Here is a 910,354-nt window from a genome sequence, read left to right as displayed (position 1 = left end):
CATAATGCTCGGAAAAGGGTATGCGTCGATTGGCACCATATACGGAGCTCGACGAGGCATAAACGAGATGGCTGACGCCGGCGTGTCGGCAGCCCTCCAGAACGTTGAGAAACGCGACTATGTTTGACTCCACATAGGCATGCGGGTCCACGAGCGAATGACGTACCCCGGCCTGGGCGGCCAGATGCACGAAGTGCGATGGCTGGAATTCGCAGAACAGCGCTTTCACCAGCGACCGGTCCGCTAGGTCGAAGCGCATCGGCGTGAACCTCGGCTCGGCGCAGAGCCGTGTAAATCGCGCCTCCTTCAGCTTCAGGTCGTAGTAAGGCGTGAAGTTGTCGACGCCGATGACCTCAGCGCCGAGCCGCAAAAGGCGTGACGCAACATGAAATCCGATGAACCCAGCGGCGCCCGTGACGATGATCGGCCCCGTGTGCGTAAGCTTCGACGCAGCACCATCCTGCAGCCCGTGAACGATATCCGCCAGCTTGTTGACCTTCGAATCTGCTTCGGCCATGGCAAGTCACTCCCGTTTCCAGGTTCCGCGTTCCGCGCTATCTCGGCAGCGCTTGAACGATCGGAAATGGCGCCGCCGGCCTTGTGATCTACGCGACAGCGCGCTCAATGCGGGCCGCCGCTGTCCGAATCAAAGCGGATGCAGACAGCAGTCGATTTCTCATGGCAAAACCGAAATGCGCCCCAAAAGAGCCACTAGTTCCGCCTGACGCCTCGTGTCGGTCTTGGCGAACAGCGAGGCGAGCTGAGAGCGGATAGTCGTGCGACTGAGATGCCAGCTGCGGGCGATCTCCAGGGGCGCGTCGCCATGGGCCAGGCGTAGCGCCAACTGCGTTTCCGCGCTGGTCAAACCGAACATCCTTTGCAACGTGCGAGGGTTGGCCGCCGATTTGTTATCCCGGTCCAGCAATGCGACGACGGTTGTCCCGTCCGGTGTAACGACCCCCGTCTCGTTCATGGTCACCGGCCTATCGCCTCTGCTGTGGATCACTACCCATGAGAGTGAGCCCGGCTGGAGGTGGACCGGAACATTCGCGACCAGCCGCCTCAACCCGGCGGCAAGCTCGACGGCTGTATCAGTTGCTTCGCCCTGGCGTGCGAGGGTGTCCCGAGCGGCAGCGTTCCATTCTATTACTTTCTTGTCTCGGTCCAGGACGAGATAGCCGCAACCCATACGATCAAGCATGCCGGTGATGGATTCCAGGCTGCGTCGTCGAGATCCGCCGACCCTTGCGTCCGGTCGGTCCACAAGGCTTATCGGCCTTTCGTGGCGGGTATCGTTCAATACAATGTATTGCCTGCCTGCGAGCGCATCGTTTCGCGTTTCAATCAGTGTCATCGCTTCCACCCAACCCATTGCTACTGACGCAAATCAAATCTGATGAAGTTGCTGCTTCAACTTGAATTTCCACATACTGCGAGAAATCTGCGAATGGTTTTTCCGCAGCGTCTCTTGGATATACCTTTCTGAAGAGCGCTCCTGACACCATGATTTTATTCGCCGGCAAAGTCATGGCAATCGGGCATTGGGATTAGGTGCCACCCCTTCGGCCTAGTCTCGACGGACTAGACCGAAAGTTGTAGTCTTTGCGCATGGGTTCGGACCTGCGCTGGCTCAAATCGAATGTGTCGAGCACTACGTGGGCTCATCTAGCTTCGCTTTTGGTGTTTGCAGCATCGATAGCATTCGAGGCGATAACTACGGTATATGGCGGCCAGCCGTTGCCGCTTGTTGCGTTTATCCCCATAACCGTTGTCATCGTGTATCTTGAGGGCCGTTTTGTTGCCATCGCAGCAACGCTTCTGATGGCGGTCGCCGGCTTGTGGATGCGACACCTGTTGGACGGTCACCTCACTGGTGGAGACTGGACCGGGGCCGTCTTCCTTCTGGGTTCGGGTAGCCTGATCGCAGCTGTGTTCCACCGCCTGCGACAAGATCTGCATGGTGCGCTCAGGGTGGCAGAAGCGAGGCTCGGTGCCATCGACGCTGCCGCCTTGGGCTTTGCTAATACCAATCGCCATGGCGAACTGCTGCAGTCGAACAGACGGCTTTTGGAGATGACCGGCTACGCGCACAAGGAACTTGCCCAACTGGAGCTTGAGGAACTCATTTTCCCCGACGATCGAGGTACTGTGCGGAAACTTTTGCAAGATTTGGGCAATGGGACCGCGTCGGCGACGGATATCCGCGTTTTGCGCAAGGATGGCACGGCATTTTGGGCTCACCTGGCCCTGTCTTCGTCGCGGCCGGACGAGGCGGCAAATGAGAGCGTATTCGTGGTGGTTGACGATATTTCCGAGCGACAAGCGGCACGCGAGGCCCTTCGGGCTCAGAAGGAATGGCTCGATCTCGCCGTATCTGCCGGGCGCCTGGGCACATGGCAAATAGACATTGAGGATGGGACAGTCGCCGGCTCCGGCAAGTTCTGGGACATTCTTGGTCTGCCTCCGGCCCCAGTCCGCCGCTTGGAAGAACTCTCGGCGGTAATCCATCCCGTCGACTGGCCGAAGTTGTCCGCCTCGGCAAAGCCTTCATCGGCATTGAACTTTGACGTCGAGATTCGTGTCCGGCAAGTGGATGGTCACACACGCTGGATTGCATTGCGTGGACGGCAGGAAGAGCACGGCGACCGCAAAATGCGCATCGGAGTGGCGGCGGATCTGACCGAACGTCGACAAACAACTTTGCTTCGCGCCGCCGTAAAGAGACGCGAGCGCATAATGCGCGAAGAGCGCCATCGGTTCAGCAATGTGTTTCCAGTGATTAGAGCTCTGGTCAACATGATCGATATTCCCGACAATGATGTTGCCAAATACAAGGAGATGTTGATCGATTGGATTCGAACACTGGAGGCGACCCATCGCATCCTTTCTCGTCATGCCAACCTGTCAGGGATGCTCCATGAACTCGTGGACCGGGAATTGCAGCCCTTCAAGGAGACACGCGACATTACGATCAGTGGACCTTCCCTCACTGTGCCAAGCGGCGCCGCCGAGGGCTTGGCGATGATCCTTCACGAGTTGACGACAAACTCGGTGAAACATGGTGCGCTGGGTGACCCGAATGGCAAGGTCGAAGTTAAGTGGCGATTTGCATCCGAGGACGAAGGTGACGACCTCGTGTTCGATTGGGTGGAATCGGGCCGACGGAAGAGTTCAAAAGTCGTACGCCGCGGGTTCGGGTCACTGATAATCGGTGTGGACAGCACGCCGCTTGTCGGTCATTCCCCGAATATGGAAATAACCGAAGATGGCCTTCGATATTCGCTGCGTGTATCGCGCAAAGAAATTGAGGAATTTGGATTGCAATAGAGCCCCTCCAAGTCGAAGCCGAATTGGCCAATTAACCGATGGTGTGGGCCCTTTGCTGCGATTTCCTGCAAGCAAACTCGGGCCGGTTCGAGGGGCATGCGTCAACTCGCCTGTCTCGTCAGCCAGCTTTGGAGCAACACAGCTGCTTCGGTACGGTTTCTAACCCCAAGCTCACGCAGCACGGCTGCGGCATGGATTTTCGTTGTCGCCTCGGCAATGTCCAGATTGCGGGCAATCTCCTTATTCGAGTACCCCTCTGCCATCAGCTTGAGGACGTCCTTCTGTCTAGACGTCAGCCTAGCGACGTCGCCCGAGCCCTCGTGCCGGCGGCTGGCATTTTGAACCGGAGGTGGGGGGGCATGCGATCTCTGGTCGGCAGACGTTCGAGATAGGAGAGATGGCACATAGATCCGGCCAGCGAGGATTTCGTTTACAGCCAGCACGACTTCTTCGTCGCTCTGCGATTTGACGATATACCCGTGAAGTCCGATCGAAAGCGCGGTCAGTATCTCCGAGCGGGAATCATCCCCGGAAACGATCGCAAAGCGAGTGTCAGGATAGGCAGCCATAAAGTCGCTGAGCACTTCCTGATGGAACAGCCCAGGCATGTTCAGATCGAGGATCGCAAGATCGATGGACGCCTGCTCCTCTAAAAGATTGACCGCGGCATCGAAACACGAAGCTTCGAATATTTCGGCGCTTGGAATTCCAGCCATGAGTGCCAGCCGGAGACCACGCCGATATAAGCCGTGATCGTCGGCAATGACGATCCGAGCCATGCAACTACCCCAACGCGTTACTCGGTTCCCGACGAGAAAACCCGCTGGAACCTCCCATTCGCCTATGATCGACAATCCGTGGTGGTCCTAAAATGGCGGCCATCCACTGGTCAACGCATCACAGTGATGTCCGCAGCGTCCCATCCACGCACATCCAGAACGTCTAATATAATACTAAATTGCGAAGCTCATCCATAGATTTTTAACCCTGGCGTGCGGTGCCTGTCGGCAAAACGATGCCGGTTTCCCATCTCTGGGTCCAAAGCCAGCTGTTCAGGACCATCGTAATCATGTGACATCTGTTATGTCGCCACCCGCTGTCGCCGGACCTGTAGGCCGGTCCGGCCCTGGCGGATCGCAGCTTTCTTGAAAGCAACTGCTTTCGTTTTATCGGCGTCATGATCAGTGCCCAATCGCGCTTCTATCGGCTGTTGATCTCGTGGCCATCTAATACCTTGAACGTTTTGAATCCCTACCATTCGAATGCACGACGACAGCCGCCCCGGCTGTCACATACCTTTTCGCATATGATGTTCGGATTGCCGCCGAGGTTTGGCCGGATTTGAGGGTGTGCCCTGGCCGGACAATGGAACACCGATCCCGAACAAAGCCAACTGCAGATCAGGAGGATCGAATGAAAGCGGTGATTCAATGTGGTGGGATGGGTACGCGCCTTCGACCGTTTACATCGGTCCTGCCGAAACCATTAATGCCGATAGGGGCCAGGCCTGTTCTTGAGTTGCTTTTGAAGTGGCTGCGGCGCAACGGCATTGAAGAGGTATATATTACGACAGGGTATCTAGGACATTTGATCCGGAGCGTCTGCGGCGACGGATCGCAATGGAACTTGAAGATCAAATATACCCAGGAAATGGAGCCACTCGGCACCGTCGGACCTCTCTCTCTGATTAGGGATGAACTGAACGAAACATTTGTCGTTCTGAACGGCGATGTCCTCACAGATCTAAGCCTGAGCCGGTTTGTAGCCGCGCACCGCTTGCATAGGGATCCCGTTACGATCGCCACGGCATGCCGTCATATCAAGATGGACTTCGGCGTCATCGACGAGATCGACAATACCGTCCAGCTCTTCCGGGAAAAGCCGACGCTTTCCCATCTCGTCAGCATGGGGATTTACTGCATGAACCCAGATGTCCTGCGGTTCATTCCGTCCGGGATCCCATTTGGGTTCGATGACCTGATGCTGCAGATGATGCAGGGCGGCACGACCGTGCATGTTTACAAGCATGACGGTCTTTGGCTCGACATCGGTCGTGTCGATGACTTCCAGAATGCGCAGGCAATTGCCTGGGAAGATCAGTCGTCCTCAATCGAGGTCGCGGCTGCCGCCGCAGCCGCATGAAAGTCTGATGCAGAGGTCTAGCCACTAACAAGGCTTTCAGGAGGTCAAAATGCTCTTGGTGAGCGCCCCGATCCTAGGCGTGCCAGAGAAGGCAGCCCTGTCGCAGGTGATTGATAGCGGCTGGCTTACGATGGGGGACAGGGTACGAGAGTTCGAACAGGCCTTTGCCGGCATGCATGGCGCGCGAGATTGCGTTGCGGTTGGTTCCTGCACCGCAGCGCTCCATCTTCTCCTCCATGCTTTGGGCATCGGCCCTGGCGACGAAGTACTGGTTCCTTCGCTGACGTTCGTGGCGACGGCGAATGCGGTGCTGTATGTAGGGGCGACGCCGGTCTTCGTCGATATCGAGTCCGTCGACGTGCCGTTGATCTCGGTTGCGGAAGCCGAAGCGCGGTGCACGACGCGCACGAAAGCGGTCATTCTCGTTCACTTCGCCGGGTATCTCCCCGATCGGGAACAATGGCAGCGGTTCGCCCGGCTTCGCGGGCTGCATATCATCGAGGACGCTGCGCACGCGCCCGGGCTTAGGGAAGTCGGGACATTCGGCGCCGCGGCCGCGTTCAGCTTCTATGGCAACAAGAACATGACAACGGCCGAAGGGGGCGCCGTGATCGCACGTGACCCCGATCTGCTCGACAGGGTTCGCCTGGCCCGCGGGCACGGAATGACCACGGGGACGCATCAGCGGCTGAACAGTCGTACGCCGCAATATGATGTCACGATGCTCGGGTTCAACTACCGAATGGACGAGATGCGAGCGGCAATAGGGCTGGTTCAGTTGCAGAACCTGCAAGAGTGGAACGAAATCAGGCGTATCATAGCTGTCTTGTACCGACGCCTGATCGCGGACCGTTGCCCAGCCATTGTCATTCCATTTAGCGAACCCCGGACGTCGGCTTACCACATCATGCCGATCGTCCTGCCGCGCTACGCGAGCCGGCAGGATGTCATCGACGAGCTGCGGACACAGGGCATACAGACCACCATCCACTACCCGCCGGTGCACCAAATGACGTTCTACCGCGAGCGCTTTCCCGGCGTGAGTTTGCCCCGAACAGAGGATTTCGCTGAGCGAGAGCTCACAATTCCGCTGCACCCCCAGATCACTTCCGCCGCCGCCGAATCAGTCGTGGCTGCCCTGGCAGCCGCGCTCAAAACAGGCGCGCTCAAAGCAGGCGCCCAAAGAGGAACTGCTGCATGAATGCGTTAGACCCTGCCTTTCACCGGATGTTCGTTCCAAATCCTGATCACGGCTTTGCGAGACGCGCAATCGATCTTGCGGTGGCCGGCATCGCTACCGTCGCATTGGCGCCATTGATGCTGCTGATCGCCGGAGCGCTTCTGCTCGAGGGCGGTGGCTCGATCTTGTTCGCTCAGACCCGCATCGGGGCCGGCGGCCGAACCTTCCGCATGTACAAATTTCGCAAATTCGGTGTGAACTGCGGCTCTCAAGGCCTTGCGCTGACGGTCGTGGGCGATACACGCATGACCACCGTTGGCCGCTTTCTCGCAGCGACGAAGCTGGACGAACTACCGCAGCTGTGGAATGTCCTCAAAGGCGAAATGGCGATCGTCGGCCCACGGCCCGAGAGCCTGGCTTTCGCCGATTGTTTCCGGGGCGAGCTTAGGGCCGTGCTGCAATACAAGCCAGGCCTGCTGGGACCAGCCCAGGTCGTTTTTCGGCACGAAGCGCATTACTTCCCCCAATCCGTAGATCCGATCGTGTTCTACCGGGAAGTCATGTTCCCCGCCAAGGCAACACTGGACCTCTCATATTATCCGCGACGCACCATCGTCTCCGACCTCGCGTGGATGGTGCGGGGAGTGCTGGCAGTGGTCGGTTGGGTTCCGGTACCGCCGATCGACGTTTGAATATCCAAGGGAAGCGTTCCAAACAGCCAAGGGAATGCGCAGTGATGAGCTACAATGGAAAGAAAGTCCTGGTGACCGGCGCGGACGGATTCATCGGTTCGCATGTCACCGAGGCGCTTGTTCGCAACGGGGCAGATGTCACAGCCCTTGCCCTTTACAATTCCTTCGACAGCCATGGATGGCTAGACGATCTGCCGGACACCATCCGCAGCCAGTTGAGGCTCGTCCGTGGTGACGTCCGCGACAGTGCGTTCCTTAACCGGATCATGCGCGGCCAAGCCGCGGTTTTTCATCTGGCGGCGCTTATTGCGATTCCATATTCCTACGCCGCTGCCCAGTCCTATGTGGAAACCAACATCCTGGGCACGGTGAACGTCCTCGAAGCGGCGCGCCTATGGGAGACGGAGCGGGTGATCCATACCTCCACGAGCGAGGTCTATGGAACTGCCCAAACCATGCCGATCGGCGAAACACACCCCCTGCAGGGACAGTCACCATATTCGGCATCCAAAATCGGCGCTGACATGATGGCGGAGTCTTACGCCAGGTCGTTCGATGTCCCTGTGGTCATCATGCGACCCTTCAACACGTATGGCCCGCGCCAGAGTGAGCGCGCCATCGTGCCGACCATTATCCGGCAAGTCCTCGACCCGAAATGTCCTGCGATCATGGTCGGCGATACCAGCCCGATCCGCGACCTGACCTATGTCGAAGACACCGCGACAGCGTTCCTGACCGCAGGTCTCGCCCAGCTCGAGTTCGGCCACGCCTACAACGCTGGCAGCCAACGCGCTGCGACCGTCTCGGACGTATTGGCCATTGTTCTTGAGTTGACCGATTGCAAGAAGCCGGTCCGTCGTGATGAAAGGCGCCTGAGGCCGCAAAATTCCGAAGTTCGCGCCTTGCTCGCCGACTCCTCGCGCTTTGAACGCGAGACTGGATGGCGGACACAGACCAGCCTGCGCGATGGGCTGGAGCGAACAATCACGTGGTGGCGCGAGCGCCTTAGTGAAGGCCGGGTACGGCGCGAAGTGGGTTACATGACATGACCCTGGGCGGCCGTCATGCGTTGGCGCTGTTGCTGGCTGCCGGTGCCATATCTCCCAACATCTACGTTGCCGGTGGCCGTCAAAGCAAGGCAGCGGAGGCGGCGGCCACCGCGGTTGTGGACAACCTGCCGGGCCATGTGCCCGAAACAAGGGATCCTTGGTCTGGCATGGTTTTCGCACGGATCACCAGACCGGGCGTTCTCGGCGGGGCGGGTGTATGCGGGAAGAAGTACTGCACCCACCGTTACTCAAGCGCACAGGCTTGGAATGCCGACCAGAGCCTGCTCCTGATCGCCAATGGCTGCGGTGGCCTGTGCTTTCTCGACGGACAAACCTACTTGCCTTTGTTCCACCGCAACCGCGCGACCGAATGCGAATGGCATCCCACTGATCCCGAGTTGATGATCTGTGTCGGGGGCCGGCAGATTGCGACATGGGCCCCACGTACCGATCATGAGGACGTCGTGTTTGCCTCCGCAGCGTACTCCAACCTCAAATTTGGACCCAACAAAGGCAATCCGAGCCGCGACGGCAGCCGGATTGCGGTGCGTGCAACGAACAATGACGGCAGAGCGGTGGTCTTTGGCTACGATCTAAAGCTACGGCGGAAATTCCCCGATATCGATCTTGCCGAATTCCCGGGAACAACCGGCTCCTGCTCAATCTCACCACTCGGAATCAACATAGTGTGTTCCCAGCAATTACCGGACGGAATTGAAGCGAGTTTCGTCTTCTCCATAGACGGCATATTGCGCCAGAAGTGGATGGAGCACCATCGACCAGGCCATGGCGACATGACGGTCGATTCCGACGGAAGCGAAATCTATGTCGGGATCAGCAAATCGGATCCTGACAAATATCAGGTGATCAAGCGCCGCTTGGCTGATGGCAAGGCTACCTCGCTGATGAAATATGGCGAGGCCATGCATGCGTCACTCAGGTCGCTCGGCAGGCCCGGCTGGGTGTTTCTGAGTTATGGCGGCACGCCAGCCGAACTATCGCAGCACCCGGATTGGGCGCCTTACGCTCAGCAAGTCATTGCTCTGCGTCTAGACGGCAGTGGAGAGGTCCGCCGTGTCGCAGACACGCACAACGCGCCCTTCGACTACTGGAGCGAGACGCATGCCTCTCCCTCTCCGGACGGCTCCCAGGTGGTCTGGTCCAGCAACTGGGGCGTGCCCGGTGGCCCGGTATATGATTTCGTTAGTCGTGTTGAATGGCCTTTGAAGCCGGTGTTCGACCGGAAGGAGATTGTCGCAAATGACCTTCAGTAGACGATACGTTCTTGGCGCAGTCGTGATGATGTCGCTAACCTCGATGGCTTGCGCAGGCGAGGTCGAGCCCTATCAACTCTCACCTGGCGATACGGTCGAGATAGGAATAGCGCCGATCCCTGATCGGACGCAGCGCGCCGTAGTCCAGATGGATGGCAATATCGCCCTTCCGGAGGCTGGAATGATCATGGTCGCAGGCCTGACGGCGTCCCAACTGCAAAGGCGCATGCAAGAGGTCTTGCCAAGCAAGATTTTTCACGTGCGTCTGACTGATGGGCGGGAGCAGACAGTTACTGTCGAGCCCGACGATGTCACAGCGATCATAGCGGACTATCGCCCGATCTATGTAACGGGCGATGTGCTCACCCCGGGACAACAGGCCTACCGTCCGCTCATGACTGTACGGCAGGCGCTGGCCGTTTCCGGCGGCTTCAGTCTTTTGCGATCACGGGCAGGCCAGGCCGGGCCTGATCCGGTTGATCTCAAGCGCGATTACGAAATGCTCTGGGGAGATTACACGAAAGAATACCTTCACGCTGCCCGCATTCGCGCCGAGCTTCAGGGCCAGGCGGATTTCGACAAGAAGACACCACAGGGATCACCTCTTTCGCCGAGCGTTGTAGCCGCGATGGCACAGGCTGAAGCAGAGGCGCTGAAGGTTGCGCTGAGCGATTTCCGGCAGGAACAGGATTTTCTGGAGAAGGGCCGGACGGACGCTGCCGAGCAGATTGACGTTTTGCAGAAACGCGAACGAGTAGAGGGCGAGAGCGTGAAGGCGGATGAGCAAGATTTGGCGCGAGTGACGAAGGCATTCGATGCAGGCAATCTGACCAACACCCGGCTCGCGGATGTCAGGCGCGCGTTGCTTCTGTCTTCAAGCGGCGCGCTTCAAACCTCGGTCGAGCTGATGAGGGCGCGGCGCCAGCAGGAGGACTTTGTCAGACAGCACGAACGCAACGACAATCAAAGGAGGATTGGCTTGCTGACGGATCTGAAGGACACCAACGCCCGGCTGGCGGATGTCACCGCCAGGCTCCATGCCGCCAGCGAGAAGCTGCAGCCGACTGGAGCATCCACACAGCCATTGCCGATTGCCGGCGAAACGGTACGGGCCCAGGTGACCATCGTGCGCAAGATCGGCAATGAATGGCGCAAGCTGTTGGCTGACGAAGATGCCATTGTGCTGCCGGGGGATACTGTCGAAGCCAGATTCAGCAGTGAACTGCAAAGTGTGGCGGTCCAATAGGGCGTCAGCCGCAGTCCGTGCGGAGCTTACTGTTCTATCGGGGGGCGAACCCAACTGAACGGAGATCCAAGGTGAGGCGCATTTTCAACCAGGGAGCGACCCTGACACCCTCAACGAACGCGGATCAGATGACGCAGTCTGCAAGTTATGCTTCCCATATGCCGTCAGCGCGAATTGTGCGGTCCAGGTCGCGCGCCGGTGAGTCCGGAAATTGGCATGAATTTACGTCCAGCAAGGAGAGCAATGCGCAGGGCGGCTGGGTGTCGGACGGCTACAGGACCAGCCATTGCGCGCCCGGCTACGGCCTACATTACAACAAAACGCACAGTTCCGGCTATTATGGCGCGCTTTGGGGGAACATCGAAAAGCCCCTGATCCTCGACGTTCTTCGCCCCTTGAGCGGAGCGAGCCGAAACTGCCTCGATTTCGCATGCGGAACAGGTCGCATCGCCGAGGTAGCCGCCGGCCTCTTCAGCGAGGTGGTTGGCGCCGACGTTTCCAGAACTATGCTCGACAGCGCTCAAGTACCGCCCAATGTGAGTTTGCGTCACGTCGACGTTACAAGGGAGCAGTTGGGTATGACGTTCGATGTGGTAACCGCATTTCGTTTTTTCCTGAACGCAGAGGATGAACTGAAATGGCATGCACTGAAAGCGATCAATGAGCACCTGAAAGATGGCGGGCGGCTTGTGTGCAACGTTCACATGAATGCGACGTCGCCCGTCGGCCTGGCGTGCCGGCTGCTCAATCGAGTGTCTGGACGCACAATTCGCCACACGCTGAGCGCAGCGAGGTTCAAGGCCCTCCTGACTGCCTCGGGATTCACCGTCGAGCAGACGATACCGTACGGTTACCTGCCTCGGCCGGGAAACCTGTTGCCAGGGTTCTGTGAAATGATGATGCAGCCTGTCGAGAAGGCCTGCAGAAGGCTTTGCGTTCCTGGCCAGCTGGCGCAACACTTCCTGGTTGTTGCGAGGAAGCGCTAAATCCCGAGAAAGCCCCGAAAACGGCAGGCAGCGGTTTTCTTGGGGTGGCTCGCCCGGCATGAAACCCCGTCTAAATACGGTGGAACGGCAGTTTTCCCCCGATTTAATATGTGGGTTCCGGGTTTCTCGGGTCAGCGCCACGATTTTGCTACATTTTGACTAAAGTCCAATCATGTTAGTGGGGCGTAATATTAGAAGGCTAAGGGGATACGCTCCTGAACAGCAAGAGAATGTCCGTGCCCAGTGGGGCCAGTGAGCTTGCGCAACGATCTCTCACGGGAGGTCGAAACCCATGAACCCTGGTGGAAGGAGTTCGTCGGATCTGCGAGGCGCAATGCTTGGGACCGTGCCTGGCCTGGTAGGCGTCGGCGTCTTCTCGGCAGTCATAAACCTTCTCGCCCTGACCGGCTCGGTCTATATGCTGCAAATTTACGATCGCGTTTTACCTTCGCAGAGCGTTCCGACGCTTGTCGGGTTCACCATCGGAATGCTGGGTCTTTACGCTGTCTACGGGCTGCTGGATTTCGTGCGGCTGCGCCTGCTGGTTCGAGTGGGCAATCGTGTCCATAGGAATTTGAAGCAGAGGGTGTTCGGCCTCTCGCTGTCCTTGCCGCTCTTTGGCGGGCAGGATGCGAACCGGATACAGCCCCTCCGTGATCTCGATCAGCTACGCGGCTTCCTTTCCGGAATGGGGCCGACTGTCATCTTCGACGCGCCGTGGATTCCATTTTACCTGCTGATCATCTATTTCCTGCATCCCGCGCTCGGTGTGTTGTCCACAAGCGGTGCGATCATTGTCGTGCTGCTCACGGTCATGGCGGAAGTTCTTGGCCGCACATCGGTGACACGCGCGTCCGAGACGCTGGTGTCGCAGCGCAATCTCGCCGAATCCGGACGCCGCAACGCGGAGGTCGTACGCGCGATGGGCCTTTCCGCACGGCTTGCCCACCGCTGGGGCGAGATCAATAACGCATATCTGAGGCACCAAGAGAAGCTTTCCGACGTCGTCGGCGCCACCGGGGCACTCTCTAGGGCACTGCGTTTGGCCTTGCAGTCCTGCGTTCTCGGACTGGGTGCCTACCTGGTGATAGGAGGCGAAGCCTCGCCAGGCGTGATCATCGCATCCTCCATCTTGCTGGGCCGCTCATTGGCTCCTGTTGACGCCGCTATCGCGAACTGGCGAGGCTTCGCCGCGTTCCGGCAAAGCTATTCGCAACTGGCAACGGCCCTGGCCGCTTTTCCTGGCCGGGACGAACATATGGAACTTCCGCGCCCCCAAGCGGAGCTTGCGGTCGAGGACCTGACTATAGCGCCACCGGGCCAGCAAAAACCGACGGTAGCCAATGTCAGCTTCCGCCTGGCCGCAGGGACGGGAATGGCCGTTGTCGGCCCGAGCGGTTCTGGCAAAAGCACGCTTGTGCGCGCGCTGGTGGGCGTCTGGCAGCCACTTCGCGGCACGGTGAGGCTGGACGACGCCTCGCTTGACCAATGGGACCAAGAACGTCTTGGCGCACATATTGGCTACCTGCCCCAGGACGTCGAACTGTTTGATGGAACGGTTGCCGATAACATTTCGCGATTTGGCGGGAAGGGCGACGCCAAGGGCGTGCTTGCAGCTGCCAAGGCAGCGGGCGTCGACAAAATGATCCTGCGATTGCCGAACGGTTTTCAAACTCGCATGGGCGAGGGAGGAACAGCGTTGTCGGCTGGACAGCGGCAACTCGTAGGGCTTGCCAGGGCACTTTACGGCGATCCGTTTCTCGTCGTTCTGGACGAGCCGAATTCAAATCTGGACGTCGATGGCGATACCGCCTTGGCCGGCGCGATCCTGGCAGTGCGCAGACGTGGAGGCATCGTCATCGTAGTTGCGCACCGTCCTTCTGCCCTTACCAACATCGACAGGGTACTCGTAATGTCCAATGGGATGCTTCACGCCTTCGGCTCACGCGAGGAGGTCCTGGCCAACGTCATCCGCCCCTTTGCTGCGCCTGTTGAACGCCCGGCAGCGGCCGTCGCGATGCACAAAGGGGTGAGCGGTCATGCATGAGGGATATTTTTTTGTCTGAGGCGACGATGGCTCCATCGGCCCCGATCGGCAATGGGAGCCGGCGCAACGCGATGATTTCGGGCACGCGCGATGGAATCAGGGCCAACCTGATCCTGGGGGCGGCGGTCACGGTTACGTTGCTTGCCGGCGGCGGGCTCTGGCTCGGTCTGACCAAGATTGCTGGCGCGGTAATTGCGCCTGCGACCGTGGTGGTCGAGAGCAACATAAAGAAGGTGCAGCATCTGACGGGCGGCACGATAGGTGGCATCTTCGCGCAAGACGGGGATCATGTACGGGCCGGCGATGTGATGGCACGGTTGGACGACACACTGACACGGGCCAATCTGCAGATAATTAGCAAGGATCTTGATCGGGCAACGGTTCGGCTTGTGCGGCTGGAGGCAGAGCGGCAAGGCCTGTCGGAGATGCAGCTTCCGTTCAGCCTTCAAGCGCGAATGGGCGAGCCGGAACTGGCTGCCCTGGTGAACGGTGAGCGCACGCTGTTCGAAAGCCGCGCTACGGCCCTCAACGGGCAGAAGGCACAATTGCAAAGCCGCTCAAAGCAACTCGAACGCCAAGTTGAGGGCCTCAAGGCGCAACAGACCGCGGAAGAACAATCCGTGGTCCTGCTGGATGGCGATCTTGTCGATGTACAGGCGCTTTTTACAAAGAAACTGGTGTCCAAAGAGCGACTTAGCAACATCAGGCTGGATGCCACCCGGGCGCACGGAGAATCGGGGCGCCTCGCGGCGGCAGTTGCCGAGGCGCAGGCCCGGATCAGCGAGACCGAATTGCAAATTCTTCAGCTCGATGAACAAAGGCGTAGTGACGTGACGAGCGAACTTCGTGAAACGGAAGCCAAGCAAACCGAACTCAGCGAGCGCAAGGTTGTGGCACAGGACGAACTGGCCAAAACCACCATCCGCGCTCCGCAATCGGGAACGGTACAGGAATCTTCCATTCACACGATCGGCGGCGTGATTGCCGCGGGCGAGGTTCTCATGATGATCGTCCCTGACACCGGCAACCTTGTGGTCGACGCGCTGATTGCGCCGTCGCGCATAGATGACGTTCGTCCAGGTCAGCGGGTCTCGATCCGGTTTCCGGCTTTCGACGCCGGCACCACGCCTGCCTGCCAAGGGTCTGTCAAGCGCATCTCGGCGGACCTGATAAAAGATCAACAGCGCCAGCTTTCTTATTTCTCGGCGCGCATCAATGTCGAAGACAAGTCCACCTGTCTGACCGATGCCAAAGTGCTCAAACCCGGTATGCCAGCGGAGGTTCACATAAGTACGGACGAACACAGCGTCTGGTCTTATCTGCTGAAGCCGCTTACCGACCAGATGTCGAGGGCTTTCCGGCAATGACATGGCGGCTGTGAGCGGTCGACCGCGGGAACACGGCAGGCGTGCTTGCTGACATATTAGGGTAGGCGACGTGATGCCGACAGGGGTGACGCCTGCGGCCGACGCGCGAGGCTCGTCTGGGACATTGTCCCGGCTACAAGGATACCCCAACAGGATTTTCCTGGCCGCCTCACCAAGTCCTGCCCCGACAACAGCGTTAGTGTCCTGTCATCTTTTGCGCAACAAACAGCGCATACCGTTCCACGATCATCAACATGGGCAATTGCCTCACGAGGAGAGGTTCTTTGCTTCCTACGACGCGGCGAGGGCCCTGCGGCGGACACGGCGTGCGGCATGCACCGTTCGGTCTGCAGTCACCGCTACATTTGCCACGTCAGACGTATGCGGCAAGGCGTTCGCGCTTCCATGCGACCTCTTGTAGGGCAGCAATTCCCTGACCCGAGCATTGACCGAGGCAATTTCGACCCGCAAGTCCTCGCATTCCTGCCGTCTCACATCGAGTTCAATCTGATCGGACGCCTGCTGCATGGACAGCTGTGCAAAATCTGCGGCGATCTTGGAAAGGTTCACCTTGTTGGTTTCGGCCTCCTCGGTGAGTGCGGCCAACCTTTCGTCGGTCACCTGTTTTTCCGCCAGGGCGTCGCTCCATTGTAGCTGGAGCCTGGCGATCTCGGCCGCGGCCTCGTTGTTTGCGATTGAGGCGAGTTCGAAGCGCGATTGGAGACTTTGAATTTCTGAGCGCAATCCTCGGTTCTCAGCCTGGCAGCGTTTAAGCTCGCCATCCATGTCCGCCTGCATAATCCTGGCTGCTTCGGTCACCTCCCATAGCTTCGCCTGCGCAACCTCGAGTGAGGTGTGCAACTTGATTGCCTCTTTTTCGCTCTTGCCGAGCGCACTCAGCATTTCGGAATTTCGCGCAGCTTCGTTGGCATGGATCGTGGAGAAGGCATCCAGCCTATGCCGTGCCTCTTCCTCCCGCTTCATGGCCTTTTCCAGGTCAATAGACAGGCTCACATTCTTTTCACGCAGCTGTTTGTTCTCTCGGGAGCGCCTGTCGGCCTCGACATTTGCGGCGGCAAGCATGTTCGTGAGGTCGCCAAATTCCGCTTCGTTCTTTGTGGTGGTGTTCGCCGCTTCGACCAGCTCCAGCCTTGCCGCGGCCAATGCGCCACGGAGCACTTTGCACTCCTGAACAAGGCTTGCCTGGCGCTGCTGCAATGTCTCGACCGTGCCCTGACGCTCACAGTACCGTCTGTTCAGGTCATTGAGTGTTTCCGACAAGCTCCTTTGATCTGCGATCAGATTTTGATTCGCCAACTCCAGTTCGTTGGCACGGAGAATGTCCGCGTGAAGGATGTGAAAAAACTCGAACGTCAGTTGACATGTGCTTGTAATTTCGGAGATTTTTGCGTTGATCTCCTCGAAATGGAGCTTGGCATCGTGGAACAAGCCGTTAAACGAGCTCACGGCAGCAATTCGGCTCTGCGTGTGTGAGGTCAGCCGATGTGCTGGTATCGGCGAGCTATCATCGTCGTCGCCGGCACCGCCCTCACTCCATACGCTGTCATCCTGTTCGTTGTTGTCGCCTGCCATGTTTGGCACGTCGGCGACATCCTCCAAATCGAGGCACTGGTCGACAGCGTTAGCCAAGTCAGCTTCGAGATCGTCGAACGACCTCTCCACATTGTCCTCGGCGCGTCTGATCAAATCCCTGAACTTCATGACTTCATCCCCTGCAGCCGCATGCCCGGAACCATTGAGGCACGAGGACTGAGATGCTTTTGTATCGAGAGCTCAACTCAGCGTCTTCGTTCAATCAAACGATGCCAGGGCGCCGGCGCCGCGAGGAGCCGAGAGCTGCGATTGGAAGGCCCTACATCGGTCTAGGTGCCTGCTGACTTATTCTTGAGGACTGCGCGGCTCCCCTTCTTGCCATCGTCTTGGCGTCAATGGTGTGTTGCCTGGGCACATTAACGCTCAGGTGCAGAAGCCCCGACGAACGGCCCGGCACAGCCTCTTGTGGGGCGCATCAGGCGGCCGGGCCTAACCGGCGGTTGAGTGTTTTGGTTTGCCGGCTGACTCACCATGCGACATTGGCGAGGCAAGCGCATCATTCGAACGAATTGGGGACCGGCCGCCTGGCCGCTCAATCACACTAAGCTTCCGTTGCCGGAGCTGGCGACGAGGTGCTTTGCCTCGAGCATTGGTATCTACATACGAAGCGGCAATACGCGCCGATGGAGCAGTGGTCCGACCCGTCAAACTATCGCTGCAAAATGCGCGGCGGAAGGCATCCGAGGATATTCTCCGTTCAGCGGTAGGAGATCGAACGCGGGCGATCTTGCTGAATTCCCCAAACAATCCCGGCGGATATGTATTCGGCAAGGAGGATCATTGCCACATTTGCCGAGCGGCACAATCTATGGATCATCAGCGATGAGGTTTACCGCAGCACAATATTCAACGGCGAGTTCCTCTCAACAGCATCTGCAGGCTAGGATGGACGCTTGGGCCGGTCTTGGCATCAGTTTGGAAAATCTTGCGCAATGCATGTTTTTCGGATCGCCGACCTGTATTCAGGATGCCGCAGCGGTGGCTCTCGATGAGGCGGTGACGAAGAGATGCGGTTTTCTCAAGCGAACTGCAGCGCTGCATCGTTGATTACGCACGTGGCGCTCCCCTCAAGATAGGTGGTTACCATTCTCGCGCTGCCGGTGAGCATTGGAGTCCGCACTGTGTTGGACGTGCGCTCATGCGTCGGGAAATTTCTTATAGACAGGGGAGGGTCTGTCAGGCTGGAAAATCACAAGCTGCCCCGCGAATGAGGAAGCAAAAAAGGTGCAAGACCAGATCGATTCTTCCGGGCAACTCGGTCCTCGCATCATCGCCGATCAGCGGCCGTACCGTCGAGAACCAAAATGCGCACGATCTCAGCCGGTCGGCTTCGACCAAAACATGCGGACTACCGGACGGGGACAGTCGGTGCCGCGTCCCGTCCTGTGGCCGGCGCTATGCTGACGCTCCTACGGTATCCCGTTCACCGCGGCAGGAGGGCGAATTTCCTCCGTCCTGCGCGGGACAACCGTCCACTGTTGCGGCCGCACGCAGGACTGCGGCTTATACGCCGTTCTTCCTTTGAGCGGCGTCCAGTTCGCAGGGCTAAATCACCATTGGTATGCAGACGAGCCTCTCGGCTCTGGACAGAGATCAATTGCGCTTTGCACCAGGGTTCCTGGATCGTAAGCTCCAAACACGCTGCAGTCGCCTGATATGGTCCACTACGTTGGCCGGCTCATACGGCTTCGCAAGGTGCGGGCCTTCCTGACAAAGGTCGCCCGCCGCGATCGCAGTTCGTTCTACTGCGGCAGAAAGCACTATTTTGACCTCGGGCTTGTTCTCGCGAACCCACTTCGACAGTTGGAACCCGTTCATGTTGCCCGGCAGGTCAACGTCACACAAGACGGTGTCCACACCGAACTCCGCATAGTTCAACGCTTGTTGCGCCTCACGTGCGAAATGGGCCTCAATCACCCTGTAGCCACAGTGGCGGAGATAGTCCGCGATGACGCATCGGGCGATGACGTCGCCGTCAACCACGAGGATCGTTTGGCTCTGTTGGTTCGGGGCTTCCATTGACGGAGAACGGTCAGCAACCGGCAGGGTTCCACGCATCATGACCTGCGCGGGATGCCGACCGAAGATCGCGGCGAGATCCTGCACGAAATGATCCCTGCCGGCGGGCGCATTCAATTCAGCGGAGCGATGCCGCACTGGTGACGCCGTTTGCCACCTGGTCGACGAGACGGGCTAGAAGGCATGGTCTCGAAGCTCGAGGGCAGTCCATATCGCAGCGGCAAACGAGCGCTTGGCGCAAGATCAAGTGCTTTGAGGAAAAGGAAATGCAAATCATCGGTGCACAGCGCGAGCGCGGCAAAGCTACCCAGGTGATCATGGCTGAAAAGGCCTCTACAAAGGCGGCGCACTCGTCAACTTCAATGCCGATGAGCGGCAAGCGCTTTGGGATCGTGTCCAGGGCAAGGTTGGCGGCCCCGGTCCCGAAGGGACATAAAAAGGAAAAGGCCGAGTGGCTGAAGCCCGGACTGGTTGGCTGGGTCGAGACCCTCAAAGGCGAAGAGAAGCTGCGGCACGCAAGGCTGCTGGATTTCCGGGAGGATGATGCAAATGGCCATGCCTAAGAAAGATCAGGAACGCGCCACCTACGCCTGGATGTACGGCGCCCAAGCGCGCAAGGATGGCAAGGAGCGTGAGGTGCCAGCTTACTGGCAGGAACATGCCGACGCGTGGCTGCAGGGCTTTGACGGTGTGGCGATGGACGGTTTTGGCAAGACCAAAACCGTCAACAACGAGATGGAGGCCGAGGTCGACGAAGCTGCCGTCGAGCGCCCCGACGAATAGCCATTTTGCCGTATGCCGTATGGTTGTTTTTAATTGGAGAAGGGTTTCGTTGGGCCTATAAAGATTGCGTTTACCATTGCCTTTTTAGGGAGAATGCGATGGTTGCAACGCCCATAGAAATCGCTCAAGCCGCTACTGCGACTACGGCCACCTTGCTGAAGTGGCAGAAGTCCATGGAGGAACGCGCCACGTTTCGCCAGAACATGGATCAATCGCGCAGGGCGATTCAAGCCTCACGCGATCTGCTGAAGCGCCTTCGCCAACGTCATCGCGACGACATGGCGGAAAGTTCGGAAATGCCAACCCGTCTACTGTGCCGATATCGCAACGCGCCGGCAGCTAGCGGGAGGCGACCAGAGCCGATGTGAAGGAGAAAGTTTCAGTGGGCTGTTCCTGGGGTGGGCAGGCAAGTTAAACTTTGTCAACGAGCGGCCTTTTTCGCGCTCGCGGAAGTGCCACGTGGCTTTCGACCAGGCGCACGTGCTCGGCGTCGACAGTCACCAATGGCCGGAGGCTGACGGTTACCTTGTCCCCGTCGATGCGTGTGACAGGGCCGATCAATTCCATATGCTGGCCAATTACAGCCTTCGAAGTCGAATCGACAACAGAATGCGGGAAGTCGTAGGAGGGGATCGTCACGCTTATGCGATCGGGCGTCACCCGGCTGCGCACAATCGCCGTGACTGCGACCTCGTCGCCAACTTTGATACTTCCCCGAGCCATGCCCAACACTTTGGAGCAGCCGGCACCGGCGTCAAGATGAGGGGGAGCTAATAAAACCCCTCCGCGCCGCGATTGTGACGCGGGGCGATCCGATCGCCGCCAGCGACTTAGCAGACCAATTGATGACAGCGGCCGAGAAGCCTGGCATCCCTGCCGACCAAATCAACGGCGAAATCGAAAGCGTTCCAACTGCTCTTAGAGGTGATGCGGCGCGAGAGTTGCGCGAGGAGAACCAGCCCGGAGGCTTCTCCGGGGCTGTGCCGGTCCTGTCCCGTTCCAGCGGATGAACTGCGCCTTCTGGCCGGTGACCGTCTCAATCGACTTCAACAGGGGTCCATGGGCCTCAGGTAGAGCTTGGCAGTGCTCCCTGTGGTACGCCAGGAGCGGCCCGGCGATGCTCTTGTGCAGCGCTTCGGCTGCCGCCAGGAAGCGCTCGATTTCAGCCCGGGAAAGCTGTTCGGAAGGTTTGTTCTGGCCATTGGCGCTCTCCATTGAGGGCGTCGCCGCAACGAGGACCATAATCCTACATGCCAGGCCGTCTGACAAGCGCCTCGCCGGCCTTACCTGAAGGAAGACGCAGGGCCACGGCGCCAAGCGGAGCCATCAGGAGCAACCCGCAAAGATGAGCAACGGCAGGCCCGGCGACCTCCTTTGGCACATGGGACAAACAAGAAGGGCGCCGAGCCTTACCGGCGCTGCTTTGTGAGGGAGACGACGCTGGATGATGAGAGTATGCGATCATGCTAATGTCTGCGAACCATGCGAATGAAGGAAAGCCGCGTGGCAGTGCCAATCAACGACGTTGAGACCAAGGTCGGCGGGTGCGATCAGGTTCGGACCATGATGACGGGCTGGTTGGCCTGCACATGGTGGTGGCTACCGCGCTACCGCCTTGCTTTGCGCCAGCCGACGGCCCATGCCTCTGCCTCGCTGCACAGCCAGCGCTCGCTGTACTGAAACTGATCGTCGTCTTCCAGTAATGCTCCTGCCCTGGAACGTGATAAATCGCTCATCGGTACTGGTGGAAATGTTGCCCTTGATATCGCGGCTCCCCGCGCCGGCCGTGCGGGTGCCACTCAGCCAGCCAGCTGGGATGAGCCGGTCAGGGAACCATCACCAGCGCCGGCAGATATTGCCGTCGCCACATCCACCGCCCCTTTGCGTTCTTGCGCCAGCGGTCGGCCTGATCCGCACCTTGATGACGCTGGACTTTGCCCACGCCCTCTCCCCCGAGTGCAGAATGCTTCCAAAGCGGTAGCGAGTCCAGACCGGAACATTAGCGCCGTCTAACGGTCATTTCGGCAGTGTTCCGAACCGTGATTGGTAGAGCGTTGGTGGCGTTTCATCTTGTCTATTTTTCCGGCCTGACGGCAGACCAGCTGCTAGGCAGCGCCGTTTCTATGATAGTGTGTTTGCTGCTTTATCACGCTCTAGCTACGGACCCTTAACTGATGGTCCACTTCCCGGCTACCCGGCAATCGAAGGTCGCGCGACGTTCCCGACTTTTTCAGCATGATGAGAAGGGCCTCTAGGATTTGTTGTGCGCCCGTAGCCAGTGCCCATGCATTCGCGACGATCTCTCACGCTCTGTCATCCCGCCCTCCTAAAATATGTGGTCGGAGCGTGCTTTAGAAAGCTTCGCCCCAGCAGGGGCGTGCTTGACGATTTCGGCGAACAGAAAAAGTCGCCGGCTCCGCCCGACCAGGCCGGGATGGTCGTTGGGAAATTTGTTGACGGCGCTCGTGTTCACCTCACGTCCAACGCGGTTGAATTGCAGCTGACCGTCGAAGTCGTGGCTGAGAATGTCCTTGAGGCTGGTCCTTTGGTCCCCGGGTCCAGCCAGGCGTCATAGTATGCCTGGTAGAGAATGAGAGGCTGTTGATCATGTGATGCTGGTGCAGCTGGTTATGTCGAGATTGGAATTGTAAGCCCAAAGCCCGGCGAACGAGAAAGGCGCGTGGGCTGGCTGGGGCAAAGCGCGCAGCTGAATGACCGGAAGCTGCAGACGGACGATTGGTCACCCTTCTCTACGAGCAATCCGGCCTGCTCGGAGTGTCAGGGATATCCGGTGATATGCGGACGCTAATCGACTCCGATGATCCTCTTGCCGCCGAAACAGTCGATCTCTTCGTCTATCGTATCGCACGCGAGATCGGGTCGCTGGCCGCTGCGATAGGCGGACTGGACACGCTGGTGTTCAAGGCAGGCGTAGGCCAAAACGCCCAATGTATTCGAGAGAGGGCCGGGGCTGTGGCCGGCTGGCTTGCGGTTAATATCGACCACAAGCTGAATGGACGAGGCGACGAGGTCATCAGCCTTGCTGGTTCCGACGTCGACGTGCTTGTGATCCCCACGGATGAAGAGAGAGCCGTGGGGATCCAGCTGCTATCTGTGCGCCCTCAAGCTTTGTCGCTCGTGCCCTGAGCGCCGAACCTGATGCTACTGGCGCGGCGGGTGTCTCGACCTGTCAGGAGTTCGGCGGCAGCAGCATGGTCCGATAGCCGGCCATCAAGGCGATCAAGGTTGCTGCAACCAGCGGCAACCAGAACTTGGTCGGTCCGGCAAATACTGCCAGCGATGCGCGGCGATGCCGTCAGCACCGTCAGGAACCAGACCTCCCACGGGTTGAAACCGCCCATGGGTCAATCGTCCGGTTTGGCAACAAGGGCCAAGATGATCGCTGCCGCAGCCGTGCGGCAAGACATTTGCGGCGGTGTTCCTCCGGCAACGACTTGTTTCAGCTAGTTGTGGAGGTGCGACAATTGAAATCCGGGCTGGCGTTCGACGCCGGATAACAGCGATTCCGCCGATCGGAACATGTCCTCGAATTCCAACTCGTTTTCAAACACCACGCCGCCGACGCTGATGGTCAGCGTGTCCGCGGTTCCTTTTGGCGCGAAATAGGCTTGGGCCACGCGCGCCCGGATACGGTCGCCGATCTCCCTGGCGTCGTCTTCTGTCGCACCGGGCAGAAAGACCCCGAACATGGAGGTTCCGATCCGGCCCACCAGATCTTCCTTGCGTACCGATGACTGGATGGTCGAGGCTATGAGCCGCAAGGCTTCGTCACCCCAGCCAAGGCCGAAGCGCAGATTGATGGACCTGATGTGTTCGGGATGAATGACCAGGAAGGCGCCAGATCTTGGACCAGACGATTCCGGCCTGGTTGCTCTCCTTTCGACCATCGACGTGAAGACTGTCCGGTTGAGGCAGCCTGTCAGGCTGTCAAAGGTCGCCGACTTGTTGAGTTCTCTTCGATAACGGACGAGCTCGGTCCGCTGCAGTCCAATGAACAGGAAAAGTGGGCCACCGACGATGACCGGCAACAGGATCGCGGTGACCATGCTGCGGCCGAAGGGCGTCAAGGCTTCCGAGAACAGAAGCAGATAATTTAGGCCAACCGAGAGGAGCAGAATTCCCGCCGATCCCAGGGCAGTCAGCCATGCGATATCTTTCCATTGCCGGGGCGAGCTATTCGCCATTGGTGTCATCATTAGCCAATCTCCCGCCTGATCGGCTGTCATAAGGCCAAGGTGCTGCACTTTCAGTTTCGAGGAAACATACAATTTTAGTAATGGCGCAATCACCTACCATCGGCCCGAAATCAGCCCTTCAAAAGCAAGGCTACGGCGGCAAAAGCAACGACACCGAATTATCGGCTATTGCGGCGGGCCGAATATCCCCATCTGCGCGTCTCTGGCCACTGCCTCCGCCTTGCCATAGATTCCATTCGCCAAGGCCGTCGCCCAGCCATTGGAAACAAGCCACGCGCCGACATCCTGCTTGCCCAAGCTGCACGGTGCCGCAATGGCAAAACGATCGATTTCCGGCGGCACGACGCATTTCAGCGCCCGGCCGCGCAGCCAGGAATTGAACGTCGCGCGCGCACGCTGGCCGCAAGGCCAGGCGATGCCACGAAAGGAACAGGTCTCATCCAGGTCAATGCCTTGGATCCCGCTGATGGCTACCTTGCGCCCCATCGATTCGAAGGTTGCCGACGAGGTAGCAACCGGTTGGTACAGCAGGACCTCTTTCCAATCCTTTGGCATTCGCATCCCTGCAGGCGCGGCCAGACCAAGGTCGCTGAGCGGCGGGCGCGGCTCGACCCGTTCGATTTGCGCCGAATCAAGCTGTGGCGGCGCGATAAGGTCCTGAGCAATCTTGCGTGCCCGTCCTCGCCATGGCGTATTGGCGACGGTCGCAACTGGTCGCAGTGGCTGGCTATCGTCGATGGATTGACGCGGCGCTGGTATCGGCCGATCGATGGGAAGCAGATCGGCGGCCCGGATGATCAACAAGACCCCGGCCAGGAGGAGCAGGCTTCCGAGCGCTATCAAGCGATTGTGCCTCGGCCAGCCCATCAACTCAAGCAAGGTTCCTTGCCCCTCAATACCCCGATGTCGATTTGGCGACCAGCTTGAGTGCACCTTTTTGAACCTGATAGAAGGGCATGGATCGCTCACTGGAGCCATCCGCCCGAAACCGGAACAGGCCGGTCGATCCGCGAAATCCGCTCCGATTTTCGAGCACCTGCTTGCTGAAGCCGTCAGGCCCGGCCGAACTTGCAATTCCTGCTGTCAGGGCGACCATATCATAGGCGTAGGCGACATTGGCGTCGGCTGGATAATTGTAGGTCGTCTTGAAGCGGTCGGCGATTGGGCCGGTTTCGGTTGGGTCGAGCGTGGCGATATAGGAGCCTTCAAACAGCGGCTCCATCGGATGTTCCAGCCAGCGGTTGGTTCCAATGACGGCGACTGCTTTTCCGGGAATGCCTTTCGTTTTGAGCGCCGCAAGGATCTGCGCCGGATTGTCGTCGCCGCTGGCGATGATGATGGCATCGGGAGCCTCGACCAGCGAGCCCGCATCATTGACCACTTTGGTGCCGCCATCGCCGGCCGGATACGGAATGGTGACGGCGAGTGTCGCGCCATAGATGCTGAGGCTGTTGGCGACCCGCTTTTCAACCACGCCGGCATTCGCGCCCGCCGCAACGAGCAACACGAACTTCTTGCTGCCTTTGGCCGCCAGGCCGGCTGCGCCCGCGGCCGCGCTGTCGGCCTCGTTGAGGCGCACCGCATAGACGCCCGGGCCGCCGGCGAAATTGTCGGCCAGCGCCAGCACCGGCGGTCGCTTCGATCCCGAGAGCTTGGCTATGTGCTGCGCGGCCGCGAGTTCGACCGGGCCGATGACGATCTTGGTTCCAGTGGTGATCGCCTTCACAGCCAATTCGCTGGCGTGCGCGCTGTCGCCCTTGGTGTCCTCGACCGTGACCGTGAGCAGGACATTTCCAAGGTCGGCCATCGCGAGCTTGGTCGCATCGAGCATCTTCCTGCCGTTTTCGCCGGCGTTGCCCGGGGCCGACAAAGGCAGCAGCATCGTGACCTTCGTCGATCCCGTGCCGAGCGATTGCGTCGCCTGGGCGGGACCGGCAACGGCGCCGGTGACCGGCGCTCCAGGTGCGGCGATCGCCGCCGGGTCGAGCGCGTCCGAGACGCTGCCTTTCGACTGGCAGCCCGACACTATGCCAGCTAACGCAAAGACGATCGCCCACGTCCACGAACCGTGTCGCTGCCGGCCAGAATCCATGATGCCTCCCTCATATCCCGCCGGGTATTTGTCCCGGTCTCATCCGTTCATCTTACGGCAGACTTGCCTCGCCGTCTTTGCAATTGCTGGATTATGGCTCAGCCGTCGAAAAGTTTTGCCCGGAGCGCCTTGATCATTCTGGCTTGCCCGGCGCTTCGATAGTCCGCGCATTTCATGTATCGTGGGCCCGGCACGAACAGGCGGCGCACACAAATCCGCCTCGCCGGGGCAGGGGCACCATCGTCTCCTGCTGTCGGGAATGCGGAGAATCCGAACGTCGCCACCGGCAATGGCCCGGCCACCGCAAAACCTTCTCTCGCCAGGATTGCAAGCGCACGCCGGCAGTAGCGGACCGAAAGTTCGGAGAACCGGGTTTCACCGTGCCCGGCACGATACTTCATGACGGTGGTGCAGAGATCGCCTGCGGCAAGGCTGTTTGCCTGCGCCAGATATCTGACGCCGAGCGCGATGTTGGTCGCCGGCGCGCCAAGCTCGTCGAGCGAGCCACGAAAGCCCAGCATTCGGGCCGTCGCGGGCATTACCTGCATCAACCCGACCTCACCATCGGCGCCGTGCACATCGGGATCGAATCCGCTTTCGATCTCCATCACCGCGTGCGCCAGCACCGGCTCCAGGCCGTAGAGCGATGCCTGGCACGTCGCGAACGCCTTGAATGTCTCGCGCGTCCATTCCGGAGCGACATCGCAGCGAACCGGCCGCGTCAAGCCGGACGGAGCTTGCTGCTCGAGGGCAGGTCGTTCCAGCCAGTTGGCACGGGCTTCAGGGGCAAAAACGGCCAGTGCGATCGCTCCGGCAATCGCTCTCGACAATCTTCCACGGGCGATCATCGTCAGCCTGTCGGCGCGACTTGATCCCTTTCGGTCAGTTCATGTACTCGACCATGCGGTCGTGGAAGCACTCGCACTTGTTGAGCGTGTCCTCGTCCTTGTAGTTCGTCTTGAGGTAGCCATAGGCCATGCCGCAGGCGACCTTGGCTTCCGACGCCCAGACGAAGGCGGGGCGGGACGAATTGATCCATTCCGAGCTGTTGGCGACGGCCACCGACTCGTCCATCAGCTTGACCACCTGGACCTTGAGATCGACGATGTTGTCGTTCAACACCAGGTTCGATGTGCCGACGGTCCGGCAATAGTCGGCCACCGGCCCGTCGATGATGTCGGCGGCATAGCCCGTCGACCCGACTGCCAGCAACAGCGTCGCAGCGGAAACCAACAGTCTTACGGAACGTTTCATGATGAGATCCCCCTCTGTATTCCTAATCTCTAATACATAGCATAGTCGCGTGGCCCCGCACCATGCTCCTAGACCACGTTTGCCGTTGTCGTATGCTGCGTCACTCCGTCATCGTAGAGCAGGGTGATCGTGTTGGCGACGGGTGCATTCGTCAAGGTGGCCACGTCCACGAAATTGGCGCCGTTGGCCAAACCGTCGGCGTCGACGCTGACAGTGTTCGTTCCCGCATTGTAGTTCACGAAGTCGCCGACATTGGCCCCTCCGGCGGCTGTATCGAACAAGGAGGTAAGGTCGATGATGTCGCCATGGCCGCCGACACCGCTGTAGTCAGCGATAAGATCTTTGATGTCGAGGTGCTCGAGCTTGAACGTATCGACGCCTATACCACCGGTGAGCGTGTCCTGACCGGAACCGCCGATCAGCAGGTCGTTGCCGTCGCCGCCGAACAGTATGTCCGCTCCCGAGCCGCCGTAAAGCGTGTCGTTACCGGAGTTGCCCGACAAGGTATCATCGCCGCGTCCGCCGGAGAGGATATCAGCCTGGAGATTGAGTCCATTGAGGGTGTCGTTACCGTCCTCGCCGAGCAGCGTGGTTTCTGTCGCGGTCGTGGTGTGAGTGTCCACGCCCGAAGTTCCTTGCCAGGTGCTGAGATCGGGCGAAAGGTGTGCCGTCACTGACCCGGCAATTGGGTCGCCGTCACCGTCGGTTGCCGTGACCGGGATCGAGATGTCGAACGGTGTGACGGCGTTGGCGGTCGTGTAGGTGACCGGGCCTAGCTTGAAGTCATTCGAGCCAACATTGGCCGAAATTTCGATTGCGCTGAACGGGTCCGAATTTGCAACCACGGTAAAGGTGTCGCCTTGCGCGAGACCGGTGATCGTCCACGTTCCGTCCCCATTGTTCGTTGCGGTCGGAGTAGCTCCGCCGGAGCCGTTGACGACAGTGACCAAGGCGCCGAGGGCCGTGCTTTCGCCGGTAACATCACCTATGTAGGTGTTATCATAGTCGGCGTTGACCGGGCGGATCGTTATAGAAACCAGGCCAGGTCCCGAGACATTGCCAATCCCCTGTGTATAGCTAGCCACCTCGTAGTGATCCGTATAGTGGGTTCCCGCCCCGATGCCCGCGGGGGTTCCGGCGATGGTGCCGTCGGTGGTTGCATTGCTGACGAAATCGAAGCGGATCTTCTCACCAGGGCTGATGCTGTTTCCGCCATCGACGCCCCAACTGCCCGTGCTGGTGTTCACGGAATTGGGGCTGTTGGCGGTTGCGAGCAGGTCGCTGGTTGAGCCGATGGAGTCCAGGACAATCGCTTGGTTGTTGCCACCGCTTGGCGAGAAGTTCGCCGTATTGAACTGGTTGCCGGCAAACATCGTCGCGGCCTGGGTGTATGTCCAAGTATCTGTCGCCGGGTTCAGGGTCGCCGTGAAAGCGAGGTCGCTGCCGTTCGCGGCCGAGGTCCGTCCCTCCACAGTATGCGTATCGACGACGTGGAAGAAGACCTGCTCGCCATTCAGGAATATGTTTGTGCTGCCTGATGTGACGGCCGCGCCTTCGGTCACGTTGAACACGACATTGCCAACGCCGTCAGCACCGGCGCTCGCGGCAAAATTGATGCTCTCCGTCAGCACCGTATGCGTGGTGTTTTCCACGAAGATGCCATCCGGCTTGAATGGCAGCGGAACGTCGTCCAGGACCGTCAGATTGACCGATCCGGAAACATGATCACCGCTGGTGTCGGTTGCCACCACCTGAAGCCCGTTGATGGTGACGTTGCCCGAGCCGGCAAGATGCTGGAGCTGGTCGGTCAGTGTCGCGGTAACGACGGGTGTCAACGAACTGTTGGCGCCGGCGCTTGTGTTTGACAGCGCCAGATAGACGAATGCGCCGAGGTTCACGCTGCCGGCCGTTTGTATCAGACTGCCGACGAGTTGGTTGCCGACGAGCGCCCAGCTGATTGTGTATCCAGAGGCTAGGCCAGAAACAGTCGGCGCCACCCAGTTTGGATCGCCGGTCGGGTTGGCGAATGCAACATTAATGGCTTCGCCGGTCGTGGTGAAGGTGATGCCGCTGATTGCTTGCGCCGTCTCGCCGCGGCTGCCTGGGTTGGTGCCGGTCACGGCCCCGGCTTGGAGATCCGCAGGCGCCGAAGCATCGAGCGTGGTGTCGAGCGCGGCTTCGTTCAATGTCAACGATGCAGTCCCGCCACCCGATGGAACGGTGTTGGTCTGCACATTCAGGGTCACCGTGGCCGTCGAAGTGTCGCCGTCACCGTCCTTGATCGTGTAGGTGAAAAAGTCCGAGCCGACATAGATGCCCGTCGGCGTGTAGGTGAACGTTCCATCGTTGTTGTAGGTGACGGTGCCGTGAGCACCGTTGGTGGCGGTCACCTGGCCGCTGACCGGATTGTTGTCGGTGTCGACGCCGTCGGCTCCGAATTTGTCGTTGTCCAAGAGACCAGTGAGAACCGTTGCACCTGTGATGGTCGGAGCCCAGGTGTCGGCGGTGGCCGTCGGCACGTCGTCGACGATGGCGACGTTGATGGTGCCGGTGGTGGTGTTGCCGTTGGCGTCGGTGACCTTGTAGGTGAAGCTCTCGGCGGCGTTGACGGTGTCGGTACCGGCGGTCGCCGGTCCATGCACCGGTGAGGTCAGCGTGTAGACATAGGTGCCGTCGGTATTGACCTGGATGGTGCCGTAGGTGCCTGCGGTGGCGGCATTGCCGCCGCTCAGCAGCTGATAGGTCAGCGGTGCGAAGCCGCCAGTGGCGTTGAGCTGGTTGGAGGCATCGGTCTCGGTGGCCAGGGCCGGCAGCGAGCCGGTCACCGAGCCGTGCGCAAGGTCGGCGCCGCTCGTGGTGGTGTCGAGTGCGGCTTCGTTGACCGTCACGTCGTTGTCGGCCGGTGCAACAAGCCCGGCATCGGCCAGGTTGATGGTCAGCGTCGTCGTCGACAGGTCGCCGTCACCGTCCTTGAGCGTGTAGACGAACACGTCCGTGGTGTCGGCGGCGATGTTGTTGGCCGTCGACTGGTAGGTGTAGGAGCCGTCGGCGTTGAGATGCAAAGTGCCGTGCAGGCCGGCAATGTCGGTGCCGACACCGCCCGATACGGCCGTCGTGGTGTTGCCGCCGGCGGCGCGCACGCCATCGATGGTGGCGCCGTCGGCGCCGGCCACGTCGTTGCCCAGCACGCCGGTCGCGGCGACCGTCAGCAGGGCGCCTTCATTGACATTGCCGCTGTCGGCGGTGGCCGTCGGCACGTCGTCGACGATGGCGACGTTGATGGTGCCGGTGGTGGTGTTGCCGTTGGCGTCGGTGACCTTGTAGGTGAAGCTCTCGGCGGCGTTGACGGTGTCGGTACCGGCGGTCGCCGGTCCATGCACCGGTGAGGTCAGCGTGTAGACATAGGTGCCGTCGGTATTGACCTGGATGGTGCCGTAGGTGCCTGCGGTGGCGGCATTGCCGCCGCTCAGCAGCTGATAGGTCAGCGGTGCGAAGCCGCCAGTGGCGTTGAGCTGGTTGGAGGCATCGGTCTCGGTGGCCAGGGCCGGCAGCGAGCCGGTCACCGAGCCGTGCGCAAGGTCGGCGCCGCTCGTGGTGGTGTCGAGTGCGGCTTCGTTGACCGTCACGTCGTTGTCGGCCGGTGCAACAAGCCCGGCATCGGCCAGGTTGATGGTCAGCGTCGTCGTCGACAGGTCGCCGTCACCGTCCTTGAGCGTGTAGACGAACACGTCCGTGGTGTCGGCGGCGATGTTGTTGGCCGTCGACTGGTAGGTGTAGGAGCCGTCGGCGTTGAGATGCAAAGTGCCGTGCAGGCCGGCAATGTCGGTGCCGACACCGCCCGATACGGCCGTCGTGGTGTTGCCGCCGGCGGCGCGCACGCCATCGATGGTGGCGCCGTCGGCGCCGGCCACGTCGTTGCCCAGCACGCCGGTCGCGGCGACCGTCAGCAGGGCGCCTTCATTGACATTGCCGCTGTCGGCGGTGGCCGTCGGCACGTCGTCGACGATGGCGACGTTGATGGTGCCGGTGGTGGTGTTGCCGTTGGCGTCGGTGACCTTGTAGGTGAAGCTCTCGGCGGCGTTGACGGTGTCGGTACCGGCGGTCGCCGGTCCATGCACCGGTGAGGTCAGCGTGTAGACATAGGTGCCGTCGGTATTGACCTGGATGGTGCCGTAGGTGCCTGCGGTGGCGGCATTGCCGCCGCTCAGCAGCTGATAGGTCAGCGGTGCGAAGCCGCCAGTGGCGTTGAGCTGGTTGGAGGCATCGGTCTCGGTGGCCAGGGCCGGCAGCGAGCCGGTCACCGAGCCGTGCGCAAGGTCGGCGCCGCTCGTGGTGGTGTCGAGTGCGGCTTCGTTGACCGTCACGTCGTTGTCGGCCGGTGCAACAAGCCCGGCATCGGCCAGGTTGATGGTCAGCGTCGTCGTCGACAGGTCGCCGTCACCGTCCTTGAGCGTGTAGACGAACACGTCCGTGGTGTCGGCGGCGATGTTGTTGGCCGTCGACTGGTAGGTGTAGGAGCCGTCGGCGTTGAGATGCAAAGTGCCGTGCAGGCCGGCAATGTCGGTGCCGACACCGCCCGATACGGCCGTCGTGGTGTTGCCGCCGGCGGCGCGCACGCCATCGATGGTGGCGCCGTCGGCGCCGGCCACGTCGTTGCCCAGCACGCCGGTCGCGGCGACCGTCAGCAGGGCGCCTTCATTGACATTGCCGCCGTCGGCGGTGGCCGTCGGCACGTCGTCGACGATGGCGACGTTGATGGTGCCGGTGGTGGTGTTGCCGTTGGCGTCGGTGACCTTGTAGGTGAAGCTCTCGGCGGCGTTGACGGTGTCGGTACCGGCGGTCGCCGGTCCATGCACCGGTGAGGTCAGCGTGTAGACATAGGTGCCGTCGGTATTGACCTGGATGGTGCCGTAGGTGCCTGCGGTGGCGGCATTGCCGCCGCTCAGCAGCTGATAGGTCAGCGGTGCGAAGCCGCCAGTGGCGTTGAGCTGGTTGGAGGCATCGGTCTCGGTGGCCAGGGCCGGCAGCGAGCCGGTCACCGAGCCGTGCGCAAGGTCGGCGCCGCTCGTGGTGGTGTCGAGTGCGGCTTCGTTGACCGTCACGTCGTTGTCGGCCGGTGCAACAAGCCCGGCATCGGCCAGGTTGATGGTCAGCGTCGTCGTCGACAGGTCGCCGTCACCGTCCTTGAGCGTGTAGACGAACACGTCCGTGGTGTCGGCGGCGATGTTGTTGGCCGTCGACTGGTAGGTGTAGGAGCCGTCGGCGTTGAGATGCAAAGTGCCGTGCAGGCCGGCAATGTCGGTGCCGACACCGCCCGATACGGCCGTCGTGGTGTTGCCGCCGGCGGCGCGCACGCCATCGATGGTGGCGCCGTCGGCGCCGGCCACGTCGTTGCCCAGCACGCCGGTCGCGGCGACCGTCAGCAGGGCGCCTTCATTGACATTGCCGCTGTCGGCGGTGGCCGTCGGCACGTCGTCGACGATGGCGACGTTGATGGTGCCGGTGGTGGTGTTGCCGTTGGCGTCGGTGACCTTGTAGGTGAAGCTCTCGGCGGCGTTGACGGTGTCGGTACCGGCGGTCGCCGGTCCATGCACCGGTGAGGTCAGCGTGTAGACATAGGTGCCGTCGGTATTGACCTGGATGGTGCCGTAGGTGCCTGCGGTGGCGGCATTGCCGCCGCTCAGCAGCTGATAGGTCAGCGGTGCGAAGCCGCCAGTGGCGTTGAGCTGGTTGGAGGCATCGGTCTCGGTGGCCAGGGCCGGCAGCGAGCCGGTCACCGAGCCGTGCGCAAGGTCGGCGCCGCTCGTGGTGGTGTCGAGTGCGGCTTCGTTGACCGTCACGTCGTTGTCGGCCGGTGCAACAAGCCCGGCATCGGCCAGGTTGATGGTCAGCGTCGTCGTCGACAGGTCGCCGTCACCGTCCTTGAGCGTGTAGACGAACACGTCCGTGGTGTCGGCGGCGATGTTGTTGGCCGTCGACTGGTAGGTGTAGGAGCCGTCGGCGTTGAGATGCAAAGTGCCGTGCAGGCCGGCAATGTCGGTGCCGACACCGCCCGATACGGCCGTCGTGGTGTTGCCGCCGGCGGCGCGCACGCCATCGATGGTGGCGCCGTCGGCGCCGGCCACGTCGTTGCCCAGCACGCCGGTCGCGGCGACCGTCAGCAGGGCGCCTTCATTGACATTGCCGCTGTCGGCGGTGGCCGTCGGCACGTCGTCGACGATGGCGACGTTGATGGTGCCGGTGGTGGTGTTGCCGTTGGCGTCGGTGACCTTGTAGGTGAAGCTCTCGGCGGCGTTGACGGTGTCGGTACCGGCGGTCGCCGGTCCATGCACCGGTGAGGTCAGCGTGTAGACATAGGTGCCGTCGGTATTGACCTGGATGGTGCCGTAGGTGCCTGCGGTGGCGGCATTGCCGCCGCTCAGCAGCTGATAGGTCAGCGGTGCGAAGCCGCCAGTGGCGTTGAGCTGGTTGGAGGCATCGGTCTCGGTGGCCAGGGCCGGCAGCGAGCCGGTCACCGAGCCGTGCGCAAGGTCGGCGCCGCTCGTGGTGGTGTCGAGTGCGGCTTCGTTGACCGTCACGTCGTTGTCGGCCGGTGCAACAAGCCCGGCATCGGCCAGGTTGATGGTCAGCGTCGTCGTCGACAGGTCGCCGTCACCGTCCTTGAGCGTGTAGACGAACACGTCCGTGGTGTCGGCGGCGATGTTGTTGGCCGTCGACTGGTAGGTGTAGGAGCCGTCGGCGTTGAGATGCAAAGTGCCGTGCAGGCCGGCAATGTCGGTGCCGACACCGCCCGATACGGCCGTCGTGGTGTTGCCGCCGGCGGCGCGCACGCCATCGATGGTGGCGCCGTCGGCGCCGGCCACGTCGTTGCCCAGCACGCCGGTCGCGGCGACCGTCAGCAGGGCGCCTTCATTGACATTGCCGCTGTCGGCGGTGGCCGTCGGCACGTCGTCGACGATGGCGACGTTGATGGTGCCGGTGGTGGTGTTGCCGTTGGCGTCGGTGACCTTGTAGGTGAAGCTCTCGGCGGCGTTGACGGTGTCGGTACCGGCGGTCGCCGGTCCATGCACCGGTGAGGTCAGCGTGTAGACATAGGTGCCGTCGGTATTGACCTGGATGGTGCCGTAGGTGCCTGCGGTGGCGGCATTGCCGCCGCTCAGCAGCTGATAGGTCAGCGGTGCGAAGCCGCCAGTGGCGTTGAGCTGGTTGGAGGCATCGGTCTCGGTGGCCAGGGCCGGCAGCGAGCCGGTCACCGAGCCGTGCGCAAGGTCGGCGCCGCTCGTGGTGGTGTCGAGTGCGGCTTCGTTGACCGTCACGTCGTTGTCGGCCGGTGCAACAAGCCCGGCATCGGCCAGGTTGATGGTCAGCGTCGTCGTCGACAGGTCGCCGTCACCGTCCTTGAGCGTGTAGACGAACACGTCCGTGGTGTCGGCGGCGATGTTGTTGGCCGTCGACTGGTAGGTGTAGGAGCCGTCGGCGTTGAGATGCAAAGTGCCGTGCAGGCCGGCAATGTCGGTGCCGACACCGCCCGATACGGCCGTCGTGGTGTTGCCGCCGGCGGCGCGCACGCCATCGATGGTGGCGCCGTCGGCGCCGGCCACGTCGTTGCCCAGCACGCCGGTCGCGGCGACCGTCAGCAGGGCGCCTTCATTGACATTGCCGCTGTCGGCGGTGGCCGTCGGCACGTCGTCGACGATGGCGACGTTGATGGTGCCGGTGGTGGTGTTGCCGTTGGCGTCGGTGACCTTGTAGGTGAAGCTCTCGGCGGCGTTGACGGTGTCGGTACCGGCGGTCGCCGGTCCATGCACCGGTGAGGTCAGCGTGTAGACATAGGTGCCGTCGGTATTGACCTGGATGGTGCCGTAGGTGCCTGCGGTGGCGGCATTGCCGCCGCTCAGCAGCTGATAGGTCAGCGGTGCGAAGCCGCCAGTGGCGTTGAGCTGGTTGGAGGCATCGGTCTCGGTGGCCAGGGCCGGCAGCGAGCCGGTCACCGAGCCGTGCGCAAGGTCGGCGCCGCTCGTGGTGGTGTCGAGTGCGGCTTCGTTGACCGTCACGTCGTTGTCGGCCGGTGCAACAAGCCCGGCATCGGCCAGGTTGATGGTCAGCGTCGTCGTCGACAGGTCGCCGTCACCGTCCTTGAGCGTGTAGACGAACACGTCCGTGGTGTCGGCGGCGATGTTGTTGGCCGTCGACTGGTAGGTGTAGGAGCCGTCGGCGTTGAGATGCAAAGTGCCGTGCAGGCCGGCAATGTCGGTGCCGACACCGCCCGATACGGCCGTCGTGGTGTTGCCGCCGGCGGCGCGCACGCCATCGATGGTGGCGCCGTCGGCGCCGGCCACGTCGTTGCCCAGCACGCCGGTCGCGGCGACCGTCAGCAGGGCGCCTTCATTGACATTGCCGCTGTCGGCGGTGGCCGTCGGCACGTCGTCGACGATGGCGACGTTGATGGTGCCGGTGGTGGTGTTGCCGTTGGCGTCGGTGACCTTGTAGGTGAAGCTCTCGGCGGCGTTGACGGTGTCGGTACCGGCGGTCGCCGGTCCATGCACCGGTGAGGTCAGCGTGTAGACATAGGTGCCGTCGGTATTGACCTGGATGGTGCCGTAGGTGCCTGCGGTGGCGGCATTGCCGCCGCTCAGCAGCTGATAGGTCAGCGGTGCGAAGCCGCCAGTGGCGTTGAGCTGGTTGGAGGCATCGGTCTCGGTGGCCAGGGCCGGCAGCGAGCCGGTCACCGAGCCGTGCGCAAGGTCGGCGCCGCTCGTGGTGGTGTCGAGTGCGGCTTCGTTGACCGTCACGTCGTTGTCGGCCGGTGCAACAAGCCCGGCATCGGCCAGGTTGATGGTCAGCGTCGTCGTCGACAGGTCGCCGTCACCGTCCTTGAGCGTGTAGACGAACACGTCCGTGGTGTCGGCGGCGATGTTGTTGGCCGTCGACTGGTAGGTGTAGGAGCCGTCGGCGTTGAGATGCAAAGTGCCGTGCAGGCCGGCAATGTCGGTGCCGACACCGCCCGATACGGCCGTCGTGGTGTTGCCGCCGGCGGCGCGCACGCCATCGATGGTGGCGCCGTCGGCGCCGGCCACGTCGTTGCCCAGCACGCCGGTCGCGGCGACCGTCAGCAGGGCGCCTTCATTGACATTGCCGCCGTCGGCGGTGGCCGTCGGCACGTCGTCGACGATGGCGACGTTGATGGTGCCGGTGGTGGTGTTGCCGTTGGCGTCGGTGACCTTGTAGGTGAAGCTCTCGGCGGCGTTGACGGTGTCGGTACCGGCGGTCGCCGGTCCATGCACCGGTGAGGTCAGCGTGTAGACATAGGTGCCGTCGGTATTGACCTGGATGGTGCCGTAGGTGCCTGCGGTGGCGGCATTGCCGCCGCTCAGCAGCTGATAGGTCAGCGGTGCGAAGCCGCCAGTGGCGTTGAGCTGGTTGGAGGCATCGGTCTCGGTGGCCAGGGCCGGCAGCGAGCCGGTCACCGAGCCGTGCGCAAGGTCGGCGCCGCTCGTGGTGGTGTCGAGTGCGGCTTCGTTGACCGTCACGTCGTTGTCGGCCGGTGCAACAAGCCCGGCATCGGCCAGGTTGATGGTCAGCGTCGTCGTCGACAGGTCGCCGTCACCGTCCTTGAGCGTGTAGACGAACACGTCCGTGGTGTCGGCGGCGATGTTGTTGGCCGTCGACTGGTAGGTGTAGGAGCCGTCGGCGTTGAGATGCAAAGTGCCGTGCAGGCCGGCAATGTCGGTGCCGACACCGCCCGATACGGCCGTCGTGGTGTTGCCGCCGGCGGCGCGCACGCCATCGATGGTGGCGCCGTCGGCGCCGGCCACGTCGTTGCCCAGCACGCCGGTCGCGGCGACCGTCAGCAGGGCGCCTTCATTGACATTGCCGCCGTCGGCGGTGGCCGTCGGCACGTCGTCGACGATATCGATCACGATCGCCGCCGGGGCTGACGAGGAGGTGCCGTCCGAGACTGTGAGCGAGAAGGTCTCGGTCTCGGTGACGGCGGGAACGTCCGTGGTCGGGCTGGTCAGCGTGTACTGGTAGGTCGCTACGCCGGTTACCGCGTTGTAGCCGGTGATCAGCAGCGTGCCGTGATCGCCCGGGAAGGTCGAACCGTTGAGGCTGCCGATGGCAACCGTGGTGCCGCCGATGGTGACGCTCTGGACGTCGTCGAGCCCGTCGGGGTCCGACACTGTGAAGGTGCCTGTCGCCACCGTGCTGCCGTTGCCGGCCGCCGAGCCCGCCGGAAGGCCCGCTTCATAGACCAGGTCGTGGGCGCCGGCCGGGTTGCCCTGGTTGACGAAGATCTGCGGCACGTCGTTGGTGCCGTTGATGGTGATGGTCAGGGACGCCAGAGCGGTATCGCCGTCGCCATCCGCCACAGCATAGTCGAAGCTCTCGGCCACGGTCTGGCCGACATCCAGCGCCTGTACCGCGGCATACCCGGCCGGGTTCTGGGCTTGGGTGTAGAGCACATATGTGTAGCTGCCGTCGGCGCCTACCGTAAGCTGGCCGTAGGTTCCAGCAACGTGGCTGGCAACGGCGCCGTCCCAGGTGATCGAGCCCAAGCCGTCGGTGCCGAGGTGATCCGCGTGGCCGTCGGTTGCGTTTGCGTCGGCGCCGCCGACCCCCGTGATCACATTGCCGTCTGCCGTGAGCGGCCCATCTTCGGTGACCGAGTCCTGATCGTTGACCGCAACCGGGCCATCATCCTGGAATTCGATGCTCAACGCGACATGGGATACGGCGGTGCTCGTGTCGCCGTCGAAATCGGTGATGGTGGCCTTGACGTGCAGGTCGGCGGCGACGGTCGCTATGTCGTCAAAGGCTGCGGTGCTTGAACCGTCGACATTGTGAGCGATCGGCTGATATTGCCCGATCCAGACCGCTCCGGTCGGATCGACATAAACCTTGAAGACGTCGACGCCGTTGGCAGAACCAACGAGAACGCCGTCCGCATTTGTCGAGAGCATGATCGCCGAGCCGTCGAGTGTCTTCAGGCCGGAATCGACGTTTGACAGCGGATTGCCAATCGCGTCGGTGACGGCAAACGAGAATGTCGCGTCGTCATCGGCGCCGACCGAGGCGTTGAAAAGGCCGAGCGCGCTGGCTGACGATTTTGCGTAGCCCAACGCCCCCGGCTCGTCCACCAGAGCTGGCGGGGAGAGAGCGGTGTCATCCGCCGGATTGGGATCTGCGGCGTTGTTGACGCCGGCGGATTCGTCGTGGCTGACCCGGAAGACCTCGGTCTGCGTTGTGACTGTCGTGACCTTGGCTTCGATGCCGAAGATCTTGAACGGGTTGCCGCCAGTCAGGGTCGCATCGGTTCCGCCAGCGTTGGAATCGAAGGTAAAATCGTTGTAGTTGCCCACCTTGAGCTGGTCGAACGGGGTGCTGCCGATGACCTCGACAGTCGCACCATCGGGCACGCCGGCGAAGGCATAGCCCACCTGCACGCCGCCCTCGAACACAGCCGTGCCGGCCGTCAGCACACCATTGATGCTCACGGTGAACGGCTCGAATGTGCCACCGTCCTTGGCGCCGATGAACATCACGGCGGCTTCGACACCCTGGGCTTCCGCAACATCGATCGTGAACTTGACCGAGTCGACGTCGTATGAACCACCGTCGGTGATGCTGGGCGGATTCGGATTGTTGGGGGCGATGACAAGATTGTTGACGAAGTCCATCGTCACGATTTCGGGGCCGGTCAAATGCGGATGGGTTTCGTATCCGTCGATGATCTGGCCGTCGCCAACGCCGATCTTGGTGCCGGTGGTGTTGACGGAATTGTCGCCTTCGTTGATGTCGACGGCGCTGAGCTTGATGTCGTGGTTGCCTGCGCCATCCATGCCGCGAACATCGGTGTTGCCGGCCTGCAGCGTGTAGACGATCGTTTCGGTCGTGGTTGTGGTCGTCGTGCCGGCATCCCGCGCGACGATCTGCGGAACGTCGTCGAGCACCTGGACCTTGAATGTACCAGCCGCCAGTCCGATGGTATCGCCGTCACCGTCCATGGCAACGACAAAGGCCGAAAGATCGATACCGCCATTGGCAAGCGTATTTTCGGTGTTGTCGCCCGGGAGCGTATCCAGAGTCGGATGATCGATCTGATCGATCAGGGTGAAGACATAGGAGCCGTCCGCACCGACGGTCAGGGTGAAAACAGGACGATCCGTGCCCGCCTGATAGCCGGCGCCGGCGCCTACATCGACATAGCCGGTCAGGGTCGTGCCGTCGGAGACGATGAGGACGTTGCCGCCTTTCGAATCAAATCCCGAATCCGATGGGGTGGTTTGGGTGACAAGGCCGAAGGCCGAGGTCGCATTCGGGCCGTCAGAGCCGAAGTCGACGATTGCATTCAATGCGCCGGCAGCACCGATGGCAACCGCGGAGTTTGTTCCGGTCACTTCGCCAGGCTGAAGATTGTCGGCATTTCCGGTGGACTGGCTGTTGTGCAGGCCATCCTCGTCGACATTCGCGGTGATCTGGGCGGTGCCAATGGCCTTCGGCCCGTCATCGTCGAAGGAGAATGCCGAGCCCTTGCCGTCGATCAGGTCGACGGTCGCCTTCTCGGTGACGGTGTCGCCGTCGCCGTCCTGGCGCGTCACCTCATATTGCAGCTGAACCTGGCCGCCATTGGTCAGCGACAGATTGAGTTCGGAATCGAACTTGTTGCCGTCTGCGCCATGGTTGAGCGCTTCGTAGAGCGTGGTCTGCAGCTGCTCGGCGCCCGGCGCGCCAGTGATCGCGATGGTCAGAACCTGATTGAGCTGCGTGTCGCGGCCGACGATAACGCCGCCCTCGAGGAACAGTGTGATGGCGCCGCCATCGGTGGCAGTGAGATTCGTGGCAAGGCCACCGGCCGGAATGCCGGTGAAGCTCAAAGTTCCGGTGACGGTTCCAGGACCGTCCGAACCATAGCTGCCGCCGATCGTGAACAGATTGGTCAGTCCGCCCGATACTGCCGTGTTGACCTGTGCCAGGCCCGGACCGGCATCATCCGTGTTGGCGTTGCCGCCGGCGTCTTCGGTCTCGCCGATAGCGCCATTGTAGCGGTCCGCGCCAACCGTCTCGTCGAGCTCGACCGAAAGCAGGCCAGCGGCTCCATCGTGGGTGCCGACCGTAAGGCTTGGCCCGTCATCGTCGAAGGAGAATGCCGAGCCGTTGCCGTCGATCAGATCGACGGTAGCCTTCTCGATGACGGTGTCGCCGTCGCCGTCCTGGCGCGTCACCTCATATTGCAGCTGAACCTGGCCGCCATTGGTCAGCGACAGATTGAGTTCGGAATCGAACTTGTTGCCGTCGGCGCCATGGTTGAGCGCTTCGTAGAGCGTGGTCTGCAACTGCTCTGCGCCGGGCGCGCCGGTGATCGCAATGGTCAGGACCTGATCACCCTGCGTGTCGCGGCCGACAATCACTCCTCCTTCGAGGAAGAGCGTAATGGCCCCGCCGTCCGTGGCAATGAGATTCGTGGCAAGGCCACCGGCCGGAATGCCGGTGAATGCCAACTGCGCGGTCGTGCTGCCTGGCCCGTCGGCACCGTAGACGCCGCCAACGGCGAACAGCGAAGAAAGGCCACCCGCCAGGCCGGTCGTCACCTGGGCCAGGCCAACGCCGTCATCGGTGTTGGCGTTGCCGCCGGCATCTTCGGTCTCGCCGGCATTATAGCGGTCGCCGCCGACCGTCTCGTCGAGCTCGACCGAAAGCAACTGTGCCGCTTGCGCGGTTGCCTGGACCGAAAGCGTAGGGCCGTCGTCCAGCACACCAATATTGAGGGTCGCGGTGGCCGGATCATTGTCTGTGTCTGTAACCACGACGGCAAAGCTGTCGGAAACCCCCTCGGTCGTTCCGGTCGATGAGTTGTCGTGATGATCAAGAGTGTTGTCGGCAAGGGTATAAATCCAGCTATAGCCGTTCGTAGGATTGCCGGTGACCACGAGCGTGCCGTATTGCCCGGCAACGCTGCCGCCGTTGGTCACGTCCACACCGTCAATGACAAGCGTCCCGATGCCATCACCCGAGACGATGTTGAAGGTCCCTGAAACCTGCTCGGCGGTGCTGGCCGGGTCCGTCCCGTCGGAAAGCGCGGCCTCGTTGACGACAAATCCGGAGCCAATGTCGATTGTCGGCGTCGTATCTTCTTCCCTGACCCCGATCGTCAGCTCACGCGGCTCCAGCCGTCCAAATTGCAGGTCCGTCGGCGGCAACAATGCGGAAAGATCGAAGCCGTCGCCGATACCGCCTGGGGGAATGGTGAAGTCGCCGCCGGCACTGCCTGGGGCGCCGCCCGGGCCGGCCGAGATCGAACCATCGGCACCGAAGGCGACATCGACGTGGCTCGCTTCAAGAGCGGCCAGCAAGGCCACGCGCGGAACTTCGACATCACCGATGATGAAGGTCGGCACGTTGAGCGCGCCATCCTTGATGAGGATGACTGAACCGTCCGCCTGTTCCAGCAACAGATTGTGGCCGTCGACCTTGATGTTGTCGATGGAGACGTCCGCCGGAAGTTTCACGATGTTGCTGGCGTCGGCCACGTATTCATGCGGCGCGGCTGCCGCCGGCGCTTTCGCCTCCGCGGGTGCTGCCGGCTGAACGGGTGCGCCACTGCCGACATCGACCGGCACCGGCTCGGCAGGCGCCGCCTGAGCGGCCTGCGCTACCTGGATGCCTGCCTGCGATGGCGAGCCGCCATGTTCATGTGAAGAGTGCTCGTCCCAAGAATTCGAGACGGTATCCAAATCGTTACTCGTCGTCATCGCCAAACCCCTCCGGCATTTCCCGGATAGAGACAGTGACGACTTCTGCTTTGCAACTGTCCCGCAATCAATTTCATATATCCTGGTATGCAAGTCTCGGCATTTTTTACGCGTGGTAAACCCGGAAGATATAATCTGATATGCATTGGCCGCGCCGCGCCTCGTTTGATATCCGCCGGCTGAGCTGGATTGGTAAACAGAAGTATAAATTTGAATAAAATTTTACACAAAATAGGTATTCCCGATTGAAGGAAACTTATCCACCTTCCTTTCCAGTAATTTGAGACAAGATTGGTACCGTCCACAGTCAAGAGGTGGGCGTTATGAAAAAAGAAAAAACTGCCCTGGGAATAACCGGGCTCAGGCTCATCCTGCTGGCAATGGCGATCACAAGCCTGCCGCAGCCATCATCCGCGAAAGCAATTGCCGTGAATGCCGGCGCTGCCGCTGGAGTTCTGGCGGCGGTCGAAACCCCTTCCAGTCTCGGCGGCGTTTCGCTGGCTCGGCCGCAGCCATGGCAGCCGGTTCCAGCCTACCGGATCGGCATGATTTTCAGCAGCTATGGTCCTGTTGCCGTTGATGAAAAGCGTGGTTCTTCGATCGCGCCGCCCGCCGCCGGGATCGACCCGATCCAGACGGCGGCGATCATTCCCGGCGTGTTCGGTTCTGTTGCCCTGTCGATGCGCAATTTCCCGGTTTCGGCGCGCTGGGCGCCGGTCTACAAGGCAATTGTCGACTGTACCGCGAGCAGCGCGTGCGAACGCAAGAACAGCGCCTTTGCCGAGATCGTCAAGGCAGCCGGGAACAAGCGCTTCATCGACAAGTTGTCCTTCGTCAACTCAAGTATAAATCGCGCCATCGCCTACAAGAAGGACAGCGCGGTTTACGGCAGGCTCGACTACTGGGCCAAGCCCGCGGAAATCCTTGAGCGGCGGGCAGGGGACTGCGAGGATTTCGCCATCCTCAAGATGGCCGCGCTGCTGCATGCAGGCATCCCGGCGCAGAGCATGTCGCTGGTCGTCTTGCAGGATCGCAAGCGCGGTTTCTTTCATGCCGTGCTGTCGGTCAGCACCGGCAGCGGCGTCTTCATTCTCGACAGTTTGAGCAATGTAGTTTCCCGCGACACAGACCTGCCGACCTACGTGCCGCTGTATTCGTTCAGCACCGATCGCGCGTGGATCCATGGCGCGAAGACCGGTTCTGCTCAAACAGCCGATATCAAGGGCGGCCTTTCGACGGTCGCGCCTGGTGAAGGTGTGCAGCCGTAAGCTCCCATCAGAGAGTCTTGAGCGCTCTATCTCTTGTTTGACGCAATTTTCCACGGAAACCGCTCACACTTTTCCCGGAATTGCTCTAGCCGCCGAAGACGAACGCCATCAGCAGTTCCGGCTCGACCACCGGCGCCCGCACCGCGCTCAGTTGACCGCGGTAGCGGCGGTCGCCGGCGCCTATGACGAAACCGGTCGCGACCGGCGTCTCGCCATTGGCGTCGAGCCTGGCGAATATGTCGGCGACATTGAGGTCCAGCGCCAGCTTGAGATCCTGGCGCGCGTCCTCGTTCGGCGCCACCGGCAATTGCCGCCGCACCAGTTGCTGGAACGGCGCATTGAAGGTCAGGATCTTCTTCGACGATGCCAGGGCAAAGGCCGGCGAGGGACAGGCGACGAGAATGGCGCTGATGGTCTTGATCGACGCGAGCCTCTGCAAGGTGAGGTTTTGGTCGGCCAATCCACGCATGCAGGCTACGCGAATTGCCGATGTCAGGTTTCCGGCGTTGGCGTGGCTCTCTGCAATTTCCTCGATCAGTGTGCCGATCGTGCATTTGCGGCTTTCCGCCATCTGCTTCAGCGATGTCCAGAACGCCCGTTCCAGACGAATGCCGCGGCGCGTGCCGCCACGCGCCACAACCCGGAACTCGAGACCGAAATCCTCACTCGCCAGCGGTGGCAGCAGCCGGTCGCGATCGACCGGGCGGGAGATCGCACTATCGCTCACTCATTGCCTCCTCCCGCGCCTTGTTGATTGGTTTCAGAAGGTAGGTGAGAATCGTTTTGCGTCCGGTCTTGATGTCGACCGAACAGATCATGCCGGGGATGATGGAATAGGTCTTGCCGTCGCGTGTCAGGGTCGATTTGTCGGTGGCGACACGCACCTGATAGTACGGTTCGCCGGTCTTCTGGTCGACAAGGCTGTCGGCAGTGATGTTCGACACCTTGCCTTCGATGCCGCCGAAGATCGAGAAGTCATAGGCGGTCACCTTGATCAGGGCATCCTGGCCCGGCCGGATGAAGGCGACGTCCCGCGGTGAGACCCGGGCTTCGACCAGCAGGGTCTCGGACGTCGGCACGATACCCGCGACGACCGCGCCGGGCTGGACGAAGGCGCCGACCGTGTTGATGTCAAGCGTGTTGACGATACCATCGACAGGCGAACGGATATCGGTGCGCGCCACCTTGTCGGTGGCACCGCGTATCGTCTCGTCCACCACCGAGAGATCGGCCAGCGCCTGCGTCAGATCGCTGAGCGCTTCCTGTTGCAGCTGGAGGCCAAGTTCGTCGACCTGAAGCTTGGCTTCCGTGATGGCAGACCTGGCTTTCTTGATGGTCTCTCCGGCAAGCGTCAGCTGACCATTGAGCTCGGTCTGCTCGCGCTCGACGCGGAGCTGCTCGGTTCGCGCCATCAGGCCTTTCTTGACCATCGCTTCGACCAGCTTCGCCTCCTGGTCGCTGACGGCCAGGTTCTTGGTGAGGCGATCGGCATTGGCGTTGGCTTCGTCGAGTTCCTTCTCACGCTGATCGAGCCGCGACTTTAGAACCGACAGTTTGACTTCGAAGTTGTCGCGCCGCGCGATTAGCAGCTTCTGCTCGTTGTCGCAGATTTCCGGCGCCACCTTCTGGATCTCGGACGGACAGGGAAACGCGCCCTCGAGGCTGCCGGTCTGTTCGAATTGGAGCCGTGCAATGCGCGTCTGCAGCGCCCGCGCCTTGGCCTGCTGCTCGCCAAGGCTGGAAGTGTTGAAGGTGTTGTCGAGACGAATGATGAGGTCATTCTTCTTGACGACCTGACCGATCGTCACGGCGATTTCCTGAACCACGCCCGGCTCGCTGGCCTGGATGATCTGGGTCTTCGACGCCGGTATGATCTTGCCGTCGCCGCGTGCGATTTCATCGACCTCGGCGAAGGATGCCCAGGCTACCGAACTCGCAAAAAGCGCTCCGATAATGAATATCGAAGCCGACGCAAAAAGCGGCGGACGGTCTTCCCTGGCTAGCATTACCACGTCCCAACGTGCTGTGTTCACGCATAATTCTGTTCGTCAGGCGCTTGTTTTCTGCAGCGCCTGTATCACCTGGTCTTTCGGTCCATCGGCAACGATCTTGCCCTGCTCGATGACGATCAGGCGGTCGGCCAGCTCGAGCATGCTGAAGCGGTGCGTCGATACGATCAGGGTCGTGTTGCGATCGAAAGCCACTTTGAGCTGCTTGATCAGCTGGCGCTCGGAGGCCAGATCCATCGAGCCGGACGGCTCGTCCAGGAACACGATTTTCGGTTTGGTCAGCAACAGGCGGGCAATTGCCATTGTCTGCCTCTGACCGCCCGAGAGATTGGTGCCGCGCTCGCCGACATTCATGTCGTAACCTCGCGGATGGCGGGAGACGAAGTCGTCGACGCCGGCAGCCTTGGCCGCGTCGACGATCTGCTCATCGGTCGCCTCCGGGCACGCCATCAGGAGATTTTCCTTGATGGTGCCGGAAAACAGATCGTTGGCTTGCGCGACGATCCCGACCGCGGCGCGAACCTCCGACGGGTGGTATTGACGGATGTCGATCCCGTCCAGCAGCAACTCGCCGGAGGTCGGCAGGAAAAGCCTGCCGATCAGCCGCCCCATGGTCGTCTTTCCCGAGCCTATGCGGCCGATGATGCCGATCCGCTCACCGGGCTTCACCGAGAAATTCAGGCCGGTCAGCACTTCGTTTTCGGAACCCGGGTAGACAAAGCCGACATTCCTGAATGCCATTGCACCGTTGCGAATGGGGCGGTTGACGAAACCAACCGTGTCCGGCCGATCCTCAGGCTGCGCCATGATCGAATTCACCATTCGCAGGGACAGCATCGCTTGGCGAAGTCTGGACAAGGTGATCGCAATCTGCCCAAGCGGGGCCACCGCCCGGCCTGCCAGCATGACGGTGCCGATGATGGCGCCGGTCGAGACATGCCCTTCCGAAAAGGCATAGGCGCCGGCCACGATCAAAGCGACGGTGACCATCTGCTGGATGGCTTGGGTTATGTTGCCGGCGGCAGCCGAAAGCTGTTTGATCTTCTCGGACGTGTTGGATGCGTTCTTGGAATGCTCCGCCCATTTTCGCAGAAGGTACGCCTCTGCGCGTAGCGATTTGATCGTTTCCAGCGTGGAGATGGATTCCACCAGCAGGGCCTGGCGCTGCGAAGCCTCGTTCATGGAAGCGGCAACGCGTTTGCCGATGCGCCGTTGCGTGATCAGCCCGACGATCACCGAGGCGACAAAAGCAATGGCCGGTATGACGACCAGCCAACCGCCTATCGCATAGATGACAAGAAGAAAGACGAAGACGAATGCTGTGTCGATGAAGACGCTGATGGTGTTCGACGTGAAAAACTCGCGCACGAACTCGTACTGGGTCACCCGATTTGCATATTCGCCGGTTGAGCCGGGCCTTGCCGACAAGGACGAGTTCAGCACCTTCTCGAATAGCATATAGGAGATGCGAAGATCGGCCTTGCGCCCGGCATAGTCGATCAGTGACGCTCTGGCGGTCTTCAAGAGCAGGTCGAACAGAATGACCGCGCCGATCCCGATCGACAGCACCCAGAGCGTCGATATCGCCTTGTTCGGCAAGATCCTGTCGTAGACGTTCATGGTGAAGATCGGTGAGGCAAGAGCCAGCAGATTGATGAATACCGCCGACAGGATGACCTTCGAATAGGTGCGCCAGAACGGCCCCATCGTGCCGGTCAGCCAATGTCGCCGCTCGATCTTGGCCGCCGAACCGACGCTCATCGCCTCTACTGCGTTGGCATAGGTTATCGAGAAGGAAACGCCGCCACTTATATAACTTCCGGAAAACTCGGATTTGCTAATTGTGGTGCGCCCGTCTTCCTGGGGAGCGGTCGTAAATCCACCGTCCTCGGTCTGGGCAAGCAGCGCAACCGGCAACTGGCTGACGCGAAACAGAATGGCGGGAAGGTCGATGCGTCCGCGAAGAAAGTCGCGATGGCTGAATTCCGTGATTTCAAGACCGATGCGTTCGGCAAGATGCCGGATGGCGTCGATATCGATGCGGGTGTCTGACAGCGGCACGCCGGCAAACAGCACGGTCTCGGAACTCGGCCTGCCGAGGTACCCGGCAACAGCGGAGAAGCAGGCCTTGAACGCCTCTTTTGGGGAGAGGATTTTGGGTTGTGGGTTCACGATCAGCCCGCAGGACTATCGTTCGTCCTTGACCTTCCTACTTCTTTCTTACCGGTGCGAGGATGTCGAAAGGCAGATCGTTCGTCTGCTCCGACGGCGTGCGCGCATACGTTTCGGTGTCGGCCGTTTCAGGCGCATTGAACTCGGCCTTGGCATAGGCGGTGGCCTGTTTTGCCGGCTGAAGATTCATGGTCTTCAGCAACTGCCCGGTTGCCGCCAGCAGCCGGTACTGCGCGAAAAGCGACGCGTAGGATGCGGTGTCGGCAAGCGTAGCTGTGTTGAACCGCGTGTTCTGCGCGTCGAGCACGTCGAGCAGCGAGCGCTGTCCGACCTTGAACTGCTCGCGATAGGACGCCACCAGCCTTTCGTTGGCGGCAGCCTGAAGCTTCAATGTCTTTGCCAGATCGGCCTGCCGGAAGCGGCGATCCCATGACGTACGGACGGCTTCCTCGATCTCGCGCAGAACCTGGTGCAGCACAAGGCGCTGCTCGCTGGTGCGGCGGACCTGCTCTTGCTCGTTGGCTTTGTCGATGCCGCCGCGATAGAGGTTCCAGCGCAGCACCAGCCGCGCCTGCAGGTCGCTAGCGTCGCCATCGTCGCCGTCGATGTCATAGCCGCCGCGGGCGCGGCCTTCGGCGATGACGGAGGGCCCGAATTTCGCCCGCGCCGCATCCACCAGGGAGGCGGCGGCGTCGATATCGCTGTTGGCCATGTGGACGCGCGGATTGTTCTGTCGCGCCAGCCCTAGCGCGTCGTCGAGCGACCTTGGCAGCGCGCTCGAGACATCGCCTGGCCTTGACGCGTTGGTCAGCGGCTTACCGACCGTCTTGAAGAACCGTATCTTGGAAGCCTCCAGTTCTTCGGTCGCCTCCTGCATACGTGCCTTGGCAGCGAACAGCCGCTCCTCGGCCTGCTGGCGATCAGCCTCGTTCAACGCGCCGCCTGCAATACCTTGCCGGATGTCGCCGAGGATTGCCTGGTGAAAGCCCAGATTCTTCTTCGCTTCCGAAACGATCGAAGCCTGCAGCATGTATTCGAGATAGTCCTGGACGACAGACAGTCCAATGAATTCAGACCGTTCCAGCACCCGGAACGATGCGCCGTCGACCCGCGACGCCTGGCGGTTCAGTTCCGCCCGCCTTGCGCCGCTGTCATAAAGCGTCTGCGTGACAACGACGTCGGCTTCCGCCGGATAGAGCGCGTCATCCTCTATGGACAGCGAACGCCGGGAGGAATTGTCGAGACGACGAACCCCCGCCGACGCCTCGACATCGACGCTGGGAAGATAAAGTCCCTTCGCTTGGCGTAGCTCGAATTCGATTGCTTCGCGGTTTTCGATCGCCTGGCCAATTTCGGGGTTGGACTCCACCGCAACCGCCATCGCCTCCTGGAGAGTGAGCGCGTGAGCATCCCCACAACTCAATATGGCGACCGTCGTCAGCAGGCCGAGGCGCTTGCCTATCGCCGACATAGATGTCGTATTCATTTCACCCCACCCCAACGTTCCCCTGCGCCATTATTGCCAGGCGTTACAACTCAACCGTTATTGTTCACAAATTTGCAAAATATGGGAGCACTTATTGATTTAGTGACCGCTAAAACGCTAAATTCAAGCAAAATTCTATAGAATGTCGCAAAAATGGCACATAAAATACCCACTGCGGTTTTTGGGTAACAGCCTTCCGAGTTTGAACAGGCAAGCGAAACCGCTCCGGGAAGGAGGACCGCAAGGCCCCCTTATGACCTATTTTCTCCTGATGGCTTGACTATTTCTGGGTGTACTTTTTCAGCGAGGTGACCGACAACATCTTGGTTGGCGGCTACAATCGGCAGGATAATCTTAGCCCGTTTGCCAAGAGCCTGGAACGGACACCCCGGCCTTTCTTCGACCTGAAGCGTGGGCATAAATCCCGGAGCCGGCGAATAAAACATACTCGAGGCGCTAGACCGTCGGCTGGTCGCGCGCTGTTGCCGCAGCTGCCGATCTGCAACCGCCCCCATTTCCGCCGTTCTGGACCCTGTCTCCCAACGTTTGCAAAACGAGGTCAGCTATGGTCGGCAGTTTGGGGGTCGGGGGAGCATACGGGATGATACGGGACCTTTCAGATTTTGGCCCACCAAAAATTCAGCAAAATCAACAATTTCCGTTCGCCCTCCGGGTCCACCAATAACTCACGGCTTACGCCGAACTCTTTGTTTTGTGAATTGAGCGCTTTCCCGAAAGTATGTGCCTTTGGATCGACATAGTCGTCAGTCCGTTCGTCTATTCACCTTCTGGGATGCCACCTGTCACACGTAACCCAAGAATTTCAGCTTCGAAAGACTTCCAGCGATTCGTGCGGCAATCGGCGGCTACGACGTGCAACAGGATGGGTTCACACGACCGATGGCTCAAACCACGGGAAGGCGCTCGTTGACAGTCACTATGGTTGTCACGGCCTCACGCTTCAGCTGTCGCTGTCCGCCCCGCCGGCGCTGGGAGGGTCACCACCGAACTTTGGATGGTGTCTCTGGACCGGGGGATATCCAGGTTTCTATGAAATCCACGGATCTACGCTCCCCGTCATTTCCTTCGCGAGCGTCAGACGCTCCTCCAGGCGCTGCTCACGCTCCTCGTTCGTGCACTTGAGGCGCTCACGCGCATCCGCGAAAAAGCACTCTACCGTCAAAGCCTTTCCCCCACCTCTCGATAATTTCGCAAGCTGCTGCTGGCTATCGGCGGAACGTTGATGCGCAACTGTGACGGCGGTCGTTACCGTGGCTCGAGTGTCAGCAGATGTGGTAAGGCTGATTGTCGACGAGTAGCAGAGGGGTCCAGCAACAATGACTTTGAGACGAACCAGAGCTTACGGCGGATCCGGCTTGGTTCTGGCGGTTTGCACAGTATTGGCTTGGCAAAACGCCACCGCCGCTCAAGATTGCTACGCAGCCGCGACGCCTGGCGTCAATTGGCAGGAGTGTGACAAAAAGCTTCTCATCCTAGAAGGACAGGACCTGAGCGGGGCAAACCTGTTCGGTGTTGATTTCACTTCGACCGACCTCAGGAACAGCAATCTCCTTGCGGCAAATTTTGAGAAGGCAACGCTTGTGCGCGCTTCCCTGGCCGGCTCTACCGCCAAAGGCGCCCGGTTCGACAAAATCGAGGCGTACAGGACCGACTTCAGCCATATGGACGCGCAGGGCGCCGTGTTTACGGGCGCGGAAGTGCAGCGCTCGAATTTCCAGGACGCCAATCTGGTCAATGTTGATTTCACAAAGGCGGAATTGGGGCGTGCGCAGTTCCATGACGCCGATATCAGCGGCAGCCACTTTTCGTTTGCCAATCTCGCGCGGGCGGACTTCCGAGGAGCGAAGTTCACCGCACCGATAGACTTTGAGGGCGCTTTTTTCTTTCTGACCCGTATCGAGGGCCTCGATCTATCCAATTCGGCGGGTCTGTCCCAGTGGCAGCTCAACATGGCTTGCGGGGACGCCCGGACCGAGTTGCCTTCTGGCATGACGAGGCCAGAAAATTGGCCCTGTCAATTCCAGCAGGAATAGCCCGCCCGTCCGCTTCCCGCCCAAAGGCTGCCGGGCGGCAAAGCGCCTCAATTCAGTCCTCGGCCGCGGGTCAAAGCACGACACTGCGGGACATTTCCGGCAATCTCATTTACCGGCGAACGACAACGACTAAATGGAGGACGGATGCCCAAGGTCAAAGGTGATACCGCTCTGGACAAGGAGCGCGCCAAAACAGAGAAGCTCCTCAAAAAGGTTGGATACACCGCCTTGAAGGAGGCCGGTGTGGTATCCAAGCGACCCGACCTCCCAAATCTAAAGGTTGAAAAGCGAGGGAAATAGCGCGGACACTCGCATGCTGACCTGACGAGGGCACGCCCAAAATGTAGACGTCTGCTTTGCCTTCTCAAGCTAGGAGCGTGCAGGCGGCGCTTGCGAGAACCACAAGGCGGACTGCTGGGCCGGAAGAACTGTCGTATTTCCGCCCCGGTGCGATCCGATACTTCACAACTTTTTCACTTTCAATTGGGGGGCCATATCATATGAACGAAGAGACCGGCGTTCAGAAGTTGGTGCGCACGCTGCGTGCTCGAGCACCTGATGACGCAGCTGAATTGCTCGCTAGAGAGTCTCCCGAGTTCATCCGCGACACACTAAAGCTGTTGCCTGACGGGCACGCCCGTAAGGTGGCCGAGCATTTGCCACAGCATATGCGGCCCATCAGCTCTCATGATGGTGACATGGGTTTCGCGATCCCCGAGTCGCTCATCGAGGTGATGGACCCGATCCCCGCCAGCGTTCCTGTCGGGACGACGGTTGCTGCCGCGGTGGAAGCTGTCAGAGGCGCCCAGGTGCCGACCGAGCTCACTTATCTCTACGTCACGGACAAGGGCAATAAACTGGTTGGCCTGGCGGTCCTGCGCGATCTGATGCTGAGCGAACCCGACGCGATTGTCGATCACATCATGCTGCCCAGGCCGTTCGCTCTTGATGTCGGTCTCTCTTTGAGTAACGCATGCAAGGCGGCGGTACGGCGTCACTATCCTGTCTATCCGGTGGTGGATGCGGAGAACCGGCTGCTCGGGCAGGTTCGCGGCTGGCGATTGTTCGAGCAGCAAATCATCGAGATTTCCGCCCAGTCTGGCCAGATGGTAGGCCTCCAGAAGGAGGAGCGCTCTTTTACGCCGCTGTTTTCAGCCTTCCTGAAGCGTCATCCGTGGCTGCAGTTGAATCTCCTGACGGCCTTCATGGCCGCATTCGTGGTCAGTTCGTTCACAGGCACGATCGAGAAGATCGTCGCTCTGGCGGCGTTTCTCCCGGTCTTGGCCGGGCAGAGCGGAAACACCGGCTGCCAGGCACTGGCTATGACGCTGCGTGGCCTTGCCCTGGGGGATGTGGACAAACGACCGAAGCTGCACTTGGTGATGAGAGAGGGCGCGCTCGCGGCCGCCAACGGCGTGCTCGTCGGCGTTGTTGCGGCTGCGGCGATGTGGTTCTATGCCTCGAGGCAACCGGCGTCGGCGGCGCAGGCGCCGATGCTGGCACTTGTGATCCTGCTTGCCATGTCCGGAGCGTGCCTCATGTCCGGCATCTCCGGCGTGCTGATCCCGTTGGGCCTGCGCCGGGTAGGCGCCGATCCGGCGGTCGCCTCGGCGATCTTCCTCACCACCGTGACCGATATTGTAGGCATGGGCCTGATGCTGGGGCTGGCCACCATGCTCGTGCTGTAGCAAGCTGCGTGCGGTGACGCGTCCCTGGGCGTTGAGGCAATGAGCTGACCTCGCGTTCAAAGAAATTGCAAGACCCGGGCCGAATTGCACACGCCTCGTGAGAAGCACCTCCGGCAGCTCTCCGTCCCTTGCGAAACGCGACGGAAGGCCTTTGGAGAAGCCGTGGGTGACCTTGAAGCCTGGTGACCAGATACGCAGGATCGCCCACCCAATATTAATCTTGTCGGCTGTGCGATCCACTACTGATGAGATTTGATTTTGTTAAGCCTTGGGTCAAATACTTCAATCACGTGCAGCAATGTTGAGAAGAGTTTTTGACAATCAGCGCAGCCGAAATAGGAATAAACCCGATATCTTGTTGCGCAGCTGCAACAGCTGCTGAGGACTCGCATAAGTCCGGCGACCGTTCAGTCGCCTTTTTCTTGCAGTCGTGCTAAATCCCTCGCACTAGTCGGGTTTGGGGTGGGTTCTCGGCATGCAATCTTCGTTTCGAACGATCTTCGGCTTCGCCGCAGCGCTGCTTTGTGCCGGCGTGTTGCCGGCCGGCGCACAAGGTCTTTTTGGGGCCTATGACGATGCGTTTGCGGCCCGCATCGCCAGTCCGGCCGACAATGGAACGCTCGCCCAATTCGTCACGGTTGCGGTCAACGCTGGGCAATACGATCAGGCGATCTCCTCGATCGAGCAGTATCTGATCCAGTACCCCCGCGATGCGCGCGCCCGGCTTGCGGCCAGCCGGTTGTATTACCATGTCGGGTCCTATGAATTGGCCCGGCGGCAGGTGCAGTACGGCATCGAAGTCGGGGGTCTGACCGCAAGTGAGCAACAGGAAGCTGTTCGCCTGCTCGCCCGCATCGAGCGCGCGTTGCGTGGCGTCACCTGGGAACTCGCCCTGACCGGCGGCGTATTCAGCGCATTCACCGATTTTGAGCCAGGCGGGGCGCAGGACGACGACAGCTTCGTCTCGCCTTACGGGCAGGCGGAAGGTTTTGTGCGGTGGGACCTCGGCACGCCAAGTGCCGACGCGCTCGTTCTTTCGGGGTCGTTGACCGCGACTGAGCGTCTTTTCACGGAAGACCTGTCGGTTCCGGGTGGCGAGAAGACTTTTATCCACGGCAACGCAGCGATAACCTGGGACAAGGGACTGCCCAACAGCGGGATCGATTCGCTGCGCCTGCTGCTTTCCGCGTTCACCGTTACGGATCGTTTCGACAGCGACATTTACGAAACCGGTATCGGCCTCAGTGGACGTTTCGTCGTTCGCCCGACGGTCGAGACGACGCTCTTCGCCGGTGGCGGCTACATCGATCTAAGCGCCTCGCAAGGCATTTTCGCGGATAGCAGGGTCTTCTACGAGGCAGGCGGCAGCTACCGCTTCCGCAATGGCCAGGCGCTCGGCTTGCGCTTTGTCGGCTCGAATGACTTCGCTTCCGGATCGGGCGAAATCAGCCGCAGCTATACGGGCGAGGTCCGCTATGGCGGCCTGTTGATGAACGTACCGGATTTTTTCGCATGGTCGCACCAGATCGCCTTATCGGCCGGCCACAGCGACACTCCCGATCTGTCCGTCGGCATCGGCACAAATATCAAGAGCGACTTCTGGCGCATTGCCTCGGAAAGCGATTTTCAGCTGACGGAAGCGCAGAAGATCAGCGTCGATCTCGCCTACCGCAAAACCAACTTCGCCCTCGCCAACCGCGACCGAAAATCGTTCGAAATGCTCATGAGCTATACGTTGACGCTCAATTGAAAGAGGCCGCGATGAGGTATCATCAGATCGTCATTTTTATCGCCTGCCTCGCCTTCGCGGCACCATCCGCTGCTGAGACGGTCGGGTCGATGACGGCCTACCAGACCATCATCGTCCGCAATAACGGCGGGACGATGAACGTTGGCGCCGGCGTCGAACTCGGCGACCAGTTGCGCAGCAATCCCACCGGTCTCGGAATGCTGGTGTTCCGGGATGAATCGAGCGCCAAAATTGGTCCAAACACCAGCCTGACGATCGATGAGTTCGTCTACAATCCGGGCTCCGGGTCGGGAAAGATCGACATCGGGATGAACAGCGGCCTGGCACGTTTTTATGGCGGCCAGGTTTCGAAAGGGGGCGTCATGCAGGTTGCGACGCCGCACATGGTGCTCGGAGCGAGAGGCGGCATCATCGAAGTGCTGGTGGCAGCCGGCCAGACCGTCGGCATATTGCGCGCCGGCCGCATGACCTGCACGATCAATGGCAAACGGCTGGTCATCACGAACCCGGGCTATGCCTGCACGTCGGACGATGGCAAGCTTCTGGCCGGCTACGGCGGCATCGACGCCTTCCCGATCTTGGACAGTATCGACCGGATAGCGGGAACCGGCCTGCCGGGCGCACCGGGTCCTGGGTTGGACGTAAGCGCAATTTGTACGTCGGCTCTAGGCTCCTCGCTCAAAGTCTGCGGGTCCAGGGACGGCGCACTGCCAGGAGTGGTCATGGAATTCCCTGACAGCCCAACGCCACCTGCGGGCAGCGGGGGCCGGCGGGGCGAGTGTGAGGGTGAGGGTTGCTGCTACTACTACAACTGCGATTAGGCCTGGCTGCACGAGATGAGCCACTCGGTCGGTAGGCGCTGGGCTGATTGGCGGCAAGCCGGCAGGCGCAAAATATCCGGCCTTTTGGTCGTGCTCCTGCTGCTCGCTTGCCATTTGGCTTTTGACGGGCCGTTGTCGCGCCTGCGTGAGCGGACGTACGACTTTTATCAGTTTCTCGCCCCACGCCAGGCGACGAGCAATCCTGTCGTGATCGTCTCGATAGACGACGACAGCCTCAAGGCACATGGGCGATGGCCCTGGAACCGTGGCCTCTTGGCCGATCTGGTCGATGGCATCACGCAATCCGGCGCGGCGGTGGTCGGGCTTGCGCTGGTACTCCCCGAGGCTGACACCTCGCCTGAGGGCATGGCCGGAGACAAGCGCCTGGCAGCGGCGCTGTCCAAAAATCGAACGGCGCTTGCCGTCAGCCTGGGCAATGAAGCGACGGTTTCAGAAGCAGAACCCAAAGCCGGCTGGTCGATCGTCGGGCAAGTACCCGATACACTTCCCGGCTTCACCGGTCTTACCGGGTCGCTTGCCGAATTCTCGAACGCCGCCGCAGGCCTCGGCGTGATTCGCACCTTGCCCGATCCCGACGGCGTACTACGCCATGTGCCGCTGCTCTGGCTTCGCAATACCCCTCAACGCGCGCAGCTGTGGCCGTCTTTCGCACTCGAGCTCCTGCGCCTTTACGCTGGACAGGACGGTTACACAGCCCGGATGAATGCAGCCGGGTTCGACGCACTCAGGATGGCAGGCGCCATTGTGCCGCTCGAGCCGGAGGGGAGCATCCGCCTCTGGGAAACCGCCACGGACACGCCTCGCCTGTCTGCCAGCACTATCCTTTCGGGCCATGGCGATCCGCGGCTGCGGGACGCCATCGCCATTGTCGACCTGTCGGCTGTGGGCCTGACGCAGTACCTGCCCACGCCGACGAGTCCAGCGCGACCAGGAGCGGAGATCCACGCCGATGCGATCGGCCAGATGCTTGCCGGGCGCTTCCTGGCAGAGCCAGCGCACGCGCGTATGCTCGAGCGGCTCTGGTTTCTCCTCAGTGCCCTCGTTTTCATCGGGGTTTCCGGAGTGCTCGCCGGGCGTGTCGTGCTTGGCGCCATCTCCCTGGCGCTGCTGGCCCTCACGCCGTTCGTGTTCGGCGCTCTCGAGTACAGCCTGCAGGGTGCACTCTATGACCCGCTGCAGCCGGCGCTTGCAACCATCATGGTTGCGGGCTTCGAAGGCTATGTCCTCTACAGGCGCAGCGAGCAGCGCCGGTCCACCCTGACGCGACAGTTCTCCCAATATCTGTCGCCCTCCGTGGTGCAGCGCCTCGCAAGCTCGGACACCGAGGCAATCCTGTCCGGCGAGAAGCGCGAGATCACAATTTTGATCAGCGACATACGTGGCTTCACGACCATGAGCGAACAGCTCGACACCCAAGAGATCGCCAAGGTGGTCAACCATTTCCTCGGCATTGCGACCGATGAGATCCTCAAGCGCGACGGCACCATCGACAAGTTCATGGGCGATGCGGTGCTGGCCTTCTGGAACGCACCGCTAGATCAACCCGATCATCGTGAGCGTGCGCTCGACGCGGGCCTGTCCCTTATCGAGCGGGTGAGGCGCGAAGACGCCGCCTTCACCGCGGATGGCCATCGCTCCATCGAAATCGGCGTCGCCATCGAGACCGGCATCTGCTCGGTAGGCAATTTCGGCTCCGAACGGCGCTTCGATTACACCGCGATCGGCTCCCCCGTGAACCGCGCGGCACGGCTCGAATCGACGACCAAGAAGCTGGGCATCCCCCTGGTGCTTGGACCCGGCTTTGCGGCAGCAGCATCGATGCCGGTCGTCCAGGCGGGCGCCTTTGAGCTCCAGGGTTTCAAGGGCGAGGTGCCGGTTTTCACCGTTCCGGAGATGCAAGCTGCTCAACAAGGTATGAGCCGCGAAGTAGAGAGCCAACGTGGTGAGCAATCTGGCGCCCCCGCCATGGTGGTTGGTTCGCCGCCATCCGTGCAAATGGCGCCGCTTGACCTGACACCCCGAACCCGGAGCATCCGCTGATCGGATCCAGCGGATCGCAAGATGCAATTGTCACGGGCACAGACGGACATCTTGTTTCGGCGACCATCGAGGGATGCGACGGCTTGCGTCACTCGTCCTTGAAAGTCACCTTCATATGTTTGTGCACCATTGAGGCGAGGTCCTCGGCATCCCAGTTCGTTAGCCTGATGCAGCCGTGAGAGAAGGTCTTCCCGATCTTGCCGGGTTCGGGCGTGCCGTGAATGCCGTAGCTTTCGATGGAGAGGTCGATCCAGATTGATCCCACGGGATTGTTAGGGCCGGCAGCAATGGTGAAGGGCCGCTTGGTTTTGACTCCCTTGAATGCAAAATCGGGATCGTAGTGATAGGTCGGGTTGTGCACCACCCTTTGGATCTCTGCCTGCCCACTTGGTGCCGGCTTCTCGTCGCTCCCGATCGAGGCAGGGTAGACGGCAAACGCTTTATTGGAGGGGTCGAGCACGCGCACCTGATGAGCGCCTTTGTCGACTTCGACGCCGGCAATGGTGGCGGGAGGTTCACCCCGGCCAACATCTGGTACCAGCAGCGTGGTTCCAGCTTTCCTGAATCCGGTGCCTGGGTTTAGCCTCCTGAGCAATGGTTCGCTCACATGGAAGCGCTCCGCCAGCTTCTCGATCGAGTCGTGATAGCCAAGCCTTCTCAGGCGAGCCATCCTCTCCATGCGCCCCGGAATGCGTTTGGTGAAGGGGCCGCGTACATCTTTGCGGGTCAGTTCATAGGTGATCAGAGCTGGGCTGGTGGAGGTTGCCATCAGCTTGTCCCAAGTCGCCTGGGTGAGCTTGCCATCTGGGGCCAGTCCGTTCGACGCCTGGAAGGCCTTGACCGCCTTGGCGAAGTTCTCTCCAAGGCGGCCGTCGATGAGCCCCGGTGAGAAGCGCGCACGATCCAAAAAAATTTGCGCCTTCAGCACGGCAGGATCGAGCCCTTTCGGATCGCCGGCGGAGAATTGCGCCTGATTTACCGCGGCTAGGTCCAGCTTGGCCGCCTCCGTCCCGCCGCATGCGAAGGCGAGTGCAATGGCGAGGAGGAGAAGGAGCCTGATCATCGATGTCACTCCTTACGTTAAATCGCACCTGATCTGCTTCTATGACGCGCTGTGGCAGATCTGGTTCCATTCGCCGGTAGGAGGATCCTAGGCAACCTGCCTTACGCTGCCGACCGGTCCGAGACGTTCGATGCCCGTGACTTGCCCCTCACGAGAGGCGTTGCTGGCCGCGCAGATCGGCAGTGTAAAAATGGTCTGGCCATGTTGACGTGAGCTTCTACCTTCAAACTGCCCACTACCTGGACCGGCAGTCAAATGGTCTCAGGGCAGCAAGTGAGGAGATGCGCTGGGAACCGGCTTGTCGGGCGGGTATTCTATTGATCTTCGGTATCGATAGATCCATGTTCCGTCGTCACTGTGATCGCGTTGTCGCCCGCGATTGCTCTAGCGTATTCGAAGCGCTCCAACTTCTGTTCTGCCGATAGGCCTTTGAACATCGCGGTGGCCGAGTTCGTGATTTTGAAGTCGCCGCAACTCGGACAGCGAAACTCCCGGATGTCACCAACTGTCTCCGAATTAACGAGCGCCTGCTCATCTGTAATCGGGCAAATTGCGGCCATCCAAGCCATCGTGGTCCTCCGTCCTAAGGCCGTCCTCGATTACCCAAAAGGCATCGTCGAGTGCAAAATCCATTTCTGCCGACGCTCACCCCACCTGGAGTACTCCACCGAGTCGATTGCGCTCTCCACTCTCCAACCCGGAATGTGGATTAAAGCCAGTTCCTCGGCGAGCGATTTGCTGGTGGGCGGTAGGCGCTCTCGCTCTGGAGCCTCTCCCAAACGATCGGAGATGTTCATGTAGCGTCGGGCAGGACCGAAGGGCCGGAACGTGGCGTTTTCATCTCTTCGGCAATCACCAGTAGCGCCTCCAGAGCGACGGCGATCCCCGACATCACCGTACTTATGTCTGCGCTGCCGCCGAGCGTCGAAAGTTCGGCCGCTCGCGTTTGCATGCTTTGGCTCAGCTCTTGTAACTTCAGGCGCAGCTCGTCATCCATGTATGTTCTCCAAGCTTGACGCTGGAGGAACGCGCCTGCTTACAACCCGTTCCGCCGGTGGCCGCAGAGAACCAGAGACACCGCAGATGCTACAACTTGCGCTTTGGCGGCGCTTAGGATGGGCGGTGGATTGAGCCTCAGCGACTGACCGTCGGCAAATAGCGGATGCTTCAGTCTCGAAAAGGTGCTGGACGGCTCGATATGCACCGCCCCTTGGCCCTGGGTGCTGGTCCCATGCACAGTAAGGCCGTGCAAGTGCGCGCGGCCTCTGGGCTCAACATTCCAGTCGTCATGGTCCAAAGTTGTCCCAAGGTGGGTTCTCACCAAAGTGGGCGGCGAGAAGCGTTACGAAGCTTTGAACTTTGGCGGAAAGATGCCTGCTTGACGGGTACATCGCGTAGATCGACCGGCTTACCGGCTTGAACTGGGGCATCACTGTCTCCAGTTGGCCCGAACGAATGGCTTCTCCAACAAGGAAAGTGGGGCAAAGTACTATGCCTGCTCCACCCAGCGCCGCATCGCGCAGGAGCTGCCCGTTCGTTGCCGTCATCCGTGCAGTGATTTTTACCGCCACTTCCCCCTTTGGTCCGTCGAACCGCCATTTTCCGCGGCTGGCGCGCAACGCGTAGTCCAGACAATCATGGTCGTGGAGATCCGACGGCTTTGTGGGACGCCCGCGTCTGTCCAGATAATCGCGCGAAGCGCAGACCACCTCGCGTGAAGGCGCGATTCGGCGAGCAACCAGATTGGAAACCGTGAGTGGAGCGATGCGTACCGCGACATCCAGGCCCTCTTCCACGATGTCAACCACACGGTCGTCCAACACCAACTCAACCGACACCTCCGGGTAGACCGCGAGATATTCTGCAACGACTCTCCCAAGGTGCATCGCGCCGAAGGAGATCGGCGCGCTGACACGCAGTGAGCCGGTGGGACGTGTCTTGCTCTCGGCCGCGCTCGTACGAACTTCCTCGACATCCTCGATTATGCGCAGACTGCGCTCGTAGACGGAGGCGCCGAGCTCTGTCAGGCTTATGCGCCGGGTCGTCCGGTTGAGAAGGCGTGCGCCAAGCCACTCTTCCAGCATCTGGACATGTTTGCTCACGGCCGCTGGCGATAGTCGCATCCGCTTGGCCCCTCCAGCGAAGCTGCCTTCACTGACGACGTTGGCAAACACGGTCATGCTGGTCAGCCGGTCCAACTGCAATCACCTGTTTCATTCACGTTTCGTGAATTCACCATCCATATTTTCCCCGATTATCAATCCGCAGTGGACAGATTATCTGAAGCCAGGCGGGGATCAATTGCCCGATCCGTCTCTCTAACGTTTGCCCGAAACGTCGGCGTCGAGTGCCTTCTCGCGGGCTGGAGGTGATCATGTCTCTGACCAAAGCAGCCCTTCAGGAGAAACAGGGAGCCACTGTTCGCATGTGGCTCTCCGTGCTCACCGTATCGCTGGGTATTTTTTCGATGATCACTGCGGAGCAACTCCCTGTGGGGCTGATTCCGGCAATTTCTTCCGAGTTGAATGTCTCTATTGGGAGTGGCGGTCTCACGGTGACGATACCCGGCGTAATTGCGGCGTTCGCTTCTATCGGTTTGCCGTTGGCAGTGGGGAGGCTCGACCGGCGTATTCTGATGGCGGGCCTGCTCGCGGCAATGGCTGCGGCGAGCGTGATTTCAGCGCTCGCAACGAACTTTCCCGTTCTGCTCGCGTCCAGGCTGCTCGTCGGGATCACCATCGGTGGCTTTTGGGCGATAGCCGGGAGCATCGCAGTACGCCTTGTTCCTGGACCGTCCGTGCCGCGCGCCATGACTATTGTCTTCGGCGGTGTAAGTGCCGCTGCGGTGCTGGGCGTGCCGGCCGGCACGATCATCGGTGATCTAGTCGGCTGGCGCGGCGCGTTCTGGTCTCTCGCCGGCCTGAGCTTTGCCATATTGCTCGCCGCCCTGCTTGTGCTTCCGAAGCTGGAGGCGGCGGAGCCTGTGGAGGTGAAAGCGCTGCGTGCGCAATTGCGCAATCCCGCCCTTCTGGCGGGCGTGGTTGCGACGGCACTGCTGGTGGCTGCTCACTACGGTGCCTACACCTTCGTGAGCCCGGTGTTGCTGGAGGTCTCGGGCGTCACTGCAGGGAGCATAGGCTGGCTACTGTTGGGGTATGGCATTCTCGGAATGATTGGCAACGCCGTCGCAGGCGTCTGGGCCGCCAAATCCGTCGGTCGCACATTGGCCTGCGTCGTCATTGGGCTCGGCGCCACGCTGGCTCTCTTCCCGTTACTCGGGGTCACGCCGCTCACAGGAACCATCCTGCTGCTGGTGTGGGGCTTCGCGTATGGCGCGGCGCCCATCACGCTGCAGACGTGGGTGCTGAGTGCAGCACCAGAAAGCGCGGAGACCGCGACGGCCATCTACTGCTTCACTTTCAATTTTGCCATCTCCGTGGGTACCCTAGCGACCAGTCAGATCGTCGACACGATGGGCGTGAACAGGGTCCTCTGGGTCGACTCCGCCATCATCCTGCTGGTGCTGCTGCCGGTGTGCCGCGCACCCATGCTTAACCGGAACATCGGAAACTCGTAGACAGCAAGCCATCCTGTGCCGCCCATCTGATGTGATAGGTTGAAGTAGATCTTCGTTTCCTCTGTCTTGAAAGTCACGCGCGTCACATCAAACGCGGGTTCCGCCGCACCGTACGGGTGCCGATGCTTTGCGCCCCCGGAGGACAACTGGCTACTTGAAAAAGGACTTGATCCCCTCGTCGATATGTGTGCTGATATGAGATCGATCTCATGCCGCGCTCTGAATTGCTGTTCTCTACGGGAGCGCGCTCTGGGAAGCATATGTCTGAATGACGATGAAGAGGGAGGTTCAAGTGAGGAAATTGATCGCGTGGCTGGCCTTGGCCACTACCACGCTCGCGTTCGCGTCTGCGGCGTCGGCGGGTGAAACCATCGACCGGGTTACCTCGAAGAAGGCAATGGTGGTCGCCACAAACAGCGGTTGGCCGCCGCAGAGTTTCCTCGACGACAGCAATCAGTTGGTCGGCTTCGATATCGACGTCTCGAAGGAGATCGCACGGCGCCTCGGTGTGGAGGTCAGTTTCGACACGCCGGACTGGGCGACGATGACGGGCGGCCATTGGCAGGGACGCTACGATCTGGGTGTCGGCTCGGTGACGCCGACCAAAGCGCGGGCCAAGGTGATCGATTTCGAAGGCATCTATTATTATAGCCCCTACGTTTACGTGGTTCACAAGGACAGCCCGGCCAAATCGGTCGCCGACCTGAACGGTAAGATCATCGGCGTCGAGACCGCCACCACGTCGGAGGATTTCATCCGCAGACAACTCGAGATCGATGCTCCCGGCCTGCCGCCCATCGAATACAAGCTGGAGCCCGGTGAGATCAGGACTTTCGCCGACTCAATGCTGCCGTTCGACGATTTGAGGCTCGGCGACGGCGTGCGCCTCAACGCGGTCATCGCACCAGAACAGACGGCTCAGAACGCGATAAAGAACGGCTACCCGTTGCGTGTCCTGGAAGGCGGCTATGCCTTCCGTGAGCCGCTGGTGGTGATCGCGGAAAAAGGTGATGCCGAGTGGAATGCCAAGATCGGCGGCATTCTCGACGAGATGAAGAAGGACGGTACCCTCGCGAAACTGACCACCAAGTGGTACGGCAAGGATTACAGCGCCGACTGAGGAGCGTCGTGGATAAAGCTTGAGCGGGATGCATTCAATTGAACATCCCGCTCCGTCTGTTTTGTTTCAGCCGCATTTTCACGACACCGGGCGGCTCCGCCTGCCTGCAAAATGCTCTAGTGCCGCCACCTCATCGTATTGATCATGACATGTCCTGACACCTATTACCGACGCACGCTTGCCGACAACACCATCAGACCGCCGCTGAGCGGCGTTTCCGAGTGCGAGACAGTCGTTGTCGGCGGCGGACTGGCCGGCCTGACGACGGCGTTGCAGCTGGCTCGCGCCGGCCAGCAGGTCGTCGTGCTTGAGGCGCAGCGGATAGGCTTCGGCGCCTCCGGTCGCAATGGCGGCTTCGTCAATCCCGGTTTCGCCACCGGCACCGACAACATCGCCGCGATGGCCGGCGTCGACGCGGCACAAAAACTGCACCGCCTGTCCATCGAAGGCGTCGGCTTCGTGCGGCAGACGATCCGCGATCTCGACATCAAGGCGGCAGAGCCGCGCTCCGGTATATTGAGCGTGCTTCGCCACGATGGCGGCACCGCGCTCAAGGCATATGCCGAGCAACTGGCGCGGGATTTCGACTACCGGCTCGACTATCTCGATCGCGACCAGGTGCGAGCAGTGCTGCATTCCGATCGCTACCACCAAGGCCTGCGCGATCCCAGCGCCTTCCACATGCATCCGCTTAACTATCTGCGCGCCGTTGCGAGCGAGATCGAGCGGCTGGGCGGCAGGATATACGAGAGAACGGCTGCCGTTGAAGCCAACCTTGACGGCGCCGAAAAGGTCTTGCGCACCGACAGCGGCGAAGTGCGCGCCCGCCAGGCCGTAGTTGCCACCGGCGGATATACGGGCCCACTGGTCGGCCGGCTGCAGCGGGCATTCCTGCCTATCGCCACTTACGTTATGGTGAGCGAGGAGGCGCCTGACCTCATCGCCAAGGCGATTACGACGACCGACGCCGTCGGCGATAACCGTCGCGCAGGCGATTATTACCGTGTTGTCGAAGGCGGCAGGCGGCTGCTCTGGGGAGGGCGCATCACCACCCGGGCAGCCTCATCGGGCGTGTTGGCGAGGCAATTGCGCCGTGAGATGGTCACCACTTATCCGCAGCTCGAACACCTCAAGACCGAACTCGCCTGGTCCGGGCTCATGTCTTATGCCCGGCACATGATGCCCCAGATAGGCCCGTTGCAGCCGGGCGTCTGGTACCTCACGGCTTTTGGTGGCCATGGCATCAACACCACGGCGATCGCCGGCAAGTTGATCGCCGAAGCCATACTGGGACAATCGGACCGTTACCGGCTGTTTGCACCATTCGGCCTTGCCTGGGCGGGCGGCCCGGCTGGACTTGCGGTTGCGCAACTCACCTACTGGAAGCTGCAGGCGCAGGATTGGTGGCGCGAGCGGGCCCGCTGACCGCAGGGAGATCGAAGACGTGATCGGCCGACTATTGCTCAACCACCCGGACGCGGCGCGCCGCGTTGGCGTGTTCTTCGTGCTCGCCGCCATCGCCGCCGGCCTGTATGGGCTCGGCATCAAAGCCAGTTGGCTCGGCAAGCTCGTTCCGGGGTCGGTCGAGTGGCTCGCCGCCAACCCGGACGTCGGGCGGGCGGTCTCGGCGGTGCTGATCGCATTGATCTTGGTGGCGAACTGGAACGCGCTGCGGTATCTCAGCCGCAAACAGCAGATTGTGGCAGTTTGGATAGAGCTGTTCGTGTTGCTAATGTTGTTTTTCTATTCCTTCGACCTGTCCTTCGCGTTCATCGCCAAGAAGATCGGCTTCCTCGTCTCGAAGGGTGTGGTGACGACCCTCTACATTTCGGCCATTTCGATCGCCATCGCCACCCTCATCGCCTTCGTTGGCGCCATCGCCAAACTTTCCCGCAACGGCGTGGTCTATGGCTTGGCGACCTTCTATACCTCTCTGTTTCGTGGCTTGCCGTTGCTGATGCAGATCTACATCATCTATCTCGGCCTGCCGCAGATTGGCTACGTGATCGGCGCCGTGCCGGCTGGCATCATGGCGCTGTCGCTCTGCTACGGCGCGTACATGACCGAGATCTTCCGGGCCGGCATCGAAAGCATCTCGCGCGGCCAGACCGAGGGTGCTACGGCACTCGGCCTTAGCGCTAACCAGACGATGTTCCTGGTCATCCTGCCGCAGGCGATGCGCGTCATCGTGCCGCCGACCGGCAACCAGTTCATTGCGATGCTGAAGGATTCTTCGCTGGTCTCGGTGGTCGGGGTCTGGGAGATCATGTATCTCGCACGCACGCAGGGCCAGACCGAGTTCCGCCACATCGAGATGCTCATCACCGCCTCGATGATCTATTGGCTGCTCTCGATGGGGCTCGAGTTCCTTCAGTCGCGGATCGAGGACCGGTTCGGGCGCTCACTCAAGCGCTGATCGTCATCCGTGATCTTCGCCAAAGCGAGTTGCACAGCACCGCAACAGCCAGCTTCGGAGAGCAGCTGCAGATTGTACGCGACAGCATGCCGTTCGGCGACGTCGTGAGGGGTGAATCAACCCGGTATTTCATCGGCTTAGCCCGATCGGAGGGCAGAATAGAGCAAGTGCTGGACGAGCATGTTCGTTGGCCGACCGCCCGGCAACTACGACCGATTGCTGGATTTCACCCGCGCCAATAAGTTAACAAAATTAATGACTCTAACATGTCTCCGGCCAACCATTATCGCTATGTATCGATGGTAGCCGAGTTCGCCACGTGGTTCGCCAATAGGTTTGTCAGCAGTGGTTTGCGCGTTACCAGCCGCACGACTCGGTCCATGCCCTGCACAGCCAAACGCACCGGCGAGACTTCCCGGGAATGAAGCTCGGCATGGTGTTTCGTTCCTTTGAAGTGGGCGTGGTTGGGGGAAGACCGTAGTCGGCGTGTTCGCGCCCGGTGGAATTTTCGAAGAGTTGTTTCCAACGGCGGGAACGAACCAAACTTCCATGCATTTAGCTCTGGCTTCGTTCATTCACTCTTTCTTCTGGGAGCTGGACCATTGTCATCCGGAGGCTATCTCTTGGCCGACCAACAAACCAATGACGTTTCCATCGTTGATCTGATACCTGCCCTGCGGGCTTTCGCGCGCACCTTCTGCCGCGTTCCAGACGATGCCGACGATCTGGTGCAGGAAACGTTGACCAAAGGGCTCGCCAACATCGACAAGTTCGAACCTGGTACACGCATGAAGTCGTGGCTCTTCACCATCATGCGCAACACCTACTACACCCGGATCAAGATCGCTGCACGGGAAGCGCCAGGCCTTCTCGACTGCGCGTCTTCGAGACCGATTTCGGAAGCTACCCAGGAATGGACCGTTCAGAGCAAGGAAGTTCACGGCGCCATCCAAAAGCTGCCCGAACATCAGCGCGAGGTGCTGATGCTGATCGGCGTTTTAGGAGTGGGCTACGAGGAAACCGCCGAAATCTGCGGCTGCGCGGTAGGGACGGTCAAGAGCCGGCTGAACCGTGCCCGCGCCAACATCCTTGAGCTACTCGGGGAGAGCTCGTTGCAGACATTGATAGAAAGGCGAAATCAGCTGTCGGATGGTCAGCTCGATATAGAGGTCGACAGCCGCAGATAATCAGCTCTTCACGTCTCGCCGACGCTTCTCGACGAGAGCATTTTGCAATTGGATCGCCAGCTTGGATAGGCGGTCTGGTATCTTTTCCTGCTCTATGGCGGCCAGCAGGGAAGCAATCTCCTGATCCACTGCCATCTCGACAAGCAGATCCGTGGTATCGTCGCTCGAATGAGACATCACGTTCTCTTGATAGCATCCCTAGATCCAAGTCTGATGATGAGCGCTCGGCACTACAAGGCGTTGTCGACCGCCGAGAGGCTCACCGGCGGCCCTTGCACAGTTTTCCTCCGTGCCGCGGCAAGACGCGGCGCGGTGGCGTCAGTCCTTCAGCAACCGGTTTGCGGCGTGATCCTGAAATTGATCGGACTTGATTCGATTGCCGTCCAGCCCGCGCTCTCGGCTATGTTGCTTCCTGTCGCGGTTGGACAAAACCGCGTTTTCTTCGATCTTGTCCTTGTCCAAGGTGGTCATTGCGCCGGCGCCGGCACCTTTGCCTTGGCTGCCTTGGCCGAAATGCTTTTTGCCGCCGGATGCCATGATCTCCTCCTTCGAATCCAGGACACCGATCGGTGCCGACGCCCGAACCGGCATCGCGCTGTAATGTTCCGTCTCACCCAGCAAGCAGGAAGGCGTCGCCATCCCATGACCCAAACGGCTTCTCGCCGTCGATGACGACCCGCAATTGGTGAGCTTGCGCAAGACGGCCGATGTCGGCCCGGTCCAAAGAAAGCGATCCGCGATAAGAATAGTTGAGCAATGCGAGCCGGCCCGGCCGTTTGAGAACGCGCGCAATTTCATCGAAAAGCCGCTCAGCCATGCCGGCCAGGACCAGGTAGGGAAAGCTGTCGACCGCCAACACGCAATCGAAACTGTCGTCGTCGAAGTCGGCCAGATCGAGACCGGAGGTTTGGCGCAGTTCGACATTGCCGAGCGCTGCGCATTGCTCGGAGGCGATAGAGATCATCCGCGATGATATGTCGATGCCGACCATCCGCTTGAAGGAATTGGACAGCGCGCGCTCGAAACGTCCGATGCCGCAACCGATGTCGAGAATGTCTCGTTCAATTCCGGTGAATTCTCGCGCCTCGAGCCATTCAACGATTTCGTCGGTCATGGCTGTCAGCCGCTCGTCATCGCCAAGGGATCCTAACTGGACACTTGCGGCTGTCGAAATTGCTGCCGCGGCATCAAAACTCGAGGCCAGCCGCGTGACGACGGCAATATCCGTCTCGCCGTTACCGCGTTCATGCCGAACGGCGCCGCCTGTCGCTCGCAAAGTGGCAAGGACGCCCGGTCTGTGGCGCAGCAGTCCAGCGACCTTTCGCAGTCTTTCAGCATCGCCGGTATCCGCCGGACGGACTTTCAGCACGAACTCCGCCAATTCCGCCGCTTCAATTGTGGGCGGCAGGTGAAGCGCCAGCCTGACGAGAACAGCTTCGGCGCAGGCACCATCGGCCATGCAATCTTCGACCGCCCGTCTGACCGATGTCCGGCGCTGCGCGTGCACACTCATGACATCAACTCCGCGTCCAGATCCTCCGCATCGTCCACCTGTCAACGGCGCCCCAGCCGTATTTGTAGGCCTCCTGGCCGCGCAGGAAGTCGAACTCGCGCGCATCCTCGCGGATCGACTCCGCGATCGCGTGGCCGATCAGGATCGCCCCTGGGCTCTCCTCGGCATAAGCAGGATCGAGGCCGCCGAGATAGGCATAGGCGCGGCCGCGGTGGTGAAATCCGTAATAGGCGGCGACAGTCGTGCCATCGATCGCGAGCAACCAGCATCGGACCAGACCGTGAGCATCGAGCAAGGGAAGTGAAAGCCCATGGAAGTGCTGCACGGCGGGGTTGGCCAATACACCACCTCCATGTCCAACCCAGCGTGCATGGTGCAGGCGGATCAATTGGTTCAGGAAGTTCTGATCGCCCCGGGCTGACGCCAACGCGAGCCGGCCGCGTCTGGACGCCGCTTGGCGCGCCCGGCGCAACTGGCGCCTGCGCCGAGCGGGAACGCAGCCGGCCAACGTGTCGTCGCCGGCAACAGCAAGCACGGGGCAGGCTGCATGAATTACCGGCCTCTCGACCGTTAAACCGGGATGCGCGATCGTAAGACCGGCACTGTTTTGCGGCAGATCAGACAATATCCATTGTGACCACCCGACCGAGCAGATCGTTTCGGCAATTGTGGACACGACCGCCGCCTCGATATCCCGGACAGCCAGGATGTCCAGATAATCGCTGAGCGAAATACCGACCGGAAGCAGCTTCGAACCGGCCGTTCCATGCTCGAGATAGAGTGGCGCCAGCCCGACCAGATCGCCGCCACGCCAGACCGCGACTGTCGCCAGTTCACCGGGTGCGAATGCGCGCCACCATGGCACCAGCCAGGCGGGGGATTGGAACGGCGTCGCACAGGAACTCTGCTCCCACAGTTTCCACCAGTGCGGCGTCAAGGCATCGAATTTTACGGGGTCATCGATGATTTCACTGCGCAACACTGCTTTTCTCACGGTGCCGCAGCGAAGCGCCGGCAATCTGTGCCAAGTTGTGCCAGCGCCTGATAGGCAGCCATATACGACGAGATCATCCGTTCCAGCGAAAACCGCCGTCGCGCCTCCACCCGGCACGCCTCGGCGTCCAGGCTGGGCGCCGCAAGAATGGCTTGGGCCATCTCGTCGACTGTATTGACGAGAAAGCCCGTCCTGCCGTGCTCGATTACATCCGCAAGCGCACCATTCGGGAATGCGACCACCGGGGTACCGCAGGCGAGGGCCTCCATGGCGACAAGCGAGCTTGTCTCGGCGGCGAGGCTTGGAATGACCAGACAGCGGGCTGCGTTGAGAAAGCGCCTCTTGGCGTTAAAACCGAGCGGGCCCAAGAAGCTGCGGCGAGCATCAAGACGGGATTGGACCTCGTCGCGAAAGTAGCGCGTATGTGTTTCGTAGGGGTAGACCTTGCCGCCGATGACCAGGGGCACGCCCGCCTGTTTGGCCGCGTCCAGGGCCAGGTGAATGCCCTTTTCCGGGCAGACCCGGCTGAGAACCAGGGCAAAGTCTCGCTTCGGCTGCACCAGGCTCAGTGCTTCGATGTCAACGCCGTTGGGAATCGGCGCCACCAGTCTGGCCCCTGGTGGCGCCGTTTGCTGCTGGGTGGGCGAGACCGCATGGAGCCACAGGTCGTCGCGCGTCGGTCGCAGAGCCTCGGCCGGATACCAGTCCAAGGGCAGGTGGAGGCTCACCAGGGTCGGACCATCGTCGGGCAAATAGGCATGAAAATCGATACCGTGCAGATGAGCCACATCGATCGGCCATCGGGCGCGGGCAGCGGCGATCGCTTTGCGATGAGCCTGCTGCGCGCGGCTCTTCGCCGCCTCGTCGAGCACGCCGTTTTCAGCCGGTATTTCCACAAGGGTACCGCTCGCGCTGGAGCCGCGGCAGCCAATGACGATAGAGCGGTGGCCGGCGCGAACCAGCTCCCGATCGAGCATCGACAGAACCTGTTCGGCACCGCCGACAGCATCGGGTCCGACGGGTGCGAGAGGGTAGGCGACATTGAGGACAGTGAGCGCCGCGGCTGGTTGCGCCTCGGTCCCGTATGCCGCACCACCTGTCGATGATGCCGCTAATTCGTCCAATGTGTCAGGCGTCTGATGCATTGGCAGCATGACACTTTCACGCTGCCGAGGCCCGCCGCGTCGGGAGCGAAGCGGACGTCATGCCGGGCGCATAGCGGCGGATCATGGTTGCGCAGAATTCCGCGAACTCCTCCGGCACCAGAGGTGGGCTGGTGTGGTGGGGCATCATTCCGCGATGCTGCGGTGTAAAGCAAAAGGTGACCGTCACGTCGAAATCGGCGAGTGCCTCCATCTGCCGGTCAAACCAGTCCAGCGCGTTCGGCCGGAAGCTGTCTGCCCAGGAAAGCCCCGTGCGCATATTGGTGACGCCCAGCCGCTTCATCCAGGCGACGGCATCGTCCAGCCGGGCGTCCTCGAAATGAAACCACTGCACCAGCCCCATTGCGGGCGTGTAGCGCAGGAACTCCTCCAGCGCAGGTTTTGGCGTACCGTCCTGGCGTAGCAGCCCCATGTGGAAATGTCGATAGTAAGAAGAGCCCTCTGCCTCGCGATGCCGCGTCGTTGCTTCCCATTCGCGCGGAAGATCGTAGAGGCTGTACCACTGGATGCGTGGTGCGTTGCCGATCAGCAACTCGGCGGTGCGCTTGAGCCCCCAGACCTGGATTTCTTCCGCGCCGAAGGTCGATACGCCGACTTCGCTGACCCAGATGGGAAGGTTGGTGACGGTCGCGATCTCGCCGATCTTCTGTGGCCATTCGTGGATCTGCCACAGGTTCCAGTCGAGCGGAAAGCCGTGCACGGCGACGGCATCGACATGGTCCAGCACGCCGAATTCCTTCATGCGGGTGATAAAGCCCGGATCTATCGGCGAGATGCCACCGAGTACTTTCGTCAAAGACGGGTTCTCCGACGCGATTGCGTCAGCCGACAAGATCGCCATCCTGGCAAAGCGGCTCCAATCGGGATCGAGCTCTGGGTCCCAATGCGATTTGTTGTTGGGCTCGTTCCAGATCATGGCGGCTTCAATCATGGAGCTGTCCTTTCGAGGGGTAGATGGCGCCGCCGCCGGCCGGGTCCCCGGCTGCGCGGCAGAAATAGACCTCCTGCTCGGGGTGCAGAACGATCTCGAAACCGGCGCTGCGCAGCATCGCTTCGGTGCAGGCGCGGTTTGGAATCCACCAGTTGGTGGGATCGTCGGCATAGCGGTGCTCGATAAAATGCAGCTTGGGAAACTGCGGCTGGTCGAACAGGTCATGCGTCCAGAAATGATAGTTTTCTTCCAACTCGGGCAGATCCGCGCTGCCGCGCTGCATGGACTGGAAGATCATCAGGTCACGGGCGACATGTTCGCGGATCAGGTCGAGCGCGAGCAAGGGGTGGCGCAAATGGTAAAGCACCCCCATGAACAGCACGACATCGAACGTCTCGCGCAGCGAGCCGACGTCGTAGACCGAAAGCTTCTGGAATTCGATCTCGCAATCGGCAACCTCGGCGGCAAAGCGAGCCTGCGCCAGGTAGGCGTCATCGAAATCGATGCCGAGGACACGGTCAGCACCTCGCCGTTTCATCTCGATGGAGTAAAATCCTGCATTGCAGCCGATATCGAGTACGGCCTTGCCCCTCAGATCAGCGGGAATGGCATTGGCAAATTTGCGCCATTTGATCAGCGGGTAGTTGCCCAGAAAATGGTTGGGAGCGGTTTGGACGCCGGCAAGTTCCATGTTGTGGAACCATGGGCCGAGCGCATCGATGCGGCGGCGGATTTCGGCATGGGAATGCAGCATGGCTCAGGCTCCTTCGCCAGGAACGACGGGTACATGCGACTGCGCGCCGGGCATGATCATGGTGGGCCGGCGCTGCGCGGATGAGGCGTCGTTTTCAAGCAACCGCAGAGCTGTTCGATAGCCGTTGAAAGTGCCGACATCGACATAGTCCGACCCAGCCCTGACACCAAAAGCTGTACCGCCGGCCGCAATATAGGCGTTGACCAAAGTGCCGATATATTCGTCACTGCGCTCCCGCTCACGCCAGAGTCCCGCAAGCTGATGCAGGATATGGCCCGGCATCTTGAACGCACCCCAAACCCAGTTCGTGGCGGCATCCTGCCGCTTGACCTGGATTTCGATCACGCGCTCGTGGACGTCGATGACGACGGCGTCGAAGAATTCCGGCTGATCCACCGGGAAAAGCAGAAATGAGAGCTGATCGTCGGGCAAATGGCGGAAACCGTCCTCGGGAAACCAGATCGTATCGGGAAGGCCGACCAGGACGACCTCGTCGGGCGCGACGAGGGGCGCCGCCCGGAAGATCGCATCGCACAGACCGACGGGGTTCGGCTGCACCACGAAGAGAGCCGCCGCGTCACCGTAGCCGGCGGCGTAGTATTCAAGGATGTCGGATTTGCCCGATCCGATGATGAAGCAAATCTTGTCGACGCCGGCCTGCACCATGCGCCGTACCAGATACTCGCTCACGGCGCAGGGACGCTCGGTCTGTCCATCGATCCGGCTACCGACCGGCAGCAGCTCTTTCGAGAAGCCGAGCGGCTGAATGCGGCTGCCGCGCCCGGCAGCGGGTACGATGCCCAACATCAGACCGCTTCCCTCATCGGTTCGCCGGGAGATCTTTGAAAGGCATCGTTCAGGATGCGATCCAGTTCCGCCGCGCGCCGTGCGGAAGTGTGTTCGCCCAAGACCCGGTCGCGGGCACGCCTTCGAATGCCGTCGAGCTCGCACTCCGGCAATTGCAATGCGGCGACCACATCATCGGTGTCATGCGCCAACAATATTTCGCGGCCGGGTTCGAAAAATTCGGCTAGGCCCGGCCATGCATCGGTGACGATGGCAGCCCCACACGCGGCCGCTTCGAAGAGCCGTCCCGACGGGCACCAGCCCTTTTGCGCCATCGCCTCCCGGGTGACGTTCAGTGTCAGGCGAGATGATGAGAAGAAAGCCGGATGGTCGGCTGGCGGAAGATGCCTGACAAAGAAGATGTTGTCGCTCCATGGGAATTCCTGCGGATATTGCGCGCCGCCAATGATGAAGCGGTGGTCAGGCAGGCGCGCGGCCGGGCGGACCAGCAGCTTTTCGACGCCGGCCTGGCGATCCGCCGCGTAAGTTCCGAGATAGGACAGATCACCGGCGAATTCGGCCCGCTTCTCTGCCGGCCGGTGTTGGTCGGGATCGACATGCCCATAGAGAGGTACCACGTGACGCGCGCCTAAAACCGACTTAAGCGCCTCGATCGCCGAGCCGCCGGTGTAACTCAAAACGAGGTCGAAATCGGCAAGACCCTCAGGTCCGAAATAGGGCGGACGCTCGCCTTGCTCGATGCGGGCAAGCGTGACCGGAGTGTCGAGATCGTAGAAGACACGCAATCCGCGACCTGTCTGCTGCGCCAACCGCGAGGCCTCCACGGCGTCGGCACAGTAGGAAGTGACGACGACGACATCCGCTTGCTTCATTGCCCGCTCCGCAACGCGACGGATGTCTTCCCAGTCCGGATAAATGACGACGTTGCCGCCATCGAGCCGATCGAGATCACGCGTCCCGGCATAGTAGGGGGTATCGCGTTCGAAGAAGGTGATGGACCATCCCAGCCGACCCAGGGCGCGGATCAGTCCCCGCCAGAGCGTGGCATGGCCGTTGCCCCATGATGATGTAACGGTGAGACCGAAAATGACCATCTGCATCCGGAAAGTCCTCGTCAGGCAGCTTCGTTCATTCGCAGGAGCTTGGAGCCCCAGTCACCCGACACGATCGTCGTGATCGAGGCTGGATCGATGTCGAAGCGGAAGCAGTCGCCGACCGGCAAGCCAAGCACCTTGCAGACGGCGGCTTTGATCACGTCGGCGTGGCTGACCAGGGCGACACACTGATTCGGATGCCGCTCGCGCACTGCGTTCATCAGTGCGACGATCCGCTCCTGGACATCCAGCATGGTCTCGCCGCTCGGTGTCCTGGCCTCCTGCCGCTGGTCGTTCCACGCCCGCCAACCGGCATCGCCATTCAACTCGTCGAAGGTCTTTCCCGACCAATCGCCGAAATCGATCTCGTCGAGTTCGGCGCAGATCGCGATTTCACCGACGCCGCAGGCAAGCGCGATCGGCACGGCCGTCTCTTGCGTACGCTCACGCGGGCTGCACAAGATGGCTTCAATCGGCTCCCGGGCCATGCGGCCACCAAGATGCGCGGCCTGCGCCTTCCCAGCCTCGCCAAGGCAAACGCCATCCATCCGTCCTGCAAGATAGGAGCCGACATTGTCGTGCGCTGCATGACGGATCAAAAAGAACGTTGTCGTCATTCCGCGGCATCCAGCAAAGGCTCGTCCTTGCCGGCGATGAAGGCGAGCGTGCGCTGCCGCGCTTCGGCGTCGGTGAACTGTTCGGGAGGCGACTTCATGAAATAGCTGCAGGGACCGGTCAGTGCTCCCGCTATGCCGCGATCGAGCGCAAGCTTGGCGCAGCGTATCGCATCGATCACCACGCCGGCTGAATTTGGAGAATCCCAGACTTCCAGCTTGAGCTCGGCGTTGAGCGGCACGCCGCCGAAGGTCGTCCCTTCCACTCGGATATAGGCCCATTTGCGATCAGTCAGCCACGGTACGTGGTCGCTGGGTCCGACATGAATATTGCCCGGCTCCAGGGGAACATCGAACTGGCTGGCCACGGACTGGGTCTTGGAAATTTTCTTTGATTCCAGCCGCTCGCGTTCCAGCATGTTGAGGAAGTCGGTGTTGCCGCCGAAATTCAGCTGATAAGTGCGATCGATGCGCACGCCGCGCTCGCGGAAGAGATTGGCCAGCAGGCGGTGAACGATGGTCGCCCCGACCTGGCTCTTGATATCATCGCCGACCAGCGGCAGCCCTCGCTGCTCGAAGCGCCGGCGCCATTCCGGACGTGAGGCGATGAAAACGGGTATGCAGTTGACGAAGGCGCAGCCGGCCTCAAGCGCGCATTCGGCGTAGAAGCGCGTCGCCTCCTCGGAGCCCACCGGCAGGTAAGAGACCAGCACGTCGGCGCCGCTGTTGCGCAGGATTTCGCTGACGTCGGCAACCGGCTCCGGCGCCTCCTCGATTTCGTCGCGCAAGTATTTTCCGATGCCGTCAAGTGTCGGTCCGCGCTCGACGCGAACGCCGTTTGCCGCCGCATCGGCAAAGCGGAACGTGTTGTTCGGGGCGGCGTAGATTGCTTCAGCGACGTCGAGGCCAACCTTGCTCCTGGCGACGTCGAATGCGCAGACAATCTCGATGTCGTCGACATGGTAACCGCCGAGGTCGGCATGCATCAGCCCTGGGATTGGTTCGTTGCTTTTTGCGTGACGATAATAGGAGAGGCCCTGCACCAGGGAGGATGCGCAATTGCCGACCCCGACGATACCGACACGAACCTTTTTCGATCCCACGAAACTGCCGCCCTATGCTGTTCAAAGGTAAGTTCCTGCAGCCGAACCACCAGCGTGCCGGAATGTTCCTTGGCCTGCCGAAAAATTGCGCAAGACAGCATGGATCGAAGCAGCGCTCGCTGCGTTGCCGCAAGGCGAAGCATTGGAAAACCGATCGATGATTGTTTACGGCGACCAGAAGCGGAGGCAGAGCGCAGAACGGCTTCGCGATGCTGCGAGCGAAATTGCTCAAAGTCTGGACCGCATGGCTCATGGCGTCCGACGCCATGCCGCGTTGGTCGGCCTATTCATCAGCGTATCGGAACTGGTTCGCGCGCTTGCCGATGTCGATTTCGAGAACAGGGGCATCGACATCTTTTCGCCGCGGCAACAGCAAGGCGCCAGATTGCTGGTTGGTCTTGCGGCAGAGGTGGCGAAGTCGTGGCGAAGCGGTTTCGCCGTGGGCGGTGGCATCGAGCCGGGACTTCTCCAACTGCTGGACGGGTTGGATTGCGAGGCTGAGGTTCTGACCGGTTCTGCCGAGGGTTACGCGCATTACGCGCTTTATCCCGAAAGCTATTTGGGAGCGGCGCAGGAGTCAGGTCTCGATGCGAACACATGCGTGATCGGCATCCGCAGCATCGGCCTGGGGCTTGCCGCCATAGTGGCTGCCGCGATTGGCGCGCCGGCGCCGTTCAGCGTTCGTCCGGTCGGCCATCCTTTCCGCAGGCACATCAATGCCGATCCGCGCTCGATCGCTTCCTGGAAGAACAATCCATCGGCACGCTTCGCCGTTGTAGACGAAGGTCCCGGTCTGTCCGGCAGTTCGATGCACGCCGTCGTCGCGTGGCTGCGGGAACTGGGTATTGGTATGGACCGCATTCACCTGTTTCCCAGCCATCCTGGCGACCCGGGCATCGAAGCGTCACGGGAGGCCAGGGAGACATGGTCGCGCTGTCCGAAACATGTGGCGACGGCGCTCGAATGCACCTTCCCCGAAAGCTCGAACATTCCCACGCTTAGCGAATGGGTGGCCGAGGCGGTCGGCAGCCCCGAATTACGCCTGACCGAACTGTCTGGTGGCGAATGGAGGAGCGTCCACTACGTCGACGAAAAGCATTGGCCGCCGAGCCCGCGCGGCATCGAGCGGCGTAAATTCCTGGCGTCCGCGGGGTGTGGTCGCTGGCTCGTCAAATTCGCCGGCCTCGGCGAAACCGGACGGCGTAAGAGACGAGCCGCGGAAATGTTGGGGAAAGCCGGGTTCGGATCGCAAGTGGTCGGGCTTTGCCACGGCTTTCTGGTCGAACGGTGGATTGACGGCACCACGATGGACCAGGCGCCGCTGCCAAGAGGAAGGCTGGTCGCGGAGTTGGCGCGCTATCTAACCTGGCGGGCGCTCAATCTCCGAACCTGCGAACCGGGTGCATCATTGCTCGCACTCACGGAAATGGCTGTTTTCAATACATCTGAAGCTCTGGGCGAGAACCGAGCGGCGACGTTGCGCGGCTGGCTCTCGAAAAAAACCCCTGCGCATGTTCTGCAGCCGGTGGAAATCGACGGAAAGCTTCACGCGTGGGAGTTTCTCGTTTGTGCCGACGGCTCGGTGGTCAAGACAGATGCCGTCGACCATTGCCGGGCACACGATTTGATTGGCTGCCAGCCGATAGAGTGGGACATTGCCGGCGCCCGTGTCGAATATGGACTGTCCGACAGCGATGTGACGACATTGGTCGAGGGGATGGGGCTCGATATTGACAATGGCCACATCGATTTTTTCGAACCCTGCTATTTGGCGTTCCAAATCGGGCTCTGGAGCACGGCAGCGCAATCCGAAAATGGCCAGGAAAAAGCAAGGCTGGCCGCGACCGGAGACCGATACAGGGCGGGGCTGATACGATTCCTGGACGAATCTCAGGTGTAGCGTTTCGATCAATCCAGCCTTCGTAGCATGTCTGCTTCCTGCTCGAGAATAGCGGCCACTTCCTCGCGCTGCAGATGCGTCATCATCAGGCTGACGCAGCACTCGAGATAGGTGATCGAGGAGCGCCGCAGATAGGCAGCCGCCTCGCGTTCGGCAATCTTGTCGACATCCTTCGCGGGTCGCTTGGGTTGCATGAGGATGATCCTCCGTATCGGGTCCCTCCCGCCAAACTACAAGGTTGGATGGATGTTCCGAACGATCTCCGGGCAGGTCCGTCCGCGGCCCGCGTCATGCAGGAAGGTTCTGCAGCCCGCCTGCGGGTCTCCTTTTGGCAAGGCCTGTCATCTGATCGCCGATGCCGGTGCCTTCGAGCGCCGCGAAATAATCGATCGTCAGCTTGAGCCCTTCGTTGAGCGGCACTCTCGGCGACCAGCCGAGCAGCGTTTTCGCACGCGAAATATCAGGCTGCCTGCGCCGAGGATCGTCTTGCGGCAGGGGCAGAAATTTCAGATCCGACTTGGTGCCGGTCATCGCCTTCACCAATGCCGCCAGTCGCACGATGGTGAATTCTCCGGGATTGCCCAGATTGACCGGCTTGCCCGGATTGGGGTCGATGTTCATCAGGCGCATCAATCCATCAATCAAGTCGGAGACATAGCAGAAGGATCGCGTCTGCTGGCCGTCGCCGAATATCGTCAGCGGACGCTTCTCGAGCGCCTGCATGATCAAATTCGAGACGATGCGACCGTCGGCCGGATCCATTCTCGGACCGTAGGTGTTGAAGATGCGCGCGACGCGGACGTCGGCCTTGCCGGCCCTTAGATAGTCGAAGCAAAGCGTTTCGGCGGTGCGCTTGCCCTCGTCGTAGCAGGCGCGTGGGCCGGTGCAGTTCACATGGCCGACATAATCCTCCCTTTGCGGGTGTTGTTCCGGATCGCCATACACTTCGCTCGTCGAGGCCTGCAGCAGTCGCGCGTCATTGCGGACAGCGAGTTCGAGCAGGTTGAGGGTTCCGATCACGCAGGTACGCGTGGTGTGTATCGGGTCGGCCTGATAACGCGGCGGTGAGGCGGCGCAGGCCAGGTTGAAGATGTGATCCACGGGCTCGCCGAGATCCAATGGCCGGCAGATGTCCTGCTCGATCAACCGGAAACCCGGCCGGTCCATGATCGAGATGATGTTTTCCATGCGCCCGGTCAGAAAATTGTCGACGCAGATCACGCGCCAGCCGTTGCGGAGCAATACTTCGCAAAGATGCGAACCGAGGAAACCCGCGCCGCCGGCAACAAGCACCGTCTTTGCCCTGTGCGCCTTTCTTGTCTGTCGCATCGCTGTTTTCTCCTGTCTGCCGTTCATGCTGCACTTCCAATGTCGAGATCGAGGGCCGTCGCCGTTGGTTGGGTCAGCGCCGCCACGAATTCGCGAGCCCTGGCCCCACCGGTGTGGGAAGCGAGGACGAGTTTGCGAGCCCGGCCGGCCATGGCCAGGCGTGCGCGCTCGGACTCGCCAACGAGGATATCGATGACTTCGTCCGTCTCCGCGGCGGTGTGGATCGCCGATGCGGGAAAGAAGCTGTCGAGCCCTGGCCAGTGGTCGCTGACGATGGGCGTGCCGCAAGCCGCCGCTTCGAACAGGCGCACGCTGGGCGACCATCCTGCGGTGATCATGGAACTGCGTGTGACATTCAGCGTGTAGCGCTGACGGCTATAGAACGCGGCGTGATCGGCTGGCGGCAAATGTTCGATGCGTTCGACATTGTCCGGCCAGATGATGTCGGATGGATATTGGGAGCCGGCCACGACGAAACGGAGGTTCGGCATATGCCGTGCGGGCTCGAGCAGCAGAGCGTTCAGCGTTGTCTGCCGGTCCATGCTGTAGGTGCCGAGATAGCCGAGATCCCAGCGGATCGGATCTCCTGTCGGGTGATGCCGTTCTGGATCGACCGAACAATAGAGAGGTTCGGCATGACGCGCGCCGAAGTCTTGCGCCAGATGGTTGAGCGTTGGTCCGCCAGTGAAGGAGAAATAGACATCGAAATACGGAATTTGCCGCGAACTCAGATAATCGCAATCGTCGGCTGAAAGCTTGGCCAGGGTCACCGGGGTGTCGATGTCGTAAAAGCAGAGCTGCCCCTTGCAAAGCGAGGCGACGATGTCGATGACCTGGCGTCCTTCTGGAACAAAGGATCCGATGACGATGATGTCGGCCTGCTCCAGGCACTGTGCGTAGTCGCGTTGCAGCTCCGCAGTGGTTTCGTAGTAGCGCAAGGCGCAGAACTCCGGATCGCGCAGATCGCGGTGATTGGCGTACCAGGGCACGTTGCGCTCCAGAAAAGTCACCCGGTGACCGAGTCCGTGCAAGCCTTTCAAAAGACCCCGGAAAGTCGTGGCGTGGCCGTTTCCCCAGGATGAGGACAGCGACAGGCCGAGAAAGACGATGTCCAGTTTCTTGGTCATTCCGCTGCCTCCACGGCCCCGTGCTCGAAATGACGTTTGAAGACGGCATCCGCCACATCCGCCCGAAGCGCGTAGGTATGGTCCGCCAGCACGCGGTGAAGTGCGGCTTGGCCGATTGCCTTGGCCCGCCCGGGGGTCAGCGAGCGCATTATTTCGGCGACATCGCCGCCGTCACGCGCGACCAGGATCTCCTCGCCTGGTTTCAGGAACAGTTCCACGCCCAGCCATGCATCCGTGATGAGACAGGCGCCCGCGCCGGCCGCCTCGAACACTCGCGTGGCCGGTGAAAAACCGTTGGCGGCCATGCTGTCGCGGCTGATGTTCAACACGGCTTTTGGGGTGACATTGAAGGCGTTGTGATCGCGGGTGCCGACATGGCCGAGCCAGCCTACATTGGTGGGGAGCGGCTTGTCGCCCCAACCCGAGCCTCCGAGCAGGAAACGCTGTTTCGGCAGCTGGCTGGCGGGATCGAGGAAAAACGATTCGACACGCGCTTCACGGTCCGGCAGCCGGTTTCCGAGGAACGCCAGGTCGCAGGCAAAACGCGCTTTGCTGGCGACCGGATGGTGCGTTTCGGGATCGAGCGCATTGTAGATGGGCACGCACTCCTTGGCGCCCATGGCACGATAGGCCCAGACAACGGGATCGCCGCCACCATAGGTCAGCACGAGGTCGATCTCCTGCAGTGCACGATGGAGCGGGTGGTCCGGCTCGTCGCGCAACTGGGCAAGCGTGGCTGGCGCATCCACGTCCCAGAATACGACAAGCGCGTCGCTGCGGGCGTGGTCGAGAACGGCGCGAAGCAGCGCCTCGTCTTCGAAACCGACGCCACTCGCCTTGACGACGATGTCGGCGCCGGCGGCACGTGCCGCGACCTGCATCAGCGCATGCTGGGTCGCCTCATAAACGACGACAGTGCACCAGTCGGGAGCTTCGATGTCGCGGTTCTTCTGCCGGTCGTAGACATCGGGTTCGTAGAACGTGATCTCGTAACCCAATTGCGAAAGTGCCTTGAGCAAACCGCGATAGTACGTCGCGGCACCGTTCCAGTAGGACGACAAAAGGCTCGATCCATAGAATGCGATCTTCATGCGACGGCTTCCTTTGCGGCTGTCGGGACGGCGGTGTGTCGGTTCGCGCATTGCGTGAGCACGCCGAGCAACTCGTCGACGCGGTGGCGGCAGGTGTGCCGCGAGCGGATGGTCTCGAGACCCGAGGTCACCAGGGAGGCCGCAAAGTCCTCGTCGGACAACACCGTCCGAAGCTGTTGCCGCATTTGCGAGCCATTCTCGGCAAACAGGAAGTCGACACCGGGCCTGAAAAGCTGCTCGACATCGGACCATGGCGCTGAAATCAGCGGAATGCCGCAGGCGAGTGCCTCGAACATGCGGATCGTCGGGATTCCGGGCAACCTCTCGCGATAGGGGCGCCGTGGAACGTGAACGGTGACACGATGCGCGGCGAAGGCCTTCGGCACGTCGGCATTGGCGATCCACCCCTCATAGCGCAGTCCTGCGGTGGCCAGATCCGCAAGTGCGGTCTTGGGGTAGCGTACGCCGTGAACAGCGGCATCAAGGCCGAGATCGTGCACCGGCTCGATCAGAAACTCCTTGAGTTCGGCGGTCCGCTCATCATCGCCCCAGTTGCCGATCCAGACCAGATCGGAGGTGGGGTGGATCTCCGGGTGCGGCTTGAACAGGCGATCGTCCGCCGCTTCATGCCAAGTGAAGACGCGCTTGCCCCAGCCGGCGCGCAGATAGCTCTCGCGCAAGGTTTCGCCAAAGGCGAGAACGCCGTCATAGTGCTCCAGCCGGAGCGCCGAGAGTGCCTCGGTCGCAGACACGGCCCGGTGGTGGGTGTCGTGAAAAAGAAGGATGAAGTTGCCGCCGGCGGCCCGGGCACGGCCAATACGTGCGACAAGCTCCGGATCCGTCCACTCATGAACGATCACAACGTCGGCCTCGGCAATCCAGGCTTCGTGATCAAATCCGGCGTCGTAGGTCACCGGCATCAGTTCGGGAAAATCCTTGCGGAAGCGTTCGATGGCGAACGACCCCTTCTCAGCCAGCAGATTCGACCGGCTCCAGCCATTCGCCGGCTCCAGCGCAATAGTCTGATGCCGGCGCTGGACCAGCTCTCGCATGACGCCGCGCAGGAAATGGGCATTGCCATGGTTCCAGTCGGAAACGACCGAGTGGGTGTAAAACACAAAGCGCATGATCAGCGCTCCGCCATCGCTAAGGCCGCTTTGTCGTAGACGCCGCGCATAGCCGCTGTCTGCTTTGTCAGCCTAAACCTGCGGCTGCGTCGGATGGCTGCCTGGCCAAGCTCTCGCCGGAGCTCGGCATCGCTGGAGAGACGGTTGAGGCAGGCAGCGAGATCGTGCGGATCGCGCGCGTCAAAGAATATCGCGGCCCCGTCCCATAGTTCGCGATAGGTGGCGATATCGGAAAGCACCAGGGGCGTAGCCGACATGGCGGCTTCCAGCGCGGCCAGGCCGAATGGCTCGTAGAGCGATGGCGATACGAAAATACCCGCGCGAGCCATCAACGAACGCACCTCATCGGACGGCACTGCTCCCAGAGGAACAGCATGGCTGAAGCTGACATGCTCGCCGTTTGGGCCGTTCGTCGAACCGGCGGCAAACAGAGGCCATCGCGTCAGGGACGCCGCCTGATCGACCACCGCCGCATTTTTGCCCTCGTCCCACCAGCGGGCAGCGGCGAAGACGAGCGGTTGATGCTTTTCGGCCTTCGGCAGAGGACGGGCACCATTTGTGACCACACTCAAGCGCGCGATCGGGCCGTAGCAGGTCTCTAGCATGTCGGCATGGCTGCGGCTCGGCGCGATGACCGCGTCGGCCCGATCCATGCCGCGTCTGTTGCGCTCCTTCTGCCAGGCCCATGCCCCATCCGCCGCCTGTCCTCTGACCGCATGGAACCAGGTCGTCACGCAGGAATGGGAGACCACCACGACCGGGCATGGCGCGTCGAATCCCGCCGCCTGCGAAGGCGCGTTGAAATGGACAAGGTCGATGGCGTGGTCGCGCATGGGCGCATGCAACTCCCGCGGCAGCGCGTCGAGATCACCGCCGTTGCGGGTCATCCAATCCGGCGGCGTGTTCAGCCAGATCAGCTTCGCGAAAGCCTCCGCCTCGTCGGCCTGCTGCCTGGACGGTGGCGGACCGAGGCCGGCAAGCACCACGCTATCGCCGCCGTTGACAAGTTCCCTGGCCAGGTCGAGCGCATAGCGCCACACGCCGCCCACGGCGTCGACCGTCATCAGGATGCGCCGCGAGCGCGGCGTCAGTGTCCGCAACATGTCGCCTCCAGTTCCGCCAGCGGACGCGGGCGCCTTTCCTGGATGTCGCTGAACTTCTGGAATGATGCGAGATAGTGATCATGGGCGCGCTCCCAGGCGAGGTCGTCGGGTTCGCCCCAAAGCTCGCGATAGCTTGGCGAACTCGGATATGGATAAAGCGGTACGGGTTCATTGGCCCACACGCCGTTGTCGATCAGGTGCGTTCGCCAGTAGTCCACAAGGGCAGGGTCATCCTCGACGACGCCGATCAGATTGGCCTGTACGAACGGAACGTGACGCCTGGCATTGACGAGCAGCGCGGCAAGTTCCTCGGTACCCAGCCGGCAGCGTTTCGCCAGCATCGCACGACCTTCCACGGTCAGGCTTTCGAGGCCGGCCTCGATGGAGACACAGCCAGCCGCACCGAGCAGTTCCAGCAGCTCGGGCTTCCAAAGGTCGATGCGGGTCTGCACACCGAACTTCACGTCGCGATGGATCAACGCTTCCAGCAGCGCTTTTTGCGGCAGGAAGATTTCATCGATGAAATAAATGTAGCCGACCCCCTGGGCAATCAGCCCATCGATTTCCGCTATGACAGCCTCGTGGTTTCGGCGGCGATAGGCATCGCGGAAATCGATCTTGGCGCAGAAGCTGCAATTGTAGGGGCAGCCGCGCGATGCTTCGACCTCCGCGCCGAACCCAACCTGCTTGTCATCGAACCTGTGATGGTGATGCGAATGGGCTGCGATCCAGTCTGATGGCCATTGGAGTGGCGGATGATCGACAAACGAGCTGGCGTGGACGCCGCCGTTCAAAACCACCTTGGCGTCGCGCAGGTAAGCGGTCGAGGGGACCGCGCTCCAGTCGTCGCGCCGGGCAAGTTCCGCGACGATTTCCTCGCATTCGCCGCGCACAACAATGTCGACGCCAAGCTTGCGCAAGGTTGGCGCGGGCGTAGCCGAGCCATGCGGCCCGACCGCGACTGTGCGTCCACCGCGCCCGGCGAGACGGTTGAGGAAATCGGCCGGCACGCGCAACTCGGGTGGTGCGCAGCGCCAGAACAGATAAGTCGGGGCGGTACTGACGACCGTCATTGCAGGCGCGAAATCAGCCACACGCTCGGAGAGGTCCGAGTTGTCGAGCTTCTGCAATTGCCCATCCAGCATCAACACCTCATGGCCGGCTGTTTCGAGGAGGGATTTCGAATAGCCGAGTTCCAGCGGGAGATGTGGTTGGCGGCAGCCGAAATAGATGCTGTCGTCATAGGTCCAGAACGGGTTTACCAGGGCGATTTTCATGCGACGTACCTCACGACTTCGGGGCGAGGCTGGAGCCGGTGTTGTTGCAGCCAGTCTGCGAGATCGCGAATGCCTTCGCGCCATGAAACACGAGCTTTCCAGCCAAGCATCGCTTTGATCTTGCGGGTGTCGGCGACGAAGAAGGGCTGATCGCCGGTGCGTTCGTCATCATGGCGGATCGAAAGCTCATGGCCGGTCAAGCTACGGATCTCGCTCAACAGCATGCGCAGGCTGATCGCATTATCGGGGCCGCCGCCAAGATTGAATGCCTGGCCTTTGGTCGTCTCGATACGATCGAGCGTGGCCCTGTAGGCGGCGACCGCATCGGAGACATGCAGTATATCGCGCACTTGTCTGCCGTCGCCGTAAATGGTGATTGGACGTCCCGTCAGCGCACTCAGCAGGAAGTGCGCGACCCAGCCTTGATCCTCGGTTCCGAACTGGCGCGGCCCGTAGATGCAGCTCATCCGCAGCACCGCCGTGGGCATGCCGTAGGATTTGGCATAGTCGAGCACATATTGGTCCGCCGCGCCTTTGGAGCAGCCATAGGGCGTGCAGAAATCCAGGCCGTGGGTCTCGTCGATGCCATTCGCTTGGATGATGCCGTCGCAAGGCAGGTAACGATCGCCGTCCTCGCGCACCGCGACGTCGGGCAGGCTGCCATAGACCTTGTTGGTGCTGGCGAAGACCACCGGAACAAACTCACTGCTCAGCCGCGCCGCCTCGAGGACATTGAACGTTCCTCGAAGGTTGATGTCGAAATCCTCGTCCGGTTGGACCAGGCTCGTTGTGACGGCGGTTTGCGCGGCCAGGTGGAAGATCGCCTTGGAACTCTTCAGAACGGGCGCAAGCGCGTTGGCGTCGCGCACGTCAATCGTTTCGACCATGAGGCGGCTTCCGTGTTTCTGCGCCAGCCATTCAAGGTTCTGTTCGACGCCGGGGCGGCTGAGATTGTCGATCACCAGCACCGGCTCGCCATCCGACAACAGGCTGTCGGCCAGGTTCGATCCTATGAAGCCGCTGCCGCCGACAATGGCGACGGGCGCGTCGCGTCGATTGCGCGTATTCATGACACCAGCCCACGTTCTTCAAGCTCGCGTTTCATGTCGGCGCCGCGGTCGATGGCGGACGAGTTGCGCACCCAGGAAACGAAATCGGCGAGCGAATTCTCCAGTTGTTGCCTCGGCTCGAAACCGAGCAGCTCACGGGCCTTGGAAATATCGGCGAAGCAGTTGCGGATATCCCCGGAGCGCGCCTTGCCGAGCAACTCTGGCGAGCGGTCCGGCGTTCCCATGGCCTCGGCAAGTACCCGCGCGACGTCGCTGATAGCATAGGCTCGGCCGCTGCCGATGTTGATGACGTGACCCCTTGCCTGGCGTTGCTGCAGCGCAAGACGAAAGGCGCGGGCGACGTCATCCACATGGACGAAATCGCGTTTCTGTTCGCCATCCTCGAAGATCATTGGACGTTGGCCGTTGGCGAGACGCGAAGCAAAATTGGCCAACACGCCGGTATAGGGGTTCGATAACGCCTGGCCGGCGCCGAAGACGTTGAACAGGCGCAGCGCGACCGCATCGATGCCATAGGCTTCGCCGAAGATCAGCACGGCGCGTTCCTGGGCGTATTTCGTCAGTGCATAGATAGAGGCGAGATCGACCGGCTTTTCCTCGTCCGTCGGCAGGGGGGAGAGGGGTTCGCCTTCCGGCGACAGCGGATTCCACTGTCCGTTTTTGATGTCGCTCGCCTTGCGCCGGGCATTGTCGATGCGCCGGCCGTCCGATGTAGCATAGAGGCCCTCGCCATAGACACTCATCGATGAGGCGACGACAATGCGCTCGACCGGGTGTTTGATCAGCGCCTCAAGCAGCGTCGCGGTGCCGAGATCGTTGGTGCCGACATAGCGCGCGATCTCGTACATCGACTGTCCGACGCCGACTTCCGCGGCTAGATGAATGACCGCGTCAACGCCTTCCAGCGCCTTGGCGACCGCCTCCCGGTCCCGAATGTCGCCCTTGATCAGCTCGGCCCCGGCGGGAAGGGCGACTGTTTCGCCTGCGTGCACCTGCTCCAGCAGCACATCCAAAATGCGAACCGAATAATCCTGCTCGATGAGTTCCTGGGCGACATGCCGGCCGATGAAGCCGCAGCCCCCTGTAACCAATATCCGTTTCACGACCACTCCTCAGACAGGTAATCTTGGCGACCCGAACTTTTCGGCAAAAGGTTTGTTCCCTTGGCTTCAACAAAGTTCCTTTGGCCGGCTTCGTTCGGAAGCAGCCACATCGCGCTCGCCGCGCCGTGCCGGAACATTGCCGCCCTTGTGCTGTTAGGACGCCGGCAGCCCCGACGATGCCCGATGTTGGCAACGCCGATGATCAAAGGAGATTTCAATGTCCCAGTCGCAAACGACCACCAATCACGACGAAATCCGCAAATGGGCGGAGGAGCGGGATGGACGGCCGGCAGTGGTTCGCACCAAAGGCGCGGGCGGCATCCTGCGGATCGACTTCGGCAAACCCGAGGAAGCATTCGAGCCGGTCGAATGGGATGAGTTCTTCCGCATATTCGACGAGAACGATCTGGCCTTTCTTTACCAGTCCAAGACTGGTGACGGACAAACCAGCCGTTTCAACAAGTTCGTCGAGCGCAACCAGAAGGGCGAATGACGCACTTCGAGCCGGCCGATTTGCCTGACCTGGTTCTCGGGCAAATTTTTCTGGATGCGGTGGAACAATAGGGGCTCCGATCCTTCCGTCGCTGAACCACAGCCGCAGCAAGGATCGAAGGCCTTGGCCCTGAGCGCAGGAGGCGGCGGGGCTGGATAGGCGTCAAAAGCCGGAAACCCGCTACTCGTCCTGCCGTGAAACCAAAACGCCGCTCATCAGTCGTCCTGCTGCCTGCGGTGGCGGTGTTTTTCGATTTCCTCGGGCTCTTCATCGTCGATCCGCGTGATGTTCGAGGCATTGTGGTCTGATCGCAGGATCTCATCCAGTTTGGCGTGAATGGCCTGAGTGTCGCGGTGCTCGGCACGCTGGATGAACAGCGTCATGGCCCACGTAAACAAGGTAGCCGCTCCATGCCAGTCCAGGGTCTGTCGCTCGAAGATCATCCAAAGGATTGCGTAGACCAACAGGATCAGGAATGCCGCGGGGCGGGAGGTTAATGTGCCGATTGAGGTAAGCACGCCGGTGACGGGATGATTGGCCATGCGAAAGAACTCGCGGCAGTGACCGTGGTTCCCGACCGCAGTGCATCGCGCCGGCACGAGCCAGCTAGGCGCGACGGATGAATTCACGGCGCAGTGCTTGCCGATCGCAGCTACAACGATGACCACTCGATTGCCGGGCGCGCAATCATCAGCCAGAAAATGGCGAGCACGGCGCCGAAAGCTGGGAAGCCGAAGACAAACCAGCGTCTGAACAGCTGATGGTAGCGCTCGGGAGGAGGTTGGTTGGAGAGTGCGGCCTGTGTGGCTAGATTTCGCATCTCGATCTGCATCCACACGACAGGCAGCCAGAACAGGCCCGTTAAGATGTAGAGCAGGATCGAGAGAACGATCCATCCTTCGGACAGCGAATACCCCGCAACCCTAGCGAGGCCCAGTCCGGTCAGAGGTTGTGCGACAACGGCCGTAGCCGTGAACAGGAAATCAGCCAGCACGACAATTCGGGCGATGGCTGCGATCGTCGCGGCATTCCCGGTCCGGTGTGCCAAAAGCATGAAAAAAGCAATGCCGGCACCAGTTCCGAGCAGCACAGCAGCGCCGATCACGTGCAGGTATTTAAGCACGAAGTACATCATCAGCGTTCCTCCAGAATGGCCAGCGCTGCAAAATGCAGAACGAGGATCGGGAGGATTTTGATCAGCGGCCCGAGTGGCTCAAGCCAAAGATCCGGCCGCAGAATGCTCCCAGCGGTCGCATAGAAAAGCGATACCGCGATTGCGCCGAAAAGACCAAGCCGGCTGGTTGGGCGCCAGGCGACAAGCGCCCCGACGGCGATGTCAGCCAGCGCGCCGGCGACTACCGCCGGTTCGGCCAAGGGGCCGGCAGCAGTGCCAATCAGCAAGTCAACTCCGCTGCGCCAGCCGGCGGTGAGGGAAATCATGCCGGTCATGATCCAGAAGAGCGGCAAGACGACAAAGAGCGCCGGCTTGACGAAGTAAAGACCGGCGAACCATCGCTCCTGCACGGTCGCAGGATTTAGACGCAGTGCAGATGTAAGACCTGATGGTTGAATGCCGGTCGCCGTCATCCACGGCTGGGGATCGCCGACAGCGCCACGGGCAATCTCTTTTGCTGCATTGCTGCGCATGGGCGGGCGCCAGCCCAGCTGAGCCGCGGCATCCCCGAACCTGTACAAGATAGCTGCGGCCCAATTCGGCAAGATGAACTCCCGAGCACTGCTCCATCCGAACCAGCGGCGATAGCGACCCACGACCTCGCTCATCGAAAGTGCCTCGGGCCCAGCCAGGTCCAGCGTGAGGTGCGATGGGCTGCCGGGTTTGAGGAAGAACAGGACGGTGGAGATGACGTCATCGAGTTGGACGACTTGGAGATGGCCCGTGTCGGGCATCAACGGCAAGAGCGGCAACGCCGCGAGGCCGCGAAACAGTGCACTTGCGCCGAAGGCCGGCCTTCCCAGCACTACGGAGGGGCGCAGGATGACCCAGCTAAGGCTACGTGCCATCAGTGCTTCATCGCCGGCGAGCTTGCTGGCGGAAAAGGCGGACGGCTGCTGGCGATCGACCCCGATGGCAGAAAAGTGAATCACCTTGTTCACACCTGCTTGCTCACACGCGGTGAAGAGAGCCGAGGCGCCGGTAGAATGGACATGCCGGGTGTTTTCCCGGGCACTATCCTGGAGGACGCCGGCACAGTTTACGACGGCGTCCACACCGGCGAGATAGGGGATCCAATCCTGAGGTCGCAAGGCCCGCGCCATATCCCGGGAAACGGTTTGGATCTCCGGGTGGACGCCAGTGTCTGCGTGGTGAAGCACGCGGACCACTTCATGACTCTCGCCGGCCAGGCGCGCGCAAAGCGCGGCTCCAATCAGACCTGACGCGCCGGTGACGAGAATTTTCATTCCTTCCTCCAGCCGTTCGCCAGCGCGTGCCCGTCCATCAACCCAGCGGCTGCGCCTGGGAGAACTCTAGCAAAGCCGAAGCCGGTAGTCTCACGCCGGGTGGAACAGGTTCCGGGCATCAACGCAGCCAAAGGTGAGCCGGTACGGTGCGTTCGCATCTGCAGGTCAACTTCGCCGGAAGTTCGTCGCCGGCTCGGCGCAATCGCGGAGGTCGTTATGAATGTGAGTTGCAGCCTTGGCGGCGTCTCCGAACGCAACAGCAATTTGATTGAGCCCCTCGGCCACGTCGCCAATGGCATAGAGTCCTGGCGTTGAAGTCTCAAGGTGTCGGTTGACCAGGACATAGCCTTCTGCGTCACAGTTAGCCCCCAGAGCAACCGCGAGTTCGGAGCGTACGTCGCTGCCCATCGAAGGGTACACCACATCGATGTTGCGCATCGGGGCGCCCTCGGCCATGACGACATCGAACCCGGTTCGTCGAGGGATCAGGTCATCGACAGCGTCCCAGATTTCAACTCCGCCTGCCAAGGCGGCGCCGCGGGCAGCTTCGGAAACATCATCCTGGTTATTGGCGAGCAAGGCGACCTGACTGCCATATCCCTTCAGGAACAGAGCCTCCCTGACGGCGAGATGCTCCGGACCAACAACGCCGATGCGGCTACCCCGGGCCTCATATGCATCGCAAACCGGGCACAGTCTGACAATGCCGGTTGCGATCGCCTCCTCCAGTCTTTCAATGGGAGGTGCCTTGTCCACAATGCCCGTTGCCAGAATCACGCGCCTTGCTTGGACAATCCCGCAGGTGGTCGTCAGAACAAAAAACCCCTCGCGTTTTTCGGCGTGGCCTACGCAACCATGGACAAGGCTCGCGCCGTATAGCTGTGCCTGGGCTCGTAGGCGGCCGAGCAGTTCTTCCCCGCTGATGCCGTCGGGGAAGCCGGGACAGTTACGGGATTTTGGGATGAGCTTGGCACGCGCATGCCCCGCGTCGAGCGAGATCACCGAACGCAGAAACCTGGCTAAATACATGGCTGCAGCGAGCCCCGCGGGGCCGCCGCCGACGATGGCAACGTCAAAAACTTGTGCGCCCGAAAAGCTTGGTTCGCCCGAAAAGCTTGGCATCGGGCCTAACTTCAACTCAACGAGCTTGTTCCACAGGGTCGAAATGGACGCAATCAGGATGCACACTGCACAATAAGAGTGAACTCCAATCGAGTCGTGAAGAGAAAGGCCACTGCCTCATCAAGCCTGCAAAAACCTCGTGGCTCCCAACGCTGTGAGTACAGCACCACTGGGAAAGTGAACGCATCATGGAACTTCGGCTCACCGTCGCGCTTAGTTTGGCGAAAGGGTGGTCTGAGATGAGCGCGACCAGAGAGTTTTTTCAAAACTGGCTACAGGAGAATGTCGGCACACTTCCTGGTCGAGAGGAAGTCAGCGTCGCGGTGCTCGCTCAGCAATTCGAGCAGGATGCCGAGGTGGCTGGTTATGGGCGTGAAGTAAGGGAGGACGAACTCGGAAACATCGAAGATGCTATCGTGCAAGCGATCGAGAACGCCGGGTCCGGGGTGCAGAGCCCGAGCTCCGAAAAGAGCGATCCGGCACCTGTAATGGACGCGTTGGAGGTTGATGATGCCAAGAGCGGACCGTAGCCCCTGACACCTTCTTCTGTTCGCCTGAACAAGCCCCCCGGGCTGCTATACGAGCTGAAAAACGGACCTTAGGTGCTTTCCCGTTAGTTCCATGCACCATTGAGGAACATTCCTGCCGCCACGGCGTTAGGAAAGTTCCTTCACACCCGGTGCGCCCGTGCTGACTGCTACCCTTCCAGGCGAATGGCTGACCCGGCATCATCGGGGTCACATCTCGCGGCGGGCCGCTCTTGCGGGTATTTGTTGCTGGCTATTGGGTGCTTCCGCAGAAGCCGCGCCACAGCCATCGCCGCTCGTGCGATTTGGCGTGCTGGGATTTGGCACCGCCGCCTGGGAAGTTGACGTCATGCGGCGACATGCGTTGGACACTGTGCACGGCGTATCAATCGAGGCTCAGCGGCTTGCCGGTACCGAAGCCGGTAAGACCGCATTGCTGGCGGGCAGCGTCGACGTCATCGTTTCGGACTGGGTGTGGGTCATGCGCCAGCGCAGCGAAGGCGCTGATCTGGTCTTCTATCCGTATTCTCGTGCCGTCGGCGCGCTGGAACTGCCGCAAGGCTCGCCCATTCGAACTCTTGCGGACCTCAAGGGCAAAAGGCTGGGGATCGCAGGTGGTCCGCTGGACAAAAGCTGGATCCTGTTGCGCGCGCTCGGCCTCCGTCAGGTGAAGCGCGATCTTGCTGAAGAGGTGGATCCAGTGTTCGGCGCGCCGCCTTTGTTGGAGCAGGAATTTCTGGCGGGGCGACTGGATGCACTGCTGACGTTCTGGAATTTCGCCGCCCGTCTCGAGTCAGAGGGGGCAAGGCCTCTGCTCAGTGTCGCGCAAATCCTGCAGGGGCTTGGCGTATCCGTGGACTTGCCGATGCTCGGCTACGTCTTCCATGAAAGCTGGGCGCGGGCCAACCCGATAGCCCTCGCGCGATTCACGAGCGCGACCGCGGCAGCGAAGTCGCTGCTCGAGTCTTCGGACGACGAATGGCGGGTGCTCGCGCCCCAATTGGGCACGGACGATCCTCACCTGCAGGCGGCGTTACGCGCCGCCTATCGAGCCGGAATCCCTCGTCGGTTCGGCAAAGACGAACGTGATGGCGCGGCCCGGTTGTTTGCCATCCTGGCCGAATTGGGCGGCGAGGATCTGGTCGGCAAGGCGACGAGCCTCGATCCTGGTGTCTTCCGGGCCATACCGGCTTGAGCTCGCGCCAATGACCGATGTCCCAGCGTTCCCCATCACAATGCAGCGTTCGCAATCCACTGCGGCATTGCTGACCATGGTGCTCGTCTGGCAGATTGCATCATCGATCGCCGCCGATCGGCTGTTTCCTGGTCCGGTCCAGGTTGTTTCGGTTCTCCTGCACGAAGCGGTTCGGGGCGAGCTGCCATACCATTTGGGCATCTCGCTTGCGCGCGTCGTGGCAAGCCTCGGGTCGGCAATAGTCATCGGCGCGGCCCTTGGCTACGCGGCAGGCCGCTCGCACAGAGCCGACATATGGATGAGGCCTTGGATCGTGTTACTCCTCAACATGCCGGCGCTGATCACGGTCATTCTAATTTATATCTGGCTTGGTCTTGCCGAGACCGCGCTTGTCCTTGCGGTCGCGCTCAACAAGATCCCCAATGTCGTGGTGACTATTCGTGAAGGCGCCAGCCGGCTGGACAAGGACTTTGCCGAAATGGCTGAGCTCTATCGCTTCGGGCGTGCTGCAAAGCTGCAGCATGTCGTGCTGCCGCAATTGGCGCCGTTCTTTCTCGTCACCCTGCGCAGCGGGCTGGCACTAACGTGGAAGATCGTGTTGCTCGCCGAACTGCTCGGCCGCTCCAACGGCGTCGGGTTCCAGCTACAGGTCTATTTTCAGAACTTCGACGTCACCCACATCCTTGCCTATGCGATCAGCTTCGGCGTTGTGATGCTTGCCATAGAGTATGGACTGCTTGTGCCGTTGGAACGTCGTCTGTTCGCCTGGCGACGCTGATGCTGAGGATCAGGATCGAGGACAAGACTTTCCCCGGTGACGACGGACAGCGCCGGACGATCTTTCGCGCGCTGTCGCTTGATATAGCCGACGGACAGGTCTGCGTCCTGACCGGCCCTTCCGGTGTCGGCAAGTCGACGCTGCTGTCGATCGTTTCGGGCGTCGACCGCGAATTTCGCGGCAGCGTGAGCGGACGACCGCTTCCGATAGGCATGCTGTTCCAGACACCGAGGCTGCTGCCCTGGCTCACCGCCTTGCGCAATGTAGAGATGGCCATCCCGGATCGCGCGCCCGATGCGGCCCGGTGGCTTGCCGCTGTCGGCCTGAAAGGCAATGAGAAGAGCTATCCGCAGCGACTCTCGGGCGGCATGGCGCGGCGCGTAGCGCTTGCCCGGGCGCTCGCCGTGGAGCCTGCGCTCCTGCTCCTCGACGAGCCATCCGCTTCTCTCGACGAGGCGACGGCGCAAGCCATGCGCCACCTGCTGCAGGATTGTTTCGCCAGTCGGCGGACTACCACGCTGCTGGTTACGCACGATCTCGCATATGCCTCGTCTCTGGGTGATCGGGTCATTGTTCTGGAGGGATCGCCGGCGCGCATCGTGCGCGATGTCGCAATCTCACGTGGCGATGAAGCGGGATCGTCGCGCTTTGGGCTGGGGGCGACACAATGAGACTGATGCTGGGCCTTCTCTTTCTTTTGCTGATCACCGGCCCTGGCGCCACCGAGCAACAGACGATGGTGATCGGGTATATCGGCCAGGAGCGCAAACCGGCTCTGCCCCTTGGACCCCTTGATGAAACCGTCACCGACGACGGCCTGCAAGGCGCACGGCTCGGCATTGCCGACGACGAAAGCACCGGCCGGTTTCTTGGGCAGAAATTTCGGCTGGAGGAAAGAATATTGGAACCAACCGAAACGCCGGACGACGCGGTAAGACAATTCGCCGATGCCGGCATCGCCTTTGTCGTCGCCGATCTCGACGCCAGTCAGCTTCTACAGGCCAGTGCCGCGCCCGGTGCCGAGCAGATGACGTTGCTCAACAGCCGGGCGCCGGACGACGTGCTTCGCCAACAGGACTGCCGTCGGAACGTGCTGCACACGATCCCGAGCCGCGCCATGCTCGCCGACGGGCTGGCGCAGTATCTCGCCTGGAAGCGCTGGCAGCGTTGGTTCCTGCTTGTGGGGCCGCATTCGCAGGATCAGGCGATGGCGGCGGCCTTTCGACGGGCGGCGGCTCGCTTCGGAGCCGAGATCACGATCGACCAGCCGTGGACATTCAGGCCCGCCAACGGACGTGCCGATACAGGGCATGTCACGCTGCAGACCGAAATACCCGCGGTCACGCAGGTCAGCGACTATGATGTGCTCGTGGTCGCCGACGAGGCGGATGAATTCGGCGCCTATCTGGAGGGCCGCACTGCGCTGCCGAGAATCGTCGCCGGCACGCAAGGGCTGGTCACCACAGGCTGGAGCGCTGTCAGCGAGGAATGGGGCGCCACGCAACTGCAGGACCGTTTCCACAGGCAGGCAGGGCGCTGGATGTTGCCCAGCGACTACGCGGCCTGGCTCGCTGTGCGCAGTATCGGCGAAGCGGCGACGCGCCTGCACAGTCTCGATCCCGCGGCAATCGGCAGATATATACGCGGCGACGCGTTTCTTCTCGCTGGCTTCAAGGGGCAGGGGCTTAGTTTCCGTCCTTGGGACGGACAGATGCGCCAGCCCATTTTGATCGCCGGGCCTCGCCTCTTGATTTCCAGCTCACCGCAACCGGGCTTCCTGCATCAGCGCACGCCGCTCGACACGCTGGGCATCGACCTGGAGGAGAGCACATGCAAGTTCTGATGACGCTGTTGTTGGCGGCGTTCGCTCTTGCTGCTCCCGCCGCCGCCGAGACCATCTACGTTTCCAATGAGCAGGACAATACCGTCGCGGTCGTCGACGGCGTGACAATGACTTTGCTGGCGACGATCGATGTCGGCCGCCGTCCGCGCGGGCTGGCGCTGTCGATCGACAACAAGATGCTGTTCGTCGCGGAAGGCGACGACAACCGCATCGACGTGGTCGACGTCGCGAAGCGGCGGGTCGTCGGGGAATTGCCTTCGGGAGCCGATCCGGAATTCTTCGCAGTCCATCCCGATGGCAAGCGGCTGTTCGTCGCCAACGAGAATGACAATCTGGTGTCGGTGGTGGACATCGCCGCGGCCAAGGTCATCGGCACCGTGGATGTCGGCGTCGAACCGGAAGGAATGGCGGCCAGCGCCGACGGCCGCTATGTCGCCTGCACTTCGGAGACCACCAGCATGGTGCATCTGATCGACGCAGGCACGCTTGAACTCGTCGACAATCTGCTGGTCGATACCCGGCCGCGCGCGGCTTTATTCTCGCCGGACGGTAAGCAATTCTGGGTGTCCTCGGAGATCCGGGGCACCGTCACCGTCTTCGACACGGCAACGCGCGCGCAGACCGGCAAAGTCGAGTTCGAGGTGCCGGGTATACGACGCGAGGGTGTGCAAGCGGTCGGCATGGCGACGTCCCGCGATGGCACGACCGTCTATGTGGCGCTCGGCCCCGCCAACAGGATTGCGGAAGTCGATGTGAAAACGTTGACGGTCCGTCGGCTCTACCTTGTTGGTCAACGACCCTGGCACGTTGCGCTCTCCGGCGACGAGAAGCGCCTGGTCAGCGCAAACGGGAATTCCGGCGATATTTCGTTTATCGATCTGGAAAACCAGGAGGTGGTGAAATCGCTGCCGGTAGGGCGGGGGCCGTGGGGCGTCGTGATCGGGCCATGAACGCCTTGTCGGTCGAGAATCTGGGCCATAGCTTCGGAAACCGGCGGGTTCTCGACGGCGTCTCTTTCTCTGTGGCCCAAGGCAGGATGTGCATCTTGCTAGGCCGCAACGGCGCCGGCAAGACGACGCTGTTCTCGCTGATCACCGGTCTTTATCACGCCCGCTCCGGCTCGGTGCATGTCTTCGACCAGGCGATGGATGTCAACCCGTCCGCCGCGTTGGCGCAGATGGGCGTCGTCTTCCAGTTGCCGACCCTCGACCTCGATCTGACGGCCGGCGAGAACCTGCGTTACCACGCGGCCTTGCATGGGCTTAGCCAGGCCTTGAGCAAGGAGCGCTCCATCCACGAACTCGGCCGGCTGGACGTGCTGGACAGGATCGACGATCCTGCCCGAGCGCTTTCCGGGGGGCAGCGTCGCCGTGTCGAGATAGCACGCGCTCTGATGCATAGCCCACGCCTTTTGCTGCTGGATGAGCCGACCACCGGGCTCGACGTGCCGGGCCGCCGCGCGCTCGAGCGGCACGTGCGGGAGCTTTGCCGTGAGCGCGGCATTGCCGTCCTGTGGGCAACACATTTTCTGGAAGAACTAACGGCGGATGACGATGTGGTGGTGCTGCATCGAGGCACAATGCGGTGGGCCGGCCGCGCCGATCGCCTGGCTACCGATCTCGGTGTGGCGAGCACGGGCGAGGCCTTCGCGTCGCTGACGGAGTCCGAATGAAAACGTCTCACGCGGTGCGCGCGCTCAACGGCATCCTGCGCAGGGAGATGCTGCGCACGTTGCGGCAACGCGGCCGGCTGCTCTCGGCGATGGTACGGCCGCTGGTCTGGCTGGCAATCTTTGCCGCTGGCTTCCGCTCCGTTCTCGGTCTGTCGATCACGCCACCCTACCAGACCTATGTTCTCTATGACGTGTATGTGGTGCCCGGGCTAGCGGCCATGATGCTGCTCTTCCATGCCATGGCGAGTTCGCTGGCCATGGTCTACGATCGCGAGATGGGCAGCATGCGCTTGTTGCTGACCGCACCATTGCCGCGCTGGTACCTGCTTGCGGCGCGCCTGCTGGCCAGCGTGATCGTCGGCGTGCCGCTGGTCTATTTGTTTCTGTTGATCGCGCGTTTCTGGGATGTGCGGCCGCCCGTTCTCGGCTACGTCGCGGTATTTCCGGCGCTCGTGCTGGCGGGCCTGATGCTTGGCGCGTTCGGCCTGCTTGTCTCCTCGGTTTCGACACAGATGGAGAACTTTGCCGGTGTCATGAATTTCGTCATCTTTCCGGTGTTCTTTGCCTCGACGGCGCTCTATCCGCTGTGGCGGCTTGCCGAGGCGGGACCGGCGCTGGCAACAATCGCCGCCTGGAACCCGTTCAGCTCGGCGGTCGAGCTGATACGCTTCGCGCTCTATCTGCGGTTCGATCCTGTCGCGGCGATTGTGGTCCTTGGCTGCCTCATCGCCTTCTTCCTCGCGGCGGTCATCGGCTACGATCCCGGCCGCGGCTTGTGGTCCCGGCGCGGCGGCGAGGGCTGATTTACCTCAAAGCATAGAGATAAGCGGCGATGTCCCGCGCCTGTTGCTCGGTGATCCTCGTCGACGGCATGGCCGTGTGCGGATTGACTTCCCTCGCCGAGCGTATCCAGCGGATCATGTTCTCCGGATTGTTTGCCAGCAGGCCACCGATAAAGACCCTGTCGGCAAGGCCACCGTCCAGGCGGGGTCCGACCTGGCCTTGCGCACCCGGCACGCCGGGTATCGTATGGCAGCCGGAGCAGCCATTCGCCGTCATGATTGGAATGGCGCGGGCGCCTACGCCGCCGGTCGCCGCATCCGACTCGTGCCGGACGCGCTCGCGCCTGTCGGACCACAAAGTCGCCGCTGCGACAGCCGCAGCCAGCAGCAGGATTGCGGCAAGGGCGCCCCCGATCAGCCTACCCAGGTCGGAGCGCATGTGTTGCCTCCCTGGTTGCGCTGCTGCTTATCCAGAGGCCGGCGAGCAGCAGGGCGGCGCCGCCATAGATCAAGCCGGCCGGAACCCACATTACCAATCCGGCGAGCTGCTGGTCCTCGATCGCGGTCATTCCCCACAATGCCGCGCCGGCGCCATTCTCCGGATACCAGAGTTTGGGCGACATCAGCAGCAGGACACCGAGCAGGCCGGTATGAAGCGAGGTGAAGAAAAGATGCATGACGGAGTTGCCATAGGTTTGCTGTCGACCGGGGCGCGGTAGGAGCGCCCACCAGAACAGCAAGGCTGTGCCGAGGAAGCTCGCATGCTGGGCATAATGAAGAAAGCCCTGCTGGAGCGCTGCCTGGAACAACGCCGGAATGTGCCAGATCCAGATGGCGACGCCGTGAATGATAGTCGCGTTGAGGGGGCGGATCACCAGGGCCCAAACCGATTGCAGCGTCTTTGCGCGCGTGAGCTTGCCCGTTCCGCGGCGAAGTGAGGCCGGCAAGGACCAGAGCAGGACTGCGCCTGGGCACGCGGCGACAAGGAGAGGCGCCGCCACCGCCATCAGCAGTTCATGCTCGATCATATGGGCGGCAAACACCCGCTCGCCGAGCGCATGGATGGGGCTGACCAGTGCTGCCGTCAGCACGCCCCAACCGGCGGCGAACAACAACGCCTGCCGCATCCGCTCGGGACGGCCTCGGCTGCTGCGGCGCCACAACCGAGTCGCTCCGATGGCATAAAGGAAGGCAATCGCGGCCAGCGGAAACGTGATGGGAAATGCGAGCGTCCATCCGGCCTCGGGCGCGCCGGCGCCGTAGCAGATCGAGGTCGAGAAGAACGCGTCGAAGCTCATCGCAGGCACTCGTCGAGAATGAGAGCCGCGCTGCCTTGCATGATGATGACGAGGGCAAACAGCAATGCCGCAAGCATGCCGAGATCGGCGACGAACTGCTCGGTGCTGCGCGTGCGCTCAGGCTTGAAGGCGGCGCCGCCCTGCCGCTTCGCCCGCCATGACAAGGCACCGCCGAGCAGCGAAAGCACGGCGAGCACCAGTGCCACGGGAAGCACCACCGGCACCTGGCGGTTGCACTGCCATGGTACGAGTGCGTAGTTCAGCTGCGTCGAGATTGCCCAAGCCATCGGCCCCGACAGAAGACCACCCCAGGACGTTCCCATTTTCAACGCACGCATCAGCCTAGCCTCGGCATCCAGTAGATGAGCAGATAGATCGGGATCCAGGTCAGCACCACGAAATCCCAATAGAAGACATTGTCGCCGACATCGCCGAAGCGCCGGCCGCTATAGCCATGGCGTGTGAACATCAGCACCGTCAAAACGATGGTGTCGCCGACATCGGTGATCAGGTGTGTGGTGTGCAGCCCGAGCAGCACCCAGAGCATCGAGCCGTAGGCGTTCGTGTCCCAGTAGATGTTCAGCGCCGGGAATTCGAACCAGCGCACGACAAGCGGGGCCAGACCGAGCAGCGACATCACCACCAGCCCGATCCGCACCGGCACGATCGCGCGTTGCTTGGCATGGCCGTGGAGGATGTGATTCGGCACCACGCTGATGATAAACAGGATGGTGACGATCGTTCCGGGCCAATGGTTGGGGTGCGGGGCGCTTAGACGCCAGTTGGGCCACAAAGTGGCGAGATAGAGATAAGCGCCGGCGGCCAACGCAAAGCCCATGCCTTCCAGCGCCATGAAGCCGAGCGTTCCCCACCAAGTCGGGCTGCGCGGACCATGTCCAAAGGTTGGGAGGTCCGAAAGATCCAAGCTGGGACGCTCACTCATCCCTCATCCTCCGGGTCGTCCTTGGGCCAGAACCAGCCGATCAAGGTGATGGCGATCGGCGCGGCGCCCCAGACGATCGCCCAGGGCGTGAAGATCGAATAGACAAACGTACCGCCGACGGCGATTGCCGCCAGCAGCGGCCAGATCGACGGTGTCGCCGATTTCTCGCGAATGTCGGGGTGGGCTTCCGCCACGGTTGAGATCAATAGCTCACGGACATCGACGCGGAGTCCGGTCGCCACAGGCATCGCCTCCCGTTCGGCCCAGAGCGGCTCGACATGTGTGACAATCGGTATCCGCGCGAAATTATAGCTTGGCGGCGGCGAAGACGTCGCCCATTCGAGCGTACCGGCATCCCAGGGATTGTTTCCGGCCAGCGCGCCCTTCAACGCGCCGTGTACAAGATTGAAAGTGAACAGTACGAAGCTGAGGAAAAAGAGCACCGCGCCAGCGCTGATGAACAGGTTGATGTTGCCCCAGCCAAGCTCGGCCGGATAGGTGTAGACCCTTCGTGGCATGCCCCAGAGCCCGACGAGATGCATTGGAAAAAAAGCCGCGTTGAAGCCGATGAAAGCCAGCCAGAAATGCCAGCGCCCGAGACGCTCGCTCATCATGCGGCCGCTGATCTTGGGGAACCAGAAATAGGCCGCGCCCAGCAGCGGGAAGACCGAACCGCCGATCAGCACGTAATGGAAATGGGCGACGACGAAATAAGTGTCGTGCACCTGGAGGTCCAGCGGCACCGAAGCGAGCATGACGCCGGTGAGGCCGCCGATGACGAAGATGAAAAAGAAGCCGAACACGAACAGCAGCGGCGTGCGGATCACCGGCCTGCCGTCCCACAAGGTCGCCAGCCAGCAGAAGATCTGAACGCCATTGGGGATGGCGATCAGCATGCTCGACGCGGTGAAGAAGCTGGCGCCGAGCTTGGGTAGCCCCGTCGCGAACATGTGATGGACCCAGAGGCCGAACGAAAGGAAACCGACGGCGATCAGCGACAAGACCAGCCCGAGATGCCCGAACACGGGACGCCGGGCGAAGACCGGGATGATCGCGGAGACCATGCCCGTCGCCGGCAGGAAGATGATGTAGACCTCGGGATGGCCAAAGAACCAGAACAGATGCTGGAAGAGCAGTGCGTCGCCGCCCTCGGCGGGGTTGAAGATATGTGTGCCGACCAGCCGGTCGAGGATCAGGAAGGTCGAGGTGATCATCACCGCGGGCATGGCGAAGACGACGACGAAGGAGGTAACCAGCATTGCCCAGACGTAGAGCGGAATCCTGTCCAGCGACATGCCGGGGGCTCGCTGCTTGAACACGGTGACGATGGTTGCCACCGCGACCGCCAGCGAGGATACTTCTGTATAAGTGATCATCTGGGCCCAGACGTCGGCCCGCTTGCCCGGCGCGAATTCGGGGCCTGACAGCGGCACATAAGCAAACCAGCCGACGTCGGGCGCCATGTTGAGCGCGAAAGACACCCAGGCAAATATACCGCCCGAAACATAGATCCAGTAGCTGAACGCGTTCAGGCGGGGAAAGGCGATGTTGCGGCTGCCGACCATCAGCGGGACGAGATAGATGCCTGTCGCCTGCACGATGGGCACGGCGAACAGGAACATCATGGTCACACCATGCATCGTGAACAGCTGGTTGTAGAGGTCCGGGCCGATCAGACCGCGCTGCGGCCCTGAGAGCTGGATGCGCATGGCGACAGCGTTGAGCCCGCCCAGGCACAGAAACACGAAGGCGGTGATCAGATAGCGCCGTGCGACGACCTTGTGGTCGACGCTCGACAGCGCGCCGATGATGCCGGGGGGCGTGCGCCATGTCCGCGCCAGCCAGCGATCCAGGCTGGCATCGTCCATGCCGGTGTCGCGCGGTCCGTCATGCTCGGGTGCGACGTCGCCTGTGGCGGGCGTTTCGCGCGGCAGGTCGCGTTCGCTTGTGAGGTCCGCGCTGCTCATTTAAGCGCCTCGAGGTAGGCGACCATGGCGTTGAGTTCGTCGCCGCTGAGCTCCACCACCGGCATGTGGGATCCGGGCTTGATGCCCTGTGGGTCGGCTATCCAGGCGGCGAGATTGCCGCGGCTCATCGTCAATGTCCCGGCGGCAAGCGTCTGCCGGCTGGCTATATGGGTGAGGTCAGGGGCGACCGTTCCTCCGGCAGGCGTGCCGCCTATTCTGTGACACATCACGCAAGGGCGCTTCAGAAACAGATCCTGGCCGGCCTTGGCCTCGTCCCCCGTCGGAGTAGCTGCCGGCTGCAACTGGTCGTTCCACCAGGCGTCGAACTTCGCACGAGGCTCGGCGATGATGAAGGTGCCCATGTTTGCGTGCTGCGCCCCGCAGAACTCGGCGCATTGACCTCGGTAAACACCAGGCTTGTCTGCCTTGAGGTCGAGCACGTTCATGTGGCCGGGAATGAGGTCGAGCTTGCCCGAAAGGCTCGGAATCCAGAAGGAATGGATGACGTCGGTCGAGGTCAGAAGAAGCTTCACCGGCTCCCCGGCGGGGATATGGATCTCGTTCGCCGTGGTCAGGATCCGGCTTGGCGTGGCATCCTCATAGCGCACCTCCCACCACCATTGATGGCCGGTGACCCGAATGGTCAGTGCGGCATCCGAGCCGATCGCGGCGAGCGTCCTGTTGGCGAAGAAGCTCAGCAAGGTCAGTCCGATCAGGACAACGGCGGTCAACCCGACGGCGGTCATCACCGCGCGCAGCTTCCGGTCGTCGGCGCCGGCCTTGATCGCGAGCGGCTCCGCCTGCGCGCGCGACCGCATCATCAAGGGTACGACGAGGGCGATCATCACCAGCACCCACACCACGGCGCAGAGCGCGGTGAAGAACCAGATCAGCCATGCCAGTTCGCTCGCCGCGGGACCTTTCGGGTCGAGGGCGGATTGCCAGCCCGCGCATCCCTGGAGTAACAGAGCGCCGGTGGTGGCGAACGCCATCGAGACGAGACGTTTCACGGCGACTTCCCCAGCGTGGCCGCGTCGGGCATGCGGTTTTCCGACGGATGCGCCATCATGTCGTCATTGCGTTGCGGCGCGGCGGAAGACGGCGCGTTGCCGCTCAGCGAGCGCACGAAAGCCGCAAGCTCCCAGATCTGGTCGTCGGGAATCTTGTCGCGGAAGCTCGGCATGCCGTTTGGCCGACCGTCGCGGATCGTGGCATGGATGCTTTCGATCGAGCTGCCATAGAGCCACTTCTGGTCCATCAGGGCCGGCCCCATGCCGCCGCCGCCATTGGCGTGGCATCCCGAACAGTTGAACCAGCCGAAAAGCCGTTTCCCTTCGCTCATATGGAAGGCGTTGGCCTCGAAGCTCGCCGCCTTGTTATCGCTGGCGGGGGGGCGCTGTCCGCCGGGCTCCAGCGTGGTCACAGGCGTCGGCTGCTCGCCCGATCCGAGCGCCGATTGCGGGCGCGTGTCACGGTCCTCGCGCTGGCAGGCAGCGAGCGCCAGGACTGGAAACAGGAGCATGGCCACAACGGCTCTCATCGCACCGGGCTCCCCGAGGCATCGAGGCGCGGCACGCCGTACTGTGACAGCAAGGCATCTATCTCGACCTTGTGCCTGGAGAGGGCGCCATTGACATCGCCGCGCAGCGCATCGTCTTCGCGGCGGACGCCCATCGAGATGTCGTAGATCATCGGCAGTTGCGGTCCGTCGATGCGGGGCGCAACCGGCGTGATGCGGAGCGGCACCTTCTGCCTGGCGGCGAAGTAGCCGGCGAGGGGGCCCCAGACCACGGCAAGGTCGATCTCGCCACTCGCCACCGCTTCGACGATGCGCGCCGGCGGGTTGGGGGCGGAATAGTCGCCATAGACCGGATAGCCAACGAGGTGCCCGACGATACCGCGGCGGCCAAGCGCCTGGACCGGAGGCGAATTGGCGCCATCGTCGCCGATGAGCTGAACACCGATCCGCATGTCGCGCAGCCGCGGATCATTGAACGATGCTACGTCGGGGCCGTCCCTGCGGGTGACGAAGACATAGGACGATCGGTAGTAGGGCGTGGTGGTGCGCAGCATTTCGAGGTTGCTCGGCGTGCCCGGCACGAGATCGCACAGGCCCGCCTTCAGCGTATTGCGGATGAAGCCGCGACGCTGCGCCCACCAGGTATAGGTCAGCTTGGCGCCGAGATCGGACGCAACGATTTCTGCGATCCTGTTCTCGAAGCCCTGACCTGCCGCGTTGGAGAACGGCAGGTTGTTCGGATCGGCGCAGACCCTCAGCTCACGTGCGTCGGCTGTGGCCGTCAAGAACACGAAGGCAATCGCGGCCATGCCGATCGCCAGCCGTTGACACCCCTTTCGCGCCGGACCTACGGTCAAGTACAATCCATCAAGGCAGCCGGAACACATAAAGCGTGCCTCCCGAGGTTGTCGCGTTCTTCAGATCCTTCATGGCATTGACGAAACCGAGCGCGGCGGTGGCGTCACGCGGGTCAAGATCGCCCGATACAATGGCGCCGGCCCAGCCGCCGACGCCTGAGAGGATGGCGACATATTGGTGCCCGTCGGGACCGCGATAGGTGATGGGCTGGCCGATGATCCCGGACGAGGTCTTGAACTGCCAAAGCAGGTCTCCGGTCTTGGCGCTGACCGCCTTGAACCAGCCTTCCATCGTGCCATAGAAGACAACGTCGCCGGCGGTCACCACCGCGCCGCTCCACACCGGGAAATTCTCCTTGAGGCTCCAGGCGGGTTTCTCCGCGGCGATGTCCCAGGCGGTGAAGGCGCCGCGATTACCGCCGGGCCCTGGTATCATGCGGACGTTCATGCCCACATAGGGCGTGCCGGCAATGTAGTTCACCTCGACGCCTTCTTCATCCATGCACAGATTGTTGTGCGGGATGTAGAGCAGGCCGGTCTTCGGCGAGAACGCGGAAGGCTGCCAGTCCTTGAGGCCCGACGCCGTCGGACAGATATCGCGAACGACCTTGCCGGTGCCGGTCTTCTTGTCCGGGTTTACGATCAGCCGACCGGTTTTCAGATCCACACCTTTGCTGGAGTTGACCGGACCAAACGGTTTTGCCGACAGCACCTCGCCGGTTGTCCGGTCGAGGATGTAGAGATAGCCGTTGCGCTCCGGCCGGATCAGCACCTTGCGCGGCTTGCCCTGCCAGGACATGTCGAGCAGGATCTGCTCGTTGATGCCGTCATAATCGTGGAGGTCATGCGGGCTCCATTGATAAAACCATTTCGCCGCGCCGGTGTCGGGATCGCGCGCGAAAATGCCAGACGTCCACTTGTTGTCGCCCGGCCGCAAATCCGGATTCCATGGTCCGGGATTGCCGGTGCCGTGGAAGATCAGGTTCAGATCGGGATCATAGGAAATCCAGCCCCACATGTTGCCGCCGCCGATCTTCCAGGCTTCCGGCGGCCACGTCGTGACGCCAAGATCCTTGCCTTTGTCCATGTCGTAGTGCGGCTTGAAGTCCGATCCGATCAGCACGTCCTTGTCCGGCCCGGTGCTAAAGGCGATCCAGACGACATGACCGTCGCCGGCGTCGAGCGCCTTTACCCAGCCGCGAACGCCCATCTCGCCGCCGGAATTGCCGACCAGCACTTTGCCCTTCACCACAAGCGGCGCCATGGTGATGGTCTCGCCGATGTTGATGTTGCCGACATGAGTGTTCCAGATCGGCTTGCCCGTGTTCGCATCAAGGGCAATCGTGTGGCCGTCCAGCGTATTGAAAAAAATGCGCCCGTCGGCGAATGCCACCCCGCGGTTGACGACGTCGCAGCAGGCCACTCCCTGTGCCGCCGGCTCGGGATTGGGTTCGTACTTCCACTTCATCGGGGCGCCGGGCTTGGAGAGATCGAGCGCATAGACGAAGTTGGGAAAGGGCGTCACGATATACATGGTGTTGCCGACGACCAGCGGCGCTGCTTCCTGGCCCTTGTTCACGCCTGTCGAGAACGTGAACGCGACCTGCAGGTTCTTGACGTTGCCTTCATTGATCTCGGAGAGTTCGCTGAAGCGCGTCGACGCGTAGTTCTTGGCCGGCATCGTCCATTGGCCGTCATCGGGTGGCGAGGCTGCGGCTGGCGGTACGATCGCTGGTGTTTTAGGAGGCTCGGACGCAGCGCCCAGAAGCAGCACGCAGGCGAGCAGCGTCACCAGAAGGATAGCGCCAAAGGAATTCCCGGCTGCCAATTTGCGGGTACGTCGTTCTACGTCAACGCGCGTTAATGCCAACTGCGGCATAGCTTTCATTTATTGATCGAGCCTCCCACGCCGGCGCCGAGTTCGGCCGCGATGTCGGCCTCCGTTCCGGCACAAAGCGGATGGCCCCAGCCCGAAGCGCTTTTGCCGCCGGGGTCCAGATCGTAGACAATGGCATCCTTGCGATTTGGATTGACGCCTGCCGGGACCTTGTCGAAGCCGAGCGCCGCGCGGATACGCCAGGCGACATTGTGATCGGCGCATGAGGAGTCGCCTGAAACGCCGAGGCCGCCGACAATGCTCTTGCCGTCGTAGAGGGCAAGCCCGCCGCCAAACACCACGACGCCTCCGATCGGCTTGCCGACGAGCGGGTCGCCGGCGCTTCCGAACGTTTTGGGATCGCCCGTATAGGCCGCGGCCTGGTTGACGGGATTGGTCTCCTGCAGGCCAAATAGCGGTCCGCCGGGCTGCACCCCCGCATAGAGATTGGCCGTCGAGAGGGCCATCTGAGCCAGGCTGAGACCGTTGGCCGTGTTGGCTTTCTCCGCTGCTATGAGCCGACTTCCCGGCCATTGCGAGTCGGGGGTGGGGCCGCTGAACGCAATCGCGCAGACAGTGCCGTCACGGGCAACGATGGCTGCCCATTCGTTGGTTTCAAAGCCGCCATTGGCTGGTCCGCCGCTTGCCTTCACGTTGGCTTTGAGGGCTGCAAGCAGCTTATCGTGATCGGCCGGACAGGGTTCCTGCGCCATGGCCTCGTGCCCGTGGAACAGGCCACCCATCAGCAACAGCAGGCCAAAAAGAGGTACGAAAAGCTGCGAGCGATACATTGTCCTGGCATTCGTTTACAAAACAAGGACCACCCAGGCAGACCGCAGAATGCGAGGATACGTCCAATGGGTCAGTGCCTAACTCGCGTAATGCTTCTATGTTCCTGCTTTGCATAAAATTCGTGCAGTTGGATTTGGGTGCAGGTGTTCAATCAAAGCATGGGACCTGGATACCCGTGGCCACAGGCCAAGCGGTGAGGCAACGCGGCTGATCCAGGAAAATGCGATCGGGACAGCGCAGACGTACCCGCCCTGACAAACGCTGTTGCATGTCACGGCGTTCGACGATGGATGATCTCTTCAATAAGTTTAGCGTCGGCTTCGTATTCCGCGGCGCGCGCAGCCATTTGACTGGCCAGGCTGTGTCTTTCCCGCGCGGCTTCGCGTTTTGCCGTACGTTTCGCCAACTCAGCCCGCTGCTGGTGCGCTCTTAGAAGGCTCCAAAGAGCCTGTTCCGCATCGTCAGCCTGGGCCTGCATCAAAACGTCTGCCCCGAACGCATGTCCGGTGTGGCAGCGGTAACGGGTAATCGGCCCGTCTTCGATCTCCCATAGGGGGCCATGACATTCGGGGCAGACAAATGTCGAGGGGGCGCCAAGCTGGCCTTCGGTCAATTCCATTGTGCTGTGCTCCTGAGCTGCAATCGCTGCCTCAAGGCGGATGCCGGACGGGATTTCTGGTGTCGGTCCTGCGATTTCGGAAGCAAGCCTGTGCAACAGGCCAGCCATTTCGGACAGAGGGACGCAATGGTCGATTTCCACATTCTGCAAGGCGCTCAGCGGCATGTCGGGTACTGCAGCGTCGCCGGGGTCCTGGACTACGCTGACGCCTCCGCACATCTTGATTGCGTGCAGGCCGGCGGTGCCGTCGGAGAGGCTGCCTGTGAGCACGACGCCGATCACGCTGCCGCCAAAGCTGCAGGCCGCCGATCGAAACAGGGGGTCGATGGCGGGGCGCGCCAGGTTCTCGCGCGGCCCGCGCCGCAGCAGCATATGATCGTGGTGTAACAGAAGGTGAGCTCCCGGCGGTGCAACGAAGATGTGCCCGTTTTTAACCTTCATGCCGTTGGAGGCATTTGCAACGGGCATGTTGGCAGCGCGACCGAGAATGTCGCCGAGGTAACTCGTGGGACCAACGTGCTGTACGACGAGGAGAGCCGCCGGGATGTCCGGCGAAAGATCGCGGACAAGTCTCTTCAGCGCGTCGACGCCGCCGGCCGATGCTCCGATTGTCACGATGCACCGGTTCTCGCAACCGTCGGGACGGACCTTATCCGGCTGGTCCGCACGCTCCGAATCTGGTCGTGGTGCGGCGGTGGCCATGGTTGCTTCACCCACATTCAGCACAGATGTCGATGCGAGCGCTCCGGCCAGTCCGTTGCTGGTCGGATGCCCTGCCTTCGTCGGTGTTAGCTTCCGGCCGCATCGCGGAACATAGATGCCCGCGTCGGCTCTGTGCTAACGCCTACGTGCGCGTTTGACGGCAGCCTCTGCCACGGCCGGGGCCTCCTGAATGCTTGCCGCGCCGCCGAAATCGGCGTTCTTGGTACGGCCAGCTCCCGGGCCTGCTCCTAGATCAGCGCCTGTTGTCGGATCGGAAGCCGGATCGGAAAGCGTACGGTCGGCCATCCTGGCCACCACCTTCATGTCTTTGGCCCCCAGCTTGACAGTTGCCAGGCCGTCTCCGCCGTCGACGGGCATCACCTCTTCAAGGTCATCGATCCGATCCCACTCTTCGCCGGAATTCCATGGGCCAGCGACATCGCCGTCGCCTTGAGAGGTGTTGACATACATGCTGGCGTACTTCTCTACGCCTGGGAGCTTGCCGGAAGGGAAATTGTTTTCGATCGCGTAGAGTGCTTTCTCAAACGACTTCTGGTGCGCGATCTCGCGGGTCATCAGGAAGCCGAGCGCGTCCTTGATTCCCGGGTCGTCGGTGATGTTGATGAGGCGTTCGTAAACGATCTTGGCGCGGGCTTCGGCGGCGATATTCGACCGCAAATCCACCGTAGGTTCACCGCGCGAGTCGACATAGGCCGCGGTCCAGGGAACGCCGGCTGAGTCGCACAGCGCGGGAGCGCCGCCGAACAGAATTGATTCCTTGGCTGTTGTGCCGCTGGCGCCGATCATCAGGTAAAGGTCGGCTTCCTTCATTTGGCCCTCGGCCAGCTGTGCCTTGAGCCCCTTGTTGAGCATGGTGACGATTGATCCCACCACTTCGAGATGGCTGAGTTCTTCGGTCGCAATATCGAGCAACATGTCGCGACGGCCAAGATCGTCCTCGCCAAGCCCTTGCGTGAAATAGCGCATGGCCGCTGCAAGCTCGCCATCGGCGCCGCCGAACTGTTCCATGATCATGCAGGCCAGGCGAGGATTCGGCTCCGAGACGCGAACGGTGTATTGCAGGCGCTTGTTGTGCATGAACATGGACATCTCTCCGGTTAGATCATCCGAACATCCCGGCAAGTTGATTGTTCCATCCGGCCATCGGCCAGCGAGCATTTTTACGGCAGCTTCAGTGTTGAGCATCTCAGGGAGCCAGAGGCGGCATTTATTTCTCCGACCGGTGACCGGCGGCAACGAGATTTCGATCGTGCTGCGCCATCACGGCAATGAGCAAGGCCGCGGATGGGCAAGAGGTAGACAAAATCTGGAGGGATACTGGCTCGGAAAAGTGAAGCCGGGCCATATTAATACGATGTCGGTGTCGACACCTTCGGCCCGTTTCGCTGCACACCTAGCGGCAAACGCCGGGTTCGGTCACACGGCGAGCGTCGCGGGCTGTTGCCCGTTCACTTTCGATCCAGCACCTTCCGGACTTTCTCTGCCAATTCGTCGATCGTGTAGGGCTTGGTCAAAAGTTCGGTTCCGAAATCGAGCGTGCCGTTGTGGACAATCGCATTTCGTGTGTAGCCGGTGGTGTAGAGCACTTTTAACGACGGGTGCATTGTCTTGACCTGATCCACCAGCTCCCGGCCCGACATCTCCGGCATCACCACGTCGGTGAACAGAAGCGACGGCACTTGCCCGCTTTCGACGGCCACCAGCGCGTCGCGTGGGCCTTGCATTTCCAGCACGGAGTAGCCCAGTTCCCGCAGCGCTTCCGCGGCCATCAGCCGGACGCGATCTTCATCCTCGACAACCATGATGATCTCGTCTGCACAGCCGGGGTGCTCGCCTGCCACGACGTCGATTTGGCTGTCGAGCACGCCGTGGTGCGAGCGCGGCAGATATATTTTCAAGGTGGTTCCGATGCCTTGCTCGGAATAGATCTTCACACTGCCGCCGGACTGGCGAACAAACCCATAGACTTGGCTGAGTCCCAGCCCGGTGCCTTTGCCGACCCCCTTGGTGGTGAAGAACGGATCGAAGGCTCTTGCGACAACATCAGCAGTCATGCCCGTTCCTGTATCGGTGACCGCTATCATCACATACTGGCCGGAGGGGATCGCGTTCTCCCTGGCATAGCGCTCGTCGACGTGGGCGTTTGATGTCTCGATCGTCAGCTTGCCGCCAGCAGGCATGGCATCCCTTGCGTTGACGCAAAGGTTGAGCAGCGCGCTTTCCAATTGCCCTGCGTCGGCCTCGACATGCCATAGCCCCGCGGCGAGCACGGTCTCGATCTGGATGGTCTCGCCAAGCGTCCGGTTCAGCAATTCGCTCATACCGGAGACGAGGCGATTTGGATTCAGCCGCTTCGGCGCCAGTGGTTGCTGGCGGGAAAAGGCGAGCAGTCGCCTGGTAAGTTCTGCGGCACGTTGTGCTCCATCGATCGCGCCGGTTACGAATTGGTGGACGTTGGTATCGCCGTTTCTGAGCTTGCGCTGCACAAGGTTCAGGCCGCCGATGATGACGGCCAGCATATTGTTGAAGTCGTGCGCGATGCCACCGGTGAGCTGTCCGACAGCTTCCATCTTCTGGGCTTGGCGCAGGTGCTCTTCTGCTCTGGCGCGTTCCGCAACTTCATCTTTGACACGTTGTTCGAGCGTGCCGTTGAGTGCCTGCAGCGCCTTGAACAGCCGGGAGTTGTCGATGGCCGTCGCGGCATGGCCGGCAAGCCCCAGCAAGGCCGCTTCTTGCTGTTCGGCGAACACGCCGGTCTCTGAATGACCAAGGAAGAGGCCGCCCAGGACCTCGCCCGAACGCGAGACGACCGGCACGGCGAGATAGGAACGCACCGGCAGATGGCCCTCCGGCATTCCCTTGCGGGGCCAGTTCTTTCCGTAACGCGGATCGGTGAGGATATCGTCGGAACGCACCACGCTTGTGCCGCGGAAAGTGGGCTCGAACACCGCGGTGTTGCGCGGCATGGGAAAGTTTTCGAAAGCAGAACGAGGTGCCCCCGAAAGGGCGTAGAGCACATAGCTGTCGCCCTTGTCGTCGATCACATTGTAGAAGAAAGCTCCAAATTGTGCGCCCGACAGCACGACGCCGGCATCGGTTACCGTCTGGACAATTCGCTCCACGTCAAGCTCGGCCGCCACGGCTGCCGCAGTAGCGTTCATCAACTGAAGCTGATGCTCCACCCGCTTTCGCGCGGTGACATCAACCACGGTGCCGATGAAGCGGATCGCACGGCCGGACTGGAAAAGTGCTTCCCCGGTTGCGGCAATCCAGCGCTCCTTGCCATCCCGAAGGCCGATCGTCCGGTATTCGATGTCGTAGCGGGAGGGGGTGCCCGGCGCGAGCGACTGGCGTACGGCCTCGTCGGCCCGTGCGCGATCTTCCGGGTGGAGGCCCGCCAGGAAGGCGCTTTCATATGTCACCTCCGCGTCCGGCGGCAAACCAAAAAGGGCTTTGCACCGGTCGTCCCAACGCAGCACTCCGCTGATGGGATCGTAATCCCAGGTGCCAATAGCGGCCGCGTCGGTGGCAAGCCTCAGCCGCTCCTCGCTCGCCCGTGCCGCCTGTTCCGAGCGAACGCGCTCGATGTGAGCCCAGGACCGCTCCGTCACCTCGGTCAGCAAGGACAATTCGCGTTGCGACCAGACGCGGCGCTGCTTGTCGTGGATGGCCATCAGGGCAGTCAGTCGGCCTTGTTTGACCAAAGGCATACAGATGGTTGCCGTTATCCCGATATCCTGAAAGGTCTTCGCTTCCTCGGGAGCGATTTCCTCAAGGTTGTTGTTGATGATAAGCGGCTTGTTGGCGCTGAGGTTGGTGACAGCCAGGCGACCGAAATCGGCAAGACTGTAATATCCCCTGATGCTGGGCGAGCCAGGTGCGCTCCAATCGCCGCGGATGGTGAAATGGTCTTGGTCCTGCTCCATGTCGGCATAGGCGCAAATCGAGACGCCAAGATGTTCGCCGAGGAGCCGAGTGGTGATCTGCATGACAGCATCGGCGTCGGCCGCGAGGGCTATCTCCCTGCCGAGGCGGTCGAGAAAAGCAAGGCGTTCGGCGTTCTCACGCAGGGCCAGTTCGGCGCGAAGGCGTTCTATCGCCGTACGCGTCCGGTCCGCGACTGCCGAAATGAGGGCTACTTCCTCCGTCGCCCAGCGTCTGGGCGCGGAGTGGTTCAGGTATAACAGCGCCACCAGCCCGCCATGCTCGGTAACGGGCATGTTGATGACGGATTGGGCGCTGATGGCTTTGAGTGCCTCCGCATGGCTGCTGGTTCGCGGATCTGTCTCGGCGTTTTCAAAGACAACGGTTTCGCCTCGCTTCAAATCCTCGATATACGAGCCGTAGTTCCTGAAATTCAGCGTCCCAGCCAGGCTTTTGATGCCTGGCGCGTTCCAGTCCCTGTCAATGGTGATCGTTTCTTTCTCTAGATCGATCGTGCCGTATCCGGCTCGGCTGATGCCAAAATGGTTCCCCAGCAGTTCCGCGGCTGCGTAGGCCAGTTCTGCGGGATCCGTAATCTCGCGAATACGGTCGCCCAGCGCTGCCAAAAGCTCGAAGCGCTGCAGTTCAGATCGCGGATTGCTTGAAGTGGCCCCCATTTCGCCCCCGTTTTGCCCGGACTTAAATGCAGTCTGCGGCCAAGAGTTCCCCGCAGGACGGCAGTTTGTTTGGCGGGCCGGTCAGCCGAACACGCCGCACCGCGGTCATAGGTTAATGACAGCTTGGCGCGCTGTGGCGGATAAAGGGGAAACCAGCGGGCACTTGACGAGCTCCCGCTGGCTGGGTGCCCGAACCGCACTTCACTCGTTTGGAGACGTTTTGATGCTTGACCGACCCATTCTTACGAATACGGACGCTCTCTATCCAGACGACCTGAAAACGCTTCGGTCGGTTTTCGACGCGCTGTGTGAGGAATTTGAGATTTCGTCGGACACTACCGCGGCAGAATCCATCGCGAGAGAGCTGGTCAGACTTTTCCAGACCGGGATGACGGAAGCGGCCATGCTGATGATTGCCGTGCGCGCACGTTGGCAGGGTGATTGGAAACTGGGAGGCAGCAGCGCTGCCCAGGCTTAACGGTCCCAACTCCATGGGCCTACTTTCCAAGACGCTTGAGCCGGTTGTACAGCGTGTCTTGTCTGGCGGAACAAGCTTTCGCCCCGAGAGTTGGGTTCGGCAGATGGTTTCCAACAGGCACGGCATGGCGTTCGACAGAGATGGACCGAAACTCGCGACCGGGTTGCTCGCGGCCTCATTGGCGGCGCTGGCGGCATACAACGCCATCCGCGCCAAACGTGCGATTGCCGGCCGGGCATGCGGACGTGTGATGGAGATCGATGGTCTGCGCCTGCATTTTATCGAAGCCGGAACCGGCATGCCGCTGCTTCTCCTGCATGGCAATGGATCCATGGCGGAGGATTTCAAGTCGAGCGGCATCTTCGATGAGGCGGCAAAGACCTATCGGGTGCTTGCATTTGATCGTCCCGGTTTTGGGCGAAGCTCACGGCCGCGCGGCCGGCGTTGGTCCGCTCGCGACCAAGCCGACCTTATACATGCCGCCGCCTGCGGGCTGGGTATAGAGAAATACCTCGTGCTTGGACATTCCTGGGGAGCTTGGATCGCCCTCGAATTGGCGCGCAGGCATTCTCCATCGGTCGCCGGCATCGTGCTGGTCTCGGGTTACTACTATCCGCCACCGCGGCTGGATCTTGCACTGGCCGCACTCCCTGCACTGCCTGTGATCGGCACCGCGTTTCGTCACACCTTGCTGCCGCCGCTTGTAAGGCTTGCTTGGCATTGGGCAATGGAGAAGATCTTTAAACCCGCCGTCGTCGCCGGCGAGTTCGCCGCACTTGCCAAAGATGTCGCCAGCCGCCCTTCCCAACTGCGGGCGGTTTCTCTGGAGACAGCATCGATGCTGGCCGCGTCCCTGTTGGGAAAAGCCAACTATAGGGACATTGCCGTGCCCACCGGCATCATGGCGGGATCCGGGGATCGTTTGTTCGACGCGCAACGCGATGCACGACGCTTGCACGCGGAAGTCGGTGGGTCTCTCCTCGAGGTGGTTCCGGGCGCCGGCCATATGGTTCATCAGAGCGCCCCGCAAGCAGTGGTCGGCATGGTGCACACTATTGCAGGGCGGCACGCCTTGTTCCAAGCGGGCCGTCGGCAGCGACCCAAGTCGCGTGCCGACGAGTTCAAGGTAGATCCGGCCTCGCGGGAGCCACCGGCGATAAGCGACGCCGCTTGCACGGAATGATCTCCAACGGGGCTTTCAAATGAGCGACCAACGTCCAGCCGACATGCAGTCGGTGCTCCACCAGAACATACAGGCGCTGGTCGAGCACAGGCGGCAGCAAGAAGAGCACCAAGGCGTTCAAGCGTGGGTCGCCGGCGCTGTTTCGCGCTTCGCGGGAAGCATGACTTTCGTCTATCTGCACCTTGCAATTCTTGTCGTCTGGGTCCTCGCAAACCTTGGCGAGATACCAGCCGTCCCAGCCTGGGACCCGACTTTCGTGATCCTGGCCATGGTCGCCTCGGTTGAGGCAATCTTCCTGTCTACCTTTGTGCTGATCAATCAGAACAGAATGGCCGCCCACAGCGAGCGCCGAGCCGAACTGGATTTGCAGATCAGCCTTCTAAACGAACATGAAACCACGCGGCTGATCGAGATGGTGGCTGCCTTGACGGCGCGTCTGAATATCTCGACCCCGGCCGACAAAGAGCTGCCGGAACTCGCCGAGAATGTCGATCCCCAAAAGGTGATGACGCAGATCCAGCAAGCTTCTGGAGATCAGGAGAACGCTTGATCAAAGCGACCTCGTCGGCAACGGTTCAGCGTCGGCTACAGCCTGTAATCAGCCTCGTTGTCCAAGGCTGTGGACGCAGCTAAGCCGGCGTCGTCGTTCTCCACGGCGGCTTCCCGACGTCACAAGTCCGCCGCGCAACCGAGGCAGCGTAGAGCTTCGATAACCAACAGGCTGCTGCGCGTCAGATGGAACCAAGTTGACGCCGAAATCGTATTAGCGGGCGGCTTGGGGAGATTCCGGATGAGCGAAGGTGCTGTTCTGATCGTCGAAGATGAGACAATGATCCTGCTCGACCTCGAGTCAGCTTTGGAGGAGGCCGGCTTCCAGGTGGTCGGCACTCGGAGTGCCGCCGAGGCGCTGGCGGCTTTCGACCCCGATCCGACCAAGTTCAAGGCCGTGCTCACGGACATCCGTCTGGGAGCAGGACAGTCGGGGTGGGAGGTCGCTCGGCACTTGCGAAGGTCCAACTCGACCATCCCGGTTGTCTATATCAGTGGCGACAGCGCGGTACACTGGGGAGCGGAAGGCGTGCCCAACAGCATAATGATCACCAAGCCCTTTTTTCTGCCGCAGATCATAACTGCCGTTTCTCAACTTTTAAACGCGCAGCAAGGTGCAGAAACTCACCTTTAGGAATCGGACCGCGGCTCCGCGAACACCACCGAACATTCTTCTTCGGCCAATCGGCGCCGTCCGGCGTAAAGCGTTCGCGTCTGCTTGGGTCAAATGTCGGCGGCCTCAACCAGATGTCGACCTCAGCTCCTTTCCCCTCGCCACCGGCTCGCATCCACTCGGGAGCCCTCCCGAAAGCAGGGGCGCTCATTGGTTGAGCTTTCGGTCGAGTTCGTCAAGCAATGACCGATGCTCGCTGGGCATGTCCGCGTCTGTCGGCAGATCCAGCAACTGGCGAAGCTGGCGACGATTGGCGTCCGATGAAATCCACTCCCGTATGAGGCGGGCTATGACCTTTTGTTGTGCCTTGCCGATTTCTTCCATGTTAGATTCCGGGCTTGTCCGTTGGACGAACTCGGCGGCTCTTTGATGGTTCCCCGTCCTGTACACAAATCGAGGCGAATCGAGGCACAATCTATGGGTTAATGCATGTCGCTCAAAAGTGGCCCTGGTTTTGAGACACGACATGCCAGTGGATGTTTGCAGTCCCAGTCCGCTCGCCTAACGCTGCGCGTAGAGTGCAAATTTATACGTTCGATTTTACCCGAAGCGAGAGGCTCAGCCGCAAAATCTTGGCGCCATTTTCATCGCGCACTTCGATAAACAATTGCTGCCCGTCGACGCTCTTCAGTGACTCTCTCGTGAGGTCGACAAGGCCCTCGAATCCCGCGCGGCGGACCTCCTCGAGGCCAGCGCATTCGACACCTATTTCGTCCTCGAAGATGAGATCGCCATCGCCGCTGTCGAAGAAAAATCGTGCCATCGGAGAGCTTCCGTCACTGCTAATCTGCGGGGTTCCTTTGGTGCAGGTAGGTCGTGTCGAAATCTCCTGCGTGAGTGAGGCCAGCCCAGTCCAGTGCGTGAACTTTTGATCCCGAGGTGGCAATGAGGCCTCTGCGTCGTAGTTCCTGGAGCATCCGGTTGACGTGGACCGTGGACAAACCCAGTGCATCGCCAAGGGCCGCCTGTGTAATGGGGATATCCGCCACGTGATCCTCAATGCGCCCCATGGAGCGCAAGCGAAAAATCAGTTCGCACAGGATGTGAGCCATGCGGGTGTATGCCTCGCGTCTTCCCACATTGATGACCCACTCCCTGTAAATCGCGGCATCTATCAACGTCGACCGCCAAAAAGCGGTGGCGATGCGAGGGTGCTGGTCGCAAACGGCACGCAGGGTGTCATGCCGCATGAAACCTATTCGCGCCGGCGTAAGGGTCGAGAAGTTACAATCCATGACGGACAGATGCAGCCCATGCAGATCAGGAATGTCGCCGGCGACGAAGAATGATGTGATTTGTCGCTTTCCTTCGCCCGTATGTTTGGTGGAACCGACCAAGCCATCAAGAACGATAAACGAGTAAACAGGACGGTCGCCCTCACGCACCAGATCGTGGTTGGCCGAATATTCCTTCTCCTGGATCGGAATGCCTTTCAGAACGCCGATGTCGGCCTCTCGAAGATCCGAGATGGTCTGAAGCTTGCGAATGAGTACATCCGAGGATGAGGTGGGGAACAAATTGACTACCTGGCTGATGTTGGTGATCGAACTATTATCCGCGCCAAAAGTTCCGATTGGCATGGGGACATATGCGCGGCGGCAGAGGGCGCCGCCGTGCGGCATGGTCCCATGCCTGGAGCGTTCTGCCAGCGTCGAGGGTGGTTGAAGATCCCGGAATGATCGAAGCACAGTTTTTTAGGACAGCCATAGGTGAGGCAGGCAGCAATGCATTAACCTATGACATAGGCTCGGTTAGAAATTGTCCCGCTGGGCAGCCAGCCCCAGGAGTTCGCCGATCACGGCGCAGCTTTGACCCTTCGCTCCGCCCTTTCGAGGGCTGCACCCGCAGCCCGTCCTGGAACTCTTTGATGCGCCACCAGGAACGGGGTGGCTCCGCTGACGTTGTCTCAGTGGCAAGGTGAGATTTCAGTGAACAGGCATATTTCGCGGACGGATGTCGAACAAATCGATCACACGGATGACAGCGGGTCTGCGATAGGGCACGGCGGACCGCCATCCTCAGCAATCGCGGTAGCGCTGGCCCGTGGCCTGGAGACCAGTCGGGACAAGCACATCATCCATATAGCTCCCTCGGAACGCAGTGCCGAGGAGATCGCCGGCGCCTTGCGTCAGTTCCTGCCTGACGCGGATATCATCTTGCTGCCGTCCTGGGATTGCCTGCCCTACGACAGGGTGTGGCCCACACGCGCCAATATGGGGCGAAGGCTTCGTGCGTTGCGTGAGATCGCAACGAAGCCGGATCGCCCGCGCATCGCTGTGATGTCGCTCGAAGCCATTCTGCAGCGGGTGCCGCCTGCTCCGGTCATCGCTGGCGGTTTCACAATTCTGGAGGTGGGACAAAAGCTCGACCGTGACGATTTCAGAACCAGGTCCGAAGCCATTGGCTATGTCGTCGACGAGAGGGTCGACGAACCGGGTGAGATAGCCTTTCGGGGCGATCTCATCGATATTTTCCCTGCTGGCGCGGATGGCCCCGTTCGCGTCATCGTTGGTCCCGATGCCTGCATCCGCCAGCTCAAGACCTACGACCCGCTCAGTCAGCTCAGCGATCAGGTTCGAGACTCGGTTACGGTCGGACCGGCATCCGAGCTGATCTTTAAAGCTGGTGAGCATCCTGAGCTGACAGCGATGCGCGCGACGTCGATGGAAGAGCGCCTGGTCGCATCGTATGGCGCTATGCCGTCCGTCTTCGATGCGGCTTCCAGCGCCTCGATCTCCTTCCTTGAAGGGACCGACGGGCAGCCGCTCGGCAGAGTTCTGGATCTGGTCGAGGATGCACGTCGTGCCAGGCAGGAGGCAGCCGGAACGAAAAAACCTTTGCCGGGACGATTTTACCTATCCCGTGAAGAGTGGGACGCTGCTCTGCTTAACCGCTGCTGCGTGAGACTTGCCGTTTCTGCCGTGGGAGTTCCCAAATTCTTCCGCCAGGCCCGACCCGGGCATGATTTCGCGGAATTCGTCACATGGCAGACGAGCGCCGGAGTCAGAGTAGTGTGCACCGGCGATGCCTCTGAATTGCAGCGAGCAGATCGCCTGCTCGATAGGAGACTAGGCCGGCGGGCAGAGGAAGCGGCCGACTTGCCGCAAATCCTTTCGGCCGCAAGGGGCTCTCTTCTCAAGGCTGAATTCGTCCTCGACGAAGGGTTTGTCGACGCGCAATCCAATATCGCCGTGGTGGCCGCATCCGACCTGTTTGGTCCCGCGTTGAAGGCGAACGGGAGCGCGACCACGGGCATACTCGAACCCGAGTTGCGCATTGGCGATGTCGTCGTCCATGAAGACCATGGCCTGGGCGTGCTCGCCGCGGTCGAACAGGTCGAGTTGGCTGGCCAGCAACAGGATGTCGTCAGACTGGAATATCATGGCGGGGCTTCCTTGCTGGTTCCGGTCGACGACTTTGGACGAATATGGCGCTACGGCTCGGAACCGGAGGCAGTGTCCCTTGATCGCCTCAACGGCGAGGGCTGGCCGAAGCGACGCGAAGCTGCGTTGCGCGAGATCGACAGGCTGGCCAAACGCCTCTTGAGTCTTGCCAAAATCAGGTCCAGCCAGCCTGCCAAGATCATGAAGCCCTCCCGCACGGACTTGGCCCGTTTTGCGGCGAGATTTCCCTATACGGAGACGCCCGACCAAGCGGCCGCCATCCGCGCTGTGCTCGATGATCTTTCGTCGGGAAGAACAATGAACCGGCTCGTCTGCGGCGATGTCGGCTTCGGCAAGACAGAGGTCGCCCTGCGTGCTTGCGCCGCCGCCGCTCTCTGCGGGAAACAGGTTGCTATCATAGCACCGACAACAGTGTTGGCACGACAGCACTATGAGACGTTCAGCCGCCGCTTCGCAGGAACCGGCCTGCAGGTCGCCCACCTTTCTAGGATGGTCGGGGCTGCGGAGGCGAGAGCGGCAAAAGAGGGTCTGCGGAGCGGCCAGGTTACGGTCGTTGTGGGTACTCAGGCCCTGGCGTCCAGGAGCGTCACCTTCGCCAATCTTGGACTGCTGGTGATCGACGAGGAGCACCGGTTCGGGGTCAAGTTGAAGCGGGCCCTGCGGACCATGACGCCTCGCCTCCATACGCTGAGCATGAGCGCCACACCGATACCCCGGACGCTGCAATCGGCGTTGTCGGGAATCCAGGACGTCAGCGTTCTAAACTCTCCGCCCGCCAAAAGACGTCCCGTTCGCACGATCTTGGCAGCGTTCGATCCAGCATCGGTGCGCGCGGCCCTCCTGCGTGAATTTCACCGGGGTGGACAGAGCTTTTTCGTGGTCCCGCGGATCGAGGATATTGCCCAGGCCTGTGACCAGCTGAACAGACTGGTGCCGGAACTCGGGGTCAAGACGGCGCATGGTGAAATGAAGGGGAGACAGCTGGACGAAGTCATGGTCGGATTCGCCGACGGTGATGGCGACATTTTGTTGAGCACCGACATCATCGAGAGCGGCCTCGATGTGCCGCGGGCCAACACCATCATCGTTTGGCGCCCCGACCGGTTCGGTCTGGCGCAGTTGCACCAGCTGCGGGGCCGGGTCGGAAGGGGGGCGGTGCAGGCCGTTGCGTTTCTTCTGACCCAGCCTGGCGTTGAACTGGCCGACGGCACCAGGGCCCGGCTTTCGACGATGCTTGCGCTCGATCGGCTCGGCTCAGGCCTGGCAATCAGTCAAAGGGACCTCGACCTGCGTGGCGCCGGCGATCTTTTCGGAGAAGACCAGGCCGGGCATATGAAGCTGATCGGAGTGGGCTTGTACGAGCACTTGCTGGAGCGCGCGGTCTCGGCGGCTGGCGGAGGGGCCGACTTCGGCAAGCAACTTGCCGAGATCAATGGCTCGGGAAAGGGGGCTTTTCCCGAGAGCTATGTCGACGAGCCTACGGTGCGCGTTGGCCTCTATGCGCGGCTCTCCCGAATCCGTTCGGAGCCGGACCTCGATACATTCAGCGAAGAGCTCGAGGACCGCTTTGGAGACATGCCTGGCGAAGTAGCCCTTTTGCTGGAATTTACCAGGTTGCGAATAGCAGCGTCGGAATTGGGCGTCGGCAAAGTCGATGTGGGTCCCGAGGCCATCGCGATCACCCCTCGGAACAAGCCGTCGGCGTCCCGATGGCGGAACAGCAAGGCGTTGGGCCTGGACTACCGGAACGGCCGCCTGATTTTCAGGCCGACCCAGCCCAGCGTCTCAGGCATCGATGCGGTTCGCTTAGCGCTTGATGCCCTACGTGCAGCCCAGCCAAAGCACGAGATCTGACGAGCCTTTTGTCTCCTGGGGCCATCGGTGCGAATGGCGCTGCGGGCGGCCGTGCGTTCGCGGGGAGCGTTCAAGGCATGGTTCCGGCTTGATGGGGTGTCATGGCAGCCATGTTTTCATTCAGATGGGCCATGATCCAGATAGAGCCCAGAACCACCAGCGCGACGATCAGCACGCCGAAGGCCAGGGCCAGGATGTTGTTGGTGTTATCCGGCCCGGTGGTCAGGTGCAGAAAGAAGACAAGATGAACGCCCATCTGCGCAACAGCGAGCACCACCAGGGCCGAGATGACCGCGGGCTGGTAAATCAGATCGGTTCGCGCCGCCAGGAATGACGCGATCGTGAGCAGAATGGCCAGCCCGAAGCCGAGCACATAGCCCGAGAGGCCCCCAGCGGTTTCGTGCTCGCTTATGTGTTCCTCGCCCGGCGCTAAATCGCGGCGGTCCTGCAACTCGCCGGTCTTGCTCTCGATCTCGGTCATGACGATGCTCCCAGCAGATAGACCAGGGTGAAGATGGCAACCCAGATGATGTCGAGGGCGTGCCAGAAGAGCCCGAAGCAGTGGAGCCGCCGCAAAATGTCGGGCCGAAAGCCCTTGACCCACAGCTGCGCCATCATCGTTCCCAGCCAGAGCAGGCCGAGACCGACATGGGCACCGTGGCAGCCAACGAGCGCAAAGAAGGCAGAAAGAAATGCGCTGCGCGAGGGGCCTGCCTGCTCGCCGATCATTGCCGCGAACTCCTGTAGTTCCAGGAACAGGAACGCTGCCCCGAGCAACCCCGTGACGAGAAGCCAGAACTGCGTGGCAGCCATTGATCTGCGACGGGTGGCGAGTGTTGCCACGCCGCCGGTGAAGCTCGAAGTGAGCAGAAGGCCCGTCTGGACCGCAACCCGTGTCGGTTCGAACAGATCCTTGCCTGTCGGTCCGCCGGCGGTTGCCTTGGCCAGCACGGCGTAGGCGGCGAAAAATGCCGAGAACATGATGATGTCGGACAGGAGAAAGATCCAGAAGCCGTAGGTCACCGTGACGAACTTTGAGGCCGGGCCGCCTTCTCCGTGGCCCGTCGCAGAGCGCACCGCATGCCGACCGGTGTGATTAAGCCGATACGGGTCCCGTGCCTGGGTGCCGGCGCTGATGTCGCCGGAGAATGCGTGATCGCTCATGCCGGGCGCTCCCACCCGCGCAACCGGGCAAACTGGGCTGCCTTGTGGTCATGGTCGATGCGGGCGACCTCGTCGACAGGGATCTCGTAGTCTCCATGATCGCGCCAGGCGAATACGACGAAGGTTGCGTAGGCGCCGATGAAGCCGACGATCGCCAGCCACCATATATGCCAGATCAGCGCGAAGCCGATCAGTGTGCTGAAGAAGGCGGTGACGAAGCCAGTCGGGCTGTTGCGAGGCATCTCGATCGGCTCATATGCCTTTTCCTCGTCCGAGCTCTGTTCGATCCCTCGTTGCTTGATGCTCCAGTAGGGCTCTTCGTCTTCCACGTGAGGCAGCCGTGCATAATTGAAGACAGGAGGAGGGGAAGATGTCGACCACTCCAGCGAACGCCCGTCCCACGGGTCGCCGGTTTCGTCGCGAAACTTGTCGCGATGCCGGATCGAAACGAAAAGCTGTGTGATCTGCAGCGCCGCGCCGGCGATCATCACCACCACTCCGAAAGCGGCCACCACCAGCCACGGTGCCCAAAGGTCCATATCGATATGTTGCAGGCGCCGCGTCATGCCGAGCAGACCGACGATATAGAGCGGTACGAAGACCAGCATGTAGCCGGCCAAGGTGACCCAAAATGCCGCTTTTCCCCAGCCTTCGTGCAAACGGAAACCGAACGCCTTGGGGAACCAGTAGGTGAAGCCGGCGAATGCTCCAAACAACACGCCCGAGATGATGACGTTATGGAAATGCGCGACGAGGAAAAGGGAATTGTGTAGCACGAAGTCGGCCGGCGGGACGGCAAGCAGGACGCCAGTCATGCCGCCGACGGTGAAGGTGGTCACGAAAGCCAGTGCCCAAAGCATCGGCGTGTCGAAACGAACGCGCCCGCCATACATGGTGAAGAGCCAGTTGTAGATTTTCACACCGGTTCCCACGGCAATGACCGACGTGGCGATGCCGAAGGCGGCATTAACGTCCGCTCCGGCACCCATGGTGAAGAAGTGATGCAGCCAGACCATGAACGAGACGATGCAGATGAACATCGTAGCCGCGACCATCGAACGGTATCCGAACAGCGGCTTCGATGAAAAAGTCGAGAAAATCTCGGAAAAGATTCCGAAGGCGGGAAGCACCAGGATGTATACTTCGGGATGGCCCCACGCCCAGATCAGGTTGACGAACATCATCTGATTTCCACCAGCTTCGTTGGTGAAGAAGTGGAAGCCGAGATACCGGTCCAGCGTCAGCATTGCGAGCGTGGCGGTAAGGATCGGGAAGGCTGCGACAATGAGCAGGTTGGACGCGAGCGAGGTCCAGCAGAACATCGGCATTCGCAGATAGCCCATTCCCGGCGCTCGCATCTTGAGGATGGTCGTCACCAGGTTGACACCGGTGAGCAGCGTGCCGACGCCGGAGATCTGGATCGCCCACAGATAATAATCGACACCGACGCCCGGCGAGTAGGCGGTTTCCGACAAAGGGGCATAGGGCAGCCAGCCGGTGCGCGCGAACTCGCCGACCACAAGCGAGATGTTGACCAGCAGGGCTCCGGAAGCCGTCAGCCAGAAGCTGACGGAATTGAGCGTCGGAAAAGCGACATCGCGTACGCCAAGCTGCAGCGGCACGACGAAATTCATCAGGCCGATCATGAACGGCATCGCGGCGAAGAAGATCATGATCGTGCCGTGCGCGGAAAAGATCTGGTCGTAATGCTCCGGCGGGAGGTAGCCCGGCCCGTGAATCGCCAGCACCTGTTGTGTGCGCATCATGATAGCATCGATAAAACCACGAAGAAGCATGAGCATCGCCAGCACAATGTACATCACGCCGATGCGCTTGTGGTCGACCGAGCTTATCCACTCGCTCCACAGATATGGCCAGTAGCCCTTCACCGTTATCCAGCCAAGCACGGCGGCTGCTGCCAGAAAGACGCCAAGGGCTGCGCCGAGGGGGATGGGTTGATCGAAAGGAACGGCCGACCAGTCGAGCTTGCCCAGCATCGTCATTCTGCGCCTTGTGGATGATGGGTCATCGTTGCCGCCGCCGCGGGTAATGCCCTTGGGCTCACCTGTGGCTCGCCGCTGGCTGCGCTCTCAGCAGGCCCCGGACCCGGTGCGAGCGTCTGCTGAACGACCGCTTCGAACAGCCCAGGCTGGACATGACCGAAGGAAGCCGGCGCCACATTTGTGCTTTGCCGGGCGAGTTCGCGATAGGCGTTGGCATTCAGCACGCCGCCCCCGCCACGCAGCGATGACGCCCAGCGGGTGAAGGCATCGGCTGAAACCGCGCTCACACTGAAATTCATATCCGAGAAGCCGTCGCCGCTGAAGTGCGCCGACTGGCCGAAAAAGCTGCCCTCGCGGTCGGCCTGCAGATGCAATTCGGTCTGCATGCCGTTCATGACGTAGACCATGCTGCCAAGCTGGGGCACGAAGAACGTGTTCATCACGCTGGCCGAGGTCAACTTGAAACGCACTGGAACACCGGCGGGGATAACCAGTTGATTGACAGCGCCCACGCCCTGCTCGGGATAGAGGAACAGCCATTTCCAGTCGAGCGCCACCACCTGAATGTCGAGCGGCGGCTGGCTAGAAGGGATCGGTTTGCGTGGATCGAGCTGATACGATCCGTAGTAGATCAGCCCGCCAATGAACAGGATGGTGAGCGTCGGGATCGACCAGACGATCAACTCCACGCGTCCCGAATAGGTGAACTCCGGGTTATAGCGGGCGTTGCTGTTCGAGACGCGGAACTTCCAGGCGAATGCCAGAAGTGCAACAAGCGTGGGAACAACGATCACCAGCATCACCGCCAGCGAGTTCAAAAGGATCGTGCGATTGCCGACGCCAATTGGTCCTTGGGGATCGAGCACTCCCCCCGCGCAACCGGGCAAGAATGCGCCTCCGAGGATCCAGAGCAGTTGGCGTGTCAACTTAGGGCTGGATGGCAACAACACCGGTTCTGCAATCTCTCTTTGCGGGAACGCGCGTTAGAAGCATGCGTTCATCGGGTTTCCATCTGAGCCTCCCCATGGCGCGGAACCTCGCGGCACTTCGCAGGGTGTCGCCCCCTGAGCGAGTGCCCCAACTGTCGCCGGCCGGGTTTGTTCCGCTGGACCGAGTTACTCTGTCCGATGGTCCCGCGTTGGCCAATCCGACCATAATTTCAGAACGATGGCGGCTCGATTGGCCTAGCTATCGGCGACGCTGGCTCGCGCACGAATTTCAATTTCGGCGGGACGGCGAATACCCTGAACCGCTCAGCCAGGTTGTCGAGAGCCTGACGCATGCCCACTCCCGCAGCAGCCGCGCCGTGCCCACTGATGACCATCTGGGGGCCCAAGGCAGCCAGATGCTTCACGGACCTTTCCGCTGCATCCCAGTCTGGCGTGAAATAGCGCGGCGGACCGTGCATCTCGAGATCCTGAATGGCGACTTCATAGACCGACTCCTGACCGGTGGTGATGAAAGCGTCTCCTACGATGAGCGAGCGGTCTTGCTCGCGCCAGAGCGAGATATGCCCAGGGGCATGTCCGGGTGTGTGCAGCCATTGCCATCCGGGCATTCCGGGGATCGATCCATCGGCGGGCAAGGGTTGCAAACGGCTGCCAAGATCGATTGGCCCGCGTGGAAAAAGCGGTGAAAGCAGCGCCATCAGTCCACCCCCAACCCAGGGATCCGGTGGCGGATAGGATGTGGTGCCGTCCAAATAGGGGTGCTCGAGTGGATGGGCGAAGACAGGCACGTCCCAGCCATTTGCGAGTTCTAGAACCGTTCCCACATGGTCGAAATGGCCATGGGTCAGGATGATTGCAGCCGGCCGTGCGTTGACGCCGAACCGCTTTTCCGCGGCCGCTAGAATGCTGCTGCGAGACGTCGGCAACCCGGTATCGATCAGCACCCAGTTCCGATCTCCGCTGCCCGGTGCGCCGAAGAACACGACATTGACGATTGCTAGCCGCAAGTAACCCAGGTCCGGTGCGATGCTCCAAGCGCCGTCGCCACGATCCTCGCGCCTGGCGTGGTCGATCTCGGAAAGTCGAATCTGAACGGTCATGTGATCCCATGCCTCTGTTGTTGCCGAGCAGCCGCTCGAGTGGATGACGGCGGCTGTACATCGCCCCGAACTTGGGACGGGCCTCCTTGTTCCCCATTTGCACGCGGCGCCCGGACAGTTCACCACCGGAACAAAGGCTCTACCAATGGGTTCGGCACTACCCGGCCACGCAAGGACGAGCTGGACTGAGCAACGAACATGGGGCGCGCCCGACTGAATTCGGTATTTCGCCAACGCGGTTCCCGGTCCGGACAAGGCGGCCGAGTTCGAAGCCGATTGCCCAAAGGAGACTTCGAAAAATGAGCGAAGTGGGACGCCAGACGGAGGCCTCGGTTCCGGAAGCTTCGCGCTTCGCCAGTTTTTTCATGGCAGGCTTTGAATGCTCCTCGCACCGGCGCAAGGACGGCGTTCGCCTCGATCTTATTCGTGCGACCTCGCATAATTTGCATGCCCTGGGCGACTACCGCGGCTGCGCCGAACTCGGCCTTCGCACCATCCGCGACGGCCTGCGTTGGCATTTGATCGAAACCGCTCCCGGAGCCTATGACTGGTCAAGTTGGGCGCCAATGGTCGAGGCAGCCCGATCGGCAGGTGTTCAGGTAATCTGGGACATCTTTCACTACGGATCTCCGGACCATGTCGATCAGGGCTCGCTGCATTTCATCGACGCCTATGCCTCGTTCGCGGCAGAAGCCGTCAAGGTACACCGTTCGATCACCGGAACATCGCCTCTGTTGTGCCCCATCAACGAAATCTCGTTTTTCGCATGGGCTGTCGAGGTCGGCTATTTCCCGCGCGTGGGGCCGAACAAACGTGGATGGTTCAAGCGGCACCTCGTCAAGGCCGCCATCGCGGGTGTTCGTGCAATGCGGGAGATCGATCCCGCCTGCAGATTTGTCTGGGCCGAGCCGCTTATCCATATCGCCCCTCGTGACCGGACCCGCAGCGAACGGCGCCGGGCCGAAAACGCCCGACAGGGACAGTTCGAAGCTTACGACATGTTGCTGGGCCGCGTCGAACCTGAGTTGGGCGGGAGCGAAGATGTTGTCGATGTCGTGGGCTTGAATTTTTACCCGCACAATCAATGGTACGTAAACGGGCCGACGATTCCGATGGGACACCACGAGTACCGCGCCCTGTCGGAAATGTTGCTAGAAGTTGCTCATCGATACGGCAAGCCGATGTTCATTGCGGAGACCGGCTCCGAGGGATCCGGCGGGCCGGCTTGGCTCCATTATGTCTGCGACGAGGTGCGTTCCGCAATCAGTCTCGGAGCGCCGATCGAGGGTATTTGCCTGTACCCGATAACGGCCTACCCGGGCTGGGACAATTCGCGACATGCCGAGGTCGGTTTGTTTTCCGTCATCCAGGCTGACGGCAGGCGACACCTGCGCAAACCCACAGCAGATGAACTGGCCCGTCAGCAAGCTCTTCTCGTGGCGGACACGACGCCTTGAAGAGGCCTCAAACGAGGGAGGGGCGGGCGAGCGTCTGTTTCGAAACGCCGCCCGCGCCGGTGCGGTGCATCAGCTTTTTGCAGTCGCCCCGGCCTCGCGCAGCCTGGCATACCGCATGGTAACGTCGCTCAGATTTTCCTTGAGCCAGTTGGCCATGGCTTCCTCTTCGTTCAGGTTCTGCTTGAGGGCCCTTTCAGCATCCTGGAAGCCCCCAGCGTCGGCCAGTACCAGCAGCGAATTGTAGGCAGCAATCTCGTAGTTCTCGAATGCGAAATTCGCCAGGCTGTTCTTGATGATCTCGTCGCCGGCCATCGAATGTCCAATGGCGGCCACGCTGCCAACCATCGACAAGGCGGTGTCCTTGAGGGTGGAGTGCTCCTCGCCAAGGCCCTCCAGGACGGACTCGAGTCTCGTGATCTGGCCTTCGGTTTCCTGAATGTGCCGGCGCAAGCGATCGGCCACCTCCGGATAGTTCTCTATACGCTCGACCTGAGGCTTCATGATCGACAGCGCTTGATTTTCCATGGCGTGCGCGTTGCGCAAGCCGACGATAAATATCTCACGGCTTTCCGAGTTGAAGTTTGTATCCATCGAGTTTCTCCTTCTGATACCCGCCCGATCTTCCGTCTTGAAAGAAACTATCTTCTCGGCTCGGCCAACAACGGCTCGTCCGTGCGCGCCCAGGCCGGGAGGCTTTTTTGGATGCGCGAGAAGGTGGCCAGAGCCTGTCCGACTACCTGGTCCATGTTGTAATAGCGGTAAGTTGCAAGCCGACCGACAAACCAGACGTCTGGGCAGCTTGCCGCGAGCGCTTCATAGCGCTTGTAGAGCACTTCGTTTTCGGGCCGGGGCACGGGATAGTACGGGTCCCCGATGTCCGTGGGGTATTCGTAGGTCAGGCTGGTCCGCGAACTCTGCTGGCCGGTCAGATGTTTGTACTCGGTAATGCGCGTGTAATCTTCCGTCTGGGGATAATTGACCACGGCAACCGGCTGAAATTGCTCGCAATCCAGTGTAACGTGCTCGAAACGAAGCGAACGATACGGAAGGTGCCCGAGCTGCCAGCCGAAATATTCATCGATCGGGCCGGTATAAACCATGCGCCTGAACGGTATCTTCTCACGAATTTCACGGAAGTCGGTCTGCAGCATGATCTTGATGTTCGGATGATCGAGCATGCGTTCGAACATCCGCGTGTACCCGCCGGCCGGCATTTTCTGGAAGCTGTCGCTGAAATAGCGGTCGTCACGGTTGGTCCTGGTCGGCACTCGTGCCGTCACGGATTTGCTCAGCTGACTGGGATCGACGCCCCATTGCTTTCTTGTGTAGCCGCGGAAGAATTTTTCATAGAGCTCGCGCCCCACGGTGCTGACGACGACGTCCTCAGCCGTTCGGACATCCTCCACCGTTTCGCGTCGCGACGCGAAGAAATCCTCCAGCTGTGCCGAGGTCAGGTCTAGCCCGTAAAGCCGGTTGATGGTGTCGAGATTGATCGGGATGGGAACCAGTTGCCCGTCCACGGCCGCCAACACCCTGTGCTCGTACGGCCGCCATTGCGTGAACTGCGAAAGGTGGTCCACGATCGTTTGGCTGTTGGTGTGGAAGATGTGCGGGCCGTAGCGATGGATGAGGATGCCGGCTTCATTGTAGCAGTCATAGGCGTTGCCTCCCACATGGCTGCGGCGATCGATCAGCAAAACGCTTTCCTGACGCTGCGACGCTATCCGTTCGGCAAGCACACTGCCGGCGAAACCCGCGCCGACGATCAGCCAATCGAACATGGCTATGCACTCCTGCGAAGGGGCACGACCTTCTTGCGTTGGTAGGCGCGCTCAATGTGAGCTGCCATGGCATTCCATGTCCGTTCCCAGGACATGTCCGCAAGATAGGCATCGACTTGCTGCAGGAGCATCTGACGCGGTCGCGAAAGGACGGAGCGCAGCTTGATTTCCAGATCGTCACAGTCGGCGATTTCCACCAGCCCGGCAGCACCGTAACTGCGCACCACGTCGACGATTGCCGTCGAGATCACCGGCAGACCCGCCGCGAGAAATTCCGGCGTCTTGGTCGGGCTGATGAAACGCGTCGCCTCGTTGAGGGCAAACGGCATCCATCCGGCGTCCCAATGGCGCAGATAGTCGGGCAGATCGCAGTAGGCTTTCGGGCCAAGCCAATGAAGGTTTTCGGCTTGCGGCAGGCTTGCAGGGTCGATCTTGACAACCGGACCGAGCATGACGAAATGCACGTCCGGCATTGTCTTTGCCGCTAGCGCCACGAGATCGACGTCCAGCCGCTCGTCGATGACGCCGAAATATCCAACCCTCGGGGAAGGAATGCCCGCCTGGTCGGCTGGGTCCCTTCCTGGCCGTCTTGCGGTGTGAAAGTGCCTCACATCGATGCTGCTCGGAAATGGAAAGATGGCGGGATGGAGGTGACGCTTGGTCTCGAACAAGCTTAGACCACCGGTGAAAACCAGATCCGCGCGACGCAGAAGCTCCTTTTCCATCTGGCCCAGCTCGGGGGGCGCATTCCTGAACGCAGAGAGTTCGTCCATGCAGTCATAGACGCATATGTCTGGGTCGAGGAATTCCGTAAAGCGAAGAGCCATTGGGGTGTAGTACCAGGCGATCAGCCGGCTATGCGGCATAGAAGCGATGGTCTGCTGCACAAATCTCCGCTGGACGGCATCTGCTTTCGCGGCCGACGTGCCAAGCGGCAGCACTGGTGTGACAATCAGAATGTTTTCCGATCCCACGCTCGTCCGCATCAGCGGCTGCGGCAATTCTTCGAAAACGGGTTCTTCAAAGTAGACCACTCTCTGCTGAGCGGATGCGAGAGTGAGGAGATGCTGCGGACGCTGGTGAACAAAATTCCATCGTAAGTGGGAGAAGCAAACCAGTATATTTTCGCGACGAACATATTGACTGCCGGTTACCCCGCCAAAGGCCGCTTCCATTGACATACTCCCTCTGTGACACTATTTATGTTACGATTAACATTTGTTAATCGCGAATGGAGAGAACTACTTAGTTCCAGCTCCTAACTTTCGATCAGGTGAGTTGTTCCAACTGAAATGAAGAAGGCCCGGTCGCCCGCTTGGTCCACGCACGAAGCGGGATCTGGGTGCGGAGGCGAGGGCGGCTGTCGGAACCCGGCCGCCACTGAAAGCGTGGTTCAGCGAGGAATGCTGGTGGACAGCGGCATTGCCGTATTTGCGTTGAACTCGTTGGCTATAGAATGTGCCTAACATCAATGATTCGCCTGTATCTCTGCGCGTCTCCGACTGCCGAGGCGAATTCCGGGGCTGACATGAACATCAACTTTGAAACCAACGTTTTTCCACTGTTTCATCCGCAAAGCGTGGATGATCTCAAGGACCCGTGTCCTGTCTTCGATGGCCGTGTCTGGCACGTCTTCGGGTCAAGCGGCACGGTCACCACCGAGACGTGGAGAATCTTGCATGCCACGGCGCCCGATCTTTATGGGCCGTGGGCCGAGCATGAGCCGATCGAACTTCCAATCAACGGTACTGGTGTTGCGGCTCCCGGTGTGACCCACGAGTGCGGCGTCTTCCACATGTTCATCCAGACAGAATTCATGAAGTCGGGTGGCCGTTGCGAGCATGCGGTTTCCAACGACGGGTTCCATTGGGTAGTCCTCAGTCCGGCCATTCTGGCCATCCCGGACACGGAAGAGGACGGCATTTACGATCCGCATCCAGCAGTCATTGGCGGTGGGCGCTACCTGGTTTATTCGGCTATGCCAAAATTCACCAGGGTGCCTCAGCCCGACATCTATCTGGCACGTAGCCAGTCCGACTCGTGGTTCGGTCCGTGGAAGCGGATCGGCAAAATCCTCGACCACAACGATGTTCCCCACCATAACACCAGAGATGATCCCGACTACGAATGGGGCATTGAGGGCGCGCAACTGATCGAGCTGCCGGACGGCCGGGTGCTTCTCAACGCCACTTGCTTTCTTCCGAATGGCCTTCGGGGAAACCGGCAACGGGTGTTTTTTGCCATCGCCGACGAGGTCAGCGGCCCTTACGTTTCGATCGGCCCGGTGTTGGAGCCAGGTCAACCGGGCGAGAACGGCCACTCGACAGTGATGATCGATGGCAGTCAGCTTTCACTGTTCTACCAGAGCCGGGTTGCCACAACCGATCACCGATGGCGCTATGGTTTGGCCAGATGCGACGTCGCTCTCTTTTCAAAGGTCGCGTGATTCCAGGCTGCCATTAGCGCCTTGAGGCGGATGCGCGTCATGCGGCCATGGAACTCCGGAGGGTTGAAGGTGATCCGCGTCGGTGACGGTAGCAAAGTGTCATCGCGAAATGATGTCAGCCCGTTCGTCAATTGTCTCCGCGCATCGATGACACCGCCAGATGCCCGACTAATGGGCTCATAGCTATTTCTTCGGTCCCTTGACAGGGAATGTCGCGTCGCCGTCTTTTTTGCCGGAGATCACCCGCGGATCGGCGCTGGCGACGCCATCGTTTCCGCCGCCCTTGTGGTCCTTTTCCGACTGACCCTTAGCGTCCTGCTCGGGTGTCCGTCTTGATGTTCGAAGCGTCTTGTCCGCCATCATGGCCTCGCGTTTGCCATCCAAACTTCCGGCAATTTCGAAAGTTCCACCGCTTTAGCAAGCCGAAGGACCCAGTGAGTTGGAACGTCGTGGCGGGACGTGAGTTGTAAGCGAGGATATTCACCCGCAGGAGGACGCTTATGGCTAACCGCCGAGAGCAGCAGACGGACCTCACGCCCGCCGAGGCAACAGACCGCATCTGGGAACTCGCCGAGGACATCGACGTCTGCATGTTTGTGACCTGGGACGGCGAGTACAATCGAGCCCGTCCGCTATCTGCGCGTGTGGTCCGTGAAGAAAACGCCATATACTTCCTCGTCAATGACGACAGCGCCAAGAGCGAGCAACTGTCGACCTATCCAAAGGTCACATTGGCCTGGAGTGACAACAGCCACTACAAATACGTCACGATGTCAGGCCCGGCCACAGTGACAAATGATAGGGAAAAGATCACCGAACTCTGGGAGAAAACTGACGCAGCCTGGTGGGATAATGCCGATGATCCCGAGATTCGTCTGATAACGGTCAAACCCGACGAAGGCGAATTGTGGGACAGCCCGGGGCTAATCATGGCTACCGCAACGATGGTGTTTGCGGCCGTTACCGGCGCCAAGCCGAATGTGGGCGACAACGCAAAGGTCGAGCTCTGAGCGAGCGGCTAAACTAACCTCTGCTTTAGAGGCAGCGTCGATGAGCATTTTGGAAACCAGCAAGAAAGTGATCGAGAACGTCACCGGTTTCGCAAGACCGCGCAAGCAAGCTGTCGCCGGATTTGTGAGGCAGCGAAAGTCGAATGAGTTCTGGTTCAAGGATGATGGACTTGTACCCAATCATCCAGCATGGCCGCTCGTCGTTTATCGAGGCGCCGTCGAATTGCCCGAAGGACTTGATCCAGCAGCCGTCATGGAGGTGCTTTTCGAGGCAAACGGATGGGGCGATAGCTGGCGAAACGGCATCTATGATTATGTTCACTATCATTCGCAAATACACGAGGTTCTGGGCATTGCGCGCGGAAACGCTGAAGTCCGGTTTGGCGGCAAGAAAGGACGAACGCTGTCGCTGAAGGCCGGTGACGTCGCGGTCCTCCCGGCAGGCACCGGGCACCAATGCCTCTTGGCATCCGATGATTTTTTGGTTGTCGGCGCGTATCCTCCGTTTGGGACTTATGACGAATGTAGGAGCAAGGATCAGCATAGCGGTGCGCTCGCAACGATCCCCAGGGTGGGGCGTCCGCGCAAGGATCCTGCATATGGGAGCCAAGGTCCGCTGCTGAAAAGTTGGAAGCGCTAATCTAGTCGTCGGGGTCGAAAGCCTTGGCAACCGCATCTTTCTCAGCCTGCGGCAGGACTGTCATTGTGAGAATGAACGCTGACAGCAGGAGACAGACGCCATTCGTGATTATGATCGGCCACTCTGCCTTCATGATGCCGAAGGCCAGCCACAAGGCGAAGCCCAACACAGTGATGGCATACATCGGTGCGGAGATGCCGCTTGTCTCTCGTGTCCTGATGATTTTCCAGGCTTGCGGGGTGAAACTGCTCATCGAGCAGACGGTCGCGAGATAGCCGATGAGCGTGACTGTCTGCATGGAAGCGGCCCTGACCTACGTCGCAGATACGCGCTTGAGATCAGATACGCGGACCACGCCGTGCTGGCTGACAAAGGTCAGGGTGGAGTCCGTGCTCTGGCTCTGCGAAACACCGGATATGCGATGGTCGCCTGTGTCATAAATCTCCATCTTTCCATGATCGTCCATGACCAGGCGGCTTTGCTCAGGAAACGCTGCGTAGCGCATATTGTTTTGAGAACCAGCGGCAGACGGGCTCCCAAACTCCTCAGGCCACCATGAGCCGGCGTGGGCCATAGCTGCAGAACGATAGCTCGTGTCGTCGCGTTGTGGCTTGGCGGGATGATCGCGCAGGTAGGCCGAGAGCTCCGCCGCGATAGTGTTGAGCTTCGCCTTGAGGCTGTCATCGAACATGTCGCCGACCATCGTCATGCCGGAGGACCATTGTGACATTCCTCCGAAGTCGACGTGGCTGAACTGGGCCATGGTTCCACCACCACGCCGCAACGCCTCAAGGACAGCCATGACAGCGCCATCAGTGACGCCATGCTGGCGTGCAAGGCGCGCAATCAGTTCAGCTTCCTTTTGAGTGGTTGTCATCATTGCGTCCTTGATCGCTTGGCGCCGGCAGTCCTCATTGTTGACGATAGACATGCGCGGCCAAATGTAATCACGAAGGAGCGCCACCAGGTCTTCAGGCTCCTTGCCGAGGAAGCTCAATCAAGTTCTATCCAGGCTGGCGCATGATCGCTCGGCTTGTCCCATGCACGCGTTTCGGCATCTACTCCGGCATTCTTCAGGCGATCCAATAGGGATGAACTCAGCAAGAGATGGTCCATCCGGAGCCCGGAACTCCGATCGTACCCGCCGCGGTAGGAGAAGTTCCAATAGGTGTAAATTCCCTTTTCTGGATGAATGCGACGAACCGCATCGATCCAGCCCTGAGCAAGCATTTCGGCGTACGCGCTCCGGCTCTCGGGGAAGTAAACGGCATCGCCAACCCAGCGCCCCGGCACCGCCGCGTCGATCGGGCCTGGAACGACGTTATAGTCGCCGCACAGGATGGTCGGTGAGCTATCGCCGAGCAGCACCTGGCCATAGGTGATCAAACGTCGGAACCAGCGAAGTTTGTAGTCGAACTTCGGCCCCGGCGCTGGATTGCCATTGGGCAAATACAGGCAGCCGACAACAAGCCCATTCACATCTGCCTCGATGTAGCGGCTGTGCGAATCGTCGGGATCGCCCGGCAGACCTCGACGACGTTCCAGCGGCTCAATCCCGCGAGCGAGGATTGCCACGCCATTGTAGGACTTCTGTCCGTGCCAGATTGCGCCATAGCCGGCGTTTCTAATCGCATCGACGGGAAATTTTTCGTCAGAGGTCTTCAGTTCTTGAAGGCAGACGATGTCATAGCCGGTTTCGCCAAGCCACTTGAGAAGCACTGGCAGTCGGCCGTTGACGCCATTGACGTTGAAGGTTGCGATGCGGGTCATCTCGACGATTTAACGTCTTTGCGCCGCTTCGATGCGACCTAGAGTCGGTAGCCAAATCTTGCCTTTTGTCATCGTCCATCTGCATTTTTGCTCGAAGCATTGGTGCTTTGACCGGAAGCAGCGGATGTCTTTGCATCTTTGGAATGCGCGGCAATTGCCGGACCCGCGCCGGTAGCTTTCCGCATATCGCCGCTCCCCTTGCCGTCAGTCGATTTCTTGCTCAACAGTCCTGAGAAATATTTTCCAAAGAAGCCCATCCGACTCTCCATCTTGGCGCTCATTCGGCGGCTTTGCGGGCCCTGAACTCATCTCTGCGCTGTTCTCGCAGCTGCCGAGGACCGCTGCGCGAACCGCCAAGCGCGCGGCGCCTGACCAGCGCGGCCGAACACTCAAGCAGGAAACATTCCAGTCCTTTGTAGATATGCGTGATCATGTCCTTCATCTCCCGGGACCGCCTCGGCACATGGGTCGCCGAGGCGGTTGGGTAGGCGATCAATCAAGCCGCTTTCCGTTCTGCCGCTCGTTCGTTGACGCCGGCTTCACCGAGGGCAGTCAACGCCTCGTCGGTGGCCTTCTCCTCTTCAAGTGTCGCATTGAGGAGCGCAACCACGTCGTCCTTGCCGAGCGTCGTAGCCCAGGCGATCAGGGTTCCATACCTGGCGATCTCGTAGTGCTCCACGGCTTGCGCGGCACCGACGAGCCCTGCATCGAGCGAAGTCGAACCCTTGTACTCCTGAAGGATTTCAGATCCTTCCTCCAGGATGCCGTCGATCGCCGGGCAGGTTTTGCCGCGCGCGGCAGCGCCGAGAATCTCGAAGACCTCCTCCAGACGTTCGACCTGCCCCTCGGTTTCAGCGAGGTGCTTCTCGAATGCTGCCGAAACTTGCTCTTCGGATGCGCCTTTGGCCATCTTCGGCAAGGCTTTCAGAATTTTCTTCTCGGCATAGTAGATGTCTTTGAGGCCATCGAGGAAAAGGTCCTCCAGGTCCTTGTTGTTGCCATTGGCTTTCTTGGCAGTGGGCATTTTGCCGTCTCCTCTGTTGAAAATTGCCCGTCGCGAGCATTTTCTTAACTCGGAAACCCGAACCCGGTTCCGGCATAATGGAGATATCTAAATTTAAAGGGTCGTGCGCTTCAGTGAGAACAACGACCACGTCATTCTCGTCGAAGAGCCGCGGCGGGGCGCACGCCATCGGGCTCTCGCCAACAGTTCACGGTGTGAGGGGCTGGGACTACAGGAGAAGCAAGTTCCGCGGCGGCAGCAGAGCAGTCGGGGCAACGCCTCTCAAGCCTCCTGACCGCTCTGCAGCCGCTTGATTGCTGGGCCCCGCTTGCATCCAGGAATTGGGTGATTGGACGCTGCGTATGCAACCAGAATACCTCAGAATGGTTCTAGCTATGATTTGAGCGGGATGGCGCGAGCGCCGTCCAAAGGTGGCAATTTTCATGGACGTATCGGTTTCGCGAACCGCAGACCACAACATCAAGGCCGGCAAGAGCGGCTTGCTGCTTGTCTCGGACAATTATGACGCTTTCGCCGTGCGCGTGCTGGCGGCAAGGAGCGCTGAGCGCAGCCTCGACCTGATGTATTACCTTTGGCATGATGACCACACCGGCCGCTTGCTGCTTCGCGAGGTTTTTCGAGCTGCTGAGCGCGGTGTTCGGGTGCGCATGCTCCTTGACGACGTCAATCCGCGTAAAAATGATGCGGCATATCTGGCGCTGAACAACCATCCAAACATCGAATTGAAGTTGTTCAATCCGAGCGGTATCAGGCGCGGCCGGATCATGCGTGGTGTGGAAGTGCTGTTGCGGCTCTTTGCATTGACACGACGGATGCACAACAAGGCTTGGATCGTTGACGACAAATTTGCCATTGTCGGCGGTCGGAATGTTGGCGATGCCTATTTCGATGCGGCAGAAACCAATTTCCGGGACCTCGATCTGCTGCTCCTGGGGCCTGCGGTACGGCAAACCGCGGCGATATTCGATGCCTTCTGGGCTTGCAATGAAGCCAAGCCAATCAAAACCTTGGGATCAGTGGCTGAGCATGAGCATGCCAAATGGCTTGAAGGAAGCGATACCGGCCCCGATCCCAAATTCTTGAACGGCATCGGCAACCGGGGCTCGATCACGGAGTTTATTGCGGCCAGCAACGACGTTCATTGGGTGGATGGCGTGCGGGTCATTTCCGATCCGCCGGAGAAGGTTCGTGGTTGGAGACGTCGCAGCTGGCTTATGAAAGAGCTGCGTCCGATCATCCAATCCACGCGCGGGTGTCTGGAAATTGTGTCGCCCTATTTCATCCCCGGCAAAAGGGGCACAGCGATCTTGCTGGACCTTGTCGGCGCCGGTGTTGACGTTTCGGTTCTGACCAATTCCCTGGCCGCCACGGACGTCGCCGCAGTCCATGGCGCTTACGCAAATTATCGCAAGCGGCTGCTGAGGAATGGCGTCAATATTTTCGAGCTTCAGCCGTTCAACCGGCGCTCGGCAATCTCGGTGTTTGGCTCGAAGGGCGCCAGTCTGCATACGAAAGCTTTCACCGTCGACGACAATATCGGCTTCGTCGGTTCCTTCAATTTCGATCCACGGTCAGTGTCCTTGAACTCGGAAATGGGCGTGCTGTTTGAGGATCCGAAATTGGTCGCCGAGTTGCGGCATCGATTCCAATCGGAAATATCTCCGGAAACAAGCTATCGGCTCGAACTGAAACACAATGTCCTGCATTGGCATGGATGCGGCGAAGGCAAGATTCAGGACTATACGCATGAACCAGAAGCCGGATTTTTTCGCCGTATCCTGGCGGTCTTCGTCCGTCACCTCCCGATCGAATCTCAGCTCTAGCATCCGACGATGGCCGAGGACCTCGCGATCTCAGCAAATTGCCCTGCCGGGGATCGCGTGAGCGAAACGTGAAACCCTGATCTACCACGGGTCAGCCAGACCGCATCACACCCGGTTCTTCGACAACCGCGTCGCCAGTCCCATGCTGTCCGGCGTCCGGATCACTCGGCAACACGTCGGAAAAATTGACTGTGGCGACCAGATATCCGGCTTCATCGTAGACCTTGATAGTCGATCCCGATTGCTTGGTTCCTGACCCAGGTTCCGCCGCCACCGCTACGCGCGCCATCTCTATTGCTCTTGGACTGGCCATCTCCGCACTCGCTAGCTCTTCCTGGAAAGCAGTAGTCTGGCCGGATACTGTCGTCTCAAAGCGAAATTTTGGCATGGGCAACCTCCTGTTCCTATGCAATTCCGGTGTCCGGGTTGCGTTCCAAAGAAACAGAATTGGTGGGAAGCAGCTAAGATCGCCGCGATGGCCAGACCCGTGTCGCCACGAAGGTCAGCAAACCCGTGATCACAATCCAGGCTTGCACCTCGCGTTGGATAGTTGGCCCAGGGTTCGATGTCTGTCGCGACGGGCTCTCTGCCTCCACTATCGGTTGAAGGTCGGACCGACTGCCGAGACGGACGGAATAGGCCCGCGTGAACTCGGCGCCGAGCAGGAAGATCTCAGACGAATAGTAAACCCAAAGCAGCACGACCAGCAGTGCACCCGCCGCGCCATAGGAGGATGCGATCGCGCTGGTTCCGATATACCAGCCAATCAGCGACTTGCCGATGGTGAAGAGCAAAGCGGTCACTGCCGCGCCAATTGCGACATCGCGCCAAGCGAGCGACCGGTCCGGCAGGATCTTGAAGATCGCGGCAAACAGAGCGGAAATCAGCACGAAGGATACAATGCCGTTTATCGACGCGAGAATGATCGTGCCGAACGGCAGATGGGCGTTGATGACAGCGCCAAGCGCGGAAATGGCGGCACTCGCCGCCAACGACACAAGCAGTAGAAATCCCAACGCTGCAACCAGACCCAGGCTGGCCGCCCGCGCCCGCACCAATCGCGACACAGACATGGGTGGTGGGTCAATCTTCCAGATTGTGTTGAGCGAAAGCTGCATTTCGCCAAACACCCCGGAGGCTGTCACGAAGAGGGTGACGATGCCCACCAAGGTGGCAACAGTGCCGGCGGTTCTGTGAGAAGCGCTTTCGATGGTGCTGCGCAGAAGGTCGCCGGTTTGCGATCCCATCACGCCTGCGATTTCGGCCGACAGAGCGAGTTGAGCTGCTTCATGCCCAAAGACAAGTCCAGCAATCGCAACAACGATCAACAAGATCGGGGCCAGGGACGTAACGGCATAGAACGCCATCGCCGCACCGTGGCTGAGGGCATTGTCGTTGATGAATCCGAGGATGCTCTCCTTGCCAAGAACCCAGGCCTCGCGTGCCACCCGCATGGGGAATTCCTTTTGCCTCACGAGCAACCTAGTGCTGTCGGCAACGAAAGCGAGACCTGCCGCCAGTGCGCGAGGCGCGATTGCAGAGACACGCCCGCTTGTCTCTGCACGAACGGCCAGAAATGTTCCATGCGGCGCCGGAACTCGCCGGGCTCGTAATGGTTATCGGTCATCCGATTGGAGTGATCAAAAATGCCTGATAATGAAAACCGTCGCGAGACCGGCGCAACGAAGTACCCGGCTAGAACAGGTCCTGATCCTTCGGATGCGTTCTCTCAGGATGCGGCCGGCAACAAGAAACCCAAGAGTGGGGTCGGTCTGACGCGGCCAGTCAATGAGGTGGATGACAAGACGCACCAATCCGATGGCCAGAACGCCCCGGCGAGGCCGGGCAGCGGAAACACGGTTAAGCCATGAACGTTGCCAATCTTCAGCTTGAAGGGTTGATGATGGCGGTCGCGTCAATCAACAACCTGCTCGTTCACAAAGGTCTGCTGTCAATTGACGAGATCGATACCGCCCTGCGAAAGGCAGAGGCGTCCATGACAGGTGACGAGCGGACCTACGAAGACATGTCACCGGCCAACCGTGACGCGATCTGCTTCCCGATCAGGCTTCTGCAGATCGCAAACAACGCGCAAGGCGAACTGGACATCCCACCATTTTCAGAGCTTGCAAAAATGGTTGGGCAAACCAAGGAACCTTAACGTCAGCGGTGACGACATGACGTGTAATCTCCGTGAAGGCCTACATTTGACGGCGATGCCACTCTGAAGCGGAAAAGCAGCATCGGCGCCGTCTCGGCCATGAACCGAACCAAATCTCACCCACTGCGTTGAGTCCGGCGTTGCGTCATTAGTCGGGGCACTTCCATGAAAACGGGCGAGCTTTCAACCTACCGGGCCAAAAGGGACTTCGCGAAGACGAAAGAGCCCAGCGGCGAAAGCTCGATTGCGGGTTCGAATCGACTTCGGTTTGTCATCCAAAAACACGCGGCCACGCGGCTGCACTATGATCTTCGCCTCGAGCTTGGCGGGGTCTTCAAATCATGGGCTGTGACCAAAGGTCCATCACTGGATCCTCACGACAAACGACTTGCCGTGGAGGTTGAGGACCACCCGCTGGAGTACGGCGACTTCGAAGGCACAATTCCCAAAGGACAATATGGTGGCGGCACGGTGCAGTTGTGGGATCGCGGATATTGGGAACCGGAAGGCGCCATGTCTCCCGAAAAGGCGTTGGAAAAAGGCGACCTGAAATTCACGCTGCAGGGCAAGCGCCTGCATGGAAGCTTCGTCCTCGTGCGCATGAAGCATGACCGCAATGGCGGGAAGCGGACCAACTGGCTGCTGATCAAACACCGCGATAAATACGCGACAGAGGGCAATGGCGATGCGGTGCTGGCTCAGGATCGATCCGTCGCCTCGGGTCGGAGCATGGAGAGGATTGCAGCGGGGAAGGGGGCAGGTCCGAAGCCGTTCATGATGAAAGGTTCATCGTTGGCCGATGCGGATGCCGTTTGGGACAGCAAGCGCGGCCATGCCGACAAGCGCGCCGCCAGGTCGGCAAAGCCTGCTCCGCGGCCGAAGCGAGCCGCTGGTGCCTCAGCGGCGAAGATGCCCGACTTCATCCCACCACAGCTTTGCGCGACGCTCTCCCGGCCGCCGGCCGGGACGAACTGGGTTCACGAAATCAAGTTTGACGGTTATCGCGTCCAGTTGCGCGTGGAAGACAAGGACATCGCGCTTAGGACCCGCAAGGGTCTTGACTGGACGGAGAAATTTGGCGCCATCGCAAAGGAGGCCGCCAGTCTTCCCAACGTCATCATCGACGGCGAGATCGTAGCGCTTGGCGAGAACGGCGCGCCCGATTTTGCCGCACTGCAGGCAGCGCTGTCGGAGCGCCGGACGAAGGACCTGATCTACTTTGCCTTTGACCTGCTCTTCGCAAATGGCGTCGATCTGCGAAAGATGCCTCTCTCACAACGGAAGGAACGTCTGAGCGAGATGCTCGGCGAAGTCGATCGCGGCGAGCAAAATCTCATCCGCTATGTCGAGCACTTCAGCAATGGCGGCGACGCGGTGCTGCGTTCTGCCTGTCGCCTTTCGCTTGAGGGGATTGTCTCCAAGAGGGCCGATGCAACCTATGTTTCGGGGAGGACCGACACCTGGGCCAAATCGAAATGCCGCGCCGGGCATGAGGTGGTCATCGGCGGCTGGTCGACGACCAACGGCAAATTCCGGTCATTGCTCGTCGGCGTCAATCGCGGTGAACATTTCGCCTATATCGGCCGTGTGGGGACCGGATTCAGCGAGGCAAAGGTCAAGCAGCTGATGCCCAGGCTGCAGGAGATGAAAGCCGCGACGTCGCCGTTTACCGGCGATGGCGCACCGAAAAGGAATTCAACCGTCTTCTGGACGAAGCCGGAATTGGTCGCGGAAATCGAGTTCGCCGGCTGGACCGGGGGTGGCAATATCCGGCAGGCCGCCTTCAAAGGCCTGCGTGAAGACAAGCCCGCAAAAGACGTCGAGGCCGAGCGTCCAGCTGATCCTCAAGAGACGCCGATTGCCGACCCTGCCAAGGTGACTGGCAAGACAGGAAAAAGCCCGGTTGTCATGGGCGTCATCATTTCCAAGCCGGACAAGCCGCTTTGGCCGAATGCCGGCGACGGTCAGCCCGTCGACAAGCTCGATCTTGCAGAATATTTCGAGACCGTTGGCCCCTGGATGATCAGACATATCAAAGGTCGTCCCTGTTCACTCGTGCGCGCGCCGGATGGCTACGCCGGCGAGCAGTTTTTCCAGCGCCACGCAATGCCAGGCACATCCAATCTGCTGGAACTGGTAAAAGTCTTCGGCGATCACAAACCGTATCTGCAAATCGACCGCGTCGAGGGTCTGGCCGCGATCGCCCAGATAGGCGGCCTTGAGCTTCACCCCTGGAATTGCCAGCCGGGTCATCCCGAAATACCTGGCCGACTTGTCTTCGACCTTGACCCCGGTCCGGAAGTCCCTTTTGCGAAGGTGGTCGCGGCAGCCAAGGAAATGCGCGATCGTCTCGAAGATCTGGGCTTGGTGAGCTTCTGCAAAACCACGGGGGGCAAAGGCTTGCATGTCGTGACGCCATTGGCGGCCGAACGCAGCAAGACGACATGGGCCGAGGCCAAGGCCTTCGCAAAGGCCGTCTGCATCCAGATGGCGGCAGACAGCCCGGATCTCTACCTCGTCAACATGGCCAAGAAGCTGCGGACATCCCGGATTTTTCTCGACTATCTCAGGAATGATCGCATGGCGACAGCCGTCGCCCCTCTCTCCCCTCGCGCCAGGGAAGGCGCGACTGTATCCATGCCGCTGACCTGGAGTCAGGTGAAGGCGGATCTCGATCCGAAAAAATACACCGTTCGCACGGTTCCGGGCCACCTGAAAAAGACCGTCGCCTGGGCCGACTACGACGATGGCGAACGGTCGATCAGCATCGCCATCAAACGGATCGGTTCAGCAAAGCTCGCCGCCTGACGACGTCGGTTCGCGCAAGAACGCCATGACGGCTGCGGCTACCGCCTCGGCTGCTTCTTCGGCCATATGATGTCCGCTTTCGATCGGTTGGCCCTTCAGTTCGGTGGTCCAGGGTCGCCAAACATCGAGCACGTTGCCGTAGAGTGCCTCAAGGTCATCGCGGGCGGACCAGAGCGCCAAGGTCGGGCACGCGACCCGGCGACCAGCTTTCCTGTCGTCGGCATCGTGCAATTGGTCGATGGCCAGACCTGCCCGATAGTCTTCAAGCATGCCGTGAACAACATTCGGATCGTGGATTGCGTCCTTGTAGTCGACATAGGCCTCAGCCCCCATGGACTCGGCTGAGCCGCCATACCATGCGTCAGGATCGGCCATGATTGCGCGTTCGGGCTTGTCCGGCTGTGCGAAAAAGAACCAATGCCACCAGAGCTTCGCAAAGCGGGCGTCGCAGCGTTCGAGGGCTTCCAGGATAGGGACGCTGTCCATGACGATCAGATGGCTGATCGCCGGCGGGTGATCCATGGCTGTTCGGAACGCTGTGTAGCTGCCGCGGTCATGGCCTGCGATGGCAAACCGGCGAAAGCCGAGATGTCCCATGAGAGCAATGCAGTCCCTGGCCTTGGCACGCTTGGAGGATCCAGCATGGTCCACGGCGTCCGCCGGTACCGAGGACTGGCCAAAGCCCCTCAGATCGGGGCAGACAACTGTGTGGTCGGCGGCGAGAAGTGGGGCTACCCGGTGCCAGGTAACGTGCGTCCGAGGATGGCCATGCAGCAAAAGAAGCGGCGGGCCTGAACCTCCATACCTGACTCTTAGTGAGGACTCGGGCAGTTCCACGGTCTCTAGCTTGAATCCTTCAAACATCCGCTTCTTTGTCGTCAGACTGTGAAAACAAGTCCCGCATGTCCATCTTCAACCCACCCCGGTGAAATTGGTTTCGGGCATTTGTCCGTTTGGACATTTCTCTCATTCCAATGGTTCGGCCGCCGTTCAGGATCCGCCAGCCCTGGCGCTGACGCCCGGATCCAGCCTCCTGCCTCACCGGTCTCTGGGATTGCCCTGGGTGGGGTCGCGCGCCCGGGTGTAGCCCTCGACGCGAGGCAAACCGTCATCCATCCTGATAAACGGCAGCCGCATTTCCCAATAGGCTTGAGCTTGGGGATGGAACTTCTCGGGCGCGTCCATGAATCCGATCGAGATGTAGAACTCGTTTGGCAAGCCTTCATCGGTGTACCCAATCGAGGTGCCACATTCCGAACAGAAGGAGCGCACGACGCCCCTGGTTTTCGAGAATGTTTTTGGTTTTGGGCCGAGCCAATGGACCTGATCTGGACGATAGCCAATCCAGATCGTCAGTGGGCTGCCGATCGCTCGTCGGCAGTCATCGTCGTGGTCGAAACAAATCCAAAAGGGATCGCCACTGAATTCAGCTGTGATGGCTCCGCAAAAGCAATGCCCTCGATCAATCCGGGCCGGTTTTCTGATCGTCGTTCGCGGTTTGTCGTCCATGGTAATCTTCCGGCCAGCGTGGTGGCGTAACGCCGCAGACGGCAAGCAGTTCCTTTGGACGTCACAGGGCCGCAGATGCGCGCAACCGGCGGGCTGCTCGTCAATATCATTTGAGGCAGATCAGGCCTTAATTTGTTGGGAACATTTTTTCAGGTCCGCACTTTGTTCGCCGTCTGCCCAAAGGAGGCGACCTTGAAAACACGACGCATCGACAGGGAAAAGATCGAGAGGGCGGATCGAGAAGCCAAGTTGCTGTTGGAAGCGGAGCGGCATGCCAGGGAAGCCAAGACGGCGCGGCTTAGAGAACAGCGACAGTTGTTGGAGGCATCGATAGCGCAGACCCCGCCCGCGCCCGTAGCCGCAAAGCAGCCGCCCCGCCAACGAAAGCCGACGCGCAAGGTAATCGAGGTGGACTGACGGTTTGGTCAGTTGGGGCTTTTGCCAAGGTGGGGAGTTGATATGACAGGGCAGGGGATCCGGCAGCATGAATACCAAAGCGGTAAGTCCGGCCGTCGCCAAAGCGGCTGCTCGGCGTGCTGGATCGGGGTCTCATCACCGGTGCGTCCGACGACGATCCTGCGAGAGCCGCTGAAAAAGGCGCCGAGCGGGCCGAGAATGTGATCCAGCGAGTCCGGCTGGACACTTACGTCGGGAACAATCGCACGCGCGGACCGTTCCCCAAGCGATCTTCACGCTCAGGATTTGCTCTTGTTGCAGCGACCGGATGAAATTTTCAACGAGGCCTCGCAAACGGTTGGTGATCCCCTTGAGCGCGACGCTTTAGGTGGGGAGGCTAAGCTAACTGGCGATCGCGCCATCCCGCGTCGTCTGGTTGTCGTCTCGAACAGGCTGGGGAACATTCGCGATCTGTCGCAAGCCGGCGGACTTGCTGTAGGCATCGGGGATGCGTTGGCCGAGCGTGGAGGCCTGTGGCTAGGAGCAAGCGCCGAGTATCAGGACTACGCCGCGAGCGACGAACCGCTGATCCGCTTGGAACGGGTGGGAAAGATCGAGACGGCTGCGCTTACCCTGCCCTATGAGGAGTATTCGCTCTATTACAATGGCTATGCCAACAGCACGCTGTGGCCACTTTTTCATTACCGACTCGACCTGGTGAACCACCGGGCAGAGTTTCTACACGCCTACCGGCAGATCAATGCGCGGTTCGCGAAGGCGCTCGCAGGACTGCTGTCGGGCAACGACGACCTGGTGTGGGTTCACGACTACCACCTTATCCCCTTGGCCGCCCAGTTGCGGCGGCTGGGAGTCCGGAATCGGATCGGTTTCTTTCTTCACATACCGTTCCCGCCGCCTGACCTGTTTGTAGCCACGCCCGACCATGAAGAACTCATCGATGACCTGCTTCAATATGACGTCGTGGGGTTCCAGACCGAAACGGACGTGGGGAATTTCCGGCGCTCAGTGCAGGCGGCCAACTCCATTACTTTTGATATCAATGGTTCGGCTGAGATGAACGGCCGCACGGTGTTGTCGAGGTGTTTTCCGATAGGCATCGACGTCGATTCAATCGCACGCATGGCCAATGAGGCGGCGGAGGATGTGCAGATCGATTCCATGCGCCGCCAGATTCTGGGCCTCAAGCAAATCATCGGCGTCGATCGGCTGGACTACTCCAAGGGTCTCCCCGGCCGCATGCAGGCTTTCGCGCGTCTTTTGGAAAGGCATCCGGAACACGAGCGAGCGGCAACCTATTTGCAGATTGCGTCGCCGACGCGCGAGGAGGTCAGCGCCTATGCCGACATCCGGGCCCAGCTTGAGGCAACCGCCGGCGCGGTCAACGGAAGATACGCGGATTTGGCTTGGACCCCGATCCGCTACATCCACCGTGCCGTATCACGCTCTCGGCTTGCTGGCCTGTTGCGCGCTAGCCAGGTCGGATTGGTCACGCCCCTGCGTGACGGAATGAACCTCGTCGCCAAGGAATACATAGCCGCGCAGGACGAAGCCGATCCCGGAGTGCTGGTGTTGTCGCGCTTTGCAGGTGCGGCCGAAGAACTTGCCGAATCCTTGATCGTGAACCCGTATGCGGTCGACGAGGTTGCCGATGCGATCGCAAAAGCGCTCGCGATGCCGCTTGACGAAAGAATTGCAAGGCATAGTGCACTGCTCAAGCGCATCACGCGCAATGACGCAGCAGAATGGCGGCGGTCATTTCTCGCCACGCTCGCGGGCGAGAACTAGCGCCTGGCATCGATGCCTGAATCCGTCCGTGTGTCACCCGTTCCCACACGGTCATAGCCCGGCCATAACCCGGCTGGCCGGAGCAATTCGAAAGGCCTTGAAGCTGATCATGTACCTTGTCAGCCCGCATCAGAAACTTTTCGCTCATTGACGGAAGCGCGATAGCCCGCCTCAATCGGTGGACTATCGAAGGCTCCAGGGAACACACCGCCGGTCCGGTCGTTTGGGCTCTGATAGGAGATCTGCGATGACAAGGAACCCCACGCGAAAGGACAGTGATCTCTCTGAAAAAGAGGCAATCAAGTTGGCCGAAGCCACCGACGTGTCACCCGGGCAGGCCAAAGAGCTTGCAGCCGAGCACGGCAAAGACGGCGCCAAGAAGGAAGCAAGAAATTACAAGGCGGAGGGCTGACTATGGCGGCCAGTGGACGCACGAGCCACCCTCTACGCACAAGGAGTAATGGAAGCCGAGCGTAAAGCGCGGGAAGAGAAAACGGCGCGATTGCGCAAAGCCCGTTTGGCGCATGAGGCGGTCAATCCGCCTGCACCCGAGCAGAAACCGGCAGTGCCGGAAACGCCAAAGCGGGTCGCCAAACCAGGCAGCCGAAAAGCTGGAGAAGATTAGCTTCAGCTTTCTTCAGCTGTGCCGGTGGCCGGCGCCGGGGAAGAGCAGACCGTGCGGTCGATCTGCACGATAAATTTGTACTTCATCGAATGACACAAAGGAGTCCAGTGATGACGGAGCACGTGTCCCGGAAGGAAGAACAGCGTGGCACCCGAAATGTACTCGGGTGGGGCGTCGTCATTGCGGCTGTGATCTTCGTCGCACTGCTAGCCTTCTTTGTGTTCATACCCCTTTCAGACGGATCGTGGCAGACATCGCCAGTAAAGCGCACCCAGGAACAGAACCAAGGCGGCAATGCCCCCGCCGAGACATCACCCGCGCCCGGCGTTAAAAAGAACCCGCAAGAAAATACCGAGATGCCAGGGCAGCAGTGATCGACCTTGGGCTGCGACCCAAGTTGGCCCTGATCTTCCTGGTCGTCTCATCGGCGTCATGATGGGATCAGGGCCTTCTGGGCGCAGGAACCGCTGAGCTATTGAGACTGGGGTTTCGCCCACATCGAGCGCAGAAAGATTACCGCAGCAGCATCGGTCTGGCGAACGAGGCGATGACGCCATCGTGGAACTCGAGGCACATCAAGATGCCTAGCTGCAGGCCGTTCAGTTGGGATTTTTCAGCTGCTTTGACAACAGCAGTTGCTGCTGCAGCTCAAGGGCGAGCTTCAACAGCCGTTCAGGTGTTTCCTCTTCCGCGATTTCGTCGAGCAGCGCTGCGAGTGCGTCGCCCTCAACAGGATCGCGGAATGAGTCAGGTTTGGTTTGCGGAGGTTTGGCCACGAGGATTTCTAGCAGGAATGCGGCCGTATTTGCAAGACGAAGCGAAGCGCTCTTGGGGAGGGGTACCGTAGCGGGGGCGGTCGACAGGGCGGCCTGCGGCAAACTATCGGACAATCTCAATTCATGATGCCAGACCTGTCGTTGCGGAGCACCTCCTCCATGAGTGTATTGAGCCATTCGCTCAAGGGAAGGTCATGCCGCGTCGACAACCGCTCCTCCAGCGCCGCCTTCAATGTCCGTTCGACGAGGCGATCGGCCGCCTGTGGGTCGCCCAGCAGCAGCCGCGCGGACAGCCTCAGTTTTGGAAGAGCGCGGAAAACATTGTCTTCACCAAGCGCTGTTGATTGCGCGGCGAGGATCCCGGCAACCGTCCTGAAACCGGCCGGCTTGGAGAGGTTTTGGGTGTACCGGAACCGCTCCGGTAGGGTGATCTGATCGTTTCCGGAGAAGAATACGAACGGGATGCCTCTGTCCGTCAGCTCATCGGCGAGGGGAAAAACAGTCTCACCGTTAAGATCGATGTCCAGCACCGCCCCGTCCGCTGAATCGATATATCGTCGAGCCCGGCTGACTGACGACACCGGCCCCAAAACGGTCGCCCCACAATCGCTGAAATAAGAGGCAAGTTCGCTTGCCAGCAAGAATTCGTCCTCGACGAGCAGAATTCGCATGCCTAATAACATAGCAGCCCTCCGGGCTTTAAACGGCGGTCGCGTCCATCGGTTCCGTGGCTATCGGCGGTGCGGGATGGGAATTCGACCAGGAACGGTTTACACATTGGATCGAAATCAGCGCTGCCGCGTTGCATTTCACTGAAGCAGGACAATTGATGCAAAAGCTGCCGAGGTTCCCCATAGTCGGTATTGGCGCCTCTGCGGGCGGCATTGCCGCCATGGAGGGATTTTTTCGCGGGATGCCGTCTTCGAGCGGTATGGCGTTCGTGATCGTCACGCATCTCAGCCCGGAACGGGAAAGTCTGCTGCACGAAGTGATTGCGCTTTACACCGGAATTCCGGTTCGTGTCGCTGAAGATGCAATGGATATCCATCCTGACACCGTCTACGTGATGCCGCACAACGCGATCCTCACCATCGAAAATTCCAGCCTAAAGCTGCGCCAACCGAATTCCGTGTCCAGGGAGCGCAAGCCCATCGATATCTTTTTCAGCGCGCTGGCCGAGGATCAGGGCGAATACGCCGTCGGCGTTGTCCTGTCGGGCGGCGATTCCGACGGTACGTTGGGCATCAAGGCAATCAAGGAGCATGGCGGCCTGACGCTGGCGCAACTCTCCGACGAGTCGGGTCCGAGCAATCCCGACATGCCGCGCAGCGCGATCAGTTCCGGTCTGATCGATATCGCCATCCCGGCCGATGAGATGGGTGCGAAACTCATGGAATTTGCCCATAGCTTTGAACTGCTCGACGAGCTTGAAGCTGACGATGGCAAGGCCAGTGCTTTGAAACTCCGCAAGGGCCAGGAGGAAATCTACGCGATCCTGCGCAGCCATTCGGGACATGATTTCTCGGGCTACAAGGCCAAGACGTTCTTGCGTCGCGTCAGGCGACGCATGCAAATAACACAGAACACGGCGATCGATGCCTATATAGAGTTGCTTCGTTCAAATGCGGAGGAAGTGCGGTCGCTGTTTCGCGACCTGCTGATCAACGTCACAAATTTCTTCCGCGACACGGACGCTTTCAAGACCCTGGAAGAAACCGTCATCCCCAAACTTTTCGAAGGCAAGGACGCCAACGATACGATCCGCGTCTGGGTGCCCGGCTGCGCAACCGGCGAGGAAGTCTTCTCGATCGGAATGCTGATGCGCGAGCATATGGATACACTTTCGGCTGTGCCGCGCATCCAGATTTTCGCCACGGACATCGATGACGCGGCGCTGGGCATCGCACGTTCGGCGCGCTATCCGGAGTCATTGCTTGCGGGCGTTTCGCCTGGACGTCGCGAACGCTTCTTCAGCAATGACGGCACAAGTTTCATCTTGAGCAAGAGCGTACGTGATCTCTGCATCTTCTCGGCGCACAGCGTCATCCGCGATCCACCCTTCTCGCGCATGGACATGGTGTCGTGCCGGAACCTCCTGATCTATTTCGGCCCCGATGTGCAAAAGCAGGTTATTCCGACCTTCCACTATTCGCTGAAGCCCGGTGGCTATCTGTTCCTTGGCACCTCCGAAAGCATAAGCCAGCATGCCGACCTGTTCGCACCGGTCGACAAGAAACAACGGATCTTCAAGGCACGAGAACATTCGGCGCCGCCGCGGCTGCCGATCTTGTTGAATGCTGCGCCTGCAACCAACTTTTCCAGCGCCAATGACACACATGCCCGCCGCGGCTTGTCTTATTCCCTAAGGCAAACCGTTGAAGCGCAGGTTCTCGAACGCTTCGCTCCGGCTCACGTCGTCGTCAATGGTGATGGCGATGTCGTCTATTACTCGGTCCGAACCGGCAAATATCTCGAGCCGCCGCAAGGGGTGCCGAGCAGACAATTGCTCACAATGGCACGCAGCGGCCTGCGTCTGGAATTGCGCGGCGCTTTGCGGGAAGCCGCCGAGGGCCGGCGCACGGTTGTGCGCGAAGCGATAGCCATTGAAGAAGATGAAGATCGTGTCCAATTCGTCACATTGACGATCGAGCCCTTGACTGATCGCGGCAGCGGCGAGCCGCTGTTTCTCGTCCTGTTCGAGCCGGTGGGCCAGCCGCAGCCGCGGCTGGAGGCTCTAAAGGTTCGACAGCCGGTGGCATCTGGGATTGCTGATTTCGAACGCGAGCTCCGCGATACGCGCGAGCGCCTGCAATCGACGATCGAAGAATATGAGACCGCGTTGGAGGAGTTGAAATCTTCCAATGAGGAACTCGTCTCGGTCAACGAAGAAGCCCAGTCCTCCAATGAGGAGCTCGAGGCCTCCAAGGAAGAAATGCAGTCCCTCAATGAGGAATTGAACACCATCAATGCCGAACTGGTTTCCAAGATCGAGGATCTCGATCGTGCCAACAGCGATCTGAAGAACCTGTTCGAGAGCACACAGATCGCGACTGTTTTTCTCGATACCAAGCTGGTTATCCGCAGCTTCACGCCGGCGGCGTCTTCGTTCTTCAACCTGCTGCCGACCGACATCGGAAGACCGCTGACCGATCTTGCCAGCCGGCTCGATTATCCGCACCTGCGCGACCATATTGCCCAGGTTTTCAGGGCCGGCGAGATGATCGAGCACCAGCTGCCGCGCGATAGCAACGGCATCCACTATCTCGTGCGGCTGATCCCCTACCGCGACAGCGCGCGGAAAATCCAGGGCGTGGTGGTGACCTTTGTCGATGTGACGACCATGGCTGAAGCCGAAGCCCACCAGCGGGTATTGATCTCGGAACTCAACCATCGGGTCAAGAACATGCTGGCTGTTACGGTCAGCATTGCCAGTCAGACCCTGAAAAATGCTCCCTCTTCGGAGGCTTTCGCCGAAGCGCTCATCGGTCGCCTGCGCGCCATGGCCCGGGCCTACGGAGTGCTCTCGCGTGAAAGCTGGAAAGAGGTCTCGGTAGAGGAAATCGTGCGGCAGGAAGTCGAGCCGTTCGGGCTGGAACGCATCAACACCACAGGCGAGGACATTCGGCTCAAGCCTCAGCAGGGCCTGTCGCTTGGCATGGTGATCCATGAACTTGCCACGAATGCTGGAAAATATGGCGCCTTGTCCGTGCCAAACGGCGTGGTGTCCGTGACTTGGTCGGCGTCGGATCACGGTTTTCAGCTCGAATGGTTAGAAAGCGGCGGTCCCGCTGTCATTCCGCCTGAGAAGACGGGATTTGGTCTTTCGCTGGTGAAAGGCGAAATTGAGTATCGGCTTGGCGGAAATTTTGAAACATCTTTCGGTTCCGATGGTTTGAGCTTGCGGATTGAGTTTCCGTTTGATCATCGGGAGAGCGAAACGTGACTGCATCTCGTATCCTTATCGTCGAAGATGAATGGCTGGTCGCGGAGGAGCACCGCGCAATTCTGGAAGAGGCCGGCTTCGCCATCGCCGGGCCAGTGCCGTCCGTTGCTCGCGCGAAAAAGCTGATCGAGAGTGAAGTCATATCTGCCGCGGTCCTGGACATTGGTCTCGGCGGCGAGACCAGCGCTGCCCTTGTCCCTCTTCTAGCGCAACGCGGAATTCCGTTTGTTTTCGTCAGTGGGTACACAACATCCGACATTCCGCAGGATTTGCGTCATCACAAGATGCTGTCAAAACCCGTGTGGGCTGCCGCGCTGGTCGAGGCCGTGCGAAATATGCTCGGTGTTCAACCGACAGCTTTGGCAAGACACCAGGACAGCGGAACGGTGCCAACCCAACGAGAAGCCCGGTAACTGCACAAAGACACTGGTTTTTCATCAGATATGCGACGACATTCGGGTCCAGGCCCGAGACGGCGTCGCCGGCAAGTGCCTGCGATCCGGCCGGCACGATTGGCATGCTCCCGGTCTGGCGTACTCCAGCGCTGGGCGAAACTTCGCCACGGCGCGACGATTGGTCAGGCGATGAGCCTATCAAACGACGGGCAGTTCGCCCTCGGTTTGCCTCGCGTCGAATAGGACGCCAAGGCCGTAAGTGACGGCGCCAGCGGCTATCATCTCTGCCAACGCTGCGCTTGACACCGGGCAATGCGGCATGATTGCCTTGATCGCGAGTTCGGCATTCGCGATCGACACGAAATCGTGCCGTCGCTTACGGGTCTCCAGATATTGTTCGATCAACATCTGCAGTCGCCTTCTTTCTATTTCATCGCCAGCCATTGGTTCCTCCTGTAGACAGTCTGAAAGCCCACCACGCCTAAGGAGCGGTGGGCCTGGCGGCCCTTTTTGAGGACCGTTGACTCGAGTGAGGCGAGCAGCGTTGCTGACCAGGATGTCGAGACCGCCGAGGGGCGTTGCTGCTTCATCGACCAGCTTTCTGCAAAAGGCCTAATTGCGGATATCGCCGGCAAGCCTTTTGACCTGCCGCTTTTATTAGGTCCACCAGTTCGTCGGCGTCTTCCTGTTCTTCGGGGAGGTAGCCGAAAGCAACGTCCGCACCCTCGCGCGCGAATGCAATCGCCGCCGCACGACCGATTCCGGAATCGCCGCCGGTTATCAGCGCTTTGCGACCGGCAAGCCTGCCTGACCCCTTGTAGGTTGTCTCGCCGTGATCCGGGCGCGGCACCATCTTGTTGGTCAAACCCGGCCACTTCTGTTCCTGTGGCTTGAACGGCGGCTGGGGATATTGCGTCGCCGGATTCTGTTTGAGCATCGGGCTAGCAGGGCCCGCTTTAGCAGGCACTGTTCCCGTATCGGCTGACGCCGTGGAAGCATAAGCGGCGACAATTCTTCCCGCTATGCTTCCAACCACAAGTCTACGCGCTGCGTCTGGTACATCATCATGCTGATCGTGGTTCATCATGGGCTCGCTTTGACGGCAGGTGATCGTTACGGAAGTGCCACCTAACCGGCCGCCGACGCGAATGTTCCCTTATGATTGCAGTGAAGTGTCGGTCGCCTTGCCCGTCTCAGCCGTGAGGCCGCATCACCACTTTGACACAACCATCCTGCTTGTCGCGGAACGTCTTGTAGAGGCCCTGTTTCCAGATCGGCCCGGTGGGTAATCACAAGGGAGGGATCGATTTCGCCGTTCTGGACCATGGCCAAAAGAGGTTCGAGGAGCGTTGCGTGTGCGTCTGGCCCATCCGGAAAGTCGGCCCCTTATTCATCGCCGCGCCAAACGGGATATGATCGACCAGGCCAACATAGACGCCGGGCCCGAGATTGTGCCGCCCTTGCGGCAGCAATAGATTTGCCTCGCGCAGCACATGCCGTCTCTGCGAATGCCAGCCCGTTTGATGACGCGAAATATCAGCTCAGTCGCTGGACGCCGACCCCGGCTCGGCCATCCTACGGTGCTGTTCGGCCAAGGTGCCTGCCGGCGTGACATGCGCGGCGGCAACCTGCAGCTTGTTTTTCCAACCGCTGACGACCTGTTCATCACCGGCCATCATCGCCTCGTAACCCGTCTTGGCGACATCGGCCGGATTGTCCTTTTCATCGGTGCCGACCTTGGTATCCATCATTTCAGCGCGCTCGAAGAATCGCGTCTGCGTAGGGCCAGGCATCAGCACGGTGACCGTCACGCCGCTATCTTTCAGCTCATGGCGGAGCGCGATCGAGAAGGAATCGATGAACGCCTTCGTGCCGTTGTAGACGGCCTGGAATGTGCCGGGCATGAAGCCGGCGATCGATCCGGTGAACAGGATGCGCCCGCGGCCTCGCCGGGCCATCTTGGCGCCGAGCTCATGCGCCAGATAGACCGTTCCGGTGACATTGGTGTCGATGATCCGGCGGACTTTTCGCCAGTCCTGGTCGACGAAGCCGTTGCCGAGCCCGCGTCCCGCATTGAGAAACAACAGGTCGATATCGCGATCGCCGATCTGGGAGATCAACCGATCGGCGCCCTCGACGGTCGCCAGGTCGGCCTCAATGGCTTCGACCGTTACATTGTGGGTCTCAAGTGCCTCTGCCGCCTGCCGGATGGCCGGCTCGTCGGCGGCGATGATCAGGTCGTAACCGTCTTTAGCGCACAGCTTTGCGAGTTCCCTTCCGATGCCACTCGAGGCGCCGGTCACCACAGCGAGTTTGGCGTCCGTCATCATATCCTCCATCTTCGTGCCATCGGAACCACGAGCGGGCACAATTGTTCCGCGGCGTTTGGGCTGGATTGATCGTGCGCTGTCATGACGGTCAGGCGACGGTCGTCGTCGCGGTCCTTGCGCGCATTCATGGATGAGCGTTGGGGCAAAAGCCGTTCTTCGCCATGAGAACTCGCGATGGCCTACCTTCAAAAGGCCCCCAAACGCATGGATTGAGTACTCAGAACGGCAATGAGCCTAATCAGTTGAAGTTGGAACAAGTGGCTCGGTTGGAAGTTCGAACCGTGCAGCGTTGTTGCCCTCCCATGTTGATGCTGCGCGATCGGGTCATCCCCTCAGCCCGATCTCCCGCGCTTCTCCGCGCCAAAGAGAAGCGCGGGCCTCCCTCTTTCACGGCTGTCCGGGATGAGCGTTTTGTTACGTTGACTAGCCGACCTCACAGGCTCGTCGTCGGTTTCGTTGACGAGCTCTCCGAGGGCTCTAGATCATTGATGCCGGACGCAGTTGGTTCGGGCCGGGGAGGAAATCCGCGTGGTGCATACAACGCGCGCTGTACCCCATAACGACCGTCATTTTCCGGTTGGCTGCCTGTGCTTGCTGCTGATTCTAGCCGGGTTGGCCGGATGCTCGTCTTCCAATCAGGTGGCGCAGCAATCACGAAGCGCGGCCTCCGCGGCACAGACCGTATCGATGGTGCTGGATGCCTGGGGGGAGGGAGCGGCACCGTCCGCCTATGCCACGGCCGCACTGCACTCGGTCGGAAAAACGCTGGCCGATGTCGAGGCGGAAATTCGATCGGCCGAGACCGCTGAACCAGCCGGGCGAGCAGGACTGACGGCAGCAGTCAACAGTTTGTCGGTTGCGGTGGCGCATGCCGAGGCGGGATTGCGGGTGAACAATCGCACTGAGGTGAAAAGCGCACAACAGGATCTTCGGGCGGCCATGCGCTCGCTCGCCGCCGCTTACACCAGCGCTTTCGGACCAAAGCCGTGAAGAAGCTTCTGGAAATATCGCTTGGCGTCGTCACCAGTGTCGGAGGTTTCCTCGAAGTCGGGTCGATGGCTACGGCGGCGCAGGCGGGTGCCGCCTTCGGATTCCAGCTGATCTGGGCCATAGTTCTCGGCACCATATGCATCATCTTTTTGGTTGAAATGGCCGGTCGGTTCGCCGCGATGAGCCATCACACGATCTCAGAGGGCATTCGTGAAAGATTTGGGTTCAACGTCTTCCTATGGCCGTTGCTCGTCGTCCTTCTCGTCAATTTCATGGTGCTGTCCGCTGAGATCGGCGGTGTGGCCATCGCACTCGAACTTGCCACCGGCATAGGCTTCCAGTGGTGGGCACTGCCGGTGGCGTTGCTGGCATGGCTGCTGCTGTGGAAAGGCACGTTTGGCTTTATCGAGAAAGGCGTTTCGGTCCTCGGCCTCGTGACGCTGTGCTTCGTGGTTGGTGCGGTGATGTTAAAGCCCGACTGGACAGCGGTCGCTGGCAGCGCCGTGCCTTCGCTGCCGGCTCACGATGCCATCAATTACTGGTTCATGGCGGCCAGCATTCTCGGCGCGTCGATATCGCCTTATCTTTTCATGTTCTATTCCTCGGGAGCTATCGAGGACAAATGGGATGAAAGCCACCTTGGGGCCAATCGTGCCATCGCCGGGCTGGGCATGACCTTCGGTGGGACCATTTCGATCGGCGTGTTGATCGTCGCTGCTCTCGTTCTCGCGACGCGCGGCATCGACCAGGTGGACGACTATCACCAACTGCCGTTGATGCTGATCCCTATATTCGGCTTCTGGGGGTTCGTTCTATTCGTTGCCTCGCTCGCCATTGCCTGTTTCGGCGCCGCACTCGAAGTCGGGTTGCAACAGGCATATCTGGTGGCACAGGGCTTTGGCTGGACGTGGGGTGAGGATCGCAAGCCGCGCGATGATCCGGGCTTCAGTGCCGTCTATACGGCATCATTGTTTTTGGCCGCCATTCCGATCATGCTTGGCCTCGACCCACTGAGGCTGACCATCTTTTCCATGGCGGTAACGGCGGCGAGCCTTCCGCTGACGGTAGTTCCATTTCTCTTCCTGCTGAATGACGAACGCTATGTCGGCGAACATCGCAACGGCATCATTTTGAATGCCGCCGTTGTCTTCATTATCGCGCTTGCCTTCGTGCTCGCCGTGGTGACGATTCCGCTGCAGATATTCGGAGGCACATGATGGAATTGATGCGTGATCTCCTGGACAAGCAGGTGTTCGACCGCCGGCGGGTCAAGATCGGCAAGGTCGACGGAGTGGTGGCCGAGTTGCGGCGGGGCAAACCACCAAGGATTGTCGCGATAGAACTCGGCTCCATCACTTTGGCGCGCCGCCTTGGCGCGCGGCCCGGCGAATGGATGGCGCAACTGGCGACGAGGGTGGGTGGCAAACGCCACGCCGTGCCACACAGGATTGCGTGGAAAAAGGTGCAGGACAACGGGCTCGACATCGAATGTGACATCGAGGTGGGCGAGACGTCGATTTTCGCCTGGCAGGACTGGTTGCGCGATCATGTCATCGGGCGCATCCCAGGAGCGTGATGATGAGGACAGTCAACCTCGAACATCTTGCCGGGCGACGCGTGCTCTCGCAGCGCGGAAAGAGCATCGGTCACATCGAAGAGATTCTCGCCGAACAGCGTGGCGACGAGCTCGTCGTTACTGAATTCCACGTTGGCATCTACGCCGCGTTCGAGCGTCTGTCGGCCTCGACCATCGGCATCGCGATGCTCGACCTCTTTCGGCTGCGCCGCCGCGACGGCCTGTACCGCATTCCCTGGGATAAACTCGATATCTCCGATCCGGCGCGACCGCGGCTGCTATGCCCGATGACCGAGCTTCCTGGATGGAAAGGGCAAAAGGACCTTCGGGAGTAGATGGCTACGGCTCGGGAGGGCTAAGGCGCCGGCATTTTGCCGGCGAACAGCCGTTCGTGCAGATGGCGCCTCCGCAAAGATTACTGCAGGTTCTTGCGAAGGAAGATGTGGGCATGTCCTGGAATAACGAATTCGACTTTGCCGAATTCCTCAAACCCATGAAGCCGGTAGAATTGAGGCGCCTGGAAACTGCTCGTCTCGACGACGGCTCTCTTGCATCCGCGCCTAATGGCTTCCTCCTCAATCGCCATAAGAAGCTGTGATCCATAGGATCGGCCACGCAATTTTTCAGGCAAGAAGAACATGTCGAGAAACAGGAGCCCCAGTTCCGTTCTGCCCCAAATTCCACCCCAGATCTTTCCCGAGGGGTCGGTAAGCTCCGCGCCGATCACTGCCCGGTCATGGATTCCGGTTTGTTCGATGTTGTGTCGATAGAGCGCAGCGGCCGCCTGCGTTCGTGCATCCCCGTTGTGAGCCAGAGCGATTGTAAATCCTTCGGGTCGAGCCGGCATGCCTTCTGCTCCTGCGTCGAAATGTTCTTGAGATTCAACCGTCAGATTAACATCAAGGCGGCCGGTTCGGTCTCAGCTCTGATCGCCGCTTCTGTTGTAACCCGTCTTGCCCACATTCCGCATCGCGATCCGCGTCGGATGCATGCAGCCGCGCCCAACATATCGCTTTGGTGTTGAACAAAGCCCATCCTGCCTTGTCAGGTCTCATCACAATTCGTGCGCCGGCAAGAGTATCCACCTCGACGAAGGCTGCTGCGGATCACAATCCATTACGCCGGGAACAATGAGAAAAACCTGTCGTTGGGAAAGCGATCGCAATTCGGCGATTCAAACACGGAGACTCCAATGTTGAAGAAAATTCTAGCCGCGTCGGTGCTAACTATTGCCTTGGCCGGTTCCGCCTTGGCGCAGACAAATGGAACGGGTGCTGGCGGCACGGCTGGCATGGGTAATGGAACTGGTACTGGAACTGTTGGCAGCGGCGGCGCCGCTGGCAATGGCACTGGCAGCGGGAATGCGGCCGTGCCAACCGATCCGAATTCCACAAACTCGACTACAAAATCGAACGGCATGACCGACCGTTGCAAGGACGCCGCAGGCAATGACATCGATAACAACACTGCAAGTGGCGCAACGACCTCGACCGTGCAAAATTGCAACAAGTAGCCGATGGACCTAGCGGCTTCGGCCGCCCGAAGGCCCGCCATCAAGACAATGGCGGGCCTCCGAACACGTGCCTCGCATGGCTGGATACATAGGAGCACATGTGTCCAAAGAGACCCGGCGGGCCAAACTCGATCGCTTAGCAGCCTCGATTCCGAAGCACGAATTCGAATTCCTAATGAAGATTGCAAAGCTAAGCCGTCATGACCTACTTGGCCTGATCGCTAAACACGATGGCGGCAGGGACAAGGTCTATAGGGACCTTGCGGCCCACTTGGCAGCAACTGAGGCCGCCCTGGAGCCCGTACATGAGGCGGCAGCTGACGACGGCCAAACAGCTGGAGCATCTCCAGCCACGAACTCGCCCGCCGGCAAGTAGCGGCGAAGATCATTTCGGTGCCAGCCCTGACGCTCCACGGAAGTGACGACCGTGTCGTCCTTCCAAAGTCTTCGAATGGGTTGGACGAGCATTTCACCGCGCCTTACCAACGAGAACTGCTGGATACGGCAAGCGGTAGGCGCTTTAAGGCCGGCTGCCATTCAGCTTCATCGGACATGCCGGAACCTGAAGCGCCGCCGCGCATTTCGTCTCCAGGCATGACCGATCTTGCGGAAATCGCCAGGGAGAAATTCAGATGCAAACTTCAGGCGCAACTTCACAGCAAAACCTTGGCCGATTGGCCATAGAACCGTTTTCCGGCACGGTGACGGTGCGGTTTTCCGACGCCATCGTCGCAGCTACGGAGCGGGCGAAGGTCCTGCGTGAAGACGGGCACGAGCCCGTTTTCTATATCCCCTTCGAGGACATCTATTTCGATCTTTTCGAAAAGACCGACACCACCACCTGGTTCCCGCTTAAAGGCACCGCAACCTACTGGCGTGTCCACGCCGTCGGCAGTTCTTCCGACGATTTCATGTGGGCCTACGAAACGCCCGATGCGGCCGCTCTGGCTATTGCAGGTCACGCCGCTTTCGATCCGGAAAAGGCCCGTATCGATGTCGACCCTGCCGAGGACAAGCGACACACGCCACATATCGTCGAATAGGTTTCATCAGGCAGAGACAATCACGGTAACGACAGGCGCGATGAGCAGTTTCTACCAGGCGGCAAAGATTGCGGAGGAGGTTCACGCGTCGCAGCGCGATAAGACCGGGCGGCCCTACATCGAGCATTGCCGCCGTATCGTCGACGCCGTCGAGACAATCGATCAGAAGACTGTTGCCTACCTTCATGACGTTCTGGAGAAAGGCGAAGGCTGGACCCGCGCCAAGCTCGAAGAAGCAGGCTTCGGACCGACAATTGCCGCGGCGGTCGATGCCATGTCGCGCAGGCCGGATGAGGAGTATTTCGCCTTTGTCCGGCGGGCTGCGTCGAACCCAGTGGCGCTCCCCGTAAAACGCGCCGATCTGGAGGACAACATCTGGCAGTCGAGGCAGGTCGGAGCGTCGGCGGCCAAATATGAAGAGGGCCTTCGCATACTTGACCAAGAGTTCTCCCGACAATAGTGCGCGCCCGACGCTGGCATTGCATCTGCCGAGGCAGCCATCGCCTGCGAGAGCTTGCGGCGCACAGCACGTTTCGGCTCTCCTGGCCGTCAGTTTTTCCGCGCCGGCGTGCGCCTGAGGGTCCTCGCCTGGACCATGGAACGTGTGTTCGGGTCAAAGCTCCTCCGGAGATGGACCGCAGCGTCCCGAAAAGGAGTAACGGCCGGCTCGGAATCAGGAACTCCTCCGGCACCGGTGCGTTGACCAGCAAGCCGGGACGAGTTCCCGGCCTCCGCGGGTGGCGGGCGAGCCGCCGCCGGACCCGAACTTCTGCACAATGAAAGGTAAGGCCATGGGCTTCTTTTCGAAGGACATCAAGACACTCGACGATCTCTTCGTGCACACGCTGCGCGACATCTATTACGCCGAAAAGCAGATCGAGAAAGCGCTGCCGAAGATGATCGGCAAGGCAACCGATCCGCAATTGAAGGCCGGATTCGAAAAACACCTCGAGCAGACCAAAGGCCATATCGAGCGCGTCGAACAGGTGTTCGAATTGCATGGCGTCAAGGCCAAGGAGGTCAACTGCCCGGCGATAGACGGCATTCTGGAGGAAGCCGACGATGTGAGCGGCGACGTCGACGACAAGGAGGTTCTAGACGCGGCGCTGATAGCGTCGGCGCAGGCGGTCGAACACTATGAGATGACCAGATATGGCACGCTCATCGCCTGGGCCAAGCAGCTTGGCCGCAGTGACTGCGCCAACGTATTGGCCAAGAACCTGAAAGAAGAGCAGGCGACCGATCGCAAGCTCACCGAAATGGCGGAAAGCAAGATCAACATGCAGGCTGCCGAGTAGACCGTCCCAGGTCATGATGAGATTGGTTGAAATCTCATCATGACCTAACGCTGTTGGAGCATGATTTTTTCCAAAGCCGGCACCAATGCTGCGTTGAGTCGATCTCCATCGTTGTCCACGGAACTTTCATGACGGGCGAATCTGCCATCACTCGCGATCTGCCGACGAGTGTAAAATCGTCTTTCGGCGTTGCGTTGAGCACGGCGCCGATGGAAGCAAAGGCTGCCGACACGTTGCCGGCCGATGCTGGCCGGTGGCAATACGAACCCAAATGGGACGGGTTCCGCTGCCTGGCCTTTAAAGCCGGCGCGGCCGTGGAGTTGCGTGCAAAATCCGGCAAGCCGTTAGGGCGGTATTTCCCGGAAGTCGTCGCGATGTTGCATGAACTGAAAACAAAAGAGTTCGTGGTCGATGGTGAGATCGTCATCGAAATTGCAGGCTCTCTTTCTTTCGACGCCTTGCAGATGCGGCTGCATCCGGCGGAAAGCAGGATCCGGAAACTGTCGGTCGCGACGCCGGCAAAGCTGATCCTCTTTGACATGTTGGCGACCTCCGAGGGCGCCTTGATGCAACAGCCGCTCTCGGTTCGGCGCGCTGCACTCGAACTGTTCGTAAAGTCGGCCCGGCGAAAGGATCTCGAACTGTCTCGGGCAACGCTTGATTTGGCGGCGGCAGGCAGATGGCTTGGCCAATCCGGACAAGGTTCGACCGACGGGGTCGTTGCCAAGCTTCTCGATGACGAATATCGACCCGGCGAGCGCGCCATGGTCAAAGTCAAGCGCCTGCGCACGGCCGATTGTGTCGTCGGAGGGTTCCGCTACCTGGCGAATTCGCGTGAAGTCGGCTCCCTGTTGCTCGGTCTGTACAATGACCAGGGGCAACTCGACCATGTCGGGTTCACTTCGACGATCGCCCGGGAGGACAGGGCCAAGCTTACGCGACAGCTTGAAGCTTTGCGATCGGCTCCTGGCTTCACGGGAAAAGCGCCGGGCGGTCCCAGTCGGTGGAGCACGGAAAGAAGCGGACAATGGGAGCCATTGCGGCCCGAACTGGTGGCGGAGGTGCGGTTCGATCATGTCACCGGCGATCGTTTCCGTCATGGCACCAAATTTCTGCGATGGCGTCCTGACAAAAGCCCGAAGCAATGTACGTTCGAACAGATACTTGGAAAATGAGGCTTGGCGAGGCGTCGATAGGTCCACACCATCGAGACCAAATCCGTCAAGCATTCGGCGCAGCCAAATCCAGTCGCACTTCACTGGCGATCTTGAACCCGGCGGCGAGATAAACGCCTTTGCAGGAGGATGCCGGACCAAACTCGTTGTTCAGTCTGTCACCACGCCTCGCTTTGGCGGATCACGGTTCTCGTCCGGATTAGGAACTGGCACTTCGTCGGGAAGAAGATCCGGCTCAGGCTCGCGTATGTCCGGCGTCCACGTCGGCGCATCCACTGGCGGCTCTTCGGTTGGCTCTGGTTTGGGGGGCACATCTATTCTCCGGGTTTCGCTTGGGCGTGGGGTTCGGCCCGCCACCGGTCGCGCGTCGCCGCGTCTGGAGGCGAAAGGGTCTTTTCACACCCCATGTATTTTTACCGATGGCCAGCGGTCCTGGGGCTTGTCGGCGCCCGATCAGAGTCCTGCGTTCCGGCTCCTTTGAGCGCAATGTTGGCATCCGCTGCCTCTGGCTCTTTGAGGACTGCCCTGTCGACGTTCTTGATCTCGGCCAAGGCATCGTCCTTGGTGGCCAACGGGCAACCGCGAGAATTGTTCCGAGCGATTTAGGGCGGCTGGGGCTGCTGTGCGGACCTTCTGGCTGGGCAGTTATCAACTATGCTGTCTTGCGTTTCGGTGAGGCTCTCTTTGTGGATCTCGCCAGCCCTTCCTGTTTGAGGCTCTTCTTCAGCACCTCAGCGAGGTTGATGACATTCTCCTGTGGCCTTGGTGCGGGCTTCGGCAGCTTCTTGCCTTTGCGCTTTGCATCGATCATGGCGATCAGCGCGTCTTCATAGGTGTCTTCAAATTTCGAGGGATCGAAGGTCGTCACTTTTTTGTCAATAAGCATGCCGGCGATTTCGAGCAGATCGGGGTCGTATTTCTGCTTCGCCAATCCATCGAACACAGTGCTTTCCGAAACCATTTCATTGTGGTTGCGAAGCTCGGTCATCACCATCCCCTTGCCATAGGGCTGAATCAGCACTTCGCGGCCGCGCTGGTAGAGCACCACGCAGGATCGAGCGGCCACGCCCTTGTTCTTCATGGCATCGCGGATCACTCCGTATGCTTCGATTGCGGCGCCGTCGGCCGGGATCAGATAGTAGGGCTTCTCGAGATAGCGCGTATCGATATCGTCAATCGATACGAATTCGCCGACTTCGAGCGTGTGCTTCGACGTCAGCTTCAACGCCTTTATGTCGTCAGGTTCGATCTGGAGAAATTCGTCCTTTTCGATCTCGAAACCCTTCACCTGATCCGCTGCATCCACCAGCTTTCCGGTCTCCTCGTCGGCGTAGACGCTCCTGACCGGCAGACCGTCCTTGCGGTTCAAAATCTTGAAATGGATCTTGGATGCTTCGCTGGTTGCGCCGACAATCTTCACGCCGCAGGTAACCGAACCAACCTTCAAGAAGCCCTTCCAGGCAGCACGTGGCGCGGCCATTTTGCGCTTATCCCGTTTCCAGCTAGGGCAACGCGTTTCCGTTCGAATTGTTCCTGCGGCGGGGGCTCGGTGCACCGTGAATGTCCGGTGGGGGGAAATCCTGTCGGTCTCGACAGCGATTTTCATCGGCACGGTGCATCTTTTGGCAACCTGTCGGCGTTGGAAGTGAGCCCATTTGCCGAGGTGAGTTCCATGAAAGTGTCGACGAGGGACGATTTGAAAACCGAGGCGCAGCTCTCGGAAGACGCTGACCTCATCGTAAATCGTACAGTCCATTTCGTCGGAGTATGGATTGAGGAGCATGTGATCGAAAAGCCTGCTCTCATGCGGAAGGGCGTCGATGCCGCAGAGGAACTCGCAAGCCAATGCATCGCGGATGCAGACGAGGAAGGCATCGCCCCCGAGGACATTCAGGACGAAGTCGGGGACCTCAAGGAGTACATTGCCGAGATGATCGTGGAGCAAGGCGGTCGCGGCTCTGCAGTTAATTCTGAACCAGACATGAGCTACTTCTGCGCAACGGCCTCGGCGCCGCAGCTTCGCGTTGACCGGCTATATCGCCGCTCCAAGTCCAACAAGAGCATCATTGTTGAGAGGAACAAGTCATCGATCCCGCCCACTGGATAGCATTCGTGGGAACGGTCGTCCTGCTGCAGATACCGCCCGGGCCGGATAGCATGCTGGTGACGGCGCGCGGCATAGGGCAGGGACGCAGGGTTGCGCTGTTCACGGTATTGGGGATGACGGCCGGCGCCGGCATGGTTCAGCTTCCTCTCATAGCGTTCGGTGTTTCGTCTCTCGTGCGAACCTCCCCACTAGCTTTTGGAGCACTGCAATGGCTTGGGGCGGCGTATCTCGTATGGCTCGGGCTAGGGCTGGTCTTCACGAAGCCGGAAACACAGGCCCGGCCGGATACGGCCCCGATCAAGGCCGTCGCCGCGGCACGGGAAGGCATGATTGCCAATCTGTTCAATCCGTGGCCCATCACGTTTATGGTAGCGTTCCTGCCTCAGTTCGTTGATCCGCATGGGAGTTCCGTGACGCTTCAACTGTTGCTGCTGGGAGCAACTCAGAAAATGACGGGCGTGTTGGTGTTGGGGACCTATGCCGTGGCCTCCGGCAGCATAGGCGCCTGGATCCTGAAGCGCCCTCGTGTGCGGCTTTGGCAGCAGCGGATCGCCGGCCTCTTCATTGTTGGCCTTGGGTTCGGAATGGCCTTTGGCGGCGGCGCAAGCCGTTAAGTTGCCGGGCCGGCGCCTGCATCCGCAGGAACCGAAAGCGCACCATGAACATTGTCAGACAGGCAGGAGAGTGTCATGCAAGTCGTTCGGACCGAAGTGGTGAATGCCAGGGCGCCAGACGGGCAGTCGGTTCGCCGGGTGATATTTTGCGGCGAGGGCGGCGACTGCGTTACGGTGGACATGGCAAACGTCGGGATACAAGCTGAAGATGACGTGCTTGCCCGCGCAAAGGCAATCCTGGTCCAGACAGCGACCTTTGATCTCGCAGCCAATGAATATGACGCGAGCAGCAACGGCAATTTCGACCAGGTCGAGATAACCTCTGCAAGCGACGGCGCCGGCGACGTATATGTCTTTGAGTATCGCGATGGCGAAACCAGCCGACGCATACCGCCGTCGAGGATGGCGAGCCTTGAGGCGGCCCGGTCCGAAGCTATCCGCTGCGCAATCGATCTTCTCGCCGACCTGCAGCCTGGCACGGACGCTCTGTCCGGCTGGCTTGTGAGGGTATCCAACGAAAACGGTGAATTGCTTTATACTGTTGATGTGGCTGAGGCCGATGCAGCGCGGCAGGCAGGCCAGTAACCCAAACCCGACGGAATCCACCAGTGGCCGCCCAAGGATTGATTCACGGACCAATAGGCGACGATGGCCTGCATCTGTGCGTCGACATGCAGCGCCTGTTTGCGCCGGGTGGACCTTGGCCCGTGCGGTGGGCTGAAAAGGTGGTCCCGGCGATCGAAGAACTGGTCGCCAGACATGCCAGCCGTACCCTGTTCACGCGCTTCATTCCTGCCGCCCGCCCGGGCGAGGCGCCGGGAATGTGGGCAAACTACTATCGTCGGTGGGCGGAGGTAACCCTTTCCAACATCGATCCGCGCCTGATCGAGCTGATGCCTCAACTTGCACGATTTGTACCGCCGGCGACGGTGGTCGACAAACACGTCTATTCGCCCTGGACCGAGGGGCGGCTCGACGCGCTGCTGAGTGGCTCCGGCGTGCGTGCGCTCGTGATCACCGGTGGCGAAACCGACGTTTGCGTTCTCGCGACCGTGCTTGGCGCCATCGATCGTGGCTTCCGCGTCATTCTCGTCACCGATGCCATCTGCAGCTCTGCCGACCAGACCCATGACGCACTGATGGAAGTCTACCATTCCCGCTTCAGTGAGCAGATTGAGGCGGCCAGCATGGCGGAGGTGTTGGAGTGTTGGCCACAACTCACTCGCTGACCTGGGGGGCTTAAAGTGAATGGGCCGACAATCGTCATTCTGGTCGGGTGGACTGTTTCAGTTGGCGGACGGCACTACAGTGAACCGGAAAACGTATATGAACGGCACGATTGCCTGATCTGGTCGCTCGCGTGAATCAGTGTCTGGAAGCGTACAAAGCCTTGCAGAGCTATCGACAGCGCGGCCAACCGTCATAGAATGAACAGGATACAGCGCCGAAGACTCGATGCCGGCATCTAGCAATCTTTGCGAGACATCCGGCGCCTCTGCCGTCGGCCTTCCGCAGGGAGGATGATGTGCTGAAAACAGAAGTCATTGACCTTGAAACCTATAGCGCAGTCTACGCGGTGATCTCTGGCTATCGCGCTGATGACATTATCTCGACGGCGTTTGCGGTCGATGAAATCCGCGCAAGGTTTCCTGAGTGTCGCTGCGACGACGAGGAATTGGTCGGGCTTATGGTCCATGCCATGTCCGGCAAGAAAATTGCCGTGAGCTTCGACCACCGGGTGGCTGCCTCGCCTTCCGAGTTGCGCAACGCAATTCCGCCTCTCTGGCAATGGCAAACGGCTATGACGTGTCGTGGTCGGCTGAAGCACGATAAATCCACAACCGCATCATGAAAATCCGGCGTTCAAACCAAGGCGCAACCGTCGGCCTGGAATTCACGGCACGATGGAACAAAATTGAAGATGCCGCGTTTGGGGTCTTGCGGCGCGATCCACCATTGGCCGCGGGGGCAACTTTATCCGTATAAATCCATAGGGCTGGGAGTGGCGCTGTGACCGTGCAGGCATCCAAGAAGCAATTGGACCGTCGAAGCATCCTGAATTCTCTGAAAGCCTTCCGGCGCGGCGATTTCTCCGTCCGCATCGACAATGTTTATGAAGGCCTCGATTCCGAGATAGCTGAGACTTTCAATGAGATCGCTGACCTCAACGACCAAGTGACGCGCGAGTTCGAGCGCTTGAGCCGGGTCGTCGGCAAGGAAGGGCGGATAGGCGAGCGCGGCCGGGTTCGCAATGCCACCGGCAGTTGGGAATCCAGTGTCCGTTCAGTCAATGATCTCATCGAAGACATGGTTCAGCCAACGGCTGAGGTTGCGCGCGTTATCGGCGCCGTCGCCAAGGGTGACCTGTCGCAGACCATGATGGTCGAAATTGACGGCCGACCGCTGCGCGGCGAATTCCTGCGCATCGGCAAGATCGTCAACACCATGGTCGGCCAGTTGGCCTCTTTCGCCTCCGAGGTGACGCGCGTGGCGCGCGAGGTCGGTACGGAAGGCAAGCTCGGCGGCCAGGCCCGGGTCAAGGGCGTCGCCGGCACGTGGAAAGATCTGACCGACAACGTCAACGCGATGGCCACGAACCTGACCGGGCAAGTGCGCAACATCGCGGAGGTTACGACCGCAGTCGCGTCGGGCGACCTGTCGAAGAAGATCACAGTCGATGTCAAGGGCGAAATCCTAGAACTGAAGAACACCATCAACACGATGGTGGACCAGCTTAATTCCTTCGCTTCGGAAGTGACGCGCGTGGCGCGCGAGGTCGGCACTGAAGGCAAGCTTGGCGGCCAGGCGCGCGTTGAGGGTGTTGGTGGTACGTGGAAGGATCTGACCGACAATGTGAATTCCATGGCCGAGAACCTGACTGGCCAGGTGCGCAACATCGCCGAAGTGACGACCGCGGTGGCTTTGGGCGACCTGTCGAAGAAGATTACGGTGGACGTGAAGGGCGAGATTCTCGAGCTGAAATCCACGATAAACACGATGGTGGACCAGCTGAATTCATTCGCAGGCGAGGTCACGCGCGTGGCACGCGAGGTTGGCACCGAAGGCAAGCTTGGCGGCCAGGCGCAGGTGCGCGGCGTCGCCGGCACCTGGAAGGACCTCACCGACAACGTCAACTCGATGGCCGAGAACCTGACCGGTCAGGTGCGCAATATCGCCGAGGTGACCACGGCGGTCGCGTCGGGCGATCTGTCCAAGAAGATCACGGTCGCCGTGCAAGGCGAAATCCTGGAACTCAAGGACACCATCAACACGATGGTCGACCAACTGAACTCCTTTGCCTCGGAAGTGACGCGCGTGGCACGCGAGGTCGGCACCGAAGGCAAGCTGGGCGGCCAGGCAGAGGTGAGGGGCGTCGGCGGCACATGGAAGGATTTGACCGACAACGTCAATCTCATGGCCGCCAACCTGACTGGCCAGGTTCGAAACATCGCAGAAGTCACCACCGCCGTGGCGCGCGGCGACCTGTCGAAGAAGATCACCGTCGACGTCAAAGGCGAGATCCTGGAGCTCAAGGACACCGTCAACACGATGGTCGACCAACTGAACTCCTTCGCCTCTGAGGTCACGCGTGTGGCCCGCGAAGTGGGATCGGAAGGCAAGCTTGGTGGCCAGGCGCATGTCGAAGGCGTCGGTGGCACCTGGAAGGATCTGACCGACAACGTCAACGCCATGGCCGGCAATTTGACGGTGCAGTTGCGTGACGTGTCGAAGGTGGCAACGGCCATTGCGACCGGCGACTTGACCCAGAAGATCACCGTCGACGCGCTGGGCGAGATCTTGCAGATCAAGGACGTCATCAACACGATGGTCGACCAGCTCAATTCCTTCGCTTCGGAAGTGACACGTGTGGCGCGCGAGGTCGGCTCCGATGGCAAGCTCGGCGGCCAGGCCCAGGTGCGCGGCATCGGCGGCACGTGGAAGGATCTCACAGAAAACGTCAACGCCATGGCGGCCAACCTGACCGGCCAGGTGCGCAACATCGCCGAGGTAACCACCGCCGTGGCGCTCGGGGACCTTTCGAAGAAGATCACCGTCGATGTCCGCGGCGAGATCCTGGAGCTGAAGGACACCATCAACACAATGGTGGACCAGCTTAATTCCTTCGCTTCGGAAGTCACGCGCGTGGCACGCGAGGTCGGCACGGAAGGCAAGTTGGGAGGCCAGGCGCAGGTGCGCGGCGTTGCCGGCACGTGGAAGGATCTCACAGACAATGTGAACTCGATGGCCGAGAATCTGACCGGCCAGGTGCGCAACATCGCCGAAGTCACGACCGCCGTGGCGCGCGGCGACCTGTCGAAGAAGATCACCGTCGATGTGAAGGGCGAAATCCTGGAGCTCAAGTCGACCATCAACACCATGGTGGACCAGTTGAACTCCTTCGCCGGCGAGGTCACCCGAGTCGCGCGTGAGGTTGGCACCGAGGGCAAGCTTGGTGGCCAGGCGCGCGTCGAAGGTGTTGCCGGTACCTGGAAGGACCTGACCGACAACGTCAACCTGATGGCGACGAACTTGACCAATCAGGTGCGCGGCATCGCCGATGTCGTGACGGCGGTCGCGCAAGGCAATCTCAGGCGCAAACTGACGGTCGACGCGAAGGGAGAGATCGCCCTGCTGGCCGACACCATCAACGGCATGATCGAGACGCTTGCCACCTTTGCCGACCAGGTGACCAACGTCGCCCGTGAGGTGGGCATCGAGGGCAAGCTCGGTGGTCAGGCGCGTGTGCCAGGTGCCGCCGGCCTCTGGCGCGACCTGACCGACAATGTCAATCAACTCGCTGCCAATCTGACCACCCAGGTGCGTGCCATCGCCGAGGTTTCGACGGCGGTGACCAAGGGCGATCTTACCCGTTCGATCAGCGTCGAAGCCTCCGGCGAGGTCGCCGCGCTGAAAGACAACATCAACGAAATGATCCGCAATCTGAAGGATCAGACGCTGAAGAATGCCGAGCAGGACTGGTTGAAGACCAATCTCGCCCGGTTTTCGCGCATGCTGCAAGGCGAGCGCGACCTTGCCACCGTCTCGCGGCTCATCATGTCCGAACTCGCTCCTCTGGTGAACGCCCAGTATGGGGTGTTCTACGTCACCAATCGCGACGAGGAGGAATCCTATCTTGAGCTGGCGGCTTCCTATGGCGCCGAGAGCAAGGCTGCCATCAAGCAGCGGCTTGATCTGCGAGAGGGCCTGGTTGGGCAAAGTGCCGCCGACAAGCGCGCCATCATGCTGGACAATGTGCCGCCAGAATTCCTTCGGGTCACATCTGGTCTTGGCAGCGCCTCGCCAGCCAATGTCATCATCCTGCCTGCCCTGTTCGAGGATGAAGTCAAAGCCGTCATCGAGCTCGCCTCGTTCGGCGAGTTTCGTGACACACACCAGTCGTTCCTCAACCAGCTCATGGAATCCGTCGGCATCGTTCTCAACACCATCGCTGCGACGATGCGCACGGAGGGCCTGCTCAAGCAGTCGCAACTGCTGACGTCGGAATTGCAAGCGCGTCAAACCGAGCTGACAAAAAAGCAGGAAGAGCTGCATGCGACAAACGAGGAGCTGCAGGAAAAGGCGCAGCTGCTCGAGAACGAAAAGAAGCAGGTCGAAAACAAGAATCTCGAAATCGAGATGGCGCGACGCGCGCTGGAGGAAAAAGCCGAGCAACTGGCGCTCACGTCGAAATACAAATCCGAATTCCTGGCCAATATGAGCCACGAACTGCGCACGCCGCTCAATTCGCTGCTCATTTTGTCAAACCTGCTGGCGACCAACCAGCACGGCAACCTCAACGAAAAACAGGTAGAGTTCGCCCGCACCATCAATTCGGCAGGAACCGATCTTCTCAGCCTCATCAACGATATCCTCGATCTGTCGAAGATCGAGTCGGGCACTGTTTCCATCGACATCAACGATATGCCGGTGACGCATCTTCGCCAGCATATGGAACGAACTTTTCGTCAGCTGGCAGCCGACAAGGGACTTGGCTTCACCATCAAGGTCGATCCGGCGCTTCCCGACACGGTCCGCACAGATGAGAAACGCTTGCAGCAGATTGTCCTCAACCTGCTTTCCAACGCATTCAAATTCACCTCGGAAGGCGAGGTCAGCCTGAACTTCCGGGTTGAGAAGGCCGGCCGCCGCAATGGCGCGACGCAGCCGGTGAAGGCTCTCGCGATCGCCGTCACCGACACCGGCATTGGCATTCCAGAAGACAAACAGAAGCTGATTTTCGAGGCCTTCCAGCAGGCCGACGGCACCACCAGCCGCAAGTATGGCGGCACCGGCCTTGGGCTCTCGATCAGCCGCGAGATCGCTCGCTTGCTTGGCGGCGAATTGCGGGTCGAAAGCACGCCGGGCAAGGGGTCGACATTTACCCTCATCATCCCGTTCGACGGCCCCCGCGTGACGACAGTACAGTCGACCTTGGCTCCGGCGGCGGAGGCGGTTGCTGCGACAGCTCTGCTCAGCAGTCCGCCCTCGGCAGAGCTGATCGACGACCGCGATTCAATCCTACCCACCGATCGGATCGTGTTGATCGTCGAAGACGATCCGACCTTTGGCGGGTTGCTGCTTGGCCTCGCCCGGTCGGCCGGGCTGAAAGGCGTTCTGTCGACTGCAGGTTCCGGCACGCTGGCATTGGCCCGCAAGCTCGTTCCCGACGCAATCACACTTGATCTCGGACTTTCGGATATCGATGGCTGGGTGCTTTTCGATCTGCTGCGGCATGACCAGAAGACGAGGGGAATTCCTATCCATGTCATCTCGGGTGCCGAAGACATCGACAGTCTCGCACGCAAGGGGGCGTCCAGCATTTCCACCAAGCCCGTTTCCTCGGACGAGCTGATGAAGGTGTTTCAGGATATCCACTCGAAGAAGCTCCGCGTTCAGCGCCGCGTTCTGGTCGTGGACCCTGACCCGGAGCGGCGTCTGGCTCTGGTCGAGGCAATCCGCGACGGCGTAACGTCGGTCACCGCGATCGGTCGTGTTGCGGCAAATGCAGAAGACGTTGGCCTCGCCTTCTATGATGCCGTCGTGCTCGGCTTTGGACGCTCCGCCAAGGACAACGCAAAGGCGCTGGACGAGATCACCGGCCAATTCGGCGAAGCCTTGCCGCAGCTGCTGTTCTTTACACCTCACCCGGACGCGCTTGAACAGGTACTGGCATTGAACCCGGCCTTGGCAGAAGCACCGCGGGCGGAGAACTTCGCTCAATTGGCGCTGCATATTTCGGCAACGCTGCCGGGAGAAGGTCGCCAAGAGGCCTGGGCAGGAACTGAACACAACGGCAAGTCCGATCTCGCCGGGGCGAAAGTTCTCATCGTCGACGACGACATTCGTAACATCTATTCGCTCACGAGTGTTCTGGAGACCTATGACATACAGGTTCTGCATGCCGAGCGGGGCCGTGATGGCATCGCGCTTCTTGAACAGACGCCCGATGTCGACGTGGCATTGATCGATATCATGATGCCGGAGATGGACGGCTACGAGACGATGCGGCGGATTCGCGGCACACCGGCGATTGCTCATATCCCGCTGATTTCCGTCACCGCAAAGGCGATGAAGGGGGATCGGCAAAAATGTCTGGATGCCGGGGCTTCCGACTACATCGCCAAACCCGTCGACCTGGATCTCCTGCTGGCGCTGCTTCGTGTCTGGATCGGGCGTGCCCGATCCCGTGTCGAGAGCCCGGAAAAAATTCTCCTGGCAGCGAACTGACGGCCGTTCGATGCAAAAGCTGGCAAGAAACAGGGTAAGGAAACTTGAGGTGGCAGCTCTTGCCGAAGGGCCGGCAAGAGCCCGCATCCTGGCGGTGGACGACGATGAGCGCAATCTGCTGGCGATCAGCGAAGTGCTCGCGACTATCGGAGAGGTCATCTGCGCCCAATCGGGCGAAGAGGCTCTGCGCTTTCTGCTGAAAGAGGAGTTCGCCGTCATTCTCCTGGATGTCCTCATGCCAGGGTTGGACGGGTATGAAACGGCCGCACTTATCCGCCAGCGCGAGCAATCCAAGCGCACCCCAATCATCTTCTTGACCGCCATCAACAAGGAGGATGCGCATATGCTGCGCGGCTATGATGCCGGCGCGGTCGACTATGTGTTCAAGCCATTCGATCCGATCATGCTGCGTTCGAAAGTCGCGGTTTTCGTCGAACTCCACGAGAAGACGCTCGAGATCCAGCGCAAGGCGGAGGTCGAGCAGGGACTATTGGCGCAGGCGTTGCAGGCGCACAAGGACAAGCTTCAGGCCGAACGCGCGCTGCGCAGCGCCGAGCAACGGCAGGACGCCATCCTGAATTCGTTGCCGGTCTGCTTTCATGCTCGGGCAGCCGAGCCGCCCTTTGCGGCGCGCTTTGTTACGGAGGGCGTCGAGCGCTTGACCGGCTTTGCGCCTGAATACCTGACATCGGATCCAGAGTTCGGTCTCAGCCGCGTTCATCCGGACGACCTGCCGCGATTGAGGGAAGCGCTGCTGGCGGCAAAAACCACCGGCTCCTATACGTGCGAGTTCCGCTGGCAATGCGCCAATGGCGAGTATCGCATTTTTCTCGACCAGGGGGTGATGTCGGACGGCTCAGATGGCCGTGAACCGGAAATCATCGGCACATTGCTTGACATCACCGAGCGGCGCGGTCTTGAGGATCAGCTGCTTCAATCCCAGCGCATCGACGCTATCGGCAAGCTAACCGGCGGCCTGGCGCATGATTTCAACAACCTGCTCGCCGCAATTCTCAGTGGGTTAGGGCTGCTTGAACGCCGGGCCACGTTGGATGATCAGGCGCAACAGGTACTCGACCTGACGCGGCGTTCTGCAAAACAAGGCGCTGACCTTGTGGCGCGAATGCTGGCATTCTCGCGGCGCCAGACCCTGAAGCCGGAAGCGGTGCGCCTTGCTGCGCTGGGCGACACGATGAATGGATTGGTGGCGCCCGTACTGGGGGGGTTGATCCGTTTCGACTGGCAGATCGATGACACGATCTGGCCGGTGCATGTCGATGCAGGCCAACTTGAATTGGCCCTGATGAATCTGGTTTTCAACGCGCGTGACGCCATGCCCTCTGGCGGGACAATAACCGTGCATGCGCAGAATTGATCGATCGTGACGCAAACAGAGGATATTCCGCCGGGCGACTATGTCCTGATCGCCGTCAAGGACACCGGATCCGGCATACCACCCGATCTTGTCGCCAAGGTCGTCGAACCGTTCTTCACCACCAAGCCGGTCGGTAAGGGAACGGGCCTCGGTCTCAGCACGGTCTACGGCTTCATGAAGCAGTCAGGTGGGACACTTCGCATAGAAAGCGTCGTCAACCGCGGAACTACCATGCAACTCTGGCTGCCACGTTCGACCGAACAGCCGGTGGATCCTGCGGTGGAACCCGACATTGAACGAGCGTTCGCCGATGCCGGAATGGAGCACCCATCAATCCTCCTGATCGACGACAGCCATGTTTTGCGGCAATTGACCGCCGAGTCCCTTCGCCAGCGCGGTTTCGAGGTGACCTGCGCGGGAGGAGGGGCGGAGGCGCTGGCCATGATGGAGCGCACTCCCGACAAGTTCGACGTCATTATCACCGACTTCGCCATGCCACTCGTATCCGGCGTCGACGTAATCCGCTTCGCGCGCAATTTGCGCTCGGACTGGCCAGCGGTCATGATCACGGGCTATGCCGATGCCCGGGAGATTGCCGATCGGCCAGCCGACGTGCCCTTGCTCGGCAAGCCCTTCCGCGACGAGGATCTGTTCGAAGCGATTTTCTTCGCGATAGAGAATGCGGCCCCCCAAAGGATCAAAACCGGCTAGCGCTTAGGGATTGTCGACGGTCTGGCGACGTCGGCAGGCCGGGCAGATCGAGACCGCACTTTCGGGGCACGGCGACAAGGGCCGCATTCCTGATCGGCAATCTGGGTCGTTCGCGGCGCTACCAGCGCTCCTCGGTGTCGCGGTCCGGTAGGTCTATTCCGCAGCACACCCAACCAAGGCGCTGCGCTGAACCGTAGTTGTACCGAGGCTCCCGGTGAGCCGGATCATCGAAAGTACCGACGTGCAGCGCGATCTCGGTTGGCGATGCGTCGTAGCAAAGGCTGAGCGGCGACCCGCATTCTGGGCAGAAGCCTCTTTGCGCAATCGGCGAAGACCTTCGATATGTTGGCTTTCCGGAATTCCAGGTCAGGCTTTGGCAGGGCATCCAGGCAAGAACTGCAAACGCGCTGCCGGTCGCTCGTCTGCACATATCGCAGTGGCAGTAGTGAATCCTCGGTTCGATCCCGACGCTGAATCGGATCCTGCCACAGAGACATCCGCCATGGATGGCCAAGGAACCGGGCAGGCGCTTGCCAACCTCACGCATCAAGATCGATCAAGGCGGCGCCGAACGCTCCGATCGCAGTCAAAGAGGCACTGCCGAGGTTTTGGTCGGTTGCGAAGGCTGTCAGCGCGGCGAAGGCTTCTTCGCCGAGGTCGAGCACCACGACGAAAATTCTTTGCCCGCTGACCTGATTAGCGAGCTTGGGTTTCATGGCGTTCCGAATCTGTTGCGGAGCAGTTAATGGGCATGGTGCTCGGCATTCCGCTTGCGGGTTGCCGCTGCCTTCTTTGCCGATTCCGATCGGCTTGCGGCTGACCGTGAAGCCGATGCCTTGCCGCCGCTTTTCCCACCCTTGTGGGCCGCGGGGTGTCCGGTGTGTTTACCACGACCCGAGCCGCCTTCTTTCTTGCCGCCGCCATCGTCCTTGTTGACGGTCGCCCATGCCCGGCGCTCGGATTCCTTCTCGGAAACACCGCGCTTTTCATAGCCTTCGGCAATGTGGTCGGCTTTGCGTTCCTGTTTGTCGCTGTATTTCGATTTGTCGCCTCGTGGCATGGTCGTTCTCCCGGCTCAATGATGTTTGAACGGGATGCCGGCGGGAGAGTTCCAAGTGGAAATTCAGAAAACTGAAACGCGGGCGAGGATTTCGACCAACACGGGCCGTGGCGGGTGCCGTGAAGCGGCGGCGCACGGCACCGATCACGCTTTTCTTGAAGCGATCGAGCGCGGCAAGCGTCTCCCTGGAGACGACGTCGTCGCGTGCCAGCGCGCCGTCTACTCGGTAGCCAACGCAATGAAATACGTTCCGCGACCTCAGTAGCCACCGACCACCGGCAGGATCTCTCCCGTGATGTAACTCGAGCAATGCGACGAGGCGAGGAACACGTAAGCCGGGGCAAGTTCTTCCGGTTGCGCTGGCCGTTTCATCGGCGTATCCGCGCCGAATTTCGAGACGTCGTCGGCTTCCTTGTCCGAAGGGTTGAGCGGCGTCCACACCGGACCTGGCGCGACCGCGTTTACCCGGATGCCCTTGCCGACCAGATTGCCCGAAAGCGCTCGCGTGAAGGCATGAATGCCGCCCTTGGTCATCGAATAGTCAACCAGTTGCTTGGAACCGTCGATGCCGGTCACCGAACCGGTATTGATGATCGCGGAGCCCGGCTCCATGTGCGGCACGCTCTCCTGCGCCATATGAAAATAGCCGTAAAGATTGGTCTTCAGCGTCGTGTCGAAATGTTCCTCGGTCAGGTCGTTGAAGTCACTGGAATGGATTTGGAAAGCGGCGTTGTTGACCAGCACGTCGATCCTGCCGAATTTTTCGACCGTCAGCGCCACGGCGTTGCGGCAATGCTCGCGTTCACTGACATCGGCTTTTATCAGTATGCAACGCCGGCCTTCCTTTTCGACGGCGTTTTTGGTCGCTTCGGCGTCCCTGTCTTCACTCAAGTATACGATCGCAATGTCGGCGCCCTCGCGGGCGAACAAGACTGCCACCGAACGGCCGATGCCGGAATCACCACCCGTGATAAGCGCTACCTTGTCGTCGAGTTTTTTCGATCCGAGGTAGTAAGGCGCATCGTAGAGCGGAGCGGGCTCGATCGCCCATTCATGCCCCGGTTTGGGTTGATGCTGCTCGGGAAAAGGCGGCTCGGGATATTTGCGGGCGCCGGCTTGCATCGCTTGTTGCATTTTGCCATTGCTCTTCGTCTCGTCTTTGGCGTCGATACCACGCTGGATATGGCGTTGCTTGGCGGCTTCAGCTGAAGTCTGCGACTTAGTCTGCATGGCTTTCTCCTGTGCTCGGAGAACGAACAACGCATGCCGGGCAAAAAAGTTTGCGCAAATATCTCGATCCCGAAAGGGCTCGCCATTGCGAACAGCCTGCGAGGAGCGTGGAGCATTGGTCGTCAATGAGACCGGAATTGCCATGCCGGTGGCGTTCAGACAAACACCACATTCGTTACCCGCTCAAAGCACGCTCTTTTCAGAACCATAGGGTTTGGCAATGCGGACCATGCCTTTCGTCCGAAGGCGCTGGTATAAATAGAAAATCGTCATCAAGCCGATTGCTGTTCCGGCACCAAGACACAGCGCGAGCAATAGTTCTGCACCGACACGAAACGCAAGCAGAGTAACGCCGGCCGCAGCGACGATGGCATTTATGAATGCGATCATAGTCGCTGCAGTGGTCAGGTACGCCAGGAGAGGCCCAGTACGAAGAGAAGGTTCGGCGTCATTTTCGGGCCAGCGACCGAATTCCTTGGAAAACTGGAAGGCAGCCTCGTCGCCCAAAGTTCGATAGTAGGCTCTGATCCGGGCAATGCCGATATGGGCCTGCATGTTCTCAGCGGCGATGTCGACCAACCTCAAGACGGTAAAGGCACCCAGTAAAAAGACCGATGGCAGCACAACCGCGACAAACGGCAGGAAGAACTCGGAGGACTGCGTAACAAAGCCCGTTGCCACCAGAGCGCTCGACAGAGACATAATGTAGATGGTCGTTCGCGACGCCATTTCACTTATGGACGTGCTGATCGCTGTCTGCTGCACGAAATGCTCTGTCGTCAGGGCCGCGAGAAACGAAGCATCGGGTGTCGGCGTGTCAGCCATGGAGTATGCTCCTGTCGGGTCGACCTGAGTTTTTCCTTCGATATAGCGCTTGCGAGGCTGGCCGCCACTGGATGCTCCCGACGTCTGACCCATGCCGGTTTTATTGTGCCATATCCAGCGAGCCCGCATCACCGATCAGAAAGGGCCGATCATGTGGTCAGCAGACGCTGGCCATATCGCAGGCGAAATGTCTGCCGCGGTCAATCTGTATGGCCTCCTGTTGGGGATCCGGGTCGAAGCGCATTCGCAGCGCGGTTGCAGTTGGGAGCGGTTCCGCGGCGGCGCTGATGCGAGTGCGCGCATTCGTGGCAGCGGCCTCGAAACGAATTCGGTCCCTAGGCCGGCAACGCAAATTCACCGGCAAGTTCAATGGTGCGGGCTTGCGGGCCGACTTTTCGGTGGCGAAGCCCATGACCACGGTCCACCAGACTCATAAATCAGCAGCCCGGATCCTGCCTACTGCGGTATCTCCAGGCCCTGCCGCAATCCTGTCGCGACGACTGAGACCCTGAATTTTCCGGCGAGTGCCCGGTCGAATATGGCGCCGACGATGATGTCGGCGTCGGCGTCGACCTCCTCGCGGATGCGGGTGGCGGCCTCATCGACTTCGAACAGCGTCATGTCCATGCCGCCCGAGATCGAGACCAGGACGCCCTTGGCGCCGATCATCGAGGCTTCGTCGAGAAGCGGGTTTGCTATCGCCGCTTCGGCGGCCTTCCTGGCGCGGTCCTCGCCCGTGGCTTCCCCGGTACCCATCATTGCGCGGCCCATGTCGCGCATCACCGACTTCACGTCGGCGAAGTCGAGATTGATCAGCCCCTCCTTGACGATGAGATCGGTTATGCAGCCGACGCCGGAATAAAGGACGCGATCAGCCATGGCGAAGGCGTCCGCGAAAGTCGTCTTTGCGTCGGCGATCCTGAAGAGGTTCTGGTTCGGAATAACGATCACGGTATCGGCGCATTCGCGAAGCTGCTCGATGCCCTCTTCGGCGGCTTGCATGCGGCGCTTCCCTTCGAAGGTGAACGGCTTGGTGACGACCGCCACCGTCAGGATGCCGGCTGCCCGTGCAGCGTTCGCTATGACGGGCGCGGCACCGGTTCCAGTTCCGCCTCCCATGCCGGCGGTCACGAAGCACATATGGGTTCCCGCTAGGTGGTCCCTGATCTCGTCGATCGATTCCTCGGCTGCCGCGCGGCCGACCGCCGGCAGCGACCCGGCGCCCAGGCCTTCCGTGACATGGGCACCCAGCTGGATCAGCCGCGATGCTTTCGACATGGTCAGTGCCTGGGCATCGGTGTTGGCGACGATGAACTCCGCACCCTGCAGATTTTCGGCAATCATGTTGTTGACCGCGTTGCCGCCGCCACCGCCGACACCAATAACGGTTATCTTCGGCCGCATTTCCGAGATGACGGGCCTTGCCGCGGTGCTCATCGTCTTGTCTCCTTGGAATTGATCGACAAAAAAGTTCCCGGAACGCGCCGCTTGAACACGCCAGGTGCAAGAATCACGTTCTATCGCCTTGGCACAGGGAATCAGAGGGTGAACTTTGCGGCAAGACAAGATGTGGGACTTGTACCATATGCGCCTGAATGAGCCGACCTTTTGAACGGGTCTCCAGTTCAATCTTCCGGAATTGGCTCGGATTCTGGCCAGCGAAAATCCACAATCTCCGGGATCCAACCCCTCCAAGCTTCACGCGCCCGCCTCACGCGCGAGGACCTTGAGAATGTGGCGGCCGATCGACGCCTGAGGCTTAGCGGATCGGCATCTTGCCGCGAAACAACGGCTGATGGGCCCGCATCAGAGCGGCAATCCGGTCGGCAATCTTTCGTACCGGCGGGGAGTGGCGTTCCTCATGGTGGGTGACGATCCACTGGTCGGTTTCGAGTTCTGGGATAGGATGAGCGACGCGAACCAGCCGCGGATCGCTGTCACCGACGAAGCACGGAAAGATCGAAAGGCCGGCGCCTGCGGCCACCAATTCGCGCACTGAATGGTTGTTGTTGCCGCGCACGGCGATGCGATCGCCGTGATGGGCTTGCAGCCAGCGCGCCGAGGCAATGTTTGCTCCTTCGCCGGTGACGCCGACGAACAAGCCGGCGGCGATGCCGTTGATCAGGTGGCGTCCGGAATAGATGGCATACGCGACCTTGCCGCTCTGACGGCCGGCCAGCCACTGTTCGGTCGGGCGCTCGCTGCGGATGCCGATATCGGCTGCGCGGCGACCGATGTCGACCCGGTCGGTGGTGGTGACGAGTTCCACCCTGATGCCGTCATCGACCGTCCAGATTTCGCCGATATGGGCCGAAACGAAGGCGGAGGTCCATGGCCCGGCCGAGACGCGGACAATGCGGTCGGGCAGGTTTCCCTCGCGCCAGCGGGTCAGCGACTGCATTGCTGCTTCGACGTCTTCGGCGCGCCGCAGCAGTTCTTCACCGACCGGGGTTAGTCGGTAGCCGGTCTGCTGCCGTACGAACAGCGCTTCGCCGATCTGCTTTTCGAGCGCGGTGACGCGTCGTCCGAGTGTGGCTGCGCTGAGGCGCGTGGTTGCCGTCGCCGCGCTCAGGCCACCCAGCCGCGCAACGTCGAGAAACAACCTCAGATCGTCCCAGCCAATATCCATTTTGCAGAAATGAAAAACTCCTTGCGACCGTGGCTGTAGCGCGAAGCGGACATCACGCGCAAGTATGCAGCCGTTGGAGGTGCTGGAAATTCCTGCCCTGGTGGGACAATGACAGGCACCTCGGTTGGCCAGGAAGTCAGCGCAATCCGTTCGATCGTGCATACGCTTTGCGCGATTGCTTTGCGTTTTCGACCAATCCAAGAGCGTGGGTATCCCGCTCGCCAAGGAGACGATCATGTTGCATGAACTTCGACACCGTTTCGCCCGCTGGCTTGCCTATCGCCAGACGCTTGCGAGCTTGAGGCGGCTTCCAGACAGCATATTGGCGGATGCGGGCCTTTCTCGCGAAGAGCTCCGCGAGCGTGCCCGCGACGCCAGCCTGCGTCGCTGAGATTGGAGGCGGGCATGCAGAGAATGGAGCCGGCGGCGAGAAGCAATCAGGCGTCGTCTCCTCACTGCTGAGCTGCGGCTGAATGCGCCAATACGGTTGCCACGCTTGATGCCGCCGCAGTTTCGCTCCACATCGTGAGGGATGAAGACCGAGAAATCCGAGCGGCGTCGGACTTTGCTGTGGGCCTTGCCCGCATCGCTGGTCCTGCATGCGCTCATCACCGCGTTCCTGGTCTATGGCCTGCCCGTGCCTGCCCAGCAGCCGCAGGAGGAGCAAGCGGTGAACGTCGCGCTCGTGCCGCCGCCCGAACAGCCAAAACCGAAACCCGCTCCCGCGCCGCCGCCACCGCCACCCGGAAATCCTTCGGAGCAGAAGGTTGAAAAGCAGGCACCGGAAAAGCTGCCGCCAATCGAGGTCCTGAGGCCTGTTTTTCAGTTCGGCGACAAAGACACTGGCCCCAAAAAGTCCTTGGATGGAGGCAGCGCTCAAGACAATGCGCCATCGCCGCCCAAGGATAACGAGCCACAGTCGGCTGTCGCGCCAAAGAATGCGGAGAGTAAACCCGCCTCAGCGCCAGACGCCGGAGAGCCGGCAGAGTCAGCCAAGATTAATGAGAAGCCGGAAGCGGACAAACAGGAGGCTGCGACCCCACCCGCTGACAAAGAGGCATCCGCGGCCGCAATGCCTTTGGCTGCCCATGGGGACGACGGTGAGATCGAGCTTCCCGCGTCGGCTCAGGCGCCTCGGACCAGACCCGAAAACGTGCCGAAACGCCGCCCCGCAAAGGCTACGAAGTCAGGACGCGGAATCACCGAAGAGCCAAACTCCATCGACGTGGCCTCGGCTACACCGCGGCCATATTCGGGCCTTCCGGGCGTTCGCAAACTCTTTTCGCAAGGCGCTACCGGTGATGTGTTCGCAACGAACTCGATGGCCGACGTGCCTCGCGATCAACGGGCCGCCAGACTTTGCGCCAGCGTTCTTGAGCAAGAGTTGAACGACGCCTCTTATTCTCCCCAACTGATCCCAAGCATTCCGCTCAAGGCCGGCAATGTTCTTGACGCCCCAGACACCGCTTTCCGCACGGCAACGACATGGTACCATCTGAGCTTTCGGTGCGGTATCGACATCAATGCGACGCGGGTCACGTCGTTCGCCTTCCGTGTCGGAGCCGCCGCCTCGCCAGACGAAAGCGCCTTTCTTGATCGGGACGTTCGTCGGCGGCGCGGTCCCGGCTGAGACGGCTCCCCAGTAGTCTGCCGGGGGGCACATCGAATTTCACCGCACATATGGATCGTCTTGAATGCCTGCGTCAATCCGCCGGACGACTGGCTTTGCGCCACTCCTCATATTCGCCGCGGGCATCGTCATGCAGCGGATAGTAGCGCTGCAGCGGTGCGCCCTGCATCAGCTTCTCTCGCGAGAACTCTTCCCAATCGTGATGCTTCTGGGATTCCTCGATCACCTTTGCGGCCATTGCGACGGGAAGCACAACCGCCCCGTCGTCGTCCGCCACTATGATGTCGCCCGGGATCACCGTGACACCGCCGCAGGCGATCGGAACGTTGACGGCGTTCGGATAGATGCTGGTTTGCACATGGTAGTTGGGCGTCCAGCCGCGCAGCCATAGGGGCAGATCGAGCTTCTCGACATTGGGCCGGTCGCGCATGCAGCCGTCGATGACGATGCCCGCGCCGCCTCTGCCCTTGAAATAGGTCGACATCATATCGCCGAAGACGCCCGAGCTCATGTCACCGCGCGCGTCGACGACGACCACATCGCCTTCCTGCGCGTGATAGAGCACGTGCCGGTGCAGTTGCGTTTCCGGGTCGGCGTATTCTCCCTCGCTGAAGAGGTCCGGCCGCTGCGGCAGGAACTGCAGCGTCAGCGCCGGCCCGACGATCGACTTCCCATGGTTCTGCGCCACCGGACCGACCATGTGAGGATTGCGGAAACCCATATGGCCAAGCGTGCCGGCGACCGTCGCGGCGCCGATTTCCCTCAGGGCGTCAATGAGGTCTTTGGGCGGTCGCGTGATGTCAGGGATATGCGTCATCGTGGACTCCGGTTGAGATGGAACTACCAGTTCGTAACAGACCCGTCCCGGCGCCTGAGGTGAGGCGCTTCCCAGAAACGAAAAGCCTCCGCCTGGACCGCCGCTTCGTTGACCTCGACGCCGAGGCCCGGCAGGTCGCTGACCGGATAGTCGGGACCGTCGAGCCGTGGCTGCACGGGGAAGAAGTCGGAATTGTCGAAGCCCAGCTTCGTCTCGGGTTCCCTGGTCTCGAGCCACGCGAAGTTGGGTACCGCGGCGGCGAGATGTAGGGTCGCGGCCGTGCACACCGGACCAAGCGGATTGTGCGGCATCAGGTCGACATAGTGCGCCTCGCTCCAGCCGGCGACTTTCATCGCCTCGGTGAGCCCGCCGACATTGCAGACATCGAGACGGTTGAACTGATGGATGCCGCGCTCGATGTAGGGCAGGAACTGCCACTTGCTGGCAAATTCCTCGCCGATGGCAAAGGGAATGTCGGTCATCCTGCGCAGGGATTCGTAGGCTTCAGGTGTCTCGTCGCGGATCGGCTCCTCGAGAAAATCAAGCACGCCGCGGCCGAGCTTGTTGCAGAAGCTCGCCGCCTCTGCCACCGACAGCCGATGATGATAGTCGATGCCGAGAACGACGTCGTCGCCAAGCGCCTCGCGCGCCTTGTTCAGCATGCTCGCGGTAGCGCCGATCGACTCGCGGGGTTCGAAGATGTCCCTGCTGCTTTGCCCTGCGGGGAAGAAGCGGATCGCCTGCCACCCCCGTGCGCGCAGCTCCCGGGCTCGTTCGATGGCGAGGTCGCCCTCGGCCTCGTCTCCGGTCGAGGCGAAGGTGGGGATGCGGTCGCGCTGCTTGCCGCCCAGCAGTTCGTAGACCGGCACCCCCAGCGCCTTGCCCTTGATGTCGTGAAGGGCGATGTCGATGGCGGAGATAGCCGCCTGCAGAACGCGCCCGCCTTCGAAGTACTGGCTGCGATAGGCCTCCTGCCAGATTCGCCCGATCTGCATCGGGTCACGGCCGATGAGAAACTCGCGAAAATGCTCGACCGCGCCGGCAACGGCCTTTTCGCGCCCGCTCAAGCCGCTCTCGCCCCAGCCGAAGACGCCCTGGTCGGTCTCGATCTTGACGAGCATCTGATTACGCGTTCCAACCCATACAGGATAGGGTTTGATCGCGGTGATCTTAAGCTTTTCAGTCATCCCCAACGTTCCCAATGAACCCCCGTCTTGTCTCAGCCGGCCTTGAGGGCCAGTTCAGTTTCGCCATCGAACAGATGCAGCCGCTCCTGGTCGAACTCGAGCCAGATCTGCTCGTCAGGTGCGACGGCGATGTTGGGGGACACGCTGATGTTGACGATGGCGCCTGACAGCAACGCCTGCACGAAGGTGACGTCTCCGGTCGGCTCCACTGTATAGGCCCTGGCCGGGACGCTGCCTGGCACCGCGCTCTTGTGGAGCCTGATGGTCGAGTGACGTGCGCCGAGCACGACTTTCCTCGACGTTGCCCCCGCAACCTTCCGGGCGTTGAGCGGCGAGAGCTCAAGGCTCCAGCCCTCCGCGCCGGTCAACGCAGTGTTGCCGTTTGCTGTCGATGCCTCCAGTGGAACAAGGCTCATCGCCGGGCTGCCGATGAAGCTGGCGACGAACATGTTCACCGGATGGGCAAAGACCTGCGCCGGAGAATCGTATTGCAACAGGTAGCCGCCGTTCATCACCGCCATCTTGTCGGCCATGGTCACGGCTTCGAGCTGGTCGTGCGTGACATAGATGATGGTCGCCTTGAGATCCTGGTGGAAGCGCTTGATCTCCGAGCGCATCTGGACGCGCAGTTTGGCGTCGAGGTTGGAGAGCGGCTCGTCCATAAGGAAAACGGCAGGGTCGCGGACGAGGGCGCGCCCCAAGGCGACACGTTGCTGCTGCCCGCCTGAAAGTTCGCGCGGCTTGCGCTCGAGCAGGTGCGTCATGTCGAGCACGCGCGCCGCTTCCTTGACCTTCCTGTCGATCTCGTCCCTGGGCAGCTTGCGCATCTGCAGCGGGAACGCCAGGTTCTTGTAGACCGATTTCTGCGGGTAGAGCGCGTAGTTCTGGAACACCATCGCGATGTCCCGGTCCTTGGGGTCGAGGTCGTTGACCACGCGGTCGCCGATGACGATGTCGCCCGATGTGACCGGGATCAATCCCGCGACAAGATTGAGCGTGGTTGTCTTGCCGCAGCCCGAAGGGCCGACGAGCGCAACGAACTCGCCGTCATTGACCGTCAGCGAAACGTCGTTGACAGCTTTGAAGCCGCCATAGGTCTTGACGAGATCTCTCAGGTCCACGTGGGCCATCGGCAACTCCCTACGGCATGATGCCGAAAAGTGTGAAGCGGTTTTCGGACGACATCATGCTCTATCTCTTTGATTTAGAGGCGGATTCAGATTTGAGGTCGAACAGACCTGAAATCATCCGGCTCTAGTGTTTGACCGCGCCTTCTGTAAGGGCGCGTACGAAGTATCGTTGCAGGAGGAGGAACAGCACCACGACGGGCACGCTCATCATGAAGCTGGCCGCCATCAGGCCCGGAAAGTCCGTCGTATTCTCCGAGAAGAAACGCTGTATGCCGACCGGCAGGGTCAACTGCTCGTTCTTGGAAAGGAAGGTGTAGGCATAGATGTACTCGTTCCAGGCGCCAATGAAGGAATAGATAGCTGTGGCGATGATTCCGGGCGTCGAGAGAGGCATCACGATCAGGATGAAGGCCTGGAACCGGGTCGCCCCATCGATCCGCGCCGCCTGCTCGAGCTGCACCGGAATGTTGTCGTAAAAGCCCTTGAGCAGCCAGATCGCCAGCGGCAGGCCGAAGGTGAGATAGGTGAGAATGAGCGAGCCATGCGTGTTCACCAGCCCGATCGCGCGCATCAGGATGAAGAGCGGCACGAGAAAGATCACCGCCGGGAACATGTTGCGCAAAAGCACGGTGAAGAACAGGAAGTTTCGACCGGGGAAACGAAAGCGCGAAAAGGCGTAGGCCGCAGGAACGGCCACGATCACCGAAAGGATTGTGGTGACGGTCGACACGTAGAGGCTGTTCCAGAAAAAACGCAGGAAGTCCTGGCCGACGCTGTTTTGCGGATCGAGCAGCTTTTGGTAGCTGGCCAGGGTAGGCTCTTCCGGCCACCATTGCGGTGGGAACTGCATCGCCGCGAAGCCGGACTTGATCGAGGTGATCAGCATCCAGATCATCGGCAACGCGGTGTAAAGCAGCATGAACACGAGGAAGATGCGCCCGGCCCAACGCCATCCGTCGATGCGCATGCGGCGCCGGGCCGGACGTCGAGGGACTGTCTCGACGATCGTGCTCATGCGCTCCCCTCGTTGCGCTCGTTGCCGGCCAGCGCACGGACGTAGAAGTAGCCCAGCACCATCAGCATGAGGAACAGGAGTACCGAATAGGCCGATGCGACGCCCCATCGCTGCCGGCCGAAGGCGAGCTCATAAATGTGGGTGATCCAGATGTGCGAAGCGTTCGACGGCCCGCCACCGGTCATGATCCACGGGATGATGAAGGAATTGAAATTGGCCACTGCGAGCAGCAGGATCGTCACCGTCGAGACGTTGCGCAGATGCGGGAAGGTGACGTGCCAGAAACGCTGCCATGCATTGGCCCCGTCGACTTCCGCGGCGCGCAACAACTGGTCGGGGACCGTCTGCAAACCGGCCATCATCATGATCATGGCAAACGGAAACTCGCGCCAGATATTGACGACAATCAAGGAGGGCAGCACCGTGCTGACGTTGTCGATGAAGTTCGGCGGCCGGTCAGCCAATCCGAGGCCGACCAGCACCGCGCCGATGATGCCGAAGTCCGAATGGTAGATCCACTTCCAGATATAGGAGGCGGCAACCGCGCTGATGACCCAGGGAATGATCAGGATAGCGCGCAGGACACCCCGGCCGATAAACTCGCGGTGGAGGGCCAGCGCGGCGGCAAATCCCAAGGCAAAGGCAACGAAGGTAGATGCGATCGTCCAGATCAGGGTGTTCAAGGTGACTTTCCAGAACACCTGACTGGTGAGGATGGCCGTGTAGTTGTCCAATCCGATGAAGGTCTTGTCGCGGAGCTGCAGGCCAGGCGGCGTCTTAAAGAACGACAGCTCGACCGTGTAGTAGATCGGATAGGCGATGACGATGAGCATCACGGCGATCGCTGGAAGCACGTATGCGTAGTCGGCGCGATGCTCCCAGATATTCCGCAGCATGCCGGAGCTACCGGGTTGCAATCTTCGGCGAGCCTCGGCCTTGCCGGTCACGATCGTCACGATGGCGTGCCCTTGTTGTTAGGAGCAAACCGGCTGCACGCACTGTCGGCACAGCCGGTCGGATCGCAGGTCAGGCCCGGACTAGAGTCCGTCCATCAGGTTCTTCACCTTCTCGGCCGCGTCGTCCGCTGCCTGGTCGACGGTCATCGCTCCGGTCAGGGCGTTCTGCAGCATGTCCGGGACGATGATATTCATGATCTCGGGGGATTGCGGCAGCGCCGGGAACGGAATGCCGTATGGCAACATCGAGGTCGTGACATCGAGGAACTTGATGTTGTCCAGACGTTCCTTCATCCATTTGGTCTTGAAGCCGTTGAGGTTGCCCGGGTTCGAGCCGGCATACGCCATCTTCAACGACCATTCAGGGCTCGTCCACATACAGATGATGGCCTTTGCAGCCGGCTCGTCCACCTTGCCGCCCTCGACATATTCGGGCTTCAGGATGTGAATGTTCGAGCCGCCAAACACGACGGCACGCTTGCCGTCGGGGCCGGTCGGAATCAGGCCATAGCGCATGTTGTCGATGACGGTCTGCGCCTTGTCCTTGTCGGCGCCCGTTGCCTTCTTCTGCAGGTCGAGCATGACGTTATAGTCGGACGGGTGCGAGACCATCATGCCGAGTTGGCCGGCGACGAACAGGGGCTGGTTATCGGCCTGCTGGTTGGTGAGGGCCGAGACCGGAACCGACTTGTCGCGAACATACATGTCGTAGGAGGCTTGCAACGCCGCCTTGCTCTGCGGGCTATTGAGCTCGACCTCCTTATAGGTCGGGTTCGCGGAGGCTTCGTCGAAGACACCGCCGCCATAGGCCCATAGTTGCGGCATGAAGCGGTACGGCGTGTTGCCGGCGTTCTTGCGCGCCACGAGGCCGTAGCCGGCTATGCCGAGCTTGTCATGGATCTGCTTGGAATATTTGACGACGTCGTCCCAGGTCGCCGGAGCCTTGTCCGGATCGAGGCCCGCACGCTTGAAGATGTCGGCGTTCCAGATGAACGCCATCGTCTCATTGTTGGTGGGAATGCCGTAGGTCACGCCATCCCAGGTTACCGCCTTCATGGCGCCGGGCCAGAAATCCTCTGTGGGATAGCCCACATCTTCCGGCTTGAGCGGCTGCAGATAACCCTTCGAGGCGAACTCGGTTCCGCCCAGGATTTGCAGGCGGACCGCCATCGGCGCGGCATTGCCCAGCAGCGCCGTGCGGAACTTGTCGAGAAGGTCGTTGTAGGTGAGGGCCTGATCCTCGAGCTGGATGTTCGGATAGGTCTTGCGGAAGGTCTCGAAGAAATCCTTGTAGTACTGACGCAGCAGGTCGGGGTCGCCCTCGAACACGCCCTGATACCAGAACGTCAGTCGCCCTTTGTAGTCGAGCGGGGTGACCTTGCCGCAATCGGCGGCCGTGTCGAAATCCTGTGTGCCGGCGATGGAGCGCACATACTCCGGCGACCACTTGCTCAAATCGACCGGCGGCGCACCCAGCGCCGATCCCGACATGAGCGACGCCATCAAAGCAGTGGCGACAGTGCCGCGCAGGACGGCACCGCCGAGTGTAATCCTCGTCATAGTATCCTCCCAGATTCTCCCATGCCGCTGTGCGCCAAGGGGCTCGTCCGACCGTGCGGGATGCGTCCTTCTGCTCAATGTATCCCTTCGATCATCTGGTACGTTTTCAGATCGTGGATTGCCTGTCAACGCACCCGATCGTACATTGTTTGCAAAACGCGTGTATGATATCGAGCATGCGATGTACTAATCGGGGGAGCCGGCTTTGGCCGAAACAAGTGATTTCAAAGCAGAGCCACCCGTGGGGATTGATCCCATCGGGGCGTCCAGCGAGGGCGCCTCGCTTTATGAGCTGATCCGGGAAGACATCATCGAGGGACGGCTCGCCGCCAACGAACGGCTTGTGGTCACCGATCTCGCCCGGCGTCACGGCACCTCGACCAACCCCGTACGCGAGGCGCTGCAGCTGTTGCGAGGGGAGGGCTTCGTCACCTTTGTCGCCAACCGTGGCGCGCGCGTCCGGCCCATAGACCAGGATTTTGTCCGGGATATCTACGAGATCGGAGTCCTGATCGAGCCGGCCCTGACGCGATGGTTCGTGAACATGGCGACCGGCGAGGACATCGCCGAACTCGAACGCATCCAGGCTCTGATCGAAGAGAACAACTTCACCGACACATTGCGGCACAGTGAACTGGATACCGCCTTCCACACCGTAATGTACCAGCGCCACTACAACCGCCATGCCGCCGAGCTTTGGTGGAAGCATCGCGAAGTGCTGCGAGCCGTGAGCCGGCGTTTCAATTTCACGCTCGCGCGGCGGGCCGCCATCATGCGTGAACACCGCGAGCTCATCGCGCATATCAAAGCGGGAAATGCCGACGAGGCGGCCGAACTCATTGCCCGCCATGTCGAGGGTTCCGGCCGGCACGTTCTCGAACAGATGCGTGCGCGCAACGCCGCTCGGGCCGGATAGAACTTCCAGCCCAGAAAATCATTGGTCCGGCCATCAGACAGAGGTAGTTGAGAGATGAAAATCACGAGCGTTCGGCCGTGGCTGATCAAGTCCGATGCTTCCTATTGGGGAGAGTTCCTGTTCGTCGAGGTGACGACCGACGAAGGGGTCAGTGGCTGGGGGGAAATCACCACCACCACAAGGCTCGCCAACCGCGCGCTGTGCACGATCCTGCGGCAGATCGGTGTTGCCGTCACAGGTGAGGATCCGGCGCGCATCGAGCATCTCTGGCACAAGATTTTCCGCAGCTTCACCTATATGGGCAGCCGCGGCGCCGCAGTCGAATGCGTGAGCGCCATCGACATAGCGCTCTGGGACATTCGCGGCAAAGTTCTAGGCAAGCCGATCTACGAGCTGCTGGGCGGTCCGGTACGCGATGAAATCGCGCTCTATACCCACCCCAACCAGGCCAAGTTTACCAGCAAGGAGGCTGTGGTCCGCGAAATTCGAGACATCGTCGAATCCGGACACACCGGGCTGAAGTTCGATCCTTTCCCCCACCAGGGCCGCATCGCCGATGGCTTGGCGCGCGAACAGCGGGACGGCTACCTCGATGGCAGCATGACCCGCAAGGACGAGCGCGAGGCTGCCGAACTAACGGCTTTGATCCGTGAAACGGCGGGGCCCGATGTCGACATTCTCATCGACGCGCATGGCCGCTTCGACGTCCCCACCGCCATTCGCCTCTGCCGAAGCCTCGAGGAAGCCGGCCAGATCGACTGGTTCGAGGAGCCATGCCCGCCAGAAAGCCTCAATGCTCTCAAGCAAGTGCGTGAGAAGGTCAGTGCCGCCATCTCGTGGGGCGAGCGCGGCCACACCAAATGGGATTTCGTGCCGGTGCTCGAGAACAGGCTTGCGGACTACATCATGCCGGACGTTACCTGGACCGGAGGCATTACCGAACTGAAGAAGATTTCCGCCCTGTGCGAAGCCTACTACATCCCGGTCTCGCCCCATGACGCCGCGGGACCGATCAATGTGGTTGCGGGAGCGCAGGTGATGATGACGGTTCCCAACTTCTACAAGCTCGAAACGTCGGAGTGGAATCTCGATAAATACAACCACCTCATCGACGAGCCACTCGATGTTTCGAACGGCAGCCTCAAGCTGGCGTCGAAGCCGGGTCTGGGCGTCGAGATGAACCGAGACTACCTGCAGGCCCACGAGATAGAGCTTGGCTAGCAACGCTTATGCAGGCCGGGGGTGCGGGGCGCCACCATCAGAACGAGGATAAGCCATGGCAAAGACGGGTAGCGCCGGCGAGGCGCTCAATCGGGTAAATACGAACTCCAGGCCGAGCGACCTGCGCATCACCGACCTGCGCGTCGCCGAAATCGTCGGCGCACCGTTCACCTCGGCGCTGGTCAAGATCTACACCAACCAGGGCATTGTCGGCCTGGGCGAAGTGCGCGACGGCGCCAGCGCGACCTATGCGCTGATGCTCAAGAGCCGGTTGCTGGGCGAGAACCCTTGCGACGTCGACCGGCTGTTCCGCCGCATCAAGCAATTTGGCGGCCATGGACGGCAAGGTGGTGGTGTCTCGGCAGTCGAGATCGCGCTGTGGGATCTCGCTGGCAAGGCCTACGGCGTGCCGGTCTACCAGATGCTTGGCGGACGGTTCCGCGACAAGGTGCGGGTCTATTGCGACACCGACGCGGACAAGCCCAGCGGCACCGAGACCGGCAAGCGGCTCAAGGCGCGGATGGATCTTGGCTTCACCTTCCTCAAGATGGATCTCGGTCTGGCGCAGATCGCGCACATATCGGGCGCAGTGGTGGCGCCGGCCGGCGTGCTCGACGGTTTCCGCAGCCATGCCGCGCGCGGTCCGGCACGCACGCTGGACGAGCGCCGGGCGCGCAACGCCGCCTATGATGCGCAGAACGTGCCGCATCCCTTCACCAGCCTCCATTTCACCGAAAAGGGCCTCGACCTGCTCGATCAATATATTCACGAGGTCCGCGAGGTGATCGGCTACGAGGTCCCGCTCGCCATCGACCATGTCGGCCACATCTCGCTGCAGGACGGCATCCGTCTGGCCCGGCGGATCGAGAAGTATGCACCGGCCTGGCTCGAGGACGTGATCCCCTGGCAGTACACCGAGCAGTATCGGCAGTTGCAGCAGGCGACCTCGGTGCCGATCTGCACGGGTGAGGACATCTACCTCAAGGAAGGCTTCGAGCCGCTGCTCAACGCCGGCATCTCGGTCATCCATCCGGATCTGCTGACCACCGGCGGCATTCTCGAGACCAAGAAGATCGGCGACGCGGCGCAGGAGCATGGCGTCGCCATGGCCATTCACATGGCGGAAAGCCCGATCGCGGCAATGGCCGCCGCGCATGTCGCGGTGGCGACGGAAAACTTCATGGCGCTCGAATATCACAGCGTCGAAGTCGACTGGTGGGACGATATCGTCACCGGCCTGCCCAAGCCGCTGGTCAAGGACGGCTTCATCACCGTGCCCGACAAGCCTGGTCTGGGCATCGACGACATCGTCGACGAAGTGATCAGCCAGCACCTGCAGCCCGGCGTCACCGGCATCTGGCAACCGACCGATCACTGGGACGACGAATATTCCTGGGACCGCACCTGGAGCTGACTCTACACTTCTCTCCTCGGAGGGAGAGGTGAACAGAAGGATGGACCATGATCTACGAACTTCGCATTTACGACTGCGTGCCGGGCCAACTCCCGGCGCTGCTCAAGCGTTTCAACGACCATACCTTGGCGCTGTGGGACAAGCACGGCATCCGCCAGGCCGGGTTCTTCACCACGGTGGTCGGCGAAAGCAGCAATCGACTGACCTATTTCATCGCCTGGGAATCCCTTGCCGAGCGCGAAGTGAAATGGAAGGCCTTCACCACCGATCGGGCATGGCTCGAGGCCCGCGACGAGTCTGAGCGCGATGGCCCGATCCTGGCCAATATTTCCAGCCAGTTTCTCGCGCCAACCGCCTTCTCGTCGGTGAAATAGAGGACATCATGAAGATCACCGATCTCAGGTGCGCCGTCATCGGCAGGCACCCCATCGTGCGCATCGTCACCGACGAAGGCCTCCATGGCCTCGGGGAGGTCGAGTACACCAAGCCTTATCTGAAACCCTGGGTGCTGCATTTCCGCGACGCGCTGATCGGCGAGGATCCGACGGATGTGGAACGTTGCATGCTGAAGATCCGTCAGCGCGGTTCGTTCAAGCCCTATGGCGCCGCCGTCAGCGCCATCGAGCACGCTCTGTGGGACATCGCCGGCAAGGCCGCCGGCGTCCCGGTCTACAAGCTGCTTGGCGGCAAGGTGCGCGACAAGGTTCGGGTCTATAACGGTTCCATCCGCAAGAAGCGCACCGGCGACAGGCCGGAGGATTACGCGGCCGACGTCAAATGGATGATGGAGCGGCCGGAAGCTTTCTTCATGGTCAAGCAAGGCATCAGCTTTCATTCCAACATGAAGACCAGCGTCCCCGACTTCCACTACGGCGTGCGTCAGCCGCCGACCTATCACGGCGCGATGGACCAGGGGCAGATCAGCGAGCGCGGCATGGCGCATATGATCGACTGCGTCATCGCCATGAAGGAGGTGCTTGGCGACAAGGTCTCGCTGGCGCTGGATTGCGGCCCCGGCTGGTTCCTGCCCGACGCCATCCGCTTCGCGCGGGCCGTGGAAAAGTACAATCTGATGTGGCTGGAGGATATGCTGACCGGAGACTATGTGCCATGGGTCAATCCACAGGCCTACCGTGAACTCACGACATCGACGTCCACGCCCATCCACACCGGAGAGCAGATCTATCTGCGTCATAATTTCAAGGAACTGATCGAGACGCAGGCGGTTCGCGTCATCGGTCCGGATCCCGCCGACATCGGCGGCATCGCCGAGCTCAAATGGGTGGCCGAGCACGCCTACATGCACTCGATCATGATGGCGCCGCACGGCACGGCGAACGGTCTGCTGGGCCTCGGTGCGCTGATCAATGTCTGCGCCACGCTGCCGGCCAACTACATCGCCTTCGAATATCCCAGCGCCTCCGACCCCTGGTGGGAGGACATCGTCGTCGGCCTGCCCAAGGGGCAGATCGTGAAGGACTCCATGATCGACCTGCTCGAAGCGCCGGGACTGGGTGTCGACATCGATGCCGAAGCAGCGAAGAAGTACCTTGCGGAAGAGGACGCCGGTTTCTTCGACCAATAAAAGATCCGACGCGGCGACCTGTAGAGTTGCCGCGATGCGGTCTCCAGCGGTGCCCAAGGGCAGGGCGCCTGCCCAAAATGGGTGGCATAAAGCTTCAAACTAGCAAGCAAGCCGGTCTGCCTGCTGTCAGACGGGCGGCGACGTCGTTTTATCCTGGCGGCGCCGCTGCTGCCGGGCATCGACAGCCTTTACCTGGATGTCGGAAGGCTTCTGGTCGCTTTGCGCAGGCACACTTGCGACGAATGCGGGTGACCGCCCTGGCTCGGCAACGTCGAGACACTGAGGGGAGCGCCCTTGTGCGATCGCTCCGCTGGCAGGGGCGCCTGGCGCTCTATGCGGAACAACTCATGCGTGCAAAATAAAGCTGTGGATATCTGGGTTGTGACGGGTTGCCGTCGTATAAACCAAGTCAAGCCGGAGTAGCGTCAAGCAACTGACTCGGGGGATTCAATGAAGCGGTTGCTTTTGGGCGCGGCTGTGCTTGCCGCTGGCGTCTTCGGCGCGGATATATATTTCGTTTCTTATATTAGAGATGGCGCAGGGATCGGGGCGTTTGCGCAGAACGCACAAAGCGCCTCGCCCGAGGCGCCAGCCAGTGGCGGCCTTGGCAATGGCGGCGCCGCACTAGGCGGCGGCTCTTCGACGAAGCAACCGGCCGCAGGCGCGACGGGTGACGGGGCGACCGGCAGTCCCGATGCGGCGGCCAAGGTCGGCGCCGAGCCGGCGGACGCCAAGGCTGATGATGCGAGCGACGCCAAGGCTGCCGATGCCAAAACGACCGACGCGAAGGGCAAGGCCACAGAGAAGACGACCGATACGGAAGCAGCGCCGGAGGAACCTGCCGCGGCAGCGGCGGCAGTGGAAGCAGCCACGGCAACCGAGAGCGGCGATCCCGAAGCGGTCGGCACGCCGAAGGTGGATCTACCCAAGGCTGGGGGCAACGGCAATCTGGGTTACGCTGTAGGCATCGACGTCCCCGATTATCACGGCATCGAGCCGCAGATCGCGCTGAACTACAATTCCTCACGCAAGACCAAGACCGGTGGCCTCTACCAGGGCTGGCTCGGCTATGCCTGGGGCCTCGACGGCTTCGATGTCATCGAACGGGCCACGCCGGGCTATGGCATGCCGGCATACGACGCCAATGACATTTATCTGCTCGACGGCCAGGCGATGGTGGCCTGTGCGGCTGGCATGGTGTCGCCTTCCTGCGCGACCGGCGGTACGCATGCGACCGAGAATGAAAGCTATCGCCGCATTGCGCTGAACGGCACCACTAACGAATGGAGGGTTACCGACCGCGACGGCACGGTCTCGACTTTCCGCTCGGTGGCGGCGGTAGCCAATCTGACGCCGACCGCCGGTACGCCGGCCTATGACCTCGCGATGAGCTATCGCTGGCTGCTGACCTCGGTCGCTGACACCAACGGCAATAGCGTAACCTATACCTACACCTGTCCGGCGAGCCCGGTCTGTTATCCCGATGCTGTCAGCTACAATGGTACGGTGGTCAAGTTCTACTACGAGACACGGCCCGATATGATCCTGATGGGCAATGGCCGCGATATCTCCGAGACCAGCCAGCGCATCAAGACGATCGGCATTACGGTCTCAGGTGCGGTGCGCGGCGCCTACAAGCTGACCTATGACCAGGCGCCGTTCTCCAACGCCTCGCGGCTGACCGTCGTCACGCGCTATGGCACCGATGCGACTGGTACTGTCGACGGCGCCATCACCGGCGGCACGGCAAAGATCCTCGGCCAGATGACCTATCAGAACACCGATGGGGTCTACACGACATTCAATAGTGCGCCCTCCAAATTTCAAGGAGCTCCAAAGGAGACCGGTGATCTCAATTTTGACGGCCGCGACGAAATGTTTGGAGACCAAGCGGGGACAACAACAACGCACTCCGGAGGAAGTGGTGGCGACACAGTAACGAGCCATTTCAGAAAAAAACATATATACAAATTTAGTTCAAATGGAGAGTTTGTTGAAGAAATTGTAAAAGACGTCAACGCAGACGAAGATTATTTTTCACAATCCGGAAGATTTATTGCAGGAAAAAACACGGCTGATTTTGCAGATTCGGTGATCCATACTTTCACTGACGGCCACACCGGCCGCTCTACTTATACCCCTCAAAATTCACTTCTTAAGACGGACACTTCGCTTGGGTTGACAAAAGCGCCTTGTTCGCCAACGGCACCAGCCGGTTACCAAGCCATTTGTGACGGGCTGCCAACTGGTGGGGCTACAAAATCCTTGTGGCCCGTTGTTGCTGACGCTGATGGCGATGGCATCGACGCCGTCAACGCCGTCGGTGGCAGCGCGCCTAGAACCATAATAGGCGTCGGCGATTTTCTAGGCAACGGACGGCAGCAGCCGCTCTACTGGGGCGCTGGCGGAACGGCAAGGAAGGGAACGCTTTCGAGCGGCGTTTGGCAGAAGAGCGGAGCGTCCTTCAGCATCAGTTGCCCGGCGCAGGAATCGCAAACCTCCGGCACATGCGTATTTGCCGATATCAATGGCGATGGGGCAACGGATGTTTTCCGCTTCGGCGGCAACGGCGTCGCGGTTTGGCTATCGACGGGCCTCGGCTTCAAGAATTACTCTATTTCCTCGATGTCGGGAACATCTGCCATCCTGCGCGACTTCGACAATGACGGGCGCACGGATGTCATCACGACAAGCGGCAGGCAGCTATCGCCACCCCAGCCGTTTTGGACCGGCCCGATCAAGATTTACTCGTTGCGGCCCTCCTCGACGGCGATGACGCCGGTGGAGTTCACAATGCCCGCGACAGCGAATGTTGGAACCGTCATCGGCGACTTCAACGGCGATGGCCTGCCTGACTTCACCAACTACACCAGCATGTTCATCTCGAATGCCGGCACCGGCAACCCGAATCTGCTAAAGCAGATTACCACGGAACTCGGCGGCACGGTTGCGGTGGAGTATTCGCCGTCCTCGACCTGGGTGAACAACTACCTGCCGCAGGTCGTGCATGCGGTGACGAAGCTGTCGGTGAGCGACGGGCGTGGCCAGACGGCCGTGAGCGCTTACGCCTATGCCGGCGGCAAATACGATCCGGCTGCGCGCAAGTTTCTGGGCTTTGCCTCGATCGTCGAGACAAAGCCGCTCGCCAATGGCGAGACGGCGCCGTCGAAGATCGAGACCACTTACCGCCAGGATCTGGCAAGCTACGGCCTGCCGTCACTGACGGTGTGGCGGGATGGCGCGGGCACCGTGCACAAGCAGGTGGCCGAGACCTATGTCGTCAACACCGCGGCAAAACCCTACACCGTGCAGAACGCGGCGACCGATACGACGCTGACCGAAAACATCAGCCGCAGCTTGCGGGTCCAGCGCTGGTTCGATGCCTACAACAATGTCTTCTTGCAGGACGACTACGGCCGCACCGATGTCAGCGGCGACGAGACCCGGACGGCGCGCTGGTTTGCACCCAACACATCTGCCTACATTGTCTCGCTGCCCCGCATCCAGACGATACAAGCGGGTCTTGACGAGACATTCCCATTCATCAGCTACAAGGCGTTTTTCTATGACAATCAGCATGGCGACAACAGCGCGCCACCGACCAAGGGCAACCTGACCTGGTCGATCGATTATGCCGATGTCTACTCGACACCGCAGAAATATTCCTACCAGGTCTTTGTCTATGACACTTATGGCAACAAGATCTCTGCCACCAATGTGCTCGGCCACAAGACCGAGTGGGACTATGACGCGGTCTATCACCTCTATCCGGTAACAGAGCGGGCGCCGCGCTATTTTGCGACGGGTGGACAGACGGCGGACACGCGCTTTGTCTCGACGGCCACCTACAACCCCACCTGCGGATTGCTGGCAACTAAGACTGACCTCAACGGCCTGGTCAAAACCTTCACCTACGATCCGTTCTGCCGGCTCTACCAGGTCTCACAGAGCGTCACCGGCGCCTATGCCAAGACGCGCTTCGAGAATGAGGGCAATCCGGCAACCCAGGCGCTGGTGAAGTACACGCCGCTGCCCAACGGCGCGAGTGGGGGCGCCGGCGAGGATTTTACCCGCTCGTATTACGATGGGCTTGGCCGGGTCTATCGCGTCGAAACCCCGGGAGAAACGGCAGCCGGTGCCAGGCGCATTGCCGAGACCGATTACGATCTTCGTGGCAATGTGCTGCGCAACGCCTTCCCTAGGTTTGTCGGCGAGGCGGCGCAGTGGACCACCAATTCCTATGACTGGGCCGATCGGCCGGTGAAGACCGTCAATCCGGATGCCAGCCAGCGCACCTATCTCAACGAGTTGGCGACGGGTGCTGGCATCAACCCGCGGCTGAACGCGGTGGTAACGACCGACGAACTCGGTCATCAGACCAAAACCGGGTGGACGACGCATGGAGATATCGCGGCCGTCGTCCGCGATTTCACGGGCCTCATCCTGGTGGAAAGCCGCAGCTATGACGTGCTCGGCCGATTAATCGGCGTGACCGATCCCGGCGGTTCAAACTGGACCTACACCTCCGACATGGTCGGCAACCGGCTGTCGGCGTCCGATCCCGATCTCGGCACATGGTCCTACACCTACGATGCCTCCAACCGGCTGGTCAGCCAGACCGATACCAGGGGCACGGTCACCACGCTCAGCTATGACCAGATGGACCGGCTGACGCTGAAGACGGCAACGGCTCCCGGCGGCAGCGCGGTGACGCAGGCGCAGAACACCTATGATCAGGCAGCCGCTGGCTATTACAATATCGGCCAGCTGACAACCTCGACCAATCCGGCTGCCACGCAAGCCTACAAATATGACGGCTTCGGCAAGGTGGCGCGTCAGGATGCCATCATCGGCACGCTGACGCATACCACGACGAGTGTGCGTGATGCCTCCGGGCAAACGCTGGCGACGCAATATCTGCCGGTGCAGCTCGACTTCGGCACGGTGGCCGCACCGCTGCAATACAGCCCCGGCAACAGGCTCGTTTCCGCCCCCGGCTTCATCACCTCGACGCTCTACGAAGCCGATGGCCAGACGAGGGAGATCACCTACGCCAACGGCGTGAAGACGACCTTCATTTATTCGCCGACCCGGCGCTGGGTGACGCGTGTCACGACATCGAAGGGCGCCACCATCCTGCTCGACGATCAGTATGCGAGGGACAATCTCGGCCGCATCACCGGCACTACAGGGCAGACGGCTGCCGACAGCTGGACCTATGGCTATGACAATGCCGACCGATTGATCTCATCCGACAATCTCGGCGACAACACGCTGGACGAAACCTTCGTCTATGCCGCCAACGACAATATGGTCTCGCGAACCCGTGTCGCCGGCACGTACATCTATCCCGCGGCGAGCGCAGCGCGTCCGCATGCGCCGATATCCGTCGGCGCCAATGCCATGGCCTATGACGCCAATGGCAATCTGATCTCCGACGGCAGCCGCACACTCATCTGGGACGAGGCCAACCGGCTGAAGACCGTCACGCTTGCCGCCAACACCGTCAACCTGAGCTATGGCCCGGACGGCGCGCGGGTGAAGAAGGCTTCAGTCTTCGCCACGACACTCTATCCCGACGCTTCCGTCGAGATCAATCCGGCAACGCCGGGCGCGGAAATCTACACCAGATATCCGCATCCCGACATCAAGGTGACCGGCACGACAAAGGCCTTCCTGCACCGGGATCACCTGGCCTCGGTGCGCATGGTCACCGATGCCTCAGGCAATATCGCGGAAGCCACCAACTACGCCACCTATGGCGAGCGTCTCAACACCGGCTTCCAGACGCAGAAGAGCTACATCGGCGAACGCTTCGATCCCGAGACCGGTCTGGTCTATCTCAATGCTCGGTACATGGATCCGGTACTGGGACGGTTCATCTCGGCAGATGAATGGGATCCAACATTGTCGGGTGTCGGGACCAATCGGTATGCCTATGCGCACAACGATCCGGTCAACAGGAGCGATCAGAACGGACACCAGGACGCAGGCGAGACCAAGGTTGACTCAGGCACGGGCAAAACTCTGGGAATAAACGACAAAACGAGCGACAGGTCGAAAGAGCTGAGTAATGAACTTACATTGGGCGCCAAAGACAGGATGCAAATTGCTCAAGACCTTGGGCCTCAATTCAAAAAAGGCGAGAAGCTTAGCTTTTCAAGCTTCTACGGGAGCATGGCCGCTGGAGCATACGACGCGGTCTCTGGTTTGGTTTCATTTGCTACCGGTGGCAAAGTTGACATGGGCAGTTATGCACCACAAAACACCTCACAAGCCCTTGGCATGCAGCATGGTGCGGTTACCTTGGGGGCAGTCGGTTTTGGAGCGACAGGCTTAACGTCCGTTCCGGCGGTTGCCGCTCCGAGAGTTCCAACCATTGGCGGCATCTTGAAAGGCTACCATCCTGATACGATGATCCACCTAACGCCGGAAGCTCCGGTGGCCTTTGCTGCCGGAGTTGATCCGGGCACTTACTTTGCGCGACTTGGTGATGTCTCTGATATGACCCTCTCAACATACCAAGCAAATGTGGTGGGAACCCTTGCGCCTGCCAGCTTGGGTAACCCTGTTGCCGGGTTCGTTGCAGCCCGCCCAGGAGTTGGAACCTTTATATCGCGCGGAAGTTTTACGAACAATGCGGCGGTGACAGAATATACTAACACTACAAATTTTTCTCCTTCTTCCTATGTTCCGTTGAACTAGTTCGAAGTAGGTGATCGAGGAGAAACCAAAACTGGACCTTGGCAATGCCTTATCGAATCAAGAGAATTCTACTAAAAACCGGCGAGATACTAACTGAGCGCACTCTCCTTGGGGGCGGCATTTTGGTGGATGAGGAGGCTCCGGTGGTCGGCGATATAGTGGAAACCACGGTTCGTGGTCAGCCAATGAAAGTTGAAATAATCTGGGGCCATTGGGCCGATCGGCGCTCAAGTAACCCGGATATGATCGTTCCTTTGCGTGCGAAGGAAGTTTAAGGATTACGAATTACTACGAATGACGGTTCGGTTCGAATTACGGTGACGGTCTACTTTCGCCTTTTGCTGGCTTTCCCGAACCTGTGTTCTTATCAGCCACATGTCCGCCTTGCCCGCATAGTCGTGCCAAGCCTGCCGCGCCACGCCACGCAACTCGGAAACGGCCGCGCCAAGGTGTTTTTTGCCCCGAAAGACTATACGCTCTACAAGAACCTTCTGGTGGAGCACTGCCACGTCGCCGACGTCGGTATCTGGGCATGGTCCCTGATGCCTAACCATGTGCATCTGATCCTGACGCTGGCCGACCCTGATGGCCTGCGGCGTTCACACCAAGCCAACAAAAGCTGTGGCTAATCCGCCCTCCGCGGTCTCGCTGATATCCCCTTCACACCAGCCCCTGTAATCTCATGCTGAAAAACCTCGGCCGAGAATCAGCTGGGGCGGGGTGGGCCGTGGCTGGACTTGGCGCGCAATGTCTGGATTTCCGGGACTGGTGGCTCGAGGAGCTGCGAGGGGCCTGGGCGCGGCTTTCGCCGAAGCCGAAGCAGGTTTCCACCGGCGACTGGATCGTCAGCCTGGCCGATGACGGCATTCGCGTACGCGAGGCAGGCGCGCCGGAGTTTCAGTCGATCCCGTTGGCCCTCACTGCCTCTTCCGACGAGATCCTGGCGCTACTGCAGGGTGGGCGGCGCGTCAGGCGGCCGCGCTTCGATATTGTCGTCCAGCCCGGCCTGTACCTGACAAGGCAGCTGGCACCGCGGCTTCTGCCGGTTCGACAGGCGTGCGACATGGCGGAGCTCGACCTGCTGGCCGCGACACCGCTCGACCCGGCGCAGGTGCATGTCGTGTTTGCCAGGGATGCCGGGGCCAGGCCTGCCGGGCAGGACAGCACCTACCATGTCGTCAAGGGCAAGACTCTTGTCCCGGTGCTGGACGCGGTGCGCCGCGCCGGCGGTTCGGTGCGCGGCCTGTCGCTGGCGCAGCCCGAAGACACGTTGCGCGCCGATCCGCTCAGCCTGGCCGCCATCTGGCCGCCGACGGCGCGCGACCGGCGGAAGCGCAGCGCCTGGATCGCGGCGTGTTCGGCGCTGGCCGCAGCCCTGCTCATCACCTTCGTCCATGCGCACTGGCTGATATGGCAGGCCGATGGCGAACTCGACACGCAGATTGCCGATGCGCAGGTGCTGGCAAAAACGGCCCGCGCCTCGCTGCAGAAGCGCCAGGCCGGCATCGAGCGGGTCGAGAAAATCCGCCAGGAAAAGAAGACCACGGCGTCGCTGGTGCGGGTCTGGGCCGAACTCACGCATCTGCTTCCCGACACGGCCTGGCTCACCGATCTCTCGGCCAAAGGCGACGACCTTGTTATCACCGGCTTTTCCACTTCCGCCGCCGAACTGATCCAGCCGATCGATGCCTCGCCGCTGTTTTCGGCGCCTGAATTCGCTTCGCCCGTGGTCAAGGTGCCCGGACAGGACGGCGAACATTTCACCATTTCGGCCAAGATCGGAGCGCTCTGATGCTCTCCGCCATCCTCAACACCAGCCCGCCGCTCCGCCGCCTGATCGCGCTGGCGCTGGCAGTGGTGGCGGCGTGTCTCTGCGCCTGGCTGGTGTTCGCGGCGTTCGACAGCGTCGCTTCGGCGCGGGCCGGGATCGAGGAAAAGCGCGCGCTGCTCGGCCAGCTGCAAAATGTGGCAGCGCTGGCCAAGCGCCTCGACAGCGACGCCAGCCCGGAGGCTACGGCAAGTCCCGAATTCCTCACCGGCGAGAGCGAAGCGGTCATTCGCGGCGGCCTGCAGAAGCGGCTGAACGCGATCGCCGCCGCCAATGGGGTGAGCGTGCTGTCGGCCGGCAATGCCCCGGTGCTGAGCGAAGGCGGCGTCGATTTCATCGGGCTGCGGGTCAATCTGGCGGGGCCGTTGGAAGGCATCCACAACGCCGTGCTCGCCTTAGAGACCTCGCTGCCGGTGCTGTTCATCCGCGAGGCGACGTTGCGCACCACCGATGTCAGCCCTGCCGCGGGGCGGGCCGGCGACCCCGAGCTGTCTGCCGAGATCCTGTTTTACGGCCCGCTGCAGACGCAAAGTCCGCCAGGCGGGGTCAAGCCATGAAATTCGCGGGCCTGGCGGTTGCAGCTGGTATCGCGGTTCTCGTGCTGGTCAATGTCGCGCTCTACAACACGCCGGTCGACATCACGCCGATCGCCTCCGGCAAGGGGCATGATGGCGGCCCGGCTTCGGCGACGGGCGCGCTGCAGTTTCCCGAGGCCGGCGATTTCAGCGAGACGTTCCAGCGGCCGCTGTTCACGCCGATGCGGCGGAAAATCGTGCCGCCGCCGCCAGCACCGCTGCCGGTGGAGGTGGCAGTGGCGCCCGTCGAACAGGCGCCTCCGCCGGTGGACGTCGCGCCAGTGGCCGCGCCATCGCTGCTGGGCATCAGCATTCAGGGCGGGGCGGGAAAAGCCCTGCTGCGCGTCGCCGGCAAAGATGAAGCGCTCTGGTATGCCAGTGGCGAGACCGTCGATGGCTGGACGGTCTCAGTGATCGACAAGGACCAGGCCGTGCTGGAGCGGAACGGCAAGGTGGCGCGCATCCCGCTGCATCCGCCATGGCAGAACCCGCCGCCGGCGCCCCCGCCAGCGCCAGCCCTGCCACCGCCGCCACCTGAGCCGGAACTATGAGCGCGCGCATGTTTGCTGAGAGTAAAGGCAGGGCAATCGCATTTGGTGGTGCCAGTCCCCCACTCCGTCCGCTGCGCGGCCACCTTGCCGGGGCGAGCCACGGGTCTCGCCCGTCCTTCGGACCCCCCATGTCCATGGGGGAGAGGAAACCCAAGCGTTTCAAGGCCGCGACCTCGGCGATTGGCATTTCCTCTTCCCCCACGAATGTGGGGGAGAGGTGGCTCGGCGAAGCCGAGACGGAGTGGGGGAACGCCATATGCGATTGCCCTGCTTCCCCTTGCGGGAAGGGGCCAAGGGTAGGGGTATTCTTAAAACGCAAAGCTCTCCCAGCCATAGACGCAGATAGCACCAGCGCCGGCTTTTCGCTGGTCGCGGTGCTGGTGTTCATGCTGATCGTTTCGGCCATCGTCGTTCCCTTCGCGGTCACCGCCAGGACGCGGCTGATGATTGCCAACAACGAGCTGGAGCAGGAGCGCCTGTCGCTGCTTGCCGAGGGTCTCGGCAATGTGGTGGCGAGCGAATTGACCGGCGACCAGGTCACTGAAAAGCTGCCGCTGGATTCCACGCCAGCCGCGTGCCGGTCGGGAAAATACAGCTTTGGCCTGCGCGTCCAGGATCATGGCGGGCTGATCGATCTCAATGCCGCCGACGACCGCCTGCTCGGGCTGGGCTTCGCCGCGCTCGGCTTCGAGCAGCAGATGGCGGACGAACTGGCAAGGGCCGCGATCCGGTTTCGCGACAGCGCCAAATTGTTCGCCGGCCTGCCCCAGGCCAGAAGCCCGGTCGGGCCGCCCGAGGACAAGCAGGCGCCGTTCGAATCCGTATCCGAGCTGCAGGAATTTTCTGCACTTGCGCAAATCCCGCTGCGCAACCTGCAGGGGATTTTCACCGTCAACTCCAAGCGCGGCACGGTCAGCTCCGATCGGGCGCCGCGCCGGCTGCGCGCTGTTCTCGTCGGCGGCCCCGACGCATCGGTCGTTGCGGGCGCGAGCGATGTATCGGCCTACACGGTTGACATCGTTGTCAGGCAGGACGGCTCCGGCATCACAGGCGAGGCCGGCTTCATCATCGAGAAATCTCACAGCTCGTCGCCATTCTCACGCGTCTCGCGCAGCCCGGCCGGCTCCCCCGCCGCACTGCCACCGTCCACGGCCACTGCCGGCTGTGAGATGCTGTTCGGCCCTGAGGCCGCGCAATTGCTGGCGAGGTGGACCGCATGAACGCTTCCGTCCAGGCCAAGGGGATCGAGGCGTTCCTCACCTTTCTCGAAGGCGAGAAGGTACTGACCGCGCATGCCGCGCAGCGCGCATTGGGGGCGTCGCGAACATCCGGCCATCCGTTCGATACGGTGATGACTGAACTCGGACTGATCGGCGAGCAGGAGCTTGCCAACAGCCTCAGCAGTTACCTTGAAGCGCCGACGCCGGTGGATGTCCCCGAACAGATCAGCGCCGAAATGTTGGCCGGCGTGCCGCTCGCCTATCTCCGCGAGAACGCCATCCTGCCCTTGCAGATGGACGCCGAGCGGCTGGTTGTCGCCGTCGCCGATCCGTTCTCGTCGGCAACCATCGATGCGCTTGCCTTCCACTATGAGCGGACGCTGGCGCTGCGCATTCTGCCGAGGCGCGTGATCGCCGAATGCATCGACCGCATCGAGCAATCGGCGCTGGCGTCCGTCTCCAATGGCGGTGCTACCGGCGGGATCATGGATTTCGGTCCTGACGATCTCGAACGGCTGAAGGATTTCGCCCGCGAGGCGCCAATCGTGCGCTTCGTCGCCGAGACCATCCACAAGGCGGTCGATGCCAGGGCCACCGACATTCACATCGAGCCGCTCGAGGATCATGTCCGCATCCGCTTCCGCCATGACGGCATGCTGTCCACCGTCGACACCGCCCCGATTGCGATGCTGTCGGGCATCTCAACGCGGATCAAAGTCCTGTCGCGGCTCAACATTGCCGAGCGCCGCCTGCCGCAGGACGGGCGCATGCGCATTGCCGTGCGCGGCAGGGATATCGACCTGCGCGTCTCGATCATCCCGTCCATCCATGGCGAAGCCATCGTGCTGCGCATTCTCGACCGCGCCGGGGTCGAGCTGAAGCTGGAGAAGCTCGGCTTCGACAGCGCCGCGCAAGCCAAGATCCGCTCCATGTCGCAATCGGCCAACGGCATCGTGCTGGTCACCGGGCCGACCGGCAGCGGCAAGACGACGACGCTCTATTCGATCCTGGCCGAACGGTCGCGGCCCGACGTCAAGATCTTCACCGTCGAGGATCCGGTGGAATACCGCATGGCCGGGATCACCCAGCTGCAGGTCAATCCGGCGATCGACCTCGACTTTGCCGCGGCCCTGCGGTCGATCCTGCGCCAGGACCCCGACATCATCCTGCTCGGCGAAATCCGCGACCGCGAGACGGCGCAGGTCGCGGTGCAGGCAGCACTGACCGGGCATCTGGTGTTCTCGACGCTGCACACCAACAGCGCGGCGGGCGCGTTGACACGGCTGCGCGACATGGGCATCGATGGTTACCTGCTGGGCGCGACGATCCGCGGCGTCATCGCGCAGCGGCTGCTGCGCCATGTCTGTCCGGCCTGCCACGGCGTTGAGCCGCCCGGTTCGCCCTGCCGCACCTGCAATGGCTCGGGCTATAGCGGCCGCACGGTGACCTACGAAATGCTGCAGGTTTCGCCGCGCATTGCCGAACTGATCGACCAGGGCGCCGGCGAAATGGAGATCGGCCGCATAGCCGCGCAAGACGATCTGGTGCCGATGTCGATCCATGCCACAGCGCTTGCCCGCTCCGGGGTTACCACGATGGACGAGGTCCGCCGCGTCATCGATCTCGCGGGGGATGGCTGATGCCGGCCTTTGCCTATCGCGCCTATCTCGTCGACGGCAGCACGGAGAGCGGCGTCCTCGATGCCTCGACCAAGCAGGAGGCCGCCCGCAAGCTGGCGCAGCAAGGGCGCCGTTCCTATCACCTCGCCCCGGTAAGCAGCGACAGACCGCAGTTGCGCCTGCCGGGGCGAAGCGCGCTGACCTTTACCCGGAAGGTCGATCTCAGCCGGCTGTTTTCCGAGCTGTCGGTGCTGCTCAACGCCGGCTTCACCGTCGACCGCGCCCTCGGCGCGGTCATCGCCGGCGAGGCGAACCGCCAACGGCGCCAGCAGCTGCAATCGGTGCTCGATCTCACCACGGGCGGGCGGCCGATCGCCGAGGCCTTTGCCGCCCTGCCGGGCATCACCTCCGATGTCGCGGCACTTCTCGCCAGCGGTGAGCGCAGCGGCAAGATGGCCTATATCTGCCAGCGGCTGGCCGACACGTTCGAGGCCACCGCCAAGCGCCGCGCGGCAATCGGCGAGGCACTGGCCTATCCGGCCTTTCTGCTTTTGGTGATGAGCGGGGCGCTGGTCATTCTGGCGACCGTGCTGGTGCCGGCGCTGGAGCCGATCTTCGAGGGCTCATCCGCGCCCAAGCCGTTCACCATGAAGATGCTGTCGGTCTTCGGCACGGTGTTCCGCGACTACCCCTTCGTCTTCCCGCTGGCGGCAGTGCTCGGCCTTTTGTCCTATCTCGTGCTGTCTCGCTCTGCCGGCGCCAGAAAACAGTTCTCGCACGCGGTGTTGAAGATACCGCTGATCGGCGCGCTGGTCAGGGATGCCGTCATCGCGCGCTACCTTGAAACGCTGGCCTTGCTGCTCGGCAATGGCGTGGCGATGACCGAGGCGCTTGGGCTCGCCGCCAATGTGTCGAGGCAAAGCTCGCTCGCGGCAAGCTTTGCCTCGATCGAGGACAATGTCGCCAACGGCGCGCGCCTGCATGGCGCGGTCGTCAAGGCGGGGATTTTCGATCATGCGACGATGTCGCTGGTCTCGCTCGGCGAGGAGGCGAACGCGCTGCCGGTGGTGCTGGATCGCGCCGCGAAAATGCTGCAGCTGACGCTGACGCGGCGCATCGACACGGTGCTGAAGCTGCTGACGCCGGCGCTGACGATTTCGCTTGGCTTCCTCGTCGGCAGCCTGGTCATTTCGGTGATGACCACGATCCTCTCGATCAACGATCTGGCGCTGCAATGACCGCCGCCGCCGCGAAAGCCAGCCAGCAGGCGGAGGCCGGATTCACCCTGGTCGAAATGCTGGTGGTGCTGGCGATCATGGCGCTCATGGCGGCCATCGCCGCACCCGGGCTGGTCAGCCACTACCGCAGCAAGAGCCTGGAGACGCTGGCCGGCGAGATCACCATGCGGCTGCGCCTGTCGCGCACCTCGGCCATTGCCACCGCGCGGCCGAGAGAGGTCCTCGTCGATCTCGGCGCCCGCACCATTCGCTTTGGCGAGCGCGATGTTTTCGCATTGCCGGATGACGTCAAACTGACGGTCGTTACCGGCCAGGAGACCGTCGTCGCCGGACGGCAAACGGTGCTGACTTTCCTGCCCGACGGCAGCGCGTCGGGCATGGATATTTCGCTGCAGCAAAAGGCGCGGACCGCGCGCATTGCGGTCAACTGGCTGACCGGACTTCCGACATGGCGGGCATTGCCGTGACAGAGCCTTCGTCCGAAGACGGGTTTTCGATCCTGGAAATGATCGTCGCCATGACGATCCTGGCGCTGGTGCTCGGCATCGCCAGCCAGTCGATCGTGCTGGCCAGCCGCAGCATCGCCATCGCCAAGGCGCAGATCGAAGCGGCGAGGGCCGCGCGCATCATGCTGTCGGAGTACGAGGCCGGAACGGACAGCAGGCGATCCGGCTGGCAGTTGCAGACGCGCCCGATCGTGGTGTCGAAGACGAAGATGGTTGCCGTCGTCATTGGCAGGAGTAACGGCGCCGGCCAGCCGTTCCTGACCTTCGTGCCCGCGAAGGATCGGCAATGATCCGGCGGCTGGTCCAAGCCCATGCGCGTCGTGGGGGCCGGCCATCCGGGCAGCGTGTTCTCAAGCAAATATTCGGGACCGACCGGCGCCCCAAATCATCGGCATCGGTCGAAGGCTTCGCGCTGATCGACGTGCTGGTCGGACTGGCGATGATCGGCGTGATCTCCGCGCTGATGATCGTCTTTCTCGGACAGGCGCGGACCATGATGCGGATCCAGAAGACGACCGAGATGCAGATGGAGGTCGATGCCGCGGCGCGGTTTCTCGAAACGGCGATCGGCAGCGCCGAGCCGCTGCCGTTGTCGCAGTCGACGCCCGACATGGTGCTTTATCTCAGCGGCACCGGCGCGCGCATCGAGTTCAACGCCGTTCAGGCCATCGGCTTCAAATCCTCAGCCTTGCGCGAGGTCGCCGTTTCGCTTGGAAGTGACCTGTCCATCGTGCAGAAAATCCGACGCGGCAGCGATGCCGCCAAATCGACTGGAGGCCAACCGGTGCTGCTGATCGCCGGCGTCAGCGCGGTAAGGTTCGAATATCTCGACGCCTCGGCCAAAGTCCCGTCATGGTCGGCGAGCTGGTCCGCTCCACGGCGTCTGCCTGCTGCCGTGCGGTTCACCATCTCGGTGGCGAGGGACGGCGCGACCTACTCGTCGACGGGCTTTGCCCGCCTCGATCTGGCAACCGCCGTGCCGCCGCCGGTGAGCTGAAGAGCCTGACCCATAACGCGTCCCGTCTCGCTTCAGTTGGCGGGCATCAGTTGGTGATGTCCTGGTCCTCGCCGGTGCCGTCGGGCTTGCCGTCCTTGCCAAGCGTGCGGATGACGACGCCGCTCGCATCGGCCTTCACCTCGTAGGAATAGGGCTTGCCCCAGGGATCCTTCAGGCCGCCCTTGAGATAGGGGCCGTTCCAGCGCGCTTCGCTGGCCGGCTGTGTGACCAGGGCGGCGAGCCCTTCTTCGTCGGTCGGGTATTTCGCGTTGTCGACATAATAGAGTTCGAGCGCGCTTTCGATGTTGCGGATCTGCGCCTTGGCGGCGTTGGTCCGCGCCGAGCCGAGATAGCGCAACACCTGAGGCGCGGCGAGCGTCGCGATCAAGGCAATGATGGCGAGAACGACCAGAAGCTCGACCAGCGTGAACCCGCTTTCGCTGGTGTCGCGGCCGGATTTTTCGGAAGCTTGCTTAAAGCGCAGCATGATCATCAGAGCAGTCCCATGTTCAAACCGGCGAATTGTTCCAGCACCCAGCTGGCGCCGAGGCCGATGGTGATAAACGGGCCGAAGGCAATGCGGGCCCGCGCGGCTGCCGGACCGCTCGCTACCACCTGGCCACCAACGAACAGCAGCGCGGTGGCGCTGGCGATGAACAGCAACACCGGCAGAAGCAACGGGTCGATCCAGCATGCGGCGGCGGCCAGCATCTTGACGTCGCCGAGGCCAAGCCCGATCCGGCCGGTCATCAGGAAGTGCCCGCGCCGCAGCAGCCAGGCGGCGGCGAAGGTCGCTGCGGCAAACAGGAGATGCAACGGCAGGCCGTCCGCCCCGGCTGCCGCCACCTGATAGCCTAGGCCGACGGCGGCCAGCGCCAGGTTCAACCCGTCCGGGATGATCTGGCGGCGGAAATCGGCGATCGAAATGGCGGCGAGAATTGCCGCCAGGGCGAACGTGGCAGCCAGCAGGAGCGATGGGTGCGCAGCCGCGATCAATAGGCCAGCCTCTTCAAATCCTGCTGCAGCTTGGTGCCGCCGCGGCGTTTCTGGATCGGCGTCTGCAGGCTAATCTTGCCGCGGAATTCGTCGGTCACTTCGCGGGCCTCGTTGATGTCGCGCACGACATGCGGCCGGATGAAGATGATCAGTTCGGTACGCACAATCTTGTCGTTTTTCTGTTTGAACGCGTTGCCGATAATGGGGATGTCGCCGAGAATTGGCACCTGCGTGCGGCCGACACTGTTGTTCTGCTGGATGAGGCCGCCCAGCGCCAGGCTTTCGCCGTCATTGACCAGCACGCGGGTCTGGATCTTGCGCTGCTGTATGGTCGGTGAATCGATGCCGGAGCTCTTCGTCTCGGCAACGTTGCTGACCTCCTGCTGAATGTCGAGCATCACCCGGCCCGCATTGTTGATGCGCGGCGTCACCGTCAGGATGACGCCGGTGTCCTTCATCTGCACCGAGTTGATGATCGGCGCCGTGCCGCTGCCGGTATCCTGCGATTGCTGGGTCAGGATCGGCACCTGGTCGCCGACCTGCAAGATCGCCTTCTGGTTGTTCAGCGCCATGATGGTCGGCGCCGAAATGACGTTGACATCGGTGATCGAGGACAGCGCATTCAGCGTCACCTGTATGTTGTCGGTGGCATAACTCCAGTTGAAACCCGGCAAAGTGGCGGCGGCAGCCGCCTTGGCCACGTCGGTCACCGATACCTTCGTGCCGCCATTCTCGAAGAACCAGCGCAGGCCGTATTTCAGCTCGTCGTTGAGCGTGACTTCGGCAATGACCGCTTCCAGCATGACCTGCGTCGGCAAGATGTCGACCTTGGTCAGGATCTGCTCGATGCGCTCATAGTCGCGCGCCGTGGTCTGGATCAGCAGCGCGTTGTTTTCGATGTCGGCGACGACGGTGGCGTGGGCGGGCGGCTGTCCGTCCTGCTGCGGCATCGAAGGCGACGGCCCGGTCAACGGCACCGGGGTAATGCCGTCCGACTGCATGGCGATCGGCGTCTGGTCGGGCGACACGTTCGAGCCGTCCGCGCCGCCCTCGGTCTTGACCGAGGTGCCGAGAACCGAGCTCAGCACAGCGGCCAGTTCCTTGGCCGGGCGGTTCTGTATCTGGTAGACGAAGAGCTGGTCCTCGTTGGACTCCGCCAGCCTGTCGAGCTTGTTGATCCAGCTGGCGGCGCGCGCGAGATAGGCCGGGCGCGAGGTGATCACCAGCACCGAATTCAGCCGGTCGTTGGGGATGAACTGGATGAGCTTGGCGCCCGGCCCGTCCTTGGTGCCGAAGATGGAATCGAGTTCCGCGGCGACGGCTTCCGGCTTCGAGGTCTTCAGCGGATGCAGCGCCACCGACATGCCGCGCATCCAGTCGACATCGAACACCGACACCGCCTCGCGGATGGCATTGAGGTCGCTGTCATTGCCGGCGACGGTGATCAGGTTGCGGGTGGAATCGACCCGCAGCACCGAGCCCTGGCGGGTGATCGGCTCGAGAATGGTCTTCATCTCGTCGGCGGCGATATATTGCAGCTGCAGCACCTGCACCTTGACGCCGGGCCCCGAAGGCGACACCGAGGGCACGCTGACCGGCGGTGTGTTGGACATGATCTCGGACAGCGGCACGACCTGGTAGGTGCCGGCGCGCTTGGTGATGCCCGCGCCATTCACCGCAAGTGCTGATTCCAGTATGTCGACCAGTGCATCCTTCGACACCGGCTGCGAGGTCTGCAGCGTCACCGTGCCCTGCACGCGCGGGTCGACGATGTAGTTGAGGTGCAGCGCGTCACCCAGCACCGCCTTGGCCGCATCGGCGATCGGCGCACTGACCAGGTTGAGCTCGAACTGGCCCGAGCCGTCAGTCGTTACCTGGGTGACGGGGGCGCTGGACGAGACGAACTGGCCGGACCCCTGATACTGCGCGCCGTTGAAGCGCTGCCCGGCGCTCGCGGCCGAGGTGACGGTGGATGGTCCGGTGTATCCCGCCCGCAAGGGCGAGTTCTTGGCGTGCAGGCTGTCGATAGTCTCGGTGAAAAAGTCCTTGCCCGGCGTGGAATTGCAGCCGGCAAGTGCAAGCAACAGGCACAATACGACGCGATTGCTTGACCCGATTGACATACACCCGATTCCCCAAGGGCCTTAGTTTAGGACGTCCTGAGGTTGAGTGCTTGGATTGATGGGGGGATTTGGAGTCTATCCACAGGGTTGGTGGTGGGGGGTGGGTGCGACCGGGGGTTGGGTTTCTCCTGCAGAACCGAGAGCGCGTCGGTCAGCGCATTGAGCACCAGCGGGATCGAGTTAATGCTCCACCGCCTGAAAAGCGGTGGCTTCAAGTTACGGCTGAAAGCCAGATCGGTCTGCCTGCGGCGGACCGGGGTGCCTCGCCAGTTAAGGTTGAAGTCGTCATCCGGGCTCTCATCCTCATTGGAACAAAATCGGAAGATTCCGCTGCGTACTCAGTTGAGCCAAGCCAATTAGACGGTCCAAGAGAGGCTCGCCGTCTACATCAAAAAAACAGTCATAAAGGCTGTTCGGCCGAAGCCCAAACATCTGGGCTACTTCTGGTTTCCAACCATCCCCAAGAGGCTCAGGGGGCAGCTTCAAGAAGCTATCGGTGATCAACAATAGCTCCGCTTGCAATAGAGCTGCCTCTTCGGGCGACCATTGTCCGTCACTGTCAGAATGAACCATCAGTGTTGGACACCGCGATCCTGCGACGCCCTGTTCTACGTGCGTCGCAACCTTAGAGCGGAACGTTTCGAAGTCAGCATACGAGCCTACCTCAACCCCATCCAGCTCCTCATCGCCATCAAAGACAGCTAGATATAGTCCCATCAGGTCCTCGTGATTTCAAAATTACGGCGATGCTCTTTAGCCAAGGCCTTCAAATTGGCGCTCAACTTGCATTCTTTTGGAAGGTCTAAAACCAACCGCGTACCTTCCTGCACAGCTCGATAAAGGAGAAGTCTGACCTGATAAGTTGCCCTCATTTCAGAGACGTTTTTGATCAGAAAGATTTTATTATTTATTTCGGCATCGGCGCGCGCGCCCCTCGCAACATGCCACTTCGTCATCATAAATTCCACAGCCCATCCCTTCGCATGCCTATCACTTCTGTCTCGGAACCAAAACACCCCACCGGTTTAGCCAGTTCTGGAAGGTAGGGTTGATGGGCCGCGTCGTCTCGATCGTAAGAGGCATGTTCGTTTTCAGCGATCGATACGTTTGGAGCCTAAGTTGGTAGGTCGAATCCAGCATGCTAAGCCCTCCCTTGATCTCGAAATTTCCAACCTTCATGCCGTCAAAGATCGTTCCCTTTGGCAATCCGCCCCGGCTAAACTTTGCGTCTCCCACAATGACTTTGAACGCCGCGCTGTCGAAATCAGCTTGGTTTGGCCTCCAACCGGCATTGTTCTTGGTAAGACCTAACTGCGCTAGCCGTTCGGCTTCGTGAGTAACCCCCCCCTCGAAGCGAAGCAACACTTGTTGCAGCGGCTGTTGCTCCTACTCCAGCAACCGTGGCTGCTCCTGGTGCAAAAAGGCCTGTTTCAGCGGCAGCCAATTCGGAAAGCACGTGGCCACCTTGCCGCCGCTGACATTGTCAAAAATGGTGCTTTTGCCGCAAGTAGTGGTGTGGCAGCTCCCATTGCCATGTTTGCTATCAATTGGCCACCGCTGACACTTTTAGCCGTATCCGTTGGTGCAGGAGCATTTGCAGGCTCGACACTCATGAAATATGCACCGAGGATCGCAGCAGCCCAAATGAGGGGTGCTATGTGGCCATTATTGTCCCCCCTATTGATCGGATCATTGCATGCGTAAGCATATCTGTTGGTGCCAACGCCTTCCTTAGTCGGATCCCAGTCATCCGGCGAGATGAACCGTCCAAGCACCGGATCCATGTACCTGGCATTGAGATACAGCAGCCCGGTCTCGGCATCGAAGCGCTCGCCGATATAGCCCTTTTGGGTATGGAAGCCGGTGTTGAGGCTTTCGCCGTATGTGGCGTAGCTATTGCCTTCGACAGTGTTGCCCGAGATGTCGGTGACCATGCGCACCGAGGCCAGGTGTTCACGGTGGAGAGCCACAATCTGACGACGCTGGCGCTCGATCACACTGCCTTCATCGACAGCATCGTCGACCCGATTGCACGCGACCCCGCGGAACTGGTCGCGACGACCATCATCCACGGCTGCACGTCCGCTAAGGCTCTTCCCGTTAGCCGGACGGAATGCCTCCAGGCATGGCGTTTTCGCCTATTTGACACCTCTCGGCTGTGGGCACATAAATCGCGCCCCAAGCTACGGAGACACCGATGACTGTCGAGCAGACGCTGCCGGACGCGCGGCCCGTTGAGGCCCAAGTCAGGCCCGACCTTACGACCTTGATCGTCTATTTCGGCGCGCTGATCGCCATGTTCATGGCAACCATCGACATGCAGATCGTCGTCACCGCCTTGCCCACCATTGCCGGCGAACTCGGCAATCTGCATTTGTTCGGCTGGGTCGGTGCCGCCTACCTGCTCTCGACCGCCGCGGTCTCGCCATTCTACGGCAAGCTTGGCGACATGTATGGCCGCAAGAATGTCGTGCTGACGGCGATCGGCCTGTTCCTGCTGGGCTCGCTGGTCTGCGGCATGGCATGGTCGATGGAGAGCTTGATCGCCGCGCGCGTGCTGCAGGGTATCGGCGGGGGTGGGTTGATGGTTTCGGCCTTCGCCATGATCGGCGAACTGTTTTCACCGCGCGACCGCGCGAAATATCAGGGCTACAGTTCGGCGGTGTTCGCGCTGTCATCAGTGCTCGGCCCGTTGGCCGGCGGCTACATCACCAGCCTGTTCGGCTGGCGCTGGGTGTTCCTGGTCAATCTGCCGATAGGCATCATCGTGCTGGCGGTGCTGGCCTTCGCCATGCGCAGCCGGTTCAACGAAAAACGGCACCGCATCGACTATCTCGGCGGCGCGCTGCTCGCCATCGGCACAACGGCGGTCGTTTATTGGGGCTATCACGTGCTCGACCCCAGCGGGCCGGACCTGCTCACCTTCGTATTGCCACTCCTCGCGCTGGTCGCCATCACCTTGTTCATCATGGTGGAGCGCCGGGCCGAAGAGCCGATCGTGCCGTTGCGGCTGTTCGGCAATTCGACGGTCAGCATCGTCTCGGGCGTGTCGCTGGTCGCCGGAACGGTGACGCTGGGCATGTTCTTCTATTTCGCCCTCTACATGCAGACGCTGACGGGTCTCAGCCCGGCCGAAGTCGGCTTCCTGTTCCTGCCGGCGTCGCTGACATCGATGGTCATCTCGATCGTCGCCGGGCGGGTAATTGCCGCAACCGGACGCTACAAATGGATGCCGGTGGTCGCCATGGGTATTGGCGGGTTTCTGATGCTGGGCTTTGTCCTCACCAACCAGCACACGCCGATCTGGGTGCTGGCAACGATGATGGCTGTGTTCGGCATCAGCATGGGCCTGCAGTTCCAGGTGCTGATCGTGGCGATCCAGGCGGCGGCACCGCTGCAGGATATCGGCGCGGTGACGTCGCTGATCACCCAGGCGCGGACGCTCGGAGCATCGCTGGGTCTGGCGCTGAACGGCGCGGTGATGATCTGGGCGCTGAACCGGCAGACAGCCGAGCTTCCTGCAGACGCCGCCGCCCTGCTGCCGGGTGGCCTGAACGGGTTGACGCCGCACCTCGCATCGAGCCTGCCGGGCGCGATCCGCGAAGTGGTGCTCGACCATTACTCCAGTGGCTTCAACGTGATGTTCATCTGGGTGGCGGCGCTCTATTTCGTCGCCATGGGGCTGACGCTGCTGCTCGAGGACAAAGAGATCCCGAAGCGGGCCTGAGCCAAAGCTTGTGTCATGCGCTGGGTTTAGGCATTTGGCGATGATCTGAAATCACCGAGGAGGACAGCCATGATCATCGACACTCATCTGCACCTGATCGACCTGTCGGCGCTGCGCTATCCCTGGCTCAGCCGCGAGCCGGCGCTCAACCGCGATTTCCCGCACGCAGAATATGCGATCCAGGCCCGCCGCGCCGGTATCGAGGCCGCGCTGCATATGGAGGTCGACGTCGATGAAGCCGACATCCAGGCCGAGACCAGCCATGTGAAGGCGCAGTCGCTGGAGAAGGGCAGTCTGTTGCGCGGGGCGATCGCCTCCTGCCGCCCGGAGGAGGCCGGCTTCGCCGCCTATCTCGGGCGCCAGCAGGCCGATCCCTTCGTCAAGGGGTTCCGCCGCGTGCTGCATGTCATGCCGGACGAGCTTTCGGACAGCGCGCTGTTTCGCGAAAACATCAAGCGGCTTGCCGGCACCGGCCTGACCTTCGACCTCGTCGTCCTGCCGCATCAGATTCCAAGGGCGGTTGCGCTCGCCGATCTGGCGCCGGATGTGCAGTTCGTGCTCGACCATTGCGGCGTGCCCGACATCAAGGCCAGTGCGGAACATCCGTGGCGCGAGCATATGACCGAGATCGCGCGGCGTCCCAATGTCATCGGCAAGATCTCCGGTGTCGTCGCCTATGCCGATGCCGGCTCATGGACCGTCGAGACCTTGCGCCCCTATGTCGAGCACACGATCGGCTGCTTCGGCTGGGACCGCGTCGTGTGGGGCAGCGACTGGCCGGTGTGCACGCTTGGCGGTGGCCTTGCGACCTGGGTGACAGCGACGCATGCGCTGATCGCGGGAGCCAGTCCCGACGAACGGGCGAAGCTGCTTTCGGGCAATGCCAGGCGGACGTGGAAGCTATAGAGGCGGTACATAGCGCTCGAGATCGCCGGCAAGCGTGCAGAGCACGATCAGTGCTCTATCTGACGCCGATGCCGGCGGTCAGTCCGCCATCAATCCTGTAGTCCGCGCCGGTGCAGAAGCCGGCCTTCGACGAGCAAAGGAAGGCGATGAGTTCCGCCACTTCCTCCGGTTCGCCGATGCGGCCGAGCGGATGCGCCGCACCGAAGCGCTTGTAGGCCTCTTCGACATCGGCATCGCTGCCGCCGTCACCGCGCGCAGCCTTCTCCAGGATCGGCGTGCGGATCGAGCCCGGGCTGACCGAATTGACGCGGATGCCTGATGCCGCGTAGTCGAGCGCCAGCGAGCGCGTCAGCGTGTGGATGGCGCCCTTGGTCGTGGCATAGGCGGCGACGTTCTGCTGGCAGGCAAAGCCCTGCACCGAGGCGACGTTGACGATGGCGCCGCCTCCGCGCTTGATCATTTCCGGAATGCCGAAATGCGCGGTCAGGTAGATCGAGCCGACATTGACCGTCATCGTTCGGTTCCAGGTTTCCCAGTCGGTGGTCGTCGCCGTGCCATAGGGATGGACGGCGGCTGAATTGACGATGACATCCAGGCCGCCGAACTTCGCGACGCCAGCCGCGACCGCGTCGCGCACCTGATCGGAGACGGACACATCGGTGTCGATGACCAGCACCGCGGCACCAGCACTTTCTAGTTGCGCTTTCATCGCCGCGTTGGCGGCGCGGTCGATGCCGCAGGCGATGATTGCGGCGCCACCGGCCGCAAGGCGTGTGGCGGTTGCCAGGCCGATTCCGGTCGTCCCGGTCACCAGGGCGACCTTGCCGTCGAAATCCGTCATTTCTAAAAACTCCTCCATTTTCTATCGACTCCCATCGGGGTCCAACAATAAGTTGCCAACCTGTCGCAGAAGGAAAGCCGAAATGGAACAATGCTGGCGCTGGTATGGGCCCGATGATCCGGTGACGCTCGATCATGTCAAGCAGGCGGGCGCCACCGGCGTGGTCTCGGCGCTCCACCATATCTATGACGGCCGGGCGTGGCCTGAGGCCGAAGTGCTGGAGCGCAAGCGCATTATCCAGGAAGCAGGACTGACCTGGTCGGTCGTCGAGAGCATTCCGGTCCATAATTCCTTCAAGATCGGCGCGCAGGAACGCGAGCGCTATGCCGGCTATTACCGCGATTCGATCCGCGCGCTGGCCAGGGCCGGCATCGCCACGATCTGCTACAATTTCATGCCGGTGGTGGACTGGACCCGCACCGATCTAGCCTACCGTCTGCCGACGACAGGCTACGCCCTGCGTTTTGATGCCGTTGATTTCGCCGCCTACGATCTGTTCGTGCTGAAGCGCAAGAACGGTGCTGACAGCTATACGCCGGCGCGTATTGCGCAAGCGGAAGCGCGGCTGAAGGAATTGTCGCCAGAGAAGATGGACCAGATCGAGCGCAATCTGATCGCCGGCCTGCCGGCTACAGAGCGCAAGTATGACCGCGACAGTTTTCGCGAGGCGCTTGCGGACTATGACGGAATCGGGCCGAAGGAGTTGCGCGGCAACCTCGCGTGGTTCCTGCGCGAGATCATTCCGGTGGCGGAAGAGGAGGGGGTGCGCATGTGTATCCACCCCGACGATCCGCCGTTTTCGCTCTACGGCCTGCCGCGCGTCGTTTCGACCGCCGAGGATGCGCGTTTCATTCTCAATGCCGTCGACAGCCAGGCCAATGGGCTGACGTTCTGCACCGGGTCCTACGGCACGCGCGCCGACAACGACATCGTCGCCATGGTCAAGGAATTCGGCGACCGCATCCACTTCGCCCATCTGCGCAACATCACCATCGAGGATGACGGCTCGTTCTACGAGGCCGAGCATCTCGAAGGCGGCACCGACATGGCGCATGTCATCCTGGCGCTGATGAAGGAGGAGGCGCGCCGCCGCAAGGAAGGCCGCGCCGACTGGCAAATCCCGATGCGGCCGGACCATGGCCACCTGCTCGCCGACGATATCGGCAAGACAAGGATCAATCCCGGCTACTCGCTGATCGGCCGCCTGAAGGGTTTGGCCGAATTGCGCGGCATCATGCGGGCCGTGGAAACGTTTGGGCTGGCTTGAAGGGGCAACGAACTGCGTTCAATGCCGACGCCGGCTCAGCGTGCGTCGCTGTAGATAATGCGGCCGGCGCGGAATGTCGTCCGATGACAATCAGATACCACGCTCGATCACGATCGCCCGGTCGCGGTGAGGCTCGTGATACAGCCGGTTGCCCTCATGGATTTGCACGGCCCTTAGTACGGCGCGCGGCTCGCTGACGGACGAGGAACCTAGCCGTTCGCCCCACGACCTGGCGGCGTGCTATTGTGTAGTGAAGTTCCGTTGCCCCGAGGTGAGCTAGAGGGGTACTCGGAAATCAAGTATGAATCATGAATAATGCAGTATTGATTTACGTTCGTGCAAGCAAAGGAACTGTAGTGATGGATGGGAACGACGGTCGTCGGAATGCGTTAAAGAATCTATACGTTTTCTCGATGCTTTTCGTTTTATTCACTTCAACATTGGTTATTTACGGAATTGGCGGATGGGTGGTTGCGTTTGGCAGCAGTGACTTCCGAGAAAGCCATGGTAGGAGAGGTATTTTTTTGGTTTTGTTAGCATGCTGCATGTTTTATGGATATATAAAGTATGACGAACATGAAACAAAAATCAGAATAAAACGGGATGAGCGCAAAGCTCTTGTGGTGAGATTTAAGCAGATTGTTTTAATTATATTTGTGTCCTTGTTTGTCCTTTTAATTGCCTAGAGATAATCTCACTATCGGAATGCGAACAATCATGGCGAAAGCCATGCACTTGAACACGGGACCACACAAGACACCTCCGATTGCCAGGTTGACAGAAAGCTGACAATGTATCATATCCGAAAAGCTGAGTATGTATCATATTATTCAGCGCTAGGAGAAAGACCGGCAAAGCCGGCGTCCCAGGGAGGCAATTTTGGGAGAGGCTATCAGCCAGTGGAGCAATTGGTCGGGCTATGTCACGGCCACGCCGCAGGCTTTTGCCGAACCGCAGAGTCTCGATGAGCTGAGTGGTGCCATTCGCAACGCGCCGGGACCAGTTCGATTCGCTGGCACGGGCCATTCCTTCACGCCTCTGGTTAAGAATGACGGGACGATCCTGTCGCTTGATCGCTTCGAGGGCCTGACGTCGCACGATCCCGAAAGGCTGACAGCACGGGTCGGCGCCGGCACCAAGATCGGCGCGCTGGCAAAGCTGTTGCACGGCGTCGGCCAGGCGCTGCCGAACATGGGCGACATCGACAAGCAGGCGTTCGGCGGGGCGCTGGGCACCGCCACCCACGGCTCGGGCATCACGCTCGGCGCTTACCATACCCAGCTCGAGGCGATGCAGATCGTCGACGGGCGTGGCGCCGTGAAAGAGTTCGACCGTGCCAAGAGCCCCGACATGATCGAAGCCATGGGCGCTTCGCTCGGCGCTTTCGGCGCCGTCACCGAAGTGACGATCCGCAACGTGGCGAGTTACCGGATGCGGCACCGCCGCTGGACGGCGCCGATTGCCGATGTGCTTGCGCAATTCGAAAGCACCATGACGGCGCATCGTTCGGCCGAGTTCTACTATGTGCCGTTTTCCGGCCAGGCGCTGCTGATTGCCAGCGACATCACCGAGGCGCCGGCGACGGTGCGTCCGCCGACGGAAGACGACGATGCGGTGACGACGCTGAGAAAACTGCGCGACTATCTCAGCTGGCTCCCTTGGCTGCGCCGCCGTCTCATCGGCTCGGCCTTCGCCAAGGTGCCGGCCGAGGATTATGTCGAGGAGTGGCTGAAGGTCTTCACCTCCGAGCGCAACGTCAAGTTCAACGAGATGGAATACCACCTGCCGTTCGAGGAAGGGGCGCCCGCACTCAGCGAAATCATTGCGCTGCTCGAGACGCGGTTTCCAGAGGTCTATTTTCCGATGGAGGTGCGCGTCGTCGCGCCCGACAATGTCTGGCTCAGCCCCTTCTACAAGCGCCCAACCTGTTCCATCGCCATCCATCACGGCGTCGAGCGCGATCCGATGGCGTTCTTCAACGCCGCCGAGCCGATCTTCAGGAAGCGCGGCGGCCGCCCGCATTGGGGCAAGATGCACAGCCTGACATCAAGGGAATTGAGCGCGCTCTATCCGCGCTGGAACGATGCGATGGCGGTCCGCCGCGAGATGGACCCGGACAACCGCTTCGTGTCGCCCTATATTGCCAGGCTGCTCGGCGTCGCGGCATGAGCTTGACCGACACCTATTTCGCGGAAATGTCGGGCGCGCTCAGGGCAGCCGGGATCTTTCAGCCTTGCCTGGTGCTCGATCTCGACCGGCTCGATCACAACATCGCTGCGATCAAGGCGAAGTTCGCCACGGGCCTCGATCTGCGCCTCGTCGACAAGTCGCTGCCATGCCTGCCGCTGATCGACTATATCCGCGCGGCGTTTGCGACCGACAGGCTGATGACCTTTCATCTGCCGATCAGCGCCGAGATGCTGAAAGTGTTTCCCCAAGTCGATCTCCTGTTGGGCAAGCCGATGCCGGTTGCCGGCGCCAGGCACGCGCTGACGAAGGGCGTTCTCGCCGGGCTCGGCGAAGCTACGTCGCGCATCGTCTGGCTGATCGATACCGAGGAGCGGCTGGCCGCCTATGGCTCGCTTGCCGCCGAGCTCGACCGCGAGCTGCGCGTCTGCTTCGAGGTCGATGTCGGCCTTCATCGCGGCGGTATCAGCGATCCCGACTCACTGGCCCGGGCAGTTTCCGCGTTGGCGAATTACCCGCGGCTGAAATGCGAAGGCGTCATGGCCTACGAGGCGCATATCGGCCATATCCCAAAACTGCTGGGAGGACCGGCCAAGGCGCGCGTCAAGGCGATCAGCCTGTTTCGCCAGTATGTCGCTTGCCTTGCCGCCGACCAGCGCAAGATCCTCAATCTTGGCGGCAGCAGCACCGCATTGCTCTATGACAGCTGGGTCGGCGCCAATGAATTGTCCATCGGATCGGCTTTTATGCTGCCGACCGATTTCGATGTGCCGAGCCTCAGCCAATTGCGGTCTGCCGCATTCATCGCGACGCCGATCCTGAAAGTGGTCGATGTCCAGGCGCCGGGCCTCGACCAGCGCTCCTGGCTGCTGCAGAAGCTCGGGCTGTTGCCGCGGCGCGGCTGTTTTCTCTATGGCGGAAAATGGATGGCGAAGCCCGTCCATCCCGTGGGGATGAAGACCGACAAGACGTTCGGCTTTTCGACCAATCAGCAATTCATGGCGCTGCCCGACAACGTCAATGTCGGGCCTGACGACTACGCCTTCCTGCGTCCGACGCAGAGCGAATTCGTGCTACAGCAGTTCGGTTCGATCCAGGTCTATTCCGGCGGGAAATTCGTCGAGCAATGGGCCGCACTGCCGTTTTCGTAGAGCAATTCCAGGAAAAGTGTGAAGCGGTTTCCCACAGGAATTGCGTCAAACAAAGAGATCGAAGTGGAGGAGGATAGGATGGTTGCCAAGGCAGTCAAAACCCAGCCCGTGCAGCCTGAATGGGCAGCCGAACTCGACCTCGCGCTCACCGATCTCGACGCCAGGAAGGACGACTGGGCGCAGACCTCGAATGGCGAGCGGATCGCCTTGCTGCGGCAGGTCAAGGATCACATCCGCGAGGTCGCCGAGGCGTGGGTCAAAACCGCGACGCGCAAGAAGGGCATCCCGACCGGCTCGCCGCTGGAAGGTGAGGAATGGCTGGCTGGCCCGGCGGCGCTGATGGATGGCTGCAACCAGTTCATCCACACGCTGAGCCTGATGGAGGGCAAGAAGTTCCTTGACAGTCTGCCGGTTCGCACCTTGCCCAACGGACAGGTGGCTGTGACGGTGGTTCCGAATTCGCTCTGGGACAAGGTGCTGTTCACCGGGCTGAAGGCCGAGATCTGGATGCAGCCCGGCGTGACCAAGGCGAACCTCGCCGCAAACACCGCCTCGGCCTATGACGCGCCGCGCACCAGCCGCAAGGGCAAGATCGGCCTCGTGCTCGGCGCCGGCAACGTCGCCTCGATCGCGCCGCTCGACTGCCTGCACAAGCTTTTGGTCGAGCACCAGGTGGTTCTGCTCAAGATGAACCTAGTCAACGACTATCTGATCGATTTCCTGCGGCCGGCGCTGCGGCCGCTGATCGAATTCGGTGCGCTGCGCATCGTGCGCGGTGGCGCCGATGTCGGCGCGTATCTGTGCAACCACGATCTCGTCGACGACATCCACATCACCGGTGCCGCCGCCTCGCATGACGCGATCGTCTGGGGGCCTGGCGAGGAGGGCCGCAAGAACAAGGCGGCGGGCACGCCACGCAACAGCCGGCGTATCACCTCGGAGCTTGGCGGCGTGGCACCCACCATCGTGGTGCCCGGTGCGTGGTCGGATGCCGATATCGCCTACCACGCCGAACTGATCGCTACCCAAAAGCTCAACAATTCCGGTTTCAACTGCATCGCCTGCCAAATGCTCGTGTTGCCCGAAGGCTGGGGCAAATCCGATGCGCTTTTGGCAGCACTCGAAAAGGTGATGCAGAAAGCCCCGTCGCGCCCGGCCTATTATCCCGGCGCGACCGAGCGCCTCGCCGCCTTCGAGGCGCATGCCGACAGCGTACAGAAATTCGAGCGGCCCGGCGGGCCGGCCTGCGTGGTGGTGCCGTTCCGGCCGGGCACGGATACCTATCTCGAAAATGCCGAGGTGTTCGCGCCGGCGCTCAGCGTCATGCGGCTGCCGGCGGGCAATGCGGAATCCTATCTGCGCGCCGCTGTCGCCTACGCCAATGAAAAGCTGCACGGCACGCTTGCCGCCAACATCCTCATCCATCCCAGGACGATCGCCGAGATCGGCCGGCAGCGCTTCGAGGAAATCATTGCCGAACTGCGCTATGGCGGCATCGGCATCAATTCCTGGAGCGGCGTTCTGTTCGCGCTGCTGCGCCCGACCTGGGGTGCTTTCCCTGGCCACACGCTCGACGACGTGCAGAGCGGCATCGGCGTCGTCCACAACACCTATTTGTTCGACAGACCGGAACGCAGCGTGCTCGAAGCGCCGTTCCGCATCATGCCGAAGCCGGCCTGGTTCCTGACCCACAAAAGGGCACACATGGTCGGCCGCCTGATCACCGAGTTCAACTACCAGCCGAGCCTCCTGAAGCTGCCGCGCATTATCTGGAACGCGCTGCGCGGCTAGCAACGAGCATCCGATCTCGAAAACAAAAGCCGGCACAGGAGCTACGACAATGGCTGACGCGGACGCAATCATCGTTGGCGGCGGGCTGGCCGGCCTGGCCGCAGCCGCGGAACTCGGCGATGCCGGAAAGCGCGTGATCATCGTCGAGCAAGAGGGTGGCGGTTTTCTCGGCGGCCAGGCATTCTGGTCGCTCGGCGGCCTGTTTTTGGTCAACACGCCCGAGCAGCGCCGCCTGCGCATCAAGGACAGCCGCGACCTCGCCTGGCAGGATTGGCTGGGTTCTGCCCAGTTCGACCGGCCCGAGGACCATTGGCCAAGGAAAGTGGCGGAAGCCTATGTCGATTTCGCCGCCGGCGAGATGCGGCCGTGGCTCTACGCCATGGGCATGCGCTGGTGGCCGGTGGTCGGCTGGGCCGAGCGCGGCGGCGCGCTGGCCAATGGCCACGGCAATTCAGTGCCGCGCTTCCACCTGACATGGGGCACTGGGCCGGGCGTGGTCGCGCCGTTCGAAAGGCGCGTGCGCGAGCACGTCGCCAAAGGGCTGATCACTTTGAAATTCCGTCATCAGGTCAGCCGGCTGATCAAGACCAACGGCGCGGTCACCGGCGTCGCGGGCGAAATCCTGGAGGCATCCGATGTCGAGCGCGGCAAGCAGTCGAGCCGCACGGCCGTCGGCGATTTCGACCTTTCGGCCGGTGTCGTGATCGTCACCTCCGGCGGCATCGGCGGCAATCATGAGTTGGTTCGCAAGGTCTGGCCGGTCCGGCGGCTGGGGCCAGCGCCGAAGCGTATGGTTGCCGGCGTGCCGCACCATGTCGACGGCCGCATGGTGGCGATCACCCAGGACGCCGGCGGGGCCGTCATCAACGCCGACCGCATGTGGCACTATGTCGAGGGGATCAAGAACTGGAATCCGATCTGGCCGAACCACGGCATCCGCATCCTGTCGGCGCCGTCGCCGCTATGGTTCGATGCTCTGGGACAACGCATGGAGGCGCCGTTCTTCCCGAGCTTCGATTCGCTCGGCACCTTGAAGCGTATCCTGTCGACGGGACACGATTATTCCTGGTTCGTGCTGAGCAAGACGATCGCTTCGAAGGAGTTCGTGCTGTCGGGTTCGGAGCAAAACCTAGACTTTACGGCCAAGGATTGGCGGGCCGTGCTGAAGAACCGGCGCGGCGGCAAGGCGCCACCATCGGTGGCAGCGTTCCTGGAAAAGGGCGAGGACTTCGTCGTCCGCGACAACCTGGCCGACTTGGTCGCCGGCATGAACGCGCTGTCGGGCGACAATCTGCTCGACTACGACCGGCTCAAGGCGCAGATCGTGGCGCGCGATCGCGAGGTCGACCATGCCTATACCAAGGATGCGCAGGTCACAGCCGTCCGCGGCGCCCGCAACTACATTGGCGACAAGATCTTCCGGGTGACCAAGCCGCACAAGATACTCGATCCCAGGCACGGGCCGCTGATCGCGGTGCGCCTCAACATCCTGACGCGCAAAACGCTTGGCGGCCTGCACACCAATCTCAATTCGCAGGTTCTCGACGGCAATGGCGAACCCATTGCCGGGCTCTATGCGGCAGGCGAGGTGGCCGGCGGCGGTGGCGGCGGCTATCACGGCTACAATGCGCTGGAAGGGACATTTCTCGGCAGCTGCATCTTCTCCGGCAGGAACGCAGGCCGGCACGCCGCGGGCAGGTGACGCGGCTGGCGGGCCAAGAAAAGGTCGATGAGAACAGGACATCCGCCATGTTCCATGGATAGCGACTGCTTTCGATCGCTTGCGGCAACCCAGGCGGTCAGCGAGTTGCGGCTTGCCGGCGCCGACGGTTCCCATGCGCTGGTGCTCGGCGCTGCGGCCCATCAGAGGCCTGCGTTACGCTGGCGCCACCGCGAAATCGAACCCGAGGTCCTGAAGGCCTGGCCGCAAGGTCGGCCGAGCTACCACTCGGCGAAGGAGCCGTCCTTGTGACGCCAGACCGGGTTGCGCCAGCGGTGGCCTTCCTTGGCGCGTTCCTTGACGTAGTCCTCGTCGATTTCGACGCCGAGGCCGGGACCATCGGGGATTGCGACATAGCCATCCTCGTAGCGGAAGACGTCCTTGTTGGCGGCATAGTCGAGCAAATCGTTTGCGGCGTTGTAGTGGATGCCGAGGCTCTGTTCCTGGATGAAGCAGTTGTAGCTGACGGCATCGAGCTGCAGGCAGGCGGCAAGCGCGATCGGCCCGAGCGGGCAGTGTGGCGCCACCGCAATGTCATAGGCCTCGGCCATCGCCGCGATCTTGCGGCATTCGGTGATGCCGCCGGCATGCGACAGGTCCGGCTGGATGATATCGACGGCGCCTTGCTCGAACACCGACTTGAAATCCCAGCGGCTGTAAAGACGCTCGCCGAGCGCGATCGGCGTCGAGCCCAGCGCTGCGATCTCCTTCAGCGCCTCGCGGTTTTCGCTGAGCACCGGCTCCTCGATGAACATCAGCCGGTAGGGTTCGAGCTCCTTGACCAGCATGCGCGCCATCGGCCGATGCACGCGGCCGTGGAAATCGACGGCGATGCCAATGTTGGACCCAACGGCCTCGCGCACCATGGCGACTCGTTCGACAGCCGCATCTATTCTGTCATGGCTGTCGACGATCTGCAGTTCCTCGGTGCCATTCATCTTCAGCGCCTGAAAACCGCGCGAAACCACTTCCCTGGCGCCCGCAGCCACTTCCGCCGGCCGGTCGCCGCCGATCCAGGAATAGACCTTGATGCTGTCGCGCAGCTTGCCGCCGAGCAGTTCGTGCACAGGCACGCCGAGCGCCTTGCCCTTGATGTCCCACAGCGCCTGGTCGATGCCGGCAATGGCGCTCATCAGGATCGGCCCGCCGCGGTAGAAGCCGCCGCGATGCATCACCGTCCAATGGTCCTCGATCAGGCGCGGGTCCTTGCCGATCAGATAATCGCCAAGTTCCTTGACCGCTGCCTCGACCGTCAGCGCACGGCCTTCGACCACAGGCTCGCCCCAGCCGGTGACGCCGGCATCAGTCTCGATCTTCAGAAACAGCCAGCGCGGCGGGACGATGTAGGTGGTGAGCGAGATGATTTTCATGCTGGTCTCAGTTGTTCTTGAGTTTCTTGGCGCTGACCAGGTCGCGCGCCGCAAGGTCGAGGATCCGGCCTGCCGCCGCACGCGCCGCCGCGGCATCGCGCATGCGCAGCGCCTCGACCACCTCACGGTGCGCCGCCACCGCTTCCATGCGCCGGGCGAGCGAAATGGTCGCCGTTGCTTCGAGCGAGAATTTCAGCCCGGTGTCGATCAGATTGCCGATCTGGCGGAAGATCGGGTTGTGGCTCGCGGCATAGACGATCTGGTGGAAGGTGATGTCCGAGCGCGAGAAGGCGGCGAGATCCTCGCCGGCATTGGCCATGCCGCGCCATGCGGCTTCGAGATCGGCGATCTCCTGCAGCGTCGCACGAGTCGCCGCCAGTTCAGCTACCAGAGGTTCGATGGCGCGGCGCGTTTCGAGGATGGCGTCGAACAATTTGTCGTCCAGCGCATGCGGCGCGTGCCAGGCCAGCACCTGCGGGTCGATGATGTTCCAGTTGTCCTGTTCACATACAACCGTGCCGATGCGCGGTCGCGACAGCACCAGCCCCTTGGCGGCCAGCACCTTCAGCGCCTCGCGGATGACGGTGCGGCTGACGCCATATTCGACGCCGAGTTCGTTTTCGGTCGGCAGGGACGAGCCGGCGGGATAGCGTCCGGAAAAGATGTCTGAGGCAAGCGCCTTGGTCACATCGGGCATGACGCGCGGGCGGCGGGTGTCGCCTGATGCCTTCTTCGAAGTTTCGGTCACCTCAGCCCTCCTCCAAGGCGGCGAAACCACTGATCTCACGTCCCCGGCCTTACCGGATGCGGATGATTTGCGCCAACGATCCCTGGTCAGAGCATGTAGCTCAATTATCATACCAGATCAATTGACGAGTATGATAAAAAGAATTAGAGACTCTGCATCCGGGCTGAGCGCCCGGCCATCGCTGGGAGGTAATCATGCGACTTCTGAAGACCGCGCTCGTCGCGGGCGCCCTTGCCGTGCTGTCCGTCACGACCATCGCTGCATATGCTCAGGACACCAAGATAGGTTTTATCGTCAAACAGCCCGAGGAGCCGTGGTTCCAGGACGAATGGAAGTTCGCCGACCAGGCCGCCAAGGAGAAGGGTTTTACCCTGGTCAAGATCGGCGCCGAGGACGGTGAGAAGCTGATGTCGGCGATCGACAATCTCGGCGCGCAGGGCGCGCAAGGCTTCATCGTCTGCACGCCTGATGTGAAGCTCGGCCCCGGCATCGTCGCCAAGGCCGCCGCCAACAATCTCAAGCTGATGACGGTTGATGACCGTCTGGTCGGCGCAGACGGGAAGGCGCTGGAAGACGTGCCGCATATGGGCATTTCGGCGACCAAGATCGGCGAGGCCGTCGGCCAGGCGATCGTCGACGAAATGAAGGCGCGCGGCTGGAAGGCCGACGAGGTCGGCGCCATCCGCGTCTCCTATGATCAGTTGCCGACCGCCGTCGACCGGGTCGAAGGCGCCATTTCGGTGCTGAAGGCCAACGGCTTCAAGGCCGAAAACATCTTTGACGCGCCGCAGGCCAAGACCGATACCGAGGCTGCGCTCAATGCGGCGACGGTGGTACTCAACGCCCATGCCGACATCAAGAAGTGGGTCTCCTTCGGCCTCAACGACGAAGCCGTTCTCGGCGCCGTGCGCGCTTCCGAAAGCGTCGGCATCCCGGCCGAAAACGTGATCGGCGTCGGCATTGGCGGCGCGGATTCGGCGATCAACGAGTTCAAGAAGCCGACCGCCACCGGCTTCGTCGGCACGGTGATCATCTCGCCGAAGCGTCACGGCTACGAGACTGCGCTCAACATGTATGACTGGGTCGCCAACAACAAGGAACCCGAGAAGCTCATCCTGACCGCCGGTGCGCTGGCCAAGCGCGACGACTACCAGACGGTCCGCAAGGGTCTCGGCATCGAATAATCCTCCCTGTACAAACAGGCGGCGGCTCACAGTCGCCGCCTGTTTGGCATGGCAAAAGGATAGGCGCCCCATGTCCTTTCTCGACTTCTCGGAAATCACCAAGACCTATCCGGGCGTCAAGGCGCTGTCGGACGTCTCGTTCGGCGTCGACAAGGGCGCCGTGCACGGCCTGATGGGCGAGAACGGCGCCGGCAAATCCACGCTGATCAAGATCCTGTCCGGCGACCAGCATGCCGATGACGGCGAGATCCTCATCGACGGCAAGATGCAAGCCTATGCAACGACGCGAGATGCCTTCGACAATGGCGTCATCGTCATCCACCAGGAACTGCAGCTGGTTCCCGAGCTCACTGTTGCCGAAAACCTCAGCCTCGGCCGCTTCCCCGCCAACGCCGGCATCATCGCCCGTGCCAGGATGCTGGACGATGTTGGCGCCAAGCTGAAATCAGCCGGCATCGACATCGATATCAGCCGCAAGGTCAAGACGCTGTCGATCGGCGAGCGCCAGATGGTCGAGATCGCCAAGGCGATCATGCTCGACGCGCGCGTCATCGCTCTGGACGAGCCGACCTCGTCATTGTCGTCGCGCGAAAGCGAAATCCTGTTTGCCCTGATCGACCGCCTGCGCGGCGAGGGCAAGGTCATCATCTATGTCTCGCACCGGCTGGACGAAGTGTTCCGCCTCTGCGACAGCCTGACCGTGCTGCGCGACGGCAAGCTCGCGGCGCACCATGCGTCGCTGAAAAACGTCACACGCGACCAGGTCGTCGCCGAAATGGTCGGCCGCGAAATCTCCGATATCTGGGGGTTTCGCCCACGCCCGGCCGGCGATGTCCGGCTGAAGGTCGACGCTGTTTGCGGAGTAAAACTGACGACGCCCGCCAGCTTCGAGGCGAGGGCGGGCGAGATCGTCGGCTTCTTCGGCCTGATCGGCGCGGGGCGCTCGGAACTGATGCGGCTGGTGTTCGGCGCCGACCCGCGCTCAGGTGGCACCATTACCGTTGATGGCAAGGTCGTGCATGCCACCGATCCGCATGACGCGATCCGCGCCGGGATCGTTTTGTGCTCGGAAGACCGCAAGCATGACGGCATCATCCAGGGCCGCTCGATCGAGGAGAACATCAACATCTCGTCGCGGCGTCATCACACACGCTTCGGAATCTTGAACCGCGCTAGCGAGATCGCCACCGCCGAGACCTTCATCAAGAAGCTCAAGGTGCGCACGCCGTCGCGCAAGCAGGACATCATCAACCTCTCCGGTGGCAACCAGCAGAAGGTCATTCTCGGCCGCTGGCTGTCGGAGCAGGGCGTGCGCGTGCTTATCGTCGACGAGCCGACACGCGGTATCGATGTCGGCGCCAAAGCGGAAATCTACGAACTGCTCTACCAGCTTGCCGAAGACGGCATGGCGATCGTCGTCGTCTCGTCCGAACTGCCGGAAGTGATGGGCATTTGCGACCGCATCATGGTGATGTGCGGCGGGCGCATCAGCGCCGAACTCGCGCGCGACCAGTTCGCCGAAAAAGCGATCCTGGCCGCCGCTCTTCCCGATCAGAAAACCCCCGACGCGATCGCATCCTGAGGATCTTTGCCATGACCGATCAGTTGAAGAAGATCCTGCTCGGCGAACAGGGCCTCGTCGTGATCTTCATCGTCGCCTTCGCGCTAGTGTCGCTGCTGGTGCCAAATTTTCTGACCGACCGCAACATGCTCGGCCTGCTGCAATCGGTGGTCACCGTCGGCATCGTCGCTTGCACGATGATGTTCTGCCTCGCCGCGCGCGACTTCGACCTCTCGGTCGGTTCGATCGTTGCTTTCGCCGGCATGGTCGCGGTGATGGCGTCGAACTATACCGGATCGATCATCCTCGGGCTTCTTGCGGCAATCGCCTGCGGCGCCTTCGTCGGCTTCATCAACGGCGTCGTCATCGCCAAGTTCCGCATCAACGCGCTGATCACGACGCTTGCTACCATGCAGATCGTGCGCGGCCTTGCGCTGATCGCATCCGATGGCCGCGCCGTCGGCATCAACAGCCCGGATTTCTACCAACTGGCGCTGTCGAAGCTGTTCGGCATTCCGACGCCGGTCTGGGTCATGGCCGTGCTGTTCTGCATCTTCGGTTTTGTCCTCAATCGTACCGTCTTCGGCAAGAACACGCTGGCCATCGGCGGTAACCCGGAGGCTTCGCGCCTGGCCGGCGTCAATGTCGACTGGACGCGCATCTGGATCTTTGCGCTGCAAGGCGTGGTTTGCGGCATCGCCGGCATCCTTTTGGCCTCGCGCATCACGTCGGGCCAGCCCAATGCGGCGGTGGGGCTTGAACTCTCGGTCATCTCGGCCTGCGTGCTCGGCGGCGTCTCGCTTGCCGGCGGCCGCGCCACCATGTCGGGCGTCATCGTCGGGGTGCTGATCATGGGCATCGCCGAAAACGCCATGAACCTGCTCAACATCCCGGCGTTCTACCAATACATTGTGCGCGGCGTGATCCTGCTGCTTGCCGTTTTGCTCGACAATCTGCGTTCGTCGGCACTGGGCCGGCGCTGACCATCTTCCAGTGGAGTGACAGCCATGGGTGAGCGCCTGTCCGGCAAACGCATCTTCCTCACCGGCGCCGCGCAAGGCATTGGGCTTGCCATCGCTGAAGCTTGCCTCGCCGAAGGGGCAAGGCTGTTCCTGGTCGATCGCGACGGCGCGCTGCTGGACAAAGCGGTCGCCGGCCTAGCAGCGCCGCAGGGCCATGTCGGGCATGTCTCAGCCGACATCAGCGACGGTGCCGCGATTGCCGCAGCCGTCGGTCAAGCGACCGACGCGATCGGGCCGATCAACGCGCTGATCAACAATGCCGGCATGAATGTGTTCTCGACGCCGCTCGAGGCGACCGAGGAGGAGTGGAACCGCAATTTCGACGTCAACGTCAAGGGCGCCTGGAACTGCGCCAAGGCGGTGCTGCCGGCAATGATCGCAAATGGCGGTGGCGCCATCCTTAACATCGCCTCGACGCACAGCTTCACCATCATCCCTCATACCTTCCCCTATCCCGTGGCCAAGCACGCGCTGCTTGGGCTGACCAAATCGCTGGCGCTGGAATATGCCGGGCAGGGCGTGCGCGTGAACGCCCTGGCGCCCGGCTATGTCGAGACACAGAAGGCGACCGACTATTGGAACAGTTTTGCCGACCCGGCGGCCGCGCGCGCCAGGACGCTGGCGCTGCATCCAGGCGGCCGCATCGCCTCGGCGCGCGAGATCGCGCTGGCCGCTGTGTTCATGATTTCTGAGGAATGCCCGTTCATGAACGCCGCGACCCTCGTTGTCGATGGCGGGCTCAGCCAGCTACAGCATCCCGCCTGAATGCTAGAGAGGCTCTATTTCTACGGCATCGACCGCCGGCCTAATGGAGCAAGCAGTCGCGATCAGAAACGCTCGCGATAGGCGCGCGGATTGGTGCCCAGCACGCGCAGAAAGCCGCGCCGCATGGTTTCTTCCGAGCCGAAACCGCAGCGGCGGGCCGTCTGGTTGACGGGCTGGCCCCGCTCCAGCATCCGCCGCGCCGCCTCGATCCGGATCTCCTCGATCGCGCGGGCAGGTGTCCGGCCGGTGGCCTCGCGATAGCGCCGCGAGAAGCTGCGCGGGCTCATATTGGCGTGGTCGGCCAACTGCGTGAGCGACAGGTCACCGGCCAGATTTTCGAGGATCCAGCCATGCAGCCGGTCGAAGCGCCCGTCGCCTTGCTGCAGCTTGAGGGTCTGGCTGAATTGCGCCTGGCCACCGGGACGTTTCAGGAAGACCACCAATTCGCGCGCCACGCCGAGCGCCGTGTGCCGGCCAAGGTCGGCCTCGACGAGGGAGAGGGCGAGATCGATCCCCGCCGTTACGCCGGCGGATGTCCAGACATTGCCGTCGCGGATGAAGATCGGATCGGGTTCGAGCCGGACCGCGGGAAAGCGCCGGGCGAACTCCGCGCAGCGTCCCCAATGGGTCACCGCGCGGCGGCCGTCGAGCAGGCCAGCCGTCGCCAGCAGCATGGCGCCGCTGCAGACGGAAGCGGTTCGGGTGGCATCGCGCGAGCGACCGGCGATCCACTGGACCAGCACGGGATCGTCGCAGGCCGCGTTGACGCCCCATCCTCCGGGGACAAGCAGCGTGTCGATCTTACCTCCGTGGGTTGGCAGCACTGCTGCCTCCAGCACGAGACCGGCCGATGTCCGGATGCGCGGTGAGGCGGCGACGACCACGACCTCGTAAGGAGCCGGTTCGCCGGCCTGCCTTTTGAAATCATTGGCGCTGGCAAAGACCTGCAGCGGTCCGCTGACGTCGAGGAGCTGGATGTCGGGATAGGCAAGTACTTCGATACGGCGCATTGGTTTGGCCCGAAGCGAGGGATGAATGGCAATCGTGCCAAACCATGATGCCGTAGATTGCCGGAAGTCAACCCACGGAGATTTCCATGCCCCTTCGTTTCGGCATCCTCGTATTCCCCGACGTCCAACAACTCGACCTCACCGGCCCATACGAAGTCCTGGCATCGGCCAAGGATGCCGAGGTGGAACTGATCTGGAAGGATCGCAACCCGGTGACGTCATCGACGCGCCTCTCGCTGACGCCAACCGCGACCTTTGACGATTGCCGGCCCCTCGACGTGCTGTGCATTCCTGGCGGGGGCGGGGTCAACGCGCTGCTGGAGGACCAGACAGTCCTCGATTTCGTGTGGGAGCGCGCGGGGCAGGTGCGCTACATCACCTCCGTTTGCAGCGGTGCCCTGGTGCTTGGGGCGGCCGGACTGCTGAGGGGCAAGCGCGCGACCACGCACTGGTATGCGCATGATTTCCTTGAGGAGTTCGGAGCGATCCCGGTCGACGAGCGTATCGTCGAAGACGGCAAGCTCATCACCGCCGGCGGCGTCACTTCGGGGATCGACTTCGGCCTGGCGCTGGTTGCGAGGCTGCTTGGACAGGAGGAGGCCGAGATCGTGCAGCTCTCGCTCGAATACGCCCCGGCTCCTCCCTTTCGGTCCGGCACGCCCGCCGAGGCGTCGCCTGCGGTGCTGGCGCAGGCAAAAAAGCGCCTCTCTGGTTCGAGGCGGGTTCGCGAGGCAATCTTCGCTCGCTGGCGCGAGGCTCGCGCCGCCGCTGCGCCGGCGCGCATCCACGGCTGAAGCAGCAAGGCCGAAGGTGCATCCCCTGGCCCTTCGGCCTTGCTGCGTTTCCACTGTTGACAGGTCCCTTCGTCTGTGCAGAAATTGGTTGGACCATTGAACCACTTCGGTAATAGCCCCGGTGACCCAATTCAGCCTTCCGCCGATCCAGACGACGGCCCGCGACGACGCGGTGCTGAAGGCGTTGGCCGGCTTCGTCATGCGCGAGAAGCTGGAACCCGGTGAGAGGCTGCCGACCGAACGCATCCTCGCTGAGCGTCTGAAGGTCAGCCGCAATACGGTGCGCGAGGCGCTGACGCGCTGGGAAGGGCTTGGCCTGGTCGAGCGCCGGCAGGGCTCGGGCACCTATCTCAAGGCCGCCGTCTCGCTCGACATGCTGCACATGCCGCTGACGCTTGCCGGCGGCAATGATTTCACCGGCCTGATGCGCACGCTGGAAATCCGCCGCGCGCTGGAAGCGGAAGCCGCCGCCCTTTGCGCCATTCGTGCCGACAGGGACGACCTCGCCGAGATCGAGCGCAAGCTCGACATCATGGAGGAAGAGTTTCTCAGCCGCGCCGGCATGTCGTCGGAAGAGGACTGGGAATTCCATCAGGCGATCTACCGCGCCTGCGGCAATCCGCTGTTCGAGCAGATTATCGCCGCCATGCACGAACTGTTCCACCGCTTCTGGGAACATCCGCTCGGCGTGCGCGATTTCGGCCACGCAAGCTTTCCCTACCACCGCACCATGTTCGACTGCATCGCCGCGCACGATCCGGAAGGCGCCCGGGCCGAAGCGCTGAAGCTGATCGCCACGGTCGAGGACGATTTGAAGCGCGGCGCCGCCAACCTCAAACTTTCGGTCCGCACATGAACGAGCACAGCTTCGACCCAGGCATTTCCGGCAGCGACTATCTTGCCGAGGCGGCGACGCTTCTGGCGCATGACGACCCGTTCCCCGGCAATGCGGTGGTGCCGCCGATCTACCAGACCTCGCTGTTCACCTTCGCCAGCTATGCCGACATGGCCGACACCTTTGCCGGGCGCAGGAAACAGCCGATCTATTCGCGCGGCGACAATCCGACGGTGATGGAATTCGAGTCGCGCGTCGCAGCGCTTGAAGGTGCTGAAGCCGCACGTGGTTTTTCGAGCGGCATGGCTGCGATCAGCGCGACGTTGCTGGCTTTCGTCGGCGCAGGCGAACGCATCCTTGCGGTGCGCAATTGCTATGGCGACGCCTACCGACTGTTCGAGCGGCTGTTTCCGCGCCTGCATATCAAGGTCGACTATGTCGACGGCTCCGATCCGGATGCGGTGGCCGCGGCACTTCCCGGTGCGAAACTGCTCTACCTGGAAAGCCCGACCTCGATGATGTTCGAGCTGCAGGATCTCGAACATCTGACGCGGCTGGCGAAAGAGCAGGGCATCGTCACCACAATCGACAATTCCTGGGCGACGCCGGTGTTCCAGAAGCCGATCCTGCACGGCGTCGATCTGGTGCTGCACTCGGCCTCGAAATATCTCGGCGGCCACAGCGATACCGTCGCCGGTGTGGTGGCGGGCTCGGCCGCCCATATCAAGCACATCAACGACCAGACCTACTCGCAGCTTGGCGCAAAGCTGTCGCCCTTCGAGGGCTGGCTGCTGTTGCGCGGCCTGCGCACGCTGCCGCTGAGACTGCCGCATCACATGAAGAGCGGGCTCATCATCGCCGAGCGCTTGAAGGCGCATGACAAGGTCGAGCGGGTCAGTCATCCCGCCTATTCCAACCATCCCGGCAAGAAGACGCTTGCCGGCTATGCCGGGCTGTTCTCCTTCGAGGTGACGGAGGATGTCGACATTCCCGCTTTCGTCGATGCGCTGAAATTCTTCCGCATCGGCGTCAGCTGGGGCGGTCATGAAAGCCTCGTCGTGCCGGCAAAGGCCTCGCTCGAGCAGACACCGGGTCTCAATTCGATGGCGCGCTTCGGCGTCAGCCCCCGAACCATCCGCTTCAATGTCGGATTGGAAAGCGTCGAAGACCTCTGGGCCGACATCGGCCAGGCCTTCGACAAAGCAAAAAAATGACTGGGTTCAAAATGGGAGTTCTGAACATGAAACGACTGAGCATCATGCTTGCCACCGCTGCCGGCCTGGCGATGTCCGCCAGCGGCGCATTGGCCGACACCACCCTCAAGCTGGTCGAGGTCATCACCAGCCCGCAGCGCACCGAATTCCTGAAGAAGCAGATCGCCGAGTTCGAGGCCGCCAATGCCGGCGTCAAGGTCGAGGTGGTCTCGCTGCCCTGGGGGCAGGCCTTCGAGAAATTCCTCACCATGGTGCAGGCCGGCGATACGCCCGACATCGTCGAGATGCCGGAGCGCTGGATGGGCCTGTACGCCACCAACGGCCAGCTCGAGGATCTCGGCCCTTACATGGCCAAATGGGACGACGCCAAGACGCTGGGCGACCGCGCCAAGCAATTCGGCTCGACCGTCAACAACACCCAGTTCATGATCCCGTACGGCTACTATGTCAATGCGCTGTTCTGGAACAAGAAGCTGTTCAAGGAGGCCGGTCTCGACGGCCCGCCGGCGACGCTCGACGACTTCATCGCCGACTCCAAGAAGATCTCCGCCATTCCGGGCAAGTACGGCTACTGCCTGCGCGGTGGCCCGGGCGCCTTCAACGGCATGCACATGTTCATGAACATCGCCGCTGGCAAGGGCGGCTACTTCAACGAGGACGGCACCTCGACCATCAACGAGGAGGGCTCGGTCAAGGGCCTGCAGATGCTGGCCGACATGTACAAGGACGGGCTGGCGCCCAAGGATGCGGTGAGCTGGGGCTTCAACGAAACCGTCACCGGCTTCTATTCCGGCACCTGCGCGATGCTCAACCAGGATCCGGATGCGCTGATCGGCATTGCCGACAAAATGAGCGCCGACGATTTTGCCGTGGCGCCGCTGCCGGTCGGACCGAGCGGCAAATCCTACCCGACGCTGGGCTATGCCGGCTGGGCGATGTTTGCCAACTCGCAGCACAAGGACGATGCCTGGAAGCTGATGGCGACGCTGTTGTCCCCCAAGGACAATCTGGAATGGGCCAAGGAAGTCGGCGTCGTGCCGATCCACAATGGCGCCGACCAGGATGCCCACTTCAAGACCGAGCAGTTCAAGGGCTGGTTCACCGAACTCAGCGACACTTCCAAATATGAAATGGTGACGCCGCCGACACATCTGGAGAACCTCGGCAATTTCGTCGACCAGGTGGCGATCAAGAATTTCCAGGAAGTGCTGCTCGGCCAGAAGTCGGCCAAGGACGTCGCCGATCAATGGGCCGCGTTCCTGACCAAGGAGCAGCAGGACTGGCTGGCCAAGAACAAGAAGTAGTTCTTCTTCCTTCTCCCGTTTACGGGGAGAAGGTGGCCCGAATGCATGTCGCCCAAAAGTGCGTAGCGGTTTTGGGACAACGACATGCACAGACAGGCCCGGATGAGGGGCAGCGCGAGCACCCCAAGGCTGGCGCCGCCCCTCATCTGCCTGCCGGCATCTTCTCCCCGTGAACGGGGAGAAGGGTGCTGTTGCCGCTGTCGGCACCCACCCATGACTGTTGAGCGCTAATGACCTATGCCGTGTCCGAAATACGATCCGCAGGCCGGCCGCGAAAGAAGCGGCTGACGCATGCGGCCATCGAGCCCTGGCTTTATCTCAGCCCGGCGATCGTTCTGCTGGTCGTGGTGCTGCTGGTGCCGCTGATCATCGGCATCAGCTATTCGTTCCGGAAGTTCTCCGCCTTCAAATCCGAATATGTCGGTCTAGGCCAGTACCAGGCGATGCTGACCGACCAGGTGCTGGGGCAGGCGCTGGTCAACACGCTCTGGTGGACCGTCGCCAGCCTGTTCTTCCAGTTCTTCCTCGGCCTGGGTCTGGCGTTGCTGCTCGACAAACCGTTTGTCGGGCGCAAGTTCGTGCAGGCGGTGGTGTTCCTGCCCTGGGCGGTGCCATCTTTCCTGTCGGGCCTGACCTGGGCGTGGCTGTTCAATCCGATCATCGGACCACTGCCGCATTGGCTCTTCACGCTCGGGCTGAAGGCCGAGCCGACCAATGTGCTGTCCGATCCGGCGACCGCCATGTGGGGGCCGATCATCGCCAACATCTGGTTCGGCATTCCGTTCTTCGCCATCACGCTGCTGGCGGCGCTGAAGTCGATCCCGTCGGAACTGCATGAGGCGGCCGCAATCGACGGCGCTTCGCCTTGGCAGCGCTTCACCAAGGTGACGCTGCCGTTCCTGGCGCCGACCATCGTCATCACCGTCATGCTGCGTACGATCTGGATCGCGACCTTCGCCGATCTGATCTTCGTCATGACCGAGGGCGGGCCGGCCGGCTCGACCAGCACGGTGCCGGTCTACATCTATGTCAGCGCCTTCAAGTCGCTGGACAAGGGCTATGCCTCCGCGGTGGCGGTGCTGCTACTGGTACTGCTCATCGCCTATGCGATCGCGCTGATCGCCATCCGCCGGTTGCTGGTGAGGCACGTCTGATGATTGCCGGACGCTCTACCTCCTCGCGCATCTTCAGCGGCGTCGGCCTCTACGCGGCGATTGCCGCCTATATGATCTTCGCCCTGTTCCCGATCTTCTGGACGCTGAAGATTTCGGTGACGCCGGAGCGGCTGCTCTATTCCGAGGGCATCACGCTGTGGCCGTCGCAGACGACCTTCCGCAACTTCATCACTGTCCTGGAAGCCTCTGACTTCCCCCGCTATTTCCTCAACAGCGTTATCGTCTCGGTGTCGACGGCGGCCCTGGTGACAGTCATCGCCACGCTCGCCGGCTACGCCATGTCGCGCTTCACCTTTCGCGGCAAGGCGACACTGGCGATCATGCTTTTGCTCACGCAAACCTTTCCGCTGGTGATGGTCATTCCGCCGATCTACCGCGTCATGGGCGAGCTTGGCCTGACCAACAGCCTGGTCGGTCTGATCATCATCTACACGGCCTTCAACACCGCCTTCGCCACCTTCCTGATGCAGTCCTTCTTCGACGGCATTCCGAAGGATCTGGAGGAAGCGGCGATGATCGACGGCTGCACGCGGGCGCAGGCGATGCGCAAGGTGATCGTGCCGCTGACCTTGCCCGGCATGGGCGCCACGCTTGGCTTCGTCTTCACCGCCGCCTGGAGCGAATTGCTGTTCGCGCTGATGCTCATTTCCAGCGACGACCAGAAGACGTTTGCCGTCGGCCTGCTCACCTATATCGGCAAGTTCGCCGTCGACTGGGGGCAGATGATGGCGGCGTCGATCCTGGCGCTGATCCCGGTCTGCATCTTCTTCGCCTTCCTGCAACGCTATCTCGTCACCGGCCTCACCGCCGGCGCGGTCAAAGGATAATCGATGGCTTCCGTCACGCTGCAAAACGTCGAGAAGGACTACGGTTCGCTGCGCATCCTGCACGGCGTCGACCTCGAGATCGCCGATGGCGAGTTCGTCGTGCTGGTCGGCCCGTCCGGCTGTGGCAAGTCGACCCTTTTGCGCATGATTGCCGGGCTGGAGGAGGTGTCGGGCGGCGAGATCCACATCGGCGATCGGCTGGTCAACGATGTCGCGCCGAAGGACCGCGATATTGCCATGGTGTTCCAGTCCTACGCGCTCTATCCGCACATGGATGTGTCGTCGAATATGGGCTTCAGCCTGCTGTTGAAGAAGGCGGAGAAGACGAGGATCGACGGCAGGGTAGGGGCGGCAGCAAAGCGGCTCGGCCTCGACAGTTTCCTCGGACGTCTGCCCAGGCAACTGTCCGGCGGCCAACGCCAGCGCGTCGCCATGGGCCGGGCCATCGTGCGTGATCCCAAAGTGTTCCTGTTCGACGAACCGCTCAGCAATCTCGACGCCAAATTGCGCGTGCATATGCGCGCCGAGATCAAGGCGCTGCACCAGCAGCTCAAGACCACATCAGTCTATGTCACCCACGACCAGATCGAAGCCATGACTATGGCCGACCGCATCGTCGTCATGCATGACGGTTACGTCCAGCAGGTCGGCCATCCGCTCGAACTCTACGATCGGCCGATCAACACCTTCGTCGCCGGCTTCATCGGCTCGCCCGGCATGAACTTTTTTCCGGCGACAGTGGCCAAGGGCGGCAAGGTGGACGCGGTGCTGGCCGACGGCCAGAAGCTGAGATTGCCTGATGGCTTGCCATTGAAGGATGGCGATGTGCTCACCGTCGGGCTACGGCCGGAGCACATCCAGCTTGCCGACGATGGTCCGCTCAGGGCAGAGGTCGAGGTGGTCGAGCCGCTCGGCCTGTCGACGCAGTTCTATGTCCGGCTCGCCAACCAGCTGGTTTGTGTCTTCGTCATGGGACGCAGCACTATCCGGCCTGGCGATAAGGTGCGGCTGTCTGCCGATCCGGCGGCGCTGCATCTGTTCGATCCCGCAAGCGGCAACCGCATCGGGTAATCCTATCGAAGGCTGCCCAGGCTGGCATACATGCCGGTGGTGCGGAACTGCGTCGGGTTGATGCCGTAGAGCCGGCGGAAGACTTTCGAGAAATAGTTGGCGTCCTCGAAGCCGCACAGGATGGCGACCTCCTTGACCGGCAGGAAATCGGCTTTGGTTAGCAGCTTCGCCGCCCGCTGCAGCCGCTGCTGCAGCACGAACTCGGCCGGCGGAACGCCTTCGCTCTCGGCGAAGCAGCGCGAGAAATGGGCGCGGCTGAGGCCGCTGATCTGGACGAGCTCGGCCACGGGCAAGGGCTTGTCGAGATTGGCGTTGATATGATCGATGACCGGCTGCATGACGCTCTGTTTCTCAGTGAAGGCGTGCGAGCCGAAGACATCGTCGTAAAGCGCCATCGCCGCCTCATAGGCGATTGCCGAAGCAGCGCCAGGCGAAGCGCCGCCCTTGATCAGGCGCAGGCTGCAATCGGCGAGATGATCGATCGTCTCCGGCTGCAGCCGAAACACCGGGCCGGAGACGCTGAGTATGGATTTGTGGACGCGCAGCGCCTCCTCGCCATTCATCGAGATCCAGAAATATTCCCAGCGGTCGCCCTTCTCCAGCCAGTAGCGATGGTTGTGTGGCACCAGCACCAGCAGCGTGTCGTTGGCCTGCAGGCGGTAGTTGCGGTTCTCGTAGCGCAGCTGGCCGGTGCCGCTGATCGTGTGCTGCAGCACGGTGAACGGCGTCTGGCCGCGCTTGCGCCCATCCCAGTCGTAAGTCACGCCCTCGCGTACTTCATAGCCGGTGCTGGTCGGCATGGCATGCAGGCGCTGGCGGCCGCGCGGCAGCGAAATGGTGCGCATCAACTGTCCGTTGGCGATCAGATCATGCAGCACAAAATTACCCTCGAAAGCATAATCGTTCTCTGGCCGCGCCCTGGAATAACGGCATAATCCAAATCCTGAGAACGCGAAAGACCCGCGGTCGAGGAGCGGGCGGGGAGGAGAACGAGCCGGAATTCCGGCTCGAATGGCATGCGCGCCAAGGCGGGCCGCCATTCCCTTTCCTGTTGCTCCTTACCCGGCATTCGAATGGATCGAGGTGAAGGTGATGAGTTTCAAAATCGCTATTATCGGCGCGGGCAGCGTCGGCTTCACCAAGAAGCTGTTCACCGACATTTTGTGCGTCCCGGAATTCAGCGACATCGAATTCGCGCTGACCGATCTCAGCGAACACAATCTGCAAATGATCAAGGCGATCCTCGACCGCATCGTCGAGGCCAACAAGCTGCCGACCAGGGTGACGGCGACGACCGACCGCCGCAAGGCGCTCGAAGGCGCGCGCTACGTCATCAGCTGCGTGCGGGTGGGCGGGCTCGAAGCCTATGCCGACGATATCCGCATTCCCTTGAAATACGGCATCGACCAGTGCGTCGGTGACACGATTTGCGCCGGGGGCATCCTCTACGGCCAGCGCAACATCCCGGTCATCCTCGACTTCTGCAAGGACATATTGGAGGTCGCCGAGCCAGGCGCCAAATTCCTCAACTATGCCAACCCGATGGCGATGAACACCTGGGCGGCGATCGAATATGGCAAGGTCGATACGGTCGGCCTCTGCCACGGTGTCCAGCACGGCGCCGAACAGATCGCCGAAGTGCTCGGCGCCAAGTCGCACAGCGAACTCGATTATGTCTGCTCCGGTATCAACCACCAGACCTGGTTCATCGATTTGCGGCTCAACGGCCGCAAGATCGGCAAGGACGAACTGGTGGCTGCCTTCGAGGCGCATCCGGTCTATTCGCAGCAGGAAAAGCTGCGCATCGACGTGCTGAAGCGCTTCGGCGTCTACTCCACCGAAAGCAACGGTCATCTCTCCGAATATCTGCCCTGGTATCGCAAGCGGCCGGACGAAATCACCCGCTGGATCGACATGTCCGACTGGATCCATGGCGAGACCGGCGGCTATCTTCGCTACTCCACGGAAACCCGCAACTGGTTCGAGACGGAATATCCGCAATTCCTCGAAGCGGCGTCGAAGCCGCTCGACGTATCGAAGCGCTCGAACGAGCATGCCAGCCATATTCTCGAAGCGCTGGAGACGAACCGCGTCTATCGCGGCCACTTCAACGTCAAGAACACCGGCATCATCACCAATCTGCCGCAGGACGCGATCATCGAATCACCCGGTTTCGTCGATCGCTTCGGCATCAACATGGCGTCAGGCATCACGCTGCCGGAAGCCTGCGCGGCCACCTGCATGGCTTCGATCAACGTTCAGCGCATGTCGGTGCATGCGGCTGTTACGGGCGACATTGACCTGCTCAAGCTCGCGGTGCTGCACGATCCGCTGGTGGGTGCGGTGTCGACGCCGGAAGAGGTCTGGCAGATGGTCGACGAGATGGTCGTCGCCCAGGCGCGTTGGCTGCCGCAATACGCCGATGCCGTGCCGGCCGCCAAGGAGCGGCTTTCGAAATCGATGGTGAAAACCCGCGACTGGGCGGGTGCGGCGCGGCGCAAAGTGCGCTCGATCGAGGAACTGCGCGCCGAAAAAACGGCTCTGAAACAGGCCGGCTGAGAATGCTGGCAGGCGGACAGCGGGAGGCCGGTTCGCCAATCAGCCGTCATGAATAGATGCGAGCAGCAGCAGACGTCGAAACATCTGGGAGGAACACAATGAGGAACTTTCGTGGAATTGGCATTCTCGCCGGGCGAAGAATTGGCATTCTCGCCGGGCTGGCGCTGAGCGTCTCGGCATCGGCGCTTGGCAGTGCATACGCGTCCGAGCCGACCACGCCGCCGGCGCCGGCGGCGTTTCCCGCCGAGGGCAAGATCAAATACGTCGCCCGCGATTCCATCCTGGAGTTCAAGGCGCTGCCCGAATATCACGAGCCCGAGTGGGTCACCGAGAAATACGTCAAGACTGGCAAGCTGCCGCCGGTCAAGGATCGCCTGCCGAAGGAGCCGCTGGTGTTCAAGACCGGCAACATGCCGGACGGCATCGGCGTTTATGGCGACACCATGCGCCACGTCATTGGCGGCCGGCCGGAAGGCTGGAATTATGGCGCCGGCCAGACCCAAGGATGGGGCGGCATCGACATCGGCCTTTCGGAATGCCTGACGCGCACCGCGCCTTTGTTCCAGGTCGAGGCCAAGGACACCGAGCCGCTGCCCAACCTCGCCAGGAGCTGGGACTGGTCGAAGGATGGCCACACGCTGACCATGCACCTGGTCGAAGGCGCCAAATGGTCTGACGGCGTTGCCTTCAATGCCGACGATGTCATGTTCTACTGGGACGATGAGGTCGTCGACCCCAATGTCTCGCCGTTGAACGGCGCCACAGCGGAAACCTTCGGTGTCGGCACGACGCTGAAGAAGGTCGACGATTACACCGTCGAGTGGACCTTCAAGGACGCTTTCCCCAAACAGTATCTCTACGCCATGGCCTATGGCACCTTCTGCCCCGGCCCAGCGCATATCCTCAAGCCGCAGCATCCGAAGTACTCGAAGAATACCTACGAGCAGTTCAAGAACGCGTTCCCGCCGGAATATATGAACATTCCGGTGATGGGCGCCTGGGTGCCGGTGGAGTATAGGCCTGACGACATCATCGTCTTGCGCCGCAATCCCTACTACTGGAAGGTCGACGAGAAGGGCAACCAGCTGCCCTATCTCAACGAACTGCACTACAAGCTGTCGACCTGGGCCGACCGCGACGTGCAGGCGGTGGCAGGGGCCGCCGACTTCTCCAACCTCGAGCAGCCGGAGAATTTCGTCGCTTCGCTGAAGCGAGCGGCGGACAAGGACGCGCCGGCCCGGCTCGCCTTTGGCCCGCGCCTGATCGGCTACAATCTGCGCATGAATTTTTCCGCCAATGGCTGGGGCAATCCCGACGAACGCGGCCAGGCGATCCGCGAGCTCAACCGCAATGAGGACTTCCGCAAGGGCATCACCATGGCGCTCGACCGCAAGGCGCTCGGCGACTCGCTGGTCAAGGGGCCGTTCACCGCCATCTACCCCGGTGGCTTTTCCTCGGGCACCAGCTTCTATGACCGCAACTCGACCGTCTACTATCCCTTCGACATCGAGGGCGCCAAGGCGGAACTGGCCAAGGCTGGTCTCAAGGATACGGATGGCGACGGCTTCGTGAACTTCCCGGCCGGGACCGCCGGCGGCAAGAATGTCGAGATCGTGATGCTGGTCAACAATGACTACGGCACTGACAAGAGCCTCGCCGAAGGCGTCGTCGGCCAGATGGAAAAGCTTGGCATCAGGGTCGTGCTCAACGGCCTCAACGGCACCCAGCGTGATGCCTCGCAATATTCCGGCCGCTTCGACTGGCTGATCAGGCGCAACGAGCAGGAGCTGACTTCCGTCGTGCAGAATACCGTGCAACTCGCGCCCGTCGGACCCAAGACCAGCTGGGATCACCGCGCGCCCGAAAGCGGCGTGGTCGACCTGATGCCGTTCGAAAAGGAGCTTGTCGACATCGTCAACAAGTTCGTCTCCTCGTCAGACAATGACGAGCGCGCCAGCCTGATGAAGACGTTCCAGAAGATCTCGACGGAGCATGTCTACAATATTGGACTGACCGAATATCCCGGCGCCCTGATCATCAACAAGCGCTTCTCCAACATCCCGCAGGGAACGCCGATCTTCATGTTCAACTGGGCCGAGGATTCGATCGTGCGCGAACGCGTCTTCGTCGCCGCCGACAAGCAGCAGAAATACGAACTCTTTCCCGACCAGCTTCCCGGCAAGCCCGGCGACAAGGGTCCGACGAACTGAGTTTCCTCCCCTGGCTGACGCCCGGCCGCGCTGCGCGCGCGGCCGGGACGGAGTAAGGTCAGCGGCAACAGATTAGATCCAAGGAGGAGAAACGGTCCGATGCTGCGATTCCTGGCCATGCGCATAGCATCGGCGGTGCCGGTCATGGTCATCCTGAGCCTGGTCACCTTTGCCATCATCCAGGCGCCGCCGGGCGACTATGCCGACTATATCCGTTCGCAGCTCATCAACCAGGGCGGGGCGTCTTTTGCCGAAGCCGACGCGCAGGCGCAGGCCTATCGGGTCGAGCACGGCCTCGATAAACCGCTGCCCGTCCAGTACCTGAACTGGGTCGCCGGCATCATCACCCGCGGCGATTTCGGCTACAGCCTCTATTACAACAAGCCGGTCGCCGCAGTGGTCGGCGAGCGGCTGCCGCGCACGCTGCTGCTGGCATTGGTCTGCCATCTGCTGGCGTCGGTGCTCGGCATCACCTTCGGCATCTGGGCGGCGACCAGGCAATACACATGGATCGACTCGGTGCTGTCGGCCATCTCCTTCCTCGGCATGACGGTGCCGCGCTTCCTGATGGCGCTGATCATCGTCTATCTCCTGGTCTTCCAGTTCAACGTGTCGGAGATCGGCAGCTTCTTCTCGCCGCAATATGGCGGCGCGCCGTGGTCGTGGGCGAAATTCGCCGACCTCGTCAAGCATGTCTGGCCGGTGGTGGCGATCGCCACCTTCGGCGGGCTCGCCTACAATATGCGCGTCATGCGCGGCAATCTGCTCGATACGCTGAACGCGCAATATGTCGAGACGGCCAAGGCCAAGGGCCTGACCGGCAGCGCCGTCGTCATGCGCCATGCCGTGCCCAACGCACTGCACCCGCTCATCATGTATCAGGGCGTGGTGCTGCCCTACATGCTGACCGGCGAGATCGAGACGGCGATCATCTTTGCGCTGCCGACGGTCGGGCCCGCCATCGTCGGCTCGATGGCGGTCGGCGACGTTTATGTCACGGCGACCTTCATGATGGTGCTGTCGGCAACGCTGATCGTCGGCAACATCATCGCCGACATGCTGCTCGCGCTGCTCGATCCGCGCGTACGCCAGTTCAGGGAGAGCTAGATGCTGGCGCGTGACCCATCCCCGCCGCCGCCCCCGGCTGAAGCAACCGCGATTGCGACCCCACGCGGCAATGAGAGCTATATGGCGCTGGTCTGGCGCCGGCTGAGGCGCTCCTGGACCGGCATGGCCGGGCTGATCCTTGTCGTGCTTCTGGTGCTGATGGCGCTGTTCGCCGATTTCTTCGCGCCGATGGACCCCAAGGTGACCGATGTCGCTTTCGCCCCGCCGCAAGTGATGAGTTTTCACGACAGAGACGGGAATTTCGTGCTCCAGCCGCGGGTCTATGCGCTGGCGGATTCTGCAGACCTCGACCCGGTCACCTTCCAGCCGGTCGTCGGGCCGGATTACGAGCATCCGCGCCTGCTCGGCTTCTTCGTCAAGGGCGCCGACTACCGGCTGCTTGGCCTGATCCCCGCCAACCGGCATTTCTTCGCTTCGGCCGACGGCCAGCCGGTGCATTTTCTCGGCACCGACAAATTCGGCCGCGATGTGTTGTCGCGCGCCATCCAGGGCTCGCGCGTCTCGCTGATGATCGCGCTGACGGTGGTGTTCATCATCACCGTCATCGGCACCACAGTCGGCATGGTCTCGGGCTATTTCGGCGGCCGCTTCGACGTCTGGATGCAGCGCTTTGTCGAGCTGGTGCTCGCCTTCCCGCAATTGCCGCTCTATCTTGCGCTGACGACGCTGATCCCGGTGACCGCGCCGACCAACGTCTTCCTCGCCTTCGTCATCATCGTCATGTCGGCGCTGGGCTGGGCGCAGATGTCGCGCGAGGTGCGCGGCAAGACGCTGGCGCTGGCGCGGATCGACTATGTGCGCGCTGCCATGGCGGTTGGCGCCACCGACATGCGTATCATCATGCAGCACATTTTCCCCAATGTGATGAGCCACGTCATCGTCGCCGTGACGATCGCGATCCCGACGGTGGTACTGCTCGAAGCCTTTCTCGGCTTCCTCGGCTTCGCCGTGAAACCGCCGCTGATCTCATGGGGGCTGATGCTGCAGGACACGGCTACCTATTCGGTCATCGGCACCTATCCGTGGATCCTGTCGCCGGTCGGCTTCGTGCTGATCACCGTCTTTGCCTTCAACGCGCTGGGCGACGGCCTGCGCGATGCCGTCGATCCCTATTGAGGTGGCCGGGATGACCGTAGCGCTCGCAGCCACCTTCGCACCAGCCGTCCGGCTCGACCATGCCGGCCGCCACGACCAACCCATCATCGATGCCCGCAACATCGAGGTCGCCTTCAAGGTCGAGCACGGCGTCGTCGACGCGGTGAAGGATGTCTCGTTCCAGCTCTATCGCGGGGAGACGATCGCCATCGTCGGCGAGTCCGGTTCCGGCAAGTCGGTGACGGCGCGCGCCGTCATGGGGCTCTTGTCAAAGCGGGCCACCGTGTCGCCGAAATCCACCATCGACTATTGCGGGCAGGACATACTGAAATTCCCCGAGAGCGCCCGGCGCAAGTTGCGCGGCAATCGCATCTCGATGATCTTCCAGGAGCCGATGAGCTCGCTCAACCCGATCTATACGGTCGGCAGTCAGATCGTCGAGGCGATCAGAGTGCATCGAAAGGTCAGCCGCAAGCAAGCCTGGGCGCGGGCGCTCGAGCTTTTGCGGCATGTCCAGATCCCCGAGCCGGAAGCGCGCATCAAGCAGTATCCGCACCAGATGTCGGGCGGGCAGCGCCAGCGCGTGATGATCGCCATGGCGCTCGCCAACGACCCCGATGTGCTGATCGCCGACGAGCCAACGACAGCGCTCGACGTCACGGTGCAAGCACAGATCCTCAATTTGATCCGCAATCTGCAAAAAGAACTCAGGATGGCGGTCATCCTGATCACCCACGACCTCACCGTGGTGCGAAAATTCTCCGACTATGTCTATGTCATGCAGCATGGCGAGATGTGCGAGCACAACGTCACCGAGCGGCTGTTCGCCGACCCGCAGCATGCCTATACCAAGCGGCTGCTCGCTTCAGAGCCGCACGGCAAGCCGCAGCCGCTGCCGGAAAACAGCGGCACCATCCTCGAGGCCCGCGATATGCGCGTCTGCTTCATGCTACGCCATGGCAGCTTCCTGAAGCCGGACTGGCGCGAGCTGGTCGCCGTCGACGATCTCGGCCTGAAGCTTTGCCGCCACGAGACACTGGGGCTGGTCGGCGAATCCGGCTCCGGCAAGACCACCTTCGGTCTCGCCTTGCTCAGGCTCACCGAGGCCAAGCGCGGCGAGGTCAGCTTCGACGGCCAGCCGATCCACGGCCTGTCGCGCGCCGGGATGCGGCCGCTGCGCTCGCGCATGCAGGTCGTTTTTCAGGATCCGTTCTCGTCGCTCAACCCGCGTATGACGATCGGCCAGATCATCGAGGAAGGGCTGGTCGTCAACAGGATCGGCACGACACGGCGCGAGCGGGTCGGTCGGGTTCGCGACGCCCTGGTCAGCGCCGGCATGCCCGGCGATATCCTGTCGCGGTTCCCGCACGAATTTTCCGGCGGCCAGCGGCAGCGCATCGCCATTGCCCGAGCCATCGCGCTGGAGCCCGAATTCATTCTGCTCGATGAACCGACATCGGCGCTCGACCTTTCGGTGCAGGCGCAGATCATCGACTTGTTGCGCAAGCTGCAGGACGAACGCGGCCTTAGCTATCTCTTCATTTCGCACGACCTCAAGGTGGTGCGCGCGCTCTGCCATCGCGTCATCGTCATGCAGAACGGCAAGATCGTCGAACAGGGACCCGTCGACGAGGTCCTCACCCATCCCAAGACCGCCTACACCGAACGGCTCGTCAGGGCCGCCTTCGACGTGGCGTAGCAAAGTGCCGGAGGTTTAATAGTGGCAAGACATCCCAGGATCACCTTCATTGGCGCGGGTTCGACCGTCTTCATGAAGAACATTGTCGGCGACGTGCTGCAGCGGCCATCGCTGTCAGGCGCGACGATCGCGCTGATGGACATCAATCCGCAGCGGCTGGAAGAGAGCGCCATCGTCGTCAACAAGCTGATCGCGACGCTGGGCGTGAAGGCGAAGGCCGAGACCTATTCCGACCAACGCAAGGCGCTCGCCGGTGCCGACTTCGTCGTCGTCGCCTTCCAGATCGGCGGTTACGAGCCCTGCACCGTCACCGATTTCGAGGTGCCGAAGAAATACGGCCTGCGCCAGACCATTGCCGACACGCTCGGCGTCGGCGGCATCATGCGCGGCCTCCGGACCGTGCCGCATCTGTGGAAGATCTGCGAGGACATGCTGGCCGTCTGCCCAAACGCGATCATGCTGCAATACGTCAACCCGATGGCGATCAACACCTGGGCGATTTCAGAGAAATTTCCTGACATCAAACAGGTCGGCCTCTGCCATTCGGTGCAGGGCACGGCGATGGAACTGGCGCACGATCTCGACATTCCCTACGACGAGATACGCTACCGCTCGGCCGGCATCAACCACATGGCCTTCTACCTGAAGTTCGAGCACCGGCAGCCGGATGGCTCTTACCGCAATCTCTATCCGGACCTCGTCGGCGCCTATCGCGAGGGCAGGGCGCCGAAGCCGGGCTGGAACCCACGCTGCCCCAACAAGGTGCGCTACGAGATGCTGACGCGGCTCGGCTATTTCGTCACCGAAAGCTCCGAGCATTTCGCCGAATACACGCCCTATTTCATCAAGGAAGGCCGCCCCGACCTGATCGAGAAGTTCGGCATTCCGCTCGACGAATACCCCAAGCGCTGCATCGAACAGATCGAGCGCTGGAAGGGCCAGGCCGAGGCCTATCGCTCGGCCGACCGCATCGAGGTCGAGCAGTCGAAGGAATACGCGTCCTCGATCATGAATTCGGTGTGGACCGGCGAGCCTTCGGTGATCTACGGCAATGTCCGCAACAATGGCTGCATCACCTCGCTGCCGGACAATTGCGCCGCCGAGGTGCCGTGTCTGGTGGACGCCTCCGGCATCCAGCCGACCTATATTGGCGAGCTGCCGCCGCAACTCACCGCGTTGATACGCACCAACATCAATGTGCAGGAACTGACGGTGCAGGCGTTGATGACCGAAAACCGCGAGCACATCTACCACGCGGCGATGATGGACCCGCATACGGCGGCCGAACTCGATCTCGACCAGATCTGGGCGCTGGTCGATGAGTTGCTGGCGACACATGGCGACTGGCTGCCGACCTGGGCGCGTGGGAGCGCCAAGGTCCGGGCCGCCTGAGCGCTGCTGCGGCGGTATCTACTCCACCGTCAGGCCTCCGGTGGCGCCGGCAACCGGTGGCGCAGTTCCTCGACCAGCACGCGCTCGTTCTCCGAATAGTCGATCGGAACGACGACGAGATGGACGCCACCGCCGGCAAAAGCCTGTTCAAGCGTCGATTGTATTTCTGAGACGGCGCCGACCCTGGTTCCCTTGGCGCCATAGGCCTCGGCATATCTGACGAAATCGGGATTGCCGAAGGTCATGCCGAAATCGGGGAACTGGTCGACCGCCTGCTTCCAGCGGATCATGCCGAAAGCATTGTCCTCGATGATCAGCACGACGAGGTTAAGTTTCAGCCTGACGGCGGTTTCCAGCTCCTGGCTGTTCATCATGAAGCCGCCGTCGCCGCAGATCGCCATGACGCGGCGGCCGGGATAGAGCATCGCGGCCGTCATCGCCGAGGGCAGGCCGGCGCCCATCGTGGCCAGGGCGTTGTCGAGCAGCAAAGTGTTGGCGACGCGCGTGCGGTAATTGCGCGCAAACCAGATCTTGTACATGCCGTTGTCGAGCGCCAGGATGCCATCGGCCGGCATCACCGCGCGCACATCGTGCACCAAGCGCTGCGGCGTGAAACGGTCTTCGGTGGCGCGGGTGGCAATGCGGCTCAAAATCCCTTCGCGCAGCGGCAGTAGCGCCTGCGCGTTGGGGATCTTGCCCTCGATCCGGTCGGCAAGCAGCCTGAGCGAAGCGCCGATGTCGCCGATCACTTCGGTCTGCGGGAAATAGACCTGCTCGACATTGGCCGGCTGGTAGCCGACATGGATCACCTTCGGTCCCTTGTCGCCCATAATGAAGGGCGGCTTCTCGATCGTGTCGTGGCCGATGGTGATGATGAGGTCGGCCTGCTCTATCGCCTCATGGACATAGTCGCGCTCGGACAGCGCGGCGGTGCCCATATAGAGCTCGGTTCCGCCAGGCACCGTGCCCTTGCCCATCTGCGTGGTGAAATAGGGGATGCCGGTTCTGATAACGAACCGGGCGAGGTCGGAGGTTGAGCGCGGCCGCGACGCGGCGGCGCCCAGCATCGCCAGCGGACGCTGCGCCTTGATGATCATCTCAGCGGCACGGTCGAGCGCCAGCGGGCTGGCCAGCGGAAGCTCGACCGGATGCGGCGGGATCAGCGCGACATCGTCGCACTCCTCGGCCGCGATGTCTTCGGGCAGTTCCAGATGCACCGGTCCCGGACGCTCCTCTTCGGCAATCCGAAACGCTTCGCGCACCACGGCGGGAATGGTCTTCGCCGAGATGATCTGGCGTGACAGCTTGGTCAACGGCTTCATCGCGGCGACGATGTCGACGATCTGGAAGCGGGCCTGGCGCGACGAGCGGATGCCCTTCTGCCCGGTGATCATGATCATCGGCATGGCGCCGAGCAGCGCATAGGCGGCACCCGTCGTCAGGTTCAGGGCGCCGGGTCCCAGCGTGGTGATGCACACACCTGGCTTGCCGGTGAGCCTGCCATGGGTGGCGGCCATGAACGCCGCCGCCTGCTCATGACGGGTGAGGATGAGCTGGATCGAGGATTTGCGGATGGATTCGACGACGTCCAGGTTTTCTTCGCCGGGAATGCCGAAGATGCGATCGACGCCCTCATTCTCGAGGGCGGCAACAAGCAGGTCAGAACCTTTGGGCACGAAGCATCTCCTGGGCAAAGCGGCGGCGAACCGCGTCGGGATATGATCAGACATAGTGCTGGCAAAGTCCTACCGCGAGGCGCGGCCGCCGCCAATATCGCTCTGCCTTACAGATCCTTCCGTTTCCTGAATTGGCCGGGCGAGACGCCGGCGTGGCGCCTGAAGGCGGTGGAGAAGGCGGCTTCCGAGCTGTAGCCGACCGCCTCGGCGACTTGGCCCAGGCTCTTGCCCTCGTGCAGCAGCCGGCTGGCCTGCCGCATGCGGCAGCCGAAGAGATAGGCCATGGGCGCTTCGCCGACGAGATCGCGAAAGCGGGCGGCAAAGGTTGCCCTGGAGAGCCCGACCGCGCGTGCCAGGGTCTCGATCGTCCAGTCGTGGCCATAGGCTTCATGCAGGGTGGCGAGCGCTCTGGCGATCGCGGGGTCCTGCAATCCCCTCAGCCAACCTGGATTGTCCATGCTTTCCAGACCGGAGCGCAAGGCGCGCGTGACGATGGCCACAGACAGGCGAGCCATGACCACGTCGCTGCCGGGACCTTCGTCGGTCGCTTCCACCAGCAAGGCCTCGACATAGCCACGCAGCCATTTGGGCAGACGGCCATTCGATCCCCGGATGTGAACGATGCGCGGCAGGCCGGCAAGTGCCGGATGGTCGGCGTCGCGAAAGGCGAAGGCGCCGCACAGGATGACGGTCTTTTCGCCTTCGCCGCCGCTGCGAATACGCCCGGCTGCGGTTTGGGTCGCCAGTTCGGCGGCGGGGACGTTCGCGCTTTTGAGCGCGCCGGGCGACCGCAGCACATGCGGATCGGCGCGCGGTGCAATGATCAGGTCGCCGGCATCGAGAGGCTCGACATCTTCCTCACCGAACACCGCCTCGCATCGCCCCTTGATGACGACGTGAATGCCGCGAAGCCCAGCCTGGCTGAACGAGATCGCCCAGGGAGCGGCCAGTTCGAGGCGCCGGTACCCGGCGGCTGCGAAGTGCAATTCGCGCATGAGGGTAGCCAGGAGATCCACGCTTCGCTCCAGAAACAGACGATCGATAAATCAATCCAGACGCTGTCGAATAGCGCGCCGGCCTTACTGGACCTAGCTATGCCCGACAGGCCGCTTGTCGGCGATAACGAAACTCAGGAGTTATTCATGCCGCCAATCGAGCTTTTTGTCGCGCAGCTTTGTCCCTATGCGCACCGTGTCAGGCTCGCCCTTGCCGAGAAAGGCCTGCAGGCGACGGAAATCGAAATCGATCTGCGCAACAAGCCGGCGTGGTTCCTGAAACTCACGCCGACGGGAAAGGTGCCGCTGCTGCGCCATCAGGGGCAATATGTCAGGGAGTTGGCGATCATCTGCGAATATCTCGATGATGCATTCCCCGAACGGCCGATTTTCCCCAGGGATGCTCAGGCCCGCGCTGAGGCGCGCATCTGGATCAGCTTCGCCGACACGCAGCTTTACGCCAGGACGGCAACCATGATGCACAGTTCCGACGCTATGGTTCATGAGCGGATCAAGGCCCAGCTTGCCGACGCCCTGCGCTTTGTGGAACAGCATGCCTTTGCGAGGCGAGGGGCGGACGAACGGTTTTTGCTGGGCTCGGAATTCAGCGCCGCCGACATCGCCTTCTATCCCTGGTTCGAACAGCTGTGCGTGCTTGAGAAATATCTGGGCTTCGTCATGCCGACCGAATGCGAGCGCCTGCTGCGGTGGCAGGAAACGGTTGCCGCCAGGGAGGCGGTGCGGACCTGCGCAAGGTCGCCCGGCTTCTACCTGGAATCCTATGGCCCGCTTCTCGCGGCCTGAGACGAGCGGGCAACGGAAAAAAATTCCTCACTATGCTGCTGCAAGGTCAGTCATTTGCTTCTTGCGGCAGGCGCAAGCCTGTAAATATGCGGCATCAAGCAGGTCCGCGAGAGGTGAGAGAAACATGCCCAATCCAACCGTCGTCGGGTTTTCCGGCAATTTCACCCGGCCGTCCAAGACGCGCGGCTTCGTCGACCAGGTCGTCAGGGACATTGCGCGCCAGCATGGATTGTCGGCGAGTACCTACGACATCGAAGACCTCGGCCCCTCACTTGGCGCTGCCAAATGGGCGCGCGATCTCGACGGTCAGGCGCGGGCAATCTTCGACAGCGTCGTCAATGCCGATGTGCTGGTGGTGGGGTCGCCGACCTACAAGGGCAGCTACACCGGCCTGTTCAAGCACTTCTTCGATCTGTTCGATCCCGCTTCCTTGCGCGGCAAGCCGGTGGTGCTGCTTGCCACCGGCGGCAACGATCGCCACGCGTTGATCGTCGAGCACCAGTTGCGGCCGTTGTTCGGCTTCTTCGAGGCGCTGACGCTGCCGACAGGGGTCTATGCCACGGACAAGGACTTTTCCGACGGCGTGCTGCGGGCCGAACCCATCCTGAAGCGCGTCGATCAGGTTGTCGGCGAGGTCGGGCTGGTGCTGGCCAATCGCTCGGCAGCCGGCGTTGCTGCCGGATAGAGCGAGGCGGGCAGACCGCCTCCGGCTTTGCTCGGGAGTGAATAAAAAGGCCCGCCACCGACGCGAATCGTGACGAGCCTCCTTGGAGTAGGCCAGGCCTCCCACAGCCCGATTGCTTTCAAAATCAATACCCCGCCGGCTACGCCTGGCGGGGTATCGATAGTAGGATCTGGATCGAATGGGAGCGATCCGGCTGAAAAACGCCAATGCCGGAAGGTTCCCGGTCATCCTGAGCGGCGATGACAAAGGGGTTTTGGCCAACTGCGAAATCCATCTCAGGCGGATTTCTCGCGACAACTAGTTCCTGTCCGCCGGCTTCGAACGCATCCTTGACACCGTCTCGCGCTCGGCGCGCTTGGAGCGCAGAGGCGGCAGGCCGCGGTCGATCAGGTCCATGTCCTCCAGCACCATGTCGCCCATGCGCTTGAAGGCGATGTCAAGCGCACCGGCGCGGTGGGCGGAGCGCAGGAAGCCGGGGATCGTGCGGACCGGATGGTCCTGCGCCAGCGGTTCTTCAGGGAAGACATCGCTGGCGGCGACGATGTGGCCGCTTCCCACCGCCGCCATCAAGGCCGGAAAATCGACGACGCCGGCGCGGCTGAGCAGGATGAAGGCGGCGCCCTTGCGCATGCTGGCAAAAGCATCGGTGCCGAGAAAACCCTGGTTCTCCGAGGTCACCGAAGCGACGACGAAGACGAAGTCACTGGTCGACAGCACCTCGTCGAGCGAGGCCGGTTCGACGCCATTGTCGATCAGGATCGATGGCGGCAGCCAGGGATCGAAGACCTTGGTGCGGGTACGAAAGCCCGACAGCAGCCGGTTCAGCGCACGGCCCAGATCGCCGAAGCCGATGATGCCGACATCGGCGCCGGACAGAAGCCGCGCCGTCAAATTGCCATCGCCGCCCCACAGCTCCTCGCCTTTGCGGAAAGCGAGGTCGGCATCGACAATATTTCGGGCAAGGTTGAGCGCCATGGCGAGGCCAAGCTCGGCCACCGGCTCGGCGAAGACGAGGCCGGTGGTGACGACATGGATGCCGCGCGCAAACAGCGTCTCATAGGGCATGTTGTTGATGAGGTTGGTCTCGACATTGAAGACGCAACGCAGCGCCTGCATCTGGTCCAAGGTCTCGGGCGAGATCGGCGGCTGGCCGATAATATAGCGGGCTTCGGCAAGCACGTCGGCGGGCAAGTTCGCCACGCCCTCGGCCGTCGTCTCGACGACGCGGTAATGCGCCTTGAGGCGCGCCAGCTGCGGTGGGGTGAAGATCAGGTCGAGCGTGCGTGGTTCCGGCGCGCTGATGACCAGCGGCGAGGCCTTGTTTGGCATGACGATTCCTCCCCGGCGCGATCCGCATCGCGTATTTTGCTTTGCACTTGTGGTAGTCCCAAAACCGCTTGCCGCCGTCTGGCGGCATGTGCTTGAGGGGTAAAATACCCACGATTAAACGATTTACAACTCCGGGAGGGGCCGCCGATCGCGTGGCTCGAGCCTTGCCGGGTTTTGATGCGGGAATCCGTTGGCTCGCCAGGCAACGGGCCTGAGGGCTCCTTTCCTTCTCCCCCTGTGAGAGAAGGTGCAGTCAAAACGGATAGTGCTGCCCCGGATCCTCGATCGTCAGCCAGCGCAGGTCGGTGAATTCGGCGATCGAGGCCTTGCCGCCGAAGCGGCCGTAGCCTGAACCCTTGACGCCGCCGAACGGCATTTGCGCCTCGTCGCCGACGGTCGGGCCGTTGATGTGGCAGATACCGGCTTCGATGCGCGCGGCGACCGTCATGGCACGGCGGATGTCGCGGCTGAACACGGCTGAAGACAGGCCGTATTCGGTATCGTTGGCGACACATACCGCTTCGTCCTCGCCCTTGACGCGGATCACCGGCTTGACCGGGCCGAAGGATTCTTCCGAATAGACGCGCATCGCCGGCGTCACGTGGTCGAGCAATGTCGCCTCGACCACGGTTCCGGTGCGCTTGCCGCCGGCCACAAGCCTGGCGCCCTTGGCGACGGCGTCGGCAACCAGTTCTTCCATCTTGTCGGCGGCTTGGTCGCTGATCAGCGAACCGAGCACGACATGGCCGCGCGGGTCACCGGCAGGCAGCTGCGCCGCGCGGGCGGCGAGCTTGGCGACGAACTCGTCGGCGACCTTTTCATCGACGACCAGGCGCTCGGTCGACATGCAGATCTGGCCCTGATGCATGTAGGCGCCGAAGGTCGCCGCATTGACCGCGGCGTCAATGTCGGCATCGTCGAGCACGACCAGCGGCGCCTTGCCGCCGAGTTCGAGCAGCGCCGGCTTCAAGTGACGGCCCGCGAGTTCGGCAATGATCCTGCCGACCTTGGTCGAGCCGGTGAAGTTGACACGCCTTACGGCCGGGTGCGCGACCAGTGCCTCGACGATTGTCGCTGCGTCCTTGGGATCATTGGTGACGACATTGATGACCCCCTTGGGCAGGCCGGCCTCGACCAGCACCTGGCCGATCAGCCGGTGTGTGCCTGGGCACATTTCCGAAGCTTTCAGCACAACCGTGTTGCCGCAGGCGATCGGCATGGCGATGGCACGGGTTCCGAGGATGACCGGTGCATTCCACGGCGCGATGCCGAGGCAGACGCCGGCCGGCTGGCGGATCGCCATGGCCAGCGTGCCGGGCTTGTCGGAGGGAATGACCTCGCCCGAAATCTGCGTCGTCATGGCGGCTGCCTCGCGCAGCATTTTGGCGGCGAGCATGACGTTGAAGCCGGCCCAGGGGCCGGTCGCGCCGGTTTCTTCCATCATCAACTTGGTGAATTCGCCGACCTTGGAGTCCATGACATCGGCCGCCTTGGACAGCAAAGCGCGGCGCTCGCCCGGACCGGTCTTCGACCACGTCTTGAAAGCGGCAGCAGCGGCTTCGACCGCGGCATTGGCGTCGGCGATGCTGGCTGCGGCAGCGCGGGTCGCCAGCTTGCCGGTGAACGGGTCCATGCGCTCGTAAGAGGCTGAGCCGGAGGCATCCCTTTTGTCGCCGTCGATCAGAAGTCCGATGTCCATTGTTCTCTCCCTCGCTCGCCGTGGAGCGTCTTTTCTATCTATTATCGACCACGATCTGATCCGAACACCGGCTCCCACTTTTCGGGATCATGGTCTAGAAGCCGAGCACCTCGGCATTGATCGATGCTTCAAGCCCACCGTCAACCGGCACATTGACGCCGTTGACCCAGCGTGCGCCGTCCGAGCACAGGAACAGCACGACAGGCGCGATGTCGCCCGAGGTTCCGGCGCGCCCGACCCTGGCGATGTCGCTGTCCACGCGGGCGTCACCCAGCACATTGCGGAACTGTTTGAGGATCGGCGTCTCGACCGGGCCGGGGCTCACTGCATTGACGCGGATGCCGCGGCTCCTGAACAGGTCCTGATGTGCGGCGCGCTGCGTCCACAACAGCAGCAGCTCCTTGGAAACGGGATAGCCTTCCTCGTTCTTCACCTGATGGTCGGCGATCATCTTCGCCACATCGGGAAAGCCTTCGATGCCGACCATCGATGCCGCGCGGTTGAGATTGGCGCGCCAGCCATAGCCGGCGATCGAGGCGACGTTGACTACGGTGCCGCCTTCACGAAGTCTTGGTGCCAGGCCTTCCGAGAGCGCGCGCAGGCCGTAGAAGTTGACGGCCAGTGTCGACACCGCACCGGTGTTGCCGGGGAGGCCGGCGACATTGCAGAGCGCATCGATGCGCTGCGGCAGGCGCCCGAGGAGATCGTCGACGCCGGCCTTGGATGAGATGTCAGCCTTGACGAAACTGCCGGCCGATGCTGCCGGTTCACGCATATCGACGCCGATCACGTCAGCGCCCAGTTGGCCGGCAAGTTCGGCCGTGCGAGCGCCGATACCAGAGGCGACACCGGTGATGAGGATGGTCTTGCCGAACAGCATGGTCACGCCTTTTCACTATGCGTTGCGGCCTGTTGCGGCGAAGGCGTCGCGTCACTATCGCCGGCGTTTGCCGGCAGCCTGACCCGGTAGCCGACCGGTAGCAGGCGCAGGCCAAAGCGCTCCTCCAGCGTTCCCCACACGCCGCGCGGCAGGAACAGCGAGAACAGCACCGCCGTGGCGCCGAGGCCGATCAGATACCAGACGCCGGTGCCGCCGAACCAGGTCTCGATGAGGAAGAACAGCAGCGCACCCAGAATGGCGCCCTCGAAGGTGCCGATGCCGCCGACCAGCACCATGAAGATCATGTAGGCGGTCCACTGGACGTTGAAGTAGGTTTTCGGCTGGAAGGTGATCGACGTGGCCAACCACAGCGCGCCGGCCATGCCGATGCCGAAGGCGGCGAGCACGAAGAGCAGCCGCTTGGTTCCGGTGACGCGCACGCCGACCGATGCCGCGGCCTCCTCATTGTCCCTGATGGCGCGGATGGCCGCACCCGTGCTGCCACGCAGCAGGCTAAACAGGATGGCAAGGAGCGCCGTCATCGCGGCCAACGCCAGCCAGTAGATCGTCGCCCGCCTGGAACCGGCGTCATAGATGTTGAGCGAGATCAGCGACGTCCCGGTCTCGCCTTGCACCAGCCGGTCGAGATTGACCAGCAGATGGGTGAGCGCCGCGATCACCCACATGCCGATGGCGAACTCGCCGTTCTTCAGCTTCAGCATGAACAGCGACATTGGCCAGGAGATCGCGCCGACGATGATCGCGGAGACGAACAGCGAGGCGAACGGGTTGAGGCCGGCATCGGCCAGACGGATGGCGAAATAGGCGCCGAGGCCGAAGAACACTTGCTGTCCAACCGAAACCAGCCCGCCGAAGCCGGCCAGCGCGTTCCACATCGCTGCCAGGATCACATAGATGAACAAGGCGGTAAGGCGGTCGACGGCGCCGGCCGACAGGAAGTGCGGCGCGATGCCAAGCAGCGCGATGATGACGACGACCGCAATCGCCGAGATGCGCGAGGCGGAGGTGCCGCGCTCGATGACGGGGTCGTTTAAAACCGCGCTCATGATGCTTTCCTCGCGGGCAGGCGCAGCAGGCCGCGCAGGCCGAGGCCGGAGGTGGAGAGCCGGATGAACAGCACGATCAGGAAGGCGACATGGCCGCCGATCAGAAAACCTTGCGGATGGATCTGCGCGCCGAGCGTCTGGGCGAGCGCCAGAACGATGCCGCCGACCAGCGTGCCCCATAGCGAACCGGCGCCGCCGATCACCGCCGCCTCGAAAGCGAACAGCAATTGAGGTGCGCCGGTATAGGGATCGAAGGTGGCGCGCATGGCGAGGAAGGCGCCGGCCAGCCCAACGGTGACCATGGCGATGGCGGCGGCGAGGGCATTGGCGCGGCGCGCATCGACGCCGACGAGACCGGCCGTGTCGGGATCTTCCGACGTGGCGCGGATCGAGCGGCCAAGCCTGGTGCGGGTGAGGAACAGCTGCAGTCCGCCAAGCAATATGACGGCGGCGGCGAACATGATCACGGCAAGCTTGCCGACATAGATGCTGCCCGGCCATTCCCAGGAATCGTAGGAGAGGCTGCCGATATAGGGCGCCAGCGAACGTGTGTCGGCGCCGAACTGCTCGAACAGCGCATTGTCGATGACGATGGCGAGGCCGAACGTGGTCAGGATCGGCAGGAGCGCGCCGCCGCGGGCGCTGCGCTCGAGCAGGAAGCGCTGCAGCGCCCAGCCGATGGCCGCCATCAGCGGCAGCACGATGAGCAGGCCGACGAAGGGCGAGATATGGAATTGCGAGGCGAGCCGCCACAGCGCATAGGCGGAAAACACGGCCAGGCTTCCATGTGCGAGGTTGATGATGCGCATCACCGAAAACATGAAGGAGAGGCCGCAGGCGATCAGCGCGTAGTAGCCGCCGAGCAGGATGCCCTGGACGATCTGGTTGCTCATGCCGGCACACTCCCGGCGCTTTTTCTGTGCAGACCGAAATAGGCTTTCGTCACTTCATCGCGGGACATGCCCTTGCTCGGGCCTTCCAGCGCGACGCGTCCTTCGAGCATGCAGATGACCTTGTCCGAGACCGAGAGCGCGCGATTGAGGTCCTGTTCGACCAGGATGATCGTCGTGCCGGAGCTGATCAGGCCTTGCAGCGAAGCGTATACGCGATCGACCACCAGCGGCGACAGGCCGAGCGAGACCTCGTCGAGCAGCAGCAGTTCGGGATTGCTCATCAAAGCGCGGCCGATGGCGGTGGCCTGCTGCTCGCCACCGGAGAGATGCCCGGTCTTGGCATGGCGGCGCGGCTTCAGATTGGGGAACGTGTCGAGCACTCGTTCCACGCTCCAGTCGCCGGGACGGCCGGCGGTCTTGCCAAGCAGGAGGTTCTCCTCGACCGTCATCTGCACGAACAGTTTTCGCCCTTCCGGCACCAGCGCGACGCCCATGCCGACGCGCTTGTGCGAGGGAACGCCGGTGATATCGGCACGATTCAGCAGCACGCGGCCGGCCGTCGGCTGGTGCGCGCCGGCGATCGCCCGCAGCAGGGTCGTCTTGCCGGCGCCGTTGGCGCCGACCAGCGCCAGCGTTTCGCCGCGCTCGATCGTAAAGCTCACACCGCGCACCGCCTGCAACAGGCCATGGCGGACGACCAGATTCTCGATTGCGAGCAGGCTCATTTCGGGCCTCCGCCGAGATAGGCGCGCACGACTTCCGGGTCGGCCATCACCGCTTGCGGCTCGCCATCGGCGATGATCTTGCCGGCGTCCATACAGATCAGCCGCTCTGCCACCTGCAGCAGGATGTGGACGATGTGCTCGATCCAGACGATGCCGATCTTGCGGCGGCGCAATTCCTTGATGGTATCGACAAGTTCGCTCGCCTCGCCATCGGTCAGGCCGCCGCCGATCTCGTCGAGCAGAAGCAGCGTCGGCCTTGCCGCGAGCGCGCGGGCAAGTTCCAGCCGCTTGCGGTCGAGCAGGCCGAGCGTTTCGGCGCGCCGGTTGGCCACGCCCAGCATGCCGCACAGTTTCAGCGACGCCAACGCCTCTTCATAGGCCTCGTCGCGGGCGAGACCGGCGCCATGCGATGCCGCAACAAAAACGTTCTCGAACGTGGTCATGCCGCCGAACGGTTTCGGCACCTGGTGCGTGCGCACCAGGCCGAGCCGGCAGCGCTGCGTTGCCGGCAGCGCCGTCACATCGCCGCCCTTGAAGGCGACCGTGCCGGCGCTCGGCGGGAAGGCGCCTGACAAGATGCTGAGCAGCGTCGTCTTGCCGGCGCCGTTCGGGCCGACGATGCCGACGGCCTCAGCGGCATTCATGGCGAAGTCGACATCGTCGAGCACCACCAGCGCGCCGAAGCGTTTCTGGATGCCGGCAGCGCGGAGGATCGCGGCGTTTGCTGAACCGTTCACGATGCGATCCCCGTAGCCGTCCGTCAGCCGTTATACGGCTGGAGCTTGGCCTCGACCGGAACCTTCGGGTCGGTGGCGTTCTCGGTCACGACGTAGTCGAGCGGGAATTTGCCGCCTTCCTTGGCCGCCACCCATTGGGTGCCGATGATCGGGCCGGGAGAGACATTGGCGACCGGGCCGCTGGTGAAGTCGACCTTGCCGATCATGGTCTCGGTGTTGAGCGTGCTCAGCGCCTTGGCGACGGCCGCCTTGTCCTTGGCGTCGGTGCTTGCCTTCAGCGCCTCGAAGCCGGCGTCGAGCAGCGACATCGAGGCGCCGAGCTGCTGCGTCCACTGCTTGCCGCTGGCGGCCTCATAACCGTCGGCCAGTTCGATTCCCGAAACGCCGGTCAGCGGCGACTTGTAGGGGAAGGCCTTGTGCCAGTAAGCGGCGCTCGAAATCTTGTTGCCGAGATCGCCCAGCGCCTCGATGTCGGACGGGAACAGCCCGGTCTTGGCGACCTGGCAGATCTTGATCTGCTTGATCAGGCCTTGCTGCGCGGCCTGGCGCCAGAAGGCGGCGAAGTCCGGCGGGATCGGGAAGGAGTTGAAGATCTCGACGCCTTCCTGCTTGAACAGCGCGATCTGCGAGGAATAGTCGGTGGTGCCGGTCTCGTAGGCACCGGGATCGACGATGGTGAAACCCTGCTTTGCCAGCAACGGCGCCAGATGGGTGCGGATGGCATTGCCGTCGGCGTCGTTGGGATACATGACGCCGACCTTCTTGTTGGTCTCGATCAGGTTCCATTGCGAGATGTAGGTCCGGAAGAACTCGTCGACGCCGAAGCCGAAATGATAGGTCCATTTGAACGGCGAGGGTTCCCCGGGCTTGGCGCCGCGGCCGAAATACCAGGCCTCCCACGGCATGACGGTGGAGAGGCAAGGCACGCCGGCGGCTTCGCAGGCGTCGGCGACCGGGTTGATCACCTCCGGCGTCGACACCGCCAGCATCAGGTCGACGGCCTGGTTGTTGATGAGGTCCTTGGCGAGCTGGCCGGCGCGGGACGGGTCGGATTGCGTGTCCTGGTCGATGATCTCGACACTGTATTTCTTGCCGCCGATGTCGATGCCGTTGGCGAGCGCCTTGCGGGCGAGGTCGAGCACATAGCCGTCGGTCTGGCCGAAGCCGGCGAGCGGCCCGGTGCGCGGGCTGACAAAGCCGACCTTCAGCGTGTCGGCGGCCTGCGCGAAGGCCTGGCCGCGGCTGAGCGCAAGTGCCGCGCCGCCGGCGAGCGATGTGGCGATGAACTGGCGCCGCGAGACGCCGGATTTGCTTGAGGTCATGCTGGTATTCCTCCCTTTCCTGACGGCACCTGGAGGTCACCGCCGGCCTGCTCAAAATCGATGCCGCCCGTTCTTAAGATCGGAGATCGCCCCGGCAGGCCTTGAGGCGGCAGCGGAACGCCGCCAATGCCGATAAGGCACGATTTCGATCCTCCCATCGTCACAGTGCCCTAGGTGTTTGGTTTGGTAAAATGATATTTTGCGGTGTTTCGTTAACCAACAGGTTATGGAAATACGGCTGAAGGCCCGCTCTGCGCCAGATTGGCGAAAGGTGCTCAGGCGTTCTGGCTGGCCGCCTCGCGAATGGTCTGCAGCAGGATGGTGAAGGCCGGCGAAGGCGCAGTGTCGGTCCGCATCGTCAGGCCGACGGGCCCTTTGGTTTCCTCGGTGTTGACGGGCAAGGCGACGAAGGCGCCGCTGGAGAGTTCGTTGGCGACGACGCCTGTCGATATGATCCAGACCGCATTGCTTTGGCGCAGGAAGGCACGGCCGAAGGAATCCGAGACGGTCTCGATCTCGGTCGCAGGCGCCGTCATGCCGTTGGTGATGAACAGGCGGTCGACGAACGGGCGGATGACCGACTCCCGCGTCGGCATCAGCACCGGGAATTCATCGAGCCGGGCGAAGATGTCCTGGCCCGGCTGCAGCAGCGGATGGCCGGCCCTCACCACGAACAGCACCGGTTCGGAATAGAGATGCTCGAAGAAGAAGCCGGTCATGTTTTCCGGCGCCGCAAGCCGGCCGACGACGAGATCGAGCGCACCGACGCGCAACTGTTCCAGCAGGACCGCGTTCTCGCCGGTGACGATCTTGATCGCAGCACCGGTATTTTCACTCAGGAACAGGCTTATGGCGCGTGGCATCACCTTGGCCGACACTGTCGGGAGCGCGCCGATGCGGATCGGATGCCGGTTGATGGCGCCGTCCTGGCGGACGGAATCGACGCCGCGCTTCAGTGCCGTGATCGCCGTGCCGGCATGGCCGAGAAAGATTTCGCCAAGCCGCGTCACCCTGATGCCGCGGCCGTCGCGTTCGACGACAGCGATGCCAAGCGCCTCCTCCAATTCGCGCAACGTCTTGGTCACGGCCGGTGGGCTGACATGGAGAAAGTCGGCCGCCCTAGCCACGCTGCCTTGCCGCGCTACCTCAAGGAATGCCTGCAGGTGACGGAACCTTATGCGGCTTTCGGACATGTTCTCATAACCTAGCAGTTAATGAAACGGCGTAAAATATCATTTTACCAAACCAAATGCCTTGTGCAATGTGAACACGGAGGATCGAAATCGTGCCATTCGTCAACATTGGCGGCATCACGCTGCACCATCGCCATATCAAGGCGAAGGGAAATGCGCGGCCGATCGTGTTCATCAATTCGCTGGGCACCGACTTCCGCATCTGGGACGAGGTGTTGTCCGAACTGGGTGGCGAAATACCTGTGTTGGTCTACGACAAGCGCGGCCATGGCCTGTCCGACATTGGTGGCGTCAGCTCGATCGACGAGCATGTCGATGATCTGTCGGGCCTGATCGATCATTTCGAACTGAACAATGCGGTGCTGTGCGGCCTGTCGGTGGGCGGCCTGATTGCGCAAGGGTTTTATGCCCGGCGCCCCGAAATCGTCGACGGCCTCATCCTGTGCGACACCGCCCACAAGATCGGCACGGCCGACAGCTGGAACACCCGCATCGAAACGGTCGAAAGCAAAGGCATCCAGGCCATCGCCGATGCCGTGCTCAAAATGTGGTTTACGCCTGCCTTCCACGCGGACCGTGTCGCCGAGCTCGACGGCTACTGGAACATGATGACCCGGCAAGCCGTCGCCGGCTATGTCGGCACCTGCGCCGCGGTGCGCGATGCCGATTTTACCGAGGCTGCGCAGGCGATCGCGGTGCCCACGCTTTGCGTCGTTGGCGACCAGGACGGCTCGACGCCGCCGGATCTCGTCCGCTGGCTGGCCGATCTGATCCCAGGCGCACATTTCGAAATCATTCGTGACGCCGCGCACATCCCTTGCGTCGAACAGCCCGAGGCGCTGACCACCCTGATCCGCGATTTCGTCGCGGCGCTTCCCCTGAGAAAGCAGACCCATGGATGAACTGCCCAAAAACGAAACCAGATACCGAACCGGGCTGACCGTCAGGCGCTCGGTGCTCGGCGACCCTCATGTCGATCGCAGCGAGGATGCCGTCACCGATTTCGACCGGCCGTTCCAGGAGCTGATCACCGAGGCAGCATGGGGCACTGTGTGGGCGCGTCCGGGCTTCAGCAGGCGCGAACGCTCGATCGTGACGCTGGCACTGCTGGCCGCCCTTGGCCATGATGAAGAGGTCGCCATGCATGTGCGCGCCACCGCCAACACCGGTGCGTCGCGCGACGATATCTGCGAAGCGTTCCTGCATGTCGCGATCTATGCCGGCGTGCCGGCGGCCAACCGCGCCTTCAGGATCGCCAAGGAGGTGTTTTCGGAAATGGACGGAAGCAGGGCTGGCCATGCCAGCTGATGCCGGCTCGAACCGCAGGCCCGAGACCGGCGCCTTCTTCCAGCGCGACCGCGGCTGGCACCCGCCGGCGCTGACGCCCGACTACAAGACTTCGGTGCTGCGCTCGCCGCAGAAGGCGCTGCTGGCCTTCGACAACACGGCGTCGGAGATCACCGGTCCGGTGTTCGGCCACGCCGTGCTGGGCGAACTCGACAATGACCTGATCCACAATTTTGCAAAGTCCGGCGAGAGCGCCATCGGCGAGCGTATCATCGTCTATGGCCGCGTGCTCGACGAGCGCGGCCAGGGCGTCTCCGGCGCGCTGCTCGAATTCTGGCAGGCCAATGCGGGCGGCCGCTACCGCCACAAGAAGGACGGCTATCTGGCGCCGCTCGATCCGAATTTCGGCGGCTGCGGCCGCACCATCACCGATGCCGACGGCGGCTATGCCTTTCGCACGGTGAAGCCAGGTCCCTATCCCTGGCCGAACGGGCCCAATGACTGGCGGCCGTCGCACATCCATTTCTCGGTGTTCGGCCACGGCTTCGCACAGCGGCTGATCACCCAGATGTATTTCGAGGGCGACCCGCTGATCTGGCGGTGCCCGATCGTGCGCGGTATCCGCGACAGGGCGGCGATCGAGACGCTGGTAGCGGCGCTCGACATGCAGGCGACGATCCCGTTCGACGCGCGCGCCTACAAGTTCGACATCGTGTTGCGCGGACGCCGCGCCTCGCTGTTCGAAAACCGTCCGGAGGGCAATTGATGGCGCAATCGCTGACCCGGCTGAAGGAGAGCCCGTCGCAGACCGCCGGGCCCTACGTGCATATCGGGCTGACGCCGAATTTCGGCGGTATCGGCGGCGTCTACCCGACAGACCTGGGCGCCACGATGCTCAACGACAACGCCAAGGGCGACCGCATCGGTTTGCGCATTCGCGTGCTCGACGGCACCGGCACGCCGCTCAGGGATGCGTTGATCGAGATCTGGCAAGCGGATGCCAATGGCTTCTACAATTCGCCGGCCGAATTGCGCGGCGATGCCGATCCGGATTTTCAGGGCTGGGGCCGTCAGCCGACCGACATGGAAACCGGCCTGTGCAGTTTTCAGACGATCAAGCCGGGACGCGTGCCGTATGGCGACGGCCGGCTGATGGCGCCGCATATCAGCCTGTGGATCGTCGCCCGCGGCATCAATATCGGCCTCCACACGCGGCTCTATTTCTCCGACGAGGCCAAGGCCAATGCCGAGGATCCGATCCTGGCCCGCATCGAGCACAAGGTGCGCGTGCCGACGCTGATCGCCGAGCGGCAAGGCGACGACTATATTTTCGACGTCCATCTCCAAGGGGAGAAGGAAACGGTCTTCTTCGACAGCTGACGGTCAGGAAACCAATGACATGACCGTATCGCCCTTCGACCATCCGCTGCTTTCCGGCCTGCTCGGCGACGAGGAGGCGGCTCGGCATTTTTCGGTGGATGGGGAAATCGCCGCCATGCTCGATTTCGAGCGCGCGCTGGCGCAAGCGGAAGCCGAAAGCGGGATTATCGGCACGGATGCCGCCGCGGCGATTATACCTGTCCTGTTGTCATACAAGCCGGACACCGCGAGGCTGCGGGCCGGTGTGGCGAAGGATGGCGTGATCGTGCCCGAACTGGTGCGCCAGTTGAAGGCAGCGGTCGGCGCGCCGCACGACGCCGGCGTGCATTTCGGCGCAACCAGCCAGGACGTCATCGACACTGGCCTGGTTCTTCGGCTGCGCCGGCTCATTGAACATCTCGACCTGCTGCTGACTGAGAACATTTTGCGGCTGGTGGGGCTGGAAGAACGTTTTGGCAGCCGTGCATTGACAGCGATTACGCGCATGCAGCCGGCGATCCCAATTCAGGCGTCGGACCGCGTGGCGGTGTGGCGCACGCCGCTGCAACGGCATCAGCAGAGACTGTCGGAGCAATCCAAGCGTCTGATCGTGGTGCAGTTTGGCGGCGCCGCCGGCACGCTGGAGAAGCTGGGCGACAAAGGACCTGCCGTGCGCGCCGCCCTTGCCGCAAAGCTCGGCCTTGGCGACGCGCCGCAATGGCACAGCCAGCGGGATGCGCTGGCCGAATTCGCCGGGCTGCTATCGCTCATCACCGGCAGTCTCGGCAAGTTCGGCCAGGACGTTGCGCTGATGGCGCAAGGTGGAACCGACATCAAGCTGTCCGGCGGCGGCGGCTCGTCGGCCATGCCGCACAAGCAGAACCCGGTGAAGGCGGAAGTGCTGGTGACGCTGGCGCGCTTCAACGCCACCCAGCTTTCCGGCATGCACCAGGCGCTGGTGCATGAGCAGGAGCGCTCCGGTGCTGCCTGGACGCTGGAATGGCTGCTCTTGCCGCAAATGGCGATAGCGACCGCGGCTGCGCTACGGCTCGCCGCCGAACTCGCCGGACAGATCGAAAGCCTGGGACACTGATGCGCACAAAGATCGTCATTGTCGGCTCCGGACCGTCCGGGCTGCTGCTTGGCCAGCTTCTCGGCACCATTGGCGTCGAGACGGTGATCCTCGAACGTTCGAGCCGGCAGCATGTGCTTGGCCGGGTGCGGGCAGGGGTGCTCGAACAAGGCACCGTCGAGTTGCTCGAAGAGGCGGGCGCAGCTGTAAGGCTGCATGCCGAGGGCCTGCTGCATGCCGGCATCTCGCTTGCGTTCGGCGGCGGCCTGCACCGGCTCGACCTCACGGCACTGACCGGCGGCAAGCATGTCACCGTCTATGGTCAGACCGAAGTGACGCACGATCTGATGGACAAGCGCGAGGCGGCCGGGCTGACCACCGTCTATGAGGCGGCCAACGTCGCGCTGCATGGTTTCGATGGCGAAGCGCCCTACGTCACCTACGACAAGGACGGCGTCAGCCATTGCATCGACTGCGACTTCATCGCCGGCTGCGACGGCTATCACGGCGTTAGCCGCAAATCGGCGCCTGGGCGGGCGCTGAAAACCTTCGAGCGGACCTATCCCTTCGGCTGGCTCGGCGTGCTGGCCGAAGTGCCGCCGGCCGATCACGAACTGGTCTACGCCAACCATGAGCGGGGCTTTGCGCTGTGCTCGATGCGGTCGACGCATCGCAGCCGCTACTATGTGCAGGTCCCGGCTGACGAACAGGTCGACGCCTGGAGCGACGGTCGCTTCTGGGACGAATTGCGCAGTCGCCTGCCGGAACAGACCGCAGCCGCGGTCGTTACCGGCCCGTCCTTCGAAAAATCAATCGCGCCGCTGCGCTCCTTCGTCGCCGAGCCGATGCGCTTCGGCCGGCTGTTCCTGGTCGGCGACGCCGCCCATATCGTGCCGCCGACGGGCGCCAAGGGGCTCAACCTCGCCGCCAGCGATGTGCGCTATCTCTTTGCTGGGCTTCGCGAATTCTATCTGGACAAATCACCAAGCGGGCTCGACGCTTATTCAGCCAAGGCGCTGGCCAGAGTGTGGAAGGCGGTGCGCTTCTCCTGGTGGATGACGACGATGCTGCACCGCTTTCCCGATACGGGCGAGTTCGGCCAGCGCATCCAGGAAGCCGAGCTCGACTATCTCGTGCATTCGCAAGCGGCGTCGACCGCGCTGGCTGAAAACTATGTCGGTTTGCCCTATTAAGGGCGGTGCAAACTCAAACCCGTTCGAGCGCCACTGCGATGCCCTGGCCGACGCCGATGCACATGGTGGCGAGCGCATAGCGGGCGCCGCGCTCGCGAAGCTCCAGCGCAGCCGTGCCTGCAATGCGCGCGCCCGACATGCCCAAGGGATGACCAAGCGCGATGGCGCCGCCATTGGGGTTGACGTGCTCCGCATCCTCGGCGATGCCGAGTTGGCGGAGCACGGCGATGCCTTGGGAGGCGAAGGCTTCGTTGAGTTCGATGACATCGAATTGGTGCGGTGTCAGGCCGAGGCGAGCGCAGAGCTTTTGTGTCGCCGGAGCAGGGCCGATGCCCATGATGCGCGGCGCCACGCCGGCGGCAGCGCCGCCGAGGATGCGGGCGATCGGCGTCAGGCCGTGTTTTTTCACAGCCGCTTCGGAGGCGATGATCAGCGCCGCCGCGCCATCGTTGACGCCCGATGCGTTGCCGGCAGTGACCGTGCCGTCTTGCCGGAACGGCGTCGGCAATTTGGCCAGCGACTCGACCGTGGTGCCGGCGCGGGGATGCTCATCCTTCGATACGATAGTCGCATCGCCCTTTTTCTGCGGGACCGTCACCGGGGTAATCTCCTTCGCCAGCCGGCCATTGGCCTGTGCCGCGACGGCCTTGTCCTGGCTGCGCACGGCAAAGGCGTCCTGGTCGGCGCGCGACACTGAAAAATCCTCGGCGACGTTCTCGCCGGTCTCCGGCATGGAATCGACGCCATATTGTTTCTTCATCAGCGGGTTGATGAAACGCCAGCCGATGGTGGTGTCATGGATCTCGGCATGGCGTGAAAAGGCGGTCTCGGCCTTGGGCATGACGAAGGGCGCGCGGCTCATCGATTCGACGCCGCCGGCGATCATCAACTCGGCTTCGCCCGCCTTGATGGCGCGGGCGGCAATGGTGAGCGCGTCCATGCCGGACCCGCAGAGGCGATTGACGGTCGAGCCTGAAATTTCCTTCGGCAGTCCGGCCAGGAGCAGCGACATGCGGGCTACATTGCGGTTGTCCTCGCCGGCCTGATTGGCGCAGCCATAGACGACGTCGTCGACAGCCTGCCAGTCGATGCCGGCATTGCGCTCGACCAGCGCCTTCAGCGGGATGGCGCCAAGATCGTCGGCCCGCACCGACGACAGCGAGCCGCCGAAACGGCCGATCGGGGTGCGGATGTAATCGCAGATGAATGCCTCGGTCATGTCATGCGGCCTTTTCTTTTCCGCTTCCCTCATGCGCCGCCTTGGTGCGGGCCTGCAGGTCGCGCAATGTCGTCAGCTCGAGTTCCGTCGGCGCCGGCGTTTCGTCAAGCGCCTCGGCGAACTTTACGATCCAGCCACAGCTGTCCTGCACCTCAAGCCGCGTTGCGCCGGGATGCAACGACACCACGGTGAATTCCTTGCTCACCGGATCTGGCTTCCAGATGGCAAGGTCGGTGATCAGCAGCGTCGGCCCTGATGTCTCGATGCCGAGGCGCTGGCGATGGTCGCCGCCATCGCCATGGCCGAAGGAGGTGAAGAAGTCGATCTTCTCGACCATGCCGCGCTTGGACTGCGCCATGGTGATGTAGATCTCCTTCGACGAGGTGGCGATCTCCGGCGCGCCGCCGCCGCCGGGCAGGCGGGTCTTGGGATGCGCATAGTCGCCGATGATGGTGGTGTTGATGTTGCCGAACTTGTCGAGCTGGGCGGCACCGAGGAAACCGATCGAAATGCGGCCGCCCTGCAGCCAGTAACGAAACATCTCCGGCACCGAGACGGTCGTGACGGCGGTGTCGCAAAGTTCGCCGTCACCGATCGACAGCGGCAAAACATCGGGCGCGGTGCCGATGGTGCCGCTTTCATAGATCAGCGTGATGTCGGGCGCATGCGTCAGTCGCGCGACGTTGCAGGCGGCCGACGGCGCGCCAATGCCGACGAAGCAGACATCGTCGTTTTTCAGGGCTCGGCTGGCGGCAATCGTCATCATCTCATTGGGAGTAAAGCCGCTCATGCCGCGCTCCTCAGATGCTTTACGCGGCCGGCGAAATCGTCCGCCGTGCGCTCGAGGACATTCGCCTGCATCCAGGTCTGGAATTTTTCACGGTCGGCGGCGATGTCGTCCCATTCGAGATAGGCGGCATTGTCGCGCACATAATAGCCGTGCGTGTAGGAGGGATGCGAACCGCCTGATACCACCGAGATCGCAGCGATGGTCCAGCGCGGCAGCACGGTGAGGTTGGGATGCAGGTCGTCGAAATTGTCGACGACTTCCTCTACCGTCACCACGGCGCGCTTGGCCGCGAGCACCGCTTCCTTCTGGATGCCGATAATGCCTTCGACCAGCACATTGCCTTTTTTGTCGGCCTTCTGAGCGTGGATGAAGGTCACGTCCGGTCGGATGGAAGGAACGGCGGCAAGCACCTCGCCGGTGAACGGGCAGGTGACCGAGCGGATGTTGGGATTGACTGCCGCCAGCCCGGCGCCGCGATAGCCGCGGAACACCGCGCAAGGCAGGCCGGCAGCTCCCGCCTCGTAGGCGTTGGCCATGCCGGCATGGCTGTGCTCCTCGATCTCGATCGACCGGGGGAAGCCGTTCTCGATGGCGTCGCGGGCGCGGCGCAGCAGGCCGACGCCGGGATTGCCGACATAGGAGAAGATGATCTTCTTGGCCATGCCCATGCCGATCATCTGGTCGTAGATCAGGTCGGGGGTCATGCGGATGAGCGTCAGGTCGCGAAAGTCCTGGCGGATGGCCTCATGCGCCGCCGCCGTCGGGATCAGATGCGTGAAGCCTTCGAAGGCGACCGTATCGCCATCATGCAGGTTCTCAGCCACGGCCTGTTTGAGCGGCAGGAAATTGACCATCGCCAAGAACTCCGAAGTTCAAAAAGTTCGTATTGCGAACATTTGTTTTGTATGAGATATTTTTACATCGCGCCGCCGAGACGAGTCAAGGCGACGCATTGTCTTGCGGAGGCCGCATGGAGGACAAGGCAAAGACGCGCGACCATGTCGGCTCGCTGGAGCGCGGCCTTGCAGTCATGGAGATACTGGCCCGGCATCCGGCCGGGATGACGCTGACCGAAATGGCGGAGGAGGCGGGGCTGACCCGCGCCGGCGCGCGTCGCTTCCTGCTGACGCTGACCGCCACCGGCTATGCCACGCAATCCGGCCGGCAGTTTTCGCTGTCGCCGCGCCTGCTCGCCATCGTGCGCTCTTGGCTCGGCGGCGCCTCGCTATGGACATTCGCGGCATCCATCATGCGCGACGTCGCGGGCCAATTCGACGAGGCCTGTAACGCGGCGGTGCTGTCGGGCGAGGAAGTCGTCTATGTCGCGCGCATTCCTGGCCGCCGCATCCTCAGCGTTTCGCTCGATGTCGGCACCAGGCTGCCGGCGCATTGCACCTCGATGGGGCGCGTCCTGCTTGCGGGGCTGGGCGCGGATGAGCTGAAGGCCTTGCTTGCAGAGGCGAGGATCGAACGGCGCACGCCGAAGACGATCATCAGCCGCGCCGCGCTGGCCAAGGCCATCGACGCGGCGAGGGCGGATGGCTTTGCCGTCGTCGATGAAGAGCTGGAACTTGGCCTGCGCTCGATAGCGGTGCCGATCTATGACCGCGCCGGCAAGACCGTGGCGGCGATCAACGTCTCGACGCAGTCGGCGCGGTTCTCCGTCGAGGCGATGGAGCGGGATATCCTGCCAGCGCTGCGGACGGCCAAGCAACGGATTGAGGAATTTTTCTTCGTGTGAGCGCAAGGCTAATCGCCTGAGGGAAGCGCTGCCCCCGCTCTGTCTCGGAGACGGGACGCCCTGCGCGGTTAGCGTCGCCATGCGAACAAACGATGCCCGGGGCACCTGAGCACAACGCATATGCGTGAATCCAAATATATCGTTGACGTCGCCCTTCAACTCCAATATCGAACAGGACTATACAGGTTTACTGAACAGGTACCCATATGAAGCGGCGCGCGGTTCAACTTTCTCCCGGCACGGGCAAGCCCGAGCAGATCGCCACCGTTCTCGAACATGAGATCCGCTCCGGCGTGCTTGGCTTCGGCGACCGCCTGCAAAGCGAGAACGAACTCGTCCAGCGCTTTTCCGTCAGCCGCAACACGGTCCGCAAGGGCCTCGAGGAGTTGTCCAGCCGTGGGCTGATCACGACCAAGGTCGGCATCGGCTCCTTCGTCACTTTCGACGGCAAGCCGGTCGATGACAGCATTGGCTGGTCGCGGGCGCTGGCCAATGCCGGCGCCAATGCCGAGACGCGGACGCTGCGGCTTGAAGTGATCGAGGATGCCGATCTTGCCGCGCTGCTTGGCATCGAAAGCCCGTTCTTCATCGCCGTCGACCGGGTGCGCACCAATGCCAGCGACGGCCATGCGATCTCCATCGAACGCAGCCGCCTGCCGCTGTCGCCCGAACTGGAGGACGTGCCGCTGCGCGGTCTGCGCGAAGGCTCGCTGCACCAGACGCTGCGCGGCGCCGGCCTCATCCCAGACCATGGCGAGGAATGGGTCGGCATCGAGATGCTGAATGCCGAAGACGCCGCCATTCTCGGCTGCCCGCAAGGCACGCCGTTCCTGCGCGGACGCCGGCTGACGCGTGCGGCCGACGACCGGCCGATCGAATATGTAACCAGCCTGCTCAACCCGGCGCATTTCGCGCTGCATATGAGGTTTTGAGCGATGCCGGACAGAACCAACGACACGCTCGATCGCGCCATGGGCGCGCTTGTCGGTGGGGCGCTCGGTGATGCGCTGGGCATGCCGACGCAGCTTCTGTCGCCGGCGCGGATCGCCGAGCTATACGGCCATGTCGAGGATTTCGTGGCGCCGTTTGCCGATCATCCGGTGTCGAAGGGGCTCGTTGCCGGCACCATCACCGACGATACCGAACAGGCGCTGCTGCTTGGTCGCATTCTGGTCCAGTCCGGCGACCGCTTCGATCATGCGCGCTGGGTGAACGCACTGCTCGACTGGGAGCGCGAGGTCAAGGCGCGCGGCAGCTATGACCTGCTGGGACCATCGACCAAGCGCGCCATCGACGCCATCAATGACGGCGTGCCGGCGGAAGAGGCGGGAAGCCGGGGCGACACCAATGGCGCGGCCATGCGCATCGCGCCGGTCGGCATCATGATGCCGCTGGAACCGCTCGACGCTTTCGTCGCCAAGGTGGCCGAAACTTGCCGTGCCACGCACAACACCTCGATCGCCATCGCTTCGGCCGCAGCAGTTGCCGCCGCCGCCAGCCACGGCGTCGCCGGTGGCGACTGGCGTGCCGCTTCCGACAGCGCGGTAGCAGCCGCGCGGCGAGGCGCCCGGCTCGGACATTGGGTGACTGGAGGCGATATCGCCGCGCGTATCGCCTGGGCGCAGGAGCTCGTGCGCGGCAAGACCACGCGGGATGCGATCGGGCTCATCACCGATCTCGTCGGCACCGGTGTGGCCAGCCAGGAGTCCGTGCCGGCAGCTTTCGCCGTGCTTGAAGTCGCGCAGGGCGATCCCTGGCAAGCGGCAATCATCAGCGCCAATCTCGGCGGCGACACCGACACGATCGGCGCGATTGCCTCAGGCATGGCCGGCGCCTGCGTCGGCTTTTCGCAACTGCCGCAACAACACATTGCCGGGCTCGTCGGCATAGATATGGGGGAGGTGCGCTCGCTTGCCGAAGACCTCGTCGCGGCGCGCACGGCAAAGGCCAGCAAGGATGCCGCGGCATGAGTGGGCGTCTGGTCCATATCGGCAGCGCCGTCGTCGACTATGTCTACCGCATCGACGCCTTGCCGGCGCCGGGCTGCGAGAAGACCGCGTCGAGCTTTGCGCAGGTCGCCGGCGGCGGCTTCAACATGATGGTCGCGGCCAGCCGCACCGGCATGACGGTTGTGTTCGGCGGCCAGCTCGGCAGCGGACCGAATGGCGATTTCTTGCGCGCCGCGTTTGCGGCCGAAGGCATCATAACGCTGACGTCGCCATCGCCGGTCATGGACAGCGGCAATTGCGTCGCCATGATCTCCGGGGATGCCGAGCGCACCTTCGTGTCGTGGCCCGGTGCGGAGAGCTTTCTCAGCCTCGAGATGATGAGGCCCGTGGTGGTCGCGCCTGATGATTGGGTGTTCACGTCGGGCTATACGCTGAGCTATTCCGGCAGCCGCGACGCGCTGACCGACTGGATCGAGGCGCTGCCAGAAAACATTCCCTTCGTTTTCGATCCAACGCCGGTCATCGCGGATATCCCACGTCCCATCCTTTCGCGGGTGCTTGCCCGTACGACATGGCTGAGCTGCAACATGACGGAAGCGGTCGAGATCGCTGGGCAAGGCGATGTCGAGGCACTCGCCGCCCGGCTGCTCGCCGACCACTGCCCAAAGGCCGAAGGCGTCGTTATCCGCGCCGGCGCCAAGGGCTGTTTCGTGAGGTTGGTCAATGGCGAGACGCAGACCATTGCCGGCTTCAAGGTCGATGCCATCGACACCAATGGCGCCGGCGACACCCATATCGGCGGTTTCGTCAGTGCACTCTCGCGCGGCGTGCATCCCTTCGAGGCGGCGCGCTATGCCAATGCGGCGGCAGCACTTTCCGTCACCCGCCATGGCGGCTCATCGGCGCCGACCGACAGCGAGATCCAGACTTTCCTGAGCCAGGCCGCCACGGGCGAGCCGGGCCAGAACCAGAAGGCCCATCAGACAGCCTGACCCGCCAAGCGGGCAAACAAGAGAGGAACGAACATGCGCATGCCAAGACTGACTGCCCTGCTGACGGCGACCGCCGTCATCACCTCCGCGCTCACGCTGGCCGCCAGTGCCGCCGAAGTGCATGTGCTCAACTGGAAGGGCTACGGCGCCGACGAGCCGTGGGCGATCGAAGCCTTCGAAAAGGCGACCGGCAACAAGGTCGTCAACGACTTCTTCAATTCCGAACAGGAAATGCTGACCAAGATCCGCACCAATCCGGGCCTCTATGACGTGGTCATGATCAACGCCGCCTTCAACGATCAGGCGATGGCGGAAAAGCTGATCCAGCCGATCGATGTCTCGAAGCTGCCGAACTATGCCGACATCAGCAAGGACAAGGCGCAATCGCCGATGCTCGACCATGACGGCAAGGTCTATGGCGTGCCGTGGGTGTGGGGCCTGACGGCGCTGGCAATCAACGAAAAGTCCTTCGACAAGCCACCGACCTCGATCGCCGAAATGTGGGACCCAGCGCATAAGGGCCGGGTCGTCATTCGCGACGACGCTGTCGAAGCGGTGCAGTTCGGCGCCATCGCCACCGGTCAGAATATCAACGACATCAAGGATATGGAAGCGGTCAAGGCGAAGCTGACCTCGCTGATGCCGCAGATCAAGACGTTCTGGAGTTCGGAGAACGACTGGAACCAGATGGTCGCCTCCAACCAGATCGACATCGGCACCTATTGGAGCGGCTCGGCCGATCGCGCCAAGACCCACTTCAAGCTGCCGGTCTCGCTGGTCGTTCCGCAGGAAGGCGCCGTCGCCTGGCTCGACGCGTTCTCGATCCCGGTGGGCTCGAAGAATGTCGAAGGTGCGCAGGCCTTCATCAACTGGATGATCGATCCGAAATTCTATGTCGAATGGGTCACCAAGGTCGGCGCTCCGGTGTCGGCCAACACCAAGGCGGTGGAAGCGCTGCCTGAAGACTCCTTCAACCGCAAGGTGATGGGCGATCCCGAGGTGGCCAAGCGCATCCAGTTCCAGGCGCCGATCACCGACGCGCAGCGCGAGGCCTATCTGGCGCTGTGGCAGCAGCTCAAAGTCGACGTGAAGTAACGCTCACGTCCCGACCAGCCGGCGGTTGGCGCCGGCTGGCCCTTCAATCCTGGGGAGGAGGGTATCATGGCGGTACAGGGTGCGGTCGCGTCGCGCAGCGGGCTGAGATCGGCCCTGCCGCTGCTGGCGCCGGCCTATCTCTGGCTGACGGTGGCGATCTTCCTGCCGCTCTCGGCCATGGTGTTCTTCTCCTTCATGACCGACCTGCCGCTGTCGGGAAAGCCGTGGGCCTTGACCCTTGGCAATTACGCCGCCTTCTTCTCGCAGAGCCTGTACCTGACGCTGCTGCTCGCTTCGCTGCGGCTCGGCCTCGAAGTGACTTTGTGGTGCGTCGTCATCGGTTATCCCGCAGCCTATGTGTTGGCCAAGGTGCTGAAGGGGCGCAGCCGCGAGGCGATCTTCCTGCTGGTCATCCTGCCGTTCTGGTCGAACGGGCTGGTGCGCATCTTCTCCTGGGCGATGGTGCTGCGCGAGGGCGGCATCCTCGACACGGCGCTCAACGCCGTGCTGCCGTTCAATATCAACATCGACCTGATGTATTCCTACCCCGCAGTCATCATCGGCCTGGTGCACTCCTACGTGCCCTACATGGTGCTGACCTGTTACCTCACTTTGCAGGCCATCGACGACTCGCTGATCGAGGCCGGACGTTCGCTGGGCGCCTCGCGGCTGCAGGTGCTGAAGCGGGTGATCATCCCGCTGTCTATGCCCGGCCTGGTGGCAGGTGCGGCACTGATCTTCGTGCCGGTCGTCGGCTCGTTCATGGAGCCGCGCATTCTCGGCGGCCGCACCGGCACGTTCTATGGCACGGTGATCGAGGACCAGTTCGTCGCCGTCTTCAACTGGCCGCTGGGGGCGGCGCTTTCCTTCATCCTGCTGGCGGTGGTGCTGGTGATCCTGGCGGTTGCCTCGCCGGTGCTGCGGAGGGCTGCTTGATGATGACGACCCGCATAATCGAAGGACTAGGCCGCTTCTACATCGGACTGCTGCTCGTCTTCCTCTATCTGCCGATCATCATCATGGCGCTGATGTCGTTCAACGTCTCGCCCTTCTACCAATTGCCGTTCGAATGGACGACGGAATGGTATGCCTCGCTCTGGCAGAACGACCAGCTGATCGCGGCGACCTGGAACAGCCTCGAGATCGCGGTCATCACCACGCTCATCTCAGTGGTGCTTGGCTCGGCCGCTTCGCTGGCGCTCTTCCGCTACGACTTCCGCGGCAAGAAAGTGCTGCAGGCGCTGCTGTTTCCGCCGATCGCCATTCCGTGGCTGATCACCGGCACGGCGATGCTGATCTTCTTCTTCGGCGTCGGCATTGGCCGCGGCCTGTTAGCCATCCTGCTCGGCCATGTGGCGCTGGCGCTGCCCTATGTCATCGTCGTCGTCTCGGCCCGGCTGCAGGCTTTTGCACCGGAGCTGGAAGAGGCGGCGCGCTCGCTCGGCGCCAACCAGTGGCAGGTGACCGCGCGTGTGACGCTGCCGTGGATCATGCCCGGCGTCATTGCCGGCGGCTTGTTCGCATTTGCCGTGTCGTTCGACCAGTTTGTCGTCTCCTACTTCCTGGCGACGCCGGGGCAGACGACGCTGCCGGTCGAAATCTACGCCGCGATCCGCAAGGGGTTCACGCCCGAGATCAACGCGGTCTCGACCATCATCATTGTCGTGTCGATGGCGCTGATGCTGTTCACGGCGCGCTTCTTCAAATTCGGCGGAGAGAAATAATGGCCGGCGTGCAGGTATCGAACGTCTCCCGCAGTTTTGGCGCGCACAAGGCGCTGGACCACGTCTCCATCGATTTCGCCGATGGCGGTTTCTATGGGCTGCTTGGCCCCTCGGGCAGCGGCAAGACCACGCTGCTCAGGCAAATCGCCGGCTTCGACTTTCCCGACTCCGGCCGCATCGCCATTGGCGGCGAGAGTGTGGAACGGGTGCCGGTCGAAAAGCGGCGCATCGGCATGGTGTTCCAGAACTATGCGCTGTTTCCCAATATGAGCGTCGCCGATAATGTCGCCTTCGGCCTGTCGGTGCGCGGCGAAACGAAAGCGACGATCGCCACCGAAGTGCAGCGCGCGCTCGATCTGGTTCAGCTCGGCAAGCTCGGCGAGCGCCGGCCGCACCAGCTCTCCGGCGGCCAACGCCAGCGTGTGGCGCTGGCGCGCGCCATCGTCACCAAGCCGCGCGTGCTGTTGCTCGACGAGCCGCTCGGCGCGCTCGACAAGGCGCTGCGCGTCGACATGCAGATCGAGCTGAAGCGCATCCAGCGCGAGATCGGCATCACCACCATCTTCGTCACCCACGACCAGGAAGAGGCGCTGACGATGAGCGACCGCATCGGCATATTGCGGGACGGCAGGCTCGTGCAGGAAGGGCCGCCGGAGGAAATCTACGACCGGCCGAAGAGCGAATTCGCCGCCACCTTCCTTGGCGACGCAAACATTTTTCGCGGCGATGCGACCGGCAACGGCATCCGGCTGCCTGACGGCACGGCGATCGCCGCCGGGGTGGGTGATCGGCTTGCCGCCGGTACGAAGGCCAGCTGCGCCGTGCGTCCCGAACGCATTCGCATCGCGACCGATGCCGGGGTTGCGGATGCGGCCAATGCCAACGCTCTGAAGGGCCAGATCTCCAAGCGCATTTTCGCCGGCAACAACAGCACCTATTTCGTCGAGCGTGCCGGCCAGACGTTGAAAGTCATCGTCCAGAATACCGGCAGTGACCGGCTGGCCGAGGGCCAGAATGTAATGCTCAGCTGGTCGCCGGAAAGCACCGTGCTGATTGCCGCAAACTAGTTCGCACCGTCACCCCGGCATGGTTCTGATGGGAATTGATGGAGCGGACCTTGGCTGATGGGCCGGCCATGGCGTTATATCCTGTCGTCCAAGGGAGGAATGGATGGCAGGCCAGGGTTTCGAGCCGGATGTGAGGGTTCGCACCAGCGAATACCGGATCGGTTGCATCGGCGCCGGCATGATCATGGCCGAATGCCATCTTGCCGCCTATGCGCAGGCCGGTTTCCCAGTCGTCGCCATCGCCTCGCGCACCAAGGCCAGCGCCGAGAAGGTGGCGAAGCGCTGGAGCATTGCGACCGTCCACGACACACCGGAACAGCTGATCGAGGATTCTGAGGTCGAGATCGTCGACCTTGCCTTTCCGCCCGACCAGCAGCCGGCGCTGATCCGCCATGCGCTGAAGCAGCCTCACATCAAGGCGATCCTGGCGCAGAAGCCACTGGCGCTGTCGGTCGATGAAGCCGTGAAGCTGCGCGACGAGGCAGCCAAGTCAGGCAAGATCCTCTCGGTCAACCAGAACATGCGCTACGACCAGTCGATGCGCGTCCTGAAGCAGATCATCGACAGCGGCGCGCTGGGCGACATCGTCTTTGCGCAGATCGACATGCATGCGATCCCGCACTGGCAGACTTTCCTTCAGGACTACGACCGGCTGACGCTCGCCAATATGAGCGTGCATCATCTGGACGTGCTGCGCTTCCTGTTCGGCGATCCCTCGGAAATCACCACGCTGACGCGCAAGGATCCGCGCACGACATTCGACCATTCAGACGGCATCACCGTCTCGACGCTGCGCTTTCCCTGCGGCGTGCTCGCCGTGTCGCTGGAGGATGTCTGGTCCGGACCGCGCCAGGAAGGCTATGAGGACGACCAGCACATCAACTGGCGCGTCGACGGCACCAAGGGTGTCGCGAAGGGCACCATCGGCTGGCCGAAAGGCGCTGCCTCGACGCTGACCTATGCGTCGACCGAGACGACCGGCGGCAAATGGGTGAGCCCGAGCTGGGACACGATGTGGTTCCCGCACGCCTTCATCGGCGTCATGGAGCAATTGCAGCACGCGGTGAAGACCGGTGCGCCGCCGGCATTGTCGGTGGCCGACAACGTCAAGACAATGGCACTGGTCGAGGCCGGCTATCGCTCGATGGCGCAAGGCCGCACCGTCAAACTGTCCGAGATATCGATCGACTGAACATGCCCGCCGAATAGTGTGGCGGCTGAATCGCTTACCGGGAGGAGTTCACATCATGATGCAGGCAGGTATCTTCACCGGCTATTTCCCCTATGAGCTCGCCGAGGCCGCCCGCCGCATCCGTGCACTCGGCTTCAACACGGTGCAGCTCGACATGCATTTCAGGGATGTCGATCTCACGGCCGGGCAGATCACCGGGGACAAGGCGAGGACAGTGCGCGACACGTTTCGCGACCACAATCTGCCGGTCTGCTGCATCTCGGGCTACACCAACATCATTCATCCCGACAAATCCGAGCGCGACAAGCGCGTCGGTTATCTCAAGGAAATCATCCGCAATGCGCGCGCCTTCGGCTCGCCCTACGTGATCTCGGAGACCGGCACATACAACACCGAATCCGACTGGGTGCATCACCCCAGGAACAAGACCGAGGAAGGCTTCGAGGAATGCCGCAAGGTGATCTCGGACCTTGCCCAGACGGCTTACGACCACGGCGCGGTGTTCCTGCTCGAAACCTATGTCAACAATGTCGTCGGCTCGGTCGAGGAGACGGTCAAAATGTTCGCGCAGGTCGACCATCCAGGCCTCGGCCTGCTGATGGATCCGACCAATTATTTCGAGGCGCACAATATCGACCGCATGGACCAGGTGCTGAACCAGGTGTTCGACACGCTGGCCGACAAGATCCGGATCGCGCATGCCAAGGATGTGAAACGCTCCGGCAGCGACAAGACGGAAAAGCATGCCGATATCGGCGATGCGGATGCGCATGAGGGGCTGACCTTCCGCGGCGTCGGCGAGATCGAATTGCCGGCGCCCGGTCTCGGCTCGCTCAACTACGACCTCTATCTGAAGCGGCTCAGCGAAAAGCACCCGAACATCCCGGTCATTATCGAGCATCTGACCGAGGAGGACGTGCCGCGCGCAAAGACATTCCTCGACGGGAAATTCCGCGCCAACGGGCTTTGAGGTAGGCGAGACGGTGATGGCGACGGCGGCCAAGACAAAGCGCGATTACGGCCTGGTCGGCGAAAGCACCCGCCGGGCGATCGAGACCGGGCTGGCCTCGGCCGAGTGGTATCACACCGACGTGCCGCGCAAGGCAATGAAGGAACTGATGCAGCGCTCCGACGGGCCGGCGATCCGCGATACCATCATCTGGATCGCAGCCATCCTGGGCTCGGCCGCCGGCATCATCTGGTTCTGGGGCACGTGGTGGGTGGTGCCGTTCCTGCTCGTCTATGGCGTGCTGTATGGATCGTCGAGCGACTCGCGCTGGCACGAATGCGGCCATGGCACCGCTTTCCGCACACGCTGGATGAACGATGCGATCTACGAAATCGGCAGCTTCATGGTGGTGCGCAATCCGGTGCAATGGCGCTGGAGCCATGCGCGGCATCACACCGACACGATCATCGTCGGCCGTGACGCCGAGATCGCGGTAATGCGGCCGCCAAATCTGGTCAAGGCGGCGCTTGCCTTCACCGGCATTCTCGATTTCCGTTATTCGCTGCCGATCCTGGCGCGCCAAGCGTTGCGCAAGCTGTCGGACGACGAAAAGAGCTACATTCCTGAGACCGAACAGGGCAAGGCCATCACGGCGGCGCGCTGGCATGTCGCCGTGTACGTTGCGACGATCGCCCTCGCGATCGCGCTGGGTTCATGGCTGCCGCTGGTGCTGATCGGCCTGCCGCGTCTTTATGGCAGCTGGCACATGGTTCTGACCGGCCTGCTCCAGCATATCGGGTTGGCCGACAATGTCGTCGACCACCGGCTGAACACGCGCACCGTCTACATGAACCCGGTCAGCCGCTTCATCTACTGGAACATGAATTACCACGTCGAGCATCACATGTTTCCGATGGTGCCCTACCATGCGCTGCCGAGGCTGCACGAGCTGGTCAAGCACGACCTGCCGGCGGCGAACCCGTCCATGTGGCATGCCTATCGCGAGGTCTGGCCGGTGCTGCTGAAGCAGCTGCGGTACGAGGATTATTTCCTCAAGCGCGAATTGCCGCCGACGGCGCGGCCCTATCGCGGTGAATTTCACGAGCTCGATATGTCGGCGGCGGCCGAGTAGCGAATAAACCACCCGCCTTCTATCCGGCCTGTTACGGGGCCGGTAAGGTGACCGGGAAAAGCAACCAGCCAACAGGGACATCCCGATGAGCCGAAAGAGACCGACCGTCGCCGATCTGCGCGCCATGAAGGGCAAGCGCCAGCTGACCATGCTGCGCGTCCTGACCATGGACGAGGCCGAGGCTGCCGAGCGGGCAGGGGTCGATATCGTCTCGGTGCCGCCCGATCTGGTGCTCAACCCTGAGTATCGCGATGCGGCGCCCAGCCTGTTCACCATGCCGGGCGAGAATTTTTATGAGATCGGCACGGCGGACGATTTCCTGCGCTGGGCGTTCCGGCTCTACAAGGCCGGCGCCGACGCCGTTTATTGCAGCGCCGGTTTCGCCACCGTGAAGCGGCTCGCCGACGACGCGATCCCCGTCATCGGCCATGTCGGCCTCATTCCGTCCCGCGCCACCTGGACCGGCGGCTTCAAGGCCGTCGGCAAGACCGCCGACACCGCCATGCAGATTTTTGAGGCGGTCAAGCAGTATGAGGCCGTTGGAGCTCTCGGCGCCGAGATCGAAGTGGTGCCAATCGAGGTGGCGAAGGCGATCTCGGAACGGACCTCGCTGATCATGCTGTCGATGGGTGCGGGCACCGGCTGCGACGCGCAATATCTGTTTGCCGACGATATTCTTGGCCAGAACCGGGGCCACATGCCGCGCCATTCCAAGGTCTACCGCAACTTCGCCGCCGAGTACGATCGTCTGCAGGCGGAACGCGTCGCGGCGTTTTCCGAGTACGTTGCCGACGTCGATAGCGGCGCCTATCCGGAAGACAGGCATGTCGTGCGCATGGATCCGGCCGAGCTCAGCCTGTTCATGAAACGGGTGGACGCAAAGGGCTGACTACTCGGCCTCCTTGCCGATCATCGCTGCACCTTGCCATGTTCCGTCGGCGAGCATGGCATGGAGTACCTCGGCATCCGTTCCCAGCGGCCGGTCCTCCCTCAGCATCGCCACATGCGCGCGCACCGCAGCATGGATCGCTGCGGTGCCGGGCGCCAGCTTGAGGCTATCGCGCAGATCGACGGCTTGCGCGGCGGCCATCAGTTCGAAGGCGATCAGCCGGCGCCATAGCGCGATCATTTCGGCGCATTTCGACACCGCCAGAGGGGTCTGCGTCGCATGGTCCTCGACGCCTTCGGACACGGGAAGGAAATCCAGCATCACCGGATTGGCCTTGTGGCGGATGCCGGCCAGGATTGCCGTTGCCGTCTTTTGCAGCGGCACGAAACCGGCCGAGGCGCCGCCGACCGGCGACAAATATTTCGGCAGGCCGTTGCGGCCGGAGCCGGCGAGCTGGATCAAGCGGGCAACGCTTGCCGCGGCACATTGCGCGATCCCCAGGCCGAGCGTCTCGAAGGCAAGTGCCAGCGATGCGGTGTGGAAATTGCCGGTCGACAGAACCAGCCCGTCATCGCCCAGCACCAGCGGATTGTCGGCGGCGGCATTGAGTTCGATCTCCAGCGCCAGCCGCGCCTGGTCGATCGCCTGGATCAGCGCGCCATGGATCGACGGCATGCAGCGGATCGACAGCGGGTCCTGCAAGGTGGTCGGCGTCGGCTCCTCGTCGCGGGCAAGCAGGTCGCGCAGGCCCTTGGCCGCGAGTTGCTGGCAGGCTGCCGGCCGCGCCAGATGCAGGCGCGGATCGAGGATGGTGCGGTTGGCGCCAAACCCTTCCATGGTCAGCGCTCCCGCCTGCTGCTGTTGCGCAAAGGCCGACAGCGCGTCGGCCAGTACCAACGCGCCAGTGCCGGCTGATACCGCCGAGGCGTTGATCAGCGACAGGCCGTCTTTCGGCGCCAGGCTGATCGGAGCCAACCGCGCCATCATCAACGCCTTGGCCGCCGGCATGCGCCGACCCTGATAGTCAGCTTCGCCGTCGCCGGTCAGCAGACGGGCGAGCGCCGCCATCAGCACGAGATCGCCGGCGCCGATCGAGCCCAACTGCGGCATTACCGGATGCACGCCGGCATTGAGCGCATCGACAAGGGCGGTGAAAGCCACCGGCGAAATGCCGGAGCCGCCGACTGCCAGCATCGCTGCGCGCGCAAGCATGGTCGCCCGCACCGCCTCTTGGGGCAACGGTTCGCCGACAGCGCCGCTTCGCCCTTCCAGCAACTGGCGCTGGAAGGCGCTGGCATCGCCCTCGACCGACGTGCCGAGATTGGCGCCGAGCCCGGTGTTGAGGCCGTAAATCTGCTGGCCGGACGCGGCGACCTGGTCGAGCACTTTTCGCGCTTTGTCGAGCCTCTCGATGACAGTCGGTTCAACCTCGACCTTGCGGCCGCCGCGGGCGACCGCCGCGACATCCTCGACGCTGACGCCGGCGCCGGTGAGGACGAGCGCGCTCATGCGAAGCGCAGCCTCTGGCCGATGCCTTTATCAGCAGCCTTGGCCAGCATCGCCTTGCCCAGCGCAATGTCGGACAGCGACAGGCCGCGATGCCAGAACAGGATCGTCTCGTCGTCGCTTTGCCGGCCCGGCTTGAGGCCGGCGGCGATCTGGCCGAGCTCGGCGTGCAGCGTGGTCTCGCTCAGCCTTCCGGTTTCGACATGAGCGCGCAGCGAGCCGAACTTGCCGCCCTTGCACTGGCCCCAATCGTCGACGACCATTTTCTGCATGATGTCGGTCAGCGACAGCTCCACCGCGCTCATCGTGCCGTACGGCACGACCAGTGCACCAGGCTTGATCCATTCGGTCTTGAGCAGCGGCTGCGGCTCCGGCAGCCGTGAGGCTTCGACGACGATGTCGGCGCCCTTGATGCAGCTTTCCCAGTCGGCAACCGCGGTGACTTTCTTGCCGAGATCGGCCGAGAGTTTGGCGGCGAAGCCGTCGCGGCTTTCCGGGCGGCGCGAATGGACGCGGATCTCGTCGAAGTCGAAGAGATGGTCGAGCAGGCGCACATTCCAGTAGGCGGTGCCGCGCGCGCCGATATGGGCCAGCACCTTGGAGTTCTTGCGCGCCAGATGTTTGGCGCCGATGGCGGTGACAGCGCCGGTGCGCATGTCGGTGATGACGGTGGCGTCGAGAATGGCGCGCGGCGTGCCGGTGCGCGGATCGAACAGGTTTAGAATGCCAAATTCTGAAGGGAGCCCGTGCAGATAATTGTCGACATAGTCGCCGACGATTTTCACGCCCGCCGTGTCGAGCGGCGCAACGTAGCCGCGCAGAACGTTGAAATGGCCATGGAAGGAAGGGTCGGGTTCAAGATGGACGCGCGGCTCGATCACCGTCTGGCCATTGCCTTGCGCGATAAGCCCGGCTTCGACAGCGGCAATGATTTCGCCGTCGGTCATCTCCAGGGCTTCGATATCTAGGGCATTGAGGTAGTCGATATAGATAGGCTTCATGCAATGTCCTTGGCCGCCCGCCCATCCATAACAGGCTGCGAGCCGACACGGAAGTTTGTTGGATAAGCTCTGGACGGGGCCAGCCATATGCTGTTCAACGCGGTTCGCTATGACTGCCGTTCCCGACACCGAGGCCTCCGCCGCAACCGCCAGCAATGCGCGGCGCGTGGCGTTGATCGTTGCCATCGCGTTTTTCATGCAGCTGCTGGATTCGACGATCATCTCGACCTCGCTGCCGCAGATGGGACAATCCTTCGGCGTGACGGCGGTGGCGATGAGCATCGGCATCACCGCCTACATGCTGACCATGGCGGTGTTCGTGCCGCTGTCGGGCTGGCTTGCCGACCGCTTCGGCGCGCGCAACATCTTCCTGCTGGCGATTGTGCTGTTCACGCTGGCCTCGCTGGCCTGCGGCTTCTCGCAAAATCTGCCTCAGTTCGTTGCCGCCCGTGTCGTGCAAGGCCTGGGCAGCGCGCTGATGACGCCGGTCGGGCGCATTCTGGTGCTGCGCAATGCGTCGAAGTCGGAGCTGCTCAACGCCACGGCGCTGATCACCTGGCCGGCGTTGTTTGCGCCCGTGGTCGGGCCGGTGCTTGGCGGCTTCATCACAACCTATCTCTCCTGGCACTGGAATTTCTTCATCAACATCCCGCTTGGGCTGGTCGGGCTGGTCGCGCGCTTCATTCCGGGCGACCGCGCGGCCGATCCCAAGCCGCTGGATTGGCCGGGGTTTTTCCTCACGTCGCTGGGGCTCGCGCTGCTGCTCTACGGCCTTGAGCGCATCGCACATCCGGAAGACGGCGCTTTGCCCGCCGTGCTGCTGATTGCCGCCGGCATCGTCATCGGCTGGCTGGCGGTGCGGCATCTCCGGCGCGCGCCGCATCCGCTGCTCGATCTCAGCGCGTTCAGGGTGCAGACCTTCGCCATCTCGACGCTTGCCGCCGGCACCATTTTTCGCGTGGCGATCAACGCCACGCCGTTCCTTTTGCCGCTGCTGTTTCAGGTCGGCTTTGGCCTTTCGCCGGTCGATGCCGGCTTGATGATCCTGGCCTACTTCGTCGGCAATCTCGGCATGAAGACGGTGACGACGCCGACGCTGCGACGCTTTGGTTTTCGCACGGTCATGGTCGTCAACGGCCTGATCGCCTCGGCCTCGATCATGGCCTGCGCGGCGATCTCGCCCGAAACGCCGCAGGCGCTGGTAGTGATGCTGATGCTGATCGCCGGCCTGACGCGCTCGATGCAGTTCACGGCGCTGAATACTCTGGCCTTCGCCGACATCGATGCCGCGCAGCGCAACTCGGCGGCGACTTTGTCCTCCATGCTGCAGCAGATATCGATGCTGTTCGGCGTGGCGGTGGCGGCTGCCATCCTCAACCTGTCGCAGATCGTCAGGCACCGGCCGGCGCTCGACCTCGTCGATTTTCGCATCGCCTTCCTGGTCATCGGCGCCATCGGGCTGGTGGCGGCGTTGCGGTTCCTCGTGCTGCCGCCCGGTGCAGGCGCCGAAGTTTCAGGCCACATGACCAGGACCTGAATTCGCGATTTTCGCCGCTCAGGCGGCAATTAATTCCGCCTTGTGCTTTCGCCTCAGAACGGCACCTTCGCGCATACACGCAATGGTGCAACGGAATGCCAAAAGCGCAGCCTTTTCCTAGGATTGCGCCAGTTCTAGCAATCGGTGCGTCCACTGGAAGATTATCACTGCCAACGGGCGTTCCGAGCGCGGATTCATTTGACGAAGCGGCGCCGAGCCGATTAGCTTTCTTCGGAAGGGGTGGCAGAGCTGCCATCGGGGCGAATGCAGACATGAACACGATTGGCTGGCCAAATGTCAGGAGCCTGAATCAGGAAGGCATTGTCTTTGCCATCGCCGTGGTGCTGTTCGTCGCCGCTGCCATTGGGCTGCCTGGTTTCATCGCTGCCAACAATCTCGTTGCCATCGTCCGCTCGGTGTCGGTGCTGGGCATTTTGGCGCTCGGCATGGCGGTCGTCATAATCGGCAGGGGCATCGACCTGTCGGCGGTGGCGATCATGGCGATGTCGGTCGCCTGGTATCTGCAATTGCTCAACGCCGGAACGCCTGATGGGCTCGCCTTCGCCTATGTGCTGGCAGGCGTGCTCGCCATCGGCCTGCTCAATGGTTTTCTCGTCGCTTATGCCGACGTGCCGGCGATCTTCGTGACGCTGGCGACCGGCTCCTTCGTCTTCGGCTATGTCCGCTCGCAACTGATCACGCAGGATGCGGTGCCGGTGCCTCAGGGCCATTGGGTGGAGCTGCTCGGCGGCCTGCGTTTCCTCGACATTCCGATCGAAGTGTTCGTCTTCGCCGGGCTCGCCTTCCTGTTCTTCGTGTTCCTGCGCTACACCAAATGGGGCCGCTACATCTATTTCGCCGGCGACAATCCGGTCGCCGCGCGCAACATCGGCATTCCGGTGCGGCCAATGCTGGTGCTGCGTTATGTGGTTTCGGCCTTTGTCGCGCTGATCGCCGGCCTGCTTACGGCGGCAAGCCTGCATTCGATCAACACCCGCGTCGTCAACTCGACGCTGCTCTATGACATCGTGCTGGTGGCGGTGATCGGCGGCATCGGCCTTTCCGGCGGGCGGGGCGGGGTGCGCAACGTGCTGGTGGGCGCTGCACTGATCGGCATCCTGTCGAACGCGATGACCATCATCGACATTCCGCTGCTCTATCAAAACCTGATCAAGGCGGCGATCCTGCTGGGGGCCATCATCGTCGACGGCATCATCAATCCGCGCGACGAACAGACCGCGCAGCAGGGCGACATCTAAGGGGTACCCGACGGGTCATGCGGACCGGCCGGCAATAAGTGAAAAACAGAGGATGTGACATGAAACTGATCAGAACACTGATGGCGGCCGCCACGGCGCTGGCCGCTACCGCCTTCGTCGCGCCGACCTTCGCCGCCGACGATCCGGGCCCGGCCGCATACGCGCAGGCGCTCAAGGGCAAGCGCGTCATGCTGGTGCCGCTGGCGATGGGCTTCGACCTTGCGCAGGGCTGGTCGCACTATCTGAAGACGGAAGTCGAGGCCTGGGGCGGCACCTTCGAAACACGCGATCCGAACTGGGTCGTCGATGCCGGCGCACAGGCGATCACCGACGCGATCTCGTCCGACACAAGGCCGGACGTGCTGATCATCCATGCGCCGGATCTCAACTCCTATTCCAAGCTGATGAAGAAGGCGCAGGCTGCCGGAACCTACGTCATACTGGTCGACAATCCCGCCAACTTCCCGGCCGACGCCTTTGTCGGCAGTGACTGGGACCGGCTCGGCCAACTCGAGGCCGAAGCGGCGATCAAGGGCTGCGGCGAGAATTCGTCGAAGAAGATCGGCCTTGTGCAGGGTGATCAGGCCAACTCGTCCAGTCTCTACCAGTATGCCGGCATCATGAAGGTGCTGGAGAAGCACCCCGACTTCAAAGTCGTGGCCAAGCCCGACTCCAACTGGGATCCGACGACGTCGCGCAACGTGACGACGACAATGCTGCAGCAGAACCCCGACATCTGCTCGATCATCGACTTCTGGGATGGCGACGCCACCGGCGCATCCGCCGCCATCCGCGACGCCAAGCTCGACGGCAAGGTCTTTTTGGTCACCACCGGCGGCGGCGAGAAGGCGGCCGATTGCGACAAATTGCAGGACGGAACTTACGGCGCCGTGGTGATGACCGATCTGGCTCGCCAGTCCGGCGACATGAACGCTATCATCAAGTTCCTGCTGCAGAGCGGCCAGCCGGCCGGCACGTCGCACACCTACATCTACACACTGGAGAAGGCTACGACCAAGGCCGACCTCAAGCCCGACAGCTGCTGGGACCTGAAGGCGCTGCAGGCCGAAGCGGCGGCGAAGTAAGCCGCGCTTTTTCGACTGAAATAAACGAGGTGGCTGGACAATCCGGTCACCTCGTTCCCTCATGGAATAGCAGCCGCCGATGTCCTTTCGCGAACGCCTCCAGTCCTGGCGCTACAATCTCGTGCCCGACCATCTGGTCGGCGAAATCCTGACAAAACGCTGGACCGACAACGCCATTCCGTTCCTGGCGCTGGTGGCGACGCTCAGCGTGTTCGGCTCGATCATTCCCGGCTTCTTCAAGCTGACCTCGCTACAGGAATCGACCCGCCAGCTCGGCGAGTTCTCGATGGTGGTCACCGGCATGACGGTGGTGATGCTGGGCGGCGGCATCGATCTGTCCGTCGGTTCGATCTTCGCGCTGTCCTGCTTCTCCGCCGTCTATGTCTTCTTCATTCTCGAACAGTCTATCTGGCTGGCGGTGGCGGCATCGCTCGCCACCGGCCTCATCTTCGGCGCCGTCAACGGCTACCTCGTCGGCTATCTCAGGCTGCGCGCCTTTCTGACTACGCTGGTCACCTTCATTTTTGGCCGGGCGCTGTTCGATATTCTCGTCACCACCTATGCCGCAGACGTGCAGCTTTCCCAGGCGACATCCGATGTGCTCGACTTCATCGGCGACAGCACCTTCTGGGGGCTTTCGGTCTCGGTGTGGCTGGCGATCATTCTTGCCATCGTCACCCATATCGCGCTGACGCGCTCACGGCCGGGCTGGCATGTGCTGGCGGTCGGCGGATCCAGGCGCTCGGCGCACAATGCCGGCATTCGCGTGCGCCGCACCGTGTTCATGACCTATGTCTTTTCCGGCTTCTGCGCCTCGATCGGCGGCTTCCTGATCGCTTGCCGCCTGAGTGGGGCAGGGCCGGGCACCGGCCTCAACCTTGAGATCATGGCGCTGACGGCGGCGGTGGTCGGCGGCGTCAGCCTGGGTGGTGGCCGCGGCTCGGTCATCAAGGGGCTGATGGGCGCCATCATCGTGCTGACCATGACCAACGGGCTGATCCGGCTGGGCTATGGCACCGGCACCAACCAGATGGTGCTGGGCATCATGCTGGCGGTGGCGGTGACGATCGACATTCGCTGGCTGAAGAACCGCCATAAGGTGCTCAACGAAGTCTATGTCGCGCCGGTCTATCTCAAGATGGGCGAGACACAGTCTGCGGTGCCGGGCTCAGGCACGCCCTACGCGCTCGACAACCGGCTGTCGGCGGCCGACCATATCGGGCTCGGCGAGTTGGAAGGGCCGGAAGACGTCATCCTCGACCGCGACGATCACCTCTATTGCGGCACGCGCCATGGCGAGATCGTCCGCTTCTTCGCGCCGGACTATGTGAAATCGGAGGTGTTTGCCCACATCGGCGGCTTTCCGCTGGGCCTGGCCTTCGACAAATCGGGCAATCTGATCAGCTGCGTCGGCGCCATGGGGCTCTATTCCGTCTCGCCGGATCGGGAAGTGAAGCGCCTGTCGGCCGAGACGTCGCGCTCCTGGACCTCGATCGTCGACGATGCGCGGCTGCGCGACCCCAATGATTGCGACATCGCGCCGGACGGGCGCATCTATTTCACTGACTCCACCAAGCGCTATGACGCCCACGATTGGGCACTGGACTCGATCGAGAACCGCGCCACCGGCCGGCTGCTGGTCTATGACCCGAAGGACGGTTCGACGAAGACACTGCTCGACGGCTACCGCTACACCAACGGTGTGTGCATGGCGCATGACGGCAAGTCGCTGTTCTTCGCTGAGAGCTGGGCCTGCCGCGTGCATCGCTACTGGCTGGAAGGGCCGAAGGCGGGCGCCGCCGAATGCGTCATCCGCGACATGCCGGGCTATCCCGACAACATCAACCGCGCCTCCGACGGCAATTACTGGATGGCATGGCTCGGCATGCGCACGCCGAGCTTCGACCTGTCGCTGCGCCATCCTGATATGCGCAAGCGCATGACGCGCCGGCTGCCGCAGGACGAGTGGCTGTTCCCCAACATCAACACCGGCGGCGTGGTGAAATTCAACGACAAGGGCGGCATTATCGAGGCGATGGGCGACCTCACCGGCGGCGCGCATCCGATGGTCACCTCGATGCGCGAGCACAAGGGTTTCCTGTTCGTCGGCGGCATCCTTAACAACCGCATCGGCCGCTACAAGATTGCGGGCGCCGACCCGAACTGGACCAGTTCCGCTTCTTATTGGGGAGCGAAGCCATGATCCTCGATCCTGTGCTCGACCTGTTTCGTGGCAAGGCGGTGACCATCCCACCGCTCGACGGCGCCTTCCGGCCCAACACGCGGCTCGATGATGCGCCGGTTTTTGCCGGGCTGATCGAGCCCGACAATCTGCTGGTTGCCGATGGCCGGCTGCTCGCTTCCAGCGGCAACGCCATCTATTCGCTTGCCGCAGGAGTGGAGCCGAAGGTTGTCGAGACCTTTCCTTCCCACATCACTGCGCTGGCTCTATCACTGTCGGGAGAACTGACGGTCGGACTTGAGAGCGGCAAGCTGCTGGTTGCCGGCAAGGAGGTTTCGCTGCCGGCCGGCGTCAGCTGCATCACCGCGCTTGCCTATGCAGACGACGGCACGTTGTGGCTGGCCAATGGCTCGGCTGAGCACACGCCGTCGCAATGGGCCGCCGACCTGATGAAGAAGGGCGCGTCCGGTTCGCTTTGGAGGCGGGACGCGGCCGCCGCCGAGTTCCGCAAAGTGGCCGGCGATATCGCCTTTCCCTATGGGCTGCATCCCATTGGGCGGGATGTGCTGGTCAGCGAAAGCTGGCGCCATCAGCTCGTTCGCTTCGATGGTGCGACCGGTAGCCGCTCGACCATGCTGACGCATCTGCCCGGCTATCCCGCGCGCCTCGCGCCGGCCGGCGATGGCGGCGCGTGGCTGGCTCTGTTCGCGCCACGCAACCGGCTGATCGAATTCGTTCTCCAGGAAACCCACTATCGGCGCGACATGCTAGACCAGGTGGCGCCGGCCTACTGGATTGCGCCGGCTTTGGCCTCCAATCGCAGCTTCCTCGAACCGCTGCAATGCGGCGGCATCCGTACCATGGGCATCCACAAGCCCTGGTCGCCGAGCCGCTCCTATGGGCTGGTGGTGAAGCTCGACCGGACCATGCAGCCGCAATTCAGCCTGCACAGCCGCGCCGACGGCACGCGCCACGGCATCTGCAGCGTGGCGGAGAAGGACGGCCGCCTGTTCATCGCCTCCAGGGGCGGCGATTGCGTGCTGGCCATCGACGCAGGAGGTCTCTGATGGAACCGATCGTGCGCCTGGAAAACGTCACCAAAAACTATCGCGGCGTGCCCGCGGTCAGACAAGTCAGCTTCGAACTGCGCAAGGGCGAAATCCACGCGCTGCTCGGCGAGAATGGCGCCGGAAAATCGACACTGACCAAGATCATTGCCGGCGTCGTCGACGCCACTTCCGGCAAGATGTTCCACAAAGGCCGCGAGATCGCCTACGCCTCGCCGCATGCGGCGCTCGAGGCCGGCATCGCCATGGTGTTCCAGGAGACCAGCCTGGTGCCGTCGATGACAGTGGCGCAAAACCTCTATCTCGGCACCGAAAAGTTTCTCAACCGGCTGCGCGGCACCTACATTTCGGCGCAACAGTTTTTGCAATCGCTGAACTTTCCGGTCGACCCGAACGCCATGGTGGCGACGCTGGGCGCGGCCAAGCGTCAGATGGTCGAAATCGCGCGCGCCGTTCACCACAATGCCGAGATCATCATCTTCGACGAGCCGACGGCGACGCTGACGCCGGAGGAGAAGCGGCACTTTTTCGCGCTGATCCGGCGGCTGAAGGCGAACGGCGTCTCGATCGTCTTCATCAGCCATGCATTGGAAGAGGCGCTGATGATCGCCGACCGCATCACAATCCTGCGCGATGGCGAACTGGTGATCACCGACGACAATTCGGCCTTCGACCGCGATAAGATCGTCGCCGCCATGGTTGGGCGTACGCTGTCGGGACAGATCTATCGCCAGCGCGACGAGGCCAGGCTGCGCAAGGCGGGCAAGAAGGTGCTGTCGGTGCAGGACATTTCGATGAGCAATGTCGTGCGCAACACCTCCTTCTCGATCTTCGAGGGACAGATCACCGGCGTGTTCGGGCTGATCGGCTCCGGCCGTACCGAGACCTTCAAGATCGTCTCCGGCATCTACAAGCGCGATTTTTTGCGCGGTGGCGCGATTGAACTCGACGACAGGCCGGTGCGCTATATCGTGCCGAGCGAAGCGGTCGCCGACGGCATCGTCTATGTTACCGAGGACCGCAAAAGCGAGGGCATTTTCGAGACGATGGGCATTGCCGAGAATTTGTTCGGCGGGCTCCTGGCGGCGGGTCGCGAAAAGGCCTGGGTGATCAACCAGCAGGAGATGCGCACGCTTTCCGCTGAATGGACGAAGACGCTGAACATCAAGGCGATCAACGACAATGCCCGCGTGGTCGAACTTTCCGGCGGCAACCAGCAAAAGGTGGTGATCGGCAAGGGGCTGGTGCAGCAGCCGCGTATCGTGATCTTCGACGAGCCGACGCGCGGCGTCGATGTCGGCGCCATCGCCGAGATCCACCAGATCATCAACCGGCTGGCCGATGAGGGGCTGGCCGTGGTCGTGATCTCGTCCTACCTGCCGGAAATCATGAACCTGTCGGACCGGATTCTGGTGTGCCGGCAGGGCCGCATCGTGGAGGAGTTCTCGCCGGCGGAGGCGACGGAGGAGAAGATCATGTATGCCGCGGTTCATTAGGGTGTTGAAGCAGGAAGCGAAAGGGGTGTGCTGCTGGGTTGAACAATGTGGAGATTAGCCGAGCCGTCCATCCCTTCGTCATCCACGGGCGGAGCAAGGAGCGTAGCGACGCAGCGCAGACCGGAGGATCCATGCCGGGACTCCTGAGCGTTTCTTCGGTCCAGAATTTTGCGCCGCTGCATCCCTCCCGCGAGGTCGCAGAATGGATCCTCGGGTCTCCGCGACGGCGCTTCGCGCCTGCTTCGCCCGTGGATGACGACGCTGAGATGCTTCGGCCAATCGCCATGGTTCTGTGTCATTCCGTATGACTGAATTGGAATAGCCGGTTAGCCGCCTTTTCTCGACATCTGATTCAACGACCTGATCCATCGATTCAACGAAAGGAAACACCATGGCTGCCACCAGACTCCTGACCGACGCCGAGGTCGAAAAAATCCCGGCCGTGAACGCGGTCTTCGACGACATCCGCGCGACGCGCAAATCGGATTTCGTCAACAATTTCTGGCGTGGGCTCGCCAACGATCCGGCCTTGCTGAAACGGACATGGGAACAGGTGAAGGTGGTGATGGCCACGGAGAGCGCCATCGACCCGCTGACCAAGGAAATGATCTATATCGCGGTGTCGACCGCCAATGGCTGCTCCTACTGCGTCCACTCGCATACGGCAGCTGCCCGCGCCAAAGGCATGACCGATGCGCAGCATGGCGAGATGGTGTCGATCATCGGGCTGGCCGGGCAGACCAACCATCTGGTGACGGCGATGCAGATTCCGGTCGATCCCGAGTTCGAGGTGAAGTGAGGGGTGCTCTTCCGGATTAGGGTTTCATGGACAAGACGACAAGATTTCCAATTTCGCTCGCCGGCTACGAGATCGAAGGGCTAATTGGAAACGACGCGCCGCGGCTGGTGCGGTTATATCAGGCTTGCTCGGATTACGTCTTGCTTGAGCGAGGCGAGTTGCCCACAGCCGACAGCGCAAGGGAGGAGTTCGAAAGCTTTCCGCCCAACCGGACGGAGGCGGACAAATTCGTGTTCGGATTGAAAGCCGTCGATGGCGAGTTTGTCGGCTTGCTGTCTTGCGACCGCGACTATCCGCAAGCGGGGTGCTGGTGGATCGCCTTGCTGATGATCGACAAGGCCCTTCGCGGACAAGGCGTTGGGCGCACCCTTTGCACCGACTTTTTCAACCGGCTGAAATCGCAACAGATCAAGCGCGTGGAGCTCGGTGTGCTCACCGAAAACGAGCAGGGGCTTCGGTTCTGGCAGGCGCAGGGCTTCGGACCGGCGCGGATCGCAGGCCCGGTCAGCTTCGGCGCCAAACGGCACATGGTCCAGATTCTGGGGCGGGCATTGTGAAGGCACCACGCTTACACCGGCCGATAAACCTTCTCGGCCGTGTTCCAGAAGATATCCGCCTCGGCGGCCGCGCCATGCTTGCCTACCGCGGCACGATGCGCCTTGATCAGTTCGGCGTGGCTGGTCCAGAGTTTTTCGATCGGGAAGTTGGAGCCGAACATCAGGTGGTCAGCGCCCAGAATGTCGATGGCATTGTCGACGATGTAGGCAACCAACGCCGGATCGTTGCGGTGGGCGAAGGTGCCGAGGCCCGACAGCTTGGCGTAGAAGTTCGGCGCTGTTGATAGCGTACTCAGGCCGGCTTTCCAGGCCTCGGTGGTTTCCGGCTCCATGCCGGTCAGCATGCCGGCATGGGTGAGGATGAAGTTGATCTGCGGGTTCTCGCCGACCAGCGTCAGCCCGTCCTTCATCTGGGCAGGGAAAAGCTGCAGGTCGAAGGACAGGCCATAGTCTTTAAGCCGCGCGACATTGGCCCGCACCTTGGGGTCGATGACCTGATCGGCCGAGGCAGCGAAGCGGAAGGCCGGCGTCTCGTGCCAATGCAGCTGCATGCGCACGCCGCGCAGCAGCGGGTACTTTTTCAATCGATCGATCTGGGGCCGGACATCGTCGACAGTCATATCGGTATAGCCGACGATAGCGTGCGGCCAGCCGGTCTCGTCGGCAGTCTTCTGCAGGAAGGCGACTTCTTTTTCGAAATCCTCCTTGGCCCAGTTGGTCTGGACATAGACGGCCTTCTCGACACCTGCGCCTTGCTGATCGGCGAGAAATTCCTCGATCGGATAGTCGCGGCGGATCGGCTCGTAGGGGCCGAAAATGCGTGGCACCATCGGCCCGACCAGCCATGGCTGGTCCTGCTGGCGCCAGATGTGGAAATGCGCGTCGATGGCTTTCTGCATCACGATACCCTTTTCCAGATTGCCGACGCCGCCGGGGCCGGGCGGGCGAGCGACAGGATGAAATCGGTGAGGCTCCCGAGCGACGAGCCGTCGATGAGATCGTCGAGATCGGGCAAGATGGCGCGGAGTGCTGCCGTGGCGGGAAGGAAACGCGGGTCACCGGCCAGCGGTGTGGCCAGCGACAGGCGAAAGGCGCGGGCGCTCAGCCGGCGCATTGCGGTCTCGAGATCGGCATGGTCGCCGCGCTCCAGCGCGTCCGACAGGATGATCACAGCAGCGCCGCGGGCGAAGGCTGAGAAACGGGGCACCGAGAGGAAGGCGAGCAGGGTCGGTCCCATGCGCGTGCCGCCGTCCCAGTCGTCGACGAGTGCCGCCGCTCGGGCGAGAGCCTGGTCGCGATCGCGGATACGCAGTGCGGACGTGATGCGGGTGAGCCGCGTGCCGAAGGTGAAGATTTCGGCACGGTCAGCACCTTGTACGGCGGCGTGCGCCAGTTTGAGATAATCCGATGTATGCAGCTTCATCGAGCCGGAAACATCGATCAGGATCAGCAGCTTGCGCGAAACGGTTTGGCGGCGGCGGAGCTGCGGCGAGGGGATATCGCCATCGGCGCTGACGATTTCCCTGAGCGAGCGGCGCAGATCGAGCTTGCCGCGCGAATGGGTGCGCACGGTGCGGAATGAGCGGCGGGCGGGGAGGGCTGAAGCGAGCTTGCGGCGGAAGGGCCCAAGGCCATCGTTGTCGCGGAGGAAGTCGCGGCTGCTGAGCTGTTCGATTGCCGACGACAGCTCGCCGCCTTTCTCCTGGCGCGTGGTCTGTTTCTCCTCCTGGCGCGTGCCGTGATCGTCCTTGATGCGGGTTTCCTCGTCTTCCTCGCCTTCGATCGAGGGTTGGCCATCGCCATGGAAGTGATTGCGAAAATGCGCCTCGAATTCGCCGCGGCGATCGGGCGGGGGGGCAAGCGTTGCGAGCGCCGCCTCGCGGATGTCGGCCATGGAGCGCGGGCCGAGCAGGGTTATGGCCTGCATGAAGCTGCAGACCTGCTCGGGGGCGACGGCAAAGGCGTGGCGGCGCAGCAGCCGGGCGAAGTCGAGGAAGGGCGCGGAGGCGAGAGGAAGGGTTCCCTGACGCATCATTCCTTCGCGCCCCCCTCTGTCCTGCCGGACATCTCCCCCACAAGGGGGGAGATCAGCAGCTTTGGCGCTTCGGTTCTTTCTGCGCCGCTGGAGATTGGCGAAAGCCAGGATGACGGCTGATCTCCCCCCTTGTGGGGGAGATGTCCGGCAGGACAGAGGGGGGCGCTGTCCCGCCAGCGTTGCAGAGTGCCCAGGTGAGGCCACCTCGATATGAACGAGCTGTTGACCTCACACGTCACCCCAGCGCCTCCTCGACAATCTGGCCAAGCTCCGACGCGATCGCGGACAAATCCTCCTCGTCCTTGATAAGCACACCGATGGCTCGGCGGAAGGCTTGCGGCCATGGGCTGCCGCCTTTCTCCAGTATGGTGGCGGCGTTGGCCCATTCTACGGCCTCGGAGATGCCGGGCGGCTTGGCCAGCGGGCGGACGCGGATCTCCTGCACAGCGGCCGCCACGGCGCGGGCGGTGGTCTCGGCGACATCGCCGGCGCGCAGCATGATGATGGCGGCTTCGCGCTCGGCGTCGGGATAGCCGATCCAGTGATAGACGCAACGCCGACGCAGCGCCTCCGCCAGTTCGCGGGTTCGGTTCGAGGTCAAGATGACGATCGGCTGCGCCTCCGCGCGGATCGTGCCGCGCTCAGGGATGCTGATCTGGAAGTCGGAGAGGAATTCGAGAAGCAGCGCTTCGAATTCGTGGTCGGAGCGGTCGATCTCGTCGACCAGCAGCACGCGCTGCTCCGGCGCCCGCAGCACCTGCAGCAATGGCCGCGCGATCAGAAAGCGGTCGTCATAGATGTCGATCTCATGCTCGCCGGCATGGCGGATGGCGAGCAGCTGGCGCTGGTAGTTCCATTCGTAGAGCGCGTGTGCTGCGTCGATGCCTTCATAGCATTGCAGCCGCACCAGATCGCGGCCAAGCAGTTGCGCGATCGCCTTCGCAGCTTCGGTCTTGCCAACGCCGGGCGCGCCTTCCAGCAGCAGCGGCTTGCCGAGCCGTATGGCCAGGAAGATGGCGGTGGCCAGGCTGTCGTCGGCGAGGTAGCGCGATCCAGCGAGGTGGCGTGCCACCGCCTCCGGCGAGGTCGCGACAGTCTCGGCATTCGGCTCCTGCATGTCGTCCTCAGTTCGCCGCTTGCGCCTTCAGCGCGCGCAATATGCGCTCCGGTGTGATCGGCAGCGTGTCGATGCGCACGCCGACGGCGTCGAAGACGGCATTGGCAACCGCGGGGATCTGCGGGTTCGCGCACATTTCGCCTGGTCCTTTGGCACCGTAAGGACCATCCGCCGACGGCCGCTCCAGCACGATGATCTCGGTTTGGGCGAGATCGCCCGGTCCCGGCATCAGATACTGGTTGAAGTCGGTGCCGCCATGGTCGCGGTTGGGATAATAGGGCTCGGTCGTTTCGTAGAGCGCGTGGCTGATGCCCATCCAGGAACCGCCGACCAGTTGCTGCTCGACCATTTTCGGGTTCAGCGCGCGGCCGATCTCAAAGACGTTCTTCACGGTCAGCACCGTAACCTCGCCCGTCTCGTCATCGACCTCGACTTCGGCCACCGTGCAGGCATGGGCGTAGCAGGTCGACGGCTTCATCGCGCCGGTCTCTTTCTCCGGATAGGAGCGCGGGATCAGGAACATGCCGCGCCCGGATATCGAGCGCCCGCGCTTGAAATGCGCCGACAAGGCGACATCGAAGATCGAGATCGACTTTTGCGGCGCGCCCTTGACCAGAATATTGCCCTGGCCGTCAGTCTCAAGGTCGGAAGCGTTGACCTCCAGCTCTTCCGCCGCCACTTCCAACATCACCTGGCGCGCTTCCTTGGCCGCCTGGATGACGGCATTGCCGGCGCGGTGGGTGCCGCGCGAGGCGAAGGTACCCATGCAGTGCGGGCCGGTGTCGGTGTCGGCGGTGTCGATGGTGACCCGGTCGGTCGGCACGCCGATGGTCTCGGCGCAGATCTGCGCCATGATCTGCTTCAGGCCCTGGCCGAGATCGACCGACGAAAGTGTGACCATAAAATTGCCGGTCGGCGTCGAATGCACCAGCGCCTGCGTCGGGTCGCCGCCAAGGTTCATGCCCGTCGGGTAGTTGATCGCGGCGACGCCGCGTCCGCGCCTTATCGCCATCTCAAGCTCCCTTCGTGTAGGAGGACATCGCCATATACTTCTCCGCCACCGGCCAGTTGGCGGCGCGCGACGCCTCCTGCATGCACTCGATCAGCGCCGCCCCTTCGGTCGGCTGGCGATGCGCCTTCATGTCGCCATCGCGATAGGCGTTGATGAAGCGGAATTCGAGCGGGTCCATGCCGATCAGCCGCGCCAGCTTGTCCATCTGCACCTCAAGCGCGAAGTCGCCGATGGTGACGCCGAAGCCGCGCATGGCGGAGGAGGGGGTGCGGTTGGTGTAGACGCAATAAGTGTCGATCCAGACATTGGGAATGGTGTAGGGCCCGGGATAGTGCGCCGCTCCCTTCTGCGCGCCATAAGGCGAGTGGCGCGAATAGGCGCCGGCATCGGTATAGCCGGTCACCTTGCGCGCAACGATGCGGCCGTCGTTCATCACGCCGTCCTTGATGATTATCTTTTCGGCGGCGCGCGGCGAGGAGATCTGCATCTCCTCCTCGCGGCTATAGACGAAACAGACTGGGCGTCCGGTTTGTTTAGCGCCAAGAATGGCGATCGGCTCGACGATGACGTCGACCTTGCCCCCAAAGCCGCCGCCGACAGTGCCGCCGACGAAATGCAGTTTTGAGCCGGGCATCTGCAGGATGATCGAGGCGTTGTCGAGGGTGAAGAACATCGCCTGGGTGTTGGTGTAGCAGGTGAAGCGGTCATTGCCTTCGGGCACCACGACGCAACCGGTGGTCTCGGTCGGCGCATGCTCGATGGGCGAGGATTGATAACTCTGTTCGAGGATGTGGTCGGCGCCGGCGAAGCTCGCCTCGACATCGCCGAAGCGCACCTTGCGGCATTCGCCGCTGTCATAGAGATAATAGTTCTGGCCGTGATATTCGTTGACCAAAGGCGCGCCAGGCTTCAGCGCTTCTTCCATGTCGAAGACGGCCGGCAGCACCTCGTAGTCGACCTTGACCTTGGCTGCCGCTTCCTGAGCCGCGCGCTCGGTCTCGGCCAGCACCGCCACCACCGCCTCGCCCTTCCAGCGTACCTTGCCGTCGGCCAGCACCGTCTCGTCTTCCGGTCCGACCTGGATCAGGATCAGGATGGTGTAGACATTGTGCGGCACATCCTTGGCGGTGAGGATTTTCACCACGCCGGGATGCTTCTCCGCTTCGGAAGTGTCGATCGAACGGATGCGGGCATGGTGGTGCGGACTGCGCACCATTTTCAGGTGAAGCATATTCGGGAAGTTGCGGTCGGCGAAATAGGCGGTCTTGCCCGTCACATGTCCCGGCGAATCCAGCCGAGGCCGCCCATGGCCGATCTCGTGCAGGCCGTCCTTGCGCTGATCGGCGAAATAGTTTTTGCGCAGTTCCATTCTTTTGGTCCTTAGGCCGCGTTCTGCGAATTGGCTCGGGCCGCGGTCAGCACCGCCTGGATGATCGGCTCGTAGCCGGTGCAGCGGCAGATATTGCCGGACAGCGCCTCGATCACGTCCTCGCGGCTCGGATTGGGCGTGTGGTCGAGCAGCACCTTGGCGGCCATGATCATGCCCGGCGTGCAGAAGCCGCATTGCGTGGCGAAGGCGTCGAGGAAGGCACGCTGCAGCGGATGCAGGACGCCGGCCTCAGCGAGGCCCAAGGTGGTGCGGATGTCGGCGCCGCTGCAGGTCTCGGCCAGCGTCAGGCAAGAGAGCCGGAGTTCGCCGTCGATGATGACCGAACAGGCGCCGCAGGTGCCCTGGTGGCAGCCGCCCTTGGGCGAGGTGTCGCCGATCTTGTCGCGCAGCGCGTGCAGCAGCGTCGTGCCGCTGTCGACAAATTCGGCCTTCTCCGAGCCGTTGAGCGTGAACTGAACCGGAACCTTTGCCATGTTTTCCTCCCAGCGCGCCTGCCCGGTTGATCCGACAGACGCGCGCCCCCCAAGCGGTGGTTAAGTAAGCAGCAGCCGGCCGAGATGGACCGGCAGAACCTCGGCGCGATACCAGGCGCTGGCGATCGGGTCGGTGATTGGCGAAGTGCCTTCACCGGCTGCAGCCAGCGCCGCTGCGGCGCCGTCCTGGTCAAGCCTGCTGCCGATCAGTGCCTTTTCCGCAGCACGGGCGCGCATCGGCCGATCTGCCATGCAGCCGAGCGCGATCCGCGCCGAGGAGACAGTGCCGTCGCCGGCCTGTTCCAGAACGGCGGCGATGCTGAGCACCGAGACGCCCTTCGGCTTGACCCGCGACGCTTTCAGGAAGCGGAAATTCTCGGCCTTCGGCAACGCGAAGGCGACTGATGTGACAATGGCGCGGCCGCCGTCCCGCCTGGCCAGAAAATCCTCGATAGGCAATTCCCCATCATCGGTGCCGACCGTCGCATCCAACGCCAGCAGGGCGACAGCGAAATCACCGTAGGGCGCCGGTGCGAACAGATTGCCGCCGACAGTCGCCATATTGCGGATCGCCGGGCCGCCGACGGCGCGCGCAGCCCTGGACAGCGCCGCAAGCTCGGGATGGCGGGCGATGGCCGCCATTGTCACCGAAGCTCCGATGCGGACCTTGCCGCCGGCAACGGTGATCCCGGAGAGGGCCGGATCGGTCGAGCGGACGAGGCCGGTGACGGAGACATCGCCTTCATTGGCGGCGCGCACGACCAGCGTGCCGCCGCCGAGATAGCGGGTGCCGGGCGCCTTCAGCGCCGCGTTGGCATCCCTGACGGCCGAAAAGGTCTGGAGGGCAAGCGCCATGGCAGTCTCCCCTGACTCAGCTCTGGCCAGAAAAATGGCTCTTCAATGCATTGAAGCCACCCTGGAAGACATTGGCGGCCATGCCGGCGGCGATCTTGTCGGCCTCTTCGGGCGCCGCGTCGAAGCTCGCGGTCCATTCGGCATAGGTGCGGTCGCAGTCGGTCACGCGGCGCAATTGCAGCGTCGCTTTGTGATTGGTCAGCGGCTGCGGCGTTTCGAGGATAGAATAGCTGACGCGGAAATCCGCATCGGAGAAGTCGAGCAGTTTTTCGCGGATACGCGCGCCGCTGGCGAGCTCGAAATTACGCACGCAGCCGATGGTTTCGGCGCTCTTGCCGTCTTCGATATGGCTCTTGACCATGCGCGGATGCCAGCCCGGCAGGCCGTTGAAGTCGCGTATGCGCGCCCAGACCTTTTCGACCGGCGCGTCGATGACGCTGGAGACGGTGACTTCAGCCATATGATCATTCCCCTACGAATTCGATACGCTGCAGGGTAGGGCGGCGGCCGGCGCTGCGCTTATCAATGGGTCTTGCGGCCCTATCAAGGAGTCTGAAAAACGAGCGGCTTGGCTCAGGCCATGGCACGCGCCGCCTCGCGGTAAAGCGTCGGCGGCACGCCGACATGGTCGCGGAAGAAGCGCGAGAAATTGCCCTGGGTGGTGAAGCCGAGATTGCAGGCGACCGAGATCAGCGGTTCCTGCGACCACTGCAGCTGCCGCACGGCTTCCTCCATGCGCAGCGTGTTCCAGTAGACATTGGGCGTCAGATTGGTCTGTTCCTTGAATAAAGCAAAGAAGTGCGGCCGCGACAGGCCGACGCTGCGGGCGACGTCGTCGAACGAGATGCGTTCGCAGACATTGGCCTTCATCAGCTGGATTGCCTTGCGGACGCGGAAATCCTGCATTGTGTTGACCCGGATGCGCGCCTCCTGCGGCGCCGAGGCGTCGGCGGCGTCGAGCAGGCTATCGATGAAGCGCTCGATCTCGTAATTGGCGACGTCGTCGATGCTTTCATTATCGCTCAAATGGTCGAGCAGGTTGGCGGCGGCCTGGTGCAGCCAGGGTTCGAGCGTGATTGCGGCCTGTGCAAACAACGGCGCCGACGAAGGCAGGTCGCGGCGCCGGCGCGCCCAATCCGGATCGATGTAGAAGGCGAGGAACAGGCCGGGCCTGCCGTTCTGCGACAGAATGTGGCTGTGCGGCTGGTAGGAATTGATGCCGGCGGCGGTGCCGGGACCCAGCGGCACCGTCTCGCGGCCGACGGTCATCTCGCCGGCCGTGCCCTCCAGCCAGATGATGATGTGGGCCTCGACATGCGCATGGGTGACGAAGTCGCTGGCGACATTCAGGACAGAAACATGTCCGAACCGGCCCCAATAGAGCCTGATCGCGTCCGTCATGGGTATACCTCCCGCAGACGACTGGCCTCCCTTCGCCTGCAACGGGATTGTGCGGCTGAGTTCGGGCTCGCGTCAAGGCGCGGGGCGAAAGCCGCTGTGTGCTGCCGGCCGTAGTGGTGGATTTTCAGACTGAGCGATAGGGTTTCCCGTCAAACCGAAGCCGTCATGCCGCCGTCGACATAAAGCGTATGGCCGTTGACGAAGGATGAGGCGTCGGAGGCGAGGAACACGGCGGCGCCGATCAGTTCGTCGACATACCCCCAGCGGCCAGCCGGCGTGCGCTTTTCCAGCCAGGCGGAGAATTCCTGGTTGTCGACCAGCGCCTGGTTCATCTCGGTGCGGAAATAGCCGGGGGCGATGGCATTGACCTGCAAGCCGTATTTCGCCCAGTCGGTGCACATGCCACGTGTCAAATTGCGGATTGCGCCCTTGGTGGCCGTATAGGGCGCGATGTTGGGCCGGGCGAGTTCGCTCTGCACCGAGCCGATGTTGATGATCTTGCCCTTGCCGCGCGCGATCATATTGCGGGCGACCGCCTTGCCGGCATGGAAGGCGCCGGAGACATTGGTCTTGAACAGCCGCTCCCACTGCTCCTCGGGAAAGTCCTCGAGCGGAGCGCGAAACTGCACGCCGGCATTGTTGATCAGGATGTCGATGGCGCCGATCTCGGCCTCGATGCGGGCGACATCGGCATCGACCGCGCGAAAATCCGTCACGTCGAAGGTCGAGGGGTGCGCTTTGAAGCCAGCGTCGCGCAAGCCGGCGACAGCACCGGCAACCTTGCCGGCATCGCGGCCGTTGAGCACGACACTTGCGCCATGCTCGGCAAGGCCGCGCGCCAGCGCCAGGCCGATGCCCTGGCCGGAGCCGGTGATCAGCGCCAGCCGGCCGTTGAGCTCGAACAGGGATTTCGATGTCAAGGCAACGGTTTCCAGCCGAAAGGTTCAGTCCAAAAACATTCAGTCATTGCGCCTGAAGTTGCGGATCCGGTCGAACAGCACCGCGAGCAGGATGGCGCCGCCGATGAACACGCCTTGCCAGAAAGCATTGATGCCGAGCAGACCAAGGCTGTTGCGGATAACTTCGATGAGCGCGGCACCGACAATAGCGCCGAAGGCGGTGCCGACGCCGCCGGCGAGATTGGCGCCGCCAATGACCGTGGCGGCGATGACCTGCAGTTCCATGCCGGTTCCGAGATTGGTGGTGACGGCGCCCAGCCATCCGGTCTGGATGATGCCGGCAATGCCCGCCGCCAGCGCCGAGATCATATAGACGGCGACCTTGATCTGCTTGACGGGAACGCCGGTCAGCGTCGCCGCGTGCTCATTGCCGCCAATGGCGAAGATGTGGCGGCCAAACTTGGTCCAGCGCAGCGTGAAGCCGGTGATCAGCGCCAAAAGGATCATGTAGAGCACCGGATTGGCGATGCCGAACACCCAGGCACCGCCGCCCAGCGCCAGAAGCTTGTCGTGATCCGGGCCGAACTGGAAGACGACGGTGTTGTTGGAGGCGACCATGGCGAGGCTGCGGGCAATCGACAGCATACCGAGCGTCACCACGAAGGGTGGAAAGCCGAGATAGGCGATCATGATGCCGTTGAAGGCGCCTATGGCGAGCGCGGTGGCGATCGAGGCGAGGATGCCGACCTCGATGGAGTAGCCGGCATGCATGGTGACGGCCAGCACCATCGACGACAGGCAGAGCACCGAACCGACCGACAGGTCGATGCCACCTGTGATGATGACGAAGGTCATGCCGAGCGCGATGATGGCGACGAAGGTGATGTTGCGGGTGATGTTGTAAAGGTTCTTCGACGTGGCGAAGGCGTCGGTGGCAAAAGACAGGAACAGGCAGGCCAGGATGACCGCGATCACCACCCAGAAGGTCTGGCTGGCAAACAGTCTTGCCGGCAAGGATTGCTGCTTTTGTTCGATCGGCTGGTCAATTGTCAGTGCCATCGTCGACCTTCATGTGCTGTGCGTGGTGAAATTCGCTGAGATCAAACCTGTTCGATGGCGCCGGTGATCAGCCCGGTGACTTCCTCGGGCGAACTTGACGCAATCGTCTTGTCGGCGACCTTGCGGCCGCGCCGCATGACGATGACGCGGTCGGCGACGGTGAACACGTCAGGCATGCGGTGGCTGATCAGCACCACTGCGATGCCCTGGTCGCGCAAATGGCGGATCAGGTTCAGCACTTCGGCGACCTGGCGCACCGAGATCGCGGCCGTCGGTTCGTCCATCAACACGATCTTCGCCTGCGACAGCATGGTGCGCGCGATCGCTACTGCCTGGCGCTGGCCGCCCGACATCTGCTTGACGAGGTCGCGCGGACGGGTCTCGGACTTCAACTCGGCGAATAGCTGGCCGGCGCGCTTGTACATGGCGGCATAGTCGAGGATGCGTAAAGGGCCGAGGCCGCGGCGCAATTCACGGCCGAGATAGACATTGGCGGCAGCGGTCAGATTGTTGCACAGCGCCAGGTCCTGGTGGACGATCTCGATGCCGTGCTGGCGAGCTTCCGCCGGCTTGTGCAGGATCAACTCCTTGCCGTCCATCCGCATGACGCCATGGCTGGGGCGGAAATTGCCGGCGATCATCTTGACCAGCGTCGACTTGCCGGCGCCGTTGTCGCCCATCAGGCCGACCACCTGTCCGGGCTCGATCGACAGCGATACGTCGTTGACCGCCTGGATGGCGCCGAAATGCCTCGAGATATTGGTGAGTTCGAGAACCGCCACCAGTCTTTGCCTCCCCGTGTTTTGCGACCCGCTGCTGTTCCCGGCGTGAATGCCGGCGCTGCTTTGGCCCCGCTCTCCCCATCTCCTCCCGGAAACAGCGTCAGCGTTGTTTTACGCAAAAGCCGGCGCTCGTCAATCAATTGTCGGACGAATTGAAGCGTTGGTTATCCAAAAATCCGTTTTGTAGGACAAATAGCATTGACGTTGGCCGCAAGCCGATATTAGCTAAGCGTCGGAGGAGATTGTGCCGATGTCGCTGGCGGTTAGCCGGGCGGAATCGGCGGAGGTTTATCGGTCGAGGTTGCGGCGCCACCCATGTGTTGAGCCGGGCCAATGCCGCATCTGGAAATGCTTATCGATCTGTCTTGGCGACACGAGTGCTCGTGAAACGAACCTCGGTCATTAAGCATCCGGTCGATCTGTGTGGCGGGCACGCCGTGTCCGTCTGTTTCAAGGGAGGACTGACATGAGGAAAACACTTTTGCTCGCCGCCGTCGCCGCCATGGCGCTGGGCGCCGGGCCGGCTTTGGCCAAGAAACAGCTCGTAATCGTGGTGAAGGGTCTCGACAATCCATTCTTCGAAGCCATCCACCAGGGCTGCGAGAAATGGAACAAGGAAAATGCCAGCTCGGAATATGAATGCTTCTACACCGGCCCGGCATCGACTTCCGACGAGGCGGGCGAGGCGCAGATCGTTCAGGACATGCTGAGCAAGGCCGACACGGTGGCAATGGCGATCTCGCCATCCAACGCGCCGCTGATCGCGCAGACGATCAAGACCGCCAATCCGACGATCCCGATCATGACGCTCGACGCCGATCTCAGCAAGGAAGATGCCGCGCTGCGCAAGACCTATCTCGGCACCGACAACTATTTGATGGGTCACAAGATCGGCGAGTACATCAAGAAGGGCAAGCCGAACGGCGGCACGATCTGTACCATCGAAGGCAATCCCGCGGCCGACAACATCCTGCGCCGGGCGCAGGGCATGCGTGACGCGCTGTCGGGCAAGGAAGGCCTGGCGGCACTTGCCGGCGAAGGCGGCTGGACCGAAGTTGCCGGTTGCCCGGTGTTCACCAATGACGACGGCGCCAAGGGCGTGCAGGCGATGACCGACATCCTCGCCGCCAATCCCAAGCTCGACGCCTTCGGCATCATGGGCGGCTGGCCGCTGTTTGGCGCACCGCAGCCCTATCGCGACCTGTTCGGGCCGCTCAAGGACCGCATCGCCAGCAACGACTTCGTCATCGGTGCCGCCGATACGATCGGCGATGAAGTGGCGATCGCCCGTGACGGCCTTGTAACTGCTCTGGTTGGTCAGCGGCCGTTCGAAATGGGCTACAAGGCACCATCGGTGATGATCGATCTGGTCGAAGGCAAGGCCGTCGCCGATCCGGTGTTCACCGGCCTCGACGAATGCACCAAGGACACGGTCGACACCTGCATCCAGAAGTAGGTTCTCGATTTCGGGGCGCCCTTTGACGGGCGCCCCGTCTCTTCCCGGACGGACGCAACGGTTGGGGCAGCAGGCTCCGGCTTTGACGCGTCTGTAGTTTGGATTTTCGGCAACGAGATCGGCGCGCCGTGCAGGTTCGGACCAGTCCGGACGCAGACGGCCGACGCATTGGAACGTGAATGCCGGACGAGAAATCAAAGAAGCGAGCCGAGCGGGCCAAGGCACAAGCCAGCCGCGGTCCGGCTGTCATGCGCAGGGCCGGTGCCGCGCATTTTCCGGGAGCGAGCGTCCATGTCTCGCTGGCCGGCGAGATCGGCCTCAGAATCGTGCGAGGCGATTATCCGCCCGGCACGATTCTGCCCAACGAGGCCAAATGGGCCGAGACCTTCGATGTCAGTCGTTCGGCGGTGCGCGAAGCCATCAAGATGCTGATGGCCAAAAGCCTGCTGGCTTCACGGCCCAAGATCGGCAGCTGGGTCGAGCCCAGGGAACGCTGGAACCTGCTCGACCGCGATGTGCTGGCCTGGTACGCGACCGGGCCGGACCGGGAGGCCTTCCTGCGCACGGTGCAGGAGTTCCGTCACATCATCGAGCCGGAAGCGTCGGCCTTTGCCGCCACGCGGCGCAGCGACGAGCAGATGGACGAGATCAGCCAAGCCTGTCGTGAGATGGGCGAGGCTTTGAACCTGCAGGAGCGTATCCGCGCCGACACGCGTTTTCACCTCGCCATATTGCGCGCCTCGGGCAACGATCTGCTGGTGCCGCTTGGCGTTCTGATCGAGTCGGCGCTCGATCATCTCTTTGTCTTCGTCACACGCGAGACCAGCGATCAGCGGCGGGCGCAGGCGCTGCATGAGGCGATCGAGAAGAACATCCGCCTGCAGCGTCCTGCGGCCGCGCGCAATGCGGTGCACAAACTGCTCGCCAACACCGACGATGTTATCGGCCGGTCGAGGCGCTGACACAGGCTTTTCGCCACCTCAAATCGTCTGCTTCTTGCCATCCTTGCTGGGCATCAGGTCGACGCCGTTGACCTTGCCGATATATGTCGCCAGCATCGGCACGAATTGCTCGGCCGGGCCAGTGGCATGGGCACCGGCGAAGGAGTTCTTGGTGGCGTTGCCGAGCGGGTTGGCGATGCCGGCCGCACCCGCCATCGATTCCAGATAGGTCAGGTCCTTGAAGGCGTTGGCGATGGTGAATTTATGCGCGTCGCGGTCGCCCTCCAGCGTCCAGCGCATGAAGGTCTGGTAGAAGCCGCAATCCATGCGGCCGTTGCGGATGACGCTGTCGAAACGCGGTGGCGAGATGCCGACCTTCTCGGCCAGCGCCAGCGCCTCGGAATAGATCGCGGCATAGCCCAGCGAGATGAAGTTGTTGAGCAGCTTCATGCGGTGGCCGTCACCGGTATCGCCAATATGGACGATGCGGCCGGCCCAGGTTTCGATGACCGGCTTCACACGGGCAAACAGCGCGTCGGGCGCGCCGACCATGGCGTCGAGCGTGCCTTCCCAGGCTTCCTTCGGGGTGCGGCTGAGCGGTGCATCGACGAAGTCGACGCCGATCTCCTTCAGTTCCGCCGCCAGCGCTACCGTCGAGACCGGATCGGCGGTCGAGCAGTCGACGACAACCGAGCCTCTTTTCAGGCCCTCCTTGAGGCCGCCGGGGCCACGGATGATGGCTTCGACCTCGCGCGAGCCGGTGACGCAGATGAAGACGATATCGGATGCCGCTGCCACCTCACGCGAGGTGGCCACTTCCTTCGCACCGCGGCCAGCCAAGTCTTCCGCCGGCTTGCGGTTCTTGCGGCCGAGGAAGGTCAGGCCATAGCCCTTGTCCACGATGTTCTTGGCAATGCCGTGCCCCATCAGGCCAAGGCCGATAAAGCCGATCTTTTCGCTCGCGGCGGTCGTGGTCATGTCTTGAAGTCCTGTTGCGATGATTGATAGTGGGCGCCGCCGTCTGGCGGGCGAGGGTGGTTGCGGAATGCCATATTGTCTGACAATACACGGAAATCCTAGGCATTGGAGACGAAAATGACGAAGCGGATCATGTTCACCGGCGGCAGCGGCAAGGCCGGTCGCCATGTCGTGCAATATCTGGTCGAACAGGGCTGCCAGGTGCTCAACATCGACACCAGGCCGCTCGACAATCCCAAGGTACGCACGCTGATCACCGACATCACCGACAGCGGCCAGGTGTTCAACGCGCTGTCGAGCTATATGGGTCTGCACGAATTCGACCCGTCGCTGCGCCCGCAGCCGGTCGATGCCGTGGTGCACTTCGCCGCCATACCGCGCATCATGATCACGACCGACAATGAGGTGTTCCGCATCAATGCGATGGGCACCTACAACGTCATCGAGGCGGCGGTGAAGCTTGGCATCCCCAAGGTGGTGATCGCGTCCAGCGAGACCACCTACGGCGTGGTGTTCGCCAATGAACCGCGCGACCCCAAATATTTTCCCCTCGATGAAGAATACGACGTCGATCCGATGGACAGCTATGCTCTGTCCAAGGTCGTCAACGAGCACACGGCGCGCGCCTTTGCGCAGCGCAACGGCACCGATATCTATGCGTTGCGCATCGGCAACGTCATCGAGCCGCACGAATATTCGCTGTTTCCGAAGTGGTTTGCCGATCCGGGCTTTCGCAAGCGCATCGCCTGGAGCTATGTCGACGCGCGCGATCTCGGCCAGATCGCGCTGCGCGCCGTTGAAACGGACGGGCTCGGCTTCCAGGTGTTCAACGCCGCCAATGACGACACCTCGTCCGACCTGCCGACAGCGGAACTGTTGAAGCGGTTTTATCCCGACGTGCCGGTCAAGACGAAGCTCGGCGAATATGAAACGCTGCTTTCCAACCGCAAGGCCAGGGACATGCTCGGCTTCCGTCCCGAGCACAGCTGGCGCAAATACGTCAAATAGGACTGGCAAATTGGGCTTTGGGGCAAGGTTGTAACCTGATCTGTGCACAGGCGCAGGCTTTGCCGTCTGCGCCCGGCACTCTGCTTGACAGCTTTCGAAATCCGGACTTTGTGGACGCATGAGGGACGGAAAGCCGAATAAGGGAACGAAGCCTGAAAAGGGGGCATCCGCCGAGCGCCCGGCGGCCCTTCGCCGGGCTGACGCGACCCGGATGCCCGGCACCAGCGTGCATGCGTCACTGGCCAGCGAAATCGGGCTTCGGATCGTGCGCGGCGACTATCCGCCGGGCACCATCCTGCCCAATGAAGCCAAATGGTCCGAAACCTTCAACGTCAGCCGCTCGGCGGTGCGTGAGGCGATCAAGATGCTGATGGCCAAAAGCCTTCTGGCATCGCGCCCCAAGATCGGCAGCTGGGTGGAGCCCAGGGAGCGCTGGAACCTGCTCGATCGCGATGTGCTCGCCTGGTACGCGACCGCGCCCGACCGTGAGGTGTTCCTGAAGACGGTGCAGGAATTCCGCCATATCATCGAGCCGGAAGCGACTGCCTTCGCCGCCATGCGACGCACCGAAGAGCAGATGGCCGAGATCAGCCAGGCCTGCCGCGAGATGGGCGAGGCGCCGAGCCTGCAGGAGCGCACGCGCGCCGATACGCGTTTCCATCTGGCCATCCTGCGCGCCTCCGGCAACGATCTGCTGGTGCCGCTCGGCGTGCTGATCGAATCCGCCTTCGATCATCTGTTCACCTATACGACGCGCGAACTCGACGATCTGCAGCATGCACAGCAACTGCACGAGGCGATCGAGAAGGCCATCCGCCTGCAGCGGCCGGAGGCGGCCCGCAACGCGGTGCGCAAGCTGCTCGCCAATACCGACGGCGTCATCAACACCCGGTAGGATATGCTGATATTCAGGTGAGGCCGGCCTGCAAACGCCGGCTTTCTGCGCTTCCGGTGCTCACTTACTTAAGTACGCTCCGCTCCGGTTCTCGAAATCCAACGTTTTCGGCGCGGCCTGACCTGAATCTCAACACATCCTGCGAGCGCTCAGCCGGCCTGCGAAGTGGCCAGGTGCTGCCTGGTCAGCGCGACCAGCAGCGCCTGGTCGCGGGCGGCGTGCTCGGGGCGGTTGACCACCTCGTCGCCATTGACGATCGCACCCCAGAAGCCGCGCAGTTCCTCGACGAAGGCTTCGCCGTAGCCGGCACGCAGATCCCTTGTCGACAGTGTGTGGCCGTCCGAGGTCTTCACAGTCAGCCGGGTCGGATGATGGTTGAGCCAGGGCGAGGGGAATTCGAGCTCAAGGCTGGCATCGTCGAAGAAGAGCGTGATGCGTTCCTTGTAGTCGGCGAGCTTCGGCACGGTGAGATGCGTCATCGTCCACAGCGCCTGGCCGTCGAGCAGTTTTACCGCGCCCTGGCCGCCATCGCCATTGGCGAAGATCTGCGCGCCGACAACCTCGCCCTCCGGCACGCTGAGCGCGTCGAGCAGGCCGTGCACGGCATTCACATCGTGAATCAAGGCGGAGCTGTAAGCGCCGGTAAACCCACGGAAAGCCAGATCGGTCATGGGCTGGCCGATGGCGCGCTCGACCTGTTGTTTCTGCCTGGCTTGCGCGGCGGCAATCAGCTCCTCGGGAATGTCGTTGCCGCGCTTGTAGCGCTGGTGGGCGATGAACGGCCAGGCATCGGGATCGTTGACCTCGACCGAGACGGACCGCAACGTCTTTGCCGTGCCGGGCAGCGAGGCCAGCGCCAGCCGGTAGCTCGGATCGAAGCGCTTCATATAGCCGACCTGCATGACCTTGCCGGCCTTGTCGCGCGCGGCGATGATCTCGGCGATTTCCGCCGGGGAATAGCAGAGCGGCTTTTCGCAGAAGACATGCAGGCCGCGCCCGAGTGCGGCCAGTACCTGCTCGTGATGCAGCGGGTCGGGCGAGCCGATGACGACGGCGTCGAGCTTCTGGCCGAACAGTTGCTCCGGCGTTTCGAAATTGGCGATGCCGTGAATTTCGCTGACATATTCCCGCGAAATCCTTGACGGGTCGGCAACGCCGACCAGTTCGAACAGGTCGCCGAGCCGCAACAGGTTTGGAATATGCTCGACCTGCGAAATCATGCCGGCGCCGATGACGCCGACGCGTATCCTGCTCATGCTGTTAATACTCTCTGCAAAAGTGTTCCAGGCTCAGGGTGCGGCGGCCGGCCGGTTGCCGATCTGCGCCAACAGCCCGGCAATCTCAGCTTCCACCGCCTTCAAATCCTCGCCGCCCGACATGATGGAAATCACCTCGTCGCGCGAGATCTCGGACTTGGCGTATGTACCGCGATTGCGGCCGCGGTTGAGCAGCGTGAAAGTGTCACCGACAGGGTAGGCGTGGTGGATGTTGTGGCTGATGAAGATCACGGCCAGGCCGCGCATGCGCGCCTCGATGATGAATTTCAGCACCATCGCCGCCTGATGCACGCCGAGCGCCGAGGTCGGTTCGTCCAAAATCAGCACCTTGGCGCCGAAATGCACGGCGCGTGCGATCGCCACCGACTGGCGCTCGCCGCCCGACAGCGTGCCGACGGCCTGCGTCGGGTCGCGCACGTCGATGCCGATATCGGCCATCGCCTGGCGGGCAATTGTGTTGGCGCGCTCCTTGTCGAAGCGCGAGAAGGGCAGGCGGCTTCTGGTCGGCTCGCGGCCGAGGAAGAAGTTGCGCGTGATCGACATCAGCGAGATCATGCCGAGGTCCTGGAAGACCGTCGCGACGCCGAGGTCCTGCGCGTCGCGCGGGCTGCGGAACGTGACGGGCTTGCCGTCGACGAAAATCTCGCCCTTGGTCGGCCGGTGCACGCCCGACAGAACCTTGATCAGCGTCGACTTGCCGGCGCCGTTGTCGCCCAGCAAGCAGTGCACCTCGCCGGGATAGACCTTGATGTCGATATCCTGCAGCGCGCGCACCGAGCCGAAATTGACCGATACACCACGCAATTCCATGGCTGGCTGGATGGCCGGGGATGGGTTTGGATAGGTCATTTGCCACCTCCGCGTCCGAGCGCCTTGAGGCGGATGTAGTTGTTGACGAGCACGGCCATCAAGATGACGATGCCGAGGAAGACCTTGAACCAGTCGGTGTCGATGCCGGTGTAGAAGATGCCCATCTGCACCAGGCCGAAGATCAGCGCGCCGAACAGCACGCCATAGACGGTGCCGTAGCCGCCGGTGAGCAGCACGCCGCCGATGACCGCGGCGATGATCGCCTCGAATTCCTTGAGCAGGCCGCGCGTGGTGTCGGCGGAGCCGGCCTCCATCACCTGGATGGTGGCAAGCAAGGTCGCGGCACAGGCGGTGTAGATGAACAGCGCGATCTTAACCCGGTCGACCGGCACGCCGACATTGCGGGCGGCATTGAGGTCGCCGCCGGTGGCGAAGATCCAGTTGCCGTATTTGGTCTGGGTCAAGACATAGCCGGCAAGCGCTGTCAGTCCGAGCCACCAGACGATCGACATCGGAATGCCGACGACGAAGGGAATGCCGTCGGTGCGGGTGGCGATCCAACCTTGCGTGCCCATCCATTGGAAGAAGCCAGTCAGGAGATGGCCGTTGAACAGGCCCGCGGTTGCCGGGTCCGGCGCGCCGTCGAGGATGTAGGGGATCTGCGTGCGGCCGGTGACGGCGCGGGTGATGCCGATCGACAGGCCGCGCAGGATGTAGAGCGACGCCAGCGTCACGATGAAGGAGGGCAGGCGGGTCTTCACAACGATCAGGCCGTTGACGTAGCCGGTGAGGATGGCGACAGCGAAGGCGCAGGCGATGCCGCCCCACAGCGGCAAGCCCCAATATTTCACCGTCAGTCCGATGACGACGCCGGCGAAGCCGACCATCGAGCCGACGGAGAGATCGAACTCGCCGGCGATGATGAGAAGGGCTGCGGCCGTGGCGATGATGCCGAGTTCGGCTGCCAGCGTCAGGAAGGTCATCGACCCCTGTAGCGAATAGAGGTTCGACGCACCCGGCAGCAGGGCGAAGATGATGACGGTGGCGATGAGGCCGCCGGCGGCACCGGCTTCGGGCCGGCGCAGCCATTGCGTCAGCCGGCCGGTGCTGGCCAGCCGCTCGTCAGTGCCGGCAGCCCGTTTCGACGTCATGCCGAAACGGTCCTTGCCCAGTACCCCGGGGGCCGGCGCTTCTGGAGGTATCGCCTTGTCTTCCACAACAGCCATTAGGCTCCCCAATCGCTCACTTCGCAATCTCGACCAGAGACGGGGAGCGCATGGCGGCTCCCCGATCCGTTTTGGTCTTGCCTTAGCGGATGCCGTCCTTGGCGAGCGCCAGGATCGCCTTGGCCTTATCGGGCGAGTCGATGAACAGCGGACCGGTGTAGGCGTTGTTCTGCGGCCAGAAGCCATGTGTGGCATGCTCGACCAGATAGATCACCGGCAGGTATCCCATCAGATATTGCTGGGCGTCCATGCCGAAGCCCATTTCGCCGGCGACGACGGAATCCAGGACTTCGGGGCTGATGTCGAAGGTGTAGAGCTTGATCTTGCCGAACAATTCCTTCTGCCGGAAGAACGGGATCAGCGGATTGGCGGCAGTGGCGCCGAGCGCGAAGACGGCCTGGGTGTCGGGATGCGCCGACAGATAGGCCTCGGTGCGGCGCTGGATGTCGGCCGGATCGGGCGACACGGTAAGCACTTCGGTGCCGCCGCCTGACGGCTTCAGCCCATCATTCAACCCCTGGCAGCGCTGGTCGAGGCTGACATTGCCGACCTCGTGGTTGATGCAGACGACTTTGAGCGTGCCTTCCTTGGCCAGCCGCTCGCCGGCCTTCTTGCCGGAATCATATTCGGAGACTGTGCCGACGTAGAGAGAGGTGCCGAGTTCGGCGCCTTCCTTCTCGCCGGAATCCAGGACGACCATCGGAATATTGGCGGCAAGGCCGGCCTTGACCGATTTACCAAGCGCATTGGCGTCGGCAATGGAGACGGCGATGCCGTCTGGATTGGTGGCGATGGCCGCGTCGAGCAGGCGGGCCTGCTCGACCACGTCGAACACTTGCGGCGCATAATATTCGACCTTGGCGCCGGTCAGCGCCGCCGCATCGTCGACGCCGCGCTTGACCACCGACCAGTAGGGATCGGAGGCCGAGCCATGCACCACGAAGGTGATGCGGACATCCTTGGGATCCTTCAGGCCGGCCGCTTGCACGACGCCCGCCAGCATACTCATCGAGACAAGCGCGCCGAGCGCCAGTTTCAGAACAGTCTTCATGTCATTCTCCCATTGTCGTTGCAGTTCCAATTCCCTCTTTGCGCCTCGGCCGACGGATCGGCTTACGGCGCTGACCGGGTGGCCGCTTTGCGGGCCTTTGCCGGTGTCGATGCCCCGAGCCGTGCACGAAGCTCCTCGCGCAGCGGCTTCATGCCGATGATGTCGATGTCCTGCGCGCCGAGCCAGTCGCGGAAAGCCTGGTCGCGGAAGAGTTCGTATTCCTCGGTGCGGATATAGGCGGAGCGCGGCTCGATGAGTTCCAACTCGCCCGGCGCGTTGAAGTGCAGGCAAAAGAAGGTCAGGCCTTCGCGCACCCCTTCGACCAATGCCCTGTAGGCGGGCCCTATCGGCTTGGAGCGTGGACGGCCCCAGGTCGTCTGAATGGCGGCGTCGAAGATGACAAAGCCCTTGGCCCGGGCTTCAGTGACGCCGCGCTGGAACGCCGCTTCGGTGACGCCAACCAGATTGTCGTTGGGCGAATAGGCCGACAGCGTTTTGGTCAACAGCACCGGCAAGCGATATTCCAGGCCGAGCTTGATGTAGACGTCGCAAAACTCGGGCGACAGCGCTGCCCCCATATGGGCGTCAAGATGAGTGACGTCGATGCCGGCGCGGTAGGCGGTGTCGATCTGGGCGCGAAGCTCGGTTTCCACCGCTTGCGGTGCTGCCTTGCGGCGGGTGGTCGCGACATCGGGCCAGAAATAGCCGAACTCGTCCGTCAGGCCGGCCGCGCGCGACGGCGACGTCAGCGGCCGCCATTTGTAGTGCTGCTTTTCGCTGTTCAGCGTCAGGTGGACGCCGAGATCGAGCCGGGGATCGGCGGCTGCCGCTTCGGCCATCTCAGGGAACCATGGGCACGGCACCATCACGGCGCCGGAGCTGCAGGCGCCCAGTGCGGTCAGTTCGAGGAAGGCGCTGTTGGCGCCATGGCACATGCCGACATCGTCTTCATGCAGGACGAGCTGTCGCGTCATGGACGGCCACCGTCTTGCCGGCCACCATCTTGCCGGCCACCATCTTGCCGGCACCCCGGTTTCGAGGGTCTTCCAAAGTGTGTCCCGTGCTGCATGGAACCGACCGTTTGCCCAACTGGACGCGATGGAACGCCCAATGCGGGCTTTCCGACAGGGCCACTTCAGCGAATTCGGATGGGTACGATTTTTCCGCGGGCCTGCATTCTGGAATGTCGATTTCATTCGATATGCCCACAGTCGGCGCTAAACGCCGCTCCGACGTGAGCAGGATGGCTTGGTCCGATCGCAGCGGAGTGGTTCTTTCAAACAGCGGCCGCAGGCGTACTGCTTTCATACCATCAGCGATGTGGAGACTTGCCATGTACACTGCCGGCGAAGAAGAGATCGAAGCCATTGCCAGGGTGATCCGCTCGGGTGCGCTGTTTCGCTATGGCGAGAACAGCGAGTGCAACCGCTTCGAGGCCCGCTATGCCAGGCATCTCGGCGTCGAGCATTTTGCGCTGGCCGCCAGCGGCACCTATGGGCTCGCCGCCGGCCTGATCGGCCTCGGCATCGGCCCGGGCGATGAGGTGCTGGTGCCGGCGCACACCTATATGGCGACCGCCACAGCAGTGCTGTCGGTCGGCGCCATTCCGGTCATTGTCGATATCGACGAGAGCCTGACCATCGACCCGGCCGCTCTGCGCGACGCCGTCGGCCCGGGCACCAAGGCGGTCATCCCGGTACATATGTGGGGTGCGGCCTGCAACATGAACGCCATCATGGACATCGCTAAAAAACGCGGTCTGCTCGTGCTGGAAGATGTCTGCCAGGGCATTGGCGGCGGCTATGAGGGCAAGAAGCTCGGCTCCATCGGCCATGCCGGCGCCTACTCCTTCAACTACTTCAAGAACATCACGTCGGGCGAGGGCGGCGGCATCGCCACCAGCGATCCGAAAGTGGCCGAGCGCGCGCGCTGCGCCATCGACCCCTGCCACTTCTACTGGCAGGGCCGCAGCGACAGCATCAAGCCGTTCGCCGGCATCGGCGCGCGCGCCTCGGAATTGATGGGTGCAATGCTCAATGTCCAGCTCGACCGTCTCGACGGCATCATCGAGGCGATGCGGGCGGAGAAGAAGAAGGTGCTGGCCGGCACGCGCCATCTCGGCAATCTCGGTCTGACGCCGTCGCCGATGAACAGCCCCGACGACGATTGCGCGGCGCAGGTGATGTATCTGCTGCCCAGCGAACAGGCGGCGCAGACTTTTTCGAAGACCATTCCGAGCGTCATTGCCGGCAAGACCGGCCGCCACAATTTCACTCAGTGGGACCAGGTGCTGATGCATGAGGGCGCGCATCATCCGGCGCTCAATCCGTACACGCTGCCGGAAAACAAGGGCCTGCGGCTGACCTATGCCGACGATCTCGGCAAGGGTTCTCTCGACATCCTCAACCGCACGGTGATGATCGCGACGAATCCGGCGCATGGCGACGCCGACATCGACGACATGGTCCATAACATCGATGCGGCGGCCCGTGTGGCGCTGGAGAATGCCTCGCTGGACGATGTCGAGGTGCGCAAGGCAGCGCCCGTCGATCTGCAGAAATTCGATAGTGTGAATTGAAGCGCTCAGCGCTGGATCGGCCTATTGCCGGTCCAGCCGCATGAAGGCAGCGCGCAACGCCAGCACCGCGCGCAGGATCTGGCGTTCGTCCATCGCGGCATAGCCGAGCAGCAGGCCGTGTTCCGGCTCGCTCGAATGGTAGTTGATCGAGATGCCCTGCACGTCGAGGCCCTCCTTGACGGCGGCGGCGACGACGTCGCTGTCCTTGTAGGGTCGGATAAAACTGGCCAGCAGCTGCATGCCGGAATCGTTCTCGGTCACAGTCAGCCATTCGGCCAGATGCTCCTGGCACAGCTTGACGAAATTGGCTTGCCGGCGCGCATAAAGGCGGCGCATGCGTTTCAGATGCGTGGCGAAATAGCCTTGCGTGATGAAGTCGTTGACCGTCGCCTGCAGGATCAGCGGCGCGAACTGGCCGGTGATCGAGACGGCGCGGTCGAAGGGGACCGACAGTTCGCGCGGCACGATGAGATAGCCGATGCGGAGCGCCGGGATCAGCGTCTTGCCGAAGGAGCCGATATAGACGACCCGGTCGGCGTGATCGAGGCCGCGCAGCGCCGGTACCGGCCGGCCACGGTACCGGTACTCGCCGTCATAATCATCCTCGACGATCCAGGCGCCGTGGCGCTCGGCAATGTCGAGCAGTTGCAGCCGCTCCTCGATGCGCATGATGGTGCCGAACGGCCACTGGCAGGATGGCGTCACATAGATCAGCCGCGGCGGCGGCAGCTCTGGGTCTGCGAGATGCCAACCGTGGCGATCGACCTTCAAGGGCGCGAGCTGCGCGCCGCTGGCGAGAAAGGCGCTCTTGGCGCCGAGATAGCCGGGCTCCTCCATCCAGACATGGTCGCCTTCGTCCATCAGCACGCGCGAAGCGAGGTCGAGTGCTGCCTGCGCGCCGGTGACGATGATGACCTGGTCGGCGGTGCAGTTGATGCCGCGCGACAGGCTGATGGTCGACGCAATGGCCTGGCGCAGACCGGGATGGCCGGCAAAGGAGATATAGCCGAGCAAGTTCTCGTCGCGGCTGCGTGCGTTGCGCACCAGAAGGCTCGACCAGATGGTGAAGGGGAAGGACGCGGTTTCCGGCACGCCGGGATGGAAGTTGATGACACCGGCATTGCGCGGCGGCTGCGGGCCGTTGACGATGGTCTGACCGCGCCGCGAGAGCTTTTGCGGAGCGGCAAGCCCGGCGCGCAGCGCGGCCGGCGGGCGTTTCTGCTGGATCGGCGCCACCCAGGTGCCGGACCCGGCGCGCGCCTCTATAAACCCTTCGGCGAGCAGCTGGTCGTAGGCGGCGATCACCGTGTTTCGGCCGACCTTGAGATCCTCGGCCAGCGAGCGTGTCGATGGTAGCAGCGTGTTCTGCTGGATCTGGCCGTCGAGGATGAAGCGCCGCAGGGCGCCATAGATCTGTCGGTGCATCGGTTCGTCCGAGCCGCGGTCGACCGACATGATGTCGAGGGAAAGGCGCATGTGGTCGGCCAAGCTAGTCTCCGACGAGCCTGGCTGCGCGCGCGATCTTTTCTTCGTTAAGCAGGCAAACGGTCTCGAGCACCAGCCGTCTGGTTGCGGGACGGACCTCACGGCTGTTCTTCAGCGCGCGGTGAACGGTTGCCGCGCCGAGTTCCGCCTTCTCGGCGATCTCACGGATGGTGCAAAGCCGTTCCATGCCGAGTGCCGCCTCGAATGCCATGTCGCTCCTCCATCCGCATCAAGGCATGCCTCGTCGCCAGCCTCAAGCTTGAAACGCCGGGCCGGCAACTCGGGGGCAAAAATTTCGATGCCAAGAACTGTGCGATCCGCGCCGCCAAGGGAGGGCGGCGGCGCGGATCGCCGGGCGCTTTCGCGTCGCTACCCCTACCGAGGCGCGCGCCCAACCGGCCCAACCACCAGCCCCCCGGCGGTGGTTAGGCCAAGTCTCGTATCGCGACGTCGAACCCGGCCGCGCAGGCCGATTTGAGAAGCGAAGCGTAACCTTTCGTGGCATAGGTCAAGGGGTGTGCCTTGGCCGGATCCTGCTCGGCCTCGACGACGATCCAGCCTTCGAAGCCGCGCTTGGCCAGCGGCTTCAACAGCGACAGGAAATCGACGGAACCGTCGCCGGGCACAGTGAAGATTCCTTCCATCACTGCCGCCATGAAACTCATGTCCTCGCGCCGTGCCTTCTCCAGCACGGCCGCGCGGACGTCCTTGCAATGGAAATGCACGATGCGGTCGAGATGCCGGTTCAGGAGGGAGGCCGGGTCGCCGCCTGAGAACAGACAATGGCCGGTATCGAACAGCAGGCCGACGCTCTTGCCGGTTGCGGCTATCAGCCTGTCGACCTCGTCATCGCTCTCGACGATGGTGCCCATATGGTGATGGAAAGCCATGCCGACGCCGAAGGCAGCCATGCGGTCGGCGAGTTCGGTCAGCTTCTCGCCATAGGCGGTCCATTCGCCGTCAGCGAGGCGCGGACGCTGTGAGATCGGCGCGAAAATGCCGTCATGACGGCCGCGCGAGGTGTCGGCATAGACGACGACCTTGGCGCCGAGGTCGCGCAGCAGGGTCAGATGCGAGGTGAGGGCGGCGAATTCCTCGTCGACCGTGCGGTCCAGAATGCGGCCGTCATACCAGCCGGAGACGAGCTCCAGTCCGTAAGAAGACAGGATCGGTCCAAGCTCGTCGCTTCGCCTGGGGAATTTGCCGCCGAGTTCGGTGCCGCGATAGCCGGCCTGCCTGGTTTCCGACAGGCATGTCGCGAGCGGCGTATCGCCGCCGAGTGCGGGAACATCGTCATTGCTCCAGGTGATGGGATTGATGCCGATCTTGACCGTCATGCCGCTACTTCAAAGGGCTCGGGGAAACACAAAGCCGAGGCCGGCAAACTGAGGGGAAAGAGGACCTGTCACTAGGTCCAGTTGAGGTGAATTTGGCAGAGCCAATCGGGAGCGCTAAAGCGCGTCCCGTTTGAACGGACTAAGTCGACGCGCTTAGGTCTTTGCATGTCGTTGTCTCAAAACCGGCGCCACTTTTGAGCGACATGCATTAATCCTGCTGCGGCCTTCCGAAGGCCGCGCGCAGTTCGTCCTTGGCGTCCTCGAGCACTTTCCGGCGCGCCTGCGGCAGGTTCTTGCCGGCGCGGTTGATGTAGAAATTCAGCATCGACATGGCCGACTGAAACGGCTCGGCCTTGCGGCGGTCGCTGTGCTCGGCCGAGCGCTTGAGCGAGGCCGCGATCTTCCTGGCGTCGTCGGCTTCGAAGATGTGGTCCTCGAGGTCCATCGCATCGCTGTGCTCGGTCACCTCGGCCGACCATTTCTTTTTCGCGGTCATGACAAACTCCTTCCTGTCGCAAAAACTCGAGCAGGCCGCCGCCGGTTCCCGAGAAAGCCGCCGGGCCGCTGGAGCCACGGATCATGGCCCTGTGGCGCTGCCCGTCGCGGTGAATGCGCCGATAGTGGCGACACAACGGTCGACTTCCCAGGACCGTAGACAGGAAACGCCTTGACCCCGATCGTCGCCAATCAGGCGGATAGCCCCGGCATCGACAGCAGCTACGCCTGGATGCGGCTTGCCATCTCCATGCTGCTGGCGACGATCGGTGCGGTCGGCATGTGGGCCGTCGTCGTCGTGCTGCCGGCCGTGCAGGCCGAGTTCGGCGTTGACCGCGCCGCGGCATCGATGCCCTACACCGCAACCATGGTCGGCTTCGCCGCCGGCAATGTGCTGGTTGGCCGCGCGGTCGATCGCATGGGGTATTGGATCCCGGCACTGCTATCCTCGGTGGCTCTCGCCGCCGGCCTGCTGCTCGCCGCGTTGTCGACCTCTATCCTGCAATTCACCCTTGCCCAGGGCGTGCTGATTGGTGTCGGCACATCGGTGATCTTCGGGCCGCTGATCGCCGACATCTCGCACTGGTTCAACCATCGGCGCGGCGTCGCCGTCACGGCGGCGGCTGCTGGCAACTATCTCGCCGGAGCGCTCTGGCCAACCATCATGCCGACACTGATCAAGGCGGAAGGCTGGCGCTTCACCTATGCCGGCATCGGTGTCTTCTGCCTGGTCACCATGGTGCCACTGGTGCTGTTGTTGCGGCGCGCTGCTCCGACGGCGGCTGCCGCCGGTTCGCCCGGAAGCCGGCCAGTGCAGTCGATTTCGCTGTCGCCGGCGGCGTTACAGGTGCTGCTGATCGTTGCCGGTCTCGGCTGCTGCGTGGCGATGTCGATGCCGCAGGTGCACATCGTCGCCTATTGCATGGATCTTGGCTACGGCATTGCGCATGGCGCCGACATGCTGTCGATCATGATGGCGGCGGGCGTCGTCAGCCGGCTTGCCTCCGGCTTTGTCGCCGACCGCATCGGCGGCGTGAAAACCCTGCTTATCGGTTCCGTGCTGCAATGCCTGTCGCTTTTGTTTTACATCCCGTTCGACGGGCTTGCCTCGCTCTATGTGGTGTCGCTGGTGTTCGGCCTGTCGCAAGGCGGCATCGTGCCTTGCTATGCCATCATCGTGCGCGAATACCTGCCCGCCAAGGAGGCCGGCCAGCGTATCGGCATCGTCATGATGGCGACCATCTTCGGCATGGCGATCGGTGGCTGGATGTCGGGCTGGATCTACGACCTGACTGGCTCTTACGCCGCCGCGTTCCTCAACGGGATCGCGTGGAACTTGCTGAACATAGTGGCCATCGGGCTGCTGCTGTGGAAAGCAAAACGCAGTGCTGCCCTGATGGCTTAGGAAGGCAGGATTGCCCTGTTGCTTGACAAGGGCGATTGGCTGCGCGACGCCAGCAGGCGAGTGGGTGCGGCAGCAGCCGGTTGGCATGGTGGCAGTGGAAAAGCTGGACATGGTTTCGCAAGGGCGCAGCGGCCGGGGCCCGGCACGTGGAGGATGTCCATGACCAAGCCGCGCTCGCGTCGTGGGGGCGGCCGCCCGACCCTATCAGATGTGGCGCGCAAGGCCGGCGTCGGCGCCATCACCGTGTCGCGGGCGCTGCGCGAACCGGAACGCGTCAGCCAAGATCTGCGGCGCCAGATCCAGGCCGCCGTCGACGAACTCGGTTATGTCCCGGATCCCAATGCACGGGCGCTGGCCTCGGCGCGCGCCGATGTGTTCGGCGTGCTGGTGCCGTCGCTGACCAACAACGTCTTCGCAGAAGTGGTGCGCGGCATCTATGACAGCCTGTCGGACGGCCCGTTCCGCGTCCAGCTCGGCAACACCCATTATTCCGGCCTCGAGGAGGAGCGCCTGCTGCAGGTGTTCGCACCGCAGCGCCCGGCGGCGCTGATCGTGGCCGGCATCGACCAGACGCCGACCTCGCGAAAGCTGCTGGAGAGCGCGGGCTGCCCGGTGGTGCAGGTGATGGAGACCGGGCCCGATCCGGTCGACATGCTGGTCGGCTTCTCGCATTTCGACGGCGGCCGCACCGCGACCGAGCATCTGATCGAGGCGGGCTACCGGCGGATCGGCTTCATCGGCGCACGCATGGACCCGCGCTCGCAGCGGCGGCTTGCCGGCTATCGCGCGGCAATGGAGAAGGCCGGCCTGTTCGACCCGCGGCTGGTCACCACCACGCCGCTACTGTCCAGCGTGACGCTCGGCCGCGAGCTGCTTCGCGATGCGCTGGCCAAGATGCCGGCGCTCGACGGCGTCTTCTGCAACAATGACGACATCGCGCTCGGCGTTTTGTTCGAATGCCATAGCGCCGCGCTCAACGTGCCGAAAACAATCGGCATTGTCGGCTTCAACGACCTCGAAATGATGCAGGCGGCGTTCCCGCCGCTCACCAGTATCCGCACCCCTCGCTATGAAATCGGCCGTCGGTCTGTCGCCATGGCGCTGGCGGCGATCGCAGGACGAAGGCCTGAGCAGCGGGTCGTCGATCTTGGTTTCGAACTCAAGCCCCGCGAGAGCACCGCACGCTGAACACGCTTTGGCCGGCCTCAGCAAATGGTGCTTTACACAACGTCATGGTAGCGCTACCATTTTCGTCGGGCAGACGTTTTGATGAAAGGCCGCCCCTGTTTATTATACATAAGCAACAGCTCATGCTTGTTTATTATGTATAATATGCTAGTTTCGTTTCTCGCCTGTGAAGCGGCGAGGGGGAGGGGATCGGGCCGGCTTCGGCCCTTGAGACGTGGCGCCGGCCAGGCTGGAGGGCCTTCGGCAGGCGTGGAAACACACCACGACAAACAGCATCAAATAAACAAGCAGCAGCAAACAAAACTACAACTGGGAGGAATATCGATGATCAAGTCACTTGTTGGTGGCATCGTTGCCGCCACTGCATTCGTCATGCTGAGTTCGTCGGCCATGGCCGACCCGGAAGTTGTCAAGGGCCCGTCGGCTGAGCCGGATTGCTTTGCGCCCTGGGCGGCCGATACGCAGTTCTTCAAGTTCCCCAAGAAAGACGGCCCATACCGCATCGCGCTCGCCAATGGCTATATCGCCAACACCTGGCGCATCCAGATGGTGCAGACCGCCAAGGCCTATGCGGCCCAGCCGGAGGTCGCCGCTAAACTGAAGGAATTCAAGGTCGTCTCGACCGGCGAGGACGTGCCGGCTCAGATTTCGGCGATCAACAACTTCATCGATTCCGGCTATGACGCGATCGTCGTCAACGCCCAGAACCCGACCGCTTTCGGGCCGGTCATCAAGCGCGCCAAGGAAGCTGGCGTCATCCTCGTCGCCTTCGACAATATTCTCGATACCAAGGACGCCATCAACGTCAATGTCGACCAGAAGGGCCTTGGCGAATTGTGGGGCAAATGGCTGGTCGGCCATGTGCCGAATGGCGGCAAGGTGCTCGAAGTGCGCGGCGTTGCCGGAACTTCCGTGGACACCGACCGTCACAACGGCATCCATGAAGCGCTCGATGCCTCCGGCAAGAAATGGGACGTCACCGAGGTGGTCGGCAAATGGGACGACGGCGTGGCGCAGAAAGCCACGGCCGACGCCATTGCCACCAACGGCCCGTTCGACGGCATCACCGGGCAAGGCGGCGACACCGGCATCGTGCAGGCGATGATCGATGCCAAGCATGCTTTCGTGCCGTTCGGCGGCGAGACCGAGAACGGTTTCCGCAAGTTCTGCGCGGCACATGCCGGCGACGGGCTGAAATGCTCATCGGCCGGCACCGGTCCGGCGCAGGTCGCGGTCGCCATCAAGACGGCGATTGCCGCGCTCGAAGGCAACGTTGTGCCGCAAGCGGTGAAGCTGCCGCTGGCGATCGTCGAGGACCCGAACTTCAAGGCCGGTCAGGATTTCTTCCCCGACCAGTCCGACAATTTCTTCGTCGGCAATTCCTTCCCGACCTGCGGCATCAATTTCACCGCGCAGGAAATTATGGGCCAGACCAAAGCTGACCAATAGGGCTGACCAATAGGCGGCATATCCGGCGCCGCGGGATCTCCGCGGCGCCGGCCACTCGATATCCCTTGAAGTCAAACTGCCTCGGGAGGGCCGATGGACGGTGCGGTTCCGCTCTTCCGGATGGAAGGCATATCCAAGCGCTATGGTGGTGTGCGGGCGCTGGAAAAGGCCGAGCTTTCGGTCTCGTCCGGTAGCATCCACGCCATTCTCGGCGAAAACGGCGCCGGCAAATCGACGCTGATCAAGGTCATGGCGGGCGTCGTCGCGCCCGACGAAGGCCGCATGATGCTGAACGGCAGCGAGGTGACGTTCGCTTCGCCTGCTGCTGCAAACAAGTCCGGCATCGTCTGCATCTTCCAGGAGCTGTCGCTGGTTCCCGAACTCAGCGTTGCCGACAACATCGTCATCTCCGATCCGCCGAAGCGTTTCGGCATGATCGACCGCAAGGCGCAGCGCCGCATTGCCGAGGATGCGCTGGCACGCGCAGGTGCGGCCGACATCCATCCATTGGCGCTGGTCAAGGATCTTCCGCTTTCAAGAAGACAGATGGTCGAGATCGCCAAGGCATTGGCCAGGAAGCCGCGCATCCTGATCCTCGACGAGGCGACCTCGGCCCTGACCGCGACGGACGTCGCCAGGATATTCAGCGTGCTCAAGCGATTGCGCTCGGAAGGGCTGGCGCTGCTTTACATTTCGCACCGCATGAACGAGATCGCCGAGCTTGCCGACCACTGCACGGTGTTTCGCAACGGCCGCAATGTCGCCAGCTACAAGGCAGGCACAAAGAGCGACAACGAAGTCGTCGAACTGATGATCGGGCGCGAATACAGCCATATTTTCCCGCCGAAACCCGCGCGCGCTGCCGCCGCCGCCGTTCCTGTGCTGGAGGCGCGCAAGCTGTCCTGGACGGACCGGCTGGACAATGTCTCGCTGACCGTCGGGGCAGGCGAGGTCGTCGGCCTTGGCGGCCTGGACGGCCAGGGCCAGCGCGAATTGCTGCTTGCCTTTTTCGGTGTGCTGCGCGGCCTCGGCGGCCAGATCCTTATCGACGGCAAGCCTGTTTCGATCGCCAGCCCCCAAGCGGCGCGCGACGACCGCATCGGCATGGCGCTGATCCCGGAGGACCGCAAGACCGAAGGCCTGATGCTGCCGATGACGGTGCGCGAGAACCTCTCCTTTGCCGCCCTAGACCGGCTGTCCAAGGCCGGCATCATCGACCGCGCCGCCGAACAGCGGCTGATCGACGACATGGTCGGGCTGCTGGCGATCAAGACGGCCGGCCTCGACATTCCGGTCGGTGCGCTGTCGGGGGGCAACCAGCAGAAGGTGGTCATCGCCAAATGGCTGATGCGCCAGCCGCGGATCATCCTGCTCAACGATCCGACGCGCGGCATCGACGTCGGCACCAAGCAGGAACTCTATCAACTGATGCGCAAGCTGGCGGATGCGGGGGCGGCGATCCTGTTCTATTCGACCGACTATGACGAACTGATCGGCTGCTGCGACCGCGTGCTGGTGCTCTATGACGGCGCAGTCAAGCGCGAGCTGGTCGGGGCCGAGATCACCGAGCGGGCGCTCATTGCAAGCGCGCTCAACATCCACGGCGATGACGGCGGCGCGAGAGACGATGCCGGCGCAAGACAGGGAGCGGACGCGTGAAAGAGTGGCGCTACTGGCTGGCCGAGCAGCGCGGAACACTGATGGCACTCGGCATATTCATTGTCATGTTCGTCATCTACACCTCGAACCATCCGGCGGGCTTCACCGCCAATGTCGTGCAGACGGCGTCCAACAAGGGCGTGCTGCTCGCCTTCGTCGCCATGGCGCAGACACTGGTCGTGATCACCGCCGGCATCGACCTCTCCGTCGGCATGATCTTCACGCTGACCAATTGCCTCGCCTCCTGGCTGGTCATCGGCACCGGCCTCGAGACCGCTTTCGGCGTCATCGCCGTGCTCGGCACCGGGCTCCTTTGCGGGGCGATCAACGGCGCCATCGTCATCTACGGCCGCCTGCAGCCGATCGTCGCCACGATCGCCACGGGTGCGGTCTATTTCGGCATCGCGCTGCTGCTCAGGCCGTTTCCCGGCGGTTCGGTCAACGAAGGTCTCGCCGACGCGCTGACCGGACGCCTGTTCGGCGTGATGCCGGCGAGCCTGGTCGTGCTGCTCGCCGTCGTGCTCGTGGTCTGGGTACCGTTCAGCCGCTCGGTGCTCGGGCGGGCGGCCTATGCGGCCGGCTCGTCGGAGACGGCGGCCTACATGTCCGGTGTGCCGATAAGGCGCGGCAAGTTCGCTGCCTACGCGCTCGCAGGCCTGTTGGCCGCGATCGGCGGACTGTTCCTGACCTTCTTCACCTATACCGGCGATGCAGCCTATGCCAGCGGCAACGCCTATACGCTGTTTTCGATTGCCGCCGTGGTGCTGGGCGGCGTCTCGCTGTTTGGCGGCAAGGGCAGCGCCATCGGCGCCATCTTCGGCGCGCTGGCCTTCCGCACCATCGGCGACCTGTTGTTCGTTTTCGATTTCGATCCGCTATGGCAGCCGCTGTTCCAGGGCGTTATCCTGCTGGTCGCGGTCAGCCTTGGCGCCTTTGCGCTGTTTCGGGTCCGCAACCGGCTGGAGTGGTTCCTGTGAGCGAAACGACATTGGGCGGTATCGCCGGCCGCATGCCGAAATTCATCCGCCGCGCCGATCCGGCGGTGCTGACGGCCTTCGCCTGCATCGTGCTGTTGCTGTTCCTAGGCAGCCTCTATTCCAGGAGCTTTCTGTCGCCTGAATATCTCTTGCAGCAGCTCAAGGTGGCCTCGTTCCTCGGCGTCATCGCCACAGGCATGATGCTGGTCATCCTGCTAGGCCAAATCGACCTGTCGGTGCCGTGGGCGGTGGCGGCGGGCGCGATGATGGCGTGTGCGGCTGCGGCCTATGGCCCGATCGGTGTGGCGCTGGCCATCCCGTTCGGCATCTTTTGCGGGGTGCTGATCGGCATCGTCAACGGCTTTGGCGTCGCTTATCTGCGCATACCCTCGATGATCATCACGCTCGCCACCAACGCTGTCGCGCAAGGGCTCATGGTCGTTTATACCGGCGGCTACTCGCCACAGGATTCGGCCACCGGCGCCATGCGCTATCTTGCGACAGGTTTTACCATTCCTGGCGTGCCTAACGCCGTCATCATCTGGGCGCTGATTGGTGCCGCGATGGTGTTCGTGCTGTTCCGCACCAGCTTCGGCCGCACCGTCTACGGCATCGGCAACCGCGAGCGTGCCGCCTATCTCTCCGGCATCGATACAAGGCGCGTGGTGATGATCGCCTTCGCTATCTCAGGCGGGCTGTCCGCCTTTGGCGGGGTGCTTCTCGCCGGCTATGCCTCCAAGGCGGCGCAATCGATGGGCGATGCCTATCTCTTGCCGTCGATCGCCGCCGTGGTTCTGGGCGGCACCTCGATCCTGGGTGGCCGCGGCTCCTATCTCGGCACCGTCGCCGGTGTCATCCTGATCACGCTCCTGCAGTCCATCCTCTCGGTCATGCAGATGCCGGAGGCGGGGCGGCAGATCGTCTATGGCCTGGTCATCGTTGCCATGCTCCTGCTCTACGGCCGCGCGCCGGCAAGCCGCTGACCGTGGACGAAAAGACGGCACAGGCGCCAATGGGCGCTACCGGCTCAGTGCCTCGGGCCATTGTGGTGATGGGCGTCGCCGGCTGCGGAAAGTCGGCTGTCGGCAAAGCATTGGCAGCAGAGGAAGGGGCCGTCTTTGTCGAAGGCGACAGGCTGCACCCGCCCGAAAACGTCGCCCGCATGGCGAGCGGTGAGCCGCTCACAGATCAACTGCGTGAGGGCTGGCTCGATGCCATTGGCGAGCGGATCGCGGACCTGACCGGCAGCGGCCAAAGCGTGGTTGCCGCCTGCTCGGCGCTGAAGCGCAGCTACCGCGATCGTCTGCGCGGCTTCCGCCGGGACATCGTTTTCATCTATCTGAAGATCGATCCCGCTACCGCCAAGCAGCGTGTCGCCAGCCGCAAGGGGCATTTCATGCCGGCAAGCCTGGTCGAAAGCCAGTTCGCCATCCTTGAACCGCCTGGCGCCGACGAGCGGGCGCTGACGGCCGACGCCACACTTCCAGTGGCTGAAATCGTCACCGCCGTTGCCAGCCTGCTGGCCGGCGCAAAATCATGAACCACCCTCGTCGGGCAAGGCGGTTTCCGGCCGTTCGGTGAACCGGTCATGGCCTGACCAGACCATCATTTGCTCGGGATAGAGTTTCAGCGCCTCCAGCAAGCGGTCGCGCTTGAGCAATATGTACTCGGCCTGAAGCGCCATGTTCTTGGCGCCGCCGGCTCTGGTCGCGGGCTCGCCGGCCTCTGCCGGGGCCGGCACCAGTTCGGGACTTAGGACGGCGCGGTATTGGCGGAACGGATTGGTCTCGAAGGTCGACATGGAAAACAGCGCCGCCTTGCCTCTGGCAGCGAAATTCGTCGGCGCCGAAGCCAGGTGGGTCCAGCCGCTCTCGCCAAGGCCGACTTCGGTGAATGTCGAGCCGGCATGCACGGTGTTGGTCACCAATACGACGCCGTTGTTGCCAAGGATCTTCTGGATCCGGCCGGTGACCTGGTAGGCGTCGCTGCGGTCGAACACGATCCGGCTTTTCAGGAAACGGTTCTCGACCCGAACCATCGGCGGGTTCAGGAAGCGCAAGCCGAAGGTCGAATCGGATATGCCGTGAGCCCTGACGCTGAGCTGGTGTGTCTCGATACCGGCCTCATGGAGAGCGCGTTTGCCGATGATGGTCTGTGCCGTGAACTGATCGCACCAGATGATAGCGCCGTGGCCGCGCTTCAGCGCCGCTTGCAGGCCTTCCAGGCCCTCCAGCCGGATATCAGGTGACCAGCGGCGGCCGATGAGATTCGCGGCAAGCAGCAAACGCCGGCGGTGGTTGGCGCAGAGCAAGGCCCTGAACTGCCTTTGCGCATCGATGCCATTGCCGAGCACGGCGCGCGTCGCGGCGGCGTAGCGCACGAAATCCTTGCGGATATGGCGCTTGAGGCGCAGCCCCGATATGCGACTGCAGATCGCGGCCCACCAATTGACCGGCAGCAATGCCGCGACCCCGAGATAGAAGGCGGCCAGCAGCAGCTCGCGGAAATCCCTGTTGTTGAAGGTGCGCAACTTGCCGGCGCGGACCTGCTTGCGGCTGAAGAAGCGGACATGCTCGGCGCGTTCGGGCACCAGGATGTCGGCGATGATTTCCGTATGATAAATGACGGCGGAAGATGGTGTCCGGTCGGCTTTCCGGGATTTTCCCAACCACGGCAGCCTCATCCGATCGGTGTCCACCTGTTCTTGCGTGCGTCCGGAAATCGCTTTACTGCGTCTGCCACGGGCGCGCAATCGGCGCCGGCAAGGCCATGGTGAACGCCATTCAGGGTTCGAACTTGAAACAGGCCCTATCGGTAGCACTTCCCCAACTGGCGCCCTGGCGGCCGGCTGCGGTGGCGCTGATGGCGCCGGACCGGCCATCCCTGAGCTTTGCCGGCCTCGCCAATCTTGTCGACAAGCTCTGCGGCGATCTCGCCAGGCGTGGCGTTGCCCGCGGCACGGCCGTCGGCATCGTCTTGCCCAACGGCCCGGAAATGGCGGCCTGTTTCCTGGCGGTCTCGGCGTTGGCGACGGCGGCGCCGCTCAATCCGGCTTACGGCGAAGACGAATTCCGCTTCTATCTCGGCGATCTCGATGTGAAGCTGCTGCTGTGCGGACAAGGCATGGGCGATGCCGCGCGCAACGCCGCAAAGGGGCACGGCATTGCGGTGCTCGACGTCGTCGTGACTGACGGCGCCAAGGCCGGCGAGTTTCTGCTGGCGGGCGACGCCGAGGTGGAGGCTGCCAGTGAGGCTCGCCTCGACGATATGCAGCTCAACGGGCCGGACGATTTCGCGCTTGTCCTGCACACATCGGGAACCACGGCGCGGCCGAAGATCGTCGGCTTGCGGCAGCGCAATCTGCAGGCATCAATGGCCAACATCGCCCGCACCTTGGCGCTTTCGGCAGACGATATCTGTCTCAACGTGATGCCGCTGTTCCACATTCACGGGCTGATGGCGGCGCTCAGCGCACAGCTGGCAGTCGGCGGCGCTGTTGTCTGCACGCCGGGCTTCAACCCGCTCAAATTCTACGGCTGGCTGGGCGACTTCAGGCCGAGCTGGTACAGCGCGGTGCCGACCATGCATCAGGCGATCCTGGCGCGCGCCGCCCGCAATGGCGAAACCATCGCTGCTGCGCGGCTGCGCTTCATCCGCTCGTCTTCAGCAGCGCTTCCCGACACCGTGTTCCGCGACCTCGAGCGCGTCTTCGGCTGTCCGGTGGTCGAGGCCTATGGCATGACCGAGGCGGCGCACCAGATGACATCCAATGACCTGCCGCCTGCGCGCCGCAAGCCAGGCTCGGTCGGCCTGCCTGCGGGTCCGCAGGTGACGATCCTGGACGACAAGGGGACGATCCTTCCGGCGGGTGAAAAGGGCGAGATCGCGGTGCGCGGCGCCAACATCCATGATGGCTATCTCAACAATCCGGTGGCCAATGAAGCTGCCTTCAGCGATGGCTGGTTCCGCACCGGCGACCAGGGCCTGATCGACGAGGATGGCGATCTGAAGATCACCGGGCGGCTGAAGGAGATCATCAATCGCGGCGGCGAAAAGATCTCGCCGCTCGAAGTCGACAATGTCCTGCTCGATCATCCTCTGGTGGCGCAGGCGGTGACCTTTGCCGTGCCGCACGCCATGCTCGGCGAAGAGGTGGGTGCGGCCATCGTGCTGGCCGAGGGCGCCACCGCCGATGCCGAGCAGATACGCGATTTCGCGCGCAGCCGGATCGTCGAGTTCAAGGTGCCGCGCCACATCCTGTTTCTCCAGGAGATACCCAAGGGTCCCACCGGCAAAATCCAGCGCGTCGGCCTGGCCGGCAAGCTCGGCCTGGTCTGAGGACTCTCATTTGAGCATGATCTTGTCCGAACCGGTTCCCACTTTTTCGGGATCATGCTCGAATTTAGATCTGCGACGTCAGCTCGACCGGAAAATCATCATTGTCGGCGTCGCGCATGGCGGCGAGGCTGCGATTGTCCAGCACTTCGGCGATCGCCTGGCGCACTTCCAGCATCATGTGCCGGACCTGGCAGGTCGCCTCGTCGCAATCCTCGCAGCGCTGGTATTGCGTGCGGCTGGCGCAGGGTATGGGAGCGAGCGGGCCGTCCAGCACGCGCACGACGTGGCCGATCTTGATTTCGGAAGCCGGCCGGGCGAGGCGATAACCGCCTTCCTTGCCCTTGCGGCTGAGGACGAAGCCGGCATTGCGCAGCTCGCCCAGAATGGCATCCAGAAATTTCTTCGGGATGTTGTTGGCGATCGCGATGTCGTTGACGAATGCAAGCTGGCCGACCGGCAGGCCGGAAAGATGCACGAGGGCCTTGAGGCCGTATTTGCCTTTTTTGGTAAGCATGCCCGCTTCAGTTCATGAAAACCCCAACCACCCGCATCTGGCGGTTGTTTGTGTGCAAATCATGACGTTTCGCCTGAACAACCCGGTTTCGCGTAGAACAAGCCGCCCGGTTGAGATGTTAGGCACAAAGGCGTTGATTCTTTGTAACGTTTTCGCCGATCGCGACAGATTCCGCCTGAAAGCCGTTTGTCGGCGCGCGAAATCAAAAAAGCCGGCAAAGCGCCGGCTTTCTTGTGAGGTGAGGTCGAACGCTGCTGATATCAGCGGCTGCCATAGGTCTGGTCGAGCAGACCGCCGGCGGCGAAGTGCTCCTTCTGTACCTTGTCCCAGCCGCCAAAGACGTCTTCCACCGTCAGCAGGCGGACATCGGGGAAGTCGGCCTTGTATTTTGCCGCGACTTCAGCGTTGCGGGCGCGCAGGCCATTTTCAGCCGCGATGGTCTGGCCCTCGGGCGTGTAGAGGAAGTCGAGATAGGTCTTGGCGAGGTCACGGCTGCCGTGCTCGTCGGCGACCTTGTCGACGATCGCCACCGGGAATTCGGCGAGCAGGCTGACCGCTGGCGTGACCTGTTCGAACTTGTCGTTGCCATACTCCTTGCGGATGCCGCGCGTTTCCGACTCGAAGGTGATCAGCACGTCGCCGATCTCGCGTTGCACGAAGGTGGTGGTGGCGGCGCGCCCGCCGGTGTCGAAGATCGGCACCTTGTTGAACAGCTTGGTGACGAACTCCTTCACCTTGGCGTCGTCGCCCTTGAAGGCTTCCTTGGCGTAGGCGGTTGCGGCCAGATAGGTGTAGCGCGCATTGCCCGAGGTCTTGGGGTTGGGGAAGATCACCTGCACGTCGTCGCGCACGAGGTCGTTCCAGTCCTTGATGTGCTTGGGGTTGCCCGCGCGGACGAGAAAGGATGGGAGCGAATAGAAGGGCGAGGCGTTGTCGGGGAAATCCTTCTGCCAGTCGGCGGAGACGAGGCCTTTCTTGACCAGAAAGTCGATGTCGGTGACCTGGTTGAAGGTGACGACATCGGCGCCGAGGCCTTCGGCAATGGCGCGCGCCTGCGCCGAGGTGCCGGCGTGCGACTGGTCGACGGTGACGCCCGGATGGCCGGCGACGAAAGCCTTGTTCACCTGGGCGAACAATTCGCGGCCGACATCATAGGAAGCGTTGAGCAATTTGTCGGCCGACCAGGCCGGCGAAGAGGCGAGGATCAGGCCGACGGCGGCTACGCTGAGGAAAAATCGCTTCATGAAAAGGAGCTCCTTGAGAAGGCCGTTTGTCGATGCATCGATATAATGCGCCAACATAATAGGACCATGTCCAGCGCGGACAGACATGCGCGCCGGGTTCGCCATTCGACGATGAGAAAAAGCGTTGCCGAAACAGCCGATTGGTAGGATTTCCTTCCAACGCCATGCAAAATGATTGCATCTTGCCGTTGTGGCATATACATTTGGCATATACAAGGATGCATCGTGATGCCGCAACACCGCCATTCAACGCCGCCGAGAGAGGCGAAGCTCTTCCGCAACAACCGCAGCCAGGCGGTGCGCATTCCCGTCGAGTTCGAGCTTCCCGGCGAAAAAGTCCTCATCAGCCGCGACGGCGATCGCCTGGTTATCGAGCCAGTCCGTAAACCAGGCCTCACCGCCTTGCTCACCCAATGGGCGAAAGAGCCGCCGCTTGGTCCTGAAGACGACTTTCCCGAGATCCATGATGCGCCCGTGGGGCCTGAGGATATCTTTTGATGCGGTTCATGCTGGACACCAACATTCTCAGCGACATGATCCGAAACCCTGCCGGCAAGGCTGCCAGTACGGCGGTTCGCGCGGGAGACGGTGCCCTGTGCACCAGCATCGTTGTCGCCTCGGAGCTGCGTTATGGCTGCGCCCGCAAGGGATCGGCCAAGCTGCTCGCCAAGGTCGAGCAATTGCTCGCCGAGTTACCTGTGCTGCCGCTCGATGTGCCGATGGATAACGAATACGGAGCACTTCGTGCCGAGCTGGAGGCCAGAGGCCAGCCAATCGGCCACAATGATCTTTTCATTGCTGCCCATGCCTGTGTGTTGGGGACGACACTGGTGACGGCCAACACCGCTGAGTTCCGTCGGATCAAGGGCCTGACGGTCGAGAACTGGCTGGAGTAGCGCCGGATCGATGTCTATGCCGCCGGGAAAAGCTTCCAGCGCCTTGGCCTGAACGCCACCCGGCTCTTCTGCGCCGCAGGATGGTCCACAGGCAGTTCGATCTCGACGCGCTGGCGCTCGCCGCCGATTTCCAGTTCGACGCGTCTTGTGCCGGCGACGCGGCGGCTGGCGGCGACCGTGCCGGCGATGCAGCCGCTGCAGCCGTCGAGCAGTTCGATATCGTGCGGGCGGAAATACAGCGTCCCATCGCCCTCGGGTGCGTGCGGCGCCGACACGCCGATCGGACGGTCGGCGAGCCAGATCTCGCCATTCTCAACCTTGACCGGCAGCATGCTCGATTCGCCGATGAAGGAGTAGACGAAGGGCGAGTTCGGCGTGTCGTAGATCTCGTCGGCGGAGCCGACCTGCTCGATGCGGCCCTGGCTCATCACCACGACGCGGTCGGCAAGCTCGAGCGCCTCTTCCTGGTCGTGGGTGACGAAGACGGTGGTGTGGCCGGTACGGTCATGGATCTCGCGCAGCCAGCGGCGGAGTTCCCGGCGCACCTGCGCATCGAGCGCGCCGAACGGCTCGTCGAGCAACAGCACCTTGGGCTCGATGGCCATGGCGCGCGCCAGCGCCACGCGCTGGCGCTGGCCACCGGAAAGTTGCGCCGGATAGCGCTTTTCCAGGCCGGAAAGCTGAACGAGATCGAGCAGTTCGGAGGCGCGTCGGCGGATTTCGGCCGCCGGTGGTCGCGACGGTCCATGCCGGACCTTGAGGCCGAAGCCTATATTGTCGGCGACCGTCATGTGCCGGAAGAGCGCATAGTGCTGGAAGACGAAGCCGACATTGCGCTCCTGGATCGAGCGGTGCGAGGCGTCCTCGTCGCCGAAGAAGATCTTTCCGCGCGTCGGCCGCTCCAGGCCGGCGATAAGCCTCAGCAGCGTCGTCTTGCCGGAGCCGGATGGCCCAAGCAGCGCGATCAGCTCACCCGACTTGATGTCAAGCGATACGTCATGGAGGGCCGGAAACCGGTCAAACTCCTTGCGTACGTTGGCAACGCGAACTTCCATGTAGATCCCTCAGTAATTTGGCGCATGTCGTTGTCCCAAAACCGGTTCCCAGTCTTGGGCGACATGCATTTAGTCAGTGCCCGCGCGTCGCGGCGATCTCGGCGCCGTAGCGCATCTCGAGAAGTGTTTTCAAGACCAGCGTGACCAGCGCCAGGCCGGCAAGCAGCGAAGCGACGGCAAAAGCGCCGACGGCGTTGTACTCGTTGTAGAGGATTTCGACATGCAACGGCATGGTGTTGGTCAGCCCGCGTATGTGGCCCGACACGACCGAGACCGCGCCGAATTCGCCCATCGAGCGGGCGTTGCATAAAAGCACGCCGTAGAGCAATCCCCATTTGACGTTGGGCAGCGTCACGTACCAGAAGGTCTGCCAGCCATTGGCGCCCAGAGAGAGCGCGGCTTCCTCGTCGCCGTTGCCCTGTTCCTGCATCAGCGGGATCAGTTCGCGGGCAACGAAGGGGAAGGTGACGAAGATGGTCGCGAGCACGATGCCGGGCACGGCGAACAAGATCTGGATGCCGTGCGCCTTCAGCCATTCACCGAACAGTCCCTGAGCGCCAAACAAAAGCACATAGACCAGGCCGGAAATGACCGGCGAGACCGAGAAGGGCAGGTCGATCAGCGTGGTCAGAAAAGTCTTGCCCTTGAACTCGAACTTGGCGATCGCCCAGGCAGCCGAAATGCCGAAGACGACGTTAAGCGGCACGGCGATCACCGCCACCAGCAGCGTCAACCGGATCGCCGAGCGCGTATCGGGATTGGAGAGCGATTCCGTGTAGGCGCCAATGCCTTTCGCCAGCGCCTCGTGGAAGACGATGATCAGCGGCAGCAGCAGGAAGATGGCGAGGAAGGCGAAGGCCACCGCCATCAGCAGCAGCCGCACCGGCCGGCTTTCGGTCACCGCCGCCGACCGGCTCTCGTGATGCGGTTCGTAGGATTTGATCTCGGGGTCAGCCATAGCGCTTGCGACTCCATGACTGCGCCAGGTTGATGACCAGCAGCATCACGAACGACAGCAAAAGCATGATCGCCGCGATCGCGGTGGCCGCCGGATAATTGTACTCCTCGAGCCGGATGACGATCAGAAGCGGTGCGATCTCCGACTTGTAGGGAAGGTTGCCGGCGATGAAGATGACCGAGCCGTATTCGCCGACGCCGCGCGCGAAAGCGAGTGAGAAGCCGGTGATGATGGCCGGCGCCAGGCCGGGAAACAGGATGCGGGTGATGATCTGGAAGCGGTTGGCGCCGAGCGTCGCGGCGGCTTCCTCCACTTCCTTGTCGATCTCCTCCATGATCGGCTGCACCGTGCGCACGACAAACGGCAGGCCGATGAAGACAAGCGCCACGACGATGCCGAGCGGCGTGTAGGCGACCTTGATGCCGAGCGGCGCCAGGAGATGGCCGATCCAGCCATTGGGCGCATAAAGAGTGGTCAGCGCAATGCCCGCGACCGCGGTCGGCAGCGCGAAGGGCAGGTCGACCATGGCGTCGACGACGCGGCGGCCGGGGAAGCGGTAGCGCACCAGCACCCAGGCGACGAGCGTGCCGAAGACGACGTTGACGGCGGCTGCGATGAAGGCTGTGCCGAAGCTGATTTCGAGTGCGTTGATGGTCCGGCGGTCGGTGGCGATCGCCCAGAAATCGGTCCAGCCGAGGGCTGCCGAGCGCCAGATCAGGCCCGACAGGGGGATGAGGATGATGAGCGTGAGGTAGGCAAGCGAGAAGCCGAGCGTCAATCCGAAACCCGGAATGACACTCGGCTGTCTGAATCGCCACCCCGCCTTGGCGGGTGCTATGGTCATGTCGTCCTGATCTAAATCCTACTGGGCCGGCTTGTAGATCTGGTCGAATATACCACCATCGCCGAAATGATAAGGCTGTGCCTTCTTCCAGCCGCCAAAAAGCGGATCGTCGATGGAGATCAGCTTGATTTCGGGCGTCTTCGGAATGTCAGCCGCATCCACCAGCTCGGGCTTGGCCGGACGATAGTGGTTCTTGGCGATGATCGTCTGGGCTTCCTTGGAATAGAGCCAGCCGAGATAGGCTTCGGCGACCTTGCGGGTGCCCTTGGCATCGACATTGGCGTCGACGATCGCCACCGGCGGCTCGGCCAGGATCGAGGTCGGGGGATAGACGATCTCGAAATTGTCGGCTCCGAATTCATTGAGCGCCAGATAGGCGTCGTTTTCCCAGCCGATCAGCACGTCGCCGATGCCCTTTTGCGCGAAGGTGACCGTCGAGCCGCGCGCACCGGTGTCGAGCACCGGAGCATTGGCGTAGAGCTTGCCGACGAATTCCTTGTTCTTGGCTTCGTCGCCGCCATCATTGGCGTTGGCATAGGCCCAGGCGGCAAGGTAGTTCCAGCGGGCACCGCCGGAGGTCTTGGGGTTCGGCGTGATCACCTGGACGCCGTCCTTGACCAGATCGCTCCAGTCGTGGATGCCCTTCGGGTTGCCCTTGCGGACCAGGAAGATGATGGTCGAGGTGTACGGCGCCGAATTGTTCTCGAACTTCTTGCGCCAGTCCGGGTTGATCTTCTTCGACTTGGTGACGATGGCGTTGATGTCGCCTTCGAGCGCCAGCGTGACCACATCGGCATCGAGGCCGTCGATCACGGCGCGGGCCTGGGCGCCGGAGCCGCCATGCGATTGCTGGATGGTGACCGTCTCGCCGGTCTCGGCCTTCCAGTGTGCGACGAAGGCTTCGTCATAGGCCTTGTAGAGTTCGCGTGTCGGGTCGTAGGACACGTTCAGAATGGTCGTATCGGCAAACGCGAAACCGAGCGTGCCGAACTGGATCGATGTGGCGACCAGTGCGCCGAGCAGTTTCTTGAAATGAGGTTTGGTCATTCCCGCCTCCGTTGATGACGGCTGAACTCTATCGAATTGATAGAAATTAGATGCATTCAACGTTGCCTTTTTTGTCCACTCGAAGGAAATTTTCGCCGATATTGGGTTTCGAAAGGAAATATTTTCCTCATATTGGTCAACCCAAATCCGGCCGGTTTGACGCTATCTAGGAGCTGACACCGCAGAAGCAAGGCCGAGTGAGGGAAGGCTCGGTGTAGCACCGGGCGGTTCAGCCCGCAGTGATGGGAAAATCGAAGCGCAGCTTTGGAAACGGCTCATCCCGAAGCGTGTAGTGCCACCACTCTCGCGCATAATTCTTGAAGCCGCCGGCGCGCATGGCGTCGAGCAGCCTTTTGCGGTTTGCCGCCGCTTCTGCCGCCAATGGGCGATGTGCGGTTTCGCTTGCCGGGTCGAAACAGTCGAAGCTGGTGCCGAAATCGAGCGTGCCGGCGCCGGCCGTGCCGCAAGCGGCGCATGATTTGTTCTTGCCGTCGCTGCGGGCGATGGCGATATCGACGGTCGAGCCGCGCGAATGGGTGGACAATTCGCCGATATAGCCCGTGGCGATGAGGTCGCCGCGCTGCACCTGAGGGTACCATTGCGGATCGGGCGGGCCGCCCTCTCTGGTCCATTTGCCCATGTCGGCAACGGCGCGGGCCGGGCGGTAGCAGTCGAAGACGACCAGCGTCAGGCCATCGGCGGCGAGCGCTTTCTGCACACCGGACAGCGCTTGCGCAGCTTGCTTCGTGAGGATGCAGATGGGGGCGTCGTAGCCATCGGCCTTGCGATGCAGGAAATTTTCCAGGCCGGCATAGCGGATGTCCTGGCGGATCGAGGGATCGACATCGGCCAGGCGGACGAAGCCGGCGGGCAGGGGATCGGCGTCGGCGGGGGAGCAAGTCGAAACGAACATGGATAGGGCTAAGGCCAATCCTCGATGCAAGCGCTTCGGCACACCCCCCTCTGGCCTGCCGGCCATCTCCCCCGCAAGGGGGGAGATCAGATGTCGCTGCGGCTTTCGCCAATTTTCAACGTTGCTGAATGAGCGCGGCGCCGAAGCTGCCAATCTCCCTCCTTGCGGGGGAGATGGCCGGCAGGCCAGAGGGGGGTGCCTCGCGCCGGGCCTCGGGCGAAGAAGCCCAATCCCCTGAATCGCTTGGCGCCATCTATTCAACGAACACCTTCACGCTTGCCGCGCGTCCCACGGCGTCGATGACGGTGAGCGTCGAATAGCCGGCGCCGTCGGGCAGCCAGGTCGCGGTGCGGCGGCGGTCGATGCCGACGAGCGGCTTGCCATTGGCCAGCCAGCGGAACGGCGCGCGGCCGCCTTGCAGTTTCAGCACCAGCGGCGAGGCCTCGGCGGAATTGGTGGCGAGATCGACGCGGGCGCCGTTGGGCGGGAAAATGATCGTCGGCGCCGGTTCAGTCGGGCCTGCCTGCACCAGTCCGTCGGCGCCGGCCCCGAAGCGCGCCAGGGTCACCGGCAGGTCTTCGCGTCTGGCCTTGACGACGCCGGCCGGCTGGCTGGGCAACGGTGCCGCTGCAAGGCTGGAGCGGACGAAGCCCTCGAACAGGATGGGGGCGGCCGAGACATAGCCGGACAGGCCGGGCACGGCGCCGGCATCGGCGCGGCCGACCCAGACGCCCAGCACGTAGCGGCCGTCGAAGCCGACCGACCAGGCGTCGCGGTAGCCGTAGGACGTGCCGGTCTTGTAGGCGATGCCGCGCTGCAAGGCGCCCTCGGGCGGCTTCACGCCCGACAATATGTCGGTGATCTGCCAGTTCGCCTGGGCGTCGAGGATGGTGGCGGTGGTGCGCTCGGCATTGGCCGGCTCGGTGCCGTCATGGAGCGTGTTTGCCTTGCCGCCATTGGCGAGGCCGGTATAGAGCTGGACGAGATCGCGCAGCGTTACGCCGACGCCTCCGAGGCCGATGGCGAGGCCCGGCGCCTCGTTGACCGGTAGCACGGGGCTGACGCCGGCCTGGCGGAAGCGCGCCATCAGCCGTGCCGGGCCGACAGAGTCGAGCACGCGGATTGCCGGCACGTTGAGCGACAGCTGCAGCGCCTGGCGGATCGAGACATCCCCCTGATACCCCATGTCGAAATTCTTCGGCCGGTAGCCGCCGAAATCGACCGGGCTGTCCTCGATCAGCATTTCCTGGGCCACCAGCCCCTGCTCGAAGGCGAGGCCATAGATGAACGGCTTCAGCGTCGAACCGGGCGAACGCACGATCTTGGTCATGTCGATCCAGCCGGAGCGGCTGGCATCGAAGAAATCGGCCGAGCCGACTTCGCCAAGAATGTCGCCGGTGCGTGCGTCCGCCATCACCATGGCGACCGACAGGCGCGGGCCAAGCTTGATCGCGGCATCGCGCGCCACCTGTTCCAGCCCTTGCTGGACGCTTTTGCGGATCGTAAGCTGCAGTGGCTTGCCGGGCACGGCCTTGGGCAGCATGGCGTAGGCGGCGTGCGGCGCCAGCGCCGGCAATTTGCGGCGCAGGCCCGAGACATCGTCGAGGGCGGCGCGCGCGGCCTCGCGCTCGCCAAGCAGGTCAGCTGATACCATGCGGGTCAGCACGCGGTCGCGGGCTGCATGAGCGATGGTGAGATTGCGGTCGGGCCGGCGCTTTTCCGGCAATTGCGGCAGCGCCACCAAGAGGGCTGCTTCCGAGACCGTCAGCCGCTTCGGCTCCTTGCCGAAATAGGCGAGTGACGCGGCGCGCACGCCTTCGAGATTGCCGCCATAAGGCGCCAGCGTCAAATAGCGTTCGAGGATCTCCTGCTTAGACAGCCGCCGCTCGATCTGGATGGCACGCAGCATCTGCTTGATCTTCGAGCCGAGGCTGCGGTTTTCGCGTGGCTCGATCAGCCGGGCAAGCTGCATCGACAGGGTCGAGCCGCCGGAGACGATATGGCCGCTGGTGGCGAACTGGCCGGCGGCGCGCGCCAGCGCCAGCACATCGACGCCATCATGGTCCCAAAAGCGCTTGTCTTCATAGGTGACCAGCATGTTGACGAACTGCTTGTCGACCTGGTCGAGATGAGTGTCGAGCCGCCAGTAACCGTCCGGCGTGGCGAAGGCGCGCAACAGCTGGCCGTCGCGGTCCTGGACCTCGGTGGAGACGGTGAGCCTTCCGGGCAGCGGCGGCGGAAAAGCGCGGTCGAGTTCCCAGAGAGAAGCGGCAGCGATCGCCGCAAAGCCGACGAGGGAGGCGGCGGCGATGCCTGTTCGACGGAGAAATTTTCTGGAGAGCATGGTGGTGCCCTTCATCCGCCTGCCGGCTCCTTCTCTCCGCATAGCGGGGAGAAGGAGATGGTCGCGGACATCGGCGTGTTCATCTTCGTCTAGGCGCCTTACGGCGCCTTGATCTCCATCATGCCGGTGGCGGTGCGGGCCGAATATTGCGGCCGGTACATGTCCTCCACCGTGGCTGCCGGATGGGCATAGGTGCCCGGCGTTACCGCACGCACGACGTAGGCCAGCATGATGTTGCGGTCGCCATCGCCGTCATTGGGATTGAATGCCGCGACGAAACGGTCGTCGCGGAATTCGAGATGGGCTGCGTCCGTTTGCGCCAGCCAGGTGAAGTTCGACAGCTGGGCGCTGGAAACAAGGCCCGGATTGTCGATCTCGAAGCCGGCCGGCAACAGGTCGGTGATCAGCAGGCGCGAAGGCCAGCGGTTCTGCTCGTAAACCTTGAGCACGACCACGTAGCGTTCGTTCTGCGTCGCCTCGGTGACGTTGGCTTCGGTGCCATCGAGCTTGTAGTAGGTGCGGTCGATGGTGAAGCCGTCGCCGCCGGCCGGCAAGGGCTCTACCGGCGAGGCGACCGTGGTGACGACCGCCTGCAGCGGCGTGGCGCCGGTGTTGGCGATGGTCAGCGGGCTGTCGGCAATGTCGGTGCCGCTGAGGTGGTTGGAATATCCACCTGCATGCGGCGCGCCGTTGACCGACAGCGTGATAGAGTCGTTGCCCGACTTCAGCGCGCGGGCCGCCAGAAGCATCCAGGACTCGTCCTGCGTGCTGGTCCAGCGGGCATCGGCGCGTTCCCTTGCCACCAGCCGGATCAGCTCCGGCACGATGGTCGGCACCGGCTTCGATTCGGCGGCGAGCGCCAGGATCGCGGCGCCATCACGCAGCCGCGAGCCATAGTCGGACCGGTAGTAGTCGTATTCGGTGGTCGACTTGGCCAGCTGCAGCGCCGTCTGGAAGGTTGCTTCCGAACGCTGCGCGTCGCCGTAGAGCGCCAGGCTCGCCGCCAACTGGGCGACGGCCATCGGGCTCGAGAAGGCTTCGAGCTTGGTGTCGGCGTAGTAGCGCAGATCGCCGACCGAGGCCTTCTTGTTGCGGGCCAGAACATAGAGCGCGTAGGCGATTTCGCTGCCGCGATCCTGGACGTCCTGGTCGTAACCGACCGAGTTTTGCAGATTGCTCAGCGCCTGGCTCATCGCCAGGGCCGGCACGTCGTAGTTCTGCTCGCGCGCCCGGGTCAGGAAGTCGGTGACGTAAGAGTCGAGCCACAGATCGCCGGAGCCCGGACCCCACAGGCCGAAGCTGCCGGCCGAAGCCTGGTAGCTCAGCACCTTGTAGATGGCGGCCTGCACGCGGCCGTGCAGTTCGGGATCGCTTTGCATGCCAACGCCGGACGCCAGATCGTTGACGTAGAGAAGCGGCATGGCGCGGCTGGTGGTCTGCTCGGCGCAACCATAGGGGTAGCGGTCGAGCGTCATCAGCAGTGACGGCACGTCGAAGGCCGCAGCCTGCGAAACGCCGACGCTGATCGAGGCGCCGTCGAGCAGGCTTGCCGCGAGCAGCTCCTTGTCGACGCGCAGCGAGCCGCCATTGCCCTTGAGGTCGACGACCAGACGGGTGGTGACCGGCAATTGCGCCGGACGCACCGGAACATACAGCGTCTGCTCGACGGCGGTGCCGTCGCCATGGGCGAGCTTGATGGTGATCGAGGCATTGCCCGCCGTCTGTGCAATCAGCGGCACGGTCAGCGTCTGGCGCTTGCCCTTGGCCAGCGTCAGCTTTTCGGGCAAGGGCTTGTCGCCGGTCGAGAGGTCGCCGGTCGTGGCGATCGACAGGGCATAGTCGCCCTCCGGACCGTCGGTGTCGGCGACGTCGAGCCGCATGATAGCTGCATCTCCAGGCGCCAGGAAGCGGGGCAGGCCGGCAGTGATCACCACCGGATCGCGCACGATGACATCGGTCGTGGCATGGCCGACGGCCTCCTTGGTCCAGGCGACGGCCATGACGCGCACGGTGCCGTTGAACTGCGGGATGTCGAAGTCGATCCTCGCCTTGCCGTCGGCGTCGAGCTGGACCGGGCCGGAGAAGAAGGCGACCAGCTTTTCGGTCGGCGGACTGCCTTGCGGCTGCATTGAGGCGCCGTCGCCGCCGGTCCTGAGCTTGCCGGTGGTGCCGAGGGAGCCGTCGATGAGACGGCCATAGATGTCGCGGACTTCGAGCCCGAGCATGCGCTGGCCGAAATACCAGCCCTCCGGATCCGGCGCCTTGTAGTTGGTGAGGTTCAAAATGCCGACATCGACGGCAGCGACCGTGACATAGGCATTGCTGCCCGGCGCTACGCCGGCGACCGAAACCGGGATCGACAGCTGCTGGCGCGGCATCGTCTTGTCCGGCGGCGTCAGGGTGACGGCGAGCTTTTTCGAGCCTGGGTCGACCGTCAGCCATTTTACGCCGATGGCGCGCGCCGGCATGCGGGTTTCCTGCGCATCGCCGGGCCGGAACAGGGTTGCGGTGATGTAGGCGCCGGCGCCCCAGTCGTCACCGACCGGGATGTCGACCGTGCTGCCGCCGGCCGGCATGGTTGCCGTGACGGTCTTGAGCAGCTTGTCGGCGCCAATGGTGACCAGCAGTTCGCCGGCAAAATGCGGCGACACTTTCAGCTTGGCCACGTCGCCGACGGCATAGCTGTCCTTGTCGAGAGCGATCTCGAGCCCGTCAGGCGTTTCGGTGGAGGTCGAGGAGACATACCAGCCGGCGTCGAACTCATAGCTGGTCGCCGGGCCCTCGGGATCGGCAGTCTCGATCTCGAGCCGGTACTGGCCCCAGTCGACCGGCATCGTCACGGTCGCCTCGGCATCGGCACTGAGATCGACCTGGCCGTTGGCGATCGACTTGGTGAAGGTGACCGGTTCGTAGTTCCACGAGTTGTTGTTGCGGTACCACTGGTAATTGCGTTCGACCTTGACCAGCGACCACTGCGCGCCCTTCAGCGTCTCGCGCTTGCCGTCGGGGTCGACCGCGATGAGGCTGAACTTGGCGGTGCCGCCCTGCGGCACCTCATTGTCGGCGAAATCCGGACGAATGCCGATCATGTGGCCTTGCGGGCGGATGCCGATGTTGAGCGAGCGTTCGATGGCGCGGCCGCCGGTTTCACGCATGCGAACCGTGACCTTGGCGTCGACCAGCTTGGTGGTCGCGGGCAACTGGTCGACCGTGACCGGGAAGGTCGCCTTGCCGTCGTCGCCGACCACCGGCAGACCGGTGAACGGGGTGACCGAAGGCTCGGCCGACTGCTCGTCGGCAAGGCCGAACGAATAGCCGGCGAAACGGTCCCAGTCGCGCGCCGTCGACAGCGTCAGCTCGCCTTCGAGCGCGAGGCCGGCGGCCGGCGCGCCATAGAGGAAGCGGCCGTCAATGTCGATGTTGGCGGTTTCGCCCTGGGCGATCTCCTGCTTGTCGGACTTCATGTCGAACTCGATGCGATCCGGCACGAAGTCTTCGACCAGGAACATCTGGCTGGAAACGGCCGCCTGCTTGGGATCGGTATAGATCGACACCGTCCAGGTGCCGCGCATGGCGTTGGCTTCCAGCGGCAGGTCGACGGCATAGCCGCCGGCCGAGACGCCATCGGCAACGATGCGGCGGTTCTCGACGCCGTCGGGACGGGTGAAGATGAAGGTCAGCGGCAGGTTTTCCACCGCTTTGGAGGCGCCGTCGCGGGCAAGGGCTGCGACATGCACATCCTCGCCGGCGCGGTAGATGCCGCGTTCGGTCCAGGCATAGACATCGAGCGCGCCCGGTGCGGCGCGTCCGGCGACGCCGCGATCGGACAGATCGAAGCCGGCGCGGCCCATGTCGAGGAAGACGAAATCGTTGTCGCCCTGCTTGGCCATCAGAACGGCCGGCACCATGCCGCCGTCGCCGCGCGTCAGGCCGGGGTTGAAGACAGCATGGCCTTCGGCGTCCGACGTGGCTGTGCCGAGGATTTCATTGTTCCTGGCCAGCAGCGTCAGTTCGGCGTCGGCGATCGGCTTGGCGGTTCCGAGCGAGCGGGCAAAGACATTGAGGCCATCCTGGCCGGTATAGGTCGACAGGCCGATGTCCGAGACGACGAACCACTGCGTGGCAAGCGAATTGTAATTGTCCTCGTCATTTTCATTTACCGCTTGCGCGGTCAGCACGTAGACGCCGGGCTTGCGCTGCGGCAAGGCTTCGTCGACCGGGAACGAAGTCGTGACGTCCTTGTTGAGGTCGTTGGCGATATCGAGCTGCCCCTGCCAGACCGGCTCACCCATCTGGTCGGAAATGCTGGAGATATCATAGCCGTCGAGCTGCTTCAGGAACTGATAGCCGGACAGAAGCTGCGCGAGCGAACGATCGCCGATGCGGTAGAGCTTCATCTGCGCGGCGTTCATGTTGACGGTGACGACCGGGATGCCGCGGCGGGCGCCGGCGGGCAGCACGAAGCTGTCGCCGGTGAAACGGGCGGACGGCGCGCGGTCCTGCACATAGATCGACAGCACGACCGGAGCGGCGGTGACCTCGCCAATTGCGGCCGGCAGGCCGGCGCGGAAGGTCACTTCGTAATGCTGGCCGTGTTCCAGGCCTTCGACGCAGATCTGCTTGTCCTTGGCCTCGACGCCCTTGGGCGGCTGGTTGTCGACGGTGACGAACTGGGCGTAGTCGACGCCGGTCTTCACCAGCTCCTCGGAAAACTGCGCGCAAATGCGCGGCGCGCTGGTGTCGGCGTCGATCGAGTGATCGATGACGCGGAAGCCCTTGCGGGCCTTGAGATCCTCATATTCGGCCTTGACCGCCGGCGAACTGACCAGCGCGAGGCTGGCTTCATAAGCCTGCAGGGCTGGACGGTAGAGATCGCGGCGGTCGAGGCCGTTGCCGAGCAGCGCCAGCACTTCGGCGCGGGTCTTGGTGGTGCGCAGCAATTTGTAGGCGTTGATAGCGGCGGAGGTGCCTTTGACCGGCAGATTGTAGGATTCGGAGGTGCCGCTGGCCGGCTGTATGGCAAGCGTTTCACGCGCCAGACCGAGCCAAAGCTGGCCGTCGTCAGGCAGGACCGAGACCGCGGCCTCGTATTTGTTCATGGCATGGCCATGGTCGCCGGTCAGTGCAGCCTGTTCGGCGGCGGCGCGGAGTGATTCCAGCCCGTCGGTCGGCTTGTCATAGGCCGGATCGGTCAGCTTGTTGCGGTATTGCTGGGCCTGGTCGGCCATCCAGTTGGGGAAGAAGGCGAGTTCCGGCGGGGCGCCGATATCGGGGTCGCCATCGACATTGACGACCTTGCCCGCGACCGCGCCGCTGAAGGGTTTCAACTGGTTATAGTCGGACTTTAGGAAGCACCATTTGGCCTTGTTGTTGTAAGTAAAGGCGCGGCAGGCGGGGTCGCCGAGGCATGTCGTCTTGCACTGATCGAGGCTGACATTCTGGTCCGATCTGAGATCGAAGCCGAAATAGTCGGAATTATTTGAGGTCACCACCCGGCGGGCTTCGGCCGCTTGCGCTACAGACCCCCAGGCGAAAATGAGAAGAATCAAGATCGACAGACCACGAGCCGCCGCGCGCATCGCCATAACACCCTCCAGACACTGCTACGTCCGCGGCATGTTCAAGCTTCAGTCAAGCTTGTCAACACGAGGACGGGCAGGTTTCCGCCCGCCAACGGTTCCCAAACCGGCCAATGACCGGTATGCCGATAGTTCATCCACGGGAAAGGGATCACGCTTTCTTGCGAAAACGCAGAAGGTGTGAATTCCAAGCCCTGCCTATTTCAGACAATTGGATTGTGGCCCCTTTACGAGCGCTTCAAAACTTCATTCCAATTTTAGTTTTGTAACCTAGGTTGTCCTGATGCCGGCGTATGAAGCGCAGATGTCGAAGGTAAGTGCGCCACGGCGCACGCTTTCGCGTGCGCTGATTGTGGCGTTGGCGTGCTCGACCGTGCTCGTTGCCGAATCGGGGTCGGCGGCCGCCTTCGAGCTCTTCGGCATCAAATTGTGGGGCTCTTCGAATGACGAGGACGCCGATATCGTCGACCCGCTGCGCTATGCGGTGACCATCGAAGCGCCCGATGCCGACAAGGACCTGGTCAAGAAGCTCGAAAACGCCTCGTCGCTGAAATCCGACGAAGACCGCCCGGTTTCCGGCTCGCTCGGCCTTTTGGCGAAGGCGCGTAGCGACCGCGAACAGCTGGTCGCCGCGCTTTATGCCGACGCCCGTTATGAAGGCGTCGTCACTATCACCATCCAGGGCAAGGCGCTCGACGATTTGCCGCCCGATGCCGAATTTACGGGTCCGCAGCCGATCCCGGTGGTGATCAGCATCTCGAGCGGGCCCAAATTCACGCTCGGCAATATTCGGCTGGAGGGCGATGCCGCCGGGCTGGCGAGCGCCGATTTCGGCCTGATAGCCGGCGGCGATGCCGGCTCGGGCGCCGTGCTCAAGGCCGAGGCGCTGATCGTGCGGGCGCTGAAGCAGGAGGGCCGGCCGCTGGCCCGGATCACCGACAGGCAGGTCGTGGCCGAGCACACCACCTCGACGCTCGACGTGACGCTGACGGTGGCCGCCGGGCCGGTTGCCGGTTATGGCGACACCACCGTCGATGGCACCGAGAAGGTCAATCGCGAGTTCACCGAATATATGACCGGGCTGAAACGCGGCCGGCAATATTCGCCCGACGAGATCGACGATGCCCGCGACCGGCTGCTGAGGCTCGAAGTGTTCAACAGCGTGACGCTGAAGGAAGCCGACAGTCTCGACGCCGACGGCAACATTCCGATCGGCGTTCAGGTCAGCGAGCGCAAACCACGCTATTTCGGCGTTGGCGGCACTTTCTCCAACACCGAAGGGCTAGGCCTGGAAGGCTATTGGGGCCACCGAAATCTGTTCGGCCGGGCCGAAAAGCTGCGCATCGAGGGCAAGATCAGCGGCATCGGCAGCAACGATCTCAGCGAGCTCAACTACAATGCCGGCATCATGTTCGAGAAGCCGGGCGTGGTCGGGCCGGCCTCGAAATTCATCGCCAGCGTCAAGACCGTCCTCGAACATCCCGATGCCTACGACCATTTCTCGGTCAAGGGCAGCACCGGCCTGTCCTATGAGATCGACAAGAAGCAGACGGTTTCGGCTGAAATCGCGCTGGACTATTCCAGGATCACCGACGCCTTCGGCAAGCACAAATACCTGATCGCCAGCATTCCGCTGCAATATGTCTATGACAACAGGGACAACCGGCTCAATCCGACCAGCGGCTTCAGGGTTCTGGCCTATGCCGAACCGAGCTACGACATTCTGAGCGGCGCCGCCTTCCTCAAGCTCAGGGGCGAGGGGTCGGCCTATCAGTCGCTCGACACGGCCTCGAAATTCGTGCTTGCCGAACGCGTCGCGCTGGGTTCGATCGTCGGCACCGGCCTTCAGAACGTTCCAGCCGACAGGCGCTTCTATTCCGGCGGTGGCGGCTCGGTGCGGGGCTATGCCTATCAGGGCATCGGACCGAAGGACATCGACAATCAGCCGATCGGCGGGCTTTCCTTCTTCGAAACATCGGTCGAAATGCGCATTGCGCTGACCGACACGATCGGCATCGTGCCGTTCGTCGACGCCGGCACTGTCTCGACCACAGCGACGCCGGACTTTTCCGACGTGAAGGTCGGCGCGGGCGTTGGCCTGCGCTACATCACGCCGTTCGGGCCGCTGCGCATCGACGCCGCCGTGCCGCTCAACCGCGACCGTGGCGACCCGCGTTTCGGCATCTATGCCGGGATCGGACAGGCGTTCTGACGATGAAGATTTTGAAACGCATCCTTCGCCTGTTTTTCTACACGCTGCTGATCGTGGCGGCGGCGGGCATCGGCGCGCTGGTCGTGCTGACCAAGACCGAGCGCGGCCGCGAAAATCTCGCCGGCATCATCTCTGACATGGCCTCGTCAAGGGACAGCAAAGTCACGGTCAGCGGCATTAACGGTATCTGGTCCGGCGCGCTGACGGTCGACCATGTCGTGCTGGAAGACCGCGAGGGCGCCTGGCTGGTGGCCCGCAAGGTGGCCATCGACTGGTCGCCGCTGGCGCTGCTGTCGAAGAATTTCAGCGCCGACCGCATAGCGGCCGAACGGATAGAATTGGCACGGCTGCCTGTGGCGAGCACCGAGCCGAGCAAGAGCGGGTCGGGCGGCCTGCCGGTTTCGCTTGATATCAGAGCGATCGATTTGCCGGAGATCGCGCTCGGCCAGCAACTTGCCGGCAGCGGCATTGCCGAACTTGCGGCCAAGGGATCGGCCAAGGTCGATGCGTCGCCACTGGCGATCCAGACGGTGCTCAACGTTACCCGCCATGACGGCAAGCAAGGCAATGTCGACGCCAACATCCACTTCGCGCCGGATGAAAACAAGCTCGACCTCGATCTCAAGGCTTCCGAGCCGGCCGGCGGCATCATCGCCAACCTGCTCAAGCTACCCGGCGCGCCGCCGGTCAACATCGTCGTCTCGGGCACCGGGCCGCTGGCCAACTGGAGCGGCATCGGCACCTTCATGGTCGACGGTCAGATCGTTACCCAGCTCACCGGCCGGCACCAGCTCACCGACAAGGGCAACCGGATCGAGGCCAAGGGCGACGGTTCGTTCGAAGGCTTCCTGCCGGAACGGTTCAAGTCGCTGTTTGCCGGCAAGACCAGCTTCGACCTAGCCGGCACCGCGACCGCGGCCGGCGGCGTCGACATCGAGCGCGCTGCGATCGAGAGCGACGCAGTTCATGGTACCGCTGCCGGCATGGTCGACCCCAACGGCGCCAGCGACCTTTCGGTCGAACTCGTGGTCAAAGCCAAGCCGGTCACGGTCAATGCCGGTACCCAGGCGCAGCCGATCATGGTGGCCATCAACAATGTGACCGCGCGCGCCTTCGGTGACGGCAAGGCGCCGATGATTGACGCCAGCGCTTCGCTCGTCTCGGTGGTTGCGGGCGGTTCTCAGGTGAACAATCTCGATGCGCGGATCCATTCCGACGGTTTCGACATCGAGAACCGCAGCGGCCCGGTCAGCGTGTCGCTGGCGGCGGCCGGGCTGAAGACCGACGTCGCGACGCTGGCCCCGCTGGTCACCGGCAAGCTGACGGCCTCTCTTTCCGGCTCGATCAGCAAGGATGAGATCTCGCTCGATGAGGGTACGCTGCGCAGCGATGCGCTCAATGCCGGGCTGACGGCCAAGGTGGCGCTGGCCGACCTCGCCATGACGCTCAAGATGAATGCCGATGCGGTGTCGACGGCGCTGCCGCCGCAGATCAGTTCACTGCTTGGCGAACGGGTCAAATTCTCGGCGACCGCGACGCGCGATCCGCAGGGCTCTTTCGCCGCCAACTCGATCGAACTCACTTCCGGTTCGCTGAGCGCCAGCGGCACCGCCAGCGCGCAAGGCAGCGATATCCAGGCCGACATCAAGGGCAAGCTCGGCGACGTCTCGGTGCTGTCTTCGCTGGTCGGCGTGCCGATCGCCGGCGGGGTCGATTTCGCGCTGACGGCAAGCGGCGCGCGCAACGCACCGGATTTCTCGGTTTCGGCCGACAGTGCCAGCCTGACGGCCTCCGGCCGCACCGTCAAGGACATCAAGCTGACCGCATCGGGCAAGGCCGACATTGTGAGCCCGGCCGCAGATGTCTCGCTGACCGGCGCGGTCGACGAACAGCCGCTCGCCATCAAGGCGGCGCTGGTGACGAGCGATGGCAAGCGCTCCATCAAGGGGCTCAGCGTAGCGCTGGGCGACAACAAGGTGTCGGGCGACCTCACGCTCGATGAAAAATTCCTGCCGCTGGGGACGCTGACGATCTCCGCCCCCGATATCGCGCCGCTGGCGTCGCTGGCCGGGCAGACGGCGGCCGGCGATATCGGCGGCACCGTGGTGTTCGCCAAAGACGGCGAGGCTCCCACTGTCACCATCAATGCAGCCAGCGTGTCGATCGCGCGCGGTGATGTGGCAGCCAAGGCAGTCACCGTCAGCGCACTGATCGCCAACTATCTCAACAGCCCTGCGATCTCCGGCACGATCAAGGCCGAGAGCGTGACCTCGGGAACGACCGTCGTCAGTGGCATCGGCGTCGACCTCAAGCGTGACGGCGACTGGACGAATTTCACCGGCGGCGCAACCATATCAGGCATTCCGGCGACAGCTGCCGGGCGGGCGAAGATTGCCGGGGGCGCGACCAGCGTCGAGATCGCGTCCGGCGAGGCGACGGTGCGCGGCATCAAGGTGGCGATCGCCGAGCCGTCGAGCCTGACCATTGCCGATGGCATAACCAACATTCAAAGGCTGGTAGTCGATCTCGGCGGCGGCTCGGTGACGCTGTCGGGCACGGTGGGCCAGACGCTCGATCTGGCGGCGACCTTCTCGGCGCTGCCGGCTGCGCTTGCCAATGGCTTTTCGCCCGGCCTCGATGCCGCGGGCACGCTCGACGGCACGGCGCAAATCACCGGGCCGTCAGCAAATCCCGACATTCGCTTTAATGCAAAACTGGCCGGCGCCGAGACCAGCCAGACCCGTCAGGCCGGGCTCGGACCGCTCGATGTCGATGCGGCCGGCAGCTATTCGACGGCCGGCGGCGTCGTGCTGGATCAGGCGACGCTGTCGGGCCAAAAAATCTCCGGCAAGGCCGCCGGCACCGTCAACCCGAACGGCGCCAGCGATTTCGCGCTCGATCTGACATCGTCCGGTCCGAGCCTGCCGTTGACGCTGGGCAGCGCGGAAAGCCCGATCAAGCTCGAATTGCAGGCGCTGTCGGTGAAGGCGGCCGGGCAGGCTGCGCAAGCCAAGCTCGACATCTCGGCGGTACTGCCTTCGGTGGCGACGGATGACGCCAAGGTCGAGGGCATTGCGCTTGCGCTGCATTCCGATGCATTTGATCTGAGAAGCCGCACCGGTCCGATCTCGGGCACGGTGACGGCGGACAAGATCGGTCTGGACAATCCGACCATCGCACCGCTGATCGCCGGCAAAGTCACCGCCAAGGTCGCGGGCAGCCTGGCGGCCGATGCGATCACCATCGACAGCGGCTCGGTGCAGGGCGATGCGCTGGGCAGCGCCTTCAATGGCCGTGTCGGCTTTGCCGATGGAGCAATCGACCTCAACCTCAACGCCGACGTGCTGTCGGCGGCGTTGCCGGCGGCGGCGCGCAGCGTGCTGGCAGAGCGCACGCAGCTCAGCGCCACGCTGAAGCGGGATGCCAATGGCAATGTCAGCGCCAATCCGGTCACGCTGGCGTCGGGCGCACTGACCGCGGACGGTCAGGCCAGCCTCGCCGACAACAAGCTTAGCGCAAATATCAAGGGTGCACTGGCCGACATCTCGCTGTTGTCGAAAGATGCCAAAGGCGCGATCAGCTTTGCACTCAACGCGCAGGGGCCCAGCCTGGCCCCGGATCTGTCGCTGACGGTCAGCAGCGACCGGCTTCTCGTGGCGGAACGCGAAATCACCGGGTTGAAGCTGACCGCCACCGGCAAGGCCGATGCCGCCAATCCGGCGGCCAATGTGCAACTGACCGGCAATGTTGCTGGGCAGGCGCTGCAAGGCAGCGCGGTGCTGGCGACGGCGGACGGCAAGAGCGCCATCAACGGCCTGCTGCTGTCGCTCGGCAAGAACAAGATTTCCGGCGACCTTGCGCTCGACGAGGCTTTCGTGCCGGTCGGCACCATCGCGCTCGACCTGCCGGATATCGGGCCCCTGGCGGCGCTGGCGCTGGAAAAGGCCGAAGGCGACGTGCGCGGCACCATCGCCTTCTCAAAGACCGCGGATGGCCCGAACGTCGCCGTCAAGGCTGCGACCGCTTCGATTACGCGCGGCGACCTGCAGGCGAAGACGGTGTCGATCGATGCGCTGGTCGCCAACTATCTCGCCGCGCCGGTCATCTCGGGCAAAATTCGCGCCGACAGCGTCATTTCCGGCGGCACCGCCATCAGCGGCATCGATGTCGATTTGAAGCGCGACGGCGACTGGACCGGGTTTTCCGGCGGCGCCACCGTCAAGGGCATTCCGGCGAAGGCTGCGGGCAGGATAAAGGTGGCTGGCGGCACCACCACCATCGAACTCGCTTCCGGCCAGGCCACGGTGCAGGGCATCAAGGCGGCCATCGCCCAGGCCTCGACCGTCAGCATCGCCAACGGCACAACGACGCTGGACAAGCTGGTGCTCAATCTCGGTGGCGGCACGGCGACGGTGACCGGCAAGGTCGGGCAGGCACTCGACATCAGTGCCGCGCTGTCGAAGGTGCCGGCTTCGCTGGCCAACAGTTTTTCGCCGGGCCTCCAGGCCGCCGGTTCGATTTCAGGGACTGTGAAGGTGACGGGCGCGTTGGGCAATCCGGCTGTCGCCTTCGATATCGATGCCGGCGGGGTGCAGACCTCGCAGACGCGCAGCGCCGGTCTTGGCGGCATGAATATCTCTTCGTCGGGAACATTTGCCGGCAAGAAGCTCACCTTCAACGCCGACATCAGCGACGGCGCCGGGCTTGGCCTCAAGGGCGGCGGTACGGTGACGACGGCCGGCACACCAGCGCTGGTGCTCGACTTCAACGGCAAGGTGCCATTTTCCTTCCTGGCCGCCAAGCTTGCGGCGCAAGGCCTGTCGCTCAGCGGCACCGCCAACGTCAATATCCAGATGCGCGGCCCGGCGGCGTCGCCGGTGATCGGCGGCACGGTCAGCACGTCGGGCGCCCGCCTGGTCGACGCGCGCTCCGGCCTTGCCGTCAACGACATTGCCGCCGACATTTCGATCGGCAACGGCGTTGCCCGGATCAACCGGCTGACCGGCACGCTGTCGACACGCGGCAGCCTGTCGGCCTCCGGCACCCTCGGCATCAATCCGGCGCAAGGTTTCCCAGCCGATTTGTCTATCAAGCTGGTTGACGGCCGCTATACCGACGGCAGGGTGGTGACAGCCAATCTCGGCGGCGACCTGACCATCAAGGGGCCGCTCACCTCGGCGCCGGTGATTTCGGGCACCGTCAATCTGGCCAAGACCGTCATCACCGTTCCCGATAAGCTGCCGGGCTCGCTGGCAGCGCTCGGTGTCAAGCACAAGAACGCGCCCGCCTCCGTGCGGGCGCAGGACAAGGCCTTGCGACCGGCGGCGGCCAGCGGGGGTGGCGGCAGTGGGCTTGTCCTCGACGTCACGGTCAATGCGCCGAACCAGATCTTCATCCAGGGCAGGGGCGTCGATGCCGAGTTCGGCGGTTCGCTGAGGCTGACCGGCCCGGCGGCTTCGCCGCAGGCGGTCGGCACCTTCACCTTGCAGCGTGGGCGGCTGTCGATCCTCGGCAAGCGGCTGACCTTTACCGAAGGCACGGTCGGCTTTTCGGGCTCGCTGGTGCCCTACCTCAACTTGACCGCGACATCGACCACGACCAGCGCCACCGTCACCATCGTCGTCTCGGGCGAAGCGACCAATCCGAAATTCGACTTCTCATCGGTGCCGGCGCTGCCCGAGGACGAGGTGCTGGCGCAGCTGATTTTCGGCCGCTCTATGTCGAACCTGTCGCCGCTGCAGATCGCGCAGCTGGCCGAGGCCGCCGGCCAACTGGCCGGCGTCGGCGGCTCGACCTCGCTGCTCGAAAACCTGCGCAGTGCAATCGGCGTCGACGACCTGGATGTGACCACCGATGACCAGGGCGGCACCGCCGTGTCGGCGGGCAAGTACCTCAATGACCGCACCTATGTGACGATCCAGAAAGGCGACAGGCCAGGGTCGGGCAAGGCGACGATCGACCTCAATGTCGGACGCGGCGTCAAGCTGCGCGGCGAGGCCAATGATGGCGGCGAGGCCAAGGGCGGCATATTCTACGAAAAGGAATATTGAGTTCCTGGCCCTTACCGCCACCGGAACTGGCGCTGTCTCAACCCGCCCAAATGTATCAATTACTCGCCTAAGCAGATTCCGGCGGAATCTGGGCGCGCTAGCACTTTTGCGCCAAGTCTGTCGTTATCACGCGAACCGCTCCCTTTTCAAAGTTGCACATTCCCTAACAGGTTCCGTAGCCATGCCGTCTTTGACATCACGGCAGGGATGCGGAATGTTAAAAGGCGGAAAGCCAACAATGGGAGTTAAGGTATGACAAATTACAAGAGTAATGGCGATCGCGTTCCCGATCACATCCTGGCCATGGCCGAAGAAGCCAAGGCAGGCAAAGTCGATCGCCGCGAGTTCCTCGCCATGGCGAGCGTGTTCGGCGCGTCGACTGCGATGGCCTACGGCATGCTCGGCGTAGCCGTGCCGACCCAAGCCAGGGCCGAAGAGGTGCAGGGCAAGAAGGGCGGCATCCTTAAAGTCGCGCAATGGGTCAAGGATCCCAAGGATCCGCGCAAGGCCGACTGGTCGGAAATCGCCAATGCCGAGCGTCAGGCGCTTGAGCCGCTGGTCAAGTACACCAGCGAATACACGTTCCGCCCGTACCTTCTGGAGAGCTGGGAGGTCAACGACGACGCCACCGAGTACACGTTGCATGTGCGCAAGGGTGTGACCTGGTCGAATGGCGATGCCTTCACCGCCGATGACGTCATCTTCAATCTCAAGCGCTGGGCCGACAAGAAGGCCGAGGGCAATTCCATGCCTGGCCGTCTCGGCACGCTGGTCAAGGACGACAAGCTCGACGAAAGCGCCGTGACCAAGGTTGACGACCACACCGTCAAGCTGAAGCTCGGCAAGGCTGACATCGCGCTCATTCCGAACATGTGCGACTATCCCGGCCTCATCGTGCACAAGAGCTTCGACGAGAAGGGCGGCGACTTCAAAGCCTGCCCGATCGGTACCGGCCCGTTCGAGCTCGTCTCCTACGATGTCGGCCAGAAAGTGGTCTACAAGCGCCGCGAGGACAACAAGTGGTGGGACGGCGAGGTGTTCCTCGACGGCATCGAATTCGTCGACTACGGCACCGATCCGGCAGCCATGGTCAGTGCCTTCGAGGCCGGCGAAGTCCATACCAATTTCGAGACCTCGGCCGACTATGTGTCAATCCTCGACGGACTGGACCTGGTCAAGTCCGAAATCGTCACCGCGTCGACCATCGTGTGCCGCACCAACATCAACAACAAGCCTTACGGCGACCAGAAGGTACGCAACGCGCTGCAACTCGCGGTCGACAACAATGTCGTCCTGCAGCTTGGCTACGGAAATGCCGGCACGGTGGCTGAAAACCACCATGTCTGCCAAATCCACCCGGAATATTACGAGCTGCCCAAAGTCGCTCGCGATCCGGCCAAGGCCAAGGCGCTGATGGCGGAAGCCGGCCAGGCCGACTTCGAGCATGAGCTGATCACGGTCGACGAAGACTGGCACAAGAATACCGGCGACGCCATCGCCGCGCAGATGCGCGACGCCGGCCTCAAGGTAAAGCGCACGGTGCTGCCGGGCTCGACGTTCTGGAACGACTGGACCAAGTATCCGCTGTCGATGACCAACTGGAACATGCGCCCGCTCGGCGTTCAGGTTCTGGCGATCGGCTACCGCACCGGCGAGGCGTGGAACGAGTCGGCCTATTCCAACCCCGAATGGGATGCCAAGCTCAATGCAGCATTGGCCGTTGCCGATGCGGCCAAGCGCAAGGAGATGATGAAGGACATCGAGCAGATCCTGCAGGATTCCGGCATCATGATCCAGCCATACTGGCGCAAGCTCTACAGCCACTCGGTCAAGGCGGTGCAGAATTACAAGATGCATCCGACCTTCGAGCGCGACTACGGCAAGGTCTGGCTCGACCAGGCGTGATCGGAACGTCAGGGAAGGGGCGCTTCGCTCCTTCCCGTCACGCCTCGCTTGGTCCAGAACCGGAAGCCGCCGCAGCAAAAAGTTGCGGACTCTCCTGAAAGACCGTTCAATAAAACTGGGTTGATTGCATCCGAGTGCCGATTTGACGGCCAACTCTGCCGGCAACGGCAAAGCTGGTTTTTCGAACTGGCTCCAACCCCAACCAGACCGGCAGGGGACCGCCATGCTTTCTTTCGTAATCCGGCGTCTCGGCACCATGGCATTGACGATGCTGTGCCTGACGATGATCGTCTTCTTCCTGATCAACCTCGAGCCGAATTTGAAGAAGCTGGCGATCAGCCAGACCGAAATGCACACATCGGCCGAACAGCTCGAAAGCTGGCTGGTCAACCATGGCTACCGGCAGAACTTCTTCGTGCGCTACGGGCAATGGCTGGGCGTCGTCCCGAAGCAACCGGTGACCGATCCGGCGACCGGCAAGCCGACGCAGCGTTTCTCCTTCTGCAACGATCCGCTGGAGCCGAAATTCTCCGGCATCCTGGAAGGTGATTTCGGCTGCTCGACGAAGTTCAAAACCTCCGTTGCGTCAAAGCTCTTCCCCGCACTCGCCGCCACCGGCATTCTGATGCTCTGCGTGCTGTTGGTGATGGTACCGATTTCGCTGCTGATCGGCATCCTGGCCGGCATGCGCGAGGGCTCGCGAACGGACCGAACGCTGTCCGTCGCCTCGATCGCGTCGACGGCGACGCCCGAATATGTGTCCGGCGTCATCTTCACCGTCATCTTCGCCTCCTGGCTCGGCTGGCTGAACGGTTCGGCCGCCTCGGCAAGCCAGGGCATCACCTTCTACAATTTCACCCTGCCGGTGATGACGCTGGCGATCTACGGCATCGGCTACATCGCCCGCATGACGCGCGCCTCGATGGTCGAGGTGATGACGCAGCAATATATCCGCACCGCCCGGCTGAAGGGGCTTTCCTTCGGCAGCGTCGTCGTCAAGCACGCGCTGCGTAATGCGCTGATCGCGCCGTTCACCGTCATCATGCTGCAATTTCCCTGGCTGCTTACCGGCGTCGTCATCGTCGAGGTGATGTTCCGCTACCAGGGCTTTGGCTACACGCTGGTCGAAGCCGCCGGCAACAACGACATCGATCTGCTGCTTGGCTGTTCACTGGTCTCGGTGTTCATCGTGCTGATCACGCAGCTCATCTCGGATGTCGGCTACGCGTTCCTCAATCCGCGTATCAGAGTTCAATAGGGGGCTGGGGCAGATGCAGGTCGAATATATCGGTGCCTTCAATGTCGTGCTCGGCGTGATTGGGCGTTTCTGGCCGGTCTGGTTAGGGCTTGCCCTGGTGATGGGAGCGAGCTTCGCCTACAAGAAAAGGCTCGGCCTCTACGGCCAGCTGTTCGATAGCGGCGTCGGCATAGTGGGTGTCGGCATCTGCCTGTTCTGGCTGTTCACGGCAATCTTCGCGTCGACCGTCGCGCCCTTCGATCCGCTCGCCCAGGTGCCGATCATGAAGGATGCGCTGCCGGGCGCGCTCGAGCCGGTATCGAAACTCATCTACTATTTCGGCGGCGACAAGCTCGCCCGCGATGTCTTTTCGCGCATGGTCTATGGCAGCCAGATCGTGCTGATCATCGCACCGGCTGCGACCGGTTTCGCGCTGATGGTCGGCATTACGCTCGGTCTGCCCGCCGGCTACTATGGCGGCCGGATCGACACCGTGCTGTCCTTCCTGGCCAATCTGGTGCTGGCCTTCCCGGTGATCCTGCTGTTCTACCTGCTGGTGACGCCGGGCATCATGGATACGCCGATCCCATACGCCATGGCCGGGCTGTTCTTCCTGTTCCCGATCATCTTCTTTTCGGTGCTGTTCTGGACCCGCTACAAGAACCGGCCGGACCGCCTCTATATATTGCTCGGGCTGACGCTGATCATCGGCGGCTGGGTCTATGCCGGCCTGGTGTTCGACGCCGATCCGTTCAAGATCATCCACATCGATCCCAACCAGCTCAACATCTTCGTGGCGGTGGTGTTCGCCTCCAGCCCCGGCGTATTCCGCATCGTGCGCGGCCTGGTGATGGACATCAAGACGCGCGACTATGTGGCGGCGGCGCAGACGCGCGGTGAATCGCCCTGGTACATCATGCTGTGGGAGATCCTGCCCAATGCGCGCGGGCCGCTGATCGTCGATGCCTGCCTGCGCATCGGCTACACCACGATCCTGCTCGGCACGCTCGGCTATTTCGGGCTGGGCCTGGCGCCGGAGAGCCCGGACTGGGGCACCGCAATCAAGGACGCCAGCCGCCTGCTGCGCTCCTTCATCCACCCGGCGCTGCCGCCGACGATCGCGCTGATGTCGTTCGTGCTGGGCTTGAACCTGCTTGCCGACTCGCTGCGCGAACAATCGATGAAAGACTGATCTGCGGGTTTCGGCCCGCGAGCATGAAAATAGGATTGGAGCGACCCATGAATGAGGCAGTTCGAAATCCCGGCAACCCGACCCTTGGGCCAAGCGCTGCGCCGATCATCGAGATCGAGAACCTGTCGATCTCCTTCTTCACCCGCAAGGGCGAGATCCCCGCCGTCATGGACTTTTCCTGCACGGTGATGCCGGGCGAAGCCATGGGCATCGTCGGCGAGTCCGGCTGCGGCAAGTCGACCGTGTCGCTCGGCATCATGCGCGACCTCTCCAACATCGGAAAGATCGTCGGCGGCAAGATCAAGTTCCAGGGCAAGGACATGGGCGAGCTGTCCGACGAGGAGTTGCGCTCCATCCGCGGCAACAAGATCGCCATGATCTACCAGGAGCCGATGGCGAGCCTCAATCCGGCGATGAAGGTCGGCCAGCAATTGATGGAAGTGCCGCTGATCCACGACAAGGTGTCGAAGGAAGAGGCTTACAAAAGGGCGCTCGAAATGGTGCGCTCGGTGAGATTGCCCGATCCCGAACGCATGATGCGTTCCTATCCGCACCAGCTGTCCGGCGGCCAGCAGCAGCGCATCGTCATTGCCATGGCGCTGCTGTCGAAGCCGGCGCTGCTTCTGCTCGATGAACCGACGACGGCGCTCGACGTGACGGTGGAGGCCGGCATCGTCGAACTGGTCAAGGGGCTGGGCGAGAAGTTCGGCACGTCGATGATCTTCGTGTCGCACAATCTGGGCCTCATCCTCGAGACCTGCGACCGCATCACGGTGATGTATTCGGGCGAAGCGGTCGAGACCGGCAAGATCAAGGACGTGTTCGACCGGATGCGCCATCCCTATACGCAAGGGCTGTTCCGCTCGATTCCGCTGCCGGGCGCCGACAAGAATTCGCGGCCGCTGATCTCTATCCCCGGCCAGTTGCCGCTGCCGCATGAGCGGCCCAAGGGCTGCAATTTCGGCCCGCGCTGCCACCATTTCGTTGAGGGCGTCTGCAATGCCGCCGAAATCCCGATGATCGAGGTCGCCGGTCACGAAGGGCATTTCTCGCGCTGCGTGCGCTTCAACGAGATCGACTGGGAAGCGCTGCCTCCCGGCGCCAAGAAGGTCAATGAGAAGGTCGTGCCCGGCGCGCCGGTGCTCAAGATCGAGGATTTGAGAAAATACTACAAGGTCGGCGGCAGCGAAGTGTTCGGCTCCAGCGAAGGCCGCGTGGTCAAGGCCAATGAGACGATCTCGTTCATGGCGCGCGAATCCGAGACCGTCGCCATCGTCGGCGAGTCCGGCTGCGGAAAGTCGACACTGGCCAAGGTCCTGCTGGGGCTGGAGACGGCAAGTGCCGGCACAGTGACGCTGGGCAACAAGGAGATCCAGTCGACCGGCATCGAGAAGCGCAGCGTCGAAACGGTGTCGTCGATCCAGATGGTGTTCCAGAACCCGTTCGATACACTCAATCCCAGCCACTCCGTCGGTTCGCAGATCATCCGCACGCTGGAAAAATTCAAAGTCGGCAACAATGTCGCCGAGCGGCGCAAGCGCATGCTGGAGCTGCTCGACCTGGTGAAGCTGCCGCGGGCCTTCGAGACGCGCAAGCCGCGTCAGCTCTCAGGCGGCCAGAAGCAGCGCATCGGCGTGGCGCGTGCCTTTGCCGGCGATGCCAAGGTGGTGGTGGCCGACGAGCCGGTGTCGGCACTCGACGTCTCGGTGCAGGCGGCGGTGACCGAGCTGCTGATGGACATCCAGCGCAAGAACAAGACGACGATGCTGTTCATCAGCCACGATCTGTCCGTCGTGCGCTACATCGCCGACCGCGTCGTCGTCATGTATCTCGGCTACATCGTCGAGCAGGGCACGACCGACCAGATCTTCGCGCCACCCTATCACCCCTACACAGAGGCGCTGCTGTCGGCGATCCCGATCGCCGACACCAGCGTGGTCAAACGGCACATCGTGCTCGAAGGCGATATCCCGTCGGCGATGAACCCGCCGAGCGGCTGCCCGTTCCAGACGCGCTGCGGCTACAAGAGGCTGGTGCCGGACAATCTGTGCGAGACCAAGGTGCCGCCGGTGAAGCATCTCGGCGATGGCCATATGAGCCTGTGCTGGCTGTCGGACGATGTGCTGGCGACGATGGAGCCGGTGATCAAGTTCGACAGGGAACACGCAGCGCATGAGGGCGTGCCGGAAGACGCACCGGATGGGATCGGCCCCGGTTTCGCCGGCGAACCGCCGAAGCGCCCGCATGGCAAGAAGCCGAGCTGACCAGCCATAGAGGCAATGCCGCTCGTTGGCGCATTGCCGCAGCGTCGCCATAGCTCAAGGAACGACAGCTACGTTCGCTTGAATATTGCTGTCCATTGCTTTATGTGATGCGTGATGTTTGATGCGCCATAGGGAGCATATTGTGAGAACCACACTTGCAATCGATGACGATGTCCTACTTGCGGCCAAGGCCATGGCGCGACAGCAGGATCGCAGCGTTGGCGACGTCATTTCCGATCTGGCTCGCCGCTCACTGCGCAGGCCCCCGACCGGCGGTGAACGCAACGGCATCCCCTTGCTTGCATCGCGGCCCGACGGCCCGATGGTCGATCTCGAAATGGTCAATGCGCTTCGCGACGAATTGCCGTGACCTTCCTGCTCGACGTCAATGTGTTGATTGCGTTGATCGATCCGGCTCACGTCGCGCATGAAGATGCCCATCGGTGGTTCCAATCCTCCGGGCATTTATCATGGGCAACATGTCCCATTACCGAGAATGGCGTCATCAGGATTGTAAGCAACCCGAAATACCCCAATTCTCCGGGTTCGCCCGCCGTGGTGGCGCAGGTTGTCGGCAAGCTGCATGCCCTTTCAGGACATCAGTTCTGGCCTGACGAGATCAGCCTTGTCGGTTCCAACGACATCGATGCAGCCAGGATCCTCACCCCGGCACAGGTAACGGATAGCTATCTGTTGGGACTCGCCAAGGCGCGTGACGGCCAATTGGCGACGTTTGACCGAAAGCTGTCGACGGCAGCGGTAAAGGGAGGGAGGTCGATCCTCCACCTGATCCCAAGCGAATGAATTGCTGAGTTCCGCTTCGATCGCAAACTGCGTGGCTGCAAGACCGCTTGGCAACGTCAGCTGCCGCATTGCTGCAGCTGTTCGGCATAGTCGCGGGCCATCTTTTCGGTCGCCCTGGCATAGCCCTGCACGCCGGCATCGCCACGGTTGCCACGGCCGTAGGCGGTCCAGCCAAGATAGTAGGCGAGATAGAGATTGTAGGTGTCGTTGCGGGCGACGCCGAACGTGTCTGATGTCTTGGAATGATACCAGCCGACGAAATCGACGGCATCGGCAAACTTGGTCCGCCTCGCCGCCCAACTGCCGGTTTCGCTCTGATATTGCGACCATGTGCCGTCGAGCGCCTGCGAGAAACCGGTGGCTGACGAGACATGTTTCCACGGAATGAAGCCGAGCAGTTTGGTACGCGGCGGCTTGGCATTGCTCTTGAAACCGGATTCCTTGCGCACCGTCGCCATCAGCACAGGGACGGGGACGCCGTATTTCTGCGAGGCGCGCTCGGCGGCCGACTGCCAGTTGTCGAACCAGCCGTCGTTCTGGTCGAAGACGGCGCAGACATTGTTGATATGGTTGGGCGGCGTCGCGCAGGCCGGCAAAGCCAGCAGCACGCCAACCGCTACAATTTTACTCAAACTCGAACTACGCATTGGAAAACGAATAGGCCGAAATCATAAAAGGAATCTTGCGGCGTTTCTTAACGGCTTGCCGGCCTGGCTGCGCTCAGTGGGCCTGTATCATTATTCCGGCCTTTCGCGTCGCCTTTATCTCCGTCAGAATTCAAAAATGCCGCCTTGGCTAAAATCACGTCCGCGAAGGGCGGATTTCTGACAGCGATGTCCGGATGCCGGCGCTCTGATGCCAGGCATGAATGAACCAAGACGCAAGCGCGGCGCGGAGCGAACCAGCAACCGGGGGCCCGCCGCCATCCCGCAACTTCCACTGCGGCGGGTGACCAATCCCTATCCGCCGATGGCGATGCTCTCAGTCGACCAGGTCGAAACGATCCACCAGGCGTCGATGCATATTCTGGAAAATTTCGGCATCGAGGTGATGTCTCAGCGGGCGCTGGCGCTGTTCGAGAAGGCGGGCGCAAAGGTCGACCATGCAACGGCGAACGTCCGCATCGACCGGGGCCTTGTCGCCGAGGCGCTGAAGACCACGCAGTCCAGCTATCGGCTGACGCCGCGCAACCCCGCCAACACCATTCATCTCGGCGGCAACACGATCAATTTCACCCTCGTCGCTGGGCCGCCCAATGTGCACGACATGGAGCGCGGCCGGCGCGCCGGAAACTTGCACGACTATGCCGATCTGACCCGGCTGGCGCAGCATTTCAACTGCATCCACATGCTCGGCAACCAGGTCTGCGCGCCGGTGGAACTGCCGGCCAACACCAGGCACATGGATACCTATTTCACCAATCTGACGCTGACCGACAAATCGTTCCATGTCTCGGCGATCGGACGAGGCCGGGCGCTGGACGGCATCGAGATGATGGCAATCGCGCGCGGGCTGACGCTGGACGAGATGCGCGATGATCCCGGCATTGCCACCATCATCTCGGTCAACTCGCCGCGGCGTTTCGACGAGATGATGGCCGAAGGGCTGATGACCATGGCTGAGTTCGGCCAGTCGGTGGCGGTGACGCCGTTCACGCTGATGGGCGCGATGAGCCCGGTGACGCTCGCCGGCGCCCTGGCGCAGCAGAATGCCGAGGCGCTGTTCGGCGTGGTGCTGACGCAACTGGTGCGCCCCGGCGCGCCAGTGATGTACGGCGCCTTCACCTCCAACGTCGACATGAAGTCGGGCGCGCCGGCCTTCGGAACGCCGGAGAACACCAAGGCCAACATCGCCTCGGGGCAATTGGCGCGGCGCTACAATCTGCCCTACCGCACGACACCGGGGTCGGCATCAAATGCGGCGGACGCGCAAGGCGCCTACGAGACGCTGATGGCGCTGTGGGGCGCTGTGCTTGGCCACGGCAACCTCGTCTATCATGCCGCCGGCTGGCAGGAAGGCGGGCTGACGGCATCGTTCGAAAAGCTCATCATCGATGTCGAGATGATCCAGCACATGATGGAATTCCTGCGCCCGATCGTCGTCGACGAGGCGGAGCTTGCTGTCGAGGCGCTGGGCGCGGTGCCGACCGGCGGCCATTTCTTCGGCGAACCGCACACGCTGGAACGCTATGCCACCGCCTTCTACCAGCCGATACTGTCCAACTGGCAGAATTACGAGGCATGGCAGGAGGCCGGCGGCCTCGACACCACGGCGCGCGCGACGCGGCTGTGGAAGAAGGCGCTGGAAGACTATGTCGAGCCGGTGATGGACATCGCCGTGCGCGAGGCGCTGGAGGCATACATGGCCAGGCGCAAGGAAGCGATCGGGCAGGGCGAGCCATGACTTTTTCAACATCGGCGCGCGGCACCCCCTCTGTCCTGCCGGGCATCTCCCCCTCAAGGGGGGAGATTGGCTGTCACGTTCTCTTTCGCCAATCATCAACCTTGAAAAGTATGCGGCAGGTTCGATGCCGCTGATCTCCCCCCTTGAGGGAGAGATGGCCGGCAGGCCAGAGGGGGGTAGCTTGGCGCTTCCTTTTCCGATTCATCCTACGCTCCCAACTCATTGATAACAGAGCAAAACTCATGAAATCGCATGCAAAGGTCGTGGTCATTGGCGGTGGCGTCGTCGGGTGCTCCGTGCTGTTCCATCTGGCGCGTCATGGCTGGACCGATGTCGTGCTTTTGGAGCGCGACGAGCTGACCTCCGGCTCGACCTGGCATGCGGCCGGCGGCATGCACACGATCAATGGCGACCCCAACGTCGCCAAGCTGCAGAAATACACGATCTCGCTCTACAAGGAGATCGAGGAGCTGTCGGGACAGGCGACCGGCGTACATCTGACCGGCGGCGTGCTTCTGGCGGCAACCGAGGCGCGGCTCGACTGGCTGCGCGGCGTCGTCGCCAAGGGGCGTTACCTCGGCATCGACCTCGAGGAGATATCGGCCAATGAAGCGGCCGAGCTGATGCCGCTGCTCGACCCGAAACAATTCGTCGGCGCCGTCCGCAACAAGGAGGACGGCCATCTCGATCCCTCCGGCGTGACGCATGCCTATGCCAAGGCCGCGCGGAAACTGGGCGCCGAGGTCGAGCGCTTCACCAAGGTCGAGGACATTGTGCGCCGGCCCGACGGCATGTGGCGCGTCATCACCAACAAGGGCGAAGTGGTGGCCGAGCATGTCGTCAATGCCGGCGGGTTATGGGCGCGCGAGGTCGGCCGCATGGTCGGGCTGGAGCTGCCGGTGCTGGCAATGGAGCACATGTACCTGATCACCGAGGATATGCCCGAGGTGGCGGCGTGGAACGCCAAGACGGGGACCGAGATCATCCATGCCGTCGATTTCGATGGTGAGCTGTACCTGCGCCAGGAGCGCGGCGGCATGCTGATGGGCACGTACGAGAAGGCCAATAAGGTCTGGTCCGAATTCCAGACGCCGTGGAATTTCGGTCATGAATTGCTGGAGCCGGACATCGACCGCATCGCGCCGTCGCTCGAAGTCGGCTTCCGCCATTTCCCGGCCTTCGAGAGGACCGGCATCAAGCAGATCATCAACGGGCCCTTCACCTTCGCGCCGGACGGCAATCCGCTGGTTGGGCCGGTGCGTGGCCTTCCCGGCTTCTGGGTCGCCTGCGGCGTCATGGCGGGCTTTTCACAAGGCGGCGGCGTCGGCCTGGCGCTGTCCAACTGGATGATCGAGGGCGATCCCGGCGCCGACATCTGGGCGATGGATGTCGCGCGCTACGGCGACTGGGCGACGATGGCCTACACCAATGCCAAGGTGCGCGAGAACTATTCGCGCCGCTTCTCGATCCGTTTCCCCAATGAGGAGCTGCCCGCCGGGCGGCAGCTGAAGACGACGCCGATCTATGATCTGCTGTCGGCCAAGGGCGCGCAATGGGGCGTGTCCTATGGGCTGGAAGTGCCGCTCTGGTTTGCGCCCGAGGGTGTCAAGGACGAGTTCTCGTGGCGGCGGTCCAGCGATTTCACCCATGTCGCCAATGAGGTCGCGACTGTTCGTGAGAGCGTCGGCCTGGCGGAGATTTCGAACTTCGCCAAATACAAGGTGACGGGAGAAGGGGCGGCTGCTTGGCTCGACCGGATCTTTGCCTGCAAGTTGCCGAAGCCCGGCCGCATGACGCTGGCGCCGATGTTGAAGGACGACGGCAAGCTCATCGGCGATTTCACGCTGGCCAATATCGGTGCCCCCAATTCCAACGGGACCGAGTGGTTCATCGCCGGCTCCGGTATCGCCGAGCAGTATCATATGCGCTGGTTCGAGGCACATTTACCTGCGGATAGCTCAGTGCGCATAGAGGCGCTGGGGCAGAAACTGACCGGTCTGGCGATCGCCGGACCCAAGGCGAGGGAGGTGCTGGCGAAGGTCAGCCGCGCGGATGTCGCCAACACCGCATTCCCCTTCATGGCGGTCGCGAAATTGGACATCGGCACGGCGCCGTGCCTGGTCGGCCGCGTCAGCTACACCGGCGATCTCGGCTACGAGATCTGGGTGGCGCCGGAATATCAGCGCGCTGCCTTCCAGGCGTTGATGGCGGCAGGCGCGGAATTCGGCCTCGGCCTGTTCGGCTCGCGCGCGCTCAATGCGCTGCGGCTGGAGAAAAACTACGGCTCATGGGCGCGTGAATACCGGCCGATCTACGGGCCGCTGGAGGCCGGACTCGACCGTTTCGTCGCCTATGGCAAGGATGCCGATTTCATCGGCAAAACCGGCGCTCTTGCCGAGCGCAAGCAGGGCGGCAAGCTCAGGCTGCGCACATTTATCCTCGATGCCGACGATGCCGATGTCATCGGCGACGAGCCGATCTGGTACGATGGCGCAGTCCGCGGTTGGGTGACCTCAGGCGGCTATGCGCATCACTCGAAAAAATCCGTCGCCATCGGCTATGTGCCGAAGGAGATCGCCGATGAGAGCGACGGCTTCGAGATCGAACTTTTGGGCAAGCGCCACGCGGCGCGCGTTCAGGCAGCGCCGCTCTTTGACGCGAACTTCGAGCGAATGCGCGCCTGAAGCGCTTCGGCTTCGCCGAGGCGCTTCAGATTCCTTTGTGCATGTCGTTATCCCAAAACCGCTGCGCACCTTTGGGCGACATGCATCAGGCGCGTCAGGTGCTGCGGCGGTTGTCGAGCGCGAAGGCGCCGGCGCCGGCAAACACCAGATAGAGGAAGATGAAGCAGAAGGAGATCGCCGCGTCGCCGCTGTTGTTGACCGGGAAGAAGTCGCGCGGGTAGTGCGCCATGAAATACGCGATGGCCATCTCGCCGGCCAGCAGGAACGCGACCGGGCGGGTGAACAGACCGAGCGCCAGCAGGATGCCACCGGCGAATTCCAGGATGCCTGCCGTCGCCGTCAGGCCGCTAAGAGCGTGAGGCTCGGCGCTGACCGGAAAATTGAACAGTTTCTGCGAGCCATGCTCGAGGAACTGCAGGGCCGTCATGATGCGCAGGACGCCGAGTGCCTGCGGCTGAAATCTGGCGAGACCGTCAAAAAGCTTCATCTAAACTCCATTTTTCCAACCATGTGGCCCGGCCATAAATCATCACCCGGCGCTGGACCATTCACTTCCCATGGCCTGTCATCAACAATCGGTGATGCAATTATTTCCAGTCTGACTTCGAAATCTGCTCTCGTTATGGTTGCATACATCTCGTTAAAGTTGTATATCTGCGTGTAAGACACTCCAAACCAAACGGGTTCCTTCGCCATGAAAAAAGTCGCCGTCAGCCTGTTCGCAATTCTCGCAAGCACCAGTTTCGCCATGGCCGCTGATGCTGGCTGCGATGCCTTCAAATGGCCGGTGACACGCGAGCAGGAACTGTTTCCGGCAGCGCCCGCCGCGCAGTCCGGTGCCTCTCTTGCTTTCGGCGAAGCCGCGGATATGGCGCTGGAGCCGGTCGATGCGGTCAGCTTCACCGTCTCACCGCAACGCGCGCCGGCAGCCGGCACGTTCGGCGCGACGGCAAACGTGGCCGTGCCACCGGAAGGAGAGCTCCAGATCAGCCTGTCCGATGAGGCCTGGGTCGACGTCATTCAGGATGGCCAGGCCGTGAAATCAGCGGGTTTCAGCGGCGTGAAGACCTGCCCCGGCATCCGCAAGAGCGTGCGCTTCAAGCTGACGCCTGGCGCAGCCACGATCCAGCTCAGCGGCGCCAGGAAAGAGAACCTCAAGGTCGCGGTGCTGGCGCCGGAGTGACCGCGCCCGGAGGCGCGTCTCATCGCACCGGCGGCGCGATGAGAGCAGTTCCGTGCAGGCGAGTACCGGAGGGGATCAGCGGCCCGGCGCGATCAGCGCGAAATAAGCGCCTTGCGGATCGGTGAACTGGGCAATCCATTGGCCGGTCGGCACCGGCATCGGACCCATGACAATCTTGCCGCCATTGTCGGTGACGCGTTTGGCGGCTGCGTCGATGGCGTCGACATTGAAGTAGAACAGCCAGACCGGCACCGGCAGCTGTTGCGGCTTGTTCATGATGCCGCCGCCGGATTCAGGGCCGGCTGAGAAGGTCTGATAGATGCCCATCTCGCCGACGTCCATGCTGCCGGCATCAGTCCAGCCGAACTGGCTTGAGTAGAAATCGAAGGCCTTCTGGCGGTCGGACGCATAAAGCTCGTGCCAGCCGACATGGCCCGGCGTCGTTGCCGGAAGGACGGGCTGGTCGGGCCCATTGGGCTGCAGGAACATGAAGGCGGCGCCTTGCGGGTCGGCGACGACGGAGAAGCGGCCGACGCCGGGAATGTCGTCGGGTTCGCGGTGAACAGCCCCGCCGGCCGCTTTCAGTGCCTCGGTCGAGGCAACGGTATCGCTGGTGCGGATATAGCCGAACCAGGCCGGCTTCAGACCCGTCCTGGCTGCTTCCTCGGGCAGGGTCATCAGCCCGCCGACGCCACGCTCGGCGGAGTTCACCACGATATAGCGCGGCATGCCGGGCGCCTTGTCGAAGGGCTCGGCCCGCCAGCCGACCACGGTGGTGTAAAATGCTTGCGCCGCATCGAGGTCGCTGGTCATCAACTCGTACCAGAAGAAGGGCATTGGGGATTTCGGCATTTTCGGTCTCCTCACCTTCATGCATAGATCGTCGTCCGATCCATCAAAGGACGTTTTCAGCGACGCGAATCCGACAGCGAAGCGGAGAAAGTTCAACGGCTGCGTTGACACATCGTTCCGCACTTCGTCCCGCTCGACGCCTTGCACGTGCGGCGGTTTTCGACTTTCCTTGGGCAAACGAGGGGTAGTCGTTTCATGCGCCTTATGTCGCTCACGCCTGAGCTTGTGTCACTGTGTCATCGCGAAGAGGTCGATCCCGGGCCGGACGGCAGCTGGACGCAGCTGAACGACGAGGATTTTCGCACGCTTGCCTTACAGCTCTCCGACGAAGCCGATGCGGGGCCGTTATGGGTGTTCGCCTATGGCTCGTTGATCTGGAAGCCGGCTTTCGAGTCCGTCGAACGCCAGCGCGCCACTGCGTTTGGCTGGCATCGCTCCTTCTGCCTCGACATGGTGCGCTGGCGCGGCAGCGTCGCGCAGCCGGGGCTGATGATGGCGCTCGAACGCGGCGGCCGATGCGACGGCGTCATCTACCGCCTGCCCGACGGCGACAAGCCGCAGCAGATCGAAAGATTGTTGCGGCGCGAGATCGACGACCATGAGAGTGTCAGCTCGGTCCGGTGGGTTCCCGTGCGCACGGAGCAGGGCCGGATACGGGCGCTCGGCTTCTGGGTCGGGGTGACGGGCAGGGGAACCTCGCTCGGGCAGCCGCTGGATCGGGTGGCGAGGGTGCTTGCCAGAGCCTGCGGCCATGTCGGCTCAGGCGCGGAATATCTCTACAACACCGTCAGCCACCTTGAGGAATTCGGCATCCGCGACCGCAATCTGTGGCGGCTGCAGCAACTGGTTGCCAACGAGATCAGGTCGATCCATGGCGGCGCTACGAGCACTGGCTTTTCGCCCGTGACATAGGCCATAACATGAGTGGTCCGATCATATTATCAGCTAGGCTTTTCAGTGGCTTGCGGCGAAAATTGACCAATTGATAAAAAAATAAAACGTGCTAGCCTTCCCCAAAACGAAAACATGGGGAACTGACGATGCCAGAAGGCCAGTTCAAGGACGGCATTGCCGGCGGCCGGCTTGCCGCCGACCAGTACGCCGAGAATTTTTCCGACCTGCATCCGCCGCTCGATCACCACGAAGCGCTGGTCGAATCCGACCGCTGCTATTTCTGCTACGATGCGCCGTGCATGAACGCGTGCCCGACCTCGATCGACATTCCGCTGTTCATCCGCCAGATATCGACCGGCAACCCGATCGGTTCGGCCAAGACGATTTTCGACCAGAACATATTGGGTGGCATGTGCGCCCGCGTCTGCCCGACCGAGACGCTTTGCGAAGAGGTCTGCGTGCGCGAGGTGGCGGAAGGCAAGCCGGTGCAGATCGGCCGCCTGCAGCGCTACGCCACCGACGTCGCAATGGCCGAGCACAAGCAGTTTTATCCGCGCGCTGAATCGACCGGCAAGTCGGTCGCCGTCGTGGGTGCCGGACCGGCCGGTCTTGCCGCCGCCCACCGGCTCGCTCGCCACGGCCATGACGTCACCATTCTGGAAGCCCGCCCGAAGGCCGGCGGCCTCAATGAATATGGCATCGCCGCCTACAAGAGCATCGACAATTTCGCCCAGGCCGAGGTCGACTATGTCACTGGGATCGGCGGCATCGATATCCATAACGGCAAGGCGCTCGGTCGCGACTACCAGCTGTCGGACCTGATCCTCAATTATGATGCCGTCTTCCTCGGCATGGGGCTTGGCGGCGTGAATGCGTTGCGCACGGATGGCGAGGAGGCCGGTGGCGTCGTCAATGCAGTCGAATTCATCGCCGAACTGCGCCAGGCCAGCGATCTCTCGAGCCTGCCAATCGGCCGGCGCGTCGTCGTCATCGGCGGCGGCATGACGGCGATCGACGCCGCCGTGCAGTCGAAGCTGCTCGGCGCCGAGGAGGTGACGATCTGCTACCGGCGCGGCCAGGAACACATGAACGCTTCCGAGTTCGAGCAGGATCTGGCAGCCGCCAACGGCGTCACCATCCGCCACTGGCTGCAGCCGAAGCGGGTCATTGTCGAAGGTGGCAAAGTGTCGGGCATCGAGCTCGAATACACAGCGATGAACGGCGACACGCTTGTCGGCACCGGCGAGCGGCTGACGCTGGCCGCCGACCAGGTGTTCAAGGCGATCGGCCAGAGCTTTGTGCCGGCGGCACTTAACGGCAGCGGTGCTGCGATCGAACTCGAAGCCGGCCGCATCAAGGTCGACGCAGAAGGGCGCACCTCGCTCGCCAATGTCTGGGCCGGCGGCGACTGCATTTTTGGCGGCGACGATTTGACGGTATCGGCCGTCGCGCAAGGCCGCGATGCGGCGGAGAGCATCAACCGGAGTCTGGCACAGGGATAGAGATCATGGCCTCAGTGGAATCAGGCATCGCGCGTCACTACGACGTCTCGGATCTGGAGCAGCACATTCTTGCCGTGGTCGCCGATACCGGCGTGGAAATTGCCCATCTACGCGCTGGCGATCTCGAAGCGGTCGACGAGTTCCACATTGGCGGTATCGCCGCCACCAGGGAACTCATCGGCCAGATGGGTTTGAAGCCGGGGGCCAGGCTGCTCGACATTGGTTCCGGCGTGGGTGGTCCAGCCCGCTTCGCCGCCAACAATGCCGGCGCCGATGTCACCGGCATTGATCTGACGCAAAGCTATGTCGACATCGCGACCAGCCTGTCGAAGCGGGTGGGAATGGCCGACAAAGTCCGGTTCGTGCAGGGCAGCGCGCTGGACATGCCGTTCAGCAACAAAAGCTTTGATACGGCCATGATCCTGCATGTCGGCATGAATCTTCCCGACAAGAAAAAGCTGATGAGCGAGGCGGCGCGTGTGCTCAAGCCGGGCGGCGTCTTTGCCGTCTACGATGTGATGCGGCTCAAGGCAGGTGCGCTGACCTATCCGCTGCCATGGGCATCCGACGAGAGCATGTCCTTCGTTGCCACGCCCGACGACTATCGTTCGGCTGCCGCCGCCGCGGGGTTCTCTGTAACCGCCGAGCGCCCTCGTGGCGCCTTCGCCATCGAATTTTTCGACACGATACGGGCGCGCATGGCTGCGGCGCAGGCGGAAGGAAAAAAGCCGCCGCCTGGCGTTAATCTTATCATGGGCGAGAACGCCGGCACCAAGATCGCCAATCTCACCCCCGCGCTTAAAGGCGGCATTCTCGCACCCGTGGAAATGCTCCTTCGTCTCGGTTGAAAGGGACCTGTCATGGCAGACATCCGCAACAATTTCGTCGGCATCAAATCGCCCAATCCGTTCTGGCTGGCTTCGGCGCCGCCGACCGACAAGGCCTACAACGTCATCCGCGCCTTCAAGGCGGGCTGGGGTGGCGTGGTCTGGAAAACGCTGGGCGAGGAAGGCCCGCCGGTGGTCAATGTCAACGGCCCGCGTTATGGCGCGATCTGGGGCGCCGACCGCCGCCTGCTCGGCCTCAACAATATCGAGCTGATCACCGACCGCGATTTGCAGGTCAATCTGCGCGAGATCAAGCAGGTCAAGAAGGACTGGCCCGACCGCGCCATCGTCGTCTCGCTGATGGTGCCATGCGTCGAGGAAAGCTGGAAGGCGATCCTGCCGGTGGTCGAGGAGACCGAAGCCGACGGCATCGAGCTCAATTTCGGCTGCCCGCACGGCATGTCGGAACGTGGCATGGGCGCGGCTGTCGGCCAGGTGCCGGAGTATATCGAAATGGTGGTGCGCTGGTGCAAAGCCAACACCCGCATGCCTGTCATCACCAAGCTGACGCCCAACATCACCGATGTGCGCAAGCCGGCGCGCGCCGCCCACGCCGGCGGCACCGACGCGGTGTCGCTGATCAACACCATCAACTCGATCACCGGCGTCGATCTCGACAGTTTCGCGCCGCAGCCGACCATCGACGGCAAGGGCTCGCATGGCGGCTATTGTGGCCCGGCGGTGAAGCCGATCGCCATGAACATGGTGGCCGAGATCGCCCGCGATCCCGAAACGCACGGCCTGCCGATCTCCGGCATTGGCGGCATCACCACCTGGCGGGATGCTGCCGAGTTCATGGCGCTCGGCGCCGGCAATGTGCAGGTGTGCACGGCGGCGATGACCTACGGCTTCAAGATCGTGCAGGAGATGATCGCCGGTCTTGAAAACTGGATGGACGAGAAGGGCCATGCCTCGCTCGACGACATCGTCGGCCGCGCCACGCCCAACGTCACCGACTGGCAGTATCTCAACCTCAATTACATCGCCAAGGCGCATATCGACCAGGACGCCTGCATCAAATGCGGCCGCTGCCACATCGCCTGCGAGGACACCTCGCACCAGGCAATCACCAACATGGTCGACGGCGTCAGGCATTTCGAGGTGATCGAGGCCGAATGCGTCGGCTGCAATCTGTGCGTCAATGTCTGCCCGGTCGAGAACTGCATCACCATGGAGCCGCTGGCCGCCGGCGTGATGGACCAGCGCACCGGCAAGCCGGTGTCGCCGGTCTATGCCAACTGGACGACGCACCCGAACAACCCGATGGCCAAGGTGGCTGCGGAGTAGGGGACGGGTCGAAGAAAAAAGCGGCGCTTTCGAGCGCCGTTTTTCATTTTCCTATTGCAGATAAATTTTATCTAGGATAAAAGATATCCATGAATAGGAGCGCAACATCGTGAAGCTGGGCGAGGGTGTAGAAGCGGCCATCCATTGCGCGGCCACACTGGCCAGCGTGGAGGGCAACAGCACGATACCGGGTGCTGCTTTGGCAGAGTCCTTCGGCCTGTCGCCGAGCTATCTGCTGAAACATCTGAACCAGCTGACGGCTGCGCGCATCCTGGAATCGGTGCCGGGACCGGCGGGCGGCTACCGGCTGGCGCGTCCGGCCGAGCGCATCACGCTGCTCGATATCGTGCTTGCGGTCGAGGGTCGCGAGCCGGCCTTCCGCTGCGGCGAGATCCGCCAGCGCGGCCCGGTCAAGATCGATGCTTCGGCCTATGTGAAGCCGTGCGGCATCAATGCCGCGATGCTGAAAGCCGAGCGTGCCTATCGCGCGGCCCTCGCGGAAACCCGGTTGTCCGACATCGTGGCTGACTACAAGGCCGAAGGCGATCCGCGATCGTTTGCCGCCAGCTGTGCCTTTGTGGCGCGCCATCAGCGGCCGCAGAAACCCGCTTCGACCAAACAGATTTAATCCCCCGCCAAACAGATGTGAAAGGAAAGACGATGAAACAGAGACTGCAATTCTTCGCCAAGGCGCCTGAGATCATGAAAGCCGTGTCGGCGCTCAACAAGGCGGTCGACGAATGCGGGCTTGAAGTGAGCCTGCTGCATTTGATCAAGCTCCGCGCCTCGCAGATCAATGGCTGCTCCTACTGCGTCGAGATGCATAGCCGCGAGGCGAGGCGCGATGGCGAAACCGAGACACGGCTCTATCTGGTTTCGGCCTGGAAGGAATCGCCGCTGTTTTCCGAGCGCGAACGCGCGGCGCTTGCCTGGACCGAGGCAACGACCCTGATCGCCAACAATGGCGTTTCGGACGAACTCTATGCCCGCACGCTAGAGCACTTCTCGGAAGAGGAACTGGTCAAGCTGTCGGTCGCGATCGGCATGATCAACACCTGGAACCGGCTCTGCATCCCGTTCCACGCCATTCACCCGATGCCGGTTGCCAAAGCAGCCTGACCGTCCGGTTAGTCATGGAGCGCCGTGGAAAGGGCGGCGCTCCACCTGTTTCATGCTTAAGTACGGGGAAGATTTCATGCCTGTCGATTTGCCTTCGACCCTGTTGTTTCTCGGCCGCCTGTTGCTTGGCGGCGCCTTCGTTGTCGCGGGACTGCGCAATGTTCAAAACGAGGCGTTCCTGACCGGGCTGATGGCCGCGCGCGGCGTGCCGCAGGCGAGATTGGCGTTGTGGGCCGGCATCGTCCTGCAGACCATTGCCGGCGCGCTGGTGATGGCCGGCCTGTGGACCGCGATCGCCAGTGCTGTGCTGGTGCTGTTTCTCATTGTCGCGACGCCGATGTTCCACAATTTCTGGGACCATCAGGGCCCGGACCGGGCCTCGCGCATCAACGGCTTCGTCGGCAACGTCGCCCTGGCCGGAGGCTTTCTCACGCTGATCGCACAGTCGCTGTAAGGTCACGCCGCGAAGCGCAAACCGCCATCGCAAGTCAGCACCTGGCCGGTCATGAAGCCGTTGGAGACGAGAAAGGCGATTGCGCCGGCGACGTCTTCGGCGCGGCCGATCCTGCCCACCGGGGTTTTGCCGGCATATTCGCTGAACACCGCCTGCCGCTGGTCTTCGGCCAGAAAATCCCACCATGGCGTGTCGATGACGCCGGGCGCCACGACGTTGACGCGCAGAGGCTTCAGTTCGACCGCCAGGATCGGCACCACCGTCAGCAGCATGCCGTTGACGGCGGCAATGCCAGCCACGCCGGGCGCCGACAATTGTGCCGACACCGCCGAGATGAAAGTGACCGATCCCGATCTGTTGAGCGTCGGTAAGGCTGCCTGCAAACAGGACAGCTGCGGCCTGACTTTCTCGTCGACGCCGCCGGCGATGTCTGAGAGGTCGAGGGTTTCGAACCGCCCAAGTCCCTTGCCGCCGCTGGCAGCCAGCACGAGGTGATCGAACGGTCCGAGTTCCCCAAAGAACTGGCGGACTTCGTCCGGCTTCGAAGCATCGAAGGCAGCTTTTTCGGCGGCGCCGCCGAGGCTCTTCCAGGCGCTGGTGAGCTTGTCCTGGTTTCGTCCGGTGATGGTCACCTTCATGCCTGGGCCCAGCAGTTTTCGCGCCGTTGCCAGGCCGATGCCGGACGAGCCGCCGACGACGACCGTGTGTTCGATCTTGCCGGTCATGAATGCTGTTCCTTCGATTGTGGGGAAGCCTGGCCGACGAAGTCGAGGCTCAGGGTTCGCAATTGCTGTCTGGCCTTGGCGTCATAGGCTTGTGCTTCGGCGCGGGATTCCTTTTGGCCGTCGAAATAGAGGCCACTGCGGCCCTCCAGGGCGGGCGATGTCGCGAGGTTGAGAATGGCGTCGGCGCCGGTCTCGACCGAGCTCCATGGCGTCACGCGGGCTTGGCGGACCATGGTGGTGTTCATGTAGCTCGCTGGATGCAGAGCGTTGACGGTGACGCCGCTGCCTTTCAACTCTCCGGCCAGGTCGATGGTGAACAGGATCTGCGCCAGCTTGCTCTGGCAATAGGCGCGCACGCCGTCATAGGAACGTGTCAGCATGACATCGCCGAAATCGATCGCCTGCTGGCCGGCCGAAGCGACGTTGATGATGCGCGCCGGCGAACTCGCCTTGAGCAGCGGCAGCAGTTCCGAGGTCAGCAGGAAACCGGCGAGATAGTTGACCGCAAAGCGCAGTTCGAAGCCGTCGGCGCTGAGCTGTCGCTTGGCGCCGGCCGTGCCGATGCCGGCATTGTTGATGAGGATGTCGAGCCGGTCGGTTTTTGCGCGTACGGCCTCGGCAAGGCGGCGGACCTCGGCTAGCGAGGCGAGGTCGGCGGCGAGGAACTCGGCTTTGCCGCCGGCGGATTCGATTTCTGCGACGGTTGCCTTGCCGCGAGCCGCGTCACGGCCATGCACCAGCACGCGCGCGCCGCCGGCGCCCAGCCTTTGCGCGACGACACGGCCGACGCCGTCGGTCGAACCGGTGATGAGGATTGTCTTGTCTTTCAGATCCATATTCAGAGCCTCCATCTCTTCTGGATGGAAGATGGGGCGCCTGACCCAGCCCAAACAGTTCAAACTTTATCCTGGTATCAATACTGCTATAATAGCTCTCATGGATGCCCCCACGCACTCCGCTGAAGACAGCCGCCGGCGCGAGCTTGGCGCCTTCCTGCGCTCGCGCCGCGAAAGATTGACGCCGTCCGCCACCGGCATCGCGACCGGCCTGCGGAGACGCACGCCAGGCTTGCGTCGCGAGGAAGTGGCGATGATCGCCGGCGTCGGCACCACCTGGTACACATGGCTAGAGCAGGGGCGCGAGGTCAGACCCTCGGTGGAGGTGCTAGCTGCGCTCAGCGAAGCGCTGCGCCTCGACGCCGTTGAAAGGCGGCATCTGTTCATCCTGGCAGGCCGCCAGCAACCGGAGAACCGCGTGGCTGCGCCGGAAAAGGTCGATGGCCCGCTAATGCATATGCTGGAGAGCCTGGTGCTGCAGCCGGCCTATGTCGTCGGGCGGCGCTGGGATGTGCTGGCCTGGAATCCGGCGGCGGTAGCGGTGTTCGGTGATTATGGCCTGCTAGAGGGCGACGCCCGCAACATCGTCCACATGGTGTTCACCAATCCGCATCACCGGCGCCTGCTGGTTGACTGGGAGCAATTGGCGCGCACCGTGCTGGCCTCGTTCCGGGCGGAAAGCGCCCGCTATGTGGGCGATGCGGATTTCGAGCGGCTGATCGTGCTTATGACGCGCTCAAGTCCGGAGTTTCGCGACTGGTGGCCGCAACGCGACGTGGCACGCCGATTGTCGGGGGTGAAACATGTCCGACATCCGAGAGCCGGCGCCATGACGTTCGAGCATATGAGCCTGTCGATCGACGACGGCTCGGACATGAAGCTGATCGTCTACACGCCGCTGGCCGAACAGAATTCGATCGAGAAGCTGCAGAATTTGCTTGAGGCGATGCCGGCGGAGCGCCGCAGCGCCTGACGCCCAAGGTCAGCCCTTCGGCTTCAGCCCATCAATGAACAACTGCTCCAGAAACCGCGCCGCATCCTCGAAGCGCCCGTCGCCGCCGCGATCGGCGCCGAGCACGGCACGGACCTGGACATCGAAATCGGCATAGTGCTGCGTCGTCGCCCAGATCGAAAAGATCAGGTGCCAGGGATCGGTGCGGGCGATTTTTCCCGCGCGCATCCAGCCCTTGATGACGTTGGCCTTCTCGTCGACCAGCGTTTTCAGCTCACCCGCCAGCAGCGGCATGATGCGCGGCGCGCCTTGCAGGATCTCGTTGGCGAACAGCCGGCTTTCCCTGGGAAAATCACGCGCCATTTCGAGCTTGCGCCGGATGTAGCTCCTGAGCTCGGTCAGGGGGTCGCCGATGTCGTCGAGTTCACGTAGCGGCGCCAGCCACGTCGCCAGCAGCCGCTCCATCAGCGTTTCGTGGATGTCTTCCTTGCGGCGGAAATAGTAGAGCAGGTTCGGCTTCGACATCCCGGCGGCCTCGGCGATCTGGTCGATGGTCGAACCGCGAAAGCCGTTGGCGGAGAAGACTTCGAGGGCTGCCTCCAGGATCAGTTCGCGCTTTTCCTGCTGGATGCGGGTGCGGCGAGGGGCTGAGCCTTCCATGGCGCCGCTCACCCCTGCAAGCCTTGGCCGCAGGGTTCATCTGGACCAATTCTCTGGACCAGTTTTTCTCTTACCCGTGGAGCGCACTTCGCAGGCCGCATTTCCGCTAGTAATCCCTTGACCGCCGACAGGGCGGTGCTAACGTTTGTCCAATCGGTCAAAAATTTGCGTAGCATGAAAACGCAGCAAAGACCAAGCTTTGGAAAGACCAAGCGTTAGCCGCACAGAAACAGGTTACAAGGGGAAGTCTTGGTCATGTCCAACCGGCTGAAAGTCACGCCGAACGATCTCAGCGCATTCTGGATGCCGTTCACCGCGAACCGGCAGTTCAAACAGGCGCCACGCATGTTCGTGTCCGCCAAGGACATGCACTACACCACCAGCGACGGCCGCAAGGTGCTCGACGGCACCGCCGGCCTGTGGTGCGTCAATGCTGGCCATTGCCGTCCCAAGATCACGGAAGCGATCCAGCATCAGGCGGCCGAACTCGACTATGCGCCGGCCTTCCAGATGGGACACCCGATCGTGTTCGAACTGGCAAACCGCCTGGTCGATCTCGCGCCCAAGGGCATGGACCATGTCTTCTTCACCAATTCCGGTTCGGAATCGGTCGAAACGGCGCTGAAGATGGCGATCGCCTATCACCGTGTGAAGGGCGAGGGCGCGCGCACCCGCCTGATCGGCCGCGAACGCGGCTATCACGGCGTCAATTTCGGCGGCATCTCGGTCGGCGGCATCGTCACCAACCGCAAGATGTTCGGCACGCTGCTCGGCGGCGTCGACCACATGCCGCACACGCATCTGCCGGAAAAGAACGCCTTCTCCAAGGGCGTGCCGGAATATGGCGCGGAACTCGCCAACGAGCTGGAGCGCATCGTTGCCCTGCATGACGCCTCGACCATCGCCGCCGTCATCGTCGAACCGGTCGCCGGCTCCACCGGCGTCATCCTGCCGCCGAAGGGCTATCTGCAGAAACTGCGCGAGATCTGCACCAAGCACGGCATTTTGCTGATCTTCGACGAGGTCATCACCGGTTTCGGCCGTCTCGGCGCGCCGTTCGCAGCGGATTATTTCGGCGTCACGCCCGACATCATGACCACCGCCAAGGGCGTCTCCAACGGCGTCATCCCGATGGGCGCGGTGTTCGTGAAGAAGGAAATCCACGACGCCTTCATGACCGGCCCCGAGCACATGATCGAGTTCTTCCACGGCTACACCTATTCGGGCAATCCGATTGCGTGCGCCGCGGCACTCGGCACGCTCGACACCTACAAGGAAGAGGGCCTGCTGACCCGCGGCGAGGAACTGGCGCCCTACTGGGAAGATGCGCTGCATTCGCTGAAGGACGAGCCGCATGTCATCGACATCAGGAATATCGGCCTGATCGGCGCGATCGAACTGGCGCCGATCGCCGGCAGCCCGACCAAGCGGGCCTTCTCGGCCTTCGTCAAGGCGTTCGAGCGCGGCGCGCTGATCCGCACCACCGGCGACATCATCGCGCTGTCGCCGCCACTGATCATCACCAAGGGCCAGATCAACGAATTGATCGACCATGTCAGAGAAGTGCTGAGGGCGATCGATTGACAAACCGGGCGCGGATAGCCCTCCCCCTCGAGGGGAGGGTGGCCGCGAAGCGGTCGGGTGGGGTCGGTGCGACCGGACGCCGACCTGCTCTTTTGTTCCGAGGCCGCTCCTGATGCCCCGTACCCGCGTGAGCTTCGAAATGCGCCAAAAGGCGCGAGCGCTTCGAATTCACGCGACCAAGGGAGAATCGCTGCTGTGGTATGAACTGGGGGACCTGAAATCAGCCGGCATCAAGTTTCGCCGTCAGTGCCCGATTGGCCCGTACATCGTGGATTTTGCCTGCTTGGCGGTGAAGCTGATCGTTGAGGTCGATGGCGACATGCACGAACACGACAGGGGTAGTCGGCACGATGCCGTTCGCGATGCTTATCTGCGATCGCTCGGATTTGAAGTCTTCCGTGTTGACGAGCCCGATGTCATAAACAGCGCTTGGCACGTCGCGCAGGTGGTCAAAGAGAAGGTCGCGCGCGTCGCGGGCGACCCCACCCGACCGCTTCGCGGCCACCCTCCCCTCGAGGGGGAGGGGGACGCCGCCGCCCCGCAACCGATGAGGTTTTAGAGCATGGCCGCCCCAGGCGAGAATCTGCGAATCAATTCAGACCGTTTGTGGGATTCCATCATGCAGATGGCGAAGATCGGCCCCGGTATTGCCGGCGGCAACAATCGCCAGACCGTGACCGACGAGGACGGCGAGGGACGGCATCTGTTCAAGCGCTGGTGCGAGGCGGCCGGGCTCGAAATGGGGCTTGACGAAATGGGCACCATGTTTGCCCGCCGGGAAGGCGCTGATCCCAGCCTGCCGCCGGTTTATGTCGGCAGCCATCTCGACACGCAGCCGACCGGCGGCAAATATGACGGCGTGCTCGGCGTGCTCGGCGGGCTGGAGATTATTCGCTCGCTTAACGATCTCGGCATCCAGACCAGGCATCCGATCGTCGTTACCAACTGGACCAATGAGGAAGGCTCGCGCTTTGCCCCGGCTATGATGGCGTCCGGCGTGTTCGCCGGTGTGCTCGATCAGGCGGACGTGTATCAGCACACTGATAAACAGGGCAGGAAATTTGGCGAGGAGCTGGAGCGCATCGGCTGGAAAGGCACCGAGAAAGTCGGTGATCGCAAGATCCACGCCTTCTTCGAACTGCATATTGAGCAGGGGCCGATCCTCGAGGACGAAGGCATCGACATTGGCGTCGTCACCCACGGCCAGGGCCTGAAATGGCTGCAGGTAACGCTGACCGGCAAGGAGGCGCATACCGGCTCGACCCCGATGCCCAAGCGCCGTAATGCCGGGCTCGGCATGGCTCGGGTCATCGAACTGGTGCACGAGATCGCCATGGACTACCAGCCCGACGCCGTCGGCGCGGTCGGCCACATGGAGGTGTTTCCGAACTCGCGCAACATCATCGCCGGGCGCACCGTCTTCACCATCGACATCCGCTCGCCCGAGAAGGAAGTGCTGGACGCGATGGATGGGCGCATACGCGAAGGCATCGACACAATCTGTGAGGCGCTCGACATCCAGTACAAGGTCGAGCAGGTCGGCGCTTTCGATCCGGTCACCTTCGATGCCGGCTGCGTCAAGGCGATCCGCGACGCCGCCGATCGGCTCGGCTATTCCCACCGCAACATCGTCTCCGGCGCCGGCCACGACGCCTGCTGGATCAACCGCGTTGCGCCGACCGCCATGGTGATGTGCCCCTGCGTTGACGGGTTGTCACACAACGAGGCTGAGGAAATCACCAAGGAATGGGCCGGCGCCGGCGCCGACGTGCTGTTCCATGCGGTGGTAGAGACAGCGGGGATCGTGGCGTGAACTAAGATCTGTATTCAAAACGACGCTCACAAGAAGCGCGAAGAGAACAAGGGAACACGACAATGACCAAAGTCATCCGAAACGGCACCATCGTCACCGCCGACCGCACCTGGAAGGCCGATGTGCTGATGCAGCACGGCAAGATCGTCGCCATCGGCTCGAACCTGCATGGCGACCATGAGTTCGACGCCAGCGGCTGTTACGTCATGCCGGGCGGCATCGATCCGCACACCCATCTCGAAATGCCGTTCATGGGCACCTATTCGGCCGACGATTTCGAGTCCGGGACGCGTGCGGCCCTTTCCGGTGGCACCACGATGGTGGTCGATTTCTGCCTGCCGGCGCCGCAGCAGTCGCTGCTGGAAGCGTTGCAGATGTGGGACAACAAGACCTCGAAGGCTGCCTGCGACTACTCCTTCCACATGGCGATCACCTGGTGGGGCAAGCAGGTGTTCGACGAGATGGCCACCGTCGTCGACAGAGGCATTACCTCGTTCAAGCATTTCATGGCCTACAAGGGCGCGCTGATGGTGGACGACGACGAGATGTACGCGTCGTTCCAGCGCTGCGCCGATCTCGGCGCGCTGCCGCTTGTTCATGCCGAGAATGGCGACGTGGTTGCGGCGCTGTCGCAAAAGCTGCTCGCCGCCGGCAATAATGGCCCCGAGGGACACGCCTATTCGCGGCCGCCGGAAGTGGAGGGCGAGGCGACCAACCGCGCCATCATGATCGCCGACATGGCCGGCGTGCCGCTCTATGTCGTGCATGTGTCCTGCGAGCAGAGCCACGAAGCCATCCGCCGCGCCCGCCAGAAGGGCATTCGGGTTTTCGGCGAGCCGCTGATCCAGCATCTGACGCTGGATGAAAGCGAGTATTTCGACAAGGATTGGGACCATGCGGCGCGCCGCGTCATGAGTCCGCCCTTCCGCAACAAGCTGCACCAGGATTCGCTGTGGGCCGGCCTGCAGGCGGGATCGCTGCAGGTGGTGGCGACCGACCACTGCGCCTTCACCACCAAGCAGAAGCGCAACGGCGTCGGCGATTTCACCAAGATCCCGAACGGCACTGGCGGGCTTGAAGACCGCTTGCCCGTGCTGTGGACGACGGGCGTCAACACCGGGCGGCTGACGATGAACGAGTTCGTCGCGGTGACTTCGACCAACATCGCCAAGATCCTCAACATGTATCCTAGGAAGGGCGCCATCGTCGAAGGCGCGGACGCCGACATCGTGGTGTGGGACCCCAGCGCCAAGAAGACCATCACCTCGAAGAAGCAGCAATCGGTGATCGACTACAACGTCTTCGAAGGTTTTGAGGTGACCGGCCTGCCGCGCTTCGTCTTTTCGCGCGGCGAATTGTCGGTCGAGGAAGCGGAGGTCAAGGCCAAGCCCGGCCATGGCGAATTCGTCGCCCGCGAGCCGAACGCGGCGGTCAACCGGGCTCTATCGACCTGGAAGGACATCACCGCGCCGCGCAAGGTCGAACGCACCGGCATTCCGGCGACAGGCGTTTGACGTTGCGGAGCCCGGGGGCGCTCATTTCACTGGTCGTGGCGATGGTGGTCGCTGGTCCGGCAACAGGGGCCGAGAGGCTGGTGGGCTTCTGGGGCAACGATGCCGGTTGTGTCTTTGCAAAGGCCGGCTTTCAGGGCCGCGACGATTATATCGTGCTGACCGCCGAGGGCATCGAGACCTATGGCAGCGGCTGCCGGTTCGCGCAGCAATTGACGTGGGCGCCGGGCACGCAATCACTTGATGCGACCTGTTCCGCCGAAGGCGAGGCGGGGACGACGGCTGAAACCGTTGTGGTCACCAACAAGGGCGAGGGTGGGTTCTTCGTGACCATTCCCGGTCTTGAAGAAATGGGGCCGTTGCAACCGTGTTCGTGACGTTGGAGCTGGGGGAATGAGCGCGCGCGGTTTGGGGCCATCTGTTGCGATGGTAGTCGTTCTGGCTGCGGGTCAGGCCCTTGCGGCAGGCATCGACCTGACGAAACCCTATGGGGACAAATATGGCTGCATCAACCGCAACGGCCAGGAAGTCGCCGCCGATCGGATGCTGCTTTTGACCGACGAGGCATTGGTCACCGCCGCCAGCGCCTGCACCTTCACGGAGAAGCAAGCGCAGGCTGATGGTTCGCTGGTGGTGACGGCGACATGCGAGGCCGAAGGTGAAGACGGACAGGAGCCGACCAAATTCACCATCAAGCGCAGCGCCAAGAACGCCAAGAAGCTGACGGTCGCCGACGAGGACGGCAATGTCATGGGCGAAGTGGCGCGGTGCAAATGACGGCAGTCCCGTCAGCGTCAGGCCACCAGCGCATCCAGCTCCGGCAACAGGACGACGCTTTCCTGTTCATTGGGATCGGTGCGGGCGATGACGGCCGAGGACGGGGCGTTGCTCATATTGGCCGGCAGATGCGGTACGCCGGCCGGGATGTAGAAGAGGTCGCCGGCCTTGACGACGATGTGGTTCTCGAGCCTGTCGCCATACCATGTGTGGACCTCGCCCGAGAGCACATAGATCGCCGTCTCATGGCTTTCATGCAGATGCGCCTTGGCGCGGGCGCCGGGCGGCAGGGTGAGCAGATGCATGCAGATGCCGGACGAGCCGACCGTCTCGGCTGCAATGCCGGCAAAATAGGTCAATCCCTGCTTGCCTTCATAAGTGCTTTCAGGACGGATAAGGTGACAAGTGGGTTTGGGCGACATCGGCAAGGCTCCGGGCGTCGAGTGGGTGGGATTGGACGAGTGGAAAGCAACATCAACGCGAATGCAACGGCATTTCATCCTGGGCGGCTGCGAGAGGCAGGCAGCAAGCGATGACGGGACAATCGCCAGCCGTCGTCTCGGCAAGCAGACTTGGCCTTACCTTTCAGACCAATGACGGTCCGGTAGAGGCGCTCTCCAATGTCGACCTGACCATCGGCAAGGGCGAGTTCGTCTCCTTCATCGGCCCATCGGGCTGCGGCAAGACCACCTTGCTGCGCGTCATCGCCGATCTGGAAAAACCGACATCGGGCATGATCTCGGTCAACGGCATGACGCCGGAACAGGCGCGCGAGAAACGCGCTTATGGCTACGTCTTCCAGGCGGCAGCCCTTTTCCCGTGGCGCACGATCGAGCGTAACGTGGCGCTGCCGCTGGAGATCATCGGCCTTTCGAGAGCGGAGCAGGCCGAGCGCATCAAGCGCACGATGGAGCTCGTCAACCTCTCCGGCTTCGAGAAGAAATACCCTTGGCAGCTTTCCGGCGGCATGCAGCAGCGCGCTTCGATCGCCCGCGCGCTCGCCTTCGACGCCGACCTGTTGCTGATGGACGAGCCCTTCGGCGCGCTGGACGAGATCGTGCGCGACCATCTCAATGAACAGCTTCTGGAATTGTGGGCGCGCACCAACAAGACGATCTGCTTCGTCACCCATTCCATCCCCGAGGCGGTGTATCTGTCGACGCGCATCGTCGTCATGTCGCCGCGCCCAGGTCGGGTTACCGACATCATCGAATCGACGCTGCCAAAAGAGCGGCCACTGGATATCCGCGAGACGCCGGAATTTTTGGCGATCGCGGCCAGGGTACGCGATGGCTTGAGGGCAGGGCACAGCTATGATGATTGAGGGGGTAGCGAATGAGTGCGGACGTCGCCGCCACGCCTTCGTCATCCTAGGGCGAAGCAAGGAGCGAAGCGACGCGGGGCAGACCCTAGGATCCATACCGTTACCTATACGGTCCGCAACGGTGCAAAACGGTGCACACGCCGCTGCGCCCGCGAAGGCGAACATTCTCAACCGCTTATACCCCTCGGCCAACGTCACGGAATGGATCCTAGGGTCTGCACGACGCTTCGTGTCGCTCCGCCCTAGGATGACGAACGCGGAGGTGGTCGGCCTCCGCTTCGCTCCGGCCACCCTCTTCCCGGCGGGGAGAGGAGAAGGGGAGCGCGCCTGATGGACACCTTCCGCGAAAAATTCATCCCCGTGACCTCCATCCTCCTGGGCGTGGTGGTGCTCTGGTATGTCTTCGCCGTCATCCTAAACGCGCCCTTCCAGCGCGACCTCGACCGGCGCGCCGGGGAAACCCACGACACCGTCGAATTCATCGGCAAGACGCTGTCGCAGCCCAAGCCGACGCTGCCGGCGCCGCATCAGGTGGCGGTGAACTTCTTCGAGAACACCTTCCTGCGGCCCATCACATCGAGCCGAAGCCTCGTCTACAATGCCTGGGTGACCCTGTCGTCGACGTTGCTCGGCTTTGCCTTCGGCACGGCGCTCGGCATCGTCATCGCGGTTGGCATCGTGCATGTGGCGACGCTCGACCGCAGCCTGATGCCGTGGATCATCGCCTCCCAGACGATTCCCATTCTGGCGGTGGCGCCGATGATCATCGTCGTGCTGGGGGCGATCGGCATCAGCGGTCTGATGCCAAAGGCGATGATCTCGACCTACCTGTCGTTCTTCCCGGTGACGGTTGGCATGGTGAAGGGCCTGCGCTCGCCCGAACTCATGCATCTCGACCTGATGCACACCTACAATGCCAGTGTCTCGCAGACCTTCTGGAAGCTGCGGGTGCCGGCCTCGGTGCCGTTCCTGTTCACCTCGATGAAGGTGGCGGTGGCGGCGAGCCTGGTCGGCGCCATTGTCGGCGAACTGCCGACCGGTGCTGTCGCCGGCATCGGCGCCAAGCTTTTGGCAGGCGCCTATTACAGCCAGTCCATCGACATCTGGTCCGCCCTTGTGGCGGGCTCGGTGGTGGCGGCCCTTCTGGTCATGGTGGTCGGCATAGCCGGGCGCCTCGTTGACCGCGCGATGGGCGGGAGGCCGGCATGAACTGGCTGAAGCCCTCCTGGCAAGCCGTGCTGGCCATTGCGCTGTGCCTCGTCGCCGTCGCGCTCGGTGCGATGTCGAAGCCGGAAGCGGCCGCCCTTGCAGACCCGACAGCAAGCTTCGACTACCCCTATTTCGGGATAAAGACCCCGATGATCGGCCTGGCCGTGCTGGCAGGGCTGATCTCGATGATCAGAATTTCGCCGCTGGCCGAGGCTGCGGTGCTGTTCATCGGCGCTCATCTCGTCGCCTGGATGCTGATCTCGGGCATTACAGGTTTCGAAGGCACGGCATTGGCGCCTTATTTCCTGCTGCTCGCCGCTGCCTGGCTGCTGGCCTGGCGCTGTGTGGCGGTGCTGTCGGGGCTTCGCCCGATGGCAAAAGGGGCGCGGATGGCGCTGCGCCTCATCATCCCGGCGATCTTCGGCGCCTGGATCCTGATCATATGGGAAGCGGTGACGCGTGGCGCCGGCATTCCCTTCATCCTTTTGCCGCCGCCGAGCGCCATCGGTGTGCGCATCGCCAGTTCCCTGCCGGTGCTCGGCGCCGATATCAGGCAGACCATCTTCAAGGCGGTGATCTTCGGTTATGTCATCGGCAGCGGCGCCGGCTTCCTGGTGGCGATTGCGGCCGACCGCGTGCCGTTCCTGCGCCGCGGTCTGCTGCCGATCGGCAATATGGTCTCGGCGCTGCCGATCATCGGTGTGGCGCCGATCATGGTGATGTGGTTCGGCTTCGACTGGCCGTCCAAGGCCGCGGTCGTCATCATCATGACCTTCTTCCCGATGCTGGTGAACACGGTTGCCGGTCTTGCCGCCTCCGGCCATATGGAGCGCGATTTGATGCGCACCTATGCGTCGGGCTACTGGCCAACACTCTTGAAGCTCCGGCTGCCGGCGGCAGCGCCCTTCATCTTCAACGCGCTGAAGATCAACTCGACGCTGGCGCTGATCGGCGCCATCGTCGCCGAGTTCTTCGGCACGCCTGTGGTCGGCATGGGCTTTCGCATCTCGACCGAGGTCGGGCGGATGAACATCGATATGGTCTGGGCCGAAATCGCAGTTGCAGCACTGGCGGGTTCGGTCTTTTATGGCGTGGTCGCTCTCGTCGAGAGAGCCGTCACGTTTTGGCATCCCTCTGTCCGTGGTGGATAGGGCGGTGGGTTCGGGTGTTAACTTCAGAGGGTAAAAACATGAAAAGACTGATCATTCCGATGCTGGCCGGCGCGATGTCGCTGGGCGCGTTCCAGGCAATGGCCGCCGACAAGGTGACCTTGCAGCTGAAATGGGTCACGCAGGCGCAGTTTGCCGGCTACTATGTCGCCAAGGCCAAGGGTTTTTATGAAGCCGAAGGCCTCGACGTCGACATCAATCCGGGCGGTCCCGATATCGCACCCGAGCAGGTGATCGCCGGCGGTGGCGCCGACGTCATCGTCGACTGGATGGGCGGGGCGCTCGCCGCGCGCGAAAAGGGCGTGCCGCTGGTCAACATCGCCCAGCCGTTCAAGAAGGCCGGCATGGAGCTGGTCTGCCCGAAGGATGGCCCGATCAAGACCGAAGCCGATTTCAAGGGTCACACGCTCGGCGTCTGGTTCTTCGGCAACGAATATCCTTTCTACGCCTGGATGAACAAGCTCGGCCTGAAGACCGAAGGCGGCCCGGATGGCGTCACGGTTTTGAAGCAGAGCTTCGACGTGCAGCCGCTGATCCAGAAGCAGGCGGATTGCATTTCGGTCATGACCTACAACGAGTACTGGCAGCTGATCGATGCCGGCTACAAGCCGGACCAGCTCACCGTGTTCAACTACTCGGCGATGGGCAACGACCTGCTTGAGGACGGGCTCTATGCCTCGGAAGACAAGCTCAAGGATCCGGCTTTCGAAGACAAGATGGTGCGTTTCGTGCGCGCCTCGATGAAGGGCTGGAAATATGCCATCGACAACAATGACGAGGCCGCGGGCATTGTCATGGACGGCGGTGGCCAGGACGAAAACCACCAGAAGCGGATGATGAGCGAAGTCGCCAAGCTGATCGACAATGCCGACGGCAAGCTCGACCCGGCGACCTACGAGCGCACCGCCAAGGCGCTGCTCGACCAGAAGATCATCACCAAGGCGCCGACCGGCGCCTACACCACGGCCATCACCGACAAGGCGATCAAATAAGCCTGGCCAGGCAATTTCGACCTCGAGAGCGGCGCCTTTGACCAAATGTCAGAGGCGCCGTTCCTTTATGGTGTTCATGACGAAGCTGGTCTCGATCGAAGCGACGCATTTCAGCCGCGCGATCTTTTCCTTGATGAAGCGCTCGTACTGTTCGAGGCTGCCGGTCACCACCTTCAGCACATAGTCGCGCGCCCCGGTGACGAGGTGGCATTCCAGCACCTCTTCCCACCCGCGGATGGCGTCCTCGAACATGACGATCTCGTCCTCGTTCTGGCGGCTGAGCCGGACGGTGGCGATGGCGACCATGTTCCACCCGAAGGCGGCCGGGTCGACCAGCGTGGTATAGCCCCTGATGATGCCGGCCTCCTCCAGCCGGCGTACCCTCCTCAAACATGGCGACGGCGACAGGCCGATGCGCTCCGCCAGCTCATTGTTGGTGATGCGGGCGTCGGCCTGCAGCTCGCGCAGGATCTTGCGGTCGAAATCGTCGGCTATCTTCTGTTGCACTTTTGCTCTCGCTCGGCAATTTGTTGCCGGAATGCAGCCATGCGAGGCCGAAAATAGCAAGGACTGGTGGACCGGGATCGCATAAATTGCTGGACGAGACTCCTCCAGAACGCAGGAAAAGCCATGACCGCGCCGCGCCCGTCGAAAACCCACATCGGCAACCACAAGCTCCATCCGGAAACGTTGATGTTGAGCTATGGCTTCGATCCGCAACTGTCGGAAGGCGCCGTCAAGCCGCCGGTGTTCCTGACCTCGACCTTCGTGTTCAAATCGGCGGAGGAGGGACGCGACTTCTTCGACTACACATCCGGCCGCAAGGAGCCGCCGAGCGGCACGGCGTCCGGCCTGGTCTATTCGCGCTTCAATCATCCCAACTCGGAGATCGTCGAGGACCGGCTGGCGGTCTATGAGGGAACGGACGCCTGCATCCTGTTCTCGTCGGGCATGTCGGCGATCGCCACGACGCTGCTCGCCTATGCCCGGCCGGGCGATGTCATCCTGCATTCGCAGCCGCTTTACGGCGGCACCGAGACGCTTTTGACGCGCACGCTGTCCGGCTTCGGCATCGGCGCTGTCGGCTTCGCCGACGGCGTCGACGACAAGGCGGTGCGGGCCGCTGCTGATGCAGCGGTGGCGAAGGGGCGTGTCTCGGTCATTCTCATCGAAACGCCGTCGAATCCGACCAACAGCCTGGTCGACATCGCACTGATCCGGAAGTTTGCCGACGAGATCGGCGCAAGCCAAGGATCAACGCCGATCATCGTCTGCGACAACACGCTGCTCGGCCCGGTGTTCCAGCGACCGATCGAACATGGCGCGGATGTCTCCGTCTATTCGCTGACCAAATATGTCGGCGGCCATTCCGACCTGATCGCCGGTGCGGCGATGGGCAGCAAGGCGGTGACCAAGCCGATCAAGGCGCTGCGCGGCGCCATCGGCACGCAACTCGACCCGCATTCCTGCTGGATGCTCGGCCGCTCGCTGGAGACGCTGTCCATCCGCATGGAGCGCGCCAACGACAATGCGCGGCTCGTGGCCGAATTCCTGCGCGATCACGCCAAGGTCGAGAAGGTGCATTACCTGCCGTTCCTGGGCGAGGATACGGCAGCGGGACGGGCCTACAAGGCGCAATGCAGCGGCGCCGGGTCGACATTTTCTTTCGATATCAAAGGCGGAGAGAAGGCGGCCTTCGCATTTCTCAACGGGCTGCAAATATTCAAGCTGGCGGTGAGCCTCGGCGGCACGGAGTCACTCGCCAGCCACCCGGCGGCGATGACGCACTCCGGCATTCCCTTCGACGTGCGCCAGCGCATTGGCGTGCTGGAGACCACGGTCAGGCTGTCGATCGGCGTCGAGCATCCGGACGATCTTATCGCCGACCTGACGCAGGCGCTGGCAGCGGTCTGATAGCTCGCTTGTAGATATCAGGAAAGGGGCGATCGTCTTGGCAGCGTCGGCGGGACAGCACCCCCCTCTGTCCTGCCGGACATCTCCCCCTCAAGGGGGGAGATCAGCAGCTCTGACCATAGCGCCCTGTCTGCAACGCTGCAGATTGGCGAAGGGCGACATGACATCCAATCTCCCCCCTTGAGGGGGAGATGTCCGGCAGGACAGAGGGGGGTGTGACGGAACTCGGCTTTCGCTGCTAACTTCTCAGCTCTTGTCGCGGATCTGCGTCATCGTCCGCGTCGGCGTGATCGCCTCGGGGTCGAGCCTGATTTCGACGATCGCCGGCTTGCCGCTGGCGCGGGCACGCTCGAAGGCAGGGGCAAAATCTGCCGTGTTCTCGACCGTCTCGCCGTGGCCGCCATAGGCGCGGGCAAGAGCGGCAAAGTCAGGGTTCTTCAGATCGGTGGCGACGACACGGCCGGGATAGTCGCGCTCCTGGTGCATGCGGATGGTGCCGTAGATGCCGTTGTTCACGACGATAACGATGATCGGCAGGTCGTATTGCACGGCGGTAGCGAATTCCTGTCCGTTCATCAGGAAGCAGCCGTCGCCGGCAAAGGCGATCACGGTGCGGTCGGGATGGAGCGCCTTGGCGGCGACCGCAGCCGGGGTGCCGTAACCCATCGAACCGGAGGTCGGCGCGCCTTGGGTGGCGAAGCGGCGGAAGCGGTGGAAGCGGTGCACCCAGGTGGCGTAATTGCCGGCGCCGTTGGTGAAAATGGCGTCATCGGGCAAAATCTTTTCCAGATAGTTCATGATCGGCCCCATCTGGACCGGGCCGGGGCCGGTCTCAGGCGGCGTCGACCAGTCGAGGTAGGCAGCGTGTGCTTTCGCTGTCTCATCCGCCCAGGCTGGCGTGGAGGTTGGCTTGCGCTTGGCAAAAGCCTCGACGAAGGCCGAAGGCGAAGCGTTGATCGCCAGGGTCGGCCGGTAGACGCGGCCGAGTTCGCCGGCATCGGCATGGACATGGACCAGCGTCTGGTCGGGGTAAGGGCTCTTCAGCAACGTATAGTCGGAGGACGGCATCTCGCCCATGCGGCCGCCGATCAGCAGCACCAGGTCGGCCTGCTTGATGGCGGTGGCCAGCTTCGGGTTGATGCCGATGCCGACATCGCCGGCATAGTTCGGGTGCAGATGGTCGAACAGCATCTGGCGGCGGAAGGAGCAGCCGACCGGCAGCGACCAGGCCTCGGCAATGGTGCGCATACGTGCCACCGCTTCCTCGTCCCAGCGTGTGCCGCCGAGGATGACGAAGGGACGCTTGGCTTTGGCCAGAAGCTTTTCCAAAGCATCGAGTTCGGCTTCGCCGGGCCGGGTTTCGACCGGCGTGTGCGGCAAGGCCGCGGGCGCGTCGACAAGACTGGTCAGCATGTCCTCCGGCAGCGAGACGACGACGGGGCCGGGGCGGCCCGATGTCGCGACAGCAAAGGCGCGGGTGACGAGTTCGGGGATGCGCGCGGCATCGTCGATCTCCACCACCCATTTGGCGATGTCGCCGAAGAAGCGCTTGTAGTTGACCTCCTGGAAAGCCTCGCGCTCCTTGGCGTGGCTGGCGACCTGGCCGATGAACAGGATGACGGGTATCGAATCCTGCATGGCAATGTGAATGCCGGCCGACGCATTGGTGGCGCCGGGGCCGCGGGTGACGAAGCAGATGCCGGGCTGGCCGGTCAGCCGCCCCTGGCAGTCGGCCATCATGGCGGCGCCGCCTTCCTGTCGGCAGACAATGGTGCGGATGGGCGAGTCATGCAATGCGTCGAGCACCGCGAGATAGGATTCGCCGGGCACGCAGAAGATGCGGTCGGTGCCGTTCGCCTCGAGTGCGTCGACAATCAGTTGTCCACCGGTCTTCATCGTCCAGACTTCTCCAGTTCGGCAAGAATTTCTTCGGTATGTTCGCCAAGGCGTGGCGAAGGGCGTTCATAGACCAGCGGTGTGCCGGACATCACCATCGGCGCGCGCACCGAGGGCAGACGATTGCCATGGCCATCGTCGAGGTCGAGGCGCATGCCGCGTGCGATCGTCTGCGGGTCGGCAAACATCTGGCCGATATTGTTGATCGGGCTCGCCGGCACGCTTGCCGCTTCGAGCTTGGCCAGCAACGGGTCTCGGTCCCAGTTCTTCAGCGTCTCGATCATGTGCTCGCGCAATTTCACCCGGTTGGCGACGCGGGCCGGATTGGTGGCGAAATCGGGATTCGCTGAGAGATGGTCGAGTCCGACGGCGGCGCAGAATTTGGCGAACTGGCCGTCATTGCCGACCGCCAGGATGATATGGCCGTCCCTGACCGGGACAACCTCATAGGGCGCAATGTTCATATGCGCATTGCCCATCTGCACCGGCGCCTTGCCGGAGACGAGATAGTTGAGGTTCTGGTTGCCGAGTGCGGAAATCTGCGTGTCGAACAGCGCCATGTCGATATGCTGTCCCTGGCCGGTCTTTTCGGCATGGCGAAGCGCTGCCTGGATGGCGATCACCGAATAGAGGCCGGTGAAGATGTCCGATATGGCGACGCCGGCTTTTTGCGGCTCGCGCCCGACCTCGCCGGTGATCGACATCATGCCGGCCATGGCCTGGATGATGAAATCATAGCCGGCGCGGGGTGCGTAAGGCCCATCCTGGCCGAAGCCGGTGATCGAGCAGTAGACGAGCTTTGGATTGATCGCCTTCAGGCTCTCGTAATCGAGCCCGTATTTCTTGAGGCCGCCGAGCTTGAAGTTCTCGATCAGAATGTCGGCCGTGGCAACCAGCCGGCGCACCGTCTCGGCCCCTTCGGGCGTCGAGAAATCGACGGCGATGGAGCGCTTGCCGCGATTGCAGGAGTGGTAATAGGCGGCCGACAGGTTCTCGCCATCATGGCTCATGACGAAGGGAGGACCCCATTTGCGGGTATCGTCGCCGCCATCGGGGCTCTCGACCTTGATGACATCGGCGCCGAGATCGGCCAGCAATTGTCCTGCCCACGGGCCGGCCAGGATGCGGGCGAGTTCGACGACGCGGACGCCTTTCAGCGGAGGTTCAGCCATAAATCACCAAAAACGGGTCGGAACCGCAGCCTCTATCAACCCGGGATGCCGCTGTCACGGGCCTTGCGGTGGGCCAGCGATGTCAGCGTTTGAGCACGCTATCGGCCCAGGCAGCGAAATCGTCCATGACGACATCGCGGTTCACCTCGTTCAAGCTTTCGTGGCGGGTGTCGGCGTAAACCTTTGAAACCAGATTCGAAAAGCCCATCGCACGCATGCGCTTGGCGAGATGGTCGATGCCCTTGCCATAGTCGGAGGCCGGATCCTTCTCGCCGCCGACGATGCTGACGGGCAGGTCGCGCCTGATGCCGGCAAAGCCCGCATCCTTGCCGCCTTTCTGCGCCATCTCCACGACATCGCGCCACATCGAGATCGAGGCATCCCAGCCGCACAGCGGGTCGGCAATGTATTTCGCCACTTCTGCCTCGTCGCGCGACAGCCAGTCGAAGAGCGTCTTGTGGCTGGGCACCGCCTTGCCCCAGGCCTGGAAGGTCAGCCTGGGCAAGATGCGTGAGGGGACATCGGAGCCGAGCCTGAAGCGCTCATAAGCGAGGATGGCGAGCGCAAGCCGGCCGAGCAAGCCTTGTGAGAAATTGCCGTTCCAGATCGCCGCGGCGTGGACGCGCGGCGAGTGCGCCAGCAGGTAGTTGAGCGCCACCGACGCACCCATCGAATGGCCGAACAGGATGACCGGCAGGCCGGGCTGCTCCCTTGCGATCAAATCGTGGACGGCATCGACATCGGCGATCACCTTGGCCGGGCCGCCTGTGCCGGCGAACCTGCCGAGCGGGGCATCGGGCGCCTTGGTCGCGCCATGGCCGCGATGGTCGTGGACGTAGACATGAAAGCCGCGGGTGCTGAGGTAATCGGCGAAGCGGGCATAGCGCGCCGCATGTTCGGCCAGGCCGTGATTGACCTGGACTACCGCGCGTGGAGAGCCCCCCGCGTGCTTCACATAGAGGTTGAGCGTGGCCCCGGTCGGAGAGGCCAGCGTCGTCTGCTTGTCAAATGCCATGTCTCGCTCCTCGGCGACTGTTGGGCGACGGCGGGACCGACGTCAAGGGGAGGTCGAAATCAGCCGGGGTCACTATTGACAGCTTGCTGTCAATTTGGTTATATGACAGCATACTGTCAATTGGATCGGAGCATGACCATGAAAACCGTTTCGCGCCGCGCGTTTCTGCTGGCGAGCCTTTCATCCGCAATGCTCCTGCCCGGCATTGCTTCCAGCCAGACCAGGGAGATGACCATGAAGACCTCAACCATTGCCGGCCCGCAGGGCCAGCTTGCCGGCTACGACATCAAATCCGGCGACGGCCTGCCGATCCTGTTCGCGCATGGCGACTGCAGCCGCGCCACACAGTGGAACCGGGTGATGCAGCTCACCGCAGGTGGCCGTGAGGCGGTCGCCTTCGATTTTCGCGGCCATGGCGCATCGGCGCCTGCAGCTGATGCCGACTACGGCTATGACGGCCGTGCCGACGATATTGGTGCGGTGGCCGATGCGTTCGGCCTGAAGCGGTTTGTCCTCGTTGCACATAGCGGCGGCAGTGGGGCCGCGCTCGCCTATGCCGCCGGCCATGCCGACCGTGTTGCCGGCATCCTGCTGGTCGATCCGGCGACCGATCCGCGCGCCCTGCCCAAAGAGATTCGCGACGGGTTCGTGCGCGATCTGGCGGGGCCAAACGGCGGCGATGTCCTGAGCGCTTATTACACCTCGATCGCCGGCTCCAACCCAGATGTCCGCAAACAGGTCATCGCCGATGCGGCGGTGGTCGATCCGGCGGCTCGGGCAGGCGTCGGCAAGGCGCTGGCGGAATGGAATCCCGAACCGACGCTCGACGCCTATCACGGGCCGATCTTCGTGCTGGCCACGGAGGCCAATGACAATGCGGCGGCCCTGTTTCGGCTGCGCAGCGGAATTGGCCACAGAACCGTCGCCGGTTCCGGCCATTGGGTGATGCTTGACAAGCCGGAGGCGGTGGCTGAAGCCGTCAACACTTTCGTTTCCACCATCGAGGCCGGCCAGAAATGACAAGCAGGACCGAAGCCGGAGATGTGCTCACCGAACTGGTGCTTGCCGTGTTCCGGCTGAATGGCGGGTTTCTCGACGCGGCCGACCGGCTGGCGGAGCCTGCCGGGTTGACGGCGGCGCGCTGGCAGGTTCTGGGCGCGGTGCTGAAGGAGCCGAAATCGGTGGCCGACATTGCCCGCCACATGGGGCTTGCCCGCCAGAGCGTGCAGCGCCTTGCCGACATTCTGGCCGCCGAAGGGCTCGCCGCCTATGCGGACAACCCGGCGCACCGCCGCGCCAAGCTCCTGGCGATGACCGATGCGGGCCGGGCCGCGATCAGGGATATCGGCACGCGCCAGCATGTCTGGGCCAACCGCATCAGCGAGGGCATCGAGCCTCGCGTGCTTGAGACCGCGCTTGATCTGCTGCGTATGTTGACGAAGCGGGTCGAGGAGGGCGGGGTCTGATCGACCGAGCGATTGTTTTTTGCGGCGGACGAAAGAAATCGTAATTCTGACATGTCACACGTTTCTAGCTTGCGCTATGAAACGCTAGGAGTGCTGGAATGCGGATATCGGCGATATGGGGTGCGGTGTTGGTGGCGCTGGCCGGTGTCGGCCTAGCGCGCGCCGATGTGAAGATGAGCGGCTCCTTCGTGGCCGATGCTGCCTGTCCAGCAACGCAGGCAATCAAGAGCGGCAAGAACCCCGGCAATATCGCGACAACGGCTGGACAGAGCTACGACCTCCTGGCCGGCAACAAGGATGCGCCGACGCATTACCTCATCCGCGTGCCGGGCGCCGATCCTGAGCGTCGCTGGGTCAAGATCAGCTGCGGTCATGTCACCGGCGGCAGCGCAGCCGCCCAGCCGGCCGCGCCCGCCGATCAGGGCAAGCCTGCGGCGCCGGCTTCAGGAAAACCCGAATATGTTTTCGCGCTGAGCTGGCAGCCGGCCTTCTGCGAAACCAAGTCGAGCAAGCCCGAATGCCAGGCGCAGACGGCGGGCGGCTTCGACGCGTCGCATTTCACATTGCATGGGCTCTGGCCGCAGCCGAACGGCAATTTCTATTGCCAGGTGCCGGCGAGCGACAAGGCCAATGACAATCCGGCCCATTGGGCAGACCTGCCGCCGGTCGATCTCGATGCCGCTACGCGCGCCGAGCTCGACCAGGTTATGCCGGGCACCGCCTCCAAGCTCGAACGGCATGAATGGATCAAGCACGGCACCTGCTACGGCAAGAGCCAGCAGGAGTATTTTGCCGAGGCGCTGAACCTGATGCGGGCGGTGAATGCCTCGCCGGTGCGCGAGCTCTTCACCAGGAATGTCGGCAAGCAGCTGACTTCGGACCAGATCCGCAGCGCCTTCGACAGCGCCTTCGGCGCCGGGTCGGGCGCGCGGGTGCGTGTCTCCTGCCTGGTCGATCCGTCGAGCGGCAGGCGGCTGATCGGCGAGCTGACGCTCGGCCTGACCGGCCCGATCGGCCCCGACAGTTCGCTGAGCACTCTCATGCTCGCCTCGGCGCCGACGACCAAGGCGGGCTGTCCGAAGGGCTCGGTCGATGCGGCCGGGTTCCAGTAGGATATCCGTCTGTCGCTTGGCAGTGACGCGGTGATATGGTCTGGATGTGTTTCATTCGGCGGGGGTGGCGATGAGTGGCATGACATCAGGCGCGCTGGCGCGGCTGGCTTTCTGGGCCAGGGGGATGACCGCCATTAAAGACGGCCGCATGGAATGGCCGGGCTTTTCCTATACCGATGCCGAGTGGGCGCGCATGCGCGTGCTTGCCGCGCCGATCGGGGCAAGCCGCTACCAGCTGTTCACTTGGGTCAATGCCGCGATCTTCATCGCCATTGCCGCGCTCGGCATCGTCTGTGTCTTCCTGCCGCTGGCGACACTTTTGTTTCCGGTGCCGGCCGACACCAGCGCGCTCAAATTCTCGGCTCTGCTGGCGGCGTGTGCCTTCCTCATAATCGGGCTCGGCTTGCCGATCTCCATGCGCCTGTCGAGCGCGTTGGCCATCTCTCGGGAGATGCGCGCCGGTCTTGTCGGCGAAGCCGGTGACGAAGCGCTGGCAGCAAAAGTGTCTTGGCAGATCAACCGCATCATGCTGGTCATGTGCGGCCTGCTGGTGCCCGGCATTCTGTTGTTCATCGCTTATGACATCGATGCCAGTCCGATCATCACCGTGCTGAAATGGCTGGCCATCGCGCTGATAGCCGTTTCAGTTGCGGTCGGCGCGTTGCAGCAGCGCAAGCGGAGCTGACAGCCTTATCCGCTGACGCCACGCGTGGGCAATGTCCACGCAGTTAGGTCTTCGGCATCGTCATGCGCTTCGCCGACGACGCGGTCACGCCCGGTGGACTTGGCCCTGTAGAGACGCTCGTCGGCAAGGGCGAAGAGATCGGCAAGCGAGCCTACGGTCTCATCGACAGTGGCGATGCCGGCGCTGACGCTGATGTCGAACCGGTTTACGCACGCTTTGACGGCCTGGCGGAGGTTTTCTCCGAGCAACCTGGCGACCGCATGCGGCTGCGAGCAAAGGATGGCGAACTCCTCGCCGCCGATCCTGAAAACCTGATCGTGTGCGCCGGCCGCCTGGGTCAGCACCTGGGCGATCGATCTCAGCACCCTGTCGCCCTCGGCATGGCCGAAGCGATCGTTGATCGACTTGAAATGGTCGACGTCGACGATCAGCAGGCTGAGCGGTTGGGCCGTGCGCAGGCTGACGGCAACCAGACGTTCGCCGTCGCTGTCAAAGCGTCCCCTGTGCAACAGGCCGGTGAGGCCGTCGCGGCCGACATGTTCGACCAGGGCTTCGTAGCGCTCGCGATAGGTCAAGGTGTCGAAGACGTCGGACAGCCCGCGCGGTGCCACGACCTGACGCGTTTCGAACCATCTGAGGTAGGCGACAAGCATGGCGCTGTAGGCAAAAGCGGCACCCATCTTCGCGAACCAGCCGCCGAAGAAGACCGCGATCGGTGCGCCGGCGACGAAATGCAGGGCGGTGAAAAATCCGGCCTGGTCGAAGGTGAGCACGCAGGCGACGCAAATCAGGATGCGGGAGAACGGCGCCTTGCGCAGATAACGCCCGAGCTTTTCGTAAAGCAGGATGATCAGGATGGCGTCGATGAAGAGCAGCGTCGTGCCCCATACCATCAACCAGCCCATCTGGTCGATGAAGCCGATATCGGGAAGCTTGCCGTCGGAAAGAGCTGAAATATCGTGCAGGCGCAGGATCAGGACCAGCCCGATCATCAAGGCGTTGCCGAGCAGCAGGCCATAGATCGGCTGGCGCACCGTGGCCGCATCTTCCTTCATGTAGAGCAGAAGCAGCATCACCAGCTTGCCGGAGAACAGCACCGCCGAGCCTGGCGAGACCATGCCGAAGGGCAGGGCGACATAGAAGACGCTGGCGAGATAGGTTTCGAGGAAATGCATGGCGCCCAGCGCGCAGACGAAGACGCCGAGGCCGATGCGATCCCTGAAGCGGAACAGCGTGACCATGACGCTGAAGTAGACGACCGCTTCGGCAAGGAGCAGGAAACTGTTCAGCACTACCTTCGGTCCGATCTTTACTTTCGATCGCGACAGGCCAGCGATCAATCCTGTTTTGACGCTGAAGGGTTAACCGGGGATTTCAACGCTCCCTACAACCGGCGGAAAACTTAACGTGCGGTGTACACCCGGCTTGAAATGGCAAAAGCGATTGCCGTTCGGCCCGGCATCGCCTACATAGCGGCCAACCTCCATTCAATCCGACATTTCGGTCAATCATCAAGGAAAGCGCGCGTGGCACGCCAGTTCATCTATCACATGGCCGGCCTCAACAAGGCCTATGGCACCAAGAAGGTGCTTGAGAATGTCCATCTCTCCTTCTATCCCGACGCCAAGATCGGCATCCTCGGCCCCAACGGCTCGGGTAAGTCGACGATCCTCAAGATCATGGCCGGGCTCGACAAGGAGTGGAACGGCGAAGCCTGGCTCGCCGAAGGCGCCACCGTCGGCTATCTCGCGCAGGAGCCGGCGCTCGATGCCAACAAGACGGTGTTCGAGAACATCATGGAAGGTGTCGCCGCCAAGACCGCCATCATCGAGCGCTACAACGAATTGATGATGAACTACTCCGACGAGACGGCTGACGAGTCGGCCAAGCTCCAGGACGAGATGGACCGGCTCAATTTGTGGGATCTCGAACAGCAGGTCGAGATGGCGATGGAAGCGCTGGGCTGCCCGCCCAAGGATTCCGAGGTCACCAAGCTTTCGGGCGGTGAGCGCCGCCGCGTCGCGCTCTGCCAGCTGCTGCTGCGTCAGCCCGACCTCTTGCTGCTCGACGAACCGACCAACCATCTCGACGCCGAAACCACGGCGTGGCTCGAAAAGCATCTGCGCGCCTATCCGGGCGCCGTGATGATCATCACCCACGATCGCTACTTCCTCGACAATGTCACGGGATGGATCCTCGAGCTCGATCGCGGCCGCGGCATTCCCTATGAGGGCAACTACACCAAATACCTCGAAGCCAAGGCCAAGCGCCTCAAGCAGGAAGGTCGCGAGGACGACGCCCGCCAGCGCGCCATCGGCCGCGAGCGCGAGTGGATCCAGTCCAGCCCGAAAGCCCGCCAGACCAAGTCCAAGGCGCGTATCCAGGCGTTCCAGGAGCTGCTGGATGCAGCCGACAAGCGGCGTCCGAGCGATACGCAGATCGTCATTCCGCATGGCGAGCGGCTCGGCAATGTGGTGATCGAGGCGGAAGGCTTGTCGAAGGGCTTTGGCGACACGCTGTTGATCGAAGGCCTGGAATTCAAGCTGCCGCCAGGCGGCATCGTCGGCGTCATCGGCCCGAACGGCGCCGGCAAGACGACGCTGTTCCGCATGATCACCGGCCAGGAAACGCCGGATGCCGGCTCTGTCCGCATCGGCGAAACGGTGAAGCTCGGCTATGTCGATCAGAGCCGCGATGCGCTCGATCCGTCAAAGACCGTCTGGGAAGAAATCTCGGGCGGCGCCGAAGTGGTCAAGCTCGGCAAGTTCGAAGCCAACACCCGCGCCTATTGCGCATCGTTCAACTTCCGTGGCGGCGACCAGCAGCAGAAGGTCGGCAACCTCTCCGGCGGCCAGCGCAACCGCGTGCATCTGGCAAAAATGCTGAAGACCGGCGGCAATGTGCTGCTGCTCGACGAACCGACCAACGATCTCGACACCGAAACGCTGGCGGCGCTCGAAGACGCACTGGAAAATTTTGGTGGCTGCGCGGTCATCATCTCGCACGATCGTATGTTCCTCGACCGCCTGGCCACCCACATCCTCGCCTTCGAGGGCGACAGCCATGTCGAATGGTTCGAGGGCAATTTCGAGGACTACGAGCAGGACAAGATCCGTCGTCTCGGCCCCGAAGCCGTCAACCCGCACAGGATGACCTACAAGAGGCTGACGCGGTAAGGGAGCAACCGGGGCGGCGAATTTCTCAACTGATACGAGGAAAGCTTGAATGACCGACTGGTCCGCCGCCCAATATCTGAAATTCGAGGATGAGCGGACGCGGCCCGCGCGCGATCTTGTTGCGCAGGTGCCGGTGGATTTCCCGCGCCGGGTGGTCGACATCGGCTGCGGCCCGGGTAATTCGACCGAGCTGCTGGTCGAGCGCTGGCCGGGCGCTGAGGTGAGCGGCTTCGACACCTCTCCCGACATGATCGAGAAGGCGAAGGCGCGCCTGCCCAGCGTCAATTTCGACCTCGCCGATGCCTCGACATGGCGGCCGGCCGAGCCGGTCAACGTCATCTTCGCCAACGCGGTATTCCAGTGGCTGCCCACCCATCCCGCTGTGTTTCAGCGGCTGATGGGCTTTCTCGCCCCCGGTGGCGCGCTCGCCGTCCAGATGCCCGACAATCTGCTTGAGCCGTCGCATCAGGTGATGCGCGAGACGGCCGCCGAAATGCCGTTCGCCGCCAAGATGGCAGGTGCTGCGCGCGGACCGCTGCCGGCGGTGTCGTTCTATTATGATCTCTTGTCGCCGCTCTCCGACCGGGTGGATATCTGGCATACGGCCTACAATCATCCACTGACCGACGCCGAGGCGATCGTCGAATGGGTGAAGTCGACGGGGCTGAAGCCTTTCCTCGATCCGCTGGACGCCGGCGAGCGCAAGATCTTCCTCGACAGCTACACGGCCAAAATTGCCAAGGCCTATCCGAAGACCGCAAACGGCAAGGTGCTGCTGCGCTTCCCGCGCATTTTCATCGTCGCCAAGCGGGCCGGCTAGCACTCCCGATGACATCCGGCCACAGCCTATGGTTTAAGCCGGCGTAAACCGGTGGGGTGAGAAAAGTGTTGTGTCGCGCCCCTTCGTCGTTCACATGAGAACGACAACGCCTGCGCATGGACGGACTGGATATGCATCGCGTCATCATCAGCGGCATTGGCGTTGAAATCCCTGAAGCCAAGATCACCAATGAAGAACTGGTCGCCAGCTTCAATGCCTGGGTCGACACCGAGAATGCGCGCCGGCAAGGCACGGATGAGACGCTGCTGCAGAAATCCGACAGCGCCTTCATCGTCCATGCCTCGGGCGTCCAGACCCGCCATGTGATCGAGCGCGAAGGCATTCTCGATCCGACCCGCATGGCGCCGCGCATTCCGGCGCGGCCCGATGATGCGCTGTCGCTGCAGGCCGAGTTTGGAGTGGCCGCGGCCCGGAAGGCGCTCGACCATGCCGGCCTGAAGCCGTCCGACATCGACCTGGTGATCTGCTCGGCCTCGCACCAGCAACGGCCCTATCCGGCGATCGCTATCGAAATGCAGGAGGCGCTGGGCACCAAGGGCGCCGGCTTCGACATGGGGCTTGGTTGTTCATCGGCCGCGGCCGCCTTGCACATTGCGGCCAATCTCGTGCGGGCGGGTGCGCACAAGCGCGTGCTGGTGGTCACGCCGGAGATCATCACCGGCCATCTCAATTTCCGCGACCGGCAGACGCATTTCATCTTCGGCGATGCATCGGTGGCGATGGTGGTCGAGGGGCTGGGCGAGGGCGAGAGGCGGCCGGGGCGTTTCGAGGTGCTGGACACGCGCACCTGGACGCAGATGTCGAACAATATCCGCACCAATCTGGGCTATCACACCCGCACCGCCCAGGACGATCCTTACATGATCAACCTCGAAGGCAATCTGATCAAACAGGTCGGCAACAAGGTGTTCAAGGAAGTCACCGTCGCCGGCCACAAATTCATTGTCGAATTCCTCGCCGAGCACGGGCTGACGCCGCAAGCCATCAGGCGATTCTGGCTGCATCAGGCCAATGCGCGAATGAACGCCATGATCCTGAAACTGGCCTTCGGCCACGAGGTCGACCATGACCGCGCGCCGATGGTGCTGGAGCGGCTCGGCAACACCGCCGGCGCTGGCGCCATCATCGCGCTGTCGGAAAACCACGCCGACATGAAGCCCGGCGATTTCGGCGTGCTGTGCGCCTTCGGCGCCGGCTATTCGATCGGCGGCGCGCTTTTGCGGATGCTGTAATCAGGCCGGCATGAACGGCACCAGCATCGGTACGCTGCGGGCATAATCGTCATAGGCGTTGCCGAGTTCTCCGCGCAGAAAGCGTTCCTCCAGCCTTGCCTTCATGACGATGCCGATGGTGAGAAGAATCGCGCCGGCGATGCCCCAGACCGTGCCTTTGGCCGCCATTGTGGCAAGCATCGCCAGAAGCAGTCCGGTATAGATCGGGTGGCGGACCATTCTGTAGGGACCGGTGTCGACGACACGGTGCTCGGCCTTGGCCGTCACCGAAGCCGACCAGAGACGGCCGAGATGCAACCGCGCCCACCAGGCGAACAACAGGCCAACGGCAACAAGCCCTGCGCAGATCCACGCTTCGGCAAGGGTCGGAAACCAGAATCGCAGCCGGCCGGCATAGCCATGCGCGGGAATGAACAGCAGCACCGCGCCGAACAACCACAAAGCGCGATAGCGAAGCTCCTCCTGGATGCCGGCACGCTTTTTCGCCGGGTCGGCCCAGAAGGCGGCTAGAAACCAGGACACGACCCAGATCAGCCAAAGCAGCGCGATTGCAGTCCCGGGACGCATGGAAACCTCCGCAGACTTGTCTCACCATGAGGCCGGTGCAGCACGGCTGCAATGCGGCGCAGTACGATAGGATATGCGATCCGCGGTAAGAAGATCGTGATCGGCTGCCATCAGCCCGCTTGATCGGATCATCATTGCTTTGGACTGGACCGGGCTCATGGCTATCGCTAATGCGATCTTGCACAAGGAGTAAGCCATGCTGGATCTTTTCCCTGAGGCTCCGATCGAGATCATTTCAGCGCGAAAACTCGTAGCCAGGGTGACGGCGCTCTACGCCGCACCGTCGAATCACTTTCAGACGCGCCCAGTGGAAGCATTGCAGCTCGGTTTCGAAGGCATCGACGGCGACTTCCACGCCGGCGCCACCCGTCGTTCGGGCGGTCGCGAACCCTGGTATCCGCGCGGCACCGAAATCCGCAACGAGCGGCAGATATCAATCGTAGCAGCGGATGAACTCGCCGTCGTTGCCGAGCGGATGGGGCTGGCCGAGATCAAGCCGGAATGGATCGGCGCCAATCTGTTGATCGAAGGCGTGCCGCATCTCTCGATGCTGCCGTCAGGCACGCTGCTGTTCTTTAGAAGTGGCGTGACGATCAAGGTCGATGCGCAGAACGGGCCTTGCCGGCTTGCTGGACGTTCGATCGCCGAAAACGCCGAGATGGCCGATCGGGAGGCCGGCGCGCTGGCCTTCCCGAAGGCGGCGAAACGGCTGCGCGGCCTCGTTGCTTGGGTCGAGAAACCGGGTCGTATGACAACAGGGGAAGAGATCTCGGTGCGCGTGCCCGAGCAGTGGATTTATCGATCCTAGTACCGGGCTAGGGCACGGGCTGCACCGCCGGGGCGACGCAGCCGGATTTCAAGACGCGCTCAGGCCGCCTTGCGGTTCTTCTTGGCGCCCTGCGCCTCGACGGAAACGTGGTCCCACTTTTCCCACAGCGCGATGCGGTTGGCGTATTCCTGCTTGATCATCGGTAGGCCGCCATCGCCGAAGAAGACGCGCAGCGGCGGCTCGGCCGCGTCGACGTTTTCAAGCATCGCCGGTCCGGTGGCCTTGGGGTCGCCGGCGACCGAGTTGGCGCGGCGTTCCGCCATCTTGGCACGGGCCGGCGCGTAAGCCTCGATCGCTTTGGAGACCTTGGCCGAAGCGCCGGACCAATCGGTGGAGAAGCCGCCCGGCTCGACAAGCGTCACATGGATGCCGAATTCGGCGACCTCGATGCTGAGCGACTGGCTGAAGGCTTCGAGCGCCCATTTCGAGGCATGGTAAAGGCCGAGCGAGGCAAAGGCGTTGACGCCGCCGATCGACGAGATCTGGATGATATGGCCGGAGCCCTGCGCCCGCATGATCGGCAAAGCCGCCTGGGTGACCCAGAGCGCGCCGAACACATTGGTCTCGATCTGGTCGCGGGCTTCCTGTTCGCTGACTTCCTCGATGGCGCCGAAATGGCCATAGCCGGCATTGTTGATGACGACGTCGAGCCGGCCAAAGCGCTTGTGCGCCTCGGCGATGGCCGCATCGACAGCCTTCTTGTCGGTGACGTCGAGCTTGATCGCGGCGACATTATCGCCGTATTTCGCGACGAGATCGGCGAGCGTGCCGGCATCGCGCGCGGTTGCGGCGACACGGTCGCCGCGAGCGAGTGCGGCCTCGGCCCAGACTCGGCCAAAGCCTTTCGACGATCCGGTGATGAACCAAACCTTGCTTGTCATGACGTGGAATCCTTGCCCATGCGGGCCGTGAACTGGGAAGCGGAGGCTTCTCCGCTTCCGCGATATACGGTGCGTCGAGCGATTTTCCAGAGGCGAGGGGGAATCTTTTTGGTCACGTCATCGTGTGGAGCAGGACCTTCGCCGGTCAGGGATAGCGCACCGGGCTCGACCAGGCCGGGTCGTCATGCTTTTGCCAGTAGAGCGCCATCAAGCGCTTTGTGATCCCGCCTATCTTGCCGTCGGCGACAGCAGCGCCGTCGATCACTGTCACCGGCATGATGCCGCCGGCGGTGGAAGTGATGAAGACTTCGTCGGCAGCCTTCAGCGCGGCAACGCTGACGTCGACGGCCGTGGTGGGAAGCGCTGCCTCGGCGCAGAGGTCGAAGACGGTGCGCCTGGTGATGCCGGGCAGCACGCCGGCGGCTGGCGTCGACAGCCTGCCGTCCTTGACGCAGAACACGTTGAAGCCGGGGCCTTCGGCGACATTGCCGTTGAAGTCGAGAATCAATGCGGTTTCGGCCCCACGGTCATAAGCGTCGTAGAGGCCGCGCACGAGGTCGAGCCAGTGGTAGTTCTTGATCGCCGGATCGATCGAGACCGGCGGAATGCGCACCTTGTCGCTAATGGCGACATGCAGGCCGCGCCGCAACTGCTCGGCATTGGCGACCGAGCCGAAGGGAACTGCGAAGGCCATGAAGCGGTTGACCGCCTGGCGCGGATCGCGGCTGAAGGTCGGCGAGGCGCCGCGTGTGCACAGCATTTCGACATAGGCGGCGCGATGGCCCGACAGCGCCACGCAATTGTGCAGAATCTCGGCCACACCATCGCGGTCGGACGGGATCGTCATGCGCAGTTTTTGCAAGCCGGCGAAGAAGCGGTCGAGATGCAGGTCGAGTCGGAAGAAGCTCCCGTCCCAGACATGCACGGTGTCGTAGGTGGCGTCGGAATGCAGAAAGCCCCAATCCAGCACCGAGATCTTGGCTTGCGACATCGGCAGATACTGACCATCGAGAAAGGCGATGCCGTCGGGATAGGAATGCGGATCGATATGGCGATCCGACAAAGCCGGCAATGGCACAATGCTACCGGCTGCTGCGCTTCGGTTCATGGCGATTGGTCCCTTCGGCTTGATGCGGCAGATTCAAGCTAGTGGTCCCCTGCAGGCGGCATAGGGCCACCCAACCATCGCTGTTTGTCCTAGGTAGCACATTCGATATGCCCTATGGTCCGGCTTGAAAATATCCGGCCGGGAGGGGCAAAATGGGCAGATCTTTTCGGACCATCAGCTTTGCAATTTTCCTCGTCTTCGTCACTGGCCATGCCTTCGCGCAATGCGCTCGCGAGGGCGAGGCGCTGTGCCAGAACGGCCAGACCTATCGTTGCGAGAAGACGGGCAGCGAGCTGACGCCGATCTTTCAGAACGTGCCTTGCGTGGTCAACGCGGCGGGGCTCAACGGCGTCTGGACCGGCAGCGGTCATCAAAGTCCGGCCGGTGCTGCCGGCGCCGATTGGGCGATCGCAATGACAATCGGCGATGGCGCCGCGTCGATCGACTATCCGTCGCTCGGCTGCGGCGGATCGTTGACCCAGATTTCTCGCGACGACAGTTCGGCGGAATACCGGGAAAACATCAGCTACGGCCAGGACAAGTGCATCGACGGTGGCGGCATCACCGTCCGATTTTTCAAAGGGAACCTGTCCTGGACCTGGGTTGGCCAGGCCGACGGCCAGCCCTACAATGCGGTTGCCGTATTGAAGCGACGGTAGCTGAAGTTATTCCTCTTCGTCCTCTGCATCGAGCAGGCGCGTGGCGCGCCAACGGGTCAGCACCATGTTTGTTTGCTCGATGACGAAGAACCGCGCCGAGTCGCGGTCATAGCCCTCGGCCAGCAGCTTTTCATAGTCGGTATGGCCGTGCCTGATATGGGCGATCGTCGCCAGCCAGACCGCGATGCCCGGCGGCAGCGTCTTCATGTGCACGGCGCCGGCCTCGGTGCGGATTTTCTCCATATCGGCATAGGGCGCCAGGGGCAGCAGTGCGGTCAGCGCCTTGGCGATGGCGCGGCGGCGGCCGGTGGGCGCGCTCATTTTTCGTCACGCCCGGCAATGGTCGCCTCGGGAAAGGCGTCGGTCGAGGCGAAATAGGGCTTGATGTCGATCACCGGGGTGCCGTCGAGCACATCGATGGCGTCGATGGCGATGCGGCCGTGGTCGATGTCGACGGCGATCAGGCCGGCGATATGCAGCCCGACTGGGTTCGGCCGGGCAGGGGAGCGCAGCGAGAAAACGCCTTTCGGCTCAGCCGCATGGCGGGGTCTCTGGACAATCAGTGCCCGCGGCGCGTGATGCAGCCAGGACAGGATGACGATGTGGCTGGCCCGCTCCAGCGCAAGCAGGCCGTCGCGATAGGGTGGGTCGATGAGAACGGTGGCCGCCTGTCCTGTCTCGCGCGCCGCGCGCATGTTCTTCGGGCAGGTTTGCCTGGATGTCCACGGCGAGGCGATGCGGCCGATGAACACGATATGGCCATCCGCCGGCATGTCAGCCGGGTCGGTCTGCAGGAGCTTTTCGCCGTCGCGCGTCTCGAACATGGCTTTCGCCCTAGCACAAGTTTCCAGCCGATCGTCAGGGAAAAGCGGTTCTCTCAGGCGGGGACCATGTGTGCGGCATTTTCTTGTCAGGAAGCGACATAGGCCTTGCCATGTCGTCAAAGCTGACATAAACATATGTTTATATCTTTTTCAACGAGAACGCGCCGATGCATGTTTCGCTCGATACGATGGTGGATACGTTGAAGGCTGCGGCCGAATCGAGCCGGCTGCGCATCCTGGCGCTGCTGTCGCGCGGCGATCTCACCGTGTCCGACCTCACCGAGATCCTCAGCCAGTCGCAACCGCGGGTGTCGCGGCATTTGAAGCTGCTGCTGGAGGCCGGGTTGATCGGCCGCTACCAGGAGGGCTCCTGGGCCTTCTTCCGGCTGTCGGATACGGATTCCGCGCGCGACTTCGTCATGGGGCTGGTCTCTGGCATTCGCGGCGACGATCCACAGGTCGAGCGCGATCTCGAGCGGTTGGCATCGGTCAAGCGCAAGCGCCAGGACCGTGCCGCCGAGTATTTCTCCGAGAACGCCGCCAGCTGGGATCACATCCGCTCGCTGCATGTGCCGGACCGCGCGGTGGAAGCCGCACTCCTCAAGCTGGTCGGCAAGCGGCCATTCCAGTCGATGCTAGACCTCGGCACCGGTACCGGGCGGCTGCTGGAGATATTTTCGCCGCTCTACCGGCGCGGTGTCGGCATCGACATGTCGCGCGAAATGCTGACGGTGGCGCGGGCCAATCTCGACAAGGCAGGCATCGCCAATGCCCAGGTCCGCCAAGGCGACATTTTCGCGCCGCCGGTCGAGCGCGACGCCTTCGACCTCGTCACCATCCATCAGGTGCTGCACTATCTGGACGATCCCGCCCGCGCCATCCGCGAGGCGGCAAGGCTGCTGCGCCCGTCGGGCCGGCTGGTGATCGTCGATTTCGCGCCGCATGCACTGGAATTCCTGCGCGACCAGCATGCGCATGTCAGGCTGGGCTTTTCCGACCGCCAGATCTCCGAATGGTTTGCCGATGCCGGGCTCGATCTCGAGGATGCCCAGGAATTCGAGCCGCGCGGCGGCAACGAAGCCAGGCTCACCGTCAAGCTGTGGCTCGGCCGCGACCGCCGCATGCTGATCGCCGAGCCTTCAAATGACACCCAACCCACCAAAGCGTACCCTATGGGGGAAATCGCCTGATGAACCAGTTCCGCTTTTCCCGCCGTCCCGACATTGGCGACAAGGTCCGCGTCTCCTTCGAGTTCTTCCCGCCGAAGACCGACGAGATGGAAGCCAGGCTCTGGGACACCGTCACCAGGCTGGAGCCGCTGAAGCCGAGATTCGTCTCGGTGACCTATGGCGCCGGCGGTTCGACGCGTGAGCGCACGGCCCGCACGATCAAGCGCATCCTGAACGAGACGACGCTGACGCCGGCGGCGCACATGACCTGCGTCGACGCCGCCCGCCATGAGGTCGACGCCGTCGTCCGCGAATTCGCCGACATGGGCGTGAAGCGCTTCGTTGCGTTGCGCGGCGATCCGGCGGCGGGTGTCGGTACGGCCTACCGGCCGCATCCCGATGGCTATGCCAATGGCGCCGAACTTGTCGGAGCGCTGAAGGACGCCGGCGATTTCGACATCTCGGTCTCGGCCTATCCCGAAAAGCATCCGGAAAGCCCCGACTTCGCCACCGACTTCGACATGCTGAAGCGCAAGGCGGATAATGGCGCGACGCGGGCGATCACCCAGTTCTTCTTCGACAACGATCTCTACGAGCGTTATGTCGAGAAGGCGCGCCGTGCCGGCATCTACATCCCGATCGTGCCTGGCATCCTGCCGGTGCACAATTTCACCCAGGTCGCCAATTTCTCGGCGCGCTGCGGCGCGCTGGTGCCGGCATGGCTGGCCGAGCGTTTCGAAGGGCTGCACAACGATCCGCAGACGCATGCGCTCGTGGCGTCTGCCGTGGCGGCCGAGCAGGTGCTCGATCTCGTCGAGCGCGGCGTCAGCGACTTCCATTTCTACACCATGAACCGGGCCGACCTGGTGTTTGCCATCTGCCATATGATCGGCATCCGCTCCCATGAAACAGAGGCAGCTGGATCCGCCGCCGCCTGAGCTTCATCGTGGTATGAAATCTGAAATGCAAAAGGCCGGGCGAAACACCCGGCCTTTCGAATTTGTGGGCTATTGCTGCTGTTCTTCCGCTCCGGCGGTTACGGAAGAACACCTATGATAAGGGCGCCAATGAAGGCAAATGCAGCACAGATCATCAATGCGTTGATTGGCCTCGTAAGTCCCATGTCATAGTCTCCTCTTCAAGAGCTATGGGTGGAGTCTAGGGGCATTTGTGCCACAGGCAAGCGGAAAATATGCTGCAATGCGACGCGATTGTGGAATTTGCGACCTGCCACCTGTCGTTAAGCCTTGAAACTCTTCGGCAAAAGCCGCTGGCAGCCTGTGAATAAATTGTGACGCGGCCGTGGCGAAAGCGAGGCATGGCAGCGCTACCAGACCTAAAGCGCGTCGTTGTTCCAAAACCGCTGCGCACTTTTGGTCGACAGGCATTAGCGCCGACCAAACAACCGCCCGTCGATCGTCACCAGGCCAAGCGCGATCAGTGCCATACCGCAGAACTCGAACAGAGCGAGCCGCTCGCCGAGGAACAGGAGGCCGAGCAGGATGGCGCTGGCCGGGACGATGAGGGTGACCAGCGAGGCGTTGGTGGCGCCGGCCGAGGCGACGAGGTTGAAATAGAGGATGTAGGCGAAGGCGGTGGAGAGCAGCGCCAGCGCCAGCACCGCCGTCCAGACCGGCGGCGAGGCCGAGAACAGGCCGGCCGGGCCATAGGTGAGCAGCACCACCGGGATCATGATGATGGTCGACGCCGTCAATTGTCCGGTGGCGATGACCGGCGAGGGCACGCCCTTGAAGCGGCGGGCAATCATCAGCGCGACGGCGTATGACAGCGAGGCGCCGATCAGCGCGAATTTCGCCCAGACCGGGCCGCCGAGCCCGGCCAGCAGGCCGGGGCCGATCATGACAGCGGTGCCGGCGATGCCGAGCCCGATGCCGGCAAGCTTGTTCCAGGAGAGCTTTTCGTCCGCTGTCAGCGCGTTGGCGAGAATCAGCGTCCAGAACGGCGTCGTCGCATTGAGCACCGAGGCGACGCCGGCGCCAAGCGCGGTCTGGCCGGCAAAGATCAGTGAGAACGGGACGACATTGTTGGGCGAGCGCCAAAAGGAAAAACAGGCCGGCATGCGGGAAGGCGAGGCGGAAGGACGGACCGCGAATGCCGAGATAGAGCTGCAGTGCAATGGCCGCAATGGCAACGCGAAACAGAACCAGCACCAGCGGGTGCATTTCGGCAACGGCGATGCGCGCAAAGAAGAACGAGCCGCCCCAGATGGCGCCGAGCAGCAGAAGCTGTCCCCAGTCCCTCAGCGTCATCGGTCCGCGCTGCACGGCTGTCGTGGCTATTGCCATCGTGAACGTCCTTCCCCGCGGCATCAATGCCAGCCACTCAGGCAGAAGGCATATCGGGTCCGGCGACAAGAGCCACCCGAAACCTGATTGCTGGCAACAGTGCTGCCAGGAGGGTGCGCCGCTGGGTCAGTGCCCGCCAGACACAGAATTGTTTTCTTTGGCCGCTAGCTTGGATTAATTGTGCGCAGCCGAGAAGTCAGGGGATTCGTCCATGCAGCGATTCGAGAATGCCCGCGAGGCGGCGCTGGCGCTTCGGCCGGACGATCCGGTCTACTGCTTTCGCCCGCAGGTGCTGAAGGCGGATGCCAAACAGTTCATGGGCATGTTTCCCGGCAAGACCGCCTACGCAGTCAAGACCAATGGCGAGCAGATCGTGCTGAAGGCGCTGGTCGAAGCCGGCGTCACCGCCTTCGATGTGGCCTCGCCCGGCGAGTTCGCCGCCGTGCGCGCCGTCTCACCCGACGCCGAGATGCTCTACATGCATCCGGTCAAGGCGCAGTCGGACATCAAGCTTGCGCTGGAAAAATACGCCATCCGCGTCATTTCGCTCGACCATGAGGACGAGATCACCAAGCTGACGCGGGTGGTGCGGGCGCTTGACATCGATCCGGGCTCCATCAGCGTGTTCGTGCGCATCCAGACCAAGGGCTCGGCGGCCTATGAACTGTCAAAGAAATTCGGCGCCGGGCCGGCCTATGCTGTGGAACTCGCCGAGCGACTCAACCGCACCGGCTACAAGGTCGGCCTGTGCTTCCATGTCGGCAGCCAGATCGAGGATCCCGACACCTATGAGCGGGCGCTGGCCTCCGCCGATTGGGTGCGCAACCGGCTGACCTTCGACATTGCGGGGCTCGATGTCGGCGGCGGCTTTCCCGCCGAGTACGGCCATGACCCCAATCGCAAGCAGATCGAGATGCCGTCGCTCGGCCAGATCATGTCGCGGCTGTCGGGCGACCTGAGGGAATACCAGTTCGACCAGATCCCGTTGGTGGCCGAGCCCGGCCGGGTGATCGTGGCGCGCTGCCTGTCGCTGATCGTGCGGGTGCTGCTGCGCAAGGGCAAGCGGCTCTACATCAATGACGGCATCTGGGCGTCGCTGTCGGATTCTTGGACTGGCAAGATCACACTGCCGGCCCGCTTCATCCCCGATCCGGCGATCCGTTCGCGCAATGGCGAGGAGAAGAACATCGTGCCCTTCAAGGTCTGCGGCGCGACCTGCGATTCCGTCGACATCCTGTCGCGGCCGTTCTGGCTGCCGGAAACCGTCGACACCGGCGACTGGATCGAGATCGGCCATATCGGCGCCTATTCGCTGTCGCTGAGAACCCGCTTCAACGGTTTTTATCCCGACACATTTGTCGAGGTGACGACGCCGTTTGACGAAGGCGATGCGCCGCAGGGATTCGCCAGCCTGGAGACGATGGCGGACTAAGCGACCCCGCCACCGGCCTGGATATTCTCGCCGGTCAGCCAGCGGGCCTCGTCGCTGGCCAGGAAGACCGCGACATCGGCAACGTCGCGGGGCGCGCCGATCCTGCCAAATGGAGACATGCCGGCCGCCACGGCGCGATCGCGCTCGGGAAGCAGGTCCGTGTCGGTGAAGCCAGGCGACAGCGCATTCACCGTGATGCCGCGCGGTCCGAGTTCACGCGAGAGCACACGGACGAATTGTTCGACGGCGCCCTTGCTGCCGAGATACAGCGCCGTTTGCGTGAAGAACATCTTGGTGCCGCCGGTGGAGACCGCGATGATGCGGCCGCCGTTTCGCACACGGCGCGCTGCTTCCTGAAGCACGAAGAACGTGCCCTTGGCATTGGTGCCGAAGACATGGTCGAAATCGGCTTCGGTTGCCTCGGTCAGAGGCTTGATGACGGCGACGCCGACATTGGCAACCACGATGTCGACCGCGCCGAACTCACTCTCAGCCTCGTCAAACAGGCGATGAATATCCGAGACGCTTGATATGTCGGCCTGGACGGCGATCGCCTTTCCTCCCTTGCCGGCGATGGCGGCCACGACCTCGTCAGCGGCTTCGTGGTTGCCGACATAGTTGACGACGACGGCAGCGCCCTTGGAGGCGAGTCCTTCGGCGATGGCTCGCCCAATGCCGCGCGAACTGCCGGTGACGAGTGCGGTTTTGCCTTGCAAGGACTTGGGCATGATACGTTTCCTTCAATCATTCAGGCCCGTGCCGGTTTCATCTGACGGGTCCGCTAGTCGAGAAATAGGGCCCTGCAACTGATCAGATAATGGCCTATTATCTGACTAGCTTGTTAATCTAGGGATACACAATGCGCGGTTCTGAATTCACCGAGTTCAAGGCATTCGCCGCAATCGTGGAAGAGCGTAGTTTCGTCCGCGCCGCCGCCCGGCTGCGTGTTTCCCCGCCGGCGCTCAGCCAGTCGATCCGGCAACTGGAGGCTCGCATCGGCGTCAGGTTGCTGAATTGGACGACGCGTAGTGTTTCACCCACTGGTGCTGGCGAGACGCTGTTTGCGCGCCTTGCCGTTGCGTTCGAAGAGCTGGAGGGCGCCGTAGCGGACATTCATGCCGCGCGTGATCGGCCGGCGGGTTCGCTACGAATAAACGTGCCGCGTGTTGCCGCGGTGCGGTTCATCGGCCCGATCCTTGGCGACTTCCAACGCGCCTATCCTGATATCGCGCTGACCGTCATCGTCGACGATACCCTGACCGATATCGTCGAGGGCCGGTTCGACGCCGGGATCCGTCTCGGCGAGCGGCTGCAGAAGGACATGGTGGCGGTCAAGCTCAGCGACGATTTGCAGATGGCGGCGGTGGCCGCCCCGGCCTACCTTGAGGGCCGCGCAACTCCCCGTCATCCCCAGGATCTGCACCAGCACCAATGCATCAACTTCCAATGGCCGGGCGGCGGCAACCTCTACCGGTGGGAGTTTTCTCGCGGCAAGCGGGTTTTGGAAATTGCTGTTCAGGGCAGCCTGACTGTCAACGACACCGAGCTGATGCTGAAGGCGGCGCTGGGTGGAGCAGGCGTCGCCTACATGATCGACTATCAGGTCCAGTCGTGGATCGATGCGGGCAGGCTGATGAGATTTCTAGAGCCCTGGTCGCCCAGCTTTCCAGGCTTCTTCCTGTATCACCCGAGTTCGAGGCACGTCCCCCCGGCTTTGCGGGCATTTGTCGACTTCGTCCGGGCAAGGAGTAGGGAATAGGGAATTCGGCTTGGGGAGCTTCTACTCCCAACCCCAACGCCTACTCACTCTCTTCACAACTTCCCCAAAAGCTCCGGCGTTGGCCAGCCGTCGACCGGCATGCTGAGCCGCATCTGTTCCTTGCGGATGGCTTCGCGGGTGTTGGTGCCCAGAATGCCGTCGACGGTGCCGACGTCATAGCCCCTGGCTTCGAGCTTGGTCTGCAATTCCTTCATCTGGTCGCCATTGAGACCGGTTTCGGGATTGCGCGGGTCGAACTGCTTTGCCCCGGCCAGCCGGCTGGCGAAGTTGGCGGCGGTCAGCGCGTAGGTGAAGGACTGGTTCCATTCGAGATATACGTCGAAATTGTCATAGGCGAGGAAGGCCGGACCTTTGCGGCCCATCGGCAGTGCCAGGCCGGCCTTCAGGCCATTGTCGATCAGCGGCGTGCCATCGGGGTTGGTGACGCCCCAGGCGGCCCATTGCGACAGCGGCAGCTTGTTGGTGCGGCCGGTCTGCTCCCAAGGCATGTCCTCGGGCACGCGCACTTCCTCGATCCAGGGCTGGTCGCGTTTCCAGCCGCGCGACAGCACCTTGTTGGCCGTGGTCATGATTACGTCGGGTACGCTGCGCCTGAGGTCGACGATGCCGTCGCCGTCGCCGTCGACGCCGCGCGCCAGATAGTCGGAAGGCAGGATCTGCGTCTGGCCGATCTCGCCGGCCCAAGCGCCGGTGACGTCGGCCGGAACGACGCCGCGATCGATCAGCGTCAACAGCGGCAGCAGTTGCGGCCGAAACAGCTGCGGGCGGCGGCAGTCATGCGACAGCGTCACCAAGGCGCTCAGCGTGTGGAAATCGCCCTGTACGGCGCCGAAATCGGTCTCCAGCCCCCAGAAGGCGGTGATGATCGGCGCCTGGACACCGAACTGCTGGTCGGCGCCCGCAAAGATTTCGGCGTATTTCTTCAGATTGGCCGCGCCCTGCTTCAGCCGGTAGGCCGAGATCATGCGGTTGGAGAACTGAATGAAGGTCTGGGCGAAGACGCCCTGGGCGCGGTCACGCGCGAGCACCTTGTCGTCGATGGTGGCGGCCTCCAGCGCGTTAAGGCCGACAGCGCCGACACCGGCTGCCTTGGCTTCCGCCGCCACGCCTTGCTTCCAGGTTTCGAAGTCGCCGCCGCATTCCTGCGCCGCCGCCGGCATCGCCGTAGCGCCGAGCAGCAGGGCCGCGAGCAGCCCGGAGCGCAGGCGGCTCTTCGACTGTTTCCGGCGTAAATATCCCAGTGGCTGCAGGTAGGTGCGCATGGGACGTCGAAAAGCAGGCGGTAGAGCCGGTGTCAACGGGTGTTCTGCCGCAGCCACTTTTTCCAGGCTGCCTCAGTGCCGTTGAAGACGTTGATATCGGACTTGCCGTTCATGCCGGGCACGATACCGGTTCCGGTGTATTGCCAGAAGGTGAAAGGGTGGCTGCCGTACCTCTGGCGGGGGTGGCCGGCCACCGAGCGCAGCCAGTAGGGATAGCCGCGGAAGGTCGCAAGGTCGTTATCGTCGAAGAAGTCGACCGAGGTGTAGATGATCGGCTTCTTGCCATAGTGCCGCTCGATCATCTCGAGAAAGGTGGTCATTTCGGCCCGCACCGTCGCTGAATCCGGGCGCAGCCGGCAGGTCGGCGATTGCGGGTTCCACTCCATGTCGAGCACCGGCGGCATGGCCGAGCGGTCGACGGGCACGTTCTGGATGAACCAGCGCGCCTGGGTGGCGGCAGGCGTGCAGAAATAGAAGAAATGGTAGGCCGCGCGCGGAATGCCATTGGCCTTGGTGCGCGACCAATGCTCGTTGAAATACTCGTCGAAACGGTCGCCGCCCTCGGTCGCCTTGATGAAGGCGAAGGAGATGCCGCTGGCCTTGGCCGTCGGCCAGTCGACGGAGGTCTGGTATTTGGAGACGTCGGTGCCGTGAACGGCATAGTTCCAAGGCGCGCCGCTATCCCATTCATGCGGCTTGGAGTCTTCGAAACGCGGTGCGCGCACGGCAACCGTCGGGCTGCTGGATGGCGACATCGAGGGCACGAGATCGCCGGCGGTCGAGCAGGCGGCCAGCAGCGTCAACGTGATGAGGGCCGCGAAACGGCGCATCGCATTTCCCGAGCCGGAATCAGCCGGTCGCTGTTGGGTTGTCGTTGCAGGTGCCCCTCAGGCGATCGCCCCACAGCATCGCCTGATACGCTATTTTCGTGCATGTCGTTGTTCCAAAACCGCTGCGCACTTTTGGGCGACATGCACCAGTGATCGCCGATCATGGTTGATAACAGGTTGACGGCGCTCGACAAGAACACCGATTTTGCGGAAGCAATGGCGGCAAATCGATGACATAAATCGGGCCGCAAGCCACGGGCAGCGGAAAAGCAGGGACGGAAAGATGCGGATCGCCGTGAAGATCATCAAATGGCTGCTCGGCCTGGTCGTGTTGGCCATAGCCGCCCTGTTTACCTGGCTCTACGTCGCGCCGCCCGAACTGATCCGCGTCGGTTCCGGCTATTCCGCCAAGATTGTCTGCTCGAATGTTTTTATCGCCGGCCGTGATCCCAATGAGGTGCTTGCCATCGACGTGCAGGCGCCCGGCCATCCGCTTCTCAGGCTGATGAAGGTGTCGGTCGACAAGAACAGGGGGACCGTCTCGGCCGGGCTGCTTGGCTTCCTCGGCAAGAGCGTTGCTGTTGCGCGCGCCGGCCTGGGTTGCGCCTCGGTTCCTGATGGCGACGTCGGCAAGGCACGGCGCACGTCAATCCCTGCCGAGGCGTCGGCGGCCACCAAGGGCGATCTGTGGCCCGAGGGAGATCGAGTCGATGCCTCGCAAAATCCCGAAATCAACAAGATCCTCGACGGTGCGGCGATGACCGGCATCGGCATGCGCGCCGTGGTGGTGGTCAAAAATGGCCGCATTGTTGCGGAGCGTTATGGCGACGGCTTTTCGGCGAAAACGCCGCTGCTGGGCTGGTCGATGACCAAGACAGTCAACGCCGCGCTCGTCGGCACGCTGGTCAAGGACGGCAAGATGGCGGTGACCAATCAGGGCCTGTTCGGCTCATGGAAGGCGGACGGCCGCGCCGCCATCAGCCTTGCCGATATGATGGCGATGTCGAGCGGACTCGAGTTCAACGAGGATTATGGCGACGTTGCCGATGTGACGCGCATGCTCTACCTCGAACCGGATATGGCGGGCTTCGCCGAGGCCAAGCCGCTGACCGGCGACGTCGGCAAGGTCTTTTCCTATTCGAGCGGCACGGCGGTGATGCTGTCGCGGCTGTGGCAGGATGCTATCGGCGACAAGGACAAGGCGCTGATGTGGCCAAGGGCAGCGCTGTTCGGGCCGCTCGGCATGCAAAGCGCGGTGCTCGAAACCGACGAGGAGGGTACCTTTGTCGGCTCATCCTACCTCTATGCCACGGGGCATGACTGGGCGCGGTTCGGCCAATTCCTGCTGCAGGGCGGCGTCTGGAACGGCAACCAGATCCTGCCGGCCGGTTTCGTCGACTGGATGTGCGAACCGGCACCGGCCTCGAAAGTCTACGGCAAGGGGCAACTTTGGATCGAAGCCCCGGGGGACGAAGGAAATCCCGGCGCCGGCGTCGCCGCCGGCCTGCCCAACGATACCTACTGGATGGAGGGCCATGACGGCCAGACGGTCGCCATCATCCGGTCGGAGCGACTGGTGGTGGTGCGGCTGGGGTTGACGCCGGCCAAGCTCGGCTACCGGCCGCAGGTGATGGTCGGCGCGCTGATGAAGGCACTGCGCTAGCTCCCTTTACCCTCCCCTTGATGGGGAGGGTCGGCGCGTAGCGCCGGGGCAGGGTGCCTGGCACTTCACCCCCACCCGCGCCTTCGGCGCGACCTCCCCCATCGAGGGGAGGTAAGAGTGCGCGATCTTGACGACCGCCAGCCAGGCATAGCCGCGATAAAGCGTACGGAAACGGAAGCTTGCGCCGGTTCGCCGAGACTCCGATTCCAAGACTTCGCGCAATGATTCACGCGGCGTGACATGGAATTTCTTGAGCCAGCCGCGCAGCAATGTCCGGAACCAGTTGGGCAAGCCTTCCTGCTGGCCGAAATCGACGACATGCAGCGAGCCGCCGGGCGCGAGTGCCGCAAGGGCTGCCGAAACCGTCTTTTCCCAACCGGGGATCATCGACAGCGAATAGGACACGAAGATGCGGTCGAAGCGCTCGACGCCGAACAGCGTCTTGGCGTCGAAATCGGTGGCGTCGCCGCGCGCCAGCACGGCGCGGCCGGACAGGCCGTCGCGGCCGATCGCCTTGCTCGCCGTCTCCAGCATCTCGGCCGAGATGTCGAGGCCGTAGAGGCGGGCGTCGGGATAGCGGCGGGCTACAAGCGCGATGTTGCGGCCGGTGCCGCAGCCAAGTTCGAGCACTCTGCCATTCGCCGGCACATCCAGCCCGACTATCATCTGGTCGCGGCCAAGCAGATAGTATTTGCGGGTCAGGTCGTAGATGTGGCGCTGCCAGCGGTAGACGCCGTCCATCAGTTCGGCATGATCGGCCGGCAGCCCGCTCGCGCTCATGCCGCGCGCTTCACATAGAGGTGGAAGCCGCCATAAATCGCAGAGCGGTCGCGGGCCGAACAGTCGCGCGAGGCCTCGTCCTCGTAGGTCCACTGGTCGAGCAGCGAGATCGAGACGCGGCCCGGCAGCAGGCTGGGCTCGGCGGCGGTACGGAAGATGACTCGGGCGCCGACCGAGGCGGTGCGGGTGATCTCCGACCAAAGGGCATTGAGCTGGTCGTCCGTCATCCAGTCCTGCGCGTCGAGCAGGACGAAACGGTCGACGGTGCCTGCGTCCTTGCCGGCCAGAAATTCGATCAGATTGGCGTGGTGGATGCCGACGCGATCGACATTGTTGCGGATCGCCTTGTAGTTGGCCTCTTCTAGATAGGCGGGCAGGGCGGCCTCACCCGGATTGGGATAGCGACGGGCGAAGGCTTGCCAAGCGAAGTAGTTGTTCTTCAGCGGAAAATCGCAAGCGAGCTTTTCCAGCCGGGCCTTCAGCACGCTGGCCATCGAACCATCGCCCGAGGTGATCAGCGAATTGTACTGCGCCGGCGGAATGCCGAGGCCGAACAGCGAAGCCTTGCGCGAGGTAGCCCAGCGCAACAGCTTCTTGTCGAAGACCGGCGCCAGCTCTTCGTTGAAGAAGCGGCGCTGGTCGGCGAGGCTCTTCGACGCCATGATACCGGCGGGATCGACGCCGAAGAATTTGGCGATGCGGTGGCCCATGGCGATGAACAGGCCGAGCAGGCCGGTCTGGTAGAAATTGCGGTCGAAGACGGTGATGCGCCGGCGGCCGCGCCAGCTGCGACGCTCCCAATAGTGGCGGCTGACCGGGTCGAGATGCGGCGCGATGAAGCGGTCATAGGCTTGCGAATTGTGGTTGGTGTCGGCGGCGCCGAAGAAACGGAACAGATCGCCCTGCGAGGGCAGTTGCCGCACCGCCTCCAGCTTCATCCGGTTCAAGGCGATGTGGGCGGCGTTGAGGTCGACCGCATCGACGCGTTCAGGCGAGCGGGTGAGGTAGGCGAGGATGTTGCAGCCGCCCGACGCTATGGTGACGACGCGGTGGCCCTGGCCAAGCTGCATGGCCTCCATGTCGACTTCAGGGTCTTCCCAGATCTGCGGATAGACAAGGCCGGAAAACAGAAGCGCAAACAGCCGTTCGGAAAGGCCGGCCTGCGAAAGCGGGCGGTTCTGGTAGACGGCTTTTCCAACTTCCTTGCCGCGGCGAAAAACGAGATCCGAGGAGACGTCCGTCATGGCAAAGTGATTCCCCATTTGCTTTGCCGCAAGCGGGTAACTCAGGGGCATGACAGGCGGGTGACAGGCTGTTGACGCGAGTTCAGGCCTTGCCAAATCCCCCCGGTGTCGGCGTCGTCAGGATGACGGCGTCGCCGGCGTCGAGCACGGTCTGGTCGCAGGCCTTCAGCGTCTCGACGCTGCCGTCCTGGCGGCGGACCTTGGTCGAGCCGACCTCGCCGTCACTGCCGCCATCGAGGCCTTGCGGCGGGCGGTTGCGGTGCGAGGACAGGATGGCGCATTCCATCTTTTCGAGGAAGCGGATGGTGCGCCTGGTGCCGTCGCCGGCGCTCCATTTGCCCTTGCCGCCGGAACCTTCGCGGATGTGGAAATCCTCGAGCATGACGGGAAAGCGCAGTTCCAGCACCTCAGGGTCGGTGAGGCGCGAATTGGTCATGTGGGTGTGGACGCCGGATGTCCCGGCAAAGCCGCGGCCGGAGTTCATCCGGCCTGCCGGCGAACCGGAGCAGATGGTCTCGTAATACTGGTACTGCTTGTTGCCGAAGGTCAGGTTGTTCATCGTGCCTTGCGCGTTGGCCATGGCACCCATGGCGCCGAACAGGGTGTTTGTGACATGCTGCGAGGTCTCGACATTGCCGGCGACGACGGCGGCGGGGTAGGCGGGCTTCAGCATCGAGCCGTCGGGGATGATGATGTTGATCGGCCGCAGGCAGCCGGCATTCATCGGGATCATGTCCTCGACCATGACACGGAAGGCATAGAGCACGGCTGCGCGGGCGACGGGCTCGGGCGCATTGAAATTGTTCTTCTCGACCTTCGACGTTCCGGTGAAGTCCACGGTCGCCTCGCGCTTTTGCCGATCGATGGTAATCTTCACCTTGATCACCTGGCCGGTGTCGGTCGGGTATTCGTACTTGGAACTATCGGGCAGCCGCTCCAGCACGAGGCGCACGCTTTCGGCGGCGTTGTCCTGGACATGGCCCATATAGGCTTCGACGACATCGAGGCCGAAATGGCCGACCATCTTGCGTAATTCCGCCACGCCCTTTTCGTTCGCGGCGATCTGCGCCTTGAGATCGGCGATGTTCTGGTGCGGATTGCGGGCAGGGTAGGGGTGGTCGGTGAGCAGCGTTTGCAACTCCGTCTCGCGGAATTTTCCACGATCGACAACGCGGAAATTGTCGAACAGCACGCCTTCCTCGTCGACCGTGGTGGCAAGCGGCGTCATCGAGCCCGGTGCCGTGCCGCCAATATCGGCATGGTGGCCGCGCGAGGCTACGTAGAAGATTACTTCCTCCCCCTTTGAGGGGGAGGTGGCGGCGGAGCCGCCGGAGGGGGTCGTTGCGGCAGTGCTCGACGCTCTTGTGGTGCCTTCTGAGAGGACCCCACCCGGCCGCTGCGCGGCCACCCTCCCCTCAAGGGGGAGGGAAAACACCGGCGTCACCACGGTGATATCAGGCAAATGCGTGCCGCCATTGTAGGGGGCGTTCAGCGCAAAGACGTCGCCGGGATGGATGTCGCCGGAGTTCAGCCGGATGATGGTTTCGACCGAGCGGTCCATGGAGCCGAGATGCACCGGCATGTGCGGCGCGTTGGCGACCAGCGCTCCATGACGGTCGAAGACGGCGCAGGAAAAGTCCAGCCTTTCCTTGATGTTGACGGAATAGGCGGTGTTCTGCAGCGTGACGCCCATCTGCTCGGCGATCGACATGAAGAGGTTGTTGAAGACCTCCAGCATCACCGGATCGGCTTCGGTACCGAGGGCAGCCGTGCGAACTTTCCGTTCCGTGCGGCGAATGACGACGTGATTGAGGTTGGTGATTTCGGCCTGCCAGCCCGGCTCCACGACGATGGTCTGGTTCGGCTCGATGATCAAAGCGGGGCCTGGGACCAGATTGGATGGGCGCAGGTTTTCGCGGCGATGGATGCCGGCCTCATGCCAGCGGCCCTCGGTGTAGATGCGCCGCGTTCCGGACGCACCGGCTTCAACCATTGCCGGTCCGGCGGGCGCAACGGCTTCGGCCGTGGTCTCGACGATCTCGGCGCCTTCCACGCCAACGGTCTCGACGATCATCGGCTTGTCATCATAGACGAACCCGAACTGCGCCTTGTGGGCGATTTCGAAATCGCGCCTGGCCTGGAAGATCGAGTCGCCTTCGAAATTCACCGGCAGCGTGGTGTCGGTGCCGTCGTAGCGGATGTGCAGCACCGGCTTTGCCGCAATCTTGTCCTCGGCGATGCCTTGCGCTGCCAATTCGGCGATGACGGCTTTTTTCAACGTGCCGATGAGGCTGCCGATCTGGGTCCTGGATTCTTCGGCAAGCGGCTTCAGGAGCGCCTGCTGGCGCGACGCGAAAACCGACGACAGGCCGATACCATAGGCTGAGAGCAGACCGGAGAAGGGGTGGATCAGTACCGCCTCCATGCCGAGCGCGTCGGCAACCAGGCAGGCATGCTGGCCGCCGGCGCCGCCAAAACAGTTCAAGAGATATTCGGTGACATCGTAGCCGCGCTGCACGGAGATCTTCTTGATAGCATTGGCCATGTTTTCCACCGCGATGGTAACGAACCCTTCGGCGACGGCTTCCGGCGTGCGGCCATCGCCGATTTCGGCGGCGAGCGCAGCGAATTTTTTATGCACGGCGGCGACGTCCAGCGGCTGGTCCTGGTCTGGGCCGAAAATTGCTGGGAAGAAATCGGGCTGCAGCTTGCCCAGCATGACATTGGCGTCGGTGACGGCCAGCGGGCCGCCGCGCCGGTAGGCGGCGGGGCCGGGATTGGCGCCGGCGGAATCCGGGCCGGCGCGGAAACGGCCGGCTTCGTAGTGCAGGATCGAGCCGCCGCCGGCAGCGACGGTATGGATGCGCATCATCGGCGCACGGATGCGCACGCCGGCGACCTCGGTGTCGAAGGCGCGCTCATAATCGCCGTCATAATGGGCGACGTCGGTCGAGGTGCCGCCCATGTCGAAACCGATGACTTTCTCGAATCCGGCGAGTTTCGCCGTCTCGACCATGCCGACGACACCGCCGGCCGGGCCGGACAGCAGCGCGTCCTTGCCCTGAAACATGTCGGCGGCGGTAAGCCCGCCCGACGACATCATGAACATCAGGCGAGGGTTTTCCCTCCCCCTCGAGGGGAGGGTGGCGGCGGAGCCGCCGGGTGGGGTTGGATCGACCGGGCTCAGCGCATTGGCGGTGCCTTCCGAGAGGACCCCCTCTGGCCGCTTTGCGGACTGCCCTTCGCTATGGCTCCGGGCGTTCGTCGCTGAAAAAGCCAAATCGTTGGCTTTTTCTCGGCCTTTGGCCGACCGCTCCTCACCCTCCAGAAGTGGGGAGATTGGCGTCGCGCCCAGTTCTCCCGCTACTCTTTGCACATAGCGCGACAGGATCGGCGACAGATAGGCATCGACCACGGTGGTGTCGCCGCGGCCGACCAGTTTGATCAGTGGCGAGACTTCATGGCTGACCGAGACTTGGCTGAACCCGATCTTGCGGCAGACTTTCGCCACCGCCTTCTCGTGGTCGGGATATTTCCAGGCATGCATGAAGACGATGGCCACCGCATTGATGCCGTCGGCCTTCGCCTGTTCGATGGCGGGCCGGCAGGCGGCGATGTCGAGCAAGCGCTCGACCTCGCCATTGGCGCGCACACGCTCGTCGATCTCGATGACCCGCTCATAAAGCTGTTCGGGAAGAATGATCTCCTTGGCGAAGATGTCTGGCCGCGCTTGATAGGCGATCTTCAGCGCGTCGCGAAAGCCCTTGGTGATGAGCAAAAGCACACGGTCGCCCTTGCGCTCCAGCAGCGCATTGGTGGCGACGGTGGTACCCATCTTGACGTCACCGACCAGGCCCGGAGGAATAGCGGTGCCGGATTTCAGCCCCAAAAGCTCGCGGATGCCGGCTAGGGCCGGATCGGGATAGGCTTCGGGATTTTCCGACAGGAATTTCCTGGGATGCAAACCGCCTTGCGGATCACGTCCGATCACGTCGGTGAAGGTGCCGCCGCGGTCGATCCAAAAATCCCATTTCTTGTCCACGCAGAACTCCGGCATTGCATTTGGGTCCAGACTGTTAGTTCGGCATCGCCCGGCCCGCAATCGGTAGTGCGCGGATGTTACATCAGGAAACGCAACGTTACGAAACTCATGGCCGTTTGATGCATTTTGCCTTCGACCGTTCACCGCAACGTGAGCGTGTGTTGAAGGAGAGATGTCATGAAAAAGCTCATTCTTGCTTCCGTTTCCGCCCTGGCCCTGTTCGGCGTTGCCGCCTGCAGCGACAGCGGTACGGATAACACCACCACCCAGAGCACCAATCCGCCAGCCGCCGAGCCCATGAAGCCGGCGACGCCGGATGCACCGAAGCCTGCAGAACCGGCTCCGGCAACACCTGCTCCTGCCCCCGCGCAGTAGCAGCAGTCTCGGTCACTTTGACGTGACGAGAGAGGAGGCCGGCTTCGCGCCGGCCTTCCTGCGTTTAGGTCGATTCGGGGCTCAAGGGCCTTGAACCGGCTCTTTCCTACGGTTTGGGATCTGGCGCGTCGGTTGCTTGCGTAAATTCGATCCACTCTGCGGCGCTGTCTTGGCTTGATAGCAATGGCCGGCGGCCCTAATAAGCGCTCATGTCGATTTGGGATCGCCTCGGCGACTTCATCACCCGCGTTTCATCTTCAGCCACGTCCGGCGTCGCCGATGTGGTCGAGGCCGTGCGCACGGTTTTCTCCGGTGACGCCGATCTGCGCCGGCGCGTCGCCTTCTCTGTGGCGATGATTGCGCTGTCAGCCAAGATGGCCAAGGCCGATGGCATCGTCACCCAGGACGAGGTTCGCGCGTTCCAGGAAATATTCGAGGTGCCGCGAGAACAGACCCGCAATGTGGCGCGGCTTTACGATCTGGCCAAGCGCGACGTCGCCGGGTTCGAGACCTATGCCGAGAGTATGGCGCAGATGTGCGGCTCGGGCCATTCGAACTGCGTCATGCTGGAAGACATACTCGACGGTCTGTTCCATATCGCCAAGGCGGATGGGCTGGTGCATGAGCGCGAAGGGATTTTCCTGCACCGTATTGCCGAGATTTTCCGCATCGACGAGGTGCACTACGAAGCCATCATGGCCAGGCACGTCAATCTCGGCGCCGGCGATCCCTATATCGTGCTCGGCATTGAGCGCGGCAAACCGTTCGAGGAGGTCAGGAAACGATACCGCAAGCTGGTCTCCGACAATCATCCGGACCGGCTGATAGCGCGCGGCCTGCCGCAGGAATTCATCAAGATTGCAACGACCAGGGTCGCGGCGATCAACGCGGCCTATGAAATGATCGAGCGGGGCCTCAGGCACGCATGAGCGGCTTCCCGCCCGACGAGCCAAGCGCGGAGGTCAGGGTATCGCCGAATTTCGGCCCGCGACGCGAAACGCTCAGGCCCGACATGATCGTGCTGCACTATACCGGCATGGCGACGGGTGCTGCCGCGGAAGCCTGGTTGTGCGACCCCGCAAGCGAAGTCTCGTCGCACTACCTCGTCCATGAGGACGGTCGCATTATCCAGATGGTGCGCGAAAGCGACCGCGCCTGGCACGCCGGTGCAAGTTCCTGGTTCGGTCGTCGCGACATCAACTCCTGTTCGGTCGGCATCGAAATCGTCAATCCCGGCCATTCGCTCGGCTATTCGGCCTTTCCCAAGCGGCAGGTGGAAGCGGTGATCGGGCTTTGCCTTGGTATCATCGAACGCCATTCCATTACGGCGCAAAGGGTGCTTGCCCATTCCGACATCGCGCCGGGGCGCAAGATCGACCCGGGCGAGAAATTCCCCTGGAATGCGCTGTTTGCGGCCGGGGTCGGCCATCTCGTGCCTGCGGCGCCGGTCCGGCGCGGCGCGGTGCTGAAAGCCGGCGATACCGGCGCCGAGGTCGAGGCACTGCAGTCGATGCTGGCGCTCTATGGCTATGGCGTCGAGATATCAGGTGTCTTCGACCGCCAGACCGAAATCGTCGTCGAAGCTTTTCAGCGGCATTTCCGACCGCGCCGGGTGGATGGTGTCGCCGACGGCTCTACGTCTAGCACGCTGCAAAGCCTGCTGACTTCCCTTAGGTCAGTTGCCTCTAAATAATCTTTTTCTGATATTCAAGTTACAGCCTGTCACTGAAAGTGAATTGCCTCGCCTTGTTCGACACAAATTCCGCCCTCAAAGGCGGTTCGTGCAAGTTATCGGACCTCCAGCCCCCCGGATGCTCCGATATTGATTAGGCGTTGCTGCGTGAAGATCTTCGCGCGGCCAAACAGAACAGGACCACATGCAGAAATTGACCGTTGTAACGGCAGCCATTGCTGTCGGCGTAATGACTTTTGCCTTCAGCACGGCCGATGCCGCACCACTGAGCCAGAGGGCAGACCAGGGCTTCATCGCCGCACCCGCCAAAGCCACCATGACGAAGGCAAACCCGAAAGCAAAAAGAGCAATCACCGCGAAAGTGCGCAAAGCAGCCGTGGTGAAGGCCAGAAAAGCCACGGCCAAGAGGCATTTTAAGCGCAACAGGAAGAGCGTCGACCTGACGACGACCGCATCGATCCGCCCAAGCACCGCTGCGGAGTCGACTGCGGCAGCCGCGCTTGGCGGCCAGTATTCGGCAATCATTGCCCGCTATGCTGCGGCCGAAGGCGTGCCGGTGTCGCTGGCCCAGGCGGTCATCAAGATCGAGAGCAACTACCGGCCGAACATCGTCGGCAGCGCGGGTGAAATCGGCCTGATGCAGATCAAGCCGGCAACGGCGCGGATGATGGGGTATAGCGGCTCGGCCAAGGGTCTGTTCGATCCCGACACCAACATCAAATACGGCATGAAGTACCTTGCCATGGCGCGCAATCTCGGCGGCGGCACCACCTGCGGCACGATCCTGAAATACAATGCCGGCCATGCCGCGACGCGGATGAACCCGGTGTCGGCGGCGTATTGCGGCAAGGTCAAGGTGCAGTTGGCGGCATTGGGATCGCCGGCATAAAGTCTGCTTTTTCATTTGCGTTTTGGAACGTGAACCCCTTTATACGCTCTGCCAGCTGGCCGGGCGGCCGCACCCGCAAAGCCGAAAGGCTGCGGGTGAGGAAAGTCCGGGCTCCATGGAGACACGGTGCCGGTTAATGGCCGGCGGGGGCGACCCCAGGGAAAGTGCCACAGAAAGCAAACCGCCACGATTTATCGGGGCAAGGGTGAAAGGGTGGGGTAAGAGCCCACCGCGCGACTGGCAACAGGAGCGGCACGGTAAACCCCACCGGGAGCAAGACCGAATAGGGACGGTGCGAGGGGAAACCTTCGAGGGCTGTTTCCGGCTCACCGTCCGGGTAGGTTGCGTGAGGCGCATGGCAACATGCGCCCAAGATGAATGGCCGCCACGTTCTCGCCCCGAAAGGGGCGAGGGCCATACAAAACCCGGCTTACAGGCCAGCTGGCAATTTCTCCCTCATATCGCGATTAATCCTTTGGATCAGCAGTCTGCGCCTTCGGGCGCAGCTGGCGATTCAGGTGCTTGAGCGATTGAATCAAGTACGCATGCTGGGGTCGAGACAAACGCATCCTTGAAGCTGGTACGATTTAATCGTACCATGATTGTCATGGTTTGATCAGGAGCGCATCATGGGTCACGTCGACAAACGCAGCATCACGCTTTCGCCGGAACTGGCGGCGGCGGTCGACGATGTCGTGGCCGCCGGCGAATATGCCTCGGCCAGCGAAGTCATCCGTGATGCGCTGCGGCAATGGAAAGACCGCCGCGATCTTCTCGGCTACACGGTCGAGGAATTGCGCAGGCTGGTTCAGGAGGGGATCGACAGCGGACCGGCGGTGGACGGCCAGCCCTTCATGGACCGGCTGCGAGCCAAATATCACAGGATGTCGGTAGCTGCAGGCTCGGAAGAGTGAAACGGCTGCTTCCTCAGGCGATATCAGATGTCGAAGGCGTCGGTGACTACATTGCGGAACATAGCCCAAAGGGAGCCATGCGCCTTGTGGACGCTTTGGAGAGGCGCTGGACACTGCTCACCTTGCACCCGTTCTCAGGTGCGCCGCGCGATGATATCGCGCCCGGCATTCGTCATCTGATCGTCGGCGAATATGTCACTCTGTATCGCATGGGCGAAGACGCGATCGAGATCGTCCGCGTTTTGCACGGCAGGCGCGATATTGGCGCCGACGACTTGGTGACCTAACCGCCAGCTCAGATGCCGATCTTGTCCAGCGATGCCTCGATCGCCTGCCAGAGTTCTTCCACCGGCTCGCAGCCCACCGACAGGCGCACGAAGCCGGGCGGAACCGAATCTCCTCGCTTGGCCCGCCGCTCGGCGGAGGTGTGGACACCCCCGAACGACGTTGCCGCCTGCATCAGCGTGCAGTTGTTGATGAAATCCTCGGCCTTTTCCTGGGAGAGGAGTTCGAAGGACATGAGGAAGCCGAAGCGCTCCATCTGCGCCCGGGCGAGGTTGTGCGACGGGTCGCCCTCCAGCCCGGGGTAGCGCAAGCCGCTAACGGCGCGATGGTTTTTCAGGCGCTTCGCGATCACCTCGGCAGAAGAACACATGCGGTCGAAGCGTACCTCCAGCGTCTCCAGGCCGCGATGCACCAGCCAAGCCTCGAACGGGCCGGGAATGCCGCCCGCGGTCTCGCGCCAGCCGGTGACGTCCGCGATGATGTCTGGATTGCGGCTGGCGACATGGCCGAACAGCACGTCGGAATGCCCGTTGGCCGCCTTGGTGTCGGCAGCAACGACGATGTCGGCGCCGATATCGAGCGGGCGCTGGCCGAACGGCGTCATCGTGGTGTTGTCGACGACGACGATCGCGCCCGCTTGGTGCGCGGCCTCGGCGACCGCTGTGATGTCGCAAATGTCCAATCGCGGATTTGACGGGGTTTCAACGTAGACAAGGCGGTAGCCGTCGAAGCCGCCGTCGAGGAATGTAGCTGTCGGCCGCAGATCATAGGCGACGCCGAAGGGCTTGAGGAAACGTTCGGCCAGCGCGCGTGTGGCATGGTAGCCGTCCGAAGGCAAAAGCACGCGGTCGCCGGATTTCAACAGGCCGAAAAACACCGCCGAGATTGCCGCCATTCCTGAGGGGAAGCCGACGCATGGCGCGTCTTCGAGATGCGCCAGCATGTGCTCGACTGCATCCCAGGTGGCGTTGCTGTAACGGCCGTACTGACTGTAGCCGGCGCCGTCGCCCGGGTTGTGGAAAATAGCGGCCATGGTCAGCGGCAATGGGATGGGGTCGCCTTTGGCAAGTCCGTCGCGACGCAGATGGGCAAGGGAGGCCGCGCGGGACCTGGCTGTTTCAGACATGGATTTCTGACCTTGTTGCTCAGCGAAAAGACTGACGACGCTATTCGCGGCAGTGATGCGCGGCAAGCCGCTTCCGCTTGGGCCAGCCCGCTCTAAACGGTTCGTTAGGCTTAATGGGAGATAAAGACGGGAGTGTTGTCAGAGCTGCTCTCACCGGTTGTGGCGCGCGCGTTTGTGAAGCCTGTTCCCGTTGACGCCCATAGTACCCCATGATATCCCATTTCGAAACCAAAGCCTTCGTTCCGCGTCAGGGTAAAGCGTACGCCAATCGGGCAGCCGCGGCGGCTGTGCGTTTGCGGGGTTTTGCCGCTGGGATCGAAGCGGATTTTCGGCAGGGGACGCGCTTCGGCGCGGACGAAAACATGGAGAGGGGTGCGGCGGCGGAAGCGGCTGCAGCGTGTCATGGACCGGTTTCTGTCAAGCGCGGTGAACAGGATCGATGCGAAGGGGCGGGTCTCCGTTCCGGCGCATTTCCGCGCTGTCGTGCAGAAACGCGGCTATTCGGAGCTCTACGCGCTGCGCGGCCTGGACGTGCCTGCGATGGATGTCGGCGGGCTCGATCTGCTCGACCGCTACGAGCAGCGCATCGCGCTGGAAGACCCTTTTTTGCAGACGGCGGACGACATGTCGTTCTTCTGCCATGGCGACGGGACGTTCCTGAAGCTCGATCAGGATGGCCGCATCACGATGAGCGATTTCATCCGCGAGCATACGGGCATCACGAGCGAAGTGGCCTTTGTCGGCCGTGGCAATTTCTTTCAAGTTTGGGAGCCTGGACGGCTGGCCGCCTATGGGGCGCAGGCGCGCGCTCGGCTTTTGCAGCTTCGGCAGGGGACGAAGGCTCACGAGGCCAAGGCTGGGGAGCGGCCGGAATGATGGCGGATCACGGCGATGATCTCAGCGCCGTTGGCGGACCGGTCCGCCACATTCCGGTCCTCCTCGCCGAAGTGCTGGAGGCGCTCTCACCCAAAGCCGGCGATGTGATCGTCGACGGCACGTTTGGCGCCGGCGGCTACACCAAGGCGATCCTGGCGAGCGGCGCCTCGGTGGTGGCGATCGATCGCGATCCCGATGCGATTGCCGCCGGGCGCGGCCTGGAACAGCAATCCGGCGGCAGGCTAAGGCTGGTGCAGGCGCCATTTTCGACGCTGGACGAGCAGGTCGAAAGCGCCGACGGCGTTGTCCTCGACATCGGCATTTCCTCCATGCAGGTCGACCAGCCCGAGCGCGGCTTTTCGTTCCGCACCGACGGGCCGCTCGACATGCGCATGGCGCAGGCGGGCTTGAGTGCTGCCGACGTCGTCAATTCGTTCAAGATAGGCGACCTTGCCCGCATCTTCGGCTTCCTCGGCGAAGAGCGGAATGCCGGCCGCATTGCCCGCATGATCGAGTCACGCCGCGAAAAACGTCCGTTCGAGCGCACGCTCGATCTCGCCGACGCCATCGAAACGCATATCGGCCGCGCGCCGAAGGACAAGATTCATCCGGCCACCCGCGTCTTCCAGGCGCTGCGCATTTTCGTCAATGACGAGTTGAGCGAATTGGCCAAGGCTCTGGTGGCGTCGGAGCGGATATTGAAGCCCGGCGGGCGGCTTGCCGTGGTGACGTTCCATTCGCTGGAAGACCGCATCGTCAAGCGGTTCATCGCCGACCGCGCCGACGTCGCCACCGGCTCACGTCATTTGCCCGAGGCGCATGCGCGCACCGCGACCTTCCGCAAGGCCGGTGGCGGCGTGCCGGCAGGCGATGCGGAGGTCGCTGCCAATCCGCGGGCGCGCTCGGCCAGGCTGCGCGCCGCCATCCGCACCGAGGCGCCGGCGCGCGCCGGGGATCTCACCATTTTCGGCCTTCCAAAACTTCCCGGCATCCAGGCGCCGCGAGAGAGGTGAATACGTGTTTCGAACCAGCGACATAGTCCTGATCGCCGTCATGGTCTCGGCCGCGGCTCTGACCTACAAGGCCAAGCGCGAGGCCGAGGAACAGCTGGCTTCGGTGCAGAAGATCGAGGCGCAGATCCGCTATGAGGAGGACACGATCGACCTGCTCAAGGCCGACTGGAGCCTGCTGACCCAGCCGTCGCGCCTGCAGAAGCTGGCTGAAATCTACAAATCGCAGCTCGCACTCGAGCCGGTCAATGCGCGGCAGATCGTCGGGCTCGACGACCTGCCGGCAAAACCGCTCAACATCGAGGACCTGTCGTCGCAGCGGCTTGGCGGCATGGCAGACAATTCCGGCAAAGGACCAGCCGACAAGGATCCCGTGGTCACCGGAGCCATCGTCCAATGATCGCTGGATTTCCAATGCGCCCCAAACTTCCGTCGATCGGCAAATTGCTGAAGCGCCGCGCACGGACCGGCGAGGACGGCTCCATCGTCGTCGAGGGCGCGCGCAAGGCGACCGGCGGCAAGGCCAAGACCCGCATCGTGATGACTATGGCGGTGTTCTTCGGCATCTATTCGACCATCGCCGGGCGGCTGGTCTATCTCGGTTTTCAGTCCCCCGACATGTCGAATGGGCCGCAAAGCCGGGTGACGGCGTCGCGTCCCGACATCGTCGACCGCAACGGCGAGGTGCTGGCGACCGACATCAAGACGGCATCGCTGTTTGCCGAGCCGCGCCGCATCGTCGATGCCGACGAGGCGATCGAAAAGCTGTCGACCATTCTGCCAGATATCGACCCCGAGCAGACCTATCACAAGCTGAAGAGCGGCGCCGGCTTCGTCTGGCTGCAGCGGCAGCTGACGCCCAAGCAGCAGGCCGACATCATGCAGCTCGGCATTCCCGGAATCGGCTTTCGCACCGAAAAGCGCCGCTTCTATCCGGCCGGCGTGACCTCGTCCTACATTGTCGGCCTCACCAACATCGACAATCAGGGCATCTCCGGCATGGAGAAATACATTGACGAGCAGGGCCTGAGCGACCTGCAGGCCTCAGGCCTTGCGATCGCCAAGGATCTGAAGCCGGTTCAGCTGTCGATCGACCTGCGCGTCCAGCATGTGGTGCGCGACGAGATTGCCGCCGGCCTCGAGCGCTATCGCGCCATGGGCGCCGGCGCCGTCGTGCTCAACATCAAGACCGGCGAAGTGGTGGCGATGGCCTCGGTGCCGGATTTCGATCCGAACAATCCCTTCAATGCGCAGGACAAGGATCGGCTGAACCGCATGTCGGCCGGCCTCTACGAGATGGGCTCGACCTTCAAGAGCTTTACCTCGGCCATGGCGCTCGATTCCGGCAAGGCGAATATGAACAGCCGTTTCGACGCCTCGCATCCGATCCGGGTCGGCCATCAGGCCATCCACGATTTCCATGGCAAGAACCGCGTGCTGTCATTGCCGGAGGTGTTCCTTTACTCCTCCAATATCGGATCGGCCCGTGAGGCCGAAATGGTCGGCATCGAGGGGCACCGCGAATTCCTGCATCGCCTTGGCCTTCTGGACAGGATGCAGACCGAACTGCCTGAGGTCGCGCGCCCGACCGAACCGAAGGTCTGGAAACAGGTCAACTCCTTCACCATCGCCTTCGGCCATGGTGTGTCGACGACGCCGCTGCAGGCCGCCGTCGGCTGCGCGGCGCTGATGCAGGGCTATTTGATCCCGCCGACTTTCCTGGTCCGCAGCGAGCAGGATGCCATGGCGGTGGCCAAGAGAGTGGTCAGCGAAAAGACTGTGGAGGGCATGCGCTACCTCTACACGCTCAATGCCGAGAAAGGCTCGGCCAGAAACGCCAGGGCCCCCGGCTACCGCGTTGGCGGCAAGACCGGAACCGCCGAGAAGGTGATCAATGGCCGCTACTCGAAGGAACTGAATTTCAACACCTTCGTCGCCGCCTTCCCGATGGACGATCCGCAGTATCTGGTGTTTACGATCGCTGACGCTCCGCACCCGGAAAAGCCCGGAATGACCGACGTCGCCGCCAACAATGCGGGTGTCATGGCCGGAAACATCATCAGGCGGGCAGCCGCCATGCTTGGCGTGAAGCCAGATTTCAGCCATGAAAATGGCGCAACGCTGGTTTCCTATCAGTGATTCTTAGGGCGCGCCGGCAACTGCGCGCCATTTTGTTGAGATAAACGGGGTTCGATGCACCTGAGAGATTTAGCCGGTATCCTGCCTGTCGAGGGAACATCTTCCCGCGATGTGGAGGTAACCGGGATTTCGTCGGATTCCCGCACGGTCAAGACCGGCGTGGTCTTTTTCGCGCTCGCCGGCAGCAAGGCGGATGGTTCGGCCTATGCCGCCGATGCGGCAAAGCGCGGCGCAGCGGCGGTTGTCGTTGGCAACGCCAGCGCCGTTTCCGGCCTGTCCGTCCCCGTGCTCAGCGTCGACGACCCACGCCTGGCGCTGGCGCTGAGCGCAGCACGTTTCTTCGGCAGCCAGCCGGAGACCATGGTTGCGGTTACCGGCACCGCAGGCAAGACCTCGGTCGCCGCCTTCACCAGGCAGATCTGGGAGCAGGCCGGCTTTGCCGCCGCGTCCATTGGCACCACCGGCGTGGTGGCGCCGGGCCGCAACGACTACGGTTCGTTGACCACACCCGATCCAGTGGCTTTGCACCAGTTGCTCAAGGAATTGGCGGAGGCCGGCGTCACCCACGCCTCGATGGAGGCTTCCAGCCATGGTCTCGACCAGCGCCGCCTTGATGGCGTCAAGCTCGCCGCAGGCGGTTTCACCAATCTCGGCCGCGACCATATGGACTATCATCCGACGGTCGAGGACTACCATCGCGCCAAATTGCGCCTGTTCGACACGCTGCTGCCGAAAGGCGCGCCAGCGGTCATCTTTGCCGACGATCCGTGGTCGGCGCCGACCATCCAGGCTGCGCAGGCCGCCGGGCTCAAGGTGCTGACGGTCGGCCGCCATGGCGATTTCCTGCGCCTGAAGCGGGTCGAGCACGAGCGCCACCGCCAGCGCGCCGAGGTCGAAGCCGACGGCGTGCTCTACGAGATCGACCTGCCGCTCGCAGGTGACTTCCAGATCGCCAATGCCCTGGTTTCGGCCGGGCTGGCCATTTCCACTGGAACGCCGGTCGCCAAAGCTTTGATGGCATTAGAGAAACTTCAGGGGGCGCCGGGACGGCTCGACCTTGTCGGCGCCACCGCCAATGGCGCGCCCGTCTATGTCGACTATGCCCACAAGCCGGATGCGCTGGAAAATGTACTGGCCGCCGTGCGCCCATTCACCACCGGCCGCGTCATCGTCGTGTTCGGCTGCGGCGGCGACCGCGACCGGGGCAAGCGGCCGATCATGGGCGGAATCGCCACGCGGCTCGCCGATGTCGTCATCGTCACCGACGACAATCCGCGCTCGGAAGTGCCGGAAACGATCCGTGCCGCGATCCTGGCAGCCGCACCCGGCGCCATTGAAATCGGCGACCGCCGCAAGGCGATCCACGAAGCGGTCGCCATGCTGAAAGCGGGCGATACGCTGATCGTTGCAGGCAAGGGCCATGAAGAGGGCCAGACCATCGGCGCCGAGACTTTTCCGTTCTCCGACCACGAAGAAGTCCGGTCGGCGCTGCGGGAGCGGGCCGCATGAGCGTGCTCTGGACTTCCGAGGCGCTGGTCGACGCCATGGGCGGTCGGCCGCTCGGGCCGATGCCGGAGGGAATTTCGGGGATCTCGATCGACAGCCGCAGCCTGCAGCCGGGCGACGCCTTCTTCGCCATCAAGGGCGAGGCGATGGACGGCCATGACTTCGCGACCGCGGCGATCAAGGCCGGCGCCGGCGTTCTGGTCGTCGCCGAGGGCAAATTGCCGTCGCTTGGGCGGCTGACGGCGCCGATGATCGTCGTGCAGGATGTGCTGGCAGCACTGGAGAAACTCGGTGTTGCCGCCCGCGCCCGTTCCAGCGCAAAAATCATCGCGGTGACCGGATCGGCCGGCAAGACCACCACCAAGGAGGCGCTGCGTCATGTGCTGTCGGCCGTCGGCACGGTGCATGCTTCGGCGCAGTCCTTCAACAATCATTGGGGCGTGCCGCTGACGCTGGCGCGCATGCCCGGCGATTGCGACTATGCGGTGTTCGAGATCGGCATGAACCATCCCGGCGAGATCCGGCCGTTGGTCAAGATGGTCCGGCCACATGTGGCCATCGTCACGATGATCGCCGCCGCGCATCTCGGCTTCTTTAGAAATCTCGACGAGATCGCCAAGGCCAAGGCCGAGATTTTTGAAGGCATCGAGCCCGGCGGTGCGGCCTTGCTCAACCGCGACGATGCGCGCTGGAAGCTGCTCGACAAGATGGCGCGGGCCGCCGGCGTCGAACATGTCTTTGGCTTCGGCGAGAATGCACGGTCGACTTACAAGCTGACCAAATGCGAGCTGCATGCCGGTCATTCCGATATCACCGCCAGGATCGGCGGTCAGGATGTCGTTGCCCGGATCGGCGCGCCTGGCCGCCACATGGTGCAGAATGTGCTCGCCGTTCTTGGCGCGGCGCATCTCGTTGAAGCTGACATCACAAAGGTGGCGGAAGCGCTGGCCGATCTCTCTGCGGAGCGTGGCCGTGGCAAGCGCCATGTCCTGCGCCATCCTAAGGGACCGATCACACTGATCGACGAGAGCTACAACGCCAATCCGGCCTCGATGGCTGCTGCCATGGCGCTGCTCAACGCGACGCCTGTCACGGGCGAGGGCCGGCGCATCGCCGTGCTCGGCGACATGCTCGAGCTCGGCGACCATTCGGCCAAGCTGCATGCAGCCCTGGCCGAATTGATCGTCGGGACCGGCACGCACACGGTCTTTCTCGGCGGCCCGGAAATGCGGGCGCTGGCAGACATCCTGCCCGACGAGATCAAAACGGAATACCGCGCCGGCGCCGAGGAATTGAAGCCGCTGTTGTTGTCGACGCTGAAGGCCGGCGACGTTGTGATGATCAAATCGTCGAAAGGCATCGGCTTTTCAAAGCTGGTCGAGGCCTTGCTCGGCAAATATCCGGCGGAAGCCGCAGGCACGAAACAGAACTAGTCCGGGGGACGGAATCGCATGTTTACATTGCTCGTCGATTTTGCGGACAAGGTCTCGGTCTTCAATGTCTTCCGCTACATAACTTTCCGCACCGGCGGTGCGCTGATCACCTCGGCGCTGATCGTCTTCATCTTCGGGCCGACCATCATCAATTCGCTTAGGCTGCGGCAAGGCAAGGGCCAGCCGATCCGCGCCGATGGCCCGCAGACGCATTTCAAGAAGGCCGGCACGCCGACCATGGGCGGGCTGATGATCCTGTGCGGCATCGTCGGCTCGTCGCTTCTATGGGCGAACCTCTCCTCGATCTATGTCTGGGTGGTGCTCTTGGTGACGCTGGGCTTCGGTTCGATCGGCTTTTACGACGACTATCTCAAGGTAACCAAGCAGTCGCATCTCGGCTTTTCCGGCAAGGCGCGGCTGGCGTTGGAATTCGTCATCGCCGGCATCGCCGCCTGGGCGATCATGCATAATGGCCAGGCGCCGTTCTCATCGTCGCTGACTTTCCCCTTCGCCAAGGAATTCATCATCAATCTCGGCTGGTTCTTCGTGCCGTTCTCCTGCTTCGTCATTGTCGGCGCCGGCAATGCGGTGAATTTGACCGATGGCCTCGACGGGCTGGCGATCGTGCCGATCATGATCGCGGCGGCATCCTTCGGCGTTATTGCCTACCTCTCCGGCAATGCGGTGTTCGCCGAATATCTGCAGATTCATTTCGTGCCCGGCACCGGCGAGCTGGCTGTCGTGCTTGGCGCCGTCATCGGCGCCGGCCTCGGCTTCCTCTGGTTCAACGCGCCACCGGCAGCGATCTTCATGGGCGACACCGGTTCGCTGGCCATGGGTGGCCTGATCGGTACGGTCGCGGTCGCCACCAAGCACGAAATCGTGCTGGTCATCGTCGGCGGATTGTTCGTCGTGGAAATCCTGTCGGTCATCATCCAGGTCGGCTACTTCAAGATGACCGGCAAGCGCGTCTTCCTGATGGCGCCTATCCATCATCATTTCGAAAAGCTCGGCTGGACCGAAAGCCAGGTGGTGATCCGCTTCTGGATCATCGCCGTCATCCTGGCGCTGGTGGGCCTGTCGACCCTCAAGCTGAGATAGGAACCCGCTTGATCCCCGCCGCATCCTTTTCGGGCAAACGCGTTTCGCTCTTCGGGCTCGGTGGCTCGGGGATCGCCACGGCGCGCGCGCTGATCGAGGGCGGCGCCGACGTGCTCGCCTGGGACGACAATCCCGATAGCGTCGCCAAGGCTGCTGACCAAGGCATTGCGACCGCCGATCTGCGCGGCGCCGACTGGTCGAAATTCTCGGCCTTCGTGCTCTCACCCGGCGTGCCGCTGACGCATCCCAAGCCGCACTGGACGGTGGAGTTGGCGCGTGGCTCCGGCGTCGAGGTGATCGGCGATATCGAATTGTTCTGCCGCGAGCGGATTGCGCGCGCGCCTGATGCGCCGTTCATCGCTATCACCGGCACCAACGGCAAGTCGACGACCACGGCGCTGACCGCGCATATCCTCAAATCGGCAGGGCGCGACACGCAGATGGGCGGCAATATCGGCCGGGCCATCATGACGCTCGATCCACCGCAGGCTGACCGGGACTATGTCGTCGAGTGTTCGTCCTACCAGATCGATCTCGCGCCCTCGATCAACCCGACGGCCGGCATCCTGCTCAACCTGACGCCCGACCATCTCGACCGCCACGGCACCATGCAGCATTACGCTTCGATCAAGGAGCGGCTGGTTGCCGGCAGCGAGACGGCGATCGTCGGCGTTGACGATTCCTGGTGCGCGCAGATCGCTGACCGGCTGGAGAGGGCGGGCCGGGAGGTGATCCGCATCTCCAAGCGGCTGCCGCTGACCGACGGCTATTTCGCCGACGGCTCTGATCTGATGGAAGCCGTGCATGGCCGCTACAGCCGCGTCGCCTTCCTCGAAGGCATCGGTTCGTTGCGCGGCCAGCACAATGCGCAGAACGCGCTTGCCGCTGTTGCCGCCTGCCTCAGGGTCGGCTTGAGCCTGGGCGAGATCCAGGCGGGACTGGAGAGCTTTCCAGGCCTCGCGCATCGCATGGAGCAGGTCGGACGCAAGGACCACGTGCTGTTTGTCAACGATTCCAAGGCGACCAATGCCGATGCGGCGGCACCCGCGCTGTCGAGTTTTTCGCGCATTTACTGGATCGCCGGCGGACTGCCCAAGGAAGGCGGCATCGAGCCGCTGCGCGGTTTTTTCCCACGCATCGCCAAGGCCTATCTGATCGGCGAGGCGGCGCCCGCGTTCTCGGCGACGCTCGGCGAAGCCGTGCCCTATGAAATCTCGGGCACCCTGGCCGCCGCGGTCGACCATGCCGCGAAAGACGCGGCCAAGGATGACAGCGGCGGGGCGGTGGTGCTGCTGTCGCCGGCCTGCGCCAGTTTCGACCAGTTCAAGAATTTCGAAGTTCGCGGCGAAGCCTTCAGGCAAGCTGCGAATGCTATCGAGGGTGTCAAACCCATCGGAGGGGCACGATAATGCAAAGCCGTCTCGACAAAAGCCCGGTTGCAACCTGGTGGTGGACGATCGATCGCTGGTTCCTGGCGGCGTTCCTGTCGCTGATGGGGCTTGGCATTGTCTTGTCCTTTGCGGCAAGCCCGGCGGTGGCCGAACGCATCGGCCTCGACAGTTTCCACTTTGCCACCAGGCAGATCATCTTCACCGTGCCGGCGCTCGGCGTAATGCTGGCGGTCTCCTTCCTGGAATCGCGGCAGATCCGGCGCATGGCGCTGATCATCCTGGGCATCATGCTGGTGCTGATGGTGGCCGTGCTCTATATCGGCGTCGAAGTGAAAGGCGCACGGCGCTGGGTGTCGTTTGTCGGCATGTCGATCCAGCCGTCGGAATTCCTGAAACCTGCTTTCGTCATCGTCTGCGCCTGGCTGTTCGCAGAACACAAGCGCCAGCCCGACATTCCGGGCAATTTGTTTGCCATGCTGCTGCTAATCCTGGTCATCTCGCTTCTGGTGGCGCAGCCCGATCTCGGCCAAACCATGCTGGTGACCGGCACCTGGGGCGTCATGTTCTTCATGGCCGGCCTGCCCTGGCTATGGATCATCGCGCTTGGCGCCACCGGCGCCGGCGGCCTGTTTGCCGCCTACACGGTGTTCCCGCACGTCGCCGCCCGCATCGACAAATTCCTGACCGGCGAAGGCGACACATTCCAGGTCGACATGGGCCGCGAGGCGCTGATCAACGGCCACTGGTTCGGCGTCGGCCCGGGCGAGGGCACGGTCAAGCGCGTCATCCCCGACGCGCATGCCGATTTCGTGTTTTCGGTCGCCGGCGAAGAGTTCGGGCTGATCATGTGCTTCTTCATCATGTCGATCTTCGCCTTCATCGTGCTGCGCGGCTTGAGCACGGCATTGAAGGAACATGATGATTTCACCCGCTACGCCGTTGGCGGTCTCGTCACCGTGTTCGGCCTGCAGTCGGTCATCAACATGTGCGTCAACCTGCAACTGATGCCGGCCAAGGGCATGACGCTGCCTTTCATCTCCTATGGCGGCTCCTCGCAGATCGCCATTGCCATCTCGATGGGCATGGTGCTGGCGCTGACGCGCAAGCGACCGGAAAAGCGCAAGCAGATGGGCTTTGCCCTGTCGCAGCGCGCCCTGCCGGCGGAGTGATATGGCGCGGGGTGTCATCCTTCTCGCGGCTGGCGGAACCGGCGGACATCTGTTTCCGGCCGAGGCGCTGGCGCATGAGCTGATCGAGCGCGGCTGGGGCGTGCATCTGGCGACGGACGACCGCGCCGAGCGCTTTGCCGGCCATTTCCCGGCCGCCGCCATCCATCCGATCCAGTCGGCGACGATGGGCTCGAAAAACCCCGCCGCTCTGCTCGGAGCGTTCTGGAAGATCTGGCGCGGCGTGCGCCAGGCTTCCGCCGTCATCGCCAGGATCAAGCCTGATGCGGTCGTCGGCTTTGGCGGTTATCCGACCTTGCCACCGCTCTATGCCGCGACGCGGCGCAAGCTGCCGACGCTGATCCATGAGCAGAACGCGGTCATGGGCCGCGCCAACCGGGCGCTGTCCGGGCGTGTCGATGCGATTGCCGGCGGCTTCCTGCCGCAAGATGAAAGTGCCACAGGCGCCAAGACTGTGACGACCGGCAATCCGGTCAGGCCGCCAATCCTGGAGGCGGCAAAGACGCCCTATAAGGCATCCCAAGGGGCGGATCCGTTCAGGCTCCTGGTGTTCGGCGGCAGCCAGGGCGCGCAGTTCTTTTCCGATGCCATGCCGGCGGCGATCGCACTTCTGCCGGAGGCGCAGCGCAAGCGGCTGGTGATCACCCAGCAGGCCCGCGCCGACGACGTGGCGCGGGTGAAGGCTGGCTATGCGGCACTCGGCGTCCATGTCGAGGTCTCGCCCTTCTTCACCGACATGGCACAGCGCATGGGCGCGGCGCATCTGGTGATCTCGCGCTCCGGCGCCTCGACGGTTTCGGAGATCGCCGTCATCGGCCGGCCGGCGCTGCTGGTGCCTTATCCCTATGCGCTGGATCACGATCAGGCGGCGAACGCAGCCGCCCTTGCCGCGGCGGGCGGCGGCGAGGTGCATCCGCAATCGTCACTGTCGCCGGAGCGCATCGCGGCTCTCATTGGCGGGCTGATGGACGATCCCGAGCGGCTGACGGCCATGGCTGCCGGAGCGAAGTCGGCTGGCCGGCCGAACGCGGCACGGTTGCTCGCTGATCTCACAGAGGCTATTGCGTCCAGAAAAACCGTTTCGGATTTCAGGAAAGGGACGCATTGATGAAGATGCCGCAGACCATCGGCCTTGTGCATTTCATCGGCATTGGCGGCATCGGCATGAGCGGCATCGCCGAGGTTCTGCACAATCTCGGCTACAAGGTGCAGGGTTCGGACCAGGCCGACAGCGCCAATGTCCAGCGGCTGCGCGACAAGGGCATCGAATGCTTTGTCGGCCACAAGGCCGAGAATATCGGCGCGGCCGAAGTGGTGGTCGTCTCCACCGCGATCAAGAAATCCAATTCCGAGCTGAAGGCCGCGCGCGAAAAACTGCTGCCGATCGTGCGCCGGGCCGAGATGCTGGCCGAACTGATGCGCTTCCGCCAGGCGGTCGCGATCGGTGGCACGCATGGCAAGACCACAACCACGTCGATGGTGGCGACGCTGCTCGATGCCGGCGGGCTCGACCCGACGGTGATCAATGGCGGCATCATCAATGCCTATGGCACCAATGCCCGTATGGGCGATGGCGAGTGGATGGTGGTCGAAGCCGACGAAAGCGACGGCACCTTCCTCAAGCTGCCGGCCGAGATCGCCGTCGTCACAAACATCGATCCCGAGCATCTGGACCATTATGGCAGTTTCGACAAGGTGCGCGAGGCGTTCCGGCAATTCGTCGAGAACGTGCCGTTCTACGGTTTTGGCGTGATGTGCACCGACCATCCGGAAGTACAGGCGCTGGTCAGCCGCATCGAGGACCGCCGCGTCATCACCTATGGCGAGAACGCGCAGGCCGATGTGCGTTTCACCAACCACCGGATGGCCGGTGCCGTCTCGGCATTCGACGTGGTGATCCGCGACCGCAAGACCGGCGGCCAGACGACGATATCGGATCTGCGGCTGCCGATGCCCGGCCGCCACAACGTCTCCAACGCCACCGCCGCAATTGCGGTCGCGCATGAACTCGGCCTATCGGCCGAAGCGATCAAGAAAGGGCTGTCGTCCTTTGCCGGCGTCAAGCGGCGCTTCACCCACACCGGCTCGTGGAACGGCGTCGACATCTTCGACGATTACGGCCACCACCCGGTCGAGATCACGGCGGTGTTGAAAGCGGCGCGCAGCGCCACCAAGGGCCGCGTCATCGCCATTGCGCAGCCGCACCGCTTCACCCGGCTGCACGATCTGTTCGACGAGTTTTCGGTCTGTTTCAACGATGCCGACACGGTGATGGTGGCGCCGGTCTATGCGGCGGGCGAGGAGCCGATCGACGGCGTGACCTCGGAGGCGCTGGTGTCGCGCATCCGCTCCGGGGGCCATCGCGATGCGCGCTACGTCGAAACCCCTGCCGCGATTTCGCCCGTCATCCGCGCGTTGGCGAAACCGGGCGACTTCGTCATCTTCCTGGGCGCCGGCAACATCACCCAATGGGCCTATGCGCTGCCTGGGGAACTCGGCGGTACCGTCTCATGATGCGCGGCCAGGACCTGCTCGACAAACTTGGCGACCGGCTTGCCGGCCTGCGCGGCCGCATCACGCCCAATGCCGAGATGGACAAGATCACCTGGTTCCGCGCCGGCGGTCTGGCGGACGCCCTGTTCCAGCCGGCCGACGAGGAGGATCTGGCTGCCTTCCTGCGCGCCGTGCCGGAGGACATCCCGCTCACCATCGTCGGTGTCGGCTCCAACCTCCTGGTGCGCGACGGCGGCATTCCGGGTTTCGTCATCCGGCTTTCGGCCAAGGGCTTTGGCGAAGCCGAGGTGGTTTCGCCGACCGTCATCAAGGCCGGTGCTGCGACGCCCGACAAGCGCGTCGCGGCCGTCGCTTATGAGGCCGGTATTGGCGGCTTTCATTTCTATCACGGCATTCCCGGCGCCATCGGCGGGGCGCTGAGGATGAATGCCGGCGCCAATGGCGTCGAGACGCGGGAACGTGTCGTCGAGGTTCGGGCGCTCGACCGCAAGGGCAATCTCCACACCCTCAGCAATGAAGACATGGGCTATGCCTATCGTCACTCGGCCGCACCTGCCGGGCTGATCTTCACCTCCGCCGTTTTCGAAGGTGTTCTGGAAGACCAGGAGGCGATCAAGGCGGCCATGGACGCCGTCCAGACGCATCGCGAGACGGTGCAGCCGATCCGCGAGAAGACCGGCGGCTCGACCTTCAAGAATCCGGAAGGCACCTCGGCCTGGAAGGAAATCGACAAGGCCGGCTGCCGCGGGCTGATGATCGGCGGCGCGCAGATGTCGCCGATGCACTGCAACTTCATGATCAACACCGGAACAGCGACCGGATACGACCTCGAATATCTCGGCGAGACGGTGCGCGCCCGCGTGCTTGAAAATTCAGGCATCCGCCTGCAGTGGGAAATCAAGCGGCTCGGCAATTTCCGCCCCGGCCATGCCGTGCAGGAATTCCTCGGACAGCTTCTTTAGCGCAAGCTGAAGTTCATGTGATGCTTGAACTTCAAACGGTCTGAAACAACAGCGCCACCGTTGCTCCAAAAACTCACAACACGCTTTTTCCGGCCGTTTTCGCGGAAAGTGAATCTGTCGGAATCATAAGCACTTGCCAGCGAATCAACTCTCTGATTCTCTGCCTTAAAGCGTTTCCTGATTTGAGTCGTTCGACGCGTCGACCGCGTTTTCCGTCTGGGGGGCAACCTGCCGGGAGACTCGGACTCAATCTGGTCGCTGAATGCGTGGTTGCGGGCCCGCCGTGAGAGGGATGACGGGATATGAAGAACAAGCATGTGGCTGTCCTCCTGGGCGGATTCTCGTCCGAGCGGCCCGTGTCTCTGTCTTCGGGAAAGGCGTGTGCGGATGCGCTTGAGAATGAAGGCTACCAGGTTACCCGCGTCGATGTTGCGCGCGATGTCGGCGCCGTGCTCACCGAACTCAAGCCCGATGTCGTCTTCAACGCACTGCACGGCCCGTTCGGTGAAGACGGCACCATCCAGGGCATCCTCGAATATCTGGCCATTCCCTACACCCATTCGGGCGTGCTCGCCTCGGCGCTCGCCATGAACAAGGAGCAAGCCAAGAAGGTCGCCAAGGCTGCCGGCATCGCGGTGGCGGAATCGAAGGTTGCCAGCCGCTTTGCCATCCAGAACAAGCATCCGATGAAGCCGCCCTACGTGGTCAAGCCGGTCAATGAAGGCTCAAGCTTCGGCGTCGTCATCGTGCATGAAGGGCAGTCGCATCCGCCGCAGGTCATCGGCTCGTCCGAATGGAAATATGGCGAGACCGTCATGGTCGAGCGCTACATCCATGGGCGCGAGCTGACCTGCGCCGTCATGGGCGACGTGGCGCTCGGCGTCTGCGAGATCATTCCGACCGGCCATTCCTTCTACGACTATGATTCAAAATACGTCGCCGGCGGATCAAAACACGAAATCCCTGCTAAAATTTCATCAAATATTTACCAAAAAATACAGACACTGGCGCTCAAGGCACATCTGGCTATCGGCTGCCGGGGCGTTTCCCGATCGGACTTCCGCTATGACGACCGTCACTCCGAAAACGGCGAGATTGTCTGGCTCGAGATCAACACTCAGCCGGGCATGACGCCGACGTCTTTGGTGCCTGAAATCGCCGCCCAGGCCGGGCACTCGTTTGGCAAATTGTTGAGTTGGATGGTGGAGGACGCTTCGTGTCTGCGTTGAAATGGGGACAGGACAAGGGCAGGGGCGGCGCCGGGCCGGCGCTGTTCGGCATGCCGTTGTCGTTCGACCATTTCGTGCTGCCGCGCGTGCTGCGCCGGCCGGTGCGCGTGCTGGCGCGCCTGGGCGGCGGCGACTTCGTCGCGCCGCGCTTTTCCGCGGCCATCCTGTCGGCTTCGCTCATTGCATCAAGCAGCCTCTATGGCGCCATTCTCGGCGGTCATGCCGACGACATCGTCCAGAGCATCACCGCCCGGACCGGCTTTGCCGTCGACCAGATCAAGGTGGTCGGCAACCGCCAGACTTCGGAGATCGACATATTGGACCGGCTCGAGCTCGACGGCTGGACGTCACTGATCGGCTTCGATGCCGAGGCCGCGCGTGAACGTATTGATACCTTGCCCTGGGTCGAAGTGGCGGCGGTGCGCAAGGTCTATCCACATACGCTGGAAGTGCGTGTCGAGGAGCGCGAGCCCTTCGCGCTCTGGCAGCAGGGCGCGGAGCTTTCGGTCATCGAACGCTCCGGCGCGGTGATCGCGCCGTTCTCCGGCGGCAAGCAGGCGCTGCTGCCGCTGATCATCGGCACCGGCGCGCCGGCCAAGGCCCCCGACTTCGTGGCCAAGATCAACAAATTTCCCGAGCTCGCGGCTCGGGTCAAAGGCTATATCCGCATCGGCGAACGGCGCTGGGACCTTAAGCTGGAAAACGGCATCACGATCAAGCTGCCCGAGGATGGCGAGGATCAGGCGATCGCCGATCTGGTTCGGATGGACCACGACAACGGGCTTCTGACGCGGGACATCGCCGCCGTCGACATGCGCATCTCCGATCGCCTGGTGGTGCAGCTGACGCCGGAAGCGGCGACGCAGCGCCAGGCCGCGCTCAATGAAAAGCCGCAAAATCTGAAGCGCAAGTCGGGGACGAAGATATGAGCTGGCTTGGCGGCAACAGCGATGCCTCTTCGCGGCGTTCCGGCACGCTCACCGTGCTGGATGTCGGCTCGAGCAAGGTTTGCTGCGTGGTGGCGAAACTGAAGCCGCGCGAGGACGGCAAGCTGTTGCGCGGCCGCTCGCACCGCATCCAGGTGATCGGCATCGGCCACCAGAAATCGCAAGGCGTGAAGTCGGGCGTGGTCGTCGATCTCGACCGCGCGGAGCACGCCATTCGCCTGTCCGTCGACGCAGCCGAACGCATGGCGGGACTGACCGTGGATTCGCTGATCGTCAACATGACGGCGGGCCGGCTGAAGAGCGAAACCTATTCGGCCACCATCAATCTTGGTGGCCATCAGGCCGACGAAGCCGACATCAAGCGCGTGCTTGCCGCCGGCGCCAAGCAGGCGCTCAAGGCCGAACGCGACGTGATCCATTCGCTGCCCGTCGGCTTTTCGCTGGACGCCGAGCGCGGCGTGCGCGATCCGCGCGGCATGGTCGGCGACCAGCTCGGCGTCGATATGCATGTGCTGACGGGCGATGCCGCGCCGCTGCGCAATCTGGAGCTCTGCATCAACCGCTCGCATCTTTCGGTCGAGCGCATGGTGGCGACGCCCTATGCCAGCGGGCTTGCGGCCCTGGTCGACGACGAACTGGAAATGGGTGCGGCCTGCATCGACATGGGCGGCGGCACGACGACCATCTCGGTGTTTTCGGAAGGCAAATTCGTCCACGCCGATGCCATTGCCATCGGCGGCAATCATGTGACGCTCGATATGGCCAAGGGCCTGTCGACCTCGCTCGACGCCGCGGAGCGGCTGAAGGTGATGCATGGTTCGGCGCTGCCTGGCAGTGCCGACGATCGCGACCTGGTCTCGATCCAGCCGATCGGCGAAGACGGCGAGATGCCGCTGCAGATCCCGCGCTCGGTGATGACGCGCGTCATCCGCGCCCGCATCGACGAGACGCTGGAACTGTTGCGCGACCGGCTGAACAAGTCGGGCTACGGCAATGCCGTGGGAAAACGCGTCGTGCTGACCGGCGGCGCCAGCCAGCTTGCGGGTCTCCCCGAGGCGGCGCGCCGCATTCTGGGACGCAATGTGCGCATCGGACGCCCGCTCGGCGTGGCGGGCCTGCCGGAAGCTGCCAAGGGGCCGGCTTTCTCGACGGCGGTCGGGCTGCTGATCTATCCGCAGATGGCGAGCTTCGAGAGCCATCCGGCGAAAGGAATTTCCGGTCTCAGGATGACCGGGACGGGCGGAAAACTGCATCGCATGAGTCAGTGGTTGAGAGACAGTTTCTAATTGACGGGGACAGCCCCATAGGCGGCCGCGGCGGCGAAGCGGCGGGAAAGGCAAAGGACGGAGACAATGACGATCAATCTGCAAAAGCCGGACATCACCGAGCTCAAGCCGCGGATCACCGTATTCGGTGTCGGCGGCGGCGGCGGCAATGCCGTCAACAACATGATCACCGCGGGCTTGCGCGGTGTCGAGTTCGTCGTGGCCAACACCGATGCACAGGCGCTGACCATGTCGAAGGCCGAGCGGCTGATCCAGCTCGGCGCGCATGTCACCGAGGGGCTCGGCGCCGGCTCGCAGCCTGAAGTGGGCCGTGCGGCGGCGGAAGAGTGCATCGATGAGATCATCGATCATCTCTCCAACACCCATATGTGCTTCGTCACCGCCGGTATGGGTGGCGGCACCGGAACCGGTGCGGCTCCCGTGGTTGCCCGCGCGGCGCGCGAACGGGGTATCCTCACCGTCGGCGTCGTCACCAAGCCGTTCCATTTCGAAGGCCAGCGCCGCATGAAGACGGCGGATCTCGGCATCGAGGAGCTGCAGAAATGTGTCGATACCCTGATCGTCATCCCCAACCAGAACCTGTTCCGGCTGGCCAATGACAAGACCACCTTTGCCGACGCCTTCGCCATGGCCGACCAGGTGCTCTACTCCGGTGTTGCCTGCATCACCGACCTGATGGTCAAGGAAGGTCTGATCAATCTCGACTTCGCCGACGTGCGTTCGGTGATGCGCGAAATGGGCAAGGCGATGATGGGCACCGGCGAAGCTTCGGGCGAGGGCCGCGCGATGGCCGCCGCCGAGGCGGCGATCGCCAATCCGTTGCTCGACGAGACCTCGATGAGGGGCGCCAAGGGCCTGCTGATCTCGATCACCGGCGGCCGCGACCTGACCCTGTTCGAAGTCGACGAGGCCGCGACCCGCATCCGCGAGGAAGTCGATCAGGACGCCAACATCATCCTCGGCGCCACCTTCGACGAGGAACTCGAAGGCGTCATCCGCGTCTCGGTGGTCGCCACCGGCATCGACAAATCGGCAGCTGAAATTGCCGCGGCGCCGATCTCGATCCGGGCCGTGCCGCCGCAGCAGAAGCCGGTCAGCCGCCCAGCGGCTCCGGGGGCGGAAGGCCGTCCGGCACCGGTCCAGCAGCAGACCTATGAGCAGCGCGCGGCCGATCCGGTGGCCGAGGCGATCCAGCTTGCCGAGGCCAATGCGGCGGCAATGGCTCGTCCGGCGCCGATGGCCCAGGCGGAAGATTTCCGCCCGCAGAGCAAGATCTTCCAGGCCCCGCCTGCCCAGCCGCAGCCTGTCGTGCAGCAGGTGATGCAACCGGCGCCGATGCGGGAAATGCCGCAGCCGGTGGCTGCCGCACCGCAGCGCATGCCGCGGGTGGAGGATTTTCCGCCTGTGGTGCGGGCCGAGGTGGAAGCCAAGGGCCGTCCGGCCGACCATGAAAACAGCGGGCCGATGGGGCTGCTCAAGCGGCTGACCAACGGGCTGACGCGCCGCGAAGAAGAGCCGGCCCGGTTGCAGCCGGCACAGCCGCGCGAACCGAAACTGCGCCAGGCGGCGCCGGAAATGCGCCGCCTTGCCAGCCAGGATCCGCAGCTTTACGCGCCGCGCCGCGGCCAGCTCGACGATCAGGGCCGGTTGACGCCGCAGACCAGGTCGACCCAGGAAGACGACCAGCTGGAGATACCGGCTTTCCTGCGCCGCCAGGCCAACTGAGCCGTTAACGGTATGTAACACTTGTTAACAGGCAGACGAGAGATTGTCTGCCTGTTAACGTTTAAAGTGGTTTAATAACAAGGCGTTACGATGTGACGCTCAAGGTCTGTCGCGGTTACACAGAGTAAGAAACCGTGATTTGGAGTCTCCCTGACAGACCATTATCTTTGCCGCAGCACTTTCGGTGTGCTGGGATTCGGGGAAGTGGCCCTGCCTGCCGATAAAAAAGAGCCGCGCCTTTTGGGTTAAAGCGGACTTAGGCGTTTGGGCTATGGGGTTTGTCTTGCAAGACTATCAGACGACACTGAAATCGCGTGCAACGCTGACCGGTACCGGCGTTCACAGCGGCAAACCGGTCACCGTCAATTTCCTCCCTGCGGACGCCGACACCGGCGTGCTCTTCCACCTTTCGAACGGAAGCGAGAGCCGCGAGTTCCGCGCGCTGGTTGCTGAAGTCGGCGCGACCGATCTCTGCACCATGCTCGGCGATCCGGCAGGCGAGCATATCGCCACCGTCGAACATCTGATGGCGACGCTTTTCGGGCTCGGCATCGACAACATCGTCATCGAGATCGACGGTCATGAGGTTCCGATCCTCGATGGCAGTGCGGTGGCGTTCGTGGAAGCCATCGACCAAGCCGGCATCGAGACGCTGGCGGTCAAGCGCCGCTACATCAGGGTGGTCAAGCCCGTCCGCATCGAGAATGGCGCGTCCTGGGCCGAGTTCAGGCCCTATAGCGGCACGCGCTTCGAGGTCGAGATCGATTTCGAAAGCCCGGCGATCGGCCGCCAGCTATTCGCCTCCGACATCAACCCCGACATCTTTCGCCAGGATATCGCGCGCGCCCGCACCTTCGGCTTCATGAAGGATGTCGAGCGGCTGTGGGCGGCCGGCTATGCGCTGGGCTCCTCGCTGGAGAACTCGCTGGTGATCGGCGACGACAACCGGGTGATCAACATGGGCGGCCTGCGCTACCCCAATGAGTTCGCTCGCCACAAGACGATGGACGCGATGGGCGATCTGGCGCTGGCCGGCGCCCGTTTCATCGGTTGCTTCCGCTCCTATCGCGGCGGTCACCGGATGAATGCGGCTGCTTTGCGGCGGCTTCTGTCCGACCGTTCGGCCTTCGAGGTCGTCGAGACCACGCGCCGCGAGCGCGGCCGCACCGCCGAGATGAGCGCCGTCACCGGCCCTGTCTTTGCGCCCTGGGTGATCTGATTCTTAACGATTTTCTGGCTTTCTGAACGCTGGCCGGTGTTGCACGAAAGCATCACCGGCCAGTGAAAGTGCGTAGCATTCGGGGCAACACCAAGCCGCCACAAAAATGTGCGATTGGCTAGACATAGCGTTGCTGGGCAAGGCAGTTATGGTTTATGGCTGCTGCCGTCTGTTAGGCGCATGTCGCTCAAAAGTGGGGATCAGTTTTGAGGGAACGCCATGCGAAAGGCATTGAACTAACGCCGAAAGGGCGCAATCCGATCATGTTCTTCAAGCGAGTTGGTCAATCGAAAGCGCCGTATCGGGCTGTTTTCCTGGCGCTTTCGGTGGTTGTGCCATCGCTGTTCCTCTCAGCCTGCATGTCGTCCGAGAAAGACGTCGACCTGTCGACCTATGTCGACCAGACCGAACCGGCCGACGTCCTTTACAATCAAGGCCTTGCCAATCTCAATGCCGGCCGCCTGGATGAGGCGAGCAAGAAGTTCGACGCCGTCGACCGCCAGCACCCGTATTCGGAATTCGCCCGCAAGTCGATGGTGATGGGCGCCTTCGCCGACTATCGCGCCGGCCGTTATGACGAAGCAATCGGCTCGGCCAAGCGCTATCTGACGCTTTATCCGTCGACCGACGACGCGGCTTACGCCCAGTATATTATCGGGCTGAGCTACTACAAGCAGATCAAGGACGTCACCCAGGATCAGAAGGAAGCACGCCAGACCGTGCAGACGATGCAGGATTTGGTGACGCGCTGGCCGACGTCGGAATATGTCGACGACGCCAAGGAAAAGATCCGTTTCGCCAACGACCAGCTGGCCGGCAAAGAGATGCAGATCGGCCGCTATTATCTCGAGCGGCGCGAATACATTGCTGCCGTCAAGCGCTTCCGCAACGTGGTCGAGAACTATTCCAACACCCGCCATGTCGAAGAGGCGCTGGCGCGTCTGGCCGAAAGCTACTACGCGATGGGCTTGACCTCGGAAGCGCAAACCGCCGCTGCGGTGCTCGGCACCAATTATCCCGACAGCCAATGGTACAAGGATACCTACAAGCTGTTGCAGAGCAACGGGCTTGAGCCGCGCGAGAATGCCGGATCGTGGATATCCAAGGCCGGCAAGCTGATCACCGGCGCCTGACGCCCGAGCATCGACTGAGGCGGAACGCGCTTTTCGGATTGATCCGACGCTCAAACAAAAAGATAGTGCGGCGCTGCGACTCCATCGGTCGCATGCCGCTTCACAGCGGTTCAGTGGTTTGATTGAGGCGCTGAACCGTCCTAACTTTTTGTTCTACGCAATTCCGGACGGAAAACCGCTACGCACTTTTCCTGGAATTGCTTGAGGTCCGGGTTCTGATGCTTTCCAGACTGTCGATCCGCGATATCGTCCTGATCGAGAAGCTGGATATCGACTTCCAGCCCGGCCTTTCCGTGCTGACCGGTGAAACCGGCGCCGGCAAATCCATCCTTCTCGACGCGCTGTCGCTGGCGCTTGGCGCGCGCGGCGACGCCTCGCTGGTGCGGCACGGTGCTGCCCAGGGCCAGGTCATTGCCGTCTTCGATGTGCCGCGCAACCACCCGGTGCGCGCGCTGCTGGCCGAAAACGCCATCGAGGATGACGGCGACATCATCCTGCGCCGGCTGCAGACCGCGGATGGCCGTACCCGTGTCTTCGTCAACGACCAGCCGTCCAGCGTCACGCTGATGCGCGACATAGGCCACGCGCTGGTCGAGATCCACGGCCAGCATGACGAGCGCGCCCTGGTCGATCCAGGCGCGCATCGCGAATTGCTGGACAGTTTTGGCGGCCATCTCGGCGCCGCCCGCGCGACCGGCGAGGCGTGGCGCTACTGGCGCGGCGCCGAGCAGGAGTTTGCCAGGCACCGCGCCAAGGTCGAGGCAGCGGCGCGCGAGGCCGATTATCTCAGGGCCTCGGTGGCGGAACTGGCAAAGCTCGATCCGCAGCCCGGCGAAGAGACACAGCTGGCGGAATTGCGTGCAACGATGATGCGGGCCGAAAAGATCGCCTCGGAAATACACGATGCGCAGGATGTGCTGTCAGGCCCGTCCTCGCCACTGCCGCAACTGGCCAGTTTGCTCCGGCGCCTGCAGCGCAAGGCCAGCGAAGCGCCGGGCCTGCTCGAGGATGTGGTGAAGTCGCTGGATGAGGCGATGCTGTCGCTGGATGCAGCGCAATCGGGCGTCGAGGCGGCACTGCGCGCTACCGAATACGACCCGCAGCGGCTGGAGAAGGCGGAGGAGCGGCTGTTTTCGCTGCGTGCGGCCTCACGTAAGCACAGTGTGGCCGTCGACGATCTGGCGCAACTGCGCGACACCATGTCCGCCGATCTCGCCGATCTTGATGCCGGCGAGGGGCGCCTGCATCTCTTGGAAAAGCAGGCCTCAGCGGCGCGCGAAGCCTACGATATTTCCGCAGCCCAGCTGTCCTCGCTTCGCCATGCGGCCGCGGTCGGCCTGACCAAGGCTGTGATGGCCGAATTGCCGGCGCTGAAACTGGAACGGGCTGAGTTCATCGTCGAACTGGCCAGCGATGGCGAGAACCGCATGGAAGAAGGCATCGACCAGGTCGAGTTCTGGGTGCGCACCAATCCCGGCACCAGGCCTGGGCCGATGATGAAGGTCGCTTCCGGCGGCGAGCTGTCGCGCTTCCTGCTGGCGCTCAAGGTGGCGCTGGCCGACCGTGGCTCGGCGCCGACATTGGTCTTCGACGAGATCGACACCGGCGTCGGCGGCGCCGTGGCCGATGCGATCGGCCAAAGGCTGGCCAGGCTGTCGAAGCGCGTGCAGGTGCTGTCGGTCACGCATGCTCCGCAAGTGGCGGCACGCGCGGCAACGCATTTCCTGATCTCCAAATCCGGCGGCTCGGACAAGGTCGCCACCGGCATTGCCGAGATGGACCGGGCGGCGCGCCAGGAAGAGATCGCGCGCATGCTGGCCGGCGCCACCATCACCGAAGAGGCGCGCGCAGCCGCCGAACGGCTGCTACGCGAGAATATTGCTGCAGCGTAGTCGTCGCAAGGCTTTCGGACTGAGTCAGGATATGGCTCCATCCCGCTGTTCAGGAATGCTTTTTCCGAAATCCTGATTTATGGTGCCTCGCCACTGTCCAGGGACCGCTGCATGTCTGAAAAACCAGTCGAATCGTTGAGCGAAAGCGAAGCCGCGGATGAGCTCCAGCGGCTGGCCGAGGAGATCGCCGGTCATGACCGGCGCTATCATGCCGAGGACGCGCCGACGATTACGGACGCAGAATATGACGCGCTGCGGCGGCGCAATCTTGCCATCGAGGAGCGCTTTCCCGGTCTGGTGCGCGAGGATTCGCCCTCGCTGCGGGTCGGCGCCGCGCCGGCGGAAGGCTTTGCCAAGGTGCGCCATGCGGTGCCGATGCTCAGCCTCGCCAAGGCCTACACAGACGAGGACGTCACCGATTTCATCGAGCGTGGCCGGCGCTTCTTCGACCGCGACAAGGACCTCGACATCGCGTTTACGGCCGAGCCGAAGATCGACGGCCTGTCGGCGTCGCTGCGCTATGAACGCGGTGTGTTCGTGCAGGGTGCTACGCGCGGCGACGGCGCTGTCGGCGAAGACATCACCGCCAATCTCAGGACCATCGCCGACATCCCAGCCAAGCTCAAAGGATCGGGCTGGCCCGAGACCATCGAGATCCGCGGCGAAGTCTACATGACCTATGCGGAATTCGAGGCACTGAAGGCCCGCTCGGCGGCGGTGGGCGGCCAGGACTATGTCAATCCGCGCAATACGGCAGCGGGCTCCTTGCGACAGAAGGATGCGTCCGTCACCGCCAGCCGCAATCTTAAATTTTTTGCTTATGCCTGGGGCTACACGACAGCGGATCCTGCACCGACCCAATATGATTCGGTGCAGAAATTCGCCGAATGGGGGTTCAAGGTCAGCCCGCTGATGGTGCGGGCGAAGTCGGTCGAGGAGCTGATCGCGCACTACCACAAGATCGAGGAGCTGCGTTCGTCGCTCGGCTACGACATCGACGGTGTCGTCTACAAGGTCGACCAGCTGGAATTGCAGCGTCGCTGGGGCTTTGTCACCGGCGAGCCGCGCTGGGCGGTTGCGCATAAATTCCCGGCCGAACAGGCGATGACGACGGTGCAGAAGATCGACATCCAGGTCGGCCGTACCGGCACGCTGGCGCCGGTGGCGCGGCTGGCGCCGGTCACGGTTGGCGGCGTGGTGGTCGAAAACGTCACGCTGCACAATGAGGACTACATCAAGGGCTTCGACAGCAACGGCCTGCCGATTCGCGACGGCATCGATGTCCGCATCGGTGACACGGTTGTCATACAACGGGCGGGCGATGTCATTCCGCAGATCGTCAGCGTCGTCGTCGACAAGCGGCCGGCTGATGCGGTGCCTTACGAATTCCCGCACATTTGTCCGGTCTGCGGCTCGCCGGCGACGCGCGAAATCAACGAGAAGACCGGCAAGGAGGATTCGCGCCGGCGCTGCACCGGCGAGCTGATCTGCGCCGCCCAGGCTGTGGAGCGGCTGCGTCATTTCGTGTCGCGCGGCGCGCTCGACATCGAGGGGCTGGGCGCCGAGAATATCGACCTGTTCTTCAATTCGGGACTGGTCAAGACCGCCGCTGATATCTTCACCCTCAGGGATCGCCGCCCGGCCGTCACCAGGGCGCTGGCCGAGCGGCGCGAGGAGCAGGCCAGGCTGCGCGAGGCGGCATCGGGCAAGGCGCGCAAGAATGTGCGCGGTGTCGAGGACCGCAATTATGAAGGCCTCGACAAGCTGTTCGCGGCCATCGATTCGCGCCGCGAGCCGGAGCTCGACCGCTTCATCTTCGCACTCGGCATCCGCCATATCGGCGAAACGACGGCGGCCGTGCTTGCCCGGACGTTTTCGACCATCGAGGAGCTGATCCGCGTCGGCAAGGAAACGGCGGCGGCTGAGGATCCGCACAGCGTCTTCCCCTCCATCAACGGCATTGGCGATACAGTGATCGATGCGTTGCGCGATTTCTTCGGCAATGAACGCAATGACGACGTGCTCGACAGACTGCTCGAACAGGTCAAGCCGAAGCCGTATGTCGTCACCGTGTCGACCGACAGCGAGGTTGCCGGCAAGACCATCGTCTTCACCGGCACGCTGGAAAAGATGACACGCTCCGAAGCCAAGGCGATGGCCGAACGGCTCGGCGCCAAGGTGGCGGGTTCGGTGTCGGCGAAGACCGATCTGCTGGTGGCCGGGCCGGGTGCCGGCTCCAAACTGAAGCAGGCCAGTGAACTCGGCGTCGAAGTCATCGACGAGGACACCTGGCTGCAACGGGTCGGCAAGGCGTGATGGCCGGTTCGTTCAAAGGGTTCGGGCAAAAAGCCATCCCGTTCCTCAAGGCGCTCGACTTCCACCAGAGCCGCGAATGGTTCCAGGAAAACCGCGCGCTTTACGACAGCGAGTTGCATGAGCCGTTCTGCGATCTGGTCGAGACGCTGACGGAGCGCTTCGCGGCGGCGGGTCTGGGCTTGCGCGGAGACCGCAAGAAGTCACTGTTTCGCATCAACCGCGACGTGCGCTTCGCCAAGGACAAGCGGCCCTACAACCAGCATTTGTCGGCCATGCTGTCGCCGGATGGCACCAAGATGGAGCAGGGCGTGTTCTTCGTCTATGTCGGGATCGACCGCTGCTTTGCCGACGTTGCCTGGTGGAACCCGGAGCCGCCCCTGCTGCTGGCGATGCGCAAGGCGATTATCGCCCGGCCAGCCGAGTTCCGAAAACTGCTTTCAACGCTGAAGAAAAACGGCTTCGAACTCGAAACCGAGGGTCGGTTGAAGCGCACGCCGCGCGGATTCGAGCAGGTCAACGAACCCGATCTTGTCGACGCCATCCGCAACCGGCACTTCTATGTCCAGCACATGATCGATCCGGCCGGCATCCACGCGCCAGCGCTGGTCGACGAGCTTGTCGATTTCACATTGCGCGCTAAGCCGTTGCTCGACTGGGGCAGGGCGATCCAGGGCACGGCACCGCGGAGCTAAATCAGCCCGGCGCACTGCACGGCTACATCCGCATCAAAAGACCGCCGTCGACTGCCAGTTCGATGCCGGTGATGTAGCTTGCCGCATCGGAAAGCAGGAATAGCGCGGCATTGGCCATGTCCTGCGGCGTGCCGATGCGGCCGAGCGGCGCATAATTGGCAACGGCCGCGCGTTTCTCTTCGGTGTCCCAGCGCGCCTGCAGCGGCGTCAACGCCATTCCCGGGCAGATCGAATTGGAGCGGATGCCATCGCCCGCCAACTGCATGGCGAGCGACTTCGACAGCGCACAGACGCCGGCCTTCGACGCCTGGTAGGCATCCTGCGGGGTCGGATCGCCGCGATACCACTGGATGGTGGAGAAGTGCACCATGGCGCCGCCGCGTCCGCCGGCCCGCATATGCGGAACCACCGCCCGCGCGGTGTGGACGAAGGATTTCAGATTGATGTTGAAGACCTGATCCCAGACATCGAGGTCCATCTCGAGGGCCGATTTGTCGCGACCGAACCAGAGCACGCCTGCGACATTGGCGAGATAATCGATGCCGCCGCGCTCGCGGCCCGCGGCATTGATGGTCTGCTCGACGAAGGCGGCGTCGGTGAGGTCGCCCTGGGCAAAGGTGAGCCGGTCGTCATAGGCGGCAAGCGACGCCGGACGCGGCTTGACGTCGATGGCGGTGACCGAGGCGCCGGCATCGAGCAGCGCCAGCGAGATCGCCTCGCCCATACCGCCACCGGCGCCGGTGACGACCGCGTGCCTGCCGGTGAAGTCATAAGCGATCATCCGAACCCCCTCATTTGTTTTTACAACATCAGTTTCGCTGATTTGTTGGCTCAAGCGAATTCGTCTGACTTTTCAAACGCCGGCTCCTACATAGCAGCGCGAGATGGGAATGTGACATGTCGGCAGAGACCTTAAGCGAAAATTCCGTGGCCAGCGACTTCTGGGACGGCGTGCGGCTGTCGATGCCGGTGGTTGTCGCCGCGGCGCCATTTGGGCTGCTGTTCGGCGCCATCGCCTTCGACAACGGCTTTTCCGTTCTCGAAGCTTTCTTGATGAGCGCGCTGATCTTCGGCGGCGCCAGCCAGATGGTCGGCATCGAATTGTTCGGCCAGCATGTCGCGCCATGGCTGATCGTGCTGTCGATCTTCGCCGTAAACTTCCGTCACGTGCTTTACTCCGCCAGCATCGGCCGGCGAATCGCGCACTGGCCGGTTATCAGCCAAGCGCTGGGCTATTTCGTGCTCACCGATCCGCAATTCGCGGTGGCCGAGCGTAAGGCCGAAGCCGGCGAGACCGTTGGCTTTGCCTGGTACATGGGGCTTGGCCTGCCGGTCTATGTGTTCTGGGGGATCGAGAGCGCGCTGGGCGCGGTGTTCGGCAAGCTGATCCCGGACACGCATGCGCTCGGCATCGACTTCCTGCTGCCGATCTATTTCCTCGGGCTGGTCATGGGCTTTCGCAACCGGCCACTGTGGCTGCCGGTGGTGATCGCCAGCGCCGCGGCGTCGATCATTGCCTACAAAACTGTGGGATCGCCATGGCACGTCTCCATCGGCGCCATTGCAGGCGTGCTTCTGGCCGTCATCCTGCCGCCGCACCATAGCGGTGTGGAGGCAAAACGATGAGCGCGACCTTGTGGATCATCATTGCCGGCGCGATCGCCACCTATTTCACCCGCGTCGGCGGCCATCTGGTGATCTCGCGCTTCGACCACATCCATCCACGCGTCGAGGCGGGTTTGAATGCCGTGCCGGCCGCAGTGTTGACGACGCTGGTGGCGCCCGCCGCACTTAGCGCCGGACCGGCGGAATGGGCGGCGCTGGTCGTCGCCGCTGTGGTCTCGCTGCGCGGCGGCCTGATGGCGATGTTTCTGGCCGGGGCGGTGGTGCTGGTCCTCGCGCGGCAGTTTGTGGCATAGGGCGCCTGCGCGCGGAACAGTTTCGAACTGTCGGCGCCGCCGCTCATTGCCCTGGCGGGCGTTCGTCACTCGAAAAGCCAAGCAATTGGCTTTTCGTCCGCTTCGCGGACCGCTCCTCACCTCCCCGTATAGTGACGGGGAGAAAGAAGCTCATTTCAGATCTTGGCGTCGTGCGGCAGCGGCGCTGTCGCTTTCTCCAGCCAAGCCAGCGTCTCGCCGTCGAGCATCGGGCCGATCTCGGCCAGCACCCAGGCATGGTAAGTATCCAGCCAGTGCAACTCCTCGCGCGTCAACAGGTCGGTGCGGATCAGCCTGATATCGATCGGCGCCAGCGTCAGCGTCTCGAAACCGTGCATGGCGATGTCGCCGCCCTCCACCTGTTCAGCCGGTGTCACCAGGATCAGGTTCTCGATGCGGATGCCGTAGGAGCCTTCCTTGTAATAGCCGGGCTCGTTGGACAGCATCATGCCGGCCAGCAGCTTTTCGGTGCCGGTGCGGGCGATGCGCTGCGGCCCTTCGTGCACCGCCAGATAGGAGCCGACGCCATGGCCGGTGCCGTGGGCAAAGTCGCAGCCATGCTTCCACAGCGCCATGCGCGCCACCGCGTCGATTTCCGAGCCGCGCGTGCCGGCGGGAAAGCGCAGCGTGGAAATGCCGATCATACCTTTCAGCACCAGTGTGAAGCGCTCGCGCATCTCCTCGGTCGGCTGGCCGATCGGCACCGTGCGGGTGATATCGGTGGTGCCGTCCTGATACTGGGCGCCGGAATCGAGCAGGAACAGCTCGCCCTTTGCCAGCTCGCGGTTGGTGGCGCGCGACACGCGGTAGTGCATGATGGCGCCGTTCGGACCGCTGCCTGAAATGGTGTCGAAGGAGACGTCGCGCAGCGGCATCTGCGTTTCCTCGCCGGTCTGCCGGCGCACCTCCTCCAACTTGGTGACAACGGTTATTTCGTCGAGCGTGCCCGGCTTTTGCCGTTCCAGCCAGCACAGCAGTTTCGCCACGGCCGCCCCGTCTCGGCGGTGCGCGGCGCGGCTGCCGGCGATTTCCGCCTGGTTCTTGGTGGCGCGCGGAATGCGGGCGGGATCGGCCGCTGAAACAAATGCGCCGCCATTGTCCTCGACCAGCATTCTCAGCTTCTCCGCCGCCAGCACCGGGTCGAGCGCGATCTTGGCGCCGCCCTTGGCAAGGGTAACGACCGCCGCCTCGAATTCGCCGGGCTCGTGCAGATCGGCGAGTTGGGTGAGATAGGCGGCGACCGTGCGCGAAAACTTGCGCTGGTCCATGAACAGCTGGTGCTTGCCGTCGGCGGCAGGGATCGCGAAGCCGAGCGCCAGCGGCGTGTGCGGCACGTCACCGCCACGGATGTTGAAGGCCCAGGCGATCGAGGAGGGGTCGGTGAGCACGGCGTGCGTCGCGCCCTCCTTGCCGATTGCCGCCACCAGCCGCGCCAGCTTGTCCTTGGCGAGTTCCCCGGCAAAGCCGATCGGGTGGATTTCGACCGGCGCCACGGGCGGCGCCGGCTGATCCTTCCAGATGATGTCGATCGGGTTCCTGTCGAGCGGCACCAGCGTCGCGCCGGATTGCTCGGCCGAGGTTTTCAGCGCCTTGACCTCAGCGATCGTGTGCAGCCACGGGTCGAAGCCAAGCCTGGCGCCCTTGCCGAGATTGTCCTTGATCCAGGAGGCCGGCGGGTTGTCGACGAGACTCTCGATCGCAAAAATGTCGAGATCGACCTCGTGGCGCACTTGCAAGGTATAGCGGCCATCGACGAACATGAAGGCGCGGTCACGCTGCACAAGTGCTACGCCCGCCGAGCCGCTGAAGCCGGTCAACCATTTCAGCCGCGCCGAGCGATCGGCGACATACTCGCCCTGGTGCTCGTCGGCGCGCGGCACCAGGAAACCGTCGAGGCCATTATCCGCCAGCCATCGCCGCAGCAACGTCACGCGCGGCTTGCCGACGCTGGGGTCGCCTGCGGAATCGAAGGTCTGGAACATGGTATGCCTCCTGTATCGGGCGCGACCGTAGCGCATGACCCGGAAAACCGGAATCGATTTTCGCCAATCGCAACAGGCTCGGATTGGTCCAAAGCGCGTTGCGTCTCAGTGCTTCAGGTGGATCGTCACCCAGCCTTCGCGATGCAAGGTCCTGACATGCCGGAAATTCTGGCCGACATAGGCCGAGATCACCGCATTGCATTGGCGCTCGAGGATGCCGGACAACACGATCGAGCCGCCGAGGCTGATGTGCCTGGCCATCTCAGGCGCCAGCCGCATCAGCGGCCGCGCCAATATGTTGGCGACGATGAGGTCGAAAGGCGCGCGCTTGCCGAAGATCGGGTGGTGGAAGCCGGGCGCCGTCACCGTTTCAACCAGCGCCTTGACGTGGTTGAGGCGGGCATTGGCGGCGGCGACCCTGACGGCGATCGGATCGATGTCGGTCGCCAGCACCGGAATATGCGCCAGTTTGGCGACGGCGATTGCCAGCACCGCGCTGCCGGTGCCGAGGTCGAGGGCATTCCTGGGACGTTCGCGGCGCACGACCCGTTCCAGCATTTCGAGGCAGCCGGCCGTGGTGCCGTGATGGCCGGTGCCGAAGGCAAGGCCGGCCTCGATCTCGATGGCGAGTTCGCCGCTGTGGCGCTTCCGGCGGTCATGCGCGCCATGGACGAAGAAACGTCCGGCGCGCACCGGCTTCAGTCCCTCCAGCGAGCGCGCCACCCAGTCGATGTCGGGCAAAACCTCGCGCTCGATCGGCTTCGACAGGGACAGTCCCACAAGGCTGTCTTTTAGCCGCGCCTCAACCGCGTCGACATTGCCGTCGGTGTAGAGCGAAACCTCATAGATGTCGCGGTCTTCATCGACTTCGAGCACGGCGATCGGCAGGCCTTCATCCTCGAAAGCCGGCTCGAGCGCGGCAAAGATGCGGTCGGCCTCGATCTTCCCAGCGATGAAGTGGAGCCTGGTCTGACCCATCAGTTGGTCTCTTGCTTGAGCATGATCTCTGGACAACACTTTTCTGTCCGAGAAAACCGGATTCCACATTTAGGGATCATGCCTAGCCTGCTGCCAGCCGCTTCAGCTTGGCAATCGCGGTATCGGCGCTTTCGCCATAGGCGATGGTGCCCGAAAACTCGCCCTTGGCATTGAGCAGCAGCGCCGAGGCGGTGTGATCCATCGTATAATCGCCGTCGCCGGTGTCGACCTTCTTCCAGTAGATGTTGAAGGACTTCGCCATGGCGTGCACCTTGTCGGGATCGCCCGATATGCCGACGATGCGGTCGGAGAAATTGCTGACGTAAGTGTTCATCACAGGCGGCGTGTCGCGCTCTGGATCGACGGTAACGAAGTAGGCGTTGAGGTTCTTGCCGTCGTCGCCCAGCGTCTTCAGCCAGCCGGCCATTTCGAACAAAGTGGTCGGGCAGACTTCCGGGCAATGGGTGAAGCCGAAGAAAACGATGCTGGGTTTTCCCCGGAAGGCGGCTTCGGTGATTGGCGCGCCTTTCTGGTCGACCAGCGTGAATGGCGCGCCATACGGTTCGCCACCATAGTGGCCGCGATAGAAGTCAAAGGTGAGCCAGCCGATGCCCGCCGCCATCAGAACGAGAATGCCGACCAGAATTGAACGCATCATCAGGAATTGTCCGTAGCAGAAATCATCGAGCGCCGGATCGGCGCCTCTCTGCCGGCAGTCTTAGCCGGTCGCAGGGGGCAAGGCAAAGATGCCGCGTTGCCGCAACCGGGCTGGGCGCTACCTTGCAAACAGCTGGCCCTTATCCCACCTGAGACCGGCAAACTGAACCTGAGGAGGCTCCCTTGCAAAGACGGACTGGGCAGAGACGGATTGGGCAGAAACTGATCGGCGGCGCGCTGGCCGCATGCATTGCCCTTGGCGCCGGTGCCGCAGCGGCAGAGGAAGTCGGCAAGGTCGGCGTCGATTGGGTCGGCAACGACATCATCGTCGAGGCGATCAAGGATCCCAAGATCGACGGCGTGACCTGCCATGTCTCCTATTTCGACCGCAGCGTCATCGACCGGCTGCACAAGGGCAACTGGTTCGAGGATCCGTCTGATTCCTCGATCTCCTGCCGCCAGACCGGGCCGATCACCATCGGCGACATCGACATGAGCGAGGGCGGCGAAGAGGTGTTCAAGCAAGGCATCAGCCTGATCTGGAAGAAGCAGGTGGTGAACCGCATCTACGACAAGAAGAACGAGACGCTGATCTATCTCTCGCATTCGCGCCAAGTGCAGGACGGCTCGGCGAAAATGTCGGTGACGACCGTGCCGCTGTTCGGCCAGAACGTGGTGTGGACCGGCGGCAAGCCGAAATAACGATCCTCCGGGCGCAACGCGACAATTGCTTCCGCAATTGCGCGGGGGTAAATCCGCCAGATGGACCGTACCGAAAACCTCGTCCTGAAAGATCCCGAGCCGCGCATCCATTCGACCGCGGAGCTGAAAGCGTGCAAGCTTGGCCGCTATGCCTCGATCGGCGAACGGGTGGTGCTGCGCGAGGTCAATGTCGGCGATTTCTCCTATTTCGAGCGCCACGCCGAGGCGATCTACACGACGATCGGAAAATTCTGCTCGATCGCCGCCAACAGCCGCATCAATGCCTTGGAGCATCCGATCGAGCGGATCACGCAGCACAAGCTCAGCTACCGGCCGAACGAGTATTTCCGCTGGCTGGGCGTCGACGCGGCGTTCCGCGCGCGGCGGCAGGCCAAGGCGGTCGGCATCGGCAATGATGTCTGGATCGGCCATGGCGCCGTCATCATGCCCGAGATCAGCATCGGCAATGGCGCCATCATCGGCGCCAATTCGGTGGTGACGCGGGATGTGCCGGCCTACACAATCGTCGCCGGCGTACCGGCGAAGCCGTTGCGCATGCGCTTTCCCTCCGAGATCGCGGCGCGGATCGAAAGCCTTGCCTGGTGGGACTGGCCGCCGGAGAAACTCGCCAAAGCGGTTCCCGACATGCAGGCCTTGCCGATTGAGGATTTCCTCGATCGTTGGGAGCAAGAGCATTCCTGAGAGCTCGCCGCGCGTGCGCGGTTTCATCGACTGGCTGGCCGAAATCCTGGCGCCGACATTCTGAACGGCACGTGTCGGGAAGAGTTCCGCCGGTCTGCGGCAACGCAACGGACCCCTTCCGCCATGCGGGGGTGGCGCAGCGGAAGGGGCTTGGAGACAAATCCGCCGTGAAGCGGAACGAACAGGTTTTGGCCTGCATGGTGACTAATGGCAACAAACCGATAAGGCGGCTTTTCACGGCGCTGCGCCTTTGGCGTGCATACAATTGCACCAGCGATGCCCTCTGCGACAGGGAACCGGAAGCGGCTGCCGGTTGTTTATTGTTGGAGCGATGAATGCGGCCTTGGTCAGCTCGTCGCGCTTTGAACGGTTGAGGATGTGAATGATCGAAAAGCTGTTTACCAGAATCGCCAACACCGTTTCGCACTTGGCGGGCCTGCCGCCGACTTTCATCGCCTGTTGCGCCATCGTTATCGTCTGGGCGGTAAGCGGGCCATTCTTCGGCTTCTCCGATACGTGGCAGCTCGTCATCAACACGGGAACGACGATCATCACCTTTTTGATGGTGTTCCTGATTCAGAACACCCAGAACCGCGACGGCGCCGCGGTTCAGGCCAAGCTCGACGAACTGATCCGCGTCAGCGAGGGCCACAATCATTTCATCGGCATCGAGCACCTGACCGAATCCGAGGTCGAGGAGATCAGAGACAAATGCGAGCGGGCGGCAAAACGCCATGACCACGAGCTCGCCGAACTGGCGGGCAAGAAGGCCGTCGCGCAAAAGCGCACCGCGAAAAAACGCGCGCCCGCCTGAGTCTCGGCTTTGGCTGAGTTCGACGATCAGTTTCCCATAAAGGCCGCGAAAGCGTCCTTATGGTCGGGGTGCCAGCGCGAGAGAGCAGGCCGGTTCTCGATGATGTCGCCGATCGCCCAGGCCATGCGCTTTTCATCGGTCGGCCGCATCACCTCATTGTCGGGGCAGAGGATGTAGAAGTCCCCACGCGCCAGCGAAGCCAGCATGAAGTCGACCACCTGCTCGCCGGTCCAGGCGCCAGCGGGTTTTTCGACCGCTCCTTCGGTGAGGCCGGTGAAGGTGAAGCCGGGAATGAGAAGATGCGCCGCGACCTTCGCGCCCGGCTCGTTGCGCAATGCGTGCGCCAGCCCTTCGGTGAACGTCTTCAATGCCGATTTGGAGACGTTGTAGGCGAGATTGCCGGGTGGCGTGGTGATGCCTTGCTTGGAGCCGGTGTTGATGATCAGGCCAGGCTCTCCGGAGGCCAGCATGGCCGGAGCGAAGGCCTCGACGCCATGTACGACACCCCAGAAATTGATGTCGATCATCCGCTTCCAGGCGTCGCCGTTCTCCCACGGTTTTCCCGGATTGTTGCCGACGCCGGCATTGTTCATCAGCAGCGATACGGCGCCGAAAGCGGCATGCGTCTTTTCCGCCAGCCGGCCGAGTTCGTCGGCCTTCGACACGTCGGTGGCGACGGCAAGCACGGCATTCTCGCCGGCGATCGCGGCGACTGCCTGGCGGGCCGCATCGAGGCGCGCGCCGCCAATGTCGGCCAGCACCAGTCTCATGCCCATAGCCGCCAGCCTTTTGGCAGCGGCAAGCCCGATGCCGCTGGCGCCCCCGGTGATGACGGCGACGTTGCCTCGGCTGAGGGCGGGCAAAGCGGATTGGATTTCGGCGTCGGAGGTCATGATCTTTTTCCTAGGGTTCGGGTGGCGCCGAACTTAGCGCGGGACGCGCATCGTGCAAGGCCGTCCCGCGTGTTCGGGTTGACCGCATCAACGGCGGCTGTGCATGCTGCGGCCGAACAGGGAGACTGCCGATTGACCGACTGGGTTGCGATCCTGAAGGAGCAGACCGCCACCGGCGACCAGATGGGCCGCGAGGTGCCGCAGATGCTTGCCAATCCGGACATAAGCGAAGCGCAGGTGAAGACCTTGTTTTCGGCACTCGAAAAACAGGCCGAGTTCGTCGAGAAATTGCGCATGGCGCTGGAAAAATTCGGCCATGATTTTTCGATCATCAAGGCGGCCGAGCGGCTGGAGGAGCGCTATGCCGACCTTGCGGCGTCGGTTGCCGAAAAGCTGAAGGCGATGCGCAAGTAGAGACGTCCTACGCTACTTTTCCAGCACCCGCGAAAAACGCGTGTCCGGCACGAACCAGACGGCGGCCACCAGCACAAAGATCGCAACGCCGATCCATTGGTTGACGAAGGCAAGCGGGACGGCTGCGGCGTAGAGGGCCACCGAGATCTTGCCCTTGCGGTCATTGCCCAGCGCCTTGGCGAAGGCGGTGTCGTTGCCGTGCAAATGGTGCAGCTTGGTGGCGAGAAAGGTGTAGGCGACCGCGCACAGCACCAGGTCGATGCCATAGACGGCGACGGGGACCGGCGCGAAATGGTTCTCGCCCATGAAGGCCGTCGTTGCCGGCATCAGCGACAACCAGAACAGAAGGTTGAGGTTGGCCCACAGCACGCGGCCGTCGACCCTTTGGACGGTGTGGAACATGTTGTGCAGATTGTTCCAGTAGATGCCGACATTGATGAACGACAAGACATAGCTGAAAAAGATCGGCCACAGCGGCAGAAGCGCTGAAAAATCCTCGCCATGCGGCACTTTCAGCTCCAGCACCATGATGGTGATGATGATGGCGACGACGCCATCGGTGAATGCCTCGACTCTGCCTTTTCCCATGGATTCTCCCTCTCGATGGAAGACGTTAAGCGAGGATTTCGGGCAAGACCATCCTGACAAGGTTGTCAGGATGAAGTTCGGCACGTGGAACGGCCGCCATTACATCGACGTTGGGGCGCAATTGGGCGTTGGGCGATTGGCCGGAGGTTGCCATGACCAGCTATGCCGAGACCATAACGCGCGAAAATGGACTCGATGGCCGGCCCGCGATGGCCGCGGTTGCCGCCATGATCGCCGCTCTGTTCGCCGGCAGCACGGTGCTGACGCCGCTTTACGTCATCTACAAGCAGGCCTTCGGTTTCTCGCAGATCACGCTGACGCTGGTCTACGCTGTCTATGTCGTCGGCAATCTCGGCGCATTGCTGATGTTCGGGCGCTTGTCCGACGGCATTGGCCGCCGTCCTGCGGCGCTGGCGTCGATGGCCATAGCGGTGGTCAGCGCGCTGGTGTTCCTGCTGGCCGAGAATGTCGCCTGGCTCGATGTCGCCCGCATATTGAGCGGCCTTGGCATCGGCATCGGTGCGGGAACCGGCACGGCCTGGCTTGCCGAGTTGATCGAGGGTAAGGACAAATCGCGCGCGGCAATCATCGCCACCAGCACCAACTTCGTTGGCCTTGGCCTGGGCGCGCTGGCATCGGGCCTGCTCGCCGAATATGCGCCCTGGCCGTTGAGACTAACGTTTGCGGTCTATCTTGCCTTGCTCGTGGTGGTGACGCTGTTGATCTGGCGTACCCGCGAAACCGTGTCCCGGCCGGGCAGGCTGACCGATGTTTCGCTGCGGCCGCGGCTGTCGGTGCCCGCTAATATCCGCGCCGCTTTCGTGGCGCCGGCCGTCACCGGCTTCGGCGCCATGGCGCTGGTCGGCTTCTATGCAGCCCTGGCGCCGAGCATCCTGGCGCAGCAGCTGCATGTGGCCAACCATGCCGAGGCTGGCGGGCTGTTCTTTGAACTGTCGATCGTTGCGGCCGCGACCATTCTGGCCACGACCCGACTGTCCAGTCGCGCCGGCATGCTGGCCGCGCTGGCGCTGATGATCCCGGCCGTAGGGCTGATGGTTGCTGCTCAGTTTTTCGCGTCGATGTCGCTGATGATTGCCGCCACCGCTGTGTGCGGCGTGGCGGCGGCGCTCGGCTATCGCGGCGGCCTGCAGGTGGTGAACCAGATCGCACCTGCCGAGCGTCGCGCCGAATTGGTGTCGGCGTTCTTCATCTGCTGCTTCTGCGGCAATGCGCTGCCGGTGATCGGCATTGGGCTGCTGTCGAGTTGGGCCACTCCGACGACGGCAAGCCTGGCCTTCGCCGGCATGATCACGCTGTTCTCTGTCGTAGCGCTGGGGTTCGGCGTCAAATACGCGCGCTGAGCCTCACCCGTTTGGCGTCCCGGGCGCCATGTTTGCCCGTCCGCGCGGGATGCCGAGGCCGGTGTCGGGCGGCTCGCCGGCGGCCGGCCGGTCCTCGATCATGTGCATGGTGCGCCAGCGGCCGAAGCGATAATAGGCGGCGGCCAGCACCAGCGAGGTGATCGATCCCGCCGGAAAACTCCACCACAGCGCTTCCTCGCCGATGTAGCTCCTGAAGAAGTAGGCAAAGCCGGTACGCACGACCATCACGGAAATCACCAGAATGATCAGCGGCGGCATCACGGCACCGGTGGCGCGCACGGTCGCGAACAGCACGATGGTGACGCCGAACAGGATGAACGACCAGGACGCCACCTTGTTGATGTGGGCTGCAATGTCGATTGCGGTGCTGTCCCCGCTAAGGAACAGGCCGAGTACCGGCCTGTCGAAGAAGAACAGCAGCGCCACCAGGGCGCCGGTGAGCACCAGGTTGAAGCCGACGCCGGACGCCGCGATGCGACCGATGCGGTCCCACCGCCCTGCGCCGACATTCTGGGCCGCCATCGACGAGACTGCGGCGCCGATCGCCAGTGCAGGCATCTGGATATAGGTCCACAGCTGCGCCGCGATGCCGTAGGCGGCGGCGACCTGCGAGCCGTAGGAGTTGACGATGCCCATCACGGTCAGCGCCGCCGCCGAAATGACGATCATCTGCAGGCCCATCGGCACGCCCTTGAAGACGACGATCCTGAGCAGCGCCGGATCCGGCCGCAGCAGAGCGAGGTTCGCGCCGGCGAGCCGCAACGGATGCTTTCTGGCATAAAGCACGACGAGGATGGCGATCACGCTCACCGTCTGGCCGATCAGCGTCGAGGTGGCGGAGCCGGCGATGCCGAGCTCGGGGAAGGGGCCGATGCCGCGAATGAGCAGCGGATTGAGGATGATGTCGAGCACGACGGCGAGCGCCATGAAGAAGAATGGCGTGCGCGAATCACCCGCACCGCGCAGCACCGTCATGACGAAGGACAGAAGATTCATCATCGGCACGGCGACGAAGATGATGCGCAGATAGGAGCGCGCCAGCGGCAGCGCATCGGGCGGGGTGCCCAGTGTGTTGAGGATGGCGTCGACCCAGATCCAGCCGCAGACGGCGAAGATAGCCGAGACGAGGAAGAAGAAGCTGGCGCTGGTGCCGACGATGCGCCGCGCCTCGGGCAGGTCGCGGGCGCCGACCGATTGCGCCACCAGGATGGTCGCGGCCATGCCGATGCCGAACACGGTGCCGAGAATCAGGAACAGCACCAGATTGGCGTTGGAGGTGGCGGTCAGCGCCGATTCACCGAGGAAGCGGCCGACCCAGACGGCGTTGATCGAACCGTTGAGCGATTGCAGCACGTTGGAGCCGAGCACCGGCAGAGCGAACAAAAGCAGCGTGCGCGGAATCGGGCCGCTGGTCAGGTCGCCGGTGCGCCGGCGCGGTGGTATTTTTTCGTCCATGGGCTGTTCGGCGAAGGTTCATCTCAAAGTCCGCCCGGCAATGATCGCCGATTTAACGGACAAGGTCGATGCGGCATTGGAACATGCCACCTGGCGGCTTCAAGCTAATCAGTTCTCAAAACATTCGGAATGGGATATGGGTCGTCGCCGCGTGGGGTCGCATATCCTGTTGGATATGATGAATAGGCTGGGGGGATCATGTCCGACAATCCGCTTTTTTCCGAGCGCCTGAACCGGCGCGCGTTTCTTGGAATATCCGCTTTGGGTGCCGCTTCCATGGCGCTTTCAGCCTGCACCACGACCGACGTCGTGGTGCCGCCAACGCCCGCTCCGGCGCCCGAACCGGCTCTGGGCGATGCCGCCACCATGTATTCGGCGCGCGTCGATGAGGGCTTTTCATTGCCGGCAATCCCCGTGGCCAAGCTCGATCCGAAGTTCGTGCGCCAGATCGTGGACGATCCGACCGGCGAAAAACCCGGCACGATCGTCGTCGATACATCCGAGCATTTTCTCTATCTGGTGCGCGACGGCGGCAAGGCAATGCGCTATGGCGTCAGCCTCGGCAAGGCCGGGTTTGGCTGGACCGGCAGCGCCGTGATCCAGGCGCGCAAGAAATGGCCGGTGTGGACGCCGCCGCCCGAAATGATCCAGCGCCGGCCGGAACTGGCGAAATATAAGGACGGCATGCCGCCGGGACCGCAGAGCCCGCTCGGCGCGCGTGCGCTCTATCTGTTCCGCGACGGCAAGGACACGATGTACCGGCTGCACGGCACGCCGGAATGGGATTCCATCGGCAAGAACGCGTCGTCGGGCTGCGTGCGCTTCATGAACCAGGACATTATCGACCTCTACAGCCGGGTCAACGGCGTAGCCCAGGTCTATGTGCGCCCGAACCTGTCGGCCGCAGGCAAGATCATGGCCGTGTCGAGCCGGACCGCCGAGCCGATCGATGCCGGCGTGCCAAGGGATGCGGAGATTTTGAAATAGGTGCCTTCACGGCATCGCTGATCGCCGACAAACGTTTAGAGGCGGACGCGCCGGGCGCGTCCGCCTTTCCGTATACGGCTACTTGTTGGCGAGGCCCGGAAGCGTGACCTGATAGACCAGGAACATGGTGTCGACATCGGCGCCGTCGTCGGCCTTGTAGGGCGCGCCGACCTGAAAACCGTCTTGGGTGAGAAAGTCGTTATCGTTGCCGACGAACAGGAAATAGTCGTCGGGCAGCGCCGGATCGAGCAGGCTGACCACAGACATTGCTTCCCACTTCTCCGAGAGATTGTTCTTGTCGTTCGGCTTGCCGTCATGCAGGCCGAAACGGCCGAGTTCCTTGTTGTCGTTGATGTCAATGAACGGCGTCAGCTTGGCCGGGGTCACCGAGGGGTCGAGCACGCCCTTGGGCGCCAGCGGCTTGTCGGCGGCATCGAAGGCGCCGCCGGCAATGTCGGTGGCGCCAGAGACGTCGACGACGAAAATCTGGCGCAGCAGCGAAGTATCGCCCTTCACCCCCTGGCCGTTGCCGCTGTCGCGCGCCAGCATCAGGAAGGTCTTGTCGGACAGCGCCACGATTTCGCTCTGCGCGGCGACCTTGGTCTTGTCCTTGGCGTCCTTGAACACCGGCAGCGGCACGGCATATTCATGCACCAGCTTGAGATGGGCCGGGTCGGAGGCGTCGTAGACCAGGGCCCGGGTGTTCTGGCGCGTCGCGGGCGAATCGCCGCCATCCTGGCGGGGCGCCGACTGCAGCACAGCGATCAGCGACTTGCCGTCCGGCGTCAGCGCCATGCCTTCGAGGCCTTGATTGTTCTGGCGGCCGGTTTCGGGATCCTTCGGATCGGGTTCGGCTGCACCGGGGCCCGGATTGTCGGAGGCGAAGTTCGGCGCGCCCTTGCGCATCGGCACCAAAGCGGCGGGCGGCTGCGTTGCCGACAACAGATGGCCGTCGGCCGAGAAGCGGTAGATGTTGGGGCCGTATTCGTCAGAGATGAACATGGTGCCGTCGGGCAGCCGCGCGATCGCCTCATTGTCGAGCGCCAGCTTGCCATTGGCCTCGGGCAGGATCGGCAGGTCGCCATTGGCCGCGCGCACGCCGTTGAGCGGATCGAGGCCGGTGGCGTCAGCGCCCTTGTCGTCGGTGAGGAGCAGGGAATCGGCAAGCGTCGCCTTGACGCCTGTCTGTTCCTGGCCGGAGGTGGGCGTGGCGCCTAGTGCTACCGGCGTGAACTCGATGCGAATAGTGTTGAGGCGCGGCCGGTAATCGGTGGTGCCGACGACATTGTAGCCACGGTCCGGCAGCAACCAGAGCGAGCCCTTGTAGCCGTCCGCGCCACGGGTCCAGCTTGCGGCGTCGATGGACATGCCGGAGCCGGAGCCGAAGGTCTCGCCGAACTTGTCCTTCTGATCGGCCGGAATGCGGCCGACGCCGACCAGGCCCTTGTTGACGAAGCCACCAACGGTGGCGGTGCTGTCGGCAAGGGCAGGGGTCAGGGCGGTAAACAGCGCCAGCGCGGCGCCGAGCGACACGGTTCGGTGCAGATTTTTCATGGGATAACCTCTTTGTGACGGAACGGGCCGGAACGGCCGGATGACGAAGCCGCCGCAATCGACGATGCCGCGCCCACCGATGAGCGGTCTAGGACGCGAAGATGATAGTTGCGTGACAGACCGTGTCGCACGCGCTCCGGAACCATTTTCCAGCCTGATCCGTTGCACGCGAGCCCAAGCGTCGCCTGCGATGGCCGGTCGAGCCCCGGGCCCAGGAGGGATAAATGGGTTTCGATCAGTATCACGAGCCACCGGAAGAACTGACGCAGGAGGTGCGGACCTTTGCCCGCATGATCACCTCGTTGATCGAAGAGGCCGAGGCGATCAGCTGGTACGAACAGCGCATGTCGGTCGAGAAAGACCCTCAGGCCAAGGCGATCATGAAGAACGCGCAAGGCGAGGAGTTCAAGCATTTCGGCATGGATCTGGAATTCCTGCTGCGCCAGAAGAAAGACTGGCGCACGGAACTGAAGGAAATCCTGTTCACCACCGGCGACATCGTTAAGGCCGGCGAGCGGGGCGAGAAGAAGGTGGATTGAGGCCCGCCGGCCTTCCGCGGCGGATCAATCGCTGTCGCGGGCGATCAGCTCCAGCGGCCAGACTTCGCGGATGATGCGCGGACCTTCCGGGCCGGCAAAGGCGGGAAGCGAGGCCAGCAACATTTCGGCCAGCCGCCGGCCCATCGGCTCCAGCGACGGACGGAAGGCGGTCAGCGCCGGCGAGAAATAACGGCAGAGCGGCGTGTCGACGATGACGATCACCGCGATGTCGTGGCCGGGCCTGATGCCCATTTCGGCCAGTGCCTTGCAGCCGCCGAGCGCCATTGCGTCATTGTTGAAGATGATGGCTGTGGGCCGGTCCTTGGAGAGCATCACGCGCGGCGTCACCTGGTAGCCTCCGGCCTCGTTGATGAAGCCGTCAGCGATCAGGCCGGGGTCGACTTCGATGCCATGCCGCTCCAGCGCCTTGCGGTAGCCGTCGAGGAACAGGTAGCCGAAGTTGAGATCAAGCGAAGGGCGGATGGCGGCAATGCGGCGGTGGCCGCGCGCGACCAGCCGGTCGACGGCTTCATCACCCGCCCTCTCGAAATCTATATCGAGCGAAGGATAGGTGTCGTCGCCGGATTGACTTCGGCCAAGCGTGGCGAAGGGAAAGCCGGCCTTGCTGAGATAGTCGATCCGATCGTCTTCCCGCCGTGTATTGGCCAACACGACCGCGTCGGCCCGGCGCGTCTCAACAACGCGGCGCAGCCTCTCCTGCTGATATTGACCGGGCTCACCCATGACGACCATCAAATCCAGGCCATACTCGGCAAGCCGGCCTTGCAGACCGATCAGGAACGGGATGAAGAACGGTTCGCCATATTGCTGGTCGCCCGGATGCGGCTGCAGCATGAAGGCGATCGAATGGGTGGTGCCTTGCCGCAGGCTGCGGCCGGACTGGTTGGGCGAATAGTTCAATTGCTTGGCGGCGGCGAGCACGCGCTGGCGGGTGTCGGCATTGACGTCGGCGCGGCCGTTCAACGCCCGCGACACGGTGCCGATCGAAATGTTCAGGTGACGCGCGAGGTCATGGATGCTGGACGCCAAGGACAGTTCTCCCCCTGTCTTGGCTAGCACCGGCTGCCGCCCAGGCCAAGGCTTCGGGATGGTTTTCGCTGGCAGCCGATTGACATTCTACGCCATCGGGTGTGTTCTCGTAAACGTTTACGGAAAAGCGTTTACGGTGATGCCGGAAATGCCGTGACATTCGGTCTGGAGGGACCGGACGGGAGGAATGCCGGATGATGAATGCCGTCCTCGTTGGCTGTGGTGCGATGAGCAAGGCCTGGCTCGATGCCGCGAGGCAGATCGGCGGGTTGGCCATTGTCGGACTTGTCGATCTCGACGCCGAACGGGCGCGGGCGAGGGCACGCGAATACGGGCTCGATCGCGCCGTCATCGGCACCAGCCTCGATCAGGTTCTCGACCAGACCAGGCCCGACGCGGTGTTCGATGTCGTGGTTCCAGCCGCCCGGCGTGATGTCGCCTTTGCCGCCTTTGCCCATAATTGCCATCTGCTGACGGAAAAGCCGCTGGCCGATACTCCAGAAAATGCGCGCGCCATCGTCGATGCGGCACGTAACGCGGGGCGTATCCATGCGGTCGTGCAGAACCGCCGCTACGTCGCCAATGTCCGGCGCATCAGGCGCTTTCTCGACTCCGGCGCCATCGGCAAGCCAACCAGCATCCATGCCGATTTCTTCGTCGCGCCGCATTTCGGCGGCTTCCGCGAGGAGATGGCGCATGTGCTTTTGCTCGACATGGCGATCCATACTTTCGACGCCGCCCGCTACATGGTCGGCGGCGATCCCGCCGGCGTCTTTTGCCAGGAATGGGAGCCGGCGAATTCCTGGTACCGGCAGGGATCGTCGGCCAGCGCTATCTTCGATCTCGGCGGCGGCAAGCGCTTCACCTACGCAGGCTCTTGGTGCGCGGCGGGCTTCCGCACCAGCTGGGAGAGCACGTGGCGCATCGTCGCCGAGCACGGCAGCCTGGTCTGGGACGGCGAGGACGGACTGAAGGCCGAGGTTGTGTTGTCGGTCCGCGACGGCCTGTTCGACCTGACCCAGCCCATCACAGTACCGCCGCTCGATTCCGCCGACCGCGTCGGCGGTCATCTCGGCATCATCAAGGATTTCATCCACGCCATCGAGACCGGCAGCGAGCCGGAAACCCGTGGCAGCGACAACATCAAAAGCCTGGCCATGGTTTTTGGCGCCATCGAAAGCGCCGAGACCGGACGGCGCGTCGCAATCACACAGGAAGCATCATGATGCCAAACCCGCTTCTCGACATCCGCATCGGCACCATGGTGCGGGCCAATCTCGAAGACCCGGCCGCCTACATCAAAGAGATTCTGCCGCTCGGCTTCGAGAGCATCCAGCCCTTCTTCTGGCAGACGCTGGGCGGCAAGGATTTGGCGCGGCTCGCCGGTGAGATTGGCGAGGCGATCGGCGATGCCGATGTCGCCGTGTCGTCGATCGGCGTGTTCGGCAATCCGCTGGAGGATGGCGAGGTCGATCGCGGCGTGCTCGCGGCCTGGGAAACCGTCATCGACAACGCGCATCTGTTCGGCGCCTCGACGGTCAGCGGCTTCACCGGCCGCCTTCGCGGCAAGAAGCTGACCGACAGCCTGCCGCGCTTCCGTGAGGTCTGGGGACCACTGGCCAAGCGCGCCGCCGACAAGGGCGTGCGCATTGCCTTCGAAAATTGCGCCATGGATGGCAACTGGGCGGCCGGCGACTGGAACATCGCCCACAATCCCGATGCCTGGGAGTTGATGTTCAACGAATTGCCCGACGACAATCTCGGCCTCGAATGGGAGCCCTGCCACCAGCTTGTCTACCTCATCGACCCGATGCCGCAGATCCGCAAATGGGCGCCGCGCATTTTCCATGTCCACGGCAAGGACGCGACGGTGCGCTGGGATGTGATCCGCGAGCACGGCGTGTTCGGCAAGCTGCCCTTCGTGCAGATGCGCACGCCCGGGTTTGGCGACAGCGACTGGACGCGGGTGATCAGCGAATTGCGGCTGGCCGGTTACAAGGGCGCCATCGACATCGAGGGCTGGCACGACCCGGTCTATCGCGGCGACCTCGAAATCACAGGCCAGGTGCGCGGGCTGGAATACCTCAAGCAATGCCGGGGAGGAGCGACCTACCTGCCGAACCCGGCGTGACCGAGGGCCGGTGGGAGGAGCCGGCCTGACAGATTGCCAAGCACTGCCGACAAGCACTGCCGAAAAGCGAACGACGAACCCCTCGGCTCACCGAGGACAAAAGGGAGGAACGTGCATGAGCATCGCAATGAGAACGACACTTCTGCGCTCGACCGTCGTGGCCGCCGCCACGGCGCTGTGCGCTGCCATCTCCACTCTGCCGGCGCAGGCGCTCGACGCCCAGTGGTGCAAGGATGTCCACATCCGCTTTTTCGTCGGCGGCGCCGAGGGCGACGCTTTCGGCACCATCGTCTACAATGGCGCCAAGCAGGCGGCGTCCGATCTCGGGCCGAAGGTCGACTACATCTTCTCGCAGTGGGACGTCGAGAAGATGGTGCAGCAATTGCGCGAGGCCGTCGCCGTGAAGCCAAACGGCATTGCCATGATGGGCCATCCGGGCGACGCCGCGATCATGCCGCTGGCCGAACAGGCGCACAAGGACGGCATCAAGATGATGTACCAGAACGTGCCGGTGCCGAAGGTGGTGGACGCGTTCGGCGGCGGCTATGTCGGCGCCCAGCAGGAGCAGCAGGGCCGCGCGCTCGGCACTGAGGCGTTCAAGCTCGGGAAGCTCAAGTCCGGCGACAAGGCAATCATGATCGGTCCGTTCGAGAACGAGGCCCGCGGCGCGCGCGAGCGCGGCACGGTGGCAGCACTCAAGGAAGCCGGCGTCGAGGTCATCCAGCTGTCGTCGCCGCCGAGCGGCGAATGGGCGTCCGACCCCAATCTGGCGATACCGGTGATCACCGCGGCCCTGCTCAACAATCCCGACGTCAAGGCGGTCGGCTATCCCGGCGGCCAGATGCTGGGCAACGTCGCCACCTACATGCAGGCGGCAGGACGCAAGCCCGGCGACATCTTCAACTTCGGCTTCGATACCAGCCCGCAGATCGTCGAGGCGTTCAAGGGCGGCTGGGTGCAGCTGACGGCTGATCAGCAGCCGTTTCTGCAAGGCTATCTGCCGATCCTCAGCCTTTGCCAGCAGGTGGTGCTGGGCCTGGCGCCGATGAATGTCGACACCGGGGCGGGCTTCGTCACGCCGCAGAATTACGAGATCGTCGCCGAGCTCGCCAAGCAGGCGCTGCGCTGACCTCCCAAACTGCCGGCTGGGCGCAAGCCCGGCCGGCAGGACCGCCGGCACCAGGCCGGATGATACCACAGGAGCGAGGATCACCATGGCCGAACGCATCATCGAACTGCGCGACATCAGCAAATCCTATGGCCAGGTCTATGCGCTGGGCGGGGTCAATCTCTCGGTCGACCGCGGCGAGGTGGTTGGCCTGATCGGCGACAATGGCGCCGGCAAATCGACGCTGATCAAGATCCTGTCCGGCGTCGTCAAGCCGACCAGCGGCGAGATCCTGGTGCGCGGCAAGCCGGTGACCGGCTGGAGTGCGGCACGCTCGCGCGACGCCGGCATCGAGACGGTTTTCCAGGACCGGGCGCTGGCCGTGCAGCAGACCATCGTGCGCAACATCTTCATGGGCCGCGAACTCACCGGCTTCATGGGCTTTCTGAAGGTCAATAAAGAGATAGAGGAGGCGAGCCGGCTGATGCGCGAGATCGGCTTTACCTCGAAGGTGTTCACGCCGCATTCGATCGTCGGCCAGCTCTCCGGCGGCGAACGCCAGGGCGTGGCGATCGCGCGGGCCATCTACAAGCAGGCGGAGCTGATCATCCTCGACGAGCCGACGACGGCGCTGTCGCTGACCGAGACCGCCAAGGTCTTCCATTTCGTGCGCCAGGTGCGGGCGAGCGGGCGCTCGATCCTGTTCATCGGCCACAACATCCATCACGTCTTCGACATCGCCGACCGCTTCGTTGTGATTGACCGCGGCAAGGTGGCGCTGACCGCCGATCGCACCGAGGTCAAGTCGGCCGAAGAGCTGATCAACTTCATGGAAGACGTTGCGCATCCCGGCGGATTGCCGGGGCTGCACGAGGCCGGCGACGCGGAGAGGGCAGCACGATGAGCAAGACCATGGAACCCGATCTGCAGAGCCCGCTCGGCGGCAAGGCAGCCCGGCCTGAGTGGAAGCACCCGTCCGACCATTGGCTGCGCGGTTTCGTCATCGACAACCGCGCAGCGCTCGGCACGCTCGCCGTGTTCATCATCATGATGGCGGCGTTCCTGATCGCCAACCCGACCGTGTTCACCACCTGGTATCTCTACAGATCCGTGCTGACCACGCTGCCGGTTGCCCTGTTCGTGGTGGTGCCGCTGGTCTTCGTCGTCACCTGCGGCGAGATCGACCTGTCGTTTCCCGCAACCATGGGCTTTGCCTCCTGGGTGTTCGCGCTGGTGGTGCAGGCCGGCTACGATCCGTTTCTCGGCATCGCAGCGGCGATTCTCACCGGCACGCTGCTCGGCTTTCTCGTCGGATCCCTGGTCGTTTATGGCGGGCTGTCGTCGCTGATCGCCACGCTCGGCATGAATTTCCTGCTGCGGGGACTGATCCAGATCATCAACGAGGGCAGATCGACCGCATTGACCGGTCTCAGCGACAGCTGGGCGTACACCATCTTCTCCGGTCAGGTGTGGGGTTTTCCGGTACAGGTCTTATGGGCACTCGCCTTCGTCATTTTTTCGGCAATGCTCTACAACCGGCACCGCTTCGGCGCGCAGGTGAGGGTCGTCGGCGACAACCCCGACAGCGCCCAGCAAATGGGCATCGACGTCAAGCGTGTGCGGGTGAAAGTGTTCATCTTCACCGGCATCGGGGCCGCGATCGCCGGCACGTTTTCGGTGATGATCAACTTCACCTGGTGGCCGACCGCGGGCGACGGCTATCTCTTGCCGGTGCTGGCTTCGGTGTTCGTCGGCGGCACGCCGACCTGGGGCGGCATCGGTACGGTTGCCGGTGGAGCGATCGGCGCGGTCACCGTGTCGTTCATCCAGACCGGCGTCGTGGCGGCGGGCCTGAGCGGCTTCTACGTCCAGTTCTTCAACGGGCTGATCATCATCCTGTCGCTGCTGGGGCACAAGTGGAACCAGGCGCGGTACAGGTGAGGGGCGGGCTAAATTGACGGGGACGCTCATGTTGCGGACCGCATGCCCCGACGACTGGGCAGACGCCCGTCGCTTCGTCATTCTAAGGCGGAGCAGGAGCGAAGCTCCGTCGCGTAGACCCTGGAATCCATTCCGCGACCTTGGCGTGCAGCTGCGCAGGATTCCGCACCGTGGCAACGCGTTGAAGACGCGGGATGGATCCTCGGGTCTACGCTGCGTCGCTACGCTCCTTGCTCCGCCCGTGGATGACGAGGCGGGGAGGGCTCCGCCAGACTACAACAATGTGGTCGCTTGTAGGACAACAGGACAAGCGGGCGCTCACACCGCCGCCACAAACCCGTCCAGCACGCGTTTCTGGCCGGCCTTGTCGAAGTCGATGGTCAGCTTGTTGCCTTCGATGTTGGAGATGTTGCCGTTGCCGAATTTCTGGTGGAAGACGCGGTCGCCGACGCTGAAGGGCGACGGCGTGTCGGCGACGGATTTGGCGACCAGTTCGCCGTCAATGGTGCGGCCTTTGACGCTGGTTCGGCCGGCGCCGTAGCCGGAGTCGGTCTCGCCATAGCCGATGCGCTCGACCTGGTGGCCGGAGCGCGAGCCCCAGTTGCGGTCGGTCGCCTCGGTGCGGTTGGCCTGCGCGCGCTGCCAGCCGGGCGTCGCATAGGTGTTGGAGAAGGCGCCGGATTTTTCCGCGCCGACATTGTCGAAGCGCGAGGCGCCGTAGGGGTTCTGCCGCCCTGCGCCCTGGCCGCCACGGCCCGACGCGAACGAACCGCCGCCATAGGAATTGCCGTAGCCGCCATAGGAGTTGCCGCTTTCGGCGACCTCGACATGGGCTTCCGGCAGTTCGTCCAGAAAGCGCGACGGGATGGTCGACTGCCACAGGCCGTGGATGCGGCGGTTGGAGACGAACCACAGATGCAGGTTCTTCTTGGCCCGGGTCAGGCCGACATAGGCGAGACGGCGCTCTTCCTCCAGGCCGGAGCGGCCGCCTTCGTCCAGCGCGCGTTGGTGCGGGAACAGGCCTTCCTCCCAGCCGGGGAGGAACACGGTCTCGAATTCGAGGCCCTTGGCCGAATGCAGCGTCATGATGTTGACGGCGTCAAGCTCGGCGTTCTGCTCGGCGTCCATGACCAGGGCGACATGTTCGAGGAAGGAGCGCAGCGATTTATACTCCTCCATGGAGCGGATAAGCTCTTTCAGGTTTTCCAGCCGGCCCGGCGCCTCGACCGAGCGGTCGTTCTTCCACATGTCGGTGTAGCCGCTCTCCTCCAGAATGGTCTCGGCGAGTTCGGTGTGCGGCGTGGTTTCCAGCGCCTTCTGCCAGCGCTCGAAATTGGCCGCCACTTCGCGCAAGGCCGCGCGGGGCTTGGGCTTCAGCTCGTCGCTTTCTGCGAGCTTGGCGGCTGCCTCCAGCATCGGGATGCGCAAGCTCCGCGCCGTGTCGTGGATCTGGCGGATGGTGGCTTCACCCAGGCCGCGCTTGGGGACATTGACGATGCGCTCGAAGGCGAGGTCGTCGGCGCCCTGCGCGACGACGCGGAAGAAGGCCAGTGCATCGCGGATTTCCATGCGCTCATAGAAGCGCGGGCCGCCGATGACGCGGTAGTTGAGGCCGAGCGTGACGAAGCGATCCTCGAATTCGCGCATCTGGAAGGAGGCGCGGACCAGGATGGCCATATCATTGAGCTTGTGCTTGGCACGCTGGTAGGTCTCGATGGTCTCGCCGACGGCGCGCGCCTCCTCCTCGGAATCCCAGGCGGCGTGGACATGCACCTTCTCGTCGTCCTCGGCGACCTTCTCGGTGAACAGCGTCTTGCCGAAGCGGCCCTCATTGTGGGCGATGAGGTGCGAGGCAGTGCCGAGGATGTGCGCGGTCGAGCGATAATTGCGCTCCAGACGGATGATGGTGGCGCCGGGAAAATCCTTGTCGAAGCGCAGGATGTTGTCGACCTCGGCGCCACGCCAGCCATAGATCGATTGGTCGTCGTCGCCGACGCAGCAAATATTCACGCTCACGGGCTGTTCCGCGCCTGCCGGCGCGGGCCCTCCGCGGGGGCCTCGCAACGGCTCGGACGCCCGGTCGGGCTTGCGGCCTTCGGCCGGAACATTCCAGCGGTAGGAGGTGTTTGGTCTAACGTAGTTACCTTCTTCCGAAGGATCGTCTTTTGACGCCGCAGGTTTGTAGTTGCCCGCCTCAGTTCGATCAGGAGTCCTGGACGGGCTAGGACTTGGAACGCGGCCACCTGGAACGCCACTTCTTGGCGGTTGTGGCTCACTTGGCGGTTGTGGCGCACTTGGCCTTTGCGCCAGCAGCCGCAGCCACATGTATTGCGCGGTGTTGGTGTCCTGGTACTCGTCGACGAGGATGTATTTGAAGCGCTTGTGGTAGTCCTTCAGCACGTCCGGATTGGCGCGGAAGATGCGGATCGGGTGGCAGAGCAGATCGCCGAAGTCGCAGGCGTTCAGCGTCTTCAGCCGCTCCTGATAGGCCTTGTATAGTTCCCGGCCCTTGCCGTTGGCGAAGCTGCGGGCATCGCCCTCGGCAATGTCGGCCGGGCCTTGGCCCTTGTTCTTCCAGCCGTCGATCATCTGCGCGAACTGCTTGGCCGGCCAGCGCTTGTCGTCGAGGCCTTCGGCCTGGATCAGCTGCTTGATCAGCCGTACGACGTCGTCGGTGTCGAGGATGGTGAAATCGGATTTGAGCCCGGCCAGCTCGGCGTGGCGGCGCAAGAGCTTGACGCCGATGGAGTGGAAGGTGCCGAGCCACGGCATGCCCTCGACGGCTTCGCCGACGAGATGGCCGATGCGCTGCTTCATCTCGCGCGCGGCCTTGTTGGTGAAGGTCACCGCCAGGATCTGCGAGGGGAAAGCCCTGCCGGTGGCCAGGATATGGGCGATGCGGGTGGTCAGCACGCGGGTCTTGCCGGTGCCGGCGCCGGCCAGCACCAGGACCGGGCCTTCGGTGGTTTCCACCGCCAGCCGCTGCTCGGGGTTGAGGCCGTTGAGATAATCGGGTGCGCTGTTGGGTCCGCTGCGGGCCGCCATGGCGCGCGCGGCTATGCCCGACGGGGCCGCGGGCCGCGCATTGGGTTCGTCGAAAAAGGGCATTTCTTCCGCAAAGCCGGACATCTCCCCCGAATGTAGTGATTCGGGAGCGAAAGACCAGAAGTGTCTACGTTTTGTTCTGCTAAAGTGCCCGATACTGCGGCTCAGGCCTTTCGGTAACCGAGCGCGACGAACAATCGATGTCCGAACGAGCGCGCTTCCTCTGTCATCACCATGCCAAAGGCCGTCAGCATCTGGTCGTAATAGCGGCTGCCCGCGGGTGACGCCAGGAATGTCGAGTACAGTCTGAGATCGCCGAGCGGGAGATCCCGGTACGTATAAGCGCTACCCTGCATGGCATTCTGTTCGATGTTCTGGCGAATTTTCACGGATTGCTGACGCACCAGCGCCATGATCTGTTCGTCCGACAGAGGCTTTCCGGCTGCGCCCAGCATCCCCGTAACCATCGCGTAGCTCATGTTCAGCGCTATCGCCTCGCCGGTGTCGACAGCGCTGATATCGTCGATGATCTTGCGGTACAATTCGAGCCGGGCTGGATCCTTGGTCGGAAGCTCGGCGAGGATTTGCTTGCCCTCTGTCTTCTTGCTTTGCCTGCCTTCCGGGCCAGACGACTGAATTTCCAAAGCGGTGACGTGCTTGCCCAACGGGGAAGCGTAAAACGCTGCGAGGTCGGACAGATCGGTGGCCGACAGCCTGTCCGCCATCCGCGATTCGATGGCAGTCTCCATTTTGACTGCGTCGAAGGCGCCTTCCAGCGCGACCGACAAGGCGTCCTGGAAATTTGCCGGTAACGGTTCGGGTATGGATTTCGTGGCTGCGGCGATGCCGGGACCGATGCCCATCAGCATCTCGTGAAAGCCGTTTGCCTTGTTGATCTCGCTCAGCGTCTGTGCCGGCGCGGCCACTGTGCCGGCCGTGAGCGCGACGAAGCTACAGAGGACAAGGACTACTCGCGTCAGAGGCGAGGCGAATGACATCACTCTGGTTGCTCCTGATGGTTGGTCGAAAGCAGACTGCTGGAAAACCCGGATGCCGGCAAGGCGGGATTGCCACCTGGGCGTGTGGCCTCGAAAAAAACGCCCTGTGCGCGGAGCCTGCGGCATGGCCGTTTGGTTTCGCCATGGATCGCTCCCCGGCGGCTTGACAGGCACGGCGGGCGGGAGAAGGTTGTACCGCCGGGGGCAGGATTGGCATACCTTTGCCCATGGCCGCGCCGCGGAATGCGCATCAGTCGAAGGAGTATCGTCTTGGCTGTCGTCATCACCTCCCTCATCCTGTTCCTCATCGGCCTCGCACTTGGCGGCGGCGGCGTCTGGCTCGCGATGCTGGGCGGCAGCTGGTACTATGTCGTCACCGGTCTCGCCTTCCTCATCGCCGCATGGCTGCTCTTCCGGCGCAAATCGACGGCGCTCTGGCTCTACGCGGCGATCGTGCTCGGCACGCTGGCCTGGGCGGTGTGGGAAATCGGCTTCGACTGGTGGGAACTCGCACCGCGCGGCGGCATCATCGTGCTTCTGGCGCTGTGGCTGCTGACGCCTTGGGCAAGGCGGGGCCTGACCGGCCCCGACGCGCGCGCGCCGCTCATTCTGGCCGTGCTCGCATCGCTCGCCGTCGCCGGTTATTCGATGACGGCCGATCCCAAGGACATCGCCGGCGACCTCAGCGCCGACAAGGTGACGCCGACTGCCGATCTCGGCGGCAATGTGCCTCCCGGTGAATGGCACTTCTACGGCCGCACGCAATTTGGCCAGCGCTATTCGCCGCTCGACCAGATCACGCCCGACAATGTCGCCAAATTGCAGCCGGCCTGGACCTACCAGACCGGCGACGTGAAAGGGCCGGACGATGTCGGCGAAACCACCTACCAGGTGACGCCGCTGAAGGTGGGCGATGCGCTCTATATCTGCACGCCGCACAATTTCGCCATCGCCATCGATGCCGCCACCGGCAAGGAGAAATGGCGTTTCGATCCCAAGATCAAGCTCGACAAGGACCGCCAGCACCAGACCTGCCGCGGCGTGTCCTACTATGCCGATGCCAAGATCGCCGCCGGCCAGCCTTGCGCGACTCGCGTCTACCTGCCGACATCGGATGCGCGGCTGATCGCGCTCGACGCCGCCAACGGCCAGGTCTGCCCGTCCTTCGCCGAAGCCGGCACGCTCAATCTGTTGACCAACATGCCGTATCCGAAGTCGGGCTATTATTACTCGACCTCGGCGCCGCTGATTGCGGGCGGCAAGATCATCATCGGCGGCGCGGTCAACGACAATTATTCGACGCAAGAGCCGTCCGGCGTCATCCGGGCCTTCGACGTCGACACCGGCGCCCTGGTGTGGAACTGGGATTCCGGCAATCCGGACCAGACAACGCCGCTGGCGGCAGGCCAGACCTACACCCACAACTCGCCCAACATGTGGTCGACGGCAAGCGCCGACGAGAAGCTCGGCCTGCTCTATGTGCCGCTCGGCAACCAGACGCCGGACCAGCTCGGGATGGGCCGCAGCGCCAATGTCGAGAAGTTTTCCTCCTCGATCACCGCGCTCGATCTGGCCACCGGACAAGTGCGCTGGGTGCGGCAGACCGTGCATCACGACCTCTGGGACATGGATGTGCCGGCACAGCCGACCCTGGTCGACATCACCACCGCTGCCGGCGTCGTTCCGGGCCTGGTTGGACCGACCAAGCAGGGCGACCTCTACGTGCTCGACCGGCGCAGCGGCGAGCCGATCATCCCGATCAAGGAAGTGCCGGCGCCGGGCGGCGCTGTCGAGGGCGATCACACGTCGCCGACGCAGCCGGTCTCGGATCTCTCCTTCAATCCGAGGCCGCTGACCGGCGCCGACATGTGGGGCATCACCATGTTCGACCAGCTGGCCTGCCGGATCGAATTCCAGGGCCTGCGCTACGAGGGCCGCTATACCCCGCCATCGGTGCAGGGGTCGCTGGTCTATCCCGGTAATTTCGGCACATTCAACTGGGGCGGCGTCGCCGTCGATCCGGTGCGGCAGGTGATGTTCGGCATGCCGACCTATCTGGCGTTCAAATCGCAGCTCATTCCGCGCGACCAGGTGCCGCCGCCGGATGAGGGGCGCGGCAGCGAGCAGGGGCTGAACCGCAATGAGAGCGCACCCTATGCGGTGGTGATGGGGCCGTTCCTGTCGCCGCTCGGCGTGCCCTGCCAGGCGCCGCCATGGGGCTATGTGGCGGGAGCGGACCTCAGAACCGGCAAGATCGCCTACAAGCACCGCAACGGCACCGTCTATGACATGACGCCGTTGCCCTTGCCGCTGAAGGTCGGTGTTCCCGGCATTGGCGGGCCGATGATCACCGCCGGCGGCGTCGTCTTCCTGGGCGCGGCGGTCGACGACTATCTGCGCGCCTATGACCTGACATCGGGCAAGCAGCTCTGGCAGGCCAGGCTGCCGGCCGGTGGGCAGTCGACGCCGATGACCTACACCGTCGCCGACGGCCGCCAGTTCTTGGTCATCGTCGCCGGCGGCCACGGCTCGGTCGGCACCAAGCCGGGCGACTATGTGATGGCCTATACGCTGCCGAAGTAGCAGCGATGCGACTTAGGTAGGTGATCGGCCCGGCAGATATTCTGGCAATTTCGCGCCGCCCCTCATCTGCCTGCCGGCATCTATACGGGGAGAAGTGCCCGGCAGGGCGATGAGGGCAGCAGCAGCCTTGGTCAGCTTGCGTAAGAGATGGCCTTTGAGGCTGGGCACGGAGCCCAGTACTTCATTGGTTAGCTGCGGCCCTGTTTCGGCCTGCTGGATCAGCGTGGTGCCGGCCGACGCCGGTCGACGCGGACCTTCACCATCCGAGCGGCGGCTGCGGCAGCAGCGGAGCGCATTGCCAGCAAGGCAGCAACAGCAAGCACGAGCGCGCTTGCAAGGATCGGAGTAGACAAGGTCATGGCGTTGTTCCTTCTCGTCGGGCTCGCCGCTACGAGCGAGACCATCATCAGCTTCCTTCCATATTGTGGCGGCACCATCGACATTCTCTGAAATGACCAAAATGTGATGGGCGCGTTCGGCGGGGCGGCCGCATCGTTCGATGGCGCAAGCGTCACCCATCCGAGACTGGACCGTGCGAGCTTGCACCCTATCTTGATCCGCGAGTCATCCCGGAGTGACCGCGAGGTCATCCCGGAGTGACCATGAGGTCATCCCGGAGTGACCGTGAGATCATCTCCTAACGAGGAGCACGCCATGACGAAACCCACCGCCGAAGCCGTCAAACCTGCCAAACCTGCCATCACCCAGGCGATGATCGATGCCTATGACGAATACACGCATCTGACGCTCGACCGCCGCCGCTTCATGGAACAGCTGACCAGGCTTGCCGGATCGGGCGCGGCGGCGGCCGCGATCGCGCCGCTGCTTGCGGCGAATTCGGCGCAGGCGGCAATCGTCGCCGACAACGATCCGCGCGTGAAGGCTGAAGATATCACCTATTCCGGCAGCAGCGGTGAGATGAAGGGCTATCTGGTCAGGCCGGCGGACCAGTCCGGCAAGCTCGGCACCGTCATCGTGGTGCATGAGAACAGGGGGCTCAACCCGCATATCAAGGATGTTGCGCGGCGCGTTGCGCTGGAAGGGTTCGTGGCGCTGGCGCCGGATTTCCTGTCGCCGCTCGGCGGCACGCCCGCTGACGAAGACAAGGCGCGCGACATGTTCACCAAGCTCGACGCCAGCCAGGTCACCGCCGATGGCCTGGCGACCATCGCCTATCTCAAGGGCGAGAAGGACGGCAACGGCAAGGTCGGTGCTGTCGGCTTCTGCTGGGGCGGCGGCACGGTCAACAATCTGGCGGTCAACGCGCCCGATCTCGCCGTCGGCGTCGCCTATTACGGCATGCAGCCGAAGGCCGAGGATGTGGCGAAGATCAAGGCGGCGCTGTTGCTGCACTATGCCGGGCTCGACGAGCGCATCGACGCCGGCATCGATGCCTACAAGAAAGCGCTCGACGCCGCCCATGTCGAATACACGCTCTATGTCTATGACGGCGTCAACCATGCCTTCAACAACGACACCTCGGCCGCGCGCTACGACAAGAAGGCAGCCGATCTCGCCTGGGGACGGACGATCGCTTTCCTCAAGGAGAAGCTGGCGTAGGCTTCAGGCCGCCGACGACGCCCATACGCTTTCATAGGCCGGCGACAGCGTAAAACCGGCCGGCAGCACCGAGACCGGGGGCGGGCGCCGCACGCCCTCCTGCAGATAGCGCAACGCCGACACCAGTCCGTTCATCGTGTAGGGCTTGGCGATGACGCCGATCGCGCCGGCGAAATGGTCGGGGATGCGTTTTGGATTGGCGGTCATGAACACCACCATGGAACGGTTACCCTCGCGGATATGCTCGGCAACCTCGACCCCGGTTGGTCCGTCGGCGAGGTGGATATCGACAAAGGCAATATCGGCATCGGCGGTATCAATCATACCTCTTGCTTCGGCCAAGGATGTCGCCCAACCCACAACGCTGTGGCCGGCTTCCTCGACGAGGCTTTCCAGTTCCATCGCCAGCAACGCCTCGTCCTCGACGATCAGGACCTTGAGCGGTTCGTTCATGACAGCTTCCCTTTCTGCTGCGGTTCGTTCGGCATCGAGATGACGACCTTTGTGCCCGGGCCGGCGTCGCGCCATTCGATGTCGGCATGCAACTGCCGGGCAAGCGACTTGATCAGCCGCATGCCGAAGGAAGCATCGCCACTGGCCTCGGCCATGCCGACGCCGTCATCGGAAACCTCGATGTTGAAGTGGCCGTCGGGCTGGCTCATCTTGATGCCGATGCGCCCCGCGGTGGTGCCGTCCGGCTTTGCCTTGAAGGCGTGCTTCAGCGCGTTGGTGACAAGCTCATTGACCATCAAGGCAACAGGCGTGGCTTTTTCGGCCGGAATGACGATGGGTTCGAGGTCCAGCGTCGGCTTGATCTCGGCGCGTCCGGATGCGGTCAGCAGGTCGGTGACCAGATCCCTGGCGAAATCCGAGACATCGAAGCGGCTGACATCCTTTGACTGGTAGAGACGGCGATGCACCGTGCTCAGCGCCTCGATGCGCTCCAGCATGGTGGCCAGCGATCGCTTTGTCGCTTCATCCTTGATTGCCCGGCTTTGCATGATGATCAGCGAGGAGATCATCTGCAGGTTGTTTTTCACCCGATGGTCGACCTCGTGCAGCAGCGTGGTCTGCGCCTCAAGGGCGGCCTCAAGCTCGCGCGTGCGTTCCTTGACAGCCTTTTCAAAGCGGTTCTTGTCGGCGGTGATGCGATCCTCCGAGCGCTTGCGATCGGAGACATCGAGCTGTGAGGCAAAGAAGAACAGGAGTTCGCCTTTGTCGTTGGAAACCGGGCTGATGTAGAGCGCATTCCAGAATGTCGAGCCGTCCTTGCGGTAGTTCAACAGATCGATGGCGATATCGGTTCCCGCTGCTATCGCGTCGCGCACGCTAGCCACAGCTGCCTTGTCTGTCTCTGGCCCCTGCAGGAAGCGGCAGTTCTTGCCCATGACCTCGTCGCGCTCGTAGCCGGTCAGGCGCAGGAACGCGTCATTGGCAAAGACGATCGGATTGTCCGCCTGACGGGGATCGGTGATGACCATCGACATGCGGGTGGCGCGGATGGCGGCCGCGAACGGATCGCCCTTGCCGTGCTCGGCATGCAGATTGTCCGTCATGTGCCATGCGTCGGCCGGTTCCCTGGTCCTTTTCCAGTCCATGCTTTCACTCCAAGCCGTTTTTCAGGGGTCACAACGGCTTAGACGTGGAATTGGTTCAATCTTGATCTTCTTGTCGCAGGCAGCCGTTTGCGAAACCGAATCGCCGGTTGCGCAAACTGTCGAAATGAACGGTTTTTGAAGGTTGTCGGATGCAGCCGATTCGCTGAAAGCGGGGCTGGCGCAGACCTTTGGAAATGATCAGGTCGCAATGGTCCGTGGCGGCGCTCGCCGGTGGCGGCTTTCTCAGAACAGCGGAAACATCAGGCGTGGCCACGCTTCATGCGCGCCTGCTTCAGGATGGCGCGCCAGCGGATCATGTCGAAGGGGATAGGCTCGTTGTTGTTGGCGATGTGGAAGATCTCGTTGTTGACGTTCTTCAACGAGCGCCAGAAATCATAGTCGGTGATGCGCGGATCGGCAGCCAGCCTGTCCACCTCGACCTTGATGTCGGTTTTCATGCACGTTCCTCGAACCGCCTGTTGCCCGCCGCCCGCGTCACAACTCGCATGGCACCGTTCTCAAACGGTCAGCTGAGTCGTTCAATGGCCCAAATGGCTTGTTCACGTTAAAACCTTGGTAAGGTTAACGCGGGCGCGGCAGCGCTTCAAGCGGTCCTGCGGCGAATACCGATCGAACGGCCGGCGCGCTCGGGCATCGGCAGTGCAGAATGGGCGGCGCGCATGGCTTCCACCTTGGCCTGCACATCGGCGGGGAAGGGCGCGACTTTCGGCCCGGACATGTCGACATGCAGCGACAGGGTTTCGGAGGTGGCGGCAAGCCAGCCATCGACATGGCGGATTTCCTGGTAGGCCCTCAGCCGCTTGTCGTCGTGATCGATCAGCTGGAAGGATACGACGACCTTGTGTTCGAGGTGCAGTTCCTGGACATAGCAAACATGGACTTCGGCCGTGTAGATGGTCAGGCGCCGCTCTTCGACATAGTCCAGCCCCATGCCCATCGCCTCGAACGCCTCATCCGAGCAGCGGTCGAACAACACGTTGTAATAGGCCATGTTGAGATGGCCGTTGTAGTCGATCCAGTCCTTCTCGATGTCCATCGGTTTGGAAACTAAGGGGGCGGGAACAGGCATGGAAAGTTCCTTGTTCTGGTGCTGGACAGAGCGCGGCAGTCGAGACTACGCATCCATAATCGCATAACAAGCGTGGACGCTGGTCCATTCGCGGAGGAATTCATGGCTCTGAGCGACCTCAATCCGGTCGAACGCAACGAGGAAGGCATCGCCGCCGTGCTCGGCATTCTCAAGCAGCAGCTCGGCGAACGCTTCCAGACAGGCGCGGCGATCCGCTCGCAGCATGCGCATACCACCACCTATATTCCGACGCAGGCGCCTGACGGTGTCGCGTTCTCGGAGACGACAGAAGAGGTGCAGGAGATCGTACGTGCCTGCGCCGCGCACCGCGTGCCGGTCATCGCCTTCGGCGTCGGTTCCTCGCTGGAGGGCCACACCAACGCGCCGGGTGGCGGCATCTCGGTCGACACCTCGCGCATGAACCGCATCCTGTCGGTCAACCCCGAGGATCTCGACTGCACGGTCGAGCCTGGCGTAACGCGCGAGGATTTGAATCGGCACCTGCGCGATACCGGCCTGTTCTTCCCCATCGATCCCGGCGCCAATGCTTCGCTCGGCGGCATGGCGGCAACGCGGGCCTCCGGCACCAATGCGGTGCGCTACGGCACGATGCGTGAAAACGTGCTGTCGCTGACGGCCGTCATGGCCGATGGCGAGACGGTGACGACCGGCAAGCGGGCGAAAAAGAGTTCGGCCGGCTACGATCTGACGCGGCTTCTGGTCGGCTCGGAAGGCACGCTCGGCATCATCACCTCGCTGACCTTGAAGCTGCAAGGCATTCCGCAGGCGATCTCCGGCGGCGTCTGCCCGTTTCCAAACCTCGAGGCGGCCTGCAACGCGGTCATCGCGACCATCCAGATGGGCATTCCGGTGGCGCGGATCGAACTGGTCAATGGACTGCAGATGCGGGCGATGAAGAATTACTCGAAGCTCGATTATCCCGAGAGCCCGTGCCTGTTCGTCGAGTTCCACGGCAGCGATGCCGGCGTCGCCGAACAGGCCGAGACCTTCGGTGCCATTGCTGAAGACAATGGCGGCGGGCCATTCCTTTGGACCAGCGTCGCCGAGGAGCGCACGAAACTCTGGAAAGCCAGGCACGATGCTTATTGGGCGTCGCTGACGCTACGGCCGGGCGCCAAGGGCCTTTCGACCGATGTCTGCGTGCCGATCTCGCGGCTGGCCGAATGCGTTGCCGAAACCGAGGCCGACATTGCCGAGATGGGCCTGGTTGCGCCGATCGTCGGCCATGCCGGCGACGGCAATTTCCATGTGCTGGTGCTGATGGACGTCAACGACCCCAAAGAGATCGCGCTGGCGGAGAAATTCGTCTCGCGGCTGAACATGCGGGCGATCGCCATGGACGGCACCTGCACCGGCGAACACGGCATCGGCCAGGGCAAGATCGGCTTCCTGCGCCATGAGCTCGGCCATGGTGTCGACATCATGCGCTCCATAAAAAAAGCGCTCGACCCGCAAGACATCATGAACCCGGGCAAGATATTACCTGCATAGCCGAAATGTGAGGAGCGGCAATGGATACCCTGATTATAAGGGCATCGCTTGGCAAGACACTGTTACTGCTGTCGGCCAGCCTCTTCTTTGTCCTGGCCTGCGCTTTCCTGATTTATGTCTCCGAGGACGGCGACACCGCCGGCCTTTGGTGGTGCGTGGCCTTTTTCGGGCTGGTCGCGTTGGTGTTTGCCTGGCAGCTTGTGCGGCCGCAGATTCTGGTGCTGAACGGACAAGGTTTCAGTCTCGGCGGAGGCCTTGTTCGATCGCCCAACCTGGTCCCCTGGAAGAATATCGAAAGCTTCTTCGTCGTCCATCGCCGGCGCAGGATAGGCGATATGATCGGGTACAATTTCGCACCGGGGGTCAAGAAAAGCTCCGTCATGGGCAGCGTGACCAAAAGCCTCGGCGCCGAAGCCGCATTGCCGCAGGGCTGGACATTGTCGCCCGAGGAGATGGTGGTGCTGCTGAACGAATATCGCCGACGGGCCATGGCAGGATAGTCTCTTGCGCACAGGCCGGACCGCGGTCAAAGGCGTCCAAAAATCTCTGCTCTTCCAGATACATCAGAGATCAAGCAACTCTGGATGAATTGCCTCTTTATCGACACGCTGATGCGGGTAGAGTGCGGCTGACTTTCAATCAACCCGTTCGGAGCTGATGCTCGCACGCCTGTTCGTGATCTTCGGTGGCTTGTTTGTGCTGGTGCTGGTTGCGGCGCTGGTGGTGCCGTATTTTGTCGACTGGACCGGGTACCGCGCCCAATTCGAGCGCGAGGCGAGCGCCATTCTCGGCCGCAAGGTGACGGTGCAAGGCGACGCCACGGCGCGCCTGTTGCCGTTCCCCTCGGTGACCTTCTCAAACGTCACGGTCGCCGGCGGTCCCGGCGGCCAGCCGGCAATGACCGTCGAGACCTTTTCGATGGACGCGGAACTGGCGCCGTTCCTGCGCGGCGAAGTGCTGATTTTCGACATGCGGCTGGTGCATCCGAAGGCGACGATCGACATCGCCGATAACGGCACGGTCGACTGGGCGATACGGCCGTCCTCGCCCTTCGATCTCAACCAGATCTCGATCGAGAAGCTCACGGTGACGGAGGGAGAAATTGCGCTCCGCCATGCCGCAGGCGGGCGCAGCCATCTGATTTCCGAGATCAATTCGACCATCTCTGCCAAGTCGCTGGCCGGGCCGTGGCGCATGGACGGAACGTTGCTGCTCGACGGACTGCGTTCGACGGTTGCGGCTTCGACCGGCAAGGCCGAAGGCAGCGGCCAGATGCGGCTGAGGCTCAAGGTCGATCCCGATGCCTATCCACTGGTCATCGAAACCGACGGCAATGCCGGCATCGTCAATGGGGCTGCCGTCTATTCCGGCCAGTTCAAGATTTCCGGCAACGACAAAAACAGCGCCGAACTGCGCGGCGGCGATGGCGAGAGCGTCAAAATCAGAGCCGGCAAACCCGATCCGGGGTTCAGGCTGAACGGCAAGTTCTCGCTCGACCACCAGAAGCTTGGCGTCGACGAATTCCGCTTCGAGACCGGGCCGCTCGACAATCCCTACACAGCCGACGGCAAGGCTTCGGTCGATCTCGGCCTTAGGCCGAACTTCGCCATCGAGGCCAATGGCGCGCAGGTGCAACTGGACGAGGCGGTGGGCGCTGAGAAGGGCGCCGGCCTGACGCTGGACCAGCGCATTGCCGGAATCGAGCAGGCGCTGCTCGTCCTGCCGAAGCCGAGCATCCCCGGCACTGTCGAGGTCAAGCTGCCGGCGGTGGTGGCTGGCGACACCACGGTGCGCGACGTGCATCTCTCGGCCGAGCCGGTCGAGGGCGGCTGGTCGGTGAAATCGCTGGCCGCGACCTTGCCCGGGCGCACGACGCTGGAAGCCAGCGGCATGCTCAGCGTCGAAGATCATTTCCGTTTCAGCGGCTCCATGCTGCTGGCGGTGGCGCAGCCTTCCGGCTTTGCTGCCTGGTTGTCGAAAGATGTCGACGAGGCGATCCGCCGGCTGCCGGCCGCCGGCTTCAAGGCCAAGGTGGACCTGTCGGAGAAGCGCCAGGCGTTCAGCGATCTCGAACTGATCCTCGGCAAGTCGAAGTTCACCGGCCGCATCGATTCCAACCAGCCCGACGACGCCAAGTCCTCGGTGCTGATGCGGCTCGAGGGCGGCGAACTCGATGTCGACGGGCTGACGGCCTTCGCCTCGATCTTCGTCAGCGACAAGGGCGCCAACCGCTTTTCCGACCGTGACCTCGATTTTCAGATCAAGGCAGGGCCGGTCAATGCCGGCGGGCTCACCGCCGACACGGTCGATACCGCGCTCCGGCTCCGCGACGGGCTGCTCGAAATCGACCGGCTGTCGATTGGCGGCCTTGCCGGCGCCTCGATCAGCGCCACCGGCCGGATCAAGGATTTTCCGGCAAGCCCGACCGGCAAGCTCGATGCCTCGGTGGTCGCCGTCGATCTGAAGCCGCTGATCGACATTGCCGCGCAACACTATCCCGACAATCTGATGCTGAAGGGACTGGCTGGCCGCACGGCCGCCTATCCTGAACTGTTCCAGGACGCGCGCGTCGATCTGGTGGCGAGCGCCGCCGACAATGGCGACGGCACGACCGGGCTGGCGGTGAGCGGACAAGGCAAGGCCGGCGGTTCGGCCTTTTCGGCGTCGCTGTCGGGCAAGGGTGCCGTCGGCCAGTTGCTCGACGCGCCGGTGACGCTGACCTTCAACGCCAAAAATCCCGACGCCACCGTGCTGCTGGCGCTCTACGGCCTGCCGGCGCTGCCGCTCGGCATGCTCGGCCAGGCAAGCACCGATATTTCGGCCAAAGGCACGCTCGGCGGCGGCCTGGCGACGAGCTTCAATTTCGCCGCCGATGACTTCAAGGCGACGTTCGACGGCACCGTCGCTCAGACGCCGCAAGGCGCCACCGCCAAGGGCAAGATCGGCCTCGACGCTTCCGACATCGAGCCCTGGCTGATGACGACCGGCGCCGGCCTGCCGGGTATGGGAACGGGCACCTCGACCTCGCTCAGCGCGGATGCCGATTTCGGCAACGGCCTGCTGGTGTTGAGCGGCCTCAGCGGATCCATCAACGAGTCGGAGATTTCGGGCGACGTCAACATCGATGCGAAGCAGGGGCTGCCGCATTTTGCCGGTGCGCTGGCGCTCGACGAACTGGACCTCGACCCGATTGCGGTTGCGCTGTTCGGTGACCAGTCGTTCCTCAGCAGCAACGCGAACTGGCCGACGGCGCCATTCAGCCAGAAATCCAGCCTGCCGTTCAGCGCCGATCTCGACCTGGCGACGGCGACGCTTGCCGCCGGACCGCTGGCGACAGCCTATGACGCGTCGCTGTCGTTGAAACTGGACCAGGAAGGCATCCGCGTTTCGGACCTGAAGGCAAAACTGCTCGGCGGCGCGCTCACCGGATTGTTCGAGTTGAAGAACACGGACGGCACGGGGCTGTTCTCCGGCCAGATGAGGCTTGCCGGCGCCGACCTGGCGACTGTGCTGCCGGCTGCCGGCTTGAGTGGCAGCGGCGACTTCTCGACAGGGCTGTCGACCAGCGGCAAATCGGTCGACGCGATGATTGCCGCACTCTCCGGCTCGGGCACGGCGGCGCTGAAAGGCCTCACCATTGCCGGCGTCAATCCCGATGCCTTCGGCGCGTTGATTGCCAAGGCCGATGCGATCGGGCGCGACATCGACGTGGCCAAGACTGCGGGCTTTGCACCTGAGATCGCTGGCGACGGCAGCTTTGCTGCCGGCGATGCCGACATCGCCTTCACGGTCGCCGGCGGCACGTTGCGGGCACCACCGATCAAATTCGAAAACCAGGCGGCGACGCTGTCTGCCGACATCACGGCCGACCTCAACACCGGCACCGTCGCCACCAAGGGCGCGGTCACCTACAAGCCTGGCGACGAGGCGCTGGTCGGCTCCGATCCGACGGTCAATTTCAGCGTCGATGGGCCGTTCGGGGCGCTGAAAAAGCAGTTCGACAGCGAGCCGCTGGCGCAATTTTTGACCCAGCGCGCGCTGGAAAAGGAGCAGCAGCGGGTCGAGGCGATGCAGGCCGCACTGCTCGAGAAGCAGCGGCTGCGGCGCGAGGTGCGCTATTACGCCGCCTTGCAGACCGAGCGCGACAACGCCGCCGAGGAATTGCGCAAGCAGGAGGAAGCGGCACGGCTCAAAGCCGAGGCCGACGCCAAGGCGAAAGTGCAGGCAGATGCGAAGGCACAGGCCGAAGCGGATGCCAAGGCCAAGGCGGATGCCAAAGCAAAGGCCGATGCCGATGCGAAAGCGCAGGCAGAGGCTGACGCCAAGGCCAAGGCGGATGCGGACGCGAAAGCGCAGGCCGAAGAGCAGGCTGCCGAAGACGCCGCCAAGGCCGAGGACGAACGGAAGAAGGCCGAACAGGCTCGGATCGCTTCGCAGGAAAAAGCCAGGCTGGAGGCCGAGCGCAAGGCTCAGGAGCAGGCGCCGAAGGTCGACCGCTCACTTCCCGGCGTCAGTGACGGTTCGGCCCCGGCGCCGCCGAAGCCCAGGACAAATCCGTTCTCGGTCGACAATTTGCTGAAGTCGCTGGGCAATTAAGAACCATTCAGACGGCGTCGCGCTTGGCCCAGTCCAGCACGTGGAGCCTGAGCGCCGAGGACAGATTGGCATCGCGCGGTCTTGTCTCGTCGATCTCCGCGACCAGGGCAGCAAGGGTCAGCTTGCGCGCGGCGGCGATGGCGACGAGATCGTCATAAAAGGGTTTTTCGAGGGAATAGCTGGTGCGATGGCCGCGGATGGTCACGGAGCGTTTTTCGACCGGGCTCACCGCAGGCGGTCCATCAATCGCCCTGGTCTTCCGGGCGTTCGCGGCGGTGGCCGGCGACGAATTTTTCGGCCTTGTCCGATGTCAGACGGTCACGAGTTCTTTCGGCTTTGCAACGGCCGTGCAGAGCGCGGTTCTCGCCGGCGAGCTTTTCCTTTTCGGTGCGCGCCTTCTGCTTGCGGACCTGGCGAAGGTTGACGATTTCGCCCATGTCGCGCCGACCGTCCCGCTACTTCTTGCGGAAGGCGTCGAGCGACACGACGTCGGCGCCCTTGCCGGCGGCGGCATCGGCCACGGCGGGCTTTTTCTCCGCCTCAGTGGCAGCTGCCTTCTTCTCGGCCTTCGGCTTTTTCTCGGAGACGATAGCCAAAGGCTCGGCAGCCGGCTGGGCGGCTGCATCGTCTTCCGCCGGGACGTCGGTCTTGACGTCGAATTCGAGTTCGAAATTGACCGATGGGTCGTAGAAGCCGCGTACGGCCGAGAACGGGATTTCCAGCTTCTCCGGCACGTCGGAGAAGGACAGCCCGACCTCGAAGCCGGTATCGGTCACCTTGAGGTCCCAATACTGGAACTGGATGACGATGGTCATCTGTTCGGGATAGCGCTCGCGCAGCCTGGAGGACACCCGCACGCCCGGCGCGCCGGTCAGGAATGTGATGAAGAAATGATGATTGCCGGGAAGGCCGGTGCGCGCGACTTCGGCCAGGACCTTGCGCATGACGCCGCGCAATGCCTCCTGGGCCAGGATGTCGTAGCGGATGTGGTCGTCGGCCATGTGCTGGTCGGGTTCCGTTGAATCGTCCGCATAGCTGTAATCAAGCTTGAGCGCGGCGTAAACCGGATATAGATCGCTGATGCGCCGAAGCGAAGCCCGTAACGGACGATTTGATCGCCTGCTTTGGCGTTCAGGCGCTGGCCAGCTGTTTTTCCACCGCTGCCGCTGATCTGCGCTTGCCGAAGGCGCGCAGGAATGTGCGCACGCCGTGGGTCGCGGATTGCAGCACTTCATCTTCCGACGGCATGCCGCCGAGCATGAAGGTGGTCTGCAGTTCGGCGTTGGCTAGCGCCAGGAACTGGCGTGCGGCGACATCGGGATCGTCGACCGCGAGATGGCCGGCATGGGCGAGGCGGGCAAAACGGGCGGCAAGTGCCGGCCAGGTCCGGCCCGGCCCCTGGTCGCGCCATTCGGCGAAGAGCTCGGGATAGCGCTCGCCTTCGGTCTGGATCAGCTTGCGCAGGAAGCGTCCGTCGCGGTTGCAGATGCAGTTCTGATTCATGCGCACGGCAAAGCCGATCAGGTCGGCTTCCAGATCCTTCGGCTGGTCTGGGAAAGAGGCGAAGGTGGCGAAGATGCCGGCATTGCAGCGCTCCGTCAGATCGCGCACCACAGCCATGAAGAGCTTTTCCTTGTCGCGGTGGTGATTATAGATGGTCTGGCGCGACACGCCGGCCTCCACCGCGATCAGGTCGATATTGGCGCCGGCAAAGCCTTCCCGGCAAAAGACCGAAGCCGCCGCATCGATAATCGACATACGCTTGGCCTCGTGGCCGCGTGGCGGGAAAATGTCAGGAGAAACGGCAAGCTTCATAGAAATCTATATAGAGGTGATTGACGAATTAGACAAGGCTGTCTAAATTTGTGGACACAAAAAATGGTGAATTCGCTCCGTAGAGACGAATAATCTCGCTCTGAGCCGTCGGATTTCAACGGGATGGAACGTCCTAGGGTTAGTCGTCGCGTTGGCGGCGCCAACCAGACTTGAAAGAAGCCTTTATCATGAGTCCCAAATTCCTCCGCATCGCGGTCGTGCTCGGCCTGTTGTCCGCTATCGGCCCCTTCGCCATCGACATGTATCTGCCGGCGTTGCCTTCGATCGGCGAGGATCTGCATGCCGGCACCGCCGCCGTTCAGATGAGCCTTTTGATCTTCTTCCTGTCGATGGGCTTCGGCCAGATCGTCGTCGGACCGATCTCCGACATGGTCGGCCGCAAGCTGCCGCTTTACGGCGGCCTTGCGCTGTTCATGGTCGGCGGTATCGGTTCGGCCATGAGCCCGACCATCGAATGGCTGATCGCCTTCCGCTTCCTGCAGGGGCTGGGCGCCAGCGCCGGCATGGCGGTGCCGCGCGCCATCGTGCGCGACCTGCACACCGGCACCGAAGCCGCCAAGCTGATGTCGCTGCTGATGCTGGTGTTTTCGGTGTCGCCGATCCTGGCGCCGCTGACCGGCAGCCAGATCATCGAGAATTTTGGCTGGCGCGCCGTGTTCTGGACGGTGACGGGCGCGGCCCTTCTGGCCACCATTCTGCTGGCGACCTCGCTGAAGGAGACGCGGCCGGCGGAAGAACGCGTCGGTTCGTCCTTCGGAACCGCACTCGCCGGCTATCGCTTCCTCATGGGTGACCGCAATTTCCTCGGCCTGGTGGCGATCGCCGGCTTCGGCATCGCCAGCTTCTTCGTATACCTCTCGAGTTCGTCCTTCATCCTGATCGACCATTACGGGCTGTCGCCTTCCGTCTACAGCGTGTTCTTCTCGATCAATGCGGTGGCCTTCATCGGCATGTCGCAACTGACGGGGATGCTGTCGGAGCGCTTCGGGCTGAAGCGCGTCGTCTGGGTGGCGGTAACCGGCTATGCCACGACGATGGTTGTGCTGTTCGCAGTCATGGCGACCGGCGTCGACCGGCTCGATGTTATGGCGGCACTGCTGTTCGTCGGCTACGGCTTCCTCGGCCTGGTCATCCCGACGACGTCGGTGCTGGCCATGGAAGAGCATGGCGAGATCGCCGGCACGGCCTCGGCGCTGATGGGCACCCTGCACTTCGCCATCGGTGCGCTGGCGATGGGCGTCGCCGGCATCTTCTTCGACGGCACCCCGCTGCCCATGGTGGCCGGCATCACGCTCTGCGCGGTGATCTCGTTCACGCTGGCCAAACTGACGCTTGGCCGCTCGCGCGAAGCCGTTGAAGCGCCGGCCGAGTAAGCTGACCGCAATCGACCGGAAAGGCCGGGTCATCCCGGCCTTTTTCACGTCTGGGGTAATCCGGCCCCGGCCAGAACCACGGCCTTCGACCGACGCCAGCGGCAAATTGCACCAGCTCATGGCTCAATTTGGTGTAGGCTTCGCGGCCCATCGTCATGCGAAATCCGGCCAGCGGCAGCCGGCATTGAGCCTACGATATCGAGGAGGGGAGAAGTGGAGGTTTCTGTTGCCAGGTACCTCCGAACCCCGCCTAGAAGTGCGAACCTCTAGGGCTTGATTTGAAGCTATCGCACCGCTTACGCGGCGAGACGTGCTTCCGCATAGTTGTCATTTGCAACTACAGGTTTAGCCCGATGACGGTGGTACCATGCCGGGCAAAAGTACGATCTTTACACCTTCGTCGATCCTATTTCGCCCCCAGCAACAGCCGCTCTGATCACAGAACGGTTCTTGGTGGAGGCGCCGGGTACCGCCCCCGGGTCCGAACGGCTTATTACATCGCCCATTTATCGCCATAGTCGGTCAAGCCGACAAAACGAATATAGGGGGCGGGCGCACAAAATGAAAGGCCGCAATGACACTTCTTGGCCGCACCAAACTGCGGCGCCGAGGGTTGACTCGCGGGCGGTCTCAACCGAAGCTTTGCGATGGTGAGGAGTATCGACCGAGCGCACAAGTTGCGGCAGCGCGCCACAGCCCTCATCGATCGGATCCCGTGGCGCCGACATGGGGAAATTTGATGGCCGATTATCTCGCAGACGTGAAGAAATACGACGCCGCCGCAAATGCCGATGTGGTTGCCAAGATTGTGAAACATCTGGGCATCGCGCTGCGCAACCGCGATTCCTCGCTGGTATCCTGCACCGACCCCAAGGAATTGGAGCGCGTCAAGACCAACTGGGTTGCCAAGAAACTTGGCGTGACCGACGGGGCGAAAGCCGACTCAGCGATCGAGAAGACCTGCAAGGCGTTGGCCGCCGACAGCTCCAAGAGCCGCGTGACTTTCTACTATCTGGTCGCCAAGGATCTGGGCAAGCTCGGCTCTTTGTAGAGATTATTGCCGATAGGCAGAGCGCGCGTTTGATTTTGCTCCTCACCGGAGGTCAGCACCGCCCCTCATTGCCCTGCCGGGCATTTCTCCCCGTATAGTGACGGGGAGAAAGGGCTGACCGCAGCCTTGGCTCTCTCTCTCGAACGCTTGTGATTGGCGAAACCGCTGATCACAGCGCCCCTCTCCCCGTCCCTATACGGGGAGAGGATGCCGGCAGGCAGGTGAGGGGCAGCGCTAACCCTTGAAGAGTGATGGGGCAAGCCGCGTTCTGGTCCTTTTGCTGTGTTCGGCCGGCGGCCAGTCGGTTATGATGGCGGTAACCCCGAATCGAGGCGAAGCCGATGCGCCAGTATCTCGACCTTTTGCAGCATGTGCTGGACAATGGCGCCGACCGTGGCGACCGCACGGGCACCGGCACGCGTGGGGTGTTCGGGTACCAGATGCGCTTCGACCTGTCGCGCGGCTTTCCCGTCACCACCACCAAGAAGCTGCATCTGAAGTCGATCATCCATGAACTCCTGTGGTTCCTGGCCGGCGACACCAACATCAAATACCTTAGAGATCATGGCGTTTCGATCTGGGACGAATGGGCCGACGAGAATGGCGATCTCGGCCCGGTCTATGGCAAGCAGTGGCGCTCCTGGCCGGATGGCCATGGCGGGTCGATCGACCAGATTGCCAATGTTCTGAAGGAGATACGCAGGAATCCGAATTCACGCCGGCTGATCGTTTCGGCGTGGAACCCGGCCGAAGTGGAGGCGATGGCGCTGCCGCCCTGCCACTGCCTGTTCCAGTTCTACGTCTCGGACGGCAAGCTGTCCTGCCAGCTCTACCAGCGCTCGGCCGACATTTTTCTCGGCGTACCCTTCAACATCGCTTCCTACGCGCTGCTGACCCTGATGGTGGCGCAGGTGACCGGGCTGAAGCCCGGCGAGTTCGTCCATACGCTGGGCGATGCGCATCTCTATTCCAACCATTTCGAGCAGGCGCGCGAGCAATTGCGGCGCACACCCAAGGCGCTGCCGACGCTGTGGATCAATCCGGAGGTGAAGGACCTGTTCGCCTTCCGCTTCGAGGATTTCCGGCTGGAAAACTATTTTGCCGACGCTTCGATCAAGGCGCCGATCGCGGTCTGATCCGTCCACCGTCAATCAATTCCGACCCTCAATCGATGTCGACCATGACGTCGGTTGCCTTGATCATGGCATAGGCTGCTTGCCTTTTTCGAGCTTGAGATCGGCAACGGCCTCGTTGGTGATCGAAGCGTGACGACGGAGCCGGCGACATCACCGCGGACAGGCGAGGTGCTTTGACGATCTCGACGATCGTTCCCTTGAGGATGTTGCGGGCGCTGATCTTCATCGGAGTTCCTTTCCGGGTTTCGGTGCACGTCCAAACCAGAACAATCGATGCCGAACATACGCTTTCGCAGGAGGCGGCCTTCCCTTGTTATATTCATCCAGATATATCGGTCGGCAGGAGTCGAGCCAGCAGATTTCAAGCCCAGGGAGAGTTTTCATGTTGGGGCACAAAGGTTTTGGTATGAGGGCAATCGCGATTGGCGGCTTTGCCGCAGCTCTGATGGCCGCGATGCCGGCGGCTCACGCGGGAGACAAGGTGATCGTGTTTGCCGCAGCCAGCCTCAAGGACGGGCTCGACGCCGTCACCAAGGCCTGCGAAGCCGATGTCGGTGAAGCGGCGACCGTCTCCTACGCCGCGAGCTCGGCCCTGGCCAAGCAGATCGAACTCGGGGCGCCCGCCGATGTGTTCATCTCGGCCGACCTCGACTGGATGAAATATCTCTCCGACAAGAAACTGACCAAGCCGGACACCGAGGTGAAACTGCTCGGCAACCAGATCGTGCTGGTGGCGCCGAAGGATTCCAAGGTCGAAACCAGGATCGAGAAAGGCTTCGACCTCGCCAAGCTGATCAGCGACGGCAAGCTCGCCATGGGCGACGTCAAGGCGGTGCCGGCCGGCAAGTATGGCAAGGCGGCACTTGAATCGCTCGGCGTCTGGTCGTCGGTCGAAGGCAAGGTGGCGCAGGCCGAGAATGTGCGCGCCGCGCTGAAGCTGGTTTCAACGGGCGAGGCCGCGCTCGGCATCGTCTATGCCACCGACGCGCATGCCGACAAGGGAGTCAAGGTGGTCGGCACCTTCCCGGAGGATTCGCACCCGCCGATCATCTATCCGGTTGCCCAGACCACCGATTCGAAGGACAAGGATACCCCGGCTTTCCTGAAGTGCCTGCAGTCCGCCAAGGCGGTGGAGCTGTTTAGGGATCAGGGTTTCACCGTGCTCACGCCGAGCAATTAAGGTAGCGGCTGACGCATGAACTGGCTGCTGGACCTCACTCCCGACGAATGGAATGCGGTCCGGCTGTCGATCAAGGTGGCGACGGTGGCGATGCTGTTCAGCCTGCCGCCGGGCATCTTGATGGCGCTTTTGCTGGCCCGTGGAAAATTCTGGGGCAAGACGCTGCTCAACGGTGTGGTTCACCTGCCGTTGATCCTGCCGCCGGTGGTGACAGGTTATCTCTTGCTGCTTACCTTCGGCCGGCGCGGGCCGGCGGGAGCGTTCCTGGCCGAGCATTTCGGCATCGTCTTCTCGTTTCGCTGGACCGGCGCCGCACTGGCCTGCGGTATCATGGGCTTTCCCCTGATGGTGCGGGCGATCCGGCTGTCGATCGAGGCGGTCGACCGCAAAATGGAGGCAGCGGCGGGAACGCTCGGCGCCAACCCGCTCTGGGTCTTCGCCACCATCACGCTGCCGCTGATCCTGCCCGGGCTGATCGCCGGCTCGATCCTGTCCTTCGCCAAGGCGATGGGCGAGTTCGGCGCCACCATCACCTTCGTCTCCAACATTCCCAACGAGACGCAGACGCTGCCTTCGGCGATCTACACCTTCACGCAGGTGCCTGGCGGCGATGACGGGGCGCTCAGGCTGACGCTGATCTCCATCGTCATCTCGATGGCCGCATTGGTCGCCTCGGAAGTGCTGGCGCGGCGCGTCGGCCGGCGGATGGACATCGAATGAGCGTGCTGGTGGACATCAGCCATCGGCTCGGCGGTTTCGCCGTCGACGCGCGTTTCGAAAGCGCCGGGCGGCTGACGGCGCTGTTCGGGCCATCGGGCTCCGGCAAGACGACGCTGATCAACGTGATCGCCGGCCTGATCCGGCCGACCAAGGGCCGTATCGCGGTCGACGGCTGTGTGCTGGTCGACACCGATGCCGGCATTTTCGTGCCGAAGCACAAGCGCCGGATCGGCATGGTGTTCCAGGACGCGCGGCTGTTTCCGCATATGAGCGTGGCCGGCAATCTGCGCTATGGCCGCTGGTTCACGCCACCGGCGGAGCGCTATGCGGATATCGACGCGGTCGTCGAACTGCTCGGCATCGGTCCTCTGCTCGACCGGCGACCGGCAAAGCTCTCGGGCGGCGAGAAGCAGCGCGTGGCGATCGGCCGGGCGCTGCTTGCCAGCCCGAAACTGCTGTTGATGGACGAGCCGCTGGCCTCGCTCGACGATGCGCGCAAAGCCGAGATCCTGCCCTATATCGAGCGGCTGCGCGACGAGACCAAGCTGCCCATCGTATATGTCAGCCACTCCGTCGCCGAGGTGGCGCGGCTGGCCAGCGACGTGGTGGTGATGGCGCAAGGCAAGGTCGCTGCCTCAGGCCCGACCGGCGCGATCATGCAACGGCTCGAATTGCTGACGGCGGAGGAACGCGGCGAGGGCGGCGCGGTGCTCGACACCAAGGTGCTGCGCCATGATGAGATCTTCGGGATGACCGTGCTCGGCTCGGCGGCGGGCGAAATCCGGGTGCCGCTTCTGGCGGTCTCGGTCGGCGCGCCTGTGCGCATCCGCATCCGCGCCCGCGACGTGATGATCGCCACCGAACTGCCGAAAGGTCTCAGTGCGCTCAACATCCTGCCGGGCACCATCGTCGCAATCGGTCCGGGCGAGGGTCCGACGGTCGAAATCGGCATCGACTGCAATGGCGCAACCGTGCTTGCCCGCATTACCGAACAATCCAGGCAGGTGCTGAAACTTCATCTCGGCGGCAAGGTGTTCGCGGTGATCAAGACGGTCAGTTTCGACCGTGCCAACACCGGCGCCGGGCTGCCGGCCGAAGCGGATGGCTGATAGCCGCTATATCGTTTTGGAATAGCGCTATGGGTCGAGAGGGGCTAGTGTGACTGTGGAGGACAAGAGATGCCGTCGCTGAGCCTGCGGATAAATCTCGATCCGGACGGGCGCATAGGTCCGGGCAAGATCGAATTGCTGGAGCAGATCGCCACTTTCGGCTCGATCTCGGCTGCGGCACGCGGCATGGAGATGTCCTACAAGCACGCCTGGGATCTGGTGGAAGATATGAACCGTGTGTTCGGCAAGCCACTGGTCGCGGCGCAGACCGGCGGCAAAAAGGGCGGCGGCGCACAGCTGACCTCAGTTGGCCTTGCAGTTGTCAGCCGTTTTCGCGCTATCGAGCGCGCTGCGGCGGCAGCGGCGGCCACGCATATGGACGCCTTGCAGGCGGAGATTGATGCTGGGTGAGGGTTGAAGCTTGCGATCCGTCACACCCCCCTCTGTCCCTGCCGGACATCTCCCCCGCAGGGGGAGATCAGCTAGCCCGTAGACGGGCGCTAATCTGTTAGGCGATTGGCGAAATCCTCCGTGACGGCCAATCTCCCCACTAGAGGGGGAGATGTCCGGCAGGACAGAGGGGGGCGCGAAGGAACTCGACCTTTGAGCGCGCTATTCCTCGGGCTCTCCTGCTTTACGCAGCAGATAGGTGTCCATGATCCAGCCCTTTCTTTTCCGGGCTTCTTCTCTCGTCCTCTCAATCTCCTCGCCGACATCACCCAGGCGACCGGAAACGATGATCTCGTCCGGTGTGCCGAGATAGGCGCCCCAATGGATGATCAGATCCTTGTCTGCCAGCGTGTTGAAGGCGCATTTGCCGTCGAGCATGACCACGGCGCTGCCGGCATTGTGCGGCATGCCTTGTTCGGCGAGGCGGCGGCCGGTGGTGATCAGCACGGGGTCGCCGATGCGGTTCAGCGCCATCTTGTGGCCGGCGGCTAGCGCCTGGACGGCGGTGATGCCGGGAATGACCTCCAGTTCGAATGCGACATTGCCCCTCAGTCGTACGCGCGCGAGGATGCGCAGCGCGCTGTCATAGAGCGAGGGGTCGCCCCAGATCAGGAAGGCGCCGCAGCCGTCCTCGGCAAGGTCGTCGCGGACCAGGCTCTCATAAATCTGGGCGATGGCCTCGTGCCAGTCATCGACGGTCGAGCGATAGGAAGGCGCCGGCTCGGCGCGCACCGGCACGTCGAACTCGACGCGGCGCGATTTCGGATTGCTGACGAAACGGTCGCAGATATGGCGGCGCAATTCGGCAAGGTCGTTCTTCTTCGCCCCCTTGTCGGGGATAAACAGGACGTCCGCCCGGTTTAGGCCTGATATGGCCTGCACGGTCATATGGTCGGGATTGCCGGCGCCGATGCCGATGACGAGAAGCTTGCGCATGACGCGAACTCCTGCCCGATCGAAACCTGTTAGTCCAGACCGCCGATTGGCGTGTCCAGACACTGTGGCGTCCTGCTGGGAGACGGAAGGCTTTGAAACGCCACATTGAAACGGCTAGGGTCGCGGCATTCTTGGCGAGGGGCTTCGATGTTGCAATATGTTCTGTCCGTAGCGCTGGCGCTTTTAGCCGGGCCCGCGCTGGCCAATGATACGACCGCCGAACTCGGCACAGGTGGCCTGATCCTGTCGCGTAGCGACGCGGTGTCGATGCAAAGCGAGGACCTCTATATCTCGCCGGAAAAGATCACGGTCGACTACGTCTTCCACAACAACACCGACAAGGATGTAAATGCCATCGTCGCTTTTCCGCTGCCGGACATCGAAGGCAATCCGGAGGAAATGCCGGCCATCCCGGAAAACCAGAGCGACAATTTCCTTGGCTTCGAGGTGACGATCGACGGAGCGCCGGCAAAGCCGCAGCTCGAGCAGAAAGTGTTCGCTGTCGGCATCGATATCGGCGCCGATCTGAAGGCGCAGAACGTGCCGTTCAATCCGTTCGGCGATGCGGCCAAGGCGGCCCTGGCGAAGCTGCCGAAAACGGTCGCCGAGGATTGGGAAAACCGCGGCATCATCATCGAGGATACGGGCAGCGACGGTACCGAGGCGAACAAGGTCTATACGCCGTGGTGGCAGTTGCGCTCAACCTATTGGTGGCGCGCGATATTTCCGGCCAACAAGGATGTCCACGTCTCGCACCGCTACAAACCGAGCGTCGGCGGCACGTCATCGGTGAGTTTCTTCTATGACGGCAAGTTCACCGAGGGCAGCCAGTACACGACCTACAAGACCCGCTACTGCATGGACGACAGCTTCGAGAATGCGGTGCGGCAGGCCGCCAAGGCCGACGGTTATCCGCATTTTTACGAGAACCGCATAGCCTATATCCTGACCACCGGCGGCAACTGGGCCAATGGCAGCATCGGCAAGTTCAAGCTGACCGTCGACAAGGGCAATCCGAAAGCGCTGATCTCGTTTTGCGGCGACAATGTCAAGAAGGTCGGGCCGACGACCTTCGAGACGGCGGCGCAGGATCTCTATCCCGAGCACAACATCGACATATTGCTTTTGGAGCCGTCGGATGACGGCGCCGGGGGAGCCAACTGATGGACGTCGCGATCTATGTCGCCATTGCGCAGAACGGCGTCATCGGGCGCGACGGCGGCTTGCCGTGGCGGCTGTCCACCGATCTCAAGCGCTTCAAGGCCGATACGATGGGCAAGCCCGTCATCATGGGCCGCAAGACTTATGAAGGCATCGGCCGGCCGCTGCCGGGCCGATTGAACATCGTGGTGACCCGCGACAAGGCCTGGCGCGCCGAGGGCATAGAGGTAGCGCACTCCCTGGAGGCCGCGATCCAGCTGGCCACGGTGCGCGGGCGTTGCATGAACGGCGTCGACGAAATCTGCGTCATCGGTGGCGGCGAGATCTATGCGCAGGCGCTGCCGCTGGCAGACCGGCTGCACGTCACCCATGTGCTGGCGACGGTCGATGGCGACGCGCATTTTCCCGACATCGATCCGGATTTGTGGCGCCTTGTCAGCGCTCAGGACGTTCCGGCCGGTGAAAAGGACAGCCATGCGACGCGCTATTCGGTTTACGAGCGACGCCGCGGCGTGCATTGAGACGATAAAAGGGTCGCGAACGTCCAAAACGGACATGCTCGGCAGCGGATCGCGTTGAAAGCGCATCGCTGCGTCCCTATAGAAGAACAACTGGATTTTGCGCCGCAACGTCGGCGCTGAGGGAATCCCAAGCGAAAGGACATTCATGCCCTGGAACGACAAGAGCGGCGGCGGCGGCCCATGGGGCGGCGGCGGCAACAATCAGGGACCCTGGGGGCAGGGACCGAAGGGGCCTAGCGGCCCGCCGGGGTCACCTCCCGATCTCGAAGACATCATCCGCCGCGGCCAGGACCGGCTGCGGCGCGCGCTGCCCGGCGGCGGCGGCGCCAGCCCGGCCGTCTTTGCGCTGATCGCAGCGGCTCTGATCGTGCTGTGGGCGTTCAAGGCGGTCTACACCGTGCAGCCGGACGAGGTTGCGGTCGAGCTGCGCTTCGGCAAGCCGAAGGCGGAGCTGTCGCAGCCGGGTCTGCATTTCCATTGGTGGCCGGTCGAAACCGTCGAGACGGCCAACATCGCCGAACAACTCGTCGATATCGGTGGTGGCGGCGCGACGAGCGGCAACTCGTCGGGGCTGATGCTTACCGGCGACCAGAACATCGTCAACGTCCAGTTTTCGGTGGCCTATCAGGTCTCCGATCCCCGGGCCTATCTGTTCGACGTCTCCGATCCCGAAGGCATGCTGCAGCAGGTCGCAGAGAGCGCCATGCGCGAAGCGGTTGGCCGGCGACCGGCGCAGGACATCTTCCGCGACGACCGTCAGGGCATCGCCGCCTCGGTGCGTGAAATCATCCAGACGACGCTGGACGGCTACAAGGCCGGCCTGAATGTCAACGCGGTTTCGATCGAGGACGCGGCGCCGCCGCGTGAAGTGGCCGACGCGTTCGACGAAGTGCAGCGCGCCGAGCAGGACGAAGACAAGTTCGTCGAGCAGGCCAACCAGTATTCCAACCAGAAGCTTGGCCAGGCGCGTGGCGCCGCGGCGCAGATCCGCGAGGACGCGGCAGCCTACAAGAACCGTGTCGTACAGGAAGCCGAAGGTGAGGCGCAGCGCTTCATCTCGGTCTATGACGAATACGCCAAGGCGCCCGACGTGACGCGCCGGCGGCTTTATCTGGAAACGATGGAGAAGGTGCTGAAGGATTCCAACAAGGTCATCGTCGAACAGGGCAATGGGCAAGGGGTCGTTCCCTATCTGCCGCTGCCGGCACTGCAGCCGAAGGCGCCGCCGCCTGCGACCACGGGAGGAGCCCAGTGATGGCCAATCGTCTTCCCATCATCGCGGTCATCGCGGCCGTGCTTCTGTTCCTGCTCTACTCCTCGGTCTTCGTGGTCAACGCGCGCCAGCAGGCGCTCGTGCTGCGGTTCGGCGAGATCGTCGACGTCAAGAATGAACCCGGCATCTATTTCAAGGCGCCTTTCGCCTTCTTCGACGCCGACAGCGTGCAATTGATCGAAAACAGGGTGCTGCGCTTCGATCTCGACAACATCCGCGTCCAGGTTTCGGGCGGCAAGTTCTACGAGGTCGACGCTTTCATCGCGTACCGCATCTCGGATCCGCGGGTGTTCCGCTCAGCCGTGTCCGGTCAGATCACACTGGCCGAAGCACGACTGAGGACGCGTCTCGATGCGGCGCTGCGCCGTGTCTACGGTCTGCGCGACTTCGAGGCGGCGCTTTCGGAAGAGCGGGCCGTGATGATGCGCGAAGTGCGCGATCAGCTTCGGCCCGACGCCACTTCGCTCGGCCTGCAGATCGAGGATGTGCGCATCCGCCGAACCGATCTGACGGCCGAGGTTTCGCAGCAGACCTTCGACCGCATGAAGGCCGAACGTTTAGCCGAGGCCGAACGGCTGAGGGCACGCGGCAAAGAGGCCGCGCAGCGCATCACCGCCCGCGCCGACCGCGAAGTGGTGGAAATCGTCGCCGAGGCGCGCAAGGAATCGGAAATCCTGCGTGGTGAAGGTGAAGCCCAGCGCAGTGCGACCTTTGCCGACGCCTACAAACGCGATCCGGCGTTCTTCGACTTCTACCGGTCGATGAATGCCTATGGCACGGCGCTGGACAACTCCGGGACGACGATGGTGCTGTCGCCGAACTCGGAGTTCTTCCGCTTCTTCCGCAATCCGGACGGGACGGACGCGAAGCCGGCGGCGCCTGCGGCTCCGGCGACGGCGCCTGCGGCTCCGGCGACGGCACCTGCCGCGCCGGCTGCACAACCTGCACCCGCCCAGTAGGGCGGTGCAGGATTTCCTTGCGGCCATAGGCCTGGTCCTCGTTGTCGAGGGTCTGGTCTATGGCGGCTTTCCCGGCCTTGCCAGACGTCTTGCCGGCGAAGTGCTGTCGACGCCGGAAATTGCGCTGCGCATCGTCGGGCTGGTGGCGATCGCCATCGGCGTCGGCATCGTCTGGTTGGTGCGTGGCTGAGGACCGCTGATCTGCAATTCCAGGAAAGTGTGAGCGGTTTTCCGTCCGGAATTGCGTAAAAGCAAAGGGATTGAACGGTTCGCCGTTTCCGCGAAACGGCGAACCGCTCTAAGGTGTAACGGAGGATTTATCCTCCTGATGTGGCCATAGCCGCAAACGTGCCGTATTTCTTGCCAACATGACGCGACGCGGCGTTTTGCCGAAGCGCTTTTTCTTTTCAGATTCCGGGAGGCTTTCGATGACATCCAACACCCTTCTGCGCGCGGCGCGGCGGACGTTCATCGCAGGTGCTGCGGCACTTATGGTCGGCGCGCTTGCCGTTCCGGCTTTCGTGACGCCGACGGTGGCCGCGGACGGACCGGCTTCGGTTGCCGACCTCGCCGAAGGCCTGCTCGGTGCGGTGGTCAACATCTCGACCTCGCAGACCGTGAAGGGCACGGAAGGTCCGGGCGCGGTGCCGATGCCGCAGCTGCCGGAGGGTTCGCCGTTCCAGGATTTCTTCGACGACTTCTTCAAGAACCGTGGCGGCGACAAGGATGGCGGCGCGCAAAAGGTGCAGTCGCTGGGCTCCGGCTTCGTGGTCGACGCCGAGCAAGGCATTGTCGTCACCAACAACCACGTCATCGCCGATGCAGACGACATCGAGGTGAATTTCTCCGACGGCGTGACGCTGAAGGCGACGCTGGTCGGCACCGACACCAAGACCGACGTGGCGGTGCTCAAGGTCGACCCGAAGGGCCACAAGCTGACGGCGGTGAAATTCGGCGATTCCAACAAGATGCGCGTCGGCGACTGGGTGATGGCGATCGGCAATCCGTTCGGCCTTGGCGGCACGGTGACGGTCGGCATCGTCTCGGCCCGCAACCGCGACATCAATTCCGGCCCCTATGACGACTTCATCCAGACCGACGCCGCCATCAACCGCGGCAATTCCGGCGGGCCGCTGTTCAACAGCCTGGGCGAGGTCATCGGTATCAACACGGCGATCATCTCGCCGTCGGGCGGCTCGATCGGCATCGGTTTCTCAATCCCCTCGCAGCTTGCCTCGGGCGTCGTCGACCAGCTGCGCCAGTTCGGCGAGACCCGTCGCGGCTGGCTCGGCGTGCGCATCCAGCCGGTGACCGACGACATCGCCGAGAGCCTCGGCATGGCGACCGCCAAGGGCGCGCTGGTGGCCGGCGTCATCAAGGGCGGACCGGTCGACAACGGCACAATTCTCGCCGGCGACGTCATCATCAAGTTCGATGGCAAGGACATCCATGAAATGCGCGACCTGCCGCGCGTCGTGGCGGAAAGCCCGGTCGGCAAGGCGGTCGACGTGATCATCGTGCGCAAGGGCGTCGAGCAGACGGTGAAGGTGACGCTCGGCCGGCTTGAGGACGGCGAGAAGGTCGCTGCCGGTGAGGACGGCACTACCGATGAGGACAAGGGCGGCGACAAGGCGCCCGCGGTCTCCACGGCCTCGGTGCTCGGCATGACCGTCGGCGAGCTCAATGACGACACACGGAAAAAATTCGGCATCGCGGCCGACGTCTCCGGCGTCGTCATCACCGACGTCACCAAGGATTCGGCCGCCGCCGAGCGCGGCATCCAGGCCGGCGAGGTGATCACCGAAATCGCCCAGGAATTGGTCGCGACCCCGAAGGACGTGATGGACCGGATCGGCGCGCTGAAGGAGCAGGGCCGCAAGAATGCGCTCTTGATGCTGGCGTCCAAGACCGGCGAGTTGCGCTTCGTGACGATCCGGATGGATTGAGTCCGGAAAGCCCCATAACCGATTGTCTTCAGGGAAAGGGCGGCCAGCGAGCCGCCCTTTTTCGTGCCTGCCAGTCCGTGCGCGACAGTTTGTAGAGGACATGCCGCTTGAGGTGCGGGTGGCTGTCAGGGATGGATGGGTGGTCGAAATCGCGAGCCGGGTCAGGGGTCATGCCAAGACGCTCCATGACGGCCGTCGAGCGGCGGTTGGCCGCGACGGCGAAGGAGACGATCTCGTCGCGGTCAAGCGTTTCGAAGCCAAAGGCGAGCCAGGCTTCGGAGGCCTCCGTGACATAGCCCTTGCGCCAGAATTCCGGCGCCAACCGCCAGCCGATCTCGATCGTATCGGAAGGCAGGGACGGCACGTGATCGGTCTTTAAGAGACCGACGAAGCCGATGCATTCCCCAGTCGCGGCGATCTCGGCGGCGGCAAAACCAAAGCCGTCCTCGGCGATCCAGCCCCGAAACTCGTCCATCTTGGCATCCGTCTCGGCGCGGTCGCGGCGGAACGGAAAGAATTCCATCACCCGCTCGTCCGAATTGATGCGGTGGAAGAGTTCGCGATCGCGGTCTTCCCAGTTGCGCAGGATGAGGCGCTCGGTGCGCATCGGTTTCATTGGGCGAACTCTTCCTGGCGGTAGCCCTGGAGATAAAGCAGCGCGGTGAGATCGCCATGGTCGATGCGGACCTTGGCTTCGGCAGCAACGGCCGGCTTGGCGTGGAGCGCGACACCGGTGCCGGCCAGGCGGATCATGTCGAGGTCGTTGGCGCCGTCGCCGACCGCAATCGCATCGAATGGCGTCAGGCCGAGGCGGGCCGAGATATCGTTCAGCGCATCGGCCTTGGCGGCGCGGCCGAGGATCGGCTCGGCGACCAGGCCGGCAAAGCGCCCGTTCTCCTCGATCAGGCGGTTGGCACGGTTTTCCTCGAAGCCGAGCATGGCGGCGACACGGCTGGTGAAGACGTCGAAGCCGCCGGAGACAAGCGCCGTCCAGGCGCCATTGGCGCGCATCGTCTGCACCAGAGCGCGGCCGCCCGACGCCAGCGTCAGGCGGTTCGCGATGATGCGGTCGACGACGGCGGCATCGAGGCCTTTCAGCAGCGCCACGCGTTCACGCAGCGCCGGCTCGAAAGCGATCTCGCCGTTCATCGAGCGTGCCGTGATGGCGGCAACGCGGTCCTTGACGCCGATCTCGTCGGCGAGTTCGTCGATGCATTCCTGGTCGATCATGGTTGAATCCATATCGGCAAGCAGGATTGTCTTGCGGCGGCTTTCGGCCTGCTGAACGATCACGTCGACCGGCTCGGAGCCAAGTGCCAAGCGCAAGGCGGCACTTGCCTCAGCGGCTTCCGCACCCTCGGGCAGCACCAGGTCGCAGGCGACGCCTTCGCCCAGCCAGCGAACAGCGCTTGCGCCGACCGACCGTGAGGCCATATTCGCAAGCGAGGCCGACATCGCGCGGCGGACGGGGTGGGACACAAGCGTGGCAATGAGCGGCATCGAGGCTTCCAAGCAGCTAGGCGAGGGCGGGCAGGCGGGCGAGGGCCGCGTGAAGGACGCGATCCTGATAGCCGGGCCGACCGCCAGCGGCAAGTCGGCGCTGGCGCTCGATCTCGCCGAGCGCAAGGGCGGCGTCATCGTCAACACCGATTCCATGCAGGGCTATTCGGTGCTCGACGTGCTGACGGCGCGGCCGAGCGCTGCCGACCTCGCCCGCGCGCCGCACTATCTCTATGGCCACGTGCATCCCTCCACCGCCTATTCCACCGGCGCCTGGCTGCGCGACGTGATGAAGCTGATCGATGACGGCACGCTCGCCCGACAGCCCGATGACGCCGGCTTTGAACGTCCGGTGATTTTCGTCGGCGGCACCGGGCTCTATTTTCGCGCACTTGCCGAGGGCATTTCGGAAATGCCCGACATTCCGCAGCAGGTACGCGACCGCTGGCGCTACGAGTTAAAGGAGCAAGGCGCAGCCAAGCTGCACCGCATCCTGATGCATGAGGATTCGGCGGTCGCCATGCAGCTGAAGCCGACCGATGGCCAGCGCATCGTGCGGGCGCTGGAGGTGCTCGACGCATCCGGCCGCTCCATCCTCGAATGGCAGGCAGCGCGCGGCCGGCCGCTGATCGACCGCGACAGCGCTCAGTTCTTCGTTATCGAGCCGGACCGCGCCGCCCTTGTCGAGCGGATCGAAACAAGGTTCGACCGCATGCTCGATCTCGGCGCGCTCGATGAGGTCAAACGGCTTGCGGCGCTTGGCCTCGATCCCGACCTGCCGGCGATGAAGGCGATCGGCGTTCGCGAACTTTCGGCTGCCATGGCGGGTGACATCAGCTTTCCTCAGGCCATCGAGCGCTGCAAGGCAGCGACGCGGCAATATGCCAAACGGCAAACGACGTGGTTTCGCCATCAGCTGGGACCGGAATGGCTGAGATTGCAGCCCGGCGGCCGCCTGCAAACCACGATTTGATTTTCGTGCTGCCAATACAATTAAAGAAACAGAAGTAGGAATGAACATTCCCGCTCCGGTTGTCTGGATTAACCGTCCGTAAGGCGCCGGCATGCCATAGATCCGGGGGGTACTTTTCCAACGGGGAGCAGATGCGTTTCCACAAGGCGGAATCCGCATTTTTCGTCTTTATTTTCGTGATCCTGGCCGCAGGCCTGGTGACGCTTTATGCCTATGGTCAATTGCAGTCCATCGCGGTCGGTCACGATACGACTTCCCGGGTCGAGAGGATCGCTTATCTCAACACGCTGCTGTTTGTCACCGGGGTGCTGCTGGCGACAGCGCTGTTCTTCGGCGTGTTCTTCATCTACCCGTTGATCCGTAGGCAGGCGACGGAAGAGGGCAAGCTGCGCGCCATGACGGTTTCGCTCAGCGCCCGCTCGGAAACGCTGCAGCATGCGGCATTGACCGACGGCCTTACCGGCATGCAGAACCGGCGCTATTTCGATGATGCGCTGAAGGAATATCTCGAGGAATTCCGCCGCATCGAAAAGCCCGTCGGGCTCATGATCCTCGACCTCGATCATTTCAAGCAGGTCAACGACACGCATGGCCACGATGTCGGCGACGAGGTGCTTAGGGCAGTCGCCAATTGCCTCAAAGGCATGACGCGCTACCACGATGTGGTGGCGCGGCTTGGGGGCGAGGAGTTCGCCGTCGTCACGCCCAACATGGATGCGGAGTTGTTGGGGAAGTTCGCCGAACGCATCCGCAAAGCGATTGCCAACATGTCGGTGCTGTCGGGCAATGTCCGCCTCAAGATCACCACCAGCGTCGGACTAGCCGTCTGGGATCGGAAGGAAACCGCCGAGGAATTCTACCGCCGCGCCGACCGCCAGCTCTACGAGGCGAAGAGGCAAGGCCGCAACCGCGTCTGCGCCTAAAATCCCGAAGAAGAATTCATGCGGCCGGTTGCCTGACGTGGCTTTCTCGACTTCCGGTGCTCACGGACTAAATGTCCGCTCCGCTCCGGCTTCTCGAAAGCCACGCCATTCAATCCGGCCTGATGAATTCCCTTTCGGGATTTTACCCAAGCGGCCAACGAAGCCGAGCCCTGGCGCTCCGGCGGCTTCTCAATTGGCCGGCAAGTCGCTACGCTGAAGGTCAATCGTTCTGCGGGCGCATGCCGAAGGTTGTGGGCTTGAGGCCGTAGCGCAGGTCGAAATCGTCGTCGGGCTGGACGCGCTGGGCGGTGGCCGGCTTGCGGTAATCGGGATCGCCGGCCTGGCGGCCGGAGTCCACGACCTCGGCGAAGGCCATCTGCTGCTGCGGTTTCGGGACGTTGCGCAGCCGCTCGACGATGGCGGCGAGATCGACGTCGTTGCCGTCCTGCGAGAACTCGTCCTGCTCTCGCTTGGCGGTGCCGGGGATCAGGTTCTCCGCCAGTTTTTCGAACTTCAGCCGCATGGTCGTCGCCACGCCTTCACCGAAGGCGATGGCTTCGCGCTGGCCCATGGAGGACAGAAAGGCCAGCGTCGAGGCGGAGGAATCGGCGATCGCCGAGCGGATGATCGCCTGGTCCTGCTCATTGGCCAGCCGCATGGCGAAGAAGGTCGAGCATTGCGACAGGATGGTCGGATCGAGTTCACCCGGGCGCTGGGTGACGACGCCGAGATAGCAGCCATATTTGCGGCCTTCCTTGGCGATGCGCGACAGTGCATGCCTTGTCGGGGCGAAGCCTAGGCGCGGATCGGCCGGCATATAGCGGTGCGCTTCCTCGCACAGCAACAGCAGCTTCAGCCGGCCCTCGCTCCACAGCGCAAGGTCGAAGGCCAGGCGCGCCAGCACCGAACAGACGGAGTTGACCACTTCGGACGGCATGCCGGCCATCTCGAAACAGGTCACCGGGCGGCCATGATGCGGCACACGGAAAATATTGCCGATCGTCTCGTGGATCGTGTCCTCGATCAGCCGCGAATTGAACATGAAGCGATAGCGCGGGTCGGACGCGGCGGACTCGATGCGCGTCTTCAGCGATTTCAGCGTCGGGCGGTCGTTCTTGCTTTCCAAGAGGCCCATGCGCTCGTCGATCTGCTTGATGAGATCGACCATGCGGTAGGGCACCGGCGTGTCGGCGGTCAGCGCATCGCTGCCGCGGCGCACGTAAGAGCCTGAATTGGGATTGCGATAGAGGTTCTTGGCGGCGGGGATCAGGTCGCGCAGGACATCGACTTCTTCCGGCACGACCTCTCGGCCGCGAAACAGCACTTCGGCGAATTCTTCGAGCCTGAACATCCAGAACGGCAGATCAAGCGTCTTGGAATCGACCCGGACGCAGAACTCAGGCAGGGATGCCGCGAATTCATTGTGCGGATCGAGAATGAGGATTCGCAGATCGGGCCGGGCGGCGATCGATTTGCGCAGCAGCAGCGAGATGGCGGTGGATTTGCCGACGCCGGTTGTGCCGACAACGGCAAAATGGCGCGCCAGCGTGTCGTCGATGGCGATGTTGGCGTCGATCGACTCATCCTGCGACAGCGTACCGATGGTGATCGAATGACGCCCGGCGAGATCGTAGACCGCCTGCAGATCACGGGTACGGATGCGGTGCGCTATGGCGCCGATATGAGGATAGGTGGTGATGCCGCGGTCGAACACCGGTTTGGCCCCCGGTTCGGCGCCGTCGCGCACTTCGCCGATCAGCTCGACGCTGACCTCGATGGGATTTTGTCCCTCATTGCTCCAGGCGCGATCCGACTTGCCGATTTCGTAGACCAGACCAACGGTGCGCGATGTCCCGAGATTGATGGAGATCATCTTGCCGACGGTCCACAGGCCGGTGACCGCGCCTTCGATGTCGTCGGCATAGGCGCTGATGGTGGCGCGCGCACCGTCGCACTGCACGACGTTGCCGAGAATGCGCTTGTCGCTCTGCTCTGCGCGGCGGCGCTCCTGCGAGGTCGGTTCGCCGACGGAGGCTTCGCGCTCGACAAACATACGATCCGATCCCCATTCTCGTGGAGCGTCGATCCTACACAGACGGGGTTAAGGTGGCGTGATGCGGGATGGTGTAGCAGGGGTTAACCCGTCAGCGAAAATTCAACCGGCCGGCCTCTTTTCCGAATCCAAATATTCGATATATTGGACGAATGACTGATATAGCGAATGACATGTCGGCTACGATCGGCAGACGAATCCACGCCGAAAGAGCCTTGCGGGACTGGTCGTTGGCCGACCTGGCGAACCGCTCCGGCGTCTCCAAAGCCATGCTCAGCACTATCGAGCGCGGCATGACCAGCCCGACGGCCGCGCTGCTGGTGCGCATCGCCGCTGCTTTCGGCATGACGCTGTCGACGCTGATAGCACGCGCCGAGCAGCAAGGTGGCGGCCTGCTGCGCGAGAGTGAGCAGCCGGTTTGGCGCGACCCCGGTACGGGCTATGTCCGTCGGCATCTGTCGCCGGTTTCCGACACGCCGCTCGAATTGATCCGGGTGCAACTGCCGGCTGGCGCCAGTGTGAGTTTCCCGGCGGCGTCCTATGCCTTCATCAAGCAGCAGATGTGGCTGATCTCCGGGCGACTTGAGTTCACCGAGGGTGATATGGTGCATAGTCTCGAGCCCGGCGACTGCCTGGCGCTCGGCGCGCCGTCGGACTGCACGTTCCATGCCGTCGGACCGCAGCCGGCCGACTATCTGGTTGCGCTGGTCAGGGGCTGAAATCGTGGCAAGACGTCCCAAGCGCTCCGACAATGGCGGACCGCCGCTCGATGATTACAAGGGCCCGCCATGGGGCAAGGGCGATCCCTACATCTTCCTGGCCTGGCAGGCAGCGCATGCCAAGGCGTGGAAGGCGCCAAGCCGTGACGTGATGCTGATGCGCATGGAAAAGGCCGAGCGGCTTGGCCTGACGTATGAGGAATACACGCTCGAAATCCTCGAACGCGGGCTGCATCTGCAGCCGAAAGACACCGATCGCATCGCCGCGATCAAGGCGAGACGAAAGCGGCGCCGCGTCGCGCGTCTGGATTAGCAAGGGAAAGTGCAGGTGAGTCCCATCGAAATCAGGTCGCTGACTGCGGGAACACGCGACATGCTGGCCGACCTCCTGATCGAGACGGTCGCGGCCGGCGGCTCCGTCAGCTTCATGCATCCCTTATCCAGGCAAGCGGCGGAAACTTTCTGGAGCAACTCGTTGATGACAGCAGAGAGAGGCGAAAGAGCGGTGCTGGGCGCTTGGTATGGCGACGCGTTGGTCGGCACCGTCACCTTGCTGCTCGACTTTCCTGATAATCAGCCGCACCGGGCCGAGATCGCCAAGCTCATGACCCGCGTCGAACACCGCGGCAAGGGCATAGCGAGCCGGCTGATGCGGGCGGCCGAAACGCTCGCCGTCGAGAAAGGCCGCACGCTTCTGGTGCTGGACACCGCAACCGAGGAGGGCGCTTCCGGCCTTTACGAAAAACTCGGCTTCACGCTCACTGGCGAAATACCGGACTTTGCCCTGAAACCGCATGGCGGGCTGACCGGCACGCTCATCTACTGGAAGCGCATCGGCGGCGCTGCCTAACCCTTGTGGTGAACCTCTTGCAGCGCGTAGACCGGCGTGGCGATGCCTTCCATGCGCGCCTTCAGCTGCAGCGCCAGGAACTGGGAGTAATGGCGCGACTGGTGCAAATTGCCGCCATGGAACCACAGCGCCTCCTGCTGCGTCGGCTTCCACATGTTGCGCAGCTCGCCTTCCCAGGGGCCTGGGTCCTTGGTGGTGTTGGAGCCGAGGCCCCAGCATTTGCCGACCTTGTCCGCGACCTCCCGTGAGATCAAATCGGCCGCCCAGCCATTCATCGAACCGTAGCCGGTGGCGTAGACGATGAGATCGGCCGGCAGTTCCGATCCGTCGGAGAGCAGAACGGAGTGCTCCTTGATCTCCTTCACGTCGACACCGCTTTTCAGCTTGATCGACCCGTCGATGATCAGGTCGGATGCGCCGACATCGATGTAATAGCCCGAGCCGCGCCGCAGATATTTCATGAACAGGCCGGAGCCGTCATCGCCCCAGTCAAGCATGAAGCCGGCCTTCTCCAGGCCCTTGTAGAATTTGTCGTCGCGCTTCTTCATCTCGGCATAGGCCGGGATCTGGAATTCGTGCAGGATCTTGTAGGGCAGGGAGGCAAAGACGAGGTCGGCCTTGGCTGTGGTCATACCGCTCGCGACCGCCTTTTCCGAATAGAGCGAGCCCAGGCCGATCTCCATCAGCGTGTCCGACTTGACGATGTGCGTGGTCGAGCGCTGCACCATGGTGACGTCGGCGCCGGCCTCCCAAAGGGCTGCTGCAATGTCGTGGGCGGAGTTGTTCGAGCCGATGACGACAGCTTGTCTGCCGACATAGGCATCGGGTCCCGGATGCTTCGAGGAGTGATGCTGGTCGCCCTTGAATGTGTCCATGCCCTTGAAGTTCGGCATGTTGGCCTTGCCGGATTGCCCCGTGGCCAGCACCAATTGTTTCGGCTTCAGCGTGATGTCCTTGCCGTCGCGGCGCACGACAACGGTCCATTCCTTTTTCTTGTCGTCATAAACGGCGCTCTTGGCCTCGGTCGATGACCAGTAATTCAGCTCCATCACCTTGGCGTACATTTCCAGCCAGTCGCCGATCTTGTCCTTGGGCGCGAAGACCGGCCAGTTCTTGGGGAAGTCGATATAGGGCAGATGGTCGTACCAGACCGGGTCGTGCAGGCAGAGCGATTTGTAGCGCTTGCGCCAGCTGTCGCCGGCACGCTCGTTCTTCTCGACGATGATGGTGGGCACGCCGAGTTGCCGCAGCCGGGCGCCGAGCGCGATGCCGCCCTGGCCGCCGCCAATGATGAGCGTATAGGGCTGCGTCTTGAAGCCGAGTTCGGCGGCTTCCTTCTCGCGCTCCTCCTTCCAGGTCGGGCGGTTCTTGCCATGGCCGTGCTTGGCGCCGAGCGGGCGGTCGAAACCGGCCGGCTCCTCATGGCCCTTGAGCTCGACCATAGTGGTGAGCAGCGTCCAGATCTTGCCGTCCTTCAGCCGGATGTGGCCGAAGCCGCGCGCGACAGACGTTTCGAAACTGATCCAGCCGTCGAGCACGCCGTCGCTTTCCGTGGCATCCTCGCCCTTGGCGATCGCCCAGTTCGACGGTTTGGTCCTGGCCAACTGGCTGACCAGCATGTCGCGCACCTGATCGCGGCCTTCCATCGTCTTGATGTTCCAGGTGAAGGTGACGAGATCGCGCCAGTAACAATCCTCCTGGAAGCAGGCGACCGCCTTGTCGATGTCGCCGGCGGTGAGTGCCGCGCCGAAGCGATCGAGCAGGTCGGAAAGCTTCTTGTTGGGGGCCTTGTCGAGCATTGAATTTCCTCCGCGATTTTTCCTGGCCGCCTGTAGCGAGCGGAACCCTGCCGAAGCTTGACGTCCGGCCTGGCGCAGTATCGCGACAAATTATGCGCCGCGTCACGTCGTCCAATAGTTTGCCGCGTATTCAGGGGCTTATCGGGAAATCGGGACGCCGAAGACCGTCACGAACCAGCGGCGGACCGCTTCTTCGGCAGGGCTCAGATGCGCGCCCGAGGGTGCGGTTAGATAGTGGCCGGCACCGCTCGACAGAGCGAAGCCGGAAAGGGTGACAAGCGATCCGTCGCGCAGTGCCGCGTCGGCCAACGGTCGCGATCCCAGCACCATGCCGGCGCCGTGCTTCGCCGCCTCCAACGCGGTAACGAAACTGTCGAATTTGTGCGTCGGCCCCAGCGCCGGCTTCATCCGGGCGACGGCGAACCACTCGCCCCACATTTCCCGCGCGCCGACCACTGTAAGTCTCGGCAATCCTGTCCAATCCTTGGCCTTGGCGAGATGCGGCGACGCCATCGGCGTCAAGGTTTCGCGGGTCAGGCGGTCGGCCTGCCGTCCGGCAAAAGAGCCGGGGCCAATGCCGAATCGGATGTCGAGACCCACAAAGCGCTCGCCATAATCGGCCGGTGTGTGGATGGTCTCGATCTGCAGCTGGACGAAGGGCAGGTCCTTGGCTATTTGCGGCAGCTTCGGCGCGATCATCAGCACGGCAAACGAGATCGGCGAGCGTATCGTCACGCTCTGGACGGTCTTGGGTTCAAACAGCTCGCGCGTGCTGTTGGCGATCACGGCGAAGGCCGATTGCAGATGCGGCAGGTAGGCGGCACCCTCCGGCGTCAATTCGACGCCGCGCGCCAGGCGGATGAACAGCGGCTGCTTCAACCGCTCTTCGAGAGAACGGATGTGCTGGCTGACCGCAGCCTGGGTCAGGCCAAGCTCGGCCGCGGCGGCGGTAAAATTCGACAGCCGCGCGGCGGCCTCGAAACTCCGCAGCCAGTCAAGCGGGGGCAAGGGCAGGGTTGTTTCAGTCATAAACCGTTTAGGGCCTTTGGCTGCAAAATGATAATTTGAGTTATGCCTTCGACATCATCACGATGCAACCGGAAACCCTGCGGAGTTGGCTGCGGGGCGCAGCGGACAGGAACGGATCTCCATGCTTACCCAGGCGCTGATCGGCGACGAAGGAAGAACGATCGACCTCGGTTGGAAGGACGGCGCGCGCACTCGCTTTCACGCCGTGTGGTTGCGCGACAATGCGCTCGACGACAAGACGCGCAGCGCCGGCAACGGCCAGCGGCTGATCACCATTCTCGACATTCCCGTGCAGACATGGATCGGCGCAGCCGCGATCAAGGGCGATGCGCTTGAAGTCAGTTTCGAACCGGAGGGAAAGACGGTGCGCTTTCCTGCGGCATGGCTGAGCGCCAATGCCTATGACCGCGATGCCGCCCGACAGCCCGGCTGGACAGGCGAGGGCACCGTGCGATGGACCAGGGCCTCTATGCAGAATTCGGTGCCGCGCGCCGGCTATCTCGCTGCCAGCCGCGACCGCGCCGTCTTGCGGCAATGGCTGTCGGCGGTGAAGACCTACGGCTTCGCGGTGATGGACGATTTGCCGCCCGAATCCGGGGCGCTGTGCAAAGTGTCCGATCTGTTCGGCTATATCAGGGAGACCAATTACGGCCGCTGGTTCGAGGTGCGCGCCGAGGTCAATCCAACCAATCTGGCCTACACCAATCTTGGCCTGCAGGCGCATACCGACAATCCCTATCGCGATCCGGTGCCGACCTTGCAGATCCTGTCCTGCATCGAAAACACCGTGGAGGGCGGCGAATCCAGCGTCGTCGATGGTTTTGCCGTGGCGGCCGCGCTGCAGGCAGAAAACCCCGAAGGCTTCCGGCTGTTGAGTTCATACCCGGCGCGTTTCGAATATGCGGGGTCGTCGGGCGTGCGATTGCAGGCCAAACGGCCGATGATCGAGCTCGGGCCGGATGGCGAACTCATCGCCATCCGCTTCAACAACCGCTCGCTGGCGCCGACCGTCGATGTGCCGTTCGCGGAGATGGAGGCCTACTACGCCGCCTATCGCCGGTTTGCCGAACTGATCGAGGATCCTTCCTTCGAAGTCACCTTCAGGCTCGAGGCGGGCGAGGCCTTCATCGTCGACAACACCCGCGTCATGCATGCCCGCAAGGCGTTCTCCGGCACCGGCAAGCGCTGGCTGCAGGGCTGCTACGCCGACAAGGATGGCCTTTTGTCGACGCTGTCGGCGATCGAACACAGCTTCAAGGAGGCTGCGGAATGAGCGGCCAGGATTTGAACGCGGGCAACATCGTCGAATTCATCGCCGATATTTTCGAACGCCGAGGGGCGGAATCCTATCTCGGCGAACCCGTCACCATGTCGGAGCACATGTTGCAGGGCGCCTGGTTCGCCGAAAAGGACGGCGCGCCCGATGTGCTGGTGGCGGCAGCACTGCTGCACGATATCGGCCACTACACCAGCGAGTTCGGCACCTATTCGCCCGACGATGTCGAGGACAAGCATCATGACGAAGCCGGCGGCGAGGTGCTGGCGCCGTTCTTTCCACCGGTGATCGTCGAATGCGTCAGGCTGCATGTCGCGGCCAAGCGCTACCTTTGCGCCACCGACCCGAGCTATTTCGGCAGGCTGTCGCAGGCCTCGGTCCACACGCTGTCGCTGCAAGGCGGGCCGATGAATGCCGAAGAGGTGGCAGAGTTCCGCAAGAACCCGTTCCACGAGGAAGCGGTGCGGGTTCGCGTCTGGGACGAGGCCGGCAAGATCGCCAACATGAAGACCCGGGCATTTCGCGACTACATGCCGCTGCTGCAACGGGTTGTCCGCGAATTCGCCAATCGCGCCTGATCATAATCCGGGGAAGGAACGGCATGTGCTACCGCTTCGACGGCGAGCATGCGCTAACCGTATGCCGGAGACCTGCCGCAAGCGTCTGCGTGCCGCAGGCGCTCGCGCCTCGCTGCCGATCCCTACCGGTGACGAGCCTTGTCACCGCGGATTTTATTGCGACATCCGTCGGCGCGGCCAAGATCAGTAGGTCAGACTTCGGTGTATATTTGACTCAGACGAAGGTCTGAGAATTGAGCTGAAAGCACGAAAGGAGAGTTTCCTCAGCGTTTGTAAGCCGCAATTTTGGGCTGTTCATTCTTGAATACCGTGACACATCATGATGTGATGGTGGCATGAATGGAGAAAGGCAGCCCCTGTTTTCATCCGTGCGTCGCTGGGCGTACTTTAGCTTGCGCGTATTCGCGGCGGTTGCGGTGGCGATGCCGGTGCTTGGTCTGCGGTTGAGCCATGTCGACGGCTACAAGATCGAATTCGCCGCTGCCAGCGCCAAGAGCGGAAACAATGGCAATGGTAACGGTGGTGGCAACGGTAGTGGTAACGGTAATGGCTCAGGCGGCAACGCCGGGAATGGCAACGCCAACGGAAAGGGAAAAAATGGTGCCGGCGACAACGCCCCCGGTAGCCAAGCTCCCAGTAGCCAAGTCAATGCCGCTGGCGACACGGTGACGGTACAGGGCGCCAAAATCCAGGTCGTGCATCGCGATGGATTCAGCGAAAGCATCGAGGCCGGCCGCTTCACTATGAAGGATCCGCTTGGAAGGACAATTGTCGAACGCGCCGTAAGGGCCTCCGACATTGCTCGTCTGAAAGGGCTGTAACTGTTGGTTCGCCAACCAGCATCCGACCTTCAGACAAGCCCCGATCTCCCTATACAAGACCCGTTTTGGGCGCGTGCATAAGAATGGCTGCTTCGGTGCGGTTTCGCACCTTTAGCTTTTGAAATATCCGAGTCATGTGGTGTTTTACCGTTTTCTCCTGCAGGTTGAGACGTTTGGCGACTTCTTTATTGCTCAGTCCTTCGCCTACCAAGGAGATTATCCCAAGCTCGCGTCCCGAGAGATTGGCAACGAGATCGGTTGTGCGCTTTTCCGGCCGGATCAGTTCATTCAAAAGCTGCGCTGACAGGGTCGGCGAAACATATTTTTTTCCTGCGGCTATATAAGTCAGCACCTCGGCCAGCGATGCCGCCCCAATCCCTTTCAGCACATATCCGCGTACGCCCAGCCTGAGCGCCGTTGCCAAATCGGCGTTCGCCTCCGAGACGGTGAGCATGACGATCTTGCAGTCAGGCTGAGTTGCAAGAATATTTTCCGCTGCCGCCAGACCCCCTCCCGGCAAACTGATGTCTAGCAGCAATATGTCGGGATTTGCCAAGGCCGCAAGCTGTTCGGCATCCGTCGCGGTTTCGCCCGCACCAACGACTTCGAAGCCGCCGATTTCGGCGAGGCTGCGAGCCACACCCTCACGAAACAGCGGATGATCATCAACAATGGCAATCCTTATGGGAGCGGTCATTTCTGGTCCTCGATGTTGAGCGTTATGGTCAGCCGGGTCCCCCTGGGGCTCGAAAAGGTCTCGAAGTGACCTCCGATACTTTCGATACGTTCCCTCATACCGGCGAGTCCAAGTCCTTCACACGATCCCGACTGGAATCCAGGGCCGTGATCAAGCACTTGAATGAGGAGCTTGCCCTGCGTCACTCTCGCCTTGACAGCCTGCCCCTTGCCCAGACCGTGTCGCCAGGCATTGTTCAGCCCCTCCTGCGCGAAGCGAAAGATGCTTATTTTCTCGGACGTCCCCAGGTCGGGCAGGCGAGATGGCAGTGAAAGCGATACGGAGGAGGCCGTCCGGCGTTCATGTTCGGCAACTGCAAGCCGCAATATCTCCGCGACTGTCGAAGCTTCGATCTGTGGCAGCACGAGGCCGGTGCAGATGGCGCGGATCTCCCGCATCGCCTCGTCCAACGTATGATGGATATCGGCGATCTCGGTCTTCCGGTGGCTTGGGGATGCGGCGGGATCGAGCAGCAGAGGGCTGTCCATGCGCAGCGCAGCCAGTGCGACCAGCTGAGCTGGACCGTCATGCAAATCAGACCCGATGCGACGCAAGTAACGCTCGTTGATTGCCGTTGCGCGGCGCGACGCCTGCTGGACGCGCTCCCGCAAAGCGGAATTCTGCTCCAAAAGCAACTGAAGTTCGGCCACTTGTGTCTCAAGCGCTGAACGCTGCGTTTCGATAGTGCTGCTGCCGCGAAGCACGATTCCCGAGAGCATCGCCAAGGCGACCGCGGTCGCGCCAGCCACGAGCAGCCAGCTCGACCATAGTGCCGAGTTTAAAGTGCCCTGAAGATCGTCGGCTATCTCGTAGAACTCGGAAACGGCCACAACATCGCCCGACCACGGCTCTCGAACCGGATTGTAGATCTCGAGCAGCGAGGCGGTGGGGCTCTTGCGTTCCTTCCTTTCATTTTCGTCCAGATCATTGAATTGCGCCACCACGTTTCCACCGAACGCATGCAGCAAGTTCGCATTTGGCTCGAAGGTCTGGCCGATAAGAGCCGCGTCTTTGGCGTACAGCACCTTGCCATCACGCCGCCAAAGCACGAACGACGCCAGTTTTTTGCCGAGAGCACCCTGGTCCAGGGTTTCATCGAGCGCCCGTTTAACGGTGTCGCTGAGCTGCTGGCTTTTGCGCATATCCGGCAGGATTGGCGCGATGACACTGTCGACGTAAAGCGCGGTCGTGCTTGCAGAGTTGCGGATCACTCCATCTCGTATTTGCGAGGTGACCCATAGGCCGACGACCAGCATCAGCGACAGCAGCCCAATGCTTCCGACTATGATGAACTGCCAAGCCAACGATAGCCTGTTCCAGTTTTGATAGAGACTATCAATGTAGCGCACGTCTCAACCGACCCCGCGACTTTGGCCGCGCCAAAATGCCTAAGCCATCCTACATCTAGAACGGTCGATGGTGCGAGCAAGCGCCAGGTTGAATTGCTGGGGAAACCGCCAATTCAGGGCATGATCCCACCGCCACCCGCGGGGAACGGCGGTGGGATCAGCGTTACTGTATGATCTTGACGATCTTCCGCGTGCCGGGGTCGACCAGCACGGTTCGCCCGTCGACCACAACGTAGCGATACTTGACGCTCGGCACTTCATGCAGTTCCACCGTGTCGGGAATGGCGGTCCCCACGTTCAATTCGACACCTGGAATCTTCACCGACGCAAGGGGCTGCTTTTTCACGTATTCGCGCACAACCGTTTCCTGCTCCGGCGCGATGATGACGTCTTGAGCAGCAACTACGCCGGCGCTCGCGAGCAGCAAGAATCCGGCAATTGCGGTCGACTGGTACATGGTCGTCATGATTTTCTCCTTCATGCGAGCAACGCTCATGCATCTTGCGCGAGCTCGATTCCGATACGGGTGGTGTTGATGAGGTTGATGCACACACCGGGAGCCGAACGGGCTTTTCGCGGCTGCGTTCCCGTGTGGGGCTTCGGTCCGGGCGTCATCGGGCCAATGGACGATAGGGGGAGGGACCAAAGTCTGGTGCCAGGCTGTAGAGGTCCTAGAGCCTCCTCAGGGCGGAACACAGGGTTCTCGGCATCGTTGAGATCAGCACTTGTGGGAGGCGTTAATGGACAACAGCGTCCATCAGGCACGATGGTTGCTCTTGCCTGTTTTCGGGGTAGCCATCCTGGTCATGACGACGGGAGTACTTCTAAGCTTGTGAGGCTGGTGTCATCGCTATGGGATCACAAGCTCAGGAAAAAACAAAATGTTGCGTTGCATTAATTGTTTGATGCAATTTGTAGGTGATTGTTGCAAAATTACTGCCACCATTCATTGGTCTTCTTAGAAGCCCGATTTTATTCACAAAATGTGGAACAAAGTATTTTTGGCAGAGTTGGCTAGGCTGAGGGACCGACTCTTTAAGGAGAAAGCAGATGAAACATGTGTTGATCACGAGCATGATTGCGCTTGGCGTCGGGTGCGGCGCCGCGATCGCCCAGACCCAGGCCGTGCAGCCGAGCGGTGGCGACAACTGCGCCGCCGGCGCGGCCGATTGCCAGAAGGGCGGCAAGGCCGGCGAACAGGCGCAAGGCAAGATGAAGTCACAGACCGATCAGAATGCACAGGGCCAGGCTGGCGCCACGACCGATCAGCAGGCTCAGGGCAAAGCCAAGCTCAAGACGGATGAACAGGCACAGGGCAAGGCCGGGACCAGTACCGAGCAGAATGCTCAGGGTCAGGCCGGCGCCACGACCGATCAGCAGGCTCAGGGCAAGGCCAAGCTCAAGACCGATGAACAGGCCCAGGGCAAGGCCGGGACCAGCACCGAGCAGAATGCTCAGGGCCAGACCGGCACCAGCACCGAGAAGCAGGCTCAGGGCAAGGCCAAGCTCAAGACGGATGAACAGGCCCAAGGCAAGGCCGGGACCAGCACCGAGCAGAACGCTCAGGGCCAGACCGGCACCAGCACCGAGAAGCAGGCTCAGGGCAAAGCCGGGACCAGCACCGAGCAGAACGCTCAGGGCCAGACCGGCACCAGCACGGACCAGCAGGCCCAGGGCAAGGCCGGGACCACCACCGAGCAGAACGCTCAGGGCAACACAAACGTTCAGACCGACCAGGGCAATACGGCCTCGATCAACAACGTGACCGTCGAGCAGAAGACGCAGGTCACGCAGATCATCCACGAGACCAGGGTTGAGCCGGTGAAGAACGTCGACTTCGACATTTCGGTCGGCATCGAGGTGCCGCGGCACAAAGTGCGCCTGCACCGTCTGCCGGCGCGCATTGTCAAGATCGTCCCGGCCTACGAATCCTATGAGTACTTCGTGCTGGCCGACGGGCGCATCGTCATCGTCGACCCGGATACGTACAAGATCGTGCTGATCCTGACGTGACACGGCAGTGACTCTTGTTCCCGGCGCGGTGCGATTAGGGGTATCGTATGCGCCGCGGTGGCCCGCCGACCAGAGGCGGCGGGCCACTTGCTTTGTCTTTCGCATCGCGCGTTTTTCCCGTTGACACCTTGCCTTTCACCCTCGTAGTGTCCGCCACGATGAAAAAGGCACTCATTCTCGTAGGAAAGCGCGTGGGCAAGGCGGTGTAACCGCCGGGCGAAAACCTCCCATGCGCAACACACAGGCTCCCATCGGGGGCCTTTTTTATTGCCCGAAACACGACTAAACGACCAGCAATCGCCTCATGGCTAGAAGTACGGGACCAGACCGATGAGCAACGGACAGAACGAACGGCGCGAAATACCAAACAGGGAAATGACTGGCGCCGAAATGGTGGTGCAGGCGCTGAAGGACAATGGCGTCAAGCATGTCTTCGGTTATCCCGGCGGCGCGGTGCTTCCGATCTATGACGAAATCTTCCAGCAGGACGAGGTCGAGCACATCCTCGTCCGCCACGAGCAAGGCGCAGGGCATGCGGCCGAAGGCTATGCCCGCTCGACCGGCAAGGCCGGCGTCATGCTGGTGACCTCCGGCCCGGGCGCCACCAATGCGGTGACGCCGCTGCAGGATGCGCTGATGGATTCGATCCCGCTGGTCTGCCTGACCGGGCAGGTGCCGACTTCGCTGATCGGCTCCGACGCGTTCCAGGAGTGCGACACGGTCGGCATCACGCGCCCCTGCACCAAGCACAACTGGCTGGTGAAGGACGTCAACGAATTGGCCGCCACCATCCATGAGGCCTTCCATGTCGCGACGACCGGCCGCCCCGGCCCGGTGGTGGTCGACATTCCGAAGGATGTGCAGTTCGCCAAAGGCATCTATGTGCCGCCGCAGGCGGCGCCGCGCACCAGCTACCAGCCGAAGGTCCAGGGCGACCTGGAAAAGATCAAGGCCGCCGTCGAACTGATGGCCGGCGCCAAGAAGCCGATCATCTATTCGGGCGGCGGCGTCATCAACTCCGGTCCGGAGGCCAGCCATCTGCTGCGCGAACTGGTCGACCTCACCGGCTTCCCGATCACCTCGACGCTGATGGGCCTCGGCGCGTATCCGGCATCGGGCAAGAACTGGATGGGCATGCTGGGCATGCACGGCACTTATGAAGCCAATATGGCGATGCATGATTGCGACGTGATGATCTGCATCGGCGCGCGCTTCGACGACCGCATCACCGGACGGCTGACCGCCTTCTCGCCCAACTCGAAGAAGATCCACATCGACATCGATCCATCGTCGATCAACAAGAACGTGCACACGGAAGTGCCCATCATCGGCGATGTCGGCCGGGTGCTGGAGGACATGGTGCGGCTGTGGCGGGCGAGCGCCAAGGCCGACAAGAAGGCGCTCCATCCCTGGTGGGAGCAGATCGCCAAATGGCGCGCGCGTGACTCGCTCGCGTTCAAGATGAACCACGATGTGATCATGCCGCAATATGCCATCCAGCGGCTCTACGAGCTGACCAAGGACATGGACACCTACATCACCACCGAGGTCGGCCAGCACCAGATGTGGGCGGCGCAGCACTATCATTTCGAGAAGCCGAACCGCTGGATGACGTCGGGCGGGTTGGGCACGATGGGCTACGGTCTGCCGGCTGCGCTCGGCGTGCAGATCGCGCACCCGGACGCGCTGGTCATCGACATCGCAGGCGACGCCTCGGTGCAGATGACGATGCAGGAGATGAGCGCGGCGGTGCAGCACAATGCGCCGATCAAGATCTTCATCCTCAACAACCAGTATATGGGCATGGTGCGTCAGTGGCAGCAGCTGCTGCACGGCAACCGCCTGTCACATTCCTATACCGAAGCGATGCCCGACTTCGTCAAGCTGGCTGACGCCTATGGCGGCCACGGCATTCGTTGCGAGAAGCCGGACGAGTTGGACGATGCGATCAAGGAGATGATCGCGGTGAAGAAGCCGGTGCTGTTCGATTGCCGGGTGGCGACGCTCGCCAACTGCTTCCCGATGATCCCGTCGGGCAAGGCGCATAATGAAATGCTCCTGCCCGACGAGGCGACCGACGAAGCCGTGGCCAACGCCATCGACGCCAAGGGCAGGGAACTGGTCTAGGTCCAAGCCGGGGCAGGGCTGTCGAGAGAAGCCGTGCGCAAACAGAGAATTAGCTCAAAGTCTGAAATCGAGATTCATGTCATGAACGCACAGCTTCAACCGACCGGCTCCGCCTATTTCATCGCCAAGGAAACGGAAAAGCCGGAGAACCACACGCTCTCCGTTCTGGTCGACAATGAGCCCGGCGTGCTTGCCCGGGTCATCGGCCTGTTTTCCGGCCGCGGTTATAACATCGAGAGCCTCACCGTCTCCGAGACCGAACACGAGAAGCACCTGTCACGCATCACCATCGTGACGCGCGGCACGCCGCATGTGCTGGAGCAGATCAAGCACCAGCTCGAACGCATCGTGCCGGTGCATCGCGTCGTCGATCTCACCGTGCGCTCGCACGAGTTCGGCCAGGAGCGGCCGCTGGAACGCGAGTTGGCGCTGGTCAAGGTCGCCGGCACCGGCGAAGCCCGCGTCGAGGCGCTGCGTCTGGCGGACGCTTTTCGCGCTTCGGTCATCGACGCCAACACCGAGCACTTCATCTTCGAGATTACCGGCAAGGGTTCGAAGCTCGACCAGTTCATCGCCATCATGAAGCCGCTCGGCCTGATCGAGATCTGCCGCACCGGCGTGGCGGCGATGAACCGGGGCCCGCAGGGGATGTAGGCCTTCATGCGCGCGGCGGGGCGCTTTGGACCAATGGAATGAGGTTGCGTCCAGCGCCCTGTCGATTTAAGTCAGTATTGCTGACCTTTGTGAGCCGTCATGACCCTCGACGCTTTCCTTGCCCTTTTGGTCTACGCCTTCGTGACCTCGATCACGCCGGGGCCGAACAACCTCATGCTCTTGGCGTCGGGCGTGAATTTCGGCCTCGTCAGAACCATTCCGCATATGCTGGGCATCAGCATGGGTTTCCTGGTGCTGTTGCTTGCCGTCGGCTTTGGCCTGGGCGCGGTGCTGACGGCGTTTCCGGCCCTGCACACCGGATTGAAGATCGCCGGCGCTGCCTATCTGCTCTATCTCGCCTGGAAGATCGCCATGTCGCGCTCGCTGTCCAGCAAGGGTGAGACGGAGGCACGGCCGATGCGCTTCATCGAGGCAGCCGCATTCCAGTGGGTCAATGCGAAAGCCTGGGTGATGGCGATCACCGCCATGGCCGTCTACTCCAATCCGGACCACCCGTTCCTGTCGGTGGCGCTGATCGCGATCGCCTTCACCGTCGTCAACCTGCCGAGCGTCTCGGTGTGGGCCGGCTTCGGCACGGCGCTGCGCGGATTCCTGTCGGATCCGGTGCGGCTGAAATGGTTCAACATCGCCATGGGCGTGCTCTTGGCGGCGACGCTCTGGCCGATGCTGAAATAGACGCATCCGGCCTGAAATCTCAACCGCATCCTGGCTGGTTTTCCGACTGCTGAGCCGGCTGCATAGTCATTGTGCAGTGCACATTAAATCTTCGTAATGCCGTGTTTTGGCCCTTTTCCGACAAATGTGCGTCCTATCTACTTCGGCGAGATCGCGGCAAGGCGCCGTGATTGGGTAGAATGAGACCACCGGGTTCGGCGTGTCGGATCATAGGGCTTTTAGTCGATGCGCGGAAAAGTCGTTCTGGCGGTGGTGGTGGCAGCGGCCTGTGTCGCCGCGGCATGGGTCTATTTTTCGCCGGCGGCGACGAGCAGTCTGCAGCAGATGCTGCCGGGCGCCAGGCAGACGGCAGCAGCGGACAAGCCGGTTGGATCGGACAAGGCTTCGGCCGACAATGCTGGCGGCAAATCCGGTGCAGGCGGCAATGGCGCTCGTTCGGCCTCGATCGTTTCCGCCACCGCGACGACAGCCGATTTCCCGATCCGCCGCTATGCCATCGGCTTCGTGTCGTCGCCGGCCGTGGTCAACATCAACGCCCGCGTGTCCAGCCAGATCGTATCGATCGACGTCAAGGACGGCCAGATGGTGAAGGCCGGCGACCTGCTGTTCTCGCTCGACGACCGGGCGCTCAAGGCGCAGCTTGCCAAGGATCAGGCGACGCTCGCCAAGGACCAGGCCCTGCTGACCAGTTCGGGCTCCGACCTCCAGCGCGCCAAGGATCTCGTCGCCAAGCAGGCCGGCACGCAGCAGACCTACGATCAGGCGGTGGCGGCGCAAAAGGCTGCCGCGGCGACCGTGGACGCCGACAAGGCGACGATCGACGCCGACAATGTCCAGCTCGGCTTCGCCAGCATCAAGGCGCCGATTGCCGGCCGGCTGGGCGCCGTCAACGTTTCGGTCGGTGACCTGGTCACCTTGAGCAACGGCAACTCGAGCACGGCCACGCCGCTGGTGACGATCACCGAGATGGATCCGCTGCAAGTCAACTTCAACCTGCCGGAGAGTAACCTGGCGCTGCTGCACAAGGCGCTGGCCAACCCGCAGCAAGGCGCGGTGACGCTGACCAAGGATGGCGATCCGACGCCGATCGGCAAGGGCACGCTCGACTTCGTCGATTCCAGCGTCGACACCGCATCCGGCACCATCGCGACCCGGGCGAGCATTCCCAATGCCGATCTTTCACTGTGGCCCGGCCAATATGTGAATGTCGTGCTCGACGCCGGCATCATGCCGCAGATGCCATCCATCCCGACGGTCGCGATCCAGCCCAGCCAGAAGGGGCCGTTCGTCTATGTCGTCAAGCCGGACAACACGGTCGAGATGCGGCCTGTGCAGGTGGCGCTGACCGAAGGCGAAAACAGCGCCATCAGCGAGGGCGTCAAGTCAGGCGAGAAGGTTGTCGTCGAGGGCCAAACCAGGCTGAAGGACGGCGCCAGCGTGCATGAAGGCAAGGCAACTGCCGGCGGTCAGGCAGCGCCCAAGTTGGCGGAAGCCGACAAAGCCGGCGGAGCTGCCCAATGATCTCAGAATTCTGCATAAGAAGGCCTGTCGCGACGCTGCTGATGTCGTTCGCCCTCGTGCTGGGCGGGCTGTTTGCCTACAAGTTCCTGCCGGTGGCGGCGCTGCCGAGCGCCGAATTCCCGGTCGTCAATGTCTCGGCCAACCTGGCCGGCGCGTCACCCGAAACCATGGCCACTTCGGTGGCGACGCCGCTGATCAAGCAGTTCGCCACCATTGCCGGCATCGATTCCATCTCGACCAGCAATTCGCTGGGACGCACGTCCATTGCCATCCAGTTCGTGCTCAACCGGGATATCGACGCGGCGGCCGCCGACGTGCAGGCGGCGATCGCACGCACGCAGCGGCAACTGCCGCCCGAGATGACAGCGCCGCCGAGCTATCGCAAGGTCAATCCGGCCGACGCGCCGATCCTTCTGATGTCGCTGGTCAGCGACACGGTTCCGCTCACCGACCTCGACGCCTTCGCCGAAAACGTCATCTCGCCCTCGCTGTCGACCATCGACGGCGTTGCGCAGGTGTCGATCTTCGGCCAGCAGAAATATGCGGTGCGCGTGCAGATCGACCCGACGGCGCTGGCGGCGCGCGGCATTTCGATCGACCAGCTGCAGACGGCAATCGCGTCGGCCAACTCCAACACGCCGCTCGGCGTCTTGCAGAACGACAAGCAGCAGCTGACCATCACGGCCAATACGCAGCTCACCGATGCCGCCGGGTTCTCCAACCTCATCATCGCCACCAAGAACGGCCATCCGGTGCGGCTGGGCGAGGTGACGCGCGTCATCGACTCGGTCGAGACCACGACGACTGCAAGCTGGTATGACGGCACGCGCGCCATCATCCTGGCGGTGCAGCGCCAGCCCGACGCCAACACGGTCGACGTCGTCGACAAGGTCAAGGCGATGCTGCCGTCGTTCAAGGACCAAATGCCGGCCGCCGCCGACATCAAGCTGCTCAACGACCGTTCGACCTCGATCCGCCAGGCCGTCGACGACGTCCAGTTCACGCTGCTTCTGACCATCGCTTTGGTGGTGATGGTGATCTTCGTCTTCCTGCGCCGGGTGACTGCAACCATCATTCCGGCCGTGGCGGTGCCGATCTCGTTGATCGCGACGCTCGGCGCCATGTTCCTGTTCGGCTTCTCCATCGACAACATCTCGCTGATGGGACTGACGCTCGCAGTCGGCCTCGTCGTCGACGACGCCATCGTCATGCTGGAAAACATCTTTCGCCACATGGAGGAGGACGGTCTCTCGGCCTTCGATGCCTCGCTGAAGGGCGCGCGCGAAATCGGCTTCACCATCATCTCGATCTCGATCTCGCTGGTGGCGGTGTTCATCCCCGTGCTTCTAATGGGCGGCGTCATCGGCCGCATCTTCAACGAATTCGCCGTCGTGGTGACGGTCGCGATCCTTGCCTCGATGTTCGTCTCGCTGACGCTGACGCCGATGCTGTGCTCAAGGCTGCTGTCGGTGACCAAGGCCGATCGCGACAAGCACGCCCCCGGCCACAAGCAGGACTTCGTCACCCGCGGCTATGATCGGCTTCTGACATTCTGCCTGCGCCACACTTTCCTGGTGTTCCTCGTTTTTGTCGGCACGGCGGCAGGGTCGGTGTGGCTGATCGAAGTCTCGCCGAAAGGCTTTTTCCCGCAAGAGGATATCGGCCAGATCTCGGTGACGACGATCGCCAGGCAGGACATCTCCTACGACGCCATGGTCAAGCTGCAGAACCAGGCGGCAAGTGTCTTCTCGCGTTCGCCCTATGTCTCGCATGTGGCCTGGTCAGCCGGCGGCGGCAACAATGCGCTGAACCAGGGCCAGCTCTATGTGCAGCTGAAGGACAAGAGCCAGCGCCCCGACATCGATAAGGTACTGTCGGATCTGCGGCGGCAGCTGGCCGTCGTGCCGGGGATCGATGCCTATATGCAGCCGGTGCAGAACCTGCGACTTGGCGCGCGTTCTTCCGCCAGCGCCTACCAGCTCGTCGTTCAGGGCCTCGATACCGGCCTGACCGACACATGGGCGCAAAAGCTCGACGATGCGATGGCGGCCGATCATGCGAATTTCACCGACGTCACCAGCGATTTGCAGAACAATTCATTGCAGGCGACGCTGGTGGTCGATCGCGACAAGGCGGCCTCGCTCGGCATCGACACCGACACGCTGCGCTCCAGTCTCTATGGCGGCTTCGGCACGGAGCAGGTCTCGACGATCTTCGGCTCGGCCGACAGCTACGAAGTCATCATGGAGCTCGATCCCAACATCGAATGGTCGCCCGAGCGCATGCTGGCCATCCAGGTCAGGACGGCAAGCGGCAGCCTGGTGCCGCTCGGCGCCTTTGCCCGCGTCGACCGCACCGCCGGCGCGCTGACGGTCAACCAGCTCGGCCAGCTGCCCGCGGTGACCATCTCCTACAACCTGCCGCAAGGCGTGGCGCTGGGCGACAGCACGGCCCGCATCGCCGCGCTGAAGGAGCAGATCGGCATGCCGCCGGCGATTTCGACCAGCTTTGCCGGCACCGCCAAGACCTTCCAGGATTCGCTGGCCAATCAGGGCCTGCTGATCGGCGGCGCCGTTCTGACCATCTATATCGTACTCGGCATCCTCTATGAGAGCTTTATCCATCCGCTGACCATTCTGACCGGCCTGCCTTCGGCGGTGCTGGGCGCGGTGGTCGCGCTGCGCTTTGCCGGCATGGACCTGTCGGTGATCGCGGTGATCGGCATCCTGATGCTGATCGGCATCGTCAAGAAGAACGGCATCATGATGGTCGACGTCGCGCTGGAGCTGCGACGAGAAGGCATGTCGGCCAAGGAATCCATACACAAGGCGTGCCTGATGCGTTTCAGGCCGATCATGATGACGACGTTGGCGGCGCTGATGGGCACGTTCCCGATCGCGCTCGGCACCGGCGCCAGTGCTGAGCTGCGCCAGCCGCTCGGTGTCGCGGTGGTTGGCGGTCTCATGGCGTCGCAGGCGCTGACGCTGTTCGTCACCCCTGTCATCTATGTCTATTTCGAGAATTTCTCCGGCTGGCTGGTGAGCTTCTTCTCTTGGAAAAAGAACAGGCCGGAGCTGCATGCGGTCGAGAGCGGCGAGCAGGCCTCGCTGTTCGCTCCCGAGGATCGGCTCGAGCCGCAAAGGGCCGCCGCCGAATAGGCGATAGCCCGTGGCCCAAGCTGTCATGCTTGCGGCCGCGTGCCGCCGATCCTAATCTGAGGGTCATGTCCCATGATCATGACCACGACAATGAGCTCGACCCATTTGCGGCGCGCGTGCGCGCGCTGGAGACCATCCTCACCGAAAAAGGCCTGATCGATCCGGCGGCGATCGACGTCATCGTCGACACCTACGAGACCAAGATCGGGCCGCGCAACGGCGCCAGGGCGGTGGCGAAAGCCTGGAGCGATCCGGCCTTTGCCGAGTGGCTGAAGCGCGACGCGACTGCGGCGATCACCTCGCTGGGCTACACCGGCCGCCAGGGCGAGCACATGCAGGCGGTGTTCAACACGGACGAGACGCACAACCTCGTCGTCTGCACGCTGTGCTCCTGCTATCCGTGGTCGGTGCTCGGCCTGCCGCCGGTCTGGTACAAGGCGCCGCCCTATCGCTCGCGCGCCGTGATCGATCCGCGCGGCGTGCTGGAGGAGTTCGGGCTGACCTTGCCGGCGGAGAAAAACATCCGCGTCTGGGATTCGACTGCCGAACTGCGCTATCTCGTGGTGCCGATGCGGCCTGACGGTACCGAAGGCTGGAGTGAGGACCAACTCGCCGAACTGGTCAGCCGCGATGCGATGATCGGCACGGCGGTGGCCAAAGAACCCGGGACAAAGAAGGTACCGGCATGAACGGGCCGCAGGATCTCGGTGGGCAGATGGGTTTCGGGCCGGTCGCGCCCGAAAAGGACGAACCGTATTTTCATGCGGATTGGGAGAGGCGGGCGCTCGGCGTGACGCTGACTGCCGGCGCCATGGGCGCGTGGAACATCGACGAGAGCCGGCACGCCAGGGAATCGCTGCATCCGGCCGTCTATTATTCCTCAAGCTACTACCAGATATGGATCAAAGCGCTCGAGGTGCTGCTGAAGCGCCATGGCTTCGTCAGCGAGCGCGATCTGACGGAAGGTCGGGCGGTCGATCCGGCGGCGACGCCCAAAAGGGTGTTGAAGGCCGAAAACGTTCCGGCGGTGCTGGCCAAGGGCAGTCCCTGCGACCGGCCGGTCGAGACGGCGCCGCGCTTCAAGGCCGGCGACCCGGTGCGGACAAGGAATTTCAATCCCACCGCCCACACGAGGCTGCCGCGTTATGCGCGCGGCAAGCACGGAGTTGTCGAGGCCGTGCGTGACGGTTTTGTGTTCCCCGACAGCAACGCGCATGGCAACGGTGAAAACCCGCAATGGGTCTATACCGTGGTCTTCGATGGCTCGGAAATCTGGGGCGAGGGCGCCGACCCGACTCTGACCGTCTCGATCGATGCCTGGGAGAGCTATCTTGAGCCGGCCTGAAGGTGCACTGCCGGCGGGTCTGGACGAACCGGTATTCGCCGAACCCTGGCAGGCCGAAGCCTTCGCCATGACGGTGGCGCTGCACGACAAGGGCCTGTTTTCCTGGGCCGAATGGGCCGATGCGCTGTCGGCGCAAGTGAACAAGCCGGGCGCCGCAAGCGATGGCCACGATTATTACGAGCATTGGCTGGCTGCGCTGGAGACGCTGCTGGCGGCCAAGGGCGTCGCGGGAAAAAGTGACGTCGACACGCTCGCCGCCGCCTGGGAACGCGCCGCGCATGCAACCCCGCACGGCAAGCCGATTTTGTTGGAGAACGATCCCGGGCCGACCAGAGGTAGCGGCGGCGGCGCGAACATATAGTCCGCCTGTGGTTGGTGTTTGAAATCTGGCGGCCGATGCAACTAATTTTCGACGACCATGCGTTCGTCGTCCCCATAGACAAACGCCTCAACGACGGCGAAGCGGCCACGGTTTTTGGAAATGGCGACGAAGTCGTTGTCACCCAAGTGGAGGATCACTTGCTCGTCGCTGATGGTAACACGTCTATGGTTCTGGCATTTTCGTCACTCAGACAGGCCGTGACCTCGGTATATATCGCGAACCCTGCGTCATCCGACAAGGAGACAACGATGCCATAACCAGGTTCGCCGATTTCGATCTTCTTTATCGACTTTCCGATCAGCCTGTCTGCGAACGACCTCATCAATATCCTCGCTTATAGGTGTCTGCGCCGATCTGCATCTCGATCATGTCCGTGATAGTGGCATTGCCCGATCTAGGTTCAAATGCCTGAATTCAAATCGTTCGTTATCCGCTTGCATGTTCACTTTACGTTCGCATTTGCGCCTGCTAGTTTGTCCCGTTGAAGGTGAGGCAATCCCATCGTTTTAAGCGGTGTTAGCACCAAGCTTGTCTTTCTCTCGCGAATCCGGTCTGTCGAACCGATGGAATTCTCCCCCCAACAGGACGAGGCTCTGAAAGCGGTGGCGCGCTGGCTGAAAGAGGGCCGGCCGCAGGTCTTCCGGCTGTTCGGCTATGCCGGCACCGGCAAGACCACGCTGGCGCGCTATTTTGCCGAGCATGTCGACGGGCAGGTGCAGTTCGCCGCCTTCACCGGCAAGGCGGCGCAGGTGCTGCGTTCCAAGGGCGCGGTCAATGCTCGCACCATCCATTCGTTGATCTACCGGCCGAAGGGCGAGGAATCGGTGTCGGACGAGGTGACGGGCAAGACCTCGATGTCGCCGACCTTCTCGCTCAACCGGCAAAGCCCTATTTCACGGGCGAAGCTGGTGGTCATCGACGAATGCTCGATGGTCGACGAGCAGCTTGGCCGCGACCTTCTGAGTTTTGGCACGCCGATCCTGGTGCTTGGCGATCCGGCGCAGCTGCCGCCGATCTCGGGCGGCGGCTTTTTCACCGAGCATGAGCCGGATGTGCTCTTGACCGAAATCCACCGCCAGGCGCGCGACAATCCGATTATCCAGCTGGCGCTCGACGTGCGCGAGGGCCGCGAGTTCATGCGCGGCGACTACGGCACCGCGCAGGTCATCGGCAAGGAGGACGTCACCCAGGAGCTGGTGCTGAAGGCGGACCAGGTGTTGGTCGGCACCAACCGCACACGCCGCCGCTACAATCAGCGCCTGCGCGAGCTGAAGGGTTTCAATGCCGATTATCCGCAGGCCGGCGACAAGCTGGTCTGCCTGCGCAACGACCCCGCCAAGGGCCTGCTCAACGGTTCGCTGTGGAAGGTGATGACCTCGTCGCGCGAGACGGTGAAGCCGGGCATCAACCTTCTGGTCTCGCCCGAGGAGGACGATCCCGACCGCGGCGTCGCCAAGATCAAGCTGCTCAAGTCGGCTTTCGAGGATCCGGACGCCGATATCCCCTGGCAGCAGAAGAAGCGCTTTGACGATTTCGACTATGGCTACGCGCTGACCGTGCACAAGGCGCAGGGTTCGCAGTGGAACGACGTCGTGCTGTTCGACGAGAGCTGGGCGTTCAAGGAAACCCGCCAGCGCTGGCTTTATACCGCCATCACGCGGGCGGCAGAGCGGCTGACGATTGTTAGATAACTGGCGTTGGATAGCTGGCGTTAGATAGCCGGCGTCAGGTAGCAGCCGGCGCAGCAGGGCTGAGTGGCGTCGCACCCAGCCATTGCCAGGCATCCGCTTCGTCCTCGGCCGCGAAGTGCCTGAACTCGATGGGTGGCGAAGCCGGAAGGAAGTTCCGCGCATCCGCTATCCAGTCCGGCTCACCGATCGTCGCGCACCGGGCGATATGCTCTAGCGCATGAACCGTACCTTGTTTCAGCGTCTCGTCGTCCATATCGATCCAGTCGACGCCCTCATGGTCGACCAGCCGCACCAAGACGTCGATCCTCGGGTGCAGCGCGTAGGCAGCCTCCAGCAATCCGAACAGATTTTCGCCGTCGGCGGCCGATACATGGCCGACGACGTCGATGGCGAAAAGGTCCTCACGGTTGGTTTCGAGGCGGCGGATCGCGGGCACGGATTGGAGAAAATTCATTGGCTGGGTTCCCCCTTGCGAGCAGATGTCATCACTGGAACACCCGAAAGCCCCTGTCTGTTCCCATCAAAGGCAGTATAGATGCGCTGCACAAACAGCCGGACCTCACGCCATGCCCGCGAAACTCTCGGTCAATCTCAACGCCATCGCCATGCTGCGCAACCGCCGCGACCTGCCGTGGCCGAGCGTCACCGGGCTCGGCCGCCTGGCGCTGGCGGCCGGCGCGCACGGGCTGACGGTTCATCCGCGGCCCGACGAGCGCCACACCAGGCATTCCGACCTGCCGGAGATCCGGGCGCTGATCGACGACGAGTTTCCCAAGGCGGAATTCAACATCGAGGGCTACCCGACCGAGGATTTTCTGGCGCTTGTGGAAAGGCACCAGCCGGAGCAGGTGACGCTGGTGCCCGACGATCCGGCGCAGGCGACATCGGACCATGGCTGGAACTTTGCCGCCGAGGCGGCGTTCCTTATCCCGATCGTCAAGCGTCTGAAAAAAGGGGGCTTCCGCGTGTCGCTGTTTTCCGATCCGGATCCCACCGGCGTCAATGCCGCGCGCGACACCGGCGCCGACCGCATCGAGCTCTATACCGGGCCCTACGGCAGCTACCATTCCGATTCCGCCAAGGCGCGGAAGGAGCTGGAAAGATTGGGAAAAACCGCGGATGCCGCACTCGCCGCCGGGCTCCAGGTCAATGCCGGGCACGATCTGGTGGTGAACAACCTTCCGGCATTGGCAAAGCGCATTCCGGCATTGGCCGAAGTGTCTATCGGACACGGGTTGACAGCCGATGCGTTGGAGTATGGCATGGCCGGCACGGTGGGGCGGTTTCTGAAGGCTTGCGGTTGGTAGCGGTGGAAGGCTCGTGTCGAAGGTGATATCGCATGACAGCAAGCAAGGCGCACCGCGCGGTGATCGGGGAGTAGTCGATGGCTCTTTCCAGCATCGGTAGCGAGGCTGAACCCGTCGAACAACCGAACCACTCCCACACTGAACAGCACAGCACCAAAGTTCTGATGCTGGGCGCGCTTGGCGTCGTCTATGGCGATATCGGCACCAGCCCGATCTATGCCTTCCGCGAGGCGCTTCACGCTTCGCCTGGTACCGACACGCGTATAGATGTCCTGGGCGTGCTGTCGCTGATCGTCTGGGCGCTGACGATTATCGTCACCATAAAATACGTCGCTTTCGTGCTTCGCGCCGACAACAAGGGCGAGGGCGGCACGCTGTCCCTGATGGCGCTGGCGCGCAGCGCCTATCCAAAAGGCGCCAAGCTTATCCTCGGCATCGGACTTTGCGGGGCGTCGCTTTTTTTCGGAGACGCTATCATAACTCCGGCCATTTCCGTGCTGTCGGCAGTTGAGGGCCTGGAAGTGGTGACACCGACGCTGGAGGCCTATGTCGTTCCGATCACCTTGGTCATCCTGGCATTTCTGTTCTCCGTGCAGCGCTTCGGCACGGGGAAGGTGGCGGCAGTATTCGGGCCGGTGACGGCGCTATGGTTCCTGGCCATCGGCGTTTCCGGGCTCTACCACCTGATGGACGATCCTTCGGTGCTGTTGGCGATCAACCCGTATTATGCGATCGCCTACTTAGCCGGCACGCCGACCGCCGCTTTCGTGACCGTTGGTGCAGTGTTCCTGGCGGTAACGGGGGCCGAGGCGCTTTATGTCGACCTTGGACATTTCGGGCGCAAGCCGATCGTGCTCGCGTGGTTTTCCGTGGTGTTTCCTTGCCTGCTGCTCAACTACTTCGGCCAGGGCGCCTTTGTATTGGCGAATGGCGGCAGGCCGACCAATCCATTCTTCGAGATGTTGCCGGATTGGGCGCTGATGCCAATGGTCGGCTTGGCAACGGCCGCCACCGTGATCGCCAGTCAGGCGGTGATCTCGGGTGCTTTTTCGCTGGCACGCCAGGCAGTGCAACTCAACCTGCTGCCCCGCATCGAGGTGCAGCACACGTCCGAAATGCAGAGCGGCCAGATTTATATGCCGCGCGTCAACCTGCTCATCGCCCTGGGAGTGATGCTGCTGGTTGTCGGCTTCGGCAGCTCGAGTTCGCTGGCTTCCGCTTACGGAATTTCGGTGACCGGCGAGATGCTGATGACAACCATTCTGCTGTTCGTTGTCATGCGCAATTTGTGGAAATGGCAGCTTGGGCTCGCCCTGGCATTGGCGCTGCTGTTCGGCACCATCGACATGGGTTTCTTCCTGGCGAATGTCGTCAAGATCGTGGAAGGCGGATGGGTGTCAATATCCGTTGCCTGCCTCATGGGGCTGATCATGACCACCTGGATACGCGGCAGCCGCTATCTCTTCGACAAGACCCGGCGCAACGAAATCCCGCTCGATTTCCTCGCCGGCAATCTGTTGAAGAAGAAGCCGCAGCTGGTGTCCGGCACCGCCGTGTTCCTGACCAGCGATCCGCAAAGCGCGCCGACAGCGCTGATGCACAGCCTGAAGCACTACAAGGTGCTGCACGAGCAGAACGTCATTCTGTCGGTGGTCACCGCACCGCAGCCGCTGGTGCCCGACAGCGAACGGGTCAAGATGGAGACAGTCAACGAGTTGTTCATGCGGGTGACGCTGACCTTCGGCTATATGGAGCAGCCCAACATTCCGCGCGCGCTGGCGATCTGCCGCAAGCAGGGCTGGAAGTTCGACATCATGACGACTTCGTTCTTCCTGTCGCGGCGCTCGCTCAAGGCATCGCCCAATTCCGGCATGCCGGTGTGGCAGGACAAGCTGTTCATCGGGCTCGCCCGCTCGGCGGCCGATGCGACGGAGTATTTCCAGATCCCGACCGGACGTGTGGTCGAGATCGGCACGCAGGTGGCGATCTGAGGTTTCCGGCAGCCTTTGACGCCACGCACCGGTCATTGCGGGGCAAGCCCTGCGCTGGGAACATGGTAGCCCTACCGTCACGGCACTTGATATTGCATCGCAGCAAGCGTAGAGCACCGCGCGCTTATCGGAGTGTCGTCCATGGCCCTTACCAATGCTGGTATTGAGGCAGAACCCGTCGAACAATCGAGCCATCCCGAAATCGAACAGCACAGCACCAAAGTTCTGATGCTGGGCGCGCTCGGTGTGGTCTATGGCGACATCGGCACCAGCCCGATCTACGCCTTCCGGGAAGCGCTTGTTGCGTCCTCCGGCGGCGAAATCGCCGAGCGCGGCGATATTCTGGGCGTGCTGTCGCTGATCATCTGGTCGTTGACGATTATCGTCACCATCAAATACATCATGTTTGTGCTCAGAGCCGACAACCGAGGCGAGGGCGGCGTGCTGTCGCTGATGGCACTGGCGCGCGGCAGTTTCCCGACCCGCTCGGCGATCATCCTGGCCATCGGTATTGTCGGCGCGTCATTGTTCTTCGGTGACGCCGTCATCACGCCGGCAATCTCGGTGCTTTCGGCGGTTGAAGGCATGAATGTCGTTACCCCGACCTTCCAGCCCTACGTCGTGCCGCTGACGCTGGTCATCCTTGCGATCCTGTTTTCGGTGCAGCGCTTCGGGACCGGCGGTGTGGCGCTGATCTTCGGGCCGATCACGGCGGTCTGGTTCCTGGCTATCGGTCTTTCGGGCTTGAACCACATCATCGCCGATCCCGAAATCCTGTGGGCGGTCAGCCCGCACTACATCGTCGCCTTCCTGATCAATTCGCCCGATGTCGCCTTCGTGACCATCGGCGCCATCTTCCTCGCCGTCACCGGTGCCGAAGCGCTTTATGCCGATCTGGGCCATTTCGGCCGCAAGCCCATCGTGCTCGCCTGGCTGGCCATCGTGTTTCCCTGCCTGCTGCTAAACTATGCCGGGCAGGGCGCTTTCGTGCTGGCGAAGAACGGTCACGTCGGCCACCCATTCTTCGAGATGAACGAAGGCTGGACGCTGATCCCGATGGTGGTGCTGGCCACTGCCGCGACGGTTATCGCCAGCCAGGCGGTGATCTCCGGCGCCTTCTCGCTGACCCGGCAGGCGGTGCAGCTCAATATGCTGCCGCGCCTCGAAATCCTGCACACGTCGGAACGGCAGTCGGGCCAGATCTACATGCCGCGCGTCAATGTTTTGCTGGCGTTGGCGGTGATGTTGCTGGTCGTCGGTTTCGGCGAGTCGAGCAAGCTCGCCTCCGCCTATGGCATCTCGGTGACCGGCAACATGTTGGTGACGACGGTGCTGCTGTTCGTCGTCATGACCCGCATCTGGAAATGGCGGCTGTGGGTGGCGGTCGCCATGACGGCGCTGTTCGGCTTCATCGACATCGGCTTCTTCGCCTCCAACATCGTGAAGGTGTTCGAGGGCGGCTGGGCGTCGCTTGCGGTGGCCTTCACCATCGTTCTGGCGATGTGGACCTGGGTGCGCGGCAGCCGCTATCTGTTCGACAAGACCCGGCGCAACGAAATCCCGCTCGATTTCCTCGCCGGCAATCTGCTGAAGAAGAAGCCGCAGCTGGTGTCCGGCACCGCCGTGTTCCTGACCAGCGATCCGCAAAGCGCGCCGACAGCGCTGATGCACAGCCTGAAGCACTACAAGGTGCTGCACGAGCAGAACGTCATTCTGTCGGTGGTCACCGCCCCGCAGCCGCTGGTGCCCGACAGCGAGCGGGTCAAGATGGAGACAGTCAACGAGTTGTTCATGCGGGTGACGCTGACCTTCGGCTATATGGAGCAGCCCAACATTCCGCGCGCGCTGGCGATCTGCCGCAAGCAGGGCTGGAAGTTCGACATCATGACGACGTCGTTCTTCCTGTCGCGGCGCTCGCTCAAGGCATCGCCCAATTCCGGCATGCCGGTGTGGCAGGACAAGCTGTTCATCGGGCTCGCCCGCTCGGCGGCCGATGCGACGGAGTATTTCCAGATCCCGACCGGACGTGTGGTCGAGATCGGCACGCAGGTGGCGATCTGAGGGGTCTCGAAGGGATAAATCGTCGAGGAGGCTAATATGAGCGGCGAATTGGTGCTGGTCACCGGCGGGTCCGGCTTCCTCGGCGCTCACTGCATCCTCGAACTGTTGAAGGCCGGCTACCGCGTCCGCACCTCCGTGCGATCGGCCAGGCGCGAAGCCGATGTGCTCGCCATGCTCAAGGCAGGTAGCACGGAGCCCGGTGACGCCCTTTCATTCGCCCATGCCGATCTGATGGCCGACGCAGGCTGGCCGGCGGCGGTGGCCGGCTGCGATTACGTGCTGCATGTCGCATCGCCTTTTCCGCCCGGCGTGCCCACGCATGAGGATGACCTGATCCTTCCGGCGCGCGAGGGCGCGTTGCGCGTGCTGCGGGCGGCGCGGGATGCCGGGGTCAGGCGCGTCGTGCTCACCTCATCCTTCGCGGCCGTCGGCTATGGCAAGATGCGCGCGGATGGGCAGCCTTTCAACGAGGAAAACTGGACCGATCCGGCAGGCAAGGTCAGCGCCTATGTGAAGTCCAAGACGCTCGCCGAGCGCGCGGCCTGGGATTTCATCGCCGAGCAGGGCGGCGCGCTGGAGCTTGCGGTCGTCAATCCCGTTGGCATCTTTGGACCGGTGCTCGGCGCGGACCATTCGACCTCGACCGAATTTGTCCAGCGCATGCTGAACGGCGCCGTGCCTGGGCTGCCGCGCCTGTCCTTCGGCGTCGTCGACGCGCGCGACGTGGCGGATCTGCATGTTCGCGCCATGACCCACCCCGCCGCCAAGGGCGAACGGTTCCTGGCTGTCGCCGGCGATTTCATGACGGTGCGCGAGATCGCGCAGACCCTGAATACGCGGCTCGGGCCGGCGGCGTCGCGCGTCTCGACGCGGGAGTTTCCCGATTGGCTGGTGCGCATCATCGGGCTGTTCAATCCGGAAGCGGCACAACTCGCAACGGAACTGGGCAAGATCAAGAACGCCACCAACGCCAAGGCGGTGCGCGTGCTCGGCTGGGCGCCACGCTCGCGCGAAGATGCTTTGATTGCCACGGGCGAAAGCCTGATCCGGCTGGGACTGGTCAAGCGACGTAAGTAATTGTGCGGGAGGCCGAACCTTAAGGGCTCGGCGTCCCGCAATGGCAGCTTTCAGCCGGCCAGTGCAGCCTTGTTCGTCTCCAGAAACTGCTTCAGCGGCACCGACTTTCGGCCGGAGAGTTTTTCGACCGCGTCGGTCACCATGCCGAGGTCACCGGCGCGGGCGGCGGCGTCGAATGAAACCAGCACCTTGGCGAAGGGTTCAGGCAGGCCGGCCGACTTCATTCCCTCGGTCAGGGCTTCGTCGGAAAGCTGGATGACCTTGATCGGCTTGCTGGTGACCTCGGTGACCAACGCCGCCACTTCGGCAGCCGTATACGCACTGGGGCCGGTGAGCGTGTAAGTCGCGCTTTCGCTGCTGTCCGAGGCGAGCCCCGCTGCGATCGCCGCCGCGAAATCGTCACGCGTGCCGTAGGAAATGGCGCCGTCGCCGGCAGAGGTGTACCACTGACCCGACGCCAGAACCTGCGGCAACGCCATGAACAGGTTCTCGTTATACCAGCCATTGCGGAATATCGTGTAGGGGATCCCGCTCGCCTTGACCGCCTGTTCGGTGTCGTAGTGGTCGGGCGCGAAAACAACCGGCGAACCAGGCTCGGGGTTGGGCATCGAGGTGTACAGCAGGTGGCCGACGCCAGCCTGTTTGGCCGCCGTCACCGCCGCAAGCTGCTGCTCGCGCCGCTTCCCCTGTACCTCAAGTTCGTTGGTCGAGATGACGAGTGCCCGGTCGGCTCCCGCGAAGGCCTCGGCAAGCGATTGCGGGTCGTTGAAGTCAGCGGCTCTGACGACGACGCCGCGCGCCGCCAGATCGGCAAGGTTGGCGGGTGTACGGGTGGTGGCGATGATGCGGTTTGCGGGGATCTTTAATGTGTCCAGCAGGTGGTTGATGACGCCGCGGCCAAGCTGGCCGGAAGCGCCGGTGACGAGAAGGGTTGCGGTCATGGGGGATCCTGAAATTGCGCCGGGTGGCGGGTGCTTCTGACAGTCTCAAAAAGAGACCAGCACTAAAATAAGAATTGACCGGCCACCGTAAAGAAGGCAGTTTTTAGGGAGGTAGGCACCGCCAGGGAACCAGCAGCCATGGACGGCAAGGTCGTCAATCTGAGAACCAAGCTCAATATATTCAAAGCCACCAGCGATGGCGCAAACATTGCCGATTGCCCGGTTCGCGACGTGATGCAGGGCGTGAACGGCAAATGGAGTTCGCTGCTGATGGCGGCGCTCGCAGAGCAACCCTATCGTTTCGGCGAGTTGCGGCGCCTGGTGCCCGACATCTCGCAGCGCATGCTCACCCAGACGCTCCACGATCTGCAGCGCGACGGCTTTGTTCATCGCGAAGTGTTCCCGACCAAGCCGCCAAGCGTCGAATACAGCCTGACCGATCTCGGCCGTTCGATGTTCGGCGCCTTGCATCAATTGATCCTGTGGGCCGAACTCAACCATGGTGCGGTGCGCAAGGCGCGCGCTGCCTTCGACGCCGGTGGCTGATATTTTGGTCCATGCAGCAAAGGCTTGATTTGACAATGGCGCTGAAGGATTGTCCGGCCAGTAGTTGGGCGGGCAATGGAAAAATCTCTCGACATCGCGATTGCGGGCGCCGGCCCGGCGGGGCTCGCCACCGCGCTCTATCTCAAGCGCGCGGGCCACAACGTCACCATCTTCGAACGTTTCGAGGAACCCAAGCCCGTCGGTTCCGGACTGATCCTGCAGCCGACCGGGCTGAGCGTGCTCGCCGATCTCGGCCTGCTCGACGACATTCTGGCGCTGGGGAGCCGCATCGAGCGTCTGCATGGCGCCGATGCCTCGAGCGGCCGCACCGTGCTCGCCGTGCGCTACGATGCGCAGCCTGGCGGCCGTTTCGGGCTGGCGGTGCACCGGGCGGCGTTGTTCAACATGTTGTTTCGCGCCGCGCAGCGCCAAGGCATCGCCATCGAAACCGGTGTTGAGATCGAGACGCTGGACGTCGGTGAGCGGGCGATCCTGATCTTCGACAAGAGCCGAACGGTGGGGGGCCGCAGGGCAGGGCCGTTCGACCTCGTGGTCGACGCCAGCGGCTCGCGTTCGAAGCTGCGCCGGTGCCTCAACGATCCGGCCCAGCCGCGGCAGCTCACTTACGGCGCGTTCTGGGCCTCGCTCGGCTGGCGCCAAGGCTTCGACGAAAATGCGCTGCTGCAGCGCTACGACAAGGCCAGCGTGATGATCGGCGTCCTGCCGATCGGCCGACCGGAACCGGGCGGGGAAAAGATGGCGGCGTTCTTCTGGAGCCTGAAGCCGGCGGATGCCGAAAACGTGCGCGCGGCAGGGCTCGACGCATGGAAGGCGAGACTGGTCTCGCTGTGGCCGCAGTGCGAGGCGTTCACCAGCCAGATCGACAGCTTCGACCAGCTGTCGCTGGCGCGCTACGGCCACCACACGATGAAGCTGCCGGCTGGCCGCAGGCTGGCCGTGATCGGCGATGCCGCGCATTCGACCAGCCCGCAGCTCGGGCAAGGCGCCAACATGGCGCTGCTCGACGCGGCAGCACTCAGCCATGCCTTGGCACAAACGGGCAACGTCGAGGCAGCGCTGGAAAGCTACGCCCGGGCGCGGCGATGGCATGTTTGGATCTTCCAGCTGCTGTCGCTGGCGCTGACGCCGTTCTACCAGTCGGACGGCACGATGCTGCCCTTCTTCCGCGACAGGCTGGTGGCAACCATCGCCAAAATCCCGCCAGTGCCAAGCGTGCTTGCCTCGATGGTGGCCGGCACGCTGATCGATCCGTTCAGGCGGATCGGGCTAGAGGAGGTGCACTGGCCAGATCATCGGGCGGGATCAGGGTCGAGAGAAACGAATTTCTCGCACGCAGGAATAGACGCAGCCGCTGCGGATAGTCCGGCGCCACGGCACCCTTGATCGAGGCGCGTTCGCTCAACGCCTTGCGCCAGGCCTGGACCAATGGCTTGCCGTCCAGAATGCCGAAATTGCCGATCCGGTCGAAGGCGTCGAGATAGCGGAAGACCGGGCCGTAGACGGCGTCGACGAGGCAAAAGCGCTGGCCGCTGAACCACGGTCCGGCCTGGTCGGCCAATTCGTTCTCGACACGATCGAACATGGCTGACAGCGCTGCGGATTCCGCCAGGAAGGCGGCCTCCGTCGATGCCGAGTAGAACCGGCCGATGGCGTTCAATGTCGCTGAGCCGAACTCGATCCAGGCGCGATGCCGGGCACGGGCGTAGGCGTCGGCCGGATGCAGAGGATTGGCTTGCGTCTCCTCGAGGAATTCGAGAATAACGGCAGATTCGAAGATCACCGTCTCCTCGCCATTTGCGTGGACGATCAGCAGCGGCACCTTGCCCAGCGGCGAAATCGCCTTGAACCAGTCCGGCCTGTTGGCGAGGTCGATGGTGACACGCTCGAACGGTACGCCCTTCTCGGCCAGCGAGATCGCCGCGCGCTGCACATAGGGGCATAGATGATGGCTGACGAGAATGAGCTTGCCAGTCATTTCATTCTTCTCAGTCATTTCATTCTTCTCAGGCATGTCACTCTCCCCAGACATAGTTCAACGCGCCGTCCTCGACGCGCGTCGACAGGAACATCAGTCGCGACGCTTTTGGCGCCGGACCTTCGATCCGGTCGCCTGATGTCATGTCGAAGGCGGCGCCGTGCCATTGGCAGACCAGCTTGCCGTCCTTGCAGTCGAGCGGCCCGCCGAAATGCAGGCAGACATTGGCGGCGGCGCGGATGCGCTCACCGCTGCGCCAAATATGGACCTCGCGGCCGAAGAATGGCGCGATCAGGCTGCCCGTCTGTGGGACGTCGGCGACTTTGCAAATTTCGTGTTTCATGGATCTTTCCCGGATCGATGCAGTTGCATGCATATAGATGCAAGTGCATTGACCGTCAAGCTTGATGCAACTGCATCTATCGCCTAGAATGGGTCATGGCCAAAACAACCACGCCTTCGCCCGAAGCCGTCAAGGCCTGGGCCCGCCTGATGCGGGTTTCGCGCCAGCTCATCGAAAAGGCGGAAGAGGCTTTGAAGACTAGCGGCTTGCCGCCGCTCGACTGGTATGACGTGCTGCATGAACTCGCCGAGGCGGGTGAGGGCGGGCTGCGGCCATTTCAGCTGACCGAGCGCACTCTGTTTGCGCAGTATAATATCTCGCGGCTTCTGGCGCGGCTCGAGGCCGAAGGACTGGTCGAGAAACTCAGGGTTGCCGACGACGGCCGCGGCCAAACCATCCGCATCTCGGCCAAGGGCCGTGAGACCAGGCGACGGATGTGGGCTGTCTATGGACGGTCGATTGCGGAATTGGTCGGCGCAAAACTCTCCGCGGAGGAGCTGAAGATACTGGCGAGCCTGCTTGGAGAGCTGCGCCATCCGCCCGCCGATGATTGATCCGTCAGAATCTCGTGGTTTGCTCGGCGGCTCTCACGTCGACGATTTTTCTACCTGACCCCTTGCGTCGAGCATAGGATTGCGCAATATGCCGAACCGTAACGTACGGTACGCCGTTTGAGGCGACCCGGCGACCTCATCGAATGGGCGGAAATTGTTGCAGGCAAGCGCCGACATCGATACCAGCGAAGTGCTGACAGAGCGGCAAAAGGCCGTCCTGGACGCGGCTTTGCGGCTGCTGGTCGAGGAGGGCGACAATCTGACCATGACGGCGGTGGCGCGCCGCGCCAGCTGCTCGAAGGAAACGCTCTACAAATGGTTCGGCGACCGCGACGGACTGCTGACGGCGACCGTGCAGTGGCAGGCATCGAAAGTGCGCGTGGTGCCGGTCGACGGTGAGCGGCTGGATCTTGCCTCGCTGACGGCAAGCCTGGAAGGCTTCGCCTCGGACTGGCTGAAGGTGATTTCGAGCGATACCTCGATCGCGCTGAACCGCGTCGCGGTCGGCCATGCCGGATCCGGAAAGGACGATCTCGGCGCCATCGTGCTGGAGAATGGCCGTTTCGCGCTGGCCAGACGGCTGAAGCCGGTGCTGCTTGCCGGCAAGCAGGCCGGGCTGCTCGACTTTACGGACGCCGAAATGGCGTTCCGGACCTTTTTCGGGCTGGTCGCCCGCGACGTGCAGATCCGTCTCCTGCTCGGCGACAGGCTGGAATTGACTGAAGCGGCGATCGGCGGCGATGCCGCCCGGGCGACGCAGCAGTTTCTCGCTCTTTATGGAGCAAAAACCGGGCCGCAAGGCCTCTAATCTCTACGGGAAGGAAGCAAAAGATGCGTGTCTATTACGATCGCGACGCCGATCTCAATCTGATCAAGGGCAAGAAGGTCGCCATTATCGGCTATGGCAGCCAGGGCCGGGCGCACGCGCTCAACCTCAAGGATTCCGGCGCCAAGGAAATCGCCATCGGCCTCAAGGCGGGATCGGCGACCGCCAAGAAGGTCGAGGCTGACGGGCTCAAGGTGATGAGCGTGGCGGACGCTGCCAAATGGGCCGATTTGATGATGATGGCGACGCCTGACGAATTGCAGGCCGACATCTACAAAAACGAAATCGCGCCAAACATTCGTGACGGCGCCGCGATTGCCTTCGCGCACGGCCTCAACGTGCATTTCGGCCTCATCGAGCCGAAGTCGACCGTCGATGTCGTCATGATCGCGCCGAAAGGCCCCGGCCACACGGTGCGCGGCGAATACCAGAAGGGCGGCGGCGTGCCGTGCCTGGTCGCCGTCAACCAGGATGCTTCCGGCAACGCGCTCGATCTCGCTCTGTCCTACGCCTGCGGCGTCGGCGGCGGCCGTTCGGGCATCATCGAGACCAATTTCCGCGAGGAATGCGAGACCGATCTGTTTGGCGAGCAGGTCGTGCTCTGCGGCGGCCTGGTCGAACTGATCCGCGCCGGTTTTGAGACGCTGGTGGAAGCCGGCTATGCGCCCGAAATGGCCTATTTCGAGTGCCTGCACGAGGTCAAGCTGATCGTCGACCTGATTTATGAAGGCGGCATCGCCAACATGAACTACTCGATCTCGAACACCGCCGAATGGGGCGAATATGTCTCGGGCCCGCGCATCATCACCGCCGAGACCAAGGCCGAGATGAAGCGCGTGCTGAAGGACATCCAGACCGGTAAGTTCACCTCGGAATGGATGCAGGAATACCGCGCCGGCATGTCGCGCTTCAAAGGCATCCGCCGCAACAATGACAGCCACCAGATCGAGGAAGTCGGCGCCAAGCTGCGCGCCATGATGCCCTGGATTTCCAAGAACAAGCTGGTCGACAAGGCCAAGAACTAACCCGCAGTCGTCGGGATTGGGAGCAAAGAGCCGGCGGAGCGATCCGCCGGCTCTTTCATGCCGGTTTATCGATCAGGATACTCAGCCATAGTGCCAATGGGGCTTCGGCTCGGTGCCGGTGAACTCGACGCCGATGCGGTCGTCGCGGCGCCAGCGCACGATGGCCTTGTAGCCGATGCCGTCGACCGGCACATAGAGCAGGAACTCGTCCGGGACGCGCGCGTCTATAGACACTTTCAGCTCGGCGCCGCCGGCATGCATGTTGCGCACCGTGCACTTGACCTCGGAATTGGTGAGGCCGGTCAGAATCGTCGCGCCTTTCAGCACGCGCTGCCGGTGTTTGTTTCGCAATTCGTTGTCGGCCATGACGGCACGTCCTTCGCGACCGGATCGGCGCGATCGTCAGATGGGGCACGATATCACGGATAGGCTGAGCCGATAAACATATGGTTAGCGGTGACCGAGACCAGCCGTCTTTCCCAAATGAAAACGGCGCCGCGATGGGGCGGCGCCGTCGTGTATTGTCGTTTATAGTTCAGCTGTAGGGCGACCAGCATTGCTGGCGCGGGCCACCATAGGGCTGGAACGTGTTGTCCCAGGCCCGGTAGGACCGATAGCGGTCGTAGCACCACTGGACATGGGCGCTGGACAGACGCTGCGTGCGGTAATAGCGGCGGGGCGCCGGCTGCACGTAATAGCCGTCATTGTAATAGCCGTTATTGTAGTAGCCGTTGTTGTAGATGCTGCCGAGGCCGAGACCCAGGCCGAGGCCGAGAACTGCTGCGGCGCCGCTGTCAAAATCACGGCCGCGATGGTGACGGTGATGGCGCCAGCGCCAGTTGTCGCCGCCGTTCCAGTTGCCGCCATTCCAGTTGCCGTTGTTCCAGTTGCCTGACCGGGCAAAGTGACGGCCGTCGTGGCGGCGCCACTGCCAATCGTTGAAGGAGCGGCGGTCATTGCCGCCCGCCCAGCTGTCGCGAACCGGTGTGATGTCAGACAATGCGGTGCTTGTCGGCACCGCCAGGTTTGGCTGCAGGATCGGGCCGGCGGCGGATGGCGCCGTGAGACCCGAGAAAAGACCGAGCGCTAACAGCCCGGATTTGACTGTGGACGAAAAGAGCGAGCTCATTGCACTCTCCAAGTGATACAGGCCCCACGCCCGGATACCCCAGGGAAGTGGCCTATTGATGGACCTTGGCGTCTGAACGGAGGATGAACAGAAAGGTTCCATCAGCCATGACAAGCAGCCCTTGTTTTCATGGGCGCTTGCAGGCAAAGGTCAGTCCATGTCGCTGCGCCTCGCCACTTTCAATGTCGAAAACCTGATGAACAGGTTCGATTTCTCGGGCTTCCGCAACCAGCTCAACGAAGACCGCACGCTGGCGCTTTTCGACATCCAGAGCGAAGCCGAATACCGGATGCTGGAGCAGGCGCGCGCCATCGCGCAATCCGACGATACGCGCCAGTTGACCGCGCTCGCCATTGCCGCCACCCGTGCGGACATCATCTGCATGCAGGAGGTCGACAACATCGAGGCGCTGAAGGCCTTCGAGTACGGCTATCTCTTCAAGATGGTGGGCGAGGGTTACCGGCAGAAATACACCACCGCCGGCAATGATTCGCGCGGCATCGACGTTGCCGTGATGATGCGCAACGAGACCGCGCAAGGTCAGCCGATCGAGTTCGTGCGCATGACCAGCCATGCCTATGTCACGTTCGAGCAGTTCGGATTGCACACGCCTGAACTCGAGGCGCTCGGCAACCTGGCCAATGAACGCATCTTCCGGCGCGACTGCCTGGAGGTCGACATCAAGGTCGGCGGCGTGCCGCTGACGCTTTACCTCGTCCATTTCAAATCGATGGGCTCGCCGCGCAATGGGCTCGACGGCCGCGAGGCGACGATGCCGGTGCGCATCGCCGAGGCGCAAGCGGTGCGCCGCATTATCGACGAGCGCTTCGGCAAAGAGCACGCAGCCGACAAAAACTGGGCGATCTGCGGCGACATGAACGACTACCGGCAGCGGGTGAAGATCGAGGGCGACGCTATCGACGGCTACCGCTTCCAGGTGATCGACGAGAGCCAGTCCTGTATCGATGTGCTCACCGCCGGCGGCTTTTGCGAGAATGTCGTCGAACGCCGGCCGGAGATGGACCGCTGGAGTTTCTACCACACGCGCGGGCCGAAGGAGCGGCATCTGTGCCAGCTCGACTACATCCTGCTGTCGAAAGGGCTGGCGGCGAAGAATGCGACGGCGGTTCCCGACATCATCCGCAACGGCCAGCCCTGGCGCACCATCTTTCCGGCCGGACAGGCGGTGGAGCGCTTTCCGCGCGCCGGCTGGGACCGGCCGAAGGCGTCGGACCATTGTCCCGTCGCAATTACCCTGGACATGGCTTGAGCACGGTGAGCTTCGACCTGCCGCGCAACGTCATCCTGCCCGTCGACGAAATCGACGTCCGGCTCGACCCCGGCCCGCATCCGTTCGAGCGCGACAACGCGCAGGCGATCACTGACAACTGGCGGCGCGAGGTCACGGCCAATCCGGCGTTGTTCGACGGCACGGTGGTGCTGCTCTCGGCGCTCGCCTGGCGCGACAACCGGATCGTCGGGCGTTGTCACGCGGTGAAGTACTCGACCTTCCTGCTGTGGCGAAAGAACCGGCAGGGGACGGGCGCCGAGCATGCCTATGGCCACGCCATGCTGGTCGCCGGCGACAACGCCCTGGTGGCGATCCGCATGGGCGCGCACACGGTCCCGGCCGGCAGTGTCTACTTCGCTGCCGGCTCGTTCGAGCCGATCGATTTTCGCGATGGCCGCGTCGATGTCGATTTCAACATGATCCGTGAAGTGCGCGAGGAGACCGGGCTTGACCTGACAGGCGCTGCGCGCGGCAAGCGCTACCATGCGCTGTCGACTTCGACCGGCACGGTCCTCTTCCGCCGCTACCACGTCGATGCGCCGGCCGACGAGATTGCGCGGCGCATCGGCGCCTTCGTCGCGACCGAGACCGAGCCGGAGATCGAGGGGCCGGTGATCATCCGCCACGCCGCCGACCTGCCGGAAGGGCTGGCACCGCATATGAAGCCGCTGGTCGAGTGGCATTTTGGCGGTGGCGGGGGCTAACGGCGCGGATTGTTCTGCGCCGCCTTGCGGTCGTTGCGGGCGGCGACGAGGAACAGGATGACGCCGATGCCCAGCAATCCACCCATGACCATGCCCATCGTCTGGCCGACGACTGCCTGAAAATCGGCGGTGACACGATCGGGATTGGCCATGCCGTAGCGGGCGAGATACCACCAAAGTCCCGCAAGGGCGCCTTCGATGATCACCATCGTCAGAATCAGCCGCGCCTTCTTGCTCATTGCCGCTCCTTGACCAGATGCTTTGCTCTAAAATTAGCATCGCAGACCGGACGACAACAAGTATTGCCGATGTCGACAAGCACCCATCCTTGTGGATAGCGATTGGTTGCGGTGGAGCTGATCTGGCGCTTATTCGTGGCGCAGCGCGTCGATCGGGTCGAGCCTGGCGCCGCGCAGCGCCGGGAAGAAGCCGAACACCATGCCGATCAGCGCCGAAAAACCGACGGCGAGCAGGATGACCGCCGGGCTCGGCGCAAACGGTATGGCCAGCGTTGCCGAGGCGAGGCCGGCCAGCGCCAGGCCGATCAGGATGCCGATAATGCCGCCGAGCAGCGACAGCACCGTCGCCTCGACCAGGAACTGGATGAGGATGTGCTTTTCATGCGCGCCGATGGCGAGCCTGATGCCGATCTCGCGGGTGCGCTCAGTGACCGAGACCAGCATGATGTTCATGATCCCGATGCCGCCGACCAGCAGGCTGACGCCCGCGACGGCGCCCAGCATGCCGGTCATGGTGGTGGTGGCGCTGGCCATGGCGTCGGCGATCTGGGTCATGTCGCGGATCGAGAAATCGTCTTCGCGGTCCGGCGTGATGCGGCGGGTGTCGCGCAAAATGTCCTCGACTCGCGGCTGCAATTCGGTGGTCGGGGTGCGGTCGTCGGCGGCGACGTAGATGTTGTCGATGTCGCGGTTGCCGGCGATGCGGCGCTGATAGGCGGCAAGCGGCATCAAGACGACATTGTCCTGGTCCTGGCCGAAGCCGGTATAGCCCTTGGGTTCGAGCAGGCCGATGATCTTGCACGAGGTGCGGTTGACGCGGATGATCTCGCCCTCGGGTTCGCCGGCGCCGAAGAATTGCTGGCGCACCGTTTCGCCGATCAGGCACACGCCGGTGCCGGAGCGTGTTTCCGAATCCGAGAACGGGCGGCCCGACACCAGCTTCCAGTCGCGGGCGTCGAGATAGGCGCTGTCGGTGCCGGTGACCCCCGAGGTCAGGCTCTCGGTGCCGAAGATGACGCGGACTTGTTTCTGCGACGCCGGCGCAATGGCGCGCGCTCCGGTCAGGTGGGCTACGAGGGCGGCTACATCCTTGTCGGCCAGAGGCCGTACCGCCTGGTCGAGCCCGCCTGGTCCGCCGGTGCCTGCCGGGCGGCCGGAACGGACGACGAGCAGGTTCGAGCCGAGCTTGGCGATGTCCGACTTGACCTTGGCCGTGGTGCCCGAACCGATGGTCAGCATGGCGATGACGGCGGCGACACCGATGACGATGCCGAGCAGCGTCAGGAACGAGCGCAGCACATTGCGGCGGATGGAGCGCAGAGAGAGGCGGACGGTTTCCCAGATCATGACGCCAACTCCGACTTGGCCGTGTCGGACGCGACGTGGCCGTCGAGGAAGCGGATGGTGCGCTCGGCATAATCGGCGACATCGGCCTCGTGGGTGACCATGGCGATGGTCAAGCCGAGCTCCCGGTTCAGCCGCGTCAACAAATCCATGATCTCATGCGTGCGGGCGGTGTCGAGATTGCCGGTCGGCTCGTCGGCGACGAGCAGCGTCGGCCTGGTGACGATGGCGCGCGCGATCGCCACGCGCTGTTGCTGACCACCGGAGAGTTCGGCCGGCGTGTGATGTTCGCGCCCGACCAGGCCGACCTCCGCCAGCGCCTGCATGGCAAGATCGCGGCGCTCGCGGGCCGGCGCGCCGCGATAGATCAGCGGCAGCTCGACATTTTCCGCCGCCGTGGTGCGCGGCAACAGATTGTAACCCTGGAAGACGAAGCCGATATAGAGATTGCGCAGAAGCGCCCGGCGGTTGCGGTCGAGCCGCCCGGCGTCGATGCCCATGAAGGAGTAGGTTCCGGCCGTCGGCGTGTCGAGGCAACCGATGATGTTCATCGCGGTCGATTTGCCCGAACCGGACGGGCCCATGATGGCGACGAATTCGCTACGCTGGATGGCGAGGTCGACGCCGGCCAGCGCATGGACCTTGGCTTCGCCCTGGCCATAGCTCTTCCAGACCGTGTCGAAACCGATGAGGCCCGCGGCCATGGCGTCAGCTCCGCAGCTGCGAGGTCGTGATAACCTCTGCACCTTCATCCAGCCCGGAGGTGATCTCGGTCAGTTCGCCGTCGGTGGAGCCGATCTTGACGTTGACCGGGTGCGGCCGGCCGTTCTCCAGCACATAGAGCGTGCGTGAGCCGTCGGTGGGCGCCTTCACCGGCTGGCGGCGGTTGCCGCCACGGCCCATGCGGCCGGTGAACAGATCGCTGAGGCTCCACGCGCGCGCGGCCTGCTGCGCCGGGCGGTAGCGGAAAGCGGTGGACGGCACGGTGAGCACGCTCTTGGCCTGCCTGGTGACGACCGAAACCGTGGCGGTCATGCCGGGCCGCAGCAAAAGCTCGTTATTGTCGACTTCCAACCGTGCATTGTAGGTGACGACGCCGTCGGTGGTGACCGAGGCGTAGGAGATGTCGCGGATCTCGGCGTCGAACGGCCGCTCCGGAAAGGCATCGACGGTGAAGCGTGCATGCTGGCCTGGTTTGACCGCGCCGACATCGGCCTCGTCGACCGCCGCCACCAATTCCATGTTCCTCAAATCGGCGGCGATGATGAACAGAACCGGCGCCTGCAGCGAGGAGGCGACCGTCTGGCCGGGGTCGACGGAACGCGTCAAGACGATGCCGTCAATCGGCGCATAGATGGTGCTCTTGGCAAGGTCGGTCTGCTGCGCCTTGAGATCGGCCTGGGCGATGGCGAGATTGGCCTGCGCACTATCGAGCGCCGCCTTGGAGCGGTCGCGCGTGGCAGTCGCCGCCTCGAGCGACTGATCGGTCGCCATGCCACGCCTGGTCAGTTCGGCCGCGCGGGTGAGGGCGCTTTCGTTCTCCTTCAGGGTTACCGTGGCGTCCTCGACATTGGCGGCAGCGGCCTTGGCCGAGGCTTCGGCGCGTTCGATCTGGACCTCGAGTTTCACCGTGTCGAGCGTCGCCAGCACGTCGCCCTTCTTGACCTGCTGGTTCTCTTCGGCCGAGACCGAGCGGATGATACCGGACAGCTCGCTTGAAATGTCGACCTGGGTGAGGGGCTGCAGCGTGCCGGTCGCCGAAACCGCGACGGTGAGGTCGGCAATGGTAGCCGGCGTGGTGGTGTAGTCGATCTTGGCCGGGGAGCCGGCAAACCACTGGTAGCCAGCCAACCCGGCGGCAAGTGCGATCAGCGCCAGCAGCGCGTAAAGCCAGCCCCGGCGGCGCGTCTTGCGCACGCCGCTCTGATCAAGCCCGAGCGCCGCCTCGATGGCGGAATCCGATTCCGTCTTTGGCAGATTGACAAGCTGGTCCACGCCGGACCCCTATGAAAGCGTAATGTCCCTATAGGTGGACAGATCAGGCTTGGTGGTTCGAATATCAAATTAAATTTCGGCCATGTTCGGATTGAGGCGGAAGGTTTCCAAGATGCAGATGCGCAATTACTTGCTTTACGATGTGTTTACGACGGAACGGCTGGCCGGCAATCCGCTGGCCGTCGTGCTCGACAGCCAAGGGCTGGATACAGCCGCCATGCAGGCCATTGCGCGCGAGTTCAACCTGTCCGAATCGGTCTTCGTACTGCCGCCGGACAATCCAAAACATCGCAACCGCATCCGCATTTTCACGCCCGACTATGAGATGCCGTTCGCCGGACATCCGACAGTTGGCGCCGCGATCGCGCTGGCCGAACTGACAGGCGAGGGCGAAGCCGGCATCTTCGTGCTGGAGGAGAATATCGGCCCGGTGCGCTGCGCCGTCAGCCGGCACGATGGCGCCACCTTTGCCGAGTTCGACCTGGCGAAGCTGCCGGAGCCGCTGAAGCTCGATGCCGACCCGGAGGCGATCGGCGCCGCCCTCGGGCTGGCGCCGCACGAGATCGGCTTGGAGAATCACCTGGTGTCGTTCTGGTCGGCAGGCGTGCCTTACGTCACCATTCCGGTTGCCAATCTGGAGGCTGCCGGCCGGATCAAGCTCGACAACCAGGCCTGGTCGGAACTGGCGCCGCGCAAGAGCGAATGGGCCTTCGCCAGCCCGTATGTCTATTGCCGCCAGACGGTGAACCATGACAGCGCCTTCCATGTCCGCATGATCGTGCCGGGCACGCCGTCCTATGAAGACCCGGCGACCGGGTCGGCGGCGGCGGCCTTTGCCGGCGCCATCATGCATTTCGATGCGCCCACCGACGGCATTTCGCAGCTGTGGATCGAGCAGGGGCTGGAGATGGGCCGCCCGTCACGTATCCGCTTGGAACTCACTGTCGAAGGCGGAAAACTGGCCTCCGCGCGCATCGGCGGCCATGCCATCAAGGTGGCGGAAGGCAGGCTGTTCGTGTGACCGCCTGCGGCAGTTCAGCGATTTGTCGGGAAATGATTCCGGCAGGGCTGGACAGGACCGGTATCGGCGGCTATATGCCCGCCAACGCCGGTTTTACCGGTCGAGTGGGTGCGTAGCTCAGTTGGTAGAGCAGCTGACTCTTAATCAGCGGGTCCACAGTTCAATCCTGTGCGCACCCACCAAATTTCTAGAAGAGTTGGTGGAAGACCTTGGAATGCCGGACGCGTTGACGCGCCTCGACATGCCTCAATCATGCGGCAGGTTTGCCTTAAACTCGGCGGCCGGTAAGCCGGTGCGCTATTTGGCGAAGGAGTAAAGGCCGCGCTGGATTAAGAAAAGCCCGGAAGCCGAAGCCGCCATCAATTAAAGCCAGTTTGAAACCACGGACTGGTGTCATACCCTAAGCGCGGATTATAATGATCCAGGAAGTTTTCGGCCCTATTTGACGGTCGCGCAACCACGGTGCCTGTCGATTTGCAATCCGGTTTCGCGGTCGGCTTGCTGCCAGCCTTCTTATGAGCTGTAGAACACGAGGTTGTAGCCTGAGCGGTGGCCACCTTTTTCTTCTCTTTCGCAACAGCTGCTCCGGTAGCGGCCAATACTATTGCTACGCCAAAGACAACGAGTTTCATTGAAAACGCCCTCACCCTGCACAATCCGTAATGATTGCGCCTGGTCACCGTTACGTCAATCACATTTTGTCGGCAACGGCGGCGAATAGTGCCAGTAAAAAGAGCCCACCACAGAAGCAGCGGGCCAACCCCCAGGTGGGGAATCTTTCAGCGGCCGTGCTGTTCGAGCCACCAGCCCGGAATGCCAGTGATCGGCCCGACGATGGTCAGTGAAGGTTCGGGCCGGCGCCCTCCCGTCAAATCGCTCTAGCTACTTCTCCGAAACACCAGCCTCGGCAAAGCTCGCCATGCCCGTGTGGCACTCCAGCGCCGAGCGGACGATGTTGACGGCTAGGCAGGCGCCGGAGCCTTCGCCGAGCCGCATGCCGAGGTCGAGCAGCGGCGGCAGGCCGAGCGCTTCGAGCAGGCGGCGGTGGCCGGATTCGGCCGAGACATGGGCGGCGATGGTGTGGGCGAGGCCAGACGGGTGCAGCCGCGCCAAGGGCGCTGCCGCGGCCGTGCAGACGAAGCCGTCGAGCAGCACCGGGACGTTCTTGCGGCGGGCGGCGAGCGTGGCGCCGAAGATGGCGGCGAGTTCGCGGCCGCCAAGGGCGGCGGCGATCTTCAGCGGGTCGGACAGCGCGTCGGCATGGCGCTTAAGGCCGGATTCAATGGCGGTGACCTTGCGCTTCAGCCCGGCATCGTCGACGCCGGTGCCGCGCCCGGTCCATTTTTCAGCGCCGCCGCCGAACAGGGCGGTCGAGATGGCGGCCGCCGGCGTGGTGTTGCCGATGCCCATCTCGCCGAAACAGACGAGGTCGAGGTCGTTCGTCACCGCGTCATAGCCAGCCGAGACGGCGGCGAGGAAGTTTTTTTCGTCCATTGCCGGCACGTCAGTGAAGTCGCCTGTCGGATGATCGAGATCGAGCGGGATGACGTCGAGTTCCGCGCCGGCGATGCGGGCAAGCTGGTTGATGGCGGCGCCGCCGCCGGCAAAATTCGCCAACATCTGCACGGTCACTTCCGACGGGAAGGCCGACACGCCCTGCGCGGTGACGCCGTGATTGCCGGCGAACACGAAGACTTTGACGCGATCGAGTTTCGGCATGTCGCGGCCCTGCCAGCGTGCCAGCCAGGCGGCGAGGGTTTCCAGCCGGCCCAGGCTGCCTTGCGGCTTCGTCAGCGTGTCCTGGCGGCGGGCGACTGCATTGGCGGCGGTATCGCTGCCGGCAGGCAGATCGAAACAGGCGGCGCGCAGTTCATCGAATGATTTGAAGGGCATGGGGAAGGAATCTCCGGGGAAGAATCAGGACAGGGAAATGGAAGCGACGAGCAGGACAGTGATCTCGCCCAACTGCTGCAGGGCGCCGATAGTGTCACCGGTGTGGCCGCCAATCTGGTTGAGGCAGAGCGCGCGCAAGGCGCTGAACACGAGAGCGAGCAGGATCAGTGCGGCAAAGGCGCCGCCGAGCCCCAGAGTCAGAAGCGGGATGGCCCCGAGCACGGCGCCGAGAACAGTTGTCTGGGTCGAGACGGTCCCGGCGCCGGCAGACAGGCCGTCACTGCGCGCCGCCGGCGCTAGATGCATGAACGCGCCGAGCAGGCCTCGCGAGGCGGCATGGGCGGCGATCAGCGCGAAGAGAACGCTTGTCGGATCGGCCAGTTGCGACAGCGCGCTCCAGCGAATGAGCATCGACAGGCCAAGCGCCGAAGCGCCATAGGCGCCGATACGGCTGTCGCGCATGATCTCGAGTTTTTTATCGCGCGTCTTGCCGCCGCCAAAGCCATCTGCGACATCCGACAGCCCATCCTCATGCAGGCAGCCGGTGGCGAGCAGGGTTGCTGCAAGCGCAAGTGCGGCCGCCGGCCCAGCGGCGAGACCGAGCTTTACCCCGATGGCGTAGACGACGGCGCCGACCAAAGCGACCGCGAGGCCGGCGGCAGGCGCCGCCCAGATCGCATCGGCCAGGCTGCGGCCACGAAAGTCGAAGACCGGCAGCGGCAGCCGGGTGAAGAAGACGAGGCAAAGCGCGACGTCGTCGAACGCTTGCCGGGGCGAGGGCACGGAGGTCATGCACCCCTCGCAATGGCGTGGAAGAAGGTGCCGCTGACATGGCCGCGGCGATAGCCGGAGGCGCCGAGCGGATTGCCCTGACCGTCGGCGAGATCGGCCAATGGCTCGTCATTGCCGGTCGCAATCATCTGCGCATAGTGGAATTCATGGCCACGGATCAGCGCGCCTTGCGGCCCCAGCGGACAGGCGACGCGCAGGCGTGCCTCGCGGTAGCCGAGGTTCATCTTGCGCTTGGCAAAGCTGGTGGAATGGCCGAGCAGGCCAAGCATGGCGTGCGTCTCGCCGGCCGCGTCCTCCAGCGCTTCGCCCAGCACCATGAAGCCGCCGCACTCGCCATGGATCGGCTTGGTCTCGGCAAACCTGGCCATGCCAGCTCGGAAATTGGTCGCCGCCGCGAGGCTGCCGGAGTGGAGCTCGGGATAGCCGCCGGGCAGCCAGCAGACATCGCAATTCTGCACCGGTGCTTCGTCGGCTAGCGGCGAGAACGGCACGATCTCGGCGCCGGCCTGACGCCAGTGGGCGGCGACGTGCGGATAGAGGAAGGTGAAGGCGGCGTCTTCGGCGAGCGCGATTCGTTGGCCGGGCGGCTGCAAGGCATGTTCGAAACTGCCTGATGCCGGCGAAAACGGCGCGGCCAGCGCCATGATGGCGTCAAGGTCGAGGGATTTCTCGACCATGTCGGCGAGGCGGTCGAGATGCGTCATCAGGTCGGCATATTCGCCGGCCTGGACGAGGCCGAGATGGCGCTCCGGCAAATTGAGCGTGGGATCGCGCAGGATGGCGCCGACGACCGGCAGGCCGAGCGTTTCGATCGCCTCGCTGCACAGCTTGCGGTGGCGCTCGCTGCCGAGACGGTTGAGCACGATTCCGGCCATGCGCACATCCGGGTCGTAGGTGGCAAAACCCTTGGCGACGGCGGCCGCCGTCGTCGACTGTCCCGAGACGTCGAGCACCAAAAGCACCGGCAGGTGGTAGAGCCGCGCCAGATCGGCGGCCGAGCCGGTGCGGCCTTGTCCGGCCGGGATGCCGTCGAACAGGCCCATCGCGCTTTCGAGGAAGATAAAATCGGCATCCTCGGTGGCATTGCCGGCCAACGCGTTGAGCAGGTCAGGCGACATCGCCCAGCTGTCCAGGTTGACGCCGGACAGACCGGTTGCGGCGGTATGAAAACCCGGATCGATATAGTCGGGGCCGGACTTGGCGCCGCGCACCTTGATGCCGCGCCGGGCGAGCGCGCGCAAAATGCCGATGGTGACGCTGGTCTTGCCGGAGCCGGAACGCGGCGCGCCGATGATGATGGCGCGGGTCATGCGTTACCCGCCAGTGCTGCGCGCATGGCGACGATGCCGCCGACGACAATGAGGGCCGGCGAGGCCAATTCCGCCGCGGCGGCCGCTTCGGAAATGGTGGCGAGTGTCGCGACGACGGTCCGCTCCTGCGGTGTCGTCGCCGAAACGATGACAGCCGCCGGCGTCGACGGCGCCAGCCCGCCTTCGAGCAGCGACGCGGCGATAACAGGCAGATTGGCCATGCCCATATAGATGACCACCGGCTGGCCGGTGCGGGCGATCGCGCCCCAGTCGAGATCGTCATCTGTGCCGGCGGCATGACCTGTCGCCAGGATGATCGCCTTGTTGATGCCGCGCATGGTTGCGGGAATGCCGGTGGCGGCCAGCGCGCTCAGCCCCGATGTCAGGCCGGGCAGGACGCGGAACGGGATTTTTTCTCGCGCCAGCGCCAGCGCCTCTTCGCCGCCACGGCCGAAAATATAGGGATCGCCGCCCTTCAGCCGGACGACGCGGCGGCCCTCGCGTGCCAGCCGCACCAGCAAAGCGGTGATATCGTCCTGCCTCATGGACGGTTTGCCGCCGCGTTTTCCTGCAAAGAACAGCTGGGCATTGTCCGCAACGGCGACAACGTCAGAGGAGACCAGCGCGTCATAGACCACGGCGTCGGCCTCGGCCAATGCCGCCAGCACTTCCAGCGTCAGGCAGCCGGGATCGCCCGGGCCGGCGCCGGCCAGCCAGACATGGCCCGGCTCAAGCCGGCGCGGCTTGAAGTTCAGCCGGGCAAGGGCCTGTTCGAGCGTGGTGTTTTCGCTTTTACCGCTCACAATCCGTCCCGTCCGCGAAAACGCCGCTGATAGTGGGCGTCGTACAATGAACTCTCGCCAAAACCTTCCGCTGCCAGCGAGCGGCCGACGAAGATGATCGCCGTGCGCTCCATCGGGTCGGCGGCGAGCAGTGCCTCGATCGTGGCGAGCGTGCCGGTCAGCACGCGCTCGTCCGGCCATGAAGCGCGAAAGACGATCGCCACCGGGCAATCGCCGCCATAATGCGGCGACAATTCGGCGACGACTCGGTCGATGGCGTGGATGGCGAGATGAATGGCCAGCGTCGCGCCGGTGCGGCCGAAGCCGGCCAGCGTTTCGCCCGGCGGCATTTTCGAGGCGCGGCCCGAGACGCGGGTCAGCACCAGAACTCTGCGCCACCTCGGGAATGGTCAGTTCGCGGCGGAGGGCTGCGGCTGCGGCGGCGAAAGAGGGAACGCCCGGCGTCAGCGTGTAAGGAATGCCGTGTTTTTCCAGCCGGCGGATCTGCTCGGCCACGGCGCTCCACACCGAGAGGTCGCCGGAATGCAGGCGGGCGACATCGTGGCCGGCCTGGTGGGCTGTCACATATTCGACCTCGATTTCGTCGAGTGACATCGGCGCCGTATCGATCAGTTTGGTCCCCGGTGCGCAGTGTTGCAGCAATTCCGGCGCGACGATCGAGCCGGCATGCAGACAGACCGGGCAGCTTGCCAGCAGCTTGGCGCCGCGCAGTGTGATGAGGTCGGCGGCGCCGGGACCGGCGCCGATGAAATGCACCGTCATGGCGCGTCTCCGCTGATGGCGATGGCGCAGGTGACCGGGCCGAGCACGGTGCGTGGACCAAGCAGCTTTGCACCGGGGCCGGCAACGGCAAGGGCGGAGGCTTCTGAGACGGAGGGTGTGCCGGCGAGATCCTGCGAGAGATCGGATTTGCTGAGTGCCTCCGACGAGACGGCCTGAAGTGCTGCGTCATCAACGATGATGACGGGAAGGTTGAGCGTGCGGCCAGCGGCAGAGATCGCTTCTTCGTCTTTCTTGAGCGCGGCGGTCGCCAAGGCCGACAGCGCCGTTATCGCCAGCCCGTGCGCTTCGAGGGCGGTTTCGATCGCCGCGAGCACGTCTTCGACGCTCACGCCCTTCCGGCTGCCGATGCCCGCCACCATCATGGCTTCACCCAGCTCCACTGGGTGACCGGCATGGCCGGGCGCCAGGCCTGCATCGAACCGACAGGAGAAGCGCGGGAAATGGTGATGCGGGTAAGGTCGCCGCCGCGCTTGATGTGCTCCGCGAGAAGCAGCGCCTCCATCTCCAGCGTCACCGCATTGGCAACGAGACGGCCACGGGATGGCAGCGCCTTGATGGCGGCGTTCAGTACGCCGGCGTCGCTGCCACCTCCGCCGATGAAGATCGCATCCGGCGTGTCCAGCCCGGCCAGTGCCTTGGGCGCCGACCCTTCCACCACGACAAGACCGGGCACGCCGCAATGCGCGGCGTTGCGGACGATGCGGGCGGCGCGGTCGCTGTTGGCCTCGATGGCGATGGCGCGCGTCGAGGGGTGAGCGAGCATCCATTCGATGCCGATGGAGCCGGAACCGGCGCCGATGTCCCACAGCAATTCGCCACGCCTCGGCGCCAGCGCCGCAAGCGTGATGGCGCGGATGTCGTGCTTGGTGATCTGGCCGTCGTGCTCGAACAGATGGTCGGCGCGGCCAACGGTCAGCGGCAGGATGCGGGCCTCTTGTGTCGATTCAAGCTCAAGCGCCAGCACGTTGAGCGGATTGATGTCTCTGAGATCGAAAGCGTCGGCACGTGCCGAGCGAAGCTTCTCGTTCGGTCCGCCCAGCGCTTCCAGAACGGTCAGCCGCGAACCGCCGAAGTCGAGCTCTGCGAGCAGGCGCGCTATTGTCGCTGGTGCGTCGCCGTCCGACGTCAGCGCCAGGATGCGCGCCCTGGGATGCAGCAGCGGCCGGATCAGATCGAGTGGGCGGCCATGCAGCGAGATCACTTCGATGTCCTGCAACGCCCAGCCGAGCCGTGCGGCGGCCAGCGAAGTCGCTGACGGCGCGGGGATAACATGCATTTGCCCAGGCTTCACCTTGCGGGCAAGCGTAGCGCCGACACCATGGAAGAACGGATCGCCGGAGGCGAGCACGCAGACCTGCCGGCCGGCCAGCGCCAGCACGTCTGCCATGCCGGCATCGAAAGGAACCGGCCATGGGCGCTGCTCACCCTTGATGAGCGAAGCCACCAGCGCCAGATGCCGCTTGCCGCCGAAGACGAATTCGGCCTCGGCGATCTGCCGCTTGGCCTCGTCGCCGAGACCCGCTAAACCGTCCTCGCCGATGCCGATGATTGTAAGCCATTTTGGCGTGGGCTGTTTTTTTGACATGTCGCGCCGCCCCTCATCCGCCTGAGGCGTTCGTCGTTCGAAAAGTCAAGCAATTGACTTTTCGTCTGCCAGCCAGACCACTCCTCACCTCCCCGTGTAGTGACGGGGAGAAGGGAGACGCTCCGGCGCTGACGCCTCCCTCTCCCCGTTCTTCACGGGGAGAGGGTAGGGGTGAGGGGCAGCGCCGACGCTGTTCAACATGGTGCTCATGAAGAAGATTCTGATCCTTGGCGGCACGACAGAAGCGCGCCAATTGGCCGAAAAACTGGTGGAAGATTTCCGTGTCACCTTGTCGCTGGCCGGCCGCACCGAAAGCCCGGTCGCGCAAGGCGTGCCGGTGCGCAGCGGCGGATTTGGCGGCGCCGACGGGCTGGCCGCCTATCTCAGGGAGGCGGGCATCGACCTGCTGATCGACGCCACGCATCCCTATGCGGCGCAGATATCCGCCAATGCGGCGCAAGCCTCGCGCCTGACCGGTGTGCCGATCCTGGCGCTGCGCCGTCCCGGCTGGAAGCCTGTCGACGGCGACCGCTGGACGCAGGTCGATACGACAGGCGATGCGGTGCACGCGCTTGGATCGACGCCGCGCCGCGCCTTCCTGGCGCTCGGCCGGCAAGAGGTCGCGGCTTTCGAGGCGGCGCCGCAGCATCACTACCTCATCCGCAGCGTCGATCCGGTCGAGCCGAAACTGGCGGTGCCGGATGCGACCTACCTTCTGGCGCGCGGGCCGTTTCGCGAGGCGGATGAACGCGCACTGCTCGAGGAGCACCGCATCGATGGTGTCGTGTCCAAGAACAGCGGCGGTGAGGCGACCTACGGCAAGATCGCGGCGGCGCGGGCGCTCGGTATCGAGGTGGTGATGGTGCGCAGGCCCATCCTGCCGGAGGTGCCGTCGGCCGAAACTGTCGAAGCATTGGCCGCGATGATCGATCATGGTCTCGACCCCGTCGCGGAGCGCGGCGTGTAGACCAGCGCCGGTTTGTCGCCGCGCTTGATGATCCGTGTTTCCGGCGAACCGATGATGATGCAGGTCGCCATGTCGGCTTTTTGCGCGTCGACATCGGCCAGCAAAAAGACCTCGATGCGCTCGTCCGGGCGGCCGGCGGCGCGGCCGAAGATGACCGGCGTGGTGCCGGGCAGGATGGCGGCCAGGCATTCGAAGGCACGGCCGAGCTGCCAAGGGCGCGCCTTGCTGATCGGGTTATAGAGCGCGATGACGAAGCCGGCGCCGGCCGCCGCCAGGAGGCGCAGTTCGATCAAGTCCCACGGCTTCAGATTGTCGGACAGCGAGATGGCGCAGAAATCATGGCCGAGCGGCGCGCCGATGCGGGCGGCAACCGCCAGCATGGCGGTGACGCCGGGCACGACAGTGACATCGACGGTGCGCCATTCGGCCGGACCGGCCTCGATCGCCTCGCAGACGGCGGCCGCCATGGCGAACACGCCGGGATCGCCGCCGGAGACGACGGCGACGTCATGGCCGTCCGCCGCCTTTACCAGCGCGTCCTTGGAGCGGGCGAGTTCCTCGCGATTATCCGAGGCGACGCGGGTTTGATCCGGGCGAAGATCAAGCCGGTCGAGATACGGCTTGTAGCCATAGAAGAACTTTGCCTCGGCGACGGCGCGGCTGGCTTGCGGCGTCACCTGGTCGGCATTGCCGGGCCCAAGGCCGATGACGGTGAGCCGGCCGCTCACGGCGTGCCTCCCATAACGCCAGGCCGGCCGGACCAGCCGGCGACCAGCACGATGGCGAAATAGGGGGCCTTGTCGTCCGGCTTGTCGGCGAGCTTCAACGAAACGCTGCCGGCCATGGTGCCGCGCTCGACATAGACGGCGCGGGTCAGTTTGCCGGTGGCTTCCAGCGCCCGCCTGATCTTGGGCAGGTTGCGGCCGACCTTCATGATGACGGCGGCATCCGTGTCGGCGAGACGGCGTGTCAGCTCGAACTCGCTCATCGTGCCGGGCAAAACCGTCAGGACATCGTCGCCCTGGACGATCGGCACGCCGGTCTGCGACCAGCAGCCCGACATGGCGGTGACGCCGGGGATGACTTCGGTCGGGAAGCGATGGGCGAGGCGGACATGCAGGTGCATGTAGGAGCCGTAGAACAGCGGGTCGCCTTCGGAGAGCACGGCGACCATGCGGCCGGCTTCGAGGTGTTCGGCGACCTTCTCGGCCGACTCCTCGTAGAAATCGGTGATCTGCGAACGGTAGTCGTCGTGATCCTTGTCGATCTCGGTGGTGACGGGATAGAGAAGCGGCAGTTCCAGCATATCCGGCCGGAAACGCGCCTCGACGATGGCGCGCGCGTTGCTATTGTTGCCGCGCTTGGCGAAATAGGCAACGACATCGGCCTCGGCCAGGACGCGCGCGGCTTTCAGCGTCAAGAGTTCGGGATCGCCGGGACCGGTGCCGACGCCGACGAGGCGGCCTTTTGCCAGATCTTCTTTGACAGCTGCGTTCACAGGCCGGGCCTCGCCAGCGAATTGAGCGCGGCTGCAGTCATGGCGCTGCCGCCAAGCCTGCCGCGCACGATGGCGTAGGGCACGCCATAGGAATTCTGCACCAGCGCATCCTTGGATTCGGCGGCCCCGACGAAGCCGACCGGCATGCCGATGATCGCCGCCGGCTTCGGCGCGCCGTCGCGCAATTTTTCCAGGAGATAGAACAGTGCCGTCGGCGCATTGCCTATGGCGACCACCGAACCGGCCATACGCTCGCCCCACAGATCGATTGCCGCGGCCGAGCGGGTGTTGCCGATCTGCTTGGCGATGTCGTGCGTGCGCGGGTCGCGCAAGGTGCAGATCACCTCGTTGCCGGCCGGCAACCGGGCGCGGGTGACGCCATGCGAGACCATTTCGGCGTCGCAGAAGATCGGTGCGCCGGCCGTCAAGGCGCTGCGGGCGGCGGCAACGAAATCGCTGGAGAAAACAAAATGACTTGATGCTTCGACCTGGCCGCAGGCATGGATCATGCGGATGGCAATGTCGGCCTCGGCCTCGGAAAAGCGGGACAAATCGGCCTCGGCGCGGATGATGGCAAAAGAGCGCTCATAGATGGCGTTGCCGTCATGGATGTAATCGTAGGCGGCCATGCTTATTCCTGTCGGTAGCTTTCGGCGATTGCCGCCGGTCCGAGCCTTGTCAGGCAGGCGGCGGCGGTTTCACCTGGATATTGAGCGCTGCGGACCATCGCTGCGACGCGACCGATGCCGCGCGCGGCGTCATAGCCCGGCCTGTAGCCCGCAGGAAGGGCCTTTGCCGTCGCGTTCACGACAAGTCCGGCTCCGTTTTCGCCGCCGACGATTGTTAGCGCGGCAGAGCCGGGGTGAGCGCAGCCCTTGGCGCAGCCGGAAATGTGCAGTGTGAAGTCGAGGATATCAGCGTTTTCGGCGGCGATTTTCTCGGCGATGTCGCGCGTGGCGATGCGGCCGGAGGCACACGCAGGGGTGCCGGGGCAGGCGGCGATGCGGGTGCGCGGGTCGGCGGCGGTGGTGACGAAGCCGAGCGCGGTGGCGGTGGCCTGCAGGAGGTGGTTTGCGGACGATGGTTGGCCGAGGAAAAGCAAGGCGCGGCCGGGGGCGAGGCGGATTTCGGCGACGCCGAGGGACAGGGCGCTTTGGGCGAGGGCGATGAGTTTTTCGGCCGGCATGCTGCCATAGGGGAGGGCTATGCCGAGAGCGGTGGTGTCGTTGGATAAGGGGAAAAGACCGATAGGCCGGCGATCCTGCACACCCCCCTCCGTCCTGCCGGACATCTCCCCCTCAAGGGGGGAGATTGCGTCTTCGTGGGCGATTTCGCCAATTTTCAGCGTCGAAAGTGGAGAGCCGCCGGCGACCCTGCTGATCTCCCCCCTTGTGGGGGAGATGTCCGGCAGGACAGAGGGGGGCGCGAGGGAATGCCAGCTTGCGAGAGAGGCCAATTGCCTCTCCGACAAATCCCGAGAATGTGCGTCACGCCCCTTCTCGGCAACCATCCTCAGCGCAGCAACCGCAATATCGCGCGCTGCATCCTCATCGGCCGTCGCAAGCGGCCTCGCGCTTTGACCGTCAACAGCGACAGATACAGTCCACAGAACGCTAGCGCCGTCCCGCACCGCCTTCAGCCTGACATCGGCCGTCACCCCATCCATCGTCAACTGCCCGTCGCCATCGACAACCACCGAAACCTTCGGCCCGAGCCTTGGCGTCAGCCCAGCTTCCTCGACCGCAGCCCTGACCCGCTCAGCCAAAGATCGCGGATCGGCAATCTCCCGCGGATCGATGCCGGCCAGCGGCCCGGTCTCGACCGGCACGCCGGTACGCACTGCAATCCCCAGTGCATCGACCTCCGCCGCCAACAGCACCGCACTTTCCGCCGTCAGGCCGCGTATCTGCAGGCTGCCTCGTGCGGTCACTTCCATGATGCCGTTGCCGCGCTTCAAGGCGGATTCGCAGAGTCCGATCAGCGACTTGGGGGAAAGCCCTCCAGCAACCGGGTTGAGCCGCACCAGCAGGCCATCGCCGGTCTGCATCGGCGCCGAGAGAGCCGGACAGGCGCCGCGGCGCGAGAAGGCGTTCATGCCGCGACCCCGAGCGCCTCGGCCTCGGCGATCAACGCCGCGAGATCGTCGTCGATCGCGTTGCGCAAGGGATGCCAGAGACCACGCCGGCGCGCCGACAGGAAGCGTTCGGCGATGACTTTGGCTGCGGCCGGGTTTTCGCGCAGGATGAAGGCGCGGACATCGGGATCACCGACATAGGCATCATGCACGGCCTCGATCAGCGCGCCTGAAATGGCGTGCGTGGTTTCAGCGAAGCCGATGAGGCGGTCGACCGTTTCGGCGAATTCGGAGGCGCCGCGCGGGCCGTGCCGCATCTGGCCGGCGATGAAACGCGCATTGACGGCTCGCGCCCGCACAACCCGCGACACAGCCTCGCCGACCGAGCGCGGCTTCGGCTTGTGCGGGTCGGTGGTGTCGAGCACGATGACGTCGGCATTTCGGCCGAGCGTCGCAAGTGCAGCCGAAAAGCCGCCGATGAAGGCGACGTCGGCGGAGCCCTCGAGAATGTCGCGGCCGGGATCGTCGCCGGTGTGGACGAGCAGATCGGCCTCGGCGATGCGGGTCTCGAAAGCGCCGGGGGAGGCAATGCCTTCGCCCTCGGCGCCGCCATAGGCATGCGATGTCGCATCGAGATAGGCGCGGCCGATTTCTTCGCGCCCGACCCAGTCGCCGCTGGACAGCAGGTCCTCGACGCCGGCGCCGTAGGTGCCGGGCGAGGTGCCGAAGATGCGCGGGCCGATCTTGCCATCGGCGCGGGTTCTGGCGGCGAGCGGGTTTTCCGAATCGTCCTCGTCGCGCGCGGCTACGGCGTTGGCGGCGGCGTCGATCAGCGCGATCTGGGTCGGGAACATGTCGCGGAACAGACCCGAAATCCGCCAGGTGACATCGACGCGCGGGCGACCGAGCGTGGCCGGCGGCAGCACTTCGATGCCGGTGATGCGGCCGGTGGCACTGTCCCATTGCGGCCGGCAGCCCATCAGCGCCAGGCCTTGCGCGATCTCCTCGCCGCCAGTGCGCAGCGAGGCCGAGCCCCAGAGGTCGATGACCAGCGAGCGCGGCCAGTCGCCATGCGACTGCATATAGCCGCGCACGACTTCTTCTGCCGCCGCCTTTCCCAGATCGTAGGCGGTCGGCGTCGGCATGGTGCGCGGGTCGGAGGTGAACAGGTTGCGGCCGGTGGGCAGCACGTCGGAGCGGCCACGCGCCGGTGCGCCCGCCGGACCCGCCTTGATGTGACGGCCGTCGAGCGCGGCAAGAAGTGCTGCTTTCTCGGCCTCCGCGCTTTGCACGCGCATGGCGTCGGGCTCGTCGTCGGGAGCGCGGCCATAGATGTGCAGGCCGTCCTTGATGGCGAAATCCTTGAGGTCGCAGAGCCAGGCGTCGATGCGGCGCAGCGCCTCGTCGGGCGCATCGGTTCCGGCGACGCCGGCTTCGGAGGCGAAGCCGGTCTTTTGCGCCGTGTCGACGATCAGCTTGGCCAGACGATCGCGGCGGCGGCGGTCGAGGCCGTCGGCCTGGGCGTATTCGTCGACGAGGCGTTCGAGCTTGTGCTGCCCTTCGTCGAGGCCGGCACCGGTCAACGGCGGCGGCAGATGGCCAAGCGTGACGGCGGCGATACGCCGCTTCGCCTGCGCCGCTTCGCCGGGATTGGAGACGATGAAGGGGTAAATGACGGGCAACGAGCCGGTGACGATCTCGGGGAAGCAGTTTTGTGAGAGCGCTACCGTCTTGCCGGGCAGCCATTCCAGCGTGCCATGAGCGCCGACATGGATGAGAGCATGGATGCGGAGCGATTTGCGCAGCCACAGGCCGAAGGCGATGAGGTTGTGGCGGGGAGGGAGCGTCGGGTCGTGGTAATCGGCGCGGCGGTCGGCCGAGCGGCCACGGTCGGGGGCGAGAGCGACAGTGATGTTGCCGAAGGTGGCGGCGCGGAAGGGGAAGCCGCTCTTACCCTCCCCCTTGTGGGGAGGGTGGCCCGCAGCGCCGGGTGGGGGTGGTGCACCGCTACCCCCACCCCGTTTCGCGCTATCCGCTTCGCGAATGTCGCGAACCGACCCTCCCCACAAGGGGGAGGGTGAAGGAGCGCCCCATGCCGCCTCGACTGCAGCCAGTGCCTCAGCCGGCAAATCCTTTGAGAAGTCCAGATACTCATCCAGCCCCAGCCCACCATCGCTCCGCCCCAACGCATCCAGCAGCGCACGCGGCGTTTCTGGAATCCCGTCTACGCGATAGCCCTGCTCCTTCAGGTCATGCAGCATGGCCAGCACGCTGGACGGCACATCCAGGCCCACTGCATAGCCAGTGCGGCCGGGCGCGCTCGGATAGTCCGGAATGAGGATCGCCAACTTACGCGTCGCGCGGGGCGTCTGCTGCAACCGTGTGAACGCCGCTAGCCTGTCCGCCACTTGCGCCACGCGATCCGGTTCCGGGCGGTTGGCGAAAGCGCGGTGGCCGAGCGCCGGGTCGGTCTCGCTCTCGCCCTTGAAGGAAATCGCGCCGGCAAGGATACGGCCGTCGAGTTCGGGCAGCACGACATGCATGGCGAGGTCGGCGGGCGCCAGGCCGCGCTGGTTGTTGTCCCAGACGTCGCGGCGGGTGGTGGCGACGATGACCTGGAAGACCGGCACGCCGGCGCGGTCGAACAGGGTTTGGACGCCGGGTTCGGCGCCGGAGGCGAAGGCGGTTGCGGTGATGATGGCGGCGGGGTTGAGCGAGGCCAGTGCGGTTTCGACGAAGGCCAGGGAGGTCGGGTCTTTGAGGCTGGAGACGAAGATCGGGACCGGTCTCATGCCGCGCTGGCGGAGTGCATCAAAGAGGGCATCGATTGGCGCGACATCGGCGGCCAGCAGCATCGAGCGGTAGAAGAGGATGGGGATGATGGGAGAGTTGATGTTGTCTGCGCCGAGTTCCCGCCCACCCCCCTCTGTCCTGCCGGACATCTCCCCCGCAAGGGGGGAGATTGTGCTCTCATCGACGCTTTCGCCAATCGGGGATGTTGCAGAGGAATCTATTATCGGCTGGGCAGAAAAAGTGCCGAGGTCCGCGCCGGCTGATCTCCCCCCTTGCGGGGGAGATGTCCGGCAGGACAGAGGGGGGTGTGAAGGAACGCCGACATCGGCAAAATCCAACTTGCCTACGACGCCGCGGCCAGGCTCGTAGTAACCAGCTTTCGGCACGCTGACCGGCTCAGCCGCCGCCGCATCCTGCCCAGCCAACCCCGCCAGCCGCTGCATCAGTGCTGCCATATTCTCCGGTCCGCCCTCGCGGAAATAACCAAGCAGGACGTCCAGATCCTCGCGCGGCAGCGTCGAGGCTTCGATCAGCCTGAGATCCTCGTCGTGGCTCTCGCCCGGCAGCAGCGCCAGCTTGATGCCGTTCGCACGGGCAGTCGCGGCAAGCTGGTCGCAGCCATAGCGCCACCAGTCGTAGCCGCCGAGGATGCGCACCAAAATCACCTTGGCGTGGCGGGCGACGCTGTCGATCCAGAGGTCCACGGACATGGGATGGCGCAGGTCGCGCAGCGCCGCCAGCCGCATCGACGGCAGGCGGGCGGCATCGGCCTTCCACGCCGCCGCGAGGCCGGCGAGGTCGCTGTCGGTGAAGGACAGCGCCACGATATCCGCCGGCGTCTGCCCGAGATCGACGGGCTCGGCGAGATCGTCGAGCGAGGCGGATGTGGTGGTGAGTATATGCATTTCGGCTCGTGGTTTGGATCAGCCGGCGAGTATACGCTCGATCGCCGGGCGGTTCAGTCCTTTCAGGCCAATGACGACAAGACGCGAGCGGCGGTCGTCCTCAGCCGCCCAGGCGCGGTCATAGTAATGATTGACGCGCGGGCCGACGGCCTGCAGCAAAAGCCGCATCGGCTTGCCGCCGACATCGACGAAGCCTTTTACACGCAACACGTTTTCCTGTTCGGCGGCGGTGGCGACGCGCTTGGCCAGGTCGTCGGGATTGGCGATCGAGGGGATGTCGACGATGAAGGTGTCGAAATCGTCATGCTCATGATCGAAAGCGCCGTCGTGATGCGACTTGCGGTTCTCGATGTCGTCTTCGACGGCGAGACCGAGGCCAAGCAGCACCGACGGGTCGACCTTGCCATGCGCAGTCGGCACGATTTTTACCGCGCGGGCGGAATGTTCATTGATGATGGCGTTGGCGCGGGCCGAACCGGGGGCGTCCATCAGATCGCTCTTCGACAGGATGATCAAATCGGCGCAGGCGATCTGGTCCTCGAACACTTCTTCGACAGGATCGTCATGGTCGAGCGTCTCGTCCTGAGCGCGCTGTGCCTGCAAAGCGTCCATGTCGTTGGCGACGCGGCCTTCGGCCAGCGCCGGGCCGTCTACCACGGCGATGACACCGTCGACGGTTACCCGGCTCTTCACGCTCGGCCACTGGAACGCCTGGACCAGCGGCTTGGGCAGAGCCAGGCCCGAGGTCTCGATCAGGATGTGGTCAACCTTCGGTGTCAGCGCGAGGATCTTGTCGAGGGCGGGCACGAAATCGTCGGCGACTGTACAGCAGATGCAGCCATTGGCCAGTTCGACGATGTTTTCCTCGGGGCAGGTGTCGATGCCGCAGCCTTTCAGGATTTCCCCGTCGATGCCGATGTCGCCGAACTCGTTGACGATGATGGCGATGCGCTTGCCGCCGGCATTTTCCAGGAGATGGCGGACCAGCGTCGTCTTGCCGGCGCCGAGGAAGCCTGTAACGACAGTGCAGGGAACACGGGAGAGGTTGGCGGCCGGGTTTGAAGCGTTCATCGTCAGTCCTTCAGCATGTCGAGGGGTGGGATGCGGGCAACGAGGCCGCGCTTGAGGCTATCGGGCCGGCCGCGCCACGGGATGAGGCCGTCGGCCGAAGTCGCGAAGAGCTTTGCGCCGGTAACGAGGTCGGCGCCGCTGGTTGCGGTCAGATCGCCGAAGACATAGCTCCAGCAGCCATCGCGCAGGATCGCGGCGCTGAGGCGGCGCTTGCAATTGCCGAGACATTCGGCGGTGCGGACCCGGATATCGCCGGCAGCGGCGCGGCCTGTGTCCTCAGCCAGCAATTCGCCGGCGCGCGGATGGGCGTCGGAACCGGTCTCATCGCGGCAGGAGGCGCAGACGATGACGGTCACGCCGGTCAGGGCGTCGTTGTCGCCGGACGCAATGTCCGTTGTGCCAGCCGAAAAACTGCTGTTCTGGTCCAAAAACCGTGCTCCTTGCCCGGAAACCCGCCAGGCGATCGGATACTTTGTCTCAGACGGCAGGTCTCCTGGCTCGCGAGTCATTGCCTTGGTTAGCCGCCTTCCCGGTGTTACCCAGTGGCTTTCGGCCTTGGCTCTTCGCTTACAGTTGCGGGGACAGCCGCGGATTTGGGATTTTTTCGTCCCGCACCGCATTCCCTCTTGGCCCTTGCCGTTGCGGGCAGGGGACCGTCTGGAGCGGATTTAGGCTTTTGCAGGCAGCGGTGTCAACGCACGGCTACGACATGGCGATGTCGGCAGGGGCTGTCATGTCCCGGCTTCCGGCAGTGCCAGGATGACCTGTCGGATAGCTTGATAGCCATCGCTATAGTCCCAGTCATGACCGACAGCCAGATTCTGTCCCTCATGCCAAACCGCGTTGTCCAGAAGGACTTCGGCACTAATCAGCGTGCCCTTCAAGCCTGCCAGAAAGGTCCGGACAAAATGGCTTCCGGGGGGTACCGAAGCTGTGAACAGCTTTTCCAGCTTGGCATAGAATGCTGGATAGCCTGGTGTCAGCGAGCATAGCTCGGTTGTGGCCTGGGAAATGACCGGGCCGCTATAGATTTTCCAGCGGGCATCTTTTCGCCAGATCTTCCAACTGGCGCTGCTTCGCTGCCAAAGCTCTATTTCGGCCTGCATGTTCTCGCAGACGTGATCGGCCAGTCCCTCAATGGCCACATGGAAAACACCACGGAGAAACTTTTCAAACGCCTGGTTCAGTTCCTGTTCGCGCGTGTCGCCGAAGCCAGCAAAGGATTCAATGACCGGCTGAACATCAAGCAGCGGAGAAAAAATGTAGATTTCCAGGACCAGCCGGTCAGAACTCGTCTCGAACACCTCAGCCTCAAACCGAAGCTGCTTCGATTGGAGCATGACGTCCCTATCTCTGCGGACTGCATCTATTCCATGCGCAATGAGGGCGCCATGGATCATGTCGAGCACTTTGTCCGATGCCATTGCACAACCTACGAGGCTTATTGAGGCGTCTATGACAGACGCTGCAAGGGTTGGCCATCTCTCTCGCTAGCCAATGCCGGCCCCAGATTGCCGGCCGGCGTCACTTCGATGCGCTCAAGGCCAAGCCAGCCCTGCATCTCCTTTAGTTCCTCGAAAAGCTGTGCGGTGGTCTCAGGCGGTGCGCCTGCTTCGGCATAGGCGGCGTGGACGCGTAAGACACTCGCAGGCCGGTCGGCCTTGAGGTCGACGCGGGCGACGATCTTGTCGCCGAGCAAGAAAGGCAGCACGTAATAGCCATATTGCCGCTTGTCGGCCGGGGTGTAGATCTCGATGCGGTAGCGGAAATCGAAGAGACGCTCGGTGCGCGCGCGCTCGAAGACCACCGGATCGAAGGGGGCCAGCAAGGCGCGGGCCTCGATCTTTCGCGGCAGGCGGGCGTCCCTATAGAGGTAAGCCGGCTTGTCCCAACCTTCGACGTTTACCGGCAGCAACTCGCCCATCTCGACCAGTTCCTCCAACCGGCCCTTCATGTCGGCCGGCGACAAGCGGAAATAATCGCGCAGGTCACCCGACGTCGCGATGCCGTGGGCGCGGGCAGAAATGCGCAGCAATTCGCGGTGCGCGTCCTCGGCGGCCGGCACCGGCAGATCGAGGATCGCCTGCGGCAGCACGCGCTCGGGCAGGTCATAGAAGCGTTCGAAGCCACGGCGGTGCGCCGTGGTGATGCGTCCGGCCCAGAAGAGCCATTCGAAGGCGTGCTTGGCGTGGCTCCAGCCCCACCAGCCGCCCGAACCTTTCTGGCCTTCCAGTGCCGAAGCGGCAATCGGGCCGCGCTCGGCGACCGCGCGGTAGATCTCTTCGATATAGGCGGCGTGCTCGCGGCCCCATTTGGCGAGGCCGAGATACATTTCGTCGCCTTGCTCGGCCCGCTGCATGCGCCAGCGCATCAGCGGGTAGGTCTCGACCGGCAGGAACGAGGCCTCATGCGCCCAGTATTCGAACACCGTGCGTTTGCGGGTGATGGCCGCATTGTCGAGCAAAGCCAGCGGGTAGGGGCCAAGCCGCGAATAGAGCGGCATATAGTGGGCGCGCACCACCGCGCTGACGGAATCGATCTGCAGCAAGCCGGTGCGCGACAGCACGCGGGCGAGGTGGCGGCGATCGGGCGTGCCGACCGGGCGGGGATCGAGAAATCCTTGCGCGGCGAGCGCGATGCGCCTGGCCGCGGGGAGTGAGATTTTGTCCTTCGTCAAAGTGTCTTGCCTCGAACCATTTTCCCGACTTTAGCCGGCGATTCCGGTCATGCTAGCAGGCAAATGGCGGGAGATGTGTCAGGAGACAAAAGTGGAGTGAAAGATGAAGGAAATCAAACAGGAGGAGATCGGACCAGTTTTTCCCGGCCTGCCGTCCAGCACTGTCTTTTGAACAAGGTTTGACTTGCTTCGCTGAAAGCCGTGCGCTAACCCTCGCCGCGTTGCAGCAAAGGCACCTAAAACGGTTCAGCGGTTAAACTGTCGCGCTTCCGCATTAGGGTTGGTTGCTGTAATCAAAGTGGATTGGCCGCCAACGGAAAGCCGAGCATGAACGTACTCCTCAGTTCATACCTGCCCATCGTCCTCTTCATCGCCGTGGCCGCAGTTGTAGGCCTGGCGCTTATCATCGCGCCGTTCCTGGTGGCTTATCGCAATCCCGATCCGGAGAAGCTTTCCGCCTACGAGTGCGGGTTCAACTCGTTCGACGATGCCCGGATGAAATTCGACATCCGCTTCTACCTGGTGTCGATCCTGTTCATCATCTTCGATCTGGAAGTGGCCTTCCTGTTTCCGTGGGCGGTGTCGTTCTCGAAGATCGGCATGCTCGGTTTCTGGTCGATGATGGTGTTTTTGGCGGTGCTGACCATCGGCTTTGCCTATGAGTGGAAAAAAGGAGCGCTGGAATGGGATTGAACGACAGTTCCGAAACGCTCGTCGCGCCGAAGCCCAAAGGCCTGATCGACCCCAATACCGGACGTCCGGTCGGTTCCGACGATCCGTTCTTCCTCGAGATCAACAATGAACTGGCCGACAAGGGTTTTCTGGTCACCTCGACCGAGGCGCTGATCACCTGGGCACGCAGCGGCTCGCTGATGTTCATGACCTTCGGTCTCGCCTGCTGTGCCGTCGAGATGATCCACACCTCGATGCCGCGCTATGATTTGGAGCGGTTTGGCGTGGCTCCTCGCGCGTCGCCGCGCCAGTCGGACATAATGATCGTGGCGGGAACGCTGACCAACAAGATGGCCCCCGCTTTGCGCAAGGTCTACGACCAGATGCCGGAGCCGCGCTACGTCATCTCGATGGGCTCCTGCGCCAATGGCGGCGGCTATTATCACTATTCCTATTCGGTGGTGCGCGGCTGCGACCGCATCGTGCCGGTCGACATCTATGTGCCCGGCTGCCCGCCGAGCGCCGAAGCGCTGCTCTACGGCATTCTTCTCCTGCAGAAGAAGATCCGCCGCACCGGCACGATCGAACGGTAGACCCATGGCCGCATCCCTGAGCGAACTGTCGACCTATCTCGGCGAAAAGCTGCCGGGCCGCGTCACCGATGCGGTGCTTGCCTATGGCGAACTGACGATCTCGGTTGCTACAGACAATCTGATCGAGGTGACAAGCTTCCTGCGTGACAATTCGGGCTGCCAGTTCATTTCGATCATCGATATCTGCGGCGCCGACTACCCGTCGCGCGTCAAGCGTTTCGATGTCGTCTATCATTTGCTTTCGCCGAAGCAGAATTTGCGCATCCGCATCAAGGTGCAGGCCGACGAAGAGACGCTGGTGCCGTCGCTCACCGCTGTCTATCCCGGCGCCGACTGGTATGAGCGCGAGGCCTACGATCTCTATGGCGTGCTGTTCTCCGGCCATCCGGACCTGCGCCGCATCCTCACGGACTACGGTTTCGAGGGCCATCCCCTGCGCAAGGACTTCCCGCTGACCGGTTTCGTCGAGGTGCGCTACGACGACGAAGCCAAGCGCGTGATCTACGAGCCGGTGGAATTGAAGCAGGAATTCAGGAACTTCGATTTTCTCTCGCCATGGGAAGGGACGGACTACGTCCTGCCGGGCGATGAGAAGGCGAAACAGTGAGTAGGAAGTAGTGAGTAGTCAGTAGCAAAAGATTTGGAGCAACGGATCGAATCTTATCGCGACTTGAAGGTGTGGCAATCGGCGATGACGCTTGCTGAGGATTGCTACCGTTTCACCAAAGAGTTTCCGAGGGATGAGATTTACGGCATGACCTCTCAGATGCGCCGATCGGCGGTTTCGGTCGCAGCGAACGTCGCGGAGGGATACGGTCGGGAGAACAGAGGGTCGTTCGTTCAATTTTTGCGCATGGCGCAAGGCTCGTTGAAGGAACTGGAGACACACATACTGCTGGCATGTCGGGTTGGCCTGCTGCGAAAAGACAATGAGATTGAGCTGCTGCTGCGATGCGAAGAGATTGGAAAAATGATGAGATCTCTTATCCGAACGGTGCAGGCCAAGCAGGCGGAATGAAGCAGGCATTGAGATTGATGATCACTACTCACTACTCACTACTGACTCTTCGCCAGAGGCGCCAGAATGGCTGAAACCTCCGTCCGCAACTTTAACATCAACTTCGGACCGCAGCACCCTGCGGCGCACGGTGTTTTGCGTCTTGTGCTGGAGCTTGACGGCGAGGTGGTCGACCGCGTCGATCCGCATATCGGCTTGCTGCATCGCGGCACCGAAAAGCTGATCGAGCACAAAACCTATCTGCAGGCAGTGCCCTATCTCGACCGGCTCGACTATTGCGCACCGATGAACCAGGAGCATGCCTTCGCGCTCGCCACCGAGCGGTTGCTCGGCATCGAAGTGCCGAAGCGCGGCCAGTTGATCCGCGTGCTCTATTCCGAGCTCAGCCGCATCATGTCGCACATCCTCAATGTGACGACGCAGGCGCTGGATATCGGCGCGCTGACGCCGCCGCTGTGGGGTTTCGTCGAACGCGAAAAGCTGATGGTGTTTTATGAGCGCGCTTCCGGTTCGCGCATGCATGCGGCCTATTTCCGTCCCGGCGGCGTGCACCAGGATCTGCCGGCGAAGCTGGTCGAGGACATCGGCAAGTGGATCGACCCGTTCCTGAAGTCGCTTGACGACCTCGACAGGCTGCTTACCGGCAACCGCATCTTCAAGCAACGCAATGTCGATATCGGTATCGTGTCGCTTGCCGACGCCTGGGCCTGGGGCTTTTCCGGCGTCATGGTGCGCGGCTCGGGTGCGGCCTGGGATTTGCGCAAGTCGCAGCCTTATGAATGCTATTCCGAGATGGATTTCGACATCCCGATCGGCAAGAACGGCGACTGCTACGACCGTTATCTCGTGCGCATGGAAGAGATGCGCCAGTCGGCGAAAATCATGCGCCAGTGCGTCGACCTTCTGCTCGGCAAGGAGAGCACCGGGCCGGTGTCGAACCTCGACGGCAAGGTGGTGCCGCCGAAGCGCCAGGCGATGAAGCGCTCGATGGAAGCGCTGATCCATCATTTCAAGCTCTACACCGAGGGCTATCGCGTGCCGGCCGGCGAGGTCTATGCTGCCGTCGAGGCGCCGAAGGGCGAGTTCGGTGTCTATCTCGTCTCCGACGGCACCAACAAGCCCTATCGCTGCAAGCTGCGCGCGCCCGGCTTCGCGCATCTGCAAGCCATGGATTTCCTCTGCCGCGGCCACATGCTGGCCGACGTCACTGCCGTCCTGGGTTCCCTCGATATCGTCTTCGGGGAGGTTGATCGGTGATGGCGGCAGCCAATCCTACAGTGCGCTCTCAGGTCGGTGTTCGAGGGAATGCCGACGCTGCCCTACCGCGGTGGCGCGAATTGGCAAAAGCCATGCTGCCGGTCGAGTTCGCAGAGGCTTCTTACAACTCGACTCAGCACTGTTCGATCTATGACTTCTTTTTTACCCTGCTACCCAAGACGCGCCTTGCCCACCGCGACAATGACGTCGACAAGCTGGGTAGAATGCACGGGTTCGCCCAATGGGCTGCCGTTCACCCGAACAAACAGATTTGGAATGCGGCTGGTGTCGCTTTTTACGAGCACTTGTTCGACGATGACATCGACGCTGATGCGGTCATGCCATGGATCTCGCCTCAAGTAAGGCAAACTGTTCTGGGGCTGTGGCAATACATGTTGCCCGCAGAGCGATTTGCGAGTGTTGCTCGATCTGCCGAACGCATTCCGTTTTCTCATCAGAAAGAATGTGAAACCGCAATAGCTCTCGTAGCAGAGCAGGGGCCCGATCGCTAAATGTCAGTCCGCCGTCTCGCAGAAGCAAGCGTCCAGCCAGCCTCCTTCGCCTTCAACCGGGCGAATGCGGCGGTTGCGAAGCAATGGATCAAGAAATATCCGAAGGGCCGCGAGCAGTCGGCGATCATTCCCTTGCTGATGATTGCGCAGGAGCAGGAAGGCTGGGTCACCAAGGCGGCGATCGAGACGATTTCGGACATGCTCGGCATGCCGCGCATTCGCGGCCTCGAAGTCGCGACCTTCTACACGCAGTACCAGCTCAATCCGGTCGGCACGCGCGCACATATCCAGGTCTGCGGCACCACGCCCTGCATGCTGCGCGGCTCGGAAGCGCTGATGGATGTGTGCCGCTCGAAAATCCATCACGACCAATTCCACACCAACGACAAGGGCACACTGTCGTGGGAGGAAGTCGAATGCCTCGGCGCCTGCGTCAACGCGCCGATGGTGATGGTCTTCAAGGATACGTTCGAGGATCTCACCCCCGAGCGGCTGGCCGAAATCATCGATCTTTACGATGCGGGCAAGGGCGCCTCGGTTCCCACGGGACCGCAAAACGGCAGAACCGGCTCGGAGCCGGCGCCTGGCCTGACGACGCTGAAGAGCGAAAAGGCGATCCTCAAAGCAACGCGGGACAAGGAAGCCAGGGCGGCGAGCAAGGCTGCCCACGCGGCGCCCGACGCAATCATTGCGGCGCCTGTTCCGGCTCCTGCCGCTCCTGCAGCGGCCGCCCCGGTCGCGCCATCCAACGCCGGCAAACCGAAAACCGATGCGCCGGAAACCAGCTCGGCGTTGAAGTCGCCCTCCAGGGCCAAGGTTGCACCGGCGGCGGAAAAAGCGGCGAGCGTCCCGGCGCCCCTGCATTCGGCCGCCAACGCCAACACCGCGGCGCCTGAAGTCGAGAAGGTCGCCAAGCAGCGTAATGGCCCGAAGACCACCTCCACGCCGGCAGCTGCCTTCATCGCTCCGGAATTCAAGGCGCCAGCGGCCAACGCCCCGGTGGCCCCGACCGTCAAGGCGCCGACAGCCAGACCCGCAAAGCCGTCGCTCGAGGACAAGAACCGTCCGGCCGGAATCGACAGGCCGGCTGCGGTCGACGATCTCAAGCTGATCTCGGGCATTGGCCCGAAGATCGAGGGCATCCTTCATTCGCTTGGCATCTTCACCTTCACACAGGTCGCATCCTGGAATAAGGCCGAGCGCGACTGGGTGGATGGATATCTCGCTTTCCAGGGCCGCATCGAGCGCGACGACTGGGGCAAGCAGGCCAAGGCGCTCGCCAAGGGCGGCGTCGCCGAATACATCCGCGTCTTCGGCAAGGAGCCACGTTGATGGCTGAAGCGCAAAAGCACCGGATCTTTGCTGTCGCTGCGCAGCATTGTCATCGGCGTTGTCTGCATCGCTGCTGCCAACATCCTTCTGGAGGGGCTTCGGCGCCTCGTCGAATTGCCGTTTTCGGATACCCTGGAATCGATGGCCGCGACCGGCATAGGCGTGCTGGTGTGGGTCTCGATCGTCTTGCGGGGAAAGAGGTAAGTCATGCTGGCTGACAAAGACCGCATCTTCAACAACATCTACGGGCTCTTCGACAAGTCACTGGCCGGCGCGATGGCGCGCGGCGCCTGGGACAACACGCCCGGCATCATCGCCAAGGGGCGAGAGTGGATCGTCAATGAGATGAAGGCGTCCGGCCTGCGCGGCCGTGGCGGCGCCGGCTTCCCGACCGGGCTGAAATGGTCGTTCATGCCCAAGCAGAGCGATGGAAGGCCGAGTTATCTCGTTGTCAACGCCGACGAGTCCGAGCCCGGCACGTGCAAGGACCGCGATATCCTGCGCAACGATCCGCACACCCTGGTCGAGGGCTCGTTCATCGCCGGCTTCGCCATGGGCGCGGTCGCCGCCTACATCTATGTGCGCGGCGAGTTCATCCGTGAGCGCGAGGCGCTGCAGCGCGCCATCGACGAGGCCTACGAGGCCAGGCTGATCGGCAAGAACAACACGTCCGGATACGATTTCGACATCTACATGCATCACGGCGCCGGCGCCTATATATGTGGCGAGGAAACAGCACTTCTCGAAAGCCTCGAAGGCAAGAAGGGCCAGCCCCGGCTGAAGCCGCCATTCCCAGCCAATGTCGGCTTGTACGGTTGTCCGACTACCGTGAACAATGTCGAGTCAATCGCGGTCGCGCCGACCATTTTGCGCCGTGGCGCCGCCTGGTTCTCGTCCTTTGGCCGGCCCAACAATGTCGGCACCAAGCTGTTTTGCATCTCGGGTCACGTCAACAATCCGTGCACCGTCGAAGAGGCGATGTCGATCCCGTTCCGCGAGCTGATCGAAACCCATTGCGGCGGCATTCGCGGCGGCTGGGACAATCTCCTGGCGGTCATTCCGGGCGGCGCTTCGGTGCCGCTGGTGCCGGCCGAGCAGATCATCGATGCGCCGATGGATTTCGATGCTTTGCGCGACCTGAAATCCGGCCTTGGCACGGCGGCTGTCATCGTCATGGACAAATCGACCGATATCGTGAAGGCGATCGCCAGGCTTTCCTATTTCTACAAGCATGAGAGCTGCGGCCAGTGCACGCCATGCCGCGAAGGCACCGGCTGGATGTGGCGGGTGATGGAGCGGCTGGTGCGCGGCGAGGCGCAGAAGCGCGAGATCGACATGCTGCTCGACGTCACCAAACAGGTGGAGGGTCATACGATCTGCGCGCTGGGCGATGCCGCGGCATGGCCGATCCAGGGCCTGATGCGGCATTTCCGCGGCGAGGTGGAGCGGCGCATCGACGAGTTTTCGCGCAACGCGCACCGGGCCGAACCGGTGATGGTGGCTGCTGAGTAGATTGAAATCGGGCGCAAGCCCCGGACGGAAATATAGGGGCGGGGCTGACGAAGAAACGACCAGGAGATGTCTATGGCGCCCTATTCGAACCCTTTGATGCCCAATTTGGACCAGCTTGAGAAGATGAACCAGGATTTGACAAGGATGATGCCGAAGGAGATGGCCAGCGCCGTCAACCTTCTCGCGCATCCTGTCGCGGGTGCCGCCGCCATGTCGGCGCTGGGCTTCGGCCTTGCCAACCATGCCTTTGGCGTGTGGCTAGGCGCCTTGTCGGGTGCTGCCGAGGCATCGCAGCGGATTTTCCAGCCGATCATCGACGATTTCGAGCAGCGCACCCAAGAGTTCTCCGAGACCGCGCCGGCCACCAAGGCGCGCGCGGCGACCAGAACCCTGATCGCCGAGGCGCAGAGTTTTGCCCAGGATGTGACCGATATTGCCGCTCGCACCGTCGATGCCGAGCCGGAGAAGACCGATGCCGTCGCCGAAGGCGCGACGATCGGATTGATGCCGGAGGATTTCAGACAGCCCAAGGCCGTGGCTCGTCCGGCCAAGCCGTCGGATCTCAAGGCGATCACCGGCGTTGGACCGAAGCTGGAAAAAGTGCTGAACGGCCTCGGCATCTGGACCTTTGCCCAGATCGCGGCGTGGACGCCGGAAGAGATCGCCTGGGTCGAGGACTACCTGTCGCTCACCGGCCGAATCGGCCGCGACGAGTGGACCCGCCAGGCCGCGGCGCTGACGCTGGCCGCCAAGGCGAAGAAGTAGGGGTGGCAGGCATGGAGATCCACGACAGGAGCGATGTTCTCGATGTGCGCAATGCCATCGTCAGCAACTCCAGATTTGACGATGTGAACTTGTCGAACACGCAGTTTCACAACGTCGACCTGTCGGCGGCCGTTGTGGACGACGCGAACCTCTCGGACGCGTTTTTCAGCAATGTGAATATGAGCAATTTGAAGATAGAAAACGCTGAAGTCGCCGGCATGATGATCAATGGCATCAGGCTGAGCGATCTGTTTCAGGCATATGAGACGGCGCAGACCGCCGGGGGCAATTGATGGCAAAGCTCAAGGTCGACGGGAAAGAGATCACTGTACCCGACCACTACACGCTGCTGCAGGCGGCCGAGGACGCCGGCGCGGAAGTGCCGCGCTTCTGCTTCCATGAGCGGCTGTCGATCGCCGGCAATTGCCGCATGTGCCTGATCGAGGTGAAGGGCGGGCCGCCGAAGCCGCAGGCCTCCTGCGCCATGAATGTGCGCGACCTGCGTCCGGGTCCGAATGGCGAGGCGCCTGAAATCTTCACCAACACGCCGATGGTCAAGAAGGCCCGCGAAGGCGTGATGGAATTCCTTTTGATCAACCATCCGCTGGATTGCCCGATCTGCGACCAGGGCGGCGAATGCGACCTGCAGGACCAGGCGATGGCCTTCGGCGTCGATTCCTCGCGCTATCACGAGAACAAGCGCGCGGTCGAAGACAAGTATATCGGCCCACTGGTCAAGACGGTTATGAACCGCTGCATCCACTGCACGCGCTGCGTTCGCTTCACCACGGAAGTTGCGGGCATTTCCGAGCTTGGCCTGATCGGCCGCGGCGAGGATGCCGAGATCACCACCTATCTCGAAAGCGCCATGACCTCGGAGCTGCAGGGCAATGTCATCGACCTCTGCCCGGTCGGCGCGCTGACGTCGAAGCCGTTCGCCTTCCAGGCGCGGCCGTGGGAGCTGACCAAGACAGAATCCATCGACGTCATGGACGCCGTCGGCTCGGCAATCCGCGTCGACAGCCGTGGCCGCGAGGTGATGCGCATCCTGCCGCGCGTCAATGAAGCGGTGAACGAGGAGTGGATTTCCGACAAGACCCGCTTCATCTGGGACGGATTGCGCACGCAGCGCCTCGACCGCCCCTATGTCCGCAAGGACGGAAAGCTGGCGCCGGCCAGCTGGGCCGAAGCGTTCGTTGCGATCAGGGATGCGGTGTCGAATGCGGCGCCCGAGAAAATCGGCGCGATTGCGGGCGATCTTGCCGCCGTCGAGGAAATCTACGCGCTTAAGCAGCTTATGGCTGCGTTGGGCTCGAAGAACACCGATTGCCGCCAGGACGGCGCCGCACTCGATCCCGCGCTCGGCCGCGCCAGCTACATCTTCAACCCCACCATCGAGGGCATCGAGCAGGCCGACGCGGTGCTGATCATCGGCGGCAATCCGCGCTTCGAGGCCTCGGTGCTCAATGCCCGCATCCGCAAGCGCTGGCGGATCGGCAATCTGCCGGTCGGCGTCATCGGCGAGGTCGGCGACACGCGTTACGACTATGAACAGCTCGGCGCCGGTCCGGAGTCGCTGAAAGACTTGGCCGATGGCAACGGCAAGTTCTTCCAGGTGCTGAAGAAGGCGACGCATCCGCTGATCATCGTCGGCCAGGGCGCACTATCGCGTGCCGACGGCGCGGCGGTGCTCGGCCAAGCGGCGAAACTCGCCACGGCCGTGAACGCTGCCCGCGCCGACTGGAACGGCTTTGCCGTGCTGCACACTGCGGCCGCGCGCGTCGGCGGTCTCGATGTCGGCTTCGTGCCTGGCAAGGGCGGCAAGAACGTTGCCGGCATGCTGGGGGAGAGCGAGGTTCTGTTCCTGCTCGGCGCCGACGAGATCGACATGTCCAAGACCGGCGGCGCCTTCGTTGTCTATGTCGGAACGCATGGCGACGCCGGTGCGCACCGCGCCAATGTCATCCTGCCGGGAGCCGCCTACACCGAAAAGTCCGGCACCTATGTCAACACCGAGGGACGCGTGCAGCAGACCAACCGCGCCGGCTTCGCGCCGGGCGATGCGCGCGAGGACTGGGCGATCCTGAGGGCATTGTCCGATGTGCTGGGCAAGAAACTACCCTTCGATTCGCTGCAGCAGTTGCGCGCCAAACTCTATGGCGAATACCCGCATCTCGCCCGCATCGATCATGTTGTCTCAGGCAACCCCGACGACATCGCCAGGGTGGCGAAGCTCGGCGGGCGGCTGAACAAGGGCACTTTCACCTCGCCGGTCACGGATTTCTATCTGACGAACCCGATCGCGCGGGCCTCCGCCGTCATGGCGGAATGCTCGGCGCTGGCGAAAAACGGCTTCAGGCAGGCGGCAGAGTAGACATGGACACTTTCTTCTCCTTCTATGTGGTGCCGACGCTGATCATCCTTTTAAAGTCGGTCGTGCTGATCGTCGTTTTGCTGATCGGGGTTGCCTACCTGCTTTACGCCGACCGCAAGATCTGGGCGGCGGTGCAATTGCGCCGCGGCCCGAACGTCGTCGGCCCGTGGGGCACGCTGCAGGCTTTCGCCGATCTGCTGAAATTCGTCTTCAAGGAACCGGTCATTCCGTCCGGCGCCAACAAGGGCGTGTTCCTGCTGGCGCCGCTGGTGTCGGCCGTGCTGGCAATCTCGGCCTGGGCGGTCATTCCCGTCAATGCGGGCTGGGGGATCGCCAACGTCAATGTCGGCATCCTCTACGTCTTCGCCATCTCCTCGCTCGAGGTCTACGGCGTGATCATGGGCGGCTGGGCGTCCAACTCGAAATACCCGTTCCTCGGCGCGCTGCGCTCGGCGGCGCAGATGGTGTCCTACGAAGTCTCGATCGGCTTCGTCATCGTCACCGTGCTGCTCTGCGTCGGCTCGCTCAACCTGTCGGACATCGTGCTGTCGCAGCAGGATGGGCTGGGCACCAAGCTTGGCCTGCCCAACAGCTTCCTCGACTGGCACTGGCTGGCGCTGTTCCCGATGTTCGTCATTTTCTTCATCTCGGCGCTGGCCGAGACCAACCGCCCGCCCTTCGACCTGGTGGAAGCCGAGTCGGAACTCGTCGCCGGCCATATGGTCGAATACTCCTCGACGCCGTTCCTGTTGTTCTTCCTCGGCGAATATGTCGCCGTGGTGATGATGTGCGCGCTGGCCACCATCCTGTTCCTCGGCGGCTGGCTGCCGCCCTTCGACTTCGCCCCCTTCACCTGGGTGCCCGGCGTGATCTGGTTCGTGCTCAAGATCTGCCTGATGTTCTTCATGTTCTCCATGGTGAAGGCCTTCGTGCCGCGCTACCGATACGACCAGCTGATGCGGCTGGGCTGGAAAGTGTTCCTGCCGATCTCCCTGTTCATGGTCGTTGCCACCGCGGCCTTCCTCAAAATCACGGGGTTTGCGTGATGTCCGCTTTTGGCCAGGCCGCAAAATCGCTGCTGCTGCAGGATTTCGTCAGCGCCTTCTTCCTGTCGATGCGCCAGTTCTTCGCGCCGAAGGAAACGATCAACTATCCGCACGAGAAAGGGCCGACCAGCCCGCGCTTCCGTGGCGAGCATGCGCTGCGCCGCTATCCCAATGGCGAGGAACGCTGCATCGCCTGCAAATTGTGCGAAGCGATCTGTCCGGCGCAGGCGATCACCATCGAGGCCGGCCCGCGCCGCAATGACGGCACTCGCCGCACCGTGCGCTACGACATCGACATGGTGAAGTGCATCTATTGCGGCTTCTGCCAGGAAGCCTGCCCGGTCGACGCCATCGTCGAGGGGCCGAATTTCGAGTTCGCGACGGAGACGCGCGAAGAGCTTTACTACGACAAGGACAGGCTGCTGGCGAATGGCGACCGCTGGGAGCGCGAACTGGCGCGCAACATCTCGCTGGACTCGCCCTACCGCTGACATTTGACGCATGGACGGGGCGAGGGGCCTCGTCTAAGGACAACGCAACTTGCCGGCCGGAGGCGGTCGCAGAAATCAAACAGGACGGATGTCCTGTTTGGACAGGAACCCGGGGGATCCCCAATGCTGAGTGGACTAGAGGCGGCCTTTTTCTACCTCTTCGCCTTTGTCGCGGTGGCGTCGGCCTTCATGGTCATTTCGTCGCGCAACCCCGTGCATTCCGTGCTGTTCCTGATCCTGACCTTCTTCAACGCCGCCGGCCTGTTCATGCTGACCGGCGCCGAGTTCCTGGCGATGATCCTGCTTGTCGTCTATGTCGGCGCGGTCATGGTGCTGTTCCTGTTCGTCGTCATGATGCTCGATGTCGACTTCGCCGAGATGAAGGAAGGCGCCCTGCAATATGCGCCGATCGGCGCGCTGGTCGGGCTGATCCTGGCGGCCGAGCTGATCGTGGTGCTCGGCGGCTACACCTTCGCGCCGCAACTGGCCTCGACGGTCTCCAAACCCATCCCGGATCTTGCCGCGCGCACAAACACCGCAGCACTCGGCGACATCCTCTATACCGACTACCTCTACTACTTCCAGATTTCGGGCCTCATCCTGCTGGTCGCCATGATCGGCGCCATCGTCCTGACGCTGCGCCACAAGGAAGGGATCAAGCGGCAGTCGATCGCAGCCCAGGTCGGCCGCACGCCGGCGACAGGCATGGAAATCCGCAAGGTCAAGTCGGGCGAGGGGCTCTGAGATGGTCGTCGGCATCGCACATTACCTGACCGTATCGGCGATCCTGTTCACGCTGGGCGTGTTCGGCATCTTCCTGAACCGCAGGAACATCATCGTCATCCTGATGTCGATCGAGCTGATCCTTTTGGCGGTCAACATCAATTTCGTTGCCTTCTCGGCGGCATTGGGCGATCTCGTCGGCCAGGTGTTTGCCCTGTTCGTGCTGACGGTCGCCGCCGCCGAAGCGGCCATCGGTCTTGCCATTCTCGTCGTCTTCTTCCGCAACCGCGGCTCGATCGCGGTCGAAGACGTGAACCAGATGAAGGGTTGACGGGGCTAACATGTATCAAGCGATCGTCTTCCTTCCGCTGCTCGGCTTCCTGATCGTCGGTCTGTTCGGCAATTCGCTGGGCGCCAAGGCATCGGAATACATCACCTCGGGCTTCCTGGTGATCTCGGCCGTGCTGTCCTGGGTCGCCTTCTTCTCCGTCGGCTTCGGCGAGGGCGAGGTGTTCACCGTGCCGGTGCTGCGCTGGATCCAGTCGGGCGGGCTCGACGCGTCCTGGGCGCTCAGGATCGACACGCTGACGGTGGTCATGCTGGTGGTGGTCAACACGGTGTCGGCGCTGGTCCACATCTATTCGATCGGCTACATGCACCACGATCCGAACCGACCGCGCTTCTTCGCCTATCTGTCGCTGTTCACCTTCGCCATGCTGATGCTGGTGACGGCCGACAATCTGGTGCAGATGTTCTTCGGCTGGGAAGGCGTGGGTCTCGCCTCTTATTTGCTGATCGGCTTCTGGTACAAGAAGCCGTCGGCCAATGCCGCGGCCATCAAGGCCTTCGTCGTCAACCGCGTCGGCGATTTCGGTTTTGCGCTCGGCATTTTCGGCGTCTTCGTTTTGTTCGGCTCGGTCAATCTCGGCACCATCTTCGCCAATGCCGCGACGTTCATTCCGGCTGAAGGCGCCCCACAAGGCGCGGCCGTGCTGACCTTCCTCGGCTACGCGCTGGACAAGCAGGCAGCCATGACCATCGTCTGCCTGCTGCTGTTTATGGGCGCTATGGGCAAGTCGGCGCAGGTGCCGCTGCACACCTGGCTGCCGGACGCGATGGAGGGCCCGACCCCGGTCTCGGCACTGATCCATGCCGCCACCATGGTGACGGCCGGCGTGTTCATGCTGGCGCGGCTGTCGCCGCTGTTCGAACTGTCGCATTCGGCGCTGACCGTGGTGACCTTCATCGGCGCCTTCACCGCCTTCTTCGCGGCGACCGTCGGCCTGGTCCAGAACGACATCAAGCGCGTCATCGCCTATTCGACCTGCTCGCAACTCGGCTACATGTTCGTGGCGCTCGGCGTCGGCGCCTATGGCGCGGCGATTTTCCATCTGTTCACGCACGCCTTCTTCAAGGCGCTGCTGTTCCTGGGCTCGGGCTCGGTCATCCATGCCGTCTCCGACGAGCAGGACATGCGCAAGATGGGCGGCCTGCGGAAGCTCATTCCGAAGACCTACTGGATGATGGTGATCGGCACGCTGGCGCTGACCGGCGTCGGCATTCCGGTGACCGTCATCGGCACCGCCGGCTTCTTCTCCAAGGATGCCATCATCGAGGCTGCCTTTGCCGGCCACAATTCGGTCGCCGGCCTCGCTTTTGTCCTGCTGGTCATCGCCGCCTGCTTCACCTCCTTCTACTCCTGGCGGCTGATCTTCATGACCTTCCACGGCGAGCCGCGGGCGAGCCACGACGTCATGCACCATGTCCATGAATTGCCGCCGGTGATGCTGGTGCCGCTGTTCATCCTGGCCGCGGGCGCGCTGTTTGCCGGCGTTATCTTTCATGGCGCCTTCATCGGCGAAGGATATGCCGAATTCTGGAAGGCGTCGCTGTTCACGCTGCCGGACAACCACATCCTGCACGAGATCCACGAATTGCCGCTGTGGGTCGAGCTGGCACCGTTCGTCGCCATGGTCATCGGCTTTGCCGTCGCCTGGAAGTTCTACATCCGCTCGCCGGAACTGCCCCGGAGCGTCGCCGCCAACCATCGGCTGCTCTATGCCTTCCTGCTCAACAAATGGTACTTCGACGAGCTCTACGACGTCCTGTTCGTGCGGCCGGCAAAGGCGCTGGGCAGGTTCTTGTGGAAGACCGGCGACGGCACCATCATCGACGGGCTCGGCCCTGACGGCATTTCGGCGCGCGTCGTCGATGTCACCGACCGCGTCGTCAAGCTGCAGACCGGCTACCTCTATCACTATGCCTTCGCCATGCTGATCGGCGTGGCCGCACTCGTCACCTGGATGATGCTCTGATGACCGCCTGGCCAATCCTCTCGCTGGTCACCTTCCTGCCGCTGGTCGGTGTGCTGCTGATCCTGTTCATCAGAGATGACAGCCCGAATGCGCGTCGCAACATCCGCGCCATCGCGTTCACGACGACGGCGGCCACCTTCATCATCTCGCTGTTCATCTGGACCGGCTTCGACAATTCGCAGGCCGGCTTCCAGTTCGTCGAGAAGTTTGCCTGGCTGGATTCCGGCATCTCCTACCATATGGGCGTCGACGGCATTTCGATGCTGTTTGTCATCCTGACGACGTTCCTGATGCCGCTCTGCATCCTGGCGTCGTGGGAAGCGATCGACAAGCGGGTCAAGGCCTACATGATCGCCTTCCTGCTCCTGGAAACGCTGATGATCGGCGTGTTCTGCGCGCTCGACATCGTGCTGTTCTACGTCTTCTTCGAGGCCGGCCTGATCCCGATGTTCATCATCATCGGCGTCTGGGGCGGCAAGCGCCGCGTCTATGCCTCGTTCAAGTTCTTCCTCTACACGCTGGCCGGCTCGGTGCTGATGCTGCTCGCCATCATGGCGATGTTCTTCCAGGCGGGCACCACCGACATCCCGACGCTGCTGACCCACAACTTCCCGGCCCACATGCAGACATGGCTATTTCTGGCCTTCTTCGCCTCCTTCGCGGTGAAGATGCCGATGTGGCCGGTGCACACCTGGCTGCCCGACGCCCACGTCGAAGCGCCGACGGCGGGCTCGGTGATCCTGGCCGGCATCCTGCTGAAAATGGGCGGGTACGGCTTCCTGCGCTTTTCCCTGCCGATGTTCCCGCTGGCCTCGGAAATGTTCGCGCCGCTGGTGTTTACGCTGTCGGTCGTCGCCATCATCTACACCTCGCTGGTGGCGCTGATGCAGGAGGACATGAAGAAGCTGATCGCCTATTCCTCCGTCGCCCATATGGGCTTCGTCACCATGGGCATCTTCGCCATGAACCAGGAAGGCGTGCAGGGCGCGATCTTCCAGATGCTGAGCCACGGCCTCGTCTCGGGCGCGCTGTTCCTGTGCGTCGGCGTCATTTACGACCGCATGCACACGCGCGAGATCGACGCCTATGGCGGCTTGGTCAACAACATGCCGAAATACGCCACGGTGTTCCTGATCTTCACCATGGCCAATGTCGGCTTGCCGGGCACGTCAGGTTTCGTTGGCGAGTTCCTGACCATGCTCGGCGTGTTCCGGGTCAACACCTGGGTGGCGTTCTTCGCCGCCACCGGCGTCATCCTGTCGGCCGCCTACGCACTCTGGCTCTACCGCCGGGTGATCTTCGGCGCGCTGACCAAGGAAAGCCTGAAGGGCCTGCTCGATCTGTCGACGCGCGAGAAGGCGATCATCTACCCGCTGGTCGTGCTGGTCATCTTCTTCGGCGTTTATCCCGCTCCCGTCTTCGATGCCACGGCCCAATCGGTCAAGGCGCTCGTCACCAATGTCACCGCATCCATCGGCGCCGCGCAAACCGCGGCGGCGAACTGACCAGAGGTTTTGCGAACCATGACGCCGGACCTTTACTCCAGCCTTTCGCTCTCGACGCCGGAGCTGATCCTCGCCATCGGCGCGCTGGCGCTGTTGATGGTCGGCGCCTATTCGCGCGCCAACACTGCCATTCTGGTGACCGGCCTTGCCGTCGCCGTGCTGGTGATCGCAGGCCTATGGCTGATCTTTCCCACGGGGCAGGGCGCAGCCTATGGCAACGCCTTCATCCAGGATCCGTTCTCCCGCTTCATGAAGGTGCTGTCGCTGATCGGTTCGGCGGTGACGCTGGTGATGTCGATGCGCTTCGCCAGGCAGGAGCATTTCGACAAGTTCGAATACCCGGTGCTGATCCTGTTGTGCACGCTCGGCATGATGCTGATGATCTCGGCCAACGGCATGATCGGGCTCTATCTCGGCCTCGAACTGCAGTCGCTGGCGATTTACGTGCTGGCGGCGATCAATCGCGACAATCTGCGTTCGACCGAGGCCGGTTTGAAGTATTTTGTGCTCGGCGCGCTGTCGTCGGGCATGCTGCTTTACGGAATCAGCCTCATTTACGGCTACACCGGCAATGTCGGCTTCCAGGAAATCGCCTCGGCGCTTGGCAGCGGTGAGCGCCAGCTCGGCCTCGTCGTCGGCCTGGTTTTCGTTTTGGCCGGTCTTGCCTTCAAGATTTCCGCGGTGCCGTTCCACATGTGGACGCCCGATGTCTACGAGGGCGCGCCGACGCCGGTCACCGCCTTCCTGGCGGCTGCCCCCAAAATGGCGGCAATGGCGCTGATCGTGCGCGTCACCATGGGCGCCTTCAAGCCGATCGATTCCGACTGGCAGCAGATCATCGTCTTCATCTCGATCGCCTCGATGGCGCTCGGCTCCTTCGCCGCGATCGGCCAAACCAACATCAAGCGGCTGATGGCGTACTCCTCGATCGGCCATATGGGCTACGCGCTGGTCGGCCTAGCCGCCAACAGCCAGGCCGGCGTGCGCGGCGTCGCCATCTACATGCTGATCTATCTCGTCATGACGCTCGGCACCTTCGCCTTCATCCTCGCCATGCGGCGCAAGGAAGGCAATGTCGAGCAGATCAGCGATCTCGCCGGTCTGTCGTCGACCAACCCGATCATGGCGACGATCCTGACCATCCTGATGTTCTCGCTGGCCGGCATCCCGCCGCTCGCCGGGTTCTGGGGGAAATGGTACGTGTTCCTCGCCGCCATCAACGCCAACCTCTATGCGCTGGCGATCATCGGCGTGCTGGCCTCCGTCGTGGGCGCTTTCTACTATCTGCGTATCATCAAGATCATGTGGTTCGACGAACCGGCCGGTGGCTTCGTGCCGATGGCGGTTGAGCTGCGCCTCGTGCTTGGTGTCTCCGGCGCTTTCGTGCTGTTCTATGTGTTGATCGGCGGTCCGATCGCGACCTACGCCGAAGCCGCCGCCAAGACATTTTTCTGACCGGATGGCATTTCGGCTGGCTCCGACCTCTGAGACGGAAGGGTTCCGGCTCGAGGCCCATGACAGCGTGGGTTCCACCAACACGCTTGCGCTGGACCATGCAAGGGCAGGCGATCCCGGCAAATTGTGGGTCGTTTCCAAGAAGCAGGAAAGCGGCCGTGGCCGCCGCGGCAGGGCCTGGGTATCGCCCGAGGGCAATCTGGCGGCGACATTGCTGGTCATCACCGGCGGTGAGTTGCGTCTGGCGGCGACGCTGGGCTTCGTCGCCGGCCTGTCGCTGGCCGATGCGCTTGACGCCGTGGTGCCGAAGGGCAGGATCGCCATCGGCCTCGACGGCGCCAGCCAGGGGCAGAACCGCTTCGAGCTGAAATGGCCGAACGATGTGCTGGCCTCCGGCGCCAAGCTGGCCGGCATCCTGCTGGAATCGGCCATTCTCGATGGCGGCCGTTTCGCGGTGGCGGTGGGCATCGGCGTCAATGTGGTGGCGCATCCGCCGGATTTGCCGTATCCGGCGACATCGCTTCAGGCGCTGGGCGCGACATGCGACGCCGAAACGCTGTTCTTGGCGCTGTCCGATGCCTGGACCGACAATGCCCGGCTGTGGGATGACGGACGCGGGCTCGACGCCATCCGGCGTCGCTGGCTGGCGCGCGCGGCGGGGCTTGGCGGCGAGGTTGCTGTCAGGATTGACGGGAATGTGGTGCGCGGTACCTTCGAGACCATTGACGCGGACTGCCGTTTCGTGATCCGCGATGATGAGGGGTCGGTCGTGACGGTAGCCGCCGGCGACGTGCATTTCGGCGCCGTCGCGTCGGCAAAGATTTAGAGCTGGTCGCAAGGGCCGGGAAGGGAAAATTGATGGCGAAAGCGCAAAACGCCGAACTCGTCTTCGTGCCGCTCGGCGGCGTCGGCGAGATCGGCATGAACTTCGCCCTTTACGGCTATGGGCCGCCTAGCGCGCGCGAGTGGATCGTCGTCGATGTCGGCGTGACCTTTCCCGACGCGGCGCATCCGGGCGTCGACCTGATCCTGCCCGATACGCGCTTCATCGAGGAGAACCTCGCCGGCCTGCGCGGCATCATCATCACCCACGCGCATGAAGACCATTACGGGGCGCTGCTCGACATCTGGCCAAAGCTGAAGGCGCCGGTGTGGATGACACCGTTCAGCGCCGGCTTGCTGGACGCCAAGCGCCAGGGCGAGCAGGGCGCGCCGAAGAAAATTCCGGTGACGATCTACCGGGCAGGCGAGACATTCACCGTCGGCCCGTTCTCGATCGAGGCCATTCCGGTGGCGCACTCCATCCCCGAGCCGATGTCGCTGGCGATCACCTCGCCGGCCGGCACCGTCATCCATACCGGCGACTGGAAGATCGATCCGGAACCGACGATCGGCCCCAAGACCGACGAGGCGCGGTTTCGCGCCTATGGCGACAAGGGCGTTCTGGCGCTGGTCTGCGATTCCACCAATGCGCTGCGCGAAGGCGAATCGCCGTCGGAAGTGGCGGTGGGCGAAGGCCTCAGGGGCGTCATCCAGAGCGCTGTCGGCCGTGTCGCCGTCACCACCTTCTCCTCCAATGTCGGACGCATCGTCTCCATCGCCAAGGCGGCGCGCGATGCCGGCCGCCAGTGCCTGGTGCTCGGCCGCTCGCTGAAGCGGGTCATCGATGTCGCCGGCGAACTCGGCTACATGGACGGGCTGCCGGAGTTCATCGCCGAAGAGGATTTCGGCTTCATCCCGCGCGAGAACCTGGTCATCATCTGCACCGGCAGCCAGGGCGAGGCGCTGGCAGCGCTGGCAAAACTGTCGCGCGACGAGATGAAATCGGTGTCGCTGACGGCCGGCGACACGGTGGTGTTTTCCTCACGCACCATTCCCGGCAACGAGAAGGCGATCCTCGAGATCAAGAACCGCCTCATCGACCTCGGCATCAAGATCATCGAGGATGGCGACGCGCTGGTGCATGTCTCCGGCCATCCCCGCCGCAGCGAATTGCGCAGGATGTATGAATGGGTGCGGCCGCAGATCGGCGTTCCCGTGCACGGCGAAGCCGCGCATCTGGTGGCGCAGGGGTCGCTGATGTCGACGTCGGGCATCGGCCAGGTGGCGCAAGTGCGCGACGGCGACATGCTGCGGCTGGCGCCGGGTCCGGCCACGATCATCGACCAGGTGCCGTTCGGCCGCATCTACAAGGACGGCAGGCTGATCGGCACCGACCAGGCGATGGGCATACGCGACCGGCGCAAGCTATCCTTTGCCGGCCATGTCGCGGTCAATGTCGTGCTCGACGACAAATATGAGCTCGCCGGCGATCCCGACCTGGTCGCCATCGGCGTCGCCGAGGCCGATGCCCGTGGCGAAAACATGGAAGATCTGATGCTCGACGCGGCCGTCGGCGCGGTCGACTCGATCCCTCGCCAGCGCCGCAAGGACCTCGACCTGGTGCAGGAAGCGGTGCGCCGCGCCGTGCGCGGCGCCGCCAACGAAGCCTGGGGCAAGAAGCCGCTGGTGACGGTGTTTGTGACGAGGTGAGGGAATAGGCAGTAGGCAGTAGGCAGTGGAGAAAAATGCAGATGTATCACTACTGCCTGCTGCCTATTCCCTACTCCCTTAACTTGTGGAGCACTTCATGCTGGGACGCCTGAACCATGTAGCACTTGCCGTACCGGACCTGGCCGCGGCGATTGCGGCCTATCGCGATACGCTTGGCGCGAAGGTCACCGCGCCGCAAGCGCTGCCCGAGCATGGCGTTACCGTGGTGTTCGTCGATGTCGGCAACACCAAGATCGAACTCCTGGAGCCGCTGGGCGAACGGTCGCCGATCGCGGCCTTTCTGGCGAAGAACCCCTCGGGTGGCATGCATCATGTCTGCTACGAGGTCGACGACATCCTTGTCGCGCGCGATCACCTCAAAGCGAGCGGCGCCCGCGTGCTGGGCGACGGCAATCCCAAAACCGGCGCCCACGGCAAGCTGGTGCTGTTCCTGCATCCCAAGGATTTCTTCGGCACGCTGGTCGAACTGGAGCAGGCATGAGCTGGATTTCGTTTGCCGCCCTGTTCTTCATCACCTGGTGGCTGATGCTGTTCATCGTGCTGCCGTTCAGCGTCAAGACGCAGGATGACGACCAGGACGTGACGCTGGGCACGGTTGCGAGCGCGCCGCGCGGACCGCATATGCTGCGCGCCGTGATCCGCACCACCATCGTCACGGCTGTCGTCATGGGGGTTTTCTACAGCCTGACGCACGGGCTGGGCTACAGCCTCGACGAAGTCCCGCACATCATCCCCGAAGCCAGCCGGGCACCGGCTAACTAACCACTTTCCCGCCGACAGATCGGGTGGGGTGTTCGTGCCTGTTTTCGAAGCGCCAAACTCAGGTTTTGTCTCACCAGCCTGCGATGCGCAATAGGCGGCCAGGCATGGCCCACCCGTATTAGAATCACGACTGGGCATCAGGCTGACGCAAGCTCACGTGATTTGGGAACAGGTTGATTTAACCAGATGATCGGGCAAAAAAAATGCAAGGCACAAGGCCTTGCAATTTAAACGCGTTCCGATCTGTTTTCCGGTTTCCGGCGGCAGCGGGTAACCGCGCCTAGATCGCATCCTCCCAAGACTTTGACCGCGTAGGAGAGCAGATTTTTCTCCACCCTCTCGGTTATCGGCGCACACTAGCCTAACCCTGATGAAATTGTCACGCAGAATTTTGCCCGCAATCGGGCAATCTGTGCTGCAGTGCACAATAGTGCGGCAGGCTTTGCTTGCGAAACGAACAACGCCGGGGCTGCCGCATTAATGGGGCCAGGTGTGCCGCGTAGCCCGGACGCGCAAAGCGTGTGTGAGGACTTTGCAGTCAGGCGATCACTTTGCGTCAGAAGCATTATCGTTTTCGGTGCGAAGGTCTTTGGAAGAAGAATCGATTTTTGCGATTTCGGACCGATGCGACCGGTCGGGTTTCCATTCCGTCACGAAATAGCTATGAAGCCGGGGCAAGCAAGCCAGCCGCGCCGATTCCGGCGCAGCCTCCTCTCTCACGGACCTGTCCATGCGTTTGTCGCAGTTTTTCCTGCCCATCCTGAAAGAAAATCCGCGCGAGGCCGAGATCGTCTCGCACCGGCTGATGCTGCGTGCCGGCATGATCCGCCAGCAGGGGCAGGGCAGCTTTTCCTGGCTGCCGCTGGGCAAGCTGGTGCTCGACAAGGTCTGCCGCATCATCCGCGAGGAGCAGAACCGCGCCGGCGCGCTGGAAATCCTGATGCCGACCATCCAGTCGGCCGATCTGTGGCGCGAAAGCGGCCGCTATGACGATTACGGCAAGGAGATGCTGCGCATCAAGGACCGGCAGGACCGCGACATGCTTTACGGTCCGACCAATGAGGAAGTGGTCACCGAGATCGTGCGCGCCTACGTCAAGTCCTACAAGGACTTGCCGCTAAACCTCTACCACATCCAGTGGAAGTTCCGCGACGAGGTGCGGCCGCGCTTCGGCGTTATGCGCTCGCGCGAATTCCTGATGAAGGATGCCTATTCCTTCGACCTCGATTTCGAGGGCGCGAAGGCCGCCTATAACCGCATGTTCGTATCCTATCTCAGGACGTTCACGCGCATGGGGCTGCAGGCCATTCCGATGCGGGCCGACACCGGGCCGATCGGCGGCGATCTCAGCCATGAATTCATCATCCTGGCCGACACCGGCGAGAGCCAGGTCTATTGCGACCGCGAATATCTGTCGCTGCAGGTGCCCGGCGAGAAAACCGACTTCGGCAATGACGGCGAGATCGCCGACATCGTCAAGACGTGGACGACGCCTTACGCCGCCACCGACGAGATGCATGACGAGGCGGCCTGGGACAAGCTTGGCGAAGCCGACCGGGTCTCGGCACGCGGCATCGAGGTCGGCCACATCTTCCATTTCGGCGACAAATATTCCAAGCCCATGGGCGCCAAGGTGACCGGGCCCGACGGCAAGGATCATTTCGTTTCCGGCGGCTCCTACGGTATCGGTCCGTCGCGGCTGGTGGCGGCGATCATCGAGGCCAGCCATGACGATAACGGCATCATCTGGCCGGAAGCGGTGACGCCGTTCGACATCGGCCTGATCAACATGAAGGCCGGCGACGCCGAGTGCGACCGCGTCTGCGGCGAGCTCTACGCCGCCTTCACCGGCGCCGGCAAGGATGTGCTTTACGACGACACCGACCAGCGGCCGGGCGGCAAGTTCGCCACCGCCGACCTGATCGGCCTGCCCTGGCAGGTGATCGTCGGGCCGCGCGGCGTGGCCGCCGGCGAGATCGAGATCAAGAACCGCCGGACCGGCGAGCGCGAGACGCTGCCGGTCGCGGAGGCCAGGAAACGCTTCGGTGCAACCGCATGAGCGAAGCCGCGGCAGCGAAGTCTTCGGTAGCCCAGTCTCCGGTTGGCAAGTCTCCGGTCGCCAAATCTCCGGTCGCCAAGTCTCCGGTCGCCGGCCCGTTCTCCATGTTCGAACGCATGGTCGCCTGGCGTTATTTGCGGTCGCGCCGCAAGGAGACGGTGATCTCGGTCATCGCCTCGATCTCCTTCCTTGGCATAATGCTGGGCGTCGCCACGCTGATCGTCGTCATGGCTGTCATGAACGGGTTTCGAGCCGAACTTCTGACCCGCATCCTCGGCGTCAACGGCCATCTGATCGTGCAGCCGCTGGATTCGCCGCTTGAGGATTATGCGCAGGTCGCAGCCCGCATCAACGGCGTGGCCGGCGTCAAATACGCGATCCCGCTGATCGACGGCCAGGTGCTGGCGCAGGGCAATGTCGGCGGCGGCATGGGCGCGCTGGTGCGCGGTATCAGGGCCGAAGACCTCGGCAAGATCGCAATCGTCGCCCAAAACGTCAAGCAAGGCACGCTTGAGGGCTTCGACTCCGGCGAGGGCGTCGCCATCGGCAAGCGCATGGCGGAGAATCTCGGCCTTGTGCTCGGCGACACCATTACGCTGATCTCGCCGGATGGCGATGTGACGCCGATGGGCACGACGCCGCGACTGAAGGGCTACAAGGTGGCGGCGATCTTCGAGGTCGGCATGTCGGAGTATGACAGCTCCATCGTCTACATGCCGTTTTCCGAAGCGCAGCTCTATTTCAACATGGACGGCAGGGCGCAGACGATCGAGATCTATGTCGACAATCCCGATAATGTCGACGCGCTGAAACCGCTGGTCGATGCGGCGGCGCAACGGCCGATCGACATGGTCGACTGGCGCCAGCGCAACGAGACGTTCTTTTCAGCACTGCAGGTCGAGCGCAACGTCATGTTCATGATCCTGACGCTGATCGTGCTGGTGGCGGCGCTCAACATCATCTCCGGCCTGATCATGCTGGTGAAGGACAAGGGCCACGATATCGCCATCCTGCGCACGATGGGCGCCTCGCGCGGCGCCATCCTGCGCATCTTCCTGATGACGGGCGCTGCGATCGGCGTAACCGGCACGCTCGCCGGCGTGCTGCTCGGGGTGCTCATCTGCACCAACATCGAATCGATCCGCCAGTTCTTCTCCTGGATGACCGGCAAGGTGCTGTTCAATCCGGAACTCTATTTCCTCAGCCAGCTGCCGGCAAAGATGGACCCGCGCGAGACCACCTATGTCATCCTGATGGCGCTCGGCCTGTCCTTCCTGGCAACAGTGTTTCCGGCATGGCGCGCCGCACGGCTCGATCCGGTCGAGGCCTTGAGATACGAATGAAGTCCGAGATCATTATCGAGCTGAAGAGCGTCGAGCGGCACTATGTCCAGGGGCCGCGCAAGCTCACCATTTTGAACGGCGCCGACTTTTCGCTGAAGCGCGGCGAGATGGTGGCGCTGGTGGCGCCGTCGGGCACCGGCAAGTCGACGCTGCTCCATACGGCGGGCCTGCTCGAGCGCCCCGACGCCGGTGACGTCATTCTGGCCGGCCGCGCCTGCGGACGGCTCTCCGACGACGAACGCACGGCAATCCGCCGCAACGATGTCGGCTTCGTCTATCAGTTCCATCATCTGCTGCCGGAGTTTTCGGCACTGGAAAACATCATGATGCCGCAGCTGATCAAAGGGCTTTCGCGCAAGGAGGCGTCGGAGCGCGCAGCACAGCTGCTCGACTATATGCAGATCGGCAAGCGCGCGTCGCACCGTCCGTCGGAGCTGTCCGGCGGCGAGCAGCAGCGCGTCGCCATTGCCCGCGCGGTCGCCAATGCGCCCTTGCTGCTGCTCGCCGACGAGCCGACCGGCAATCTCGACCCGGTCACCGCCTCCTATGTCTTCGAGGCGCTTGGCGCGCTGGTCAAGCAGTCCGGCCTTGCCGCGCTGATCGCGACCCACAATCACGAACTCGCCTCGCGCATGGACCGCCGGGTGACGTTGGCGGATGGCAAGGTCGTTCCGTTGTAGGCCCCAACTTCCTCATCCTAGGGTCTGCGCCGCGTCGCTGCGCTCCTTGCTCCGCCCTAGGATCACGAAGTGATTGGTGCGTGTCCCGATCGCAAAGGCATGCGATGCGCCCTGCGTCAGCACTGCCGTCACCCCGTCAACCTTTCCTTAACCCTGCCCAAACCGGCTGTCAGGATTCGTCGGCCTGCCGCTTTCCGCTCATTGACTTTCGAACAAAGTTAGAACAAAATACGAACATATCAACAACAGGAGAGAGTTATGAGCGATCTTGTTCAGGACGTCGTTTCGTTGGTGTGCATGAGTGCGTTTCTGGTTTCCATGGCTGTCTGGATCGGCGCCATGTGATGCAACTGCGGTTCGCCGCACTGTTTTAGGCGGGCAGGAAGGCGCTGTGCCGTTAAGCCTTTCTTGCCGCCATGACGCTAGGCTGCCCCGCCAAGACAGGGAGCAAAAACCTCAGGTGTCGCCGATCGTGACGGCCCTTCTGGTGGCCGGTAATCTCGGACTGATTTTCCTTCTGATGACTGCGCCGCTCGGTTTGCGCACGGTGAGGCTCAGCCGCGTGGTCGCAATGGACCGGCAGCGCCTCTGGCAGGCGCTGTGGCCGCTCGGCAGCGATGCCGGCTGGTCCGGCGAGATACTCTCGGCCCAGCCGCTGGACGGGCAGGGCACGGCCCGCATCCTGCTGTCCTGGGAGGGCCGGGACGGCCAGCCGATCGAGCGAAGGTCGCGCTTCGAGGACGTCGTCGAAGGCAGTCGTTTTTCGATGCGGGTCATCGAGGATACCGCGCTCGACGCGTCGTTCTGGAAGGATTTTTATGAGACCACTGAACTCACCTCGGAAGGTGCCGGCACGCGGGTGACGCTCAGCCAGACCGATCGCTATCGCGGCGTCGCCTTCTTGGTGTTCCGCTACTTCGCCATGCGCCGCGAGCTCGGCAAGCTGGAGGTCTGGGCGAGGACCGGACAATATCGCAAGGGCGGTTGGTTCGAGCATCCGCTGAGCCAGGTCGGTTTCGCCGTTCTTTCGGCTTTCATCCTGTGGCCGTTCTTCGGGCTCAATCTCGGCGGCCTGGCGCTGGCCGCGATCCTGACCTCGGTGGTCGCCCTGCATGAGCTCGGCCACATGGCGGCCTTTCGGCTGACCGGTCATCGCAAGGCGCGGATGATCTTTATCCCGCTGCTCGGCGGCCTCGCCATTGGTGGCCGGCCTTATGACAGCCGCTTCGAGGTCGCCTTCGTGGCGCTGATGGGCGCCGGCTTTTCCGCGTTCCTGGTTCCGCTGCTGATCGTCGCCAGCGGGCTCGCATCCGGCGAGGGACATCGGCTTGCCGCGGCCCTTCTGGCGACGCTTGCCGGCTTTGCCGCATTGTTCAACATCGCCAATCTGGTGCCGGTTTGGAAATTCGACGGCGGTCAGGTGCTGCGCCAGATCTGCCCGGGGCCGGCCGCCCTGGCGCTCGCCTCGTTTTCCCTGCTCTCGGCCTTGCTGTGGCTTGGCTGGCTGGCCGGCTTTTCCCAAAGCTTTCTGCTGGTGGCGGGCGCCGTCTTTGCCATCCTCAGCCTGATGACAGTGGGTAGCGGGGTAAAACCGCGCCACGAATTGAAGCCGATCCGCATCTTCGATCGTTTCGCCATGGCCGGCGCGCTGCTGGCCGTCTTCGCCATTCACGGTTTCGGGCTGTTGTGGGCCTCGGCGCGGTTGCTTTGAGCGTTGGTCGAGGCGAGACTCAGCCGGCCTTGCGAGCCGGTTCTGTAGAAGTTGACTTCGCTGCCCCGAAAACATCCTCGAAGGCGGATTTCAGCGCCAGGTCGAAATCGGCCATGGTTACGGGCAGGCCGAGGTCGACGAGGCTGGTGACGCCGTGATCCGGCACGCCGCATGGCACGATGCCGCTGAAATGGCTGAGATCCGGCTCGACATTGACGGCAATGCCATGAAAGCTCACCCAGCGCCGCAGCCGGATGCCGATGGCCGCGATCTTGTCTTCAGCCGGCGAGCCGTCGGGCAGGGACGGGCGCTCGGGCCGCACCACCCAGACGCCGACGCGGTCCTCGCGGCGTTCGCCGCGTACATTGAAGGCGGCAAGCGTGCCGATGATCCACTGCTCGAGCGCGGCGACGAAGGCGCGCACATCCTCACGCCGGCGCTTCAGGTCAAGCATGACATAGGCAACCCGCTGCCCCGGCCCGTGATAGGTGTATTCGCCGCCGCGCCCGGCGGCAAAGACCGGGAAACGGTCGGGGTCGATCAGGTCCTCGATGCGGGCGCTGGTCCCGGCGGTGTAAAGCGGCGGATGCTCGACCAGCCAGACCATCTCGGCGGCTGCACCCGCGCGGATCGCCTCGGCGCGCGCTTCCATCAGGGCCAGCGCATCGGTGTAGCCGGTCAGGCCGGGCTCGATGCGCCATTCGACCGGCGCCGAACCCGGCAAGGGCAGGAACGACGTGGCGATCTGGCTGCGTTCGGTCATGGCTTTTTCGTTTTTCGCGTGATGCACGCCGGCTTGGCGAAACCGCCTTGCGCTCTGGGGCCAAATGCATTTGCCCTTCATATGGCGGTATCCGGCTGAAACGTCCAGTTCGCCACGCATTTCGGCCTTCGCGCACGACCCCGAAGATAGGAACGATCTTCGGAAAGGATCATGCGCCAAATCAAAGTGCTGCAGCGTCCTTTGCGCGTCCCACAGGACGCGCGGCGCTGTAGAGGCCGATATGCCAATTCGCGGCGATTATTGCGCGCCGCGCCCTTGTTTCGCAGGAAACGATTTGCTACACGCCGCGAGCCGGTTCGTTCCGGCTCCTACCACGGGCGGTCGTGGCGGAATTGGTAGACGCGCAGCGTTGAGGTCGCTGTGGGGCAACCCGTGGAAGTTCGAGTCTTCTCGACCGCACCATAATTTTTCGGCCATTGAAATCATTGCGGCTTCTCAGGCCGTCGACGCCAAATCATCGCCTTTGGCGCTTGAACCGGCCGCAGCAGAGTTGCAACAAGAGGTCGCAGAGCCGCACGCGAACGCCGCTTGGCTCGCACCGGCCAGCCTCCTGCACCTGAGTCCCCGGCTTTGCCGGTGGCGGGGCAGGGGATGTGGTTGACCTAAGCGGCGCGTCGTTGCGGGAAATGGAGACCCGGACGGGCTCGACGAGGGTCAACGGCCGTCACGACGGTGTGGTGGTGATCGCAGTAGACGCGATCCGGCGACGTCGGCCCGGCACAAAACCGGTAACCACCGGGTACCGACCGGTCTTCGCTCACCGGGAAGCGGCACTGGTGCAGGCCTAGCTGAATGAGGGGGACGTCTCTCGACGCTGGTCTGATATTTTCACGCATGATGGTTTTCAGTTTCCTGGTTCATAGCCATTGCCGGCTGACGGCCGCGATGCGACCGGTCGGAGCGAGCTTCTCTCGTTTTGGAGGGCTGTGGACCACATATGGTGCTGATAGCACCGTCAAAGAAGCCCGGCGCCCCGCTTCTGCAGCCAAATCGTTTGCGACTTAAGGCCACACCCGCGAGCGCCCGAAGCACCTGTCCGGCCGGGATTTGCCGGCGCGCCGTTGCATAGCCTCAGTCCGTCGCCGCCGATCGCTTGAAGACGATGGTGACCCTGGTTCCCTCGCCGGCACTCGACTTGACGTCGAATTGCGCCTTGGCATTTTCGGTCAGCGACCGCGCGATCAAGGAGCCGAGCTTGCCGGGCCTGGGCCAGGTCTCACCCGTCGGCAGACCGATCCCATCATCGGCGACAGTCACCCGGCAACCATCGCCGCTGACGACGCTGTGCAGCGTGATCGTGCCGCCATCGCGCCCGACGAATGCATGTTTGAGAGCGTTGGTCAGCAACTCATTGACGACCAGGCCTGTCGGCATGGCAACGTTGATGGATACCGGATAGGTATCCACCTTAAGGTCGAGGCGGATACCTTCGACTGCGTGCGACGCCATGACGGCGGACGCGATCTGGCTAAGGTACACGCCAAGATCCACCTCATCCTTCTGCTGGTCAGCCGACAATGTCTGGTAGAGGATTGCCAATGCGTCTACCCGGCCGGCAAGCCTTTCGAAACGCTTCTGGTCCGGTTCGGTGGCGTTGCGGGTTTCCATCCGGATCAAAGCGGTGATCATCTGCAGATTGTTTTTCACCCGATGCTGCAGTTCGCGCAACAGGGTGTCCTTCTCCCGGATGAGCTCCTCCGCGGGTCGCGCGTCCTCGGTCTCACCGTGTGCCGTGACGTCGACAAGCGCCACCAGCCGGAAGCAGAGCTTGCCGTTGTCGTCCTCGATAACGTTGGAATAAACGTCGACGATTGCCGGCTTGTCCTCGCCGCGCTCGAGGCGAAACGTGCCGACGAAATCGGTGTCTTCAACGACAGCCTCGGCGAGCGGCCTGTCCTTCTGCCGATGAAGCCCCCTGCCGGAAAGGGCCGCCCAGTTTTCCCGCGCAAGCTTCGGCGCCTTGAGGTCCGAGAGCTTCTCGAATTCGGGATTGGCGTAGACGACACGTTCCTTCGCGATCAATTCCGAGACGGCGATCGCGATCGGCATCTGGTCGAGAAATTTCTTGAACTGGTCGCTTTCCAGCGCGGTGGCGAGGTCAGGCGTATCGAGCAATTGCTCGACAGCGTCAGCCTTATCGGAGTCTGTCATCTCGGCGCCTGCGTGATGCGTGGAAGCCATCAATATCAGGCATGCAATTCACCCGCCATCTCCAATATCGAAGGGGATACGACAGCGTCACTACTGGTGCGGGCCGCGTCGCGCAGCGCTCCACCGCCTGCCGCTCACGAACGAATTGGACAGAAGGCATTTTTCTCAGGGCCGCCGAACTTTGAAAAGAAATGTCTATGGAATTTGTAGAATTACGCTTTGAATGGGATCTCGGTACTGCTCGCAAGCCTTGGCGGCCTTCGCCTCCTGAGTTGAGATCAGTGCTCTCGTTGCCAAGCAAGTCGGCTCCCGATGAGGGAGTTGCTCCGCCGATCGCTATGCGGCCGGCAGACGGCGGAGCATTGCCACCAGCCCGCGGCTTTAGAGGAAGAGGTTCCCATGACCAGACTTACCCCCGTAGAGCAGATCATCCCGGATGCCGATATTGTCCCGCTTACCGGACGCGTCGGCGCAGAGATCAGGAACATTCGGCTCTCCGGCGACCTGCCGCAGCAGACGGTCGCGGCGATCAACCAGATCCTGTTGCGGCACAAGGTGGTGTTCTTCCGCGACCAGGCGCATCTCGACGATGCCGAGCAGGAGCGCTTTGCCCAGCGTCTCGGCGACCTCGTCCCGCATCCGACCCAAGGTCCCGTCAAGGGAACGGCGTCCATTCTCGAACTCGATTCCAGCCGTGGCGGCGGTCGCGCCGACCAATGGCATACCGATGTCACCTTCGTCGACGCCTATCCGAAATTCTCCGTTCTTCGCGGCGTCGTCATACCGCCGGCCGGCGGCGACACCATCTGGTCGAACACCGCGGCCGCCTATCAGGACCTGCCCGAGCCGTTGAAGCTGCTGGCCGACAATCTCTGGGCGGTGCACAGCAACGCCTACGATTACGCCGCGGTGCGGCCGCGTGCGAGCGCCGCGGAAAAGAAGCACTTCGAGGAAATCTTCACCTCGACGATCTACGAGACCGAGCATCCCGTTGTCCGCGTCCATCCCGAAACAGGCGAGCGCTCGCTGCTGCTCGGCAATTTCGTGCAACGGCTGATCGGTCTTTCCAAAAGCGATTCGGCGAAGCTCTACGAGGTGTTCCAGTCCTATGTCACGGCGCCGGAGAACACCGTGCGCTGGCGCTGGAAGGCCGGCGATGTGGCGATCTGGGATAACCGCGCGACGCAGCACTACGCCGTCAACGATTACGGCGACCAGCACCGGGTGGTGCGTCGCGCCACGGTCGACGGCGACATTCCGGTCAGCGTCGACGGCCGCCGCAGCGCCACCCGCACCAAGGTCGCGAAGCCGGCAGCCGACAAGGCGGCATGAGGCGCGGTCGAACGCGAAGGCCGCTGTTCAGGCGGCCTTCTTCATCCCCGCCAGCGTCTCTGCAACCACCTCACCAAACGACGACGGCGTCGGCACGATGATCACCCCGGCGTCCTTGAGGATCTCCACCTTTTCCTGCGCCGACTCGCCGAAGGCCGAGATGATGGCGCCGGCGTGGCCCATGCGGCGGCCTTTGGGGGCGGAGAGGCCGGCGATGTAGGCGATCAGGGGCTTGCGCATATTATCGCGCGCCCAGATCGCGGCTTCGGCTTCCTGCGGTCCGCCGATCTCGCCGATCATCACCACCGCGTCGGTGTCGTCATCCTGTTCGAACAGTTTCAGCATGTCCTTGAAGGACGAGCCGTTGATCGGGTCGCCGCCAATGCCGACGCTGGTCGAGACGCCGATGCCGAGCGACTTCATCTGCGACGCCGCCTCGTAGCCCAGGGTTCCGGAGCGGCCGACAATGCCGACGCGGCCAGGCAGATAGATGCTGCCGCGCATGATGCCCATCAGCGCCTGTCCGGGCGTGATGACGCCGGCGCAGTTCGGGCCGATCAGCCGCATGCGGTCCTCGTAGCGGTAGCGCAGCATGTAGCGCTTGACCTGCATCATGTCCTGCGACGGGATGCCGTCGGTGATGCAGACGCAGAGTTTTATGCCGGCGTCGGCCGCTTCCATGATGGAATCGGCGGCAAAGGGCGGCGGCACGAAGACGATGCTGGCCTCGGCGCGGGTCTCGCGCACCGCGCCCTTGACCGTGTTGAAGACAGGCAGGCCGAGATGCTTCTGGCCGCCTTTGCCGGGGGTGACGCCGCCGACCAGCTTGGTGCCATAGCGTTTCATGTCGTCGGCATGGAAGCTGCCGATCTTGCCGGTGAACCCCTGGACGATGACGCGGGTGCTGCGGTTGAGCAGGATTGCCATTTTCTCGACCTCCCTCAGGCTGCTTTTTTCTTGGTGGCCGCGCGCCAGGCAGCGACGGCTTTTTCGGCGGCTTCGGCCAGCGTGTCGGCAACGATTACCGCCTCGCCGGAATCGGCCAGGATGCGGCGGCCTTCCTCGGCCTTGGTGCCGGAGAGACGGACCACCAGCGGCACGTTGACGCCGACCTCGCGTATCGCCTTGATGATGCCTTCGGCGACCCAGTCGCAGCGGTTGATGCCGGCGAAGATGTTGACCAGGATGGTCTCGACATTCTTGTCGCCGAGCACGGCGCGGAAGGATTTCGCCACCCGCTCCGGCGAGGCGCCGCCACCGATGTCGAGGAAGTTGGCCGGTTCGCCGCCGGCGATCTTGATCATGTCCATGGTCGCCATGGCGAGCCCTGCGCCATTGATGATGCAGCCGATGTTGCCGTCGAGGCCGACATAGGAGAGGCCACGGTCGCTGGCAAAAGTTTCGCGCGGATCTTCCTGGCTTTTGTCGCGCAGCTCGGAGATTTCCGGCCGGCGGAACAACGCGTTCTCGTCGAACGACATTTTGGCGTCGAGCGCGATCAGATTGCCGTCGCGGGTCACCACCAGCGGATTGATCTCCAGCATCGAGGCGTCGTAGTCGCGGAACACCTGATAGCAGGCGAAGATGGTTTCGGTCGCCTTGCCGATCAGATTGTGGTCGAGGCCGAGCCCGAAGGCGATCTCGCGCGCCTGGAAACGCTGCATGCCGACGCCGGGATCGACCGATGTGCGCAGGATGGAGTTCGGTGCCTTCTCGACGATGTCCTCGATCTCCATGCCGCCGGCAGCGGACGCCACGATCATGACGCGCTCTTCCTTGCGGTCGAGCACGAAGCCGACATAGAGCTCCTGCGCGATATCGACGGCTTCCTCGAGATACAGGCGCGAAATCAGCTTGCCGCGCGGGTCGGTCTGCTGTGTCACCAGCTTGCGGCCGAGCATGCCCTCGGCCGCGCTGGAAATCTCCTCGTCATTGGCGCACAGCTTGATGCCGCCGGCCTTGCCGCGGGCGCCGGAATGCACCTGCGCCTTCAAGACCCATTTGGAGCCGCCGATCTCGCGGGCCCTGTAGGTCGCCTGCTCGGGGCTGTAGGCCAGCCCGCCGCGCGGCACATGCACGCCGTGGCGTGCCAGCAGTTCCTTGGCCTGATATTCGTGGATGTCCATTTTGTCCTCCCTGAACGGTCAATGCGTGGCGACGCGCGGCTCGCTAGAGAATTGGCTGGCCCGTTCGATTGCCTCGTTGACCACCAGAACATTGCGCGCCATGCGTTCCGACGCTGCGTCGATCATCTTGCCGTCGAGTGCGGCCGCTCCCTTGCCCTGCGCCTCCGCCTCCTTCAGCACTTCGAGGATTCGCCTGGCACGGGTCACCTCTTTTTCCGGTGGAGAGAATACGCCGTTGGCGAGCGCGATCTGCGAGGGATGGATTGCCCATTTGCCTTCGATACCGAGGGCCGCCGCGCGCCTGGCCCCGGCGACGTAGCCCTCCGGATCGGAGAAGTCGCCGAACGGTCCGTCAATGGCGCGCAAGCCATAGGCGCGGCAGGCGACGGTCATGCGCGACAGAGCGAAATGCCACTGATCGCCGGGATAGTCGGGGTTGAGGCCGCCGATGTTGACCGTGCGCGCCTTGCAGCTTGCCGCATAGTCGGCGACGCCGAAATGCATGGCTTCCAGCCGGCCGGGTGTCGCGGCAATCGCCTCGACATTGGCCATGCCGAGCGCGGTCTCGATCAGCGCTTCGAGGCCGACGCGGGTCCTGAAACCCTTTGCCATCTCGATCTGGTTGACCATGGCCTCGACCATGTAGAGGTCAGCCGGCACGCCGACCTTCGGCACCAAAATGGTGTCCAGCCGGTCACCGGCCTGTTCCATGACGTCGACCACGTCGCGATACATGTAATGGGTGTCGAGGCCGTTGATGCGCACCGAGACGGTCTTGCCCTTGGCGCGCCAGTCGATGTCGTTGAGCGCCTGGATGATGTTCTTGCGGGCGCGCTCCTTGTCGGGTGGGGCAACGGCGTCCTCGATGTCGAGGAAGATGAAGTCGGCGGCGCTGTTCGCCGCCTTGTCGATCATTTCCGGGCTGGAGCCTGGAACCGCCAGCTCGCTGCGCTGCAGCCGTAATTTCTTGAGGTGGTTGATGGTGTGGCTCATTGTCGGCTCCTCAGGCGGCTTCGGCGACCGGCACGGCGGCCGAGGCGCGGAAGTGCTGGATGGCGGCGCCGACGCCGGAGCCGGGCGCCAGCCGTACGCCGCAGTCGAGCAGCGCCATTTCGGCGGCCGAGAGCGAGGCCAGCACCATCACCTCGTTCAGCCAGCCGAGATGGCCGATGCGGAAGACCTTGCCGATCACCTTGTTGAGGCCGCCGCCGAGCGCGGTCTGGTATTTCTGGTAGGCGCGCTTGACCACATCGCCGCTGTCGACGCCGTCCGGCACCAGGATGGCGCTGACGGTGTCGGAGTGCCATTTAGGCGTCTTGGCGCAGAGCTTCAGGCCCCAGGCGTCGACCGCCTTGCGCACGCCTTCGGCGAGGCGATGGTGACGGGCGAAGATGTTTTCCAGCCCTTCCTCGGCGATCAGGTCGAGCGAGGCGCGCAGGCCGCGCAGCAGCTGAGTAGCCGGCGTATAAGGGAAATAGCCGGCGTCGTTGGCGCGGATCATATCTTCGAAGGAGAAGAAACAGCGGCGGTGGGTGGCGCTCCGCGAGGCCACCAGCGCCTTCTTGCTGACGGAGAGGAAACCGAGGCCGGCGGGCAGCATGAAACCCTTCTGCGAGCCGCTGACCGCGCAATCGACGCCCCATTCCTCCTGGCGAAAGTCGATCGAGCCGATCGACGAGACGCCGTCGACGAAGAGCAAAGCAGGGTGGTTGGCGTCATCGAGCGCGGCGCGGCAGCCGGCGACGTCGCTGGTCACGCCGGTCGCGGTCTCGTTTTGGGTGCAGAAGACTGCCTTGATGCGGTGCGCCTTGTCGGCCCTGAGCCGCTCGGCATAGAGCTCGAGCGGCACGCCGGTTCCCCATTCGCAGTCGATGACATCGACCTCGAAGCCGAGCCGTTCGGCCATGTCGACCCACAGATGCGAGAACTGGCCGAAGCGCGACATCAGCACGCGGTCACCGGGGCTGAGCACATTGGTCATCGCCGCTTCCCAGGCGCCGGTGCCGGAGGAGGGATAGATGAAGACGCGGCCGGTCTCGTTCTTGAATACCGTCTTGATGTCTTCGAACAGCGGTAGCGTGAGATCGGGGAAGGATGCTGCACGCATGTCCTCCGTCGGCAGGTTCATCGCCTGGCGGACCTGTTCGGGAATGTTGGTCGGTCCGGGAATGAAAAGATGGGTGAAACCGGCCATGTCGCGAACTCCTCCTGATCCAGCAAAGCGGTGATGGGGAGTTTCGTTTCGACGGCTAATGGGAACAACACCTCAAGAGGTAACATCTTGCCGCGCGCGGGTGGGGGTTGCCTACCCGGGTGACCTACCCGCGGCTCATCGCTTTCCTACCCGAACGGCTGCTTCTGGGTACGCCGCTCGCGCGCATAGAGCGCGACGGCCATCGCCCGGTTGCGGACGTCGAGCTTGTCGTAGAGATTCTTGAGGTGATACTTCACCGTGTTCTCGGAAATCCCCGTACGCGTCGCGATCTGCAAATTGGTCCAGCCGTCGGACAGCACGGCCAGCAGTTCGCGCTCGCGCACGGTGAGCAGCGACAAGGGCGTGTCGTTGACCTTATTGATGTCGATGTAGGGGATGCAGATGCGTCCATGCGCGACGGCCAGGATGGTCTCGAAGATGATCGCTGGATCGTCGAACTGGAAGCAGTAGCCCTGGGCGCCGAGGCGCACGCACTGCTTCAGGATGCCGATGTCGTGGTCGTTGGAAAACACCGCGATGCGCACGCCGAGCTTGCGGCTGTGAACCTCGGCCAGCACATCGGCGCCGTCCATGTCGGCAAGCTTCCACCCGATGATTGCGACGTCGAATTCGCCTTCCGCTGCCAACTCAAGAAAATGCCTGCCGCTTTGCACGCAGGCCAGGAGCTCGAAGCGCCCGTCGCAGTCCAGCATGTCGCGCAGCGCCGATATCACGAGCGGATTGCGTTCGGCCACGACCACGCGCACGCGCCGTTCCTCGATTGCTTTCTGCGTCTGCGACCTGATCTTCAAGGGCTTCCGGCTGTTCTGGTTGTCGCCTGGGCGGGTCCGGCCTTTGCCTGAACCTGCATCATGACAATTCTGCCCCAACCGTGCTGGGGTGCTCTTTCCCCAGCGACATGCGCTGTCGCGCCGCCTGAATCCTGGGCGGCGTCATATCCTGATGAAATCGCTCTCGCCCATATGCAGGGCGGGGCGCATTTCGTTTGATATTACCGTGCGTTGCGCGCTAGACCTGACAGGCACCTTTTCCGAAATTCCCATGGCGGGAGCCGCTGGTGGAACGCCAGGACGACCACACGACCGGCGCCAAAGCCGCTGACGATGCCCACGCCGACATCTATGGCGAGGACGGCGCCGTTCTGTCATCATTCCTCGCCCAGATCGGGGCGGCGATCGCCGATCGCGATACGCTGACGCTGAAGCGCGAAGTCGACGACCTGCACCAGTCGGAACTTGGCGATCTGCTCGAGGCCCTGCACCCCGAACAGCGTCGCGCCCTTGTCGAACTGCTCGGCGCCGACTTCGACTTCTCGTCGCTGACCGAGGTCGACGAGGCGATCCGCCGCGATATCGTCGACAATATGCCCAATGAGCAAATTGCCCAGGGCATGCAGGACCTCGATTCCGACGACGCGGTCTACATTCTCGAAGATCTTGAAAAGGAAGACCAGGACGAGATCCTGTCGCAGCTGCCGTTCACCGAGCGGATCAGGCTGCGCCGCTCGCTCGACTACCCGGAAGAGACCGCCGGCCGCCGCATGCAGACCGAGTTCGTCGCCGTGCCGCCGTTCTGGACCATAGGCCAGACCATCGACTACATGCGCGAAGACAAGAACCTGCCCGAGCGGTTCAGCCAGATCTTCGTCATCGATCCAAGCTTCAAGTTGCTCGGCGCCATCGACCTCGACCAGATCCTGCGCACCAAGCGCACGACCAAGGTCGGAGACGTGATGCACGAGACGAGGCACGCCATTCCGGCCACCATGGACCAGGAAGAGGCGGCGCGGGACTTCGAGCAATACGATCTTCTGTCCGCCGCCGTCGTCGACGAGAACGAGCGGCTGGTCGGCGTGCTGACCATCGACGACGTCGTCGACGTCATCCAGCAGGAGGCCGAGGAAGATCTGCTGCGCATGGGCGGCGTCGGCGACGAAGAGTTGTCCGACAGCATTCTTTCGACCTCGCGCTCGCGCGTTCCCTGGCTGCTGGTCAACCTGTTGACGGCGTTCCTGGCGGCGTCGGTGATCGGCCTGTTCGACCGCACCATCGAGCACATCGTGGCACTGGCCGTGCTGATGCCGATCGTGGCCGGCATGGGCGGCAATGCCGGTTCGCAGACCATGACCGTCACGGTACGCGCGCTGGCGACCAGGGATCTCGACATCTACAATGCCGGCCGCATCATCCGCCGCGAAATGGGCGTGGGTTCCATCAACGGCATCATCTTCGCCGTGCTGATCGGCATCGTCGCGGCCGTCTGGTTCCGCGATGCCAATCTGGGCGGCATCATAGCGGCGGCGATGATCATCAACATGTTCGTGGCAGCCCTTGCCGGTATCCTGATCCCGCTATTGCTCGACCGGTTCAAGATCGATCCGGCGGTGGCGTCGGCGGTTTTCGTCACCACCGTCACCGACGTCGTTGGCTTCTTTGCCTTCCTTGGGCTGGCCACCTGGTGGTTCGCTATCCCTTGAGAAAGAGGCGTTGCGGGCTCAATTGACTTTTACGTAAATGTGGTGCGAGGCTTGCGCGGGGTTTCATGCCGAGTCCGGCTTGGAACGGGGTTGATCGGAATGCGTTGGAAATCCCGGGCGACCGGGCGTTTTCCGATGTTCCGACATTTGGAGCAAAGATGCGGGAATATTATTCGATCACCGAACTGACCCGCGAATTCGACGTGTCGACGCGGACGCTGCGCTTCTACGAGGATGAGGGGCTGGTGCAACCCGTGCGGCGGGGCCGCACAAGGCTGTTTCGTCCGTCGGACCGGCATCTGATCCGTCAGATCATGCGCGGGAAACGGCTCGGCTTCTCGATCAACGAGATCCGCGAAATCATCCAGATGTACAAGGAACCGCCCGGCGAGGTCGGTCAACTCAAGCTGATGATCAAGCGCATCGAGGAAAAGCGCGAGGATCTCAGGCAGAAGCGCCGCGATCTCGAGGAGACGCTGGCGGAGCTCGACCAGGCTGAGGAGTCTTGCGTCGAGCGGCTGGTGGAGCTGGGGGTTAATACCTGAGCGGACCGTCGAGCGTTTGCGCGCCCGTCGCAAACGTTCGCGATTAGCGGAGGCCTTCCACACTTCGTCATTCTAGGGCGAAGCAGGAGCGAAGCTCCGTCGCGGAGACCCTAGAATCCATTCCGTGACATTGGCCGTGGAGTGCAGCGCTGCAGAATTCTGGACCGTGGCGCCGCTTGGAAGTCGCGGCATGGATCCTCGGGTCTGCGTTGCGTCGCTACGCTCCTTGCTTCGCCCGTGGATGACGAAGAGATGGGCGTTTCGGCTAGTCGCCAAGGCATGCGAACCCTGCCAGCGATCACACTCGCCTCAAATCCACCGGCGCACCCGCTTCGCATAGTCGCGGTACTTCTTGCCGAATTTGGCGAACAGCACCTTCTCCTCGCTCTCGATGGCGACCTTCTGCGTTGCAAAAGCCGCGATCAGGGCCAGCGGCAGGAACCATACGATCCCCGAGACGAAGGCGACGCCGATCAAAAGCAGCGTGTTGGCCAGATACATCGGGTTGCGCGTGACGCCGAACGGGCCAGACGTCACCAGATGCTCCGGCACGCCATTGGGGTTCATCGTCGTTTTGGCCCGGATCATGGCGCGGATAGCGGTGAACCAGAGGGCTGCGACGGCAAACAGCACCACAAAGCCGGCGGCAAACAAAAGGTCGCCCAAGAGGTCGCCGATCCAGGGCAGGGGATAGAACAGGCCGAGCACGATGCTGATGGCGATGGCGGCGATGTAGATCAGCGGCGGCCACGGGATCAGCCGTGGTCTCGATAGATCGGGTTTTGCCAGCCCGGGTCTTGTGAGCTTGTCGGTCATTGTTGCCCTCCCTGCGTCATCGGACTCTCCTCCGTCCTGGCGGTGCAGATGCCGGCGAGTTCACCGAGGTGCGCTTTGAACTCCGGGGTCTGGTCACCATTGTAGAGCCGGTCGAATGCCGCTTCGCTTTGCAGCGTGTCCAGCATGCACACACAATAGCTGGTGCAGAACTCCGTGTCGCGCTGCTGTTCGCAAGATACCTGGCATTCCTTGAGGAAGATCACTTCCCTTGTTTCGACGGGCGCCGGCGCGATCTGCGAGAACAGCCAGACGCAGCCGAACAGCAGCGGCTGGTGGATCAGGTAGAAAGCCAGGCTGTGGCGGCCGATGAAGGTGAGCGGCCTGGTCCAGCTTCCCGATGCCAGCGTGGCCAGCCGCGCCAGCAGGCCGGTGGTGGACGCAAACTTTGCCGCGGCGATGCCGAGAAGCAGGGCGCCGAACCAGGGAAACAGCGGCACGTAATCGTTGGAGCGCGGGTTGATCGCCGACAGGCCGACCCACCACAGCGCCGGATGATCGAAGGCTTCGGATCGGAGATAGAGGGGGACTGCGATCACCACCGCCGCCACGACCAGCGTCAGCCAGGAAGGCAGCCGCAGAAACAAAAGGCCGAGCAGGCTGGCCAGCGCGATCTGATGCAGGATGCCGAAGAAGATGAAGCTGTCCGGCGTGATGAAGTACGTGACCGCCGATATAGCGGCGGCCGCGACGGCGACCATGGCAAAACGTTTCCAGAAGCCGGTCCAGCGGATCTGCCTGCCATGAGCGAGAAACAGGCTGACGCCGACCAGGAACAGGAAGGTCGAGGCGATGCAGCGCGCATAGATCTTCCACCAGCCGACGGCGGTGAGGCCGGGATCGGTGTAGTGGAAATTTTCGAGATCCCAGGTGAAGTGGTAGCTCGCCATGGCGATCAGCGCGATGCCGCGTACGACATCGATGGCGACGATGCGCTTCGGTTGATCTCGCTTCAGTTGATCTCCAGGGGGTGCGGTATGGATGCTCATGGTCTCGCGATCTGATTCAGCCCCAAAGACGACTATCACGGTTGCACCGGACAAAAGAAGGCCGCCCTCTACGCTCCGGGTCGCGCCGTGCGGCTGCATCGGGCGGCGCTTTAGGCCAGAGCCGGAAAGCCTTTGGCCGAATTCGCTTTTTGCCGGGAAGGGGTCGGTTTCCTGTTACGGGCGGAGGAAGCGCCAGCGCAGATTTGACGCCGCGAGTCTGATTTGGGGATCAAATGTCCACCCATGTGCGCCATCCGATCTGGCTTCCGGCCCTGCGTCCGGCTGATGCGCGCACCTTTGCCTCGCTCTATGCGGTCGAATCCTTCGCCCGTGCCACGGTGTCGAGCGTCATCCCGATCCAGGCCTATGAGATTCTGCACAACGAGCAGATCGTCTCGATCCTCTACACCATCGTGGCGCTGCTCGGCCTGTCGGTGACCTTGTTCATGCCGATCTTGATCCGCAGGTTTGCCCGGCGCTGGGTCTATACCGCCGGCGCCTGCCTGCTGGCGATAGGCTCGCTGTTCTTCGTCACCCACACGCTTGCCGGGCAACTGGCAGGCATGCTGTGCCGCGTCATGGGGGCGAGCGCCCTGTCGATCACGCTCAACCTCTACATCATGGACCACATCCGCAAGACCGATTTCATGCAGGCCGAATCGCTGCGCATGGCGTGGTCGATGCTGGCCTGGACCGGCGGGCCGACACTCGGCATCTTCCTCTACACACGCTACGGCATCTATGCCGCGCATGGCGCGGTCGCGGTGTTTGCGTTGGCGTTGCTGGCGCTGTTCTGGGCCTACAGGCTGGGCGACAACCGGTCGATCCGGCCGGGCAAGACACGGCCGGCCAATCCGCTGGCCAATATCGGCCGCTTCGTAGCACAACCCAGGCTCAGGCTGGCCTGGCTGATCGCCTTCGGCCGCTCCTGCTTCTGGACGACGTTCTTCGTCTACGGGCCGCTGTTCATAGTTTAGACCATTCCTGAAAGATGAATCCTTGTTTGGTTTCATCGGCTCACTACATGGGCGAAGGAAAGGCCAAAGCCATGAATTCAATGATGAAAATTTCCAATCAGCCAACGGTTCATTTGTATGTTCGGTGGTCTACCGACATTCAAAAGGATGGCGACTCCAATCGCCGGCAATTGGAACTTGGAACAAACTGGTGCGCTTCCCGAAACATCGTGTTGCCACCAGAAAACATCATGAAGGATGAAGGCGTTTCGGCTTTCCGGGGCAAGAACATTCAGGATGGAAAGTTGGGTGAATATCTTGCATCCGTGAAGGCTGGCAAAATCGTGTTCGGTTCATCGCTTCTTGTCGAAAACCTTGATCGGCTATCCAGACAGGATGCCTTCAAAACCATGGCAACCATCATCTATGAGCTTCTACAGGCCGGTATCATCCTTGTGACACTGGACACCGGCAAGGAATACAAATGGCCATTGGACTTTGCCGACATGGTGACGCTTTCCGCTATGGCTGGACGTGGCAACGGTGAGTCCGAACGTAAGAAAATGATGCTAACCAAGGCATGGAAGAACAAGCGGGATGAAGCCCGTAATGGTGGCAAAAAACTTTCATCGATTTGCCCGGCTTGGTTGAAGCTTTCCGATGATCGCATGAGCTTCGATCTAATCCCGTCACGTGTTGCCATAGTGCAGCGAATCTTTCGTATGTCGATGGACGGGCTAGGCATCCATAAAATTACCCAAACCCTGAACAGAGAAAAAATTGAACCATTCAATGGTGGTGGCAGGGCTGGTAAAAATCCAAGAGGCACATGGGCTAACAGTTCGGTGAATTCCATCCTGTCCAACCGGGCAGTGTTCGGTGAATTCCAAATGAAGATTAGAACCCATGAACCCAATAAGCGGGGCAAGGCCAACGATGGTGAGCCTGTGCAGGGATATTATCCAACCATCATCAGCGAAGCCGATTTCAACGCCTCCACAGCCGTTAGAACGGGCAGGATGAACCATTCCAGTGGCAGGAAGGGTAAGACCCTATCAAACCTGTTTACGGGGATTGCAGCGTGTTCAGAGTGTGGCGGCAAGATGCACCAGCGCCTGCTTGGAACCTATAAGAGCAAGAACCCGGAAGTGACCAAGCGATATAAGGAAACCAAAATCCTTTATTGCTCTGAAACCGTGAATGGAAACTGTGCGTCCAAGTCATGGGATTACCGGGAATTTGAAGATTCATTTCTGACCTTCATGCGTACCGAAGTGGATGTTGACACCATCATCAAAGGTGGAACGGGGACTCGTATCGATATCATCAATGGCGAGTTGCAACAGTTGGATGGTGAACGGCAAGCCATCCAGTCCAAGGTGAACAGGCTGTTGGATTTGGATGACGATGATGATGAACAAGCTCCAATGGGTAATGGAAAGGCTTCGCCTGTTTCCATATCCATCAAGGCCAAGCTGGCAACCCATGACGCACGATTGGAACAAATTATTTCCCGTGTCTCTGATTTGAACCAAGAGCGGGTAACGATCATTGAAAGCCGTGCCAGTGCCAATGAAATCGTAAAATTTACTGGCTTCCCGGTGAACCTGTCAGAGTCAGAACTGTATGACGTAAGGGCTAAGACAGCCCAACAAATCCGTTCAGTGGTGGAGTCCATCCATCTGTATCGGCCTAACCTCGCCAAGCGGGCTAGGATTGAAGGATTGGTGTTGTATCCGCCGCAACCTAAGAATGATCCTGATGCACGTTTTGATAGACGGTATGTGGTCAGGTTCCATGGCGGTGCCACCAGAACCATATTCCCAGATGGAAATAATTCCGAACATGCATTTATTGTGCTGAACTTTGGCTTCGATCCATCACGGGCTGATACGCTTCCCACCGCCACTAGGACGGCGGAAGAATTCGCTATGGCAAGGGCAGAATGATAAATCCCATCAAGAAATGATTTTAATTGATTGAGCCGGTGGTTTGGCCACGAACACGTTTTGCCATTGCCCCTGTGTCTTGGTGAAGATGGCTATGGTTGTGCTTCCGCTCCAACACTCCACCATTTCCACATCGGCATCGATCCCAGTGAACATCTGGATTACCGAGTCCATGTCGGGCAGATAGCCATGGGCAACACCAAGTGTGCCTTCTTTCGTGTGAACATCGGTGATGTTCCTGCTGAAATTGTATCCAGCCGTGACAGCTTTGGCTTGCAATTCGCTTCGTTTCGTCATGGTGGATAGATAGGGCTACTAAGTGGAGCCGATAAGGGCAAATAAACGAGGTTTGGAAGTGCCTCAAAACACCACCAAAACACCACCAGAATGCAGGCGACACTGCCCACTTGGCACTGTCTAAATCCTATTATCACCCCACATCCTGACAATGCCCAATGAAATCAACGTGTTAGCAATAATGGCCGCTTGAATACAGGCTGTTAGCACCATGTTCACACCACATCACAGTGTAATTTCGATGCCTTCAAGATAGTACATAATGTACTGTAAAGCAGATTTCCTAAATAGTTTTGTTACACTTGAATGACGAATGTTATAAGAAGCCACAAGCGTAATGGTTGCTTTCCTATGGGCAATCTAACTTAGTGATGGCTGGCTTTTTCCTTTGTTTCGCCAGCCATCACGCTTCCAATCCCCTTGACTCCCGTGTCACATTGGCCGATAGCGTCACCGTGCACCTGCAACGTGACACACCGGGAGTAATACCACTTTGAAAATCTTTGCATACGTTCGTGTCTCGACCGATCACCAAGCCAACAATGGCGAGTCACTGGAAACCCAGACACGCCAGCTTGAAGGCTATGCCATGATGAAGGGCTGGACCATCACAGACACGTTCATTGAAGCTGGCGTGTCCGGTTCGGTTCCATTGGCCGAACGTCCAGAAGGTGCCCGTATGGTCGCCGCAGTGGCCAAAGGCGATGTGATCCTAGTCACCAAGCTAGATCGTATGTTTCGTGATGCCCGTGATGGTCTGAACACGTTGGCTGACTTGAAGGAAATGGGTGTTGGCCTTCACATGCTCGATATGAACGGGGATGTGACCGGCAATGGTATATCCAAGATGCTGTTCACCATCCTGTCAGCCGTGGCAGAGCAAGAGCGGGACAGGACACGGGAGCGCATCAGGGATGTGAAGCAGCGGTTGGCCAAGGATGGCGTGTACGGTGGCGGTGTGAAGCCATATGGCTACGATGTGGTTGATGGCAAGCTGGTGCCTAACCCGGCTGAACAAGCGATGCTTGCCACGATGAAGGCGATGAAGGCTGATGGTGCCAGCTTGAACCACATCGGCAAGGCGGTAGGTCTGCACCGGTTCACAGTCAGCCGGATACTGGCACGGAATGCCTGATGGTGGTGGCAGATTAGAAGGAATGCTTTCGAATCGGAACTTTTGGAAACAGCCCGTTCCAATGCGCAGTTAAATGCGATGAATCAGAACTTCGGACCATTCGGAAGTTCGTCATATGACTATGATCCAACTGACCCTAGAAACGTTGGCCATAAAGCTGGTGACTATGTTCCTACCGGGCAAAGTCTCAATTTCTCACCGGAAGTTCTAAGTTTCGTTCAGAAGCAGTTGGGTCTGTCCAACACGATGGCGGATAAAACCACCGCACAGTTGAACAGACTTCCAACTGATGCGTTTGATCCGTCTTCAATCGGTGACACATCATCGATTGCGAAAACTGCCTATGCTCGACAGCTAGGGCTTATGCAGCCGCTATTTAGGTGGTCCGCTTGGTATTGCCGGAACCGTTGTCACGGCAGGAGCCAAAGTTGGGCAAGCGCTTGCCAGACATGGAGCGGAAACAAGTCAGAAAAGAACGTTGAACAGTCTCTTGGATACCGTGCTGAATGATGGCAAGGCGCTACCGAAAAAGGTTGCACCATATTCCCCACCGTTCAAAAAGAGGTTGTTGGACGCCATCACGTTCGGAAGCACGGATAGCCGAACCGGCAACTAACGGTTCGGCATGAACGGATAGATCAGTATCCCGATCCCGACAAAGATCAAGAAAGTTGTGGGAGCGATCATCAGCCAGCAAACCATGACGCCAATCAATAGGACTGTGCAACTTAAGATGAACAGCCCTAGTGCCGGGCTTCCTTTTAACGCTTCCCAGAATGTCATTTGCTTGATTCTCCAAAAATTTATTTATTCTGTTTCGGTTTTCAGTGACGCCTTGGCCGTACAGGCTTGTGGTGACTGCTTCTCGGCTTTGATAGAATTATACTGAAAAGTTCGCCAACGTCCATCAGCCCAAATTTCTCTGTCAATTCGGATGGTGAAAAGACGGAAAGAGACAGTTCCCGCATTTCCTCTATGTCTCTTTCCGCTCCCATGATTGATTGAACAAACAGTTTCTGGATTGTCTGTTGGTTCGTCATTGTCGTTCGCTCCCATTCGCTGATTTGCAGATATTACGTTGTTGGTTCCTTATCTGCGATTCCAAACTGTCGTTTGGTCCATCCGTATATTTCTATCAGCGAAAAATCATGACCCATGACATAGGCTTCTATGTCTTCCAAATCGTCACAATGATTTTCGATTTGGGTGTGCAGATGATCGCTTTCAGCCTGTACCACGCTAAGGAGTGTGCGCTTGAAGTCTTCAAAATTTACGGTTTCGGTGGCCATTTAGAAATTCCTTTCTGTTCAATATGACCGGCATCTAGGAACACGAAACCAAACAGTCAAATCACTTTTTTGGGGCATCTCTGTAATACTCTACATATTCAAAATGTAAGATAATTCAGCACTGTCAGAAGCCACTTCGTGCGAACTGTGAAACCCTAAATAGGTAGAGAAATCTACACTTTTAGGAGTAATTGCCTTTGCCACTGCAAGGAACAAGCCCAAACAAAAATTTTATCCGAACTGATGGCGTAAGAACTGGAACAACTGTCTGGCAGCAAGCGAAAGCGGCCTCAATCGGTAACACCGCAGCCGCAGCGGATACGCATGATCAAGACATAGCAAACGTTCTTTCAACAGCTTGGCAAACCGATGGTTCAAATCAGCCATCAGCCGATTTGCCAATGAACAGCAAAAAGTTCACTGGCCATGCGGCGGCAACCGCAAGAACACATTTGCCGCTGGCATCACAGGTTCAGGATTCAGCATTCAATTTCGGTGGCTTGGCCACGGGAACAGCCAATTCAATCATCACTTCCCTTACACCGGCAATCACCGCTTACGCTGATGGTATGGTTGTGGGCTTCCGTGCATCGGCCAACACAACTGGTGTTGGTGCTACGGTTCTGAACGTGAACAGCATAGGTGCCAAACCCATTTTAAGAGTGGACGGGCAGAAGATGGCGGCATCTGATATGGCCGCTGGCCGTGTCTATTACGTCACCTACAATTCCACTTCGAACGTTTGGAATTCAACGGTTGTTCCGAATGCGCTTAATTCATACGTCTTCACCGGGAAGACAATCACAGGCGGCACATTTTCCGGACCAACAATCAACAATGCAACAATCGCCAACGCAACAATTTCATCGTTGGCTGCACCATTGGGTGTTGCATACGGTGGCCTTGGGCTAAGTTCATACACCGCTGGTGATATCGTCTATGCATCCGGTGCAACCACTCTTGCAAAGCTGGCAAAGGGAACGGCTGCACAGGCATTGCTGATGAACGCCGGGGCAACGGCTCCATCATGGGCAACGGTGCCTTTCACGAAATCATTTGAAAGCGCACAACAGACTTATACGCTATCTGGTGCGCTGACTTTGGCACATGGACTTGGTGTGCAGCCGAAGTTGTACATGGTCGTTTTGGTCTGCACAACTGCGCAATCTGGCTATTCGATCAATGATGAAGTTCTGATCAATCCCGGTACTAACCAATCTGGTTCCGGTGATCACGGTCTATCTGTTTTTCCAGATGCCACGAACATTAATATCCGTTTTGGCCAAGAAACTATCTGTATCTTCCACAAGACTACCGGGGCAATTCAAACTGCCATTACACCAGCTAGCTGGAAACTCGTCGCAAGGGCGTGGGCGTAATTGTTAGCTCTTATCGATACTGAAACAGAAGCTCTTATCAAAACGATCATTGAATATGATGGCATGTCAACGGAAGACATGCTTTCCAGCTATGGCGATGATTGGCAGGGTTCGGATTGCGTTTTGGTGGCGGTTGAACCCTTGGCTGATGACAGCATTCCAGACGGCAAGGTTTTTGTAAGCCAGTCAGTGGAAATCGAAAAAATCGAGTCCGTGTGGACGGCCAAGATTGTTCGGGTTCTTGCCGATACGCCACGGCCATCAACGTCCGATGTGAATGCCGAGCGTGACAGACGCATTGCCGCTGGTTTCACTTTCAATGGCAAAGCCTACGCCATGGATGACCAATCGAAAGCTCGCATCAGTGGAGCGGCAACGCTAGCTGGCTTTGCGGCTATCACCGGGGCAGGGGCAGGCAATTACCGTTGGGCAGATGCGAACGTTGATTTCGTCTGGATTGCCAATGACAACACGCTGACCCTGATGGATGCACCAACCTGTTTTGCCTTCGGTAAGGCAGCGGCTGCATGGGAATCCCAAAATATTTTTGCAGCCCGTGCGATCAAGGAATCTGACCCAGTTCCATACGGTTTTACAAACAATGCATATTGGCCGAACTCATAATTTCTAAGGATCACTTGCGGACTTAATGGCACAAAAAATCTTTACGCCGGTTGGTGCATCCAACACGGTAAACCTTACTACATCAGTTCAGCGTTTTCAGCTTCCGCCGCTTCCAAGTCAGAATCCGGCTATTCGAATTGTATCGACCGAAGCCACGCAAATTTATTACAATTTCGTTCTTGGAACCACAGCGGTAACAGCCAATTCTACCAACTCCATGCTGGCAAGGGCAGGCCGGGTTGATGAACCTTTGGTTATTGGTGTGGACCGAAGCGCTTCGCACATTTCCATTTTTGCTACCGGTTCATCAGGCAGCATGATCATCACGGCTGGTCAGGTCATTGATGGTGACATTTTGACCGGTGGAAACGTGGTCAATTTCAACTGGAAAGGCGCTTGGTCATCCCTAACGGCTTACAAAAATTTGCCAACACAGGATTTTGTGAGCATCAACGGTGCCACATACATTTGCGTTGCCAACAACACGAACAGTTCACCGCCTTCGGCCAACTGGAATTTGGTGGCATCGAAAGGTGACACGGGTTCAACCGGTGCCACAGGCTCTACCGGTTCAACGGGTGCCACAGGCGCTACAGGTGCCACTGGTGCAGCCGGTGCAGCAGCAACCATCGTTGTGGCCAACACCATCACCAGTGCGGCTGGTGGAGTGGCGAACGTTGTCAACATCGGAACTTCATCGGCGGCTAATTTCCGTTTCACAATTCCAAGAGGCTCTACAGGTCCAACCGGTTCAACTGGACCGTCAATCACGCTTACCGTGGCCAATACGATCACGGGAACAGCCGGAACGCTTGCGAACGTCACGAACATTGGCACGTCAACAGCGCCAAACCTTCGCTTCACCATTCCAAGAGGCAACACAGGCGCTACCGGTTCCACTGGTCCTACAGGTTCAACGGGACCAACGGGACCATCAATCACGCTCACTGTAGCCAATACCGTTACCGGTGCGGCGGGTTCCGTTGCGAACGTTGTCAACATCGGCACAGGTACAGCGCCAAACCTTCGTTTCACAATTCCAAGAGGTAATACAGGCGCTACAGGTAACACCGGTCCTACAGGTCCAACCGGTCCCGCTGGTGGCGTTACCGTGTTCACCGGCCTTACCGACACACCGGGCAATTACACGTCTGCCAACAACAAGATTGTCAAAGTCAACTCGGCTGGTACAGCGCTCGTTTACGGCATCGTTCTTGGTGCGTTGGCATCACGCAACACGCTTGGAAATGCGCAGTGGGCTGGTGGAAATCTTTCCATCCTGAACGGTGGTACAGGTGCCAATACCGCATCGGGTGCCAGAACCACGCTTGGCTTGGCAATCGGAACCGATGTGCAAGCGGCTGATGCCACGCTAACGGCTCTTGCCGGGCTAAACGCTACTGCCGGTCTGGTGGTCGAAACAGCCGCAGATACCTTCACCAAGAGAACGCTAACAGGCACTGCCAACGAAATTACCGTGACCAACGGCGATGGCGTATCTGGTGCGCCAACATTCAGTTTGCCAACGGCCATGACAATGACCGGCAAGACAATGACCGGTGGTACTTACACAGGGGTTGTTGCCTTTGACATGTCGGCTGCATCCGGAACCGCCAGATATACACAGTTCAAAACGGGTTCTTCCACTCGTTGGGACACAGGTAAAGATGGTACGGCTGAATCTGGCTCCAATGCCGGTTCGGATTACTATATCAGACGCTATGACGACTCCGGAGTGTTCATCGATTGGGCTTTGAAGATCAGCAGAAGCACTGGTCTGCTTTCACTCGATAGAACAGAGGTTTACAGCAACCTATATGTTTACGACAGTTCAGGCAGTGCAACATCTGTCAGATTCCAAAAGGCTTCGGGAACCAACCGTTGGATAATCGGCAAGAATGCAACTGCCGAATCCGGTTCCAACGTTGGTTCTGATTTTGAAATCTACCGGTACAACGATGCAGGAACTTACATTGACTCACCCGTCACCATCAATCGTGCCACAGGGGCAACCACGTTTAACGGTGCGGTAGGTTTCGGGTCTCGATCTGTAACCGGATCAAACATCGCTTTCACTGGTGGAACAATGTCCGGTGTCACTCTGTCTGGTGGCAATGCCGACATTCAGGGAAAGGTGCATCAATGGATTGCGGCAACGGATTTCGTTCCTCAAATCACCAACGGTGCGCAATTGAGCGTGACCGAACTGGCGACCAATAAACAGCCGCTAACAACGCTCGATTTTGACACGACCACACAGGAATTGGCCGTGGTCTATTGGTCACCCCCAAAGCGCTGGAATCTGGGAACCATCACGTTCCAACCAATCTGGACCGCTGCATCTGGTACGGCAACCAACACGGTTGTTTACCAGCTTGAAGCCGTGGCGCAATCGGACGGTGACACATTGGATGTTGCCTATGGAACGGCTCAATCATCATCAGATGCCTATGTGGCCGCTAACCAGAACCATACAGGTCCGGAAAGCTCTGCAATCACCATTGCGGGAACGCCAGCGGCTGGTGACGGTGTGTGGCTTCGTATCAAGCGTGATGTGGCAACCGACACATTGGCCGCAGATGCCAAGTTGATTGGTATCCGTCTGTTCTACACGACCAATGCGGGCAATGACGCCTAATGGGAATTCATCAGCCAAGAACCGACTTTTTCGACACGGTTAAAAAGCTTGGTCTAACGACCAATCTGAAATTGTGTCTCGATGCCGGGCATGAAGCGTCTTTGCCAGCCGCATCAACGAAATGGTTGGATTTGTCTGGTGGAGGATATGATTTTTTCCGTGGTGCCACGGCAAGTTCATCAACCGATGATCCGACGATTAACGGCACGGCTGGCGCTCGTTCCCAAGCAGAATACCTTTCATTCGATGGTGGTGATTATTGCAAGTATGACACTACCAATGAAACGTGGATGTTGAACTGCCATAAGGTGGGTGCAAAATTCACGTTTTTGGGCTGGTTCTTGTTTAGTGGATTTTCTGCAACGCAACGTATGTGTGGGGATAGCATTTCGTCGAATGGCGTAAACACCGGAACCCGCTGGAATATGACGACCACGGCCCAACAATTATTTATTTCCAGCGGTGGCGGGCAAGTCCTATCGTTTAACGCTAATCATGGTTCGCCCACCGGATGGCAATGCTTGGCCGTGTCCATAGATGCAGCGGGCAATGCCGGGATTATGATGCAGAATGGCGTATTCACAACGGGTGCTGCTACTTACGTATCCCCATCTGCTGGCGCTGCAACCGAAACTTTTTGCGTGGGTTCTGCCGGAAATGGCGATGGTCCGCTACTAGCTGGTGGTCGTTGTGCAGGATTTCTTGCTTGGGAAGGTGTGGCACTCACACAGGGCCAACTGACAGCCATCTTCGATGCCACACGTGGAAAGTTCGGAGTCTGATCAAACTCCTATTCCCTTGTTCAATGAATCGATCTATTGAATTCCATCGGCTCACAAACAGGGAGACACAAACCGATGGCAATTGCATTCGCAGACCAAGCCGCAAAGATTGACGAACAGATTAGGAAGCTTGAAGCCGAAAAGCAGAAAATTCAGGCACAGGCACATGACGAACTGAAGCAGACTGCACAGGAAGCTATCGAAAAGCTGAACGGTCTTGGCTACAACTATCGGATCGTTGAAAACACGGGCAGGGTTAAGTTGGTCACGCCAAAGGGTAAGGGTCTTGGTGAAAAGGGAACCCGGACTCCATCGTCTGGACCATGCCCAATCTGTCAGTTCGAAACCACACCACACCATGACGCACGGAAACATCGTAGCCAGCCGGAAGGCCAGAAGAAGCCATTCACGGCTTCCGAGTTGTCGGCAATGGGTTTGACCAAGGTCTGACCACGTGAAGGCCAAGCGGGAGACTCTAGAAATGGTGGATGGAAGAAAATATTTCTCCACCGACAATTGGCAGACCATATGGCAGGAAATGCCGAACGGGAGTCCCCGCAAGATAACCGACAAACAGGAAGCTGACACCATTCGCTTCCTTGTCGTCTATCAGGGATAACCATCCACATCACAAAGTGCAGAGAAGCCCGGTTTTCCGGGCTTTTTTGTTGCCCATCTTGTTCCACCAATCTTTCTGGAATTGACCAAACCATGTTCATGGTGATTACCGGCGAGGGCAAGCTTGCCGGCGGCCTGCTGGTTTCGGCCGGCAATGCGCTGTTGTTCATGGCGATCTTCTGGGGCAAAGCGGGAAAACGCTTCGGCGGCCGGCGCACCATGACCTTCGCCTATTTCGCGATGTCGGCGACGCTGCTTGCGGCGGGCGCGGTCGGCACTACCGCGCCGCTGCTTACGGGCTTTTTCCTGCTCTGCGGCGCCTTCTTCACCATCGCGCTCGATGCACTGGGCTCGACCGCCTTCATGCGCTCGGTGCGGTCCTATGAGCGGGCGCAGATGGCCGCGGTCTACCGCACCTATCTCGACTTTTCCGAGCTGACGCCGCCGCTGGTTTATTCGGTGGTGCTGGCGTTTTTCGGCCTCGGCTCGGTGTTCGTGACGCTGGGCATTCTGGCCGCGGTTTGCGGCTTTATCACCTGGCGCTATCTGCCGAAGTCGCTTTAGTCGCCGATCAGGCGGTTGCCTCAAGTGCAGCATGCCGCTCGCGCACCCAGTTGTGGAAGCGGTGCAGATCATACTCCTCCGGCATCAGCACGCCGGCCCGGTGCCGCATCGAGCGCAGGCCTTTCTGGTTGATCTCGCAGATCGCGGCATCCTCCTCCAGCACCTGGGTGCCGAAGGCGACGACATTGTCGACGTCGGTCTCAGCGAGCGCCTCGGGCGCGAACAGCCACTCGGCGGTGAGTTCGGCCTGTTCGGGACCGAGCGGCATCAGTCGCACCGTCCTGACATAATCGACATGGCCGACGATGAACATCGAGGGCAGGTTGGTGGCATAGGTCTGTCCGGCCGCGCGCTCGGCCGCCGTCAGACCCGGGAAGACCGGGCCATGGGCATGTCCGTCGCGCGACCAGGTCTCGGCGCCGGCGCGCAGGCCACCCGAAAACTCCGGCGCGTCATTGTCGGCATGGCGGACCCAGTCGGGGTCGTCGTGCCGGCTCATCAGGCCGCGGCCGTATATCGGCACCAGCCGAGACAGGTCCTTGTGGACGCCCGGGCAATGCAGGCACTCGTTGAAGTTCTCCCAGAAGATCTTCCAGTTGCAGTTCATCACCTTGCGCAGGACATGGCCTGATACCAGCGTTTCCAGCGGCCAGTTGGCGAGGTCGCCGGATGCGGGATCGAAGGAGGTCCCGGCGGAGCCGGCCGCAGCCTGCTGAAGGTTCACAAAGACAAAGCCGCGCCACACCGACAGCGCCACCCGGTAGAGCGGATGATCGGCCTTGTCGAAACCATCTGGCAGCGATTTCGAGGGAACGCGCACGAGATCGCCGCGCAGCGAGTAGGACCAGGCGTGGTAGGGGCACGTGATGAGCCGCGCTTTCAGCCGGCCCTCGCTTTTCTGGCAAAGCTGCGAGCCGCGATGCCGGCAAGTGTTGTGGAAGGCGCGCAGTTCGCCGGTCTCGTCCCGCAGAATGACGATTTCCTGCGTGCCGACGCGGAATGTCCTGAACGCCAGCGGCTGGGCGAGGTCGGCCTCGCGGCAGACGAGCAGCCAGCTTTTGTGCCAGATGGCGTCGAGATCGCGCTGGTAAGCCTCGCTATCCCAATAGGCCGACGACGGTAGCGTCGGTTCGGCCCGGCTCAGGCCGTTATAGGGGTCGCGCTCGCTCGGGCTGGGATGCATGGCTGGCTTCCTATGAAGCGTCAGCCGACACCCCGGCAAATCGTTTGTCAATCAGAGTGCCGCATTGCCGGTTGCAGGCGCGGCGCATAATCATGTCGTGGACATGGGACATTCGGAAATTGGGGGGATTCGGAAATTGGCCGCACGACAGATGTCGCTTACGCCGGAGCTGGTCGCGCGCTGCTGGCGCGAGATCAGGGACCCCGGGCCGGATCCGGACGCGATGCATCTCGATGACGCCGACTATGACGCGCTGCTGGATGAATTCCAGGTCGAACTCCCGGATAGCGAACCGCTATGGCTGTTCGGCTATGGATCGCTGATCTGGAAACCGGAAATAGATTATGTCGAGGACCGCGTTGCGCTGGCGCGCGGCTGGCATCGGTCCTTTTGCATGAACATGACGCGCTGGCGCGGCACCAAGGACAGCCCCGGCCTGATGATGGCGCTGGACCGTGGCGGACAATGCAAGGGCGTCGCCTTTCGGCTGACCGGCAATAACCGGCGCGAGCAGTTGGGCCGGCTTTTCCGGCGCGAAGTCACGCTGAAGCCGACAAGCTACCGGCCGCGCATGCTCAAGCTTGCAAGCGAGGCCGGACCGCTCAGGGCATTGGCCTTCGTCATCAACCGCAACGGCCTGACCTATTCCGGACCGCTCGACGAGGGCAAGGTCGTCGAAAGGCTGGCAACGTCCTGCGGGCACTGGGGGTCGGGCGCCGACTATCTCTACAACACGGTGAAAAACCTTGAAGAGCGCGGCATTCACGATCGCCATCTGTGGCGGCTGCAGCGGCTGGTTGCCGAGCGGATCACCGCGTTGAACCCGTAACGCCGCATGGCGCATTCGCGCTGTTGGCCGGCGGAATTTGGTTTGCCGGATGCGACCGTTTCAGCCTATAGTCATGCATGTCGTCGGTTCCGTTAGGGACCAAGAGGGAATGCGGTGAGGGCTGACTTGTTGCCCAATGCCGTGGCTGCCCCCGCAACTGTGTGCGGTAGTCCTCTCCAAGCCACTGGGGATTTTTTCTTCGGGAAGGTGGGGAAGGGCGCTGATCCGCGAGCCAGGAGACCTGCCGGCGACAGGGAACTGACTTCGATGCCCTCGGGTGGAGGGCGAAAGGACAAGATATGAATACCGCTTCCGTCTCCCTCGGCGCTTCCGTCTCCTCGCAGTCGCGCTTCATGCAGCTCGTGCTTAGCGCGTTTCTGGGCATTTTCGTCGTCGGCGTTGTCGGTTTCTCGCACATCGATGCGGTCCACAATGCGGCGCACGACTATCGCCATTCGATGGCGTTTCCCTGCCACTGACCAGGATCTGACATCATGAACCTGTTTCGCAACGTCGTGTTCATCGCGGCGATCGCAGGGCTCGTGGCCGGTGTCGCTCTCGCCTGCATGCAGGCCTACGCCACCGTGCCGCTGATCCTCAAGGCGGAGGTCTACGAAAAGGCTGGTGGCGGCCATGAGCATGAGCATGCCGCGGCGCCCGCCGCCAACGCTGCGGACACCAATGCCATGAGCACCGCCGCGCCGGCGGAAAATGCCGTGAGCAGCGCAGCCCCGGCTGAAGCAGCCGCGCCGGCGGGGGACGAAGGCTGGGCGCCGGCCGACGGCTTCGAGCGCTTCGCCTTCAGTGTCGTCGCCAACATTGTCACCGGCATCGGGTTCGCGCTGGTCCTGGTGGCGGTTTCCGAGTTCGCCGGCGGCATCGGCAGCTGGCGCCAGGGCGTGTTCTGGGGTCTGGCCGGCTTTGCCGTGTTCACGCTGGCGCCGGGCCTCGGCCTGCCGCCGGAACTGCCGGCAATGCCGGCGGCCGATCTCATGCAGCGCCAGATCTGGTGGTGGGCAACGGTGATGGCAACCGCGATCGGTCTTGCCCTTATCACCTTCCGCACGTCGGCGCCCCTGACCGTGCTCGCCGTCGTCCTGATCGTCGCCCCGCATATTGTCGGCGCGCCGCAGCCTGACAGTTTCGTAACGCCGATCCCGGAGGGCCTGCATCATCAGTTCGTGGTGGCGGTGACGCTGACCAATCTGGTGTTCTGGCTGGTGCTCGGCGCAGTTGTCGGCATAGTGCGCGCGCGCTTCACCGGCACCGCAACCATCCTGCGCGACAGCTTTGCCTGATCGCAGTTTGACCTTCATCATCGGCGGTGCGCGCTCCGGCAAGAGCGCGCATGCCGAAACTTTGGCGACGGCGTTGCCGCCGCCATGGGCCTATATCGCCACCGCGCAAGCCTATGACGGCGAAATGCGCGAGCGCATCGCGCAGCACCGCTCGCGCCGCGGCGAGGGATGGGCGACCATCGATGCCCCGCTTGATCTTGCAGGCGCGCTCGAAGCTTTGCCGGACAACCAGCCGGTGCTTGTCGACTGCCTGACGCTGTGGCTGACCAATCATATGCTGGCCGATCATGATCTGGAGGGGGAGTGCCGGCGGCTGGCCGATGTGCTTTCGCGGCCGCGCGGACCGTGGTTCGTGGTCTCCAACGAAGTCGGACAAGGCATTGTGCCAGACAATGCGCTGGCACGCCGGTTCCGCGATGCCGCCGGCCGTCTCAACCAGCAGGTCGCGGCGGTTGCCGATACGGTGCTACTGATGGTGGCGGGGCTGCCGCTCAAGGTGAAATGAGATGACCGATATCGACGCAAAAGACGAAGAACGCCACCGCGCCAAGATGGCCAAACGCAAGGCGGTGCAGGACGCCGAGGTCGCGGAAAAGACGGTCGAGAAGGGGCTGCTGATCGTCAACACCGGACCCGGCAAGGGCAAGACCACGGCCGCCTTCGGGCTGGCGCTGCGCATGCTCGGCTATGGCAAGCGCGTCGGAATCGTCCAGTTCATCAAGGGCAAATGGCACACCGGCGAAAAGGACGCCTTCGCGGCGTTCGGCGACCGTGTCGTCTGGCACACGATGGGCGAGGGTTTCACCTGGGAGACGCAGGATCTGAAGCGCGACATTGCGGCGGCCGAAGCCGCCTGGGCCAAGGCGCTGGAGCTGATCGCCGACCCCTCTGTCAGCCTTGTCGTCCTCGATGAGCTCAACATTGCGCTGCGCTACGACTATCTCGATCTCGACAAGGTGGTCGCGGCGCTGAAGGCGCGGCGCGAAGGCCTGCATGTCGTCGTCACCGGCCGCAATGCCAAGCCGGCGCTGGTCGAGGCGGCCGACCTCGTCACCGAGATGGGCGTGACCAAACACCATTTTTCCGCAGGCGTTAAGGCGCAGCAGGGAATCGAGTTTTGAGGGTCTAACTTCGGGAGATGACCGTTGGAACAAGCGGTAATTGTCTATCTTCTTCTGAGCGGCGGTCAGTTCGGGGCGCCGGAAGAGCGGCAATCGGTCCAAGTTCTGGAGGATCGGTTGGAACAAGCTGTTTCGAATGCGCATGTCGGCGAATTTGATGGCGACGAGTTTGGCGAGGGCAAATGCACCCTCTATCTGTACAGGCCAGACGCCGAGAAGCTTTTCCTTGTGATTGAGCCTGTGCTGAAATCCTCGGCAGTGGCCGCCGGCGGTTACGCGATCAAAAGATTTGGCGCGGCGGTGGATTCAAACGCCAAGGAAGTCCGTGTCTCTTGGTGAGTCAGGCGGCGCATCTACTGCGAGATCAAAACATCCAGGTAGATGACGACCGCGGAGAGCAATCCAAACAGCGCGATCAGCAGATAGTCTGCTATCTGGTAAAGTTTCAGCGCCCGCCGGATGTCGGTGCTGTCGGCCTCGCGGCGGCCGCCTTCGCCCATATAGGCGTCCTCGACGATGACGCCGCCATAGCTGCGCGGGCCGGCGAGCGCCAAGCCGAGCGCGCCAGCCATCGCCGCCTCCGGCCAGCCGGCATTGGGTGAACGGTGCTTTCTGGCGTCGCGACGCATGGCCTGCCACGCATTGCGGGGGTCGGCATCCTTGACGACGAAGGCCGCCAGCACGATCAGCAGGCCGGTCAGCCGCGAGGCCGGCAGGTTGATCCAGTCGTCGAAAAGTGCGGCTGCCCGGCCGAAGGCTTCATGACGCGGGGTGCGGTGACCGATCATCGAATCGGCGGTGTTGGCGGCCTTGTAGGCGACGCCGCCGGCCAGCCCGCAAACGCCGGTCCAGAAGGCGGGCGCGACGATACCGTCGGAAAAATTCTCGGCCAGGCTTTCGATCGCGGCGCGGCTGACGCCGGCGTGGTCGAGCTTTTCGGGATCGCGGCCGACAATACGGGCGACCGTAATGCGGCCGAGCGCCAGCCCGCCGGTGTCCAGCGCGTCGGCCACCGCTTCGACATGTTCGGTGAGGCTCTTTTGCGACAGTAGCGACGAGGCCAGAATTGCCGTGATGATCATCCCGGCAGGAAAGAGCTGCCAGAGCACGATTTGCACGGCGAAGGCGATCAGCGCAGGCACCAGCACGATCACCAGCAGCGCCTGCATGCCGCGGCGACGACGCTGCGCGTCGGAATCAGTGTCGCGGTTGAGCCGGAGGTCGAGAAAGGCTATCAGCCTGCCGAACCAGGTGACGGGATGGCCAACGGCACGGAACAGCCAGTCCGGGTAGCCCAGGATGCGTTCGATGGCCAGTGACAGGAAAGCGATCAGGACCGACATGAAGCTTTCTGATGGAGCGATTGCTGCGGCGGATCACGGTGGATCCCTTGGCCGGGCGAGCGCGCTCTTCCCCCACGCGCCACAGCCTTTCGTCGATCTCTCGACAGGTATCAATCCGCACTCCTACCCGCTTTTCGATCTGCCCGCCACCGCTCTGTCGCGATTGCCGGAAGCGGCGCGTCTGCGTGAGCTGGCCAGGGTCGCGGCCGGCGCCTATGGCGCGCCTTCGGACGAGAATGTGGCGGTCGCCCCGGGCACGCAGATCCTGCTGCCGCGCGTCGCCTCGCTGGTCAGCCCCGGCAAGGCGCTGGTGCTCGGGCCGACCTATGCCGAGCATGCCAGGGCCGCCGCGATTGCCGGCCATGCGGTGGCGGAGGTCGACGATTTCGAGGCGCTTGCCGGAGCCGAAATTGCCATCGTCGTCAATCCCAACAATCCCGACGGGCGAGTCGTGTCGCGGGAAAGGCTGCTTCGGCTTGCCGAGACATTGCGCGCCATAGGCGGTCTGCTGGTCGTCGACGAAGCCTTCATGGATGTCGGCCCGCACGCGGAAAGCCTGGCCGGCGATGTCGGGCGGGGCGGCATCGTCGTGCTGCGCTCGTTTGGCAAGTTCTTCGGTCTCGCCGGCCTGCGGCTCGGCTTCGCACTTTCCGATGCAGCGACGGTCGAAAGGCTTGAAACGCAATTCGGCCCTTGGGCGGTCGCCGGCCCAGCGCTCGAATACGGCATCCGCGCGCTTGCCGACAGCGGCTGGCAGGCCGACATGCGGCGGCGGCTGGCGCAGGATGCGGCGCGGCTCGATGCGCTGCTTTCGCGCTTTGGCGTTGCTGTCGCCGGCGGCACGACGCTGTTTCGCTATCTCCGGCTTGCCGATGCACCGGGGCTGTTTTCGACGCTCGGTGAGCGCGGCATATTGCTCAGGCATTTTTCCGAGCGTCCCCAGGTGCTCCGCGCGGGGCTGCCTGGAAGTCAGGAGGAATGGCAGCGGCTTGAATCGGCGCTTGCCGACTGGGGCGCACGGCGCGACGATGGGTCGAAGGAGATCGCGCCATGATCCATATCTGTTCGCTGGCAAAGCTTGAGGAGACGGTGGCCAAAAGCGGCGCCGAGCGCGTGCTGTCGCTGCTCGCTGCCGGCACCGAGGTGACGCGGCCGGCCTCAATCGCGAGGGAAAACCACCTGCATCTGGTCATGCACGACATCGCGGTGGCGCAGGACGGCATGACCATGCCAGGCGAAGACCATGTGCGCAATCTGCTCGATTTCGCCCGGAAATGGGACCGCGTCAAACCCATGGTCGTCCATTGCTATGCCGGCATCAGCCGCTCGACCGCCTCGGCCTATATCATTGCGGCGGCGCTCGCCCCGAAGCGCGACGAAGTCGAACTTGCGCAGACATTGCGGAAGCTTTCGCCCTCCGCGACACCCAATCCACGGTTGATCGCCGTCGCGGATGCTCTGCTCTCACGACAAGGCCGCATGATCGAAGCGATCGAGGCGATCGGACGCGGCGCCGATGCTTTTGAGGGTACGCCTTTCGTGTTGAAGATCGGCGGCTAAGGCGGCCCGCTATGCCAGCCAGTCGGCAAGCTTCGCCTTGCGCACATCCTTCAACAGGGTGATGAAGCCGTCGGCCTGATGCTCCGCCGTCAGTCGGCCTTTCTCGGCCGTGGCAATGCTGGCATCGCCGACCACGCCGTTGGGGTTGAGATCCCCAGCGATCCAGGCGAAAGCGTGCGTTCCGGTGTGGCGCAGCAGCGCAAATTCGGTTTCGGCGCGGGCGACCTTGGAGGCGAAATTGTCGGCCTTGGCCATGTCGACTAACTCCGGGCGAAAATGCAGCATCAACGAGGTCTCGACGTCGCCGCCATGGATGCCATGGCGGTCTTCCAGCTCGGTGTACATGCCGGCGGGGCGGCCGAAGCGCTGCCAGCTGGTCTTCACCGCCAGCATCCTCTCACGCACGCGCAGCTCGCGCGTGACGATGCCCATGATCTCTTCATTGCCGCCATGCGAGTTGACGACGATCAGTTTCCTTACGCCTGCGCGGGCAACGGACAGGCCAAGCTCGGTCCAGGCATCGACCAGGGTGGCCGCCGGCAGGGTGAGCGTGCCCGGCGCCTGCAGATGCTCGTTCGACTTGCCGACCGTTTGGACCGGCAGGATGCGGATGTCGAGATCGCCGGGCAGGCGGGCGATGACCGTCTCCAGCATGCCGTTCATGATCGAGGTATCGGTTGATACAGGCAGATGCGGGCCGTGCTGCTCGATCGCCGCCACCGGCAGCACGGCAACCGTCGCCTCCGGATCGATCGCGGCGTATTCGGTGGTCCGGTAGTCGCCCCACCAAACGCGTCTGTTTGCAACGGTCATGTCATGCCTCTTGACTGTGAGGGAGACCTAGCGCGCCAAACGTCGCCTGTCGATCACCCAGCCGCAATCGCCTCGACCTCGACCTTGAACTCCGGCCGCGCAAAGCCTGACACGATCATCAGCGTCGAGGCGGGCGCGGGGCTGGCAAACAAGCGGTCGCGGACGTCCATATAGGGCCGCAGAAAGGCGCGGTCGGTGACGTAGGCGTTTATGCGCACGATGTCGCCTAGCCCCAGCCCGGCTTCAGCCAGAATCGCCGCTATGTTTTGAAAGCAGAGCTCGGCCTGCGCGCCGGCATCCTCGGGGATCTGGTCGTCCGCCGTGATGGCGACCTGACCGGAGCACAGCACCAGCCGCTTGCCGGGAGGTACTTCGACGCCGTGGCTATAGCGGGCGAAAGGCGGCTTGATCGACTTCGGCGCGAGGTATCTGAACATGGCAATCTCCTGTCTGCGAGACCAGCCTAAGACGTGACCGATAGTACGTTCAAGATGTGGTGCATGGCACAAGGGCGATTGTGGACAGGCGTCCAAAAAATAGGCACGATGCCTCCCGCACAGCATGACCCGTCCGGTGTTGGCAGTGACTGCCGCGCAAGCAGGCGGCCCGGGCGGTGGCATGTGTCTTGCTTCTTGGATCAATGGTGTCGAGCCCGGCGCGTGACGCTCCGGAGCCAACAAAGGGTGGTGTCGATGTACGGAAAACAGAAGATTTCAGCGCTTGCGGTCGCGCTGCTTGGAGCCGGCACGTTCGGCGCGGCAGCAAACGAGAAGGTCACCTTCGGCACCAACTGGCTGGCCGAGCCCGAGCATGGCGGCTACTACCAGGCCGTCGCCGACGGCACCTACGCTGCATGTGGCCTCGACGTGACGATTTCGCAGGGAGGTCCGCAGGTCAGCGGGCGGCCGCTGCTGCTGGCCGGCAAGCTCGATTTCTACATGGGCGGCAATCTGCTGTCGGCCTTCGACGCCGTCCAGCAGGGCATCCCGATGCGCGTCGTCGCCGCCGATTTCCAGAAGGACCCTCAAGTCATCATGTCCCACCCGGGGCAGGGGCTGGACAAGTGGGAGGATTTGAAGAACGCCGACCAGTACATTCTCGGCGACGAGGGCGTCCAGACCTTCTTCCAGTGGATGGTCATCGAACTCGGTTTCGATGCCGCCAAGCGCGTGCCCTACACCTACAACACCGCTCCATTCCTGGCCAACAAGAAGTCGATCCAGCAGGGTTACGTCACCTCGGAGCCTTTTGCGGTCAAGAAGGAAGGCGGCTTCGTGCCCAACCAGTTCCTGCTCGCCGACTATGGCTGGGACACCTATTCGACGACGATCGAGGTGATGCAGGACACGATCGACAAGCGGCCGGAGGTGGTCCAGTGCTTCGTCGATGGCTCGGCCAAGGGCTGGTACAACTACCTCTACGGCGACAACAAGGCCGCCAACGAGATGATCAAGAAAGACAATCCCGACATGAGCGACGAGCAGATTGCCTTCTCGATCGAGCAGATGAAGAAGTTCGGCCTGGCCGATTCCGGCGACACCGAAAAGCTCGGCATCGGCGCCATGAACGAAGACCGGATCAAGAGCTTTTATGACAAGATGGTCAAGGCCAAGGTCACGCCCGAGGGCATCGATATCAAGAAGGCCTATACGCTGGCCTTCATCAACAAAGGTGTCGGAATCGAGCTGAAGAAGTAATCGTGAAGCTGGAAAAGATGGCGCAGGCGCCCATGACGGCATCGGGTGAAGGCCCGATGCTGCTGACGCTGCGCCATGTCGGCAAGGTGTTTTCCAATGGCGTGACTGCATTGAGCGACGTCGATCTCGCCATCCGCGAGGGCGATTTTGTCAGCCTGCTCGGGCCGTCCGGCTGCGGCAAGTCGACGGCGTTGAGGCTGATCGCGGGCCTGTCGACGCCGACATCCGGTCAACTCGACTGGGGCGGTTCGATCGACCGCGCCAATATCGGCTTCGTCTTCCAGGAACCGACGCTGCTGCCCTGGGCCAATGTCTTCGACAATGTCTGGCTGCCGCTCAGGCTGAAAGGCGCGTCGCGCGCCAAGGCGGCGCCGGCGGTGACGGAGATGCTGGAGCGGGTGCACCTGACCGGTTTCGAAAACGCCGTGCCGCGCGAGCTTTCCGGCGGGATGAAGATGCGCGTCTCGATCGCACGCGCCATGGTGACGAAGCCGCGCATTCTGTTGATGGACGAGCCGTTCGCCGCACTCGACGAGATCACCCGCTTCAAGCTCAACAACGATCTTCTGGAGCTGTGGCAGGACGAGCGCTTCACCGTCGTCTTCGTCACCCACAGCGTCTTCGAAAGCGTGTTCCTGTCCAACCGCGTCGTCGTCATGGCGGCGCGGCCGGGCCGCGTCCATGCCGAGTTGGCAATCGATGCCGCCTATCCACGCGACGAGGTGTTTCGCACCTCGCCCGACTATGCCGCGCTCTGCCGCCAGGCCTCGGACATCCTGGTCAACGCCATCAACACATCAGCCGGACCGCACCATGACGGCCATTGATCAGAATGCCGCAACGCTCGACGCGGAAGAGGCCGGCCGCGTACGCCAGGAGCGGCTGGAGCGGATCGGCCGGTGGGTCTTGCCTTTGGCGATCATGATCCTGGCGATCTGGCTGTGGGACCGCATTTGCGTGTGGAACGCGATCCCGCAATATATTCTGCCGCGCCCCGGCGTGGTGCTGTGGACGCTCTATAGCGATGCCGGGCTCCTGTTCTCCGCGCTGCTGGTCACGTTGCGCATAACCTTTCTCAGCCTGCTGCTCGCGGTCGTCGGCGGCGTCGGACTGGCGGTGCTGTTTGCGCAATCGAAATGGGTGGAGATGTCGTTCTTTCCCTTCGCCATCGTGCTGCAGGTAACGCCGATCGTGGCGGTCTTCCCGCTCATCAACATCTATGTGGACAACCAGACGGTGAAGCTTTTGCTTTGCGCCTGGATCGTTGCGTTCTTCCCGATCCTGTCCAACACCACGCTCGGCCTCAATTCGGTCGACCGCAATCTGCGCGACATGTTCAAGCTCAACGGCGCGACGCGCTGGCAGCAATTGCGCTATCTCAGACTGCCGGCGGCCATGCCGTATTTTCTAGGAGGCTTGAAGATAGCCGGCGGCCTGTCGCTGATCGGCGCCGTGGTGGCCGAGTTCGTCGCCGGCGCGCAGGGGCAGTCGTCGGGGCTGGCGTCGCGCATCATCGAGGCCGGCTACCGCCTCAACGCGCCAAGGCTGTTCGCGGCGCTGATCCTGATCTCGCTCACCGGCATATTGATCTTCCTGGTGCTGTCGCTGGTGTCGCATCTCATCCTGCGCCGCTGGCACGAGAGCGCGCTGAAGCAGGAGCGGTAGGGGGTTGGGTGACGTGATTGAGATGCTGGCGCGAAACACCCCCCTCTGGCCTGCCGGCCATCTCCCCCTCAAGGGGGGAGATTGGACGTCATCCGGGATTTCGCCAATTATCGACGTTGGAAGACGGGTGCTGTCGGAAAAGCTGCCAATCTCCCCCCTTGAGGGGGAGATGCCCGGCAGGGCAGAGGGGGGCGGTCCTTGATACCGACCTCTGGCTCGTACCATCTCACCAACGTCCGCCTTCACCGGTCGCTGACATCAGGTCTTGCCACCACTTACGATACTGACGGCTTCGCGCTGGCCGACATCGCCGTCGCCGACGGTAAGCTCTCCAGCATCGCCGCGCACAAGAAATCAAAAGCGCCAGCCACCGCCATCGACCTTGCCGGCCGCATCATCCTGCCGTGCTTCGTCGATTGCCACACCCACATTGACAAGGGCCATATCTGGCCGCGCAAACCCAATCCCGACGGCAGTTTCATGGGCGCGCTCAATGCCACCGGCGCCGACCGTGCAGCGCGCTGGAGCGCCGAGGACGTGGCGCGGCGCATGGATTTCTCTTTGCGCTCGGCCTACGCGCACGGCACCAAGGCCTTGCGCACTCATCTCGACAGCGTGCCGCCACAGGAGGAAATCTCCTGGCCGGTGTTCGAGGCGATGCGGGAGAAATGGCGCGGCCGCATCGAATTGCAGGCAGCCTGCCTGCTCGGCATCGAAGGCGTGCGCGACAGAAAGTCGTTCGAGAGGCTGGCCAAGCGTGTGGCTGCGGCCAAGGGCGTGCTCGGCGTCGTCACCTATATGGTGCCGGATCTCGAAGAGCTTCTCGACAAGGTGTTCGCCGAGGCGAACAAGCACGGGCTCGATCTCGATTTCCACGCCGACGAGACCGACGATATCGCGGCGATCTCGCTGAAGAAGATTGCCGAGGCCGCACTCTGGAACGGTTTTGAGGGCAACATCCTGGTGGGACATTGCTGCTCGCTGGCGCGCCAGCCGGACCTCGACGTGCTCGATACACTCGACAAGGTGGCCAAGGCGCGGCTGGCGGTGGTGTCGCTGCCGATGTGCAATCTCTATCTGCAGGACCGGCGCGCCGACCAGACCACGCCACGCTGGCGCGGCGTGACCTTGCTGCACGAGATGAAGGCGAGGGGCATTGCGGTCGCGGTCGCCTCCGACAACACCCGCGATCCTTTCTATGCCTATGGCGATCTCGACATGCTGGAGGTCTACCGCATGGCGACGCGCATCCTGCATTTCGACCATCCGGTCGGCGACTGGCCGCAGACGGTGGCGGCGACGCCGGCCAAGGTGATGCGGCTCGACGGTGTCGGGACACTGGCAGCCGGTGGCAGCGCCGATTTCATCGTCTTCAAAGGGCGGAGCTGGACGGAATTGCTCTCGCGGCCCGAATCGGATCGCATCGTCGTGCGCGCGGGACGAGCGATCGACAGACAATCGCCCGATTACGCCGAGCTCGACGGACTGATGGTGGAATGATGGATGTTTCGGCGCTCAAACGCGATCTCGACGGGATAAAGCTCGACGACAATCCGGCCATCATCCAGCAGAAGAGCCGCGACTTCTACTGGTACAGCCCGGTGCTGAAGCAGCAGCTCGACCACGTCACCGGCGACCTGATCGTGACGCCCAGGAACGAGGCCGAACTGATCCGCGTGCTTGCCGCTTGCCACCGTCATGGCGTTCCGGTGACGCCGCGCGGCAGCGGCACCGGTAATTACGGCCAGGCGATGCCGCTGTCGGGCGGCGTGGTTTTGAACCTTGCCGAGATGAACGAGATCAAGGCCATAGCGCCGGGCCGCGTCGTCACCGGGCCGGGCGCGATCCTCGCCGACATCGACAGAGCGACGCGCGCGCATTCCGGGCAGGAACTGCGGCTGTCGCCGTCGACCTACAACACCGCCTCGATCGGCGGTTTCATCGCCGGCGGCTCGGGCGGCGTTGGCTCGATCAATTTCGGCGGTCTGCGTGATTTCGGCAATGTGCTGCGCCTGCGCGTCGTCACTATGGAGGCGGAGCCGAAGGCGCTCGAACTCACCGGCGAGGACCTGCACAAGGTCACCCACGCCTATGGCACCAACGGCATCATCACCGAGGTCGAGATGCCGCTGACTGCAGCCTATGAATGGATCGACGTGATCGTCGGCTTCGACGCTTTCATGCCGGCAGCCCGCTACGGCAACGCGCTGGCACGCCAGGACGGCATCCTGACCAAGCTGATCACGCCGATCGCCGCGCCCGTGCCGCAGCTCTATTTCAAGCGCCACCAGAAGTTCTTCCGGGACGGGCAAAGCATCTGCGTCGTCATGGTTGCCCGGCATGGGCTAGACGCGTTCCTCGCCTTCACCCGCCGCGCCGGCGGCGAAGTCATCTTCAATGCGGCGACGGCAACGGACGAAGAGAAAAAGGGCCTGCCGCCGGGCTTCGAACTGGCGTGGAACCACACCACGCTCAGGGCACTGCGGGTCGATCCCGCGATCACCTATCTGCAATCGCTCTATCCGTTTCCCAACCAGCTGGCGCTGGTGGAGAAGATGGACGCGATGTTTCCGAACGAGGTCTTTTCGCATCTCGAATTCGTGCGCCTCGACGGCAACATCACCTGCTTCGGCCTGCCGCTGGTGAAATTCACCACCGAGGCGCGGCTCAACGAAATCATCCGGCTGCATGAGGAGAATGGCTGCCCGATCTTCAACCCGCACCGCTACACGCTGGAAGAGGGCGGCATGAAGCAGACGGATGAAATCCAGCTCGCCTTCAAGCGCGAGACCGATCCGCAAGGCCTGCTCAATCCCGGCAAGATGATCGCCTGGGAAAATCCGGATTACGACTATCGCTCGGGCCGGACTTTTTTGTTCAAGGGTTTGCAGAAAGCAGAATGAGCAGAGGTTTGAGCTTGAGCACCCCCCTCTGTCCTGCCGGCACAGGCCCTACGCTGCCGCTTCGGGCGTTCGTCGTTTGGAAAGCCAAGCAATTGGCTTCCCATCGGCTTCGCCGACCACTTCTCACCCCCCGCAAGGGGGGAGATTGGCAGCCTGAACGCCGCAGCCAATCTGACACGCTGACAATTAGTGAAAGCGATGCGGCAGTCCGATCTCCCCCCTTGAGGGGGAGATGCCCGGCAGGGCAGAGGGGGGTGCCTCGCGCCGACCCCGGCAATGCCTTCCCATGAAAGTCCTCGTCCTTTACGCACACCCGGTGGAGATCAGCTTCAATGCAGGCCTGCACCGCACGATCGTCGAGCGGCTGACGACCGCCGGCCATGAGGTCGACGATTGCGATCTCTATGCCGAGGATTTCGACCCCAGGCTGACGCGCGGGGAGAGGCTGGATTATCATAACCAACGCAGCCCTGCGGACCCGGCCGCGCCCCATGTCGAGCGTTTGCTGCGGGCTGAGGCGCTGGTGCTGTCATATCCCGTCTGGAACTACGGTTTTCCGGCCATCCTGAAGGGTTATTTCGATCGCGTGTTTCTGCCCGGCGTGTCGTTCAAATTGGCCGACGGCAAGGCGCAGCCGTCGCTCCACAACATCCGCAAGCTGACCGCCGTCACCACCTATGGCGGCAGCCGCTTCCGCGCCATGCTGATGGGCGATCCGCCACGCAGATTGGTCAAGCGGATGCTGCGCGCGACGATCAGGCCCGGCGCCTCGGTGTCCTACCTCGCTCATTATTCGATGAACCTGTCGACCGACGAGACGCGGGCAGCCTTCATGGCCAAGGTCGCGGCCGGGATGGATGAATTCTGATGCGCGTGCTGGTGGTCTATTGCCATCCGGTGCCCGAAAGCTTTTGCGCCGCCATCAGAGATGCCGCCGTCGATGTGCTGAAGGCACGCGGCTGGGAGGTGCGGCTGCTCGACCTCTATGCGGAGGAATTCGATCCGGTGATGGGCTGTGAAGAGCGACGCGCCTACAATGAGCGGGCGCCGGAGGATCCGGCCCTAAAACCGCATTTCGAGCATCTCGCCTGGGCTGAGGCGATCCTGTTCATCTATCCGACCTGGTGGTACGGGCTGCCGGCCATGCTGAAGGGCTGGCTCGACCGGGTCTGGGCGACCGATGTCGCCTTCAAGCTGGGTGCAAGGGGCGCATCACGTCGCTGATGACACATGTCACCAGGGTCGGCGTCATCACCACCTGCGGCGCGCCGACCTGGTGGAGCGTCGTCGTCGGCCAGCCCGGCCGCAAGACCTTGCTGCGCGGTATGCGCGCGCTGTGCGCCCGCCGCTGCCGGACGTTTTTCCTGGCGCACTACCTGATGGACGCCTCGACGCCAAGGACGAGGGCGGCGTTTCTGGTGAAGGTGCGGGCGAAGCTGGAGCGGTTTTGAGCTTCTTCACCCTCCCCCTTGTGGGGAGGGTCGCGCAGCAAAAGCCGCAAGGCGGCTTTTGCGAAGCGGGGTGGGGGGTCTCGTAGGGCGCACCCCCACCCCGTCTCGCAATCGCCGCTTCGCTCCGACTGCGAGCCGACCCTCCCCACAAGGGGGAGGGTAAAAAGGTGCTACATCCTCGTCCGTTCCGCCTTGGGATCGTACATCGGCTTCAGCGATGCTTCCGCCGCAAAACGCTCGCCGGCGATCTCTATCTCGTAGGACGAGGCCAGCACATCCGCCTCGCTCTCGCCCTGGCAGGGCACATAGCCCAGTCCGATCGCGCCGCCGAGATGGTGGCCGTAATTCCCCGATGTGATCGGGCCGACGATCTTGCCGTCGCGCAGGATCGCCTCGTTGTGGAAGAGCAGAGGCTGCGGGTCCTTCAGCCGGAACTGCACCAGCCGGCGCGACAGGCCGGCTTCTTTTTTCTTCAGCACCGCATCGCGGCCGATGAACTCGCCCTTGGCGGTTTTGACCGCAAAGCCGAGGCCGGCCTCCAGCACATTGTCCTCGTCGGTGATGTCGTGGCCGAAATGCCGAAACGCCTTTTCGATGCGACAGGAATCGAGCGTATGCAGGCCGCAAAGTTTCAGGCCGACATCCGCCCCCGCCTCATCGATCGCCTCGAAAACATGGGCAGCCTGGTCGGTAGAGACATAAAGCTCCCAGCCGAGTTCGCCGACATAGGTGACGCGGTGGGCGCGGGCGAGGCCCATGCCGATCTCGATCTCCTGGAAGGTGCCGAATGGATTGTTGTCGTTGGAGAAATCGTTGGGGCTGACTTTCTGGATCAGCTTTCGCGCATCCGGACCCATCAGGCAGAGCACGCTTTCTGCCGCCGTCACATCGGTGATGACAACGAATTCCTCGCCGACATGCCGCCGCAGCCAGGCGAGATCGCGTTGCAACGTCGCGCCCGGTACGACGAGGAAATAGGCCGTGTCCGACAGCCGCGACACGGTAAGATCGCTCTCGATGCCGCCGCGCTGGTTGAGCATCTGAGTGTAGACGATCTTGCCCGGCGCCACGTCCATGTCGTTGGCGCAGAGCCTTTGCAGGAACGCGCAGGCATCGCGGCCCTCGACACGGATCTTGCCGAACGAGGTCATGTCGAATAGGCCGACCTTGTTGCGGACCGCCAGGTGTTCCTCGCGCTGGTTGTCGAACCAGTTCTGCCGCTTCCAGGAATAGCGGTATTCGCGCTCTTGCCCTTCGCGGGCGAACCAGTTGGCGCGCTCCCAGCCGGCGACTTCGCCGAAGACCGCGCCGCGCGCCCTCAGGTGTTCATGCAGGGGCGATCGCCTGACATTCCTGGACGTTGCCATCTGCCGGTAGGGGAAATGGTCGGCATAGAGCAGGCCGAGCGTCTCGGAGACCCGCTCCTTGAGAAACCTACGGTTCTTCTGGAATGGCTGGGCGCGGCGGATGTCGACTTCCCAGAGGTCGAAGGGCGCTTCGCCGTCATTGATCCACTGCGCCAGCGCCATGCCGGCGCCGCCGGACGAGACGATGCCGATGGAATTGTAGCCGGTCGCCATCCAGTAGCCCGACAGCTCCGGCGCTTCGCCGAGATAGTAGCGGTCGTCGGGGGTAAAGCTTTCGGGGCCGTTGAAGAAGGTGTGAATGCCGGCGGTTGCCAGCATCGGCATGCGATTGACGCCCATTTCGAGGATCGGCTCGAAATGCTCCATGTCCTCCGGCAACTGGTCGAAGCAGAAATCCTCGCTTATGCCGTCCATGCCCCAGGGCTTGGCCACCGGCTCGAAGGCGCCGAGCATCATCTTGCCGGCGTCTTCCTTGTAGTAGGCGCATTCATCGGGAACGCGCAGCACCGGTAGACGACCGAGCCCGGGGATCGGCTCGGTGACGAGATAAAAATGTTCGCAGGCATGCAGCGGGATGGTGACGCCGTTCTGGGCGCCGAGCTCGCGCGCCCACATGCCGGCGCAGTTGACGACGATGTCGGCCTCGATCGTGCCCTGGTCGTCGCCTTGCGCCCACGACACACCGGTGACGCGACCGGCCTTGGTATGGACCTTGGTGACCTTCACATTCTCGACGATGGCGGCGCCACGCTGGCGGGCGCCCTTGGCCAGCGCCATGGCGATGTTGGCCGGATCGCACTGGCCGTCGAGCGGCAGATGCACGGCGCCGACCACATCGGACACGTTGAGATGCGGGTACATCTCCTTGACTTCACCAGGCGAAATCTCGCGCACATCGACATCGAAGGCGCGGGCGAGCGAGGCCTGCCGATAAATCTCGTGCTTGCGCTCCTCAGTCAGCGCCACGGTGATCGAGCCGACCTGGCGCATGCCGGTGCCGACTTCCGTTTCGGCTTCCAGCTTGACGTAGAGGTCGGCCGAATATTTGGCCAGCCGCGTCATGTTCTGCGAGCCGCGCAGCTGGCCGATCAGGCCGGCGGCGTGCCAGGTCGTACCCGAGGTCAGCTGCTTGCGTTCGAGCAGCACGATGTCGGTCCAGCCGAGCTTGGCCAGGTGGTAGGCGACCGAACAGCCGGAGACACCGCCGCCGATAATAACCGCGCGGGCCTTGGTGGGAATGCTTCTGGTCATGCGGCCTCGCGGCGATAGCCGGATGCGAAGCGGCGCAGGCGTTTTGCGGCTTCCTGAAGCACCGGCTCCGGTTGGCAGAGGCTGATGCGGATGTGGCCGGCAGCGGCCTTGCCGAAGCTGGAACCCGGCATGACGCCGACACTCTCCTGGTCGAGAAAGGCCCAGGCGAATTTCTCGTCGTCGGGCTCGACTGCGGAGATGTCGAGCATGACATACATGCCGCCCTCGGAGCCGTGCACGCTGATATTGTTCATGCCGCGCACGGCGTCGAGCAGGACGGTGCGGCGCGCCGCATAGCGTTCGGCGATCTCCCTGACGCCAAAGCGGTTCTCCAGCGCCTCGGCGCAGGCGATCGAGATGAAGGCCGGCAGGCCGTAGGTCGTCACCAGATTGAGATTGGTCAACAGCGTGATCATCTGCGCTGGGCCGGTCAGCCAGCCCATGCGCCAGCCGGTCATGCCATGGCTCTTGGACATCGAATTGATGACCAGCGTGCGCTCCGCCATGCCGGGCAGGCCGCGCGGCGAGATGTGCTCGCCGCCGCCGAGCGTCCAGTAGACCTCGTCCGACAGCAGCCAGAGATCGTGCTCGCGGCAGATCTCGGCCAGCTCTTCCAGACGCTCACGCGAATAGACGGCGCCGGTCGGGTTGTTCGGCGTGTTGATCAAAATGGCGCGCGTGTTGGGCTTGAGCGCCGCGCGGATCATCTCGGCGTGCGGCTGGAAACCGTCTCCGGCCGGCGTCTCGACGACGGTGAAGCTGGCGCCGGCGGCGCTGAAGGTGTTGGGATAAGTCGCGTAGTAGGGCGCCACCACGATAGCGTGGTCGCCCTGGTCGAGAACGGCCTGCACCGCCGCGTAAAGGGCGGCCTGACCGCCCGGCGTGGCGATCACCTGGTCGGGGCTCGTCTCGACCCCGGTGCAGGCGGTCGAGGCCGCCGCCATCGCCCTGCGCAGGCGCGGAACGCCGGGAAGCGGGGTGTAGTGGTGGTTGCTGCCGCGAACCGCCGTCACGCAGGCTTCGATGGTCTGGCTCGGCGTATCGAAATCATGGTCGCCGACCGACAGCATGATGATGTCCTGGCCCGCCTCCTTGCGGGCCCATGCCTCGGTGTGGACCTCCCAGCCATCCTTGCCCGAAGGCACGATGCCGGAAATGCGCGATGACGGTCTGGGCATCAGGATACTCCCGAGATTTCGTGGCCGGCCTGTTCGAGCCAGTCGCGCAAGGCGGCGATGTGGGCAGGGCCGACTTCGCAGCAGCCGCCGACGATGGTGGCGCCAGCGGCGACCCAGCCGAGCGCCTGGTCGGCATAGGCATCCGGATCAAGGTCGTGGCGTGCGTGCAGCACTTCGACCGTTCCGCCATGCTTGAGCGCTTCGACAGAGGTGAAGCCATTGGCATAGGCGCCGACCGGGCCGCCGAGAGCAATCAATTCGGGCAGTGCCGCGGCGATAGCTTCTGGCCGGCAGCAATTCACCAGGCGCGCTGCAACCGTCAGGCCGTCGAGGGCGTCCGCCGCTGCCGCTATTGTTTCGCCGCTGCGCAGCCGCGGCGCGCCGTGATCGGCGAGAGTCCAAGACACCCAGACAGGTTTGCCGCTTTCCGACGCAGCGGTAACGGCCGCACGGCCTTCCTCGGCTGAGGCCATGGTCTCGCACAGGAACAGGTCGACGCCATCGGCCTGCTCGGCGACGATGCGGCGATAGATGTCCAGCGTCTCCTGGAACGATATGGCCAGCGCCGGCGCATAGCTGCCGAACAGCGGTGACAGGCAGCCGGCGATCGCTGCATCGCCTGCCTCGTCGCGTGCCTGTCTTGCCACTTCGATGCCGCGCTTCTGCAAGGGCTTGAAGAGATCTTCTGCTCCTTCCCGCGCGAGCCGCTCCGGCGTTGCCGAATAGGTGTTGATGGTGATGACGCGAGCGCCGGCCCGGATGAATTCGGCATGCAGGCCACGCACCAGATCCGGCTCGTCGATCAGCACCCTGGCCGACCAGAGCGGCGTCGGCTCGGAGCTGCTGCGGCGGACCAGTTCCTGGCCCATGCCGCCATCGGTGAGAATGACTTTCTTCATGCTCTCAGTCTTTCGTTTTTCGGATCCCACAGCGGCTCGTCTTTCTGCACGACCGCCCTGAAACGATCGCCAAAAATTTCAATCTCGATCGCGGTATCGGGTTCAGCCAGGTCGGCGCGCAGCATGCCGAGCGCGATCGATTTGTCGATGCGATGCCCCCATCCGCCGGACGTCGTCTCGCCGACGATCTTGCCGTCATGCCAGAGCGTCGACACGGACGGCGCGTCGCAATCGCCTGGGTTTTCGACCACCAGCGTGACGAAGCGCTTCTTCACGCCTTGCTGCTTTTCGTTCTGCAGGGCTGCCTTGCCGCGGAAGTCGGGCTTGTCCCATTTGACGAAGCGCTCGAGCCCGCCCTGCAGGACCGTATAGTCGGTCGACAGGTCGCCCTTCCAGGTCCGGTAGCCCTTTTCGAGGCGCAGCGAATCCAGCGCGTACATGCCGAACGGTTTCAGACCGTGTTTTTGTCCCGCCGTCCAGACGTCGTCGAAGATGGCGGCGGTGTCTCCCACCTTGGTGTGGATTTCCCAGCCGAGTTCGCCGGCGAAGGATACCCGCACCAGCTTCGCCCAGCGGCCGGCGATGGTGGTTTCCTGATGCGTCAGCCAGGGCAGCGAGAGATCCGCGCCACAGACCTCGGCCAGGATCTTGCGCGAACTGGGGCCGGCGAGGATTTGCGTCGAATAGTCTTCGGTTCTGTCAGTGAGGGTGAAAGCCGCGTCCTTCGGCAGGCGCGACTTCAGCCATTCGAAATCGTGCCACTGCGCTACCGCCGCGGTGATCAGCGTCATCTGCTCTTCGCCATGGCGCACCACCGACATCTCGGTGACGATGCGGCCCTTGTCGTCGGCGAAATAGGCGAGGCCGATGCGGCCGGGCTTGGGCACCAGGCCGGTGACCTGCAGCGCCAGCCATTCGGCTGCGCCAGGACCTTCGAGGTTGAAGCGCGAGAAGCCGGGCAGGTCCAGAATGCCGGCGGCGTCGCGCACCGCCAGGCATTCTTCGCGCACGCGGTGCTGCCACGGCCCGTCGCGGCGGAAGGTGAGTGTTGCTTCTTCCGACGTGTCGTCACCGGGTTGCGCATACCAGGTGGCACGCTCCCAGCCATTATAGGCGTCGAACTGGGCGCCGAGCGCCTTGATGCGATCGTGAATCGGCGACAGCTTGCGGTCGCGCCCGGCCGGCCAGGCATGGCGCGGGAACTGGATGGCGTATTCGTTGCCGTAGATCTCCATGCCCTTGGCGACGCTATAGTCGGGGGCGGCCGCAAAGCTGGTGAAACGGCGCGGATCGCAAGACCACATGTCCCATTCGGTCTGGCCCTGCGTAACCCATTCGGCCAGCACCTTGCCGGCGCCGCCGCCCTGGGCGATGCCGAAGGTGAAGACACAGGCCTCGAACGCGTTGGGAACGCCGGGCATCGGACCGATCAGCGGATTGCCGTCCGGCGCGTAAGGGATCGGCCCGTTGATCACCTTGGACAGGCCGGCAGTGCCCAGGATCGGCACGCGGGCGACGGCATCGGCAAGGTAGTGCTCGAGACGGTCGAGATCGTCGGGGAATAGCTGGAAGGAAAAATCCTCCGGCATCGGGTCGTTGTGGGTCGCCCAATGCGCGCGGCAATTGCGCTCATAGGGGCCGAGATTCATGCCGTTCTTTTCCTGGCGCAGATAGTAGGAGGTGTCGACGTCGCGCAGCAGCGGCAGTTTCTTGCCCTGCTCCTTCGACCAGGCCACCAGTTCGGGGATTTCCTCGAACAAGATGTACTGATGGCTCATCACCATCATCGGGACGTCGCGGCCGAACATTTTGCCGACTTCCGCGGCTCGGTAGCCGGCGGCGTTGACGACGATCTCGCAACGGATCTCGCCTTGCGGCGTCTCGACAACCCATTCGTCGTTCTCGCGGCGCACGCCCGTGGTTGGGCAGAAGCGGATGATCTTTGCCCCCATGTCGCGCGCACCCTTGGCAAGTGCCTGCGTCAGCTGCGCGGGGTCGATGTCGCCGTCGTTCGGATCGTAGAGCGCACCTTTGAGGTCATGCGTCTCGATGAAGGGATAGCGGCGCTTGATCTCATCAGGGCCGACAATGTCGATGTCCATGCCCTGGTAGCGGCCCATGCCCTTGGCGCGCTGGAACTCCTGCATGCGCTCCTTGGTGTGGGCGAGCCGCAGCGAGCCGGTAATGTGGTAGTTCATGGGATAGTCGACGGCATCAGCCAAGCCGCGATAGAGCTCGGTCGAATAGCGCTGCATGTTCATCAGCGACCAGGACGACGAGAAGGTCGGCACATTGCCGGCGGCATGCCAGGTCGAGCCCGATGTCAGCTCGTTCTTTTCGAGCAGCACGCAATCGGTCCAGCCCGCCTTGCAAAGGTGGTAGAGCGAGGAGGTGCCGACGACACCGCCTCCGATGATCACCACGCGTGCCGTCGTCGGCAAACCGGCCATATTCTTCTCCCAAACCTGAAGCGCGCTGCGCTTCTATTTTTTGCTTGATGCATGTCGTTGTCCCAAAACCGCTGCACACTTTGGGCGAGATGCATTCAATAAACAGGCGGCGAAACCACCCAGATGACCACGGCCGGCTCGCTGCCGGGATTGCGCCAGCGGTATGGCTTGCGCTCGAAGCGGAAGGAATCGCCTTCGACAAGACGGTGCCAGACGCCGGCGATCTCGATCTCGAAAATGCCAGAGGCGATGTAGCCGGCTTCCTCGGTCGGCCGCAGCTGCTCGCTCTTCATCTCGGCGCCCGGCGCGAAGATCGAACGCACCATCTCGAAACTACCGCCGAGATCGGGCGACAGAAGCTCCTCCACCAGGCCAGATTCGCTTGTGCCAAGCGTGCGCCGGCTGCCGGCGCGCACGACAAAGCCGCGCTCCTTTTCGATCGGCACGTCGTGGCTGAAGAACAGGCTGAGCGGCACGCCGAACAGGTCTGCGAAAGCCCTGAGGTCGCCAAGTGAAGGGATAGACAGGCCGCGCTCGACCTGGCTGACCCAGCCGACAGAGCGGCCAAGCTTCAGCGCGATCTCAGCCAGCGTCAGCCCGCGCGCCTTGCGCAGCGCACGGATGTCGCTCGCCAGCAGGCGCTCGTCAGGTCCCTGCAATGTTTTGGGAATAGCTGGGGCCAAAACGCTCACTTGATGAAAATCTGGAAATGAATTTCATGAGAGCTCATGTCCGTGAAAAAATCAAGAGGATTTTCATGGGCACACAAGATTTGCTTGCGCCATTTTGGCGGTTCATGCAAAGGCTCTGGCACGAGCGGCGGGTGTGGGAATGCGGGTCGGCGACCAAGGATTGAAATCTGGCAAGGTCTTCTCCGATAGCCGGTTCGGCTTTCGAAGTGTGCGCAAAGGGACGGCCCATGCTGGAAAAAAACGGCCTGGCAGCGCATAACGCGGCTGTTGTCGACGAGGCGATCATCTCGCGCCGTTCAGTGCGCGCCTTCCTGCCCGACATGGTCGATGACGAGACGATCCGAGCCATTCTTGGCGTCGCCGCGCGCGCGCCTTCGGGCACCAATATGCAGCCCTGGCGGGTCTATGTCGTCAAGGGCGAGGTCAAGCAGCAGATCACCGATGCCATCCTGAATTCCGGTATCCGCGCCGAAAAGGCCGATTGGGACGAGTATCGCTATTACCCCACCCAGTTCTTCGAGCCGTATCTCACCCGCCGCCGCGCCAACGGTTTCGGGCTCTACGGGGCACTCGGCATCGGTCGCCGCGAGGTCGACAAGATGCGCGCCCAGCACGACCGCAACTTCGTCTTCTTCGACGCGCCGGTCGGCATGATCTTCACCATAGACCGGCGGCTGAACCAAGGCTCGTGGATCGACTACGGAATGTTCCTGCAGAACATCATGGTGGCGGCGCGAGGCAGGGGCCTGCACACCTGCCCGCAGGCCGCCTTCGCGCCCTATCACCGGCAGATCCGGCCGGTGCTCAACATTCCCGACGAGGAGATCGTCGTCTGCGGCATGGCGCTAGGCCTCGAGGACACCTCCAAGCCCGAAAACGACTTCCGCACCGACCGCGTGCCGCTGGAAGAGTGGGTGACGTTCAGCGAATAGGGCTCGGCTAACGGCGCCTTATTCCACGTTCATCTGCGCGCCATGGCCGCTGACATGGGCGCCGTCCTGCGGTGTCAGTCTGAGATAGGCGATCAGCGCGCAGAGCGTGATGACGCCCTCGACCACGAACAGGATGCGGAAATCGTTGGTCACCGCCGGCCCGCCGCCGGCCAGGAACGACAGCAGCGCCGCCGCCAGGCCGACGCTGATCGCCACCCCTAGCTGCCACAGTATGTAGTAGAGCGCGCTGAAGCGGGCGAGCTGGTCGGGCGCGATGTCGGAATAGGCGAGATTGCCGGTCGACGCCCACTGCGCCGAGCGCAGGACACCGAAGGCAAAGATATAGGCAAGCACGATCCAGACCGGCGTGGTTGCCTCTATCAAGGCGAAGCCCGCTACCATGGCAGCAACGATCGGCGTGTTGACGACCAGCACGCGGCGAAAGCCGAAGCGGTTGAGCAGGCGCGGCATGAAGACACGCATGATCAGCGAGCCGATTGCGGCAACGAAAGTCAGCGATCCCGCCTGCACCGCGCTCATGCCGAAGCCGAGCTGGAACATCAGCGGCAAAAGAAAAACGACCGAGCTCAGGCCGATCGTGTCCAGCCCACCACCGGTGAGGAAGGAGATGCGAAAGGTGCGGATGCGCAGGAGTTTCAGGTCCAGCAAGGGGTTGCGGGCGCGCAGGCAGTAGAAGGAAGCAAGCGTCAGGATGACGATCGCCAGCGCCAGCTCGGCCGCGATCATGCTGCCGGCGGCGTCTTTCGCCGCAAGCGAATCCATGCCGAAGACCAGCAGGACCATGCCGCCGCCGACCAGCAGGAAGCCCGGGAAATCGAACGGCGTGCGCACCGGTTTGGTAACAGTCGGAAACAGCGAGGCGGCAAGAACGGCCGCCGCCAGCGCGAACGGCACGTTGATGAAGAAGATCCAGCGCCAGGAGATATAAGTCGTCAGCGCGCCGCCGACCAGCGGGCCGACCAGCGGTCCGGACTGGCCGGCCAGCGAAATATACATGTTGATCTTCAGCGTGCGGCTGCGCGGGAAGGTCGACAGGATGACGACCTGGCCGAGCGTCCCCATCAAGGCGCCGCCGAAGCCTTGCAGCGCGCGGGCGCCGACCAGCGTCCAGATGTCGTTGGACAATCCGCACAGCGCCGATGACGCGGCGAACACCAGCAAGGCGAAGCAGTAAACGTTGCGCAGGCCGAAGCGGTCGGCGGCCCAGCCGCCGAGCGGCATCGAGATGATCAGGCTGGCGACATAGACGGTGATCAACAGGCCGAGCTGGCTCGGCGGCCGGCCGAGGCTGTCGCTGATGCCGGGCAGGGCGGTGACCACGACATTCTGGTCGAGGCTGGTCATGAACACGCCGCAGGCGACCGTGAGCGGCAGCAGGAGCAAGGCTCTGGCCGACACATCGGCGCAATCCGTGGCGCCGGCGGATAGTTCTGCGGTCATGGGGATGTTCGAACCAAACGACGATGCCGACTCTGAGACGGGATCTTTTTAATCCCCTGGGCCGGTTGGGCCACGTTCCCCACCATGGGCTTCCATTGGAGCATTCTCTAGCGGCAGAACCGGCTGGCCTTGAGGCCAGAACGGCTTTTGGCCCTACTGAACCTCGTAGCCGACCTCCTCGCTGGCATGGCAGAGCGCCTTCCAGAACGATCGGGCGAAGGAGCGGAAGACATAGATGTCGAACTGGTCGGCGCCGGTGCGCTGGATCTGCGCAAAGACGTCGTGATGGGTGGTCGAACGGCCGGAGCCTGTGGGGAAGGCGGGCAGGGCGAAGTCGATGGCGAAGAATTTCGCCAGCACCCATTCGGCCTTAGGGCCGGCGATGCGGATAGCGGTGCGGCCATGCGACAGGTCGGTGATCGTGCCGATTGCCGGGGTTACGTCCCCAGCAAAACTCGCCGCCAGGCCCTCGGCCTCGTCGACGACTGTGAATTTTCCAGGCGCGAAACCGAACACGGCCTTGCCGTCCTTGGCGAGACCGCCGCCGGCGCCATCGGGCAAATCGAGGCCGGTGACCTTGCCGATCACGTCGATCAGTTGCTTTTCCGCGCCCGGCCACGCGGCCAGCTGCAGGATCGAGCCCGGCCGGGTCTCGGTCAGGATGACATCGACGCCATGCTCGAAATTGCCGTGCGAACCCGGATGGGACACCGGCTCGAGCGGCGAGAGGCGCTCGGGTGATTGGCGTTCGGGTGATTGGCGCTCAGCCATGCATGCGGCTCCCGTCCGGGTCGTAGAAATGGTTGGAGACGATCTCGACCGGCCCGAACCGCTTGCGCAGCGGATCGGAGACGAATGCCCGGGTGCCATGGCGCGCCTTGCCGCCCTCGACCAAAGCCAGCGCGATGTGCTTGCCCAGCGCCGGCGAGTAGCAGCAGGCGGTGATATGGCCGATGGAGTCGTGCGGATTGGCTTCGTCCAGTTCCTCGACGAGGTGGGCTCCGCCATTGAACGGCCGATTGTCGAGCGAGACTAGGCCGACCAGCTGCAGCCGCTCGGGCGCGATCAGGCCTTCGCGGTCCATCATCGCCGAGCCGATGAACGGCTTCTTCTTCGACAGCATCCAGTCGAGATGCAGGTCGCGCGCCGTAGTGCGCCCGTCGATCTCCGCGCCGGTGACATGGCCCTTTTCGATGCGCATCGTGCCCAACGCCTCCAGCCCGTAGGTGACCAGGCCGAACGGCTTGCCGGCTTCGACAAGCGTTTCCCAGACATGGGTGCCGTAGCCGGCGCCGCAATAGACCTCGAAGGCCATTTCTCCGGAGAAGGACAGCCGGCAAATCATCACCGGCACGCCTGATATCTCGCCGCGCACGATGCCCATGAAGGGCAGGGCTGTGTTGTCGACGGCGGTGCCGGTGACGCAGGCGGCGAGGATGGCCCGCGCCTTCGGCCCGCCGATGGCCGCGCCCGCCCATTCGTCGGTTACCGAGGTGACATGCACTTTGAGTTCCGGCCAGATGACGTCGAGGAAATATTCCAGATGCTGCATCACCTTGCTGGCGTTGGCCGTGGTGGTCGTCATCAGGAAATCCTGTTCGCCAAGCCGCCAGGTGGTGCCGTCGTCGAAGGCCAGCCCGTCCTCACGCAGCATCAGGCCGTAGCGGGCCTTGCCGACGGGGAGGGTGGAAAACATGTTGGTGTAGACGCGGTCGAGGAATTCGCCCGCATCCGGCCCCTGAACGGCGATCTTGCCCAGCGTCGAGACGTCGACGATGCCGGCGCTTTCGCGCGTCGCCCTGGCTTCACGGACATAAGCCTGCTCGACCGTCTCCCCGGCAAGGCCGTAGATCATTGGTCGATACCAGAGGCCAGCGGAATACATCGTCGCGCCATTGGCGAGGTGCCAGTCATGCATCGGCGTCAGCCGCTCCGGCTTCAGATCGCCGAAACGCTCGGCAGCGAGCGAGCCAATCGACACCGCGGAGTAGGGCGGGCGGAAGCGGGTCGTGCCGACTTCGGGGATCGGCTTGCCCAACGCCTCGGCCATGATGGCGAGACCCGGAACGTTGGAGTTCTTGCCCTGGTCGGTCGCCATGCCGAGCGTGGTGTAGCGCTTCAGGTGCTCGACCGAGACGAAGCCTTCGCGATGCGCCAGCCGCACGTCTTCGGCGGTGACATCATGCTGGAAGTCGACGAAGCTTTTGCCTTTCACCTTGATCTCGAACACCGGAGCCGGATCTGGGTTTCCCGGGGCTGCTTCGACATCCGGCAAGGCTGCCGGCGCAGCCGCTCCGCCCGCTGCGGACAAGCCGGCTGCGCGGCCCTCAGTGATTGCTTCGATGGTCGAGAAGCTTCCGTTGAAAGCACCCGCACCAATCCATTGCTGATTTGGCCAGCGCTGTTGCGTTTGCTTTGGCGGCAGGAAGGCCTGGCGCGCAGGATTCCACTCGGCTCTCGCGCCAGCCTGGCTGGCGAGGTGGATGGTCGGCGACCAGCCGCCCGACATCAGCAGGCTATCGGCGTGGATGCTGCGGGCGTCACCGCTGAGCGCGCCCGAATTCATGTCGAAGCGCTGCACCTTGAGGCCGGAGAGCGCCTTGCCGCCTTCGGTGGCGACCACGGCATGGCCGGAGAGGATTTCGGCTTCGGCCTCGGTGGCGAGGCTGCGCATTTCGGCCGAAAGCTCGGGGCGCACATCGACGATGGCGACAATAGCCGCCCCGGCCTTCCTCAGCGCCAGCGCCGAGCGATAGGCGCTGTCATTGTTGGTGAACAGCGCGATCCTGTCGCCGGGCAGCACGCCATAATCGTTAGCATAGCGCTCGGCGGCATGCGCCAGCATGACGCCCGGCCGGTCATTGCCGGGGAACACAAGCGGCCGCTCGAAAGAGCCGGTGGCCAGCACCACCGTCTTGGCGCGGATCGCCCAGTAGCGATGGCGCGGCTCGCCCTTGCCGGGCGTTTCCTTGTGGTCGGTGACGCGCTCGAGCGCGGCTAGCGTGTTGCCGTCGTAATAGCCCCACACCGTGGTGCGCGGCAGCAGGCGGACCGTGTCATGTCCTTCGAGCTGGCTGACGGCGCGCGCCGCCCAGTCGGCGGCCGGCGCGCCGTCGATGGCCTCGCCGGACCAGTTGGCCGAGCCGCCGAAACGCGGCTCGAGTTCGGCCAGGATGACGCGCGCGCCCTGGTCGGCAGCGGCCTTGGCGGCTGACAGGCCGGCCGGGCCGGAGCCGACCACCAGCACGTCGCAAAACGCGTTCATGCGCTCGTAGCGCGAGGTGTCGGCGGCAATACCGGCGCGGCCCAGGCCGGCGGCGCGGCGGATGAAATGCTCGCAGAACATCCAGAATCTGGTGCCCTTCAGCGGGCCGAAGACCGGACCCATGAAGGTCTTGTAGTAGAAGCCGGCGGCCAGGAGCTTGCCGCCGAGCTGGTTGATGGCGTTGACGTCCCAGGCGAGCGAGGGAAAGCGGTTCTGGCTGACGGCCACCAGCCCGTCATAGATCTCGACCATGGTTGCGGCGATGTTGGGCTCGCGCACTTCGCCGCGCAGCACCGTCACCAGCGCGTTCGGTTCCTCGACGCCGGCCGAGAGCAGGCCGCGCGGGCGGTGGTATTTGAATGAGCGGCCGAAAAGCGTGACGCCGTTAGCAAGCAGCGCCGAGGCCAGCGTGTCGCCGGCATGGCCGGTGTAGGGCGTGCCGTCGAAGGTGAAGCGGATGGTGCGCAGCCGGTCGACGCGGCCGCCAGTCTCGGTGCGGCGCGGGCTCACGACTTGCCTCCGGCTTTGTGCCGGGCGGCGGCATTGTGGTCGCCGCGGGCGAAACCGGTGCTGGAAATCTCATGCGTGACCGTGTTGCGCACCATCCTCAGATGGGTGCGGCAGCCGCCCGAATGCTGCCAGATCTCATTGTGGTCGCCGGCCGGGTTCAGCCGATCGTAGACATAGGCGTTCCAGGCGTCGAGGTCCTGCGAGTTGGGCTGCGGGCGCTCGCGGTTGCCGTCGCCCTGATAGGTGAACTCGATGACGTCGCGCGGGCCGCAATAGGGACAAGTGATAAGCATTTGTTTGAACCCTAATGCAGCCGGGGCGTTGCGCCCTGGCCCTTGTCGTCAATCACTAGGCCGCGATAAAAACGGTCGAGCGTGAACGGCGCGTTGAACGCGTGCGGTTCGTCCTTGGCGATGGTGTATGCGAAGCACCAGCCCGAGGCCGGCGTCGCCTTGAAGCCGCCATAGCACCAGCCGCAATTGAGATACATGCCCGGCAGCGGGCCGGTGGTGATGATCGGCGAACCGTCCATTGACATGTCGCAGACGCCGCCCCAGGAGCGCAGCATGCGTACACGCGCAAGGCCGGGAAACAGCGCCAGCATCTCGCTCATCACCTCATCGACGATGGGCAGGTTGCCGCGCTGAGCGTAGCTGTTGTAGCCGTCGATGTCACCGCCGTAGACGAGGCCGCCCTTGTCGGACTGCGACATGTAGAAATGACCCATGCCGAAGGTCAGCACCGTGTCGACGAAAGGTTTCAGCGATTCGGTGACGAAGGCCTGCAGCACATGGCTCTCGATCGGCATCCTGTCGATGCCGGCAAGCTGCATCACCCGTCCGGTGCTGCCGGCAACGGCCACGGCGACTTTCTTGCCGCGGATCTCTCCGCGCGTCGTCTGCACGCCGGTGATGCGGTCGCCGTCGCGCAGGAAGCCGGTGACCTCGCAATTCTCGACGATGTCGACGCCGCGTCGGTCGGCGCCGCGGGCATAGCCCCAGGCAACCGCATCGTGACGGGCGGTGCCGGCGCGCGGCTGCATCAGGCCGCCGACGATGGGAAAGCGCGCGGAGGCCGACATGTCCAGCGCCGGGACCAGGCGCGCGATCTCGGCGGTGCTCATCAGCTCGGCATCGACGCCGAGATGGCGCATGGCGTTGCCGCGCCTTGCCAGGTCGTCGAACTGGCCCGGCGTGTGAGCCAGATTCAGGCAGCCGCGCTGCGAGAACATGACGTTGTAGTTGAGGTCGTGCGAAAGGTTCTCCCACATCTTCATCGAATGTTCGTAGAAGCGGGTGTTGGACGGCAAAAGGTAGTTGGAGCGCACCGCCGTGGTGTTACGGCCGACATTGCCGGAACCCAGCCAGCCCTTTTCCAGCACCGCGACATTGGTGATGCCGTGCTCCTTGGCCAGATAGTAGGCCGTCGACAGGCCGTGGCCGCCGCCACCGATGATGATGACGTCATAGGAAGCCTTGGGGTCGGGCTTGCGCCAGGCCGGCTTCCAGTCCTTGTTTCCCTTGAGCGCGTTCGTGAGAAGCGAAAGGGCTGAATATTCCGCCATTCTTCATGTCATCCCTAGAGCATGATGCCGAAAAGTGTGAAGCGGTTTTCGGACGACATCATGCTCTATATCTTTGATTTCTAGAGCCGGATGATTTCAGGTCCAACAGACCTGAAGCCATCCGGCTCGGGTGCGATGCGGCAGACTATAGAGCAGGCGGCGTGCGCAAAGCCAAGATTGCGCCATGGCTTTTCGACTGGCCGACTCCCGCAAGGCGCCCAACTGTCATGACTTCGCCACGACTTGCCCCACGGGATGAGCGTCTCTATCAAGGACCGCTTTAGAGGCGGCCTTTGCCGCCCTTTAAGTCGCCACCATTATGTTTTTTCGCTTCTTTCGCCTGATCCTGGTCCTCGCGCTCGTTGCCTTGGCGCCGCATTCGTTCGGCGCGATGGCGCAGGGGCTGGGCCAGGCGCCTGCCGGGCTGGTCGCCGACCAGCAGAAAATCCTGCAGGGTTTGACGACGAAAACCGACGCTCTGGAGAAGAAAGTCCAGGAGGACGGCGTCGACGACACCACCCTCGTCGAGATCCGCCTGCAGCTGGAAGAGCTGTCGCGCGCTGCGCTGAACAGCGCGCTGGCGTTTCGTTCGCGGCTGGGAGAGATCAATTCGAGGCTCGAGCAGCTTGGCGCACCGCCGGCTGCCGGACAGCCCCCTGAACCGGACATCGTGACCGGCGAGCGCCAGGCGCTGGCGTCGGAAAAGGCGGAGATCAACGCCGTCATCGCCGGCGCGCAGAACCTGTCGATCCGCATCAATGCGCTGATCGAGAAGATCGGCAATATGCGCAGCGAGCTGTTTCGCAGCGGGCTGACCAAGCGCTATGTGCTGTCCGATGCACTGAGCCCGCAAGTGTTTTCCGACGCCAGGGACGAATACGCCAATTTTTACAGGGCGGTGTCGTCCTGGCTGAGCTTTGCCTTCAAGTTCAAGTTCCAGGCGATGCTCGCGGCGACCCTCATGGCGCTCGCGTTGGCCGTGGTGCTTCTGGTCGGTGGGCGCCGCCTGTTTGGGCGCATCTTCGAGGCCGACGCGTCGGTTGAAGATCCGACGTATCTCAGTCGCCTGTCGGTGGCGTTCTGGTCGACCTTGCTGCCGACGCTGGCGGTCAGCGCCTTCCTCGCCTCGACGGTGTTCCTGTACAATTATTACAATGTGCTGCGCGGCGACATAGGCGTGTTCCTCAACGCGCTGGCAGCCGTCATCGCCATAGTGTTCTGTGTCAACCGCCTGACCAATGCGGCGCTGTCGCCTAGCATGCCGAACTGGCGCCTGATCCAGGTCGAGACCGGCCCGGCGCGTTGGCTGGTGCGACTGACGACGGCCATGGCAGTCGTCATCGGCATCAACAATTTCCTGTCGATCGTCAACGACAAGATGGGCTCGCCTCTGTCGCTGACGGTGGCCAGGAGTTTTGTCGCCACCGTGATCGTCGGGGTCATCCTGATCCTGATGGCGCTGCTGAAGCCTTACAAGGACGTCGCTGGGCGCTGGCGCCGCTGGCCGGCCTGGCTGCGCTACACCTGTGTCGCGCTCGGCCTGTTCACGATTGCGGCGGCGCTGTTCGGCTATATCGGTCTTGCCATCTTCGTCTCGTTGCAGGTCGTGGTCACCGGCACCATCCTGCTTACCGCCTATATCGGCTTCCTGTCGGCGCGCGAGATCGGCGAGGAGGGTGGTTTCGCCGGCACCTCGATTGGGCGCTGGCTGAAGACCAACTCCAGCTATGAGGACACCGCGCTCGACCAGCTCGGCCTCGTCGTCAGCGTCGCCATCAACCTGATGATCGTGCTGGTGTTCCTGCCGCTGATCCTGTTGATGTGGGGCTTCCAGCCCGGCGATATCCAGGCCTGGGGCTATAAATTGGCGACAGGCGTCACCGTCGGTTCGGTGACGATTTCGGTCACCGGCATCCTCACCGGCATCGTCGTCTTCATCATCGGCTATTTCCTGACCCGCTGGTTCCAGGGCTGGCTCGACGGCTCGGTTATGGCGCGCGGCAAGGTCGATACCGGCGTGCGCAACTCGATCCGGCTGGCGGTCGGCTATGCCGGCGTCGCGCTCGCCGGCCTCGTCGGCATCTCGGCGGCGGGCATCGATCTTTCCAATTTGGCGCTCGTTGCCGGCGCACTCTCGCTGGGTATCGGCTTTGGCCTGCAGAATGTCGTGTCCAACTTCGTGTCCGGCCTGATCCTTCTCGCCGAGCGGCCGTTCAAGGTCGGCGACTGGATCGTCGCCGGCGACACATCAGGCACGGTCAAGAAGATCAGCGTGCGCGCCACCGAAATCGAGACCTTCCAGCGGCAGTCGGTGATCCTGCCCAATTCGAACCTCATCAACAACGCCGTCGGCAACTGGACGCACCGCAACAAGCTCGGACGCGTGGAGATCAAGGTCGGGGTCGCCTATGGCAGCGACGTCAAGCGGGTACACGCGGTCCTGCTTGAGATTGCGCGCGGCCATGCGCTGGTGCTGAAGAACCCGGAACCCTTCGTGCTGTTCACCAATTTCGGGCCGGCAGCACTCGAGTTCGAGATCCGCGTGTTCCTGGCCGATGTGCTGAACGGCGCCATCGTTCAGAACGATATCCGCTTTGCCGTGCTCGATGCTTTTGACGCCGAGCACATAGAAATCCCCTCGACGCCGCGCGCCGAGGTCAAGGTCAAGCAGACCGACGCATGGCCGATCGACGACGACAAGATCGAAGTCGAGTTCGCCGAGAAGGAGCAGGCGGAGGCCAGAGCCGCCGCCGAGGCGAAGCGGCTGGCCAAGACTGGTCGCAAGGCCCGCAAACCCGATCCCAGCTAGGGCCCCAAGCTCCTCCCAACCGATTGCGGCATGAATGCGGCATTCAGTTGCGGTTCAGCTTGCATCTCATATAAGCTCACATGCAAAGGCGAGAATGCCTTGCGAAATGCAACAGAGGCGGTGTGGAAACACCGATTGCAAAATGTGGAAGTCGCTCGTCGTCGCCATCGCTCTTACCGCAGCGAGTGGCTCGGCCTTTGCCGCCAGCGCGGTCAACAAGGATGCTGAGACCCGTACGCTGATCGTGACGGAAGGCGGCGGCAAGACGGAGCTGGCGCTGGCGGCCGGCGAAACCGTGGAATTCTGCCCGAACGGCTGTTTCGTCACCTTGCCCAATGGTGACCTCGAGGCCCTGACCGGCTCGGAAACGGTCGAAATCTCGGGTGGCGTTGCCCGCATCAAGTAAAGTCGGCAGGCAGCTCTTGCAGAGGCCGGGCAATGCCCGGCCTTTTCTCGTCTACGGCAACGGTTGCTTAACGATGACGAGGGAAATACCCCGGCGCATATCCGTTGCAACCAGACGTTTTAACGTTCGTTGCGCCGTTGCTCGCTATGCCGGATACCAAGCCGCCGAAACGTGGCGCGACGGGTTTTTGAGCTGAGCAGGAAAGATATGGATGCGCGGTCGGACAAGAACGCAATCCCGCTTGCGGTCGACCTCGACGGCACGCTGATTGCGACCGATCTTCTTTGGGAAGGCCTGTTCATCCTGCTCAAGAAGAATCCGCTCTATGTTTTCCTGGTTCCGTTCTGGCTGGCCGCCGGCCCGGCGCGGCTGAAACAAGCCATCGCCGACCGCATCGACATCGATCCGGCCTCGCTGCCCTATCGCGAAGCGCTGCTGCAGCGGCTGCTCGCCGACCATAGCGACGGACGCAAGATCGTGCTGGCGACCGGTACGCCACGCAAGTTCGCCGAGACGATCGCCGCGCATCTGGGCGTCTTCGACTATGTGCTGGCGACCGACGGTCCCCACAACATGACCTCGGGCCGCAAGCGCGACGCGCTCATCGCCGCCTATGGCGACGGCGGTTTCGACTATGCCGGCAACAGCCGGCACGACCTCAAGGTTTTCGGAGCCGCACGCAACGCCATCGTCGTGGCGCCCGACCGCCATGCGAAGCGCTGGCAGGCCGCGCATAGCGCCGAAAGGATGCCGGCGCCGAAAAGGACATTGAAGACATACGTCAAGATGCTGCGGGTGCATCAGTGGCTGAAGAATTCGCTGATCGCGGTGCCGATGGTGCTGTCGCATGAATACTTCAACATCAACATGATCTGGCAATGCCTGCTGGCGTTCGTCTCCTTCAGCGCCGTGGCTTCCGCCATCTACATTCTCAACGATTTCTTCGACCTTGCGCTCGACCGCAAGCATCCGACCAAACGCAACCGGCCTTTCGCCAGCGGCGCTTTGTCGATCCCGTTCGGTCTCGGCGCGATGGCGGTGCTGCTGGCGATCGGCATTGCCGCCGGGCTTCTGTTGCCGATCGAGTTCCTGGGCGTGCTCGCCGGCTATCTGGTGGTGACCACAGCCTATTCGCTGTCGTTCAAGCGCATGCTCCTGGCCGACGTACTGACGCTGGCCGGGCTCTACACGGTGCGTGTGCTGGCAGGTGCTGCGGCGACCGGGGTCGAAGTCTCGTTCTGGCTGCTCGCCTTCTCGATTTTCTTCTTCCTGTCGCTGGCGCTGGTGAAGCGCTATGTCGAACTGCGCACCACAGCCATTCCGGTGGGCGAGCGCATTGCCGGTCGCGGCTACCGCATCGAAGATCAGGAGATCGTCGCCCAGGCAGGAATGGCGTCGGCCTTCTCCTCGGCGCTGGTGCTGGCGCTCTACATGGACAGCGTCGCGGTACGCGAACTCTATCCGCATCCCTGGCTGGTCTGGCCGCTGGCGCCGATCGTGCTGTATTTGACCATGCGGGTCTGGATCCTGGCGCGCCGCAACGAGATGAATGACGATCCGGTCATCTTCATCATTCGCGACTGGCGAAGCCAGATCGTCGTGGTGATCGGCGCCGCCCTTCTGGTCGCGGGAGGCTGGTAGGGCATGGCCGGCGAACGGTACCGGAGTTTTGGCCTCGCCACGCCGGCCGCAAAGCGAGCCATCGCGGCCGACGATGCCATCGCGCTGATGCGAAGCGGCAAGGCGACAAAGAACGCTCTGCTCGCCTATGGCAATGGCCGCTCCTACGGTGATTCCTGCCAGAACGAGCCAGGTGCGGTCGTGGACATGCGGCCGCTGAACCGCATCGGCGCCTTCAATGCCGAGACCGGCCTGCTCGAGGCGGAGGCCGGCGTGTTCCTCTCCGATATCATTGCGCACACTGCACCTTACGGTTTCTTTCCCACGGTGGTCCCAGGCACCCAGTTCGTCACCCTTGGCGGCGCGATCGCCAATGACGTCCATGGCAAGAACCATCACCGGCGCGGCACTTTCGGCTGCCATGTCGAGTCTCTCACCCTGCTGCGCTCGGACGGGCGGACCTACACCTGCTCGGCAACCGACAATGCAAGGCTGTTTGCGGCGACGATCGGCGGCATGGGGCTGACCGGCCTGATCCTGTCGGCCTCGATCCGGCTGATGCGGGTGCATTCGCTCGATATCGCCGAGAAGGTAACGCGGTTTGCCGATCTCGGCGAATTCTTCGAACTGGCCGAGGCCGCCGACCAGGCCAATGAATATGCCGTCGCCTGGATCGACCAGCTTGCCGGCGGCCATGGCCGCGGGCGCGGCCTGTTGTTGACAGGCAATCATGCCGAGTATGGCTCGCATGCGGCGTCTCGCGCCGGCTCCCGTTTTTCAGTGCCGTTCCAGCCGCCGTTCAATGTGCTCAACCGGCCGTTCCTCACCGCCTTCAACGCCGCCTATCGGTGGAAGAAGGGGCGCTCGCCGGGGCCGAGCCAAACCGGCTACCAGGGCTTTTTCTTTCCGCTTGATGGTGTCGGCGACTGGAATCGGCTGTATGGCCCGAAAGGTCTCTACCAGCACCAGAGCGTGGTGCCGGAAAATGTCGCGCGTCAGACCATGCCGGCGCTGCTCGAGGCGGCGCGACGGGCCGGGCAGGGCTCTTTCCTCACCGTGTTGAAGCGCTTCGGCTCGATCCGCTCGCCGGGGCTGCTGTCCTTTCCGCGGCCAGGCTTCACGTTGACGCTGGATTTCCCCAATCGCGGCGACCGGACGCTGGCCCTGCTCAGCGAACTCGACCGCATCACGGTCGCGGCCGGCGGCGCGGTCAACCCGTACAAGGATGCGCGCATGGGCGCTGATACTTTCGCGGCCTCCTTCCCGAATTGGCAGCGGCTTGAAGCGCTGCGCGACCCGGCGTTCGTGTCCAGTTTCTGGCTGCGGACGGCGAAAAAGCTCAACGTCCGGCCAGGGCGTGTCGAGGCAGCTGAATAGGTACAATCCGAATAAGTCATGGTGAATAGATCGTAAGTTCCGTGGTTTACTCAAAGCATTGTCGTGACTTCATGAAATGTTTGCAGGTTCGTAATAGGACCGTTGCGAGTGGCGGGTGCAAAATATGAAATACATCGTCTTCATTCTGTTCACGGTCATGACCAATGCCGCCGCGCAGCTGATGCTGAAGCAAGGCATGATGTCGCTCGGTCCCATTTCGTTCGAGGGCACCAATCCGCTGTTGAAGCTGTTGCAGGTCGTTTTCAGCCCATGGGTGTTTCTCGGCCTGTGCACCTTCGTCATCTCGATGGCTTCGCATCTCTATGTGCTGTCCAAGGTCGAGCTCAGCTTTGCGTATCCGTTCCTCAGCCTTGCCTATGTCGCGGTTGCGATCTTCGCCTATTTCATCTTCCGCGAGGACCTCAATGCCTGGCGCATTGCCGGCATCGCCTTCATCTGCGTCGGCACCGTGCTGATCGCGCAAAGCGGTCGAGACTTGGGCGGGCGCGGGCATGACGACCAAACCGCTTCCATCATCCCCGACAAGACCAGCGAGATCGTTCGATGAGACATGTTATTTTCGGCGGCGACGGCTTCGTCGGCCGTCATCTTGCCCCGAAGCTTGTGGCCGATGGCGAAGAGGTTGTCGTTGCCGACATCGTCAAGAGCGACCTGACGCACTATCGCAACGTTCGCTTCGTCACCTGCGATGTCACGGATACGGCCTCGGTGGCCAACATCGGATTGAAGGCCGACGACATGGTCTACAACCTGTCGGCCAAAATGCTGTCGCCGATCCAGGTGCGGGCCAAGCGTCACGACTTCTTCTTTCCGGTGAATTTCCACGGCACCGAACACATCATGCAGGCGATGGACAAGGCCGGCGCGTCCAAGCTCGTCCACTACACCACCGACATGATCTACGGCCACACGGTCACCCAGCCGATGACTGAGGAGCACCCGGTCGCGCCGCTCGGCGAATATGGCTGGTCGAAGCAGAAGACCGAGGAGCTCGCCGCTCAATGGCGCAAGCGCGGCATGTCGATCTCGCTGTTTCGCCCGCGTCTGATCATCGGTCCCGGCCGGCTCGGGATCCTGGAAAAGCTGTTCAAACTGATCGACTGGAATTTTCCTGTGCCGATGATCGGCTCGGGCAAGAACCCCTATCAGTTCATCTCGGTGTTCGATTGCGCGGAAGCTGCCCGCGCGGCCTGGAAGGCAGGCGTGCCCAACCAGGCCTATAATCTGGGCTCCCTCAATCCGCCGCCGGTGAAGAAATTGCTGGGCGACCTGATCAAGCATGCCGGCTCGAAGTCGCAGCTGATCCCGACGCCGGGCTGGGCGGTCAAGCGCACCCTCGACCTGCTCGATCTCATGAACATGCCGATCATGGATCCCGAACAATATCTGATCGCCGATGAGGAGTGCGTGCTCGACGTATCCAAGGCCGAGCGCCAGCTCGGCTGGGTGCCGCAATATCGCGACGAGGACATGCTGATCGCCGCCTACAGCGAATACCGCGCCAAGAAAGACGGGCTTGCCGTCACCGCCAATCATGTCCCCGCCGAATAAGTGGGACGACCAGGAGAACTCCGAAATGACCGTCATGGCCAAGCCTGAGCAGACGAACGCGCGCACCATGGTCGGCGCGCCGGCGTTGTCGCCTACCGCCATCGCCAAGCCCGACCTGATCAGCGTCGAGCAGGCGAAGGCGATGGATGTCGCGCGCATGACCGACCTGTTCAAGGCGCATCTCAATCCGGGCCAGCTGCATTTCATGAAGTTGCTCGGCTTCCACAAGATCAAGATCGAGCGTGCCGAAGGCATGTTCTACATCGACCAGAACGGCCGCAAGATTCTCGACTTCTTCGGCGGCTTCGGTTCGCTGGCCTTCGGCCACAACCATCCGCGCATCCTGGAGGCCAGGCGCAAATTCCAGGAGGAGAAGCGCCAGGAAATCGCCATCGCCTTCATGTCGCAATATGCATCGGCGCTGGCGCACAACATCGCCAAATGCTCGCCCGGCGATCTCGACATGGTGTTTCTGGGCTCGTCGGGTTCGGAAGCGATGGAAGCGGCGGTGAAGCTCGCCGAGCGCGCCGCCGGGCCGAAGAGGCCAAAAATCGTCTACGCCGAGAATTCCTTCCACGGCAAGACCAAGGGCGTGCTCGGCATTACCGATGGCCAGCTCTACCGCGCGGACTTCAAGATGGCTGAGAACACCGTTCGCATTCCGTTCGCCGATATCGAAGCGGTCGAGCGGCTGTTCCGCTCCGACCCGGAGGTCGGCGTCATAGTGCTTGAGACAATCCAGGGCGGCGGCGGCATCATCCAGGCAGAGGCGCAATACTGGCAGAAATTGCGCGCGCTCTGCGACCAGTATGGCGTGCTGTGGGTGGCGGACGAAGTGCAGTGCGGCTATGGCCGTTCGGGACGCTTCTATGCCTTCGAGCATTATGGCGTCGTGCCCGATGTGACGGCGCTGGCGAAATCGCTCGGCGCCGGCAAGGCGGCGGTCGGCGCGATGGTCGCCCGGCGCGAGGTCTATATGAAGGCCTATGGCACGCCGAAGACGGCGATGATCCATGCCATGGCCACCTTTGGCGGCATGGGCGAGGCCTGCGTCACCGCGATCGAGGGCATCAACGTGCTCTATGATGAGGGGCTGATCGACAACGCCGCCACTACCGGCGACTATCTGCTGCAGCGCCTGCAGGCGCTGAAGGAGAAGTACCCGAAGATCATCAAGGATGTGCGCGGCAAAGGCTTTATGGTCGGGCTCGAGTTCCACGACTTCTCGCAGACCTTGCCGATGGTGCTACGTCCGATCGTCAGCGTCCTCGACGACAAGCTGAAGGGCTCGCTGTCGGGCTTCGTCGGCGCGCTGTTGCTGCGCGACTATGACGTGCTCGTCGCCTTCACCGAATACAATCGCAACGTTATCCGTCTCGAGCCGCCGCTGATCTGCCAGCGCGAGCATGTCGACCGTTTCGTCGATGCCTTCGACAGCCTGCTGTCGCGCGGCATCGTGGGAATCGTCAAGGATTTCGTCAAAAGCCAAGTCCGTTAAAAGAAGTCCGTTGAGCGAAGTCCTGAGTCCGACAATGCTGAGCAAGTCTCCCCGCAAGATGCCGCCGACTTTCACTCGCTGCTTGGCATGTACCGGATCAAGTTTCTCTATGCCGAGATGCTGTCGACGATGAGTTCGGTGATGTCGCCGGTCGAGGCGATGCGGGTGCTGCAGGTGGTCTCGGTGCTGCTGTTCGGGATGATCACGCTGCTTTGGCTGCGAACCGAAGGCGCGCTTGCGCTGGCGCCTGTGGTCGGCGCGGTGCTGATCATGGCCGATTTCGGCGATGCCGCACGCGCCTCGACCCCGGATCTGTTGTGCTCGGCGCTGTTCCTCGGCGGGCTGCTTGCCTATGTGCGCGGCCGCGAGGCAGCGACCGCTGTCCTGCTTTTCCTGGCCTTCATGGCGCGGCCGGACAACATCGTGTTCCTGGCCATTTTCGCCGTGCTGCTGCTGGTCTTCCGGCAGCGGGCGTGGGGCGCGCTGGCCGGCTTTGCCGCGTCCTTCGTCGCCTATTTCGCGATTTCGCACTGGGCCCAGCATCCCGGCTGGTGGCCGCATCTGTGGTTCTCCAGCATCGAGCAGCACTACAATATGGATGGCTTCGAGCCGCCGTTCTCGGTTGGCGCCTATCTCAAGGCGTTTGCCGCATCCTTCATTCGCGCTATCAGCATCAACAGCTGGGTCGGGGTCTCGGTTCTGGCGCTGGCCGCGTGGTTTGCGCTCGGCCGCGCCGGCTTCCGGCTCGATCGTCGCGCCGGCATCCTGCTTGCAGCACTGGTGCTTGGCGTGCTGGCGAAATTCACCGTCTTTCCGATCCACGACACCCGCATCTACTTCCCGAACCTTCTGCCGCCCTACCTTTTGCTTGTCGGCCCGATCATGGCGCTGTGGGCGTCGGCAAGCCTGAATGGAAGGCGGCCCATCGCCTTGCAGGCCATACCTGGAGATAAGCCATGAGTTCCATTTCCGGGCTGGCGCGCATCGCCCTTTCGCTCGGCCTGCCCGCCGGCCTGCTCGATCGCGGGCCGGCGTTGCGTGGCACGAAATTCCTGGCCAAGGCGGCGCTGAAGGCGCGGTTTGGCGGTGGGCAAGCCTTCCAGATGGTCAATGTCGGCGCTTGCGACGGCGCGCTGTTCGACGACGTCACGCCGTGGCTGCACCGCATTCCGCGGGCGCGGGCCGTGCTGGTCGAGCCGATCCCGTACAATCAGAAGCGGTTGCGCGCCAACTATCCCGACACGGAACGCTTCGTCATCGAACCGGTCGCGGTGACGAAGACCAAGGGCACGATCACCGTCCACACTTTCGATGCCGCGGCACTCGAGGCCGGCACGCTGCCGATCGAGTTCATCGGCTGCTCGTCGGTCACCGACACCAATCTGATGTCGGGCAAGAATGCCTGGGGCGAGGACGACGCCAATTTCAACAAGTTCGCGCCGCACGTGAGGGATATCGAGGTGACGTCGGAAACGCTGCAGACGCTGCTCGATCGCAACGGCATCACGCATATCGACGCCTTCCTGGTCGATTGCGAGGGCGCCGACTGGATCGTCTTCGAACAGCTCGATCTCAAGCGCTATCGTCCGGGCATGATCAAGGTCGAGGTCGGCGCGCTGCCGGCCGCCGAAATCGGCCAGGTCGTGGTCAAGCTGAAGACATCAGGCTATCAGGTCGGCTTCCAGGCCGAGGACATCTGGGCCTTCGCCTGAGATAGATCGCCACTGGCGGCACGCCGGCGCGCCGGGTCGCGTCGCATCTGCGACGTGTCGCAAACAGGCGGTAGCTCCATCCACGTCCTCTGCATATTGTGCGCCATTCGAACGGGCGCGGACGCGCCCGCTTTATCCCCTTGGAGTCGCGGGCAATGGCAGAGTTTCCGAAACAGGCGAAGGTCGTCATCGTCGGCCTGGGTGGCATTGTCGGCGCGTCGATCGCGCATCATCTGATCGAGCGCGGCTGGACCGACATTGTCGGCATCGACAAGTCGGGCATCCCGACCGATATCGGCTCGACCGCGCATGCCTCGGACTTCTGCTACACCACGAGCCATGATTTCCTGTCGTGCTGGACGACGCTCTACTCCATCGATTTCTACGAGAAGATGGGCCACTACGCCCGCATTGGCGGCCTCGAAGTGGCGCGCGTCGGCGACGACAGCCGCATGGACGAGATCAAGCGCAAGATCGCCTCGGCCAAATCCTTCGGCACCCGCGCCCGGCTGATCGAACCGGCCGAGATCAAGGAAAAATTCCCGCTGATCGAAGAGTCTATGGTGCAGGGCGGCCTGTGGGATCCGGACGCCGGCCTGGTCATCCCGCGCTCGCAGACCGTCGCCGGCAAGCTGGTCGACAAGGCGGAAGCGTCGGGCAAGTTGAAGTCGTTCGCCAACACGCCGGCCAAATCCCTCATTGTCGAGGAAGGCCGCATCAAGGGCGTGGTCACCGACCGCGGCACGATCATGGCCGACTATGTCATCGTCTGCGCCGGCATCTGGGGCCGGCTGATCGCCGAAATGGTCGGCGAAGACCTGCCGGTGATGCCGATCGACCATCCGCTGACCTTCTTCGGGCCTTACAATGAGTTTGCCGGTACCGGCAAGGAGATCGGCTGGCCGCTGCTGCGCGACCAAGGCAATTCGGCCTATATGCGCGACACCGGCGATCCCAAGACCGCCGAAGGCGGCCAGATCGAATGGGGTTACTACGAAGAGACCAATCCGCGTCTTTGCCATCCGCGCGATTTGCTGGAAAAGGATCAGGCGCGGCTGTCACCGTCGCAGCGCGATCTCGACATGGAGCAGATCCTGGCGCCGCTTGAGCGCGCCATGGAGCTGACGCCGATCCTGGGCGAACTCGGCTACAATGAAAGCCATTCCTTCAACGGCCTGTTGCAGGTGACCGCCGATGGCGGCCCGTCCATGGGCGAGAGCCAGAAGGTGAGGGGCCTCTGGTACGCCGTCGCCATCTGGGTCAAGGACGGCCCCGGCATGGGCAAGCTGATCGCCGACTGGATGACGGACGGCCGCACGGAAATCGACCATCACGCCATCGACTATGCGCGCTTCTATCCGCACCAGACGAAAGAGCAGTTCATCTGGGATCGCTGCACCGAGACGGCGATGAAGGTCTACAATCCGGCGGTGCATCCGCGCGAGCCGTTCTCCAAAGGCCGCAACATCCGCCGCTCGCCATTCTGGGAGCGCGAGAAGGAGCTTGGCGGTTACTTCATGGAGCTGGGCGGTTGGGAGCGCGCGCATGGCTATGCCGCCAACGAGCATCTGCTGGAGAAGTATGGCAACCGGGTTCCCATACGTGAGAACGAGTGGGACAATCGCCATTTCTGGCGGGTGTCCAATGCCGAGCACCTGGCGATGAGCGAGGATTGCGGCATCGTCAACCTCTCGCATTTCTCGATGTACGACATCGAAGGGCCGGACCATGTCGCGCTGCTGGAGTGGCTGTGCGCGGCCAAGATTGGTGGCGACAACAATATCGGCAAGGGTATCTACACCCACTTCCTCGACGAGGAAGGCATGGTGCGCGCCGACTTCACCGTCATCCGCATGGCCGACCGCTGCCGTCTGATCGACGGCGCCGACGCCGGTCCGCGCGACTTCCGCTACATGCAGCGCACCGCGCAGGACAAAGGCTTTGACGTCACCATCACCGACGTGACGGAAAAATACGTCACCATCGGCATCTGGGGACCGAACGCGCGGGCGACGCTGCAGAAAGTGGTCGAAAATCCGGATGGTCTCTCGCTCGAGAACTTCCCGTTCGCGGCGATCAAGCCGGTCAGGATCGGCGGCAAGGACGTCACCGCCTTCCGCATCTCTTATGTCGGCGAGCAGGGCTGGGAACTGCACATGCGCTACGAGGACGGCCTGGCCGTTTGGGACGCGCTGCGCTCGACCGGCGTCATGCCGTTCGGCGTCGAGACCTATGCCAACACGCGGCGCATGGAAAAGAGCCTGCGCCTGCAGAACGCCGACCTTCTGACCGAGTACAATCTGCTTGAGGCCGACCTTGCCCGACCGAAGGTCAAGGAGAACGATTTCTGCGGCAAGGCCAAACATGTCGAATACCGCGCCCGCGAGCACCAGCCGGCGATCCTGTGCACGCTGGTGATGACCGAGAACGTCGATGCGAAAGGCGTTGCCCGCTATCCCGTCGGCACCATGCCGGTGATGGATCCGAAGACCGGCGAGACGCTGGTCGACGAACTCGGCCGCCGGTCTTTCACCACGTCGATGGCCTATGGCCCGACCATCGGCAAGAACATCGGCCTCGCCTATCTGCCCTGGGCCCATGCCCAGGAAGGCCGCAAGTTCGCCATCGAATATTTCGGCGAGACCTACCCGGTCGAGGTGGCTGCCGTCGGCTACAAGCCGCTCTACGATCCAGAGAATCTGAAGCCGAGGAGTTGAGCTTCATCGGTTCCAACCAACATATCGAAAAGCCGGCACCTCGCCGGGCTTTTTGCTTTGTCAGCAGCCGGTTTTCGCTTACCTTCGGGTATGTCTGCTTTTTCTTGCGCACGACATTTCCTTTCAGGCAGCGCCGCGCTGGCGCTGGGGCTCTGGCTGGTGCCGCCGGTTCAAGCCGCCGAGCCGGTCGACGTCGAGCTGGTGCTGGCCGTCGACGTGTCGCTGTCGATGTCGCCGGGCGAACTTGAAATCCAGCGTCACGGCTATGCTGCTGCGCTGACGCACGACAATGTTCTGCAGGCCATCGCCGATGGCGCCTACGGCAAGGTCGCCGTCACCTATGTCGAATGGGCGGGAGCGACCACGCAGCAGGTCGTCGTGCCGTGGACGGTGATCGCCAGCCGGGCCGATGCCGAGCGGGTGGCCGCGCAGCTTTCCGCCCATCCGCCGGCCAGCGCCCGGCGCACCTCGATTTCCGGCGCGCTGGAATTCGGCAGCGATCTGTTCGCCGAAAGCGGTTTTCAGGGGACAAAGCGCGTCATCGATATTTCCGGCGACGGGCCCAACAACCAGGGCGCGCCCGTCGACATCACCCGCGACGCGGTGGTCAAGCAAGGCATCATCATCAACGGCCTGCCGCTGATGACGCGCGGCGGGTTCGGCGGCGCCTATGACGTCAACAATCTCGACCGCTACTACAGCGACTGCGTCATCGGCGGTCCCGGATCCTTCATGATCCCGGTCAATGACTGGACGCAGTTTCCCGAAGCCATCCGCCGCAAGCTGGTGCTGGAGCTGGCCGGCGCCGCTTCGCCGCAACGGGCGCGCGAGGAGGCCGGGCATCCGCCGGTGGTGCTGGCGCAGGACCGGCCGACCGACTGCCAGGTCGGCGAAAAGATGTGGCGCGACCGCAGCTGGATGTTCGATGCGCGTTAGCGTTCGCATCATCACGCTGCCGTGAAGGGCCGGTTTCATTGACAAGCCCATGGGCGTCTGTGACACAATTCGGCATCCGAAAAAACAAGGGGAACCGACATGAACAAGACCATCGTCGCTGCCGCGGTATTGGCGCTTGCGGCTGCAATATCCGTGCCGGCCGAGGCTGCCACATCGGTCACCATCGGCATCAGCGGATGGACCGGCTTTGCGCCGCTGACGCTCGCCAAGCAGGCCGGCATCTTCGAGAAGCATGGCCTCGACGTGACCCTGAAGAAGGTGCCGCAGGCCAGCCGGCCGCTCGCCATCGCCAGCGGCGATCTGCAATGCGCCGCCACCACGGTCGAGACCTGGCTGGTGTGGAACGCCTCAGGGGTGACCACCAAGCAGATCTTCCAGCTCGACAAATCCTATGGCGCCGACGGCATTGTCGTGCGCAACGACATCAAGACCGTCGCCGACCTCAAGGGCAAGAATGTCGCGTCCTCGGCGCCGGGCACGTCGCCCTATTTCATGCTGGCCTGGGTGCTGAACAAGAACGGCCTGTCGACCAAGGATGTGACCGTCGTCAACCTGGAACCGGATGCGGCGGCGCAAGCCTTCCTCGCCGGCCAGAACGATGCGGCGGTCACCTATGAGCCGTTCATCTCGGCGGTGCGCGACAAGTCCGATCAGGGCCACATATTGGCGACCACGCTCGACTACCCGATGGTGCTCGACACGGTCGGCTGCACGCCTGAATTCCTCACCGCCAATCCCGACGCCGCCAAGGCGCTGGCCGACAGCTATTTCGAAGCGCTCGACCTGATCAAGAGCGATCCGCAGAGATCCTACGAGATCATGGGCGCCGACGTGAAGCAGTCTGCGAAAGAATTCGAGGATTCGGCGAAATACCTGAAATGGGCCGACAAGGCGGAGAACAAGCAGTTCTTCACCAAGGAATTCCAGGACTTTTCCAAGACCGCCGGCGAGCTTCTGCTGCAGATGGGGTTGATCAAGGAAGCGCCAGACGTTGCCACGCTGGCCGACACCAGCGCGGTGGCGAACTGACAGGCCTCGCCTTTGACCATTGTGCGGCGGCGCCTAGGGCCGCCGCTCTCTCCTGGACAAGTGATGATTTGACGATGCGGACGATCTGAAGATGCGCCCCTTGCATCCGGTGTCGCCGGGCATTCGAACCGTGCTTGGCATTTCCTTCTTCGTGCTGTTCGTCGCCTTCTGGGCGTGGATCACGCTTGGCGGCCACGTCAACCGCATCTTCCTCGCCGACCCGCTGTCGATGCTGCGGGATGGTTGGCGGCTGCTGGTCGAGGACCGCTTCTGGCTCGACATATTGATCACCATCTGGCGGGTCTTCGGCGGGTTCCTGCTGGCGTCGATCGTCGCCGTGCCGATCGGCATCGCCATGGGCGCCTGGAAACCAATAGAGGCGTTTCTGGAGCCGTTCGTCTCCTTCGCCCGCTACCTCCCGGCTTCGGCCTTCATTCCGCTGCTCATCCTGTGGGCCGGCATTGGCGAGCTGGAAAAGCTGCTGGTCATCTTCGTCGGCTCGGTGTTCCAGATCATCCTGATCGTCGCGGTCAAGGTGGGCTCGACGCGGCGCGACCTGGTCGAGGCGGCCTATACGCTGGGCTCGACCAACAACGGTATCGTCAAACGGGTCATCATGCCGGCCAATGCGCCCGAGATTGCCGAAACGCTGCGGCTGGTGCTCGGCTGGGCCTGGACCTATGTCATCGTCGCCGAGCTGATCGGTTCGTCCTCAGGCATCGGCTACATGATCATCAACAGCCAGTCGCGGCTGGCGACAGGGCAGATCATCTTCGGCATCATCGTCATCGGGCTGATCGGACTGTTGTCCGACTTCGCCTTCAAGGCGTTCAATCGCTGGCTCTTTCCCTGGAGCCTGGCATGAGCAAGTTGCTTATCGAAGGCGTCTCGCGAACCTTCGCCGGCGTGCGCGGCGGGCAGCCGGTCAAGGCGCTGATGCCGGTCGACCTTGCGGTCGCGGCCAACGACTTCATCACCATTCTGGGGCCGTCCGGCTGCGGGAAGTCGACGCTGCTCAGGATCGTTGCCGGCCTGGAAGCGCCGAGCGAAGGCCGTGTGCTGCTCGACGGCAAGGCGGTGACGCGGCCGGGACCGGATCGCGGCATGGTGTTCCAGTCCTACACGCTGTTTCCGTGGCTAACGGTGGCGCAGAATATCGCCTTCGGCCTGCGCGAACGTGGCATGGCCGAAAAGGAGCGAGACGGGATCGTCGCTTCCTATGTCGACCTCGTCGGGCTCAAGGGCTTCGAGAACCATTGGCCAAAGCAGCTGTCCGGCGGCATGCAGCAGCGCACGGCGATCGCCCGGGCGCTGGCCAACGACCCCGAAATCCTGTTGCTGGACGAGCCGTTCGGTGCGCTCGACAACCAGACGCGCGGACTGATGCAGGAACTGCTGCTCGGCATCTGGGAGCGGCGCAAGAAGACAGTGCTGTTCGTCACCCACGACATCGAGGAGGCGATCTTCATGGCTTCGCGGGTGATCGTGATGAGCGCGCGGCCAGGCCGCATCAAGTCGGATGTCGCCATCGACCTGCCGCATCCGCGTCACTATACGCTGAAGACCAGCCGGGAGTTCTCGGCGCTCAAGGCGCGGCTGACCGAGGATATCCGCGTCGAGGCGATGCGCACAGTACAGGCGCAGCCCGCCGAAGCCTGAGTGCGTTTTCGGATCAGGCCGCCAGCAATTGCTTGCGGTCGACGCGCTCCTGCTGCGGCGAGCGGGCATAGAGTTCGCGGTAGCATTTGGAGAAATGCGACGCCGAGACGAAGCCGCAGGCGACCGCTACCTCGACCACCGGCATCGATGACTGGATCAGCAGATGCCGGGCACGGTCGAGGCGAATCTCGAGATAGTAGCGGGCAGGGGAGCGGCCCATCTCGGTGCGGAACAGGCGCTCGATCTGGCGGCGCGACAGGTCGACATGGTCGGCGATCTCGATCAGCGACAGCGGTTCGGAGAGGTTGCCTTCCATCAGTTCGATGATGGTCAGCACCTTGGAATTCTGCACGCCGAGGCGGGCGCGCAGCGGCAGGCGCTGGCGGTCGGTGGGGCTGCGCACGCGGTCGGTCAGCACCTGCTCGCACACGCGGTTGACCAGATTGTCGTCGAAATCGTCGCCGATCAGCTTGAGCATCATGTCGAGGGCGGCGGTGCCGCCGGCGCAGGTGTAGATGTTCTGGTCGATCTCGAAGAGGTCGGCAAAGACGTTGGCCTTGGGAAAGGCCTCGGAAAAGCCCGGCAGGTTTTCCCAATGGATGGCGCAGCGCTTGTTGGAGAGCAGGCCGGCGGCGGCAAGGATATGCGCGCCGGTGCACAGGCCGCCGACGGCGACGCCTCTGTTGTATTCCTCGCGCAGCCAGGCGAAGGCCGACCTATTCTGGTAGCGCTCGACATTCATGCCGCTGCAGACGATGGCCATGTTCGGCCGATCCGGCCCGGCCATTTTCTTGCGCTCTTCCTCGAGCGAGGTGTTGACGGCGCATTCGACGCCGTTGGAGGCGCGCACCGGCTTGCCGTCGATGCTGGCGAGGCGCCAGCGATAGGCCTCATAGCCGAGCATGCGGTTGGCCGAGCGCAGCGGGTCGAGCGCCGTCGCAAAGGCGATCATGGTGAAGTCCGGGACAAGGAAGAATACAAACGATCGCTTGATCGGATGCTTTACGGCGTTCAAGGGAACCTCACGCGGCCATGGCGCGAACAGGATGTCGCGAACAGCACAGCGACATCAGGAAAAACCATTCCTGTCAATCGGCTAGGGGGCTAAGCGGAAACTATATTTGCGACATGGGTCGCAAATGAGCAATCGTCCGGGATGACAGGCACGGGCTGCCGACGGATTGGGCATGGTGGCGGCGGCATAGGTGCCAAAAATGAGAAACGCCGCTTCGGTCAAGCCGAAGCGGCGCTGTTATCGACTATCGGCAGCGGCAGGGAAGCGCTGAGCGCTAGCCGTTATCTCAGGCAACGAAACCGAGGCGCACCGCATTCATGGCACCGGTCTGGCCGGGCATGGTATTGGCAAGGCGCTGGCGCTCGAGAGCGGTCGTCAGGTTCATTTCGCGGCGGGCAAAGAGGCGGGCAAAAAGCTTCATCATCATCTCCTATCGGTTGCTCAGACGGGTCGCCTTCGCTTGATGGAGTGGGGCAGCTCGTTTGCTGACGGTGATATAGGCCTGCGTGAGCAGAAACTAAATCGCAAATGCGAAGCGCTTGAATGGAAATGCGACATCGTTTGCGACATTATTGGGCATGGTGCCCAAAATTTACGATTACTTACAGTGCGTTACCGGCGACATTGAGGCGCCATGCAAGTGACGCATATGCGCCATGCAGCGGCGACACGGCTCTGAAAATCATTTGAGTGCAAATAAGTTGGAGAAAGCCTGCAGGGCCAATAGAGAAGGCCTGCCGGGCTGGTCTGCGCGGCAGGCCTTCAGCACAAGGTACACAATGGTTTACTTTGCTCCAGCCCAGGATCCGACGCCGTGGCGTGCACCGGTCTTGGTGTCGGCAGCTTCAGGCCAGCCGATATCCTTCTGCAGTTCGATCGGCAGCGAGCGGATCGCACGTTCGGTCTGGAAGCGGGCGCGGGCCGCGCTCAATTCGGTCGCAAGCCGACCGATGGATGACAGGATAGACATTTCATTCTCCTTTGGTTGTGGCACGTCCCGCATGAACGCGTTCCGTCGCCTGGATATTCCGCATCGAGTGCAATTCCGTGTCAGGAGCGTTGGAGCCATGGCACGTCCTGCCTTCGATGGAGTTGACTATCCTCCCAATCTGATGTTCAATCAAACGAAATGGAATGATGCTTCACATCAGAAAAATTGAAGGTCGATCCCGATGAACGCCCCACTCAATCATCCGCTGCCGCTGCTCGATCTCGACGTTTTGCGCACCTTCGTGGCCATTGCAGAGACCGGCAGTTTCACCACGGCGGCCAATGCGGTGTTCCGCACGCCGTCGGCGGTCTCCATGCAGATCAAGAAGCTCGAGGACATTCTCGGGCGCTCTGTTTTCGCGCGGGATGCGCGCTCGGTGACGCTGACCACGGATGGCGAGATGCTGCTCGGTTATGCCCGCCGGCTGTTGTCGATCAACCGCGAGGTGGTGTCGAAGTTCATCATCCCCGAGATCGTCGGCGTGGTGCGGCTCGGCTCGCCGGACGACTATGGCGAGCGCGTGTTGCCGCATGTGCTGAAGCGTTTCGCGCAGTCGCATCCGTCGATTGCCGTCGACGTCACCATCGACCAGAGCAGCAATCTGCGCCGCCGCATGGACGACCGGGCGCTCGACATCACGCTGCTGACCAATTCCTACAAGACCAGCGCACTCGGCGCCGAGGTGCTGCTCACCGAGCCGATCGTCTGGGCCGGCGCCAAGGGCGGCAGCGCGCATCTGCGCGAGCCTTTGCCGGTGTCGCTGTGGGAAGAGGGCTGCGCCTGGCGGGCCGGCGCGCTCGATGCGCTGAGCCGTGAAGGCCGCAATTACCGCATCGCCTATATGAGCGCCCACACGGCCGGCCAGCGCGCCGCCATCATGTCGGATCTCGCGGTTGCACCGTTGCCGAAGTCGTTCCTGGGCAACGACATGGTCGAGCTTTGCCCGAAGGACGGCATGCCAGATATCGGCACCTACAATCTGGCGATGGTGGTGTCGCCGGACGCCAGCGCGCCGGTCAAGGCCGTCGCCGACCATATCCGTGCGACGTTCGAGCTTTTCCGCGAAACCGGCAAGTTCTAGAGCGGTTCACCGTTTCACGGAAACGGCGAGCCGCTCTAACTCCTTGTTTTGACTCAATTCCCAAGGGAAAGCGCTACACGCTTTCCCGGGAAAACCGTTTTACACTTTTCCTGGAATTGCTCTGCTATTCCGCTGCTTGGGCGGGGCGCGCCGCGAGAGCGGGTCGCGCCGTGCGCCGCGCAGTTGCGCGCCGCTTGGTGGGCTCACCTTCAAGGAAGGCGACGATGCTGTCCCTGGCGCGACGCGCCTCCGGCATCTCGATCAGCGGCCAGACGTGGAACATGCCTTCCTCATAGACGACGTCGATATCGACGCCGGCAGCGCGTGCCTTTTTGGCGAAGATCAGATTGTCGGGGCTGAGCAGGTCGTGCGAGCCGGTCAGAAGCAGGGTCTGCGGCAGCACCGAGAGGTCGCCATAGAGCGGACTGATATGCCAGTCCCTGCGATCGATGCCGGCACTGTACATGCGGATCGCTTCCAGCCCGCCGGAAATGCCGAGCCACGGATCGTTGCGTTCCGCCTCGAACACTTCGGGGTTGGACAGCGACATGTCGAGGCCGGGTGAAATCAGCACGTGGCGCGACGGCAAGGGCAGGCCTTCCTCAGCCGCCATCATGGTCAGCACGACGGCCATGTTGCCGCCCGCGGAATCGCCCATGAAGACGATGTCTTCAGCGTCGGTCTCATCCAGCATCTGCCGGTAGACGTCGCCGACCATGCCGAACATGGCGTGGAAATCATGCTCCGGCGCGATGGGATAGATCGGCACGGTGATGCCGAAACCCAAGCGCTCGGCCACCTCGGCGATCAACCCCCAATGATAGGATGTGATCTGGAAGACATAGGCGCCGCCATGCATGTAGAGGATGCGCCTGCGTTCGCCGGCCTTCGGCGCGATTTCATAGACAGGGAAGCCATCGACGCTGCGCTCGGTGATATCGAGCTGCTCCCGCAGCAATGCCGGGGGATGATGATCCTCGGTCTTGCGGGCATAGGCGATCCAGCGCTGCAGGTTTTCCGGGCTGGCAAATGCCTTCTTGCGGCTGTGCCGGAGGATGAAGGAAACGAGGTGGCTTTTGAAACTGGGCATTCGCGTACACAAGCTCGGCCGCAGCCGACTAAGAGAATTCCCCCACTGTCTCGAAGATCGTACCTCCAGCCGAAATGTCAAGATTCTGGCCCAAGCCAACACGGTTGTTTGATCAGCCAGGTCCGCTGTTTTGCGCAGCGCGGCTCAGCGCCGGGGCAGCAGCGCGGCGCGCAGCTTGACGTCGGTCGCAGCCGGGACCATGCGGCGGCCCCGGCGCTTGGTCAGCAATTTGCACTTGTCGGCGAAGGTCATCAGCGGCCCGAGCCCAGGATCAGACGCGACAGGTTGGTCTGGGCGTCGATGCGCGGCGACACGGGCCAGCCGATGTCCTTCTGGATTTCGGGTGGCAGGTTGTTCATGGCGCGCACGGCCTGTGCATTCTTCATGGCCGCACGAAAACGGCCCAGGGTCTCGAACATCTCTATTCTCCTTTGGAGCGTTGTGGCGGCGGAATAGTCCGGTCCGCCATTCGATGTCCGTTAAATGCTTCACGTCTGTATCGGACGGATTGCGCCAAAACAGCGTTTCGGTTTCCAGATCGGTGCGATCTGGAAACATTTGCATACAAATGAAATTGGGCGAATTGGCGGCCTTCGTAAGGCGGCTTATTCCCGGCTGCGCCTGGCGGCATGGCCTTCGCGCGAACGCCGGCGCGGGGCGGCGTCGCCGGCGACGCCATCCTCGCTGACGGTCTTGCGTGGCGGCAATTTCACCGCCGCCGACAGTTTCGGAAACGGATCGACCTTGTTGGGAAGCGCCATGGCGTAGACGAAATGCTCCTGGAATTTCGGCTCCAGTGCGGTCTCGATCTTCTCGATGTGGCTGACCGTGTCCTCGATCTCGCGGCGATAGCCGCGGTTGAGCAGCGCCATCCGCGCACCGGCGCCGGCGGCGTTGCCGACGGCCGAGACCTTGTCGAGGTCGCAGTCCGGGATCAGGCCGAGCACCATGGCGTATTTCGGATCGATGAACGAGCCGAAGGCGCCGGCGAAATGGATGCGGTCGACGTGTTCGGTGTTCTGCTTTTCCATCAGAAGCTTGGTGCCGGCATAGAGCGCCGCCTTGGCAAGCTGGATGGCGCGCACGTCGGTCTGCGTGATGGTGATCTTGGGTTCGCCTTCCTTCAAGACATAAGAGAAGGTGCGGCCGTTGACCGTGACGCGCGGCGACCGCTCGGCCAGCGACCCGTCGATGACGCCATCCTCGGAGATGATGCCGGCGAGGTACATTTCGGCCACGATCTCGATGATGCCGGAGCCGCAAATGCCGGTGACGCCGGTCGCCTGCACGCTATCCAGGAAGCCGGGGTCGTCGGACCAGAGTTCAGAGCCGATGACGCGGTATTTCGGCTCCAGCGTATCGGGGTCGATGCGCACGCGCTCGATTGCGCCGGGGGCGGCGCGTTGGCCGCCGGAGATTTCCGCGCCCTCGAAGGCGGGACCGGTGGGCGAGGAGGCTGCGACCACCCGCTTGCGGTTGCCAAGCACGATCTCGGCATTGGTGCCGACGTCGACGATCAGCATCATCTCGTCCTGGCGATGCGGGCCTTCCGACAGCGTCACGGCTGCGGCGTCGGCGCCGACATGGCCGGCAATGCAAGGCAGCATATAGAGGCGGGCGCCCTGGTTGAGCTTCAGGCCGATATCGGAGGCCTTGATGCGCACCGCGCCCGAGACGGCGAGTGCGAAGGGCGCGCCGCCGAGTTCGGTCGGATCGATGCCGAGGAACAGATGGTGCATGATCGGATTGCCGACAAAGACGGAATCCAGGATGTCGTTGCGCTGGACATTGCCTTCCGCGCAGACCTTGTCGACCAGGCCCGAGATCGCCTCGCGTACGGCGACCGTCATGCCTTCGCGGCCGTCCGGGTTCATCATCACATAGGAGACGCGGCTCATCAGATCCTCGCCGAAGCGGATCTGCGGGTTGGAGGTGCCCGACGAAGCGGCGACGCGGCCCGACAGCAACGACACCAGATGCATGGCGATGGTGGTCGAGCCGATGTCGCAGGCCAGTCCATAGGCCTCGTTCTTGAGGCCGGGCCAGAGTGCTATGACGCGGGCGATGTCGCTTTCGGCATCCTTGTGGATGGCCGCGGTCGCGGTCCAGTTACCCTTGCGCAGTATGCCTTGCACCTGCGGCATCAGGTAGAAGTCGAATTCGAGGTTTTTAAAGCCCCAATCCTTCATCAAGGCGATCTTGAGGCGGTCGAGATCGCCCAGCGGCTTGTGCATGTCGGGCTCTTCGATCTCGACATAGCACATGCGGATTGCCGCATCGCGGGCGATGACGCGCGTGTCGGCATCCTTGCGGATGGTCTGGGCGTTGATGACCGTGTCCTGCGGCACGTCGATGACGAGGTCGCCGAGGATCTGCGCCGAGCAGGACAGGCGCCGCCGCTCGGGCAGGCCGCGGACGCGCTCATATCGCTCTTCCTTGGCGCCCTTGGGCGAGATGTGGTCGTTGGACGAGACGATCTTGTGCTTGGCGAAATTGCCTTCCTGCACTTCGATCTGGCAGCGACCGCAGGTGGCGCGGCCACCGCAGACGCTCTCGACATAGACGCCGAGCTGACGCGCGGCATCGAGCACCGGTGTGCCGACGGGAAAGCGCCCGCGCTTGCCTGACGGCATGAACAGCACGAGCGGATCAGTAATGTTTGCAGGCGAGTTCACGATTGCGCGCTTATCCCCTGGCCATGCGGGCTTCACGGCCGCCGCGACGGCGCCCGCCATTGCCGCCGCCTTCGCCCGGAGCGTTAACGGCGGTGGGCGCTGCGACCGCCTGGCCGCCTTCGGCCGGTTTGTAATCCTTGTAGGTGCGGATCCAGTTGGTGCAGTTCTCGTCGGTGCCGTTGAGCACGTTGGCGCCGCGCACGGCTTCCATTTCCTGCGGGCGCACCGGGTTCATGATAGCGCTCGTCATACCGGCGCCGATCACCATCGGGATGAAGGCGGCGTTGATGCCGTGGCGGTGCGGCAGGCCGAACGAAATGTTGGACAGGCCGCAAGTGGTGTTGACCTTGAGCTCTTCGCGCAGACGGCGCAGCAACGCGAAGACCTGGCGGCCGGCATCGCCGAGCGCGCCGATCGGCATCACCAGCGGGTCAACGACGACGTCATGCGCCGGAATGCCGAAATCGGCGCAGCGCTGCACGATCTTCTTGGCGACGGCGAAGCGCACATCCGGATCCATCGAAATGCCGGTCTCGTCGTTGGAGATCGCGACGACTGGAACGTTGTACTTCTTGACCAGCGGCAGGATGGCTTCGAGCTTTTCCTCTTCGCCGGTCACGGAGTTGACCAGCGGGCGGCCCTTGGCGACCTTGAGCGCTGCCTCGATGGCGGCGGTGACCGACGAGTCGATCGACAGCGGCAGGTCGACCAGGCCCTGGACGATCTCCAGCGTCTGCACCAGCAGGCCGGGTTCGGTTTCGTTCGGATTAACGGAGGTGACGCCGGCATTGACGTCGAGCATGGTGGCGCCGCAGGCGGCCTGTTCCAGCGCATCCTTGATGACGGTCTCGAAATTGCCGGCGATCATCTCGGCGGCCAGCTTCTTGCGGCCGGTCGGGTTGATGCGCTCGCCGATGACGCAGAAAGGCTGGTCGAAGCCGATGATGATCTCTCGTGTCGCCGAGGCGACGATGGTCCGGGTCATGAAGTCTCTCCGCCTGATATAAAGATTTCTTTATATCGTTGTCTGGTTTCATTCAAGCAAATGGCTGGCCGTCCGCGCTGTCAGTGCGCGGTCTTCACCATATCCACCTGCGTTTCGGTAATGTCGTCGTGCAGTATGCTCTCGAGCCGGTCGGCGACCATCTGATCGTCGTGGCGGATCTCACGTTTCCATGGCTGGCGGCCTTTCAGCACACCCGATTCATCGACGATCTCGGCGACATATTCCTCCTGGCGGTAGGCCATCACATGGATGCCGGAGACACCAGGAATTTCCTTCACCTCGTTGATGATGTCGGTGCAGAGCTGCTTGCCTTCCTTCTTCTGGTCCTGCGCGCCTTCCAGCCGCTTGATGATGGTATCGGGAATATGAATGCCCGGCACGTTGGAGCGGATCCATTTGGCCGTCTTGGCCGAAGCCAGCGGGCCGACGCCGCACAGGATGAAAACTTTTTCCGTATGCCCCAAGTCCCGCGCCCTCTGCATGAAGGTTCTGAACATCGGCACGTCGAAGCAATACTGCGTCTGCACGAACTGCGCGCCGGCGGCGATCTTCTTGCCGAGATGGATCGGGCGGAAATCGAAGGGTGGCGCGAAGGGGTTGACGGCGGCGCCGAGGAAAATTTGCGGCGGCGTCGTCAACTTGCGGCCGGACAGGAACTTGCCGTTGTCGCGCATGATGCGGCAGGTTTCCAGCAACGACATGGAATCGAGGTCGAAGACAGGCTTGGCGCCGGGCTGGTCGCCGGCCTGGACGCCGTCGCCGGTGAGGCACAGCATGTTGGCGACGCCCATCGCCGCACCGCCCAGCACGTCGCCCTGGATGGCGATCCGGTTCCTGTCACGGCAGGCAATCTGCATGATCGGGGCATAGCCCATGCGGGTCAAAAGCGCGCAGATGCCGACCGAGGACATGTGGCAGTTGGCGCCGGAGGCATCGACGGCATTGATGGCGTCGACCCAGCCGTCGAAGATTTTCGCGCGGTTATAGACGTCTTCGGGATCGGCGCTGTCGGGCGGGTTGAGCTCGGTGGTAACCGCGAATTCGCCGCGCCGCAGCACACGCTCCAGTCGGCCACGTGAGGAGTGGCCGGGCAGGGGATCGAGCGGCAGATGGATGCCGGCCGGGTTTTCATCGCGCTGGCGGCCGATCACGCGGCCGCTCCAGTGTTGGCTTTGGCCGCTGCTTCACGGGCCGCTGCCGACTGCGCCGTCACCCGCAGCCAGGCCGAGGTTTCGCGCAGCGACTGGTCGACCGGCTTCTGCACGGTCAGGATCCTGTCGCCATGCTCCATGTTCCGCGAGCCTTCCCAGGCCTTAACCCAGACGCAAGGCATATCGGGCTCGACCTCGCAATTGCCGTTGGCGCGCACACCGCCGCAAGGGCCGTTGCGCAGCTGCTTGGGGCAGTTCATCGGGCACGACATGCCGGTCGAGGACAGGACGCACTGGCCGCACATGCGGCAGTCGAACATGAAGCCCTTGACGCGCCTTTCGACAAACTTGATCGGCGCCTCGACGCGCCCATAGCCGAGGCCTTTCCAAAGCGGATGAAGAAGCAGGAACATGTCGGCGAACCTGGAGTAGAACCATTCGAGCAATCGCGAGTGCCGAATGGACCACAGCCTGATGGCAAACGACCGCTGCACGCGCCGCTGCGGCGACACGTCGGCCGGCTTGTAGTCGGATTTCGGCGCTGCTTTCTTGACCTGAGTGGCCTGGGTAACCGGCTGGGTAACCCTTGGCCCCTCTTTGGCAGGAGTGGTTTCAGACATTTTCTTTCCCGCCCGCCTTGACCAGAGCGACCAGCCGCTCGCGGTCGTATTTCGCGTCGATGTCGCTGAATGCCTTCTCGACCTCGACTTCGAGGTCGTCGCCGACCGGGATCGGATCGGCCTTGCGCCATTCGGCGAGGTAATCGTCGGTGCCGCCGGCGCCGGTGCGCATGGCGCACATATCGATCGCCTCGGTGAAGCGCAGCGGCAGTTCGCGCTTGGCGTTCTGCCGGCCCTTCTTGACGATGACCTGGGCGGGGATGTCGCGCCAATAGACGACGATCAGATCGGCCATGAATTCTCTCACTCCCTGTAGAGCGCCGTGCGTCCATGAGGGAAACGACGCTCCACCACTTTGTCCAGCAGGTGCGAGCATTGCCGGATGCGCAGTGGGGCTGCTTGTTATGGGACGACGCGCGCGCATTCAAAAGCGACGCTATTGAGAGTCGCAAAAAGAAAGGCGAGATTCCGAGGGAAGGCTGGCTACCAAACCCGCTTGGTCAGGCCGGTCCAGAGATAGAACCAGATCGTCGGGTGGTACCATTGTTTCGAGGGCAGGTCCGGCTTGATCGTGGCCAACTTTCCGTCCAAGGCGTCGCGGACCGCCTCGACGCAGATGTCGCGCGAGAACGCCGCCTGGCGCAACGCATAGCTCGAATGATGTCGCCGGGCTCCGGCTTGCCGCGCGCCTGTTTCAACACGCCGCCGGTGTCGACGCCGGCGTCGACCAGATGCACGGTGGTGCCGAAATTCTGGAGATCGCCGGAGGCCAGCGCCCAGTAGCCGCCATTCATGCCGCGGTATTTGGGCGCGATGCCGGCGTGGTAGTTGAGCACCGGGCAGGGCATTTGCGCCAGCGTCTGCCGGGACAAAATCCGGCAGCCGGCGAGCAGCACCACGCCCGGGCGGATGTCGGCGACCGCCTGCAGGCAATCGGGCCCGTCGGCGGAGGAGACGTGGATGATCTTTTGTCCCGGCCTCGGCTCTGTCTGCAGTTTTTGCGCTGCGATCAGCCGCTCCGCGTGCCCGGCGAAGAAGCGTTTGCCGAGCCTGGTCAGCACCATCGTGCCAAGCTGGCCGATGGCCGAAAACAAGCCCTGGCGGCGCGCCCGGCCGAGCAGCAATTGTTTTTTGGATTCAGGGCTTTCGAGGATGACGCTGACAGGACCGAACTGGTCGGCGATGGCGTTGACGATGGCCCAGATGTGCGGCCCGCCTTCGGTGACGATGACGATCGCAGCACTTTTTTCAACCGCTGATGCCATGGCGCGCTTTCTTGCCGGCGCGCAACCATTTGCCGTGCGCCGCCCGGCTCAATTCTGTGCCGGGCGAGGTTAAATCTTGATGACCGCCGGGCCAACGAGAGACCAACGGATCAGCGCTTGAACTCGATGATGTCAAGTTTCGATTCGTAGTAGGGCGCCGGGAATTCGATGCGCCATTCATTGGCGCTGGTGCGGAAGGCATAGCCGACCTGGTCGCTTTCCGGGCCGCTGCCATAGGGTTTTGGCTTGTTGTCATTGACATAGCCGGAGCCGAGATAGATCGCGCGTTTTTCGCTATCGTCGAAGAAACGGCCCTTGGTGCGTTGCGAGCCGCTGACCTTTTCCAGCTGCCAGCCGGAGCCATCGTCCGTGACCTTGCACTTGAACCAGCCATAGATGACCAGCGGGCCGGTCAGGCCCACCTTGATGGTTCGGCATTGCCAGTTGCCGCTCAGGTCCTTGTCGGAAAAGGCCACTATCGGCTTTGCCAGCAGCGCGTCGAGTTGGCTGACCTCAGCCGGGTCTCCCGCTTTTGCCTCGGCCAGCGCCGCCTTGCGGGTCTCGCCATATTTGTCGAGGCGAACCTTGTCGGCAGGCGTGATGATCTTCTGCACCTCGCCGTCGGCGCGAGCGGGCAAGACGAGGCAGAGGAGGCCAAGGGCGGCGAGCAGGACGCGAGGGGTCATCGGTGGTATCCATGTTGGCGCGGCTGGAGCAGCCAATTCTATCTTCCAGTGCACACTTACCCATTCGCGGCGGCCTGTCATCCGTGCTTAAACAGCGGTATGTTCCGCGGGAGGTGCGCGTGGGGGTTACAATCCATTTTGAGGGACAACTGCGCGGAGAGGAACAATATGTTGCGCTGTTGCAGGAAGTTGAAGCGCTTGCCATCGCTCGAGAAAGGCGATTTCGGCCGATAGACGAGGCCGAAATGGTTCTCAACCGGGTCATCGACGAACGCAGCGTTGACTATATCGGCCCGGTCTTGGGGATAGAATGCCAGCCGCATCCCAAGTCGGATCGCCTAAGGTTCGAGTTCGACAGGGACCTCTTCATGCAGCAATATTGCAAGACCCAGTTTGCGGGGTCGGAGGCGCATATCGAGATCATCGAGTTGCTTCGCAAAGTTGCTCCTTTTTTCGACAAGTTCGACGTCTTCGATGAAGGCAAGTACTGGGAACTGGGCGACCGCACAATTCTGCAGGTCAATCTCGACACAGTCGACGCTCTGCTTGCAGAGGCTTTGCGCAAGGATCCAACTGCAAGAGGGCCGATCCGGTTAGACAACGGCCGCGTTGTCGATTTCGTGTCGGATCCGCAACCGGAGAGCAAATAATCCGAAGTCGGGCGCCTAACGCAATTCTTCTGGATGTGCCGCCACCCGCGCCAATTCAGCCGTCAGGTCGCCATAGCCGGTCGAGCGGCGCTCATAGGCGAGGCCAAGCATCTTCGCGGCCTTCTCGGCGACCTTGTCGAGTTCCGGATCGTCGGTCTGGGCGATGTAGATCAGCTTCTGGTAGTTGCCGAAATAGTCCTTGATCAGCTCCGGGTGCTTGTCGAGGCCGAGCGGCTTCATGAAGAAGGCGTCGAACTGGCGGCACAGGAAATCGGTCATGTAGAACGACATCATGTCGTCGTCGGCGACCTTCGCATAGGCGTCCATGCCCTGGTAGAAGGCAAAGCAGTGCGGCCCGGCCATGCGCTCGACGCCGTGCTTCTCCAGGACCCGGTCGAGCATGCCGCCGGTACCGCAATCGGCATAGCCAACGAAGATGTTGCTATAGCCTTCCGCCTTGGCCTTTTCGATCGCCTTGTCCATCGCCGGTGCGATGCGGTCGGGGTAGAAATGGAACTCCGCCGGCAGGCAGGTCAGGTCGAGATGGTCGAGCTTGAGCTGCTCCTTGACGGCCAAAACTTCGCGCGCAATCATTCCGCAGGCGATGACTAGCAGCCTGTCGTCCTGATTCGGTTTCGTTTTTTGCATTCTGGCCATGGAACCCGGTCGAAGCGGCCTTCGTTGCTGTGGGGCGAATCTATCGAGAGAGGGATAAACCGTCCATGAAACTGTTACGCGTTGCGCCGATTGCAATCCTTGCCTGCATCCTGGCGCTTACGGCCTGTGCCAACACCGTCCGTGGTGTCGGCCGGGATATCAAATCGACTGCGAAAGCCGTCGACGACACCGTCACCAAACCCTGACGCAGCCATCCGTTCCAATAGCTGGAACAAAAAAGCCGCGCTGCAAGGCGCGGCTTTCGATTGTGGCCCAGACGCCTTGCGTAACAGATCAGGCTGAAGCGCGCACGTTATGCTTGCGCTTCATGAAGTCCTTGGCGGTCTCGACCGCCACAGCCGCGTCGCGGCAATAGGCATCGGCGCCGACGGCCTTGCCGAATTCCTCGTTTAGCGGCGCGCCGCCGACCAGGACGACATAGTCGTCGCGGATGCCCTTTTCCTTCATCGTGTCGATGACGACCTTCATGTAAGGCATGGTCGTGGTCAAAAGCGCCGACATGCCGATAATGTCGGGCTGGTGCTGCTCGATGGCGTCGAGGTATTTTTCCACCGCATTGTTGATGCCGAGATCGATGACGTCGAAGCCGGCACCTTCCATCATCATGCCGACGAGGTTCTTGCCGATGTCGTGGATGTCGCCCTTGACGGTGCCGATCACCATCTTGCCCTGCTTCGGCGCGCCGGTGGCGGCCAGCAGCGGGCGCAGGATGAACATGCCGGCTTTCATCGCGTTGGCCGACAGCAGCACCTCGGGAACGAACAGGATGCCGTCGCGAAAGTCCTCGCCGACGATGCGCATGCCTTCGACCAGAGCTTCGGTCAGCACCTTGTAGGGCACCCAGCCGCGCTCGAGCAGGATGTTGGTGCCTTCCTCGATCTCTTCCTTCAGTCCGTCATAGAGATCGTCGTGCATCTGCTGCACCAACTCGTCGTCGGAAAGCTCGGAGAGGATGATCTCGTCGTCGGCCATTTTTCTCGGGCTCCTTGCCGCGCGGATGCGATCACGGCGGCTTAAAATAATCGCGTCAATACCTAACCCGGCGGGGGCAGGTATCCATAGCTGATTTGCGACTTCCCGCAAAAGGAAAGCGACCGCAAATCTATTGGAATTCTTGTCGATTTTGCGACAGGCGTTGGCGCTGGCGGGCCGTTTCGAATAGGGTGCATGACTACGATCCGGGCGAGAAGCCGCCTACGCGGCCGCAAACGGTTTTTAGGGAAAAACGATCATGAGTGAAAACGCGTCAGTCGACCAGGAAGCGTCCAATGCGCGACGTGGACGTGCTGCCAGCGGCGGCGCGGCTGCAAGGCGGGCGGCGCGCTCGGGCGGCGGACCGGGCACCCAGCTCACCTATATCAAGCGCAAGATCAACATCTATGAGGTCCTCAACGAGGAAGGCCTGGCGATTATCGAAAACAACACCGATACGGTGCTGGAAGAGATCGGCATCATCTTTCGCGACGACGCCGAGGCGCTGCAGCTTTGGAAAGAGGCGGGCGCCGACGTCAAGGGCGAGCGCGTGCATTTTCCCAAGGGCCTCTGCCGCTCGCTGCTGAAGACCGCGCCGCCCATCTACACCCAGCATGCGCGCAACGCCGAACGTTCGGTGCAGATCGGCGGCAACGCCACGGTCTTCGCGCCGGTCTATGGTCCGCCCTTCGTGCGCGATCTCGACGGTGTCAGGCGCTACGCGACGATCGAGGATTTCCGGAATTTCGTGAAGCTCGCCTATATGGCGCCGTCGATTCACCATTCGGGCGGCACGGTTTGCGAGCCGGTCGACGTGCCGGTCAACAAACGCCATCTCGACATGATCTACAGCCACATCAAATATTCGGACAAACCGTTCATGGGTTCGGTGACGGCGCCAGAGCGGGCCGAAGACACCGTCGCCATGGCCAAGATCGTGTTCGGCGACGATTTCGTCGAAAACAACACCGTGCTGACCAGCCTTATCAACGCCAATTCGCCGATGGTGTTCGACGAAACCATGCTGGGCGCGCTGAAGGTTTATTCGCGTCACAACCAGGCTTGCATCGTCACGCCGTTCATCCTTGCCGGCGCGATGAGCCCGGTCACGGTGGCCGGCACGCTGACGCAGGTTCTGGCAGAGGTGCTGGCCGGCGCCTCTTTCACGCAGTTGATCCGTCCCGGCGCGCCGGTGCTGTTCGGCACCTTCGCCTCGTCGATCTCCATGCAGTCTGGTGCGCCGACCTTCGGCACGCCGGAGCCGTCGCTGGTTTCCTACGGCGCCGCACAGCTTGCCCGCCGGCTCGGTCTGCCGTTCCGCACCGGCGGCTCGCTCTGCGCCTCCAAGGTTCCGGACGCGCAGGCCGCCTATGAGAGCGCCAACACGCTCAACTCGACCATTCTTGCCGGCACCAATTTCGTCCTGCATTCGGCCGGCTGGCTCGAGGGCGGACTGGCCTCCTGCTACGAAAAATTCATGATGGACATCGACCAGCTCGGCATGACGCAAAAGTTTTCCGAAGGCGTCGACCTCTCGGAAAACGGCCAGGCGATGGACGCCATTCGCCAGGTCGGCCCGGGCAGCCACTATCTCGGCTGCGACCACACCCAAGCCAATTTCCAGACCGCCTTCTACCGCTCCAGCATCGCCGACAACAATTCCTACGAGCAGTGGCTGGCCGAGGGCGAGAAGACAGCGCCGCAGCGCGCCAACGAACTCGCCCGCCGCTGGCTGGAGACCTACGAGGCGCCTTATCTCGATCCGGGCATCGACGACGGCCTGAAGGACTACATTGCGACGAAGAAGGCGTCGATGGCTGACGCCTTCACCTGAAAGGAGCCCGAGTCAGGCGGGGCTAAAGTCGCCAACATCATCCACAAGGAAGTCTGGCGGAGCGCTTTCTCCGACCCGGACAAGAAGGGATGATTGCGTGGCGCCGGGCTGACGAGATAGCGGCCGCGCTTTCCGCCGACGGCCTCATCCTGCGCGGTGGCTTCAATTTCGCAACAAGCGAAACGCCGCCGCATGGCCCTTCAGTTGCCCCCGCCAAATCCGTGCTGTTGGTGGGGCAGGCGGGAGCGGCACCCTGGCCGCATTTCCTGCGCTGGCGCGACCGGCAACCGCAAACCATTGCTAATCCGCTCGACACATGGTCGCGCGCAGTGATCGGTGCGGTGGCGGAGAAATTCGGCGCGCGCGCCGTTTCGCCTTCGGACAGACCTTATCTGCCGTTCCAGCAATGGGCGATGCGAGCGGAGGGGCTGAGACCGTCGCCGCTGGGCATCCTGATGCATCCGCAGTACGGGCTCTGGCATGCCTATCGCGGCGCGTTGCTGTTCGAGGATGAGATCGCGCTTCCTGAACGTCGCGAAGCGATTCACCTTTGCGACGCCTGTGTCGCAAAACCTTGCCTGAAATCCTGTCCGGTCGATGCCTATTCCGCGGATGGTTTCGCTCATCAGGCTTGCCTGGCGCATGTGCGGGGATCGAAGGGCGAACCATGCCGCGGCGGCGGCTGCCTCGACCGCAACGCCTGTCCGTATGGCACGGCCCATCGCTATCCGCCTGAGGTTCAGGCCTTTCACATGACGGCGTTTGCCGGCCTGTAGCCGGGTCGAAGCCCGCACAAAGTGTTGAACGGGATTGTCAGGGAACGGCTTGCCCTGACAATGCCTGCTTATATGTACACACGACAATCAACGGGGCGCGCCATGGCGAAGCAGGACATTGAGATAGAGACCGGAGACGGCGTGGCGAAGGCGGGATTGTTCCGTTCGGCGACTGTTTCCCCGGTCAAGGCCGGTATCATTCTCTACATGGACGCCTTCGGTCCGCGACCGGCGCTCGACGCAATGGCGGAGCGGCTGGCGGGTGAGGGCTATGCGGTGCTGGTGCCGGATCTTTTCTATCGCAAAGCACCCTACGGGCCGTTCGAGCCCAAGACCGCTTTCGTCGTCGAGGAGACCAAGGTCGCGCTGACGGCGTTGGTCCACGGCACGACACAGCACATGACCATCCGCGACAGCAGGGCGTTCCTCGACACGCTTACCGCTGAAGGTGTCACCGGACCGGTCGGTGTCGTCGGATACTGCATGGGCGGGGCGCGGGCCTTGAATGCGGCTGCAACCTATCCCGATCGCATCGTGGCGGCGGCAAGCTTCCATGGCGGCAATCTGGCCAGCGATGCCGCCGACAGTCCGCACCGCAAGGCTGCAATGATCAAGGCGCGGGTCTATGTCGGAACGTCTGGGGTGGACCGCAGCTTTCCGCCGGAGCAGTCGGCTCGACTGGCCGAGGCGCTGCGCGTGGCGGAAGTCGACCACGTCATCGAAAACTATGCCGGCATGGCGCATGGCTGGTGCGTGTCGGATCACAGCGTCTTCAACGCGGCCGGCGCCGAGCGCCACTGGAAGCGACTGACGACGCTGTTCGCCGAGACGCTGATCTAACGAGGCGTTGCCTGAAGTCGCAACGAACGGGTAGAGACTGCACGATTGGCGCGGCCTGTTAAAACAGCGCCAGTCGAGCGGGAACGAACAGCCTGATGCAGTCCTATGATGTCGTGGTGATCGGCGCCGGTGCGGCCGGAATGATGTGCGCCATCGAGGCGGGCAAGCGCGGCCGCTCGGTCCTGGTGCTCGATCACGCGACAAAGCCCGGCGAGAAGATCCGCATCTCCGGCGGCGGCCGCTGCAACTTCACCAACATCCATGCGAGCCCGAAGAATTTCATCTCGGGCAATCCGCATTTCTGCATTTCGGCGCTCAGCCGCTACACGCAGCGCGATTTCATCGGGCTCGTCGAACGCCACGGCGTCGCCTATCACGAGAAGACGCTGGGACAGCTGTTTTGCGATGGCTCGGCGCGGCTGATCATCGACATGCTGGTCTCCGAAATGCAGGATGGGGGCGTGGAACTTGCGCTGTCGACCGAGGTGAGGAACGTCAGCAAGGCCGCGGACGGTTTTGTGCTGACGCTCTCCACTGGCAGCGTCGCCTGCAATTCTCTGGTCGTGGCTTGCGGGGGCAAGTCGATCCCCAAAATGGGCGCGTCCGGTTTCGGCTACGAGCTTGCTGCGCAATTCGGCCTTGCGGTGGTGGAAACACGGCCGGCGCTGGTGCCGCTTACCTTCGACGCAAGAACGCTGGAGCGGCTGGCGCCTTTGGCCGGCAATGCCGTCGATGCCGAAGTCGCCTGCGGCAAGACGCGGTTTTCAGAAGCGATGCTGTTTACGCATCGCGGCTTGAGCGGGCCTTCCATCCTGCAAATATCGTCCTATTGGCGCGAGGGCGACGAGATCCGCATCGCCATGCTGCCGGGGAGGGATGTGGCGGAACTGCTTCGCGCCGCCCGGCGCGTCAACGGCAGGCAAGCGGTGCAGACGGTGCTTGCAAACCATTTGCCGAAGCGCCTTGCGCAAGCAGTCGCCGAGCGCAGTGGGATCGATGGCAATCTCGCTGATTTGACAGACCTGCAAATGAAAACCGTCGAAGCCGCCGTCAACGACTGGCGCATCAAGCCGGCCGGCTCCGAGGGTTACCGCACGGCGGAAGTGACGCTTGGCGGTGTCGATACCAACGGGCTCGATCAGAAGACGATGCAGGCGAAATCCGTGCCGGGGCTGTTTTTCATCGGCGAAGTCGTCGATGTCACGGGCTGGCTGGGCGGCTATAATTTTCAGTGGGCTTGGTCGTCCGGCTGGGCCTCGGGCCAGGTGTGCTGATATTCAGGTGAGGCCGGCCTGCAAACGACGGCTTTCTGTGCTTCCGGTGCTCGCGTACCAAAAGTACGCTCCGCTCCGGTTCTCGAAATCCATCGTTTTCGGCTCGGCCTGACCTGAATCTCAGCGCACCTGTTGCGCGTGTATCCGTCGCCTGGGAAAAAAATCTTTCCATAACCCCAAGGATTGGCCATTAGCCTTCGTCCAACAGGCAAATGATGGCGATGATGCTGGATGAAAGCGAAGCCTCCGACGCCGAATTGATCGGGCGGGCGAAGGGCGGAGACAGGGGTGCCTTCGGCAAATTGCTGGAGCGGCACTACGACTTCGTCTATCGCGCCGCCTATCGCTGGTGCGGAAAGAAGGCCGATGCCGAAGACATCGCCCAGGAGGTCTGTGTCCGTCTCGGCAAGGCGATCCGCGACTACCGCGGCGGCGGCGCGTTCACGACATGGCTCTATTCCGTGACGCTGAACGCGGCGCGCGACATGATGCGCAAGACGACGCGCGAAAACGTCAAGGCCGAGGCTTTCGGCGCCTACAGCATGATTTCGGGAGAGGCCTCGGCCGAGCCCGAAGATCCCTCTGAGGCGCTCTGGGTAGCGGTGCGGCAATTGCCGGACAAGCAGCGCGACGCAGTACTTCTGGTCTATGGCGAAGGGTTGAGCCATGCGGCCGCCGCCGAGGCGATGGCAATCTCGGAGACGACGGTTTCCTGGCACATCCATGAAGCGAAGAAACGGCTGAAGACGTTGATGCGTTCAGCCGGGGAAGTGTGACCATGGTCGACGACAACGAACTCAACAGGCTGCGCGACGCAGCAGTACCGGCGCCAGGCGAAAGCGCGAAGGCACGCGCCTTCGAAGCCGCCATGCGCGCCTATGATCAGGAAAATATTTCTGCCGTCACCCAAGGATCGGTCGGCGGGCTTCGTCTCACAGAGCGAGCACAAAAGCTCTGGAGCGAGATCATGCAAAAGAAACTCATCGCCACGCCAGCCATTGCCGGGCTCGTCGCCCTGCCGATCGCCGGATACGCCACCTTCCACATGCTGAGGGAACAGCCGTTGCAGTTCGGTAGCGACGAGAAGATCACTGAGACGCTGGCCGACAAGCCGGCAACCAATGGGCCGGCGATCAACGCGCCGGTAAAAGACAAGCAGGCGCCTGAAGGCGACAAGAAGGCCGACGCCGATGTGCGAAGCCGCGACACCACCACGCCACCCGCGCCGCCGAAGCCCGAATCGACCGTTGCTGTCGCCCCGGCGCAGCAGGATGCGCTGGGACGCGGCGTGTTGGCCGAGCCTGCGCCAGTTGAGAGCCGCGAGTTTTCGCTTGACGGCACCGCTGCTCCGGCCGGCGGCGCGCGGGTCAACCGCATGGCCGGCGCGACCGAATCCAAGTACCTGGCACAGCCTTCGACGATGCCGGCCGACCAGATTGCGCCGCAGGAGCCAAACCGCGACCGCGTCGAGGATTTCAAGACCAATCCGGTGCATGCAGCCCTTCAGGATCCGGTCTCGACCTTCTCGATCGACGTCGACACGGCTTCCTATTCCTTCGTCCGCGGCTCGCTGAAGCAGGGCTACCTGCCGCAGGCCGATACGGTCCGCGTCGAGGAGATGGTCAATTACTTCCCCTATGACTGGAAGGGTCCGGACTCGGCTTCGACGCCGTTCAACTCGACCGTCAGCGTCATGCCGACGCCGTGGAACGGGCACACCAAGCTGATGCACGTCGCCATCAAGGGCTTCGACATCAAGCCGGTCGAGCAGCCCAAGGCCAATCTGGTGTTCCTGATCGACGTCTCGGGTTCGATGGATGAGCCGGACAAGCTGCCGCTGCTCAAGTCGGCTTTCCGGCTGCTGGTCAGCAAGCTCAAGGCGGACGACACCATCTCGATCGTCACCTATGCCGGTGACGCCGGCACCGTGCTGATGCCGACCAAGGTCACCGAGAAGGACAAGATCCTCAACGCCATCGACAATCTGCAGCCGGGCGGCTCGACGGCCGGCGAGGCGGGTATCAAGGAAGCCTACAAGCTTGCCCAGCAGTCCTTCGTCAAGGACGGCATCAACCGTGTGATGCTGGCCACGGACGGCGACTTCAATGTCGGCCAGACCGATGACGACGATCTGAAGCGACTGATCGAGCAGGAGCGCAAGACCGGCGTCTTCCTGTCGGTGTTCGGCTTTGGACGCGGCAATCTGAACGACCAGATGATGCAGACCATCGCCCAGAACGGCAACGGCACCGCCGCCTATATCGACACGCTGGCCGAGGCTGAGAAGGTTCTGGTCGAGGATGCCTCCTCGACGCTGTTCACCATCGCCAAGGACGTCAAGATCCAGGTCGAGTTCAATCCGGACAAGGTCTCGGAGTACCGGCTGATCGGCTATGAAACCCGCGCCTTGAACCGCGAGGACTTCAACAATGACCGCGTCGATGCCGGCGATATCGGCTCCGGTCATTCGGTGACCGCCATCTACGAGATCACGCCGAAGGGCAGTGGCGGCGAGCAGATGGATCCGCTGCGCTACGGCCAGGCCGCGGTCGACAATGGCGGCGTCGCCAACGCCGACGAATATGCCTTCGTGAAAATCCGCTACAAGCTGCCGAACGAAGACGTCTCGAAGCTGATCACCACGCCGGTGACGTCGGCCAACGAGGTCGCGTCCTTCGACCAGGCCAGCACCGACCAGCGTTTCTCCGTCGCTGTCGCCGCCTTCGGCCAGAAGCTGCGCGACGAGGATGCGACCGCGAAGTTCGGCTACGACAAGATCATGGAGATTGCCACCGCCGCCCGAGGAGCCGACCCGTTTGGGTACAGGTCCGAGTTCCTTTCGCTTGTGCGCCTTGCCTCGGCGCTCGGCGGTAACCGGTAGTGGCAATACAGCCGGTTCCTTTCAGACGGGGGTCGTTCTGATACGGGGAACCGGCTACGGGCGGGTGAGGCAGGCCGGCGGGGGAAACCCTGCCGGCCTTTTTTTCGGATCGATTGATCCGAAGCGCACAGATGATCCGCCTGATCGTTAAATTGCGCAGCTTTTCCGGAACGTCATCGCAATGCCCTGCTATTATTGCATGGGGTCGGGACTGGGCTTGGGGAGCCGGGAATTGCAGATCATGAACATTGGAAACACGACGCCGGCGGTGAGACACACGCAGGCGTCGGGAACGCTGTCGCCAGAATCCAGGCGCATCATGGATGACGTCGACGCAGCCCGGAATACCGCAAAGTCGGCGCTGACCAATGACCGCTTTCGCGTCATGCTGGAGCAGATCGGCAATCCGCAGTCGTCGGGTGACCTGGTGACGATGAATGAAAGCGCCGACAGCACCGCCCTGGATTTCAAGACGGCGCTATCGCGTTACGCTGAAAACAGCGAATAAGTTCGATATCAGGCCCGGGTGCGGCGGCGTTCGCGGCGGGCTTCGCTGGTCTCGGCGGTGTTTTCCGTCGCCACCTTGTTGCGCATCGGACCGATGCGCTCGAGGATCGCCGCGACGGTCGGGCGTTCGGATTTGGTGTGCGCGTCGAGCGCCTTGCGCATGGCGGCAAGGTGCTGGAACGAGGTGCCGCAGCAGCCGCCGATGATCTTCGCGCCGCCATCCACCGCCAGCCGGACATAGTCGGCCATCAGCTCCGGCGTGCCGGAATAATGGATCTCGGTGCCACGAAATTCGGGAATGCCGCAATTGCCCTTGACGATCACCGTCGCTTCCGGCTTCGCCTCGGTCATGTCGAGCAGCGAGGCCAGGATGTCGGAGGCGCCGACACCGCAATTGGCGCCGACACCGAGCGGCGTCTCTGAAAGTCCGTCGGCGACGCCGTGGATATCCCTGGGCAGCAGGCCCATCATGGTGCGGCCGGCAGTGTCGAAGGAGCCGGTATAGGTGTAGGGCAGGCCGACGCGGATGGCGGCTTGCGCCGCGGCGCGGATCTCGTCCGGCGCCGACATGGTCTCGATCCAGGCGACTTCGGCGCCGCCTTCCTTCAAGCCTTCGATCTGTTCGGCGAAGGCCTCGACCGCCTCGTCATAGGTCATGGCGCCGAGCGGCACCAGCAACTCGCCGGTCGGCCCGACCGAGCCGGCGACGATGACTTTCCTGCCGGCCTTGTCGGCGACCGCCCGGGCAATCTCTGCGGCGCGCTTGTTCAGCGCATGCACGCGGTCCTGCGCATGGTGCAGCTTCAGCCGGTGGCGCGTGCCGCCGAACGAGTTGGTGAGAATGATATCGGCGCCGGCGTCGACGAAATTCTGGTGCAGGCTGGTGATGGTGTCGGGCGCCGTCTCGTTCAGCAACTCCGGCGCTTCGCCGGCCTCCAGACCCATGGCGAACAGATTGGTGCCGGTGGCGCCATCGGCGAGCAGCACGCCCTTTTCGGCCACCAGAGCATCGATGGGATTGTTCGCGGTCATCGGATCGGCTTTCAGGTTTTTTGAATGGAATAAGGATATAAAGAAGTCTTTATGTCCAGTCAATGTGTTTGCAACCGGCAATGCCGCGCGGCGCACCTTTCCGGGGCGTTGGCGATCAGGCAGAACCCGATGGAAATGACGCGCCGGCCAGATTGCGCGCGTAGGCGGCGGCCTCATGCGGGTTGATGTCGGCGGCCCGGATCAGATTGTCGAAATGCTGGGTCAGCGCCTGGACCGGCTGGGTGGCATTCAGCACCACATACATGTCGCCGACATAGATGGCGGCGCGATAGGGACCGAAGATTGTCAGCGGGATCGAATAGCGCATGCGGCCGTCATAGAGGAACAGCCGGAAGGTGGGGTAGAGATCGTCAAGCAGCGTCGCCATATGGGCAAGCTGCTGCCGGCGGTCGGCCTCGGGAAAGCGGTCCCAGACGCCCAGGCCGCGGGCGAAAATCTCCAGCGTGTGGCGCGGCATGCAGACCTCCATGTCGGTCTCAGGGCGCCGGTTGTACTCGATGCGGTACTGCGTCTCGCTCGCCTGAGCGAGGCGGCTGCGGTTGGTGATGTTGGCTTCGTAGTCAACCAGCTGGCGTGTGCGCAGGAGATCGGGAATGCCGGCCGGCACATAGCGGATCTTGGTGCCTGCGGCCTCGGCGAACCATTTGGCGAGCAGCGTGCGGTCGAAGCCGTCGGGCGCCTCTTCGATCTCCAGGCTTTCGCGGATTTCGCCGGTGACGCCTTCATCCTGGGAGAGGCCGAGCAGCCAGTCCAGCGAGATCTTGAATTCGGCGGCGATGTTGAGCAGCGTTTCGGCGCGTGGCAGGCGCGTCGAGGCGCCGGACATCAGTTGCGACAGCGCCGACCGGTCGATGCCGACTGCTGACGCGAAGGCCGACTGGTTGAGATCGGACCGTGTCAGGAGCAGCTTCAGGCGCTCCCGGAAGATTGCCGAAAGGTCCCGTTTGTCCACTGTTCGTTCTCCGCGCTCTCTTAGGAAAAATTTGCGCCCGAGCCGTCGAATCAGCACTTCCAGCGTAAATGAATCCGTAGGGTTGTTTACAATGTATAACATCTGCGGTCAAAAATGCGCAATCGCAACATTTTGTACACTTTGTCTCGTTGAGCGGAATCGCTTCTCCTGACACTATGCTGTCAGGAACCAATTCCGGCGACTGAGGGGCAGTGGTCGATAGCATGACAGGCAAGCGCATCAAGCGACGCGACGCAGCGGCCATCGAGTGGCCGACCGTGGTCCTCGCTTTCTTCTGTTACGGAATGTGGCTCGCTGCCGGGCTCCTGCTCTGGCCCTCTTATCCGATCCCGGCACTTCTTCTCCTCGGCTTCGTCCTGGCCTTGCAGTCGTCGATCATGCACGAAGTGCTGCATGGCCATCCGACGCGCAGCGCGCTCATCAACGAAGCCTTCGTCTTCCTGCCGATCGGCCTGGTCTGGCCGTTCCGTCGCTTCAAGACGCTTCATTTGCGCCACCACGCCGACGAGCGCCTGACCGATCCGCTCGACGATCCCGAGAGCTATTACCAGGCGCTGTGGATGCATGATGATCTGCCGCCGACGATGAAATTCCTGCTCAAGATAAACAACACCATGGCCGGCCGTTTCTTTCTCGGCCCTTGGCTGTCCTGCATCGGTTTCTTCGTCGACGACGCCAGGCATGTGATTGCCGGCGACAAGGCGATCGGCAAGGCATGGCTGCTGCATGCGATCGGCCTCGCCATCGTAGTGCCGATCGTGCAGTTCGGCTTCGGCATTCCCGTATGGCTCTACATTCTGGTGCCGGTCTGGCTCGGCCAGTCGCTGATCGCGGTCCGGACTTTCGCCGAACATCAGTGGTCCGAGCACCCTGAAGGACGCACGGTGATCATCGAGCGCTCGCCGCTGTCGTTCCTGTTCCTCAACAACAATCTGCACTTCGTTCACCACAAGACCCCGACCGTTGCCTGGTACAGGCTGCCAAAACTGTTTGCCGACCGCCGCGACGAGTGGCTGCGGATGAACAATGGCTACGCCTATCCGAACTATTTCGCACTGATCAAAGCCTACGCCTTCAAGGCCAAGGAGCCGATCGTGCACCCGGTGCTGCGCCGCCGGCCCGAGCCGGGCAGGGCGTTCAAGCCGCGCATCAGGGCGCGCAGCATCAGCGGGCTTGGCAGCGCGCCGGTTCCGGCCGAGCCGCCGAAGGAATAATCCTCGGACTTCCCGAACCCGTGTCGGCCAATTCTGATTGGACGCCGCGTTTTTGCGATCCTTTCCCGAGCCATGATGATTGAGTGTCGGCATGAGTGATTTGGTTGCGGCATTGCCGATGTATGACTGGCCCGAAGTGCGCGGCGAGGTCGACGCGCAATGGGCAGCGTTGCGCGATGCTTTTCGGCACAAGGGCGTCGATGGGCCGCAGACAATCGTGCGCCGCAATGGCGACCTGCCGCCGGTGCCGGGCGGTATCCGGGACGCCGAGGGCAGACTGATCGCGCCCGATCCGGCGATACTGCCGCCGGACGAACTCGACCATCACCAGCTTTGGCTGCATCCGGCGCTGCTGTTCGCGCAGACCTGCTGGGGGCCGATGGAACTCGGACTGAACAAGCATGTGCAGGTGGTCGGCCAGCCGAGCTACGACGCTTACGAAGGCGGCCAGGGCGAACTCTATTCCAGCGCGCTGGTGATGCGGACGGGCGAGGGATCGGAAGTTCGCTCGCCCGCGGATGGCAAAGCCTTGCTGCCGCTCGATCTGATGCGTGGCAAGCGTTTTACCTACAACAGCCTCGATTCGATGTCGGGCATCATCGCGCTGACGCGCGACCTGCAGGCCGCCGGCGAGAGCCTGGATATCTTTTCCTCGCGCAGCGAGAGCGGTGGCCATCGCGGCTCGATCGTCGCGGTCGCCGAGGGCAAGGCGGATATAGCTGCCATCGACTGCGAAAGCTGGGCGCTGGCGCAGCGTTTCGAACCTGCGGCAAACGCCGTGAAGGTCGTCGGCTGGACGGCAAGGCGCAAAGGCCTGCCCTACATCACCGCCAGGACGACGCCGGAAAAGACGCTCAAGGCTCTGCGCGAGGCGCTTGCCGGATCAGCCGAGCAGCCTCGTATCCAACGGGTAGGTTGAAAGCTGCTCGTTACCGGTCGCGGTGATCAGGATCTGTTCCTCGATCTTGACGCCCTCATGGCCGCCGAGACGGCCGATATAGCTTTCCACGCACAGGACCATTCCCGGCTCCAGCACGCCGTCGGGCGTGTCCGGCGTCCAGTCCCTTGCATGCGGCAGGGTCGGGTACTCGTCGGCCAGGCCGACGCCGTGATAGAGCACGCCGTAGCGCGCCGGGAAGCAATCTCCCGGCGGCACCACCGAGCGTTCGACCAGGTCGCGGAAGGATATGCCGGGCTGCATCAATTGCGTGTTGTGGGCGATCTGGTCGGCGGCGATGTGGAAGAGGTCCCGTTGCTCGTTCGATGGTCTCGCATCGCCGCAAAGCCAGGTGCGCGAGAGATCGGCGCAGAAGCCGTAGGGGCCGATCAGGTCGGTGTCGAAGGCGACGAGGTCGCCTGCTTCGATCACGCGCGATGAGCATTCCTGGAACCACGGATTGGTGCGCGGCCCCGAGGCCAGCAGCCGGGTCTCGATCCATTCGCCGCCGCGCGCAATGTTGCCGCGGTGCAGTTCCGCCCATAATTCGTTTTCGGAAATGCCCGGCTTCAACGCCGCTTCCATCTCGCCCATCGCCGCCTCGCAGGCGACGATGGCGCGGCGCATGGCGAGGATCTCGTCCGGCGATTTGATCAGCCGCGCATTTTCCATCACCGCTTCGCCATTGCCGATCGAAATGCCGAGCCGGGCGAGTTCCTCGACGCCTTCCGGGTTGATGTGGTCGACCGCAATGCGGCTGTTGCCGCCGCCATGCTCCTTGACCAGATCGGCGATGCCGGCCGCCCAGCGGCGGACTTTGTGCTCGGTCAGCTCACCGCCATAGAGGTACATCCACGACACTGCCGGCCGCACCTCGTCAACGACGCCGGAATGGTCGGACAGATGCTCGCAGGAGAAATAGTCGAACAGCACCACGGGTCCCTCAGTGGCGATGAAGCAGTGGCGGGTCGGATTGTGCGCGACCCACAGCTGCATGTTGGTCGAATCGGTGGCGTAGCGGATGTTGACGGGGTCGTAGAGCAGCGCGCCGGCGTAGTTTCGGCGCTTCAGTTCGGCTCGGATGCGCTCGAGCCGGTATTGGCGCATAGCGGCAAAATCGGGCGCGGCGATGCCTGCCGCTTGCCATTCGGTTTCAGCCAGCGCGCCATAGCCCAGCACATGCTGGTTCAGCGACGCCGCTTTCTGGCGCGAGGCGTCGCGCAAGGCTTCGACGGAGCCCGGCTCGAACGGCATGATCTTGCGGTGACGGCCGAACCCTTGTTTCTCCACCCGACGCCTCCCTGCCGACTTACTGTGGCGCTGCGCCCGCGGCCGCTTTCTTCAGCCGCGTGACCGTCAGCGTGCGGGTGGGCGGCTCGCTGTCGAACAGCATCGGAACGACCAGCTGCTGCGGCGAGCCGTCAGCGACATAGCCGGCCTCGCTCAAGGCCCGCAGGATGCCCTCGGGAGGTTCCTTGTCATTGGCCATCACGAGCACCGCCGGCTCGATCAGCAAATGGCCTAAGTCCGGCATCTCGTCGTCGAGCACGACCAGATCGGGATCGACAAGACGCAGATTTCCCACCCAGTGCCAGCTCGATATCGCCGTGCGAACCGGACCGTTTGCCGTCAGCTGGCCATAGAGCGACTGGTAGTCGACACGCACAATGCTGCCACGGCTGTCGCCGCCATTGAGGTGCGTGTACCAGGTCACCGGCAGCACGAGGATGGCAAGCGTTGCGCCTACAAAGACGACGACGTCCTGCACCTTCCTTCCCTTGTCGCCTCTGGCATCCATCCGCAAGGCCAGCGCGACCGGCAGCAACACAAGGATGGGAAGCATCCAGCGATCGCGAAATTGCGTCGTCCCGCTCGCCAGGACGAGCACGATGGTCATCGCCAGGGCAAAAGCGATGGTGCGCCACACCAGTTTCTCGGTCCATGGCGCCGGTTGCAGCGCGGGCGCCGGCTTTTTCCATGCGATGAGCAAAGCCGCGACGAATATGCCGGCCGGCAACACGGCGAAATACAGGATAGCCTTGCCCAGTCCGCGCATTCCGTAGAATGCGGTTTGTATGGCGCTTTCTCCTCTGCCCATGCCGAAGCCGCCGCTGTGCGACAGCAACTGGTCGGTGTAGGTCAGGTTCCAGTAGAGCGTCGGCAGGCAAAGCAGCACCGCCACGACAAGGCTGATCGAAAACCGGCGGTTGAGGATGACGCCGCGCGTTTCGCGCAGCGACAGGGTGGACAGCATCAGCGCGCCGAGAAAGATCGCGTTGTTGTATTTCGACAGGATGGCGGCGGCCATCGCCACGCCAAACAGCACATAGGTGGCCAGCGAACGCCGCTGCACCAGTTCGACGAGCGCAAGAAACAGCACCACTGAAAAACAGAAAGCGGCGATCGAGTGGGTGAGGGCGTGCTGCATCTCCCACACCATCTGCGGAAACAACAGCAGGCCGAACAATGCGGCGGCGCCAGCGCGGCTGGAATAGCCCAGGCGGCGGACAGCGATGAAAACCGACGCCAGCGCCGCTCCGATCAGCAGGTACTTCACGATCTTGAGCGCCAGGATGTTCGTTCCGACCACGACGGCGACGAGGCGGGCAAGCCAGGTGTAGAGCGGCGGCTGCGAGCCGCCATAGCCAGCCCAGAGGTAGTGCATGTACATCAGCTGTTCGGAATCGTCTACGCCGACACCGGTTCCTACGACATGGGACAGCAGCGCCATCACCACGATCTGGACGACGCAATAGACCGCGACGCAGACCAGTGCGGCGTTGAAGGGACCGACCTTGCCTTCGCCGAGCCAGTCCGTCCATTTCTCTAGATACTGCAAGGGGATCGTCTTCTCATCGAGGGAAAATGCCTGCGGCCAACTGCCGAAGGCCCCTTACACGATCTCACGCTCCCTGTCGCCTTTTCAGGTCCGCATCTTCTCGCCGCTGGGGTCGAAGGGCGCCTCGACATTGATGCGCGCCGGACGCCGGTGGCCGAGGATCTCGATCTCGAACAGTCCGGCACTTTCGTCCTCGGCGAGTGCCGCCGGCACATAGCCCTGCGCCATCGACTTCTGCACATAGTGCGCATAACCGCCCGAGGTGACCCAGCCGACCACGCGCCAGTCGCCGTCGACGATGCCGCGCACGGCGGAAGCGCCTTCGGCAGCCTTCGAGCCACGCACGTCCTTGCCTGCCGTATCGAAGCGTGGCGCGCCATAGCCATGCGGCTTTTCCACCGTGCCATAGTCCTTGCCGACCTTGGCCCAGATCGGCTCGTCGCCCATGACATCGGCGTCGGCCGCATCGACGATGAAGGAGACACGGCGCAGTTTCGGCCCTTCCGCCTGTTCCTTGGCGGCGGCTTCGCGGCCGATGAAGTCGTTCTTCTCCAGCTTGATGAAACGGTCCATCGCGCCTTCGAACGGGCCGTAGATCGGGCGCAACTCGCGGTACCAGGTCGGGAAGTTCTTCTCCAGGCGCATGGAGAGCAAAGCGCGCATGCCGAAATCGACGAGACCGAACTCCTCGCCGGCGTCCTTGATCGCCTTGTAGACCAGACGCTCATAGGCCGGCGCCATCCAGATTTCATAGCCGAGATCGCCGGTATAGGTGATGCGGTTGACCATGCAGGGCGCGCCGCCGACCGCCATTTCGCGGAAATCCATGAAGCGAAACGCCTTGGTCGAGATGTCGACATCGACCAGCTTCTGCAAGAGGTCGCGCGATTTCGGACCGGCGATCGACAGGCCGACGAGCGTCTGATCGAAGCGGTGGATGCGCACCGAACCATCCTTCGGCAGATGCTTCTCGAACCAGCGCATGTGGTACTTCTGCGCGGCGGACGAACCCCAGATCATAAATCTGTCTTCGCCTGCCTTGGCGATGGTGAAGTCGCCGATCAGCTTGCCGAATTCGTTGATCATCGGCGTCAGCACGATGCGGCCGATCTTCGGCATGCGGTTGGTCATCAGCCGGTTGAGGAAATCCTCAGCCGCAGGTCCCGACACTTCGTATTTGGCGAAGTTGGCGATTTCGGTGACGCCGACGCGTTCGCGCGTGGCGCGCACTTCCTCGCCGATAGGACCGAAATCGTTTGAGCGGTGGAAGGAGACGACGTCCTTCGGCTCCTTGCCCTTCGGCGCGAACCACAGCGGGGTCTCCAGGCCCCAGCTATCGCCCATGACGGCGTTGTTGGCGAGCATCGTGTCATAGAGCGGGGTGGTTTGTGCAGGGCGCGCAGCCGGCAGCTCTTCATTGGGGAAGCGGATGGAGAAGCGGCGCGAATAGTTTTCGCGCACCTTTGCGTTGGTGTAGCGCAGGCCGGCCCACTCGCCGAAGCGGGCGACATCCATGCCCCAGACGTCGAAGCCGGGATCGCCATGCACCATCCAGTTGGACAGCGCGAGGCCGACGCCGCCGCCCTGGCTGAAGCCGGCCATGACGGCGCAGGCGCACCAGAAATTGGTCAGGCCCTGCACCGGCCCGACCAGCGGATTTCCGTCGAGCGCGAAGGTGAAGGGGCCGTTGATGATCTGCTTGATGCCGGCTTTCTCGATGCCGGGGAAATGCTTGAAGCCGATCTCCAGCGACGGCGCGATGCGGTCGAGGTCGGGCGGCAGCAGTTCATGGCCGAAATCCCACGGCGTGTTGACCGGCGACCATGGCTTGCAGGCCTTTTCATAGGTGCCGAGCAGGATGCCGTTGCGCTCTTGTCGGGTGTAGATCTCGCCCTTGAAGTCAAGCACGCCGATCATCTCGCGGCCGGTCGATTTGTTGAACTCTTCGACCTCGGGCATCGGCTCGGTGAGCAGGTACATGTGCTCCATGGCCAGCACCGGCAGTTCGACGCCGACCATGCGGCCGATCTCGCGCGCCCACAGGCCGCCGCAGTTGACGACATGCTCGGCGTGGACGGTGCCCTGTTCGGTGACGACGTTCCAGGTGCCGTCAACTTCCTGCGTCAAGTCGACGACGCGGTTGCGCAGCACGATCTCGGCGCCCAGCTTCTTGGCCGCCTTGGAGTAGGCGATCGTCGTGCCGGAGGGATCGAGATGGCCTTCGACCGGATCCCACATGGCGCCGACGAAATTGGTCTCGTCCATCAGCGGGAACATCGCCTTGGCTTCGGAGGGCGTGATCAGCTCGGTGTCCATGCCGAGATAGCGGCCCTTGGCGTGGGCCAGGCGCAGAAAATCCATGCGCTCGGGCGTATCGGCCATCATCACGCCGCCGGTCAGATGCAGCGAGCAGGACTGGCCGGAGATTTCCTCGATCTCCTTGTAGAGCTGCACCGTATAGGCCTGCAGCTTGGCGACGTTGGGATCGCCGTTCAGCGTGTGGAAGCCGCCGGCTGCGTGCCAGGACGAGCCGGAGGTGAGCTCGGAACGCTCGATCAGCATGATGTCGGTCCAGCCGGCCTTGGCCAGGTGGTAGAGCACCGAGCAGCCAACGACGCCGCCGCCAATGACAACCGCTTTAACGTGAGATTTCATGAGAGATAGGTCCGTTTTTGCGTAAATTGAATCAGGTGTGTCGGTTGGCAGGATGCCGCCAGTTGCTTGCCGATCAAAAATCGGTCGGCGCGCCGCCTTCGGCCGTGCGCTTTTCGACGAAGTCGTTGAGCTCTTCGCGGATCGCCGGGTCCATATAGGGTTCCTCGTAGGATGCCAGCCGCTCCTTCCAGACCTTGTTGGCCTTTTCCAGCGCGGTCGGCGATCCGGCTTCGGCCCAGGTCTCGAAATTGCGCCAGTCGGAGAGGATGGGCGAGTAGAAGGCTGTCTTGTAGCGGTCCTGCGTGTGCTGGGTGCCGAAGAAATGGCCGCCGGGGCCGACCGACTGGATGGCGTCGAAGCCGAGCGCTTCGTCGGACAGGTCGAGCGGGGTGAGGAACTCGGCCACCATCTGCAACAGGTCGATGTCCAGCATGGTCTTCTCGTAGGAACAGCGCAGGCCGCCTTCGAGCCAGCCGGCGCCGTGCATCATCAGATTGCCGCCGCCCTGGATGGCGCCCCACAGCGAGAACACGCTTTCATAGGCTGCCTGCGCGTCGACGGTGTTGGCGGCGCAGGTATTGGAGGTGCGGTAGGGGATCTTGTAACGGCGGGCAAGCTGGCCGCCGACAAGCTGCGCCTTCATATATTCAGGCGTGCCGAAGGCCGGCGAGCCTGACTTCATGTCGACATTCGAGGTGAAGCCGCCATAGCCAACCGGCGCGCCCTTTCTCACCATCTGGGCAAAGGCGATGCCGGACAGCGCCTCGGCATTTTGCTGCACCAGCGCACCGGCGATGGTCACCGGCGCCATCGCGCCGGACAGGGTGAAGGGCGTGATGACGACGACCTGACCCTTGCTCGACATCTGGATGATGCCTTCCATCATCGGCACATCCAGTTTCAGCGGCGAATTGGTGTTGATGATGGTGAAGACGGACGGCTCTTCGAGCATCTGCTCATGGCTGATGCCGCGGGCGATCCTGGCGATCTCGATGCCGTCGACATTGCGCTCCTTGCCGAGCGAATAGATGTGGAACACCTTGTCGGTCAGCGTGGCGAGGTCGCGGATGCATTCGAGGTGGCGCACGGAAGGATGGATGTCGGTCGGCTCGACCGGATAACCGCCGGTGCAGTTCAGGATGTTGTGCATCTGTGCCAGGCGCAGGAAGTTGCGGTAGTCCTGCTGGTTGCCCGGACGGCGGCCGCGATCGAGGTCGGAGCAGTTCGGTGCCGACGCCATCATCGACAGGATCACATTGTTGCCGCCGAAGCGCACATTGTGCGCCGGGTTGCGGGCATGGAGCGTGAATTCCGACGGGCAGTTGGAGATGAGATCGAGGATCATGTCGCTGTCGAAGCGCACGCGCTCGCTGCCCTCGCGGACATCGGCGCCGTTTTCCTTCATCATGCGGCGCGCTTCGTCATGCAGCACGTCGACGCCTATTTCCCTCAAGACGCGCAGCGAGGCGAGGTGGATCGATTCCAGCTCGTCGTCAGAGACCAGCTTGGTCGGCGTTAGCGGATTTCTCAGTTGCCGAAAAGCCGGCTGTTCGAAGGCGGCCGAGCCGCCGGCGCGCTTGCCCGCACGGCCACCGCGACGGGCCCGGTCAGTTGCCAAAGGCGGTTCGGCTGGATGCAGGGCGGCGGTCATGATGGTCCTCGTACGATGCTGGTAGCGGGCGGCATAATGGACCGGCGGCTGTCCGGCCATTGCGGAGGCGGCGACCACTAGGACGAGGGAAGCGACATGCCCGAACGGCAGTCCGATAGTTGACAACCTTGCCGGGGATTAGCGGACAGGACGCGCCCACTGCGGCTCTTGGCGCAAGGGGATTTCAGGCGCGGCCCTTCCTTTCCTAAATCGAACCGCTAGCTCAGTGGTTTGCCGCTGGATGGGCCGGCAATTCATGTGGAAGGCATCATGGCTGCGACCGGTTCGAGCGATGGCGAAGCGGGGACGCAATGGGCGGCGCTTGCCGGCGTAACTGCCGCCCTCGCGATGTTCGGTGCGGCGCAAGGGCTGAGCTCGCCGCTGTTTACGCTGCTGATGCAGAAGCAAGGCATGTCGCCGGCGCTGATCGGCTTGTCGGCAGCGATGATGCCGCTTGGCCTGATCCTTTCGGCCTCGTTCGTGCCCGCAGCCATTCGGCTGGTCGGCGCGCGCAACCTGGCTGTGGGTTGCTCATTGATTGGGGCGCTGTGCTTCCTCGGCATCGGCTACCTGCAGGACTGGGTGGGCTGGTTCGTCATCCGCTTCATCATCGGTATCGTCATCAACCCGCTCTATATACTGGGCGAAGTATGGGCGCTGTCGCTGGCGCCGCCGTCGCGCCGCGGCAGGGTGATGGGGGCATTCAACACCGTGCTGGGCGCTGGCTATGCTGCGGGGCCTTTGGTCCTGACCGCGGTAGGGATATCGGGCTGGGTTCCTTTCCTGGTCGGCATGGCCGGCTTCATCCTGTGCGCCGCGATCCTTCGTGCTGTTTCCTCAAGCCTCGCCGGCTTCGAGGATGACGGCCAATTGCCCGGCGGCTTTTTCGGTTTCGCCAGGCTGGCGCCGGCGCTGTTGTTTGCCGTGCTGGTTTCGGCGGCGGTCCAGCAGGGCACCTACGCATTGATGCCGGTCTTCGGTGCTGCCTATGGCCTGCCCGAAAGGACGCTGGCGGCCCTGGTGATGGCACTGTCGCTGGGAAACATCTTCCTGCAAATCCCGCTCGGCCTGCTGGCCGAGCGTTTCGGCGGGCGGGCGATGATCATCTTCTGTGCGTTGGCGACAACGACCTGCGCGGTTTTGCTGCCGTTGCTGATCACGACGCCGGCGATCTGGCTCGTCCTTCTCGTCATGGGAGCGGTCGGCTATGGCGTCTACACCATGGCGCTGGTGGAGCTCGGCAGCCGCTTCAAGGGAACCGTGCTGGTCGCCGGTAACGCCGCCTTTGCCTTGATGTGGGGCGCCGGCGGCATTGTCGGCCCGCCCGGCGCCGGTGCGCTGATGCAGGTCATCGGTCCGCTCGGCCTGCCGGTGGTGATCGCCGGACTCGACGCGCTGCTGGTGAGCTTCGCGCTTTACCGATCGTTCAAGCGCCAAACTCCTGACAGGCCCAAAAACTCCTGACAGGCCCAAACTCATGACAGGCCTTGTCTGGAGCAAACGGTTTTTACCGGGGCGGGGCTTACCCGCGTCGGACAGAAAAGCTAGTCCTGAGCCTGGTTTAGGTGCCAATGATGAACCTGGCGGAAGCTGACAACGAGAAGATGCAGTGGGCGGCGATCAGCGGCGTGATCGCGACCGTCTCGGTGTTCGCCATCGCGCAAGGCCTGTCCTATCCGCTGCTGAGCTTCATTCTGCAACGCCAAGGCGTTTCGCCGGCCATCATCGGGCTCTCGGCGGCAATGACGCCGATCGGCTTCATTGTCTCGTCGCCGCTGATCCCGGCACTGGCGCGCCGGTTCGGGGCAGGGCGCACCGCGCTTACCTGCGCGGCGCTTTCGGCTATTGTGCTTGCGCTGATCGGCTGGACCCAGAATGTCTATCTGTGGTTTCCGCTGCGCTTCTTGATCGGGGTGGTGACCAACCCGCTCTATGTCTTGAGCGAAATCTGGGTCATTGCACTGGCGCCGCCATCGCGCCGCGGTCGCGTCATGGGTGTCTATTCAACCATCATCTCGGCCGGCTTCGCTGCCGGGCCGCTCTGCCTGCTCGTTGTCGGCACCGTGGGATGGCCGCCATTCCTGGTGGGGATCGCCGCCTTCATCTTCTGCGGCGCCTGCCTGGCGCTGGTGCTGCCGCAACTGCCGAAGGTCGACGAAGCCGGGCGCAGGGTTTCGGTCATGGGCTTCATGCCACTGGCATGGCTATTGCTGTCGGCGGTGGTCGTTGCCGCCGGTTTCGAACAGGGCGTGCTGGCGCTGCTGCCGGTCTACGGCACGCACTATGGCATCGCGGAAGCGCGCATGTCGGCGCTGCTGTCGGTGATGATCGCAGGCAACATCGCCATGCAGGTGCCGCTCGGCTTGCTGGCGGAACGGCTGACGGCGCGTCTGGTGCGATTCATCTGCGTCGTGGTGACGGTGCTGGGCTGCGCCCTGTTGCCGCTGCTCATCGAGACGCCGCTGATCTGGCCTTGCGTCTTTATCTGGGGCGCGGTCTCCTATGGCATCTACACCATGTCGATCATCGAGCTCGGCGAGCGCTTTACCGGCTCGGCGCTGGTCGCCGGCAATGCCGCCTTCTCCCTGATGTGGGGCATCGGCGGCATCGTGGTGCCGCCGCTGGCGGGTGGCGTCATGGATGTGATCGGCGCCTCCGGTCTGCCGATCACGCTGGGCGCGATTTGTCTGGCACTGGCTGTGGCCACGGTCCTGCGCCGGCGGATGGTTTGACGCATTCCCCCGATGACCTGACGTACCATCTTGAATAAAACCGCTTGCAACGCGATGTAGGCAGGGCTGCCCGCCACTAGCCTGGAGACCATGCGTGACCCAATCGACGACAAAACGCCAGACGGATGCCACCGCGGAGGACAAGTTCCTCTGGCTGGAGGACCGGACCAGCAAGGAATCGCTCGACTGGGTGCATCGCCAGAACCAGATCACCGTGGCCGAACTACAGGGCGATCCGTCCTACCAGGCGGCCTTCGAGACGGCGCTCGACCTGATGACGGCCGAGGACAACATTGCGGTCGGTGCCGCGCTCAACGGCCAAGTCTATAATTTCTGGCAGGACAAGACCAATGTGCTCGGCCTCTGGCGCCGCACGACGGTTGCTTCCTACAAGACCGAGAAGCCTGTGTGGGAGACGATCATCGACTTCGACGTGCTGTCGGCCAAGGAGGGGGTGAAGTGGGTGTTCAGCGGCGCCAGCCGCCTTTACCCCGATTTCAACCTTTGCCTGGTGGCGATGTCGCCGGATGGCGGCGATGCGAGCGAGATGCGCGAATTCGACATCGAGACCAAATCATTCATCGAGGGCGGCTTCCGCGCTCCCGCCTCGAAATCCGGCTTTTCCTGGCTGGACAGGGACACGGTCATTGTCTCGGCTGCCTTCGATGAAGACGACAAGACCCAGTCCGGTTATCCGCGCGTCGTCAAGCTGTGGAAGCGCGGCACCCGGTTGGAGGAGGCGACGCCGATCTTCGAGGCCGAGAAGCAGGATCTCGCGGCCGGCGCGGGGGTCGAGCATGATGGCGACAGGCAGTATTTGTTTCTGGCCCGCACGATCGCCTTCTTCTCCTCGCACAGTTTTCTGCGCCTGCCGTCGGGCGAAAACCGGCGCATCCCGCTGCCGGACGATGTCACCGACACCGCGCTGTTCAAGGGCCGGTTCGTGTTCGGGGTGCGCAGCCCATGGACGGCGCCGGGCGGCACTGAGTGCTTGCCGGACGGCCTCTATTCCTTCGATTTCGAACACTGGATGGACACCGGCGACCTGGGCCCTGTTGAAACCATGCTCGCGCCAGCGCACCGTGTTTCGGTCGCCGGCATTGCCCGCACTCAGGACCGGCTGTTCATCAATCTGATGGACAATGTGCGCGGCAAGGTCGTTGTCGCCGAGCGCAGCGGCGACCGCTGGTCGCTGAAGCCGGTGGCGCTGCCCGAGAACGGCAATGTCGGCATCGCGCATGCCGAGCATTTCGGTTCCAGCGTCTCCTTCTCCTTCACCGATTTCCTGACGCCGAGTTCGATCATCTGGTCGGACGATGACGGGGTGACGCTGGCCACCGTGAAATCGCAGCCGGCGCGGTTCGACGCCGCGCCGCTGGTCTCGGAACAGTTCGAGGCGCGCTCGAAGGACGGCACCATGATCCCGTATTTCGTCGTCAGGCGGCGCGACCAGAAGGGTCCGGTACCGACGCTTCTCTATGGTTATGGCGGCTTCGAAATACCGCTGCTGCCCGGCTATGCCGGCGTGCGCGGCAGGCTGTGGCTGGAGAAGGGCAATGCCTATGTGCAGGCCTGCATTCGCGGCGGCGGCGAGTTTGGGCCGGCCTGGCATCAGGCGGCGCTGAAGGGCAATCGCCAGACTGCCTTCGACGATTTCGCCGCGGTGGCGCAGGACGTCGTCAGGCGCGGCATAGCCACGGCTGCTTCCCTCGGCATCCAGGGCGGCTCGAATGGCGGCCTGCTTACCGGCGTTTCCCTGACGCAGCATCCCGAACTGTTCGGCGCCGTCATCATCGAGGTGCCGCTGCTCGACATGCTGCGCTACACCGAACTGCCGCCAGGCGCCTCGTGGATCGGCGAATATGGCGATCCGGCAAAACCGGAAGAAGCCAAGTGGCTCGCCGCCTATTCGCCGTACCATCATGTCTCGGCCGATGCCGTCTATCCCCCGGTGCTGCTCACGACATCGACCGCCGACGACCGCGTCCATCCCGGCCACGCCCGCAAGATGGCGGCGAAGCTGCAGGAAGCAGGTCACGGCAAGACGTTGTTCTTCGAGGAGACGGAAGGCGGCCATGGCGGTCGCGGCGACCGCCGGCCGCAAGCGGCGCAAACCGCCATGAAATACGTGTTCCTGCAAAGGGTATTGAGCGGCACCGCTTGAATTCCGGGCCTCGGGCGGCATAGACTGCCGCCATGGTCTACATGAGCACATCCGGCGCCTTCGGGGTCGCGGTGACACCGTCGCCGCGCACGCTGCGCGCCGAACTGCTCAGGCTGTGCGCCCGCATCGGCTATTCGCCGCCCGCCGTCCTCTGACGAAGTCGCCCCGGCAGCTTGCCGGTTTGATTCCAGAGGAAAGAGCAAACCCATGACTTACCAGAATTATTCGCTGAAGCAGCTTCAGCAGATTGACGCCGCGCATCATCTGCATCCCTTCACCGACCACAAGGAATTGCGCGAGACCGGCTCGCGCATCATCACCCACGCCAACGGCCCGTTCATCTACGATGCCGACGGCACCGAAATACTCGACGGCATGGCCGGGCTGTGGTGCGTCAATGTCGGCTATGGCCGCGACGAGCTGGCCGACGCCGCTTACGCGCAGATGAAGGAATTGCCCTACTATAATTCCTTCTTCAAATGCTCGACGCCGACGCCCGTGCTGCTGTCGAAGAAGCTGGCCGAGCTGGCGCCCAAGGGCATCGCCCAGGTGTTTTACGGCTCCTCCGGCTCGGAGGCCAACGACACGGCGCTGCGGCTCGTGCGCCACTATTGGGTGCTGGAAGGCAAACCGGAGAAGAACCGCATCATCTCGCGCAAGTCGGCCTATCACGGCTCGACCGTCGCCGGCACGTCGCTCGGCGGCATGGATTTGATGCACAAGCAGCTCGGCGGGGCGGTTCCCAACATCGTCCATGTGATGATGCCCTATGCCTATGAGTTGGCGCTGCCTGGCGAAAGCGACCATGATTTCGGCCTGCGCGCGGCCAAGGCGGTCGAGGATGCCATTCTGGAGGCCGGCGCCGACAAGGTGGCTGCCTTCATCGGCGAGCCGGTGATGGGAGCGGGCGGGGTGAAAATACCGCCGATGAGCTATTGGCCGGAAGTGCAGCGCATCTGCCGCAAATACGATGTGCTTTTGATGCTGGACGAGGTCATCACCGGCTATGGCCGCACCGGCGAATGGTTTGCGGCGCAGACCTTCGGCATCGAGCCCGACACCATCACCACGGCCAAGGCACTGACCTCGGGCTATCAGCCGCTGTCGGCGCTGCTGGTCGGCGACCGTATCGCGGCGACGCTGGTCGAAAAGGGCGGCGAATTCTACCACGGCTATACCTATTCGGGTCACCCGGTGGCCTGCGCGGTGGCGCTGAAGAATCTCGAGATCATGGAGCGAGAAGGCCTGGTCGACAGGGTCAGGAACGACACTGGACCTTACTTCGCCCAGGCGCTGCAGGAGCGCATTGCCGGCCACGAACTGGTCGGCGAGGTGCGATCGATCGGGCTGATGGGCGCGGTCGAGATCGTCAAGGACAAGGCGACCAAGGAGCGCTTCCTGCCGGCGGGCAGTGCCGCCGTCACCGTCCGCGACCACGCCATCGCGCAAGGCCTGATGCTGCGCGCCACCGGCGACACGATGATCCTGTCGCCGCCGCTGATCTGGACCCGCGCGACGATCGACATGGCTTGCGATCGCATCGCCAAAGCGCTGGATCTGGCGCAAGCGGATTTGCGCAAGAAGTAGATGGAACGACAGCCGGACGCCTTGCAATCAGGGCGCCCGGACTGTGCGCCTGCTTATCGTCAGGGTCGAAGGGGTCAGCGCACCGATCGTGCTGGTCAATGAAGACCATCAGGCAATTCCGAACGCTGCAATCGGAATATAATTCAGATCGAACAGTATAGGACTGCAAAACGCAAAAACCGCGCTCCATCGGAACGCGGCTTTGCCAGATACGCATGGCATTTCGCCAACAATACACTTGCGAAACTTACGGGCTCCGGTACGCGAGACCTGATCCGGAGCGCCGGGCGGATGCGATATGTCCGCCTCGCTATCCGTTATATAGGCACATCGTTACCGCCGGGTTATCGAGAGCTTAAGCAAATCTAAATTTGCAATTTTTCCGCGCAATAAAAATCGAGAAAAGCGCTGCCAAATTCGAAACTTATAGAGAACTGCCGCGAAGGAAATTTATGATGCCGGAAAAATCCGATCCGCCATTTCCCTGGGCGTTGAACAGCGCATAAAGCTGGGCCGCTTCGGCCCCCATTGGCGTCACCGCGCCGGCGCTTTGGGCCGCCTCCTGCGCCAGTTTCAGGTCCTTCAGCATGAGTGCCGCGGCAAAGCCCGGTTTGTAGTCGCGGTTGGCGGGTGAGGCCGGCACGGGACCCGGCACCGGGCAATAGGTGGTCAGCGACCAGCACTGGCCCGACGAAGTCGAGGCAACGTCGAACAGGGCCTGATGCGAGAGGCCGAGCTTTTCGGCCAGCACGAAGGCCTCTGCGACGCCGATCATCGAAATGCCGAGCATCATGTTGTTGCAGATTTTGGCTGCCTGACCGGCGCCGTCGTCACCGCAATGGACGATGCGGCCTGCCATCGGCTTCAGGACCGGTTCGGCCTTGGCGAAGGCATCCTTGGCGCCGCCGGCCATGAAGGTCAGCGTTCCCGCAGCAGCACCGCCGGTGCCGCCGGAGACGGGGGCGTCGATCGAATGCAGCCCGTGCTTCCTTGCTACGGCATGCGCCTTGCGGGCCGACTCGACATCGATGGTCGAGGAATCAATGAACAGGGCGCCTGGTTTGGCCTTGGGTGCGATGTCCTCGTAGACCGAGAGCACGTGCTTGCCGGCGGGAAGCATGGTGATCACGACATCGACGTCCTTCACCGCGGCAACAGCATTAGCCATGACGGTGACACCATGCTCGCGCGCGACGGTCAGGTTCTCCGGCATCAGGTCGAAGCCATGTACCGTATGACCCGCCTTGACCAGATTGGCGGCCATAGGATTGCCCATATTACCCAAGCCGATGAAGGCGACAGTGGTCATAGTGGTGCTCCATGATGAGTAGGCAGTAGGCAGTAGGCAGTAGGCAGTAGGCAGTAGGCAGTAGGCAGTAGGCAGTAGGCAGTAGGCAGTAGGCAGTAGGCAGTAGGCAGTAGGGCGACCTATTCGGGTGCGAGTTTGAGAATAAGTTGGCGAAGCATTTTTCCGATGGCCTCGGCCGCCAGAAGCAGGTGCTCAGCTTGCCCATGCGTGGCAACGCCAATGCGTTGAGCGATTTGGAGGTGTGTCTCGAACTCCTTAAGCGAGCCTTGGGCTATCCTGAGAAATTGCTGATAGGAGCCTCGGTTGTCTCGGCCATAGCCTTCCGCGATGTTTGCAGGGATAGAGGTTGCTGAACGGCGGATTTGGCTGGTCAGCCCATATAATTCCTCTTTGGGCCATGTCTTGGTCAATGAGTAGGTGCTGATAGCCAGATCCATCGCCTGCTGCCATACGATAAGATCCTTGTACGAGTTGACCTTGCCGGTCATCTTTGCCTACTGCCTACTGCCTACTGCCTACTGCCTACTGCCGTCCGATCAACGCCCGCGCGATGATGACGCGCATGATCTCGTTGGTGCCTTCGAGGATCTGGTGGACGCGCAGGTCGCGCACCAGTTTTTCGATACCGTAATCATGAAGATAGCCATAACCGCCATGCAGCTGCAGCGCCTCGTTGGCGACGTTGAAGCCGATGTCGGTGACGAAGCGCTTGGCCATGGCCGACCATTTGCCGGCATCCGACGCCTTGCGGTCGAGTTTCGAGGCGGCGGCGTAGAGAAAGATCCGCGCTGCCTGCAATTCGGTCTCCATGTCGGCCAACCTGAACTGCAGCGCCTGGAACTGGTTGATCTTCGAGCCGAAAGCCTTGCGCTCGGCGGTATAGGACAGCGCCTTGTCGAGCGCAGATTGCGCGCCGCCGAGCGAACAGGCAGCGATATTGAGGCGGCCGCCGTCAAGGCCGGCCATGGCGATGCCGAAACCTGCGCCTTCCCCCGACAGCAGGTTTGCAGCCGGCACCTTGCAGTCCTCGAAGATCACCTGGCGGGTCGACTGCATGTGCCAGCCCATCTTGTGCTCGTTGGCGCCGAAGGACAGGCCGGGCGCATCCTTCGGCACGACGAAGGTGGAAATGCCCTTCGGCCCGTCGGCGCCGGTGCGCGCCATGACGACATAGAGGTCGCTGTCGCCGGCCCCGGAGATGAACTGCTTGGCGCCGTTAAGCACATAGTCGTCGCCGCTCTTCACCGCGCGCGTCTTCAGCGCCGCGGCATCCGAGCCTGAGCCCGGCTCGGTCAGGCAGTAGCTCGCCAGCCATTCCATCGAGGTCAGCTTCGGCAGGAAGCGTTGGCGCTGCTCGTCGTCGCCGAAGCGGTCGATCATCGACGCCGCCATATTGTGGATCGAGATGAAGGAGGAAAACGCCGGATCGGCGTGCGACAGTGCCTCGAAGATCAGCACGGCGTCGAGCCGGCCGAGCGCCGAGCCGCCGACATCGTCCCTGACATAGATGCCGCCGAGGCCGAGCGGGCCGGTCTCGCGGATTACATCGGCGGGAAAGTGTCTTGCCCGGTCCCATTCGAGCGCATTGGGCGCAACGCGATCGGCGGCGAAGGCCTGTGCCATCTCCTGGATGGCGCGCTGCTCCTCATTGAGTTCGAACTGACTGGTGCTCGCATCGACCGCGGCGTCCATGGCGTGCTCCCTGTGTTTCCCCAGCTGGGGTTGGCTTGCTGGCCTGTTGTTTTTGGCTTTGCGCGCCGCTCAATCTAGACCAATGATGCCGCCGCGCAACCCGGCTCGCCGCGCAGCCGCTGTGCATGAATGGATCAACGGAGCATTGCGTGCCGACATATTTCGACGAATTGCTCGACCGCTTCCATGCCTATCTCCGGGGCGTGGACAACGCGCTGGTGCGGGACGCCGTGACCCGGATCGGCTGGAATATGACGGCGCGCGTGCTCGAAGCGCATCCGCTGCCTTGCCTTGGTCTGCTCGACCGCATTGTCAAACTGGCGCCGCCGGCCCCGCAGCCTCTGGTGCAACTGCTGGCGGAGCGTCGTGACGATCTGTGCTGGGGGCAGACCTACAACGCGAGCGATTTTGGTGAAGCGTTCTTGCAGAACTACGGCTGGCTGGAGGTGTTTGGCACGCGCGGCCATTTCGCCAATGAAGAGGTCGCGGCCGGATTGCTGATCCTGGGGCCCGGCATCACCTATCCCGACCATCATCACATTGCCGAGGAGATCTACATTCCGCTGACCGGCGGCACCGAGTGGCGCATGGGCGAAGGCGGCTTTCACACCCGCCAGGCGGGCGAAATTATCCATCACGCCTCCAATGTCAGCCATGCCATGCGCACCGGCAGCGAAGCGTTGCTGGCGCTCTACATCTGGCGCGGCGGGCCGCTGGCGCAGAAATCGACCGTTTCCGGCGCGCAGGGCAGGGGCTGAGCATGGCCAAGGCGATCATGCTGCAAGGCACGGGTTCGGATGTCGGCAAGACGGTGCTGGTGGCGGGGCTCTGCCGCGCGGCCAGGAATCGCGGGCTGAAAGTCAGGCCGTTCAAGCCGCAGAACATGTCGAACAATGCCGCCGTCGCCGACATTCCGGGCGACAACCGCCCCGGCGGCGGCGAGATTGGCCGTGGGCAATGGCTGCAAGCGCTGGCGTGTGGTGTTCGGCCGACCGTGCATATGAATCCGGTGCTGCTCAAACCCCAGAGCGACATCGGTTCGCAGGTGATCGTGCAAGGCAAGGTGTTCGGCGAGGCGCGAGCGCGCGACTACCAGACAATGAAAGCGGGGCTGATGGACGCCGTGCTGGAGTCCTGGACGAAGGTCGGTGAGGGCGCCGATCTGGTCGTCGTCGAGGGCGCCGGATCGCCGGCCGAAATCAACCTGCGCAGCCGCGACATCGCCAATATGGGCTTTGCCACACGCGCCGACGTGCCGGTGATTCTGGTCGGCGACATCGACCGCGGTGGCGTCATCGCTTCGGTCGCCGGCACGCATCTGATCCTGCCGGAGGAAGACAGGCGCATGATCGTCGGCTACCTCATCAATAAGTTCCGCGGCGATGTCTCGCTGTTCGACGACGGCATCCGGTCGATCGAAAGCTTCACCGGCTGGCGCTGCTTTGGCGTCGTGCCGTGGCTGAAGGCGGCGGCGCGATTGCCGTCCGAGGATTCGGTCGTGCTCGAACGCCTGACGTCGGGCGAGAAGCGGGCGTTGAAGGTCGCCGTGCCGATGCTGTCGCGCATCGCCAATTTCGACGATCTCGATCCGCTCAAGGCCGAACCGCAGGTCGAAGTGGTGTTCGTGCCGCCGGGGCAGCGCTTGCCGGAGAATGCCGGCCTGGTGGTCATTCCCGGTTCCAAATCGACGATCGGCGATCTCATGAAGTTCCGCGAGAATGGCTGGGATCGCGATCTCCTCGCGCACCGCAAACGCGGCGGCCATGTCGTCGGTATCTGCGGCGGTTTCCAGATGCTCGGCCGCCTGGTGCGCGATCCCGATGGCATCGAGGGCAGTGTCACCGAGGCCGAGGGACTCGGCCTGCTCGACATCGAGACGGTAATGGAACCGGAAAAGACGGTGCGCAATGTCAGCGCCCGCTCAGTGCCGTTCGGCCTGGCGCTCGAGGGCTACGAAATTCATCTCGGCCGCACCACCGGGCCGGACATGGCGCGGCCGTCGGCTGTGATCAACGGCATCGACGACGGTGCGATTTCCGCCGACGGCAAGGTTTTTGGCACCTATCTGCACGGCCTGTTTTCCGCCGACGCTTTCCGGGCGAGATTCCTGGAAAGCCTCGGCGTGAAAGGCGGCGGCATCGACTATCGCGCGGACGTGGAAAAAGCGCTGGACGAGATCGCCACCGAGCTGGAGCGCCATCTCGATTGCGATGCGATTTTTGGGTTAGCAAGGTAGGACCGTCCACCGTTTCGCCATCCTCGGGTCTGCGCGTCCGCTTCGTTTCCACTCCGTGGATGTCGAAGTTCGGGCGCTTTCGCCGACCTTCGACGCGGCGCTGAAGGACCAAGGCCGATGGCGAAGGATTCTGCGAAACTGATCACCAGCGGGACGGTGAGCGAGGCGTATTCGACATTGCGAAAATGGCCGGGCGCCGTTTCGCGATAGCCACAAATGTCGGTGACCGCGTTCTGCAGCCGCAGGCCCGGCGCGCGCCGCACCATCTCGAACCGGTCGGCTACCGGGCGGTGCTGTTGATCGTGGCGCTCCGTCTCGCCGGACATGGTCATCCTCCGCGCGGAAGAGCCTAACGGACCATGCATCCAAAGCAAAAGCGCCCGGCTTTTGACCGGGCGCTTCGAATTGCAGAAGTCGCGGGCGCCTAGGCGCCGCGCATCAGGCAGGCGGCGGCAAGCACGATGTATGCGATGAGGACAATCCACACCGCAGCCAGAGGAATGAACGCAAGAACGCCAAGCGCGGCGAGCACGCCGATGATGGCGATGACAAGGGATATGATGAAAACAAGCTGAGTGGGTGCACTAAGATTCATGTGTGGTCCCTCCAACATGATTCGTACAACGGCACTCTATCAGGCGTGAGGCTTATACACCAATCAGCTGGCGCAATGGGTTCGCCGGGTCGGCCAGCAGCTTCACCGCCAGAGCCAGGCAGATGATCACCAGCAGCGGCTTGATCAGCCGGGCGCCGATGCGGATGGCAAGGCTGGCGCCGAGCCGGGCGCCGAGGAACTGGGCGACGCCCATCATCAGCCCGATCTTCCAGCAGACGACGCCGGCGACGGCAAAGACGATGAAGCCGCCGATGTTGGAGGCGAAATTGAGCAGCTTGGTGTGTGCCGTGGCCTTGAGCACGCCGAAGCCGGCGAGGCTGACGAAGGCCAGCATGTAGAAGGAGCCGGCTCCCGGCCCGAACAGCCCGTCATAGAAGCCGACCAAAGGGGCGATGACCAGCCCGAACAGGAAGGGCGACAGGCGCTCGGCGCGGTCGACATCGTTCATGTTGGGTTTCACGGCGAAGTAGATCGCGATGGCGATTAAAAGCAGCGGCAGCAGCGCTCGCAGGAGATCACCCGGCACGAATGCCGCCAGCAAGGCGCCGACGGCACTGCCGGCAAGGGCCAGAAGCGCCGATGGCAGCTGTCGGCGCAGATCGACATGGCCATTCATGGCGTAGTGGATGGTCGCCGAAGCGGTGCCGAAAATGCCCTGCAGCTTGTTGGTTCCAAGTGCTGCGACGGGCGGGAAGCCGGCAAGCAGCAGGGCCGGGATGGTGATCAGCCCGCCGCCGCCGGCTATCGAATCGACAAAGCCGGCTGCAAAGGCGGCGAAGGCAAGCATGATGACGGTCTGGGTAGCGAGGTCGAGCATCGGGATTTTCTGAACATTCCGGCGGGAAAGGTGGTGCCGCGCCTTCTCATGGCCATCCGGTTTGCGCAAGGCCGATTCCGCGCTACGTCCATCCAAGCGCGTTGCGCTTGGATTTCCTGTGGTGCATGTCATTATCTCAGTACCGCTGCGCAGTTTTGGGTCATGTGCGCTGGGCGGGCTCGGGAAAGGGACACTGTTGGCGATGGCATTGCTCGACCAGATACGCTCGATCTTCGATGGTGACCCCGGCGTGCGCAAGGTTGCCGACGACCCCGTGCTGTCGGCGGAACTCTTGATGCTGTTTCGCATGATCCTGGCCGACGGCTCGGTTTCGGAGAGCGAAATGGTCGCCTTCCGGCGCATCTGCAAGGACGCCTTCGGCATCCCGGAAACCAGCATCGACGCGGTCATCGAATATCTCAATGATTTCGGCTACGAGACCAACGGTTCGCAAGCCATGGCGCTGTTCCGCGATCTCGATGTCGAACGGCGCAAGTTGCTGGCGCTCCACATGGCGGAGATCGCCAAAGCCGATTCCAAACTGGCAGAGAGCGAAGTGCGGCTGTTGCGCCGCACGCTCGATTTGCTCGACATCAGCCCGGTCGATGTGGTGAAGCCGGAGGAGTGAGGCAGACCAGGGGCAACGGCCGCCCGGCCGGGTCCCCGCTGCTTCGCAGCGTCCCAGCGTTCGTGACCTTTCATCGTGCCACTGGCACGATGAATTCGCTGCGCGAACCGGTCACTCACCCCTGTTCCTGCATACGGTGAGCGATCGCCCGATGCAGATCGGGCGCAGCCGCGACCAGCGCCCTGGCCGCCTCCGACTGCGGATGATCGAGCACGTCGCCGGTCTTGCCGCGCTCGACGATCCTGCCGTCATGCATGACCAGCACCTCATCGGTGATGGCGCGGGCGACGGTCAAATCGTGAGTGATGAAGAGATAGGCGATGCCGAGCTTCTGGTTGAGCTCTGCGAACAGATCGAGGATCTGGGCGCGGATCGAGACGTCGAGCGCCGAGACCGGCTCGTCGGCGACGACCAGCTTCGGCCTGGTGATAATGGCGCGGGCGATCGACAGGCGCTGGCGCTGGCCGCCGGAAAACTCATGCGGATTTTTGTCCATGTCGCTGACGCCGAGGCCGACCTCGTGCAGCGCATGCGCCACCATCTCGCGCCGCTCGGCCGGTGTCGGCTTCTTTTCCAGTACATGCAGCGGCTCGGCGACCAGTTTCTCGACCTTCTTGCGCGGGTCGAAAGAGCCGTAGGGATCCTGGAACACCACCTGCATGTCGCGCCGCGCGGCTTTGAGCTCCGCCTCGCTTTTGCCGGTGATGGTCTCGCCGCGAAAGCGGATCGTTCCCGATGTCGATTTGTCGAGCGCCAGGATCATGCGGGCAAGCGTTGACTTGCCGCAGCCGGAGCGGCCGACCAGCGCCACCGATTGGCCCGGCGCCAGCGACAAGGACACGTCGTCGACGGCGCGGATTGGAGCCGCTGACTTGAACAGGGAGGTGCGCCGGCCCGGATAGTCCCGTGTCACGCCTTCGACCTCAAGCAGCGGTTTGCCCTGGCCGGTGGCGTGAACCTTGGCGCGCGCGGGCACGTGCATGGAGGCCAGCGCCAGCTGGCGCGTGTAGGGATGCAGCTGTTCCGATAGCGTGCGTGCGGTGTCGCCGGCTTCCATCACCTCGCCATGACGCAGGATGGTGATGCGGTCGGCCATTTCGGTGACGACGGCGAGATCGTGCGAGATCAGAAGCAGGCCCATGCGGTTTTCGCTGACAAGGCCGCGCAAGAGGTCGAGGATCTGCGCCTGCAGCACCACGTCGAGCGCCGTGGTCGGCTCGTCGGCGATGAGCAGCTTGGGTTTCAATGCGCAGGCAATGGCGATGACGACGCGCTGGCGCTGGCCGCCCGACAATTCGTGCGGATAGCGCGACAGCGGGAATTTGGCCTCGGGCAGGCCGACGCGGTCGAGCATTTTGCGCGCGCGGTCTTCGGCGTCGGCACGGCTTGCCCTAGTGTGCCAGCGTATGCCTTCGGCGACCTGCTCGCCGATGGTCTTGACGGGGTTGAGCGCCGTCATCGGCTCCTGGAACACCATGCCGATGTCGTCGCCGCGCAGCGCGCACATCTGGTCCTCGGTTGCGGCCAGAATATCGATGCCGTCGAAGGTCACGCGGCCGGTGGCGCGCGCAGCATGCGGCAGAAGCTGCATGATGGTCAGCGCCGTCATCGATTTGCCCGAGCCGGATTCGCCGACCAGCCCCATCACCTCGCCGGGCGCGACGGAGAGGTCGACCCCTTTCAGGATCGGCGTGTCGCCGATGGCCAGCGACAGGTTCTCCATCTGCAGCAGGCTCATCGCTGCCGCCGCGATTTCGGGTCGAGTATGTCGGCGATGCCGTCGCCGAGCAGATTGAGCCCAAGCACCGTGACGACGATGGCCATGCCGGGGAAGATGGCCATCCAAGGCGCCACCACCATGCGCGTCTGAGCGTCGAACAGCATGCGGCCCCAGCTCGGCATTGGCGGCTGGGCGCCGAGGCCGACATAGGAGAGGCCGGCTTCGGCCAAAATGCCAAGCGCGAACTGGATGGTGCCTTGCACCAGAAGCAGCGTGGCGATGTTGGGCAGCACGTGCTCGGTTGTAATCTGCGCTTTGCTCTTGCCGGCGGCGCGGGCGGCGAGGATGAATTCGCGCGGCCAGATCGCCAGCGCGCCGGCGCGGGCGACGCGCGCAAACACCGGGATGTTGAAGATGCCGATGGCGATGATGGCGTTGATTGCGCCCGGTCCGAAGATGGCGGTGATCATGATCGCCGACAGCAGCGCCGGGAAGGCGAAGACGAGGTCGGTCAGCCGCATCAGCGCCTCGTCGACCAACCCGCCGCGCGCCGCGGCGAAGGCGCCGAGCGGCACGCCGACGCCCATGCCGATGCCGACCGCGACCAGCGCCACGGCAATCGAGTTGCGGGCGCCGACCATGATCATCGACAGGATGTCGCGGCCGAAATGATCGGTGCCGAACCAGTGCGCCGCAGAGGGCGCCAGCGTCTTGTCCGAGATCACCAGTTTGGCCACGTCGTAGGGCGTCCAGACGTAGGAGATGACCGCTATTGCAGCCACCAGCACCGTGATGGCGAAGCCGATGAGGAAGGAGCGGTTGCGGAAGGCCTTGGCCAGAATGCTGCCCAACGTCTCCTGCGGGATGTCGATGTGCAGCGTCATTGCCGGCCTCGAAGGCGCGGATCGACGATGGCGTAGGAGACGTCGACGACGAGGTTGACCGCAATGACGGCGACGACCAGCAGCATGACGATGCTTTCCACCACGATCAGGTCGCGCTGAGTGATCGCCTGGAACACCAGCCGTCCGAGGCCGGGGAGATAAAAGACGTTCTCGATGATGATGGTGCCGGCGAGCAGGAAGGCGAATTGCAGGCCCAGAATGGTCAGAACCGGGATCATCGCGTTGCGCAGCGCGTGCCGCCATAGCACGGCGCGGTAAGGCAGGCCCTTGGCGCGGGCGGTGCGGATATAGTCCTCGTTCAGCACCTCGATCAGCGCCGAGCGGGCAACGCGCGCCAGGATCGCCGCCTGCGGCAGAGCGAGGGCGATGGCCGGCAGCAGCAGCGATTTCAGCGCCGGCCAGGCGCCGGCGCTCCAGCCGGGAAAGCCGCCGGCCGGCACCAGCCGCAGCCAGACGGCAAAGAGGTAGATCAGCATCAGCGCGAACCAGAAGTTCGGGATGGCAACGCCGAGCTGGGCGGCGCCCATGGCGATCGTATCGCCGGCCCGCCCGCGCCGGCTGGCGGAATAGAGCCCGACCGGGATGGCAATGATGGTGGACAGCGCCAGCGCGATCAGCGCCAGCGGCAGGGAAACCGCCATGCGCTCGCGGACAAGGTCGATGACCGGCACTGAATAAGTGTAGGAGCGGCCGAAATCGAGGCTGAGCAGACCGCCGACCCAGTGGAGGTAGCGCAGGAGAAGCGGCGCGTTGAGGCCCATCTGGTTGCGCAGGAGTTCGACCTGCTCGGCGCTGGCGTTGAGGCCAAGCATCAGCCGCGCCGGATCGCCGGGCAGGATTTCTAGCACGGCGAAGACGACCATCGAGGCCAGGATCAAGGTTGCGATGGCGATGGCGAGGCGTTTGAGGAGGTAGGCGGTCATGGTGGAGGGGCGCCCGGTGCGGCTGCGCCTTGAAAGTCGAGTTCCCCCCCACCCCCCTCTGTCCTGCCGGACCCGGCCCTTCGCTGTCGCTTCGGGCGTTCGTTGTTCGGAAAGCCAAGCAGTTGGCTTTCCGTCCGCTGCGCGGACCACTCCTCACCCCCCGCAAGGGGGGAGATCAGCAGGTTCTGTGTCGTCGACCAGCGTTCAACGTTCGCGATAGGCGAAAGCGGAGATGAGAGCCCGATCTCCCCCCTTGCGGGGGAGATGCCCGGCAGGGCAGAGGGGGGTGTGACGGAGCGCAAACGCCGCCCTTTGGCCCGCCGCCTCAATCCGTCCACTTCACCTTGGTCAGATCATTCGCCTGGATCGGCGCATTCTCCCACAGGCCCTGCAGCTTGGCGTCCCAGACGCCGACCTTCGGCAGTTCATAGAGGAAGCCGACCACGGCGTCGTCGGCCAGGATCTTCTGTGCTTCGCCGAGCAGCGTGTTGCGCTTGGCGTCGTCGGAGGTGAGGTTCAGCTCGGCGATGATCTTGTCGAAGGCGGGGTTGTCGTAGTTGAAGTAGTAGTCCTTGCGCGAGTAGATATCGATGTCGTTGGGCTCGGTGTGGGAGACGATGGTCAGGTCGTAATCCTTCTTGGTGAACACCTGGTCCAGCCACTGCGCCCATTCGACCGGAATGATTTCCAGGTCGATGCCGACATCGCGCAGCTGCGAAGCGATGATCTCGCCGCCAAGCCGCGCATAGGAAGGCGGCGGCAGTTTCAGCATCGCCTTGAAGCCGTTCTCCAGGCCGGCCTGCTTCAGCAGTTCCTTGGCCTTGTCGACATTGTGCGGATAGAGGCCGGTGAGGTCGACATAGGCCTTGCTGGCCGGCGACATGTGCGAGCCGATCGGCACGCCGAGGCCGGCCGAGGCGCCGTCGATGATCGCCTTGCGGTCGAGCGCGAAGGCAATTGCCTGCCGCACCTCGAGCTTGTCGAAAGGCGGCTTCTTGTTGTTGATCGCCAGAATGGTCTCGCCCTCAGTCGAGCCGATCACCACCTTGAAGCGCGGATCGTCCTTGACCTGCGCGACGCTGTCGGGATCGAAGAAAGGGAAAGCCTGGATGTCGCCGGAGAGCAGCGCCGGCACGGCGGCGGCGGCGTCGGGAACGATGCGGAATTCGGCCTTGTCGAGGGATACCGGAGCGCCCCAGTAGTTGTCGGATTTGACCAGCGTGATCGACGAGCCCTTGGCCCAGCTCTGGAATTTGAACGGGCCGGTGCCGATGGGCTTTTCCTTGTTGGTGTCGGCGCTCTCCGGCGCCACGATCACCGCGTCGCCCCAGCCCAGATTGTAGAGGAACGACCCCTGCGGGTTCTTCAGCGTCACCTTGACCGTTGTCGGATCGACGACTTCGACCGTATCGATGGCGGCGAACAGGGCCTTTTGCGCGTTTACGGAATTGTCGGCACGGGCGCGGTCGAGCGAGAACTTCACGTCGCCGGCGTCGAAATCGCTGCCGTCATGGAATTTGACGCCGGTGTGCAGCTTGAAGGTGTAGACCTTGCCATCGTCGGAAATGGCCCAGCTCTCGGCAAGGTCGGGCAGCACTTCGCCATTCGGGCCGATGCGGGTCAGGCCCTCGAAGACGTTGGCGTAGAGCACTTCGTCGATCGCCGCGGCAGCACCGGCGGTCGGATCGAGATGCGGCGGCTCGAGCGGAATGCCGATCACCAGGTCGGTGCGTGCGGCAAATGCCTGACTGCCGGCCAGTGCCAGCACCGTGGCGGCAAGAATGGTTTTCCACAATTTCATCGTGCAACTCCCAAATGCTCGAACCCTGATGCGATAGAAGCGTGATTTCGAGGTGGAGTAAATTGCGTTTCGTGCTCCGCAGCGGCGCGGGGAGGAATGTTTTTTCAGCGAAGCCGATGGTTCAGTCCGCGGCCGTGCCCCTGAGCAGCACATTCAGCCCGATCGCCATCACCTTGGCCGACTCCACCATATCAGAGATACCGACCCATTCGTCGGGCCGGTGGGCGAGGTCCAAAATGCCCGGGCCATAGGCGATGCAATCATAGATGTGGCCGATGCGGGCGATGTGCTTCTGGTCGTAAGTGCCTGGTGAAATGACATAATCCGGCTCACGGTCGAAGATCGCCATGATGCCTTGCGCCACCGCCTTGACCACCGGCGCGTCGCGCTCGGTCATCAGCGGCAGCACCTCCATCAGGTCGCGAATCTCGTAGTCGAACTTTTTGCGCTCGCGCTTCAGCCGGTCGAGGATATCGGTCACCTCGCTCTTGACCGTGGCAAGGTCTTCCTCGAGCAGGAAGCGGCGATCGATGGTAAGCCGGCAGGCGTCGGGCACGTTGGGTGAGGGCAGGCCGGGGCGGAAATCCTCGGTCTGGCCGCCATGGATCGAGTTGATGTTCATGGTCGAGCGCTTTGCGCCTTCGGGCACGACAGGCATGCGCGTCACCTTGCGATCGAGCGCCGGAAACAGTTCATCCTCGAAGGCCTGCAGCACGGCGCCCATATGGCGCACCGCATTGTCGCCGAGGAACGGCATCGAGCCATGCGCGATCTCGCCCTTGGTCTCGATCTCCGCCCACCAGACGCCGCGATGGCCAAGACAGATGCGGTCCTTGTTCAGCGGCTCGGGGATGATGACGTGGTCGACCTTGGGTTTCGAGAAATAGCCAAGCTTCGCCAGATGGGCGACGCCGCCGAAGCCGCCGGACTCTTCATCGACGGTGCCGGAGATTTCGATGGCGCCAGGAAAGTCGGGGAATACCTCCATGAAGGCTTCCGCCGCGATGATCGAGGCGGCCATGCCCCCTTTCATGTCGCAGGCGCCGCGGCCGTAGACCTTGCCGTCCTTCACCACCCCGGCAAAGGGATCGACGCTCCAGCCTTCGCCGGCTTCGACCACATCGATGTGCGAGTTGAAATGGACGCAGGCCCCAGGCGAGCGGCCGTCGAAGCGGGCGACGACATTGACGCGGGGATAGCGGTCGGTGTCGCCGGGCGTGCCTTCGGCGCGGATGAATTCGGTTTCGAAGCCAAGCCTGCCTAGGCGCGCACCGATATATTCGGCGCAGGGGCGATAGGCTTCGCCGGGCGGGTTGATGGTCGGGAAGCGGATCAGGTCGGCGGTCAGTGCGACCAGGTCATCAACACGGGCGTCTATCGCTTTGAAGAGTCGTTCGCTCATTCCCGGATTTGAGCAGGCAAGGGGGTGGTTTTGCAAGCATCGCGCCACTGGCGCCGAAACTTCGTGTCGCAGCGGCAACTATGGCGGGAAAATCGTTCAAATTCGCTGCTTTAGATTGGCGAATTTATCAAGGAGTGTGTGTTAGATCACTCACCTGTCGTTAAAAAGATGAAAAACCGCGTGATGACAGGGCAGGCAAGGGGCATCAAAGGGGTTTGATCTCATGACTAAAATCGTTCTCATGGCAGCTGCTTTTGCTGCGATGCTGTTCGGCACGTCCATCGAAAGCAGGGCTGCCTCGCTGGTGGCCAGCATCGACGTCTCGTCGCAGACCATGACCGTCAGCCAATACGGCCATGTGCTTTATCGCTGGAGCGTGTCGACCGCGCGCAGCGGCTATTTCACGCCGCGCGGCACCTATCGGCCGCAACGCACGGCGCGGATGTGGTATTCGAAAAAATACCACATGTCGCCAATGCCTTACTCGGTGTTCTTCCATGGCGGCTACGCCATCCACGGCACCGGCGCGGTCAGGCAGCTAGGGCGTCCGGCATCGCATGGCTGCGTGCGGCTGCACACCGCCAATGCCGCGATGTTCTATGCGATGGTGCGCGAAGTCGGCTTCGGCAATACGCGGATCGTTGTGACGAACTGAGGCTTTCGACGACTTAAGATTGACGCTGCCCCTGGCCGGTGGCGTTGGCCTGTCCGCGCCGGCGGCGACGCCGGCCTGAGATTTCCCACCTTTTGTGGAACCACATCCACTGTCCCGGATCCTCGCGCACCCAGCGCTCGACCACGTCGGCGAGCAGTTGGGTGGTGGCCGCGACATCGACGCTGCCGCTTTCATTGCGCGGCAAGGTCAGCTTGTCCTCGATCTCGAGGCGGAAGCGGTTGCCAGGCAGCCGCACACATCGCGCCGGATAGACGTCGCAATCATAGTGACGGGCGAGCATGCCCAGAACCGGATTGCTCTGGCATGGGCGGTTAAAGAAGATTGTCTCCAGTCCGCTGGAGAATTTCTGGTCGACCAGCACGCCGATATTGCCGCCTTTCTCCAGAATCGACGCCAGCGCGAAGGAGGCGCCGGTCGAAGACGGCAGCAAGGCGCCCATGCTCGAACGCCGCGTCGAATGGATATAATCGGCGAGGTAAGGATTGTTCGGCGGACGAAACAGCGCCGTGATCTTCATGCCGAACGTCGCGGCAGCCACCGGCAGCAGTTCGAAATTGCCGAGATGGCCGGTGAACAGGATATGCGGCTTGTCCTCGCCAGCTATCTGATGGAAATGATCGGCGCCGCCAACTTCGACGCGGCCGGGCGTCGCTGCGTTCGGATCATAGTCGAAGAGCGCATCGAGAAAGATGTATTCGGCGGCGAGCCGGGCCATGTTGCCCCACATGTCGGAGGCGATGGCCTCGATCTCGGCATCGCTCTTTTCGGGATAGGCAAGGCGCAGATTGTTGACGGCGACGCGGTGGCGCCCGACACGGGGGCCGATGCGGCGGGCCGCGCGGTCGGCGAAATTGAGCGCCTTGTCGGCGGGCAAGAGGCGCAGCAGCGAGATGATCGTCATCGCCGCGCGCGCCACCAGCCAGTGCTCCATCTGGCGCAGTCTTCGGCCATAGCGGAACATGAAGTCCCGGCGGGCTTTCTTGAACACCTTGCCGGCCATTGTCCTAGGAAACGCGCAGGATGATCTTGCCGAACACGTCGCGGCCTTCCATGCGCTTCAACGCGGCGTCGATGCCGTCGAAGCCGACCTCGGTGTCGATGACAGGTGCTACCTGTCCCGCCGCCATCTTCTGCATGGCGTTGGCCATGTTCTCCATGCGGCAGCCGAAGGACCCGAGCAGCTTCAGCTGCTGCTGGAACAGCTGCATCAGATTGATCTGCGTCGACACGCCGGAGGTCGAGCCGCAGGTGACCAGGCGGCCGCCGCGCTTGAGGCACAGCATCGAGGCGGCAAAGGTGTCGGCGCCGACATGCTCGAAGACGACGTCGACGCCCTTCTTCCTGGTGAGCTTGCGCACGACGCCTTCGAAACGGTCGTCGCGGTAGTTGATGACATGGTCGGCGCCGAGCGCCTTGGCCTTGTCGATCTTGTCGTTGGAGCCGACCGTGGTGATGATGGTGCAACCCATGCGCCTGGCCAGCTGGATCGCCGCCGAGCCGATGCCGGAGCCGCCGGCATGGATGAGGATGGTTTCGCCGGGCTGCAGCTTGGCATTGTCGAACAGCATGTGCTCGACGGTGCCGAAGGTGACGGGGGCGACAGCCGCGCCGACATCGGTCACGCCGGGAGGAGCAGGGACCAGCAGGCGCGCCGGCAGGTTGATCTTCTCCTGGGCAAAGCCATCGAGATGGAAGCCGTGGACGCCCGAGACATGTTCGCAGAGATTGTCGCGGCCTTCGCGGCAGGCGCGGCAAAGGCCGCAGGTGCGCGCGCCATAGATCGATACCAATTGTCCGGGCAGCAGGCTGGAGACGCCGGGGCCGACAGCTTCGACCTCGCCGGAGGCTTCGGCGCCGACGACCAGCGGCAGCTTACGCTTGGCGAAGGCCATGCCACGCCAGCCCCAGACGTCGATATGGTTCAGCGCCACCGCCTTGATGCGCAGCGTGACTTCGCCCAATGCGGGGGGCGGCGGGGGCGGCAGGTCCACCGTTTCAAGACGGCGGTCCTCGATAAGTTGCAGTGCGCGCATGGGGCCTGTCAGTTCAGTCTGGCTGAAAAAGGTCGCTTAGACCGGTTCCCGCGCCATGACAAGGCAAGTGTTCTGGCCGCCGAAGCCGAACGAGTTCGAGAGCACGGTGCCGACTTCGGCATTGCGCTTCTTGTTGGGCACCACGTCGAGCACGATTGCCGGGTCGGGATTGTCGTAGTTGATGGTCGGCGGAATCACGCTTTCGCGCATGGTCATCAGCGAAAACGCCGCTTCGACAGCACCCGCCGCCGACAGCGTGTGGCCGATCATCGACTTGTTCGACGAGACCGGCATCGAGCCGATGCGATCGCCGAACACGGTCGACAGCGACAGATGCTCCATCTTGTCGTTTTCCGGTGTCGAGGTGCCGTGAGCGTTGACGTAGTCGATCTCGTCCTTGCTCAAGCCGGCATCGGCAAGGGCGGCGCGGACTGCTGCGATCGCCGGCGAACCGTCGGGCTTGGAACGGGTGCGATGGAAATCGTCGGCCTTTTCACCGCAGCCGCGCAGGATGCCGAGAACGCTGGCGCCCCGAGCAAGGGCTGCCTCAAGCGATTCCAGCACCAGAGCGCCGGAGCCTTCGGCCAGCACAAAGCCGTCGCGGTCCTTGGAGAAGGGTTTTGACGCCTTTTCAGGGATGTCATTGTGGGTCGACAGCGCCGAGAGCAACGAAAAGCGGATCAGCGCCTCGGCGGTTGCCGAACCGTCGGCGCCGATGGACAGCGCCCGGTCGCATTCGCCGCGGCGGATCGCTTCGACGCCGAGCTGGATGGCGGTGGCGCCCGAAGCGCAGGCCGTCGACAGCGTGATCGGCAGGCCGCGCGTGCCAAAGCGGTCGGCCAGCCGGTCGGCGATCGCGCCGAACTGCGTGCTTGCGAACGTATCCGTTTCCTTCAGCCCGCGCGCCACCCTGAGCAGCCTTTCGGCGCCGGCGCCTTTGGCGTCGGAATTGTAGAGCGCGAAGCGATCCTGCCAGTCGAGTTCGACCGGCGGCGAGGCGAGGAACAGAGGCCCGCCAAAATCAGAGGAATCGAGGCCGGATTCGGCCGCCGCCTCATTCGCGGCGGTTTCGGCCAGCTCGTAGGTCAGCAGGCTGGCGCCTTTCGAGCTTGAGTCGAGGAAATCGACCATACCGGAGATGCGGGTGTTGAGGTGGTCGACGGGAAAGCGGGTGATCGGGTGGATGCCCGATTTGCCGGAGGTCAGTGCCGCCCAATTGTCTGCCTTGCCGACGCCGAGCGAGGTTACCACGCCGATGCCGGTGACGGCGACGATCGGCCTGCCCATGTGATCTCTGAGATTGGCCATCCGGAACCTCTTAACTTTGCAGCATGATCGCGCAGCGCTGCTTCAAGCAGCGTTGACCAGCGCCATGCCCTCGAATTGGTGATAGCCGATCGCCGTTGCGAGCACGGTTTCGGGAATGCCTTCGAACGGCTTCTCGGCCGCGGCGTCGAATACGGGGTAGGCGGCCTTGCGGTCGACGGCCAGGGCGGCGAGGGCGACCGCGAATGGAAACTGCGCTTCCTTCATATGCCCGGTCAGCGTGGCGAAGCCGCGCGCCGATATCGCCGGATTGGCATCCAGCGCTGACTTTTCGGCTGACGTCGCGGTATGCGCCCCGGAGGCGCCCGACAGGGCCAGCAACTTGCCGTTCGGGAGAGCCGCCTGTTTGAGCAATGCCGCGATCTCGGCGTCAAGCTCGCCGCGCGAGCGCCGGGCGCGGCCTGAGACGACCGGTCCGAGCTCGGCATAGATTTTCCGCCCACGGCTTTGCGCGTGTTCGCGCTGCTCCAGCACCAGGAAGGCGCCACCGGAGCCGGAGACCAGGCCGCCGCCCTCGGCGCCCTGTCTCTGCCAGACCGGCTTCCATGGGCCGCGATGCAGATAACCGGCCAATTCATAGCCGAGCAGCATGTCGGAATGTTCGGTCTGGAAGGCGCCGCCGACCAGTATGTGCGTCGACTGTCCGGAGCGGATGCGCGCGGCGGCGGTCTCGACGGCCGCGACGCCGGCACCTTCCTCGCCCATGAAGGTCCTCGACGACCCCGTCACCTTGTGGACGATGGAGATGTTGCCGGCGAGCAAATTGGAGAGCTGGGCCAGGAAAAGGGTCGGCCGCAATTCGGTGGTCAGTTTCTCGTTGAGCAGCACGTCGCGGTCGTTGCGGCTCTCGGACGCTGCGAGGATGGCGGCATCGACCGCCTCGTCCCGCTCGCCGCCGCCGGCGGCCACCACCATGTCCATCGTCGTGCAGAGATCGTCATTGCCCTTGATGCCGGCGTCATCCAGCGCCATGCCGGCGGCATAGGTGCCCAGCCTCTGCCAGGTTTCCATCTGCCGCTGGTCGCCGCGCTTGGCGATCTGCAGGTTCCAGTCGATCTCCGGCAGGGGATGCACGGTGTAGGGCGCAAAGCGTGCGGATTCGAGCACCGGCTGCAGGCCCGGCTGCGCCAGCTTCTGCCAGTGGGTATCCGGACCCTCTCCCAGCGAGGAGACAAGGCCGATACCGGTGATGACGACGTCGCGAGGGCTGCTCATGAGCGGCTTTGTGGGTCAGGCGGCGCAGCCCGTCAAGGCCGCGCGCCAGCCGATATCAGGCGGTCTTGGCGGCGACCAGCGCGTCGATCTTGGCGCACAGGTTCTTCATGACGAAGTAATCGTCGGTCGAAGCCTTGCCGTCATTGACTTCCTGGGTCCACTTTTCCAGCGGCACCTTGATGCCGAATTCCTTGTCGATGGCAAAGACGATATCGAGGAAATCGAGACTGTCGATTCCGAGATCGTCGATCGTGTGGCTCTCGGGAGTGATGGTGTCGATATCGATCTCGCTGGTGTCGGCAATGATCTTGGCGACTTTGTCGAACGTGGTGGACAAGGGCTCTTCCTTCGGTTGCGGGCGGAATCTGTCCGCATCTGGTTTGGGCGCTGTCTAATCGGTTTTTTCCGGCAGGAAAAGGCCTGATACGCCGGGCGCAGATGGGATGGCCCTCCCGTGAAGACAAGAAGGGCCGCCCGACAAGCCGGCGGCCCTCCCAGTTGACGTTACGTCAGCTTAGTTTTCACGGAGCTTGACCACTGGCTTTCTCAGAACGTGACGCGGCCGAGCACGCGCAAGCCATCGCCCTGCGGCTCGACCACCACCGCTTCGCCCTCGCGCGGCGAGACGCCGGTCAGCGCGACGATGTTTTCGAGATGCGTGACCATGACCAGATTGTCGGAACCGGTGTAGGCGCGGATTTCCTTCATCACCGCGTCGAGCTGCGCGGCCTTCTCGGTCGGATCGCTCCTCAGGAGGTCTAGCGGCGCAAAGAGCTCCGGCTCCGCTTCGAAGGCGATGCGGGCAGTGTCGAGGCAGCGGCAATAGCGGCTGGACAGCACCCGCTCGATGGGGGCGGCGCGGGCGCCGAACAAGGCGCCGATCTTGCTCGCCTGCTGCTTGCCGCGCGCCGATAGGTTGACCTGGGTGGCGCAGTTGTCGATGACGAAATTGGCGGGGTCGGTGGTGCCGGTGACCAGTGCATGGCGAAGCAGCACGACATGGCCGCCGTCACGCAGCAGCGCCCAGCCGGCGTCGGTCGCGTGGGCGACGGCGGGAACAGCAAGCAGGAACAGCGACAGCACAAACCGAATCATCGAAACCTTTCCGGGAGCCGGATGCCGCTCCGGTCATTCTGATATAGGGATCGGAAAGCCGGCACAAAGACAAGCGAAAGGCGAACCCTCGGTTCGCTTCACATTTTCGCCATTTGCTTCTTCGCCAGCTCGATCTTCTGATCGGTGAGCGGGATAGGGATCGTGTAGCCGGCTTCGGTGAAGCCCTGCTTGGCGTTCTCGAAGAATTCGATCGCCTTGAGATATTCCGGCTTGCCCGCGCCATAGCTGGCGCGGTTCCAGTGGACGTCGCCGATATTGTTCTGCTCGAAGGCCCACTGCAGCGGCTGACTTTCGCGCGTAAACACCTTCAGCGCCGCCGTGAACGCCGCTTCGGCGTCGTTGAGATATTTGTCGGTCCGCTGGAGATTGCCGAGATTGAGCAGGCTCATACCGATGCCATTTTGAGCGTTGGCCCAGTCGACCGGCGCGGCCTCGATGGTGAGTATTTCGAGCGCTGCCCGCCGCGCCGCAATCGAATCCTGCAGCGTCTTGGCATCGCCATTGCTCATGCTCAACCAGTGCAGCGTCGAGCCCAGGCCGGCCTGGGCCATTGCCCATTGCCGCGGGTTGGTCTCGCGCTTGTACTCGCGCAACGCATTGCCGTAGGCGTCGACCGCCTCGCTGTAATGCTCGGGCTTGTCGGTGACGCCGCCGAGAAGCTGCAGCGTGTTGCCGAGATTGTAGTAGCTCATCGCCCAGTCCTGCGGGAACTTCCGCCTGACATAGACCTGCCGTGCCGCCTGGAAGGCTGCCGCCGACTGTTCCAGCTTGGCCGCATCACGCGTGCGCTGGCCCAGCGTCTGATAGATCGAGCCGAGATTGTTCTGGGCTGACGCCCAGTCCATCGGGAAGCGCTTGCGGGTAAACACCGTCAGAGCGTCGTCATAGGCAGCAGCAGCTTCTTCGAGCGTAGCCGTGCCCATATCGAAGCGGGCGATACCGCTCAGCGCATTGCCCAGGTTGAGGCGGCTGGTCGCCCAGGACACCGGGAAAGTTTCGCGGGTTCGCACTTCCAGCGCGGCGCGAAACGCGTCGGCCGCCTCGTTGATCTTCGCCTTGTCGTTGAGCTGGATGCCAAGCGTTACAAGCGTGTTGCCGAGATTGTTCTCGACCATCGCCCATTCCACGGGTGCTTTCTCGCGTGTGTATTCCTCAAGCGCCAGCCGGTAGGCTGCTTCGGCCTGGGTGAGATGCTCGCCGGCAGGCTCACGCTCGGAGAGTGCATAGAGCGCGAGGCCTAGATTGTTCTGCGAACCGGCCCAGTCCAACGGCAGCTTGTCGCGCGGACGCTTCTCAAGGGTGGCGCGCGTCGCCGCCACCGCTTCATTGAGACGCTTCGGGTCGCTCTCGCGTTCGCCGATCTTCAGAAGCACGTTGGCCAGGTTGTTCTGCGCCGCGGCCCAGTTGCGGTCGTCCTTCTCGCGCTCGAACACCACCAGCGAATCGCGGAAAATCACCGCTGCTTCTTCGAGATGCGCAGTCTCGGTTTCGCGCTCTCCAATGGTCTGCAGCACCACCGCCATGTTGTTGCGGGTGATTGCCCAGTCGCGATTCTGTTCGCCGTTGGGGATGAAGTTCAAGATGGTGCGATAGGCCTCGATGGAGTGCTGCAGCGCATCGAGGTCGCCGGTGGCGTAGCCATGAGCGTTCAACGCCTCGGCCTCCTGGTTCTTGTAGTTCCAGCGCAGCTTTTCGTCCCACTTCTCGACCAACGAATACGCCTTGGCATAGTCGTTGGCGGCGGATTTGTAGTCGAAGACCAGCGCGGCGGCGTCGGCGCGTTTGGCATAGATGGCGGCGTCGGCGATGCGCTTTTGCCGGAGCAGGTCCTCGGCCTCGTCGACCGCACCGCTGTTTTCCTCGATCCGGCCGACCGCGTCGTCGAGGAATTTGCGCGCCGTCACCATGGCGCCCTGGCCTATGGCCTTGTCGGCGGATGCGACCAGGCGACTGATCTCGGGATCGTCGGTGCGCAGCGCGGCGCGCTCGGCCATCATCTTCTTCAGACGCTCGGCCTGGCTGTCCAGCACCTTCTGCAGGTCGTTGGGATCCTCAGGGATCTTTTCCGTGCCGAGCGCCTTGAGCACGCCGTAGAGCGCGTCAAGGGGCACGCCGTCCTGCAGAGAAGCCAACTCCACCTGAGCCCGTTTGGGATCGGGCAGGTCGGAAATGGTCAGCAGCAATTGCCGCCGCTCACCGGTGATCAGCCCGTCGTCGCCGGTCGGTTCCGGCGGCGCGACGCCGAAATAGAGCAGGCGACGCAGACTCTCGCTGACCCAGGGGCGCTGCTTTGCCTTGGTGTCGAGATAGACCTCCTCGGTGACCATGCGCATGACCGAGCCGAATTCCGTGCCTTTCATCGCGGTGAGGTGGCGCAGCAGGGCGGCGGCGTAGGGGCTGTTTTCGCCGGCGGCGCCATCAAGTGCGGGTCGGCCCGGCTCAGCGGCGAAGCCGACCACGGTTCCCAGGCTGGCATTATCCAATGAGGCATCGGCGAGGGCTTTTGCGCCGCGCACCGGTTCCAGCCCGCCGGCGCCGACAGGCTCGGCGGAAGCCGTCGGCCCGCGTCGCACGACCGCGCCCGGCGGAAACGGGTTGGTGCGGCAGGCGTCAAGCAGCACGATCGTCACCGGCACGGTCTTTTTCAGCTCGTCCATGACGGCTGAAATCGCCACCAGCGCCTCACCGGCATTTTTCAACGAGGAGACGTCGGCATCGACCGGCACCAGATAATTCTCGCCGCCCGCCTCGATGCCGTGGCCGGAATAATAGATGAAGGCGACGTCGGCGCCTTCGGCGTCCTCGACAAACCGATCGAGATCGCGCTTCAGCTTGGCGGCATCGCGATCGGTGACGTTGCGGGCGTCGAAGCCGAGGTCGGTCAGCATCTTGGCCATGTCGCGGGCGTCGTTGGCCGGGTTGGCAAGGGCTGCGATGTGTTCGTATTTCGACTGGCCGATGATCAGCGCCACGCCCCTGAGACTTTTGGTCTCGGCGGCCTGGGCCTCAGATACGCCAAGGCAAAGCAGTATAGCGACGAAACCCGCCAGCCACCCCTGTCTGACCAGCCACACTTGTCTGACCAGCCACCCCTGTCTGAAATGACGCTGTTTCGGCGTCGCAACCATTCGCTGTGTGTCCGCCCTGATGATCCCAAGCCTGTATAGCGCTGCCACCCGACCATGATCAAATTCAGGCGCCGGGCGGATCGAGGATCAGTTTCTGAAGATCATGGCGATTGCACTGGAATCCGGGCTCGCCTATCCCTGAAAAATGTCTCCGCTCACCGAAACCGTTCTTTTCGTCTTCAGCCTCGTCGCGCTCGGCTATGTCACCGGGCTCACCGGCTATCTGAAACCGGCCAGCGGGGACGGCATCTCCGAATTCGCCATCAACGTCGCGATGCCGCTGCTGCTGTTTCGGACGATGGTGAATTCGGATTTCCACGGCGTGGCGCCCTGGTCGCTGTGGGGCGCTTACTTCACGGCGGTTGCAATGACATGGGCCGCCGGCCATCTGGTGACGACACGGATCTTTGGGCGGGACGCGCGCACCGGCATCGTCGGTGGAGTGTCGTCGTCCTTCTCGAATGTGGTGTTGCTGGGCATTCCCTTCGTTCTCGGCGTATTCGGGTCCAGCGGATTCGAAGTGCTGTCGCTGCTCGTTTCCGTGCATCTGCCGACCATGATGATGGCTTCGATCATCATGTTCGAGATATTTGGCCGCGGCGGCAGCGAGCCCGTACACCCGCTGCACATCATCCAGAGCTTTCTGAGAAGACTGTTCACCAATCCGTTGATCATCGGCATCCTGGCCGGGCTGGCATGGCGCCTCACCGGCGCGCCGCTGCCGAACCTTGCCATGCGACTGGCCGATGCGCTGGCTAACACCGCCGGGCCGGTGGCGCTGTTCGCCATGGGGCTCAGCCTGCGCCGTTTCGGCATTTCCGGTAACATCCGACCGGCGCTGGCGCTGTCGACGCTGAAACTGTTCCTGATGCCGGCGCTGGTGCTCGGCCTGGTCTGGCTGTTTGGCCTGCCGCCCTTGACGGCCAAAGTGGCGGTCGTGGTGGCGGCGCTGCCGTCCGGCATCAATTCCTATCTCATCGCCGTGCAGTTCAACACCGGCCAGGCGCTGGCGTCGAACCAGATGACCATCGCCACGGCAAGCGCGGTTGTTACAACCGCCTTTTGGCTGACGGTGGTGGTGCATGTCTTTGGGTAGGCTTGGTCTTCTGTAAGGCTGGTCTTTGGCAAGGCTGGTCTTTGGCAAGGCTGCGGCCCAAACTAATTTACATGTGAATTTTCTCTGGCGTTGGGCTGGCCCAAAGCCTATATGCCATCTTGCAATTGCTTGCCGGGCTTGCCCTAGGTAAAGAGCAGTGGCTTCAGCGTGTCGGCTCCGCCGCCATTGTGCACGCTCGTTCAAGAGATCCAGGAAACCGGCCCGTAAGTGCGCCGAACGGAGGCTAGACCATGCTGCAGAAAACCAGCCATTTCATGCGCCAGTCCAATCTCATCAATGGCGAATGGGTGCAGGCCGACAGCGGCCAAACGGTCGACGTCAACAACCCGGCCACCGGTCTCAAGATCGGCACCGTGCCGAAGTCGGGCAAGGCGGAAACCCGCCGCGCCATCGAAGCCGCAAGCGAAGCCTTCAAGACCTGGCGCAAGACGACCGCGCTGGAGCGCTCGAAGCTGTTGCGCAAGCTGCATGACGCGATGATGGATAATCAGGATGTGCTGGCCGAACTGCTCACCATCGAGCAGGGCAAGTCGCTCGCCGAATCCAAGGGCGAGATCGGTTCGGCTGCCGCCTACATCATGTGGTTTGCCGAGGAAGGCCGCCGCACCTATGGCGATGTCGTGCCATCGCCATGGGGCGATCGCCGCATCCTGGTGACCAAGGAGCCGGTCGGCGTCATTGCCGCCATCACGCCGTGGAATTTCCCCTCCTCGATGCTTGCCCGCAAGCTTGGCCCCGCGCTTGCCGCCGGCTGCACCGCCGTGGTCAAGCCGGCCTCGCAGACGCCGTATTCCGGCCTTGCATGGGGCGCGCTCGCCGAGGAAGTCGGCTTCCCAAAGGGCGTCATCAACATCCTGACGGGTGCTGCCGGCGAAATCGGCGACGAGATCTGCGCCAATCCGCTGGTGTCGAAGATCACCTTCACCGGCTCGACCGAGATCGGCAAGCTGCTGATCCAGAAGTCGTCCGTCACCGTCAAGAAGGTCTCGATGGAACTCGGCGGCAATGCGCCGTTCCTGGTCTTCGACGATGCCGACCTCGATCGCGCCGTCGCCGGCGCCATCACCGCCAAATACCGCAATTCAGGCCAGACCTGCGTGTGCACCAACCGCTTCCTGGTGCAGGCCGGCATCTACGACAAGTTTGTCGAGAGGCTGGCCGCTGCCAGCAATGCGCTGAAAGTTGGCTCGGGCCTGGAAGAGGGCGTGCAGCAGGGGCCGCTGATCGACGTGAAGGCGGTCGAGAAGGTCGAGGAATTCATCGCCGACGCCACGTCGAAGGGCGGCAAGGTCGTTGCCGGCGGCAAGCGCCACGCGCTTGGCGGCTCATTCTTCCAGCCGACCGTCATCGCCGATGCGAAGCCCGACATGCGCTTCATGAAGGAAGAGATTTTTGGCCCGATCGCCCCGGTGTTCAAGTTCGAGACCGAGGAGGAAGCCATTGCGCTCGCCAACGACACCGAGTTCGGCCTGGCCGCCTATTTCTACACCGGCGACCTCGGCCGCGCCTTCCGGGTCATGGAAGGCCTGAAATACGGCATGGTCGGCGTCAATGAAGGCCTGATCACCACGCCGGAAGCGCCGTTCGGCGGCGTCAAGGAATCGGGCCTCGGCAAGGAAGGCGGACATCAGGGCATCGAGGATTATCTCGACACCAAATATGTCTGCATCGGGGGTCTCGGCCTCTAAATCATTCACGGGCAGGGCAGGCCGCGCGCCTGCCCTTGCCAGACGACATTCAGCCGGACTGGAGCGGTTCAGCGTTTCACGGAAACGCCGAACCGCTCCAGTTCTTTGTTTTTTGCAATTCCGGACGGAAAACCGTTTCACACTTTTCCTGGAATTGCTCTAAGTCGACAGATCGATGAATTAGCATTTGGACATAGCGATGAAGGACGGCGAAGTCTTCGGCACGACGCAGGCAGGCGAACCCGTTCGCCGTTTCACCATCCGGGGCGGCGGCGTCAGCGCCAACATCATCGGGCTCGGCGCAATCATCCAGGATCTGCGGCTCGCCGGCCACGACGCGCCGCTGGTGCTGGGCTACGATCGCTTCGAGCCTTACGAGACCGACCGGGCCTTCTTCGGCGCGGTCGTCGGCCGCTATGCCAACCGCATCCGCGACGGCCGCTTCACCATTGCCGGCCAGCGCTACCAGACCGAGCGCAATTTCCTCGGCAAGCACACGCTGCATGGCGGCTCGGAGGGCTTCTTCCATCGGCCGTGGACGGTTTCGCTGCACGGCCGGGATTTTGTCACCCTGACCCTGCACGATCCCGAGGGCACGATGGGCTTTCCCGGCGCGCTCGACGTCACCTGCACCTACCGGCTGAAGATTCCCGGCACGCTCTCGATGGAACTGACCGCCACTTGCGAGGAGCCGACGCTGTGCAATCTGGCGCAGCATTCCTATTTCAATCTCGACGATGGCGGCGCCGGTGACATTCTCGACCACCGGCTGATGCTGAATGCCGGCGCCTATACGCCGGTCGATGGCGAGATGATCCCGACCGGCGTGGTCAAACCGGTCGACGGCACGCCCTTCGACTTCCGCCAGGCGCGGCCGCTGCGCATGGAAACGGAAGGCGAGCAGCTTCCTTACGACGTCAATTTCTGCCTGGCGTCAGCCCGGGGCCCGCTTCACCAGGTGGCGTGGGCGCAAGGCGCCAATTCCGGCGTCGAGATGGAGGTCTGGACCACAGAGCCTGGCCTGCAGCTCTACACCGGCCAGTATGTCGCGCCAACCTCAGGCGGCCTGGACGGACGGCGCTACAAGGCGTTTTCCGGCTTTTGCCTGGAAGCGCAGACATGGCCCGACGCGCCGAACCGGCCCTATTTCCCACAGGCCACGCTGTGGCCGGGCCAGATCTATCATCAGGTGACGGAATATCGTTTCAGGCTTCCCTAAGGTCTTAGCCCTCGAAAGCGGTTCTTAGAACCTCGAACGGCGCCAGCGCGCCTCGCACCTGCACGACAGCGGCGGCGACGCGATGCGCGCGCTGCACGGCATCCGCCGGGGCATGGCCGGCAAGCCGGGCGGCGAGATAGCCGCCATTGAAGGAATCGCCGGCGCCGGTGGTGTCGACCGGGGTGGCGACATGCTGGGCCGGAACCGGCTGCAGGGCTCCGCCAGTGGCGATCAGCGCGGGTTCCTCGCCATTCTTGACGACGACTTCGCCGACCAGTTTTCCGAACCGCTCGGCGGTCGCTTGCGGTGCCGAATCGCCAAACAGCATCTGCTCGTCGGGAAAGGTCGGCAGCGCGATGTCGGCGACGGCAAGCGCGTCGAGGATCGCGGCTTGCGCCTCCTCGCGGCTCTGCCACAGGCGCGGCCGGTAGTTGGGGTCGAAGGCGACGAGCGAACCGGCAGCCCGCGCCTTGGCCACTTCTGCCAGCAACGTCTTGCGCGCGGCGGCATCCAGAATTGCCAAGGTGATTCCGGAAAAATACACAAGAGCCTGGTTTTCAAGGCTTTTTGCCAAGGCGGCCGGGTCCGAGGCAAGCCGCCTGGCCGCCGCGTCGCTGCGCCAATAGGTGAAGGCGCGTTCGGCGCCGGTCAAGGTGATGGCGTAGAGGCCGGGCCGCGCGCCTGGGATGACCGGGCTGGCGCCGATGTCGATGCCGTTTTCGGCGAAGAACGAAATCTGGCCCTGCGAGAAGGGATCGTCGCCGAAGGCCGAGACATAGGTCGCCGGCCGCTCGCCGCTCAGCGCATGCAGCGCCCACAACGTGTTGAACGTGTCGCCGGCAAAGCCCATGCGCCAGTTCGGCCCGGCCTGGCCGGACAGCTCGAGCATGCATTCACCGATCGAAGCGACGCCGTCTGCTGCCATGTATCTGTCTCCGGACCAGTTCGCTGCTGTAGCTTTTTGCGGCCGGCAGCGCCATGCTTGGCGGCGGCGGTTTTTTGCGCCAGAAGCGTTTTCCCACAGAAGCGGCGGGACGCGAATTGCTTCCCGAGACGTTATGTCCAGAAGAGGAACCGGTTTGGCATCGATATGGCGTTATCTTCTTGCGGGCGTTGGTCTGGCCGCCTTGCTGGCTGGCATATTGGCGATCGTCTATCTGACCGCGCCGCAGTCGGCGCCGAGCCCCGATGTTTCGCGCTCGAAGAAGACGGCGAACGGCTTGTTTGTCGCCAGCATTCAGCCGGAACGCGGCGTTATCCGGCAAGGCGAACTGCAATCCTGGTTGCTGACCCTGAAGACGGTCAAGGGCGATTCCGTGGAAGGTGCGGCGATCTCGGTGTCCGGCGGCATGCCGCAGCACAATCACGGCTTGCCGACCAGTCCGCAGGCGACCGATTATCTTGGCGAGGGGCGTTACCGCATCGAGGGGCTGAAATTCACCATGAGCGGCGTGTGGCAGTTGCGCTTCGCCATTTCGGCGGCGGCCGGTTCCGACACGGTCGTCTTCAACGTGGTGCTGTGAGCGGATGAACGGCCTGTTGCGCCTTCTGGCATTGGCGGCGGTCGTGCTCGTTGCCGGCTGCGGCAAACCGGATTTTTCCGATGCCGAGAAGAAGACCATCGCTTCGCTGGCGCTGAACACCTTGCCGGCGCTCAAACCCGACACCACCAACCGCTTCGCCGACGTGCCAGCCGCCGCCGCCCTGGGCTCCACTCTGTTCTTCGACCAGGGCATGAGCCGTGACGGTAACGTATCCTGCTCGACCTGCCACAAGATCGACCGGCAGTTCCAGGATGACCTGCCGCAATCCGTCGGTGTCGGCCGCACCAACAGGCGCTCGATGCCGCTGGCCGGCATCGCCCGCAATCCGTGGTTCTTCTGGGATGGGCGGCGCGACAGCCTGTGGGCGCAGGCGCTGACGCCGCTGGAAAATCCGCTCGAGCAGGCGGGAAACCGCGCCGCCTTCGCCCATTACATCCAGAAGCGCTTTGGTGCGCGCTACGAGCGCATCTTCGGGCCACTGCCGGATCTTTCCGCCGTGCCGGCCAACGCCAGCCCGCTTGGCAACGAGGCCGAGCAGGCGGCCTGGAAGGCGATGACCCCAACTCAGGCTGAGGGCGTCAACCGCGTCTTTTCCAATATCGGCAAGGCGATCGCTGCCTTCGAACGGTCGATCGAACCGGCACAGACACGCTTTGACCGCTTTGCCATCGATCTTGTGTCAGGCGCCAAGCCGAAAGCCGACGATGCCTTTTCGCCGGAGGAGATGCTCGGACTGAAACTGTTCATCGGCAAGGCCAATTGCGTCACCTGCCATAACGGCCCGCGCTTCACCGACAACGCTTTCCACAACACCGGCGTGCCGCCGGTCAGGGATTTGCCATTGGATCGCGGCCGTTTCGATGCGGTGGCCCAGGTTCAGGCCGACCCATTCAACTGCTTCGGCGCCTTCCGCGATGGCGACGCCGGCGCCTGCGGCGAGCTGCGCTTCATCGTCAAGGCAGCACCCGAACTGATGCGTGCCTACAAGACGCCGTCGCTCAGGGGCGCGGCGACACGGCCGCCCTATATGCATGCCGGACAGTTCTCCACGCTGGAGGAGGTGGTGGCGCACTATGCGAAGGCGGAGGCGAGCGTCGAGGGCACCTCCGAGGTCCACCCGCTGCAGCTGTCGGACCGCGAACGCGCGGCGCTGGTGGCGTTTTTGAAGACGCTGTCGGAGTGAGCTAGCGATCCTTCACCGTCTCCATCGCCACGAAGGTCGAGGTCTGGGCGACGTGGGGGAGCGCCGAGATGCGCTCACCGAGAACACGGCGATAGGCGGCGATGTCGGTGGTACGGACTTTCAGGAGATAATCGAAGCTCGACGCCATCATGTGGCACTGCTCGATCTCCGGCACGGCCTGCACCGCGCGATTGAAAGCATCGAGCGCGGCCGAGCGTGTGTCCGACAGTTTGACCTGGACGAAGGCGACATGGCCTTCGCCCATGCGCTCGCGATCGATGATCGCCTGATAGCCCCTGATATAGCCGTCCTTCTCCAGGCGCTTCACCCGCGCCTGCACCGGCGTCTTCGACAGGCCGACCTTGCCGGCCAGTTCCGACATGGACAGCCGCCCGTCGCGCGCCAGCGCCGACAGGATGTTTCTGTCGATGCGGTCCAATCGGTCTTCTGTCACGGATATCACAGCCCATCTGATAACAATTGAGCCGCAATGATAGATCATTCGGCCTGCCATGTCGATTTCTTTGGACCGGCCGAAAATGCGGCTCTGTGCTAGCTTGCGCCATTCGGTCCGGCGACCGCCGGCCCGCTCCCAGATGCTTGCTCAGCAGGGACCGCCATGCCGCTCGACACCATTCGCCAGCAGATCCGCGCCAACTACCTGCCCGACGAAGACGCGGCTGTGAAGCGCCTGGCTGCGGCGACAGAACTTTCGGCCGATGACCGCAAAGCCGTCTCGGCCCGTGCCGCGGATCTGGTGCGCGCGGTGCGCGGCTCGTCCGACCCGCGGCTGATGGAGGTTTTTCTCTCGGCCTACGGCCTCTCCACCAAGGAAGGCGTGGCGCTGATGTGCCTGGCCGAGGCACTGCTGCGCGTGCCTGACACCGAGACCATGGACGACCTGATCGCCGACAAGATCGCACCGCATGACTGGTCGGCGCATTCGGGCGGTTCGAGCTCGATCTTCGTCAATGCCTCGACCTGGGCGCTGATGCTGACCGGCCGTGTGCTCGATGAGGGCGAGGGCGGCATTGAAGGCACGCTGCGCTCGATGGTTCGCCGGCTGGGCGAACCGGTGATCCGCAAGGCGGTCGCCGCCGCCATGCGCGAAATGGGCGAGCAGTTCGTGCTTGGCCGCAATATTGCGGAAGCCGTCAAGCGCGGCAAGTCGATGATCCAGAAAGGTTATCTCTATTCCTTCGACATGCTGGGCGAGGCGGCCCGCACCGAGGCCGATGCGCTGCGCTACCATAAGGCCTATGCCGATGCGATCTCCTCGCTCGATTCAGGCTCCAACGGTCCCGATATCCGCCAGAACCACGGCATCTCGGTCAAACTGTCGGCGCTGCATCCGCGCTACGAAGAGGCACAGAAGGAAAAGATGCTGCCGGTGATGGCCGAGCGGCTGCTGTCGCTGGCGCTGGCCGCACGCCATTCGCGCATGGGCCTCAACATCGACGCCGAGGAGGCCGACCGGCTCGACCTGTCGCTCGATGTCATCGAGCGCGTGCTGGCTGAGCCGGAGCTTGCCGGCTGGAACGGCTTTGGCGTCGTCGTCCAGGCCTACGGCCCGCGCGCGGCCTTCACAATCGACTGGCTCTATGCGCTGGCGAAAAAGTACGACCGCAACATCATGGTGCGGCTGGTCAAGGGCGCCTATTGGGACACCGAGATCAAGCGGGCGCAGACGCTGGGGCTTTCCGGCTACCCCGTCTTCACCCGCAAGGCCAACACCGATGTTTCCTATATGGCCTGCGCTAGGAAGCTGCTTGGCATGACCGACCGTATCTATCCGCAATTCGCCACGCACAATGCCCATACCGTCGCCGCCATCCTGTCGATGGCTGACAACCGTGACGCTTTCGAATTCCAGCGCCTGCACGGCATGGGCGAAGCGCTGCATGAGACGGTGCGCCGGGCCGAAGGCACGCGCTGCCGCATCTATGCGCCGGTCGGCGCGCACTCCGACCTCTTGGCCTATCTGGTTCGCCGCCTGCTGGAGAATGGCGCCAACTCCTCCTTCGTCCATCAGCTCACCGACGAGGACGTCGAGCCGGAGGATATTGCGCGCGATCCGCTCGAGACGGTCGAGAGCCAGGGCCCCGCCGCCAATCCGGCAATCGCTCGTCCTGCGACGATCTTCGGCGCTGGTCGGCGCAACTCGAAGGGGTTCGACATCACCGATCCGGTGACGCTGGCGGCGATCGACAAGGCCAAGGCGGCCTTTGCCGGGCCCGAGCGCTGGCATGCCAAGCCGATGACGCGCGCCGCCGGCTACGGCAAGCAGCGCCCGGTGGTCAATCCGGCAAAGCCTGCCGAGATCGTCGGCACGGTCGCCGAAGCCGCTGCCAAGCAGGTCGCGACCGCGGTGCGCTTTGCTGTGGAAGCGCAGCCGGCCTGGGCGAAGCGTCCCGTCGCCGAGCGCGCCGCCATCCTCAACCGCGCCGCCGACCTCTATGAGGCCAATGCGGTCGAGTTTTTCGCGCTGGCTACAAGGGAAGCCGGCAAGTCGCTGGCCGACGGCGTGGCTGAAGTGCGCGAAGCCGTCGACTTCCTGCGTTACTACGCTGCCGAAGCGGCCAACAACGAAGCGGGCACCGAGGCGCGCGGCGCGATCGTGTGCATTTCGCCGTGGAATTTCCCGCTCGCCATCTTCACCGGCCAGATCGCGGCAGCGCTCGTCACCGGCAATTCGGTCATCGCCAAGCCAGCCGAACAGACGCCGCTGATCGCCTTCCGCGCCGTCGAGCTGCTGCGCGAGGCCGGCGTGCCGGAAGATGTGATCCAGCTTCTGCCGGGCGACGGCCCGTCGGTCGGCGGACCGCTGACCGCGGATCCGCGCATTGCCGGCGTCTGCTTCACCGGCTCGACCGAGGTTGCAAAGCTGATCGAGAAGCAACTGGCCGAGACAGCTGCGCCCGACGCCATGCTGATCGCCGAGACCGGCGGTCTCAATGCCATGATTGTCGATTCCACAGCACTGCCCGAACAGGCGGTGCGCGACATCCTGGCGTCCGCCTTCCAGAGTGCGGGCCAGCGCTGCTCGGCGCTGCGCGTGCTTTACGTGCAGAAGGATGTCGAGAAGAAGATGCTGGAGATGCTGAAGGGCGCCATGGAAGCGCTCACCATCGGCGATCCCTGGCAGATTTCGACCGATGTTGGGCCGGTCATCGATGACGAGGCGCAGAACTCGATCCGCGAGTATTGCACCAAAATGGGGCTGCAGGGCCGGCTGATCGCCAAGCTCGAAGCACCCAAAGATGGCCGCTTCGTTGCGCCGCATGTGTTCCGGGTCAAAGGCATCGAGGAGATGGAGCGCGAAGTGTTCGGTCCGGTGCTGCATGTCGCCAGCTTCGACGCCGACGGGATCGACGCCGTCATCGCCGCCATCAACCGCAAAGGCTATGGCCTGACCTTCGGCCTGCACACCCGCATCGAAGGCCGCGTCCAGCATTTCGTCGACGGCATCCATGCCGGCAACATCTATGTCAACCGCAACCAGATCGGCGCCGTCGTCGGCTCGCAGCCCTTTGGCGGCGAGGGGCTTTCGGGCACCGGGCCGAAGGCCGGCGGGCCGCATTATCTCCGGCGGTTCCGCAAGGGGCCGGAGGCGGGCACGGAGATTGCCGAGGGCCACAAGGTGACGGCGACCGAACTGGCCGACAATCTGCCCGATCCGACGCTTGGCGGCTGGTCGACGCGGCCGGACCGCATCGCCATCTTGAGAAAGCATCTGCGCGGCAAGGGCGCTGCAGCGATCGGCGCTGCAGCCGCCATCGATTTCGGCCAGGTCGACCTGCCCGGACCGACCGGCGAGGCCAACACGCTGTCGCTGTCGCCGCGTGGCCGGGTGCTGTGCCTCGGTCCGGACGCCGACACGCTGCTTGCCCAGACGATCCAGGCGCTGGCCGCCGGCAATGCGGTGCTGGCCGTGGCGCCGAGCGCGCCGGCGGCACTGTCCGCGCTGACCGGCAAGGGGTTGCCGCTGGCGGCCATAGACGGTCGGCCAGACCCAGTCGAAGCGCGTTCGCTGCGCGTCCATGTCGTCGCCTTCTCGGGCAGGCCCGAGGCGGCGCGGATCGTGCGCAAGGTCATTGCCGACCGCAGCGGGCCGATCGTGCCGCTGGTCAGCGAGGTGCTCAACCCGGCGGCCTATGCGCATGAACGCGCTGTCTGCGTCGACACCACGGCCGCCGGCGGCAATGCCAGCCTGCTCGCGGCGGCCTAGGGGGCTTTTCGCGGCTCGCTTGCCTGCGTCGGGTTGCAAGGGTATGCGCAAGGGATAGAGAGCAACTCGAGCGGGGCAGCCGAACAGATGGAAGACACGTCCCGACCGTTTGAGCTGCCGCGCGTGGCGGTGGTCATCACCTGCTTCAATTATCGGCCGTACGTCGAACAGGCGATCCGCTCGGTGCTTGCGCAGACCTACCGGAATTGGGAATGCGTCATCGTCGACGATGCCTCGACGGACGGCTCGGCCGACCATGTCCGACAGCTTCTAAGGGATATAGACGACCCGCGCCTGCGCCTGTTGGCGCGCACGGAGAATGGCGGCCAGACCGCGGGATTCCGCGACGGCTTTGCCGCAACCGACGCGCCCTTCGTCGCGTTTCTCGACGCCGATGACGTGTGGCTGCCGGATTTTCTCCTCGCGCATCTGTCCGCCCACCTCAACACGACGCATTCGGCCGCACTGTCGAGTTCCGATGTGTTCCTTGTCGATGGCGACGGCACCTTGCTGGGCGGTACCTTCCTTGCCTTGCGCAAACCGCGGTCCGGAGCGGATCGCAGTGGCGTCGCCATCGCGCCCGGTGGCCGGCTTGCCGGCATGGCGCCCGGGATCGCCTACGCATCGGAGCATCCGGTAACCTATTTCGCACCTGCGGTGACGGGCTGGCTATGGTCGCAATGCTCGGCGATCATGTACCGGCGTGGCGCGCTGGAACCGGTATTGTCCTTCCCGTTCAAGGCCAAGGTCGGGACGGATTATCTGACGGCGACACTCGCGCACCAGGCCGGCGGCAGCCTCATCCTGTCAGAAGGTCTCGGGCTCTATCGCCTGCATGGCTCCAACCTGTCCACCGGAACTGCCTTTGCCGGCGGCAATGTGCGGCAAACGCCTGCATACAGGAGCTACAGGAGCGTGTTGGCGGCGGATGCCGCAGACTATTTGCTGGCGAATTCTGCCTGGCTCAGCGATCTCAACGGGCGCAATTTCATAGCTGCATTCCTGACGCAGCATGTGCGCCAATTCCCGGAGCTGGCCGGTGATCCGCGGTTGGCGCGCTACCTGACACGCGGACAGCCCTGGCGGCGGCTGCGCCTGCACATTGCCCAGTGGCTTCAGCGACTGGGCGGCCGGAATTCAACCGGAACATGACGGCATCTGCCCGTCGTCAGATCTCGTCGACGGGTGAAATCTCAATCAGGCGCCTTCGATGACCGAAAAGCCTTCGAACTGCGGATGGCCGAGATAGTGCACCTTCGACGTGCCGGTGTTGCGGTGGGCGGCGCGAAAATTCTCGGATTTGGTCCAGGCGACGAAATCCTCATGGCTTGCCCACACCGTGTGCGAGGCAAATAGCGTGTAACCCTCGGGCTCGTTGACCGGGCCGCGCAGCAAGTGGAATTCCCTGAAGCCTTTCATCTCCGAGAGGCTCGAATCGCGGTTCTTCCAGACATCCTCGAAAGCGGTCTCCGAGCCGTTCTGGACCTTGAAGCGGTTCATGGCGATGTACATTGGGCTTCCTCTTGAATTGATGGACGATTTGGCGAAGGTCTGCGAGCTGGTTAAAACGGACCGATCCGCGCCCTGAACACCCAACTTGATAATCCGGTCTCGGGTGGAATGGGCGGGAACGGGGCTTGCTGGCGCACCAGTTTCAAAGCGAATTGGTCTAGTTCGGCAGACCCTGAACTTTCGACAAGCTGCAAGTCGCTGACGCTGCCGTCAGCCATGACGACGAAATAGACCCTGGCATTGTTGCGAGCCTTGGCTTGAATTTCCTTCGAAACGCGCCGGTTAGCGCGGGCAAGCTTCTTTTGAATTTCACCGCCGTAACGAGATTCCATCGCATTGCCAGCCGCGTCCTGGTTTTTACCCTTGCTGGCAACCGCCGGTGCGTCGCGTTCTTCGCCATCTGCCGCACCGCGGGTATCTCCAGATCCGGCTGGAGGGGTCGGCCGCGGGCTCGGGACTGGTGGTTTGGCAGCAGGCAAATCAACGGCGGGCTCGTCGGCGGGCGGTGCCTCTGAACTTTGCGTTTGAACCCCTGGTGGAGTCGACGTCTCAGCGCTTGGGGCGACAGTTTGATCATTCGGGATGGCGGCCGTCAGTGTATCTGGCGCGGCGGTCGCCTGTTCGGCGGCTTCCGGCGCAGGCTTGGGCGCCGCCGGCTCCTTTACCGGTTGAGGCGCCTCGGTCGGCGGCACGGGTCGAACGGCCTCGGGCTTGGCCGGCTGCGGATCGGTTACCAGGGTAACATCGACCGCGTCGGGAGCCTGGCTGTCCAAGGCGCTGCCGACCACCTCGGCACCCGATTGGTCGGTGCCTTCGGATTGTATCGCGTTACTGGAATCGAATGTCCCTGCGGGTCCGATGAAGAACGCCGCTGCGGCAGCGGCATGGAGCAGGCAGGACGCGACGATCGCCACAGTCCATTTGCGGTCCGCGGCTGCCGGCTGTGCGAGCTCGTCCATCGTAATCGCCGGTTCGTTGCCGGCGTCGGGGAGGGGGGTGATGTCCTGCATGGTTCGCGGCGAGACCTGCCGCGAGCGGGGTGGGATTGTCAAATCAAGATCGGTTGCCGGCCATGACGGCGGAGCTGCGACGGGTCGTGTCGCATTGTCGTGCAGGAAGGCGGGATGCAGGCCCACCTCAGACGCCGAATGCGATACCGGTCTTGGTCTGCGTCTTCAGGCCGCGCATGCAGGCGCCCGGTTCGACGCCGGCGCATTCGGTGGCGCTGTTGATCAGCACGCGGCTGAGTTTGGTGCAGTCGGTGCCGGCGAGGTCGAAGCGGGTCACCTTGGTCTTGCCGGCCGGCAGGTCCTTGAAGTCGAGCACGCTCAGGCGGTCGACAATGCCGGCCTCGTTGAACAGCGCGATTTCGAATGCCGCCTTGGAAAGATCGGCGCCGAGCGCATTGTTGACGACGAAGGTCAGCCGGCAACCCTTTTCGGAGGGCTGCGCGGCATTGAGCTCGAGGCTGAGTTGCGGAGCCGACGCGGACTGAGCCCACGCCGGCATCAAGCCAAGCGACATCGCCAGCGTCGAGGTCAGGAGGCGAAGCGATGCCGTCAAACTTGTCATGGGTGTCAGCCTCCAAAGCGCATGGTTGCGGCCAGCTTCAGCGTGATGCCGGGTTCATAGATGACGGCGGTGGTACCGCCGTTCAGCGGGTTGGTGTATTTGACGTCGAACAAATTGTCGGCGCGGAAGTCCACCTTCAGATTGTCGGTGGCCTGGTAACTGGCGAAGGCGTTGACCAGAGTATAATCCTTGGCCACGGGGTTGCCCTTCGGCTTGCCGTTGTACTGCACCTCGCCGCCGACGGTCAGCTTGTCCTGAAGGAAGCGGAAGCCGAGCTGCCCGGTGACCTGCGAGGACGGGATGGTGGCAAGGTCGGCCCGCTCGCCTTCATCGGAGATGGTGTGGCCGTTGATGATCGAGGCTGAGAGGCCAGCATAGCCCCAGCCGGCATCGTAGACGCTTTCCAGTTCGAAGCCGTTGATCTTGGCCTGGGCGACATTCTGGTACTGGAAGCAGATCGGGATGCCGGGGCCGAACGGGCAACCGCTGGTCGGGTCGAATGCCGACAACGTGACGCCTTCGATGTAGTCGTCGACATCGTTGTGGAAGTAGCCGGCCTTGAGCCGGAACGCGTCGCCGGCCTCGATAAGGTCGTTCAGCTTGTAGTTGACGCCGAATTCAGTGGTCTTGCCGGTTTCTGGCCGCAGGTTCGGATTGGGCAGGAACGGGAAGGTGACGCCCGCCGGATGGTTGCCGCTGATCAGCGTTTCGGTCAGCGACGGCGAGCGGTAGCCTTCCGCGTAGGTGCCATAGAACTGCAGGCCCGCCAGGCTGGCGCTTTCGAAGGGCGTGACACCAACGGTGATGCGCGGCGACAGACGATCACCTGACGTTTCGTGGGTGCTGTCTTCGAGGCTGTAATTGTCGTAACGCAGCCCGGCAATGACCTCGAGCCAGTCCCAGGTGAGCTTGTCCTGGATGTAGGCGCCCGAAACACTACGCTTGCCCGATGGGGTGTAGAAGCTGTCGCCGCCGGCGGTGCCGCCGGTCTCGACATCGTCACCCACCCAGTCGCCGCCATAGGTCAATTCGTGCGCAACACCGGCTGTTTCGAAGCGCGACGTGTTCCAGATGTCGACGCCGGCCGTGCCAACGTCGAAGGTCGAGGTCGAACCGACGGGCAGCAGCACGGGAAGGCCGGTCGACGGATCGAAGCGGTTCTGCGGGACCAGCGTGGTGAGGTCGAGATTGGTCTTGTTGTAGGAGGCGTTGATGTGGAGGTCGAGCCAGCTCTTGGCGTCGTCAGTGATGTTGTAGCGGGCGGTGAAGGTGTTCGACTTCAGGTCGACGTCGTTGGCCGGCACGCCGCCGCTGGTTTCCGTCCAGCCGTCGCTCGAGCCGACCCAGCCGAGCTTCAATTCGCTGTTCTCGCTCGGGCGGATTGTGGTCTTGAGCAGGCCGCTCAGCACGTCGAAACCGGTACCGGCGACGGTGTCGCCGCTGCCATTCTTGTAGTCGCCGTAGTCGCGGTAGACGATGTTGCCCAGCACATCCAAATCGTCGTTGAATTTGTAGGCGCCGCTGGCGCTGGCGGTCCAGCCCTTGCCGTTGCTTTCATAGCGCCCGGTGACGGAGCCGGCCCAGGTTTCGCCCGATCTGAGGAAATCCACCGCATCCTTGGTGTCGAAGAAGACGACGCCGCCAATGGCGCCGGAGCCGTAGGTGTTGGCGGTCGGTCCGCGAATGACGTCAACGGATTTGATGAGCTCGGGATCGACATAGAAGGTCGACTGCGTGCCGTGGTCTGAGCGCTGGAAATTCTGCCTGGCGCCGTCGACGATGACGGCGACGCGACCGAAATCCTGCAGGCCGCGGATGTTGATGCTGGAGCTGACGCGTCGCGCATCGGCCTGCACGGCGACACCAGGCACACCGAGCAGCATTTCGTTCGGCGTCGTCGCCATGCGGCGGTCGAGCTGTTCCTGGTCGACATGGCTGGCTGAGGCCAGCGATTCGATTGCCGTGTCGCCGGTGCGGCTGATGACGAGGATCTTGTCCAGCAGGGTCGCGCCGGCGGGCGCCGGCTTGGTGTCTTCGGTTTTCCTGGTCTGGTCGGCCTGGTCAGCGGCCGGCTGAGCAGCCTGCTGAGCGCTGGCCGGCGATGTCAGCAGCGCGATCGTCGCTGCCCCCGCAAGCAAGGCTGCCATTGCCTTTGCCATAGGCCGATGCACCGGATCGGCGTTCGCCAGACCCAGTCGTCCACAATTTCCCAAGCCCATGCCCCAACTCCAAAATTCCAGGTTCGATGCTGGCTGGCTTGGTGCTCGCTGGCATTTTTCATTCTGTCCGGCGTCTTAAATGTTGACTCATTTGTCCGGTATTGCACTGCTAATAAACATGATTATTCGAGTCAAGAAATGAATCGGCATTTTTACAACGCTAGCCAGTTGCCCGGCACAGGAAAGGGATCGAAAGAGATGAACACCCACAATCCCAACGACTTCCGTTACCGCGTCCGCCGTTCCGAGGAGACGCCGACCCGCTTCGACCGGGTGCCGCTGGCGGTGCGGACGCTGTCCTCCAACACGCTGTTCCAGGGCGAGCACGAGATCGGCATCGAGCACCATGGGGCGCTCTATCGGCTGAAGATCACCCGCCAGGGCAAGCTCATCCTCAACAAGTGACGAAACAGCCAGGCAGGCCAAAACCCCAGGCAGGACAGGTAAGCAGGACATGGACCAGCGCGTAAAACCCGCACCGCATGAAATCCGGCGAGCGCGGGCAGACAATCCGAAAGCGCGCGAGCGCGATCTTGCCGCCGAGCTCGGTATTTCCGAAGCCGAGCTGGTGGCCGCGCATTGCGGCGACGGTGTCGTGCGCGTCGAGCCCAGGGTCAACGATCTTCTGACCGGCCTCGACGCCGTCGGCGAAGTGATGGCGCTGACCCGCAACGAAAGCGCGGTGCACGAGAAGATCGGCGTCTACGACAAGGTTGTCACAGGCGCGCACAATGCCATGGTGCTGGGCGAAAACATCGACCTGCGTATCTTTCCAAAGGTCTGGGCGCATGGCTTTGCCGTGGAAAAGCGCGACGGTGGCGACATCCGCCGCAGCCTGCAATTCTTCGACGCGGCCGGCGATGCGGTGCACAAGGTGCATCTGCGGCCGGCGTCCAATCTCTATGCCTACCAGAAGCTCGTGGCCGCACTCGAATCGCCGAACCAGGAGGCGACCGTGTCTATCGCAGGCCTGGCCGACGACGACGCGGAGACGTCGGGCATTGCCGCAGACATCGATGATCTGCGCGACCGCTGGAGCCGGCTGACCGACGTCCACCAGTTCTTTGGCATGTTGAAAGCGCTGAAGCTCAGCCGCCGCCAGGCCGTGCGCATGGTCGGCCAGGACTATGCCTGGCTGCTCGACAATGACGCCATCGGCGCCATGTTCCACCATGCCGCCGCCGACGGCATGCCGATCATGTGTTTTGTCGGAAACCGAGGCTGCATCCAGATCCATTCCGGCCCGGTCAAGTCGATCAAGCCGATGGGGCCGTGGATCAACGTCATGGACGAGACCTTCCATTTGCATCTGCGCACCGACCACATCCAGGAGGTGTGGGCGGTGCGCAAACCGACCAAGGACGGTCATGTCACCTCGCTCGAAGCCTATGGCGCCGACGGCAAGATGATCATCCAGTTCTTCGGCAAGCGCCGTGAAGGCGAGGGCGAGCGCGACGACTGGCGGTTCCTTGCCGAGAACCTGCCGCGCATTCCAAGCCCGACCGCAGCCTGAGGAAACGACGATGATTTCACTGTTCAGGACGCTTGCCGCGGCCATGGGCCTGTCGCTGTTTATTGCCGCCCCAGTGCCGGCCAGCGAGAACGTGGCCGTGTTGGCCGACACGTCGCGGATCGTGGCGATCGGCGGTTCGATCACCGAGATCGTCTACGCGCTTGGCGAGGAAGGTCATCTCGTCGCCCGCGATTCGACCAGCCGCTACCCCGCCGCCGCGGTCGCGCTGCCCGACGTCGGCTATATGCGCCAGCTGTCGCCGGAAGGCGTGTTGTCGGTCAATCCTTCGGGCATTCTGGCGCTGTATGGCAGTGGGCCGAAGGAAGCGGTCGATGTGCTGAAAAAGTCGAGCGTTCCGTTCATCGACGTGCCCGAGCATTACAGCCATGACGGCATCCTGGAAAAGATCCGCATCGTCGGCAAGGCGCTTGGCGTCGACGCCAAGGCCGAGACGCTGGTGGCTGAGACCGACGCCAAGCTGAAGGCGGCCGAGAAGCAGACGGCGTCGATCAAGCAGCGCAAGCGCATCCTGTTCGTGCTGTCGATCCAGGGCGGCAAGATCCTGGCCGCCGGCACCGACACCGCCGGTGACGGCATCATCAAGCTCGCCGGTGCCGTCAATGCGGTCGAAGGTTTTTCCGGCTACAAGCAGATGTCCGACGAGGCGATCGTCACTGCCAGGCCGGACGTGATCCTGGCCATGAAGAATGCCGGCCCGCCGATTGCGGAGGCCGAGCTGTTCGCCATCCCGTCGATCACCTCGACGCCGGCGGGCGAAGGCCGCAAGCTGACCCTGATGGATGGCAGCTATCTCCTCGGCTTCGGGCCGCGCACGGCCGATGCCATCCACGATCTGGCCGCCTCGCTCTATGGCAGCCAGGTCACGGACTGAGCCGATGGTGGATCAGTCGATCGCCGGCGCGGCGGGCAAGGTGGCCGAGGGCGATCGTTCCGGGCGCGCTCGCCTGGTTATTGTGCTCCTGTGTGTGGCGCTTGCCCTTTCGATGTTCCTGTCGCTGAGGTCGGGCGCTTCCGATGCATCGGCCGTTGGTGTCATTCGTGACTGGCTGACCGGCGCCACGCCGGACGACGCCGCGCTTGGTGCCCGCGACCGGTTGATCGTCTACGATATCCGCATGCCGCGCGTACTGCTCGGTGTGCTCATCGGGGCGGCACTGGCCGTATCGGGTGCGGTCATGCAAGGCCTGTTTCGCAACCCGCTCGCCGATCCCGGCCTGATCGGCGTTTCCGCCGGGTCGAGCCTCGGCGCGGTCGCCGTCATCGTGCTCGGCACGACGTGGCTGGCGCCGCTCACTCTGGCGCTCGGCGGGCTGGCCTTGCCGCTCGCCGCTTTCTGCGGCGGCCTTGCGGTCACGCTGGTGCTCTACCGCGTCGCCACGCGGCAGGGGCGCACATCGGTCGCTACCATGCTGCTTGCCGGCATTGCGCTCGCAGCCCTTGCCATGGCGCTGACCGGTATCCTGATTTTCATGGCCGACGACCGGCAGTTGCGCGACCTGACCTTCTGGCAACTGGGCTCGCTGGGCGGCGCGACCTGGCCGAAGATCGCTTCCGTCGGTCCGATCATCATCCTGGCGCTTGCGGCAATGCCGTTCCTGGCCAAAGGCCTCAACGCCCTGGCGCTCGGCGAGGCGACGGCCGGACATCTCGGCATCCCGGTACAGCGGCTGAAATACACCGCGATCGTCGGCGTCTCGGCAGCGGTCGGCGCCTCTGTCGCAGTCAGCGGAGGCATCGGTTTTGTCGGCATCGTCGTGCCGCATCTGCTGCGGCTGCTGATCGGTCCGGACAATCGCTATCTTTTGCTCGCATCGGCGCTGCTCGGCGCCTCGATGCTGCTTCTTGCCGACGCAGTTGCCCGCGTCATCGTGGCGCCGGCCGAATTGCCAATCGGCATCGTCACGGCGATCGCCGGCGCGCCGTTCTTCCTCTGGATCCTGCTGCGCAAGCGCGGCGTAATCGACTTGTGAGGCGGCATGATCGAAGCACGCGATGTCTCGGTGGCGATCGGCGGCAAGCGCATTGTTGCCAATGTCGATTTCGTCGCGCGGCCGGGCGAAATTGCGGCAATCGTCGGACCCAACGGCTCGGGCAAGACGACGTTTTTGAAGGCGTTGTCGGGCGATCTGGCGTTTGCGGGGACAGTGGCCGTCAACGGGCGCGACCTCTCCGCGATGAAGCCGGTGGAGGCCGCGACTGTGCGTGCCGTGCTGCCGCAGGCCGCGACGCTGTCCTTTCCCTTCACCGTGCACGAAGTGGTCAGGCTCGGCCTTATCGGCGGCCGTTCCGGCGTTCTGCCGGGCGAAGATGATCGTCTGCCCGAGCGGGCGCTGGTGCGGGTCGACCTCGACGGCTTTGCCGGCCGCTTCTTTCAGGAGCTTTCGGGCGGCGAACAACAGCGTGTGCAACTGGCGCGCGTGCTGTGCCAGGTCTGGGCGCCGGTGCTCGACGGCAAGCCGCGCTATCTCTATCTCGACGAGCCGGTCTCCAGCCTCGATATCAAGCACCAGCTGATCATCATGAACATCGCCCGCGATTTCGCCCGGCGCGGCGGCGGTGTGATCGCCATCCTGCACGACCTCAATCTGACGGCCATGTATGCCGACCGGATTTTCGTGATGCATCGCGGCCGGCTCGCCGCCGACGGTTCACCGCAGGAGGTGCTGAGCGACGATCTGATCGAAAAGGTGTTCGATTGTCGGCTAAGGGTCGGTGTGTTGCCGGCGGCGAGCATGCCGTTCGTCTTGCCGCAGTCAGCCGCCTAAAAGCGCGTCGCGTTTGAACGGACTCAGGCGACGCGCTTTAGGTCTTTGTTTTTATGCATGTCGTTGTCTCGAAACCGGGGCCACTTTTGAGCGACATGCACTAGAAAACTCAGGCGGCCGGAGCTCGCTGGACCAGCATGTCGATGCCGAGCAAATGACGCACATTCGGGCGCGCCGCCACCATATCGGCGATGGTGTAGCGGGAGAGTACGGCAAAGAAGGCGTTGAGCGCCTCGCGCAGCGCCGAATTCAGCTGGCAGCTGTCGACCAGCGGGCATTCGGCGGCGTCGTTTTCGAAGCACTCGGCCATGGCGAAGCTCTCTTCGGTCACCCGTACGACGTCGAACAGGCTGATCTGCTCGGCGGGGCGGCCGATCCTCACGCCGCCATTCCTGCCGCGCACCGTCTCGACCAGGCCATGCTCGACCAGCGGCTGCAGGATCTTGAACAGGAAAAGCTCCGACACCGAATAGGCGGCCGCAATCTCGGGGATGCGGCTCAGGCGATCGTTGTTGGCGGCGCAATACATCAGGATGCGCATGGCGTAGTTGGTCTGGCGCGTCAGCCGCATTTAATTCCTCACCCGAGTGCTGGCGCGCTGGAACTGCACCAGATTTTAGATTGTGCTGGTGCGGCTTTCTCACCCGGAGTTTCGGATTCGCCCACACTGGCCCGATCGGAATATGGCCTATACCTTGGAACAATTCCAGACTGGGATTTCATGATAGATGAACATTCTCGTCAACTTTGCGTGCGAAACCGGCAATTCCCGGACGAAATCGGCCCATCCGATCATGCTACGGGCCCAAACACCCCCTAAATAGCCCATGCCAGATAGCCAAGAGATCGATGAGGAGCGGCGTATCATGTCCCAATCGGCTTCGTCCCTGGCGCCTGGCGGTTTTGATGCCGAGACGGGCGCCAAGCTTTTCGCGTTGCGGCGGACAAAGTTCCTCGCCACGGCTGCGCTGGTGCTTTGCGTCGTGGTTTTTGCCGTGGCCAAATCGTTCGAGGCCAAGTATCCGTGGCTGGGCTTCGTGGCGGCCTTCGCCGAGGCGGCGACCATTGGCGGCCTGGCCGACTGGTACGCGGTGGTGGCGCTGTTCAAGCGGCCGCTGGGCCTGCCGATCCCGCACACCGCCATCATCCCAGCGAACCAGAACCGCATCGCCGATAATCTGGGCCGCTTCATCGAGGTCAATTTTCTGGCGCCGGAGCCGGTGCGGGAAAAGCTGGCCGAGGTCGATTTTGCAGCACTCGTCGCCGACTGGCTGACTGACGCCGAACGCTCTGCCGGCCTGTCACGCTTCGTCGTACGGCTGGTCCCGCAGACGCTTGCGGCGATCGAGCAATCCGGCCTGCGCGGCTTCGTCACCAGCCGCATGCTGGAGCAGATCGACAAGGTGCCGCTGGCGCCGCTCGCGGCCGAATTGCTGTCGGCACTGACCGACGACCGCCGCCACCAGAAACTCTTCGACGAATTCACCAGGGTGATCGGCCGGTTCCTGAACGATGAAGAGGCGCTGGCGACCATGCGCGAGAAAATCCGCGAGGAATTGCCGTCGCTGTTCAACCTGTTCAGAGCCGACGCCTATCTGCTGAAAAAGATCGTCGCTTCCGCCGGTTCGCTGCTTGACGAGGTGCGGGCCGACCCCGACCATCCGATGCGCGCCGAATTCGACCGTTTCGCGCACAGCTTCATCGAGCGGCTCAGAACCTCGAAGCAATACGCCAAACGGGCCGAGAAGCTGAAGCGCGATTTCCTGGCGCGGCCGGAAGTGAAGTCGCTCGCCGGCGACATGTGGCAGAGCCTCAGCGTGTTCATCGAACAGGACGCCAAGGCGGAGAATTCGATTGTTCGCGCGCATCTCGCCAACATGTTCGTCGAGGTCGGCCGCCATCTCTCAGGCGATCCGCAGATCAGGGCCGACATGAACCGGGGCTTTGTCGTGGCGCTGTCGTCGTTCGTGGAGAGCCAGAAGAGCGGTGTGTCGACATTCATCGCCGACCAGGTCAAGCGCTGGGACCTCGCCCAGCTGACGAGGCTGATCGAGATGAACATCGGCAAGGACCTGCAATATATCCGCTTCAACGGCATGATTATCGGCGGATTGGCGGGTATCGTGCTCTACACGGCGGAGAGGCTGTTTCTCGCTGGCTGATGCTGCATTTGCCGCTGAATTGCTTGGGCGTGCGAATGGACACACGGCGCGCGAGTGCTATTGTCCAGAACAGGGTTCAGCATTTGCGACAACTGGGGAGCACGAGCAATGGCCAAACAACCCGACTCCGATTCGTTCCTGGACATGTTCAGCCGGTTCGGCCGTGACCTGAAGGTGCCGAATGTCGAGGCGATCCTCGCGCATCACCGCAAGAACCTCGAGGCGCTGGAAAGATCCGCGCGGGCGGGAGCTGCCGGCGCGACCTCATTGTTGTCCAGACAGCGCGAGATGCTGCAGGACACGCTGCGTGAAGTCAGCGACATGGCGCAGAGCTACAAGGCGCCGGGCAATCCCCAGGAACTGATGACAAAACAGGCGGAGTTCGCCAGGAAATCCTTCGAAGCCGCCCTGAAAAATGCCGGCGAAGTGGCCGAGCTGGTCAAGAAATCCGGCACCGAATCGATCGAAATCCTGCGCAGCCGCATCAAGGAAGCGATGGAGGAAATCCGCTCGGGCTATGACAAGAAGTGACTCTCAACGCAACCATGAGAGGAGTGGCCGGTTGCGGCGCATGAGCATGGACGAGGGACGCTGTTTGGCGGAAAATGGCGGAACGGAATCGCAACGGGCGAATTGACAGGAGCCGTCCGTTCGTGGTCCGAGGCACTGGGAGCCACCGGGAAAGCAGGAATGACGGAACTACGGCCGAAAACGCCGCCGACCTTCGAGCAGTTAAGGGCGATGGCCGGGCAGGAGCTCGGCGTGTCGGAATGGACGACCGTCGACCAGAACCGCATCAACCAGTTTGCCGAATGCACAGGCGACCATCAGTGGATCCACGTCGATCCGGAGCGGGCGAAGCGGCAGAGCCCATTTCGCACCACGATCGCGCATGGCTATCTGACGCTGTCGATCATCGGCGCGCTGGCGCTGGGCATGGGCATCGTCCCCGAAAACACGCAAGCCGCCTTCAATTACGGCTTCGACAAGGTGCGGTTCCTGGCGCCCGTCAGGGTCGGCGCACGCATCCGGCTGCGCACGACGCTGTTGTCGGTGGAGGACAAGGGGCCGGGCCAGTATCTGATGAAGGCCGCCAATACGGTCGAGATCGAGGGCGAACAGAGGCCGGCGCTGACCGCCGAAACGCTGGTCATGCTTTATGAGCGGCGCAAGCGGGCGGGAGCGTAAGCTCCCTATCTTCGGTCATGATGGCTGTTGCCGCACCGACAGCCTGCCGCCGGCGCGGGTCGAGAGCAGTGCCAGCAACAGCGCAGCCATCGCCAGGACCGTTGCCGTCTGAAAGGTAACCTGCATGCCGTGGGCGGCTGCCGCTGAGGTCAGCATGTCCTGGCTTTGCCGTTCTCCCGTCGAGGCAGCCGCAAAAATGGCGCCCATAAGCGATGCGCCGGTGATCAGGCCGAGATTGCGCAACAGATTGAGCAGGCCGGACACCACGCCGCGCTCGCCGGCAGCGACACCGCTCATGACGGCGGCATTGTTGGATGTCTGGAACAGGGCGTACCCGAAGCAGGTGACGGCGATCGGCACGGTATAGCTGGCAATGCCGAGTTTTGTTGCGGCGAGCGACAACAATGAGGTTCCGACGGCAAGACTGAACAGTCCGACGACCATCATCCTGTGCGCGCCGAAGCGATCGGTGAGGCGGCCGGCGACGAGCGCCGAGAGCGCGGAGACCAGCGGACCTGTCGACAGGACCACGCCGACCATCGCAGCATTGAGCCCCAGCGCTCGCGACAGATAGAATGGAGCGACCACCAGGGTCGCCATCATCACTGTGGCGACAACGAGGTTCGTGGCGAGGCTGGCGCTGAGCCGGATGTCGTACAACCGGGCAAGCCGGATCAAGGGACTTTTCGCCTTCGTCTGCGCAACGCCGAACAGAACGACGCCGATGCCGGCGGCCACCAGCAGGCCGATGTTGAGGGCGCCGAAATGGCCGCGGCCGAGCGTCATGGCCAATGCATAGGCGGCCAGCGTCAGGGCCAGCAAGACCGTCCCGATCGCATCGAAGCTGTTTTGAGCTGCTTCCGCAGTCTTGTCGCGGGCAGGCAGGGCCAGCGAGGCGAGGGCAAAGGTCAGGAGGCCGAGCGGCACATTGACGAGGAAGATCGCCCGCCAGCCGAAGCCGGCGATCAGCAAGCCGCCAAGCGAGGGGCCGAGCGTCGTGCCGATTGCCGACATGGCGCCGAGCAGGCCCATGGCGCTGCCGGTTCTCTCCCTGGTCACGGTCTCCGCGACAAAGGCCAGCGTCAACGCCATCATCAGCGCGGCACCCAGTCCTTGTACGGCGCGCGCCGCAATCAGCAGCCAGAGCGTCGGCGCCAGGCCGCAGAGCACCGAGGCCAGTGTGAACAGCGCGATGCCGCCGAGCAGCAACGGCCGGCGGCCGACCATGTCAGCCAGGCGCCCGGCGCTGACGATCAGGGCGGTGATGGCGAGCAGATAGGCGAGAACCACCCATTGCACGGACTGGAAGGACGCACCGAACGCCTGCATGAGGGAAGGCAGTCCAACGCTGGCAATGCTGGTTCCAAGCGAGGACAGCAGCGTGGCGAGCGACAGGCTGGCCAATGCCAAGACAGGAGAGTGGGCCAGGCCTGCGGACCGGGTTTTCTGCGGCGCCGATGCGCACTCGTTCTGCTCGGCAGTTGCCATGGCGATTTCCTCCTTGTCAGTCCCGCAACCGGACCTGTCGGAGATCTAGTCGTCAGGGTGGAATGGCGGAAGGCGCAGCATTTGCATCTTAATCGTGCACCAAACGCCATGGCATGTGCTACAATCCGCCAATGACATCGCCCGACCTCAATCTGCTGTTCGCTCTCGACGTCCTGCTGACCGAAGGTAGCGTGGCTCGCGCGGCAACCCGGCTGCGGCTCAGCCCTTCGGCGATGAGTCGCACCCTGGCGCGACTGCGCGAAGCGACCGGCGACCCGCTGCTGGTTCGGGCCGGTCGAGGCCTTGTGCCGACGCCGCGCGCGGAGGCATTGCGGCAGCAGACCGGCCGTGTCGTCCAGGAAGCAGAAACGTTGCTGCGCCCTGCCAGGCCTCTCGATCTCGCGAAGCTGAACCAGATCTTCACGCTGCGCACCAATGAAGGGTTCGTCGAGGAGTTCGGGCCGCGTCTTGTCGCTCGCATCCAGGCCGAGGCGCCGGGCGTGCGGCTGCGATTTGCGCCGAAAGCCGACAAGGATGTCGCCTCGTTGCGCGACGCAGCGATCGATCTGGAAATCGGCGTTGCCGGCGAGACCGGACCTGAAGTGCTGATACAGGCGCTGTTCCGTGACCGGTTCGTCGGCGCCGTAGGAGCCGGCCATCCCTTGAGCGAAGGCGCGGTGACGCCTGAACGCTACGCGGCCGGCCGCCACATCAGCGTTTCACGGCGGGGTCGGGAAAGAGGGCCGATCGATCAGACTTTGGCGCTGCTCGGCCTGCAGCGAACCGTGGCGTGCATGGTCTCCGGCTTTTCGGCTGCACTCGCCATGGCGCGCGCTTCGGACCTTATTGCCAGCGTGCCCGAACGGCACACGCAAGGCGCACGCGCCGGCATGGTCAGCTTTCCGCTGCCGGTCGCCACGGTGGAGGTCACCATCTCGATGCTCTGGCATCCACGGCTCGATGCCGATCCGGCGCAACGCTGGCTGCGAGATTGCGTTCGGAAGGTCTGCGCGGCCTCCCGCTGAGCGCTCAGCGCGCCATTGCCGCCTTGAGCACCCTGAAAATCCGCTCGTCCTGGCACTGGGCAACGTTGAAGCGCAGGAACCGGCTGGCGGTTCCCGACAGGCTGAATGCATTGCCGGGCGCCAGCACGATGTTGTCGGCCAATGCACGGCGAGCAATTTCAGCCGCATCCACGCCATCCGGCAGGCTGCACCACAGGAACAAGCCGGCCGGTTGGTCGATCCAGGGCGTGATGCCGATCGCCTTCAGGCGCGCGCCCGTCTCACCCATGGCGCGGGAAAGCCGCGCGCGCAGCAATTCCATGTGCTTGCGGTAGCTGCCGTCCCTAAGCAGCGTCAGCACCAGTTCGGCCGCCAGCCGGCCGCCGCCGAAGGTGGTGGCAATCTTGAGGTCGGTGAGTTGCTCGATCCAGTCGCGCGGTGCCGCGATGAAGCCGCAGCGAACCGACGCCGATAGCGTCTTGGAGAAGCTGCCGATATGGACGACGCGGTTGAGGCCGTCGAACGCCGCCAGCCGAGGCGCTGGGCTGTGCTCGAAATCGGCGAAGATGTCGTCCTCGACGATGGTCAGGTCCGACTGGTCGGCGAGCTTCAGCAGCCGGTGCGCGGTGACCGGCGACAGGATCGCGCCGGTCGGGTTGTGGATGGCGGAATTGGTGATGTAGAGGCGCGGCCTGTGCTCGGCGAGCGCCTGCGCGAACAGCTCGATATCAGGCCCCGATGGCGTGTAGGGCACGCTGACGACCTTGGCGCGGTGGGCGCGCAGCAGCGCGTGAAAATTGAAATAGCAGGGGTCGTCGACTAGCACGGTATCGCCCGGTTCGATCAGGAAGCGGCACAGAAGATCGATGGCCTGCGTGCCCGATTCGGTCAGCATGATCTGTTCGGGCGAGACCTCGATGCCATGGCCAGCCATGCGCCGCGCGAGCAATTGCCTGAGCGGCGGCAGGCCGAGCGGCGTGCCGTAATCGGCTAGGTCGACATCGTCGGCGCGCGCCACGGTGCGCAGCGCCCGGCGCAAGGCCCCCTGCGGCATCCATGAGGCCGGCATCCAGCCGCAGCCGGGTTTCAGCATCTCGTCGCCGGCTTCCAGCGACTGGCGCGAGACCCACAGCGGATCGACAGCGCGGTCGAGCCGCGGGCCTATCTCGGCCAGCGACAGTGGCGCCAGCGATCCGGCGGCATAGAAACCCGAGCCCGGCCGTGAGCGTATCGCGCCTTCGGCAGCGAGCCGCTCATAGGCTTCGACCACGGTCGACTTGGACACCTGCATGGCCTTGGCAAAGGCGCGGATCGAAGGTAGCCGCGCGCCTGGCGTCAGGCTGCGCGCCGATATCCGCTGGCGGATGGTCGCCATGACAGTTTCCACAAGCGTGGTCGCGACAGGAGGGTGCGCATTGCCGGTTTCCAAAATGAGTTCGGTCATCTGTATTGCTCTGATAGCCATTACAGTTTTGCGGAATTGTACTGCATTGTCTCTGGCTGCACCATAGGCACTTGCCCGATAGAGGGCGAAAGCAATGGAGCCTGGAATGGACAAAACCGCGAGCGGCTGGATGAACGGATTCATCGGCGTGCTGATCTTCTCAGGCTCGCTGCCGGCAACGCGCGTGGCCGTGGCCGATTTCGATCCGATATTCCTGACTTCGGCCCGCGCCGCGATTGCCGGACTTCTCGGTCTCGCCATGCTGATGCTGTTTCGGCAGAAACGCCCGGAGCGCGGCGATTTTCTGTCGCTGGTGATCGTCGCCCTTGGCGTGGTTGTCGGCTTTCCCTTGCTCACCGCGCTGGCGCTGAAGCACGTCACCTCCGCCCATTCCATCATCTTCGTCGGCCTGCTGCCGCTGGCCACCGCGATCTTCGGCGTGCTGCGCGGTGGCGAGCGTCCGCGCCCGGCCTTCTGGCTGTTTTCCTGCATCGGCAGCGCGCTGGTCGCCGGTTTTGCCCTGATGCAAGGCGTAACGGCCTCACCTGTCGGCGACGGCCTGATGCTGGTCGCCATCATCGTCTGCGGCCTGGGCTATGCCGAGGGGGCGGCATTGTCGCGCAGGCTGGGCGGCTGGCAGGTGATCTGCTGGGCGCTGGCGATCTCGCTGCCGATCATGCTGGTTCTGACCTTTGCGACGCTGCCGTCGTCCTTCGCCGGCGTCGGCTCCGGCGCCTGGGCGGGTCTCGCCTACGTCTCGCTGTTCAGCATGCTGATCGGCTTCGTGTTCTGGTACCGCGGCCTCGCCCAAGGCGGCATCGCTGCCGTCGGGCAGTTGCAGTTGCTGCAGCCCTTTTTCGGCCTGGCGCTGGCAGCGTCGCTGCTGCACGAGCAGGTCAGCCCGCTGATGGTGGTCGTCACGCTCGGCGTGGTGGCCTGCGTGTTCGGGGCGAAGAAATTTGCACGCTAGGAGTTTGGTGGTGGAGGGCGACTCCGCCCTAGAACTTCGTCACCACCCCAATGCCAATCCCCTCGAAACCGCCCATCGCCATCAGCGCCGCCGGCGCCTCGTCAAGGCTGATCTTGTTGCCGACCAGCAGTTCGGGCTTGAGCTTGCCGGTGCGGATCATCTCCATCATGGCGGGGTAGCGGTAGGCCTGCATGCCGTGGCTGCCGAGGATTTCCAGCTCGAAGGCGATCACCTTGTCCATCGGCACTTGCGGGCGGGCATGTTCGCCCAGCATCAGGCCGACCTGCACGTGGCGGCCGCGCCGGCGCAGATTGGCAATCGAGTTGAAGGATGTCGTGGGGTGGCCGAGCGCGTCCATAGACATATGCGCCCCGCCATTGGTGATCTGCTTGACCGCCTTGACCACGTTCGGCGTGGTCGAGGCGTTGATGGTCGCCACGGCGCCGATCTTTTTGGCGAAGTCCAGTTTCTCGTCGGTGAGGTCGATGGCGATGACATTGGCGCCCATGGAACTGGCGATCATGATCGCCGACAGGCCGACGCCGCCGCAGCCATGCACCGCCACCCATTCCCCCGGCGTCACCCGGCCCTGGTCGACAATGGCGCGAAACGAGGTGACGAAGCGGCAGCCGAGGCTGGCGGCGGTGGCGAACTCCATCTCCTCGGGCAGGCGCACGAGATTGGTGTCGGCATGCTCGATGGCGACATATTCGGCAAACGATCCCCAGGCGGTGAATCCCGGCTGCGTTTGTTGTTCGCAGACCTGATGATTGCCCGAATTGCATTCGAAGCAGCGGCCGCAGCCGACGCAGAACGGCACGGTGACGCGTTCGCCGGCCTTCCAGCGGGTCACCTGCTTGCCGACGGCGACGACGATGCCGGCCAGTTCATGGCCCGGCACATGCGGCAGCGTGATGCCGTCATCATGACCCATCCAGCCATGCCAGTCGCTACGGCAGAGCCCGGTCGCCTCGACCTTGATGACGACGCCGTCGGCAGCCGGTTTCGGATCCGGCACGGTCAGGATTCTCGGCGTCTCACCGAATTTTTCGAAGACGACGGCTTTCATCGGCAACTCCCCGTGCTCTGCTCCGGCATTGTGAGCCTATTCGGCATCTATCTGATTCTCCGGCGCCGCCTTCTGAAAGGCCGGCAGCGCCATGCAGGCGGCGTGGATGCGCGAGATCTCGGGGTAGGGTGTCAGGTCGACGCCGAAGCGGGCGTTGCTGGCGATCTGGGCGACCAGGCAGATGTCGGCGAGGCCCGGTGCGTCGCCATGGCAAAATGTGCCGGTCTCATCCGATGAAGCCAGAATCTTTTCAAGCGGCTGGAACCCTTCGTTCACCCAGTGGCGAAACCAGTGGATGACATCCTGGTCGCCGGCGCCGAACAAAGTGCGCAGCGAGGTCAGCACGCGCAGATTGTTCACCGGGTGGATGTCGCAGGCGATCATCTGCGCCAGCATTCGCACGCGCGCCCGGCCGAGCGCGTCCTTCGGCAGCAGCGACGGTTCGGGGTGGGTCTCGTCGAGATATTCGATGATTGCCAGCGACTGCGTCAAAAGCGTGCCGTCGCCCAGGATCAGCGCCGGCACCAGCCCCTGCGGATTGACCGCGCGATAGGCCGGCTCCAGATGGTCGCCATGCCGCAGATGATGCGGCACGTAGTCGTAGCCCAGCCCCTTCATCTCGAGCGCGATGCGCACGCGGTAGGAGGTGGAGGAGCGGTAGTAGTTGTGGAGGACGAGGTCGCTCATTGGATCACGGTTTGTCGGTGGAATTTTGGCCGATCGAATCTTGGCCGACAGTGATCTCGATGGTGCCGATGCCGTCGACACCGCCGGTCATCGTCTGACCCGGCGCCACCGCGCCGACGCCGGCCGGCGTGCCGGTGAAGATCAGGTCGCCCGGTTGTAGTACAACCGCACCGCTGCAGATCGAAACGATATCGGCGATCGGCCAGATCAGTTCGGCGAGGTCGCCCTCCTGTTTCACCGTGCCGTCGACGGCGAGCCAGATGCGGCCCTTTTGCGGGTGGCCGGATTTGGCGGCTGATACCAACGGGCCGCAGGGCGCCGATCGGTCGAAGGCCTTCGACCAGTCCCAGGGCCGCGCCGCTTTCTTGGCCTCGTCCTGCAGGTCGCGGCGGGTGAGGTCGATGCCGACGCCGTAGCCCCAGACATGCTCGAGGGCTTCAGCGCGGGGGATGCGGAAGCCGGCCTTGCCGATCGCCGCCACCAGCTCGATCTCATGGTGCAGGTTTTGGGTCAAAGGCGGGTAGGGGACCGTGGTGCCGCTATCGACCACCGCATCGGCCGGCTTGGTGAAGAAGAAGGGCGGGTCGCGTTCGTCATTGCCGAGTTCGCGGGCGTGCGCGGCGTAGTTGCGGCCGACGCAGAAGATGCGGCGCACCGCAAAGCGCTCGGCAGCGCCTTCTATGGCGACCGATGGTATTGCGGGCAAGGGAAGGACGAAGTCTGTCATGCGGGGTCTCTGCCTGGGTTGTTGCCGGCACATTCGACCGATTTGGACGGCCGGGCAAGGCGTCAGCGCCAGCAAAAGCATCGGCTGCGCCTTGATTGTCGGATAAAGTCGGCTTCGCCTCCGGGGGTTAAGATGGCGATAGACTATTTGCCAATAAGCTGGCCATACCAGCGGGAGTATCGTGCCCACGGAGAACTGAAACGAACACCATGACCGCAATCAACGATCGCGCCCGGTTTCTGATCATCGACGACCATCCGCTGTTTCGCGAGGCGCTGCACAGCGCCGTGCAGATGGCCTATCCGGAAGTCGACACCGTGGAGGCGCGCTCGATCGCCGAGGCGCTCGATCTCCTGGGTGGGATAAAACCGTTCGATCTGGCGCTGCTCGATCTCAACATGCCTGATGTCCATGGCTTCGATGGACTGCTGCAACTCAGGACCCGCCATCCGCGGCTGCCGGTGGTCGTCGTCTCGGGCTATGAGGAGCCGAAGATCATCTCCGAGGCGTTGTCCTATGGCGCTGCCGGCTTCATCCCGAAATCGGCGCGCAAGAGCGATCTTGCGGCCGCAATCCGCTCGGTGATGGAGGGCGCGATCTATGTGCCGGAGACATATGAGGGACAGCCGCCCGACGCCGACAGCGCCGACCGCGCCGATATGGTGCAGCGGCTGGCCAAACTGACGCCGCAGCAGCTGCGCGTGCTGCAGATGCTGCGCCAGGGCCTGCTGAACAAGCAGATCGCCTACGAGCTGCAGGTCGGCGAGACCACGGTCAAGGCGCATGTCTCGGAGATCCTGCGCAAGCTCAACGTCTACAGCCGCACGCAAGCGGTGATTGAGGTGTCGAAGCTGGACAATGCGGAGCTGTTTCGCGATCAGGCCGGGTTTTGATCTTTACCCTCCCCCTTGTGGGGAGGGTCGATCCGCGAAGCGGAGCGGGGTGGGGGAGCTTGGCGCTGCACCCCGCCCCGGCGTTGCGCGCCGACCCTCCCCATCGAGGGGAGGGTATGGGGCTCAAGCCAACAAATGCGCCAGCAGTGCTCGCAATTGCGCTGGTTTCAGCGGCTTGCGCATCAGTTCGATGCCGGCGGCGCGGGCGGCTTTGACGACGGCCTCCGATCCGTCGGCGGTGACGATCAGCGCCGGCACGGCGCGGCCGAGATAATCGCGGACTTCGGCGATGGTGGCGGTGCCGAGGTCGCCGTCGTCGAGATGCTGGTCGGCAATGACGATGTCGGGCACCCAGTCGGTGTCGCCAAGCAGGCTGACCGCAGCCTCGGTCGAGGTCGCGGCGCGCACCAGGCACTGCCAGCGCTCGAGCAGGAAAGTCATCGCCTGCAGCACGTCGGCGTCGTTTTCGACCAGCAGCACCTTGGTGCCGAACAGGCCGTAGCCGCGCGGCCGCTCCATTTCGGCAAGGCTGGCGATGGCGTCGGCGCTGGCGCCGATGCCGACCGGCACGTCGATGTGGAAGATGGTGCCGCGCCCAACCCTCGAGGAGAACGTCACGGGATGACCGAGCGCGGCAGCCATGCGCCGCACGATGGCAAGGCCCAGGCCCAGCCCGCCGCCGGAGATCCCGGTGTCGGCTGGAATGGCGGAGCCGCGATGGAACTCCTCGAACACCGCCTCGCGCTGGTCGTCGGGAATGCCGCAGCCGGTGTCGGCGACATCGATGCGGATGGTATCGCCGCGATGCCTTGTGCCGACAAGCACGCCGCCCGAAGGGGTATAGCGCAGCGCATTGGACAGGATGTTTTGCAGGATGCGGCGCAAGAGCGTGCGGTCCGAACGCACCACGGCGCTGACCGGGCGGAACTTCAGCGCCAGCCCCTTCATCTCGGCCACGGGCAGGAAATCCGACCGCAGCGAGGAAAACAGCGTCTCCAGATTGACATCGCCGATGTCGGGCTGCACCACACCGGCATCGAGCTTGGAAATGTCGAGCAGCGTGCGCAACAGGTCTTCCATGGTCTCCAGCGAGCGCTCGACCTGACGGACAAGTTTCTTGCCCTCGTCGCTGGTCTGCACTTCGGCCAGCGCCGAGACGGAGAGGTGGGCGGCGTTCAGCGGCTGCAGCACGTCATGGCTGGCGGCGGCCAGGAACCTGGTCTTGGACAGGTTTGCCAGCTCGGCGTTTTCCTTGGCGGCGCTGAGGTCGATGTTCGACTGTTCCAGCCGGCGCAAGGTCGAGTGCAGTTCCTCGGTGCGCATGCGCACGCGGTTTTCCAGTGAAATTGCGGTCTGGAACAGCGAGAAGGCGTTGCCCTGCTGGTCCATCGAGCGCTCGACGCGGCTGACCAGAGCGGCGTTGATCTTCTTCAGCCTGTCGACGTCGTCGATATCCCTGAGCGGCATGGGCTATTCCGCCGCCTGGCGTTCGCCGAAGGCGATGCCGGTGAAGGTTTGGTTCAGATGCATCGAACGGTACTGTTCGCCATAGGTGCCGAAGCCGATGACATTGTTGACCCGGTAGAGCTCCGAAATGTCGCGGAAGACCTGGCGGTTGCGCGCGTCGAGCCGGCGCAGCACGCAATCGAAGCCGAGGATCATGTCGATGCCGCCGAGCCGCTCCTCGACGTCGCGCAGTGCGGCGCGCGTCGATTCCACCATGTCATTGGGCTGGGCGATGGAGAGCACGACGCCGTCGTCTATGGCGCAGAAGAAAGACAGTGAGCCGTCGGCATGCATCTTCTGGATCGAGCGGCAGTAATATTCGCCGCCCACTTTCACCACCACCGGGTGCGAGGCGAAGCTCATCGGCGTCAGGTTCTGCGCAACGATGCCGACCGAGGCTGCATATTCCTCAGCCGCGTTGGTGGCGTTGAATTCGCGCACGGTGCGGTGGTCCGGATCGGATGCCGTCACCACCAGCTTCTCGTCGGTTGGGATGAAATTGTCGGTCTTGAAGACATGGAACGGGATCTCGGTGGCGATCAGCACAATGATGGCGCTGTCGGACGCAACCTTGCCGTTCGAAATCAGCCTGGTGGTTTCGAATTTCAAATCGTCGCCCGCCGAACCGCCGATCAGCGGGATGTCGTCCAGCCCCCAATGGATGGCCGAGGTTACAGCTTCCTCGGCAAAGGACAGGCCGTCGATGAAGCAGAGCGCGAAGGTGCTTTTGGCATGGCAACTGCCGGTGCGTCCGCGCAGCAACCGCCGCAAGCCCTCGACTTCATCAGTGATCCTGTCCATTCCCGACGAGGAGAGATTGTCGACCATGGTGCTGACCGCCGAAAACGACGCTGAGGGAAAGAGCAGCGCCAGCACATGGCCTTCCTCCAGGCCCTGGGGGGTGATCTCGCCGGCGGTCGAGCAGGCGGCGTAGGCCAGCGTCGGTGCGTGGGTCTTCAGCCCTTGCGAAAGGACGCTCGCGTCAAACAAGCTCTGGGAGAAGAACAGCAGGGCAAAGCCGGCATCGATGGCTGCGGCCTCGACAGCGACCGCCAGGGCGAATGCATCGGCGTCGGGCTCGTCGGTGGTGAGCGCCGACAGACCGGATGCATAGCTCGTCCGTGAACTGGCCAGAGGCTTCCTCCCGATATCCTCCGACGCTTCCTGCGCGCGCCCGTTTTATGTCTCTCGGCGAGCTGGCGTCGAGGGCATTGTTGCCCCCTATTCGCTCTTTGGCAATGGGGCGGACAGGCCCATGATTTTCGTTTTCTCCATGACCGAAAGTACAATGAGCGCCGTGTGTTTTTTGCGCTTTGTGCAGTGTACCAATAGCGCATGGCCGAGCGCCAAAGCCGCATCGGCAGCATGACTACCAAGGTCATACCCAGGGAGGATGCATGTCGGACGTTTCGTTTGTCGTGAACGGAAAACGGATCAGCGGCGCTGCCGAGGACCGAACGCTTCTGGTTCATTTCCTGCGCGAAAATCTTGGTCTCACCGGAACGCATGTCGGTTGTGACACCTCTCAATGCGGCGCCTGCGTCGTGCATGTCGACGGCAAGGCGGTGAAGTCCTGTTCGATGCTGGCCGTGCAGGCCTCCGGGTCGACCGTGGTGACGATCGAAGGGCTTGCCAATGGCGGCGACCTGCATCCGATGCAGGCCGCGTTCAAGGAACATCATGGGCTGCAATGTGGCTTCTGCACGCCGGGCATGATCATGACCGCGACCGACATGATCGCGCGCCATCCCGAAGGCCTTGACGAGGCGACGGTGCGCGCCGAGCTCGAAGGCAACATCTGCCGCTGCACCGGCTACCACAACATCGTCAAGGCGATCCTCGCCGCATCGCAGACTATGGCGAAGGTGCCGAAGGGCAGGGCGAAACAGGCAGCGTAAGAAAGAAGCGAGTAGCGAATAGGGAGTAGCGAGTAGTCGGTTTAGCCGAACCGCTCCGAGCACAATTCCCTACTCACTAATCACTATTCGCCACTCACTATTCGCTATTCCGGAGGAATTCCTATGGGCATTGAAGGTATCGGCGCTCGGGTCGTGCGCAAGGAAGACAAACGCTTCATCACCGGCGCCGGCCGCTATGTCGACGACATGGTGGTTCCCGGCATGAAGCATGCCGCTTTCGTGCGCAGCCCGCACGCGCATGCTCAGATCAAGAAGATCGACGTCAGACGAGCGCAGGCGATGCCCGGCGTCATCGGCGTCTTGACCGGCAAGGAGCTCAAGGCCGACGGCATCGGCAACCTGATCTGCGGCTGGATGATCCATTCCAAGGACGGCTCGCCGATGAAGATGGGCGCGTGGTCGCCGCTGGCCGTCGACAAGGTGCGCTATGTCGGCGACGCGGTCGTCATCGTGGTGGCGGAAACCAAGGGCCAGGCCCGCGACGCGGCCGAAGCGGTCGAGATCACCTACAAGGAATTGAAGGCGGTGGTCGATGCCACCAAGGCGCTGCAAAAAGGTGCGCCGCAGGTCCATGCCGAAGCCGAGGACAATCTTATCTTCGACTGGGAGATCGGCGATGCCAAGGCGACCGACGCGGCGATCCAGGCGGCGGCCCATGTCACCCGCATGAAGATCGTCAACAACCGGCTGGTTCCCAACGCCATGGAGCCGCGCGCGGCCCTTGGCCATTACGACAAGGCCGAGGACCATTTTACCTGCTGGACGACGTCGCAGAACCCGCATGTCGCGCGGCTAGTGATGAGCGCCTTCTACAATGTCGCGCCGGAAAACAAGCTGCGCGTCATTGCGCCCGATGTCGGCGGCGGCTTCGGCTCGAAGATCTACATCTATCCCGAAGAGATCGTCTGCCTGTGGGCGTCCAAGAAAACCGGCGTCCCGGTCAAATGGGTCGCCGACCGCACCGAAAGCTTCCTCACCGACGCACATGGCCGCGACCATGTCTCGACGGTCGAAATGGCGTTCGACAAGAACAACAAGATCACCGGCTTCAAAGTCGACACCATCGCCAATCTCGGCGCCTACATGTCGCTGTTCTCGTCTTGCGTGCCGACCTATCTCTACGCGACGCTGCTGTCGGGCCAGTACAACATCCCGACGATCCACGCCAATGTGCGCACCGTCTACACCAACACGGCACCCGTCGACGCCTATCGCGGGGCAGGGCGGCCGGAAGCCACGTATCTGCTCGAACGGACAATGGAGACGGCCGCACGTGAACTTGGGGTCTCGCCGGCGGAGTTGCGGCGCATCAATTTCATCACCGAGTTTCCGCACCAGACGCCGGTCATCATGAATTATGACGCCGGCGATTACGGCGCTTCGCTCGATGCGGCGACACAGGCGTCCGACTATGCCGGCTTTGCCAAGCGCAAAGCGGCGGCCGCCAGCCAGGGCAGACTGCGCGGCATCGGCATGAGCTGTTACATCGAGGCCTGCGGCATCGCGCCGTCGGCGGCGGTCGGCTCGCTCGGCGCCGGCGTCGGCCTGTGGGAATCGGCCGAAGTGCGGGTCAATGCCGTCGGCACGATCGAGGTGCTGACCGGCTCGCACAGTCATGGCCAGGGCCATGAGACGACCTTCGCGCAACTCGTCAACCAGCGTTTTGGCGTGCCACTGGACTCGGTCTCGATCGTCCATGGCGACACCGACAAGGTGCAGATGGGTATGGGGACCTACGGTTCGCGCTCGGGCGCGGTCGGCATGTCGGCAATCGCCAAGGCGCTCGACAAGGTCGAGGCCAAGGCCAAGAAAATCGCCGCCCATCTGCTCGAAGCCGACGAGGGCGACATCGTCATCGAGAATGGCGAGGTCAAGGTCGCCGGCACCGACAAGAGCCTGCCCTGGTTCCAAGTGGCTCTTGCCGCCTACACCGCTCACAATCTGCCGGCAGGCATGGAGCCGGGACTGAAGGAAACCGCCTTCTACGATCCGGCGAACTTCACTTTCCCGGCCGGCTGCTACATCTGCGAGGTCGAGATCGATCCGGAAACCGGCACGACCGAGATCGTCCAGTTCGTCGCCGCGGACGATTTCGGCAACATCATCAACCCGATGATCGTCGAGGGCCAGGTGCATGGCGGCATCGCCCAGGGCATCGGCCAGGCGCTGCTGGAAGGCGCTCACTATGACGATAGCGGGCAGCTTTTGACGGCGAGCTATATGGACTACACCATGCCCCGCGCGGACGACCTGCCGTCATTCAAGGTGTCGACCTCGAACACGCCGTGTCCGAGCAATCCGCTCGGCATCAAGGGCTGTGGCGAGGCCGGCGCCATCGGCTCGCCGCCGGCGGTCATCAACGCCATCACCGACGCTTTGGGGATTGTGGACATCGCCATGCCGGCCTCGCCGTCGACGGTGTGGGCGGCGATTAGGGCGAAGAAATGAGTGAGTAGGGAGTAGTGAGTAGGGAATGGGCATTACCGGAGATGACAGCGTCCCTATTCCCTACTCCATACTCACTACTGCCTAACCACTTCAGGGGAGGATCCCATGTACGCAGTCAACTACCACCGCGCCGCCTCGGTCGCCGACGCCGCCAAGCTGGTGAAGAGCGGCGACGCCAGGCTTTTGTCAGGCGGCATGACGCTGATCCCGGCGATGAAGACGCGGCTCGCCGCACCCTCCGACCTGATCGACCTGTCGCGGATCAAGGAACTGCAAGGCGTCAAGGTGTCGGGCAAGACCGTCACCATCGGCGCCGCCACAACCCATTACGACGTCGCCAATGACGAGAAGCTGCGGAAGGCCTGTCCGGCGCTTGCGCACCTTGCGTCGCTGATTGGCGATCCGGCGGTGCGCCACAAGGGCACGATCGGCGGCTCGGTCGCCAACAACGACCCAGCCGCCGATTATCCGGCGGCGCTCTTGGCGCTGGGCGCCACCATCGTCACCAACAAGCGCGAGATTTCAGCCGCGAAATTCTTCACCGGCCTGTTCGAAACGGCGCTGAAAGAAGGCGAGATCATCACCGCGGTGAGTTTTACCGCGCCGGCCAAGGCTGCTTACGAAAAATTCCGCAACCCGGCCTCGCGCTATGCGATTGTCGGCGTGTTCGTGGCCAAGGGCAAGGACGGGGTCAGCGTTGCCGTTACCGGTGCCGGCGATGACGGCGTGTTCCGCTCGAAGGAGATCGAAGCCGCACTGGCGAAGAATTTTGCCGCATCGGCGCTCGACGGCGTGAAAGTGCCGGCGAAGAATTTGATGACCGACCTCCACGCTTCGGCCGAATACCGTGCCAATTTGATCGCCGTGATGGCCAAGCGCGCGGTGGCGGCAGCCAACGCCTGACATCATAAAGCTACTGACAAGGAAAGGGGCCATCGCGGCCCCTTTGTTCGTCTGCGGCGGGCTGTAACTGCCCAGTCCTTGCGGGTTCGCTGCCACGCGCAAATCCGTTGTTTCAGGTAATTCCCGTGCAAGAACAGGCGCATACTTCCCAAGGGACTGCCTAGCCCCATTCTCGCACTTGCACAATCTGATATTGCACTGCAATATGTATAGCTTGGCGGAACACGGGGTGGATTCTGCGCGCGGCGGTGTGAGCTGCGCCAAGATCTTGCGTCGTAGAGGATCGGCATGGCCGACATCTCCGCAGCGTCTGTTGCCCTGCCGCGGGCCACAGCCGACAAAGCAGCCAGAGCAAGACTGGCCTATCTCGATGGCTGGCGCGGGCTTTCGATCGCACTGGTGCTGATCGGCCATTTCTTCCCCGTTCCCGGGATCAATCTCGGCGTGCTCGGCGTCGAGTTCTTCTTCGTGCTCTCAGGCCGGCTGATGGGCGAGATACTGTTCATCGAACGCTTTCCGCTGAAAAAATTCTTCAAGCGTCGCTTTTCGCGCATCTATCCCGCGCTGCTGGTGTTCGTGACATCAGCCATGATCGGGCTCTCCGGCACCTTTATCGGCTTCAAATGGAAGGCGGCGCTGACGGCGCTGACATTCACCTACAACTATGCCGGAATTCTCATCACCCGCGCCGGCGCGCTCGACCACATCTGGTCGCTATGCGTGGAAGAGCACGCCTACATCATCCTGGCGCTGATCAGCGTGGCGGTGACCGGGCGGGGCAATGTCGTGCGGCTGCTGGTGACGCTGTCGCTGCTGGCGATGGCCAATGGCGCCATTTCGTACTGGGTGCTCGGCATGGATTACGAGCACAGCTATTGGCGCACCGACGTGCATATCGCCTCGATCCTGCTGTCGGCATCGATCTGCCTGCTCAGGCACGATGACCGGCTGCCGGCATTCCTGAAGGGTCCCTATGTCAGTCTGGTGTCGGCGGCCGCCGCCATTCTGCTGTTCCTCGATCCGGTGCCGACGCCGGTCCACTATCTCCTGGCGGTGCCCTTGCTGGCGCTTGCCGTCAATACGCTGGACACCAGCAGCTGGCATCTGACCGGCCTGCTTTCATCCAGGCCGATGGTGATGATCGGGCTGTGGTCGTACTCGCTCTATCTCTGGCAACAGCCCTTCTACAAATTCGTCGCCGAGCAGGGCAGTGCGCCGATCCCGATGCTGGCGGCTGTCTTCGCCTGTGCATTATGCAGCTACTATCTGGTCGAGAAGCCCGCGCGGGCCTGGCTGAACCGGAATTGGTGAGGGCTACGGACTCCTAATCTTATGCTGCCGTGGCGATCTGCTTGCCGATCATCAGCCAGCGATGCGTCAGCCCGCAATCTGCCTGAGGTAGTAGCGCACGGTCTTCTGGCCGCCATGGATCGCCGCTTCGCCGACTTGCGCAAAGCCAAGCGCGGCATGGAAGGCGTCCGAAGCCGGATTGGGCGGTTCGGCATTCACCTCGCAGGTGACGATGCTGTGGCCCGCGCGTGCGACTTCCCCGAACAGATCCTCGTAGAGCCGGCGGGCATGGCCGCGGCCGCGCGCTTGCGCCGCGACGACGACGCGGTCGACATAGACGAAGCGTGGATAGCGCTCGCGGAACCAGAGGAAATTCGGGCTGTCGTAGGCCGCATTCTGGTCGAAGGTCATGATGAAGGCTTCGAGCGTGCCGATGCGCCTGACGTAAAACGCTTCGCCAAGCAGGAAGGACAGCCGTTCGGGCTCGAGCCATGACAGTTCGGCGGCGTGCTCATTGTTGAGTGCGAGGATGGCCGCTTCGTCCTGAGGCGAGACACGGCTGATCGGCGACGGCCCAGTCACGGCTTCGCTCATCATGCTCTGGCCGCCGCAATCGTCGCGGCAACCAGCGCCCCATCGGTGACTGTGGTGCGGTATTCGCGGTCGAGATCGCCGCCGCCCATGCCGACTTGCGGGTTGCGGTAGGCCATGGCGCTCGGTACATCCTTGAGCGCGGCGAAGTGCATTTCCGTCAGCCCGGTTGATGCCAGCACCCCGGCGATGTTTTCGGGGTCCAGCGCGCCGCAGCCGAGGATGATGATGCGGCCGTCGGCCTGGCGGACGAGATCCGCCAACAGGCCGGCGCCTTCCACCGCGGTGTCCCTCTGGCCGCTGGTCAGCACGCGGCCGACCTTGCAGCGGATCAGCGCTTCCAGCGCCTCGGCCGGGTCGCGGGTCATGTCGAAGGCGCGGTGGCAGGTGACGGCGAGCGGACCGGCGGCATGGACCAGCGCGCCCATGCGGGTTTCATCGATGGTGCCGTCGGCATCGAGGCAACCGACAACGACGCCGGCGACGCCGAGGTCACGAAGCGCTGCGACATCGGCGAGCATCGAGCTGTATTCGGCCTCGCTGTAGAGGAAATCGCCGCCGCGCGGCCGCACGATGACATGGAAGGGAATTGTCGCGCTCTCGAGTGCGGCGCGCACCGTGCCGAGGCTGGGCGTGATGCCGCCTTCGACCAGGCTGGCGCAGAGCTCGACCCGGTCGGCGCCGGCGGCCTGCGCAGCCAGCAGTCCATCGATGCCTTCGACGCAGATTTCGATCAGGGGGCGAGCATTTCCGACCAAGGGGCGATCCTTTATGATTGCATGACGGCCAGCCCTAGCATCGGCTCGGTTGGTGGGGAAGCCGGAACAGCCAGTCGCTGCTTGGGCCAGCCCGGCAACCCGGCCGATCCGCAATTACTGGCGCAGCACCGTGTTCTTGGCGCCTTGTTCGACCTGGTCGATGACCAGCAGCTTGACCGGGCCGTCGCCGATGTTGGTGGCCTGGTGCCACTGGCCGATCATCTCGATGATGAAATCGCCCGTCTTGTAGGTGTTGCTGTTGCCGGTCTCGACATTCGTCACTTTGAGTGTCCCGGCCTCGACATAGGCGTAGCGGGCAAACGGGTGCTTGTGCACCGGCAGAGTGGCACCGACCGCAATGTCATAGGTTGAAACCAGGACCTGGACATTTTTCTGCGGCAGCACGATCGGCTGGCCGGACGCCGTCTGGCTGCGATCGGCAAGCGGTGTGACGACAACCGGCGGGATGGTACTGTCCAGCGCCCGAGCGGGGTTTGCAGATAGCGCTGCCGCGAACAGCAGCATCGATGCCAGGATCTTTCGCATGGTTCCTCCAGGTTTTACCGCCACCGCGCGGCGCGACGCCAAAGTTCTAACTCTCGTCAGTTACTGGAGACACAACGTCATCCGCCGGTGCCGTCGTCCATCATCGTATTCGTGAGCGCTTCATAGATGTTGCTGCATACCTGAGACCGCGGACAGTGTTTTACGATGAATGCCGGCACGACAGTCAGTGCGGCGGCGATCAGGATTTGCAGGAAGAGAGGAGCAGGCTCGAAGCGTTTGCCAAACAAGGCTCGGCAAGCGAAGTAGAGACTTTGAGCCAGGCACGCCCAGACAAGGACATGCAACAGCGTGCTCGTTGCTCTTGCATAGGGCGTTATGTATCCGTCGGGAAAGCCGACCATGCCAAGGTCGACGAGCCACTGCAGAGCCAGCAGGCAGGACAGGCATGCCCACAGAAAGGGCGCTACGCGGGTAACTAAAATTCTGCTGCGGTCAACGCTCATGTGCAATCGAAGCACAACAGCGCTCGGCCTTCCAGAGCGGCTGCTGCGTGGCTTGGAGTATCGCCTATTTAAGAGTGCGCAGCGTGATGGAGTAGCGGTGACCGGCGACCGGCGGAATGCTGTGCTCCCACTCGTGGCGCGCCGGACCGTCCATGAGATAGAGGGACCTCGGTTCGACCTCGATCGTCTCGCGATCCCATTTGGAGCCGTTTTTGCGGCGCAGCCGAAAGCTGCAGGGCGCCAGCAGCGAGACGCCGGCGACGAGATCGAAATGCGGCTTGTCGCGATGCCAACCTATGCCCGCGCCCGGCGGATACTCGTTGATGAGCACTTGGGCGAATTCCGTGGCCTGCCTGCCGGCAAAATCCGCGACCTTGTCGCGAAGCGGCAGCAGGAATTTCGGGATGGGCGGCGCTTCGACGACCTGGCGCCGGTCGTAGTCATAGCGCCAGCCGAAGCCGGCGACCTGCCGGTTGGCAATATGGCCATGGAAATCGAACGGCTTGAAGGACAGTTCATTGAGGTGACGGACCAGTTCCGCCTCTTCGTCCGTTGTGATCAGGCCCGGCCGGTAGGAAAATCCTTCCGGCAGCGTGTCGGCCGCGCCGAAGAGATCGCCCTGGCTGGCATACGCTGTTGTGCTGGATTTCGTCTGTGCCATCTGACGGAGAGATAGGAAGCCTCGCCGCCTGGGCAAGATTTTCGGCGTTGTGATGCGCCTCCCTGACGGAACCTCCGCATCGTTGCGGCATTACGCATTTTCGAAGCAGGATCTGGGGCGAAGCAAGATTTTGGGACGAAGCAGGATTTTCGACATGCCGTCCACTGCCATCCGCAACACCCATTACGACCCGTCGACGAAAATCCTCTCGGTCTGGTTCGTTCCAAGCGGAGCCCGCTACGACTATGAAGAGGTCGAGCCTGAGACCTATGCGGCGTTCCGGGCCGCCTTCTCGAAAGGGCAATTTTTCAACGAGTTCGTGCGCGACCGCTACCGGTTTCACTTGGTTGAAGAAGGGCGTCCGCGAGCAACCGGGTTCTGAAGGTGCGGTGATCCGTATAAGGTCGCGAACCCCAATTGCTTTTCAAATTGACTTGTTTCAACCTGCTTTGTGGGGACGGACAATGCCGTGGTCGAGATGGCCGTAACATTGGGGGAGGCAGCTTTTGAAATGCATATTGATTATACTCGGCGTGGTAGGTGTCCTGTCTTCCGCTGCGTCTGCAAAAGATAATCGACAACACATCGACCCTGCCTATCAAAAAAACATCAACTATCTGGCCGGGCTGTCCGACGCCCAGTTGAAATTGGTCGTAACATGGTCAGCTAACGTCATCGCCGTTACGACGCGATGCCCGGCGCTGCAGCTGACTCCAGACGGAAAATCCAAAATAACGGCGATATACATCTTGTACGATGTGCAAGATAAACACCTGATACCCAATCCCCCCGAATTCAAGAGAGCCATCAGGTTTTATGAAGGCGCTTACCGCACGGCGGCGCAACGCACGGACAGCTGTCGGGCGGAGAAAGCCAAGGACCCGGGAAGCTACCGGTAAATAGTTGTCGGCATGATCGACTAGAAGTGATTTGGCTCGCCGGAACCCCGGCGAAGCGCGAATTCTCTATAGCCCCTTCGCCAAATCGCCGTGAGAACTCACGGCCCGAAAACGCGACCGGACCGCGCGGACGCGCTTCGCCTTGCTGGTGACGCCCCCACCGTCACTTCGCAACCGAGCCCCCGAGAAAATGGACCTGGAGGCTTCTAGCGCGGGCATCGATTGTCTGGAAAGGCAACGGCGCTCTGGCTTGGTTGAATTATCGGCCGCCACCGCGGAAATCGTGCGGACGGAAGCCAAACGGCGACTGCATAGCCGCTCATCAAAGCCCTGTTCAACTCCTCAATTCGTGGTAAGGTGATTATACCAGTTAATAACATGACGATCGGCGCGGCCGTCGTTCAAAGCGGGAGTAGGGATAGATGACGACGATTGCGCTGTTCGGTGCCGGCGGCAAAATGGGTTACCGCCTGTCGACCAATTTTCGCGGATCGCCCTACACGGTACGCCATGTCGAGGTCAGCGAGGCCGGCCGCGATCGGCTGAAGACCGGACTGGGCTTCGACGCGGTCAGTGCCGATGCGGCGCTGGACGGGGCGGATATCGTCATCCTGGCCGTCCCCGACACGCATATCGGCAAGGTGGCGGCTGATATCGAGAGCAAACTGGCGCCTGGCACGATGGTGATAGTGCTCGACGCGGCTGCACCCTTCGCCGGCCATCTGCCCAACCGGCCGGACCTGACCTATTTCGTCACTCATCCCTGTCATCCGCCGATCTTCAACGACGAGACCGACATGGCGGCCAAGAAGGACTATTTTGGCGGCGTCAAGGCCAAGCAGCATATGGTCAGCGCGCTGATGCAGGGACCGGAAGCGGATTACGCCAAGGGCGAGGCGGTCGCGAAAGTCATCTGGGCGCCGGTCATGCGCTCGCACCGTGTCACTGTCGAACAGATGGCGCTGCTGGAGCCCGGTCTATCGGAGACGGTGTGCGCGTCACTGCTTGTCGTCATGAAGGAAGCCGTCGACGAGGTCGTCGCGCGTGGCGTCGACCAACAGGCCGCACTCGACTTCCTGCTCGGCCATATGAACGTGCTCGGCGCCGTGATTTTCGGCGAGACCAAGGGCGTATTCTCGGATGCCTGCAACAAGGCGATCGAATTCGGCAAGCCGGTGCTGATGCGCGACGACTGGAAGCGGGTGTTCGAGCCGGAAGAGATCGCCGCGAGCATTCGGCGCATTACCTGAGACAGGCCGAGTCGGGCGCTTGCCGGAGCGCCTCGATGGCTCGACACACCCGCCATGACGAACAGATGTTTTGCTCAGTGGGAACATGTCACCTCAATTAGTGATTGACTCATCATACCAGTTGGCTTAGCTGTTGATGGCTTGGGCAAGGGTTCGCGGGAAGTACGAAGCCTGGGCGAGTGGAGGGACGGCGGGGGAGCAGCGATCGTTTGGGAAGCCGGCACCGGCATTCAGCCTGAACCGATCGGCGGCCCGCGTTGCGCGATGAATTCGAATGCAGAGGCCTTGATTTATCAAGGCAATTTTTCAAACGGGAGGACATCATGAAACTCACACGCAGAATGACACTTGCGGCGTTCGCCGGCATGCTGGCGCTTGGCACGGCGGTACCCGCCTATGCGGCCGACCTCATTGCCATCATCACGCCCTCGCACGACAATCCGTTCTTCAAGGCGGAAGCCGTCGGCGCCGAAGCCAAGGCCAAGGAACTCGGCTACGAAGCGCTTGTGCTCGTCCATGATGACGACGCCAACAAGCAATCCGAATTGATCGATACGGCGATCGGTCGCGGCGCCAAGGCGATCATCCTGGACAATGCCGGCGCCGACGCCACTGTCGCTACCGTGCAGAAGGCCAAGGACGCGGGCGTGCCGTCGTTCCTGATCGATCGCGAGATCAACGCCACCGGCGTCGCCGTGGCTCAGATCGTCTCCAACAACTACCAGGGCGCCCAGCTCGGCGCGCAGGAGTTCGTCAAGCTGATGGGCGAGAAGGGCAATTTCGTCGAGCTGGTCGGCAAGGAATCCGACACCAATGCCGGCATTCGCTCGAAGGGCTATCATGACGTCATCGACGATTATCCGGATCTGAAGATGGTCGCCCAGCAATCGGCCAACTGGAGCCAGACGGAAGCCTATTCCAAGATGGAATCGATCCTGCAGGCCAACCCGGATATCAAGGGCGTCATCTCCGGCAACGACACCATGGCGATGGGCGCGTATGCGGCGCTGGTTGCGGCGAACCGCAAGGACGTCATCGTCGTTGGCTTCGACGGATCCAACGACGTGCGCGACTCCATCACCGCGGGCGGCATCAAGGCAACCGTCCTGCAGCCGGCCTATGCGCAGGCGCAGATGGCGGTCGAGCAGGCCAACGACTTCATCAAGAACAAGAAGTCGCCGGCCAAGGAAAAGCAGCTGATGGACTGCGTCTTGGTCAATGGTGACAATGCTGCCAAGCTGGAAACGTTTGCGCTGACCAACTGAGCCGGCGTGACATGAATAGCGAGGGGCGACCCAAGGGTCGTCCCTCGTCGCCATTTTCCGTGGGTGCCGACCACCATGCTGAACAACAAACCATCATGCTGAACAACAAGCCGATCTGGCCGATGCTTGTCGTTGCAGTCGGCATCAGCCTGACCGCCTGCAAGATCTTGCCGACTCCCTCGGGGGATAGCGGCAGCGCTGCCGCCTTCAATCCGGACAAGATGGTCGAGGAGATCTGGGCCGCGAAGGTCGTGCCTTACCTCCAGCAGAAGGCCGGGCCTTTTGCCGAGGTCCGCGCTCTGGCAAAAACCGATCCTGCTTCCGCCGGCACCAAATATGGCAATCCGAACAAGCAGGCGAATTCGCCCTGGACCTTCGCGGTTCGCGTCGAGGGCAAGATCATCGCAGCCAACACGCAGTCGCGGGCCGCGACCATGGATATCGATGTCGACGGCGACGGCAAGGCCGATGCGCGGGTGCAGATCGGACCGGCGATGCGCGGAACCGCGCTGCGCGACAGCCTCGATTTCATCCAGTTCAACGATTTTACCAACCAGATCGACTTCGCCCAGTTCGGCAAGGCGTTCAATGCCTATGCCGTCAAGGCCGTGCTTGCCAAACTGCCGCGTGACGCCTTGGAGGGCCGGACCGCCAAGGTCCTCGGCGCCTATACGCTCGAAAACGGCCAGGACCTGCCGCTGGTGACGCCGGCGGAGGCAGAAATCGGGCCGAAGCCATGAGCGCTGCGGTTGCTCACGATGTCATCCTGAAACTGGAGGACGTCTCCAAGGTCTATTCCGGCACCGTCGCGGTCAAGCGCGCGAATTTCGAGGTGCGCAAGGGCGCCGTCAATGTGCTGGTCGGCGAAAACGGCGCCGGCAAATCGACGCTGATGAAGATTATCGCCGGCGTCGAACAGCCGACGCTCGGCCGGATCCTCCTGGAAGGGGAGGAGGTCTCCTTCTCGTCATCGGGCGACGCGGTGAACCGCGGCATCGGCATGGTGTTCCAGGAGCTGAACCTGTTTGGCAATATGACCGTCGCCGAGAACATCTTCGCCACGCGCGAGATCACCAACCGGTTCCGCAAGATCGACCGCAAGGAGCAGGAGCGTCGCGCGGCGCAATTTCTCGAACGCCTGCAGGCCGGGATAAGGCCCGACATGCTGGTCGAGGATCTGCGCATCGGCCAGCAGCAGCTGGTCGAGATCGCCAAGGCGGTTTCGCTCGATGCGCGCATCCTGATCATGGACGAGCCGACCTCGGCGCTCAGTGCGGCGGAAGTCGAGATCCTGTTCAAGGTGATCGCCGACCTCAAGGCGCGCGGCGTGGCGATCGTCTACATCTCGCACCGGCTGGAAGAGCTGATCCGCATCGGCGACTACATCACGGTGCTGCGCGATGGGCACATCACCGGCCAGGAGGAGATGAAAAACGTCGACACCCGGTGGATCGTGCGGCAGATGATCGGCTCCGACGCCAAGGATTTCGCCAAGGCCGACGGCCATGTTCCCGGCGAAGAGATATTCCGCGCCGAGGACATCTGCCTGCCGCGCGCGACCGGCGGACTGGCGGTCGATCACGTTTCGCTGTCGCTGCGCGCCGGCGAGATCCTCGGCATATACGGCCTGATGGGCGCTGGGCGCAGCGAGCTGTTCGACTGCATCATGGGCCGCCATGGCCAGGCTACCGGCGCGATCTTCATCGCCGGCAAAAAGGTCAAGGAGCGCGACACGACGCGGCGCATCCGGCGCGGCCTGGCGCTGATCCCCGAAGACCGCCAACGCGAAGGGCTGGTGTCGATCCTGTCCGTCGCCAGCAATCTGACACTGGCCAGCCTGTCGCGGTTTGTCCGCCTGTTCCACATTCGCGGCGGCCAGGAGAAGCAGGCGGTGACGCAGATGGTGCGGGAACTGGCGATCAAGGTCGCCGACCCGGCGCAGGAGGTCTCGTCGCTGTCGGGCGGCAACCAGCAAAAGGTGGTGATCGGCAAGGCGCTGCTCACCGGGCCGAAGGTGCTGCTGATGGACGAGCCGAGCCGCGGCATCGATGTCGGCGCCAAGGCCGACGTCTTCCGCACCATGCGCAAACTGTCGCGAGACGGGCTCGGCATTCTGTTCGCCACCTCGGATCTCGATGAGGTGATGGCGCTGTCCGATCGCATCGCGGTGATGAGCAATGGAAAACTGACGGGCATGTTCGATCGCGCCGAGGCGACGGAGGCAGCCCTTGTCGCCGCCTCGGCACTTGGCCACGGACCGGCCCCGCACACGGAGAACCCATGACTGACATCCCAGCCAAGGCGGCTGTCTCCTCCGTTTCGAGCGGCTCGCTGCTGCTGACGCTGATGAAGGCGAGGACCTTCATCGCGCTGATCGCCGTCTTGATCTTCTTTTCGATCGCGGCGCCGAATTTCCTGTCGACCGCCAACCTGATCCTGATGTCGAAACATGTGGCGCTGAACGCCTTCCTCGCTATGGGCATGACCTTCGTCATCATCACCGGCGGCATCGACCTGTCGGTCGGCTCGATCGTCGGCCTGTGCGGCATGGTCGCCGGCTACCTCGTGCTGAACGGAATCGACCTGCAATTCGGCTACACAATCTATTTCAATGTCCTCGAGATCGCGCTGATCACGCTGGCGGTCGGCATATTGATCGGCGCTGTCAACGGACTGCTGATCACCAGGCTGAACGTCGCGCCGTTCATCGCCACGCTCGGCGTGCTCTATGTCGCGCGCGGCCTGGCGTTGCTGTCGTCGGACGGCCGCACCTTCCCCAACCTGGTCGGCAAGCCGGAGCTCGGCACCACCGGGTTTGGTTTCCTCGGCGCCGGGCGGCTGCTTGGCCTGCCTGTGGCGATCTGGATCCTGATCGTCGTCGCGCTGGCTGCGGCCTATCTCGCCAAATACACGCCGCTCGGCCGCCACATCTTCGCCGTCGGCGGCAATGAGCGGGCGTCGCGAATTTCGGGCGTTCGTGTCAACATGGTGAAAATGTTCGTCTACATGTTCTCCGGCTTCTGCGCGGCGATCGTCGGCCTGATCATCTCGTCGGAACTGATGGCCTCGCACCCGGCAACGGGCGAAAGTTTCGAGCTCAACGCCATCGCGGCGGCAGTGCTCGGCGGCACCTCGATGTCGGGTGGGCGCGGCACGATCGGCGGCACCATTGTCGGCGCCTTCGTCATCGGCATTCTTTCGGACGGGTTGGTGATGATGGGCGTGAGTTCCTTCTGGCAGATGGTGATCAAGGGCCTTGTCATCATCGTCGCCGTCGTCGTCGACCAAGCGCAGCGCCGGCTGCAGAGCCGGGTGACGCTGATGCAGATGGCAAAGGCAGGCTGAGCATGGCGGAGTTGCGGGGAGGGCTCATCGGCTGCGGCTTCTTTGCCATCAACCAGATGCATGCCTGGCGCGACATTGAAGGCGCCGCGATGGTCGCCATTTGCGACCGCGACCCGGAGCGGCTGCGCATCATCGGCGACCAGTTCGGCATTGCGAAGCGCTACACCGACGCGGCAGAGATGTTTGCAAGCGAAAGCCTCGACTTCGTCGATATCGCCACCACCGTTCCCAGCCATCGTCCGCTGGTCGAGATGGCGGCGCTGCACCGTGTGCCGGTGATTTGCCAAAAGCCGTTCGCGCCGACGCTTGCCGACGCCAAGGCGATGGTGAGGGCCTGCGTGGAAGCCGGCGTACCGCTGATGGTGCATGAGAATTTTCGCTGGCAGTCGGCGATCCAGGCGGTGCGTGCCGTGCTCGACAGCGGCGAGATCGGCACGCCGTTCTTCGGGCGCATCTCCTTCCGCTCTGCCTATGACGTGTTTTCCGGCCAGCCCTATCTCGCCAAGGGAAAGCGCTTCATCATCGAGGATCTCGGTATCCACAGTCTCGACATCGCCCGTTTTCTACTGGGCGACGTGTCGACGATCACGACGCGAACCGCGCGCATCAACCCCGGCATCGCGGGCGAAGATGTCGCGACGATGCTGATGGACCACAAGAGCGGGGCGACGTCAGTGGTCGACTGTAGCTACGCGACGAAGCTCGCCACCGAACCGTTTCCCGAAACGCTGATCGAGATCGACGGCAGCGACGGCACGATCCGCTTGGCGCAGGGATATCGGCTCACCGTCACCGGCAGGAGCGGCACGAAGATTACCGACGTTTCGCCGCCCGTACTCGCCTGGGCATCGCGCCCATGGCACAACATCCAGGAGAGCGTCGTCGCCATCCAGCAGCACTGGGTCGACTGCCTGGCAAAGGGAACCGAGCCGGCGACCTCGGGCGCCGACAATCTCAAGACATTCGCGCTGGTCGAGGCGGCCTATCTGGGCGCCGCGAGCCACGAACCTGTCCACCTGGATGGCTTGCTGACATGACAGCCGACGCCTTCCTCCTATACGGCACACGCGTGGTCGAGGCCGAGCCGGTTAGGCTGAGTGCGGGCTTGCTCAGCGCCGACTTTGTCAACGGCAGCCTGCGCACCATCCGTTACGGCGGCATCGAAGTGCTGCGCGCCATCGCCTACATCGTGCGCGACCGCGACTGGGGCACCTATGAACCGGCGCTGACGGACCTTGCCGTCGATCAGGACGCCGACAGCTGCTCCGTCAGCTACTCCGCAACTTGCTTAGCACCGGGCGGAAGCCGGCTCGACTTTCGCGCTACGATCAAGGGCTCCGCCAACGGTCACCTAGTGTTCGACGTCAGCGCGGTCCCTGAAAGCGATTTCGAGACCAATCGCTGCGGTTTTTGCGTCCTGCATCCGATCGCCGGCCTCGCCGGCAGCCCGGTCACGGTCGAGCATACCGACGGCAGCGTGGTGGCGACGAAACTGCCACTGCTGATCGATCCCTGGCAGCCTTTCAAGGATTTGCGCGCGATCACCCATGAGGTCCGGCCGGGCATCACTGCCGAATGCCGGATGGAGGGCGACACTTTCGAGATGGAGGACCAGCGTAACTGGTCGGACGCGTCCTACAAGACCTATGTGCGGCCACTGGCGTTGCCTTGGCCCTATGTGCTGCCGGCCGGCCAAACTGTAAGCCAGACGGTCAGCCTGCGCATCACCGGCGAGGGGGGAATGCCGGCCGCAGCATCTGCCGCCGAACCGGTCAGCGTCGAACTCGGCGAGACCGGGCAGAGGCTGCCGGATCTCGGCGTGATCATCTACCCGGATGAGGTCGAAGCAGCGCTCGCAAATCTTTCGACATTGACCGAGTTCGGCCCGCAGCAACTTGTCTTCCACTACGATCCGACGCGCGGTCACGGCGTCGAAGCATTGCAGTCTTATGCAAGGCTCACCGCCGCCTATCCGGTGCAGACGACGCTGGAATGCGTCGTTGCCTGCGCGGGCGACCTCGATGCCGAGCTGTCAGGCGTTGCCGACATGGTGCGTCAAGCCGGGTTGAAGCTTTCGGCCATTGCCGTCTCGCCTTCGGTTGACCGGCAGTCGACACCGCCGGGCAGCGCGTGGCCGGACTGTCCGCCGCTCGAAGACGTCTATGCCGCGGCCCGTCGCGCCTTTCCCGATATCCGGCTCGGCGGCGGCATGTTCAGCTATTTCACCGAGCTCAACCGCAAGCGCGTGCCGGCGGGCCAACTCGATTTCGTCACCCACTGCACGTGCCCGATCGTGCACGCCGCCGACGATCTCAGCGTCATGCAGTCGCTGGAGGCGCTGCCCTTCATCACCGCGTCGGCGCGGGCGATCTTCGGGGAAAAGCCTTACCGCATCGGTCCATCGACGATCGCCATGCGCCAGAACCCCTATGGCGGCGCGACCAAGGGCAATCCCGGGGGCCAGCGCATCGCCATGGCCGATCGCGACCCTCGCCATGCCGGCCTGTTCGCAGCCGCATGGGCGATCGGCTATGCCGCGCGTGTCGCGCCGGCCGGGCTGGAACTGCTCACGCTGTCCGGCTTCGCCGGGCCTTTCGGCGTGCTCGCAGCATCCGGCGAACCCGTCGCCGAAGGATCGCCTCGGCCGATCTTCGATGCCATCAAGGGGCTTTGCGAACTGGCCGGCCTTACGTATGTGGCGACGAAAACGAGCGACGAGACCAAGGTGCTGGCGCTGGCCGGCCGCTCCGCTTCGGGCAAGACCGTGGCGTGGCTGGCGAACCTGACGGCGGACGACGTGACGGTCGACATCTCAGCGTTTGGCCGAGGCCAACTGGTGATGACCCCTTACGCGATCACGCGGATCGGCTGAAATCAGTTGCCGGAGTTCATCACATAAAGCGCGCGCGAGCGCTCGAGGTGCTTGATCATCGCCTTCTCGGCGCCGTCGGCATCCTTCTTCTCGATGCGGCCGATGATCTCTTCATGCTCGGTCAGCGTGAACTGTTCCTTGCCGGTCCAGATCAGCATTTCGGTGTGATATTCCTTCAGCCAACCGAGCATCGCCTCGCTGACGGCGATATAGATCGGGTTGCCTGAAATGGCCGCGATCTGGGTGTGAAACTTCATGTCGGCTGAAATGAAAGCCTCGGAATCGCCGCGAAAGCCACGCTGTTCGGCAATTGTGGCCCGCAGCTGCTCAACGTCCTCGGCAGTGGCGTTTTCGGCGGCTTCCCTGACCATGCCGCGCTCGAAGAAGATGCGCGCCGTTTTCAGGTGTTCCAACGTGTCCTTCGACGACGACAGGATGATCTTGGCTGCGCCATCGACCTGCTTGATGATCGACTTGGCGGTCAGCTGCAGCACCTTGGCGCGTTCCCCATGCGAGATCGCGACGAGGCCCATATTGCTCAGCGCCTGCATCGCCTCGCGGATCGCGGGACGGCCGACCTCGAAGCGCTCCATCAACTCGCGCTCCGACGGCATGTCGTCGCCCGGCGTCAATTCTCCGCTGGTGATCAGGCGCTTCAGCCGCAAAAACACTTCGTCGGAAAGTTTGCGCCGGACGATCGGCTCCGAACGGTTCATCGTCGCGAATCACTCCCTTGACCTGTGTCTATCTAGCACTGCCGCAGCTGTTCCCGGAATGGCTGTCGCCCCGATCGCCCATAGCCGCTAGACAGGATATCGCTTGCAAAGCTCATGTACTCATTATACCAGATTCCGACGATCAAGGAACTCTTTTCGAACCCCCTGCGGCCTCAGACAACGAACCATGATCACGCTCACCTACCGCATCGAGACATCAGGCAGCATCGAGACGCTGGCAGCCAAGATCGCCAGCGACCAGTCGACTGGAACCTTCGTCGCGCTGCCCGGCGAGACCGAGGAACTGAAAGCCCGGGTGGCCGCGCGTGTCCTGGCCATTCGGCACCTGCCGGACGCACTTCGCCCCTCCATTCCCGAGGCCGGTAACGGGCCGTTCAAGCGCGCGGATGTCGACATCGCCTTTCCATTCGATGCCATCGGCCACGACCTGTCGGCTCTGATGACCATTGCCATCGGCGGCGCCTATTCGATCAAGGGCCTGTCCGGCATTCGCGTTGTCGACATGAAGCTGCCGGAGCAATTCCGCGGCGCGCATCCAGGTCCGCAATTCGGCGTCGCCGGCAGCCGCAGGCTGACAGGTGTCACGGATCGGCCGATCATCGGCACCATCGTCAAGCCGGCGCTGGGGCTGCGGCCCCCCGAGACCGCCGCGATGGTGGGCGAGCTGATCGCCGCCGGTGTCGATTTCATCAAGGACGATGAGAAGCTGATGAGCCCAGCCTATTCGCCGCTGGCGGAGCGGGTAAAGGCAATCATGCCGCTGATCCTCGACCACGAGCAGAGGACCGGCAAGAAGGTGATGTATGCCTTCGGCATCTCGCATGCCGACCCGGACGAGATGATGCGCAAACACGATCTGGTGGCCAAGGCCGGCGGCAATTGCGCGGTGGTCAACATCAACTCCGTCGGTTTCGGTGGCCTGGCCTTCTTGAGAAAACGCTCCAGCCTGGTGCTTCACGCTCATCGCAACGGCTGGGACATCCTCACCCGCCATCCCGGCCTCGGTATGAACTTCAAGGTCTGGCAACAGTTCTGGCGGCTGCTCGGCGTCGACCAGTTCCAGATCAACGGCATCCAATCGAAATACTGGGAGCCGGACGCGTCTTTCGTCGAGTCCTTCAAGGCGGTGACGACGCCGATTTTTGCGCCTGAGGATTGCGCCTTGCCTGTGGCGGGCTCCGGCCAATGGGGCGGGCAAGCACCCGAGACCTATGAACGGACCGGCCGGACGGTCGATCTGCTCTATCTGTGCGGCGGCGGCATCGTCAGCCATCCGGATGGACCGGGCGCCGGGGTGCGTGCCGTGCAGCAAGCCTGGCAGGCGGCGGTCGACGGCATTCCGCTGGCGGATTTCGCCTTGAGCCATCCGGAGCTGGCGCGGTCGATCGAAAAATTCGGCGACGGCAAAGCGGCCTGAAGCAATGCAAGACCTGCTTCTCAGCTATTATGGCGACGACCTCACCGGCTCGACCGACGCCATGGAAGCGCTCGAACTCGGCGGCGTGCCGACCGTGCTGTTCATGCGCCAGCCGGACGCGGCCATGCTTGCGCAGTTCAGCCACTGCCGCGCCATTGGATTGGCCGGCACCAGCCGCAGCGAGACGCCACAATGGATGGACACGCATCTGAGCGATGCCTTCGCTTGGCTGAAGACGCTGAATGCCGCGATCTGTCACTACAAGGTCTGCTCGACCTTCGATTCCAGTCCGACGATCGGCAGCATCGGTCGCGCCATCGAGATCGGCCGCTCGGTTTTCGCTCAGGACAGCGTGCCGCTGCTGGTTGGGGCGCCGCAGCTCAAGCGTTACACCGCCTTCGGTCATTTGTTCGCGGCCTATCGTGAAAAGTATTTCCGCATCGACCGCCATCCGGTGATGAGCCGCCACCCGACGACGCCGATGGATGAATCCGACCTGCTGATCCATCTGTCGCGGCAGACGGAGCTCACATCGGGGCTGGTCGATCTCGCGACGTTGCAGTCGGTGTCGCGCTCGGAAGCCTTCGACCGCTTGCTCGCTGAGGGCACCGACATCGTACTTGTCGATGTCGACAGCCTCGAGACGCAGGCGCTTGCCGGCAAGGGGATATGGCGCGCCCGCAAGCCGGGCGGTTCGTTCGTCGTCGGCTCGTCCGGGATCGAATATGCGCTGCTGGCCGAATGGGTGTCGAGTGGGACAGTCAGAGCTGAGCCAGGATTTTCGCCGCCAGGTGCCGCCGACCGGATCGCGGTCGTCTCGGGCAGTTGTTCGCCGACGACCGAACGACAGATCCGGCACGCTTTGACCGACGGCTTCGATGGCATCGAGGTCGATCCCGTCGAACTGATCTCCGATGCTTCCGGAGATGCGATCGCACGCGCGACGGCAGCCGGTCGCGCCAGTCTGGAAGCCGGGCGCAGCGTCGTTCTCTACACGGCCCTTGGACCCGCGGCCGATAGGGGGGGCGAAATCGACCGCCAGGAAGGCGCCCGCCACAAGCTCGGGCGGGGCCTCGGCGAACTGCTTCGCGCGCTGACCATCGAGCAGAAGTTGCAGCGCGTGGTCGTTGCCGGCGGCGATACGTCGAGCCACGCGCTCGGCCAGATGGGTGTCGATGCGCTGACCGTGCGGATGCCGTTGCCGGCGTCGCCGGGCTCGCCGCTTTGCGTCGCTCACTCGCGCGTCAAGGCGATCGATGGGCTGGAGGTGGCACTCAAGGGCGGGCAGGTTGGAACCGACCGCTATTTCAGCGCCATCCGTGACGGCCTTAGCAGCTGATTACGCGTCGCCTGGCAACGGCGAGATCCATTCATGCCCTCTAACGGCGCCGTAGCGGTTTTTGTCGCGCATGTTGACGTTAAATTCACATAAAGATATGGGTGTTTTGTCCGGGCAAGGTACTTTTGCCATTTATCCGCCTTGCTCTATCGGGGTTGTCGCCATGTGTTTCGCCCTTGCATCAGACTGCAGGATCGCCCTGTAGCAATCGCCAATGCTGAAAGAGGCGGTGATCATGCCCAGCCTGCTCGGAATCGATAACGGCCTCACGGTCACCAAGGCGGTCATCTTCGATGCCGACGGCACGCAATTGTCCGTGGCGCGTCGCCGGGTGCCGCAATCGATGCCCCACGCGCGCTGGGTGGAGCGCGACATGTCAGGCCTGTGGCAAGCAACAGCCGACGCCATCAAGGAGGCGATCGCGCTCTCCGGCAGGCCGGCGGAAGACATCAAGGCGGTGGCGGCGACCGCGCATGGCGATGGTCTCTATCTGCTCGATCATGATCGTCAGCCTTTGGGACCAGGCATCCTGTCGCTCGACAGCCGCGCCGGCGACATTGTCGACAGGTGGTCCGCCGGTACCGTTTTCACCGATGCGCTGGCGACGACGGGCCAGACGCCGCATGTTTCGGCGCCGTCGGCGCTGCTGGCGTGGCTCAAGCAGAACGATCCTGATCGCTATGGCCGCATCGGCCATGTGCTGGCCTGCAAGGAATGGCTGCGCTTTTGCCTGACCGGCACGATCGGGACCGACCGCACGGAGGCCAGCACTTCATTCACGGATTTTCGCACGCAAGCCTATGCGCCTGAAGCGCTGCGCATCTTCGGGTTGGAGGATCTGTTCAACGCGCTGCCGCCGGTGGCGCATTCCGCTGACATCGCCGGTCAAGTCACAGCCGATGCCGCCGAAAGGACCGGCCTTCGCAAGGGAACACCGGTCGCCTGCGGCCTGCACGACGTGGCCGCATCGGCGCTTGGCATGGGCGGCCATGAAGACGGCGTGCTCGCCATCGTCGCCGGCACCTATTCCATCAATGAAGTCGTCTCTTCGCAACCGCGCGTCGACCGGCGTTGGTTCTGCCGCAACGCCATCGACGCGGGCCGTTGGAACAACATGTCGATCTCGCCGGCCTCGACCGCGAACTACGACTGGTTTCTCGACACGTTTTGCCGCGCGGAGCAGGACAGGACGGATGGCGGCTCCCTCCACGAATTGCTGGCGGGAGAGATCGACGCGGCGTTGAAGAAGCCTTCGACCATCCTGTTTCATCCCTATCTGTTCGGCTCTCCCTATGGCGATTTGGCCAGCGGCAGCTTTGTCGGCCTGCATGGCTGGCACAATCGCGGCGACATGCTGAAGGCGGTTCTGGAAGGCATCGCCTTCAATCACCGCACCCATGTCGAGGCTTTGCGCGAAGGCTTTGCTATCAGCGAGATCCGCCTGACCGGCGGCGGCTCGCGTAATCCTGCCTTCGTGCAGATGTTTGCCGACGTGCTGAACGCCCCGGTCACCGTCACCTCGACGGATGAGACCGCGGCCCTCGGTGCCGCGCTTTGCGCAGGTGCCGCGGTCGGGATCTTCGCGACGCCGCAACAGGGCGCCAGGCAGGTCGGGATGACGGAGCGGACGTATCAACCCGTGCCCGCCTCCAGTGCTGTGTTCAATGAGCGGTTTTCGCTCTACTGCCGCATAGCCGAGCAGCTGAAGTCGCATTGGCCTGATATCGAAAGGCTGGCGGGGGTAAACGCATGATCAAGGCCGACGAACGACGCGAAGAGATCGCCGATTATGTGATCAAGCTCGGCCAGGTGCGCATCGATGATCTGGTCGAGCATTTCGGCGTGTCGCGCATGACCATCCACCGGCATATCGACCGGCTGGCGCAGCAGGGCGTGCTGCGCAAGCTGCACGGTGCGGTGACGGTCCAGCCTTCCGGCCTCTACGAGAGCGCTTTCCGCTACCGGGTGACCGTCAATCGAGCCGAGAAGGATGCACTGGCGCGGGCGGCACTGGATTATATCGAGGCCGGCCAGGTGGTGATGCTGGACGATTTATCGACGGCAAACGCGGTCGCGACGCTGCTGCTCGACGTCAAGCCGCTGACCGTCATTTCCAACAGCGTTTCGACGGCGGGCCAATTGATCAATGTGGACGATATCGATTTCATCTGCCTCGGCGGCCAGTATCATCCCACTTACAATGCCTATATCGGCATTGTCTGCGAGAACGCCGTGGCGCAGTTGCGCGCCAATGTGCTGATCTGTTCGGCTTCGGCCGTCACCGGAACCACTGCTTTCATCCAGGATCCGAATGTCGTGCGGGTCAAGCAGGCGATGATGACCGCCTCCGTGAAGCGCATCCTTTTGGTCGACCACGCAAAATTCGACCGGATCGCGCTGCATGTCTTCGACGATCTGACCAGTTTCGACGCCGTGCTGGTGACCGAGGGCCTGGGCGATGCGCAGGCGCAGAGCCTCGAACGGGCGGGGGTGAAGTTGCGCATCGTCAAGACGAAGGCGCCATGAACCCAGCAGATGGAGCCGGGGCGGACAATCCCGCAGGGCGTCTCGCCGCGATGGCCGGGACCGGCGAAGTCGACGTCGTCATTCTTGGCGCCGGCATCAACGGGGCTGGGCTGTTTCGCGATCTGTGCGCGCAAGGTGTCAGCTGCCTGATCGTCGAAAAGGCGGATTTCGGCTCGGGCACCAGTGCCGCGCCGTCGAGGCTCATCCACGGCGGCTTGAAATATCTCGAGACCGGCGAGTTCGGGCTGGTGGCGCAGTCGACGCTCGAACGCAATCTGCTTCTTCAAAACGCGCCGCACTATGTCAGCCCGCTGCCGACCGTCATCCCGATCTTCTCGTGGAGCAAGGGCATGCTCGCGGCGTTGCGAACGCTGTTCGGCTCGACCAGCGCGCCGCGCAGCCGCGGCGCCATACTGATCAAGATCGGCTTGATGATCTACGATTTCTACGGTTCACGAAACCAGGTCATGCCGCGCCACCGCATGGTCGGGCGGCGGCAGGCGCTTGTTGAGATGCCGGCGCTCAATCCGGCGATCGTCGCCACCGGCACCTACTACGACGCCAAGATAAGTCACCCGGAAAGGCTGGTGCTGGAACTGATCCTCGACGGCTTGCAGGCTCACGCGGCGTCTGCCGGTGCCAACTACACGACACTGGCGGCTTCAGCCAATGGCGTGCTCACCTTCCAGCCGGAAAACGGCGCGGCCTTTTCGGTGCGGCCGAAGCTGGTGGTGAACGCCGCCGGTCCGTGGATCGACGACGTCAACGCGCTGCTTGGTGCTCCATCGAAGATGATCGGCGGCACCAAGGGCTCGCATATCCTTTTAAGGCATGACGAACTGGTCAAAAGCCTCGCCGGGCGCATGCTCTATTTCGAGGCCGATGACGGCCGCATCTGCCTGGTCTACGGCTATCTCGGCCTGGCGCTGGTCGGCTCGACCGACATCAAGGCCGACAATCCGGACGCGGTCCGCTGCGAACCCGAAGAAGTCGACTATCTGCTCGACAGCGTGCGAACGCTGCTGCCGGGCATGGCGTTCGAGCGCGACCAGATCGTCTACGCCTATAGCGGCATCCGGCCGCTGCCGACGTCTGAAGCAGCGACGCCCGGACTGATCAGCCGCGATCATTCGGCGCCCGTTGCCGAGCCGGACGGCAACAGGCCCTTTGCAGTCATTTCGCTGGTCGGCGGCAAATGGACGACGTTCCGCGGCTTTGCCGAGGAAGTCACTGATACCGTACTCAAGCGCTTGCAGCGCAGCCGCAAGATGTCGACTCAGTCGATGCCGATCGGCGGTGGGCGGGATTTTCCGGCCAATGCCGCCGCGCGCGCGGACTGGCTGGCTGAGGCACAGCAGGCAACGGGCGCCGGGGAAGGGCGCCTTGATCAATTGCTGTCGCGCTACGGGACCAGAGCCGTTGAGATCGCCAGGCACGGGTCGGATGATGAGGGTTGCCTGCCGGACTCCGGCGGCTACGGCAAGGCGGAAATCGACTACATCGCGCGCAACGAGTTCGTCGAACATCTGGCCGATGTCGTTATGCGCCGCAGCACGTTGGCGATAGGCGGCTCGCTGACGAGCCGCGACCTGCAGGAGATTGCCGCGATCGCGGGGCGGGCGTTGGGGTGGAGCACCGAGCGCCTCACGCGGGAGGTCGAAGCCGCTGTTGTCGAGCTCGAAGGCAGGAACCTGATGCGGCTGGACTGATCGCTTGATCGCCGACGCCTAGCTTTTCCTGAGGCAATCCGATCGATTTGCCCTTGTTGCGCCCTGTGCATCAACCTTCCCATTTTGCACCCGGATTGGGATTTGCCGGCGCCTACGGGCTCATGCCGTCACTGGATACGGTAACACAAATTGACGTTAAATTAACACTACCGTATGGTCATATTGTATGCTTACCTTCTAATAGGCTCGCGTTGGCTGCCGAACGTCGGCTGAGGCAACCATCTGCGGAGGGATTGACAGCGGTGCAAAGGTATGAAAATTTTTGCACACAAAGATAATATTATCACCCTGGGGAGGGGATGGCTTGAATTCCGGCGGAAGCGCAAACCGCGACCATGAATCCAGCCTCGCCACGCGCGCGGCCTGGCTGCACTATGCCGGTGGTCTGACCCAGGCCCAGGTGGCCAAGCGGCTTGGCCTGACCAGCCTCAAGGCGCATAGGCTGATCACCAAGGCCAACCAGGAAGGTCTGGTCAGGGTCTTCATCGACGGCGACGTCGCCGAATGCGTCGACCTGGAACAGCGCCTGATCGCCGCCTATGGGCTCCACTATTGCGAGGTGGTTCCCGATCTCGATCAGGACGAACTGCCGCTCAAGGGGCTGGGCATTGCCGGCGCCCAGTTCCTGAAGCGCGAAATCGATCGCGGCGAAGACATGCTGATCGGCGTCGGCCATGGCCGCACGCTTGCCGCCAGCGTCGAATATCTGACGCGCGCAACTGCTGCTCACATCCGTTTCGTCTCGCTGCTTGGCGGCGTGACGCGCAAATTCGCCGCCAACCCGCACGACGTCATGCATCGCCTGGCAGAGCGGACCGGCGCGCAGGCTTTCGTCATGCCGGTGCCTTTTGTCGCCAATACCGCCGAGGACCGCGAAGTGCTGCTTGGCCAGCGCGGCATCAGCGATGTGTTCGCTCTCGCCAGCCGGTCCGACCTGATGTTCGTCGGAATAGGCACGGCCGAGCGGGAGGCGTCGCTGGTCGCCACCGGCATGATCGAGCCTTCCGAAATCGACGAGGTCAAGCGTGACGGCGGCGTTGGTGAATTGCTGGCGCATTTCTTCGACGACAAGGGGCGTCCGGTCGAAACGGCGCTGTCGGAAAGAATACTGGCGCTTCCGCGCGATCAGTTGAAGGGCCGCAGGATCGTTGCCGTCGCCGGCGGCAAGGTGAAGGTGCGCGCCATCAAGGCAGTACTCGAAAGCCGTTATCTCAGCGGCCTGATCACCGACGAATGCACGGCCCGCGCGCTGGTCGAGCTCGACGATGCAGCCGGGACCGCGAAGCGCTGCGTGAACGGAGGAACTTCGAATGCGTGACAACGGACAATCCGCACCGCTGGTGGTTGCATCATGAGCGCGAAGGCCACCGCCCGGCAAGCTTCGCCCGGCCTGCGCCGGGTGCTTGCCGGCGCTGCGGTTGTGGTTCTGCTCGGCGCCATGGCGCTCGATACCAAGGTGATCAAGATCGGCTCTGCCGGCGATGTTCGCAACGCGGTGTTTTCGGCCGCCGACTACGGCAAGTCTGAATTTCCCAAGGTGCAGGCCGATGTCGAAGCGCGTGCCGCCGACGCCGCAACGGTGGCGACGGCGATCGCCAAGGACAGGGCGACGGCCGAAAAGGAATATGGCGTGCCGGCGGGAGTCGGACCGGTCATCTCGGTCAAGTTCACCGGCGTCGTCGGCGAGGGAAAATCGGGCATCTACAAGGTCGCGGTCGACGGTTTGCCGGACACGTTGACCGTCCGCGTACAGACTGGGCCGGCGATCAACGGCACCGAGCTTCGCGACGCCACCGGCAAGATCACCTTTGGTCAGTTCACCAACCAGATCGAGTATCAGGACGCCGGCTCGGCGCTGAACAACGAGATGAAGAAGGAGGTGCTGGCGAAAGTCGATACCAGTGACTTGACCGGCAAGACAATAGCGGTGGTCGGCGTCTTCAAGCTGGTCAATCCGAAGAGCTGGCTGGTCACGCCGGTGAGGCTGGACGTCAAATGACAATGGCTGCCGGCACAGAACCCGCGACTGGCGATGCCGTGCTTTCGGCGCGCAATGTCGTCATGTCGTATGGCGGCGTCCACGCGCTCAAGGGCGTCAACTTCGACATCCATCGCGGCAAGGTCACCACCCTGTTCGGAGAGAATGGCGCCGGCAAGTCGACGCTGATGAAGATCCTGTCCGGCGTGGTCACGCCGACATCCGGCGACATCGTGCTCGACGGCAATCTCGTCAGCTTTTCCTCGTCTTCGGACGCGCGCGACCGCGGCATTTCGATCATCCACCAGGAGCTCAGCCTGGCGCCGAATCTGAGCGTTCGCGACAACATCTTCATGGGCCGCGAACTGCGCACCAGAACCGGCCTCGACTTCGCCGAGGAGTCGCGCCAAGCGCGGGCGCTGATGGCCGACCTCGAAGAAGACATCGATCCGATGACCTTGGTGGAGGACCTGCGCCTGGGGCAGCAGCAGATCGTCGAGATCGCACGCGCGCTATCGGTCGACAGCCGCATCCTGATCATGGACGAGCCGACCTCCGCGCTGAGCGCCACGGAGGTCGAAGTGCTGTTCAAGGTGATCCGCGATCTGACCAGCCGCGGTGTCTCCATCGTCTACATCTCGCATCACCTCGAAGAGGCGCTGCAGATCACCGACTACGCCGTCGTGCTGCGTGACGGGGCGATCACGGCGACGGCCGAAGCCAAGGACATCGACCTCGAATGGATCGTCCGCAACATGGTGGGTGAGAATTTCGACCTCGGCTCGCCGCCGACCGGCCATGCGTTTGGTGAGGTCGCGCTGTCGATCGAGGATGTCAGCGTCACCGACGCTTCGGGTTCAGGCTACGTCGTCGATCATCTGTCGCTGGATGTCAAAGCGGGCGAGATCGTCTGCATCTATGGGCTGATGGGCGCGGGCCGCACGGAATTGCTGGAGGCCGTCGCCGGCCGTGTGCCCATGGCGGGCGGGCGGGCGCTGCTGGAGGGTGAGGACGTTTCGGGGCTGACCATTGCCCAGCGCATCGCCCGAGGTCTGGTTCTGGTCCCCGAGGATCGCCAGCGCGACGGCCTGGTTCAGACCATGACCGTCGGCCGCAATCTGTCGCTTGCCAGCATCGAGGCGTTCGCGAAAGGCCTGTTCCTCTCCCGGCCGAGGGAACGCGCACTGATCGACGATTCGATCCGCAAGGTGACCATCAAGACCGCGGGCGGCAACGCCATGATCGGATCGCTGTCGGGCGGCAACCAGCAGAAGGTCGTCATCGGCAAGATGCTGACGACAGATCCCAAGGTCATCCTTCTCGACGAGCCGAGCCGCGGCATCGATGTCGGCGCCAAGGCCGAAGTCTTTCGCTTGCTCAGCGAGCGTGCCGCGCAAGGCCTGGCGGTCGTCTTCTCGACCTCGGAGGTCAATGAGTGCCTCAGCATCGCCCATCGCATCGTCGTGATGCGGCGCGGCAAGATTTCAGCCGAATTCGGCGCCAACGCCACCAAAGAGCAGATCATGGCCGCCTCCGGCGAAGCCGTGGTCGCCTGACCATAGAATTTCGGAGCCCCGACCCATGAGCGATGTCAGCCAGGCCAGCAAACAGTCCAGCCCCAATGCGGGCGGCGAGGGCTTCGACGTGGCCAAGCTGCTGCTCGAAGGCCGGGCCTTCTTTGCCCTGATCGTCATCATTGTCGTCTTCTCGATCCTGTCGCCCTATTACCTCTCGGTGGCGAATTTCCTGACCATGGCCTCGCATGTCGCCATCTTCGGGATTCTCGCCGTCGGCATGCTGCTGGTCATCCTCAATGGCGGCATCGACCTGTCGGTGGGGTCGACGCTCGGGCTTGCCGGCGTCGTCGCTGGGTTTCTGATGCAGGGCGTGACGCTGACCTGGCTGGGCGTCGTTCTCTACCCGCCGGTCTGGATGGTCGCGGTGCTGGCCTGCATGCTGGGTGCGGCCGTCGGGCTTATCAACGGCGTGCTGATCGCGCGGTTCAAGGTTCCGGCCTTCGTCGCCACGCTCGGCGTCATGTACATGGCGCGCGGCCTGGCACTGCTGATGACCAGCGGCCTGACCTACAACAATCTCGGCGGCAAGCCGGAGTTGGGCAACACCGGTTTCGATGCTCTCGGCTTCAACCGCCTGTTCGGCGTGCCGACCGGCGTGGTGGTGCTGGCGGTTATCGCGCTGATCGGCAGCATCGTCCTGAACCGCACCGCCTTTGGACGCTGGCTCTACGCCTCGGGCGGCAATGAGCGCGCCGCCGAACTCTCCGGCGTTCCGGTCAAGACCGTGCAGATTTCGGTCTATGTGCTGTCGGGCATCTGCGCCGCCATTGCCGGCCTGATCCTGTCCTCGCAGCTGACCTCGGCCGGGCCGACCGCCGGCACCACCTACGAACTGACGGCCATCGCCGCCGTGGTCATCGGCGGCGCCGCACTCACCGGCGGGCGCGGCAACATTCGCGGCACCTTGCTCGGAGCCTTCGTCATCGGCTTCCTATCCGATGGTCTGGTGATCATCGGCATCTCATCCTACTGGCAGACAGTGTTCACCGGCGCCGTCATCGTGCTCGCCGTGCTCCTCAATGCCGTTCAGTATCGCCGCCGTAGCAAGCTTCCAGCTTCGACGGGCGGCCAACCGACTTCTCAGAAACGGGGGAAGGCCGAACCGGCCAATCCTGCCCAAGGGAAGACTGCCAGCTGACTGGCAGCAAGACCGCGTAAAATCATTGGAGGAATGTACATGAAAATCGTGCTTAGAAGTTTGCTTGCCGCCGCGATGGTGGTCGGGTTTAGCGCAGCCGCATCGGCCGCGGGCCTGATCTCGATCATCGTCAACGATCCGGCCAACCCCTACTGGCTGACCGAAGGCAACGTCGCCAAGGCCGAAGCCGAAAAGCTTGGCTATACAGCCAACGTCGCCGCCCACAAGGGCGACACCAATACCGAAAGCAATCTGATCGACACCGCCATCACCAACAAGTCGGTGGCGATCATCCTCGACCCGGCCAATGCCGATGGTTCGGTCGGCGCGGTGAAGAAGGCGATTGCCGCCAACATCCCGGTTTTCCTCGTCAATGCCGAGATCAACCAGGAAGGTCTTGCCAAGGGACAGCTCGTCTCCAACAACGCCCAGGGTGCGGCTCTCGGCGCCCAGCAGTGGGTGCAGGCGGTCGGTGAAAAGGGCAAGTATGTCGAACTGCTCGGCGCCCCCTCGGACAACAACGCCGCCACGCGCTCGAACGGCTACGCGACTGTGCTGAGCCAGTATCCGGATCTCGAAAAGGCCGCTTCGCAGGTCGCCAACTGGGATCGTACCCAGGGACACGACAAGATGCAGAGCATGCTGCAGGCCAATCCCGACATCATCGCGGTGATCAGCGGCAACGACGAAATGGCGCTTGGCGCGGTTGCGGCGCTGAAGGAAGCCGGCAAGCTCGCCGGCATCAAGGTCGGCGGCTTTGACGGCTCCCCGGATGCGGTTGCGGCCATCAAGTCCGGCGAACTGCAGTACACCGTGCTTCAGCCGGTGGCCATCTTCTCGGCCAAGGCCGTGCAGCAGGCCGACTCGTTCATCAAGACGGGCGCTACCGGCGCCACCAGCGAGAAGCAACTGTTCGATTGCCTGCTCATCACCAAGGACAATGTGGACAAGTACACCGCACCCTTCGTGCTGTCGGAATAAAAACCTGCTCAGGGGGTGTCCTTCGCGGACACTCCCTGGCTCTTCCATGGCTTCGAGACAACAAAGACTGCTCCTTGTGACTTGCCTTCATAACCATCCGGAACTTGCGGCATGAAAGACCTGCTGATCGGGATCGACGCGGGAACGTCCGTGATCAAATCGGTCGCTTTCGATCTATCGGGGCGGCAGCTCGCCATGGCATCGGTGACCAACAGCTTCGTCACGCTGGAAGGCGGCGGCGCCGAACAGGACCTTAATCAGACCTGGCGCGACATGGTGCTGACCGTTCTCGATCTGGCGACGAAAATTCCAGACCTCGCGCGGCGAACCGCGGCCGTCGCGGTCACCGGGCAGGGCGACGGCACCTGGCTGATCGATGGCGACGGCATGCCGGTCGGGCGCGCGTGGCTCTGGCTCGATGCGCGCGCCGGACATCTGGTGGACGAGATGCGCGGCGATTCCCGGGATCGCACGCGGTTCGAGATCACCGGCACCGGGCTCAACGCCTGCCAGCAGGGCGCTCAGCTCAGCTGGCTGAAGAAAAACAGCCCGGAAATCCTGGAGCGCGCCGCCACTGCCTTTCACTGCAAGGACTGGCTCTATTTCAAGATGACCGGCGAGCGCGCCACCGATCCTTCGGAGGGAACATTCACCTTCGGCGATTTCCGCGCGCGCAGCTATTCCGACGAGGTGCTCGACATTCTGGATCTGACGTCGCACCGCCGCCTGCTGCCCCCCATGCTCGAAGGCACGACCGACCATCATCCGCTTTCTGCGTCGGCAGCAGGCGAGACCGGCCTGCTTGCGGGCACGCCGGTGGTGCTGGGCTACGTCGACATGGTCAGCACCGCGCTCGGCGCCGGCCTCTATGATCCAAGCGGCAATGTCGGCTGCACGGTCATCGGCTCGACCGGCATCCACACACGCCTAGCGCGCACTCCTGATGATGTCGTCCTCAACGACAATGCCTCCGGCTACACGATCGCCATGCCGGTTCCGGGCGCCTATGCGCAGCTGCAATCCAATATGGCGGCGACGCTCAACATCGACTGGCTGCTTGGCCTGGCGCGCGACGTGCTGACCGCCAGCGGCGCAAAACCTTCGCGCGACGAGCTGCTGAAAGCGCTCGATGTCTGGGTCGAAGGATCGGAGCCGGGATCGCTGGTCTATCAGCCCTATATCTCGCTCGCCGGCGAACGCGGACCGTTCGTTGACCCCGACGCACGCGCGGGCTTCATCGGCCTCTCGGTCAAGCACGGTTTTGGCGATCTGGCGCGCGCCGTTCTCGAGGGATTGGCCTTCGCGGCCCGCGATTGCTACCAGGCCATGGGCAGCATGCCCAGCGAGATCCGCCTGTCTGGCGGCGCGGCGCGCAGTCCGTCGCTGCGCCGTATTATCGCCGCGGCAACCCGCGCGCAGGTCAGAACCAGCAGCCGCCAAGAAGCAGGTGCCGCGGGTGCGGCGATGATGGCCGCGGTCGGGCTCGGCTTTTATCGCTCGATGGATGATTGCTGCGCCGAATGGGTGACGCCGCTTCTGGGCGAATGCGACGCCTATGACGAGGCGCTTTCGCAAACCTACGATGCGCTGTTTCCGTCTTTTGTCGCGGCGCGTCAGGCGCTGCATCCGGTGTGGAAATCGATGGCGCACCGCACAGGAGCTAAGTCTTGAGCGATACAACGGATATTGTCGATCTCTTCGTGATCGGCGGTGGCGTCAACGGCGCCGGCATAGCGCGCGATGCCGCGGGTCGCGGGCTGTCGGTCATCCTGTGCGAGAAGGACGATCTGGCGCAAGGCACCAGCTCGCGTTCCGGCAAGCTGGTGCATGGCGGCCTGCGCTATCTCGAATATTACGAGTTCCGGCTGGTGCGCGAAGCGCTGATCGAGCGCGAGGTGCTGCTTGAGGCGGCGCCGCACATCATCTGGCCAATGCGTTTCGTGCTGCCGCACAGCCCCGAGGACCGGCCGGCATGGCTGGTGCGGCTCGGGCTGTTTCTCTACGACCATCTTGGCGGCCGCAAGCGGCTGCCGGGAACGAGGACACTGAACCTGAGAACGGCGCCGGAAGGGGCGCCGATCAGGGACGAATTCAAGCGTGGCTTCGAATATTCCGACTGCTGGGTCGATGACGCCAGGCTGGTGCTGCTCAATGCGCTCGATGCCAGTCAGCGCGGCGCAAAAGTCTTCACTCGCACTGCCTGTATTGCTGCCTGGCGCGAAGACGGCCTGTGGTCGATCGACATGCAGGACGGCCGCACGGGCGCTGTGACGAGGGTCCGCGCACGCGGGTTGGTCAACGCGGCCGGGCCATGGGTGAATGACATCGTCAGCCGCGTCGCCGGACAGAATTCCACCCGCAACGTTCGCCTGGTAAAAGGAAGCCATATCGTCGTGCCAAAATTCTGGGAGGGACGGCAGGCCTATCTGATCCAGAACAACGACAAGCGGGTGATTTTCGTCAATCCGTATGAGAACGATCTGGCGCTGATCGGCACCACCGACATACCCTATGAAGGCAGGCCTGAGCTAGTGGCGGCCGAAGCCAGCGAAATCGATTATCTGATCAAGGTGGTCAACCGCTACTTCAAGCGCCAACTCACCGCGCAGGACGTGGTCTACAGTTTCTCGGGCGTGCGGCCGCTCTATGACGACAATGCCGACAACCCGAGCGCGGTGACGCGCGACTACATCTTCGAACTCGACGCCCCGAACGGTGGCGCGCCGCTGCTTTCTGTGTTCGGCGGCAAGATCACCACCTTCCGCAAACTGTCCGAACATGCGCTGGAAAAGATCCAGCCCTTCTTTCCGACCATGAAGAAGGCCTGGACAGCCAAAATTCCCCTGCCGGGAGGCGACCTGCCCAACGCGGATTTCGAGCAGTTCCTGGGCGATCTGCACGCCGAGTTTTCGTGGCTTAGCCCGTCGCTGGTGAAGCACTATGCCCGCAGCTACGGCACGCGCACGCGCGCCTTGCTGAAAGGCGTAAAAGGCGAAGCCGATCTCGGCCGTCGTTTCGGCCCGGATTTCTATGAGCTCGAAGCTGTCTTCCTGTTCGAGACCGAATGGGCGATGACCGCCGCCGACGTTCTCGAACGCCGGACCAAACACGGGCTGCATATCAATGCGGCCGAGCGGAAAACATTCGAAGACTGGTGCACAAAGACAATGGCGGCGGTGAACTGATGGCCTTCACGCTTTCGCTGAACACCAACCCGCTGGTCAATCGCTTCGCCGATCCCGACGATCTGATCGACGCCATTGCCTATGGCATCGGCATCCGCGACGTGCAACTGACGCATGAATTCGTCAATCCGGGCTGGCCGGCGGCAACGATCGCCAAGTTCGTTCGCCTGTTCAACAGCGCCCTGGCGCGGACCGGCGTGCGGATCACTTCGGGTATGACCGGTCCCTATGGCCGGCTCAATCATTTCGGCCATCCGGACGCGGATGTGCGCCGCTATTATGTCGATTGGTTCAAGACCTTCGCCGACATCTCCGCCGAACTCGGCGCGTCGGGCATGGGCACGCAGTTCGCCATATTCACCTACAAGGATTTTGACGATCCGCAGCGGCGCGCGGCGCTTCTCGACATCGCGCTCGAATGCTGGCGCGAAGTGGCCGAGCACGCCAAGGCGGCGGGCCTGACCTACCTTTTCTGGGAACCGATGTCGGTCGGCCGCGAGTTTGGCCACACGATCGAAAGCTGCGTCGAATTGCAGGGCGCCATCGATGCGGCCAAGCTGCCGATCCCGATGCAGATGATGGTCGACATCGACCATGGCGACGTGACCTCGCCCAATCCTGACGACACTGATCCCTATGCCTGGGCGAAAGCGTTCCCGTTGCAATCGCCGATCATCCACATCAAGCAATCGTCGATGAACAAGGGCGGGCACTGGCCGTTCACCGCCGCCTACAACAAGGATGGCCGCATCATCCCGCAGAAGCTGCTCGACGCCGTGCGGGCGGGTGGCGGAACCGACAATGAAATCTGCCTTGAACTTTCCTTCCGGGAGAGGGAACCGGTCGATCATCAGGTTATTGCAATGATCCGTGAGTCGGTGGATTTCTGGGCGCCTTACATCGACAGCGGCCGCGAAAGTCTCAAGCCTCGCGCTTGAGGCAAACCGCCGGCCCGAAGGCCGGCGCAGACCCGGAAACACGCATCATTCGAATTTCGGATCGAAGGAGAGAAGAATGGCCCCATATTGGGTCGGCACGAGCTGGAAGATGAACAAGACGCTGGCGGAGGCGCTGCAGTTCGCCGAGGCATTGGCTGCCTTCGTGCCCGGCTTCGATCCGGCGATACAGCCTTTCGTCATTCCGCCCTTCACCGCGGTGCGGCAGGTCAAGGCGGCGCTCGCCAACACCCGCGTCAAGGTTGGCGCCCAGAACATGCATTGGGCCGATGCCGGTGCCTGGACGGGCGAGATTTCGCCGGTGATGCTGAGGGATTGCGGGCTCGACCTGATCGAACTAGGCCATAGCGAACGCCGCGAGCATTTTGGTGAGACGGACAGGACCGTAGGACTGAAAACGGCGGCGGCGGTCAGGCACGGCTTTGTGCCGCTGATCTGTGTCGGCGAGACGCTGGCCGAGCGCGAGGGCGGCCGCGCCGACGAAATTCTGACCGCGCAGGTCTTGGGCGCGCTGCAGGGTCTCGCAAACAATGAGTTGTCGGCAGAGATACTCTTTGCCTATGAACCGGTGTGGGCGATCGGCGAGAAAGGCATTCCGGCCAGCGCCGACTATGCCGACAAGCAGCAGGCGCTGATCAAGCAGGTCGCAGCAACCCGGTTGCCGACCGCCCCGCTTGTGCTCTACGGCGGCAGCGTCAATCCCGGCAACGCGGCTGAACTGATTGGCCAGCCGCGTATCGATGGGCTGTTCATCGGCCGCTCGGCATGGCAAGCGGAAGGCTATATCGACATTCTCAAAAAGGCGTCGGCCGCCATCGCGCGCTGACCACGAAAACGAAGGAGTTCATTGCCATGAAGATCGCACTCGGAGCCGACAGCGCCGGCAAGCCGCTGCTCGATGTCATCGCCAAGCATCTCGCCACCAAGCCAGAACTGCAGGTCGTCGATCTCAGCCAGGCCGGATTCTACGCCGATATTGCCGCTGCGGTCGGCCACGAAATTGTCGACGGCAATTACGACCGCGCCATCCTGTTTTGCGGCACCGGCATCGGCGTCAGCATCTCGGCCAACAAGGTGCCCGGAATCCGTGCCGCGCTAACCCACGACACCTATTCGGCGGAACGCGCTGCGAAATCCAACAATGCCCAGATCATCACCATGGGTGCGCGCGTCATCGGCCCCGAACTGGCCAAATCGATCGCCGACGCCTGGCTGGCCTCGGAGTTCGATCCGAACGGTCCCTCTGCCGCCAACGTGCAGGCTGTCGACAAGCTCGACGCGAAGCGCTGAGGATCCGCTCCCGACCTAGCCGGTCAAGGCGATCCGCATCGCCTCGATGACGGTTACGGCGGACGCCGCGCCTGGATCCATATGGCCAAGCGAGCGTTCGCCGAGGCGGGAGGCCCGGCCCTTGGTGGCGATCATCGCCTTGGTCGCCTCCGCGCCGGCCTTTGCCGCCTCGGCTGCAGCCGCGAGGCTGCCGGCCAGCCCCTTGCCGGCGGCCAGTGCCTCGCCCGCAGCCGTCGCGGCCGGCGCCCACGCATCGATCATCGTCTTTTCCCCAGGCTCGGCCTTGCCGCGATCCTGAATGCCTCTGGCCATCGCTTGGAACATAGCGACCGCGTCGGCGTCGTCGAGCGTCGCCTTGCCCTTGACGGCGGCCGCGCCGCGCATGAATGCCGTGGCATAGAGCGGGCCCGAGGAGGCGCCGACGGCGTTGAGGAACGACTTCGCCGCCGTGTTCAGCAAGATGGTCGGATCGGTGGTCCCGTCGTCCAATGCGGCCACCGCGTCGCGTGCCGCGGCAAATCCCAACTCCATGGCAATGCCGTGGTCGGCATCGCCGATCACCCCGTCAAGCGCGCACAACCGGTCCCGGTCGGCTGACATGGCGTCGGCGATGGCAACGAACATCGCGGCAAGGCGGGTGGTGTCGATTGTTGTCATCTGTTGTTCCTTGCCGTCCCCAGTTTACCCGGCGCGAAACATGGCGCAGTCGCAAGGGTGGTCGAGCATCGTTTGCAACTCGTCGTCGAGGTGGTGCAGCGTGATCGAAGCGCCGGCCATTTCGAGCGAGGTGCAGTAATTGCCGACCCAGCTTGCGTGAATGGATACACCGATATCGTCAAGCCGCTGCTTCACGCGCCGGTTCATGATGTAGAGTTCCATCAGCGGTGTCGAACCCAGCGAATTGACCAGCACGGCGACCTTCTCGCCGCGTGCCGGCGCCATCTCGGCGAGAATCCTGTCCAACATTTCGTCGGTGATCTCGTCGGCCGTTTTGAGTTTTCCGCGTGCGATGCCGGGTTCGCCATGGATGCCCATGCCGATCTCCATCTCGTCGGGTCCGATTTCGAAATTCGGCCGGCGGGTTTGCGGCAACGAACAGGGCGCCAATGCGACGCCCATGGTAAAGGTGTGGTCGTTGGCTTTCCCGGCAATGCGTTCGCATTCATCGAAAGACAACATGCGGTCGCAGGCGGCGCCTGCCGCCTTGAAGATGAAGAAGTTCCCTGCGACACCGCGCCGCTTGTGCCTGTCACCAACGGGCGCGGAAGCGACGTCGTCGGTGCTCAGCACCGTGCGCACCTCGATGTCGTCCATCGCGGCCATCTCGGCCGCCATGTCGAAATTCATGACGTCGCCGGCATAGTTGCCGTACATGAACAGCACACCGGCGCCGCCGCTCGCCGCCTTGGCGCATTCGAGGATCGGGTCGGGCGGCGGAGAGGCGAAGACATTGCCGATCGCCGCCGCGTCGGCCAGCCCCTTGCCGACGAAGCCGAGAAAACTCGGCTCGTGGCCCGAGCCGCCACCAATGACGAGGCCTACCTTGCCTTGGCGCGGTCCATCGCGGGCGATGATCGAGCGCGGGCTTCCGTCAACGGCTTTGAGATGGCGGGGATGCGCAGCCAGGATGCCTTCCAGCATCTCGTCGACGGCCCGATTGCCGTCATTGATGATCTTCTTGGTTTGCACCAACGTCCTCCCGATTTGGTATTTTCATAGGTGATACCGGGCGTTATCAGGCTGCCTTCGGGCGAGGGCAGGGGCGCGATGCCCACCAAACTGCCTCGATCGGCTTCGTAGCTGTTACCAGCCGTTCTGGCAGAAGCTAAGCGGACCGAAGTGCGCGGACAATGGCGCTGTAGTGTACAAGATCGCACCACGGCTTAGAAAAGGCGGTGGCTCCCCGGGCCGGATTCGAACCAGCGACCAACCGGTTAACAGCCGGTTGCTCTACCACTGAGCTACCGGGGAATAGAGGCTCTCATGTGAGTGGCGCAGCCTATAGCAAACCCTTTTCGGCTTTGCAAAGAAGCATTTCGCATTTTTTAGCGCATTTTCACCCAATGGTTTCTGGCAATCGCCGGATGACACCACATATGAGCCGTCTTGGGCGCCGTCGGACCTTGGTCGGCGGAACCTGAAAGGCGATTGCAGCCTTTAGCGCATATGGCTTTATCGAAGGCAACCGGATCGACTTTCGACATGACTGCAGCAGACGAAAACCAGGCACCGGCGCGGAAAATCTCGGTGTTCGGGCGCGAGTTCACCATGCCGCGCTCGCGCGGGCTGAGGATCGCCATCGGTATCATGCTGGTGTTTTTCGGCCTTCTCGGTTTCCTGCCGATTCTCGGCTTCTGGATGATTCCGCTCGGCCTTTTGGTGCTTTCCTACGAATTTGCCGCGGTGCGCCGCCTGCGGCGCCGGTTCGTCGTCTGGTGGGAACGGCGTCGCCGGCCAAATTGAAAGCGATGGCGCGCGGTCCCGGTTCAGTGGACGCTTCGCTTCCAGCCCCCCGCAGACCTTCCCCTCGAATATCTCCTTGAGAACGGCAGCCCCTGGTGTCAGCCGCGCGTTTACGGTGAAAACCAGTTTGCACCCGCTGCGTAAAGCTGCGGGTTCGAGTTTCGCCGGTCGCGCAGCCATGCTTGAGGAGCGGCCAATATGCCGGTGCGCCAAGCGCTGAAATCGCTCGGGAACCACGTTGCGGCGGCTGATGAGGAAAGCGCGCCGGAATGCCGCGCGGACGCTTGACGACCTTTCGCTGCCACCATATTGAGTTCGCTCGCCGGGAGCGATGAGGCCTCGTGGCGGAGTGGTTACGCAGAGGACTGCAAATCCTTGCACCCCGGTTCGATTCCGGGCGAGGCCTCCAATCGCTTCAACTCCCGCATGCCGGGGGCTTGAGTTCGAATGCGCCGCAGTGTCGGCGCGACAAGCGCATTCAGCGCATTGGCTTTTGACGGATTGGTTGGGACATGAGCGCTGATTTCTCCGAACTTCGCGTCAAGATGGTCGACGGCCAGGTCCGCACCACCGATGTGACCGACGCAGCATTGCTCGATGCCATGCTTGCCGTGCCGCGCGAGGCCTTTGTCGGGGCCGGCCAACAGGCTCTCGCCTATATCGACGAGGATATCCGCATCTCCGACGGCGCCGATGGCAGCGGTGCGCGCTACCTCATGGAGCCGTCGCCACTGGCCAAGCTTTTGCAGTTGGCCGAGATCGACGCCGGCGATTCGGTGCTCGATGTCGGCTGCGGCACCGGTTATTCCGCGGCGCTGCTGTCCAGGCTGGCCAAATCCGTCGTGGCGCTGGAAAGCGATACCACACTGGCGGAAGCAGCCAAAGCGGCGCTTTCGGCGCAGGGCTGCGATAACGTCACCGTGGTCACCGGCCCACTGCCGCAAGGTCATGCCGCCAAGGCGCCCTACAATGTGATTCTCATCGGCGGCAGCGTCGAGAAAGTGCCTGCGGCGCTGCTTGACCAGCTTGCCGAAGGCGGCCGGCTGGTGGCTGTGGAAGGGCAGGGCAATGCGGGCGTAGCCCGGCTCTTTTTCAATGCAGGGGGGGTTGTAACCGGAAGACGGGCATTTAATGCGGCAATTAAGCCACTACCCGGATTTGAACGCATTCATGCCTTCGAGTTCTAAGTGATTTTGCCTTGCAGCAAAGACTCTGTCATGTTGGCTTGCGATTGAACAATCGTTGCTGATTGGTTAACCGGGGTTTCGGGAGGCTGTCAGCGGGGGAACGATACATCGACGCGGCGCTGGCCGATCCCTAGGGATGGGCTGGCGTGGCGTGGTTCCCGTGCAAAACGAATGAGGGATATAAAGTGCCGTCCTTAGCCAAGAGTTTGTTTGTTACTGTCCTCATTTCCGCGACAGCGCTTTCGCCGATAGCCGCCTCGGCGGAAACCATTCTCGGCGCGCTTTCCAAGGCCTACCAAAACAATTCCTCGCTGAATTCGGCCCGTGCCGGCGTGCGCGTCACCGATGAGGGCGTGGCGATCGCCAAGTCGGGCTATCGCCCGGTGATCACTGGTTCGGCTGATATCGATTACACCTCCAGGCACCTGAACGGCAGGAACGCGAGCCTGGCATTGACCACCGGCAGCTTCGGCGTTCGGATTGATCAGACGCTGTTCGACGGCTTCCAGACCAAGAACAGGGTCGCGTCGGCCGCTGCACAGGTGAGGGCCTCGGTCGAGGGCCTGCGCAACACCGAAGAGAACACGCTGTTCAACGCGGCGAGCGCCTATATGGACGTGATTCGCGACCGCCAGGTGGCGGTGCTGACCGAACAGAATCTGCAGTTCCTGACCGAGCAGGCGCGCGCGGCACGCTCGCGCTTCGAGGTTGGCGAGGGCACGCGCACCGATGTGGCGCAGGCCGACGCGTCGCGTTCAGCCGCGGTGGCGCAATTGAGTGCTGCCCGTGCGCAGGCTCTGGCCAGTGCGGCAACCTATCATCAGATCGTCGGTGACGAGCCGGGCAAGCTCAAGGCCGCGTCGCCGTTGGCGAAGCTGTTGCCGAGGAGTCTCGAGGCGGCGATCGGCATTGCATCGAACGAGCATCCGGCCATCCTGGCCGCCCTACATTCCGTCGATGCAGCCGGATTTGATGTAAAGACGCAGGAGGGTGCGTTGCTGCCGCAGTTGACTGCCAGTGCCGGCCTTTCCCATGCCTATCAAAATACCGTACCTGGCGCGGGGGATTCGGACGGCGATTCCAATGCCGCCACCGTCGGCGCGACGCTGACCGTTCCGATCTATTCGGGCGGCCGTACCTCCGCACTCGTTCGTCAGTCGAAGGAATCGCTCAGCCAGGCTCGCATCGAGGTGGATGTCAGCCGTGACTCGGTGCGCCAGGCCGTGACCTCGGCATGGACGCAATACATCGCAGCGCGTGAAAGCGTCGACGCTAATCGGCAGGTGATCGCGGCCGCACAGTTGGCGCTCAACGGCGTCATCGAGGAGCGCAATGTCGGACAGCGCACCACGCTCGACGTGTTGAATGCCCAGAACGCCGTCATCTCGGCAAAGATCGACCTCGCCAGCTCCGAGCGCGATGTGGTTGTAGCGAGCTACGCCATCCTGTCGGCCATGGGCCGCCTGTCGGCCGATCGCCTGGCGTTGAATGTGGTGAAGTACAAGCCTGAAGAGCACTACAGAGCCGTCAAGGACAAATGGATCGGGCTGCGTACGCCGGACGGTCGTTGAGCCCACCTGGGCGGCTCAAGTCCCGCCAGGGTTGAAGCATTTCACGCCGCGCTTCCCATGGATGCGCGGCGTTTGTCTTTTGTAGCCTAAATTGTTGAAATCCGGCGTCTTCCGAGATTGGGGATTCTCGGATGGCGATCCGTCGGCTACGCTGTCGCCATGATTCGTATCCGGCTTTGCCGGACAGGAATCCAGGAACGGGTCACTACAGCGCCACGCGTCCGATGGATGCGCAAAGGAGGCTGTAGAACTTTGATTTTGCGCCTGATCCTCTTCGAAAATCGAAGATCGATTTTCGGGATCATGCGCGGGGGCGGCGGATGTGACGATGGCGACGGCAAGCAGCGCACAGCGCGAACCTTCCATGGAAGAAATACTGGCTTCCATCAGGAGGATCATCGAAGACAGCGACACCGGCCGCAAGCTGCCGGGCGACGCCGATGAGTTGCGCCAGGACCTTGTGCCGGCCGCCGGGCCTGTTTCGGATGTTGAGGCCTTCCGCAGCGAATTGCACAGCTCGACCGAAAGCAAGAAGCCGGTGACGCTGGCCGAGGTGCAGGCCCAACTGGCCGAGCCGGTGGTTGCGCGGCTGGAGCCGCGCTCCGAGCCGTCGCCAGTGAAGCCGGCCATTGCGGCAAATGCCACGACCGCCGCGCCACCCGCGCATGCTCCGATGACATTGGCGGAAGTAAGCGCCAGGATAGCCAGTGAGCCAGCTCCCGCCGTCAGGGCAGAAGCTGCAGTGCGGGCAAAGGCGGAAACCACCGACTCGATCGTCACGGATTGGCGCCGCGAAATCGCGTCCGTTGGCAATCAGGCAAAACCGGCTGACACAGTACGGCGGCCCGAGATCAGGCAGCCGGAGATCAGGCAGCCGGAGACTGAAAATCGGCAGGCAGCAATCGCGGAGGTCGAGGCTTTCGAGGACGATCTCGCTGCCGAGCCGGCTTTCGAGCCTCGTCCTTCGAGCGGCGAGCGCGCGCGCCCGGCCGATACAACTCCGGTTCGGTCGGCGATCGTTTCGGAACATACGGGACGGCAGGTCGCAGCCGCCTTCGGCGAGCTCTCCGACGCCTTCGCCAGCCGCAGCAAGAAGACCTTCGACGAGATGGCCGAGGAGATGCTGCGGCCGATGTTGCAGGACTGGCTGGACAACAATCTGCCGACGCTGGTCGAGCGCCTGGTACGCGAAGAAATCGAGCGCGTCGCGCGCGGCGCGCAGTAGGCATCACCACAGCCCGTTCCGGATTAAGGCGCCGCCTTCAGGCCGTGCTTTCTCGCTCCATCTCAGCTTCCGGCCGATGTCGCGAACGCGATCAGGTTGCCGTCGGGATCGCTGACGATGAAGGTGACGGGTATGGCCTTCCCGTTGAAATGACCAGGGCCCCGCCTATTGCGTTGAAGGACTGAGGCCGCCCTCGCGGTTGACTTGGCCAAAACCTTCCGATTTACACCGGGTCAGCAAAACTCCCGACCGCGCGGACCACTTTCCCATGCTTGAAAAGACCTACGACGCCAAGACCGTCGAGCCCAGGATCGCCAAAATCTGGGAAGAGGCGGACGCATTTCGCGCCGGCGCCGGCGCCGAGGAGGGGGCGGAGGCCTTCACCATCGTCATCCCGCCGCCCAACGTCACCGGCTCGCTGCATATGGGCCACGCACTCAACAACACGCTACAGGACATACTCGTGCGCTTCGAGCGCATGCGCGGCAAGAACGTGCTGTGGCAGCCGGGCATGGACCATGCCGGCATCGCCACCCAGATGGTGGTCGAGCGCCAGCTGATGGAGGAGCAGATCCATCGCCGCGATCTCACCCGCGAGCAGTTCATCGAGAAGGTCTGGGAGTGGAAGGCCGAGTCCGGCGGCGCCATCTTCAACCAGCTGAAGCGGCTCGGCGCCTCGGCGGACTGGTCGCGCGAACGTTTTACCATGGATGAAGGCCTGTCCAAGGCCGTGCTCGAAGTATTCGTCAGCCTCTACAAGGAAGGGCTGATCTACAAGGACAAGCGCCTTGTGAACTGGGACCCGAAGCTGTTGACGGCGATCTCCGACCTGGAGGTCGAGCCCCAGGAGATCAACGGCAATCTCTGGCACTTCCGCTATCCGATCGAAGGCGAGACTTTCGATCCGGAAAATTCGGCGACCTTCATTACCGTGGCGACGACACGGCCCGAGACGATGCTTGGCGATACGGCGGTTGCCGTGCACCCGGACGACGAGCGCTACCGGCATCTGGTCGGGAAAAATGTCGTGCTGCCGATCGTCGGCCGGAAAATCCCGGTTGTGGCTGACGAGTATTCCGACCCGGAAAAGGGTTCCGGCGCGGTCAAGATCACGCCGGCGCACGACTTCAACGATTTCGAGGTCGGCAAGCGCCACAAGCTGCCGGCGATCAACATCCTGACCATCGAGGCGGCAATAACGCTCAGGGATAATGAGGATTTTCTCGCCGGGCTCGACGTGACGCCGGAGCGTCAGGCCGTCTGGGACGAGCTCGACGGTCTCGACCGTTTCGTCGCGCGCAAGAAAATCGTCGAGCTGATGGAGACCGGCGGCTTCCTCGACAAGATCGAGCCGCACCGCCACGCCGTGCCGCATGGCGACCGCGGCGGCGTGCCGATCGAGCCGTTTCTGACCGAGCAGTGGTATGCAAACGCCGCCGAGCTCGCCAAGCCGGCGATCGCATCGGTGCGTGAAGGCCGTACCAACTTCGTGCCGAAGAACTGGGAAAAGACCTATTTTGACTGGATGGAGAACATTCAGCCCTGGTGTATTTCACGCCAGCTGTGGTGGGGTCATCAGATCCCGGCCTGGTACGGGCCGGACGGCCGCGTCTTCGTCGAGAAGACCGAGGAAGAGGCGCTGGGCGCCGCGATTGAATATTATCTGGCGCTGGAAGGCCCGTGGAAGGCCTGGGTCGAGGACAAGCTCGAGACCTTCAAGCCGGGCGAAATCCTGAGCCGCGACGAGGATGTGCTCGACACCTGGTTCTCGTCCGCACTGTGGCCGTTCTCGACACTGGGCTGGCCGGATCACACGCCGGAGCTGAAGACCTATTACCAGACCGACGTGCTGGTGACCGGTTTCGACATCATCTTCTTCTGGGTCGCCCGGATGATGATGATGGGCCTGCATTTCATGCACGAGGAGCCGTTCCACACCGTCTATGTGCATGCGCTGGTGCGCGACAAGAACGGGCAGAAGATGTCGAAATCGAAAGGCAACGTCATCGATCCGCTCGACCTCATCGACGAGTTTGGCGCCGATGCACTGCGCTTCACGCTGACGGTGATGGCGGCGCAGGGGCGCGACGTGAAACTCGATCCGGCGCGCATCGCCGGCTACCGCAATTTCGGCACCAAGCTGTGGAACGCGACACGCTTTGCCGAGATGAACGAGGTCGCGCGCAATGACGATTTTTGGCTGAACGACGCCAAGTTGCCGGTCAACCGCTGGATCCTGACCGAATTGACCCGGGCGTCGCACGCGATCACCGAGGGCATCACCTCATACCGCTTCAACGAGGCGGCAGCGGCTGCCTACCGCTTCGTCTGGAACCTGTTCTGCGACTGGTATCTCGAACTGCTCAAGCCGGTGTTCATGGGCACTGACGAGGCGGCCAAAGCCGAAAGCCGCGCCTGCGTCGCCTTCGTGCTCGACGAGATCTACAAGCTGCTTCACCCCATGATGCCGTTCATGACGGAGGAGCTGTGGGCGCAGACGGCAGGTGAGGGCAGGACGCGCGCAACGCTGCTGTGCCACGCCGCCTGGCCGTCGCCCGACTTCGAGGACGCCGATGCAGCCGCCGACATCAACTGGCTGGTCGATCTGGTCTCCGGTATTCGCTCCGTGCGCTCTGAAATGAACGTGCCGCCGGCGGCGATCGCGCCGCTGGTGGTGGTCGGCGCCAGCGCCGAGACTTACCAGAGGCTGGAACGCCATGCGTCCGCCATCAAGCGGCTGGCGCGGGTCGGCGACATCTCGCTGCAGGATGCCGCACCCAAGGGCTCGGCCCAGATCGTGCTCAACGAGGCGACGATCTGCCTGCCGCTCGGCAGCCTGATCGATCTCTCCGCCGAGGCGGCGCGGCTGCAGAAGGAACTGGCCAAGGTGACCGAGGAAATCGCGCGGCTGCACAAGAAGCTGTCGAACGAAAGATTCGTCGCCAGCGCGCCGGAAGAGATCGTCGCGGCCGAGCGCGAAAAACTCGACGAATACCGCGATCAGCAGGAGAAGCTTTCGGTGGCGCTGACCAGGGTGCGCGACGCCGGTTGACGGCCGGATTCGCGAGACGCTTGCAGCGCTTCGCGAAGGTTCTTTTGCTCGAAAAATAGGCGTTCCGTTGCGTTAATATTGACGTAAACGGAAAGTTTCGACCCCATTGTTGCCATAATGTAACAATGGGGCCGAATGCCAGCAAAATAGCCGGTTTTGGTGCCGTTTTGAGCGGTTTTTTCTGATTTGTTCCCCAGTCTGCCGCCCAAATGGTCATTTTCGAACCTACCGGCCAGGCCGCCACTGTGTTCGAAATGCGGTCCGCAAGAGTGTACATGTACGCTATGTGAATTCATTGTTGCGCCGTTAACCCGAATTGGTTCTAGCTTGACGCACTAGTATTTCGGGGAGGACATCCATGAACAATTTGCGTTTGAAAACACTGCTGGGGGCGGGGTGTTTTTCGCTGGCTTTGATCGGTTCCGCGATGCATCCGGCGCGTGCCGGCGGCCTGGAGCGCGGCGGCTACGATATCGATCTGCTGTTCGATGCCTCGCCGTTCGCGACGGAAGCCGAAGCGACTTATGTGATGCCGGATCGCAAGTACAAGAATGCCCTCGGTCCAGCGAAGCAAGACCTTGGCCTGGGCACTTCGGCCGATGGTGCCGAGGGCTATTGGGTGCCGCGTATCGGAATGAAAGTTCAGGTTGTGCAGGGTGTCGACTGCATGGTCGACTATTCGCAGCCTTGGGGTGCCCACACTGCGCCGGGTGCCGCTTGGAACGGTGCGTTTTCCAATACAGAAACCGATATCAAGAGCAACAACTACGCCGGCACCTGCTCATACAAGTTTGATGCCGGTAAGGGTCAGCTCCGTTTTATCGGTGGCGTGTTCTATCAGGATATCTCGGGCTTCAAGGAAAGCCTAGTGAACCTCCTTCCGGCGTTGACAGGTCGTGTCGACCTGGAGACCAGCGGTTGGGGCTGGCGCGCTGGCGTTGCTTACGAAATCCCCGACATCGCGCTGCGCGCGAGTCTGGTCTACAATTCACAGGTTAAGCTCGACAATATCTCTGGCTCGCTAACTTTGCCGGATGGCTTGGGAGGGACCATCGTCAGGCCCATCTACGGCTCCACGCAGTACATGCCTGATTCCTTGGAGTTGAAATTGCAGTCGGGTATCGCTCCAGGCTGGCTAGCCTTCGGTTCGATCAAGTGGGTGAACTGGAGTGTGCTGCAAAGTGTTCCAATCTGCCCGACCGGCCTCGCTCCCCCAGCGGTGTGTTTCACGAACGGTCCGGGTCAAGTGACGTCGCTCGATCTGATGTATCGTGATGGCTGGACTGTTTCGGGCGGTATTGGTCACAAGTTCAACGATCAGTGGAGTGCTGCCGGTCAGCTAGCTTGGGATAGGGGAACTTCGCATGGCTACGGTGCGCAGACCGACACTTGGACGTTGGGTGGCGGCGTCGCCTATACACCGACCCCAAACGTTGAAGTTCGCTTGGGCGGTGCGGTCGGCGTGCTGACCAGCGGCCATTCCGGCACATTGGCCGGAGAGAATGGTTATGTTGCTGGCGAAGACTCCAGCTATGATTTCGGCAACGATCTGGTCACAGCTATTTCTGGTGGCGTTAAAATTAAGTTCTAAGTCTTTGGAAATAAAAACAAAAGGCCGGGTAGCGCTCGGCCTTTTTGTTTGCGCGGTTAGCGTCAGATCGGATCGGCAAGGGCCAGCGTTGCAAATCCGTCGCATCACTTTCACCTCTCGTAATTGTGACGTTTTGGCAACAGTTCCCGACCAACCCCCGCGCTACAGCCCCGCCCGAAGAAATTGCCCATTTCCCGCCATAAACCCGGCGCACCTCGAATTCGTCTCGGGACACGCGTCAGAAGGCTCGGCGATGAGGCAGGCCGCACCGCCCGCGGCAAGGAAGAGAATGGACGCCAAAGTCGTTTCCAAGGCTAAGCTCCCTAGCCGCCATGTGACCGTCGGTCCGGCGCGTGCGCCGCACCGTTCGTATCTCTATGCCATGGGCCTGTCGGCGGCCGAGATCGCACAGCCGCTGGTCGGCGTCGCATCCTGCTGGAACGAGGCGGCGCCTTGCAACATCTCGCTGATGCGCCAGGCGCAAGTGGTCAAGAAGGGCGTCGCCGCCGCCAGCGGCACGCCGCGCGAATTCTGCACCATCACCGTCACCGATGGCATCGCCATGGGCCACCAGGGCATGAAGTCGTCGCTGGTGTCGCGCGAGGTCATCGCCGATTCGGTCGAACTCACCATCCGCGGCCATTGCTACGACGCGCTGGTCGGCCTTGCCGGCTGCGACAAGTCGCTGCCCGGCATGATGATGGCTATGGTGCGGCTCAACGTGCCGTCGATCTTCATCTATGGCGGCTCGATCCTGCCGGGCTCCTATCGCGGCCGCCAGATCACTGTGCAGGACGTGTTCGAGGCGGTCGGCCAGCATTCGGTCGGCACGGTCAGCGATGCCGAACTGCTCGAGATCGAGCAGGCGGCGTGCCCGTCCGCCGGCTCCTGCGGGGCCCAGTTCACCGCCAACACCATGGCCACCGTCGCCGAGGCGATCGGCCTGGCGCTGCCGTACTCCTGCGGCGCGCCGGCGCCTTACGAGATGCGCGACCGCTTCAATTTTGCCTCCGGCGAAAAGATCATGGAGCTGATCGCCAAGAACATCCGGCCGCGCGACATCGTCACGCTGAAGGCGCTGGAGAATGCGGCGACCGTGGTTTCGGCAACCGGCGGCTCGACCAATGCGGCGCTGCATCTGCCGGCCATTGCGCACGAGGCCGGGATAAAGTTCGACCTCTTCGACGTCGCCGCGATTTTCGAGAAGACGCCTTACATCGCCGACCTGATGCCCGGCGGCAAATATGTCGCCAAGGACATGTTCGAGGCCGGCGGCATTCCGCTCTTGATGAAGACGCTGCTCGACCATGGCTATCTGCATGGCGATTGCCTGACGGTGACTGGCCGTACTTTGGCCGAAAACATGGAGCATGTTGCCTGGAATGATAGCCAGGATGTGGTCCGTCCCGCCAACCGACCAATCACCCAAACCGGCGGTGTCGTGGGCTTGAAGGGCAACCTTGCCCCCGAAGGCGCGATCGTGAAGGTCGCGGGCATGACGGAGCTGAAATTCTCAGGTCCGGCACGCTGTTTCGATTCGGAAGAGGAATGTTTCGAGGCGGTCACGCACCGCAACTACCGGGAAGGCGAGGTTCTCGTCATCCGCTACGAAGGTCCGCGCGGCGGTCCGGGCATGCGCGAGATGCTGTCGACGACGGCGGCTCTCTACGGCCAGGGCATGGGCGGCAAGGTCGCTCTCATCACCGACGGCCGTTTTTCGGGCGCGACGCGCGGGTTCTGCATCGGCCATGTCGGGCCCGAAGCAGCCGTGGGCGGCCCGATCGGGCTCTTGAAAGACGGCGATGTGATCTCGATCGATGCAACCAAAGGCACGATCGCGGTCGATTTGTCCGATGCCGAACTGGCAACGCGGGCGAAGGCCTGGAAGGCGCGCACGACCGACTATCAGTCGGGCGCGATTTGGAAATACGCACAGACGGTAGGGCCTGCCCGCGACGGCGCGGTCACCCATCCGGGCGGTGCCAAAGAAACACATTGCTATGCGGATATCTGAGTTGTTGAGGTCGTCTGTCCTTCCGGCACTGGTCGCTGCTGCGATCTTTGGCGCCGTAGGCCAGGCCATGGCCTTCGACGACAAGGTGTTCGACGACAAGACCGGCGTGAAGCCGCAATCGAGCCCATGGGCCGTGTTCCAGTTCGGCTTCTCCGCTTACAAGAGCGGCCACAAGGAACAGGCGGTCGAGGCCTATAAATACGCCGCCGAGAACGGCCAGATCGGCGCCACCTGGAAGCTCGCGCGCATGTACGCCGAAGGCGACGGCGTGACGCGCGACGACTATGCGGCCTTCAAATTCTTCTCCGAGATCGTCGATCAGGATGTCGAGCCGGGATCGCCGGAGGAAAGCTATGTCTCCGACGCGCTGGTGGCGCTGGGCGACTATCTCCGGACAGGCATCCCCGGCAGCCCGGTCGAGGAAAACGAGGTCGCGGCGCAGGAATATTACATGCGCGCGGCCGCCAATTACCGCAACCCGAACGCTCAGTTCGAGATGGGCCAGATGTTTTTGAAGGGCGAGGGCGGCGTCAAGGCCAGCGTCAAGCAGGCCGGCCGCTGGTTCCAACTCGCCGCCGAAAAAGGCCATGCCGGCGCCCAGGCGACGCTCGGCAATCTTCTGTTCCAGAGCGGCAAGATCGTGCGCGGGCTGGCCATGATGACCGCCGCGCTCGAACGCGCCTCGCCGAGCGACCAGCCGTGGATCCGCGGCATGCAGGAAGAGGCATTTGCCGCCGCCGGCGAAGCCGACCGCCGCACGGCGATTTCGCTTGCCGACGATATTCTCACCAAGGGTGGTGACGACCAGTGAAATTGCCAATCTCCCCCTCAAGGGGGGAGATTAGCTCACATCCATCAGTTCTCGGTGAGTTCCGCCAGCACCGCTCTGTACACCGGCATCGAGATCGGCGTGACGTGCAGATGCGGCTTAATCGTGCTGTCGGGACAGGTATCGCCGATCTTGATCCATGAGGTGTTGTTGAGCACCAGGTCGCAGCGGGCCATATGGCTCTTGTCTGAAACCGTCAGGCAGGTGACCTGGCCGACCTGGTAGGACTTGCCATTGGCCAGGCACTGCTGATCGGCAAGTGCCGCTGCAGGAGAGGCCATGGCAAATGCCAGACCGATCGGGCAAAGGAGGAATCGTAGTGCCATGGAACCCCAGCCGCCATGCTGATCTCTGACTGAATGGCGCGATTGTGGCGACATCAGGGTTTCGGCTGATATCAGGCCGGCAGCAGCGCCAGATCGATCGCCACCGGCACATGGTCGGAAGGCTTTTCCCAGGCGCGCACATGCTTTTCGATCGAGGCCGAGGAAAAGCGGTTGGCGGCTTCGGGCGACAACAGCAGATGGTCGATGCGGATGCCGTTGTTCTTCTGCCAGGCACCGGCCTGGTAATCCCAGAAGGTGTAGACGTCGGCCGCATCGGTGACGGCGCGCACCGCCTCGGTAAAGCCGAGATTCTTCAGCCGCCGGAAGGCCTGCCGGGTCTGCGGCTGGAACAGCGCATCGCCAAGCCAGTTCTCGGGGAAGCGCGCATCGACCGGCTCGGGGATGACATTGTAGTCGCCGGCCAGCACCAGCGCCTCCTCCAGAAGCAGCCGCTGCTCGGCCCAGCGATGCAGCCGCTCCATCCAGGCCAGCTTGTAAGGAAATTTCTTCTCGTCATCGATGGGATTGCCGTTGGGCAGATAGAGCGAGGCGACGCGCAGCGCGCCCTGGTCGGTCGAGAACACGCCCTCGATGAAGCGCGCCTGCTCATCAGTCTCGTCGCCTGGCAGGCCTCTGATAACCTCGTCGAAGGGAAGCTTCGACAGCAGGGCGACGCCGTTAAAGCCCTTCTGGCCATGGGTTTCCACGTTGTAGCCAAGCGCCTCGATCTCGGCGCGCGGGAACTGCTCGTCGACCGACTTGATCTCCTGCAGGCAGACGATGTCGGGCTGGCTTTCGCTCAGCCAGTGGGTGAGGTTGCCGATGCGGGCGCGAATGCCGTTTATGTTCCAGGTAACGATTTTCATGGGCGGCCTCAGGGATGTTCGGGCGAAAGACGTTCGACAAGCCCGATCGTATTGCCTGCCGGGTCCTTTAGAAAGGCCATCCACTCGCTTTCCCCCGCCGTTCCGAACGTGCCTTCGGTGTCGTTGTGGACGAGCGCCGGCGGTGCGGTGAAGGGAACGCCGGACGCTTTCGCCTCGGCGTGGAAGGCTTCGAGCCCGGCTATATCGAGATAGACGGTGCCGGCCGGAACGCCATCGGTGAACAGCAACCTGATATCACCGGCCATGATGAAGGCGATGCCCGGCGGATCGTAGCGGGCGTGAACGTTGAGGCCGAGCACATCGCGCCAGAAGGCCAGCGTCACGTCGAGATCGCGCCCGGCCGACAGTGCGACCTGACGGACCGCGCCGACGCCGGACATCTGCCTAGATGGAGAAACTGGTGCCGCAGCCGCAGGAGGCGACTGCATTGGGGTTGCGGATCTGGAACGATTGGCCCATCAGATCGTCGACGAAGTCGATCACCGAGCCGCCCATATAGACCAGCGACAAATCGTCGATCAGCACGGTGGCGCCGTCCTTTTCGATGGCGACGTCGTCGTCGTTGCGCGTATCGACCAGGTCGAACTTGTAGGAAAAGCCGGAGCAGCCGCCGCCCTCTACGGAGACGCGCAGCGCCGTCTTGCCGGCCTCGCCAGAGACGATTTTCGCGATCCGCCTGGCGGCGGCGCCGGTCATCTCGACTTTCATGGCAGTCTTGGCATCAGCGCCCATGGGCGTCACCTTGCTTTCGGTTTCACATGATAGGTATGAAGCGGGAAGGGGCAAGTCAACTGCGGCGGCATCAGCCATGACAAATGAGCTTGGCGACATTGGGTTCGGCTATCGGCCGCGCGCGGCCTATGCCAGCGACCCAGCCAGGTCGCGCGGGCGGCTCTATGACGAGGTCGAGAGCCCGACTCGCACGCCATTCCAGCGCGACCGCGACCGTATCATTCATTCGACTGCCTTCCGCCGCCTGAAGCACAAGACGCAGGTGTTCGTCGCCCATGAAGGCGACCACTATCGCACCCGGCTGACGCATTCGATCGAGGTGGCGCAGATTGCGCGGGCTCTGGCGCGAGCGCTGCGCGGCGACGAGGATCTGGCCGAGGCGGTCGCCTTGGTGCACGATTTCGGTCACACGCCGTTCGGCCATACCGGCGAGGACGCGCTGAACGAGCGGATGGCCCAATGGGGCGGCTTCGACCACAATGCGCAGTCGCTGCGCGTGGTGACGCGGCTGGAGCGGCGTTATGCCGAGTTCGACGGGCTGAACCTGACCTGGGAAACGCTGGAAGGCCTGGTGAAGCACAATGGCCCGCTGACCGACGCCAAGGGAAAAGGGCTCAAAGGCCCGGTGCCGCAGGCGATCCGCGACTATTCCGAGCTGCACGACCTCGAACTCGACCATTTCGCCGGCATCGAGGCGCAATGTGCTGCGATCGCCGACGATATCGCCTACAACACCCATGACATCGACGACGGCCTGCGCTCCGGCTTCCTGACCTTGGACATGCTGGAAACGGTGGCGCTGCCGGGATCGATCCTGGCAAGCGTGCGCGCGCGCTATCCGGGCCTGGACGATGTGCGCACCGGCCATGAGCTGATGCGCCGGCAGATCACGATGATGGTCGAGGATGTCATTGTTTCCACCACCGCCAATCTTGAGCGCATCAAGCCTGACAGCGCCGAAGCGGTGCGGGCGGCGGGCGAAACGATGGTGACCTTTTCCGCAGACATGGCGGCGACCGAGAAGGAATTGAAGACCTTTCTCTACAAGCACCTCTACCGGCATGACGAGGTGATGCGCGTTCGCACTCAGGCCGAGCAGATCGTGCGCGACCTGTTCGATGTCTATTTCGCCGATCCGCGCGCCATGCCGGACGGCTGGCGGGAGGGGCTCGACCGGGCGGAGGACCGCATCAAGGCGCGCAGCGTCGCCGATTTCCTGGCGGGGATGACGGATACCTACGCCTTGAAGGAACACCGCCGTCTGTTTGACCATACGCCCGATTTAAGCTAGGGCGGGCGCGATTTGCCGGCCAATGAGCCGGTTCCCCTGCACAGTCCGCCAGAGCAAGACCCATGAACATCTTCGCCGATTTCAGCGCGCGAATCACAAAAGCCGTCGAAGCGCTTGATTTGAAAGACAGTAATGGCTTTTCGCCCGACCTGTCGCGCATCGCCGTCGAGCCGCCGCGCGACGCCAGCCATGGCGATCTCGCCACCAATGCGGCGATGGTACTGGCCAAGCCGACAGGGCACAACCCGCGGGCGCTGGCCGAGCGGCTGGTGGAAGTGCTGCGCAGCGACGCCGATGTTGCCGAAGCCGACGTCGCCGGTCCCGGCTTCGTCAATCTCCGGCTCAAGGACGGTTTCTGGCAGGCGCATCTGACTGCGCTGCTGGGCGAGGGCCAAAACTACGGCCGCTCGACCATTGGTGGCGGCAAGAAGACCAATGTCGAATATGTCTCGGCCAATCCGACCGGGCCGATGCATGTCGGCCATTGCCGGGGCGCGGTTGTCGGCGACACGCTCGCCAATCTGATGGCCTTCGCCGGCTATGACGTCACCAAGGAATACATCATCAACGACGCCGGCGCGCAGATCGACGTGCTCGGGCGTTCGGCCTTCCTGCGCTACCGCGAAGCGCTGGGCGACGACATTGGCGAAATACCGGCCGGTCTCTATCCCGGCGATTACCTTGTGCCGGTCGGTCAGGCGCTGGCTGCCGAATTTGGCCGCAAGCTCTTGCAGATGCCCGACGATCAGTCGCTGGCAATCGTCAAGGACCGCACGATCGACGCCATGATGGTGATGATCCGCGAGGATCTGGCGTTGCTCAATGTGCATCACGACGTTTTCTTCTCCGAGCGCACGCTGCATGCCGACAATGCCAAAAAAATCCGCTCGGCGATCAACGATCTGACGCTGAAGGGCCATATCTACAAGGGCAAGCTGCCGCCGCCCAAGGGCGAGAAGCCGGACGACTGGGAAGACCGCGAGCAGACGCTGTTTCGCTCGACGGCGGTCGGCGACGACATGGACAGGGCGCTGGTCAAGTCCGACGGCTCGTTCACCTATTTCGCCGCCGACGTCGCCTATCTCAAGGACAAGGTCGACCGCGGTTTCGTCGGCCTGATCTATGTGCTGGGCGCCGACCATGGCGGCTACGTCAAGCGGCTGGAAGCGCTGGCGCGGGCGATTGCAGGCGATGATCTGAAGCTGCAACTCACGGTGCTCCTGTGCAATCTGGTGAAGCTGTTTCGCGATGGCGAACCGGTTCGGATGTCGAAGCGGTCGGGCGACTTCGTGACCTTGCGCGAAGCGGTGGAGGAGGTGGGCCGCGATGCGATCCGCTTCATGATGCTCTACCGCAAGAGCGACGCGCCGCTCGACTTCGATTTCGCCAAGGTCACCGAACAGTCCAAGGACAATCCCGTGTTCTACGTGCAGTACGCTTCGGCGCGCTGTCATTCGGTGTTCCGGCAGGCGAGCGAGCAACTGGGCGAGGCCAATTTCGACCGCAACAGCCTGGCCGCGGCCTCGGCGTCGCTCACCGACGAGGGCGAGATCGGCCTGATCCGGAAGCTGGCTGAATATCCCCGGCTGGTCGAATCTGCGGCCCTTGCGCTGGAGCCGCACCGGCTGGCATTCTACCTCTACGATCTGGCTTCCAGCTTCCATGGACACTGGAATCGGGGCACCGAGAATGCCGACTTACGTTTTGTTAAGGTTAACGACCGACAATTGACTCATGCCAGACTAGGGCTGGTGCAGGCTGTTTCGGATGTTTTGACCTCCGGCCTGACGCTGATTGGGGCTGATGCGCCCACTGAGATGCGTTAGGTTTAACTAAAACACCTGTCACCATTTGCCCACATTGCGCTGGTAAGGGCCAACCCTACGCGACGTCCATGGCGTCCGAATGAGTGCGAGTTCGGGAACAATAATGGCAGACAGAACCCAGCTGAGAGTAGCCGACAACAACGACATCGCCGAAGATGATCCGTTCGCTGAACTGACCAGGATCATGGGTTTCGATCCGCGCCAGCCGGTCAAGCCGCAGGCGCCAGCCGTCGAGACGGCTGCAGACGAGGGCGATTTCGACATCGACCTCGAGAAGGAGTTGATGGGCGAATTCGGCGATGAAGTCGGTTCCATGGAGGCCAGCCAGCCGGCTCCCGAGGTTCACCAGCCTGCCGCTGAGCCCTACGAACCTGCTGCCGAGATTCGCGAGCCGGCTTTCGAAACCACCGATGCCGCGATGGACGATGCGCTGGCTGCTTCGCTGGAATATGATTTCGTCTTCGACGATGCCGCCGATCTGGATTTCGGCGCTGGCCCGCAGGCTGCGGCTGCTCCCGTTGAACCCTCGGTTGCCGAACCTTGGTTTGCCGAGCCCGCATTCGACGAAGCTGCATTCGATGACGATTTCGACAATGCCGTGGCCAGTTCACTGGAAAACGTATCGCCGCTCGAAGACGACCTGCCGATGGATGACGAGCTTGCCGCTTCGCTCGAGCAGGGGTTGCTGCTCGATGACGATGCGACCGTCGCCCATGCCGCAGATGTCGCCCAGGTTGCTGCTGCGCCCGCCGACGATGTCGCGTTCGACGATGATTTCGACAATGCCGTCTCGATGTCGCTGGAAGACGAGCTGACGCTGGACGGTCCTGCGCCGGCGCAGGACCAGTATGCCGCGCCAGTAGCCGAGGCGCCGATCCATACCTTCGACGCCGTCGGAGTCGCCGACCACACTGTTGCCGACGAGGATTTTGCGGGTCATTTCGATGACGCGATGGCCGATGTCGACATGGACTTTGCGGCCCAGGATTTTGCAGCCCAGGATTTTGCGGCCGAGCATTTCGAGCCTCAGGCTTTCGAGGCTCAGCCTGTTGAGGCCGAGGATCCGGAAGAGCGCGATCTGGATGTCAGCGATCTGCAGGCCAGCGCGCCGGTTGAGATGGATGCGCCGGAAGTGAACGAGACGCCGGCCTGGACTGTGGAGGCCAGCCCCTCTCATGAGACTGCGCACGAAGCATTCGACGATTTCGATCTGAGCATCGATGATGCGCTTGCCGATCACGAGCCGGTTGCCGAGATCGCACCCACTCCGGTTCAGCCAACTCCGGTCGCACCAGCTTATGTGGCGCCTACCAATATGGCGACCCCGGCCGCTCCGGTCGCTGACGAACGGACGTTGGAAGATGAACTCAACGCGCTGCTTGGCGCCATGACCACACCACGCCCGGCGCCAGTCGCGCCGATTCCGGTCGTCACCGAGCCCACCAGGGCTGCCGCCATCGAGCCCGCCAGGACTTATGAGCCGGTTGCCCCGGTGCAGCGGTCCGTCGCAACGCCGGTCGCTCCGGTCGATAATCTCGACTGGGACCTGGACGAACACGCGCCGGCTCCTCAGGAGGCCCGGGCGGACGATGCCGATTTCGACGATCTGCTTGCCGGCGAACTCGAGGGCCATGAGCCCGAGATCGAGTTCGATGATCATGCCTTCGATGCGGCGCTCGCCAAGGGCATCGATCTCGGTAATGACACGGCAGCACCGGTCGCTGGCGATTGGCGCTCGACGCCGCCGGAGCCGGCGCGTTCGTGGAGCCGCGTGACTCCCACCCCGGCCCAGCCTTCCTTTGCAGCGCAGCCGCAACCTTCTTTTGCAGAAAAGCCGTCCATGCCGCCGGCGGCAGCGCCAAGCTATCGCGACCAGCCGGTTGCAGCTGCTGCCTATGTGGCGCCGACGCCATCGCGCCAGGCGCCGCCTCAGGCCTATGACGAGATGCCGGATGTCGAGACGGTCGATGTGCCGGAGCGTGTGGTGGCGATTGCCGACGACCTCGACATTCCAGAACTCAGCTTCGAGCAAGACGAGCCGGCCGCCTATGACGACATCGACGCCGAATTCGCCGGCATGCTCAACGAGATGAACGCGGTGGAAGTGGCGCCGCCCACTGCCGCACGCAGTGCCGGCTATGATGACGATTCCTACAGTTCCGGCTTCAGTTCGGGCCACGAGCTCGACCAGCGCGCCTATGCTGCGCGGCCAGCCGAAGTGCTTGCAGCCACGCAAGCTCACCACGCCGATTCCGCCGGCGGCTTCGACATGGACGATCTGCCCGGCAGCCAGCCGGTTTCGCAGGCCGACGATTTCGCGGTCGACGAACTCGACTACGATCCGGATCTGGACGAGGCAATGGCGGTGCCGGGCCTCGCCGAGCAGGAAGCCGCACGGCCGCGCAGGAGCGGCCTGCTGGTCGCGGGGGTCGTTGCTGCGGTTGCGATTGCCGGCGGCCTTGGCGCCTTCGCCTTGTCGTTCGGCGGAAAGGGCGGCGGCGATGCGCCGGTCATTGTCAAAGCCGACAACAGGCCGATCAAGGTCAAGCCCGAAAATCCGGGCGGCGCCGTGGTGCCGAACCAGGACAACAAGGTTTATGATGCGGTCGCCAAGGGCACCAAGCCGGCCGAGCCGGTTCAGGAGAAGCTGGTCACCAACACCGAAGAGCCGGTCGATGTGAAGGCGCAGGAGCCTGAAAGCCGCGTCGTCGATCTGTCGCCCGACGATACCGACGCTGCCCCAGGCCCCGACGCTGCCGGCAACCCCGAAGCTGCCGTCAACCCCGACGCGGCTGTCGCGCCGGCGCCAAAGTCCGAGGACCGCATCGCTCAGGTGCTGCAGGAAGCCGACAAGAACCCCGATACGGTCGCCGTTGCCCCGCGCAAGGTGCGGACCATGGTGGTCAAGCCCGACGGCTCGTTGGTGGCCCGCGAGGACTCGACGCCGGCCGCGCCACAGGTTGCGGCGACTGAGCCGCTTGACCCGGCGCCGCAGCACGTCGCCCCTTCGGCCGATGCCGAGCAGACCGGCACCGTGGCGCCTGCCGATCAGGCAAATAGCGACCAGGCAAGTGCCGAGACCGCCAAGCCGGTCAAGCCGGTGAAGCCGGCGGCCACGCCGAAGGCTGAGACCCAGTCCGCCAACACGCCGCAGACGGTTGCCGTAGCGCCGCAGCGCCCGTCCGACCAGCCGGTCGACGTGGTCGGCGAGGTCAAGCCCGACCAGGTTGCCTCCATTCCGGCGACGGCTTCGACATCGGGCGGTTCGTGGTCGATGCAGATCGCTTCGCAGCCGACGGTCGAAAGCGCCCAGGCCAACTACGCCGACCTGCAGCGCCGCTATGGAAATGTGCTCGCCGGTCGCACCGCCAACATCGTCAAGGCGGAGATCGCCGGCAAGGGCACCTTCTACCGTGTCCGGGTGCCTGCGCAATCGCGCAACGATGCGATCAATCTGTGCACCAGCTACAAGGCTGCCGGCGGCAACTGCTTCGTGTCTCGGTAAGGCCGGATCCAATTATCAGAGCCGGTGCGTTCCCAAGGGTCGCGCCGGCTTTTTCATGTGGATGGGCGAGAGGTTGAGGCGCTTGCCGTCCGGGGAGATTCCCTTTGCCGGCGCGAAGCCCTAAACTGGTGGAATGACCGAATCAAAATCCATGATCCTCGGCTGTGCCGGGAAATCGCTGACCCGCGAAGAAATCCGTTTCTATCGCAATGAATGCCCGTGGGGCTTCATCCTGTTTGCGCGCAACATCGGCGAAACCGAGCAGATCCGCGATCTGGTCGCCGAAATGCGCGACTGTATCGGGCGCCCCGATGCGCTGGTGTTCATCGACCAGGAAGGTGGCCGGGTGCAGCGCCTGCGGCCGCCGCTGGCGCCGAACTATCCCGCCGGCGGCGCGCTCGGTGCATTGTGGCGCAAGGACCATGATGCCGGCACCCGCGCTGCCTGGCTGATGGCGCGGCTGCACGCCTTCGACCTGTTGCGCTTCGGTATCTCGGCCGATTGCCTGCCGGTGCTGGACGTGCCGATCGAGGGCGCCAGCGACGTCATCGGCGCGCGCGCCTATGGCAAGGAGCCGCGCCCGGTCATCGAACTTGGCCGCGCCGCCGCGGAAGGGCTGATGTCCGGCGGCGTGTTGCCGGTCATGAAGCATATTCCGGGCCATGGACGCGCCTTCGCCGACACGCATTTCGAGCTGCCTGTGGTCGACGCCTCGCTGAGCGACCTGCAGCGGCATGATTTCGCCCCTTTCCGCGAGCTTAGCCATCTGCCGATGGCGATGACGGCGCATGTCGTCTACAGCGCCATCGATCCGAACAACCCAGCGACCACCTCAGGCAAGGTCATCGACGAGATCATCCGCCGCGAGATCGGCTTCGACGGGCTGTTGATGAGCGACGACACCTCGATGAAGGCACTTTCTGGGGATTTCCCGACAAAGGCGGCCTCGATCCTTGCGGCGGGCTGCGATCTGGTCCTTCACTGCAATGGCGTTTTCGAGGAGATGGCAGGCATCGCATCGCGAACCACGGGACTTGAAGGGACGTCGCTGGAGCGCGCCAACCGGGCGCTGACCTATATAAGGGATCGCGACCGGGCCGACGAAACCGAGATACGCGCCGAGTTTGCCACCTATTTCGATGCGGTGGCCTAGAGACGGATGATTTCAGGTCTGTTCGACCTGAAATCTGAATCCGTCTCTAAATTAGATAGAGAGAGCATGATGTCGTCCGAAAACCGCTTCACACTTTTTGGCATCATGCTCTAACCAGAGGTAAAGGAACAAGTGGCGGAGACATTGGACAGCAAGGCTGCGAAGGCCGCACCGATGGACCGTCTGTGGGCCGAGAACGACAATTCACGGGTCACCGGCGACCCGTCGCTGGTCGTCGACGTCGCCGGGTTCGAAGGTCCGCTCGACCTCTTGCTGCATCTCGCCCGCAACCAAAAGGTCGATCTGTCGCGGATTTCCATCTTGGCGCTGGTCGAGCAATATCTGACCTTCGTCGAGACGGCGACGGCGCTGAGGCTTGAGCTTGCCGCCGACTACCTGGTGATGGCGGCGTGGCTGGCCTTCCTCAAGTCGAAGCTCCTCATCCCCAAGCAGCCCGGCGAGGAAGGCGAAAGCGGCGAGGAACTGGCCGCGGTGCTGCAGTTCCGGCTGAAGCGTCTGGAGGCCATGCGCGACGCCTCGGCAAGGCTGGTCAACCGCAACCGGCTCGGCCGCGACGTGTTTGCACGCGGCATGCCTGAGATGGTCATCGTCGAGAAGCGTAACGCCTATTCGGCCTCGCTCTACGATTTGCTCACCGCCTATGCGCAGCAGCGCCAGAAACAGGCGATCACCAATGTGACAATTGCCCGGCGTGGCGTGTGGTCGCTCAAGGATGCGCGCGATATCCTGACCCGGCTGATCGGCTCGCTGCGCGACTGGACGGCGCTGGACAGCTATCTGATCAATTACCTGACCAGCCCGGACGAACGGCGTACCGCGATTGCCAGCTCGTTTGCGGCGTCGCTGGAACTGGTGCGCGAAGGCAGCATCGAGATGCGACAGGACCAGGTGTTCGCGCCGCTCTATCTGCGCGGCCGCGCGCAACCAATCAAGGCAGTCGAGGTGGCATCATGAGCGAACGCGCCAACGCTTCGGTCATTCCGTTCAAGGTCGAAGAAGAGACCGAGGAGGGCATTATCGCCCAGGATCCGACTGATACCCTGCTTCTGAATCCTGGCGAACGGCTGCATATGGCCGAAGCCATACGCATGGCCGAGGCGATTGTGTTCGCCAGCGCCGAGCCGGTCAGCGAAAAGCAGCTCGCAGCCAGATTGCCCGACGGCATCAGCATAGCCGCTGCCATGGCTGAGCTGCAGCAGATCTATGCGCGGCGCGGCGTCAATCTGGTCCGGGTCGGCGATGCCTGGGCTTTCCGTACCGCCGGCGATCTCGCCTTCCTGATGAGCCGCGACACGGTGCAGCAGCGCAAGCTGTCGCGCGCGGCGCTCGAAGTGCTGGCGATCATCGCCTACCACCAGCCGGTGACGCGCGCCGAGATCGAGGACATCAGAGGCGTCGAGACCTCGAAGGGCACGCTGGATACGCTGCTCGAAACGGAATGGGTGCGCATGCGCGGCCGCCGCCGCACGCCCGGCCGTCCCGTCACCTACGGCACGACAGACACTTTCCTCGACCATTTCGCACTGGAGGATATCCGCGATCTTCCCGGCATGGACGAACTGAAGGGGGCAGGGCTGCTTTCCGGCCGAATGCCGTCGAATTTCGCCATCCCGTTGCCGCCGGCCGATCCGGACGCGCTGACCGAGGACGAGGATGCGTTGACCGACATCGATCTCGAGGAACTCGGCCTGCTGACGCCGCGCGTCACGGAAGATTGACCGCAAGCCGCTGTCAAAAAGCTGCATTGCTGCGGTAGATGCGCCGATTGGTAGCGGGCAGCTTTGCCGAAAATGCGTGACATAAGCCGCGCCTTCATAAACTTTGTCGCTGTTGTGTTTGAATCCCAACGCGAAAACGCATAGATCATCGCCAGGGAAAACATTCGAGAGAGAGTTACAATGGGTTCATTTTCGATTTGGCACTGGATGATCGTGCTGGTGATCGTGCTGCTGGTGTTCGGCCGCGGCAAGATACCCGAGCTGATGGGCGACATGGCCAAGGGCATCAAGAGCTTCAAGAAGGGCATGGCCGACGACGATACCGCCGAAGACAAGCGCACCGTCGAGCACCGCCCGGACGAGACCGTTTCGGCAGTGAAGGAAAAGGCCAGCAAGAGCTGAGCCGAAGGTTGTTGCTTTTGTGCAAGTCGTTGTCCCAAAACCGCTTCGCACTGTTGGGCGACAAGCACTAGTCGGAACTGATTGCCATGTTTGAAGTCGGCTGGACCGAAATGCTGGTGATCGCGATCGTCATGATCGTGGTCGTCGGACCCAAGGATTTGCCCAATATGCTGCGCACCTTCGGCCGCACGACGGCGAAGCTGCGTGCCATGGCCTCCGACTTCCAGAAGCAGTTCAACGAGGCGTTGAAGGAAGCCGAGCTCGACGACGTCAAGAAGTCTGTCGATACGCTGCGCGGCCTCAATCCGGCGGCCGAAATCCGCAAGCAGCTCAATCCGTTCGAACAGGCGGCAGCCGAGGTTCGCTCCGGCGTCGATGCGGTGATGAAGGCGAAGCCCGCCGTCGACCCCTCAACGCCCGCGGCAGAAACACCACAGCCGGCCGAGCCGCTCAAGAACGGCGCGACGGTGATGCCGGGTGTCAACGGACCGGAAACAGCGCCGGCGGCGCCGATCCTTCCGGCGATGACCGATCAGGCGGTGGTGACACCGGCTGCAGCAACAGCAGCGCCACGAAACGCGCGCGCCAAGGGGGCTGCGATATCAAAGGCCCCGGCAACCAAAACAGCGGCAGCCAAGGCAGCACCGGCAAAGCCGGCGCCTGCGGCGAAGGTTGCGGCCAAGCCGTCAGCGGCGCCCGCCAAGGCTGCACCTGGAAAAGCCGCCACCAAGCCCGCTGCTGCACCGAAGGCAGTCGCAAAGGCTGAGCCGAAGCCTGCGCCGGCCACGAAGCCCGCGTCCAAGAAGACGGCGGGGGCCGCCAAGTGAGCATTACGGACAGCGAAAAGGACGAGATCGAGAAGTCGTCGGCTCCGCTGATGGAGCATCTGATCGAACTGCGCCGGCGGCTGATCTGGTCGATCGGCGGTTTCTTCGTCGCCTTCCTCGTCTGCTTCTTCTTTGCCAAGAAGCTGTTCAATCTTTTGGTCGTTCCGTTCAAGTGGGCCACGCAGTGGGCCGGGCTCGATCCGCACAAGGTCGAGCTGATCTATACGGCGCCGCAGGAATTCTTCTTCACCCAGGTCAAGCTCGCCATGTTCGGCGGCATGGTCATCGCCTTTCCGCTGATCGCCACGCAGATCTACAAATTCATCGCGCCAGGCCTCTACAAGAACGAACGCAACGCCTTCCTGCCGTTCCTTATCGCATCGCCGATCCTGTTCCTGATGGGAGCGTCGCTGGTCTATTTCTTCTTCACGCCGATGGTGATGTGGTTCTTCCTCGCCATGCAGCAGGCCGGCACCGACGACCAGGTGCAGATCTCGCTGCTGCCGAAAGTGTCGGAATATCTCAGCCTGATCATGACGCTGATCTTCTCCTTCGGCCTGGTGTTCCAGCTGCCGGTGGTGACCAGCCTGATGACGCGCGTCGGCATGCTGTCGTCGAAGGCGCTGGCCGAGAAGCGCAAATGGGCGATCGTCATCGCCTTCGTCGTCGCGGCGGTGCTGACGCCGCCTGATCCGATGAGCCAGATCGGTTTGGCCATCCCGACCATCCTGCTCTACGAGGTGTCGATCTGGGCGGCCCGGCTGATCGAGCGCGATCAGGTCAAGCAGAAGCTGGCGCGCGAGAAGCAGGAAGCCGCCGAAGCCGTGGCCGAAAAGGCGGCGGACGCGTCCTCAAAGCAGGCTCGTTCATAGGCTGTCGCGTTCGGGTATCCGCGTTAGCGGAAAAACGCGACAGCCGCCATCTTGCATCGATGAAGGATGCGGTTTACGCCCTCAGGCCTTAGCTCGAGGACGACCAACCATGCTTGATATCAAATGGATTCGCGACAACCCGAAGGCCCTTGTCGAGGCGCTGGCCAAGCGCTCGTGGTCGGCTGACGAGGCGCAGTCCACGGTCGATGAGCTGATCAAGAAGGACGAAGCGCGGCGCGAGCACGTCACCGAGCTGCAGACCAAGCAGGAACGCCGCAACGCCGCCTCGAAGGAGATCGGCAACGCCATGCGTTCGGGCGACACGGCACTTGCCGAAAAGCTCAAGGCCGAAGTCGGCGATATCAAGACCTTCATCCAGAATGGCGAGGCGCGCGAGCGCGAGCTCGACAAGACGCTGAACGATGCGCTGGCGGTGCTGCCGAATGTGCCGCTCGACGACGTGCCGGTCGGCAAGGACGAGCACGACAATGTCGTCAAGCATATCGTCGGCGAGGTGCCGACCCGGCCGAACTGGGTGAAGGAGCATTTCGAGATCGGCGAAGCGCTCGGCATGATGGATTTCGAGCGGGCGGCAAAGCTGTCGGGATCACGCTTCACCGTGCTGAAGAGCGGGCTGGCGCGGATGGAGCGCGCCATCGGCCAGTTCATGCTCGATCTGCACACGACCGAGCATGGCTATGAAGAAGTCATCCCGCCACTGATGGTGCGCGACGAAGTGCTTTTCGGGACCAACCAGCTGCCGAAATTCGAGGACGACCTGTTCTTCGTGCAGCATGGCGATGGCCGGCTCGGGTTGATTCCAACCGCCGAGGTCCCGCTCACCAACCTGGTGCGCGAAGAAATCACGGCCCATGAAAAGCTGCCGCTGCGCTATACGGCGCTGACGCCGTGCTTCCGCTCGGAAGCGGGCTCCGCCGGCCGCGACACGCGCGGCATGTTGCGCCAGCACCAGTTCTACAAGGTCGAGCTGGTCTCGGTCACCGACCAGGAGTCTTCGCTCGCCGAGCACGAGCGGATGACGCAGTGCGCGGAAGAGGTGCTGAAGCGACTGGAGCTGCCGTTCCGCACCATGGTCCTGTGCACGGGCGACATGGGGTTTGGCGCGCGCAAGACCTACGACATCGAGGTCTGGCTGCCCGGCCAGAACGCCTATCGCGAAATCTCGTCCTGCTCGGTCTGCGGCGACTTCCAGGCCAGGCGCATGGATGCCCGCTACAAGGACCGGGATGGCAAGGGCAACCGCTTTGTGCACACGCTGAACGGTTCGGGCACCGCTGTCGGCCGTGCGCTGATTGCCGTCATCGAAAACTACCAGAATGAGGATGGCAGCGTAACCATTCCTGAAGTGCTGCGGCCTTATATGGGCGGTCTGGCGAAGATCGAATCGAAGTAATGCGCATCCTTCTGACCAATGATGACGGCATACATGCCGAGGGCCTGGCGTCGCTCGAACGCATCGCCCGCACGCTGTCGGACGATGTCTGGGTCGTGGCGCCGGAGCAGGACCAGTCCGGCTACGCGCACTCGCTGTCGATCTCGGAGCCGCTCCGGCTGCGCAAGATCGGCGAGAAACACTACGCCGTGCGCGGCACGCCGACCGACTGCGTCATCATGGGCGTCAAGAAGATCCTGCCTGGCGCGCCGGACCTGATCCTGTCCGGTGTCAATTCCGGCGCCAACATCGCCGACGACGTCACCTATTCCGGCACCGTCGCCGGCGCCATGGAAGGCGCGCTGCTCGGCATCCGCTCGATCGCACTCAGCCAGGGTTATTCCTATGTCGGCGAGGACCGCGTCGTTCCCTATGAGACCACCGAGGTGCTGGCGCCGGCGCTGCTGAAAAAGCTCGTCGCCATGCCGCTGCCGGACGGCGTGCTGCTCAACGTCAACTTTCCCAACTGCCTGCCTGACGAGGTCGCCGGCACCGTCGTGACGTCGCAAGGCAAGCTGGTGCACAGCCTGTGGGTCGACGAGCGCCGCGACGGGCGCGGCCTGCCTTATTACTGGCTGCGCTTCGGCCGCGAGCCGGTCGAGGGCAAGCAGGGCACCGATCTCCATGCTCTGCGCAACCGGCTCGTGTCTGTGACGCCGCTGCAGCTTGACCTCACCGCGCATGAAATCCGTGACCAACTGACCAAGGCGCTGGCTGAATAAGGTGTTCGCATGAAGAAGGTTCTGGCATGAACTTGCCGCTCGACGATCGCGAGGGTTTTGCCGCTTTCCTGCTGCGCCTGCGCGGCCAAGGCGCGGTGCCGAAGGCGTTGATCGCAGCCTTCGAGGCGACGCCGCGGCGCGGCTTCCTCAACGGCCAGTTCCATTCGATCGCCTGGTCGGACGGCATGCTGCCGATCGAGTGCGGCGAGGCGATCGAGGGCGCCGACCTGCAGGCGGCGGTGATTGCGGCCCTGGCAATAGAGCCCGGCAACCGGGTGCTCGAGATCGGCACCGGCTCGGGCTACACGGCAGCGGTGATGTCGCGGCTCGCGGCTCGCATCGTCAGCGTCGACCGCTACAAGACGCTGGCCGAGCAGGCCAGGCAACGCTTCGAGGCGCTCGGCATCGGCAATGTCATCGTGCGCCAGGCCGATGGTTCCACCGGCCTTGCCAACGAAGCGCCGTTCGACCGCATCGTAGCCTGGGCGGCTTTCGACAGCCTGCCGCGCTTCCTGCTCGACCAATTGTCGAGCGGCGGCATCGTCATTGCCCCGATCGGGCCGGAGGAGGGCGAGCAGGTGCTGGCCAAGCTGACCAAGGTCGGCAGCCGCTTCGAGCGCGAGGATATCGGCACCGTGCGCCTGCAGCCGATCCTGCGCAGCGTTGCGGCGGTTATCTGAATTCTGCCTGTCACGCGCTTCGAAGGTAAGCCGAAGCCGATCGTTTCGTCATCCACGGGCGAAGCAAGGAGCGTAGCGACGCAGCGCAGACCCGAGGATCCATGCCGCGCCATCAAGGCGTAGCTACGGCGCAGAATTCTGCTCTGCTGCATTCTTCGGCCAATGTCACGGAATGGATCCCAGGGTCTCCGCGACGGCGCTTCGCGCCTGCTTCGCCCAGGGATGACGACGTTGGTGAAGGCGCCTTACAAAATGTTTTAAGAAAATTTGCGTCCGATTCTATGGGGTTAACCCGCCAGTAACATTAACGCGCTTTAATCATGACCAGTGTGTACCGGGTCTGCGGGTTAGTGCGATGCAATTCAGTGTTATGAAGGCAAACGGGCGTACTCTGTCGCGGGGCTGCGCTGTCCTCATGCTAGCCGGAATGGCAGCGGGGTGTAGCTCCCAGGTCTCGCGGTTCAACGGTGTCGACGACGTCTTCACCTCCTCGACCAACAATCAGCGCGCCATCATCGACAAGCAGAGCACCGCGCAGCCCTATCCGGGCGATGTGGCGCCCGAGCCGATCGCTGCAGCACCTGTCGATGGCAGCCATAACCAGTCGGTCAGCCGCTCCAGCCTGGAGCCGGTCACCGTCCAGCAGCTGCCGCCGCCGAGCGCGCCCAAAGCCGCTCCGATGCGCACCGCTTCCGCGCCTGCACTTGCGCCGGCACCGCATGTCGACAGGACGACCACCGGCACCGTGCAGCCGGCAAGGCCGTTCAAGAATGCCGGTGACTCCGATCCGAAACCAGTTGCCGCCGGCACGCCGCACGCCACGGAGATCGTCGTCAGGGACGGCGAGACCATTTCCGGCATCGCCCATCGCTATCACGTGCCGGCCGACGTCATCATGAAGGTCAACGGCTTGAGCGCCACCAAGGGGCTGAAGACCGGCCAGAAGCTGGTCATCCCGGCCTATGCCTATTCGAGCAAGGGGACCGAGCCGAAAGTTGCCGACGGCAAGCCGGCGAACAGCCCCAAGACGCCGGCTCCGGAGAAGGTCGCCGTGCTGCCGCAGCAGCCGAAGCTCAAGGACGGCAAGTCCGCCGCGCAGGTCGACGCTTCGGCCGCGAACAAGCCGAAGACCGACAAGCCGGCGCAGCAGACGGCCGCAGCGGCGCCAAAGGCAGGTGCCGGCACCTACACGGTGCAGTCGGGCGATAGCCTGTCCTCCATCGCCAGGAAGACCGGGGTTGGCGTCGTGGCGCTGAAGCAGGCCAACGGCATGCAGGACGGTCTGCTCAAGATCGGCCAGACGCTGAAGGTTCCCGCCGGTGGCACCGCAACGGTTGCAAGCGCCAAGCCGGCCAAAGTTGATCCGGTGACGACGGCCGCAACCCAGCCTGCGGCAAAGCCGACGGAGACGCTCGCCACCTACACGCCGCCGAAGAAGGATGCCAAGGTCATCCAGCAGGCCGAGGACGACGATGCTGTCGCGCCTGATGCCACCGGCATCGGCAAGATGCGTTGGCCGGTGCGTGGCCGCGTCATCTCCAATTTTGGTGGCGGCAAGGACGGTGTCGACATCGCCGTGCCTGAGGGAACGCCGGTCAAGGCGGCCGAGAATGGCGTGGTCATCTATGCCGGCGACGGCCTCAAGGAATTCGGCAACACGGTGCTGGTGCGCCACGAAAACGGGCTGGTCACCGTCTATGGCCACGCCAGTTCTATCGAGGTGCAGCGCGGCCAGAAGGTCAAGCGCGGCCAGGAAATCGCGTTGTCGGGCATGAGCGGCACCACCGACTCGCCGAAACTGCACTTCGAAGTGCGCAAGAACTCGGCCCCGGTCGACCCCTCTGGCTATCTCGAATAGAACAATAAACGTTTTGCAGGCCGTCTGACCTCCAGTCCGGCCCGCCGGCTCAGCCCGCTCCGCAAGGGGCGGGCTTTTTCAGTGACCTGACGCAAATCAATCAGTCGTTCAGCGGCTTGCCGAGCCGGCCGGCCAGATCCTGGGTGAACTGCCAGGCGACGCGGCCCGAGCGGCTGCCGCGCGTCGTTGCCCATTCCAGCGCCTCGGCGCGCAGCTGCTCCGGGTCGATAGTGAGCCCGTGATGGCTGGCATAGCTGTTGACCATGTCGAGATATTCGTCCTGCGAACATTTGTGGAAGCCGAGCCACAGGCCGAAACGGTCGGACAGCGAAACCTTTTCCTCGACCGCCTCGGACGGGTTGATGGCGGTCGAGCGCTCATTGTCGATCATGTCGCGCGGCAACAGGTGCCGGCGGTTCGACGTGGCGTAGAAGATGACATTGGCCGGGCGGCCCTCGACGCCGCCTTCAAGGGCTGCCTTCAGCGACTTGTAGGAGGTGTCGTCATGGTCGAAGGAGAGGTCGTCGCAAAACAGGATGAAGCGAAACGGCGCCGCCTTCAGCAGGCCCATCAGCCTGGGCAGCGTGTCGATATCCTCGCGATGGATCTCGATCAGCTTGAGCGGCAGGTCGGATTTGGCCTGGGCGTTGATCTGCGCATGCACGGCCTTGACCAGCGAGGATTTGCCCATGCCGCGCGCACCCCACAACAACACATTGTTGGCGGCATGGCCGGCGGCGAAGCGTTCCGTGTTTTCGACCAGAATGTCGCGCACGCGGTCGACGCCGCGGATCAGGCCGATGTCGACGCGGTTGACCTTGCGCACCGGCTCGAGATAGCCGGGGTCGGCCTGCCAGACGAAGCAATCGGCAACCGCAAGATCGGTTTGCGGCACCGGCGGCGGGGCGAGGCGGGTGACCGCCTCGATCAGGCGGTCGAGCTTTTGGTTCAGGGCCTCGATGGTGCTGTCGGTCATGTCTCGTCTTTTATGTTTCCGCACGAACGTGCGTAGGGGCCGAAATCGTCTTGATCCGGGCGAGATAGAAACTGGTTCCAAGCTTTTGTTTGGGCATGATCTTTTGCGAAAACCACGCCCGTATTCCGGGAGCATGCTCTAACACGGGTCAACCGGCCGGAAAAGCAGCTGAAAGCCCGGCCGCGCAGTTGCATTGGTAACTTTACCCACTATATTCCGGCCAAATTTGGCGAGGCCGCCCTACGGCCTTCTTCGTAACCAGGAGTTCTTGATGTTCGTCACACCGGCATACGCCCAAGCTACCGGAACTCCGCTTGGTCCGTTCGGGGATATCGGCATGATACTCCCGTTCGTTCTGATCTTCGTGATCATGTATTTCCTCATCATCCGGCCGCAGCGCGCCCAGTTGAAGAAGCGCCAGGAGATGATCTCGGCCGTGCGCCGTGGCGACACGGTCATCACCGGCGGCGGCTTCGTCGGCAAGGTGACCAAGGTGATCGACGACAATGAGCTTGAGATCGACCTTGGCGGCGGCACCAAGGTGACGGCGCTGCGCTCGACGATCGCCGATGTTCGGGTCAAGGGCGAGCCGGTGGCCAACCAGAACGCCAAGAAGTAAGCCAGTTTCCCAAGCGGAGCGATCCGCGGGCAGAGCTCTGACAAAGACGGCGTATGGTCCATTTTTCGCGCCTGAAAATGATCCTGATCTGGCTTGCTATGGCCACAATGCTCGTCGACGCGCCCAGTCTTCACGCTGCCGGCGCGGACGTGCTGCTTCGATTGGACGCGACCGATGTGATCGATCGCCGGTTGGAGGCGACGCGTGACGAAATCAGGACGCTGCTGCGCGATGCAAGGATCGGCTATACTGGTCTTGCTAAGTCGGGTCGGGCCGTTCAGGTGCATATCACCGACGCCGCTCAGGTCGGCGCGGCCAAGATGGCATTGGAGGCGGTGACTGATCCTGTCCTTGGCAGCGCTGGTCCGGTCCAGGAAGTGATCCTGGATGATACCGGAGCAGCGTTGCTCAAGTTCACGGTAACAGACACAGGTATCAAGTATCGGATGTCGATCGCGCTTGCGCAGTCGATCGTGGTCATTAAGAATCGCCTGCGTGATCTTGGTGTAGCCGACCCAGTAGTGCGGCCAGAGGGCGAAGACGGTATGCTGGTCCGGACCTCGGGCGTTGCGGATTTGCAAAGGCTGAGGAGAATTCTCACCCGAACCGGAATGCTGACTTTTCAGTGGGTTGATGAGTCGATGCCGGTCGCTGATGCGATCAATGGCCGGACGCCCGCTGGCTCGGTGGTGGTTTATTCGAAGGACGATCCACCGGTTCCCTATCTGGTTGAGAGCCGAACGATCGTTTCCAGTGACGACATTGTCAATGCTCAGGCGACTTCCAACTCCGTCACAAATGAGCCGGCGGTTTCGTTCACCTTCGATTCCAGGGCAACGGCACGCGTTGCGCAGGCGACCTCGCAGAATGTCGGCAAGCTATTTGCGATGATCCTCGACAACCAAGTGCTTTCGGTGCCAGTCGTCCGCGAGCCAATTCTTAACGGCCGCGGCCAGATATCGGGCAACCTTACAAAGGAGAACGCCGATGATCTGGCCTTGCTTTTGCGTTCCGGACCGATGCCTGCACAATTGAAAATAGTCGAGTAGCGCACGATAGCGCCCGGCGGTGATCAGAATTAGAATGGAACCGACAGAGGCGATTGACGCCGAAACCGCTGCCGGCGGCAGCGCCAAATTGACCTCAGCGCGCTCGACAATCGGCGAAGTGCGGGTTAAGGGCGAGCCGGTGGCAAATAAGAACGCCAAGAAATAACCGAATTGTCGGCGGAACGATCCGCCAGTACGCCCTGACGGACAACGCCATATGCTGTATTTTTCGCGCCTGAAGATGATCCTGATCTGGATCGCCGTGGCCGTCACATTCATCCTTGCCGCGCCAAATCTCTTCCCGGCCAGCACATTGGCGCAATTGCCCAACTGGGTGCCGAAGCGGCAGATGACGCTTGGTCTCGATCTGCAGGGCGGTTCGCACATCCTCTTGCAGATGGACCAGAACGACCTGGTCAAGGCGCAGCTGGAAACGACGCGCGACGAGATCCGCACGCTGCTGCGCGATGCCAAGGTGGGCTATACCGGCCTTGGCGGCACCGGCAGGACCGTACAAGTGCGCATCACCGATCCAACCCAGATCGATGCCGCCAAGGCGGCGCTTAAGCCGCTGACCGATCCGGTCGCCGCCGGCCTGTTCACCGGTGGCTCCATCCAGGAGATGTCCCTGGATGATTCCGAAGCCGGGCTGCTCAAATTCACCGTCACCGACGCCGGCATCAAATACCGCACCTCGGCCGCATTGGCGCAGTCGATCGAAGTCGTCGAGCGTCGCGTCAACGAACTCGGCACCACCGAGCCGATCGTGCAGCGGCAGGGCGACGACCGTGTACTCGTCCAGGTGCCGGGCCTGCAGGATCCGCAAAGGCTGAAGGAGATCATCGGCCAGACCGCCAAGATGACCTTCCAGATGGTCGATACCTCGATGTCGGTGCAGGATGCGCTGAACGGCCGCCCGCCGGCAGGCTCCTCGGTGCTTTATTCGCAGGACGATCCGCCGGTTCCGTATCTGGTGGAAAATCGCGTCATCGTGTCCGGTGAAGATCTTGCCAAGGCGACGGCAACCTATGATTCCCGAAACAACGAGCCGGTGGTTTCGTTCGTCTTCAACTCGCGCGGTGCGACACGATTCGGCCAGGCGACGCAGCAGAATGTCGGCAAGCCGTTCGCCATCATCCTCGACAATCAGGTGATTTCGGCGCCGGTGATCCGCGAACCGATCCTCGGCGGCAGCGGCCAGATCTCAGGCAATTTCACCGCCGAAAGCGCCAACGACCTCGCCGTGCTGCTGCGCGCCGGCGCGCTGCCGGCAAAGCTGACCGTGATCGAAGAACGCACCGTCGGCCCGGGCCTCGGCCAGGATTCGATCCATGCCGGCAAGGTCGCCGGCATCATCGGCTCCATTCTCGTCGTCGCCTTCATGTTCGTCGCCTACGGACTTCTCGGCTTCCTCGCCAACATTGCGCTCGCCGTGCACGTGGCGATGATCGTCGGGGTCTTGTCGCTGCTTGGCGCGACACTGACCTTGCCCGGCATTGCCGGTATCGTGCTGACCATCGGCATGGCGGTCGATTCCAACGTGCTGATCTATGAGCGTATCCGAGAGGAGCGACGGGCCGGCCGTTCGGTCATCCAGTCGATCGACACAGGCTTCACCAAGGCGTTGGCGACCATCGTGGATTCCAACGTGACGTCGCTGATTGCCACGGTCGTGCTGTTCTATCTCGGCACCGGACCGGTCAAGGGCTTCGCCATCACCTATGCCATCGGCATCTTGACCACGGTCTTCACCGCCTTCACCTTCACCCGTCTGCTGGTGTCGATCTGGCTGCGCCGTGCGCGTCCGAAGGAATTGCCGCGTGCGCCGGTGACCTTCGTTCCGGCCGGCACGAAAATCCCGTTCATGGGCATCCGCCGCTGGACGTTCGCACTGTCCAGCCTGCTGTCGATCGCGTCGGTTATCGGATTCCTGACCATCGACATCAACTACGGCATCGACTTCAAGGGCGGCTCGATCATCGAGGTGCAGTCCAAGCAAGGCGACGCCGATATTGGCGATATCAGAAGCCGGCTGTCGGAGCTCAATATCGGTGAAGTGCAGGTCCAGCAATTCGGCGCGCCGAATGACGTGCTGATCCGCGTTGGCACCCAGGATGGCGGTGAGAACGCCGAGCAGACCGTCATCGACAAGGTGCGCGGCGAGCTGCAGGACAATTACGATTTCCGCCGCGTCGAGGTGGTGGGTCCCACCGTTTCGGGCGAACTGGCCAAGCAAGGCACGATTGCGATGATCATCGCGCTGATCGGCATCCTGGTCTATGTCTGGTTCCGCTTCGAATGGCAGTTCGCGGTCGGCGCAATCGTGGCGACGGTGCACGATGTGGTGATGACGCTGGGCTTCTTCGTCATCACCGGGCTCGAGTTCAACCAGTCTTCGCTGGCGGCGATCCTGACCATTATCGGCTATTCGCTCAACGACACGATCGTCGTCTATGACCGTGTTCGAGAAGATTTGCGAAAATACAAACGAATGCCGCTCCCACAATTGTTGAACAACGCCATCAACGAGACGCTGTCGAGAACGACGCTAACTTCGGTGACGACCATCCTGGCGCTGCTGGCGCTCGTGTTGTTCGGCGGCGAGGTGATCCGCTCGTTCACCATGGCGATGCTGTTCGGCGTCGTCTTCGGCACCTATTCGTCGATCTTCATCGCAGCGCCCTTGCTGATCCTGTTCAGGCTCAGGCCGCAGGGAGCGAGCGCCGATGAGGAGAAGCCGGTTGGTGGCGGCAAGGCCATGGCGACCTGACGGCTGCGCTGGTGGCAAAAGGCATCGTCATCCGCGAGGCGCATTTCCCCGGACGGGCGCCGATCGAAGCCTACGGCAATGGCGGCTTCCGCTTCGCCGACATGTCGCATCGCGGCTCGCTTCTTTGCCTGCCCTCCGGCATCCATGGCTGGGAGCCGGCCGATCCGCTGGCCCTGACGGCGGCGGATTTCGACCTGCTGCTGGCTGAGGCCGGCAAGGTCGAGATCCTGCTGGTCGGTACAGGCAAGGATTTGCGGCCCTTGCCGACAGCACTTCGGGCGGCGCTGAAAGCGGCTGGCATTGGCTCCGACCCGATGTCGACGGGGGCAGCGGTGCGGACCTACAATGTTCTGCTTGCCGAAGACCGCGCCGTGGCCGCGGCGCTGATCGCCGTCGACTGACGTGACCGATACAGCTGACATCGTCATGGAGACGGTGCGCGCCGGCGACCATGACCGCTATGTCAGCGCACTCTATGCACCGGCCAACAAGCGCGCGGCGCTGTTTTCGCTTTACGCCTTCAATGCCGAGATTGCGTCTGTCCGAGACCGCATCCACGAGGCATTGCCGGGCGAAGTGAGGCTGCAATGGTGGCGCGATGTCATCGCTGCTGAACCCGCAGCCACAGGCAACCCGCTCGCCGATGCGCTGAAGGCGACGATTTCTGCCCATGGCCTGCCCAAAACTGCCTTCGACAACATGCTCGAGGCCCGCATCTTCGACCTCTATGACGATCCGATGCCGTCGCGCACCGATCTCGAGGGATATTGCGGCGAGACGGCGGCCGCGCTGATCCAGCTGGCGGCGATGGTGCTCGATCCCAATGAGGCGCCGCGCTTTGCCGAACTGGCGGGCAGGGCCGGCTGCGCCCAGGCGATGACCGGCCTGTTGCTGCTGTTGCCGCTGCATCGCCGACGCGGGCAATGCTTCGTGCCGGCGGATATCCTTGCAGCGGCCGGCTCGTCGCCGGAGGAGTTCGTCAGCGGCGACGGCGGCCCCGGCGCTCAGCGCGCGGTGGCTGCGATGATTGCATTGGCGCAGGAGCATCTCCGCGCTTTCGAGCAAGGGGCGTCCGCACTTCCGGAAACGCTGCGTCCGGCGTTCCTGCCGCTGGCGCTGACCAGCGCCTATCTCGGCAAGATGGCCAATGGCCGCTCTCCGCTTGGTGGCGCAGCCCGGCTTTCGGCTCTGCGCCGGCATTGGCTGTTGCTCAGGCGCGCAACGCGGGGTTGGCCAGCGAGTTAACGTAAACGTCAATCGCGTTAGGACTCTGAGACTTGGCTATTCAGCAGCTTCCGATGTTTGCGCCGGCAGCCCTAGCCACTCCCGACAATCTGCCCGCGCGCGTGAGGTGATCGCGTGGCGCTTGGCCACCGTCTTGTCCTTGCCGCGCAGGCGTTTGCCTTCGGTCTTCGGTGCTTCCACCGGCGGGAACAGGCCGAAATTGACGTTCATCGGCTGGAACGAGCGTTTGCCCGGCTCGTCGTCGGAAACGATGTGGCCGCCGGTGATGTGGTTGAGCAAGGCGCCGAAGGCGGTGGTGAGCGGTGGCAGCGATGGCGCGTGGCCGAGCCGCTCGGCGGCGGCGAAGCGGCCGGCGAGCAGGCCGATCGCCGCGCTCTCGACATAGCCCTCGCAGCCGGTGATCTGGCCGGCAAAGCGCAGGCCCGGCCGCGACTTCAGCTGCAGCGAGGCGTCGAGCAAGGTCGGCGAATTGATGTAGGTGTTGCGGTGCAGGCCGCCGAGACGGGCGAACTCGGCGTTTTCCAGGCCCGGAATGGTGCGGAAGACGCGCACCTGCTCGGCGTGCTTCAGCTTGGTCTGGAAACCGACCATGTTGTAGAGCGTTCCCAGCGCATTGTCCTGGCGCAGCTGCACCACGGCATAGGCTTTTACCGTCGGATTGTGGGCATTGGTCAGCCCCATCGGCTTCATCGGCCCGTAGCGCAGCGTCTCAACGCCGCGCTCGGCCATGATTTCGATCGGCAGGCAGCCGTCGAAATAGGGCGTGCCTTCCCACTGCTTGAATTCGGTCTTCTGGCCGTCGACCAGCGCCTGTACGAAGGCGAGATACTGGTCCTTGTCCATCGGGCAATTGATGTAGTCCTTGCCGGTGCCGCCGGGCCCAACCTTGTCGTAGCGCGACTGGAACCAGCAGGTGTCCATGTCGATCGTGTCGAAATGGATGATCGGGGCGATGGCGTCGAAGAAGGCCAGCGCGTCGGCGCCGGTTGCCTCGGCGATCGACTGGGCGAGCGACGGCGCGGTCAGCGGTCCCGTGGCGATGATCGCCTGGTCCCACTCCGCCGGCGGCAGGCCCGGCACTTCCTCGCGCTCGATGGTGATCAGCGGGTGCGCTTCAAGCTTTTTCGTCACCGCGTCGGAGAAACCGTCGCGATCGACGGCCAGCGCGCCGCCTGCCGGCACCTGGTTGGCGTCGCCGGCACTCATGATCAGCGAGCCGGCCAGCCGCATTTCGGCGTGCAGCAGGCCGACCGCGTTGTTTTCGGCATCGTCGGAGCGGAAGGAGTTGGAGCAGACGAGCTCGGCCAGGCCATCGGTCTTATGCGCATCGGTGCCGCGCACCGGGCGCATCTCATGCAAAATGACGGGAACACCGGCTTGCGCTGCCTGCCATGCGGCTTCGGAGCCGGCGAGGCCGCCGCCGACGATATGGATTGGATTTTTGCTCATGAGCGCCGGAATAATCGCTTGGCGCGCCGTTTGCAATTGGCCGGTGCGAGCGTGGGTCATTGTCGTGCAACGACGGAGCTCGACTTTCTTATGTCCGCAGCGACGGTCTGATGGCGGCGTAAAGCGCCTCGATCGACTGCATGCGCAATTGAAAAGCCTGCCCAAAAACAACAACACCCGCCGCGGGAGGAGGTGCGGCGGGTGTCGTTTTTGGGGCCGATCCTCGGGAGGAGGTGGGGATCGGCCGTATTCGCCATCGCCGGGGAGGAGGTCGGCTTTGACGAAATTCTTTTCGCCGGATCGAGGGAGGCGAAATCCCTGGAAGACGAACTGCGTTCACTTTGAAGACGAACTAGCGTTCGCTTCGGAAAGACGAACTGCGTTCGCTTTGGAAACAGCGCCCGCCGCGGGAGGAGGTGCGGCGGGCGCCGTTTTGGTGGTCAACCCTCGGGAGGAGGTGAAGGCTGACCGTATCCGTCAGGGTCGGGGAGGAGGTCGACCCTGGCGAAATTCTGGCTAGATCGTAGCCCTGCGGGCGATGATCTTGATCTCGTCACGGACGATGCCGAGATCATGGAGCTGACGGTTCGAAAGGCGACCCAGCTCGGTAACGGTGTCGCGGTAAACGCGCCAGTTACGATAGTTGCGGATCAGGTTCATTGTCGTTCTCTTTTTCAAAACTGGTTCGGATCATTTGCGATCCGAAGAGGATTAGACCGCCTTGCGGGCGACGTAGTGGATGTCGCTGCGGCTGATGCCGAGGTCGGTCAGTTCACGGTTCGACAGGCGGCTCAGCTCGGAGACGGTGTCCCGGTAGCGGCGCCAGTTGCGGTAGTTGCGGATCAGGTTCATGGTAGTGCTCGTTTCGTCTTTCTTCGGATCATTCCGTTTGTGTACGAACAGTAAATAGGCTGGGTAATATCGATTTAAAAGTGCTGTTGGCGCATGGCAGCAATGCAAATTGTGCAATGCAACATTAACGCGCGTTCACGGCTTCGTCATGAAGAAACCCGAATCGGAAAATGACGTTGCGTCAACGATTTGGGCGGATCGGCTGTCAGAAAGACCAAGCTGGGGGAGAAGCGGCATGGCGAGTTATTCGTCACGGGCGAGGGCCGATATCGGGCGGTGGCTGCAGGCCGGCCTGATCGACGCCAAGACGGCCGATGCGCTTAAGTGCGACATCGACGCAAACGAGCGCAAATCGCTGAGCTTCGGCACTATATTGGCTATGATGGCAGCGCTGCTGTTCGGCGCCGCGATCCTGCTCTTCGTCGCCGCCAACTGGGACGCGATCCCGCGGCTGGTGCGGGTCGCGGCGCTGTTTGCCGTCATTCTCGCCGGCTATGTCGGCGGCGCGGTGTTGAAGATGCGCGACCATGCGGCGATCGGCGAGGCGCTGTGGATCGTGGCCGCCGCGGCCTTCGGCGGATCGATCGCGCTGATCGGCCAGATGTACCATCTCACGGGTGACGAAGCCTCGGCCATCGTCACCTGGGGCATCGGCACGGCATTAGCCGCGGTGGCGTTGCGCTCGAACCCGCTGACGGTCGCTGCCGTCGGCATATCCGTTGCCTGGCTGTTCGTGCGCGCGTTCGACTTTTATGACCGCCCCGTATTTCCGGATTTCTTCGTTATCATGGCGCCGGTGCTTTTTGTCGTCTCGTTGTGGACGCGCAGCCAGCCGGCACGCCACCTGATCATTCTCTCGGTCATTTTCTATATCGCGGTGCGCGGCCTGGACCAGAACACGCTCGCCCTGGCTATTCCTCTCGTCGTGGTGTCGGCGCTGCTGTTTGCGGTTTCGATCTTCGCCGCTGGGCCGGCCGACCGGATCTTGCAGCTCGGCGGGCGGTTGCCTTTGCACGCCTTGATCGGCTTTCTCACCGGGCTGGCGATGATGCAGATCGAACTGGGCGATGACAACGCCTTCAGCAACGGCTTTGCCATTGCGTCGGTCATCGCACTGGCCGGCATTGCCGCGGCGATCATGCTGGGCGGGCGCGAGAGCAGGGGGCTGCGCTGGGTTGCCTATGCCGGCTTTGCCTTCGAGCTCGCCATTATCTATGTCGTGACCTTGCAGACGATGCTCGGCACGGCCGGCTTCTTCCTGGCTGCCGCAGTGCTGTTCGGCATCCTGGCTCTCGTCATCATCCGTGTGGAAAAACGCATGAAGGCCCCGGAAGGAGCGGCAGCATGATGTCGGGAAAGAAACTTGTCATCTCGGCGCTGGTCCTGGCGCTCGTCCAGATCGGCTTCCTGAGCTGGATCATCGCCGGCCGCGCGGCGATCCTGCGCAACGGCAAGGAGGTCTTGCTGAAAGTCGAGCCGGTCGATCCGCGCGATCTGCTGCGCGGCGACTATATTATCCTCGGCTATGAAATATCGCGCTTGCCGGTGAAGCTGATCGCCAACATCCCGGCCGGCCAGCTCGTGAGCGAGAACACGCCGATCGTGGTCCGGCTGAAGCCGGGTGCCGACGGCTATTGGCATGCGACCACGGCCTGGTTCGGCAAGGCTCCGACGCCGGCGACCGCCGACGAAGCCGATATTGTCGGCCAGGTCGCGCCGGGCTGGACGCTTGATCCTGAATCCACGATCGCACCGCAATACGGCATCGACCGCTTCTACCTACCTGAGGGCCAGGGCATGGCGATCCAGAACGACATGCGGGTGCGGCCATTCGGCGTGCGCATCGCGCTCGCCGCCAGTGGCCAGGCACAGATCAAGGCGTTGATGGACGGCGACAAGACATTGTTTGAGGAACCGCTCTACTAGAAGACATTACCCAGGGCATGGACTTCGGCAACGATCGATCGCTTCGCCCTCATGCAAACCAGACGGGCGAAGACAATGCCGATTACGGTGACGACGCGCGAAGATATCAATCTCGATGCCGTTTTGCGCGTCGCCTGGAGAATCGACACGGTCGAAATCGGCGACAAGGCCTTGCAACGCATTGCCGAATGCCGCGCCTCGTTCCTGAAACTCATTGAGTCCGATCCGCCGCCGGTCATCTACGGCGTCACCACCGCGATGGGCGAGCTGGCAAGCCGCAAGCTCGAACTTGACGAGCGCGACCGCCATGCGCGCATCAAGGCTTTTGCTGCCGCCACATCGTTCGGTGAGCCATTGCCTGAGCGCGTCGTAAGGGCGATCGTGTTGGCGCGGCTGACCAACTTTATCGAAGGCAATGCCGCGACCACGCCGCGCATCGCACGGGCGGTCGCGGCGATGCTCGACGGCGGCCCGATGCCGGTGGTGCCGTCGCAAGGGCAGGGTGGCGCCGGCGAGATCCTGGCGCTCTATCCGCTGTTTGCTGCGCTTACCGCCAGCCTTGAGCTTGAGGTGAAGGAGCGCGGTTCGCTGATCAACGGCTCGCCCTGCGCGGCGGCACTGGTGGCGGACGCAGCACTTGCCGCGCGTCGTCGCCTCGCCATGGCGCACAAGGTGTTCGCGCTGTCGATCGAAGCGTTTCGTGCGCCGCTCGAGCATTATGATGCAGCGCTCGACGGGCTCTGGGGCGACGAACACGAAGCGGCCGCCTTGCAAGGGTTGCGGCAGTTTCTGGTCGGCGCAGGGGATGGACGGCGCAATTATCAGGCGCCGGTCAGCTACCGCATCGTGCCGCGTGTGCTCGGCCATGCGCATCGGGCGCTGGCCGTCGCCGAGCAGGCGGCGACCGTATCGCTGGCCTCGATCTCGGACAATCCAGTCTATATCCCGCCCGACGCGGCGCACCCGCTGGGGCGCTGCATCTCGACCGGCGGCTATCACAATGCCATGGCGACGCCGGCGCTCGACGATCTGGCGGCGATCTGGGCCGATCTCTGCCTGCTCTGCGACCGCCACGCCTCAAAGCTGCTGAACGGCAAGGTGTCGCTGCTGCCCGACCTGTTGATGACCGGGCGGCATTGGGCCGACAGCGACGGGCACGGCAATGTCGGCTATGTGCCGATGGCGATCACCGGCTATCTCGAACAGGCCAAACTCGCGGCGCAGCGCACCTTCATTCCGGGCACCGAATCGGCCGGCGCCGGCCAGGACGACGTCGCCACCACCGCATTCTTCGCCTGGACCAAGGAAGCGACGGCCGGCCGCTGCCTCGATGCGGCAATGGCGATGCTGGCCATGATCGCCTCGCAGGCCCTGTACGTGACTGAACGCGCCGCGCCGCCGGCATTGCAGGATTTTGTCGCGGATATCAGGAAGATCGTGCCCCCGGTCGACGCCGACCGGGTGCTGGGGCCGGAGCTGGCGAAATTGGCGGAGTGGTTTACCGGTCAAGTGTTTGAAGTGTAGGCCGTCGCCGCCAGTCCTCCTACGCCACGGCTTCGGAGGACACCCTTCGCTTTATCAAGCTCCTGGGTGGCCTGCCACCCGAAGCTCGATAGAGCGAAGGGTGGTGCGGATGAAGGGACTCGAACCCCCACGCCTTTCGGCACTGGAACCTAAATCCAGGGCGTCTACCAGTTCCGCCACATCCGCATTTTTCGGCAATCCCATGTAGCCATCATTCTGTCAATGTCGGGGCGAAAATGTCTGCCGTTGGGGCGGTCATTCGCTGCAACGCGAAGATGGTTGAAAATTGGCCTCGCCTGTGACAAAAGGCGTGTCAAATGTGACGGGACGCGCCGATCCGCTTCTGCAGAATGTGATAAGAAGTAGGAAAAACAAGAACTTATTCACATCTTGGAACGCAGTTTGGAACAATTTGAGCCGTAATTTCGGTCAAATCGCCAGGTTCCGTACCAAAAGCCATTCCCGGCAAGATTGTACCGGCAGGCTGTGAACGGCAAGACGCCGTGGCAGCCTCTTTGGTGAAGATAAAGGTTTTACGATGCAGGTCACCGAAACGCTCAACTCCGGTCTCAAGCGCGAGATCAAGATCACCGTGCCGGCCGGTGATATGGAAGCCAAGCTGATGGCGCGGCTGTCCGACGCCAGGAACAAGGTCCGCATCAACGGCTTCCGTCCCGGCAAGGTGCCTGTGCAGCATTTGCGCAAGGTCTACGGCAAGTCGTTCATGGCCGAAGTGGTCAACGAAATCCTCAACGATTCGACCCGTTCGATCATCACGGGGCGCGGCGAAAAGGCCGCCATGCAGCCTGAAGTGATCATGACGGAAGACGAGAAAGAGGCCGAGAAGATCCTGGCCGGCGGCGCCGACTTCGAATTCCGCCTCAACTACGAGGTCATCCCGGCGATCGAGATCAAGGATTTCTCCGACATCAAGGTGACGCGCCAGGTATTCGAAGTGCCGGACAGCGAGATCGACGAGCAGGTCCAGCGCGTTGCCGAATCGGCGCGAAGCTTCGAGCCGAAGACCGGCAAGGCCGCCGAAGGCGATCGCGTTTCGATCGACTATGTCGGCAAGATCGACGGCGAGGCCTTTTCCGGCGGCGCCGGCACCGACCAGCCGCTGGTTCTGGGGTCCAAGGAATTCATTCCGGGCTTCGAGGACCAACTGATCGGCGCCAAGGCCGGCGACGAGAAGCAGGTCACCGTCACTTTCCCGGAAAACTACCAGGCAGCGCATCTGGCCGGCAAGGAAGCCACCTTCGACGTCACCGTCAAGGAAGTGTCCAAGCCCGGCGCGCTGGAAATCAACGACGAGATGGCCAAGAACCTCGGCTTGGAATCGCTGGAGCGCCTGCGCGACGTGGTGCGCGGCCAGATCGAGAACCAGTTCGGTTCGATGACCCGCCAGAAGGTCAAGCGCCAGCTGCTCGACCAGCTTGACGCGGCCTATTCGTTCGAGGCGCCGTCGAAGCTCGTCGATGCCGAGTTCAACAACATCTGGACCCAGGTCAACCGCGATCTCGAAGCCGCCGGCCGTACCTTCGCCGACGAGGAGACGACGGAAGAAGAGGCACGCGCCGAATATCTGCGGCTTGCCGAGCGCCGCGTGCGTCTCGGCCTGGTTTTGGCCGAGATCGGCGAGAAGGCCGGCGTCACCGTTTCCGACGAGGAACTGCAGCGCGGCCTGTTCGAGCAGGTGCGCCGCTACCCGGCCAACCAGCAGCAGGAAGCCTTCGAGTTCTATCGCAGCAATCCGGAAGCCCTGAACACGTTGCGCGCGCCGATGTTCGAGGAGAAGGTCGTCGACCATCTGCTCAGCCAGATCTCGGTCACCGACGTCAAGGTCAGCAAGGAAGAGCTGATGGCTGACGACGAAGAGGGCGATACAGCCAAGGCCAAGCCGGCGAAGAAGGCCGCTGCCAAGAAGGCCGACAAGGCTGAAAAGGCCGACGACGCGGAAGAGCCGAAGAAGAAGGCAGCCCCGAAGAAGAAGGCCGCCAAGGACGCCGAATAGCGCCTGACGACAAGATCAGAAAAGGCCGCCCTCGAGGCGGCCTTTTTCGTTGTGGCGGATGTGCCTTGAGCCACCGCAGCCCACCTGAACCTTTGTACGGTCGACCTGTTCTACCTACCGGCCAGATTCTGTGGTACACAAGTGCCGCAATTCCATCTGGGGAGGAGCGGAGAATCTATTCTGCCGTGCAGGGCGCATGCTGGTGCTACCGGCATGTGCAGACCGTCTGAGGAAAATTTGACGATCAGGGAGGAATGCCATGCGCTTGGTTGCGTTTTTCGCCGTCGTTTCCGTTGCAACTTTCATCGCCAATCCATCGCGGGCACAGGACGCCGCGGCGGGCGAGAAGGTCTTCACCAAATGCAAGGTCTGCCACGTCGCAGACCAAGACACCAACAAGATAGGCCCTTCGTTGCATGGCGTTATCGGCCGGACGGCCGGCACGCATCCGGATTTCAAATATTCCGAAGCCATGATCGCGGCCGGCACATCCGGCGTCAAATGGGATGAACCGACACTGACGACGTATCTTCACGACCCCAAGGCAATGGTCAAAGGGACGAAGATGGCGTTTCCCGGTCTCAAGAAGGACGAGGACGTCGCCAACGTCATCGCCTATCTGAAGCAATTTTCCCCGTAACCTGGCTCGTCGGCCGGCCAGAGCGTTTCACCGTCTCACGGAAACGGCGATCCGCTCGATCTCTTTGTTCTTACGCAATTCCGGACGGAAAACCGCATACGCTCTTTCTGGAATTGCTCTAGGCTGCCCGGTTTCCATCGATGGTCGTCTCAAATGTCGGTCAAGGAAAGCGTTAAGGATACCGGCGTCCGCCTCTCGGAAGCGACGGCCAGTGATTTCTTTGCGCTCTTGAAGCCTCGGGTCATGGCCCTTGCCGTCTTTACCGCCTTCGTCGGTCTGATGGTGGCGCCCGGCGCGATGAACCCGGTCATCGCCGTGATCGCCATAGGTGCGATTGCGGTTGGAGCGGGAGCGGCCGGCGCGCTCAACATGTGGTACGACGCCGACATCGACGCGCTGATGTCGCGCACGTCAAAGCGGCCGGTTCCGTCGGGCCGCGTCACGGCCGGCGAAGCGCTCGGCTTCGGCCTGGTGCTTTCCGCACTTTCGGTCATGACGCTCGGCGTGCTGGTGGGCTGGCTTGCCGCGTCACTGCTGGCCTTCACCATCTTTTTCTACGTCGTCATCTATACGATGTGGCTGAAGCGCTCGACACCGCAGAACATCGTCATCGGCGGCGCGGCGGGTGCCCTTCCTCCGATGATCGGCTGGGCGGCGGCCACCGGCGCCATCGGCATTGAAAGCCTCATCCTGTTCCTGATCATTTTCCTGTGGACGCCGCCGCATTTCTGGGCGCTCGCACTGTTCAAGGCCGGCGACTATGCCGCTGCCGGCATCCCGATGATGCCGAACGTGGCCGGCCAGGCCTCGACCAGAAGGCAGATCTTCGCCTATTCACTGCTCCTGGCACCGATCGGAGTGCTGCCCTGGGCGTTCGGATTTACGAGCGGGGTCTATGGGATTGTTTCGGCTGCATTGGGCGCGGGTTTCATCTGGCATGCCTGGAACGCCCTGGTCATCCTCGACAAGGAGATGAAGCCGGCCAAGGCGCTGTTTGCCTATTCGATCTTCTATCTTTTCGCGATCTTTGCCGTGCTGCTTGCCGACACCATAGCGATACGCGCGTTCATGTCAGCCGGAGGGTGACGGCATGACGCTGTGTTCGGAAACCTCGCCTTCCGGGAGCCTTTTGTAAGAACGGGCGACAAGCTCCAGTCAATGGAGTATATTGATTGCGGTGCAGGTCGCGGTTCGCGTGGCCAGTCATGCAGAACGGCAGCACCGTGAAACCGCGACCTTGCCGGACCTGGTCTGGAGGAACGGGCATGACAAGTTTTCACGTGATTGCAGGCGCCAGCGAAACGCTGGAACACACCAAAATCCGAAAAATCAGTGTTTCCGATCTTTTCGATGCGCTCAAGCGCGGTGTTGACGATTTTATGGTCAAACCGTCGCACATCGTCTTTCTCTGCCTGATCTATCCGCTTGTCGGCGTGGTGCTCGCTGCCTGGACTTCGGGCGCCAATGCGTTGCCGATGTTGTTTCCGCTGGTGTCCGGCTTTGCGCTGATCGGTCCATTCGCGGCGATCGGCCTCTATGAGATCAGCCGCAGACGAGAAGCCGGGCTCGACACCTCCTGGACGCACGCTTTCGAGGTCAGGAATTCTCCGGCCCTGCCAGCCATCGCCGCAGTCGGGATCATGCTGGTTGCAATCTTCATCGCCTGGCTTTTGGCGGCGCAGGTGTTCTACGAATATCTCTTCGGCCCGGCTCCGCCTGCATCGATTTCGGGCTTCATCAATGAAATATTTGCCACCGGACGCGGCTGGTCTCTGATTGTCCTGGGGCACGCCATCGGCTTCGTCTTCGCCGCGGTGGTGTTGTGCACGACGGTTGTCGCCTTCCCATTGCTGCTCGACCGCGACGTCGGCGCCTACGAAGCCATCCACACGTCGGTGCGAGCGGTGCTGGCGAACCCGATCCCCATGGCTGTCTGGGGACTGATTGTCGCCGTCGCCCTGATCATAGGCTCGCTGCCGGTGTTTGCCGGGCTGGCGGTCGTGCTGCCGATCCTGGGTCACGCCACCTGGCATGTCTACCGCAAGGTTGTGGAGCCGCCATCGTCCCCGACGCGGGTAGGCCTCTGACCCTGCAGATCAGCTGATGGGAAGCTTCATCTCCGGTCTTTGACCGGAGATGAAGACTGTGCGTCAGGGCCCCGGTCCGAAGAAAGACAACCGGGTGAGAAGCGTGTAGTCCGCTTCGAAGAGCATCATCGCCACGAACACCAGTATCAGAAGCGGCGGCAGGATGATCGCATAGGTAAGCGCCAGCCGCTCCCAGGCCATGTGCATGAACACGGCGACGATCAGCCCGGCCTTGAGGATCATGAAGATCAGGATCAGAGACCATCTGAGATAGCCGTGGATGCCGAGATAATCGACCATGTAGGAGCAGGCGCTAAGGATGAACAGCCACGCCCAGACCACCAGATAGAGCTTGATCGGATGTTCCTGATGAATCTCCGCGACGCCGGTCGATGACCCTTCATGCGCATGATCAGAGTGCAGCGCGTGTTGCCCGAGGCCGTTTGCGGTTGCTTCAGCCATGTCAGCCTCTCACCAAAGATAGAAGAATGCGAAAATGAACACCCAGACCAGGTCGACGAAATGCCAGTAGAGCCCCATGATTTCGACGTTCTCGTAGCGACCCCTGCGGCTGGTGAAGAAGCCGGGGCGACCGACGTCGTAGTCTCCACGCCAGACCTTTCGCGCCACGATGATGAGGAAGATCACCCCGATCGTCACATGCGTGCCGTGGAAGCCGGTGATCATGAAGAAAGTCGAGCCGAATTGTGCCGCGCCCCAGGGATTGCCCCACGGCCGTACCCCTTCGGTGATCAGCTTGGTCCATTCGAAGGCTTGCATGCCGACGAAGGTGGCTCCTAGCGCTGCCGTCAGAAGCATGAGGATTGCGGTTTTGCGGCGGTCGCGGCGATAGCCGAAATTGACCGCCATGGCCATCGTTCCGCTGCTCGATATCAGCACGAAGGTCATGATGGCAATCAGGATCAGTGGAATGTCCGAACCGCCGATGCGAAGCGCAAAGACCTCGCTCGGATTGGGCCACGGCACGCGCGTGGAAACGCGCGCTGTCATGTAGGAGAGCAGGAAGCAGCCGAAGATGAAGGTGTCGCTGAGCAGGAAGATCCACATCATGGCCTTGCCCCAGGACACGTTCTTGAACGCGCGCTGATCCGAGGACCAGTCGGCGGCGATGCCTTGCCAGCCTGCGGGCCGCGTCTCCGTTTGGCCGGTATGCGTCAGTGTGGTTTCTGCCATGCTCCTCGACCTCCTAGGTCAGCAACTGCCGGCAAATATCGATGAACGTCACGGCCCAGCCGGCCAAAAGAGCGAAGATGGCGAGCCAGACGAAAAGCAGGAAATGCCAGTACATGGCGCATAATTCGACGCTGAGGCGAAGCCGTTCCGGGCGTGCACCGTTCCAGGCGCCGGCGGTTGTCCTGCTCAGGCCCACCAGCCCTCCCACGATATGCAGGCCGTGCATCCCGGTTATCAGGTAGAAAAAACTGTTGGCCGGATTGGAGGCCAGAAAATAACCATCGGCGGTCAGGTCCCGCCATGCCATGAGCTGCCCGATGAGGAAGGCGATCGCGGTGAGCCCAGCCGCGGCAAGGCCTAGCCTGACCGTGTCCATCTGGCGCTTGCGCGCCGCGATCGAGGCGCATTGCAGCGCGATGCTGCTCAGCACCAGCATGCCGGTGTTGAGCCAGAGCAGGCGTGGGATGGGCAGCGGCTGCCAGTCCGACAGCGCCATACGCATGAAGTAGGCGCTGGTGAACAGCGCAAACAGGCAGCCGACCACGGCGAGGAAGACACCGAGGCCGATCTTGGCGGTCGGCAGGCTCGATCGGTCGAAGGCGACAAAATCTCCTGCCACACCTTGCTCGAGCCATGGTTTCGCCATCAGCCGCTGATGCGAGAGCCACCAGCCGGCAAAGCCGGCGATCACGAGAAGGAAGACCAGGATGACGCTCATGCCGGCTCCCTGGAGGGGCCGAACGTGCCCGGCATGTTTTGCGGAATGAAGTCCTCCTTGGCGCCGGGCACGCTGTAGTCATAGGCCCAGCGATAGACGATCGGCAGATCCTTGCCGAAATTGCCATGCGCCGGTGGCGTCTGCGGCGTTTGCCATTCGAGTGTCGTGGCTCGCCATGGATTGCCACCGGCCTCGCGCCCATGGCGGATGCTCCAGATAAGATTGAACAGGAAAACGATCTGGGCGAAGCCGACGATAAACGCCATGATGCTGATGAACGAGTTCAGGTGATGCGCCGACTCCGTCATGACCGTCACGTCGGTCAGTTCGGCATAGCGCCGCGGCACGCCCATCAGGCCGATGTAATGCATGGGAAAGAAGATCAGGTAGGCGCCGAGAAATGTGACCCAGAAATGGAACCGGCCGAGCGTCTCGTTCAGCATCCGGCCGGTGACCTTCGGGTACCAGTGGTAGATCGCGCCGAAGATGACGACGATCGGAGCAACACCCATGACCATATGGAAGTGAGCGACGACGAACATCGTGTCCGACAGCGGGACGTCGACGACGACGTTGCCGAGAAACAGCCCGGTCAACCCGCCATTGACGAAGGTGACGATGAAAGCCATGGCAAACAGCATCGGTATGGTGAGATGGATGTCGCCCCGCCACAGCGTCAGCACCCAATTGTAGACCTTGATCGCCGTCGGGATGGCGATGATCAGTGTCGTGGTGGCGAAGAAGAAGCCGAAATAGGGGTGCATGCCGCTGACATACATGTGGTGCGCCCAGACCACGAAGCTCAGCGCGCCGATGCCAACGATGGCCCAGACCATCATCCGGTAGCCAAAAATGTTCTTGCGCGCATGCGTGCTGATCAGATCGGAGACGATGCCGAAGGCCGGCAGCGCCACGATGTACACTTCCGGGTGGCCGAAGAACCAGAACAGATGCTGGAACAGGATCGGGCTGCCGCCATTGTGCTGTAGCTGTTCCCCCATCTCGACGACCGCGGGCATGAAAAAGGAGGTTCCAAGCGCGCGGTCAAGCAGCATCATCACGCAGGCGACGAACAGCGCCGGAAAGGCGAGCAGCGCCATGACGGTGGCGGTGAAGATGCCCCAGACGGTCAGCGGCAGGCGCATCATCGTCATGCCGCGCGTGCGGGCCTGCAGCACCGTCACGACATAGTTCAGACCGCCCATGGTGAAGCCGATGATGAACAGGATCAGCGAGACGAGCATCAGGATGATGCCCCATTCCTGGCCGCCAGGTGTGCCGGTCATGATGGCTTGCGGCGGATAGAGCGTCCACCCGGCGCCGGTCGGTCCGCCGGGCGCAAAGAAGCTCGACACCAGCACCAGCACGGCAAGGAGGTAGATCCAGTAGCTCAGCATGTTGACATAGGGAAAGACCATGTCGCGGGCGCCGACCATCAGCGGGATCAGGTAGTTGCCGAAGCCGCCGAGGAAGAGTGCCGTGAGCAGGTAGATCACCATGATCATGCCGTGCATGGTGATGAACTGGTAGTAGGCCTCGGGGGTGATGAAATCGAACGTGCCGGGGAAGCCGAGCTGCAGCCGCATCAGCCAGGACAGCACCAGCGCGACCAGGCCGATGGCCGTTGCGGTCGCCGAATACTGGATGGCGATGACCTTGGCGTCCTGCGAGAAGACATACTTCGTCCACCAGCTGTGCGGATGGTAAAGCTCCATTTCCGCGACTTCGGCGGGCGGGACGGCATCTGCAGGCGTGATATCGACCATAGGCGGAGCACCTCCGTGCCCTTCAGCGGGACCCGACAGTTTCGAGTTTTGCCGCAACTTCTAGAGCTGACGCCGTCGCGTTGCCCGGCGCCTGTTCCACCGAGCCCGTCTGCTGCGGCGCCGACAATTGCGCGAACGTCTGCTGCTGGTCGAGCCAGGCCACATAGTCCTGCTCGGTATCGACCATGACGATGCCATGCATCATCGGGTGCCCCTGGCCGCACAGTTCGGCGCACAGAACCTGGAAGGTCCCGGTCTTGGTGGGGGTGAACCAGAAATAGGTGACCGAGCCCGGTATCATGTCCATCTTGGCGCGGAATTCCGGAACGTAGAAATCGTGCAACACATCGATCGAGCGCAGCAGCATCTTGACCGGCTTGCCGACCGGCAGATGCAGGTCGGCCGCTTCGACCACGACGTCGTCCTGGCCGCTGGGATCCTTAGCGATCACGCCCAGCGGATTTTCAGCGGTGACGTCGCGGGTGTCGGATGTGCCGAGTTTGCCGTCCTTGCCGGGCAAGCGGAAACTCCACTGCCATTGCTGGCCGACGACTTCGACCACGGTTGCGTCGCTTGGAACATTGACGAACCGGCTCCAGACAAACAGGCCGGGAACCAGCATGGCGGTAACACCCACTCCGGTGACGATCGTCAGCCACCATTCGAGCCGCTTGTTCTCCGGTTCGTAGGCCGCCTGGTTGCCTTCGCGGTGACGGAAGCGGAAGACGCAATAGGCCATGAATAGGACGACCGCGGCGAAGACGACGCCGGTGATCCAAAAGGTGATGATGATGGTGTTGTCGATATAGTCCCAATTCGAGGCAATCGGAGTCCACCACCATGGGCTCAGGAAGTGGAACAACACCGAGCCCACGACGATCAAAACGAGTACAACCACTATGGGCATGTCCCGTTCCTCCCGGTATTTCAGGGGGCGCGAAGCCGTCCCGGGAAAATACCAAGTGCATCATGCGTGATTTGCGATCGAAATTCTAGAGCCGGTTGTGGAAGGAGCGAAAAATTGCTTCTGCGGCGCCGGACCTTGCTTCGTTGGTGACGCCGGAGCGACACCCGACCCCCCAAATCAGGGAGGGCAGGGGCTGGTTTGATTCGGCTTGCCTTGTTCCAGCGGGATCAAAGCGCCTTGATGATGATGCAGCCGGCCAAAAGCAGCACGACGCCGGCGAGCCGCATGCCGGAGACAAGCCGCTGCGGCAGGCGGAACCAGCCGAAGGTGTCGACGAAGATGCCGGCGACCTGCTGGCCGGCCACCGTCAGGCTGACGGCAGCTGCCGCTCCGATGACGGGGATGGCAGTGAACACGGTCGTGACATAGGTGGCGCCGGCAAAACCTCCGAGCCAGCCCCACCAGGGCATCGACGACAGGCCGGCGAGGCGAGGGCGGGGCGTCTTCGTCAAGGCAAGCGTGATCAGAAGCACCGCGGCCATGGCCAGCATCGCCACCAGGAACGAGATGGTGCCGACCGCAAATGGCGCGCCGCCAAGGTCGTGCCGAAGCAAGGCGTTTACAGCGCCTTGCACCGGAAGCACGGCGCCTGCCAGCAGCGCCAGTCCGATCCAGCCGAGTTTCGAGGGCGCCAGATTGTCCGCCGCGCCCTTCTGTCCCAGAACGATGAGGGCAGCACCGGCAAGCAAGACGAGCATGCCGAAGGCAGGCCCGGCTCGCAGTCCTGCTTCGGGGATCCCGAGCCAGCCGAACGTGTCGAGGGCGAAGGATGCAAGCATCTGCCCGGCGATGAAGAGCCCGACGGACACGACGGCGCCAAGGCGAGGGAACACAAGAATGGTCGAAACGACGTAGAAGGCCGAAGCCATGCCGCCGATCGCATGCCACCATTCGGCTTGCCGAACGGCAAGCAGAGCCGGTGTCGTTCCGGTGAGGGCCATGATTGACAACAGCACGATGGCGCCGACCGCGAGCTGAAGCGTGGTCGCGGCAAAGGGTGAGCCGACCGCCTTTGAAAGTTGGGCATTGGCGCCGGCTTGCACCGCAAGCAGGCCACCGGCGACAAGCGCCAGAGGGACGAAGAGGATTTCCACGATCGTATTCCTTGAATGCGGGGTGCGGCGGCTAGGGCATGATCCCAAAAAGTGGGTGCCGGTTTTTGGAAAAGATCATGCTCCAACAAAGGGTTAGGTCATGATGAGATTTCAACCAAATCTCATCATGATCTAAGCGGCCGCTGACGCTTCCGGCAGGGCGGGAACAGCGATCCCTCTGACAACTGCGGAGCGGCGGCCGATGGCCGCATACCAGCGCGCCAGGTTTGGTGTGTCATCGAGGCTGAGGCCGAGCTTGGTGACGGCCGCGTTGATCCATGGCCATGTCATCACATCGGCGATGCCGTAGCTTTTGCAGACAATGTGCTCATGGTGCTTGAGCCGGCTATCGAGAACGCGGAAGACACGTCCGGTTTCGCGCTCAAAACGCTCGATCACGTAAGGGATTTTTGCCGGCGCGAAGATTTTGTAATTCCACAATTGGCCAAGCGTCGGGCCGACATGGGCCGCCTGGAACAAGGTCCAGGTCAGCGTATCGTCCGCCTCCTGCGCGCCCACCGGCTGAAGCTTGCCCGACCGTCGCGCCAGGTAGTGTAGGATGGCGCCGGATTCGAAGACCGTGCGGCCGGCGTCCCGGTCGACGATCACCGGGATCTTGTTGTTGGGATTGAGCGCCAGGAAATCAGGCTTGGTCTGGTCGCCCCTTTCGATGTCGACCAAGCGGACCGAGTAGGGCAGGCCGACCTCTTCCAGCATGATCGAGGCCTTGTGCCCGTTGGGTGTCTGGCAGGTGTAGAGTTCTATCGGCGTCATTGCTCTTCTCCGCGACTGTTTCTTTTGTCGTCGGACTCCATATGGCGTGCGTGCATGCGCAGATCGACATGCCGATTCGCCCGCTTGCTCTGCGTTTTTGCACAGCGAAGCGTCATTTTGACTCGCAGAGCGCATCGCTTTCTTTTATCTTTCTGCAAGAATGCACAGCTCACGCGATATCGACTGGGAAGATCTGCGCATGGTGCTGGCCGTCGCCGATGGCGCTTCGCTGGCGGCGGCGGCTCGGATCCTGGGCGTGAACCACACGACTGTGCTGCGGCGCGTCAACGCCTTCGAGGCGCGGCTGGGTATCCGCCTTTTCGATCGGCTGCCGACTGGCTATGCCCTCACCGCGGGCGGCGAGGAACTGCTGGGCGCGGCACGCACAATGGCCGAGACGGTCAATGAACTGGCGCGCAAACTGTCGGGGCAGGATCTCAGGTTTGAAGGCAGGTTGCGGGTCACCACCACCGATACGCTGATGGCGTCGGTGCTGCCGCCGATCCTGGCGGCGTTTCATAAGCTCCATCCCGGCATACGGGTCGAGGCGATGACGCAGAATTCCATCGCCAACCTGACGCAAAGGGATGCAGACGTGGCGATCAGGCCGGTGTCGCAACCGCAGGAAATCCTGGTCGGCCGGCGCATTTCGGGCGTCGCCTTCGCCGCCTACGCGACACGTTCCTATGCCGAAACGCTACCCCCGGAGCCGAGATTGGGTGCGCTGCGCTGGATCGCGCCCGACGACAGCCTAGCCAACACCGGCGTCGCCCGCTGGATGCGGTCGTCGCTGCCCGATGTCGAGATCGCCATGCGCGCCGATTCCCTGGTGACGATGTCGTATGCGGCGGGCGCCGGTATCGGGGTTGCGGCGCTGCCCTGTTATCTCGGCGACAGCCTGCCCGGGCTTGTAAGGGTCGGAGGGCTGATCGAGGAGATTGGCTCGGCGCTGTGGGTGCTGGTGCACGACGATTTGCGCCGCACGGCGCGCGTCCACGCCTTCACCAAATTCGTCTCCGGCGAATTGCAGCAGCGGCGCGACCTTCTTGAGGGCAGGCTCGGCGCCGGAGCTTGAGACGCAGCCAGCTGACGCTGGGGTTCAACTCCGCAACAGGTTCCCAAGCTCGGCAACCGTCATCACGCGCCTTCATGCGCGACTACAAGGTGGCTTTCATCAGCGACGCCAATGGCGGACTGGACGAGGCATCGCACAATGCAACCCTCGACATCACGCCGGCGCTGCCTTTCCGCATTCCTTTGGTTTTCAGCTTCGGCTGATAGCCGGTTTCCAGCGGCGAGATATCGAAATGGTCGCTGAGCACATGCTGGGTGTAGATAACCGGGACGCCTTGCGCGCGGCAAAGCTCGACCACCTGCCGCATCGCCGGAATGCGATGGCGGGCCATGGCCACTTCCATGACGGCGCCCTCATCGACAAAGTCGCTTTGCATGTCGATGACCAGAAGGGCTGCGCGTTGCTTGTCGAACGGCCATGGTTCGTCGCCGGGCTGGGGCATTGCTCGTTTCCTGTTTCCGACGTTGATCAGGTGAGCAGCAGGCTCTTCATCGAGACATCGCAATTCCTGCCGATGACGATGTGATCGTGGATGGATGGAGAGATCAAAGTCGTGGCAATCTCGCAGCGAGCTCCGGGATTGGTTTGGGCGACTTGACGCGTCCTCGCTTGGCCTACGGGTCGATGACCGCGATCGCATCGATCTCTATCAGGTAGCCGGGAGACATCACTGCTATCCCGACCACTACGTTTGCCGGCTTGTGATCGCCGAACAGCTCGACCTGGGCCGCTTCGATGATCGGCACGTGTTCGTCGCGTTTGTAATCGACGATGTAGATCGTGATCTTGCAGACTTGCTCGGGCCGAGCGCCGGCGGCAGCAAGCGCTCGGCCGAGATTCCCGAACGCCAGGCGCGCCTGGACTGCGAAATCACCATGGCCAACGAGCTTGCCGTGTATGTCTTCTGGCTGCTGGCCCGAGACGAACACCAGCTTGCTTCCTGTCGCAACGACGACCTGGGAGTACATTTCCGGAATCGGCAGGTCATTTGGATTTATGCATTCGAGCGTCATTGAATAGATCTCCTGCAATGGCTGTCGGGAACTGGCTGCTTCGTATTCGCGGGTCTACCACATTGTCGCCGAAGCGGGCGCTTCCGTCGCAATATCACTTCTACACCGCAACCGTGGGCATTTGAGCCAAAGCGGAATGTTGCTGATTGGCTCGCGAGCGGTGGCGTTTGGGTTGACGGCGCCGGCGAGCGTCGGGCTCAGATCAGCAGCAGGCCCTTCATCGAGGCATTGCCTTTCTTGCCGATGATGATGTGGTCGTGGACGGCGATGCCGAGCGGCTTGGCGCTGTCGATGATCTGCTTGGTCATTTCGATGTCCGCACGCGATGGTGTCGGATCGCCTGATGGGTGATTATGCACCAGGATGACGGCGCTGGCCGACAGTTCCAGCGCGCGCTTGATCACTTCGCGCGGATAGACCGGCGTGTGGTCCACGGTGCCGACCTGCTGTACCTCGTCGGCGATCAGCACGTTCTTCTTGTCGAGAAACAAGATGCGGAACTGTTCGCGGTTCTCGAACGCCATCGCCGAGCGGCAGTACGCAAGAAGCTGCGTCCAGTTGGACAGCACCTCGCGGTCGCGAACCTCGGTCCGCGCCATGCGCTGCGCGGCAGCGGCAATCACCTTCAGGTCGACCGCCACGGCGGGGCCGATGCCCTTCACCTCCTGCAGCAGCGCCACCGGTGCGCCAAGCACTTCGCCAAAAGTGCCGAAGCGCGCCAAAAGCGCCTTGGCGATCGGCTTGGTGTCGACGCGCGGGATCAGACGAAACAGCAGCAGTTCGAGAAGTTCGTAGTCGGGCAGGGCGTCCGCGCCGCCGGCAACGAAGCGCTCGCGCAAGCGGTCGCGATGGCCGTGATAGTGTGGCGTCTCGGTCAGTTTGTCCTTGGGCGTCTTGTCCTTCGCCGGCGGTTCAAGCCACCGCTCGGAGAAGAACCCCCGTTCGTCGTCACCGCTCTTCCCCATCGACCCCCCCACACTCCCCGAAGGCTTCGACGGCAGATTAGAGCGGTAAGCAGCGCGCGGTCGAGTTTTTTCGGCGACGGCGCCTCAAAGCCGCGGCTTGAGGTGATCTTGTTTTCAGCTGACCGCCGGCAGGCCGGGGCGGTCGAGCTTGTTTGGCGACAGGGTGAAAATCTCGCAGCCAGTTTCGGTGACGCCGATCGTGTGTTCGTACTGCGCCGACAGCGAGCGGTCGCGCGTCACCGCCGTCCAGCCGTCCGACAGCACTTTCACATGCGGCCGGCCAAGATTGATCATGGGCTCGATGGTGAAGATCATGCCCGGCCGCATCTCGACGCCTTCCGAGGCGGTGCCATAGTGCAGGATGTTTGGTGCGTCGTGGAACAGCTGGCCAACGCCGTGGCCGCAGAAATCGCGCACCACCGAGCAGCGCTCTGCCTCGGCATAGGTCTGGATGGCGGCGCCGATGGCGCCGGTGCAGGCGCCGGGCCGGACCGCCGCGATGCCGCGCATCAGGCACTCGTGGGTGACTTCGAGCAGGCGTTCGGCGGCGCGCTTGATGGTGCCGACGGGATACATGCGCGAGGAATCCCCGTGCCAGCCGTCGAGGATGTAGGTGACATCGATGTTGACGATGTCGCCATCCTTCAACGGCTTGTTGTCTGGAATGCCGTGGCAAACGACGTGGTTGATCGAGGTGCAGGACGATTTGGTGTAGCCGCGGTAGTTGAGCGTCGCCGGTAGCGCGCCTTGGTCCATGCCGAATTCGAAGACGAAACGGTCGATGGTCTCGGTGGTGACACCCGGCTGGACCATCGGCACCAGTTCATCGAGGCAGCGCGCGGTGAGATCGCAGGCCCTGCGCATGCCGGCAAATCCTTCTTCGCCATAGAGGCGGATCTGGCCGGTATTCCTGAGGGGTGCCGTGGCGGCGTCGAGATAGGTGACCATAGTGTCCGTTTGCCTGTAAGCGGGCGGCGCATATCAGCCCGTTAGAAAATTTCCCCAGATTTGGCACTGCAAGCCGCAAGGTTCAAGGAAGAACTGCCGGCAATGGACTGATACTGGCGATATTCCTGGCTTGCGCGGCCGCTCAGATGACATCCAGGTGCGCGATCTCCTCCGAATGCCGAGATCGCACTGACGACACATTTTCGCGCAAAAGCAGCTAAAGCAACTTTTGACGACGAATGGCGTTGCTGTGGTCGACGCCAGTTCGGGATATATAGAATGGACAGATTGCAATTCGAGGTGCCGGTGCGCATCGCGCCCGCGCCCGGGCTGCCGGTAGAGGAAATATACAGCGTCGAACAGGCGCTGGATATCCTGCATGACTGGCCAAAGAAGCGACAGGGCAAGGTCTATGAAGCGGCGTTCAATGCCTGTTTCGGGGCCACGGTGGATGTGGTCAGGACTGAGGACGCATGGCGCGCCTTCATGGCGTTTTGCCGGGTCAGTGGCCTGCTGGCCAGGGACATGATGGTTACAGCCAAGCGCGCCGGCGAGGCGAGGGGCCTGAGGGTCTAGAGTTCTACTTGGCCTGGAGGCCGGCCAACCGACTCGTTCCAATCGGCGCGGACTCCGCGGCGTTAAGGTTCCGTTTCCGACTTCACAGCTAGGCATGAGCCATAGAGCAGCGTCTGATTCGTTGCGTCAGTCTCATGGTGCAGAATATGTCTTCAGCCAATGTGCGTACCTTCCCGCTAGATCGGCAGACCGTGCTGGTGCGCGAGGTCGCCGCAAGGCTGGGCAGACTGCACGGCGACACGGCCACGTCGTTCTGGAAGGCCACGGCGCGCGAACTCCTCGACAAGGCGGTCGCGGCCGGCTGCGATGCGGCTTCGGCGGCCAACGATGTCCGCCGGTTTTTCGCCGCGGTCCAGGACGAGATGCATTTCAAGGCGGACGATGCCGCACCAGGGCAGCGCCGGACGCGCACCCGCCCCTAGCCTCAAAACACACGCGCTCATCATTGTGTGGCCAACCGTGGACCGGTCTTGGCGTCGACGTATCTCGGGTCTTACGCTGTCGATTGTGCCGTCCCAGCCACGGCGAGCGCCTTGTTGAACGCGAGACAGGCGATGAAATACTGGTCGCGCTCGGCCCTGGCGACGTCGGTCATCGCCAAGGAAATCGTCGAGCGCTATGGCGGGACTATCATGCCGGAGACCTGCCTGACGGCCGCCTTTGCAAACAGTGGGTCTCAAGGCGGCTTAGCGCAAGGCGTCGGCCTCTCGGCGATCCCTGTGCCGACCCGATCCGAATCGGCTATGCCTGCGCGATGCAGGAAACGTCTCTCTACATCCCGGTGAAGCGGTTTCTCGAGAGCCTGGAATTCACGGTGAAGGGCGAAGTCGGCCACTGCGATATCGTGGCGGTGCGCGACGGCGAGCCGCCTGTGCTGGTCATCTGCGAACTGAAATTGCAGTTCAACCTCGAACTGGTGCTGCAAGGTGTCGATCGCGCGGCGGCATGCGACGAAGTGTGGCTGGCCGCGCGCATGTCGGCGCGTGGCAAAGGCCGCGAGCACGACCGCCGTTTTCGCGCGCTGTGCCGGCGGCTCGGCTTCGGGCTTCTGGCTGTCAGCGGCAAGGGGGAGGTCGAATTGCTGCTCAGCCCGGCCGCTCTGCCGCCGCGTCGCGATCCAAAGCGGCGCTCGCGGCTGATGGAGGAACACCGGCGCCGGCGCGGCGATCCGGTGGTCGGCGGTGGCTCGCGAGCCCCGATCATGACGGCCTACCGGCAGGATGCGCTGGCCTGCGCCGCAGCCATGACCGACGGGCCGAAACGCCCGCGCGATCTGAAAGCGATTTCGCCGCGCGCGGCCAGCATCCTATTGGACAATGTCTATGGCTGGTTCGCCAGGGCCGAGCGCGGCGTCTACGCGCTGACCGAGGGTGGCCACGCGGCGTTACAGCGCTGGCCGCAGGTAGCGCACGACCAAGGGTGAGTGGCCGGAGATTGCCGCGAGCAGGCGCCGAGGGAAACCTCGGCACGGCAGCCGCTGTTCGCCGTTTCAACCGATGCGCCGCGCCACCCTTCCAGCCGCTGCTAGTTCGGCGGCTGCCGCGAGGCTTCCTGTTTTCCTGAAAGATCTGGTACGCCCAAGGGGAATCGAACCCCTGTTACCGCCGTGAAAGGGCGGTGTCCTAACCGCTAGACGATGGGCGCGCTCAGACGAAGCGGCTTATAATTGCGTTGTTGCCAACCGGCAACCCATCAGCCGCCAGATGCGGAAACTTTTTTCAAGAGGGGCGAAAACGGCCAGTTTGGTGAGCAAGCGCAGGTTTTCTGGCCTCGCGTCGTTGCACATCTTTGGACGAATGCGCCGCGCAGTCGTCATCCTCGCGTCTGCGCCGCGTCGCTGCGCTCCTTGCTTCGCCATAGGATGACGAAGTCGCGGGTGCCTCGGCTAATCTCGAACGTCGCTGATAGCTAATCGGAAAAAACGGCGGGCTGCTAACAGCCCCTCGGCCCGTTTGCCGAATGGGGATGCTACCCCCGCCGGCGGCAGCGCCAATTCCAGTCGCGCTCGGGGCCGACGTCGACGTGAACGGATTCGGTATGGCAGTAGGTGCCGACGCCGCCGCGGCCGGGCATGGTTCGGATGTAGCTCGCCAGTTCCCATTTGGAGACGCCGGGAACCTGGATGTCGGCGGCGGCGCAATACATGTGCAGCGAATTCTTGGCGCCGTTGGCGCGGCGGTTGCGGGCCGGGTCGCGGTAGCCTGATGTGACCATCATCTTGCGGCCGTAATGGCCTTCGATGGTCTTCAGCACCCGCACCAGCGACGGCTTCAGGCAGGCGACGTCGACGCTCTCGTTTTGCTTCAACAGGCCGTTGGGCGCCAACCGGGCGAGGCCGGCGGCGGAAGCCACCTGATAGGCGCCGCCCGAACCCTCGTCCTCGTTCAGGTCGACGTCGCTTTCGTCGTCGAGGCCGGATTTGCGCTTGATCTCGAACAGCGCCGTCTGGCGCACGCCGGGCAAGGCATCGCTGCCGGTGATGTGGTTGCTCTCGTTGCCAAGCGAGGCAAGCTGCAAGGGCTTGTCGGCCGAACTGGCTGAGGCCAACGTGATGATCGGCTTTGCCGGGGCGGCCTTCTGGGCAGCAACCGCAGGCTGTTCGCCCGAGCGCGAGTTGACCAGCGGAGCAGGTGCCGCCGAGGTTGGCGTGGTGCTGAACAGTGAGGCCAGGAAGCCCTTCTTCGGCGTGTCGATCTGCTGGGGCGCGGCGGTCACGTAGACCTCGCCGGGCGCGGGTGCCGCGGCAGTCGGTTTCGGTGCGATCACGCCGGCATCGGCGGCGGCGATCTTCTGCGCCACGGCGTCCGTTGCGGCCGCGGTCTGTGCTGACTGCTGCAGCGATTGCGGCGTCTGGCCGACAATGGTTTCGGAGCCGGCGGGAACATTGACCGGGAAGCCGGTGCCGGGCTTGGCCACCGGCACATAGGCGACCTGCTCGGGCAGTGTCGCATCGCCCGCTGCCGTCATCATCATCTGCGGCCCGGTGGATGTGACCTGCACGGTCGAATCGCCCGGCGCCGCAGGGCTGGCGCCGGAAGCCGCGGCGATGTCAGAAGCGGTCGCGTTGTAGCCAGGCATGCCGACGGACATTGTGGGGTCGCCAGCGGAGGTGCAGGACGCCAGAAGCACGGAGAAAAGCGCTGCCGCTATAGTGCGACCTTCTCTCCCCGCGAGACGCGATCCTACTGATTTCAAAACTAAATTCCCCCTCGGTGTCCGGTCGGCCTGCTATTGGTGCGGCGTCGAAACGTTCACATCCAATAACCTTGTGTTCCCAAACCGGAAACGAGACTTGTGTCAATTCTGCAAGCCTCTGAATTATTTGCTCGTTGGAGGCCAATTGAGGCTTCTTGAAGGTTGACGACACCATTTCGCCCCGTTTTGCCGGCCCGTCAACTCACCAGACATTACATTCCGTTACACACAGGCACCTGCAAAAGGTGCCGGCGTTACACGCGGACCTTCACATAGGTGCCGGGGGCATCACCCAGGGTTTTCATATTCTTGCCCGGTTTGCGGGCCGGAACGAGGGTGTCGTCCTGGGTTTCGATCCAGTGCTGCCAGTGCGTCCACCAGGAGCCGGGATGCTCCACCGCCGAGGCGAGCCACTGGCCAAAATCGCCCGTCGGTTTGCCGCCGGTCCAGTACTGGTATTTCTTGGCTGCCGGCGGGTTGACGACACCGGCAATGTGGCCGGAACCAGCCATCACAAACTCGACGTCGCCGCCGAAATATTGCGAGCCGAGAAACACCGAAAGGGCCGGCGCGATGTGATCTTCCTTTGACGCCAGGTTGTAGACCGGGATGGTGACGTCGGCCAGCGACACAGTGCGGCCGGCGAGTTCCATCACGCCACGAGTCAGATTGTTCTCGAGATAACAGTTGCGCAGGTAGAAGGAGTGGTTTGCAGCCGCCATGCGGGTGGAATCGGCGTTCCAGTAGAGCAGGTCGAAGGGCAGGGGATCCTTGCCGCGCATGTAATTGTTGATGACATAAGGCCAGATCAGGTCGCCCGAGCGCAGCATGTTGAAGGCGGTCGCCATCTTGGTGCCGTCGAGGTAGCCCTTTTCGTTCATCGATTTCTCGACCGCTGCCACCTGGTCCTCATCGACGAAGACTTTCAGGTCGCCGGCATGGGTGAAGTCGACCTGCGTGGTGAAGAAGGTCGCCGATTTGATGCGGTTGTCGCCTTCCTGTGCCAGCAGTGCGAGTGCGGCCGCCAGCAGCGTGCCGCCGACGCAATAGCCGATGGCGTTGACCTCTTTCTCGCCGGTCGCCTTCTCGATCGTGTCGAGGCCGTATTGCAGGCCTTCCCGTATGTAAGCTTCCCAGCCCTTGGCGCCGTGCCGCTCGTCGGGATTGATCCAGGAGATGACGAACACGGTATGGCCTTGCTCGATCGCCCAGCGGATGAAGGACTTTTGCGGGTTGAGATCGAGGATGTAGAACTTGTTGATCCAGGGCGGGCAGATCAGCAGCGGGCGCTTGAGCACCGTCTCCGTCGTCGGATCGTACTGGATGATTTCGGCGACATCGCTGCGCCCGACCACCTTGCCGGGAGATGTCGCGACGTTCTTGCCGATCTCGAAGGGCGAATAGTCAGCTTGTCTCAGCTTCAGGTCGCCCTTGCCGGCGGCGATGTCTTCGGCCAGCATCTTCATGCCGCGCACCAGGTTTTCGCCATTCGAGGCAACGGTTTCTCGAAACAGCTCCGGATTGGTCAGGATGAAGTTCGACGGCGAGATGGCATTGGACACCTGCTTGACGTAGAAGCTGGCCTTATGGCGGGTGTGATCGTCGAGGCCTTCGGCGTGCTCGACCAGGTCGGCCGCCCAGCGCGAGGTGACGAGATAGGCCTGTTTGAGGAAATCGAAGAAAGCGTTGCGACCCCATTCGGGGTCTTGAAAACGCTTGTCGCCGCGCTCGGGCTTGACCGCATCTTCGGGCGCCTCGGCATTCGGGCTAACCTTCTGGATGGCGTTGCCCCAGACCGTCATGTAGCCGGCGAACAGTCGCGTCTGCGCTTCCAGCGCGCGTTGCGGGTCGGCCAGCCAATATTCGCTGAGCTTGGAAAAGGTTTTTACCATGTCGACCACGGGTTCGGCGACATGATCGCGCACCTCGCCCTTTTCGCGCGGCTCGGCCCAGGCGGAGGCGGCTTTGCCGGCCTGCTCGACCATGCGCGCCATGTTCAACGCGAAGCGTTCCGGGTCTTTCACCAGATATTGCTCGACGGTCGAAGATTGATCATCTTCCGCTTTGCTCGAATCAGGTGTTTTGGACATGGCTCGCGGGGTTCCTCCCGAGGCGTTTTCTTGACATATTATCATGGGACATCTGACCGGGTCCAATGCGCTGTACCCCGGCTGCCAGGAAAACAATATGACGATTAACACCGGCAAGACCATTTTTTCGGGGGCAGGCCGCTTTTGCCGCGTCGCGGTTGCAATCGCCTGTCTGGCGCCAGGGCTGCTGGCGGCAAGTGGCTGCACGAGCGCCAATACCGGCAACGGGATGAATGTCGGCCTGACGCAGGGCGCGCAGGACACCGGCTCTTATCCCAATCTCAACATCCCGCCGCAGGTGGCGGCAAGGCAACTCACCCCTGAGGAGACGCAGGCCAAGCTTGCCCAGTTGAAGGGCGAACAGCAGGGGCAAGTGGCCAAGGGCGGCGGCGGTGCCCCGTCCACCAGCCCGGCGGCGCTGAACTCGCTGGCGAAGAACCATGGCAAGGACACGCTGAAGCAGATCGAAGCCAAATGCGATCCCGCCCTCGACCCTACCTGCAAATAAGGCTATATCGCGCGCCGAAAGCGGTCTTTGCCAAGGCGCCTAGCCAAGCCAACTGTGCTAAAGCCAATCTTAAATCGTCTGGAACTGACATGGAAGAATTTCACAAGGTCCGCCGGCTTCCGCCCTACGTGTTCGAGCAGGTCAACCGGCTGAAGGCCAGCGCCCGTTCGCGCGGCGCCGACATTATCGACCTTGGCATGGGCAATCCGGACCTGCCGACGCCGAAGGCGATCGTCGACAAATTGTGCGAAGTGGTGCGCGATCCGCGCACGCATCGCTATTCCTCCTCCCGCGGCATCCCAGGTCTGCGCCGCGCCCAGGCCGCCTATTATCAGCGCCGCTTCGGCGTGAAGCTCAATCCCGACACGCAGGTGGTGGCGACGCTCGGTTCGAAGGAAGGCTTCGCCAATATGGCGCAGGCGATCACCGCGCCGGGCGACGTGATCCTGTGCCCCAACCCGACCTATCCGATCCATGCTTTCGGCTTCATCATGTCGGGCGGCGTCATCCGTTCGCTGCAGGTCGAGCCGGATGACGGCTTCATCCCGGCGCTCGAGCGCGGTGTCCGTCATTCGATCCCGAAGCCGCTGGCATTGATCCTCAACTATCCGTCGAACCCGACGGCGCTGGTCGCCTCGCTCGATTTCTACAAGGACGTGGTCGCCTTCGCCAAGAAGAACGACATCATCATCCTGTCGGACCTTGCCTATTCGGAGATCTATTTCGACGGCAATCCGCCGCCTTCGGTGCTGCAGGTGCCGGGCGCCATCGATGTCTGCGTCGAGTTCACCTCGATGTCGAAGACCTTCTCCATGCCTGGCTGGCGCATGGGCTTCGCCGTCGGCAATGAGCGGCTGATCTCGGCGTTGACGCGGGTGAAGTCCTATCTCGATTACGGCGCCTTCACGCCGATCCAGGTGGCGGCGGCGCATGCGCTGAATGGCGACGGCGCCGACATCGCCGAAGTTCGCGAGGTCTATTTGAAGCGCCGCGACGTCATGGTCGATGCCTTCAGCCGCGCCGGCTGGACCATTCCGGCACCGGCTGCCTCGATGTTCGCCTGGGCGCCGATCCCGGAGCCGTTCAAGCATCTCGGCTCGCTTGAGTTTTCCAAGCTCCTGATCGAGCACGCCGACGTGGCGGTGGCGCCGGGCATCGGCTTTGGCGAGCATGGCGACGATCATGTCCGCATCGCGCTGGTCGAGAACGAGCACCGGATCCGGCAGGCGGCGCGCAACATCAAGCGCTTCCTGGCGTCCAGCGCCAAGCAGCCGAACAATGTGGTGCCGCTCGCCGCGCATCGCTAAAGTCGCCGCACATCTTATTCGAGCAGATTTTTTGAGGGGCGTCGCCGGGCATGGCTGAAGCGTTGCGTGTTGGAATTGCGGGTCTGGGTACGGTTGGCGCCTCGGTGGCGCGCGTGCTGCGCGACAAGGCAGCGGAACTGACGCGCCAGTGCGGACGCGATGTCATCGTCACCGCTGTTTCGGCTCGCAATGCCAAGCGCGACCGTGGCGTCGACCTCAGCGCCGCCAAATGGTTCGATGATCCGGTGAAGATGGCGCAGACCGCCGACATCGACGTCTTTGTCGAGTTGATCGGCGGCGATGAAGGCCCGGCGCGTTCGTCGGTCAAGGCAGCACTTGAGGCTGGGCGCCACGTCGTCACCGCCAACAAGGCGCTGTTGGCCAAGCACGGCGTGGCGCTTGCCGAAATCGCCGAGAAGAAGGGCGTGCTGCTCAACTACGAGGCGGCAGTTGCCGGCGGCATCCCGGTCATCAAGACGATGCGCGAGGCGATGGCCGGCAATTCGGTCACCCGCGTCTTCGGCATCCTGAACGGCACCTGCAACTACATCCTGACCCGCATGGAGGCCGAGGGCATCTCCTTCGACGAGTGCCTGAAGGACGCGCAACGGCTGGGCTACGCCGAAGCCGATCCGACTTTCGATATCGAGGGCCATGACACGGCGCATAAATTGTCGATCCTGACCAGCCTGGCCTTCGGCACCAAGATCGCCGCCAACGACATCTACATGGAAGGCATTTCCAATATCAGCCAGGCCGATATCCGCGCTGCCGCCGATCTCGGCTACCGGATAAAACTGCTCGGTGTCGCGCAGCGCACCGACAGCGGCATCGAGCAGCGCGTGCACCCGACCATGGTGCCGACCGCGTCGGTGATCGCACAGGTGCATGGCGTGACCAATGCAGTGGCCATCGAAACCGACATTCTGGGCGAACTGCTGCTCTCCGGCCCGGGCGCCGGCGGCAACGCCACCGCGTCCGCCGTGGTCGGCGATATCGCCGACATTGCCAAGAGCCGGCCGGGCTTCCAGCACGGTCCGGTGTTCGGCCTGCCGGCCAAGGAACTGCGCCCCTACAAGAAGGCGCAGATGCGCAGCCATGCCGGCGGCTATTTCATCCGGCTGACCGTGCACGACCGCATCGGTGTCTTTGCCGCGATCGCCAAGCGCATGGCCGACAATGATATTTCGCTGGAATCGATCGTCCAGCATGCCGTCAGCGGCGAGACGGATGCGCAAAAGACGGTGATCCTGGTCACCCACGAGACCACGGAAGCAGCCGTGCACAAGGCTGTCGACGGCATCACCAAGGACGGCCACCTCACAGACAAGCCGCAGGTTATCCGCATCGAGCGTGCGGGCTAGCCAAGTCATTTTTCTCCTTTAACCGATTGATGCTGCTGCTGAAAAGTGGTTCAGACGCCATAATGCTCTATCTTTTTGATTTGGAGCCGGATTGAGATTTCAGGTCGAACCCACCAATCATCATCGGGCTCGGGCGGAGGCGTGAGCCGCGAGATCAAGGCGCGTCACCAGGATGTGGAAAAGTTTTGAGACTTTCCTGTTTAGCCGTCGCATATTGCCGGAAATGACAATCTATAGATTACGCCTCCTATGACGGGCGACAAACGCTTCTTCCTCGATGTCAGGCAGTCGGCGACCGGTGTTTCCTGGGAACACCGGTTGAGCGAGCGGCAGGACATGACTGCGCTCGCCATAGCGCAGGGCCACGGCGTGCCCGACATTGTGGCGCGCGTGCTCGCCGGACGGGGCGTCACCGCGGACCAGGCCGAGCGCTTCCTCGATCCGACGATCCGCAATCTGTTGCCGGATCCGGCTTCGCTGACCGACATGGGCAAGGCTGCGACCCGCATCGCCGAAGCGGTCATGGCCAAGGAGAAGGTGGCAATCTTCGGCGACTACGATGTCGACGGCGCCGCCTCTTCGGCGTTGCTCAAGCGCTTCCTGACGCATTTCTCGGTGCCTTCGGAGATCTACATTCCCGACCGCATCTTCGAGGGCTACGGCCCCAATCCGGAGGCTATGCGCGAACTGGTCTCGCGCGGCGCGACGCTGATCGTCACCGTCGATTGCGGCACCAACAGCGCTGTCTCCATCGATGCCGCCAAGGCCGCAGGCGCCGATGTGGTGGTGCTCGACCACCATCAGGTCGGCGGCCCGCTGCCGGAGGCGACCGCGGTCGTCAATCCCAATCGCGAGGACGACCTTTCCGGGCAAGGCCATCTGTGCGCCGCCGGTGTCGTCTTCCTCACTCTGGTGCAGACGGCGAGGGTCCTGCGCAGCCGATTGCCCGACGCAGCGCCACCGGACCTGTTGTCGTTGCTCGACTTGGCGGCGCTGGCCACGGTTTGCGATGTGGTGCCGCTCATCGGCGTGAACCGCGCTTTCGTCGTCAAGGGACTACAGATGGCGCGGCAGCAGAAGAATGAGGGGCTCGCCGCACTGGCGCGGGTGTCCCGCATCGGTGAGCCGATAAGCACCTTTCATCTCGCCTATCTGATTGGGCCGCGCATCAATGCCGGCGGCCGCATCGGCGATGCAGCACTTGGCAGCCGGCTGCTCGCCACCGACGATCCGGTTGAGGCCAGGACCATTGCCGAGACACTCGACCGGCTCAACCAGGAACGCCAGCAGATGGAACTGGAGATGCTGGCAGCGGCGCGCGCCGAGGCTGACGCCGAACTTGCCGGCGGCAACGGGCCGGCCATCATCGTCACCGCCAGCACCAATTGGCATCCCGGCATTGTCGGCTTGATCGCCTCGCGGCTGAAGGACCATGCGCGGCGGCCGGCCTTCGCCATCGCCTTCAACGCCAATGGCATCGGCACCGGCTCTGGCCGTTCGGTGTCGGGCTTCGATCTCGGACGGCTGGTGCGCGCAGCCGCCGATGCCGGGCTGATCGTCAAGGGCGGCGGCCACGGCATGGCCGCCGGCATCACGGTGGAACGCGCCAAGCTCGGCGAACTCCGTGCTTTCTTCGAGGAGCGCGCGGCGGCCGAAGTGTTCCGGCTGCAGGACGAAGAAAGTCTGGCCGTCGACGGCGCGCTCGCCGCCGAGGGCGCGACGATTGCTTTGCTCGATGCACTGGAGAAGGCCGGGCCTTTCGGCGCCGGCCATGTCGCGCCGGTGTTCGCGCTGCCGCGCCATCGGCTGGCCGACGCGCGGGCCGTCGGCACCAACCACATCCGGGCTGATCTGCAGTCGGAAAGCGGCGGCCGCATCCAGGGCATCGCCTTTCGATCCGTCGATACCGCGCTGGGCGAATTCCTGTTCAAGAACAGGGGCAACACGATCCATGTAGCCGGCTCGCTGTCGGGGAATTATTGGAACGGCAACCGCACGGTGCAGTTCCGCATCACCGATGCGGCCAAAGCCTGACATTGCCGAACTGGTTTAAGCGAGAACCGTCTGCAGCCGCTTCAACTCGCTGATCTGCGCCATCGTCGCCTGGTAACCGACGCTGATCGCCTCATCCGCGCGGTGGAATTCGGTCAAGCCGATATGGCTGAGTTTCGGTTGGAGCGACATGTCGGGCGGATCGCCCGCCAGCCTTGCGCGTGAAATCCGGTCCTGGATGATGTTGAAGGCTTCGACCATGACGCCGGTGATGCCGAGACGGCTCTGGTGCGGCTGGTGGTCGGGGCTGGCCTGGCCTGGCCGGGGAGCGTCCTTCTCGATGAGCAGTTCCCCGGCGCTGTGCTTGATGACGGCGGCGCGGCCGAACAGATCGTAGTGAAGGTTGACCGCGACGACCAGCGGCTGCTCGTAGGCGCGGCAGACCGAAACCGGAACCGGGTTGACCAGCGCGCCGTCGACCAGAATGCGGCCGTTGCAATTCACCGGTTCGAACACGCCGGGCAGCGCATAGGAAGCCCGCATCGCGGTGATCAGCGAACCGCTGGACAGCCAGATCTCATGGCCGGTGCGAATTTCGGCGCCAACGGCGACGAACGGTTTCGTCAGATCCTCGAAGCGGATGCCTGCCATGTGCTCGCGCAGCCTGACGTCCAGTTTCATACCGCCGAACAGGCCGCTGCCGCGCAGATTGAGATCGAGCAGGCCGAAGATGCGCCGCTTGGTCAGGCTGCGGGCGAACTCCTCGAGTTCGTCCAGCTTGCCGGCGAGATAGCAGCCGCCAACCAGCGCGCCGATCGAGGTGCCGGCGATCATCGAGACTTCGATGCCGGCTTCGTCGAGCGCGCGCAGCACGCCAATGTGCGCCCAGCCGCGTGCGCAGCCGCCGCCCAGCGCGAGCGAAATGCCTGTCTTGCCCGCGGGTTGCGGGTCAGGCACGCCGCCGGACGATGAGGGGCCATTGGCCTCCCGCACGTCCGGTCTGCTACGCAATGACGCCCACTCGAGCATCATGATCTCCCTTGTCCCGCGTCCGTTCTACAGGAAGGACGTTTGAGAATAGTGAATATGAGTGGTTTGCGACTGTTGAATGGTTCACGCGGGCTTCCGATACGTTTTTTCCGCATCGAACAGCGGCGTGCTGCCATCGTCGGCAAGCGTTGCCTTGCCGCCGATTAGCCCCACCGTCCGATAAAAACATGAACGCCGGCCGGTGTGACAAGTTGCGTCGTGGCCCAACACTTTGACGCGCAACCATATGGCGTCCTGGTCACAATCCGTGAGCATCTCGACGACGGTCTGAAAATTGCCTGATGTTTCGCCCTTCTTCCACAGCGTGCTGCGCGAGCGCGACCAGTAGTGCGCGATGCCGGTTTCGAGCGTCAGCGCCAGCGCCTCGGGATTCATATGCGCGACCATCAGCAGCATACCGTCAGCGGCGTCGGTGACGACGACGGTGACCAGCCCGGCAGCATCGAAGCGCGGGGAAAACACCGCGCCTTCTTCGAGAGCCTTCTTGTCCGATGGAGCCTTGGGAAATGTTAGTGCCGACATCGCGGGTCCTTGATCTAGCGATGCCGGCGAGGGGCTTACGCCCCGAGGCCGCGCACCATGGTGACGAAACGGACCTGTTCCTCGGGCGTGTCCTTGAACACGCCGGTGAAGGTCGAGGTCAGCGTGGTGGAGCCCTGCTTGCGGATGCCGCGCATGGCCATGCACATATGCTCGGCCTCGATCATGACGGCGACACCGCGCGGATTGAGCACGTCCTGGATGACGCCGGCGATCTGTGCGGTCATGGCCTCCTGAGTCTGCAGGCGATGGGCGAAGATATCGACCACACGGGCAATCTTGGAAAGGCCGACGACCTTGCCGTCCGGGAGGTAGCCGACATGCGCCTTCCCGATGATCGGCACCATGTGGTGCTCGCAATGCGAGTGGAACTGGATGTCCCTGACGATGACGAGATCGTCATAGCCGGCGACTTCCTCGAAGGTGCGGCCGAGCTCTTCGGCCGGGCACATGTCATAGCCGTTGAACATTTCGAGAAAGGCCTTGGTGACGCGCTTGGGCGTGTCGATCAGGCCCTCGCGGTCCGGATTGTCGCCGGTCCAGCGCAACAGCGTGCGCACGGCGGCCTCGACCTCGGCTTCGCTCGGCCTGTCGGTGACCGGCCTGTCCAGATAGTCGGAAGGGGGCATGATTTTCTTGATGACGGCATCCATAAAGGCGTCTCCCGTAGTTCCTCTCTCAGGAGGAACGAGTTGAACGGACCACGACCTTTCGGGTGCTGAAAACTCGCCCGGTTTCCAGCCCGCAAGCGGCGTGAACGAAATGGGCAAGGACGATGGCTCTTCGTTGCCTTGTCGATACCCGACTGCCAGCATTATATATGGTCGTGCGCAGCGAATGAAAGACGTCACAGCGGCAATCGCTGTTCGCTTGGCGGCGACGGATTGGAAAAATATGATTGACGACGTCTACAATGCGAAAATTCTGGGTTTTGCCGGAAACATCGCCCGCATAGGCCGGCTCGATCATCCGGATGCGAGCGCCAAGGCTCATTCCAAATTGTGCGGCTCGACGGTAACCGTCGACCTCAAGATGGACAATGGCGTCGTCACCGATTTCGCTCATGACGTGAAGGCCTGCGCCCTCGGCCAGGCTTCGTCCTCGATCATGGCTCAACATGTCATCGGCGCCAGCGCCGACGAATTGCGGGCGGTGCGCGACACCGTGCTGAAGATGCTCAAGGAAAACGGCGCGCCGCCGCAAGGCCGCTTTGCCGATCTGAGATATCTGGAGCCGGTGCGCGACTACAAGGCGCGCCATGCCTCGACCATGCTGACCTTCGATGCGGTCGTTGACGCCATCGGCCAGATCGAGAAGAAGCGCGCGGAAGAGGCGGCGTGACCCTTGCCATTTGATCGCCAAAGCCTGGTGTTCGCCGCGAGCCTTGCTGGCGCAGTTGCGTTGAGCAGCGGCGCGAGCCGGGCGGACGTGGCGGTCCAGCGCGATATCGGCGAGTATCTCAAGAAGGCCATCCAGCTCTGCTGGAGCATACCTGTAGACGCCCACAGCATAGTCCGCGTCCAGTTCAGCCTGAACAAGGACGGTTCGCTCGCCGGTCCGCCAAAAATCCTCAGCCCTGCGCCACCGACGCCGGACAAGGTTGCCGAGGCCGCTGTCCGGGCCATCTCGCGCTGCGCACCATTTTCCAGGCTGACATCCTATACGGCCCATTATGATCTGTGGCGTGATGTCGTGCTGACATTCGACCCGGGACAGGATACTTCGGACAGGGCTCTGGGCATCGATGCGAAGAAGCTCGACCAAGCCCTCGAAAAATTCCGCAAGAAGCCAAATTAGCTGAGGCCGGTCAGGCGGCTCTTGGTTTGCTGCGCCCGTCTGCTTTCGGCAAATTCGCTTCTCACCCAGTCGGCGAAGGCCTTGGCCGGCTCCGCCAGGTCCTTCAAACTCCTGCCGACCAGCCAGTAGGCGCCCGATGCGACATCAATGTCGAACGGCTTGATCAGCGCGCCGGATGCAATCTCCTCGCCGATCTGCAAGAGGTCGCCCAGCGCCACGCCGTGGCCGAGCAGGGCCGCCTGCTTCGACAGCGACACATCCGCCAGCATAGGGCCGCGCGCCGGAATGGTGTCGGCTGCCACGCCGGCTGCCTCGAACCAGCGCGCCCAGCCTTGACGATTCTCCTCGTGCAACAGCGTGTAGCGGGCAAGGTCGAGCGGCTTTTCGAGGGCAGGGCCCGATGCCAGCAAGGCCGGCGACAAGACCGGTGAATCGACGGTCGAGGCGAGCCATTCGGCCTCGCTGCGCGGCCATGAGGTGGCGCGCGCGCTGAAGCGCAAGGCGAGTTCGGGCTGATCGCTGCGGAACTCGATCGGCCTTGGGTCGACTTCGAGGGAAACGTCGATATCGGGCCGCAACTGGCTGAAGCGGTTGAGCCGCGGCAACAGCCATACAGAGGCCAGCGACGGCTCGACGCTGACGCGAACCACCGACTGCGCCGGGGCCGCCACCAGGTCCGAAAGCAGCCTGTCGATGTCGTCGAAACTCCTGACCAACTGATCGAGCAGGCGCTGGCCGGCTTCGCTCAGCTCGACGCGACGGTGATGACGGTGGAACAAGGGCTGGCGCAGGAACTGCTCGAGTTCGCGGATCTGCCGGCTGATGGCGTCCTGGGAGACGAACAGCTCCTCGGCGGCCCGGCTAAAGCTCAATTGCCGGCCGGCTGCCTCGAAACTTCGCAATGCCGTCAGGGGCAGCCGTCCGCGCTTCATTTCGCATAACCCGAAGTTATCTGAACCGGAAATTATACTCGTTTGAAGGCGAAGGCCAGCGGGCGTCTAATCCGTCTCAAAGGAGATGCGGCCATGATCCAGTTACTGGAAATCTTTTGCGATGTGATGCGGATCGCGACATTTCAGTGGCATGGCGACAGGCAGCATCATGTGCAGCGCACCGAGCAAAGGCCGGCCACCCGCTGGGCGGCTCCAGCGGAGCGGCATCCCTTTCGCCGCTCGCGACCCTGAAGCCGACAAAGAGGCGAGTGAAGAGGATTGCGTTTGCCGGCCGAAGCTCACATCTATCGGTTTGGAAACGCAAGCTGACCCGGAAGCCGGTTTCGGGGTCGCGTTCGGAAAGAGACTGCGGTGGGCGACCAGCATCGGCATGTGCATGCCGCCGGACAGACCCGGCGCGGGCGCAACTGGCCCGGTCCCTGGCGCAAAACACCCGGCCGCATTTTCGGCACGTCGCTGGTGCGCTTGTACCAGCTGACGCTGTCCGGCTTTGTCGGCAATTCCTGCCGGCATCTGCCGACCTGTTCCGAATACGCGCATGAGGCAATCGCCCGCCATGGCCTGTGGGCCGGCGGCTGGATGGGGCTTTTTCGCGTGCTGCGCTGCGGGCCGTTCGGAACGCATGGTGTCGACCGCGTGCCGGAGGTGCTCGCTCCGAGCTACGTCTGGTTCACGCCATGGCGTTATTGGCAGATCGGCAGGAAGCGCGGCGAGGCCTGACGGCGGACGCGCTGGGTCCCTGATATAGATCGCCAGGGCGGCATTTCTTTACGATCCGGTAGGGTTAACAACGGCCTGCACAAAGACTGCGCATTTGAGTCAAAATCGAGCCAAGACACTTCGCTAAGCGCCTCCTGTTCATTCCCAGGAGAGCCCACATGCGTCGGATCGAAACCCATCCCTTCATCATTGCCGCGGTCCTCTTCCTGCTGGCCTGGTTTCTGGGATTTCCGATGCGGGCGCAATCGGCGCCGCTTGGCGATTTCGCCTGCACGCTTATCCAGGACGCGGCGAGCGGCGAGACGCTCTATCAAAGCGGCGTCTGCGACCAACGCGTCAGCCCGGCGTCGACCTTCAAGGTGCCGCTGGCGCTGATCGGCTACGACAGCGGTGTCCTCAGCGACGCGCATACACCGAGCTGGGACTACAAGCCTGAGTTCAACGCCGTGAAGCGCGACCACAAGGCCGTCGACCCGACGATCTGGGAGCGCGACTCGATCGTATGGTATTCGCGCGAGATCGTGCGCCGGCTCGGCGCAAAAAGCTTTGCCCTCTACGTCTCGAAATTCGGCTACGGCAACATGGATGTCTCGGGCGATGCCGACAAGGACAACGGGCTCACGCAATCCTGGATAAATTCCTCGCTTGAGATATCGCCGGTCGAACAGACAGCCTTCCTGCGCCAGCTGCTCGCCGGCAAGATGCCGGTTTCTGCCAAGGCGCATGAGATGACCCGAGCCATCCTGCCGACTTTCCAGGCCGGCGGCTGGACGGTGCGGGGCAAAACCGGCAGCACCAGGCTGGGAAACAGCAAGGACAAGCGCGCGCTGGGCTGGTTCGTCGGCTGGGCCGAAAAGGGCGGCCGCCGGATCGTCTTCGCCCGGCTGGTCGTCGACACCAAGCCGATCGACATGCCGAAAGGCCCGGCGACACGCGCGGCGTTACTGAGGGAGTTGCCGCAACTGGTGAAGTGAACTTGCTTTAGCTTCAAGTGCTCCGGCGGGCACGAAGGATGTGGCCGCCGGAATTCCTTGTCTCCGCCTTTGGCGTCCTGGAGAAGCGGGCGGCGATGTCGCTGCTTTCCAGATCTTCGATCTCATCGAAGCCGAGCTCGCGCAGCGATTGCGCCAGTGCCGCGGGCACGAAGAAGCTGATCCAGGGCTCTCCGGCAGCGGCGACGCGCGCCGCATGGAAAGAGAGGGCAGCCTGTCCAGCCGCATCGCGGTTCTCGGCCGGCTCGCTGTAGTCGAAGACGACCTCCGAACCGGGCATGCCGGCAATCCAGGACAGGGTGCTGAAGATTGCGTCCTGGCTCAGATACGGAACGACACCCAGCCAGATGAAGAAACTGGGCTCGGTCTGCCGCAAACCGGCCGATGCCAGGCCATCCGCGGGGCGCTGGCGCTCGAAGTTGACCGGCACGAACATGGTGGCCCGCGGTTCGGCAAGACCAGCATCGGCGATGCATTTCCGTTTCCAGGCCTGTGTCGCCGGGTGATCGACTTCGAACACCGCGACATCAGGGTACGGATTGCGCAGCGAGAAAGTGTCGAGGCCGGCGCCGAGCACCACCACTTGCTGGACGCCCCGGCGCACCGCCGCAGCCAGCCAGTCCTCGGCGAGGCGGGCGCGCGCTGCCACGAACAGGCGCATGCGCCGGCTGCGCTCACCTTCCTGCTCGAGCTCCTGCACCGTCGGTGCGGCATCGCCCAGTATCGCACTCGCATATGGGTCGCGAAACAGCGCCGCCTGCTGCGAGAACTGGTGGAGGGCCCGCATGCGCGCGACGCCCAAGGCGGTTCGGCTGGATTTTGCGTCTTCCATGCCGGGGATTCCAACCTCGTGTCGGGGAAATTCGCAAGCCTGTGCGACTGGCCTGCGACATCTGTCGCGCCATTTCCTGACAGCTGCGCCAACGACGGCTCTTTACCTGATGCCGCGTGGCCTCTAAAACCCGCCCGCTGCCGGATGCCTCCGGCTTCACACCACGACCACCCGCGCTCGTTTGCGGGACTGGATAGGAGATACCCGATGCTGAATTCCGTTTCCCTGACATTTCCCGATGGCTCCGTCCGCGACTATGACGCGGCGATGACCGGTGCGGGCCTCGCCGAATCGATCTCGAAGTCGCTGGCCAAGAAGGCTGTCGCCTATGCCATCGACGGCACCGTTCGCGATCTTTCCGACCCGCTTGGCAAGTCCGGCAAGGTCGAGATCATCACCCGCAGCGGTCCGCGCGCGCTGGAGCTCATCCGTCATGATGCAGCACACGTGCTGGCGGAGGCCGTGCAGGAACTGTGGCCGGGAACGCAAGTGACCATCGGGCCGGTGATCGAGAACGGATTCTATTACGACTTCGCCCGCAACGAGCCGTTCACGCCTGACGATTTCCCGGTGATCGAAAAGAAGATGCGCGAGATCATTGCGCGTAACAAGCCGTTCACCAAGGAAGTCTGGTCGCGCGACAAGGCGAAAAAGGTCTTTGCCGAGAAGGGCGAGCGCTACAAGCTCGAGCTGATCGACGCCATTCCCGAAGACCAGGATCTCAAGATCTATTCCCAGGGTGACTGGTTCGACCTCTGCCGCGGCCCACACATGGCCTCCACCGGGCAGATCGGCAACGCCTTCAAGCTGATGAAGGTGGCCGGCGCCTATTGGCGTGGCGATTCGAACAACCCCATGCTGACCCGCATCTACGGCACGGCCTGGGCCGAGCAAGCTGAACTCGATGCCTACCAGACGATGCTGGAAGAGGCAGAGAAGCGCGACCACCGCAAACTCGGCCGCGAGATGGACCTGTTCCATTTCCAGGAAGAGGGGCCGGGCGTCGTCTTCTGGCACGCCAAGGGCTGGAAGATGTTCCAGAATCTGGTCAACTACATGCGCCGCCGCCTCGACGAGCAGGGCTACCAGGAGGTCAACGCACCGCAGGTTCTCGACAAGAGCCTGTGGGAGACGTCGGGCCACTGGGGCTGGTATCGCGATGCCATGTTCAAGGTGACGGTGGCCGGCGACGACACCGACGACGACCGCGTGTTCGCGCTGAAGCCGATGAATTGTCCGGGCCACGTGCAGATATTCAAGCATGGGTTGAAATCCTATCGCGATCTGCCCGTAAAGCTTGCGGAATTCGGCAATGTGCATCGTTACGAACCGTCCGGCGCCTTGCACGGGCTGATGCGCGTGCGCGGCTTCACGCAGGACGATGCGCACATCTTCTGCACCGAGGAGCAGCTGGCCGCGGAGTGCCTGCGCATCAACGATCTGATCCTGTCGACCTACGCCGATTTCGGCTTCGACGATGTCAGCGTGAAGCTGTCGACGCGGCCGGATAAGCGCGTCGGCACCGACGAGGCCTGGGATCATGCCGAGGCGATCATGGGCAACGTGCTGGATACAATCAGGACGCGCTCGGGAAACCGCATCAAGACCTCGATCAAACCGGGCGAGGGCGCTTTCTACGGGCCGAAATTCGAATATGTGCTGAAGGACGCCATCGGCCGCGAATGGCAGTGCGGCACCACGCAGGTCGACTTCAATCTGCCGGAACGCTTTGGCGCCTTCTACATCGGTTCGGATTCGGAAAAGAAGCAGCCGGTGATGGTGCATCGCGCCATCTGCGGTTCGATGGAACGCTTTCTCGGCATCCTGATCGAGCATTATTCCGGTCATTTCCCGCTGTGGTTCGCGCCGCTGCAGGTGGTTGTGGCGACGATCACCTCGGATGCTGACGACTATGCGCGAAAGGTCGTCGCACAGTTGAAGGCGGCAGGACTTTTGGCCGAACCGGATCTGCGCAACGAGAAGATCAACTACAAGGTGCGTGAGCATTCGCTGGCCAAGGTTCCTGTGATCCTCGTATGCGGCAAGCGCGAGGCGGAAGAGGAGACGGTCAACATCCGCCGGCTCGGCTCGCGCGATCAGGAATTGCTCAAGCTGGCCGACGCGCTGAAGCTGCTTTCCGACGAGGCTGTTTCGCCCGACCGAAGGCGCAGCGCGGCCTGAGCAATCAATATTTCGGAGAAATGGCGGTGGAGCGATCCACCGCCATTTTCACATGCCTGTCACGCCAACCTTGTAACGAGCCCCCATGCTCAAGCTGAAGATACGGGAAAGGCCGTTTCCCGAACTCTCCTACGCCAATGCGAGCCAGCCGGCGCTGACGCGCTGGTTCATCCATTCCATTGAAGGTCTGTCGGGGCGCGACCGGTATGCCGCGCTCTATGATTTCTGGCGCCGCCAGGTGGCGCCGACCGGCGAGCGCGTGTTCAGCCGCATGCTGGAGCTGATCGACGTCGAGGTGCGCAGCACCGATCGGTGGCCGCCGGCGGGGCTGCCGGACACGCCGCTGGTGATCGTAGCCAACCACCCGTTCGGCATTGGCGACGGCATTGCCGTGCTGTCGCTCGTCGAGCAGCTCGGGCGTCCGTTCCGCGTCATGATCCACAAGGATCTGCTGAAGATCCGCGAGATGGAACCGTATTCGCTGCCGATCGACTTTTCCGAGACCAAGGACGCGGTGAAGAACAACTTGGCGGTACGCCACGAGGCGGTGCGGCTGCTCAGGGAGGGCGTCACCATCGTCGTATTTCCGGCCGGCGGCGTCGCCACCGCGCCGAAAGGCTTTGGCCGGGCGCGCGACCTGCCGTGGAAGATGTTTCCGGCGCGCCTCGTGCAGGACGCCAAGGCGTCGGTGGTGCCGATGCATTTTTCCGGGCAGAACGGCCGGCTGTTCCATCTGGTCAGCGGCCCGATGAACATGGCGGAGCGCGAAGGAAGGGTGGCGAAATTCGTCGGCAAGGCGTCGCTGACGTTGCGCCTTTCAATGCTCATCCGCGAATTCGCGCGGCTGTCCGGCAAGACGATCGACGTGCGCGTCGGCAACCTGTTGAGCTGGGCCGAGCTGGAATCGCTGCGCGATCGCAAGGCGCTGCTTGAGCGTCTTCATCGCGGCGTCTTCGATCTGGCGCCCGACGCGCCGCGCGGCCGGGTCCACTTCCTGCAGCGCCGCCTGCGCAAGGCCGCCTGACGTAGCCCTGAACTACCACTTCAACTGAGGGCCAAACCGAGGCCAATGGGCGCGCCGGTCAGTCGGCGCCTTCCTCGGGATCGATGGCCGACGCCTCGGTGGCCAGGACCTCGATCTCCTGGTTCTGTCCGGCAACGACGGTGAAATCCTTCTGGTAGATGCGGTCGCGGTTCTTGGCGATGATGGTGTATTGGCCTTCGGCCAAGACCATCGAGGCGAAGGCGCCGACGGCCTCCTTGATCGGGTCGCCGGATTCGTTGAGCAGCGACCAGGATGTATCGGCGATGGCCTCGCCGCCGGTCTCGCGCACCAGCTTCATGGTCTCCTCCGCCGCGCGATGCTCGACGGTGGCTTCGGTCAGCTTGCCGGCTTCGACGCGGATGTCGGAGCGAATGACGGCATTGACCGCGCCATAGGTGGAGACGACATGATAAACGCCGGCGTTGAGCCGCACGACGCTGTTCGGCTCGACATCGGGAATGATCAAAGCGCGGTCGCCATTGGCCTCGGCGGTGCCCTCATAAATGGAGAAGCGCAGTTTTTTCGGCGGAATACGCACGCCGCCCGACAGCACCGCGTCGAGCTTGAGGCCGCCGGCATCGAGCACCAGGCTTTCGCGCCTGGCGTCCTTGCCGACGGTGATGCGCTTGGTGGCGCCGGCGCGTCCGTATGAGGCGTGGACCAGATAGCTGCCGGGTTCGAGCTGGAACACGGCGCTGCCGCCATGCGCGGAAGCCACCATCGGCAGCTTGCCGTCGCCGGCGGCCTCGGGCTTGAAGACGCGCCAGACGATGCCGCGCGTGATGTCGGCGCCCTTGTCGGTCAACTGGGCCGACAGCGTTATGGCGCCGCCGCCACCTAGTGCCAGCGGCGTCTCGCCCTTGGGCGGTGCATAGCTCGAAATATCGGGGAGTTTCAGATTGCCGATGCCGTCGGCATTCTGCGCCATGGCCATCGAGGCCGGCGCAAACAGCGCTACGGCGAGCCAAATCAGGAAAAGGCGCGATGTCCCCTCAAACATGCCTTGCGTTGAAGCCCAAGGCGGTGGCAATTTCAAGGCTTAAGAGTCCGATCCGCCTTGGCAACGGCTCTTTCGTCCGGCGCGTCCGCGCCAATGCACGAGCCGCCCCACCCGCAATGGCGCGCTTCAGCTCAAAATCGAGTGCTTTAGGAGACCTGGCCCCATGGCGTCGCCGATCATCGACTTCCTGCTGACCCGAAACTCCGCACCGATTCCTGAATTGAAGGAACCGGCGCCCAGCGATGGCGATATCGCGACCATGATCGCGGCTGCAAGCCGTGTGCCCGATCACGGCCGACTGGAGCCGTGGCGCTTCATCCTCTATCGCGGCGAGGCGCGACTCGAGATCGGCAGGAAGCTGGCGGCGCTCGCCGAACAGCGCGAAGGACCGCTGCCGGAAAACCGCCGCAACCAGGAACTGGCTCGGTTTTCGCGTGCGCCGCTGGTGATCGGCGTGGTCTCGAGCCCGAAGGACAATCCAAAAATCCCGCAATGGGAAATGTTCCTGTCCGGCGGCATGGCGGCGATGAACCTGATGATCGCAGCCAATGCGCTGGGCTACGGCACCAACATGATCAGCAACTGGTATTCCGACGTGGCGGAGGGCAGGGCGCTGCTGGGAGTGGCGCCACAGGAACGTGTTGTCGGCTTCGTCCATATCGGCTGCTATCAGGGACCGGCGCCGGAACGGCCGCGGCCCGATCCGGCAAAGCTCTATGCCGATTATGCGGGGCCGTGGAACGGCTGACACCCGAAAGCGATTCCCCTTTATTTAAACACAGGCTAAGACAGTGGCTTCGGCGATGCGTTGGGGGTTGGCGCATCGACCATGGGGATTTTTTTGGGGGTCGCCGGCGACATGAAGAAACGAGACTCGCTGCGAACCCGGCTGCGCTATGGGTTTGACAAGAGCATGGCGGCCGGGCCGATCGCGCTGATCGGCTGGCTCGCCGTCGCTTCGCTGCTGATCATCATCGCCGCCGCGGCTTTTCTTGCGGTGACCCGCATCGCGCCGGAGGGCGGCGAACCACTGAACTTCTTCGAAGCATTCTGGGAATCGCTGATGCGCACGCTCGATTCCGGCACGATGGGCGGCGACACCGGCTGGGCCTTTCGTCTCGTCATGCTCTTTGTCACGCTCGCCGGCATCTTCGTCGTGTCGGCCCTCATCGGCGTGCTCAGCGCCGGCGTCGACAGCAAGCTCGATGAATTGCGCAAGGGCCGTTCGCGGGTGCTGGAGAGCGACCACACCATCATCCTCAACTGGTCGCCGTCGATCTTCGACGTCATCTCCGAACTCGTCATTGCCAATGCCAGCCGCCGCCATCCGCGCATTGTCGTCATGGCCAATATGGACAAGGTGGCGATGGAGGACGAGATCGCCGCCAAAGTCGGCAGACTGGGCAATACACGCATCATCTGCCGCAGCGGCGACCCGACCGACCTCTACGATCTGGCCATCGTCAACCCGCAGACCTCGCGCTCGATCATCGTGCTGTCGCCGGACGGCGACGACCCGGATTCGCAGGTGATCAAGACGGTGCTGGCGCTGGCCAACGACCCGAACCGGCGCACGGCGCCCTATAACATCGCCGCCGAGATCCGCGACGGAAAGAACGCCGAGGTCGCCCGCGTCGTCGGCGGGGCCGAGGTACAGCTTGTCCTGGCCGACCAGCTGATCTCGCGAATCGTCGTGCATTCGAGCCGGCAGTCGGGTCTCAGCGGCGTCTATTCGGAGCTGCTCGATTTCGACGGCTGCGAAATCTACACCACCGAGCAGCCTGATCTCACCGGCAAGACCTTCGGCGAGGCAGTGATGGCGTATGAGCATTGCACGCTGATCGGGCTCTGCGACCAGCAGGGGCGCGTCAATCTCAACCCGCCGTCGGAGCTGGTAATCGGCAAGGACATGCGCGCCATCATCATTGCCGAGGACGATGCCGCCATCAAGCTGGGAAGCGCCGGAGCCAAGATCGATGCCGCGGCGATTCTTCGCCATCAGCCCATCGAGGCGAAGCCGGAGCGCACGCTGATCCTTGGCTGGAACCGGCGCGGTCCGATCATAACCTATGAACTGTCGCGCTACGTCGCACCTGGGTCAATCCTGACCATCGCCGCCGATACGCCTGGCCTCGAGCAGGAAGTTGCCGGCCTGCCGGTCGTCGGCGACAATCTGTCGGTTTCCTGCCGCATCACCGACACGTCGAGCAGCACAGCACTGGCAAGCCTGGACGTGCCTTCCTACGACCACGTGCTCGTCCTTGGCTACAGCGAGACCATGGCAGCGCAGCCCGCCGATACGCGCACGCTGGTGACGCTGCTGCATCTGCGCAAAATCGCAGACGATGCCGGCACGCACATCTCGATCGTCAGCGAGATGATCGACGTGCGCAACCGCGAGCTGGCGGCGGTGACTAAGGCCGATGATTTCGTCGTCAGCAACCGGCTGGTCAGCCTGATGCTGGCGCAGGCATCGGAGAACCAGCATCTCGCCGCGATCTTCGATGATCTGCTCGACGAGGAGGGCTCCGAAATCTACATGCGTCCGGTCGGCGACTATGTCGCCATCGACCATCCGGTGACGTTCTGGACGATCGCGGAATCGGCGCGTCTGCGCGGCGAGATCGCCATCGGGCATAGGCGCGTTCGCGCTGCGCAGAATGATGAGCGGGCTCTGGGCGGCGTCACCGTCAACCCGTTGAAGTCGCAAGCGCTGGCCTACCTGCCGGAGGACCGGGTCATCGTGCTGGCGCGGGACTAAACCCCGGCTGCCTTGGCGCGAGCCAGAAGCCGCTCGGCGAGCCTGAGATGCGGCCGGTCATACATCTTGCCGTCAATGCCGACCACGCCAGGATTTCCGGCCGCCTCGAAGGCCGCGACGATGGCCTGCGAGCGTTGCACTGCCTCCGCCGACGGTGTGAAGGCGGCGTTGATGACCGGCACTTGCGCCGGATGGATTGCCATCTTGCCGGTAAAGCCGTCACGCTCGGCCTCCGTGCATTCGGCTTCGAAGGCGGCCATGTCGCGAAAGGCGGGGAAAACCGTGTCGATCGCCGCGACTTCAGCTGCGCCGGCGGCAAGGATGGTCATGGTGCGGGCAAGGCGGAAGACATCGGTGTAGCGGCCGTTGTCGTCGCGCGCAGCCTGCGCGCCGATCGCCGCCGACAGATCTTCGGCACCCCAGGTGAGGCCGGCAAGCCTGGCGCTTGCCCCGGCATAGGTCGCGGCGGCCAGCAACCCAGCAGCGGTCTCGGTAATGATCGGCAGGATCTTGATCGCGCCATCCGGCAATCCGTTTTCGGCCTCATGTACGCGGAGCTTTACGGATAGCTGCTGGACATCCTGGCCGCTGTTCGACTTCGGCAGCATGATGCCGTCGGGTTTGACCGGAACCAGGGCGGCCAGATCATCGTCGGTCAACCCGGTCGATAGGTCGTTGACTCTGATATAGATGGCGGAGCTTGTCTGCTGCCGGTTGCCGGCGATAAAGCGTGCCGCGATGTCGCGTGCCGTCGCCTTGTTTTGTGGCGCCACCGAATCCTCGAGATCGACGATGACCACGTCGGCGCCGGCGCCAAAACCCTTCTCCAGTTTCTTTTTGGAATCCCCGGGCACAAACAGCAGCGAGCGCATCACGCCGCCTTTTTCATCATCATCGCCTGGCGCGTGCATTTGGCAACGAGCACATCGTTCTGATTGTAGGCGTGATGCTCGAACTCGACGATGCCGCGGTCCGGCTTCGATTTCGAGTCCCTGACTGAGAGCACCGTCGTTTCGACACGGATGGTGTCGCCGTGGAAGACCGGGTGCGGAAACACCGTCTCCTTCATGCCGAGATTGGCAATTGTGGTGCCGACGGTGATGTCATTGACGGAAATGCCGATCATCAGGCCGAGCGTGAACAGCGAATTGACCAGCGGTCTGCCCCATTCGCTCTTGGCGGCGAAGTCGAAGTCGATGTGCAGCGGCTGCGGGTTCAGCGTCATCACCGAGAACAGCATGTTATCGCTTTCGGTGACGGTCTTGCGCAGCGTGTGCCGAAAGACATGTCCGACGACGAACTCTTCGAGATAAAGCCCGGGCATCGTTTTTCTCCTCCGCTGCCTGACGGTTGATAGGCGCTGCCCATGCCACCCGCAAGCCAGTTAATAAACATGGTGAACCGTTCGTAAACCATTTCTGCCTAGGGTCATTCCTGGGGCCGGAAGCTTTCCGGCAAGGGGCGTAGCAGGCAGTATGGTTGTCTCCCATTTTCTCAAATGGATCTACACCGCGAGAGTTTCGGAGCGCGCCGCGGCGGCGAGCGCGCTGGCCCGCGCCTACGTCAATTCCGACCTGCCTTTCGAAGACCGTTGCGCGGCCGAAGCGGCGCTGACGCTGCTGCTCGACGACGCCTCGTCGAAGGTGCGGTTGGCTATGGCCGAAGCGCTGTCGATGAGCCATCACGCGCCGCTGCAGATCATCAGCGCGCTTGCCTCCGATCAGCCGGAAGTGGCAGCCCTGGTGCTGGCGCGCTCCCCGCTGCTGACGGACGCCGACCTGATCGACCGCGTCGCGGCCGGGCACAAGGCGACGCAAAAACTGATCGCCGACCGGCCGGTCGTTTCGATGGCGGTTGCCGCGGCGATCGCCGAGATCGGCGAACCGGAAGCGTGTGCGGCGCTGCTCGCCAATGACGGCGCCGACATAGCCTCGCTCTCCTTCCGCCGCATCGCCGAGCGGCATGGCCATATCGCTCATTTGCGCGAGGCAATGGTCACGGATGTGCGGCTGCCGGCCGACTGCCGGCACATGCTACTGGTCAAGCTCGGCGAAACGCTGAAGGCTTCGCCGCTGGTGATGGCGCTGATGGGGGCGGCCAGAGCCGAGCGCGTCACGCGCGATGCTTGCGTCAAGGCTTCGGTGCGGCTGGTCGAAGGCACGCGCGCGGAGGAACATGCGGCACTTATCGAACATCTGCGCCTGCGCGGCGACCTGACCGCAAGTTTCATCATCCGTGCCATTGCCCACGGCAAGGTCGACTTTTTCGGCTCGGCCCTGGTTGCGCTCAGCCAGCAGTCGGAGCAGCGGGTGCGGGCGCTGCTTGCCGGCGGCCAGGACGTTGCGCTGCAGGCGCTGTTTCGCAGCGCCGGCCTTGCCGCGCCCACCCATGGCATCATTCTGCGGGCACTCAAGATCTGGCGCGAGGTCGCCAATGGCAAGCGTGTCGCCGGCGTGCAGGAAGTCAGCTGGCTGATGCTGAAGGAATTGGGTGGTCAGGCCGCCGAAGGCGATCTCGCCGGCCTGGTCAAGTCGATCCATCTCGATGCGCTACGCGAAAACGCGCGCGGCCACGCGCTGGCGATAGCGGCGGCTTGACGTCCTAGCCGCGATCCCTCGCAAAAAAATCCGGAAAGTCTTCGATCGCGGCGGCGATGATGCGCAGCGAGGCTGCGATTTGCAGCATATCCGCACTGCTGCTGCGCTCTGAGAGGCCTGCTGCATATTGCCGGGCCACAGTGATGGTTGCCGTCTGCGGATCGCCGGGTGCGCGAAAGAGCAGTTCACGCGCCAGGCCGCGCAGGAAATTGTCGATCGAAAGCGCGGTTTCGGAAGGAATGGCCGGGCTCTGCTGCGCGGCGCGCAACCGCAGGATTTCAAGGCCGACGGTGACGGCGGCGACGCCGCCGCCCAGGATGGCATCGCCTTTCCTGCCGGTATTCTGCAGCAGCGGCATCAGCTGGTTGATGCGGTCATAGGCAAGGCTCTCGAAGGCCGAACGCCGCGGCACCCGCTCATGCAGGCACAGGCGGGCCAGATCCTCGCGCATGGCGCGCACGATGCGGTTGGCGGCGAGCCATGGATCGGCGGGCAGCACCACGATGAAGACGCCGATTGCAAGCAGGATGCCGACCAGCACCGACGCCGAGCCGGCGAAAAACGGGCCTGGGGCATAGGTCATCGCCTGATGCGGGCTGAGGAAGGCGAGGAAATTGATGGCGAAGGCCGTCGCCACGCCGACGGTGCGCGGATTGGCCATGCCCAGCGCCGTCGGTACCAGGATCGGCACGACAAACAGCGTGAACCAGCCGAAGCCGGGCAGGGCAGGCAGCGCGACCTGGCCAACGAGGAAGGCAAAGGGCAAAGCCAGCAGCGTTCCCCTGAAGAAGCCCCAGGACACCCGCACCGGGTCAGGCCGCGCGGCGAAAAGACTGGAGACGACGGCAACGAGGATGACGGTGCCGGCCGCGTCGGACCATTTCGTCGTCAGCCAGAAGGCGGCGACCGCCAGCGTGGCCAGCGCCGCGCGTATGGCATTGCGCGAAGCCCCGGGATAATCGCGGTGCACCACCAGCGCAGGCTGCTGCCTGTTCATCCGGCTCGGGCGCGTCACTGGTGCGCGCAGGGCGTCGAGGCCGCGCAGCACCTGCTTGAAGGCTTCGGCGAAATCGGCGGCGATGGTGAGGCGGGTTATGGTGCCGACCCTGTCGTCGCCCTGATCGGTCGAGGCGTCGGGCATTTGCCGGGCCTTGCCGGCAATCGCGTCGAGCCGCGTCACCCAGGGCGACGTGTCGTCCAGCGCCTCGGGCGTCGCTGCCAGCTCGCTGACCAACGACTGCAGTTCGGAGCGTACCGGAATGAGCGCTGCGTTTTTCGGCGCGGCATGCGAATGCAGCGCGCGCGCCGCCGACAGCGCCGAGAGAAGCTGACCGATGGTTAGGCGGACCGGATGGGCGCGGGTGGCGAAGCTCGGTGCTTCGAGCCGGGCATAGGCGCGCATCTCGGCCAGCATCTGGGCGTCGGTGATCAGCTTGCGGTGCAGGCCGGCCAGCGTCGCCGGGTCGCCACCGGAAAAAGCGCCGCCTGCATAGGTTGCAAGGTCGAGGATGCTGCGCTTCAGCCTGGAGATGATGGCGTCAGCGGCCAGCTTGGGCAGGATCAGCCGGCTGGTCAGGCCGGCGCAGACGATGCCGAGCACGATCTCGGCGCAGCGCGCGACAGCGAGATCGACGACCACGTGCGGCTGGCCGAAAGCCGGCAGCCCAATGATCATCGCGGTATAGCCGGCAAGTGCGGCGCCATAGGCTTCCGGATTGCGCAGCAGCGACGAAACCAGCGTGCACAGCCCAATCCAGACGGACAGCGCCGTGACCAGCAGCCAGGGATTGGTGCCGAAAACCGAGGTGATGCCGATCGCCGCAAGTCCACCGGCCAGCGTGCCGAGCAGCCGGTAAAAACCTTTCGCCAGCACCATGCCGGCGACCGGCTGGGCGACGATGAAGACCGTCATCATCGCCCATTGCGGGTGGTCGAGTTTTAGCGCGTAAGCAGCGAGAAGCGCGATCAGACCGGCCGAAACCGTGCGCAGGGCGAAAATCCAATCCGAGCGCGTCGGCTGCGTCAGGCCCGCCAAACTGGTTTCGAAGTAGCTCTTCAGCCGCGCCCAGATCACAAGCTGGTCTCCGTATCGGAAGCGCAGGCTAGAGCAATTCGAGGAAAAGTGTGAAACGGTTTTCCGCCCGGAACTGCGTCAAAACAAAGAGTCGGCCGGCGCTCAGATATCCAGCACTTCCGTTGCGGCGAATTCGGCGCGTTCCTGGATGAAGCGGAAGCGGGCTTCCGGCTTGGTGCCCATCAGCGCGTCGACAGCATCCTTGGTTGCCGCCACGGCGTCGATGACATCGACCCTGAGCAGCGTGCGCTTCCTCGGGTCCATGGTGGTTTCCTTCAGCTGCCCGGCCATCATTTCGCCCAGGCCCTTGAAACGGCCGATCTCGACCTTGGCGCGGCCGGTGAATTCGGTGCGCAACAGCTCGTCCTTGTGCGCATCGTCCCTAGCATAGGCAACCTTGCCGCCTTGCCGGATCGAATAGAGCGGCGGCACCGCCAGATACAGATGGCCGCCATTCACCAGGTTCGGCATTTCCTGGTAGAAGAAGGTGATCAGCAGCGAGGCTATGTGAGCGCCGTCGACGTCGGCGTCGGTCATGATGATCACGCGGTCATAGCGCAAATCCTCGTCGCGGTATTTCGAGCGCGTGCCGCAGCCGAGCGCCTGAATCAGGTCCGAAATCTGCTGGTTGGCGGCGAGCTTGTCGTTGCCGGCGCTGGCGACGTTGAGGATTTTTCCGCGCAGCGGCAGCACCGCCTGGCTCGCACGGTCGCGCGCCTGCTTGGCCGAGCCGCCGGCCGAGTCGCCTTCGACGATGAACAGTTCGGCGCCCGCGGCGGCATTCTGCGTGCAGTCGGCGAGCTTGCCGGGAAGGCGCAGCTTGCGCACCGCGCTCTTGCGCGACACTTCCTTTTCCTGGCGCCGGCGCACCCGCTCGTCGGCGCGCGCAATCACCCATTCCAGCAGCTTGGAGGCTTCCTGCGGATTGTCGGCCAGCCAGTGGTCGAAGGGATCGCGGATGGCGGTCTCGACAATGCGAATGGCTTCGATCGTTGCCAGCCTGTCCTTGGTCTGGCCGACGAATTCCGGCTCGCGAATAAACACCGATAGCATGCCTGCCGCCGAGATCATCACGTCTTCGGAGGTGACGATCGAGGCGCGCTTGTTGCCGACCAGGTCGGCATAGGCCCGAAGCCCGCGCGTCAGCACATTGCGAAAGCCGGCCTCATGCGTGCCGCCTTCGCCGGTCGGGATTGTGTTGCAGTAGGAGTTGACGAAGCCGTCACCGCCGAACCAGGTCACCGCCCATTCCAGCGAACCGTGGCCGCCCTGCTTCTCGCTCTTGCCGGCGAAGATTTCGCGGGTCACCTGGAAATCATCGCCGAGCGATGCCTTGAGATAGTCCTTCAAGCCGCCGGGGAAATGGAACTCCGCCTTGGCCGGCGTCTGGTCCTTTTCCTTGATCAGCGATGGGTCGCAGCTCCAGCGGATCTCGACGCCGCCGAACAGATAGGCTTTCGAGCGGGTCATGCGATAGAGCCGCGCCGGCTCGAAGGCGGCGCCCTTGCCGAAAATCTGCTCGTCGGGATGGAAGCGGATTTTGGTGCCGCGCCGGTTGTGCACTTCGCCGAGCTGCTCCAGCCCGCTCACCGGAACGCCGCGCGAGAACCTTTGGCGGTAAAGCTGGCGACCGCGCGCGACCTCGACTTCGAGATGGTCCGACAGCGCATTGACGACCGAGACGCCGACACCGTGCAGACCGCCGGAGGTCTCATAGACCTTGCTATCGAACTTGCCGCCCGAATGCAGCGTCGTCATGATGACTTCGAGCGCCGGTTTCTTGAATTTCGGATGCGGATCGACCGGAATGCCGCGGCCATTGTCGGTGACGGTCAGAAACCCGTCGGCCGACAGCTCGACATCGATGAAGGTGGCATGGCCGGCGACCGCCTCGTCCATCGAATTATCGATGACCTCGGCAAACAGATGGTGCATCGCCTTGTCGTCGGTGCCGCCAATATACATGCCGGGACGGCGCCGCACCGGCTCCAGCCCCTCCAGCACCTCGATGTCGGCGGCACTA

The 910,354-nt window shown here is 62.6% G+C and carries 829 protein-coding genes, 6 tRNA genes, 2 other RNA genes, 12 pseudogenes and 2 riboswitches (2 of these 851 cut by a window edge); of the genes and pseudogenes, 484 read left to right on the top strand and 365 right to left on the bottom strand.

All coding sequences use genetic code 11. The features are described from left to right. Both AC3EMP_RS27605 and AC3EMP_RS27600 read right to left on the bottom strand, forming a co-directional pair. Window positions 1-517, bottom strand: the 5' end (the start) of a protein-coding gene (locus AC3EMP_RS27605; protein ID WP_352594900.1) for an NAD-dependent epimerase/dehydratase family protein. The gene continues 620 nt to the left of window position 1, outside the view; only the first 517 of its 1,137 coding nucleotides appear in the window; it begins with the start codon at window positions 515-517; its stop codon lies beyond the left edge, outside the window. A 159-nt stretch (window positions 518-676) separates the two neighbouring features. Continuing rightward, complete coding sequence (locus AC3EMP_RS27600; protein ID WP_023689781.1) at window positions 677-1,354, bottom strand: helix-turn-helix transcriptional regulator; 678 nt, start codon at window positions 1,352-1,354, stop codon at window positions 677-679. A gap of 254 nt (window positions 1,355-1,608) precedes the next feature. Here AC3EMP_RS27600 and AC3EMP_RS27595 point away from each other — a divergent pair, with 254 nt between their 5' ends. Further along, window positions 1,609-3,327, top strand: a complete 1,719-nt coding sequence (locus tag AC3EMP_RS27595) for a sensor histidine kinase (RefSeq protein WP_352594903.1) — start codon at window positions 1,609-1,611, stop codon at window positions 3,325-3,327. A 101-nt stretch (window positions 3,328-3,428) separates the two neighbouring features. Here the strand turns inward: AC3EMP_RS27595 and AC3EMP_RS27590 are convergent, their stop codons facing one another. Beyond that, the gene (locus AC3EMP_RS27590) at window positions 3,429-4,106 is read right to left on the bottom strand and encodes a LuxR C-terminal-related transcriptional regulator (RefSeq protein WP_023681040.1); all 678 of its coding nucleotides are present in this window, start codon (window positions 4,104-4,106) and stop codon (window positions 3,429-3,431) included. Between the two features lie 634 nt (window positions 4,107-4,740). Between AC3EMP_RS27590 and AC3EMP_RS27585 the strand changes: the two genes are divergently transcribed. From AC3EMP_RS27585 to AC3EMP_RS27545, 9 genes are all read left to right on the top strand, one after another. After that, window positions 4,741-5,469 (top strand): nucleotidyltransferase family protein, encoded by a 729-nt coding sequence (locus AC3EMP_RS27585; protein ID WP_023681041.1) that lies wholly within the window; start codon window positions 4,741-4,743, stop codon window positions 5,467-5,469. Between the two features lie 49 nt (window positions 5,470-5,518). Further along, entirely contained in the window at window positions 5,519-6,670 is a 1,152-nt protein-coding gene (locus AC3EMP_RS27580; protein WP_023681042.1) for a DegT/DnrJ/EryC1/StrS family aminotransferase, read from the top strand. Continuing rightward, complete coding sequence (locus AC3EMP_RS27575) at window positions 6,667-7,341, top strand: sugar transferase (RefSeq protein WP_023681043.1); 675 nt, start codon at window positions 6,667-6,669, stop codon at window positions 7,339-7,341. The genes AC3EMP_RS27580 and AC3EMP_RS27575 overlap by 4 nt, the downstream gene beginning before the upstream one ends. A gap of 44 nt (window positions 7,342-7,385) precedes the next feature. Further along, a complete protein-coding gene (locus AC3EMP_RS27570) occupies window positions 7,386-8,390 on the top strand; it encodes an SDR family NAD(P)-dependent oxidoreductase (RefSeq protein WP_023691489.1) in 1,005 nt (334 codons plus the stop codon). Further along, complete coding sequence (locus AC3EMP_RS27565) at window positions 8,387-9,664, top strand: hypothetical protein (RefSeq protein WP_023821910.1); 1,278 nt, start codon at window positions 8,387-8,389, stop codon at window positions 9,662-9,664. The genes AC3EMP_RS27570 and AC3EMP_RS27565 overlap by 4 nt, the downstream gene beginning before the upstream one ends. Continuing rightward, the gene (locus AC3EMP_RS27560) at window positions 9,651-10,910 is read left to right on the top strand and encodes a polysaccharide biosynthesis/export family protein (protein ID WP_023714703.1); all 1,260 of its coding nucleotides are present in this window, start codon (window positions 9,651-9,653) and stop codon (window positions 10,908-10,910) included. The genes AC3EMP_RS27565 and AC3EMP_RS27560 overlap by 14 nt, the downstream gene beginning before the upstream one ends. Window positions 10,911-10,981: 71 nt before the next feature. Next, window positions 10,982-11,896 carry a class I SAM-dependent methyltransferase gene (locus AC3EMP_RS27555; RefSeq protein WP_023714702.1) on the top strand — a complete coding sequence of 305 codons (915 nt, stop codon included), beginning with the start codon at window positions 10,982-10,984 and terminating at the stop codon, window positions 11,894-11,896. Between the two features lie 334 nt (window positions 11,897-12,230). Then, entirely contained in the window at window positions 12,231-13,943 is a 1,713-nt protein-coding gene (locus AC3EMP_RS27550; RefSeq protein WP_352712168.1) for a type I secretion system permease/ATPase, read from the top strand. A 71-nt stretch (window positions 13,944-14,014) separates the two neighbouring features. After that, window positions 14,015-15,310 (top strand): HlyD family type I secretion periplasmic adaptor subunit, encoded by a 1,296-nt coding sequence (locus tag AC3EMP_RS27545; RefSeq protein ID WP_352712175.1) that lies wholly within the window; start codon window positions 14,015-14,017, stop codon window positions 15,308-15,310. A gap of 291 nt (window positions 15,311-15,601) precedes the next feature. Here AC3EMP_RS27545 and AC3EMP_RS27540 read toward each other — a convergent pair whose 3' ends face one another. After that, window positions 15,602-17,032, bottom strand: coding sequence for a coiled-coil domain-containing protein (locus AC3EMP_RS27540; RefSeq protein WP_352712169.1), 1,431 nt, complete (start codon window positions 17,030-17,032; stop codon window positions 15,602-15,604). 714 nt (window positions 17,033-17,746) lie between these two features. Here AC3EMP_RS27540 and AC3EMP_RS27535 point away from each other — a divergent pair. Next, window positions 17,747-17,971, top strand: coding sequence for a hypothetical protein (locus AC3EMP_RS27535; protein WP_196813616.1), 225 nt, complete (start codon window positions 17,747-17,749; stop codon window positions 17,969-17,971). Window positions 17,972-18,517: 546 nt separating this feature from the next. Here the strand turns inward: AC3EMP_RS27535 and AC3EMP_RS27530 are convergent. After that, complete coding sequence (locus AC3EMP_RS27530) at window positions 18,518-19,030, bottom strand: response regulator (RefSeq protein WP_023753040.1); 513 nt, start codon at window positions 19,028-19,030, stop codon at window positions 18,518-18,520. A 179-nt stretch (window positions 19,031-19,209) separates the two neighbouring features. Between AC3EMP_RS27530 and AC3EMP_RS27525 the strand changes: the two genes are divergently transcribed. The 5 genes from AC3EMP_RS27525 (at window position 19,210) to AC3EMP_RS27505 (ending at window position 22,873) form a co-directional block, all read left to right on the top strand. Then, complete coding sequence (locus AC3EMP_RS27525; RefSeq protein ID WP_023824749.1) at window positions 19,210-19,506, top strand: hypothetical protein; 297 nt, start codon at window positions 19,210-19,212, stop codon at window positions 19,504-19,506. Further along, window positions 19,493-19,726, top strand: a complete 234-nt coding sequence (locus AC3EMP_RS27520) for a hypothetical protein (protein WP_023670915.1) — start codon at window positions 19,493-19,495, stop codon at window positions 19,724-19,726. Before AC3EMP_RS27525 ends, AC3EMP_RS27520 begins: the two co-directional genes overlap by 14 nt. Window positions 19,727-19,824: 98 nt before the next feature. Then, complete coding sequence (locus tag AC3EMP_RS27515) at window positions 19,825-20,094, top strand: hypothetical protein (protein ID WP_023824750.1); 270 nt, start codon at window positions 19,825-19,827, stop codon at window positions 20,092-20,094. Window positions 20,095-21,214: 1,120 nt separating this feature from the next. Continuing rightward, window positions 21,215-21,406 (top strand): hypothetical protein, encoded by a 192-nt coding sequence (locus AC3EMP_RS27510; protein ID WP_352594923.1) that lies wholly within the window; start codon window positions 21,215-21,217, stop codon window positions 21,404-21,406. A 1,056-nt stretch (window positions 21,407-22,462) separates the two neighbouring features. Further along, complete coding sequence (locus AC3EMP_RS27505; protein WP_023807288.1) at window positions 22,463-22,873, top strand: acetate/propionate family kinase; 411 nt, start codon at window positions 22,463-22,465, stop codon at window positions 22,871-22,873. Here the strand turns inward: AC3EMP_RS27505 and AC3EMP_RS27500 are convergent. From AC3EMP_RS27500 to AC3EMP_RS27470, 7 genes are all read right to left on the bottom strand, one after another. Next, window positions 22,849-23,088 carry a hypothetical protein gene (locus tag AC3EMP_RS27500; protein WP_023696398.1) on the bottom strand — a complete coding sequence of 80 codons (240 nt, stop codon included), beginning with the start codon at window positions 23,086-23,088 and terminating at the stop codon, window positions 22,849-22,851. The two genes, AC3EMP_RS27505 and AC3EMP_RS27500, sit on opposite strands and share 25 nt — an antisense overlap. A 102-nt stretch (window positions 23,089-23,190) precedes the next feature. Then, the gene (locus AC3EMP_RS27495) at window positions 23,191-23,943 is read right to left on the bottom strand and encodes a GGDEF domain-containing protein (RefSeq protein WP_023687765.1); all 753 of its coding nucleotides are present in this window, start codon (window positions 23,941-23,943) and stop codon (window positions 23,191-23,193) included. A gap of 165 nt (window positions 23,944-24,108) precedes the next feature. Further along, window positions 24,109-24,822, bottom strand: coding sequence for a thermonuclease family protein (locus tag AC3EMP_RS27490; protein WP_245260618.1), 714 nt, complete (start codon window positions 24,820-24,822; stop codon window positions 24,109-24,111). A 13-nt stretch (window positions 24,823-24,835) separates the two neighbouring features. Further along, on the bottom strand, window positions 24,836-26,035 hold the full coding sequence (locus AC3EMP_RS27485) for an ABC transporter substrate-binding protein (protein ID WP_352713779.1): 1,200 nt from the start codon (window positions 26,033-26,035) through the stop codon (window positions 24,836-24,838). 98 nt (window positions 26,036-26,133) lie between these two features. After that, window positions 26,134-26,883 carry a lytic transglycosylase domain-containing protein gene (locus AC3EMP_RS27480; protein ID WP_352713782.1) on the bottom strand — a complete coding sequence of 250 codons (750 nt, stop codon included), beginning with the start codon at window positions 26,881-26,883 and terminating at the stop codon, window positions 26,134-26,136. Window positions 26,884-26,917: 34 nt separating this feature from the next. Then, window positions 26,918-27,289: a hypothetical protein gene (locus AC3EMP_RS27475; RefSeq protein WP_023824758.1), complete on the bottom strand. Its 372-nt coding sequence runs from the start codon at window positions 27,287-27,289 to the stop codon at window positions 26,918-26,920. A 68-nt stretch (window positions 27,290-27,357) separates the two neighbouring features. Beyond that, window positions 27,358-42,039: a cadherin-like domain-containing protein gene (locus AC3EMP_RS27470; RefSeq protein WP_488494698.1), complete on the bottom strand. Its 14,682-nt coding sequence runs from the start codon at window positions 42,037-42,039 to the stop codon at window positions 27,358-27,360. Window positions 42,040-42,362: 323 nt separating this feature from the next. On the opposite strand from AC3EMP_RS27470, the gene AC3EMP_RS27465 reads away from it, so the two are divergent. Beyond that, window positions 42,363-43,307 (top strand): transglutaminase-like cysteine peptidase, encoded by a 945-nt coding sequence (locus AC3EMP_RS27465; RefSeq protein WP_023704344.1) that lies wholly within the window; start codon window positions 42,363-42,365, stop codon window positions 43,305-43,307. A gap of 85 nt (window positions 43,308-43,392) precedes the next feature. Here the strand turns inward: AC3EMP_RS27465 and AC3EMP_RS27460 are convergent, their stop codons facing one another. Genes AC3EMP_RS27460 through AC3EMP_RS27445 form a run of 4 tightly spaced genes read right to left on the bottom strand, consistent with a single transcriptional unit; the run spans window position 43,393 to window position 48,974 of the window. After that, the gene (locus tag AC3EMP_RS27460) at window positions 43,393-44,034 is read right to left on the bottom strand and encodes a ribbon-helix-helix domain-containing protein (RefSeq protein ID WP_023667950.1); all 642 of its coding nucleotides are present in this window, start codon (window positions 44,032-44,034) and stop codon (window positions 43,393-43,395) included. Beyond that, window positions 44,024-45,313: an HlyD family type I secretion periplasmic adaptor subunit gene (locus AC3EMP_RS27455; RefSeq protein WP_023667951.1), complete on the bottom strand. Its 1,290-nt coding sequence runs from the start codon at window positions 45,311-45,313 to the stop codon at window positions 44,024-44,026. Before AC3EMP_RS27455 ends, AC3EMP_RS27460 begins: the two co-directional genes overlap by 11 nt. A 42-nt stretch (window positions 45,314-45,355) precedes the next feature. Then, window positions 45,356-47,488, bottom strand: coding sequence for a type I secretion system permease/ATPase (locus tag AC3EMP_RS27450; RefSeq protein WP_023687775.1), 2,133 nt, complete (start codon window positions 47,486-47,488; stop codon window positions 45,356-45,358). A 37-nt stretch (window positions 47,489-47,525) separates the two neighbouring features. Then, entirely contained in the window at window positions 47,526-48,974 is a 1,449-nt protein-coding gene (locus AC3EMP_RS27445; protein WP_352710740.1) for a TolC family protein, read from the bottom strand. A gap of 1,337 nt (window positions 48,975-50,311) precedes the next feature. On the opposite strand from AC3EMP_RS27445, the gene AC3EMP_RS27440 reads away from it, so the two are divergent. The 6 genes from AC3EMP_RS27440 to AC3EMP_RS27415 all read left to right on the top strand — a co-directional run bounded on the left by AC3EMP_RS27440 (window position 50,312) and on the right by AC3EMP_RS27415 (window position 57,348). After that, window positions 50,312-51,028 (top strand): pentapeptide repeat-containing protein, encoded by a 717-nt coding sequence (locus tag AC3EMP_RS27440; RefSeq protein ID WP_023691463.1) that lies wholly within the window; start codon window positions 50,312-50,314, stop codon window positions 51,026-51,028. Window positions 51,029-51,172: 144 nt separating this feature from the next. Then, complete coding sequence (locus AC3EMP_RS27435; RefSeq protein ID WP_023681074.1) at window positions 51,173-51,328, top strand: hypothetical protein; 156 nt, start codon at window positions 51,173-51,175, stop codon at window positions 51,326-51,328. Window positions 51,329-51,528: 200 nt separating this feature from the next. After that, window positions 51,529-52,716 carry a magnesium transporter gene (locus AC3EMP_RS27430; RefSeq protein ID WP_352710743.1) on the top strand — a complete coding sequence of 396 codons (1,188 nt, stop codon included), beginning with the start codon at window positions 51,529-51,531 and terminating at the stop codon, window positions 52,714-52,716. Window positions 52,717-53,251: 535 nt separating this feature from the next. Then, window positions 53,252-54,466 (top strand): tetratricopeptide repeat protein, encoded by a 1,215-nt coding sequence (locus AC3EMP_RS27425; protein WP_352500307.1) that lies wholly within the window; start codon window positions 53,252-53,254, stop codon window positions 54,464-54,466. Continuing rightward, window positions 54,463-55,287 (top strand): FecR family protein, encoded by an 825-nt coding sequence (locus AC3EMP_RS27420; protein ID WP_023815926.1) that lies wholly within the window; start codon window positions 54,463-54,465, stop codon window positions 55,285-55,287. The genes AC3EMP_RS27425 and AC3EMP_RS27420 overlap by 4 nt, the downstream gene beginning before the upstream one ends. Window positions 55,288-55,302: 15 nt before the next feature. Beyond that, window positions 55,303-57,348 carry a CHASE2 domain-containing protein gene (locus AC3EMP_RS27415; RefSeq protein ID WP_352596989.1) on the top strand — a complete coding sequence of 682 codons (2,046 nt, stop codon included), beginning with the start codon at window positions 55,303-55,305 and terminating at the stop codon, window positions 57,346-57,348. 88 nt (window positions 57,349-57,436) lie between these two features. Here AC3EMP_RS27415 and AC3EMP_RS27410 read toward each other — a convergent pair whose 3' ends face one another. The 4 genes from AC3EMP_RS27410 to AC3EMP_RS27395 all read right to left on the bottom strand — a co-directional run bounded on the left by AC3EMP_RS27410 (window position 57,437) and on the right by AC3EMP_RS27395 (window position 60,609). Continuing rightward, on the bottom strand, window positions 57,437-58,411 hold the full coding sequence (locus tag AC3EMP_RS27410) for a L,D-transpeptidase family protein (RefSeq protein WP_023736093.1): 975 nt from the start codon (window positions 58,409-58,411) through the stop codon (window positions 57,437-57,439). A gap of 314 nt (window positions 58,412-58,725) precedes the next feature. Beyond that, window positions 58,726-58,980, bottom strand: coding sequence for a hypothetical protein (locus AC3EMP_RS27405; protein WP_023699977.1), 255 nt, complete (start codon window positions 58,978-58,980; stop codon window positions 58,726-58,728). A gap of 224 nt (window positions 58,981-59,204) precedes the next feature. Further along, window positions 59,205-59,408 carry a hypothetical protein gene (locus AC3EMP_RS27400; RefSeq protein ID WP_023667962.1) on the bottom strand — a complete coding sequence of 68 codons (204 nt, stop codon included), beginning with the start codon at window positions 59,406-59,408 and terminating at the stop codon, window positions 59,205-59,207. A gap of 289 nt (window positions 59,409-59,697) precedes the next feature. Further along, on the bottom strand, window positions 59,698-60,609 hold the full coding sequence (locus AC3EMP_RS27395; RefSeq protein ID WP_023736092.1) for a LysR family transcriptional regulator: 912 nt from the start codon (window positions 60,607-60,609) through the stop codon (window positions 59,698-59,700). Window positions 60,610-60,785: 176 nt separating this feature from the next. On the opposite strand from AC3EMP_RS27395, the gene AC3EMP_RS27390 reads away from it, so the two are divergent. The 5 genes from AC3EMP_RS27390 to AC3EMP_RS27370 all read left to right on the top strand — a co-directional run bounded on the left by AC3EMP_RS27390 (window position 60,786) and on the right by AC3EMP_RS27370 (window position 66,711). Then, on the top strand, window positions 60,786-61,988 hold the full coding sequence (locus tag AC3EMP_RS27390) for an MFS transporter (RefSeq protein ID WP_023736091.1): 1,203 nt from the start codon (window positions 60,786-60,788) through the stop codon (window positions 61,986-61,988). Window positions 61,989-62,280: 292 nt separating this feature from the next. Beyond that, entirely contained in the window at window positions 62,281-63,108 is an 828-nt protein-coding gene (locus AC3EMP_RS27385) for a transporter substrate-binding domain-containing protein (RefSeq protein ID WP_023736090.1), read from the top strand. Window positions 63,109-63,252: 144 nt separating this feature from the next. After that, window positions 63,253-64,533, top strand: coding sequence for an NAD(P)/FAD-dependent oxidoreductase (locus tag AC3EMP_RS27380; RefSeq protein ID WP_352596992.1), 1,281 nt, complete (start codon window positions 63,253-63,255; stop codon window positions 64,531-64,533). 19 nt (window positions 64,534-64,552) lie between these two features. Beyond that, window positions 64,553-65,524: an amino acid ABC transporter permease gene (locus AC3EMP_RS27375; protein WP_023687785.1), complete on the top strand. Its 972-nt coding sequence runs from the start codon at window positions 64,553-64,555 to the stop codon at window positions 65,522-65,524. A 623-nt stretch (window positions 65,525-66,147) separates the two neighbouring features. Next, window positions 66,148-66,711, top strand: coding sequence for a sigma-70 family RNA polymerase sigma factor (locus tag AC3EMP_RS27370; protein ID WP_023667968.1), 564 nt, complete (start codon window positions 66,148-66,150; stop codon window positions 66,709-66,711). Here the strand turns inward: AC3EMP_RS27370 and AC3EMP_RS27365 are convergent, their stop codons facing one another. The 11 genes from AC3EMP_RS27365 to AC3EMP_RS27315 all read right to left on the bottom strand — a co-directional run bounded on the left by AC3EMP_RS27365 (window position 66,712) and on the right by AC3EMP_RS27315 (window position 75,684). Further along, window positions 66,712-66,888 (bottom strand): hypothetical protein, encoded by a 177-nt coding sequence (locus AC3EMP_RS27365; RefSeq protein WP_023667969.1) that lies wholly within the window; start codon window positions 66,886-66,888, stop codon window positions 66,712-66,714. Window positions 66,889-67,029: 141 nt separating this feature from the next. Further along, complete coding sequence (locus AC3EMP_RS27360) at window positions 67,030-67,248, bottom strand: hypothetical protein (protein ID WP_023691451.1); 219 nt, start codon at window positions 67,246-67,248, stop codon at window positions 67,030-67,032. A gap of 73 nt (window positions 67,249-67,321) precedes the next feature. Further along, window positions 67,322-68,224, bottom strand: a complete 903-nt coding sequence (locus AC3EMP_RS27355) for a class I SAM-dependent methyltransferase (RefSeq protein ID WP_023691450.1) — start codon at window positions 68,222-68,224, stop codon at window positions 67,322-67,324. A gap of 4 nt (window positions 68,225-68,228) precedes the next feature. Further along, complete coding sequence (locus AC3EMP_RS27350; protein ID WP_245262552.1) at window positions 68,229-69,206, bottom strand: GNAT family N-acetyltransferase; 978 nt, start codon at window positions 69,204-69,206, stop codon at window positions 68,229-68,231. An 8-nt stretch (window positions 69,207-69,214) separates the two neighbouring features. Further along, window positions 69,215-70,372, bottom strand: coding sequence for a glycosyltransferase (locus tag AC3EMP_RS27345; protein ID WP_352710751.1), 1,158 nt, complete (start codon window positions 70,370-70,372; stop codon window positions 69,215-69,217). Window positions 70,373-70,379: 7 nt separating this feature from the next. Further along, on the bottom strand, window positions 70,380-71,312 hold the full coding sequence (locus AC3EMP_RS27340; RefSeq protein WP_023691448.1) for a glycoside hydrolase 5 family protein: 933 nt from the start codon (window positions 71,310-71,312) through the stop codon (window positions 70,380-70,382). Beyond that, entirely contained in the window at window positions 71,305-72,066 is a 762-nt protein-coding gene (locus tag AC3EMP_RS27335) for a TIGR04290 family methyltransferase (protein ID WP_023667975.1), read from the bottom strand. The genes AC3EMP_RS27340 and AC3EMP_RS27335 overlap by 8 nt, the downstream gene beginning before the upstream one ends. 3 nt (window positions 72,067-72,069) lie before the next feature. Continuing rightward, on the bottom strand, window positions 72,070-72,873 hold the full coding sequence (locus tag AC3EMP_RS27330) for a sugar phosphate nucleotidyltransferase (RefSeq protein ID WP_352596994.1): 804 nt from the start codon (window positions 72,871-72,873) through the stop codon (window positions 72,070-72,072). Next, entirely contained in the window at window positions 72,873-73,973 is a 1,101-nt protein-coding gene (locus AC3EMP_RS27325) for a CgeB family protein (protein WP_023687793.1), read from the bottom strand. The genes AC3EMP_RS27330 and AC3EMP_RS27325 overlap by 1 nt, the downstream gene beginning before the upstream one ends. 14 nt (window positions 73,974-73,987) lie before the next feature. After that, a complete protein-coding gene (locus AC3EMP_RS27320; protein ID WP_023667978.1) occupies window positions 73,988-74,584 on the bottom strand; it encodes a histidine phosphatase family protein in 597 nt (198 codons plus the stop codon). Then, on the bottom strand, window positions 74,581-75,684 hold the full coding sequence (locus AC3EMP_RS27315) for an inositol-3-phosphate synthase (protein ID WP_023681094.1): 1,104 nt from the start codon (window positions 75,682-75,684) through the stop codon (window positions 74,581-74,583). Before AC3EMP_RS27315 ends, AC3EMP_RS27320 begins: the two co-directional genes overlap by 4 nt. Before the next feature lie 85 nt (window positions 75,685-75,769). On the opposite strand from AC3EMP_RS27315, the gene AC3EMP_RS27310 reads away from it, so the two are divergent. Continuing rightward, entirely contained in the window at window positions 75,770-77,584 is a 1,815-nt protein-coding gene (locus AC3EMP_RS27310; RefSeq protein ID WP_245262557.1) for a hypothetical protein, read from the top strand. Window positions 77,585-77,592: 8 nt separating this feature from the next. Here the strand turns inward: AC3EMP_RS27310 and AC3EMP_RS27305 are convergent, their stop codons facing one another. From AC3EMP_RS27305 to AC3EMP_RS27265, 9 genes are all read right to left on the bottom strand, one after another. After that, the gene (locus tag AC3EMP_RS27305) at window positions 77,593-77,778 is read right to left on the bottom strand and encodes a hypothetical protein (RefSeq protein WP_023667982.1); all 186 of its coding nucleotides are present in this window, start codon (window positions 77,776-77,778) and stop codon (window positions 77,593-77,595) included. Between the two features lie 94 nt (window positions 77,779-77,872). Beyond that, window positions 77,873-78,913, bottom strand: a complete 1,041-nt coding sequence (locus AC3EMP_RS27300; protein ID WP_023681096.1) for a UDP-glucuronic acid decarboxylase family protein — start codon at window positions 78,911-78,913, stop codon at window positions 77,873-77,875. A gap of 23 nt (window positions 78,914-78,936) precedes the next feature. After that, complete coding sequence (locus AC3EMP_RS27295; RefSeq protein WP_023681097.1) at window positions 78,937-80,040, bottom strand: CgeB family protein; 1,104 nt, start codon at window positions 80,038-80,040, stop codon at window positions 78,937-78,939. Continuing rightward, complete coding sequence (locus AC3EMP_RS27290; protein ID WP_023667985.1) at window positions 80,037-81,131, bottom strand: CgeB family protein; 1,095 nt, start codon at window positions 81,129-81,131, stop codon at window positions 80,037-80,039. The genes AC3EMP_RS27295 and AC3EMP_RS27290 overlap by 4 nt, the downstream gene beginning before the upstream one ends. Next, entirely contained in the window at window positions 81,128-82,258 is a 1,131-nt protein-coding gene (locus tag AC3EMP_RS27285) for a CgeB family protein (protein WP_023681098.1), read from the bottom strand. The genes AC3EMP_RS27290 and AC3EMP_RS27285 overlap by 4 nt, the downstream gene beginning before the upstream one ends. Window positions 82,259-82,260: 2 nt before the next feature. Then, a complete protein-coding gene (locus AC3EMP_RS27280) occupies window positions 82,261-83,361 on the bottom strand; it encodes a glycosyltransferase family 4 protein (protein WP_023681099.1) in 1,101 nt (366 codons plus the stop codon). Beyond that, window positions 83,346-84,638, bottom strand: a complete 1,293-nt coding sequence (locus tag AC3EMP_RS27275; protein ID WP_023725527.1) for a TIGR04295 family B12-binding domain-containing radical SAM protein — start codon at window positions 84,636-84,638, stop codon at window positions 83,346-83,348. Before AC3EMP_RS27275 ends, AC3EMP_RS27280 begins: the two co-directional genes overlap by 16 nt. Next, complete coding sequence (locus tag AC3EMP_RS27270) at window positions 84,635-85,708, bottom strand: GDP-mannose 4,6-dehydratase (protein WP_023696367.1); 1,074 nt, start codon at window positions 85,706-85,708, stop codon at window positions 84,635-84,637. Before AC3EMP_RS27270 ends, AC3EMP_RS27275 begins: the two co-directional genes overlap by 4 nt. After that, on the bottom strand, window positions 85,705-86,811 hold the full coding sequence (locus AC3EMP_RS27265) for an NAD-dependent epimerase/dehydratase family protein (RefSeq protein WP_023681102.1): 1,107 nt from the start codon (window positions 86,809-86,811) through the stop codon (window positions 85,705-85,707). The genes AC3EMP_RS27270 and AC3EMP_RS27265 overlap by 4 nt, the downstream gene beginning before the upstream one ends. Before the next feature lie 217 nt (window positions 86,812-87,028). Here AC3EMP_RS27265 and AC3EMP_RS27260 point away from each other — a divergent pair, with 217 nt between their 5' ends. After that, window positions 87,029-87,304, top strand: coding sequence for a hypothetical protein (locus AC3EMP_RS27260; RefSeq protein ID WP_023667991.1), 276 nt, complete (start codon window positions 87,029-87,031; stop codon window positions 87,302-87,304). 215 nt (window positions 87,305-87,519) lie between these two features. On the opposite strand, the gene AC3EMP_RS27255 is transcribed toward AC3EMP_RS27260, so the two are convergent. The 4 genes from AC3EMP_RS27255 to AC3EMP_RS27240 all read right to left on the bottom strand — a co-directional run bounded on the left by AC3EMP_RS27255 (window position 87,520) and on the right by AC3EMP_RS27240 (window position 90,847). Further along, window positions 87,520-87,846 (bottom strand): low affinity iron permease family protein, encoded by a 327-nt coding sequence (locus tag AC3EMP_RS27255; protein ID WP_023681103.1) that lies wholly within the window; start codon window positions 87,844-87,846, stop codon window positions 87,520-87,522. A gap of 110 nt (window positions 87,847-87,956) precedes the next feature. Next, complete coding sequence (locus AC3EMP_RS27250; RefSeq protein WP_023687798.1) at window positions 87,957-88,439, bottom strand: DUF2269 family protein; 483 nt, start codon at window positions 88,437-88,439, stop codon at window positions 87,957-87,959. After that, window positions 88,439-89,725 (bottom strand): SDR family oxidoreductase, encoded by a 1,287-nt coding sequence (locus tag AC3EMP_RS27245; RefSeq protein WP_352710761.1) that lies wholly within the window; start codon window positions 89,723-89,725, stop codon window positions 88,439-88,441. Before AC3EMP_RS27245 ends, AC3EMP_RS27250 begins: the two co-directional genes overlap by 1 nt. A gap of 165 nt (window positions 89,726-89,890) precedes the next feature. Then, window positions 89,891-90,847 (bottom strand): NAD(P)/FAD-dependent oxidoreductase, encoded by a 957-nt coding sequence (locus tag AC3EMP_RS27240; protein ID WP_031202187.1) that lies wholly within the window; start codon window positions 90,845-90,847, stop codon window positions 89,891-89,893. Between the two features lie 188 nt (window positions 90,848-91,035). Here AC3EMP_RS27240 and AC3EMP_RS27235 point away from each other — a divergent pair, with 188 nt between their 5' ends. The 8 genes from AC3EMP_RS27235 to AC3EMP_RS27200 all read left to right on the top strand — a co-directional run bounded on the left by AC3EMP_RS27235 (window position 91,036) and on the right by AC3EMP_RS27200 (window position 97,665). Further along, window positions 91,036-91,377: a DUF768 domain-containing protein gene (locus AC3EMP_RS27235; protein ID WP_023696361.1), complete on the top strand. Its 342-nt coding sequence runs from the start codon at window positions 91,036-91,038 to the stop codon at window positions 91,375-91,377. 157 nt (window positions 91,378-91,534) lie between these two features. Then, entirely contained in the window at window positions 91,535-92,569 is a 1,035-nt protein-coding gene (locus AC3EMP_RS27230; protein ID WP_352710764.1) for an ABC transporter substrate-binding protein, read from the top strand. A 10-nt stretch (window positions 92,570-92,579) separates the two neighbouring features. Then, window positions 92,580-93,347 (top strand): ABC transporter permease, encoded by a 768-nt coding sequence (locus AC3EMP_RS27225; protein WP_023667999.1) that lies wholly within the window; start codon window positions 92,580-92,582, stop codon window positions 93,345-93,347. Further along, the gene (locus AC3EMP_RS27220; protein WP_023696358.1) at window positions 93,347-94,018 is read left to right on the top strand and encodes an ABC transporter ATP-binding protein; all 672 of its coding nucleotides are present in this window, start codon (window positions 93,347-93,349) and stop codon (window positions 94,016-94,018) included. Before AC3EMP_RS27225 ends, AC3EMP_RS27220 begins: the two co-directional genes overlap by 1 nt. Continuing rightward, on the top strand, window positions 94,015-95,190 hold the full coding sequence (locus AC3EMP_RS27215; RefSeq protein WP_352710769.1) for an ABC transporter substrate-binding protein: 1,176 nt from the start codon (window positions 94,015-94,017) through the stop codon (window positions 95,188-95,190). Before AC3EMP_RS27220 ends, AC3EMP_RS27215 begins: the two co-directional genes overlap by 4 nt. After that, window positions 95,178-96,140, top strand: a complete 963-nt coding sequence (locus tag AC3EMP_RS27210; RefSeq protein WP_031201516.1) for a PQQ-dependent catabolism-associated beta-propeller protein — start codon at window positions 95,178-95,180, stop codon at window positions 96,138-96,140. The genes AC3EMP_RS27215 and AC3EMP_RS27210 overlap by 13 nt, the downstream gene beginning before the upstream one ends. Next, window positions 96,137-96,862: an ABC transporter ATP-binding protein gene (locus tag AC3EMP_RS27205; RefSeq protein ID WP_023687806.1), complete on the top strand. Its 726-nt coding sequence runs from the start codon at window positions 96,137-96,139 to the stop codon at window positions 96,860-96,862. The genes AC3EMP_RS27210 and AC3EMP_RS27205 overlap by 4 nt, the downstream gene beginning before the upstream one ends. Beyond that, window positions 96,859-97,665, top strand: coding sequence for an ABC transporter permease (locus tag AC3EMP_RS27200; RefSeq protein WP_023696355.1), 807 nt, complete (start codon window positions 96,859-96,861; stop codon window positions 97,663-97,665). The genes AC3EMP_RS27205 and AC3EMP_RS27200 overlap by 4 nt, the downstream gene beginning before the upstream one ends. A 1-nt stretch (window position 97,666) precedes the next feature. Here AC3EMP_RS27200 and AC3EMP_RS27195 read toward each other — a convergent pair whose 3' ends face one another. The 13 genes from AC3EMP_RS27195 to AC3EMP_RS27135 form a co-directional block, all read right to left on the bottom strand. Further along, a complete protein-coding gene (locus AC3EMP_RS27195) occupies window positions 97,667-98,083 on the bottom strand; it encodes a c-type cytochrome (RefSeq protein WP_023681113.1) in 417 nt (138 codons plus the stop codon). Continuing rightward, window positions 98,064-98,942 (bottom strand): cytochrome c oxidase assembly protein, encoded by an 879-nt coding sequence (locus AC3EMP_RS27190; RefSeq protein ID WP_023681114.1) that lies wholly within the window; start codon window positions 98,940-98,942, stop codon window positions 98,064-98,066. Before AC3EMP_RS27190 ends, AC3EMP_RS27195 begins: the two co-directional genes overlap by 20 nt. Then, the gene (locus AC3EMP_RS27185) at window positions 98,939-99,280 is read right to left on the bottom strand and encodes a hypothetical protein (RefSeq protein WP_023681115.1); all 342 of its coding nucleotides are present in this window, start codon (window positions 99,278-99,280) and stop codon (window positions 98,939-98,941) included. The genes AC3EMP_RS27190 and AC3EMP_RS27185 overlap by 4 nt, the downstream gene beginning before the upstream one ends. Continuing rightward, window positions 99,280-99,885: a cytochrome c oxidase subunit 3 gene (locus tag AC3EMP_RS27180; RefSeq protein ID WP_352710773.1), complete on the bottom strand. Its 606-nt coding sequence runs from the start codon at window positions 99,883-99,885 to the stop codon at window positions 99,280-99,282. The genes AC3EMP_RS27185 and AC3EMP_RS27180 overlap by 1 nt, the downstream gene beginning before the upstream one ends. Beyond that, window positions 99,882-101,852, bottom strand: coding sequence for a cytochrome c oxidase subunit I (ctaD, locus tag AC3EMP_RS27175; RefSeq protein WP_023725519.1), 1,971 nt, complete (start codon window positions 101,850-101,852; stop codon window positions 99,882-99,884). Before ctaD (AC3EMP_RS27175) ends, AC3EMP_RS27180 begins: the two co-directional genes overlap by 4 nt. Next, window positions 101,849-102,862: a cytochrome c oxidase subunit II gene (coxB, locus tag AC3EMP_RS27170; RefSeq protein WP_488494697.1), complete on the bottom strand. Its 1,014-nt coding sequence runs from the start codon at window positions 102,860-102,862 to the stop codon at window positions 101,849-101,851. The genes ctaD (AC3EMP_RS27175) and coxB overlap by 4 nt, the downstream gene beginning before the upstream one ends. After that, window positions 102,859-103,392 carry a c-type cytochrome gene (locus AC3EMP_RS27165; protein ID WP_023756323.1) on the bottom strand — a complete coding sequence of 178 codons (534 nt, stop codon included), beginning with the start codon at window positions 103,390-103,392 and terminating at the stop codon, window positions 102,859-102,861. Before AC3EMP_RS27165 ends, coxB begins: the two co-directional genes overlap by 4 nt. Then, window positions 103,389-104,258, bottom strand: a complete 870-nt coding sequence (locus tag AC3EMP_RS27160; protein WP_023754469.1) for a substrate-binding domain-containing protein — start codon at window positions 104,256-104,258, stop codon at window positions 103,389-103,391. Before AC3EMP_RS27160 ends, AC3EMP_RS27165 begins: the two co-directional genes overlap by 4 nt. Further along, on the bottom strand, window positions 104,239-106,116 hold the full coding sequence (locus tag AC3EMP_RS27155; RefSeq protein WP_352710777.1) for a methanol/ethanol family PQQ-dependent dehydrogenase: 1,878 nt from the start codon (window positions 106,114-106,116) through the stop codon (window positions 104,239-104,241). Before AC3EMP_RS27155 ends, AC3EMP_RS27160 begins: the two co-directional genes overlap by 20 nt. Next, a complete protein-coding gene (locus AC3EMP_RS27150) occupies window positions 106,113-106,895 on the bottom strand; it encodes a heme-binding protein (protein WP_023712209.1) in 783 nt (260 codons plus the stop codon). The genes AC3EMP_RS27155 and AC3EMP_RS27150 overlap by 4 nt, the downstream gene beginning before the upstream one ends. Before the next feature lie 272 nt (window positions 106,896-107,167). Continuing rightward, window positions 107,168-108,217 carry a chemotaxis protein CheB gene (locus AC3EMP_RS27145; protein ID WP_023687813.1) on the bottom strand — a complete coding sequence of 350 codons (1,050 nt, stop codon included), beginning with the start codon at window positions 108,215-108,217 and terminating at the stop codon, window positions 107,168-107,170. Between the two features lie 135 nt (window positions 108,218-108,352). Further along, window positions 108,353-109,321 (bottom strand): manganese catalase family protein, encoded by a 969-nt coding sequence (locus tag AC3EMP_RS27140; protein ID WP_023681124.1) that lies wholly within the window; start codon window positions 109,319-109,321, stop codon window positions 108,353-108,355. Window positions 109,322-109,686: 365 nt separating this feature from the next. Further along, on the bottom strand, window positions 109,687-112,839 hold the full coding sequence (locus AC3EMP_RS27135; protein WP_023696348.1) for a GAF domain-containing hybrid sensor histidine kinase/response regulator: 3,153 nt from the start codon (window positions 112,837-112,839) through the stop codon (window positions 109,687-109,689). A 223-nt stretch (window positions 112,840-113,062) separates the two neighbouring features. Here AC3EMP_RS27135 and AC3EMP_RS27130 point away from each other — a divergent pair, with 223 nt between their 5' ends. The 4 genes from AC3EMP_RS27130 (at window position 113,063) to AC3EMP_RS27115 (ending at window position 115,683) form a co-directional block, all read left to right on the top strand. Further along, the gene (locus tag AC3EMP_RS27130) at window positions 113,063-113,317 is read left to right on the top strand and encodes a hypothetical protein (RefSeq protein WP_023696347.1); all 255 of its coding nucleotides are present in this window, start codon (window positions 113,063-113,065) and stop codon (window positions 113,315-113,317) included. 13 nt (window positions 113,318-113,330) lie between these two features. Next, window positions 113,331-114,500 (top strand): alpha/beta fold hydrolase, encoded by a 1,170-nt coding sequence (locus tag AC3EMP_RS27125; protein ID WP_245261362.1) that lies wholly within the window; start codon window positions 113,331-113,333, stop codon window positions 114,498-114,500. Between the two features lie 19 nt (window positions 114,501-114,519). After that, a complete protein-coding gene (locus AC3EMP_RS27120; protein ID WP_023687817.1) occupies window positions 114,520-115,050 on the top strand; it encodes a DUF1003 domain-containing protein in 531 nt (176 codons plus the stop codon). 240 nt (window positions 115,051-115,290) lie between these two features. Further along, window positions 115,291-115,683 (top strand): response regulator, encoded by a 393-nt coding sequence (locus AC3EMP_RS27115; RefSeq protein WP_023687818.1) that lies wholly within the window; start codon window positions 115,291-115,293, stop codon window positions 115,681-115,683. Between the two features lie 186 nt (window positions 115,684-115,869). Here AC3EMP_RS27115 and AC3EMP_RS27110 read toward each other — a convergent pair whose 3' ends face one another. The 3 genes from AC3EMP_RS27110 to AC3EMP_RS27100 form a co-directional block, all read right to left on the bottom strand. Next, window positions 115,870-116,046 (bottom strand): hypothetical protein, encoded by a 177-nt coding sequence (locus AC3EMP_RS27110; protein ID WP_023687819.1) that lies wholly within the window; start codon window positions 116,044-116,046, stop codon window positions 115,870-115,872. A 202-nt stretch (window positions 116,047-116,248) separates the two neighbouring features. Next, complete coding sequence (locus AC3EMP_RS27105) at window positions 116,249-116,485, bottom strand: DUF6894 family protein (RefSeq protein ID WP_023668023.1); 237 nt, start codon at window positions 116,483-116,485, stop codon at window positions 116,249-116,251. 19 nt (window positions 116,486-116,504) lie between these two features. Next, window positions 116,505-117,344 (bottom strand): Crp/Fnr family transcriptional regulator, encoded by an 840-nt coding sequence (locus tag AC3EMP_RS27100; RefSeq protein WP_352597023.1) that lies wholly within the window; start codon window positions 117,342-117,344, stop codon window positions 116,505-116,507. A 306-nt stretch (window positions 117,345-117,650) separates the two neighbouring features. Between AC3EMP_RS27100 and AC3EMP_RS27095 the strand changes: the two genes are divergently transcribed. Continuing rightward, window positions 117,651-120,980, top strand: a complete 3,330-nt coding sequence (locus AC3EMP_RS27095) for a DEAD/DEAH box helicase (protein WP_352597024.1) — start codon at window positions 117,651-117,653, stop codon at window positions 120,978-120,980. Window positions 120,981-121,050: 70 nt separating this feature from the next. Here the strand turns inward: AC3EMP_RS27095 and cyoD are convergent, their stop codons facing one another. The 5 genes from cyoD to AC3EMP_RS27070 all read right to left on the bottom strand — a co-directional run bounded on the left by cyoD (window position 121,051) and on the right by AC3EMP_RS27070 (window position 126,197). After that, entirely contained in the window at window positions 121,051-121,461 is a 411-nt protein-coding gene (cyoD, locus tag AC3EMP_RS27090) for a cytochrome o ubiquinol oxidase subunit IV (RefSeq protein ID WP_488494696.1), read from the bottom strand. Then, entirely contained in the window at window positions 121,458-122,144 is a 687-nt protein-coding gene (locus AC3EMP_RS27085; protein ID WP_023681134.1) for a cytochrome (ubi)quinol oxidase subunit III, read from the bottom strand. Before AC3EMP_RS27085 ends, cyoD begins: the two co-directional genes overlap by 4 nt. Beyond that, window positions 122,141-124,141: a cytochrome o ubiquinol oxidase subunit I gene (cyoB, locus tag AC3EMP_RS27080; RefSeq protein ID WP_023681135.1), complete on the bottom strand. Its 2,001-nt coding sequence runs from the start codon at window positions 124,139-124,141 to the stop codon at window positions 122,141-122,143. The genes AC3EMP_RS27085 and cyoB overlap by 4 nt, the downstream gene beginning before the upstream one ends. Window positions 124,142-124,143: 2 nt before the next feature. Further along, the gene (cyoA, locus tag AC3EMP_RS27075) at window positions 124,144-125,109 is read right to left on the bottom strand and encodes a ubiquinol oxidase subunit II (RefSeq protein ID WP_352597142.1); all 966 of its coding nucleotides are present in this window, start codon (window positions 125,107-125,109) and stop codon (window positions 124,144-124,146) included. A 197-nt stretch (window positions 125,110-125,306) separates the two neighbouring features. Beyond that, on the bottom strand, window positions 125,307-126,197 hold the full coding sequence (locus AC3EMP_RS27070) for an MBL fold metallo-hydrolase (protein ID WP_023681137.1): 891 nt from the start codon (window positions 126,195-126,197) through the stop codon (window positions 125,307-125,309). 299 nt (window positions 126,198-126,496) lie between these two features. On the opposite strand from AC3EMP_RS27070, the gene AC3EMP_RS27065 reads away from it, so the two are divergent. Beyond that, a complete protein-coding gene (locus tag AC3EMP_RS27065; protein ID WP_352597026.1) occupies window positions 126,497-127,654 on the top strand; it encodes a beta-glucosidase in 1,158 nt (385 codons plus the stop codon). 69 nt (window positions 127,655-127,723) lie between these two features. Here AC3EMP_RS27065 and AC3EMP_RS27060 read toward each other — a convergent pair whose 3' ends face one another. Genes AC3EMP_RS27060 through AC3EMP_RS27050 form a run of 3 tightly spaced genes read right to left on the bottom strand, consistent with a single transcriptional unit; the run spans window position 127,724 to window position 130,610 of the window. Next, window positions 127,724-128,245: a ferritin-like domain-containing protein gene (locus AC3EMP_RS27060; RefSeq protein WP_023687824.1), complete on the bottom strand. Its 522-nt coding sequence runs from the start codon at window positions 128,243-128,245 to the stop codon at window positions 127,724-127,726. A 47-nt stretch (window positions 128,246-128,292) separates the two neighbouring features. Continuing rightward, complete coding sequence (gene glf, locus AC3EMP_RS27055; RefSeq protein WP_023668033.1) at window positions 128,293-129,435, bottom strand: UDP-galactopyranose mutase; 1,143 nt, start codon at window positions 129,433-129,435, stop codon at window positions 128,293-128,295. Between the two features lie 2 nt (window positions 129,436-129,437). Then, window positions 129,438-130,610: a glycosyltransferase family protein gene (locus AC3EMP_RS27050; RefSeq protein ID WP_031244114.1), complete on the bottom strand. Its 1,173-nt coding sequence runs from the start codon at window positions 130,608-130,610 to the stop codon at window positions 129,438-129,440. A 353-nt stretch (window positions 130,611-130,963) separates the two neighbouring features. On the opposite strand from AC3EMP_RS27050, the gene AC3EMP_RS27045 reads away from it, so the two are divergent. Next, a complete protein-coding gene (locus AC3EMP_RS27045; RefSeq protein ID WP_023700021.1) occupies window positions 130,964-131,881 on the top strand; it encodes a glycoside hydrolase family protein in 918 nt (305 codons plus the stop codon). Between the two features lie 183 nt (window positions 131,882-132,064). Here AC3EMP_RS27045 and AC3EMP_RS27040 read toward each other — a convergent pair whose 3' ends face one another. After that, window positions 132,065-132,241 (bottom strand): hypothetical protein, encoded by a 177-nt coding sequence (locus tag AC3EMP_RS27040; protein ID WP_155922451.1) that lies wholly within the window; start codon window positions 132,239-132,241, stop codon window positions 132,065-132,067. Window positions 132,242-132,381: 140 nt separating this feature from the next. Here AC3EMP_RS27040 and AC3EMP_RS27035 point away from each other — a divergent pair, with 140 nt between their 5' ends. Together AC3EMP_RS27035 and AC3EMP_RS27030 are read left to right on the top strand one after the other, a co-directional pair. Next, entirely contained in the window at window positions 132,382-132,891 is a 510-nt protein-coding gene (locus AC3EMP_RS27035; protein WP_023700023.1) for a pyridoxamine 5'-phosphate oxidase family protein, read from the top strand. A 40-nt stretch (window positions 132,892-132,931) separates the two neighbouring features. Next, window positions 132,932-133,531: a cupin gene (locus tag AC3EMP_RS27030; RefSeq protein ID WP_023687829.1), complete on the top strand. Its 600-nt coding sequence runs from the start codon at window positions 132,932-132,934 to the stop codon at window positions 133,529-133,531. A gap of 1 nt (window position 133,532) precedes the next feature. Here the strand turns inward: AC3EMP_RS27030 and AC3EMP_RS27025 are convergent, their stop codons facing one another. The 6 genes from AC3EMP_RS27025 to AC3EMP_RS27000 form a co-directional block, all read right to left on the bottom strand. Next, the gene (locus AC3EMP_RS27025; RefSeq protein ID WP_023687830.1) at window positions 133,533-133,829 is read right to left on the bottom strand and encodes a SemiSWEET family sugar transporter; all 297 of its coding nucleotides are present in this window, start codon (window positions 133,827-133,829) and stop codon (window positions 133,533-133,535) included. Window positions 133,830-133,844: 15 nt separating this feature from the next. Continuing rightward, window positions 133,845-134,528: a hypothetical protein gene (locus AC3EMP_RS27020; RefSeq protein ID WP_023714643.1), complete on the bottom strand. Its 684-nt coding sequence runs from the start codon at window positions 134,526-134,528 to the stop codon at window positions 133,845-133,847. Then, window positions 134,525-135,301, bottom strand: a complete 777-nt coding sequence (xth, locus tag AC3EMP_RS27015; RefSeq protein WP_352597031.1) for an exodeoxyribonuclease III — start codon at window positions 135,299-135,301, stop codon at window positions 134,525-134,527. The genes AC3EMP_RS27020 and xth (AC3EMP_RS27015) overlap by 4 nt, the downstream gene beginning before the upstream one ends. Before the next feature lie 68 nt (window positions 135,302-135,369). Further along, a complete protein-coding gene (locus AC3EMP_RS27010; protein ID WP_245259911.1) occupies window positions 135,370-135,582 on the bottom strand; it encodes a hypothetical protein in 213 nt (70 codons plus the stop codon). Further along, entirely contained in the window at window positions 135,579-135,743 is a 165-nt protein-coding gene (locus AC3EMP_RS27005; RefSeq protein ID WP_352543007.1) for a hypothetical protein, read from the bottom strand. The genes AC3EMP_RS27010 and AC3EMP_RS27005 overlap by 4 nt, the downstream gene beginning before the upstream one ends. Window positions 135,744-135,797: 54 nt before the next feature. After that, window positions 135,798-136,325: a YciE/YciF ferroxidase family protein gene (locus AC3EMP_RS27000; RefSeq protein WP_023681150.1), complete on the bottom strand. Its 528-nt coding sequence runs from the start codon at window positions 136,323-136,325 to the stop codon at window positions 135,798-135,800. A 422-nt stretch (window positions 136,326-136,747) separates the two neighbouring features. On the opposite strand from AC3EMP_RS27000, the gene AC3EMP_RS26995 reads away from it, so the two are divergent. Then, window positions 136,748-138,148 (top strand): phospholipase D family protein, encoded by a 1,401-nt coding sequence (locus tag AC3EMP_RS26995; RefSeq protein WP_023752159.1) that lies wholly within the window; start codon window positions 136,748-136,750, stop codon window positions 138,146-138,148. Between the two features lie 91 nt (window positions 138,149-138,239). Here AC3EMP_RS26995 and AC3EMP_RS26990 read toward each other — a convergent pair whose 3' ends face one another. Next, window positions 138,240-138,536, bottom strand: a complete 297-nt coding sequence (locus AC3EMP_RS26990) for a hypothetical protein (RefSeq protein ID WP_023752158.1) — start codon at window positions 138,534-138,536, stop codon at window positions 138,240-138,242. 73 nt (window positions 138,537-138,609) lie between these two features. Beyond that, a complete protein-coding gene (locus AC3EMP_RS26985) occupies window positions 138,610-139,602 on the bottom strand; it encodes a YihY/virulence factor BrkB family protein (protein WP_023748070.1) in 993 nt (330 codons plus the stop codon). 413 nt (window positions 139,603-140,015) lie between these two features. Here AC3EMP_RS26985 and AC3EMP_RS26980 point away from each other — a divergent pair, with 413 nt between their 5' ends. After that, on the top strand, window positions 140,016-140,309 hold the full coding sequence (locus tag AC3EMP_RS26980) for a hypothetical protein (RefSeq protein WP_023687836.1): 294 nt from the start codon (window positions 140,016-140,018) through the stop codon (window positions 140,307-140,309). 165 nt (window positions 140,310-140,474) lie between these two features. Continuing rightward, entirely contained in the window at window positions 140,475-143,117 is a 2,643-nt protein-coding gene (gene ligD, locus AC3EMP_RS26975; protein WP_352668305.1) for a DNA ligase D, read from the top strand. Here the strand turns inward: ligD and AC3EMP_RS26970 are convergent. Continuing rightward, window positions 143,097-143,981, bottom strand: coding sequence for an alpha/beta fold hydrolase (locus tag AC3EMP_RS26970; RefSeq protein ID WP_352668303.1), 885 nt, complete (start codon window positions 143,979-143,981; stop codon window positions 143,097-143,099). The genes ligD and AC3EMP_RS26970 overlap by 21 nt on opposite strands. A 174-nt stretch (window positions 143,982-144,155) precedes the next feature. Then, window positions 144,156-144,626, bottom strand: a complete 471-nt coding sequence (locus AC3EMP_RS26965) for a GFA family protein (RefSeq protein ID WP_023691407.1) — start codon at window positions 144,624-144,626, stop codon at window positions 144,156-144,158. 192 nt (window positions 144,627-144,818) lie between these two features. On the opposite strand from AC3EMP_RS26965, the gene AC3EMP_RS26960 reads away from it, so the two are divergent. From AC3EMP_RS26960 to AC3EMP_RS26945, 4 genes are all read left to right on the top strand, one after another. Beyond that, window positions 144,819-145,043 (top strand): hypothetical protein, encoded by a 225-nt coding sequence (locus AC3EMP_RS26960; RefSeq protein ID WP_023668054.1) that lies wholly within the window; start codon window positions 144,819-144,821, stop codon window positions 145,041-145,043. 291 nt (window positions 145,044-145,334) lie between these two features. After that, on the top strand, window positions 145,335-146,828 hold the full coding sequence (locus AC3EMP_RS26955; RefSeq protein WP_352710787.1) for an alpha,alpha-trehalose-phosphate synthase (UDP-forming): 1,494 nt from the start codon (window positions 145,335-145,337) through the stop codon (window positions 146,826-146,828). Between the two features lie 247 nt (window positions 146,829-147,075). Continuing rightward, on the top strand, window positions 147,076-147,240 hold the full coding sequence (locus AC3EMP_RS26950; RefSeq protein ID WP_023817836.1) for a hypothetical protein: 165 nt from the start codon (window positions 147,076-147,078) through the stop codon (window positions 147,238-147,240). Between the two features lie 323 nt (window positions 147,241-147,563). Continuing rightward, window positions 147,564-147,827 (top strand): hypothetical protein, encoded by a 264-nt coding sequence (locus tag AC3EMP_RS26945; protein WP_352710790.1) that lies wholly within the window; start codon window positions 147,564-147,566, stop codon window positions 147,825-147,827. A 225-nt stretch (window positions 147,828-148,052) separates the two neighbouring features. Here the strand turns inward: AC3EMP_RS26945 and AC3EMP_RS26940 are convergent, their stop codons facing one another. Together AC3EMP_RS26940 and AC3EMP_RS26935 are read right to left on the bottom strand one after the other, a co-directional pair. Continuing rightward, window positions 148,053-148,343, bottom strand: coding sequence for a hypothetical protein (locus AC3EMP_RS26940; RefSeq protein WP_031197822.1), 291 nt, complete (start codon window positions 148,341-148,343; stop codon window positions 148,053-148,055). 2 nt (window positions 148,344-148,345) lie between these two features. Further along, window positions 148,346-148,900: a response regulator gene (locus AC3EMP_RS26935; protein WP_050588792.1), complete on the bottom strand. Its 555-nt coding sequence runs from the start codon at window positions 148,898-148,900 to the stop codon at window positions 148,346-148,348. 158 nt (window positions 148,901-149,058) lie between these two features. On the opposite strand from AC3EMP_RS26935, the gene AC3EMP_RS26930 reads away from it, so the two are divergent. Both AC3EMP_RS26930 and AC3EMP_RS26925 read left to right on the top strand, forming a co-directional pair. Further along, entirely contained in the window at window positions 149,059-152,172 is a 3,114-nt protein-coding gene (locus AC3EMP_RS26930) for a CheR family methyltransferase (RefSeq protein WP_352710966.1), read from the top strand. After that, window positions 152,169-152,585: a response regulator gene (locus AC3EMP_RS26925; RefSeq protein ID WP_023668061.1), complete on the top strand. Its 417-nt coding sequence runs from the start codon at window positions 152,169-152,171 to the stop codon at window positions 152,583-152,585. Before AC3EMP_RS26930 ends, AC3EMP_RS26925 begins: the two co-directional genes overlap by 4 nt. 180 nt (window positions 152,586-152,765) lie before the next feature. Here the strand turns inward: AC3EMP_RS26925 and AC3EMP_RS26920 are convergent, their stop codons facing one another. From AC3EMP_RS26920 to AC3EMP_RS26905, 4 genes and pseudogenes are all read right to left on the bottom strand, one after another. Beyond that, window positions 152,766-153,011: a hypothetical protein gene (locus tag AC3EMP_RS26920; protein WP_023668062.1), complete on the bottom strand. Its 246-nt coding sequence runs from the start codon at window positions 153,009-153,011 to the stop codon at window positions 152,766-152,768. 90 nt (window positions 153,012-153,101) lie between these two features. Then, window positions 153,102-153,504 (bottom strand): annotated as a pseudogene (locus AC3EMP_RS26915) (SDR family NAD(P)-dependent oxidoreductase); the annotation flags it as partial. Between the two features lie 256 nt (window positions 153,505-153,760). Further along, window positions 153,761-154,075: pseudogene (locus AC3EMP_RS26910) on the bottom strand (glutathione-dependent formaldehyde dehydrogenase); the annotation flags it as partial. A 33-nt stretch (window positions 154,076-154,108) separates the two neighbouring features. Beyond that, complete coding sequence (locus tag AC3EMP_RS26905) at window positions 154,109-154,894, bottom strand: SDR family NAD(P)-dependent oxidoreductase (protein WP_031214605.1); 786 nt, start codon at window positions 154,892-154,894, stop codon at window positions 154,109-154,111. A gap of 531 nt (window positions 154,895-155,425) precedes the next feature. On the opposite strand from AC3EMP_RS26905, the gene AC3EMP_RS26900 reads away from it, so the two are divergent. The 4 genes from AC3EMP_RS26900 to AC3EMP_RS26885 are packed head-to-tail and all read left to right on the top strand — an operon-like array spanning window position 155,426 to window position 157,798. After that, entirely contained in the window at window positions 155,426-155,887 is a 462-nt protein-coding gene (locus AC3EMP_RS26900; protein ID WP_245260111.1) for a hypothetical protein, read from the top strand. Beyond that, a complete protein-coding gene (locus tag AC3EMP_RS26895) occupies window positions 155,884-157,104 on the top strand; it encodes an NRAMP family divalent metal transporter (protein WP_352710793.1) in 1,221 nt (406 codons plus the stop codon). Before AC3EMP_RS26900 ends, AC3EMP_RS26895 begins: the two co-directional genes overlap by 4 nt. Next, on the top strand, window positions 157,101-157,463 hold the full coding sequence (locus AC3EMP_RS26890) for a hypothetical protein (protein WP_245260609.1): 363 nt from the start codon (window positions 157,101-157,103) through the stop codon (window positions 157,461-157,463). Before AC3EMP_RS26895 ends, AC3EMP_RS26890 begins: the two co-directional genes overlap by 4 nt. A gap of 2 nt (window positions 157,464-157,465) precedes the next feature. Next, window positions 157,466-157,798, top strand: a complete 333-nt coding sequence (locus AC3EMP_RS26885; protein WP_023681169.1) for a hypothetical protein — start codon at window positions 157,466-157,468, stop codon at window positions 157,796-157,798. Between the two features lie 80 nt (window positions 157,799-157,878). Here AC3EMP_RS26885 and AC3EMP_RS26880 read toward each other — a convergent pair whose 3' ends face one another. Continuing rightward, entirely contained in the window at window positions 157,879-158,310 is a 432-nt protein-coding gene (locus AC3EMP_RS26880) for a GNAT family N-acetyltransferase (protein WP_352710795.1), read from the bottom strand. Between the two features lie 345 nt (window positions 158,311-158,655). Between AC3EMP_RS26880 and AC3EMP_RS26875 the strand changes: the two genes are divergently transcribed. The 5 genes from AC3EMP_RS26875 to AC3EMP_RS26855 all read left to right on the top strand — a co-directional run bounded on the left by AC3EMP_RS26875 (window position 158,656) and on the right by AC3EMP_RS26855 (window position 162,492). Then, window positions 158,656-158,976, top strand: a complete 321-nt coding sequence (locus AC3EMP_RS26875; RefSeq protein WP_352710797.1) for a hypothetical protein — start codon at window positions 158,656-158,658, stop codon at window positions 158,974-158,976. Between the two features lie 632 nt (window positions 158,977-159,608). Beyond that, window positions 159,609-160,019 carry a DUF427 domain-containing protein gene (locus tag AC3EMP_RS26870; protein WP_352710799.1) on the top strand — a complete coding sequence of 137 codons (411 nt, stop codon included), beginning with the start codon at window positions 159,609-159,611 and terminating at the stop codon, window positions 160,017-160,019. Window positions 160,020-160,059: 40 nt separating this feature from the next. Continuing rightward, window positions 160,060-160,479: an HD domain-containing protein gene (locus tag AC3EMP_RS26865; protein ID WP_352710801.1), complete on the top strand. Its 420-nt coding sequence runs from the start codon at window positions 160,060-160,062 to the stop codon at window positions 160,477-160,479. Between the two features lie 331 nt (window positions 160,480-160,810). Then, window positions 160,811-161,317: a YciE/YciF ferroxidase family protein gene (locus tag AC3EMP_RS26860; RefSeq protein WP_023668075.1), complete on the top strand. Its 507-nt coding sequence runs from the start codon at window positions 160,811-160,813 to the stop codon at window positions 161,315-161,317. A 128-nt stretch (window positions 161,318-161,445) separates the two neighbouring features. Further along, window positions 161,446-162,492, top strand: a complete 1,047-nt coding sequence (locus AC3EMP_RS26855) for an ATP-dependent DNA ligase (RefSeq protein WP_050589154.1) — start codon at window positions 161,446-161,448, stop codon at window positions 162,490-162,492. Window positions 162,493-163,144: 652 nt separating this feature from the next. On the opposite strand, the gene ku is transcribed toward AC3EMP_RS26855, so the two are convergent. Next, complete coding sequence (ku, locus tag AC3EMP_RS26850; protein ID WP_306413758.1) at window positions 163,145-164,437, bottom strand: non-homologous end joining protein Ku; 1,293 nt, start codon at window positions 164,435-164,437, stop codon at window positions 163,145-163,147. 167 nt (window positions 164,438-164,604) lie between these two features. Between ku and AC3EMP_RS26845 the strand changes: the two genes are divergently transcribed. The 7 genes from AC3EMP_RS26845 (at window position 164,605) to AC3EMP_RS26815 (ending at window position 175,027) form a co-directional block, all read left to right on the top strand. After that, window positions 164,605-165,213 (top strand): LysE family translocator, encoded by a 609-nt coding sequence (locus AC3EMP_RS26845; protein WP_352710803.1) that lies wholly within the window; start codon window positions 164,605-164,607, stop codon window positions 165,211-165,213. Between the two features lie 75 nt (window positions 165,214-165,288). Further along, on the top strand, window positions 165,289-165,798 hold the full coding sequence (locus tag AC3EMP_RS26840; RefSeq protein WP_023696312.1) for a DUF6894 family protein: 510 nt from the start codon (window positions 165,289-165,291) through the stop codon (window positions 165,796-165,798). A gap of 23 nt (window positions 165,799-165,821) precedes the next feature. Then, on the top strand, window positions 165,822-166,442 hold the full coding sequence (locus AC3EMP_RS26835) for a cysteine hydrolase family protein (RefSeq protein WP_023754443.1): 621 nt from the start codon (window positions 165,822-165,824) through the stop codon (window positions 166,440-166,442). Between the two features lie 296 nt (window positions 166,443-166,738). Continuing rightward, complete coding sequence (locus AC3EMP_RS26830; RefSeq protein ID WP_023754442.1) at window positions 166,739-167,065, top strand: hypothetical protein; 327 nt, start codon at window positions 166,739-166,741, stop codon at window positions 167,063-167,065. Between the two features lie 164 nt (window positions 167,066-167,229). After that, entirely contained in the window at window positions 167,230-172,941 is a 5,712-nt protein-coding gene (locus tag AC3EMP_RS26825; protein ID WP_027048647.1) for a HAMP domain-containing protein, read from the top strand. 49 nt (window positions 172,942-172,990) lie between these two features. Further along, entirely contained in the window at window positions 172,991-174,316 is a 1,326-nt protein-coding gene (locus AC3EMP_RS26820; RefSeq protein WP_460223105.1) for an ATP-binding response regulator, read from the top strand. Between the two features lie 6 nt (window positions 174,317-174,322). Beyond that, complete coding sequence (locus tag AC3EMP_RS26815; RefSeq protein ID WP_488494695.1) at window positions 174,323-175,027, top strand: ATP-binding protein; 705 nt, start codon at window positions 174,323-174,325, stop codon at window positions 175,025-175,027. A 118-nt stretch (window positions 175,028-175,145) separates the two neighbouring features. On the opposite strand, the gene AC3EMP_RS26810 is transcribed toward AC3EMP_RS26815, so the two are convergent. Genes AC3EMP_RS26810 through AC3EMP_RS26800 form a run of 3 tightly spaced genes read right to left on the bottom strand, consistent with a single transcriptional unit; the run spans window position 175,146 to window position 176,087 of the window. Continuing rightward, window positions 175,146-175,574 (bottom strand): GFA family protein, encoded by a 429-nt coding sequence (locus tag AC3EMP_RS26810; protein WP_084026208.1) that lies wholly within the window; start codon window positions 175,572-175,574, stop codon window positions 175,146-175,148. Further along, on the bottom strand, window positions 175,567-175,743 hold the full coding sequence (locus AC3EMP_RS26805) for a PCC domain-containing protein (RefSeq protein WP_023668086.1): 177 nt from the start codon (window positions 175,741-175,743) through the stop codon (window positions 175,567-175,569). Before AC3EMP_RS26805 ends, AC3EMP_RS26810 begins: the two co-directional genes overlap by 8 nt. Window positions 175,744-175,769: 26 nt before the next feature. Beyond that, complete coding sequence (locus AC3EMP_RS26800) at window positions 175,770-176,087, bottom strand: hypothetical protein (RefSeq protein WP_023668087.1); 318 nt, start codon at window positions 176,085-176,087, stop codon at window positions 175,770-175,772. Between the two features lie 55 nt (window positions 176,088-176,142). Between AC3EMP_RS26800 and AC3EMP_RS26795 the strand changes: the two genes are divergently transcribed. Further along, a complete protein-coding gene (locus AC3EMP_RS26795; RefSeq protein WP_156933213.1) occupies window positions 176,143-176,352 on the top strand; it encodes a hypothetical protein in 210 nt (69 codons plus the stop codon). Here the strand turns inward: AC3EMP_RS26795 and AC3EMP_RS26790 are convergent. The 4 genes from AC3EMP_RS26790 to AC3EMP_RS26775 form a co-directional block, all read right to left on the bottom strand. Beyond that, window positions 176,346-177,317 (bottom strand): SDR family oxidoreductase, encoded by a 972-nt coding sequence (locus tag AC3EMP_RS26790; protein WP_023736044.1) that lies wholly within the window; start codon window positions 177,315-177,317, stop codon window positions 176,346-176,348. The two genes, AC3EMP_RS26795 and AC3EMP_RS26790, sit on opposite strands and share 7 nt — an antisense overlap. A gap of 183 nt (window positions 177,318-177,500) precedes the next feature. Further along, window positions 177,501-178,142 (bottom strand): hypothetical protein, encoded by a 642-nt coding sequence (locus AC3EMP_RS26785; protein WP_023702102.1) that lies wholly within the window; start codon window positions 178,140-178,142, stop codon window positions 177,501-177,503. Window positions 178,143-178,598: 456 nt separating this feature from the next. After that, window positions 178,599-179,579 (bottom strand): cell division protein FtsZ, encoded by a 981-nt coding sequence (gene ftsZ, locus AC3EMP_RS26780; protein WP_023702103.1) that lies wholly within the window; start codon window positions 179,577-179,579, stop codon window positions 178,599-178,601. A 322-nt stretch (window positions 179,580-179,901) separates the two neighbouring features. After that, entirely contained in the window at window positions 179,902-180,771 is an 870-nt protein-coding gene (locus AC3EMP_RS26775) for a LysR family transcriptional regulator (RefSeq protein WP_352710807.1), read from the bottom strand. A gap of 235 nt (window positions 180,772-181,006) precedes the next feature. On the opposite strand from AC3EMP_RS26775, the gene AC3EMP_RS26770 reads away from it, so the two are divergent. After that, window positions 181,007-181,162 carry a YjiS-like domain-containing protein gene (locus AC3EMP_RS26770; RefSeq protein WP_023681184.1) on the top strand — a complete coding sequence of 52 codons (156 nt, stop codon included), beginning with the start codon at window positions 181,007-181,009 and terminating at the stop codon, window positions 181,160-181,162. A gap of 141 nt (window positions 181,163-181,303) precedes the next feature. Further along, window positions 181,304-182,401 carry a DUF930 domain-containing protein gene (locus AC3EMP_RS26765; protein ID WP_023725480.1) on the top strand — a complete coding sequence of 366 codons (1,098 nt, stop codon included), beginning with the start codon at window positions 181,304-181,306 and terminating at the stop codon, window positions 182,399-182,401. A gap of 73 nt (window positions 182,402-182,474) precedes the next feature. Here the strand turns inward: AC3EMP_RS26765 and AC3EMP_RS26760 are convergent, their stop codons facing one another. The 6 genes from AC3EMP_RS26760 to AC3EMP_RS26735 form a co-directional block, all read right to left on the bottom strand. After that, window positions 182,475-183,218 (bottom strand): ribonuclease activity regulator RraA, encoded by a 744-nt coding sequence (locus tag AC3EMP_RS26760; protein ID WP_023696299.1) that lies wholly within the window; start codon window positions 183,216-183,218, stop codon window positions 182,475-182,477. Window positions 183,219-183,241: 23 nt separating this feature from the next. Beyond that, window positions 183,242-184,405, bottom strand: coding sequence for a mandelate racemase/muconate lactonizing enzyme family protein (locus tag AC3EMP_RS26755; protein WP_023754437.1), 1,164 nt, complete (start codon window positions 184,403-184,405; stop codon window positions 183,242-183,244). 32 nt (window positions 184,406-184,437) lie between these two features. Then, window positions 184,438-185,535 carry an ABC transporter ATP-binding protein gene (locus AC3EMP_RS26750; RefSeq protein WP_023681188.1) on the bottom strand — a complete coding sequence of 366 codons (1,098 nt, stop codon included), beginning with the start codon at window positions 185,533-185,535 and terminating at the stop codon, window positions 184,438-184,440. 124 nt (window positions 185,536-185,659) lie between these two features. Then, a complete protein-coding gene (locus tag AC3EMP_RS26745; RefSeq protein WP_023714612.1) occupies window positions 185,660-186,550 on the bottom strand; it encodes a carbohydrate ABC transporter permease in 891 nt (296 codons plus the stop codon). After that, on the bottom strand, window positions 186,547-187,506 hold the full coding sequence (locus AC3EMP_RS26740; protein ID WP_023733177.1) for a carbohydrate ABC transporter permease: 960 nt from the start codon (window positions 187,504-187,506) through the stop codon (window positions 186,547-186,549). Before AC3EMP_RS26740 ends, AC3EMP_RS26745 begins: the two co-directional genes overlap by 4 nt. 81 nt (window positions 187,507-187,587) lie before the next feature. Next, entirely contained in the window at window positions 187,588-189,066 is a 1,479-nt protein-coding gene (locus AC3EMP_RS26735; RefSeq protein WP_023696294.1) for an ABC transporter substrate-binding protein, read from the bottom strand. 205 nt (window positions 189,067-189,271) lie between these two features. Between AC3EMP_RS26735 and AC3EMP_RS26730 the strand changes: the two genes are divergently transcribed. The 17 genes from AC3EMP_RS26730 (at window position 189,272) to AC3EMP_RS26650 (ending at window position 209,441) form a co-directional block, all read left to right on the top strand. Further along, entirely contained in the window at window positions 189,272-189,982 is a 711-nt protein-coding gene (locus AC3EMP_RS26730) for a GntR family transcriptional regulator (RefSeq protein ID WP_023681193.1), read from the top strand. Window positions 189,983-190,036: 54 nt separating this feature from the next. Further along, the gene (locus tag AC3EMP_RS26725; protein ID WP_023681194.1) at window positions 190,037-191,203 is read left to right on the top strand and encodes a mandelate racemase/muconate lactonizing enzyme family protein; all 1,167 of its coding nucleotides are present in this window, start codon (window positions 190,037-190,039) and stop codon (window positions 191,201-191,203) included. Between the two features lie 55 nt (window positions 191,204-191,258). Further along, window positions 191,259-192,617, top strand: coding sequence for a mandelate racemase/muconate lactonizing enzyme family protein (locus AC3EMP_RS26720; protein WP_352710810.1), 1,359 nt, complete (start codon window positions 191,259-191,261; stop codon window positions 192,615-192,617). Window positions 192,618-192,664: 47 nt separating this feature from the next. Then, window positions 192,665-192,991: an NIPSNAP family protein gene (locus AC3EMP_RS26715; protein ID WP_023702115.1), complete on the top strand. Its 327-nt coding sequence runs from the start codon at window positions 192,665-192,667 to the stop codon at window positions 192,989-192,991. Between the two features lie 8 nt (window positions 192,992-192,999). Further along, window positions 193,000-194,202 carry a mandelate racemase/muconate lactonizing enzyme family protein gene (locus AC3EMP_RS26710; protein ID WP_352710812.1) on the top strand — a complete coding sequence of 401 codons (1,203 nt, stop codon included), beginning with the start codon at window positions 193,000-193,002 and terminating at the stop codon, window positions 194,200-194,202. Window positions 194,203-194,652: 450 nt separating this feature from the next. Next, window positions 194,653-200,907 carry an RHS repeat-associated core domain-containing protein gene (locus AC3EMP_RS26705; RefSeq protein ID WP_352887195.1) on the top strand — a complete coding sequence of 2,085 codons (6,255 nt, stop codon included), beginning with the start codon at window positions 194,653-194,655 and terminating at the stop codon, window positions 200,905-200,907. 44 nt (window positions 200,908-200,951) lie between these two features. Then, window positions 200,952-201,182: a hypothetical protein gene (locus AC3EMP_RS26700; RefSeq protein ID WP_352710816.1), complete on the top strand. Its 231-nt coding sequence runs from the start codon at window positions 200,952-200,954 to the stop codon at window positions 201,180-201,182. A 42-nt stretch (window positions 201,183-201,224) separates the two neighbouring features. Then, window positions 201,225-201,536 carry a transposase gene (locus AC3EMP_RS26695; RefSeq protein ID WP_352710818.1) on the top strand — a complete coding sequence of 104 codons (312 nt, stop codon included), beginning with the start codon at window positions 201,225-201,227 and terminating at the stop codon, window positions 201,534-201,536. A 98-nt stretch (window positions 201,537-201,634) separates the two neighbouring features. Beyond that, window positions 201,635-202,699, top strand: coding sequence for a PilN domain-containing protein (locus tag AC3EMP_RS26690; protein WP_352710820.1), 1,065 nt, complete (start codon window positions 201,635-201,637; stop codon window positions 202,697-202,699). Further along, complete coding sequence (gene gspM / locus AC3EMP_RS26685; RefSeq protein ID WP_352710823.1) at window positions 202,699-203,292, top strand: type II secretion system protein GspM; 594 nt, start codon at window positions 202,699-202,701, stop codon at window positions 203,290-203,292. The genes AC3EMP_RS26690 and gspM overlap by 1 nt, the downstream gene beginning before the upstream one ends. After that, complete coding sequence (locus tag AC3EMP_RS26680) at window positions 203,289-203,861, top strand: hypothetical protein (RefSeq protein WP_352710826.1); 573 nt, start codon at window positions 203,289-203,291, stop codon at window positions 203,859-203,861. The genes gspM and AC3EMP_RS26680 overlap by 4 nt, the downstream gene beginning before the upstream one ends. Window positions 203,862-204,247: 386 nt before the next feature. Beyond that, window positions 204,248-205,081 carry a hypothetical protein gene (locus AC3EMP_RS26675; RefSeq protein WP_352710828.1) on the top strand — a complete coding sequence of 278 codons (834 nt, stop codon included), beginning with the start codon at window positions 204,248-204,250 and terminating at the stop codon, window positions 205,079-205,081. After that, window positions 205,078-206,721, top strand: coding sequence for a GspE/PulE family protein (locus AC3EMP_RS26670; protein WP_352710830.1), 1,644 nt, complete (start codon window positions 205,078-205,080; stop codon window positions 206,719-206,721). Before AC3EMP_RS26675 ends, AC3EMP_RS26670 begins: the two co-directional genes overlap by 4 nt. Beyond that, a complete protein-coding gene (locus AC3EMP_RS26665; RefSeq protein WP_352710833.1) occupies window positions 206,721-207,938 on the top strand; it encodes a type II secretion system F family protein in 1,218 nt (405 codons plus the stop codon). Before AC3EMP_RS26670 ends, AC3EMP_RS26665 begins: the two co-directional genes overlap by 1 nt. Continuing rightward, entirely contained in the window at window positions 207,935-208,405 is a 471-nt protein-coding gene (locus AC3EMP_RS26660) for a prepilin-type N-terminal cleavage/methylation domain-containing protein (protein ID WP_023687880.1), read from the top strand. Before AC3EMP_RS26665 ends, AC3EMP_RS26660 begins: the two co-directional genes overlap by 4 nt. Continuing rightward, window positions 208,387-208,734 (top strand): PulJ/GspJ family protein, encoded by a 348-nt coding sequence (locus tag AC3EMP_RS26655; protein WP_023687881.1) that lies wholly within the window; start codon window positions 208,387-208,389, stop codon window positions 208,732-208,734. Before AC3EMP_RS26660 ends, AC3EMP_RS26655 begins: the two co-directional genes overlap by 19 nt. Further along, a complete protein-coding gene (locus tag AC3EMP_RS26650; RefSeq protein ID WP_352710836.1) occupies window positions 208,731-209,441 on the top strand; it encodes a type II secretion system protein GspJ in 711 nt (236 codons plus the stop codon). The genes AC3EMP_RS26655 and AC3EMP_RS26650 overlap by 4 nt, the downstream gene beginning before the upstream one ends. Before the next feature lie 46 nt (window positions 209,442-209,487). Here the strand turns inward: AC3EMP_RS26650 and gspG are convergent, their stop codons facing one another. The 6 genes from gspG to AC3EMP_RS26620 all read right to left on the bottom strand — a co-directional run bounded on the left by gspG (window position 209,488) and on the right by AC3EMP_RS26620 (window position 214,632). Beyond that, window positions 209,488-209,934: a type II secretion system major pseudopilin GspG gene (gspG, locus tag AC3EMP_RS26645; RefSeq protein ID WP_023696276.1), complete on the bottom strand. Its 447-nt coding sequence runs from the start codon at window positions 209,932-209,934 to the stop codon at window positions 209,488-209,490. Next, entirely contained in the window at window positions 209,934-210,437 is a 504-nt protein-coding gene (locus tag AC3EMP_RS26640; protein WP_023687884.1) for a prepilin peptidase, read from the bottom strand. The genes gspG and AC3EMP_RS26640 overlap by 1 nt, the downstream gene beginning before the upstream one ends. Further along, the gene (gspD, locus tag AC3EMP_RS26635; RefSeq protein WP_023687885.1) at window positions 210,434-212,560 is read right to left on the bottom strand and encodes a type II secretion system secretin GspD; all 2,127 of its coding nucleotides are present in this window, start codon (window positions 212,558-212,560) and stop codon (window positions 210,434-210,436) included. Before gspD ends, AC3EMP_RS26640 begins: the two co-directional genes overlap by 4 nt. 303 nt (window positions 212,561-212,863) lie before the next feature. After that, window positions 212,864-213,277: an Imm70 family immunity protein gene (locus AC3EMP_RS26630; protein WP_023687886.1), complete on the bottom strand. Its 414-nt coding sequence runs from the start codon at window positions 213,275-213,277 to the stop codon at window positions 212,864-212,866. After that, window positions 213,277-213,516, bottom strand: coding sequence for a hypothetical protein (locus tag AC3EMP_RS26625; RefSeq protein ID WP_023696274.1), 240 nt, complete (start codon window positions 213,514-213,516; stop codon window positions 213,277-213,279). Before AC3EMP_RS26625 ends, AC3EMP_RS26630 begins: the two co-directional genes overlap by 1 nt. Window positions 213,517-213,990: 474 nt before the next feature. Beyond that, the gene (locus AC3EMP_RS26620; protein WP_352497922.1) at window positions 213,991-214,632 is read right to left on the bottom strand and encodes an RHS repeat-associated core domain-containing protein; all 642 of its coding nucleotides are present in this window, start codon (window positions 214,630-214,632) and stop codon (window positions 213,991-213,993) included. A 125-nt stretch (window positions 214,633-214,757) separates the two neighbouring features. On the opposite strand from AC3EMP_RS26620, the gene AC3EMP_RS26615 reads away from it, so the two are divergent. Together AC3EMP_RS26615 and AC3EMP_RS26610 are read left to right on the top strand one after the other, a co-directional pair. Continuing rightward, window positions 214,758-216,287 carry an MDR family MFS transporter gene (locus AC3EMP_RS26615; protein WP_352710841.1) on the top strand — a complete coding sequence of 510 codons (1,530 nt, stop codon included), beginning with the start codon at window positions 214,758-214,760 and terminating at the stop codon, window positions 216,285-216,287. A 69-nt stretch (window positions 216,288-216,356) separates the two neighbouring features. Continuing rightward, window positions 216,357-217,193, top strand: a complete 837-nt coding sequence (locus AC3EMP_RS26610) for an amidohydrolase family protein (protein WP_286442641.1) — start codon at window positions 216,357-216,359, stop codon at window positions 217,191-217,193. Between the two features lie 55 nt (window positions 217,194-217,248). Here AC3EMP_RS26610 and AC3EMP_RS26605 read toward each other — a convergent pair whose 3' ends face one another. After that, window positions 217,249-218,034 carry an SDR family NAD(P)-dependent oxidoreductase gene (locus AC3EMP_RS26605; protein ID WP_023725471.1) on the bottom strand — a complete coding sequence of 262 codons (786 nt, stop codon included), beginning with the start codon at window positions 218,032-218,034 and terminating at the stop codon, window positions 217,249-217,251. A gap of 82 nt (window positions 218,035-218,116) precedes the next feature. Between AC3EMP_RS26605 and uxuA the strand changes: the two genes are divergently transcribed. From uxuA to AC3EMP_RS26575, 6 genes are all read left to right on the top strand, one after another. Next, entirely contained in the window at window positions 218,117-219,301 is a 1,185-nt protein-coding gene (gene uxuA / locus AC3EMP_RS26600; RefSeq protein WP_352710844.1) for a mannonate dehydratase, read from the top strand. A 308-nt stretch (window positions 219,302-219,609) separates the two neighbouring features. Then, the gene (locus AC3EMP_RS26595; RefSeq protein WP_352710847.1) at window positions 219,610-219,987 is read left to right on the top strand and encodes a hypothetical protein; all 378 of its coding nucleotides are present in this window, start codon (window positions 219,610-219,612) and stop codon (window positions 219,985-219,987) included. A gap of 193 nt (window positions 219,988-220,180) precedes the next feature. After that, window positions 220,181-221,470: a D-arabinono-1,4-lactone oxidase gene (locus tag AC3EMP_RS26590; RefSeq protein WP_352597086.1), complete on the top strand. Its 1,290-nt coding sequence runs from the start codon at window positions 220,181-220,183 to the stop codon at window positions 221,468-221,470. Further along, window positions 221,467-222,639: an alanine racemase gene (locus AC3EMP_RS26585; protein WP_352538555.1), complete on the top strand. Its 1,173-nt coding sequence runs from the start codon at window positions 221,467-221,469 to the stop codon at window positions 222,637-222,639. Before AC3EMP_RS26590 ends, AC3EMP_RS26585 begins: the two co-directional genes overlap by 4 nt. A gap of 78 nt (window positions 222,640-222,717) precedes the next feature. After that, on the top strand, window positions 222,718-224,430 hold the full coding sequence (locus AC3EMP_RS26580) for an aldehyde dehydrogenase family protein (protein WP_352538554.1): 1,713 nt from the start codon (window positions 222,718-222,720) through the stop codon (window positions 224,428-224,430). Window positions 224,431-224,479: 49 nt separating this feature from the next. Next, a complete protein-coding gene (locus AC3EMP_RS26575) occupies window positions 224,480-226,132 on the top strand; it encodes an FAD-binding dehydrogenase (protein ID WP_023691361.1) in 1,653 nt (550 codons plus the stop codon). Between the two features lie 239 nt (window positions 226,133-226,371). Here AC3EMP_RS26575 and dgoD read toward each other — a convergent pair whose 3' ends face one another. Together dgoD and AC3EMP_RS26565 are read right to left on the bottom strand one after the other, a co-directional pair. Next, complete coding sequence (gene dgoD / locus AC3EMP_RS26570; RefSeq protein ID WP_023668116.1) at window positions 226,372-227,520, bottom strand: galactonate dehydratase; 1,149 nt, start codon at window positions 227,518-227,520, stop codon at window positions 226,372-226,374. A gap of 7 nt (window positions 227,521-227,527) precedes the next feature. After that, window positions 227,528-228,217: a FadR/GntR family transcriptional regulator gene (locus tag AC3EMP_RS26565; RefSeq protein WP_245259915.1), complete on the bottom strand. Its 690-nt coding sequence runs from the start codon at window positions 228,215-228,217 to the stop codon at window positions 227,528-227,530. A 245-nt stretch (window positions 228,218-228,462) separates the two neighbouring features. On the opposite strand from AC3EMP_RS26565, the gene AC3EMP_RS26560 reads away from it, so the two are divergent. The 4 genes from AC3EMP_RS26560 to AC3EMP_RS26545 all read left to right on the top strand — a co-directional run bounded on the left by AC3EMP_RS26560 (window position 228,463) and on the right by AC3EMP_RS26545 (window position 232,800). Continuing rightward, entirely contained in the window at window positions 228,463-229,452 is a 990-nt protein-coding gene (locus tag AC3EMP_RS26560) for an arabinose ABC transporter substrate-binding protein (protein WP_023668118.1), read from the top strand. A gap of 70 nt (window positions 229,453-229,522) precedes the next feature. Beyond that, window positions 229,523-231,034, top strand: coding sequence for an L-arabinose ABC transporter ATP-binding protein AraG (gene araG / locus AC3EMP_RS26555; protein WP_352710852.1), 1,512 nt, complete (start codon window positions 229,523-229,525; stop codon window positions 231,032-231,034). 11 nt (window positions 231,035-231,045) lie between these two features. Next, on the top strand, window positions 231,046-231,996 hold the full coding sequence (gene araH / locus AC3EMP_RS26550; protein ID WP_023804890.1) for an L-arabinose ABC transporter permease AraH: 951 nt from the start codon (window positions 231,046-231,048) through the stop codon (window positions 231,994-231,996). A 24-nt stretch (window positions 231,997-232,020) separates the two neighbouring features. Continuing rightward, a complete protein-coding gene (locus AC3EMP_RS26545) occupies window positions 232,021-232,800 on the top strand; it encodes an SDR family oxidoreductase (protein WP_023804891.1) in 780 nt (259 codons plus the stop codon). 62 nt (window positions 232,801-232,862) lie between these two features. On the opposite strand, the gene AC3EMP_RS26540 is transcribed toward AC3EMP_RS26545, so the two are convergent. After that, on the bottom strand, window positions 232,863-233,810 hold the full coding sequence (locus AC3EMP_RS26540) for a GlxA family transcriptional regulator (protein WP_023685300.1): 948 nt from the start codon (window positions 233,808-233,810) through the stop codon (window positions 232,863-232,865). 86 nt (window positions 233,811-233,896) lie between these two features. On the opposite strand from AC3EMP_RS26540, the gene AC3EMP_RS26535 reads away from it, so the two are divergent. The 7 genes from AC3EMP_RS26535 (at window position 233,897) to AC3EMP_RS26505 (ending at window position 241,030) form a co-directional block, all read left to right on the top strand. Then, entirely contained in the window at window positions 233,897-234,604 is a 708-nt protein-coding gene (locus AC3EMP_RS26535) for a DJ-1/PfpI family protein (protein WP_023691357.1), read from the top strand. A 121-nt stretch (window positions 234,605-234,725) separates the two neighbouring features. After that, on the top strand, window positions 234,726-235,460 hold the full coding sequence (locus AC3EMP_RS26530) for a FadR/GntR family transcriptional regulator (protein WP_023691356.1): 735 nt from the start codon (window positions 234,726-234,728) through the stop codon (window positions 235,458-235,460). Next, complete coding sequence (locus tag AC3EMP_RS26525; protein WP_352597090.1) at window positions 235,457-236,653, top strand: PLP-dependent transferase; 1,197 nt, start codon at window positions 235,457-235,459, stop codon at window positions 236,651-236,653. Before AC3EMP_RS26530 ends, AC3EMP_RS26525 begins: the two co-directional genes overlap by 4 nt. Window positions 236,654-236,679: 26 nt before the next feature. Further along, the gene (locus AC3EMP_RS26520; RefSeq protein ID WP_023685297.1) at window positions 236,680-237,957 is read left to right on the top strand and encodes an ABC transporter substrate-binding protein; all 1,278 of its coding nucleotides are present in this window, start codon (window positions 236,680-236,682) and stop codon (window positions 237,955-237,957) included. Window positions 237,958-238,187: 230 nt separating this feature from the next. After that, entirely contained in the window at window positions 238,188-239,111 is a 924-nt protein-coding gene (locus AC3EMP_RS26515; RefSeq protein WP_023685296.1) for a carbohydrate ABC transporter permease, read from the top strand. After that, window positions 239,111-239,959, top strand: a complete 849-nt coding sequence (locus tag AC3EMP_RS26510) for a carbohydrate ABC transporter permease (RefSeq protein ID WP_023691354.1) — start codon at window positions 239,111-239,113, stop codon at window positions 239,957-239,959. The genes AC3EMP_RS26515 and AC3EMP_RS26510 overlap by 1 nt, the downstream gene beginning before the upstream one ends. A 3-nt stretch (window positions 239,960-239,962) precedes the next feature. Continuing rightward, complete coding sequence (locus AC3EMP_RS26505) at window positions 239,963-241,030, top strand: ABC transporter ATP-binding protein (RefSeq protein WP_023691353.1); 1,068 nt, start codon at window positions 239,963-239,965, stop codon at window positions 241,028-241,030. Between the two features lie 2 nt (window positions 241,031-241,032). On the opposite strand, the gene AC3EMP_RS26500 is transcribed toward AC3EMP_RS26505, so the two are convergent. Next, window positions 241,033-241,875 carry an AraC family ligand binding domain-containing protein gene (locus AC3EMP_RS26500; RefSeq protein ID WP_081725414.1) on the bottom strand — a complete coding sequence of 281 codons (843 nt, stop codon included), beginning with the start codon at window positions 241,873-241,875 and terminating at the stop codon, window positions 241,033-241,035. A gap of 247 nt (window positions 241,876-242,122) precedes the next feature. Between AC3EMP_RS26500 and melA (AC3EMP_RS26495) the strand changes: the two genes are divergently transcribed. The 6 genes from melA (AC3EMP_RS26495) (at window position 242,123) to melA (AC3EMP_RS26470) (ending at window position 251,113) form a co-directional block, all read left to right on the top strand. Then, entirely contained in the window at window positions 242,123-243,589 is a 1,467-nt protein-coding gene (gene melA / locus AC3EMP_RS26495; protein WP_023687911.1) for an alpha-glucosidase/alpha-galactosidase, read from the top strand. Between the two features lie 98 nt (window positions 243,590-243,687). After that, entirely contained in the window at window positions 243,688-245,799 is a 2,112-nt protein-coding gene (locus tag AC3EMP_RS26490) for an ABC transporter substrate-binding protein (protein WP_023691352.1), read from the top strand. Window positions 245,800-245,898: 99 nt separating this feature from the next. Further along, window positions 245,899-246,906, top strand: coding sequence for an ABC transporter permease (locus AC3EMP_RS26485; protein WP_023668135.1), 1,008 nt, complete (start codon window positions 245,899-245,901; stop codon window positions 246,904-246,906). Then, window positions 246,907-248,043: an ABC transporter permease gene (locus AC3EMP_RS26480; RefSeq protein ID WP_023687914.1), complete on the top strand. Its 1,137-nt coding sequence runs from the start codon at window positions 246,907-246,909 to the stop codon at window positions 248,041-248,043. It abuts the gene before it with no gap. Window positions 248,044-248,053: 10 nt separating this feature from the next. Beyond that, the gene (locus AC3EMP_RS26475) at window positions 248,054-249,721 is read left to right on the top strand and encodes an ABC transporter ATP-binding protein (RefSeq protein WP_023691351.1); all 1,668 of its coding nucleotides are present in this window, start codon (window positions 248,054-248,056) and stop codon (window positions 249,719-249,721) included. Between the two features lie 21 nt (window positions 249,722-249,742). After that, window positions 249,743-251,113 carry an alpha-glucosidase/alpha-galactosidase gene (melA, locus tag AC3EMP_RS26470; protein WP_352597093.1) on the top strand — a complete coding sequence of 457 codons (1,371 nt, stop codon included), beginning with the start codon at window positions 249,743-249,745 and terminating at the stop codon, window positions 251,111-251,113. A gap of 29 nt (window positions 251,114-251,142) precedes the next feature. Here melA (AC3EMP_RS26470) and AC3EMP_RS26465 read toward each other — a convergent pair whose 3' ends face one another. Further along, entirely contained in the window at window positions 251,143-252,789 is a 1,647-nt protein-coding gene (locus tag AC3EMP_RS26465) for an acetolactate synthase large subunit (protein WP_352597095.1), read from the bottom strand. A gap of 107 nt (window positions 252,790-252,896) precedes the next feature. Beyond that, entirely contained in the window at window positions 252,897-253,784 is an 888-nt protein-coding gene (locus AC3EMP_RS26460; RefSeq protein ID WP_352597146.1) for an AraC family transcriptional regulator, read from the bottom strand. 99 nt (window positions 253,785-253,883) lie between these two features. On the opposite strand from AC3EMP_RS26460, the gene AC3EMP_RS26455 reads away from it, so the two are divergent. Both AC3EMP_RS26455 and msuE read left to right on the top strand, forming a co-directional pair. Further along, window positions 253,884-254,588 carry a glutathione S-transferase family protein gene (locus tag AC3EMP_RS26455; protein WP_488494694.1) on the top strand — a complete coding sequence of 235 codons (705 nt, stop codon included), beginning with the start codon at window positions 253,884-253,886 and terminating at the stop codon, window positions 254,586-254,588. 124 nt (window positions 254,589-254,712) lie between these two features. Further along, window positions 254,713-255,273 (top strand): FMN reductase, encoded by a 561-nt coding sequence (gene msuE, locus AC3EMP_RS26450; protein ID WP_023687920.1) that lies wholly within the window; start codon window positions 254,713-254,715, stop codon window positions 255,271-255,273. Between the two features lie 297 nt (window positions 255,274-255,570). Here msuE and AC3EMP_RS26445 read toward each other — a convergent pair whose 3' ends face one another. The 9 genes from AC3EMP_RS26445 to pcaQ form a co-directional block, all read right to left on the bottom strand. Next, on the bottom strand, window positions 255,571-256,602 hold the full coding sequence (locus AC3EMP_RS26445) for a hydroxyacid dehydrogenase (RefSeq protein ID WP_352710861.1): 1,032 nt from the start codon (window positions 256,600-256,602) through the stop codon (window positions 255,571-255,573). Between the two features lie 253 nt (window positions 256,603-256,855). After that, window positions 256,856-258,301: an aldehyde dehydrogenase gene (locus AC3EMP_RS26440; protein WP_352710864.1), complete on the bottom strand. Its 1,446-nt coding sequence runs from the start codon at window positions 258,299-258,301 to the stop codon at window positions 256,856-256,858. A 94-nt stretch (window positions 258,302-258,395) separates the two neighbouring features. Further along, window positions 258,396-259,181, bottom strand: coding sequence for a coniferyl-alcohol dehydrogenase (locus AC3EMP_RS26435; protein ID WP_027050689.1), 786 nt, complete (start codon window positions 259,179-259,181; stop codon window positions 258,396-258,398). A gap of 2 nt (window positions 259,182-259,183) precedes the next feature. Beyond that, a complete protein-coding gene (locus AC3EMP_RS26430; protein ID WP_352710866.1) occupies window positions 259,184-260,248 on the bottom strand; it encodes a branched-chain amino acid ABC transporter permease in 1,065 nt (354 codons plus the stop codon). After that, complete coding sequence (locus AC3EMP_RS26425) at window positions 260,245-261,141, bottom strand: branched-chain amino acid ABC transporter permease (RefSeq protein WP_352710869.1); 897 nt, start codon at window positions 261,139-261,141, stop codon at window positions 260,245-260,247. Before AC3EMP_RS26425 ends, AC3EMP_RS26430 begins: the two co-directional genes overlap by 4 nt. Beyond that, the gene (locus tag AC3EMP_RS26420; protein WP_352597104.1) at window positions 261,138-261,866 is read right to left on the bottom strand and encodes an ABC transporter ATP-binding protein; all 729 of its coding nucleotides are present in this window, start codon (window positions 261,864-261,866) and stop codon (window positions 261,138-261,140) included. Before AC3EMP_RS26420 ends, AC3EMP_RS26425 begins: the two co-directional genes overlap by 4 nt. Next, window positions 261,863-262,537, bottom strand: coding sequence for an ABC transporter ATP-binding protein (locus AC3EMP_RS26415; RefSeq protein ID WP_352597148.1), 675 nt, complete (start codon window positions 262,535-262,537; stop codon window positions 261,863-261,865). Before AC3EMP_RS26415 ends, AC3EMP_RS26420 begins: the two co-directional genes overlap by 4 nt. 89 nt (window positions 262,538-262,626) lie before the next feature. After that, window positions 262,627-263,925 (bottom strand): ABC transporter substrate-binding protein, encoded by a 1,299-nt coding sequence (locus AC3EMP_RS26410; RefSeq protein ID WP_352597106.1) that lies wholly within the window; start codon window positions 263,923-263,925, stop codon window positions 262,627-262,629. 275 nt (window positions 263,926-264,200) lie between these two features. After that, a complete protein-coding gene (gene pcaQ / locus AC3EMP_RS26405; RefSeq protein WP_023685275.1) occupies window positions 264,201-265,118 on the bottom strand; it encodes a pca operon transcription factor PcaQ in 918 nt (305 codons plus the stop codon). 92 nt (window positions 265,119-265,210) lie between these two features. Here pcaQ and pcaD point away from each other — a divergent pair, with 92 nt between their 5' ends. From pcaD to pobA, 6 genes are read left to right on the top strand one after another with little or no spacing between them, the layout of a single operon-like run. After that, entirely contained in the window at window positions 265,211-266,020 is an 810-nt protein-coding gene (gene pcaD, locus AC3EMP_RS26400) for a 3-oxoadipate enol-lactonase (RefSeq protein WP_352597110.1), read from the top strand. Continuing rightward, complete coding sequence (pcaC, locus tag AC3EMP_RS26395) at window positions 266,013-266,426, top strand: 4-carboxymuconolactone decarboxylase (protein ID WP_023668153.1); 414 nt, start codon at window positions 266,013-266,015, stop codon at window positions 266,424-266,426. The genes pcaD and pcaC overlap by 8 nt, the downstream gene beginning before the upstream one ends. After that, window positions 266,416-267,171 (top strand): protocatechuate 3,4-dioxygenase subunit beta, encoded by a 756-nt coding sequence (gene pcaH / locus AC3EMP_RS26390; protein ID WP_023668154.1) that lies wholly within the window; start codon window positions 266,416-266,418, stop codon window positions 267,169-267,171. Before pcaC ends, pcaH begins: the two co-directional genes overlap by 11 nt. Then, window positions 267,171-267,785 (top strand): protocatechuate 3,4-dioxygenase subunit alpha, encoded by a 615-nt coding sequence (gene pcaG, locus AC3EMP_RS26385; RefSeq protein ID WP_023668155.1) that lies wholly within the window; start codon window positions 267,171-267,173, stop codon window positions 267,783-267,785. Before pcaH ends, pcaG begins: the two co-directional genes overlap by 1 nt. A gap of 19 nt (window positions 267,786-267,804) precedes the next feature. After that, the gene (locus tag AC3EMP_RS26380; protein WP_023714834.1) at window positions 267,805-268,857 is read left to right on the top strand and encodes a 3-carboxy-cis,cis-muconate cycloisomerase; all 1,053 of its coding nucleotides are present in this window, start codon (window positions 267,805-267,807) and stop codon (window positions 268,855-268,857) included. Further along, window positions 268,857-270,029, top strand: a complete 1,173-nt coding sequence (pobA, locus tag AC3EMP_RS26375; protein ID WP_023712110.1) for a 4-hydroxybenzoate 3-monooxygenase — start codon at window positions 268,857-268,859, stop codon at window positions 270,027-270,029. Before AC3EMP_RS26380 ends, pobA begins: the two co-directional genes overlap by 1 nt. Window positions 270,030-270,042: 13 nt before the next feature. Here pobA and pcaF read toward each other — a convergent pair whose 3' ends face one another. From pcaF to AC3EMP_RS26360, 3 genes are read right to left on the bottom strand one after another with little or no spacing between them, the layout of a single operon-like run. Beyond that, entirely contained in the window at window positions 270,043-271,248 is a 1,206-nt protein-coding gene (pcaF, locus tag AC3EMP_RS26370) for a 3-oxoadipyl-CoA thiolase (protein ID WP_023687925.1), read from the bottom strand. A gap of 1 nt (window position 271,249) precedes the next feature. Next, entirely contained in the window at window positions 271,250-272,038 is a 789-nt protein-coding gene (locus AC3EMP_RS26365; protein ID WP_023725442.1) for a CoA-transferase subunit beta, read from the bottom strand. Continuing rightward, window positions 272,035-272,892 carry a CoA transferase subunit A gene (locus tag AC3EMP_RS26360; protein WP_352710877.1) on the bottom strand — a complete coding sequence of 286 codons (858 nt, stop codon included), beginning with the start codon at window positions 272,890-272,892 and terminating at the stop codon, window positions 272,035-272,037. The genes AC3EMP_RS26365 and AC3EMP_RS26360 overlap by 4 nt, the downstream gene beginning before the upstream one ends. A 116-nt stretch (window positions 272,893-273,008) precedes the next feature. On the opposite strand from AC3EMP_RS26360, the gene AC3EMP_RS26355 reads away from it, so the two are divergent. From AC3EMP_RS26355 to AC3EMP_RS26300, 12 genes are all read left to right on the top strand, one after another. Then, on the top strand, window positions 273,009-273,779 hold the full coding sequence (locus tag AC3EMP_RS26355) for an IclR family transcriptional regulator domain-containing protein (RefSeq protein ID WP_023826443.1): 771 nt from the start codon (window positions 273,009-273,011) through the stop codon (window positions 273,777-273,779). 206 nt (window positions 273,780-273,985) lie between these two features. Next, window positions 273,986-274,711 (top strand): GntR family transcriptional regulator, encoded by a 726-nt coding sequence (locus AC3EMP_RS26350; RefSeq protein WP_023687928.1) that lies wholly within the window; start codon window positions 273,986-273,988, stop codon window positions 274,709-274,711. Window positions 274,712-274,714: 3 nt separating this feature from the next. After that, complete coding sequence (locus AC3EMP_RS26345; RefSeq protein ID WP_352710880.1) at window positions 274,715-275,749, top strand: ADP-ribosylglycohydrolase family protein; 1,035 nt, start codon at window positions 274,715-274,717, stop codon at window positions 275,747-275,749. Continuing rightward, window positions 275,746-276,720, top strand: a complete 975-nt coding sequence (locus tag AC3EMP_RS26340) for a PfkB family carbohydrate kinase (RefSeq protein ID WP_023714831.1) — start codon at window positions 275,746-275,748, stop codon at window positions 276,718-276,720. The genes AC3EMP_RS26345 and AC3EMP_RS26340 overlap by 4 nt, the downstream gene beginning before the upstream one ends. A 33-nt stretch (window positions 276,721-276,753) precedes the next feature. Continuing rightward, window positions 276,754-277,815, top strand: coding sequence for an ABC transporter substrate-binding protein (locus AC3EMP_RS26335; RefSeq protein WP_023687931.1), 1,062 nt, complete (start codon window positions 276,754-276,756; stop codon window positions 277,813-277,815). Between the two features lie 66 nt (window positions 277,816-277,881). Next, entirely contained in the window at window positions 277,882-278,751 is an 870-nt protein-coding gene (locus tag AC3EMP_RS26330) for an ABC transporter permease (RefSeq protein ID WP_023712105.1), read from the top strand. Then, window positions 278,751-279,539, top strand: a complete 789-nt coding sequence (locus AC3EMP_RS26325) for an ABC transporter permease (RefSeq protein ID WP_352710885.1) — start codon at window positions 278,751-278,753, stop codon at window positions 279,537-279,539. The genes AC3EMP_RS26330 and AC3EMP_RS26325 overlap by 1 nt, the downstream gene beginning before the upstream one ends. Next, window positions 279,539-280,606: an ABC transporter ATP-binding protein gene (locus AC3EMP_RS26320; RefSeq protein WP_023712103.1), complete on the top strand. Its 1,068-nt coding sequence runs from the start codon at window positions 279,539-279,541 to the stop codon at window positions 280,604-280,606. Before AC3EMP_RS26325 ends, AC3EMP_RS26320 begins: the two co-directional genes overlap by 1 nt. 103 nt (window positions 280,607-280,709) lie before the next feature. Continuing rightward, complete coding sequence (locus AC3EMP_RS26315; RefSeq protein ID WP_352710888.1) at window positions 280,710-281,798, top strand: Gfo/Idh/MocA family protein; 1,089 nt, start codon at window positions 280,710-280,712, stop codon at window positions 281,796-281,798. Window positions 281,799-281,853: 55 nt separating this feature from the next. Further along, complete coding sequence (locus AC3EMP_RS26310) at window positions 281,854-282,768, top strand: sugar phosphate isomerase/epimerase family protein (RefSeq protein WP_352710891.1); 915 nt, start codon at window positions 281,854-281,856, stop codon at window positions 282,766-282,768. A 16-nt stretch (window positions 282,769-282,784) separates the two neighbouring features. Then, complete coding sequence (locus tag AC3EMP_RS26305) at window positions 282,785-283,879, top strand: fatty acid desaturase family protein (protein WP_352710893.1); 1,095 nt, start codon at window positions 282,785-282,787, stop codon at window positions 283,877-283,879. Between the two features lie 85 nt (window positions 283,880-283,964). Next, entirely contained in the window at window positions 283,965-284,768 is an 804-nt protein-coding gene (locus AC3EMP_RS26300; protein ID WP_352710896.1) for a 3-methyl-2-oxobutanoate hydroxymethyltransferase, read from the top strand. Here the strand turns inward: AC3EMP_RS26300 and AC3EMP_RS26295 are convergent, their stop codons facing one another. Together AC3EMP_RS26295 and AC3EMP_RS26290 are read right to left on the bottom strand one after the other, a co-directional pair. Next, a complete protein-coding gene (locus tag AC3EMP_RS26295) occupies window positions 284,769-286,277 on the bottom strand; it encodes an HAL/PAL/TAL family ammonia-lyase (protein WP_023823208.1) in 1,509 nt (502 codons plus the stop codon). After that, window positions 286,274-287,275: an ornithine cyclodeaminase family protein gene (locus AC3EMP_RS26290; protein ID WP_023696222.1), complete on the bottom strand. Its 1,002-nt coding sequence runs from the start codon at window positions 287,273-287,275 to the stop codon at window positions 286,274-286,276. The genes AC3EMP_RS26295 and AC3EMP_RS26290 overlap by 4 nt, the downstream gene beginning before the upstream one ends. Window positions 287,276-287,384: 109 nt before the next feature. Here AC3EMP_RS26290 and AC3EMP_RS26285 point away from each other — a divergent pair, with 109 nt between their 5' ends. From AC3EMP_RS26285 to AC3EMP_RS26250, 8 genes are all read left to right on the top strand, one after another. Beyond that, a complete protein-coding gene (locus AC3EMP_RS26285) occupies window positions 287,385-288,812 on the top strand; it encodes a DHA2 family efflux MFS transporter permease subunit (protein WP_352710900.1) in 1,428 nt (475 codons plus the stop codon). 272 nt (window positions 288,813-289,084) lie between these two features. Continuing rightward, window positions 289,085-290,071: an ABC transporter permease gene (locus AC3EMP_RS26280; protein ID WP_023699681.1), complete on the top strand. Its 987-nt coding sequence runs from the start codon at window positions 289,085-289,087 to the stop codon at window positions 290,069-290,071. A gap of 59 nt (window positions 290,072-290,130) precedes the next feature. After that, entirely contained in the window at window positions 290,131-291,156 is a 1,026-nt protein-coding gene (locus tag AC3EMP_RS26275) for a sugar ABC transporter substrate-binding protein (RefSeq protein WP_023668177.1), read from the top strand. 79 nt (window positions 291,157-291,235) lie between these two features. Beyond that, complete coding sequence (locus AC3EMP_RS26270) at window positions 291,236-293,359, top strand: ABC transporter permease (RefSeq protein ID WP_352710903.1); 2,124 nt, start codon at window positions 291,236-291,238, stop codon at window positions 293,357-293,359. Continuing rightward, a complete protein-coding gene (locus AC3EMP_RS26265) occupies window positions 293,356-294,405 on the top strand; it encodes an SMP-30/gluconolactonase/LRE family protein (RefSeq protein ID WP_352710906.1) in 1,050 nt (349 codons plus the stop codon). Before AC3EMP_RS26270 ends, AC3EMP_RS26265 begins: the two co-directional genes overlap by 4 nt. Next, complete coding sequence (locus AC3EMP_RS26260) at window positions 294,405-295,901, top strand: sugar ABC transporter ATP-binding protein (protein ID WP_352597133.1); 1,497 nt, start codon at window positions 294,405-294,407, stop codon at window positions 295,899-295,901. The genes AC3EMP_RS26265 and AC3EMP_RS26260 overlap by 1 nt, the downstream gene beginning before the upstream one ends. A 391-nt stretch (window positions 295,902-296,292) precedes the next feature. Continuing rightward, on the top strand, window positions 296,293-296,700 hold the full coding sequence (locus tag AC3EMP_RS26255) for a carboxymuconolactone decarboxylase family protein (RefSeq protein ID WP_352499681.1): 408 nt from the start codon (window positions 296,293-296,295) through the stop codon (window positions 296,698-296,700). 26 nt (window positions 296,701-296,726) lie between these two features. Next, entirely contained in the window at window positions 296,727-297,257 is a 531-nt protein-coding gene (locus tag AC3EMP_RS26250; RefSeq protein WP_352499682.1) for a GNAT family N-acetyltransferase, read from the top strand. A gap of 11 nt (window positions 297,258-297,268) precedes the next feature. Here the strand turns inward: AC3EMP_RS26250 and AC3EMP_RS26245 are convergent, their stop codons facing one another. The 12 genes from AC3EMP_RS26245 to AC3EMP_RS26190 all read right to left on the bottom strand — a co-directional run bounded on the left by AC3EMP_RS26245 (window position 297,269) and on the right by AC3EMP_RS26190 (window position 308,280). Then, window positions 297,269-298,156, bottom strand: a complete 888-nt coding sequence (locus AC3EMP_RS26245) for an amidohydrolase family protein (RefSeq protein WP_352499683.1) — start codon at window positions 298,154-298,156, stop codon at window positions 297,269-297,271. Beyond that, window positions 298,156-299,292 (bottom strand): vWA domain-containing protein, encoded by a 1,137-nt coding sequence (locus AC3EMP_RS26240; protein ID WP_352499684.1) that lies wholly within the window; start codon window positions 299,290-299,292, stop codon window positions 298,156-298,158. The genes AC3EMP_RS26245 and AC3EMP_RS26240 overlap by 1 nt, the downstream gene beginning before the upstream one ends. A 235-nt stretch (window positions 299,293-299,527) precedes the next feature. Beyond that, complete coding sequence (locus tag AC3EMP_RS26235; protein ID WP_352597577.1) at window positions 299,528-300,409, bottom strand: AAA family ATPase; 882 nt, start codon at window positions 300,407-300,409, stop codon at window positions 299,528-299,530. 7 nt (window positions 300,410-300,416) lie between these two features. Further along, on the bottom strand, window positions 300,417-301,421 hold the full coding sequence (locus AC3EMP_RS26230; protein WP_023699673.1) for a xanthine dehydrogenase family protein molybdopterin-binding subunit: 1,005 nt from the start codon (window positions 301,419-301,421) through the stop codon (window positions 300,417-300,419). A 1-nt stretch (window position 301,422) separates the two neighbouring features. Beyond that, window positions 301,423-302,790, bottom strand: a complete 1,368-nt coding sequence (locus AC3EMP_RS26225) for a xanthine dehydrogenase family protein molybdopterin-binding subunit (RefSeq protein ID WP_352499685.1) — start codon at window positions 302,788-302,790, stop codon at window positions 301,423-301,425. 11 nt (window positions 302,791-302,801) lie between these two features. Further along, entirely contained in the window at window positions 302,802-303,284 is a 483-nt protein-coding gene (locus AC3EMP_RS26220) for a (2Fe-2S)-binding protein (protein ID WP_023725426.1), read from the bottom strand. A 60-nt stretch (window positions 303,285-303,344) separates the two neighbouring features. Continuing rightward, the gene (locus AC3EMP_RS26215; protein WP_023823201.1) at window positions 303,345-304,139 is read right to left on the bottom strand and encodes an FAD binding domain-containing protein; all 795 of its coding nucleotides are present in this window, start codon (window positions 304,137-304,139) and stop codon (window positions 303,345-303,347) included. Between the two features lie 16 nt (window positions 304,140-304,155). After that, window positions 304,156-304,599: an SRPBCC family protein gene (locus AC3EMP_RS26210; RefSeq protein WP_023699669.1), complete on the bottom strand. Its 444-nt coding sequence runs from the start codon at window positions 304,597-304,599 to the stop codon at window positions 304,156-304,158. Between the two features lie 113 nt (window positions 304,600-304,712). Beyond that, window positions 304,713-305,540 carry an AraC family transcriptional regulator gene (locus tag AC3EMP_RS26205; protein ID WP_023673046.1) on the bottom strand — a complete coding sequence of 276 codons (828 nt, stop codon included), beginning with the start codon at window positions 305,538-305,540 and terminating at the stop codon, window positions 304,713-304,715. 149 nt (window positions 305,541-305,689) lie between these two features. Then, a complete protein-coding gene (locus AC3EMP_RS26200; RefSeq protein ID WP_031246147.1) occupies window positions 305,690-306,460 on the bottom strand; it encodes an SDR family oxidoreductase in 771 nt (256 codons plus the stop codon). A gap of 39 nt (window positions 306,461-306,499) precedes the next feature. Next, on the bottom strand, window positions 306,500-307,498 hold the full coding sequence (locus AC3EMP_RS26195) for an ABC transporter permease (RefSeq protein WP_023673048.1): 999 nt from the start codon (window positions 307,496-307,498) through the stop codon (window positions 306,500-306,502). A 41-nt stretch (window positions 307,499-307,539) separates the two neighbouring features. Next, window positions 307,540-308,280, bottom strand: coding sequence for an ATP-binding cassette domain-containing protein (locus AC3EMP_RS26190; RefSeq protein ID WP_023682237.1), 741 nt, complete (start codon window positions 308,278-308,280; stop codon window positions 307,540-307,542). Window positions 308,281-308,746: 466 nt separating this feature from the next. Here AC3EMP_RS26190 and AC3EMP_RS26185 point away from each other — a divergent pair, with 466 nt between their 5' ends. Next, complete coding sequence (locus AC3EMP_RS26185; RefSeq protein ID WP_023673050.1) at window positions 308,747-309,736, top strand: sugar-binding protein; 990 nt, start codon at window positions 308,747-308,749, stop codon at window positions 309,734-309,736. A 179-nt stretch (window positions 309,737-309,915) separates the two neighbouring features. Then, entirely contained in the window at window positions 309,916-310,698 is a 783-nt protein-coding gene (locus tag AC3EMP_RS26180) for a FadR/GntR family transcriptional regulator (protein WP_023712091.1), read from the top strand. An 18-nt stretch (window positions 310,699-310,716) separates the two neighbouring features. Here AC3EMP_RS26180 and AC3EMP_RS26175 read toward each other — a convergent pair whose 3' ends face one another. Next, window positions 310,717-311,655, bottom strand: coding sequence for an NAD(P)-dependent oxidoreductase (locus AC3EMP_RS26175; RefSeq protein ID WP_023682235.1), 939 nt, complete (start codon window positions 311,653-311,655; stop codon window positions 310,717-310,719). Window positions 311,656-311,772: 117 nt separating this feature from the next. On the opposite strand from AC3EMP_RS26175, the gene AC3EMP_RS26170 reads away from it, so the two are divergent. Both AC3EMP_RS26170 and AC3EMP_RS26165 read left to right on the top strand, forming a co-directional pair. Beyond that, window positions 311,773-312,663, top strand: coding sequence for an NAD-dependent epimerase/dehydratase family protein (locus AC3EMP_RS26170; protein WP_023712090.1), 891 nt, complete (start codon window positions 311,773-311,775; stop codon window positions 312,661-312,663). A 118-nt stretch (window positions 312,664-312,781) separates the two neighbouring features. After that, window positions 312,782-313,558 carry a FadR/GntR family transcriptional regulator gene (locus AC3EMP_RS26165; protein WP_023725423.1) on the top strand — a complete coding sequence of 259 codons (777 nt, stop codon included), beginning with the start codon at window positions 312,782-312,784 and terminating at the stop codon, window positions 313,556-313,558. Between the two features lie 149 nt (window positions 313,559-313,707). On the opposite strand, the gene AC3EMP_RS26160 is transcribed toward AC3EMP_RS26165, so the two are convergent. The 6 genes from AC3EMP_RS26160 to AC3EMP_RS26135 form a co-directional block, all read right to left on the bottom strand. Further along, window positions 313,708-314,814 (bottom strand): Gfo/Idh/MocA family protein, encoded by a 1,107-nt coding sequence (locus AC3EMP_RS26160; protein WP_023673056.1) that lies wholly within the window; start codon window positions 314,812-314,814, stop codon window positions 313,708-313,710. Between the two features lie 33 nt (window positions 314,815-314,847). Continuing rightward, complete coding sequence (locus tag AC3EMP_RS26155) at window positions 314,848-315,684, bottom strand: ATP-binding cassette domain-containing protein (RefSeq protein WP_023712088.1); 837 nt, start codon at window positions 315,682-315,684, stop codon at window positions 314,848-314,850. Continuing rightward, entirely contained in the window at window positions 315,681-316,796 is a 1,116-nt protein-coding gene (locus tag AC3EMP_RS26150; RefSeq protein WP_023687958.1) for an ABC transporter permease, read from the bottom strand. The genes AC3EMP_RS26155 and AC3EMP_RS26150 overlap by 4 nt, the downstream gene beginning before the upstream one ends. Before the next feature lie 157 nt (window positions 316,797-316,953). Then, on the bottom strand, window positions 316,954-317,922 hold the full coding sequence (locus tag AC3EMP_RS26145) for a rhizopine catabolism ABC transporter substrate-binding protein (RefSeq protein WP_023687959.1): 969 nt from the start codon (window positions 317,920-317,922) through the stop codon (window positions 316,954-316,956). A gap of 62 nt (window positions 317,923-317,984) precedes the next feature. Then, window positions 317,985-318,896 (bottom strand): polysaccharide deacetylase family protein, encoded by a 912-nt coding sequence (locus tag AC3EMP_RS26140; RefSeq protein ID WP_023752956.1) that lies wholly within the window; start codon window positions 318,894-318,896, stop codon window positions 317,985-317,987. After that, window positions 318,871-319,257 (bottom strand): hypothetical protein, encoded by a 387-nt coding sequence (locus tag AC3EMP_RS26135; RefSeq protein ID WP_031194894.1) that lies wholly within the window; start codon window positions 319,255-319,257, stop codon window positions 318,871-318,873. Before AC3EMP_RS26135 ends, AC3EMP_RS26140 begins: the two co-directional genes overlap by 26 nt. Between AC3EMP_RS26135 and AC3EMP_RS26130 the strand changes: the two genes are divergently transcribed. After that, the gene (locus AC3EMP_RS26130; RefSeq protein ID WP_023752957.1) at window positions 319,256-320,500 is read left to right on the top strand and encodes a DegT/DnrJ/EryC1/StrS family aminotransferase; all 1,245 of its coding nucleotides are present in this window, start codon (window positions 319,256-319,258) and stop codon (window positions 320,498-320,500) included. The two genes, AC3EMP_RS26135 and AC3EMP_RS26130, sit on opposite strands and share 2 nt — an antisense overlap. Before the next feature lie 21 nt (window positions 320,501-320,521). Here the strand turns inward: AC3EMP_RS26130 and mocR are convergent, their stop codons facing one another. From mocR to AC3EMP_RS26110, 4 genes are all read right to left on the bottom strand, one after another. Further along, the gene (mocR, locus tag AC3EMP_RS26125; RefSeq protein ID WP_023829210.1) at window positions 320,522-321,988 is read right to left on the bottom strand and encodes a rhizopine catabolism transcriptional regulator MocR; all 1,467 of its coding nucleotides are present in this window, start codon (window positions 321,986-321,988) and stop codon (window positions 320,522-320,524) included. A gap of 1 nt (window position 321,989) precedes the next feature. Next, on the bottom strand, window positions 321,990-322,196 hold the full coding sequence (locus AC3EMP_RS26120; RefSeq protein ID WP_023705614.1) for a LacI family DNA-binding transcriptional regulator: 207 nt from the start codon (window positions 322,194-322,196) through the stop codon (window positions 321,990-321,992). Between the two features lie 214 nt (window positions 322,197-322,410). Then, window positions 322,411-323,322, bottom strand: a complete 912-nt coding sequence (gene iolE / locus AC3EMP_RS26115; protein WP_023752959.1) for a myo-inosose-2 dehydratase — start codon at window positions 323,320-323,322, stop codon at window positions 322,411-322,413. A 208-nt stretch (window positions 323,323-323,530) separates the two neighbouring features. After that, window positions 323,531-323,818, bottom strand: a complete 288-nt coding sequence (locus tag AC3EMP_RS26110) for a DUF3175 domain-containing protein (RefSeq protein ID WP_023673065.1) — start codon at window positions 323,816-323,818, stop codon at window positions 323,531-323,533. A gap of 231 nt (window positions 323,819-324,049) precedes the next feature. Here AC3EMP_RS26110 and AC3EMP_RS26105 point away from each other — a divergent pair, with 231 nt between their 5' ends. The 7 genes from AC3EMP_RS26105 (at window position 324,050) to AC3EMP_RS26075 (ending at window position 332,035) form a co-directional block, all read left to right on the top strand. Further along, on the top strand, window positions 324,050-325,222 hold the full coding sequence (locus tag AC3EMP_RS26105; protein ID WP_050589864.1) for an MFS transporter: 1,173 nt from the start codon (window positions 324,050-324,052) through the stop codon (window positions 325,220-325,222). Between the two features lie 159 nt (window positions 325,223-325,381). Next, the gene (gntR, locus tag AC3EMP_RS26100) at window positions 325,382-326,410 is read left to right on the top strand and encodes an HTH-type transcriptional regulator GntR (RefSeq protein WP_023682222.1); all 1,029 of its coding nucleotides are present in this window, start codon (window positions 325,382-325,384) and stop codon (window positions 326,408-326,410) included. Window positions 326,411-326,734: 324 nt separating this feature from the next. Beyond that, window positions 326,735-327,859: a sugar ABC transporter substrate-binding protein gene (locus AC3EMP_RS26095; RefSeq protein WP_023682221.1), complete on the top strand. Its 1,125-nt coding sequence runs from the start codon at window positions 326,735-326,737 to the stop codon at window positions 327,857-327,859. A 93-nt stretch (window positions 327,860-327,952) separates the two neighbouring features. Continuing rightward, window positions 327,953-329,518, top strand: a complete 1,566-nt coding sequence (locus tag AC3EMP_RS26090) for a sugar ABC transporter ATP-binding protein (protein WP_023714808.1) — start codon at window positions 327,953-327,955, stop codon at window positions 329,516-329,518. Further along, on the top strand, window positions 329,515-330,495 hold the full coding sequence (locus tag AC3EMP_RS26085; protein ID WP_023725417.1) for an ABC transporter permease: 981 nt from the start codon (window positions 329,515-329,517) through the stop codon (window positions 330,493-330,495). The genes AC3EMP_RS26090 and AC3EMP_RS26085 overlap by 4 nt, the downstream gene beginning before the upstream one ends. Continuing rightward, window positions 330,492-331,478, top strand: a complete 987-nt coding sequence (locus AC3EMP_RS26080) for an ABC transporter permease (RefSeq protein ID WP_352710918.1) — start codon at window positions 330,492-330,494, stop codon at window positions 331,476-331,478. Before AC3EMP_RS26085 ends, AC3EMP_RS26080 begins: the two co-directional genes overlap by 4 nt. Before the next feature lie 2 nt (window positions 331,479-331,480). Continuing rightward, complete coding sequence (locus AC3EMP_RS26075) at window positions 331,481-332,035, top strand: gluconokinase (RefSeq protein ID WP_023705608.1); 555 nt, start codon at window positions 331,481-331,483, stop codon at window positions 332,033-332,035. Here AC3EMP_RS26075 and AC3EMP_RS26070 read toward each other — a convergent pair. After that, a complete protein-coding gene (locus tag AC3EMP_RS26070; RefSeq protein ID WP_352710920.1) occupies window positions 332,030-333,178 on the bottom strand; it encodes a lysophospholipid acyltransferase family protein in 1,149 nt (382 codons plus the stop codon). The two genes, AC3EMP_RS26075 and AC3EMP_RS26070, sit on opposite strands and share 6 nt — an antisense overlap. Before the next feature lie 113 nt (window positions 333,179-333,291). Here AC3EMP_RS26070 and AC3EMP_RS26065 point away from each other — a divergent pair, with 113 nt between their 5' ends. Continuing rightward, window positions 333,292-334,833 carry an acyl--CoA ligase gene (locus AC3EMP_RS26065; RefSeq protein ID WP_444848974.1) on the top strand — a complete coding sequence of 514 codons (1,542 nt, stop codon included), beginning with the start codon at window positions 333,292-333,294 and terminating at the stop codon, window positions 334,831-334,833. A gap of 64 nt (window positions 334,834-334,897) precedes the next feature. Here AC3EMP_RS26065 and AC3EMP_RS26060 read toward each other — a convergent pair whose 3' ends face one another. Together AC3EMP_RS26060 and AC3EMP_RS26055 are read right to left on the bottom strand one after the other, a co-directional pair. Then, window positions 334,898-335,347: an RrF2 family transcriptional regulator gene (locus tag AC3EMP_RS26060; RefSeq protein ID WP_023673075.1), complete on the bottom strand. Its 450-nt coding sequence runs from the start codon at window positions 335,345-335,347 to the stop codon at window positions 334,898-334,900. 260 nt (window positions 335,348-335,607) lie between these two features. After that, window positions 335,608-336,591 (bottom strand): sulfate ABC transporter substrate-binding protein, encoded by a 984-nt coding sequence (locus AC3EMP_RS26055; RefSeq protein ID WP_352710923.1) that lies wholly within the window; start codon window positions 336,589-336,591, stop codon window positions 335,608-335,610. A gap of 228 nt (window positions 336,592-336,819) precedes the next feature. Between AC3EMP_RS26055 and AC3EMP_RS26050 the strand changes: the two genes are divergently transcribed. Beyond that, entirely contained in the window at window positions 336,820-337,089 is a 270-nt protein-coding gene (locus AC3EMP_RS26050) for an AbrB/MazE/SpoVT family DNA-binding domain-containing protein (RefSeq protein WP_023739913.1), read from the top strand. Further along, window positions 337,089-337,487, top strand: coding sequence for a type II toxin-antitoxin system VapC family toxin (locus AC3EMP_RS26045; RefSeq protein ID WP_352656150.1), 399 nt, complete (start codon window positions 337,089-337,091; stop codon window positions 337,485-337,487). The genes AC3EMP_RS26050 and AC3EMP_RS26045 overlap by 1 nt, the downstream gene beginning before the upstream one ends. A gap of 14 nt (window positions 337,488-337,501) precedes the next feature. Here the strand turns inward: AC3EMP_RS26045 and AC3EMP_RS26040 are convergent, their stop codons facing one another. The 7 genes from AC3EMP_RS26040 to AC3EMP_RS26010 form a co-directional block, all read right to left on the bottom strand. Continuing rightward, window positions 337,502-338,542 (bottom strand): sulfate/molybdate ABC transporter ATP-binding protein, encoded by a 1,041-nt coding sequence (locus AC3EMP_RS26040; RefSeq protein ID WP_352627133.1) that lies wholly within the window; start codon window positions 338,540-338,542, stop codon window positions 337,502-337,504. 73 nt (window positions 338,543-338,615) lie between these two features. Then, window positions 338,616-339,500, bottom strand: a complete 885-nt coding sequence (gene cysW / locus AC3EMP_RS26035) for a sulfate ABC transporter permease subunit CysW (protein WP_023687972.1) — start codon at window positions 339,498-339,500, stop codon at window positions 338,616-338,618. Beyond that, window positions 339,493-340,344 carry a sulfate ABC transporter permease subunit CysT gene (gene cysT, locus AC3EMP_RS26030; protein WP_023687973.1) on the bottom strand — a complete coding sequence of 284 codons (852 nt, stop codon included), beginning with the start codon at window positions 340,342-340,344 and terminating at the stop codon, window positions 339,493-339,495. Before cysT ends, cysW begins: the two co-directional genes overlap by 8 nt. Window positions 340,345-340,362: 18 nt before the next feature. Next, entirely contained in the window at window positions 340,363-341,391 is a 1,029-nt protein-coding gene (locus AC3EMP_RS26025; RefSeq protein WP_023673082.1) for a sulfate ABC transporter substrate-binding protein, read from the bottom strand. A 229-nt stretch (window positions 341,392-341,620) separates the two neighbouring features. Next, entirely contained in the window at window positions 341,621-342,304 is a 684-nt protein-coding gene (locus AC3EMP_RS26020; protein ID WP_023682209.1) for a M15 family metallopeptidase, read from the bottom strand. Between the two features lie 253 nt (window positions 342,305-342,557). Further along, window positions 342,558-344,663: a penicillin-binding protein 1C gene (gene pbpC, locus AC3EMP_RS26015; RefSeq protein WP_352710926.1), complete on the bottom strand. Its 2,106-nt coding sequence runs from the start codon at window positions 344,661-344,663 to the stop codon at window positions 342,558-342,560. An 83-nt stretch (window positions 344,664-344,746) separates the two neighbouring features. Continuing rightward, complete coding sequence (locus AC3EMP_RS26010; protein WP_352710927.1) at window positions 344,747-350,233, bottom strand: alpha-2-macroglobulin family protein; 5,487 nt, start codon at window positions 350,231-350,233, stop codon at window positions 344,747-344,749. A 277-nt stretch (window positions 350,234-350,510) separates the two neighbouring features. On the opposite strand from AC3EMP_RS26010, the gene AC3EMP_RS26005 reads away from it, so the two are divergent. From AC3EMP_RS26005 to AC3EMP_RS25970, 8 genes are all read left to right on the top strand, one after another. Next, window positions 350,511-352,439: an autotransporter assembly complex protein TamA gene (locus AC3EMP_RS26005; protein WP_023804940.1), complete on the top strand. Its 1,929-nt coding sequence runs from the start codon at window positions 350,511-350,513 to the stop codon at window positions 352,437-352,439. Window positions 352,440-352,441: 2 nt separating this feature from the next. Beyond that, window positions 352,442-358,489: a translocation/assembly module TamB domain-containing protein gene (locus tag AC3EMP_RS26000; RefSeq protein WP_352710929.1), complete on the top strand. Its 6,048-nt coding sequence runs from the start codon at window positions 352,442-352,444 to the stop codon at window positions 358,487-358,489. Window positions 358,490-358,741: 252 nt separating this feature from the next. Further along, window positions 358,742-360,394 (top strand): ABC transporter substrate-binding protein, encoded by a 1,653-nt coding sequence (locus AC3EMP_RS25995; protein WP_023668187.1) that lies wholly within the window; start codon window positions 358,742-358,744, stop codon window positions 360,392-360,394. 223 nt (window positions 360,395-360,617) lie between these two features. Further along, window positions 360,618-361,652 (top strand): ABC transporter permease, encoded by a 1,035-nt coding sequence (locus tag AC3EMP_RS25990; RefSeq protein WP_023668188.1) that lies wholly within the window; start codon window positions 360,618-360,620, stop codon window positions 361,650-361,652. A gap of 13 nt (window positions 361,653-361,665) precedes the next feature. After that, window positions 361,666-362,823 carry an ABC transporter permease gene (locus AC3EMP_RS25985; RefSeq protein ID WP_023668189.1) on the top strand — a complete coding sequence of 386 codons (1,158 nt, stop codon included), beginning with the start codon at window positions 361,666-361,668 and terminating at the stop codon, window positions 362,821-362,823. 47 nt (window positions 362,824-362,870) lie between these two features. After that, entirely contained in the window at window positions 362,871-365,087 is a 2,217-nt protein-coding gene (locus AC3EMP_RS25980) for a dipeptide ABC transporter ATP-binding protein (RefSeq protein WP_023668190.1), read from the top strand. Window positions 365,088-365,229: 142 nt separating this feature from the next. Further along, window positions 365,230-365,457, top strand: a complete 228-nt coding sequence (locus AC3EMP_RS25975) for a hypothetical protein (RefSeq protein WP_023668191.1) — start codon at window positions 365,230-365,232, stop codon at window positions 365,455-365,457. Further along, window positions 365,454-365,891 (top strand): TA system VapC family ribonuclease toxin, encoded by a 438-nt coding sequence (locus AC3EMP_RS25970; RefSeq protein ID WP_023668192.1) that lies wholly within the window; start codon window positions 365,454-365,456, stop codon window positions 365,889-365,891. The genes AC3EMP_RS25975 and AC3EMP_RS25970 overlap by 4 nt, the downstream gene beginning before the upstream one ends. Before the next feature lie 56 nt (window positions 365,892-365,947). Here the strand turns inward: AC3EMP_RS25970 and AC3EMP_RS25965 are convergent, their stop codons facing one another. Next, a complete protein-coding gene (locus tag AC3EMP_RS25965) occupies window positions 365,948-366,538 on the bottom strand; it encodes a transglycosylase SLT domain-containing protein (RefSeq protein ID WP_023735994.1) in 591 nt (196 codons plus the stop codon). 217 nt (window positions 366,539-366,755) lie between these two features. Between AC3EMP_RS25965 and AC3EMP_RS25960 the strand changes: the two genes are divergently transcribed. Continuing rightward, window positions 366,756-368,294 carry a trimethylamine methyltransferase family protein gene (locus tag AC3EMP_RS25960; RefSeq protein WP_352710933.1) on the top strand — a complete coding sequence of 513 codons (1,539 nt, stop codon included), beginning with the start codon at window positions 366,756-366,758 and terminating at the stop codon, window positions 368,292-368,294. A 242-nt stretch (window positions 368,295-368,536) separates the two neighbouring features. Then, a complete protein-coding gene (locus AC3EMP_RS25955) occupies window positions 368,537-370,978 on the top strand; it encodes a GcvT family protein (RefSeq protein ID WP_352710935.1) in 2,442 nt (813 codons plus the stop codon). Between the two features lie 94 nt (window positions 370,979-371,072). On the opposite strand, the gene AC3EMP_RS25950 is transcribed toward AC3EMP_RS25955, so the two are convergent. Next, window positions 371,073-371,465, bottom strand: a complete 393-nt coding sequence (locus AC3EMP_RS25950) for a DoxX family protein (protein WP_023707718.1) — start codon at window positions 371,463-371,465, stop codon at window positions 371,073-371,075. A gap of 207 nt (window positions 371,466-371,672) precedes the next feature. Here AC3EMP_RS25950 and AC3EMP_RS25945 point away from each other — a divergent pair, with 207 nt between their 5' ends. Next, on the top strand, window positions 371,673-372,161 hold the full coding sequence (locus AC3EMP_RS25945) for a hypothetical protein (RefSeq protein WP_352710937.1): 489 nt from the start codon (window positions 371,673-371,675) through the stop codon (window positions 372,159-372,161). A gap of 75 nt (window positions 372,162-372,236) precedes the next feature. Here the strand turns inward: AC3EMP_RS25945 and AC3EMP_RS25940 are convergent, their stop codons facing one another. Then, complete coding sequence (locus tag AC3EMP_RS25940) at window positions 372,237-373,013, bottom strand: VOC family protein (RefSeq protein ID WP_352710940.1); 777 nt, start codon at window positions 373,011-373,013, stop codon at window positions 372,237-372,239. A 195-nt stretch (window positions 373,014-373,208) separates the two neighbouring features. On the opposite strand from AC3EMP_RS25940, the gene AC3EMP_RS25935 reads away from it, so the two are divergent. The 7 genes from AC3EMP_RS25935 to AC3EMP_RS25905 all read left to right on the top strand — a co-directional run bounded on the left by AC3EMP_RS25935 (window position 373,209) and on the right by AC3EMP_RS25905 (window position 379,156). Further along, window positions 373,209-373,925 carry a gamma-glutamylcyclotransferase gene (locus AC3EMP_RS25935; protein ID WP_352710942.1) on the top strand — a complete coding sequence of 239 codons (717 nt, stop codon included), beginning with the start codon at window positions 373,209-373,211 and terminating at the stop codon, window positions 373,923-373,925. Window positions 373,926-374,053: 128 nt separating this feature from the next. Then, window positions 374,054-375,409, top strand: a complete 1,356-nt coding sequence (locus AC3EMP_RS25930) for an NAD(P)-dependent oxidoreductase (protein ID WP_352710944.1) — start codon at window positions 374,054-374,056, stop codon at window positions 375,407-375,409. A 5-nt stretch (window positions 375,410-375,414) separates the two neighbouring features. Further along, window positions 375,415-376,257, top strand: a complete 843-nt coding sequence (locus tag AC3EMP_RS25925; protein WP_023687987.1) for a class I SAM-dependent methyltransferase — start codon at window positions 375,415-375,417, stop codon at window positions 376,255-376,257. Between the two features lie 12 nt (window positions 376,258-376,269). Continuing rightward, window positions 376,270-377,583: an NAD-dependent dihydropyrimidine dehydrogenase subunit PreA gene (gene preA, locus AC3EMP_RS25920; RefSeq protein WP_023712066.1), complete on the top strand. Its 1,314-nt coding sequence runs from the start codon at window positions 376,270-376,272 to the stop codon at window positions 377,581-377,583. A 109-nt stretch (window positions 377,584-377,692) separates the two neighbouring features. Then, window positions 377,693-378,211, top strand: coding sequence for an RrF2 family transcriptional regulator (locus AC3EMP_RS25915; protein WP_023668205.1), 519 nt, complete (start codon window positions 377,693-377,695; stop codon window positions 378,209-378,211). Between the two features lie 32 nt (window positions 378,212-378,243). Further along, window positions 378,244-378,702, top strand: a complete 459-nt coding sequence (locus AC3EMP_RS25910; RefSeq protein WP_023712065.1) for a carboxymuconolactone decarboxylase family protein — start codon at window positions 378,244-378,246, stop codon at window positions 378,700-378,702. Between the two features lie 76 nt (window positions 378,703-378,778). Next, complete coding sequence (locus AC3EMP_RS25905) at window positions 378,779-379,156, top strand: DoxX family protein (RefSeq protein WP_023690828.1); 378 nt, start codon at window positions 378,779-378,781, stop codon at window positions 379,154-379,156. A gap of 2 nt (window positions 379,157-379,158) precedes the next feature. Here the strand turns inward: AC3EMP_RS25905 and AC3EMP_RS25900 are convergent, their stop codons facing one another. Then, a complete protein-coding gene (locus AC3EMP_RS25900; RefSeq protein WP_023752974.1) occupies window positions 379,159-379,881 on the bottom strand; it encodes an SDR family oxidoreductase in 723 nt (240 codons plus the stop codon). Further along, window positions 379,878-380,717 (bottom strand): SDR family oxidoreductase, encoded by an 840-nt coding sequence (locus AC3EMP_RS25895; RefSeq protein ID WP_352710946.1) that lies wholly within the window; start codon window positions 380,715-380,717, stop codon window positions 379,878-379,880. Before AC3EMP_RS25895 ends, AC3EMP_RS25900 begins: the two co-directional genes overlap by 4 nt. A gap of 100 nt (window positions 380,718-380,817) precedes the next feature. Between AC3EMP_RS25895 and AC3EMP_RS25890 the strand changes: the two genes are divergently transcribed. Further along, window positions 380,818-381,690: a helix-turn-helix transcriptional regulator gene (locus tag AC3EMP_RS25890; protein ID WP_023729382.1), complete on the top strand. Its 873-nt coding sequence runs from the start codon at window positions 380,818-380,820 to the stop codon at window positions 381,688-381,690. A 9-nt stretch (window positions 381,691-381,699) separates the two neighbouring features. Here AC3EMP_RS25890 and AC3EMP_RS25885 read toward each other — a convergent pair whose 3' ends face one another. Beyond that, window positions 381,700-382,329 carry a TetR family transcriptional regulator C-terminal domain-containing protein gene (locus AC3EMP_RS25885; RefSeq protein ID WP_023697053.1) on the bottom strand — a complete coding sequence of 210 codons (630 nt, stop codon included), beginning with the start codon at window positions 382,327-382,329 and terminating at the stop codon, window positions 381,700-381,702. Window positions 382,330-382,584: 255 nt separating this feature from the next. On the opposite strand from AC3EMP_RS25885, the gene aptA reads away from it, so the two are divergent. The 6 genes from aptA to AC3EMP_RS25855 all read left to right on the top strand — a co-directional run bounded on the left by aptA (window position 382,585) and on the right by AC3EMP_RS25855 (window position 388,014). Further along, window positions 382,585-383,913, top strand: coding sequence for an omega-aminotransferase AptA (gene aptA / locus AC3EMP_RS25880; RefSeq protein ID WP_023705584.1), 1,329 nt, complete (start codon window positions 382,585-382,587; stop codon window positions 383,911-383,913). Between the two features lie 112 nt (window positions 383,914-384,025). After that, window positions 384,026-384,472, top strand: a complete 447-nt coding sequence (locus tag AC3EMP_RS25875; protein WP_352843124.1) for an endonuclease domain-containing protein — start codon at window positions 384,026-384,028, stop codon at window positions 384,470-384,472. Window positions 384,473-384,475: 3 nt separating this feature from the next. Continuing rightward, window positions 384,476-385,726: a Zn-dependent hydrolase gene (locus AC3EMP_RS25870; RefSeq protein ID WP_023744579.1), complete on the top strand. Its 1,251-nt coding sequence runs from the start codon at window positions 384,476-384,478 to the stop codon at window positions 385,724-385,726. Between the two features lie 62 nt (window positions 385,727-385,788). After that, complete coding sequence (hydA, locus tag AC3EMP_RS25865) at window positions 385,789-387,240, top strand: dihydropyrimidinase (RefSeq protein ID WP_023699634.1); 1,452 nt, start codon at window positions 385,789-385,791, stop codon at window positions 387,238-387,240. An 80-nt stretch (window positions 387,241-387,320) separates the two neighbouring features. Further along, window positions 387,321-387,614: a hypothetical protein gene (locus AC3EMP_RS25860; RefSeq protein WP_245260000.1), complete on the top strand. Its 294-nt coding sequence runs from the start codon at window positions 387,321-387,323 to the stop codon at window positions 387,612-387,614. A 16-nt stretch (window positions 387,615-387,630) separates the two neighbouring features. Beyond that, window positions 387,631-388,014: a hypothetical protein gene (locus tag AC3EMP_RS25855; protein ID WP_031197044.1), complete on the top strand. Its 384-nt coding sequence runs from the start codon at window positions 387,631-387,633 to the stop codon at window positions 388,012-388,014. Between the two features lie 17 nt (window positions 388,015-388,031). On the opposite strand, the gene AC3EMP_RS25850 is transcribed toward AC3EMP_RS25855, so the two are convergent. Beyond that, entirely contained in the window at window positions 388,032-388,436 is a 405-nt protein-coding gene (locus AC3EMP_RS25850) for a cupin domain-containing protein (RefSeq protein WP_031196380.1), read from the bottom strand. Between the two features lie 110 nt (window positions 388,437-388,546). Here AC3EMP_RS25850 and AC3EMP_RS25845 point away from each other — a divergent pair, with 110 nt between their 5' ends. The 4 genes from AC3EMP_RS25845 to AC3EMP_RS25830 all read left to right on the top strand — a co-directional run bounded on the left by AC3EMP_RS25845 (window position 388,547) and on the right by AC3EMP_RS25830 (window position 392,708). Then, window positions 388,547-389,338, top strand: a complete 792-nt coding sequence (locus AC3EMP_RS25845; RefSeq protein ID WP_023682182.1) for an ABC transporter ATP-binding protein — start codon at window positions 388,547-388,549, stop codon at window positions 389,336-389,338. A gap of 330 nt (window positions 389,339-389,668) precedes the next feature. Then, window positions 389,669-390,547 carry an ABC transporter permease gene (locus AC3EMP_RS25840; RefSeq protein WP_488494693.1) on the top strand — a complete coding sequence of 293 codons (879 nt, stop codon included), beginning with the start codon at window positions 389,669-389,671 and terminating at the stop codon, window positions 390,545-390,547. Continuing rightward, window positions 390,544-391,698: an ABC transporter permease gene (locus AC3EMP_RS25835; protein WP_023682179.1), complete on the top strand. Its 1,155-nt coding sequence runs from the start codon at window positions 390,544-390,546 to the stop codon at window positions 391,696-391,698. The genes AC3EMP_RS25840 and AC3EMP_RS25835 overlap by 4 nt, the downstream gene beginning before the upstream one ends. Before the next feature lie 38 nt (window positions 391,699-391,736). Beyond that, window positions 391,737-392,708: an ABC transporter substrate-binding protein gene (locus AC3EMP_RS25830; protein WP_352597590.1), complete on the top strand. Its 972-nt coding sequence runs from the start codon at window positions 391,737-391,739 to the stop codon at window positions 392,706-392,708. A 48-nt stretch (window positions 392,709-392,756) separates the two neighbouring features. Here the strand turns inward: AC3EMP_RS25830 and AC3EMP_RS25825 are convergent, their stop codons facing one another. Beyond that, window positions 392,757-393,215, bottom strand: coding sequence for an Lrp/AsnC family transcriptional regulator (locus AC3EMP_RS25825; RefSeq protein WP_023668224.1), 459 nt, complete (start codon window positions 393,213-393,215; stop codon window positions 392,757-392,759). 123 nt (window positions 393,216-393,338) lie between these two features. Between AC3EMP_RS25825 and AC3EMP_RS25820 the strand changes: the two genes are divergently transcribed. Then, window positions 393,339-394,622, top strand: coding sequence for a cystathionine gamma-synthase family protein (locus AC3EMP_RS25820; RefSeq protein ID WP_023668225.1), 1,284 nt, complete (start codon window positions 393,339-393,341; stop codon window positions 394,620-394,622). A gap of 246 nt (window positions 394,623-394,868) precedes the next feature. Here the strand turns inward: AC3EMP_RS25820 and AC3EMP_RS25815 are convergent, their stop codons facing one another. The 3 genes from AC3EMP_RS25815 to AC3EMP_RS25805 all read right to left on the bottom strand — a co-directional run bounded on the left by AC3EMP_RS25815 (window position 394,869) and on the right by AC3EMP_RS25805 (window position 398,705). After that, window positions 394,869-396,518: a thiamine pyrophosphate-binding protein gene (locus AC3EMP_RS25815; protein ID WP_023714796.1), complete on the bottom strand. Its 1,650-nt coding sequence runs from the start codon at window positions 396,516-396,518 to the stop codon at window positions 394,869-394,871. Continuing rightward, window positions 396,515-397,690, bottom strand: a complete 1,176-nt coding sequence (locus tag AC3EMP_RS25810) for a CaiB/BaiF CoA transferase family protein (protein WP_023668227.1) — start codon at window positions 397,688-397,690, stop codon at window positions 396,515-396,517. The genes AC3EMP_RS25815 and AC3EMP_RS25810 overlap by 4 nt, the downstream gene beginning before the upstream one ends. An 82-nt stretch (window positions 397,691-397,772) precedes the next feature. Further along, window positions 397,773-398,705 (bottom strand): alpha/beta fold hydrolase, encoded by a 933-nt coding sequence (locus AC3EMP_RS25805; protein WP_023733090.1) that lies wholly within the window; start codon window positions 398,703-398,705, stop codon window positions 397,773-397,775. A 132-nt stretch (window positions 398,706-398,837) separates the two neighbouring features. Here AC3EMP_RS25805 and AC3EMP_RS25800 point away from each other — a divergent pair, with 132 nt between their 5' ends. From AC3EMP_RS25800 to AC3EMP_RS25785, 4 genes are all read left to right on the top strand, one after another. After that, window positions 398,838-399,725 (top strand): alpha/beta fold hydrolase, encoded by an 888-nt coding sequence (locus AC3EMP_RS25800; RefSeq protein ID WP_050485893.1) that lies wholly within the window; start codon window positions 398,838-398,840, stop codon window positions 399,723-399,725. Then, the gene (locus AC3EMP_RS25795; protein ID WP_023714791.1) at window positions 399,722-400,171 is read left to right on the top strand and encodes a MarR family winged helix-turn-helix transcriptional regulator; all 450 of its coding nucleotides are present in this window, start codon (window positions 399,722-399,724) and stop codon (window positions 400,169-400,171) included. The genes AC3EMP_RS25800 and AC3EMP_RS25795 overlap by 4 nt, the downstream gene beginning before the upstream one ends. A gap of 98 nt (window positions 400,172-400,269) precedes the next feature. Then, window positions 400,270-401,283 (top strand): ribonuclease T2 family protein, encoded by a 1,014-nt coding sequence (locus tag AC3EMP_RS25790; RefSeq protein WP_023714790.1) that lies wholly within the window; start codon window positions 400,270-400,272, stop codon window positions 401,281-401,283. 70 nt (window positions 401,284-401,353) lie between these two features. After that, complete coding sequence (locus tag AC3EMP_RS25785) at window positions 401,354-401,968, top strand: hypothetical protein (protein WP_031194875.1); 615 nt, start codon at window positions 401,354-401,356, stop codon at window positions 401,966-401,968. A gap of 5 nt (window positions 401,969-401,973) precedes the next feature. Here the strand turns inward: AC3EMP_RS25785 and AC3EMP_RS25780 are convergent, their stop codons facing one another. Next, a complete protein-coding gene (locus AC3EMP_RS25780) occupies window positions 401,974-403,260 on the bottom strand; it encodes a GGDEF domain-containing protein (protein WP_352595291.1) in 1,287 nt (428 codons plus the stop codon). 234 nt (window positions 403,261-403,494) lie between these two features. Here AC3EMP_RS25780 and ettA point away from each other — a divergent pair, with 234 nt between their 5' ends. The 3 genes from ettA to AC3EMP_RS25765 all read left to right on the top strand — a co-directional run bounded on the left by ettA (window position 403,495) and on the right by AC3EMP_RS25765 (window position 407,217). After that, on the top strand, window positions 403,495-405,144 hold the full coding sequence (gene ettA, locus AC3EMP_RS25775; RefSeq protein ID WP_023725379.1) for an energy-dependent translational throttle protein EttA: 1,650 nt from the start codon (window positions 403,495-403,497) through the stop codon (window positions 405,142-405,144). A gap of 49 nt (window positions 405,145-405,193) precedes the next feature. After that, entirely contained in the window at window positions 405,194-405,964 is a 771-nt protein-coding gene (gene tam, locus AC3EMP_RS25770) for a trans-aconitate 2-methyltransferase (protein WP_023712413.1), read from the top strand. Between the two features lie 131 nt (window positions 405,965-406,095). Next, window positions 406,096-407,217, top strand: coding sequence for a beta-ketoacyl-ACP synthase III (locus AC3EMP_RS25765; RefSeq protein WP_023668239.1), 1,122 nt, complete (start codon window positions 406,096-406,098; stop codon window positions 407,215-407,217). On the opposite strand, the gene AC3EMP_RS25760 is transcribed toward AC3EMP_RS25765, so the two are convergent. Further along, window positions 407,218-407,784, bottom strand: coding sequence for a methyltransferase family protein (locus AC3EMP_RS25760; RefSeq protein ID WP_023697037.1), 567 nt, complete (start codon window positions 407,782-407,784; stop codon window positions 407,218-407,220). Between the two features lie 196 nt (window positions 407,785-407,980). Here AC3EMP_RS25760 and AC3EMP_RS25755 point away from each other — a divergent pair, with 196 nt between their 5' ends. Continuing rightward, complete coding sequence (locus AC3EMP_RS25755; RefSeq protein WP_023697036.1) at window positions 407,981-408,592, top strand: MOSC domain-containing protein; 612 nt, start codon at window positions 407,981-407,983, stop codon at window positions 408,590-408,592. Window positions 408,593-408,651: 59 nt separating this feature from the next. Here AC3EMP_RS25755 and AC3EMP_RS25750 read toward each other — a convergent pair whose 3' ends face one another. Together AC3EMP_RS25750 and AC3EMP_RS25745 are read right to left on the bottom strand one after the other, a co-directional pair. Beyond that, on the bottom strand, window positions 408,652-409,494 hold the full coding sequence (locus AC3EMP_RS25750) for an SDR family oxidoreductase (protein ID WP_352710958.1): 843 nt from the start codon (window positions 409,492-409,494) through the stop codon (window positions 408,652-408,654). 145 nt (window positions 409,495-409,639) lie between these two features. Then, a complete protein-coding gene (locus AC3EMP_RS25745) occupies window positions 409,640-410,602 on the bottom strand; it encodes a D-amino acid aminotransferase (RefSeq protein WP_023668243.1) in 963 nt (320 codons plus the stop codon). Window positions 410,603-410,754: 152 nt separating this feature from the next. Here AC3EMP_RS25745 and AC3EMP_RS25740 point away from each other — a divergent pair, with 152 nt between their 5' ends. Then, entirely contained in the window at window positions 410,755-411,261 is a 507-nt protein-coding gene (locus AC3EMP_RS25740; RefSeq protein ID WP_023682159.1) for a hypothetical protein, read from the top strand. 6 nt (window positions 411,262-411,267) lie between these two features. On the opposite strand, the gene AC3EMP_RS25735 is transcribed toward AC3EMP_RS25740, so the two are convergent. Then, window positions 411,268-411,582 carry a DUF2293 domain-containing protein gene (locus tag AC3EMP_RS25735; protein ID WP_023668245.1) on the bottom strand — a complete coding sequence of 105 codons (315 nt, stop codon included), beginning with the start codon at window positions 411,580-411,582 and terminating at the stop codon, window positions 411,268-411,270. Beyond that, complete coding sequence (tsaA, locus tag AC3EMP_RS25730) at window positions 411,579-412,085, bottom strand: tRNA (N6-threonylcarbamoyladenosine(37)-N6)-methyltransferase TrmO (RefSeq protein WP_027050634.1); 507 nt, start codon at window positions 412,083-412,085, stop codon at window positions 411,579-411,581. The genes AC3EMP_RS25735 and tsaA overlap by 4 nt, the downstream gene beginning before the upstream one ends. A gap of 167 nt (window positions 412,086-412,252) precedes the next feature. On the opposite strand from tsaA, the gene AC3EMP_RS25725 reads away from it, so the two are divergent. Both AC3EMP_RS25725 and metF read left to right on the top strand, forming a co-directional pair. Next, window positions 412,253-413,275 carry an ArsR/SmtB family transcription factor gene (locus AC3EMP_RS25725; protein ID WP_352710962.1) on the top strand — a complete coding sequence of 341 codons (1,023 nt, stop codon included), beginning with the start codon at window positions 412,253-412,255 and terminating at the stop codon, window positions 413,273-413,275. Then, window positions 413,275-414,192 carry a methylenetetrahydrofolate reductase [NAD(P)H] gene (gene metF / locus AC3EMP_RS25720; RefSeq protein WP_023682156.1) on the top strand — a complete coding sequence of 306 codons (918 nt, stop codon included), beginning with the start codon at window positions 413,275-413,277 and terminating at the stop codon, window positions 414,190-414,192. Before AC3EMP_RS25725 ends, metF begins: the two co-directional genes overlap by 1 nt. A 449-nt stretch (window positions 414,193-414,641) precedes the next feature. Here the strand turns inward: metF and AC3EMP_RS25715 are convergent. Beyond that, window positions 414,642-415,560, bottom strand: a pseudogene (locus AC3EMP_RS25715) (DMT family transporter). Window positions 415,561-415,771: 211 nt separating this feature from the next. Here AC3EMP_RS25715 and AC3EMP_RS25710 point away from each other — a divergent pair. Further along, the gene (locus tag AC3EMP_RS25710; RefSeq protein ID WP_023668250.1) at window positions 415,772-416,992 is read left to right on the top strand and encodes an alanine racemase; all 1,221 of its coding nucleotides are present in this window, start codon (window positions 415,772-415,774) and stop codon (window positions 416,990-416,992) included. On the opposite strand, the gene AC3EMP_RS25705 is transcribed toward AC3EMP_RS25710, so the two are convergent. Then, complete coding sequence (locus AC3EMP_RS25705; protein ID WP_352595297.1) at window positions 416,989-417,720, bottom strand: SDR family oxidoreductase; 732 nt, start codon at window positions 417,718-417,720, stop codon at window positions 416,989-416,991. The genes AC3EMP_RS25710 and AC3EMP_RS25705 overlap by 4 nt on opposite strands. A 131-nt stretch (window positions 417,721-417,851) precedes the next feature. Between AC3EMP_RS25705 and AC3EMP_RS25700 the strand changes: the two genes are divergently transcribed. Next, window positions 417,852-418,751, top strand: coding sequence for a LysR family transcriptional regulator (locus tag AC3EMP_RS25700; protein ID WP_488494692.1), 900 nt, complete (start codon window positions 417,852-417,854; stop codon window positions 418,749-418,751). Window positions 418,752-418,804: 53 nt separating this feature from the next. On the opposite strand, the gene AC3EMP_RS25695 is transcribed toward AC3EMP_RS25700, so the two are convergent. Together AC3EMP_RS25695 and AC3EMP_RS25690 are read right to left on the bottom strand one after the other, a co-directional pair. Then, window positions 418,805-420,034 (bottom strand): lytic murein transglycosylase, encoded by a 1,230-nt coding sequence (locus AC3EMP_RS25695; RefSeq protein WP_352595302.1) that lies wholly within the window; start codon window positions 420,032-420,034, stop codon window positions 418,805-418,807. Between the two features lie 32 nt (window positions 420,035-420,066). Next, window positions 420,067-420,864 carry a glycoside hydrolase family 25 protein gene (locus AC3EMP_RS25690; protein ID WP_023833911.1) on the bottom strand — a complete coding sequence of 266 codons (798 nt, stop codon included), beginning with the start codon at window positions 420,862-420,864 and terminating at the stop codon, window positions 420,067-420,069. Window positions 420,865-421,147: 283 nt separating this feature from the next. On the opposite strand from AC3EMP_RS25690, the gene AC3EMP_RS25685 reads away from it, so the two are divergent. Continuing rightward, on the top strand, window positions 421,148-422,527 hold the full coding sequence (locus tag AC3EMP_RS25685; protein WP_352446332.1) for a serine hydrolase domain-containing protein: 1,380 nt from the start codon (window positions 421,148-421,150) through the stop codon (window positions 422,525-422,527). Window positions 422,528-422,650: 123 nt separating this feature from the next. Here AC3EMP_RS25685 and AC3EMP_RS25680 read toward each other — a convergent pair. The 3 genes and pseudogenes from AC3EMP_RS25680 to AC3EMP_RS25670 form a co-directional block, all read right to left on the bottom strand. After that, window positions 422,651-423,307: pseudogene (locus AC3EMP_RS25680) on the bottom strand (class I SAM-dependent methyltransferase); the annotation flags it as partial. Continuing rightward, window positions 423,304-424,602, bottom strand: a complete 1,299-nt coding sequence (locus AC3EMP_RS25675) for a BtaA family protein (RefSeq protein WP_488494691.1) — start codon at window positions 424,600-424,602, stop codon at window positions 423,304-423,306. The gene AC3EMP_RS25675 and the pseudogene AC3EMP_RS25680, both read right to left, overlap by 4 nt. Before the next feature lie 31 nt (window positions 424,603-424,633). Next, window positions 424,634-428,593: a hydantoinase B/oxoprolinase family protein gene (locus AC3EMP_RS25670; RefSeq protein ID WP_488494690.1), complete on the bottom strand. Its 3,960-nt coding sequence runs from the start codon at window positions 428,591-428,593 to the stop codon at window positions 424,634-424,636. Between the two features lie 177 nt (window positions 428,594-428,770). On the opposite strand from AC3EMP_RS25670, the gene AC3EMP_RS25665 reads away from it, so the two are divergent. From AC3EMP_RS25665 to AC3EMP_RS25635, 7 genes are all read left to right on the top strand, one after another. After that, window positions 428,771-428,968, top strand: coding sequence for a hypothetical protein (locus AC3EMP_RS25665; protein ID WP_023668260.1), 198 nt, complete (start codon window positions 428,771-428,773; stop codon window positions 428,966-428,968). Window positions 428,969-429,177: 209 nt separating this feature from the next. Continuing rightward, window positions 429,178-429,897 (top strand): J domain-containing protein, encoded by a 720-nt coding sequence (locus tag AC3EMP_RS25660; RefSeq protein ID WP_023668261.1) that lies wholly within the window; start codon window positions 429,178-429,180, stop codon window positions 429,895-429,897. After that, the gene (locus tag AC3EMP_RS25655; protein WP_023690865.1) at window positions 429,894-430,661 is read left to right on the top strand and encodes an N-acetylmuramoyl-L-alanine amidase; all 768 of its coding nucleotides are present in this window, start codon (window positions 429,894-429,896) and stop codon (window positions 430,659-430,661) included. Before AC3EMP_RS25660 ends, AC3EMP_RS25655 begins: the two co-directional genes overlap by 4 nt. A 184-nt stretch (window positions 430,662-430,845) precedes the next feature. Beyond that, window positions 430,846-431,550, top strand: a complete 705-nt coding sequence (locus tag AC3EMP_RS25650; protein ID WP_023690866.1) for a lytic transglycosylase domain-containing protein — start codon at window positions 430,846-430,848, stop codon at window positions 431,548-431,550. Between the two features lie 51 nt (window positions 431,551-431,601). Next, window positions 431,602-431,999: RNase P RNA component class A (rnpB, locus tag AC3EMP_RS25645), an RNA gene on the top strand. A 180-nt stretch (window positions 432,000-432,179) separates the two neighbouring features. Continuing rightward, window positions 432,180-432,464 carry a type II toxin-antitoxin system ParD family antitoxin gene (locus tag AC3EMP_RS25640; protein ID WP_023690867.1) on the top strand — a complete coding sequence of 95 codons (285 nt, stop codon included), beginning with the start codon at window positions 432,180-432,182 and terminating at the stop codon, window positions 432,462-432,464. Further along, on the top strand, window positions 432,461-432,751 hold the full coding sequence (locus tag AC3EMP_RS25635) for a type II toxin-antitoxin system RelE/ParE family toxin (RefSeq protein ID WP_023690868.1): 291 nt from the start codon (window positions 432,461-432,463) through the stop codon (window positions 432,749-432,751). The genes AC3EMP_RS25640 and AC3EMP_RS25635 overlap by 4 nt, the downstream gene beginning before the upstream one ends. 8 nt (window positions 432,752-432,759) lie before the next feature. Here AC3EMP_RS25635 and AC3EMP_RS25630 read toward each other — a convergent pair whose 3' ends face one another. After that, on the bottom strand, window positions 432,760-433,875 hold the full coding sequence (locus AC3EMP_RS25630; protein WP_352712349.1) for a cystathionine gamma-lyase: 1,116 nt from the start codon (window positions 433,873-433,875) through the stop codon (window positions 432,760-432,762). A gap of 402 nt (window positions 433,876-434,277) precedes the next feature. Between AC3EMP_RS25630 and mraZ the strand changes: the two genes are divergently transcribed. From mraZ to AC3EMP_RS25525, 21 genes are all read left to right on the top strand, one after another. Next, complete coding sequence (gene mraZ, locus AC3EMP_RS25625) at window positions 434,278-434,751, top strand: division/cell wall cluster transcriptional repressor MraZ (protein WP_023682144.1); 474 nt, start codon at window positions 434,278-434,280, stop codon at window positions 434,749-434,751. Further along, the gene (gene rsmH, locus AC3EMP_RS25620) at window positions 434,748-435,764 is read left to right on the top strand and encodes a 16S rRNA (cytosine(1402)-N(4))-methyltransferase RsmH (protein WP_352712347.1); all 1,017 of its coding nucleotides are present in this window, start codon (window positions 434,748-434,750) and stop codon (window positions 435,762-435,764) included. Before mraZ ends, rsmH begins: the two co-directional genes overlap by 4 nt. Window positions 435,765-435,768: 4 nt before the next feature. Continuing rightward, window positions 435,769-436,161, top strand: a complete 393-nt coding sequence (ftsL, locus tag AC3EMP_RS25615; protein WP_023682142.1) for a cell division protein FtsL — start codon at window positions 435,769-435,771, stop codon at window positions 436,159-436,161. A gap of 14 nt (window positions 436,162-436,175) precedes the next feature. Then, entirely contained in the window at window positions 436,176-437,900 is a 1,725-nt protein-coding gene (locus AC3EMP_RS25610; RefSeq protein ID WP_352712346.1) for a peptidoglycan D,D-transpeptidase FtsI family protein, read from the top strand. Between the two features lie 54 nt (window positions 437,901-437,954). Further along, on the top strand, window positions 437,955-439,409 hold the full coding sequence (locus AC3EMP_RS25605; RefSeq protein WP_023733075.1) for a UDP-N-acetylmuramoyl-L-alanyl-D-glutamate--2,6-diaminopimelate ligase: 1,455 nt from the start codon (window positions 437,955-437,957) through the stop codon (window positions 439,407-439,409). Continuing rightward, window positions 439,406-440,839, top strand: coding sequence for a UDP-N-acetylmuramoylalanyl-D-glutamyl-2,6-diaminopimelate--D-alanyl-D-alanine ligase (locus AC3EMP_RS25600; protein WP_023749903.1), 1,434 nt, complete (start codon window positions 439,406-439,408; stop codon window positions 440,837-440,839). The genes AC3EMP_RS25605 and AC3EMP_RS25600 overlap by 4 nt, the downstream gene beginning before the upstream one ends. Window positions 440,840-440,857: 18 nt before the next feature. Beyond that, window positions 440,858-441,940, top strand: coding sequence for a phospho-N-acetylmuramoyl-pentapeptide-transferase (gene mraY, locus AC3EMP_RS25595; protein WP_023668273.1), 1,083 nt, complete (start codon window positions 440,858-440,860; stop codon window positions 441,938-441,940). 8 nt (window positions 441,941-441,948) lie between these two features. Then, window positions 441,949-443,349: a UDP-N-acetylmuramoyl-L-alanine--D-glutamate ligase gene (murD, locus tag AC3EMP_RS25590; protein WP_352712345.1), complete on the top strand. Its 1,401-nt coding sequence runs from the start codon at window positions 441,949-441,951 to the stop codon at window positions 443,347-443,349. Then, window positions 443,349-444,500 (top strand): putative lipid II flippase FtsW, encoded by a 1,152-nt coding sequence (gene ftsW, locus AC3EMP_RS25585; RefSeq protein WP_023668275.1) that lies wholly within the window; start codon window positions 443,349-443,351, stop codon window positions 444,498-444,500. Before murD ends, ftsW begins: the two co-directional genes overlap by 1 nt. 1 nt (window position 444,501) lies before the next feature. Further along, a complete protein-coding gene (murG, locus tag AC3EMP_RS25580) occupies window positions 444,502-445,626 on the top strand; it encodes an undecaprenyldiphospho-muramoylpentapeptide beta-N-acetylglucosaminyltransferase (RefSeq protein ID WP_352712344.1) in 1,125 nt (374 codons plus the stop codon). After that, on the top strand, window positions 445,626-447,032 hold the full coding sequence (murC, locus tag AC3EMP_RS25575; RefSeq protein ID WP_352712343.1) for a UDP-N-acetylmuramate--L-alanine ligase: 1,407 nt from the start codon (window positions 445,626-445,628) through the stop codon (window positions 447,030-447,032). Before murG ends, murC begins: the two co-directional genes overlap by 1 nt. After that, a complete protein-coding gene (murB, locus tag AC3EMP_RS25570; RefSeq protein ID WP_027050618.1) occupies window positions 447,029-447,994 on the top strand; it encodes a UDP-N-acetylmuramate dehydrogenase in 966 nt (321 codons plus the stop codon). Before murC ends, murB begins: the two co-directional genes overlap by 4 nt. Before the next feature lie 302 nt (window positions 447,995-448,296). After that, the gene (locus tag AC3EMP_RS25565) at window positions 448,297-449,223 is read left to right on the top strand and encodes a D-alanine--D-alanine ligase (protein ID WP_023744604.1); all 927 of its coding nucleotides are present in this window, start codon (window positions 448,297-448,299) and stop codon (window positions 449,221-449,223) included. Next, window positions 449,211-450,152: a cell division protein FtsQ/DivIB gene (locus AC3EMP_RS25560; RefSeq protein WP_023688033.1), complete on the top strand. Its 942-nt coding sequence runs from the start codon at window positions 449,211-449,213 to the stop codon at window positions 450,150-450,152. Before AC3EMP_RS25565 ends, AC3EMP_RS25560 begins: the two co-directional genes overlap by 13 nt. Beyond that, complete coding sequence (ftsA, locus tag AC3EMP_RS25555) at window positions 450,149-451,456, top strand: cell division protein FtsA (RefSeq protein WP_023688034.1); 1,308 nt, start codon at window positions 450,149-450,151, stop codon at window positions 451,454-451,456. The genes AC3EMP_RS25560 and ftsA overlap by 4 nt, the downstream gene beginning before the upstream one ends. 66 nt (window positions 451,457-451,522) lie before the next feature. Beyond that, complete coding sequence (ftsZ, locus tag AC3EMP_RS25550; RefSeq protein WP_023705548.1) at window positions 451,523-453,181, top strand: cell division protein FtsZ; 1,659 nt, start codon at window positions 451,523-451,525, stop codon at window positions 453,179-453,181. Window positions 453,182-453,452: 271 nt separating this feature from the next. Continuing rightward, window positions 453,453-454,400, top strand: a complete 948-nt coding sequence (gene lpxC, locus AC3EMP_RS25545; protein ID WP_023668283.1) for a UDP-3-O-acyl-N-acetylglucosamine deacetylase — start codon at window positions 453,453-453,455, stop codon at window positions 454,398-454,400. A gap of 263 nt (window positions 454,401-454,663) precedes the next feature. Beyond that, window positions 454,664-455,533, top strand: coding sequence for an outer membrane protein assembly factor BamD (locus tag AC3EMP_RS25540; protein ID WP_023668284.1), 870 nt, complete (start codon window positions 454,664-454,666; stop codon window positions 455,531-455,533). A gap of 218 nt (window positions 455,534-455,751) precedes the next feature. Further along, on the top strand, window positions 455,752-457,425 hold the full coding sequence (gene recN / locus AC3EMP_RS25535; protein ID WP_023753053.1) for a DNA repair protein RecN: 1,674 nt from the start codon (window positions 455,752-455,754) through the stop codon (window positions 457,423-457,425). Between the two features lie 111 nt (window positions 457,426-457,536). After that, on the top strand, window positions 457,537-459,741 hold the full coding sequence (gene ligA / locus AC3EMP_RS25530) for an NAD-dependent DNA ligase LigA (protein WP_023707725.1): 2,205 nt from the start codon (window positions 457,537-457,539) through the stop codon (window positions 459,739-459,741). Next, a complete protein-coding gene (locus AC3EMP_RS25525) occupies window positions 459,741-460,433 on the top strand; it encodes a DUF2461 domain-containing protein (protein WP_023753052.1) in 693 nt (230 codons plus the stop codon). Before ligA ends, AC3EMP_RS25525 begins: the two co-directional genes overlap by 1 nt. A gap of 22 nt (window positions 460,434-460,455) precedes the next feature. Here the strand turns inward: AC3EMP_RS25525 and AC3EMP_RS25520 are convergent, their stop codons facing one another. Continuing rightward, a complete protein-coding gene (locus AC3EMP_RS25520; protein WP_023682129.1) occupies window positions 460,456-461,214 on the bottom strand; it encodes an SDR family NAD(P)-dependent oxidoreductase in 759 nt (252 codons plus the stop codon). A gap of 116 nt (window positions 461,215-461,330) precedes the next feature. Here AC3EMP_RS25520 and AC3EMP_RS25515 point away from each other — a divergent pair, with 116 nt between their 5' ends. Both AC3EMP_RS25515 and AC3EMP_RS25510 read left to right on the top strand, forming a co-directional pair. After that, window positions 461,331-462,059 carry an AzlC family ABC transporter permease gene (locus tag AC3EMP_RS25515; RefSeq protein WP_023753051.1) on the top strand — a complete coding sequence of 243 codons (729 nt, stop codon included), beginning with the start codon at window positions 461,331-461,333 and terminating at the stop codon, window positions 462,057-462,059. Further along, window positions 462,056-462,352 carry an AzlD family protein gene (locus AC3EMP_RS25510; RefSeq protein WP_023753050.1) on the top strand — a complete coding sequence of 99 codons (297 nt, stop codon included), beginning with the start codon at window positions 462,056-462,058 and terminating at the stop codon, window positions 462,350-462,352. The genes AC3EMP_RS25515 and AC3EMP_RS25510 overlap by 4 nt, the downstream gene beginning before the upstream one ends. A gap of 155 nt (window positions 462,353-462,507) precedes the next feature. On the opposite strand, the gene AC3EMP_RS25505 is transcribed toward AC3EMP_RS25510, so the two are convergent. From AC3EMP_RS25505 to AC3EMP_RS25495, 3 genes are all read right to left on the bottom strand, one after another. Further along, window positions 462,508-464,352 (bottom strand): aminopeptidase P family protein, encoded by a 1,845-nt coding sequence (locus tag AC3EMP_RS25505; RefSeq protein ID WP_023753103.1) that lies wholly within the window; start codon window positions 464,350-464,352, stop codon window positions 462,508-462,510. Window positions 464,353-464,457: 105 nt separating this feature from the next. Beyond that, a complete protein-coding gene (locus AC3EMP_RS25500; RefSeq protein ID WP_023733063.1) occupies window positions 464,458-465,330 on the bottom strand; it encodes a 50S ribosomal protein L11 methyltransferase in 873 nt (290 codons plus the stop codon). 82 nt (window positions 465,331-465,412) lie between these two features. Beyond that, window positions 465,413-465,988: an SCO family protein gene (locus AC3EMP_RS25495; protein WP_023697009.1), complete on the bottom strand. Its 576-nt coding sequence runs from the start codon at window positions 465,986-465,988 to the stop codon at window positions 465,413-465,415. Between the two features lie 182 nt (window positions 465,989-466,170). Here AC3EMP_RS25495 and AC3EMP_RS25490 point away from each other — a divergent pair, with 182 nt between their 5' ends. The 3 genes from AC3EMP_RS25490 to AC3EMP_RS25480 all read left to right on the top strand — a co-directional run bounded on the left by AC3EMP_RS25490 (window position 466,171) and on the right by AC3EMP_RS25480 (window position 468,205). Further along, complete coding sequence (locus AC3EMP_RS25490; RefSeq protein WP_023753104.1) at window positions 466,171-466,689, top strand: CreA family protein; 519 nt, start codon at window positions 466,171-466,173, stop codon at window positions 466,687-466,689. A gap of 60 nt (window positions 466,690-466,749) precedes the next feature. Further along, the gene (locus AC3EMP_RS25485) at window positions 466,750-467,391 is read left to right on the top strand and encodes an LbetaH domain-containing protein (RefSeq protein ID WP_023733062.1); all 642 of its coding nucleotides are present in this window, start codon (window positions 466,750-466,752) and stop codon (window positions 467,389-467,391) included. A 382-nt stretch (window positions 467,392-467,773) separates the two neighbouring features. Then, complete coding sequence (locus AC3EMP_RS25480) at window positions 467,774-468,205, top strand: low affinity iron permease family protein (protein WP_023750938.1); 432 nt, start codon at window positions 467,774-467,776, stop codon at window positions 468,203-468,205. A gap of 26 nt (window positions 468,206-468,231) precedes the next feature. Here AC3EMP_RS25480 and AC3EMP_RS25475 read toward each other — a convergent pair whose 3' ends face one another. After that, a complete protein-coding gene (locus AC3EMP_RS25475) occupies window positions 468,232-469,098 on the bottom strand; it encodes an SDR family NAD(P)-dependent oxidoreductase (RefSeq protein WP_023753105.1) in 867 nt (288 codons plus the stop codon). A 132-nt stretch (window positions 469,099-469,230) separates the two neighbouring features. Here AC3EMP_RS25475 and AC3EMP_RS25470 point away from each other — a divergent pair, with 132 nt between their 5' ends. Further along, window positions 469,231-469,512, top strand: coding sequence for a hypothetical protein (locus tag AC3EMP_RS25470; RefSeq protein WP_023668298.1), 282 nt, complete (start codon window positions 469,231-469,233; stop codon window positions 469,510-469,512). 12 nt (window positions 469,513-469,524) lie between these two features. Here AC3EMP_RS25470 and AC3EMP_RS25465 read toward each other — a convergent pair whose 3' ends face one another. Next, entirely contained in the window at window positions 469,525-470,100 is a 576-nt protein-coding gene (locus tag AC3EMP_RS25465; protein WP_023682120.1) for a TMEM175 family protein, read from the bottom strand. Window positions 470,101-470,252: 152 nt separating this feature from the next. On the opposite strand from AC3EMP_RS25465, the gene AC3EMP_RS25460 reads away from it, so the two are divergent. After that, the gene (locus AC3EMP_RS25460; RefSeq protein WP_352712342.1) at window positions 470,253-471,461 is read left to right on the top strand and encodes an MFS transporter; all 1,209 of its coding nucleotides are present in this window, start codon (window positions 470,253-470,255) and stop codon (window positions 471,459-471,461) included. Between the two features lie 3 nt (window positions 471,462-471,464). Here AC3EMP_RS25460 and AC3EMP_RS25455 read toward each other — a convergent pair whose 3' ends face one another. Continuing rightward, window positions 471,465-472,937 (bottom strand): MATE family efflux transporter, encoded by a 1,473-nt coding sequence (locus AC3EMP_RS25455; protein WP_352655752.1) that lies wholly within the window; start codon window positions 472,935-472,937, stop codon window positions 471,465-471,467. A gap of 198 nt (window positions 472,938-473,135) precedes the next feature. Between AC3EMP_RS25455 and AC3EMP_RS25450 the strand changes: the two genes are divergently transcribed. Continuing rightward, window positions 473,136-473,924, top strand: coding sequence for a L,D-transpeptidase (locus tag AC3EMP_RS25450; protein ID WP_023668302.1), 789 nt, complete (start codon window positions 473,136-473,138; stop codon window positions 473,922-473,924). A 78-nt stretch (window positions 473,925-474,002) separates the two neighbouring features. Here the strand turns inward: AC3EMP_RS25450 and AC3EMP_RS25445 are convergent, their stop codons facing one another. Then, on the bottom strand, window positions 474,003-475,478 hold the full coding sequence (locus AC3EMP_RS25445) for an esterase-like activity of phytase family protein (protein WP_352595336.1): 1,476 nt from the start codon (window positions 475,476-475,478) through the stop codon (window positions 474,003-474,005). A gap of 224 nt (window positions 475,479-475,702) precedes the next feature. On the opposite strand from AC3EMP_RS25445, the gene AC3EMP_RS25440 reads away from it, so the two are divergent. Next, window positions 475,703-476,017: a ferritin family protein gene (locus AC3EMP_RS25440; protein ID WP_023712452.1), complete on the top strand. Its 315-nt coding sequence runs from the start codon at window positions 475,703-475,705 to the stop codon at window positions 476,015-476,017. A gap of 24 nt (window positions 476,018-476,041) precedes the next feature. Here AC3EMP_RS25440 and AC3EMP_RS25435 read toward each other — a convergent pair whose 3' ends face one another. Continuing rightward, a complete protein-coding gene (locus AC3EMP_RS25435; RefSeq protein ID WP_023712453.1) occupies window positions 476,042-477,067 on the bottom strand; it encodes a LacI family DNA-binding transcriptional regulator in 1,026 nt (341 codons plus the stop codon). A gap of 194 nt (window positions 477,068-477,261) precedes the next feature. On the opposite strand from AC3EMP_RS25435, the gene AC3EMP_RS25430 reads away from it, so the two are divergent. From AC3EMP_RS25430 to AC3EMP_RS25410, 5 genes are all read left to right on the top strand, one after another. Continuing rightward, entirely contained in the window at window positions 477,262-478,293 is a 1,032-nt protein-coding gene (locus AC3EMP_RS25430; RefSeq protein WP_023712454.1) for a Gfo/Idh/MocA family protein, read from the top strand. Further along, window positions 478,290-479,198 carry a sugar phosphate isomerase/epimerase family protein gene (locus AC3EMP_RS25425; RefSeq protein WP_023750934.1) on the top strand — a complete coding sequence of 303 codons (909 nt, stop codon included), beginning with the start codon at window positions 478,290-478,292 and terminating at the stop codon, window positions 479,196-479,198. Before AC3EMP_RS25430 ends, AC3EMP_RS25425 begins: the two co-directional genes overlap by 4 nt. A 115-nt stretch (window positions 479,199-479,313) precedes the next feature. Then, on the top strand, window positions 479,314-480,327 hold the full coding sequence (locus tag AC3EMP_RS25420; RefSeq protein WP_023699592.1) for a substrate-binding domain-containing protein: 1,014 nt from the start codon (window positions 479,314-479,316) through the stop codon (window positions 480,325-480,327). A gap of 85 nt (window positions 480,328-480,412) precedes the next feature. Beyond that, window positions 480,413-481,210 carry an ATP-binding cassette domain-containing protein gene (locus tag AC3EMP_RS25415; protein WP_023668308.1) on the top strand — a complete coding sequence of 266 codons (798 nt, stop codon included), beginning with the start codon at window positions 480,413-480,415 and terminating at the stop codon, window positions 481,208-481,210. Beyond that, window positions 481,207-482,247 (top strand): ABC transporter permease, encoded by a 1,041-nt coding sequence (locus tag AC3EMP_RS25410; protein ID WP_023682111.1) that lies wholly within the window; start codon window positions 481,207-481,209, stop codon window positions 482,245-482,247. The genes AC3EMP_RS25415 and AC3EMP_RS25410 overlap by 4 nt, the downstream gene beginning before the upstream one ends. A 318-nt stretch (window positions 482,248-482,565) precedes the next feature. Here the strand turns inward: AC3EMP_RS25410 and AC3EMP_RS25405 are convergent, their stop codons facing one another. Together AC3EMP_RS25405 and AC3EMP_RS25400 are read right to left on the bottom strand one after the other, a co-directional pair. Continuing rightward, window positions 482,566-485,376, bottom strand: coding sequence for an ATP-dependent helicase (locus tag AC3EMP_RS25405; RefSeq protein WP_488494689.1), 2,811 nt, complete (start codon window positions 485,374-485,376; stop codon window positions 482,566-482,568). An 80-nt stretch (window positions 485,377-485,456) separates the two neighbouring features. Continuing rightward, the gene (locus AC3EMP_RS25400) at window positions 485,457-486,290 is read right to left on the bottom strand and encodes a DUF2059 domain-containing protein (RefSeq protein WP_023712457.1); all 834 of its coding nucleotides are present in this window, start codon (window positions 486,288-486,290) and stop codon (window positions 485,457-485,459) included. Window positions 486,291-486,533: 243 nt separating this feature from the next. Here AC3EMP_RS25400 and AC3EMP_RS25395 point away from each other — a divergent pair, with 243 nt between their 5' ends. Further along, complete coding sequence (locus AC3EMP_RS25395) at window positions 486,534-488,873, top strand: glucose/quinate/shikimate family membrane-bound PQQ-dependent dehydrogenase (protein ID WP_488494688.1); 2,340 nt, start codon at window positions 486,534-486,536, stop codon at window positions 488,871-488,873. 12 nt (window positions 488,874-488,885) lie between these two features. Here AC3EMP_RS25395 and AC3EMP_RS25390 read toward each other — a convergent pair whose 3' ends face one another. Beyond that, entirely contained in the window at window positions 488,886-489,392 is a 507-nt protein-coding gene (locus AC3EMP_RS25390) for a hypothetical protein (RefSeq protein WP_352712340.1), read from the bottom strand. A gap of 135 nt (window positions 489,393-489,527) precedes the next feature. Here AC3EMP_RS25390 and AC3EMP_RS25385 point away from each other — a divergent pair, with 135 nt between their 5' ends. Then, window positions 489,528-490,433 carry a dienelactone hydrolase family protein gene (locus AC3EMP_RS25385; protein WP_023682108.1) on the top strand — a complete coding sequence of 302 codons (906 nt, stop codon included), beginning with the start codon at window positions 489,528-489,530 and terminating at the stop codon, window positions 490,431-490,433. A 3-nt stretch (window positions 490,434-490,436) separates the two neighbouring features. Here the strand turns inward: AC3EMP_RS25385 and AC3EMP_RS25380 are convergent, their stop codons facing one another. The 5 genes from AC3EMP_RS25380 to AC3EMP_RS25360 all read right to left on the bottom strand — a co-directional run bounded on the left by AC3EMP_RS25380 (window position 490,437) and on the right by AC3EMP_RS25360 (window position 493,121). Then, on the bottom strand, window positions 490,437-490,886 hold the full coding sequence (locus AC3EMP_RS25380) for a response regulator (protein ID WP_023668313.1): 450 nt from the start codon (window positions 490,884-490,886) through the stop codon (window positions 490,437-490,439). Beyond that, a complete protein-coding gene (locus AC3EMP_RS25375; protein ID WP_023682107.1) occupies window positions 490,883-492,031 on the bottom strand; it encodes a histidine kinase dimerization/phosphoacceptor domain -containing protein in 1,149 nt (382 codons plus the stop codon). Before AC3EMP_RS25375 ends, AC3EMP_RS25380 begins: the two co-directional genes overlap by 4 nt. A 55-nt stretch (window positions 492,032-492,086) precedes the next feature. Then, on the bottom strand, window positions 492,087-492,305 hold the full coding sequence (locus AC3EMP_RS25370; protein ID WP_155929625.1) for a hypothetical protein: 219 nt from the start codon (window positions 492,303-492,305) through the stop codon (window positions 492,087-492,089). After that, window positions 492,292-492,489: a hypothetical protein gene (locus AC3EMP_RS25365; protein ID WP_013531006.1), complete on the bottom strand. Its 198-nt coding sequence runs from the start codon at window positions 492,487-492,489 to the stop codon at window positions 492,292-492,294. Before AC3EMP_RS25365 ends, AC3EMP_RS25370 begins: the two co-directional genes overlap by 14 nt. 146 nt (window positions 492,490-492,635) lie before the next feature. Beyond that, window positions 492,636-493,121 (bottom strand): thioesterase family protein, encoded by a 486-nt coding sequence (locus tag AC3EMP_RS25360; protein ID WP_023699589.1) that lies wholly within the window; start codon window positions 493,119-493,121, stop codon window positions 492,636-492,638. Between the two features lie 102 nt (window positions 493,122-493,223). On the opposite strand from AC3EMP_RS25360, the gene AC3EMP_RS25355 reads away from it, so the two are divergent. From AC3EMP_RS25355 to AC3EMP_RS25345, 3 genes are all read left to right on the top strand, one after another. Next, a complete protein-coding gene (locus tag AC3EMP_RS25355; protein WP_023725338.1) occupies window positions 493,224-494,633 on the top strand; it encodes an FAD-binding oxidoreductase in 1,410 nt (469 codons plus the stop codon). 20 nt (window positions 494,634-494,653) lie between these two features. Further along, window positions 494,654-495,133 (top strand): hypothetical protein, encoded by a 480-nt coding sequence (locus tag AC3EMP_RS25350; RefSeq protein ID WP_023667425.1) that lies wholly within the window; start codon window positions 494,654-494,656, stop codon window positions 495,131-495,133. A 157-nt stretch (window positions 495,134-495,290) separates the two neighbouring features. Further along, window positions 495,291-499,229, top strand: coding sequence for an AsmA family protein (locus tag AC3EMP_RS25345; protein WP_023712462.1), 3,939 nt, complete (start codon window positions 495,291-495,293; stop codon window positions 499,227-499,229). A gap of 7 nt (window positions 499,230-499,236) precedes the next feature. Here the strand turns inward: AC3EMP_RS25345 and AC3EMP_RS25340 are convergent, their stop codons facing one another. The 4 genes from AC3EMP_RS25340 to AC3EMP_RS25325 form a co-directional block, all read right to left on the bottom strand. Beyond that, window positions 499,237-499,458 (bottom strand): ribbon-helix-helix domain-containing protein, encoded by a 222-nt coding sequence (locus tag AC3EMP_RS25340; RefSeq protein ID WP_023712463.1) that lies wholly within the window; start codon window positions 499,456-499,458, stop codon window positions 499,237-499,239. 13 nt (window positions 499,459-499,471) lie between these two features. Continuing rightward, entirely contained in the window at window positions 499,472-499,666 is a 195-nt protein-coding gene (locus AC3EMP_RS25335) for a DUF4169 family protein (protein ID WP_023712464.1), read from the bottom strand. Window positions 499,667-499,684: 18 nt separating this feature from the next. After that, on the bottom strand, window positions 499,685-500,230 hold the full coding sequence (locus tag AC3EMP_RS25330; RefSeq protein ID WP_023667419.1) for an SspB family protein: 546 nt from the start codon (window positions 500,228-500,230) through the stop codon (window positions 499,685-499,687). 130 nt (window positions 500,231-500,360) lie between these two features. After that, window positions 500,361-501,044, bottom strand: coding sequence for a TetR/AcrR family transcriptional regulator (locus AC3EMP_RS25325; RefSeq protein WP_023668320.1), 684 nt, complete (start codon window positions 501,042-501,044; stop codon window positions 500,361-500,363). A 188-nt stretch (window positions 501,045-501,232) separates the two neighbouring features. On the opposite strand from AC3EMP_RS25325, the gene AC3EMP_RS25320 reads away from it, so the two are divergent. Then, window positions 501,233-502,438, top strand: a complete 1,206-nt coding sequence (locus AC3EMP_RS25320) for a multidrug effflux MFS transporter (protein WP_023682099.1) — start codon at window positions 501,233-501,235, stop codon at window positions 502,436-502,438. 212 nt (window positions 502,439-502,650) lie between these two features. Here AC3EMP_RS25320 and ssrA read toward each other — a convergent pair. Further along, window positions 502,651-503,009: a transfer-messenger RNA gene (gene ssrA, locus AC3EMP_RS25315) on the bottom strand. Window positions 503,010-503,177: 168 nt separating this feature from the next. On the opposite strand from ssrA, the gene AC3EMP_RS25310 reads away from it, so the two are divergent. Then, window positions 503,178-503,489, top strand: coding sequence for a DUF2853 family protein (locus AC3EMP_RS25310; RefSeq protein ID WP_023668323.1), 312 nt, complete (start codon window positions 503,178-503,180; stop codon window positions 503,487-503,489). Window positions 503,490-503,830: 341 nt separating this feature from the next. Next, window positions 503,831-504,625, top strand: a complete 795-nt coding sequence (locus AC3EMP_RS25305) for a thymidylate synthase (protein WP_023688064.1) — start codon at window positions 503,831-503,833, stop codon at window positions 504,623-504,625. A gap of 28 nt (window positions 504,626-504,653) precedes the next feature. Here AC3EMP_RS25305 and AC3EMP_RS25300 read toward each other — a convergent pair. Further along, window positions 504,654-504,851, bottom strand: a pseudogene (locus tag AC3EMP_RS25300) (TOBE domain-containing protein). Between the two features lie 159 nt (window positions 504,852-505,010). On the opposite strand from AC3EMP_RS25300, the gene modA reads away from it, so the two are divergent. The 4 genes from modA (at window position 505,011) to AC3EMP_RS25280 (ending at window position 508,045) form a co-directional block, all read left to right on the top strand. Continuing rightward, complete coding sequence (gene modA / locus AC3EMP_RS25295) at window positions 505,011-505,805, top strand: molybdate ABC transporter substrate-binding protein (protein ID WP_155923826.1); 795 nt, start codon at window positions 505,011-505,013, stop codon at window positions 505,803-505,805. A 15-nt stretch (window positions 505,806-505,820) separates the two neighbouring features. After that, window positions 505,821-506,525 (top strand): molybdate ABC transporter permease subunit, encoded by a 705-nt coding sequence (gene modB, locus AC3EMP_RS25290; RefSeq protein WP_023682096.1) that lies wholly within the window; start codon window positions 505,821-505,823, stop codon window positions 506,523-506,525. Then, window positions 506,522-507,634 (top strand): molybdenum ABC transporter ATP-binding protein, encoded by a 1,113-nt coding sequence (gene modC, locus AC3EMP_RS25285; protein ID WP_023735949.1) that lies wholly within the window; start codon window positions 506,522-506,524, stop codon window positions 507,632-507,634. The genes modB and modC overlap by 4 nt, the downstream gene beginning before the upstream one ends. A 69-nt stretch (window positions 507,635-507,703) precedes the next feature. Next, a complete protein-coding gene (locus AC3EMP_RS25280; protein ID WP_023667411.1) occupies window positions 507,704-508,045 on the top strand; it encodes a winged helix-turn-helix domain-containing protein in 342 nt (113 codons plus the stop codon). A 201-nt stretch (window positions 508,046-508,246) separates the two neighbouring features. Here AC3EMP_RS25280 and cobF read toward each other — a convergent pair whose 3' ends face one another. After that, a complete protein-coding gene (cobF, locus tag AC3EMP_RS25275; RefSeq protein ID WP_023682093.1) occupies window positions 508,247-509,020 on the bottom strand; it encodes a precorrin-6A synthase (deacetylating) in 774 nt (257 codons plus the stop codon). Between the two features lie 147 nt (window positions 509,021-509,167). Here cobF and AC3EMP_RS25270 point away from each other — a divergent pair, with 147 nt between their 5' ends. The 6 genes from AC3EMP_RS25270 (at window position 509,168) to AC3EMP_RS25245 (ending at window position 514,880) form a co-directional block, all read left to right on the top strand. Then, window positions 509,168-510,184 (top strand): DUF4424 domain-containing protein, encoded by a 1,017-nt coding sequence (locus tag AC3EMP_RS25270; RefSeq protein WP_352712338.1) that lies wholly within the window; start codon window positions 509,168-509,170, stop codon window positions 510,182-510,184. Next, window positions 510,184-510,702: a dihydrofolate reductase gene (locus AC3EMP_RS25265; RefSeq protein WP_023668330.1), complete on the top strand. Its 519-nt coding sequence runs from the start codon at window positions 510,184-510,186 to the stop codon at window positions 510,700-510,702. The genes AC3EMP_RS25270 and AC3EMP_RS25265 overlap by 1 nt, the downstream gene beginning before the upstream one ends. Window positions 510,703-510,847: 145 nt before the next feature. Then, complete coding sequence (hflK, locus tag AC3EMP_RS25260) at window positions 510,848-511,957, top strand: FtsH protease activity modulator HflK (RefSeq protein ID WP_023682090.1); 1,110 nt, start codon at window positions 510,848-510,850, stop codon at window positions 511,955-511,957. Next, window positions 511,957-512,934 (top strand): protease modulator HflC, encoded by a 978-nt coding sequence (hflC, locus tag AC3EMP_RS25255; protein WP_023682089.1) that lies wholly within the window; start codon window positions 511,957-511,959, stop codon window positions 512,932-512,934. The genes hflK and hflC overlap by 1 nt, the downstream gene beginning before the upstream one ends. Before the next feature lie 4 nt (window positions 512,935-512,938). Further along, window positions 512,939-513,124, top strand: coding sequence for a DUF2065 domain-containing protein (locus tag AC3EMP_RS25250; RefSeq protein ID WP_023805528.1), 186 nt, complete (start codon window positions 512,939-512,941; stop codon window positions 513,122-513,124). Between the two features lie 238 nt (window positions 513,125-513,362). Continuing rightward, window positions 513,363-514,880, top strand: a complete 1,518-nt coding sequence (locus AC3EMP_RS25245) for a DegQ family serine endoprotease (protein ID WP_488494687.1) — start codon at window positions 513,363-513,365, stop codon at window positions 514,878-514,880. A 28-nt stretch (window positions 514,881-514,908) separates the two neighbouring features. Here the strand turns inward: AC3EMP_RS25245 and AC3EMP_RS25240 are convergent, their stop codons facing one another. Further along, window positions 514,909-515,496 (bottom strand): GNAT family N-acetyltransferase, encoded by a 588-nt coding sequence (locus AC3EMP_RS25240; protein ID WP_352712336.1) that lies wholly within the window; start codon window positions 515,494-515,496, stop codon window positions 514,909-514,911. Beyond that, complete coding sequence (serB, locus tag AC3EMP_RS25235; protein ID WP_023750915.1) at window positions 515,493-516,380, bottom strand: phosphoserine phosphatase SerB; 888 nt, start codon at window positions 516,378-516,380, stop codon at window positions 515,493-515,495. Before serB ends, AC3EMP_RS25240 begins: the two co-directional genes overlap by 4 nt. Between serB and miaA the strand changes: the two genes are divergently transcribed. Further along, window positions 516,370-517,353: a tRNA (adenosine(37)-N6)-dimethylallyltransferase MiaA gene (miaA, locus tag AC3EMP_RS25230; protein ID WP_352712334.1), complete on the top strand. Its 984-nt coding sequence runs from the start codon at window positions 516,370-516,372 to the stop codon at window positions 517,351-517,353. The two genes, serB and miaA, sit on opposite strands and share 11 nt — an antisense overlap. 131 nt (window positions 517,354-517,484) lie before the next feature. Further along, entirely contained in the window at window positions 517,485-518,276 is a 792-nt protein-coding gene (locus tag AC3EMP_RS25225) for a GGDEF domain-containing protein (protein WP_023690907.1), read from the top strand. A 220-nt stretch (window positions 518,277-518,496) separates the two neighbouring features. Here the strand turns inward: AC3EMP_RS25225 and AC3EMP_RS25220 are convergent, their stop codons facing one another. Beyond that, window positions 518,497-520,329, bottom strand: coding sequence for an ATP-binding protein (locus tag AC3EMP_RS25220; protein WP_023668338.1), 1,833 nt, complete (start codon window positions 520,327-520,329; stop codon window positions 518,497-518,499). Between the two features lie 152 nt (window positions 520,330-520,481). Here AC3EMP_RS25220 and AC3EMP_RS25215 point away from each other — a divergent pair, with 152 nt between their 5' ends. The 3 genes from AC3EMP_RS25215 to AC3EMP_RS25205 are packed head-to-tail and all read left to right on the top strand — an operon-like array spanning window position 520,482 to window position 521,898. Beyond that, a complete protein-coding gene (locus AC3EMP_RS25215) occupies window positions 520,482-521,048 on the top strand; it encodes a helix-turn-helix domain-containing protein (RefSeq protein WP_023668339.1) in 567 nt (188 codons plus the stop codon). A 4-nt stretch (window positions 521,049-521,052) separates the two neighbouring features. Further along, window positions 521,053-521,361, top strand: a complete 309-nt coding sequence (locus tag AC3EMP_RS25210) for a hypothetical protein (RefSeq protein WP_023682084.1) — start codon at window positions 521,053-521,055, stop codon at window positions 521,359-521,361. Window positions 521,362-521,376: 15 nt separating this feature from the next. Beyond that, window positions 521,377-521,898 carry a GNAT family N-acetyltransferase gene (locus tag AC3EMP_RS25205; RefSeq protein WP_352712332.1) on the top strand — a complete coding sequence of 174 codons (522 nt, stop codon included), beginning with the start codon at window positions 521,377-521,379 and terminating at the stop codon, window positions 521,896-521,898. On the opposite strand, the gene AC3EMP_RS25200 is transcribed toward AC3EMP_RS25205, so the two are convergent. After that, a complete protein-coding gene (locus AC3EMP_RS25200) occupies window positions 521,895-523,697 on the bottom strand; it encodes an NAD(P)/FAD-dependent oxidoreductase (RefSeq protein WP_023703001.1) in 1,803 nt (600 codons plus the stop codon). The two genes, AC3EMP_RS25205 and AC3EMP_RS25200, sit on opposite strands and share 4 nt — an antisense overlap. Window positions 523,698-523,835: 138 nt before the next feature. Beyond that, window positions 523,836-524,726, bottom strand: a complete 891-nt coding sequence (locus AC3EMP_RS25195) for a LysR family transcriptional regulator (protein ID WP_023827565.1) — start codon at window positions 524,724-524,726, stop codon at window positions 523,836-523,838. A 121-nt stretch (window positions 524,727-524,847) separates the two neighbouring features. Between AC3EMP_RS25195 and tmpA the strand changes: the two genes are divergently transcribed. The 3 genes from tmpA (at window position 524,848) to AC3EMP_RS25180 (ending at window position 527,401) form a co-directional block, all read left to right on the top strand. Next, on the top strand, window positions 524,848-525,999 hold the full coding sequence (tmpA, locus tag AC3EMP_RS25190) for a 2-trimethylaminoethylphosphonate dioxygenase (RefSeq protein ID WP_352712329.1): 1,152 nt from the start codon (window positions 524,848-524,850) through the stop codon (window positions 525,997-525,999). Then, complete coding sequence (gene tmpB, locus AC3EMP_RS25185; RefSeq protein WP_023751655.1) at window positions 525,996-526,580, top strand: (R)-1-hydroxy-2-trimethylaminoethylphosphonate oxygenase; 585 nt, start codon at window positions 525,996-525,998, stop codon at window positions 526,578-526,580. Before tmpA ends, tmpB begins: the two co-directional genes overlap by 4 nt. Window positions 526,581-526,915: 335 nt before the next feature. Then, window positions 526,916-527,401, top strand: a complete 486-nt coding sequence (locus AC3EMP_RS25180) for a hypothetical protein (RefSeq protein WP_155921647.1) — start codon at window positions 526,916-526,918, stop codon at window positions 527,399-527,401. Window positions 527,402-527,450: 49 nt separating this feature from the next. On the opposite strand, the gene AC3EMP_RS25175 is transcribed toward AC3EMP_RS25180, so the two are convergent. The 3 genes from AC3EMP_RS25175 to AC3EMP_RS25165 all read right to left on the bottom strand — a co-directional run bounded on the left by AC3EMP_RS25175 (window position 527,451) and on the right by AC3EMP_RS25165 (window position 529,952). Next, a complete protein-coding gene (locus tag AC3EMP_RS25175; protein WP_023668347.1) occupies window positions 527,451-528,098 on the bottom strand; it encodes a LuxR C-terminal-related transcriptional regulator in 648 nt (215 codons plus the stop codon). Continuing rightward, window positions 528,095-529,486: a sensor histidine kinase gene (locus AC3EMP_RS25170; RefSeq protein ID WP_023690914.1), complete on the bottom strand. Its 1,392-nt coding sequence runs from the start codon at window positions 529,484-529,486 to the stop codon at window positions 528,095-528,097. Before AC3EMP_RS25170 ends, AC3EMP_RS25175 begins: the two co-directional genes overlap by 4 nt. A gap of 163 nt (window positions 529,487-529,649) precedes the next feature. Then, window positions 529,650-529,952 carry a DUF1236 domain-containing protein gene (locus AC3EMP_RS25165; RefSeq protein WP_023731684.1) on the bottom strand — a complete coding sequence of 101 codons (303 nt, stop codon included), beginning with the start codon at window positions 529,950-529,952 and terminating at the stop codon, window positions 529,650-529,652. Between the two features lie 584 nt (window positions 529,953-530,536). Between AC3EMP_RS25165 and AC3EMP_RS25160 the strand changes: the two genes are divergently transcribed. The 10 genes from AC3EMP_RS25160 to AC3EMP_RS25115 all read left to right on the top strand — a co-directional run bounded on the left by AC3EMP_RS25160 (window position 530,537) and on the right by AC3EMP_RS25115 (window position 543,073). Further along, window positions 530,537-531,499 (top strand): DUF1236 domain-containing protein, encoded by a 963-nt coding sequence (locus AC3EMP_RS25160; RefSeq protein WP_023668350.1) that lies wholly within the window; start codon window positions 530,537-530,539, stop codon window positions 531,497-531,499. 330 nt (window positions 531,500-531,829) lie between these two features. Next, on the top strand, window positions 531,830-533,626 hold the full coding sequence (locus AC3EMP_RS25155; protein ID WP_023751653.1) for an acetolactate synthase 3 large subunit: 1,797 nt from the start codon (window positions 531,830-531,832) through the stop codon (window positions 533,624-533,626). 81 nt (window positions 533,627-533,707) lie between these two features. After that, a complete protein-coding gene (ilvN, locus tag AC3EMP_RS25150) occupies window positions 533,708-534,280 on the top strand; it encodes an acetolactate synthase small subunit (RefSeq protein ID WP_352712328.1) in 573 nt (190 codons plus the stop codon). 99 nt (window positions 534,281-534,379) lie between these two features. Next, window positions 534,380-534,976, top strand: a complete 597-nt coding sequence (locus AC3EMP_RS25145) for a LysE family translocator (RefSeq protein ID WP_023682076.1) — start codon at window positions 534,380-534,382, stop codon at window positions 534,974-534,976. Between the two features lie 225 nt (window positions 534,977-535,201). Beyond that, complete coding sequence (locus AC3EMP_RS25140) at window positions 535,202-536,497, top strand: efflux RND transporter periplasmic adaptor subunit (protein ID WP_023699030.1); 1,296 nt, start codon at window positions 535,202-535,204, stop codon at window positions 536,495-536,497. Next, window positions 536,494-539,655, top strand: coding sequence for an efflux RND transporter permease subunit (locus tag AC3EMP_RS25135; RefSeq protein WP_352712326.1), 3,162 nt, complete (start codon window positions 536,494-536,496; stop codon window positions 539,653-539,655). Before AC3EMP_RS25140 ends, AC3EMP_RS25135 begins: the two co-directional genes overlap by 4 nt. Window positions 539,656-539,720: 65 nt before the next feature. Next, window positions 539,721-540,344 carry a nitrile hydratase subunit alpha gene (gene nthA / locus AC3EMP_RS25130; RefSeq protein WP_023690920.1) on the top strand — a complete coding sequence of 208 codons (624 nt, stop codon included), beginning with the start codon at window positions 539,721-539,723 and terminating at the stop codon, window positions 540,342-540,344. Then, the gene (gene nthB, locus AC3EMP_RS25125) at window positions 540,341-541,000 is read left to right on the top strand and encodes a nitrile hydratase subunit beta (protein ID WP_023690921.1); all 660 of its coding nucleotides are present in this window, start codon (window positions 540,341-540,343) and stop codon (window positions 540,998-541,000) included. The genes nthA and nthB overlap by 4 nt, the downstream gene beginning before the upstream one ends. Then, window positions 540,987-541,361 (top strand): nitrile hydratase accessory protein, encoded by a 375-nt coding sequence (locus AC3EMP_RS25120; protein WP_023690922.1) that lies wholly within the window; start codon window positions 540,987-540,989, stop codon window positions 541,359-541,361. Before nthB ends, AC3EMP_RS25120 begins: the two co-directional genes overlap by 14 nt. A 584-nt stretch (window positions 541,362-541,945) precedes the next feature. Then, window positions 541,946-543,073, top strand: a complete 1,128-nt coding sequence (locus AC3EMP_RS25115; RefSeq protein ID WP_023668361.1) for an ATP-dependent DNA helicase — start codon at window positions 541,946-541,948, stop codon at window positions 543,071-543,073. Window positions 543,074-543,107: 34 nt separating this feature from the next. Here AC3EMP_RS25115 and AC3EMP_RS25110 read toward each other — a convergent pair whose 3' ends face one another. Further along, window positions 543,108-543,527 (bottom strand): SpoIIAA family protein, encoded by a 420-nt coding sequence (locus tag AC3EMP_RS25110; protein ID WP_023690925.1) that lies wholly within the window; start codon window positions 543,525-543,527, stop codon window positions 543,108-543,110. A 112-nt stretch (window positions 543,528-543,639) separates the two neighbouring features. Here AC3EMP_RS25110 and AC3EMP_RS25105 point away from each other — a divergent pair, with 112 nt between their 5' ends. From AC3EMP_RS25105 to AC3EMP_RS25090, 4 genes are all read left to right on the top strand, one after another. Then, window positions 543,640-544,380 carry a pyridoxine 5'-phosphate synthase gene (locus AC3EMP_RS25105; protein ID WP_023690926.1) on the top strand — a complete coding sequence of 247 codons (741 nt, stop codon included), beginning with the start codon at window positions 543,640-543,642 and terminating at the stop codon, window positions 544,378-544,380. 77 nt (window positions 544,381-544,457) lie between these two features. Next, on the top strand, window positions 544,458-546,371 hold the full coding sequence (locus tag AC3EMP_RS25100; protein WP_023823130.1) for a potassium transporter Kup: 1,914 nt from the start codon (window positions 544,458-544,460) through the stop codon (window positions 546,369-546,371). A gap of 141 nt (window positions 546,372-546,512) precedes the next feature. Next, the gene (locus AC3EMP_RS25095) at window positions 546,513-548,432 is read left to right on the top strand and encodes a potassium transporter Kup (protein WP_286459217.1); all 1,920 of its coding nucleotides are present in this window, start codon (window positions 546,513-546,515) and stop codon (window positions 548,430-548,432) included. A gap of 36 nt (window positions 548,433-548,468) precedes the next feature. Further along, on the top strand, window positions 548,469-549,509 hold the full coding sequence (locus AC3EMP_RS25090; RefSeq protein ID WP_023714293.1) for an SDR family oxidoreductase: 1,041 nt from the start codon (window positions 548,469-548,471) through the stop codon (window positions 549,507-549,509). Between the two features lie 50 nt (window positions 549,510-549,559). On the opposite strand, the gene AC3EMP_RS25085 is transcribed toward AC3EMP_RS25090, so the two are convergent. Continuing rightward, window positions 549,560-550,450 (bottom strand): SDR family oxidoreductase, encoded by an 891-nt coding sequence (locus tag AC3EMP_RS25085; RefSeq protein ID WP_023714294.1) that lies wholly within the window; start codon window positions 550,448-550,450, stop codon window positions 549,560-549,562. A gap of 138 nt (window positions 550,451-550,588) precedes the next feature. Here AC3EMP_RS25085 and AC3EMP_RS25080 point away from each other — a divergent pair, with 138 nt between their 5' ends. Both AC3EMP_RS25080 and AC3EMP_RS25075 read left to right on the top strand, forming a co-directional pair. Next, window positions 550,589-550,996, top strand: coding sequence for a winged helix-turn-helix transcriptional regulator (locus AC3EMP_RS25080; protein WP_023690335.1), 408 nt, complete (start codon window positions 550,589-550,591; stop codon window positions 550,994-550,996). 75 nt (window positions 550,997-551,071) lie between these two features. Further along, the gene (locus tag AC3EMP_RS25075) at window positions 551,072-552,400 is read left to right on the top strand and encodes an FAD-dependent oxidoreductase (protein ID WP_023714295.1); all 1,329 of its coding nucleotides are present in this window, start codon (window positions 551,072-551,074) and stop codon (window positions 552,398-552,400) included. Here AC3EMP_RS25075 and AC3EMP_RS25070 read toward each other — a convergent pair. Beyond that, window positions 552,294-553,028: pseudogene (locus tag AC3EMP_RS25070) on the bottom strand (glutathione S-transferase family protein); the annotation flags it as partial. The gene AC3EMP_RS25075 and the pseudogene AC3EMP_RS25070 overlap by 107 nt on opposite strands. Before the next feature lies 1 nt (window position 553,029). Further along, window positions 553,030-553,335, bottom strand: coding sequence for a Rieske (2Fe-2S) protein (locus AC3EMP_RS25065; RefSeq protein WP_023690332.1), 306 nt, complete (start codon window positions 553,333-553,335; stop codon window positions 553,030-553,032). Between the two features lie 95 nt (window positions 553,336-553,430). On the opposite strand from AC3EMP_RS25065, the gene AC3EMP_RS25060 reads away from it, so the two are divergent. The 3 genes from AC3EMP_RS25060 to ilvC all read left to right on the top strand — a co-directional run bounded on the left by AC3EMP_RS25060 (window position 553,431) and on the right by ilvC (window position 555,740). Beyond that, complete coding sequence (locus AC3EMP_RS25060; protein WP_023698360.1) at window positions 553,431-553,889, top strand: MarR family winged helix-turn-helix transcriptional regulator; 459 nt, start codon at window positions 553,431-553,433, stop codon at window positions 553,887-553,889. Window positions 553,890-554,046: 157 nt separating this feature from the next. Next, window positions 554,047-554,697, top strand: coding sequence for a TetR/AcrR family transcriptional regulator (locus AC3EMP_RS25055; RefSeq protein WP_444849000.1), 651 nt, complete (start codon window positions 554,047-554,049; stop codon window positions 554,695-554,697). A gap of 23 nt (window positions 554,698-554,720) precedes the next feature. Further along, window positions 554,721-555,740, top strand: coding sequence for a ketol-acid reductoisomerase (ilvC, locus tag AC3EMP_RS25050; protein ID WP_013531065.1), 1,020 nt, complete (start codon window positions 554,721-554,723; stop codon window positions 555,738-555,740). A gap of 81 nt (window positions 555,741-555,821) precedes the next feature. Here the strand turns inward: ilvC and AC3EMP_RS25045 are convergent, their stop codons facing one another. Both AC3EMP_RS25045 and AC3EMP_RS25040 read right to left on the bottom strand, forming a co-directional pair. Further along, window positions 555,822-556,106 (bottom strand): PilZ domain-containing protein, encoded by a 285-nt coding sequence (locus AC3EMP_RS25045; protein WP_023685169.1) that lies wholly within the window; start codon window positions 556,104-556,106, stop codon window positions 555,822-555,824. A 169-nt stretch (window positions 556,107-556,275) separates the two neighbouring features. Beyond that, the gene (locus tag AC3EMP_RS25040) at window positions 556,276-556,869 is read right to left on the bottom strand and encodes a BA14K family protein (RefSeq protein WP_023698358.1); all 594 of its coding nucleotides are present in this window, start codon (window positions 556,867-556,869) and stop codon (window positions 556,276-556,278) included. Window positions 556,870-557,026: 157 nt separating this feature from the next. Between AC3EMP_RS25040 and AC3EMP_RS25035 the strand changes: the two genes are divergently transcribed. Together AC3EMP_RS25035 and AC3EMP_RS25030 are read left to right on the top strand one after the other, a co-directional pair. Continuing rightward, on the top strand, window positions 557,027-558,139 hold the full coding sequence (locus AC3EMP_RS25035) for an endonuclease/exonuclease/phosphatase family protein (protein WP_023712688.1): 1,113 nt from the start codon (window positions 557,027-557,029) through the stop codon (window positions 558,137-558,139). 5 nt (window positions 558,140-558,144) lie between these two features. Further along, a complete protein-coding gene (locus AC3EMP_RS25030) occupies window positions 558,145-558,864 on the top strand; it encodes an NUDIX hydrolase (protein WP_023668380.1) in 720 nt (239 codons plus the stop codon). On the opposite strand, the gene AC3EMP_RS25025 is transcribed toward AC3EMP_RS25030, so the two are convergent. From AC3EMP_RS25025 to AC3EMP_RS25010, 4 genes are all read right to left on the bottom strand, one after another. After that, window positions 558,861-559,103: a hypothetical protein gene (locus AC3EMP_RS25025; protein WP_023690325.1), complete on the bottom strand. Its 243-nt coding sequence runs from the start codon at window positions 559,101-559,103 to the stop codon at window positions 558,861-558,863. The genes AC3EMP_RS25030 and AC3EMP_RS25025 overlap by 4 nt on opposite strands. 129 nt (window positions 559,104-559,232) lie before the next feature. After that, window positions 559,233-560,450 (bottom strand): ABC transporter permease, encoded by a 1,218-nt coding sequence (locus tag AC3EMP_RS25020; protein ID WP_023685173.1) that lies wholly within the window; start codon window positions 560,448-560,450, stop codon window positions 559,233-559,235. Next, window positions 560,447-561,151, bottom strand: a complete 705-nt coding sequence (locus AC3EMP_RS25015) for an ABC transporter ATP-binding protein (protein WP_352595402.1) — start codon at window positions 561,149-561,151, stop codon at window positions 560,447-560,449. The genes AC3EMP_RS25020 and AC3EMP_RS25015 overlap by 4 nt, the downstream gene beginning before the upstream one ends. Before the next feature lie 4 nt (window positions 561,152-561,155). Next, window positions 561,156-562,442 (bottom strand): efflux RND transporter periplasmic adaptor subunit, encoded by a 1,287-nt coding sequence (locus AC3EMP_RS25010; protein ID WP_352712323.1) that lies wholly within the window; start codon window positions 562,440-562,442, stop codon window positions 561,156-561,158. Between the two features lie 112 nt (window positions 562,443-562,554). Between AC3EMP_RS25010 and AC3EMP_RS25005 the strand changes: the two genes are divergently transcribed. Together AC3EMP_RS25005 and AC3EMP_RS25000 are read left to right on the top strand one after the other, a co-directional pair. Beyond that, entirely contained in the window at window positions 562,555-563,463 is a 909-nt protein-coding gene (locus tag AC3EMP_RS25005) for a PhzF family phenazine biosynthesis protein (protein ID WP_352595407.1), read from the top strand. Window positions 563,464-563,569: 106 nt separating this feature from the next. Continuing rightward, a tRNA-Lys gene (locus AC3EMP_RS25000) sits at window positions 563,570-563,645 on the top strand. A gap of 177 nt (window positions 563,646-563,822) precedes the next feature. Here AC3EMP_RS25000 and AC3EMP_RS24995 read toward each other — a convergent pair. The 8 genes and pseudogenes from AC3EMP_RS24995 to cbiE form a co-directional block, all read right to left on the bottom strand. Beyond that, window positions 563,823-564,095, bottom strand: coding sequence for a hypothetical protein (locus tag AC3EMP_RS24995; protein ID WP_155922523.1), 273 nt, complete (start codon window positions 564,093-564,095; stop codon window positions 563,823-563,825). Between the two features lie 250 nt (window positions 564,096-564,345). Then, entirely contained in the window at window positions 564,346-565,356 is a 1,011-nt protein-coding gene (gene cobT, locus AC3EMP_RS24990; protein WP_023746873.1) for a nicotinate-nucleotide--dimethylbenzimidazole phosphoribosyltransferase, read from the bottom strand. 24 nt (window positions 565,357-565,380) lie between these two features. After that, window positions 565,381-566,148 (bottom strand): adenosylcobinamide-GDP ribazoletransferase, encoded by a 768-nt coding sequence (cobS, locus tag AC3EMP_RS24985; protein ID WP_352595411.1) that lies wholly within the window; start codon window positions 566,146-566,148, stop codon window positions 565,381-565,383. Continuing rightward, the gene (locus tag AC3EMP_RS24980) at window positions 566,145-567,458 is read right to left on the bottom strand and encodes a cobyrinic acid a,c-diamide synthase CobB (RefSeq protein WP_352651938.1); all 1,314 of its coding nucleotides are present in this window, start codon (window positions 567,456-567,458) and stop codon (window positions 566,145-566,147) included. Before AC3EMP_RS24980 ends, cobS begins: the two co-directional genes overlap by 4 nt. Continuing rightward, on the bottom strand, window positions 567,455-568,261 hold the full coding sequence (cobA, locus tag AC3EMP_RS24975) for a uroporphyrinogen-III C-methyltransferase (RefSeq protein WP_023690939.1): 807 nt from the start codon (window positions 568,259-568,261) through the stop codon (window positions 567,455-567,457). The genes AC3EMP_RS24980 and cobA overlap by 4 nt, the downstream gene beginning before the upstream one ends. Continuing rightward, window positions 568,258-569,023 (bottom strand): annotated as a pseudogene (cobM, locus tag AC3EMP_RS24970) (precorrin-4 C(11)-methyltransferase). Before cobM ends, cobA begins: the two are co-directional and overlap by 4 nt. Then, window positions 569,020-569,406: a cobalamin biosynthesis protein gene (locus AC3EMP_RS24965; protein ID WP_023690940.1), complete on the bottom strand. Its 387-nt coding sequence runs from the start codon at window positions 569,404-569,406 to the stop codon at window positions 569,020-569,022. Before AC3EMP_RS24965 ends, cobM begins: the two are co-directional and overlap by 4 nt. Then, window positions 569,403-570,629: a precorrin-6y C5,15-methyltransferase (decarboxylating) subunit CbiE gene (gene cbiE, locus AC3EMP_RS24960; protein ID WP_352712318.1), complete on the bottom strand. Its 1,227-nt coding sequence runs from the start codon at window positions 570,627-570,629 to the stop codon at window positions 569,403-569,405. The genes AC3EMP_RS24965 and cbiE overlap by 4 nt, the downstream gene beginning before the upstream one ends. Window positions 570,630-570,837: 208 nt before the next feature. Here cbiE and AC3EMP_RS24955 point away from each other — a divergent pair, with 208 nt between their 5' ends. Further along, window positions 570,838-571,596, top strand: a complete 759-nt coding sequence (locus AC3EMP_RS24955) for a cobalt-precorrin-6A reductase (protein WP_032903654.1) — start codon at window positions 570,838-570,840, stop codon at window positions 571,594-571,596. On the opposite strand, the gene AC3EMP_RS24950 is transcribed toward AC3EMP_RS24955, so the two are convergent. The 9 genes from AC3EMP_RS24950 to AC3EMP_RS24910 all read right to left on the bottom strand — a co-directional run bounded on the left by AC3EMP_RS24950 (window position 571,560) and on the right by AC3EMP_RS24910 (window position 582,614). Continuing rightward, window positions 571,560-572,324, bottom strand: a complete 765-nt coding sequence (locus AC3EMP_RS24950; protein ID WP_023700382.1) for a precorrin-3B C(17)-methyltransferase — start codon at window positions 572,322-572,324, stop codon at window positions 571,560-571,562. The two genes, AC3EMP_RS24955 and AC3EMP_RS24950, sit on opposite strands and share 37 nt — an antisense overlap. Continuing rightward, a complete protein-coding gene (locus tag AC3EMP_RS24945; RefSeq protein WP_031199068.1) occupies window positions 572,321-573,094 on the bottom strand; it encodes a precorrin-2 C(20)-methyltransferase in 774 nt (257 codons plus the stop codon). Before AC3EMP_RS24945 ends, AC3EMP_RS24950 begins: the two co-directional genes overlap by 4 nt. Beyond that, window positions 573,091-573,723, bottom strand: coding sequence for a precorrin-8X methylmutase (locus tag AC3EMP_RS24940; protein ID WP_023739148.1), 633 nt, complete (start codon window positions 573,721-573,723; stop codon window positions 573,091-573,093). Before AC3EMP_RS24940 ends, AC3EMP_RS24945 begins: the two co-directional genes overlap by 4 nt. Before the next feature lie 2 nt (window positions 573,724-573,725). Then, window positions 573,726-575,189, bottom strand: coding sequence for a precorrin-3B synthase (gene cobG, locus AC3EMP_RS24935; protein WP_352595420.1), 1,464 nt, complete (start codon window positions 575,187-575,189; stop codon window positions 573,726-573,728). Continuing rightward, on the bottom strand, window positions 575,186-578,866 hold the full coding sequence (gene cobN / locus AC3EMP_RS24930; protein ID WP_352673996.1) for a cobaltochelatase subunit CobN: 3,681 nt from the start codon (window positions 578,864-578,866) through the stop codon (window positions 575,186-575,188). Before cobN ends, cobG begins: the two co-directional genes overlap by 4 nt. A gap of 18 nt (window positions 578,867-578,884) precedes the next feature. Then, the gene (gene cobW / locus AC3EMP_RS24925; protein WP_023698338.1) at window positions 578,885-579,937 is read right to left on the bottom strand and encodes a cobalamin biosynthesis protein CobW; all 1,053 of its coding nucleotides are present in this window, start codon (window positions 579,935-579,937) and stop codon (window positions 578,885-578,887) included. A gap of 2 nt (window positions 579,938-579,939) precedes the next feature. After that, entirely contained in the window at window positions 579,940-580,365 is a 426-nt protein-coding gene (locus AC3EMP_RS24920) for a DUF1636 family protein (protein ID WP_023685191.1), read from the bottom strand. A 38-nt stretch (window positions 580,366-580,403) separates the two neighbouring features. Beyond that, a riboswitch (cobalamin riboswitch) is annotated at window positions 580,404-580,610 on the bottom strand. Window positions 580,611-580,668: 58 nt separating this feature from the next. Then, window positions 580,669-581,361 (bottom strand): DUF6348 family protein, encoded by a 693-nt coding sequence (locus tag AC3EMP_RS24915; RefSeq protein WP_023690307.1) that lies wholly within the window; start codon window positions 581,359-581,361, stop codon window positions 580,669-580,671. A gap of 29 nt (window positions 581,362-581,390) precedes the next feature. Beyond that, window positions 581,391-582,614: a winged helix-turn-helix domain-containing protein gene (locus AC3EMP_RS24910; protein WP_286438805.1), complete on the bottom strand. Its 1,224-nt coding sequence runs from the start codon at window positions 582,612-582,614 to the stop codon at window positions 581,391-581,393. A 327-nt stretch (window positions 582,615-582,941) separates the two neighbouring features. Between AC3EMP_RS24910 and AC3EMP_RS24905 the strand changes: the two genes are divergently transcribed. The 27 genes from AC3EMP_RS24905 (at window position 582,942) to AC3EMP_RS24775 (ending at window position 609,292) form a co-directional block, all read left to right on the top strand. Further along, on the top strand, window positions 582,942-583,307 hold the full coding sequence (locus tag AC3EMP_RS24905; protein WP_023670825.1) for an NADH-quinone oxidoreductase subunit A: 366 nt from the start codon (window positions 582,942-582,944) through the stop codon (window positions 583,305-583,307). Continuing rightward, window positions 583,298-583,879, top strand: a complete 582-nt coding sequence (locus AC3EMP_RS24900) for a NuoB/complex I 20 kDa subunit family protein (protein WP_488494686.1) — start codon at window positions 583,298-583,300, stop codon at window positions 583,877-583,879. Before AC3EMP_RS24905 ends, AC3EMP_RS24900 begins: the two co-directional genes overlap by 10 nt. 4 nt (window positions 583,880-583,883) lie before the next feature. Further along, window positions 583,884-584,486 (top strand): NADH-quinone oxidoreductase subunit C, encoded by a 603-nt coding sequence (locus tag AC3EMP_RS24895; protein ID WP_023685194.1) that lies wholly within the window; start codon window positions 583,884-583,886, stop codon window positions 584,484-584,486. 33 nt (window positions 584,487-584,519) lie between these two features. Continuing rightward, complete coding sequence (locus AC3EMP_RS24890) at window positions 584,520-584,897, top strand: four helix bundle protein (protein WP_031193090.1); 378 nt, start codon at window positions 584,520-584,522, stop codon at window positions 584,895-584,897. Between the two features lie 66 nt (window positions 584,898-584,963). Next, window positions 584,964-586,154, top strand: coding sequence for an NADH-quinone oxidoreductase subunit D (locus tag AC3EMP_RS24885; protein ID WP_023685196.1), 1,191 nt, complete (start codon window positions 584,964-584,966; stop codon window positions 586,152-586,154). After that, complete coding sequence (locus AC3EMP_RS24880) at window positions 586,154-586,666, top strand: DUF7674 family protein (protein ID WP_352712313.1); 513 nt, start codon at window positions 586,154-586,156, stop codon at window positions 586,664-586,666. The genes AC3EMP_RS24885 and AC3EMP_RS24880 overlap by 1 nt, the downstream gene beginning before the upstream one ends. Continuing rightward, the gene (locus tag AC3EMP_RS24875; RefSeq protein WP_023670821.1) at window positions 586,667-587,998 is read left to right on the top strand and encodes an NADH-quinone oxidoreductase subunit E; all 1,332 of its coding nucleotides are present in this window, start codon (window positions 586,667-586,669) and stop codon (window positions 587,996-587,998) included. Between the two features lie 27 nt (window positions 587,999-588,025). After that, window positions 588,026-588,202, top strand: coding sequence for a hypothetical protein (locus tag AC3EMP_RS24870; protein WP_023733804.1), 177 nt, complete (start codon window positions 588,026-588,028; stop codon window positions 588,200-588,202). Window positions 588,203-588,205: 3 nt separating this feature from the next. Then, complete coding sequence (gene nuoF / locus AC3EMP_RS24865; protein ID WP_023670819.1) at window positions 588,206-589,510, top strand: NADH-quinone oxidoreductase subunit NuoF; 1,305 nt, start codon at window positions 588,206-588,208, stop codon at window positions 589,508-589,510. A 72-nt stretch (window positions 589,511-589,582) separates the two neighbouring features. Next, a complete protein-coding gene (locus AC3EMP_RS24860; protein ID WP_023690305.1) occupies window positions 589,583-590,275 on the top strand; it encodes an NADH-quinone oxidoreductase subunit E in 693 nt (230 codons plus the stop codon). Window positions 590,276-590,286: 11 nt separating this feature from the next. Next, window positions 590,287-590,568, top strand: a complete 282-nt coding sequence (locus AC3EMP_RS24855) for a pentapeptide repeat-containing protein (protein WP_023690954.1) — start codon at window positions 590,287-590,289, stop codon at window positions 590,566-590,568. Then, window positions 590,568-592,649, top strand: coding sequence for an NADH-quinone oxidoreductase subunit NuoG (gene nuoG, locus AC3EMP_RS24850; RefSeq protein WP_023735919.1), 2,082 nt, complete (start codon window positions 590,568-590,570; stop codon window positions 592,647-592,649). Before AC3EMP_RS24855 ends, nuoG begins: the two co-directional genes overlap by 1 nt. 2 nt (window positions 592,650-592,651) lie before the next feature. After that, a complete protein-coding gene (gene nuoH / locus AC3EMP_RS24845) occupies window positions 592,652-593,695 on the top strand; it encodes an NADH-quinone oxidoreductase subunit NuoH (protein ID WP_023735918.1) in 1,044 nt (347 codons plus the stop codon). Next, on the top strand, window positions 593,695-594,186 hold the full coding sequence (gene nuoI, locus AC3EMP_RS24840) for an NADH-quinone oxidoreductase subunit NuoI (RefSeq protein ID WP_023685203.1): 492 nt from the start codon (window positions 593,695-593,697) through the stop codon (window positions 594,184-594,186). The genes nuoH and nuoI overlap by 1 nt, the downstream gene beginning before the upstream one ends. A gap of 123 nt (window positions 594,187-594,309) precedes the next feature. Further along, complete coding sequence (locus AC3EMP_RS24835) at window positions 594,310-594,930, top strand: NADH-quinone oxidoreductase subunit J (RefSeq protein WP_023670812.1); 621 nt, start codon at window positions 594,310-594,312, stop codon at window positions 594,928-594,930. A 1-nt stretch (window position 594,931) separates the two neighbouring features. Then, entirely contained in the window at window positions 594,932-595,240 is a 309-nt protein-coding gene (gene nuoK / locus AC3EMP_RS24830) for an NADH-quinone oxidoreductase subunit NuoK (protein ID WP_023670810.1), read from the top strand. A 10-nt stretch (window positions 595,241-595,250) separates the two neighbouring features. After that, window positions 595,251-597,224 carry an NADH-quinone oxidoreductase subunit L gene (gene nuoL / locus AC3EMP_RS24825; protein ID WP_488494685.1) on the top strand — a complete coding sequence of 658 codons (1,974 nt, stop codon included), beginning with the start codon at window positions 595,251-595,253 and terminating at the stop codon, window positions 597,222-597,224. Further along, on the top strand, window positions 597,224-598,729 hold the full coding sequence (locus tag AC3EMP_RS24820) for an NADH-quinone oxidoreductase subunit M (protein WP_023670808.1): 1,506 nt from the start codon (window positions 597,224-597,226) through the stop codon (window positions 598,727-598,729). Before nuoL ends, AC3EMP_RS24820 begins: the two co-directional genes overlap by 1 nt. Before the next feature lie 18 nt (window positions 598,730-598,747). Continuing rightward, a complete protein-coding gene (gene nuoN, locus AC3EMP_RS24815) occupies window positions 598,748-600,184 on the top strand; it encodes an NADH-quinone oxidoreductase subunit NuoN (RefSeq protein ID WP_352595432.1) in 1,437 nt (478 codons plus the stop codon). A 4-nt stretch (window positions 600,185-600,188) separates the two neighbouring features. Continuing rightward, window positions 600,189-601,010: a biotin--[acetyl-CoA-carboxylase] ligase gene (locus AC3EMP_RS24810; RefSeq protein WP_023670806.1), complete on the top strand. Its 822-nt coding sequence runs from the start codon at window positions 600,189-600,191 to the stop codon at window positions 601,008-601,010. Window positions 601,011-601,042: 32 nt separating this feature from the next. Next, complete coding sequence (locus tag AC3EMP_RS24805; protein ID WP_023690300.1) at window positions 601,043-602,716, top strand: ribonuclease J; 1,674 nt, start codon at window positions 601,043-601,045, stop codon at window positions 602,714-602,716. A gap of 97 nt (window positions 602,717-602,813) precedes the next feature. Next, window positions 602,814-603,218, top strand: a complete 405-nt coding sequence (mce, locus tag AC3EMP_RS24800) for a methylmalonyl-CoA epimerase (RefSeq protein ID WP_352712309.1) — start codon at window positions 602,814-602,816, stop codon at window positions 603,216-603,218. Beyond that, window positions 603,215-603,499 (top strand): DUF1467 family protein, encoded by a 285-nt coding sequence (locus AC3EMP_RS24795; RefSeq protein WP_023698332.1) that lies wholly within the window; start codon window positions 603,215-603,217, stop codon window positions 603,497-603,499. The genes mce and AC3EMP_RS24795 overlap by 4 nt, the downstream gene beginning before the upstream one ends. A gap of 730 nt (window positions 603,500-604,229) precedes the next feature. Then, window positions 604,230-605,558, top strand: coding sequence for a proline--tRNA ligase (gene proS, locus AC3EMP_RS24790; RefSeq protein WP_023735912.1), 1,329 nt, complete (start codon window positions 604,230-604,232; stop codon window positions 605,556-605,558). Between the two features lie 104 nt (window positions 605,559-605,662). Next, window positions 605,663-606,901, top strand: a complete 1,239-nt coding sequence (locus AC3EMP_RS24785) for a lipoprotein-releasing ABC transporter permease subunit (RefSeq protein ID WP_031209216.1) — start codon at window positions 605,663-605,665, stop codon at window positions 606,899-606,901. Then, window positions 606,898-607,581 carry an ABC transporter ATP-binding protein gene (locus AC3EMP_RS24780; protein ID WP_023685211.1) on the top strand — a complete coding sequence of 228 codons (684 nt, stop codon included), beginning with the start codon at window positions 606,898-606,900 and terminating at the stop codon, window positions 607,579-607,581. Before AC3EMP_RS24785 ends, AC3EMP_RS24780 begins: the two co-directional genes overlap by 4 nt. A 460-nt stretch (window positions 607,582-608,041) precedes the next feature. Then, window positions 608,042-609,292: a peptidase M50 gene (locus AC3EMP_RS24775; protein WP_023735910.1), complete on the top strand. Its 1,251-nt coding sequence runs from the start codon at window positions 608,042-608,044 to the stop codon at window positions 609,290-609,292. 19 nt (window positions 609,293-609,311) lie between these two features. Here AC3EMP_RS24775 and lipB read toward each other — a convergent pair whose 3' ends face one another. Next, window positions 609,312-610,055, bottom strand: a complete 744-nt coding sequence (gene lipB, locus AC3EMP_RS24770) for a lipoyl(octanoyl) transferase LipB (RefSeq protein WP_023735909.1) — start codon at window positions 610,053-610,055, stop codon at window positions 609,312-609,314. 338 nt (window positions 610,056-610,393) lie between these two features. Here lipB and AC3EMP_RS24765 point away from each other — a divergent pair. After that, window positions 610,394-610,478: transfer RNA gene (locus AC3EMP_RS24765), tRNA-Leu, on the top strand. Window positions 610,479-610,678: 200 nt separating this feature from the next. Here the strand turns inward: AC3EMP_RS24765 and AC3EMP_RS24760 are convergent. Both AC3EMP_RS24760 and AC3EMP_RS24755 read right to left on the bottom strand, forming a co-directional pair. Further along, complete coding sequence (locus AC3EMP_RS24760; protein WP_081726058.1) at window positions 610,679-610,912, bottom strand: GcrA family cell cycle regulator; 234 nt, start codon at window positions 610,910-610,912, stop codon at window positions 610,679-610,681. Window positions 610,913-611,147: 235 nt separating this feature from the next. Next, complete coding sequence (locus tag AC3EMP_RS24755) at window positions 611,148-612,227, bottom strand: sensor histidine kinase (protein ID WP_023685214.1); 1,080 nt, start codon at window positions 612,225-612,227, stop codon at window positions 611,148-611,150. Between the two features lie 399 nt (window positions 612,228-612,626). Between AC3EMP_RS24755 and AC3EMP_RS24750 the strand changes: the two genes are divergently transcribed. Further along, window positions 612,627-613,559, top strand: a complete 933-nt coding sequence (locus AC3EMP_RS24750) for a TauD/TfdA dioxygenase family protein (protein WP_023685215.1) — start codon at window positions 612,627-612,629, stop codon at window positions 613,557-613,559. 27 nt (window positions 613,560-613,586) lie between these two features. On the opposite strand, the gene sucD is transcribed toward AC3EMP_RS24750, so the two are convergent. The 5 genes from sucD to AC3EMP_RS24725 all read right to left on the bottom strand — a co-directional run bounded on the left by sucD (window position 613,587) and on the right by AC3EMP_RS24725 (window position 618,691). Beyond that, window positions 613,587-614,486 carry a succinate--CoA ligase subunit alpha gene (gene sucD, locus AC3EMP_RS24745; protein ID WP_023690296.1) on the bottom strand — a complete coding sequence of 300 codons (900 nt, stop codon included), beginning with the start codon at window positions 614,484-614,486 and terminating at the stop codon, window positions 613,587-613,589. A gap of 14 nt (window positions 614,487-614,500) precedes the next feature. After that, window positions 614,501-615,685: a malate--CoA ligase subunit beta gene (locus AC3EMP_RS24740; RefSeq protein WP_023822174.1), complete on the bottom strand. Its 1,185-nt coding sequence runs from the start codon at window positions 615,683-615,685 to the stop codon at window positions 614,501-614,503. 18 nt (window positions 615,686-615,703) lie between these two features. Beyond that, entirely contained in the window at window positions 615,704-616,678 is a 975-nt protein-coding gene (locus AC3EMP_RS24735) for an HpcH/HpaI aldolase/citrate lyase family protein (protein ID WP_023822175.1), read from the bottom strand. A 10-nt stretch (window positions 616,679-616,688) separates the two neighbouring features. Next, on the bottom strand, window positions 616,689-617,879 hold the full coding sequence (locus AC3EMP_RS24730; RefSeq protein ID WP_023822176.1) for an aminotransferase class V-fold PLP-dependent enzyme: 1,191 nt from the start codon (window positions 617,877-617,879) through the stop codon (window positions 616,689-616,691). Window positions 617,880-618,025: 146 nt separating this feature from the next. Beyond that, a complete protein-coding gene (locus AC3EMP_RS24725; RefSeq protein ID WP_023670791.1) occupies window positions 618,026-618,691 on the bottom strand; it encodes a response regulator transcription factor in 666 nt (221 codons plus the stop codon). A gap of 266 nt (window positions 618,692-618,957) precedes the next feature. Between AC3EMP_RS24725 and mgtE the strand changes: the two genes are divergently transcribed. Then, on the top strand, window positions 618,958-620,376 hold the full coding sequence (gene mgtE, locus AC3EMP_RS24720) for a magnesium transporter (RefSeq protein WP_023670790.1): 1,419 nt from the start codon (window positions 618,958-618,960) through the stop codon (window positions 620,374-620,376). A 158-nt stretch (window positions 620,377-620,534) separates the two neighbouring features. Further along, window positions 620,535-620,921, top strand: a complete 387-nt coding sequence (locus tag AC3EMP_RS24715) for a MerR family transcriptional regulator (RefSeq protein WP_006203215.1) — start codon at window positions 620,535-620,537, stop codon at window positions 620,919-620,921. Between the two features lie 309 nt (window positions 620,922-621,230). On the opposite strand, the gene AC3EMP_RS24710 is transcribed toward AC3EMP_RS24715, so the two are convergent. Beyond that, window positions 621,231-621,737 (bottom strand): methyltransferase family protein, encoded by a 507-nt coding sequence (locus AC3EMP_RS24710; RefSeq protein ID WP_352712305.1) that lies wholly within the window; start codon window positions 621,735-621,737, stop codon window positions 621,231-621,233. Beyond that, window positions 621,734-622,744 carry a heparan-alpha-glucosaminide N-acetyltransferase gene (locus AC3EMP_RS24705; RefSeq protein ID WP_352712304.1) on the bottom strand — a complete coding sequence of 337 codons (1,011 nt, stop codon included), beginning with the start codon at window positions 622,742-622,744 and terminating at the stop codon, window positions 621,734-621,736. The genes AC3EMP_RS24710 and AC3EMP_RS24705 overlap by 4 nt, the downstream gene beginning before the upstream one ends. Before the next feature lie 233 nt (window positions 622,745-622,977). Here AC3EMP_RS24705 and AC3EMP_RS24700 point away from each other — a divergent pair. Beyond that, window positions 622,978-623,718, top strand: a pseudogene (locus tag AC3EMP_RS24700) (MFS transporter); the annotation flags it as partial. 50 nt (window positions 623,719-623,768) lie between these two features. Next, the gene (locus tag AC3EMP_RS24695) at window positions 623,769-625,649 is read left to right on the top strand and encodes a recombinase family protein (RefSeq protein ID WP_352712302.1); all 1,881 of its coding nucleotides are present in this window, start codon (window positions 623,769-623,771) and stop codon (window positions 625,647-625,649) included. Window positions 625,650-625,658: 9 nt separating this feature from the next. Here the strand turns inward: AC3EMP_RS24695 and AC3EMP_RS24690 are convergent, their stop codons facing one another. Next, window positions 625,659-625,928: a hypothetical protein gene (locus AC3EMP_RS24690; protein WP_352712301.1), complete on the bottom strand. Its 270-nt coding sequence runs from the start codon at window positions 625,926-625,928 to the stop codon at window positions 625,659-625,661. 511 nt (window positions 625,929-626,439) lie between these two features. Between AC3EMP_RS24690 and AC3EMP_RS24685 the strand changes: the two genes are divergently transcribed. After that, entirely contained in the window at window positions 626,440-627,081 is a 642-nt protein-coding gene (locus tag AC3EMP_RS24685) for a recombinase family protein (protein WP_352712299.1), read from the top strand. 1,073 nt (window positions 627,082-628,154) lie between these two features. On the opposite strand, the gene AC3EMP_RS24680 is transcribed toward AC3EMP_RS24685, so the two are convergent. Then, on the bottom strand, window positions 628,155-628,370 hold the full coding sequence (locus AC3EMP_RS24680) for a hypothetical protein (protein ID WP_352712297.1): 216 nt from the start codon (window positions 628,368-628,370) through the stop codon (window positions 628,155-628,157). 197 nt (window positions 628,371-628,567) lie between these two features. Between AC3EMP_RS24680 and AC3EMP_RS24675 the strand changes: the two genes are divergently transcribed. The 6 genes from AC3EMP_RS24675 to AC3EMP_RS24650 all read left to right on the top strand — a co-directional run bounded on the left by AC3EMP_RS24675 (window position 628,568) and on the right by AC3EMP_RS24650 (window position 634,975). Continuing rightward, on the top strand, window positions 628,568-629,749 hold the full coding sequence (locus tag AC3EMP_RS24675; RefSeq protein ID WP_352712296.1) for a hypothetical protein: 1,182 nt from the start codon (window positions 628,568-628,570) through the stop codon (window positions 629,747-629,749). After that, window positions 629,750-630,373 (top strand): DUF4376 domain-containing protein, encoded by a 624-nt coding sequence (locus AC3EMP_RS24670; RefSeq protein ID WP_352712294.1) that lies wholly within the window; start codon window positions 629,750-629,752, stop codon window positions 630,371-630,373. A gap of 25 nt (window positions 630,374-630,398) precedes the next feature. Next, window positions 630,399-633,011 carry a beta strand repeat-containing protein gene (locus AC3EMP_RS24665; protein WP_352712292.1) on the top strand — a complete coding sequence of 871 codons (2,613 nt, stop codon included), beginning with the start codon at window positions 630,399-630,401 and terminating at the stop codon, window positions 633,009-633,011. Then, window positions 633,011-633,793 (top strand): hypothetical protein, encoded by a 783-nt coding sequence (locus tag AC3EMP_RS24660; protein ID WP_352712290.1) that lies wholly within the window; start codon window positions 633,011-633,013, stop codon window positions 633,791-633,793. Before AC3EMP_RS24665 ends, AC3EMP_RS24660 begins: the two co-directional genes overlap by 1 nt. A 75-nt stretch (window positions 633,794-633,868) precedes the next feature. Continuing rightward, window positions 633,869-634,243, top strand: a complete 375-nt coding sequence (locus AC3EMP_RS24655; RefSeq protein ID WP_352712288.1) for a hypothetical protein — start codon at window positions 633,869-633,871, stop codon at window positions 634,241-634,243. Between the two features lie 261 nt (window positions 634,244-634,504). Then, window positions 634,505-634,975 carry an MFS transporter gene (locus tag AC3EMP_RS24650; RefSeq protein ID WP_352712286.1) on the top strand — a complete coding sequence of 157 codons (471 nt, stop codon included), beginning with the start codon at window positions 634,505-634,507 and terminating at the stop codon, window positions 634,973-634,975. 7 nt (window positions 634,976-634,982) lie between these two features. Here the strand turns inward: AC3EMP_RS24650 and AC3EMP_RS24645 are convergent, their stop codons facing one another. Continuing rightward, window positions 634,983-636,158 (bottom strand): aromatic ring-hydroxylating oxygenase subunit alpha, encoded by a 1,176-nt coding sequence (locus AC3EMP_RS24645; RefSeq protein WP_352712284.1) that lies wholly within the window; start codon window positions 636,156-636,158, stop codon window positions 634,983-634,985. Between the two features lie 136 nt (window positions 636,159-636,294). Between AC3EMP_RS24645 and AC3EMP_RS24640 the strand changes: the two genes are divergently transcribed. From AC3EMP_RS24640 to AC3EMP_RS24615, 6 genes are all read left to right on the top strand, one after another. After that, window positions 636,295-636,987, top strand: coding sequence for a gamma-glutamylcyclotransferase (locus AC3EMP_RS24640; protein WP_352712282.1), 693 nt, complete (start codon window positions 636,295-636,297; stop codon window positions 636,985-636,987). 67 nt (window positions 636,988-637,054) lie between these two features. After that, window positions 637,055-637,250: riboswitch (cobalamin riboswitch) on the top strand. Between the two features lie 36 nt (window positions 637,251-637,286). Continuing rightward, window positions 637,287-637,466, top strand: a complete 180-nt coding sequence (locus AC3EMP_RS24635) for a CbtB domain-containing protein (protein ID WP_023670784.1) — start codon at window positions 637,287-637,289, stop codon at window positions 637,464-637,466. A gap of 15 nt (window positions 637,467-637,481) precedes the next feature. After that, window positions 637,482-638,285 carry a CbtA family protein gene (locus AC3EMP_RS24630; protein ID WP_352712281.1) on the top strand — a complete coding sequence of 268 codons (804 nt, stop codon included), beginning with the start codon at window positions 637,482-637,484 and terminating at the stop codon, window positions 638,283-638,285. Then, window positions 638,278-638,790, top strand: coding sequence for a bifunctional adenosylcobinamide kinase/adenosylcobinamide-phosphate guanylyltransferase (gene cobU, locus AC3EMP_RS24625; RefSeq protein ID WP_352712279.1), 513 nt, complete (start codon window positions 638,278-638,280; stop codon window positions 638,788-638,790). Before AC3EMP_RS24630 ends, cobU begins: the two co-directional genes overlap by 8 nt. Before the next feature lies 1 nt (window position 638,791). Beyond that, a complete protein-coding gene (gene cobO / locus AC3EMP_RS24620; protein ID WP_352712278.1) occupies window positions 638,792-639,406 on the top strand; it encodes a cob(I)yrinic acid a,c-diamide adenosyltransferase in 615 nt (204 codons plus the stop codon). A 24-nt stretch (window positions 639,407-639,430) separates the two neighbouring features. Continuing rightward, window positions 639,431-639,745 (top strand): hypothetical protein, encoded by a 315-nt coding sequence (locus tag AC3EMP_RS24615; protein ID WP_352712276.1) that lies wholly within the window; start codon window positions 639,431-639,433, stop codon window positions 639,743-639,745. Between the two features lie 14 nt (window positions 639,746-639,759). On the opposite strand, the gene cbiB is transcribed toward AC3EMP_RS24615, so the two are convergent. Next, window positions 639,760-640,749, bottom strand: a complete 990-nt coding sequence (cbiB, locus tag AC3EMP_RS24610) for an adenosylcobinamide-phosphate synthase CbiB (protein ID WP_352712275.1) — start codon at window positions 640,747-640,749, stop codon at window positions 639,760-639,762. Here cbiB and cobD point away from each other — a divergent pair. Both cobD and AC3EMP_RS24600 read left to right on the top strand, forming a co-directional pair. Then, window positions 640,748-641,803, top strand: a complete 1,056-nt coding sequence (gene cobD, locus AC3EMP_RS24605; protein WP_352712354.1) for a threonine-phosphate decarboxylase CobD — start codon at window positions 640,748-640,750, stop codon at window positions 641,801-641,803. The two genes, cbiB and cobD, sit on opposite strands and share 2 nt — an antisense overlap. Next, window positions 641,800-642,309 (top strand): tyrosine phosphatase family protein, encoded by a 510-nt coding sequence (locus AC3EMP_RS24600; protein WP_352712273.1) that lies wholly within the window; start codon window positions 641,800-641,802, stop codon window positions 642,307-642,309. The genes cobD and AC3EMP_RS24600 overlap by 4 nt, the downstream gene beginning before the upstream one ends. A 9-nt stretch (window positions 642,310-642,318) precedes the next feature. Here the strand turns inward: AC3EMP_RS24600 and AC3EMP_RS24595 are convergent, their stop codons facing one another. Both AC3EMP_RS24595 and AC3EMP_RS24590 read right to left on the bottom strand, forming a co-directional pair. Next, window positions 642,319-643,122 (bottom strand): creatininase family protein, encoded by an 804-nt coding sequence (locus AC3EMP_RS24595; protein WP_352712271.1) that lies wholly within the window; start codon window positions 643,120-643,122, stop codon window positions 642,319-642,321. Window positions 643,123-643,175: 53 nt separating this feature from the next. After that, window positions 643,176-643,559: a RidA family protein gene (locus AC3EMP_RS24590; protein ID WP_023670775.1), complete on the bottom strand. Its 384-nt coding sequence runs from the start codon at window positions 643,557-643,559 to the stop codon at window positions 643,176-643,178. A 255-nt stretch (window positions 643,560-643,814) separates the two neighbouring features. Here AC3EMP_RS24590 and AC3EMP_RS24585 point away from each other — a divergent pair, with 255 nt between their 5' ends. The 7 genes and pseudogenes from AC3EMP_RS24585 (at window position 643,815) to AC3EMP_RS24555 (ending at window position 650,838) form a co-directional block, all read left to right on the top strand. Then, window positions 643,815-644,819, top strand: coding sequence for an ABC transporter substrate-binding protein (locus AC3EMP_RS24585; protein WP_023670774.1), 1,005 nt, complete (start codon window positions 643,815-643,817; stop codon window positions 644,817-644,819). A gap of 2 nt (window positions 644,820-644,821) precedes the next feature. Beyond that, complete coding sequence (locus tag AC3EMP_RS24580; RefSeq protein ID WP_352462786.1) at window positions 644,822-645,646, top strand: ABC transporter ATP-binding protein; 825 nt, start codon at window positions 644,822-644,824, stop codon at window positions 645,644-645,646. Beyond that, window positions 645,633-646,484 carry an ABC transporter permease gene (locus tag AC3EMP_RS24575; RefSeq protein WP_023670772.1) on the top strand — a complete coding sequence of 284 codons (852 nt, stop codon included), beginning with the start codon at window positions 645,633-645,635 and terminating at the stop codon, window positions 646,482-646,484. Before AC3EMP_RS24580 ends, AC3EMP_RS24575 begins: the two co-directional genes overlap by 14 nt. Before the next feature lie 198 nt (window positions 646,485-646,682). Beyond that, on the top strand, window positions 646,683-647,984 hold the full coding sequence (locus AC3EMP_RS24570; RefSeq protein WP_352712269.1) for a cytosine deaminase: 1,302 nt from the start codon (window positions 646,683-646,685) through the stop codon (window positions 647,982-647,984). Beyond that, entirely contained in the window at window positions 647,984-649,387 is a 1,404-nt protein-coding gene (locus AC3EMP_RS24565; RefSeq protein WP_352712352.1) for an FAD-binding oxidoreductase, read from the top strand. The genes AC3EMP_RS24570 and AC3EMP_RS24565 overlap by 1 nt, the downstream gene beginning before the upstream one ends. A 286-nt stretch (window positions 649,388-649,673) precedes the next feature. After that, entirely contained in the window at window positions 649,674-650,255 is a 582-nt protein-coding gene (locus AC3EMP_RS24560; RefSeq protein ID WP_352595465.1) for an NAD(P)H-dependent oxidoreductase, read from the top strand. After that, a pseudogene (locus AC3EMP_RS24555) lies at window positions 650,255-650,838 on the top strand (NAD(P)H-dependent oxidoreductase). The gene AC3EMP_RS24560 and the pseudogene AC3EMP_RS24555 overlap by 1 nt, the downstream one beginning before the upstream one ends. A 170-nt stretch (window positions 650,839-651,008) precedes the next feature. On the opposite strand, the gene AC3EMP_RS24550 reads toward AC3EMP_RS24555, so the two are convergent. From AC3EMP_RS24550 to AC3EMP_RS24530, 5 genes are all read right to left on the bottom strand, one after another. Beyond that, window positions 651,009-653,456 (bottom strand): GcvT family protein, encoded by a 2,448-nt coding sequence (locus AC3EMP_RS24550; RefSeq protein WP_352713403.1) that lies wholly within the window; start codon window positions 653,454-653,456, stop codon window positions 651,009-651,011. Beyond that, window positions 653,453-654,634, bottom strand: a complete 1,182-nt coding sequence (locus AC3EMP_RS24545; protein ID WP_023670766.1) for a pyridoxal phosphate-dependent aminotransferase — start codon at window positions 654,632-654,634, stop codon at window positions 653,453-653,455. The genes AC3EMP_RS24550 and AC3EMP_RS24545 overlap by 4 nt, the downstream gene beginning before the upstream one ends. After that, on the bottom strand, window positions 654,634-655,533 hold the full coding sequence (locus tag AC3EMP_RS24540; RefSeq protein ID WP_352713399.1) for a homocysteine S-methyltransferase family protein: 900 nt from the start codon (window positions 655,531-655,533) through the stop codon (window positions 654,634-654,636). The genes AC3EMP_RS24545 and AC3EMP_RS24540 overlap by 1 nt, the downstream gene beginning before the upstream one ends. Continuing rightward, window positions 655,530-657,983, bottom strand: a complete 2,454-nt coding sequence (locus AC3EMP_RS24535; RefSeq protein ID WP_352595471.1) for a GcvT family protein — start codon at window positions 657,981-657,983, stop codon at window positions 655,530-655,532. The genes AC3EMP_RS24540 and AC3EMP_RS24535 overlap by 4 nt, the downstream gene beginning before the upstream one ends. Before the next feature lie 95 nt (window positions 657,984-658,078). After that, window positions 658,079-658,621: a helix-turn-helix domain-containing protein gene (locus AC3EMP_RS24530; protein ID WP_352545386.1), complete on the bottom strand. Its 543-nt coding sequence runs from the start codon at window positions 658,619-658,621 to the stop codon at window positions 658,079-658,081. A 281-nt stretch (window positions 658,622-658,902) separates the two neighbouring features. Here AC3EMP_RS24530 and AC3EMP_RS24525 point away from each other — a divergent pair, with 281 nt between their 5' ends. Continuing rightward, entirely contained in the window at window positions 658,903-659,607 is a 705-nt protein-coding gene (locus AC3EMP_RS24525; protein WP_023700347.1) for a nitroreductase, read from the top strand. 18 nt (window positions 659,608-659,625) lie between these two features. Here AC3EMP_RS24525 and AC3EMP_RS24520 read toward each other — a convergent pair whose 3' ends face one another. From AC3EMP_RS24520 to AC3EMP_RS24500, 5 genes are all read right to left on the bottom strand, one after another. Continuing rightward, complete coding sequence (locus AC3EMP_RS24520) at window positions 659,626-661,068, bottom strand: MFS transporter (RefSeq protein WP_352460727.1); 1,443 nt, start codon at window positions 661,066-661,068, stop codon at window positions 659,626-659,628. A 153-nt stretch (window positions 661,069-661,221) separates the two neighbouring features. Beyond that, the gene (locus AC3EMP_RS24515; protein ID WP_050588551.1) at window positions 661,222-661,839 is read right to left on the bottom strand and encodes a sarcosine oxidase subunit gamma; all 618 of its coding nucleotides are present in this window, start codon (window positions 661,837-661,839) and stop codon (window positions 661,222-661,224) included. Further along, entirely contained in the window at window positions 661,832-664,843 is a 3,012-nt protein-coding gene (locus AC3EMP_RS24510; protein WP_352713395.1) for a sarcosine oxidase subunit alpha, read from the bottom strand. The genes AC3EMP_RS24515 and AC3EMP_RS24510 overlap by 8 nt, the downstream gene beginning before the upstream one ends. After that, complete coding sequence (locus tag AC3EMP_RS24505) at window positions 664,840-665,136, bottom strand: sarcosine oxidase subunit delta (RefSeq protein ID WP_023670367.1); 297 nt, start codon at window positions 665,134-665,136, stop codon at window positions 664,840-664,842. The genes AC3EMP_RS24510 and AC3EMP_RS24505 overlap by 4 nt, the downstream gene beginning before the upstream one ends. An 11-nt stretch (window positions 665,137-665,147) precedes the next feature. Next, window positions 665,148-666,407, bottom strand: a complete 1,260-nt coding sequence (locus AC3EMP_RS24500; RefSeq protein ID WP_023670368.1) for a sarcosine oxidase subunit beta family protein — start codon at window positions 666,405-666,407, stop codon at window positions 665,148-665,150. A gap of 319 nt (window positions 666,408-666,726) precedes the next feature. Between AC3EMP_RS24500 and AC3EMP_RS24495 the strand changes: the two genes are divergently transcribed. From AC3EMP_RS24495 to AC3EMP_RS24430, 14 genes and pseudogenes are all read left to right on the top strand, one after another. Beyond that, on the top strand, window positions 666,727-669,216 hold the full coding sequence (locus AC3EMP_RS24495) for a mechanosensitive ion channel family protein (protein WP_023733776.1): 2,490 nt from the start codon (window positions 666,727-666,729) through the stop codon (window positions 669,214-669,216). Window positions 669,217-669,358: 142 nt separating this feature from the next. Beyond that, complete coding sequence (locus AC3EMP_RS24490; protein WP_023670370.1) at window positions 669,359-669,622, top strand: hypothetical protein; 264 nt, start codon at window positions 669,359-669,361, stop codon at window positions 669,620-669,622. A 207-nt stretch (window positions 669,623-669,829) separates the two neighbouring features. Further along, the gene (locus tag AC3EMP_RS24485; RefSeq protein WP_023733775.1) at window positions 669,830-671,263 is read left to right on the top strand and encodes a UbiA family prenyltransferase; all 1,434 of its coding nucleotides are present in this window, start codon (window positions 669,830-669,832) and stop codon (window positions 671,261-671,263) included. A 3-nt stretch (window positions 671,264-671,266) separates the two neighbouring features. After that, on the top strand, window positions 671,267-672,619 hold the full coding sequence (locus AC3EMP_RS24480) for an FAD-binding oxidoreductase (protein ID WP_023733774.1): 1,353 nt from the start codon (window positions 671,267-671,269) through the stop codon (window positions 672,617-672,619). Window positions 672,620-672,743: 124 nt separating this feature from the next. Further along, a complete protein-coding gene (locus AC3EMP_RS24475) occupies window positions 672,744-673,187 on the top strand; it encodes an EamA family transporter (protein WP_023699265.1) in 444 nt (147 codons plus the stop codon). Then, entirely contained in the window at window positions 673,184-674,191 is a 1,008-nt protein-coding gene (locus AC3EMP_RS24470) for an NAD-dependent epimerase/dehydratase family protein (protein WP_352713390.1), read from the top strand. The genes AC3EMP_RS24475 and AC3EMP_RS24470 overlap by 4 nt, the downstream gene beginning before the upstream one ends. Before the next feature lie 67 nt (window positions 674,192-674,258). Further along, entirely contained in the window at window positions 674,259-675,689 is a 1,431-nt protein-coding gene (locus AC3EMP_RS24465; RefSeq protein ID WP_352595571.1) for an aspartate aminotransferase family protein, read from the top strand. Between the two features lie 54 nt (window positions 675,690-675,743). Then, a pseudogene (locus tag AC3EMP_RS24460) lies at window positions 675,744-676,649 on the top strand (hypothetical protein); the annotation flags it as partial. Further along, a complete protein-coding gene (locus AC3EMP_RS24455; RefSeq protein WP_023691006.1) occupies window positions 676,646-677,401 on the top strand; it encodes an FkbM family methyltransferase in 756 nt (251 codons plus the stop codon). The pseudogene AC3EMP_RS24460 and the gene AC3EMP_RS24455, both read left to right, overlap by 4 nt. 155 nt (window positions 677,402-677,556) lie before the next feature. Next, the gene (locus AC3EMP_RS24450; RefSeq protein WP_352595476.1) at window positions 677,557-680,118 is read left to right on the top strand and encodes a GcvT family protein; all 2,562 of its coding nucleotides are present in this window, start codon (window positions 677,557-677,559) and stop codon (window positions 680,116-680,118) included. 90 nt (window positions 680,119-680,208) lie between these two features. Beyond that, entirely contained in the window at window positions 680,209-681,054 is an 846-nt protein-coding gene (locus tag AC3EMP_RS24445; protein ID WP_023691008.1) for a DUF1194 domain-containing protein, read from the top strand. A 99-nt stretch (window positions 681,055-681,153) separates the two neighbouring features. Next, window positions 681,154-682,104: an ABC transporter substrate-binding protein gene (locus tag AC3EMP_RS24440; RefSeq protein WP_023688106.1), complete on the top strand. Its 951-nt coding sequence runs from the start codon at window positions 681,154-681,156 to the stop codon at window positions 682,102-682,104. Between the two features lie 91 nt (window positions 682,105-682,195). Further along, complete coding sequence (locus AC3EMP_RS24435; protein WP_023670383.1) at window positions 682,196-682,969, top strand: ABC transporter permease; 774 nt, start codon at window positions 682,196-682,198, stop codon at window positions 682,967-682,969. After that, complete coding sequence (locus tag AC3EMP_RS24430; RefSeq protein WP_023696446.1) at window positions 682,966-683,763, top strand: ABC transporter ATP-binding protein; 798 nt, start codon at window positions 682,966-682,968, stop codon at window positions 683,761-683,763. The genes AC3EMP_RS24435 and AC3EMP_RS24430 overlap by 4 nt, the downstream gene beginning before the upstream one ends. 13 nt (window positions 683,764-683,776) lie before the next feature. On the opposite strand, the gene AC3EMP_RS24425 is transcribed toward AC3EMP_RS24430, so the two are convergent. From AC3EMP_RS24425 to AC3EMP_RS24415, 3 genes are all read right to left on the bottom strand, one after another. Next, entirely contained in the window at window positions 683,777-684,715 is a 939-nt protein-coding gene (locus tag AC3EMP_RS24425) for a GlxA family transcriptional regulator (RefSeq protein WP_348524244.1), read from the bottom strand. A 349-nt stretch (window positions 684,716-685,064) separates the two neighbouring features. Continuing rightward, window positions 685,065-685,199, bottom strand: coding sequence for a hypothetical protein (locus AC3EMP_RS24420; RefSeq protein ID WP_023681787.1), 135 nt, complete (start codon window positions 685,197-685,199; stop codon window positions 685,065-685,067). Between the two features lie 363 nt (window positions 685,200-685,562). After that, the gene (locus AC3EMP_RS24415) at window positions 685,563-685,748 is read right to left on the bottom strand and encodes a hypothetical protein (RefSeq protein WP_023681786.1); all 186 of its coding nucleotides are present in this window, start codon (window positions 685,746-685,748) and stop codon (window positions 685,563-685,565) included. Between the two features lie 202 nt (window positions 685,749-685,950). Between AC3EMP_RS24415 and AC3EMP_RS24410 the strand changes: the two genes are divergently transcribed. After that, window positions 685,951-686,850 carry a LysR substrate-binding domain-containing protein gene (locus tag AC3EMP_RS24410; RefSeq protein ID WP_023670389.1) on the top strand — a complete coding sequence of 300 codons (900 nt, stop codon included), beginning with the start codon at window positions 685,951-685,953 and terminating at the stop codon, window positions 686,848-686,850. 124 nt (window positions 686,851-686,974) lie between these two features. Here AC3EMP_RS24410 and AC3EMP_RS24405 read toward each other — a convergent pair whose 3' ends face one another. From AC3EMP_RS24405 to AC3EMP_RS24365, 9 genes and pseudogenes are all read right to left on the bottom strand, one after another. After that, entirely contained in the window at window positions 686,975-687,940 is a 966-nt protein-coding gene (locus tag AC3EMP_RS24405; protein WP_023688109.1) for an alpha/beta hydrolase, read from the bottom strand. 251 nt (window positions 687,941-688,191) lie between these two features. Further along, window positions 688,192-688,359 carry a hypothetical protein gene (locus tag AC3EMP_RS24400; RefSeq protein WP_196813564.1) on the bottom strand — a complete coding sequence of 56 codons (168 nt, stop codon included), beginning with the start codon at window positions 688,357-688,359 and terminating at the stop codon, window positions 688,192-688,194. Window positions 688,360-688,545: 186 nt separating this feature from the next. Then, on the bottom strand, window positions 688,546-690,675 hold the full coding sequence (locus AC3EMP_RS24395) for an ASKHA domain-containing protein (RefSeq protein WP_032902488.1): 2,130 nt from the start codon (window positions 690,673-690,675) through the stop codon (window positions 688,546-688,548). After that, window positions 690,626-691,600, bottom strand: coding sequence for a methyltetrahydrofolate cobalamin methyltransferase (locus tag AC3EMP_RS24390; protein WP_023670394.1), 975 nt, complete (start codon window positions 691,598-691,600; stop codon window positions 690,626-690,628). Before AC3EMP_RS24390 ends, AC3EMP_RS24395 begins: the two co-directional genes overlap by 50 nt. Window positions 691,601-691,680: 80 nt before the next feature. Next, entirely contained in the window at window positions 691,681-692,772 is a 1,092-nt protein-coding gene (locus AC3EMP_RS24385) for a methylenetetrahydrofolate reductase (protein ID WP_023744709.1), read from the bottom strand. Beyond that, window positions 692,769-693,392: a methylenetetrahydrofolate reductase C-terminal domain-containing protein gene (locus AC3EMP_RS24380; RefSeq protein WP_352713385.1), complete on the bottom strand. Its 624-nt coding sequence runs from the start codon at window positions 693,390-693,392 to the stop codon at window positions 692,769-692,771. Before AC3EMP_RS24380 ends, AC3EMP_RS24385 begins: the two co-directional genes overlap by 4 nt. Beyond that, window positions 693,385-693,687 carry a virulence factor gene (locus tag AC3EMP_RS24375; protein WP_023733766.1) on the bottom strand — a complete coding sequence of 101 codons (303 nt, stop codon included), beginning with the start codon at window positions 693,685-693,687 and terminating at the stop codon, window positions 693,385-693,387. The genes AC3EMP_RS24380 and AC3EMP_RS24375 overlap by 8 nt, the downstream gene beginning before the upstream one ends. 188 nt (window positions 693,688-693,875) lie before the next feature. Beyond that, a pseudogene (locus tag AC3EMP_RS24370) lies at window positions 693,876-694,657 on the bottom strand (formyl transferase). A 110-nt stretch (window positions 694,658-694,767) separates the two neighbouring features. Beyond that, window positions 694,768-695,343, bottom strand: a complete 576-nt coding sequence (locus AC3EMP_RS24365) for a DUF4893 domain-containing protein (RefSeq protein WP_023670399.1) — start codon at window positions 695,341-695,343, stop codon at window positions 694,768-694,770. Window positions 695,344-695,354: 11 nt separating this feature from the next. Here AC3EMP_RS24365 and AC3EMP_RS24360 point away from each other — a divergent pair, with 11 nt between their 5' ends. Continuing rightward, window positions 695,355-695,993, top strand: a complete 639-nt coding sequence (locus AC3EMP_RS24360) for a hypothetical protein (RefSeq protein ID WP_352713383.1) — start codon at window positions 695,355-695,357, stop codon at window positions 695,991-695,993. Between the two features lie 15 nt (window positions 695,994-696,008). Here the strand turns inward: AC3EMP_RS24360 and AC3EMP_RS24355 are convergent, their stop codons facing one another. Beyond that, window positions 696,009-696,650 (bottom strand): DUF1638 domain-containing protein, encoded by a 642-nt coding sequence (locus AC3EMP_RS24355; RefSeq protein ID WP_023733763.1) that lies wholly within the window; start codon window positions 696,648-696,650, stop codon window positions 696,009-696,011. Window positions 696,651-696,715: 65 nt separating this feature from the next. Between AC3EMP_RS24355 and AC3EMP_RS24350 the strand changes: the two genes are divergently transcribed. After that, window positions 696,716-696,856 (top strand): entericidin A/B family lipoprotein, encoded by a 141-nt coding sequence (locus AC3EMP_RS24350; protein ID WP_023688117.1) that lies wholly within the window; start codon window positions 696,716-696,718, stop codon window positions 696,854-696,856. A gap of 88 nt (window positions 696,857-696,944) precedes the next feature. Here the strand turns inward: AC3EMP_RS24350 and AC3EMP_RS24345 are convergent, their stop codons facing one another. Beyond that, window positions 696,945-697,643 carry a corrinoid protein gene (locus AC3EMP_RS24345; RefSeq protein WP_023688118.1) on the bottom strand — a complete coding sequence of 233 codons (699 nt, stop codon included), beginning with the start codon at window positions 697,641-697,643 and terminating at the stop codon, window positions 696,945-696,947. A 259-nt stretch (window positions 697,644-697,902) separates the two neighbouring features. On the opposite strand from AC3EMP_RS24345, the gene AC3EMP_RS24340 reads away from it, so the two are divergent. The 7 genes from AC3EMP_RS24340 (at window position 697,903) to AC3EMP_RS24310 (ending at window position 705,756) form a co-directional block, all read left to right on the top strand. Further along, the gene (locus tag AC3EMP_RS24340; protein ID WP_023670403.1) at window positions 697,903-699,477 is read left to right on the top strand and encodes a trimethylamine methyltransferase family protein; all 1,575 of its coding nucleotides are present in this window, start codon (window positions 697,903-697,905) and stop codon (window positions 699,475-699,477) included. 89 nt (window positions 699,478-699,566) lie between these two features. Further along, window positions 699,567-700,253 (top strand): hypothetical protein, encoded by a 687-nt coding sequence (locus AC3EMP_RS24335; protein ID WP_023744712.1) that lies wholly within the window; start codon window positions 699,567-699,569, stop codon window positions 700,251-700,253. A 102-nt stretch (window positions 700,254-700,355) separates the two neighbouring features. Beyond that, complete coding sequence (locus AC3EMP_RS24330) at window positions 700,356-701,093, top strand: dienelactone hydrolase family protein (protein ID WP_023670405.1); 738 nt, start codon at window positions 700,356-700,358, stop codon at window positions 701,091-701,093. A gap of 95 nt (window positions 701,094-701,188) precedes the next feature. Then, on the top strand, window positions 701,189-702,367 hold the full coding sequence (locus AC3EMP_RS24325; protein WP_023670406.1) for a BaiN/RdsA family NAD(P)/FAD-dependent oxidoreductase: 1,179 nt from the start codon (window positions 701,189-701,191) through the stop codon (window positions 702,365-702,367). Window positions 702,368-702,582: 215 nt separating this feature from the next. Further along, complete coding sequence (locus AC3EMP_RS24320; RefSeq protein ID WP_023733761.1) at window positions 702,583-703,143, top strand: RNA polymerase sigma factor; 561 nt, start codon at window positions 702,583-702,585, stop codon at window positions 703,141-703,143. 2 nt (window positions 703,144-703,145) lie between these two features. Then, window positions 703,146-705,248 carry a vWA domain-containing protein gene (locus tag AC3EMP_RS24315; protein WP_352713380.1) on the top strand — a complete coding sequence of 701 codons (2,103 nt, stop codon included), beginning with the start codon at window positions 703,146-703,148 and terminating at the stop codon, window positions 705,246-705,248. Window positions 705,249-705,489: 241 nt separating this feature from the next. Beyond that, window positions 705,490-705,756, top strand: coding sequence for a hypothetical protein (locus AC3EMP_RS24310; protein ID WP_023753429.1), 267 nt, complete (start codon window positions 705,490-705,492; stop codon window positions 705,754-705,756). 8 nt (window positions 705,757-705,764) lie between these two features. Here AC3EMP_RS24310 and bmt read toward each other — a convergent pair whose 3' ends face one another. Further along, on the bottom strand, window positions 705,765-706,787 hold the full coding sequence (gene bmt / locus AC3EMP_RS24305) for a betaine--homocysteine S-methyltransferase (protein ID WP_352713377.1): 1,023 nt from the start codon (window positions 706,785-706,787) through the stop codon (window positions 705,765-705,767). Window positions 706,788-706,902: 115 nt separating this feature from the next. Further along, window positions 706,903-707,760 carry a helix-turn-helix domain-containing protein gene (locus AC3EMP_RS24300; RefSeq protein ID WP_023681768.1) on the bottom strand — a complete coding sequence of 286 codons (858 nt, stop codon included), beginning with the start codon at window positions 707,758-707,760 and terminating at the stop codon, window positions 706,903-706,905. Between the two features lie 224 nt (window positions 707,761-707,984). On the opposite strand from AC3EMP_RS24300, the gene AC3EMP_RS24295 reads away from it, so the two are divergent. Both AC3EMP_RS24295 and AC3EMP_RS24290 read left to right on the top strand, forming a co-directional pair. Next, window positions 707,985-708,995: a fatty acid desaturase gene (locus AC3EMP_RS24295; protein WP_031249048.1), complete on the top strand. Its 1,011-nt coding sequence runs from the start codon at window positions 707,985-707,987 to the stop codon at window positions 708,993-708,995. A 91-nt stretch (window positions 708,996-709,086) separates the two neighbouring features. Continuing rightward, a complete protein-coding gene (locus AC3EMP_RS24290; RefSeq protein WP_352713373.1) occupies window positions 709,087-709,914 on the top strand; it encodes a phosphate/phosphite/phosphonate ABC transporter substrate-binding protein in 828 nt (275 codons plus the stop codon). Here AC3EMP_RS24290 and AC3EMP_RS24285 read toward each other — a convergent pair. The 4 genes from AC3EMP_RS24285 to AC3EMP_RS24270 all read right to left on the bottom strand — a co-directional run bounded on the left by AC3EMP_RS24285 (window position 709,879) and on the right by AC3EMP_RS24270 (window position 717,077). Beyond that, window positions 709,879-711,186 (bottom strand): M24 family metallopeptidase, encoded by a 1,308-nt coding sequence (locus AC3EMP_RS24285; RefSeq protein ID WP_352713405.1) that lies wholly within the window; start codon window positions 711,184-711,186, stop codon window positions 709,879-709,881. The genes AC3EMP_RS24290 and AC3EMP_RS24285 overlap by 36 nt on opposite strands. 55 nt (window positions 711,187-711,241) lie before the next feature. Next, a complete protein-coding gene (locus AC3EMP_RS24280) occupies window positions 711,242-712,771 on the bottom strand; it encodes an ArnT family glycosyltransferase (protein ID WP_352713370.1) in 1,530 nt (509 codons plus the stop codon). 84 nt (window positions 712,772-712,855) lie between these two features. Further along, complete coding sequence (locus AC3EMP_RS24275; RefSeq protein ID WP_352713368.1) at window positions 712,856-715,426, bottom strand: GcvT family protein; 2,571 nt, start codon at window positions 715,424-715,426, stop codon at window positions 712,856-712,858. Window positions 715,427-715,499: 73 nt separating this feature from the next. Then, window positions 715,500-717,077 carry a trimethylamine methyltransferase family protein gene (locus tag AC3EMP_RS24270; RefSeq protein ID WP_023753424.1) on the bottom strand — a complete coding sequence of 526 codons (1,578 nt, stop codon included), beginning with the start codon at window positions 717,075-717,077 and terminating at the stop codon, window positions 715,500-715,502. Between the two features lie 270 nt (window positions 717,078-717,347). Here AC3EMP_RS24270 and AC3EMP_RS24265 point away from each other — a divergent pair, with 270 nt between their 5' ends. From AC3EMP_RS24265 to AC3EMP_RS24245, 5 genes are all read left to right on the top strand, one after another. Then, complete coding sequence (locus AC3EMP_RS24265; protein WP_352713365.1) at window positions 717,348-718,541, top strand: MFS transporter; 1,194 nt, start codon at window positions 717,348-717,350, stop codon at window positions 718,539-718,541. A 110-nt stretch (window positions 718,542-718,651) separates the two neighbouring features. Next, window positions 718,652-719,809, top strand: coding sequence for an MFS transporter (locus tag AC3EMP_RS24260; protein WP_023730703.1), 1,158 nt, complete (start codon window positions 718,652-718,654; stop codon window positions 719,807-719,809). A gap of 94 nt (window positions 719,810-719,903) precedes the next feature. After that, window positions 719,904-721,973: a prolyl oligopeptidase family serine peptidase gene (locus AC3EMP_RS24255; protein ID WP_023823065.1), complete on the top strand. Its 2,070-nt coding sequence runs from the start codon at window positions 719,904-719,906 to the stop codon at window positions 721,971-721,973. Between the two features lie 32 nt (window positions 721,974-722,005). Next, window positions 722,006-722,128 (top strand): hypothetical protein, encoded by a 123-nt coding sequence (locus AC3EMP_RS24250; protein WP_023670422.1) that lies wholly within the window; start codon window positions 722,006-722,008, stop codon window positions 722,126-722,128. 52 nt (window positions 722,129-722,180) lie between these two features. Further along, complete coding sequence (locus AC3EMP_RS24245; RefSeq protein WP_023706071.1) at window positions 722,181-723,560, top strand: aspartate aminotransferase family protein; 1,380 nt, start codon at window positions 722,181-722,183, stop codon at window positions 723,558-723,560. A 424-nt stretch (window positions 723,561-723,984) separates the two neighbouring features. On the opposite strand, the gene mmsB is transcribed toward AC3EMP_RS24245, so the two are convergent. The 3 genes from mmsB to AC3EMP_RS24230 all read right to left on the bottom strand — a co-directional run bounded on the left by mmsB (window position 723,985) and on the right by AC3EMP_RS24230 (window position 726,561). After that, window positions 723,985-724,869: a 3-hydroxyisobutyrate dehydrogenase gene (gene mmsB / locus AC3EMP_RS24240; RefSeq protein ID WP_023688136.1), complete on the bottom strand. Its 885-nt coding sequence runs from the start codon at window positions 724,867-724,869 to the stop codon at window positions 723,985-723,987. Between the two features lie 119 nt (window positions 724,870-724,988). Next, window positions 724,989-725,357, bottom strand: coding sequence for a four helix bundle protein (locus tag AC3EMP_RS24235; protein ID WP_023688137.1), 369 nt, complete (start codon window positions 725,355-725,357; stop codon window positions 724,989-724,991). Between the two features lie 34 nt (window positions 725,358-725,391). Next, window positions 725,392-726,561, bottom strand: coding sequence for an isobutyryl-CoA dehydrogenase (locus AC3EMP_RS24230; protein ID WP_023833830.1), 1,170 nt, complete (start codon window positions 726,559-726,561; stop codon window positions 725,392-725,394). 149 nt (window positions 726,562-726,710) lie between these two features. On the opposite strand from AC3EMP_RS24230, the gene AC3EMP_RS24225 reads away from it, so the two are divergent. Continuing rightward, complete coding sequence (locus tag AC3EMP_RS24225; protein ID WP_352514122.1) at window positions 726,711-727,319, top strand: dimethylsulfonioproprionate lyase family protein; 609 nt, start codon at window positions 726,711-726,713, stop codon at window positions 727,317-727,319. Between the two features lie 2 nt (window positions 727,320-727,321). After that, window positions 727,322-728,797 (top strand): cobyric acid synthase, encoded by a 1,476-nt coding sequence (locus AC3EMP_RS24220; protein ID WP_352711560.1) that lies wholly within the window; start codon window positions 727,322-727,324, stop codon window positions 728,795-728,797. A gap of 107 nt (window positions 728,798-728,904) precedes the next feature. Here the strand turns inward: AC3EMP_RS24220 and AC3EMP_RS24215 are convergent. The 3 genes and pseudogenes from AC3EMP_RS24215 to AC3EMP_RS24205 form a co-directional block, all read right to left on the bottom strand. Further along, a pseudogene (locus AC3EMP_RS24215) lies at window positions 728,905-729,123 on the bottom strand (AraC family transcriptional regulator); the annotation flags it as partial. A 98-nt stretch (window positions 729,124-729,221) separates the two neighbouring features. Continuing rightward, complete coding sequence (locus AC3EMP_RS24210; protein ID WP_023670429.1) at window positions 729,222-729,392, bottom strand: hypothetical protein; 171 nt, start codon at window positions 729,390-729,392, stop codon at window positions 729,222-729,224. 52 nt (window positions 729,393-729,444) lie between these two features. Continuing rightward, window positions 729,445-730,230 (bottom strand): TSUP family transporter, encoded by a 786-nt coding sequence (locus AC3EMP_RS24205; RefSeq protein ID WP_023753415.1) that lies wholly within the window; start codon window positions 730,228-730,230, stop codon window positions 729,445-729,447. Window positions 730,231-730,426: 196 nt separating this feature from the next. Between AC3EMP_RS24205 and AC3EMP_RS24200 the strand changes: the two genes are divergently transcribed. After that, window positions 730,427-730,858 carry a TerB family tellurite resistance protein gene (locus tag AC3EMP_RS24200; protein ID WP_023691035.1) on the top strand — a complete coding sequence of 144 codons (432 nt, stop codon included), beginning with the start codon at window positions 730,427-730,429 and terminating at the stop codon, window positions 730,856-730,858. 115 nt (window positions 730,859-730,973) lie between these two features. Here AC3EMP_RS24200 and AC3EMP_RS24195 read toward each other — a convergent pair whose 3' ends face one another. From AC3EMP_RS24195 to AC3EMP_RS24175, 5 genes are all read right to left on the bottom strand, one after another. Next, window positions 730,974-732,596, bottom strand: a complete 1,623-nt coding sequence (locus AC3EMP_RS24195; RefSeq protein WP_352711556.1) for an ABC transporter ATP-binding protein — start codon at window positions 732,594-732,596, stop codon at window positions 730,974-730,976. Further along, window positions 732,593-733,462: an ABC transporter permease gene (locus AC3EMP_RS24190; RefSeq protein ID WP_352711553.1), complete on the bottom strand. Its 870-nt coding sequence runs from the start codon at window positions 733,460-733,462 to the stop codon at window positions 732,593-732,595. The genes AC3EMP_RS24195 and AC3EMP_RS24190 overlap by 4 nt, the downstream gene beginning before the upstream one ends. Continuing rightward, window positions 733,459-734,406 carry an ABC transporter permease gene (locus tag AC3EMP_RS24185; RefSeq protein ID WP_023710755.1) on the bottom strand — a complete coding sequence of 316 codons (948 nt, stop codon included), beginning with the start codon at window positions 734,404-734,406 and terminating at the stop codon, window positions 733,459-733,461. The genes AC3EMP_RS24190 and AC3EMP_RS24185 overlap by 4 nt, the downstream gene beginning before the upstream one ends. Window positions 734,407-734,731: 325 nt before the next feature. After that, on the bottom strand, window positions 734,732-736,207 hold the full coding sequence (locus tag AC3EMP_RS24180; protein ID WP_352711550.1) for an ABC transporter substrate-binding protein: 1,476 nt from the start codon (window positions 736,205-736,207) through the stop codon (window positions 734,732-734,734). A gap of 121 nt (window positions 736,208-736,328) precedes the next feature. Beyond that, complete coding sequence (locus AC3EMP_RS24175; protein ID WP_352711547.1) at window positions 736,329-737,609, bottom strand: acetylornithine deacetylase/succinyl-diaminopimelate desuccinylase family protein; 1,281 nt, start codon at window positions 737,607-737,609, stop codon at window positions 736,329-736,331. A gap of 223 nt (window positions 737,610-737,832) precedes the next feature. Here AC3EMP_RS24175 and AC3EMP_RS24170 point away from each other — a divergent pair, with 223 nt between their 5' ends. Beyond that, window positions 737,833-738,264, top strand: a complete 432-nt coding sequence (locus AC3EMP_RS24170; protein ID WP_352711544.1) for a L,D-transpeptidase — start codon at window positions 737,833-737,835, stop codon at window positions 738,262-738,264. Window positions 738,265-738,277: 13 nt separating this feature from the next. Here AC3EMP_RS24170 and AC3EMP_RS24165 read toward each other — a convergent pair whose 3' ends face one another. The 7 genes from AC3EMP_RS24165 to AC3EMP_RS24135 all read right to left on the bottom strand — a co-directional run bounded on the left by AC3EMP_RS24165 (window position 738,278) and on the right by AC3EMP_RS24135 (window position 747,103). Further along, window positions 738,278-739,285, bottom strand: a complete 1,008-nt coding sequence (locus AC3EMP_RS24165; protein WP_031201841.1) for a lipid A biosynthesis lauroyl acyltransferase — start codon at window positions 739,283-739,285, stop codon at window positions 738,278-738,280. A gap of 4 nt (window positions 739,286-739,289) precedes the next feature. After that, complete coding sequence (locus tag AC3EMP_RS24160; RefSeq protein ID WP_023681745.1) at window positions 739,290-740,318, bottom strand: zinc-binding dehydrogenase; 1,029 nt, start codon at window positions 740,316-740,318, stop codon at window positions 739,290-739,292. A gap of 36 nt (window positions 740,319-740,354) precedes the next feature. Then, window positions 740,355-741,626, bottom strand: coding sequence for a beta-ketoacyl-ACP synthase (locus AC3EMP_RS24155; RefSeq protein WP_023714370.1), 1,272 nt, complete (start codon window positions 741,624-741,626; stop codon window positions 740,355-740,357). A 42-nt stretch (window positions 741,627-741,668) separates the two neighbouring features. Further along, window positions 741,669-742,859 carry a beta-ketoacyl-ACP synthase gene (locus tag AC3EMP_RS24150; protein WP_023681743.1) on the bottom strand — a complete coding sequence of 397 codons (1,191 nt, stop codon included), beginning with the start codon at window positions 742,857-742,859 and terminating at the stop codon, window positions 741,669-741,671. A 55-nt stretch (window positions 742,860-742,914) separates the two neighbouring features. After that, window positions 742,915-743,196: an acyl carrier protein gene (locus AC3EMP_RS24145; RefSeq protein WP_010909964.1), complete on the bottom strand. Its 282-nt coding sequence runs from the start codon at window positions 743,194-743,196 to the stop codon at window positions 742,915-742,917. A 209-nt stretch (window positions 743,197-743,405) separates the two neighbouring features. Then, window positions 743,406-743,954, bottom strand: a complete 549-nt coding sequence (locus tag AC3EMP_RS24140; protein WP_023670442.1) for a histidine phosphatase family protein — start codon at window positions 743,952-743,954, stop codon at window positions 743,406-743,408. A 98-nt stretch (window positions 743,955-744,052) separates the two neighbouring features. After that, window positions 744,053-747,103, bottom strand: a complete 3,051-nt coding sequence (locus tag AC3EMP_RS24135) for a caspase family protein (RefSeq protein WP_352595502.1) — start codon at window positions 747,101-747,103, stop codon at window positions 744,053-744,055. 145 nt (window positions 747,104-747,248) lie between these two features. On the opposite strand from AC3EMP_RS24135, the gene AC3EMP_RS24130 reads away from it, so the two are divergent. The 3 genes from AC3EMP_RS24130 to AC3EMP_RS24120 all read left to right on the top strand — a co-directional run bounded on the left by AC3EMP_RS24130 (window position 747,249) and on the right by AC3EMP_RS24120 (window position 751,127). Further along, on the top strand, window positions 747,249-748,199 hold the full coding sequence (locus tag AC3EMP_RS24130) for an AEC family transporter (protein WP_023751590.1): 951 nt from the start codon (window positions 747,249-747,251) through the stop codon (window positions 748,197-748,199). 251 nt (window positions 748,200-748,450) lie between these two features. After that, complete coding sequence (locus AC3EMP_RS24125; protein WP_023751589.1) at window positions 748,451-749,908, top strand: NAD-dependent succinate-semialdehyde dehydrogenase; 1,458 nt, start codon at window positions 748,451-748,453, stop codon at window positions 749,906-749,908. A 193-nt stretch (window positions 749,909-750,101) separates the two neighbouring features. After that, window positions 750,102-751,127 carry an aldose epimerase family protein gene (locus AC3EMP_RS24120; RefSeq protein WP_023681740.1) on the top strand — a complete coding sequence of 342 codons (1,026 nt, stop codon included), beginning with the start codon at window positions 750,102-750,104 and terminating at the stop codon, window positions 751,125-751,127. 4 nt (window positions 751,128-751,131) lie between these two features. Here AC3EMP_RS24120 and AC3EMP_RS24115 read toward each other — a convergent pair whose 3' ends face one another. Further along, on the bottom strand, window positions 751,132-752,052 hold the full coding sequence (locus AC3EMP_RS24115) for a sugar kinase (RefSeq protein ID WP_023751588.1): 921 nt from the start codon (window positions 752,050-752,052) through the stop codon (window positions 751,132-751,134). A gap of 154 nt (window positions 752,053-752,206) precedes the next feature. On the opposite strand from AC3EMP_RS24115, the gene AC3EMP_RS24110 reads away from it, so the two are divergent. Beyond that, complete coding sequence (locus AC3EMP_RS24110) at window positions 752,207-752,650, top strand: FixH family protein (RefSeq protein ID WP_023751587.1); 444 nt, start codon at window positions 752,207-752,209, stop codon at window positions 752,648-752,650. Between the two features lie 4 nt (window positions 752,651-752,654). Further along, on the top strand, window positions 752,655-753,854 hold the full coding sequence (locus AC3EMP_RS24105) for a cytochrome-c peroxidase (protein WP_023710747.1): 1,200 nt from the start codon (window positions 752,655-752,657) through the stop codon (window positions 753,852-753,854). Window position 753,855: 1 nt separating this feature from the next. Here AC3EMP_RS24105 and AC3EMP_RS24100 read toward each other — a convergent pair whose 3' ends face one another. Next, the gene (locus tag AC3EMP_RS24100; RefSeq protein ID WP_023710746.1) at window positions 753,856-754,308 is read right to left on the bottom strand and encodes an Lrp/AsnC family transcriptional regulator; all 453 of its coding nucleotides are present in this window, start codon (window positions 754,306-754,308) and stop codon (window positions 753,856-753,858) included. 165 nt (window positions 754,309-754,473) lie between these two features. Between AC3EMP_RS24100 and putA the strand changes: the two genes are divergently transcribed. Both putA and AC3EMP_RS24090 read left to right on the top strand, forming a co-directional pair. Then, window positions 754,474-758,082: a bifunctional proline dehydrogenase/L-glutamate gamma-semialdehyde dehydrogenase PutA gene (gene putA, locus AC3EMP_RS24095; protein ID WP_352711536.1), complete on the top strand. Its 3,609-nt coding sequence runs from the start codon at window positions 754,474-754,476 to the stop codon at window positions 758,080-758,082. Window positions 758,083-758,169: 87 nt separating this feature from the next. Further along, on the top strand, window positions 758,170-759,234 hold the full coding sequence (locus AC3EMP_RS24090; RefSeq protein ID WP_023673855.1) for a glycosyltransferase: 1,065 nt from the start codon (window positions 758,170-758,172) through the stop codon (window positions 759,232-759,234). A 45-nt stretch (window positions 759,235-759,279) separates the two neighbouring features. On the opposite strand, the gene hmuQ is transcribed toward AC3EMP_RS24090, so the two are convergent. From hmuQ to AC3EMP_RS24070, 4 genes are all read right to left on the bottom strand, one after another. Then, entirely contained in the window at window positions 759,280-759,594 is a 315-nt protein-coding gene (hmuQ, locus tag AC3EMP_RS24085) for a heme-degrading protein HmuQ (RefSeq protein ID WP_352711533.1), read from the bottom strand. A 50-nt stretch (window positions 759,595-759,644) separates the two neighbouring features. Then, on the bottom strand, window positions 759,645-760,604 hold the full coding sequence (locus tag AC3EMP_RS24080; protein ID WP_023673857.1) for an energy transducer TonB family protein: 960 nt from the start codon (window positions 760,602-760,604) through the stop codon (window positions 759,645-759,647). 127 nt (window positions 760,605-760,731) lie between these two features. After that, window positions 760,732-761,166, bottom strand: coding sequence for a hypothetical protein (locus tag AC3EMP_RS24075; RefSeq protein ID WP_023673858.1), 435 nt, complete (start codon window positions 761,164-761,166; stop codon window positions 760,732-760,734). Between the two features lie 5 nt (window positions 761,167-761,171). Next, window positions 761,172-763,313: a TonB-dependent hemoglobin/transferrin/lactoferrin family receptor gene (locus AC3EMP_RS24070; protein WP_352711530.1), complete on the bottom strand. Its 2,142-nt coding sequence runs from the start codon at window positions 763,311-763,313 to the stop codon at window positions 761,172-761,174. Window positions 763,314-763,583: 270 nt separating this feature from the next. On the opposite strand from AC3EMP_RS24070, the gene hemP reads away from it, so the two are divergent. Genes hemP through AC3EMP_RS24045 form a run of 5 tightly spaced genes read left to right on the top strand, consistent with a single transcriptional unit; the run spans window position 763,584 to window position 767,684 of the window. Continuing rightward, on the top strand, window positions 763,584-763,790 hold the full coding sequence (gene hemP / locus AC3EMP_RS24065) for a hemin uptake protein HemP (protein ID WP_023673860.1): 207 nt from the start codon (window positions 763,584-763,586) through the stop codon (window positions 763,788-763,790). A gap of 49 nt (window positions 763,791-763,839) precedes the next feature. Beyond that, entirely contained in the window at window positions 763,840-764,898 is a 1,059-nt protein-coding gene (locus AC3EMP_RS24060) for a hemin-degrading factor (protein ID WP_023681730.1), read from the top strand. Between the two features lie 10 nt (window positions 764,899-764,908). Continuing rightward, on the top strand, window positions 764,909-765,790 hold the full coding sequence (locus tag AC3EMP_RS24055; RefSeq protein ID WP_352711528.1) for a heme/hemin ABC transporter substrate-binding protein: 882 nt from the start codon (window positions 764,909-764,911) through the stop codon (window positions 765,788-765,790). 4 nt (window positions 765,791-765,794) lie between these two features. Beyond that, window positions 765,795-766,889, top strand: coding sequence for a FecCD family ABC transporter permease (locus AC3EMP_RS24050; RefSeq protein ID WP_286461669.1), 1,095 nt, complete (start codon window positions 765,795-765,797; stop codon window positions 766,887-766,889). A gap of 6 nt (window positions 766,890-766,895) precedes the next feature. Next, window positions 766,896-767,684, top strand: a complete 789-nt coding sequence (locus AC3EMP_RS24045) for a heme ABC transporter ATP-binding protein (protein ID WP_352711525.1) — start codon at window positions 766,896-766,898, stop codon at window positions 767,682-767,684. A 109-nt stretch (window positions 767,685-767,793) separates the two neighbouring features. Here AC3EMP_RS24045 and rirA read toward each other — a convergent pair whose 3' ends face one another. Further along, entirely contained in the window at window positions 767,794-768,255 is a 462-nt protein-coding gene (gene rirA, locus AC3EMP_RS24040) for an iron-responsive transcriptional regulator RirA (RefSeq protein WP_023672640.1), read from the bottom strand. A gap of 295 nt (window positions 768,256-768,550) precedes the next feature. On the opposite strand from rirA, the gene AC3EMP_RS24035 reads away from it, so the two are divergent. The 3 genes from AC3EMP_RS24035 (at window position 768,551) to AC3EMP_RS24025 (ending at window position 771,034) form a co-directional block, all read left to right on the top strand. Further along, on the top strand, window positions 768,551-769,846 hold the full coding sequence (locus AC3EMP_RS24035) for a DUF445 domain-containing protein (RefSeq protein ID WP_023739062.1): 1,296 nt from the start codon (window positions 768,551-768,553) through the stop codon (window positions 769,844-769,846). A 108-nt stretch (window positions 769,847-769,954) separates the two neighbouring features. After that, complete coding sequence (locus tag AC3EMP_RS24030; protein ID WP_023672638.1) at window positions 769,955-770,377, top strand: phasin family protein; 423 nt, start codon at window positions 769,955-769,957, stop codon at window positions 770,375-770,377. A 159-nt stretch (window positions 770,378-770,536) separates the two neighbouring features. Beyond that, entirely contained in the window at window positions 770,537-771,034 is a 498-nt protein-coding gene (locus AC3EMP_RS24025) for a MaoC family dehydratase (protein ID WP_023681725.1), read from the top strand. 15 nt (window positions 771,035-771,049) lie between these two features. Here AC3EMP_RS24025 and AC3EMP_RS24020 read toward each other — a convergent pair whose 3' ends face one another. Further along, window positions 771,050-772,522 (bottom strand): MFS transporter, encoded by a 1,473-nt coding sequence (locus AC3EMP_RS24020; protein ID WP_023818083.1) that lies wholly within the window; start codon window positions 772,520-772,522, stop codon window positions 771,050-771,052. A gap of 131 nt (window positions 772,523-772,653) precedes the next feature. Here AC3EMP_RS24020 and AC3EMP_RS24015 point away from each other — a divergent pair, with 131 nt between their 5' ends. After that, complete coding sequence (locus AC3EMP_RS24015; RefSeq protein ID WP_023714388.1) at window positions 772,654-773,547, top strand: LysR family transcriptional regulator; 894 nt, start codon at window positions 772,654-772,656, stop codon at window positions 773,545-773,547. 4 nt (window positions 773,548-773,551) lie between these two features. On the opposite strand, the gene AC3EMP_RS24010 is transcribed toward AC3EMP_RS24015, so the two are convergent. Next, window positions 773,552-774,970: an aminotransferase-like domain-containing protein gene (locus AC3EMP_RS24010; RefSeq protein WP_023739060.1), complete on the bottom strand. Its 1,419-nt coding sequence runs from the start codon at window positions 774,968-774,970 to the stop codon at window positions 773,552-773,554. 106 nt (window positions 774,971-775,076) lie between these two features. On the opposite strand from AC3EMP_RS24010, the gene AC3EMP_RS24005 reads away from it, so the two are divergent. After that, window positions 775,077-775,940, top strand: a complete 864-nt coding sequence (locus AC3EMP_RS24005; protein WP_352711522.1) for a DMT family transporter — start codon at window positions 775,077-775,079, stop codon at window positions 775,938-775,940. A 28-nt stretch (window positions 775,941-775,968) separates the two neighbouring features. Here the strand turns inward: AC3EMP_RS24005 and AC3EMP_RS24000 are convergent, their stop codons facing one another. Genes AC3EMP_RS24000 through AC3EMP_RS23990 form a run of 3 tightly spaced genes read right to left on the bottom strand, consistent with a single transcriptional unit; the run spans window position 775,969 to window position 778,423 of the window. After that, complete coding sequence (locus tag AC3EMP_RS24000; RefSeq protein ID WP_023697653.1) at window positions 775,969-777,009, bottom strand: zinc-dependent alcohol dehydrogenase family protein; 1,041 nt, start codon at window positions 777,007-777,009, stop codon at window positions 775,969-775,971. A 36-nt stretch (window positions 777,010-777,045) separates the two neighbouring features. Continuing rightward, entirely contained in the window at window positions 777,046-777,696 is a 651-nt protein-coding gene (maiA, locus tag AC3EMP_RS23995) for a maleylacetoacetate isomerase (RefSeq protein WP_023672629.1), read from the bottom strand. A 4-nt stretch (window positions 777,697-777,700) separates the two neighbouring features. Then, a complete protein-coding gene (locus AC3EMP_RS23990) occupies window positions 777,701-778,423 on the bottom strand; it encodes a fumarylacetoacetate hydrolase family protein (protein WP_352711519.1) in 723 nt (240 codons plus the stop codon). Window positions 778,424-778,632: 209 nt separating this feature from the next. Here AC3EMP_RS23990 and AC3EMP_RS23985 point away from each other — a divergent pair, with 209 nt between their 5' ends. Beyond that, a complete protein-coding gene (locus AC3EMP_RS23985; protein ID WP_023672627.1) occupies window positions 778,633-779,316 on the top strand; it encodes a response regulator in 684 nt (227 codons plus the stop codon). Between the two features lie 123 nt (window positions 779,317-779,439). Here the strand turns inward: AC3EMP_RS23985 and AC3EMP_RS23980 are convergent, their stop codons facing one another. Further along, window positions 779,440-780,783, bottom strand: coding sequence for an ATP-binding response regulator (locus tag AC3EMP_RS23980; protein ID WP_352711518.1), 1,344 nt, complete (start codon window positions 780,781-780,783; stop codon window positions 779,440-779,442). A 3-nt stretch (window positions 780,784-780,786) separates the two neighbouring features. Then, window positions 780,787-781,956, bottom strand: a complete 1,170-nt coding sequence (locus AC3EMP_RS23975; RefSeq protein ID WP_488494741.1) for an FIST N-terminal domain-containing protein — start codon at window positions 781,954-781,956, stop codon at window positions 780,787-780,789. 263 nt (window positions 781,957-782,219) lie between these two features. Here AC3EMP_RS23975 and AC3EMP_RS23970 point away from each other — a divergent pair, with 263 nt between their 5' ends. The 4 genes from AC3EMP_RS23970 to AC3EMP_RS23955 all read left to right on the top strand — a co-directional run bounded on the left by AC3EMP_RS23970 (window position 782,220) and on the right by AC3EMP_RS23955 (window position 787,403). After that, window positions 782,220-782,720, top strand: a complete 501-nt coding sequence (locus tag AC3EMP_RS23970) for a (2Fe-2S)-binding protein (protein ID WP_023681712.1) — start codon at window positions 782,220-782,222, stop codon at window positions 782,718-782,720. Window positions 782,721-782,843: 123 nt separating this feature from the next. Continuing rightward, window positions 782,844-785,189, top strand: a complete 2,346-nt coding sequence (locus tag AC3EMP_RS23965; RefSeq protein WP_023688177.1) for a xanthine dehydrogenase family protein molybdopterin-binding subunit — start codon at window positions 782,844-782,846, stop codon at window positions 785,187-785,189. A gap of 105 nt (window positions 785,190-785,294) precedes the next feature. Next, window positions 785,295-786,092, top strand: coding sequence for an FAD binding domain-containing protein (locus AC3EMP_RS23960; protein ID WP_023672622.1), 798 nt, complete (start codon window positions 785,295-785,297; stop codon window positions 786,090-786,092). A 288-nt stretch (window positions 786,093-786,380) separates the two neighbouring features. Beyond that, entirely contained in the window at window positions 786,381-787,403 is a 1,023-nt protein-coding gene (locus AC3EMP_RS23955) for an acyltransferase family protein (protein ID WP_352711513.1), read from the top strand. A 66-nt stretch (window positions 787,404-787,469) separates the two neighbouring features. On the opposite strand, the gene AC3EMP_RS23950 is transcribed toward AC3EMP_RS23955, so the two are convergent. From AC3EMP_RS23950 to AC3EMP_RS23930, 5 genes are all read right to left on the bottom strand, one after another. Beyond that, entirely contained in the window at window positions 787,470-787,976 is a 507-nt protein-coding gene (locus AC3EMP_RS23950; protein ID WP_352595575.1) for a GNAT family N-acetyltransferase, read from the bottom strand. Beyond that, window positions 787,976-788,731 carry a copper homeostasis protein CutC gene (locus AC3EMP_RS23945; RefSeq protein ID WP_023697648.1) on the bottom strand — a complete coding sequence of 252 codons (756 nt, stop codon included), beginning with the start codon at window positions 788,729-788,731 and terminating at the stop codon, window positions 787,976-787,978. Before AC3EMP_RS23945 ends, AC3EMP_RS23950 begins: the two co-directional genes overlap by 1 nt. A 114-nt stretch (window positions 788,732-788,845) precedes the next feature. Continuing rightward, on the bottom strand, window positions 788,846-789,277 hold the full coding sequence (locus AC3EMP_RS23940) for a cupin domain-containing protein (RefSeq protein ID WP_023681708.1): 432 nt from the start codon (window positions 789,275-789,277) through the stop codon (window positions 788,846-788,848). A 77-nt stretch (window positions 789,278-789,354) separates the two neighbouring features. Next, complete coding sequence (locus AC3EMP_RS23935) at window positions 789,355-789,741, bottom strand: hypothetical protein (protein WP_023697647.1); 387 nt, start codon at window positions 789,739-789,741, stop codon at window positions 789,355-789,357. 64 nt (window positions 789,742-789,805) lie between these two features. Then, entirely contained in the window at window positions 789,806-790,402 is a 597-nt protein-coding gene (locus tag AC3EMP_RS23930; RefSeq protein ID WP_023701700.1) for an alpha-ketoglutarate-dependent dioxygenase AlkB, read from the bottom strand. Window positions 790,403-790,556: 154 nt separating this feature from the next. Between AC3EMP_RS23930 and AC3EMP_RS23925 the strand changes: the two genes are divergently transcribed. From AC3EMP_RS23925 to apnL, 9 genes are all read left to right on the top strand, one after another. After that, window positions 790,557-790,784 (top strand): KTSC domain-containing protein, encoded by a 228-nt coding sequence (locus AC3EMP_RS23925; protein WP_023691072.1) that lies wholly within the window; start codon window positions 790,557-790,559, stop codon window positions 790,782-790,784. A 136-nt stretch (window positions 790,785-790,920) separates the two neighbouring features. Next, window positions 790,921-791,301 (top strand): hypothetical protein, encoded by a 381-nt coding sequence (locus AC3EMP_RS23920; protein ID WP_023697645.1) that lies wholly within the window; start codon window positions 790,921-790,923, stop codon window positions 791,299-791,301. Between the two features lie 422 nt (window positions 791,302-791,723). Then, complete coding sequence (locus AC3EMP_RS23915; RefSeq protein ID WP_352595539.1) at window positions 791,724-792,551, top strand: phosphogluconate dehydrogenase C-terminal domain-containing protein; 828 nt, start codon at window positions 791,724-791,726, stop codon at window positions 792,549-792,551. Window positions 792,552-792,874: 323 nt separating this feature from the next. Further along, a complete protein-coding gene (locus tag AC3EMP_RS23910) occupies window positions 792,875-793,816 on the top strand; it encodes a D-ribose ABC transporter substrate-binding protein (protein WP_352711511.1) in 942 nt (313 codons plus the stop codon). Between the two features lie 95 nt (window positions 793,817-793,911). Next, window positions 793,912-794,556: a DUF2291 family protein gene (locus AC3EMP_RS23905; protein WP_352595544.1), complete on the top strand. Its 645-nt coding sequence runs from the start codon at window positions 793,912-793,914 to the stop codon at window positions 794,554-794,556. After that, complete coding sequence (locus AC3EMP_RS23900) at window positions 794,553-796,100, top strand: sugar ABC transporter ATP-binding protein (protein ID WP_352595547.1); 1,548 nt, start codon at window positions 794,553-794,555, stop codon at window positions 796,098-796,100. Before AC3EMP_RS23905 ends, AC3EMP_RS23900 begins: the two co-directional genes overlap by 4 nt. Continuing rightward, window positions 796,097-797,161 carry an ABC transporter permease gene (locus AC3EMP_RS23895; RefSeq protein WP_352595550.1) on the top strand — a complete coding sequence of 355 codons (1,065 nt, stop codon included), beginning with the start codon at window positions 796,097-796,099 and terminating at the stop codon, window positions 797,159-797,161. The genes AC3EMP_RS23900 and AC3EMP_RS23895 overlap by 4 nt, the downstream gene beginning before the upstream one ends. Before the next feature lie 2 nt (window positions 797,162-797,163). Beyond that, window positions 797,164-798,198 (top strand): Gfo/Idh/MocA family protein, encoded by a 1,035-nt coding sequence (locus AC3EMP_RS23890; protein ID WP_023681700.1) that lies wholly within the window; start codon window positions 797,164-797,166, stop codon window positions 798,196-798,198. Next, window positions 798,195-800,033: a D-apionate lactonase gene (gene apnL / locus AC3EMP_RS23885; protein WP_352595553.1), complete on the top strand. Its 1,839-nt coding sequence runs from the start codon at window positions 798,195-798,197 to the stop codon at window positions 800,031-800,033. The genes AC3EMP_RS23890 and apnL overlap by 4 nt, the downstream gene beginning before the upstream one ends. A 2-nt stretch (window positions 800,034-800,035) precedes the next feature. Here apnL and AC3EMP_RS23880 read toward each other — a convergent pair whose 3' ends face one another. Then, complete coding sequence (locus AC3EMP_RS23880) at window positions 800,036-800,749, bottom strand: transcriptional regulator NanR (protein ID WP_023672607.1); 714 nt, start codon at window positions 800,747-800,749, stop codon at window positions 800,036-800,038. 187 nt (window positions 800,750-800,936) lie between these two features. On the opposite strand from AC3EMP_RS23880, the gene oiaX reads away from it, so the two are divergent. From oiaX to derI, 15 genes are all read left to right on the top strand, one after another. Continuing rightward, window positions 800,937-802,187 (top strand): 3-oxo-isoapionate-4-phosphate decarboxylase OiaX, encoded by a 1,251-nt coding sequence (gene oiaX, locus AC3EMP_RS23875; RefSeq protein ID WP_352595555.1) that lies wholly within the window; start codon window positions 800,937-800,939, stop codon window positions 802,185-802,187. Window positions 802,188-802,191: 4 nt separating this feature from the next. Further along, on the top strand, window positions 802,192-803,526 hold the full coding sequence (locus tag AC3EMP_RS23870; RefSeq protein ID WP_023710717.1) for a four-carbon acid sugar kinase family protein: 1,335 nt from the start codon (window positions 802,192-802,194) through the stop codon (window positions 803,524-803,526). A 235-nt stretch (window positions 803,527-803,761) separates the two neighbouring features. Next, complete coding sequence (locus tag AC3EMP_RS23865; RefSeq protein WP_352595578.1) at window positions 803,762-805,279, top strand: FGGY-family carbohydrate kinase; 1,518 nt, start codon at window positions 803,762-803,764, stop codon at window positions 805,277-805,279. After that, window positions 805,276-806,052, top strand: coding sequence for a DeoR/GlpR family DNA-binding transcription regulator (locus AC3EMP_RS23860; protein WP_488494684.1), 777 nt, complete (start codon window positions 805,276-805,278; stop codon window positions 806,050-806,052). The genes AC3EMP_RS23865 and AC3EMP_RS23860 overlap by 4 nt, the downstream gene beginning before the upstream one ends. Beyond that, window positions 806,049-807,761, top strand: coding sequence for a glycerol-3-phosphate dehydrogenase/oxidase (locus tag AC3EMP_RS23855; RefSeq protein WP_023710716.1), 1,713 nt, complete (start codon window positions 806,049-806,051; stop codon window positions 807,759-807,761). The genes AC3EMP_RS23860 and AC3EMP_RS23855 overlap by 4 nt, the downstream gene beginning before the upstream one ends. A gap of 325 nt (window positions 807,762-808,086) precedes the next feature. Continuing rightward, complete coding sequence (locus AC3EMP_RS23850) at window positions 808,087-809,100, top strand: sugar-binding transcriptional regulator (protein ID WP_023672601.1); 1,014 nt, start codon at window positions 808,087-808,089, stop codon at window positions 809,098-809,100. Between the two features lie 33 nt (window positions 809,101-809,133). Beyond that, a complete protein-coding gene (locus AC3EMP_RS23845; RefSeq protein WP_023672600.1) occupies window positions 809,134-809,781 on the top strand; it encodes a DUF2291 family protein in 648 nt (215 codons plus the stop codon). Then, window positions 809,778-811,316, top strand: coding sequence for a sugar ABC transporter ATP-binding protein (locus AC3EMP_RS23840; RefSeq protein WP_023818099.1), 1,539 nt, complete (start codon window positions 809,778-809,780; stop codon window positions 811,314-811,316). Before AC3EMP_RS23845 ends, AC3EMP_RS23840 begins: the two co-directional genes overlap by 4 nt. A gap of 25 nt (window positions 811,317-811,341) precedes the next feature. Beyond that, window positions 811,342-812,475, top strand: coding sequence for an ABC transporter permease (locus tag AC3EMP_RS23835; protein WP_023672598.1), 1,134 nt, complete (start codon window positions 811,342-811,344; stop codon window positions 812,473-812,475). 39 nt (window positions 812,476-812,514) lie between these two features. Further along, a complete protein-coding gene (locus AC3EMP_RS23830; protein WP_081726801.1) occupies window positions 812,515-813,456 on the top strand; it encodes a D-ribose ABC transporter substrate-binding protein in 942 nt (313 codons plus the stop codon). 111 nt (window positions 813,457-813,567) lie between these two features. Further along, on the top strand, window positions 813,568-815,127 hold the full coding sequence (locus AC3EMP_RS23825) for an FGGY-family carbohydrate kinase (RefSeq protein WP_352514111.1): 1,560 nt from the start codon (window positions 813,568-813,570) through the stop codon (window positions 815,125-815,127). Next, complete coding sequence (locus AC3EMP_RS23820) at window positions 815,124-816,641, top strand: glycerol-3-phosphate dehydrogenase (RefSeq protein WP_023672595.1); 1,518 nt, start codon at window positions 815,124-815,126, stop codon at window positions 816,639-816,641. The genes AC3EMP_RS23825 and AC3EMP_RS23820 overlap by 4 nt, the downstream gene beginning before the upstream one ends. Next, window positions 816,641-817,579, top strand: a complete 939-nt coding sequence (locus AC3EMP_RS23815) for a sugar phosphate isomerase/epimerase family protein (RefSeq protein WP_023710712.1) — start codon at window positions 816,641-816,643, stop codon at window positions 817,577-817,579. Before AC3EMP_RS23820 ends, AC3EMP_RS23815 begins: the two co-directional genes overlap by 1 nt. Before the next feature lie 76 nt (window positions 817,580-817,655). After that, on the top strand, window positions 817,656-818,423 hold the full coding sequence (locus tag AC3EMP_RS23810) for a triose-phosphate isomerase (RefSeq protein WP_023823023.1): 768 nt from the start codon (window positions 817,656-817,658) through the stop codon (window positions 818,421-818,423). A gap of 26 nt (window positions 818,424-818,449) precedes the next feature. Further along, window positions 818,450-818,887, top strand: coding sequence for a D-erythrulose-4-phosphate isomerase (gene derI / locus AC3EMP_RS23805; protein WP_023672592.1), 438 nt, complete (start codon window positions 818,450-818,452; stop codon window positions 818,885-818,887). Window positions 818,888-818,902: 15 nt separating this feature from the next. Here the strand turns inward: derI and dhaL are convergent, their stop codons facing one another. From dhaL to AC3EMP_RS23790, 3 genes are all read right to left on the bottom strand, one after another. Next, entirely contained in the window at window positions 818,903-819,544 is a 642-nt protein-coding gene (gene dhaL / locus AC3EMP_RS23800; protein WP_023744772.1) for a dihydroxyacetone kinase subunit DhaL, read from the bottom strand. 24 nt (window positions 819,545-819,568) lie between these two features. After that, window positions 819,569-820,576, bottom strand: a complete 1,008-nt coding sequence (locus AC3EMP_RS23795) for a dihydroxyacetone kinase subunit DhaK (RefSeq protein WP_023667709.1) — start codon at window positions 820,574-820,576, stop codon at window positions 819,569-819,571. A gap of 207 nt (window positions 820,577-820,783) precedes the next feature. Then, window positions 820,784-820,858: transfer RNA gene (locus AC3EMP_RS23790), tRNA-Asn, on the bottom strand. Window positions 820,859-821,089: 231 nt separating this feature from the next. Here AC3EMP_RS23790 and AC3EMP_RS23785 point away from each other — a divergent pair. The 4 genes from AC3EMP_RS23785 to AC3EMP_RS23770 all read left to right on the top strand — a co-directional run bounded on the left by AC3EMP_RS23785 (window position 821,090) and on the right by AC3EMP_RS23770 (window position 824,108). Beyond that, on the top strand, window positions 821,090-821,350 hold the full coding sequence (locus AC3EMP_RS23785; RefSeq protein WP_023667708.1) for a PGPGW domain-containing protein: 261 nt from the start codon (window positions 821,090-821,092) through the stop codon (window positions 821,348-821,350). A gap of 335 nt (window positions 821,351-821,685) precedes the next feature. After that, window positions 821,686-821,759: transfer RNA gene (locus AC3EMP_RS23780), tRNA-Cys, on the top strand. A gap of 103 nt (window positions 821,760-821,862) precedes the next feature. Further along, window positions 821,863-822,537 (top strand): protein-L-isoaspartate O-methyltransferase family protein, encoded by a 675-nt coding sequence (locus AC3EMP_RS23775; protein ID WP_023667707.1) that lies wholly within the window; start codon window positions 821,863-821,865, stop codon window positions 822,535-822,537. Window positions 822,538-822,722: 185 nt separating this feature from the next. After that, the gene (locus AC3EMP_RS23770; RefSeq protein ID WP_352653686.1) at window positions 822,723-824,108 is read left to right on the top strand and encodes a TolC family outer membrane protein; all 1,386 of its coding nucleotides are present in this window, start codon (window positions 822,723-822,725) and stop codon (window positions 824,106-824,108) included. Window positions 824,109-824,123: 15 nt separating this feature from the next. Here the strand turns inward: AC3EMP_RS23770 and AC3EMP_RS23765 are convergent, their stop codons facing one another. Next, complete coding sequence (locus AC3EMP_RS23765; protein ID WP_352711570.1) at window positions 824,124-824,495, bottom strand: hypothetical protein; 372 nt, start codon at window positions 824,493-824,495, stop codon at window positions 824,124-824,126. On the opposite strand from AC3EMP_RS23765, the gene AC3EMP_RS23760 reads away from it, so the two are divergent. The 5 genes from AC3EMP_RS23760 (at window position 824,437) to AC3EMP_RS23740 (ending at window position 832,801) form a co-directional block, all read left to right on the top strand. Then, window positions 824,437-825,333, top strand: a complete 897-nt coding sequence (locus tag AC3EMP_RS23760) for a PopZ family protein (protein WP_023825722.1) — start codon at window positions 824,437-824,439, stop codon at window positions 825,331-825,333. The two genes, AC3EMP_RS23765 and AC3EMP_RS23760, sit on opposite strands and share 59 nt — an antisense overlap. A gap of 268 nt (window positions 825,334-825,601) precedes the next feature. Beyond that, window positions 825,602-828,385 (top strand): valine--tRNA ligase, encoded by a 2,784-nt coding sequence (locus tag AC3EMP_RS23755; protein WP_488494683.1) that lies wholly within the window; start codon window positions 825,602-825,604, stop codon window positions 828,383-828,385. Window positions 828,386-828,743: 358 nt separating this feature from the next. Then, on the top strand, window positions 828,744-829,976 hold the full coding sequence (locus AC3EMP_RS23750) for an OmpP1/FadL family transporter (RefSeq protein WP_023815403.1): 1,233 nt from the start codon (window positions 828,744-828,746) through the stop codon (window positions 829,974-829,976). Between the two features lie 289 nt (window positions 829,977-830,265). Then, a complete protein-coding gene (gene ilvD, locus AC3EMP_RS23745) occupies window positions 830,266-831,990 on the top strand; it encodes a dihydroxy-acid dehydratase (RefSeq protein WP_352842687.1) in 1,725 nt (574 codons plus the stop codon). After that, entirely contained in the window at window positions 831,977-832,801 is an 825-nt protein-coding gene (locus AC3EMP_RS23740) for a tetratricopeptide repeat protein (protein WP_352711503.1), read from the top strand. The genes ilvD and AC3EMP_RS23740 overlap by 14 nt, the downstream gene beginning before the upstream one ends. A gap of 44 nt (window positions 832,802-832,845) precedes the next feature. On the opposite strand, the gene AC3EMP_RS23735 is transcribed toward AC3EMP_RS23740, so the two are convergent. The 4 genes from AC3EMP_RS23735 to erpA all read right to left on the bottom strand — a co-directional run bounded on the left by AC3EMP_RS23735 (window position 832,846) and on the right by erpA (window position 834,764). Beyond that, window positions 832,846-833,100 carry a hypothetical protein gene (locus tag AC3EMP_RS23735; protein WP_352711501.1) on the bottom strand — a complete coding sequence of 85 codons (255 nt, stop codon included), beginning with the start codon at window positions 833,098-833,100 and terminating at the stop codon, window positions 832,846-832,848. A 116-nt stretch (window positions 833,101-833,216) separates the two neighbouring features. Then, window positions 833,217-834,011, bottom strand: coding sequence for an exodeoxyribonuclease III (xth, locus tag AC3EMP_RS23730; RefSeq protein ID WP_352711499.1), 795 nt, complete (start codon window positions 834,009-834,011; stop codon window positions 833,217-833,219). Window positions 834,012-834,019: 8 nt separating this feature from the next. Next, the gene (locus tag AC3EMP_RS23725) at window positions 834,020-834,412 is read right to left on the bottom strand and encodes a VOC family protein (protein WP_023691101.1); all 393 of its coding nucleotides are present in this window, start codon (window positions 834,410-834,412) and stop codon (window positions 834,020-834,022) included. Window positions 834,413-834,416: 4 nt separating this feature from the next. After that, entirely contained in the window at window positions 834,417-834,764 is a 348-nt protein-coding gene (gene erpA, locus AC3EMP_RS23720; RefSeq protein ID WP_031196640.1) for an iron-sulfur cluster insertion protein ErpA, read from the bottom strand. Between the two features lie 76 nt (window positions 834,765-834,840). On the opposite strand from erpA, the gene AC3EMP_RS23715 reads away from it, so the two are divergent. The 13 genes from AC3EMP_RS23715 to AC3EMP_RS23655 all read left to right on the top strand — a co-directional run bounded on the left by AC3EMP_RS23715 (window position 834,841) and on the right by AC3EMP_RS23655 (window position 851,092). Next, window positions 834,841-836,055 carry a deoxyguanosinetriphosphate triphosphohydrolase gene (locus AC3EMP_RS23715; protein ID WP_352711496.1) on the top strand — a complete coding sequence of 405 codons (1,215 nt, stop codon included), beginning with the start codon at window positions 834,841-834,843 and terminating at the stop codon, window positions 836,053-836,055. Window positions 836,056-836,117: 62 nt separating this feature from the next. Further along, window positions 836,118-837,881 (top strand): arginine--tRNA ligase, encoded by a 1,764-nt coding sequence (gene argS / locus AC3EMP_RS23710; protein WP_352711494.1) that lies wholly within the window; start codon window positions 836,118-836,120, stop codon window positions 837,879-837,881. Window positions 837,882-837,984: 103 nt separating this feature from the next. Beyond that, window positions 837,985-841,386 (top strand): SPOR domain-containing protein, encoded by a 3,402-nt coding sequence (locus AC3EMP_RS23705; protein WP_352711491.1) that lies wholly within the window; start codon window positions 837,985-837,987, stop codon window positions 841,384-841,386. Window positions 841,387-841,519: 133 nt separating this feature from the next. Continuing rightward, window positions 841,520-842,539 (top strand): beta-N-acetylhexosaminidase, encoded by a 1,020-nt coding sequence (gene nagZ / locus AC3EMP_RS23700; protein WP_023735289.1) that lies wholly within the window; start codon window positions 841,520-841,522, stop codon window positions 842,537-842,539. A gap of 174 nt (window positions 842,540-842,713) precedes the next feature. After that, complete coding sequence (locus tag AC3EMP_RS23695) at window positions 842,714-843,514, top strand: segregation and condensation protein A (RefSeq protein ID WP_488494740.1); 801 nt, start codon at window positions 842,714-842,716, stop codon at window positions 843,512-843,514. Then, window positions 843,511-844,278: an SMC-Scp complex subunit ScpB gene (scpB, locus tag AC3EMP_RS23690; RefSeq protein WP_023735290.1), complete on the top strand. Its 768-nt coding sequence runs from the start codon at window positions 843,511-843,513 to the stop codon at window positions 844,276-844,278. Before AC3EMP_RS23695 ends, scpB begins: the two co-directional genes overlap by 4 nt. Window positions 844,279-844,458: 180 nt before the next feature. Beyond that, window positions 844,459-844,680 (top strand): twin-arginine translocase TatA/TatE family subunit, encoded by a 222-nt coding sequence (locus tag AC3EMP_RS23685; protein ID WP_023681650.1) that lies wholly within the window; start codon window positions 844,459-844,461, stop codon window positions 844,678-844,680. Between the two features lie 86 nt (window positions 844,681-844,766). After that, a complete protein-coding gene (tatB, locus tag AC3EMP_RS23680; RefSeq protein ID WP_352711488.1) occupies window positions 844,767-845,507 on the top strand; it encodes a Sec-independent protein translocase protein TatB in 741 nt (246 codons plus the stop codon). Beyond that, window positions 845,504-846,379, top strand: a complete 876-nt coding sequence (tatC, locus tag AC3EMP_RS23675) for a twin-arginine translocase subunit TatC (protein ID WP_023667686.1) — start codon at window positions 845,504-845,506, stop codon at window positions 846,377-846,379. Before tatB ends, tatC begins: the two co-directional genes overlap by 4 nt. 109 nt (window positions 846,380-846,488) lie before the next feature. Next, window positions 846,489-847,793: a serine--tRNA ligase gene (gene serS / locus AC3EMP_RS23670; RefSeq protein WP_023667685.1), complete on the top strand. Its 1,305-nt coding sequence runs from the start codon at window positions 846,489-846,491 to the stop codon at window positions 847,791-847,793. Continuing rightward, window positions 847,793-848,554 (top strand): 5'/3'-nucleotidase SurE, encoded by a 762-nt coding sequence (gene surE / locus AC3EMP_RS23665; RefSeq protein WP_023667684.1) that lies wholly within the window; start codon window positions 847,793-847,795, stop codon window positions 848,552-848,554. Before serS ends, surE begins: the two co-directional genes overlap by 1 nt. Before the next feature lie 26 nt (window positions 848,555-848,580). Continuing rightward, window positions 848,581-849,234 (top strand): protein-L-isoaspartate(D-aspartate) O-methyltransferase, encoded by a 654-nt coding sequence (locus AC3EMP_RS23660; RefSeq protein WP_023681647.1) that lies wholly within the window; start codon window positions 848,581-848,583, stop codon window positions 849,232-849,234. 355 nt (window positions 849,235-849,589) lie between these two features. Continuing rightward, complete coding sequence (locus tag AC3EMP_RS23655) at window positions 849,590-851,092, top strand: peptidoglycan DD-metalloendopeptidase family protein (protein WP_023725684.1); 1,503 nt, start codon at window positions 849,590-849,592, stop codon at window positions 851,090-851,092. A 100-nt stretch (window positions 851,093-851,192) separates the two neighbouring features. Here AC3EMP_RS23655 and AC3EMP_RS23650 read toward each other — a convergent pair whose 3' ends face one another. Next, window positions 851,193-852,068 (bottom strand): ATP-binding protein, encoded by an 876-nt coding sequence (locus AC3EMP_RS23650; protein ID WP_023688224.1) that lies wholly within the window; start codon window positions 852,066-852,068, stop codon window positions 851,193-851,195. A gap of 271 nt (window positions 852,069-852,339) precedes the next feature. On the opposite strand from AC3EMP_RS23650, the gene yajC reads away from it, so the two are divergent. The 5 genes from yajC (at window position 852,340) to AC3EMP_RS23625 (ending at window position 857,751) form a co-directional block, all read left to right on the top strand. Further along, complete coding sequence (gene yajC / locus AC3EMP_RS23645; protein WP_023667680.1) at window positions 852,340-852,687, top strand: preprotein translocase subunit YajC; 348 nt, start codon at window positions 852,340-852,342, stop codon at window positions 852,685-852,687. A 53-nt stretch (window positions 852,688-852,740) separates the two neighbouring features. Further along, a complete protein-coding gene (locus AC3EMP_RS23640) occupies window positions 852,741-853,736 on the top strand; it encodes a SecDF P1 head subdomain-containing protein (protein ID WP_023697614.1) in 996 nt (331 codons plus the stop codon). A 217-nt stretch (window positions 853,737-853,953) separates the two neighbouring features. Further along, window positions 853,954-856,506 carry a protein translocase subunit SecDF gene (gene secDF, locus AC3EMP_RS23635; RefSeq protein ID WP_023667677.1) on the top strand — a complete coding sequence of 851 codons (2,553 nt, stop codon included), beginning with the start codon at window positions 853,954-853,956 and terminating at the stop codon, window positions 856,504-856,506. 11 nt (window positions 856,507-856,517) lie between these two features. Next, the gene (locus tag AC3EMP_RS23630) at window positions 856,518-856,907 is read left to right on the top strand and encodes an Mth938-like domain-containing protein (RefSeq protein ID WP_023688226.1); all 390 of its coding nucleotides are present in this window, start codon (window positions 856,518-856,520) and stop codon (window positions 856,905-856,907) included. Between the two features lie 25 nt (window positions 856,908-856,932). Then, window positions 856,933-857,751 (top strand): phytoene/squalene synthase family protein, encoded by an 819-nt coding sequence (locus tag AC3EMP_RS23625; protein ID WP_488494739.1) that lies wholly within the window; start codon window positions 856,933-856,935, stop codon window positions 857,749-857,751. 36 nt (window positions 857,752-857,787) lie between these two features. Here AC3EMP_RS23625 and trmFO read toward each other — a convergent pair whose 3' ends face one another. The 3 genes from trmFO to AC3EMP_RS23610 all read right to left on the bottom strand — a co-directional run bounded on the left by trmFO (window position 857,788) and on the right by AC3EMP_RS23610 (window position 860,052). Then, window positions 857,788-859,200, bottom strand: coding sequence for a methylenetetrahydrofolate--tRNA-(uracil(54)-C(5))-methyltransferase (FADH(2)-oxidizing) TrmFO (gene trmFO, locus AC3EMP_RS23620; RefSeq protein WP_023753359.1), 1,413 nt, complete (start codon window positions 859,198-859,200; stop codon window positions 857,788-857,790). Window positions 859,201-859,716: 516 nt separating this feature from the next. Next, on the bottom strand, window positions 859,717-859,860 hold the full coding sequence (locus AC3EMP_RS23615) for a DUF1127 domain-containing protein (protein ID WP_023667673.1): 144 nt from the start codon (window positions 859,858-859,860) through the stop codon (window positions 859,717-859,719). Between the two features lie 51 nt (window positions 859,861-859,911). Continuing rightward, on the bottom strand, window positions 859,912-860,052 hold the full coding sequence (locus tag AC3EMP_RS23610; protein ID WP_006335194.1) for a DUF1127 domain-containing protein: 141 nt from the start codon (window positions 860,050-860,052) through the stop codon (window positions 859,912-859,914). 235 nt (window positions 860,053-860,287) lie between these two features. Between AC3EMP_RS23610 and AC3EMP_RS23605 the strand changes: the two genes are divergently transcribed. The 3 genes from AC3EMP_RS23605 to AC3EMP_RS23595 all read left to right on the top strand — a co-directional run bounded on the left by AC3EMP_RS23605 (window position 860,288) and on the right by AC3EMP_RS23595 (window position 863,502). Then, window positions 860,288-861,400 (top strand): DUF2157 domain-containing protein, encoded by a 1,113-nt coding sequence (locus AC3EMP_RS23605; protein ID WP_023697611.1) that lies wholly within the window; start codon window positions 860,288-860,290, stop codon window positions 861,398-861,400. Further along, the gene (locus tag AC3EMP_RS23600; RefSeq protein ID WP_023697610.1) at window positions 861,397-861,978 is read left to right on the top strand and encodes a GDYXXLXY domain-containing protein; all 582 of its coding nucleotides are present in this window, start codon (window positions 861,397-861,399) and stop codon (window positions 861,976-861,978) included. Before AC3EMP_RS23605 ends, AC3EMP_RS23600 begins: the two co-directional genes overlap by 4 nt. A 75-nt stretch (window positions 861,979-862,053) precedes the next feature. After that, window positions 862,054-863,502 carry an aromatic amino acid lyase gene (locus tag AC3EMP_RS23595; protein ID WP_023753357.1) on the top strand — a complete coding sequence of 483 codons (1,449 nt, stop codon included), beginning with the start codon at window positions 862,054-862,056 and terminating at the stop codon, window positions 863,500-863,502. A 101-nt stretch (window positions 863,503-863,603) separates the two neighbouring features. Here the strand turns inward: AC3EMP_RS23595 and AC3EMP_RS23590 are convergent. Further along, window positions 863,604-863,688, bottom strand: a tRNA-Leu gene (locus AC3EMP_RS23590). Window positions 863,689-864,040: 352 nt separating this feature from the next. Here AC3EMP_RS23590 and tig point away from each other — a divergent pair. The 4 genes from tig to AC3EMP_RS23570 all read left to right on the top strand — a co-directional run bounded on the left by tig (window position 864,041) and on the right by AC3EMP_RS23570 (window position 868,243). Next, window positions 864,041-865,516 carry a trigger factor gene (gene tig / locus AC3EMP_RS23585; RefSeq protein WP_023681635.1) on the top strand — a complete coding sequence of 492 codons (1,476 nt, stop codon included), beginning with the start codon at window positions 864,041-864,043 and terminating at the stop codon, window positions 865,514-865,516. 259 nt (window positions 865,517-865,775) lie between these two features. Continuing rightward, a complete protein-coding gene (locus tag AC3EMP_RS23580; protein ID WP_023667668.1) occupies window positions 865,776-866,156 on the top strand; it encodes a c-type cytochrome in 381 nt (126 codons plus the stop codon). A gap of 153 nt (window positions 866,157-866,309) precedes the next feature. Next, complete coding sequence (locus AC3EMP_RS23575) at window positions 866,310-867,242, top strand: heme o synthase (RefSeq protein WP_023753356.1); 933 nt, start codon at window positions 866,310-866,312, stop codon at window positions 867,240-867,242. 179 nt (window positions 867,243-867,421) lie between these two features. Continuing rightward, complete coding sequence (locus AC3EMP_RS23570) at window positions 867,422-868,243, top strand: DUF2189 domain-containing protein (RefSeq protein ID WP_023691119.1); 822 nt, start codon at window positions 867,422-867,424, stop codon at window positions 868,241-868,243. A 63-nt stretch (window positions 868,244-868,306) separates the two neighbouring features. Here AC3EMP_RS23570 and AC3EMP_RS23565 read toward each other — a convergent pair whose 3' ends face one another. From AC3EMP_RS23565 to AC3EMP_RS23535, 7 genes are all read right to left on the bottom strand, one after another. Beyond that, window positions 868,307-868,705 carry a cytochrome C oxidase subunit IV family protein gene (locus AC3EMP_RS23565; RefSeq protein ID WP_023681633.1) on the bottom strand — a complete coding sequence of 133 codons (399 nt, stop codon included), beginning with the start codon at window positions 868,703-868,705 and terminating at the stop codon, window positions 868,307-868,309. A gap of 9 nt (window positions 868,706-868,714) precedes the next feature. Beyond that, window positions 868,715-869,437, bottom strand: a complete 723-nt coding sequence (locus tag AC3EMP_RS23560; protein ID WP_023667664.1) for a heme-copper oxidase subunit III family protein — start codon at window positions 869,435-869,437, stop codon at window positions 868,715-868,717. A gap of 13 nt (window positions 869,438-869,450) precedes the next feature. Further along, window positions 869,451-870,155: a cytochrome c oxidase subunit 3 gene (locus AC3EMP_RS23555; protein ID WP_023753355.1), complete on the bottom strand. Its 705-nt coding sequence runs from the start codon at window positions 870,153-870,155 to the stop codon at window positions 869,451-869,453. Next, window positions 870,152-871,921, bottom strand: coding sequence for a cytochrome c oxidase subunit I (gene ctaD, locus AC3EMP_RS23550; protein ID WP_023681631.1), 1,770 nt, complete (start codon window positions 871,919-871,921; stop codon window positions 870,152-870,154). Before ctaD (AC3EMP_RS23550) ends, AC3EMP_RS23555 begins: the two co-directional genes overlap by 4 nt. A 22-nt stretch (window positions 871,922-871,943) precedes the next feature. Then, window positions 871,944-872,828: a cytochrome c oxidase subunit II gene (locus tag AC3EMP_RS23545; protein WP_023667661.1), complete on the bottom strand. Its 885-nt coding sequence runs from the start codon at window positions 872,826-872,828 to the stop codon at window positions 871,944-871,946. Window positions 872,829-873,055: 227 nt separating this feature from the next. Then, window positions 873,056-873,982: a DMT family transporter gene (locus AC3EMP_RS23540; RefSeq protein WP_352596463.1), complete on the bottom strand. Its 927-nt coding sequence runs from the start codon at window positions 873,980-873,982 to the stop codon at window positions 873,056-873,058. Window positions 873,983-874,114: 132 nt separating this feature from the next. Next, window positions 874,115-874,756, bottom strand: a complete 642-nt coding sequence (locus AC3EMP_RS23535; RefSeq protein ID WP_031193118.1) for a glutathione S-transferase family protein — start codon at window positions 874,754-874,756, stop codon at window positions 874,115-874,117. A gap of 160 nt (window positions 874,757-874,916) precedes the next feature. Here AC3EMP_RS23535 and AC3EMP_RS23530 point away from each other — a divergent pair, with 160 nt between their 5' ends. Further along, window positions 874,917-875,831: a LysR family transcriptional regulator gene (locus tag AC3EMP_RS23530; protein WP_352543114.1), complete on the top strand. Its 915-nt coding sequence runs from the start codon at window positions 874,917-874,919 to the stop codon at window positions 875,829-875,831. Between the two features lie 82 nt (window positions 875,832-875,913). Here the strand turns inward: AC3EMP_RS23530 and AC3EMP_RS23525 are convergent, their stop codons facing one another. The 4 genes from AC3EMP_RS23525 to map all read right to left on the bottom strand — a co-directional run bounded on the left by AC3EMP_RS23525 (window position 875,914) and on the right by map (window position 878,757). Next, the gene (locus AC3EMP_RS23525; RefSeq protein WP_352596465.1) at window positions 875,914-876,273 is read right to left on the bottom strand and encodes an isochorismatase family protein; all 360 of its coding nucleotides are present in this window, start codon (window positions 876,271-876,273) and stop codon (window positions 875,914-875,916) included. Between the two features lie 172 nt (window positions 876,274-876,445). After that, window positions 876,446-876,844: a RidA family protein gene (locus tag AC3EMP_RS23520; RefSeq protein ID WP_023667656.1), complete on the bottom strand. Its 399-nt coding sequence runs from the start codon at window positions 876,842-876,844 to the stop codon at window positions 876,446-876,448. 197 nt (window positions 876,845-877,041) lie between these two features. Beyond that, window positions 877,042-877,809 carry a RadC family protein gene (gene radC / locus AC3EMP_RS23515; RefSeq protein WP_352711476.1) on the bottom strand — a complete coding sequence of 256 codons (768 nt, stop codon included), beginning with the start codon at window positions 877,807-877,809 and terminating at the stop codon, window positions 877,042-877,044. A 114-nt stretch (window positions 877,810-877,923) separates the two neighbouring features. After that, window positions 877,924-878,757: a type I methionyl aminopeptidase gene (gene map / locus AC3EMP_RS23510; RefSeq protein WP_352711474.1), complete on the bottom strand. Its 834-nt coding sequence runs from the start codon at window positions 878,755-878,757 to the stop codon at window positions 877,924-877,926. A 279-nt stretch (window positions 878,758-879,036) separates the two neighbouring features. Here map and AC3EMP_RS23505 point away from each other — a divergent pair, with 279 nt between their 5' ends. The 3 genes from AC3EMP_RS23505 to AC3EMP_RS23495 all read left to right on the top strand — a co-directional run bounded on the left by AC3EMP_RS23505 (window position 879,037) and on the right by AC3EMP_RS23495 (window position 880,756). After that, window positions 879,037-879,333: a DUF982 domain-containing protein gene (locus tag AC3EMP_RS23505; RefSeq protein WP_023688240.1), complete on the top strand. Its 297-nt coding sequence runs from the start codon at window positions 879,037-879,039 to the stop codon at window positions 879,331-879,333. Window positions 879,334-879,479: 146 nt separating this feature from the next. Next, window positions 879,480-879,755, top strand: coding sequence for a DUF6074 family protein (locus AC3EMP_RS23500; protein WP_023681621.1), 276 nt, complete (start codon window positions 879,480-879,482; stop codon window positions 879,753-879,755). Between the two features lie 332 nt (window positions 879,756-880,087). Next, complete coding sequence (locus AC3EMP_RS23495) at window positions 880,088-880,756, top strand: DUF2161 domain-containing phosphodiesterase (RefSeq protein WP_023688243.1); 669 nt, start codon at window positions 880,088-880,090, stop codon at window positions 880,754-880,756. 146 nt (window positions 880,757-880,902) lie between these two features. Here AC3EMP_RS23495 and AC3EMP_RS23490 read toward each other — a convergent pair. The 3 genes from AC3EMP_RS23490 to phaC all read right to left on the bottom strand — a co-directional run bounded on the left by AC3EMP_RS23490 (window position 880,903) and on the right by phaC (window position 884,618). Beyond that, window positions 880,903-880,977: transfer RNA gene (locus AC3EMP_RS23490), tRNA-Glu, on the bottom strand. Between the two features lie 324 nt (window positions 880,978-881,301). Further along, entirely contained in the window at window positions 881,302-882,423 is a 1,122-nt protein-coding gene (locus AC3EMP_RS23485; RefSeq protein WP_023681618.1) for a YcbK family protein, read from the bottom strand. A 359-nt stretch (window positions 882,424-882,782) separates the two neighbouring features. Beyond that, window positions 882,783-884,618 carry a class I poly(R)-hydroxyalkanoic acid synthase gene (gene phaC / locus AC3EMP_RS23480; protein ID WP_023744796.1) on the bottom strand — a complete coding sequence of 612 codons (1,836 nt, stop codon included), beginning with the start codon at window positions 884,616-884,618 and terminating at the stop codon, window positions 882,783-882,785. 97 nt (window positions 884,619-884,715) lie between these two features. Between phaC and AC3EMP_RS23475 the strand changes: the two genes are divergently transcribed. The 4 genes from AC3EMP_RS23475 to recJ all read left to right on the top strand — a co-directional run bounded on the left by AC3EMP_RS23475 (window position 884,716) and on the right by recJ (window position 889,831). After that, complete coding sequence (locus tag AC3EMP_RS23475; RefSeq protein ID WP_023691128.1) at window positions 884,716-885,126, top strand: hypothetical protein; 411 nt, start codon at window positions 884,716-884,718, stop codon at window positions 885,124-885,126. Between the two features lie 89 nt (window positions 885,127-885,215). Continuing rightward, window positions 885,216-886,433 (top strand): LL-diaminopimelate aminotransferase, encoded by a 1,218-nt coding sequence (locus AC3EMP_RS23470; protein ID WP_023681615.1) that lies wholly within the window; start codon window positions 885,216-885,218, stop codon window positions 886,431-886,433. 50 nt (window positions 886,434-886,483) lie between these two features. Further along, complete coding sequence (locus tag AC3EMP_RS23465) at window positions 886,484-887,797, top strand: homoserine dehydrogenase (protein WP_352711469.1); 1,314 nt, start codon at window positions 886,484-886,486, stop codon at window positions 887,795-887,797. A gap of 249 nt (window positions 887,798-888,046) precedes the next feature. Then, on the top strand, window positions 888,047-889,831 hold the full coding sequence (gene recJ, locus AC3EMP_RS23460; RefSeq protein WP_023815392.1) for a single-stranded-DNA-specific exonuclease RecJ: 1,785 nt from the start codon (window positions 888,047-888,049) through the stop codon (window positions 889,829-889,831). Between the two features lie 15 nt (window positions 889,832-889,846). Here recJ and AC3EMP_RS23455 read toward each other — a convergent pair whose 3' ends face one another. The 3 genes from AC3EMP_RS23455 to folE form a co-directional block, all read right to left on the bottom strand. Beyond that, a complete protein-coding gene (locus AC3EMP_RS23455) occupies window positions 889,847-890,818 on the bottom strand; it encodes a patatin family protein (protein WP_023667624.1) in 972 nt (323 codons plus the stop codon). A gap of 84 nt (window positions 890,819-890,902) precedes the next feature. After that, entirely contained in the window at window positions 890,903-891,361 is a 459-nt protein-coding gene (hisI, locus tag AC3EMP_RS23450) for a phosphoribosyl-AMP cyclohydrolase (RefSeq protein WP_023805328.1), read from the bottom strand. A gap of 35 nt (window positions 891,362-891,396) precedes the next feature. Further along, window positions 891,397-892,032, bottom strand: coding sequence for a GTP cyclohydrolase I FolE (gene folE, locus AC3EMP_RS23445; RefSeq protein WP_023710658.1), 636 nt, complete (start codon window positions 892,030-892,032; stop codon window positions 891,397-891,399). A 241-nt stretch (window positions 892,033-892,273) separates the two neighbouring features. On the opposite strand from folE, the gene AC3EMP_RS23440 reads away from it, so the two are divergent. Together AC3EMP_RS23440 and AC3EMP_RS23435 are read left to right on the top strand one after the other, a co-directional pair. Continuing rightward, a complete protein-coding gene (locus AC3EMP_RS23440) occupies window positions 892,274-892,720 on the top strand; it encodes an iron-sulfur cluster assembly scaffold protein (protein WP_023710657.1) in 447 nt (148 codons plus the stop codon). A 3-nt stretch (window positions 892,721-892,723) separates the two neighbouring features. After that, the gene (locus AC3EMP_RS23435) at window positions 892,724-893,176 is read left to right on the top strand and encodes a hypothetical protein (RefSeq protein WP_023710656.1); all 453 of its coding nucleotides are present in this window, start codon (window positions 892,724-892,726) and stop codon (window positions 893,174-893,176) included. Here AC3EMP_RS23435 and AC3EMP_RS23430 read toward each other — a convergent pair. After that, window positions 893,173-894,108: a LysR substrate-binding domain-containing protein gene (locus tag AC3EMP_RS23430; protein ID WP_352711464.1), complete on the bottom strand. Its 936-nt coding sequence runs from the start codon at window positions 894,106-894,108 to the stop codon at window positions 893,173-893,175. The genes AC3EMP_RS23435 and AC3EMP_RS23430 overlap by 4 nt on opposite strands. 372 nt (window positions 894,109-894,480) lie before the next feature. Here AC3EMP_RS23430 and yidD point away from each other — a divergent pair, with 372 nt between their 5' ends. Together yidD and blaOXA are read left to right on the top strand one after the other, a co-directional pair. Continuing rightward, complete coding sequence (yidD, locus tag AC3EMP_RS23425) at window positions 894,481-894,849, top strand: membrane protein insertion efficiency factor YidD (protein WP_023695455.1); 369 nt, start codon at window positions 894,481-894,483, stop codon at window positions 894,847-894,849. 158 nt (window positions 894,850-895,007) lie between these two features. After that, on the top strand, window positions 895,008-895,823 hold the full coding sequence (blaOXA, locus tag AC3EMP_RS23420) for a class D beta-lactamase (protein ID WP_023695454.1): 816 nt from the start codon (window positions 895,008-895,010) through the stop codon (window positions 895,821-895,823). Window positions 895,824-895,836: 13 nt separating this feature from the next. Here the strand turns inward: blaOXA and AC3EMP_RS23415 are convergent, their stop codons facing one another. After that, the gene (locus AC3EMP_RS23415; protein ID WP_023695453.1) at window positions 895,837-896,673 is read right to left on the bottom strand and encodes an SAM-dependent methyltransferase; all 837 of its coding nucleotides are present in this window, start codon (window positions 896,671-896,673) and stop codon (window positions 895,837-895,839) included. Between the two features lie 207 nt (window positions 896,674-896,880). Between AC3EMP_RS23415 and thrS the strand changes: the two genes are divergently transcribed. Continuing rightward, window positions 896,881-898,854 (top strand): threonine--tRNA ligase, encoded by a 1,974-nt coding sequence (gene thrS / locus AC3EMP_RS23410; RefSeq protein ID WP_488494682.1) that lies wholly within the window; start codon window positions 896,881-896,883, stop codon window positions 898,852-898,854. Between the two features lie 85 nt (window positions 898,855-898,939). Further along, entirely contained in the window at window positions 898,940-899,878 is a 939-nt protein-coding gene (locus AC3EMP_RS23405) for a lysophospholipid acyltransferase family protein (RefSeq protein WP_023695451.1), read from the top strand. 58 nt (window positions 899,879-899,936) lie between these two features. On the opposite strand, the gene AC3EMP_RS23400 is transcribed toward AC3EMP_RS23405, so the two are convergent. Then, window positions 899,937-900,899 carry a hypothetical protein gene (locus AC3EMP_RS23400; protein WP_023695450.1) on the bottom strand — a complete coding sequence of 321 codons (963 nt, stop codon included), beginning with the start codon at window positions 900,897-900,899 and terminating at the stop codon, window positions 899,937-899,939. Window positions 900,900-901,062: 163 nt separating this feature from the next. On the opposite strand from AC3EMP_RS23400, the gene AC3EMP_RS23395 reads away from it, so the two are divergent. Both AC3EMP_RS23395 and AC3EMP_RS23390 read left to right on the top strand, forming a co-directional pair. Further along, window positions 901,063-901,647, top strand: coding sequence for a nitroreductase family protein (locus AC3EMP_RS23395; protein WP_352711456.1), 585 nt, complete (start codon window positions 901,063-901,065; stop codon window positions 901,645-901,647). 111 nt (window positions 901,648-901,758) lie between these two features. Beyond that, complete coding sequence (locus AC3EMP_RS23390; protein ID WP_352711453.1) at window positions 901,759-903,660, top strand: CASTOR/POLLUX-related putative ion channel; 1,902 nt, start codon at window positions 901,759-901,761, stop codon at window positions 903,658-903,660. Here the strand turns inward: AC3EMP_RS23390 and AC3EMP_RS23385 are convergent. Together AC3EMP_RS23385 and AC3EMP_RS23380 are read right to left on the bottom strand one after the other, a co-directional pair. Next, window positions 903,657-904,532 carry an HpcH/HpaI aldolase/citrate lyase family protein gene (locus AC3EMP_RS23385; RefSeq protein WP_352711565.1) on the bottom strand — a complete coding sequence of 292 codons (876 nt, stop codon included), beginning with the start codon at window positions 904,530-904,532 and terminating at the stop codon, window positions 903,657-903,659. The genes AC3EMP_RS23390 and AC3EMP_RS23385 overlap by 4 nt on opposite strands. After that, window positions 904,532-905,044, bottom strand: a complete 513-nt coding sequence (locus AC3EMP_RS23380) for a MaoC family dehydratase (RefSeq protein ID WP_444848965.1) — start codon at window positions 905,042-905,044, stop codon at window positions 904,532-904,534. The genes AC3EMP_RS23385 and AC3EMP_RS23380 overlap by 1 nt, the downstream gene beginning before the upstream one ends. A gap of 91 nt (window positions 905,045-905,135) precedes the next feature. Here AC3EMP_RS23380 and AC3EMP_RS23375 point away from each other — a divergent pair, with 91 nt between their 5' ends. Then, a complete protein-coding gene (locus AC3EMP_RS23375; RefSeq protein ID WP_352711451.1) occupies window positions 905,136-906,257 on the top strand; it encodes a DUF2336 domain-containing protein in 1,122 nt (373 codons plus the stop codon). A gap of 4 nt (window positions 906,258-906,261) precedes the next feature. Here the strand turns inward: AC3EMP_RS23375 and AC3EMP_RS23370 are convergent, their stop codons facing one another. Both AC3EMP_RS23370 and parE read right to left on the bottom strand, forming a co-directional pair. Continuing rightward, window positions 906,262-908,331 carry an FUSC family protein gene (locus AC3EMP_RS23370; protein ID WP_352711448.1) on the bottom strand — a complete coding sequence of 690 codons (2,070 nt, stop codon included), beginning with the start codon at window positions 908,329-908,331 and terminating at the stop codon, window positions 906,262-906,264. A 102-nt stretch (window positions 908,332-908,433) separates the two neighbouring features. Then, a protein-coding gene (gene parE, locus AC3EMP_RS23365) for a DNA topoisomerase IV subunit B (protein WP_352711446.1) crosses the window boundary here: on the bottom strand, window positions 908,434-910,354 show its 3' portion. 134 nt of this gene lie beyond the right edge of the window; only the last 1,921 of its 2,055 coding nucleotides appear in the window; the start codon falls outside the window, past its right edge; its stop codon occupies window positions 908,434-908,436.

Source organism: Mesorhizobium sp. P160219 (assembly GCF_057786095.1).
The sequence above is the reverse complement of the archived record's forward strand: the minus strand, read 5'-3'. Positions and strand labels throughout refer to the sequence as shown.

Coding starts and splice junctions, on each gene's coding strand:
- AC3EMP_RS27600 (WP_023689781.1), bottom strand. CDS start 1,354: ATGACACTGATTGAAACGCGAAACGATGCGCTCGCAGGCAGGCAATAC.
- AC3EMP_RS27595 (WP_352594903.1), top strand. CDS start 1,609: ATGGGTTCGGACCTGCGCTGGCTCAAATCGAATGTGTCGAGCACTACG.
- AC3EMP_RS27590 (WP_023681040.1), bottom strand. CDS start 4,106: ATGGCTCGGATCGTCATTGCCGACGATCACGGCTTATATCGGCGTGGT.
- AC3EMP_RS27585 (WP_023681041.1), top strand. CDS start 4,741: ATGAAAGCGGTGATTCAATGTGGTGGGATGGGTACGCGCCTTCGACCG.
- AC3EMP_RS27580 (WP_023681042.1), top strand. CDS start 5,519: ATGCTCTTGGTGAGCGCCCCGATCCTAGGCGTGCCAGAGAAGGCAGCC.
- AC3EMP_RS27575 (WP_023681043.1), top strand. CDS start 6,667: ATGAATGCGTTAGACCCTGCCTTTCACCGGATGTTCGTTCCAAATCCT.
- AC3EMP_RS27570 (WP_023691489.1), top strand. CDS start 7,386: ATGAGCTACAATGGAAAGAAAGTCCTGGTGACCGGCGCGGACGGATTC.
- AC3EMP_RS27565 (WP_023821910.1), top strand. CDS start 8,387: ATGACCCTGGGCGGCCGTCATGCGTTGGCGCTGTTGCTGGCTGCCGGT.
- AC3EMP_RS27560 (WP_023714703.1), top strand. CDS start 9,651: ATGACCTTCAGTAGACGATACGTTCTTGGCGCAGTCGTGATGATGTCG.
- AC3EMP_RS27550 (WP_352712168.1), top strand. CDS start 12,231: ATGCTTGGGACCGTGCCTGGCCTGGTAGGCGTCGGCGTCTTCTCGGCA.
- AC3EMP_RS27545 (WP_352712175.1), top strand. CDS start 14,015: ATGATTTCGGGCACGCGCGATGGAATCAGGGCCAACCTGATCCTGGGG.
- AC3EMP_RS27540 (WP_352712169.1), bottom strand. CDS start 17,032: ATGAAGTTCAGGGATTTGATCAGACGCGCCGAGGACAATGTGGAGAGG.
- AC3EMP_RS27535 (WP_196813616.1), top strand. CDS start 17,747: ATGAGGTTTACCGCAGCACAATATTCAACGGCGAGTTCCTCTCAACAG.
- AC3EMP_RS27525 (WP_023824749.1), top strand. CDS start 19,210: ATGCAAATCATCGGTGCACAGCGCGAGCGCGGCAAAGCTACCCAGGTG.
- AC3EMP_RS27520 (WP_023670915.1), top strand. CDS start 19,493: ATGGCCATGCCTAAGAAAGATCAGGAACGCGCCACCTACGCCTGGATG.
- AC3EMP_RS27515 (WP_023824750.1), top strand. CDS start 19,825: ATGGTTGCAACGCCCATAGAAATCGCTCAAGCCGCTACTGCGACTACG.
- AC3EMP_RS27510 (WP_352594923.1), top strand. CDS start 21,215: ATGAAGGAAAGCCGCGTGGCAGTGCCAATCAACGACGTTGAGACCAAG.
- AC3EMP_RS27500 (WP_023696398.1), bottom strand. CDS start 23,088: ATGGGCGGTTTCAACCCGTGGGAGGTCTGGTTCCTGACGGTGCTGACG.
- AC3EMP_RS27495 (WP_023687765.1), bottom strand. CDS start 23,943: ATGATGACACCAATGGCGAATAGCTCGCCCCGGCAATGGAAAGATATC.
- AC3EMP_RS27485 (WP_352713779.1), bottom strand. CDS start 26,035: ATGGATTCTGGCCGGCAGCGACACGGTTCGTGGACGTGGGCGATCGTC.
- AC3EMP_RS27480 (WP_352713782.1), bottom strand. CDS start 26,883: ATGATCGCCCGTGGAAGATTGTCGAGAGCGATTGCCGGAGCGATCGCA.
- AC3EMP_RS27475 (WP_023824758.1), bottom strand. CDS start 27,289: ATGAAACGTTCCGTAAGACTGTTGGTTTCCGCTGCGACGCTGTTGCTG.
- AC3EMP_RS27470 (WP_488494698.1), bottom strand. CDS start 42,039: ATGACGACGAGTAACGATTTGGATACCGTCTCGAATTCTTGGGACGAG.
- AC3EMP_RS27465 (WP_023704344.1), top strand. CDS start 42,363: ATGAAAAAAGAAAAAACTGCCCTGGGAATAACCGGGCTCAGGCTCATC.
- AC3EMP_RS27455 (WP_023667951.1), bottom strand. CDS start 45,313: ATGCTAGCCAGGGAAGACCGTCCGCCGCTTTTTGCGTCGGCTTCGATA.
- AC3EMP_RS27445 (WP_352710740.1), bottom strand. CDS start 48,974: ATGAATACGACATCTATGTCGGCGATAGGCAAGCGCCTCGGCCTGCTG.
- AC3EMP_RS27440 (WP_023691463.1), top strand. CDS start 50,312: ATGACTTTGAGACGAACCAGAGCTTACGGCGGATCCGGCTTGGTTCTG.
- AC3EMP_RS27435 (WP_023681074.1), top strand. CDS start 51,173: ATGCCCAAGGTCAAAGGTGATACCGCTCTGGACAAGGAGCGCGCCAAA.
- AC3EMP_RS27430 (WP_352710743.1), top strand. CDS start 51,529: ATGAACGAAGAGACCGGCGTTCAGAAGTTGGTGCGCACGCTGCGTGCT.
- AC3EMP_RS27415 (WP_352596989.1), top strand. CDS start 55,303: ATGAGCCACTCGGTCGGTAGGCGCTGGGCTGATTGGCGGCAAGCCGGC.
- AC3EMP_RS27410 (WP_023736093.1), bottom strand. CDS start 58,411: ATGATCAGGCTCCTTCTCCTCCTCGCCATTGCACTCGCCTTCGCATGC.
- AC3EMP_RS27405 (WP_023699977.1), bottom strand. CDS start 58,980: ATGGCTTGGATGGCCGCAATTTGCCCGATTACAGATGAGCAGGCGCTC.
- AC3EMP_RS27400 (WP_023667962.1), bottom strand. CDS start 59,408: ATGGATGACGAGCTGCGCCTGAAGTTACAAGAGCTGAGCCAAAGCATG.
- AC3EMP_RS27390 (WP_023736091.1), top strand. CDS start 60,786: ATGTCTCTGACCAAAGCAGCCCTTCAGGAGAAACAGGGAGCCACTGTT.
- AC3EMP_RS27380 (WP_352596992.1), top strand. CDS start 63,253: ATGACATGTCCTGACACCTATTACCGACGCACGCTTGCCGACAACACC.
- AC3EMP_RS27365 (WP_023667969.1), bottom strand. CDS start 66,888: ATGTCTCATTCGAGCGACGATACCACGGATCTGCTTGTCGAGATGGCA.
- AC3EMP_RS27360 (WP_023691451.1), bottom strand. CDS start 67,248: ATGGCATCCGGCGGCAAAAAGCATTTCGGCCAAGGCAGCCAAGGCAAA.
- AC3EMP_RS27355 (WP_023691450.1), bottom strand. CDS start 68,224: ATGAGTGTGCACGCGCAGCGCCGGACATCGGTCAGACGGGCGGTCGAA.
- AC3EMP_RS27345 (WP_352710751.1), bottom strand. CDS start 70,372: ATGCTGCCAATGCATCAGACGCCTGACACATTGGACGAATTAGCGGCA.
- AC3EMP_RS27340 (WP_023691448.1), bottom strand. CDS start 71,312: ATGATTGAAGCCGCCATGATCTGGAACGAGCCCAACAACAAATCGCAT.
- AC3EMP_RS27335 (WP_023667975.1), bottom strand. CDS start 72,066: ATGCTGCATTCCCATGCCGAAATCCGCCGCCGCATCGATGCGCTCGGC.
- AC3EMP_RS27330 (WP_352596994.1), bottom strand. CDS start 72,873: ATGTTGGGCATCGTACCCGCTGCCGGGCGCGGCAGCCGCATTCAGCCG.
- AC3EMP_RS27325 (WP_023687793.1), bottom strand. CDS start 73,973: ATGCAGATGGTCATTTTCGGTCTCACCGTTACATCATCATGGGGCAAC.
- AC3EMP_RS27320 (WP_023667978.1), bottom strand. CDS start 74,584: ATGACGACAACGTTCTTTTTGATCCGTCATGCAGCGCACGACAATGTC.
- AC3EMP_RS27305 (WP_023667982.1), bottom strand. CDS start 77,778: ATGCAACCCAAGCGACCCGCGAAGGATGTCGACAAGATTGCCGAACGC.
- AC3EMP_RS27300 (WP_023681096.1), bottom strand. CDS start 78,913: ATGCGACAGACAAGAAAGGCGCACAGGGCAAAGACGGTGCTTGTTGCC.
- AC3EMP_RS27295 (WP_023681097.1), bottom strand. CDS start 80,040: ATGACCAAGAAACTGGACATCGTCTTTCTCGGCCTGTCGCTGTCCTCA.
- AC3EMP_RS27290 (WP_023667985.1), bottom strand. CDS start 81,131: ATGAAGATCGCATTCTATGGATCGAGCCTTTTGTCGTCCTACTGGAAC.
- AC3EMP_RS27285 (WP_023681098.1), bottom strand. CDS start 82,258: ATGCGCTTTGTGTTTTACACCCACTCGGTCGTTTCCGACTGGAACCAT.
- AC3EMP_RS27280 (WP_023681099.1), bottom strand. CDS start 83,361: ATGTTGCGGACACTGACGCCGCGCTCGCGGCGCATCCTGATGACGGTC.
- AC3EMP_RS27275 (WP_023725527.1), bottom strand. CDS start 84,638: ATGAAAATCGCCCTGGTAAACCCGTTCTGGACCTATGACGACAGCATC.
- AC3EMP_RS27270 (WP_023696367.1), bottom strand. CDS start 85,708: ATGAATACGCGCAATCGACGCGACGCGCCCGTCGCCATTGTCGGCGGC.
- AC3EMP_RS27260 (WP_023667991.1), top strand. CDS start 87,029: ATGTCCCAGTCGCAAACGACCACCAATCACGACGAAATCCGCAAATGG.
- AC3EMP_RS27255 (WP_023681103.1), bottom strand. CDS start 87,846: ATGGCCAATCATCCCGTCACCGGCGTGCTTACCTCAATCGGCACATTA.
- AC3EMP_RS27250 (WP_023687798.1), bottom strand. CDS start 88,439: ATGATGTACTTCGTGCTTAAATACCTGCACGTGATCGGCGCTGCTGTG.
- AC3EMP_RS27245 (WP_352710761.1), bottom strand. CDS start 89,725: ATGAAAATTCTCGTCACCGGCGCGTCAGGTCTGATTGGAGCCGCGCTT.
- AC3EMP_RS27240 (WP_031202187.1), bottom strand. CDS start 90,847: ATGCCAAGCTTTTCGGGCGAACCAAGCTTTTCGGGCGCACAAGTTTTT.
- AC3EMP_RS27235 (WP_023696361.1), top strand. CDS start 91,036: ATGGAACTTCGGCTCACCGTCGCGCTTAGTTTGGCGAAAGGGTGGTCT.
- AC3EMP_RS27225 (WP_023667999.1), top strand. CDS start 92,580: ATGACCGATGTCCCAGCGTTCCCCATCACAATGCAGCGTTCGCAATCC.
- AC3EMP_RS27220 (WP_023696358.1), top strand. CDS start 93,347: ATGCTGAGGATCAGGATCGAGGACAAGACTTTCCCCGGTGACGACGGA.
- AC3EMP_RS27215 (WP_352710769.1), top strand. CDS start 94,015: ATGAGACTGATGCTGGGCCTTCTCTTTCTTTTGCTGATCACCGGCCCT.
- AC3EMP_RS27210 (WP_031201516.1), top strand. CDS start 95,178: ATGCAAGTTCTGATGACGCTGTTGTTGGCGGCGTTCGCTCTTGCTGCT.
- AC3EMP_RS27205 (WP_023687806.1), top strand. CDS start 96,137: ATGAACGCCTTGTCGGTCGAGAATCTGGGCCATAGCTTCGGAAACCGG.
- AC3EMP_RS27200 (WP_023696355.1), top strand. CDS start 96,859: ATGAAAACGTCTCACGCGGTGCGCGCGCTCAACGGCATCCTGCGCAGG.
- AC3EMP_RS27195 (WP_023681113.1), bottom strand. CDS start 98,083: ATGCGCTCCGACCTGGGTAGGCTGATCGGGGGCGCCCTTGCCGCAATC.
- AC3EMP_RS27190 (WP_023681114.1), bottom strand. CDS start 98,942: ATGAGCTTCGACGCGTTCTTCTCGACCTCGATCTGCTACGGCGCCGGC.
- AC3EMP_RS27185 (WP_023681115.1), bottom strand. CDS start 99,280: ATGCGTGCGTTGAAAATGGGAACGTCCTGGGGTGGTCTTCTGTCGGGG.
- AC3EMP_RS27180 (WP_352710773.1), bottom strand. CDS start 99,885: ATGAGTGAGCGTCCCAGCTTGGATCTTTCGGACCTCCCAACCTTTGGA.
- ctaD (WP_023725519.1), bottom strand. CDS start 101,852: ATGAGCAGCGCGGACCTCACAAGCGAACGCGACCTGCCGCGCGAAACG.
- AC3EMP_RS27165 (WP_023756323.1), bottom strand. CDS start 103,392: ATGAGAGCCGTTGTGGCCATGCTCCTGTTTCCAGTCCTGGCGCTCGCT.
- AC3EMP_RS27160 (WP_023754469.1), bottom strand. CDS start 104,258: ATGTGTTCCGGCTGCCTTGATGGATTGTACTTGACCGTAGGTCCGGCG.
- AC3EMP_RS27155 (WP_352710777.1), bottom strand. CDS start 106,116: ATGAAAGCTATGCCGCAGTTGGCATTAACGCGCGTTGACGTAGAACGA.
- AC3EMP_RS27150 (WP_023712209.1), bottom strand. CDS start 106,895: ATGTATCGCTCGCAGCTTTTCGTACCTCTTTTTGGCCTGCTGTTGCTG.
- AC3EMP_RS27145 (WP_023687813.1), bottom strand. CDS start 108,217: ATGGCCACCGCCGCACCACGACCAGATTCGGAGCGTGCGGACCAGCCG.
- AC3EMP_RS27140 (WP_023681124.1), bottom strand. CDS start 109,321: ATGTTCATGCACAACAAGCGCCTGCAATACACCGTTCGCGTCTCGGAG.
- AC3EMP_RS27135 (WP_023696348.1), bottom strand. CDS start 112,839: ATGGGGGCCACTTCAAGCAATCCGCGATCTGAACTGCAGCGCTTCGAG.
- AC3EMP_RS27130 (WP_023696347.1), top strand. CDS start 113,063: ATGCTTGACCGACCCATTCTTACGAATACGGACGCTCTCTATCCAGAC.
- AC3EMP_RS27125 (WP_245261362.1), top strand. CDS start 113,331: ATGGGCCTACTTTCCAAGACGCTTGAGCCGGTTGTACAGCGTGTCTTG.
- AC3EMP_RS27120 (WP_023687817.1), top strand. CDS start 114,520: ATGAGCGACCAACGTCCAGCCGACATGCAGTCGGTGCTCCACCAGAAC.
- AC3EMP_RS27115 (WP_023687818.1), top strand. CDS start 115,291: ATGAGCGAAGGTGCTGTTCTGATCGTCGAAGATGAGACAATGATCCTG.
- AC3EMP_RS27110 (WP_023687819.1), bottom strand. CDS start 116,046: ATGGAAGAAATCGGCAAGGCACAACAAAAGGTCATAGCCCGCCTCATA.
- AC3EMP_RS27105 (WP_023668023.1), bottom strand. CDS start 116,485: ATGGCACGATTTTTCTTCGACAGCGGCGATGGCGATCTCATCTTCGAG.
- AC3EMP_RS27100 (WP_352597023.1), bottom strand. CDS start 117,344: ATGCCGCACGGCGGCGCCCTCTGCCGCCGCGCATATGTCCCCATGCCA.
- cyoD (WP_488494696.1), bottom strand. CDS start 121,461: ATGACCGAGATCGAGAGCAAGACCGGCGAGTTGCAGGACCGCCGCGAT.
- AC3EMP_RS27085 (WP_023681134.1), bottom strand. CDS start 122,144: ATGAGCGATCACGCATTCTCCGGCGACATCAGCGCCGGCACCCAGGCA.
- cyoB (WP_023681135.1), bottom strand. CDS start 124,141: ATGCTGGGCAAGCTCGACTGGTCGGCCGTTCCTTTCGATCAACCCATC.
- AC3EMP_RS27070 (WP_023681137.1), bottom strand. CDS start 126,197: ATGACCGTTCAGATTCGACTTTCCGAGATCGACCACGCCAGGCGCGAG.
- AC3EMP_RS27065 (WP_352597026.1), top strand. CDS start 126,497: ATGAGCGAAGTGGGACGCCAGACGGAGGCCTCGGTTCCGGAAGCTTCG.
- AC3EMP_RS27060 (WP_023687824.1), bottom strand. CDS start 128,245: ATGGATACAAACTTCAACTCGGAAAGCCGTGAGATATTTATCGTCGGC.
- glf (WP_023668033.1), bottom strand. CDS start 129,435: ATGTTCGATTGGCTGATCGTCGGCGCGGGTTTCGCCGGCAGTGTGCTT.
- AC3EMP_RS27050 (WP_031244114.1), bottom strand. CDS start 130,610: ATGGAAGCGGCCTTTGGCGGGGTAACCGGCAGTCAATATGTTCGTCGC.
- AC3EMP_RS27045 (WP_023700021.1), top strand. CDS start 130,964: ATGAACATCAACTTTGAAACCAACGTTTTTCCACTGTTTCATCCGCAA.
- AC3EMP_RS27040 (WP_155922451.1), bottom strand. CDS start 132,241: ATGGCGGACAAGACGCTTCGAACATCAAGACGGACACCCGAGCAGGAC.
- AC3EMP_RS27035 (WP_023700023.1), top strand. CDS start 132,382: ATGGCTAACCGCCGAGAGCAGCAGACGGACCTCACGCCCGCCGAGGCA.
- AC3EMP_RS27030 (WP_023687829.1), top strand. CDS start 132,932: ATGAGCATTTTGGAAACCAGCAAGAAAGTGATCGAGAACGTCACCGGT.
- AC3EMP_RS27025 (WP_023687830.1), bottom strand. CDS start 133,829: ATGCAGACAGTCACGCTCATCGGCTATCTCGCGACCGTCTGCTCGATG.
- xth (WP_352597031.1), bottom strand. CDS start 135,301: ATGACCCGCATCGCAACCTTCAACGTCAATGGCGTCAACGGCCGACTG.
- AC3EMP_RS27010 (WP_245259911.1), bottom strand. CDS start 135,582: ATGAGCGCCAAGATGGAGAGTCGGATGGGCTTCTTTGGAAAATATTTC.
- AC3EMP_RS27005 (WP_352543007.1), bottom strand. CDS start 135,743: ATGAAGGACATGATCACGCATATCTACAAAGGACTGGAATGTTTCCTG.
- AC3EMP_RS27000 (WP_023681150.1), bottom strand. CDS start 136,325: ATGCCCACTGCCAAGAAAGCCAATGGCAACAACAAGGACCTGGAGGAC.
- AC3EMP_RS26995 (WP_023752159.1), top strand. CDS start 136,748: ATGGACGTATCGGTTTCGCGAACCGCAGACCACAACATCAAGGCCGGC.
- AC3EMP_RS26990 (WP_023752158.1), bottom strand. CDS start 138,536: ATGCCAAAATTTCGCTTTGAGACGACAGTATCCGGCCAGACTACTGCT.
- AC3EMP_RS26985 (WP_023748070.1), bottom strand. CDS start 139,602: ATGCGGGTGGCACGCGAGGCCTGGGTTCTTGGCAAGGAGAGCATCCTC.
- AC3EMP_RS26980 (WP_023687836.1), top strand. CDS start 140,016: ATGAACGTTGCCAATCTTCAGCTTGAAGGGTTGATGATGGCGGTCGCG.
- ligD (WP_352668305.1), top strand. CDS start 140,475: ATGAAAACGGGCGAGCTTTCAACCTACCGGGCCAAAAGGGACTTCGCG.
- AC3EMP_RS26970 (WP_352668303.1), bottom strand. CDS start 143,981: ATGTTTGAAGGATTCAAGCTAGAGACCGTGGAACTGCCCGAGTCCTCA.
- AC3EMP_RS26965 (WP_023691407.1), bottom strand. CDS start 144,626: ATGGACGACAAACCGCGAACGACGATCAGAAAACCGGCCCGGATTGAT.
- AC3EMP_RS26950 (WP_023817836.1), top strand. CDS start 147,076: ATGACAAGGAACCCCACGCGAAAGGACAGTGATCTCTCTGAAAAAGAG.
- AC3EMP_RS26945 (WP_352710790.1), top strand. CDS start 147,564: ATGACGGAGCACGTGTCCCGGAAGGAAGAACAGCGTGGCACCCGAAAT.
- AC3EMP_RS26935 (WP_050588792.1), bottom strand. CDS start 148,900: ATGCGAATTCTGCTCGTCGAGGACGAATTCTTGCTGGCAAGCGAACTT.
- AC3EMP_RS26930 (WP_352710966.1), top strand. CDS start 149,059: ATGCAAAAGCTGCCGAGGTTCCCCATAGTCGGTATTGGCGCCTCTGCG.
- AC3EMP_RS26920 (WP_023668062.1), bottom strand. CDS start 153,011: ATGGCTGGCGATGAAATAGAAAGAAGGCGACTGCAGATGTTGATCGAA.
- AC3EMP_RS26905 (WP_031214605.1), bottom strand. CDS start 154,894: ATGACGGACGCCAAACTCGCTGTGGTGACCGGCGCCTCGAGTGGCATC.
- AC3EMP_RS26890 (WP_245260609.1), top strand. CDS start 157,101: ATGATGGAATTGATGCGTGATCTCCTGGACAAGCAGGTGTTCGACCGC.
- AC3EMP_RS26885 (WP_023681169.1), top strand. CDS start 157,466: ATGAGGACAGTCAACCTCGAACATCTTGCCGGGCGACGCGTGCTCTCG.
- AC3EMP_RS26880 (WP_352710795.1), bottom strand. CDS start 158,310: ATGCCGGCTCGACCCGAAGGATTTACAATCGCTCTGGCTCACAACGGG.
- AC3EMP_RS26875 (WP_352710797.1), top strand. CDS start 158,656: ATGTTGAAGAAAATTCTAGCCGCGTCGGTGCTAACTATTGCCTTGGCC.
- AC3EMP_RS26870 (WP_352710799.1), top strand. CDS start 159,609: ATGCAAACTTCAGGCGCAACTTCACAGCAAAACCTTGGCCGATTGGCC.
- AC3EMP_RS26865 (WP_352710801.1), top strand. CDS start 160,060: ATGAGCAGTTTCTACCAGGCGGCAAAGATTGCGGAGGAGGTTCACGCG.
- AC3EMP_RS26860 (WP_023668075.1), top strand. CDS start 160,811: ATGGGCTTCTTTTCGAAGGACATCAAGACACTCGACGATCTCTTCGTG.
- AC3EMP_RS26855 (WP_050589154.1), top strand. CDS start 161,446: ATGACGGGCGAATCTGCCATCACTCGCGATCTGCCGACGAGTGTAAAA.
- AC3EMP_RS26840 (WP_023696312.1), top strand. CDS start 165,289: ATGCAAGTCGTTCGGACCGAAGTGGTGAATGCCAGGGCGCCAGACGGG.
- AC3EMP_RS26810 (WP_084026208.1), bottom strand. CDS start 175,574: ATGCGTGAGGTTGGCAAGCGCCTGCCCGGTTCCTTGGCCATCCATGGC.
- AC3EMP_RS26805 (WP_023668086.1), bottom strand. CDS start 175,743: ATGAAACCCAAGCTCGCTAATCAGGTCAGCGGGCAAAGAATTTTCGTC.
- AC3EMP_RS26800 (WP_023668087.1), bottom strand. CDS start 176,087: ATGCCACGAGGCGACAAATCGAAATACAGCGACAAACAGGAACGCAAA.
- AC3EMP_RS26790 (WP_023736044.1), bottom strand. CDS start 177,317: ATGCAGACTAAGTCGCAGACTTCAGCTGAAGCCGCCAAGCAACGCCAT.
- AC3EMP_RS26785 (WP_023702102.1), bottom strand. CDS start 178,142: ATGGCTGACACGCCGACACCCGATGCTTCGTTTCTCGCGGCCCTGACG.
- ftsZ (WP_023702103.1), bottom strand. CDS start 179,579: ATGAGCACCGCGGCAAGGCCCGTCATCTCGGAAATGCGGCCGAAGATA.
- AC3EMP_RS26775 (WP_352710807.1), bottom strand. CDS start 180,771: ATGGATATTGGCTGGGACGATCTGAGGTTGTTTCTCGACGTTGCGCGG.
- AC3EMP_RS26770 (WP_023681184.1), top strand. CDS start 181,007: ATGTTGCATGAACTTCGACACCGTTTCGCCCGCTGGCTTGCCTATCGC.
- AC3EMP_RS26765 (WP_023725480.1), top strand. CDS start 181,304: ATGAAGACCGAGAAATCCGAGCGGCGTCGGACTTTGCTGTGGGCCTTG.
- AC3EMP_RS26760 (WP_023696299.1), bottom strand. CDS start 183,218: ATGACGCATATCCCTGACATCACGCGACCGCCCAAAGACCTCATTGAC.
- AC3EMP_RS26755 (WP_023754437.1), bottom strand. CDS start 184,405: ATGACTGAAAAGCTTAAGATCACCGCGATCAAACCCTATCCTGTATGG.
- AC3EMP_RS26750 (WP_023681188.1), bottom strand. CDS start 185,535: ATGGCCCACGTGGACCTGAGAGATCTCGTCAAGACCTATGGCGGCTTC.
- AC3EMP_RS26745 (WP_023714612.1), bottom strand. CDS start 186,550: ATGAGCACGATCGTCGAGACAGTCCCTCGACGTCCGGCCCGGCGCCGC.
- AC3EMP_RS26735 (WP_023696294.1), bottom strand. CDS start 189,066: ATGACGAGGATTACACTCGGCGGTGCCGTCCTGCGCGGCACTGTCGCC.
- AC3EMP_RS26725 (WP_023681194.1), top strand. CDS start 190,037: ATGAAAATCACGAGCGTTCGGCCGTGGCTGATCAAGTCCGATGCTTCC.
- AC3EMP_RS26720 (WP_352710810.1), top strand. CDS start 191,259: ATGGCAAAGACGGGTAGCGCCGGCGAGGCGCTCAATCGGGTAAATACG.
- AC3EMP_RS26715 (WP_023702115.1), top strand. CDS start 192,665: ATGATCTACGAACTTCGCATTTACGACTGCGTGCCGGGCCAACTCCCG.
- AC3EMP_RS26710 (WP_352710812.1), top strand. CDS start 193,000: ATGAAGATCACCGATCTCAGGTGCGCCGTCATCGGCAGGCACCCCATC.
- AC3EMP_RS26705 (WP_352887195.1), top strand. CDS start 194,653: ATGAAGCGGTTGCTTTTGGGCGCGGCTGTGCTTGCCGCTGGCGTCTTC.
- AC3EMP_RS26700 (WP_352710816.1), top strand. CDS start 200,952: ATGCCTTATCGAATCAAGAGAATTCTACTAAAAACCGGCGAGATACTA.
- gspM (WP_352710823.1), top strand. CDS start 202,699: ATGCTCTCCGCCATCCTCAACACCAGCCCGCCGCTCCGCCGCCTGATC.
- AC3EMP_RS26680 (WP_352710826.1), top strand. CDS start 203,289: ATGAAATTCGCGGGCCTGGCGGTTGCAGCTGGTATCGCGGTTCTCGTG.
- AC3EMP_RS26675 (WP_352710828.1), top strand. CDS start 204,248: ATGCTGATCGTTTCGGCCATCGTCGTTCCCTTCGCGGTCACCGCCAGG.
- AC3EMP_RS26670 (WP_352710830.1), top strand. CDS start 205,078: ATGAACGCTTCCGTCCAGGCCAAGGGGATCGAGGCGTTCCTCACCTTT.
- AC3EMP_RS26665 (WP_352710833.1), top strand. CDS start 206,721: ATGCCGGCCTTTGCCTATCGCGCCTATCTCGTCGACGGCAGCACGGAG.
- AC3EMP_RS26660 (WP_023687880.1), top strand. CDS start 207,935: ATGACCGCCGCCGCCGCGAAAGCCAGCCAGCAGGCGGAGGCCGGATTC.
- AC3EMP_RS26655 (WP_023687881.1), top strand. CDS start 208,387: ATGGCGGGCATTGCCGTGACAGAGCCTTCGTCCGAAGACGGGTTTTCG.
- AC3EMP_RS26650 (WP_352710836.1), top strand. CDS start 208,731: ATGATCCGGCGGCTGGTCCAAGCCCATGCGCGTCGTGGGGGCCGGCCA.
- gspG (WP_023696276.1), bottom strand. CDS start 209,934: ATGATCATGCTGCGCTTTAAGCAAGCTTCCGAAAAATCCGGCCGCGAC.
- gspD (WP_023687885.1), bottom strand. CDS start 212,560: ATGTCAATCGGGTCAAGCAATCGCGTCGTATTGTGCCTGTTGCTTGCA.
- AC3EMP_RS26630 (WP_023687886.1), bottom strand. CDS start 213,277: ATGGGACTATATCTAGCTGTCTTTGATGGCGATGAGGAGCTGGATGGG.
- AC3EMP_RS26625 (WP_023696274.1), bottom strand. CDS start 213,516: ATGACGAAGTGGCATGTTGCGAGGGGCGCGCGCGCCGATGCCGAAATA.
- AC3EMP_RS26615 (WP_352710841.1), top strand. CDS start 214,758: ATGACTGTCGAGCAGACGCTGCCGGACGCGCGGCCCGTTGAGGCCCAA.
- AC3EMP_RS26610 (WP_286442641.1), top strand. CDS start 216,357: ATGATCATCGACACTCATCTGCACCTGATCGACCTGTCGGCGCTGCGC.
- AC3EMP_RS26605 (WP_023725471.1), bottom strand. CDS start 218,034: ATGACGGATTTCGACGGCAAGGTCGCCCTGGTGACCGGGACGACCGGA.
- uxuA (WP_352710844.1), top strand. CDS start 218,117: ATGGAACAATGCTGGCGCTGGTATGGGCCCGATGATCCGGTGACGCTC.
- AC3EMP_RS26595 (WP_352710847.1), top strand. CDS start 219,610: ATGAATAATGCAGTATTGATTTACGTTCGTGCAAGCAAAGGAACTGTA.
- AC3EMP_RS26585 (WP_352538555.1), top strand. CDS start 221,467: ATGAGCTTGACCGACACCTATTTCGCGGAAATGTCGGGCGCGCTCAGG.
- AC3EMP_RS26580 (WP_352538554.1), top strand. CDS start 222,718: ATGGTTGCCAAGGCAGTCAAAACCCAGCCCGTGCAGCCTGAATGGGCA.
- AC3EMP_RS26575 (WP_023691361.1), top strand. CDS start 224,480: ATGGCTGACGCGGACGCAATCATCGTTGGCGGCGGGCTGGCCGGCCTG.
- dgoD (WP_023668116.1), bottom strand. CDS start 227,520: ATGAAAATCATCTCGCTCACCACCTACATCGTCCCGCCGCGCTGGCTG.
- AC3EMP_RS26565 (WP_245259915.1), bottom strand. CDS start 228,217: ATGCCCGATGTGACCAAGGCGCTTGCCTCAGACATCTTTTCCGGACGC.
- AC3EMP_RS26560 (WP_023668118.1), top strand. CDS start 228,463: ATGCGACTTCTGAAGACCGCGCTCGTCGCGGGCGCCCTTGCCGTGCTG.
- araG (WP_352710852.1), top strand. CDS start 229,523: ATGTCCTTTCTCGACTTCTCGGAAATCACCAAGACCTATCCGGGCGTC.
- araH (WP_023804890.1), top strand. CDS start 231,046: ATGACCGATCAGTTGAAGAAGATCCTGCTCGGCGAACAGGGCCTCGTC.
- AC3EMP_RS26545 (WP_023804891.1), top strand. CDS start 232,021: ATGGGTGAGCGCCTGTCCGGCAAACGCATCTTCCTCACCGGCGCCGCG.
- AC3EMP_RS26540 (WP_023685300.1), bottom strand. CDS start 233,810: ATGCGCCGTATCGAAGTACTTGCCTATCCCGACATCCAGCTCCTCGAC.
- AC3EMP_RS26535 (WP_023691357.1), top strand. CDS start 233,897: ATGCCCCTTCGTTTCGGCATCCTCGTATTCCCCGACGTCCAACAACTC.
- AC3EMP_RS26525 (WP_352597090.1), top strand. CDS start 235,457: ATGAACGAGCACAGCTTCGACCCAGGCATTTCCGGCAGCGACTATCTT.
- AC3EMP_RS26520 (WP_023685297.1), top strand. CDS start 236,680: ATGAAACGACTGAGCATCATGCTTGCCACCGCTGCCGGCCTGGCGATG.
- AC3EMP_RS26515 (WP_023685296.1), top strand. CDS start 238,188: ATGACCTATGCCGTGTCCGAAATACGATCCGCAGGCCGGCCGCGAAAG.
- AC3EMP_RS26510 (WP_023691354.1), top strand. CDS start 239,111: ATGATTGCCGGACGCTCTACCTCCTCGCGCATCTTCAGCGGCGTCGGC.
- AC3EMP_RS26505 (WP_023691353.1), top strand. CDS start 239,963: ATGGCTTCCGTCACGCTGCAAAACGTCGAGAAGGACTACGGTTCGCTG.
- AC3EMP_RS26500 (WP_081725414.1), bottom strand. CDS start 241,875: ATGCGCACCATTTCGCTGCCGCGCGGCCGCCAGCGCCTGCATGCCATG.
- melA (WP_023687911.1), top strand. CDS start 242,123: ATGAGTTTCAAAATCGCTATTATCGGCGCGGGCAGCGTCGGCTTCACC.
- AC3EMP_RS26490 (WP_023691352.1), top strand. CDS start 243,688: ATGAGGAACTTTCGTGGAATTGGCATTCTCGCCGGGCGAAGAATTGGC.
- AC3EMP_RS26485 (WP_023668135.1), top strand. CDS start 245,899: ATGCTGCGATTCCTGGCCATGCGCATAGCATCGGCGGTGCCGGTCATG.
- AC3EMP_RS26480 (WP_023687914.1), top strand. CDS start 246,907: ATGCTGGCGCGTGACCCATCCCCGCCGCCGCCCCCGGCTGAAGCAACC.
- AC3EMP_RS26475 (WP_023691351.1), top strand. CDS start 248,054: ATGACCGTAGCGCTCGCAGCCACCTTCGCACCAGCCGTCCGGCTCGAC.
- AC3EMP_RS26460 (WP_352597146.1), bottom strand. CDS start 253,784: ATGCGCGAATTGCACTTCGCAGCCGCCGGGTACCGGCGCCTCGAACTG.
- AC3EMP_RS26455 (WP_488494694.1), top strand. CDS start 253,884: ATGCCCGACAGGCCGCTTGTCGGCGATAACGAAACTCAGGAGTTATTC.
- msuE (WP_023687920.1), top strand. CDS start 254,713: ATGCCCAATCCAACCGTCGTCGGGTTTTCCGGCAATTTCACCCGGCCG.
- AC3EMP_RS26445 (WP_352710861.1), bottom strand. CDS start 256,602: ATGCCAAACAAGGCCTCGCCGCTGGTCATCAGCGCGCCGGAACCACGC.
- AC3EMP_RS26440 (WP_352710864.1), bottom strand. CDS start 258,301: ATGGACATCGGACTTCTGATCGACGGCGACAAAAGGGATGCCTCCGGC.
- AC3EMP_RS26435 (WP_027050689.1), bottom strand. CDS start 259,181: ATGCTGTTCGGCAAGACCATCCTCATCACCGGTGTCGCCTCTGGTATC.
- AC3EMP_RS26430 (WP_352710866.1), bottom strand. CDS start 260,248: ATGAGCGCGGTTTTAAACGACCCCGTCATCGAGCGCGGCACCTCCGCC.
- AC3EMP_RS26425 (WP_352710869.1), bottom strand. CDS start 261,141: ATGAGCAACCAGATCGTCCAGGGCATCCTGCTCGGCGGCTACTACGCG.
- AC3EMP_RS26420 (WP_352597104.1), bottom strand. CDS start 261,866: ATGAGCCTGCTCGCAATCGAGAATCTGGTCGTCCGCCATGGCCTGTTG.
- AC3EMP_RS26410 (WP_352597106.1), bottom strand. CDS start 263,925: ATGACCTCAAGCAAATCCGGCGTCTCGCGGCGCCAGTTCATCGCCACA.
- pcaQ (WP_023685275.1), bottom strand. CDS start 265,118: ATGTCCGAAAGCCGCATAAGGTTCCGTCACCTGCAGGCATTCCTTGAG.
- pcaC (WP_023668153.1), top strand. CDS start 266,013: ATGGATGAACTGCCCAAAAACGAAACCAGATACCGAACCGGGCTGACC.
- pcaH (WP_023668154.1), top strand. CDS start 266,416: ATGCCAGCTGATGCCGGCTCGAACCGCAGGCCCGAGACCGGCGCCTTC.
- pcaG (WP_023668155.1), top strand. CDS start 267,171: ATGGCGCAATCGCTGACCCGGCTGAAGGAGAGCCCGTCGCAGACCGCC.
- AC3EMP_RS26380 (WP_023714834.1), top strand. CDS start 267,805: ATGACCGTATCGCCCTTCGACCATCCGCTGCTTTCCGGCCTGCTCGGC.
- pobA (WP_023712110.1), top strand. CDS start 268,857: ATGCGCACAAAGATCGTCATTGTCGGCTCCGGACCGTCCGGGCTGCTG.
- pcaF (WP_023687925.1), bottom strand. CDS start 271,248: ATGACCGAGGCATTCATCTGCGATTACATCCGCACCCCGATCGGCCGT.
- AC3EMP_RS26365 (WP_023725442.1), bottom strand. CDS start 272,038: ATGAGCGGCTTTACTCCCAATGAGATGATGACGATTGCCGCCAGCCGA.
- AC3EMP_RS26360 (WP_352710877.1), bottom strand. CDS start 272,892: ATGGTCAATTTCCTGCCGCTCAAACAGGCCGTGGCTGAGAACCTGCAT.
- AC3EMP_RS26355 (WP_023826443.1), top strand. CDS start 273,009: ATGGAGGACAAGGCAAAGACGCGCGACCATGTCGGCTCGCTGGAGCGC.
- AC3EMP_RS26350 (WP_023687928.1), top strand. CDS start 273,986: ATGAAGCGGCGCGCGGTTCAACTTTCTCCCGGCACGGGCAAGCCCGAG.
- AC3EMP_RS26345 (WP_352710880.1), top strand. CDS start 274,715: ATGCCGGACAGAACCAACGACACGCTCGATCGCGCCATGGGCGCGCTT.
- AC3EMP_RS26340 (WP_023714831.1), top strand. CDS start 275,746: ATGAGTGGGCGTCTGGTCCATATCGGCAGCGCCGTCGTCGACTATGTC.
- AC3EMP_RS26335 (WP_023687931.1), top strand. CDS start 276,754: ATGCGCATGCCAAGACTGACTGCCCTGCTGACGGCGACCGCCGTCATC.
- AC3EMP_RS26330 (WP_023712105.1), top strand. CDS start 277,882: ATGGCGGTACAGGGTGCGGTCGCGTCGCGCAGCGGGCTGAGATCGGCC.
- AC3EMP_RS26325 (WP_352710885.1), top strand. CDS start 278,751: ATGATGACGACCCGCATAATCGAAGGACTAGGCCGCTTCTACATCGGA.
- AC3EMP_RS26320 (WP_023712103.1), top strand. CDS start 279,539: ATGGCCGGCGTGCAGGTATCGAACGTCTCCCGCAGTTTTGGCGCGCAC.
- AC3EMP_RS26315 (WP_352710888.1), top strand. CDS start 280,710: ATGGCAGGCCAGGGTTTCGAGCCGGATGTGAGGGTTCGCACCAGCGAA.
- AC3EMP_RS26310 (WP_352710891.1), top strand. CDS start 281,854: ATGATGCAGGCAGGTATCTTCACCGGCTATTTCCCCTATGAGCTCGCC.
- AC3EMP_RS26305 (WP_352710893.1), top strand. CDS start 282,785: ATGGCGACGGCGGCCAAGACAAAGCGCGATTACGGCCTGGTCGGCGAA.
- AC3EMP_RS26300 (WP_352710896.1), top strand. CDS start 283,965: ATGAGCCGAAAGAGACCGACCGTCGCCGATCTGCGCGCCATGAAGGGC.
- AC3EMP_RS26295 (WP_023823208.1), bottom strand. CDS start 286,277: ATGAGCGCGCTCGTCCTCACCGGCGCCGGCGTCAGCGTCGAGGATGTC.
- AC3EMP_RS26290 (WP_023696222.1), bottom strand. CDS start 287,275: ATGAAGCCTATCTATATCGACTACCTCAATGCCCTAGATATCGAAGCC.
- AC3EMP_RS26285 (WP_352710900.1), top strand. CDS start 287,385: ATGACTGCCGTTCCCGACACCGAGGCCTCCGCCGCAACCGCCAGCAAT.
- AC3EMP_RS26280 (WP_023699681.1), top strand. CDS start 289,085: ATGAACACGATTGGCTGGCCAAATGTCAGGAGCCTGAATCAGGAAGGC.
- AC3EMP_RS26275 (WP_023668177.1), top strand. CDS start 290,131: ATGAAACTGATCAGAACACTGATGGCGGCCGCCACGGCGCTGGCCGCT.
- AC3EMP_RS26270 (WP_352710903.1), top strand. CDS start 291,236: ATGTCCTTTCGCGAACGCCTCCAGTCCTGGCGCTACAATCTCGTGCCC.
- AC3EMP_RS26265 (WP_352710906.1), top strand. CDS start 293,356: ATGATCCTCGATCCTGTGCTCGACCTGTTTCGTGGCAAGGCGGTGACC.
- AC3EMP_RS26260 (WP_352597133.1), top strand. CDS start 294,405: ATGGAACCGATCGTGCGCCTGGAAAACGTCACCAAAAACTATCGCGGC.
- AC3EMP_RS26255 (WP_352499681.1), top strand. CDS start 296,293: ATGGCTGCCACCAGACTCCTGACCGACGCCGAGGTCGAAAAAATCCCG.
- AC3EMP_RS26250 (WP_352499682.1), top strand. CDS start 296,727: ATGGACAAGACGACAAGATTTCCAATTTCGCTCGCCGGCTACGAGATC.
- AC3EMP_RS26245 (WP_352499683.1), bottom strand. CDS start 298,156: ATGCAGAAAGCCATCGACGCGCATTTCCACATCTGGCGCCAGCAGGAC.
- AC3EMP_RS26240 (WP_352499684.1), bottom strand. CDS start 299,292: ATGATGCGTCAGGGAACCCTTCCTCTCGCCTCCGCGCCCTTCCTCGAC.
- AC3EMP_RS26235 (WP_352597577.1), bottom strand. CDS start 300,409: ATGCAGGAGCCGAATGCCGAGACTGTCGCGACCTCGCCGGAGGCGGTG.
- AC3EMP_RS26230 (WP_023699673.1), bottom strand. CDS start 301,421: ATGGCGATAAGGCGCGGACGCGGCGTCGCCGCGATCAACTACCCGACG.
- AC3EMP_RS26225 (WP_352499685.1), bottom strand. CDS start 302,790: ATGGAACTGCGCAAAAACTATTTCGCCGATCAGCGCAAGGACGGCCTG.
- AC3EMP_RS26220 (WP_023725426.1), bottom strand. CDS start 303,284: ATGGCAAAGGTTCCGGTTCAGTTCACGCTCAACGGCTCGGAGAAGGCC.
- AC3EMP_RS26215 (WP_023823201.1), bottom strand. CDS start 304,139: ATGGCGCTTGCCCTCCAGACCTTTTCGGCCGTCAGGGATGCCAACGCG.
- AC3EMP_RS26210 (WP_023699669.1), bottom strand. CDS start 304,599: ATGGCTGAAGTCACCGTCTCCAGCGTCATCGACGCGCCGGTCGAAAAG.
- AC3EMP_RS26205 (WP_023673046.1), bottom strand. CDS start 305,540: ATGACGGACGCGATCAGGCTCTATTGGGGCCGGTTCGGACATGTTTCT.
- AC3EMP_RS26195 (WP_023673048.1), bottom strand. CDS start 307,498: ATGGCACTGACAATTGACCAGCCGATCGAACAAAAGCAGCAATCCTTG.
- AC3EMP_RS26185 (WP_023673050.1), top strand. CDS start 308,747: ATGAGGAAAACACTTTTGCTCGCCGCCGTCGCCGCCATGGCGCTGGGC.
- AC3EMP_RS26180 (WP_023712091.1), top strand. CDS start 309,916: ATGCCGGACGAGAAATCAAAGAAGCGAGCCGAGCGGGCCAAGGCACAA.
- AC3EMP_RS26175 (WP_023682235.1), bottom strand. CDS start 311,655: ATGACCACGACCGCCGCGAGCGAAAAGATCGGCTTTATCGGCCTTGGC.
- AC3EMP_RS26170 (WP_023712090.1), top strand. CDS start 311,773: ATGACGAAGCGGATCATGTTCACCGGCGGCAGCGGCAAGGCCGGTCGC.
- AC3EMP_RS26165 (WP_023725423.1), top strand. CDS start 312,782: ATGAGGGACGGAAAGCCGAATAAGGGAACGAAGCCTGAAAAGGGGGCA.
- AC3EMP_RS26160 (WP_023673056.1), bottom strand. CDS start 314,814: ATGAGCAGGATACGCGTCGGCGTCATCGGCGCCGGCATGATTTCGCAG.
- AC3EMP_RS26155 (WP_023712088.1), bottom strand. CDS start 315,684: ATGACCTATCCAAACCCATCCCCGGCCATCCAGCCAGCCATGGAATTG.
- AC3EMP_RS26150 (WP_023687958.1), bottom strand. CDS start 316,796: ATGACGTCGAAACGGGCTGCCGGCACTGACGAGCGGCTGGCCAGCACC.
- AC3EMP_RS26145 (WP_023687959.1), bottom strand. CDS start 317,922: ATGAAGACTGTTCTGAAACTGGCGCTCGGCGCGCTTGTCTCGATGAGT.
- AC3EMP_RS26140 (WP_023752956.1), bottom strand. CDS start 318,896: ATGACGCGACAGCTCGTCCTGCATGAAGACGATGTCGGCATGTGCCAT.
- AC3EMP_RS26130 (WP_023752957.1), top strand. CDS start 319,256: ATGTACACTGCCGGCGAAGAAGAGATCGAAGCCATTGCCAGGGTGATC.
- AC3EMP_RS26135 (WP_031194894.1), bottom strand. CDS start 319,257: ATGGCAAGTCTCCACATCGCTGATGGTATGAAAGCAGTACGCCTGCGG.
- AC3EMP_RS26120 (WP_023705614.1), bottom strand. CDS start 322,196: ATGGCATTCGAGGCGGCACTCGGCATGGAACGGCTTTGCACCATCCGT.
- iolE (WP_023752959.1), bottom strand. CDS start 323,322: ATGACGGTCAAGATCGGCATCAATCCCATCACCTGGAGCAATGACGAT.
- AC3EMP_RS26110 (WP_023673065.1), bottom strand. CDS start 323,818: ATGACCGCGAAAAAGAAATGGTCGGCCGAGGTGACCGAGCACAGCGAT.
- AC3EMP_RS26105 (WP_050589864.1), top strand. CDS start 324,050: ATGCGGCTTGCCATCTCCATGCTGCTGGCGACGATCGGTGCGGTCGGC.
- gntR (WP_023682222.1), top strand. CDS start 325,382: ATGACCAAGCCGCGCTCGCGTCGTGGGGGCGGCCGCCCGACCCTATCA.
- AC3EMP_RS26095 (WP_023682221.1), top strand. CDS start 326,735: ATGATCAAGTCACTTGTTGGTGGCATCGTTGCCGCCACTGCATTCGTC.
- AC3EMP_RS26090 (WP_023714808.1), top strand. CDS start 327,953: ATGGACGGTGCGGTTCCGCTCTTCCGGATGGAAGGCATATCCAAGCGC.
- AC3EMP_RS26070 (WP_352710920.1), bottom strand. CDS start 333,178: ATGAGGCTGCCGTGGTTGGGAAAATCCCGGAAAGCCGACCGGACACCA.
- AC3EMP_RS26060 (WP_023673075.1), bottom strand. CDS start 335,347: ATGCTTACCAAAAAAGGCAAATACGGCCTCAAGGCCCTCGTGCATCTT.
- AC3EMP_RS26055 (WP_352710923.1), bottom strand. CDS start 336,591: ATGAAGCGATTTTTCCTCAGCGTAGCCGCCGTCGGCCTGATCCTCGCC.
- AC3EMP_RS26050 (WP_023739913.1), top strand. CDS start 336,820: ATGCCGCAACACCGCCATTCAACGCCGCCGAGAGAGGCGAAGCTCTTC.
- AC3EMP_RS26045 (WP_352656150.1), top strand. CDS start 337,089: ATGCGGTTCATGCTGGACACCAACATTCTCAGCGACATGATCCGAAAC.
- AC3EMP_RS26040 (WP_352627133.1), bottom strand. CDS start 338,542: ATGGAAGTTCGCGTTGCCAACGTACGCAAGGAGTTTGACCGGTTTCCG.
- cysW (WP_023687972.1), bottom strand. CDS start 339,500: ATGGCTGACCCCGAGATCAAATCCTACGAACCGCATCACGAGAGCCGG.
- cysT (WP_023687973.1), bottom strand. CDS start 340,344: ATGACCATAGCACCCGCCAAGGCGGGGTGGCGATTCAGACAGCCGAGT.
- AC3EMP_RS26025 (WP_023673082.1), bottom strand. CDS start 341,391: ATGACCAAACCTCATTTCAAGAAACTGCTCGGCGCACTGGTCGCCACA.
- AC3EMP_RS26020 (WP_023682209.1), bottom strand. CDS start 342,304: ATGTTCGTTTCGACTTGCTCCCCCGCCGACGCCGATCCCCTGCCCGCC.
- pbpC (WP_352710926.1), bottom strand. CDS start 344,663: ATGAAGGGCACCACCATGCTCTCCAGAAAATTTCTCCGTCGAACAGGC.
- AC3EMP_RS26010 (WP_352710927.1), bottom strand. CDS start 350,233: ATGGCGATGCGCGCGGCGGCTCGTGGTCTGTCGATCTTGATTCTTCTC.
- AC3EMP_RS26005 (WP_023804940.1), top strand. CDS start 350,511: ATGCCGGCGTATGAAGCGCAGATGTCGAAGGTAAGTGCGCCACGGCGC.
- AC3EMP_RS26000 (WP_352710929.1), top strand. CDS start 352,442: ATGAAGATTTTGAAACGCATCCTTCGCCTGTTTTTCTACACGCTGCTG.
- AC3EMP_RS25995 (WP_023668187.1), top strand. CDS start 358,742: ATGACAAATTACAAGAGTAATGGCGATCGCGTTCCCGATCACATCCTG.
- AC3EMP_RS25990 (WP_023668188.1), top strand. CDS start 360,618: ATGCTTTCTTTCGTAATCCGGCGTCTCGGCACCATGGCATTGACGATG.
- AC3EMP_RS25985 (WP_023668189.1), top strand. CDS start 361,666: ATGCAGGTCGAATATATCGGTGCCTTCAATGTCGTGCTCGGCGTGATT.
- AC3EMP_RS25980 (WP_023668190.1), top strand. CDS start 362,871: ATGAATGAGGCAGTTCGAAATCCCGGCAACCCGACCCTTGGGCCAAGC.
- AC3EMP_RS25965 (WP_023735994.1), bottom strand. CDS start 366,538: ATGCGTAGTTCGAGTTTGAGTAAAATTGTAGCGGTTGGCGTGCTGCTG.
- AC3EMP_RS25960 (WP_352710933.1), top strand. CDS start 366,756: ATGAATGAACCAAGACGCAAGCGCGGCGCGGAGCGAACCAGCAACCGG.
- AC3EMP_RS25955 (WP_352710935.1), top strand. CDS start 368,537: ATGAAATCGCATGCAAAGGTCGTGGTCATTGGCGGTGGCGTCGTCGGG.
- AC3EMP_RS25950 (WP_023707718.1), bottom strand. CDS start 371,465: ATGAAGCTTTTTGACGGTCTCGCCAGATTTCAGCCGCAGGCACTCGGC.
- AC3EMP_RS25945 (WP_352710937.1), top strand. CDS start 371,673: ATGAAAAAAGTCGCCGTCAGCCTGTTCGCAATTCTCGCAAGCACCAGT.
- AC3EMP_RS25940 (WP_352710940.1), bottom strand. CDS start 373,013: ATGCCGAAATCCCCAATGCCCTTCTTCTGGTACGAGTTGATGACCAGC.
- AC3EMP_RS25935 (WP_352710942.1), top strand. CDS start 373,209: ATGCGCCTTATGTCGCTCACGCCTGAGCTTGTGTCACTGTGTCATCGC.
- AC3EMP_RS25930 (WP_352710944.1), top strand. CDS start 374,054: ATGCCAGAAGGCCAGTTCAAGGACGGCATTGCCGGCGGCCGGCTTGCC.
- AC3EMP_RS25925 (WP_023687987.1), top strand. CDS start 375,415: ATGGCCTCAGTGGAATCAGGCATCGCGCGTCACTACGACGTCTCGGAT.
- preA (WP_023712066.1), top strand. CDS start 376,270: ATGGCAGACATCCGCAACAATTTCGTCGGCATCAAATCGCCCAATCCG.
- AC3EMP_RS25910 (WP_023712065.1), top strand. CDS start 378,244: ATGAAACAGAGACTGCAATTCTTCGCCAAGGCGCCTGAGATCATGAAA.
- AC3EMP_RS25905 (WP_023690828.1), top strand. CDS start 378,779: ATGCCTGTCGATTTGCCTTCGACCCTGTTGTTTCTCGGCCGCCTGTTG.
- AC3EMP_RS25900 (WP_023752974.1), bottom strand. CDS start 379,881: ATGACCGGCAAGATCGAACACACGGTCGTCGTCGGCGGCTCGTCCGGC.
- AC3EMP_RS25895 (WP_352710946.1), bottom strand. CDS start 380,717: ATGGATCTGAAAGACAAGACAATCCTCATCACCGGTTCGACCGACGGC.
- AC3EMP_RS25890 (WP_023729382.1), top strand. CDS start 380,818: ATGGATGCCCCCACGCACTCCGCTGAAGACAGCCGCCGGCGCGAGCTT.
- AC3EMP_RS25885 (WP_023697053.1), bottom strand. CDS start 382,329: ATGGAAGGCTCAGCCCCTCGCCGCACCCGCATCCAGCAGGAAAAGCGC.
- aptA (WP_023705584.1), top strand. CDS start 382,585: ATGTCCAACCGGCTGAAAGTCACGCCGAACGATCTCAGCGCATTCTGG.
- AC3EMP_RS25875 (WP_352843124.1), top strand. CDS start 384,026: ATGCCCCGTACCCGCGTGAGCTTCGAAATGCGCCAAAAGGCGCGAGCG.
- AC3EMP_RS25870 (WP_023744579.1), top strand. CDS start 384,476: ATGGCCGCCCCAGGCGAGAATCTGCGAATCAATTCAGACCGTTTGTGG.
- hydA (WP_023699634.1), top strand. CDS start 385,789: ATGACCAAAGTCATCCGAAACGGCACCATCGTCACCGCCGACCGCACC.
- AC3EMP_RS25855 (WP_031197044.1), top strand. CDS start 387,631: ATGAGCGCGCGCGGTTTGGGGCCATCTGTTGCGATGGTAGTCGTTCTG.
- AC3EMP_RS25850 (WP_031196380.1), bottom strand. CDS start 388,436: ATGTCGCCCAAACCCACTTGTCACCTTATCCGTCCTGAAAGCACTTAT.
- AC3EMP_RS25845 (WP_023682182.1), top strand. CDS start 388,547: ATGACGGGACAATCGCCAGCCGTCGTCTCGGCAAGCAGACTTGGCCTT.
- AC3EMP_RS25840 (WP_488494693.1), top strand. CDS start 389,669: ATGGACACCTTCCGCGAAAAATTCATCCCCGTGACCTCCATCCTCCTG.
- AC3EMP_RS25835 (WP_023682179.1), top strand. CDS start 390,544: ATGAACTGGCTGAAGCCCTCCTGGCAAGCCGTGCTGGCCATTGCGCTG.
- AC3EMP_RS25830 (WP_352597590.1), top strand. CDS start 391,737: ATGAAAAGACTGATCATTCCGATGCTGGCCGGCGCGATGTCGCTGGGC.
- AC3EMP_RS25820 (WP_023668225.1), top strand. CDS start 393,339: ATGACCGCGCCGCGCCCGTCGAAAACCCACATCGGCAACCACAAGCTC.
- AC3EMP_RS25815 (WP_023714796.1), bottom strand. CDS start 396,518: ATGAAGACCGGTGGACAACTGATTGTCGACGCACTCGAGGCGAACGGC.
- AC3EMP_RS25810 (WP_023668227.1), bottom strand. CDS start 397,690: ATGGCTGAACCTCCGCTGAAAGGCGTCCGCGTCGTCGAACTCGCCCGC.
- AC3EMP_RS25805 (WP_023733090.1), bottom strand. CDS start 398,705: ATGGCATTTGACAAGCAGACGACGCTGGCCTCTCCGACCGGGGCCACG.
- AC3EMP_RS25800 (WP_050485893.1), top strand. CDS start 398,838: ATGACCATGAAAACCGTTTCGCGCCGCGCGTTTCTGCTGGCGAGCCTT.
- AC3EMP_RS25795 (WP_023714791.1), top strand. CDS start 399,722: ATGACAAGCAGGACCGAAGCCGGAGATGTGCTCACCGAACTGGTGCTT.
- AC3EMP_RS25790 (WP_023714790.1), top strand. CDS start 400,270: ATGCGGATATCGGCGATATGGGGTGCGGTGTTGGTGGCGCTGGCCGGT.
- AC3EMP_RS25785 (WP_031194875.1), top strand. CDS start 401,354: ATGAGTGGCATGACATCAGGCGCGCTGGCGCGGCTGGCTTTCTGGGCC.
- tam (WP_023712413.1), top strand. CDS start 405,194: ATGACCGACTGGTCCGCCGCCCAATATCTGAAATTCGAGGATGAGCGG.
- AC3EMP_RS25765 (WP_023668239.1), top strand. CDS start 406,096: ATGCATCGCGTCATCATCAGCGGCATTGGCGTTGAAATCCCTGAAGCC.
- AC3EMP_RS25760 (WP_023697037.1), bottom strand. CDS start 407,784: ATGCGTCCCGGGACTGCAATCGCGCTGCTTTGGCTGATCTGGGTCGTG.
- AC3EMP_RS25755 (WP_023697036.1), top strand. CDS start 407,981: ATGCTGGATCTTTTCCCTGAGGCTCCGATCGAGATCATTTCAGCGCGA.
- AC3EMP_RS25750 (WP_352710958.1), bottom strand. CDS start 409,494: ATGACAAGCAAGGTTTGGTTCATCACCGGATCGTCGAAAGGCTTTGGC.
- AC3EMP_RS25745 (WP_023668243.1), bottom strand. CDS start 410,602: ATGAACCGAAGCGCAGCAGCCGGTAGCATTGTGCCATTGCCGGCTTTG.
- AC3EMP_RS25740 (WP_023682159.1), top strand. CDS start 410,755: ATGGGCAGATCTTTTCGGACCATCAGCTTTGCAATTTTCCTCGTCTTC.
- AC3EMP_RS25735 (WP_023668245.1), bottom strand. CDS start 411,582: ATGAGCGCGCCCACCGGCCGCCGCCGCGCCATCGCCAAGGCGCTGACC.
- tsaA (WP_027050634.1), bottom strand. CDS start 412,085: ATGTTCGAGACGCGCGACGGCGAAAAGCTCCTGCAGACCGACCCGGCT.
- AC3EMP_RS25725 (WP_352710962.1), top strand. CDS start 412,253: ATGCATGTTTCGCTCGATACGATGGTGGATACGTTGAAGGCTGCGGCC.
- metF (WP_023682156.1), top strand. CDS start 413,275: ATGAACCAGTTCCGCTTTTCCCGCCGTCCCGACATTGGCGACAAGGTC.
- AC3EMP_RS25710 (WP_023668250.1), top strand. CDS start 415,772: ATGCAGCGATTCGAGAATGCCCGCGAGGCGGCGCTGGCGCTTCGGCCG.
- AC3EMP_RS25705 (WP_352595297.1), bottom strand. CDS start 417,720: ATGCCCAAGTCCTTGCAAGGCAAAACCGCACTCGTCACCGGCAGTTCG.
- AC3EMP_RS25700 (WP_488494692.1), top strand. CDS start 417,852: ATGCGCGGTTCTGAATTCACCGAGTTCAAGGCATTCGCCGCAATCGTG.
- AC3EMP_RS25695 (WP_352595302.1), bottom strand. CDS start 420,034: ATGCGCACCTACCTGCAGCCACTGGGATATTTACGCCGGAAACAGTCG.
- AC3EMP_RS25690 (WP_023833911.1), bottom strand. CDS start 420,864: ATGCGCCGTTTCGCGGCCCTCATCACGTTGACGCTGCTGGCCGCCTGC.
- AC3EMP_RS25685 (WP_352446332.1), top strand. CDS start 421,148: ATGCGGATCGCCGTGAAGATCATCAAATGGCTGCTCGGCCTGGTCGTG.
- AC3EMP_RS25675 (WP_488494691.1), bottom strand. CDS start 424,602: ATGCCCCTGAGTTACCCGCTTGCGGCAAAGCAAATGGGGAATCACTTT.
- AC3EMP_RS25665 (WP_023668260.1), top strand. CDS start 428,771: ATGAAAAAGCTCATTCTTGCTTCCGTTTCCGCCCTGGCCCTGTTCGGC.
- AC3EMP_RS25660 (WP_023668261.1), top strand. CDS start 429,178: ATGTCGATTTGGGATCGCCTCGGCGACTTCATCACCCGCGTTTCATCT.
- AC3EMP_RS25655 (WP_023690865.1), top strand. CDS start 429,894: ATGAGCGGCTTCCCGCCCGACGAGCCAAGCGCGGAGGTCAGGGTATCG.
- AC3EMP_RS25650 (WP_023690866.1), top strand. CDS start 430,846: ATGCAGAAATTGACCGTTGTAACGGCAGCCATTGCTGTCGGCGTAATG.
- AC3EMP_RS25640 (WP_023690867.1), top strand. CDS start 432,180: ATGGGTCACGTCGACAAACGCAGCATCACGCTTTCGCCGGAACTGGCG.
- AC3EMP_RS25630 (WP_352712349.1), bottom strand. CDS start 433,875: ATGTCTGAAACAGCCAGGTCCCGCGCGGCCTCCCTTGCCCATCTGCGT.
- mraZ (WP_023682144.1), top strand. CDS start 434,278: ATGGACCGGTTTCTGTCAAGCGCGGTGAACAGGATCGATGCGAAGGGG.
- rsmH (WP_352712347.1), top strand. CDS start 434,748: ATGATGGCGGATCACGGCGATGATCTCAGCGCCGTTGGCGGACCGGTC.
- AC3EMP_RS25610 (WP_352712346.1), top strand. CDS start 436,176: ATGCGCCCCAAACTTCCGTCGATCGGCAAATTGCTGAAGCGCCGCGCA.
- AC3EMP_RS25605 (WP_023733075.1), top strand. CDS start 437,955: ATGCACCTGAGAGATTTAGCCGGTATCCTGCCTGTCGAGGGAACATCT.
- AC3EMP_RS25600 (WP_023749903.1), top strand. CDS start 439,406: ATGAGCGTGCTCTGGACTTCCGAGGCGCTGGTCGACGCCATGGGCGGT.
- mraY (WP_023668273.1), top strand. CDS start 440,858: ATGTTTACATTGCTCGTCGATTTTGCGGACAAGGTCTCGGTCTTCAAT.
- ftsW (WP_023668275.1), top strand. CDS start 443,349: ATGCAAAGCCGTCTCGACAAAAGCCCGGTTGCAACCTGGTGGTGGACG.
- murG (WP_352712344.1), top strand. CDS start 444,502: ATGGCGCGGGGTGTCATCCTTCTCGCGGCTGGCGGAACCGGCGGACAT.
- murC (WP_352712343.1), top strand. CDS start 445,626: ATGAAGATGCCGCAGACCATCGGCCTTGTGCATTTCATCGGCATTGGC.
- murB (WP_027050618.1), top strand. CDS start 447,029: ATGATGCGCGGCCAGGACCTGCTCGACAAACTTGGCGACCGGCTTGCC.
- AC3EMP_RS25565 (WP_023744604.1), top strand. CDS start 448,297: ATGAAGAACAAGCATGTGGCTGTCCTCCTGGGCGGATTCTCGTCCGAG.
- ftsA (WP_023688034.1), top strand. CDS start 450,149: ATGAGCTGGCTTGGCGGCAACAGCGATGCCTCTTCGCGGCGTTCCGGC.
- ftsZ (WP_023705548.1), top strand. CDS start 451,523: ATGACGATCAATCTGCAAAAGCCGGACATCACCGAGCTCAAGCCGCGG.
- lpxC (WP_023668283.1), top strand. CDS start 453,453: ATGGGGTTTGTCTTGCAAGACTATCAGACGACACTGAAATCGCGTGCA.
- AC3EMP_RS25540 (WP_023668284.1), top strand. CDS start 454,664: ATGTTCTTCAAGCGAGTTGGTCAATCGAAAGCGCCGTATCGGGCTGTT.
- recN (WP_023753053.1), top strand. CDS start 455,752: ATGCTTTCCAGACTGTCGATCCGCGATATCGTCCTGATCGAGAAGCTG.
- ligA (WP_023707725.1), top strand. CDS start 457,537: ATGTCTGAAAAACCAGTCGAATCGTTGAGCGAAAGCGAAGCCGCGGAT.
- AC3EMP_RS25525 (WP_023753052.1), top strand. CDS start 459,741: ATGGCCGGTTCGTTCAAAGGGTTCGGGCAAAAAGCCATCCCGTTCCTC.
- AC3EMP_RS25520 (WP_023682129.1), bottom strand. CDS start 461,214: ATGATCGCTTATGACTTCACCGGCAGGCACGCGGTCGTCACCGGCGCC.
- AC3EMP_RS25515 (WP_023753051.1), top strand. CDS start 461,331: ATGTCGGCAGAGACCTTAAGCGAAAATTCCGTGGCCAGCGACTTCTGG.
- AC3EMP_RS25510 (WP_023753050.1), top strand. CDS start 462,056: ATGAGCGCGACCTTGTGGATCATCATTGCCGGCGCGATCGCCACCTAT.
- AC3EMP_RS25505 (WP_023753103.1), bottom strand. CDS start 464,352: ATGTTCCAGACCTTCGATTCCGCAGGCGACCCCAGCGTCGGCAAGCCG.
- AC3EMP_RS25500 (WP_023733063.1), bottom strand. CDS start 465,330: ATGGGTCAGACCAGGCTCCACTTCATCGCTGGGAAGATCGAGGCCGAC.
- AC3EMP_RS25495 (WP_023697009.1), bottom strand. CDS start 465,988: ATGATGCGTTCAATTCTGGTCGGCATTCTCGTTCTGATGGCGGCGGGC.
- AC3EMP_RS25485 (WP_023733062.1), top strand. CDS start 466,750: ATGGACCGTACCGAAAACCTCGTCCTGAAAGATCCCGAGCCGCGCATC.
- AC3EMP_RS25480 (WP_023750938.1), top strand. CDS start 467,774: ATGATCGAAAAGCTGTTTACCAGAATCGCCAACACCGTTTCGCACTTG.
- AC3EMP_RS25475 (WP_023753105.1), bottom strand. CDS start 469,098: ATGACCTCCGACGCCGAAATCCAATCCGCTTTGCCCGCCCTCAGCCGA.
- AC3EMP_RS25465 (WP_023682120.1), bottom strand. CDS start 470,100: ATGGGAAAAGGCAGAGTCGAGGCATTCACCGATGGCGTCGTCGCCATC.
- AC3EMP_RS25460 (WP_352712342.1), top strand. CDS start 470,253: ATGACCAGCTATGCCGAGACCATAACGCGCGAAAATGGACTCGATGGC.
- AC3EMP_RS25455 (WP_352655752.1), bottom strand. CDS start 472,937: ATGGACGAAAAAATACCACCGCGCCGGCGCACCGGCGACCTGACCAGC.
- AC3EMP_RS25450 (WP_023668302.1), top strand. CDS start 473,136: ATGTCCGACAATCCGCTTTTTTCCGAGCGCCTGAACCGGCGCGCGTTT.
- AC3EMP_RS25445 (WP_352595336.1), bottom strand. CDS start 475,478: ATGAAAAATCTGCACCGAACCGTGTCGCTCGGCGCCGCGCTGGCGCTG.
- AC3EMP_RS25440 (WP_023712452.1), top strand. CDS start 475,703: ATGGGTTTCGATCAGTATCACGAGCCACCGGAAGAACTGACGCAGGAG.
- AC3EMP_RS25430 (WP_023712454.1), top strand. CDS start 477,262: ATGATGAATGCCGTCCTCGTTGGCTGTGGTGCGATGAGCAAGGCCTGG.
- AC3EMP_RS25425 (WP_023750934.1), top strand. CDS start 478,290: ATGATGCCAAACCCGCTTCTCGACATCCGCATCGGCACCATGGTGCGG.
- AC3EMP_RS25420 (WP_023699592.1), top strand. CDS start 479,314: ATGAGCATCGCAATGAGAACGACACTTCTGCGCTCGACCGTCGTGGCC.
- AC3EMP_RS25415 (WP_023668308.1), top strand. CDS start 480,413: ATGGCCGAACGCATCATCGAACTGCGCGACATCAGCAAATCCTATGGC.
- AC3EMP_RS25410 (WP_023682111.1), top strand. CDS start 481,207: ATGAGCAAGACCATGGAACCCGATCTGCAGAGCCCGCTCGGCGGCAAG.
- AC3EMP_RS25405 (WP_488494689.1), bottom strand. CDS start 485,376: ATGTCCGGCTTTGCGGAAGAAATGCCCTTTTTCGACGAACCCAATGCG.
- AC3EMP_RS25400 (WP_023712457.1), bottom strand. CDS start 486,290: ATGTCATTCGCCTCGCCTCTGACGCGAGTAGTCCTTGTCCTCTGTAGC.
- AC3EMP_RS25395 (WP_488494688.1), top strand. CDS start 486,534: ATGCGCATCAGTCGAAGGAGTATCGTCTTGGCTGTCGTCATCACCTCC.
- AC3EMP_RS25390 (WP_352712340.1), bottom strand. CDS start 489,392: ATGGGTGACGCTTGCGCCATCGAACGATGCGGCCGCCCCGCCGAACGC.
- AC3EMP_RS25385 (WP_023682108.1), top strand. CDS start 489,528: ATGACGAAACCCACCGCCGAAGCCGTCAAACCTGCCAAACCTGCCATC.
- AC3EMP_RS25380 (WP_023668313.1), bottom strand. CDS start 490,886: ATGAACGAACCGCTCAAGGTCCTGATCGTCGAGGACGAGGCGTTGCTG.
- AC3EMP_RS25375 (WP_023682107.1), bottom strand. CDS start 492,031: ATGGACTGGAAAAGGACCAGGGAACCGGCCGACGCATGGCACATGACG.
- AC3EMP_RS25365 (WP_013531006.1), bottom strand. CDS start 492,489: ATGAAAACCGACATCAAGGTCGAGGTGGACAGGCTGGCTGCCGATCCG.
- AC3EMP_RS25360 (WP_023699589.1), bottom strand. CDS start 493,121: ATGCCTGTTCCCGCCCCCTTAGTTTCCAAACCGATGGACATCGAGAAG.
- AC3EMP_RS25355 (WP_023725338.1), top strand. CDS start 493,224: ATGGCTCTGAGCGACCTCAATCCGGTCGAACGCAACGAGGAAGGCATC.
- AC3EMP_RS25350 (WP_023667425.1), top strand. CDS start 494,654: ATGGATACCCTGATTATAAGGGCATCGCTTGGCAAGACACTGTTACTG.
- AC3EMP_RS25345 (WP_023712462.1), top strand. CDS start 495,291: ATGCTCGCACGCCTGTTCGTGATCTTCGGTGGCTTGTTTGTGCTGGTG.
- AC3EMP_RS25335 (WP_023712464.1), bottom strand. CDS start 499,666: ATGGGCGAAATCGTCAACCTTCGCCAGGTCCGCAAGCAGAAGGCGCGC.
- AC3EMP_RS25330 (WP_023667419.1), bottom strand. CDS start 500,230: ATGGCCGACGACCACATCCGCTACGACATCCTGGCCCAGGAGGCATTG.
- AC3EMP_RS25325 (WP_023668320.1), bottom strand. CDS start 501,044: ATGAAGCTTGCCGTTTCTCCTGACATTTTCCCGCCACGCGGCCACGAG.
- AC3EMP_RS25320 (WP_023682099.1), top strand. CDS start 501,233: ATGAGTCCCAAATTCCTCCGCATCGCGGTCGTGCTCGGCCTGTTGTCC.
- AC3EMP_RS25310 (WP_023668323.1), top strand. CDS start 503,178: ATGGCCGATTATCTCGCAGACGTGAAGAAATACGACGCCGCCGCAAAT.
- AC3EMP_RS25305 (WP_023688064.1), top strand. CDS start 503,831: ATGCGCCAGTATCTCGACCTTTTGCAGCATGTGCTGGACAATGGCGCC.
- modB (WP_023682096.1), top strand. CDS start 505,821: ATGAACTGGCTGCTGGACCTCACTCCCGACGAATGGAATGCGGTCCGG.
- modC (WP_023735949.1), top strand. CDS start 506,522: ATGAGCGTGCTGGTGGACATCAGCCATCGGCTCGGCGGTTTCGCCGTC.
- AC3EMP_RS25280 (WP_023667411.1), top strand. CDS start 507,704: ATGCCGTCGCTGAGCCTGCGGATAAATCTCGATCCGGACGGGCGCATA.
- cobF (WP_023682093.1), bottom strand. CDS start 509,020: ATGCGCAAGCTTCTCGTCATCGGCATCGGCGCCGGCAATCCCGACCAT.
- AC3EMP_RS25270 (WP_352712338.1), top strand. CDS start 509,168: ATGTTGCAATATGTTCTGTCCGTAGCGCTGGCGCTTTTAGCCGGGCCC.
- AC3EMP_RS25265 (WP_023668330.1), top strand. CDS start 510,184: ATGGACGTCGCGATCTATGTCGCCATTGCGCAGAACGGCGTCATCGGG.
- hflK (WP_023682090.1), top strand. CDS start 510,848: ATGCCCTGGAACGACAAGAGCGGCGGCGGCGGCCCATGGGGCGGCGGC.
- hflC (WP_023682089.1), top strand. CDS start 511,957: ATGGCCAATCGTCTTCCCATCATCGCGGTCATCGCGGCCGTGCTTCTG.
- AC3EMP_RS25245 (WP_488494687.1), top strand. CDS start 513,363: ATGACATCCAACACCCTTCTGCGCGCGGCGCGGCGGACGTTCATCGCA.
- AC3EMP_RS25240 (WP_352712336.1), bottom strand. CDS start 515,496: ATGAAACCGATGCGCACCGAGCGCCTCATCCTGCGCAACTGGGAAGAC.
- miaA (WP_352712334.1), top strand. CDS start 516,370: ATGAGCGGCATCGAGGCTTCCAAGCAGCTAGGCGAGGGCGGGCAGGCG.
- serB (WP_023750915.1), bottom strand. CDS start 516,380: ATGCCGCTCATTGCCACGCTTGTGTCCCACCCCGTCCGCCGCGCGATG.
- AC3EMP_RS25225 (WP_023690907.1), top strand. CDS start 517,485: ATGCGTTTCCACAAGGCGGAATCCGCATTTTTCGTCTTTATTTTCGTG.
- AC3EMP_RS25220 (WP_023668338.1), bottom strand. CDS start 520,329: ATGTTTGTCGAGCGCGAAGCCTCCGTCGGCGAACCGACCTCGCAGGAG.
- AC3EMP_RS25215 (WP_023668339.1), top strand. CDS start 520,482: ATGACTGATATAGCGAATGACATGTCGGCTACGATCGGCAGACGAATC.
- AC3EMP_RS25200 (WP_023703001.1), bottom strand. CDS start 523,697: ATGCTCGACAAGGCCCCCAACAAGAAGCTTTCCGACCTGCTCGATCGC.
- AC3EMP_RS25195 (WP_023827565.1), bottom strand. CDS start 524,726: ATGACTGAAACAACCCTGCCCTTGCCCCCGCTTGACTGGCTGCGGAGT.
- tmpA (WP_352712329.1), top strand. CDS start 524,848: ATGCTTACCCAGGCGCTGATCGGCGACGAAGGAAGAACGATCGACCTC.
- tmpB (WP_023751655.1), top strand. CDS start 525,996: ATGAGCGGCCAGGATTTGAACGCGGGCAACATCGTCGAATTCATCGCC.
- AC3EMP_RS25180 (WP_155921647.1), top strand. CDS start 526,916: ATGAATGGAGAAAGGCAGCCCCTGTTTTCATCCGTGCGTCGCTGGGCG.
- AC3EMP_RS25175 (WP_023668347.1), bottom strand. CDS start 528,098: ATGACCGCTCCCATAAGGATTGCCATTGTTGATGATCATCCGCTGTTT.
- AC3EMP_RS25165 (WP_023731684.1), bottom strand. CDS start 529,952: ATGACGACCATGTACCAGTCGACCGCAATTGCCGGATTCTTGCTGCTC.
- AC3EMP_RS25160 (WP_023668350.1), top strand. CDS start 530,537: ATGAAACATGTGTTGATCACGAGCATGATTGCGCTTGGCGTCGGGTGC.
- AC3EMP_RS25155 (WP_023751653.1), top strand. CDS start 531,830: ATGAGCAACGGACAGAACGAACGGCGCGAAATACCAAACAGGGAAATG.
- ilvN (WP_352712328.1), top strand. CDS start 533,708: ATGAACGCACAGCTTCAACCGACCGGCTCCGCCTATTTCATCGCCAAG.
- AC3EMP_RS25145 (WP_023682076.1), top strand. CDS start 534,380: ATGACCCTCGACGCTTTCCTTGCCCTTTTGGTCTACGCCTTCGTGACC.
- AC3EMP_RS25140 (WP_023699030.1), top strand. CDS start 535,202: ATGCGCGGAAAAGTCGTTCTGGCGGTGGTGGTGGCAGCGGCCTGTGTC.
- AC3EMP_RS25135 (WP_352712326.1), top strand. CDS start 536,494: ATGATCTCAGAATTCTGCATAAGAAGGCCTGTCGCGACGCTGCTGATG.
- nthA (WP_023690920.1), top strand. CDS start 539,721: ATGTCCCATGATCATGACCACGACAATGAGCTCGACCCATTTGCGGCG.
- nthB (WP_023690921.1), top strand. CDS start 540,341: ATGAACGGGCCGCAGGATCTCGGTGGGCAGATGGGTTTCGGGCCGGTC.
- AC3EMP_RS25115 (WP_023668361.1), top strand. CDS start 541,946: ATGGAATTCTCCCCCCAACAGGACGAGGCTCTGAAAGCGGTGGCGCGC.
- AC3EMP_RS25110 (WP_023690925.1), bottom strand. CDS start 543,527: ATGAATTTTCTCCAATCCGTGCCCGCGATCCGCCGCCTCGAAACCAAC.
- AC3EMP_RS25105 (WP_023690926.1), top strand. CDS start 543,640: ATGCCCGCGAAACTCTCGGTCAATCTCAACGCCATCGCCATGCTGCGC.
- AC3EMP_RS25100 (WP_023823130.1), top strand. CDS start 544,458: ATGGCTCTTTCCAGCATCGGTAGCGAGGCTGAACCCGTCGAACAACCG.
- AC3EMP_RS25095 (WP_286459217.1), top strand. CDS start 546,513: ATGGCCCTTACCAATGCTGGTATTGAGGCAGAACCCGTCGAACAATCG.
- AC3EMP_RS25090 (WP_023714293.1), top strand. CDS start 548,469: ATGAGCGGCGAATTGGTGCTGGTCACCGGCGGGTCCGGCTTCCTCGGC.
- AC3EMP_RS25085 (WP_023714294.1), bottom strand. CDS start 550,450: ATGACCGCAACCCTTCTCGTCACCGGCGCTTCCGGCCAGCTTGGCCGC.
- AC3EMP_RS25080 (WP_023690335.1), top strand. CDS start 550,589: ATGGACGGCAAGGTCGTCAATCTGAGAACCAAGCTCAATATATTCAAA.
- AC3EMP_RS25075 (WP_023714295.1), top strand. CDS start 551,072: ATGGAAAAATCTCTCGACATCGCGATTGCGGGCGCCGGCCCGGCGGGG.
- AC3EMP_RS25065 (WP_023690332.1), bottom strand. CDS start 553,335: ATGAAACACGAAATTTGCAAAGTCGCCGACGTCCCACAGACGGGCAGC.
- AC3EMP_RS25060 (WP_023698360.1), top strand. CDS start 553,431: ATGGCCAAAACAACCACGCCTTCGCCCGAAGCCGTCAAGGCCTGGGCC.
- ilvC (WP_013531065.1), top strand. CDS start 554,721: ATGCGTGTCTATTACGATCGCGACGCCGATCTCAATCTGATCAAGGGC.
- AC3EMP_RS25045 (WP_023685169.1), bottom strand. CDS start 556,106: ATGGCCGACAACGAATTGCGAAACAAACACCGGCAGCGCGTGCTGAAA.
- AC3EMP_RS25040 (WP_023698358.1), bottom strand. CDS start 556,869: ATGAGCTCGCTCTTTTCGTCCACAGTCAAATCCGGGCTGTTAGCGCTC.
- AC3EMP_RS25035 (WP_023712688.1), top strand. CDS start 557,027: ATGTCGCTGCGCCTCGCCACTTTCAATGTCGAAAACCTGATGAACAGG.
- AC3EMP_RS25025 (WP_023690325.1), bottom strand. CDS start 559,103: ATGAGCAAGAAGGCGCGGCTGATTCTGACGATGGTGATCATCGAAGGC.
- AC3EMP_RS25020 (WP_023685173.1), bottom strand. CDS start 560,450: ATGATCTGGGAAACCGTCCGCCTCTCTCTGCGCTCCATCCGCCGCAAT.
- AC3EMP_RS25015 (WP_352595402.1), bottom strand. CDS start 561,151: ATGGCCGCGGGCCTCATCGGTTTCGACACGGTCTGGAAGAGCTATGGC.
- AC3EMP_RS25005 (WP_352595407.1), top strand. CDS start 562,555: ATGCAGATGCGCAATTACTTGCTTTACGATGTGTTTACGACGGAACGG.
- AC3EMP_RS24995 (WP_155922523.1), bottom strand. CDS start 564,095: ATGAAACTCGTTGTCTTTGGCGTAGCAATAGTATTGGCCGCTACCGGA.
- cobT (WP_023746873.1), bottom strand. CDS start 565,356: ATGCCCTTCAAATCATTCGATGAACTGCGCGCCGCCTGTTTCGATCTG.
- cobS (WP_352595411.1), bottom strand. CDS start 566,148: ATGACCTCCGTGCCCTCGCCCCGGCAAGCGTTCGACGACGTCGCGCTT.
- AC3EMP_RS24980 (WP_352651938.1), bottom strand. CDS start 567,458: ATGACCCGCGCCATCATCATCGGCGCGCCGCGTTCCGGCTCCGGCAAG.
- AC3EMP_RS24965 (WP_023690940.1), bottom strand. CDS start 569,406: ATGATGGTGGCGGGCATCGGCAGCCGGAAGGGCGTGAGCGTCGAAGAC.
- cbiE (WP_352712318.1), bottom strand. CDS start 570,629: ATGTCAAAAAAACAGCCCACGCCAAAATGGCTTACAATCATCGGCATC.
- AC3EMP_RS24955 (WP_032903654.1), top strand. CDS start 570,838: ATGAAGAAGATTCTGATCCTTGGCGGCACGACAGAAGCGCGCCAATTG.
- AC3EMP_RS24940 (WP_023739148.1), bottom strand. CDS start 573,723: ATGGCCGCCTACGATTACATCCATGACGGCAACGCCATCTATGAGCGC.
- cobG (WP_352595420.1), bottom strand. CDS start 575,189: ATGAACGCCTTCTCGCGCCGCGGCGCCTGTCCGGCTCTCTCGGCGCCG.
- cobN (WP_352673996.1), bottom strand. CDS start 578,866: ATGCATATACTCACCACCACATCCGCCTCGCTCGACGATCTCGCCGAG.
- cobW (WP_023698338.1), bottom strand. CDS start 579,937: ATGAACGCTTCAAACCCGGCCGCCAACCTCTCCCGTGTTCCCTGCACT.
- AC3EMP_RS24915 (WP_023690307.1), bottom strand. CDS start 581,361: ATGGCATCGGACAAAGTGCTCGACATGATCCATGGCGCCCTCATTGCG.
- AC3EMP_RS24905 (WP_023670825.1), top strand. CDS start 582,942: ATGAACGTACTCCTCAGTTCATACCTGCCCATCGTCCTCTTCATCGCC.
- AC3EMP_RS24900 (WP_488494686.1), top strand. CDS start 583,298: ATGGGATTGAACGACAGTTCCGAAACGCTCGTCGCGCCGAAGCCCAAA.
- AC3EMP_RS24895 (WP_023685194.1), top strand. CDS start 583,884: ATGGCCGCATCCCTGAGCGAACTGTCGACCTATCTCGGCGAAAAGCTG.
- AC3EMP_RS24885 (WP_023685196.1), top strand. CDS start 584,964: ATGGCTGAAACCTCCGTCCGCAACTTTAACATCAACTTCGGACCGCAG.
- AC3EMP_RS24880 (WP_352712313.1), top strand. CDS start 586,154: ATGGCGGCAGCCAATCCTACAGTGCGCTCTCAGGTCGGTGTTCGAGGG.
- AC3EMP_RS24875 (WP_023670821.1), top strand. CDS start 586,667: ATGTCAGTCCGCCGTCTCGCAGAAGCAAGCGTCCAGCCAGCCTCCTTC.
- nuoF (WP_023670819.1), top strand. CDS start 588,206: ATGCTGGCTGACAAAGACCGCATCTTCAACAACATCTACGGGCTCTTC.
- AC3EMP_RS24860 (WP_023690305.1), top strand. CDS start 589,583: ATGGCGCCCTATTCGAACCCTTTGATGCCCAATTTGGACCAGCTTGAG.
- AC3EMP_RS24855 (WP_023690954.1), top strand. CDS start 590,287: ATGGAGATCCACGACAGGAGCGATGTTCTCGATGTGCGCAATGCCATC.
- nuoG (WP_023735919.1), top strand. CDS start 590,568: ATGGCAAAGCTCAAGGTCGACGGGAAAGAGATCACTGTACCCGACCAC.
- nuoH (WP_023735918.1), top strand. CDS start 592,652: ATGGACACTTTCTTCTCCTTCTATGTGGTGCCGACGCTGATCATCCTT.
- nuoI (WP_023685203.1), top strand. CDS start 593,695: ATGTCCGCTTTTGGCCAGGCCGCAAAATCGCTGCTGCTGCAGGATTTC.
- AC3EMP_RS24835 (WP_023670812.1), top strand. CDS start 594,310: ATGCTGAGTGGACTAGAGGCGGCCTTTTTCTACCTCTTCGCCTTTGTC.
- nuoK (WP_023670810.1), top strand. CDS start 594,932: ATGGTCGTCGGCATCGCACATTACCTGACCGTATCGGCGATCCTGTTC.
- nuoL (WP_488494685.1), top strand. CDS start 595,251: ATGTATCAAGCGATCGTCTTCCTTCCGCTGCTCGGCTTCCTGATCGTC.
- AC3EMP_RS24820 (WP_023670808.1), top strand. CDS start 597,224: ATGACCGCCTGGCCAATCCTCTCGCTGGTCACCTTCCTGCCGCTGGTC.
- nuoN (WP_352595432.1), top strand. CDS start 598,748: ATGACGCCGGACCTTTACTCCAGCCTTTCGCTCTCGACGCCGGAGCTG.
- AC3EMP_RS24810 (WP_023670806.1), top strand. CDS start 600,189: ATGGCATTTCGGCTGGCTCCGACCTCTGAGACGGAAGGGTTCCGGCTC.
- AC3EMP_RS24805 (WP_023690300.1), top strand. CDS start 601,043: ATGGCGAAAGCGCAAAACGCCGAACTCGTCTTCGTGCCGCTCGGCGGC.
- mce (WP_352712309.1), top strand. CDS start 602,814: ATGCTGGGACGCCTGAACCATGTAGCACTTGCCGTACCGGACCTGGCC.
- AC3EMP_RS24795 (WP_023698332.1), top strand. CDS start 603,215: ATGAGCTGGATTTCGTTTGCCGCCCTGTTCTTCATCACCTGGTGGCTG.
- proS (WP_023735912.1), top strand. CDS start 604,230: ATGCGTTTGTCGCAGTTTTTCCTGCCCATCCTGAAAGAAAATCCGCGC.
- AC3EMP_RS24785 (WP_031209216.1), top strand. CDS start 605,663: ATGTTCGAACGCATGGTCGCCTGGCGTTATTTGCGGTCGCGCCGCAAG.
- AC3EMP_RS24780 (WP_023685211.1), top strand. CDS start 606,898: ATGAAGTCCGAGATCATTATCGAGCTGAAGAGCGTCGAGCGGCACTAT.
- lipB (WP_023735909.1), bottom strand. CDS start 610,055: ATGACCGAACGCAGCCAGATCGCCACGTCGTTCCTGCCCTTGCCGGGT.
- AC3EMP_RS24760 (WP_081726058.1), bottom strand. CDS start 610,912: ATGCGTGAAAATATCAGACCAGCGTCGAGAGACGTCCCCCTCATTCAG.
- AC3EMP_RS24755 (WP_023685214.1), bottom strand. CDS start 612,227: ATGACAGACTCCGATAAGGCTGACGCTGTCGAGCAATTGCTCGATACG.
- AC3EMP_RS24750 (WP_023685215.1), top strand. CDS start 612,627: ATGACCAGACTTACCCCCGTAGAGCAGATCATCCCGGATGCCGATATT.
- sucD (WP_023690296.1), bottom strand. CDS start 614,486: ATGGCAATCCTGCTCAACCGCAGCACCCGCGTCATCGTCCAGGGGTTC.
- AC3EMP_RS24740 (WP_023822174.1), bottom strand. CDS start 615,685: ATGGACATCCACGAATATCAGGCCAAGGAACTGCTGGCACGCCACGGC.
- AC3EMP_RS24735 (WP_023822175.1), bottom strand. CDS start 616,678: ATGAGCCACACCATCAACCACCTCAAGAAATTACGGCTGCAGCGCAGC.
- AC3EMP_RS24730 (WP_023822176.1), bottom strand. CDS start 617,879: ATGGCCGGTTTCACCCATCTTTTCATTCCCGGACCGACCAACATTCCC.
- AC3EMP_RS24715 (WP_006203215.1), top strand. CDS start 620,535: ATGCGGGAATATTATTCGATCACCGAACTGACCCGCGAATTCGACGTG.
- AC3EMP_RS24710 (WP_352712305.1), bottom strand. CDS start 621,737: ATGACCGACAAGCTCACAAGACCCGGGCTGGCAAAACCCGATCTATCG.
- AC3EMP_RS24705 (WP_352712304.1), bottom strand. CDS start 622,744: ATGAGCATCCATACCGCACCCCCTGGAGATCAACTGAAGCGAGATCAA.
- AC3EMP_RS24695 (WP_352712302.1), top strand. CDS start 623,769: ATGGGCGAAGGAAAGGCCAAAGCCATGAATTCAATGATGAAAATTTCC.
- AC3EMP_RS24680 (WP_352712297.1), bottom strand. CDS start 628,370: ATGGCCACCGAAACCGTAAATTTTGAAGACTTCAAGCGCACACTCCTT.
- AC3EMP_RS24665 (WP_352712292.1), top strand. CDS start 630,399: ATGGCACAAAAAATCTTTACGCCGGTTGGTGCATCCAACACGGTAAAC.
- AC3EMP_RS24660 (WP_352712290.1), top strand. CDS start 633,011: ATGGGAATTCATCAGCCAAGAACCGACTTTTTCGACACGGTTAAAAAG.
- AC3EMP_RS24655 (WP_352712288.1), top strand. CDS start 633,869: ATGGCAATTGCATTCGCAGACCAAGCCGCAAAGATTGACGAACAGATT.
- AC3EMP_RS24650 (WP_352712286.1), top strand. CDS start 634,505: ATGTTCATGGTGATTACCGGCGAGGGCAAGCTTGCCGGCGGCCTGCTG.
- AC3EMP_RS24645 (WP_352712284.1), bottom strand. CDS start 636,158: ATGCATCCCAGCCCGAGCGAGCGCGACCCCTATAACGGCCTGAGCCGG.
- AC3EMP_RS24635 (WP_023670784.1), top strand. CDS start 637,287: ATGAATACCGCTTCCGTCTCCCTCGGCGCTTCCGTCTCCTCGCAGTCG.
- AC3EMP_RS24630 (WP_352712281.1), top strand. CDS start 637,482: ATGAACCTGTTTCGCAACGTCGTGTTCATCGCGGCGATCGCAGGGCTC.
- cobO (WP_352712278.1), top strand. CDS start 638,792: ATGACCGATATCGACGCAAAAGACGAAGAACGCCACCGCGCCAAGATG.
- cobD (WP_352712354.1), top strand. CDS start 640,748: ATGAAGCTTTCTGATGGAGCGATTGCTGCGGCGGATCACGGTGGATCC.
- cbiB (WP_352712275.1), bottom strand. CDS start 640,749: ATGTCGGTCCTGATCGCTTTCCTGTCACTGGCCATCGAACGCATCCTG.
- AC3EMP_RS24600 (WP_352712273.1), top strand. CDS start 641,800: ATGATCCATATCTGTTCGCTGGCAAAGCTTGAGGAGACGGTGGCCAAA.
- AC3EMP_RS24595 (WP_352712271.1), bottom strand. CDS start 643,122: ATGACCGTTGCAAACAGACGCGTTTGGTGGGGCGACTACCGGACCACC.
- AC3EMP_RS24590 (WP_023670775.1), bottom strand. CDS start 643,559: ATGTTCAGATACCTCGCGCCGAAGTCGATCAAGCCGCCTTTCGCCCGC.
- AC3EMP_RS24585 (WP_023670774.1), top strand. CDS start 643,815: ATGTACGGAAAACAGAAGATTTCAGCGCTTGCGGTCGCGCTGCTTGGA.
- AC3EMP_RS24575 (WP_023670772.1), top strand. CDS start 645,633: ATGACGGCCATTGATCAGAATGCCGCAACGCTCGACGCGGAAGAGGCC.
- AC3EMP_RS24565 (WP_352712352.1), top strand. CDS start 647,984: ATGGATGTTTCGGCGCTCAAACGCGATCTCGACGGGATAAAGCTCGAC.
- AC3EMP_RS24560 (WP_352595465.1), top strand. CDS start 649,674: ATGAAAGTCCTCGTCCTTTACGCACACCCGGTGGAGATCAGCTTCAAT.
- AC3EMP_RS24550 (WP_352713403.1), bottom strand. CDS start 653,456: ATGACCAGAAGCATTCCCACCAAGGCCCGCGCGGTTATTATCGGCGGC.
- AC3EMP_RS24545 (WP_023670766.1), bottom strand. CDS start 654,634: ATGCCCAGACCGTCATCGCGCATTTCCGGCATCGTGCCTTCGGGCAAG.
- AC3EMP_RS24540 (WP_352713399.1), bottom strand. CDS start 655,533: ATGAAGAAAGTCATTCTCACCGATGGCGGCATGGGCCAGGAACTGGTC.
- AC3EMP_RS24535 (WP_352595471.1), bottom strand. CDS start 657,983: ATGGCCGGTTTGCCGACGACGGCACGCGTGGTGATCATCGGAGGCGGT.
- AC3EMP_RS24525 (WP_023700347.1), top strand. CDS start 658,903: ATGCTGGAAAAAAACGGCCTGGCAGCGCATAACGCGGCTGTTGTCGAC.
- AC3EMP_RS24520 (WP_352460727.1), bottom strand. CDS start 661,068: ATGACCGCAGAACTATCCGCCGGCGCCACGGATTGCGCCGATGTGTCG.
- AC3EMP_RS24515 (WP_050588551.1), bottom strand. CDS start 661,839: ATGGCTGAGCGCCAATCACCCGAACGCCAATCACCCGAGCGCCTCTCG.
- AC3EMP_RS24505 (WP_023670367.1), bottom strand. CDS start 665,136: ATGCTTATCACTTGTCCCTATTGCGGCCCGCGCGACGTCATCGAGTTC.
- AC3EMP_RS24500 (WP_023670368.1), bottom strand. CDS start 666,407: ATGGCGGAATATTCAGCCCTTTCGCTTCTCACGAACGCGCTCAAGGGA.
- AC3EMP_RS24495 (WP_023733776.1), top strand. CDS start 666,727: ATGTTTTTTCGCTTCTTTCGCCTGATCCTGGTCCTCGCGCTCGTTGCC.
- AC3EMP_RS24490 (WP_023670370.1), top strand. CDS start 669,359: ATGTGGAAGTCGCTCGTCGTCGCCATCGCTCTTACCGCAGCGAGTGGC.
- AC3EMP_RS24485 (WP_023733775.1), top strand. CDS start 669,830: ATGGATGCGCGGTCGGACAAGAACGCAATCCCGCTTGCGGTCGACCTC.
- AC3EMP_RS24480 (WP_023733774.1), top strand. CDS start 671,267: ATGGCCGGCGAACGGTACCGGAGTTTTGGCCTCGCCACGCCGGCCGCA.
- AC3EMP_RS24475 (WP_023699265.1), top strand. CDS start 672,744: ATGAAATACATCGTCTTCATTCTGTTCACGGTCATGACCAATGCCGCC.
- AC3EMP_RS24470 (WP_352713390.1), top strand. CDS start 673,184: ATGAGACATGTTATTTTCGGCGGCGACGGCTTCGTCGGCCGTCATCTT.
- AC3EMP_RS24465 (WP_352595571.1), top strand. CDS start 674,259: ATGGTCGGCGCGCCGGCGTTGTCGCCTACCGCCATCGCCAAGCCCGAC.
- AC3EMP_RS24455 (WP_023691006.1), top strand. CDS start 676,646: ATGAGTTCCATTTCCGGGCTGGCGCGCATCGCCCTTTCGCTCGGCCTG.
- AC3EMP_RS24450 (WP_352595476.1), top strand. CDS start 677,557: ATGGCAGAGTTTCCGAAACAGGCGAAGGTCGTCATCGTCGGCCTGGGT.
- AC3EMP_RS24445 (WP_023691008.1), top strand. CDS start 680,209: ATGTCTGCTTTTTCTTGCGCACGACATTTCCTTTCAGGCAGCGCCGCG.
- AC3EMP_RS24440 (WP_023688106.1), top strand. CDS start 681,154: ATGAACAAGACCATCGTCGCTGCCGCGGTATTGGCGCTTGCGGCTGCA.
- AC3EMP_RS24435 (WP_023670383.1), top strand. CDS start 682,196: ATGCGCCCCTTGCATCCGGTGTCGCCGGGCATTCGAACCGTGCTTGGC.
- AC3EMP_RS24430 (WP_023696446.1), top strand. CDS start 682,966: ATGAGCAAGTTGCTTATCGAAGGCGTCTCGCGAACCTTCGCCGGCGTG.
- AC3EMP_RS24425 (WP_348524244.1), bottom strand. CDS start 684,715: ATGATCGCCTTTGCGACGGCGCTCGACCCGCTGCGCTCGGCCAACCGC.
- AC3EMP_RS24420 (WP_023681787.1), bottom strand. CDS start 685,199: ATGAAGCTTTTTGCCCGCCTCTTTGCCCGCCGCGAAATGAACCTGACG.
- AC3EMP_RS24415 (WP_023681786.1), bottom strand. CDS start 685,748: ATGTCTATCCTGTCATCCATCGGTCGGCTTGCGACCGAATTGAGCGCG.
- AC3EMP_RS24410 (WP_023670389.1), top strand. CDS start 685,951: ATGAACGCCCCACTCAATCATCCGCTGCCGCTGCTCGATCTCGACGTT.
- AC3EMP_RS24405 (WP_023688109.1), bottom strand. CDS start 687,940: ATGCCCAGTTTCAAAAGCCACCTCGTTTCCTTCATCCTCCGGCACAGC.
- AC3EMP_RS24400 (WP_196813564.1), bottom strand. CDS start 688,359: ATGTTCGAGACCCTGGGCCGTTTTCGTGCGGCCATGAAGAATGCACAG.
- AC3EMP_RS24395 (WP_032902488.1), bottom strand. CDS start 690,675: ATGGCGGGCGCCGTCGCGGCGGCCGTGAAGCCCGCATGGCCAGGGGAT.
- AC3EMP_RS24390 (WP_023670394.1), bottom strand. CDS start 691,600: ATGACCCGGACCATCGTCGCCTCGGCGACACGAGAGATCATCATCGGC.
- AC3EMP_RS24380 (WP_352713385.1), bottom strand. CDS start 693,392: ATGTCTGAAACCACTCCTGCCAAAGAGGGGCCAAGGGTTACCCAGCCG.
- AC3EMP_RS24375 (WP_023733766.1), bottom strand. CDS start 693,687: ATGGCCGATCTGATCGTCGTCTATTGGCGCGACATCCCCGCCCAGGTC.
- AC3EMP_RS24365 (WP_023670399.1), bottom strand. CDS start 695,343: ATGACCCCTCGCGTCCTGCTCGCCGCCCTTGGCCTCCTCTGCCTCGTC.
- AC3EMP_RS24360 (WP_352713383.1), top strand. CDS start 695,355: ATGTTGGCGCGGCTGGAGCAGCCAATTCTATCTTCCAGTGCACACTTA.
- AC3EMP_RS24355 (WP_023733763.1), bottom strand. CDS start 696,650: ATGGCCAGAATGCAAAAAACGAAACCGAATCAGGACGACAGGCTGCTA.
- AC3EMP_RS24350 (WP_023688117.1), top strand. CDS start 696,716: ATGAAACTGTTACGCGTTGCGCCGATTGCAATCCTTGCCTGCATCCTG.
- AC3EMP_RS24345 (WP_023688118.1), bottom strand. CDS start 697,643: ATGGCCGACGACGAGATCATCCTCTCCGAGCTTTCCGACGACGAGTTG.
- AC3EMP_RS24340 (WP_023670403.1), top strand. CDS start 697,903: ATGAGTGAAAACGCGTCAGTCGACCAGGAAGCGTCCAATGCGCGACGT.
- AC3EMP_RS24335 (WP_023744712.1), top strand. CDS start 699,567: ATGATTGCGTGGCGCCGGGCTGACGAGATAGCGGCCGCGCTTTCCGCC.
- AC3EMP_RS24330 (WP_023670405.1), top strand. CDS start 700,356: ATGGCGAAGCAGGACATTGAGATAGAGACCGGAGACGGCGTGGCGAAG.
- AC3EMP_RS24325 (WP_023670406.1), top strand. CDS start 701,189: ATGCAGTCCTATGATGTCGTGGTGATCGGCGCCGGTGCGGCCGGAATG.
- AC3EMP_RS24320 (WP_023733761.1), top strand. CDS start 702,583: ATGGCGATGATGCTGGATGAAAGCGAAGCCTCCGACGCCGAATTGATC.
- AC3EMP_RS24315 (WP_352713380.1), top strand. CDS start 703,146: ATGGTCGACGACAACGAACTCAACAGGCTGCGCGACGCAGCAGTACCG.
- AC3EMP_RS24310 (WP_023753429.1), top strand. CDS start 705,490: ATGAACATTGGAAACACGACGCCGGCGGTGAGACACACGCAGGCGTCG.
- bmt (WP_352713377.1), bottom strand. CDS start 706,787: ATGACCGCGAACAATCCCATCGATGCTCTGGTGGCCGAAAAGGGCGTG.
- AC3EMP_RS24295 (WP_031249048.1), top strand. CDS start 707,985: ATGACAGGCAAGCGCATCAAGCGACGCGACGCAGCGGCCATCGAGTGG.
- AC3EMP_RS24290 (WP_352713373.1), top strand. CDS start 709,087: ATGAGTGATTTGGTTGCGGCATTGCCGATGTATGACTGGCCCGAAGTG.
- AC3EMP_RS24285 (WP_352713405.1), bottom strand. CDS start 711,186: ATGCCGTTCGAGCCGGGCTCCGTCGAAGCCTTGCGCGACGCCTCGCGC.
- AC3EMP_RS24275 (WP_352713368.1), bottom strand. CDS start 715,426: ATGAAATCTCACGTTAAAGCGGTTGTCATTGGCGGCGGCGTCGTTGGC.
- AC3EMP_RS24270 (WP_023753424.1), bottom strand. CDS start 717,077: ATGACCGCCGCCCTGCATCCAGCCGAACCGCCTTTGGCAACTGACCGG.
- AC3EMP_RS24265 (WP_352713365.1), top strand. CDS start 717,348: ATGGCTGCGACCGGTTCGAGCGATGGCGAAGCGGGGACGCAATGGGCG.
- AC3EMP_RS24260 (WP_023730703.1), top strand. CDS start 718,652: ATGAACCTGGCGGAAGCTGACAACGAGAAGATGCAGTGGGCGGCGATC.
- AC3EMP_RS24250 (WP_023670422.1), top strand. CDS start 722,006: ATGGTCTACATGAGCACATCCGGCGCCTTCGGGGTCGCGGTGACACCG.
- AC3EMP_RS24245 (WP_023706071.1), top strand. CDS start 722,181: ATGACTTACCAGAATTATTCGCTGAAGCAGCTTCAGCAGATTGACGCC.
- mmsB (WP_023688136.1), bottom strand. CDS start 724,869: ATGACCACTGTCGCCTTCATCGGCTTGGGTAATATGGGCAATCCTATG.
- AC3EMP_RS24235 (WP_023688137.1), bottom strand. CDS start 725,357: ATGACCGGCAAGGTCAACTCGTACAAGGATCTTATCGTATGGCAGCAG.
- AC3EMP_RS24230 (WP_023833830.1), bottom strand. CDS start 726,561: ATGGACGCCGCGGTCGATGCGAGCACCAGTCAGTTCGAACTCAATGAG.
- AC3EMP_RS24220 (WP_352711560.1), top strand. CDS start 727,322: ATGGCCAAGGCGATCATGCTGCAAGGCACGGGTTCGGATGTCGGCAAG.
- AC3EMP_RS24210 (WP_023670429.1), bottom strand. CDS start 729,392: ATGAATCTTAGTGCACCCACTCAGCTTGTTTTCATCATATCCCTTGTC.
- AC3EMP_RS24205 (WP_023753415.1), bottom strand. CDS start 730,230: ATGCTCGACCTCGCTACCCAGACCGTCATCATGCTTGCCTTCGCCGCC.
- AC3EMP_RS24195 (WP_352711556.1), bottom strand. CDS start 732,596: ATGAGCCTGCTGCAGATGGAGAACCTGTCGCTGGCCATCGGCGACACG.
- AC3EMP_RS24190 (WP_352711553.1), bottom strand. CDS start 733,462: ATGACGCTGCACATCGACATCCCGCAGGAGACGTTGGGCAGCATTCTG.
- AC3EMP_RS24185 (WP_023710755.1), bottom strand. CDS start 734,406: ATGACCGCCTACCTCCTCAAACGCCTCGCCATCGCCATCGCAACCTTG.
- AC3EMP_RS24180 (WP_352711550.1), bottom strand. CDS start 736,207: ATGAAATTGTGGAAAACCATTCTTGCCGCCACGGTGCTGGCACTGGCC.
- AC3EMP_RS24175 (WP_352711547.1), bottom strand. CDS start 737,609: ATGAGCGAACGACTCTTCAAAGCGATAGACGCCCGTGTTGATGACCTG.
- AC3EMP_RS24170 (WP_352711544.1), top strand. CDS start 737,833: ATGACTAAAATCGTTCTCATGGCAGCTGCTTTTGCTGCGATGCTGTTC.
- AC3EMP_RS24165 (WP_031201841.1), bottom strand. CDS start 739,285: ATGGCCGGCAAGGTGTTCAAGAAAGCCCGCCGGGACTTCATGTTCCGC.
- AC3EMP_RS24160 (WP_023681745.1), bottom strand. CDS start 740,318: ATGCGCGCACTGCAACTTATCGAGGACCGCCGTCTTGAAACGGTGGAC.
- AC3EMP_RS24155 (WP_023714370.1), bottom strand. CDS start 741,626: ATGGCCAATCTCAGAGATCACATGGGCAGGCCGATCGTCGCCGTCACC.
- AC3EMP_RS24150 (WP_023681743.1), bottom strand. CDS start 742,859: ATGAGCAGCCCTCGCGACGTCGTCATCACCGGTATCGGCCTTGTCTCC.
- AC3EMP_RS24140 (WP_023670442.1), bottom strand. CDS start 743,954: ATGATTCGGTTTGTGCTGTCGCTGTTCCTGCTTGCTGTTCCCGCCGTC.
- AC3EMP_RS24135 (WP_352595502.1), bottom strand. CDS start 747,103: ATGGTTGCGACGCCGAAACAGCGTCATTTCAGACAGGGGTGGCTGGTC.
- AC3EMP_RS24130 (WP_023751590.1), top strand. CDS start 747,249: ATGTCTCCGCTCACCGAAACCGTTCTTTTCGTCTTCAGCCTCGTCGCG.
- AC3EMP_RS24125 (WP_023751589.1), top strand. CDS start 748,451: ATGCTGCAGAAAACCAGCCATTTCATGCGCCAGTCCAATCTCATCAAT.
- AC3EMP_RS24115 (WP_023751588.1), bottom strand. CDS start 752,052: ATGGCAGCAGACGGCGTCGCTTCGATCGGTGAATGCATGCTCGAGCTG.
- AC3EMP_RS24105 (WP_023710747.1), top strand. CDS start 752,655: ATGAACGGCCTGTTGCGCCTTCTGGCATTGGCGGCGGTCGTGCTCGTT.
- putA (WP_352711536.1), top strand. CDS start 754,474: ATGCCGCTCGACACCATTCGCCAGCAGATCCGCGCCAACTACCTGCCC.
- AC3EMP_RS24090 (WP_023673855.1), top strand. CDS start 758,170: ATGGAAGACACGTCCCGACCGTTTGAGCTGCCGCGCGTGGCGGTGGTC.
- hmuQ (WP_352711533.1), bottom strand. CDS start 759,594: ATGTACATCGCCATGAACCGCTTCAAGGTCCAGAACGGCTCGGAGACC.
- AC3EMP_RS24080 (WP_023673857.1), bottom strand. CDS start 760,604: ATGCAGGACATCACCCCCCTCCCCGACGCCGGCAACGAACCGGCGATT.
- AC3EMP_RS24075 (WP_023673858.1), bottom strand. CDS start 761,166: ATGACAAGTTTGACGGCATCGCTTCGCCTCCTGACCTCGACGCTGGCG.
- AC3EMP_RS24070 (WP_352711530.1), bottom strand. CDS start 763,313: ATGGCAGCCTTGCTTGCGGGGGCAGCGACGATCGCGCTGCTGACATCG.
- hemP (WP_023673860.1), top strand. CDS start 763,584: ATGAACACCCACAATCCCAACGACTTCCGTTACCGCGTCCGCCGTTCC.
- AC3EMP_RS24060 (WP_023681730.1), top strand. CDS start 763,840: ATGGACCAGCGCGTAAAACCCGCACCGCATGAAATCCGGCGAGCGCGG.
- AC3EMP_RS24055 (WP_352711528.1), top strand. CDS start 764,909: ATGATTTCACTGTTCAGGACGCTTGCCGCGGCCATGGGCCTGTCGCTG.
- AC3EMP_RS24050 (WP_286461669.1), top strand. CDS start 765,795: ATGGTGGATCAGTCGATCGCCGGCGCGGCGGGCAAGGTGGCCGAGGGC.
- AC3EMP_RS24045 (WP_352711525.1), top strand. CDS start 766,896: ATGATCGAAGCACGCGATGTCTCGGTGGCGATCGGCGGCAAGCGCATT.
- rirA (WP_023672640.1), bottom strand. CDS start 768,255: ATGCGGCTGACGCGCCAGACCAACTACGCCATGCGCATCCTGATGTAT.
- AC3EMP_RS24035 (WP_023739062.1), top strand. CDS start 768,551: ATGTCCCAATCGGCTTCGTCCCTGGCGCCTGGCGGTTTTGATGCCGAG.
- AC3EMP_RS24030 (WP_023672638.1), top strand. CDS start 769,955: ATGGCCAAACAACCCGACTCCGATTCGTTCCTGGACATGTTCAGCCGG.
- AC3EMP_RS24025 (WP_023681725.1), top strand. CDS start 770,537: ATGACGGAACTACGGCCGAAAACGCCGCCGACCTTCGAGCAGTTAAGG.
- AC3EMP_RS24020 (WP_023818083.1), bottom strand. CDS start 772,522: ATGGCAACTGCCGAGCAGAACGAGTGCGCATCGGCGCCGCAGAAAACC.
- AC3EMP_RS24015 (WP_023714388.1), top strand. CDS start 772,654: ATGACATCGCCCGACCTCAATCTGCTGTTCGCTCTCGACGTCCTGCTG.
- AC3EMP_RS24010 (WP_023739060.1), bottom strand. CDS start 774,970: ATGACCGAACTCATTTTGGAAACCGGCAATGCGCACCCTCCTGTCGCG.
- AC3EMP_RS24005 (WP_352711522.1), top strand. CDS start 775,077: ATGGACAAAACCGCGAGCGGCTGGATGAACGGATTCATCGGCGTGCTG.
- AC3EMP_RS24000 (WP_023697653.1), bottom strand. CDS start 777,009: ATGAAAGCCGTCGTCTTCGAAAAATTCGGTGAGACGCCGAGAATCCTG.
- maiA (WP_023672629.1), bottom strand. CDS start 777,696: ATGAGCGACCTCGTCCTCCACAACTACTACCGCTCCTCCACCTCCTAC.
- AC3EMP_RS23990 (WP_352711519.1), bottom strand. CDS start 778,423: ATGACAGACTTCGTCCTTCCCTTGCCCGCAATACCATCGGTCGCCATA.
- AC3EMP_RS23985 (WP_023672627.1), top strand. CDS start 778,633: ATGACCGCAATCAACGATCGCGCCCGGTTTCTGATCATCGACGACCAT.
- AC3EMP_RS23980 (WP_352711518.1), bottom strand. CDS start 780,783: ATGCCGCTCAGGGATATCGACGACGTCGACAGGCTGAAGAAGATCAAC.
- AC3EMP_RS23970 (WP_023681712.1), top strand. CDS start 782,220: ATGTCGGACGTTTCGTTTGTCGTGAACGGAAAACGGATCAGCGGCGCT.
- AC3EMP_RS23965 (WP_023688177.1), top strand. CDS start 782,844: ATGGGCATTGAAGGTATCGGCGCTCGGGTCGTGCGCAAGGAAGACAAA.
- AC3EMP_RS23960 (WP_023672622.1), top strand. CDS start 785,295: ATGTACGCAGTCAACTACCACCGCGCCGCCTCGGTCGCCGACGCCGCC.
- AC3EMP_RS23955 (WP_352711513.1), top strand. CDS start 786,381: ATGGCCGACATCTCCGCAGCGTCTGTTGCCCTGCCGCGGGCCACAGCC.
- AC3EMP_RS23950 (WP_352595575.1), bottom strand. CDS start 787,976: ATGAGCGAAGCCGTGACTGGGCCGTCGCCGATCAGCCGTGTCTCGCCT.
- AC3EMP_RS23940 (WP_023681708.1), bottom strand. CDS start 789,277: ATGCGAAAGATCCTGGCATCGATGCTGCTGTTCGCGGCAGCGCTATCT.
- AC3EMP_RS23935 (WP_023697647.1), bottom strand. CDS start 789,741: ATGAGCGTTGACCGCAGCAGAATTTTAGTTACCCGCGTAGCGCCCTTT.
- AC3EMP_RS23930 (WP_023701700.1), bottom strand. CDS start 790,402: ATGGCACAGACGAAATCCAGCACAACAGCGTATGCCAGCCAGGGCGAT.
- AC3EMP_RS23925 (WP_023691072.1), top strand. CDS start 790,557: ATGCCGTCCACTGCCATCCGCAACACCCATTACGACCCGTCGACGAAA.
- AC3EMP_RS23915 (WP_352595539.1), top strand. CDS start 791,724: ATGACGACGATTGCGCTGTTCGGTGCCGGCGGCAAAATGGGTTACCGC.
- AC3EMP_RS23910 (WP_352711511.1), top strand. CDS start 792,875: ATGAAACTCACACGCAGAATGACACTTGCGGCGTTCGCCGGCATGCTG.
- AC3EMP_RS23905 (WP_352595544.1), top strand. CDS start 793,912: ATGCTGAACAACAAGCCGATCTGGCCGATGCTTGTCGTTGCAGTCGGC.
- AC3EMP_RS23900 (WP_352595547.1), top strand. CDS start 794,553: ATGAGCGCTGCGGTTGCTCACGATGTCATCCTGAAACTGGAGGACGTC.
- AC3EMP_RS23895 (WP_352595550.1), top strand. CDS start 796,097: ATGACTGACATCCCAGCCAAGGCGGCTGTCTCCTCCGTTTCGAGCGGC.
- AC3EMP_RS23890 (WP_023681700.1), top strand. CDS start 797,164: ATGGCGGAGTTGCGGGGAGGGCTCATCGGCTGCGGCTTCTTTGCCATC.
- apnL (WP_352595553.1), top strand. CDS start 798,195: ATGACAGCCGACGCCTTCCTCCTATACGGCACACGCGTGGTCGAGGCC.
- AC3EMP_RS23880 (WP_023672607.1), bottom strand. CDS start 800,749: ATGAACCGTTCGGAGCCGATCGTCCGGCGCAAACTTTCCGACGAAGTG.
- oiaX (WP_352595555.1), top strand. CDS start 800,937: ATGATCACGCTCACCTACCGCATCGAGACATCAGGCAGCATCGAGACG.
- AC3EMP_RS23870 (WP_023710717.1), top strand. CDS start 802,192: ATGCAAGACCTGCTTCTCAGCTATTATGGCGACGACCTCACCGGCTCG.
- AC3EMP_RS23865 (WP_352595578.1), top strand. CDS start 803,762: ATGCCCAGCCTGCTCGGAATCGATAACGGCCTCACGGTCACCAAGGCG.
- AC3EMP_RS23860 (WP_488494684.1), top strand. CDS start 805,276: ATGATCAAGGCCGACGAACGACGCGAAGAGATCGCCGATTATGTGATC.
- AC3EMP_RS23855 (WP_023710716.1), top strand. CDS start 806,049: ATGAACCCAGCAGATGGAGCCGGGGCGGACAATCCCGCAGGGCGTCTC.
- AC3EMP_RS23845 (WP_023672600.1), top strand. CDS start 809,134: ATGAGCGCGAAGGCCACCGCCCGGCAAGCTTCGCCCGGCCTGCGCCGG.
- AC3EMP_RS23840 (WP_023818099.1), top strand. CDS start 809,778: ATGACAATGGCTGCCGGCACAGAACCCGCGACTGGCGATGCCGTGCTT.
- AC3EMP_RS23835 (WP_023672598.1), top strand. CDS start 811,342: ATGAGCGATGTCAGCCAGGCCAGCAAACAGTCCAGCCCCAATGCGGGC.
- AC3EMP_RS23830 (WP_081726801.1), top strand. CDS start 812,515: ATGAAAATCGTGCTTAGAAGTTTGCTTGCCGCCGCGATGGTGGTCGGG.
- AC3EMP_RS23825 (WP_352514111.1), top strand. CDS start 813,568: ATGAAAGACCTGCTGATCGGGATCGACGCGGGAACGTCCGTGATCAAA.
- AC3EMP_RS23815 (WP_023710712.1), top strand. CDS start 816,641: ATGGCCTTCACGCTTTCGCTGAACACCAACCCGCTGGTCAATCGCTTC.
- AC3EMP_RS23810 (WP_023823023.1), top strand. CDS start 817,656: ATGGCCCCATATTGGGTCGGCACGAGCTGGAAGATGAACAAGACGCTG.
- derI (WP_023672592.1), top strand. CDS start 818,450: ATGAAGATCGCACTCGGAGCCGACAGCGCCGGCAAGCCGCTGCTCGAT.
- dhaL (WP_023744772.1), bottom strand. CDS start 819,544: ATGACAACAATCGACACCACCCGCCTTGCCGCGATGTTCGTTGCCATC.
- AC3EMP_RS23785 (WP_023667708.1), top strand. CDS start 821,090: ATGACTGCAGCAGACGAAAACCAGGCACCGGCGCGGAAAATCTCGGTG.
- AC3EMP_RS23775 (WP_023667707.1), top strand. CDS start 821,863: ATGAGCGCTGATTTCTCCGAACTTCGCGTCAAGATGGTCGACGGCCAG.
- AC3EMP_RS23760 (WP_023825722.1), top strand. CDS start 824,437: ATGGCGACGGCAAGCAGCGCACAGCGCGAACCTTCCATGGAAGAAATA.
- AC3EMP_RS23765 (WP_352711570.1), bottom strand. CDS start 824,495: ATGGAAGCCAGTATTTCTTCCATGGAAGGTTCGCGCTGTGCGCTGCTT.
- AC3EMP_RS23755 (WP_488494683.1), top strand. CDS start 825,602: ATGCTTGAAAAGACCTACGACGCCAAGACCGTCGAGCCCAGGATCGCC.
- AC3EMP_RS23750 (WP_023815403.1), top strand. CDS start 828,744: ATGAACAATTTGCGTTTGAAAACACTGCTGGGGGCGGGGTGTTTTTCG.
- ilvD (WP_352842687.1), top strand. CDS start 830,266: ATGGACGCCAAAGTCGTTTCCAAGGCTAAGCTCCCTAGCCGCCATGTG.
- AC3EMP_RS23740 (WP_352711503.1), top strand. CDS start 831,977: ATGCGGATATCTGAGTTGTTGAGGTCGTCTGTCCTTCCGGCACTGGTC.
- AC3EMP_RS23735 (WP_352711501.1), bottom strand. CDS start 833,100: ATGGCCTCTCCTGCAGCGGCACTTGCCGATCAGCAGTGCCTGGCCAAT.
- xth (WP_352711499.1), bottom strand. CDS start 834,011: ATGAAAATCGTTACCTGGAACATAAACGGCATTCGCGCCCGCATCGGC.
- AC3EMP_RS23725 (WP_023691101.1), bottom strand. CDS start 834,412: ATGTCCGGCGTCGGCGCGGTCCGTCAGGTCGCACTGTCGGCCGGGCGC.
- erpA (WP_031196640.1), bottom strand. CDS start 834,764: ATGGGCGCTGATGCCAAGACTGCCATGAAAGTCGAGATGACCGGCGCC.
- AC3EMP_RS23715 (WP_352711496.1), top strand. CDS start 834,841: ATGACAAATGAGCTTGGCGACATTGGGTTCGGCTATCGGCCGCGCGCG.
- argS (WP_352711494.1), top strand. CDS start 836,118: ATGAACATCTTCGCCGATTTCAGCGCGCGAATCACAAAAGCCGTCGAA.
- AC3EMP_RS23705 (WP_352711491.1), top strand. CDS start 837,985: ATGGCAGACAGAACCCAGCTGAGAGTAGCCGACAACAACGACATCGCC.
- nagZ (WP_023735289.1), top strand. CDS start 841,520: ATGACCGAATCAAAATCCATGATCCTCGGCTGTGCCGGGAAATCGCTG.
- AC3EMP_RS23695 (WP_488494740.1), top strand. CDS start 842,714: ATGGACCGTCTGTGGGCCGAGAACGACAATTCACGGGTCACCGGCGAC.
- scpB (WP_023735290.1), top strand. CDS start 843,511: ATGAGCGAACGCGCCAACGCTTCGGTCATTCCGTTCAAGGTCGAAGAA.
- AC3EMP_RS23685 (WP_023681650.1), top strand. CDS start 844,459: ATGGGTTCATTTTCGATTTGGCACTGGATGATCGTGCTGGTGATCGTG.
- tatB (WP_352711488.1), top strand. CDS start 844,767: ATGTTTGAAGTCGGCTGGACCGAAATGCTGGTGATCGCGATCGTCATG.
- serS (WP_023667685.1), top strand. CDS start 846,489: ATGCTTGATATCAAATGGATTCGCGACAACCCGAAGGCCCTTGTCGAG.
- surE (WP_023667684.1), top strand. CDS start 847,793: ATGCGCATCCTTCTGACCAATGATGACGGCATACATGCCGAGGGCCTG.
- AC3EMP_RS23660 (WP_023681647.1), top strand. CDS start 848,581: ATGAACTTGCCGCTCGACGATCGCGAGGGTTTTGCCGCTTTCCTGCTG.
- AC3EMP_RS23655 (WP_023725684.1), top strand. CDS start 849,590: ATGCAATTCAGTGTTATGAAGGCAAACGGGCGTACTCTGTCGCGGGGC.
- AC3EMP_RS23650 (WP_023688224.1), bottom strand. CDS start 852,068: ATGACCGACAGCACCATCGAGGCCCTGAACCAAAAGCTCGACCGCCTG.
- yajC (WP_023667680.1), top strand. CDS start 852,340: ATGTTCGTCACACCGGCATACGCCCAAGCTACCGGAACTCCGCTTGGT.
- AC3EMP_RS23640 (WP_023697614.1), top strand. CDS start 852,741: ATGGTCCATTTTTCGCGCCTGAAAATGATCCTGATCTGGCTTGCTATG.
- secDF (WP_023667677.1), top strand. CDS start 853,954: ATGCTGTATTTTTCGCGCCTGAAGATGATCCTGATCTGGATCGCCGTG.
- AC3EMP_RS23625 (WP_488494739.1), top strand. CDS start 856,933: ATGGAGACGGTGCGCGCCGGCGACCATGACCGCTATGTCAGCGCACTC.
- trmFO (WP_023753359.1), bottom strand. CDS start 859,200: ATGAGCAAAAATCCAATCCATATCGTCGGCGGCGGCCTCGCCGGCTCC.
- AC3EMP_RS23615 (WP_023667673.1), bottom strand. CDS start 859,860: ATGAACCTGATCCGCAACTATCGTAACTGGCGCGTTTACCGCGACACC.
- AC3EMP_RS23610 (WP_006335194.1), bottom strand. CDS start 860,052: ATGAACCTGATCCGCAACTACCGCAACTGGCGCCGCTACCGGGACACC.
- AC3EMP_RS23605 (WP_023697611.1), top strand. CDS start 860,288: ATGGCGAGTTATTCGTCACGGGCGAGGGCCGATATCGGGCGGTGGCTG.
- AC3EMP_RS23600 (WP_023697610.1), top strand. CDS start 861,397: ATGATGTCGGGAAAGAAACTTGTCATCTCGGCGCTGGTCCTGGCGCTC.
- AC3EMP_RS23595 (WP_023753357.1), top strand. CDS start 862,054: ATGCCGATTACGGTGACGACGCGCGAAGATATCAATCTCGATGCCGTT.
- tig (WP_023681635.1), top strand. CDS start 864,041: ATGCAGGTCACCGAAACGCTCAACTCCGGTCTCAAGCGCGAGATCAAG.
- AC3EMP_RS23580 (WP_023667668.1), top strand. CDS start 865,776: ATGCGCTTGGTTGCGTTTTTCGCCGTCGTTTCCGTTGCAACTTTCATC.
- AC3EMP_RS23575 (WP_023753356.1), top strand. CDS start 866,310: ATGTCGGTCAAGGAAAGCGTTAAGGATACCGGCGTCCGCCTCTCGGAA.
- AC3EMP_RS23570 (WP_023691119.1), top strand. CDS start 867,422: ATGACAAGTTTTCACGTGATTGCAGGCGCCAGCGAAACGCTGGAACAC.
- AC3EMP_RS23565 (WP_023681633.1), bottom strand. CDS start 868,705: ATGGCTGAAGCAACCGCAAACGGCCTCGGGCAACACGCGCTGCACTCT.
- AC3EMP_RS23560 (WP_023667664.1), bottom strand. CDS start 869,437: ATGGCAGAAACCACACTGACGCATACCGGCCAAACGGAGACGCGGCCC.
- AC3EMP_RS23555 (WP_023753355.1), bottom strand. CDS start 870,155: ATGAGCGTCATCCTGGTCTTCCTTCTCGTGATCGCCGGCTTTGCCGGC.
- ctaD (WP_023681631.1), bottom strand. CDS start 871,921: ATGGTCGATATCACGCCTGCAGATGCCGTCCCGCCCGCCGAAGTCGCG.
- AC3EMP_RS23545 (WP_023667661.1), bottom strand. CDS start 872,828: ATGCCCATAGTGGTTGTACTCGTTTTGATCGTCGTGGGCTCGGTGTTG.
- AC3EMP_RS23535 (WP_031193118.1), bottom strand. CDS start 874,756: ATGACGCCGATAGAACTCTACACCTGCCAGACACCCAACGGGCACAAG.
- AC3EMP_RS23530 (WP_352543114.1), top strand. CDS start 874,917: ATGCACAGCTCACGCGATATCGACTGGGAAGATCTGCGCATGGTGCTG.
- AC3EMP_RS23525 (WP_352596465.1), bottom strand. CDS start 876,273: ATGCCCCAGCCCGGCGACGAACCATGGCCGTTCGACAAGCAACGCGCA.
- AC3EMP_RS23520 (WP_023667656.1), bottom strand. CDS start 876,844: ATGACGCTCGAATGCATAAATCCAAATGACCTGCCGATTCCGGAAATG.
- radC (WP_352711476.1), bottom strand. CDS start 877,809: ATGGGGAAGAGCGGTGACGACGAACGGGGGTTCTTCTCCGAGCGGTGG.
- map (WP_352711474.1), bottom strand. CDS start 878,757: ATGGTCACCTATCTCGACGCCGCCACGGCACCCCTCAGGAATACCGGC.
- AC3EMP_RS23505 (WP_023688240.1), top strand. CDS start 879,037: ATGGACAGATTGCAATTCGAGGTGCCGGTGCGCATCGCGCCCGCGCCC.
- AC3EMP_RS23500 (WP_023681621.1), top strand. CDS start 879,480: ATGTCTTCAGCCAATGTGCGTACCTTCCCGCTAGATCGGCAGACCGTG.
- AC3EMP_RS23495 (WP_023688243.1), top strand. CDS start 880,088: ATGCAGGAAACGTCTCTCTACATCCCGGTGAAGCGGTTTCTCGAGAGC.
- AC3EMP_RS23485 (WP_023681618.1), bottom strand. CDS start 882,423: ATGTCCGTCGGCATGCCTGGCTACAACGCGACCGCTTCTGACATCGCC.
- phaC (WP_023744796.1), bottom strand. CDS start 884,618: ATGTCCAAAACACCTGATTCGAGCAAAGCGGAAGATGATCAATCTTCG.
- AC3EMP_RS23475 (WP_023691128.1), top strand. CDS start 884,716: ATGACGATTAACACCGGCAAGACCATTTTTTCGGGGGCAGGCCGCTTT.
- AC3EMP_RS23470 (WP_023681615.1), top strand. CDS start 885,216: ATGGAAGAATTTCACAAGGTCCGCCGGCTTCCGCCCTACGTGTTCGAG.
- AC3EMP_RS23465 (WP_352711469.1), top strand. CDS start 886,484: ATGGCTGAAGCGTTGCGTGTTGGAATTGCGGGTCTGGGTACGGTTGGC.
- recJ (WP_023815392.1), top strand. CDS start 888,047: ATGACGGGCGACAAACGCTTCTTCCTCGATGTCAGGCAGTCGGCGACC.
- AC3EMP_RS23455 (WP_023667624.1), bottom strand. CDS start 890,818: ATGCTCGAGTGGGCGTCATTGCGTAGCAGACCGGACGTGCGGGAGGCC.
- hisI (WP_023805328.1), bottom strand. CDS start 891,361: ATGTCGGCACTAACATTTCCCAAGGCTCCATCGGACAAGAAGGCTCTC.
- folE (WP_023710658.1), bottom strand. CDS start 892,032: ATGGATGCCGTCATCAAGAAAATCATGCCCCCTTCCGACTATCTGGAC.
- AC3EMP_RS23440 (WP_023710657.1), top strand. CDS start 892,274: ATGATTGACGACGTCTACAATGCGAAAATTCTGGGTTTTGCCGGAAAC.
- AC3EMP_RS23430 (WP_352711464.1), bottom strand. CDS start 894,108: ATGAAGCGCGGACGGCTGCCCCTGACGGCATTGCGAAGTTTCGAGGCA.
- blaOXA (WP_023695454.1), top strand. CDS start 895,008: ATGCGTCGGATCGAAACCCATCCCTTCATCATTGCCGCGGTCCTCTTC.
- AC3EMP_RS23415 (WP_023695453.1), bottom strand. CDS start 896,673: ATGGAAGACGCAAAATCCAGCCGAACCGCCTTGGGCGTCGCGCGCATG.
- thrS (WP_488494682.1), top strand. CDS start 896,881: ATGCTGAATTCCGTTTCCCTGACATTTCCCGATGGCTCCGTCCGCGAC.
- AC3EMP_RS23405 (WP_023695451.1), top strand. CDS start 898,940: ATGCTCAAGCTGAAGATACGGGAAAGGCCGTTTCCCGAACTCTCCTAC.
- AC3EMP_RS23400 (WP_023695450.1), bottom strand. CDS start 900,899: ATGTTTGAGGGGACATCGCGCCTTTTCCTGATTTGGCTCGCCGTAGCG.
- AC3EMP_RS23395 (WP_352711456.1), top strand. CDS start 901,063: ATGGCGTCGCCGATCATCGACTTCCTGCTGACCCGAAACTCCGCACCG.
- AC3EMP_RS23390 (WP_352711453.1), top strand. CDS start 901,759: ATGAAGAAACGAGACTCGCTGCGAACCCGGCTGCGCTATGGGTTTGAC.
- AC3EMP_RS23385 (WP_352711565.1), bottom strand. CDS start 904,532: ATGCGCTCGCTGCTGTTTGTGCCCGGGGATTCCAAAAAGAAACTGGAG.
- AC3EMP_RS23375 (WP_352711451.1), top strand. CDS start 905,136: ATGGTTGTCTCCCATTTTCTCAAATGGATCTACACCGCGAGAGTTTCG.